The 791,305-nt window shown below is 56.6% G+C and carries 716 protein-coding genes, 2 tRNA genes, 6 pseudogenes and 4 riboswitches (1 of these 728 only partly in view); of the genes and pseudogenes, 359 read left to right on the top strand and 365 right to left on the bottom strand.

Features of this window, described 5'->3' with window-relative positions:
• Nucleotides 1–1,444 precede the first annotated feature (1,444 nt).
• The 6 genes from iolG to iolD are packed head-to-tail and all read right to left on the bottom strand — an operon-like array spanning nt 1,445 to nt 7,814.
• Nucleotides 1,445–2,434 (bottom strand): inositol 2-dehydrogenase, encoded by a 990-nt coding sequence (gene iolG, locus ACR0AU_RS09570; protein ID WP_480761032.1) that lies wholly within the window; start codon nt 2,432–2,434, stop codon nt 1,445–1,447.
• A 1-nt stretch (nt 2,435) separates the two neighbouring features.
• Complete coding sequence (locus tag ACR0AU_RS09565) at nt 2,436–3,266, bottom strand: class II fructose-bisphosphate aldolase (RefSeq protein WP_170733964.1); 831 nt, start codon at nt 3,264–3,266, stop codon at nt 2,436–2,438.
• Complete coding sequence (locus ACR0AU_RS09560; protein WP_170395026.1) at nt 3,263–4,120, bottom strand: 5-deoxy-glucuronate isomerase; 858 nt, start codon at nt 4,118–4,120, stop codon at nt 3,263–3,265. The genes ACR0AU_RS09565 and ACR0AU_RS09560 overlap by 4 nt, the downstream gene beginning before the upstream one ends.
• A gap of 12 nt (nt 4,121–4,132) precedes the next feature.
• Nucleotides 4,133–5,110: a 5-dehydro-2-deoxygluconokinase gene (gene iolC / locus ACR0AU_RS09555; protein WP_170395024.1), complete on the bottom strand. Its 978-nt coding sequence runs from the start codon at nt 5,108–5,110 to the stop codon at nt 4,133–4,135.
• On the bottom strand, nt 5,107–5,946 hold the full coding sequence (locus ACR0AU_RS09550) for a phytanoyl-CoA dioxygenase family protein (RefSeq protein ID WP_480795607.1): 840 nt from the start codon (nt 5,944–5,946) through the stop codon (nt 5,107–5,109). Before ACR0AU_RS09550 ends, iolC begins: the two co-directional genes overlap by 4 nt.
• Nucleotides 5,946–7,814, bottom strand: coding sequence for a 3D-(3,5/4)-trihydroxycyclohexane-1,2-dione acylhydrolase (decyclizing) (gene iolD / locus ACR0AU_RS09545; protein WP_480795606.1), 1,869 nt, complete (start codon nt 7,812–7,814; stop codon nt 5,946–5,948). The genes ACR0AU_RS09550 and iolD overlap by 1 nt, the downstream gene beginning before the upstream one ends.
• A 129-nt stretch (nt 7,815–7,943) precedes the next feature.
• Here iolD and ACR0AU_RS09540 point away from each other — a divergent pair, with 129 nt between their 5' ends.
• From ACR0AU_RS09540 to ACR0AU_RS09530, 3 genes are read left to right on the top strand one after another with little or no spacing between them, the layout of a single operon-like run.
• Nucleotides 7,944–9,047: a Gfo/Idh/MocA family protein gene (locus ACR0AU_RS09540; protein ID WP_170395018.1), complete on the top strand. Its 1,104-nt coding sequence runs from the start codon at nt 7,944–7,946 to the stop codon at nt 9,045–9,047.
• 19 nt (nt 9,048–9,066) lie between these two features.
• Nucleotides 9,067–9,960: a sugar phosphate isomerase/epimerase family protein gene (locus tag ACR0AU_RS09535; RefSeq protein ID WP_170515248.1), complete on the top strand. Its 894-nt coding sequence runs from the start codon at nt 9,067–9,069 to the stop codon at nt 9,958–9,960.
• A gap of 13 nt (nt 9,961–9,973) precedes the next feature.
• Complete coding sequence (locus ACR0AU_RS09530) at nt 9,974–11,107, top strand: Gfo/Idh/MocA family protein (protein WP_170408589.1); 1,134 nt, start codon at nt 9,974–9,976, stop codon at nt 11,105–11,107.
• On the opposite strand, the gene ACR0AU_RS09525 is transcribed toward ACR0AU_RS09530, so the two are convergent.
• On the bottom strand, nt 11,104–12,108 hold the full coding sequence (locus tag ACR0AU_RS09525) for a LacI family DNA-binding transcriptional regulator (protein WP_170395012.1): 1,005 nt from the start codon (nt 12,106–12,108) through the stop codon (nt 11,104–11,106). The genes ACR0AU_RS09530 and ACR0AU_RS09525 overlap by 4 nt on opposite strands.
• 187 nt (nt 12,109–12,295) lie before the next feature.
• Between ACR0AU_RS09525 and ACR0AU_RS09520 the strand changes: the two genes are divergently transcribed.
• The 3 genes from ACR0AU_RS09520 to ACR0AU_RS09510 all read left to right on the top strand — a co-directional run bounded on the left by ACR0AU_RS09520 (nt 12,296) and on the right by ACR0AU_RS09510 (nt 15,248).
• Nucleotides 12,296–13,246 (top strand): sugar ABC transporter substrate-binding protein, encoded by a 951-nt coding sequence (locus tag ACR0AU_RS09520; RefSeq protein WP_170395010.1) that lies wholly within the window; start codon nt 12,296–12,298, stop codon nt 13,244–13,246.
• An 87-nt stretch (nt 13,247–13,333) separates the two neighbouring features.
• The gene (locus tag ACR0AU_RS09515) at nt 13,334–14,458 is read left to right on the top strand and encodes an ABC transporter permease (RefSeq protein ID WP_170395008.1); all 1,125 of its coding nucleotides are present in this window, start codon (nt 13,334–13,336) and stop codon (nt 14,456–14,458) included.
• 1 nt (nt 14,459) lies between these two features.
• Nucleotides 14,460–15,248: an ATP-binding cassette domain-containing protein gene (locus ACR0AU_RS09510; RefSeq protein ID WP_170395006.1), complete on the top strand. Its 789-nt coding sequence runs from the start codon at nt 14,460–14,462 to the stop codon at nt 15,246–15,248.
• Between the two features lie 36 nt (nt 15,249–15,284).
• Here ACR0AU_RS09510 and ACR0AU_RS09505 read toward each other — a convergent pair whose 3' ends face one another.
• From ACR0AU_RS09505 to ACR0AU_RS09485, 5 genes are read right to left on the bottom strand one after another with little or no spacing between them, the layout of a single operon-like run.
• Nucleotides 15,285–15,827: a DUF3833 domain-containing protein gene (locus ACR0AU_RS09505; protein ID WP_480795605.1), complete on the bottom strand. Its 543-nt coding sequence runs from the start codon at nt 15,825–15,827 to the stop codon at nt 15,285–15,287.
• Nucleotides 15,824–16,441 (bottom strand): DUF3833 domain-containing protein, encoded by a 618-nt coding sequence (locus ACR0AU_RS09500; protein ID WP_170426000.1) that lies wholly within the window; start codon nt 16,439–16,441, stop codon nt 15,824–15,826. The genes ACR0AU_RS09505 and ACR0AU_RS09500 overlap by 4 nt, the downstream gene beginning before the upstream one ends.
• On the bottom strand, nt 16,438–17,661 hold the full coding sequence (locus ACR0AU_RS09495) for an MFS transporter (RefSeq protein ID WP_170733958.1): 1,224 nt from the start codon (nt 17,659–17,661) through the stop codon (nt 16,438–16,440). Before ACR0AU_RS09495 ends, ACR0AU_RS09500 begins: the two co-directional genes overlap by 4 nt.
• On the bottom strand, nt 17,661–18,200 hold the full coding sequence (locus ACR0AU_RS09490; RefSeq protein ID WP_170733957.1) for a hypothetical protein: 540 nt from the start codon (nt 18,198–18,200) through the stop codon (nt 17,661–17,663). Before ACR0AU_RS09490 ends, ACR0AU_RS09495 begins: the two co-directional genes overlap by 1 nt.
• Complete coding sequence (locus ACR0AU_RS09485) at nt 18,157–19,485, bottom strand: FAD-dependent oxidoreductase (protein WP_170733956.1); 1,329 nt, start codon at nt 19,483–19,485, stop codon at nt 18,157–18,159. The genes ACR0AU_RS09490 and ACR0AU_RS09485 overlap by 44 nt, the downstream gene beginning before the upstream one ends.
• Nucleotides 19,486–19,670: 185 nt before the next feature.
• Here ACR0AU_RS09485 and ACR0AU_RS09480 point away from each other — a divergent pair, with 185 nt between their 5' ends.
• Nucleotides 19,671–20,396 (top strand): SDR family NAD(P)-dependent oxidoreductase, encoded by a 726-nt coding sequence (locus tag ACR0AU_RS09480; RefSeq protein ID WP_170514197.1) that lies wholly within the window; start codon nt 19,671–19,673, stop codon nt 20,394–20,396.
• Between the two features lie 2 nt (nt 20,397–20,398).
• On the opposite strand, the gene ACR0AU_RS09475 is transcribed toward ACR0AU_RS09480, so the two are convergent.
• The gene (locus tag ACR0AU_RS09475) at nt 20,399–20,686 is read right to left on the bottom strand and encodes an I78 family peptidase inhibitor (RefSeq protein WP_170733955.1); all 288 of its coding nucleotides are present in this window, start codon (nt 20,684–20,686) and stop codon (nt 20,399–20,401) included.
• Between the two features lie 129 nt (nt 20,687–20,815).
• Here ACR0AU_RS09475 and ACR0AU_RS09470 point away from each other — a divergent pair, with 129 nt between their 5' ends.
• Nucleotides 20,816–21,928: an S-(hydroxymethyl)glutathione dehydrogenase/class III alcohol dehydrogenase gene (locus ACR0AU_RS09470; protein ID WP_170394983.1), complete on the top strand. Its 1,113-nt coding sequence runs from the start codon at nt 20,816–20,818 to the stop codon at nt 21,926–21,928.
• A gap of 54 nt (nt 21,929–21,982) precedes the next feature.
• On the opposite strand, the gene ACR0AU_RS09465 is transcribed toward ACR0AU_RS09470, so the two are convergent.
• Nucleotides 21,983–22,921 (bottom strand): DMT family transporter, encoded by a 939-nt coding sequence (locus ACR0AU_RS09465; RefSeq protein WP_480795604.1) that lies wholly within the window; start codon nt 22,919–22,921, stop codon nt 21,983–21,985.
• Between the two features lie 196 nt (nt 22,922–23,117).
• On the opposite strand from ACR0AU_RS09465, the gene ACR0AU_RS09460 reads away from it, so the two are divergent.
• On the top strand, nt 23,118–23,585 hold the full coding sequence (locus tag ACR0AU_RS09460; RefSeq protein WP_170566845.1) for a DUF1203 domain-containing protein: 468 nt from the start codon (nt 23,118–23,120) through the stop codon (nt 23,583–23,585).
• On the opposite strand, the gene ACR0AU_RS09455 is transcribed toward ACR0AU_RS09460, so the two are convergent.
• Nucleotides 23,582–24,574: an ABC transporter ATP-binding protein gene (locus tag ACR0AU_RS09455; RefSeq protein ID WP_480795612.1), complete on the bottom strand. Its 993-nt coding sequence runs from the start codon at nt 24,572–24,574 to the stop codon at nt 23,582–23,584. The genes ACR0AU_RS09460 and ACR0AU_RS09455 overlap by 4 nt on opposite strands.
• 87 nt (nt 24,575–24,661) lie before the next feature.
• Here ACR0AU_RS09455 and ACR0AU_RS09450 point away from each other — a divergent pair, with 87 nt between their 5' ends.
• The 3 genes from ACR0AU_RS09450 to polA all read left to right on the top strand — a co-directional run bounded on the left by ACR0AU_RS09450 (nt 24,662) and on the right by polA (nt 28,460).
• Entirely contained in the window at nt 24,662–24,847 is a 186-nt protein-coding gene (locus ACR0AU_RS09450; RefSeq protein ID WP_170426216.1) for a zinc-finger domain-containing protein, read from the top strand.
• Between the two features lie 44 nt (nt 24,848–24,891).
• Nucleotides 24,892–25,554 (top strand): YrbL family protein, encoded by a 663-nt coding sequence (locus ACR0AU_RS09445; RefSeq protein ID WP_170626723.1) that lies wholly within the window; start codon nt 24,892–24,894, stop codon nt 25,552–25,554.
• 104 nt (nt 25,555–25,658) lie between these two features.
• Entirely contained in the window at nt 25,659–28,460 is a 2,802-nt protein-coding gene (gene polA, locus ACR0AU_RS09440) for a DNA polymerase I (RefSeq protein WP_480795603.1), read from the top strand.
• Nucleotides 28,461–28,505: 45 nt separating this feature from the next.
• Here polA and ACR0AU_RS09435 read toward each other — a convergent pair whose 3' ends face one another.
• Both ACR0AU_RS09435 and ACR0AU_RS09430 read right to left on the bottom strand, forming a co-directional pair.
• Nucleotides 28,506–28,736 (bottom strand): DUF2798 domain-containing protein, encoded by a 231-nt coding sequence (locus ACR0AU_RS09435; RefSeq protein WP_170408576.1) that lies wholly within the window; start codon nt 28,734–28,736, stop codon nt 28,506–28,508.
• Nucleotides 28,737–28,809: 73 nt separating this feature from the next.
• Nucleotides 28,810–29,565, bottom strand: coding sequence for a TIM barrel protein (locus ACR0AU_RS09430; protein WP_170733954.1), 756 nt, complete (start codon nt 29,563–29,565; stop codon nt 28,810–28,812).
• A gap of 179 nt (nt 29,566–29,744) precedes the next feature.
• Here ACR0AU_RS09430 and ACR0AU_RS09425 point away from each other — a divergent pair, with 179 nt between their 5' ends.
• Nucleotides 29,745–30,752, top strand: coding sequence for a DMT family transporter (locus ACR0AU_RS09425; RefSeq protein WP_480439074.1), 1,008 nt, complete (start codon nt 29,745–29,747; stop codon nt 30,750–30,752).
• Here the strand turns inward: ACR0AU_RS09425 and ACR0AU_RS09420 are convergent.
• Complete coding sequence (locus tag ACR0AU_RS09420; RefSeq protein ID WP_480439072.1) at nt 30,677–31,255, bottom strand: DUF1285 domain-containing protein; 579 nt, start codon at nt 31,253–31,255, stop codon at nt 30,677–30,679. The genes ACR0AU_RS09425 and ACR0AU_RS09420 overlap by 76 nt on opposite strands.
• A 64-nt stretch (nt 31,256–31,319) precedes the next feature.
• On the opposite strand from ACR0AU_RS09420, the gene ACR0AU_RS09415 reads away from it, so the two are divergent.
• The 6 genes from ACR0AU_RS09415 (at nt 31,320) to ACR0AU_RS09390 (ending at nt 40,749) form a co-directional block, all read left to right on the top strand.
• Nucleotides 31,320–32,327 (top strand): AAA family ATPase, encoded by a 1,008-nt coding sequence (locus tag ACR0AU_RS09415; protein WP_170394959.1) that lies wholly within the window; start codon nt 31,320–31,322, stop codon nt 32,325–32,327.
• Nucleotides 32,324–33,199, top strand: a complete 876-nt coding sequence (locus tag ACR0AU_RS09410) for a DUF58 domain-containing protein (protein ID WP_170733952.1) — start codon at nt 32,324–32,326, stop codon at nt 33,197–33,199. Before ACR0AU_RS09415 ends, ACR0AU_RS09410 begins: the two co-directional genes overlap by 4 nt.
• A complete protein-coding gene (locus ACR0AU_RS09405; protein ID WP_480795602.1) occupies nt 33,196–35,958 on the top strand; it encodes a DUF4159 domain-containing protein in 2,763 nt (920 codons plus the stop codon). Before ACR0AU_RS09410 ends, ACR0AU_RS09405 begins: the two co-directional genes overlap by 4 nt.
• Nucleotides 35,955–37,997 carry a hypothetical protein gene (locus ACR0AU_RS09400; RefSeq protein WP_170613419.1) on the top strand — a complete coding sequence of 681 codons (2,043 nt, stop codon included), beginning with the start codon at nt 35,955–35,957 and terminating at the stop codon, nt 37,995–37,997. The genes ACR0AU_RS09405 and ACR0AU_RS09400 overlap by 4 nt, the downstream gene beginning before the upstream one ends.
• 67 nt (nt 37,998–38,064) lie before the next feature.
• Entirely contained in the window at nt 38,065–40,278 is a 2,214-nt protein-coding gene (locus tag ACR0AU_RS09395) for a response regulator (RefSeq protein WP_480795601.1), read from the top strand.
• 9 nt (nt 40,279–40,287) lie between these two features.
• A complete protein-coding gene (locus ACR0AU_RS09390; RefSeq protein ID WP_170733948.1) occupies nt 40,288–40,749 on the top strand; it encodes a VOC family protein in 462 nt (153 codons plus the stop codon).
• Here ACR0AU_RS09390 and yaaA read toward each other — a convergent pair.
• The 3 genes from yaaA to ACR0AU_RS09375 all read right to left on the bottom strand — a co-directional run bounded on the left by yaaA (nt 40,740) and on the right by ACR0AU_RS09375 (nt 43,949).
• On the bottom strand, nt 40,740–41,510 hold the full coding sequence (gene yaaA / locus ACR0AU_RS09385) for a peroxide stress protein YaaA (RefSeq protein ID WP_170426033.1): 771 nt from the start codon (nt 41,508–41,510) through the stop codon (nt 40,740–40,742). The two genes, ACR0AU_RS09390 and yaaA, sit on opposite strands and share 10 nt — an antisense overlap.
• A 33-nt stretch (nt 41,511–41,543) precedes the next feature.
• Complete coding sequence (recQ, locus tag ACR0AU_RS09380) at nt 41,544–43,583, bottom strand: DNA helicase RecQ (RefSeq protein WP_480561901.1); 2,040 nt, start codon at nt 43,581–43,583, stop codon at nt 41,544–41,546.
• A gap of 78 nt (nt 43,584–43,661) precedes the next feature.
• Nucleotides 43,662–43,949 carry a YggT family protein gene (locus tag ACR0AU_RS09375; protein WP_170394943.1) on the bottom strand — a complete coding sequence of 96 codons (288 nt, stop codon included), beginning with the start codon at nt 43,947–43,949 and terminating at the stop codon, nt 43,662–43,664.
• 133 nt (nt 43,950–44,082) lie between these two features.
• Between ACR0AU_RS09375 and ACR0AU_RS09370 the strand changes: the two genes are divergently transcribed.
• From ACR0AU_RS09370 to smpB, 10 genes are all read left to right on the top strand, one after another.
• The gene (locus ACR0AU_RS09370) at nt 44,083–45,450 is read left to right on the top strand and encodes an MFS transporter (RefSeq protein ID WP_170733946.1); all 1,368 of its coding nucleotides are present in this window, start codon (nt 44,083–44,085) and stop codon (nt 45,448–45,450) included.
• Nucleotides 45,447–46,310 carry a penicillin-insensitive murein endopeptidase gene (mepA, locus tag ACR0AU_RS09365; protein ID WP_480795600.1) on the top strand — a complete coding sequence of 288 codons (864 nt, stop codon included), beginning with the start codon at nt 45,447–45,449 and terminating at the stop codon, nt 46,308–46,310. Before ACR0AU_RS09370 ends, mepA begins: the two co-directional genes overlap by 4 nt.
• On the top strand, nt 46,283–47,167 hold the full coding sequence (locus ACR0AU_RS09360) for an esterase-like activity of phytase family protein (RefSeq protein ID WP_480795599.1): 885 nt from the start codon (nt 46,283–46,285) through the stop codon (nt 47,165–47,167). The genes mepA and ACR0AU_RS09360 overlap by 28 nt, the downstream gene beginning before the upstream one ends.
• 91 nt (nt 47,168–47,258) lie before the next feature.
• Nucleotides 47,259–47,906, top strand: a complete 648-nt coding sequence (locus ACR0AU_RS09355) for a queuosine precursor transporter (protein ID WP_480795598.1) — start codon at nt 47,259–47,261, stop codon at nt 47,904–47,906.
• A gap of 263 nt (nt 47,907–48,169) precedes the next feature.
• The gene (gene arfB, locus ACR0AU_RS09350; protein ID WP_170394928.1) at nt 48,170–48,589 is read left to right on the top strand and encodes an alternative ribosome rescue aminoacyl-tRNA hydrolase ArfB; all 420 of its coding nucleotides are present in this window, start codon (nt 48,170–48,172) and stop codon (nt 48,587–48,589) included.
• A gap of 60 nt (nt 48,590–48,649) precedes the next feature.
• The gene (locus ACR0AU_RS09345) at nt 48,650–49,396 is read left to right on the top strand and encodes an SDR family oxidoreductase (RefSeq protein ID WP_170733942.1); all 747 of its coding nucleotides are present in this window, start codon (nt 48,650–48,652) and stop codon (nt 49,394–49,396) included.
• 82 nt (nt 49,397–49,478) lie between these two features.
• Nucleotides 49,479–50,492, top strand: a complete 1,014-nt coding sequence (locus ACR0AU_RS09340; RefSeq protein WP_170733941.1) for a P1 family peptidase — start codon at nt 49,479–49,481, stop codon at nt 50,490–50,492.
• Between the two features lie 112 nt (nt 50,493–50,604).
• Nucleotides 50,605–51,018: a c-type cytochrome gene (locus tag ACR0AU_RS09335; RefSeq protein WP_170394920.1), complete on the top strand. Its 414-nt coding sequence runs from the start codon at nt 50,605–50,607 to the stop codon at nt 51,016–51,018.
• A gap of 144 nt (nt 51,019–51,162) precedes the next feature.
• Entirely contained in the window at nt 51,163–51,705 is a 543-nt protein-coding gene (gene idi / locus ACR0AU_RS09330) for an isopentenyl-diphosphate Delta-isomerase (RefSeq protein ID WP_170394917.1), read from the top strand.
• Nucleotides 51,706–51,749: 44 nt separating this feature from the next.
• Complete coding sequence (gene smpB, locus ACR0AU_RS09325) at nt 51,750–52,232, top strand: SsrA-binding protein SmpB (protein WP_170394914.1); 483 nt, start codon at nt 51,750–51,752, stop codon at nt 52,230–52,232.
• Here smpB and glpK read toward each other — a convergent pair.
• The 3 genes from glpK to panB form a co-directional block, all read right to left on the bottom strand.
• Entirely contained in the window at nt 52,229–53,707 is a 1,479-nt protein-coding gene (gene glpK, locus ACR0AU_RS09320; protein ID WP_170514141.1) for a glycerol kinase GlpK, read from the bottom strand. The two genes, smpB and glpK, sit on opposite strands and share 4 nt — an antisense overlap.
• A 70-nt stretch (nt 53,708–53,777) precedes the next feature.
• Entirely contained in the window at nt 53,778–54,629 is an 852-nt protein-coding gene (gene panC / locus ACR0AU_RS09315; RefSeq protein ID WP_170514138.1) for a pantoate--beta-alanine ligase, read from the bottom strand.
• A complete protein-coding gene (gene panB, locus ACR0AU_RS09310) occupies nt 54,626–55,465 on the bottom strand; it encodes a 3-methyl-2-oxobutanoate hydroxymethyltransferase (RefSeq protein WP_170733940.1) in 840 nt (279 codons plus the stop codon). Before panB ends, panC begins: the two co-directional genes overlap by 4 nt.
• Before the next feature lie 171 nt (nt 55,466–55,636).
• Here panB and ACR0AU_RS09305 point away from each other — a divergent pair, with 171 nt between their 5' ends.
• From ACR0AU_RS09305 to ACR0AU_RS09285, 5 genes are all read left to right on the top strand, one after another.
• Nucleotides 55,637–57,124, top strand: coding sequence for an ABC transporter substrate-binding protein (locus ACR0AU_RS09305; RefSeq protein WP_170408558.1), 1,488 nt, complete (start codon nt 55,637–55,639; stop codon nt 57,122–57,124).
• A gap of 155 nt (nt 57,125–57,279) precedes the next feature.
• Nucleotides 57,280–58,227: an ABC transporter permease gene (locus ACR0AU_RS09300; RefSeq protein ID WP_170426057.1), complete on the top strand. Its 948-nt coding sequence runs from the start codon at nt 57,280–57,282 to the stop codon at nt 58,225–58,227.
• The gene (locus ACR0AU_RS09295; RefSeq protein ID WP_480795597.1) at nt 58,224–59,039 is read left to right on the top strand and encodes an ABC transporter permease; all 816 of its coding nucleotides are present in this window, start codon (nt 58,224–58,226) and stop codon (nt 59,037–59,039) included. The genes ACR0AU_RS09300 and ACR0AU_RS09295 overlap by 4 nt, the downstream gene beginning before the upstream one ends.
• Nucleotides 59,036–60,634 (top strand): ABC transporter ATP-binding protein, encoded by a 1,599-nt coding sequence (locus ACR0AU_RS09290; protein WP_480795596.1) that lies wholly within the window; start codon nt 59,036–59,038, stop codon nt 60,632–60,634. The genes ACR0AU_RS09295 and ACR0AU_RS09290 overlap by 4 nt, the downstream gene beginning before the upstream one ends.
• Before the next feature lie 36 nt (nt 60,635–60,670).
• Nucleotides 60,671–62,122, top strand: a complete 1,452-nt coding sequence (locus ACR0AU_RS09285; RefSeq protein WP_480795595.1) for an aldehyde dehydrogenase family protein — start codon at nt 60,671–60,673, stop codon at nt 62,120–62,122.
• Here ACR0AU_RS09285 and pncB read toward each other — a convergent pair.
• Nucleotides 62,119–63,411 carry a nicotinate phosphoribosyltransferase gene (gene pncB, locus ACR0AU_RS09280; protein ID WP_170394888.1) on the bottom strand — a complete coding sequence of 431 codons (1,293 nt, stop codon included), beginning with the start codon at nt 63,409–63,411 and terminating at the stop codon, nt 62,119–62,121. The genes ACR0AU_RS09285 and pncB overlap by 4 nt on opposite strands.
• A 164-nt stretch (nt 63,412–63,575) precedes the next feature.
• Between pncB and ACR0AU_RS09275 the strand changes: the two genes are divergently transcribed.
• The gene (locus tag ACR0AU_RS09275) at nt 63,576–64,106 is read left to right on the top strand and encodes a hypothetical protein (protein ID WP_480795594.1); all 531 of its coding nucleotides are present in this window, start codon (nt 63,576–63,578) and stop codon (nt 64,104–64,106) included.
• Between the two features lie 3 nt (nt 64,107–64,109).
• Here ACR0AU_RS09275 and pncA read toward each other — a convergent pair whose 3' ends face one another.
• On the bottom strand, nt 64,110–64,703 hold the full coding sequence (pncA, locus tag ACR0AU_RS09270; protein WP_170408552.1) for a bifunctional nicotinamidase/pyrazinamidase: 594 nt from the start codon (nt 64,701–64,703) through the stop codon (nt 64,110–64,112).
• Nucleotides 64,704–64,799: 96 nt separating this feature from the next.
• On the opposite strand from pncA, the gene trhO reads away from it, so the two are divergent.
• Nucleotides 64,800–65,705 (top strand): oxygen-dependent tRNA uridine(34) hydroxylase TrhO, encoded by a 906-nt coding sequence (gene trhO, locus ACR0AU_RS09265; RefSeq protein WP_480795593.1) that lies wholly within the window; start codon nt 64,800–64,802, stop codon nt 65,703–65,705.
• A gap of 64 nt (nt 65,706–65,769) precedes the next feature.
• Nucleotides 65,770–66,270, top strand: a complete 501-nt coding sequence (locus ACR0AU_RS09260; protein WP_170394876.1) for a potassium channel family protein — start codon at nt 65,770–65,772, stop codon at nt 66,268–66,270.
• A 6-nt stretch (nt 66,271–66,276) separates the two neighbouring features.
• On the opposite strand, the gene ACR0AU_RS09255 is transcribed toward ACR0AU_RS09260, so the two are convergent.
• Complete coding sequence (locus tag ACR0AU_RS09255; protein ID WP_170394874.1) at nt 66,277–66,606, bottom strand: hypothetical protein; 330 nt, start codon at nt 66,604–66,606, stop codon at nt 66,277–66,279.
• Nucleotides 66,607–66,797: 191 nt separating this feature from the next.
• Here ACR0AU_RS09255 and betB point away from each other — a divergent pair, with 191 nt between their 5' ends.
• A complete protein-coding gene (gene betB / locus ACR0AU_RS09250; protein ID WP_480795592.1) occupies nt 66,798–68,252 on the top strand; it encodes a betaine-aldehyde dehydrogenase in 1,455 nt (484 codons plus the stop codon).
• Between the two features lie 680 nt (nt 68,253–68,932).
• Here betB and ACR0AU_RS09245 read toward each other — a convergent pair.
• The 5 genes from ACR0AU_RS09245 to ACR0AU_RS09225 are packed head-to-tail and all read right to left on the bottom strand — an operon-like array spanning nt 68,933 to nt 73,602.
• The gene (locus ACR0AU_RS09245; protein ID WP_480591578.1) at nt 68,933–71,080 is read right to left on the bottom strand and encodes a tetratricopeptide repeat protein; all 2,148 of its coding nucleotides are present in this window, start codon (nt 71,078–71,080) and stop codon (nt 68,933–68,935) included.
• Nucleotides 71,077–71,946 (bottom strand): flagellar motor stator protein MotA, encoded by an 870-nt coding sequence (motA, locus tag ACR0AU_RS09240; protein WP_480795591.1) that lies wholly within the window; start codon nt 71,944–71,946, stop codon nt 71,077–71,079. The genes ACR0AU_RS09245 and motA overlap by 4 nt, the downstream gene beginning before the upstream one ends.
• A gap of 46 nt (nt 71,947–71,992) precedes the next feature.
• On the bottom strand, nt 71,993–72,586 hold the full coding sequence (locus ACR0AU_RS09235; RefSeq protein WP_480795590.1) for a MotE family protein: 594 nt from the start codon (nt 72,584–72,586) through the stop codon (nt 71,993–71,995).
• Entirely contained in the window at nt 72,583–73,095 is a 513-nt protein-coding gene (locus ACR0AU_RS09230) for a hypothetical protein (protein WP_480591569.1), read from the bottom strand. The genes ACR0AU_RS09235 and ACR0AU_RS09230 overlap by 4 nt, the downstream gene beginning before the upstream one ends.
• Before the next feature lie 9 nt (nt 73,096–73,104).
• On the bottom strand, nt 73,105–73,602 hold the full coding sequence (locus ACR0AU_RS09225; protein ID WP_480591566.1) for a flagellar basal body-associated FliL family protein: 498 nt from the start codon (nt 73,600–73,602) through the stop codon (nt 73,105–73,107).
• Nucleotides 73,603–73,721: 119 nt separating this feature from the next.
• Here ACR0AU_RS09225 and fliF point away from each other — a divergent pair, with 119 nt between their 5' ends.
• Genes fliF through fliP form a run of 4 tightly spaced genes read left to right on the top strand, consistent with a single transcriptional unit; the run spans nt 73,722 to nt 76,912 of the window.
• Nucleotides 73,722–75,311: a flagellar basal-body MS-ring/collar protein FliF gene (gene fliF, locus ACR0AU_RS09220; protein ID WP_480591564.1), complete on the top strand. Its 1,590-nt coding sequence runs from the start codon at nt 73,722–73,724 to the stop codon at nt 75,309–75,311.
• Nucleotides 75,311–75,907, top strand: coding sequence for an ABC transporter ATP-binding protein (locus ACR0AU_RS09215; protein ID WP_170733928.1), 597 nt, complete (start codon nt 75,311–75,313; stop codon nt 75,905–75,907). Before fliF ends, ACR0AU_RS09215 begins: the two co-directional genes overlap by 1 nt.
• The gene (locus ACR0AU_RS09210; protein WP_170394848.1) at nt 75,900–76,187 is read left to right on the top strand and encodes a FliM/FliN family flagellar motor switch protein; all 288 of its coding nucleotides are present in this window, start codon (nt 75,900–75,902) and stop codon (nt 76,185–76,187) included. The genes ACR0AU_RS09215 and ACR0AU_RS09210 overlap by 8 nt, the downstream gene beginning before the upstream one ends.
• Nucleotides 76,184–76,912 carry a flagellar type III secretion system pore protein FliP gene (fliP, locus tag ACR0AU_RS09205; protein ID WP_170733927.1) on the top strand — a complete coding sequence of 243 codons (729 nt, stop codon included), beginning with the start codon at nt 76,184–76,186 and terminating at the stop codon, nt 76,910–76,912. Before ACR0AU_RS09210 ends, fliP begins: the two co-directional genes overlap by 4 nt.
• Here fliP and ACR0AU_RS09200 read toward each other — a convergent pair whose 3' ends face one another.
• Nucleotides 76,913–78,355: a sensor histidine kinase gene (locus tag ACR0AU_RS09200; RefSeq protein WP_480795589.1), complete on the bottom strand. Its 1,443-nt coding sequence runs from the start codon at nt 78,353–78,355 to the stop codon at nt 76,913–76,915.
• A complete protein-coding gene (locus tag ACR0AU_RS09195; RefSeq protein ID WP_170408540.1) occupies nt 78,352–79,089 on the bottom strand; it encodes a response regulator transcription factor in 738 nt (245 codons plus the stop codon). Before ACR0AU_RS09195 ends, ACR0AU_RS09200 begins: the two co-directional genes overlap by 4 nt.
• A gap of 217 nt (nt 79,090–79,306) precedes the next feature.
• Between ACR0AU_RS09195 and ACR0AU_RS09190 the strand changes: the two genes are divergently transcribed.
• From ACR0AU_RS09190 to ACR0AU_RS09170, 5 genes are all read left to right on the top strand, one after another.
• Nucleotides 79,307–80,551, top strand: coding sequence for an ABC transporter substrate-binding protein (locus tag ACR0AU_RS09190; protein ID WP_170514081.1), 1,245 nt, complete (start codon nt 79,307–79,309; stop codon nt 80,549–80,551).
• A 57-nt stretch (nt 80,552–80,608) separates the two neighbouring features.
• On the top strand, nt 80,609–81,481 hold the full coding sequence (locus ACR0AU_RS09185) for a carbohydrate ABC transporter permease (protein ID WP_039543053.1): 873 nt from the start codon (nt 80,609–80,611) through the stop codon (nt 81,479–81,481).
• Nucleotides 81,474–82,373: a carbohydrate ABC transporter permease gene (locus ACR0AU_RS09180; protein WP_480591558.1), complete on the top strand. Its 900-nt coding sequence runs from the start codon at nt 81,474–81,476 to the stop codon at nt 82,371–82,373. Before ACR0AU_RS09185 ends, ACR0AU_RS09180 begins: the two co-directional genes overlap by 8 nt.
• 5 nt (nt 82,374–82,378) lie before the next feature.
• On the top strand, nt 82,379–83,476 hold the full coding sequence (locus ACR0AU_RS09175; RefSeq protein ID WP_170408536.1) for an ABC transporter ATP-binding protein: 1,098 nt from the start codon (nt 82,379–82,381) through the stop codon (nt 83,474–83,476).
• 108 nt (nt 83,477–83,584) lie between these two features.
• Complete coding sequence (locus ACR0AU_RS09170) at nt 83,585–84,394, top strand: methyltransferase domain-containing protein (RefSeq protein WP_170733925.1); 810 nt, start codon at nt 83,585–83,587, stop codon at nt 84,392–84,394.
• Between the two features lie 59 nt (nt 84,395–84,453).
• Here the strand turns inward: ACR0AU_RS09170 and ACR0AU_RS09165 are convergent, their stop codons facing one another.
• Nucleotides 84,454–85,062, bottom strand: a complete 609-nt coding sequence (locus tag ACR0AU_RS09165) for an MlaC/ttg2D family ABC transporter substrate-binding protein (protein WP_480795588.1) — start codon at nt 85,060–85,062, stop codon at nt 84,454–84,456.
• Entirely contained in the window at nt 85,052–85,867 is an 816-nt protein-coding gene (locus tag ACR0AU_RS09160) for an MlaA family lipoprotein (protein ID WP_170394822.1), read from the bottom strand. The genes ACR0AU_RS09165 and ACR0AU_RS09160 overlap by 11 nt, the downstream gene beginning before the upstream one ends.
• Before the next feature lie 297 nt (nt 85,868–86,164).
• Here ACR0AU_RS09160 and ACR0AU_RS09155 point away from each other — a divergent pair, with 297 nt between their 5' ends.
• Genes ACR0AU_RS09155 through ACR0AU_RS09140 form a run of 4 tightly spaced genes read left to right on the top strand, consistent with a single transcriptional unit; the run spans nt 86,165 to nt 88,922 of the window.
• Nucleotides 86,165–86,620 (top strand): RidA family protein, encoded by a 456-nt coding sequence (locus ACR0AU_RS09155; RefSeq protein WP_170394820.1) that lies wholly within the window; start codon nt 86,165–86,167, stop codon nt 86,618–86,620.
• Nucleotides 86,617–87,387 carry a glycerophosphodiester phosphodiesterase family protein gene (locus tag ACR0AU_RS09150; protein WP_480795587.1) on the top strand — a complete coding sequence of 257 codons (771 nt, stop codon included), beginning with the start codon at nt 86,617–86,619 and terminating at the stop codon, nt 87,385–87,387. The genes ACR0AU_RS09155 and ACR0AU_RS09150 overlap by 4 nt, the downstream gene beginning before the upstream one ends.
• A gap of 45 nt (nt 87,388–87,432) precedes the next feature.
• Entirely contained in the window at nt 87,433–88,620 is a 1,188-nt protein-coding gene (locus ACR0AU_RS09145) for a GNAT family N-acetyltransferase (protein WP_480735577.1), read from the top strand.
• Nucleotides 88,617–88,922 (top strand): 4a-hydroxytetrahydrobiopterin dehydratase, encoded by a 306-nt coding sequence (locus ACR0AU_RS09140; protein WP_170394812.1) that lies wholly within the window; start codon nt 88,617–88,619, stop codon nt 88,920–88,922. The genes ACR0AU_RS09145 and ACR0AU_RS09140 overlap by 4 nt, the downstream gene beginning before the upstream one ends.
• Here ACR0AU_RS09140 and ACR0AU_RS09135 read toward each other — a convergent pair.
• The 4 genes from ACR0AU_RS09135 to ACR0AU_RS09120 form a co-directional block, all read right to left on the bottom strand.
• Nucleotides 88,905–89,213, bottom strand: coding sequence for a hypothetical protein (locus tag ACR0AU_RS09135; protein WP_170733924.1), 309 nt, complete (start codon nt 89,211–89,213; stop codon nt 88,905–88,907). The genes ACR0AU_RS09140 and ACR0AU_RS09135 overlap by 18 nt on opposite strands.
• A gap of 28 nt (nt 89,214–89,241) precedes the next feature.
• Nucleotides 89,242–89,589 (bottom strand): penta-EF hand family protein, encoded by a 348-nt coding sequence (locus ACR0AU_RS09130; protein WP_170626752.1) that lies wholly within the window; start codon nt 89,587–89,589, stop codon nt 89,242–89,244.
• Nucleotides 89,590–89,600: 11 nt separating this feature from the next.
• Nucleotides 89,601–89,846, bottom strand: a complete 246-nt coding sequence (locus tag ACR0AU_RS09125; RefSeq protein WP_170394802.1) for a glycine zipper 2TM domain-containing protein — start codon at nt 89,844–89,846, stop codon at nt 89,601–89,603.
• A 103-nt stretch (nt 89,847–89,949) separates the two neighbouring features.
• A complete protein-coding gene (locus tag ACR0AU_RS09120; RefSeq protein ID WP_170408529.1) occupies nt 89,950–90,435 on the bottom strand; it encodes a peroxiredoxin family protein in 486 nt (161 codons plus the stop codon).
• 99 nt (nt 90,436–90,534) lie between these two features.
• Between ACR0AU_RS09120 and ACR0AU_RS09115 the strand changes: the two genes are divergently transcribed.
• The 4 genes from ACR0AU_RS09115 to ACR0AU_RS09100 are packed head-to-tail and all read left to right on the top strand — an operon-like array spanning nt 90,535 to nt 93,142.
• A complete protein-coding gene (locus ACR0AU_RS09115) occupies nt 90,535–91,746 on the top strand; it encodes an FAD-dependent oxidoreductase (protein ID WP_170733922.1) in 1,212 nt (403 codons plus the stop codon).
• Nucleotides 91,743–92,300: a 16S rRNA (guanine(966)-N(2))-methyltransferase RsmD gene (gene rsmD / locus ACR0AU_RS09110; protein WP_170733921.1), complete on the top strand. Its 558-nt coding sequence runs from the start codon at nt 91,743–91,745 to the stop codon at nt 92,298–92,300. The genes ACR0AU_RS09115 and rsmD overlap by 4 nt, the downstream gene beginning before the upstream one ends.
• A 1-nt stretch (nt 92,301) precedes the next feature.
• Nucleotides 92,302–92,937, top strand: a complete 636-nt coding sequence (locus ACR0AU_RS09105; RefSeq protein ID WP_480795586.1) for an HAD family hydrolase — start codon at nt 92,302–92,304, stop codon at nt 92,935–92,937.
• Nucleotides 92,938–92,962: 25 nt separating this feature from the next.
• Complete coding sequence (locus ACR0AU_RS09100; RefSeq protein WP_480795585.1) at nt 92,963–93,142, top strand: hypothetical protein; 180 nt, start codon at nt 92,963–92,965, stop codon at nt 93,140–93,142.
• Here ACR0AU_RS09100 and map read toward each other — a convergent pair.
• From map to sfsA, 3 genes are all read right to left on the bottom strand, one after another.
• Entirely contained in the window at nt 93,130–93,942 is an 813-nt protein-coding gene (gene map, locus ACR0AU_RS09095; protein ID WP_170394785.1) for a type I methionyl aminopeptidase, read from the bottom strand. The two genes, ACR0AU_RS09100 and map, sit on opposite strands and share 13 nt — an antisense overlap.
• Nucleotides 93,943–94,076: 134 nt before the next feature.
• Nucleotides 94,077–94,646: a hypothetical protein gene (locus tag ACR0AU_RS09090; RefSeq protein WP_480795584.1), complete on the bottom strand. Its 570-nt coding sequence runs from the start codon at nt 94,644–94,646 to the stop codon at nt 94,077–94,079.
• Nucleotides 94,647–94,712: 66 nt separating this feature from the next.
• The gene (gene sfsA, locus ACR0AU_RS09085) at nt 94,713–95,411 is read right to left on the bottom strand and encodes a DNA/RNA nuclease SfsA (protein WP_170733918.1); all 699 of its coding nucleotides are present in this window, start codon (nt 95,409–95,411) and stop codon (nt 94,713–94,715) included.
• A gap of 51 nt (nt 95,412–95,462) precedes the next feature.
• Between sfsA and ACR0AU_RS09080 the strand changes: the two genes are divergently transcribed.
• The 5 genes from ACR0AU_RS09080 to ACR0AU_RS09060 all read left to right on the top strand — a co-directional run bounded on the left by ACR0AU_RS09080 (nt 95,463) and on the right by ACR0AU_RS09060 (nt 99,335).
• Nucleotides 95,463–96,185, top strand: a complete 723-nt coding sequence (locus ACR0AU_RS09080) for a molybdopterin-binding protein (RefSeq protein WP_170394779.1) — start codon at nt 95,463–95,465, stop codon at nt 96,183–96,185.
• Nucleotides 96,182–96,892, top strand: coding sequence for a GNAT family N-acetyltransferase (locus ACR0AU_RS09075; protein ID WP_480591537.1), 711 nt, complete (start codon nt 96,182–96,184; stop codon nt 96,890–96,892). The genes ACR0AU_RS09080 and ACR0AU_RS09075 overlap by 4 nt, the downstream gene beginning before the upstream one ends.
• Before the next feature lie 10 nt (nt 96,893–96,902).
• Nucleotides 96,903–97,475 carry a peroxidase-related enzyme gene (locus ACR0AU_RS09070; protein WP_170394773.1) on the top strand — a complete coding sequence of 191 codons (573 nt, stop codon included), beginning with the start codon at nt 96,903–96,905 and terminating at the stop codon, nt 97,473–97,475.
• Nucleotides 97,472–98,371, top strand: coding sequence for an OmpA family protein (locus ACR0AU_RS09065; RefSeq protein WP_480795583.1), 900 nt, complete (start codon nt 97,472–97,474; stop codon nt 98,369–98,371). The genes ACR0AU_RS09070 and ACR0AU_RS09065 overlap by 4 nt, the downstream gene beginning before the upstream one ends.
• Nucleotides 98,372–98,519: 148 nt before the next feature.
• On the top strand, nt 98,520–99,335 hold the full coding sequence (locus ACR0AU_RS09060) for a DUF2189 domain-containing protein (RefSeq protein ID WP_480762727.1): 816 nt from the start codon (nt 98,520–98,522) through the stop codon (nt 99,333–99,335).
• A gap of 67 nt (nt 99,336–99,402) precedes the next feature.
• Here ACR0AU_RS09060 and ACR0AU_RS09055 read toward each other — a convergent pair whose 3' ends face one another.
• A complete protein-coding gene (locus ACR0AU_RS09055; protein WP_480795582.1) occupies nt 99,403–100,308 on the bottom strand; it encodes a LysR family transcriptional regulator in 906 nt (301 codons plus the stop codon).
• A 228-nt stretch (nt 100,309–100,536) separates the two neighbouring features.
• Here ACR0AU_RS09055 and ACR0AU_RS09050 point away from each other — a divergent pair, with 228 nt between their 5' ends.
• Nucleotides 100,537–100,977: a DUF4399 domain-containing protein gene (locus ACR0AU_RS09050; RefSeq protein WP_170466618.1), complete on the top strand. Its 441-nt coding sequence runs from the start codon at nt 100,537–100,539 to the stop codon at nt 100,975–100,977.
• 26 nt (nt 100,978–101,003) lie between these two features.
• On the opposite strand, the gene ACR0AU_RS09045 is transcribed toward ACR0AU_RS09050, so the two are convergent.
• The 3 genes from ACR0AU_RS09045 to ACR0AU_RS09035 form a co-directional block, all read right to left on the bottom strand.
• On the bottom strand, nt 101,004–101,393 hold the full coding sequence (locus ACR0AU_RS09045) for a hypothetical protein (protein WP_170733915.1): 390 nt from the start codon (nt 101,391–101,393) through the stop codon (nt 101,004–101,006).
• Nucleotides 101,390–101,641 carry a hypothetical protein gene (locus ACR0AU_RS09040; protein ID WP_170394756.1) on the bottom strand — a complete coding sequence of 84 codons (252 nt, stop codon included), beginning with the start codon at nt 101,639–101,641 and terminating at the stop codon, nt 101,390–101,392. The genes ACR0AU_RS09045 and ACR0AU_RS09040 overlap by 4 nt, the downstream gene beginning before the upstream one ends.
• A gap of 96 nt (nt 101,642–101,737) precedes the next feature.
• On the bottom strand, nt 101,738–103,765 hold the full coding sequence (locus ACR0AU_RS09035) for an NADPH-dependent 2,4-dienoyl-CoA reductase (protein WP_170733914.1): 2,028 nt from the start codon (nt 103,763–103,765) through the stop codon (nt 101,738–101,740).
• A 137-nt stretch (nt 103,766–103,902) separates the two neighbouring features.
• Here ACR0AU_RS09035 and ACR0AU_RS09030 point away from each other — a divergent pair, with 137 nt between their 5' ends.
• Nucleotides 103,903–104,388, top strand: coding sequence for an RNA pyrophosphohydrolase (locus ACR0AU_RS09030; protein WP_170598361.1), 486 nt, complete (start codon nt 103,903–103,905; stop codon nt 104,386–104,388).
• 6 nt (nt 104,389–104,394) lie between these two features.
• On the opposite strand, the gene ACR0AU_RS09025 is transcribed toward ACR0AU_RS09030, so the two are convergent.
• The 5 genes from ACR0AU_RS09025 to ACR0AU_RS09005 form a co-directional block, all read right to left on the bottom strand.
• The gene (locus tag ACR0AU_RS09025; RefSeq protein WP_480795581.1) at nt 104,395–105,732 is read right to left on the bottom strand and encodes a serine hydrolase domain-containing protein; all 1,338 of its coding nucleotides are present in this window, start codon (nt 105,730–105,732) and stop codon (nt 104,395–104,397) included.
• 82 nt (nt 105,733–105,814) lie between these two features.
• Nucleotides 105,815–106,804 carry an adenosine kinase gene (locus ACR0AU_RS09020; RefSeq protein WP_170426125.1) on the bottom strand — a complete coding sequence of 330 codons (990 nt, stop codon included), beginning with the start codon at nt 106,802–106,804 and terminating at the stop codon, nt 105,815–105,817.
• Nucleotides 106,801–107,445, bottom strand: a complete 645-nt coding sequence (nth, locus tag ACR0AU_RS09015) for an endonuclease III (RefSeq protein ID WP_480795580.1) — start codon at nt 107,443–107,445, stop codon at nt 106,801–106,803. The genes ACR0AU_RS09020 and nth overlap by 4 nt, the downstream gene beginning before the upstream one ends.
• Nucleotides 107,446–107,541: 96 nt before the next feature.
• Complete coding sequence (locus ACR0AU_RS09010) at nt 107,542–108,183, bottom strand: cysteine hydrolase family protein (RefSeq protein WP_480795579.1); 642 nt, start codon at nt 108,181–108,183, stop codon at nt 107,542–107,544.
• A 1-nt stretch (nt 108,184) separates the two neighbouring features.
• Nucleotides 108,185–108,622, bottom strand: a complete 438-nt coding sequence (locus tag ACR0AU_RS09005) for a MarR family winged helix-turn-helix transcriptional regulator (protein WP_480795578.1) — start codon at nt 108,620–108,622, stop codon at nt 108,185–108,187.
• Nucleotides 108,623–108,754: 132 nt separating this feature from the next.
• On the opposite strand from ACR0AU_RS09005, the gene ACR0AU_RS09000 reads away from it, so the two are divergent.
• Nucleotides 108,755–109,606 (top strand): bifunctional helix-turn-helix domain-containing protein/methylated-DNA--[protein]-cysteine S-methyltransferase, encoded by an 852-nt coding sequence (locus tag ACR0AU_RS09000; protein WP_170394731.1) that lies wholly within the window; start codon nt 108,755–108,757, stop codon nt 109,604–109,606.
• Between the two features lie 175 nt (nt 109,607–109,781).
• Nucleotides 109,782–110,216 carry a glyoxalase superfamily protein gene (locus ACR0AU_RS08995; protein WP_170426134.1) on the top strand — a complete coding sequence of 145 codons (435 nt, stop codon included), beginning with the start codon at nt 109,782–109,784 and terminating at the stop codon, nt 110,214–110,216.
• A gap of 55 nt (nt 110,217–110,271) precedes the next feature.
• Here ACR0AU_RS08995 and ACR0AU_RS08990 read toward each other — a convergent pair whose 3' ends face one another.
• Nucleotides 110,272–111,711 (bottom strand): aldehyde dehydrogenase family protein, encoded by a 1,440-nt coding sequence (locus tag ACR0AU_RS08990; RefSeq protein ID WP_170394725.1) that lies wholly within the window; start codon nt 111,709–111,711, stop codon nt 110,272–110,274.
• Nucleotides 111,712–111,929: 218 nt separating this feature from the next.
• Between ACR0AU_RS08990 and ACR0AU_RS08985 the strand changes: the two genes are divergently transcribed.
• Nucleotides 111,930–112,580: a peroxiredoxin gene (locus tag ACR0AU_RS08985; RefSeq protein ID WP_170408508.1), complete on the top strand. Its 651-nt coding sequence runs from the start codon at nt 111,930–111,932 to the stop codon at nt 112,578–112,580.
• Nucleotides 112,581–112,619: 39 nt separating this feature from the next.
• Here the strand turns inward: ACR0AU_RS08985 and ACR0AU_RS08980 are convergent, their stop codons facing one another.
• Together ACR0AU_RS08980 and ACR0AU_RS08975 are read right to left on the bottom strand one after the other, a co-directional pair.
• A complete protein-coding gene (locus ACR0AU_RS08980) occupies nt 112,620–113,615 on the bottom strand; it encodes a Hint domain-containing protein (RefSeq protein ID WP_480795577.1) in 996 nt (331 codons plus the stop codon).
• Nucleotides 113,616–113,931: 316 nt separating this feature from the next.
• Nucleotides 113,932–114,561 carry a TIGR02466 family protein gene (locus ACR0AU_RS08975; RefSeq protein WP_170733908.1) on the bottom strand — a complete coding sequence of 210 codons (630 nt, stop codon included), beginning with the start codon at nt 114,559–114,561 and terminating at the stop codon, nt 113,932–113,934.
• Nucleotides 114,562–114,811: 250 nt separating this feature from the next.
• On the opposite strand from ACR0AU_RS08975, the gene ACR0AU_RS08970 reads away from it, so the two are divergent.
• Nucleotides 114,812–115,351 carry a hypothetical protein gene (locus ACR0AU_RS08970; RefSeq protein WP_480795576.1) on the top strand — a complete coding sequence of 180 codons (540 nt, stop codon included), beginning with the start codon at nt 114,812–114,814 and terminating at the stop codon, nt 115,349–115,351.
• 36 nt (nt 115,352–115,387) lie between these two features.
• Nucleotides 115,388–115,888 carry a helix-turn-helix transcriptional regulator gene (locus ACR0AU_RS08965; RefSeq protein WP_170394711.1) on the top strand — a complete coding sequence of 167 codons (501 nt, stop codon included), beginning with the start codon at nt 115,388–115,390 and terminating at the stop codon, nt 115,886–115,888.
• 294 nt (nt 115,889–116,182) lie between these two features.
• Here ACR0AU_RS08965 and pnp read toward each other — a convergent pair whose 3' ends face one another.
• The 4 genes from pnp to ACR0AU_RS08945 form a co-directional block, all read right to left on the bottom strand.
• Nucleotides 116,183–118,333 carry a polyribonucleotide nucleotidyltransferase gene (gene pnp / locus ACR0AU_RS08960; protein WP_170394709.1) on the bottom strand — a complete coding sequence of 717 codons (2,151 nt, stop codon included), beginning with the start codon at nt 118,331–118,333 and terminating at the stop codon, nt 116,183–116,185.
• Nucleotides 118,334–118,557: 224 nt separating this feature from the next.
• A complete protein-coding gene (locus tag ACR0AU_RS08955; RefSeq protein ID WP_170802591.1) occupies nt 118,558–118,926 on the bottom strand; it encodes a DUF1761 family protein in 369 nt (122 codons plus the stop codon).
• Nucleotides 118,923–119,345, bottom strand: a complete 423-nt coding sequence (locus ACR0AU_RS08950; protein WP_223117202.1) for an SRPBCC family protein — start codon at nt 119,343–119,345, stop codon at nt 118,923–118,925. Before ACR0AU_RS08950 ends, ACR0AU_RS08955 begins: the two co-directional genes overlap by 4 nt.
• Entirely contained in the window at nt 119,326–119,679 is a 354-nt protein-coding gene (locus ACR0AU_RS08945) for a metalloregulator ArsR/SmtB family transcription factor (protein ID WP_170394700.1), read from the bottom strand. The genes ACR0AU_RS08950 and ACR0AU_RS08945 overlap by 20 nt, the downstream gene beginning before the upstream one ends.
• A 268-nt stretch (nt 119,680–119,947) precedes the next feature.
• Here ACR0AU_RS08945 and ACR0AU_RS08940 point away from each other — a divergent pair, with 268 nt between their 5' ends.
• Complete coding sequence (locus ACR0AU_RS08940) at nt 119,948–121,549, top strand: BCCT family transporter (RefSeq protein ID WP_170394697.1); 1,602 nt, start codon at nt 119,948–119,950, stop codon at nt 121,547–121,549.
• Between the two features lie 116 nt (nt 121,550–121,665).
• Here the strand turns inward: ACR0AU_RS08940 and ACR0AU_RS08935 are convergent, their stop codons facing one another.
• The gene (locus ACR0AU_RS08935) at nt 121,666–121,875 is read right to left on the bottom strand and encodes a hypothetical protein (protein ID WP_170408501.1); all 210 of its coding nucleotides are present in this window, start codon (nt 121,873–121,875) and stop codon (nt 121,666–121,668) included.
• A 449-nt stretch (nt 121,876–122,324) separates the two neighbouring features.
• Between ACR0AU_RS08935 and ACR0AU_RS08930 the strand changes: the two genes are divergently transcribed.
• Nucleotides 122,325–123,572 (top strand): MFS transporter, encoded by a 1,248-nt coding sequence (locus ACR0AU_RS08930; RefSeq protein ID WP_480795575.1) that lies wholly within the window; start codon nt 122,325–122,327, stop codon nt 123,570–123,572.
• 386 nt (nt 123,573–123,958) lie between these two features.
• Here the strand turns inward: ACR0AU_RS08930 and rpsO are convergent, their stop codons facing one another.
• From rpsO to ACR0AU_RS08915, 3 genes are all read right to left on the bottom strand, one after another.
• Nucleotides 123,959–124,228 (bottom strand): 30S ribosomal protein S15, encoded by a 270-nt coding sequence (gene rpsO, locus ACR0AU_RS08925; RefSeq protein WP_050605082.1) that lies wholly within the window; start codon nt 124,226–124,228, stop codon nt 123,959–123,961.
• Nucleotides 124,229–124,371: 143 nt separating this feature from the next.
• Nucleotides 124,372–125,406 (bottom strand): calcium-binding protein, encoded by a 1,035-nt coding sequence (locus ACR0AU_RS08920; RefSeq protein WP_170637138.1) that lies wholly within the window; start codon nt 125,404–125,406, stop codon nt 124,372–124,374.
• 96 nt (nt 125,407–125,502) lie between these two features.
• Nucleotides 125,503–126,006, bottom strand: coding sequence for a DUF1643 domain-containing protein (locus tag ACR0AU_RS08915; RefSeq protein WP_170513974.1), 504 nt, complete (start codon nt 126,004–126,006; stop codon nt 125,503–125,505).
• Between the two features lie 107 nt (nt 126,007–126,113).
• Here ACR0AU_RS08915 and ACR0AU_RS08910 point away from each other — a divergent pair, with 107 nt between their 5' ends.
• Nucleotides 126,114–127,562 carry a pyridoxal-dependent decarboxylase gene (locus tag ACR0AU_RS08910; protein WP_170626774.1) on the top strand — a complete coding sequence of 483 codons (1,449 nt, stop codon included), beginning with the start codon at nt 126,114–126,116 and terminating at the stop codon, nt 127,560–127,562.
• Between the two features lie 7 nt (nt 127,563–127,569).
• On the opposite strand, the gene truB is transcribed toward ACR0AU_RS08910, so the two are convergent.
• Genes truB through rbfA form a run of 3 tightly spaced genes read right to left on the bottom strand, consistent with a single transcriptional unit; the run spans nt 127,570 to nt 129,665 of the window.
• The gene (gene truB / locus ACR0AU_RS08905) at nt 127,570–128,478 is read right to left on the bottom strand and encodes a tRNA pseudouridine(55) synthase TruB (protein ID WP_480795574.1); all 909 of its coding nucleotides are present in this window, start codon (nt 128,476–128,478) and stop codon (nt 127,570–127,572) included.
• Nucleotides 128,479–128,532: 54 nt separating this feature from the next.
• A complete protein-coding gene (locus ACR0AU_RS08900; protein ID WP_170664267.1) occupies nt 128,533–129,273 on the bottom strand; it encodes a phosphodiester glycosidase family protein in 741 nt (246 codons plus the stop codon).
• Nucleotides 129,270–129,665 (bottom strand): 30S ribosome-binding factor RbfA, encoded by a 396-nt coding sequence (gene rbfA / locus ACR0AU_RS08895; protein ID WP_170408494.1) that lies wholly within the window; start codon nt 129,663–129,665, stop codon nt 129,270–129,272. The genes ACR0AU_RS08900 and rbfA overlap by 4 nt, the downstream gene beginning before the upstream one ends.
• An 89-nt stretch (nt 129,666–129,754) precedes the next feature.
• Here rbfA and dapB point away from each other — a divergent pair, with 89 nt between their 5' ends.
• Entirely contained in the window at nt 129,755–130,564 is an 810-nt protein-coding gene (gene dapB, locus ACR0AU_RS08890) for a 4-hydroxy-tetrahydrodipicolinate reductase (protein ID WP_170733902.1), read from the top strand.
• Between the two features lie 72 nt (nt 130,565–130,636).
• Here the strand turns inward: dapB and tmpB are convergent, their stop codons facing one another.
• On the bottom strand, nt 130,637–131,227 hold the full coding sequence (gene tmpB / locus ACR0AU_RS08885; protein WP_170733901.1) for a (R)-1-hydroxy-2-trimethylaminoethylphosphonate oxygenase: 591 nt from the start codon (nt 131,225–131,227) through the stop codon (nt 130,637–130,639).
• Nucleotides 131,224–132,360 carry a 2-trimethylaminoethylphosphonate dioxygenase gene (gene tmpA, locus ACR0AU_RS08880; RefSeq protein ID WP_480795573.1) on the bottom strand — a complete coding sequence of 379 codons (1,137 nt, stop codon included), beginning with the start codon at nt 132,358–132,360 and terminating at the stop codon, nt 131,224–131,226. The genes tmpB and tmpA overlap by 4 nt, the downstream gene beginning before the upstream one ends.
• Before the next feature lie 99 nt (nt 132,361–132,459).
• Here tmpA and ACR0AU_RS08875 point away from each other — a divergent pair, with 99 nt between their 5' ends.
• Nucleotides 132,460–133,320 carry a LysR family transcriptional regulator gene (locus ACR0AU_RS08875; RefSeq protein WP_480795572.1) on the top strand — a complete coding sequence of 287 codons (861 nt, stop codon included), beginning with the start codon at nt 132,460–132,462 and terminating at the stop codon, nt 133,318–133,320.
• Here ACR0AU_RS08875 and ACR0AU_RS08870 read toward each other — a convergent pair whose 3' ends face one another.
• On the bottom strand, nt 133,321–133,503 hold the full coding sequence (locus ACR0AU_RS08870) for a DUF1674 domain-containing protein (protein WP_170515029.1): 183 nt from the start codon (nt 133,501–133,503) through the stop codon (nt 133,321–133,323).
• 91 nt (nt 133,504–133,594) lie between these two features.
• Here ACR0AU_RS08870 and ACR0AU_RS08865 point away from each other — a divergent pair, with 91 nt between their 5' ends.
• The 7 genes from ACR0AU_RS08865 (at nt 133,595) to ACR0AU_RS08835 (ending at nt 142,057) form a co-directional block, all read left to right on the top strand.
• Nucleotides 133,595–134,854 (top strand): RsmB/NOP family class I SAM-dependent RNA methyltransferase, encoded by a 1,260-nt coding sequence (locus tag ACR0AU_RS08865; protein ID WP_480591490.1) that lies wholly within the window; start codon nt 133,595–133,597, stop codon nt 134,852–134,854.
• Nucleotides 134,855–134,942: 88 nt separating this feature from the next.
• Nucleotides 134,943–136,682, top strand: a complete 1,740-nt coding sequence (locus ACR0AU_RS08860) for a heparinase II/III family protein (RefSeq protein ID WP_480795571.1) — start codon at nt 134,943–134,945, stop codon at nt 136,680–136,682.
• A 22-nt stretch (nt 136,683–136,704) separates the two neighbouring features.
• Entirely contained in the window at nt 136,705–138,294 is a 1,590-nt protein-coding gene (purH, locus tag ACR0AU_RS08855) for a bifunctional phosphoribosylaminoimidazolecarboxamide formyltransferase/IMP cyclohydrolase (protein ID WP_170733896.1), read from the top strand.
• Nucleotides 138,294–138,764, top strand: coding sequence for a signal peptidase II (gene lspA / locus ACR0AU_RS08850; protein ID WP_170566969.1), 471 nt, complete (start codon nt 138,294–138,296; stop codon nt 138,762–138,764). Before purH ends, lspA begins: the two co-directional genes overlap by 1 nt.
• Nucleotides 138,765–138,814: 50 nt before the next feature.
• On the top strand, nt 138,815–139,330 hold the full coding sequence (locus ACR0AU_RS08845) for a DUF3035 domain-containing protein (RefSeq protein WP_170466572.1): 516 nt from the start codon (nt 138,815–138,817) through the stop codon (nt 139,328–139,330).
• 85 nt (nt 139,331–139,415) lie between these two features.
• Nucleotides 139,416–140,756 (top strand): M16 family metallopeptidase, encoded by a 1,341-nt coding sequence (locus ACR0AU_RS08840; RefSeq protein ID WP_480795570.1) that lies wholly within the window; start codon nt 139,416–139,418, stop codon nt 140,754–140,756.
• Complete coding sequence (locus ACR0AU_RS08835) at nt 140,753–142,057, top strand: M16 family metallopeptidase (RefSeq protein WP_480795569.1); 1,305 nt, start codon at nt 140,753–140,755, stop codon at nt 142,055–142,057. The genes ACR0AU_RS08840 and ACR0AU_RS08835 overlap by 4 nt, the downstream gene beginning before the upstream one ends.
• A gap of 532 nt (nt 142,058–142,589) precedes the next feature.
• Here ACR0AU_RS08835 and ACR0AU_RS08830 read toward each other — a convergent pair.
• From ACR0AU_RS08830 to deoC, 3 genes are read right to left on the bottom strand one after another with little or no spacing between them, the layout of a single operon-like run.
• Entirely contained in the window at nt 142,590–143,399 is an 810-nt protein-coding gene (locus ACR0AU_RS08830) for an SDR family oxidoreductase (RefSeq protein WP_480795568.1), read from the bottom strand.
• Between the two features lie 25 nt (nt 143,400–143,424).
• Nucleotides 143,425–145,758 carry an aldehyde dehydrogenase family protein gene (locus ACR0AU_RS08825; protein WP_480795567.1) on the bottom strand — a complete coding sequence of 778 codons (2,334 nt, stop codon included), beginning with the start codon at nt 145,756–145,758 and terminating at the stop codon, nt 143,425–143,427.
• A 10-nt stretch (nt 145,759–145,768) separates the two neighbouring features.
• Nucleotides 145,769–146,767 carry a deoxyribose-phosphate aldolase gene (gene deoC, locus ACR0AU_RS08820; protein ID WP_480795566.1) on the bottom strand — a complete coding sequence of 333 codons (999 nt, stop codon included), beginning with the start codon at nt 146,765–146,767 and terminating at the stop codon, nt 145,769–145,771.
• A gap of 199 nt (nt 146,768–146,966) precedes the next feature.
• Here deoC and ACR0AU_RS08815 point away from each other — a divergent pair, with 199 nt between their 5' ends.
• From ACR0AU_RS08815 to ACR0AU_RS08790, 6 genes are all read left to right on the top strand, one after another.
• The gene (locus ACR0AU_RS08815; protein ID WP_170426190.1) at nt 146,967–147,920 is read left to right on the top strand and encodes a metal ABC transporter solute-binding protein, Zn/Mn family; all 954 of its coding nucleotides are present in this window, start codon (nt 146,967–146,969) and stop codon (nt 147,918–147,920) included.
• Nucleotides 147,921–147,923: 3 nt separating this feature from the next.
• A complete protein-coding gene (locus tag ACR0AU_RS08810; protein ID WP_480735514.1) occupies nt 147,924–148,727 on the top strand; it encodes a metal ABC transporter ATP-binding protein in 804 nt (267 codons plus the stop codon).
• A 2-nt stretch (nt 148,728–148,729) separates the two neighbouring features.
• The gene (locus ACR0AU_RS08805) at nt 148,730–149,935 is read left to right on the top strand and encodes a metal ABC transporter permease (protein WP_480591468.1); all 1,206 of its coding nucleotides are present in this window, start codon (nt 148,730–148,732) and stop codon (nt 149,933–149,935) included.
• Nucleotides 149,932–150,861 (top strand): metal ABC transporter permease, encoded by a 930-nt coding sequence (locus ACR0AU_RS08800; protein WP_170426196.1) that lies wholly within the window; start codon nt 149,932–149,934, stop codon nt 150,859–150,861. Before ACR0AU_RS08805 ends, ACR0AU_RS08800 begins: the two co-directional genes overlap by 4 nt.
• 283 nt (nt 150,862–151,144) lie before the next feature.
• Nucleotides 151,145–152,995, top strand: coding sequence for a DNA mismatch repair endonuclease MutL (gene mutL, locus ACR0AU_RS08795; protein WP_480795565.1), 1,851 nt, complete (start codon nt 151,145–151,147; stop codon nt 152,993–152,995).
• Between the two features lie 52 nt (nt 152,996–153,047).
• Nucleotides 153,048–154,277: a DNA recombination protein RmuC gene (locus tag ACR0AU_RS08790; protein ID WP_170426200.1), complete on the top strand. Its 1,230-nt coding sequence runs from the start codon at nt 153,048–153,050 to the stop codon at nt 154,275–154,277.
• A gap of 3 nt (nt 154,278–154,280) precedes the next feature.
• On the opposite strand, the gene ACR0AU_RS08785 is transcribed toward ACR0AU_RS08790, so the two are convergent.
• From ACR0AU_RS08785 to ACR0AU_RS08775, 3 genes are read right to left on the bottom strand one after another with little or no spacing between them, the layout of a single operon-like run.
• Nucleotides 154,281–154,685 carry a hypothetical protein gene (locus ACR0AU_RS08785; protein WP_480795564.1) on the bottom strand — a complete coding sequence of 135 codons (405 nt, stop codon included), beginning with the start codon at nt 154,683–154,685 and terminating at the stop codon, nt 154,281–154,283.
• 49 nt (nt 154,686–154,734) lie between these two features.
• Entirely contained in the window at nt 154,735–155,385 is a 651-nt protein-coding gene (locus tag ACR0AU_RS08780; RefSeq protein WP_170408477.1) for a ChrR family anti-sigma-E factor, read from the bottom strand.
• Between the two features lie 10 nt (nt 155,386–155,395).
• Nucleotides 155,396–156,052: a sigma-70 family RNA polymerase sigma factor gene (locus tag ACR0AU_RS08775; protein ID WP_480795611.1), complete on the bottom strand. Its 657-nt coding sequence runs from the start codon at nt 156,050–156,052 to the stop codon at nt 155,396–155,398.
• 147 nt (nt 156,053–156,199) lie between these two features.
• Between ACR0AU_RS08775 and ACR0AU_RS08770 the strand changes: the two genes are divergently transcribed.
• From ACR0AU_RS08770 to ACR0AU_RS08755, 4 genes are all read left to right on the top strand, one after another.
• Nucleotides 156,200–156,970 (top strand): DUF1365 domain-containing protein, encoded by a 771-nt coding sequence (locus tag ACR0AU_RS08770; protein WP_170408476.1) that lies wholly within the window; start codon nt 156,200–156,202, stop codon nt 156,968–156,970.
• Nucleotides 156,971–157,057: 87 nt separating this feature from the next.
• Nucleotides 157,058–157,375 carry a DUF3775 domain-containing protein gene (locus ACR0AU_RS08765; RefSeq protein WP_170408475.1) on the top strand — a complete coding sequence of 106 codons (318 nt, stop codon included), beginning with the start codon at nt 157,058–157,060 and terminating at the stop codon, nt 157,373–157,375.
• A gap of 129 nt (nt 157,376–157,504) precedes the next feature.
• The gene (locus tag ACR0AU_RS08760) at nt 157,505–157,741 is read left to right on the top strand and encodes a DUF1127 domain-containing protein (protein WP_170394595.1); all 237 of its coding nucleotides are present in this window, start codon (nt 157,505–157,507) and stop codon (nt 157,739–157,741) included.
• Nucleotides 157,742–157,798: 57 nt separating this feature from the next.
• Nucleotides 157,799–157,999 carry a DUF1127 domain-containing protein gene (locus ACR0AU_RS08755; RefSeq protein ID WP_480795563.1) on the top strand — a complete coding sequence of 67 codons (201 nt, stop codon included), beginning with the start codon at nt 157,799–157,801 and terminating at the stop codon, nt 157,997–157,999.
• A gap of 64 nt (nt 158,000–158,063) precedes the next feature.
• On the opposite strand, the gene ACR0AU_RS08750 is transcribed toward ACR0AU_RS08755, so the two are convergent.
• From ACR0AU_RS08750 to ACR0AU_RS08735, 4 genes are read right to left on the bottom strand one after another with little or no spacing between them, the layout of a single operon-like run.
• On the bottom strand, nt 158,064–159,206 hold the full coding sequence (locus tag ACR0AU_RS08750) for a saccharopine dehydrogenase C-terminal domain-containing protein (RefSeq protein WP_170733887.1): 1,143 nt from the start codon (nt 159,204–159,206) through the stop codon (nt 158,064–158,066).
• 3 nt (nt 159,207–159,209) lie between these two features.
• The gene (locus tag ACR0AU_RS08745; RefSeq protein WP_480795562.1) at nt 159,210–160,265 is read right to left on the bottom strand and encodes a saccharopine dehydrogenase; all 1,056 of its coding nucleotides are present in this window, start codon (nt 160,263–160,265) and stop codon (nt 159,210–159,212) included.
• Nucleotides 160,266–160,279: 14 nt separating this feature from the next.
• Entirely contained in the window at nt 160,280–160,894 is a 615-nt protein-coding gene (locus ACR0AU_RS08740; protein ID WP_170566999.1) for a glutathione S-transferase family protein, read from the bottom strand.
• 10 nt (nt 160,895–160,904) lie between these two features.
• Complete coding sequence (locus ACR0AU_RS08735; RefSeq protein ID WP_170514965.1) at nt 160,905–161,555, bottom strand: histidine phosphatase family protein; 651 nt, start codon at nt 161,553–161,555, stop codon at nt 160,905–160,907.
• Between the two features lie 129 nt (nt 161,556–161,684).
• Here ACR0AU_RS08735 and ACR0AU_RS08730 point away from each other — a divergent pair, with 129 nt between their 5' ends.
• The 7 genes from ACR0AU_RS08730 to ACR0AU_RS08700 all read left to right on the top strand — a co-directional run bounded on the left by ACR0AU_RS08730 (nt 161,685) and on the right by ACR0AU_RS08700 (nt 171,294).
• Nucleotides 161,685–162,872 (top strand): Zn-dependent hydrolase, encoded by a 1,188-nt coding sequence (locus tag ACR0AU_RS08730; RefSeq protein WP_170567001.1) that lies wholly within the window; start codon nt 161,685–161,687, stop codon nt 162,870–162,872.
• Nucleotides 162,873–163,163: 291 nt separating this feature from the next.
• The gene (gcvT, locus tag ACR0AU_RS08725; RefSeq protein ID WP_480439042.1) at nt 163,164–164,261 is read left to right on the top strand and encodes a glycine cleavage system aminomethyltransferase GcvT; all 1,098 of its coding nucleotides are present in this window, start codon (nt 163,164–163,166) and stop codon (nt 164,259–164,261) included.
• Nucleotides 164,262–164,278: 17 nt separating this feature from the next.
• The gene (gene gcvH / locus ACR0AU_RS08720; RefSeq protein WP_170393732.1) at nt 164,279–164,644 is read left to right on the top strand and encodes a glycine cleavage system protein GcvH; all 366 of its coding nucleotides are present in this window, start codon (nt 164,279–164,281) and stop codon (nt 164,642–164,644) included.
• 111 nt (nt 164,645–164,755) lie between these two features.
• A complete protein-coding gene (gene gcvP / locus ACR0AU_RS08715; RefSeq protein ID WP_480795445.1) occupies nt 164,756–167,611 on the top strand; it encodes an aminomethyl-transferring glycine dehydrogenase in 2,856 nt (951 codons plus the stop codon).
• Between the two features lie 96 nt (nt 167,612–167,707).
• Entirely contained in the window at nt 167,708–168,703 is a 996-nt protein-coding gene (locus ACR0AU_RS08710) for a helix-turn-helix domain-containing protein (protein ID WP_480795561.1), read from the top strand.
• Nucleotides 168,704–169,020: 317 nt separating this feature from the next.
• Nucleotides 169,021–170,037: a GlxA family transcriptional regulator gene (locus ACR0AU_RS08705; RefSeq protein ID WP_170394570.1), complete on the top strand. Its 1,017-nt coding sequence runs from the start codon at nt 169,021–169,023 to the stop codon at nt 170,035–170,037.
• A gap of 108 nt (nt 170,038–170,145) precedes the next feature.
• The gene (locus ACR0AU_RS08700) at nt 170,146–171,294 is read left to right on the top strand and encodes an amidohydrolase (protein WP_480561998.1); all 1,149 of its coding nucleotides are present in this window, start codon (nt 170,146–170,148) and stop codon (nt 171,292–171,294) included.
• Nucleotides 171,295–171,383: 89 nt separating this feature from the next.
• On the opposite strand, the gene ACR0AU_RS08695 is transcribed toward ACR0AU_RS08700, so the two are convergent.
• Nucleotides 171,384–173,363 carry a bifunctional 2',3'-cyclic-nucleotide 2'-phosphodiesterase/3'-nucleotidase gene (locus ACR0AU_RS08695; RefSeq protein ID WP_170637181.1) on the bottom strand — a complete coding sequence of 660 codons (1,980 nt, stop codon included), beginning with the start codon at nt 173,361–173,363 and terminating at the stop codon, nt 171,384–171,386.
• A 240-nt stretch (nt 173,364–173,603) separates the two neighbouring features.
• Nucleotides 173,604–173,996, bottom strand: a pseudogene (locus tag ACR0AU_RS08690) (IS5/IS1182 family transposase); the annotation flags it as partial.
• A gap of 508 nt (nt 173,997–174,504) precedes the next feature.
• On the opposite strand from ACR0AU_RS08690, the gene ACR0AU_RS08685 reads away from it, so the two are divergent.
• Entirely contained in the window at nt 174,505–174,669 is a 165-nt protein-coding gene (locus ACR0AU_RS08685) for a hypothetical protein (protein ID WP_170732836.1), read from the top strand.
• Nucleotides 174,670–174,773: 104 nt separating this feature from the next.
• On the opposite strand, the gene ACR0AU_RS08680 is transcribed toward ACR0AU_RS08685, so the two are convergent.
• Nucleotides 174,774–175,430 carry a GntR family transcriptional regulator gene (locus ACR0AU_RS08680; RefSeq protein WP_170423179.1) on the bottom strand — a complete coding sequence of 219 codons (657 nt, stop codon included), beginning with the start codon at nt 175,428–175,430 and terminating at the stop codon, nt 174,774–174,776.
• 138 nt (nt 175,431–175,568) lie between these two features.
• Here ACR0AU_RS08680 and dctP point away from each other — a divergent pair, with 138 nt between their 5' ends.
• From dctP to ACR0AU_RS08645, 7 genes are all read left to right on the top strand, one after another.
• A complete protein-coding gene (gene dctP, locus ACR0AU_RS08675) occupies nt 175,569–176,555 on the top strand; it encodes a TRAP transporter substrate-binding protein DctP (protein ID WP_480795560.1) in 987 nt (328 codons plus the stop codon).
• Between the two features lie 101 nt (nt 176,556–176,656).
• Complete coding sequence (locus tag ACR0AU_RS08670; RefSeq protein ID WP_480795559.1) at nt 176,657–177,199, top strand: TRAP transporter small permease; 543 nt, start codon at nt 176,657–176,659, stop codon at nt 177,197–177,199.
• Between the two features lie 5 nt (nt 177,200–177,204).
• Complete coding sequence (locus ACR0AU_RS08665; protein WP_170423173.1) at nt 177,205–178,521, top strand: TRAP transporter large permease; 1,317 nt, start codon at nt 177,205–177,207, stop codon at nt 178,519–178,521.
• Nucleotides 178,518–179,774, top strand: a complete 1,257-nt coding sequence (locus tag ACR0AU_RS08660) for a malonyl-CoA decarboxylase (RefSeq protein ID WP_170732834.1) — start codon at nt 178,518–178,520, stop codon at nt 179,772–179,774. The genes ACR0AU_RS08665 and ACR0AU_RS08660 overlap by 4 nt, the downstream gene beginning before the upstream one ends.
• A gap of 5 nt (nt 179,775–179,779) precedes the next feature.
• On the top strand, nt 179,780–181,294 hold the full coding sequence (locus tag ACR0AU_RS08655; RefSeq protein WP_170732833.1) for a malonate--CoA ligase: 1,515 nt from the start codon (nt 179,780–179,782) through the stop codon (nt 181,292–181,294).
• A gap of 127 nt (nt 181,295–181,421) precedes the next feature.
• The gene (locus ACR0AU_RS08650; RefSeq protein ID WP_170423167.1) at nt 181,422–181,829 is read left to right on the top strand and encodes a universal stress protein; all 408 of its coding nucleotides are present in this window, start codon (nt 181,422–181,424) and stop codon (nt 181,827–181,829) included.
• 121 nt (nt 181,830–181,950) lie between these two features.
• The gene (locus tag ACR0AU_RS08645; RefSeq protein ID WP_170732831.1) at nt 181,951–182,625 is read left to right on the top strand and encodes an adenylate kinase; all 675 of its coding nucleotides are present in this window, start codon (nt 181,951–181,953) and stop codon (nt 182,623–182,625) included.
• An 83-nt stretch (nt 182,626–182,708) separates the two neighbouring features.
• Here the strand turns inward: ACR0AU_RS08645 and ACR0AU_RS08640 are convergent, their stop codons facing one another.
• The 4 genes from ACR0AU_RS08640 to ACR0AU_RS08625 form a co-directional block, all read right to left on the bottom strand.
• Nucleotides 182,709–183,020: a helix-turn-helix domain-containing protein gene (locus tag ACR0AU_RS08640; protein ID WP_480795610.1), complete on the bottom strand. Its 312-nt coding sequence runs from the start codon at nt 183,018–183,020 to the stop codon at nt 182,709–182,711.
• 797 nt (nt 183,021–183,817) lie between these two features.
• Nucleotides 183,818–185,458, bottom strand: a complete 1,641-nt coding sequence (locus tag ACR0AU_RS08635) for an ABC transporter ATP-binding protein (protein ID WP_480795558.1) — start codon at nt 185,456–185,458, stop codon at nt 183,818–183,820.
• Entirely contained in the window at nt 185,448–186,368 is a 921-nt protein-coding gene (locus ACR0AU_RS08630; protein WP_170596389.1) for an ABC transporter permease, read from the bottom strand. The genes ACR0AU_RS08635 and ACR0AU_RS08630 overlap by 11 nt, the downstream gene beginning before the upstream one ends.
• Complete coding sequence (locus tag ACR0AU_RS08625; protein ID WP_480795557.1) at nt 186,365–187,189, bottom strand: ABC transporter permease; 825 nt, start codon at nt 187,187–187,189, stop codon at nt 186,365–186,367. Before ACR0AU_RS08625 ends, ACR0AU_RS08630 begins: the two co-directional genes overlap by 4 nt.
• Nucleotides 187,190–187,473: 284 nt before the next feature.
• Here ACR0AU_RS08625 and ACR0AU_RS08620 point away from each other — a divergent pair, with 284 nt between their 5' ends.
• The 6 genes from ACR0AU_RS08620 (at nt 187,474) to ACR0AU_RS08595 (ending at nt 193,884) form a co-directional block, all read left to right on the top strand.
• On the top strand, nt 187,474–187,773 hold the full coding sequence (locus ACR0AU_RS08620) for an ABC transporter substrate-binding protein (RefSeq protein WP_480439036.1): 300 nt from the start codon (nt 187,474–187,476) through the stop codon (nt 187,771–187,773).
• A 94-nt stretch (nt 187,774–187,867) separates the two neighbouring features.
• A complete protein-coding gene (locus ACR0AU_RS08615; protein ID WP_480795556.1) occupies nt 187,868–188,077 on the top strand; it encodes a hypothetical protein in 210 nt (69 codons plus the stop codon).
• 257 nt (nt 188,078–188,334) lie between these two features.
• Nucleotides 188,335–190,431: a hydantoinase/oxoprolinase family protein gene (locus ACR0AU_RS08610; RefSeq protein ID WP_480795555.1), complete on the top strand. Its 2,097-nt coding sequence runs from the start codon at nt 188,335–188,337 to the stop codon at nt 190,429–190,431.
• Nucleotides 190,431–192,083, top strand: coding sequence for a hydantoinase B/oxoprolinase family protein (locus tag ACR0AU_RS08605; protein ID WP_480795554.1), 1,653 nt, complete (start codon nt 190,431–190,433; stop codon nt 192,081–192,083). Before ACR0AU_RS08610 ends, ACR0AU_RS08605 begins: the two co-directional genes overlap by 1 nt.
• Nucleotides 192,080–193,147 (top strand): pyridoxal phosphate-dependent aminotransferase, encoded by a 1,068-nt coding sequence (locus ACR0AU_RS08600; RefSeq protein ID WP_480795553.1) that lies wholly within the window; start codon nt 192,080–192,082, stop codon nt 193,145–193,147. The genes ACR0AU_RS08605 and ACR0AU_RS08600 overlap by 4 nt, the downstream gene beginning before the upstream one ends.
• Nucleotides 193,144–193,884 carry a maleate cis-trans isomerase family protein gene (locus ACR0AU_RS08595; protein ID WP_480614182.1) on the top strand — a complete coding sequence of 247 codons (741 nt, stop codon included), beginning with the start codon at nt 193,144–193,146 and terminating at the stop codon, nt 193,882–193,884. Before ACR0AU_RS08600 ends, ACR0AU_RS08595 begins: the two co-directional genes overlap by 4 nt.
• A gap of 42 nt (nt 193,885–193,926) precedes the next feature.
• Here ACR0AU_RS08595 and ACR0AU_RS08590 read toward each other — a convergent pair whose 3' ends face one another.
• Genes ACR0AU_RS08590 through ACR0AU_RS08560 form a run of 7 tightly spaced genes read right to left on the bottom strand, consistent with a single transcriptional unit; the run spans nt 193,927 to nt 202,698 of the window.
• Nucleotides 193,927–195,465 (bottom strand): trimethylamine methyltransferase family protein, encoded by a 1,539-nt coding sequence (locus ACR0AU_RS08590; RefSeq protein ID WP_480735311.1) that lies wholly within the window; start codon nt 195,463–195,465, stop codon nt 193,927–193,929.
• 4 nt (nt 195,466–195,469) lie between these two features.
• On the bottom strand, nt 195,470–196,435 hold the full coding sequence (locus ACR0AU_RS08585) for a D-2-hydroxyacid dehydrogenase (RefSeq protein WP_480591410.1): 966 nt from the start codon (nt 196,433–196,435) through the stop codon (nt 195,470–195,472).
• The gene (locus ACR0AU_RS08580) at nt 196,432–196,983 is read right to left on the bottom strand and encodes a hypothetical protein (RefSeq protein ID WP_480795552.1); all 552 of its coding nucleotides are present in this window, start codon (nt 196,981–196,983) and stop codon (nt 196,432–196,434) included. The genes ACR0AU_RS08585 and ACR0AU_RS08580 overlap by 4 nt, the downstream gene beginning before the upstream one ends.
• On the bottom strand, nt 196,983–199,820 hold the full coding sequence (locus ACR0AU_RS08575; RefSeq protein WP_480795551.1) for a 2Fe-2S iron-sulfur cluster-binding protein: 2,838 nt from the start codon (nt 199,818–199,820) through the stop codon (nt 196,983–196,985). The genes ACR0AU_RS08580 and ACR0AU_RS08575 overlap by 1 nt, the downstream gene beginning before the upstream one ends.
• Complete coding sequence (locus tag ACR0AU_RS08570; protein WP_170423136.1) at nt 199,820–200,083, bottom strand: sarcosine oxidase subunit delta; 264 nt, start codon at nt 200,081–200,083, stop codon at nt 199,820–199,822. The genes ACR0AU_RS08575 and ACR0AU_RS08570 overlap by 1 nt, the downstream gene beginning before the upstream one ends.
• Nucleotide 200,084: 1 nt before the next feature.
• Complete coding sequence (locus tag ACR0AU_RS08565) at nt 200,085–201,326, bottom strand: FAD-dependent oxidoreductase (RefSeq protein ID WP_480795550.1); 1,242 nt, start codon at nt 201,324–201,326, stop codon at nt 200,085–200,087.
• 16 nt (nt 201,327–201,342) lie between these two features.
• Nucleotides 201,343–202,698: an MmgE/PrpD family protein gene (locus tag ACR0AU_RS08560; protein ID WP_480795549.1), complete on the bottom strand. Its 1,356-nt coding sequence runs from the start codon at nt 202,696–202,698 to the stop codon at nt 201,343–201,345.
• Between the two features lie 203 nt (nt 202,699–202,901).
• On the opposite strand from ACR0AU_RS08560, the gene ACR0AU_RS08555 reads away from it, so the two are divergent.
• Nucleotides 202,902–203,789: a LysR substrate-binding domain-containing protein gene (locus ACR0AU_RS08555; RefSeq protein ID WP_480795548.1), complete on the top strand. Its 888-nt coding sequence runs from the start codon at nt 202,902–202,904 to the stop codon at nt 203,787–203,789.
• 16 nt (nt 203,790–203,805) lie between these two features.
• On the opposite strand, the gene ACR0AU_RS08550 is transcribed toward ACR0AU_RS08555, so the two are convergent.
• On the bottom strand, nt 203,806–206,250 hold the full coding sequence (locus ACR0AU_RS08550) for an FAD-dependent oxidoreductase (protein WP_170732816.1): 2,445 nt from the start codon (nt 206,248–206,250) through the stop codon (nt 203,806–203,808).
• Between the two features lie 21 nt (nt 206,251–206,271).
• On the bottom strand, nt 206,272–207,522 hold the full coding sequence (locus ACR0AU_RS08545; protein ID WP_170407417.1) for an aminotransferase class V-fold PLP-dependent enzyme: 1,251 nt from the start codon (nt 207,520–207,522) through the stop codon (nt 206,272–206,274).
• Between the two features lie 257 nt (nt 207,523–207,779).
• Here ACR0AU_RS08545 and ACR0AU_RS08540 point away from each other — a divergent pair, with 257 nt between their 5' ends.
• Nucleotides 207,780–208,019, top strand: coding sequence for a transglutaminase-like cysteine peptidase (locus tag ACR0AU_RS08540; protein ID WP_480795547.1), 240 nt, complete (start codon nt 207,780–207,782; stop codon nt 208,017–208,019).
• A gap of 105 nt (nt 208,020–208,124) precedes the next feature.
• On the opposite strand, the gene ACR0AU_RS08535 is transcribed toward ACR0AU_RS08540, so the two are convergent.
• The gene (locus ACR0AU_RS08535) at nt 208,125–208,808 is read right to left on the bottom strand and encodes an energy-coupling factor ABC transporter permease (protein ID WP_170392744.1); all 684 of its coding nucleotides are present in this window, start codon (nt 208,806–208,808) and stop codon (nt 208,125–208,127) included.
• A gap of 76 nt (nt 208,809–208,884) precedes the next feature.
• A riboswitch (cobalamin riboswitch) is annotated at nt 208,885–209,097 on the bottom strand.
• Nucleotides 209,098–209,312: 215 nt separating this feature from the next.
• On the opposite strand from ACR0AU_RS08535, the gene ACR0AU_RS08530 reads away from it, so the two are divergent.
• Complete coding sequence (locus ACR0AU_RS08530) at nt 209,313–209,975, top strand: L,D-transpeptidase (protein ID WP_170402530.1); 663 nt, start codon at nt 209,313–209,315, stop codon at nt 209,973–209,975.
• A 41-nt stretch (nt 209,976–210,016) separates the two neighbouring features.
• Here ACR0AU_RS08530 and ACR0AU_RS08525 read toward each other — a convergent pair whose 3' ends face one another.
• Nucleotides 210,017–210,289 carry a hypothetical protein gene (locus ACR0AU_RS08525; protein ID WP_170392939.1) on the bottom strand — a complete coding sequence of 91 codons (273 nt, stop codon included), beginning with the start codon at nt 210,287–210,289 and terminating at the stop codon, nt 210,017–210,019.
• Between the two features lie 346 nt (nt 210,290–210,635).
• On the opposite strand from ACR0AU_RS08525, the gene ACR0AU_RS08520 reads away from it, so the two are divergent.
• The gene (locus ACR0AU_RS08520; RefSeq protein WP_480795546.1) at nt 210,636–211,064 is read left to right on the top strand and encodes a MerR family transcriptional regulator; all 429 of its coding nucleotides are present in this window, start codon (nt 210,636–210,638) and stop codon (nt 211,062–211,064) included.
• A gap of 188 nt (nt 211,065–211,252) precedes the next feature.
• Here ACR0AU_RS08520 and istA read toward each other — a convergent pair.
• The 3 genes and pseudogenes from istA to ACR0AU_RS08505 all read right to left on the bottom strand — a co-directional run.
• Nucleotides 211,253–211,884, bottom strand: a pseudogene (istA, locus tag ACR0AU_RS08515) (IS21 family transposase); the annotation flags it as partial.
• Nucleotides 211,885–212,645: 761 nt separating this feature from the next.
• The gene (locus ACR0AU_RS08510; RefSeq protein WP_170512126.1) at nt 212,646–213,752 is read right to left on the bottom strand and encodes a ParB N-terminal domain-containing protein; all 1,107 of its coding nucleotides are present in this window, start codon (nt 213,750–213,752) and stop codon (nt 212,646–212,648) included.
• Nucleotides 213,749–215,056 carry an AAA family ATPase gene (locus ACR0AU_RS08505; RefSeq protein ID WP_170423104.1) on the bottom strand — a complete coding sequence of 436 codons (1,308 nt, stop codon included), beginning with the start codon at nt 215,054–215,056 and terminating at the stop codon, nt 213,749–213,751. The genes ACR0AU_RS08510 and ACR0AU_RS08505 overlap by 4 nt, the downstream gene beginning before the upstream one ends.
• Before the next feature lie 440 nt (nt 215,057–215,496).
• Here ACR0AU_RS08505 and ACR0AU_RS08500 point away from each other — a divergent pair, with 440 nt between their 5' ends.
• The 3 genes from ACR0AU_RS08500 (at nt 215,497) to ACR0AU_RS08490 (ending at nt 219,015) form a co-directional block, all read left to right on the top strand.
• Nucleotides 215,497–216,210, top strand: a complete 714-nt coding sequence (locus tag ACR0AU_RS08500; RefSeq protein WP_480795545.1) for a DnaA N-terminal domain-containing protein — start codon at nt 215,497–215,499, stop codon at nt 216,208–216,210.
• Between the two features lie 137 nt (nt 216,211–216,347).
• Nucleotides 216,348–218,096, top strand: a complete 1,749-nt coding sequence (locus ACR0AU_RS08495; RefSeq protein ID WP_480439024.1) for an ABC transporter ATP-binding protein — start codon at nt 216,348–216,350, stop codon at nt 218,094–218,096.
• Complete coding sequence (locus ACR0AU_RS08490) at nt 218,086–219,015, top strand: glycosyltransferase (protein WP_170732851.1); 930 nt, start codon at nt 218,086–218,088, stop codon at nt 219,013–219,015. The genes ACR0AU_RS08495 and ACR0AU_RS08490 overlap by 11 nt, the downstream gene beginning before the upstream one ends.
• A gap of 258 nt (nt 219,016–219,273) precedes the next feature.
• On the opposite strand, the gene ACR0AU_RS08485 is transcribed toward ACR0AU_RS08490, so the two are convergent.
• From ACR0AU_RS08485 to ACR0AU_RS08425, 13 genes are all read right to left on the bottom strand, one after another.
• On the bottom strand, nt 219,274–220,017 hold the full coding sequence (locus tag ACR0AU_RS08485) for an ABC transporter permease (protein WP_223118548.1): 744 nt from the start codon (nt 220,015–220,017) through the stop codon (nt 219,274–219,276).
• Nucleotides 220,014–220,667, bottom strand: a complete 654-nt coding sequence (locus tag ACR0AU_RS08480; protein ID WP_480795544.1) for a TenA family protein — start codon at nt 220,665–220,667, stop codon at nt 220,014–220,016. The genes ACR0AU_RS08485 and ACR0AU_RS08480 overlap by 4 nt, the downstream gene beginning before the upstream one ends.
• On the bottom strand, nt 220,664–221,389 hold the full coding sequence (locus ACR0AU_RS08475) for an ABC transporter ATP-binding protein (protein WP_480762828.1): 726 nt from the start codon (nt 221,387–221,389) through the stop codon (nt 220,664–220,666). Before ACR0AU_RS08475 ends, ACR0AU_RS08480 begins: the two co-directional genes overlap by 4 nt.
• Nucleotides 221,386–222,057, bottom strand: a complete 672-nt coding sequence (tenA, locus tag ACR0AU_RS08470) for a thiaminase II (protein ID WP_170732810.1) — start codon at nt 222,055–222,057, stop codon at nt 221,386–221,388. Before tenA ends, ACR0AU_RS08475 begins: the two co-directional genes overlap by 4 nt.
• Nucleotides 222,054–222,962 carry an ABC transporter substrate-binding protein gene (locus ACR0AU_RS08465; RefSeq protein WP_480439085.1) on the bottom strand — a complete coding sequence of 303 codons (909 nt, stop codon included), beginning with the start codon at nt 222,960–222,962 and terminating at the stop codon, nt 222,054–222,056. Before ACR0AU_RS08465 ends, tenA begins: the two co-directional genes overlap by 4 nt.
• 42 nt (nt 222,963–223,004) lie before the next feature.
• Nucleotides 223,005–223,973, bottom strand: a complete 969-nt coding sequence (locus tag ACR0AU_RS08460) for a HesA/MoeB/ThiF family protein (protein ID WP_170395061.1) — start codon at nt 223,971–223,973, stop codon at nt 223,005–223,007.
• The gene (locus ACR0AU_RS08455; protein WP_170561737.1) at nt 223,970–224,566 is read right to left on the bottom strand and encodes a thiamine phosphate synthase; all 597 of its coding nucleotides are present in this window, start codon (nt 224,564–224,566) and stop codon (nt 223,970–223,972) included. Before ACR0AU_RS08455 ends, ACR0AU_RS08460 begins: the two co-directional genes overlap by 4 nt.
• A complete protein-coding gene (locus ACR0AU_RS08450; protein ID WP_170732808.1) occupies nt 224,563–225,333 on the bottom strand; it encodes a thiazole synthase in 771 nt (256 codons plus the stop codon). The genes ACR0AU_RS08455 and ACR0AU_RS08450 overlap by 4 nt, the downstream gene beginning before the upstream one ends.
• Nucleotide 225,334: 1 nt before the next feature.
• Nucleotides 225,335–225,532, bottom strand: coding sequence for a sulfur carrier protein ThiS (gene thiS / locus ACR0AU_RS08445; protein ID WP_170732807.1), 198 nt, complete (start codon nt 225,530–225,532; stop codon nt 225,335–225,337).
• Complete coding sequence (locus ACR0AU_RS08440; RefSeq protein WP_480591355.1) at nt 225,529–226,557, bottom strand: FAD-dependent oxidoreductase; 1,029 nt, start codon at nt 226,555–226,557, stop codon at nt 225,529–225,531. The genes thiS and ACR0AU_RS08440 overlap by 4 nt, the downstream gene beginning before the upstream one ends.
• Nucleotides 226,554–227,342: a bifunctional hydroxymethylpyrimidine kinase/phosphomethylpyrimidine kinase gene (thiD, locus tag ACR0AU_RS08435; RefSeq protein ID WP_170732805.1), complete on the bottom strand. Its 789-nt coding sequence runs from the start codon at nt 227,340–227,342 to the stop codon at nt 226,554–226,556. The genes ACR0AU_RS08440 and thiD overlap by 4 nt, the downstream gene beginning before the upstream one ends.
• Nucleotides 227,343–227,421: 79 nt before the next feature.
• Nucleotides 227,422–227,522, bottom strand: a riboswitch (TPP riboswitch).
• A 399-nt stretch (nt 227,523–227,921) separates the two neighbouring features.
• On the bottom strand, nt 227,922–228,617 hold the full coding sequence (locus tag ACR0AU_RS08430; protein ID WP_170732804.1) for an FkbM family methyltransferase: 696 nt from the start codon (nt 228,615–228,617) through the stop codon (nt 227,922–227,924).
• 72 nt (nt 228,618–228,689) lie between these two features.
• Entirely contained in the window at nt 228,690–229,685 is a 996-nt protein-coding gene (locus tag ACR0AU_RS08425; RefSeq protein ID WP_480591349.1) for a glycosyltransferase family 2 protein, read from the bottom strand.
• A gap of 474 nt (nt 229,686–230,159) precedes the next feature.
• Here ACR0AU_RS08425 and ACR0AU_RS08420 point away from each other — a divergent pair, with 474 nt between their 5' ends.
• The 4 genes and pseudogenes from ACR0AU_RS08420 to ACR0AU_RS08405 form a co-directional block, all read left to right on the top strand.
• Entirely contained in the window at nt 230,160–231,032 is an 873-nt protein-coding gene (locus tag ACR0AU_RS08420) for a hypothetical protein (RefSeq protein WP_170776321.1), read from the top strand.
• Between the two features lie 522 nt (nt 231,033–231,554).
• Complete coding sequence (locus ACR0AU_RS08415; RefSeq protein ID WP_170611817.1) at nt 231,555–232,685, top strand: glycosyltransferase family 61 protein; 1,131 nt, start codon at nt 231,555–231,557, stop codon at nt 232,683–232,685.
• Nucleotides 232,686–232,756: 71 nt separating this feature from the next.
• A complete protein-coding gene (locus ACR0AU_RS08410) occupies nt 232,757–234,295 on the top strand; it encodes a glycosyltransferase family 2 protein (RefSeq protein WP_480776500.1) in 1,539 nt (512 codons plus the stop codon).
• Nucleotides 234,296–234,354: 59 nt separating this feature from the next.
• A pseudogene (locus tag ACR0AU_RS08405) lies at nt 234,355–234,582 on the top strand (transposase); the annotation flags it as partial.
• A gap of 390 nt (nt 234,583–234,972) precedes the next feature.
• On the opposite strand, the gene ACR0AU_RS08400 reads toward ACR0AU_RS08405, so the two are convergent.
• Nucleotides 234,973–235,983, bottom strand: coding sequence for a LacI family DNA-binding transcriptional regulator (locus ACR0AU_RS08400; protein WP_170732801.1), 1,011 nt, complete (start codon nt 235,981–235,983; stop codon nt 234,973–234,975).
• Between the two features lie 248 nt (nt 235,984–236,231).
• On the opposite strand from ACR0AU_RS08400, the gene ACR0AU_RS08395 reads away from it, so the two are divergent.
• The 5 genes from ACR0AU_RS08395 (at nt 236,232) to ACR0AU_RS08375 (ending at nt 242,839) form a co-directional block, all read left to right on the top strand.
• On the top strand, nt 236,232–238,424 hold the full coding sequence (locus tag ACR0AU_RS08395) for a DUF1989 domain-containing protein (RefSeq protein WP_480439018.1): 2,193 nt from the start codon (nt 236,232–236,234) through the stop codon (nt 238,422–238,424).
• Nucleotides 238,425–238,465: 41 nt separating this feature from the next.
• Complete coding sequence (locus tag ACR0AU_RS08390) at nt 238,466–239,419, top strand: ABC transporter substrate-binding protein (protein ID WP_480444206.1); 954 nt, start codon at nt 238,466–238,468, stop codon at nt 239,417–239,419.
• Between the two features lie 89 nt (nt 239,420–239,508).
• On the top strand, nt 239,509–240,564 hold the full coding sequence (locus tag ACR0AU_RS08385; protein WP_170801754.1) for a quaternary amine ABC transporter ATP-binding protein: 1,056 nt from the start codon (nt 239,509–239,511) through the stop codon (nt 240,562–240,564).
• Nucleotides 240,561–242,117: an ABC transporter permease subunit gene (locus tag ACR0AU_RS08380; protein WP_170635906.1), complete on the top strand. Its 1,557-nt coding sequence runs from the start codon at nt 240,561–240,563 to the stop codon at nt 242,115–242,117. Before ACR0AU_RS08385 ends, ACR0AU_RS08380 begins: the two co-directional genes overlap by 4 nt.
• Nucleotides 242,114–242,839, top strand: a complete 726-nt coding sequence (locus tag ACR0AU_RS08375) for an alpha/beta fold hydrolase (RefSeq protein WP_480795543.1) — start codon at nt 242,114–242,116, stop codon at nt 242,837–242,839. The genes ACR0AU_RS08380 and ACR0AU_RS08375 overlap by 4 nt, the downstream gene beginning before the upstream one ends.
• A 338-nt stretch (nt 242,840–243,177) precedes the next feature.
• Here ACR0AU_RS08375 and ACR0AU_RS08370 read toward each other — a convergent pair whose 3' ends face one another.
• Complete coding sequence (locus ACR0AU_RS08370; protein WP_480795542.1) at nt 243,178–244,062, bottom strand: LysR family transcriptional regulator; 885 nt, start codon at nt 244,060–244,062, stop codon at nt 243,178–243,180.
• Nucleotides 244,063–244,156: 94 nt separating this feature from the next.
• Here ACR0AU_RS08370 and acdA point away from each other — a divergent pair, with 94 nt between their 5' ends.
• Nucleotides 244,157–245,374 carry a 3-sulfinopropanoyl-CoA desulfinase gene (acdA, locus tag ACR0AU_RS08365; RefSeq protein ID WP_170732797.1) on the top strand — a complete coding sequence of 406 codons (1,218 nt, stop codon included), beginning with the start codon at nt 244,157–244,159 and terminating at the stop codon, nt 245,372–245,374.
• A 340-nt stretch (nt 245,375–245,714) separates the two neighbouring features.
• The gene (locus ACR0AU_RS08360) at nt 245,715–246,068 is read left to right on the top strand and encodes a hypothetical protein (protein ID WP_170732796.1); all 354 of its coding nucleotides are present in this window, start codon (nt 245,715–245,717) and stop codon (nt 246,066–246,068) included.
• 564 nt (nt 246,069–246,632) lie between these two features.
• Here the strand turns inward: ACR0AU_RS08360 and ACR0AU_RS08355 are convergent.
• Nucleotides 246,633–248,330 carry a hypothetical protein gene (locus ACR0AU_RS08355; protein WP_480795541.1) on the bottom strand — a complete coding sequence of 566 codons (1,698 nt, stop codon included), beginning with the start codon at nt 248,328–248,330 and terminating at the stop codon, nt 246,633–246,635.
• 293 nt (nt 248,331–248,623) lie between these two features.
• On the opposite strand from ACR0AU_RS08355, the gene ACR0AU_RS08350 reads away from it, so the two are divergent.
• From ACR0AU_RS08350 to nadC, 5 genes are all read left to right on the top strand, one after another.
• Nucleotides 248,624–250,687, top strand: a complete 2,064-nt coding sequence (locus tag ACR0AU_RS08350) for an alkyl/aryl-sulfatase (RefSeq protein WP_480795540.1) — start codon at nt 248,624–248,626, stop codon at nt 250,685–250,687.
• Nucleotides 250,688–251,552: 865 nt separating this feature from the next.
• Nucleotides 251,553–252,434, top strand: coding sequence for an NUDIX hydrolase (locus ACR0AU_RS08345; protein ID WP_170561666.1), 882 nt, complete (start codon nt 251,553–251,555; stop codon nt 252,432–252,434).
• A gap of 77 nt (nt 252,435–252,511) precedes the next feature.
• Nucleotides 252,512–253,483 (top strand): quinolinate synthase NadA, encoded by a 972-nt coding sequence (nadA, locus tag ACR0AU_RS08340; RefSeq protein WP_170732793.1) that lies wholly within the window; start codon nt 252,512–252,514, stop codon nt 253,481–253,483.
• Nucleotides 253,480–255,018, top strand: coding sequence for an L-aspartate oxidase (locus tag ACR0AU_RS08335; protein WP_480795539.1), 1,539 nt, complete (start codon nt 253,480–253,482; stop codon nt 255,016–255,018). The genes nadA and ACR0AU_RS08335 overlap by 4 nt, the downstream gene beginning before the upstream one ends.
• Nucleotides 255,019–255,021: 3 nt before the next feature.
• Nucleotides 255,022–255,882 carry a carboxylating nicotinate-nucleotide diphosphorylase gene (gene nadC, locus ACR0AU_RS08330; protein ID WP_480795538.1) on the top strand — a complete coding sequence of 287 codons (861 nt, stop codon included), beginning with the start codon at nt 255,022–255,024 and terminating at the stop codon, nt 255,880–255,882.
• Between the two features lie 289 nt (nt 255,883–256,171).
• Here the strand turns inward: nadC and ACR0AU_RS08325 are convergent, their stop codons facing one another.
• The 11 genes from ACR0AU_RS08325 to ACR0AU_RS08275 form a co-directional block, all read right to left on the bottom strand.
• Entirely contained in the window at nt 256,172–256,831 is a 660-nt protein-coding gene (locus tag ACR0AU_RS08325) for a sulfotransferase (RefSeq protein WP_480795537.1), read from the bottom strand.
• Nucleotides 256,832–256,843: 12 nt separating this feature from the next.
• Nucleotides 256,844–258,127, bottom strand: a complete 1,284-nt coding sequence (locus tag ACR0AU_RS08320; RefSeq protein ID WP_480795536.1) for a glycosyltransferase family 2 protein — start codon at nt 258,125–258,127, stop codon at nt 256,844–256,846.
• Entirely contained in the window at nt 258,117–259,064 is a 948-nt protein-coding gene (locus ACR0AU_RS08315; protein ID WP_480795535.1) for a hypothetical protein, read from the bottom strand. Before ACR0AU_RS08315 ends, ACR0AU_RS08320 begins: the two co-directional genes overlap by 11 nt.
• 751 nt (nt 259,065–259,815) lie before the next feature.
• On the bottom strand, nt 259,816–261,321 hold the full coding sequence (locus ACR0AU_RS08310) for a M81 family metallopeptidase (protein WP_170732789.1): 1,506 nt from the start codon (nt 261,319–261,321) through the stop codon (nt 259,816–259,818).
• A gap of 1 nt (nt 261,322) precedes the next feature.
• The gene (locus tag ACR0AU_RS08305) at nt 261,323–262,966 is read right to left on the bottom strand and encodes an amidohydrolase (RefSeq protein WP_480591314.1); all 1,644 of its coding nucleotides are present in this window, start codon (nt 262,964–262,966) and stop codon (nt 261,323–261,325) included.
• A gap of 3 nt (nt 262,967–262,969) precedes the next feature.
• A complete protein-coding gene (locus ACR0AU_RS08300; RefSeq protein ID WP_170407608.1) occupies nt 262,970–263,914 on the bottom strand; it encodes an ABC transporter ATP-binding protein in 945 nt (314 codons plus the stop codon).
• Nucleotides 263,911–264,891, bottom strand: coding sequence for an ABC transporter ATP-binding protein (locus ACR0AU_RS08295; protein WP_170465722.1), 981 nt, complete (start codon nt 264,889–264,891; stop codon nt 263,911–263,913). Before ACR0AU_RS08295 ends, ACR0AU_RS08300 begins: the two co-directional genes overlap by 4 nt.
• Nucleotides 264,888–265,745, bottom strand: coding sequence for an ABC transporter permease (locus ACR0AU_RS08290; RefSeq protein ID WP_170732786.1), 858 nt, complete (start codon nt 265,743–265,745; stop codon nt 264,888–264,890). Before ACR0AU_RS08290 ends, ACR0AU_RS08295 begins: the two co-directional genes overlap by 4 nt.
• Before the next feature lie 11 nt (nt 265,746–265,756).
• Nucleotides 265,757–266,695, bottom strand: coding sequence for an ABC transporter permease (locus ACR0AU_RS08285; protein WP_170394255.1), 939 nt, complete (start codon nt 266,693–266,695; stop codon nt 265,757–265,759).
• A gap of 86 nt (nt 266,696–266,781) precedes the next feature.
• Nucleotides 266,782–268,347, bottom strand: a complete 1,566-nt coding sequence (locus ACR0AU_RS08280) for an ABC transporter substrate-binding protein (RefSeq protein WP_170509482.1) — start codon at nt 268,345–268,347, stop codon at nt 266,782–266,784.
• 25 nt (nt 268,348–268,372) lie between these two features.
• Nucleotides 268,373–270,349 (bottom strand): CocE/NonD family hydrolase, encoded by a 1,977-nt coding sequence (locus tag ACR0AU_RS08275; RefSeq protein ID WP_480795534.1) that lies wholly within the window; start codon nt 270,347–270,349, stop codon nt 268,373–268,375.
• 131 nt (nt 270,350–270,480) lie between these two features.
• On the opposite strand from ACR0AU_RS08275, the gene ACR0AU_RS08270 reads away from it, so the two are divergent.
• A complete protein-coding gene (locus tag ACR0AU_RS08270) occupies nt 270,481–271,284 on the top strand; it encodes a helix-turn-helix domain-containing protein (RefSeq protein WP_170635892.1) in 804 nt (267 codons plus the stop codon).
• A 65-nt stretch (nt 271,285–271,349) separates the two neighbouring features.
• Here ACR0AU_RS08270 and ACR0AU_RS08265 read toward each other — a convergent pair whose 3' ends face one another.
• Nucleotides 271,350–272,387 (bottom strand): zinc-dependent alcohol dehydrogenase family protein, encoded by a 1,038-nt coding sequence (locus tag ACR0AU_RS08265; RefSeq protein WP_480795533.1) that lies wholly within the window; start codon nt 272,385–272,387, stop codon nt 271,350–271,352.
• A gap of 270 nt (nt 272,388–272,657) precedes the next feature.
• On the opposite strand from ACR0AU_RS08265, the gene ACR0AU_RS08260 reads away from it, so the two are divergent.
• Both ACR0AU_RS08260 and ACR0AU_RS08255 read left to right on the top strand, forming a co-directional pair.
• A complete protein-coding gene (locus ACR0AU_RS08260) occupies nt 272,658–285,983 on the top strand; it encodes a hypothetical protein (protein WP_480795532.1) in 13,326 nt (4,441 codons plus the stop codon).
• A gap of 18 nt (nt 285,984–286,001) precedes the next feature.
• The gene (locus tag ACR0AU_RS08255) at nt 286,002–286,481 is read left to right on the top strand and encodes an invasion associated locus B family protein (RefSeq protein ID WP_170407630.1); all 480 of its coding nucleotides are present in this window, start codon (nt 286,002–286,004) and stop codon (nt 286,479–286,481) included.
• Between the two features lie 173 nt (nt 286,482–286,654).
• Here the strand turns inward: ACR0AU_RS08255 and ACR0AU_RS08250 are convergent, their stop codons facing one another.
• The 4 genes from ACR0AU_RS08250 to ACR0AU_RS08235 form a co-directional block, all read right to left on the bottom strand.
• A complete protein-coding gene (locus ACR0AU_RS08250; RefSeq protein ID WP_480439006.1) occupies nt 286,655–288,016 on the bottom strand; it encodes an aminotransferase class III-fold pyridoxal phosphate-dependent enzyme in 1,362 nt (453 codons plus the stop codon).
• Nucleotides 288,017–288,045: 29 nt separating this feature from the next.
• Nucleotides 288,046–289,149: a mandelate racemase/muconate lactonizing enzyme family protein gene (locus ACR0AU_RS08245; protein WP_170776311.1), complete on the bottom strand. Its 1,104-nt coding sequence runs from the start codon at nt 289,147–289,149 to the stop codon at nt 288,046–288,048.
• Between the two features lie 13 nt (nt 289,150–289,162).
• Nucleotides 289,163–290,278: a mandelate racemase/muconate lactonizing enzyme family protein gene (locus ACR0AU_RS08240; protein WP_480795531.1), complete on the bottom strand. Its 1,116-nt coding sequence runs from the start codon at nt 290,276–290,278 to the stop codon at nt 289,163–289,165.
• A gap of 71 nt (nt 290,279–290,349) precedes the next feature.
• The gene (locus tag ACR0AU_RS08235) at nt 290,350–292,824 is read right to left on the bottom strand and encodes an FAD-dependent oxidoreductase (RefSeq protein WP_480795530.1); all 2,475 of its coding nucleotides are present in this window, start codon (nt 292,822–292,824) and stop codon (nt 290,350–290,352) included.
• A 214-nt stretch (nt 292,825–293,038) separates the two neighbouring features.
• On the opposite strand from ACR0AU_RS08235, the gene ACR0AU_RS08230 reads away from it, so the two are divergent.
• Both ACR0AU_RS08230 and ACR0AU_RS08225 read left to right on the top strand, forming a co-directional pair.
• The gene (locus ACR0AU_RS08230) at nt 293,039–294,130 is read left to right on the top strand and encodes an aromatic ring-hydroxylating oxygenase subunit alpha (RefSeq protein ID WP_170732779.1); all 1,092 of its coding nucleotides are present in this window, start codon (nt 293,039–293,041) and stop codon (nt 294,128–294,130) included.
• A 198-nt stretch (nt 294,131–294,328) separates the two neighbouring features.
• Nucleotides 294,329–294,715, top strand: coding sequence for a carboxymuconolactone decarboxylase family protein (locus ACR0AU_RS08225; protein ID WP_480439003.1), 387 nt, complete (start codon nt 294,329–294,331; stop codon nt 294,713–294,715).
• An 86-nt stretch (nt 294,716–294,801) separates the two neighbouring features.
• Here the strand turns inward: ACR0AU_RS08225 and ACR0AU_RS08220 are convergent, their stop codons facing one another.
• Complete coding sequence (locus ACR0AU_RS08220; RefSeq protein WP_170509507.1) at nt 294,802–295,029, bottom strand: hypothetical protein; 228 nt, start codon at nt 295,027–295,029, stop codon at nt 294,802–294,804.
• A 284-nt stretch (nt 295,030–295,313) separates the two neighbouring features.
• Between ACR0AU_RS08220 and phnC the strand changes: the two genes are divergently transcribed.
• The 5 genes from phnC (at nt 295,314) to ACR0AU_RS08195 (ending at nt 299,979) form a co-directional block, all read left to right on the top strand.
• Nucleotides 295,314–296,129, top strand: a complete 816-nt coding sequence (gene phnC / locus ACR0AU_RS08215; RefSeq protein WP_170422930.1) for a phosphonate ABC transporter ATP-binding protein — start codon at nt 295,314–295,316, stop codon at nt 296,127–296,129.
• Nucleotides 296,130–296,187: 58 nt separating this feature from the next.
• Nucleotides 296,188–297,099, top strand: coding sequence for a phosphonate ABC transporter substrate-binding protein (phnD, locus tag ACR0AU_RS08210; RefSeq protein WP_170407648.1), 912 nt, complete (start codon nt 296,188–296,190; stop codon nt 297,097–297,099).
• A 65-nt stretch (nt 297,100–297,164) separates the two neighbouring features.
• A complete protein-coding gene (gene phnE / locus ACR0AU_RS08205) occupies nt 297,165–298,040 on the top strand; it encodes a phosphonate ABC transporter, permease protein PhnE (RefSeq protein WP_170732776.1) in 876 nt (291 codons plus the stop codon).
• Entirely contained in the window at nt 298,037–299,362 is a 1,326-nt protein-coding gene (gene phnE / locus ACR0AU_RS08200; protein ID WP_170732775.1) for a phosphonate ABC transporter, permease protein PhnE, read from the top strand. Before phnE (ACR0AU_RS08205) ends, phnE (ACR0AU_RS08200) begins: the two co-directional genes overlap by 4 nt.
• The gene (locus ACR0AU_RS08195) at nt 299,362–299,979 is read left to right on the top strand and encodes a DapH/DapD/GlmU-related protein (protein ID WP_480795529.1); all 618 of its coding nucleotides are present in this window, start codon (nt 299,362–299,364) and stop codon (nt 299,977–299,979) included. The genes phnE (ACR0AU_RS08200) and ACR0AU_RS08195 overlap by 1 nt, the downstream gene beginning before the upstream one ends.
• Here ACR0AU_RS08195 and phnF read toward each other — a convergent pair.
• The gene (gene phnF / locus ACR0AU_RS08190) at nt 299,976–300,695 is read right to left on the bottom strand and encodes a phosphonate metabolism transcriptional regulator PhnF (protein WP_170561621.1); all 720 of its coding nucleotides are present in this window, start codon (nt 300,693–300,695) and stop codon (nt 299,976–299,978) included. The two genes, ACR0AU_RS08195 and phnF, sit on opposite strands and share 4 nt — an antisense overlap.
• Before the next feature lie 81 nt (nt 300,696–300,776).
• Between phnF and phnG the strand changes: the two genes are divergently transcribed.
• From phnG to phnN, 7 genes are read left to right on the top strand one after another with little or no spacing between them, the layout of a single operon-like run.
• Nucleotides 300,777–301,232, top strand: coding sequence for a phosphonate C-P lyase system protein PhnG (gene phnG / locus ACR0AU_RS08185; protein WP_480795528.1), 456 nt, complete (start codon nt 300,777–300,779; stop codon nt 301,230–301,232).
• On the top strand, nt 301,232–301,795 hold the full coding sequence (gene phnH / locus ACR0AU_RS08180) for a phosphonate C-P lyase system protein PhnH (protein WP_170732772.1): 564 nt from the start codon (nt 301,232–301,234) through the stop codon (nt 301,793–301,795). Before phnG ends, phnH begins: the two co-directional genes overlap by 1 nt.
• Complete coding sequence (locus ACR0AU_RS08175; protein ID WP_480795527.1) at nt 301,795–302,883, top strand: carbon-phosphorus lyase complex subunit; 1,089 nt, start codon at nt 301,795–301,797, stop codon at nt 302,881–302,883. Before phnH ends, ACR0AU_RS08175 begins: the two co-directional genes overlap by 1 nt.
• Nucleotides 302,880–303,731, top strand: a complete 852-nt coding sequence (locus ACR0AU_RS08170; protein WP_170732770.1) for an alpha-D-ribose 1-methylphosphonate 5-phosphate C-P-lyase PhnJ — start codon at nt 302,880–302,882, stop codon at nt 303,729–303,731. The genes ACR0AU_RS08175 and ACR0AU_RS08170 overlap by 4 nt, the downstream gene beginning before the upstream one ends.
• Nucleotides 303,728–304,498, top strand: coding sequence for a phosphonate C-P lyase system protein PhnK (gene phnK / locus ACR0AU_RS08165; RefSeq protein WP_170394315.1), 771 nt, complete (start codon nt 303,728–303,730; stop codon nt 304,496–304,498). Before ACR0AU_RS08170 ends, phnK begins: the two co-directional genes overlap by 4 nt.
• A 3-nt stretch (nt 304,499–304,501) precedes the next feature.
• Nucleotides 304,502–305,185 carry a phosphonate C-P lyase system protein PhnL gene (gene phnL, locus ACR0AU_RS08160; protein WP_170394324.1) on the top strand — a complete coding sequence of 228 codons (684 nt, stop codon included), beginning with the start codon at nt 304,502–304,504 and terminating at the stop codon, nt 305,183–305,185.
• Nucleotides 305,182–305,733, top strand: a complete 552-nt coding sequence (gene phnN, locus ACR0AU_RS08155) for a phosphonate metabolism protein/1,5-bisphosphokinase (PRPP-forming) PhnN (protein ID WP_170596223.1) — start codon at nt 305,182–305,184, stop codon at nt 305,731–305,733. Before phnL ends, phnN begins: the two co-directional genes overlap by 4 nt.
• Here the strand turns inward: phnN and ACR0AU_RS08150 are convergent.
• Entirely contained in the window at nt 305,709–306,380 is a 672-nt protein-coding gene (locus tag ACR0AU_RS08150) for a DUF1045 domain-containing protein (protein ID WP_480795526.1), read from the bottom strand. The genes phnN and ACR0AU_RS08150 overlap by 25 nt on opposite strands.
• Between ACR0AU_RS08150 and ACR0AU_RS08145 the strand changes: the two genes are divergently transcribed.
• From ACR0AU_RS08145 to ACR0AU_RS08130, 4 genes are all read left to right on the top strand, one after another.
• On the top strand, nt 306,379–307,572 hold the full coding sequence (locus ACR0AU_RS08145; protein WP_480444198.1) for an alpha-D-ribose 1-methylphosphonate 5-triphosphate diphosphatase: 1,194 nt from the start codon (nt 306,379–306,381) through the stop codon (nt 307,570–307,572). The genes ACR0AU_RS08150 and ACR0AU_RS08145 overlap by 2 nt on opposite strands.
• Nucleotides 307,573–308,017: 445 nt before the next feature.
• Nucleotides 308,018–309,166, top strand: a complete 1,149-nt coding sequence (locus ACR0AU_RS08140; protein WP_170732767.1) for a TolC family protein — start codon at nt 308,018–308,020, stop codon at nt 309,164–309,166.
• Between the two features lie 371 nt (nt 309,167–309,537).
• Nucleotides 309,538–309,780, top strand: coding sequence for a 6TM ABC transporter family protein (locus ACR0AU_RS08135; protein WP_170732766.1), 243 nt, complete (start codon nt 309,538–309,540; stop codon nt 309,778–309,780).
• On the top strand, nt 309,765–310,010 hold the full coding sequence (locus ACR0AU_RS08130) for a 6TM ABC transporter family protein (protein WP_170732765.1): 246 nt from the start codon (nt 309,765–309,767) through the stop codon (nt 310,008–310,010). The genes ACR0AU_RS08135 and ACR0AU_RS08130 overlap by 16 nt, the downstream gene beginning before the upstream one ends.
• Nucleotides 310,011–310,345: 335 nt before the next feature.
• Here ACR0AU_RS08130 and ACR0AU_RS08125 read toward each other — a convergent pair whose 3' ends face one another.
• Nucleotides 310,346–311,470, bottom strand: a complete 1,125-nt coding sequence (locus ACR0AU_RS08125; RefSeq protein ID WP_170407690.1) for a metal ABC transporter solute-binding protein, Zn/Mn family — start codon at nt 311,468–311,470, stop codon at nt 310,346–310,348.
• Nucleotides 311,471–311,526: 56 nt separating this feature from the next.
• Between ACR0AU_RS08125 and ACR0AU_RS08120 the strand changes: the two genes are divergently transcribed.
• From ACR0AU_RS08120 to ACR0AU_RS08110, 3 genes are read left to right on the top strand one after another with little or no spacing between them, the layout of a single operon-like run.
• Nucleotides 311,527–312,039: a Fur family transcriptional regulator gene (locus tag ACR0AU_RS08120; RefSeq protein WP_170407694.1), complete on the top strand. Its 513-nt coding sequence runs from the start codon at nt 311,527–311,529 to the stop codon at nt 312,037–312,039.
• A gap of 2 nt (nt 312,040–312,041) precedes the next feature.
• The gene (locus ACR0AU_RS08115; RefSeq protein WP_170407697.1) at nt 312,042–312,788 is read left to right on the top strand and encodes a metal ABC transporter ATP-binding protein; all 747 of its coding nucleotides are present in this window, start codon (nt 312,042–312,044) and stop codon (nt 312,786–312,788) included.
• Nucleotides 312,788–313,585, top strand: coding sequence for a metal ABC transporter permease (locus ACR0AU_RS08110; protein WP_170407700.1), 798 nt, complete (start codon nt 312,788–312,790; stop codon nt 313,583–313,585). The genes ACR0AU_RS08115 and ACR0AU_RS08110 overlap by 1 nt, the downstream gene beginning before the upstream one ends.
• A 14-nt stretch (nt 313,586–313,599) precedes the next feature.
• Here ACR0AU_RS08110 and ACR0AU_RS08105 read toward each other — a convergent pair whose 3' ends face one another.
• The 4 genes from ACR0AU_RS08105 to ACR0AU_RS08090 form a co-directional block, all read right to left on the bottom strand.
• A complete protein-coding gene (locus tag ACR0AU_RS08105; protein ID WP_170407703.1) occupies nt 313,600–314,181 on the bottom strand; it encodes an XRE family transcriptional regulator in 582 nt (193 codons plus the stop codon).
• A gap of 147 nt (nt 314,182–314,328) precedes the next feature.
• Nucleotides 314,329–315,108, bottom strand: a complete 780-nt coding sequence (locus ACR0AU_RS08100; protein WP_170732763.1) for a carnitinyl-CoA dehydratase — start codon at nt 315,106–315,108, stop codon at nt 314,329–314,331.
• A 3-nt stretch (nt 315,109–315,111) separates the two neighbouring features.
• A complete protein-coding gene (locus tag ACR0AU_RS08095) occupies nt 315,112–317,127 on the bottom strand; it encodes an acetate--CoA ligase family protein (protein ID WP_170732762.1) in 2,016 nt (671 codons plus the stop codon).
• Nucleotides 317,128–317,134: 7 nt separating this feature from the next.
• Entirely contained in the window at nt 317,135–318,295 is a 1,161-nt protein-coding gene (locus tag ACR0AU_RS08090) for an acyl-CoA dehydrogenase family protein (protein ID WP_170732761.1), read from the bottom strand.
• 95 nt (nt 318,296–318,390) lie between these two features.
• On the opposite strand from ACR0AU_RS08090, the gene ACR0AU_RS08085 reads away from it, so the two are divergent.
• On the top strand, nt 318,391–319,308 hold the full coding sequence (locus ACR0AU_RS08085; RefSeq protein WP_480591255.1) for a GlxA family transcriptional regulator: 918 nt from the start codon (nt 318,391–318,393) through the stop codon (nt 319,306–319,308).
• Nucleotides 319,309–319,316: 8 nt separating this feature from the next.
• On the opposite strand, the gene ACR0AU_RS08080 is transcribed toward ACR0AU_RS08085, so the two are convergent.
• Nucleotides 319,317–321,752, bottom strand: a complete 2,436-nt coding sequence (locus ACR0AU_RS08080; RefSeq protein WP_480795525.1) for a GcvT family protein — start codon at nt 321,750–321,752, stop codon at nt 319,317–319,319.
• Between the two features lie 189 nt (nt 321,753–321,941).
• On the opposite strand from ACR0AU_RS08080, the gene ACR0AU_RS08075 reads away from it, so the two are divergent.
• Entirely contained in the window at nt 321,942–323,459 is a 1,518-nt protein-coding gene (locus ACR0AU_RS08075) for a trimethylamine methyltransferase family protein (RefSeq protein WP_480795524.1), read from the top strand.
• A gap of 14 nt (nt 323,460–323,473) precedes the next feature.
• Here ACR0AU_RS08075 and ACR0AU_RS08070 read toward each other — a convergent pair whose 3' ends face one another.
• Together ACR0AU_RS08070 and ACR0AU_RS08065 are read right to left on the bottom strand one after the other, a co-directional pair.
• Nucleotides 323,474–324,448: a LysR family transcriptional regulator gene (locus ACR0AU_RS08070; protein WP_480795523.1), complete on the bottom strand. Its 975-nt coding sequence runs from the start codon at nt 324,446–324,448 to the stop codon at nt 323,474–323,476.
• Between the two features lie 100 nt (nt 324,449–324,548).
• Nucleotides 324,549–325,235 (bottom strand): GntR family transcriptional regulator, encoded by a 687-nt coding sequence (locus tag ACR0AU_RS08065; protein ID WP_170732757.1) that lies wholly within the window; start codon nt 325,233–325,235, stop codon nt 324,549–324,551.
• A 102-nt stretch (nt 325,236–325,337) separates the two neighbouring features.
• Here ACR0AU_RS08065 and ACR0AU_RS08060 point away from each other — a divergent pair, with 102 nt between their 5' ends.
• The 5 genes from ACR0AU_RS08060 to ACR0AU_RS08040 are packed head-to-tail and all read left to right on the top strand — an operon-like array spanning nt 325,338 to nt 330,156.
• Nucleotides 325,338–325,940: an amino acid synthesis family protein gene (locus tag ACR0AU_RS08060; RefSeq protein ID WP_170422877.1), complete on the top strand. Its 603-nt coding sequence runs from the start codon at nt 325,338–325,340 to the stop codon at nt 325,938–325,940.
• Nucleotides 325,912–326,724 (top strand): alpha/beta fold hydrolase, encoded by an 813-nt coding sequence (locus ACR0AU_RS08055; protein ID WP_170732756.1) that lies wholly within the window; start codon nt 325,912–325,914, stop codon nt 326,722–326,724. The genes ACR0AU_RS08060 and ACR0AU_RS08055 overlap by 29 nt, the downstream gene beginning before the upstream one ends.
• Complete coding sequence (locus ACR0AU_RS08050; RefSeq protein WP_480795522.1) at nt 326,721–327,641, top strand: flavin reductase; 921 nt, start codon at nt 326,721–326,723, stop codon at nt 327,639–327,641. Before ACR0AU_RS08055 ends, ACR0AU_RS08050 begins: the two co-directional genes overlap by 4 nt.
• A 1-nt stretch (nt 327,642) precedes the next feature.
• Entirely contained in the window at nt 327,643–328,680 is a 1,038-nt protein-coding gene (locus ACR0AU_RS08045; RefSeq protein WP_170511987.1) for an LLM class flavin-dependent oxidoreductase, read from the top strand.
• Nucleotides 328,681–328,689: 9 nt separating this feature from the next.
• Nucleotides 328,690–330,156 (top strand): aldehyde dehydrogenase, encoded by a 1,467-nt coding sequence (locus ACR0AU_RS08040; RefSeq protein ID WP_480591244.1) that lies wholly within the window; start codon nt 328,690–328,692, stop codon nt 330,154–330,156.
• Between the two features lie 30 nt (nt 330,157–330,186).
• On the opposite strand, the gene hisD (ACR0AU_RS08035) is transcribed toward ACR0AU_RS08040, so the two are convergent.
• From hisD (ACR0AU_RS08035) to ACR0AU_RS08020, 4 genes are all read right to left on the bottom strand, one after another.
• Nucleotides 330,187–331,461, bottom strand: coding sequence for a histidinol dehydrogenase (hisD, locus tag ACR0AU_RS08035; protein ID WP_480795521.1), 1,275 nt, complete (start codon nt 331,459–331,461; stop codon nt 330,187–330,189).
• Between the two features lie 8 nt (nt 331,462–331,469).
• Nucleotides 331,470–332,165 (bottom strand): cysteate racemase, encoded by a 696-nt coding sequence (gene cuyB, locus ACR0AU_RS08030; protein ID WP_170394397.1) that lies wholly within the window; start codon nt 332,163–332,165, stop codon nt 331,470–331,472.
• A 35-nt stretch (nt 332,166–332,200) separates the two neighbouring features.
• Complete coding sequence (gene cuyA / locus ACR0AU_RS08025) at nt 332,201–333,214, bottom strand: D-cysteate sulfo-lyase (protein ID WP_480795520.1); 1,014 nt, start codon at nt 333,212–333,214, stop codon at nt 332,201–332,203.
• 218 nt (nt 333,215–333,432) lie between these two features.
• Nucleotides 333,433–334,407: a LysR family transcriptional regulator gene (locus tag ACR0AU_RS08020; protein ID WP_170732750.1), complete on the bottom strand. Its 975-nt coding sequence runs from the start codon at nt 334,405–334,407 to the stop codon at nt 333,433–333,435.
• 176 nt (nt 334,408–334,583) lie between these two features.
• On the opposite strand from ACR0AU_RS08020, the gene ACR0AU_RS08015 reads away from it, so the two are divergent.
• From ACR0AU_RS08015 to ACR0AU_RS08005, 3 genes are all read left to right on the top strand, one after another.
• Nucleotides 334,584–335,579 carry a taurine ABC transporter substrate-binding protein gene (locus ACR0AU_RS08015; protein ID WP_170394406.1) on the top strand — a complete coding sequence of 332 codons (996 nt, stop codon included), beginning with the start codon at nt 334,584–334,586 and terminating at the stop codon, nt 335,577–335,579.
• A 74-nt stretch (nt 335,580–335,653) separates the two neighbouring features.
• Nucleotides 335,654–336,460 (top strand): taurine ABC transporter ATP-binding protein, encoded by an 807-nt coding sequence (locus ACR0AU_RS08010; RefSeq protein ID WP_170394409.1) that lies wholly within the window; start codon nt 335,654–335,656, stop codon nt 336,458–336,460.
• Complete coding sequence (locus tag ACR0AU_RS08005) at nt 336,457–337,722, top strand: ABC transporter permease (protein WP_170394412.1); 1,266 nt, start codon at nt 336,457–336,459, stop codon at nt 337,720–337,722. The genes ACR0AU_RS08010 and ACR0AU_RS08005 overlap by 4 nt, the downstream gene beginning before the upstream one ends.
• Before the next feature lie 135 nt (nt 337,723–337,857).
• Here the strand turns inward: ACR0AU_RS08005 and ACR0AU_RS08000 are convergent, their stop codons facing one another.
• The 12 genes from ACR0AU_RS08000 to ACR0AU_RS07945 all read right to left on the bottom strand — a co-directional run bounded on the left by ACR0AU_RS08000 (nt 337,858) and on the right by ACR0AU_RS07945 (nt 352,027).
• On the bottom strand, nt 337,858–338,784 hold the full coding sequence (locus ACR0AU_RS08000; protein WP_170422864.1) for a carbohydrate kinase family protein: 927 nt from the start codon (nt 338,782–338,784) through the stop codon (nt 337,858–337,860).
• Between the two features lie 39 nt (nt 338,785–338,823).
• Nucleotides 338,824–340,668 carry a family 1 glycosylhydrolase gene (locus ACR0AU_RS07995; RefSeq protein ID WP_480795519.1) on the bottom strand — a complete coding sequence of 615 codons (1,845 nt, stop codon included), beginning with the start codon at nt 340,666–340,668 and terminating at the stop codon, nt 338,824–338,826.
• A 67-nt stretch (nt 340,669–340,735) separates the two neighbouring features.
• The gene (locus tag ACR0AU_RS07990; RefSeq protein WP_480795518.1) at nt 340,736–342,649 is read right to left on the bottom strand and encodes a beta-galactosidase; all 1,914 of its coding nucleotides are present in this window, start codon (nt 342,647–342,649) and stop codon (nt 340,736–340,738) included.
• The gene (locus ACR0AU_RS07985; RefSeq protein WP_170511969.1) at nt 342,646–343,506 is read right to left on the bottom strand and encodes an SMP-30/gluconolactonase/LRE family protein; all 861 of its coding nucleotides are present in this window, start codon (nt 343,504–343,506) and stop codon (nt 342,646–342,648) included. The genes ACR0AU_RS07990 and ACR0AU_RS07985 overlap by 4 nt, the downstream gene beginning before the upstream one ends.
• Nucleotides 343,503–344,108 carry a 2-dehydro-3-deoxy-6-phosphogalactonate aldolase gene (locus tag ACR0AU_RS07980; protein WP_480568625.1) on the bottom strand — a complete coding sequence of 202 codons (606 nt, stop codon included), beginning with the start codon at nt 344,106–344,108 and terminating at the stop codon, nt 343,503–343,505. The genes ACR0AU_RS07985 and ACR0AU_RS07980 overlap by 4 nt, the downstream gene beginning before the upstream one ends.
• Complete coding sequence (locus ACR0AU_RS07975) at nt 344,105–344,998, bottom strand: 2-dehydro-3-deoxygalactonokinase (RefSeq protein ID WP_480795517.1); 894 nt, start codon at nt 344,996–344,998, stop codon at nt 344,105–344,107. Before ACR0AU_RS07975 ends, ACR0AU_RS07980 begins: the two co-directional genes overlap by 4 nt.
• 4 nt (nt 344,999–345,002) lie before the next feature.
• A complete protein-coding gene (locus tag ACR0AU_RS07970; protein ID WP_480795516.1) occupies nt 345,003–345,770 on the bottom strand; it encodes an SDR family NAD(P)-dependent oxidoreductase in 768 nt (255 codons plus the stop codon).
• Entirely contained in the window at nt 345,770–347,479 is a 1,710-nt protein-coding gene (locus tag ACR0AU_RS07965) for an IlvD/Edd family dehydratase (protein ID WP_170776301.1), read from the bottom strand. Before ACR0AU_RS07965 ends, ACR0AU_RS07970 begins: the two co-directional genes overlap by 1 nt.
• A gap of 54 nt (nt 347,480–347,533) precedes the next feature.
• On the bottom strand, nt 347,534–348,874 hold the full coding sequence (gene melA, locus ACR0AU_RS07960) for an alpha-glucosidase/alpha-galactosidase (RefSeq protein WP_170732740.1): 1,341 nt from the start codon (nt 348,872–348,874) through the stop codon (nt 347,534–347,536).
• 22 nt (nt 348,875–348,896) lie between these two features.
• The gene (locus tag ACR0AU_RS07955) at nt 348,897–349,745 is read right to left on the bottom strand and encodes a carbohydrate ABC transporter permease (RefSeq protein ID WP_480795515.1); all 849 of its coding nucleotides are present in this window, start codon (nt 349,743–349,745) and stop codon (nt 348,897–348,899) included.
• A gap of 1 nt (nt 349,746) precedes the next feature.
• Nucleotides 349,747–350,673 (bottom strand): carbohydrate ABC transporter permease, encoded by a 927-nt coding sequence (locus ACR0AU_RS07950; RefSeq protein ID WP_170394445.1) that lies wholly within the window; start codon nt 350,671–350,673, stop codon nt 349,747–349,749.
• Between the two features lie 94 nt (nt 350,674–350,767).
• Nucleotides 350,768–352,027, bottom strand: a complete 1,260-nt coding sequence (locus ACR0AU_RS07945; protein ID WP_170394448.1) for an ABC transporter substrate-binding protein — start codon at nt 352,025–352,027, stop codon at nt 350,768–350,770.
• 140 nt (nt 352,028–352,167) lie between these two features.
• Here ACR0AU_RS07945 and ACR0AU_RS07940 point away from each other — a divergent pair, with 140 nt between their 5' ends.
• The 3 genes from ACR0AU_RS07940 (at nt 352,168) to ACR0AU_RS07930 (ending at nt 355,103) form a co-directional block, all read left to right on the top strand.
• The gene (locus ACR0AU_RS07940; protein ID WP_480795514.1) at nt 352,168–352,962 is read left to right on the top strand and encodes an IclR family transcriptional regulator; all 795 of its coding nucleotides are present in this window, start codon (nt 352,168–352,170) and stop codon (nt 352,960–352,962) included.
• Entirely contained in the window at nt 352,959–354,017 is a 1,059-nt protein-coding gene (locus ACR0AU_RS07935) for an ABC transporter ATP-binding protein (protein ID WP_480795513.1), read from the top strand. Before ACR0AU_RS07940 ends, ACR0AU_RS07935 begins: the two co-directional genes overlap by 4 nt.
• Nucleotides 354,018–354,080: 63 nt before the next feature.
• Nucleotides 354,081–355,103 (top strand): trans-3-hydroxy-L-proline dehydratase, encoded by a 1,023-nt coding sequence (locus ACR0AU_RS07930; RefSeq protein ID WP_480795512.1) that lies wholly within the window; start codon nt 354,081–354,083, stop codon nt 355,101–355,103.
• A gap of 37 nt (nt 355,104–355,140) precedes the next feature.
• On the opposite strand, the gene ACR0AU_RS07925 is transcribed toward ACR0AU_RS07930, so the two are convergent.
• Complete coding sequence (locus ACR0AU_RS07925; protein ID WP_170422841.1) at nt 355,141–355,722, bottom strand: YceI family protein; 582 nt, start codon at nt 355,720–355,722, stop codon at nt 355,141–355,143.
• An 86-nt stretch (nt 355,723–355,808) separates the two neighbouring features.
• Between ACR0AU_RS07925 and ACR0AU_RS07920 the strand changes: the two genes are divergently transcribed.
• Genes ACR0AU_RS07920 through ACR0AU_RS07910 form a run of 3 tightly spaced genes read left to right on the top strand, consistent with a single transcriptional unit; the run spans nt 355,809 to nt 358,218 of the window.
• A complete protein-coding gene (locus ACR0AU_RS07920; protein WP_170422839.1) occupies nt 355,809–356,345 on the top strand; it encodes a sigma-70 family RNA polymerase sigma factor in 537 nt (178 codons plus the stop codon).
• Nucleotides 356,342–357,079 (top strand): hypothetical protein, encoded by a 738-nt coding sequence (locus ACR0AU_RS07915; RefSeq protein ID WP_170596179.1) that lies wholly within the window; start codon nt 356,342–356,344, stop codon nt 357,077–357,079. Before ACR0AU_RS07920 ends, ACR0AU_RS07915 begins: the two co-directional genes overlap by 4 nt.
• A 59-nt stretch (nt 357,080–357,138) precedes the next feature.
• On the top strand, nt 357,139–358,218 hold the full coding sequence (locus tag ACR0AU_RS07910) for a helix-turn-helix domain-containing protein (RefSeq protein WP_170801691.1): 1,080 nt from the start codon (nt 357,139–357,141) through the stop codon (nt 358,216–358,218).
• Nucleotides 358,219–358,390: 172 nt separating this feature from the next.
• Here the strand turns inward: ACR0AU_RS07910 and ACR0AU_RS07905 are convergent, their stop codons facing one another.
• The 8 genes from ACR0AU_RS07905 to ACR0AU_RS07870 form a co-directional block, all read right to left on the bottom strand.
• The gene (locus tag ACR0AU_RS07905) at nt 358,391–359,467 is read right to left on the bottom strand and encodes a DUF2793 domain-containing protein (protein WP_480795511.1); all 1,077 of its coding nucleotides are present in this window, start codon (nt 359,465–359,467) and stop codon (nt 358,391–358,393) included.
• Between the two features lie 180 nt (nt 359,468–359,647).
• Entirely contained in the window at nt 359,648–361,084 is a 1,437-nt protein-coding gene (locus ACR0AU_RS07900; protein ID WP_480591205.1) for a mannose-1-phosphate guanylyltransferase/mannose-6-phosphate isomerase, read from the bottom strand.
• Between the two features lie 71 nt (nt 361,085–361,155).
• Complete coding sequence (gene galU / locus ACR0AU_RS07895; protein ID WP_170732732.1) at nt 361,156–362,049, bottom strand: UTP--glucose-1-phosphate uridylyltransferase GalU; 894 nt, start codon at nt 362,047–362,049, stop codon at nt 361,156–361,158.
• A 246-nt stretch (nt 362,050–362,295) separates the two neighbouring features.
• Nucleotides 362,296–364,101, bottom strand: coding sequence for an ABC transporter ATP-binding protein (locus ACR0AU_RS07890; protein WP_480591201.1), 1,806 nt, complete (start codon nt 364,099–364,101; stop codon nt 362,296–362,298).
• A gap of 1 nt (nt 364,102) precedes the next feature.
• Nucleotides 364,103–365,032, bottom strand: a complete 930-nt coding sequence (locus ACR0AU_RS07885) for an ABC transporter permease subunit (RefSeq protein WP_170732730.1) — start codon at nt 365,030–365,032, stop codon at nt 364,103–364,105.
• 10 nt (nt 365,033–365,042) lie between these two features.
• The gene (gene oppB, locus ACR0AU_RS07880; RefSeq protein WP_170422826.1) at nt 365,043–365,966 is read right to left on the bottom strand and encodes an oligopeptide ABC transporter permease OppB; all 924 of its coding nucleotides are present in this window, start codon (nt 365,964–365,966) and stop codon (nt 365,043–365,045) included.
• Between the two features lie 66 nt (nt 365,967–366,032).
• Nucleotides 366,033–367,661, bottom strand: a complete 1,629-nt coding sequence (locus ACR0AU_RS07875; RefSeq protein ID WP_170407804.1) for a peptide ABC transporter substrate-binding protein — start codon at nt 367,659–367,661, stop codon at nt 366,033–366,035.
• A 391-nt stretch (nt 367,662–368,052) separates the two neighbouring features.
• Nucleotides 368,053–369,288 (bottom strand): lytic murein transglycosylase, encoded by a 1,236-nt coding sequence (locus ACR0AU_RS07870; protein WP_480795510.1) that lies wholly within the window; start codon nt 369,286–369,288, stop codon nt 368,053–368,055.
• Nucleotides 369,289–369,420: 132 nt separating this feature from the next.
• On the opposite strand from ACR0AU_RS07870, the gene ACR0AU_RS07865 reads away from it, so the two are divergent.
• From ACR0AU_RS07865 to ACR0AU_RS07840, 6 genes are read left to right on the top strand one after another with little or no spacing between them, the layout of a single operon-like run.
• Complete coding sequence (locus tag ACR0AU_RS07865; protein WP_480795509.1) at nt 369,421–370,383, top strand: cytochrome ubiquinol oxidase subunit II; 963 nt, start codon at nt 369,421–369,423, stop codon at nt 370,381–370,383.
• Complete coding sequence (locus ACR0AU_RS07860) at nt 370,380–372,470, top strand: cbb3-type cytochrome c oxidase subunit I (RefSeq protein ID WP_170732727.1); 2,091 nt, start codon at nt 370,380–370,382, stop codon at nt 372,468–372,470. Before ACR0AU_RS07865 ends, ACR0AU_RS07860 begins: the two co-directional genes overlap by 4 nt.
• A complete protein-coding gene (locus ACR0AU_RS07855) occupies nt 372,467–373,099 on the top strand; it encodes a cytochrome c oxidase subunit 3 (protein ID WP_170394501.1) in 633 nt (210 codons plus the stop codon). The genes ACR0AU_RS07860 and ACR0AU_RS07855 overlap by 4 nt, the downstream gene beginning before the upstream one ends.
• Complete coding sequence (locus ACR0AU_RS07850; RefSeq protein WP_255612219.1) at nt 373,092–373,418, top strand: cytochrome o ubiquinol oxidase subunit IV; 327 nt, start codon at nt 373,092–373,094, stop codon at nt 373,416–373,418. Before ACR0AU_RS07855 ends, ACR0AU_RS07850 begins: the two co-directional genes overlap by 8 nt.
• Before the next feature lie 35 nt (nt 373,419–373,453).
• Nucleotides 373,454–374,431, top strand: a complete 978-nt coding sequence (locus ACR0AU_RS07845) for an HlyD family secretion protein (RefSeq protein WP_170625518.1) — start codon at nt 373,454–373,456, stop codon at nt 374,429–374,431.
• A complete protein-coding gene (locus ACR0AU_RS07840; RefSeq protein ID WP_170394506.1) occupies nt 374,428–375,945 on the top strand; it encodes a DHA2 family efflux MFS transporter permease subunit in 1,518 nt (505 codons plus the stop codon). The genes ACR0AU_RS07845 and ACR0AU_RS07840 overlap by 4 nt, the downstream gene beginning before the upstream one ends.
• On the opposite strand, the gene crcB is transcribed toward ACR0AU_RS07840, so the two are convergent.
• Both crcB and ACR0AU_RS07830 read right to left on the bottom strand, forming a co-directional pair.
• The gene (gene crcB, locus ACR0AU_RS07835) at nt 375,942–376,304 is read right to left on the bottom strand and encodes a fluoride efflux transporter CrcB (protein ID WP_170394509.1); all 363 of its coding nucleotides are present in this window, start codon (nt 376,302–376,304) and stop codon (nt 375,942–375,944) included. The two genes, ACR0AU_RS07840 and crcB, sit on opposite strands and share 4 nt — an antisense overlap.
• Nucleotides 376,301–376,708 carry a fluoride efflux transporter FluC gene (locus tag ACR0AU_RS07830; protein WP_480562020.1) on the bottom strand — a complete coding sequence of 136 codons (408 nt, stop codon included), beginning with the start codon at nt 376,706–376,708 and terminating at the stop codon, nt 376,301–376,303. The genes crcB and ACR0AU_RS07830 overlap by 4 nt, the downstream gene beginning before the upstream one ends.
• Nucleotides 376,709–376,924: 216 nt before the next feature.
• On the opposite strand from ACR0AU_RS07830, the gene ACR0AU_RS07825 reads away from it, so the two are divergent.
• Nucleotides 376,925–378,505 carry an FMN-binding glutamate synthase family protein gene (locus ACR0AU_RS07825; RefSeq protein ID WP_170394512.1) on the top strand — a complete coding sequence of 527 codons (1,581 nt, stop codon included), beginning with the start codon at nt 376,925–376,927 and terminating at the stop codon, nt 378,503–378,505.
• A 6-nt stretch (nt 378,506–378,511) separates the two neighbouring features.
• On the opposite strand, the gene ACR0AU_RS07820 is transcribed toward ACR0AU_RS07825, so the two are convergent.
• Genes ACR0AU_RS07820 through ACR0AU_RS07805 form a run of 4 tightly spaced genes read right to left on the bottom strand, consistent with a single transcriptional unit; the run spans nt 378,512 to nt 382,428 of the window.
• Nucleotides 378,512–379,168, bottom strand: a complete 657-nt coding sequence (locus ACR0AU_RS07820) for an ABC-type transport auxiliary lipoprotein family protein (RefSeq protein ID WP_170407827.1) — start codon at nt 379,166–379,168, stop codon at nt 378,512–378,514.
• Entirely contained in the window at nt 379,165–380,481 is a 1,317-nt protein-coding gene (locus ACR0AU_RS07815) for an MlaD family protein (RefSeq protein WP_170394518.1), read from the bottom strand. Before ACR0AU_RS07815 ends, ACR0AU_RS07820 begins: the two co-directional genes overlap by 4 nt.
• Nucleotides 380,482–380,486: 5 nt before the next feature.
• Nucleotides 380,487–381,302 (bottom strand): ABC transporter ATP-binding protein, encoded by an 816-nt coding sequence (locus tag ACR0AU_RS07810; RefSeq protein ID WP_170422811.1) that lies wholly within the window; start codon nt 381,300–381,302, stop codon nt 380,487–380,489.
• Nucleotide 381,303: 1 nt separating this feature from the next.
• On the bottom strand, nt 381,304–382,428 hold the full coding sequence (locus ACR0AU_RS07805) for an ABC transporter permease (protein ID WP_170394524.1): 1,125 nt from the start codon (nt 382,426–382,428) through the stop codon (nt 381,304–381,306).
• Nucleotides 382,429–382,824: 396 nt separating this feature from the next.
• On the opposite strand from ACR0AU_RS07805, the gene aspT reads away from it, so the two are divergent.
• Genes aspT through ACR0AU_RS07785 form a run of 4 tightly spaced genes read left to right on the top strand, consistent with a single transcriptional unit; the run spans nt 382,825 to nt 388,804 of the window.
• The gene (aspT, locus tag ACR0AU_RS07800) at nt 382,825–384,510 is read left to right on the top strand and encodes an aspartate-alanine antiporter (RefSeq protein ID WP_170394528.1); all 1,686 of its coding nucleotides are present in this window, start codon (nt 382,825–382,827) and stop codon (nt 384,508–384,510) included.
• An 18-nt stretch (nt 384,511–384,528) separates the two neighbouring features.
• Complete coding sequence (locus tag ACR0AU_RS07795) at nt 384,529–386,145, top strand: bifunctional aspartate transaminase/aspartate 4-decarboxylase (RefSeq protein WP_480795508.1); 1,617 nt, start codon at nt 384,529–384,531, stop codon at nt 386,143–386,145.
• A gap of 55 nt (nt 386,146–386,200) precedes the next feature.
• Entirely contained in the window at nt 386,201–388,102 is a 1,902-nt protein-coding gene (locus ACR0AU_RS07790) for a PAS-domain containing protein (protein ID WP_480438988.1), read from the top strand.
• On the top strand, nt 388,103–388,804 hold the full coding sequence (locus tag ACR0AU_RS07785; RefSeq protein ID WP_170394537.1) for a response regulator transcription factor: 702 nt from the start codon (nt 388,103–388,105) through the stop codon (nt 388,802–388,804). It begins immediately after the preceding gene.
• 74 nt (nt 388,805–388,878) lie between these two features.
• Here ACR0AU_RS07785 and ACR0AU_RS07780 read toward each other — a convergent pair whose 3' ends face one another.
• From ACR0AU_RS07780 to ACR0AU_RS07760, 5 genes are all read right to left on the bottom strand, one after another.
• The gene (locus tag ACR0AU_RS07780; RefSeq protein WP_480795507.1) at nt 388,879–390,189 is read right to left on the bottom strand and encodes an HlyD family type I secretion periplasmic adaptor subunit; all 1,311 of its coding nucleotides are present in this window, start codon (nt 390,187–390,189) and stop codon (nt 388,879–388,881) included.
• The gene (locus tag ACR0AU_RS07775) at nt 390,173–392,305 is read right to left on the bottom strand and encodes a type I secretion system permease/ATPase (RefSeq protein WP_480795506.1); all 2,133 of its coding nucleotides are present in this window, start codon (nt 392,303–392,305) and stop codon (nt 390,173–390,175) included. The genes ACR0AU_RS07780 and ACR0AU_RS07775 overlap by 17 nt, the downstream gene beginning before the upstream one ends.
• On the bottom strand, nt 392,302–392,457 hold the full coding sequence (locus tag ACR0AU_RS07770) for a hypothetical protein (RefSeq protein WP_170561501.1): 156 nt from the start codon (nt 392,455–392,457) through the stop codon (nt 392,302–392,304). Before ACR0AU_RS07770 ends, ACR0AU_RS07775 begins: the two co-directional genes overlap by 4 nt.
• Before the next feature lie 394 nt (nt 392,458–392,851).
• Entirely contained in the window at nt 392,852–393,658 is an 807-nt protein-coding gene (locus ACR0AU_RS07765) for a SapC family protein (protein WP_480795505.1), read from the bottom strand.
• 64 nt (nt 393,659–393,722) lie between these two features.
• The gene (locus tag ACR0AU_RS07760; RefSeq protein WP_480795504.1) at nt 393,723–397,583 is read right to left on the bottom strand and encodes an Ig-like domain-containing protein; all 3,861 of its coding nucleotides are present in this window, start codon (nt 397,581–397,583) and stop codon (nt 393,723–393,725) included.
• Between the two features lie 349 nt (nt 397,584–397,932).
• On the opposite strand from ACR0AU_RS07760, the gene ACR0AU_RS07755 reads away from it, so the two are divergent.
• Nucleotides 397,933–399,846, top strand: a complete 1,914-nt coding sequence (locus tag ACR0AU_RS07755) for a M10 family metallopeptidase C-terminal domain-containing protein (protein WP_480795503.1) — start codon at nt 397,933–397,935, stop codon at nt 399,844–399,846.
• Nucleotides 399,847–399,866: 20 nt separating this feature from the next.
• On the opposite strand, the gene ACR0AU_RS07750 is transcribed toward ACR0AU_RS07755, so the two are convergent.
• From ACR0AU_RS07750 to ACR0AU_RS07715, 8 genes and pseudogenes are all read right to left on the bottom strand, one after another.
• A complete protein-coding gene (locus ACR0AU_RS07750; protein ID WP_170394559.1) occupies nt 399,867–401,174 on the bottom strand; it encodes an HlyD family type I secretion periplasmic adaptor subunit in 1,308 nt (435 codons plus the stop codon).
• Complete coding sequence (locus tag ACR0AU_RS07745; RefSeq protein WP_170732718.1) at nt 401,174–402,913, bottom strand: type I secretion system permease/ATPase; 1,740 nt, start codon at nt 402,911–402,913, stop codon at nt 401,174–401,176. The genes ACR0AU_RS07750 and ACR0AU_RS07745 overlap by 1 nt, the downstream gene beginning before the upstream one ends.
• 360 nt (nt 402,914–403,273) lie before the next feature.
• Nucleotides 403,274–404,590 (bottom strand): nucleotide sugar dehydrogenase, encoded by a 1,317-nt coding sequence (locus tag ACR0AU_RS07740; RefSeq protein ID WP_480591171.1) that lies wholly within the window; start codon nt 404,588–404,590, stop codon nt 403,274–403,276.
• Between the two features lie 197 nt (nt 404,591–404,787).
• Nucleotides 404,788–405,550 (bottom strand): annotated as a pseudogene (locus tag ACR0AU_RS07735) (IS5 family transposase).
• Between the two features lie 261 nt (nt 405,551–405,811).
• Nucleotides 405,812–406,549: an SDR family oxidoreductase gene (locus tag ACR0AU_RS07730; RefSeq protein ID WP_170511918.1), complete on the bottom strand. Its 738-nt coding sequence runs from the start codon at nt 406,547–406,549 to the stop codon at nt 405,812–405,814.
• Nucleotides 406,546–407,868, bottom strand: a complete 1,323-nt coding sequence (locus ACR0AU_RS07725) for an FAD-binding oxidoreductase (protein WP_170732716.1) — start codon at nt 407,866–407,868, stop codon at nt 406,546–406,548. Before ACR0AU_RS07725 ends, ACR0AU_RS07730 begins: the two co-directional genes overlap by 4 nt.
• The gene (locus ACR0AU_RS07720) at nt 407,865–408,281 is read right to left on the bottom strand and encodes a GtrA family protein (RefSeq protein ID WP_480439083.1); all 417 of its coding nucleotides are present in this window, start codon (nt 408,279–408,281) and stop codon (nt 407,865–407,867) included. Before ACR0AU_RS07720 ends, ACR0AU_RS07725 begins: the two co-directional genes overlap by 4 nt.
• Nucleotides 408,282–408,283: 2 nt before the next feature.
• On the bottom strand, nt 408,284–409,723 hold the full coding sequence (locus ACR0AU_RS07715) for a UbiA family prenyltransferase (protein ID WP_480795502.1): 1,440 nt from the start codon (nt 409,721–409,723) through the stop codon (nt 408,284–408,286).
• Between the two features lie 672 nt (nt 409,724–410,395).
• Here ACR0AU_RS07715 and ACR0AU_RS07710 point away from each other — a divergent pair.
• A pseudogene (locus ACR0AU_RS07710) lies at nt 410,396–410,976 on the top strand (IS5 family transposase); the annotation flags it as partial.
• A gap of 123 nt (nt 410,977–411,099) precedes the next feature.
• Nucleotides 411,100–412,173 (top strand): non-hydrolyzing UDP-N-acetylglucosamine 2-epimerase, encoded by a 1,074-nt coding sequence (gene wecB / locus ACR0AU_RS07705; RefSeq protein WP_170732714.1) that lies wholly within the window; start codon nt 411,100–411,102, stop codon nt 412,171–412,173.
• On the opposite strand, the gene ACR0AU_RS07700 is transcribed toward wecB, so the two are convergent.
• Nucleotides 412,170–413,672, bottom strand: coding sequence for a glycosyltransferase (locus ACR0AU_RS07700; protein WP_170732713.1), 1,503 nt, complete (start codon nt 413,670–413,672; stop codon nt 412,170–412,172). The genes wecB and ACR0AU_RS07700 overlap by 4 nt on opposite strands.
• A 163-nt stretch (nt 413,673–413,835) precedes the next feature.
• On the opposite strand from ACR0AU_RS07700, the gene ACR0AU_RS07695 reads away from it, so the two are divergent.
• A complete protein-coding gene (locus ACR0AU_RS07695; RefSeq protein ID WP_170422763.1) occupies nt 413,836–414,789 on the top strand; it encodes a Gfo/Idh/MocA family protein in 954 nt (317 codons plus the stop codon).
• Between the two features lie 232 nt (nt 414,790–415,021).
• Nucleotides 415,022–416,104 carry a DegT/DnrJ/EryC1/StrS family aminotransferase gene (locus tag ACR0AU_RS07690; RefSeq protein ID WP_480795501.1) on the top strand — a complete coding sequence of 361 codons (1,083 nt, stop codon included), beginning with the start codon at nt 415,022–415,024 and terminating at the stop codon, nt 416,102–416,104.
• A gap of 63 nt (nt 416,105–416,167) precedes the next feature.
• Here the strand turns inward: ACR0AU_RS07690 and ACR0AU_RS07685 are convergent, their stop codons facing one another.
• The 5 genes from ACR0AU_RS07685 to ACR0AU_RS07665 form a co-directional block, all read right to left on the bottom strand.
• On the bottom strand, nt 416,168–417,181 hold the full coding sequence (locus tag ACR0AU_RS07685) for an NAD-dependent epimerase/dehydratase family protein (protein ID WP_170732711.1): 1,014 nt from the start codon (nt 417,179–417,181) through the stop codon (nt 416,168–416,170).
• Nucleotides 417,182–417,321: 140 nt separating this feature from the next.
• On the bottom strand, nt 417,322–418,770 hold the full coding sequence (phnY, locus tag ACR0AU_RS07680) for a phosphonoacetaldehyde dehydrogenase (RefSeq protein ID WP_170732710.1): 1,449 nt from the start codon (nt 418,768–418,770) through the stop codon (nt 417,322–417,324).
• A 41-nt stretch (nt 418,771–418,811) separates the two neighbouring features.
• Entirely contained in the window at nt 418,812–419,147 is a 336-nt protein-coding gene (locus tag ACR0AU_RS07675) for a carboxymuconolactone decarboxylase family protein (protein WP_170732709.1), read from the bottom strand.
• Nucleotides 419,148–419,158: 11 nt separating this feature from the next.
• A complete protein-coding gene (locus ACR0AU_RS07670; RefSeq protein ID WP_170422752.1) occupies nt 419,159–419,920 on the bottom strand; it encodes an amino acid ABC transporter permease in 762 nt (253 codons plus the stop codon).
• A gap of 10 nt (nt 419,921–419,930) precedes the next feature.
• On the bottom strand, nt 419,931–420,671 hold the full coding sequence (locus ACR0AU_RS07665) for an amino acid ABC transporter ATP-binding protein (RefSeq protein WP_170407352.1): 741 nt from the start codon (nt 420,669–420,671) through the stop codon (nt 419,931–419,933).
• Between the two features lie 120 nt (nt 420,672–420,791).
• On the opposite strand from ACR0AU_RS07665, the gene ACR0AU_RS07660 reads away from it, so the two are divergent.
• Complete coding sequence (locus tag ACR0AU_RS07660) at nt 420,792–421,562, top strand: transporter substrate-binding domain-containing protein (RefSeq protein ID WP_170393886.1); 771 nt, start codon at nt 420,792–420,794, stop codon at nt 421,560–421,562.
• A gap of 45 nt (nt 421,563–421,607) precedes the next feature.
• Nucleotides 421,608–422,345 (top strand): creatininase family protein, encoded by a 738-nt coding sequence (locus ACR0AU_RS07655; protein ID WP_480795500.1) that lies wholly within the window; start codon nt 421,608–421,610, stop codon nt 422,343–422,345.
• 31 nt (nt 422,346–422,376) lie between these two features.
• Here ACR0AU_RS07655 and ACR0AU_RS07650 read toward each other — a convergent pair whose 3' ends face one another.
• From ACR0AU_RS07650 to ACR0AU_RS07625, 6 genes are all read right to left on the bottom strand, one after another.
• Nucleotides 422,377–424,089 carry an ABC transporter ATP-binding protein gene (locus ACR0AU_RS07650; RefSeq protein ID WP_480795499.1) on the bottom strand — a complete coding sequence of 571 codons (1,713 nt, stop codon included), beginning with the start codon at nt 424,087–424,089 and terminating at the stop codon, nt 422,377–422,379.
• A 4-nt stretch (nt 424,090–424,093) separates the two neighbouring features.
• Nucleotides 424,094–425,044: an ABC transporter permease gene (locus ACR0AU_RS07645; protein ID WP_170407343.1), complete on the bottom strand. Its 951-nt coding sequence runs from the start codon at nt 425,042–425,044 to the stop codon at nt 424,094–424,096.
• The gene (locus ACR0AU_RS07640) at nt 425,041–426,018 is read right to left on the bottom strand and encodes an ABC transporter permease (RefSeq protein WP_170393893.1); all 978 of its coding nucleotides are present in this window, start codon (nt 426,016–426,018) and stop codon (nt 425,041–425,043) included. Before ACR0AU_RS07640 ends, ACR0AU_RS07645 begins: the two co-directional genes overlap by 4 nt.
• Before the next feature lie 88 nt (nt 426,019–426,106).
• The gene (locus ACR0AU_RS07635) at nt 426,107–427,672 is read right to left on the bottom strand and encodes an ABC transporter substrate-binding protein (protein ID WP_170393895.1); all 1,566 of its coding nucleotides are present in this window, start codon (nt 427,670–427,672) and stop codon (nt 426,107–426,109) included.
• Nucleotides 427,673–427,821: 149 nt separating this feature from the next.
• Nucleotides 427,822–429,402, bottom strand: coding sequence for an ABC transporter substrate-binding protein (locus tag ACR0AU_RS07630; RefSeq protein WP_170393897.1), 1,581 nt, complete (start codon nt 429,400–429,402; stop codon nt 427,822–427,824).
• Nucleotides 429,403–429,611: 209 nt separating this feature from the next.
• Nucleotides 429,612–431,918, bottom strand: coding sequence for a Tex family protein (locus ACR0AU_RS07625; protein ID WP_480795498.1), 2,307 nt, complete (start codon nt 431,916–431,918; stop codon nt 429,612–429,614).
• A 166-nt stretch (nt 431,919–432,084) separates the two neighbouring features.
• Between ACR0AU_RS07625 and ACR0AU_RS07620 the strand changes: the two genes are divergently transcribed.
• From ACR0AU_RS07620 to ACR0AU_RS07605, 4 genes are all read left to right on the top strand, one after another.
• Nucleotides 432,085–433,551 (top strand): DUF4153 domain-containing protein, encoded by a 1,467-nt coding sequence (locus ACR0AU_RS07620; protein ID WP_480795497.1) that lies wholly within the window; start codon nt 432,085–432,087, stop codon nt 433,549–433,551.
• Nucleotides 433,529–434,206: a response regulator transcription factor gene (locus ACR0AU_RS07615; protein WP_170393903.1), complete on the top strand. Its 678-nt coding sequence runs from the start codon at nt 433,529–433,531 to the stop codon at nt 434,204–434,206. Before ACR0AU_RS07620 ends, ACR0AU_RS07615 begins: the two co-directional genes overlap by 23 nt.
• Complete coding sequence (locus ACR0AU_RS07610; RefSeq protein ID WP_170596623.1) at nt 434,194–435,159, top strand: sensor histidine kinase; 966 nt, start codon at nt 434,194–434,196, stop codon at nt 435,157–435,159. The genes ACR0AU_RS07615 and ACR0AU_RS07610 overlap by 13 nt, the downstream gene beginning before the upstream one ends.
• Nucleotides 435,160–435,369: 210 nt before the next feature.
• Entirely contained in the window at nt 435,370–437,583 is a 2,214-nt protein-coding gene (locus ACR0AU_RS07605) for an NADP-dependent isocitrate dehydrogenase (protein ID WP_170625685.1), read from the top strand.
• A 385-nt stretch (nt 437,584–437,968) separates the two neighbouring features.
• On the opposite strand, the gene ACR0AU_RS07600 is transcribed toward ACR0AU_RS07605, so the two are convergent.
• The 12 genes from ACR0AU_RS07600 to ACR0AU_RS07545 all read right to left on the bottom strand — a co-directional run bounded on the left by ACR0AU_RS07600 (nt 437,969) and on the right by ACR0AU_RS07545 (nt 453,668).
• Nucleotides 437,969–439,075 (bottom strand): peptidoglycan-binding protein LysM, encoded by a 1,107-nt coding sequence (locus ACR0AU_RS07600; RefSeq protein WP_480795496.1) that lies wholly within the window; start codon nt 439,073–439,075, stop codon nt 437,969–437,971.
• 43 nt (nt 439,076–439,118) lie between these two features.
• Nucleotides 439,119–440,381 (bottom strand): transporter substrate-binding domain-containing protein, encoded by a 1,263-nt coding sequence (locus ACR0AU_RS07595; protein WP_170732702.1) that lies wholly within the window; start codon nt 440,379–440,381, stop codon nt 439,119–439,121.
• 22 nt (nt 440,382–440,403) lie between these two features.
• A complete protein-coding gene (locus ACR0AU_RS07590) occupies nt 440,404–441,183 on the bottom strand; it encodes a protein phosphatase 2C domain-containing protein (protein WP_170732701.1) in 780 nt (259 codons plus the stop codon).
• A complete protein-coding gene (locus ACR0AU_RS07585) occupies nt 441,183–442,160 on the bottom strand; it encodes an FHA domain-containing protein (protein ID WP_480795495.1) in 978 nt (325 codons plus the stop codon). Before ACR0AU_RS07585 ends, ACR0AU_RS07590 begins: the two co-directional genes overlap by 1 nt.
• Nucleotides 442,161–442,359: 199 nt before the next feature.
• Entirely contained in the window at nt 442,360–444,543 is a 2,184-nt protein-coding gene (locus tag ACR0AU_RS07580) for a serine/threonine protein kinase (RefSeq protein ID WP_170732699.1), read from the bottom strand.
• Between the two features lie 340 nt (nt 444,544–444,883).
• Nucleotides 444,884–446,173 (bottom strand): dynamin family protein, encoded by a 1,290-nt coding sequence (locus tag ACR0AU_RS07575; protein WP_170732698.1) that lies wholly within the window; start codon nt 446,171–446,173, stop codon nt 444,884–444,886.
• The gene (locus ACR0AU_RS07570; protein WP_480795494.1) at nt 446,170–448,212 is read right to left on the bottom strand and encodes a dynamin family protein; all 2,043 of its coding nucleotides are present in this window, start codon (nt 448,210–448,212) and stop codon (nt 446,170–446,172) included. The genes ACR0AU_RS07575 and ACR0AU_RS07570 overlap by 4 nt, the downstream gene beginning before the upstream one ends.
• Before the next feature lie 68 nt (nt 448,213–448,280).
• The gene (locus tag ACR0AU_RS07565) at nt 448,281–449,144 is read right to left on the bottom strand and encodes a hypothetical protein (RefSeq protein WP_170663465.1); all 864 of its coding nucleotides are present in this window, start codon (nt 449,142–449,144) and stop codon (nt 448,281–448,283) included.
• Nucleotides 449,145–449,166: 22 nt separating this feature from the next.
• Nucleotides 449,167–449,568 (bottom strand): hypothetical protein, encoded by a 402-nt coding sequence (locus ACR0AU_RS07560; RefSeq protein WP_170407295.1) that lies wholly within the window; start codon nt 449,566–449,568, stop codon nt 449,167–449,169.
• A 25-nt stretch (nt 449,569–449,593) separates the two neighbouring features.
• Complete coding sequence (locus ACR0AU_RS07555; protein WP_480795493.1) at nt 449,594–451,243, bottom strand: dynamin family protein; 1,650 nt, start codon at nt 451,241–451,243, stop codon at nt 449,594–449,596.
• A gap of 8 nt (nt 451,244–451,251) precedes the next feature.
• On the bottom strand, nt 451,252–453,252 hold the full coding sequence (locus ACR0AU_RS07550) for a dynamin family protein (protein ID WP_170393929.1): 2,001 nt from the start codon (nt 453,250–453,252) through the stop codon (nt 451,252–451,254).
• Between the two features lie 2 nt (nt 453,253–453,254).
• Nucleotides 453,255–453,668 carry a hypothetical protein gene (locus ACR0AU_RS07545; protein ID WP_170393931.1) on the bottom strand — a complete coding sequence of 138 codons (414 nt, stop codon included), beginning with the start codon at nt 453,666–453,668 and terminating at the stop codon, nt 453,255–453,257.
• A 768-nt stretch (nt 453,669–454,436) separates the two neighbouring features.
• On the opposite strand from ACR0AU_RS07545, the gene ACR0AU_RS07540 reads away from it, so the two are divergent.
• Nucleotides 454,437–454,521: transfer RNA gene (locus tag ACR0AU_RS07540), tRNA-Leu, on the top strand.
• Between the two features lie 50 nt (nt 454,522–454,571).
• Here ACR0AU_RS07540 and ACR0AU_RS07535 read toward each other — a convergent pair.
• On the bottom strand, nt 454,572–455,189 hold the full coding sequence (locus ACR0AU_RS07535; RefSeq protein ID WP_170732693.1) for a TetR/AcrR family transcriptional regulator: 618 nt from the start codon (nt 455,187–455,189) through the stop codon (nt 454,572–454,574).
• Between the two features lie 161 nt (nt 455,190–455,350).
• Between ACR0AU_RS07535 and ACR0AU_RS07530 the strand changes: the two genes are divergently transcribed.
• From ACR0AU_RS07530 to ACR0AU_RS07510, 5 genes are all read left to right on the top strand, one after another.
• Complete coding sequence (locus tag ACR0AU_RS07530) at nt 455,351–456,280, top strand: AEC family transporter (RefSeq protein ID WP_170732692.1); 930 nt, start codon at nt 455,351–455,353, stop codon at nt 456,278–456,280.
• Nucleotides 456,281–456,382: 102 nt separating this feature from the next.
• Complete coding sequence (fghA, locus tag ACR0AU_RS07525; RefSeq protein WP_170422726.1) at nt 456,383–457,216, top strand: S-formylglutathione hydrolase; 834 nt, start codon at nt 456,383–456,385, stop codon at nt 457,214–457,216.
• 3 nt (nt 457,217–457,219) lie between these two features.
• Nucleotides 457,220–458,680 (top strand): Si-specific NAD(P)(+) transhydrogenase, encoded by a 1,461-nt coding sequence (gene sthA / locus ACR0AU_RS07520; protein WP_170407278.1) that lies wholly within the window; start codon nt 457,220–457,222, stop codon nt 458,678–458,680.
• On the top strand, nt 458,677–459,132 hold the full coding sequence (locus tag ACR0AU_RS07515; RefSeq protein ID WP_170511868.1) for a YaiI/YqxD family protein: 456 nt from the start codon (nt 458,677–458,679) through the stop codon (nt 459,130–459,132). Before sthA ends, ACR0AU_RS07515 begins: the two co-directional genes overlap by 4 nt.
• Before the next feature lie 142 nt (nt 459,133–459,274).
• Entirely contained in the window at nt 459,275–459,895 is a 621-nt protein-coding gene (locus ACR0AU_RS07510; RefSeq protein WP_170596569.1) for an HAD family hydrolase, read from the top strand.
• Nucleotide 459,896: 1 nt separating this feature from the next.
• Here ACR0AU_RS07510 and ACR0AU_RS07505 read toward each other — a convergent pair whose 3' ends face one another.
• On the bottom strand, nt 459,897–461,138 hold the full coding sequence (locus ACR0AU_RS07505) for an MFS transporter (RefSeq protein WP_480795492.1): 1,242 nt from the start codon (nt 461,136–461,138) through the stop codon (nt 459,897–459,899).
• 148 nt (nt 461,139–461,286) lie between these two features.
• Between ACR0AU_RS07505 and zapE the strand changes: the two genes are divergently transcribed.
• The gene (gene zapE / locus ACR0AU_RS07500; RefSeq protein WP_480795491.1) at nt 461,287–462,345 is read left to right on the top strand and encodes a cell division protein ZapE; all 1,059 of its coding nucleotides are present in this window, start codon (nt 461,287–461,289) and stop codon (nt 462,343–462,345) included.
• A gap of 42 nt (nt 462,346–462,387) precedes the next feature.
• Here the strand turns inward: zapE and ACR0AU_RS07495 are convergent, their stop codons facing one another.
• Genes ACR0AU_RS07495 through ACR0AU_RS07480 form a run of 4 tightly spaced genes read right to left on the bottom strand, consistent with a single transcriptional unit; the run spans nt 462,388 to nt 468,635 of the window.
• Nucleotides 462,388–463,662: a bifunctional folylpolyglutamate synthase/dihydrofolate synthase gene (locus tag ACR0AU_RS07495; protein ID WP_480795490.1), complete on the bottom strand. Its 1,275-nt coding sequence runs from the start codon at nt 463,660–463,662 to the stop codon at nt 462,388–462,390.
• The gene (gene accD, locus ACR0AU_RS07490) at nt 463,659–464,591 is read right to left on the bottom strand and encodes an acetyl-CoA carboxylase, carboxyltransferase subunit beta (protein WP_170393952.1); all 933 of its coding nucleotides are present in this window, start codon (nt 464,589–464,591) and stop codon (nt 463,659–463,661) included. The genes ACR0AU_RS07495 and accD overlap by 4 nt, the downstream gene beginning before the upstream one ends.
• A gap of 59 nt (nt 464,592–464,650) precedes the next feature.
• Nucleotides 464,651–465,550 carry a type II CAAX endopeptidase family protein gene (locus ACR0AU_RS07485; RefSeq protein WP_170646892.1) on the bottom strand — a complete coding sequence of 300 codons (900 nt, stop codon included), beginning with the start codon at nt 465,548–465,550 and terminating at the stop codon, nt 464,651–464,653.
• Complete coding sequence (locus ACR0AU_RS07480) at nt 465,540–468,635, bottom strand: ABC transporter transmembrane domain-containing protein (protein ID WP_170732687.1); 3,096 nt, start codon at nt 468,633–468,635, stop codon at nt 465,540–465,542. Before ACR0AU_RS07480 ends, ACR0AU_RS07485 begins: the two co-directional genes overlap by 11 nt.
• 233 nt (nt 468,636–468,868) lie before the next feature.
• Here ACR0AU_RS07480 and ACR0AU_RS07475 point away from each other — a divergent pair, with 233 nt between their 5' ends.
• From ACR0AU_RS07475 to ACR0AU_RS07465, 3 genes are all read left to right on the top strand, one after another.
• Complete coding sequence (locus tag ACR0AU_RS07475) at nt 468,869–469,630, top strand: DUF6478 family protein (RefSeq protein WP_170511855.1); 762 nt, start codon at nt 468,869–468,871, stop codon at nt 469,628–469,630.
• Between the two features lie 10 nt (nt 469,631–469,640).
• Nucleotides 469,641–470,006, top strand: a complete 366-nt coding sequence (locus ACR0AU_RS07470) for a hypothetical protein (protein WP_170732686.1) — start codon at nt 469,641–469,643, stop codon at nt 470,004–470,006.
• 63 nt (nt 470,007–470,069) lie between these two features.
• Nucleotides 470,070–471,596 (top strand): MFS transporter, encoded by a 1,527-nt coding sequence (locus tag ACR0AU_RS07465; RefSeq protein WP_480795489.1) that lies wholly within the window; start codon nt 470,070–470,072, stop codon nt 471,594–471,596.
• Between the two features lie 48 nt (nt 471,597–471,644).
• Here ACR0AU_RS07465 and ACR0AU_RS07460 read toward each other — a convergent pair whose 3' ends face one another.
• The 7 genes from ACR0AU_RS07460 to ACR0AU_RS07430 form a co-directional block, all read right to left on the bottom strand.
• Complete coding sequence (locus ACR0AU_RS07460) at nt 471,645–472,988, bottom strand: S41 family peptidase (RefSeq protein ID WP_170393963.1); 1,344 nt, start codon at nt 472,986–472,988, stop codon at nt 471,645–471,647.
• A gap of 6 nt (nt 472,989–472,994) precedes the next feature.
• On the bottom strand, nt 472,995–474,128 hold the full coding sequence (locus ACR0AU_RS07455) for a peptidase M23 (protein WP_170732684.1): 1,134 nt from the start codon (nt 474,126–474,128) through the stop codon (nt 472,995–472,997).
• Nucleotides 474,125–475,642 (bottom strand): 2,3-bisphosphoglycerate-independent phosphoglycerate mutase, encoded by a 1,518-nt coding sequence (gpmI, locus tag ACR0AU_RS07450; RefSeq protein WP_480795488.1) that lies wholly within the window; start codon nt 475,640–475,642, stop codon nt 474,125–474,127. The genes ACR0AU_RS07455 and gpmI overlap by 4 nt, the downstream gene beginning before the upstream one ends.
• A gap of 86 nt (nt 475,643–475,728) precedes the next feature.
• On the bottom strand, nt 475,729–477,399 hold the full coding sequence (locus tag ACR0AU_RS07445; RefSeq protein WP_480795487.1) for a sulfatase-like hydrolase/transferase: 1,671 nt from the start codon (nt 477,397–477,399) through the stop codon (nt 475,729–475,731).
• Between the two features lie 15 nt (nt 477,400–477,414).
• Nucleotides 477,415–477,645 (bottom strand): (Na+)-NQR maturation NqrM, encoded by a 231-nt coding sequence (nqrM, locus tag ACR0AU_RS07440; RefSeq protein WP_170393970.1) that lies wholly within the window; start codon nt 477,643–477,645, stop codon nt 477,415–477,417.
• Nucleotides 477,646–477,660: 15 nt separating this feature from the next.
• Nucleotides 477,661–478,686 (bottom strand): FAD:protein FMN transferase, encoded by a 1,026-nt coding sequence (locus ACR0AU_RS07435; protein ID WP_170646885.1) that lies wholly within the window; start codon nt 478,684–478,686, stop codon nt 477,661–477,663.
• Nucleotides 478,687–478,753: 67 nt separating this feature from the next.
• Nucleotides 478,754–478,939: a hypothetical protein gene (locus ACR0AU_RS07430; RefSeq protein WP_170407230.1), complete on the bottom strand. Its 186-nt coding sequence runs from the start codon at nt 478,937–478,939 to the stop codon at nt 478,754–478,756.
• Between the two features lie 120 nt (nt 478,940–479,059).
• Here ACR0AU_RS07430 and ACR0AU_RS07425 point away from each other — a divergent pair, with 120 nt between their 5' ends.
• Entirely contained in the window at nt 479,060–479,584 is a 525-nt protein-coding gene (locus ACR0AU_RS07425; protein WP_480591117.1) for a CBS domain-containing protein, read from the top strand.
• Between the two features lie 4 nt (nt 479,585–479,588).
• On the opposite strand, the gene ACR0AU_RS07420 is transcribed toward ACR0AU_RS07425, so the two are convergent.
• From ACR0AU_RS07420 to ACR0AU_RS07390, 7 genes are all read right to left on the bottom strand, one after another.
• Nucleotides 479,589–480,368: a metallophosphoesterase gene (locus ACR0AU_RS07420; RefSeq protein WP_480795486.1), complete on the bottom strand. Its 780-nt coding sequence runs from the start codon at nt 480,366–480,368 to the stop codon at nt 479,589–479,591.
• A 134-nt stretch (nt 480,369–480,502) separates the two neighbouring features.
• Nucleotides 480,503–481,726, bottom strand: coding sequence for an NADH:ubiquinone reductase (Na(+)-transporting) subunit F (gene nqrF / locus ACR0AU_RS07415; RefSeq protein ID WP_170393981.1), 1,224 nt, complete (start codon nt 481,724–481,726; stop codon nt 480,503–480,505).
• 10 nt (nt 481,727–481,736) lie between these two features.
• The gene (gene nqrE / locus ACR0AU_RS07410) at nt 481,737–482,345 is read right to left on the bottom strand and encodes an NADH:ubiquinone reductase (Na(+)-transporting) subunit E (RefSeq protein ID WP_050603817.1); all 609 of its coding nucleotides are present in this window, start codon (nt 482,343–482,345) and stop codon (nt 481,737–481,739) included.
• A complete protein-coding gene (locus tag ACR0AU_RS07405; protein WP_152460184.1) occupies nt 482,345–482,998 on the bottom strand; it encodes an NADH:ubiquinone reductase (Na(+)-transporting) subunit D in 654 nt (217 codons plus the stop codon). Before ACR0AU_RS07405 ends, nqrE begins: the two co-directional genes overlap by 1 nt.
• Entirely contained in the window at nt 482,998–483,813 is an 816-nt protein-coding gene (locus ACR0AU_RS07400) for a Na(+)-translocating NADH-quinone reductase subunit C (RefSeq protein WP_480591113.1), read from the bottom strand. The genes ACR0AU_RS07405 and ACR0AU_RS07400 overlap by 1 nt, the downstream gene beginning before the upstream one ends.
• Complete coding sequence (locus ACR0AU_RS07395; RefSeq protein ID WP_170407221.1) at nt 483,806–485,014, bottom strand: NADH:ubiquinone reductase (Na(+)-transporting) subunit B; 1,209 nt, start codon at nt 485,012–485,014, stop codon at nt 483,806–483,808. The genes ACR0AU_RS07400 and ACR0AU_RS07395 overlap by 8 nt, the downstream gene beginning before the upstream one ends.
• 5 nt (nt 485,015–485,019) lie before the next feature.
• The gene (locus ACR0AU_RS07390) at nt 485,020–486,363 is read right to left on the bottom strand and encodes a Na(+)-translocating NADH-quinone reductase subunit A (RefSeq protein WP_170611555.1); all 1,344 of its coding nucleotides are present in this window, start codon (nt 486,361–486,363) and stop codon (nt 485,020–485,022) included.
• Nucleotides 486,364–486,662: 299 nt separating this feature from the next.
• On the opposite strand from ACR0AU_RS07390, the gene ACR0AU_RS07385 reads away from it, so the two are divergent.
• Both ACR0AU_RS07385 and ACR0AU_RS07380 read left to right on the top strand, forming a co-directional pair.
• On the top strand, nt 486,663–487,778 hold the full coding sequence (locus tag ACR0AU_RS07385; protein WP_480795485.1) for a THUMP domain-containing class I SAM-dependent RNA methyltransferase: 1,116 nt from the start codon (nt 486,663–486,665) through the stop codon (nt 487,776–487,778).
• 126 nt (nt 487,779–487,904) lie between these two features.
• A tRNA-Pro gene (locus tag ACR0AU_RS07380) sits at nt 487,905–487,981 on the top strand.
• Between the two features lie 328 nt (nt 487,982–488,309).
• On the opposite strand, the gene ACR0AU_RS07375 is transcribed toward ACR0AU_RS07380, so the two are convergent.
• The gene (locus ACR0AU_RS07375; protein ID WP_170509419.1) at nt 488,310–489,221 is read right to left on the bottom strand and encodes a LysR family transcriptional regulator; all 912 of its coding nucleotides are present in this window, start codon (nt 489,219–489,221) and stop codon (nt 488,310–488,312) included.
• Nucleotides 489,222–489,328: 107 nt separating this feature from the next.
• Between ACR0AU_RS07375 and ACR0AU_RS07370 the strand changes: the two genes are divergently transcribed.
• From ACR0AU_RS07370 to ACR0AU_RS07350, 5 genes are all read left to right on the top strand, one after another.
• Entirely contained in the window at nt 489,329–490,105 is a 777-nt protein-coding gene (locus tag ACR0AU_RS07370) for a CmcJ/NvfI family oxidoreductase (protein ID WP_480795484.1), read from the top strand.
• Nucleotides 490,106–490,118: 13 nt separating this feature from the next.
• Nucleotides 490,119–491,084, top strand: coding sequence for an LLM class oxidoreductase (locus tag ACR0AU_RS07365; RefSeq protein WP_170732675.1), 966 nt, complete (start codon nt 490,119–490,121; stop codon nt 491,082–491,084).
• 12 nt (nt 491,085–491,096) lie between these two features.
• Entirely contained in the window at nt 491,097–491,885 is a 789-nt protein-coding gene (locus ACR0AU_RS07360) for an SDR family NAD(P)-dependent oxidoreductase (protein ID WP_170509410.1), read from the top strand.
• Between the two features lie 91 nt (nt 491,886–491,976).
• On the top strand, nt 491,977–492,822 hold the full coding sequence (locus tag ACR0AU_RS07355; protein ID WP_170394211.1) for an enoyl-CoA hydratase/isomerase family protein: 846 nt from the start codon (nt 491,977–491,979) through the stop codon (nt 492,820–492,822).
• A gap of 82 nt (nt 492,823–492,904) precedes the next feature.
• The gene (locus ACR0AU_RS07350; protein WP_480795483.1) at nt 492,905–493,891 is read left to right on the top strand and encodes a zinc-dependent alcohol dehydrogenase family protein; all 987 of its coding nucleotides are present in this window, start codon (nt 492,905–492,907) and stop codon (nt 493,889–493,891) included.
• A gap of 185 nt (nt 493,892–494,076) precedes the next feature.
• Here the strand turns inward: ACR0AU_RS07350 and ACR0AU_RS07345 are convergent, their stop codons facing one another.
• The 4 genes from ACR0AU_RS07345 to ACR0AU_RS07330 are packed head-to-tail and all read right to left on the bottom strand — an operon-like array spanning nt 494,077 to nt 497,237.
• Nucleotides 494,077–494,874, bottom strand: coding sequence for an ABC transporter permease (locus tag ACR0AU_RS07345; protein WP_170625582.1), 798 nt, complete (start codon nt 494,872–494,874; stop codon nt 494,077–494,079).
• Complete coding sequence (locus tag ACR0AU_RS07340) at nt 494,871–495,623, bottom strand: ABC transporter permease (protein WP_170423024.1); 753 nt, start codon at nt 495,621–495,623, stop codon at nt 494,871–494,873. Before ACR0AU_RS07340 ends, ACR0AU_RS07345 begins: the two co-directional genes overlap by 4 nt.
• A 9-nt stretch (nt 495,624–495,632) precedes the next feature.
• Nucleotides 495,633–496,397: a transporter substrate-binding domain-containing protein gene (locus ACR0AU_RS07335; protein ID WP_170394204.1), complete on the bottom strand. Its 765-nt coding sequence runs from the start codon at nt 496,395–496,397 to the stop codon at nt 495,633–495,635.
• A 42-nt stretch (nt 496,398–496,439) separates the two neighbouring features.
• Complete coding sequence (locus tag ACR0AU_RS07330; RefSeq protein ID WP_480795482.1) at nt 496,440–497,237, bottom strand: ABC transporter ATP-binding protein; 798 nt, start codon at nt 497,235–497,237, stop codon at nt 496,440–496,442.
• A 77-nt stretch (nt 497,238–497,314) separates the two neighbouring features.
• On the opposite strand from ACR0AU_RS07330, the gene ACR0AU_RS07325 reads away from it, so the two are divergent.
• From ACR0AU_RS07325 to lhgO, 5 genes are all read left to right on the top strand, one after another.
• Entirely contained in the window at nt 497,315–497,971 is a 657-nt protein-coding gene (locus ACR0AU_RS07325; RefSeq protein WP_480438950.1) for a TetR/AcrR family transcriptional regulator, read from the top strand.
• The gene (locus tag ACR0AU_RS07320; protein ID WP_480795481.1) at nt 497,968–499,152 is read left to right on the top strand and encodes a pyridoxal phosphate-dependent aminotransferase; all 1,185 of its coding nucleotides are present in this window, start codon (nt 497,968–497,970) and stop codon (nt 499,150–499,152) included. Before ACR0AU_RS07325 ends, ACR0AU_RS07320 begins: the two co-directional genes overlap by 4 nt.
• On the top strand, nt 499,149–500,753 hold the full coding sequence (locus ACR0AU_RS07315; RefSeq protein WP_480795480.1) for a 5-guanidino-2-oxopentanoate decarboxylase: 1,605 nt from the start codon (nt 499,149–499,151) through the stop codon (nt 500,751–500,753). The genes ACR0AU_RS07320 and ACR0AU_RS07315 overlap by 4 nt, the downstream gene beginning before the upstream one ends.
• A gap of 3 nt (nt 500,754–500,756) precedes the next feature.
• Nucleotides 500,757–501,539, top strand: a complete 783-nt coding sequence (locus tag ACR0AU_RS07310; protein ID WP_170663437.1) for an arginine deiminase family protein — start codon at nt 500,757–500,759, stop codon at nt 501,537–501,539.
• A 2,200-nt stretch (nt 501,540–503,739) separates the two neighbouring features.
• Nucleotides 503,740–504,939, top strand: coding sequence for an L-2-hydroxyglutarate oxidase (gene lhgO / locus ACR0AU_RS07305; protein ID WP_170732670.1), 1,200 nt, complete (start codon nt 503,740–503,742; stop codon nt 504,937–504,939).
• A 249-nt stretch (nt 504,940–505,188) separates the two neighbouring features.
• On the opposite strand, the pseudogene ACR0AU_RS07300 reads toward lhgO, so the two are convergent.
• From ACR0AU_RS07300 to ACR0AU_RS07265, 8 genes and pseudogenes are all read right to left on the bottom strand, one after another.
• Nucleotides 505,189–505,359, bottom strand: a pseudogene (locus ACR0AU_RS07300) (IS5/IS1182 family transposase); the annotation flags it as partial.
• A 419-nt stretch (nt 505,360–505,778) separates the two neighbouring features.
• Nucleotides 505,779–506,837: an aldolase/citrate lyase family protein gene (locus tag ACR0AU_RS07295; protein ID WP_170732669.1), complete on the bottom strand. Its 1,059-nt coding sequence runs from the start codon at nt 506,835–506,837 to the stop codon at nt 505,779–505,781.
• Nucleotides 506,838–506,849: 12 nt separating this feature from the next.
• A complete protein-coding gene (hpaH, locus tag ACR0AU_RS07290; protein WP_170732668.1) occupies nt 506,850–507,650 on the bottom strand; it encodes a 2-oxo-hept-4-ene-1,7-dioate hydratase in 801 nt (266 codons plus the stop codon).
• Nucleotides 507,647–508,501 (bottom strand): fumarylacetoacetate hydrolase family protein, encoded by an 855-nt coding sequence (locus ACR0AU_RS07285; RefSeq protein WP_170393996.1) that lies wholly within the window; start codon nt 508,499–508,501, stop codon nt 507,647–507,649. Before ACR0AU_RS07285 ends, hpaH begins: the two co-directional genes overlap by 4 nt.
• A gap of 63 nt (nt 508,502–508,564) precedes the next feature.
• Complete coding sequence (gene hpaD, locus ACR0AU_RS07280; protein ID WP_480795479.1) at nt 508,565–509,548, bottom strand: 3,4-dihydroxyphenylacetate 2,3-dioxygenase; 984 nt, start codon at nt 509,546–509,548, stop codon at nt 508,565–508,567.
• A gap of 12 nt (nt 509,549–509,560) precedes the next feature.
• A complete protein-coding gene (gene hpaD, locus ACR0AU_RS07275; protein WP_170509180.1) occupies nt 509,561–510,412 on the bottom strand; it encodes a 3,4-dihydroxyphenylacetate 2,3-dioxygenase in 852 nt (283 codons plus the stop codon).
• Nucleotides 510,413–510,463: 51 nt separating this feature from the next.
• Nucleotides 510,464–511,975, bottom strand: a complete 1,512-nt coding sequence (gene hpaE, locus ACR0AU_RS07270; RefSeq protein WP_170422682.1) for a 5-carboxymethyl-2-hydroxymuconate semialdehyde dehydrogenase — start codon at nt 511,973–511,975, stop codon at nt 510,464–510,466.
• Nucleotides 511,976–511,977: 2 nt separating this feature from the next.
• Nucleotides 511,978–512,361 carry a 5-carboxymethyl-2-hydroxymuconate Delta-isomerase gene (locus ACR0AU_RS07265; protein ID WP_170422680.1) on the bottom strand — a complete coding sequence of 128 codons (384 nt, stop codon included), beginning with the start codon at nt 512,359–512,361 and terminating at the stop codon, nt 511,978–511,980.
• Nucleotides 512,362–512,466: 105 nt separating this feature from the next.
• On the opposite strand from ACR0AU_RS07265, the gene hpaR reads away from it, so the two are divergent.
• Nucleotides 512,467–512,907, top strand: coding sequence for a homoprotocatechuate degradation operon regulator HpaR (gene hpaR / locus ACR0AU_RS07260; RefSeq protein WP_170394006.1), 441 nt, complete (start codon nt 512,467–512,469; stop codon nt 512,905–512,907).
• 34 nt (nt 512,908–512,941) lie between these two features.
• Here the strand turns inward: hpaR and ACR0AU_RS07255 are convergent, their stop codons facing one another.
• Complete coding sequence (locus ACR0AU_RS07255; RefSeq protein ID WP_480795478.1) at nt 512,942–514,294, bottom strand: aminotransferase class III-fold pyridoxal phosphate-dependent enzyme; 1,353 nt, start codon at nt 514,292–514,294, stop codon at nt 512,942–512,944.
• Between the two features lie 31 nt (nt 514,295–514,325).
• The gene (locus tag ACR0AU_RS07250) at nt 514,326–515,105 is read right to left on the bottom strand and encodes an IclR family transcriptional regulator (protein ID WP_480795477.1); all 780 of its coding nucleotides are present in this window, start codon (nt 515,103–515,105) and stop codon (nt 514,326–514,328) included.
• Between the two features lie 109 nt (nt 515,106–515,214).
• Between ACR0AU_RS07250 and ACR0AU_RS07245 the strand changes: the two genes are divergently transcribed.
• The 11 genes from ACR0AU_RS07245 to ACR0AU_RS07195 all read left to right on the top strand — a co-directional run bounded on the left by ACR0AU_RS07245 (nt 515,215) and on the right by ACR0AU_RS07195 (nt 529,784).
• Complete coding sequence (locus ACR0AU_RS07245; protein WP_170732666.1) at nt 515,215–516,144, top strand: tripartite tricarboxylate transporter substrate binding protein; 930 nt, start codon at nt 515,215–515,217, stop codon at nt 516,142–516,144.
• Between the two features lie 62 nt (nt 516,145–516,206).
• Entirely contained in the window at nt 516,207–516,743 is a 537-nt protein-coding gene (locus ACR0AU_RS07240) for a tripartite tricarboxylate transporter TctB family protein (RefSeq protein ID WP_170732665.1), read from the top strand.
• Nucleotides 516,744–516,753: 10 nt separating this feature from the next.
• Nucleotides 516,754–518,286, top strand: coding sequence for a tripartite tricarboxylate transporter permease (locus ACR0AU_RS07235; RefSeq protein ID WP_170407148.1), 1,533 nt, complete (start codon nt 516,754–516,756; stop codon nt 518,284–518,286).
• A gap of 5 nt (nt 518,287–518,291) precedes the next feature.
• Complete coding sequence (locus ACR0AU_RS07230; protein WP_480795476.1) at nt 518,292–519,776, top strand: aldehyde dehydrogenase; 1,485 nt, start codon at nt 518,292–518,294, stop codon at nt 519,774–519,776.
• A 73-nt stretch (nt 519,777–519,849) separates the two neighbouring features.
• Nucleotides 519,850–521,082, top strand: a complete 1,233-nt coding sequence (locus ACR0AU_RS07225) for a Tm-1-like ATP-binding domain-containing protein (protein WP_170732663.1) — start codon at nt 519,850–519,852, stop codon at nt 521,080–521,082.
• Between the two features lie 331 nt (nt 521,083–521,413).
• Nucleotides 521,414–521,782: a putative quinol monooxygenase gene (locus ACR0AU_RS07220; protein WP_170561940.1), complete on the top strand. Its 369-nt coding sequence runs from the start codon at nt 521,414–521,416 to the stop codon at nt 521,780–521,782.
• A 208-nt stretch (nt 521,783–521,990) separates the two neighbouring features.
• On the top strand, nt 521,991–525,350 hold the full coding sequence (locus ACR0AU_RS07215) for an adenylate/guanylate cyclase domain-containing protein (protein ID WP_170776287.1): 3,360 nt from the start codon (nt 521,991–521,993) through the stop codon (nt 525,348–525,350).
• A gap of 43 nt (nt 525,351–525,393) precedes the next feature.
• Nucleotides 525,394–526,335, top strand: a complete 942-nt coding sequence (locus tag ACR0AU_RS07210; protein ID WP_170732661.1) for a hypothetical protein — start codon at nt 525,394–525,396, stop codon at nt 526,333–526,335.
• The gene (locus ACR0AU_RS07205) at nt 526,322–526,798 is read left to right on the top strand and encodes a hypothetical protein (protein WP_170732660.1); all 477 of its coding nucleotides are present in this window, start codon (nt 526,322–526,324) and stop codon (nt 526,796–526,798) included. The genes ACR0AU_RS07210 and ACR0AU_RS07205 overlap by 14 nt, the downstream gene beginning before the upstream one ends.
• A complete protein-coding gene (locus ACR0AU_RS07200) occupies nt 526,795–528,699 on the top strand; it encodes a GMC family oxidoreductase (RefSeq protein ID WP_170732659.1) in 1,905 nt (634 codons plus the stop codon). The genes ACR0AU_RS07205 and ACR0AU_RS07200 overlap by 4 nt, the downstream gene beginning before the upstream one ends.
• Nucleotides 528,696–529,784, top strand: coding sequence for a ferritin-like domain-containing protein (locus tag ACR0AU_RS07195; protein ID WP_170422666.1), 1,089 nt, complete (start codon nt 528,696–528,698; stop codon nt 529,782–529,784). The genes ACR0AU_RS07200 and ACR0AU_RS07195 overlap by 4 nt, the downstream gene beginning before the upstream one ends.
• Nucleotides 529,785–530,230: 446 nt before the next feature.
• Here ACR0AU_RS07195 and ACR0AU_RS07190 read toward each other — a convergent pair whose 3' ends face one another.
• From ACR0AU_RS07190 to ACR0AU_RS07160, 7 genes are all read right to left on the bottom strand, one after another.
• Nucleotides 530,231–530,575 (bottom strand): RidA family protein, encoded by a 345-nt coding sequence (locus ACR0AU_RS07190; RefSeq protein WP_170394035.1) that lies wholly within the window; start codon nt 530,573–530,575, stop codon nt 530,231–530,233.
• Between the two features lie 116 nt (nt 530,576–530,691).
• On the bottom strand, nt 530,692–531,708 hold the full coding sequence (locus ACR0AU_RS07185) for a D-cysteine desulfhydrase family protein (protein WP_170422665.1): 1,017 nt from the start codon (nt 531,706–531,708) through the stop codon (nt 530,692–530,694).
• 16 nt (nt 531,709–531,724) lie between these two features.
• Entirely contained in the window at nt 531,725–532,453 is a 729-nt protein-coding gene (locus ACR0AU_RS07180) for a TSUP family transporter (protein ID WP_170635777.1), read from the bottom strand.
• Nucleotides 532,454–532,553: 100 nt separating this feature from the next.
• Nucleotides 532,554–533,297 (bottom strand): aspartate/glutamate racemase family protein, encoded by a 744-nt coding sequence (locus ACR0AU_RS07175; protein ID WP_480795475.1) that lies wholly within the window; start codon nt 533,295–533,297, stop codon nt 532,554–532,556.
• Between the two features lie 28 nt (nt 533,298–533,325).
• Nucleotides 533,326–534,564, bottom strand: a complete 1,239-nt coding sequence (locus ACR0AU_RS07170; RefSeq protein ID WP_480795474.1) for an NAD(P)/FAD-dependent oxidoreductase — start codon at nt 534,562–534,564, stop codon at nt 533,326–533,328.
• 4 nt (nt 534,565–534,568) lie between these two features.
• On the bottom strand, nt 534,569–536,782 hold the full coding sequence (locus tag ACR0AU_RS07165; protein ID WP_480795473.1) for a TRAP transporter permease: 2,214 nt from the start codon (nt 536,780–536,782) through the stop codon (nt 534,569–534,571).
• An 80-nt stretch (nt 536,783–536,862) separates the two neighbouring features.
• Nucleotides 536,863–537,870, bottom strand: coding sequence for a TAXI family TRAP transporter solute-binding subunit (locus tag ACR0AU_RS07160; RefSeq protein WP_170394045.1), 1,008 nt, complete (start codon nt 537,868–537,870; stop codon nt 536,863–536,865).
• Between the two features lie 148 nt (nt 537,871–538,018).
• Between ACR0AU_RS07160 and ACR0AU_RS07155 the strand changes: the two genes are divergently transcribed.
• The 6 genes from ACR0AU_RS07155 (at nt 538,019) to ACR0AU_RS07130 (ending at nt 544,847) form a co-directional block, all read left to right on the top strand.
• A complete protein-coding gene (locus tag ACR0AU_RS07155) occupies nt 538,019–538,960 on the top strand; it encodes a LysR family transcriptional regulator (protein ID WP_480502950.1) in 942 nt (313 codons plus the stop codon).
• A 278-nt stretch (nt 538,961–539,238) separates the two neighbouring features.
• Nucleotides 539,239–540,228 carry a glycosyltransferase family 2 protein gene (locus ACR0AU_RS07150; RefSeq protein WP_170395047.1) on the top strand — a complete coding sequence of 330 codons (990 nt, stop codon included), beginning with the start codon at nt 539,239–539,241 and terminating at the stop codon, nt 540,226–540,228.
• Nucleotides 540,221–541,897 (top strand): hypothetical protein, encoded by a 1,677-nt coding sequence (locus ACR0AU_RS07145; RefSeq protein WP_480795472.1) that lies wholly within the window; start codon nt 540,221–540,223, stop codon nt 541,895–541,897. The genes ACR0AU_RS07150 and ACR0AU_RS07145 overlap by 8 nt, the downstream gene beginning before the upstream one ends.
• Nucleotides 541,894–543,078, top strand: coding sequence for a glycosyltransferase (locus ACR0AU_RS07140; protein WP_480795471.1), 1,185 nt, complete (start codon nt 541,894–541,896; stop codon nt 543,076–543,078). The genes ACR0AU_RS07145 and ACR0AU_RS07140 overlap by 4 nt, the downstream gene beginning before the upstream one ends.
• A 13-nt stretch (nt 543,079–543,091) precedes the next feature.
• The gene (locus ACR0AU_RS07135; RefSeq protein WP_170509141.1) at nt 543,092–543,925 is read left to right on the top strand and encodes a class I SAM-dependent methyltransferase; all 834 of its coding nucleotides are present in this window, start codon (nt 543,092–543,094) and stop codon (nt 543,923–543,925) included.
• A gap of 4 nt (nt 543,926–543,929) precedes the next feature.
• A complete protein-coding gene (locus tag ACR0AU_RS07130; RefSeq protein WP_170732651.1) occupies nt 543,930–544,847 on the top strand; it encodes a lysylphosphatidylglycerol synthase domain-containing protein in 918 nt (305 codons plus the stop codon).
• Nucleotides 544,848–545,050: 203 nt separating this feature from the next.
• On the opposite strand, the gene ACR0AU_RS07125 is transcribed toward ACR0AU_RS07130, so the two are convergent.
• The 6 genes from ACR0AU_RS07125 to ACR0AU_RS07100 all read right to left on the bottom strand — a co-directional run bounded on the left by ACR0AU_RS07125 (nt 545,051) and on the right by ACR0AU_RS07100 (nt 557,680).
• Nucleotides 545,051–547,066 carry a heparinase II/III domain-containing protein gene (locus tag ACR0AU_RS07125; RefSeq protein WP_480795470.1) on the bottom strand — a complete coding sequence of 672 codons (2,016 nt, stop codon included), beginning with the start codon at nt 547,064–547,066 and terminating at the stop codon, nt 545,051–545,053.
• A 330-nt stretch (nt 547,067–547,396) separates the two neighbouring features.
• Nucleotides 547,397–549,991 (bottom strand): hypothetical protein, encoded by a 2,595-nt coding sequence (locus tag ACR0AU_RS07120; RefSeq protein ID WP_480795469.1) that lies wholly within the window; start codon nt 549,989–549,991, stop codon nt 547,397–547,399.
• A 355-nt stretch (nt 549,992–550,346) separates the two neighbouring features.
• A complete protein-coding gene (locus tag ACR0AU_RS07115; RefSeq protein WP_480795468.1) occupies nt 550,347–553,241 on the bottom strand; it encodes a calcium-binding protein in 2,895 nt (964 codons plus the stop codon).
• A 308-nt stretch (nt 553,242–553,549) separates the two neighbouring features.
• Nucleotides 553,550–554,212, bottom strand: a complete 663-nt coding sequence (locus ACR0AU_RS07110) for a hypothetical protein (protein WP_170407091.1) — start codon at nt 554,210–554,212, stop codon at nt 553,550–553,552.
• A 321-nt stretch (nt 554,213–554,533) separates the two neighbouring features.
• Entirely contained in the window at nt 554,534–555,865 is a 1,332-nt protein-coding gene (locus ACR0AU_RS07105; protein ID WP_480795467.1) for an HlyD family type I secretion periplasmic adaptor subunit, read from the bottom strand.
• 39 nt (nt 555,866–555,904) lie between these two features.
• Nucleotides 555,905–557,680 carry a type I secretion system permease/ATPase gene (locus tag ACR0AU_RS07100; protein WP_480795466.1) on the bottom strand — a complete coding sequence of 592 codons (1,776 nt, stop codon included), beginning with the start codon at nt 557,678–557,680 and terminating at the stop codon, nt 555,905–555,907.
• Nucleotides 557,681–557,944: 264 nt separating this feature from the next.
• Between ACR0AU_RS07100 and ACR0AU_RS07095 the strand changes: the two genes are divergently transcribed.
• Nucleotides 557,945–559,357, top strand: a complete 1,413-nt coding sequence (locus ACR0AU_RS07095; RefSeq protein WP_170776282.1) for an ATP-binding protein — start codon at nt 557,945–557,947, stop codon at nt 559,355–559,357.
• Here the strand turns inward: ACR0AU_RS07095 and ACR0AU_RS07090 are convergent.
• From ACR0AU_RS07090 to ACR0AU_RS07020, 15 genes are all read right to left on the bottom strand, one after another.
• Complete coding sequence (locus tag ACR0AU_RS07090; RefSeq protein ID WP_170561885.1) at nt 559,336–560,058, bottom strand: response regulator; 723 nt, start codon at nt 560,056–560,058, stop codon at nt 559,336–559,338. The genes ACR0AU_RS07095 and ACR0AU_RS07090 overlap by 22 nt on opposite strands.
• Before the next feature lie 463 nt (nt 560,059–560,521).
• A complete protein-coding gene (locus ACR0AU_RS07085; protein ID WP_170732643.1) occupies nt 560,522–561,226 on the bottom strand; it encodes an alpha/beta fold hydrolase in 705 nt (234 codons plus the stop codon).
• On the bottom strand, nt 561,223–562,347 hold the full coding sequence (locus tag ACR0AU_RS07080) for a cobalamin-independent methionine synthase II family protein (protein ID WP_480795465.1): 1,125 nt from the start codon (nt 562,345–562,347) through the stop codon (nt 561,223–561,225). Before ACR0AU_RS07080 ends, ACR0AU_RS07085 begins: the two co-directional genes overlap by 4 nt.
• A gap of 102 nt (nt 562,348–562,449) precedes the next feature.
• Nucleotides 562,450–563,412: a cupin domain-containing protein gene (locus ACR0AU_RS07075; protein WP_170663400.1), complete on the bottom strand. Its 963-nt coding sequence runs from the start codon at nt 563,410–563,412 to the stop codon at nt 562,450–562,452.
• 152 nt (nt 563,413–563,564) lie between these two features.
• The gene (locus tag ACR0AU_RS07070; RefSeq protein WP_170611474.1) at nt 563,565–564,554 is read right to left on the bottom strand and encodes a nuclear transport factor 2 family protein; all 990 of its coding nucleotides are present in this window, start codon (nt 564,552–564,554) and stop codon (nt 563,565–563,567) included.
• Nucleotides 564,551–565,570 (bottom strand): LacI family DNA-binding transcriptional regulator, encoded by a 1,020-nt coding sequence (locus tag ACR0AU_RS07065; protein ID WP_170465610.1) that lies wholly within the window; start codon nt 565,568–565,570, stop codon nt 564,551–564,553. Before ACR0AU_RS07065 ends, ACR0AU_RS07070 begins: the two co-directional genes overlap by 4 nt.
• The gene (locus ACR0AU_RS07060) at nt 565,570–566,337 is read right to left on the bottom strand and encodes an SDR family NAD(P)-dependent oxidoreductase (protein WP_480795464.1); all 768 of its coding nucleotides are present in this window, start codon (nt 566,335–566,337) and stop codon (nt 565,570–565,572) included. Before ACR0AU_RS07060 ends, ACR0AU_RS07065 begins: the two co-directional genes overlap by 1 nt.
• 1 nt (nt 566,338) lies before the next feature.
• Complete coding sequence (locus tag ACR0AU_RS07055) at nt 566,339–567,391, bottom strand: ester cyclase (RefSeq protein WP_170509126.1); 1,053 nt, start codon at nt 567,389–567,391, stop codon at nt 566,339–566,341.
• The gene (gene hisD / locus ACR0AU_RS07050; RefSeq protein ID WP_480795463.1) at nt 567,388–568,719 is read right to left on the bottom strand and encodes a histidinol dehydrogenase; all 1,332 of its coding nucleotides are present in this window, start codon (nt 568,717–568,719) and stop codon (nt 567,388–567,390) included. Before hisD (ACR0AU_RS07050) ends, ACR0AU_RS07055 begins: the two co-directional genes overlap by 4 nt.
• A gap of 4 nt (nt 568,720–568,723) precedes the next feature.
• A complete protein-coding gene (locus ACR0AU_RS07045) occupies nt 568,724–569,260 on the bottom strand; it encodes an ester cyclase (RefSeq protein WP_170732639.1) in 537 nt (178 codons plus the stop codon).
• 132 nt (nt 569,261–569,392) lie between these two features.
• A complete protein-coding gene (locus tag ACR0AU_RS07040; protein WP_480795462.1) occupies nt 569,393–570,382 on the bottom strand; it encodes a nuclear transport factor 2 family protein in 990 nt (329 codons plus the stop codon).
• Nucleotides 570,383–570,560: 178 nt separating this feature from the next.
• Nucleotides 570,561–571,442, bottom strand: a complete 882-nt coding sequence (locus ACR0AU_RS07035) for a carbohydrate ABC transporter permease (RefSeq protein WP_170394093.1) — start codon at nt 571,440–571,442, stop codon at nt 570,561–570,563.
• Nucleotide 571,443: 1 nt separating this feature from the next.
• The gene (locus ACR0AU_RS07030; protein WP_170394095.1) at nt 571,444–572,472 is read right to left on the bottom strand and encodes a carbohydrate ABC transporter permease; all 1,029 of its coding nucleotides are present in this window, start codon (nt 572,470–572,472) and stop codon (nt 571,444–571,446) included.
• 62 nt (nt 572,473–572,534) lie between these two features.
• Nucleotides 572,535–573,761, bottom strand: a complete 1,227-nt coding sequence (locus ACR0AU_RS07025; RefSeq protein WP_170509123.1) for an extracellular solute-binding protein — start codon at nt 573,759–573,761, stop codon at nt 572,535–572,537.
• Between the two features lie 84 nt (nt 573,762–573,845).
• Nucleotides 573,846–574,895, bottom strand: a complete 1,050-nt coding sequence (locus ACR0AU_RS07020; protein WP_170394099.1) for an ABC transporter ATP-binding protein — start codon at nt 574,893–574,895, stop codon at nt 573,846–573,848.
• 157 nt (nt 574,896–575,052) lie between these two features.
• On the opposite strand from ACR0AU_RS07020, the gene ACR0AU_RS07015 reads away from it, so the two are divergent.
• Nucleotides 575,053–576,051, top strand: coding sequence for an ester cyclase (locus tag ACR0AU_RS07015; protein WP_480795609.1), 999 nt, complete (start codon nt 575,053–575,055; stop codon nt 576,049–576,051).
• On the opposite strand, the gene ACR0AU_RS07010 is transcribed toward ACR0AU_RS07015, so the two are convergent.
• Nucleotides 576,048–576,938 (bottom strand): SMP-30/gluconolactonase/LRE family protein, encoded by an 891-nt coding sequence (locus ACR0AU_RS07010; RefSeq protein ID WP_480795461.1) that lies wholly within the window; start codon nt 576,936–576,938, stop codon nt 576,048–576,050. The two genes, ACR0AU_RS07015 and ACR0AU_RS07010, sit on opposite strands and share 4 nt — an antisense overlap.
• A gap of 200 nt (nt 576,939–577,138) precedes the next feature.
• On the opposite strand from ACR0AU_RS07010, the gene ACR0AU_RS07005 reads away from it, so the two are divergent.
• Nucleotides 577,139–577,900: an aldolase/citrate lyase family protein gene (locus ACR0AU_RS07005; protein ID WP_170611464.1), complete on the top strand. Its 762-nt coding sequence runs from the start codon at nt 577,139–577,141 to the stop codon at nt 577,898–577,900.
• Between the two features lie 272 nt (nt 577,901–578,172).
• Here the strand turns inward: ACR0AU_RS07005 and ACR0AU_RS07000 are convergent, their stop codons facing one another.
• The 5 genes from ACR0AU_RS07000 to ACR0AU_RS06980 form a co-directional block, all read right to left on the bottom strand.
• Nucleotides 578,173–580,965: a bifunctional aconitate hydratase 2/2-methylisocitrate dehydratase gene (locus tag ACR0AU_RS07000; RefSeq protein WP_480795460.1), complete on the bottom strand. Its 2,793-nt coding sequence runs from the start codon at nt 580,963–580,965 to the stop codon at nt 578,173–578,175.
• A gap of 291 nt (nt 580,966–581,256) precedes the next feature.
• Nucleotides 581,257–581,745 carry a sarcosine oxidase subunit gamma gene (locus ACR0AU_RS06995; RefSeq protein ID WP_480771745.1) on the bottom strand — a complete coding sequence of 163 codons (489 nt, stop codon included), beginning with the start codon at nt 581,743–581,745 and terminating at the stop codon, nt 581,257–581,259.
• A 1-nt stretch (nt 581,746) separates the two neighbouring features.
• On the bottom strand, nt 581,747–584,617 hold the full coding sequence (locus ACR0AU_RS06990; protein WP_480795459.1) for a 2Fe-2S iron-sulfur cluster-binding protein: 2,871 nt from the start codon (nt 584,615–584,617) through the stop codon (nt 581,747–581,749).
• Nucleotides 584,604–584,861: a sarcosine oxidase subunit delta gene (locus ACR0AU_RS06985; RefSeq protein ID WP_170393857.1), complete on the bottom strand. Its 258-nt coding sequence runs from the start codon at nt 584,859–584,861 to the stop codon at nt 584,604–584,606. The genes ACR0AU_RS06990 and ACR0AU_RS06985 overlap by 14 nt, the downstream gene beginning before the upstream one ends.
• Nucleotides 584,862–584,875: 14 nt before the next feature.
• A complete protein-coding gene (locus tag ACR0AU_RS06980; RefSeq protein ID WP_480795458.1) occupies nt 584,876–586,126 on the bottom strand; it encodes an FAD-dependent oxidoreductase in 1,251 nt (416 codons plus the stop codon).
• A 273-nt stretch (nt 586,127–586,399) separates the two neighbouring features.
• Between ACR0AU_RS06980 and ACR0AU_RS06975 the strand changes: the two genes are divergently transcribed.
• Complete coding sequence (locus ACR0AU_RS06975; RefSeq protein WP_480795457.1) at nt 586,400–587,101, top strand: phytanoyl-CoA dioxygenase family protein; 702 nt, start codon at nt 586,400–586,402, stop codon at nt 587,099–587,101.
• Nucleotides 587,102–587,237: 136 nt separating this feature from the next.
• Here the strand turns inward: ACR0AU_RS06975 and ACR0AU_RS06970 are convergent, their stop codons facing one another.
• On the bottom strand, nt 587,238–588,287 hold the full coding sequence (locus tag ACR0AU_RS06970) for an aromatic ring-hydroxylating dioxygenase subunit alpha (protein WP_480795456.1): 1,050 nt from the start codon (nt 588,285–588,287) through the stop codon (nt 587,238–587,240).
• Nucleotides 588,288–588,383: 96 nt separating this feature from the next.
• Nucleotides 588,384–589,313: a LysR substrate-binding domain-containing protein gene (locus ACR0AU_RS06965; protein ID WP_170732632.1), complete on the bottom strand. Its 930-nt coding sequence runs from the start codon at nt 589,311–589,313 to the stop codon at nt 588,384–588,386.
• Nucleotides 589,314–589,408: 95 nt separating this feature from the next.
• On the opposite strand from ACR0AU_RS06965, the gene ACR0AU_RS06960 reads away from it, so the two are divergent.
• The 3 genes from ACR0AU_RS06960 (at nt 589,409) to ACR0AU_RS06950 (ending at nt 591,914) form a co-directional block, all read left to right on the top strand.
• A complete protein-coding gene (locus ACR0AU_RS06960) occupies nt 589,409–590,494 on the top strand; it encodes a hypothetical protein (protein WP_480591021.1) in 1,086 nt (361 codons plus the stop codon).
• 154 nt (nt 590,495–590,648) lie between these two features.
• Nucleotides 590,649–591,593 carry a fatty acid desaturase family protein gene (locus ACR0AU_RS06955; RefSeq protein WP_480795455.1) on the top strand — a complete coding sequence of 315 codons (945 nt, stop codon included), beginning with the start codon at nt 590,649–590,651 and terminating at the stop codon, nt 591,591–591,593.
• 3 nt (nt 591,594–591,596) lie between these two features.
• Entirely contained in the window at nt 591,597–591,914 is a 318-nt protein-coding gene (locus ACR0AU_RS06950; RefSeq protein ID WP_170646826.1) for a non-heme iron oxygenase ferredoxin subunit, read from the top strand.
• A 7-nt stretch (nt 591,915–591,921) separates the two neighbouring features.
• Here the strand turns inward: ACR0AU_RS06950 and ACR0AU_RS06945 are convergent, their stop codons facing one another.
• From ACR0AU_RS06945 to ACR0AU_RS06930, 4 genes are read right to left on the bottom strand one after another with little or no spacing between them, the layout of a single operon-like run.
• Complete coding sequence (locus tag ACR0AU_RS06945) at nt 591,922–592,803, bottom strand: amino acid ABC transporter permease (RefSeq protein ID WP_170732631.1); 882 nt, start codon at nt 592,801–592,803, stop codon at nt 591,922–591,924.
• Nucleotides 592,804–592,856: 53 nt separating this feature from the next.
• A complete protein-coding gene (locus tag ACR0AU_RS06940) occupies nt 592,857–593,690 on the bottom strand; it encodes a transporter substrate-binding domain-containing protein (protein ID WP_170393843.1) in 834 nt (277 codons plus the stop codon).
• Nucleotides 593,691–593,726: 36 nt separating this feature from the next.
• Complete coding sequence (locus ACR0AU_RS06935; protein ID WP_170393841.1) at nt 593,727–594,569, bottom strand: amino acid ABC transporter permease; 843 nt, start codon at nt 594,567–594,569, stop codon at nt 593,727–593,729.
• Nucleotide 594,570: 1 nt separating this feature from the next.
• Nucleotides 594,571–595,317, bottom strand: coding sequence for an amino acid ABC transporter ATP-binding protein (locus tag ACR0AU_RS06930; RefSeq protein ID WP_304621969.1), 747 nt, complete (start codon nt 595,315–595,317; stop codon nt 594,571–594,573).
• Nucleotides 595,318–595,586: 269 nt separating this feature from the next.
• Between ACR0AU_RS06930 and ACR0AU_RS06925 the strand changes: the two genes are divergently transcribed.
• Genes ACR0AU_RS06925 through ACR0AU_RS06915 form a run of 3 tightly spaced genes read left to right on the top strand, consistent with a single transcriptional unit; the run spans nt 595,587 to nt 598,165 of the window.
• Nucleotides 595,587–596,165, top strand: coding sequence for a carboxymuconolactone decarboxylase family protein (locus tag ACR0AU_RS06925; protein WP_170393839.1), 579 nt, complete (start codon nt 595,587–595,589; stop codon nt 596,163–596,165).
• 11 nt (nt 596,166–596,176) lie between these two features.
• The gene (locus ACR0AU_RS06920; protein WP_170393837.1) at nt 596,177–596,764 is read left to right on the top strand and encodes a helix-turn-helix transcriptional regulator; all 588 of its coding nucleotides are present in this window, start codon (nt 596,177–596,179) and stop codon (nt 596,762–596,764) included.
• 12 nt (nt 596,765–596,776) lie between these two features.
• The gene (locus tag ACR0AU_RS06915; protein ID WP_170732630.1) at nt 596,777–598,165 is read left to right on the top strand and encodes an MATE family efflux transporter; all 1,389 of its coding nucleotides are present in this window, start codon (nt 596,777–596,779) and stop codon (nt 598,163–598,165) included.
• On the opposite strand, the gene ACR0AU_RS06910 is transcribed toward ACR0AU_RS06915, so the two are convergent.
• The 4 genes from ACR0AU_RS06910 to ACR0AU_RS06895 are packed head-to-tail and all read right to left on the bottom strand — an operon-like array spanning nt 598,140 to nt 604,459.
• Nucleotides 598,140–599,384: an NAD(P)/FAD-dependent oxidoreductase gene (locus ACR0AU_RS06910; protein ID WP_170732629.1), complete on the bottom strand. Its 1,245-nt coding sequence runs from the start codon at nt 599,382–599,384 to the stop codon at nt 598,140–598,142. The two genes, ACR0AU_RS06915 and ACR0AU_RS06910, sit on opposite strands and share 26 nt — an antisense overlap.
• An 11-nt stretch (nt 599,385–599,395) precedes the next feature.
• On the bottom strand, nt 599,396–600,409 hold the full coding sequence (locus tag ACR0AU_RS06905; RefSeq protein WP_170732628.1) for an Ldh family oxidoreductase: 1,014 nt from the start codon (nt 600,407–600,409) through the stop codon (nt 599,396–599,398).
• A gap of 60 nt (nt 600,410–600,469) precedes the next feature.
• A complete protein-coding gene (locus tag ACR0AU_RS06900; RefSeq protein ID WP_480795454.1) occupies nt 600,470–601,990 on the bottom strand; it encodes a trimethylamine methyltransferase family protein in 1,521 nt (506 codons plus the stop codon).
• A gap of 15 nt (nt 601,991–602,005) precedes the next feature.
• Nucleotides 602,006–604,459 (bottom strand): GcvT family protein, encoded by a 2,454-nt coding sequence (locus tag ACR0AU_RS06895; RefSeq protein WP_170732626.1) that lies wholly within the window; start codon nt 604,457–604,459, stop codon nt 602,006–602,008.
• 255 nt (nt 604,460–604,714) lie between these two features.
• Between ACR0AU_RS06895 and ACR0AU_RS06890 the strand changes: the two genes are divergently transcribed.
• Nucleotides 604,715–605,608: a LysR substrate-binding domain-containing protein gene (locus ACR0AU_RS06890; protein WP_170732625.1), complete on the top strand. Its 894-nt coding sequence runs from the start codon at nt 604,715–604,717 to the stop codon at nt 605,606–605,608.
• A 54-nt stretch (nt 605,609–605,662) separates the two neighbouring features.
• Here ACR0AU_RS06890 and ACR0AU_RS06885 read toward each other — a convergent pair whose 3' ends face one another.
• From ACR0AU_RS06885 to ACR0AU_RS06870, 4 genes are read right to left on the bottom strand one after another with little or no spacing between them, the layout of a single operon-like run.
• Nucleotides 605,663–606,676 (bottom strand): iron ABC transporter permease, encoded by a 1,014-nt coding sequence (locus tag ACR0AU_RS06885; protein ID WP_170732624.1) that lies wholly within the window; start codon nt 606,674–606,676, stop codon nt 605,663–605,665.
• 1 nt (nt 606,677) lies between these two features.
• Nucleotides 606,678–607,625 carry an ABC transporter substrate-binding protein gene (locus tag ACR0AU_RS06880; protein ID WP_170732623.1) on the bottom strand — a complete coding sequence of 316 codons (948 nt, stop codon included), beginning with the start codon at nt 607,623–607,625 and terminating at the stop codon, nt 606,678–606,680.
• An 18-nt stretch (nt 607,626–607,643) separates the two neighbouring features.
• Complete coding sequence (locus ACR0AU_RS06875; RefSeq protein ID WP_480795453.1) at nt 607,644–608,429, bottom strand: ABC transporter ATP-binding protein; 786 nt, start codon at nt 608,427–608,429, stop codon at nt 607,644–607,646.
• Nucleotides 608,426–608,782 (bottom strand): DUF1636 family protein, encoded by a 357-nt coding sequence (locus ACR0AU_RS06870; protein ID WP_480795452.1) that lies wholly within the window; start codon nt 608,780–608,782, stop codon nt 608,426–608,428. Before ACR0AU_RS06870 ends, ACR0AU_RS06875 begins: the two co-directional genes overlap by 4 nt.
• 102 nt (nt 608,783–608,884) lie before the next feature.
• A riboswitch (cobalamin riboswitch) is annotated at nt 608,885–609,092 on the bottom strand.
• A gap of 258 nt (nt 609,093–609,350) precedes the next feature.
• On the opposite strand from ACR0AU_RS06870, the gene ACR0AU_RS06865 reads away from it, so the two are divergent.
• Complete coding sequence (locus tag ACR0AU_RS06865; protein WP_170776281.1) at nt 609,351–610,418, top strand: catalase family protein; 1,068 nt, start codon at nt 609,351–609,353, stop codon at nt 610,416–610,418.
• Nucleotides 610,419–610,436: 18 nt separating this feature from the next.
• Nucleotides 610,437–612,098 carry a peroxidase family protein gene (locus ACR0AU_RS06860; protein WP_170732620.1) on the top strand — a complete coding sequence of 554 codons (1,662 nt, stop codon included), beginning with the start codon at nt 610,437–610,439 and terminating at the stop codon, nt 612,096–612,098.
• Here the strand turns inward: ACR0AU_RS06860 and ACR0AU_RS06855 are convergent.
• The gene (locus tag ACR0AU_RS06855) at nt 612,095–615,097 is read right to left on the bottom strand and encodes an ATP-binding protein (protein ID WP_480795451.1); all 3,003 of its coding nucleotides are present in this window, start codon (nt 615,095–615,097) and stop codon (nt 612,095–612,097) included. The two genes, ACR0AU_RS06860 and ACR0AU_RS06855, sit on opposite strands and share 4 nt — an antisense overlap.
• A gap of 581 nt (nt 615,098–615,678) precedes the next feature.
• Between ACR0AU_RS06855 and ACR0AU_RS06850 the strand changes: the two genes are divergently transcribed.
• Nucleotides 615,679–616,995, top strand: coding sequence for a UDP-glucose dehydrogenase family protein (locus ACR0AU_RS06850; protein ID WP_170732618.1), 1,317 nt, complete (start codon nt 615,679–615,681; stop codon nt 616,993–616,995).
• 30 nt (nt 616,996–617,025) lie between these two features.
• On the opposite strand, the gene ACR0AU_RS06845 is transcribed toward ACR0AU_RS06850, so the two are convergent.
• The 6 genes from ACR0AU_RS06845 to ACR0AU_RS06820 all read right to left on the bottom strand — a co-directional run bounded on the left by ACR0AU_RS06845 (nt 617,026) and on the right by ACR0AU_RS06820 (nt 623,294).
• A complete protein-coding gene (locus ACR0AU_RS06845; RefSeq protein ID WP_170646813.1) occupies nt 617,026–617,958 on the bottom strand; it encodes a hypothetical protein in 933 nt (310 codons plus the stop codon).
• A 6-nt stretch (nt 617,959–617,964) separates the two neighbouring features.
• Complete coding sequence (locus ACR0AU_RS06840; RefSeq protein WP_170393803.1) at nt 617,965–619,278, bottom strand: TRAP transporter large permease subunit; 1,314 nt, start codon at nt 619,276–619,278, stop codon at nt 617,965–617,967.
• A gap of 4 nt (nt 619,279–619,282) precedes the next feature.
• On the bottom strand, nt 619,283–619,816 hold the full coding sequence (locus ACR0AU_RS06835) for a TRAP transporter small permease subunit (protein WP_170732617.1): 534 nt from the start codon (nt 619,814–619,816) through the stop codon (nt 619,283–619,285).
• Between the two features lie 70 nt (nt 619,817–619,886).
• Nucleotides 619,887–620,861: a TRAP transporter substrate-binding protein gene (locus ACR0AU_RS06830; RefSeq protein WP_480795450.1), complete on the bottom strand. Its 975-nt coding sequence runs from the start codon at nt 620,859–620,861 to the stop codon at nt 619,887–619,889.
• Nucleotides 620,862–620,913: 52 nt separating this feature from the next.
• Nucleotides 620,914–622,164 (bottom strand): NAD(P)/FAD-dependent oxidoreductase, encoded by a 1,251-nt coding sequence (locus tag ACR0AU_RS06825; protein WP_170732615.1) that lies wholly within the window; start codon nt 622,162–622,164, stop codon nt 620,914–620,916.
• Entirely contained in the window at nt 622,161–623,294 is a 1,134-nt protein-coding gene (locus ACR0AU_RS06820) for an enolase C-terminal domain-like protein (RefSeq protein ID WP_170732614.1), read from the bottom strand. The genes ACR0AU_RS06825 and ACR0AU_RS06820 overlap by 4 nt, the downstream gene beginning before the upstream one ends.
• Before the next feature lie 96 nt (nt 623,295–623,390).
• Here ACR0AU_RS06820 and ACR0AU_RS06815 point away from each other — a divergent pair, with 96 nt between their 5' ends.
• Nucleotides 623,391–624,311, top strand: coding sequence for a LysR family transcriptional regulator (locus tag ACR0AU_RS06815; RefSeq protein WP_170732613.1), 921 nt, complete (start codon nt 623,391–623,393; stop codon nt 624,309–624,311).
• Here the strand turns inward: ACR0AU_RS06815 and ACR0AU_RS06810 are convergent.
• Nucleotides 624,272–625,966 carry a thiamine pyrophosphate-binding protein gene (locus ACR0AU_RS06810; RefSeq protein WP_480795449.1) on the bottom strand — a complete coding sequence of 565 codons (1,695 nt, stop codon included), beginning with the start codon at nt 625,964–625,966 and terminating at the stop codon, nt 624,272–624,274. The genes ACR0AU_RS06815 and ACR0AU_RS06810 overlap by 40 nt on opposite strands.
• Nucleotides 625,967–626,077: 111 nt before the next feature.
• On the opposite strand from ACR0AU_RS06810, the gene ACR0AU_RS06805 reads away from it, so the two are divergent.
• From ACR0AU_RS06805 to ACR0AU_RS06770, 8 genes are all read left to right on the top strand, one after another.
• Complete coding sequence (locus tag ACR0AU_RS06805) at nt 626,078–626,782, top strand: GntR family transcriptional regulator (protein WP_170562158.1); 705 nt, start codon at nt 626,078–626,080, stop codon at nt 626,780–626,782.
• Nucleotides 626,779–627,489 carry an aspartate/glutamate racemase family protein gene (locus tag ACR0AU_RS06800; protein ID WP_170732611.1) on the top strand — a complete coding sequence of 237 codons (711 nt, stop codon included), beginning with the start codon at nt 626,779–626,781 and terminating at the stop codon, nt 627,487–627,489. The genes ACR0AU_RS06805 and ACR0AU_RS06800 overlap by 4 nt, the downstream gene beginning before the upstream one ends.
• Nucleotides 627,490–627,682: 193 nt before the next feature.
• A complete protein-coding gene (gene pta / locus ACR0AU_RS06795; RefSeq protein WP_170732610.1) occupies nt 627,683–628,690 on the top strand; it encodes a phosphate acetyltransferase in 1,008 nt (335 codons plus the stop codon).
• A gap of 69 nt (nt 628,691–628,759) precedes the next feature.
• On the top strand, nt 628,760–629,791 hold the full coding sequence (locus ACR0AU_RS06790; protein ID WP_170732609.1) for a putative sulfate exporter family transporter: 1,032 nt from the start codon (nt 628,760–628,762) through the stop codon (nt 629,789–629,791).
• 170 nt (nt 629,792–629,961) lie between these two features.
• Nucleotides 629,962–631,191 carry an AGE family epimerase/isomerase gene (locus tag ACR0AU_RS06785; RefSeq protein ID WP_170635733.1) on the top strand — a complete coding sequence of 410 codons (1,230 nt, stop codon included), beginning with the start codon at nt 629,962–629,964 and terminating at the stop codon, nt 631,189–631,191.
• A 146-nt stretch (nt 631,192–631,337) separates the two neighbouring features.
• A complete protein-coding gene (locus ACR0AU_RS06780) occupies nt 631,338–631,580 on the top strand; it encodes a hypothetical protein (RefSeq protein ID WP_170393778.1) in 243 nt (80 codons plus the stop codon).
• Between the two features lie 46 nt (nt 631,581–631,626).
• Nucleotides 631,627–632,901, top strand: a complete 1,275-nt coding sequence (locus tag ACR0AU_RS06775; protein ID WP_170406931.1) for a hypothetical protein — start codon at nt 631,627–631,629, stop codon at nt 632,899–632,901.
• A gap of 36 nt (nt 632,902–632,937) precedes the next feature.
• Entirely contained in the window at nt 632,938–633,153 is a 216-nt protein-coding gene (locus ACR0AU_RS06770) for a hypothetical protein (RefSeq protein WP_170732607.1), read from the top strand.
• 58 nt (nt 633,154–633,211) lie between these two features.
• Here the strand turns inward: ACR0AU_RS06770 and ACR0AU_RS06765 are convergent, their stop codons facing one another.
• A complete protein-coding gene (locus ACR0AU_RS06765; protein ID WP_480795448.1) occupies nt 633,212–634,693 on the bottom strand; it encodes an aminotransferase-like domain-containing protein in 1,482 nt (493 codons plus the stop codon).
• 616 nt (nt 634,694–635,309) lie between these two features.
• Here ACR0AU_RS06765 and ACR0AU_RS06760 point away from each other — a divergent pair.
• The 4 genes from ACR0AU_RS06760 to ACR0AU_RS06745 all read left to right on the top strand — a co-directional run bounded on the left by ACR0AU_RS06760 (nt 635,310) and on the right by ACR0AU_RS06745 (nt 638,820).
• Complete coding sequence (locus ACR0AU_RS06760) at nt 635,310–635,810, top strand: TRAP transporter small permease subunit (RefSeq protein WP_170393772.1); 501 nt, start codon at nt 635,310–635,312, stop codon at nt 635,808–635,810.
• 68 nt (nt 635,811–635,878) lie between these two features.
• Nucleotides 635,879–636,928 carry a TRAP transporter substrate-binding protein gene (locus ACR0AU_RS06755; protein WP_170393770.1) on the top strand — a complete coding sequence of 350 codons (1,050 nt, stop codon included), beginning with the start codon at nt 635,879–635,881 and terminating at the stop codon, nt 636,926–636,928.
• A 160-nt stretch (nt 636,929–637,088) separates the two neighbouring features.
• Complete coding sequence (locus ACR0AU_RS06750) at nt 637,089–638,396, top strand: TRAP transporter large permease (protein ID WP_170393768.1); 1,308 nt, start codon at nt 637,089–637,091, stop codon at nt 638,394–638,396.
• A 13-nt stretch (nt 638,397–638,409) separates the two neighbouring features.
• Nucleotides 638,410–638,820, top strand: coding sequence for a universal stress protein (locus tag ACR0AU_RS06745; RefSeq protein WP_170393765.1), 411 nt, complete (start codon nt 638,410–638,412; stop codon nt 638,818–638,820).
• 70 nt (nt 638,821–638,890) lie between these two features.
• Here the strand turns inward: ACR0AU_RS06745 and ACR0AU_RS06740 are convergent, their stop codons facing one another.
• Both ACR0AU_RS06740 and ACR0AU_RS06735 read right to left on the bottom strand, forming a co-directional pair.
• Nucleotides 638,891–639,190: a CcdB family protein gene (locus ACR0AU_RS06740; RefSeq protein ID WP_170509040.1), complete on the bottom strand. Its 300-nt coding sequence runs from the start codon at nt 639,188–639,190 to the stop codon at nt 638,891–638,893.
• Entirely contained in the window at nt 639,190–639,420 is a 231-nt protein-coding gene (locus ACR0AU_RS06735) for a type II toxin-antitoxin system CcdA family antitoxin (protein ID WP_170406922.1), read from the bottom strand. Before ACR0AU_RS06735 ends, ACR0AU_RS06740 begins: the two co-directional genes overlap by 1 nt.
• 179 nt (nt 639,421–639,599) lie before the next feature.
• Nucleotides 639,600–639,705, top strand: a riboswitch (TPP riboswitch).
• A gap of 32 nt (nt 639,706–639,737) precedes the next feature.
• Here ACR0AU_RS06735 and thiB point away from each other — a divergent pair.
• The 3 genes from thiB to ACR0AU_RS06720 are packed head-to-tail and all read left to right on the top strand — an operon-like array spanning nt 639,738 to nt 642,920.
• Nucleotides 639,738–640,718, top strand: a complete 981-nt coding sequence (thiB, locus tag ACR0AU_RS06730) for a thiamine ABC transporter substrate binding subunit (RefSeq protein ID WP_170732605.1) — start codon at nt 639,738–639,740, stop codon at nt 640,716–640,718.
• Nucleotides 640,694–642,241 (top strand): thiamine/thiamine pyrophosphate ABC transporter permease ThiP, encoded by a 1,548-nt coding sequence (locus tag ACR0AU_RS06725; protein ID WP_170732604.1) that lies wholly within the window; start codon nt 640,694–640,696, stop codon nt 642,239–642,241. Before thiB ends, ACR0AU_RS06725 begins: the two co-directional genes overlap by 25 nt.
• Nucleotides 642,228–642,920, top strand: a complete 693-nt coding sequence (locus ACR0AU_RS06720) for an ATP-binding cassette domain-containing protein (RefSeq protein WP_170732603.1) — start codon at nt 642,228–642,230, stop codon at nt 642,918–642,920. The genes ACR0AU_RS06725 and ACR0AU_RS06720 overlap by 14 nt, the downstream gene beginning before the upstream one ends.
• Here the strand turns inward: ACR0AU_RS06720 and ACR0AU_RS06715 are convergent.
• The 4 genes from ACR0AU_RS06715 to ACR0AU_RS06700 form a co-directional block, all read right to left on the bottom strand.
• Nucleotides 642,908–643,426 carry a putative molybdenum carrier protein gene (locus ACR0AU_RS06715; protein WP_170732602.1) on the bottom strand — a complete coding sequence of 173 codons (519 nt, stop codon included), beginning with the start codon at nt 643,424–643,426 and terminating at the stop codon, nt 642,908–642,910. The two genes, ACR0AU_RS06720 and ACR0AU_RS06715, sit on opposite strands and share 13 nt — an antisense overlap.
• On the bottom strand, nt 643,423–644,355 hold the full coding sequence (locus tag ACR0AU_RS06710; protein WP_170736199.1) for a 4-hydroxyproline epimerase: 933 nt from the start codon (nt 644,353–644,355) through the stop codon (nt 643,423–643,425). Before ACR0AU_RS06710 ends, ACR0AU_RS06715 begins: the two co-directional genes overlap by 4 nt.
• Nucleotides 644,346–645,305: a dihydrodipicolinate synthase family protein gene (locus ACR0AU_RS06705; protein WP_480438916.1), complete on the bottom strand. Its 960-nt coding sequence runs from the start codon at nt 645,303–645,305 to the stop codon at nt 644,346–644,348. Before ACR0AU_RS06705 ends, ACR0AU_RS06710 begins: the two co-directional genes overlap by 10 nt.
• Nucleotides 645,306–645,367: 62 nt before the next feature.
• Nucleotides 645,368–645,970 (bottom strand): helix-turn-helix domain-containing protein, encoded by a 603-nt coding sequence (locus tag ACR0AU_RS06700; RefSeq protein ID WP_170393747.1) that lies wholly within the window; start codon nt 645,968–645,970, stop codon nt 645,368–645,370.
• 147 nt (nt 645,971–646,117) lie between these two features.
• On the opposite strand from ACR0AU_RS06700, the gene glyA reads away from it, so the two are divergent.
• The 11 genes from glyA to ACR0AU_RS06645 all read left to right on the top strand — a co-directional run bounded on the left by glyA (nt 646,118) and on the right by ACR0AU_RS06645 (nt 659,939).
• Entirely contained in the window at nt 646,118–647,371 is a 1,254-nt protein-coding gene (gene glyA / locus ACR0AU_RS06695; RefSeq protein WP_480795447.1) for a serine hydroxymethyltransferase, read from the top strand.
• Nucleotides 647,372–647,382: 11 nt separating this feature from the next.
• The gene (lpdA, locus tag ACR0AU_RS06690) at nt 647,383–648,762 is read left to right on the top strand and encodes a dihydrolipoyl dehydrogenase (protein ID WP_480795446.1); all 1,380 of its coding nucleotides are present in this window, start codon (nt 647,383–647,385) and stop codon (nt 648,760–648,762) included.
• 14 nt (nt 648,763–648,776) lie between these two features.
• Nucleotides 648,777–649,721 carry a lipoyl synthase gene (gene lipA, locus ACR0AU_RS06685; RefSeq protein ID WP_170732596.1) on the top strand — a complete coding sequence of 315 codons (945 nt, stop codon included), beginning with the start codon at nt 648,777–648,779 and terminating at the stop codon, nt 649,719–649,721.
• Between the two features lie 25 nt (nt 649,722–649,746).
• Nucleotides 649,747–651,120, top strand: a complete 1,374-nt coding sequence (locus tag ACR0AU_RS06680; protein ID WP_170393738.1) for an alanine/glycine:cation symporter family protein — start codon at nt 649,747–649,749, stop codon at nt 651,118–651,120.
• Between the two features lie 75 nt (nt 651,121–651,195).
• Complete coding sequence (locus ACR0AU_RS06675; protein WP_170776276.1) at nt 651,196–651,618, top strand: universal stress protein; 423 nt, start codon at nt 651,196–651,198, stop codon at nt 651,616–651,618.
• 16 nt (nt 651,619–651,634) lie between these two features.
• The gene (gene gcvT, locus ACR0AU_RS06670; protein WP_170732594.1) at nt 651,635–652,729 is read left to right on the top strand and encodes a glycine cleavage system aminomethyltransferase GcvT; all 1,095 of its coding nucleotides are present in this window, start codon (nt 651,635–651,637) and stop codon (nt 652,727–652,729) included.
• Nucleotides 652,730–652,746: 17 nt separating this feature from the next.
• Nucleotides 652,747–653,112, top strand: coding sequence for a glycine cleavage system protein GcvH (gcvH, locus tag ACR0AU_RS06665; protein ID WP_170393732.1), 366 nt, complete (start codon nt 652,747–652,749; stop codon nt 653,110–653,112).
• Nucleotides 653,113–653,223: 111 nt separating this feature from the next.
• Nucleotides 653,224–656,079, top strand: a complete 2,856-nt coding sequence (gcvP, locus tag ACR0AU_RS06660; RefSeq protein ID WP_480795445.1) for an aminomethyl-transferring glycine dehydrogenase — start codon at nt 653,224–653,226, stop codon at nt 656,077–656,079.
• Between the two features lie 198 nt (nt 656,080–656,277).
• Entirely contained in the window at nt 656,278–657,432 is a 1,155-nt protein-coding gene (locus tag ACR0AU_RS06655; RefSeq protein WP_170732592.1) for a phosphoserine transaminase, read from the top strand.
• A 58-nt stretch (nt 657,433–657,490) separates the two neighbouring features.
• Nucleotides 657,491–659,086 (top strand): phosphoglycerate dehydrogenase, encoded by a 1,596-nt coding sequence (gene serA / locus ACR0AU_RS06650; protein ID WP_170399107.1) that lies wholly within the window; start codon nt 657,491–657,493, stop codon nt 659,084–659,086.
• 124 nt (nt 659,087–659,210) lie between these two features.
• Nucleotides 659,211–659,939, top strand: coding sequence for a metallophosphoesterase family protein (locus tag ACR0AU_RS06645; protein WP_170399105.1), 729 nt, complete (start codon nt 659,211–659,213; stop codon nt 659,937–659,939).
• 3 nt (nt 659,940–659,942) lie between these two features.
• On the opposite strand, the gene ACR0AU_RS06640 is transcribed toward ACR0AU_RS06645, so the two are convergent.
• The 3 genes from ACR0AU_RS06640 to ACR0AU_RS06630 form a co-directional block, all read right to left on the bottom strand.
• Nucleotides 659,943–661,460: a malonate--CoA ligase gene (locus ACR0AU_RS06640; RefSeq protein ID WP_170732590.1), complete on the bottom strand. Its 1,518-nt coding sequence runs from the start codon at nt 661,458–661,460 to the stop codon at nt 659,943–659,945.
• Between the two features lie 78 nt (nt 661,461–661,538).
• Nucleotides 661,539–662,243 carry a GntR family transcriptional regulator gene (locus ACR0AU_RS06635; protein ID WP_480795444.1) on the bottom strand — a complete coding sequence of 235 codons (705 nt, stop codon included), beginning with the start codon at nt 662,241–662,243 and terminating at the stop codon, nt 661,539–661,541.
• 6 nt (nt 662,244–662,249) lie between these two features.
• On the bottom strand, nt 662,250–663,605 hold the full coding sequence (locus ACR0AU_RS06630) for a formimidoylglutamate deiminase (RefSeq protein WP_480795443.1): 1,356 nt from the start codon (nt 663,603–663,605) through the stop codon (nt 662,250–662,252).
• Between the two features lie 81 nt (nt 663,606–663,686).
• Here ACR0AU_RS06630 and hutI point away from each other — a divergent pair, with 81 nt between their 5' ends.
• From hutI to ACR0AU_RS06590, 8 genes are all read left to right on the top strand, one after another.
• Nucleotides 663,687–664,892, top strand: coding sequence for an imidazolonepropionase (gene hutI / locus ACR0AU_RS06625; RefSeq protein WP_480795442.1), 1,206 nt, complete (start codon nt 663,687–663,689; stop codon nt 664,890–664,892).
• The gene (hutH, locus tag ACR0AU_RS06620; protein WP_170425955.1) at nt 664,889–666,424 is read left to right on the top strand and encodes a histidine ammonia-lyase; all 1,536 of its coding nucleotides are present in this window, start codon (nt 664,889–664,891) and stop codon (nt 666,422–666,424) included. The genes hutI and hutH overlap by 4 nt, the downstream gene beginning before the upstream one ends.
• Nucleotides 666,424–667,215, top strand: coding sequence for an N-formylglutamate deformylase (gene hutG / locus ACR0AU_RS06615; protein ID WP_480795441.1), 792 nt, complete (start codon nt 666,424–666,426; stop codon nt 667,213–667,215). Before hutH ends, hutG begins: the two co-directional genes overlap by 1 nt.
• A gap of 1 nt (nt 667,216) precedes the next feature.
• Nucleotides 667,217–668,899 carry a urocanate hydratase gene (gene hutU / locus ACR0AU_RS06610; protein ID WP_010440659.1) on the top strand — a complete coding sequence of 561 codons (1,683 nt, stop codon included), beginning with the start codon at nt 667,217–667,219 and terminating at the stop codon, nt 668,897–668,899.
• A gap of 68 nt (nt 668,900–668,967) precedes the next feature.
• The gene (gene serB / locus ACR0AU_RS06605; protein ID WP_170732584.1) at nt 668,968–669,846 is read left to right on the top strand and encodes a phosphoserine phosphatase SerB; all 879 of its coding nucleotides are present in this window, start codon (nt 668,968–668,970) and stop codon (nt 669,844–669,846) included.
• Nucleotides 669,847–669,885: 39 nt separating this feature from the next.
• Complete coding sequence (locus ACR0AU_RS06600; protein WP_170732583.1) at nt 669,886–670,215, top strand: metalloregulator ArsR/SmtB family transcription factor; 330 nt, start codon at nt 669,886–669,888, stop codon at nt 670,213–670,215.
• Nucleotides 670,203–670,631: an SRPBCC family protein gene (locus tag ACR0AU_RS06595; RefSeq protein WP_170399086.1), complete on the top strand. Its 429-nt coding sequence runs from the start codon at nt 670,203–670,205 to the stop codon at nt 670,629–670,631. Before ACR0AU_RS06600 ends, ACR0AU_RS06595 begins: the two co-directional genes overlap by 13 nt.
• Nucleotides 670,632–670,653: 22 nt before the next feature.
• Entirely contained in the window at nt 670,654–670,974 is a 321-nt protein-coding gene (locus ACR0AU_RS06590; RefSeq protein WP_170732582.1) for a YciI family protein, read from the top strand.
• Nucleotides 670,975–670,977: 3 nt separating this feature from the next.
• On the opposite strand, the gene ACR0AU_RS06585 is transcribed toward ACR0AU_RS06590, so the two are convergent.
• Nucleotides 670,978–671,976: an asparaginase gene (locus ACR0AU_RS06585; protein WP_480795440.1), complete on the bottom strand. Its 999-nt coding sequence runs from the start codon at nt 671,974–671,976 to the stop codon at nt 670,978–670,980.
• Nucleotides 671,977–672,155: 179 nt separating this feature from the next.
• Here ACR0AU_RS06585 and ACR0AU_RS06580 point away from each other — a divergent pair, with 179 nt between their 5' ends.
• The 5 genes from ACR0AU_RS06580 (at nt 672,156) to ACR0AU_RS06560 (ending at nt 675,628) form a co-directional block, all read left to right on the top strand.
• Nucleotides 672,156–672,689: an invasion associated locus B family protein gene (locus tag ACR0AU_RS06580; protein WP_170399079.1), complete on the top strand. Its 534-nt coding sequence runs from the start codon at nt 672,156–672,158 to the stop codon at nt 672,687–672,689.
• Nucleotides 672,690–672,865: 176 nt separating this feature from the next.
• Complete coding sequence (locus tag ACR0AU_RS06575) at nt 672,866–673,036, top strand: hypothetical protein (RefSeq protein WP_480795439.1); 171 nt, start codon at nt 672,866–672,868, stop codon at nt 673,034–673,036.
• A gap of 157 nt (nt 673,037–673,193) precedes the next feature.
• Nucleotides 673,194–673,514 (top strand): lysozyme inhibitor LprI family protein, encoded by a 321-nt coding sequence (locus ACR0AU_RS06570; protein WP_480438911.1) that lies wholly within the window; start codon nt 673,194–673,196, stop codon nt 673,512–673,514.
• Nucleotides 673,515–673,591: 77 nt separating this feature from the next.
• A complete protein-coding gene (gene rlmN / locus ACR0AU_RS06565) occupies nt 673,592–674,779 on the top strand; it encodes a dual-specificity RNA methyltransferase RlmN (RefSeq protein ID WP_170562225.1) in 1,188 nt (395 codons plus the stop codon).
• A gap of 225 nt (nt 674,780–675,004) precedes the next feature.
• On the top strand, nt 675,005–675,628 hold the full coding sequence (locus ACR0AU_RS06560; protein WP_170425939.1) for a cytochrome P460 family protein: 624 nt from the start codon (nt 675,005–675,007) through the stop codon (nt 675,626–675,628).
• A 3-nt stretch (nt 675,629–675,631) separates the two neighbouring features.
• Here ACR0AU_RS06560 and ACR0AU_RS06555 read toward each other — a convergent pair whose 3' ends face one another.
• The 3 genes from ACR0AU_RS06555 to ACR0AU_RS06545 form a co-directional block, all read right to left on the bottom strand.
• The gene (locus ACR0AU_RS06555) at nt 675,632–677,290 is read right to left on the bottom strand and encodes a U32 family peptidase (RefSeq protein WP_480795438.1); all 1,659 of its coding nucleotides are present in this window, start codon (nt 677,288–677,290) and stop codon (nt 675,632–675,634) included.
• 63 nt (nt 677,291–677,353) lie between these two features.
• A complete protein-coding gene (locus tag ACR0AU_RS06550; RefSeq protein WP_480795437.1) occupies nt 677,354–677,698 on the bottom strand; it encodes a hypothetical protein in 345 nt (114 codons plus the stop codon).
• Entirely contained in the window at nt 677,695–678,612 is a 918-nt protein-coding gene (locus tag ACR0AU_RS06545; RefSeq protein ID WP_480795436.1) for a DnaJ C-terminal domain-containing protein, read from the bottom strand. Before ACR0AU_RS06545 ends, ACR0AU_RS06550 begins: the two co-directional genes overlap by 4 nt.
• Before the next feature lie 159 nt (nt 678,613–678,771).
• Between ACR0AU_RS06545 and ACR0AU_RS06540 the strand changes: the two genes are divergently transcribed.
• Nucleotides 678,772–679,155 carry a hypothetical protein gene (locus ACR0AU_RS06540; protein ID WP_170399056.1) on the top strand — a complete coding sequence of 128 codons (384 nt, stop codon included), beginning with the start codon at nt 678,772–678,774 and terminating at the stop codon, nt 679,153–679,155.
• Here ACR0AU_RS06540 and ACR0AU_RS06535 read toward each other — a convergent pair whose 3' ends face one another.
• The gene (locus tag ACR0AU_RS06535) at nt 679,156–680,253 is read right to left on the bottom strand and encodes a cystathionine gamma-lyase (protein WP_480795435.1); all 1,098 of its coding nucleotides are present in this window, start codon (nt 680,251–680,253) and stop codon (nt 679,156–679,158) included.
• A gap of 3 nt (nt 680,254–680,256) precedes the next feature.
• On the bottom strand, nt 680,257–681,099 hold the full coding sequence (locus ACR0AU_RS06530) for an LOG family protein (protein ID WP_170399048.1): 843 nt from the start codon (nt 681,097–681,099) through the stop codon (nt 680,257–680,259).
• Nucleotides 681,100–681,177: 78 nt separating this feature from the next.
• On the opposite strand from ACR0AU_RS06530, the gene ACR0AU_RS06525 reads away from it, so the two are divergent.
• The 5 genes from ACR0AU_RS06525 to dapD all read left to right on the top strand — a co-directional run bounded on the left by ACR0AU_RS06525 (nt 681,178) and on the right by dapD (nt 685,321).
• On the top strand, nt 681,178–682,089 hold the full coding sequence (locus ACR0AU_RS06525) for a threonine/serine dehydratase (RefSeq protein ID WP_480795434.1): 912 nt from the start codon (nt 681,178–681,180) through the stop codon (nt 682,087–682,089).
• Between the two features lie 44 nt (nt 682,090–682,133).
• Complete coding sequence (locus tag ACR0AU_RS06520; protein WP_170508976.1) at nt 682,134–682,733, top strand: GntR family transcriptional regulator; 600 nt, start codon at nt 682,134–682,136, stop codon at nt 682,731–682,733.
• 122 nt (nt 682,734–682,855) lie between these two features.
• On the top strand, nt 682,856–683,443 hold the full coding sequence (locus tag ACR0AU_RS06515) for a biotin transporter BioY (RefSeq protein WP_170694021.1): 588 nt from the start codon (nt 682,856–682,858) through the stop codon (nt 683,441–683,443).
• The gene (gene bioB / locus ACR0AU_RS06510) at nt 683,436–684,401 is read left to right on the top strand and encodes a biotin synthase BioB (RefSeq protein ID WP_170694183.1); all 966 of its coding nucleotides are present in this window, start codon (nt 683,436–683,438) and stop codon (nt 684,399–684,401) included. Before ACR0AU_RS06515 ends, bioB begins: the two co-directional genes overlap by 8 nt.
• 92 nt (nt 684,402–684,493) lie before the next feature.
• The gene (gene dapD, locus ACR0AU_RS06505) at nt 684,494–685,321 is read left to right on the top strand and encodes a 2,3,4,5-tetrahydropyridine-2,6-dicarboxylate N-succinyltransferase (protein WP_170399035.1); all 828 of its coding nucleotides are present in this window, start codon (nt 684,494–684,496) and stop codon (nt 685,319–685,321) included.
• Nucleotides 685,322–685,373: 52 nt separating this feature from the next.
• Here the strand turns inward: dapD and ACR0AU_RS06500 are convergent, their stop codons facing one another.
• A complete protein-coding gene (locus tag ACR0AU_RS06500) occupies nt 685,374–686,555 on the bottom strand; it encodes an aromatic ring-hydroxylating oxygenase subunit alpha (RefSeq protein WP_480795433.1) in 1,182 nt (393 codons plus the stop codon).
• Between the two features lie 142 nt (nt 686,556–686,697).
• On the opposite strand from ACR0AU_RS06500, the gene ACR0AU_RS06495 reads away from it, so the two are divergent.
• Genes ACR0AU_RS06495 through ACR0AU_RS06485 form a run of 3 tightly spaced genes read left to right on the top strand, consistent with a single transcriptional unit; the run spans nt 686,698 to nt 687,915 of the window.
• Nucleotides 686,698–686,940, top strand: a complete 243-nt coding sequence (locus tag ACR0AU_RS06495; protein ID WP_480590948.1) for a hypothetical protein — start codon at nt 686,698–686,700, stop codon at nt 686,938–686,940.
• The gene (locus ACR0AU_RS06490) at nt 686,940–687,533 is read left to right on the top strand and encodes a TetR/AcrR family transcriptional regulator (protein ID WP_480795432.1); all 594 of its coding nucleotides are present in this window, start codon (nt 686,940–686,942) and stop codon (nt 687,531–687,533) included. Before ACR0AU_RS06495 ends, ACR0AU_RS06490 begins: the two co-directional genes overlap by 1 nt.
• Nucleotides 687,534–687,570: 37 nt before the next feature.
• Nucleotides 687,571–687,915 (top strand): hypothetical protein, encoded by a 345-nt coding sequence (locus ACR0AU_RS06485; RefSeq protein WP_170399025.1) that lies wholly within the window; start codon nt 687,571–687,573, stop codon nt 687,913–687,915.
• On the opposite strand, the gene ACR0AU_RS06480 is transcribed toward ACR0AU_RS06485, so the two are convergent.
• Nucleotides 687,912–688,970: a transporter substrate-binding domain-containing protein gene (locus tag ACR0AU_RS06480; protein ID WP_170732569.1), complete on the bottom strand. Its 1,059-nt coding sequence runs from the start codon at nt 688,968–688,970 to the stop codon at nt 687,912–687,914. The two genes, ACR0AU_RS06485 and ACR0AU_RS06480, sit on opposite strands and share 4 nt — an antisense overlap.
• Nucleotides 688,971–689,177: 207 nt before the next feature.
• On the opposite strand from ACR0AU_RS06480, the gene dapE reads away from it, so the two are divergent.
• Genes dapE through rnr form a run of 3 tightly spaced genes read left to right on the top strand, consistent with a single transcriptional unit; the run spans nt 689,178 to nt 693,212 of the window.
• Nucleotides 689,178–690,317: a succinyl-diaminopimelate desuccinylase gene (dapE, locus tag ACR0AU_RS06475; RefSeq protein ID WP_170732567.1), complete on the top strand. Its 1,140-nt coding sequence runs from the start codon at nt 689,178–689,180 to the stop codon at nt 690,315–690,317.
• 3 nt (nt 690,318–690,320) lie between these two features.
• Nucleotides 690,321–690,896: a TIGR04282 family arsenosugar biosynthesis glycosyltransferase gene (locus tag ACR0AU_RS06470; protein WP_480537090.1), complete on the top strand. Its 576-nt coding sequence runs from the start codon at nt 690,321–690,323 to the stop codon at nt 690,894–690,896.
• Between the two features lie 57 nt (nt 690,897–690,953).
• Nucleotides 690,954–693,212, top strand: coding sequence for a ribonuclease R (gene rnr, locus ACR0AU_RS06465; protein WP_480795431.1), 2,259 nt, complete (start codon nt 690,954–690,956; stop codon nt 693,210–693,212).
• On the opposite strand, the gene ACR0AU_RS06460 is transcribed toward rnr, so the two are convergent.
• The gene (locus ACR0AU_RS06460) at nt 693,203–693,589 is read right to left on the bottom strand and encodes a DUF1801 domain-containing protein (protein WP_170406797.1); all 387 of its coding nucleotides are present in this window, start codon (nt 693,587–693,589) and stop codon (nt 693,203–693,205) included. The two genes, rnr and ACR0AU_RS06460, sit on opposite strands and share 10 nt — an antisense overlap.
• Nucleotides 693,586–694,284 (bottom strand): glutathione S-transferase family protein, encoded by a 699-nt coding sequence (locus ACR0AU_RS06455; RefSeq protein ID WP_480790447.1) that lies wholly within the window; start codon nt 694,282–694,284, stop codon nt 693,586–693,588. Before ACR0AU_RS06455 ends, ACR0AU_RS06460 begins: the two co-directional genes overlap by 4 nt.
• A gap of 82 nt (nt 694,285–694,366) precedes the next feature.
• Between ACR0AU_RS06455 and ACR0AU_RS06450 the strand changes: the two genes are divergently transcribed.
• Both ACR0AU_RS06450 and ACR0AU_RS06445 read left to right on the top strand, forming a co-directional pair.
• The gene (locus ACR0AU_RS06450) at nt 694,367–695,074 is read left to right on the top strand and encodes a helix-turn-helix transcriptional regulator (RefSeq protein ID WP_170514888.1); all 708 of its coding nucleotides are present in this window, start codon (nt 694,367–694,369) and stop codon (nt 695,072–695,074) included.
• Nucleotides 695,075–695,144: 70 nt separating this feature from the next.
• Nucleotides 695,145–696,461, top strand: coding sequence for a lytic murein transglycosylase (locus ACR0AU_RS06445; protein WP_170514885.1), 1,317 nt, complete (start codon nt 695,145–695,147; stop codon nt 696,459–696,461).
• A 40-nt stretch (nt 696,462–696,501) separates the two neighbouring features.
• On the opposite strand, the gene ACR0AU_RS06440 is transcribed toward ACR0AU_RS06445, so the two are convergent.
• Both ACR0AU_RS06440 and ACR0AU_RS06435 read right to left on the bottom strand, forming a co-directional pair.
• Nucleotides 696,502–697,899, bottom strand: a complete 1,398-nt coding sequence (locus ACR0AU_RS06440) for an aspartate aminotransferase family protein (protein ID WP_170732556.1) — start codon at nt 697,897–697,899, stop codon at nt 696,502–696,504.
• A gap of 75 nt (nt 697,900–697,974) precedes the next feature.
• Nucleotides 697,975–698,658 carry a GntR family transcriptional regulator gene (locus ACR0AU_RS06435; protein WP_170625764.1) on the bottom strand — a complete coding sequence of 228 codons (684 nt, stop codon included), beginning with the start codon at nt 698,656–698,658 and terminating at the stop codon, nt 697,975–697,977.
• A 140-nt stretch (nt 698,659–698,798) separates the two neighbouring features.
• On the opposite strand from ACR0AU_RS06435, the gene ACR0AU_RS06430 reads away from it, so the two are divergent.
• The 5 genes from ACR0AU_RS06430 to ACR0AU_RS06410 all read left to right on the top strand — a co-directional run bounded on the left by ACR0AU_RS06430 (nt 698,799) and on the right by ACR0AU_RS06410 (nt 704,085).
• On the top strand, nt 698,799–699,884 hold the full coding sequence (locus ACR0AU_RS06430; RefSeq protein WP_170398992.1) for a polyamine ABC transporter substrate-binding protein: 1,086 nt from the start codon (nt 698,799–698,801) through the stop codon (nt 699,882–699,884).
• A 70-nt stretch (nt 699,885–699,954) separates the two neighbouring features.
• Nucleotides 699,955–701,082 (top strand): ABC transporter ATP-binding protein, encoded by a 1,128-nt coding sequence (locus tag ACR0AU_RS06425; RefSeq protein ID WP_170636399.1) that lies wholly within the window; start codon nt 699,955–699,957, stop codon nt 701,080–701,082.
• A complete protein-coding gene (locus tag ACR0AU_RS06420; protein WP_170406776.1) occupies nt 701,082–701,972 on the top strand; it encodes an ABC transporter permease subunit in 891 nt (296 codons plus the stop codon). The genes ACR0AU_RS06425 and ACR0AU_RS06420 overlap by 1 nt, the downstream gene beginning before the upstream one ends.
• Entirely contained in the window at nt 701,969–702,787 is an 819-nt protein-coding gene (locus ACR0AU_RS06415; RefSeq protein WP_170398984.1) for an ABC transporter permease, read from the top strand. Before ACR0AU_RS06420 ends, ACR0AU_RS06415 begins: the two co-directional genes overlap by 4 nt.
• Nucleotides 702,784–704,085, top strand: coding sequence for an NAD(P)/FAD-dependent oxidoreductase (locus ACR0AU_RS06410; RefSeq protein ID WP_170636398.1), 1,302 nt, complete (start codon nt 702,784–702,786; stop codon nt 704,083–704,085). Before ACR0AU_RS06415 ends, ACR0AU_RS06410 begins: the two co-directional genes overlap by 4 nt.
• On the opposite strand, the gene ACR0AU_RS06405 is transcribed toward ACR0AU_RS06410, so the two are convergent.
• The 3 genes from ACR0AU_RS06405 to ACR0AU_RS06395 all read right to left on the bottom strand — a co-directional run bounded on the left by ACR0AU_RS06405 (nt 704,080) and on the right by ACR0AU_RS06395 (nt 706,897).
• Nucleotides 704,080–704,880 (bottom strand): phosphotransferase family protein, encoded by an 801-nt coding sequence (locus tag ACR0AU_RS06405; protein WP_480567948.1) that lies wholly within the window; start codon nt 704,878–704,880, stop codon nt 704,080–704,082. The two genes, ACR0AU_RS06410 and ACR0AU_RS06405, sit on opposite strands and share 6 nt — an antisense overlap.
• A gap of 121 nt (nt 704,881–705,001) precedes the next feature.
• On the bottom strand, nt 705,002–705,667 hold the full coding sequence (locus ACR0AU_RS06400) for a flagellar hook capping FlgD N-terminal domain-containing protein (RefSeq protein ID WP_170732554.1): 666 nt from the start codon (nt 705,665–705,667) through the stop codon (nt 705,002–705,004).
• A 3-nt stretch (nt 705,668–705,670) separates the two neighbouring features.
• A complete protein-coding gene (locus tag ACR0AU_RS06395; protein WP_480795430.1) occupies nt 705,671–706,897 on the bottom strand; it encodes a flagellar hook-length control protein FliK in 1,227 nt (408 codons plus the stop codon).
• Between the two features lie 115 nt (nt 706,898–707,012).
• On the opposite strand from ACR0AU_RS06395, the gene ACR0AU_RS06390 reads away from it, so the two are divergent.
• The 6 genes from ACR0AU_RS06390 (at nt 707,013) to ACR0AU_RS06365 (ending at nt 710,700) form a co-directional block, all read left to right on the top strand.
• A complete protein-coding gene (locus ACR0AU_RS06390) occupies nt 707,013–707,285 on the top strand; it encodes a rod-binding protein (RefSeq protein WP_170732842.1) in 273 nt (90 codons plus the stop codon).
• Nucleotides 707,278–707,625, top strand: coding sequence for a flagellar export chaperone FlgN (locus ACR0AU_RS06385; protein WP_170732550.1), 348 nt, complete (start codon nt 707,278–707,280; stop codon nt 707,623–707,625). The genes ACR0AU_RS06390 and ACR0AU_RS06385 overlap by 8 nt, the downstream gene beginning before the upstream one ends.
• Before the next feature lie 210 nt (nt 707,626–707,835).
• Nucleotides 707,836–709,053, top strand: a complete 1,218-nt coding sequence (locus ACR0AU_RS06380; protein WP_170406757.1) for a flagellin N-terminal helical domain-containing protein — start codon at nt 707,836–707,838, stop codon at nt 709,051–709,053.
• Nucleotides 709,054–709,130: 77 nt separating this feature from the next.
• Nucleotides 709,131–709,505, top strand: a complete 375-nt coding sequence (gene flaF / locus ACR0AU_RS06375) for a flagellar biosynthesis regulator FlaF (RefSeq protein WP_170732548.1) — start codon at nt 709,131–709,133, stop codon at nt 709,503–709,505.
• The gene (flbT, locus tag ACR0AU_RS06370) at nt 709,505–709,906 is read left to right on the top strand and encodes a flagellar biosynthesis repressor FlbT (RefSeq protein ID WP_170398959.1); all 402 of its coding nucleotides are present in this window, start codon (nt 709,505–709,507) and stop codon (nt 709,904–709,906) included. Before flaF ends, flbT begins: the two co-directional genes overlap by 1 nt.
• Nucleotides 709,903–710,700 (top strand): DUF1217 domain-containing protein, encoded by a 798-nt coding sequence (locus ACR0AU_RS06365; protein ID WP_170732546.1) that lies wholly within the window; start codon nt 709,903–709,905, stop codon nt 710,698–710,700. The genes flbT and ACR0AU_RS06365 overlap by 4 nt, the downstream gene beginning before the upstream one ends.
• 119 nt (nt 710,701–710,819) lie before the next feature.
• On the opposite strand, the gene ACR0AU_RS06360 is transcribed toward ACR0AU_RS06365, so the two are convergent.
• From ACR0AU_RS06360 to ACR0AU_RS06350, 3 genes are all read right to left on the bottom strand, one after another.
• On the bottom strand, nt 710,820–712,379 hold the full coding sequence (locus ACR0AU_RS06360) for a DUF427 domain-containing protein (protein ID WP_170398954.1): 1,560 nt from the start codon (nt 712,377–712,379) through the stop codon (nt 710,820–710,822).
• A gap of 90 nt (nt 712,380–712,469) precedes the next feature.
• On the bottom strand, nt 712,470–713,171 hold the full coding sequence (locus ACR0AU_RS06355; RefSeq protein WP_170398951.1) for a winged helix-turn-helix domain-containing protein: 702 nt from the start codon (nt 713,169–713,171) through the stop codon (nt 712,470–712,472).
• Entirely contained in the window at nt 713,143–713,430 is a 288-nt protein-coding gene (locus tag ACR0AU_RS06350; RefSeq protein ID WP_170425885.1) for a hypothetical protein, read from the bottom strand. The genes ACR0AU_RS06355 and ACR0AU_RS06350 overlap by 29 nt, the downstream gene beginning before the upstream one ends.
• Nucleotides 713,431–713,605: 175 nt before the next feature.
• Here ACR0AU_RS06350 and ACR0AU_RS06345 point away from each other — a divergent pair, with 175 nt between their 5' ends.
• The 4 genes from ACR0AU_RS06345 to ACR0AU_RS06330 all read left to right on the top strand — a co-directional run bounded on the left by ACR0AU_RS06345 (nt 713,606) and on the right by ACR0AU_RS06330 (nt 717,536).
• Complete coding sequence (locus ACR0AU_RS06345; RefSeq protein ID WP_170425883.1) at nt 713,606–714,085, top strand: hypothetical protein; 480 nt, start codon at nt 713,606–713,608, stop codon at nt 714,083–714,085.
• Between the two features lie 109 nt (nt 714,086–714,194).
• Nucleotides 714,195–714,812, top strand: a complete 618-nt coding sequence (locus ACR0AU_RS06340; protein WP_170406743.1) for a ribonuclease HII — start codon at nt 714,195–714,197, stop codon at nt 714,810–714,812.
• Between the two features lie 105 nt (nt 714,813–714,917).
• Nucleotides 714,918–716,021 carry a site-specific DNA-methyltransferase gene (locus ACR0AU_RS06335; RefSeq protein ID WP_170406740.1) on the top strand — a complete coding sequence of 368 codons (1,104 nt, stop codon included), beginning with the start codon at nt 714,918–714,920 and terminating at the stop codon, nt 716,019–716,021.
• Between the two features lie 132 nt (nt 716,022–716,153).
• Nucleotides 716,154–717,536: an adenylate/guanylate cyclase domain-containing protein gene (locus ACR0AU_RS06330; RefSeq protein WP_170398937.1), complete on the top strand. Its 1,383-nt coding sequence runs from the start codon at nt 716,154–716,156 to the stop codon at nt 717,534–717,536.
• Between the two features lie 74 nt (nt 717,537–717,610).
• On the opposite strand, the gene ACR0AU_RS06325 is transcribed toward ACR0AU_RS06330, so the two are convergent.
• Both ACR0AU_RS06325 and mutY read right to left on the bottom strand, forming a co-directional pair.
• Nucleotides 717,611–718,747, bottom strand: a complete 1,137-nt coding sequence (locus ACR0AU_RS06325) for an alkane 1-monooxygenase (protein ID WP_170596781.1) — start codon at nt 718,745–718,747, stop codon at nt 717,611–717,613.
• Between the two features lie 59 nt (nt 718,748–718,806).
• Nucleotides 718,807–719,862: an A/G-specific adenine glycosylase gene (gene mutY / locus ACR0AU_RS06320; protein WP_480795429.1), complete on the bottom strand. Its 1,056-nt coding sequence runs from the start codon at nt 719,860–719,862 to the stop codon at nt 718,807–718,809.
• A gap of 81 nt (nt 719,863–719,943) precedes the next feature.
• Between mutY and ACR0AU_RS06315 the strand changes: the two genes are divergently transcribed.
• Together ACR0AU_RS06315 and ACR0AU_RS06310 are read left to right on the top strand one after the other, a co-directional pair.
• Nucleotides 719,944–720,450, top strand: coding sequence for a DciA family protein (locus ACR0AU_RS06315; protein ID WP_170611331.1), 507 nt, complete (start codon nt 719,944–719,946; stop codon nt 720,448–720,450).
• A 14-nt stretch (nt 720,451–720,464) separates the two neighbouring features.
• Nucleotides 720,465–721,130: a DsbA family protein gene (locus ACR0AU_RS06310; RefSeq protein ID WP_170406731.1), complete on the top strand. Its 666-nt coding sequence runs from the start codon at nt 720,465–720,467 to the stop codon at nt 721,128–721,130.
• Between the two features lie 38 nt (nt 721,131–721,168).
• Here ACR0AU_RS06310 and lpxK read toward each other — a convergent pair whose 3' ends face one another.
• The 5 genes from lpxK to ACR0AU_RS06285 form a co-directional block, all read right to left on the bottom strand.
• Nucleotides 721,169–722,167 carry a tetraacyldisaccharide 4'-kinase gene (gene lpxK, locus ACR0AU_RS06305; RefSeq protein WP_170732541.1) on the bottom strand — a complete coding sequence of 333 codons (999 nt, stop codon included), beginning with the start codon at nt 722,165–722,167 and terminating at the stop codon, nt 721,169–721,171.
• Nucleotides 722,154–723,389: a glycosyltransferase N-terminal domain-containing protein gene (locus ACR0AU_RS06300; RefSeq protein ID WP_170732539.1), complete on the bottom strand. Its 1,236-nt coding sequence runs from the start codon at nt 723,387–723,389 to the stop codon at nt 722,154–722,156. The genes lpxK and ACR0AU_RS06300 overlap by 14 nt, the downstream gene beginning before the upstream one ends.
• Nucleotides 723,386–724,186: a 3'(2'),5'-bisphosphate nucleotidase CysQ gene (locus ACR0AU_RS06295; RefSeq protein WP_170508917.1), complete on the bottom strand. Its 801-nt coding sequence runs from the start codon at nt 724,184–724,186 to the stop codon at nt 723,386–723,388. Before ACR0AU_RS06295 ends, ACR0AU_RS06300 begins: the two co-directional genes overlap by 4 nt.
• Nucleotides 724,173–725,519, bottom strand: coding sequence for a TldD/PmbA family protein (locus ACR0AU_RS06290; RefSeq protein WP_170508915.1), 1,347 nt, complete (start codon nt 725,517–725,519; stop codon nt 724,173–724,175). Before ACR0AU_RS06290 ends, ACR0AU_RS06295 begins: the two co-directional genes overlap by 14 nt.
• Before the next feature lie 125 nt (nt 725,520–725,644).
• On the bottom strand, nt 725,645–727,168 hold the full coding sequence (locus tag ACR0AU_RS06285) for a DUF2125 domain-containing protein (protein ID WP_170732538.1): 1,524 nt from the start codon (nt 727,166–727,168) through the stop codon (nt 725,645–725,647).
• A gap of 132 nt (nt 727,169–727,300) precedes the next feature.
• Between ACR0AU_RS06285 and ACR0AU_RS06280 the strand changes: the two genes are divergently transcribed.
• Genes ACR0AU_RS06280 through ACR0AU_RS06270 form a run of 3 tightly spaced genes read left to right on the top strand, consistent with a single transcriptional unit; the run spans nt 727,301 to nt 729,389 of the window.
• Nucleotides 727,301–728,050, top strand: a complete 750-nt coding sequence (locus ACR0AU_RS06280) for an SDR family oxidoreductase (protein WP_170398908.1) — start codon at nt 727,301–727,303, stop codon at nt 728,048–728,050.
• Entirely contained in the window at nt 728,047–728,655 is a 609-nt protein-coding gene (locus ACR0AU_RS06275) for an enoyl-CoA hydratase/isomerase family protein (protein ID WP_170425866.1), read from the top strand. Before ACR0AU_RS06280 ends, ACR0AU_RS06275 begins: the two co-directional genes overlap by 4 nt.
• Complete coding sequence (locus tag ACR0AU_RS06270) at nt 728,652–729,389, top strand: VOC family protein (RefSeq protein ID WP_480762981.1); 738 nt, start codon at nt 728,652–728,654, stop codon at nt 729,387–729,389. Before ACR0AU_RS06275 ends, ACR0AU_RS06270 begins: the two co-directional genes overlap by 4 nt.
• On the opposite strand, the gene ACR0AU_RS06265 is transcribed toward ACR0AU_RS06270, so the two are convergent.
• Entirely contained in the window at nt 729,390–729,686 is a 297-nt protein-coding gene (locus ACR0AU_RS06265) for an HNH endonuclease (protein WP_170406707.1), read from the bottom strand.
• Between the two features lie 44 nt (nt 729,687–729,730).
• Here ACR0AU_RS06265 and ACR0AU_RS06260 point away from each other — a divergent pair, with 44 nt between their 5' ends.
• A complete protein-coding gene (locus ACR0AU_RS06260; RefSeq protein WP_480795428.1) occupies nt 729,731–730,909 on the top strand; it encodes a TIGR03862 family flavoprotein in 1,179 nt (392 codons plus the stop codon).
• Nucleotides 730,910–730,912: 3 nt separating this feature from the next.
• On the opposite strand, the gene holA is transcribed toward ACR0AU_RS06260, so the two are convergent.
• The 4 genes from holA to ACR0AU_RS06240 all read right to left on the bottom strand — a co-directional run bounded on the left by holA (nt 730,913) and on the right by ACR0AU_RS06240 (nt 735,523).
• On the bottom strand, nt 730,913–731,941 hold the full coding sequence (gene holA, locus ACR0AU_RS06255; protein WP_170732534.1) for a DNA polymerase III subunit delta: 1,029 nt from the start codon (nt 731,939–731,941) through the stop codon (nt 730,913–730,915).
• Nucleotides 731,938–732,429 (bottom strand): LPS assembly lipoprotein LptE, encoded by a 492-nt coding sequence (lptE, locus tag ACR0AU_RS06250; protein ID WP_170732533.1) that lies wholly within the window; start codon nt 732,427–732,429, stop codon nt 731,938–731,940. Before lptE ends, holA begins: the two co-directional genes overlap by 4 nt.
• Nucleotides 732,416–734,968 (bottom strand): leucine--tRNA ligase, encoded by a 2,553-nt coding sequence (gene leuS / locus ACR0AU_RS06245; RefSeq protein ID WP_480795427.1) that lies wholly within the window; start codon nt 734,966–734,968, stop codon nt 732,416–732,418. Before leuS ends, lptE begins: the two co-directional genes overlap by 14 nt.
• A gap of 72 nt (nt 734,969–735,040) precedes the next feature.
• Complete coding sequence (locus ACR0AU_RS06240) at nt 735,041–735,523, bottom strand: DUF3576 domain-containing protein (RefSeq protein ID WP_170398884.1); 483 nt, start codon at nt 735,521–735,523, stop codon at nt 735,041–735,043.
• A gap of 278 nt (nt 735,524–735,801) precedes the next feature.
• Between ACR0AU_RS06240 and ACR0AU_RS06235 the strand changes: the two genes are divergently transcribed.
• Both ACR0AU_RS06235 and ACR0AU_RS06230 read left to right on the top strand, forming a co-directional pair.
• The gene (locus tag ACR0AU_RS06235) at nt 735,802–736,809 is read left to right on the top strand and encodes a porin (protein ID WP_170398881.1); all 1,008 of its coding nucleotides are present in this window, start codon (nt 735,802–735,804) and stop codon (nt 736,807–736,809) included.
• 101 nt (nt 736,810–736,910) lie between these two features.
• Nucleotides 736,911–737,570 carry a YggS family pyridoxal phosphate-dependent enzyme gene (locus ACR0AU_RS06230; RefSeq protein ID WP_480795426.1) on the top strand — a complete coding sequence of 220 codons (660 nt, stop codon included), beginning with the start codon at nt 736,911–736,913 and terminating at the stop codon, nt 737,568–737,570.
• Here the strand turns inward: ACR0AU_RS06230 and ACR0AU_RS06225 are convergent.
• Entirely contained in the window at nt 737,554–738,054 is a 501-nt protein-coding gene (locus tag ACR0AU_RS06225) for a L,D-transpeptidase family protein (protein WP_480795425.1), read from the bottom strand. The two genes, ACR0AU_RS06230 and ACR0AU_RS06225, sit on opposite strands and share 17 nt — an antisense overlap.
• Nucleotides 738,051–739,145, bottom strand: a complete 1,095-nt coding sequence (gene ribA, locus ACR0AU_RS06220) for a GTP cyclohydrolase II (protein WP_170425856.1) — start codon at nt 739,143–739,145, stop codon at nt 738,051–738,053. The genes ACR0AU_RS06225 and ribA overlap by 4 nt, the downstream gene beginning before the upstream one ends.
• Nucleotides 739,146–739,306: 161 nt before the next feature.
• Here ribA and ACR0AU_RS06215 point away from each other — a divergent pair, with 161 nt between their 5' ends.
• The 5 genes from ACR0AU_RS06215 to ACR0AU_RS06195 all read left to right on the top strand — a co-directional run bounded on the left by ACR0AU_RS06215 (nt 739,307) and on the right by ACR0AU_RS06195 (nt 742,956).
• Entirely contained in the window at nt 739,307–739,993 is a 687-nt protein-coding gene (locus ACR0AU_RS06215; RefSeq protein WP_170398869.1) for a response regulator transcription factor, read from the top strand.
• A gap of 318 nt (nt 739,994–740,311) precedes the next feature.
• A complete protein-coding gene (locus ACR0AU_RS06210) occupies nt 740,312–741,100 on the top strand; it encodes an exodeoxyribonuclease III (protein ID WP_170732529.1) in 789 nt (262 codons plus the stop codon).
• An 87-nt stretch (nt 741,101–741,187) separates the two neighbouring features.
• Nucleotides 741,188–742,105: a thioredoxin family protein gene (locus ACR0AU_RS06205; RefSeq protein WP_170732527.1), complete on the top strand. Its 918-nt coding sequence runs from the start codon at nt 741,188–741,190 to the stop codon at nt 742,103–742,105.
• Between the two features lie 27 nt (nt 742,106–742,132).
• Nucleotides 742,133–742,774 carry an LON peptidase substrate-binding domain-containing protein gene (locus ACR0AU_RS06200; RefSeq protein ID WP_170398861.1) on the top strand — a complete coding sequence of 214 codons (642 nt, stop codon included), beginning with the start codon at nt 742,133–742,135 and terminating at the stop codon, nt 742,772–742,774.
• Entirely contained in the window at nt 742,771–742,956 is a 186-nt protein-coding gene (locus ACR0AU_RS06195; protein ID WP_170398842.1) for a Trm112 family protein, read from the top strand. Before ACR0AU_RS06200 ends, ACR0AU_RS06195 begins: the two co-directional genes overlap by 4 nt.
• On the opposite strand, the gene ACR0AU_RS06190 is transcribed toward ACR0AU_RS06195, so the two are convergent.
• On the bottom strand, nt 742,953–744,215 hold the full coding sequence (locus ACR0AU_RS06190; RefSeq protein ID WP_480795424.1) for an FAD-dependent monooxygenase: 1,263 nt from the start codon (nt 744,213–744,215) through the stop codon (nt 742,953–742,955). The two genes, ACR0AU_RS06195 and ACR0AU_RS06190, sit on opposite strands and share 4 nt — an antisense overlap.
• Before the next feature lie 52 nt (nt 744,216–744,267).
• On the opposite strand from ACR0AU_RS06190, the gene ACR0AU_RS06185 reads away from it, so the two are divergent.
• From ACR0AU_RS06185 to ACR0AU_RS06170, 4 genes are all read left to right on the top strand, one after another.
• On the top strand, nt 744,268–745,596 hold the full coding sequence (locus ACR0AU_RS06185; RefSeq protein WP_170732523.1) for an amidase family protein: 1,329 nt from the start codon (nt 744,268–744,270) through the stop codon (nt 745,594–745,596).
• A gap of 108 nt (nt 745,597–745,704) precedes the next feature.
• On the top strand, nt 745,705–746,886 hold the full coding sequence (locus ACR0AU_RS06180; RefSeq protein WP_480795423.1) for an aminotransferase class I/II-fold pyridoxal phosphate-dependent enzyme: 1,182 nt from the start codon (nt 745,705–745,707) through the stop codon (nt 746,884–746,886).
• 14 nt (nt 746,887–746,900) lie between these two features.
• Entirely contained in the window at nt 746,901–749,819 is a 2,919-nt protein-coding gene (locus ACR0AU_RS06175) for a DNA translocase FtsK (protein WP_170508888.1), read from the top strand.
• A 39-nt stretch (nt 749,820–749,858) separates the two neighbouring features.
• The gene (locus ACR0AU_RS06170; RefSeq protein ID WP_170508886.1) at nt 749,859–750,455 is read left to right on the top strand and encodes an outer membrane lipoprotein carrier protein LolA; all 597 of its coding nucleotides are present in this window, start codon (nt 749,859–749,861) and stop codon (nt 750,453–750,455) included.
• A 16-nt stretch (nt 750,456–750,471) separates the two neighbouring features.
• Here ACR0AU_RS06170 and ACR0AU_RS06165 read toward each other — a convergent pair whose 3' ends face one another.
• A complete protein-coding gene (locus ACR0AU_RS06165; RefSeq protein WP_170425842.1) occupies nt 750,472–751,053 on the bottom strand; it encodes a transglycosylase SLT domain-containing protein in 582 nt (193 codons plus the stop codon).
• A 60-nt stretch (nt 751,054–751,113) separates the two neighbouring features.
• On the bottom strand, nt 751,114–751,995 hold the full coding sequence (locus ACR0AU_RS06160; RefSeq protein WP_170732519.1) for an AEC family transporter: 882 nt from the start codon (nt 751,993–751,995) through the stop codon (nt 751,114–751,116).
• A gap of 80 nt (nt 751,996–752,075) precedes the next feature.
• Here ACR0AU_RS06160 and hspQ point away from each other — a divergent pair, with 80 nt between their 5' ends.
• A complete protein-coding gene (hspQ, locus tag ACR0AU_RS06155) occupies nt 752,076–752,402 on the top strand; it encodes a heat shock protein HspQ (RefSeq protein WP_170398818.1) in 327 nt (108 codons plus the stop codon).
• Between the two features lie 24 nt (nt 752,403–752,426).
• On the opposite strand, the gene ggt is transcribed toward hspQ, so the two are convergent.
• The 3 genes from ggt to ACR0AU_RS06140 form a co-directional block, all read right to left on the bottom strand.
• A complete protein-coding gene (gene ggt, locus ACR0AU_RS06150; RefSeq protein ID WP_480795422.1) occupies nt 752,427–754,004 on the bottom strand; it encodes a gamma-glutamyltransferase in 1,578 nt (525 codons plus the stop codon).
• Between the two features lie 212 nt (nt 754,005–754,216).
• Nucleotides 754,217–754,633 carry an ATP-binding protein gene (locus ACR0AU_RS06145; protein WP_480438887.1) on the bottom strand — a complete coding sequence of 139 codons (417 nt, stop codon included), beginning with the start codon at nt 754,631–754,633 and terminating at the stop codon, nt 754,217–754,219.
• A 55-nt stretch (nt 754,634–754,688) separates the two neighbouring features.
• A complete protein-coding gene (locus ACR0AU_RS06140) occupies nt 754,689–755,027 on the bottom strand; it encodes an STAS domain-containing protein (RefSeq protein WP_170398809.1) in 339 nt (112 codons plus the stop codon).
• A 101-nt stretch (nt 755,028–755,128) separates the two neighbouring features.
• Between ACR0AU_RS06140 and ACR0AU_RS06135 the strand changes: the two genes are divergently transcribed.
• Complete coding sequence (locus ACR0AU_RS06135) at nt 755,129–756,301, top strand: thiolase family protein (RefSeq protein ID WP_480795421.1); 1,173 nt, start codon at nt 755,129–755,131, stop codon at nt 756,299–756,301.
• Between the two features lie 74 nt (nt 756,302–756,375).
• A complete protein-coding gene (locus ACR0AU_RS06130) occupies nt 756,376–756,828 on the top strand; it encodes a GAF domain-containing protein (RefSeq protein WP_170732515.1) in 453 nt (150 codons plus the stop codon).
• A gap of 11 nt (nt 756,829–756,839) precedes the next feature.
• Here ACR0AU_RS06130 and ACR0AU_RS06125 read toward each other — a convergent pair whose 3' ends face one another.
• Nucleotides 756,840–757,124: a DUF1294 domain-containing protein gene (locus ACR0AU_RS06125; RefSeq protein ID WP_170406651.1), complete on the bottom strand. Its 285-nt coding sequence runs from the start codon at nt 757,122–757,124 to the stop codon at nt 756,840–756,842.
• A 117-nt stretch (nt 757,125–757,241) separates the two neighbouring features.
• Between ACR0AU_RS06125 and ACR0AU_RS06120 the strand changes: the two genes are divergently transcribed.
• From ACR0AU_RS06120 to rarD, 9 genes are all read left to right on the top strand, one after another.
• Nucleotides 757,242–757,811 (top strand): helix-turn-helix domain-containing protein, encoded by a 570-nt coding sequence (locus tag ACR0AU_RS06120; protein ID WP_170732514.1) that lies wholly within the window; start codon nt 757,242–757,244, stop codon nt 757,809–757,811.
• On the top strand, nt 757,811–758,434 hold the full coding sequence (locus tag ACR0AU_RS06115) for a LysE family translocator (protein WP_170646731.1): 624 nt from the start codon (nt 757,811–757,813) through the stop codon (nt 758,432–758,434). Before ACR0AU_RS06120 ends, ACR0AU_RS06115 begins: the two co-directional genes overlap by 1 nt.
• 4 nt (nt 758,435–758,438) lie before the next feature.
• Nucleotides 758,439–758,819, top strand: a complete 381-nt coding sequence (locus ACR0AU_RS06110) for a GFA family protein (RefSeq protein WP_170596812.1) — start codon at nt 758,439–758,441, stop codon at nt 758,817–758,819.
• A gap of 15 nt (nt 758,820–758,834) precedes the next feature.
• On the top strand, nt 758,835–761,285 hold the full coding sequence (locus ACR0AU_RS06105) for a GcvT family protein (protein WP_480795420.1): 2,451 nt from the start codon (nt 758,835–758,837) through the stop codon (nt 761,283–761,285).
• A gap of 24 nt (nt 761,286–761,309) precedes the next feature.
• Entirely contained in the window at nt 761,310–762,356 is a 1,047-nt protein-coding gene (locus ACR0AU_RS06100; protein ID WP_170636373.1) for an alcohol dehydrogenase family protein, read from the top strand.
• 11 nt (nt 762,357–762,367) lie between these two features.
• Nucleotides 762,368–763,261, top strand: a complete 894-nt coding sequence (locus ACR0AU_RS06095; RefSeq protein WP_480795419.1) for a homocysteine S-methyltransferase family protein — start codon at nt 762,368–762,370, stop codon at nt 763,259–763,261.
• A 9-nt stretch (nt 763,262–763,270) separates the two neighbouring features.
• Nucleotides 763,271–764,251, top strand: a complete 981-nt coding sequence (locus ACR0AU_RS06090) for a GlxA family transcriptional regulator (RefSeq protein ID WP_170406633.1) — start codon at nt 763,271–763,273, stop codon at nt 764,249–764,251.
• 89 nt (nt 764,252–764,340) lie between these two features.
• Entirely contained in the window at nt 764,341–766,794 is a 2,454-nt protein-coding gene (locus ACR0AU_RS06085) for a GcvT family protein (protein ID WP_480795418.1), read from the top strand.
• A gap of 258 nt (nt 766,795–767,052) precedes the next feature.
• Nucleotides 767,053–767,958 (top strand): EamA family transporter RarD, encoded by a 906-nt coding sequence (gene rarD / locus ACR0AU_RS06080; RefSeq protein WP_480590884.1) that lies wholly within the window; start codon nt 767,053–767,055, stop codon nt 767,956–767,958.
• Here rarD and ACR0AU_RS06075 read toward each other — a convergent pair.
• A complete protein-coding gene (locus tag ACR0AU_RS06075) occupies nt 767,955–768,506 on the bottom strand; it encodes an SGNH/GDSL hydrolase family protein (RefSeq protein ID WP_480438883.1) in 552 nt (183 codons plus the stop codon). The genes rarD and ACR0AU_RS06075 overlap by 4 nt on opposite strands.
• A 155-nt stretch (nt 768,507–768,661) precedes the next feature.
• Nucleotides 768,662–769,072, bottom strand: a complete 411-nt coding sequence (locus tag ACR0AU_RS06070) for a nuclear transport factor 2 family protein (RefSeq protein WP_170398766.1) — start codon at nt 769,070–769,072, stop codon at nt 768,662–768,664.
• 97 nt (nt 769,073–769,169) lie between these two features.
• Between ACR0AU_RS06070 and ACR0AU_RS06065 the strand changes: the two genes are divergently transcribed.
• Complete coding sequence (locus tag ACR0AU_RS06065) at nt 769,170–769,817, top strand: RluA family pseudouridine synthase (RefSeq protein ID WP_170625796.1); 648 nt, start codon at nt 769,170–769,172, stop codon at nt 769,815–769,817.
• A 2-nt stretch (nt 769,818–769,819) separates the two neighbouring features.
• Here ACR0AU_RS06065 and ACR0AU_RS06060 read toward each other — a convergent pair whose 3' ends face one another.
• A complete protein-coding gene (locus ACR0AU_RS06060; RefSeq protein WP_480795417.1) occupies nt 769,820–770,011 on the bottom strand; it encodes a hypothetical protein in 192 nt (63 codons plus the stop codon).
• A gap of 104 nt (nt 770,012–770,115) precedes the next feature.
• On the opposite strand from ACR0AU_RS06060, the gene ACR0AU_RS06055 reads away from it, so the two are divergent.
• The 4 genes from ACR0AU_RS06055 to ACR0AU_RS06040 all read left to right on the top strand — a co-directional run bounded on the left by ACR0AU_RS06055 (nt 770,116) and on the right by ACR0AU_RS06040 (nt 773,095).
• Nucleotides 770,116–770,808 carry a helix-turn-helix transcriptional regulator gene (locus tag ACR0AU_RS06055; RefSeq protein WP_170732507.1) on the top strand — a complete coding sequence of 231 codons (693 nt, stop codon included), beginning with the start codon at nt 770,116–770,118 and terminating at the stop codon, nt 770,806–770,808.
• 118 nt (nt 770,809–770,926) lie between these two features.
• Nucleotides 770,927–771,598 carry a YiaD family glycine zipper/OmpA-like lipoprotein gene (locus ACR0AU_RS06050; RefSeq protein WP_170398755.1) on the top strand — a complete coding sequence of 224 codons (672 nt, stop codon included), beginning with the start codon at nt 770,927–770,929 and terminating at the stop codon, nt 771,596–771,598.
• 96 nt (nt 771,599–771,694) lie between these two features.
• Nucleotides 771,695–772,237, top strand: a complete 543-nt coding sequence (locus ACR0AU_RS06045) for an NAD(P)H-dependent oxidoreductase (RefSeq protein WP_170646722.1) — start codon at nt 771,695–771,697, stop codon at nt 772,235–772,237.
• Nucleotides 772,238–772,282: 45 nt separating this feature from the next.
• Nucleotides 772,283–773,095: an HTD2 family dehydratase gene (locus ACR0AU_RS06040; RefSeq protein WP_480795416.1), complete on the top strand. Its 813-nt coding sequence runs from the start codon at nt 772,283–772,285 to the stop codon at nt 773,093–773,095.
• Here ACR0AU_RS06040 and ACR0AU_RS06035 read toward each other — a convergent pair.
• The gene (locus ACR0AU_RS06035) at nt 773,087–774,121 is read right to left on the bottom strand and encodes an NAD(P)/FAD-dependent oxidoreductase (RefSeq protein ID WP_480795415.1); all 1,035 of its coding nucleotides are present in this window, start codon (nt 774,119–774,121) and stop codon (nt 773,087–773,089) included. The two genes, ACR0AU_RS06040 and ACR0AU_RS06035, sit on opposite strands and share 9 nt — an antisense overlap.
• A gap of 55 nt (nt 774,122–774,176) precedes the next feature.
• Between ACR0AU_RS06035 and mnmC2 the strand changes: the two genes are divergently transcribed.
• Together mnmC2 and ACR0AU_RS06025 are read left to right on the top strand one after the other, a co-directional pair.
• A complete protein-coding gene (gene mnmC2, locus ACR0AU_RS06030) occupies nt 774,177–774,842 on the top strand; it encodes a tRNA (5-methylaminomethyl-2-thiouridine)(34)-methyltransferase MnmC2 (RefSeq protein WP_480795414.1) in 666 nt (221 codons plus the stop codon).
• Nucleotides 774,839–775,717 carry a DMT family transporter gene (locus ACR0AU_RS06025; RefSeq protein WP_480795413.1) on the top strand — a complete coding sequence of 293 codons (879 nt, stop codon included), beginning with the start codon at nt 774,839–774,841 and terminating at the stop codon, nt 775,715–775,717. Before mnmC2 ends, ACR0AU_RS06025 begins: the two co-directional genes overlap by 4 nt.
• On the opposite strand, the gene ACR0AU_RS06020 is transcribed toward ACR0AU_RS06025, so the two are convergent.
• On the bottom strand, nt 775,682–777,655 hold the full coding sequence (locus tag ACR0AU_RS06020; protein WP_170508849.1) for a lytic transglycosylase domain-containing protein: 1,974 nt from the start codon (nt 777,653–777,655) through the stop codon (nt 775,682–775,684). The two genes, ACR0AU_RS06025 and ACR0AU_RS06020, sit on opposite strands and share 36 nt — an antisense overlap.
• A 123-nt stretch (nt 777,656–777,778) precedes the next feature.
• On the opposite strand from ACR0AU_RS06020, the gene dapA reads away from it, so the two are divergent.
• Nucleotides 777,779–778,651, top strand: coding sequence for a 4-hydroxy-tetrahydrodipicolinate synthase (gene dapA / locus ACR0AU_RS06015; protein ID WP_170732502.1), 873 nt, complete (start codon nt 777,779–777,781; stop codon nt 778,649–778,651).
• A 133-nt stretch (nt 778,652–778,784) separates the two neighbouring features.
• On the opposite strand, the gene ACR0AU_RS06010 is transcribed toward dapA, so the two are convergent.
• From ACR0AU_RS06010 to pdxR, 5 genes are all read right to left on the bottom strand, one after another.
• On the bottom strand, nt 778,785–779,672 hold the full coding sequence (locus tag ACR0AU_RS06010) for a dimethyl sulfoxide reductase anchor subunit family protein (RefSeq protein WP_480795412.1): 888 nt from the start codon (nt 779,670–779,672) through the stop codon (nt 778,785–778,787).
• The gene (locus tag ACR0AU_RS06005; protein WP_480795411.1) at nt 779,672–780,421 is read right to left on the bottom strand and encodes a 4Fe-4S dicluster domain-containing protein; all 750 of its coding nucleotides are present in this window, start codon (nt 780,419–780,421) and stop codon (nt 779,672–779,674) included. The genes ACR0AU_RS06010 and ACR0AU_RS06005 overlap by 1 nt, the downstream gene beginning before the upstream one ends.
• A 91-nt stretch (nt 780,422–780,512) precedes the next feature.
• Nucleotides 780,513–783,329: a molybdopterin oxidoreductase family protein gene (locus tag ACR0AU_RS06000; RefSeq protein WP_170732500.1), complete on the bottom strand. Its 2,817-nt coding sequence runs from the start codon at nt 783,327–783,329 to the stop codon at nt 780,513–780,515.
• Nucleotides 783,330–783,499: 170 nt separating this feature from the next.
• Entirely contained in the window at nt 783,500–785,275 is a 1,776-nt protein-coding gene (gene xsc / locus ACR0AU_RS05995; protein WP_170425785.1) for a sulfoacetaldehyde acetyltransferase, read from the bottom strand.
• A 124-nt stretch (nt 785,276–785,399) separates the two neighbouring features.
• Nucleotides 785,400–786,860, bottom strand: a complete 1,461-nt coding sequence (gene pdxR / locus ACR0AU_RS05990; protein ID WP_170398719.1) for a MocR-like pyridoxine biosynthesis transcription factor PdxR — start codon at nt 786,858–786,860, stop codon at nt 785,400–785,402.
• 146 nt (nt 786,861–787,006) lie between these two features.
• Between pdxR and ACR0AU_RS05985 the strand changes: the two genes are divergently transcribed.
• Nucleotides 787,007–787,315, top strand: coding sequence for an ArsR/SmtB family transcription factor (locus ACR0AU_RS05985; RefSeq protein ID WP_170398716.1), 309 nt, complete (start codon nt 787,007–787,009; stop codon nt 787,313–787,315).
• The gene (locus ACR0AU_RS05980) at nt 787,308–788,339 is read left to right on the top strand and encodes a permease (RefSeq protein WP_480795410.1); all 1,032 of its coding nucleotides are present in this window, start codon (nt 787,308–787,310) and stop codon (nt 788,337–788,339) included. The genes ACR0AU_RS05985 and ACR0AU_RS05980 overlap by 8 nt, the downstream gene beginning before the upstream one ends.
• Before the next feature lie 43 nt (nt 788,340–788,382).
• Here ACR0AU_RS05980 and ACR0AU_RS05975 read toward each other — a convergent pair whose 3' ends face one another.
• Together ACR0AU_RS05975 and ACR0AU_RS05970 are read right to left on the bottom strand one after the other, a co-directional pair.
• Complete coding sequence (locus tag ACR0AU_RS05975) at nt 788,383–788,772, bottom strand: hypothetical protein (RefSeq protein ID WP_170514749.1); 390 nt, start codon at nt 788,770–788,772, stop codon at nt 788,383–788,385.
• A 54-nt stretch (nt 788,773–788,826) separates the two neighbouring features.
• Nucleotides 788,827–789,588 (bottom strand): DUF1013 domain-containing protein, encoded by a 762-nt coding sequence (locus tag ACR0AU_RS05970; RefSeq protein ID WP_170398707.1) that lies wholly within the window; start codon nt 789,586–789,588, stop codon nt 788,827–788,829.
• A gap of 130 nt (nt 789,589–789,718) precedes the next feature.
• On the opposite strand from ACR0AU_RS05970, the gene ACR0AU_RS05965 reads away from it, so the two are divergent.
• The gene (locus ACR0AU_RS05965; protein WP_170732497.1) at nt 789,719–790,348 is read left to right on the top strand and encodes a ribonuclease T2; all 630 of its coding nucleotides are present in this window, start codon (nt 789,719–789,721) and stop codon (nt 790,346–790,348) included.
• On the opposite strand, the gene ACR0AU_RS05960 is transcribed toward ACR0AU_RS05965, so the two are convergent.
• Together ACR0AU_RS05960 and ACR0AU_RS05955 are read right to left on the bottom strand one after the other, a co-directional pair.
• On the bottom strand, nt 790,345–790,833 hold the full coding sequence (locus ACR0AU_RS05960; RefSeq protein WP_170732496.1) for a hypothetical protein: 489 nt from the start codon (nt 790,831–790,833) through the stop codon (nt 790,345–790,347). The genes ACR0AU_RS05965 and ACR0AU_RS05960 overlap by 4 nt on opposite strands.
• A gap of 114 nt (nt 790,834–790,947) precedes the next feature.
• Nucleotides 790,948–791,305: the 3' portion of a hypothetical protein gene (locus ACR0AU_RS05955; RefSeq protein ID WP_170732495.1), read on the bottom strand. The gene runs 11 nt beyond the window's last position; only the last 358 of its 369 coding nucleotides appear in the window; the start codon falls outside the window, past its right edge — the gene reads right to left on this strand; its stop codon occupies nt 790,948–790,950.

Raw genomic sequence — 791,305 nt, 5'->3', positions numbered from 1 at the left:
AAATCCTGCTCCCGCAACCAACTTTAGAAAATCCCAGAGCAGCCCGTGCAGACTAAAAACAGCCCACCGGACTGTTCGATTAACGATCAAAATTCGTCAGGCTCATAACCTAAAGATCGTAGTATCGTTGTTTCTGCTGAGAAGGACAAAAAGACAACGACGATCCGCTTGTCAGCATGCCTCTTAGAAGAGTGAGTGATGTAGTAGAGTTATCAGTTGAAATCAAACTTTCATCACTGACCGCCTTCGAAGTGCAGGGTTTTCAGTGGTCCCGAGAATCTTTCCGAAACATCTTGTTTCCAATTCGCGAACTAAGAGTTTCGAATTTAGCCGTGGACACATTTTTGCCATAATGCCATCTTGCCACTGTGGGCGGCATGTCTTTATTTTTAGCACTTTCTAGTTTTTCCAACTGGATTTGAGGGGGTTACTTGGTTCGATATGCCGCCCCACGAGCAGTCTTCTGATCGTCCAATGAATGAAACACACTGTTGATACAATGCGCGTTCAAACCCTTTGTATCGCGCATCTGGGTGTAGTTAGGGTGTACCTCGACAGCGCCATTAGATTCTATGTGCGCAGTTTCAGGTCTCTTTCCATTGATCGTTGCGCGCCGAATGATGTGCAATCGGCGATGCAGAGGTGCAACAGGTCAAGATAGAAATGCCATTAGAACGACCCCAACTAACGGCCTGAGAGCGGTATCTGAGCAAGTAAGCGCTGCCTGGATAGCAAGTTTCCGCAACGTAAACATAAGCTCACTTTTCGCCTTTCAAGACTTGCTCTATGCAGTGTGCAGCATTCCGGTGGGGGCCGATATGAAACTCAGTGCGTTGGAAATCCTTTGCGTCATTTTGGCGAGTATTGTGGCAGTGGCTGGTTTTGCCGGAGCCGTGAATGCGCTTGTTTCAGCGATCTAATATAGCACCGCAAAGTTGTGGAGCCTTTAGGCGCGCATTGTCGCGCTCGTGACAACTGTTCTCTCGGGGTGTCGAGGTTTGATTGTAAAGCATAGAAATTAAACAATAAAAAACCAGCAAGCACTTCTTTTTCGTTGATCGGTGACGCCGTCGACGCACAAAGTGAACAGGTCTAAAGCCCGAAAAAAGCCCGCCTCGTCCAAATCTCGCGGTAGCGGTATAAGACTGAAAGCGTCGCCTCACATTCCACCTAGCAGAGGGGTCGGCGAGGGGGTCGAGCCAACCCCTCTGAAGGGGATACACGGATCAGTGAAAGTGGTCCGTTGAGTTCAGGTTATGCGATGCGTGTAGGCCCGTATATTGGGGGTTCCCCGTAGTTGGGAAAATTAATCTTTCAGACACATTCCGGACATCTCGCCCAGATACCAAAACGATACGGCGCGCCTAGAAGATGTCTGATGATTTCTTGAGGGGGTACGAGTTTGGCGCGTCGTACCTTGAACCTCGATTATTTCCCAAAAACCTCAAGCGAGGCTGATAACGGTGCCCTGCTTCAAGGACGCATCCGCCGCATCGGCCAGCAACTGAGCCCGCAGCCCATCGATGATACTTGGTGCAAGTTGTCCTGATCCGGACACAGCGGCAGTGAAATGGGCCATCTCGGCTTGATAGGCGCCTTCGTAGCGTTCAAGAAAGAAATGCTGGGCGGGGGCTTTGCGGAAACCCGACGGAGTCGCGACCTCAACCGCATTCTCCAACATGTTTTCGGCCCGCAACATGCCCTTCTCGCCATGCACTTCGATGCGCTGATCATAGCCATAGCTGGCGCGGCGCGAGTTGGAGATCTGGCAAATCTTGCCACTGGCCGTCGTCAGGGTTACGGCTGCGGTGTCGACGTCTCCGGCTTTGCCGATCTCGGGATCGACGAGCGATGATCCAACAGCGTAAACGCTGATAGGTTCTTCGCCCAGCAAGAAACGTGCCATATCCAAGTCATGGATCATCATATCGCGGAACAACCCACCCGAGCTTTCGATATAGCTGATCGGTGGCGGCGAGGGGTCGCGGGACAGAATGGTGACAATTTCGACCGCGCCGATCTCACCTTCGGCGATGCGGGATTGAATATTGGCAAAGCTCGGATCAAAGCGGCGGTTGAAGGCCGTCATGAAGGGCACGCCGGTGGCTTCGACCACCTTGATGCAGTCGCGGATGCGGTCAGCGGACATGTCCACCGGCTTTTCGCAGAAGATCGCTTTGCCGGCATTCGCCGCTTTATGGATCAGATCGTAATGGGTGTCGGTCGGAGTACCGATGACGACAGCATCGACATCTTTGCTTTCGATCAGTTCGTCCGCCGACAGGATCTGTGCGCCAGTTTTGTCGGCCAGCATCTGAGCCGGTTCTGTGAATGCGTCCGCCACTGCGCTCACCCGTGCGCCATCAATCTGCCCGATCGAGCGCGCATGAACCTGACCGATCCGCCCGCACCCCAATAGCCCGATATTCAGCATGTCATGCCCCTTTGAACGCTTTCAGTACCCGGCGCGTCGCCTTGACCACCGGTTCATGTGTATCTTTCAGTATTTGAACGCGGTCGAACCTGTCCGGATCGGCATTCACGGCCGTTCGCAGGGCATTCCCAAAGACCATTCGCAGCTCGGTCCCGATGTTAAATTTGCAGATTTTCGATCCGCGCGCCAGCGCAGCACGTTGCGCAACCGGCACGCCCGAGCCGCCATGGATTACCAGAGGTATATCGGTCACGGCTTCAATGGCGCGGATACGGGCCTCGTCCAGACCGCCCTCTTTGTTCTGCTGCAAATGGACGTTGCCGACCGAGATCGCCATTGCATCCACGCCGGTCTCTCGGGCGAATTGCGCGGCTTCCTCCGGGTCGGTTCCGTCCGAACCTTCACCACCCGAATAGCCGACAAAACCGATTTCCCCCTCGCAGGAGACACCAGCGGCATGGGCCATCTCGGCAATTGCAGCGGTCTCGGCGATATTCTGTTCCAAAGGCTTGCGCGATCCGTCAAACATGACCGAGGTAAAGCCGCTGTCGATGGCGATGCGGCACTCGTCCCACGTATAGCCATGGTCCAGATGGGCCACGACAGGCACACTGGCCCCTTCGGCCAGATGGCGGAACATCTTGCCCAGAACCGGCAGCGGCGTGTGTTCGCGGCATGATGGGCCGGCTTGCAGGATGATCGGTACGCCTTCGGCTTCTGCAGCGGCCACGTAGGCACGCATATCCTCCCAGCCCAGCGTCACCAACCCGGCCACGGCATAGCCGTCACGCAGCGCGGGTCGCAGCACGTCCGATAATGTCACAAGGCTCATTTGAACTTGGCCACCATGTCCATAATGCCCGGGATCGTATGCAGCTGGGCTGCATGGGTCGGTTGGAAATACTGCTTCAGCGAGCGCTGACTGAGCCCGCCGAGGATGGTGAAATAGTACATTTCATACCCCGGCAAAACTGCGCAGGGGTGATAGCCCTTGTCCAGCAAGATCGTCGAGCCATCCATGATGTGATAGGCATCACCCGGCTTGTTGTCTTCGCGCTGCAGCATCTGGACGCCAGAACCATAGTTGGGCCGGAAGCGGAAATTATAGGTTTCGTCATGGCGGGTTTCGATCATTTCGCCATCGTCGCTTTTGCGGTCGGTGTCATGTTTGTGGCTGGGAAAGCCGGACCAGCCGCCCTGACCCACGGTATAAAGTTCAGACACCAGCAAGCGGCCGACCTTGTCGTGATGGTTCGCGCCCAGAATGTGTTTGATTTTTCGATGGGTTTTGGTGTCGTCCGATCCATACTGCACCAGATCCAGCTCGGGTACGCGGACATCAAAGGGTTCAAGCACACGGTCGAATTTTGCGCCCGCGATGAAGGTTTCGGTTTCATCCGTCATGCAGGTTATTCGAACCTTGGCGCCGACGGGAACGTATACGCCCTCGGGCTCGCCATCCCAGACGTCGATGGTGCGGTTGCCAAGGTTGGTATAGATCGCGCCGTCCACATCGACATCCACGGTACCGGTAGCGGGCACGATGCAGGTCTCATAGCCCGGTACGGCATATTCGAACACCTCGCCCTTTTTCAGTTTGACGATGTTGAAATAGTTTAGCGGCACCAGATCATGGTCGGCATCGACGATAGGTTTGTTCTGGTTGTCATGGGGCGCAATATGCATCTGCGTCTCCTTTCAGGTATCCGTGGAGCCCGGGTGTTGGGCCAGAAATTCGTCAAGTTCGGGCGTCGTCGGCATGGCCCCGGCGCAGCCGGGTTTCGACACGACGATCGACGCGCAGGCCGAACCGCGCAGCACCGCATCGCGCAGGTCATGCCCCGCAGCGATCGAGGCCAGCAGACCGGCCAGAAAACTGTCGCCTGCGCCGTTGGGCTTCACGGCGGTAACCGGGTAGATGCCGGTGCGGACCTCTTGCCCGTCTGCCAGCGTAATGGCCCCCTCATGGCCCATCTTGTAGATCACCATCTTGCCGTTGGCCGCCAATTCGCGGGCCTTGTCTAAACCTTTTTCGATGCCGCCCGCCATAAAGCCGAACTCTTCATCATTGCCTACGATAAGATCGCTTTCATTCCCTGCGCGGGTCAGAACCTCTGAGGCGACTTCGGGTGATGGCCAACTATAGGGGCGGTAATCGATGTCGAAGATCACCGGCAGGCCTGAGGCGCGCGCATTTTCAAACGCGCGGAAGGTGGCCGAGCGTGAGGGTTCCGCAGCAAACACCGTGCCCGCCGTGATCAGGGCTGAGAAGGCGCTGTAGTCGACCTCATCCATATCCGCCTCGGTTACCTGGAAATCAGCGGCGCCGTTGCGGTAGATGACATTCTGAAAGTCTTCGATGCAACTTTCGTAGACAGCCAAGGACGTACGCGCCTCGCCACCCACAGCTCGGACATATCTCGTTTCAACGCCATAGTCGCGCAGCCGGTTCACACAGAACCGCCCCACGGCATCATCCGAGACCGAGGTGACCAGCGCCGCTTGCGATCCCAGCTTCACCAGTCCGGCGCAGATATTGGCGCTTGATCCGCCCAGATCGGCGCGAAACACTTGTGCGTCTTCGCTTTTGGTTCCGACCGGATCCGCAAACATGTCCATTCCGGCCCTGCCGAACACGGCAAAGCGGTTACCTTTTATACCTTCGATCAGAGTCACGTGCGCCCCTCGGTATTGCCTGCCCGCGCGGCATCCAGCACCTCGGGGTAGGGATAGTTCAGGCCCAGCAACTGCCGCAGATCGGGACTTGCCTGATCAAGGAAATCCTGCGTCAGAGCAGCAGGCATATCTTCCATTGGTTTAACCCATTTGGGCAGGTACTGGATCAGGATCGCGCTGCGGTCGTGATCCGCTTTGTTCGGCATCGCGCAATGCCACGTCACGCCATAGAACAGAGCAACATCGCCAGGCTCACCGGTCATCTGCTCGCATTTGTCATAGAACTTGTCTTCGGGCGTGGGATAACGCAGCTCTTTCTGCGATCCGGGTACATAGCCGGTCGCGCCGCTTTCCTTGGTGAACGGGTCCAGCAAAACCGAGACCTGTGCATTCATCGGAAATGATCCATTCAGACCGACGGGATGCGTTTCGGGGCTGTGAAAGTCCCAATAGGGATAGTCGACATGCGGCTCCTGCCCCGGCCCGCCCGGCAGGATGCGATTGGCAGCGATCGAGCCCATGATGAACTCGGTCCCCAGAAACTTGCGGAGGATCTTCATCAGAACCGGATGCGCAGCCATGCGTGAAAACACGTCGCCCTTGGCCAACAGATTCCAGACCCGCCGCTGCAGGTTCAGTTTGCCATCCTCTTCCGCAGCGCCTTGGAAATGGGTCACTTTCTCGGCCGCTGTTTCGGATTCGGCCATGACGATGGCACGTGCCTCGGCGATCTCTTCAGGGGTGAAAAGGCCCGAGATTGCGACGACTCCATCACCGTTCAGCAATTCATCCACAATGAAGTCTGGGTCAGCCGTTTCTGCCTTGAACCGTTTCATCAGATGCCCTTGCGTTGTTTTTCGCGGGTCGATTCCCATTCGACATGAGCATCACGAACCCTCTCGTCAGCCGAAGTGTGGGGCGTTCCAACCTCCCACCATGCATGGCCTTCAGTGGTCCAGCCTTCATAGGCGTCCACGTCCATCACAATCACATAAGTCTTGTCGCTGGCCTTGGCGCGCTTGAACGCTTCGGCCAGTTCTGCCGGGTTCGCGACCTTTTCGCTGGTGGCCCCCATCGAGGCCGCGTGGGCCGCGAAATCAACGCCAAAGGCTTCGGGGATGGTGGGGCAGTCTTCCAGCAGGTTGTTGAAGCTTTCGTTGCCTGTGTTGTTCTGCAGCTTGTTGATGACTGCAAAACCGCCATTGTCCAGCACCAGAACAATCATCTTTTTGCGGCTCAGAACCGAGGAATAGATGTCCGAGTTCAGCATCAGATATGAGCCATCACCGCAAAACGTAATCGTGTCCTTATCCGGCTCACGCTCAGATTGGGCAATGCGCGCGCCCCAAGCGCCTGCGATCTCATAGCCCATGCAGGAGAATCCGAACTCAACATCAACGGTGCCAATATCCAGCGTGCGCCAGTTGGCGGTGACTTCAGCGGGCAGACCTCCGGCAGCGGCGACCACGCGGTCACGCGGGTCGCAAAGTTCGTTCACAACGCCGATGGCTTGAGCATAGGAATTTGGACGGTTCCCGTAAGACACATTTTCGGCCACGTAGGCATCCCACTTGCGCCGCTCGACTTGTGCCAGAGCCACCCAGTCGGGCGGGGCGGTATAGTCAACAGCCTGTGTTAGAGCCTGAATCGACAGCTTGGCATCCCCAACAACTGGCAAGGACATGTGCTTACCCGCATCATGCCGCGCAGCATTGATCGAGATGAACTGAGCGTCCTTGGCAAAGGCAGTCCACGAGCCGGTTGTGAAATCCTGCAAGCGCGTCCCGACGGCGACAATCACATCGGCTTGTTCCGCAATTGCGTTGGCACTGTCCGATCCAGTGACGCCGATCGGGCCAATGTTCAGCGGATGGGTCGCCAGCATATTGGCGCGGCCCGCGATGGTTTCGACGACCGGAATCTGAAACTTTTCGGCGAATTCGGTCAAATCGGTCACGGCTTTGGAATACTGCACGCCCCCACCCGCGATGATCATCGGGCGTTTCGCGCCGGCCAACGCGGTAGCGGCATCGGCGATTTCATGAGCATCGGGAGATTGGCGGCGAATGCGATGCACTTTTTTCTCAAAGAACTTCACCGGGTAATCATAGGTCCAACCCTGCACATCCTGTGGCAACCCGAGGAACGCCGGCCCGCAATCGCCCGGGTCCAGCATTGTCGCTATAGCGGCGGGCAGAGATTGAATGACCTGTGCCGGATGCGTGATGCGATCCCAATAGCGGCTGACCGGTTTGAAGGCGTCATTCACACCAAACGTCGGGTCATAGTAGTTCTCCATCTGCTGCAGAACCGGATCCGGTAAGCGGGTGATGAACGTGTCCCCGCACAACATCAGCATTGGCAGCCGGTTCGCATGGGCCAGTCCAGCAGCAGTCAACAGATTCGCAGTGCCGGGGCCTGCGCTAGCGGTGCAGAACATGAATCGCTGACGCAGCCACTGCTTGGCATAGCCTGCGGCGGCGAATCCCATGCTCTGTTCATTCTGTCCGCGATACAACGGCAGCTCATCCCGGACAGTATTCAGTGCCTCGCCCAGGCAGGTCACATTGCCATGACCAAAAATCCCGAAGCCCCCGCCACATAGGCGATATTCCTGACCATCGATCTCTATAAACTGGTTCGACAGCCAGCGAATGATCGCCTGCGCCGTTGTCAGGTAAACAGTTTCGTGTTGCGCGGACATGTCTGCGGGCTCCTTTAGGAAAATTATGATGCAGTGCCGAATGCAGCTTGCGAGAGTCCTATTCTCACGATACAAGTTTTGCAACCGGTTGCAAATGGTTTTCAAGAAAAAGCGAGGGAGGACGTCGGAATGGCAGAGATCGGCATTGGCATTCTAGGCGGCGGATATATGGGCAAGGCTCATGCGGTCGCCATGTCCTCGGTTGGGGCGGTGTTCAACACGGCCTTGCGACCACGGTTAGAGATGGTGTGCGCCTCGTCACCGGAAAGCGCTGAGCGGTATCGTCAGGCCTATGGATTCGCGCGCTCGACGGATGACTGGCGTGTGTTGGTGAACGACCCGAAGGTCGAGGCCGTTGTGATCGCCACGCCTCCGGAAACACATCGCGAGATCGCTCAGGCAGCGTTTGCGCTGGGCAAACCGGTGCTGTGTGAAAAGCCTTTGGGCGCGTCGCTGGAGGATGGTGCGGCGATGTCAGCAGCGGCCGAGGCCTCGGGCTTGGCCAACATGGTTGGTTTCAACTATATCCGCACCCCGGCCAGCCAATACGCTCGCGCTCTGATAGCCGAAGGAGAGATCGGCGACATCACATGGTTTCGGGGTGAGCATACCGAAGATTTCTACGCGCACCCTCAAGCCCCGGCAACCTGGCGTACAACAGGAATGTCGAACGGAACGATGGGTGATCTTGCGCCTCATATGATCAATGCCGCACTGGCTTTGATCGGCCCGATTTCACGCGTGATGGCCGAGGTCGAAACCGTGCACAATAGCCGCCCGGGTGGCGAAGTTGACAATGACGACCACGCTCAGATGATGGTGCGGTTCGCGAACGGAGCAATGGGATCGATCTATATCAGTCGAATCGCGACTGGGCGCAAGATGGGCTATGCCTATGAGATCAGTGGCACCAAGGGTGCGATCCGCTTTGATCAGGAAGACCAGAACGTTTTGTGGCTCTACCGTATGGAGGGTCCCGAAGCTGAGCGTGGCTTTCGTAAGATCCTGACCGGCCCTGCGCACCCGGACTATGAGCCGTTCTGTCAAGGGCCGGGCCATGGCACGGGCTATCAGGATCAGATCATCATCGAGGCGCGAGATTTCCTGCGCGCGATCGAGACAGGTAAACCGGTCTGGCCGACCTTCCACGACGGGCATGAGGTCAACCGGGTCGTCGCTGCGGCATTGGCATCGTCAGCGGATGAAAGCTGGAAAAATATCGAAGATTTCTGAGCATCGGAGACAAGACAAGATGAGCATCAGAATTGGCAATGCGCCCTGTTCCTGGGGCGTGGAATTTGCGCAGGACCCGCGCAATCCGCATTGGAAAACCGTTCTCAGCGAATGCGCTGCGGCCGGGTATAAGGGTATCGAACTCGGCCCGGTGGGTTTCATGCCCGAAGACCCTGCGGTGCTGGCCGATGCGCTGGCCGAGCATGATCTTGAACTGATCGGCGGCGTTGTGTTCCGCAACTATCACGACCCCGACGCGTGGGAAGACGTGCTGGACGCCACCCACCGCACCGCTCGCGCATTGAAAGCGCATGGGGCGCAGCACATGGTGCTGATCGATGCGATCTCACCCCGCCGCGCGCCAACCGCTGGTCGCGCCGATGAGGCTGAGCAGATGGACAAGGCCGAGTGGACGGCGTTCCGGGATCGGATTTCTGAAAGCGCGCGGATCGGGTCCGAGGAATACGGGCTGACCGTTGGGATGCACGCTCATGCTGCGGGCTTCATGGACTTTGAACCTGAACTTATCCGTTTGCTGGACGAGGTCGATGAAAGCCTTCTTAAAATTTGCTTCGATACGGGGCATCACTCTTATGCCGGGTTCGATCCGGTCGGCTTCATGAAGCGCTACGTTGATCGGATCTCGTACATGCACTTCAAGGATATCTCTCCGACAGTGAAAGCGGATGTAATTGCCAATCGGACGGGCTTCTATGATGCTTGCGGGCAGGGGATTTTCTGCAATCTGGGCGACGGCGACGTGGACTTTCCGACCGTTCGCCAGGTGCTGCTGGACGCTGGTTTCACAGGATGGTGCACGGTCGAGCAGGATTGCGACCCAACGCTCGACCCTGATCCTGTAGGGGACGCGCGGAAGAATCGTGAATACCTTGAATCAATTGGTTTCAGTTAAGGAGGTCCAGACCATGACCAAGCTGAAATGGGGCATGATCGGAGGCGGCGAAGGTAGCCAGATCGGACCGGCGCACCGGTTGGGGGCGCTGGCGGACGGGCATTTCCAATTCACCGCCGGAGCGCTGGATCACAGGCCTGACATTGGTCGCGAATACGCCCAACGATTGGGTATCGCGGCAGACCGAGCCTACGGCGACTGGACCGAGATGCTGGAAGGTGAGCGCGGGCGCGAGGATCGGATTGATCTGGTCACTGTAGCCACTCCAAATGCGACGCATTTCGAGATCACCAAAGCGTACCTTGAGGCCGGGTTCAACGTGCTGTGCGAAAAGCCCATGACCATGACGGTGGAAGAGGGCGAAGAGATTGTCAAAGTCGCCGAGAAATCAGGGAAGATTTGCGCGGTAAACTACTGTTACTCGGCTTATCCGATGGTGCGTCAGGCTCGCGCGATGGTGCGCGCAGGTGAGATCGGCAAAATCCGTCTGGTCGTTACCAATTTCAGTCACGGCCATCACGGAGACGCCACTGATGCTGACAATCCACGCGTGCGCTGGCGCTATGATCCTGCGATGGCGGGTGTTTCCGGGCAGTTCGCTGATTGCGGTATCCACGCGATGCACATGGCCGGATTCATTGCGGATGATGAGGTTGAGACCCTGTCTGCAGATTTTGCTTCAACCATTGGCAGCCGTGAACTTGAAGATGATGCCATGGTCAACTTCCGCACGACAAAAGGCGCTGTTGGCCGGTTGTGGACCTCTTCGGTCGCCATCGGTCGGCAGCACGGGTTCGACATTCAGGTGTTCGGAGAAACCGGCGGTCTTCGATGGGCGTCGGAGCAGCCGAACCAGCTTATCTACACGCCTGTTGGTGGTCGCCTGCAGATCATAGAAAAAGGCGAAGGCGGGCTGCATGAAGACGCGCAACGACTCAGCCGGGTGGCGATTGCGCATCCCGAAGGGTTCCCGTTGGCGGTTGCGAATATCTATTGCGATCTCGCAGATGCTATTGCCGGGGAAACCCGCGACGGCTTGCCCAATGCGGCAGACGGCGTGCGGTCGATGGCGGCTGTGCATACAGCGGTCGAGTCGGCGAAACAGGGCAGCGCGTGGATGGATGCCCGGCCACCGATGTTTCGTTAACTCTCAGATACGGGGCGCAATGTGCCCCGTTCCACCACCGAACATGGGAATATCCGCGCCTCCGGATATCGGTCGGGTTCGTTCAGGGTTGCCACCATCAGCTCGATCGAAGAACTCACGATTTGCCGGATCGGCTGATGGATGGTGGTGAGATCGATATTCTCCCACCGTGCCATTTCCATGTCGTTCAGGCCGATGATGCCGATGTCTTCGGGCACCTTTAGGCCACTATCCAGAATCGCGGACAACACCCCGATGGACAACACGTCATCGCCGCAGAAATATGCATCAGCCCGCTCAGATTGGAGCAAGCGTAGCATTTCCTGACGACCTGCATCGAATGAGTAAGCCTCAGCAAACGAGCAGGTCACGTCAATGCTAGGATGCCGGGCCATCTCTGACATGAAGCCCGCATGGCGATCCTGAGTCGAGGTCGCCGCCTCGGGCCCGCCTAGAAAGGCTACTTTCGTATAACCACGCGCGACCAGCTCGCGGGCCGCCATGCGTCCGCATTCCACATTGTCAATCCCGACCACATGAACCTGCGGTGAAGAGGATGACCGGCCAAAGCTGTGCACCACTGGTACGCCGGCATCCCGAAACGCTTTTGCGAAGCCGGGCGGCAAGGTCGACGACGCTACGACAACGCCATCGACCGAATACTGGCGCAGCATTCGTACCGAATTTTCGGGTTCAACCTCGTCGGTCAGATTCACCAGCAACGGGCGCAGGCCTCGGTCCTGCAGCCCCCTGGTAAAGAGGTCGAAAACTTCAAGAAATATCGGGTTGTGGAAGTTGTTCGAGACCAGCCCGATCAGCTTAGTTCGGCCTGTGGTCAGAGATGAAGCCAGTGCATTTGGGCTGTATCCCAGCTCACGCGCGGCCTTCTCGACTTTTCGGCGCATCTTGTCAGAAACCGAGGCCCCATCGGTGAAAGTGCGCGACACCGCCGAGCGTGAAACGCCGGCGCGTTCTGCAACCTCTTTCAATGTGACAGCCATGATCCGTCTGACCTTCCTGCGTTTAGTGGCAGTCCTTTTACCTGTATTCTTTGGCAGATACAGTATGAAACACATCTGACACCGTTTGCAACCGGTTGCAAAATTTTGACAGATATGCTCTAACTCGAGTCGGAGAGGTGCGAAGGACTGCCTCAATCCGCGATAACATGAGTTTTGGGAGGACATCATGACTTCACTGACGAAGAAGTTGGCGCTGGCGGCGGCGGTAGCTGCGACGCCTCTGATCGCAGCTACGGGCGCTGCGGCGGAAGGTGAGAAATACATTCTGGTCAGCCACGCGCCAGACAGCGATAGCTGGTGGAACACGATCAAGAACGGCATCGCGCTGGCAGGCGACCAGATGGGTGTCGAAGTCGAATACCGCAATCCGCCCACTGGCGACCTTGCCGATATGGCGCGGATTATCGATCAGGCGGCTGCTTCGGGTCCGAACGGGATCATTACCACGTTGGCGGATTATGATGTGCTGAGCGGACCGATCAAATCAGCGGTCGATGCGGGCGTTGATGTCATCATCATGAACACTGGTACGCCGGATCAGGCACGGGAAGTTGGTGCCCTGATGTATGTGGGTCAGCCCGAATATGATGCCGGATTTGCTGCAGGCCAGCGCGCCAAGGGTGACGGCATCGGCTCGTTCCTTTGTGTGAACCACTATATCGTTCAGCCCTCAAGCCAGGAACGTTGTCAGGGCTTTGCAGACGGCTTGGGCATTGAACTGGGGGATCAGATGATCGACGCCGGCCAGGACCCAGCCGAGATCAAGAACCGCGTGCTGGCCTATCTGTCGGCGAACCCGGATACTGATGCGGTTCTGACACTGGGTCCAACCTCGGCTGATCCGACAATTCTGGCGCTGGAAGAAAATGGTATGGCCGGTGACATCTATTTCGGCACCTTCGATCTGGGTGGTGAGATTGTCAAAGGCATCAAGTCTGGCGTGATCCAGTGGGGAATTGATCAGCAGCCCTTCCTGCAGGCTTACCTGCCGGTTGTTGTGATGACCAACTACCACCGCTATGGCGTTTTGCCGGGCAACAACATCAATTCGGGTCCCGGCTTCGTAACTGCTGATGGTCTGACCAAGATCGAAGAATTTGCTGGCGAGTACCGCTGATTCTTACAGCGCGGGCGCCCCGCCAAAGCGGCGCCCGCCAACAACTATCTGACGCAAAATCACTGCTTAACTCGGAGGGGCGTTCTAATGAGCGAGTCTGCTCAAAACACGGCTGTAACCGACGAACGGATTAAAGAAATATCGCCGCTGCGCAAGGCCTTGATCCGGCCTGAACTTGGCGGGATGGTCGGCACCGTTGCCGTCTTCACCTTCTTCCTTTTGTTCGCTTTTGACAGCGGCATGTTCAATGCACAGGGCATGATGAACTGGTCGGTTGTCTCGGCGCAGTTCATGATCATCGCCGTGGGTGCCTGCCTTCTGATGATCGCGGGTGAGTTTGACCTGTCAGTCGGATCGATGATCGGCTTTTCGGGCATGATGATCGCAATTTTTTCGGTCACGCTGGCGTGGCCGGTCTGGATGGCCATTATCGTCACGTTTGCGATGGCGGTGGCAATCGGCGCGCTGAACGGTTGGATCGTGATCCGGACTGGGCTGCCTAGCTTTATCGTAACGCTGGCCTTCCTGTTCATCTTGCGCGGCTTCACCATCTTCCTGCCGCAGGTGATCGAGCGTAAAACTATCATTGGCGGCGTAAAGGACGCGGCCGAAGGCGATTGGCTGGCGCCGATCTTTGGTGGTAAAATTTTGCAGGGATTGTTCCAATGGCTCGGGGATGCCGGGATCATCGCCGTATTCGAGCGTGGCACTCGCGCCGGTCAGCCAGTTGTGGATGGTATTCCAATGCTGATCGTTTGGGCGATCGCACTGATCATCTTTGGTCACGTGCTGCTCACCAAAACGCGGTTCGGCAACTGGATCTTCGCCTCGGGCGGGGATGCTGAGGCGGCGCGCAACTCGGGTGTGCCTGTGAACCGGGTCAAGATTCTGATGTTTATGTTCACGGCCTTCTGCGCCACTGTCTTCGCTGTCTGCCAGGTGATGGAGTTCGGATCGGCTGGTGCTGACCGGGGTCTGCTAAAAGAGTTCGAGGCGATCATCGCCGTGGTCATCGGCGGCGCGCTTCTGACCGGAGGATACGGCTCGGTACTGGGCGCGGCGCTGGGCGCGTTGATCTTTGGCGTGGTGCAACAGGGGTTGTTCTTTGCCGGTGTCGAAAGCTCGCTGTTCCGGGTCTTCCTTGGGGTGATCCTGCTGGGGGCTGTGATCCTCAACACCTATATTCGCCGCATCATCACGGGAGAGCGTTGATATGAATCCCGAACATGAACCCATCATCCAGATGAAAAACATCGAAAAGCACTTCGGCAGCGTGATCGCGCTGGCGGGTGTCTCGGTGGACGTGTTTCCCGGTGAATGTCACTGCCTTCTCGGCGACAACGGTGCGGGCAAGTCGACCTTCATCAAAACCATGTCGGGCGTGCACCAGCCCACCCACGGAGAAATCCTGTTCGAAGGCCACCCCATGCATTTCGCCGACCCGCGTGATGCCATCGAGGCCGGGATCGCAACCGTGCACCAGCATCTGGCCATGATCCCGTTGATGTCGGTCTCGCGCAACTTCTTCATGGGCAATGAGCCGGTAAAGAAGGTCGGACCTCTTCACTTTTTTGATCATGACTATGCCAACAAGGTCACGATGGAAGAGATGAAGAAAATGGGGATCAACTTGCGCGGCCCTGATCAGGCGGTGGGCACGCTGTCAGGTGGTGAACGCCAAACCGTCGCCATCGCGCGGGCGGTGCATTTCGGGGCGAAGGTTCTGATCTTGGATGAACCGACCTCGGCCCTTGGGGTGCGCCAAACAGCCAACGTTCTGGCGACCATCGACAAGGTGCGCAAGCAGGGGATCGCGGTGGTCTTCATTACTCACAACGTCCGCCATGCACTGGCGGTTGGTGACAGGTTCACGGTACTCAATCGCGGGCAGACGCTGGGTACGGCGCAGCGCGGTCAGATCACCCCGGAAGAGCTGCAGGACCTGATGGCCGGTGGTCAGGAGATGGTCGAGCTTGAAGGCAGTCTGGGCGGAACCGTCTGATACATTTTTGCCCCGCTGGCTGTGCTGGCGGGGTGGCTACTTCTTCTCGAAGTACAATATGACCTCACCCAGCCTTACGCCAAAACGCGAAACATAGGCTCGGTTCAATAACCGGTCATCCGACAACAACCACATCCAGTCATCGAAATTGACACGCATGGTGCCGTCTTTGACGGGCAGGTCGATTTTGTACTTCCAGTTAAACGTATCGCCCCTTTCGACCCCACTGGCTGTGCCCAGCACACCGGGAGCGGTGCCGGTCCAGGTGTCATCGCCGGTCTTGGTCAGGGTCCAGATCCGTTGTTCAGTCGCACCATCGTCATAGACGAAATCTTCAACTAGCGTCAGAGTCTCTCCGTCCCATGTGCCGTCAATATCGACCTGGAAGCGACGCGGGACATTACCTAGTACATCCTGAAACTGACCATAAGCGACAGTCTTACCTTCGAAGAACTCTTCAAGGTTCAGCTGACGATCTGACAGAAACGTTTTTGGTATACGCGGTTTGGCCGAGCATGCGGCGAGGATGGCCAACCCCGCGATCGCGACACCTGCAATAAGGGTACGGCGGGCGATCATTGCAAAACCCTCAGCTCAGAGTCTGCATCGTGGCCGTTTGCGCCATGCAGATGGGTGGATTTCACTTCAGGCGCAGGGCGCATCGTGGCGACCAGCTCGGCCACCTTGATCCCGAATTTTCGCATCTCGGACCGGTTCATGATTACACCGTTCTCCGTCAGATACATCCAGTCGGTCACATCCAGTGTATGCCCGCCCGCGTCCTCGGGCAGGATGATGCGATAGGTCAGCTTGACGGTTGAGCCCGAAATCACGCCTTTGCCCTCGCCGACTATATCGTCCGCTGTTGCGGTGAATGTGTTACCCGTGCCTAACGTCAGATGCCATTTGCGGGTCATCTGTTTGCCGTTGGAATAGGTGAAATACTCGGAAAGCGTACCGGTGTTGCCATCCCATTCGCCGACCATACGCGCGACAAAGCTGTTCGACATCTTGCCGTTGGGGCCATAGATCAGCCCTTCCGACAGGATCTCTCCATTCAGGTTCTTCTTCAGCGAAAACTCAGGCCCGGTTCCGCTGTAGTCGGAGGGTGATTGCGAGCGGAAACTGAGGAACCGGTTCTTCACAGCAAACAGCGCAAAAATCGCAAGCAGACAGATCAGGAGCGTTTTCATTTGGCAGAGACCTCTGTCGGGAGAGTCAGGACCATGCCAAACGCTCCGAGTTTCAAGATGCAGGGCAGCACCGCATAGGCGAGGGTGAGTGTATTCAAAGCCTCGGCAGAATTGGCCTGTCCAGGTGTAAAGCCGCTGCGTTCCAGTAGCGGCAGTGTGAAAAAGGCGGCCAGAGCTAGACCCAGCTTACCTGCGAAAGACCAGATGCCGAACGCAGCAGATGCGTTCAGCCCGGCCCGGGTCAGAACGACCGAGAACATAGCGGGCAGGACAACCATGTCCGCCCCAAGCGCCGCGCCGGATGCGAGGCATATGATGGCGAAACCGATGAGATTCCCAGGGGCTAGAAGAGCGGCCCCGACAAAGCCGAGAATGGCCAGCGGCATGGCGATCATCAGAGTCTGTTTCGGGCCAATTCGGTTGCTGAGCCTGGCCCAGAACGGAACGCTGAGCCCGGCGCTGAGGAAGAACAGGATCAGCAATGGCCCCGCTTTGCCTGGTAGTTGCAGCCGATCTTCAACAAAGAACAGAAACAGGGTCGAGGTGATGGCGACGGGCAGGCTGTTGACCAACGCAAGGGCAAGCAGACGTAAAGCCCCCGCCTGTCCTAAGCCTGCAAAGGACAGCCCTTGACCGGTGATCGGCGTGCGTCGCCAAATTGGCAGCGTAACAGCCAGAGTCACAACGCTCAGAAGCCCGAGAAACATTCCAAAGGCCGGATACCCTTGCGCGGCTGCGCCAAGCGCCACGAACACAGCGGGTGCTGCGGCTGCTATGATAACTCCGGTCAGTTGTCCGCCTTCGCGGAAGGCGGCCAGTGTCATCAGTTCCTTCGCGCTAGCCTGTTTCGCCAGCGTGGCGCTGCGGCCATAAAGCAAGATGGTCCCGAGGCTGTAGGCCGAGAATAACAGGATCAGAATAGACACTAATACAGCGATACTTGCCCCTTCTGGCAAACCAAACAGCAATGGAAATCCAATCGCCAGACCCAGCGCAGAGGCGGCGGCAAACAACATTTGCCCACCGGGCCAGCGATCAATGGCCCAGCCAATCAGTGGATCTTGGACCAGATCGACGAGCCGAATGACCAGCAGAATGGTGCCAATGACCCCCAGCCCGATACCGAGATTCACGGCGGCAAAGCGCGGCAGGTGGATGTAAAGCGGGATACCTGCTGCAGCAAGCATCAGCGCATAGAGGCTGACACGCGGGTACAGCATCACTGCCCCTTCAACTGCTGTGTGAACGAGGCGGATCGTGTATTGTTACCCAGAAAAATTGACATGAAGCTGCGTGTGATACCCGGATTTGTCAGGGTGCAGGTTTTGCTTCCGTTGCGCCAGAAGCTGACGCTGTTGGGGCCTTGTGCGATGGCCAGATAGCTATCGCCTTTGCTGACCGCCTGAAAACAGCCCTGCAATTGGGCTTCCGTCGGCGCAGAATTGCCTTGTCGGGCCATCTCTTCCAGGGTCGACTCGACCAGCGCTTTTTGTTTCAGGTTTTTTCGGTAGGTCAGTTGCAGTCCGAAATTCTGATTCCAGCTGAATGCGGCACCGCCGGGCGTGTAAAGCTTGGCGTCATAGAGCGGCAGCCCCAGAAAACGGAATGTCCCGGTGCCGCGCAGCTTAGGGTCTTTGATTGCATCCGACAAAGGCGAAGCCGCCAGTCCGCCGGGGACCATCAGCGCCAGTGACAGCAGCGCAGCGCAACAGGTTCTATACGCTGGCCGAAACAGCGAGGTCCGTTTCAGGGATACCATTGTCAGCTCCGATGCTCTGCGGGATGGCGGTGAGGCGCTCGACAACATGCATTGCGCTGGCAATCCCGTCTTCGTGGAAACCATGCCGATTATACGCCCCGGCAAACCAGGTTCGGTTCTGTCCCTGCATCTCGCGGATTTGCCCTTGCGCGCGCAGGGCGGCTTTGTCGAACACCGGATGGGCGAACTCGACCTCGTCATAGATTTTGCCCGCGGGAATGTCTGATGCGGCGTTCAGGGTCACAAACAGTGGGTCACTGTCGGGGATATTCTGAAGCCGATTCATCCAATATGTGACCCCAACATTGCCCTTTTGCGATCGATAGGTCCAACTGGACCAGCAAGCACGCCGCCTGGGCATTTGGCGGGGATCACAGTGCAGGATAGCTTTGTTCGGTTGATATCTAATCGCGCCGAGCGCCGCTTTTTCCGCTTCGGTCGCTGCATCACCCAAGATGGCGAGAGACTGATCGGAATGGGTTGCCAGTATGATTTCGTCAAACAGAGCGGCCTCACCTCCTGCATGGACGGTGACGCCCAGATCATGCCGCTCGATCCGCTGCACGGGTGCGGACAGTCTGATGTCAGCACCGCGCGCACGTAGCGCAGTTTCGATCCGGCGGACATACTCGATGCTGCCGCCTTTCACGGTGTACCACTGGTGCTGATTGGCACGGCCCGAGGCCAGCAGCGCGTGATTGCGGAAGAACTGCACCAGCGAGCGGGCTGGGAACTGATCGACGAACTCGACCGGAGTTGACCAGATCGCGCCGCACATCGGCATCAGATAATTGTGCCGGAACCAGTGGCCGAGACGCAGTTGATCCACAAGCTCACCGATCGTGGTGTCGTCGTCCTGCGCGGCTTCGGGGGCCTCTTTGCCAAACCGCAGGATATCGGCGATCATCTTGTAATAGGCTGGACGCGCGAGGTTGCGTTTCTGCGCGGTCAAAGTGCGCAGATTGTTCAACCCATATTCGATGCGGCCATTGTCGATAGTTGCGCCAAAGCTCATCTCACTTTTAGTAACTGGCACGTTCAGCTCATCAAACAGCCGGGTCAAATAGGGGTATGTGACATAGTTGAAGACGATGAAACCGGTATCTACCGGCTGATCTCCGTTCTTTCCGGCGATCACCGTGCGGGCGTGGCCGCCCAGTCGGGGCTCAGCCTCGAACACGGTTATATCGTTGTCTTCGGAAAGGTAATAAGCTGCGGAGAGACCTGAAATGCCTGCGCCTATGACTGCGATTTTCTTGCGTACGCCCCGGGTTTCGTCGAACATTCCATCCTCGTTATTCGGTATTTACAACAAGATACGCAGGGAATGAGGCTTTGGATCAACCGCGTTAGAAGTTTTTTTCCGACGCTCTATGTAGTGTTATCTGGCCGAATGCTACGAGCGCTGGGCGTGATCCATTGCTGCTGTCAGAACGTATTCGACCTAGTAGTACGAAAAAAGACTTACGCATGAGCAGTTTTGACGGAAAAACCTATTGGATCATTGGCGCCAGCGAAGGGCTGGGTCGTTGCTTGGCCGAAAAGCTGAGCCGCGAAGGCGCACATCTGATCCTTTCTGCTCGCAATGCCGAGCGATTGGATGAAATCTGTGGCACCTTGCCTAATGCACGTGCTGTACCGATGGATGTGACTGATCTCGACACTGTGCGCCGCGCTGTGGTGGAGGCTGGCTCAATTGACGCGCTTGTCTACAACGCAGGCGCCTATGAGCCGATCAGTACGTCAGATTGGGACACCGATGCTGCTTTGGCGATCAGCGATGTGAACTATTCCGGTGCGCTTCGGGTGTTGGGTGAAACCGTCCCAGGATTTGTGGGCTCAGGCAGTGGTGATATCACGCTGATCGGGTCGCTTGCCGGGTATCATGGGCTTCCCAATGCGATCTCGTACGGGGCCAGCAAGGCTGCGCTGATCTCGCTGGCCGAGACCATGCGGCACGATCTGGCAGGGTCAGGCGTGACGGTGCGCATTGTCAATCCGGGGTTCATCAAGACCCGTCTGACCGACAAGAACAGTTTCAAAATGCCGATGCTGATGACACCCGAAGATGCGGCCGATCGCGTAGTGCGCGCCATGTCCCGTCGCCGGTTTCGAACCGATTTCCCGGTACCGTTCTCATGGGTTGTGCGCCTGATCGATTATTTGCCCGATATTCTGGTGTACCGGGGAAAGTGACCCTATCCGCAGGTAAGCCTCTGAATTGTGCCTGCGCCGTTCACATAAACGTTCAGCCGGTCGATGCGATAATCCTGCGTGGCAATATCATCCGGGCCCAGAACGCGCGACCGTTCAGGCAGTTGGGCTTGTATGGTTGAAACCGGCTCACCAATGGTGTTCGCAAACGGTTCTCCCTTACAAAATGCAAGATCAACCGGTGCCTCCTCTAGTTCAAGCGCCGCGTCCTGCGGTTCAGAGGTCTCAGAACATGCGGTCAGAAGAATTAGGATCGGAAATAAACGGTACATTGGCGCAGGGCTTTCTGGTGATGTCGTTTCTGAAATATCAAAGATTTAGCCAACCTGTCATGAAAGCGCAGTTGAAAAAACCCTGTATTTGACGCAGGGTCGGGCAAAACAGACAGGGAGACAAGCACCATGCGTACCCGTGCCGCCGTCGCCGTTCAGGCAGGCAAACCTTTGGAAGTGATGGACGTAAACCTTGAAGGCCCCAAAGCGGGCGAGGTTCTGGTCGAGATCAAGGCGACAGGCATTTGCCATACCGATGAATTCACACTGTCGGGCGCCGACCCTGAAGGCTTGTTTCCCGCCATTCTGGGCCATGAAGGCGCAGGTGTCGTGCTTGAGGTCGGCCCGGGTGTAACCAGCCTGAAACCCGGCGATCACGTCATCCCGCTTTATACGCCCGAGTGCCGTGAGTGCGAATACTGCCTGCATCCCAAGACCAACCTGTGCCAGGCAATTCGCGAAACCCAAGGCCAGGGCCTCATGCCGGATGGCACCTCGCGTTTTTCTACGTTGGATGGCGATCCGATCCTGCACTACATGGGCTGCTCGACCTTCTCGAACCATACGGTTCTGCCTGAAATCGCGCTCGCCAAAGTGCGTGAGGACGCGCCCTTTGACAAGATCTGCTATATCGGCTGCGGCGTGACCACCGGAATTGGCGCGGTGATCAACACTGCCAAGGTAGAAATTGGCAGCCGTGCCATCGTGTTCGGCTTGGGCGGTATCGGCCTGAACGTGATTCAGGGCCTGCGTCTGGCTGGCGCGGATCAGATCGTGGGCGTTGATTTGAATCCAGCCAAGGTGGAAATGGCGACCAAGTTCGGCATGACCGACTTCGTCAACCCGTCCGAGGTTGAAGGTGATCTGGTGCCCTATTTGGTCAATCTGACCAAGGGCGGTGCCGACTATACCTTTGACGCCACAGGCAATGTTGGCGTGATGCGCGCAGCGCTGGAATCGGCTCACAAAGGCTGGGGTGAATCGATCATCATCGGTGTGGCACCTGCGGGCGCTGAAATCTCGACTCGACCGTTCCAACTGGTTACTGGCCGCTCATGGCGTGGCACCGCGTTTGGCGGAGCGCGTGGACGCACCGACGTCCCGAAAATCGTGGATTGGTACATGGACGGGAAGATTGAGATCGACCCCATGATTACCCACACCATGGGCCTGGATGACATCAACCACGGTTTCGACCTGATGCATAAGGGCGAGAGTATCCGATCAGTGGTCGTCTACTAAGGCTCTATAAGGGCTGAAATGGATTGCACGGCGCGCTGCAATGCGCGCCGTTTCTTATTCTCCGGGCCTCGTCGCTCCAGTATCTGACCGGGGCGACCTGACGCGCAGCACAGGCGTATTAGCAGAGGTAGTGTTTGATCGGCTCTCACGCCAGACCACAAAGACGCCGGATGCAATGATGACGCTCGCACCAACCGCGACCCAGATATCCGGATGCTCGCCAAAGAAAATCACGCCGAAGATCGTGGCCCAGATGATCTGGCTGTATTGACTGGGCGCAATGACGCCGGCGGGGGCGGCGCGATAAGCAAGGATGATCAGGTGCTGTGCGATTACCGAGAACACCCCGACAAACGCCATCATCGCCAGATGCAGCAATGATGGTGGTTGATAAACTGCCGGTTGGGCGACGCTCATGGCGGCGATGGCCAGCAGCATAGGATAAAGGATCAGGACGGCAGAGCGTTCTTCATTCCCGATTTTGCGGACAAGAACCGAAGCAAATGCGCTGCAGAAGGCTGCTGCCAGAGCCGCTAAATGGCCCAGGGTGATTTCGGTCGCGCCAGGGCGCAAGACGATCAGGACGCCGATCAGGCCGACGCCCACGGCCGCCCACCTTTGGGCTCGGACCACCTCACCCAGAATCGGAATCGACAGAACAGTTACGATCAGCGGGAAGGAAAATAGCAGGGAATAGACTTCGGCCAGCGGCAGCACCGAAAAAGCGTAGAAGGCACAAGACATGGCCATGATCATCGTCGCTGATCGCAACAGCACCAACCACGGATGCCGCGGCAGGAAATTCCCAGTGGTCCGATCGGCCAGAATTGTTACTGCCATGGGGACAAAGGAAAACAGCGTCGCAAAGAAGATGATCTGCAAAACCGAATAGGTGCCACCCAGCACCTTGATCAGCACGTCATGCGTCGCAAAGACGGCAAAGCCTAAGAACGCAAAGGCAAGCCCACGAAGGGTGGAGTTCTGAGCGCTCATGACAAAAGCCTCAATCATAGATGGATCGTTTGGGGTGTTTGATGTTTGCTTAGACCCAAATTGGTCTGACGGGTAGCCCTTATTTTATCGCTAACATTCTTTTGCAGGCAGGGTTGCAGATTTTGCAATACGCAGGAAACGGGTCGAGTACAAAACAAGCGATTGCCATGATCATCTCAAATCAAGGAGAAACATCATGCACGGAATTTCAGCCCTACCAACACAGCAGGTTCAGGCATATCGCGCCGGTGCGCCGGATGGATATGGAAACCCACCAGAGCGTGCGATTTCCAATGGGGCGGGCAACCCATGCCGTCATTGTTTGAAATACATACCGGAAGGCAAAGAGATGCTGGTGTTGGCGCACCGACCCTTCCCGGAAACGCAGCCTTATGCGGAGACTGGACCGATCTTCCTTTGTGCCGACCCCTGCGCACGCTATGAAAGTGAGGATGTGCTGCCCGAGGCGTTGACCGACTCGCCCAACTACCTGATCAAAGGGTATGGTCCGGACGACCGAATTGTCTATGGAACCGGGATCATCACCCCACAGGCGCAGTTGCATGAGGCGGCTAAAAAAATCTTCTCCCGCGCTGATGTCGCTTACATCCACATCCGATCTGCTCTGAACAACTGTTATCACGCACGGATCGATCGTGTCTAAAGCTTGACGCGGTGCATCCCCCGATGTGGTTGGTTCGGGTCGTTGACAGTTGCGTCGTCGACCCGACTGGAGGTCAACGCAAGGAACACATCCTCAAGATCAGCTTCTTCAGTGCGGACGTCCTGGATGCGAATATCGGCCTGACGTACAGATTCCAGCACCTGCTCGGCTGTAGTTAGGTTGCTGTGGTATTGTAGCACAAGGTCGCCGTTCTCACGTTGCGCTGCAATCACGTTATCCGCTACAGGCAGAGTCTGTATGGGGCTATCCGGCACGATCACCATGGTCCGGCTGTCCATGCGGCCCAGCAGATTGGCCGTGCTGTCTTGTGCGATCTTTTCGCCGTGGTTGATAATGGCGATCTCGTCACACATCTCTTGCGCTTCTTCCAGATAGTGCGTGGTCAGGATGATGGTCATGCCCTGTTCGTTCAGCTTACGCACATTGGCCCAAAGCATCTGTCGCAGTTCAATATCCACACCCGCCGTGGGTTCGTCGAGCACCAGAATCTTGGGATGGTGCACCAGCGCTTTGGCCAGCAGCAGACGCCGCCGCATTCCGCCCGAAAGCGTGCGCGCATAGGCCTCGGCCTTGTCGGCAAGGCCAACGAGGTCGAGGATCTCATCGCTTCGCCGATCAGACTTGGGAACACCGTACAGCCCGGCCTGAACTTCTAATGCGCCTCGAGGTGTAAAGAACGGATCAAGGTTCAATTCCTGAGGCATCACGCCGATGGCGGCGCGGGATTGGCGCGGGTTTTGATCCTGGTCGAAGCCCCAGATCGAGACTCTGCCAGACGTTTTGACCACCAGCCCCGCCAGAATGTTGATCAGGGTCGATTTGCCGGCTCCATTCGGGCCAAGCAGACCGAAAACGGACCCCTGCGGTACCGTCAGGTCGATCCCTTTCAAAGCCTGTTTCTCGGGCTGGCCCTTGCCGCCGCGATAGGTCTTGCGCAGTGATCTGATTGTGATTGCCGCATCGGACATGTGGCCCTTGCCCCCGGTTTGCTCATCGCCCATAAACGCACCTAATACATGCCCGCGAGGCCGACAACCAAAGAAGGATCGCCAGCCGTGACCATCGAAGCGCCGGAAACCAAGATTGTCGAAAATACCCGCGTCGCCTGCGATGGTGGCGAGGGTGCGCTGGGTCATCCGCGCGTCTGGCTGCAGATTCCCGAAGACACTGGTTGGGTCGAGTGCCCCTATTGCGATTGCAAATACGTGCTGCGTGGTGAGGACTCTGGTCAGGACGCGTAAGGGCGACCAGGACGGCAGGCGGTCGTAACTGGCGAGGATGGATAATGCTGTTCACAGCCAAAACGATTGACCTTTCCGACAGCCAGCCAATCGCGAACGGGACTGTGCGCAGTGTCTATGACTTTCCCGGTCATCCTGACCTTCTGATCAAAGTTTTTACCAGGTCCCAAGATCGTGTCTCGCACAGGCTTGGAAAGCGACTGGCATGGAAACTGTTCCCGGAGGCGCAGTATCGCAGCACATTGAAAGAGCTGGAATGCGAGCTGCGGGTATCGCTGAAACTCGGGACGGAAATTGAGCGTTCACCCCTGTCCAGGATGTTGGGCGTGGTTCAGACGACGCATGGGGCGGGGGTTGTGGTTGAGCGCATTTCTGGCCTTGATGGCGGGCTTGCACCAAAGCTGTATGAAGTTTGCCGTAGTGGATTGGACGCCCCGGTTTTGAATGCGCTGAATGCATTCGTCGGGCAGATGTTTGACCTTCACATCGTCGCACGCGACGTCAAAAGTTCGAATATTGTCTACGGGACAAGGGGCGCTGGTCCGGCCTGCTTCCTGATCGACGGATATGGAGAACGGAACCTCATCCCACTGCGCAGCCTGTCCCAACGTCTGAATGATCGCTCGCTGAACAAACAGTTCTCGTTGATCGCGCAAAAAGCAGGTTTGGCTTGGAATGCAGATAAGCGCACCTTTTCGAATAGCTAAGGCCAGACCACGGGCAAATTAGGTCGCAACGAATTGGCCAGGCGGCCTCGTCTTTCGTGCAGCCCTTCTGTACAACTTGGCGCAACCCAGCGCAGGAGTCTCATATGACCACCACCCAATTCGGAAAAGGCTGCCATCTGCATCTGATTGATGGATCAGCCTTTATCTTCCGCGCCTATCACGCTTTACCGCCGTTGACGCGGAAATCGGATGGGCTACCAATTGGGGCCGTGTCGGGCTTTTGCAACATGCTGCAGAAATATGTCGAAGGGAACGCCGGGCCGGATGCGCCGACCCATGTTGCGGTGATCTTCGACAAGGGCTCGCATACGTTCCGTAATGACCTGTATGATCTCTACAAGGCCAACCGTGAAGCGATGCCCGAGGATTTGCGCCCGCAAATGCCGCTGACTCGCGAAGCCACCAAGGCGTTCAACATCGCCTGCAAAGAACTTGAAGGCTATGAAGCCGACGACATTATCGCGACCCTCGCCGTTCAGGCGCGTGAGGCCGGTGGGCGGGTGACCATTGTCAGTTCTGACAAAGACCTGATGCAGCTTGTGGGTGGCGGTGTCGAGATGCTGGATGCGATGAAGAACAAGCGCATCAATCGCGACGGGGTAGTTGAGAAGTTCGGCGTCGGGCCCGAGCGGGTTGTCGATGTGCAGGCTTTGGCCGGGGATTCGGTGGATAACGTACCGGGCGCTCCGGGCATTGGTGTTAAGACGGCAGCGCTGTTGATCAATGAATATGGCGATCTGGAAACCCTACTGGATCGCGCTGAAGAGATCAAACAGCCCAAGCGCCGCCAGACTCTGATCGATAAGCGCGACCAGATCGAGCTTTCGAAGAAACTTGTGCAATTGGATGAAAACACACCGTTGGATTTCACTCTGGATGACCTTGAGGTGAAGGATCCCGATGCTGAGACTTTGATGAAGTTTCTGGCAGAGATGGAATTTCGGACGCTCACCAAACGCATTGCTGACAAGCTGGGCGTCGAGTCCCCCGTCATCCCCGAGATATCCACGCCTGAGGCGGAGTCACAGGCCGAAGACGTCCCATTTGATGCATCGAAATACGAATGCGTGCGCGATGCTGCGGCATTGCAGAAATGGATCGATCAGGCATACGAGCGCGGCTGGGTTGCGGTGGATACCGAGACCACCGGCTTGAATGAGATGATCGCCGATTTGGTCGGGATTTCGCTATGTGTCGAGGCGGGTGAGGCTTGTTACATCCCGTTGACTCACCGTGAAAGCGCGACCGATGATCTGTTCGGATCGGATGCGCTGGCCGATGGACAGATGCCGCTGGATGCGGCTCTAAACTTGCTGAAACCGATGTTTGAGGATCCGTCGATCCTGAAGATCGGACAGAACATGAAATACGATGCCAAAATCTTTAAGCGATATGGCGTCGACGTCGCCCCCATCGACGACACGATGCTGATGTCCTACGCCATGCACGGCGGTGAGCATGGGCATGGCATGGATACGCTATCTGAACGCTATCTGAGCCATACGCCGATTCCCATCAAACCTCTGCTTGGCTCGGGCAAGTCTGCAATCACTTTCGACAAGGTGCCGATTGACGAGGCCACGGCCTACGCTGCCGAGGATGCGGACATCACCCTTCGCCTGTGGAAATTGTTCAAGCCGCAGTTGCATCAGGTGCAGGTGACGACGGTGTATGAAACACTTGAACGTCCATTGGTGCCGGTTCTCAAAGAAATGGAGATGCATGGCATCAAGGTCGATCGCGATGTTCTCAGCCGAATGTCAAATGCATTTGCGCAGAAGATGGCCGGATTAGAGGCTGAAATCCACGAATTGGCGGGTGAGAACTTTAACGTCGGTTCGCCGGCGCAACTGGGTGAAATCCTGTTCGACAAAATGGGGCTTGAGGGCGGCAAGAAGGGCAAGACCGGTAAGTACTCGACCGGGGCGGACATTCTTGAGGACCTTGCGACCGAACATGAACTGCCGCGCCGGGTGCTGGACTGGCGGCAACTCTCCAAGCTGAAATCGACCTATACGGACGCGCTGCAGACCCATATCAATCCTGATACGGGCCGGGTGCATACGTCATATTCGATTACGGGGGCGAATACGGGCCGACTGGCCTCGACCGATCCGAACCTGCAAAACATTCCGGTGCGGACTGAGGAAGGTCGGCGCATACGTGAGGCGTTCATTGCCGAGCCGGGCAATGTGCTGGTCAGCCTTGATTACAGCCAGATTGAGCTTCGGATTTTGGCCCATATCGCCGATATTCCGACCCTGAAACAGGCGTTTGCGGATGGATTGGACATTCACGCAATGACGGCGTCCGAGATGTTTGATGTTCCGTTGGACGAGATGACGCCGGATATCCGTCGTCAGGCCAAGGCGATCAACTTTGGTGTGATCTACGGCATTTCGGGCTTTGGGCTGGCGCGCAATCTGCGCATTCCCCGGGCGGATGCGCAGGGTTTCATCGATCGCTATTTCGAACGTTTCCCCGGCATCCGGCGCTATATGGACGACACGATCGCGTTTGCCAAAGAGAATGGCTATGTCCAGACCCTGTTCGGCCGGAAAATCCATACACCCGAGATCAATGCCAAGGGGCCGCATGCGGGGTTCTCGCGTCGTGCTGCGATCAATGCTCCGATCCAAGGGACGGCAGCAGATGTGATCCGGCGCGCGATGGTGAGGATGCCGGATGCGATCAACGGCTTGCCCGCCAAGATGCTGTTGCAGGTGCATGACGAGCTGCTGTTCGAAGTGGCTGAAGAGGCTGTTGATCAAACCATTTCGGTCGCGCGCGCGGTGATGGAAGGGGCAGCAGATCCGGCAGTGAAGCTGGATATTAAGCTGGTCGCGGATGCCGGACAAGGCGCGAACTGGGCCGAGGCCCATTAGGGGCGGCGCTGCTCATCAAGCCCTGCGGGCCCTCTTTGCAGCGGGTCAGGCTTCTGGCCTGACCAGTCGGGCGATCAGGCGTTTTACGAAAGGGCCCAGCGTCAGGATGACGGTAAAGGCGATAGGCCAGCAAAAGGCCCAAGAGGCCATCCAGTCTCCGAGTGTTGAAGGGCTGAAGCCGATAGCTTTTAGCGTGGCTATGCCGGTGACGACGCAGGACATCAGGCCGGACATGATCAAGGCGAACAGGGCATTGGCATAGCGGGCAGATATCATGCGGGGCATCCTTGGCGTGTCGATGCCCTCAATTGCGCCATTTCAGTCTGAAAATCCAGCGTTCATATAGGGTTTAATACTGTATCCAAGCCAGTGAGTCCTCAGTCCGCCGAGTTGAGGGGTTGTATTCGGCGCTGACCCAGCCGCTGTAATCCGAGTGGTCCATCGCAGCAAACAACGCGGCAAAGTCCATTGTACCCAGCCCGGGTTCCGAGCGATCCGGCGCAGCCCCGATCTGTGCATGGACAATACGGGGCTGAAAACGGTGCCAAATCGCCAGCGCATCGCCGTGGATCATCTGTGCATGAAAACTGTCATATTGTAGGCCGACATTTGCGCGGTCGACGCGGTCCAGCACTTCGGCGGCCAGATCATAATTGTTCAAGAAGTAACCAGGTTGCGATACGGGGTTGAGCGGTTCGATTGTAAACCGCTGTGCCGGCGCAAGATCTGCCGCCCATTGCAGGTTCTCGACAAAACAACGCAGGGCCTCGGGACCAGAAGCAAATCCGGACATAACGTGAATCATCTCTGGCCGCAGCACATCCGCGTAGCGCAGAACGCGCCGGATATCGGACTTAAACCGGTCGGAGCTGCCGGGCATGGCGGCGTAACCCGGTTCACCGCCGGTATAATTCGGGGGCGGGGCGTTGATCAGCACCAGATCAAGCCCGCTGGACAGCAGCGCGCGGCGGGTCTCTTTGGCTGCGAGGTCGTAGGGGAAGAGAATTTCAACAGCCGTAAACCCGGCCTGCGCGGCGGCTTGAAACCGGTCGAGATAGGGCAGTTCTGCAAACAGCAGTGAAAGATTGGCGGCAAATCTGGGCATCGGGCATCCGGTGTCGAACTTTGCAGAGCCTAGCGATCACGACGGCCACGTGAAAGAGACTGAAAACGACAGATTGTCGAAAATCGGCCAGATAAAGGCTTTCGAATCAGGGACCATCAGGCTCAAGCGGTATCCCGTTGCGAGGGCCGCGCCAACAATAAGGTCTGATCACGATGGCCATGAGCCCTGAACCCGCGCGCGGGACCGCTATAGCTGTATCTGACGGTCGACAGACCGCGTTCACCGGAAATACGCTGGCGGTGGCTTCGATGCTGACGTGGGCGGCGGGGTTCCCGGCGGCTGAGATCCTATTGCAAAGCTGGCCACCTATCGCACTGTTCGCGGCACGGATGTCTCTTGCGGTGTTGGTCATGGTACCAATCTGGCTGATTCTGGACGGACCGGCTCAGGTATTGCGCGCCCGTTGGGGCCATGCCCTCCTGGTCGGCGGTTTGGGGCTAGGGTCGGGGATGTTCCTGATCCTTGTAGCGCAGAAGCTGACCGACCCAGTTACCGTTGCCATTATCGCCTCGTGTGCGCCTTTGATCGCTACGATCATGGAGCTTGTGGCGGGAACGCGGCGATTGCGCTGGAGTTTTGCGCTGGGATTGGTGATTTCAATCATTGGCGGCCTGATTGCCACCAGCGCGGTGGCACCGGCACAATTAGGACTGGGCGCGATGTGCGCAGTGGTGTCTACCGCGCTGTTCTGTTGGGCCAGCATGGCCACTGCGCGCGACTTCCCCGAGCTTAGCCAGTTGGGCCGTAGCACCATTACATTGGTCGGAGGATTGTCGACCGCAGCCATTCTGGTGCCGTTAGCCGGATTGCTGGGGCTAGAGGTCTTGCCTACACGCCCCGTAGATGTGGCGCAGATGGGTATGTTGGTGTTCTACGCACTGTTCTCACTGGGCCTGAGCCAATTTTTCTTCATAGCATCAGTGGGAAAACTAGGGGTCGCCCTGGCGTCATTCCACATCAATATCGCACCATTTTATGTGATGGTGATCATGATGGCGCTGGGCGAGGACTGGAACTGGACCCGCGCGCTGGGCGCGTCGCTGGTGGCGCTTGCAGTCGTGCTGGCGCAGGACCGCAAGCCGCGACCGGTTCAATCCTCTAGCACATCAGATGCGATCAGTGGGAAAAACTGGCCGTCCGACCAGACACCAAACCAACCGTCGTGATGTCTGGCGATCTCGACCAACCGGTAAAAGCTCTTGCGATCAATGCGCGCCTCAAGATTCGCGCGCATCAATATGTAGGGTGAGGGCTCATCAGTTTCCGTATTTAGGACAATGCGGATCGGGTGATCGGGCCCGGCGATGGCTGTATCGCCCACTTGCGTCGTAAAAGTCAGACGTTGGGCTTCGCCTTGTCCCTCATGCTCAAAATCAACGGCAACAAACGGCGCATCCTCGACGGTGATTCCCACCTTTTCAGCGGGAGTGACGAGAAAGTACCCACCCTCTTCTTTCTTAAGAATTGAGGAAAATAGCTTAACAAGCTCGACCCTGTTGATCGGTGACCCTAGATAACTCCAAGTGCCATCTTTGGCGATCCGAATGTCCAGATCGCCACAAAACGGAGGATTCCATAGGTGAACGGGCGGCAAACCCCGCGTTTTGGCCGCTTTGACCGAAGCCGCCAGACCGTCTGGTGAAGGGGTCACGGGTTTTTGTCCGCTCATTGCTTTTGCCATTTCCTCTCAGCGCGATACACTTCAATCATAACAGTCCACGGAAGGGAACCTCATGTCCGAACCTGCCGACCTCGTGTCCGAGATCGAAGCGCTGGAAAACAAGCTGCAAGAGGCCAAATCCTCGATCACCCGCCGCTTTATCGGGCAGGAGAAGGTCGTGGACCTGACCCTGACCGCGCTTTTGTGCGGCGGTCACGCGCTGCTGATCGGTCTGCCGGGGCTGGGCAAGACGCGGTTGGTCGAGACGCTTTCGACCGTGATGGGCCTGCATGGCAACCGCATCCAGTTCACGCCGGACCTGATGCCTGCTGATATTCTGGGCTCGGAAGTGCTGGATACTGCCGAAGATGGCAGCCGCCATTTCCGGTTCATCTCCGGCCCGATTTTCTGTGAGTTGCTGATGGCGGACGAGATCAACCGTGCCAGTCCCCGGACCCAATCGGCGCTGTTGCAGGCGATGCAAGAGCGTACGGTGACAGTCGCGGGCGAAGACCGCGAATTGGGCGTACCGTTCCATGTGCTGGCAACGCAGAACCCGATTGAGCAGGAAGGGACCTATCCATTGCCCGAAGCTCAACTGGACCGGTTTCTAGTGCAGGTCGACGTGGAATATCCGGATCGCCAGACCGAGCGTGATATTCTGCTGGCTACCACGGGTGTTGAGGAAGCCGAGGCGCATCAGATTTTCACCAAAGAAGAATTGCTGGCCGCACAGGTTCTGTTGCGCCGGATGCCTGTAGGAGAGTCGGTTGTCGAACTGATCCTCGATCTGGTCCGCGCCTTCCGCCCGGATGAGGCAGGTGTGTCAGAGCGGGTGAAGGAAACTGTTGCCTGGGGTCCCGGACCGCGCGCTGCGCAGGCTCTGATGATGACCGTGCGCGCAAATGCGATGCTGGAAGGCCGTTTGGCCCCCAATGCCGAGGATGTTCTGACCATGGCGCGTCCGGTTCTCAGCCACCGTATGGCGTTGAACTTCGCGGCGCGGGCACGTGGTGACAGCCTCTCTGACCTGATTGAGTCCACCGCTACTGGGCTGGTCCGAACTGAGGCCGCGGCGTGAGCGCCGCCCAGACCCTACGCGAACGCTCCGAGGCCGAAGCGTCCCGGTTGCCGCCGTTATTGGCGCGGGCCGAGCATCTGGCCGGAACCGTTTTATTGGGCGATCACGGGCGGAGACGCTCGGGTCTGGGGGATGATTTCTGGCAGTACCGCCCTGCGCAGATTGGCGACAGTCGCCGGTTGATCGACCATCGCCGTTCGGCCCGTGGTGATCAGCAGTTTGTACGTGAGCGCGAATGGCAGATTGCACAGTCGATCATGCTTTGGGTCGATCAGGGCGCGTCGATGCGGTTTGCTTCGGACAAGAACTTGCCGACCAAGGCCGATCGTGCGCGCCTGCTGGGGCTGTCGTCCGCTATCCTGCTTGTGCGTGGTGGCGAGCGCGTTGGTCTGACTGGCACGACGCTGCCCCCGCGCAGGGGGAATGCTCAGATCATTCGGCTGGCCCAAGCCTGGTCTGAAGATGCGCAAACCGATTACGCGCCACCCGAACACCGCGCCATGATCCCGCATGCGCGTGCGGTGTTTATCTCGGATTTTCTTGGGCCGCTGGACGAGGTCGAGCTGGCCCTTACCAAAGCCGCTGACCGGGGCGTGCGCGGCGTGTTGCTGCAGGTTCTGGACCCCAGCGAGGAGTCCTTTCCCTATTCGGGACGTACCATTTTTGAAAGTGTTGGTGGCACCGCTCGACATGAAACCTTGAAGGCCGCTGATTTGCGCGATCGTTATCTGGATCGCTTAGCGGCGCGCAAGGATGCGCTGACCCACCTGTGCCGCGCGACTGGCTGGCAGATGGGGCTCCATCACACCGATGACAGCGCTCAATCGGCTCTGTTGTGGCTTTATCGCGCCTTAGATGGGGGTGCGCAATGACGGTTCTTGCAGGAATCGGATTTACCGCGCCTTGGGTGCTGCTGGGTCTTCTGACCCTTCCGATTTTGTGGTTGATTCTGCGTGCCGTCCCACCTGCACCGATCCGACGTCTTTTCCCGGCGGTCACCTTGCTGCTGGGATTGAAGGATGATGAAAGCGTTTCGGACCGTACACCATGGTGGTTGCTGCTACTGCGGATGCTGGCAGCCGCAGCGATCATCATCGGGCTGGCAGGGCCGGTGCTGAACCCCTCACGCGATGAGACCGGATCCGGGCCGCTTCTGCTGGTGCTGGATGCAAGCTGGGGGGGCGCGACACGTTGGTCCTCGACACTTGATCAGATTGATGCGCAATTGACGGAAGCCGGGCGGGCGGGTCGTCCTGTGTCGATCTTGCGTCTGACTGAGCCTGAGGCACCTGTGTTTCAGGCCGCCGAGGCGTGGCGTGGTCGTCTGCCGGGCCTTACACCGATGCCGTGGCAGCCAACCGAAGCGCAGATTGACCAAACTCTGATCGCGTTGGGACAGGTCGAAGGTGGCTTCGACACCCATTGGTTCAGCGACCGTCTGTCCTATGTCGGCCATGATCGTTTGACTTCTGCCCTGCAGGCGCGTGGGGACGTGATTGTCTACCAATCCTCTGCACCCGTTACCGCGATCTTGCCCGCCACCTATCAGGACGGCGCAATCCGACTCAGCGTACAGCGCGCTAATCCAGGACCAGAGGAAAGAGTCACCGTTCTGGCGCAAGGGCGCGACCCGGCAGGAGCAATGCGGGTGCTGCAATCGACCAATCTTGAGTTCGAAAACGGCTCTACGCAGGCGGAAATTGATCTTGCGCTTCCATCGGAACTGCGCGCACGCATTACACGGTTCGAGATTCAAGGCCAGCGCTCTGCCGGTGCCATTACACTGACAGATGACAGCCTGCGTCGGCGCGAAGTGGCATTGATCGCAGGTACCCTGAACCGCGAAGGGTTAGAGTTACTGTCGCCGCTTCACTACCTGACACAGGTGCTGATTCCGACCGCTGATTTTGTCGAAGGCGGCCTGGCCGAGGTTCTCCCCGCGAACCCGGATGTGATCGTATTGGCGGATGTGGCCAAGCTGTCCGAGTCGGAACAGGCTGAAGTCGTCGAATGGGTTGAACAGGGCGGCCTACTGCTGCGCTTTGCCGGCCCACGCATGGCCGCCAGCGATCTGGGGCGCGATACTGAGGATGCACTGTTGCCGGTTCGACTTCGTAGCGGTGGCCGCTCGGTCGGCGGCGCCATGAGCTGGGGTGAAGCGAAGGGGCTTGCTCCGTTCACTGAAAACTCGCCGTTCTATGGGTTGAAGATTCCTGCGGACGTCTCTGTGAGCACTCAGGTCATGGCACAACCAGATCCTAATTTGGCGGATCGGGTCATTGCGTCACTGTCGGATGGCACACCATTGGTGACCCGAAAACCGCTGGGGCTGGGGCAGGTGGTTCTGTTCCATGTCACGGCTGATGCGGAATGGTCCAGCCTGCCGCTGTCCGGGCTGTTTGTCGAAATGCTCGACCGGCTTGCCGTTGCCTCTGCTGCCAAATCGCGTCAAGAGGCTCAGATGCAGGGTACCGTATGGGAGCCGATTCAAATAATGGATGGCTTCGGTGTTTTGACTGACGCAGGAACGCTGCCCGGTGTCGATGGAGTCGAACTGGTTTCTGGGCAAATCGGGCCGGACCTGCGCCCGGGGCTTTATGAAAACGGCAAGCAGAAACTGGCGCGGAATGTTCTTGCCGAGGATGCTGTACTATCCCCGGTGGTCTGGCCGTCTGACGTCCCAATCCGGGGTCAGGAGATCAGCAATGAGACTCCGTTGGAAGGGCTGTTGCTTGGCCTTGCACTGTTGTTGCTGACAATCGATGTGATTGCGTCTTTGGCGTTGTCGGGGCGCTTGGCCAAGGCAACCCCTGTTGCATTTGCGCTTACTGCCGTGTTCCTTGCCCCCGAGGCGCGGGCGCAGACCCCTGAAGACACCGATTTTGCATTGAACGCGACGCATGAGCTTGTGTTGGCCCATGTACTTACCGGGAATGCTCAGGTCGACGATATCGCGCTGGCCGGGCTGCGTGGGTTGGTGCAGACGCTGCATTTTCGCACTTCGGTCGAACCCGCCGACCCGATTGGCATCGACCTTGAACGTGATGAGCTTGCATTCTTTCCGCTGCTCTATTGGCCTGTCACTCCGGACCAGCCGCAGCCCTCGGTTGAAGCTTATGCAAAGCTGAACGCCTATCTGCGGTCGGGTGGGATGATCCTGTTTGACACGCGCGATGCCGATATCGCCGGTTTCGGGGCCTCCAGTCCCAATGGGCGCAAGCTACAACAGCTGGCGGCACCGCTGAATATCCCCTCGTTAGAGCCTGTTCCGCGTGACCACGTGCTGACTCGCGCCTTCTACCTGTTGCAGGATTTTCCCGGACGATATTCTGGCACCGAGGTCTGGGTCGAAGCCGCGCCACCCGATGCCGAGCAGATCGAAGGAATGCCCTTCCGAAACCTCAACGATAACGTGACCCCGGTGGTGATCGGCGGTAATGACTGGGCCGGGGCCTGGGCGGTGGATCGCAACGGTCAGTCCCTGTTGCCCGTGGGTCGCGGTTATGCCGGAGAACGACAGCGCGAGTTGGCCAATCGGTTTGGGGTTAATCTGGTAATGCATGTGCTGACCGGGAATTACAAATCCGATCAGGTTCACGTGCCCGCGCTTTTGGACAGGTTGGGACAATGACCGGAACCGTCATCTTTGACCCGCTAATCCCGTGGCCGTTTCTGGCAGCCGTGGCATTGATTGCCATGTCAGGTGTGGTTCTGGCGCTTTGGCGCGGTCTGTCGGGCTGGGCCCTGCGCGGCTTGGCGGCCTTGGTCATCCTCGGGGCGCTTAGCGGTCCTGTCTATCAGGTCGAAGATCGCGCGCCGCTTACCGACATCGTGTTGATGATCGAAGATGAAAGCGCCAGTCAAACCCTATCGGATCGTGCCGAACAGACTGCTCAGGCTGCCAACGACCTCGCGACCGAGATCGAAGCCCGAGACAATACCGAGCTGCGCCGCATCCAGGTTGGTGACGGCGATGGTGACGAGGGCACGCAGGTCATGGCTGCGCTGAACGCGGCACTGGCCGAAGAACCCCGTGCGCGGATTGCGGGCATTATCGTGGTGTCAGACGGCATCGTTCATGATGCAGACCTGGCACCCGACCTGCCTGCTCCAATGCATCTGTTGCAGACCGGGCGCGAAGGCGATTGGGATCGGCGCCTGATCGTGCGTAACGCCCCAGCCTTCGCCATTATCGGTGAGCCCGTGACCCTGACCCTGCGCGTCGAAGATACTGGCGCTGCGCCTGCTGGAGTTACTAACGCTCCGCTTGAGATTTCCGTCGACGGAGGTGAACCCGAGCAGTTCACCATTCCAATCGGTCTGGACGTCGAGCTCCCGATCACGCTGCCGCATGGTGGTCGGAACGTCATCCAGTTCACGGTCCCGCAGGCCGAGGGCGAACTGACCGACCGCAACAACACGGCTCTGATCCAGATGAACGGTGTGCGGGATCGCCTGCGTGTTCTGCTGGTATCGGGCGAGCCGCATCCGGGCGGGCGTACTTGGCGCAACCTGCTGAAATCTGACAGCTCGGTTGATTTGGTCCATTTCACCATCCTCCGGCCGCCGGAAAAACAGGATGGCGTACCGGTGGATGAGCTCTCACTGATTGCCTTCCCAACGCGAGAGTTGTTTCTAGAGAAGATCAATGATTTCGACCTGATCATCTTTGACCGCTACAAACGGCGCGGCATCCTTCCTGCGATCTATCTGGATAATGTTGGCGACTATATCGTCAATGGTGGCGCGGTGCTGGTCGCTGCTGGCCCTGATTTTGCCACGGCTGACAGCCTGTACCGATCCCCGCTTGGGCCGGTCCTGCCCGCAAAACCCAGTGCGCGGGTTTACGAGGAACGGTACGTGCCCATGGTCACCGATCTGGGCCAGCGTCATCCGGTTACCGCTGATCTGGGCGATGCTGAGACTTGGGGCGCTTGGCTGCGCCAGATCGATGTCAGCCAGCTGTCCGGCAATATGCTCATGACCGGCGTGGATGATCGTCCGTTGCTGCTGTTGGATCGCGTGGGTGAAGGCCGTGTGGCGCTGATGGCATCAGACCACGCCTGGCTATGGAGCCGCGGCTTTGAGGGCGGTGGCCCGCAGCTGGAACTACTCCGCAGGCTGGCGCATTGGATGATGAAAGAACCCGAGCTTGAGGAAGAGGCGCTGTGGGCCGAAGCGAACGGCCAGTCCATGCGCATTATCCGTCAAACGCTGGAGGATGAGGTTGGCCCAGTCACCGTCACCCCCCCCAATGGCGACACCTTGGAGATTACGCTAAACGAAGTCTCGCCCGGTCGGTTCGAGGCGCAGTACTTCGGCCCTGAAATTGGCCTGTACCGTCTGGAAGAGGGTGCGCATTCTGCCGTGATCGGTCTTGGTCCTGCTGCACCAAAGGAATTCGAGCGCACGATCGCGACCGATGAGATTCTAAGCCCCGTTCTGGCCAGCCTGCGCGGAGGAACGATCCGGTTGGAAGAGGGTCTGCCCTCAATACGGAATGTCCGTGCGGGCCGACCGGCAGCAGGTCGGGGCTGGATTGGTCTGACCCCGCGCGACGCCTATGAAACCCGCGATGTTACACAGGCCGGGTTGCTTCCACCCTGGCTGGTGCTGTTGCTGGCCGGCGGGTTCCTCTTGGCCGGTTGGTTGCGTGAGGGACGTCGCTAACGCTGCTTAAGCACTTTTTCATGCTCTACCGCGATGCTCTGAGCAGATTATCGCGGGAAAACTTTACATGAGTCTTGCTGAGAAACTGGCGCAGGAACGGCGCGCACGACTGGCGGCCGAGCGGTTGTTGCATCTGAAACAGGCCGAGTTGTCTGCTGCCAACCGCAAATTGGGACGTCATGCTATCGCATTGACACGTCAGATCGATGAGACTCAGGCCGAGGTTGCGACGGTTCGCGATGAAAACGAAAAGGTCAAATCCGATCTGACCGTAGCCAATGCCAAGATCGAAGTGGCTGAACGCCGCCTGTGGCATTCGATCCAGACCATCCCTGACGGGTTTGCTTTTTTCGACGGCAACAACACACTGATCGGTGCCAACGCCGCTTACCTAAGCGTTTTCGATGGGCTGGAAGAGGTCGCGCCGGGGATCAGCTACACGCGTATTCTCGAAATTCTGACCCATGAAGGTATCGTGGACATCGGCGCGGAGAATATCGCGGACTGGCAGGCGCGTATGCTTGCACGCTGGGCGCAACCGCACCCCGAACCCGAGGTGATCCAGTTGTGGAACGGCCAGTATATCCGGCTGATTGATCAGCGGGGCCACGGCGGTGACGTGCTGAGCCTGGCGTTGAACATCACAGCCTCGGTCCGGCATGAGGCCGAGCTAAACGCTGCACGTGAACGGGCCGAGGCCGCAAACCGCGCCAAATCCGCCTTTCTGGCCAATATGAGCCATGAGATTCGCACGCCGATGAACGGGATCGTCGGTATGACCGAACTGCTGACCGAAACCCCGATGAACGAAGAACAAAGGCTCTATGTAAGCACAATTCGCAATTCGGGCGAGGCTTTGCTGGTCATCATCAACGATGTTCTCGACTATTCCAAGATCGAGGCCGACAAGTTGACGCTGCACCCCGAACAGTTCGATTTGGAGCGCTGTATCCTTGAGGTTGCGATGCTGTTGCAACCCAGCGTACGCGACAAGGGCCTGACCTTGCTGGTGGACTATGACCTGTTCCTGCCGACGCTTTTTGTGGGTGATCCGGGGCGGATTCGGCAGATTCTGACCAACCTTGTCGGCAATGCAGTGAAGTTTACCGCGCAGGGCCATGTCCTTATCCGGGTGACCGGTGTTCCTGACGCGACAACTGAAACCTGCGACATCCACGTGGCCATCGAGGATACGGGTATCGGAATCAAAGCCGACAAGGTCCCGCACATCTTTGGTGAATTCAATCAGGTTGAGGATGCTCAGAACCGCCAATTCGAAGGCACGGGTTTGGGGCTGGCAATCACCAAGCGGCTGATCTCGATGATGGGCGGTGCCGTCTGGGTCGAAAGTGACGCGGGCAAAGGATCTTGCTTTGGTTTTCGTATCACGCTGCCCACGGCCGAAGGTCCGCAGCCCGTTCCGCCCGATCTGGCGGGGCAGTTGGGCCAGGTTCTGGTGGTCGAGGATATGGCCGTCAACCGCGCCATTTTGACCAAGCAACTGAGCCGCCTTGGGTCTCAGGCGCTCACCTGTTCAACAGGGGCTGAAGCGCTTTCTGCAATGGACAAAACTATTGATCTGGTGCTGTGCGATCACGATCTGCCGGACATGGACGGTCTGGAACTCGCCACAACACTGCGCGACAAAGGATGGGGTGATCTGCCAATTGTGGTGATGTCGGCCAATCCGGGTGTGATTCATGCCGACCCGGCCCATCGCATGATTGACGGCGTGTTGCAAAAGCCCATTCCTCGCGCCGAGCTGTATTCACGGCTGATGGCGCTGGGTGCTCCTGTATTCAAGTCGGATCGCAGTGACGACTGCGTCGCTGATCCCGAGACTCATGCGCAAGTTCCGCAGAATCAGAGGCTGATGCGGGTTCTGGCAGCCGAGGACAATCGAACCAATCAACTGATCCTTCAAAAGATGACCAAAGATCTGAATATCGATTTGAGATTCGTCTCCAATGGGTTGGAGGCGATCGAAACCTTCGCCAGTTTCGACCCGGACCTGATTTTCATGGATATCTCGATGCCCAAGATGGATGGGAAAGAGGCGACGGGTGAAATCCGGCGGCGCGAGATCGGAACGGATCGACATGTTCCCATAGTGGCCCTGACGGCCTATGCCATGACAGGGGATGATCAGGGCATACTGGCAGCCGGGCTTGATCATTACATGACCAAACCGTTGCACAAGAAACTGATCCACAAGATGATACTGGAACATCGTCCAGCCGATGCCCAATTGGTCGGTGCAGAAGGTGAAAGTACGGAATAGGATCGATTTATGTCAGATGAGCGCGGTTTTCGCCCCCGGGGATTGGGTGAGATTGCAATTCGCTGCGCCGATATGGCGGCAATGGTGTATTTCTATGAGAAGGTGATCGGGTTGCAGCGATTGCAAGGCGACCATAACAGCGCCATCACCTTTTTTCGGATTGCCGAAGGGTTTGGTGGACATACACAGGTGCTGGCCCTGTTTCACCAATCTGTTGGCTCTGAGCGTGGATCGGGCCAGACTGGCGCGGCAGTGCCAGTAACAGGGGGCGCCTCGGCCCTGCACCATATCGCGCTGTCGCTGCCCTTTGTCGAACAGGATGCTGTCATGCGCTGGTACGACCAGATCGACCAGCCTTATCGGGTCGAGCATTTCGGCTGGATCGGCTGGCGCGGTATCTTCACCCAAGACCCCGAAGGGAACACCGTTGAGCTTGTAGCCTACGACCCTTCACTGCTCGATCAGGCCTGATAGGGGCGAACAAACACAGGTTTGTAGTCGTCAGACAGATCTGCCCTGTATTCATAACCACCGCTGTCGAAATCCAACAGGCCAATGGGATCGGTCAGGCGGTGCTGGATGATGTAGCGTGCCATCGCACCGCGCGCTTTCTTGGCGAAGAAGCTGACGATCTTGGGGGTGCCGCCCTTGTCCTCCATGAAGACCGGGGTCACAACGGGCAGCTTCAGTGCCTTCAGGTCGACCGCGCCGAAGTATTCCTGACTGGCGCAGTTCACCAGAACCTTGCTGTCAGTTTCTGCGGCCTGCGCGTTCAGCACCTTGCTTAGCTGATCGCGCCAATATTCGTACAGGTTTTTCCCGCGTCTGGTTTTCAGTTTACTACCCATCTCAAGCCGGTAGGCCTGTATGGCATCCAGCGGGCGCAATACGCCATAAAGCCCGGACAGAATGCGCAGGTGATCCTGTGCCCAGGCCATTTCGTCGGCATCCAGCGATGCGGCTTCAAGCCCTTGATAGGTATCGCCCGCAAAAGCCAGTGCGGCAGGGCGCGTCGTCTCCGCATCGGGCGCGTCCGAGAACATACGATACCGGTCGCGGTTCAGGCGAGCCAGATCATCGCTCAGATCCATCAATTTTTTCAGATCGCCCAATGTCAGATTGCGTGCGGTCTTCGACAAGCGGATCGCGTCATCCTGAAAATCGGGTTGTGTCACTTCGACGTTTCGTTCAGCCCAATCCAGCCGCTTGGCCGGGGAAATCACTACCAGCATATCCGCCCTCGTTTCTCGCCTGCTCAGGCGTATCTAGCCCGCCTGTTGCAGCACGTCCAGAAACGCCGCGCCAAACCTTTCGTGACGACGGTCACCCAGAACCTGCTCCATCGCTCGTGGATCATCCGGGTGCAGTTGTGCCACTTTCGCCAATTGCGAGGCCGTGCAGCTTAGCGGTTTGTCGATCCCGTCGGGGCCACGCGACAATTGTGATTGAACCTCAAGCAACTGATCGTAAATGTCGCCCTGATTGCGGCCGGCAAGCTTGCGCCGCGCCGGGTGCAATTCTTCTACCGCGCCGGTCAGCACCTCAAGGAAAGTGGATCCATAGCGCTCCAGTTTCTTTGACCCGATACCGCTGATCCGCGCCATGTCATCCAGATTTGCAGGTCGGGTTTCTGCCATCTCGATTAGGGTGCGATCAGGAAAAATGACATAAGCCGGGACCCGAGCGGCCTCGGCCAGTGCGCGCCGCTTGGCCTTGAGCGCCGAGAGCAGCGGCGCGTCTTCCTCGGACACCATCGATTTGACAGCGGGTCGTCGGGTGGCTTTGCGGATGGTATCCTTGCGCAGATCGATCTGCGCCTCACCTTTCAGGATGGGTTTGGCGGTTTCTGTCATACGCAGCGCGCCGTGGCGTTCAGGGTCGGGGCGCACCAAATCATGGCCCATCATCTGCCGGAAGATCGCTTGCCATTGTGGGCGCGACCAGTCCTTGCCGATGCCGTAGGTGGACAGATTGTCGTGTCGCCGTGCGCGAATTTTATCGGTCTCGTTGGCAAGCAGAATGTCGATCAGATGACCTGCGCCGAACCATTCCTCGGTGCGTAGAATGGCGGACAGAGCCATGCGGACGGGCGTTGTGCCGTCGAAGACTTCAGGCGGGTTGTCGCAGAGATCGCACTTGCCGCAGGGTTCAGTCTGTTCCCCAAAATACCCCAGCAAGCTCTGGCGGCGGCATTTCAGTGCTTCGGCCAATCCCAGCAGCGCGTTAAGACGCGCATGATCCGCCATGCGCCGTTCAGGTGGGGCCAGCCCTTCGTCGATCTGTGAGCGTCGTAGTCGGATATCGTCAGGCCCGAACAAGGTCAGGGTCTCGGCTGGTCCACCATCGCGCCCGGCGCGACCGATTTCTTGATAATAGGCCTCGATCGATTTCGGCAAATCCGCATGGGCGACCCAGCGGATGTCCGGCTTGTCGATACCCATGCCAAAGGCGACCGTAGCGACGACAATCAGCCCGTCCTCGCGCGCAAACCGAGCTTCCACGATGCGGCGATCCTCGGCCTCCATCCCGCCGTGATAGTGGCAGGCCGTGTGACCTTCGGCGCGCAGGGCTTGCGCCAGCACCTCGGTCTTGTTGCGGGTCCCGCAATAGACGATGCCGGATTGGGTTTTGCGCGCGGCAGCGAAATCGAGGATCTGTTTGCGCGGTCCATCCTTGGCGGCAAAAGCCAGATGGATATTGGGCCTGTCGAACCCCCGCAGGAACTTGCGCGGCTCAACACCGTCGAACAGTTTTTCGACGATCTCGTCCTGCGTTTCCGCATCCGCTGTCGCGGTGAACGCGGCGAGGGGCACATTCAAAGCGCGCCGCAGCTCTCCGATCCGCAGATAATCAGGGCGGAAATCGTGGCCCCATTGGCTGACACAATGGGCCTCATCCACCGCGATCAGATTGACGTTAATCCTGCGCAGCATCCCCAGCGCCGACCCGGCGGCCAGACGCTCGGGCGCCATATACAGAAGCTTGAGCCGCCCAGCCTCTAATGCGTCCCATACCGCATCAGTTTCTTCGGGGGTGTTGCCCGAGGTGAGCGCGCCCGCCTCGACACCGGCTTCCTGCAGCCCACGCACCTGATCGCGCATCAAGGCGATCAGCGGAGAGATCACAACAGTCACGCCGTCTCGCAGCAACGCAGGTAACTGAAAACATAAGGACTTGCCCCCACCAGTGGGCATGATCGCCAGCACGTTTTCACCTGCGGTCACGGCGTCGACGATCTCTTCCTGACCGGGGCGGAAGTCGTCGAATCCGAAAACGTCTCGCAACAAGGGTGCGGAGTCGAACATGCGACGGAGGGTCCTGTTTTATGGTTTATCTGCTCTTAAGACAGGACCATCACATACTAAGATTCGGTGAACAAGAGGTCAGTAGAAATAGACCGCGTTGTTGATCAGAATGATCCGCAACGCATAGACCCCGATCAGCACCACCAGAGGGGTCAGATCCAGACCGCCCATGGCGGGTAGAATGCGGCGAATGGGGCCGTAGATCGGCTCTAACAAACGGTTCAGTCCGTACCAGATTTGCGCCACCAGTTGCTGGTGCAGGTTCAGCACCTGGAAGTTGATCAGCCAGCTCATGATCACATGGGCAAGGATGATGAACCAGACAATGTCCAGGATCAGCAGAAGGATTTGGATCAGCGACAGCATGGGCACTCCGTTCGTCAATTGTCCTGAGACCTAAGCGTCACAGCCGCAAAGAGCAAGTGCGCCCCAACAGAACGCTTGCGAATTGACCCAAAGCCCCGTCTTATGATCGCAACAATAATAATATGGGGCAGAGATGGCGGAGATTTCCAAGCGTAAGCGCATCTGGGGCTGGTGGTTTTTCGACTGGGCCAGCCAGCCGTTCCATACATTGCTGGTGACCTTTGTCTTTGGCCCCTATTTCGCCGGGGTGGCGGCTCAATACTATGCGAATACCGGATTAGACACCGATGCTGCGGCGGCGCAGGCGCAGACCGTCTGGGCGAATTGCCTGACCATAACTGGGCTGATCATCGCGTTCGGAGCGCCCCTGTTGGGCGCGATGGCGGATGTTTCGGGTCGGCGCATCCCGTGGATTCTCGGGTTTTCGGTGATGTACGCGGTGGGGTCTGCCGCGTTGTGGTATACGATGCCCGATGGCTCGAACATGTGGTTGATGCTATCGGCTTTTGGTCTGGGCTTTGTGGGCGCAGAATATGCACTGATCTTCATCAACTCTCAGCTGCCCGATCTGGGTGACGATAGAGAAGTGGGCGAGATTTCAGGTTCGGGCTTCGCCTTCGGCTATTTCGGAGGCCTGCTGTCGCTGGCCATCATGCTGGCGCTGTTTGTTGAACAGCCCAACGGCAAGACCTTGATTGGTGTGGATCCGTTGTTCGGGCTGGATGCGGCAACGCGTGAAGGGACGCGGTTTGTCGGCCCCTTCACCGCTGGATGGTTCGTGTTGTTCATGGTGCCGTATTTCCTGTGGGTTCGGGATGATCCTGAGACCAACAAACAGGGTAGCGTGGGTGAGGCGCTGCGCTTGCTGGGCAAGTCCGTGGCGGCTTTGCGTCACCGGGTCAGTCTGGCGACCTATCTGGGGTCGTCGATGTTCTATCGCGACGCGTTGAACGGGCTATACAGTTTCGGAGGCGTCTACGCGCGGTTGGTGCTTGAATGGGACCTGATAAAAATCGGCGTATTTGGAATCGTCAGCGTTCTGGCCTCGGCCATCTTTGCGTGGATCGGGGGCAAGATGGATCGCAAGTACGGCCCTAAACCGGTGATATTGGTTGCGATTTGGGTTCTGATCTTTGTCTGCGTAACGGTTGTGTCGATGGATCGAACACAGATCTACGGAATTTCATTACCCGTAGGCTCGGGCCTGCCGGACATGGCGTTCTTCGGGTGCGGAGTTCTGATCGGCGGCATGGGAGGTATTCTGCAATCCGCCAGCCGTTCAATGATGGTACGCCATACTGATCCCGCCACCCCGGTCGAGAGTTTTGGGCTGTACGGGCTTTCGGGTCGGGCGACCGCCTTTGCAGCGCCGCTATTGATCGGAATAGCAACAGCAGCAACCGGTAGTGCAAGACTGGGGGTGTCACCGATCATTCTGTTGTTTATTCTGGGCCTAGTCCTGATGCGCTGGGTGAAACCGGAAGGGGATCAGAGCAGATGATTTTACTACGTTTTTTGGCCGTTCTGGCCGCAATAGAACTGGCAGGCACGGCCACGGCACAGCCCTTGGCCAAACAGTTATTCGGAGCCCAGAAGGTTGGGTCGCAGCAAAAATCTGCCGCATTCGGCAGTTATTCGCGCGGGTGCGCCGCCGGGTCGGTGCAACTCCCTGAAACCGGGCCAACTTGGCAAGCCATGCGCCTGTCGCGCAATCGCAATTGGGGGCATCCTCAGGCGATCGACTATGTGCAGGATCTCAGCCGGTTTGCCGCGAAACAACCGGGGTGGAATGGTCTCTATATCGGGGATATCAGCCAACCGCGGGGGGGGCCGATGACCTCGGGCCATCGTTCGCATCAGTTGGGTTTGGATATCGATATCTGGATGCTGCCGGGCGATAACATGCGCCTAAGCCGCAAAGCACGCGAGAATATCTCGTCTATATCCTTGCGCCGCGCGAACGGCGCGTATGTAAACGGCAACTGGACCAAGCAGCACCATGCGGTATTGCGCGAAGCCGCTAAGGACAAGCGCGTTGCCCGGATCTTCGTATTCCCGGGTGCAAAGGTGCAGATGTGCAATAACGAGAAGGGCAACAAAGCATATCTGCGCAAGATCCGGCCATGGTGGGGACATCACTATCATTTCCACGTGCGGTTGAAATGCCCGAAAGGATCGAAAGGCTGTGTAAATCAGGACCCGCCACCCAAGGGTGATGGTTGCGCCGAGGCGCAGCAATGGGTGCGCAATATTCTGAACCCACCGCCACCTGATCCAAATGCGCCAGCACCGAAAAAGCGTCGTGAGTTTCGCCTGGCTGATCTACCCCAGCAATGTACCGCCGTTCTGCAATCCAACTGATCACGGCGCTTCTGCTGGCAGGGACTGTTCAGGCGATGGAGCTTAAGCAGGCTTCGCTGCTGGACAGCTATGTCTGGCGCGACAACGCCAACTGGTTCGGTGGATTTTCGGCGATTCATATCTCCGAAAACGGGCGGAACATGGTCGCTATCAGTGACCGGTCAACACTGATCACCGCGCGGATTGAACGAGATCAAGATACGATCAGAAACATCCAAATCCTTGACCAGTGGCCGATTCTGTCCAGCAAAGGCCGTATCTTGAAGGGGAGGGCAGGGGATTCCGAAGGGCTCGCCGTTGCTGCAGATGGCAGCGTTTACGTCTCGTTCGAAGGCGTTCACCGAGTCGTGCATTACACTGCCCCCGACGCCAATGGACGGGTTCTGCCGCGCCCGCGAGAGTTCCTGAATATGGACCTCAACGGCTCATTTGAAGCGCTGGCGATAGATGGTCGCGGGCGGTTGTATACGCTGACCGAAAAGACCCGCACTGTTCGAGGCGATATACCGGTCTATCGCTGGGATGGCGCACGCTGGTCAGCGCCTTTTGTGTTGCCGCCCCGTGGAAAGTTCCTACCGGTTGCAGCGGATTTCGGGCCCGACGGGAGGCTCTATGTGTTAGAGCGTGCGGTGGCTTTCATCGGCTTCCGCTCACGCCTGCGACGCTGGGTGATCTCTGGCGACGTGCCCAAGGCCGAAGAAACGCTGTTTGAAACCGCTACCGGGGCCCATGACAATCTGGAGGGTCTTTCGGTCTGGCGCGATCAGAACGGGCGGTTGCGCGCAACCATGGTTTCGGACGACAATTTTCGTTCCTTGCAACGTACCGAGTTGGTGGAATACTTGCTGCCTGATTGACAGGCCGCATACAAAGGTCTAAACGCACGGCCTGCCTCGGGATGAGCCTGGGGCCAAGTCGCCGCTACCTTGTCAAAACGGGCATCTGAAAATGCAACGCTCTTATATTCCCGGCATCCTTGCCATGGCCTCGATCGTCGTGGCCTCAAACATCCTGGTCCAGTTCCTGATCCTTGATGGCCTATTGACCTGGGGTGCCTTCACCTATCCGTTGGCCTTTCTGGTCACCGACATCATGAACCGCGTCTATGGCGTGGGTCCGGCCCGCAAGGTCGTATTCGCCGGTTTTGTCACCGGTATCATTTGCTCGCTGATCGGCAGCCAGATCATGCTGCAGGGTGACGGGTTTATCTATGCAGCCGTACCGCTGCGCATTGCTGTGGCTTCGGGCACCGCCTTCCTGATTGCGCAATTGACCGACGTCACTGTGTTCAACTCACTGCGTGGTGGCCGCTGGTGGCGCGCGCCGCTGGTGTCGACACTGGTTGGCTCGGCGCTGGACACCGCGATCTTCTTTACCCTGGCGTTCTCGGCCTCGGTTACCGTCTTTGGTGCCAATGCAGATGCAGCGATCAACTGGGCGTGGGAGCCTGTGCCCTTCATGCTGTCCGGCTCGATGGCCCCACTCTGGGTAACGCTGGCCTTCGCCGACTGGCTGGTGAAACTGTCGCTGGCGCTAATCGCCCTGATTCCGTTCAAGGTGATTGTTGCCCGTTTGACCGCCGCGCAGCCTGCATAAAAAAGTGCTTTGAGATTGGCGCATCTTGTGTCAGGCTCAAAGTTAACCGCAACAGATAGAAAAGGAGGTGATCCAGTGTCGAGAAAGAGATTGGAGAGAGGTGTTGGAACAACCGGGGGGATCGCCTGTTAAGGCAGCCCTTGGCGGAGCGCTCGCTCCGGCTGGTCGATTGATCTAACCGACCCAACCTCCTGAGCTTTCGAAGGGCCGTCCCGCCGGGGCGGCCCTTTTTGTTTTCAACTGCGCCCTGTAAGGTCCGATCCATGTTGCGCATCACCGACGATATCGCCCTGCAAGACTGGGAAATGACCGAAAGCTTCGTGCGGTCCTCTGGTCCGGGTGGGCAGAACGTCAACAAGGTCTCCACCGCCGTTGAGCTGCGGTTCGAGGCCGCGCGCTCACCTTCCTTGCCTGATCCGGTCAAGACACGTCTGAAACGGCTGGCCGGACGTCGCTGGACCAAGGACGGCGCCATCATCATTCAATGTGAAGAAACACGCTCTCAGGCCCGCAACCGCGACATCGCGCGCGCCCGGTTGGCTGAACTGATCACGCGGGCTTTGGTCAATCCCAAGCGCAGGATCGCGACCAAACCCACTTATGGTTCGGTCAAGCGAAGGCTTGCTGCTAAGAAAGCCCGCGCGGATGTCAAAGCCCTGCGAGGCAAAGTGTCCGAAGATTGATCTGGCAGTTTCGCTGCACGTTGCTACTCTGCCGGTGCAAGACGCAGGGGAGGTAAAGCCATGAGGCTTGAGGGAAAAACCGCCATCGTAACCGGCGGCGCATCCGGGTTCGGCGCTGGGATTGCGCAAAAATTCCTGACCGAAGGCGCCCGCGTGATGATCGCAGATATCAATGGCGAAGCGGCTTCCGACATGGCGTCTGCGGTCGGCACGAATGCCATCGCACAGCACGTTGACGTCTCGGATGCGGCATCGGTTCAGGCAATGGCAAATGCGGTGTCGGAAGAATTCGGAAAGCTTGATATTCTGGTGAATAATGCGGGCGTGACGCACCTGCCGGCCCCACTTGAGGACGTCGATGACGATGAATTCGACCGCGTCTTCGCCGTGAACATGAAATCCGTTTACCTGACCGCGCGCGCCTTTGTTCCGCAGATGAAGACACGTGGCGCGGGGGCGATCCTGAACGTGGCCTCAACAGCAGGCCTGTCGCCGCGGCCCAATCTGAACTGGTACAACGCCTCCAAAGGCTGGATGATCACCGCGACCAAGACGATGGCCGTCGAACTTGCCCCCTCGGGCCTGCGCGTCAACGCGATCTGCCCGGTGGCGGGTGAAACCCCGCTGCTGAAATCCTTCATGGGTGAAGACACCCCGGAAATCCGCGCCAAATTCCTGTCGACGATCCCGCTTGGTCGCTTCTCAACCCCCGAAGATATGGCAAACGCCGCCTGTTTCCTCTGCTCGGACGAGGCCAGCATGATCACCGGCACAGCCCTGGAAGTGGACGGAGGCCGATGCATCTGATCCGCCCTTCATCTGGCCATAAATATCTCCGCCGGAGGCAGCGCGCGCCAGCGCGATTTCCGGCCCAGTGTGCGAGACGAAAATGAACCCCGGACCCAGAAACCTGATCACTGATGTCGCTGGCCTCAAGGTTGGCAATGCGCACGATGATACGCTTAAATCAGGCACAACTGTCCTGACGGCGGACAACCCGTTCACAGCTTCGGTTCATGTGATGGGCGGCGCCCCCGGCACGCGTGAGACCGACCTTCTGGCGGTCGACAAAACTGTTGATCGGGTCGACGCGATTGCTTTGTCCGGCGGCTCGGCCTTTGGACTGGATGCGTGCTCGGGCGTTTCAGACGCATTGCGCGCTCAGGGGCGCGGATTTCAGGTCGGTTCGGCCGTCGTGCCCATCGTGCCGGGCGCGATTCTGTTCGATCTACTCAATGGTGGAGATAAGAACTGGACCGAAAATCCTTATCGCGATCTAGGGAAGTCTGCGTATCTGACCGCCTCACCAGAATTTGAACTGGGCTCGGTGGGGGCTGGTACCGGCGCATTGGCCGCGATGCACAAGGGTGGCTTAGGCTCGGCTTCGTTAAAGCTTGAGGGTGGCGTAACCGTCGGCGCGCTGGTTGCGGCCAATCCGCTTGGCAGCGTAACCACACCGGGTGATCGGCATTTTTGGGCTGCGCCGTTTGAGATCGATGACGAGTTCGGTGGATTGGGGCCAGATCCGACCTCGGGCCTCGGTTCTTCTCTTGTCAGCCGTAAGGCGCAGATGATGCATTCTGCTCCGCCAGATCGCGCAAACACCACGATTGCTATAGTTGCAACTGATGCAGCGCTGACCAAACCGCAATGCCAGCGTCTGGCGGTAGCAGCCCATGACGGCATCGCCCGCGCCATCGTGCCTGCGCACACGCCTGGCGATGGGGATCTGGTATTCGGTCTCAGCACCTGCGCGCGCACGGTTGGCCCCGAGGCGATGGCGATGATCGGCCATGCGGCCTCGATCTGTCTTGCGCGCGCGATTGCACGGGCTATCTATCTGGCTTCCCCCCGCGCTGGCGACCTGCTGCCCTGCTGGTCGCAGTTACATGACTTCGGTTAAGTACGACACCGATCGCCTGTGACACAGTGCCGTCGCGCGGCAATCTGCGCGTTGACTCTCTGCTGTGCCAGCGATCCATTCGGTGCAGCCAATTCATATCGGAGCAAAAGCTATGAATCGTATCCTTGCCACCGCAATTGCCGGTCTGCTGGCCCTTCCTGTCTATGCAGAAGGTGATGCCGAAGCGGGTAAGAAGACCTTCAATAAATGTAAATCCTGTCACATGATTGCTGACCCTGCGGGTGAAGTTATCGTTAAGGGCGGTAAGACGGGTCCGAACCTGTACGGAATCGCAGGCCGCACCGCCGGCACTGAAGAAGGCTTCAGATACGGCGATAGCATCGTGGCCGCGGGCGAAAATGGTCTGGTCTGGGATGAAGAGACTTTCGTGGCCTACGCCCAAGACCCCAAAGCATTCTTGAAAGACTATTTGGGGGAAACCTCGGCCAAGTCGAAAATGACCTTCAAGCTGAAGAAGGGCGCCGAAGACGTTTACGCCTATATCGTGAGCGTTTCGGGAGAGTAACTCCGCCAACAGGTTTACAGACGAACTTCGAAATGCCGCAGCCCCTGCGGCCTTTCGTGCGATTGATTGACATTGTAATCAGCGCCACTTTGGGGAAAACCGGTAAGGCCATGTGCACCGGAGATCGCCAACAGGAGACGACAGATGGGAATCTTGATCCCGGCTTGGGTTGAGGGCGAACTGACACCCGTCGACAAGCTGGAGGCGCATGAAAAGGGGCTGCGACACAAGGCTGTGTCCGTGTTTGCCGTGCGCGGGACCGAGATATTGCTGCAACGCCGGGCGATGGGCAAATACCACACGCCGGGTCTATGGGCGAATACCTGTTGTACGCATCCGGATTGGGACGAAAGCGCTTCGCATTGTGCCGTCCGGCGCCTGCGCGAAGAATTGGGCATCACCGGACTTTACCCCGAATACCGGCATCGATTGGAGTATCACGCCGATGTCGGCAACGGAATGGTCGAGAACGAGGTGGTCGATGTCTTTCTGGCCCATGTGCGTGGGGCCCTAAAAATCGAGCCTAACCCGGAAGAAGTGATGGATATCCGCTGGGTCGATTACCACGATCTGCTGGCCGAGGTGAAACGGCATCCCGACCGTTTTACCCCGTGGCTCAAGATTTATCTGCACAATCACGCTGACACGATATTTGGACCTGACCTGATAATCTCGGCCAATTCGTAACCCTGCCTTGCAAGGCGGACGCAAGCGGCCTAAATCAACGCGTCATGGCCAAGCAGAAGCAGAATACTGACCCGAATTACAAAGTGATCGCCGAAAACCGGCGTGCGCGCTTCGATTATGCGATCGAAGACGATCTCGAATGCGGTATTGTCCTGGAAGGGTCCGAGGTCAAATCCCTGCGTGCCGGTGGGTCGAACATTGCTGAAAGCTATGCGTCCGTCGATGATGGAGAGCTATGGCTGATCAACAGCTATATCGCGCCCTATGAGCAGGCCAAGGTCTTCAAACATGAAGAACGCCGCCGCCGTAAACTGCTGGTGTCACGCAAGGAACTGTCGAACCTGTGGAACGCGACCCAACGCAAAGGCATGACGCTGGTGCCGCTGGTACTTTACTTTAATCACAAGGGTCGGGCGAAGCTGAAGATCGGCATCGCCAAAGGTAAAAAGCTGCACGACAAGCGCGAAACGCAGGCCAAGCGCGACTGGTCACGGCAGAAACAGCGCTTGATGAAGGACCACAGTTAGAACGCCATGGCCGCCTGAACCGCGCGTTGCCAGCGTGCATAGGCCGCGTCTCGGTCAGCTACGGGTTTTGCAGGCTCAAACCGCCGATCCAGATCCCAGGTTTCGGCGAATCCGGCCTGATCCGGGTAGACACCCGCTTTCATGCCCGCCAGCCATGCGGCACCAAGCGCGGTGGTTTCCTGCATCACCGGGCGGTCGACCGGGGCGCCCAGAATGTCGGAAAGCCCCTGCATGGCCCAGTCCGAGGCGCTCATTCCGCCGTCGACGCGCAGGATCACGTCAGTCTCTGCGCCCCAATCGCCCTGCATGGCGTGCCACAGGTCGCGGGTCTGGAACGCGATGCTTTCCAGCGTGGCGCGCGTGATTTCGGCGCGGCCTGAATTGCGAGTCAGGCCAAAGATTGCGCCCCGGCAATCGGGTTTCCAATAAGGCGCGCCCAGCCCAGTAAAGGCAGGGACGAGAACAACGTGCTGGTTTGGATCAGCTTTGGCGGCCAGTTCACCGCTTTGCGGTGCGGTTTCGATGATTTGCAACGCATCGCGCAGCCATTGCACCGCCGCACCGGCAATGAAAATCGAGCCTTCAAGCGCATAGGTTTTCTGCCCGTCCAACTGATAGGCAATTGTCGTTAGCAGCCGGTTTTTCGATTCAACTGGCTGCGTACCGGTGTTGAGTAGTGCGAAACAGCCCGTGCCATAGGTGGATTTCATCATGCCCGGCTGGAAACAGGCCTGTCCGATGGTGGCAGCTTGCTGATCCCCCGCCACGCCGAGAATTGGAATATTACCGTTAAACAGGGAGGTCGATCCGAAGTCTGCGGCGCAATCGCGCACGTCGGGCAACAAAGCTTGGGGGATGTCCAGCAAGTCGCAGATCTCGGTACTCCATTCCCCTTTGTGAATATCGAATAGCAATGTGCGGGCCGCATTGGTGGCGTCGGTGGCGTGCACGCGCCCTTCTGTCAGTCGCCAGATCAGGAAGGTATCGATTGTGCCGAACAGCAGCTCTCCGGCGGCAGCACGGTCGCGTGCGCCGGGGACGGTATCAAGCAACCATTTGACCTTGGTGCCTGAAAAATAAGGATCTAGCAGCAGACCGGTCTGGGCAGTTACGTCATCCTCGCATCCCGCTTTGCGAAGACGCTCGCAAATCTCAGCGGTGCGACGGTCCTGCCAGACGATTGCGTTGTGAATGGGGGCCCCGGTGGCGCGATCCCAGATGACAGTGGTTTCGCGTTGGTTGGTAATCCCGATGCCAGCGATCTGTGCCGCGGATACACCTGTCCTTTGCATCACTTCACGGCAAACCGTCAGAACGCTGTCCCATATCTCCTCGGCATCATGCTCAACCCAGCCTTCCTGTGGGAAATGCTGTGTAAACTCGTGCTGCGCAGTGCCGACGCGCTGCATTTGCGCGTCGAACAGGATTGCACGAGACGATGTGGTGCCCTGATCGATTGCCAGTATATAGGTCATTCCTGCGCCCCTCCCGCTTTGGTTTTGCAGGACTTTAGCGCAAACACAACCAAACGTACCAGAGGGGAAATCAGACCGGAGACACCGGTAGATTGTCGATCAGCCGCACGCCGTCGACCAAGGCTGCCGCAAACAGTCGTGCGGGTCGTTTGGCATGGGTCATAGGCTCCAGCGTTTCAGCGCAGCGTAGTTGCAGATACTCCACTTCGTTGAAGCCGGCGGCCAAAAGATCGGCCTGTGCCTGAGAAGCCAAAGCTTCGAATTCTTCGCCGTTTTCCAGCGCCTGAACAACTGCACGCATGATACGATGTTTTTCGGCTGCGATGGCCAGACCATCCTCGGATAGCCTTTGATTGCGCGAAGACATTGCGAGGCCCGAAGGTTCACGCACCGTGGGGCAACCAATCACCTCGATAGGGATATCGAGGTCGCGGGCCATCCGGCGGACGATCATAAGCTGCTGATAGTCTTTTTCCCCGAAATAGGCTCGATCCGCTTGCGTTTGCAGGAACAGCTTGGCGACAACGGTTGCCACACCATCGAAATGACCCGGGCGGAATTCTCCCTCCATCGCGTCGGTCAGACCCGAGACCGAGACTGTGGTGGCGAAGCCATCTGGGTAAATCTCATCCGGGTCGGGCACGTATATCGCATCGACGTTGTAAGGCGCGAGCTTTTTCGCGTCTTCTTGTTCGGTGCGCGGATAGTTGGCGAGGTCTTCGGGGTTGTTGAACTGCTTGGGGTTTACAAAGATCGTCACGATAACCCGGTCGCAAGCCGTCTTCGCGGCTTCGGCCAGCGACAGATGCCCCTGGTGCAGCGCACCCATGGTGGGGACAACTCCGATCACCTCACCATTCAGATGCCAATCACGAGTCAGCGCACGCAAGTCTGCCAGTCGACGCAGAATAGGCGCGGTCATGACTTGGGTCCTTTGTCGGGTACGGCATCGGCAAAGACATGTTCGTCTGCCGGGAAGCTTCGCGCACGAACCTCGGCTGCGTATTCAGCAATGGCGGCTTCGGCCAGCGGGCCAAGATCAGCATAGCGTTTGACGAATTTCGGTTTGAAGGCGGTGAAAAAGCCAAGCATATCGTCCACCACCAGAATTTGCCCGTCGCACCCGGCCGAGGCACCAATGCCGATTGTGGGGATCGCAATCTCAGCGGTAATCCGGTTGGCCAAACCCTGCGGAACTTTCTCTAACACGACCGAAAACGCGCCTGCTTCGGCGACGGCCCGGGCGTCGGCCAATACGGCATCGGCCTGTTCGTCGCGCCCTTGTACCTTATAGCCACCCAAAGTGTTTATCGACTGCGGTGTCAGGCCAATGTGTGCCATCACCGGGATCCCGCGTTTGACCAGAAACCGGATGGTTTCAGCCATCTCGACGCCACCTTCCAGCTTAACCGCCCCAGCTCCTGTTTCCGACATCAGCCGGGCTGCGTTGCGGAATGCCTGAGCCGGGTCATGCTCGTAGCTGGCGAAAGGCATGTCGATCACCATCATTGCCTTGTCCAGACCACGGGCAACGGCCTGACCGTGCATGATCATCATCTCCATCGTCACACCAAGAGTCGACGTCAACCCGTGCAACACCATGCCGACGCTGTCACCGACCAGAACGAAGTCACAATGCGCATCCATCAACTGCGCCATCGGTGTTGTGTAGGCGGTCAACGAGACCAGAGGATCAGTACCTTTCCGGGCGCGGATATCCTCGGCGTTCGGGGCTTTCTTGCGGGCGGTGGCGCTCATGCTCGCTCCTCGCAGGGTTCATGTTGCAGCGCGGCATAGCAGATGCGGCAGGCGCAAAGAAACCCCGGTTGCGCCAACAATTCCTTGATTGACCTCGGGTTTGCGAGGACATTGGTCGCAGATCGGCCCGAAAAAAGCAGGGCTAGCCAATTTCAGTGGGGAGAGATTTTCATGACAAAGCAGCGCTTTCGCTCGTTCGCGTCGGCCCTGGTCCTTGGCGCGGGCCTGTTTGCCACGCAGGCCATGGCCAAATCTGACATCACCATCGCCATGCAGCTTGAGCCACCGCATCTGGACCCGACCAGCGCTGCGGCGCAGGCTATCGATTCGGTTGTCTACACCAATATCTTCGAAGGCCTGACCCGGTTCATGGGGGATGGCTCGGTGGTGCCGGGGCTGGCCGAAAGCTGGGAAATCTCGGATGACGGTACCGTTTACACATTCAAGCTGCGCGACGGTGTGACATTTCACGATGGCACAACGATGGATGCCGAGGACGTCAAGTTTACCCTTGATCGCGCCACGGCAGAAGACAGCGCCAATGCGCAGAAGGCTTTGTTTGCGGGCATTAAAAGTGTCGAGGTAGTGGACCCCCTGACCGTTCAGGTGACGTTGAATGAGCCGAACGGGAACTTCCTTTTCAATCTCGCCTGGGGTGACGCGGTGATCGTTGCGCCCGAAAGCATCGAGAATATCAAGACCAATCCGGTTGGCACGGGGGCCTTCACCTTCTCTGACTGGCTGCAGGGTGACAGCATCATCCTGAATCGCAACCCCGACTATTGGGGCGAACAGCCCGCGTTAGAGACCGCAACGTTTAAGTTTATCTCGGATCCGACCGCCGCCTTTGCCGCTATGATGGCCGAGGATGTAGACGTGTTCGACAACTTCCCCGCACCCGAGAATCTGCCGCAATTCGAGGCTGATCCGCGCTTTCAGGTTCTTGTCGGCTCGACCGAGGGGGAAACCATTCTGTCGACCAACAACAAACAAGCCCCGTTTGATGACATATTGGTCCGACAGGCATTGGCCCACGCGATTGACAGGCAGGCCATCATTGATGGGGCTATGTTCGGCTATGGCACACCCATCGGTACGCATTTTGCTCCGCATAACCCGGCTTACGTCGATCTGACCGGCAATTCGGCCTATGACCCGGAAAAAGCCAAGGCGCTGCTGGCCGAGGCCGGGTATCCCGATGGGTTCGAGACCACGCTGCACTTGCCGCCGCCTTCCTACGCCCGACGCGGGGGTGAAATCATCGCTGCGCAACTGGCCGATATTGGCATCACCGCCGAGATCATCAATGTGGAATGGGCGCAGTGGCTGGAAAGCGTGTTCAAGGGCAAGGAGTTTGGCCTGACCATCGTCAGCCATACCGAGCCGATGGATATCGGTATTTATGCACGGCCCGACTATTACTTCCAATATGACAGCACCGACTTTCAGGCATTGATGGACACGCTGAATTCGACCACGGACCCTGATGAGCGCACACGTTTGCTGGGTGAGGCACAGCGCTTGATTTCGACCGATTACGTCAACGGGTACCTGTTTCAACTTGCCAAACTTGGCGTGGCCAAGGCCGGTGTTGAGGGGCTATGGGAAAATGCACCCACGGCAGCGATCGATCTGACCGGGATCAGTTGGTCCGAATAGAAGAGCAGAGTTGGACCGGGGCGATGGCCAGCGCCCCGGCGCGAACTGTTGCACCATGAAACCCACAAGGATTCTGGTTTGGCGGGTTTCTTTTTGTCTATCTTCTCGTGCCTTAGGCGCTGGACCCACACGGGATGTGACCCTAACGTTTTCAAATGCTCCGCTACGCCCTCAAACGTCTGCTGTCGCTGATCCTGAGCCTGGCTGTCGCCTCGGTTGTCATCTTTGCAGTGATCGAGGTCGCGCCCGGTGATCCGGCGTCGTTCATGCTGGGCGTGAACGCGCAGGCCGATACATTGACTGCGCTGAGAGCTGAACTGGGCCTCGATGTCTCGAAGATCGAGCGGTACTTTAACTGGGTCGGCGGGATGCTGGTTGGGGATTTTGGTACGTCCTACACCTATCGCACACCCGTGTCGCAGATGATCGCAGATCGATTGTGGGTGTCATTGCCGCTGGCTTTATACGCGCTAACCCTGTCCACGCTGATTGCTTTCCCCGCCGGTATCTACGCAGCCTCACGGCGCGGCAAACCGGGTGATCTGACCGTGATGGGTGCGACTCAGCTTGGTATCGCGGTGCCGAATTTCTGGTTCGCGATGATGCTGGTGCTGGTCTTTGCCATCAATTTGCGCTGGTTCAATGCCGGCGGTTTCGCGGGTTGGGAGAACGGCATTTGGACCGGTCTACATTCGCTGACCCTTCCAGCCATTGCATTGGCCCTGCCGCAAGCGGCGATCCTTGCGCGGGTTATGCGCTCGGCTCTGTTGGATATTCTGGCCGAGGATTTTATGCGCACCGCACGCGCCAAGGGCCTTTCGCGTCGGCAGGCGCTTTGGCGACACGGAGTGCGGAATGCTCTGATCCCGGTACTGACGATCATTGGACTCCAATTTTCCTTCCTGCTGGCGGGTTCGATCATCATCGAACAGGTGTTTTATCTACCTGGCCTCGGGCGGCTGGTTTTTCAGGCCATATCGGCGCGCGATCTGATCGTCGTGGAATCGGTCGTTATGCTGCTGGTCTTTGCCGTCATCATGGTGAACTTTTTTGTCGATCTGGCCTATGCCGCAGTCGATCCAAGGCTGAGGAGCAGGACATGAGCCGCAACCTGATCCTTGGCGCAATGCTGTCCTCACTGGTGGTGCTGGCAGCGCTGGTGTCCTTTGTCTGGACCCCATACGACCACGCCGCGCTGAGCATTCCGGCCAAGCTGCAGCCACCCAGCGCACAGCACTGGTTCGGTACCGATCATTTCGGACGCGACATGTTCTCGATGATCATGGTTGGTGCGCGCACCTCGATAGCGGTGGCGCTGGTCGCGGTCGGGATTGGCATGGCGCTGGGAGTTCCCTTGGGTCTGGCTGCCGCTGCGCGCAGTGGATCGTGGCTAGATGAATTCATCATGCGCGGCAATGATCTGGTCTTTGCATTCCCCTCTCTCGTCATCGCCATTCTGATCACCGCCGTCTTTGGTGCCGGGGTCATAAACGCGATCATCGCCATCGGTATCTTCAACATCCCCGTTTTTGCCCGCATCACCCGAGGCGCAGCTTTGTCTCTTTGGGAGCGCGAGTTTATCCTTGCCGCCCGCGTGTCAGGTAAAGGCGCGGCACGGATATCGGCTGAACATATCCTGCCCAATGTCGCCAATCTGCTGATTGTTCAGGGAACAATCCAGTTCTCACTTGGCATTCTGGCCGAGGCTGGGCTGTCCTATGTCGGTCTTGGTGCGCAACCCCCTACGCCAAGCTGGGGCAGAATGCTGGCCGATGCGCAGACGATGGTTAGTTTTGCCCCGCATTTGGCTCTGATTCCGGGTCTTGCCATCATCGTGACGGTTCTTGGCCTGAACCTTCTGGGTGATGGCTTGCGCGATTGGTTGGACCCTCGGATACGGGTGGCCCGCGCATGAGTCTTTTGCAGATCAAGGACCTCTCGTTGGCTATCCACGGCACGCCGATTTTAAAGAAGATTAACCTGTCGATTGCCCCTGGGCAGATCGTGGCTGTGACCGGAGAAAGCGGTTCGGGCAAATCAATGACAGCCTTTGCCGTGATGCAGTTGCTGCCAAACGATGCCGAAGTAGATGGGGTGCTAGAGTTAGAGGGCCAGAACCTGCTGAACCGGTCTGAGGCCGAGATTTGTGCGCTGCGGGGCGCTGCGATCGGAATGGTTTTCCAAGAGCCGATGACTGCCCTGAACCCGGTGAAGACCATCGGCGATCAAGTTATGGAGACTATCCTGATCCACAAGGCCATGCCCCCGGCCAAAGCGCGCGCTCGGGCCGAAGAGGTTCTGGCTCGGGTTGGATTGCCAACCGACAGGTTTCCGTTGAAGCGTTATCCTCACGAACTGTCAGGCGGTCAGCGCCAGCGAGTGGTGATCGCCATGGCGATTGCACTGCGCCCCCGACTGTTGATCGCGGATGAGCCGACAACGGCGCTTGATGTGACCACGCAGGCGCAAATCCTTGATCTGCTAAAAGGGCTCGTGTCGGAGTATGGCATGGGTCTGCTGATGATCACGCATGATTTGGCGGTGGTTGCAGACATGGCGGATCAGATTGTGGTCATGCGGCATGGGGAGGTTGTTGAAACGGGCGCAACAGATCATCTCCTGCGCCATATGCAGCACCCTTACACCCGTATGCTGTTCGAAGCTTCGGGGCATCAAGTCAACCTGCCGACCTCTCCTGCACCGCGAGCGTTGCTTGAGGTTGAGAACGTGGTGCGGGACTACCGTCTGCCCCGAACCCGCCTGTTTGCCACGCCCGGTCATCATCGGGCCGTCGATCATGTCAGCTTTACCCTGAATCGGGGGGAGCGTTTAGGGCTGGTTGGAGAGTCCGGTTGTGGAAAATCGACCCTAACACGAGCTATTTTGGGCTTGGAGGAGGTGCAGCAAGGCCGCATTTCCCTTGATGGCCAGCCTGTTTTCACCGGCCACAAACCCAATCTGGCAGTGCGACGCAAGATGCAGGTGGTGTTTCAGGACCCTTATGGCAGCTTCAATCCTCGCCACCGGGTCGCGCGCCTGATCACCGAGCCATTTCATTTGCTGGACACCCCGCCAACCGGTTCTGAACGGCAGGATCGCGTCGCTGAGATGCTTACCGCCGTTGGCCTAAGCCCCGATGATGCGGGCCGCTACATTCACGAATTCTCGGGTGGGCAGCGGCAACGTATCGCTATAGCGCGCGCTCTGATTATTCGACCCGAGTTGATCCTGTTTGATGAGGCTGTCTCGGCGCTGGATGTCTCAGTCCGCGCCCAAGTTCTCGACCTGCTGGCCGAGCTTTGTGCGACTTACGATCTGACTTACCTGTTCATCAGCCATGACCTGAGCGTGGTTCGAACCATCACCGACCGTGTGTTGGTGATGCAGGCTGGCAAGATTGTGGAACAGGGTGAAACCGAGCAAGTCTTCACAGAGCCTCAGCATCCTTACACAAGAACTCTGATCAATGCGGCACCGAAATTGCCGGAGACAGGACGAGGCGCTGCATGAAAGACCTTTGTATAGAGCCTGATATTGGAGCTTCCGATGACTAACCCCCTCTGGTTCGATCCCAACCTTTGCCTGATCGGCGGAGAATGGAAAATGCCCGCGTCAGGTCAAACCTTGCCGCTGGTGAATCCCTCGGACGGTTCCGAAATTTGCCAGATCGCTCGAGGTGGCGAAACCGATATCGACGCTGCGGTGCAGGCCGCCCGATCCGCGTGTGATGGCGATTGGGGTCGCATGACGGCCCTGGAGCGAGGGCGTATTCTCACCCGACTGGGGCAACTGGTTCTGGACCGAGTGGATGAACTGGCACAGCAAGAGGCGATGGATGTCGGCAAACCGCTGACCCAAGCGCGGGCAGATGCGGTAGCATTGGCGCGGTATTGCGAATTTTATGGTGGCGCTGCGGATAAAGTGATGGGCGAGACCATTCCCTATCTGGATGGCTATACCGTCTACACGTTGCGCGAGCCGCACGGTGTGACCGGCCACATCGTGCCGTGGAATTATCCGATGCAGATCATTGGCCGTTCTGTCGGGGCGGCGCTGGCAATGGGTAACGCCTGTGTTCTGAAACCGGCGGAAGAGGCCTGCCTGACCGCACTGGCCTTCGCGCATCTGGCGATACAGGCGGGCCTTCCGCTTGGTGCCCTGAATGTGGTGCCCGGCCTGGGGGCTGAGGCGGGCGCGGCCCTGTCGGCACACCCGGGTGTGGATCACATTTCATTCACCGGTTCGGTCGCGACAGGCGCGTTGGTTCAGCAGGCGGCGGGACGAAACGTTGTTCCGGTGACACTGGAACTGGGCGGCAAGTCGCCGCAACTGGTTTTCGAAGACGCCGATCTGGATGCAGCGCTGCCGTATCTGGTGAATGCGGGTATACAGAATGCGGGCCAGACCTGCTCGGCCTCGTCGCGCATTCTGGTGCAGCGCGGTGTATATGATGCGGTGAAATCCCGTATGGCGACTGCCTATCAAGAACTCACCGTTGGACCGGCGGTCCAGGATTTGCGCGTCGGTCCGCTGATCTCAACACGGCAAAAAGAAATCGTGACCGGTTTCCTTCACCAAGGCTCGGACTTGGCGATTGCCGCCGAGGGCCAGATTGCGGCTGGCGCACCCGAATCCGGCGCATATGTCCGGCCCACATTGTTCTCGGATGTGCCGCCCGATCATGCCTTGGCGCGGGATGAGATCTTTGGCCCCGTACAGGTTCTGATCCCGTTTGACACCGAGGAACAGGCTCTAACCATAGCAAATAGCACCGAATATGGCCTTGTTGCCAGCGTCTGGACTCGAGATGGTGGGCGGCAGATGCGGCTGGCCAAGGGTTTGCGTTCGGGGCAGGTGTTCATTAACAACTACGGCGCGGGCGGAGGTGTCGAGCTGCCTTTTGGCGGCGTTGGAAAATCCGGCCATGGCCGCGAAAAAGGGTTCGAGGCGCTTTATGGGTTCTCGCAGCTCAAGACGGTTGCGGCCTACCACGGCTAAACGATCACTTCGATCGGCTCCTGCGCTCCAACGCCAAAGACGCGCTTGTACCGCTCAATCTGCTCGGCGGGTCCCATCGCCTTTTCCGGGTTGTCAGATAGTTTGACCGTCGGGTAGCCATTGGCCGAGACCGCCTTGCAGACTAGCGAAAAGGGAGCCAATGCGTCATTCGGTACAAGTTCGCGGAAGTCATTGGTCAGCAACGTACCCCAGCCGAACGAGACATTGGTTTGATCCGCGAACTGAGCGTGCAATTCGCGTATCTTGTCCACATCTAACCCGTCCGAGAAAATAACCCGCTTCTGCGTCGGGTCTTCGCCGCGTGATTTCCACCAGTCTATTGCGATTTTTGCGCCGGTTGCGGGGTCGCCGCTGTCAACGCGAATGCCGGTCCAGCCTGCCAGCCAGTCAGGCGCGCGGTCCAGAAACCCTTTGGTGCCATACGTGTCGGGCAGAATGATGCGCAGATTTCCATCATGTTCCTCGTGCCAGTCGCTAAGGACGTCATAGGGCGCCTGCGCAAGCGCGGCGTCGTCTTCGGCGAGCGCAGAATACACCATAGGTAGTTCATGTGCGTTGGTGCCAATAGCCTCAACTTCGCGTCGCATTGCGATCAGACAGTTGGACGTTCCGGTAAAGGACGAGCCCAAACCTTCAATCATGGCCTGCACACACCAGTCCTGCCAAAGGAAGGAATGCCGCCGCCGCGTGCCGAAATCCGCGATCCCAAGCCCCTCAATAGTGCGAAGCTGGGCTATCTTTTCCCATACGCGTGTCATTGCACGGGCATAGAGCACCTGTAGTTCGAACCGGCGCATATCGTTCAGAACCGCGCGTGAGCGTAATTCCATCAGTACGGCCAGCGCCGGGATCTCCCATAGCATGACCTCGTGCCACTTACCCTCAAAGGTCAGCTCATACTGATCACCCTTACGCTCCAGGTGGTAAGGGGGCAGGCGCAGGTTCTCGAACCATTCCATGAAATCCGGGCGGAACATCTGACGCTTGCCGTAGAATGTATTGCCCCGCAACCACGTGCTTTCCCCACGACTCAGACTTAGCGAGCGGATGTGATCCAACTGCTCGCGCAGCTCGCCTTCATCGATCAAACGGGCCAATGGCACGTGATTCGACCGGTTGATCAGCGAAAACACCACATCGGTTTGGGGCTTATTTCGAAACACTGACTGGCACATCAGCAGTTTGTAGAAATCTGTGTCGATCAATGACCGGATAATCGGGTCAATCTTCCATTTATGATTGTAGACCCGCGTCGCGATATCGACCATGGGGACCTCCTGCAATTTCCGTTGTTAGATCAATCGGAGCACGAAATGGCAAGAGTCGCGGAATTGGGAACAATGCCCACGACAGAACACATTACGGGCTTATTGTGGGTTTCCTTCACGCTTTAGTGAGGGGTGGGGATGGAACTGAAGGTTGAAGTTAGTGAATGAGTCTCGAGTACGATTTTGACATTGTTGCAATAGCTCCGGATGAGGTTGATCCTGAGCATGGGCAAACATCGATAACTGGGCGGCCCCCGGTGCGGGCGCGGTTCAGGGATATCAAGACGGCAGACGCTTTGCGCGCTGCATCGCCCAAGATTCGCAGAATATTTCTGGAATCAGGATTTAGCCTGGACGAGTCGGATGGGCATCTTGCCCGAGGTTATTTTCGGCCAGAAGAGGCTGAAGATCGCCTCCTGATCCTAAAGCGGCTTTTTGCGAATATCCGGAATATGGGTGTCCAGGGAGAGTATAGTGGTGAGTTCGATTTCCATCACTTCTTGGGTCATATCAGGACCGCAAAGCCCGGGACCGTGAACCGAAAAATGCCCGAGCGACCATTGCAAGCGCCACGCCCAAGACCAGCGCGCCCAAAGCGTCGCACGGTTTCTGGGCGTATCGGTTTCGCGTTAGGCCTTGCCGTGATCCTGTTTGTGTTTCTGAAACTGCTGGCCGAGCATGGTGCCGCGCTTTGATCCTCAGGCCAGTGTCACACCTGCTGCGCGCATTGCCTGCTCTGCGACAGCCAAAGATCCGTCCATATCAATGGCGCGGCACAAGTTGCTTAAGACAGTGACATCAAACCCCAGCTGTGCCGCATCTACCGCCGAATAATGCACGCAGAAATCTGTCGCCAAACCGACCATGGTCAGCTGCGTGATCCCGCGCGTCTCAAGATAGCCTTTTAGACCAGTGGGCGTGGAATGGTCGTTTTCGAAGAACGCGCTATAGCTATCGATAGCGCTGCGAAATCCCTTGCGGATGATCAGATCGCCATCTGTTCGCAAATCCGGATGGAAGTTCGCGCCTGCGCTGCTCTGAACACAGTGATCGGGCCACAAGACCTGAGGGCCATAAGGCATGTCGATCATCTCGAACGGCGCTTTGCCAGTATGAGAACTGGCGAATGAAGAATGCCCCGCCGGGTGCCAATCCTGTGTCAGGATCACCGTATCGAACGTATCCATGATCGCATTGATCGGTGCGACGATCTCGTCCCCTCCGGCAACGGCAAGCGCGCCGCCGGGGCAGAAGTCATTTTGAACATCGATAACGAGCAGTGCGTGGGACATGCTGGCCTCCTAAAGTCGCGTTATCGGTATGGTGCGCAGCGGGTATCGTCAATGCGGTCTCTTGTGTGTTTTTGCCAAGGGCATTAGATCGCCCACATGTACACAATCGCTGCCCTCTATCATTTCACGCGTTTTCCCGACCCCGATGCGCTGCGCCCGACTTTGCACGAGCTTTGCCGCGCGCAGTCGGTAAAAGGCACCCTGCTGTTGGCGCAAGAAGGGATCAATGGCACCATCGCCGGACCCCGCGCAGGTATCGATGCGGTTCTGGCGCATATCCGTGCGTTGCCAGGATGCAGTGATCTTGAGTGGAAAGAGGCGACCTCGGACCATCCGCCCTTCGGCAAGATGAAGGTGCGGTTGAAGAAAGAGATCGTGACTATGGGCCAGCCCGATGTCGATCCCCGCGCAAATGTCGGGAATTACGTCGAGCCAGAGGACTGGAACGCGCTGATCCGTTCGGATGATGTGGTGGTGATCGACACCCGCAACGATTACGAGGTGGCGATTGGCACGTTTGAGGGTGCAATAGACCCTAACACAGCCAGTTTCCGCGATTTCCCGGCGTGGTGGGAACATAACAAGGACCGCTTTCACAACAAACGCGTTGCGATGTTCTGCACCGGTGGCATCCGGTGCGAAAAATCCACCAACTACCTGCTGGGGCAAGGGGTCGAAGATGTCTATCACCTGAAAGGTGGCATCCTGCGGTATCTGGAAGAAACGCCACCCGAAGACAGCACTTGGCAGGGTGAGTGTTTTGTCTTCGACAACCGCGTCTCAGTTGGTCATGGTCTGGTCGAAGGCCCACACAAGCTGTGCCATGGTTGCCGTCGCCCGATCCTGCCCGAAGATGTGAAACGCCCTGAATACGAGCATGGCGTATCCTGCCATCGGTGTATCAATGAGACTTCAGAACAGGACAAGTCGCGGTTTCGCGAGCGGCAAAAGCAGATACAGCTGGCCCGCGCGCGGGGCGAGGAACATCTGGGTTCTGACTGAAATCAGCTTGCAGGCCGCGTTTGAAATCGGATGATTGTGCACAAGCCCAACCGACGGAGCGCTCATGACCCACGAACCCAGAACCCTGGAAGAATGGAAATCAACTTTGCTGGCGGCGCTTGGACTGGTCTTGGCAAGCTTTCTTGCGTGGTACGGTCTGTCGCGCCTGAACGAAGCCACTGCAGGCGACACCATTGGCACGCTTTCCTCGGTAGGCCTTCTGATCTGGATCGCCTCGCAGTCCTGGTACTACATGACCCAGGTAAAATCCCCCCGGAGGTTGTTGTTCCTGATGGGGGTGTCTTTCATCCAGGTCGTGCCATTCCTGTTCGCAGCCGTCTACGGCGCGTTTGGATATAACGACCATTGTGTGATCGGCGCTGAAGGGCCAGCCGATATTTTGTATTTCTCATACGTCACCTTCACAACGGTCGGATATGGGGACATGTCCCCAACCGGCTTTTGCCGTGGGCTGGCTGTGGCCGAGGCTGTGACGGGTTACATCCTGTTGGGCATGTTTGTGGCCGCCGCCGTCGCGCTATACGCGCGCAATCACGGCAAATAGAGCGATCTATTTATTATGATCGATCCAGCGCGACATCATTTGTTTGTCGCGGAAACACTCGGACGGGATCGGGCGGCGCTTGCTGCGCGAGATACGTTCGGCAAAAGCAACCTGCTTACCTGTTGGGTAGTTTGCAAAGGGCGACGGATCATGCGGCTTATGAGCTGAAATCCAGTCCGACAGGGATTTGCGGTCACGCTGCGCCTCGACCGGAATCTCAAGCGCTGATTGTTGCGCGATGGCGCGGGCAAAGCGCATCTGCCGATCTGTAACTGGCAGCAGGTGATAGTCGTTTGTCGGGCCGCTCAGGGCGGAATTTCGCATGTTCTGGGCCATCGGGTAATCCTCTGACTGTGTAGAACATAAATAGAACATTAACCTTTCGTTTCAAGGGAAGACCCTTTGTATTAGGCGAGATCCTGCCAATTTGCGACTTGATTGACTGATCAGTCAATAATCGATAGTTCGATCCTCAACGTACGCGATCTCTTTGCCTAAAGAGATTTCTGAACACAAAGGGAACCGGCATGAAGTTTCAACCCAAGGCCAGCCACTTCATCAATGGCGAGTATGTCGAGGACACCAATGGCGCGCCCATCGACGTTATCTTCCCCGCCACCGGAGAGGTCATCGCACGGCTACATTCCGCCACGCCTGAGATTGTTGAAAAGGCTCTAAACAGCGCAAAATCGGCCCAAGCGGCCTGGGCTGCCCTATCGGGCACCGAGCGAGGCCGTGTGCTGCGACGCGCGGCCGACATCATGCGGGATCGCAATCGTGACTTATCGATTATCGAAACCCATGATACCGGCAAACCTCTGCAGGAAACGCTAGTGGCCGACGCTACCAGCGGCGCGGATGCGCTGGAGTATTTTGGCGGTCTGGCGGCCTCGCTGACCGGCGAACATATCCCTCTGGCAGACGGGGATTTTGTCTATACCGTCCGCGAGGCGCTGGGCGTTTGTGTGGGCATTGGGGCATGGAACTACCCGACGCAGATCGCTTGCTGGAAGGGTGCCCCGGCGTTGGCGTGCGGAAACACAATGATCTTCAAGCCTTCCGAGACTACTCCGCTGTCGGCATTGCAAGTAGCCGAGATTTTGATCGAGGCAGGTGCACCCAAAGGCGTCTATAACGTTGTTCAGGGCTACGGTGATGTAGGCGCCAGCCTGGTGACCGACCCCCGAGTGGCCAAGGTCTCGCTAACAGGGTCGGTTCCAACGGGCCGCAAGGTGTACGCTGCTGCCGCCGATGGCATGAAACATGTCACCATGGAATTGGGTGGCAAGTCCCCGATGATCGTGTTCGACGATGCCGACATCGAAAATGCCGTGTCAGGCGCCATTCTGGGAAATTTCTATTCCTCGGGACAGGTCTGTTCCAACGGCACTCGAGTTTTTGTGCAAAAGGGAATCAAAGAAGCGTTCCTTAAGCTCCTGTCTGAACGCCTCGCTACGGCGAAAATCGGCGACCCGATGGATGAAGAGGTCAACTTTGGCCCGATGGTCAGCGAAAACCAGATGAATATCGCGCTTGGCTATGTCGAAAAGGGTAAGGCTGAAGGCGCGCGGCTGATCTATGGCGGCGAACGGGTCCAAGGCGATGGTTTCTACATGCAGCCCACGGTTTTTGCCGATGTTAAGGACGATATGACAATCGCGCGCGAAGAGATTTTCGGCCCGGTGATGTCGGTGCTGGACTTCGACACCGAAGAAGAGGTTTTGGCCCGTGCCAATGACACTGAATTCGGTCTGGCCGCCGGCGTCTTCACCAACGACCTAACCCGCGCCCACCGCATCGTGGCAGGTTTTGAGGCGGGGACTTGTTACATCAACACTTATAACCTGGCCCCGGTTGAGGCACCGTTCGGCGGATCTAAGATGTCGGGCGTCGGTCGCGAGAACTCGAAACTGGCAATCAACCACTTCAGCGAGATGAAGACAGTCTACGTCTCGATGAATGATGTGGAGGCCCCATACTGAATAAATCCGGTTGAATAGTCTCTGTTCTTGATGGTTCACGTCGGGGGCAGAGCACATGCCGGCTCGTACATATGATTAAATTCCTCAAGACGCCTCCTCCGCAAACCGGAGATCAGCCTGTGAAAACACACGCCCAAGCTTATGTGATCGGTGCAGTTTGATCCTTTATCAACTGGCCAAGTTTGGTTGGATTGACGTGGCGATGCTGGAAAGGGCGAGCTAACTTGGGGCCAACCCCAGACCATGTCCCCGGCACAATACGCAATGCCAATTGTAGCGGCTGTTTTGGCGGTGCATGTTCACATCTGGGCTGAACAAATCTCTGGGGCGGGTCTGCAGGATCCCGATGTGGCAACCGTAATGCCCTTGAATACGGTTTCAGAAAGTCTGAGTCACTCGGCCTGGATTACCAAGGGCAGATGTGGTGATCGTAATTTCAGATAGAGTTGTCCAAGAACCAGCACACTTGAACGCGTGCGGTGGTCCTGAATGATCATTGAGCCAGCTGTAGATCTTCGACACGTTCACTGAGTTTACCGCCACTGTCCCATGGGCATCATGGATTAACGCATAGGAAGTCCAAATGAATTCAATACCTTTGTTAGAGGCTGATTTTGGCGTCTATCAGCCTACAGGCCAAATCAGTTACACCTGTCCCTGCAAGAACAGACTTCCAAGGTTCAGTTCGGGTCAATTGCGCGCACTGTCTCAAGCATTTCAATGATCTGCGCGCGTGCGATGGTGCTGTCCTGTATTAGCATTGCGGCGTCCGACAACGGCTTGTCCGGCTGCCGCGCAACGGGCTTGATCAGGGACGTTCGGATGCGGGACAAATCGGTGAAGGTGTTTGACCTCTCTTCATCCGCACCGCCGGAGCCCGCCAACCAGTTGTATCGATCGGCCATCTCGTGCTTCCCGCCTGCCTGCAATGCGCGCGCGGCGGCATCGAAATCCTGTGTTTGCATCATGGCCTGGGCGCGCAACTCTTGCGCGGTGTCCGAGGAATCGTCCGCGATTTCCAGCAGCGCCTGACGGGGACGGTTGCCCAACAGAGCCGCCTTTGCCCGAAGCCGAGCACGATCACGGCTGCGTTCCCGATCTTGCGGTCGGTTTGCCAGCGCGTAAGCCTGCGCTGAAAACCCAAGGTCAGCCAATCGCTCTGCCATGGACACGGCAGTTTCGACCGCCAGCGCGTTGCGTCGCTTGTCCTTCAATTCCATCACATGGCGCAGGAAAGTAATGTCGTCCGCCCGCTCCGCCAGCAATTGGAATACCTGATCTCGTGTCCTCTGCCATTCGTCGGAATCCGAGACATCCTCAAAACTGGCAAGAGCTCCGGTAAAATCCTGCGACAAAGCCATCGCCAAAGCGTGTGCACGCGCCAACATCGGGCCAAGATCGGACTTCCGAAGCTCGCGCGCATAACTTGCAGCTAAATCGAGGTCGCGGGGCGAGACCGTACCCCGGTCCGACCACCGCTTTTCGATCAACCGCGCAAGTGCCAACGGCGCATCGGTCGCGGCATCGGGCGCCGATATGACCTCGGTCAACAGCGTTTCTGCGGTATCGGTATCCCCTGCAGCATCCGCGATTTTGGCTTGGGCAAAGGTTACATCAGCGGGTTCGTCCTCTAAGACCCGTTCGACCGCACGCAAGATCCGGCGCGATACTTCAAGTCGGCCTGCCGAGACAAACATCTCGGCGATATCCGGGCCGAGATGTTGCCTGAGATGCCACGGCAGCCGACCAAAACTGCGTTCGATCGCCTTCACATGCGCATCGGATTGAAGTTTACCCTTACTCAAAAGCGCCCAGAGTGCGGCGGCACCATCACATCTTTGCTGTCCTTCCAAAGGGTTCGGCGTCGGCGCAGGCAACCCGTCCATCACTGATGCGATGGCCGCTACTCTGCGCTGCTCAACCGAGGTCTCCGACAACAAAGACAGGGCTTGGTGCGCTTCTACACCGAACCCGAAATACGTATAGAGCTTCGCCAAATCCATTGCATGCGCCTGGTCGACACGATCGAATTCCTGAAATAGCCCGACCCGCAATTCGGCCACATCCTCGGAAAATGATCGAGCGCCCGACCATGTCCCAAAACCCAGTTCGCTGTCCGTGATACATTCCGGTTTGCTATCAATCTGAGGAACTGCCAGATTGCCTAGCCCCGAAACCTCATCGAGCACCGAAGACAGTCGCAGATTTGGTACCAGCTTTTCCGAAGATCGCAGCGACCCAAAACTGGACGATTCCCTGCTTCCGACACCTGCCAGTTCAAGATCAACAACCTCTCGATCAGCGCTTTGCAATATACGTGATGCCAACTGCTCCTCAAAATTTCGTTGATTTAATTGCAGCAAAGGCAAGGCCAGTTCGGTGGCTGGAATATCAGTAGGTAAGGGTTTTGGGGCCGGGATACTTGCAGTCCTGGGAAGCGCCTCTGGCTCTACCGGGTCATTTGCAGGTGTACCCTGGTCGGGTGCGATATCTATGACCACCATAGTTTGGCGATGCAGAAATGCCGTTGCCACGCAGTCGCACCCAAATGTCATCTCCAACGCTGCACCTGGCCCGGCCTGTTGAAGCGATTGCAGACGGTTCCCCGACAGGCGGTCGAAGACAGCTGCAGTGTTGAATGTCGCATTATCGATGCCAATGCTCAGCCGCGCGCCGTTCTCGACCGGATCCAACATCCAACCGGTGCCAGAGGGGACCTGTACCACCAGTCGCGTGTATCCCTCATGCTCGCCCGATCGCACGGTCAAAGCCTGTGCTGACGCGCTTGTGCCCCATGCGAGCAAGACCAAAGACAATGCGCGGATCATGCTGCAGCCTGCTTGAGTTCCTTAAGCGCGTCTTCAAGTTCCGAGAAACCGGGCCGGTTGTGGGTCGGTGTGTTCTGGCGGCCGACCTCTATACACATGGCCGCGTTGTGGTTGTGAAGATTAGCCACCAGAACCTCTTTGATGAGTTGGTAAAAGTGGTTGTCTTCTTCAACAACAGATTTCAGCTTGCCCGCGAAAGGACCCACCAATCCATAAGCCAGAAAAACCCCCAGAAACGTCCCAACCAACGCGCCGCCGATCAGCTTACCCAGAACTTCCGGTGGTTGGGCGATTGATCCCATCGTCTTGATCACACCCAGAACGGCGGCCACGATCCCCAAGGCGGGCAACCCGTCAGCAACGGTTTGCAGCGCGTGGCTTGAATGCATGGCATGGTGGAAGTTCGCCTCCATCCGCTTTTCCAGCACCTCCTCAACCTGGTGCGGGTCGTCATAGTTCATCGCCGCCGAGCGCATGGTGTCACAGATCAGGTCCACCGCTTCTTTGTCGGCTTGAATCTTGGGATATGCGGAAAATAGCGATGAGCTTCCTGGCTCTTCAATGTGCTGCTCTACCTCGACCGGGTTCGCGCGTGCGATCCGGATCAGAGAGAATAACAAGCACAACAGATCGCGATAATCCTCGGGCTTCCATTTGGGTCCTTTAAAAACTTTCGCGATATCCTTGGCAGTGTGTTTTACGCCGCCGATATCATTGCTGATCAGAAATGCGCCGACTGCGGCCCCTCCGATCATCATCATCTCGAAGGGCAGTGATTTCATAATGATGGCCATCTTGCCGCCTGCGGCAAGGTAGCCGCCGAATACCATGACAAAGATGACGGCAATTCCGATGAGCCCGATCATGAAAGGTCTCCAGCGTTGAGGGTGCAGATAGATATGGCCATGAGGGTCATTCCTGTGTGGCACGTGCATTGCGCCCGGCCATGATCACGCTGATGGTGTAAGCAGCCTCGGGGCTGAGACCGGCCATAACTTCAGCGGCAGCTTCAGGTGGCATTCGAGACAGGAAGCCAGCGGCGAATACCGCGTCCATCGTTTCGAACAACGCGGCGGCATCTTTGGGCTTCATGCTCTGATACACGTCAGTCAGTTGTGTCAGATCGTTTTCGGCGGCCTTTTCGGCAATCGCCACCGTTTCACGGAGAGCGTTCTCGGCGTCCTCCAGCATGGTGAGCCGGGTTTCGATGGCCTGATCGGCAATGTCGAGCGCCCGTTCCTGGTCCAAAATCGTGCTTTCACGCTGATTTAGAGTCTTTTCACGGCGCAATAGTTCCGTAAGCAGCAATTGTAGATCTGCCGCATTCGCCTCTTTGCGTTCACCACCGACCGGCGAGGCCATGTTTGGTTCTGCGCTGCGGGCAAGTGCAGGCCCGGCCTCAAGCCCGATGCGAATAATCGCAGAGCCGACCATCAGCAAGGAAATGAAGGTCAGAACACCGCCGCGCGCTCGGCGATCAGGCGCTTTTGCCCGGTTGCGACTCATTTCGCTGCTCCGCCAGATGGAGCAGCGTGCCGAAAAAACATCAGGCCTTCTGGTTTCTTTGCGGGCGGCTCTGGTGGCGTGTCCGATGGCTCAGTCGAGACCTCAGTTGGTTCACCAGACGGATCGGATGCAGTTTCTTGTGCTTCGCCGGGCTGCTCAGACCTGTCCTCAGCAGGTGCGTCATCTGGCTGATCCATGGGAACGTCCGGCTCAGAGGGCTCTTCCTGAACGACATCGTGCATCGAGGCCATCATAAGCTCCAACCGTTGTGCGACGGTTTCCGCCCGTTCGGTCAGAGTCTGCAACGCGGTGCCGGAATCATCAGAAGCCTGGCGCGCGCTATCCAGCGATTTTCGCAACTCTTCTGCTTGCGAGGACAGCACGGAAACGGCGCCACCCACACCCTTCTCAAGATCGGTAAACCGCTTCAGGCGTCGCGACAGAACGAAACAATACAGACCAGCCCCAAGAGCGCCCGCAACCAGCAGAATATCGGCAATCAACTCCACCATCGCCTCCTAATTCAGTACAAATTCCATGACCAGAACGTCACGCACGCGGCCTTCGCCCACGACGATCCCAATGCGTCGTAGCAGGTGTCCGCGGATCCTCATCAAAGCCAGAGAATCTTCCAGATCGGTTAACTCAAGGGCGCGCAAGTAGCTGTTCAGAACGTCCATGATTCGCGGCTGCATCTTTTCAACCTCGGCGGCGTAGCCCGCGTTCACTTCAAGCTGCGCGTGAAATTTCAAATGTCGCGAATCATCTGACTTGACCGAGATGATCACCGGCGGAAGATCGACAAATTTCACATCGGGAAGTGCCTTTACGGAAGCGTCTTCGCCTTTCTTTTTGGCCTCTTTCACCATCTCGGACCCACCTATGGGAAGCAGGCCGGATGCAGTTATGAAATAGCCACCAACACCGCCCGCGATAGCCAGAATCAGCCCAAGCAGAAAGCCTTTTTTCCCTGATTTTTTAGGGGCTTCCGCCTCATCTGCAGTTGCGTCGGTCATGCCGTCCTCATGAATCTGTTCGGCAACCGTCATAACCCCTCAGGGACTAACCGATTGTTAAGGGCAATCGTCCAAACAAGGGCAGAGCCGCACAGAATGTCGGTGAGTCGGAGGTAAGCGTGCAGCAGATCGGAACTGTCTGGGCAAGTTTGGACAGGCGCAAACAAATTATCGTGGCCGGTGCCGTGGCACTGGTGTTTCTGGGTGTGCTTGCGATGTCACGGATTGTGACAGCGCCGTCGATGACGCTGCTTTATGCGGGGCTCGAAAGCGGTGCGGCAGGGGAAATCGTGCGGGCGCTGGACCAGCGTGGTGTGACCTATGAAATAAGGGGTGGCTCGATCTACGTCCCCGGCGTTCAGCGGGATGAGTTGCGGATGACTTTGGCCAGCGAGGGCCTGCCTGCGAACGGCAATCGCGGTTACGAACTGCTGGATTCGCTCAGCGGCTTTGGCACTACGTCGCAGATGTTTGATGCCGCCTATTGGCGCGCAAAAGAAGGAGAGCTGGCGCGCACGATTGTGGGCGGCCCGCATGTCAGCAAGGCCCGGGTGCACATCGCCAACAGCTCCTCCAACCCGTTTCAGCGCAGCATAGCACCAACCGCTTCGGTTTATCTGGTCCCGTCGGGTGCACCGATTAACGGAGATCAGGCAAAGGCGATCCGGTTTTTAGTGGCGTCGGCGGTTAGCGGGCTGGCACCGGAAAACGTCACTGTGATTGATTCGAACGGGGCTGTGATTGGCGCGCAGGACACGGCGGTGGCAGCCGATACTGCAGATGATAAGGCGCGCCAATTGCGTGAGAAAGTTCTGCGCCTGGTCGAAGCCCGGGTCGGGGCCGGCAACGCGGTGGTTGAGGTCAGCGTAGATACGGTGACCGAAACCGAGTCTATCCGGGAACGTCGCTTTGACCCCAAAGGCCGTGTTGCGATCAGCACGGATGTTGAAGAACGGTCGGACAGTGCGCGTAATCAGTCGGCGGATGTGACAGTGGCGTCGAATCTGCCGGATGGCGACGGGGCAGGAGGCGATGAATCCAATTCGAATGCCACTCAGACCCGCGAACGGGTGAATTATGAGGTGTCAGAGACCGAGTTGGAAGTTCATCGCGCGCCAGGTGCGATCAAACGTCTGACTGTCGCGGTGCTGGTCAATGGTGTTCGAGCGGCAGGTACAGATGGCGTCGAGATTTTTGAACCCATGCCGCAGCCCGAGCTTGATGCACTGCAAGAGCTTGTGGCTTCTGCGGTCGGGTTTGATGCTGAACGCGGCGACGTCATCACACTGAAATCGCTCGACTTGCCCATGGTTGAACCCCAGGGCGAGTTGGTGTCCGGGTCGATCTGGCAGAACATGCACATCGACGCTATGTCGCTAATCCAGATGGTGGTTTTGGCGCTGGTTTCCCTTGTTTTGGGTCTGTTTGTCATACGGCCAATTCTGACGAAATCTGCGGCATCGGCGCTGCTGCCAGCAGGTGCACCGGTCGAGGTCGCCCCAGCGCCTTCCCTGACCGGGGAAATTGCGACCGCAGATGCGCCGGACTTTGCACCGCTCGCGGATGCGGCGCAGCCGAATGTTCCGGCGATTGCCGCTGCGCGAGGGGAAGATCCTGTCGACCGTTTGCGCGCCATGATCGGCGACAAGCAGGAAGAGACGGTAGAGATCCTGCGCAGCTGGCTTGAAGAAGGCGAGGAGAAGGTGTGATGTCGATCGCTCATCTTCTTGAAGACTTCACCGCCCCTGCGGCTGGGGTGGCCGTACATCTACTGGATGAAGACGCACTGGAAGAACAGCGGCTTGCTGCATTTGAACAAGGCTATGGGGCGGGCTGGGAAGATGCGGTTCAGGCGCAGGAACAGACTGGTACACAGCTAAGCTCCGATCTGTCGGCGACGTTATCCGACCTGTCCTTTACCTATCAAGAAGCATTGACCCGCATGACCCTGTCGCTGGAACCGATGTTCCACAGCCTGGTTCAGACTATTCTGCCTGAGACGATCGAGCATGGCTTTGCGAAGCGATTGACCGAGCAGCTTTGCGACATGGCGCGAGAGCAGGTTGACCAGCCACTGCAGCTGACTGTTCCGGCGGGCACTTCGGATCAGGTCGAGGCGATGCTGCCGCAGGATATCTCGCCGCGTCCCCAAGTCATCGAGGATGTCTCGCTCCAGCCGGGACAGGCGCGATTGCAGGTGGGGATCGCCCAACGCGAGGTGGACTGCGCTGCCTTGCTCTCATCCATTGCTGCAACGTTCGACGCATATCTGTTTGAAGCAAAAGAGGCTTTGTCAAATGAGTGATCCTCAACCACCGAAACCCGAAAAACCCAACCCGTTCGAGACTGTTCCGATCGAAGTCACCGTCTCGGTCGGGCGTGCGCGGCCTTTGATCCGTGACCTGTTGAGCATGGGCGAAAATGCCGTACTGACACTGGACAAGCGGATCGAGGATCCGGTTGACCTCTATGTTGGGGACCAATTGGTAGCGCGCGGTCTGTTGGAAGAGATGGAGGGCGACCAGTCCGGGCAACTGGCTGTACGGCTAACCGAAATCTCGGATCTGCAGAACGGGATCGGATGATGCGCCACCTGTTTTGGCTGGCGCTTTTGCTGGTCATACCCTCCGGTGGCGCGGCGCAAGAACTGTCGCTGTCCCTGGGCGAGGGTGGGTCGATCTCGGCCCGGACCATCCAGTTGATTTTGCTGATCACGGTGCTCAGCCTGGCACCGGGACTGGCGATCATGATCACCTGTTTCCCGTTTTTGATCACGGTTTTGGCGATCCTGCGGCAAGGAATCGGCTTGCAGCAGTCACCGCCAAATATGTTGATCGTCAGTCTGGCGCTGTTTCTGACCTATTTCGTCATGGAGCCGGTTTTTACCGAGGCGTGGGAGACCGGGATTCAGCCGATGGTCGAGGAAACGCTTGACGTAGAGCCTGCGCTGGAACGCGCGCTGGTGCCGTTTCGCAGTTTTATGGCAGCGCGCATTGATGTCGACACGTTTCAGGCCATGGCAGACCTGCGCCCGGATGATGCTGCGATCCAACTATCGCCCGAGGCCCCGTTATCCGTGCTGATGCCGTCCTTCATGTTGTCGGAAATCGCGCGGGCCTTTCAGATCGGGTTCCTCATTTTCCTACCTTTCCTGATAATCGATCTCGTTGTCGCAGCGGTTTTGATGTCGATGGGAATGATGATGGTGCCCCCGGCTACAGTCTCGCTGCCGTTCAAATTGGCGTTTTTCGTCATCGCTGATGGCTGGGCCTTGATCGCCAGCGCCTTGGTGCGCAGCTATGCGCCATGACTATTGCCGTGTGATCTGTAGTCGGGCGCGCAGACCCTGATCTCCGGCCTCGAAACTCAGCGTTCCGCCATGTTGTTCGGCAACGGTGCTGACAATTGTCAGGCCCAATCCGAACCCGTCCGAAGATCCGATGTTTGATCCGCGCTGGAACGGTGCCAGTAGCGCCTCGATATCCGCGACCGATAGGTCGGTGCCCTTGTCCTCGACGACGATCGTGGCGGTCTGAGCATCGGTTTCCAGTTCAACCTCGGCGTGACGACCGTATTTCAGGGCATTATCGATCAGATTGGACAAAGCTCGTTTCAATGCGATGGGCTGACCCGTCACCAGGATGCGCCGCGTTTCCGGCAGCGACGCATGCCCACGGCGTGACATGAAAACAGACGACGCGCTTTCGACGACAACGGGATCAACGGCTTTCAACGACACAGGCCGGTCCATATCCTGATAATCGGCCACAAGCGACTCAACCAGCGAGGTCAGCGATATCTGGCGCGGTTCCTCGACGCTGAGTTCCGATCGCGTGTAAGTAAGCACGCTTTCTATCATGCCGGTCATCTGGTCCACGTCGGCCTCGAGCTTTTCGCGCAACTCGCCATCGGGAATCAGCGCCGCACGCAGCCGGACGCGGGTTGCAGGTGTCCCCAGATCGTGGCTGACACCCGACAGTACAATGGCGCGTTTCTCAAGCTGCGCACGTTCGGCATCCAGGTGATCATTCACCGCAGTCACGATATCGCGCAGCTCTTCGGGCCCGTCCGCGTCATAGTTTTGCGGCCCGCCGCGACGTCGGCGGTCACCAAGTGCCTGAGCAAAGCGTGCGAAACTGTCAGAAACATTCCCGACCGAGGTGAGAAGCACCGCCAAGGACACAATGCCCAGCAATATTGCGGGCAAACGCAGATCAACCGGCGCAGCCTTACAGCCCCAGATTGCGGTGCCGTCGACTTGCTGCCAGACCCCGCGCCCGAATTGCGCGATCAGGATAGGTTCGCTGCAATATGTGGCTAACAGGCGGGTCAGGTTCCCCATCTTCTCGGGGCCGGTCTGATCGCTGCCAGATACGATGTCTGAAACCGGATAGACCAGTCGATCCGATAACACCGCAAGCGTCAATTCGCGGCCACTCAGGGGGGCTGAACTGTCGGTCAGGATCGACAGATTGGTGACAAAGCGGCGATCCGCAAAGCCGGGCATTTGCTGGAACGCTCCACTATCAGCAAGCGCGGCTGCCTCGGTTGGCAATGGGTTGATCAATAGGCCGGGTGGCGGCGCCATCCCCGTTCGCAAGTCTTCGTATATGGTGAAACCAGCAACAAATGCTGCGGTCTGGTACCGGTTCCACGCCTGTGCCGAGGTGAACCACATCCCGGCAGCGACCAGCCCCGCGACAAAGGCGGACAGGGTCCAGAGCCAGCCAAAACTGCGCAGGCGCAGGGTCATGCGTCCTCATCCACCATAACGTCAGCGGTAAACAGATAGCCAACACCGCGCTCGGTGCGCAGCATCTGGGGGTCTTTTGGATTGGCCTCGATTTTCGACCGCAACCGCCCCACCAGCATATCTATGGCACGGCCTTGCGCCTCAGGCTTGTCGGCCTCACCGGTTACATCCAGTGCGGCGGCGATCTCATCACGGGTCAGCGGAATATGCGGGTTCGCCAGCAAAACCTTCAGCAGGGCGGTCTCCCGTTGGGACAGGGAAACCAGATAGCCTTCGGGCGAATGCACCTCGTCCCGTTTGCCGTCAAAGACCCAGCCGTCAAAGTGAAAGGTGCGCGTGCGGCGGCGGTATGCCAGCGAAGGCGTGCGTCGGGCGCGTTGCATCACCGCACGGACGCGGGCCAGCAACAGTTGCGGGTTGAATGGTTTGGCGATGTAATCGTCTGCTCCAACCTCATATCCTGCCATGCGCTGATGATCCGCCGACAGGGCCGATACCAGAATGATCGGTACATCCTGTTCAGCCCGCAACCGGGCACAGATCTCGACGCCGTTTTCATCGCCCAGCATCACGTCCAACAGGATCAGGTCGATCCGCCCCGAGGTTAGATGCGTGCGTATTTCACTTTCGGAACTGGCAGGCAGAGCAATATACCCGTTCTGCTGAAAGAACTGGGTCATCATCGACCGCATCTCCGAATCGTCGTCCACCACCAGGAGCCGGGGAATGCCCACTCTGTTTCTCCTCCTCAGGGTTCTCCGTCGCCGCCAATTGTAACGAATGGAAACGGATTCAAGGCCAACGTAACACGGGGTAACAAAAGCGGTGAAAATTTCCACCTTGTCAGGATATTGCATCGCATTCTGCGTTGCCATGCGGCAATCCGTTAGCGCTATATCACCTATGGCCGCCCTTGGGGTGGCACCGAATTCTCAGGGAGGAGAACAAAAAATGAAGCGTTTTGCATTTGCCACCGTGTCGACCTTGGCCGTAGTGGCCGGGTCGGCTGTTGTGGCTGAACCAAAGGCCGAAGTTCTGCACTGGTGGACGTCCGGTGGTGAGGCGAAATCGGTCGCGGTTCTGCAGGAAGAGTTCGCCTCGAACGGCGGCACATGGACCGATATGCCGGTCGCAGGTGGCGGCGGCGATGCGGCCATGACTGCGCTGCGGGCCCGGGTTCTTGCCGGTAACGCGCCGACTGCTGTTCAGCTGAAAGGACCTGCCATTCAGGAATGGTATGAAGAAGGCGTTTTGGCTGACATTTCATCCGTGGCAGAAGCCGAAGGCTGGGCCGATGTCCTGCCAGCATCGATTGCAGGCCACATGATGTGCGAAGGTACGTGGTGCGCAGCACCTGTGAACGTGCACCGCATCGACTGGATTTGGGCCAATGCTGACGTTCTGGCCGCCAACGACATTGAAATGCCCACAACATGGGAAGAGTTCAACGCCGCTGCCGAAAAACTGCAGGCTGCCGGAGTGATCCCTTTGGCCCATGGTGGCCAGGCATGGCAAGACGCCACAGTGTTCGAAGCGGTTGCGCTGGGTCTGGGTGGCCCCGAGTTCTACCAGAAAGCCTTTGTCGATCTCGACCCCGAGGCGCTGACCTCGGACACCATGGTGCAGGTCTTTGACCAGATGCGCACCCTGCGCGGTTATGTGGACGAAAACTTCTCAGGCCGCGATTGGAACCTTGCCACCGCTATGGTTATGAATGGCGAAGCAGCCTTCCAAATCATGGGTGACTGGGCCAAGGGCGAATTCCTGGCGGCTGGCAAGAAGCCCGGCGAAGACTTCCTGTGTGCCTCGACCCCCGGCGACGGATATCTGTACAACGTCGACAGCTTTGCCATGTTCGAAGTGGAAGGTGATGACAACCGCGCTGGTCAGGAATTGCTGGCCAAGCTGATCGTCGCGCCGAAATTCCAGGAAGTGTTCAACCTGAACAAGGGCTCGATCCCTGCGCGGACTGATGTGGCGCTGGATGCGTTCGACATCTGCGCGCAAATCTCGGCCGAAGATATGGGTTCGACCTCGGCAGGCGGTTCGCTGCTGCCGTCTTATGCCCATGGCATGGCGCTGCGCGGGTCGCAGGCCGGTGCGATTACGGATGTTGTGACCGCACATTTCAACTCGGATATGTCCTCGGCTGACGCGGTTCAGCAACTGGCGGACGCGGTAGCAAACAGCTACTGATCCAATACGCTCTGCCCCCTATAGTGAGGGGCAGAGCATCTTTCCCCGGAGGCTAAAATGTCCGAATGGCTGGAAAACCACCTGCCCAAGGTGGTGCTGGCACCGTCGTTCATCGCCGTATTGATCTTTGTCTACGGATTTATCGGATGGACCGCATGGGTGTCGCTAACCCGATCGAAACTACTGCCGAAATACGAGATCAAAGGCTTCATTCAGTACGAACGCCTGTTCGACTCACCCCGCTGGGATACGGCGATCAACAACCTGTATATCTTTGGCGCGCTGTTCATCGTGATCGCGATGGTACTAGGCCTGTTGCTGGCCATCCTGCTGGATCAGAAGATCCGCGTCGAAGGCGCGATCCGGACGATCTACTTGTACCCGATGGCGTTGTCGATGATCGTGACCGGTACGGCGTGGAAGTGGATTTTGAACCCGGGCCTGGGCATCGAATCCATGGTGCAGGGCTGGGGCTTTCCGAATTTCGAATTCGACTGGCTGGTGAACCCTGACTATGCGATCTACACTATCGTGATCGCCGCGATCTGGCAGAGTTCCGGCTTCGTCATGGCGTTGTTTTTGGCCGGTTTGCGTTCGGTCGATGGCGAGATCATCAAGGCCGCACAGGTCGATGGTATCCCCACGTGGCGCATCTATACGGCGATCATCATCCCTTCGATGGCCCCGATTTTCCTGTCTGCTTTCATCGTGCTGGCGCACCTCGCAATCAAAAGCTTCGACCTTGTCATCGCCCTGACTGGTGGCGGTCCGGGCTACGCAACCGATCTGCCCGCTACTTACATGTACGCCATGGCCTTTTCGCGCGGCGATATTGGTCAAGCGGCCTCGTCCGCGATGATCATGATGCTGGTCGTCTTTGCCATCGTGGTTCCCTATCTTTACTCAGAGCTGAGGGCGAAAAATGACTGATCTGTCGATGCCCCAAACACAAACCCGCACCCAAAGCGCTACGGGCAAGATTGCCCTGCGTTGGTTGCTTTATATCCTGCTTGGCCTGTTTGCACTGTATTACCTGATGCCGCTCTTCGTGATGTTGACGACTTCATTGAAAAGCCTTGAGGAAATCCGCACCGGCAGCCTGATTTCGCTGCCGCGAGAGGTCAGCTTCGACGCCTGGAAAACCGCATGGTCCGGCGCTTGTACTGGTATCCAGTGTGAAGGTTTGCGGCCCTATTTCTGGAACTCGGTCCTGATCGCGGTGCCTGCGGTATTTTTGTCGACCCTGTTGGGTGCGCTGAACGGTTATGTCGTGGCGCAATGGCGGTTCAAAGGGGCCAATATCATCTTCTCGCTGATGCTATTCGGTTGCTTCATCCCGTTCCAAGTTGTTCTGCTGCCAATGGCACGTCTGCTGGGTATGATGGGGATTGCCGGAACCATTCCGGGCCTGATCTTTGTCCATGTGATCTACGGGCTGGGCTTCACCACGCTGTTCTTCCGCAACTACTATGTCACCATTCCGGCCGAGCTGACCAAGGCCGCTCGTGTCGACGGTGCAGGCTTCCTGCGAATTTTCTGGTCGATCTTCCTGCCGCTGTCGCTGCCGATCATCGTGGTGACCGTGATCTGGCAGTTCACGCAGATCTGGAACGACTTCCTGTTCGGCGTGTCGTTCAGCCAGGCGGGAACGCAGCCCGTGACCGTTGCGCTCAACAACATCGTAAACTCCACCACCGGCGTCAAAGAATACAACGTCGACATGGCCGCCGCGATCATCGCGGGGCTGCCGACGCTGCTCGTCTATGTCGTTGCCGGTAAGTATTTCATCCGCGGCCTGACCGCTGGCTCAGTGAAGGGATAAGACCCATGGCTCCCATCCTTGATATCAACAAACTCTACAAGAATTACGGCGCGACCGAGATTCTGAAAGACATCAACATCTCGATTGAACCGGGCGATTTCCTGGTGCTTGTCGGCCCCTCGGGCTGCGGTAAGTCTACGCTGCTGAACTGCATTGCGGGACTGGAAGAGATCACCGGTGGCACATTGTCCATCGGCGGCAACGATATGACCCATGTCAGCCCCAAGGATCGCGACATCGCGATGGTGTTCCAGTCTTACGCTTTGTACCCGACCATGTCGGTGGCCAAGAACATCACCTTCGGCATGAAAGTGCGCGGGGTCGATCAGGCCACGCAGGAAGCCAAGCTGAAAGACGTCGCCTCCTTGCTGCAGATCGAACCATTGCTGAACCGCCGCCCCAGCCAACTGTCGGGTGGTCAGCGTCAGCGGGTCGCGATGGGCCGGGCGTTGGTGCGCGACCCCAAGCTGTTCCTGTTCGATGAACCGCTGTCGAACCTTGACGCCAAGCTGCGGGTCGAGATGCGGACCGAGATCAAGAAGCTGCACCAGACACTGGACGCCTCAATTGTTTATGTTACCCACGACCAGATCGAAGCGATGACGCTGGCCACCAAGATCGTGGTCCTGAAAGGCGGGGTCGTGCAGCAGATCGGTACTCCGGCCGAGATCTACAACAACCCGGCCAATCTGTTTGTGGCGGATTTCATGGGCTCACCTGCGATGAACCTGATCCCGGCACAGGCATCGAACAATGGCTCGGGAACGCAAATCTCGATCGCGCGCGAATCCGGTGAAACGCTGGTTCTGAACGATGCACGTGACTTGTCTCTGCCGCAGGATGTCATCCTTGGTCTACGCCCTGAAGATATCGCCGAGGCGGGGTTCCGCGCTGGCGCAGGCGTGCAGGAAGCCGCCTGCATGGTCGATATGGTCGAACCCGCAGGGGCAGATACCTATGTGGTGTCGGAATTGGGTGGCAAGCAGGTCACGGCGCGGCTGCATGCTGAAACCAGCGCGCAGGCCGGTCAATTGCTGAACCTGGCGTTCGACATGAGCAAGGTGTCCTACTTTGCCAAGGAAACGGGTGAACGGCTGAACTAAGGGACCGTTGGCCCGCACCAACCCGGGGTGGGCCATACCAATCACAGTCGGTTTTGGCCGGTTAATTTGAAATATGCTATCTTGGGACGTAGCGAAGGGAGGCGCGCTATGTCCGATCCGTACTCCGATCTGGCCGGGCAGGATATCTCGGTCCAAGAGCGTATCGCCGAAGCTATGGAAGCGCGGTGTCTGGAGCCGGCGCAGAAAGAGATCAGGGATAGCTATCTAAGTGATCTGATTGTCCCTGAGGGCGGGTTCGCGGTTGAGCTGGGTTCAGGCACCGGGCACATCACGCAAGAGCTGCTGTCAGTTGGCGGGGTGGAGCGCGCGCTCGGCATTGAGCCCTCACCGGTTATGGTCGAACGTGCGAGAAACAGCTTCGCCAGCGAGAGCAATCTTGTTTTTGAAACCGGCGATGCAAAGGCAACCAGGCTTGAAGATAGCTCAGCAGACCTTGTTCTGGCGCATACACTGTTGTGCCATGTACCCGGCCCCGAGGATGTGGTTTCCGAGGCCTTTCGGATACTGAAACCGGGCGGGATATTCGCGATTTGCGATGGGGACTACGATACCGCCACAGCGCAGATTGCCGATTTTGATCCTCTGGATCAACTCATTCGGTTCATGATCAATCAGAACGTCACAAACCTCTGGATCATGCGCCAGATTGGCGGTGCACTCTCTCAAGCAGGTTTTGAGTTGGGCCGTCGCCGGGGACACGGTTATGTAGCCGAAGGAGAGGCGACTTACTTTCTGACCGTTATCGACCGTGGTGCGGATCGAATGGCCGAGACCGGGTTGTTGGCGCCTGAAACGGCACAGGCGCTGAAATCCGAGGCCCGGGCGCGTGTGTCTGCAAACACGTTTTTTGGCTACATGTCTTATGTCAGCCAGATCGCGCGCAAGCCTGCAACCTGAACAAAAAAGCCACCGCGCGAACGGGTCGAGCGGTGGCCGGCGTAGGATAATACCTCTGATCAGCCAGTCTTTTTCAGATCCTTGATCAGGCGATTCAGGTCGCCGCCGCGCGCATCCAGCATTGCGCCAATCTCTGTGCGCTCGGTCAGCAACAAATTCACACCTTCGATGAACATGTTGTAGAACTTTCCACGACCCGATTTGTCGGACACCAGGAATGTCACTTCGAACGGGGATGAGCCGCGCAATTTGACCGAGGTTCTGACCTCGTATCCGGTCTTGATCTTGCGCGCGTTACGCACGGTGACCTCACCGCCGATGAACTCGCGGAACCGGCGACCATATTTGCGCGAAATATAGCCTTCGAACGCTTTGGTGAACTGACGCAGCTGTGCGGATGAGGCTGTGCGTGCATCCGCCCCCAGCGCATAGCGGGCCATGATCGGCACATCACCGTATTGCACAAAAATCTTCTGAAAATCACGCAGCATGGCGTTTTCGGATTTACCCGAGTCAATGATACGCGTGATATCGGCCACAACGCTGTTGACCAGCTGTTTGGCCTGCGCTTCGGTCAGCGCGAACGCGGGCAGAGGCAATGCGGCAACTGTCATCCCGGTCAGGGCGGTGGCCACAAAACGGCGTCGGTTCAACAGGTTATTCAGCATAGGGGTCCTCATACGGGTCAAGATAGGGGTCTCTGACAGGGTCGGTCCCGGTGGTGGCGTAGGGATCGTCATACAGACCCAGATAGGCGTCTTCATCATCCCTTGCCAGTTCAAAGCGGCGATTTTGCAGGTAGATCGTGCGCGCTTGCGCGTAACTGTCTGCACTTTCGTACAGAATCGAATCAACTGTATCCGAGAACCGACCGCGATCTCCCATCCGCCGCACGACCTCGGCATAGACACCAATATTGTCGACCGGGCGGGTCGGGCTAAAGTTGATCGGATTCGAGAACAGGTTGACCACAACGCCGACCGCATCGCGCGCGGTGGACGGGCCGTAGAAGGGCAGTTCCACATAAGCACCTTCGCCCACGCCCCAGACATGCAGGGTTTCGCCGAAATCAGTATCAACAGGCGGCAGGTTCAGCTCATCCGCCGGGGCTGACAGGCCAAAGCCGCCCACGGTCGAGTTGATCAGAAAGCGCAGCAGCGCATTGCCGGACTGTTTCAGATTGCCTTGCAGCAGATAGTCCAGCGCCTGCCCGGGCATCGTCAGGTTTTCGGCAAAGTGATTGAAACTGGTAACCATCGGATCTGGTACGATCTTCACATAGCCTTTCGAGGCCGGTCGGAACAGGAATCGGTCCACACCCAGATTGAACTTGTGAATGCCCCGGTTGGTCCCTTCATAGGGGTCAAAAATCTCACCCCGCGCCGCTGCGTCCTGAGGCTGCGTCGCGCATGCCGATAGGACCGTCAGGATGGCGAATATGATCAGGTGCTTCAGACGAATGTAACTTGGCACTGTCTTCGTTACTCCGAAAATTGCCCAGCGGTATCCGGGCCTTCAATCAATACAGCCTTTGCACCCTTGGTGGCGCAATTGGTCTCACATAGAGGTTTCGCGCAGGATTTGAAACAACAACTCGCGTTTACCTCAGCCGATGGGGCGACGTAAAGTGACACGAATTCAACACTTCCTGAATAAGAGAAGACCTGCCCAGTTTGCAGGCAATGGGAAAAATCCCGCTTTCCCGCTTTCGGAAACAGGTTTTCCCGGGTAGCGTCCGCGCTGAATCACTACGAGATGAGGATCAATCATATGAGCATCGCAGCAAAACTGGACAGCCTGGGTGTCAGCCTGTCGGACGCACCTGCTCCGGCAGCAAACTACGTTCCTTTCGTGCGCATCGGCAACATTGTCTACGTGTCGGGCCAGATCTCCAAGGCGGATGATCTGATCACTGGTAAGCTCGGTGATGATATGGATGTTGAGGCAGGCGCCGCTGCAGCCAAAGTCTGCGCCATCAACCTGTTGGCTCAGGTCAAAGCGGCTTGTGGTGGCGATATCGACAAGCTGGTGCGCGTGATCAAGCTGACCGGTTTTGTAAACTCGACCGCTGATTTCACAGAACAGCCGAAGGTGATCAACGGGGCCTCCGACTTCCTGGTCGAAGCGCTGGGCGACGCCGGTCGTCATTCGCGCTCGGCCGTCAGCGCAGCCTCATTGCCTTTGGGTGTTGCCGTTGAAATCGAGGGTATTTTCGAGGTTCAATGAAACCGTCCCTTCCGTCTGAGTTCCTGCAGCGCCCGATAGCACATCGCGCGCTGCATGACATTTCTGATCAGCGGCCCGAGAATAGCCGGGCCGCCATTCGTGCCGCAATAGACGCCGGTTATGGGGTCGAGATTGATCTGCAACGCACCCGTGACAATCGGGCCATGGTGTTTCACGACTATGACATGACACGTCTGACCGGGCAGCCCGGACCGATCCAACAGATCACCGAGACACAAGCGCGGGCCCAGACGCTTCTGCATTCTGACGGTGAAGGTATCCCCTCGCTGGAAGAGGTGCTGGCCATTGTTGCAGGACGGGTGCCCTTGCTCATCGAGCTGAAGGATCAAGATGGTGCAATGGGCCCCGATATCGGCGCTTTGGAAGCAGATGTTGTAAGCGCACTGAAAGACTATGAAGGCCCGGTCGCGTTGATGTCGTTCAACCCGCATTCAGTCGCAGAGATTGCACGCCTTGCGCCACATTTGCCGCGCGGTCTCGTTACCAGCTCTTATGAGCCCAAGGTCGAGCCTCTGCCGCAAGCCGTCTGCGATCATCTGCGCAACATCCCGGATTTCGACCGCGTTGGAGCCAGCTTTATCAGCCATGAAGTCATCGATCTTGACCGCCCCCGGGTCGCTGAGTTGAAGGCACAGGGTGTGCCGATCCTGTGCTGGACCGTGCGTTCGCTTGAACAAGAAGCAGAGGCACGCAAGGTTGCCGATAATGTTACGTTCGAAGGCTATCTGGCCGAACATCCCGCTTGATCCCGGCGCGCGCGATCACAGATAAAGGTGCAGCGCGGAGGGGATATGGATCAGGCACAGATTGAGGTTCGGGTTCTGACATCGGTCTCGCAGATTTCCGCGAGCGACTGGGACAGTTGCGCCTGCCCTGAGGTTGCCGATGGCGGGCGACCGCTTGATCCGTTCACGACACATCGGTTTTTGCATGCCCTGGAAGAAAGCGGCTCGGTCGGGCGTGGTACTGGCTGGCAGCCGCAATACCTGACAGCCTATCTGGACGGGATGCTGATTGCGGCAGCCCCGATGTTTGCCAAGTCGCACTCCCAGGGTGAATACATCTTCGACCATAGCTGGGCTCATGCCTATGAAAGCGCGGGCGGGCGATATTATCCCAAGCTGCAGATCGCGGTGCCCTTCACACCCGCGACTGGCAGGCGTTTTTTGGTGCGACCCGGCTACGATGCTGTCGGGATCTCGGCGCTGGTGCAAGGAGCGGTGCAACTGGCCGCCGAGAATCGAATTTCTTCCCTGCACGCGACCTTCTGTACCGAGGCCGAGGCGCTGGCAGGGGAACAGATGGGCCTGATGGTGCGTCACTCGCAGCAGTTTCACTGGCTCAATGATGATTACGCCGATTTTGACGAGTTTCTGGCTGCGCTGTCCTCGCGCAAACGCAAGAATATCAAGAAGGAACGCAAGCAGGCCTGTGATTTCGGTGGGCAGATTCGAACAATCACCGGCGATGATCTGCGACCCGAGCATTGGGACGCGTTCTGGCGGTTCTATCAGGATACCGGCGCGCGAAAATGGGGCTCGCCCTACCTGACGCGACAATTCTTTGATATCGCTCAGGAAACCATGACGGATGACATCGCCTTGGTGTTGGCCGAACGTAATGGATACCCCGTCGCCGGTGCGTTAAATTTTGTCGGGCGGGAAACGCTGTATGGCCGGTATTGGGGCTGTGTCGAACATCACCCCTGCCTGCATTTCGAACTGTGCTATTATAGGGCGATCGACTTTGCCATTGCGGAAGGTCTGGCGCGGGTTGAGGCCGGTGCGCAGGGCGAGCACAAGCTGGCGCGCGGCTATCTGCCAACCCGCACGCATAGCTTGCATTGGGTTGGCGATCCGGGTTTTGCTGATGCGGTTCAGAAATATCTGGACGCCGAGTCCCACGCAGTGGGAGAAGAGATCGAGATTCTGACGGATTATGGCCCGTTCAGGAAATCGAACCCGGAGGAACAGCAATGACCGAACTTCTGTCAACCGAGACCCGCGGCCCGCTGCTGGACCCGCTGTTCAGAAATGGCTGGACCATGGTCGAAGACCGCGATGCGATCACCAAGACCTTCATCTTCGATAATTTTGTCGCCGCCTTTGGCTGGATGACGCAGGTGGCGATCTGGGCCGAGAAATGGAACCACCACCCCGAATGGTCGAATGTCTACCGCACGGTAGAGGTGGTCCTGTCGACCCATGATGTTGGCGGTCTGTCTGCACAAGACGCCAAGCTGGCGCGTAAGATGGACAGCCTGCTAACGGTCTCCGCGTGAACCCGTCCCACCGGCCAGCAATGTTGCCGTTCCCAGCTGCTTGAATTCTGCCGGAGTGATCGTGCCGTCGCTGACATTGATATTGCCCGGAATTCTGATCGTACGGGTGCCGACGGACCGCACGCTGCGGGCCGCCGGATTGATGTCGAGACACCGATTTTCATAACAGGTCAGACCGCTGGTATTGATCTGAATCTGCACCTGACCATCAGGGCCGCTGACCACCGGGGATTGCTGTACGTCACATGCGGCCAAAGCCACCAGGCTACCGAGGCAGATCCATTTATTCATGACACGCTCCTGCCAACCAAGTTGGCGTTTAATCTAAGAGACCGTTGCCATCCTTATCCGCAGCGTCAAAATCGTTCTGCATCTGGCTGACATACTCTGCCTTTGAGATAAGACTGTCGCCATCCCGGTCAACGGCTTCGAACTGTTTGATATCCAAGAACGGTTTTGCTTCGCTCAGGCCCAGAGTGCCGTTCTTGTCTTCGTCCATTGCCTGAAATGCATAGTCCGAGAAGGCGTTGAATTCGTCCTTGGACAGGAAGCCGTCATTGTTGGTGTCGATGTTATTCAACTCGGCCTCGTGCAGTTCTGCGACAGTCTCTGCGTTTGCAGCAGCAGCCATCACGAATACGGTGGTGATAATCAATACTCGTTTCATCTCAAATCTCCTCAGCACGCGTAACGTTCGCCAGACACGCCACCCGCAGCGGCGCCCGCCGCCGTCAGGATGGTCTTGCCTGAACCACCGCCAAATTGATTGCCGATCACTCCACCGATCAGGGCGCCGCCTATGGTACCACTCAGGCAGGCGATCTCGTGCTGTCGGGCAGCCTGTTGTTGGGGTGTGGGTGCAGGTCCGCACGCCGCCAGGGCCCCGGCGGTGCCAAGAAACAATGTAAGCAATTTCAGTCGCATCAATGAACTCCCGAGTTGTATGCGCCAAGTATTGGCGCATCGGGGCGTTGCATCAAGTTAAATGCGTTTCACGTGGCCCCGGTCAAACCGGGGCCGACAGGGATCAGATACTATCAAGCAGGCCTTCACCAGCCGAGACCTCACAGACACCGGGGTTTTCTTCCAGATTCATCGCCACAACCTTGCCGTCTTCAACCAGCATTGCATAGCGTTTGGAGCGTGCAATCAGGCCTACGGGCGGGGCGTCGAAATCCATGCCGATGGCCTTGGTAAACTCGGACGCTGCATCGGCCAGCATGGTCAGCCCGGCCGCTGTTGCACCGGTGCTTTCTCCCCAGGCGCCCATCACGAAAGGGTCGTTGACCGAGATACAGATGATTTCTTCTACACCCTTGGCATCGAACTGGTCCTTGGTCCGCATGAAGCTTGGTACATGAGCGGTTGTGCAGGTTCCGGTGAACGCACCGGGTACAGCGAAGATCACAACCTTGCGCCCTTTGGTCTTGTCTGAAATCCGAACCTCCTCGGGGCCTTCGGCACCCATCTGGATCAGCGTGGCCTCGGGCAGCATGTCACCTGTTGCAATCATTTTTACGCTCCTGTCATTTGGATTTGCAGAGTCGGGCTTTGCCGCAATATAGGTGGTCGAAACAAAGTAACCACGTGAATTCTGCAGGGTGAGCGAAACATGAGCCATATTGTCGTGATCGGGGCAGGGCAGGCCGGTGCTTCTTTGGTAGCACGGCTGCGCAAGGACGGGTTCGAAGGTGACATCACCCTGATCGGAGCCGAGCCGCATTTGCCCTACCAACGCCCGCCCTTGTCCAAGGCCTATCTGCTGGGCGAGATGGAGCTGGAGCGCCTGTTCCTGCGGCCCGAGAGCTTCTATGCCGAAAACAACATCACCCTACGGTTGGGTCAACGTGTGACGGCGATTGATCCAAAGGCCAAGACGGTGATCCTCGGCGATGAGGTGATCACCTATGATGAACTGGCGCTGACCACTGGGTCCGACCCACGCCGCCTGCCCGCAGCGATCGGGGGCGATCTTGAGGGTGTCCATGTGGTGCGAGATCTCGCCCATATCGACGAGATGGAACCTCGGGTATCGGATGGCGCCCGCGCGCTGATCGTTGGTGGCGGCTACATCGGGCTTGAAGCCGCCGCCGTTTGTGCCAAGCGCGGGGTCAGGGTGACCTTGGTCGAGATGGCCGACCGCATCCTTCAGCGTGTCGCGGCCAAAGAGACAAGCGACTACTTTCGCACGCTGCACACCGAATACGGGGCCGACATTCGTGAGGGCGTCGGGTTGGATCGTCTGGTTGGTGAAAGTGGCAAGGTGACGGGCGCCGTCCTGACCGATGGCACCCAACTTGAGTTGGATTTTGTTGTCGTCGGCGTCGGCATCGCGCCGTCGACTCAACTGGCTGAACTGGCCGGGTTAGAGCTGGATAACGGCATCAAGACCGACGCCCATGGCCGCACCTCAGATCCGTCGATCTGGGCGGCGGGCGATTGCGCGTCGTTCCCGCATGGCGAAGGCCGTATCCGCCTGGAAAGCGTGCCGAACGCCATTGATCAGGCCGAGATCGTGGCCCAGAACATGTTGGGCGCGGCTAAGGATTACACTGCAACGCCATGGTTCTGGTCCGATCAGTATGACGTCAAGCTGCAGATCGCCGGGCTGAATACCGGCTATGACCGTGTGGTGACTCGCAAGGGTGAGGGCGCGACGGTGTCCTTCTGGTACTACAAGGGCGATCAGCTGATCGCGGTCGACGCGATGAATGACCCGCGCGCCTATATGGTTGGCAAACGCCTGATTGATGCCGGCAAGACCGCTGATCCGGCTGTTGTTGCCGACCCAGAAGCGGACCTGAAACCGCTGCTCAAAGCGTGAGGATCATCGCCGGAGACTTCCGGGGCCGGGCTCTGACTTCGGTTGGCAAAGGCGATGCCGGTGCGCATCTTCGCCCAACCACTGACCGGGTAAGGGAAAGCCTGTTCAACGTTTTGAATCATCAGATCGACTTCAACGGCTTGCAGGTTCTCGACCTTTTTGCGGGCACCGGTGCATTGGGACTAGAAGCGCTGTCTCGCGGCGCGTCCCACGTCACGTTTGTCGATGATGGGAGGGTCGCGCAGGGTCTGATCCGCAAGAATATCGGCCTGACCGGAAGCGCTAGCCAGGCCACTTTGATCCGGCGGGACGCGACCCGTTTGGGCGAAAACCCGGGCACTGTTTGTGATCTGGTTTTTCTGGATCCGCCTTACGGAAAAGCTCTGGGTCAAAGGGCACTGGCCGCGGCTACCCAAGGTGGTTGGCTGTCTGATGACGCTCTGATCGTCTGGGAAGAAAGCACCCCCATGCTCGCGCCCGAGGGCTTTACGCTGCACGACACGCGGAAATATGGCGACACGCATATCTCGCTAATGTGGCGCACAGGGGGCTGAGATGCACGATCTGGTTATCTTTGATTGCGACGGCGTTCTGGTCGATAGCGAGGTTTTGTCCAATCAGGTCATGGTCGACAATCTCGCTGGCCATGGTCTGCACTTGTCCTTAGCCGAATGCATGTCCCTGTTTGTTGGCGGCACCATGACCGGTGTGCGCGACAAGGCGCGCGAGCTGGGGGCTGATCTGCCGGATGACTGGACTGATCAAATCTATGCGGAAATCTACGAGACGCTGAAAGCAGGCACGCCTCTGGTCGCGGGTATCCGTGAATTGCTGGCGCAACTGGATGCAAGCGTCATTCCCTACTGTGTCGCCTCAAATGGTCGGCCTGAGAAAATGAAGATTACTTTGGGCCAGAATGGTCTTTGGGAGCGTTTTCAAGATGTGATGTTTTCGGCGCAGGTGCTTGGAACGGGCAAGCCCGACCCGACCCTGTTCCTGACCGCTGCACAGCATTTCGGCGCAACGGTGCCGGTTGTGATCGAAGACAGCGAAAACGGTGTCACCGCAGCAATGCGCGCCAATATGCGCTGCCTGGGCTATGCGGCCCATGATGATGGTGCGCGATTGGAAGAACTAGGGGCCGAAGTGTTCTCCGACATGTTATATGCGCCCAAGCTTTTGGGACTTTGAGCCATAAACGTGTTATGCTTGGTCCATGGACCGCGCTATCACACCTCCGCTCTGGGCTTTTTCGAAAGACGCCGACACCAAAACTGGGCCTCCGCCCAAACCGATGCGCGCGCCGGTGTTCATTCACGACGCGGTCATCCCGTGGCGGGATGAAACCTTGCTGCTGAAGCTATTACGCGATCAGGCGACCGATCAGGACGAATAGGTCGGGTGATATTTGCCGCCCGGTGACAAGGTGAAAATCTCAACCCCATCTGCGGTTACACCGACCGAATGCTCGAACTGCGCCGACAGCGATTTGTCGCGGGTCACGGCAGTCCAGTCATCGGACAGTGTCTTGGTTTCAGGACGCCCCAGATTGACCATCGGCTCGATGGTAAAGAACATGCCCTCTTCCAACACAGCTCCGGTACCCGGACGACCATAGTGCAGGACGTTTGGTGGCGCGTGGAACACCCGGCCCAGACCGTGGCCGCAGAAATCGCGTACAACGCTCATCCGATGCGCCTCGACATAGGCCTGAATGGCGTGGCCGATATCGCCGAAAGTATTGCCCGGCTTGACCATCTCGATACCTTTGAACAGTGCGTCGTGGGTCACCTGAATCAGCCGTTCGGCCTTGCGCGGCAATTTACCCGCCACATACATGCGCGACGTATCACCGAACCAGCCATCAACGATGACGGTCACGTCGATATTCAGAATGTCGCCATCCTTCAGCTTTTTGTCACCCGGAATGCCGTGACACACCACGTGGTTCACGCTGATGCAGCTGGCGTGCTGATAACCCTTGTAGCCAATGGTTGCCGATTCCGCACCTGCATCCTCGACCATCTGAGTGATCAGCCCGTCAATCGCACCGGTGGTCTGGCCGACAAAAACATGTTCAGCAATGTCATCCAATATCCGCGCAGCCAGCGCCCCTGCCGCATGCATGCCGGCAAAGTCACTCTGTTCATAGATGCGGATACCGTCTTTGGTCAGACGGCCACGATGTTCTTTCATCGGTGCGGGACTCCAAATATTTCACGCAGCACTTCTTTTACGCTGCTTGTGCAGAAAGTACCAGAGGGTGCGCGGTGGTGAATGTTTTTCAGTTGATTTGGTTTAACACGTAGACTGATAAGGGCTCTTGGTGATCAAGGCAGACGAAAGTGAGTTGGGAATACGCCGACACCGCTTCCTAGGCCAACAAGAATAATCTGTCTTCCGGTTCGCAGACGTCTGCGAATACTGTTCGGGACATCACAAACGACGTTAACAGCGCGCGCCGTGTCTTTAAGAGCGATTGGCCTAGGGCACTTCCGATAATCTCCCATATTGGGATCACTAACAACAAATGTTATTTCTACCGTGCGAAAAGAGGGAAGAGAAACAACCATCGGGATCGTCGCCGCCACTATAAGAAAGCCCGCAAGCGCACTTACCAAAGGCATGAACAATATAGACAATGTTGTTTTTATTGGCTCTGAGAATTGGATGCCTTCGGATAAGCTAAGGTGAACCGCCCAAAGTGCTGTCGCTCCCGAAATTGCTCCCACTACGCATGCAGGCCAAAAAGCCCAGGAAACCCAAATCGGAGAGGGAACAAACGCTACGCCAAAAAATCTAGCCAATACAGGTATCCCTCCCAAAATCATTAGGGTCACTGAGATTGTTCGAATACGCTTTTCTAAACGGGTGTTCTCGGTCTTCGGTAGTGCCGTCATTAAGTTGTCCTTTGAGAATCTCTAAGCAAATTCGATAGAAATAGTCGGGTTCATCTGAATTTTTTCTCAACAATTGATTGACGAGTTGACCAAAACACCTATTGGCGAAATCTGCGTCCCGTAAACCAGCTTCTCCACCCCCTGCGCTTGCGCCACCTCAAACGCCGCCGCATAAGCCGGATCAATATTGGTAGCCAGCGCAAACCGGTCGCAATCGGTCCGTTGAACCAGATACAGCATCACCGCCCGATGCCCTTGTGCCGCCATAGCCGCCAGTTCGCCGAGATGTTTGTTACCGCGGGCGGTCACACTGTCGGGGAATTCAGCAAGGCCGGGTTGGCGTGAGAGGGTGACGCTTTTGACCTCGACATAAGCATCGGGTAGGCCCGGCCCGGTCAGCAGGAAATCGATACGGCTGTTTTCACCGTATTTGACCTCGGGGCGCACGGTTTCATAGGCGGCCAGCTCGGGGATTTCACGCGCCTCGAGCGCCAACCGAAGCGCCTTGTTGGGGACTGATGTGTCGACCCCTGTGAAATGCCCGTTCTCATGATCGACCAGCCGCCAGCCGTATTTCAGCTTTTTCTTCGGATCGTCGTTGGGCTCCAGCCAGATTTTCTCACCCGGTTCTGCGAGCCCCATCATTGAGCCCGGATTGGCGCAATGGGCTGTCACCTCGCGCCCGTCTTCCAGCCTGCAGTCTGCCAGAAAGCGTTTGTAGCGGCGGATCAGTCGAGCGGGGACAAGGGGGGTTTCAAATCGCATGGCCAAGGGCCTATACCTGCCCTAACGGTCGATCAAGAGGGAGGGCGCGTCATGGCCAATCCAACCGCTGCAATGTTGGTGATCGGGGATGAGATCCTCTCGGGCCGCACCCGCGATGCCAATATGCATTATCTGGCTGGAGAGCTGACCAAACACGGCATTGACCTGAAAGAGGTGCGCATTGTCAGCGATGATGCACCCGCGATTGAGGCAGCCGTAAGGGCGCTATCAGAGGCCCATGACCATGTGTTTACCAGTGGTGGTATTGGTCCGACCCATGACGACATCACCGCTGACTGCATCGCCCGTGCCTTTGGCGTGCATATCGATGTTCGCGACGACGCGCGTGCATTGCTTGAGGCGCATTACGAGAAATCCGGGCTGGAGCTGAACGACGCTCGCCTGCGCATGGCGCGTATTCCGGAAGGGGCCGAATTGATCGACAACCCGGTCTCGACCGCGCCCGGCTTTACCATCAACAACGTCCATGTCATGGCCGGGGTGCCTTTGGTTTTTCAGGCCATGGTTGCGAGTGTTCTGCCTTCGCTCATCGGAGGTAGCCCGCTTTTGTCGCAGACGCTGCGTGTGGATCGGGGTGAAGGCGATATTGCAGCAACTTTGGCCGCACTGGCCAAAGACTTCGGCGATCTTTCGATCGGCTGTTATCCGTTTCAGACGAATGGCGTCTTCGGAGCCAACGTCGTCGTGCGCGGCACCGAGGGTGGACGGATCGATGCCGCCATGACCCGCCTTGCGAAAGAGATCGAGCTTTGAATCCCGATTGGGCCGCTGTTGTCGATGGCACATGGCCTGCCGCCGGCTATCAAACGCAAGGCCCATTTCGACTGCGGCAAGGACAGGGCGGAGGTTCACGCGTCTCTGCCGCCAATCGCACCGGGGACGTCACCAGCGCCGATATCGATGCGGCCGAAAGCGCCATGCAGGCGATGGGTCAAAAACGCATCTTCTGCCTGCGGCCCGGAGATGAGGCGCTGGATGCAATGCTTGCGCAACGCGGCTACGACATCCTTGATCCGGTTAATATCTATTCCTGCCCGGCGCAGCAGTTGACCGATATCCCGATCCCGCGCGTGACTGTTTTCAACATCTGGGAACCGCTGGCCATCATGCGTGAGATCTGGGCGCAGGGCGGTATCGGCCCCGAACGGATTGCGATCATGTACCGGGCACCGTGCCCAAAGACCGGCCTTTTGTTGCGCCACAGCGACCAGCCCGCAGGAACCGGCTTCGTGGCGATCCATGAAGGTATCGCGATGGTTCACGCGCTGGAAATCCTACCGGATCACCGCCGCAAGGGGTTGGGCCAGTGGGCCATGCGCGCCGCGGCCTTTTGGGCGCTGGACAATGGCGCGCAGACGCTTAGCGTGATCTGTACCAAGGCGAACGCGGGGGCCAATGGCCTCTACCACTCGCTTGGGATGAAGATCGTCGGAGAATACCACTATCGCCAGCGCGTCTGAGGAGGACGAATTGACCAAACAGGACATGCCCACTGCCCTGGATCTGCCAATGGTGGACCCGCTACCGTCAGAGACGCAGAAATACTTTGATATCTGTGTCGAGAAACTGGGAATGGTGCCGAATGTCCTGCGCGCCTATGCCTTCGATATCGACAAGCTGAATGCCTTCACTTCGATGTATAATGATCTGATGCTGGCCGATAGCGGGCTGACCAAGCTGGAACGCGAGATGATTGCGGTCGTGGTGTCCTCGATCAACAAATGCTTCTACTGCCTCGTGGCTCATGGCGCAGCGGTGCGGCAGCTTTCGGGCGATCCGCAGCTGGGTGAGATGCTGGTCATGAACTACCGCGTCGCCAAATTGGACGCGCGCCAACGTGCAATGCTGGATTTCGCAGCCAAGATGACCACCGCCAGCACCACAATCGAAGAGCCCGATCGCCAGCTTTTACGTGATGTCGGGTTTTCGGATCGCGATATCTGGGACATTGCCAATGTCACCGGTTTCTTCAATATGACCAACCGCGTGGCCAGTGCCACTGCCATGGTCCCGAACCCAGAGTATCACGCGCAGTTCCGATGATCCGTTTCCTGTTTCTTAGCCTCCTTTTGGCCGTGCCTGTGCAGGCGCAGGAACTGACGTTGCCCGCCAGCGCCCGGCAGATTTCGGATCGCACCAGTGCATTGGACAGCTACGACCTGCCAACCGACGTGTTTGCCGACGGCGCAGTTCCATCCCGCACTGTCGAAGGGCGTGTCGAGCGGCTAACATGGCGTCTGCAGGCCGGGTCCAGCACGACGCTGCAAATTCTTGCACCGCTTCGGGAACAGCTTCAGGCGCAAGGTTTCGAGATCGCGTTTGAATGCGAGGCACGCAATTGTGGCGGATTCGATTTCCGCTTTGGCACCGAAGTGGTGCCGACGCCTGACATGTATGTGGCGATCCACGATTACCGTTTTCTATCCGCCTCCCGCGGTGACGAAGTGCTGAGCCTGCTGGTCAGCCGCAACCCGCCGGATGGCTATGTGCAGATGATCCGGGTGACCCCGCAAGGTACGCAGCCTGCGCAGCCACTTGTGATCGAGGAAACTGTTGAGGGCCCTGCCGGGTTGCTAAACGATCTCAGCAGTACCGGACATGTCATCCTTGATGACCTGCACTTTCGCACCGGCGAAGTCGCGCTGGGCGAAGGGCCGTTTGCCTCGCTTGCGCTGCTTGCGGGCTATCTGGCCGACAATCCTTCGACCCGTTTGGCGCTGGTAGGGCACACGGATGATACGGGCGCATTGCAGGCCAATATTGCGGTCAGCACCAAACGGGCGGAAGCCGTGCGTGCGCGCCTGATCGAAGCGCACGGTGTTGCCGCCGACCGGATCGAGGCGCAGGGCGTAGGCTATCTTGCGCCCATTACCTCTAACGCTACGCCCGAGGGCCGCGATCTCAATCGCCGGGTCGAGGCGGTGTTGCTGGTCAACTAGCAGGCGCGAGCACCGCGGACGCCCTGTGTCCCTCTTGCCCTGATGGCGCGGCCTGATGCACACTTGCAGCTAATCGGTGCGTCTGTCTTGCCATCAGGCCTGTTGGCAGGCAGTCCCACCAGTCACCATGCTTTGGGAGGAATGCGTCATGGCATCCAAAACCGAAGATACCACTCCGCCGGATAACACGGTCCCACAGCAATCCATACCCGAGGTTAACAGGCTGACGGCCGAGGATATTACCGCATCGCTGAAGGCCGGGTTTTCCGACTTCCTCGCACACCCGGTCATGAGCGGCTTTTTCGGCCTGTTCTACGCGGTTTTCGGCATCCTGTTCGTTTGGTGCCTGGTCGGGCTTGGCAAGATCTGGATGATCATTCCTGCCGCCGTAGGCTTTCCGCTGGTTGCCCCATTTGCGGCCGCCGGGCTTTATGAAATGTCCCGTAGGATGCAGAAAGGGGAAAGCTTCGGTTGGTCCGAAATCCTCAGCGTCATGGCCCATCAACGCAAGCGCGAGATGGGTTGGATGGCCTTTGTCACCCTGTTCATTTTCTGGGTATGGACCTACCAAATCCGCCTTTGGCTGGCGATCATCCTGCAAAAGGCGTCCTTCTCGGATTTCGAAGGGTTCATGAACACCATCTTCTTCACACCGCAAGGCTGGACCTTTCTGGCGGTCGGCACCTGTATCGGCGCTTTTTTGTCGGCGGTCCTGTTCTCGGTGACTGTGGTGGCCATGCCCATGCTTCTGGATCGGGAAACCAACTTTGTTTCCGCCATGCTCACTTCCATTCGCGTGGTCGCTGAAAGCCCGGTGGTAATGCTCAGTTGGGCGGCGATCATCTCGGTTACCATGCTGTTGTCGCTGGTTCCGGCGTTTCTGGGGCTGATTTTCACGCTGCCGATCCTGGGCCATACCACGTGGCACCTGTATCAGCGGGCCGTATCACCAGAGACTAACTGATGCATCGCTAGACAAAAAAAGACCCGTGCCATTCAGCACGGGCCGTTTAGGTGCCACAGGGAGAATTCTACCAATCCATCGGACCCTTTTCAGCAAAGGAATCGACAAGAAAATCAATGAAAGCCCGCACCTTGGGCTGGGTGAACCGGCCCGGCGGGTAGACTGCATAGACGCCCTGAACCTCATCCGGCAGCGATGGCATGGCGTCTACCACCTCGCCCGATTTCAGTGCTTCGGCATATAGATAGCTGGGCAGATGCGCGATCCCAAGCCCCGAGATCGCGGCGTTCAGTAGCGACTGCCCATCATTTACGCTTAGCCAGCCAGCAGTGCGGACCTGACGCTTCTCGCCCGAAGGCGCCGTCAGCTTCCACACGCTGCCCGAGGATTGGCTGGAGTAATGCAGCAGTTTGTGTTCGTTCAGATCGTCGATCTTCTGCGGGCGTCCGAACTGTTCGATATATCTCGGCGACGCGACCATGCGTTTCACTGTTTCGGTCAGCTTACGGGCGCGCAGCGTGCTGTCTTCCAGCTCGCCAATGCGCACGGCCACGTCAAAGCCTTCGGAAATCAGCTCAACATAGCGGTTGTTCAGAACCATATTCACGGTGATGTCCGGATAGGCCGACAGGAAGTCCGACAGGACCGGTGACAGGTGATTGACGCCAAAATCTGTTGCCACAGAGATCCGCAGCAGACCAGAAGGCGCAGATTGCATCGAAGTCACCAGCGCATCCGCTTCGCCTGCGTCGTTCAGCACGCGACGGGCGCGATCATAATAGGCCAACCCGATCTCGGTTGGCGAAACCCGGCGCGTTGTCCGGTTCAAAAGCCTTGCCCCCAACCGCGCCTCGAGGCTCGAGACGTGTTTAGACACGGCTGATTTGGAGATGCCCATTTTCTTGGCCGCGTCGGTGAAACCACCCTGGTCCACCACGTTGGAAAAGGCCTCCATTTCAGTTAGTCGATCCATTCTCGTTCCCCAGGTCTTCCGTTCGTTGTCTCTTTATCGCGATCAATCTGGGCAAGAACTGGGCAGACATGGGATAATATCAGGGTTTTGAATCGGATCGTTTGCAACTAGGAAACGCCCGGGCCTATATGCCGCGGACCATGCCTTTCGATACAAAACCCCGTTTTCTGGACTTTTTTCCAATCGTGCTATGATGAGAATGGCATTTTTGTGACCACGGAGGAGACTATGAAAGCCCTATTTGCTGTCATTACCCTGTGTCTGACCGCCAGCCTTGCGTGGGCCGGAGGGGAAACACCATCGAATCCAGATGCGAAGGTCTATTTCGTCAACCTGTCTGACGGTGACACCGTGCAATCACCTGTGACCGTAGTCTTTGGGCTCAGCGGCATGGGCGTTGCCCCCGCTGGAACCGAGAAGGAAAATACAGGGCACCATCACCTCCTGATTGATCGCCCACCACTTGGGCAGGGAGAAGACGGTGCGGACGAACTGTCATACGGTCTGCCCGCAGACGACAATCACATTCATTTCGGTGGCGGTCAGACCGAGGTGACTTTGGAATTTGCTCCGGGTGAGCATACTTTGCAGCTGGTGCTTGGGGATGCAGGCCACGTCCCTCATGCGACGCCCATTGTGTCCGAGGTGATTACGATCACTGTAGAGTAACAATTCACCTTCGCCGCAAAACACGATTATGCGTCGGCAGGCAGCAGGAATATATCGCGCGCAAGCTGCATGTTGAGACGTTCCGCAGAATACCATTGGTTGAGTACTGACTTGGCCATCAGGTCGGAATTTTCCTGTGCGAAACTCTTAAAGTCAGTAGCTTGCGTGTTGGCCAGCCGCTCTGCGATCAGGCTCATGAATGCGTAGGTGATTGTCAGATTGAACTTGTCCGGTGCGCCTGCGTTCGCTGCTAACGTGCGAATTCCCTTGGCGTAGATCGCTGCGGCATCGATGAAATCATACTTGCGTAGCAGGTCATAAGCGACTTGCACATGTTCGGCGTGTCCGAACCTTGCGTTGTCGATTGCGTGTGCTTCAAATGCGATGGTGACGTCGGCGTATCGCGATGCGCTCATTCTTCATCCTCCTTGAAACGGTGGCTGTCTTCAGCTGTCCAATCGAAGTCGTAGACACTTTTGAGTTGTTTGATCTTCTTCAGCGTCTCTTCAGAGAAGGCTGGCTTGTTCTCAAAGCTGTGCAGCGCGATGCCCTCAATCAGGTCGCCAAGGGTCATGTCCAGCGATTCTGCCAGCCCTTTGAGAACTTTCAGAAGCCGCTTCTCGATTCGAATTCCTGTTTGGGTGCGTTCTATTTTCTGACTCATTTGGTACATATGTATATTGATAACAACTGAGTCAAGGAAAACGAAAAAAGCCGCCTCTTCCGGGGCGGCTTTCTCCAGCGCACTGGCATTACAACGTCAGAACGCTGCCGCCAGACGTGTGCCCTGATTGATCGCACGTTTGGCGTCCAGCTCAGCTGCCACATCTGCGCCACCAATCACATGGCAGGCGATTCCACGTTCGATCAGCTCATCCGCCAGCGACCGGTCCGAGACCTGCCCGGCACATAGGACGATCGACTCGGCTGCGATCACGGTTGGATCATCGCGGGTTTCGCCAAAGCTGACATGCAGGCCGTCCTCGTCGATGCGCTCATAATTCACACCACCAACGAAACTGACGTCCTTCATCTTTAGCGTCGCGCGGTGGATCCAGCCCGTTGTCTTTCCTAGCCCCTTGCCGTGACGCTGCGCCTTGCGCTGCAGCAACGTGACCTGCCGTGCTGGTGCTTCGGGCTGCGGGCCCTCGGGGGCCAGGCCCGAGCGGTGTTCTGCGGGGTCGGTCACGCCCCATTCCTTCATCCACAATGGAAGGTCCGTGGTTGGGCTGTGACCGTCTTCCAGCAGGAATTCGGAGACATCGAACCCGATGCCTCCGGCCCCGATTACGGCGACGGTGCTGCCGACCTCGGCCTTGTCGCGCAGCACGTCGATGTAGCTGAGCACATTGTCCCGATCCTGGCCGGGAATCTGCGGATCACGAGGAGTGACACCGGTGGCGATGACCACCTCATCATAACCGGTCAGATCATCCGCGCTGACCTCGCGGTTCAGTTCGACCGTCACGCCAAGGTCGTTCATCATGGTGCGATACCAGTCGACCAGTCCCCAGAACTCTTCTTTCCCTGGCACCTGTTTGGCCATGTTCAACTGCCCGCCTATCTCGGCGGCGCGATCAAACAGGGTTACATCATGGCCGCGCTGGGCAGCTGTCATCGCAGTGGACAAACCTGCAGGGCCAGCGCCGACAACGGCCACTGTCTTGCGTGTCTCGGCCTTGCCGATCACCAATTCAGTCTCATGACAGGCGCGCGGATTGACCAGGCATGAGGTCAGCTTGCCGCTGAAAGTGTGGTCCAGACAGGCCTGATTGCATGCGATGCACGGGGCGATCTTCGCGGCCTCATCCGCAATCGCCTTGTTCACGAAATCCGCATCGGCCAGCATCGGCCGCGCCAGAGACACCATATCGGCGCAACCGGTCGATAGAACTTCTTCGGCAACCTCAGGCGTGTTGATCCGGTTCGAGGTGATCACCGGAATCCCGACTTTACCCATCAGCTTCTTGGTAACCCACGCAAATGCAGCACGGGGAACGCTGGTAGCAATCGTCGGAATCCGCGCCTCATGCCAACCGATACCGGTGTTGATGATCGTTGCCCCGGCCTGCTCAATCCGCTGCGCAAGTTCAACGACTTCGTCATGGGTCGACCCATTGGGCACAAGATCAATCATCGAAAGGCGATAGATGATGATGAAATCGCTCCCCACGGCTTCCCGCGTGCGGCGCACCACCTCAATGGGCAGACGCATCCTGTTCTCGTATGACCCACCCCAGCGATCCTCGCGCTTGTTGGTGTGGGTCACGAGGAACTGGTTCAGGAAATACCCCTCGGAGCCCATGATCTCGACCCCGTCATAGCCCGCCTTCTGGGCCAGAACAGCCGCGTTGACGATGTCGCTGATTTGCTTCTCGATACCCTCTTCGTCCAACTCATGCGGCGGAAACGGAGAAATTGGGGATTTCACCGGGCTGGGGGCCACGCATTTCGGACCATAGGCATAGCGCCCCGCATGCAGGATCTGCATCGCGATCTTGCCGCCTGCCTCATGCACACGTTTGGTCACAATGGAATGGTTCGCCACCTCTTCATCATTGGTCATCATCGAGGCCCCGGGCAGCACCGAGCCCTCAAGGTTCGGGCCAATCCCACCCGTCACCATCAAAGCAACACCACCGCGCGCGCGATCCGCGTAGAACTCGGCGACACGGATCCAGTCGCCGGTCTCTTCCAGACCGGTATGCATCGAGCCCATCAGCACGCGGTTCTTCAACGTGGTAAAACCCAGATCCAGCGGGGCCAACATGTTTGGGTACGCAGTCATGGCAAACTCTCCCTCCCGACTTTGACCGTCAGATTGACCTTCGCGTCACCTTTGTCACGCGAAACCTAACGTCATTCCCTTTGCCTTTACTGCGGCGCTTGCTAGAGACGCAGCAAAGCTTAATCACGAGGCCGCGCATGACCCCTGATGAAATCGCCAAACTGCCCTATCGCCCCTGCGTGGGACTGATGTTGATGAATGCCGAGGGGAAAATCTTTGTCGGTCAGCGCAATGATCGTCACAAGGACGCCTGGCAGATGCCGCAGGGCGGCGTGGACAAGGGCGAAGACCCGCGCGATGCGGCCCTGCGCGAGCTTTGGGAAGAAACTGGTGTAACCAGCGATCTGGTCGACATCATCGCCGAGACCGACGGCTGGCTGCCCTATGACCTACCGCATGACATTGTGCCGAAAATCTGGAAGGGCCGGTATCGCGGACAGGAGCAGAAGTGGTACCTGATGCGGTTCTTAGGCCGGGATGATCAGATCGATATCGCAACCGAGCACCCCGAGTTCACCCACTGGAAATGGCAGACCACGACGCGGCTGGTCGATGAGATCGTGCCGTTCAAAAAGGACGTCTACCAGCAGGTGCTTTCTGCGTTTCAGCCGCATCTCGGGTAGTTCGGGTTAGGAACCAAGCGCCGTAATCACCGCTTTGGCCAGCGGCAGCGGGGAATAACCGGTATCGGACGGTGTAAGCCCCAATCGCACGATCACCAAATCACGCGAAGGGAATATCCCGACCGATTGCCCATCATGTCCGGCCATCCAGACCGCATCTTCGAACGGGGGTTCTCCACCCGGCACGTCGCGCCACAAGTGACCTTTGGCATATGCCCCGCCCGAGACAGCAACCGGTTCGAACATCCAGTCAGTGAACCCTTCGGGCAGAATTTGCTGCCCGTCCCATGTGCCGCCCTGCAGCAGGAATTGCCCATATCGTGGCCAATCCCGCGCTGTGGCGTACATATAGCTTGAGCCGACAAAGGTGTCAGAAACATCAGTTTCAAGTATGGCCGAGGTCATGCCCAGTGGCAGCAGGAGTGCGCGCTGCGGATAGGACAAGCTGTCATCTTTGACCTGATCCTGCCAGACCCGCGCCAAGACGGTGGATGTGCCCGACGAATAGTTGAATTCAGTATTTGGCTCAGCCTCGGCCTCAAGCGAAGTGACAAACCCCGCCATGTCGTCGCTCAGATATAACATCCGAGTCACGTCCGAGACGTCACCATAGCCTTCGTTCCATCGCAGGCCGCTTGACATGGTCAACATATCCTCGACGGTAATGTGCTGCCGGTTGTCCTCTGCCCAATCGGGAAATGAATCGACCAGTGTATCCGTCAACTTCATCTGACCGGATTTTATCAGCGTTCCAATCAATCCAGAGGTTATGGTTTTGGTCATTGACCAGCCCAGAAGAGGGGTATTTTCGTCGAATCCATCCGCATAAGCCTCACCAATGATCCGGCCATCATGCACCACAACTACGGCGCGGAAGCCCTTTCCCAGAATGGTCGGGTCCGACAGAACCATTGCCAATTTGGAGTTCTGCGCTGGGGCCACGGTGGTGCCTTCCGGCCAAAGTGCATCAGACAGCGCGGGCAGAGTGTTTAGCTGGGCGTTGACCGGTTGGGCCTCATGCGTATTCGCACATCCAAGCCCCTCGCGATATTGGCTGGTCGCAGGGGCGAAGATCCCGAGTAGCTTTGCGGATACTGATTGCGCCTCGGGGTCTACCGAGACCGAGACGTGTTTCAGCAACGGATGCCCGGGCGCCTGCACATCAACCGCCAGTACCTCCTGCGCATCCCGCCTGGCGATGAACACGTTAGAACAGACGATCTTGGCAGAATAGTTGGTCCCGACTCGCAACAGGTCGGGCGGAGAGATCAGCAGGTACCCAACGCCGGCCACAAGCCCCAACGCCAATGTTCCTGCGGTGATCCTGAGTGCTCTGCCCAACATGAATTGGCTCCCCCCTTACATCCAAAAAAAGGGTAGCCATTCCGAAATGTGACGCACCAGCGTTACGTTGCGTTTCGCGGGATCAGAGCAATCCCTCAGCCTGCAGCAACTCCTGCATGTTCGCCTCGGGGCGCGGGCCGATATGGCTGATCACCTCGCGGGCACAGACATTGCCGATCCGCGCACAGGTCTCGTAATCGCGGCCTGTTGCCATGCCATAAAGGAACCCGGCGGCGAATTGATCGCCCGCGCCGGTCGCGTCCACGGGGACGATCTTTTCAACTGGTACGTCGATGCGCGCGTCGCCGTTCAGAACGGTCACCCCGTCGCCAGACCGGGTGCAGACGACCAGAGGGCAAATCTCGGCCGTTTTCGCCAGCGCCTCTTCAAGATCGTCGGTTTCGAACAGCGATTTGATTTCGGCCTCGTTGCCGATTACAAAATCCAGCTCATTCTCGATCAGCAGCAGGAAATCGACCCGGTGCCGTTCTACACAGAACGGGTCAGAAATGGCGATGCCCGCCTTGCCGCCACCCTTGTGGCAGTTGCGCGCGGCCTCCAGGAATGCCGCCTTGCCCTTTTCCTTGTCGAACAGATAGCCCTCGAGGAACATGATCTGGCTGTTGCCCGCGACGTCTTCCGAGACATCCCGAGAAGACAGCTCGGACGAAATACCCAGATAGGTGTTCATCGACCGCTCGCCATCCGGTGAGACAAAGATCATTGAACGCGAGGTTGGCAGCTCGCCCCCCGGCACCGGCGGGTTCACGAAATCCACCCCATCCTCGTTCATCGCATCCGCATAGAACCGCCCCAGCGCATCATCATGCACCCGCCCGATAAACGCCGAATCCAGACCCAGTGCACCCGCACCCGCAATGGTATTGGCAACCGAGCCGCCCGGCGTCTGCACCCGGCCTTCCATCGAGGCATACAGTACCTCGCCGCGCTCCTGTTCGATCAGCTGCATGATGCCCTTTTCGATGCCCATCAGCTCAAGGAAACTGTCATCGGCTTGGGAAATCACGTCCACAACGGCGTTTCCGATGCCGGTCAGTTGGTAGGTTTTCATTCGGTTTTGTCCTCAAATTCGCAGAGATCGCGGATGATACAGGTAGGGCACTGTGGTTTGCGTGCCTTGCAGTGATAGCGGCCATGCAGGATCAGCCAGTGATGCGCATGCAGCTGAAAGTCGGTCGGTATGTTGTCTTCGATGGCGCGTTCGACGGCGTCTACATTCTTGCCCGGACAAATGCCGGTGCGGTTACCGACGCGGAAGATATGCGTGTCCACCGCCTGCGCCGGATATCGCCACCACATGTTCAAGACAACATTGGCTGTCTTGCGCCCCACACCCGGTAGCGATTGAAGCGCCGCGCGGGAGTTGGGCACCTCACCGCCATAGTCTTCGACCAGAATGCGACTCAGCTTGATTACGTTCTTGGCCTTCTGGCGGAACAGGCCGATGGTCTTGATATGTTCGATCAGACCTTCTTCGCCCAGATCCAGCATCTTCTGCGGCGTGTCAGCGATCTTGAATAGCGCGCGCGTAGCCTTGTTGACGCCGGCATCGGTCGCCTGCGCTGACATTGCGACGGCAACGACCAGAGTATAGACGTTTACATGCTCCAACTCGCCCTTGGGTTCAGGGTCGGCGTCGTGAAAACGCGTAAAGATCTCGCGGATCTTGTGGTATCCGAGTTGATTGGCCATCCGAGCCTTAATGCCCTGCCAGACAAGCGGTCGCAATTGAAAAGGTGCGTTTTGGTTTTGCCTAGGCGCGGGTCTTGGTCGATTTATCCCTATGCCTCACTTTTGCAGTCGGAAATCCACCCCCGCCGTTGCAAGTTGATCCCTGATCCCCTGCCACCGGTTCGGATCAGCTGCCAGTACAGCCGCCGGATCGATCTGAACCCGATATCCTCGATTGAGCGCGCCCTGCGCGGTCTTATTCACGCAATGACACCCGTCCAACCCTGTCAGAACCAGCGTTCCGATCCGTTTGTCTTGCAGGAACCGTTCAAAGCCCGGCGAAGAAAAGGCGTCACCTACGGATTTTACAAACTCGGCATCGGGATTCAGCGCAAGACGCGGATCCAACCCAACTCCGTCGGAACCTGCGTTGCCGCGCCCCTGATTGAACCACCCGTTCAGCAAGTTCGCCAGCCGTCCCTTGAATTCATGACGGATGGCAATCACGGACCAGTCAGACTGGCGGGCGCTGTCCGTCGTTGACCGGATCGTCGACAAGGCACCCTCAATTTGCGCGTCATCCCAGGTGGGTATCGAGGTAAAATCTGTTTGCATATCGATCACCAGCAGCGCCGTTTCAGGCCGCGATGCCAGATCTATTTTGGCTCCGGTTGTCGGAGTGCCAATCTTTCGGATTTGCACGAGGATGTACAACACGGCGATCATGATGCTTGCGGCCATTATCCAAAGGACGGTCATGTCAGGCCTCCTTGGCGAGTTCTGCGAAATAGCGGGTCAGGGCCAGCTGAACCTTGTGGTAGGCGGCAAGCTCTGACGCAGAATAATCCTGTGCAAAGCTTGTCAGCTTGGCCATCTCATCCGCTCTGATTGCCGTGATCGTCTCTTCGCCCGCAGGGCTCAGCCGGTAGCAGTAGGTGCCTGCACGTTTGGGATTGGGCTGGCTTTCGATCAGCTGTGCACCCATCAACTCTTTTAAGATGCGCGAGACATATTGTCGTTTCAGCTGCAGCTCGGCGCATAGCACCGGGGCTGTCGCGCCGGGAGATAGCGACAGACCTTCCAAAAGGGCACGTTGCCCGACGGTCACGCCTTTGCGCTGGCTGCCCTGCTCAACTGCTGCCGTGATGTTCCGCAGCAAAGGCCGGGTGGCCTGAACTGCCTGATAAAGCTGATCCAACCTGTGTCCCATACCTGAATGGTAGGAGAAATCGATTTGATTCGTCAACTCAGTTGACAAGATAAAGCGCAGGTTCCGGGTCGCAAGATCGACAGGGGCAAGTTACTGTTCCTGTAACTGATGAGGTGACTGATGAACGTCCAGACAGCAGAAAGCGGATATCATTATAACGTCATGCGGCGCGCGATCGAATTGATCGATCAAGGCGGAGAGAGTCTCAGTCTTGATGAGTTGGCTCGCCAGATGGATATGAGCCCTGCCCACTTTCAGCGTCTGTTCTCACGCTGGACCGGGGTCTCGCCGAAGCGATACCAGCAATACCTGACTCTCGGCCATGCCAAAGCCCTGTTGCACGAGCGTTTCACCACGCTGGAAACCGCTCATAATGTGGGGCTGTCCGGCAGTGGGCGGCTTCATGACCTGTTCCTGAAATGGGAATCCATGAGCCCCGGTGAATATGCCCGCAAAGGCGCAGGTCTCACGATCTACTGGGGCTGGTTCGAATGCCCCTTTGGCCCTGCGCTGGTTATGGGAACTGACAAGGGAATCTGTGGAATCGCCTTTGGGGCCGAGACAGGCGAGGAGGCGGCGATGGAAGACATGATCTCTCGTTGGCCCAATGCTGATTTTGTCGAGGACCCGATGCGCCTGCGGCCTTGGGTGCTCAGCGCCTTCGGTGCGGCCAGCGACCGGTTGGAGCCGACCCCACTCTACCTGATCGGCTCACCACTGCAGATCAAGGTATGGGAAGCGCTGATGCACATCCCTTCGGGGCAGGTCACCACCTATTCCGAGATCGCGCAGCGGGTCGGCTCACCCCAAGCGGTGCGCGCCGTGGGCACCGCAGTTGGGCGCAACCCGGTCAGTTGGCTGATCCCCTGCCACCGTGCCTTACGCAAATCGGGCGGCCTGGGTGGCTACCACTGGGGACTGCCCGTCAAGCGCGCCATGCTGGCCTATGAGGCGGCGCAGGCCGACGCCTGATTGACATTCTGGCGCGTCGTTGCCATATGCACGGCAGGTTCGGGTCCCCTGCCGTTCGCGGCCTTAGGCTTTGGTGAAACCCGATTGAATCACATCTGTTGCCCTTTCCAGGCGCGCGGATGGCAATGCGAACCCCGTCCAGATTTCGCGCCCGTTTCAGGAAACGAGGCACACCATGACACATATTCAGAACATCGCTCCGGTTGCGGAGCTGAAAGAGCAGGCAAAACGCCTGCGCAAACGCCTGCAGGACGCCGGAGTGAAGCTATCACATAGCGAGGCGCTGGAACTGTTGGCGCATCAACTCGGTGCGCGGGATTGGAACACGTTGCACGCGATGGCAGGAAATCGAGTGCAGCTGCGCGTTGGTGACCGGGTTGAGGGCCGATATCTGGGTCAGCCCTTCACCGCCGAAATCCGCGGTCTGACCATGATTGGGGATGGCGGACATCGCCGGGTGACCCTTCAGTTCGACGTGCCCGTAGATGTGGTCCGGTTCGACAGTTTTTCGTCCCTTCGCCAGCGGGTGACAGGTGAGATTGGCTGGGATGGTCGATCCACCCGTCACACGTCGGACGGAGAGCCGCAGCTTATCGTCCGACCTGCGTAAGAAACAAAGCGAGGCACCCTTAGGGTGCCTCACATTTTGATAGCACCAAGATTGACTATTCGGCGGCCCAACCGCCAACGGCCTTGACCTCAAGGAAGTCCTCCAGTCCCCAAACCCCGCCTTCGCGGCCATTGCCGGACTGTTTCATCCCACCAAACGGGGACCCAGCGCTGCGCGACTGGCCGTTCATCTCAACCATGCCCGACCGCAAGACGCGAGCCATTCGGTTGGCGCGTGCACCGTCTTGGGTCTGAACATAATTGGTCAGCCCGTAAGGTGTGTCATTGGCAATCTCGATGGCTTCTTCTTCGGTATCGAAGGGGATCATGGTCAGAACCGGGCCAAAGATCTCCTCGCGCGCAATGGTCATCTGGTTGTTGGCATCTGCAAAGACCGTAGGACGCACATAGTAGCCCTTGTTCAGTCCTTCAGGGCGACCGGTACCGCCTGCCACCAGACGCGCGCCCTCATCAATTCCTTTCTGGATCAGGTCCTGAATTTTGGTCCACTGCACTTCGTTCACCACCGGTCCGATATGTCGGCCTTCTTCGGCGGCACTGCCGACGGTGACCTTGTTTGCCACTTCGGCGGCTGTCTCAACCGCCTGATCATAGATCGGACGCTGCACCAGCATCCGGCTGGGCGCGTTACAGCTTTGACCGGTGTTGTTCATCATGTGCAGGACGCCGCGTTTTACCGCCTTTTCGTCGGCATCGGCGAAGACCACATTGGCCCCTTTGCCGCCCAGTTCCAGATGCACTTTCTTCAGTGTATCCGCCGCATTCTTGGAAATCGCAGTGCCCGCGCGGGTCGAACCGGTGAAGCTGACCATATCAACATCTGCGTGCCCCGAGAGCTGAGAGCCCACGCCCACGCCATCGCCATTCACCAGGTTGAAAACACCAGCCGGGAAGCCAGCCTCATCCATCATCTCAGCAAAGATCATCGCGTTCAGCGGGCTTTGCTCGGACGGTTTCAGCACCATCGTGCAGCCCGCAATCGCCGCCGCGCCGACCTTGAGCGTGACCTGATTCATCGGCCAATTCCATGGGGTGATCAGGGCTGCCACACCCACCGCTTCATAGATGATCCGGTCATTCGGCGCATGATCGCCCAACGGACGTTCGAATTGGAACGCCTTGGCGGCACGGATGAAGTTTTTCAGGTGATAGATCCCCGCGCCCGATTGCTGGCTGCGCGCCATTTCGATCGGTGCACCCATCTCCATCGACATCGCCTGGGCCAGATCCTCTGAGCGGGTGGCGTAAATATCGACCAGTTTCTCTACCAAAGCGATGCGCTCGTCCACCGGGGTTGCCATCCAACCAGGAAGAGCAGCTTTGGCCGCGGCGACCGCTGCGTTAGTGTCAGCCTCTGACCCCAATGAGATCACCGCGCATGGTTCTTCGGTCGACGGGTCGATCACTTCGAAATCATTCGGCTCTGATGGGGCGACCCATTTGCCGTTGATATAGAAATCGCGTTTTTCGATCATGGCTCATCCTCCGGATCAGGAATCAATCGACCGAACGGTCGGTTTTCATTCGCACTCTGTCACCCACCCGGGTGTCGGGCAAGGGTAAAACATAATTTGATCAAATTATCTACCTACTGAATCTTCTGACAGCGCAACATGAATGGTTTAACCTCTGCGCAAAGTGATTAGGTTGGCAGCAATCGACTCGCGATTTTTCACAGGAAAGGAGTTTCCCAATGGGTTTGCGCATCAATGATACGGTCCCGAATTTCACCGCAGAGACAGATCAGGGCACCGTCCAGTTTCATGACTGGATTGGCGATAGCTGGGCCATCCTGTTCTCACACCCCAAGGACTTCACTCCTGTTTGCACGACCGAGTTTTCGGCAGTTGCGCAGCTGAACGATGAATGGGCGGCGCGGAACACCAAAGTGATCGGCGTGTCGGTCGATGGTGTCGAAGATCATAAGAAGTGGAAAAAAGATATCGAGGCCTATGGCAACGCCAACCCCGGCTTCCCGATCATCGCCGATGACGGTCTGGCTGTGTCCAAAGCCTTCGACATGCTGCCGGCCGAGGCCTATCTGCCCGACGGCCGCACGCCTGCCGACAGCGCAACTGTACGCTCTGTCTTTATCATCGGACCCGATAAGCAGTTGAAACTGTCCATGACCTACCCGATGACCGTGGGCCGCAACTTTGCCGAGATTCTGCGTGCGCTGGATGGCCTTCAGATGAGCGCCAAGGGCGTGGCAACCCCCGCAAATTGGGTGCCGGGTGAGGATGTGATCATTCCACCTGCGGTCTCCAACGATGAGGCAAAAGAGAAGTTCGGCGAGTTCGAGACGATCTTCCCCTATCTGCGCAAAACCAAAGCGCCGTCGTAATCGGATCAACGGGCAGGGGGCGAAAGCCCCCGCCTTCTTCTAATGCGCAAACGCCGAGGTTGCGCCGCAAGGGGCAGATAGCTCCGGGCGCAGCATCTGCACTTCGTACGGTTTCAGAACCGGCAGCACCGTATCACCATAGCCGCCTGTATCGGAATGAAGCTCAGGGAACAGCTCGAATAGTTCCTCCTTCACTGCACTGCTCATCGCGTCCAGCGTATATCCGCCGGGATAAAACGATTCCGACCACAATCCTTCGACATTCACCAGCTCATGCTGGTCGAATAGAATGTGAATGTACTCGACGCCCCCGCTTGGCGGAACTTGCGTGATAGACTTGCCGTTGAGCAGAGACTTGGCCGTCGCCAACATCATCGGGTGACTATGATGCAATTCCAATGCAGGTGAGGACACGACAACCCGATGCTGAGGTGACAGCAGCAGATCTCGCGATGGTGTCTGCGGCCCAAGACTGCCCGCACTGATCCGGATCGGGCAATGCTTAGGGGTCTGTCTCAGGTCCGCATCACTCAGCCGTCGCCGACCCACCCAGCGCACGGCCCGACCGGTGCCATCTGCGGTGATCACATGATCGCCTGCTTTGACTTCTTCGATCAGACGCTGGCCCGACGGTGTCAGAATATGTGACCCCGAAGTAAAGCAGACAAAGCTGGGAAGGTTATCATATTCGACCGCAGGTGCAGTACTCTGGGCCAGTGAGTTGCCTGTCAGTACATCGTTAACAGCAACGTTTCCCGAGGTCACAACGATGTATTGCGTACCCGAGAATTGCAGCAGTGTGTAGGTGACCGGTGCACCTCCGACCGTCGCGCTGTAGCCTTCAAATATTTGAAAGCTGCCGGAGTTGTTCAGCCCGGGGATTGGGAGGGTATCGAACTGTTGGCTGCCGTTGTTGTCCGGATTTTCGAGAAAATTATCATCATCAGTAATGGTGACCTGAAACCCCTGGGTCACCGTCACACTGGGGTTGCCAAACGGATCTCCGTCGATCTCAAAGATGGTGATAGAGGCCAAAGCGCGGCGACGTCCCAGATGATTTGGATTTCCTTAACTTTGAGCTAACTCAACTTAGAAGTGTTAACATATCGTTTACCGTGACGCGCAGGGCTCGAAAGCGGCACTGATCGAAAAAGGCAGATTGGCTATGGTTGGATCGACTGTGGGCACGCCTACCGAGGCGGTGGTAGGGATCGGATACGTCAGTTGAACGCGGTCTCGCTGCCAAAGGATTGTAGCTTCTGATGGAAACTGAAAGCCGCGCTGACTGCGTTGACCAGGCGAAACATTGCCATGATGTTCGATACCACAGAGGCTGCGTATCTCGAGGCGATTAACTGGGATCCGATTTTGGACGTCGAAAGGTTGCGTTGAAGGCAACCGTGACGCGGCTTTCTTTACTTTGGTTTGGGTGGACCCAATGGGTCAGATAGGATGGAAAAAGGATCATTTCGCCGGCTGCCGGGCGCAGCTTCTTTTTGTTCCGAAACGCACTCGCCTGAAGTATGCGCCAGTGAGGCAACTCGTTTCGGGGGTCGAGAAACTCAATCATTCCAGACGAACCTTCTTCGATCTCGGGTTGAGAAACATAGTACACTCCAGACCAATGCGCGCCGGGATGAGTATGCGGCGCATTGTACCCGCCGGAAGGATTGTCGTTTATCCACCCGAACAGTTTCAGGCGAAGTTTATCCAGTTCAACCTTGTCTGAGACCTTTCGCGTTATTTGAAACACCGCATCTTCGGCCGCGTCTCGCAAATTCTGAATAGCGGGCGTATCGCGATCAAAGAGGTTTCCGTTTGAGTGCCATCCGCCGCGATTGGATTTTGAGGCACCCTCGTCTTCCTCACGCATCTTTTCGGCCTCAAACAGAATCGCCGCATTAAGCGCTGCACTGTTAGGCACCACAAATCGCATCATTGGAGTAGAGAAGAGCTTTTCGAATTTCTTGGCTTCGGACATATCCTCGGTGTCACCTTCAAAAACTACATGGCTGTAAATTCAGATCGGTCCGAGATCAAATTCAGGAATTTGCTCCTGAAAAATTTTTCGGCGCTCTCCAAATCCACGTTCCCGCACATTGCGCGCATTACCCAGTACCGTTGAGGATATAGTTCTTTGGTTCAAGTCTGGCCTAACCAACCTAAGTTATATTCCCATCGCAAAGCGCCGATGTTTTAGTTCAATTGGCAATTCCTTTGAGGATGGGAACATGAACAAGAAAACTATCGGTCTGACATCAACTTTCGTTCTGATGGCCACCACGGCGCTTTCGCAAACCACCAAGCAAGACATCATCGACGAACTCACAGAACAAGGTTTCCAACGAATCGAAATAACCAACACGCTGTTTGGGAATCTTCGCTTTGAAGCAACTGGACCTGGAATCGAGAGAGAAGTGGTGCTGGGGAAAGACGGAACCATCGTTCGGGATCGTTCTGAGCGAGACGATGAGTTCGACGATGAGGAAGATGACGACGAAGATGACGACGAAGGATTTGATGACGAAGGTGACGATGACGAAGGCGATGGGGAAAACGATAGCGAAGGCGACGATGGTGAACGCGACAGCGAAGGCGACGATGGTGAACGCGACAGCGAAGGCGACGATGGTGAGCGCGACAGCGAAGGTGACGATGGCGAGCGCGATAGCGAAGGCGACGATGGCGAACGCGATAGCGAAGGCGATGACGGCGAACGCGATAGCGAAGGCGACGATGGCGAAGGGGATGACGAAGGCGACGATGATTAATTCAGCTTCCAACTTGAGCCCAAGCGAGATTGGGGTTTGAACAAATGGTTTAAAAAAGAAGCCATGTTCAAAGCGGGGATCGCTGTATATGCGATCTCTGCTTTGACGTTTGTGATCGAATTGATTGGCGAAATAACAGGGTACTACATTTTTTCCGCGAGTTGGGTGGTCCATGAAATCACGGCTCTCATCACCCTATTTGGGTTTATTCTTGGGGGGCTTTTGATTTGGCAAAGCCACAGGCTGTTTTTGCGACGTCACCAAGAAGTCAAACAGAACCTGCGAAAGGCTCAAGGCGAGTTTTTTCGGATGCTGGAACTACAGTTCGACCGTTGGGGCCTTAGTGCTGCGGAACGAGATGTTGCACTGCTCACCGTAAAGGGCCTGTCCCTCGCAGAAATAGCTAAACTGCGCGAGACCAGCGAGGGAACAATCAAGTCCCAGAACAATTCAATCTACAAAAAAGCTAAGGTCAAATCGAGGACGCAACTGTTAGGCGCGCTCATAGAAGAGCTTTTGATCGAAGAAAAGAAATAATCCAAGAAACGATCGGATATCGTCGTAAATTCATTCATTTATCGGCAATGAGTAGAAAAGAACGCCCAAGTAGATGCCTCGGGGCTGTAAAGCCAACGTTTTAAGTGGTTGCGAGGCTCTGTTTCAGGGCAATGCACTCAGCGATTAAAACTGTATCCTCATCTAAATTGAAGCCTACCCCAGCACCAGCTGATGATCGGCACATTCCACAGTATCGCTTCGGCACTCGACATTCGCCCAAAGAAAAAGGCCCCGGCAGATTACCGGGGCCTTCGTTCTTGCAAAAGAGGCAGATTACTCTGCGCTTTCCTCTTTCTTTTCTTTCTTCTCGGGAACGATCTCTTCGCCGGTTTCCTGATCGACAACTTTCATCGACAGGCGCACCTTGCCGCGATCGTCAAAGCCCAGCAGCTTGACCTTTACTTCCTGACCTTCTTTCAGAACATCCGACGGATGGTTCAGGCGTCGGTTTTCGATCTGGGACACGTGCACCAGACCGTCGCGCTTGCCAAAGAAGTTCACGAAGGCACCGAAGTCGACGATCTTGACCACTTTACCGGTGTAGATCTGGCCTTCTTCCGGCTCAGCAACGATCGAGTGGATCATCTCATAGGCCTTCTTGATCGATTCACCGTCGGGCGACGCGATCTTGATGACGCCGTCGTCATTGATGTCGACCTTGGCACCCGAAACCTCGACGATCTCGCGGATGACCTTACCGCCCGAACCGATCACTTCACGGATCTTGTCGGTGGGGATGTTCATGGTCTCGATGCGCGGGGCGTGGACCGAGAATTCGTTGGTCTCGGACAGGGCTTTGCCCATCTCACCCAGAATGTGCATCCGGCCGTCCTTGGCTTGCGCCAGGGCTTTCTCCATGATCTCAGGCGTGATGCCCGCAACCTTGATATCCATCTGCAGCGAGGTGATGCCGTTTTCGGTACCCGCAACCTTGAAGTCCATGTCGCCCAGGTGATCTTCGTCACCCAGAATGTCCGACAGGATGGCGTATTCGCCGTCATCTTCCAGGATCAGACCCATGGCCACACCGGCAACCGGTGCTTTGAGCGGAACGCCCGCATCCATCATCGACAGCGAACCGCCGCAGACCGACGCCATTGAGCTGGAGCCGTTGGATTCCGTGATCTCCGACACGATACGGATCGTGTAGGGGAAGTCGGTCGCAGCAGGCAGAACCGCCTGCAGGGCGCGCCATGCCAGCTTGCCGTGGCCGATCTCACGACGACCGGGGCCACCGACGCGACCAACTTCACCAACCGAATACGGAGGGAAGTTGTAGTGCAGCAGGAAGTTCGATTTGAAGTTGCCGTGCAGTGCGTCGATAAACTGCTCATCGTCGCCGGTGCCCAGCGTGGTCACGGCCAATGCCTGAGTCTCACCACGGGTGAACAGGGCAGAACCGTGGGTGCGTGGCAGCATCGAGGTTTCTGCGACGATCGAACGGATATCGGTGGTCGAACGACCGTCGATACGCTTGCCGCCTTTGACGACGTCACCGCGCAGAATGCCTGCTTCCAGCTTCTTCATTGCGGAACCGAGGTTGCCGTCTTCCAGCTGCTCTTCGGTCAGCGCTTCCTTGATCGCTTCACGGGCCGCGGCAACAGCGGCGGTGCGCTCTTGCTTGTCGGTGATCGCGAACGCGGCGCGCATCTTCTCTTCACCGGCAGCCGAAACAGCGGCGGACAGCTCCGAGTAATCGGGGGCGACGAATTCGAACGGCTCTTTCGCGGCTTCTTCGGCCAGCGAGATGATCAGGTCGATCACGGGCTGAATTTGCTCATGCGCGAAGTTTACCGCGCCCAGCATTTCCGCCTCAGAGAGTTCGTAAGCTTCCGATTCCACCATCATCACGGCGTCTTTGGTACCGGCAACAACCAGGTCCAGACGCTGTTCAGGGTTCAGGCGCAGGTCCTGCATGTCGTCGACGGTCGGGTTCAGAACGTATTCGCCATCCTCGAAACCAACGCGGGCACCGGCGATCGGACCCATGAACGGCGCGCCGGAAATGGTCAGAGCAGCGGATGCCGCGATCATCGCAACGATGTCGGGGTCGTTGACCAGATCGTGGGACAGCACGGTGCACATCACCAGAACTTCGTTTTTGAAGCCGTCAACAAACAGCGGGCGGATCGGACGGTCGATCAGACGCGCGGTCAGCGTCTCTTTCTCGGTCGGGCGTGCTTCGCGCTTGAAGAAGCCACCCGGAACCTTACCGGCGGCATAGTATTTTTCTTGATAGTGTACGGTCAGCGGGAAAAAATCCTGACCGGGCTTTTGAGCACGGGCAAAGGTCACGTTTGCCATGACGCTGGTTTCGCCCAGCGTGGCAATCACGCTGCCGTCGGCCTGACGGGCAACCTTGCCGGTTTCCAGTGTCAGCGTCTCTTCGCCCCACTGAATCGATTTCTTTGTTACATCAAACATATGCGTATCCTAGAACGGAGCACTCCCGCCCCTGCGGGTCTCCGGTTTGCATGGCGGCCCCATTGCCGCCGACCCCACTTTATCTTCCATTCGAGTGCCGGGGTCAGGGCACAACGTCTCAGATGACAGGCCCATACATCAGTTTGCAAGCTTTGGAAAGTCGGGAGTTTTTGGGGGGCAGGGGATTGCCTAACCCCCGCCCAAGCTGGGCAGGGGCCGATGTATCAAAGGATAGCGTGCGCCAATATCATCACCACGCCGCAGCCCAGCGCATATCCGGTGTCGACTGCGATGGCGAAGCCGCTTTTCTGCGCCCATGCCCCGACCGATGCGGCCTGAGCAGCCACTGCGAGGATGGCCAGAACTGCAACGCCAAGGCTATTGGTGGTCTCGGTCACGGCGATCACAGCAGCCAGCAGGATCAGAAATATGATCTGGGCTGCCAGTTGAGGCAGAGGTGGTGTGTCAGGCGGTGTCGGATCGATCCGAGTACCTTCGGCCCAGCGTTTCTGAAAGCCGACGGGTCCGTAGACCAGCCACCCTAGCAGAAAGGCGGCGGTGACTCCCGCGCCAAGGGCAAGCCAGTTGATCACAGCGCACCCTCCAGCGTCTCAAGGATTCGGGTCCAGCCGCCTTCATGATTGTCTCGGCTTTCTTCCGAAGGGAAGCGGATGTGGTGCAGGCGCAATTCCGTGCCCTTATCGGTTGGAGTGAAATCCAGCGTCACGGTGGAATCGTCCTGACTGTAAGGAGAATTCCAAGTGAATTGCAGCCGATTGGGCCGGTCGATCACCTTGTATTCGCCCTCATGCGGAAGGTCCCCGGCCTCGGGCGCGCGCATGATGATCTTGAACCGGCCCCCTACCTTGGCGTCAGAATAAGCTTCGGGCACTGACATGTTGGGACCGGGCAGCATGAACTTGGCCAACATTTCCGGGTCTAGCCAAGCATCAAACACCTTTTCCGGCGGGTGCGGAATGGCGCGGGTTATTTCAAGGGACAGTTCCGTCATCTTCTGGGTCCTCCAAAGCAGTTTCCAAGGCGTCCAGCCGAAGCGCCCAGATCGAACGCAGCCCGGCGAACCAGTCATCCACGGCTGACAAGGGGGCCATCTGCACCTCGATCAGATGCTCGCGCCATTCCGTCCGACGCCGCACCAGCCCGGCATTCTCCAGCACCTTGATGTGCTTGGACACCGAGTTGAGGCTCATATCGAATTGCCGCGCAATATCCGTCACCCGCAAGGGGCCTTGCTGCGCGAGCATCGTTAGGATCACGCGGCGGGTTGGGTCGGACGCGGCCTTCAATATAGCGCCTAGGTCATAGCGATTCTCTCGTTCAACCATTTGGATGAATTACATGCCTTTTCCGTTTCAGTCAACCATTTGGTTGAATAACAGGATATTTGCAGCTCTGAAAGCTAATTCGGTCGCTCCCACCGCCTAATTATTCGCGAAATCGAATATATTTGGTGAAAATTTAGTATCCGTATAGGCTGAAACCACCATACCTGCGGTCGAAACGACGGAAACGCGCCAAGGGAATACGAATATCACCTCCGTCCGCCGGTCGAATACCTTGGCGTTTGCACGTAGCGAACAGAAGGGCAGACGCATGGCACAAACCAAGAAAATGCTGGATCCGGATCCCCGGATTTATGACTTTGAGACCGAATATGAGCTGGGGCAGGACAATGTCCGGCCTTTCGGTCTGGACATCCATAACCCGGTCTTTTTGATCTCTAGTATCCTGATCTTTGCGTTCGTCCTGATCGCGCTGGCAAATCAGGAATCCGCAGCCACGTTCTTTGGCTGGCTCCGGCCATGGCTGACCAGCACGTTTGACTGGTTTCTGGTGCTGTCGGTTGACGCAATCACCCTGTTCTGTCTGGTGCTGATCATCTTGCCTGTGGGCAAGGTGCGGATCGGCGGCAAGGACGCCAAACCCGACTATTCCTACGCCGGATGGATCGCGATGATGTTCGCGGCCGGGATCGGCATCGGGCTGTTGTTCTTCGGCGTGATGGAGCCGGTCTATTACAACTTTGCAGAAGACGGCAACGCCCGCCCGCTGGGCATCGATATCGCTGTGCCGGGTAACGAATACATCGGCATTGTCGGCACGATCCATCATTGGGGTCTCGAAGGCTGGGCTGTATATGCGGCCGTTGGTCTGGCGCTTGCAATCTTCAGCTATAATCTCGGGCTACCATTGACCCTGCGTTCGGCTTTTTATCCGATCCTGGGCGAGCGCGTCTGGGGCTGGTGGGGCCACATCATCGATACTCTGGCAGTATTCGCGACCCTCTTCGGCCTGACCACATCATTGGGTTTGGGCGCACAACAGGTGGCCGCCGGGCTGTATGAGGTCTTTGGCATCGAACCCAGCCCCACCGTCACCGTCCTGCTGATCATAGGCATTACGATGATCGCACTGGGCTCGGTCCTGATGGGCATGGATGCAGGAGTCAAACGGTTGAGTGAGATCAACATGATCATGGCCGTAGGACTGTTCATCTTCGTCATCGTAGTTACCGGTGTCGGAACCGCCATTGCACGGTATTTCAACGTGATGGTGGATTACGTGACCCATCTACCGGCCCTGTCCAATCCGTTCGGTCGGGAAGACACCAGCTACTTCCACGGCTGGACAACCTTCTACTGGGCCTGGTGGATTGCGTGGTCACCTTTCGTGGGCATGTTCATCGCCCGCATTTCCAAAGGTCGTACGGTGCGTGAGTTCGTGATCTGCGCCTTGTTGGCACCCACTGCGGTTTGCGCCCTGTGGATGTCGACCTTTGGTGGCGCCGCAATTGACATGCTGAACGCAGGCGGAGCAGAGGGCGTCCGCGCCACAGTGATCGAAAGCTATGCCCCCGAGGGCGCGCTGTTCGGCTTCCTGAAAGAGCTGCCGCTTTACGGCATCATTGCCCCGATCGCTCTGATCCTGATCGTTGTGTTCTTTGTCACATCGTCGGACTCAGGCTCGCTGGTGATCGATACGATCACGGCAGGCGGCAAGATGGACGCACCGGTTGTGCAACGCGTGTTCTGGTGCACGCTTGAAGGCCTCGTCGCAATCGCACTGCTGCTGGGCGGAGGTCTCTCTGCCTTGCAAGGGGCAGCGGTGTCGACTGGAATTCCGTTTACCTTGGTGGTTCTGATCATGTGCTACTGCCTGTGGCTGGCGCTTAAATCAGAAAAGGCCAAGATGTAACTGGGATTATCCTGAGAAAACCGAAACGCCCGCCAATTCGGCGGGCGTTTTTGGTCCGGAGCGGCCCCTGTAGCGCGTGCCCATGCAGCAGTCGTCGGGAGCGTACCAAACGGCGGTCAGTGCAGCGAATCCTCGCGTTTGCCTTGGGTTGGATATTCCATCTTTTCATCTTCTAGGATCCCGCGAAGAACCGCCGCTGTCTCAACCTTCGAAATTGCCTTCTTATGGTCGTAGGGATTATTCAAAATCGACCGCGCATTTGTGGCGTTGGACGTCTCAGACATCTTGGTTGCAAACACCCGGCTCAGAATTGTCTTCAATGGCATCATTCAACTCCCGCAACATATGGTCATCAAATCCTTGCCGCTGCGGGTCAGGTCCAAGCCACTTGAGGGAAGGGCTCAAAGACCAACTTCCGTGAGTGTGAACCCGCAGCGACACCGTCCATGTAAGAAAAATGGGGTGCCGAGAAAGGGGGAAGAAATCTGCTGTTTGCATCATTTTTTTGACCGCTTGGAAAAAAATCACGGCACTTCTTACGCTTACGTCAACCTTCTAACCTAGGGCCCGACTTTCGCGACGCGGCGTCACAATTCGAAACCCAAGGTCAGCCCCCCGGATACCGCCCGTCGCCGCGCCAAATTGGACAGAAAACAAAAGAGCTCATACCCTGACTCCGGGCAAATCTTGGCGCAGCGCGTGTTTCTTGTGATGTGGCCGGCCCCCTCGACGTTTTGAAATTGGATTATTCCGGGACCGTAATGAGGAAGCTGTTATGAACCTTTCACGATTGTCTCTGTTGCTGGTCGTTTTCATTGACGTGATGGGTTTTGGATTGATCGTGCCGATTTTCAACACGATCCTGCTGGATCCACACCAGGCTTTCCTCGCACATGGAACAGCGACGAATATCCGCCAGCTCGACTATACGATACTGATTGTCGTCTTCTTTCTGTTCTACTTTTTCGGGGCGGCCTTCATCGCCAAGTTGTCGGACTATATCGGGCGTAAAACAGGCATCATGATCTGCCTTACCGGTGCCCTGATCGGCTATGTTCTGACTGTGGCCGCGATCATGACGTCCAGCTATTGGCTGTTGCTTTTGGGGCGCGCCATTTCCGGGTTTACGACGGCCAACCAACCCATTGCGCAGGCCGCATTGATCGACATCAGCCATGACGATCAGGAGAAATCAAAAAACCTCGGGATGATTGTTGCGGCATCCGCGCTGGGCCTGCTCGGGGGGCCACTGATTTCAGGATTGCTCAGCGACCAAAACCTGATGGGGTCATTTGCGTCACTGGAACTGCCTTTCTACGTCGCCATTGCCCTGATCCTGATCAACATGGCACTGATTCTGTTCTTCTTCTCCGAACCCGGTTTCAAAAGACAAAAAATTGACTTCGGGCTTTTAGATGTTGTTTTGAACCTGTGGAAAGTCTTCTCGCACCCGGTCGTTTTGCGGCTTTCGGTCGTCATGTTGTTCTCGCTGATGTGCCTGAATGCGTTTTTCTTCTTCATCGACACGTATCTGCTGACCCGGTTCAAGTTCAGTACGCTTCAAAACAGCATGGCCCTCGCCGTGTTCGGAGGCTCCATGGCCTTTGGCAGTGCCTACCTCACCGCGCCGCTGCACGAGCGGTACAAAAAGTTTCCGATTCTGTATGTCTCCATTGCAGCGATGGCACTTGGGATATTGGCCTTCATGCTGAACCCCATGGCCGATCTGACCTATGTCCTGATTGTTCCGATAACCATCGCGTTCGCGATCATGTACCCGACCATGCTTTCGTTGTTTTCCGCGAGCGTCGGCCCAACCGAGCAAGGTTGGGTCATGGGTGTGACAGTCGCCATCTACGCGTTGGGCTCCGGGACCATTACGGCCCTCAGCGGGTCCCTCATGGCTATCAATTTGCGGATGCCTTTCGTGCTCGCGGTCATCTGCGGTGTACTGGCATTGATTGCGATGGCGAAACTGTTTCACCATCCCGGCGTTCAGGCGCTTGATACCAAGGGCAAGTAGGTTTCATCAGTGTGTCCCGAACGAAAATGGGCGCGCCCGCTACAGGCACGCCCAGTAAAAAAGGGAGGACTATGAAAAACCTGACGCTCGAAACAAAAGAAGCGCCTACTCACTAACATCCTCAGAATGGCGCAATCTTTGACCGCGTTCAGTGAAGTGGTTCACAGGAAGTTAAAAAAGTTTGCGCTTCTTTGCATAGCGGTAAGGTTTGGGCCGCAGGTATGTGTGTGCCGTCTCTCATGAACATGGCGGGAAATTCGCGCGCCGCACAGTTCACTAGATTAGACAGTGACCAAAACAAATACGCCCACCAAATGGCGGGCGTACAAGATGTACAATTTGTACGAACAGGGCCTCAGCGCCTGTACAACATGAACAAAACGCGTTTAGCGGCGGATGCCCAGCTTTTTGATCAGGTCCTGATAGCGTGCTTCTTCTTTGCCCTTCAGATAGTCCAGCAGCTTACGGCGCTGAGCAACCATCTTCAGCAGACCACGACGCCCGTGGTTGTCTTTCTTGTGGGTTTTGAAGTGCTCGGTCAGGGTGTTGATGCGCGAGGTCAGGATAGCAACCTGGACTTCAGGCGAACCAGTGTCGCCGTCCTTGGTTGCGAATTCTTTCATGACGCGTGCTTTATCAGCGGCAGTAATCGACATCGGGGTCTCCTTTAAAGGTTAGAGTTGATGGCGCAGGCCGGGATGTCGTCCAGCACAGGCCCATGGAGAAAACCGCACCGATTCCGATGCGGATGGGCGCGTATAGGCGCATTCACCGCAAATGGCAAAGGGATTCTGCAGGCTCAACTAGTGAAGGCGTACTGCTCCAACTGGGCTTCGGTCACAAACTGAATATCTTCAACAGTCAGACCCTCTGCGCCAAAAAGCTGAGCGACGTCTTCGCCATTGACCCGAACATGGGTCAAGCTGTTGTTTTGACTGTCCTGTTCGATCGTCAATTCCGGTTCTTCCGGGTTGTCCCAGGTGATCAGAAGCTTGTCGTGACCGATCTGGAAATCCATGATTGTCGTGGCTTCCTGCTCGGGGTCGGACTGCACAACGATCTCGTCCTCACCCTCTCCACCTGTGACCACATCGCCGTCTTCGGCAAGAATGACGTCGTCCCCAGAGCCCCCGTTCAGGAAGTCGCGCGCAGGCTCGTCCAGGCCATCTTCTCCGGACAAGATGTCATCACCATCTCCGCCAAACAGGGCGTCTTCACCGGCACCCCCAACAAGGTAGTCGTCGCCATCTCCGCCTTGTAGCGCGTCGTCGCCGTCATCGCCGCTTAACGTGTCATCGCCCTGACCACCAAAAAGCCGGTCATTCCCATCACCGCCGCTCAGATCATCTGTTCCGAAATGACCATACAGGTCGTCATTTCCTGACATTCCGTCCAACGCGTCGTCACCATATTCACCATGGAGCACATCATTCCCGAGGTTGCCAAACAGGACGTCCCCGCCACCACCACCATACAACACGTCGTTGCCAGCGCCGCCGTCGATCCAGTCGTCCCCGCCATATCCGTTGATCTGATCGTTGCCTTCCTGCCCGGTCAGAACATCCGCATCCTCATCGCCCGCAATGACCAGATCGCCTTCATACTCGGACACAATCTCACCAGTGTCAGAGCGGGTTTCCTCGGCAGAGCTGGGCTCGTCGATATTCTCGTCCGCGTCAAGCAAATTGCCTTCCGACAGGTCGTCGTCGACCGTTTCCTCGATGCGATCGTCTTCATCCTCGTTGTCGCCTTTGTCTTCTGGCACAAGTACGTCGCTGATTGCGTAGGCCGCACCACCCATGGCGGCCATTCCGAATAATCCGATCAGAAACATATCTACCCTCCGCAAGCACAATGGCTCCGAGTGTAAAACATCTCATGCAAACAATGGCTTGGTCAAAGCGAAGCTGAGAGCGTGGTTAATCCTTTATCACCAGGGTTCGGGCTGCTGAGTGTACGCAATGTAGAGAGGATGCTTCGGATGCCCGTCCTTGGTCAGCCCAAGGTGGAACAAGGGCTGGCCCGTGCCGCGCAGCAAGTCCTCAACTGCGGGGCCGCGTTCCAGATGTGCGCCATGGGTGCCCCAGGCGGCGATGACCTGATCCGCCCATTCCACGCCGTCTAGGATGGCTGCGTCATTCTCAGGCCCCACCGGATCTGCAGATGCTCGCATCTTGCGCGGATCAGTGTCGCGCCAGGCAAAGATATTGGTGACCTGAAAAGCTCCGAAACCCAGTGTGCGTGCGCGACGCTCGCAACGTTCCACCGTGGGGTCGTTCTGCACCTCGGTCGCCGTCGACGGATTCAGCATCACAAACAACGCCTTGCGGCCCGCCGGGTTCCAGATACGGGTCAGGCTATAGCGGTATTTTTCGCAATCGGAGTAGATAGCAGTCGAGGGCGCGTCGCCCTTGGTGTGAGAACGGGTGATCATGCAGTCGGGTTTGGCTGGAATTAGGCCCGTTTACAAGGGGCGATGTCCTGATCCTTAACTTGTGCTATACCTGCCTTCATTTGAACGGCTTATTCTGGGGGGAAGACATGACATTCGAGACATTGGATCCGGCGGATTGGGAGCAGACCCGCAAATTAGCACATGAGATGTTGGATATGGCGTTGGATCATACGCGTGATGTGCGTGATAGGTCGATATGGAAAGATATGCCGACTGCGATACGCAACGGGTTCGAAACGCCTGCACCTCAGCAGGGTATGCCGTTGGGTGATTTGATGGATGATGTCCAGTCTCAGGTCATGCAGTATCCAATGGGCAATATTCATCCCCGGTTTTGGGGCTGGTATATGGGCGCGAGCAATTTCACTGGCGCGATGGCGGATTTTCTGGCTGCGGTTCAGGGATCGAACCTAGGGGGAGGGAATCATGCGGCAGCCCTGATCGACCGACAAGTCGTCGACTGGCTACGCGAGATGATCGGTCTGCCGGAAGGGGCCAGTGGGACATTGGTCAGCGGCGGCAGCGTGGCAAACTTGATCGGGCTGACGGTGGCCCGCAACGTCAAATCCGGGATCGACATGCGCGAAGAGGGCATCGCCGCCATGGATAAGCCGATGCGGTATTACGGATCGGATCAGATGCACAGTTGTCACCAAAAGTCGCTCGAAACACTGGGTCTGGGCAACAAGGCGCTGCGGCGTGTTCCTACGCAAGACGATTTGACGATGGATCTTGAAGCGCTTGCCGGCATGGTCGCGCAGGATCGCGCAGACGGCCTTAACCCCGCTTGTGTGATTGCCACCGCCGGAACCGTGAACACAGGCGCCATAGACGACTTGTCGGCGATTGCCGATTTCTGCCGCGAGGAAGGCCTGTGGTTTCATGTTGACGGCTGTATCGGTGCGTTAATTGCAATCGCCCATGATAACAGTTGGCGCGTGTCCGGCATCGAACGCGCGGATTCCGTCGCGCTCGACCCACACAAATGGTTACATGCGCCTTTCGAAGTGGGTTGCGCGTTGGTGCGAAGCCATGATGCCCACCACGCGACATTTACTCTGACCCCGGAATACCTGGAACCGCAATCCCGAGGCGTCGCCGGGGCGGCGTTTTTGCACGATTACGGCATTCAGACTTCGCGTGGGTTTCGAGCGCTCAAGGTCTGGATGTCCTTGAAGGAGCACGGCGTTCAGAAATTCGGCAGGCTCATTGATCAGGATATCGAAAAGGCGCGTTATCTGACTTCGCTGATCGAGGCAGAGGATGACCTCACCTTGATGTTCCCCACCAATATAAACATCGTTTGTTTCCGCTATGACCCGGGCGGTCTCAGCCCCGAAACTCTGCGTGCGATTAACAGCGAAATCATGTTGTGCCTGCAAGAGGAAGGCACTGCGGTTTTGTCGGATACAACGGTTCAGGGGGCGCATTGCCTACGGGTGGCGGTTAACAATCACCGCACGCAAAAGCAGGATCTGGATCTACTGGTGTCCGAGATACTTCGACTGGGTCACAAATTGCGTATCGCCGCCTGAACAGTCATCAGTTGGCGGCAAAGACGCGGCTTGGGTGCAATTCGCCCGACTTGTAAATTCCTACGGCCACGGCCTTGCCATCCAGCGAGGCCCAGGCCTCGTCGCCGTATTCCACGTCAGAGGCCAGCACCATGCCCGGATTGCCATTCCGCAGACGGTTGGCTCCTTCAGAGGTGCATTTCAGCTCGGGCAGGTCCGACAGGCCGGTTTCCAGCGGATGCAGATAATCATCCAATGCGGTGGTTTTGGCCATTTCGTCGATCTGTTCGATGGTCAGGCCATCCTCGGCCTCAAACGGGCCGGACCAGATGCGGCGCAGTTTTTTCACGTGGCCGTGGCAGCCGAGCGCCTCACCCAGATCACGCGCAATGGAACGGACATAGCCACCTTTGCCACAGGTCATCTCCAGCACGACGTGGTCTTCGTCGGGGCGGTCGATCAGCACCAGTTCCTCTACCCAAAGAGGGCGGGCGGTCAGTTCTACATCCTCGCCATCTCGGGCCAGCTTATAGGCGCGTTGACCGTCGATTTTCACGGCCGAGAACTTGGGCGGCACCTGTTTGATATCGCCCAGAAACGGGCCGAGCGCTTGTTTGATATCCTCATCCGAGGGGCGCGCAATGCTTTCAGCGATGACTTCGCCCTCGGCATCATCGGTGTTGGTGGCCTGCCCCAGCCGCACGGTGAAGGTGTAGGCCTTCAGCGCATCGGTGATGTAGGGGACGGTCTTGGTTGCCTCACCCAGCGCAACGGCCAGAACGCCGGTCGCCTCGGGGTCCAGCGTGCCCGCATGGCCGGCTTTCTTGGCGTCCATCGCCCAACGCACCTTGTTGACCACCGCGGTCGAAGTCATGCCAGCGGGCTTGTCCACCACCAGCCAACCGGAAATGTCGCGGCCCTTGCGTTTGCGTCCCATTCTACACCTTGAGTCTTGCTGAGGCGCGCGAGTTAGCGGATCGTTTCGATGCTGTCAATTTGCCGGAACGTCCTCGACGACACCCACGATGGGTCCCAGCGAAAACCCGATATCCGACCGGTTGCTGGCGCGATCATACATGCGGGAAATGTTGCCATCTAGAAACAGCGCATTCGGTGTTTTCAATACATCGCGGAATAGGCTGCCAAATTCAAAGAAAGTGACGTAATCGTCCGAGATCGCAAACACCACACGCGTGCCATCGGCGCTGGTGCCCACTCCGTTTCGGGTGTAGCGCGAGGTTGAATCCGGCAGAAAGCGAGGGTGTAACTCTCCGTTGATCACCAGCATGGGGCCCGATTGTGTCGCAAAGCGGCACTGCGGCGCCTGATCGACGAAATCCAAAGTCTCGAACACATCGGCACGGTTTTCACGGATGCAGAACACACCGTTGGGCAGCAGGCCGAAATTGCCGGGTCCGGCATTCGGTATCACGCGCATCTGCTCTTGCCCTTCTTCGACATAGTGGCCGACGGGCGAGCGGTCGTCATGGTACATGCCCGCATTCATCGCAAAGACGAGCCTTTTCCCTTGAGGCTCCAACGCCTCATTCACCGAAGAGAAATGACCCAGCAGATCGCCATTTTCATCGTTCAGAAACAGGCGCAAATCTTCCGAGGTATCCACCTCGCAAACCGTATATCGCTTGTCCTCATGAGTCAGCTTCTCGCAAGTGACTGCAGAGACTTGCGCGGCCCAAAGGACAGCACACAGCGTGACAAGGGTACGGATCACTCGTCCAGATCGCGGCGTACCGCGTCCTGATTAAACATACGGCGGGTGTCGTCCAGACGGTCGAACGTGTCATCCAGACGGAACCGCAGGTCGGGTGAGAATTTCAGGCCCACCTTCTTGCCCACTGCGCGCCGAAGCTCACCCTTGTTTCGAGCGAGCAGTTCGATCACGTCCTCCTGCCCCTTGCCGCCCAAGGGCAGCACATAGGCGGTGGCGATCTTTAGATCGGGCGAGGTGCGCACCTCACCCACGGTGATCGACATGCGGTTCAAGTCGGGGTCGTGGACATCTCCGCGCGCCAGAACCTCGGACAGGGTGCGGCGGATCAGTTCGCCGACGCGCAGCTGTCGTTGGGAAGGGCCGGGGCCATCGTGGAATTTGTTCTTTGCCATGCCCCCGATCTAAGCCCAAAGCGGGGCTTTGCCAAGCGGGCGCGAACGGGTTAGGAGGCTTTGAGCCGACTTTAGAAAGGACCAGCGCAATGACCCATATTCCGGGGATCGTCATCACAGGGGCTTCGGGCCGTATGGGGCAGATGCTGATCAAGACCGTGTCTGAGAGCGATCAGGCGCGTCTGGTTGGTGTGGTCGAGCGTAAGGGTCATGACTGGATCGGTCAGGATGTGGGTCAGGCAATGGGCGGGCAGGCGCTCGGTGTTACCGTCACTGACGATCCGCTGGAGGCATTTGCGCAGGCGCAGGCTGTTATCGACTTTACGGCGCCCGAGGCGACGCTCGAGTTTGCCGCGCTGGCAGCACAAGCGCGGTGCGTTCACGTGATTGGCACCACCGGAATGACGGATGAACAGATCGCAGCTTTGGAACCTGCCGCGCGCCATGCCGTGATTGTGCGGGCCGGGAATATGAGCCTCGGGGTAAATCTGTTGGTTCAGCTGACCAAGAAGGTCGCCGCCGCGCTGGATGAGGATTTCGATATCGAGGTCATCGAGGGGCATCACCATCACAAGGTCGATGCGCCTTCAGGCACGGCTTTGATGCTGGGCGAAGCTGCCGCAGAAGGGCGCGGTGTCAAGTTGGCGGATGTGGCCGATCGGGGCCGGGACGGTATTACCGGTGCGCGAAAACGCGGCAATATCGGCTTCCACGCGATTCGTGGCGGAGACATTGTCGGCGAACACGATGTCCTGTTCGCGGCACCCGGTGAGCGTATCGTGTTGCGCCATCTGGCTACTGACCGTGCGATCTTTGCCCGTGGGGCGCTCAAAGCCGCGTTGTGGGGTCAAGGCAAGGCGCCGGGCCAGTATGACATGGTGGATGTTCTGGGGCTGTAGGCTTTAGGATCAAGAGCCAAGAAAATTCGACGAATTTTCTTGGCTTTATCGATCGGGCAGATGAAAGCTGTCTCAGCTTGCCTGAATGTGCCGGTCGACCATCCGTTGTACCATCGGTGCGAAATGGGCGAAATCCGGGGTCTCCATATCAGCGCGTTTTCCCGCTTCGTCCAGATAACGGACCTGAATGATTTCTTTCAGGTTCGGATTTGCCTCGAACTCGGCTATCTCCTTGGCACTCATCGGACCACCCTGCAGTTCCAGCGTATGGACCGAGGCTGCGGACAGGCGATTGAAATACTCCGGCTTGGTGGCGCAGAGATACCGCTTGGCTGCCACGTGGTATCGGCAGCAATCGGTGATGACCGACGGAAAGAACTGCTCCAACACCTCTGCACCCGCATCTTCATGATGCCGGTCCTCGGTATCGTCCGGATGGTAAGTGCCGAATTCCGACGTAAAATGGCCAATGTCATGCAACAGCGCACCGACGATGATTTCTTCAGACTGTCCGCTCTGTTCCGCAATCGTGGCACCCTGCAGCATGTGCTGGGCCATGGTGACGGGTTCCCCCAGATATTCCTCACCCCCCCGACGATCGAAGATGTCACCGATAAAGGCCACGATATTGTCCCGGTTTAAGGTCGAGAAATCGGGTTTCATTCCGCCGCCTCCGGTTGTGTCATCTGCATGGCGGCCAGTGTCGAAAGCAGCCCATCCTTGTCAGCATAGCATCCCTGCAACCAGCGAGACCCGGCCCCGGAATAGCCCAGCCGTGCATGCATTACGCGTGTGTTGTCGACGATGAAACTTTCGCCCGGTTCCAGCTTGAAAGACACGCCCATAGCGGGATCGTCAATGATCTCACCCAGCTGGCGATAGGCTGCATAGTAGGCTTCCATCTTGTCAAAGGGTACATCCACGAACGGCGCAGACGAGCGGTTGTTGAAGCGAATGCCGATCAACTCGCCATCGGGGGAAAGCTCGATCATCGGGCGACGTGACCGCAAACAGACCCCGTCCGAACCTTTATACTCGAACCGTGCCGGATAGCCTGCAAGCAAGGCGAAGCCCTCGGGGTTCAGATCGCGCAGACGCTCAGCCGCGCGGAAACCATCGACAACGATGGAATCGCCGCCTTCAGCCGAATTCTCAAGGCAGTAGAGGATTTGCAGTGTCGGTACCGGGTCGCGATAAGGGTTGTCGGTATGGGCCTGCAACCCCAACCCAGTATAGGCGAGGTTGGTCGGGTTCACCTCGGTCCGAACCTCGAAATAAGGGCCATAATTTGTCTGGCGCACGTAGCCGAACAGATCGGCCACTTTCAGCAGCGATTCCGGCTCGGTCGGGCCACCTGTCAGCTTGGCAAAGCCGTACTCCGCGACGGCAGCCAGCCAGCTGCGCTTAGCCTCCGGGTCGGTGTGCACCCTTTCCCAGTCACCGCTGGGGGCGCTGATACCACGCTCCCATGTGGTGACGCCGGATGCGGTGCGGCCAACGTCTTGCGCCTGTTCGCGGTCATAAACGTGATCGGCCAGCCAATCGGCAGGGAACATCACGGATTTGTTTTCGGGCTGAAAGGTAACACTCAGATCGCCATTTTGGATCTCGGCGGTACTGACCGAGATATCGGTGGGGATATCGCCGATTGTAATCAGACGCTGCCCGTTTCCGGGTGCGCGGGTCCCGGGGTCCAGCGCATTGTCGCGCAGCCAAATGGCGTGGAAGCGGGCCTCGGTATCATCGGAAAACGCGATAGTGACCACAGATGGGTCGAAAGTGGCTGAGCGCAGCATGGGGTCTCTCCTGTTCGGCGCGGGCTTTGCTTGAGGAGATATGCGCTTCGTGACATTACTACAATTAAACCTTATTGCCTCTGAGACTTGGAAAATCTTATGGATAAGAAGAAGATTGGACTACCTCCATTGGACTGGCTGCGTGTGTTCGAAGCCGCCGGGCGGCTGGGTGGTTTTTCTGCTGCTGCGCGCGAATTTGGTTTGACGCAGGCGGCGGTCAGTCAACGGATAGGCAATCTTGAGGCTTGGCTGGGCCGGTCATTGTTTGTGCGCGAAGCCCGCGGTGTTTCGCTGACCATCGAAGGCGAAAGCTATCTGCCATTGGTGCAGGACAGCCTGCAAGCACTGGAACGCAATACTGAGGATCTTTTCGGCAAAACTCCGCGCGAGCTTCGGGTCGCGGGACTTTCGTCGCACATCCACGCGCTGGTTCTGCCAGCCTTGCCCGCATTTCTTGAAGCGCAGCCCAATGTGCGTGTGATGACAGATTCCATGGCGCGCCGGGCCTCATTGGAGGAAGAGCGTACCTGGCTGCAGATCCGCTATGGCAGAGGCGTTTGGCCTGGACGAAAGGCAAAGCTAATTGCGCCTGAAGTTCTGGCACCGATGGCCGCATCCGGCATCAACTGGGGTGCGCCGCTGATTGATTTGCGCGGAGAACGCCCCGGTTGGAAGGACTGGGCGCAGGTAGCGGGGGTTGATGAATTACCGGCTGGCCGGATCAGTTTTGACTCGGTAGGTCACGCGATCACGGCCGCGCGTCAGGGCATGGGGATCGCGTTGGGTTCACTACCGTTGGCTTCGGGCAGCTTAAAGACTGGTCAGTTACACAGATTGGATATGCCCGAGCTTCGGACAAAGGATGGCTATTGGCTGACCTGGCGCGAGGATCGGGCAAGGTCGAAACGGCAAAGAACGTTGATAGACGACTTTCTGCAGGCGCTTCGGGGCGCGGCCTGATCAAAAGTCGATGGCGATGCCCTTTTTTTCCCAATCACCATAGCGGGCCGGATCAGGACCGTCGCGCCCACCCAGTTCCTTGGGCTGCGCCTTGGCTTCCGCTTCGGCCTTTTTGCGACGTTCCTCAGCCTCGGCCAATGCGCGCTGCGCGGCGGGGGGCAAATCTTTGCACTCGTCACTCATGACATTGGGTTCCTTTCCGTTCAGCGCCTTGATATACGCCCTCGTCCGCATAAGGCAATGCGGGCAAAGGTCACGAGAGGCACTCAGCATCATGTCAAACTCTGCAACCGCCGCGCGGCGCAGTGCAATCTATCTGCTGGATCAGATATTGGGCGAGGGGCGGCTGTTACCTGAGTGTCTGGCGGCCGGCGCATTGGATCGTCTGGTACCCGAGGATCGTGCGCGCGCACAGCGGTTGACGATTGAAACCCTGCGAGGGCTTGAGCGTGCCGACCGGCTGTTGGCCGATCACCTGCGGCAGACACCAGCGCTAACGGTGCATAACGCACTGCGGCTTGGAACGGTCGAGCTGTGTCAGGGCGAGGCCGCGCATGGCGTGGTCAATTCGATGGTCGAGATCGTGGGACGTTCGCGCAAGCATGGGCGGCTCAAGGGGTTGGTGAATGCTGTCTTGCGCAAGATTGCCGCCGATGGGCCGGATGCTTGGCCCAAGATGCGCGTGCCCCGTCTGCCCGACTGGCTGCGCGATCCTCTGATCATGGCGTGGGGCGATGACGCGGTAAAGGGTATGGAACAGGCCCATTTCAATGGTGCACCGCTGGACGTGACGCTGAAACCGGGCGCCGAGGCGCCGGGCGGAGAAGCCCTGCCCACCGGCTCAGTCCGTTTGCAGGATGCGGGGCAGGTGTCGGCTTTGCCGGGCTACAAGCGTGGAAACTGGTGGGTTCAGGATGCGGCAGCGGCGCTGCCTGTGCGCGTGCTGGCCCCGAAAGCCGGGGAAAAGGTGTTGGACCTTTGCGCCGCGCCCGGTGGCAAGACGTTGCAATTGGCTGTGGTAGAGGCAGAGGTCACGGCGCTGGATATCTCTGAAACACGGTTGGAGCGGGTGCGCGAGAACCTGAAACGGACAGGTTTGAAGGCTAAGGTGATCGCTGGTGATGCGCTGGACCATCAGGGCCAGTATGATGCCATCCTGCTCGACGCGCCGTGTTCGGCCACGGGCACGATTCGCCGCCATCCTGATTTACCCTTCGCCAAGGATGGCTCGGAATTCGGGGGATTGATCGAACTACAGGCCCGGATGCTGGCCCATGCCTGGACCCTGCTCAAACCCGGAGGCCGATTGGTATATTGCACCTGTTCCTTGTTGCCGGACGAAGGAGAGGTGCAGATCGAAGAGGCGCTGGATCAATACCCGGATATGCAGATTGACCGTGCGGCGCTTGAGATTGCGGGCGTTGAACCGGACTGGATTACAGAAGAAGGTGGCTTGCGTCTGCGCCCGGATTTCTGGCCGGACAAGGGTAGCATGGACGGGTTCTATATCGCCTGTCTGAACAAATCCGCTTGAGGCGACGCTTTTCGATGACTTGACGCGCGGACCGGTCTATCGTGTGTTCAAGCGCCCGCAGAGCGCAAGGGGCAGAGTCGCAAGCGTCATGTCAGAATCGGACACAATGGCCAATCGCTGGATGCGGTTTCAGAACCGCCTTTACGCGCGCCTGAGCCAAAGGCGGAAGGCGGTTTCGGGATTCGTCAGCCAGCCTGAGCCGCGCACCGTCGGTTCGTATGCACGCGGGCGACAACTGGTGGCCGGGAATCTCCTTTTCGCTGGATATCTGGTCGAGGCGGATGACACCGATCTCTGGGATGTTGCTGCGCCCAGTCCGGATTTTGATGATGAACGCCACGGTTTCATCTGGCTGGATGATCTGGCAGCCGTCGGCGATATGCGCGCCCGTGAAAAGGCGCAGCGATGGGTCTGGGGCTGGGTCACCGCACATGGGCGCGGGAAGGGACCCGGCTGGGCGCCGGACCTGACCGGGCGTCGGGTGATGCGCTGGATCAACCACGCGCAATTTCTGCTACGCGGCGCTGACGAAGCGCAAAGCAGAGCTTTCTTCCGCTCCTTGGCACAACAAACATGGTTTCTTTCCAAACGCTGGACAGCAGCAACACCAGGATTGCCGAGATTCGAAGCGCTCGCAGGGCTGGTTCAGGCTGGTTTGGCCCTGGAGGGGTTGGAGCAACTGGCTGATCCCGCATTGCGCGCACTGGCCCGGGAATGCGACCGCCAGATCGATGCCGAGGGCGGCATTCTCACCCGCAACCCTGAGGAATTGCTGGAGGTCTTCACTCTGCTGGCCTGGACCTCTGCTGCACTTGGTGAAGTTGGCCGAGGCACGCCTGCCTCTCAGACCGGGGCGATCAAGCGCATTGCACCTACTCTGCGAAATCTGCGTCATGCAGATGGATCTCTGGCCAGATTTCACGGGGGCGGGCGTGGGCTTGAAGGGCGGCTGGATCAGGCACTGGCGCAAAGCGGTGTCAAGCCGCAGCAGCATTCGGACCTGTCAATGGGTTATGCACGATTGGCCGCCTCGAGAACCACGGTTCTGGTGGATGCCAGCGCGCCTCCCAAAGGTGCTGCGTCGTTCAACGCCCACGCATCCTCGCTTGCGTTTGAGCTGACCTCGGGGCGCCGTCCTCTGATCGTGAACTGTGGATCAGGCGGCAGTTTTGGGCAGGAATGGCGCAGGGCAGGGCGCGCGACCCCGTCGCATTCGACCCTATGCGTCGAAGGGTATTCCAGCGCCCGGCTTGCAGAAGGCGCAAATGGGTCGTCGCAGGAAGCATTGGTGGATGGCCCGCAGGATGTGCCCGTGGATTTCGAGGATGCATTCGAAGGCACCCGCTTTATGGTGGGTCATGACGGCTACGCCAAAGTGTTTGGCCTGACCCATGCCCGCACGCTTGAACTGCGCTTTGACGGGCGTGAGCTGGTGGGCGAGGATATTCTGCTGACCGCAACCGACAAAGCCAAACGGCAGTTCGATCGCGCGATGGACGGGGCAGGTCTGCAGGGGATAGCCTTTGACATCCGGTTTCACCTGCATCCTGACGTTGATGCGGCACTTGATCTGGGTGGCGCTGCGGTGTCGATGGCGCTCAAAAGCGGTGAGATATGGGTTTTCCGCCATGATGGCGTTGGAAAGTTGTCAGTTGAACCAAGCGTTTACCTTGAAAAAGGCCGTTTGAAGCCACGCGCGACAAAACAGATCGTTCTATCTGGGCGCGCAATGGAGTATGCGACGCGCATCCGGTGGACGCTCAGCAAGGCTCAGGATACAGCCTATGCCGTGCGGGATACGCACCGGGACGAGCCCGTTTTCGACTGACGCCAAAAGGACCTTTGGACCCATGACCGACCTTCACCCCGTGCGCCGCGCGTTGCTTTCCGTTTCCGACAAAACCGGGCTGATCGAGCTGGGAACGGCGTTGGCCGAACGCGGGGTTGAACTGCTTTCGACCGGCGGTACCGCAAAGGCGCTACGCGATGCGGGGTTGGAGGTGAAAGATGTCAGCGAGATCACCGGCTTCCCCGAGATGATGGATGGCCGGGTCAAAACGCTGCACCCGATGGTCCATGGCGGGCTGCTGGCTCTGCGCGATAATGACACCCATGTCGCCGCGATGAACGAACATGGTATAGGCGCAATTGATCTGCTTGTGGTAAATCTCTACCCATTTGAAGCGACCGTGGCCAAGGGCGCTGCCTATGATGAGTGTATCGAGAACATCGATATCGGCGGCCCAGCCATGATCCGTGCCGCATCGAAGAACCATGCTTTTGTAAACGTGGTTGTGGACGTCGAAGACTACTCGTCGCTGCTGGATCAGCTGGAAGAGAATTACGGTAAGACTTCTCTGGGCTTCCGTCAGTGGTTGGCGCAAAAGGCCTATGCCCGCACTGCCGCTTATGACACAGCCGTGTCCAACTGGATGGCCGATGCGCTGGAGCTTGAGGCGCCCAAACGCCGCGCCTTTGCCGGTGAGCTGAAACAGACCTTACGATATGGCGAGAATAGCCACCAGTCGGCAGCGTTCTATGTAGATGGCTCGGGTCGTCCGGGCGTGGCGACGGCCGTACAGCATCAGGGCAAGGAACTGAGCTATAACAACATCAACGATACCGATGCCGCCTTTGAGTTGGTCGCTGAGTTCGACCCGGCCGAAGGGGCAGCTTGTGCGATTATCAAGCATGCCAATCCGTGTGGTGTAGCGATAGGTGCGACGTTGCTTGAGGCCTATAAAGCCGCGTTCGACTGCGACAGGACGTCGGCATTCGGCGGTATCGTGGCGTTGAATCAACCGCTGGACGCGGAAACCGCGCAGGAGATCACGGGGATTTTCACCGAGGTTGTGATCGCTCCGGGGGCGTCAGACGAGGCCAAGGCGATCTTCGCCGCCAAGAAGAACCTGCGCCTGCTGACGTCCGAAGCTCTGCCGGATGTGACCGCCGGTGGTAAAACTGTGCGACAGGTGGCCGGTGGCCTGCTGGTGCAGGACAAGGATAACGGCTTTGTTGGTATGGATGATTTGAAGGTGGTCACCAAAAAAGCGCCATCTGAGGAGCAGATGCGCGACCTGCTGTTCGCGTGGAAAGTGGCGAAACATGTCAAATCCAACGCCATCGTCTATGTCAAAGACGGCGCGACCGTGGGTGTCGGCGCGGGGCAGATGAGCCGCGTTGACTCGGCACTGATCGCGGCAAAGAAAGCCGAGCGTATGGCTGATGCGCTGGGCTTGCCCCAGCCGCTGACCATCGGTTCGGCCGTAGCTTCTGATGCATTCTTCCCCTTCCCCGATGGGCTTATGGAGGCCGCCGAGGCAGGCGCAACATGCGTTATTCAGCCCGGCGGTTCGATGCGTGATGATGAAGTGATCGCGGCGGCGGATGAGGCCGGTCTGGCCATGGTCTTCACCGGCATGCGGCATTTCCGTCACTGATGCGCGGTTCGTTCATCCTTTGGGCCGGATTGGCGGCGTTTTTGATCGACCAGATCAGTAAGTATCTGGTCGTCCACGTAATGCGCGTGGCGCAGGGCGATATCGACGTGCTGCCACCGCTTCTGGTTTTCAGATACGGCGAGAATCGCGGCATCAATTTTGGCCTATTTCAGGGCGACGGTGAGGCCGCCCGCTGGGTGTTGATCGGGGTTTCCGTGGCGATCTGCCTGGGCGTCCTGATCTGGCTGGGCCGCATCGCTCCTACGAAGCTTCAACAATTCTGCGGGGGTCTCCTGATCGGCGGTGCGCTGGGAAATGTCGTGGACCGGGTGCTTTACGGCTATGTTCTCGACTTTTTGAACATGTCCTGCTGCGGGATCAGCAACCCTTTTGTGTTCAATCTGGCGGATGTGTTCATATTTGCGGGAGCTTTGGGATTGGTCCTGTTCGATGGCAAAAAGCCCTCGTGACCTGCCGGACGATATGCGATAAAAGCGCCTGAAACTGGCTGGAGACACTGATGCGTATGCCACGCGCCATTCTTGTTCTGACACTCGCCGTTGTCGTTGCGGGCTGTTCCGATATTGGTTTGCGCAATCTTGATCCGCCCGGAGCGGGGCCGGATGAATTTTCGGTATTGCCCGTCAAGCCGCTGACCCAGCCCAAGGACTACGCCTTTCTTCCAGCGCCGACTCCCGGCGGTGCAAACCTGACCGATCCTAACCCCAAAGCGGATGCCGTTGTGGCGCTGGGTGGTAGTGAGGCAGCGCTGAACCCGAATACCGCAATACCGGCCAGCGATGCGGCGCTTGTGACGGCCTCAAGCAGATATGGCGTTCCTGCCAATACGCGTCAGGTAACGGCCGAAGAGGATGCGGCTTTCCGCAAAAATCGCGGTCGCTGGACCCGCCTGCGCCTGTTCCCGGTTGATCGGTACTCGCAGGTCTATGAACGTCAGTCAATCGATGCGAACGCGACCAATGAAGCGGCGCGTCGTCGTGGGATCGAAACGCCGTCGGCCCCGCCGCTGGAATGAATTCTTCTTAACTTTCCGTCATTGGCCTTGAACCCCGGCGGCACCACCGTAGTTTGAATATCAGAAATGAAACGGAGGATGCCCCATGGTTCGGGCCCTGGCACTGTCGGCTGCCCTGATCGCCGCCACCCCCTTGTTCGCGAAAGAGGGGCAAGAGGCTGTCACCACATTTACGCTTGAAAACGGCATGGACGTCGTGGTGGTCGAGGATCATCGCGCGCCTGTTGTTCAGCATATGGTCTGGTACCGGGCCGGATCCGCCGATGAACCGATCGGATCCTCTGGCGTTGCACATTTCCTGGAACATCTGCTGTTCAAAGCCACCGACACAATGGAAGCGGGCGAGTTGTCAGCCACTGTCGCGGCCAATGGCGGCAATGACAACGCTTTCACTTCTTACGACTACACCGCCTATTTTCAGCGCGTCGCCGCTGACCGGCTGGAACTGATGATGCGGATGGAGGCAGATCGTATGCGCAACATCCGCCTGACCGAGAATGATATCATCACCGAACGCGACGTGGTTCTGGAAGAGCGTAATCAGCGGACCGAAAACAATCCACGCGCTCTGTTCGGAGAACAGATGAATGCAGCGCAATATTTGAACCACCGTTACGGAGCGCCGATTATCGGCTGGCGCCACGAGATGGAGGCGTTGGATATGGACGACGCCCTGTCCTTCTACCAGACCCATTATGCACCCAATAACGCCATATTGGTCGTCACCGGAGATGTTGACCCCGACGAAGTCAGGGCGTTGGCCGATCAGTACTACGGTGTTATCCCAGCCAACCCTGATTTGCCCGAGCGGGTGCGCTCACAAGAACCGCCCCAGACCGCGGAACGGCGTCTGACCTTCAAGGATGCGCGTGTCGCACAACCCTATGTCCAACGCACCTATCTGGCCCCCGAGCGGGACGCAGGTGAGCAGGAGAAGGCCGCCGCCCTGTTCCTTTTGGCTGAGCTGCTGGGGGGAAGCACGACCTCGTATCTGAATGAAAAGCTGCAGTTCGAGCAGCAGAAAGTGGTCTATACCGGTGCGTTCTACCGGGGGGTCTCACTGGATGACACGACCTTTGATCTGATCGTTGTTCCCGCTCAGGGCGTAACGTTGCAAGAGGCCGAGGATGCCATGGATCAGGCCGTCGCGGACTTCATCGCCGAAGGCGTGAATGATGAAGACCTGGAGCGTATCAAAATGCAGCTTCGCGCGTCTCAGACCTATGCGCGCGACAACGTGGACGGGATCGGCAACCGCTATGGTCGCGCGCTGACCAGCGGATTGACGGTTGAGGATGTGCAAGCATGGCCCGACATCCTGCAGGCGGTGACGGGGGAAGAGATCATCGCTGCTGCCCGTGAAGTGCTGCAACCTGAAACCTCGGTCACTGGTTGGCTGATGCGTGACGATGAGGTGACGCAATGAAACGGATTATCGCAACGCTGATCGCGCTTATCATTGCCCTTCCCGCCTGGGCCGAGATTGAGATCAAAGAGGTGACCTCGCCCGGTGGCATTACCGCCTGGCTGGTCGAAGATCATTCGATCCCCTTCACCGCTTTGGAACTGCGGTTTCGCGGAGGAACGTCGCTGGATGATCCGGAAAAACGCGGCGCGGTCTACCTAATGAGCGGGTTGATCGAGGAAGGCGCGGGCGACATGGATGCGCGCAACTACGCGCGCGAGCTAGAATCCCTAGCGGCGTCTTTCAAATATCGGGCGACGGATGACACGGTCTCAATTTCAGCGCGGTTTCTGACCGAGAACCGTGATGACGTGATTGACCTGCTGCAGACCACGATCCACCAGCCGCGCTTTGATCAGGATGCCATCGACCGGGTGCGGGGTCAGGTGATCTCGGGCCTGAAATCAGATCAAACTGATCCGAACGAAATCGCGGGTCGCAGCTTTGCTGAGATGGCTTATGGCGATCATCCCTATGGCACGGACGGCAAAGGAACGATCGAAAGCGTCTCGGGCCTGACCCGCGAAGATATCGTTGCCGCCTATGACAATGTCTTTGCCAAGGACCGGCTGTATGTCGGTGCTGTTGGAGATATCACAGCCGAAGAACTGGGCGTGCTGTTGGACAAGTTACTGACTGACCTGCCAGCAACGGGAAAGCCGATTCCCGACAAGGCCGAGGTCACTATCGACGGCGGCGTGAACGTGGTAGATTTCAACACCCCGCAATCGGTCGCCCTGTTTGGTCAGACGGGCATTGATCGCGATGATCCCGATTTCTTTGCGGCCTATATTCTGAACCACATTCTGGGCGGCGGTGGATTTGAAAGCCGCCTGATGCAGGAAGTGCGCGAAAAGCGTGGCCTGACTTATGGCGTTGCGACCTATCTGGTGCCTAAGGATCTGGCGTCGGTTTATCTGGGCTCGGTCTCATCCGCCAATGACCGCATCGCCGAAGCGGTCGAAGTGATCCGGCAGGAATGGGCGCGTGCGGCTGCGGAAGGCGTAACCCAAAAGGAACTGGATGACGCCAAAACCTATCTGACCGGGGCCTATCCATTGCGATTCGACGGCAATGGCCAGATTGCGGGAATCATGGTCGGAATGCAGATGGAAGATTTGCCCATCGACTACATTGCGACCCGCAATGACAGGGTGAATGCAGTGACGCTGGAGGATGTGAACCGGGTGGCGTCTGAACTTCTGGACCCTGAGGGGCTGCACTTCACCATCGTCGGAAAACCGGAAGGGGTGGACGGCTGACGTCGTCCATCTACACCTGCCGGACAGGTTTATTTGTTGTTATTGAGTGATATTTCTTGGTTTTGACATCAATAGGTGATGTGAATCGTTGGCGGAAGCAACAAGTATGCGACCCTTCGGAGGGCGCGGCGCTTGTTAGAGAATAGGCAATTCTCCGCCTTAATGGATCGTTAACTCGACTTGGCCATACTTTGGCCAGAAATGTCGAGAATTCTATGCTAGTCGGGAATAGAGGTGGGATTCACCAGATCAACACCTCCTGTGACAAAGCTAAGGACGGATAGTAGCGCGATGATAGTGGCGATAATGGGATTGGGAACGCTTGCAGGGTTGTTGACCTTTGCTGCTGCGTTGGTTCTCGGTCAATCCCTACTCAGCGCGTTTGCACTTTACGTGCTAGCCGGTGTACTGACATCGCTTTTGGTCGCGGCTGGAGTCTACTTCAGAAGTTCTTAAACTAGATGGGCTGGAAATAAAGCCCAGCGACTGAATATGTCAGTCGCCAGGCCGAACCCCGTGCCCTCGCCCAAGCTCAATCCTTTTTCGCAGCGCGCAGCATCTGACCCATCATCTGGCCAAATTTGCCCGAGCCGCGCTGATACAATGCCCCGTCAACCGCCATGACCGTGCCGCTGATATAGCTGGCCATATCAGAGCTGAGGAACACGCACGCATTGGCCACATCCTGCGGTTGACCCCAGCGGCCCAGCGGGACATCCCGGCGCAGCTCTTCATGGGCATTTTCAGTGGGGGCCAGCCGCTTTGCGCCTTCGGTTCCTTCAATAAAGCCCGGAACGACCGAATTCACGCGAATCCCCTCGACGCCCCATTCCATCGACAGGGTCCGGGTGATCTGATCGACGCCCGCTTTGGCGGCGCACACATGGGCCTGCCCTTCGTAAGGCAGATAGGATTGCGGAGCCGAGATGTTGATGATGCTGGCGCCTGGGCGTTTGAGATAGGGGTAGGCCCCTTTCATGACGTGGATCGTGCCCATCAGATCGATATCAATGACCGCCTTGAACGCGTTGACTGACATTTCCGATGCCAGCGCAGGGAAGTTGCCGGCTGCGCCCGATATCAGGACGTCGAAATCTCCAAAATCGTCGTGGAATTGCTTAAGGCCTTCGGCTACGGCCTCTGGATTGCGAACGTCGAACGCCGCGCCGGTCGCGTCGGATGCGCCTGCTGCTTTCAACGCAGCCACGGTATCATCGACCTTTTCCTGCGACCGACTGGCGACAGCCAGATTAGCACCCGAGGCCGCAAAGGCCTCGGCAATGCCGCGATTGATACCGCTGGTGCCACCAATGACGATGACGGTCTTACCTGAAAAATCCATTTAGGCCTCCGGTGGTACGGGGGCCTCACTCTCCGTAGGGCACCCAGATGTTTTTCACTTCGGTCGCAGCCTGCAGGAAGCGGCGCGAATGGTCCACGCTCCAGTCAAATGCCGTCGCGTTATTGACCCAAGTCCGCTTCAGATTTCCGGCCGAGACGATCTCGATCTCTTTAGACAGATCGGTGGACGAGAACGACCAGACCGCATCCACGTTCAGATGCGAGGCCAGCGGCTTTGCCAGCTCTGCGTGGCTGCCGGTCAGGATGTTGACCACACCGGCGGGCACGTCCGAGGTTTCTAGGATCTGGTAAAAATCCGTTGCTGCCAGCGGGTAGGGCTCACTTGCCGCCAGAACCACCCGGTTGCCCATCGCAATCGCTGGCGCCATGGCCGAAACTAGACCCAACAGGGGTGTTTCGTCCGCACACAGGGCGCCGATCACGCCAACCGGCTCTTTCATGGCAATGGCGACGCCCCGGATCGGAACACCATGTACTTGACCATCATACTTGTCCGCCCAGGCGGCGGCGGTGAACAGTCGCTGGATCGAGGCCTCAACCTCTTTCGCGCCGTCTTTCTTACCGGTCATCGCATCAATACGAGCAGCGAACTCGCCCGCACGTGCCGAGAGGTTTTCACCGATGTAATACAGGATTTGAGCCCGCAGATGGCCGGTGGTCTTGGACCAGCCTTTTGCACCCGCTGCAGCCTCAACCGCGTTGCGTACGTCCTTGCGGTTGGCCAGGCCCACATGGCCAAGTAGGCCGGATTTGCCCCAGACGGGTTTCGAATAGCCGCCATCGGGTCGCGCCTGCTTACCGCCGACATACATCTTGGCGGTGCGGTCAATAGGATCGACTGGAGCGCCTTCGCCCATTGCCGCCTCAATCTTCGCCAGCGGTTTGGCCTTGGCTTTGGGCTTGGTATAGGCCGTCAGCCCTTCCCAACCGCCTTCACGGCCAAAGCCGCTTTCGCGTACACCGCCGAACCCGGCAGCAGCGTCGAACAGGTTAGTTGCGTTCACCCAGACCACGCCCGCAACCAGCTTGGGCGCGATATCCAGCGCGAGGTTCACGTTCTCGGTCCACACAGTCGCGGCCAGCCCGTAGCGGGTGTTGTTGGCCAACTCGACCGCTTCTTCCGGGGTGCGGAAGGTCGAAGAAACCAGAACCGGGCCAAAGATTTCTTCCTGCATCAGCGGATCGGAGGTTTCGAGTCCTGAAATCAAAGTTGGTGGATAGTAGCAGCCATTCGAGGGCAGCTCACAGGCCGCCTGATGAACATGCCCAACCGTGTTGCTTTCGACCATGCCCTTGATGGTCTGTAACTGCACGGGGTCCACAACCGCACCCACGTCGATGCACTTGTCCAGCGGATCGCCGATGCGCAGCTTGTCCATACGGGCACGCAATTTGTCGTGGAAGCGATCAGCGATACCCTCCTGCACCAGAAGGCGCGAGCCCGCACAGCAGACCTGGCCCTGGTTGAACCAGATCGCGTCGACCAAGCCTTCGATCGCTGAATCAATATCGGCGTCGTCAAAGACGATGTAGGCGGACTTGCCGCCCAGTTCCAACGTCAGTTCCTTGCCAGAGCCAGCGGTCGCTTCACGGATGCGACGGCCCACGACGGTCGAGCCGGTAAAGGCGATTTTGTCGACGTCCGAAGACACGATCATCTCACCAACGGCACCATCACCTGTTACGATGTTGACCACACCTTTCGGCAGACCCGCCTGCGAGCAGATGTCGGCAAACAGCAGCGCGGTCAGCGAGGTGTACTCGGCGGGCTTCAGAACTACCGTGTTGCCCATTGCGATTGCAGGCGCGATCTTCCACGCCAGCATCAGCAGCGGGAAGTTCCACGGGATGATTTGGCCGCACACACCCAGTGCCTCGGCATCGGGCAATTCGCTTTCCATCAACTGCGCCATGCCCGCGTGATAGTAGAAATGCCGCTGTGCCAGAGGGATGTCGATGTCGCGGGATTCTCGGATCGGCTTACCGTTGTCGAGGCTTTCGAGCACAGCAAACAAACGCGAGTGCTTCTGCAGCAGGCGCGCAATCGCGTAGAGGTAGCGCGCACGACCGGCTCCGCCCAGCTTCTCCCATTTCGGCTGCGCCTTGCGCGCCGCAGAAACGGCGGCGTCCACGTCAGCCTGTTTGGCTTGTGTCAGCTTGGCCAGAACCTCTCCGGTTGCTGGGTTGCGGCTGTCGAATCCTTTGCCGGGTTTGGTAAACGCGCCATCGATGTAGTGGCCGAACTTGTCGCCCTGATCGACCAGCCAGGCCAGTGCCTCGGCTGCGCTTTCGGGGGCAGGGCCGTAGTCCATGGTCTCGAAAATCTCTTTGACTGTCATTGTACTTTCCTCAGCCCATGGAGTGACGGTAACCGGCGGAGTATGCGCCTGTCACATAGTGTTCCAACTGCCGCTCAATGTCGCCCAGCAATGATGAGGCACCAAAGCGAAACAAATCCGGCTCCAGCCAGCGGTCGCCCAGCTCGTCCTTGATCAGCGACAGATAGACCAGCGCATCCTTGGCTTTCGAAATCCCACCCGCAGGCTTGTAGCCTACGCGATAGCCGGTGCGGTCATAATAGTCGCGAATGGCTCGGATCATTACCAACGACACAGGCAAGGTGGCGTTGACGCTTTCTTTGCCGGTCGAGGTCTTGATGAAGTCTGCCCCTGCCATCATGCACACCAGCGAGGCACGGGCGACGTTGCGCAGGCTGCCCAGCTCTCCGGTCGCCAAAATGGCTTTGACATGTGCATCGCCGCAGGCGACGCGGAAGGCCTTCATCTCATCATACAGGGCCTGCCAGTCGCCAGACAGCACATGACGGCGCGAGATGACGATGTCGATCTCCTCGGCTCCGGCCTTCACGCTTTCTTCGATCTCTGCCACACGCAGATGAAACGGAGAGAGCCCGGCCGGGAAGCCAGTGGATACCGCCGCAACCGGAATACCAGTGCCTTCCAATGCGTCCACAGCCGTTTCGATCATGTCATGGTAGACACACACCGCTCCGGTTGTGATCGGCGGCATGTCCAGCGCCTGCAGAACTGAAGACGCGACAGGCTGACGAGCCTTTGCGCACAGGCGACGAACCCGCCCAACCGTGTCATCGCCCGATAGCGTGGTCAGGTCGATCATTGTGATTGCCTTGAGCAGCCATGCGGCCTGGTATTCTTTTTTCACTGACCGCCGACAGGGCAGCGTCGCTGCGCGGCGCTCGATGGCCGAAGTGTTGGCCTGCACGGCCCGCACCCAATCCAGATCCAGATCCATTCCTGGGTTCCGGGGCTCGGTCACTTGCGGCAGATGCGGGGTGCGCACGGTGCTTTCTGAGCTCTGCGTTTCCATTATTCCGTCCTTTTGGAGGTTCGCGTCAAAATCGCATGGGTCGCAGCGAAAGGGAAGGTGTGCCAGCGTCGTAAGGGGCAAATTTTTGACCAAATGGACAAATATAGTCGTTTTCTTGCGAGTAATTCGCATTTGCATTGACTTAGTTGCGAATGGTTCTCATATTTTGACTTAACAGGATAACCGTTCGGAGTCTGAAATGATTCGTCGATCGCTACTTACGGCATTGGCTCTCGTGTTTGTGTGGCCCGTCGCCGCAATCGCTCAAGCGCCGCTGAAAGTCGTCGCCACCACCGGCATGATTGCAGACGCTGCGCGCCAGGTCGGCGGTGAACAGGTCGACGTGAAGGGCTTGATGGGACCCGGTGTCGACCCGCACGCCTATCGCCAGACCCGCACCGATATTGTTGCGATGACCCGCGCTGATCTGGTGCTGTGGCACGGCCTCTATCTAGAGGCTCAGATGGAAGGTTTCTTTGACGATCTGGGCCGCAAGCGGACAGTGGTTGCCGTGGCGGATGGCATCGACACATCGAAACTGCGCGCCCATGACGATTACGCTGACAAATTTGACCCGCATGTCTGGATGAGCCCAGTTCTGTGGCGCGATGTCGTGATCGAAGTGCAGGAAGCTCTGACCGAAGCCCGGCCCGAAGCGGCAGATGAGTTCGCAGCCAACGCACAAGTTTTTCTGGCCGAGATCGATCTGCTGGCCGCCTATGGCAAGCAGGTTTTGGCGGCCGTTCCCGAAAACAACCGCGTGTTGGTGACTGCGCATGATGCATTTGGCTATTTCGGTGATGAATATGGCTATGAGGTGCTGGGTATTCAGGGCATCTCGACCCAATCCGAGGCAGGGTTGAACCGGATCGGTGAGTTGGTCGAAACTCTGGTAGAGCGTCAGCTGAACGCCGTGTTTGTGGAGAGTTCCGTTTCAGATCGATCCATGCGTGCCTTGATCGAGGGTGCTTCGGCCGAAGGTCACAAAGTGGGTGTCGGCGGAGAGCTGTATTCCGACGCGATGGGCGAGCCGGGCACATATGAGGGTACTTATATCGGCATGCTTGATCACAACATTACCGTTATCGCCGGCGCGCTGGGCGCGGATGTTCCCGAACGTGGCATGAACGGCAAACTGTCGGCGGGGTTTTAAACCATGATTGAACTCGCAACAGTTCAGGGCGTTTCTGTCGACGGGCAGGACATCGATCTTTGCCCTCTCGCCATTCGTGGTCTGACCGTCTCGTACGGTCAGAAGCCAGCGGTTTTCTCGGTCGATATGACGGTGCAGCCCGGCGCCATGACGGCGATTATCGGGCCAAATGGGGCTGGCAAATCAACTTTGCTAAAGGCTGCTTTGGGGATCGTGTCTCCACTGTCGGGTCAGGTGACCGTGTTTGGTCAGCCGCTCGAGGACCAGCGGGCACGCATCGCCTATGTACCACAGCGCGCCAGCGTGGACTGGGATTTCCCGACGCGCGTGATTGATGTGGTGCTGATGGGCTTGTCGCGTCAATTGGGCCTGCTGGGTCGTGTTCGTGCCCGCCATACCGCCCGTGCCATGGACTGCCTGCACCGTGTCGGGATGCGGGAATTTGCCAACCGTCAGATCGGGCAGCTTTCTGGTGGTCAGCAACAGAGGGTCTTTCTTGCGCGCGCTTTGGCACAGGATGCCGACATGTATTTGTTGGACGAACCTTTTGCAGGCGTGGACGCCGCGACTGAAAAGGCGATCATCGCCGTGCTGAAATCGTTGAAAGAGGCTGGCAAGACCGTTGTTGTAGTGCATCACGATCTGGCCACGGTCACCGACTATTTCGACCATGTGTTCCTGATAAACACCCGCAAAGTGGCCGAAGGTCCGGTTGCACAGGCCTTTACCGCTGAAACGCTGCAAGCCGCTTATGGCGGACGTCTTGCAACGGCCCAGATCGATCAGATTTCGCGCGCGCTGGGGTAATCATGCTTTGGGAGGCTTTGACCTTACAGCTTGGCTATAACGCCACGCTGGTTGCTATTGGTGCGACATTACTGGGCGTTTCGGCAGGTGTGACGGGCACGTTCTTATTCCTGCGTAAACGCGCGCTGGTTAGCGATGCCATCAGCCACGCGACCCTACCGGGCGTTTGCCTTGCCTTCATGGTGCTGGTGGCTTTCGGTGGTGATGGGCGTAATTTGATCGGACTGCTTGCAGGTTCGGCAATATCCGCATGGGTTGGTTTGCTCTGTATGAACTGGCTGACCAGTCGCACACGTTTGGCAGAAGATGCAGCGATCGGCGCAGTGTTGTCGGTGTTCTTCGGTTTTGGTGTCGTACTGCTGACCGTTATTCAAACCATGGGGGTTGGACGCCAGGCAGGATTGGAAGGATTCTTGCTGGGTTCTACTGCTGGGATGCTGTGGGCTGATGCTCTGGTCATTGCGATCGGTGGCGCGGCAACGTTGGTACTGGTGATGATCATCCGCCGCCCGATGACGATGGTCGCCTTCGATCCTGAATATGCCGCTGCGCGCGGGTTGCCCGTGCATCGGATTGATCTGGCGATGATGGGGCTCGTGATGGCGGTGACCGTGGTCGGGCTAAAGATCGTTGGTCTAATCCTGATTGTTGCTCTGCTGATCATCCCGCCTGTGACAGCGCGGTTCTGGACGGAGCGATCCGACCGCGTGGTCGTTCTGGCAGGTTTGGCCGGAGGTCTTGCAGGGTATCTGGGGGCAGGTATTTCGGCCTCGGCTCCGAACCTGCCGACCGGACCGATCATCGTTCTGGTCAGCTTTGGGTTCTTTGCCCTGTCGCTCCTGTTCGCGCCGGTTCGGGGTGTGTTGGCAGCTATTCTCAGCCACCTTCGGTTCCAGCGTCGAGTGCACATTCGGCAGGGACTGCTGGCACTGGCGCAGGGACAGCAGATCTATGAACCCCTAACCATTCGCCTGCTACGCCGCACCGGCCTTGTGCGCGCCGATGGAGTTGCAACGGAGCATGGGAAGGCGCGTGCGGCCAAAGCCCTACGAGACGAAAAGCGGTGGGAGATCGTCCGCGCGGATCAGGCGCATGAGGCCACTGCGGCGCTGTACGATGGGCTGCGCGATATCGAGACTGTGCTGACTCGCGATCAGATCGCCGAGATCGATCGTCGTATCGGCGGCCCGCAGGAGGTCACGCCATGAGCGGAGAAGAGTTCGTCCCCCTGTCGCTGACGCCTTTGTTGATTGGGACATTCGCGGCCATCGCATGCGCTCTGCCCGGCAACTTTCTGGTGCTGCGCAAGCAAGCACTGATTGGTGACGCGATCAGCCATGTGGTGTTGCCCGGTATTGTCGTCGCGTTTCTGCTGACAGGCGCAATTTCAACTTGGCCGATGATGCTTGGCGCAGCAGGGGCTGCTGTGGTCGCCGTGGTCATGATCGAAGCGATCCGGCGATTGGGTCAGATCGAGCCGGGGGCAGCGATGGGTGTCGTATTCACGACCATGTTCGCCGGTGGTGTCCTACTGCTTGAGCAGACTGACACGTCGACCGTCCATTTGGACGTTGAACATGCGCTTTACGGCAATCTGGAAAGCTTGATTTGGCTGGATGCAACGGACTGGTCGTCGCTGCTGGATCTACAGGCATTGGCAGGGTTGCCACCTGAATTGCCGCGCATTGCGCTGACATTGACGGGGGTCTTGCTGTTCACGTGGTTGTTCTGGCGACCGCTCAAGATATCGACCTTCGATGAAGGCTTTGCGCGCACAATTGGTATCCGCACTGGTGCGTTAGGGATGGCTCTGGTGATCATAGCTGCGATTGCTGCTGTCGCGGCATTTGATGCAGTGGGGTCGATCATCGTGATTGCAATGTTCATCTGCCCGCCAGCTGCGGCACGGATGATGACCAACCGGTTGGAAGTCCAGATCGTCTGGAGTGTCCTGTTCGCAACCCTTTCCGCCGTGTCCGGTTATGTTTTAGCGGGCTATGGCCCATTGTGGTTGGGGGCTGCGGATGCTGTCAGCGCCGCTGGAATGATCGCCACGATATCAGGCCTGATTCTGGCGCTGACCGCTGCTTTTGGCCCATGCCGAACCCGCAGCGGAGCGCCCAGTCAGGCTTGACTTGGCGTATTCACGCCAACGCCCATCACGCAGTTTCGGCTGAACTTCGCCAAGTGGAAACAATCACGAATTCTTAACAAGATTTATTCCATTTTCGGTGATACCAAACTTTCAATTGGAAACCACAAGACCACCACTCACTCTGGTATATCCGGCCAGTTTTGACCTTAGTCGCTACCCCCTTAACGGCGCGGTCAAACTGGCCGGATACCTCGTTTAAAGCCCGCTCTTCACGATTCAAACCGGTGGTCGAATCGCGTGCACATATGCTAGGTCTAGCGGTATGGTGTATGCAGACCCCAATATCAGCGACAATCGTCCGGTAATCCGCCAGCTGGATGACGCAGCGATCAACCGGATCGCGGCGGGTGAAGTCGTGGAACGGCCTGCTTCTGCCGTCAAGGAACTGGTCGAAAACGCCATCGATGCCGGGGCCACACGCATCGCCATTGAGGTCGCGGATGGAGGCAAGACCCTGATTCGTGTCACCGATGATGGGTGTGGGATCGCAGCGGGGGATTTGCCTCTGGCGCTGTCGCGCCATGCGACATCGAAGATCGACGGCTCCGACCTGTTGAATATCCACACCTTTGGATTTCGCGGTGAAGCACTGCCCTCGCTGGGGGCTGTCGGGCGTTTGACCATCACCAGCCGTGTCTCGGGTGCTGATGCGGCCTCGATCCAGGTGTCCGGTGGCAAAATGGATGCAGTGAAGCCAGCAGCCTTGCGCGCTGGGACTGTGGTTGAGTTGCGAGACCTGTTTTACGCCACCCCGGCACGGCTGAAGTTCATGCGCACGGACCGGGCCGAGGCGCAGGCGATTTCAGACATTGTGAAACGTTTGGCGATGGCCGAGCCTTCGGTCGCGTTCACCCTGCGCGATGTCTCGGGCGGGGGAGAGGGGCGCGTGACCTTCCGCGCCGACCGCGAGAATGGCGATCTGTTTGATGCGCTGCATGCCCGATTGGCGCGCGTTCTTGGCCGTGAGTTCGCTGAGAATGCTTTGCAGATCGATGCCACACGCGAAGGGCTCAGGCTTTATGGCTATGCCGCGCTGCCGACCTATTCGCGCGGGGCTGCAGTGGCGCAGTATCTGTTCGTCAATGGGCGACCCGTGCGGGACAAGATGCTGACCGGTGCGCTGCGCGCGGCCTATTTCGATTTCCTCAGCCGCGACCGGCATCCGGCGGCGGCGCTGTTCATAGACTGTGATCCGACGCTGGTGGATGTGAATGTACATCCGGCAAAATCCGAGGTTCGGTTCCGCGATCCCGGCCTCGCGCGTGGCTTGATCGTGTCCAGCCTGCGTCACGCGTTGGCCGAGGCCGGGCACCGGGCATCTTCGACCGTGGCCAACGCAACCTTGGGTGCGATGCGGCCCGAGCCCGCACCCGCAACCCCGGCGCGGGTGTATCAAATGGATCGCCCGTCACCCGCGGCGCGTCAGGCGGCCTATCGGGCGCAATCTCCGGGTTTTGCGGAACTGTCGCAGGACTATAGCGGACGCATCTTGGAACCGGTGCCCGAAACTGCACCGGTGGATGAGCCGCAAGACCTGCCCTTGGGGGCGGCGCGCGGGCAGGTGCACGAGAATTACATCATCGCCCAAACGGCAGACGGCATGGTGATCGTGGATCAACACGCCGCACATGAACGGCTGGTGTACGAAAAGCTCAAGGCTCAGATGGCCGAAAATGGCGTTGCCGCACAAGCGTTGTTGATCCCCGAAATCGTCGAACTGACAGACGGTGACTGCGCACGTCTGATGGCCGTTGCAGAGGACCTGTCGCGCTTTGGATTGACCATCGAATCCTTTGGTGGCGGAGCAATCGCCGTGCGCGAAACTCCGGCCATTCTTGGCGAGGTCGATGCCCGCGCGATGATCCTCGATATCCTTGATGAGCTCTCCGATCAGGGCGAAAGCCAGATGGTGCAAGCGCGGATCGAGGCGATCCTGAGCCGCGTGGCCTGCCATGGCTCGGTTCGGTCTGGCCGTCGGATGCGGGCCGAAGAGATGAATGCCCTGCTGCGTGAGATGGAGGCGACGCCCCATTCCGGGCAGTGCAACCACGGGCGGCCAACTTATGTGGAACTGAAGCTGAGCGATATCGAACGCCTGTTCGGCCGCAGTTGATCCGCTGGCCCGCTCGGGCTATGAAGAATAAAACAAGAACATCTGAGGCGATATGATCGAGATTGCTGGCACCCAATATGCATTGAATGACCCTATCATCCTGATTGCAGGCGGGGTGGTGGTGTTGATTCTGCTGCTTCTGTTTCTGTCACTTCGAGCGTCACAGCGTTCAGCTCGGATGGCGGAGCCGCTGGCCCGGCAGATGGCGCACCTTGGGCAGCATGTGCAGCAACTGGGCCAGGGGCAGGAACAACTGCGGGGTGGCCTACAGCATGTCTCGGACACGCAAGCCAACGCGCAGGTGCAGGTGATCCAGACCGTTGAATCCCGCCTGTCATCAGTGCAACAGCAGATGAATGACCGGCTGGCGGATAACGCGATGAAATCGGCACGCGCCCTGGCTGAGATGCAGGAGCGGATGAAGGAATCGCTGCATGGTTCGTCGAAACAGACGGCGACCTCGCTGACGCAATTGCAGGAACGTCTGGCGGCCATCGACAAGGCGCAGGACAATATCACCAAGCTTTCAGGCGACGTGCTGTCATTGCAGGATATTCTGTCGAACAAGCAGACGCGCGGGGCATTCGGGGAAATCCAGCTGAACGATATCGTTTCAAAGGCGCTGCCATCAGATAGTTTTCAGCTGCAGGCCACGTTATCGAACGGACGGCGCGCTGATTGCCTGATCAACCTGCCGAACCCTCCCGGACCAATCGTGATCGACAGTAAGTTCCCGCTGGAAGCCTATGAGGCGCTGATCGGATCGACCAATGATATGGAGCTGAAAGCAGCCGTGCAGATGTTCCGCAGTACAGTGCGCAAGCACATCAACGATATTGCTGAGAAGTACATTCTGGACGGTGAAACTGCCGACGGCGCTTTGATGTTCTTGCCCTCCGAGGCAGTCTATGCCGAGCTGCACGCCAAGTTCCCTGAATTGGTGCAAGAGAGTTTCTCGAAACGCGTTTGGATCGTTTCACCCACCACGTGCATGGCGACGCTGAACACCATGCGGGCGATCCTTAAAGATGCGCGTATGCGCGAACAGGCCGGTGCGATCCGCAAGGAATTGGGGCTGCTGCATAAGGATGTGGAACGTTTAGGCGACCGGGTGTCGAATCTCGACCGTCATTTCGGGCAGGCTGCAAAGGATATCTCGGAAATCAAGATCAGCGCGGAAAAGGCGGGTCGCCGGGCGCAACGGTTGGACAATTTCGATTTCGAAGAGCTTGCGCCGGATGACCAAACAAACGTCGTGCCGCTGGGCAAAACCGAAGGGTAAGCGTTATTGGATCGACAGGTCCAAATTGTAACCAACCGTCTTGCCTGTGTCGCGATCGTTACCCATCAGATAAACACGTATGGTGTAGTCGCCATCATCGGGAAGCTCGATCCGGGTGGTATTTCCATCGATTGAGCCGTTGTAAATTGCGACGCCGTCGCTATCCGGCGGCAAGATGTTAAAGTAGATCACGCCGTTGCCATTGGTGTCACTGACCTTAAGGTCGGCGAACATCTCCTGCCCAGCCTTGGCTCCGAGTTTATAGTCGAAATATTCGTCGCCGGTGACAGTACCGTTCACCATCGTGCCGAAATTGCCCGGTTGGAATTTAACGTCTGCGGACATCTGTGCGGAAACGCTGGCTCCAAAAGTCAGCAAAAGCGCTGTGACTGCCATCCTTAAGAACATTGAAAACCCCGATTTAGTTAGCGTCGATAAACAACCCTACCACGACGGGTCAGATTCGAAGGAATGGCTGGAACAGGCGTGGCATCAGCTTGCTGAACTTCAGTGGAGCATCAGTGACGGCCAGGCAAATGCAATCTTCAGAGATATCTGCCGTAGGGGTATGATGGATAGACTGGTCAGCGATTTCGACATCGCCGCGGTCGAAGCGGTCGATCTCGTCAGAGAATGCACCCTGCAGGACCATCGTCAGTTCGATGCCTTTATGGCTGTGATCCGGCACTGCTGCCCCGGCGGGGATAAACAACAACCGGGCGGTGGCTTCGCTGGTCGTGGGCAGGATTGCCTGTTTGACACCCATGCCGACGGGCTTCCATTTGATCGCGTTCACGTCGCCGCCGACATAGTCCTGCAGCGGTGTCGGAAGAACTGCACAAGACGGGTGCGCGGGTTTCACCTTTGGTGCGCCCTGAGCAATCAATGCCATTGTTGCCGCCAGTGAACCGTCACTCATGCTTGCTGACGCATCTTGTTCCTGCAAAACGCATCCGCCAACTGCGTCAAAGCTTTCAGCGCGGGCGCGGCAGTGGTCGCACAGAGACAGATGCGTTGCGACCATCAGGTCAAACGCTTCGGGCAGATTGCCTGCGGCATAGGCCATCAGCAGGTCGTCTGTCAGGTGATGTTTAATCTCGTTTTTCATGCTCGTCATCTCAGTTCATCGCGTGGCGCAAGCGGTCCAGCGCCAGCCGTATCCGTGATTTGATCGTTCCCAAGGGCAACCCGGTCTGAGATGCGATTTCTCGATGGCTCAGATCTCCGAAGTAGGCCTTCTCGATCAGCTGTCTTTGCGCCTCAGGTAATGCCGCCATGGCATCACGCAGCTGCGCGGTTTCCTGTTGCAGCGCTAGAACGTCTTCCTGTTCCGGCTCCGCCTCCGGCCCCCACCCGAGGTCTTCGGGTTCGGGGCGGCGTTGCTTGCGCAATACGTCAATGCGCTTGTTCCTTGCGATCGTGAACACCCAGGTCGCAACCGTTGCCCTTGTCGGGTCAAACAGATGCGCCTTGTGCCACAAGGTCGCCATGACCTCCTGCGCGCATTCTTCAGCCAGGGCGGCATCCGAACCGGACTTGATCAGGAACGCCTTGATACGAGGCGCGAAATGCTGAAACAGTTCGGCGAAGGCCGCCTGATCCTGAGCGTCTCGGATTCGACGGACGTGTTCCACCCAATACTTTCTGGCGCCACAAGTATTATTCTGTCCGTTCACCGAGTTGCCCTTAAAACGCTTAGGTCCGCGCCAAACAATTCTTCCAGCAGCTTCTGCCGCCGGTTCGTCCAATGTCGCGGTGTCAGTCTCGGTAAACATAACCACAATACGTGGGGACACCCAAGGTGGATCAGTCGGTTGGATAAATTTCATCCAAAACCGGCTGAATATCGTATTGTGAGATACCAGATATGCGGAAATGCATGTCAATTGAATGATTTGCGGGCAGGACGGAAAATCTGTTTCATGAACAGAATTGATTATATCGCGGGCCATACCTTTCACGGGCGCAAAGGTGCGGTCGAGAATGCGTTTCGCTATTCCGTCGATTACATCTTGCTAGACCCCGAGGCCCACCCCAAGACCCCATCCCTGTTTTCGATCAATGGCGCGAACGTGACAAGCTGGCGAGAATGCGATCATGGGGGTGAACCTGGTCAGGGTCGCGGGGCGATCTGGCTGCGTGAATGCTTTGAGGCGCAAGATATTCCACAACCGGACAGGATGACCTTGCTGACACAACCCCGTGTGTTAGGACATGTGTTCAATCCGGTCAGTTTCTGGTTCTGTTTTGATAAAGATAACCAGCTTTATGCTGTGGTGGCCGAGGTGACCAACACTTATGGCACACGCCATAGCTACTTGTGCCACAAACCCGATCTTTCACCGATTGCACCTACCGATCGGATACTTGCGGACAAGCTGATGCATGTCTCTCCGTTTCAGAAGATCGAGGGCACCTATACCTTCCGCTTTGACTATCAGGACGAACGTGTTGGTGTCTGGATCGATTATGGGCGTGCCCGAGGCGGTTTGATTGCCACGCTGACCGGTCCGCGCCAGCCGTACAGCAACCGGATCATTTTTCAGTCTCTCTGGCGGCGTCCGTTCGGCGCGCGTCGGGCGGTGTTTCTGATCCACTGGCAGGCGGTGAAGCTGTGGTTCAAACGGGCGCGGTTCAGCCCGTTTCGTACCGCGCCGGTTCCCGATCAGCCTGTATCCCGGTCGCGGCACTAAAGCCCTCCGCTTTGCGCAAGATCAAAGACGGTCACCTGTGGGATCGTGCAGAAATGCCTGGACCGCGAACACGAGGAGTTGAGACAGATGTTGGAAATCTCGGCAAGAAAGATCGCCCAGGTCGCCATGATGGGGCGTGAACTGGACCGGGCCGAGGGCGAATTGCGCGCATTCATCGACCGTATGGGTGAGGATGAGCAAGCAGAGCTGGTGGCCGTCATGTGGATCGGTCGAGAAAGCTTTTTTGCCGAGGATTTGGCCGAAGCGATTGCGACGGCTAAGTCCGAAGCCTCGACGCCTTGTGCGGATTATCTGATCGGTACACCGCATCTGTCGGACCATCTGGAAAACGGTTTGGATGCGCTGGGAATTTCAGCCGAGGATGTTGAAAACGATCTGATGTAGTTAATGATCCGGCGGGTCCGCCTTTTTTCTTGAGTATGAAGCAAAATTAATGCGGCCTTCCATCGGGGTTAATGTCGAGTTCTTTGATCAGGTTCATCAAACACAGCGATGAATCTAGGAGGAACCGTCATGGCACATGTCAATGCAACCGGAGCAGATCATCGGGATCTGCTTTTTGGCCAACTTGTGAACCAAACAGTGCCAAAGTCAGGATGGCAGCGCCGCAAGGTCTACAAGAACACGATCCGGGCGCTAGAAGAACTCAGCGATCGTCAGCTTTTTGATATTGGCATTCCGCGTGGTGAGATCAGGCGGCGCGTATATCGGAACGTCTATCAGAACATACCCTATCTGAACGGCGTTTAAGCCTTTCCGGCGCTGAACGGATATCGGTCCATTTTAAATTTTGCTGAGGTAACGAGTATGCTGGATGCCAACCCAATCCTGAAACAAACCCCTTCAAAAAGCGCATTGATGCTGTTTGACCGGGCGATGAGAATACACGCGATCAGGGCGGATATCGTTTGTGCCGCCCAGGAACTGAATCGGCTTTCTGATTCCGATCTGTCAGAACTGGGCATCAACCGCTGCGATGTGGAAGCGGTGATTGCGCAATACATTTGATGACGGCTACTTAAGTCGTATCTAAAACAGCCGCTCCGAAGATACCGGAGCGGCTGTTTGTGTTTCAGGCCGTGTGGTCCACGATCTGCAGGTGCTGCGCCAGCGTGTCGATCTCGCGCATCCAGTCCTGCGCCAGCTTCGGGTCGCTGGGTGCAGCGTGAACTCCTGCGGGAATAGCGCGGTTCAGCACGGCCTCGACGGCCAGTGAAACCGGGATCGAAACCAACCGCGCCATCGCCGTCCCGCGCGCGTCGCCCCAGGCATCCATGACATAGGTTTTGTGCCAAACTTCAACGCCGTCCTTTTCCGCCTTTAGGCCCACACATAAAACCACGCGGTCAGGCTCGCCCTCGTCATAGGCGTTCTCGGCCCAGAACTGATCCGACATCTCTTTCAAGCGCGCATCGCCTTCGGGGCCGGACAGCGTTTCGATTTCGGTGAACACATCCGACCAAGCCTCAGCCCAGCCGTTCAGGCGCAAGGTGCCACGGACAAATTCCTTGACCGGCCAGTGATCCTCGAACTGGTACTCGGCCTTGAAGGGGATCGAGTCGCGGTTCGGGTAGACTTCGAAGCTTTCCGGAGTGGGCAGCGGTGCGATGTAGCTGGTGATCGCGTCCCAAGGTCGGGCGACATCCAGCGGCGCGTAGTCCCGGATTGACTTGGAAGGAGAGCGCAGCGCTTTGAGCACACCCAGAGGTGACCAGCTGAATTTGTAGCGGAACGGGTTGGGATTCTTGGGAACGCCTCCGCAATAAGAGATAAAGCTCAGGTGGTTTTGCGGATCAAACGCGTCCGAGGCGCGGTAATCGGCAACCAGCGCATGCGCCATCAGATGGTCGATGCCCGGGTCCAACCCAACTTCGTTAACCAGCGCTACTCCGGCCTCGCGGGCCTTGCTGTCCAGCGCGCGCATCTCAGGTGCGATATATGAGGAAGAGACAAAGTTGGCTTCTTTCGTGATTGCCAACTCTGCCAAAGGTACATGCCAGTCACCAGGCAGCATCGATACGATGACGTCACCTTTTCCCAGCACCTCACCCAACGCATCGATGTCGAAGGCGCGGATGTCGTCGGTGAGGTCACCAACCTCTGTCTTGGCCTTCTCAATGGTCCGGTTCCAGACAGTGACTTTGTGCCCTCCTTCAATAAGACGGCGCAGGCCGGGGATGGCCGACAGGCCGGTGCCGCACCAGTGAATCGTCATCGCTCAGATCCCTTCAATATGAGTTTTGTAAGTTGCTTCTGCCCGGCCCCAGACGCCGCTATCCAGATCGGTGAGGGTCAACAACGACGGAAGTAGTTGCGCCGCGTAGTCCTCGGAACTTTCGACAGGCAGCATCGACGGCAGGTTGTCGATCGCCATAACATCCATCACCGGATCGGTGGCCACGCGCAAGGCGGGGGCATCCCATGTGGTCGCGCGGTCATAGACCGGCACCGGGTTGTAATCGCTATCCGGGTCGCAGGCCACATCGCCGATAGCTGTAAGGTTCCGCGAGGTGGTCAGCGCTGACCGTGGGACAAAGACCGGTGTGCCGGGACGAGCGAAGATACAGTTCAGGAACAGGTCGTGATCGAGGATTTCTGGGAATGGTCCGCCGCGGGCGGTTTCGGCCATGTCCCACTTGGTAACGCTGACGCCCATTGCCTCGCAGAGATCAGCCGCGCCTGTGCCAACACGGCCCAACGCACCGATGACGATGGCGCGGGGACGGTCGGCGCCGGTGGAGTCCAGCTCGGCCAGCAATTCGGCGTTCAACGTGTCTTTGTTCTTATAAACACCAACCGGCGGGCATTCTTCATTTCGTTGCTGGGCCGCCCATGTCATGAGCGTCACGGCAGCCCCCGCGTACCCAGCCCAATAGCCGAAAGCGGCAACCCGGCGGCCGTTTTCCTCGACCAGATACTCCAGATCATAAAGTGTGCCGCCGCCAGCCTTGAACCGCTGCAAAAGCGCGCGTCCTGAATGTTGCCCCTTATAGGCATGGCCGAACACGATATGGCGGTGGGGCAGGGGCGTGCCGTCCTCGGGCAGCTCCTTGAGGCCAAAGATGATCGCGTCCAGCGGGGCATTGGGCCAGGAATTCTCAGCCGCGATTTCACAGCCCGCGTCCTTGTAGCCATCAATTGCGATGGCGCGGACGGAACTTTCCTCGACCGTCACGCGGATGCCTGCCGCGATCAACGCGGCAGTGCCTTCGGGGGTCAGCCCGACCCGTTCCTCGTTCGGGCGCTGTTCTGCCCGGACCCAGAGATGTGTCATTCCAATTCCTTTTGTCAGAGCATACCGGCAGTGCGTACCGCCTGTACCGAGGGACGCGCCTCCATCGCTTCGCGGAAGGCGATGATCTTTGGAAAGGCCGAGACGTCAACACCGTCGCCCTCCAGCCAGCTGCAAACCACGTAAAGGTACGCGTCGGCCAGCGAGAACGCCTCGCCCAAAACAAACGGCCCACGCAACCCGTTCGACGAGATATATGCGCAGGACTCAGTCATGTTTTGCGCGACTTTGTCCTTCATGTCTTTCCAGCTGGATTTCTTGTCTGCCCAACGGGGCCCGCGCATCTTGTGGGCATGGTTCACATGCATGGTCGAGGCGAGATAAAACATCACCTCTCGCATCCGCGCCGCCATAACCGGATCTGATGGCACCAATCCCGCCTCGGGCGCTTTAGCGGCAATGTATTCCAACAACGCTCCGGTTTCGGTCAGAATGCCGCCATCCACAACCAGTGCCGGGACCCGACCTTTTGGATTGATCTGCTTATAGGCGGGTTTGGTTTGCTCACCTCCGGCAAAGTCCAGTTGGATGGCCTCATACTCAAGCCCGGCCTCTTCCAGCGCAATTGCCACGGCGACCGAGATTGTGCGGGGGGCATAATAAAGTTGCATTGTAGCCTCCTTACAGATGGGTCTGCGCGAACTGACGGTCTGGCGCTTCCAGATGGGGCACTGCGTTGAACAGAACCGGACTTAGCTGCGCGCCAATCGGGTGCAGACGATGCATCGACGTGTTCATGATGGCAAGCGCCACCCGCGCCATCGATGGGATATCCAAGCCCATCGCCTGCCGCACCACCATCGAGATCAGCCCGCCCGAGGTTACGACAATTGCCGGACCGCCTTCGGTACCTATCTCTCGCAGAGCGTCGCGAACGCGAGTCTCGAACTCTTCAAAGGTTTCCGGCGTATCTTCGATCTCGCCCCGGGACCAGGCGGCAAAGGTGCGGGGCAAGTGCTCGACAAAGCCTTCGCGGTCGGTTGGTATTTCAACCCCGTGCTGCTGTTGGAACAACTGGGCAAGGGTGAAATACTCTATCTCATTCAGCCGCGCATCCCGAGTTGGCTGCGGCAGCCCCATGCTGGCCGCAGTTTCCACGTGCCGGTTGAGTGTGCCGCAATAAACCCGAGGGTAATGCAGGCGGGTATCGCGCAGATGCGCGCCCAGCCAACGGGCCTGTTGGTGACCCAGTTCGCTCAGCCGGTCATAGCTCAGCTCATCCCGTGCGGTTGTGTTGGCCTGCCCGTGGCGCACTAATGTGATATGTGACATGATGATCCCTCTTGCGTTGACGTCTTAGGACAGGTTCGGGGCCGGGACCAGAGGGCTTTCACGCGGGCCCGAAAAAACTCCTATATCAGGCGAAGTTTACCGCTATGGTCACCCCGACAAGGAGGACCCATGGCTGTCGATCACACACGGTTTCTGACCGATCTACACACGCTGCGTTCATTCGGGGCTTCGGGCGTCGGCAAGGGCGTCGTCCGCCCCGCCTATTCCAAAGCTGATATCGCCGCGCGCCAGTGGCTCGCCGCGCGCATGACCGAGGCTGGCCTGACTCCGCATGTCGACCCGGTTGGAAACCTGTTCGGGTTGGCTGATGGACCCTCGCTGCTGATGGGCTCGCATTCCGACAGCCAGCCCGAGGGCGGTTGGCTGGACGGAGCCCTGGGCGTCATTGCGGCACTGGAAATCGCGCGTTCTAGTGATCGACCCATCTCGGTCGTCAGTTTTCAGGACGAAGAGGGGCGGTTCGGCGTCACCACCGGATCGGCGGTCTGGTCAGGTGGATTATCTTTGGAACAGGCGGACGTGCTGACTGATGGCTCAGGCGTCACCTTTGGCAGCGCGCGGGCTGAAATGGCAAAGAAGTCGCAAGGCTTTGTTGATCCTGTCCGGTTCAGCGGCTTCATCGAAATGCACATCGAACAGGGCCCGGCACTGGATGCAGCCGGTGAACAGATCGGCGTTGTCACCGATATCGTCGGCATCCGCGATATGGTCATCACCTTCCAAGGCCAGCAAAACCATGCTGGAACCACGCCAATGCATTTGCGACGTGACGCGTTTCAGGCCCTGTCGCTGTTCAACACGCGCCTCAATGACCGGTTCCGTAATGTGGTCACGCCGCAAACCGTCTGGACCATCGGGCGTGTTGATGTTCACCCCAATGCGTCCTCTATCGTGCCGGGACGGGTGCGGTTTTCGATGCAATGGCGCGACGGCGATCCTGAGCGTCTGGTGCGTATGGAAGACATCATTCGCGCGACCGCACAGCAGATTGCCGAAGAGCAGGGCGTAACACTAACCTACGGCCCGATGCTGGGGTTAGAGCCCGTCAGCATGGACCCGGTTTTGCGCGGTGCGCTGGAAAGCGGCGCGCAGGCCATTGCGCCGGGGCGTTGGCGCAACATGCCATCCGGAGCGCTCCACGATGCCACCAATGTCTCGCGCCTGATGCCGGTTGCGATGCTCTTTGTCCCGTCGATTGACGGAATCAGCCACGATTTTGCCGAAGACACAGCCGAAGAGGATTTGGTTGCGGGTCTCAGGGTGCTTGATCGCGCAGTTCATTCCCTTGAGGAATGAAGGTAAGTTGAAGACCATTTCATGATTTTCCACGCGAAACCAAGTTACTATCGGGGATGTCCACCAGCTATGGGCGGGTGCTCGGCACAGTTTTACTGACTCCGAACAAGGAGTGTTGCCTAACGGAAAAAAGTTTCCTATAGGAACATTATTGATGCATGCACCCGTATACTGTTCTGCCGTGATCGAGGCGATCCGCTGAAATCCTGGGCTGAATCGTTGCAATCTGTGCAGCTTGGGTCAGACTGACAGGAACGTTTCTTGGTAACTGATACAGAGCAGGTGGCCACCATGACTTCATCCTTAAAACGCACGCCTCTTCACGCTTTGCATGTTGAGTTGGGGGGTAAGTTGGTTGATTTTGCGGGATGGGAGATGCCTGTTCAATATCCTTTGGGGATTATGGGGGAGCATAAGCAGTGTCGTGAGAAGGCGGCGGTGTTTGATGTGTCTCATATGGGTCAGGTGATTTTGCGGGGCGAGAATGTGGGTGAGAAGCTGGAAGCGCTTTGCCCGCAGGCCTATGCGACGCTGAAGGAAGGCAAGGCGCGGTACGGGTTCTTTACGAACGCAGAAGGCGGGATCATGGATGACCTGATCGTGTCGAATGCGGGCGATCATTACTTTGTGGTGGTGAACGCGGCGCTGCGGCATCAGGACATTCCGCATATGCGTGAGCACCTTGAAGGCGTTGAAGTGATCGAGATTTTCGACCGCGCGCTGGTGGCGGTTCAGGGCCCTGCGGCGGAAAACGTTGTGGGCGAACTGTGCCCCGCCGCGCGTGATCTAAAGTTCATGGAAACCACGGTTGCCGATATCAACGGTGTTGAGTGCCGTATCTCGCGGCTGGGCTATACCGGCGAGGATGGCTACGAGATCTCGATCCCCGAGGACAAGGCGATCGAGATCACCAAAGCCTTTCTGGCGCATGAGGATTGCGAGCCGGCCGGTCTGGGCGCGCGCGACAGCCTGCGGCTTGAGGCAGGTCTGTGCCTTTATGGCAATGACATCGACCAGAGCACCTCGCCGGTCGAGGCCTCGCTGGGCTGGGCGATGCAAAAGCGCCGCAAGGAAGAGGGCGGTTTCCCGGGCGCGGCCCGCGTGCAAAAGGAACTGGCCGAAGGTCCCGCGCGCAAGCTGGTGGGCATCAAGCCCGAAGGCCGTGCGCCTGCGCGTCAGGGTGTGGAAGTGCGGTGCCTTGAGGGCAACAGCATCGGTCAGATCACCTCGGGCGTGTTTGGCCCCACGGTGGGTGGACCGGTGGCGATGGGCTATGTGAGCAAAGGCCATGGCGAGCCGGGCGAGAAGGTGAACCTGATCATCCGGGGCAAGCCGCAACCGGCTGAGATCGTGGCGCTGCCCTTCGTCAAACAGAATTACAAGCGTTGAAGTCAGGAGAGAGAGACATGGCAACCTATTATTCCGAAGAGCATGAATGGCTGAGCGTTGACGGCGACACCGCCACGCTGGGCATCACCAAACACGCCGCCGAGCAGTTGGGTGACGTGGTGTTCGTGGAACAGCAGGAAGCAGGCGACGAGTTCGAAAAAGGCGGCGAGATCGGCGTGATTGAATCCGTCAAGGCGGCGTCCGAGCTTTACGCACCGGTCGACGGCGAGATCACCGAGGTGAACGAGGCGCTGGCCGACAATCCCGGCGCGCTGAACGAAGACCCCGAAGGCGAGGCCTGGATCTACAAGATCAAGATCGCGGACGCCTCGCAGCTCGAAGACCTGATGGACGAGGCCGGCTACAAGGCCTTCATCGGTTAACTCAGGCGGCGGGTCCGTGCGCGGCCCCGCCCCTTCATCTGTTTCCAAATACTTCCGCCGGAGGCTCCTGCCGTCTCCGCCGGGCCTGACCTATCCTTGAGGAGCGCACACATGGCCTTCAAACTGACCGATTACGAAGCCTATGACTTCGCCAACCGCCGCCATATCGGGCCCAGCCCGACCGAGATGCGCGACATGCTCAAGGTGATCGGCTTCAAGACGCTAGACGAGCTGATCGACGCCACCGTCCCGCCCGCGATCCGGCAGAAAGAGCCGCTGGACTGGGGTCCGGCGATGACCGAGCGCGATGCGCTCTTTCACATGAAAGAAGTGGCGAGCAAGAACAAGGTTCTGACTTCGCTGATCGGTCAGGGCTATTATGGCACCACCACGCCGGCGCCGATCCTGCGCAACATTCTGGAGAACCCGGCCTGGTACACGGCCTACACGCCTTATCAGCCCGAGATCAGCCAGGGCCGACTTGAGGCACTGTTGAACTTCCAGACCATGGTCAGCGACCTGACCGGGCTGGACGTGGCCAACGCGTCCTTGCTGGACGAAGCCACAGCTGCCGCCGAAGCGATGGCCATGGCCAAGCGCGGCGGTCGGTCCAAGGCCAACAACGCGGCCTTCTTTGTCGACAAGAACTGCCACCCGCAGACCATCGCGGTGATTAAAACGCGCGCCGAGCCTCTGGGCATCGAGGTGCAGGTGGCTGATCCGGACACGCTGGATGCGGGCGCGGTCTTTGGCGCCATCTTCCAGTACCCCGGCACCCATGGCCATGTGCGCGACTTCACCGCCGAGATTGCGGCGCTGCATGAACACAAGGCGATTGCCATCGTCGCCGCCGATATCCTGTCGCTGGCGCTGCTGAAGTCGCCCGGTGAGATGGGCGCGGATATCGCCATCGGCTCGACCCAGCGCTTTGGTGTGCCGATGGGCTATGGTGGCCCGCACGCCGCGTATATGGCGACCACCGACAAGCTGAAGCGCTCGATGCCGGGCCGGATCATCGGTGTCAGCATCGACAGCCGGGGCAACAAGGCTTACCGCCTGGCGCTGCAGACCCGCGAACAGCACATCCGGCGTGAGAAAGCCAACTCGAACGTTTGCACCGCGCAGGCGCTGCTGGCGGTGATTGCCTCGATGTATGCCGTGTATCACGGCCCCGACGGCATCAAGGCCATCGCGCAATCGGTGCACCGCAAGACCTCGCGTATGGCTGCCGGTCTGGAAGAGGCAGGCTTTGCTGTGGAGCCGGAAGTGTTCTTCGACACGATCACGGTTGAGGTTGGCCATCTGCAGAAAACGGTCATGGAGGCCGCTGTGGCCCGGGGCGTCAACCTGCGTAAGGTCGGCGACACGAAAGTGGGCATCAGCTTGGACGAACAGACCCGCCCCGAGACCATCGAGGCGGTCTGGGGGGCCTTCGGCATCGACCGCAAGGATGACAGCTCGAACGTGGCCTATCGCCTGCCGGATTACGCGCTGCGCGAAAGCGAGTACCTGACCCACTCGATCTTCCACAAGAACCGGGCCGAGGCCGAGATCACGCGCTACATGCGCCGTCTGGCCGACCGCGACCTGGCGCTGGACCGGGCGATGATCCCGCTGGGCTCGTGCACCATGAAGCTGAACGCCACGATCGAGATGATCCCGGTCACCTGGCCCGAGTTCGGCAACCTGCACCCGTTCTGCCCCGAAGATCAGGCGCAGGGCTATCATGAGATGATCGATGATCTGAACGACAAGCTGTGCCAGATCACCGGCTATGACGCGATCAGCCAGCAGCCCAACTCGGGCGCGCAGGGTGAATACGCAGGCCTCTTGACCATCCGCAACTATCACTTCGCCCGGGGCGAAGGGCAGCGCAATGTCTGCCTGATCCCGACCTCGGCGCATGGGACCAACCCGGCCTCGGCCCAGATGGTGGGCTGGCAGGTTGTGCCTGTGCAGGCGGATGAGAATGGCAACATTGATCTGAATGACTTCCGCGCCAAGGCTGAAAAGCACTCCGATCATCTGGCCGCCTGCATGATCACCTACCCCTCGACCCATGGCGTGTTTGAGACCACCGTGCAGGAGGTCTGCCAGATCACTCATGATCACGGCGGTCAGGTCTATATCGACGGCGCCAACATGAACGCCATGGTCGGCCTGTCGCGTCCCGGAGACATCGGCGGTGACGTCAGCCACCTGAACCTGCACAAGACCTTCTGCATCCCCCATGGCGGCGGCGGCCCCGGCATGGGTCCGATCGGCGTCAAGGCGCATCTGGAGGAACATCTGCCCGGCCACCCGGAATACGGCACTGCCGTGGGTCCGGTCTCGGCGGCGCCCTTTGGGTCTCCGTCCATCCTGCCGGTTAGCTGGGCCTATGTGCTGCTGATGGGCGGCGCGGGTCTGACCCAGGCCACGAAAGTGGCGATCCTGAACGCTAACTACATCGCGGCGCGGCTCAAGGATGCCTACCCGATCCTCTACACCTCGGAAACGGGTCGCGTAGCGCATGAATGCATCCTCGACACCCGCCCGCTGGACGAGGCGGCCCATGTCAGCGTCGATGACATTGCCAAACGTCTGGTGGACAGCGGCTTCCACGCGCCCACCATGTCCTGGCCGGTGGCCGGCACCCTGATGGTCGAGCCCACGGAATCGGAACCCATGGACGAGCTGGACCGCTTCTGCGACGCCATGCTGTCCATCCGCTCCGAGGCACAGGACATCATCGACGGCAAGATCGACGCGGAAAACAACCCGCTGAAAAACGCCCCCCACACGGTGCGCGATCTGGTCGGCGACTGGGACCGCCCCTACACTCGTGAACAGGCCTGCTTCCCCCCAGGCTCCATGGGCGTCGACAAATACTGGTCCCCCGTCAACCGCGTCGACAACGCATACGGCGACAGAAACCTCATCTGCACATGCCCTCCAATGACCGAATACATGGACGCAGCTGAATAAACCTCAATCAATAAACCCCCGCCAACTGGCGGGGGTTTCAATCCGAATTCGGGAACGACTGCTCGCGGCCGAAGCGCTAAAGAAGGTGGAGGAGAAATGAAGCATTATGTCCCTGTAAATGACCATGCGCATTTGACCGAAACCACGTTGGCAAGACCCAAACGAGATCATCATATCGAGATCATTCTTTGCGAGGCCGAAGCGGAAGCATCGGCAGATATGCTGGTTGATTTCTATCGTGCCCTAAATGAACTGAACGAAGGCCATACATACATTACAAATATCCGCACCATTGCCGACGGCGCGGCGGGCGGACCCTTGCACTGGGCCGGGCGAACCGCGATTTTCTGGGGGGATATCTACAAAAGCTGGCCTCTGACACCGCCGGACAAAACCTGGATCGCCCAAGTATTGAACCTGTCCTCCCGATCAATTCTCGTTGGCGGTGCAGTGTTTCTTCTCGCCCAGACTAGTCGCGCAACCAAGCGGATTGCATCGGTTCACCCCAACTTTTCTGCCGCAGCGCAAGAGGTTGGACTGATCGACGTCGGTTCGGGTACATACTGGTCCTCAGATAGCCGCACCCATAGCGCATCAACCAGATTGGGCACGTTGCGTTTGTTGTCCGATTTTGTTGCCTTTGATCACGGCGAGCATCTTGCCGAGTCAGTACGCAGCTATATCGGGTTGGCCGACAGGCAAACTACATGCGCAAGCCAACTGGCAGCTCGATTGATCAGACGTTCAAAAGCCGACCCAATGGTGCGACAGGTTGTTGAAAAGATGCAGAACAATCTGGAGGATCCGGTTAGGATACCGGAACTTGCGATGGCGCTTGGTACATCAACGCGCCAGTTACAGCGGCGGTTTCTGGACAGAACGGGTGTAAAACTGCTGACAACGTATCGGGAACTTCGCCTAGAACGGGCCTATGGCCTGCTTCAATTTACCGAGATGACCTATCTTGAAGTGGCGACTGCTACGGGCTTTTCTTCCACAAGTGCATTGGTGCGTGCGTTCCGGGATCACTATGATGCATCGCCCGAAAGTGTACGAAATCGGCGATTTGCAGGCAAAACTCAGGCTGTTTAGCTTGATCGTGTGAATCGACAGCGCAGTCGAATGCGGTTGATACCACACTGGGCCTGACCTTTTGGCATTCACCATTCATGAGGTTGACGACAGATACGATTGTTAGTCCAGTTAACAATGCTTTGCCACCGGTTCAATTAATGACCCGGCCACATCCTCAATTGCCGTCTTACAGACAAGCTCGCAGCTACTCGCTGGCCAATTGTTGTCGTAGGACCACTCGCTTGTGATCTGCGAAGTTGATACGCTGGTGTTTCGATCGATACGATATTGTACGGGCCGGTTATCCATCCAGGTCCGCACTGGGAAAAGAGAGCATGAAACCTAGGAATTTCGTTCCGAAAGGGGCCGCGACGTTCGACATCGATTATGACGGATCATCCAACGAGATCTATTTTCTGTTGCTGCCGAAACTCACCATGCTTGCCTTTAGTGCAGCGGTTGAACCGCTGAGGATCGCCAATCAGGTCACCAACAAAGAGCTCTACAAGTGGTTTCTGATCTCTGAGGATGGGAACCCTGTTCGATGCTCCAATGGAGTCGAAATAGCAGCTGACTTGGCTCTGCATAATTTACCGCGATCATCCAGATTGTTTGTGTGTTCAGGGATCGAACCATCGGAAAGCATTAATTCAACGATCCTTTCGTGGATCAGCCGTCAGAAAGCGTTTGGCTGCAAGCTTGGTGGAATTTGTACCGGCGCATTTACGCTGGCCAAGGCAGGTATGCTGACCGGCAAGAGGTTCACACTGCATTGGGAAAACCAACCCGCCTTTGTTGAACACTTCGAACACCTGACACCATCGGCGAACCTGTATGAGATTGACAATGATCTGATGACCTGCGGTGGAGGTAACGCGGCAACCGATATGGTACTGGACATGATTGAAACCGACTTCGGAAAGGATCTGGCCATCATCGTCTCGGACATGTGCATCCACTCACGATCCAACAATCAAAAAACGCTCCAGAAATCCGCGTTTTCTGTCGCGTTGGGCAGTCGGAACCAATACCTGATCAACGCCATCCAGATCATGCATGAGAATCTGGAAGAGCCTCTGGATATCTCTGAGATCGCCAAGATCGTTCAGATTTCTCGCCGACAGTTGGAGCGGCTGTTTCAAAAGTATGTCGAGGTTTCCCCGGTACAATTCTACATCGAGTTGCGTGTGGCGCGCGCTTACGCGTTGCTAAGCGAAACAGAAATGACCGTTGCTGAAATTGCGGCCGCCACGGGTTTTGGCAGCGCGACCCAACTGACAGTTCGGTTCAAGAAACGATACGGCGCAGCGCCGACCTCATTCAGGCGAGGCTGGTCGGGACAGAACGATTGAGAGATGCCGGGCCGGTGGACCCGTCTGCCATCGTACTCTACCAATCAGGGCTAGAGTCTGAGTTCGCCCCGCTCGGATAGCACCTGTAATCTGGGAACATTAACCGCCATGGAATTGAACCAAACCGAACTTCGCCAACTTAGGCGGTCGTTCCACAGACACCCCGAATTGGGCTTCAATGAAACGAAAACCAAAGCCAAAGTTGCGGCGCTGCTGCGTCAATACGGGCTTGAAGTTCATGAAGGCGTGGGCGTAGTGGGTATCCTCAGGGCCGGTCAAGGCAACCGCGCGATCGGATTACGCGCAGATATGGACGCGCTACCCATTCAGGAAGCCAGCGATCATGATTACGTGTCGCAAAATCCCGGCATTATGCACGCCTGTGGCCATGATGGTCACATGACGATGCTGTTGGGCGCAGCAAAGACTTTGTCCTCGGATCCCGGTTTCAGCGGCACGGTGGTGTTCCTGTTTCAACCGAATGAAGAGCTTGGACTGGGGGCTAAAGCAATGCTGGACGAGAATGTCTTGACGCGATTTCCAATCGAAGAAGTCTACGCCATACATAACCTGCCTGGGGCACCCGTCGGGCAGATGTCGACCCGAACCGGTTTAATATGCACATCAGAAAGCCTTTTCGAAATTACGATCAATGGACAAGGCGGCCATGCATCCATGCCGCAGTCTGGACGTGATGCGCTAACCGTTGGGTCAGAAATCGTTCTGGCGCTTCAGACAATTGTCGCGCGCAAGCTGGCCCCGGGCGCCGGGGCGGTTGTGTCAGTGACCGAGTTTCTGACCGACGGGCAGCGCAACGTTCTACCTGGAACTGCAACGCTAAAGGGTGATGCGCGGGCTCGCAGCCCTGAAGATCGAAATATGATTGAAGAACACATGCGCAAGATTGCGCATGGCATCGCATCCGCGCATGGCGTCGAAGTCCAAGTGGATTTCAAAACTGAGTTCATCGAAACGATCAACGCACCGATCCCGACCGAAGCTGCCATCCGCGTCGCGCAGCAATCCGGGCTGGACACACTTCCCAATCGTCAACCGATGAGCTTTTCAGAGGATTTCGCGCATTTCTGCGAAGCCGTACCCGGCTGCTTTATTCTACTGGGCAACGGTGAAACTGGCCCGAATGGGCAACCGCTGCATTCGAATGACTACGACTTCAACGATGCGTTACTGCCGATCGGCGCGGAATTCTGGGCAAATCTCGTGCGCGATAGGCTTCCGCTTCAAGACGAAGACTGAACGGGGCCCAGCAACATAGCACCTTCGAACGGCCGTCAGATGAATGATCTAAGACGGCCGCTCACACTGTAATTTGGACCTTACCCTTGCTAGAGCCTGATGCGGAATGCCGCAAACCCATCAGCGCCTTCACCGGCATCCTCGATGGTGACGCCTTTGACTTCGCCCATGTAGTCGCGCGCCTTTGGACCAGTTTCAAACAACACGGTGGTGTCAGAAAGCGGCGCAAACGACCAGTTTGCATCGGCCTTGGGATCGATTGTTCCTTGCTCGACGATATACCGCACGATCACGTCGCGGTTGGTGTCAGGGGCTTCGAACACGACGGTATCACCCATTGCGCCCGGGAAAGAACCGCCGCCCGAAGCACGATAGTTGTTGGTGGCAATGATGAACTCCATGTCATCCGTGACCGCCTCACCGTTGAAGGCCAAATCTACGATACGGGCTGCATCCGGGTTGATCTCTTCCCCCTTGGGTCCAAAGCGCGACGGTTGCGATAAGTCGATCTGGTAGGTCACACCGTCCATCACGTCGAAATTGTAGGAAGGGAAGTCCGGGTTTAGCAAAATCGCATCCTCGGATCCCGCCTCGATCTGGTTGAACATACCCGCCGAGCGTTCCAACCAACCCCGAACCTGAGCACCGTTCACGCGTACCGCGCGCACGGTATTGGGATACAGGTAAAGATCAGCTACGTTTTTGATCGCAACATCGCCCACCGGAACATCTGTGTAATAGTCCGGGCCGCCGCGACCCCCGGCCTTGAACGGCGCTGCAGCCGATAGAATGGGCAGACCTTCATGTTCGGTGCCCTTCATCATCTCTTCGACGTACCATTTCTGCGCGATCGAGACGATTTGCACCGATGGGTCATCCGCAACTAACGCGAAGTAGCTGTGCAGCGGAGCCGAAGTCTTGCCGACCGCGCGGCGTACATAAGCCAGTGTTTCGTCGTGATCTTTCGCGACCGAGTCCAGCACCTTCTGATCGTCGCCAACAAGTGCTGTGATCGAACGATCTTCGTTGCGTTTTGAAATCGGGCGCGCTTCAGACGTGGTCGTCACCACGCGCCATTCGTTTCCGTCGCGCTCAAGCAGCAGGTCCAGCAGGCCAAGATGCGACCCCCAGAAGCCGCCCATGACCGCAGGTTTACCCATCAAGGTCCCCGTTTCGACATCAATTCCAGGGCGATCCGCAAAGGTAGCGGACGGGAACACCAGGTGATTATGCCCGGTCACCAGCGCATCGATGCCATCAACCCCCGCCAAAACGACCGAAGCATTTTCCATTCCATCAGCATGATCAGCATCCCCAATGCCTGAATGCGACAGGGCAATGATCAGGTCACACCCTTGTTCTTGCATCTCGGGTACGTAAGCCTGCGCCGTTTCGACTATGTCACGCGCCTGCACGTTGCCTTCCAGATGCTTGCGATCCCAGTTCATGATCTGAGGCGGAGTAAATCCGATGACACCAACCTTGATCGGATGCTTGCTGCCATCCCCCATTTCAATCTCACGCTCAAGGATGGCATAGGGCTTCACCAGAGTCATATCATCGCGGGGGGACGCCCCAGTCTCTTTTGCAACATTGGCCAGAACCACGGGGAATTCTGCACCAGCAAGCGCTTTTTCAAGGAAATCTAGGCCATAGTTGAACTCGTGATTGCCCAAAGTGGCAGCGTCATAACCAACAGTATTGAAGGCAGTGATGATCGGATGGCTGTCGCCTTCTTTCATGCCACGCTCATACGCGATGTAATCGCCCATCGGATTGCCTTGCAGAAAATCTCCATTATCGACGAGCAGCGAATTTGTCGCCTCGGAACGGATCTCATTAATGATCGAAGCGGTCCGCGACAGCCCGACAGTATCGCGCGGTTTGTCCGCATAGTAATCGTATGGGAACACGTGAACATGGATGTCAGTGGTTTCCATGATCCTCAGATGCGCCTGATTGTTGGCCGCCGCCGCCGAAAAGGGATGCAAGGTGATGGCAGCAGCGCTGGCGGTCGTAGTGGCAAGAAACTGACGGCGCGAAATCAAACTACGATTGGAATAGGACATAAGGCACCTCTCAGGTTTGTGGATCGACGCGTGTTCTGGATGCTTTTCACAACAAGGGTATGACAGTGAAGATCTTTGCAACAAACATGTCGAACTTGGGGGTAGGATCCTAAAAGCCTATTGTATTGAATTGCTCAGTCCAAGCCACTTTACGCACCAAAGGCGATTGCAGCGAACTGCCCCCATCGTCAGTCCATCCAACCAATGGATGGCGGTTTCCTCGAGAGCGCTAGCTGAGAGTCAGACCCCCGAACAGCGGTCAAAGAGCGCCGCAACGCGCACTAGACCCTTGAGCCTGCCGGACATGATCTCGACGCGGTTTTGCCGTCTGTACCGACGCTTGTCATATTTGACCGGGGTCTTGCTTTGCGTTCAGCCTGCATTGCAGGCACGTATCCCCTTGTCTTGCAATGCTTCCCGGAACCGGTCGGCATCGTGGCCGCGTTCCCTGGGCAATCATTCGACATTTAGAAGGTCGCCAAGCATCGCGCATGCGCCAATGCCGACGCTGACCTGTCCGGCGGTGACAATCAGGTTAAGCGAACGCCTCTGGCTATCGCAGATGGCGTGTGACTTGGTGTTCGTGCCGCGTTTGGTTCGACCAATCAGACGCCCCCCTGCGCCGTTTTTCGAAAATTAACAAATACTTGCAACTTGCTTACATCAATTTTCTTTCAGAACATTCCCGTGTCCGGCCCGCCCAAAGTAAACATATTCAGAGCTGTATTCATCGCCGTCAGTTTGATTCTGGTGCTCGTTATCGTTGCCTCGTCAGTAGTCATATGACCCTCATTGCTGGTCTGGCGGCTCATCATCTTCACCAATATTTGTTTGTTCCGCACGGGTGGTCAAAACCGAATTGGGCACCACTTATCCGGATGAAGGCGAGCTGATCGACTAGGTGCAGCGGGCATTCGGCGATGGGATAAGCGCGCGGTACTATTGGCTTTATCGAGCCACTCGCGCGCTTCAGGTTTCAGCGGTTTTCTATCTGTTTGGCCTCGTTATGGTGCGAATTCAGGGTTTCAAGCTCTGCCCTGGAGGCGTTACGATCATTGCCATCGTGTTGGGTTGGTTCATGATACTGATCACTATGCAGATTATCTAAAAGATACTTTGGATTCTAAATGTTGGCTGGGTGATGAAATCCGCCATAATGATCCTGCTGCTGGTCTGCGGTAACCTTGGGAGCCTTCAATGTGGCTTCGCCAATGAAATCATCCTACCGACCATCATTCCTTCGTTTGTAGCCGGGATGGTCTATCTTACGGTCATCATCTTCACCTACATGGGGTTCGAAATTTGACCCGATTATATTTGAGATCTGATTCAAAGGCGCACTGGCATCAACGCTAGCTGACCAACCCAGTCGCGCTCACAATGAAATTCCGCGTGTATTAATGGCAACTGCTACTCAGCGGCGCTCTTGAGTGAAGCCATAAGGTTGCGAAACTTCTCACCTTGTACGGCGACATGGTCACGCAGCGCATTCGCTGTTTCTTCCGGTACGCCTTTTTTCAGGGCTCTGACAATTTCTTCGTGTTCGGCCATGGACTGGGCCATACGACCACGGAACCGAAGCTGCTGTCGACGGAATGGTTTGAGCCTTCTGTGCAGCTTGGAAGTTTCTTGCTCTAAGAATGCATTGCCGGACTGTTGATAGATGATTCGATGGAACCGCTCGTTTTCCAGGTAGTACGCATCGGGATTGCCCGCATCCACGGCCAGTTGGCATTTGCTGTTAGCTTCGGTCAGTTCAAGCAAAGCTTCATCGGAAATGCGCAACGCCGCAAGTCGACCACAAACGGCTTCAAGCTCGGCCATGACCTCGAACATCTCCATCAGTTCCACCGGGCCGGGCTGTCGGACAAAAGCGCCCCGCCGCGCTATCAGATCGACCAACCCCGACAAGGCAAGTCTCTGGAATGCTTCCCTAAGTGGCGTTCGTGAGACCCCGAACTGCTCAGCCAGTTTGACCTCATCTAGACGGTCACCGTCCGAAAATGTCCCGTCAAAAATCAGCTCTTCCAAATCCTGAGCGATGGTATCTGCAAGTCGTTGGTCCATAGATTTCTGTTTTACTTGTGATTAGGCGAGAACTCAAGAAATCATATCTTGTATACAATAACCTTGAATAAAAAAACATTGCTGCCCTATGCTTCTATTCATCCCCGGCTCATCCGGGACTGAAAACGGGAGGAAAAAATGAAATCAGTGTTCAAAACGGCCGTCGCTGCGTTGGCGCTTGCATCCGCAGGTACATTGGGGTCAGCGGAGGAACTGCGCCTGTCACATCAGTGGTCGAACAAGGACATTCGCCATCAAGTAGCACAGATTGTTGTAGACGAAGTTGCGGCGGCGGACGTTGATCTGGAAATCAAGATTTTCGGCTCGAAATCGCTGTTCAAGCCGCGCGAGCAGTACAAGCCGCTCAGCCGCGGTCAATTGGATATGACCATACTGCCGCTGTCCTACGCCGGCGGTCAGCAGCCTGCCTATAATCTGACGCTGATGCCGGGATTGGTGAAAAACCACGATCACGCTGCCCGTCTGGCCGACTCGCCCTTCATGGAGGCGTTGGAAGAGAAAATGGCTCAGGACGACGTGATGGTGCTGGTGCATGGCTATCTGGCCGGTGGCTTCGCCGGTAAAGACAAGTGCATCACGAACCCTGAGGATGTCGCAGGCCTGCAGACTCGCGCGGCAGGTAAATCCTTTGAGCAGATGCTGGCCGGCGCTGATGCCTCGATCGCATCAATGGCGTCGTCAGAAATATATAACGCCATGCAAACCGGCGTTTTGCAGGCGGCCAACACGTCGTCCTCGTCCTTTGTCAGCTACCGCATCTACGAGCAGGTTGCCTGCTATACCCCTGCGGGCGATGTGGCGCTGTGGTTCATGTATCAGCCGCTGCTGATGAACAAATCCACCTTCGACGGACTGAACGAAGATCAGCAAGCCGCATTGCTGGCAGCATCGGAAAAGGCACAGGCCTTCTATTTAGAAGAGGCCAAGAAACAGGACGCCAACTCGGCCAAAGTTTTTGCCGACGCCGGTGTTGAGATTGCGGAGATGAGCGCCGAAGACTTCGAAGCATGGCGTACGCTGGCAATGGAAACATCTTACAAGGCCTTCGTAGAAGAGGTTCCTGATGGGCAGGACCTGCTGGACAAGGCTCTGGCAGTCGAATGACCCCATCTTGCCGGGCGGCCTGCCGCCGCTCGGCATCCGATCTTGGTTCTGATCTTCTCTGATCTTCAGACTTAATTGCATCTCAATCACAGGAGGCGCAAATGGCCGGTCATAGCTCTGCCGTTGCTTCCCACACAGGGAACAATCCCTTCCTTCGCTTTGTCGCTGCGCTTTCAACTCTGGCTGGATGGTGTTCCGCAGGCATGATCGTCGCTGCTGTCACCATCACCTGCCAGATGATCATCGTGCGCTTCGTGCTGAATCAATCGACCATTTGGCAAACCGAAGCGGTCATTTATCTGGTCATCGCCGCAACCCTGGTCGGTCTGCCTTATGTGCAGCGCCTGCGCGGTCACGTGAATGTTGACCTGATCCCGATTTCGCTCGCACCTCGAGCCCGCTTTTACATGGCGATCCTGACTTCGGTTCTGTCCATCGCCATCGTCTCAGTCATGCTGTTCTACGGCTACGAATATTGGCACTTCGCATGGGAGCGCGGCTGGAAATCCGACACGGTTTGGGGCGTTCGCCTGTTGATTCCCTACCTCGCCATCCCAGTTGGCTTTGGTCTGCTGCTGTTGCAACTGATCGCCGATCTCGTCGCCGTCCTGCTTGGCATCGATAAACCATTTGGTCTGGAGTAAAGCCGATGGATCCCCTTCTGCTCGGCGCTATTGTCGCCATCGCCACCATCCTTGTTCTTTTCTCGGGCGTGTCCGTGGCCATCGGCCTGCTGATCGTCTCGGCTGGGTTCCTGATCGTCTTCGACGGCCCGCGCTCGCTGGAACTGATGCCGGAAATCCTGTTCGGCAAACTCGATAACTTCGCCCTTCTGTCTATCCCGATGTTCATCATCATGGGGGCCTCAATCGCCTCTACCAGAGCCGGAGCGGATTTGTACGAAGCGCTGGAACGCTGGCTGACCCGTGTTCCCGGCGGTCTCGTCGTATCAAACCTCGGTGCCTGTGCCCTATTTGCGGCTATGTCCGGTTCGTCACCCGCGACCTGTGCCGCCATCGGCAAGATGGGTATCCCGGAGATGCGCAAACGTGGCTATCCTGACGGCGTCGCCGCCGGTTCGATCGCTGCGGGCGGTACACTGGGAATCCTGATCCCGCCATCGGTCACTATGATCGTTTACGGTATTGCCACCGAAACCTCGATTGGCCGTCTGTTTCTGGCCGGTGTGATCCCGGGCCTTATGCTGGTGGGTCTGTTCATGGCCTGGTCGCTGTATTCGACCTGGAAATCCGGTGACGCGACCCGTCTGGGTTCGGGCAGCTACACCTGGGCCGAACGGTTCGAGATTCTGCCGCGCGTGCTGCCCTTCCTCGGCATCATTCTGGGTGTGCTTTACGCCATGTATGGCGGTATCGCCACCCCGTCGGAAACGGCTGCTGTCGGTGCCCTGCTCTGCCTGCTGATCGCGATGATCATCTACAAGCTGTGGAACCCCAAGGACATCTGGGTCGTGCTGCGCGACAGCACCAAGGAAAGCGTGATGATCCTGTTCATCATCGCCGCTGCCGGTGTGTTCTCTTACATGCTCAGCTCGCTGTTCATCACACAGGCGATTGCCGAATGGATCGGTACGCTGGACGTGAACCGTTGGGTTCTGATGGGTGCGGTCAACGTGTTCCTGCTGATCGCCGGGTTCTTTCTGCCGCCCGTCGCTGTGATCCTGATGGCGGCACCGATCCTGCTGCCGATTATCACCACCGCTGGCTTCGATCCGATCTGGTTTGCGGTTGTACTGACCATTAACATGGAGATTGGCCTGATCTCGCCCCCTGTCGGCCTGAACCTCTATGTGATCAACGGCATTGCGCCCGACATCTCGCTCAAGACCATCCTGACAGGCTCTCTCCCCTTCGTGGCCTGCATGGTGATCGCGATTGTCCTGCTGTGCCTGTTCCCTGGTCTGGCCACATGGCTGCCTGACCTGGTGATGGGAGCAGCGGTATGACCCTGCTGGCGGATCTTCTATCCACCGTGTTCGAGCGGCGTTACCGCCGCGACGGCGCGGTGGCTCCGGATGGCCGACCGCTGACCGAACTGGCCGACCCGCTGGTTGGGTCAGCGGGAGAAACTTCGGGGCTGGCGCTGGCCGAGGAAATCCTGACCCGGTTCGATACGCTGAGTGATGACGACAAGCTGGAATTCTTCCGCTATCTCGCCACCGCCATGAATATCGATCCCAAGGCGGTACGTTCGTCACTGGACGAATACGAGCGCAACCCATCGAAAGCGACCTATCGCAGCTTTGCGGCTGCGGTGGAACCGGCCCGGCAGGAAATGATCCGCCGGTTGAACCGCGTGCCCGGTGCCACCGGCGCACTGGTACAGATGCGCGCTGATCTGCTGCGGCTGGGCGGCAAGGAGCCCGAATTGCAGGCGCTTGACCTGGACTTCCGGCACCTGTTTGCCAGCTGGTTCAACCGTGGCTTTCTGGTGCTGCGCCCGATCAACTGGGAAAGCCCGGCGCATATTCTGGAAAAGATCATTGCGTATGAGGCGGTCCACGCCATCGACAGCTGGGACGACCTGCGCCGCAGGCTGGAACCCACTGACCGGCGCTGCTTTGCCTTTTTTCATCCCTCAATGCCGGATGAGCCGCTGATCTTTGTCGAAGTGGCGCTGAACAGCGGTATTCCGGGTTCCGTACAGGCCTTGCTCGCCGAAGACCGCGATCCGTTGCCCGAAGATCAGGCCGATACGGCTGTGTTCTACTCGATCTCCAACTGTCAGGCCGGGTTGGCCAGCATCTCTTTCGGCAATTCGCTGATCAAACAGGTGGCCTCGGACCTGTCGGCTGAGTTGGCGGGCCTGAAAACCTTCGTCACGCTCTCGCCGATTCCGGGGCTGACCAAATGGTTGTCGCAGGAAGGCATCGATTGGAACATCGAAGAGCCCGATCAGATGAAAGCACTGGCCGCACATTACCTGTTGAACGCCAAAGGTCGGGGCGATCTGCCGTTCGATCCAGTGGCACGGTTCCATCTTGGCAACGGTGCGCTGGTCCATGCGGTTCATGCCGACGCAGATGTTTCGGACAAGGGCCGGGCACAGTCCGGTGGCACCATGGTCAACTATCTTTATGACCTTGGCCGCGTAGCGCAGAACCACGAACAGTTCGCCAACACCCGCGAGGTAATCGCCTCGTCCGAGGCCAAATCGCTTGCCGCGTCAGCCTCTCTCACCACGACACAGGAAAGGTAACCCTTATGGCCAATCCTCTCTATGACGGTTTGTTCGGCGCACATGCCGGTAAAGACACAGCCTTTTTGCAGTTGCTCGACGGAACGACCATCACCCATCAGGACTTCCTGAGCACCGCCGCACAAATCGCCCATGTGGCGACGCAGCTGGGCCTGAAACCCGGCGACCGGGTTGCGGCACAGATCGAGAAATCGCCCGAAGCGCTGGCGCTATATGCTGCCTGTGCGCAGGCAGGTCTTGTATTCCTGCCGCTCAATACCGCTTACACTGTGGATGAATTGACCTATTTCATCGAAAACAGTGGCGCCTCGCTGATCGTTTGTGACAGCCGGAGCGAAGAGAAACTCGCCCCGGTTGGTGCGCAGCTTGGCGCGAAGGTCGAAACCCTGAACGCCGATGGCAGCGGCAGCCTGATGGAGCAGGCTGCAGCAATGCCTGCCAGCTTTGAGACCGTTGACCGTGATGGCGACGATCTGGCCGCATTCCTCTATACATCGGGGACCACAGGCCGATCGAAGGGTGCGATGCTGACCCAGAACAACCTGTTGTCGAATGCACAGACGCTGGTCAAAGAATGGCGCTTCACATCCGACGACGTGCTGCTGCATGCACTGCCGATCTTTCACACTCACGGACTATTCGTGGCCACCAATGTCACGCTGGCTGCAGGCAGCAGCATCGTTTTTATGCCCAAGTTCGATCTGGATGAGATCATCGGGCGGATGCCCAATGCCACGACCATGATGGGTGTGCCAACCTTCTACACCCGCCTTCTGGACGATGACCGCTTCACCAAGAATCTGGCCGCACATATGCGCCTGTTTGTTTCAGGCTCGGCACCCTTGCTGGCCGAAACCCATGTACAGTTCGCAGAACGCACTGGCCATCGCATCCTTGAACGCTATGGCATGACCGAAACCAACATGAACACCTCGAACCCCTATGACGGTGACCGCCGCGCAGGCACGGTGGGCTTTCCATTGCCTGAGGTCGAGCTGCAGATCTGTGATTCAGACGGCAATGCGCTGGCTCAGGGCGAGATCGGCGAGATCGAGGTACGCGGGCCCAACGTGTTCAAAGGTTACTGGCAGATGCCGGAGAAGACTGCCGCCGAACTGCGCGAGAACGGGTTCTTCATCACTGGCGATTTGGGCCGGATCGACGAAGACGGCTATGTTCATATTGTTGGCCGCAACAAAGACCTTATTATTTCAGGCGGTTACAACATCTATCCCAAAGAAATCGAGCTGGTTCTGGATGACCAGTCCGGCGTGCTGGAAAGCGCCGTGGTGGGCGTTCCACATCCCGATTTCGGCGAAACTGTTCTGGGCGTGATCGTTGCAGAGCCGGGCCAAACCCCCGATCTGGACGCAATGATGGAGGCCGTGCGCGGTAGCTTGGCGCGGTTCAAGCATCCACGCAAACTGATCCTGCTGGACGAACTGCCCCGCAACACCATGGGCAAAGTTCAAAAGAACATCCTGCGCGACCAATACAAAGACATGTTCGTGGCAGCGTAAGATGACCCTCCCCGGCCCAGTAGCCCCTCTTCTCGATAATGCTACGGGCCTAACTTCAACAACCAGGGCAGGCGGACCTGTTCCCTGCTCTGGTTGTTGAATTTTTCTACCTGCTGGAGAATCAGAAATGTATGGAAATATTCTAGTCCCTGTTTCCTTTGATACCGACCGCGACGCGCAAAGAGCGCTGGATGTCGCACAAACTCTCCGCTCGGATGGTGGTCATATCACTCTATTGCATGTCATTGAGCACCTTCCGCAATACACAAGCGACCTGCTTCCTGAAAACCATCTGGATATCGCAAAGACCAGTGTTACTGACAAACTGGGCCCACTAGTCGACGGGGTAGCGGACTCCAAAATTGAAATTGTCGAAGGACAGTCGGGCCGTGGAATTCTCGATTATGCAACGAATAACAATGCAGACTGCATCGTTATCGCAAGCCACCAGCCTGGATTGCAGGATTATCTTCTGGGGTCCACAGCGGCACGCGTAGTCAGGCATGCAAACTGTTCTGTACATGTGGTGCGATAGTCTGGTCTACGGGCCAGACGCAACGCCCACACACGACAGTCATACACCGCTAATACATCTGAAATGGCACTGAGCGGTCTATTCCAAGTCGTGTTTACGATATTCTCTAAGAGGAAAAAGAGTGACCAGCCCGAATACGTCTAAAGTGTTAATCCTTCTGGGCCCTCCTGGTGCCGGTAAGGGAACGCAATCCCGACTGCTTGAGCAAAAATTTGACTTGGTTCAGTTGTCGACAGGCGATTTGCTCCGCAGATCGATTGAAAGCGGCAGCGAAACAGGCAAGGCGGTGGAATCTATCATGGCTGAAGGCAGGCTCGTCGGAGATGACATCGTCATTTCGATCTTGCGTGACCGTATGAGCGATTCGGACTGTGCCGGAGGGGTGATATTAGACGGATTTCCACGCACGCTTAGTCAGGCGCGCGCATTGGATCAACTATTGGCGGAAACGGGGCAGCAGATCAGTGCTGTCGTCAGTCTTGCGGTGGATGACAAAAAAATGGTCGACCGCATTTCCGGTCGCTGTACCTGTGCAGGATGTGGCGAAGGTTACCATGATACATTCAAACCGCTTGAGGCAGCGGAACGCTGCGACAATTGCGGAGGCTCTGAGTTTAAGCGCCGTGCTGACGACAAGGCCGAAACAGTCGCTGCACGTCTGATTGAATATCGTGAACAGACTTCACCCTTGATCGACCACTATAGCCATATGGGCGTTTTGGCGAGTGTTAACGCAATGGGACCGATCGAGGCAATCAATCGAAGCATCGAGGCCGCCATATCGTCAAGGTCGTGATTACAAAAGAAAGCAGAGGTATCAGACCTTCGCAATTACGCTTGGCCAAAGCAAAAACAGACCCAAGAAAGGCTGTTCAGACGTCATTTTCTTAAATGCGAAACGTCTTTAAGAAAAGAAAAGCGCTTGCGATAATCTCCCGGCGAGAGGTCGACTATTTCGTGAAACATTCGGCGGAATGCTGAAACATCCATATACCTCATATCCCGGGCGATGGTTTCGATACTGGACTGCGATAGTTCCAGCCTCTGACAGGCATTGGTGATGCGACGCTGTTGCAGGTATTCCGATGGCGTGAAACCCGTGGCCGTCAGGAATCGGAATCCAAAAGTGCGCAGCTCAAGTCGAGCGGTGCGGGCCAATTCGGAAACCGGGATCGGGCCCGCATAACGCATTTGCACCCAATGCTGCGTTCGAAGGATTGCGTTGTCCCCATGAGTCAGGTTGGGCGAAAAAGAGATGTAAAAGCTCTGCGCCCGCTCGCCAGGGCCGATCAGAAGAAAACCGGGCGACCTGCATCAGTGGTCGCGGTGCGAGCAGGTTGGTGGGCAAAGTGCTACTGCCACCTCCAACGAACAAGACAGGAGATGCCAGATTGAGATCGACGTTCACTCGGTCCCAGATCTATTGTTCATAAGGCATCACCAAATTGGACTATGTCGTTCTAGGAGGTTTAGTCGGTAAGATCTTTTTGCGACGCTTGTAAGGTGCGCTCTGCAGCATTCCAGCCACTACTCGAGCACCCATTACGGAGAGCAGTCCCATGACCGTCGGGGATGATGCCATTGGGACAGTCATCACGACAAGCGCCGCTCACACATTATTGATCGCAGCCTTGCACTCGTATTTTGCGACAAGGCTTCGCGCGCGCTGACTGAGGAAACCCGGCGAGGAAGGTTGCGATGACTGCAACCCATGTCACCAATGGGGTGTCGAAGAACGGGGCAATTACACGGCCTGCGGTGACCTCAAGTATTAACCCTATGGCAGCCCAAAAGAGGATCGAACTGATTGTTAACAAGAATATCAATGCGATCCAGTCAAAAGCCACCTTAATTCGCGAGTTGCTCCTGAGTTTCAGGTTCTCTGCGTATCGATCTATTGTGATGTCGGTAAAAACAGAGTTTCGGAATACAAGCAAAATGAGAAGTCCACTGCGACTGAGCTTCGCAAGTGTTGTTATTGCCCGCGCCTACGCAGTGTCATGTTTTGTATCTAAGTGATTTTCTTTTCGCTCTTTCAGCAGGTTCGTCAACCAATCCGGGTCCATCTCGGGAACCGAACTTAGCAGCAGCTTTGTATAGTCCGGGAAGGGTTCGGATAGAACGGTATTCTTCAATCCCTGCTCGACGACTTGACCATTCAGCATCACAACAATCTCGTCCGAAATAGCCTCGACCGTGGCAATGTCATGCGTGATGAACAGATAGGAAATTCCGCGCTCCTTTTGTAGGCGCATCAGCAATTGCAGGATGCCTTCCTGCACAATCTGGTCCAGCGCGGACGTCACTTCGTCACAAATAATCACCTCAGGGTCGGCGGCTAGAGCGCGCGCAATGCAAATTCTCTGTTTTTGTCCGCCGGACAATTCGCTGGGAAGACGATCATAGAAGTCTTCCGACAACTCGATGGCTTCGAGCAGTTCGATGACCCGGTTCTCCTGCGCCCGGCCCCGCAGAGCATGATAGAATTCCAGCGGACGTCCAATGATTTCACCTACGGTTTGACGCGGGTTCATCGCGATATCGGCCATCTGATAAATCATCTGAATTCTGCGCAGCTGATCACGGCTGCGATTTTTCAGTTCGTTTGGCAGGACCTCGCCATTGAACGTGACCTGCCCGCTTGTGGCTGGCAGCAAGCCGGTGATCACCCGTGCCGTGGTCGATTTACCAGATCCGGATTCGCCGACAATCGACGCCGTGCGCCCCCGCGGCAGGCTGATTGACACATTGTGCAACACCTTGGCGCTCTTGCCATAGGCCGCATCCACACCGTCAATTTTAAGGATGATATCATCCGAAGTCTCGGCCTGCTTTTGCAACAGCCGCACGGACCAGAGGGATTTGGTATACTCTTGCTCGGGCGCAGACAGCATTTTGCGCGTTTCCGCCTCTTCTACCTCTTCTCCATAGCGCAGCACCTTGATCCGGTCCGCCATCTGCGCGACCACCGCCAGGTCATGGGTTATGTAGATTGCGGCGGTATGAAATTCTTCGACGATCCGGCGCATAGCAGTCAGAACTTCGACCTGGGTCGTCACATCCAGCGCAGTTGTCGGTTCGTCGAAAATGATCAGATCGGGACGGGGTGACATCGCCATGGCTGTCATGATCCGCTGTAACTGGCCACCGGAGACCTGATGAGGATAGCGGTCACCAATCGTTTCGGGATGCGGTAACGACAACGAGGCATAAAGCGCGCGGGCATCCTCACGCGCGACATTCTCGGGTTGCAGTCCCTCGCGCACCGTTGCAGCAACGGTCTGATCCAACAACTTGTGCGCCGGGTTGAACGACGCAGCCGCCGATTGGGCCACATAGGCTATCCGCGATCCCCACAGATGCTGCAGCGCGTGGTCGTCCAGATCCCGCAACTCCTGCCCCTTGAACCGGATCGAACCGCCCGTGATACGACAGCCGGGTTGCGTGTATCCCATAGCCGCTTTGCCCAGCGTCGATTTGCCCGCGCCACTTTCGCCTATCAGGCCCAGCACCTCACCGCGCTTCAGGGTCAGGTTGACACCTCTGATGATCGGATTCCACTTTTCGTCCGAGAACCCCTCGATACGGATGTCGCGCATATCCAGCAGAAGATCAGACTCAGTGTTCATCGCGTAATCCGCTTGTTTTGTGCAAGAACCAGTCGACGACAAAGTTGACCGCCACAGTGATCAACGCGATCGAGGCAGCGGGCAGCAGTGGCGTGATCCCGGCCTTGAAATCATATTTGGCGAACTGGATCAGGTTGGCGGTCTCGCGCACCATGGTGCCCCAATCGGCGGTGGGGGGCTGAATACCGACGCCCAGAAAGCTGAGCGCAGCAATGGTTAGGAACACGAAACAGAATCGCAGCCCGAACTCGGCCACCAGCGGAGGCATGATGTTGGGCAAAATCTCGCGACGCATCACCCAAGGCAGTTTTTCGCCGCGCAGCCGGGCTGCCTCGACATAATCCATCACTGCCACGTTCACCGCCACAGCGCGAGTCAGGCGGAACACGCGGGTTGAATCCAGAATCGCAATAATCAAAATCAACGACAGCGCCGACGAGCCGAAAATCGACAGCAGCATCAGCGCGAAAATCAGGCTGGGAATGGCCATAAATACATCTACGCCCCGGCTGATCAATTGATCCAGCCAACTGCGGTTAATCGCAGCGATCAGCCCCAGACCACCTCCAATGAAGAACGCCAGCAGCGTAGTGACAAAAGCGATACCGATGGTGTTGCGCGCACCATAGATCAGCCGCGACAGAATATCACGCCCGATCTGGTCGGTACCCAGCCAATGCTCGGACGACCAGGGTGCGTAAGGCGTCGGGAATACCTCGGCCTCACCATAAGGCGCGATGACCGGCGCTCCGATTGCCATGACTAGATAGAACAGGATCACAAACATGCCGAAAATTGCTGTCGGCGGCGCTTTCTTCAGCTCGATCCAAATACGCTCGCGCTTGCTGCGACGGGTCCGCACGCGACCCACCTCGGCGGCGGCTGAATATGTCTTGCTTGTCTGGCTCATTTTGGGTGCAGAAGCCTCGGGTTGGTGACGATTCCAATGATGTCGGCAATCAGGTTCAGAAGGACATATGTGGCGGCGAATATCAGGGCGCACGCCTGAACCACCGGGATATCGCGCGAGCTGACCGCATCGACCATCAGTTGGCCGACGCCGGGATAGACGAACACCACCTCGACCACGACCACTCCAACTACCAGATAGGCCAGGTTGAACGCGACCACCGTTGAAATTGGCGCCCACGCATTGGGCAGCGCGTGATGCAGAACCACGCGGCGGGCGTTCTCTCCTTTCAACCGCGCCATCTCGACATAGGGTGAAGCTAGAAGACTGATCAGCGAAGCCCGCGTCATACGCATCATGTGCGCGACGATTACAAGTGTCAGTGTAAGCGCAGGTAATATGCATTTGACGATCCGCTCGACCAGCGGCATCCCTGGCTCCACATTGGCCAACGACGGCAACACCGGCCATAGCGTTCCGAACAGCAAAATCAGGATATAGGCCACGAAGAACTCGGGGAAAGAGATCGCCGTCAAGGTGCTGGCGCTGGCCAGCTTATCATAGCGCGAATTGCGCCACAGCGCGGTGGTGATGCCCAGAAACAGCGCTAGCGGAACCGAGATCAGCGCCGCCATACCCGCAAGAAACAATGTGTTCCATAAGCGCGGTGCGACCAGTTCCACTACCGGACGTGATCGATCCACACCCGAACTCGCCCGACCTGAGAACGACGTTCCCAGATCCCCGGTCGCCAACGCACCGATCCAATCGAAATATCGGATATAGGCAGATTTATCGAGGCCAAGCTCCGCCCGGATCACCTTTCCTGTCCTCTCAGATGCAGAAACTGCAGAGCGGCCGGATTTCGCGTCGTATCTTCATATCAAGCGCTCTGGCTGCGGGCCTTGCCATTCCGGCGGCACTGAGCCTATCCTGACAAGCACTTGCGCAGGTCCCTAAAAAAGGCGGAGCGATCAAATTTGGCTTTGGCAGCGGTTCGACTACCGACTTTTTAGACCCAGCAACCTATGAAGGCACGATCAAAACCGCTGTCGCCTATCTGTTCGGCAACAACTTGATCGAATTAGACGCAAACGGAAATTTGGTGCCCGAACTCGCGACCGAGTTTTCCTCGAACGACGCAATCACTTGGGTATTCACCCTGCGTGAAGGGGTCGAGTTCCACAACGACCAAACCCTTACCCCTGCCGTTGTCATCGCCACAATCGACCACCACTGTGGCGAAGGATCGAAATCTGCGGTGAACGGTTTGGTTGCCCAAATCAAATCGATGCGCGCCGATGGCAACAACTTGGTGTTCGAGCTGGATCCGGCAAATGCCGACTTCCCATCATCCTGTCTGGCTATCACTTGGTCATTATGCCTTCGACCGATGGCAAATTGACCGACCCACAATCCGGAATTGGCACCGGTGGCTAAATCATTGAGGTGTACGAGCCTGGCGCACAGGCGAAGCCGCCGATCGCTTCAACGCCATCGTGGTCGAGGCCCGTGCAGAGCTGGACGACGCCAAACGCCGCACTCTGTATGCCGAGGCGCAGACTTTGGTTCATGATGATGGCGGTGCAATCGTTCCGATGTTCGCCAATCATATCATGGGTGTTGCCAAAACCGTCGCCCAGGGCGAGATCGCCGCGAATTGGGAAATGGATGGTGCCAAAGCCCCTGAACGCTGGTGGCTTACCTGATCGAGCGCTCGCCGTCTGACGGCCCGTTTCGGCAGATCTCTGGCCTGCTACGACGATAGATGTCGCTTGCAGGCCTTTCTGTCGCAATCCAGCTTGCTGCGGCTATCTTGAAACTGCACATTTCGCCCATGACACAGACTGATATTCCGAAACCTACGGACCGCCGCGCAACCGGCTGTGATCTTGTGATCCTTGCATAAAGCAGGGCCTCGGGCCTTTTGCTTCACGCTGCGATTACAGAAATTTCGGAAGACCTCATGACAACTCAAACGCTGCGCCTGGCCATCGATATTGGCGGCACCTTCACCGATACGGTCCTTGTCTCCGGCGAAGAGGCAATCCTGGCCTCGACCAAGACCCTGACCACCCATCAGAACCCCGCCGACGGCGCGATGGAGGGCGCCGCGCGGGTGATGCAGCAATCGGGCCGGACGCTGGATCAGGTGACCGGCTTTATCCACGGCACCACCCTTGCGACCAATGCGCTGATCGAACGGCGCGGCGCGGTGGTGGCGACGGTGACCACCGAAGGTTTTCGCGACATCCTGGAAATCGCGTATGAGCGGCGCTATTCGCAATACGACATCAACCTCGAAAAGCCCGATCTACTGGTCCCGCGTGAACGCGCGCTGACCGTGCGCGAACGCGTCTTGGCGGATGGCGGCGTGCTGATCGCGCTGGAAGACGAAGCCATCGACGCGCTACTGGCCGATATCGACGCCAGCGGGGCCGATGCCATAGCGATCTGCCTGATGCACGCCTATGCCAACCCCGCCCACGAACGCCGCCTGCGCGATGTGCTGGCTGAGAAGCGGCCCGGTCTGACCGTCTCGATCTCGTCCGAGGTCAGCCCCGAGGCGCGCGAGTTCGACCGGCTGTGCACCACCGTCGCCAACGCATATATCCAGCCGCTGATGCAGACCTATCTGACCCGTTTCGTCGACCGGTTCGAGGCCGAGGGCGTCACCTGTCCGATCCTGATGATGACGGCGGGCGGCGGCATGTGCACCGTGCGCACCGCCGCGCGTTTTCCGATCCGACTGGTGGAATCCGGCCCCGCCGGAGGGGCCATTCTGGCCGCCCGCATCGCCGCCCGCACCGGGCTGGATCAGGTGCTGTCCTTTGACGTTGGCGGCACCACCGCTAAGCTGTGCCTGATCGACAAGGCCCGCCCGCAGACCTCGCGCCAGTTCGAGATCGCCCGCGCCGCGCGGTTCATAAAGGGCTCGGGCATGCCAGTGCGCATCCCGGTGATAGAGATGATCGAGATCGGCGCGGGCGGTGGCTCCATCGCCGGGGTGGATCGGTTGGGGCGGCTGACCGTGGGGCCGAAATCGGCGGGGTCTGAACCCGGACCCGTGGCCTTCATGCGCGGCGGCACCGAGCCCACGGTGACAGACAGTGACATTACGCTGGGCTACATCGTGCCCGACACATTTGCCGAGGGGCATATCAAGCTGGACCCCGAAGGCTCCAAACAGTCGCTGAGCCAGTTGATCGGGTCGAAACTAGATCTCGATGCCGTTGGCTCAGCCGACGGCGTCAGCCGCATCGTCGACGAAAGCATGGCCAGCGCGGGCCGGATGCACGCGGTGGAATCGGGCAAGGATCTTGGACCGCGCACGATGATTGCCTTTGGCGGCAACGGGCCGTTACATGCCAGCCGGGTGGCACGATCCGCCGGGGTCAGCCGCATTGTAATCCCGCCCAATCCGGGCGTGGGGTCTGCCGTGGGCTTCCTGTTCGCACCCGTGTCGTTCGAAATCGTCCGCTCGCTATATTCGCTGTTGGACAGCATGGACATGGATGAGATCAACGCTCTGTTCGACGCAATGATTTCCGAAGCCAAAGGCGTGGTTGCCCAGGGCGCGGGCGATGCCCCGACCGAAACCCACCGCACCGCCTTCATGCGCTACAACGGTCAGGGCCACGAGATCGAGATCACTCTGCCCGACCGGCATCTGACGGCAGACGATATTGCACCGCTGACCACCGCCTTTGAGGAAGAATATCGCAAGCAGTTCTCACGCCCGGTGCCGGGGATGCAGATTGAGATTCTCAACTGGGCGGTGCGCGTCGCGACCCTTGACAGCGCCGTGGCACCAGTGCCCGCTACACCTGCATTGACGACCTTCACCGCACCCGACACTCGCCCGATCACCTGCGATGTGGACGGCGCGCTGAAACAGGCCGCCTTCGTGGCGCGGGCCGATCTGAAGTCCGGCGACCATGTGCGCGGCCCGGCGCTGATCCACGAGCCGCAGACCACCACGCTGGTCTCGACTGATTTCTCGGCCCATGTGGATGCCATAGGAAACCTCGTCCTGGTTCAGGACCAGAAAGGAGGCGCATGATGACGACCGATCTTTCCCCCGCCCGCCTGCAAGTGATGTGGAACCGTCTGCTGGCGGTGGTCGAAGAACAAGGCCAGACCCTGATACGCGCCGCCTTCTCCCCCATCGTGCGTGAGTGCGGCGATATCTCAGCCGGGATTTTCGACGTCAATGGTCGGATGCTGGCACAGGCGGTAACCGGCACGCCGGGCCATATCAACACCATGGCCGAAGCGGTGCAGCACCTGCGCGCCGCCTTTCCGGTTCAGACCATGAAACCGGGCGATATCTACATGACCAACGACCCGTGGCTGGCCTCGGGGCATTTGAACGACTTCCTGCTGATGATGCCCGCGTTCAAGGATGGCAAGGTTGTGGGCTTCACCTCGTGCACCTCGCATCTGGTTGATCTGGGTGGTCTGGGCATGGGGCCGGAAGGCTCCGACATCTATGACGAGGGGCTGCTGATCCCGCCCTGCAAACTGGTCGAGGAAGGCATCCCCAACGCGCTGCTGCTGGACATCATCCGCGCCAACAGCCGCGAGCCCATCGCCAACGAGGGCGACATCTATGCCCTGATCGCCTGTTGCGAGGCCGGGGTGAACCGGCTGGTTTCGATGATGGAAGAGTTTGGCCTGACCGATCTGGATGCGCTGGGGTCCTACATCATCGACACTTCGCGCCGTGGCACGCTTGAGGCCATCGCCGAGGTGCCCGAAGGTATCTACAAAAACGTCCTAAAAATGGATGGCTATGAGAATGAGCTGGAGTTGCACGCAGCCCTGACCGTCAGTAAATCGAGGATGCATGTGGATTTCACCGGCACCTCGGGTTGTTCGCGCAAGGGCATCAACGTGCCGCTGAACTATGCCACCGCCTATACCGTGTTTGCGCTGCGCTGCATCGTCGGCTCGGACATCCCCAACAATGCCGGATCGCTGGAGCCGTTCACCGTGGACGGCCCCAAAGGTTGCATCCTGAACGCACAGCGCCCGGTGCCGGTGGCGATGCGGCACACGCTGGGTCAGGTGACACCCGATCTGGTGCTGGGCTGTCTGCATCAGGCACTACCTGATGAAGTGCCCGCCGAGGGCGCAAGCTGCATGTTCGACCTGCCCATGCGCCACGCCCCCGAGGTGGCCCGCGATGGTGGGCGCGAATTCGCAGTGGAACCGGTACATAATGGCGGCACCGGCGCGCGGCCTCATGCGGACGGGCTGTCAGCCACCGCCTACCCCTCGGGCGTGTTCGGTTCGCAGGTGGAGATCACCGAAAGCGTCGCGCCTGTCACCATCTGGCGGCGCGAACTGCGTGCGGATTCCGGCGGCGCGGGCAAGTATCGCGGCGGGCTGGGGCAGCGGATCGAGATGACCTCGTCCAACGGTGCGCCCTTCATCGTGTTCCTGTCGGTCGAGCGACTAAAGTTCCCCGCCCTTGGGCGCATGGGCGGCAAACCCGGCGCGCCCGGGCGCATCCGCTTTCGCGAAGGCGACAGCGACATTCCCGGCAAGGGAGAGCTGCGAGTTGAAGGCGGCGATTATCTGATCTTCGACACTCCCGGTGGTGGCGGTTTCGGCGATCCGGGCGACCGCAACTCGGATGCGCTGGAGCTGGACCTCAAACGCGGTTTGGTCAGTGCCGAGGGGGCCAAAGCTTACGGAGGTGACACATGATCCGCCCGGTTTCTCATGTCGGCGCCATGGGCGCCTATGCGCTGGCCGATCTGGGTGGAGAAGGCACCGTCTCGCTGGCGCAGAACGAAAGCGCCTTTCCGGCCAGTCCGTCCGCCGTGGCGGCCGGGCAGGCGGCGCTGGCTGATCTGACGCTCTACCCCGATCCCGAATGGCCCGACATGCGCGCGGCCATTGCCGGGGTACACGGGGTCGACCCGGCGCGGGTGCTGTGTGGCGCGGGCTCGATGGAGCTGATCGGCTGCCTGATCCGCGCCTTTGCCGGGCCCGGCGATCACGTGCTGGGCACGCAATATGGTTATGCCTTCGTCGCTTCGGCGACAGCACAGGCGCAGGCCGAATACGTGGCCGCGCCCGAGGTCGATCTGACCGTCTCGGTCGATGCGCTTCTGGCCGCCGTCACCCCGGCGACCCGTATCGTGTTTGTCTGTAACCCGGGCAATCCCACCGGCACCCTGATCCCGAACACCGAAATCACCTGCCTGCGCAACGCGCTACCCGGCGACGTGCTGCTGGTGGTCGATCAGGCCTATGCCGAGTTCGCCGATGCCGCCAACGATCCGACTGAGGTTTTCGGGCTGGCAGACCGGGGAGATACCGTTATCACGCGCACCTTCTCCAAGGCTTACGGGCTGGCCGGGGCACGCGCCGGGTGGGGCTATTTCCCCACCGACATCGCCAGAGAGCTGCGCAAGCTGTTGAACCCCAACAACATCTCGATTGCCTCGCAGGCTGCGGCAGCGGCAGCGATGCGCGATCAGGCGCATATGCGGGACGTGGTCGCGAAAACGGCAACCATTCGCGATCGGTTCGCGCAGGACTGCCGCGATCTGGGGCTGATCGTGCCGGACAGCCACACCAATTTCGTGCTGATCCACTTTGCCTCGACCGAGCAGGCGCAACAGGCCGACGCCGCGCTACGGGCCGAGAAACTGCTGATGCGCGGTATGGGCGGCTATGGTCTGTCCGACTGCCTGCGCGCCACGATCTGCGACACGCCGGTGATGGATCGCTGTCTGGCCGTTCTGAGAAAGGTAACGTCATGAGCCACGAAACGCGTACCCGGGCCAAGATCGGAGTGCTGGTGCCCTTCACCAACACCAACCTCGAGGCCGACATGGCCTTGATGCGCTGCCCGCACACCACCGTGCATTTCCAGCGCATGGGTGGTTATGACGTGGATGAAATCCCCGGCTCGGACCAGATGGCGGGGCTTGGGGCCTCGGACATCAGCCACGATCTGCGGATGATTTCGGGCGTGCGGCCAGATGTGGTGCTGTACGGCTGCACCTCGGCCACGCTGACCCATGGGCCGACTTTCGACGCCGATCTGGCGCAGCAGATCAAGGCCGGATCGGGAGCGCAATCGCTGACAGCCGCCGGATCGCTGATCGCTGCCATTCAGGCGCTTGGGGTGACGAAAGTGGGCTTTTCCTCGCCCTATCTGGGCGAGATCAACACGCAGGCGATGGATTTCATGGCCGCAAACGACATCGAAACCGTGCGTTGCGCCGATGTTGGCCGCGAGCTGGGCAATTACGGACAGGGAGAGCTGACCCCGGACGAGGTTTACGACCTCGCCTGTGAGGCAGACCACCCGAACGCGCAAGCCGTCGTGCTCAGCTGCACCGACATGCGCGCAGTCGAGGCCATCGAGCAGATCGAGGACACGCTGGACAAGCCGGTAGTGACCTCAAATCAGGCGATGATGTTCTGCATGATGCGGGCGCTGGGTCTGCCACGCCACGAGGCTCTGCCGGGCCGGTTGTTCGATCTTCTGTAAACGAACCGGGGCAGCGGTCGACCCCCCTGCCCCGATATTCCATCAGGGTTCGCCGCTGCCGATCTCTTCCTTGCGTTTGGCGATATAGGCATCCAGCTCCTCACGCACGGAGGGGTCCATCTCGGGCATCTGATACTCGCGTAGCGCCTGCTGCCAAACCTCGGTGGCGCGTTGCAGGGCGTCCTTGGCTCCGGCCGCCTCCCAGTTTTCATAGTTCTGCCAGTCGGACAGCATCGGTTTGTAGAACGCGGTCTCATAGCGTTCCATCGTGTGATCGACGCCAAAGAAATGGCCGCCAGTGGGCACCGATTTGATGGTGTCCAGGCCCAGTTCATCCGTGTCAAATTTCATCGGCTTGAGGAATTCCATCATGTTCTGGATGATCTCGATATCCATAACGAATTTCTCGTAAGATGCGGTCAGGCCGCCCTCAAGCCAGCCGGCGGCATGATAGACGATATTGGCCCCTCCCAGAACCGCGCCCCATGTGGCCATCATCGTTTCGTATGCCGCCTGCAAATCCACCACGTTGGATGCATTTGCGTTCGATGTCCGGTACGGAATGCCATAGCGCCGCGCCAGCTGCCCGCCGACAATATTCGCCTTGGCATTTTCCGGTGTGCCAAAAGCCGGGGCCCCGGATTTCATGTCCACATTCGAGGTGAACGAGCCATACATGACAGGCGCTCCCGGGCTGACCAACTGCGTCAGCACCACACCGAACAGCGCCTCGGCGTTCTGTTGCGCCAGCGCGGCAGGAAGCGTGACCGGTGTCATTGCCCCCATCAGAGTGAATGGCGTGACCGTCACAGGTTGACCATACTCGGCCATCGCGATCAGGCCGTCACCCATGGCATCGTCGAACAGGCGTGGAGAGTTCACCGAAATGATTGTGATCACCCCCGGATCGCCGCGCATGTCCTCAGGTTTCTGACCGCGCGAAATCGCCATCATGTTGATGCCATCCATCGCCCGCCCGCGCCCGATAGCGGTGCAGTGAAAGCTCAGGTCGCTATAGCTCAGGTTGGCGTTGTAGGTGTCCAGATGGCGGTTGTTGGCGGGCATTTCGATCGGGGCCATCACCTGATTGCCGATCAGATGGATAGCGTTGAAGTGATGCGCCAACCGGATGAAGTTGCAATAGTCATCGTAATTACCCTGACGGCGGCCATTTATACAGTCATGTACGTTCGGCGGCCCGGCAACCAAACCAAAATTCACATGATCGCCGCCCAGCGTAATCTGTTTCGCGCGGTTGCGAGAGGTCAGCGTGAATTCCGAGGGCACCGTTTTCAACGCTTCGGCGACAATGGTTTCGTCCATACGGATGGTCTTGGTGTCGCGGTCTACGATGGCCCCCGCGCATTCGAAAATGTCCATAACATTGTCGCCCATCACCCGGATACCGGCCTCGGACAGAATGCGCATTGAGGTTGTATGCAGCTGATCCATCTGTTCAGGGTTTAACAGCTCGAATGGCGGATAGCTGTTGCGCACCTGTTGCCAGGGCAGCTGTTCGATCCCCACCGCCGCGCGCCCGGATTTGCCGCGTCGCCCGCCGCTGCGTCTGTCTCGTGCCATTGACCTAGTATCCCCGTTGTGGATTTACGATGTTGTTCAGCACCTCGCCCTTGCGATAGCGCATCAGGTTCTCGGAAAACATGCGGACCGATTTCAGATCCCAGCCGTCATAGACCGAGCTGCAGTGCGGTGTGACGATCACGTTGTCCAGTTCCCAGAACCTGTGCCCCTGAGGCAGCGGTTCGGTAACGAACACGTCCAGCGCCGCGCCTCTGATCCGGTTCTGTTCCAGCGCGGCCAGTAGAGGTGCTTCGTCAATTACCCCACCTCGCGAGACGTCGATTATCACCGTCGTCGGTTTCATGGCGGCAAAAGCCTCCGCCCCGACCAGACCGCGCGTGCTGTCCAGCAGTGGTACGCAAACGACGATAAAGTCAGCGCGTGGCCAGAGATCAGGCAAAGCCTCCATCCCGTGTACCTCGTCCACGTTGGGGGTCGGTTTCGGGCGGGCCCGTACACCGATTGTGTTCAGCCCCATAGCTTTGGATCGTGCCGCAACAGCCTCTCCTGTTTTGCCAAGGCCGATGATCAGCACCGTCTTGCTGTCGATGGGCTCGACTTTGCCGCCGATCCAGTCCCGCCGCGCCTGCGCGGCACGAAAGCCCGGGAAATCCAGCGTGAAATGCAGCATCGCCCCCAGCGCATATTGTGCCATCATATCGGCGGCGACCCCGGCGGCGTTTGTCACCGTTACCTCATCAGGGTTCCAAGGGTTCAGGTGATCGGTGCCCGAGCCGCCGACCGAAGCCCATTTGATTTGCGGGTTCTCGACCAATGCTGCGCGTGGAAAGCCGAGGGTACCCGCAAAGCGAACGGAATAGACAACTTCGGCCCCTGTATCCTCGATCAAACCCGTGAGCGCCTCGTAGCTGTCGCAGGTGTGGATCGGCAGATCGGGATGACCTTCAGCAAGAACCGCACGGGCAGCGTCGGGGTTATCGGTGTGCAAGATCACGGTGGGGGATTTCATGCGGGTACCTCCGGTTGGAACTCAGCGCTGGCAGTGGCTACCGCGTTGGCGAAAAAAGCAGTGGCGGCGATGTCGAAAAGGACATCGAACCCCACACCTTTGCGGTCGTTGCGCCATGTGATTGCCTCGACATAGCCCACGCGGGTCTGGGCGATCTTTCCCACTGGAAAGGCACCGGGCGACTGGTCGACCGGGCAAATCTTGGCCAGCAGATCGAACAGGCGCGGGCCGGTCACGTGCATCATGGCCCAGGTTTCCTCGCGCCAGGAATAATAGCCCTTTGGCGTGGCGGCGACCTGCCACCGGGCATACAGGTCGGCAGGTGCATCCAGTACCACCACCTCTTCCTGACCCAGACGCAGAAGGCCATCGGCGGTTTCGTTGACGTCTGGCACCTTCAGGCCCCGCGATTGCAAAAACGCCATGGTGCCTCGGCCCTTGAGGCCAAAACGCGGCGTGTGGGTCAGGTCCTGCACGATAATCTGCCCGGAAACCAGCAGTGTGTTTTCAGCAGCGCCCTTTGGGTCAAGCGGATAGGTTCGCATCATCACACCTCCTGCCGTTTGTTCTCAGGATCAAAAAAGGTGTGGCCGCGCACAGTTGTAACGACGCGCTTGCCATTGCGGCACTTCACCGTGACCTGCGATACTTGCGTAGCGTCATCGCCATGCACATATGCCAGCGCGATATGGGTGTTCAGCGTCGGCGACCACAGGACCGAGGTCACATGCCCCACCGGTACATCATTCCTCAGTACCAGACAGCTTTCCCCCGGTACATCTGGCCCGTCGAATGTCAGCCCGACCAGCTTGCGCGGCAGGCCTTTGTTTCGGCGCATCTCGGTTGAGCGCTTGCCCACGAAAAACGGCTTGGTCTTCGAGATCGCCCATTCGAACCCCAGCTCATCCGGCGAGGTCAGCGCGTCGGTGTCCTGACCAATCAGGATATGGCCTTTCTCCAACCGCAGAATCCGGCTGGCTTCCAGCCCGTAAGGGCGCAACTCGTGCGCGTGACCCGCCGCCATCACCGCATCCCACAGGGTGTGGGCATAGCTGGTGGGGCAGTGCAGCTCGTAGCTCAACTCGCCCGTGAACCCAATCCGCATGGCGCGCACCGGCACCCCGGCCACCATGCCGCTACGCCCGTCGAGATAGGAAAATCCATCGCGCGAGAAATCGATGTCGCTGTCCAGCGCTTCGACCACGGAGCGCGCCTTGGGACCGGTAATGTTGAAGCCCGAGAAGGCCGAGGTGACGTTCAGCACATCCACATCCAACCGCCACTGCGCATTCCAGAACAACATATCCGAATAAACCCGCGCCACGGCCCCGGTGGTGGCGGTGACATAGAACAGATCCTCGGCCAGCCGATACGCCACGCCATCGTCGATCACCGTGCCCATTTCGTTTGTCATCAGGCAGTACCGGCAACGGCCCACAGGCTTCTTTTTATAGGCCATGGTGTAAATGCGGTTGAGGAATTCGCCCGCATCCGGGCCACGCACCTCGAGCCCGCCCAGAGTTGAAACATCCAGCACGCCGACCCCATTGCGCACCGCATGCACCTCTTCTTCGATAAGGCGCTTGGCGTCTTGTTTGGGGCCGTAGAAATAAGGCCGCCACCACGCTCCGACCGGGCGCATGTCCGCCCCCAACCGGATATGTTCGTGATGCAGCGCGGTGCGCCTGTCTGCCGGGTGATGATGACCAGACAGCACGCCCAGCGTTTCGGGGCCAAAGGGCGGACGGGCGGTAGTCACGCCGATCTGCCCGATTGTGCGGTCGGTCGCCTTGGCCACCACCCGGGCGGTGGCCAGCGCCGAGTGCCGCCCTTGTGACGGCCCCATACCAACTGTGGTAAAGCGCTTGATCAGCTCCAGCTCGCGATAGCCTTCCTTAACCGCGTTTTGCAGGTCCTTGATCTGAATATCCTCGTCCCGGTCGACAAAATCCTTGCCCTTGGGATGCCCGGCGATTGCCGGTTCGAAATTCGTCAACGAAGCCTCTACATCTTCGACCTGCGCGATGTCGCGGGTTGGCAGCCCCAGACGAGTCAACGCCGTCTGTGCCGCGCGTTGCGCATCGGCCACCACCGCATCAGGCGCAAAGACCCCGGCAACACCCCCGACAATGCCCAGCGGAGCATCTGGCAGAGACAGGGAAAACCGCGTCGCCGTTTCATTGTACCCAAGTTTCGCGCCAGCATGACAGGGCAGTTGCCACATTGGCGCATAGCCGACCGAAATCACCAACAGATCGCAATCCAGCCAGTCGCCTCCGACCTTTACGCCGGTAACATGGGTCTTGCCACGCGCCTCACCCACGGTGCCGTGAATGACACGCGTTCCCCTTGTTGCCAATTGCTGGCCAAGCTCACCGCCGCTGCCGCTGGGGCGCGGATCAACCACCGCCGCCAGTTCTACGCCTGCGTCCAACAGATCCTGCGCCACCCGATAACCGTCGAGATTGGCGGCCAGTACCACCGCGCGCTTGCCCGGTTTCACACCATAGTGCCGCATAAGCCGTTGCGCACCAGTGCCCAGCAAGATGCCCGGCAGGTCATTGTTTCGGAAGATCGCGGGCTGTTCGATGCAGCCGGTGGCCAGCAGAACCTCGCGCGCGCGCGTCTTGAACAGCTTGTTGCCCCGGATCAGCGGCAGCCAGTTGTCCTCGAACCAGCCGTTCACCACTGTACCGGTCATGATGCGGAGGTTCGGCAGGCTTTGCACTTTCGCCAGCAGGTCGGACAGCCTGTCGGCATCGCGGCCATAGGTCAGCGCACCGCCCAAGACCGGCTCCTGCTCGGCCAGGATGACGTCAGCCCCGGCTTTGGCGGCTTCGATGGCGGCGGTCAACCCGGCCAGCCCCGCGCCGACGACCAGCAGGTCACAAAACAGGTTGGCCTTTTCGTAGTCTTCATGCGGTGCGTTGATATCCAGAACGCCCAGCCCAGCCTTCTTGCGGATCAGCGGCTCCCACACTTTCAGCCAGCTATTGCGCGTCGGGCCCATGAAGGTGCGATAATAGAACCCCACCGGCATGAATCGCCCCAGCTTGTCCATGAATGCGTCGCGGTCTCGCGACAGTGATCCGTTGACGTTCTGCGCCGTAACTTGCAGCCCTGCCGAAATCGGATGCCGGTCGGCCTGCACGTTCGGGTCCGAGGGCAGTTGCACCAGCGTATCGGCCTCGGTGCCCGCCATCGACACCGCACCGCGCGGTCGGTGGTATTTGAACGAGCGCGACAGCATCCACTTCCCCTGACCGGCCAAAGCCGAGGCGATCACATCACCTTCGTATCCCTGAAACGCCTGCCCTTCAAAGCTGAACGATACCGGCGCATCTCGATTGATCCTGTTGCCCCAGGGTGCGGGAAGTCGGGCCATCACCTTTGCTCCAACCCTGAGGGGTCAAAAGTGCGGATCACCTCGTTCGTGGTGGCGTTGCGCTCGGCCAGAAAGAAATAGTTCGAGGGCACGTGCCGCCACCATTCCACCAGCGTTCCGCGTGAATTGTCGGCGCGGAACAGGTGACGTGCCCAGTCCTGATCGCTGGTTGCATCCGGGTCGGGGTTGGCGCGCAGAGGGCCGAAGCTCTGGAATTCATTAATATTGCGGGGCCCGTTCATCGGGCAGATCAGGATCTTCATGTCAGTGGCTCGCGGCAGTTGCGCCCATTTCATTGAGCAGATCAAAGGTGGCGAAACGCTCCATTGTGAAGGGTTCGAGTATCGGCGCGACCTTCTGGTTGGCGATGGACTGCGCCATGTACTTGCCCGCCACCGGAGTGGCTTTGAACCCCCAAGTGCCCCAACCGCAATCTAGCCATAGGTTGGACAATGGGCTGGCACCCATGATGGGTGAGTAATCGGGCGTCATGTCGGTAATCCCGGCCCATTGTCTCAGCAGACGCACCCCGTGCAGGAACGGGAACAAATGTACCGCGCCTTCGGCCAGATGTTCTTTCATGTCCAGTGTCGAGCGGGTGGAATACAGCTGATAAGGGTCCGAGCCACCGCCGATCACGATCTCGCCTCGCGAAGACTGCACCAGATAGGTGTGCAGGCTGACCGAGCTGACCAGCGTGTGCAGCCACGGTTTCAGCGGCTGCGTAACCATCGCCTGCAACGGATAGCAACGGATCGGCAATTCTACCCCGGCTTTCATCGCCATGTCGTAGTTCATACCCCCGACAGCAATCATCACCTGACCGGCACTGATATCACCGCGATTGGTGCGCACCTTTGTGATCTTGCCACCGGCAGTGTCGAACCCTTCAACCTCGGTACGTTGATGAATTTCCACCCCGCGCCTGCTGGCTTGCGCTGCATAGCCCCAGGCCACCGCATCATGCCGCGCAGTGCCTCCATCGGCGTGCCACAAACCGCCGATGATTTCCAGCGGCCCGCCCTCATCCATATTCAGATGCGGGGACAGGTCCTTGACCGTCTGCGCATCAACGACCTCGATCCGGGTGCCCGCGTGTTTACCCATCTCGGCCCGCAGATGGAACGAGCGTAGCGTCGCCTCGGTATGGGCCAGCGTCAGTTGACCGCGCTGGCTGAACATGACGTTGAAATCCAGCTCTTCGCTCATCTCCCCGTAAAGCTGCACACCTTTCTTGTAGAACGCGATGCCCTCTTTGGTGATGTAGTTCGAGCGGATGGTAGTGGTGTTCCGCGCGGTGTTGCCGCCCGCCAGATAACCCTTTTCCAGCACAGCCACATTGGTGATGCCGTGATACTTTGATAGGTAGTGGGCACAGGCCAGTCCGTGGCCGCCACCACCTACGATGACCACATCGTAACTGGATTTAAGCTCTGGCGTGGTCGGAATGTCTCCGGTGACAGGGTAATCGGCGGATAGCCCGTATTTCAGCAGCCTTAGCGGCATTTTTGTTGTCCTGATTTCAGCGGTTGTCAGCGGCGTCATAAATCAGCGCGCCGAGATCCGAGAATTTGGCGTCCGGCGACTGCAACCCCAAAACCGCGTCGCGTATGGCGGCGGCACGGCTGACCCCCAGCGGTGGACTGGCGAACTCCATGAACTTGGCGATCACTTCGTCACGGTCCATGGGTGCCTCGGGCCCGCCGCGCGCGTGGACGTCGCCCGACGCCAGTTCCCGCCCATCCGTCAGGGTCATGACGACATCAGCAACGCGGCTTTGAGGAAAGCGGTCGGAATGGCGTGCGGTCTCGGCCACCGAGATACGGTCGACAATCGCCGCGACCAGCGGATCGGAGAGGCCCGCGCCGGTGATATGCTCGACCCCGATACGGCCGTGCGCCACCATCGTCGCCACCGCGAAGGGCAGCGAATACTGCGCCTTCGAAGTGTCATCCGGCATACCCTGAAACAGGCAGGCACTTTCGTGGAAAGTGTTCACCTGAATCGCGGCAATGTCCTGATGAGACAGGCCATATTCAAGCATCAGCGCCCTGGTGGCGTCGATCGCTGCATGGGCCCAACGACAGATCGGATAGGGCTTCACATATTGATGTTCCATCTGCCAGAAGCTGCCCAGATCCCGCCAGTGATGCGCGACCTCATCCGCCTCTATTGTGATCGCCGGCGCGCCGGTAAATCCCTTCTCGGCCAGCACTGCCGAGGATACACCCACCAGCGCGCCCCAGCCCGAGCCGTCATGCAGCATCGTGGGGTTGGCAATCTCGCGCATCATTTGACTGCGTGGCCCGTGATATTCGGCGATGCCCATGGCCTGCCGCATCCGTTCTGCGCTCAGCCCGCGCAGACGGGCGGCAACGGCCACAACTCCCAACGCGTTCCATGCGCCGGAAGTGTGGTAGTCGCTGACTGTGTCATGCAACGAAATCCCCGCGCGCCCGGCGATTTCGTATCCAATAGTTACGGTCGCCAACGCCTCGGGGCCGGAAAAATCCGCGACCGTTTCCGCCAAAGCCGCCAGAGCCGGCACAACGGCAACACCGATATGGCCCTTGGTGGGGTTATAGCCGTCATGGCCATCCAGATTATCGGTCTGAGTCGCAGCGGCATAAGCCGCGCCGGCAACGCTAACCTTGCGGCCATCGAACAGCATCCGTGCGCTGAGGCCCGGATCGCCCGCACCGTAAAGCGCCACTGCGCTGTCACGCGCGATCTGACCGGCCTGCATCGGTCCGGACCCGATGGTGATCCCCATCGTGTCCAGCAGCATCAGTGCCGCCGCTTCGAGCGCGCTGTCGGGGAAATCCTGCACCCTTCGATTTAGCGCAAACTTTGCGATAGTTTGAAATGTGTTGGTCACGATGCCCTACAGATGAGGTTTCGGGTTCGGCCAAAACCTAAGTGTGTTTGCCCATCGCAGCACGAAAACAATACGAGGGCAATGGCCCCGGAAAATTTGTAGCTTTGGCTCCGCTCCATTGTAGCATATGAACCAGATCAATTCCCGCCGCGAAACAGAATTCCCGGCGCACCACCTACCCGCTCGCCCAGGAACCTATCGCCATGATGAACCTGCCCCACCTGATCTTCCTGCGCTCCTTCGAGGCCGCCGCCCGGTACCTCAGCTTTACCAGCGCGGCAGATGAGCTGAACTGCACCCAATCCGCCGTCAGCAACCATGTGCGTTCGCTCGAAGAGTTTTTGCAGCGGCCTCTGTTCGTGCGCCATGCCCGGTCATTGTCGCTGACCGACGTGGGCGAGGCGTATCTGCCTTCAGTGCGGCATGCTCTGCATGAGATTGACGTGGCCACACAATCGGTCATCCAGCGGTCACACACCCGCAAAGTCGTCGTGTCTTGCCCGGTCAGCCTGGCCGAGAATTGGCTACCGGACGTAATCCGGGGCTTTAGCGATCAGCACCCGGATATCGACCTGACGGTACACGGCACCGTCTGGATTGATGTCGAGCCGAACGTCTCGGACATTTCGATAACGGTCAATCATATTGACGATGTGACGGTGGGCGCGCGGCAGCTGTGGGCCGAAAAGCTTGCGGTCGTGTGTGCGCCCGATTTCACAGTCAAAGGCACGCCGCTGACCGATCCGGCGCAACTGCAAGAGGCGCCTCTGATCCATATTCTGGGTCGTCCAGCTTATTGGGAACGGGTCGCACGTCATTTTGATCTGGCAGACCTGAACCAGAAGGAAGGGCTGCGGACCAACGCTTCAAATCTGGCAATGGAGATGGCGGCGCAGTCGTTGGGCTGCGTCGCTCTGCCGCGCTCTTTGGCCGGGTCTTATGTGGACCGGGGGTTGCTGATCGAACCGTTCGAATTCGATTTGGACAGCCCCTGGGCCTATTTCGTGCGTCTCAAGGAAAAACCCGTTTCACCGTCGGTCAGGCTGTTTCAGGACTGGCTGCTAAACGCCGCCGCCAGCATGAACCGCTGACCTGCAACGGGGCTGCTCAGGCAGCCCCTTCCAGTGCCGGTTTAACATCACGCAGGCGGTTTCCATCCGGGTCAAAGGGAGGCTCGGACAGGATTTTCGCTTTATGGGGCTTGCCAAGGATGAACACTTCGACCGTATCACCAGATTGCGCGACCTCAGGACTTATATAGCCAAGCGCTAGCGATTTGCCGACCGAATAGCCGTATGCACCGGATGTCACGCGGCCAACCGGGGTACCATCCGGGGTAAAAATCGGCTCACCGCCGGTAGCGTCGGCACCCTCGGAGACTTCGACCTCGAAGATTGACAGCACTTCGCGCGCGGCGTTGTCCTTGACCGACAGATACGCATCCTTGTGCAGGAAATCCTTGTCCAGCTTGATCAGGCCCGCCAGCCCGACCTCTTGCGGCCAGTATTCCTGCGAATACTCACGGCCCCATGAGCCATAACCTTTTTCGATCCGCAACGACCCCAGCGCGCGGCCGCCAACGGGGCCGCCATCCAGCAGCTTGGCCGCATCCAGAAGCGCAGCGTACAGGCGGGTCTGATCTTCTTCGGCGCAGTGCAACTCCCACCCTAGATCGCCGGTAAAGCTGACGCGGATGGCCAGACAGGTGACACCTGCAACCTCGATTGTGGCCGAGCGCATAAAGCGGAACGCCTCGTTCGACAGGTCTGCATTGGTCAGCCGCTGCAGCAGGTCACGCGCTTTCGGACCGGCGACGTTGAACCCGGCTATGCGGTCGGTGGCGACTTCGAGGGTTGTGTCCTTTGGCAGGTCGATCATGTTGAAAAAGCGTTGATGATAGCGCTCGGCCATGCCCGATCCGATCATCATGTATTCGTCATCGGCCACCTTGGTTATGGTGAAATCGCCAGCCACGCCGCCACGCACAGAGATCAGCGGCGTCAGGCAAGACCGCCCGATCACGGTTGGTACGCGGTTGGCGACCAAGCGATCCAGCCAATCTTGCGCACCGGGTCCTTTGATGATGTAGTTCGCAAAATTCGATATGTCGATGACGCCCACATTCTCCCGCAGCATCTGTACCTCACGTCCCACCGGCTCCCACCAGTTCTGGCGTGTGAAGCCATTGGTTTCCTGTACACCGGGCTGATCGGCGAACCATAGGGGATGCTCCCAGCCGCAGTTCAGACCAAAGACACAGCCCATGTTTTTCTGCATTTTATAGGCAGGGCGGACTCGGGCGGGGCGACCTGCACTACGCTCCTCGTTCGGGAAGTGGATGGCAAAACGGTGGGTATACTGGTCCTCAACCCGTGCCTTGGTGAATTTTTTGTCGGCCCAGTCGCCGAAGCGGGCCAGATCCCATGCAAACATGTCGTATTGCGGCTCGCCCTCGATCATCCACTGCGCCGCCAGCAGGCCCAAACCACCCGATTGCGAGAAACCCGGGATCAGTCCGCCGCAGAGGAAATAGTTCTTCAGTTCGGGCACCGGACCCCACAAGGCGCTGGAGTCCGGAGACCAGATCATCGGCCCGTTGATCACCCGTTTGACCCCTGCGGTGGCGGCAACTGGCACACGTTCGGTAGCGCGGATCACGTTTTCCATGATCCGATCCAAATCGTCGGGGAACAGGTCATGGGCAAAGTCCAGCGGCGTACCGTCCTCGGCCCAGAACTTCATGTCCTTCTCATAGGCCCCGATGAGCAATCCGTTGCCTTCCTGACGGAAATAGTACTCGCCATCCCGGTCTGCAATTGACGGAAGGCGACGGCCCAGATTGGCAACTTCTTCGATGGATTCAGTCACGAAATACTGGTGCTCGGTCGGTTGCAACGGCAGAGTCAGCCCCGCCAGCGCCGCAACTTCGCGGCCCCAAAGACCAGCGGCATTCACCACCCATTGCGTGTGAATATCGCCCTTTGCGGTACGCACGATCCAAGACCCGTCGGGTTGCTGATCCGTACCTAGCACCGGACAGAACCGTTCTATGGTTGCTCCCATGGCGCGGGCACCGGCAGCATAGGCGTGGGGCACGCCCGAGGGATCCACATTGCCGCCATCGGGTTCATACATGATGCAGCGGATATCGTCGAACTGCGCCAGCGGGTGCAGTTCCTTGGCCTTCTCGCGACTGACCTCGTGGAAATTCAAACCATAGAATTTAGCCTTGGCTTCCTGCAGGCGCAGCTGATGTTCGCGTTCTTCGGTTTGCGCCAAATAGAGCGAGCCGGGCTGGAACACGCCGCAGCTTTGACCGGTTTCCTGTTCCAGCTCTTTATACAGATTCATCGTATAGTGCTGGATGCGGGTGATATTGTTGTTGTCGTGCAGCCCATGAATGTTGGCCGCCGCGTGCCAGGTCGAGCCGCTGGTCAGTTCGTCCCGCTCTAGCAGGACCACATCGGTCCAACCCAACTTGGCGAGATGATACAGAATTGAACAGCCGGCTAGGCCGCCGCCGATTACAACCGCTTGCGCATGCGTTTTCATGAGCTTCCCCTCTCAAATGCCTCAGGCGGCGATGGTTTTCATTGCACCCAGAAACTGGGCCACTTCGGCGACGCTGTTGTAGTGGCACATCGAAACACGCACGCAGCTGTCCATGCCAAGCGGTGTGAGGATGTTGCCCGAATAGTGATCGGCCTTGCGCAAATGCGTACGGATGCCTTGTTCGTTCAGTTGCTTGACCACATCGACCGACGGCACGCCCTCGACCTGCAGTGACACCAGTCCCTCGCGTGCTGGGTTATCGACACCGCCCAGAATGGTCACCTTCTCCATCTCGGCCAGCCCGGGCAGGTTGCCGGTTCCGCGGATCATCGCATCAGTCAACGCTTTTTCCTGCTCATGGATCGCCTCTCCGGCAGCGACGAATTTTGCGCGCCGGTCGGTGGCGTCGCTGACCTGTGCGCCCAGCCATTCGAAATAGCTGATTACGTCAGACATTGTAGCGTAAGAGCCGGTATCACGCGTCCCCATTTCCCAATTGTCGGCGGGGCCGTCGATCAAGCTGTTATGTGGCAGCTTGGTCAGCCGGTCAGAAATCCAGGCCACCCCGTAACCATGGCGCGAGAACACCTTGTAAGGCGAGATCACATAGCCATCGACATCATAGGCGGTCAGGTCGATCCGGCCATGCGCGGCGTGCTGGATACCGTCGATTATGATGAAGCAATTGGGCGCAACGGCGCGGATCTCGGCAGCCACAGCCGCTACATCCACGCCCATACCGGTCACCGGCGAGGTGTGCACGATAGTCGCAACCTTTGTGTCCGGCGTTACCTGCGCCGCATAAGCATCTGCGGTGACGGTGCCTGTGGCGTCGTCATGGACCACCAGAACATGATCTTGCCCGGCCACCCCGGCCCAACGCGCGCAAGCGCTTCGGGTCGCGGGATGTTCCAGCGTTGTGCCAAGCACCCGACCGGTGCCTGTGCCCAGACAGGCGTTCATTATCAAACGAAACAGCAGCTCGGTCCCGCTTTCGCCGACAAAGAACTGGCCACCGGGGGCGTTCATGAACACGGCCATATCTTCTTTGGCCTTGTTGATTACCCGCACCAGTTCGTGACTTCCCGGGTTGTCGCGGCCCTGATTGTCAGGGATCGCAGCATAAGCCTGCGAGGTGCCCACAACCGAATTCAGCGTCAGCGCCCCACCCGCGTTTTCAAAGAAAATACGCGGTCCCTGCTGCGGGCAGTGGTCAACCTGCGCAAATCGGGCACGGATTTGTTCAAGCAATTCTGGAGTGATCTTGGTCATCGGGAACCATTCCTGCGAAAATGTCATTCTGGCAAGATATATGCGCCCTTTTGCAAAACTACTCACAAAAAAACTTGGGGCATTGTGGGTGGAAATTGAGACCATCGAGCCAAGAGAACTCAGCCACAAGAGCAATATGGTTCGCGAATTTCAATTTCGTCGGCCCGATCACACCCTCACGCATGCCTTCGCTTGGTTGAGAAACCGCTGGTCAGGCCGACGGTTTGTAACCTGAGCGTTGTTCTAGAGACATCGCCTTGCAAAAGAAATTTGAGCTAATGCAGAACGGCTTGGACCCTGCGAAGCTACTGATTGCTACCGTCTTGGACACCAATCGCAGTGGCCATGCTGTTCTAGTTTGTCGCTCGAGTGATGGCGATTTGATTCTGGACAGTGTCACCAACAGGATCAAATCGTGGAAGGAAACGAGGTATCTTTTCCTACGAATACAGGACCCAAATCACCCTGATCGTTGGGTGCAGGTTTCTAGCTGCTAAAAACAATGTGGCGCGCCCTAGAGACGCGCCACAATAAAATTTTGGTCCTGCGACTACTGGTTGTTTCGCGGCAACCCAAGTTTAGGACACCGCTTCAAACTTTGGTCAAGCTTTCGCAGCGTTGTACAAACGCGGAGTCACCAGACCTGTACTGTTCAAACCGCGCATTGCCTTGGCTGCCGCAAGCACTGCCAGATCAGCAATCGGCTCAATGACAATTACCAGCATATAAGCGCCGCCAAAGGACAGAACCGACGCCATGGTTTCTGCGCCGAAACCCTGGCCGTAGAAGGCCCAGAACCCAACCCATGCGACTACTCCTCCCTGATACGTCGCACTTAGGGCAAGAGCTTGGCCATATTTGAGGTCAACATATGCTGTGCCGGGTGCGATGATGCGGCTGGCCAGTGCCTGTAGCGCAAATAGCGGCACCAGCAGAGTGGTCAGGTTGATGAAGTACTGCGGAAGATCGAACGGGGCAAAAAACACACCCTGAATCAGGAGACCAGCTGCCAATCCAAAAGCCGCGGGTGCAGCACCGAGAAGCAGAAACAGCGTCGACCCCAGGATGAAGTGGACTTCAGAGACACCAACCGGGAAATGCGGCAGGACTTCGAAGAAAAGGAAAACCCCAACGGTGGCGAGCACCGAGCGCATAACAAAAGATGCAGGTCCATTCGCACGCAATGTGGAAAACGTTTCTTTCGCTGCGTAAGTAGCCGCACCTGCGGCGGTAACATAGGAAAGCGCGATTTTGGCACCATTCACGATGCCCGGTTCGATATGCATGTTCTTTCTCCCTACCGCCTCACCCGGCGGCTTGTCAGGTTGAATCGACCGTAAGGCCGACAGGTTCAGTCTGGGCATAGCCCGGCGCTTTACGGCAGGTCTCCTGACTCGCGGGTGCTCGCTCCGCCAACCTTCCCGGTTCCATTACGAACCAGTGGTGTCTTGGCATCGCTCTCCGCTCACAGTTGCGGGGGCAGTTACGGAATTGGCGCCATTGAAAACACCGAACCGTATTCCCTTTTAATCCTTTTGGCTTCCGCCATCAGGAACCGAAAACAAATCACCGCTACAATGGCGGCTTCGCCTGTGTCAATTGTCTTTGCGACCTATTCCAATGTAAACTCGACCGAAGCAGGATTCACGCAACCGGTCACGTGATCAACTGGGTAAACCAAGCGTTACCTGAAACCTCTTGAAGCTCTAGCTGCTAGAGGCTTTAAGATTCGAATTAATTCGCGATAGTGCGATCCAAATACGTTAAACTTGTGAACCAGGACGAGACCTATGCTTACAAGGCGCCATTTCATTCAATCCACCACAGCGCTGTTCTCAGCGTCTGCGGCCAGTCCATTGATCGCCAAAACCTGGCCAACCGCATCGCAGAAGACCTATTGGGACAGTCAGGTCACGCCAATTGGTTACGATCCAATGACCTCAAATCCGTGGGGTGTTCACGACCGTTTTTTACCAAGACGCGTCGCGGCAAATGATGGTTTGGTTCCAGGTGACATCCATGTCGATGCCGTCGCACGATATCTTTATCATATCGAAGAAGGCGGGACCGCAATGCGCTATGGCGTAGCGATCGCGCGCGGGAACCTTTACGAGCCCGGCACCTATGTTATCCGCCGAAAGGTCGAATGGCCACACTGGACACCAACCGCTTCAATGATCGAGCGCAACCCCGAATACGCGGAATTCCGGAATGGCATGGAGCCCGGGCCGAATAATGCTCTCGGCTCTCGTGCCCTTTATCTATACGTTGGAGACCGAGACACATATCTCAGAATTCACGGCACGCCTGAGCCAAGAAGCATCGGCGGTCGCGCAAGTTCTGGATGTGTGCGAATGATCATGGCTCATATCAATGACCTCTACCCAAACGTGAAAACCGGCTCGACCGCTTTCCTATACTCTGCCGAAGATAGCGTCACAGCCCGCTCATGAATATTGGGCAGCGTACATGGACGTCGCTGCCCTCATTTCGATCAGGCGTCGCGCGCAATGCAGATCGGAGCGCCATTCGTCGCGCGCAATGGTACCAATGTCGTCTCGACGGGTCCGCTGTGCTCATACCAAAAGCAATTGTCTTCGGGCAGGAGGCGCGCTGTGGTCAAATCCTGCGCCGGCCCTGCCAGCGCTACGACCGAATCTGGCACGTTGCCTGGTTCAAGTGCTTTGCTTTTGGCCCCGGTGAACTGGGCTGAACAACCAGCCGTAATCGAGACTAACGTGATGGTAATTGCGATCCGTTTCTGCATTGATCTGTTCCAAATTTTTTGCGTCATCTGCAATTAGATTGCATCCACACGGCCGGCCCGCAAGACGAAATGAACTAACAATATCGCAGGCAAAGAACCCGGATGAAAAAAATATAAAAGGTATTGAAGCTCTAGTCACTGTAGGAACTATTTACAAAGGACCATAGAGATTCTTGAGGTCCAATCATGTCATCCGATACCCAAAGCCACGACCATGGCCACGAAAACAAACATGGTCACCACGCATGCGGTAGCGGCTGGGTGTCACAGGCCCACCGGCCGGAAGGTGCTATTGTGCGGTGCCAACTCGAACCTACATAAGCTGTAACTTTGTAAGGAGACCCAGATGCTGACGATCGGAACGCTTGGAAAAAAGACCGGAACCAAGGTTCAGACTATCCGCTACTACGAGCATATCGGACTTATGCCGGAACCGGGGCGCACCGAAGGTGGCCAGCGGCGTTATCGCCATACCGAACTGGATCGTCTGGCTTTTATCCGTCACGCCCGCCAACTGGGGTTTTCGCTTCAGGCAATACGCGAACTGCTTGATTTGTCCGACGATCCAGATCGCCCATGTCATGAAGCTGACAGTATTGCGCGCCGACAACTCAAACAGATTGAGCAAAGAATGGCACGGCTGGAAGCGTTACGGAACGAGCTGGAGCGCATGGTGCATGAAAGCTGTGTCGGCAACACCTCGGATTGTCGTGTTCTCGAAGTTCTACGCGATCATTCCGAATGTCTTACTGATCACGAAGAAATCGGCGCGTAACCCTGGGCAGCGTCGTTGCGAACTGGAATTAGCCCCTCGAAGCCATAGTCACTATAGCAATTACAAGTCTTTCAGAGTTGATTCGACGATAGACCAAATGCTGAACAGAGACCCGTTGCTAGCCGCCACACCTCTGCTTGATTTTGAAACACCCGCAATCTTGGGGCTTATAACGGAACGGCGCTGGTCCGATCTGCCTGTCGTTTTTGGCACTGCCTCTCAAGCCTGTCGTTGAAGGCATCCCTGGTTGGAAAGTTCGGGATCGGCACCATGAAATTGTGCCGGGAGTAACCACCAGCCCTTCAACGGATCCCTTGTTGTTGCCCGTACCAGGACGCCCGTTGCGGACCTGGATCACATAGTGGGACAGCATTTTGCTGAACAGCCGCGCACGCCTGCGAGTTCCGTCGGGCTCGATCTTTGCTACAAGGCACTGATCGTTATCGTACAGGATCGACCGCTGAACGGCCTCAAAGAACCTAAAGGCATGGACGTGCCCGTCCATCCAGGCCTCGGCAGCCGCCGCAGAATAGGCGCGGATGTAGCAGGCATCGCTATACGGTAGATCCAAGGCAAAGAAGTGAGCCTTTTGCTCAATGCCGCCGATCACCACCATTGCTTCGCCGAAATTGGCCTTAGCATAGCCGGATGCATGGTGAAGCGGTAAGAACATCTCGCGATGCTGTCGACCATGCTCCCGAACATAGTCCTTGATGATGGTGTAACCACCCTCGAAACCATGCTCATCGCGCTACTGCTCGAAGATCCGCTTGACCATATGCCGCTGTTTGCGCGGTCGCTGCCGATCCTCCGACAACCATTAATCTTGGAAAATGCGCGCCTTTCAAAGTGATCGTCACAGTTTGCTCCTGTCACGTCCCAGCCCGCGTTAACAGGACTGCGTTCGATCTGAAAAGTGGGGGCAGAGTTTACGACAGAACCACCGCCTGTTCAGCCCAGGAAACTTGCGAAGAAGTATGTCACCGAAATCACATTCTCTTACTGCATGAAACTGCAGACCGACAGAATTAGTAATAGTAGTTATTAGTACATTTTGCGCACTACTCACACACGATGCTCTCTATTGTCGATCATTCAACCGATCGCCGCGCTTTCTCTGGCAAGCCACGGCACGTTCATACCAATCGTTGATAGGTACTCACCGCCACACCGTTGTATGCTCAAGTGCTTTGAATATGTTACCGCACGCCAAGATAGTTCTCCTGATGAAAAGCAGCGGCGGTGCGCACGAAGATTGAGGCCGTGGCGTGGTCCCTGCCCTACCCCATAGACTGTGCATCAGTTCCGCCGTGACAAACTAAATAAATTGCAGATCACCTGCCCCAGTTTAACATCAATGCGGCGCGACGCCTTATATTGATTAACTGGACTTGATGTCATCGCCTCTGCTCGGAATGCAGCCGCCCGAAGCACAAAACAAGCGTTTGAATCCGGGTGGTACGATCAAATGGTTCAGATGACTTCCTGAGGTTCTGACTCAAACAGCTGTCCAGTTTGTGCAAAAAAACGGCGCTGAAATTAACCAGCGCCGCGCTTCGGATCTATCTCGCTAAGCCCGCCTTACCCGTGGGTAAGATCGTCTTCTTCTCGCAGATCCTCGATCAAGGTGGCCACAGCACGTTCTAATTTCGCCCTATCGACACGGGTAAAATCGAGATCATAGCGAAGTTCGATCCTTCCGCTGGATGCAGAACATTTTGCAATCCCTGCCCTGCCCCTTACCTGAAACGTTGTCTTCGCGCGGCGTGGTTTACCAACGGCTTCAGCCTTTGGCTTGGCGGCGGTCGCATTTTCGATTGTGAGAAAATCGCGAAGAATGGCCACTTCGCGCACGCTGTCGCGATTTGGTTCACTCACCAAAGCCGCACTGACTTGTCGGATCAATCCAGGATCAGAGTCGAGCTTTCGTTTGAGTTCAACCCCCACATTCCGTGGAATGTCGTTTGGGTGCATAAGAACCTTTTCCAACATGGCCAGCAAACTCGCAAACGCCCGAATATAGCTGCGCTTGGTATAGCTTGCAGATTTGAACAAGGTTGAAACCGCTTTGTCGACATCCGGACAATCATTGGCGGGGTCTTCCGCATAGGCACGCGCAAGCGCGCCCATTTCCGCAAACGAGATATCCTTTCGGATCAGGTTTTCATCGACCATGCGACGATAGCTATCATCCAGCTCTGCAACGTCAGAAACACCGGCCGGAATCGTCGCAAATCGCGCGTCGCCAGTTTCCTCAAGTAATGCGCGAAATGCCGATAATCTGCGCATTCCTTGAATTAACTCAAAGCGTCCATCGTTGCGACGCTCGACCCGGATCGGGTTCGAAAGACCCACATCCTGAATAGAAGCCTTCAACTCATCCAACTCAGGATCAGGGCCAGGCTTGCGGTCGCGCGTCAGGCGCTCGGTAACAACATCCGCCAATGCGATCTGTTCAGTAACATACCCTTCGGAACGTAGTCGCACAAGCTCGTGCGCTAACCTGTCATTTTCGACTCTGATTGCATCTTCGGTAGTTTGCTGGTCGCGTAGCGCATTAGCGTTCTCGGAGATTGCAGTGGCCATTGGTCCGCGCCTTTTCTCAAGCGCTTTATCCGGAACCTTGCCAACCGGGATTTCTTCCATCGCTGGCATATCGATATCGAACATTCTGCGTTTTCGGCTCATACGTCATCCTCCAGCTTGTCCCAGGCCGATAGCATGACGCCCCGGAATTCATCATAAACATTATCAAATGTCGAACGCGCGCGACGCCAGGTTTCCCTCGTCATCTCACGGTAATCCATCTCATAAACTGAACTCAGGAATCGACCCGATTGCTCGACCGCGCGCGTCATCTCGACCGGGTGCTCGGCGAGGTGCTCACCAAAGACTTTGCGGAATGCGTCATACATCGCTGTGTGCAGTGCGTTCCCCGGTTCGTAGCGCGTAAGCAAAAACCGAATTTCGCAGAATGTCTTGGGTAAACCAATCTTACCCGTGGGTAAGGTCTTGTCGAAACCATAGGCCAGATCTTCGAGGGCTTCAGCCAACTGTCCAATGAATGAGGTGGTTGAATCGTATTCCCAGTATCCGGGCCCCGACGGGATATACAACATGTCTGCTGCGAACACCGCATTCATGGATTGGTATCCTATCGCAGGCGGGCAATCGAACAGGATCAGGTCATAAGCATCATTCGGTATTTGATCCAGATAGCGAGACACAGCTGCAAAAAAAGACCACTCAGGATTCAGGTGCCGATATTGTGCCGATGCGAATTCGACGAAAGCAGCATTGGCGCAAGAAGGGATTGCATCAATCGTTGACCATGAGGTCTGCTTGATAAAATCAGAAATGCGCAGTTCGCCGAGGCCCATATCCGTTATAGAAGGTGGTAATTCTCGGCGGGGCAGGGCAGTTCCTGACTCCGCAGCCGCAGGGCGGTTATTCATGCGCTCGGTTTCACGGATTAGATCCCGCGCCATGATACCCCAGACGGTGAAATCTTCAGCGACATCGGTCAGACCCATCGAATGGCTGAGCGTCGCCTGAGGGTCAAAATCCACCACTAATACTCGGTAGCCGTCCAGAGCAGCGGCGTGCGCAAGATGCAACGCCACGGTCGACTTGCCGGCCCCCCCTTTGAAATTGGCAACAGCGGCCCGAACCGCCCGCTTGCCCGCAGGGCGTGGAGGAGTGAGCGCTTTGCGATTAACCTTAAGCCGCCGCCTGAGCTCATTTACCTCTTCCAGACTAAACCAACGCTGCCGCCCATCAGGCTCGACCTCGCCTCCCGGCAATGAAGGATCGGCGGCCAGCTTTCCTCGGAAAGTCGATTGGTTCACCTTAAAGATCAGTTCGGACACCTCCCAGCTTGAGAACCGCCTTAGCGTCTTCTCCATCTCAGGGCTGAAAGTCTGCTGGCGAATCCAGCCCTGCAATTTCAGGGACTGGGTGCGCAATGCATTCAGGTCTTCGTGCGTGTACATGCCTCAGTTCTCATTCTTCTGGACGTTATTTTTCTCTCTTTTGTTATTTACGCCCGATTTGCATATTTGGCAAAAGAAATTATTGTAAGGTTGTGATGTTACCCATGGGTAAGAAAATATGTCCGTATCTAGTGCTGACCGATTCGGAACACTGCTGCTCTCTGCAATCGTCCTGACTTCGGATATCCTACCAGATTTAGGGGGACGTAACTCAAGCTGATACGGCATATAGGGGGACATTATTGCTCCATAAGGGGACACCCAGCATGTCCCCCATCACCATAAATTCACCTATTTCTTCTATTTTTTGATAACGAATAGCACCTATCAAATAGCGTGATCTCAACGAACTCTTGACAGAATCGAAGTATTGGACGCTAATCAGTGAACAATCACGAAAAGCGTTGGGAAACGGCGCGATTACGGCGGGATCAACCCGCATGAGGCAAAAAAGAGCGGTGAGGAAACGGATGCAGGTTGCGAAACCGGTCGGGCGAAATGCGCCTGCACTGAAGTACGATATCTTGTCGGCTCTCGCCGTTCACGCCTTATCAGGTGACAAGCATCGTCATCGCAGTGTTCTTCGCATCATGACATTAATTACCACGCGCTATAACTGGCGCTCCAATGAACTGTCGATTGGCCGGGAAGAGATCGCTCGGTTGTGGTCCGTGAACGAACGCACAGTTAAACGTGAGATGGCTAAGCTGCGCAGCGCAGGCTGGATTGCGGTCAAACGACCCGCCGCTCGGGGTCGGGTTGCAGTTTATGAACTCGACCTCAAGCAGATCATGCTGGACACAATGGAAGCCTGGCCCGTGATCGGAACGGATTTCCAGGAACGAATGCAGCAGAAGCCAGAGCGCGATACTAATGTTGTGCCATTTCAGTCAAAGCCATCGATCCCGCCGCCGCAGGGTGAAGACGTTTGGACACAGGTTCAATCGATCCTACATGAGCGTGACCCAGAACTTTGGTCCAGTTGGTTCAAGCATCTGAACGAAGCCGAAAGGGCAGGGGGGGTGGCGATTCTGATTGCACCAACGCGTTTTATGGCGGATTACATTGCACAGAAATGGTCGGGGAGGGTTTTGGCCGCTTATTCGCGTGTAGACTCTTCGGTTCGAACAATTCGCATTGAAGCGGCAGAATAGGGCGCGGGCTTGCTCAACTGGCAACAGGCGACTATCTAGCGGAAACTGTTTATGAGCGCGTCAGATGTGACATAGCTCGATCCTGATCACAGTGGACATGTGCATTGCAAAAGATCAAATCAAAATTTGCGGCTGTATTGAGTGATTCCGTCCTGTGGCGACTGCTCTCCGAGAATATGCGCGAGCAAGCGGTACCTTATACGATCGCGATCATCGCGATGGTATTTGTTGCGGCAACCACCGCAGGTATCGCATTTATCATGCGTGATGTGGTGGATTCGCTGTTTGACAGTGAAAACTCAGCCAAGATTTTCGGCGTTTCGATGGCCGTATTCTCGATCTTCCTGGTCAAAGGGATTGCGACTTACGTTCAAATTGTGGCTCTGACCCGTGCCGGTAACCGGATCGTCTCGAAACAGCAGATCAAGCTTTACGACAAGCTTTTGCGGCAAGGGGTGTCATTCTTCAATTTGACCGAAAGCTCGGATCTGTTGTTGAAGGTGACACAAACCGCCCAGGCTGCGCGCACGGTGATCGAGATCATGGTGACCACTGCGGTGCGCGATATGCTTACATTGATTGGTCTTTTGGCCGTGATGTTCTACCAGCAACCGATCTTGTCTTTGTTTACGCTTATCGTCGGCCCCTTGGCGATCTTGGGTGTTCGCATGCTGCTTCGCAAAGTGCGAGAGATTGCGGATATGGAGCTGCAATCAATGGGCGCGATCATGAAGGTCATTCAAGAAACCTCGGCTGGTATACGTGTGGTCAAGTCCTTCGGATTGGAAGAGCGCATGGCCCTCGAGATGAATTCGGCGGTGAAAAGCGTTGAGAAGCGCCGCAACAAGCTTGCGCGTTTGCAAGCTGCAACGAGCCCGCTGACGGATATCCTGGCCGGGTTTGCAATTGCCTCGGTCATCGGGTTGAGCGCTGGTAAGCTGTTTGGCGCTGCAGCGTCCACTCCGGGTGAACTGATGTCGTTCGTGACCGCTGTGATGATGGCCTATGAGCCCGCGAAGCGCCTGACGAAGGTGCGGGTGAAGATGGAGTTGGGTCTGCGCCGGGTGCAGATGTTGTTCAATATGTTGGACGAGCCTGAAACTCTGCCGGAAGAGGCCAATCCCAAAAGCCTGCCTGATGGTCCGCGAGAGGTGGTGTTCGACGACGTCACTTTCGGCTACCGTCGTCGCGATCCGATCCTGAAAGGGCTTTCGTTGACGTTCGAAGCTGGCAAGACCACCGCTCTGGTTGGTCTGTCCGGCGGCGGCAAGTCGACCATTCTGAATTTGGCCCTGCGCCTCTATGACCCGACCAGTGGTTCGGTATCGATCGATGGTCAGGATATCAAGTACGCCTCGTTCAAATCACTGCGCCAGAACATGTCGTTCGTCGGGCAAGAGACGTTTCTGTTTTCGGCCTCAATCGCCGACAACATCCGTTTTGGCCGTGAGGGTGCCTCGCAAGACGACGTGATCGAGGCTGCCAAGGCCGCGAATGCCTATGACTTCATCATGTCGCTTGAGAAAGGCTTTGACACTCTGGTTGGTGAAAATGGTGCCTTCCTGTCCGGTGGTCAAAAACAGCGCCTTGCGATTGCGCGCGCGCTTCTGCGCGACAGCCCGATCCTGCTGCTGGACGAACCAACTAGTGCGCTGGACTCGCGGTCGGAACATCTGGTTCAGGAAGCCTTGGGCCGCCTGACCGAAGGGCGTACGACAATCATCGTGGCTCACAGGCTTTCAACCATCATGCATGCGGACAAGATCGTGGTGATTGAGGCTGGTGAAGTTCTTGAGCAGGGCAGCGCCCAACAGTTGCTGAAGAAACCGGGGCCATTCAAAACCCTGTATGACCATCAGTACTCGAACGCCGTCAATGCCGAATGATCCCGACGTGATCCAACGGCCTGACATTACACAGGCGCGTTCGTCCCTGAGCGCGTCAGTGATCATCCCGACCTATCAAAGCTGGGACCAATTGCAGCGTTGTCTGGATGGGCTCGCCTCTCAGACACTGAACACAAACCAGTTCGAGATACTTGCAGTCAACAATGATCCGACCGACCCCATGCCAGACGGGTTTCGCCTGCCCGCCAACGCCCGCATCCTAAGTGAGGCAAAACCCGGCTCATACGCAGCGCGCAACCGGGGAATCGAAGAAGCCACCTCGGAGCTACTGTTTTTCACCGACTCCGATTGTCAGCCTGACCCGCTCTATCTAGAGGCCGGGTTGAAAATAGCCGAAGACCACCCCGAGGTTAATCGCTTTGGTGGCAATGTTGTGCTGATCCCGAACGGGCAGGATTGGAAGACGACCGAACTCTATGATGTTCATTTGGGATTAGAGCAAAAAAAATGGGTGGAGCGTGGGCGCGCGGTTACGGCCAATCTGATCGTTCGGCGGGAGCTTATGGATCGCATCGGTCGGTTCAACGACACGGTGTTGTCCGGCGGGGACATGGAATGGAATGATCGTGCACAATCTGCGGGTGAAGCGATTGTGTTTGCCGAAGACGCCATCGTCCGTCACCCGGCGCGCGACAGTCTTGGGGATCACATCACCAAAGCCCGTCGTATTGAGGGTGCTAGGCTGCGCCGCAATGCCAAGCGCGGCATCGTAAATTACATCCCGCCTTTGCAGAAATTGATCCCTTCCTTCAAGACGTTGAAAAACCTTCTGAGGAATCAGGATCTGTCAACCAAACAGGCTTTTGGTGTGTGGGGCGTTCACTATGTGATCCGCGTTGCAAAAATTACGGAAACCATTCGGCTTCTCTGGCTGCGGAGGCCTGACCAGCGGAAGTAGTGGCCACTGGCAATGATAAACCACTTTCAGACCATGACGCTACGCGTTCTGGTTCGGCTTAATTCAAGTTGATCCTTACGGTAGGACTCTTGGACAAGTGACTGCGGCACACTCTGTGTTCGCCGCTCGACCAACTAGCTTTGTTTAACATGGCGCTCTGGAAATCAATGTACTCTAGCTTTGAGCTCATTCATCACAGCTGGTGGCACGATTAAAGTCGATCTCCGCGTTCGCGTATACTTACGGTCAGTACTTTGTTCATATCTGATCACGCTGATCCAGGTACCGATTGCACAGGGCGTTGACCGTTGCGTGCAGGATGATGGTGAGTACCGCCAACACGATCAGCGCGGCGAACATCAGATCGGTTTTGGCACGGCCATTGGCCAGCAACATCAGATATCCCAGACCACGCGACGCTCCGACCCATTCACCGATGACGGCACCGATCGGGGCATAGACGGCAGCCAGACGCAGGCCGCTGGCAAATCCGGGCAGAGCAGATGGAATACGGATGTGCAACATTACTCGGGCGGGTGACGCCCCCATGACCCGAGCCAGATCCAGCCAGTCGCGATTGCTGCGCATCAATGCATCAAAGAAAGACGAAGTAACCGGGAAATAAATGATCAGCAGCGCCATGGCGATTTTGGCCTCGAGCCCGAAGCCAAGCCACAGGGTCAGAATCGGTGCCAGAGCAAAGACGGGGATGGTCTGGGAAAACACCAAAATTGGTCGCACCAGCGCGCGTGCTAGCGGTGAGGCGGCAAGGCCGATGGCCGACAGCCCGCCCAGCACTGCACCAAGGGCCAGCCCGATCAGCACTTCGGTCGCGGTGACCAGCCCATGCTCCAGCAGAAGGTTGCGGCTGTTCCAAATGGTTTCGGAAACCAGCGCTGGCGGGGGCAAGATAAAACGCGGCAAGCCGGTGGCCCAAACCACCAGTTGCCAAAGCGCTACTGCCATTGCGGTGGCGGCGATACCCGCACGCCAACCTGTCATCGGGCTACCGGGAAGCCTGCCCATGCGGCATCGAAAAAGGCACGCTCAAGGGCGACGGCCTTGCCGAAGGTTGCAGCGACCTCGGCCTGTGCCTGGTCCGAAAGGGTCGACCAGATCGCGTCCAATTGCCCACGTAGGTAGGCGACCACACTTTCGAACCTGTCGCCTGAGTGCAGAGTGATCCATTCTCCCAGCCAGAACGGCAGATCTTCGGCGCGGGCTTCGACCGGGCTGGCCCAATCCAGATAGACCCATTCCGCGACCACCAACACCGCCAGCATCCGCTCGTAGCGCCCGGATGTGCGGGCTTCGTCCATCAGGGCCTGAAACGCCAGGGTTTCGGGTGCGGCTTCGCTTGCCTGGGGCACGTCCAGCGCGTCTAATGCACGCAGGAAGTACGTGTTCTCTGGCCCGCAGATCTGGCCCAGAAAGCGCGCGCCCGGCACAGCATCGGCGAGGTTGGGTGCATGCGCCACTGCTGAGGCCAGCAGACGCACGAAGCCTTCCACGAAAAGGTAATCCTGCTGTAAATAGCCAGCCATTTTGCCGTGATCGAGCGTTCCGGTAGCCAGCGCATTGGTAAAGTCATGTGTCGTGGCCGCTGTCCAGTTGTCCTGGTTCAGCGCCCTGAGAGTTTCGCTTGCGCTCATCTGTCCGTCCTGAGTTGTTGAAGCAGCGCGGCCTGGATGCCTAGCACGCCCGGATCATCAACAGGGCGCGGGATGCTGCCCATTGGAGTTTCGACCGGGTGCAGCCCGTCGCGCGTCATGATCATGATGTTCTGCCCCAGCCGCGCCACTTCGGCCGGGTCATGGGTGATAAGCAGCACCGTACGTCCCTTCAGCAGCTGTGCGGTGAGGTCCTGCATATGCACCCGAGTCAGGGCATCAAGGGCGGAAAAAGGTTCGTCCAGCAGCACAATGGGGCGGTCTTCCATCAGGGTTCGGGCCAAGGCCACGCGCTGTCTCTGCCCACCGGAGAGCTCTCCCGGTTTCTTGTCTAGATGCGCGCCTAGCCCAACTTGCTCCAGCACGTGCTCGGCTCGATCCCGGTCAAGCGTCTCGCCGCGCAATCGTGCCCCTATTGCCACATTGTCGAGCGCTGATAGCCAAGGCAGCAACAAATCACTCTGCGCCATTAGGGCCACCCGCCCGGCCAGCGCGCCACCGTCCGAGGCCCAGATTTCACCGTCCAAAGAAACATGGTCTCCCACTCCGGCCAGCAGCTTGAGCACTGTGGATTTGCCCACACCACTGGCCCCCAGAAGACAGGTCCACCGCCCTGCATCAAGTCGCAGATCAATGCCGCGCGCGATGGATGTGTCGCCAATCGACAGTGATCCGCGCAGATATAGGGCGGGGGCCGGGCTCATGGCTGCGATGCCATGCCCCAAAAGCCGACCTCAAGCTCGGTCGCCTTGTGGAAGCGGTCGCAAAGATTTGCCCAACGTGGGCAGTTTTGCGGGTCATCCCCGATGCGCCGCGCTACCACGCCATCGATCAGCGCGCCAACATCGCAGCAGACCTGTTGGTAATCTTCCCCGCCATAAGTGTTGATCCAATCGGCATAGGTTTCCGAGGTCTTTGTCGCCGAAAGCTCTGCCCCGATCTCACCATAGCCCATGACGCAGGGGGCCAGTGTGGCCAGAAGATCAAGCATATCCCCGGAATGCCCGGCATCCAGTACATAGCGTGTATAGGCAAGATTGGCCTGACGCTCTTGCGTTGCAAAAAGTTCTTCCTCGGAAATCCCAGCCTCGGCGCAGATGCCGATATGCAGGGCAAGCTCGTCATTGATCAGTGCATTCACTGTCCCCGCGGCGAGGCGCATATCCGCGACGGACTCGGCCTTGGTCACCACTAGCGCCCAAGCGCGGGCGAAATGGATCAAAAAAACGTAGTCCTGTTTGAGATAGTGCAAAAACGCCGCGCGCGGGAGGGTTCCATCACCCATGCCCCGCACGAATGCATGGCGGGTATAGGCAGCCCAGGTTTCCCCGGCCGCCGCTCGCCATGCCTCAAATGAGGTGCCGTAGTTCATTGTGCCCCCAGATCGACTGCGATTTTCGATACCGGGCGGGTGCCCTCGACTAGGCCGCTTTTGGCCAGAAATTCCTCGAAGCGGATATAGCGGCCTTCGTCCAGCGCCTCAGGACGCAAGGCAAAGCGGGGTAGGGTGTCGACCCAAGCCTTTGCATTCAGCTCGTCGTCCAGCTCTTCCGCGTAGCTTTTGAAAACCTCCCAGCTTTCATCCGGGTTGTTGACGATGTATTGCGTGGCCAGCTCGGTGGCGCGCAGGAAGCGGCGCACCTTGTCCTTGTCCATCAGCTCGGGGTTGGCGACATAGATCAGCTCGTCATATGTCGGCACGCCTTCTTCTTCGACATAGAAGCATCGGCCTTCGACGCCTTCGATTTCCATCTGATTCAGCTCAAAATTGCGATAGGCACCTATCACCGCATCGACCTGCCCCGACATGACCGAGGGGCTGAGCGAGAAGTTGACGTTGATCATCTCGATCTCGTTCAGCGCGACGCCGTGCTTGCCCAGCATGGCGCCCAGCACTGCCTCTTCCACGCCAGCGACCGAGAACCCGATCTTGCCGCCCTTTAGCTGGCTGATCTCTTGGATCGGGCCGTCCTTTAGTGTCAGAAGACAGCTGAGTGGCGTTGCCACAAGTGTACCTACGCGCATCAGCGGCAGACCTTCGGCTACCTGGAGGTGCTGGTTTGGTTGATAGCTCACGGCGATGTCACCCTGCCCGGCGGCTACCAGTTTCGGTGGGGCCGAGGGATCAGCAGGCGGCACAATCTCGACCTCAAGATTCTGGTCTGCGAAATAACCTTTTTGCTGCGCTACGATGATCGGACCGTGATCAGGGTTTACGAACCAATCCAGCAGCAGAGTCATCTTGTCTTGTGCCAGCGCCGGTGTAGCCATCAGCATCGCCGCTACGGTCAGAAAATGTTTCAATTCGGTTTCCTCGTTTCAGTTGTTGTCACCAAGGGCCAGAAGCTTGATTTCGGGCCCGTTTTTCGTGGAAATCCGCATCGCAGCCTGCCAGGCCCGAAGACCGGAACGGCAGGCAAGGATGAGGCGTCTGTTGTTTTGCAAAAGGGGGTCACGCGGATCGATTTCATCGACACTGAGGCGCTGAGCCCCGGCCAGCTCCGGGCCAGTTTCATCTGCGGCGCGTAGGTCGATTACCAGATCGTCGGCCCGAAGCATCTCTTGCGCTATGAAGTCCGGCTCTGGTGCGGGATCCGGCGCGCCGTCAAAGCGAAAACCGCCAAAGCGCATGCTGGTGGCCTCATAGGTCACCAGACGCCCCATTGGCGTAAGGTCCCCGCTCAGCACCGCAACCGCGATCTGCGCTTGCAGACTGCCGATCATACCCACCGTCGGGCCAAGCACGCCATCGGCGTCACAGGAACCCAGCCTTGCAGGCAGATCCGGGAACAGCGCGCGCAGACCCGGAGCCTTGTGGCAGAAGCCCCCGACATAGCCCTCCGAGCCCACCACGCTGGCGCTGATCAGCGGCAAATCGGCATCAAGGCAAACATCCGAGGCTACATAGCTGGCGGCAAAACTATCGGCACAATCCAGCACCAGATTGATGCCCTGACAAAGTTGCGAGGCATTGGCCGGATCAAAGCGGGTTTCGACCGGTTCGATCCGCACCTCATCATTCAGCGCCATCATTTCACGTGCTGCCACCTGCACTTTGGATTGCCCTATGTCGCGTTCACGGAACAGCGTTTGGCGGTGCAGGTTCGACAGGCTGATCTTGTCAGCATCAACCAAACGGATACGTCCCACACCGGCCCCGACCAGATATTGCAGCACTGGTGCGGCAAGCCCTCCTGCGCCAATCACCAGTACATGCGCGGTGCGCAGGTTTTCCTGCCCCGACGCGCCAAAGCCAAGTACAGCAATCTGGCGTGCATAGCGGCTCATAGGCAGATCCTTAGCCATTCGCGTACACGGGCTTCTGGGTCGTCCTTCAAGGTGATGTCGGTCACGGCGGACACGATGTCGGCCCCGGCGGCGAACGCACCCTGCGCGCGCTCGACCGACATGCCACCTATCGCCACAAGCGGAATAGGTCCGATCCGCGCCTTCCAGTCGGTCAGCTTTTCGACACCCTGCTGGTGCCATTTCATCTTTTTAAGAATGGTCGGATGAACGGGCCCGAGTGCCACATAGTCAGGCCGCAAAGCCAGCGCACGCTTAAGCTCTGCTTCGTCATGGGTTGAGACTCCAAGTTTCAATCCAGCAGCTCGGATCGCGTCAAGGTCAGCGGTATCCAGATCTTCCTGCCCTAGGTGCACCCAGTCGCAGTCAAGCTCAATCGCCAGTTCCCAATAGTCATTGACCACCAACAGCGCGCCGTGGTCGCGGCACAAATCCCGCGCCTCCGCCAACTGCGCGCGCACCGCATCCAGGGGATGTTCCTTGATGCGCAGCTGCACCAACCGCACTCCGAGCGGCAGCATTCGGCGCAGCCATGAGATGTCATCGAATATCGGGTAGAACGACGGCAGCGTCACAGCATGGCCTTTCCGAAAACAGGTGTTGAGGGCGAGGCCATGTCGCGCGGTTCCATAGCATCGGCACCGAAGGCCAAGGCACCGGCTTCAACCGCGCGGGCAAACGCTTGGGCCATCGCCGCCGGATCACCTGCCTTAGCGACCGCCGTGTTCAGCAGCACCGCATCATAGCCGATTTCGATGGCCTGTGCCGCCTGTGATGGCAGGCCCAGCCCTGCATCAACCACAAGAGGCACCTCGGGAAAATGAGCCCGTACCGAGCGAAGGCCGTAAAGGTTGTTCAGCCCCAGTCCGGTGCCGATCGGCGCCCCCCAAGGCATCAACACACGACAGCCTGCCTCGATCAGTTTCTCGCACAGCACCAGATCTTCGGTGCAATAGGGGAAGACGTCGAACCCATCGTCGGCAAGGATGCGCGCCGCCTCCACAAGGCCGAACGGGTCGGGCTGCAGAGTGTCGGCATGGCCGATCACCTCAAGCTTGATCCAGTTGGTCTCGAAAAGTTCGCGCGCCATCTGCGCCGTAGTGACCGCTTCGCGTACTGAGTAGCACCCGGCGGTATTGGGCAACACCTCGACACCCAAATCACGGATCAGAGACCAGAAATCCTGCCCGGCCCTTTCACCACCCGCCTCGCGACGCAGCGACACCGTGGCAATGCCTGCGCCCGAACGTCGAAACGCATCGGCGAGCACTGCGGGCGACGGATACTGCGCGGTGCCCAACATCAGGCGCGACGCTATTTCCTTGCCGTAGAATTCCGGCATGTCAGCCCCCCTGCCGCGGCGAAACCAGCTCGATCCGGTCCCCATCGGAAAGCATTTGCGCCGCACGTGTTGATGCCGGAACGAACACCTCGTTCACCGCCGTGGCCAGTTTGTCATTGCCTTTGCCTAGTTCGACCAGAAGATCGGCAAGGCTGGGGCCCTTGGCCTCGGTGACCTCACCATTCACCATCAGTTTCATGTGGTTCTCCCCAGCGTTTCATACGCGCTTTTCGTGCCTTCGCAGTTCTCGTACCAAAGCGCGGGCTGCGTGCCGCAGGTCACCAGATCTGCCACCATCCCCGCCAACGCCGGAGCAAGCAGATAGCCATGGCGGTACAGCCCGTTCACCATGATGCGATCTTCGAAATGGCGGATGCGCGGCTGATTGTCCGCAAAGGCCGGGCGGGCATCGACGCCAATTTCCAGCAGCTCGGCCTCACCAAATGCCGGGTGCAGCGCATAGGCCGCATTCATTAGTTCCATCACGGATCGCAGGCTTGCGCGGGTGCGCTGCCCACTTTCGATCTGGGTTGCGCCCAACATGAATACGCCATCGCCGCGCGGTACAATGTAGAGCGGGAAACGAGGATGCAGCAGCCGCACGGGACGCGACAGTGACACATCCGGGCAGCGCACGATGAGCATCTCACCCTTGACCCCGCGCAAATCGCTCAGCCGATCCTGCGCGGCGAGACCACGGCAGTCGATGACCTGACCCAGCGTTTCGCCTGCAGTCAGAAACTCAACGCCCGAAGCCACCAGGTGTGCATGCAACCCGGTCAACATCGGGCGGGGATTGAGATGCGCTTCACTTGCGATGAACAACGCCTTGCCGAATTGCTCGGCCAAATGCTGCTCGTGGAGCGCGATGCCCTCGCGGTCCAGCCATTCCACGCCTTCGGCGCGCCGTGCAAACATCGTCAGCTCGCTCTGATCCCGGCCCAGAGCGACAACCAAGGTACCGTTCCGGGTCACATCCAGACCGAACTGCGCCCCCTGCTTTTGCCACCAATCCGCTGCTTTACACCCGTGTTCCACCACGGGCTGTTCGGCGACTGCGCCCTCGCATTTCGGTGCCAACATGCCCCCGGCCCACCAGCTGCAGGAATGCGTATTCACGGGACCTGCCGGGTCGATCATCCGTACGGAAACACGGCGTGACACCAGCTCGGCTGCCACGCAAAGCCCGGCAACCCCTGCACCCAGTATGGTGACAGCGCTCATGCCCACATCTCGTGAAAATGATGCACCGGGCCGTGGCCTTGTCCAATCTCCAACCCGTCGGCACGTTTTATTGCAGCGTGCAGCCAGCCATGCGCCCGCCGCACCGCGGTCTCAGGATCCATGCCGCGCGCCAGGCAGCCCGCAATTGCTGCGGAATAACTGCAGCCAGTACCATGCGTGTTGCGGGTCGCGATCCGCGGTGCCCCCAGCGTGACAACGAACCCTGACTTTGCCAGCACATCAAGGCACTCAATGCCATCGGCATGGCCGCCCTTGATCAGAACCGCCTTAGGACCTAGCGCCAGCAACGGCGCAACCAGTCCGGCACTGTCGCCCTTATGGGTTTGTCCCAGCAGCTTGTCCGCCTCGGGCAGGTTTGGTGTCAGCAGGTCAGCGCGCGGCAGAAGATACTGCTTCAGCGCGGCAATCGCTTGATCTTCAAGCAGGGCGACCCCGGATTTCGCCACCATGACGGGGTCGAGGACGACAGGTCCGGAAAAACCTTCCAATGCACGGGCCACTGTTTCGACCAATGATGGCGTGCCCAGCATTCCGATCTTGATGGCGTCTATGCGGATGTCGTCCAGGACCGCCTTGATCTGAGCCGCGACAATATTGTCGGGTACCGGATGTACTGCGGTCACGTCACAGGTATTCTGCGCGGTTATCGCGGTGACCACGCTGCAACCGAACACGCCCATTGCGCCGAATGATTTAAGATCTGCCTGAATTCCCGCGCCGCCCCCGCTGTCGGAACCGGCAATCGTCAATGCTGTCGCAACCATGGCACATCCCTCATTGTCATGGTCAGGATGTGCGTGGAAAGACCCGTAGCCTGCATTGTGACACGAGTTGTGACACGGGGCGCCCGGTATGTCTGTTTCCTCCGCCGGTCCTAACCGGGTCAGGTTCAATGGGTTTGCAAGTCAGCATCTCAGCCCCGAGGGGCACCCCAACAGATGGTTACCGACTATTGATGAGATCAGGTCTCGTCAACAGTTTTGTTGCACACAGTTTGATGGGTGCGGCTTCGCTTTGAGCTTTGCAGTTAACTCGGGGTGTTGCCGGTGTCGCAAAATGGTGGTGTTTCCAGATGCTATGACCGGAAAACGGCACAATAAGACAGGGACACTCAGCGCCGACATCGTGGTCGTTGACCCAGCCCCGCGATCCGAAATTGAAGGCAGAAACAGTTTTTTTGAGATTCTGTCACAAGTTACTGCTCATAGATGCAGATAGTTGCAGCGCGTGAATTGCGATGGGCAAATTCAGGTCACAAGCCGGCCGATAGTCTCATTTCAGGGCGCTCAACTGGCTTGGCCAAATCACCTAACCCGAAAATTGCCCATCGCAATGAAGAGGGCTCAGCCAATATCTCGCGTGCAGGTCCAAACGACCCTCCAAGACAAATCGTCCAGCCGTAGAAAACCCGCGTTAGAAAGAATCCTTTTACAGGCCCGTACACCTTTGTGCCCATAAATGAGGCGATGGAATTCAATAACAATGGCTCGAATGCCCGACAGGTCCGCATTCCTCAAGAAATCCAGTTCCGCCCCCTCAATATCCATCACAAGAACCGTCGGAGCGAACTCTCGTTTCACCGCTTCGAAGTCCGCTTTAGCTACGCGCACTGATGTTATTGATTCACCTTCATTATCAAAAACTGAAGACCCTAGATATGAAGCGTCAATATGAAACGGAATAGAGTCGGGATCCTTTGGATTGGCGCTTAGTATCGCATTCCGGACTTCGATCCGGTCTGAAAGCCCATTTAGGGCATGTAAACGACGGATGTGTGGAATTAGATTTGGATTGGCTTCAAAACTGAGAATAGCCTCTGGTTTGTTCTCGAGCGCGACAACACCACTCACGATACCCAGCCCGGCGCCCATTTCCAGAATACGATCCTCAGGTTGAACGACGCTCAAAGCGCCATCCATTTCCCAGCTTTCATAATTGTCCTGCTCGATCAGATTTATAATCGTTTCGTCCAGAAATGGCGATGAAGGTATCTTCAATCCACGGTACTGGATCGCAACATCAGGGTTCGTTTCGGTCATTCTTGCTCCATTCCAAGGATGAGCGGTCGGTAGAGCATGTTTTGCATAAGGTCAGACTATTTGCATCAAACATCATGTCGGTAATCTCGCATAGAGGTCCGACATATTCATCTTCAGAACATCGTTGAACCACTCAACCGACAAATCAAACTCGTGGTCAGGATAATAGGTATCCAAACCCCGGAAAGGGCGGACCTGCACATCATCGAGAAGACCATGACCCCTTAGTCTTTCTTCGGTGTCCTTGTCGTATTTTCGGATAATGTCATGAAGCTCTTGAACAGCATTCAAAGAAGATGAATTTTTCAGGAATTGGACCTGTTCATAGCGGAAATCGTTGCTGCCCTTAGGTGATTCATATGTGCCCATATCATGATATCTCAGCAATTTGAGCATCCAGTGGATTTCGGTCAGTCCGTCAAAGTGACAAATGACCGATTGTTGAGAAACATGTCGCTTGATGTTGCCTCTCCACCGCTGTGGCGCATGAACACCTAACTTGATGTTTTTCCCCGTTCGGGTGGCGCTTTTTCCGAAACGATGCGCACAAAATCCTCTGTCGCTGTACTTGAGTCGTTCTTCTCCGAATAAGCTTCGGGCGACATAGCCGCGGGTGTGCTTAGGCTTCAGCATAAGACCACCAAAAAGTCCGGGTGTGGTGTCCTCGGTCGAAAACACGCGCTCGCCATTAGGAATTGAAATCGTATCAACATCCGAGGGCAGGTCAGCAAGCTCTTGCGCAAAATCATCGGCTTGCAGATACTCGTCCGCATCGAGGAAAAGCATCCAATCGACCGTTGCTTCTCGATAGGCTTTTGTCGCTATCAGTCTTTGGCGTCTGAAACTGTTTTCTGGATAAGCACAGTCCCAGTTTCTTCGAAAAAACGTGTCATCCATCACTTCAACGCGACAGTTCGGTATCTGAGCCAGAAGTTGCCGCGCTTTCGGATCATCACCATCCAGAAAGATAAAGATCTCTTGCGCGCTGAGTGACGCATAATAGGAAGCAAATATAGCCACCAGCTCTGGCGGCTCTTTGACCATGGTAACGACACCCCAGGTGGCCATCTTTAAAGGAGTCCTGTGTTTGGGAAGGGCCAAAATCCCTGATTGCACGTCTTTAGAGTCACCGGCTTCCTCTATTGCCCAATAAGTCTGGATTTGTGGCAACCTTGATCGGTGAATTTTCCGCCTTAAGCAAGAGCATCCTGAGGTCTTATTGGACGATCCGATTTAAGACAGTTTGGGTGATCTTGCGACCTTTGTCGGGGAGGACTGAGAAAATTGGACCAAAGTTGAGGTAACCAAACAATTACTGCTTATTGCGAGCCCCTAAAGTTTGATCGTTACCGCTCGTTCTTTTTCGCGAAACACAAAGGTGCGAGAATTCTGACTAACGGACCTGCGCTACAGACAGTTCATATTGGACGGTTGGGTCACCATCACAATTGCGCTTGTATCGGGATCATTAAACCAGTGGATCGAATACCGGAGCCATGCTAATGCGGAGCAAGCGAAAAATATAACGGGCATTGATCCAGCATGGAAATTTCTCCAGTAATTTCATCGTTTTGGCATGGATCCAGTCTGACTTTTTTCGAGCAACTCTGCCTCAAAAGCTTTGTGGATCACGGCCATAAGGTCAAGTTGTACTCTTTGAATGAAATCACGAATACGCCACCGGGCGTTGAAAATGCGGATGCACGTATTTTCTTACCTGACCACCTGAAAATATGGCGAAACGAAAAGCGAAACAGCGCTTATGCCCCGTTGTCGGATTTTTTCAGGATCAACATGCTTCGGGAATCCGACGAAATCTGGATGGATTGCGATATGCTGTGTATGCAGCCGATCCCCGACATTCCGTATGTTTTCGCAAAAGAGAAACGCTATTTTAACAATGCGGCTCTCCGGTTGCCGCACAGTTCTCCAACATTGCAAGGTATGTATGACTTTATGAACGGGTCTGAGATCGTGATCCCCAATGACTGGCCGTGGAAAAAAAATATTGATGTTTCCATCGGCAAGTCCAATGAAGATGGCTCTTTCTCGGTACCGTTGGAAAACCTGTCGCAGCTGCCATTTTATACGTTCGGGCCTCAGGCTATCTCTTATTTTCTGGGCAAAAACGGTGAAGTTAAACACGCCCTGCCACCCGAGTCATTCTATTCCCAAGAACCTACAGCCATGCGCTTGAATTATTTTCGGCCGCGGTTTTCCCGCATATCGCTCGATGAAAACGCGTTGGGGGTTCATCACATTGGCGGCTCAAGCATGCGCAAGAAATACAATATGGACGGTGGGTTTCCTTTGCCGCATCCCAACAGCCAGGTCGCCAAGCTATGCAAGAAACATGACATCGATCCCTCTAAGGCGATGCCACAGGATGTGCTGAAGTCTGTTGACCAAGATTAAAATGTCTGGGCAAGTCAGAAGCGCCAGTATGTGTCCAAGTTTCGGACGATCGGAATCAAAAACACTAGGCGTCATCTGCTAACACCGTAGTGCCAAGTTGTTCGGCAGACAGTTCCCCAACCGGCCACTGTATTGAGTACAACGTGCAACAACTTGGCAATCAAAGTAATGGCGATCGCTTCAGGCAAGGATGATAAACTGCGACACTGTCAACATATTCGATTGTCTTCCTACGGATAGAGCCTTTACTTTTTCTGGCGTAGAAATTTCACTACGATTACTTGCAGCGGCGCAGGTACGGCCATATCAGAATACTGGGGTGAATAGGGCCGAATGTTATGAAGCCCGAACACAGATCTTGGATTAATCTGGGGTCCAGTTTATGGGATAGGCGAATGTCAAAGAAGCTGGCTACAGATCACAAGGATATTCGCCGATCATCTATCCCGGCCTTTAACACCAGAAGACCGACTAAAAGCATGTCTTTGTCGACCCGGTCGCTCTGACCGGGTGTGAACAAAGATGTCTACGCTTAACGATAATGATCTGAACCAACCTCCTCAGCCTGATCAAGGATGGTCACGTGAACTTGTTGCACTTGAGCGGGCTATCGTGGTTCCGCCCGCAGTCTCCGATACGGTGCAGGAAGCCGGTGTTCTGACTGAAGACCGGGAATATTGCGCGCATGGGGCGCTTTGGCGGGGAAAGCGTGCCATGACCACCCAACCGGTATCGCCAACAGTCCCTTTGCCGCAATTGTCGGGTCGCTGGCTTTATGCCGGGCTGTTATGGGTACACTTTGGTCATTTCCTGGCTGAAAGCACCGCACGTCTTTGGCCGCTGCCGGCAATCGCGAAGGATATTGATGGGGTCCTCTTTACCCCCAAGCGACCCGCCAATGGGGATGAAACACGCCCTATGCAGCATAATTTTTTTACGCTTCTGGGTATTGATCTTCCAATCAAAGTGGTGACCGAGCCAACTCAGATAGAATATCTGCATGTGCCCGGTCAGGGGTTTGGGCTGGGCCCGATTGTGGCGGGAACGCCTGAATATCGTGCCTTGATCCATCAAAATTTTGGCGCCGACGTTCCCCCTGATGGGCCGGAGCGGCTTTATATCTCGCGCGCAGGTCTTGGAATACGGCGGGGTGGCGTTATCGGAGAAGAGTTTCTCGAAGAGAATTTGCGCCAGAACGGGTACGAGATTTTCTATCCGGAACAACACCCGATGGAAAAGCAGATCGCGCGTTACAAAGCCGCCCGTCAGATCGTTGCACTAGACGGGTCGGCACTGCATCTTTTTGCTCTGGTAGGCCGTCCAGATCAGCAGGTTGCAATGATCCCGCGCCGCACTTCTTCGGTGCATCACAATATCTCAGCTCAGCTAGCGGCCTTTTGCGGGCAAGAGCCTTTAGTCGCCAATGCCATTCGCACCGATTGGGTATTGGCTTCGCGCGGTCGTCCCAACCGCCATTCACTTGGAGAGCTTGACATGTCCAGATTGCATAAAATGCTTGCCGATGCAGGATTTGTCTCACCTGATCTGGCCTGGGAAGAAATGTTCTGGCGGCAGCGGCGGCGAACCATCCGAAAACTGGAAAAAGCCCTTGGCGACCAGCTGGTTCCCATCCATCAAGAGCCCGCTGACTAATGCAGCTAATCCTGGATATACGCGACACAGCTCGGGATCAGGCGCGCCAAGCCAATGGGGTTGCGTCTGTTTTGAGTATCGATAATGCGGATTTGCAGCAGCAACTGGTTACGTTTGCGCAGATTACACGGCGAAGACGTGCAAAGGCCGAGCCGCCCGAATTTTTGCCCGCACTCGCTAGTGCGATTGCTAATGAGCGACCGTGGTTCATGCTTTTGGCCATGCCAGGGCTAGCAGAAAACCTCACCACGGAAGTCTCTGTTAGTCGAGTCCACGAAGTTTTGGGGCAATTGGCGGCCGACATCCTGATTTTGACTGATCTTGATTCAGGATCTGATCGCGCCAGAATTTGGGCCACACAATTTGGGGCCGATGCGATAGTTAACCGGATTGACTGGCCAGATGATCTGACTGCGCAGCCTCCTGCATTCTCTACCCTGGCCTCCTCTGCAAAAGAAGAATCCACTCCAAAAGAAGTGCTGCCATTTGCCCGTCGCTTCTTGCCGCGCAATGACCTGACCAGTTTTGATGAAAGTCAACCCATGGGTGACACGGTGCCGGTGGACCTAAGGCCGCCAGAGGGTACCAGCGGCACGGTGCTGATCGGTTGCATGAAAAACGAAGGCCCTTTCCTATTGGAATGGATTGCATACCATCAATCGATCGGTGTGCATCACTTTGTTATCTATACCAATGGCTGCGAGGATGGCACGGATCTGATGCTAGATGCGCTGGCCAAAACCGGTCTGGTCACGCATGTCGACAACAACAAATGGAAGGGCAATTCCCCGCAACAGTGGGCTCTGAACCAGTCTGCAAAGCTCAAGGTGGTCAAACGTGCTGATTGGGTTATCCATATTGATGTGGATGAGTTTATCAACATCCGCTTTGGTAACGGGACACTGCCGGAACTTTATAAGCGCCTGCCCGACGGAGTCAGCAATATTGCCATGACCTGGCGGCAATTTGGGTCGGCCGGGATAAAGACCTACGAAGACAGGCCGGTCCTGGCGCAATTTGACCGATGCGCTCCGTCATATCTGCCCAAACCGCATACCGCTTGGGGCTTCAAGACCGCCACCAGGAATATTCGTGCCTATCGTAAACTAAGCTGTCACCGGCCAAATAAGCTGAAAGAAGCAAAAGCCGAACAGGTGCTATGGGTCAATGGATCGGGTCAGGATATCACGCACAAAGTGGCAAAGAATGGCTGGAGGTCCGATATCAAGACCATCGGTTATGAACTGGTCCAGCTAAACCACTACGCACTAAGATCTGCGCAGTCTTTCTTGGTCAAGCGTCAACGCGGACGAGCCCTGCATGTGGATCGCACTGTCGGGCGCAACTATTGGATACGGATGGATTGGAACCAGTATCAGGACGTTACTATCCAACGCAACCTGGCCAGATTGTCAGTGGCGATGGAAGCGTTGCTAGCCATTCCCCAGATTGCGCGGCTACACGAAAAAGCTGTTGCCTGGCACCAGGCTAAGATTGAGTTTTTGATGGATGAGCCCGAGTTTCGCAACCTTTATGACGAGATCACCAGCATCGAACTTGAGGATTCGGAACGGATCCGCGCCATCATAGATGCGGATATGCATAGCTGACAATGGAATACCCCATTTGATTTGAACCACCGTTATGATTGAAAAGCGGAGGATCGAGAATTTCGATCAAGAGACACGAGGCAGAGGAAATAGATCAGAAACTGCGACAAGTTGATGTGCTTGTTGGTTAGGGAATGATGCGTGCAGATGTGATCTGCGAGGTTCGCATAACGGAACAAACCTACTACCTGTGGCGTAAGCAATATGGTGGGATGGGAGCCGATTAACGAAAGGAACTCAAGCGTTTGCAGAAGGAGAATGAGCTTCTGCAAAAGGCCGTTTCTGACTGACGACAAGCCCTTTGTTCCAAACTGGCAAAGTGCGCGAATGGCAGGTAAGTGTAGCGTTTCTATGACTGACCATCCGATCCACCATGTCCGCCCACACCGTCAAGCCGGCGTTGACAAGGGACTATATCACGAGTTTCTGTGTCGCCTCTGAAGTCTGCTACGAACCCAAAGCAACCGTCGATCTGGCGTCTATTCTTTTCGAGTTCGGCCCGTCGCGAACCTAATAATCCAGGCGCTCAATGCCAGGTAACGAATGGCGGTTGATCGGACAAAGCCTCCTTTCACTGGAAGTAGCCCAATGGCAGTCATATGTTCATTGCGTCAGCTTTTAGATGAAAAACACACATTTTACACCGCTTCAGTCTATTTTCAGTACAAGAAGCCAATCTATGCCAATTTTCGTGTGGAGTTCCTCACAATCAGTTCAGCCTGAAGAAGTTTCGATTTAGGAACGGCTTGGTTTTCCAACCACTCAACTATCGCTGTGGCAGTGGCTTCACCCATCCGTGTGACGGGCAAATGCACGGTCGTGATTTCAGGAAAGGTGCAGGATGAAGAGGGCAGATCGTCGATGCCAACAATTGACATTTCATGAGGCACTTTTACCCGCTTTCTTTGCAATTCAAAAAGAGAGCCCATCGCCAAGACATCGGAAAAACAGAGAATAGCAGAAAAGGCCGTGTCCCCTGCAAGAAGATTCTGAGTTGCGACGCAGCCACCTTTTATTGAAATTTCCGTTTCGTACATTTGCAGGGTGTGGTTCACATCCGGATTCTTCAAACCATCAAGCCGTGCCAGCGTCCTATCGTTGTTTTTTGTTGGCCCGTGAATCACGGCAATATTTCTATGCCCAGCAGACAGAAGAAAATTGAGAGCGGTGCAAGAAGCGCCGGCGTTATCATAACCGATGGTCGGAAAATGGTGGTCCCTTTCATAGTAGGAGGTGGCGATCACAGGGAGGCGTGTCCGTTCGATGATCTTTTCGAAGTCTTGACTGTGTGTGATGCCGGAAACAATCAGTGCTTCTGCACCAATATCAACCAGACCTTGCGCTTTATTCGTTTCTACGTCCGGGTCGCCATTTGTAGTTGCGACTACGAGTGACAAACCATTTAGTGCCAAACCTTTTTCAAGAGCAGCTAGAAATTTTGAGAATATTGCATTGTCCAGAGTTGGAACCATGGCCCCAACGACTCGGGTTCTCCCGGAATTGATCGCACGGGCTGCAGCACTTGGTACAAAATGCAGCTTCGAAATAACATCAAGCACACGGTGGCGCGTGTCTTCAGACACGGTTTTCGGAGAATTCAGTACGCGCGACACCGTCGCAACGGAAACATCTGCTGCCTTGGCAACATCCCGAAGGTTCGCGCGCTTCTTATATTTCTGCTCGGTCAATTCCTTTGAATTCCTTGGATATCCTCGATCTCGCGACAGTTACCTTGACACATGTAACTAGTTTCATCAAGATTATGTAACTAGTTACAATAAGCGACTCACTTTGGAATACGATGCGCGATTATTCGATACTACATGAGTTCAGCAATAGCGGTTACATGACGCCTGGACGCTTTTACCCAGGGTTTCAGAAGCCGTCGCACGGAAAAACATATACGCTAGGTCCGCGCGAAATACTGAATGTTATCATGCGACCAGGTGATCTTCTGTCGGTGACAGGCAATTGGCCTAAAAACCAACTGCAAGTCATTGCTTTTGACGAAGTGGGCGGAGATGCGCTTGTGTCGCTAGCGCTTATTAAAGCAGGAGTTTTGGATTTCTCCAAAGTAGATGGCGAAAAACTGATCAATTGGATTGCAGCTCAGGGAGGTAAACCAGAATCCGAGATTGGTATCGCTTACCTTCCTGAAAATGATGATCTGATCGTTCTAAAAGCCAGTGCTACAATTTCAGCTTGGATCATGCGGGCTATGGATCGTGATCAACTGGCAACCGGGTCCAGAGGTGGATCAGTCAGTATCTCTCATCAAATGGCAAATGCCAGTAGTTCGATATTGCCCGAACCCCTGGGTGATGTGCGAAAGGAATTCACCGTAAAGCGCGGCACTGGATTGTCATATGAAGTTAAGCAAGGCGAAATAGTCCAAATCATTGATGTCGAGGGCCAACAATGCTCGGACTTTATCGCAATGCGAGCAGATAAACTCGAAAAAGGTGAAGAATGGCTGATCGACAGTACTGCAACTCGGTCTTTGGTCCGGCGCGCTTATCCTGGCCCTGGTATGCTCGACAAGTTTTTCGATAGTGACATGAACCCGCTTCTAAATGTCGTTCATGACACTTGCGGACGACACGATACTTACGGGTTGGCTTGCACCGCACGGGGATACGCTGAGCGAGGTTTTCCAGGCCATGTCAACTGTTCTGACAACATTTCTGAAACACTGGCGCAATATGGAGTTAGACGCCGCGCGGCCTGGCCTGCAGTTAATTTCTTCTGGAATACTTGGATTGATCATAATTCCCACGAACTGCTGGTAGATGAAAGCTATTCGCGCCCAGGCGATTACGTCGCAATGCGGGCAATGGAAGACTTGGTATGCGCTTCCACGGCGTGCCCAGACGACATTGACCCGATAAATGGCTGGAATCCCACAGATGTGCACGTGCGGATCTACCGTCCAGATACTCCAATCCGCCGTGCGGTCGCTTATCGCGAAAAGGAAGATGCCCCCATGTCCATAAGTCAGGAATCGGCCTTTCACGAGCGTCTGGAGCCGCTGACCCAACATTTTGCGCCTGCGCGGGACATGTGGGCACCTGTTAGCTTTCCGTCATATGGTACATTGGGCGAATATTGGGCCTGCAGAGAAGCAGTAACTTTGCAGGATATGAGTGGGTTGCGTAAATTCGACATCATTGGGCCAGACGCTGAGAAACTGTTGCAGCTGGCAACCACGCGCAATGTCGCCAAACTGCCGGAGTGGCGGGGTACTTACACGCTGATGTGTGACGATACCGGCGCGGTAATAGATGACGGTACGTTGTTCCGACTCGCAAATGACCTGTTCCGCTGGTGTTGTGGCGCCGAGGAGAGCGGTCGGGCATTGCAGTCATTGGCGGAGGAACGCGGGTTCCAAGTGCGTATCCATGATCTGCGGAATTCGCTACCAAACCTGGCTTTGCAAGGGCCGAAGTCCCGAGAGGTTTTGCGCAAAATCGTTTTCACACAACCACATGTGCCCTCCCTTGATCAGCTCAAATGGTTTGGCTGTACTGTTGCCCGATTAAATGGTCGCGAAGGGGCACCTTTTATGCTGTCCCGCTCTGGCTACACTGGGGAACTCGGGTACGAGATTTTCTGTTCAAAGGCCGATGCCGTAGCCATTTGGGACGCAATCATGGAAGCAGGTGAAGGTTTCGGGATCACCCCTATGGGATCAGCCGCGCTGGAGATCATCCGGATCGAAGCGGGCCTAGCAGCTGCAAATGCTGAATTTGCGCCAGGCGTCGACGCGTTCGAGGCCGGCCTGGGATTTGCTGTTGATCTGACCAAGGCCGAATTCACCGGCAAGGCAGCATTGGAGCGTAATCGGCAGAGTCCGCGGCAGGTTCTCAAGGGATTACTTTTGGAAACTGACGATATTCCCATGCATGGAGATGCGGTATTTGCAAAAGAAAGACAGGTCGGGGTGATTACCTCTGCAACCAAGTCTCCTTTGCTTGAGCACGGTATCGCGATCGCACGCCTTTCGGTGGAACACTCGAAAACTGAAAATAGGCTGGAAATCGGGCAGCTTGACGGGCGCATGAAACGCCTTGGTGCGAAAGTCACAGAAATTCCATTCATAGACCCGCAACGAAAGCGGGCGCGCGCATAAGAATTCAACTTACCAGCAGGAGAGTTACTATGAATATAAGCATGAAATCCCTGACAGTGTCAGTCTCGCTGGGCCTCTTGGCCCTGCCCGCCGCTGCGGCTGAAGAGGTAAAAATCGGAGTCCCATCCTGGACTGGTGCTCAGGCAATCGCACATCTTCTAGGCGCGGTTGTCGAGATGAGGATCGGAGGCACAGTCGAGTATGTACCCGGCAATAACGCTACGATTTTCCAGGCGATGGACCAAGGTAAGGGCGACATCGATGTTCACCCTGATGTTTGGCTACCTAATCAACAAAGTTTTACTCAAAAATACGTAGATGACGCGGGAACGGTCACCTTGTCGTCCAACCCTTACGAAGGTAATCAAGGTTTCTGTGTATCCAAGGACTTTGGTGAAGCGAACAACATCACCGATATTGCCGATCTGGGTCGTCCTGATGTTGCCGCACTGATGGATAGCGACGGCAATGGCCGTGGTGAAATGTGGATCGGTGCTCCAGGCTGGGCTTCAGCAAATGTAAACGAAGTCAAGGTGCGCGACTACGGCTTGTTGGACTTTATCGAACCGGTCCGTGCTGAAGAAAGCGTTAAAACAGCGCGTATCAAGGATAGCATCGCCAAGGGCGAGGGCTATGCATTCTATTGCTATAAACCTCATGCAGTTTGGTACATGTTTGACGTGGAAATGCTGTCGGAGCCCACATTTGACCCCGAAAAATATGTGATGGTGCAGCCGTCGGATGATCCCGATTGGTATGAAAAGTCGACAGTTGCCACCAAGGACGCGCTTAAGAACGTGCAGATCGCATGGTCCAACTCGCTGGTTGACCGTTCGCCGGCTATTGCTGAGTTTTTTGCCAACTTTAAGTTAACAGCTGATGATGTTTCAGCCTTTGCCTTCGAAATCAGCGCCAATGGCCGCGACCCGGCGGACGTAGCAAGAGAATGGGTCGAAGCGAACCCCGAGCGTGTGGATGGTTGGCTGGGTCTTTGAACCCAACCTGAAGAAATGACCATGGTGGCAGTTCCATTTCGCTGCCACCCTGAGCCAACTAGGCCCATTCCGAGGCCGCTGGGGGACGCATGGGTGACGATACAGTTATTAAAATATCGAATGTCTGGAAGATTTTTGGAGCGAAACCCGAAGTCGCATTGCAGGCAATCCGTGAGCGTGGGCTGAGCAAAGCTGAGGTACTAGCTGAATTCAACTGTGTTGTCGGCGTGGCTGATGTCAGCCTGTCTGTGAACCGCGGTGAGATATTCTGTATCATGGGCCTGTCTGGCAGCGGCAAGTCCACGTTGGTGCGCCACTTCAATCGGCTTCTGGAACCTACCGGTGGCAAGATAGAGATCGAAGGAACCGACGTTATGGCACTGGGGCCGCAAGAGCTTCAGCAGTTCCGTAACAACAAAATCGGTATGGTGTTTCAGAACTTCGCTCTAATGCCGCACCGTTCGGTTTTGGACAACGTCGCCTTACCGCTGGAAATCAGACAAGTTAGCAAAAATGAACGTATGCGGCAGGCCGCCGCGATTCTGGACATTGTCGAGTTGGGGGCCTGGGGGTCAAAATTCGCGCACGAGTTGTCCGGTGGAATGCAGCAGCGCGTGGGCTTGGCGCGCGCATTGGCTGCGAACCCGGATGTGCTGTTGATGGATGAGCCGTTCTCGGCGCTCGATCCGCTCATTCGACGACAATTGCAGGATGAATTTATTCGGCTCAGTAAGATTTTGAAGAAGACTACCATCTTCATTACGCACGATCTGGACGAAGCGGTGCGCATCGGTAATCGAATTGCAATCATGCGCGATGGCAAAGTGGTTCAGATCGGCACTGCCGAAGACATCGTTATGAACCCTGCCGACGATTACGTGGCAGACTTCGTAGCGGGTATCTCGCGCCTCAAAGTGGTGCGCGCGCACGCAGTGATGCAACCAATTTCAGACTATGTAGCCACCCATGGCCCGTTGGACGCAGATGCACCGCGCGTCAATGAGGCGGAAAATCTTAGCACTCTGATCAATTTGGCGATTGACCACAGCAGCGCCATCCTGGTGGAGGACGGCGGCAGGGATGTGGGTTTGATTACCCGCGCCGATTTGCTGCGCACAGTAATCGAGGGGACGGAAGTATCATGAGCACATCCGACGCGAACCCTGATGGCGTAAACCCGCTGGAAGATACCGAAAGCGAAGCTGCTCTGGCCTATGCTGAAGAACGGCGCGAGAACATTCGCACATTTGTACGTACTAACCCCGATTATTACATCAAAAACTTTGACAAGATCGGCGCGTCCGCTCGCTTTACGGCGACCTTCAATCTGATGGCCGGGATTTTCGGTCCAATCTGGTTCGGAGCGCGTGGCTTGTGGTCTTGGGCACTCCCATTCCTAATCATCGAAACACTCGCCTATGTGCAGATTGCCCGCGGTCTTTTTGGAGACCTCGCAGCCGACGCGATGGCTCGTATCGCTTCAATTGAAGGAACATTGGAGTTGCGTCGTCAGCAATTGGCTGCTGCGATCGAAGCAAATTCCGACAAGATTGATGTCTACCAGCGTACTGTCGAATCTCTTGAGGCCAATATCGGCGGTATACGAGCCGAAGCCGAAGCATTGGCCGCCCAAGGCCCCGCGATCATATTGTCAGGTCTTATTATTCTGTTGGTCATAAAAGCGGTGCAGTCGGTTGTGGCAAACTGGGCGCTTGAGGCACGGTTTTCAGAATGGATTTCGGATCGTTCGATCCGTTCAGCTATGCCTGTTTCTGAGATCGTGTTCAGCACAATTTTCATGGCGTTAATCGTAACAGCGGCAATGTTGCACTACAGCTTCCCCGGGCGTTTTTCATTGCTCAGTCACTTTCCAACAGATCCTGATATCCGTTTGACCGGCATCACTTGGGTGGAAGACTTCATCGCGTTTTGCGTCCGCAACAGTGAAGCTTTTTTTGATGGGCTGACGATCGGTATCCGTGCACTGCTCGATGCCTTAGAGGTCATCCTTGTCCAGACACCTTGGATCGTAATTGCATGTCTGATCATACTGCTAACTTGGCTAACTGCCGGTATCAGCACGGCTATCTACTCAGGGGCGTTCCTGGCCTATATGGGTCTTTTGGGCTTCTGGGAGGCGGCAATGACGACACTTGCTTTGCTAGGCACTGCTGCTTGTCTCTCAATCGTGATAGGCATTCCACTTGGAATGTTCGCCGCACGGCGCCCGCGTTTTTATGCTTTCATCCAACCAATTATGGATTTCATGCAAACCATGCCGGCGTTTGTCTTCATGGTGCCTGTGATCGCGTTTTTTGGCGTCGGCAAGCCCGCAGCCGTTATTGTCACGATGATTTTCGGCGGTACTCCTGTGGTACGCCTGACCGTACTGGGCCTGCGCGGCGTGCCTGAAAGCGTGCGCGAAGCGGCAATCAGTTTTGGCGCAAACAAATGGTACTTGCTCACAAAGGTCGATCTGCCCCTGGCTAGCCCCTCGATCCGGGCAGGAATCAACCAAACCATCATGCTGTCGCTCGCCATGGTCGTGGTAGCTTCGTTGATCGGCGCCAAGGGTCTGGGCGAAGACGTGCTTGAGGCGCTGCAATACGCCAATGTCGGGCAGGGAATCCTTGCAGGTTTTGCCATCCTATTTTGCGCCATGATACTTGACCGAATTGTGCAGGGACAGCGAAAGTGAGGCCGCTTGTCCTAGTCCATGGTTTCATGGGGGGAGGCGCGCAATGGGCACCGCAACAGCACCAATTTTCAGAAACCCAAAAGCTGATCACGATCGACTTGCCTGGGTTCGGACAGAATGCAGGCTTACCTAGCATCGACACGATCGGCGGATTTGCTGATTGGGTCCTGGAACATCTATTCCACCTTGGCGTCGAACAATTCAACCTCTTGGGACATTCGATGGGCGGAATGATCGCGCAGGAAATGATACATCGTGCCCCGCAACGGATAGGTGGGTTGATCCTTTACTCCACTGGCGCGGTTGGCATCCTGCCCGACCGTTTCGAGACAATCGAGGAAAGCAAACGGCGTGCCCAAACCGAGGGTTTCCAGGAAACAGCTCGCCGCATCGCTGCGACATGGTTCTTGGATGGCCGGTCTGCTGAAGCTTACTCAGACTGCGCTGAGATTGCAGCGCAATGTACACCGGATGCCATGCTCAAGGGGCTGGACGCAATGCGCGCTTGGCGCGCCGATGATTATCTCTCTGCCATAAAAGCTAACTCTCTGGTGATCTGGGGTGACATGGACCGCACGTATTCGTGGACACAGACCAAACAACTTTGGAAGTCGATCAATCAGGCTGAGCTTTCCGTCGTTCCCGGCTGCGCCCACGCGGTACATCTGGAAAAACCCGATATCTTCAATGTTGTGCTGTCGGATTTCTTACGCCGGACTTAAAAAGATGCTTGTGCTGATAGCGTTGCTGATTTTAGCGTCTCTGCGGCGTAGAAGATATTGCACACCCGATCTTAAATGGCCGCTATATCAAATTGGAGGAGTTGCCATCACAGATGCAGCGAATGACCGATACTAAGGGCCAAATCGCAGCAATGGCAACCATAGGTAAATGGTAATAACGGGCCGTTAATGTGTGAACCCAATTGAGGGCTTCAAGATCGGAAGCCGGTTCTATTTGGGCACTCGTCCAAACTGACTGGACACGCAACGGAGATCACGTGTGCGTTTCAAGATCATAGTCGATCTAGCCGAAGCCGCGAGTGCAGGAAAGGTGTTTCTTATTCGCTCGCAGCGACGGCCTCGCCTGTCGAAAATAGCGCGGCAAGCATCGCCTCACTTCCAGCCAGCGCGCCCTTGCCCACGGTCGCAAGAACAAGTTTCCGAGCCGACGATTGTGGGAGACAAATACTTTTGACGTAGTCAGACCGATACCGCAAAACATCGGGGACAGGCAGAAGCGTAAAACCCAACCCTGCCGAAACACACTCCATAATCGCTTCAAGGTTATCAAGGACAATGGTTTCGGAACCCTTTGGTCTTTTGTGCTTAAGCATCTCTCCAGCAATGAGTTTTCCGATCCCGGTGTCGGGCATAAAGTGAAAGAAGGGCTGCGCATTCAATAAACCCGCGAGGCCGTCTTTCAGCAATTTCTCATGGGCTGCAAAGGCAAAGGGTTCCTCTCGAAGCACCTTTTCCGCAAGCGTGTCGGGAACACCTTCTGCATCTGTAAGAAGGGCGGCATCAAGCTGACCGCTTACAACCTTTTCTTGTAGAACCTTGGACAGGCCGGTTTCGAATGAGAAGGTCGCTTGCGGTGCTTGACGTTTTGCGTTGTTCAGGAAGTTCGGCAGCAAGCGAACGGCAGCAGTTGTGACAAATCCTATTCGGAAATGCCCAACAAGCGTGTCCGTCGGGCGACAGATTTTGAGAAGGCTGTCTTCGTGCTGCAGGAGCGGGATCGATGCCTCGACGACGCTCCGGCCGATTGGCGTAAGTCGCGGTGGTCGTACGGTGCGGTCAAAGAGGTCGACGCCAAGCTCCACCTCAAGCGCCTTCATCTGCATTGAAAGTGCAGACAATGTCATGTTTTGCTGCTCGGCCGCTTTCGCAAAGGAGCCGACATTCGAGACCCGTATGAGGGTTCTGAGAGAACGTGTCTGCATAACTTAAGGTATATTGGATTAGATATCCAATTTTATTCGATTGTGTTGTATTACTGCAAGCGTATTCTGTTAAAAACAGAGACGAGGGACACGCATGCCGCATCCGCTTGTGAACGTTGCGAAAGAACTGGCCCCAGAATTTGAGAAACGTGCCGCAGATTGGGACAGATCGCGCAGGTATTGCTGGCTGAATGTTGGTGAATTGGCCGATGCTGGCATCATGGGTATGACCATTCCAAAGAAATATGGTGGGCAGGGCGCGAGTTTTCTGGATGTCACCATGGTGGTCGAAGAGATCGCGAAAGCCTGCACCCTGACCGCCCGCATCGTTGTCGAGAGCAACATGGGCGGCATCAGTGCGGTCATGGGGTACGGCAATGATGAGCAGAAGGCTTTTTGTGCTCAGCATGTCCTGGCAGGAGATAAGCCCGCGATCTGCATAACCGAACCAGACTCGGGAAGTGCCGCGACCGAATTGCAGACTACCGCGCGGAAACAGGGTCGCACATACATCCTCAACGGGTCCAAGCATTGGATCACTGGTGGAGGGGTCTCGAAGCTGCACCTGATCTTTGCCCGCGTGCTCGATGAGGCAGGCGTCGATCAGGGGATTGGCGGTTTCATTCTGTTTGCCGATCCGATGTCAGGTGATACGCCCAAGGGGTTCACCGTGGTGGGTCGCGAATACACGATGGGCCTTTGCGGTATGCCCGAAGCAGAATTGCGGTTCGAAAATATCGAGATCAACGAGAAATGGCTGGTCAAACCGCCTTCAGGATTGAAGCGTGGCTTTGCCGACCTGATGAACGCTTACAATTCGCAACGCGTCGGTGCGGGAGCAGTTGCTATGGGTGTTGCGGCAGGGGCACTTGAACATGCAAAACGCTACCTCGTTCAACGTGAACAATTCGGGCGCCCGCTTGCAGAATTCCAGGGGCTTCAATGGATGCTGGCCGATATGGACACGAAAGTTCATGCAGCTAGGCTGCTGCTCCATGAAGCGGCACGATCGCGTGGCCCAAACGGCAGTCAGTATCCCGATATGACCATGGCCGCCCGCGCCAAGCTTTTTGCGTCCGAGATGGCTATTAAGGTGGTCAGCGATGCGCTGCAGATGTTCGGCGCGCGCGGCTACAGCGATCGTGAACCTCTGGAGCGGATGTATCGCGATGTGCGCATGTTCACTATCGGCGGCGGGACCGCACAGATTCTCCGGACCCAAATCGCCGGAAATATTCTAGGCATTAAAACACCACAGACGCGGGACGGATATACGCGCCTTGCCGACATGGAGCGTTACGCGGCTGAATAGAAGACCCTGTAAAAATTGAAAAAGACTTTCGGGCCGCCGACTTTCTTGTGCCGCAGCCCTACGCGGCTGCGTGCCGTCACGCCTGCGGCATGCTCGGCCGACGGTTTTTTCGCGTTAAGCTAGTTGCCTAGTTAGCCAACTTAGCTGCGCAAGAAAGTCGCTGTATTCATGCGCCAGAGAAGTTTGCGACCGAGCCAGCGAAACAAATGCAATTTTACGCTGCTTAAAATGGCTGGGCTATTTTTCGACAATCGTAAACTTCCTAAATGAGATTTGCCTAGGCAGGCAAGTTTAGCGCGTACGCCAAGCAATTACTTCGATTCCCGAAAGGAAAGCTGCGATGAAAAAGTTCATTTTTGTTGCTCTCATCAGTCTTACCGCATGCACTCAGTACCCGATGCAGAAGCCACTGATGGTTGACGGAACCAGGAATGCGACCTTCTACACAGATGAGGCTGAATGCCGATTGATGGCCGCGAGTTTCAATCCTGGGCAGCGTAAAATAGATGCTACGTTCGGCGCTATTGATGGCGCGGTTACTGGTTGGGTTGTTGGCGAGAAGGAAGATGTCATCGGAGGTGCGATCGCAGGTGGCATAGTCGGATCTGTGCGCGGCCAGTACAATGACGAAATGGCGCGGCGTCATGTGCTTGTGAACTGCATGCAGGTGCGTGGTCACGGTGTGGTGGGCTAGTAATGGCTGCAGATTACTCAGTGGTTTATCGAACGGGGCCTTGGCCGTGACTCAGAAAAGGGTCCGAACAGAATTCGTAATTTGGGGTAAATTCTGACCAGAGAAGGAGTGCTCTAATGCCGAATAAACGTTTCAGTTGTAACAGTTAAAGAAACCGGCCTGATTGGGTGGGTGAACAGTGTCGCGCAGATCTTCCAAAGACGCGTTTCGATTGCCTTGCATGTTGGCGCATCGAATTGACATATCCCACCCAGAAGCGCGCTTCTTTCAGGCTACAGGTGATCAACTTCCGCATGTTTAGCACCGATGAGCAAAGTGTTTTGCAATGCCGAAACTACGTAAAAGGCCGTCCCCAAAATGTGCCAACTCTGACAAACCATTCCAGACATGGACCGGCAGCGACCGTTGGCCCGCTTGCGTGAAAGCTAGAAAATGAACGACGATCTGATGATATAAAGTCAGCCATCTGACGTGGTTTACTTATTGCTGCGTACAAGGGTGATGCGATTCCAGATAACTGTGAAACCCACCGATGAATAGGTGTGCGGAAACTGGATAAGCCGGTCAAGAATCTGACAAACCAGCCTTGTGAAGGCTGGCCAACAGGTTCTCCTTAAAAGTGGCGTCAAGTTGCCAAATGGCAAGTATATCCGATGCAACAGATGAAAAATCTGGGCGTAGAACCAACAAGCTGCGTAGGGCCGCCTGGGCCTGTTCCCCATTTCCCAGTTTGCTGTGTAGCGCGGCCTGCCATAGATGGGTCCAGAAGAAACCTGGCATATCGATTTGTTCCAATTGTGCCAGCGCCGCTGCATAGTCGCCCTGGTCGAACTCGTAAAAAACCCGCGGAAACAGATACCACTGAGGATGCACAGGGTTCAGAGCGATTGCCCGGTCTACAATAGCAAGTCCTTTGTCCCATTCGCCACTGAACGCCAGACGCATCCCGTAATGGGCCAGAATGTCGGTGTCATTCGGATTCAGGTCAATCGCCCGTTGCCCGGCCTCGCGGAACCCGGCAAAATCACCGAGCACGAACCGCATATTGGCCATCATCAGATGTCCCGCCGCCAGATTTGGGTCGATCTCGACCGCCCGGCGTGCTGCGGCATCGGCTGCGGCCAGAATCTGTTCGCGATTTCCGCCCAGCCCAAAACGTATCTGTTGCAGATACAGGTTCGACAGCACCGCCCAGGCCTCGGCATAATCCGGAGCCTTCTCAAGCGCGTTCAGGATGCAGGATTTGATTTCGGCATGGCGATCCAGATTGATGGTTACCTGATAGCTGTAATAACCAAGCACACAGTCATAAGCATCGCGATTGTTGGGTGGAATTCTATCGGCATCTCGCATCGCGCCAAGCGTCAGTAGCCCGTATTTCCCGGCCAGTTTACCCATTACATCTCGGATAATGCTGTCCTGTACCGCATAGATTTCCTCGGAGGTATTGCTGACTTCATAGCTTTGCGACCAGATATATCTTCGGTCTTTCAGATCAATGAGGCGTGCGGACAGGCGCAAGGTGTCGCCCCTGTCCATCACATTGCCTTCCAGCGCGAAATCGGCGTTGAATTCTGTACGCAAGCTCGTCGTATCAATCTCGGTTTCACCAGAATGCAGTGTGCTGCCAAGGGGCAAGACCCAGATGTCCCGGAACCGGATCAACTCGGTCGTCAACTGCCGGGTAAGACCATCGGCGAGGTACTCGGGGCCCTCTCCCAGAGTTTCAAAGGGCAGTACAGCCACGACGGGCCCTTTGGGCAAGCTGTGATTTGCCTGTTCCTCAGGCGTCCCTGAACGGGTCAATCCCCAGATCAGCCCAAACAATGCCAGGCCAAAGGCGACAGCCAGTCCAATCCCAGCGCGTCGTCGCCTCCTGAGCCCGGCATTGGGCCGGGCGTCAGCAGGTGCCGGAACAGGGCCGAGCAGTGAAGATTTTTCGAACCGCGGCGCGTATCCTCCTTTGGGTATGATGAGACGTATCGGATCGCCCCGGCCGGGCCCGGCATAGTAGGTGTCAATGTCCTGCCTTAGTCGCCGCGCCTCAAGTCGGACAATCGGATCGACCTGCTGGTCGAAGCTTTCGTCGCGGTCAAAGACGGACATGGCAATCGACACGCCTTTGATCTGATCTGAACGACCGGCCAGATATTCCTCGATGATATAGTTCAGAAATGCGCGGCGTTTGGGGCTAGCGGTGAAATCCGGATGATGCAGGATACGTTGCATCTGTACCCGAATTTCGCGCTCGGTAGTATCCACTTCAATATCCCTCTGCCTCGGGAAAACCAAGGAAAACCATTATGTTGGCCTCGTTGATACATGTGTTTTTCGACAGGTGGCAACATGTTTGCACTTCTCGGGAAAAATTCTGCGGATAAGAGGGCCGCACTGCTGGTCGTACAGGCAGGCACCCGGCTTCCAAAAGATCGCGCATCTCGGCACTTCTGGAGGTCAATGCACCGGCGGGACGAATTTCAACCTCGTGGTTCGTCCCGTCAGACCTCCTGCGCTGCGATCTCTTTTGAAGCGTTCATGATAGGAACCGATTATATATGCCACGCCGAACCACCTTACTCTTGACCGTCACCCTTTTGACGCTGACCTCAGGTCTTGCCGTCGCGCAGGATGGTAGTCCTCAGCACTTTGACCCGAAGGGCAAGCTGCCCTCGGATTACACGATCGAATTCCAGCAAACCCAACGCAATAACCTGCCGTTCGATGACGAGCGTGACTTTGAAGAAAGCCGCAAGGGGCTAATTGCGGTTCCAGAATACCGCCAGATCAAAACCGAGGATGGCACCGTCGCCTGGGACATCGGCAGCTATGACTATCTGCTCGAGGGCAAAGAGTTCGACTCGATCCACCCGTCGTTGCAGCGTCAGGCGATCCTGAACATGAATTTCGGCCTGTACGAGATTCTCGACGACAGCATCTATCAGGTGCGTGGCTTCGATCTGTCCAACATCACTTTTATTCGTGGCGATACCGGCTGGATCATCTTTGACCCGCTGGCCTCCAAGGAAACTGCCGCTGCAGCGCTGAAGCTGCTGAACGACACCGTGGGCGAACTTCCTGTCAAGGCGGTTGTCTATTCGCATTCCCACGCCGACCATTATGGCGGTGTGCGCGGGGTGATCACCGATGAGGACGTGGCAAACGGCGTGGAGGTGATCGCGCCCGAAGGTTTCATGGAACATGCGGTTTCCGAAAACGTCTATGCGGGCAACGTGATGAACCGCCGTCTGTTTTTCCAATACGGCGTATTGCTGCCACGCAGCCCGTTCGGTCATGTGGATCAGTCCATCGGCAAGAACATCTCGGCTGGCACCACGGGCCTGATCGAACCGACCCGCTATGTCTCGGACGCGTATGAAGAGATCATCGTAGACGGCGTGCGTATGATCTTCCAGAATACACCGGGTACTGAAGCACCTGCTGAGATGAATACCTATTTCCCCGACCTCAAGGCATTCTGGGCGGCGGAAAACATCACTGGCACAATTCACAACATCTATACCTTGCGTGGCGCACTGGTGCGCGATGCGCTGAGCTGGTCCAAGCATGTCAATGACGCGCTGTACAAGTTTGGGCAGGATGCCGAGTTGATGTTCGCCTCTCACTCTTGGCCCCGTTACGGAAATGAGCGCATTCAGGAAGTGATGCGTGCGCAGCGTGACACTTACGCCAATCTTAACAACGGGGTACTGAATCTGGCCAACAAAGGCGTGACCATTAATCAGATTCACAACGTCTATGACGTGCCGGAAAGCCTGCAGCAGCAATGGGCCGCGCGCAGCTATCATGGCTCGGTCGAGCATAACAGCCGGGCGGTGATAAACCGTTATCTGGGCTACTGGGATGCCAACCCCACCACGCTGACACCCCTGTCGCCAGAAGACAGCGCGCCGCTGTTTGTCGAGATGATGGGCGGTGCCGAACCGATCCTGACAAAAGGGCAGGAACTGGTGAACACCGGCAAATACCTTGAAGCGACCGAGATTCTGAACAAACTGGTCTACGCCGAGCCACAGAACCAGGCCGCCAAGGACCTGTTGGCCGACGCGTTCGAGCAGATCGGGTATCAGAAGGAAAGCCCTTCGGTCCGCAACTCGTTCCTTGGTGCGGCGTTCGAACTGCGCAACGGTATTCCGCAGGGCGCTACCATCGAGACCACCGGTCCCGATACGATCAAGGCGATGCAGACCACGATGTGGCTCGACTTTCTGGCCATTCGCGTCAATAGCGCCAAAGCCGCCGATATGGAGTTCACCATCAACCTGTCGATCCCCGACCGGGACGAGAACATCGTTGTCGAGATGAGCAATGCCACTCTGACTCATATCGTCGATCAGGTGGCGGAAGACGCCGATCTTTCGATCAGTCTGAGCCGCACGGACTTGGAAAAGGTCATGACCGGTGAGCGCAGATTGACCGAGATGCTCGCTGATGGCACCGCGCAGTCTGAGGGCAACGCCGAGATCGTAGCGCAACTGGCTTCGACCCTGGATCAATTCGATTTGGGTTTCGAGTTGATGCCCGGCACCGGTGCGCAGGATTTGACACCACCCGCCAATGATTTTGCCCAGCCCGGGTTAGCAAACTCGAGTGGCGGCTGAGGCGGGACCGTCCGATTGAAAGCTGGCTCAGGGTTTTGCTGCCCTGGGCCTCTCTCTTTCTGACTATTGGACCGGGAGAAGTTTTCGACCAGTAGTGCTGGTATCGGAGCAGCAGAATGCCCCGTCCGAACGACTGCTGGATTGTTACCGCCGTGCGCGGACTCTTTCATCCGTGGTGTCAATGCGGGATCAGAATCTTCAGCCTAAGAAAGTCAAAGCGCATGACGCAAAAATCAAACTGGGTTGTTCTGAAACTTGCAATTTGTGAACATCAGCCAAGATATCAAACTACCTAGAGGTCCCGATCCGTAGATTTCAATTCACTCCTGGACCCCGTCCCGTACAACGATTCAAAGAACTGGCTGCTTAGCGCCGCGGGTCGGATGGGTATCTTCGAACTGGAGGAAGCTTCACAACCCAACTGTCGAATGTGAAGTGGTCAGACCTTAGCTGCGAAATGCTATGATCGCTTCCAAATTTCGATAAGACACTGTGTGTCGCAAATCGAAGTATTTAGTGTAATCATTAATGTCTTTGCGGAAACGGCAGCCTTCAAAAAGATCATACGTAAGACCGTTCTGAGAACTACTTTAGCGAAACGAATACCTCAACGGGCTGTTTGGTCAGCCCGAACCCATATCTTGCGACACTTCTCAAGTCGTGAGACGAAACTGTATTTCAGGTTCATTGGACCGAAAGTAGTAACCTGATGTTAGAACAGTGGGACGATTAACTGGGCCAGAAATGCTTGTTCTCTGAAGAAGCACCCGTCACACTGTATTTTTCTTCAAGCCAAGGTACTAAATTTGGGTTAGAACGCACATTCTAACCAACGCTTCGCGACATTCTACAAACAGGAAATTCCTTGCCAAGTGGACTAGCCCCTGCCGAACTGATCGCAATCCTAATCGCCGTGACTGATGATCAGCCGCGTGTCATGACCTTGCGTGGCGGTAACGCGCTACCTTCGGGACCGTTCGAATCTTCACACCGCAGCTTGCAAAGCGGCTTGCGGGCCTGGATTGAGGCGCAGACCGGCCATCCGGTGGGATATCTTGAACAGCTTTACACCTTTGCAGACAAGGATCGCGATCCACGCTCGGGTTATGCCGACAACTCTCAGCGTATCTCGATCAGCTATCTCGGTCTGGTGCGGGAGCAGGATACTACTGGTGCTGGACGTCCGGCATGGCGTAGCTGGTATCAATACTTCCCATGGGAGGATCATCGCGATCGCAGCCCCGAAGAACTACCACAAATTATCAAACGTATCTCAGCTTGGGCAGGGAGTGATCCGCTAAAACTGCAGCGTGTGGACTATCTGTTTGGTCTGAATGGGAAGACCTGGAACGAAGAGCTGGTTTTGCAACGTTATGAGCTTATGTACGAAGCAGGGCTTGTTGACACTCCTGAATTCGGTCGTCACATGGAAGCGGACAACCGTCGCATTCTCGCCACCGGCATATCTCGCTTGCGGGCCAAGATAAAATACTCTCCGGTTGTGTTCGAGCTCATGCCCGAAAGCTTCACCTTGCTGCAGTTACAGCGCACAGTTGAAGCGCTGTCTGGTCTACACCTGCACAAACCCAATTTTCGCCGCCAGATTGATCAGCAGGAATTGATTGAAGATACCGGCGAAATGTCCAGCGGCACCGGTGGTCGTCCGGCACGCCTGTTCCGATATCGGCCGGCCATTCTAGAGGCTCGCATGCTGTCGGGCGTCAGATTACCTCTCTCCCGGTCCTGAACCTCGCTTGACATAATCTCGAATCGAGAATAAGCATGACCTCAATATACTCGATTCGAGTATAAATGGAGAAGCCAATGAAAGATTTTCGCCTTCCAGACCTCTACGACCGGGTAAAGCAGATCATCCCGCAACCCGAATGGATGCTGTTTGAAGATGATCTGGAAGCCATCCTTGATCTCAAGCGTGAGAGGAATGCGGTCATCCTCGCCCACAATTACCAAACGCCGGAGATCTTCCATGGAGTTGCCGATATCGTGGGCGACAGCCTTGCGCTTGCGCGAGAAGCTGTCGAGGTTAATGCCGATGTAATTGTGTTGGCTGGTGTGCATTTTATGGCGGAAACTGCCAAGCTGCTGAATCCGGATAAGACAGTGCTGATCCCAGATTTGGGGGCGGGGTGTTCACTGGCGGATTCCATCACACCCGAGGATATTGCGCTTTTGCGCGAAGCCCATCCCGACGTTCCGGTGATCACATATGTAAACACTTCGGCAGCGGTGAAGGCGGCATCGGATATCTGCTGCACGTCGGGCAACGCAGTAAAGGTGGTGGAATCCCTCGGGGTGTCGCGCGTGTTGATGATCCCGGACGAGTATCTCGCCAAGAACGTCGCCAAAGAGACCGATGTCGAATTGATCGCATGGCATGGACATTGCGAGGTGCACGAATTGTTTACTCCAGCCGATATACGTGAAATGCGCGAAGCGTGGCCGGGTGTTACGGTCCTGGCCCATCCTGAGTGCCCGCCCGAAGTGGTTGCCGAAGCAGATTTTTCTGGCTCTACCGCAGTCATGTCGGATTTCGTCAGCGACAAAAAACCGACGCGGGTTTGCCTGTTGACCGAATGCTCGATGAGCGACAACGTGGCGCTGAACCATCCTGAGGTGGAATTCGTGCGCCCCTGTAACCTGTGTCCACATATGAAGCGCATTAGTCTGCGCAACATTCGCAACGCATTGGAACTTGGCCATCACGAGGTCACCGTCGATCCGGCCATCGCAGAAGATGCGCGCCGCGCGGTGGAACGGATGCTGGCAGTGAAATGATCGGGCTCGAAGGGCTTCATGGTCGAACTGCCATCATCGGTGGCGGCATCGCCGGGCTGACGGCTGCGCTGGAACTGGCTCCACAACCCGTAGTACTAATCACCCGTGCAGGGCTGGGCCAGGAATGTTCCAGCGCTTGGGCTCAAGGAGGGATTGCCGCCGAACTAGGCGCGGATGGTGATCCTGCGCAACACTTGGCCGATACTTTGCGAGCGGGCGACGGGCTGTGCGACGAAACCCTGGCGTCGGCCATTCTCTGCGAAGCGCAAAAGGCGATCACTGGTTTAGAGAAACATGGCGTTCGTTTCGATAGAACCGCCGACGGCACATATGCCTTGGGGCGCGAGGCCGCGCATTCCCGCCGCCGCATACTGCATGCAGGCGGCGACCGCACCGGAGCCGAAATCACATCGGCCCTTGCGAGTGCCGTGTTGCAATGCCAGTCGATCACTTGCTTGACCGGAGTCGAAGCCCGACGGGTGTTGACGCTAGACGGACACGTCACAGGCGTTCATCTGCAAAAAGATGCCCAAGCAGAGGTATTGCGCACATCTCAGGTCGTTATGGCGACAGGCGGTTGCGGCGGTCTGTTTGGTGTCAGCACCAACCCTTCAGGTAATTTCGGCCAGGGTGTCATGATGGCCGCCCGCGCCGGGGCAGCGTTGCGCGATATGGAATTTGTCCAGTTTCATCCCACAGCGCTGGATGCCAAGCAGACACCACTGGCATTGGTCAGTGAAGCCGTCCGGGGCGAAGGCGCAATTCTGATTGACCAAACCGGCAAGCGCTTCATGTCGCATATTCCGGGGGCTGAACTGGCCCCGCGCGACGTGGTGGCTCGTGCCGTGCATCAGGTCATATTGGAAGGTGGGCGAGTGTTTCTTGATGCTCGTGCCGCGCTTGGTGCCGAATTTGTCCAGCGGTTCCCTGGCATCCATGCATTGTGCGCAGCAAGCGGAATTGATCCGGCGCGCGATCCCATACCGATACTTCCGGCTGCGCATTACCACATGGGCGGTATCGCCGTTGATGAGCATGGAAGAAGCACTCTGTCAGGCCTTTGGGCCATAGGTGAATGCGCGGCCACTGGCCTGCATGGTGCCAATCGCCTTGCTAGCAATTCACTGCTGGAGGCGGTGGTGATGGGATGCCGCGCCGCAAATGATGTTGCCAAGGCAGAAATGAGAAACCTGTCATTTGTTCCTACAGTTACCGCTCTGCCTCGTTCTGACCCTAGCTCTGTCCGGCCTTTGGCTACAAAATTTCTGGGTTTGATCCGCGACGAGGTGGGATTGCGTCAAGTCATTTCAAAGTTGTCTCCGTTGGTCGAAACCGCTGCCTGCGCTTCTGACCCGGCACTAGTCGCGCTTTCGATCGCGGTCTTTGCCGATCTGCGCCGTGAATCGCGGGGCGGACATTACCGAAGTGACTTCCCCAATCCTGAGGCGAACGCGCAATCTCTTTTGATGACTCTGACCGAAGTACTTGCTCATGCGAGTTTGACCAGTCAGGAACCCTTTTTGAGGACTGCTTGAGAAATGACTATCATGCCCCTAGCCCCGTTGCCCCGAACGATGCTGGAGCCGGTGATCCGCCGCGCACTTGATGAAGATTTGGGCCTCGCCGGAGATGTCACCTCTTCGGCTGTTATTCCTTCGGATCATGTTTCCGAAGTTGTGGCTTGCGCGCGTCAATCCGGATGTATTTCCGGTCTGGATTGTGCTGAATTGGCTTGTGAGCTGATAGATCCGGCGATCAAAGTAATCCGCCATGTCGAGGATGGTGGGACAGTTGCGCCCGGCGCAGTGATCGCCACTTTCAAAGGGCCGTCGCGCAGTCTGCTGATTGCCGAACGTACGGCGCTCAACTTCTTGGGTCATCTATCGGGTATTGCAAGTGTGACTGCCGATATGGTTCGCCGCGTCGAAGGCACGCGTGCTGCCATCGTCTGTACCCGAAAAACAACGCCCGGTTTGCGGGCGTTAGAGAAATACGCTGTGCGATCAGGCGGCGGCATGAACCATCGCTACTCCCTAAGTGACGCGGTGCTGATCAAGGACAACCACATCGCCATAGCCGGGGGTGTCCGCCCAGCCTTGACTCGGGCCAAAGAGACAGTCGGTCATATGGTCAAGATCGAGATCGAGGTCGACACGCTGGAGCAGTTGGCCGAAGCACTGAAAATCGGTGTTGATGCGGTGCTTCTAGATAACATGGATCCAAGAACCTTAAGCGAAGCTATAGGCATGATTGATGGTCAAGCCATTGCCGAAGCTTCAGGCGGGATAACCCCAGATAATGTGCGGGCTGTGGCGAACACCGGTGTTGATTTGATTTCTATGGGCTGGATCACCCACAGTGCACACTGCCTCGATATTGGTCTGGATTTTGTGCTCTAACAGCACCAAGAGTAAACCAACAGTTACGACGCTCATTGCCCAAATTGTCGAAATCAACGGCCTTTCCAAAAGATTGCCAACGGCAAGAGCATCGCGCGCACCTTAGGAATCAAGGCAATCAAAAGGTGCGCGGCGGCGCAGCCTGCCTGTTCAGTCTTGTCACTCCGTTAGCCAGCTAAGCTGGGCAAGTTTTAAGTCGCATTCATTCGTCAGAGAGTTGGCGACCGAACCTTTCGTTCTCGCCCACACTCGATTTCTTATGCTGCTTAAATAAGCAGGCCATGACATCTCAATTCGGAGAAACCGCATCGTCGGCGTCATTGCCTCCGGACGTTTTACCCTCATGGCCGAAGAAAGTCGGATCAGTCTCAAAATCAGGCGCAAGGAACTCGGACATCTGGTCAGGGCTGTCTGTTTCTATATTATATATCAATAATTTATCCGGTTGGTCCTTAAAAAAATCGGGCACCTCCTGATGATGCCGGTCCCATTCTTCTGACCAATGATCAATTACCTGATCAACCGACTCGAAATTCATACCCTTACGATAACGCTCGGCATAAAACCCATTGCCATGGTTTCGGCGACTTGCGATCCACCTGTCTTTGTCTCGAGTGTTCAATATGAAATAGGAATTGGGATAATATGCCGCGAGTTGACGAAAATAACGGCAACCTTCAATCACGCGTGAGCCGCTCACCATCTGCATGTCGGTGTAGCCGACCCAACGGTCAATGCCATTGAGCGGCGCATAGCCATACTTAAGATTGTTAGCGAGCGAGCGGGCCAGATTGCCACGCTTGAAGTGAACCGTCGGAATGCCGTTGTTATCTAGAAAGGCGGAAATCGACCTTGTGCCGCACTTGTTGAAACCGACCTGAAATATCCGCCGCGTACGGCCTGCACGAGTAGACAGATATTCAGGATGGGTTTTTGATGATTGCGGCACGAAGGAAGGCTCCTACTCGGACTCTGCGGCGGCTTTCTGGTTCGCGCGCATGGCAACTGAAATAAGCTGACGGGCCGTATGCTCCGTCAGAGGTGTGGTTTGGCCAGCCATCATCAGGCGAGCAAAAAACGCGCGTTCAGGTTCTGACTCCAAAAGTTCCTTAAATCGCTTGTGCCGCCATTCGCAGGCCTTGTCATGTAGCTTCTTCAGTGTGGCATCTGATTTTAGCTCGGTAACCCGAGCAGCCCGTGCCGATTGGTAGCGGGAAATAGAGACGTCCTGATCGCTGTTAAAGTTGTAATCGACCCAATAATCCATGCCGATTTTCTCTTTGAAATGCACCCCACGTCCACGCGCACGTTTGAGCAGAAAGGAGTCCATCGCGCCCAAAGCATAATGGTTAAGCTGAACCCTCATGGTCGTATCTTGCGTATAGTTGGAAAATACCCGCTGGCGGCGATGATCGCCACCAAGCAAACGGCCTGATCCATCATACCAGCGCGCCTCATCCACGCGGGTCTGATCAGGCGAAATTGGCCGATGAATGCCTGGTTTATGGTAAATCCCGTTGTTGCGATAAAGCGTTTTGAACATTGAGGCGCGCCAGGGCCAAAGGATGGGTTTGGGGGCGCAGGAAGTGAACTGTTCGGTCACCGGCGCATCTTCAAAATAAACGATCCCTGCATTTCCGAATAGCCGCCAGGTGAGCGTGATCGCATCCGCCTCGGGTAGGCTATGGATGAGCGCGTTTAATGAGCCGTCGCCAATATGGATATTTACAAACTCATCAATATCGAGCGCCAGTATCCAGTCTGCTTCTTTCAATAGAGGATGTTTGGCGGCTTGTTTCATAGCCTGCCACTGTACGCTCTTATCAGGCTTGGCTTCATGGCTGACATGAGTGATTTGCCCCATCTCTTCGAGTCGGTGCAACATCAGATCGGTGCCATCCGCGCAATCATTTGAGAAGATCAGAAAATCAGTGAAACCAACCATCTGATGATGGGCGAGCCATTCCAACAGGAACGCGCCTTCATCTTTGACCGTCAGGATCGCTAGCTTTCGTGTCATTCTATTCCTTTGATCCGACGCTTCAGTCTGGTGATCCGCCAGACCGCATGTCATGTGGTGCTCATTGAGAATAACGGTTTTGCAGATGTTCTGAACTGCGAATTTCGCGTAGGAACGAAAAAAGTACAGCGCGGCATCATGTTGCCAACTTGGGTGATTTCCAACTCGGTGGTAGGTGGATCTAAAAGGCTGAGAGTGAACCGGATAGAGGCACTTATTGTTCAATTAGCCGTCGTAGCCCGACGGCTCCGTTTTCAAGTGCAGATCGGCGGTAAGACTTCAGAGCTACCTGCAGATCGCTGAGTTCTGCATCACTCGCCTCTGAAATGCGGGTCAGGCTTGCCTCTAACCCATTGTCAGCAATCAGCATTGGTGGTCGGTAACAGGCCTCTGACCAGCGGTCCATGACGATCGGCACACAGAATCCACCCGAAGAGGACAGGGCAGATGTGATCTTGATCCGTTGATATTGTTCATAGTCAAATGGCATGAGCGGATGTATCACCTGAGCGCCCGCCAGTGCGTTAAAATACGCGGCATGCCCCACCTGCCCGCTGTCGTCCAAAGGCACGCACGTAAAACGCGCGTCAAGCTTTCGGTCCTGGATCTCACTTTCAACCTTGGCGCGATCTCCGCCTCCTGACGGCAGAATGAACTGCAGATTCTGAAAGGCGTCCGGTCGATTGCCAAGAAGATCCAGCAGGCCAGGGTAATCACGTGTCCGCATGTTAACGTTGCCGGGGATCACGACCTGACGCGGCTGGCCCAACTTTGGTTCCGGATCATCGATCCAATAAAACGGCTCCAACGTCGCGATCCTGTCCATATGGGCTTTGCCCACCCGGCTGATCCATTCAGCCGTGACATGTGCACTCAGGCTGATGTAGCGCGCATTTGGCATCTGAAGCGTCTCGCGCAGGGGTGCCATCTGGCTGAACTGATCCAGATTATGCAGGACCATGATCAATGGCTTTTTCACTCCATGCGCCCAGCTTGCCGCTTTTGGACGACTCAAAGAGGCCATGAGGACGAAGTCATGTTCGGCCGCTTCAATTGCAGCCATAGTAGACTTGATATGTTTTGGTGCATCCGCAGCCCGGTAATCCGGCGTGCTTATAGGCACATACTCAACATCAAATTCCAATCCCGGGACCAAGGCCATGATATCTCCGCGCAGCTTTAAGATCCGGCGATGCAGAAAGATTCGTGGTCGGTACCCGTTGGCATTACAGGCGGCCACCAAGCTGGGGATGACTTCTTCATGGCGCGGTTCAAATTGTACAATTGCACAGCGCTTCATAGTTTCTTCCTGTTGCCTGGGTTGCCTCGGGCACTCGTTTTCGGTTTGACCCTGTGGAAGTTGTCTATCGATAGCTACACTTGCCGTCTACATCCAACGCCGAACAGGCCGGATCTCAGACCAGATTGTTTGAGCGGAGGTATCCGGTGTGATGGTATTTCCCAGCGTTGCGGTTTCGTTCACTATTCCGATAAAAAGCGGGTTTTAGCAGATCATCACAATCTGGGTCTGTAACTCCGCGGGTCTCGCGTAGATGACTGGCGTGTGATTTGGGGAATAAGGGCTCAAGACGCGCTATATGTGCGCCAGCCAACCAATATAAGTCAGACATATTCACCGCTCGATTTCGAACCGTGAATCGCGCTAGCAAGCTCCGTTCGCTGGGTCGGGATTTGCCGCAGGGTTACTCTATCAAAGCTTGGTCGTAACAGGCTTGGGTTTCTGCCGAACAGAAGCGGTGTAAGCCCTATATTCTGTAGGCTTGAAGCGAAAGATGACGCGGCAATGTCAAAACGGGAAGCGAGAAGTTTCCAATCTCTTAGTTCACGAGCCGGGTCTCAATGCAGTTTCTGCGCCTGCTATGTCGATTGCGAGCTGCGATGCGGGTGGGAAATCAATGGTTTCTGGTTTTGGGTCCACTTGTTTCGATGCGGCGTTTGCCTGCGATGTTGTAGTAGGGGATCTGGTCCAGATCGCAGAGAAAGGTGCCTGGAGCGGCAACGGCTTTCACGTCGCTTGCGATGGGTTGGAAATCCGCCCGGAAATGTGTGGTGCTTTTGACACAGATCACTGAATAGGATGTGGGATTCAGGCCGATATGGGTGAAATGAGCGCGGTCTAGGCATTGGTTGCGCACACTGGTGACGACCAAGTCTATCTTCGCGCCAGACTCTATCATCCTCAGAGCGGCCGTTTTGCCAAGCGTCGCGATGCCGCCTCCGTACATCTCACCTGAGTATCGGCAGATGCCATCTCCGATGGCCAGAACTTCGAACTTTGCCTCAACGGGGTGGTGTCCGGGCAGACCTGATTTTCCGCCGATGGCCAGGTTCAGTTTTGCGCCTTGGCCTGCACGATGCGCTTTCTCTGCGCTTTCGGCGTCGTGGAAGAGACCCATCAACACCTTCTGCGCGTCCCCCTCTATCAAAGCGGCCAGAAGTCCGGTGGTATCGGATGTGCCGCCTGCGCCTGCGTTGTCCTGTACATCCGCTAACACGAGCGGTTTGTCGCGATGCGAACGACAGGCCAGAACGGCTTCGTCCAACGACAACATAGAGCAGTCCACATCAGGTTCTCGGGCCAGAAAAAGGTCGACAATTTGATCTACTGCGGCGGTCGCTTGCGCGGCACTGGTCGCGTAGGCAACGCAGGACGGACCAGTATCGGGATAATCCGCCGCAGTAAAACCCAGCGCGATTTCTGCAAAGACATGGGTATGTTCGAACTGGGTGGGCATCTGATAAATCTCATCAAACGGTGCGGCCCAGGTGTATTGCGCGTGCAATGGGATCAAATAGGGCACCTGCCGGAAGGCTTTGTGCAGTTTCTCTCCGGCCAGTAGCCTTTGCAGAACCGGCACACATCGCGCGCCGGTTTCGCCCATATCGAGGTGCGGGTACGTGCGGAAAATTGCCAGATAGTCCGCCTGCGAGATCATCTGGTCAGAGATATTGGCATGCAGGTCCAGGCTCGCCACGACCGGAACGTCCTGCCCTACCAGATCACGTACTCGGCGCAACAGTTCTCCCTCACCATCGGCAAGGCTTTCAGTCACCATGGCACCGTGCAGGTCGAGATACACTCCGTCCAGCGGTCCCGCGCCGCGAAGGCCATCCAAGATCATAGTACATATCTTCTCGAACGCGTGATCCGTGACATGAGCGCTAGGTTCTGCCGCACACCACAGGATTGGGAAAAGCTCGAAACCTGCCTGGTTCGCGGCGGAAGAAAACCCGGCGATGGGTAGGTTCATGCCTTTGGTGTCTGCGATGACACGCGCGCCATGCAACATTTCGGGCCAGGAATCTGCCATCTCGAACTCGGGCAGACCCGCTTTGGTCGCTCCGAAGCAGTTGGTTTCGTGTTGAAATCCGGCAATGGCAATGCGTTTGGCTGTCATTCTAAAATTCCAGTTCTTTTCTGGATTTGGTGGCGCCAAACACAATCTGTCCTCGCCGGATGGTTGCAACAATCGATGTGTCGAGCAGCCGTTCAGGATCATCTAGGGGATTGCGAGAAAGGATGGCGAAATCTGCCAGTTTTCCGGGCTCAATCGAACCGCGCTGATCTTCTTTAAACACTTGCCACGCCGCATCGATAGTTTGTGCCCGAAGCGCAGACAGTACGCTGATCTTTTCCTTTTCACCCAGTTGCCGGCCGGACGCAGTCAGTCGATTCACCGCGCAATGCGCCAGATGGATTGGCCGCGTTGGCGTAACCGACGCGTCATTGTGGATCGTATAGCGTACACCGTATCGTTCCGCAGTTGCGGCTGGCGAAATCCGTTCAGAGCGTTCCGGGCCGAGGAAGGTATCGTAATGTCGGTCCCCCCAGAAATGCACATGTGCTGAAAAGAAGCTGACAGTTATTCCAAGCCGCGCCATGCGGTCCAGTTGATCGTCGCGCAGAACCTGGCCGTGGATGATTGTATGGCGGTGATCGTCTCGCGGATGCGCTAACAAGGCCTTGTCCACCGCATCGATGAACATCTCGGCCCCGGCATCCCCGTTGCAATGGCAGTGGATCTGAAACCCCATAGCGTGTAGGCGGAGAACCTCGAAATCCATGTCGACCTGCGTGGCATAGATCATGCCACAGGGGTGATCGGGGTCCAGCGACTTGTGGTAGGGCGCAGACAGATAGGCAGTCTGTAACTGGAATGCGCCATCGGTAAACAGCTTGCGCGCACCCAGCGTAAAATGTGGGTTGCCGGGCCAGTTATCGTCGATCCAGCCCTGGCTCAGAGCCGGTTCCAGATCGGCAATTGGCAATAATTCCAAATCAATGCCGGGATCCTGATCGGCACGAAGGCTGGCAAAGTGGTCGAGCATAACCTGCGATGCCCAAGCGTTCTGTGCATAAGTTACTCCGTGGGACAAATACTCATCACGGCAGGCGTTGAACCCTTGCCAGAACCTGTCCCGGCCGATCAGAAAATCAGTATCGCCCATTTCGCCCATGGCCAACAGCCCTTCGACCAGCCCCGTCAGGGCGCCGGTATCGGGGTCGCGGCCATAACGCCCTCCGGCCGGGTCCGGGGTGTCGCGATTGACGCCATGCAGCTTCAGCGCCATCGAATTGGCCGCGCCGTTGTGACCCGAAGCATGCAGAACCCAGATTGGATGCGCCGTTGAGACATCATCCAGTTCGGCCCGGGAGGGCATGCGGCCTTCTGAAATGGCGGTGTTGTCGAACAAAACGCCCATCACCCAATCGCCCTCAGGCGTCTCTTCGGCCCGGCAGCGCAGCTTTTCCAAAGCTTGCGCCATATCCATACACGCGCCGCGCGGAGGTGATGCAAGATCAACCCGAAACAGCTGGATGAAGCCGGGATCTGGGAAGTGGCCGTGCGAGTCGATGAAGGCTGGGATCAGGGTCTGGCCAGCTAGGTCATATACACCCGCATCGGATGACATCTGCCGCCGCAGCGTTGCTTCGTCCCCCACCGCAATGATGACATCGTCCCGCACCAACACCGCCTCGGGTCGGGAATTGTCGGCGTCCATCGTCAGGATGGGACCGCCAAAATAGAGTGTTTCCCTCATCCTTTAGTGACCCGGAGCAGGCGCACCCGACAAGGGTGCGAGACAGCGCAGCCCGTGGCCCGCCGCAACCTCCCATTGCGGTGTCTGTGTGCAGATGTCTTTGGCAAACGGGCATCTTTCGCGGAACTCACAGCCCGACGGGCGTTGCAAGAGGCTGGGCGGCTCACCTTTGAGCGCGATCCGTTCAAGGCGCGCATCGGGGTCCGGCTCGGGGTTGGCGCTGAGCAGGCAGCGGGTATAGGGGTGGCGCGGATCGTCGAAGATCGCCTCGGTCGTGCCTTCCTCGACCAGTCGACCCAGATACATAATGCCCATGCGGTCTGCCACGTGGCGCACCACGTTCAGGTTGTGGGTGATGATCACCATCGCAAGGCCCAGGCGTTCCCGCAGGTCATTGAGCAGGTTCAGCAGCTCACCCTGTACCGAGACATCCAGCCCTGCCGTTGGTTCATCCGCCAGGATCAGTTTCGGCTCCAGCGCCAAAGCGCGGGCGACACCAACCCGTCGTGCCTGGCCACCGGACAATTGATAGGGATAGCGGTCCGCGAAATGCACCGGCAGGTTCACCATTTCCAGCAGACGCTTGGCTTCGGCATCCAGATCGCGATCTTTCATGCCCTGAATGCGATAGGGTTCCGTGATCAAGCTTCGGATTGTCAGGCGTGGTGACAAGCTGCCCACAGGGTCCTGAAACATCATCGCCATGTCCTTGCGCAGTGGGCGCATGACCCGTTCCGGCGCACCCCGTATCTCCTGCGTGTCAAACACGACCGAGCCGGCTTGCGCCGGGGCCAGACCAGCAATCGCACGGATGACAGTTGTCTTGCCCGAGCCGCTCTCGCCGACAAGAGCATAGGTTTCGCCAGCTTCGACCTCAAAACTGACGCCAGCCAGCACGTTGACAGGGCCATAGCTGGTTTGCAGGTCGTGGACGTTCAGCAGGCTCATGTCGCGGCCTCCTCATGGTTCAGCCAGCAGGCGGCGTGATGCCCTTCTTTCAGAAGATCCAAGGGGGGAACGTCCATTGCACAGCGCGGCATCGCCTGGTCGCAGCGGTCGCGGAAGATACATCCACCGGGCAGGTTGGCCAGATCGGGTACTTCGCCCGGAATGGTTGGCAGGACCCGTGCGCGTTCCTTGATATGGCCCGGGTCACAGTCGATTAGACGGCGCGTGTAAGGGTGCTTGGGATTGTGAAAAATCTCGCGCACTTCACCGCTTTCGACAACGGCGCCTGCGTACATCACAACCACTCGGTCGCACAGTTCCGCGATCACACCCAGATGGTGCGAGATAAATAGGATGGCGCAATGGAATTCGCGCTGCAGCTCTTGCAGGCGTTCGATGATCTGCACCTCAAGCGTGGCGTCCAGCGCGGTGGTCGGCTCATCCGCGATCAGCAGGTCGGGTTTCGACATCAACGCCATGGCAATCGCGATCCGCTGCCGCATCCCGCCCGAGAACTCATGCGGGAACTGCTTTAACCGAGCCTCTGGGTCCGGGATACCGACAGCCCCCAGCATCTTTGCCGCATTGGCCAGTTTTTCCTGCTTACTAGCCTTGGACCGGTGCTGAATATCGACCATCTGCTGGCCAATGGTCAGAACCGGATTGTGGGTCTGCATCGGGTCCTGAAAGATGATCGAGATATCGGCCCCGCGCAAATCCCGCATCCTGCGTTCAGGCACTTGCAACAGATCCTGCCCCTTAAAGCGTATTTCGCCTTGCCGGAACCGCGTGTTCGGTGCGGTCAGCCGCAGGATCGACGAGATCAAGGTTGATTTTCCGCAACCAGACTCACCGACAATACCCACGATCTCTCCTTTGCGGATGTCAAAGGTGATATCCCGCAATGCTTTGAGATCTCCGCGTGCCGTTTCATAATCGACGCTGAGGTTCTCGATTTCCAGAAGAGTTTCGGTCATCGCTGTTTCCTCAGTTTGGGATCAACCACGTCGCGCAGGGATTCCCCTAAAAACGTAAAGCCCAGGGTTGCCAGAATGATCGGCAGACCGCCGCCCACCACCAGCCAAGGTGTCTGTCGGATCAGGGAATACCCGTCCTTCAGAAGTGCGCCCCAACTGGGGGTTGGGGGCTTCACGCCAAGCCCGAGAAAGGACAGCCCCGCCTCAAGCGCGATTACCGTCGGGATGTCCATAGCAGCCAGGACGGCCAGAACCCCCACGATATTTGGTAGCATGTGCACACCCAAGATGCGGGCCATGCTGGTCCCCATCGACCGCTCGGCCAGAATGTACTCGGAATTGCGCAACGTCAGGGTCTGCGTTCGCGCCACACGGCCATAGGTTGGGATCGAAGTCGCCATCACCACGAACACAACCGTTTGCAAACTGGGACCGACCAGGGCCACAACGGCCAGCGCGAACATCACGGTTGGGAAGGATCGGATGGTGTCAAAGAACAACATCAACAGGTTGTCGAGCCATTTTGGCCCATACCCCGCAATCATTCCCAAGGTTAGGCCAATTACCATCGCACCAAAGACCGCAGGCAAGGCGACTTTCAACGCAACCTGACCGCCGGCAATCACGCGGGAAAACGTATCGCGGCCAAGTTGGTCCGTACCCAGAAGGTGCTCGGCAGACGGGCCTTGCAACCGGGCTTTGATATCCATGGCCACAGGATCATAGGGCACAATCCAATAGGCGAAAATCGCACAGAAGACGATGGTGCCGACAATGACCAAACCAATCAGACCCAGAGGGTCGCGGGCGACGCCGACAATGATCTGACCAAGTTCAGAACGAGATTTTTCCATTTCGGCTTTCCTCAATGCGCTTGTCTAGCGCGTGGGTCGAGCCACGCATTGATCAGATCCGCCAGTGCGGTCGACACGACGAACAAACCGGTTGAGATCAGAACCGAGCCCATGACAATCGGGTAATTGCGGGTGGTTATGCTGTCGATCACCAGCTTGCCCAGACCCGGGCGCGCGAACACTATTTCGGCGAATACGGCCGAACTCAGCAGGAAACCCATGCCGACGCCGATCACCGTGACAACCGGAAGAATGGCGATACGCAAGGCATAAACCATCACCACGCGGCGCTCTGCGATACCGAAGGCACGTGCGGTCCGAACGTGGTTTTCGCCTAAGACTTCCAACATCGAGGCGCGCACCAACCGCGCGATGTAGCCCACCCAGCTTAGCCCGATGGCAAAGGCGGGCAAAACGAGGTGATCAATGCGACCCCAGAAGCCTTCGCCCGCGCCGATGGCTGGAAACCACTGAAGATGCACGGCAAAGACCAATAGCGACAGAAGTGCTACGACAAAGGCGGGTGCTGCAACAAAACTGACCGAAATCGCCGCCGCAATGCGATCGATCAGAGTGTTTGGATGGGCAGCGGCATATGCCCCAAGTGCAATTCCCAAAGTGGCGGACCACAGGATCGACGCAAAGATCAGTTCCAGAGTGTAGGGTAGCTGCTGGAACACGATATCTGTCACTGACCGGCCCGAGAATACGTCGATTCCCAGATCGCCACGGGCCAGGTTTCCATAGAATATGACCAGCTGTTTCCAGATTGGTTGATCCAGCGCCAACGCAGCGGTGAGCTGGGCCTGAAGCTCAGGTGTTGCGCGTGGCCCCAACATGATCTGGACCGGGTCCCCGGGGACGGCGCGGATCATCAGGAACATGACGGTAACCGCCACGAACAGGATAAGCAGCGCTAGCCCGAAGCGGCGGGTTGCAAACTTCAACATGAAAAGCTGGCTCCTTTTGGATGGGTGGCGAGCTGTTTTGTCCGGCGGGCGTCAAACCCCGCCGGACATAACCGACCTTGGGGAGGTCAGGTCGCCTTGCCGAAGTACCGCAGCAGTGCCAGACCGTCGGGTCTTAGCGCGGGGGTGACACGCGCCGAATGAATCACCGGTGTCGCCTCGTGGGTGATAAAGCGGTATGCACCACTTTCTTCCATCAGATCCTGCGCCCGCTGATACATCTCAGCGCGTTTGGCCACATCCGCTTCCTTGAATGCCGAGTTGTGAATTTCGTCAAATTCAGCGTTGCTGAACCGCTCCCAGTTCCAGATGCCGACCTGTTCGGTGGTGAACCAGGCCGTCGCATAATATGGATCGGGGGTCATCGAGAAGCGGTTCAGAACCAGTTGCAGGTTCTCGTTGTCTCCGCTTGCCCAGAATGCACCGGATTCCAGTACGTTGACTTCGACCGTGATCCCGATCTGCGCCAGAGTTGCCTGAATGATCTGAGCCGTCGTTGTGAAAGTGGTCTTGTTCAGCGTGTCCAGCGTAAGCGTCACATTGGTCTCGCCAGATTCCGCCAGCAATTGCGCCGCTTTCTCGAAGTTTGCCGCCGGAGGGACCAGAGATTGCGGGCGGTGGCCCGCAAGGCCAGGTGCGATGATGCCTGTCGAGGGTTCAGCGGCTCCAAAATAGGCCGCCTCTAGGATGCTTGGTACGTCGACTGCATGTTGAATCGCCTGACGCAGTTTTGGGTTCTGAAGCTTGGGGTGATCCAGATTCATGCCCAACCAGACATAGAACAGTGAGGGTTTTTCGACCAAAGATCCGCCGTTCGGAACACCGGCCCGATAGCGTTCGACCGATCCCAGCGAAACTCGAGTCATGTCCAGTTCGCCCGCCTCAAAGGCGATCTCGGCGGTGTTTTCGTCGTCGATCGGCAGGATTTCGATTGTGTCCCATGTTGGTGCGTCACCCTTCCAATCCGGGTTGCGCTTAAGCACGGTTTTTTCTTTGGGTGACCAGCTGTCCCGCAGATAAGGGCCGGATTCAGCGACCGGATCAGCCCCGATGCGGCCCCCTGCGGCCTCGACCGCAGCTTTCGAGACGATGTTGCCGGTTATGTAGGGCAGGGCGATCGACCAAATCGGAGCAAACGGCTCGTTCAGAACGATGGTACCTTCGCGTTCGCTGCTCACTTCGACATGGCTGAACGGACCCAAATCGGGCTTGTTCGGGCTTTCGGTCGCATCGTCCACGATGCGCTCCATGCTGAATTTCACGTCTTCAGCGGTCATCGCACCGAAGCCATTGGTGAAACCGATATCATCGCGTAGGGCGAACTTGATATGGGTCGGGTCAACCTGCTCGATCATCGCCGCCGCATCCAGCTGCCAACCCCATTCCTCGCCGGGCTTGTATTGGATCAGCTTGTTGTAAATCGAGGCATGCACTTCTTCTTCGACAACACCGACGGAATGTGCGGGGTCCATGTTCTGGGCATCACCGTAGGCGCGCACCCGCAACACCCCGTCATCAGCGGCGAAGGCGCGATTGGCCCAGCTTGCAGGCAGCGCGGATGCCGCCCCAAGCGCAGTTGCCCCTTTCAAGAAGCCTCTGCGCCCGACATTTGCTTTTGTCCATTCGATTTTCATGATGTTCTCCCTTGGGTCAGATCGTTTACAGAAGCCTGCGCGGGATGGTTTCGTTCCATTCCTTTGTCAGAACTTCTGTTTTGTCCGCGCCTTCGGTGGCGCGCAGTTTTCGATGCAGATAGAAATTCTCGACGTCACAGGTCATCGCGTTTTCGGTGCTGATCTCGACCTGCCATTCGTCCCTCTCGAACGTGAAACGCCAGCCCGCCGTGAATTGCGCGGTCGCTGGGTCATCGGGATGGATCGCATAGCGCATGGCGACGTGGCTTCCGACGATGAGGCCGTGGCCGGGGTCCTGTGCTTTGCCGTAGTCGTCGAATGTCTCAAGTACGACGGTTCCATCCGCTTCTATGCGCCGTTCGGATCGGCCCGACGGCGCGCGCAGCTCGGTGCTTTGCAACGTCGGATAATCCTGCGCTGGTCCGGGATGTGCAGGATCAGCTTCCTCAGACATCGTCCGAACCGGCAAATACAGCGCCGAACCTTGCAGTTGTAACGTCACCTCTGCCGCTTCTGGCGCGGGCCAAACGATAGGCCAGTAAGCGGTAGACAGCGCAAGACGCAGGATATGACCGGGTTTCACGCGATGCGCGCACTCATTTAGTGCGATTTCCGCACTGTAGACCTGACCGGGAACCAACGCTTCAGGGGTCTCGTGGCTCTTGTAGTGCGTCAGGTTCAGCGCCCGATAGGTGATCCGCTGAGAAACCCCATCCGGGGCGACATCACACAACCGCGCTATCAGATGGGCTACCGGTCTGTCCACGGTGAAGGACAGTTTCAGTCGCGCCCGTCCAAGCAGTTCAAGCGGCTTGTCCAGCGGTGCCGTATCGAAACAAAGCGACAGTGCGTCATCGGCTGCTTGATCTTCGGCCAACTCATTGTCGATCCGCATGCCCGGGCAGAAATACCCGCCAGCCTGTCCGATATGGGCCGGATTCGATACGGTTGTCTCGGCCGTAATGGCGACGTCGGAAAACCCACCCAATCCCAAATGCCAGACTTCATCGCTGACATTGGGCGACGGCCATTCTGTCTCGGCGATCCAGCGGCCCTGCCTGGGTTTGTTCTTTTTGCTCGGGCCAAAATGATCCTGCATATAGGTTCGGTAGGCGGGCAGGTCTTCGGCGCCATTCTGCTGCCCCTTCAGCCAGCGATCAAACCAGCCGATCACCTCGGAATGGAAATCTCCTGCCTCCAGTTTCGAGATATGCGGATAGCGGTGCTCCCACGGTCCGATCAGTGCCTTTGACGGCACGGCCAGATTTGCTGCCAGCGCTGGCGGAGCGTTGACATATGCATCCGACCAACCCGTTATCGCAAGAACCGGAGCTTGAATCGCCGACCAATCCTCGCAGACCGAGCCATGTTTCCAGAACGCGCTGCGCGTTGGATGACGCAGCCAATCGGCTGCTGAGAATGGTACATTCTCAAGTCGGGCAAGCCAGTCTTCTCGCCAATCAGATCGCAGCTCGGGGTCTGCGGGCCGTGTCAAATAGGCGAACATTTGACTGCCCCAGTTGATATTGTCGCTTAACAGGCAGCCGCCCATGAAGTGTATGTCATCGGCGTACCGATCCACGGTCGAGGCGACACTGACCACCGCCTTGAGCTCGGGCGGATGGCGAAAGGCCAGCTGCAGCCCATTGAACCCTCCCCAGGAGATACCGATCATCCCAATGTTTCCGTCGCACCAGTTTTGTGCGGCGATCCAACTCAGGACGGCTTCACCATCGCGGAGTTCTTGTTCCGAATACTCGTCGTCGAACTGCCCCTCGCTATCACCGGTTCCGGCAATGTCGACGCGGATGCAGGCGTATCCTGCCTCGGCAAATACTGGATGAGTGGTTGCATCTCGCGGCGCAGTTCCATCCCGTTTGCGATAGGGGAGGTATTCCAGAATGGCGGGTGACGGCCCGGTTTCGGGCAACCAAATTCGTGCAGCCAGTTTCCGACCATCCGGCAGGGGGATCCAGGAGTTTTCGATGATTTTTGTGGACATTCGGAGCGAGGTCCCGTTGTTGCGTTTGGTACAGCCAACCCGCATTCCGAAAATTATTGAACTGAGCTACTTTACGCGCTTTTATTCAATCTTTAGCATTATAGCGTCAAAACGCGAAAGAAATGACGCTTATGTCCGAAAGTTTTTCCGCAAATTTACGGTCTTTGTGCGCCGAGCGAGGCAATATCTCGCAAGTCTGTCGAGAAATCGGCCTGAACAGGCAGCAGTTTAATCGCTACCTCAACGGCGAAAGCTTGCCATCAGCCCACAACCTGCGCCGTATCGCTCGGTATTTCGATCTGCCTGAGGCGCAGCTTTTTGCACCTCGGGCGGATTTTGAAGAAACATTGAAAGACTCGATCGTCCGTCGGAAAGAAACTCCTGCCAGCTTGTTTGTTAAGCCGTACAGTGATCAGGTGAAGAATCTCAGACGCTATGTGGGCTTCTATCATTCTTTCTTTTGCACCCCGTCTTGGCAGGGGCGCATTTTTTGTTCTCTGATCCGACTTAAGGAGGTGGATGGCGTCGTGACGATCCGCTCGCACGAAAACGCCACGTCCCCGGACAAAAGCGTTCGGCAGATTTCGCGCTACGAAGGGCTGGTTGCCCTGCGCGGTAACAGGATCTTCGCCACCGAACATGAAAGCGGCAAGGAAGGAAGCATAGCGCAGACCATCCTTTATTCCGCGCATCGCCAACAGCTAAAATACTTGCGTGGCATGACAATGGGTGTGGCTTGGCGGCCGTTTCCACACCCTTATGCGGCGAAAACAATCTGGAAACGGCTTGATGAGCGCATTACCGCCCGTGAAGCGCTCACTGCCTGCGGTGTCTATTCAGAACAGAGTAAATCAATCGACCTGGCGGTCCGAAAGTACCTTTTGGGATCAGGCGATGCCCATTTTTCAGCGATACCAACAGAACTTGCCAATTGAGTGATGCATTTTGAAATCGCCGTTTAGTGGCGCCATTTTCACACGGGGCGGATCCTGTTTGTGACTCAGAACCTTGTGATGACCGTCGCACCGATTGAGGTAAACTTATCCATCCCTATCAAGGCCTTGGGCGCGTCTTCCAGGCTGATTTTTTCCCCCACCAACCGGGCCGGATCCAACTTGCCATTTTTAATCATGTCGAGCATCGCGCCATAGCGATGCGCCTGCATCCCGTGCGAACCAAGCAGTTCGATCTCTTGTCCTACGATCTTTGGCATGGGTACTGCTGGCGAAGCGTGATCACCCAGCATCAGACCGACCTGAATGTGCTTGCCGCGCGGACGCAGGCAGAGGATTGAGTTGGTCATAGTGACGGGATGACCCAATGCGTCGATTGACACATGGGAGCCGCCTTTGGTGATTTCGCGGATCGCTTCGGGAACATCAGCATCTGTACCGTTAATGGTCGCAACTGCACCCAGTTCTTGCGCAAGTTCGAGTCTGGCTTCGTCTAGATCAACCCCGATGACATTGGCCCCGACGGCGGCAGCAATCATAACGGCTGACAGACCGACCCCACCGCAGCCATGCACGGCAACCCATTGACCGGCCGAGACCCTTCCCTGATCGACGACCGCGCGGAATGAAGTGGCAAACCTGCAGCCAAGGCTGGCGGCGGTTGCAAATTCCATGGTTTCAGGCAGCGCGACCAAATTAAGGTCAGCCTGATGAATTGGCACATATTCCGCGAAACTGCCCCAATGGGTAAAGCCGGGTTGCTCTTGAAACAGACAGACTTGCTGATGCCCTGCGTGACATTCGCTGCACGTTCCGCAGCCGCAGACGAAAGGCACGGTTACTTTGTCGCCAACTTTCCAGTTCTTTACATCCCGTCCGACGGCTTCGACCACGCCAGCCAACTCATGACCGGGTATGTGAGGCAGCTCGATATCACTGTCATGCCCCATCCACCCGTGCCAATCGCTGCGACAAACGCCGGTGGCTTCGACCTTCAGAACAACGCCATGAATATCGGGTGCAGGGTCGTCGACAGTGACAACCTTGGGGGTTTGTTGGAACTTCTCGAACAGGACAGCCTTCATAGTGTGCTCTTTCATTTTTTCGAAAAGTTGTGTGAACCTAAACCAACTCAGCCGAACTGATCCAGCCATAGGGATGAACCCAGGTTGTGGCATTTTAGCACTATTTTAACCAAATCCAGTTTTAGACAAATTTAAGAAATCCACTCTCCTTAAACTTGCGCATATCTTTCTTTAGGTGGTGATGGGGAAATTCCCAAAAGCAATGTGTTGCTTTTGGGTGCAGCTCTTCTTTGCCTTCTGTGCTGGTGAATTGGGTTGTAGGGTCTCAAGGTGTCAAAGTTTTCAAACCTGCTGTTTGCGCTTTCTATTTTTCTATTTAATTCAACACCTTTGCTTGCCGCGCCGACTGCAGATTCAATTGTTGGAGACACTGTTAACAACCCTGTGACTGGTCTGGATACGACAGTCACTGCACTGATCGTGGATCCCGCTTCAACACCTACAGCCGGGACGACGGCTTTTGTTGAGACGGCGGATGGCTATGTGTTTCTCGTCAAAGATGCCGGCGATACAATTTACAACTCCGACAATCCCCCACTGGCATTTGAGATTGTATCCATAACGGGAACAGCGGCTCAGATCAGTAATTCTGGTGCGACCGGAACGGCCAGCTTGTCCACTCAGCTGACCCTGTCTCAGTACAACAGCAACTTCAACAGTTCGGGTACTCCTGGCTCTGTCACCCCGCCGGTGAACGTCTCCGGACCTAACGGTGTGAGCCAGGTCGTTTACGGGCGAGATGGCAGCAATGGGCGCGATGGTGCGCTTGTTGTGCCACCAAGTTCAGGTGGAAACGGTGCCGATGGCCCAACCCAGACTCAAACCCTGAACGGGAATGTCAACGCAACCAGCAATGTCGGTTGGCAAGTGGGTAGCGTTGGCGGTGACGGTGGTCAGGGCGGCGACTCGTATCTGAGCTTTTGGGACGGGCGCGATGGCGGCGACGGCGGGGAAGGCGGCACGGTAAACGCAACACAATCCTCCAGCAGCACGATCCAGACATCGGGCGACGGCTATGACGGTATATTTGCGTTCAGCCGCAGCGGCGAGGCTGGTGATGGTGGCAGCGGCTTCGCGGCTCCGGGTGGGGGCACCGGTGGCCACTCGGCAGATGGTGGCGATGTAACCGTTACGCAGCGGGGTGACATTTCTACGTCCGGCGACTCGGCTGATGGCATCTATGCGCTGAGCGTTTCGAACAACGGCGGTAATGGTGGGTCACAATGGGGGCTGGTTGGCTCGTCCGGTAACGGAGGCTATGGCGGTAGCGGTGGCACCGTAACGGTAAACACGACCTCAAGCGGTAGCATCTTGACGACCGGCGACTATGCGAACGGTATTTACGCACAATCCATCGGCGGTTCGGGGGGGTCAGCGGGGACAAGTGGCAACTTGTTGGTTTCGCTCATTGGCGGGGCCGATAATGGCGGAAATGGAGGCAGGGTTAACGTCTCGCATGGTGGCGCGATTGAAACACAAGGTGATTTCGCGCGCGGTATTGTTGCCCAGTCCATCGGCGGCGGCGGTGGTTCGGGCGGAACTGCAGGCGGCCTGGTATCACTTTCTCTTGGTGGTGTGGGCTCGAACGGCGGTAGCGGGGACGCGGTGAATGTCACTGTGCAAGGTTCGGGAAGCATCCTGACTTCGGGCATTGGGGCTGACGGTGTCATGGCGCAATCCATCGGCGGCAGCGGCGGAACCGGTGCAAATTCATATGGGCTTGTTGCGATTGGTGGCACAGGATCTCGGGGCGGAACGGGCGCTGCGGTAAGCGTCAGCAACTACGGGCGTATTGTAACCGAAGACGACAACGCCCGCGGGATTATCGCGCAATCCATCGGCGGCGGTGGCGGTGATGGTGGCTCGTCCGGTGGAATGGTCTCGGTCGGTGGCAATGGCAGCGGCGGTGGCAGCGGGTCCACTGTGACGATCGTGAATGACGGGATCATCACCACTTCGGGTGATGATGCGATGGGTATTCTGGCCCAGTCGATTGGTGGCGGTGGCGGCAATGGTGGTTCGTCCGGTTCGGTAGGTGCGTTTGTCGGGGTAGCCATCGGTGGTGATGGCGGGGCCGGAGGGACCGGTGGCAATGTCAACGTAACCTTATCCAACACCGATGGCAGCCAGCCGTCGGCTATCCGGACTTCGGGCGCGCGCTCGGCAGGTGTATTTGCACAATCCGTCGGCGGCGGTGGCGGCAACGGTGGCGGAGCGGTCTCGGTTGCGGTTGGCGCATTTGGCGCGGCATCGGTCTCGGTTGGTGGGTCCGCTGGCAATGGTGGCAACGGTGGGACGGTCACGCTTAGCGGCAGCGGTTCAGCTTCTGTACAAACCGGTGGCGACGACTCGGTTGGGGTGATGCTGCAATCTGTTGGCGGTGGCGGGGGCAATGGTGGCTATGCCGTATCTGTCGCAGCCTCTGGAGGTCCGGTATCGGGTTCGCTGGCTGTTGGGGTTGGCGGTGACGGTGGTACGGGCGGCACGGGTGGTCCGGTCACGGTTGGCCAGTTCGATGGTAGTGGCGTCGCAACAGCAGCTGGGTTAGAAGGCACTGTCGTCACGACCGGAAACCGGTCGACAGGTATGCTGTTTCAGTCCGTCGGCGGTGGTGGTGGCAATGGTGGATTGGCGGTCGCCGCGACCGGTGGCGCCTCGGCACTATTTTCGGGCAACGTATCAGTTGGAATTGGCGGCAAGGCCGGCAGTGCGGGCAATGGTGGACTTGTTCAGGTCTATACCAATGCTGACGTGACCACGACTGGCACAAGCTCCAGCGCGATCATCGCGCAATCCGTGGGTGGCGGTGGCGGTAATGGTGGTGGAAGCATCGCGGCCGGTATCAGCGCAAGCGGAGGCGCTGCGGTCGGGATCAACGTCGGTGTCGGCGGAGATGGTGGTGGTGCCGGTATCGGTGGCAACGTCATTTTGCGTGCCGGTGGGACCTCAATCGAAACCAGTGGCGCATTCTCCAGCGGTGTCGTTGCGCAATCCGTTGGCGGCGGCGGTGGTAATGGTGGTTATGCCATCGGTGCCAGTGCCGATATTGCGGGCGGCGCTGCCGGGTCCATCAGTGTAGGCCTCGGCGGTAAAGCTGGCGGTGGAGGTGCGGGCGGTACAGTGACGGCCCAAGTTGATGCGGATGTCATCACCCGTGGGGATGATGCCGGTGCGGTCGTGGTGCAATCCATCGGCGGTGGCGGTGGCAATGGCGGCTTCAGCGTCGCTGCTGGCTTGGCGGCCGGCGGTGGCGGTGCCGGAACGATTGGAGTCGGACTTGGCGGCGACGGAGGCAGCGGCGGCATAGGCGGTACGGTAACCGGCGTGCGCGTCAACGGCGACGTTCGGACCGAAGGTGCACGCTCGACGGCTGTCGTTATTCAATCCATCGGCGGTGGCGGTGGTAATGGTGGTTTCAATGTCACCGCCGGAGTGGCAGCGGCAGGAGCCGGTGCTGGGTCAATTGGCGTCGGGCTCGGCGGCAACGGCGATACAGGCGGCAATGGCGGCGTGGTTGAAGGCCAGGTTGCAGGAAACGTCACAACAGTGTCCGAAGGTTCAGGCGGCGCAGTTTTCCAATCCATCGGCGGCGGTGGTGGCAATGGCGGCTTCAACGTGACGGCCGGTGTTGCTGGTGCGGGGGCAGGTGGCGGTGCCGTCACCGTAGGCCTTGGTGGCGACGGCTCAGGAGGTGGAATCGGTCAATCGGTGACCGGTCGAGTCACAGGCACCGTAAGCACCGGTGGCGCGGACTCAACTGCCGTTCTGGCACAGTCCGTTGGCGGCGGCGGTGGCAATGGCGCTTTTAATGTTAGCGCGTCACTTGCAGGGGCTGGGGTTGCGAGCGGTGCAGTTTCAGTTGGCCTTGGCGGCGACGCAGGTACGGGTTCGACGGGTGGCACTGTCAATCTGACGAATACAAATACGATTGTAACTGTCGGGGACCGTTCTTCAGGCGTCGTCGCCCAATCCATCGGCGGTGGTGGCGGCAATGGTGGGTTTAATATCTCGGGGACCGGGGCCGGTGCAGGTACTGCAAGCGGTGCGGTCAGCGTCGGGCTTGGTGGAACGGGCGCAGGTGGCGGTAATGGCGGGTCGGTTACGCTAAGATCCAGTGGGACAATTCTGACGCAAGGCGACTCGGCGACAGCATTCCTCGCGCAGTCCATCGGCGGTGGCGGAGGTAACGGCGGGTTTAACGTCAGCGCATCGGTTCAGGGATCGGGCACTGCAGGGGCTGGCGTCTCGGTCGGATTGGGTGGCAACGGCGGCGGTGGAGGCGATGGCAGCACGGTCGATGCCACATCGAACAATGCGGTTGAAACGCAGGGGGATCAGTCCTCGGGCGTCGTAGCGCAATCCATCGGTGGCGGAGGCGGCAACGGTGGGTTCAACGTAGCCCCGGTTCTGTCGGGCGCAGGTACAGCCAGTGGTGCGGTGAGTGTAGGACTGGGTGGTTCAGGTGATACCGGCGGCAATGGCGGCATTGTCACGCTGACCTCGAATGGCACCATCCTGACGGATGGCTTCGCCTCTAGCGGGTTTGTTGCGCAGTCGCTTGGCGGTGGCGGTGGTAACGGCGGGTTCAATGTCTCGCCCACCGTGTCCGGGGCTGGAACGGGTGCGGGATCAGTTTCGGTTGGTCTGGGCGGCTCAGGGTCCGCCGGGGGTGACGGCAGTTTGGTGACGGCCAGCACAACAGCTAACGTGGTAACCCGAGGGGATGCTTCGGTGGGTATCCTCGCGCAGTCCGTTGGTGGCGGTGGTGGTAATGGTGGCTTCAATGTCTCACCGGCTTTGGCTGGGGCCGGCACCGGATCGGGCGCGATCAGCGTTGGCCTGGGTGGGTCCGGTGGCAGCGGCGGCACGGGGGGTGTTGTTGGCCTGACGGTTGCCAATAGTGTTCAAACCGAAGGTGCGCAGTCCAGCGCAGTTGTGGCGCAATCAATCGGCGGCGGCGGCGGCAATGGCGGGTTCAACGTTTCTGCTTCCGTCGGTGGCGCAGGTACGGGTTCTGGCGCTGCGGCAGTTGGCTTGGGCGGTCGTGGAACTGGCGGCGGTGACGCCTCGGCGGTCACGGCGAATGTAACCGGGAATCTGATCACGCAAGGTGAAACCTCCAGCGGTCTCTTGGCACAATCTGTCGGCGGTGGCGGCGGTAATGGTGGCATGAACGTCTCGGTTGCAGTGGCCGCGGCGGGCACCGGCTCGGGTGGGGCATCCGTGGGTCTTGGTGGGGCGTCCGGTACCGGCGGCAACGGAGGCACAGTTGAAGCCACATTGAACGGAAACGTCTCGACACATGGCGATGAATCCGGCGGGGTGATCGTGCAAAGCCTTGGCGGCGGTGGGGGCAATGGAGGCATGAATGTTTCCGCCACAGTCACTGTCGCAGGAACCGGCAGCGGTGGTGCGTCTGTTGGTCTTGGTGGCAGCGGTGGTGACGGGGGCGACGCGGATACGGCCGAAGGCACGGTCGTTGGCAATGTTACCACTACCGGTGACAATTCTGGCGGCGTCTTGGTGCAATCTGCTGCGGGTGGCGGCGGCAATGGCGGGCTGAACGTATCAGCAGCCGTGAACATCTCGGGGACCGGGGGCGGCGCCGTCGGGGTTGGCATCGGTGGCTCGGGTGGCGATGGCGGTGCTGCGAGCGCGGCGACGGGGTCGGTCACCGGCGATGTCACTACAAGTGGTGAGAACGCGACGGGCGTTCTGGTCCAATCCGTTGGCGGCGGCGGCGGTAATGGCGGCGTCAACATCTCGGGCGCTCTGAGCATCGCACGCACTGGATCGGGTGCGGCAGGTATCGGCGTGGGCGGCTTCGGCGGCAGTGGCGGGACCAGCGGGGTAGTCGACAACACGTTCTCGGGCAATGTGAGCACCTCGGGTCCGCGGTCGGCAGGTATTATCGCACAAAGCCTTGGCGGAGGTGGCGGCAATGGCGCCACAAACATTTCCGGGGCCATTTCTGTAGCCAGCAACTATTCCGGCGGTTTGGGGATCGGCGTCGGCGGCTTTGGCGGGGACGGTGGTGCGGCAGATAACGTCACGCAGCGGGTCACCGGAGATGTCATGACAACCGGTGATGACTCGGTCGGCATTCTGACGCAAAGCCTCGGCGGCGGTGGTGGCAACGGCGGCACCAACATCTCGGCAGCGTTGTCTCTGTCCCGATCAGCCAATGCGGCGGTCGGCATCGGTGTGGGCGGCTTTGGCGGCGGCGGCGCTGATGCCGGAGCGTTGGTGCAATCGACAATCACCGGCGGAGTGACCACGACCGGCGATCGCAGCACCGGGATCCTGACACAGAGCCTTGGCGGCGGTGGTGGCAACGGCGGCACTAATATCTCGGCCTCGTTGGGTATCAGCCAGGAAAATGGCGGCTCGGTCAGTCTGGGCGTTGGCGGCTTCGGTGGCGGGGCGGGTAACGCTGGTGAAGTGAACAGCACATTGCGCTCAAGAACGGACAGCAGTGGCACAACTTCGGTGGTAACCACTGGCGTAGACAGTATTGGTGTCATGGCCCAATCGGTCGGCGGCGGGGGCGGTAACGGCGGTCTGAACGTTTCTGGCGCTGTCAATCTCACCGGCAAATCCGGTGCAGCGGTTGCCCTGGGACTTGGTGGCTTTGGTGGCGGTGGTGGCAATGCCGATGCGGTCACGTTGGATGTTCAAAGCGATGTAGTGACGGCGGGTGACGGGTCGCATGGTCTGTTTGCGCAAAGCCTTGGTGGCGGTGGCGGTACCGGGGGCGTGAATATTTCGGGCACTCTGGCGCTGACTAAACCATCGGGGTCGGACACGATCTTTTCGGTTTCAGCGGGTGTTGGCGGCTTTGGCGGGGCTGGCGGTGACGCAAGTGACGTCGATCTGGACTATACCGGCAATGTGCAGGCCATTCCGATGGTCGAGCAACCGGATGGAACATTCGCTGTTGATGAAAGCAAAGGAGCCAGTGGCATCATTGCTCAGTCGCTTGGCGGCGGCGGCGGTGACGGTGGTACGAACGTCTCAGGCGGCCTCGCGATCAGCGGCAAACCCGGCGCAGGCCAGACAGATAGCAGCAAATCCTACGCGGTTGTCGTGGGCGTCGGGGGCTTTGGTGGCGGCGGTGGAGACGCCGGAAATGTCGATGTGAACATTGGCGCAGGCAGTACGATCACAGCTCACGGCACTGGCCAATCCGGCCTGCTGGCCCAATCCGTTGGCGGCGGCGGTGGCAACGGTGGTCTGAACGTGTCAGGCGGGATCGTATCCGACAGCTCTCTGATCGTGGGCGTCGGTGGTTTCGCAGGCGATGGCGGTCAGGCCGGAGGCGTCACGGTCACCTCGCAAGCGGATATTACGGTTACAACGAACCCGGACGATATATCGATCCCCAATACAACGACGTTCGAAGACAAACTGCGTGATTTCCTGGGCGACTCGATCGTAGATGAGACCGAGGAATTGGCGTCGAACTTCGGGTTGGAACGCCTGTTCATCGACATGGGTGTCTTCAACGAAGAAAAGCCGGATACTGACGGTTCGGCGGGTCTACTGGCGCAGTCCATCGGCGGCGGCGGCGGCAATGGCGGTCTGAATGTCTCGGGTGGAATCGCGCTCAGCAAAGATGGCAAGATCCCTTCGGTTACGTTTGGCGTCGGAGGCTTTGGCGGTGACGGCAATGTCTCGGGCAATGTGGGCGTCAATCACGCGGGAACTGTGTCAGTCGCCGGCAACTGGAAACATGGAGTTTTGGCCCAGTCGATCGCAGGCGGCGGTGGCAACGGTGCATTGAATGTGACCGGGCAGCTGAACTATGGCGACTCCAACAACTCGGACGGCAAAACGGATCTGAGCATTGTGGGCGGCCTTGGCGGCCACGGAGGTACTGGTGCGGATGCGGGTGACGTGTCGGTCACTCAGACCGGCAACATCGCAACAAATGGCTATCACGCGCGTGGAATCTTTGCCCAGAGCATCGGCGGCGGCGGTGGCACTGGCGGCATCAATGCAACCTTTGTTGGTACTAAGGACAGCTCACCGATCGCGATGGGGATCGGCGGCTTTGGCGGCGGTGGCGGCGATGCGGGTGACGTGACCATCGCGCGTGGCACAGCGGCCCTTGCTGCGGGGACAATCACGACCGATGGCGTTGGATCGCACGGTATCGAGGCGTCGAGCATTGGCGGCGGCGGCGGCGATGCCGGGATCAACGCAGTTGTGGGTATCAGCAAGACCACCGGCAATCAAAGTAACGGCGGCACCGGCGATTCCACGGATCGCAAGACACCGACCAATACCGGCGTCGATGACTCGGTCATCGCCAACTACAACGCGGTTTTGGATGAGCTTGAAGGCAAGGTGAACCCTGCAGATTCCTCGGGCAACAAAACCGGAGTGTCGGCGGTGGTTGCCATCGGTGGCGATGCAGGTACGGCAGGGGACGGTGGCGAGGTCGATGTTGACCACTATGGTGATATCGTCACCTTGCAAGATGGCAGCCACGGTGTGTTTGGGCAATCCATCGGCGGTGGCGGCGGCAACGCCGCCTTGAACCTCGGCATGACCTATGAGCTTGCCTCCGACGCGACCAACAAAGGCTTTGGCTTGGCTATTGGCGGCGGCACGGGTGAGGGCGGCATCGGTGGTTCGGTGGATGTGCGCAATACAGGCGACCTCGCGACCTCGGGCGCAGATTCCCATGGTCTGTTTGCGCAGTCAGTTGGCGGCGGCGGCGGCAATGCTGGCTACAATTCGGCATCGACGTCGGTTGATGGCGGCAATGTAAACATCCAGATCGGCCGCACGGGTGGAACCGGGGGCAGCGGTGGGGACGTCTATGCCAGCTCGAACGGCGCGATCAGCACGACGGGCAACCGGTCTTATGGCTTCTTTGCACAGTCCATCGGCAATGGCGGGGGTAACTCGTCATCAACTTCGGTCAGCATCGGCACCCCGAAATCCGGCGACAGCAAAGGCAACAAAGCCAGCCTGTCAGTCGGGCTTGAAGGCGGTACGGGTGGCGCAGCAGGCGATGTGACTTCTGTGGTGGCGGGCACTGTTGTCACACAGGGCGATGACGCACATGGCGTATTTGCCCAGTCCGTTGGCGGCGGCGGCGGCAATGGTGGCAAGGCCAGCAACTCGGCTGGCAAGGGTACTTCAATTGCCTTGTCCATCGGTGGTACCGGCGGCACCGGAGGCGTTGGTGGCACGGTGGACGTCACCAACACTGCCCAGATCGCAACGTTAGGAGATCGCTCGATTGGGCTGATGGCGCAATCCATCGGTGGCGCAGGCGGAACTGGCGGCATGGTACAGGCCGGACAATCGAACCTCGATACCATCAAAGCTGTGGTCAACCCGTCCACAGTCGGCACCACAGCATCGATCAACATAGGCGGTACCGGTGGGGACGGTATGACCTCGGACATCGTTACCGTAGTGAGTGACGGAATAATCAGCACTGCAGGCACCATGGCCCATGGTATCTTTGCGCAGTCCGTCGGAGGCGGCGGCGGCATGGGTGGTGTCGTGGAAAACCGCATCATCAGCCTGCGTAAGGAGATTGGAAACACCGCGACATTGTCCATCGGCGGCAACGGCGGCTCGGGTGCGATGTCGGCGGCGGTATCTGTGACCAACCGGGACGTGATCCTGACCACGGGCGACAAGTCGGTGGGTATCTACGCGCAATCGGTCGGCGGTGGCGGTGGTGATGCACAGCAGGTTCGAAACATTATTCTGGGCCGGTCCTCGGAGGGGTCTACGACAAACGCGATCCTTATTGGTGGCACCGGCGGCACCGGTGGTTCTGGCAGTACAACCACTGTTGTGAACGAAGCCGATGGTACCATCGTGACCAGCGGAGCCGAAAGCCACGGTATCTTCGCACAGTCTGTCGGCGGTGGCGGCGGCAATGGCGGATCGACAATCTCGGTTGATGGTCGCTATGGCGGGGCCGAGGCGAGCACTCGGCGGGCGTTGCAGTTTGGCCTGGGTGGCTCGGGTGGTTCCGGTGGAACCGGAGGCAACGTGGCCGTCACAAATGCAGGTACGATCCTCACCATTGGTGCAGGTGCGCATGGCATCTTTGCTCAATCCGTTGGTGGTGGCGGCGGCAACGGTGGGAGTTCGATCACAGGGACTTTGCGGCTGAAGACGGGGGACAGCAGCTCTCCGACCGCGCAGTTGAACATCGGTGGTTCGGGTGGCAGTGGCAATGCTGCCGGAAACGCGGTTGTCACCAATACCGGCGACATCCGCGTTGATGGCGAAGGGGCCTACGGTATCTTCGCGCAATCCGTTGGTGGCGGCGGCGGTAACGGTGGTTTGGCCGTCGCGATGGATGTGAACGACCTCAAAAACACCATGACCGGCCAGTCATACTCGAAGATCGCCATTGGCGGTTCTGGTGGTGACGGGGCGGATGGTGGAGATGTCACGGTCAACCATACCGGTACGATTGTCGTGAACGCTGAAAACGGGTTCGGTATCTATGCCCAATCCGTAGGTGGCGGCGGCGGCAATGCGGGATATTCGGTATCGTCGCCCTTAGTCTCGGCGCTGGATTACACGATCTCTCATGTGTTGGGCGCGCGAGAAGGGACCACCGGATCGGTGGGAACCGCGAATGTCAATTCAACTGGTGACATTCTGGTGAATGGTGCAGGCAGCGAGGCCATCTTCGCACAATCCGTTAACGGCGGCGGCGGCAACTCTGAAACATCGGTCGACTTTACGACTGCGACGGCAAGCGCGGGTGGAACCGGCACGGTTTATATCAGTGACATCTCGCTGGGCGGTGATGATGTTTCGGGCACAGCGGGCAGCCAGGTTGCCCAGTCGCACGTCGGTAACATAGCGACCACCAGCGACCGCTCGACAGGTCTGATGCTGCAGAGTGTTGGCGGCGGTGGTGGCACATCGGCCAACAACATCAGCCTTCAGGATGGCGACGGTATCGAGATTGATGCGCGCCTGGGCGCGATTGATACGAATGATGCAGCAGGTGGCGATGTGTTCGGCAGCCGGACGGGCGATGTCGGCACTGATGGTGCGTTTTCCTCGGCAGGTACGGCGCAATCTATTGGCGGCGGCGGCGGTAAGCTGGTGCTCAACAGCACGGGCACGGCTGATACCAACAGGTTTGCTTCGGTAATCCTGGGGTCCGATCCAAGCTTCCGCAACAACGGCGGTGATATCGATCTTGATCTGAATGGAGATGTCTTCACCAGCGGTGACCGGTCCTTTGGCCAAAGCGTTCAAAGCATCGGCGCGGGCGGTGGTGAAGCTGTCGTTGCTGGTCTTGGAGGCGTCGATGTGACCCTCGGGGCGCAGGACGATTCAACTGGAGATGGCGGCAACGTCGATTTCACCAATACCGGTGACGTAAACACAAGTGGTACCGGATCGCATGCGTTCGTGATCCAGAGCATCGGTGGTGGCGGTGGTCTTGTCACGACAGACCTGGACCCCAGCCAGGTGACCGTAAATCTGTCAGCTGCAAATGGCGGGGACGGCGGGGACATTCTATTCTCGCAAACTGGTAACACGATCACCAGCGGAGAGAACGCGATCGGTGTTGCAGTGCAATCGCTGGGTGGCGGTGGCGGCATCGTCGACTCCATATTCCGGGGTGCCGCAGGTGGCGCCGGGTCGGGCGGTGCTATCGACATGACCCTGACCGGCAATGTGTTGTCGGTCGGCGACGGGGGCATTGGTGTCTTTGCTCAATCCGAAGGCCGTGACGGGGCAGACGCCATCATGCTTGGTTTCGATGGTGTTGTCATGGGCGGCACCGGGCAAGCGAATTCGGTTGCCTCGATCATTGTCGACGGAGGTACCGACAACACGCTGACCCTATCAGAAGACACGGTGCTGATCGCGGGCAATAACCAACTGGTGAACGCCGGCGATGGCAATGAACAAATTACGCTGTCCGGACGCGCGCTTGGGAACCTGAACCTTGGTGACGGGACGAATGGCCTGACCGTGGAAGATGGTGCAACCTTCTATGCATTGGATACCGTGAATCTGGGCGACGCCGGGCTCATGCAGGTGGATGGCAACTTGGTTCTGGGCGCAAATTGGGGCGTCGACGGAGGCCTGACGGCTGCTGTTCAAGCGGATGATTTTTCCTTCACCGAAAATGTCAGCCAGACCACGAACGTGACCGGAAGTCTGGCCTTTGGCGGCACTGCGACTTCAACGTTCGACGTGTATTTCCGAACCACTGGCATATCGGGTGGAGACAGCGATCTGATCAATGTCACCGGGGATGCCACCATTGGTGGTACATTGGTGCCGCGGTTGAACACGCTCGAACGCGCGTTGCCGCTTGTCATCATCAATCCCGATGGAACGGCCGCAGATGCTGGCACGACCATCCAGGACACTGTGGTTCTTGATTACTCCATTGGTTTGAACGGGGCGACGTCGGACGGCAGTTCGATCGATCTGGTGATCACACCAGACTATTCGACGCCTAGGATGAACTCCAACCAGACCGCGATCGGTGACTATATCAATGATGTCCTGAACGGGCGGGGAACGTCCGAACAGGGCGAGCTTTTGGCGCTGATCGGGAACATGCAATCCGAGGCCGATGTGATCGCGGCCATTGAGAGCTTGTCGACAGCGGACTACGCCGCAGATGCGGTGGATGCGTATTTTGGCACGCGGGTATTCGCGGATACGCTGCAAAACTGTGAACGCTACACCAATTATCAAGCCGGGGATGATCCGCGTAACTGTATCTGGTTTACCGGCGGCCGCTATTTCTTCGACCGCGAGCAGACCGGGATTTACAACGATCTGAACGTCAATAACACCAATTGGTCGGCGGGTGTCCGTCTACCGGTGGGGGATGAGTTGTATGCAGGGTTTGCCCTGGGCTACGACCAGATCAGCCTGCAGAACGGATCGCAATACAATGCATCCGGCGATCGGTTCAATCTGGGTGCATCGCTGACCAAATACACAGGCGCGTGGGAGTTTGCGGCCATGCTGTCGGCAGGTTGGTCAAACTACGATACAAGCCGTGCAGGTGGGATCCGGGGCGTTTTGCCCAATGGCACAATTGTGGACACCGTTGGTGTCAGCGAGATCAAGCACAAGATGAACAACCAGAACCTGCGGCTCAGCCTGGCGTATGATCAAAGACTTGGCGCTGGTGGAGCGTATCTGCGCCCCGAACTGGCCGTCGATGCGACGCGGTTGGCGACGGAAAGCAATGGCGATGCCACTTTGTCAGGTATCGTCTTGCAGGACGACAACGAGATGATCTATTCGCTGACGCCGTCGATTGAGATCGGGGCCGAGCAGATCCTGAGCGCCTCGCAGAAACTGCGTGCGAGCCTGCGCGCCGGTGCCATCCTCTCGTCTGACGACACGGTGTCGGTAACCGCTGGCTTCAGTGGGGCCAGCGCCGCCGACGGAGGGTTCGTGAATACCAGCTATATCGGTGACGCCCACGGCGTCGTGTCCGCGCGGTTGGGATTGTTTGCTTTGGATGAAAGCAGCTTTATCAACCTGAGCCTGGACCATATGTTTGGGGACTCAACCGAAGCCCTGCAGGTTGGCATTGGCCTTGGGATACAATTCTAGTTTATGAGGAACAGCAGTATGAAAACTTGGATCTACGCTTTGGTGGCGTCGTTCGGTTTGACAACTCAACTTGGCGCACAGGAAAACGAAGCGCCATTGTGGTCGGTCAACTGCAGCAATCAGGTCAACGGAACTGAACTGATTTGTGAAATGACCCAGACCATTATCTTAACCGAGAATAATCAAAGGCTTGCTTCGATTGCGTTCGTCAAACCTGCCGGCAGAGACGAGATCGAAGCGGTGCTGACACTGCCATTTGGCCTGCTGTTCTCTGAAGGGCTGATTGCTAAAGTGGATGATGCCGAGATCGCGCGGCTGGATTTTCTAACCTGCGAAGCACAGGGTTGTTTTGCCCGTTCTCCTGTCTCTCAGGACTGGATGTCAAAGATGCGCGCTGGCAATCTGTTGAGTATTGAAAGCGTAAACCGGGTCGGCGATCCAATTTCCTTTGGTTTCGATCTGGCGGGATTTAGCAGAATATCCGATATGCTGCCGTGATTGCCTGGCCTTCCTTCCAGAAGGCCGCGCAGGCCTTCTTGGTCAGCAACGCGTAGAAGGGTCTGACCAGAGCGTTCATTTTGTGATTGCGCTCGCAACGAGCGGAGGCTGCGGCGTAGGGCTATGTGATGGCTTTGGATTTCCGAAATGCGATCGTTCGCGCCGACTAGTTCTCAGAGACACTCCCGGTCGGCGATGTCGAGGGTGCGGTCCAGAATCGCCAGCCCTGTCATCAGGTCGTCTTCACTGATGTTGAGCGGTGGGGTCAGGCGGATCACGTTCGAGAAGAAGGACAGGTAGAGGCCTTCGTTCATCGCAAAGCTCATCATCTCGCTCATGGGTCTGGCGTCTTCGCCTTTGGCGGCAAACGGCACCAGCGGTTCGCGGGTGTCGCGGTTCTTGACCAGTTCGATCCCGTTGAACATGCCCTTGCCGCGAATATCCCCGATCGAGGGGTGTTTCTTTGCCAGCTTGCGCAGTTCGGCGCGCATCTTCTCACCCATCGCGGTGGCGTGGGCCAGCGTGCCTTCTTCCTGCATGGCTCGGATCGCGGCAACGCCAGATGCGCAGGCCAGCGGATGGCCGGCATAAGTCAGGCCTCCGGGCAATGGGTAATCGCGCAGCCAGTCATGCAGCTCGGTACTGACGGACATGGTGCCAAGCGGCACGTAACCCGAGTTGATGCCCTTGGCCGAACAAATGATGTCCGGCTGAACACCCCAGTGATCGACGGCGAACCATTTTCCGGTCCGGCCAAACCCGGCCATGACTTCATCCGCGATCAGTAGGATGCCGTATTTTTCGCAGGTTGCCTTGATCGACTGCAGATATCCGTCGGGTGGCACGATGATCCCGTTTGTGCCGACAATAGGTTCCAGAATGACAGCGGCCACGGTGTTGGGGTTTTCATACATCAGGATTTCTTCCAGATGCGGCCCGCCTTGGGCGACCGGGCACTGGGCCGGGTCTTTGTGGCCAGTTGGTAACCGATAGACGTAAGGATCAAGCATCCGCACGATGCCCGGCATATCGGCGCGGGTCAGATGGTGGCGCGGGTCGCCGGTCAGCGATAGCGTGCCACCGGTTGCCCCGTGGTAGGAACGGTAGCGGGCAATGATCTTTGTCCGACCGGTGTAATGCCGCGCCAAACGGATCGCGGTTTCATTGGCGGCGGACCCTCCTGTTGTAAAAAAGGTTGATGAGATGTTGGCAGGCGTGATCTCGGTCATGATTGCCGCGAGTTCTGATCGAACATCCGAGCCCATGGCCGGGCCGATATAACAAAGCTTGTCCGCCTGATCCTTAATTGCTTGTACGATCTTGGGGTGCTGATGACCCATATTGGCGTTCACAAGTTGGCTTTGGAAATCGAGGTAGCGTTTACCTTCGCTGTCCCAGAACCAGCTGCCCTGCGCGCCGGTGATGACACGCGGGCGGCTGCCCTGTTTAGACCAGCTTTGCAGATAATGATCCGCGTGCATGTCTTTGACCCATTCGGGATCATGGGAGGGGTAGGCGTTGCTGAAGTCTTCCATAACAGGCCTCTTGGCGTGCGGGGTTGGGATCAATCGATGATGGTTACTGGCTGGCCCAAAGCGTCTGCATCAGGCGTGACGCCAAGGCCGGGGCCTTCGGGTGGGGCGATGCGGCCGTTCCGGCGGCTAGGTGCATTCGGATCGAGACGCGGTTTGACATAGTGGGACAGATCGCATGTATTCATGATGCCGTGCGCTGGGGTTGAGGCCGCAAGATGCAGCGAGGCGGCCGTCGTAACATCGCTGCCCCAGGTATCCTCGATGCACATCTGCGTGCCAAGCGACAGGCAGAGATCGCGGATTTGACGCATCGTCGAAAGGCCGCCCATCTTCGACAGTTTCAGCGCAGCAGCATCCATGCAGCCAGCGCGGTGTCCTGCCAGAACCGAATGAATGTCACAGGCGCTTTCGTCCAGCTTCATCGGCAGACCAGTCGCGGCGCGGACATGGGCGCATTCCTCGATCGTGGCGCAAGGTTGTTCCAGCATTATGTCCAGATGCGAGACAGCGCGGCCAACTCGTGTGGCGGTCAGCGTATCTGACCCGCAATTCCAGTCTCCATAAACCAACGGGCCATCACCAACAGCCTCGCGCACTTGAATCAAACGAGCAACGTCGGCTTCCCAGTTGTTATCTGCACCCAGCTTCACCTGAAACTGTCGCATGCCCTGATCAAAGGCATTGCGCGCCATGCGCGCCATTTCTTCCGGTGCGATACAGGTGATTGAATGATACAGCGGCATATCGGCAACGGCGCGCCCACCGAGCAAAGCATATAGCGGTAGTCCCGCTGCCTGTGCGGTCAGATCCCAAAGCGCTGTATCAATGGCTGACTTGGCGTAGCCATGCCCGATCAGATGCTTATTAAGGCGCTCCATCAGCGCTTCGGGACCAACCGGGTTAGCGCCGATGAGAACGGGTGCCATCTCTTCAAGCGCTGGAACCACGCCCTTGGCATAGGCGGGTAAATAATGCGGGATCGGACAAACCTCTCCCCAGCCCGATGCGCCGGTGCCGGTATCCAGGCGGACGACCACTGAAACCGTCGTATCGCAGGTCTTGCCCTCGGCCATGTAATAGGTGTCATGCGAGGTCAGCGGGACTTCCCAGGCGGTGATGCGGGTTATCTTCATCAGGCGGTTTCCATCAGGCGCAGGATTCGTAGGTTGCGACAGGTGGGCCAAGGCTGTCAAAGTCCGGCGTCACCCCAAGCCCCGGAGTATCTGTGGCATAGAGTTTACCGTCCCTTACTGTGGGGCCGCCAATCCCGGTGTTACGGGTGTTGTAGTTCATCAGATCGGTTGAATTGATCAGCATCTCTTGGGGTGTTGAGGCCGCAAAATGGCCGACCGCAGCGGTGGTGATCTGCCCGCCCCATGTGTCCTCGGAGACAACCGGAATACCGTGATCAATCAGGAAATCACGCACCCGGCGGGCTTTGGACAGCCCACCAAGGTTTGAAATCTTCAGACAGCAAATTTCGGCACCCCGATCGTTTACAATACGCCGGGCCATGTCGATCCCGGTCACACATTCATCCAGCTTCATCGGTTGCTCGGCTACGCGGCGCACCTGCTGGCATTCGTCATAGCTGTGGCAGGGTTGTTCAAGGATAAAGTCCAGATCTCGGGTTGCCCGGGCCACACGGATGGCGTTGTCAACGCGCCAACCCTGATTGGCGTCTGCCATCGCCTTTTCACCGGGTTTCAGCAGGGGCACGCCTTCGCGGATACGGTCGATATCGGTCACCCAGTCGCCACCTACCTTGATCTGGAACTGCCGGTATCCCGCTGCGCGGTGCTGCTCCATCTCGGCGATGGTTTCTTCCAAGACAGGCCTTTGCGGCACAACCCGGTACATCGGCGCACCATCGGTGAGTTTGCCGCCCATCAGCATCCAAACAGGTTGTCCGGTGGACCGTCCCAGAATATCCCAACACGCTGCATCAAAGGGCGCTTTGGCGTAGCCGTGACCTTGGACCGTGCCATCCATCAACCGTTCGATCTTGGACAGCTGGCGGGGGTCCTCACCCAGCAAATGCGGGGCGGCAAGGCGGGCAAAGGCCTCGACCCCTTCGGAATGGGCGATCATGTAGTTCTCGCCGCAAGGGGCAAACTCGCCGCAGCCCTGCAGCCCTCCATCCGTGTCGATCACCACTACCGAAGACATCGACGTTGTGATCGCGTTGCCCGCCCCCCAGCCGTATGAGCCGCCGATATATGGCAGGGGGGTCTTGAAAACTCGGATGCGCGTAATCTTCATGGTTTCACCACAGGGCTCCTGCGATGGCCGCCATGCGCTGAGGAGCAATCCCCGGCGCACTGACATTCAGATCACGCCAATTCACGAACCGCATCCGTACGTGGGCGCTCAGATTTCGGATCATAGGCTGCTTCGCCGAGGACACGCCCTTTGCGGGGTACACCAGCGATAACTACTTCGATCTCTGTGCCCGGAACATTCACGTGTGGCTTGACGTAAGCAAAGGCGAGGATTTTGCCGACGCTGTGGCCATAGGCGACCGAGGCTGTTGCACCGACAACCTCGCCGTTGATCCGAATAGCCTCGCCCCCATGACCATCTTCGACCCCATCCGGTTCGATCTCCAAATAGGCGCAAATCCATGGCATCTCGCCCGCCTCAGACTGAGCGGCACTGGCGCGCGTTGCTTCGACACCCAGATACTCTTTGTCCAGCTTGAAGAACCGGCTGACATTGGCCTCTGGCAGCGTGACCTCGTTGGTCAGTTCTCCAGCACCGGGGAATGCTTTTTCCATGCGCAGGCTGTTCATCGCAAACGAGCCGTAGTTTTCGATGCCAAATTCCTCGCCGGCAGCCCACAGTGCGTTGTAGACGTCAACGCAGGCTTCATCCGGCATGTGGAATTCCCAACCCAACTCGCCCGCATAGGACATGCGAAAGGCCCAGACCTTGTGCCCCGCGATGGTGATTTCCTGAGCCGACAGCCAGCGGAACCCGGCGTTGGACAGGTCCGCGTCGGTGCATCTGGCCAGCACCTCGCGGGAATTTGGCCCGTTCAGGGACAAAGCCGACCAATCTTCGGAGAGCGTTTTGACAAAGACTGTCTCTCCCGTGAGGTTCTGGTTCAGGTGATCGACAAGGCGTTGTTCGAAGAAGGCGGCACATACAAGGTAGAACCGATCTTCAGCCATGCGAACGATGGTCGTCTCAAGCTCGATCCGGCCTCGGCGATTCAAAAAGTGGGTCAGCGTGATCGAGCCGTCTTTCTGCGGCATCTTGTTGGCCGTCAGACGGTCAAGATAGGCATAGGCATCGGGGCCTGAAACTTCGACTTTGGTGAACGCGGTCACGTCCATGATGCCGACGCGTTCACGTACGGCCTGGCATTCCAGCGCCACCATGTCAAAAACCTCGTTACGGCGGAACGAATAGTGATCACGCTGTTCAACACCATTGCGCGCGAACCAGCGGGGGCGTTCGTGGCCGAAAACCTCTTCATGGACCGCGCCCTTTTCCTTGAGGATTTCATAAAGCGGCGAGGGTTTGATCGGACGCCCTGCAAGGCGGTTGAAATGCGGAAAGGGGATCTCGTGCCGCAGCTTGTAATCCTCATGCGCCTTGATGACCTGCCAGTCTTTCTTGGCATAGCTGCCAAAGCGGCGCGGATCATAGTCACGCATGTTGATATCGGCAGCACCGTGTACCATCCATTTGGCCAGTTCACGGGTCAGACCAGGCCCCCAACCGATGCCGATCTGCGTGCCACAGCAGCACCAGTAATTCTTGACGCCGGGTGCGGGGCCGACCATCGGGTTGCCATCTGGCGGGTGGCTGATTGCACCATGGACTTCGCGGGTGATGCCCAGTTCAGAAAAGATCGGCATCCGTTCCAATGAGTTTTCCAGCCAAGGCATGACACGGTCATAATCCGCCTCGAACAGCCAGTTTTCGTACTCCCATGGGCATTCATCATGCCAGACAGAGTTCGAGTTCTCCTTTTCATATATCCCGATCAGGCCCTTTTTCTGTTCCATGCGGATATAGCCCGAAACCATCTTGTCATCGCGGATCACCGGCAGCTCAGTTATCAGGTCTTTGAATTCAGGCACATCTTCAGTGACAAAATAATGATGGGTCATCGAGGTCATGGGTAATTGCAGGTTCGACCATTCGCCCATCTGACGGGCATAGGTGCCGCCTGCATTAACGACGTGTTCGCAGGTGATGGTGCCTTGTTCGGTTTCCACCACCCATTCACCTGCATCGTTCTGGGTAATGTTGGTCGCGCGACAGTGGCGGAAAATCTTCACACCTTTCTGACGGGCGCCAGCGGCCATGGCCATAGTCACGTTCGAAGGATCAACGTGACCGTCATCTGGCGTGTAAAGCGCGCCAATGACACCGTCGAGGTTATAGTAGGGGTGCATTTCAGCTATGAAGTCAGGCCCTACCAACTCGATGTTGAACCCCAGCGCTCGGCCAACTGATAATGTGTGGCGCAGCCAGTCCATCTCATCCTCGGTATAGGCCAGACGGAATGAACCGCAGCCGTGCCACGTGACCGCTTGACCGGTTTCTTCCTCAAGTGTCTTGGAATAGAGGCCAATGTTATAGTCGACCATCTTGCCCAGCCCGTAGGAACTGGTGGAGTGAGTAATCTGACCAGCGGCATGCCAGGTGGAGCCCGAAGTTAACTCGTCCTTTTCCAACAGCACCGTGTCTTCGCCCCAACCTTCATGGCCCAGGTGATAGGCCAGTCCGCAACCCATGACGCCACCGCCGACAATGACGACCTTTGCGCGTGCAGGCAGTTCCTTTTTAGACATCGCAACTTCCTGTTTCCGAGACATGGAATTCTGTGGACTTCCTATTGCTACATATGTACCACTGTCAATTAAAAATGGCACAAATGTACATACCGAGGTAAGCAATGTGCGGTACAGATGTTTCAAGTGGTATTCTGACGCGTACGGATGTTACGAATCCTGACGCGATCTTTTTGACTGAAACACCAGCTCGGCTTGTATCAGGAGAAAAAATATGACTGTCCTGCCAACCCACTCGCTCGAGGCCCGGTACTATACGGATCCTGACATATTCGACAAAGAGATGAACGGCCTGTTGTGCAGAACTTGGCAATACGCAGGTCATGCGGCAGATATCCCAAATGTAGGCGATTACTTTGCGTTCGAAATCGCTGGTCAGAACCTTTTTGCCATTCGCGGACGCGACAATCTTGTCAGGACTTTCTACAACGTATGCCAGCATCGTGCGCATGAAATGGTGACCGGAACTGGGAATACCCGTGTAGTGGTTTGTCCCTATCATCAGTGGACCTATGAGCTTACCGGCGGCCTGCGGTCTGGGCCGAACATCAAGAAAGTTCCCGGTTTTGATCGCGCGAAAATCTGTCTGACCGAAGTACGGACCGAAGACTTCCTCGGGTTCATCTTTGTCAATTTGGACGATAACGCGGCAACGATGGACGAATGGTATCCCGGTGTCCGGGACGAGTTGTCTGAGTTCGTGCCGAACACTAACGCTCTGGCCCCCTTAGAGTGGGTCGAAATTCCTGAGAACTGCAATTGGAAGGTTTCGATCGAGAATTACTCGGAATGCTATCACTGCCCAACTAATCACCCGACCTTTGCCGAAGGCGTGATCAAACCGGAAACCTATGACATTCAGCCCGATGTGTCGGGAGGTTACGTGCTGCGTCACACGACCGAGTGCCAAAGCCTCGAAAAGATGACCTATCCGATTGATCTGGAAAGCAACAAGTACGCGGGCGACTATCAAAGCTGGTTCCTGTGGCCGATGTTCTCGTTCCAATGCTATCCGGGAAATGTTCTGAACACCTATCATTGGCGGGCAAATACAGTGGACAGCTGTACCGTCTGGCGCGGGTGGTACACAGAAGGCGGTCATGAAAGCGACGTGATCCGTGGCCTTGCCACTCAGGATCGCGAAACGACTGTGGCCGAGGATATTCGGTTAGTGGAATCCGTTCACCGCGGCCTGAAATCCAAAGGGTACAAACCGGGACCGCTGGTGCTTGATCCGGCCTGTGGCGTCATGAGCGAGCATTCCGTTGCGAAGCTTCAACAATGGATGCGCGAGGCGATTGAATAACGTTACGTGCTGTGGATGGGCCAGATAAGACATCACCGAAGCCAACGCTGTGCCAAAGGGCACACCCGACCAGAACGACGCGATCGAGCCCCTTGCCTTCGGTGGTGGGGTTGGTTGTAAGACAGGGGCGGCGGCTTTAGCGGAATATCGAGCCAGGACCGACTAAGTTGCAGATCGGTCGTTTCACCTGAGGAGAGAATGATGGACGACAACCTGTTTGAACATGGCCTGAAGCAGCGCAAGTCGACGCTGGGCGACGAGTATGTTGAGAAGAACCTGGCAGCGGCGGATGATTTTACCCGCTCATTCCAAGAGAACATGACTGCTTGGTGCTGGGGCTTCGGCTGGGGGGATGACACGATCGATCACAAGACCCGTTCGATGATGAACCTCGCTATGATTGGGGCACTCGGCAAGATGCATGAATGGGAAATCCACTGTAACGGCGCGTTGAACAATGGTGTCACCAAAGAGGAAATCCGATCAATCATTCATGTGATCGGCATTTATTGTGGCGTCCCGCAATCTCTTGAATGCTTCCGTGTCGCTCGCAAAGTCCTGACCGAACGTGGGCTGCTGGACTGACCTGATCCCTTCGCGAGATCTTCAGAAGGAACGACACAATCAGCGAGATTGCGCGTCTGCAGTTCGCGCGGTCTGCTGACACCTGCCTAAGCCGGGTCTGGTACCTCACCTTGCCAATGGTCCCCCATCGCGACGATGCATGAAGTACCGTTGGCGTAGTTCTGAACGATCATCCAGTCTCCGCTTGTGCGTTTGACCCAAACCTCCAGCATTGTTTCGGGATCGCGCAAACCCATGCCCTGACGTTCGGCTCCCAGAACCTGTTTCAGTGTCTGTGCCATCCGCGCGCTGTCATCACAGCTGACATCCGCCATTTTAGACTGCGCAGTAGAAGGCACCGCAAGGCATAGAAGAAGAAGGCTGGCATGAAGACGGGTCATAGGTGAAGGTTAGTTCTTTCTGCGCTCAAGCGTAACAGTTTTATGACGCCCTGTAGATAAAACTCGCGCAGAGTCCTGCGAGAAACGCCACACACTGCAGAACCAGGCAATCATCGCGCCTGTCACAAATCTTTCGCGTAGATGTAAACGAAACGATTCAAAAGCGTCACGAAGCTTTTGTTTTGACGTTCTATCCGCCTCGCAACGATGGGGGCGATATGCTGAGAATTGAAAAGCTGACCAAAAAGTTTGGTGACAAACGGGCCGTGGATTCGGCGAATATCGTCGTCAACAAGCCAACCATGATCGGGATTATAGGCAGCTCCGGGGCTGGAAAATCCACGCTTTTGCGCATGGTCAACCGTCTGAGCGATGCAACGACCGGCACAATTACTTTTGAAGGCGAAGAGATTTCTGCGCTTCGCGGTGCTGCCAAACGCGAATGGCAATCGCGCTGTGCGATGATCTTTCAGCAGTTCAATCTTGTACCGCGCATGGATGTCGTCTCGAACGTTTTGCATGGCACGCTGAACAGGCAATCGACCTTTTCGACGATGTTCAACCTGTACCCGCGGTCGGATATTCATAAGGCGATTGAAATTCTGGATCGGCTAGGCATTGCCGAGCAAGCACCCAAGCGAGCCGAAGCCTTATCAGGCGGCCAGCAGCAACGCGTCGCCATCGCCCGCGCATTGATGCAGGACCCGAAGATCATTCTGGCGGATGAGCCGATCGCTTCGCTGGACCCAATGAATGCACAGGTTGTGATGCAGTCGCTGCGGGCCATTCACGAAGAAGACGGCCGTATGGTCATTGCTAATCTGCACACATTGGATACCGCGCGTCGCTACTGCGACCGGGTCATCGGAATGCGTGATGGTCGGATTGTGTTCGACGGCACCCCTGCGCAGCTGACCACGGGCGTAGCGCGCGACATCTACGGTGCAGGTGCAGACTTTTCCGAGGCCGCAACCTCGACCGAGATCGAAACACTGGACAGGCCAGAGGTCCGCGAAGCGGAAGCCTACGTCTGAGCCAGTTTCCCCCCGCGTCCGTCGCGGGCCACCTTCATCTAACCGAACGGAGAAAATGATGAAAAAGACCCTCGCACTGGCGTTTGCCGCCACGACCGTTTTGAGCACTGCTGCTCTTGCCGAAGAAATCACCGAGTTTCGCATTGGCATCCTCGGTGGTGAAAATGCCCAGGACCGCATGAACTCGTACCAATGTCTTGCAGACTATACCTCTGAGGCGTTAGGCGTTGAGACCAAGCTATTCGCCCCGGCGGACTACAACGGTGTGATACAGGGCCTGTTGGGCGGTACACTCGACATGGCATGGCTGGGTGCCTCTTCTTACGCGGCCACCTATCTGCAAGACCCCGAAGCAGTTGAGCCCGTTCTGATCAAGGTCAATGTGGATGGTTCAATCGGGTATCACTCGATCGGGTTCGCCCGTAAGGATAGTGGCGTCACCTCACTGGACGACATGAAAGGCAAAGTGTTTGGGTTTGGTGATCCGAACTCGACCTCAGGTTATCTGATCCCGTCGATCGAAATCCCGCAATACAAAGAAGGTATCACCATGGAGTCGGGTGAGTATTTCGGTGAGGTCAAATTCACTGGTGGCCACGAGCAGACGATCGTCGCTGTGAATAATGGCGACATTGATGGTGGTGTGACCTGGGCCGATGGTCAGGGCAACTGGGAAGATGGATACAATTCTGGTGCCCTGCGCAAAGCGGTTGACGCAGGTCTTGTCGACATGAACGACATGGTCCAGATCTGGAAATCGAACGTTATCCCCGAAGGCCCTGTGGTTCTGCGCAAGGCGTTGCCTGCCGATGTCCGCGCGACCATGACAGATCTTGTCGATGGCCTGCACGAGCGTGACCCCGATTGCGCATATGGTGTGGCGGCAGGCGAAACGCTGGGTTTCCAGCCGGTATCGCATGACACCTACATCTCGATTGTTGAGGCCCGCAAAGCCAAAATCGGTGGCTAACGCGCGCACATGACGTTTCCGGCAACCCATTGGGGTTGCCGGTCTTTATTCATTCGGGGCTCGGGATGGCAGATTTATCAATCGGTGCGGCGCCAGGCGGCGTTGAGACCATTCAATCCAGCTATATGGCACAAGTTCACAAGCGCAGGCTTTATGGCGGGCTGACGCTGCTGATCTTTGTGGTCCTGATGGTATCAGGTTTCAACATTGCGGATTCCCGAAACGCGGGTGGGTTCTGGGACGGATTGTATCAGATCGGTGATTACCCGGCGGATGTGCTGTCTGAAGCTTGGGAAAAGCGGGCCGATCTGCCTGGCCTGATCGTGAAGTACTTCCCTGCACTGGTTGAGACGGTGAACATTGCCGCAGTTTCCACGTTGATCGGGGCCATCGGTGGTCTGATCCTGTCGCTTCTTGGCACACGCGGGCTGGCGAAATGGCCGGGTTTAATCCCGGTCTTCCGGCGTATCTCGGATGTTATGCGCGCAGTGCCGGAAATCGTTATCGCGCTTGTGCTGATCTTCGTCCTTGGGGGCGGTCCGGTGCCGGCGATGATCGCTATCTCAATCCACACCGCAGGGGCGCTTGGTAAAATGTTCTCGGAAGTATCCGAAAACGCTGACCTGAAACCGGTTGAGGGGTTGGCTTCGACCGGGGCGACTTGGTCGAAACAGATGATGCTGGGTATCCTGCCACAGGTCGCGCCAAACTATATCAGCTACACGTTGCTGCGATTTGAGATCAATATTCGCGCTTCTGCCATCCTGGGCTTCGTCGGCGCGGGAGGGTTGGGTTACGAACTGCGCAATGCCATGGCTTGGGGTCCGGGTCGTTTTGACGAGGCCGGCGCGATTTTCATCCTGCTATTCGGCACCATCGTATTCTTCGATCAGGTGTCCAGCCGCTACCGCAACCGTCTGACCGAAGGGCAGGGCCAATGACCACAATTGATTGGAACTTCGGACTGGACGGGGCCAAGCTTGACGCCGAAAAGCTTTTTAAGCGTAAACGATTGATCGGCTTTAGCATTCCTGTCGTGATCCTCGTTTATCTCACCTACATCTTCTTTACCTTCGACCTGCCGGGCCTTGCGCAACGTGCCAATCTGGACAACGCCGTTACACTGGCTTCTGATAGCTGGTCACACAAAGTGCATGTCACACGCAATAATCGGAGCGGTGAGGTGACCTATGCTGTTGAGGGCGAGCGCAAGGGCACTTATCCCGAGGGTCAACGCCCCGACTGGGTATCGGGTGAAGAGGTGACGACGATCGATCTGGGCCGCAATCATATCGTGCGGTTCCTGCCTGACAACCGGACCGAGATTGAAATACCTGACTTCCAGCTGATCGAAGTGCAGGCCAAGGGACGTCGCCTGACGACAAATCTGCCCTCTGAACTGCCCGACTGGATTTCCGCATCTGAACGGCGTGTTGGTGTCACAACGCATGAGGGCCGGATCACCATGACGGGCGCTCGGACTGAAGTGTTCAACTATTTCCCGGGTTGGGAGCTGTTCTGGTTCACGCTTGACAGTCCCTACCACGGCCATGGGCTTGGAGAGATCCTGTTTGGCGCGCAGATCGATCCAAGCCGTTCGAATATCGCAGGCGCAATCTCTGACTGGTGGAACAACGCGATGTGGCGGCATAAGGATGTGGCCTGGGCCATCGGAGAAACGATCCTGATGGCATTTCTGGGTACGATGGGTGCCGCGATGATCGCGCTGCCATTGGCCTTTCTCGCCGCCAAACGGTTTTCGCCGATCATGTTGCTTCGCGCCGCAACGCGCCGTCTTTTCGACTTTGTGCGCGGTGTGGACGCATTGATCTGGACTGTGGTTCTGTCTCGGGCCTTTGGCCCAGGACCATTGACCGGCGCGTTGGCGATTCTGATTACCGACACGGGCACCTTCGGCAAGATCTTCTCGGAGGCGTTGGAAAACGTTGATCAGAAACAGATCGAGGGGGTGTCCTCGACCGGGGCCAAACCGCTACAGCGATACCGGTTCGGGGTGATCCCGCAGGTTGTTCCCGTGCTGCTGGCCCAGATTCTATATTTCCTCGAATCCAATACACGTTCAGCGACGATCATCGGTGCGATCACCGGTGGCGGCATCGGACTGATGCTGACGCAAGCCATCCAGACGCAGAAAGATTGGGAAGAGGTCGCCTATTACATTGTCCTGATCATCATCATGGTAATGTTCATGGATTGGGCCTCGGGCTGGTTGCGCGGTAAGCTGATCGGGCGGAAAGACTGATGGCGCGGCTTTCAGCGGAACAGACCTTCATTCACCCCGAATGTGAGATTACCGAAAGTACGTTCGGGGCCTATGTTGAAATCGGCAAGGGCAGCCGCGTCGTACATACAAAAATGGGCGACTACAGCTATTGCGATCGTTATGCCGACATCGCCAACGCGAAGGTCGGTAAGTTCGCCAACATCGCCGCGTTTTCGCGGATCGGCGCGACTGATCACCCGCTGCACACGGCGTCCTGTCACCATTTCCTGTATCGCTCGAACGATTATTGGGACGATGCGGATCGGGACGAGGTGTTTTTCAGTCACCGCAAATCCCGAATTGTCCATATCGGGAACGATACATGGATTGGCGCAGGCGCGATGATAAAGCCCGAGGTCACACTGGGTGACGGGGCCGTTGTGGCTGCGGGTGCCTTGGTGACGAAGGATGTAGACCCCTACACAATTGTTGCCGGTACACCTGCAAGACCCTTGCGACTGCGTCAGCCACGACACATCGCCGATCGGTTGATCGCATTGGCCTGGTGGAATTGGTCTCATGACAAGTTGCGGTTGGCGCTCGACGATTTCCGTGCTCTGACGGCGGAAGCGTTTCTGGAGAAATACGAGCCTTAACTCTCAAGGGTCAGTGTCACCCGATCTCCAACAAACCAGGTTCGGCCAAATTCAACCGGTTGTCCCTGTTCGTCAACATTCACTCCGGATGATCTAAGCAGCGGATCACCTTCCGAAACCTGCAGATGCAGAGCTTGAGTGGCCGTGGCGCGCGTGGCCGTCAGACGGGTTGAGGCCCGAGTATAGTCAGTGACACCCGACCTGTTTAACGCCTCGGTAACGCTGCTGGTGTCTTGTAGCGCTGCGCAGATGCCTGGCAGTCGATCAAGAGAAAACATGCTTTCGAATACGGCAATCGGGTGCCCGTCCGCCAATGAGAGGCCGTGATACGCACAGATCTGATCACCGGGTGAAACAGTCAGCGCGGTGGCCTCGCCCTCGGTCGCTGCCCGTTCTTCAACATGAAGCACCCTCTTTTCTGGTCTGCGACCAGCAGCGATGAGGTTTTCATGGAATCGCACCCGCGAGCCGATGGGGTAATCGGTGGGCGTGGCTGCCACAAAAGCGCCCGCGCCCCGGCGCGTTCGGATTAGGCCCTCATCCACAAGGGCCGAGATGCCGTGACGCACTGTATGGCGGTTCACACCGAACCGCTCTGCCAGTGCCGCTTCGGTTGGCAGCTTATCACCCGGGCCATAGCGCCCTTCGGCCATATCGCTGCGAAGTGCGTCGGCAATGGCCTTCCAGATCGGGGTTTTGGTGGGAGTGTCACGCAAGTTTCACAAAATTCCTCTGTCTGACGGCGGCAAATATGATAAGATGTGTATAGTTGTATAGTATATGGAAAAGTTGTCGAGATGAAAGACACTTTTGATGAAAACGCGGACCGGAAGGCTTGGATGAGCCTGCTGGCCAAAGCGCCGGAGGGACGCGTGGCCGCCCTGTTGGATGCAGCGATGCCTCGCCCCGGCTTCACATGGCTGCGTGCTCCTGAGATTGGCAGCACCATGGTTCGGGCTCGCGCAGGTGGGACTGGTGCGCCGTTCAATCTGGGCGAAATGACGGTAACACGCTGTGCGCTGACTCTGGGAGCGGGCGAAGTCGGACATGCCTATATACAAGGCCGTCGGAAAGAAGATGCCGAAATCGCCGCGCTGGTTGATGCACTGATGCAGACAGATGTGTCTGATCTGTTGCGCACAAAAGTGCTGACCCCTTTGCGAGATGAGCTGACCAATGCAAAGGCCGCGCGTGCCGCCAAAGCCGCAGCCACTAAGGTTGATTTCTTCACCATGGTACGAGGAGAGGATTGATGCAGTCAGAAGCCCTGATCGGCGGTTTCAAGGACCCCGCGATCCAATCTGCCCACGCCTTTCGCAGCGTGATGGAAGCAATGGCGCGTCCCGGTACCGTGCAAGAGATTTCTGGCGCAGTTCCTCCGGCCCCAATGTCACCAGCAGCAGGTGCGGTGTTGTTGACGCTTTGCGACACTGAGACGCCCGTTTATCTGGCAGGTGCGCTAGATTGCGACGCCGTACGCCGCTGGCTTGCATTCCACACCGGCGCACCGCTGACCGGCCCGTCGCATTGTATGTTTGCCATTGGTGCGTGGTCGGATCTGGAACCATTGAACGCATACCCGATCGGGACGTCTGAATATCCGGATCGTTCTGCCACGTTGATCGTGGAATGCCCCGAACTCATCGCTTCAGGGGCGACACTGACAGGTCCGGGAATCAAGGATAAAGCCGCGCTTTCATTGCCCGAGCTTGAGGCGTTTCAGCATAATCAGACGCTATTTCCACTGGGGCTCGACTTCATCTTCACGAATGGCAGCCGCCTAGCGGCTTTGCCAAGAACGACCGAGGTGTCTTGATGTATGTCGCAGTAAGAGGTGGCGAGCGTGCGATTGAAAATGCCCACGCCTGGCTTGCCGAAGAACGCCGTGGTGATACCGATGTGGCGGAACTGAGCATCGCGCAAATCCGCGAACAGCTTAGCCTGGCGGTCAATCGTGTCATGGGCGAAGGCTCGTTGTTCGATCCTGATCTGGCCGCACTTTCGATCAAGCAAGCACGAGGCGATCTGATTGAGGCCATCTTCTTAATCCGCGCCTATCGAACCACGTTGCCACGCTTTGGCGCATCCGAGCCTGTTGATACCGGGGCAATGGCTTGCGACCGGCGCATTTCGGCAACCTTCAAGGATTTGCCGGGCGGGCAGGTGCTTGGGCCGACCTTTGACTACACTCATCGCTTACTGGATTTCAAACTGGCTGCTGATGGTGAGGTGCCCAAAGCCCCAGCGCGCGAAGCTGAACTGGGTGAAGTGCCGCATGTCACGGATTTCCTCAATCGCGAAGGCCTGATCGAAGAAGCGCCGCATGACGATACGCCGCCACCTGATCTGACCCGCGAGCCGCTTGAAATGCCCGCCGATCGCGCCCTGCGCCTTCAGGCGCTGACCCGCGCGGATGAGGGTTTCACCCTCGGTCTGGCGTATTCCACACAGCGCGGATACGCGCGCAATCACGCCTTTGTAGGAGAGCTTCGGATCGGGTCCGTTCCGGTGGAAATGGAGATCCCTGAGCTCGGCTTTGCCATCGAAATCGGTGAAGTCGTTCTGACCGAATGTGAAACAGTTAACCAGTTCAAGGGCTCCAAAACCGAGCCGCCGCAATTCACCCGAGGTTATGGGCTTGTGTTTGGTCAGACGGAACGCAAGGCGATCTCGATGGCTTTGGTCGACCGTGCGCTGCGGTGGGAAGAACTGGGTGAGGATAATGTTGGCGCACCTGCTCAGGATGCCGAGTTTGTCCTCTATCACGCGGACAACATACAGGCGACGGGGTTTCTAGAGCATATCAAGCTGCCGCATTACGTCGACTTCCAGTCTGAACTGGAACTGGTGCGCAAACTACGCCGCGAGGCCGGCGCGGATCAGGTGCAGGAGGCTGCGGAATGAACGCCTATAACTTTGCTTATCTGGACGAGCAGACCAAGCGGATGATCCGCCGTGCAATTCTGAAAAGTCTGGCGATCCCGGGCTATCAGGTGCCGTTTGCCTCGCGCGAAATGCCTATGCCGTATGGCTGGGGTACGGGCGGTGTGCAGGTCTCGGCCGCGGTGTTGACCCCGGATGACACGTTCAAGGTGATCGATCAGGGCTCGGACGATACCACAAACGCGGTCTCGATCCGCACCTTCTTTGAACGCACTGCGGGGGTTGAAACAACCACAACGACAAGCGACGCCTCCGTGGTTCAGACTCGCCACCGGATTCCCGAGGAGCCGCTGCAAGAAGGTCAGATCCTTGTCTATCAGGTGCCTATCCCTGAGCCGTTGCGCTTTCTGGAACCGCGAGAGAGCGAAACCCGCAAGATGCACAGCCTTGAGGAATACGGGCTGATGCATGTGAAGCTGTACGAAGATATCAGTCGTCACGGGCATATCGCGACGTCGTATGCTTACCCGGTGAAGGTCGAAGGCCGCTATGTAATGGACCCGTCGCCAATCCCGAAATTCGATAACCCAAAGCTTGGTGATATGGCTGCGATCCAGCTGTTCGGAGCTGGGCGTGAACAACGGATCTACGCGCTGCCACCCTACACGCAGGTTGTCTCACTGGATTTTGAGGATCATCCGTTTGAGGCGTCCAAGGCCGACCAAGCCTGCGGCTTGTGCGGTGCCGAGGACAGCTATCTGGACGAGGTAATCATCGATGACGCGGGTGGGCGGATGTTCGTCTGCTCGGATACCGATTATTGCGAGGCGCGCCAGGCGGCGGGTCACAAAGGAAAGGACGCTGCATGACACCTTTGCTGTCTGTTCGGGACATCACAAAGCGCTATGGCCCAAATATTGGCTGTGCCGATGTGTCATTCGACCTCTATCCCGGTGAGGTCATGGGGATCGTTGGCGAAAGCGGGTCAGGTAAGTCGACACTGCTGAATTGCATGGCCGGGCATCTGACCCCGGATGCCGGAGAGGTTGTGTTCGACACCCGCGCAAAAGGTCCGCAGGACACGGTAACGATGTCCGAGCCCGAGCGCCGGATGCTGAGCCGTACCGATTGGGCCTTTGTCCACCAACATGCACGCGACGGGTTGCGCATGGGCGTCAGTGCCGGTGGGAATGTAGGTGAACGGCTGATGGCCGTTGGAGAGCGTCACTATGGCGACATACGTGACAAGGCTACGGATTGGCTGCAACGAGTGGAGATCGATGCCTCCCGTGTGGATGATCGCCCGACGACCTTTTCGGGTGGGATGCAGCAGCGCCTGCAGATTGCACGAAACCTCGTGACCGGTCCTCGGCTGGTGTTCATGGATGAGCCAACGGGCGGTCTGGACGTGTCCGTTCAGGCGCGGTTGCTCGACTTGTTGCGTGGGTTAGTTCGCGACATGGGCTTGTCGGCGATCATCGTCACGCATGATCTGGCCGTGGTGCGCCTGCTGGCAGATCGGTTGATGGTGATGAAATCGGGCCGCGTGGTCGAGGCAGGCCTGACCGATCAAGTGCTTGATGACCCGCAACACGCCTATAGCCAACTTCTTGTCAGTTCCGTTTTGCAGGTGTGAGCAATGATTGAGCTTAACAACGTCTCAAAGACTTTCACTCTCCATAATCAAGGTGCGGCCGTGATCGAGGTGCTGAGCGATGTATCCTTCTCGGTCTCTCCGGGCGAATGCGTGGCGCTGACGGGCGCGTCGGGGGCGGGCAAGTCCACCCTCATGCGTATGATCTATGGCAACTATCTGGCCCGAAGCGGAGAAATTCGCATCGGTGATGTGGATATCGTGCAGGCAGAGCCTCGGACAGTTATCGCCCTGCGCCGCGAGGTTCTGGGCTATGTCAGCCAGTTCCTGCGTGTGGTGCCGCGCGTGCCCACCGTCGATGTCGTGGCCGAGCCCTTGCGGGCTGTGGGCATTTCCGCTGCCGACGCGAAGGCGCGGGCTGAAGCTCTGTTGCGGCAACTGAACATTCCCGAGCGGCTCTGGACCCTTTCACCGACTACCTTCTCGGGTGGTGAACAGCAGCGTGTCAACATCGCACGCGGGTTCGCCCATTCTTATCCCGCGATGCTGTTGGATGAGCCGACTGCCAGTCTGGATGCGGCCAATCGCGAGGTTGTTCTAAGGCTCATCGAAGAGGCAAAGGCGCGTGGTACTGCAATCATCGGCATTTTCCATGACGAAGCGGCTAGGGCGCGCGTTTGTGATCGCGAAATCGACGCCAGTCAGTTTTCGCCCGAGGTCGCGGCATGACCCGGGGTCGCCTCATCGCTGTGGTTGGCCCGTCGGGGGCTGGCAAAGACAGTGTGATGCTAGGGCTTTGTGACTTGTTGCCCGATTTGCATTTGGTGCGCCGCGTCATCACCCGGGCACCAGAGTTGGGCGGGGAAGACTATGACGCCGTCGAACTCGCCGAATTTGAAGAAATGGCGGCGAATGGCGCCTTTGCGATGCATTGGGTTGCTCATGGGCTTTGCTACGGGATACCGGTTGCCGTCAAAGATCGGCTGAGTGATGGCGCAGACTGTCTGGCAAATTTCTCGCGTAAAGCTCTGCTCGAGGCCGCAGAAAATTTCCCGCGCTTCATTGTCCTGAATATCACCGCGAAGCCGGAAACTCTTGCCCGGCGTTTGGCGGCTCGCGGCCGAGAAAGCGATAGCGAGATTGCAAATCGGCTTGCTCAGGCAGAAAAACCCTTGCCCGATGGGTTGGGCGTTATCACCATTTCCAACGATGGCCCACTGGCCGAGACGGTTGCGCGCGCCGCGGAGGTCCTTCAACCAGCGAGCGCGTACCGATGAATAAGCTCGAAACGCCCATCAATGCGCTCGCCGCACAAGGCAATTTGGTCGATGACGAAGGGCTCGGGCAAGGCTGGCAAATGGCGGTGCAGCGCCTCGGTCCACACAGGAATATCGCCATTCGGCAGCCGACCCGTCAGCGTCATGTGAAACCGAAACTCGTCCATCACATAGGGATAACCCCACTCGATCAACAGTGCGTCTTGACGTGGGCTCAGCCTTGCACCGCGCCGCCGCTCAAGTTCAGCCTCATTGGTTGGGGCGCGAAACGGGTCAAGCTCACGTACACAGACCGCAGCAATTCTTTGCAAGCCGCTAACATCGCCCTGTGGGGTCAAAGCGAGAAACCGGCCCAGCCTCGTCAGACTCAGCCCTTCACAGCTCGAAGGCGCCAGGCCAGCGGCCATCTCAGACGCCGCCGCTTTCAGGGCTTCAAGCGAATAACCTCCGGCAAGTTGAAAGGGTGGTTTCAGCGTTCCGTGAAAGCCGTATTTGCGCGGTGTCATCGTAACGTCATGCAAATCGGGCAGATCGGGCTGAGGCACCTCGCAGCCCTGCACGACATCCCATCCCAGCCAGCGCGCGCCGAACTGTTCCAATGGTCCTTCGGGCGGCACGTAGTAGATTGCAAATCGAGAGTATGACATGAATTCCCCTTTTCCCGCGCCCTCTTTGGCAAAGGCTTGTGACAGCGATATGTCAGATAATCTGTGCCTTGCGAATGCCCAGCTTGTGATGCCCGATCGGGTAGTAACCGGTTCGGTGACAATCGAACAGGGCATCATTTCCGAGATCACCGAAGGGGATCATGTTCCGACCGGCGCGGTCGATTGTGCAGGTGATTACATCCTTCCGGGACTGGTCGAGCTGCACACCGACAATATCGAACGTCATATCGAGCCTCGCCCGGAAGTGGACTGGCCTCATCTTCCGGCCCTGATCGCGCATGATAGCGAGCTGGCTTCGACCGGAATCACAACCGTGTTCGACGCCATGCGAGTAGGTTCCATTCACAGCGGCAAGGGCCGTTACATCGATTATGCCCGCAAACTGGCGGACGAACTGTTGTCGGCGCGCGCCGCAGGCTATTTCAAGATCAGCCATTTCCTTCACCTGCGAGCCGAGATCTGCTCGGAGACACTGCTTGAGGAATTGGCGACCTTCGGGCCGGAAGACAGGGTTGGCATTGTCAGTCTGATGGACCACACGCCGGGTCAACGTCAATTCAGCGATCTGAGTGCATTGAAGACCTATGTCGCCAAAAAGCGCGGTATGACCGACGCCGATTTCGTTGCACATGTCGAGAACCTGCGTGGTCTACAGCAGCGTTTCGGAGAAAAGCACGAAGCCGGTGCAGTGATCGAAGCCGCCCGTCTTGGCGCCGCGCTGGCCAGCCATGACGATACCACGGCGCGGCATGTCAAAAAATCGTCCGAAAATGGTGTGGCATTCGCCGAATTCCCAACCACGTTCGAGGCGGCCGAGGCCTGCCGTACCCGCAACATCGCCGTCATGATGGGTGCCCCGAATCTGATCCGTGGCGGCTCGCATTCCGGCAATGTCGCGGCTGAAGATCTTGCAAAGGCCGATCTTCTGGAAATTGTGTCTTCCGACTATGTGCCTTCTGCGCTACTGCTGTCGGCTTTTCATCTTGCCAGTGTTTGGGACGACCTGCCACGTGCTGTGGCCACGGTTACACGTAATCCTGCAATGGCTGTCGGTCTTGATGACCGTGGCATCCTGAAAGTAGGTCTACGCGGTGACGTTCTGCGTGTGCGTCGCATGGGTCAAACACCAGTTTTGCGCGGTGTCTGGAGCCAAGGCAACAAGGTTGGATGAGTTGTGATTGGTTGAATCAAACTTGCTAAACAGAACATTGCTGGCGGCCGAAAGCTCGCGGATTATCAGATGGGATTTGCGCCCTTGCTCCGCTTGATTTTTCTGGACCCGCATCTTGATAAACTGATGTCGTGCCAGAACATTAAACTCGTAAAGAATATGGTTACTTTTTTACCGCACTTTCTCCTGTAACGCAAAATGCGGGCAGCAAGTTCCACGATTAACTGACTGGAAATTTGTTGCTTATCTCAGAGTTGAAATCAGGAGCTTTGGCGGGATGAGGGCATGGTTGTCGGTTGTGATAGCCACTATTATTTTGGCGGGCTGCAGTCAGGATTTACAGGGAACCAAGTCCTTTGATCCCGGGGCGACACCAGCCCCCGCTCCCTTATCGGGGGGGAATAATCTGAAGGGAAATGTCGCACGCACTGAATTCGCTGAGTTGGTGCGAAGGTCTGTCGCGACATCGCCCACCACCGCAGCCGGAGCCGCCAGCGTTCTGGCTTCGAAATCCCGCATTGATGCCGAGCAAGGCGCGTTCCTGCCGCAGATCGAGGCCGAGACATCCCTGACGTCCGATGGGGATACCGTACCGATCCTGCGGCTTAGCCAGATCATCTATGATGGTGGCAAAGTCTCGGGTCGTGTGGGTTTGCGTCAGATTGAAGCCCGGCAGACCTGGTTAAACGAATTGTCAGAGCTGAGCGCGCTGAGCTTCGAGGCCATCGAAACCATAATTGATCTGGATCGAAATCGCCGCCTCGAAGAACAAGCCCAGCAGAATCTGGATCGTACGGACGTTTTGGTCAGCGACCTCCAGTCCCGTTTTGATGCCGGGGCGGGGTCGGTGGCGGATTTGCTGGCGGGGCAGGGGCGGAAGTCTAATGCCGAGACAGAATTAGCGCAGGCTCAGACGGATGTGGAACTGGCGACGGCAACATGGGTCGAAGTCTTCGGAACGCGACCCGGTGCTATTCCGACCATCCCCCCCGCACCCATTCTGGCAGCGGCCACCTCGCAGCAAATGGTTGCACGCAGCCCGCGTCTGCGTACTCAGGTCGCCTTCAGTCAAGTGCGTGCGCAAGAGGTTGTGGTTGCTGAACGAGCGACCCGCCCAACACTCTCTGCGATTCTTGAGACAGATTTCGACCAGGGCAGTATCGACGACGGTGTGCAGGCCCGATTGGGTGTAACGGTCCCGATTTACCAAGGGGGATCCGCGCGCGCCAATGTCGAAACCGCAAGGGCGAATCTTCAACAAAGCCGGGCTGATGAAGAAGAATTGCGGCGCGAGTTGCAACGTAATCTCTCCCAGGCCTTGGAAGAGACCAATTCAATTCAGCGACGGCTCGCCACAGCCCGGCGCGCTGTCGAGATCAATGAGCAAGCGCTGGATGCAGCTCGTGGACAGTTTGATATCGGGCGCAGCACGCTGGTACAGATATTGGATGCGTTGCGCGAGTTGAATCTTGCGCAGGTTCGGGTGATCCAGCTTGAGGCTCAGGCACGTCGTGCAGAATATGCCGTGCTGGCGGTCACGGGCGATATCCTGGACGCGTTGGGTGTTGCACAGCCGACCGATCCAACCTTGTGATATCCGTCGTGAACCCGACTGCGACTAACCCGCTGAATACGCACCTCCGACTACTGACAGAGCATTTGGGTCTTGGGTTGTCCGAGGTGGATATCTTTCGGGTGTTCTAGGGCAATGAAGTCGCCTAGGCGGTCAGCGCAGTGGAAGCGGTGGGCTACAGTCAGGTTTTGGGAAAGCGCGGTTACTGAAACTGGACCTGAACTTGTTTCTGGTCCTGGCGTTTGCCCCAGATGTTCAACCTTTAGTGGTTCTGGATCGAGAAGACACCGACGCTTTCTTGTGATCGATGCCAGCAGCGGATTCAGCGAACCTCAGATCTGGCGGCGACAGGAAACACGACTGCGCAAGACGCGCAGGATATTGCGAGCATAATGCTCGCGCCGCTGGAACGAGAATCGTTTACGCCACAAGGTCATCGGTTTTGGTCCGCGTTCAGCGATCTGCGCGGGGTCTACATTCAGATCCTATTGGCCGCGATGGTGACAAGCGTGCTTGGGCTGGTGACGTCGCGGTTCACCATGGTCGTTCATGACCCCATTCTGCCAAACGAAGTGGTTGATAGCTTGCTGGCTCTAGTCGTCGGGGTGGCCTTGCACTGTTGTTCGATTTCCTGATCAAGAAATTGCGGACACGGTTCATCGATGCAGCGGGAAAACGGGCGGACCTGAAGATCACCGAGCGGCTGTTCAATCAGTTGATGGCGCTTATAATGAAAGCCCGGGGCGGGCAGAATGGACGCATGGCCTCGATCCTTCAGGACTTTGAAGTCGTGAGGGATTTCTTTACGTCTGCCTCGCTGGTTGCTTTGGTCGATCTGCCCTTCCCTTTCGTATTCGTGGCGTGATCTAGGCGATTGGCAGGCCGCGACAGGGGATTGCGATCGCGTCGCGCGCAAGACTTGAGGCTCAGATATCCGGACAAGAATTTGATCTCCCCGACCGTACAAGTGTGGAGGCGGCGTTGCTGAAGGAAGAGATTGGCGTGATCCAACCTCTGGTCGAGCACGGCATCGAAAGTCCGCTGGCGATGATTGACTTGCGCCGGCAGCTTAACCGCCAAATTGGGCAGCTTAGAGAGGCCGGTAGCCGAATACTGATGACTTTGTCGGAGCGAAGAGCGGAAAACTCTGTCAGATTTCAGCCTGGCCGGAACCAACTCCCAACCAGGCTGTTGATTGAGTCAAAGGCACTCAGACAGTGTTTTGGCCAGATTGCGGATGAGTTGCGGGTACAGATTTACTCCGGGTTCCAGATCAGATCCCAGCGGGTCCATGATGCCGGTTTTGGCTTCGGTGCCGTCGAGAACGGTTGCGACAATTCCGGGGTTGAACTGGGGTTCAGCCATGACACAATCCACACCTTCGTCGCGGATACGCCCCTGAATTTCGGCGATCCTTGCCGGGCTTGGATCGGTCGCATCGCTGAGGGAAATTGCACCCGAGGCCGGGAAGCCAAAGGCATCTTCGAAATATTGATAGGCATCGTGGAACACGATGAAGCTGCCACCTTTGACCGGCGCCAGCGTTTCGGCCACTTCCGCTGACAAAGCAGCCATTTCTTCACGCGCAGCTGCCGCATTTGCAAAATAAGCACCTGCGTTGTCTGGGTCAGCCGAAGAAAGCTGCGCCGCGATCGTTTTCAGCCAGATTTCTGCGTTGACCGGAGAGAGCCAGGCGTGCGGATCATGTTCGCCATGCGCGTGGCCCTCATGGTCGTCATGTCCGGCGTGGTCCTCATGATCATCGTGGTCATGCTCATCCGCATGCTCTTCGTCATGATTATGATCATCATGCTCTTTGTCCTCGGCATGATCCTCGTGATCGTTGTCATCGTCTTTTGCATGATCGTCGTGGTCGTCGTGATCATGACCATCATCCTCAGCATGGTCGTGATCGTCATGATCGTCATCCCCATGATCTTCGTCGTCGCCATGGTCATGCGCTTCGAACAAAGCACTTTCACGGAAATCGAGCAGAACCGTTCCGTCCGACTCAAGCAACGCCGTAACAGTCGCCCCGTCGCTGAGCGTCTCGACTGCGCCTTCCATCCACGGGGTCAGGTCCTCGCCAATCCAGAATACCAGATCTGCCTCTTGCAGTGCGGCTGCTTCTGACGGACGAAGGTTGTATTCGTGTGGCGAGGCACCGGGCTGCACTATCAATTCAGGCGTTCCTACCCCCTCCATCACCCGGGCCACGAGTGAGTGAACGGGTGCGATGTCAACCGCAACCTTGGGTGCATCCGCCATGGCGGTTCCGCCCATCAATGCAGCGGTAATCGATAGTGGGAGCAGCTTTCTGGACATCAGACCCTCTGTGTGATTTTATAACGTTACGAGCGGCATATATGATATGGTATAACATGACAAGTGAGATGCACCCCATTTCGGTTGGTGAAGATGCGCCGGTAGGATTTCAGGAGCATGATCACAAGAATTGCGTCGAAACGGCGTTGGCCACAGCGGATGCTCGGTGCAGGGAAGAAGGGTTGCGGCTAACCCCTGTGCGGCGAAAAGTTCTTGAAATGCTGTTGCAAGACCACAAGTCGCTCGGGGCATACGCTATTCTGGACCGTTTGCGCGAAGCCGGTTTTGGCTCTCAGCCGCCGGTGGCTTATCGCGCGCTTGATTTTCTTGTCCAGAACGGGTTCGTCCACAAGATCGAACGTTTGAACGCCTTTGTGGCCTGTTCTCATCCAGGAGCGTCGCATTCCCCGGCTTTCATGATCTGTAGAAAGTGCGATGCTGTTGCCGAGGCCCAGTCGGCGCCATCCAAAGGCGTCCTCGGCGCAGCTGCGCGCGCGGCGGGTTTCGAAATCGAGCGAACCGTTGTAGAAGCCGAGGGACTCTGCCCAGACTGCACCGAAAAGGCGTAGACATGACCCTGATCACCGTTGAGAACCTCAGCGTGCGTTATGGCGCGAATACCGTTCTGCGCCATGTCGGCATGACGATCGAGGCTGGTGAAATCGTGACGATCGTTGGTCCAAACGGATCGGGAAAGACCAGCCTGTTGCGTGCCGTCATTGGCGCGACCAAGCCTGCAGAAGGTAAGGTTACGCTGAAGCCTGGGCTAAAAATCGGGTATGTCCCCCAAAAACTGCACATTGATCCGACCCTGCCGATATCAGTCGAAAGATTCATGCGTCTGACGGATCGTGTCTCTAGGCTTCAATGTACAGAAGCGCTTGAAACTGCTGGGGTGCCGGATCTGCTAAAGCGCCAAATGTCGCAATTGTCAGGCGGACAGTTTCAGCGCGTCTTGCTGGCGCGGGCGTTGATCAATCGGCCCGACGTTCTGCTTTTGGACGAAGCCACTCAGGGTCTCGACCAACCGGGGTCTGCGGCGTTTTATCGTCAGATCGAGGAGGTCCGGCGTGAAACCGGATGCGCCATACTGATGATCAGCCATGAATTGCACGTGGTCATGAGCGCGTCGGACAGGGTGATCTGCCTCAATGGTCATGTGTGCTGCCAAGGGTCCCCCGCAGTCGTAGCTTCGGCCCCGGAATATCGGGCCCTGTTCGGAACGGGTACCGGAGGCGCACTGGCCCTCTATCGCCATGATCACGACCATGATCACGATCACGGTCACTGTGAAACCTCTCAGGAAGCCGCAGAATAATGCTGGATGATTTCATGACGCGCGCGACGCTTGCAGGTGTTGGCGTTGCTTTTGCTGCGGCACCACTGGGGTGTTTTGTTGTCTGGCGTCGAATGGCCTATTTCGGGGATGCCACCGCCCATGCGGCAATCCTGGGTGTCGCTTTGTCGCTGACGTTTCAGCTGTCCATCTTTACTGGGGCGCTAGCTGTTGCGCTTGCAATGGCACTTACCGTGACACTGTTGTCCGGACGTGGCTACGCGATGGATACACTGCTGGGTGTTCTAGCACATTCTGCACTTGCCTTCGGTCTAGTCGCCGTATCGTTCCTGTCCGGTGTTCGCATCGACCTGATGGCCTATCTCTTCGGTGATATTCTGGCCGTGTCACGCACCGATCTGGTTGTGATCTGGGGGGGCGCAGCGCTTGTCGTGGCCCTGATCGTATGGCGCTGGTCGCAGCTTTTGACGGCGACCATGAATGAAGAGTTGGCCTATGCCAGCGGCTTTGACCCCAAGCGAGAGCAGTTGATCCTGACGCTGTCTCTGGCAGTTACAGTGGCCGTGGCGATAAAGGTCGTAGGTGTTCTTTTGATTGCTGCAATGCTGATCATCCCGGCGGCGGCTGCGCGCAGTCTGGCCAGATCACCGGAAGCGATGGCTTTGATTGCGGCGGCGATTGGTGCATTTTCCGCAATCGCCGGGCTACGGGCTGCTTACATATTTGATACGCCTGCAGGGCCATCCATTGTTTGTGTTGCCGCAGTAGTGTTTGCGTGTTTCAGCCTGATCGGATGGCAAACGCGGCGTGGAACCTAGGGCATCTGCAAAGATCAATGCGGTCGCGTCGACACGGTCACGAATTCAATTTCGTCTGACAGGATGTCCCGCACCCCATGTGGGAGCTTGGCGTCGAAGCTGAGCGTGTCACCTTCTGAAATCTCGAACTCTTCGGTCCCACAGCCATAGATGGCGCTGCCTTCAATCATGTAGATGAAGACGTAGCCTTCGTGCTGATAGTTAGGCAACTTGCGTTGGTCTTGTTTTGAGATGCGGATGCGTGCGGATTGGAATGACCCGCTAGGCCCGCTGTGTTTGCCGAGCAGTAGATAGTCATGGGCATGGTCTGGTGTGATACGCCGCGACGGCAATCCGGTTCCCGCCTGAACGTGATGCACATCCGAGGTCGTGTCGGTATGGCTGAACATCGCCATCAGAGAGACAGATAGTGCATCTGCCAACGCGTGTAAGGTACTAAGGGACGGCGACACATGACCATTTTCGATTCGGCTGATCATGGGCGCGGAAACCTTTGACTGCGCAGCAAGTTCGGTCACCGTGAGCTGACGTTCCTGTCGCAAACGCTGCAGGGTTCGCCCGATCTCAAGTTCTGGTTCTGTTTTCTTGTCCTGCATCGGGCCGCTTTGACATTCCTTCTTCCAGTTAAAGTAGCTGTGGCCTGAATTGCAGGATAGTAAAAGTGTGTTCTAACAAAAAACAAGCTTAGCTGAGCGATTGGCGCAAAACTGCGCCAATGCGATGAAGGCAGCGGTGTTTTGAACTTATTTTCCTTTCCAGACCGGATCACGCTTTTCAGCGAAGGCTTTTGCGCCTTCAAGCTGATCCTCGCTGGAATAGAGGATATCGACGGTGCGCAGCTGGCGCTTGGTGATGCGGTTCATGGCGTCCTGAAATTTGCTGTCTTCAGCTTCGCGCACGACCTCTTTGATCGCAGCATAAACCAGCGGAGGACCCGAGGCGAGCAGACGCGCCAATTCCCAGGCACGATCCATCAGTTGATCGGCAGGCAGGACTTCATTGACCAAGCCCCAACGCTGACCTTCTTCGGCATCGAACCAGCGTCCAGTCAGCAATAGCTCCATCGCGATGTGGTAGGGAATGCGTTTGGGTAGCTTGACGCTCGCCGCATCTGCAACGGTTCCGGATCGAATCTCAGGCAGGGCAAAAGTTGCGTGTTCAGCGGCCAGGATCATATCGGCTGAAATCGCAAGCTCGAGCCCGCCACCACAGGCAATACCATTGATGGCCGCGATGACCGGTTTGTTCAGATCGCGTAACTCCTGCAAACCGCCAAAGCCACCGACACCATAATCTCCATCTACGGCATCGCCTTCGGCGGCTGCCTTCAGGTCCCAGCCGGGGCAAAAGAATTTGTCACCTGCTCCGGTCAAGATCGCGACGCGCAGTTCGGGATCATCGCGAAACTTGGCAAATACCTGCCCCATGATGCGGCTGGTAACTAGATCGATTGCATTGGCTTTTGGCCGATCCAGCGTCACTTCGAGAATTGCGCCGTCACGGCGGGTCTTGATCGGGTCCATTTCTCAGGCCTTTCTGATAAGCGCATCCACCGCCACCGCCCGGGTGGGCGTGCAGAGAAGCGGGTTGATTTCGACCTCGCCGAGCGTTTCGGCATTTTGCATTACATAGTCTTGAACGGCCTGAATGGCGGCAACGATTTCATCCATATCAGCCGCTGGTTGGCCTCGATAGCCTGCCAGCAATGACGCGATCTTTAGTTCGCCGAGAGCAGCGCGAATACTGTCGGATGTTGCCGGGACCAGAAGAGAGGTGGTATCGCGCAATATTTCGGTCAAGACACCACCGGCCCCTATTGTCAGCACAAAGCCATGGGCAGGGTCCCGCACCACACCGACTAGGATTTCAGCCACCGCACCCGTGATCATCTCTTCGATCAGAATCTCATCGGTTCCAATATCCGCTGCCACACCTGTCACATCGGCAGCCTGAACCCTCAATCGTACAGCGGAATGTTCGGACTTGTGGGCAAGGCCGACGCCTTTGACAGCAAATGGCGCTTCCATTTCTTGCGCCGCGCTGAGGGCTTCCTTTGCGCCACGAACGGACCTGTTTCGAGGGATGCGCAAACCATGGGCAGCCAGAGCTTGCTTGGCCTCGGCTTCGGACAGCGTATGCTTGACATCAGACGTACCCGGCAAGCAGATTGGCGCGCTTGCAGGTACGGCGACCTGACCCGCCGCGCGCGTTGCAGAAAGGGCTTCGCGGAGACCCATGAGGGGTACCACACCGGCTTCCATTAGGGTTTGTGCTACATCCTCAGGTAGCAATTCGGGCAGGGTAGAAACCACAGCAAAACGCGCACCCGTATCTGCCCGCACTTTTTGTGCTGTACGCGTGGCAGCGGCCCAATCTGTGGGATCGGTGGTCGGGTAATCAACGATCGTGAATGTCAGATCTATGTCGTCGCCAGTCATTCCCGCCCAGGCGTTCGCCATCGCCTCTTCATCGCGCCAGATATAGGTGTGGTAATCGAGTGGATTGCTTAGTGCGACCATCGGACCAAGCGCATCGCGTAATCGGGTTTGCTTATCTCTGGACAGTTCTGGAAATCTGAGGCCGGTGCCGATCGCCATATCGGCGATCAGGCTGGCCTCGCCGCCCGAGCAGCTGATCGAAGCAATGTTGTCCCCCGGTAAAGGCCCATAACAATGCAACAATTTCAGGGTTTCCAGAAACTCGGGCAGCGAGGACAGGCGCGGGATGCCCAGCCGGTTTAGCAAAGCCTGCGCACCCGCATCGCTCCCAGCCAGTGAGGCGGTATGAGAAACTGTTGCTGCCTGCGCCTGTTCGGATGCACCCACCTTAAGTGCGATCAGAGGCACGCCTTTCCGATGTGCTTTGGCAGCAAGGGCCTCCCATTCGCGGATATCCTTGAAGCCCTCGATATGTAAACCGACCGCAGTGACCCGTGGATCATCGATCAGCGACATGGCAATCTCAGCCTGACTGGTCTGCGCCATGTTTCCGCAAGTCACCATATAGGCAATCGGCAGGACTCGTTTCTGCATAGTCAGGTTGATCGAGATGTTGGAGCTCTGGGTCAGAATGGCAACGCCTCGATCTACCCGAGCGGCTCCATGCTGATCGGGCCACAATAGCGCACCATCAAGCGCATTGATAAAGCCATAGCAGTTCGGCCCAAGAATGGGCATGCTGCCTGCTGCATTGATCAACTCTGATTGCAAATCTCCTCCTGCCTGATCCTCGGCTGCAGCTTCCGAGAAGCCAGAGGCAAAGCAAACTGCGCCGCCGCTGCCCATGTCTGACAGAACCTGAACGGCCTCAACGGTGGCGTGACGGTTGATGCCAACAAAGGCCGCGTCCGGGGACGATGGCAGGTCTTCAATCCGTGCGTAGGCCTTGTGCCCGGCAATTTCATCCGCCTTGGGATGGACAGGCCAGGTTTTCCCTGCGTAGCCCATGCGTTCCGACTGCAGGATAACCTGCTGGCACCACGCGCCGCCGCCGATCACCGCGATGGATTCTGGGCGTAGAAGACGGGAGATATCTTTGCTCATTCGGTCCTCAGGCACCCAGGGGCCGCAGCAGATCACGACTGATGATATGCCGCTGGATTTCACTCGTACCATCCCAGATACGTTCTACACGCGCATCCCGCCAGAACCGTTCGATCGGGAAGTCGTCCATCAGACCCATGCCACCATAGATTTGCAGCGTCGTATCCGTGACCTTAGCCAGCATTTCCGAAGCATAAAGCTTGGCCGAGGCGATCTCGCGATTTGAGGGCAAGTCCTGATCCAGACGCCATGCGGCCGCGAGCGTCAGCCAGTCAGCAGCGTCGATCTCGGTGATCATGTCGGCGATCTGAAAGCCGACACCCTGAAACTTACCGATCGGCTGGCCGAATTGCTTGCGTTCAGCCGCGTAGTTCAGCGCATAATCAAAACAGCGCCGCGCGCGCCCGACCGAAAAAGCAGCAACCGTCAGGCGCGTTGCATAGAGCCACTCGTTCATCACGGCGAAACCGCCATCGACCTCGCCCAGAACCTGTGCGTCGGGCAGGCGGCAATTGTCAAAATACAGGATATAGTTCTTGTAGCCTTTATGGCTGACTGAGTTGTACCCCTCGCGCACTTCAAAACCCGGCGTACCACGATCTACGAGGAAGGTAGTGATCCGTTTTTTGGGGCCTTTGGGAGTTTCATCCACACCTGTTGCGATGAACACGATGAAGAAATCCGCGTGCTCCGCGCCCGAGATGAAGTGTTTCGAACCGTTGACGACCCAGTCACCGCCATCGCGTACGGCCTGACATTTCATGCCCCGAACATCTGAACCCGCGTCAGGTTCGGTCATAGCCAGAGCATCCATCTTTTCGCCACGCACGGCAGGCAAAAGATAGCGTTCACTCTGGTCGGCGTTGCAGGCCATCAGGATATTCTGCGGGCGACCGAAGAAATGGGTCAATGCCATCGAACCTCGGCCGAGCTCGCGTTCGACAAGAGTGAAATCAAGATGCGAGAGACCTGCGCCACCAACTTCTTCGGGGAAGTTACAGGCATAAAACCCCAGTTCGATGCATTTCCGCTTGATTTCGTCGCCCAGCTCCTGCGGCACCTGTCCGGTGCGTTCGACCTCAGCTTCGTGGGGGTAAATCTCGTTCTCAACAAAGCTCCGCACTGTTGAGACGATCATTTCCTGTTCTTCGGTTAAGCCAAATTGCATGACGCGTTCCCTTGATGTCTGATTGGCAATGAAACGTAATTGCCTGACACGATGACATGCAGTAATCGTACGATATCATGCCGAGTTAGAAAAATTTGACCCAGATATATAACTTTTTGTTGTTCAACGGGTTCTCGAACCTTTGCCTCGCCAACATGGTCGAGCCTCTGCGCGCGGCGAATACACTGGCGGGGCAGGATCTCTATGCCTGGCAGTTTTATTCACCCCATGGTGCGCCAGTCCAAAGCTCCAGCGGGTTGCAGGTCGCGCCGCATGGAGCGATGGGCATTGAGGCGGGTGATGCTTTGGTTGTCATGCCGTCTTATGGGTATCTGGAACACTCGGTTCCCGATACCCATCGCGCTTTGCGCAGGGCCGCAACCCGTCATCGCAAACTGGCTGGTCTGGACACAGGGAGTTGGTTGCTCGCGCGTGCGGGACTGTTGGAAGGGCATCGCGCGACCATTCACTGGGATGAACTTTCCCGGTTCGAAGAAACTTTTACCGATGTCGAGGTCGTGCAGGAACGTTTTGTGATCGACCGGGACCGGATCACCTGTTCAGGCGCGATGGCTGCTTATGATCTGACGACTGCTCTGATTCTTGCGGATCACGGGCCGCTGTTGTCGATGGAGGTGGCGCATCTTCTGATGAACCGTGGTGAACCAAGTGCTGCTTCATCACAGATGAAATCCGAAGACAGGCTGGTGAATCGGGTGCTGGGCGTCATGCAGGGCACGTTGGATGCGCCAGTAATGATAAAGGATATCGCTCGTCAGCTCGGGTGCTCTCAAAAGAAGATTGAGACCCGGGTTTTGTCCGAGCTGGGTGTAACACCGCAGGCGCTCTATCGTCGCCTGCGTCTGAATTTGGCGCGTAAACTTGCGGTCGAGACCCAGCAGTCCGTGGCCGAGATCGCCAGCCGCTGCGGGTATGAGAACCCAAGCGCAATGACGCGGGCGTTCCGGATGCAATTCGGGCAGACACCAACAGCCTATCGAAACGGGGAGTAACTTTGGGATTAGCCTCGCACGCGTGAGAGGTCCGGGTCATACGGGGACGGCGCAATCACCTCGGCCGCGATCATTTCTCCGCACAGGTCAAGTTGCATTCGGCTGCCGGGTTCGGAAAACTCCGGATTCACAAAGCCGTAAGCAAGGTTTAGCCCTGTTCTGTGGCCCCAGTCACCTGACGTGATCGTACCAACAACCATGTCGTCCAACATCAGGGAGGCTCCACCATGCGCCGGTGCTTTGGTTGCATCGATTTTCAGGCTTACCAGTTTCTTTTGAGGCCCATTCTCAAGGCGTCTCTGCAACGCGTTTCGGCCAATGAAATCGCCTTTGGTCAGTTTCACGAACCGATCCAAACCGGTCTCAAACGGGTCGAACTCTGTGAGCAGATCGGCTTTCCAGTGCAAGAACCCTTTCTCCATCCGCATGGACTCGACGGCGCGAGCACCAAATAATTTCAAGTCGTGCGTCTCGCCAGCTTTTCTGAGCGCCAGATAGGCCGCGTATAGTGAGGCGTTCGGGACATGTATCTCGTAGGCCAGTTCCCCTGAGAAGCTGATATTCAATACAGTTGCTGGCGCGAACCCGACAAAGCACTCGCGAACTGACAGCCAGGGAAAAGCTTCTCGCGACCAGTCTCCTCGAGCACAAGCGGACAGCACGTCGCGCGATTTGGGTCCGGCCAGCACTAATATTGTCTGATCATTGGTGAGTGAGCGGATTTGCACATCTTCGCCATCATGCAGATGCGCCTTTAGCCAGTCCATATCATGGTATTCGCTGGCGGCGGCGGACCCGTACCAGACCCGTGCCGGGCCGCGATCACTCGCGGGAAGGTTGGCGATGGTGGCCTCGGCTTTGACCATCCCGTGGTGGTTCAGCTGATAACCAAGGCCGACCCGCCCGTCGCGTTTTGTCACCGCGCCGCACATCATCCGATCCAGAAACCGATGCCGATCGGTTCCGGTGATTTCCAGCCGGTTGAAGCCGTTCACTTCGGCCAGTCCGACATTTTCTTGAAGGTTTCTGATTTCCGCTGCCACGACGTCAAAGGTCTCATCAAAACTGAAACTCAGCGTTGGGTGAAAATCTGGTGCAGGCTTGATGTAGTCGACCCGCTCCCAACCGTTGACCACTGTAAATTCAGCCCCTTCTGCTGCGAGGATCGGGGTCAGCGGTGTGGTTTTGGCGGGGCGACCGGCAGGCCGGTGTTCATGCGGGAAATGAAAGCGGAATTCATTCTGGTAATCTTCGATGGCTTTCAGCGCGGTCAGCTCCACATTTGTGTGGCCGGTAAACCGACGCGGATCAAGGCACCAGGTGTCATAGCAGGCTTCGCCATGAACGATCTGTTGGGCCAGCAGCCAGCCATGGCCACCCCCTTCGCCCAAACCCGCGCGCAGACCGATGATGCAGAAAGCATTGCGCTTTCCGGGGATTGGCCCGACCAAAGGTGCGCCGTCAATTGTGTAGGTGATCGGACCATTCACCACTGTATGAATGCCGACATCCATCAGTGCAGGCATGCGTGCGAAGGCACCTTCCAGCACATCCGTCACGCGGTCCAGATCGTCAGGGCACAGCGCGTTCACAAAATTCGGATCGATCCCGTCCATGCCCCAGGTTTTGCAATCCTGCTCGTAGAAGCCAACCAGCAAGCCGTTCTTCTCCTGCCGACAATAATAGTCGCTGATCGGACAGCGCAGCAGAGGCATCCGATGGCCTGCGTCGCGGATTGATGCGATTTCTTCTGTCAGAAAATACTGATGCTCCATCGAAGCGACAGGGTGGTGCACGCCCATCATAGCGCCCACTTCGTTGACCCGATAACCACAAGCGTTAACTACGATATCGCAGTCAATATTGCCATGTTCCGTGTGAACCGTCCAGGTATCGTCCTTGTGCTGTGTCAGTCCTGTGACCGGAGTATTGCGATATACCTCGGCCCCGGCTTTGCGCGCACGGCGTGCCAGAGCTTGGCACAGTTGAGCCGGATCGATGTCGCCATCTAGCGGATCCCATAGCCCTCCTAAAAGGTTGTCGGTGGAAATCAACGGGTGCCGGCGGGCGCATTCCTCTGCATCTATGACCTCGAAATGCACATCCATTCCGCGCGCCATAGACGCAAAATGGTGGTACCCCTGCATCTGCTCAGGCGTATTTGCAAGCCGGATGCCGCCGTCACCGTGGTGGTAGTTGATAGGATAGTCCGGATCCTCGGCCAGTTCCTTGTACAGGTTGATCGAGTGGGTCTTCAGACCAACCATGGTCTGGTTCATGCCAAAATTGGTCACCTGCGCGGCCGAATGCCAAGTTGTGCCGCTGGTCAACTCATCGCGCTCGACCAGCACCACATCGGTCCAACCTTCACGGGTCAAGTGATACAGAGTCGAGCAGCCGGCGATACCGCCGCCAATAACGACCACTTTAGTGCGCGATTTCATCAAGGACCCTCCGGTAGGTAGTCTTTTGGGGATTAGCCTGTTCTGTCAGTTGGTTCACAAGCGGTTGGATATTGTTACGTAAAAAATCGAAAAAAAAACCTCATTAACTCGTAGTAATTCGAATGCGGTTGAAATTGGCTTTAGGCGTTTAGTTGAATTGATCAACCTGATGCGGTTGGAGGATCACAAATGGCTGCGCAGCAGGCGAAAAGGTCCGGTCGAAAAGGACGTATCGCACAGCGGGCTGAAAAGCCTGCGCTCGACCCCTGTCCGCCAGGTCAACCGGGAGGCGCTTACAAACCCTTGACTGGGTTTGAGCTTGAGCGGATTTACAACACGGCTCTGGATCTTCTTGAGAAGCTGGGGATCGGCGAGGTGCCGGATCGCTTGCGTTCTGATTTGTTGGCGGTTGGGGCGCAAGATAGCGGGGAGGGGAGGATACTTTTTTCGCCTCAACTTGTGGAACAGGCGATTGATCAGGCCGCCAAGACCTTCGTTCTGCACGGGCGTGATCCAGCCCGATCCATCGAAGTTGGCGGTAATCGCGTCTATTTCGGAACCGGAGGGGCGGCGGTTCAGACGCTTGATCTGCGCAGTGGTCACTATCGGCCTTCGACCTTGCAGGACTTGCATGATTTCACGCGTCTTCAGGATGTCTTGCCAAATGTCAGCTGGTTCACCCGCTGTTGCGTTGCAACCGATCTGGAGGAAACCTTCGATCTGGATGTGAACACCGTCTACGCGCTGTTGAAGAATACCTCCAAGCCCACCGCGACGTCTTTTACATTGGCGCAGCACGTTGCGCCAATTGTTGAGATATTGGATATCGCAGCCGGGGGACCCGGTGAATTCGCAAAACGCCCGTTCATGAAAGCACATATAAGCCCGGTGATCTCGCCGATGCGCTACGGTGAAGACGCGGTGGATGTGGTCTACGCCTGCATCGAACACAATATTCCGATTTCTTGCATCACCGCTGCTCAGGCCGGCGCGACTGCACCGGCGACCTTGGCTGGTTTTCTGGCGCAGTCATTGGCAGAAACCCTTGCGAGTCTGGTAATGGTCCACGCGATCCAGCCCGGGTTTCCTATGGTCTTTTCGAATTGGCCACTGGTGATTGACCTTCGGACCGGCGCGTTCTCAGGTGGCAGCGGAGAGACGGCTGTCCTGAATGCAGCATCAGCACAATTATCAAATTGGCTTGGGCTGCCTTCAGGCGTGGCCTGTTCGATGACTGATGCCAAGGCGATCGACGCTCAATACGGGATGGAAAAGGGACTGACCTCAATGGCGGCGGCGCTGGCAGGTGGTAATCTGATCTATGAAAGCTCAGGCATGACGGCCTCGTTGCTGGGTGCAAGTTTTGAGGCGTTCGTGTTGGATGATGAGATGCACTCGTACACCTACCGCGCTTTGAGGGGGATAGAGGTGACACACGAGAATCTGGGCTTTGACGCAATCTGCGAAGCAGTTCTGGGCGAGGGCCATTTTCTGGGTGGTCAGCATACTTTTGCGGCCATGGAACGGGATTACTTTTATCCCTCACTCGCAGACAGGGATGAGCCCCGGACTTGGGCAGAAAACGGAGCGCAAGATGCCTGGAGCCGCGCGCGACATCGGGCTCAAGAAATTTTGCAGACCCATACGCCAAGATTCCTGTCAGACGAACAGGATCGGCAAATCCGAGATCGCTTCAACATTCTTTGAAAGCTGATCCAGTGCTATTCGATAAGTTTGAAACTATCCGTCAGCCACGGGATATCATCGCGCAGTGGGGAAATGATGCGGTCATTGATCAATGATCGGGTTTTGGCATCCACAAGCTCAATCACTGATCTTGAACAATCCGGCGTCGCGACCAGCGCCAGTTTGCGTGCAAAGCTCTTGCCCGGAAATGGGTGCATGCACAGCTTTGATTGGAACCGCTTTGCCCGAGAATACAGCAGCGGCGTCGTGATGGTCCAACCCGCACCGGAGGACACCATCGACATCAGCGTCTGATTGTTGCTGCATTCAAACCTGTGAGAGGACGAAATCCCCATCCGGCGTAATTGGGACTCGATCTGGCGCGCGATGATCAGATTGCTGGAATATCGTAGAAACGGCAATTTGGTTCTACCCTCAACAATGTCTTGCAAAGACTTGTCATTCACCGCAGGCAAAACGATCACAAATGGATCGCGCAGAAGGGGGCGATCCTGCAGATCGCGCATTCGTTCGCTAGGAGTAGTGGAAATCCCCAGATCCAACTGCCTGTCGCGCAGCATGTCGATAATCGCGTGGCTGGAATCCGTGTGGTACATGAAATCACAGGCGGGCATGTTCGCGTAAAGATAGACCGCCAGCTCTGGAATGATGTCGCTGTCGAAGTCTTCGATCGTGCCGAAACGCAGATAGCTGGCCTCGGTGATGCTTCCTGCAGACGCTTCGGCCTTGGCCTTTCGGATCAGGTGCAGCGCATCGTCGATATTGCGCAGGAAGACCCGGCCCTTTGGGGTCAGAACCATGGGTCTACGGGTGTGGTTGAACAGCTCAACGCCCAGATGGTCTTCGAGATTGCGCAGGTGATGGGAAACGGTGCTTATCGTCAGCCCTGTTTCCTTTGAGGCCGCCTGTAGCGAGCCCTTTTGCGCGCATATCTGAAACAGTTCCAGCCATTTGAGGCTGAGGTTTTTCGGAGTAGACTGACGCGGCATTCCGGTGCTTTCGTGAGATCAGGGCATTCCCGGCAAATCTACGCAGATAATGAGAGCTTTGATATCAGAATCTTGGAATTCTGGCTCAATTGCCGAGCACTCAGGTTTCAGAGCTTTCCAAAAAGCCGCGCGCGGTCTGTGCAGCATCCGCGATATGGCTTTCGACTGCTTTTCGGGCTTTGGCAGGATCACCACTGAGGATGGCATCATGGATGGCAGTCATGTGGCTCATCCCAGAACGCTCTCGATTCCGCGCTGCGAGGGTCAAGGCCCGCAGGCGGCTGATCCGGCCGTTCAGACGTTGCACGACATCCCAGGCGATGCTGTGCCCAGCCTGTAAAAAAATCATTTCATAGAAGCGAGTTGTGGCCTGTAGCAGATTTGACCATTCGGTGTCATTCTGCGCCGCGCCCACTGCTTTCAATGCCTTGCCCAGATCGTTTGCGAAACCTGTCTCATGCGCTTGTGCACAGGCGGCGGCGGCTGAGCCTTCTAGCTGTAAGCGGATGTCATAGATTTGCCGCGCTTGGTCCCAGCTGAGGGTCGAGACGATTGGCCCGCGGTTGGGGATAATCTCAACCAAACCTTCGGCTTCCAGAAACCGGATCGTCTCGCGGATGACGGTGCGGCTGACACCAAGCTGATCGCAAAGCGGGCGTTCAACAAGCCGCTCACCGGGGGCAAAATGCCCGGCGATGATCGCTTCGCGCAGGCGCGCTTGCACGATATCCCGCAAGGTTTGCGGTGCTTTTTCGATCTTTTGCAGGGTGGAGTCGGTGTTCATCATCGACGCTTTCATATCTGTGGTACGGATCCGGAACAAGTATGATTGACATATCGTATTATGGTATACCATATTCTCGACCAAAGGCTTGCCAAAGGAATCACCATGTCCGCCGAAATTCGAAAAACGCTTCTGCATGTCGAAGACACTCTGATCGAGGGTGGTAAGTTGGCGGACACTCCGCTGAAGCTAATTGCCGCAATGGCTGTCATTCGGAACCCTTGGGCTGGTCAGGGTTTTGTCGAAGATCTTGGCCCCGCGATCCGCGATTGCGCCCCCGGATTGGGGGAGTTGCTGACCAAAATGATTTTGGATGCTTCAGGTGGCGGCGATCGGGTCGAAGCCTATGGAAAATCCGCGATTGTGGGCTTGAACGGAGAGGTCGAGCATGCGTCGGCCCTGATCCACACGCTGCATTTTGGCAATCATTATCGCAAAGCAGTCGGCGCGAAATCCTACCTTTCCTTCTGCAATACGCGCGGCCCAGCCAATGCGCCGCTGCTGATCCCCTTGATGGACAAACATGATGGCGGTCGTCGCTCTCACTACCTTACGATCCAGACTTCGGTTGCAGATGCACCTGCGGCAGATGAGATTCTGATTGCACTGGGTGCATCGATTGGAGGGCGGCCGCACCACCGGATCGGGGATCGCTATCAGGACATCGAGGAACTTGGTCATGACGTTGACAACCCTGCAGCTGTCTAACTCGGGCCGATCAGTCGCGTTCAGAGAGGCGGGCGAAGGGCAACCGGTCTTTATGATTCATGGCGTTGGCATGCAATCTGCGGCCTGGGGCCCTCAGTTTGACACGCTGAGCCAGCATTGCCGTATAATTGCGGTTGATCTGCCGGGGCATGGAGGCAGTGACCGTCTGCCATCTGGAAGCCAATTGCCGGATTTTGTTGGCTGGATGCATGATGTTGTCGACGCATTGAATCTGGCTCCGGTCGCAATCATCGGGCATTCAATGGGGGCACTGATTGCCGCCGGCTTTGCGGCAGAGCACCCCGATATCACTAGCCGTGTTGCTATGTTGAACGGCGTCTTCTGTCGCGAAGCCTCAGCCCGCGCCGCAGTCATCCAACGGGCCGCTGAAATCAGCGCGGGTCGAGTTGATCTGGAAACGCCGTTGTCGCGCTGGTTTGGTGACAGTCCGGGTGATTTGGCTGCCCGTGCGCAGGTGGCGTCGTGGCTTGGGTCTGTGGACCAAAGAGGCTACGCCACCGCCTATTCCGCTTTTGCGCGGGGCGATGCCACTTACGCCAGCAAGATGAATCTGATTTCGTGCCCGTTTCTGGCGCTCACCGGCGACGGAGACTCGAACTCAACCCCGGCTATGTCACAAGCTATGGCCGCAGCAGTTCAAAACGGTCGGGCCGTTGTGATCCAAGGCCACCGACATATGGTGAACTTGACAGCACCCGATGAAGTAACAGCGCATCTGGTTGAATGGCTCGGCCAGCCCGCCGAAGAAAGGATTGCGCAATGACCTCGATCGATCTCCGCACGCTGCGAAATGCATTTGGAGCGTACATGACGGGCGTCACCGTGGTTACGTCGCATGATACCCAAGGTAACCCGATCGGGTTTACTGCGAACTCGTTCACATCCGTCTCACTAGACCCGCCGCTTGTGCTGGTATGTCTCGCCAACAGTTCAAAGAACTATGACGCATTGATTGCCGCCGACGGGTTTGCCGTCAATATCCTGTCAGAGACACAGATCGAGGTATCCAATACCTTTGCCCGGCCCGTCGAAGACCGGTTTGCCAGCGTCGAGTGGCGGCGTGGACCTGCGGGATCGCCGTTGATCGATGGGTCGTCGGCCTGGTTTGACTGCGCTATGCACAAAACCATCGAAGCGGGGGATCATGTGATCCTGATCGGCGAGGTCAAAGCCTTCGACAATACTCCGGCACCCGGTCTCGGATATGTCAGGGGGGCCTATGTAACGCCATCAACAGCGGCTGGCGCCTTGATGCAGGACACCGGCCTGATCGTCTCAGCCTTGATCGAACGCGCAGGTGAGGTTCTGTTGATCGATGCCGGTGACGGCGCGCTTGCACCGCCTGAGGTGGCGGTTGGATCAGAGGGCGTTTCGGCTGCATTGGACAAGCTAATCGATGCCACCGGGCTGACCGCAGAGCCGGGCTTTGTTTATTCGGTTTACGAAGATGCAGAGAAAAAGCGTCAACACATCGCGTTTCTGTGTCAGGCCGCAGATGGCGAGCCGAAGAAAGGTAATTTCGTCCCGCTGGATATCGTATCCTTTGGCACTGTAACCGACACGGCGACCCGAACCATGCTGGAACGATTGTCCGAGGAATCCCGTCTGGGAGATTTTGGCATTTACTACGGAAACAAGAACAGCGGCGAGGTTCGCCCGATTACACGAGGAGGTCACTGACATGCGGTTTTCGCTTTTCGTTCATATGGAACGCACCTCTCCCGATCAGGACCAGCAGGAGCTGTATGAAAACTTCATAGAACTGGCCAAGATCGCTGATGCGGGCGGCATGCATGCGGTCTGGACCGGCGAACATCACGGGATGGATTTCACCATCTCGCCGAACCCGTTCCTGAATATCGTCGATCTGGCACGCCAGACCAACAATGTGCGTCTGGGAACTGGAACCGTTATCGCTCCGTTCTGGCATCCGATCCGGCTGGCCGGAGAGGCCGCAATGACGGACATGATCACGAATGGCCGTTTGGATCTTGGCATCGCGCGTGGCGCCTACAGCTATGAATACGAGCGGATGGTGCCGGGGCTGGACGCCTGGGAGGCAGGCCAGCGTATGCGCGAGCTTGTCCCGGCATTGCGGGGTCTTTGGGAGGGCGATCATGCGCTGGACGGAGAGTTTCATTCTTTCCCGGCAACCACATCTTCACCCAAGCCTCTGCAACAAAACGGTCCACCGATCTGGGTTGCCGCGCGCGATCCCAACAGTCATGAGTTTGCGGTATCGAACGGTTGTCACGTGCAGGTCACCCCTTTGTGGCAGGGCGACGAAGAGATCACCCGGCTGATGGATACGTTCAATGCCGCTTGTGCCAAATTCCATGACGTCCCGCGCCCCGAAATCATGCTGTTGAACCACACCTACATTGCCTCGGACGAGGCGGATGCCCGTCGCGCGGCGGAAGAGATCAATCGCTTTTATTGCTATTTCGGCGCGTGGTTCAAAAACGAACGCCCTGTGTCGCAGGGTCTGATCCAGACGCTGAGCGATGACGACATCGCTAACCATCCCTTCTATTCGCCCGAGGCGATGATCCGGGACAATGTGATCGCCACGCCCGACAAAGCAATCGAACGTATCAAGGGCTATAGCGATCTTGGATATGATGAGTATTCTTTCTGGATCGACAGTGGGATGAGCTTTGAGCGCAAGAAAGCGTCGCTTGAGCGGTTCATCGCGGACGTCATGCCCGCCTTCGCCTAAGGAGAGAAAATGCGGCAGTTTCAGCACTATATCGGCGGCACGTTTTCGGATGGGACCGCGCAGTTTGACAGCCTTGATCCCGCGACGGGCACCGTTTGGGCGAAAATGCCTGAGGCCAGAACACATGATGTGAACGCCGCGGTTGAGGCTGCGTGTTCAGCGCTGAATGCCCCCGAATGGGCGACCATGACAGCAACGGCGCGTGGTAAACTGTTGTACCGGCTGGCCGATCTGGTCGCCGAAAATGCTCAGACCTTAGCCGAGCTTGAAACGCGCGATACCGGCAAGATCATTCGCGAAACCTCTGCTCAGATCGCCTATGTCGCGGACTACTACCGTTACTATGCCGGATTGGCGGACAAAATCGAAGGGGCGCACCTGCCGATCGACAAGCCCGACATGGAGGTTTGGCTGCGCCGCGAACCAGTTGGTGTGGTGGCCGCCATAGTGCCGTGGAATTCGCAACTGTTCCTGTCTGCGGTCAAGATTGGCCCGGCGCTTGCCGCCGGTTGCACAGTCGTTCTGAAAGCATCCGAAGATGGTCCGGCCCCGATGCTGGAATTCGCGCGTATTTTCGATCAGGCAGGCTTCCCGCCCGGAGTTCTGAACGTCATCACCGGCTTCGGGCCGGAATGCGGCGCCGTTCTGACCAGTCACCCGGATGTCGATCATGTTGCCTTTACAGGCGGCCCGGAAACCGCGCGCCATATCGTGCGCAACTCGGCTGAAAACCTCGCTTCGACTTCGTTGGAACTGGGCGGAAAATCCCCGTTCATCGTGTTCGAAGATGCCGATATCGAAAGTGCTGTGAACGCGCAGGTCTCGGGGATCTTTGCTGCGACCGGGCAAAGCTGCGTGGCGGGATCGCGATTGGTAATCTCTGACAAGATCAAAGATGAGTTTCTGGCCCGGCTCACCGAAAAAGCGGGTGAGATCGTGATCGGGGCGCCCGATGACCTAAAGACCGAGGTTGGCCCGCTGTGCACTCAGGCTCAGCTTGTGACTGCTGCAGATCTGGTTGCTGAATCCGTCTCGGCAGGGGCTACCGTGATAACGGGTGGGCAACCTTTGGACCGAGAGGGGCATTATTTCCCGCCGACGATCATCGATTGTTCGGACGCTCCAGATGCGCCTTGTCTGACGCGCGAAGCCTTTGGCCCGATCCTCTCGGTCGTCAGTTTCGAGACCGAAGCAGACGCAGTGCAAATCGCCAACAATACGGCGTTTGGGCTGGCGTCCGGTGTCTTTACCAAAGACCTAACCCGCGCACATCGAATGATCCGCAATATTCGGGCTGGCATCGTCTGGGTTAACACTTATCGCGCGGTCAGTCCGATTGCGCCGTTCGGGGGCCACGGACTATCGGGCCATGGGCGCGAAGGGGGGCTGCAGGCGGCGCTTGATTACACGCGGGTCAAGTCTGTTTGGCTGCGCACAAGCGACGATACGATCCCTGATCCGTTCGTGATGCGGTGAAGCCGGCCAATCAGCAAGATTCGGCCCGAACTAGCCCGCCTTGGATAGCCGCATCTCTGCTGCGCGAGCATGGCCTTCCATGCCTTCCATGCGGCTGATCCTTGCTGTGCGTTCAGCAAGTTCGTGCGAGGCTTGCGCCGTGCAACGCTGCCATGTCACCGTTTTGGTGAATTTATGCACTGACAGACCGCCGGTATATCGGGCCGCTCCGCTTGTGGGCAAAACATGATTTGGCCCGGACGTCTTGTCGCCGAACGGCACTGTTGTTTCGGCACCCAGAAACAGTGACCCGTAGGCTGACAGCCGGTTTAGCCACCAATCCAAGTCTTCAGCGATCACCTGCAGATGTTCGGGCGCGTAGTTATTGGCGACTCTGGCAGCCTCGTCGCGGCTGTCGCAAAGAATGATCTCGGCCCGGTCGCGCCATGCCGTGCGCGCTGCACTTGCGTTCGGCTCGGGAAGACTTTCGATCAGGGCATCGGCGCGTGCGATAACGCCCTGGGCCAGAGCTTTATCGGTGCTGACCAGCCAGACAGGGCTATCGACGCCGTGCTCGGCTTGGCTCACCAGATCCCAAGCTACTGTCTCGATCGACGCTGTGTGATCGGCAATGACCAAGGTATCGGTTGGACCCGCAAACATATCGATGCCAACCTTGCCAAACAGCATCCGTTTCGCCTCAGCGACATAGGAGTTTCCCGGACCGACAAGAATGTCGGCAGGACGCGCACCAAAAAAGCCATGGGCCATCGCAGCAATCCCCTGAACTCCGCCCAAATTCAGGATCAGATCTGCACCGCTAAGGTCCATCGCATAAACTATTGCATCGGGGATGCCCGCGCCGGGACGCGGTGGCGAGACCGCCGTGATGTGGGACACCCCTGCCACTTTTGCCGTGGTAATCGTCATCAATGCACTTGCGATATGGCTGTACCGCCCACCGGGCACATAGCACCCCGCACTAGCGATCGGGATCTGCTTTTGACCTGCGATCAGCCCGGGCATCACCTCGATCTCGCATTCGCTCACCGTGGTCATCTGCGCTTCGGCAAATCGACGGATATTGGCATGGGCAAAGCGGATGTCGTCTTTGACCTGTTCAGGCACGCGGTCACATGCGGCTTTGCGCGCTTCATCAGTCAACACGAACTCTCCCGTCCAGCCATCGAGCGTTCCGGCATAGCGCCGAACGGCCTCTTCGCCCTCGCGCTCGATATTGGAGAGCATGATTGCGACGATATCGCGGATATCCGAATTTTCTGCATCGGGGCGGGGCAGGGCGGTTTTCAGATAAGAGACGGCCATGGGAAACCTCAACGCGTCAGAGAGTGGGAGTGGATAGCGCCCGCCAGAATATCGACGGTGTCGATGATCGGAACGCTTTTGGGCAAGTCGCGGGTGAGCAGAGAGAATTCGGAGCAGGCCACAAACAAAAGCGCGGCACCCCGGCCCGAAAGGGCGTTAGCAGCGTCGGAAAGTGTGCTGAGTGCAGCGCCGGTTGGCCCTTCAGATTTGATGTGGCGGATCGTGCCGAGCATCCTATCTTCATCCTCGGGCCAGATTGCGGTAAATCCGGCGCGGTTCAGGGGGGCGTCAAAAATTCCGACCTTTCGCAGCGCTGGGGAGGCAAGAATTCCGACCTGGCTGCCAGAAGGCAGGAGCTGCGCCGCTTGATCCACGGACAGGTCTACCATGTTCAGAAAGGGGATCGAGACGGCGTCCTCTATCTGCGCCGCATAGTGGTGTGCGGTGTTACACGGCATCGCAAGCGCGGTTGCCCCTGATTGCTCCAATCCTCTCGCCATATCGGCCAGAACCGGCCCGGGATCAGACCCGTTGCCCTCGATCAGGTGCGCGATGCGGGAAGGCACCTGTGGGTTCATGTCAATCAGTAGTGGCAGGTGATCGGCATCATCCGCCGCCTGTACCGTGGATAACACGCGCTGCTGCAACAGAATTGTCGCCTCGGGGCCCATTCCGCCCAATATGCCGGTGACGCGGGGTTTCATGCAAAGACCTGCTTGCTGGAACTTATCACCGTGATTTACAGATTGACCCAGCGGTCGGTGTGATCGAAAGCGAAATCATAACCGAACAGGCCAACCGAGCCTCCGGTATGCAAGAACACCACGCGCTCATCCTTGAACCAGCCCTTGCGCGCCAGATCGATCAGACCGGCGGCCCCTTTGGCGGAATAGACCGGGTCGAGCAGAATGCCTTCCAGTTCGGCAAACATGCGGATCGCCTCAATGCCGCTTTCGGTCGGCAAGCCGTAGCCGTCGCCTACATAGTCGGTATTGGCCATCACATCCTCGCGCCGCACCACGTCTGGGCAACCCAATTTCTCAGCCGTGTTGCAGGCTAGATCATAGACCATCTGCTCTTGTTTGGGCTGCGGCGCGCGGGTGCCAATGCCAAGAACCGGAATGCCCGTATTCATGGCGCAAAGCCCGGTGACCAGCCCGGCTTGCGTGCCCGAGGAGCCCGTCGCATGCACCACGCGATCGATTTTGAGACCGGCGTTATTGGCTTGGCTCACAAGCTCTAGCGCGCAGTTCACATAGCCAAGCGCTCCGGTCGGGTTCGAGCCTCCGCCCGGAATGACATAAACGTTGTGACCTTCTTCACGCTTCTTCGCGGCCGAACGCTCCATCTCGGCGGGCATGTCGTGGCCGCCGGGAAACTTCTCAGTGGTTGCGCCATGCAAATGATCCAGCAGAACGTTGCCGTTGTTGTTGTAGTTGGCGTTGTTATAGCTGGTGCGGTCTTCCAGCAGGATATGACATTTCAAACCCAACCGGGCAGCGAAAGCAGCCGTCTGGCGCGCATGGTTCGATTGCGTCGCACCTTGGGTCATCACCATGTCTGCACCTTGTTCGAGCGCTTCGCCGAACAGAAACTCTAGTTTGCGGGTCTTGTTGCCACCCGTCGACATGCCGGTGCAGTCGTCTCGCTTGATCCAAAGATCGATTCCCAGAGCCTCGGACATACGATCCATCCGTTCAAGCGGAGTTGGCAGATGGGCAAGAAAAGCACGGGGAAAACGGGAAAGATGCATCAAGCTGTCCTGATCTGGACCCGGCACATGGTTCAAGACCGGTAGGTCTTGCCAACACGGGCCGCTGGGTAGGTTTCTGGGTTTAGAATGCCGCCTGTAGTCAAGCCGCAAGGTCAGGCCTAATCACAGCGGATGGGGCGCGTCGGTCAAGCGCACTGTACCCGGTTTCGAAAAAGCCGGAGAATAACTTCGATATTGCACGCAGGTCACCTGGCTGCTCACTCGGGGGGGGCGGGAATGGTTCGAAAGTCGTCATTCAACCACGGAAACCGCGAATTCATAGGCTCGGTCACATGACGACGGATCAGGTTTTGCAGTGTGTTGTGGATCAGTCGGGTGGTTGTCGACGGATAGATATTGGTCGTGAACAACGACACGGTGCGCGCAAAGCTTTTGCCCGGGAAAGGTAATGCGCGTGTATCTTTGTGGAATCGCCGTGCGCGATAGTAGCTGGCAGCAGTCGTGATCGTCCAACCACTGCCCCCGGCGACAAGTCCGATAATTGACTGATTACATTCAAGTTCGAACCGGTTGGGCAGGTTGATCTTGCTGCGGGTTAGCTGAATTTCGATGAGTCTGCCGATGGTGTGATCACGCGAATATCGTAGAAGCGGAAGCGGACTGTCTGATTTGGTCAGTTCGTCGACCGGTCCGTCATATGCGGGCGGTAGAATGACGATAAACGGATCTCGAAGTAGTGGGAATTCGATTAACCCCTCAAAGTGCTCAGGAGGTCGGGTCGCAACGCCTGCATCCAGCTTTTGAGACTGCAGTTTGTCAAGAATCTCATGGCTGGGACGGGTAAAGTGGCGAAAATTGCACCGCGGCAGGCTTGCAGAGAGATGACGGAACAGTTCTGGCGCGACCCGGCTGTCAAAATCGTCAATCAGGCCCAGGCGTAAATCTGTTGCATGTTGCCAACTGCCCGAGCGAAGCTCGGCCTCGCCCCGTTTCAAGGCGATCAGGCCGTCATGCACATGTCGTGAGAACACCGTGCCTGCGGGTGTCAGACCCATGGGTCTGCGGCTGTGGTCCACCAAATCCACATCCAGCGCCTTTTCAAGACTGCGCAAGTGATTGGAGACCGTACTGATTGACAAACCGGTTTCAGCTGACACCTTTTGGATTGAACCCAACTTGGAAATAAGTTGGAAGACCTCCAGCCACCTGAGACTGAGTGCTTTCTTTGTCATCGGGGGCTCCCAAACCAGCGAACTATCAGTCAAAAGCGAAACAAAGTTTCGCTTTTTACGCAACCAGTATTTTGATTTACTAATTCAACGCGTAAGGACTATGGTTTTTCTACTGTTCCAGAGTTCGGACGTTTCAAGAGCCGACAAGTGGAACCAGCAGGGAGAAAATAGTCAAAATGATCAAGAAATATCTGCTCACAACAGCATATGCCGGGATTGCGGCCGTCACCGCTTCACAAGCTGCCGCGCTTGATGAACTGACGGTTGCTTATTTCCTCGAATGGCCGATGCCGTTCCAGTATGCGAAAGCAAACGGAACCTACGAAGAAGAACTGGGCGTCAAGATCAACTGGGTGTCTTTCGACACCGGTACCGCCATGTCAGCTGCGATGGCCTCGGGTGATGTACAGATCGCGGTCAGCCAAGGGGTGCCACCGTTTGTGGTAACCACTTCGGCCGGTCAGGACATCCAGATCGTCGATGTGGCGGTCAGCTATTCAGACAACGACAACTGCGTTGTTGCCGAAGCGCTTGAAATCGACAAGGGCAATGCGGGTGAACTGAACGGCAAGAAGGTCGGTGTTCCGATCGGTACAGCTGCGCACTACGGTTTCCTGTCGCAAATGTCTCACTTTGGTGTCGACATCGGTTCAATGGAAATTGTTGACATGGCTCCGGCCGATGGCGCCGCGGCGTTTGCCCAGGGCAACCTCGACATGGTTTGCGGCTGGGGTGGCGCGCTTCGTCGTATGACCGAGCATGGCAACATTCTGCTGACCGGTGCTGAAAAAGAAGAGATCGGTATCCTGGTGTTCGACGTCACTAGCGCTCCGGCAAGCTTCATCGAAGAAGAGCCCGAGCTTCTGTCGAAGTTCCTTAAGGTTACCGCAGATGCCAACGCCAAGTGGAACGCAGGCGACAGCAAAGATGAAATGCTGCCGGTGATTGCCAAGGATGCTGGTATGGATCCTGCAGACGCTGAAGCCACAATCGCGACTTTCACCTTCCCGTCAGTTGAAGACCAGCTGTCCGAGAAGTGGCTGGGCGGTGGAGCGCAAGACTTCATGCAGGGTGTTGCAAACGTGTTCGTGTCGGCAGGCAGCATCGAATCCGCTCTGGATTCGTATGATGGTGCCGTTAATGCAGGCCCGCTGACAGCTGCGAATAACTAATCACGCAGGACATTTCATGCGACCGGCCCCGGTTTCGGGCCGGTCGACAGCTATGAAAGCAGGAAGGAGGCAGGATGCCTGAACTGGACATCGTAGAATTGTCCATGCGCTTTGACTTACCCAACGGCTCCTCAGTACAGGCCCTACAAGATGTTTCACTCAGCCTTAAAGAGGGTGAGCTGATGTCTGTCCTTGGCCCGTCGGGCTGTGGTAAAACGACGTTGCTGAACATCGTTGCAGGATTTCTGGCGCCGACATCTGGCAAGATTGAACTGAACGGCCATCTGGTCAAAGGCCCTGATGCTGAACGCGGGATGGTGTTTCAGAAGGGCGCGTTGTTCGAATGGATGAATGTGCGGGAAAATGTCGAGTTTGGTCCGCGCATGAAAGGCATGCCCAAAGCCGAGCGTGACCAGATTTCCGACCATCTGCTTGAGGTCGTCGGGCTTCAGGATTTCAAGGACAAGGCGGTTTATGAACTATCGGGCGGGATGCAGCAGCGTGTTGCGTTGGCGCGGTGCCTGGCAAACGAGCCGGACGTCATCCTGATGGACGAACCGCTGGGTGCTTTGGATGCGCTGACCCGTGAGAAAATGCAGGGCCTTGTCCTGAAGCTTTGGAAAGAAACGGGCAAGACGATCATCCTGATCACCCACTCGGTCGAAGAGGCCTTGTTGCTGGGTGAGCGTCTGATTGTCATGGCCCCCAGACCGGGGCGCATTCACCGCGAATACAATCTGCCTTTTGCTGAACGCGGTGTGAATGCCGATCTGCGTGATGTGAAGAAATCCGAAGGTTTTGCGGAAAAGCGCGATGAGATCCTCTCGATGATCTGGGAGATGGAAGAAGAAATTATGGGTCGGACGGAGCAGGCATCATGATTGTACTTCTCTTCTATATCGGCCTGTTCGGTGGCGCGTTTTTTATCGTCTACGCGTTACGCCGCGGTTTGCAATCGCGTCAGGATTTCACAAGCTTGAAAACTGTGACTTTCGGCGACGAAAGTGCCGTACGAGCGGATAGGGCTGCGTCGATAATCTCGGTTCTCGTGATCTTTGTGATCTGGGCGGCTTTCACCGGCTCGAAGTTGTTTCCGATCCATGTGCCGGGCCCATTTGTGGGTGATACGCAATTCACCTATACGCTCGAAAACGCGGATGGCAGCACGGATGAAGCCACGATTTTTGTTCGCGTTCCAGCCTTCGGTGAGGAAGCAGAGAAATTCGAGGTTGAGCCCGGCAGCGGATTTGCCAAAGACGATGCGGTTGCCGCTGCTGCGGGCCGCTCATCGACGATCCTGTTCGACAAGAACGATGATGCCAAACGTAATGAGGGTGCAAAGATCGTCGCGATCAACGGCACACCTATAGGTGAAGGCCAAAAGGTTGATACAGGCGATGGTACTGTAACGCTGACCGGGAAAGGGGCGATCAGTTTCACCCCCAAACAGGGCTTGCAGATGAACCCCATCTGGCTTCCAGCCCCTGAAACCGTTGTGGCCCGGTTCTTTGAGATTGCGAATGAAGGCTACCAGAACTTCTCGCTTTGGGAGCACCTGGGCTGGTCGCTGTTGCGCGTGATTGCTGGGTTTATCGCAGGTGCGCTTGTGGGGATTCCGCTGGGTTATGCAATGGGCCTATCCGGTTGGTTCCGCGGCTGGTTCGATCCGATTGTCGAGTTCATGCGACCGGTGCCGCCACTTGCGCTGATCCCACTGGTGATCATCTGGTTCGGCATCTGGGAGACCGGCAAGATCGTTCTGCTGTTCCTTGCGGCCCTTTGGATCATGACCATCGCCGCGCGGGCTGGTGTGTCCGGTGTGAACATCTCGAAAATCCACGCAGCGTATTCTCTGGGGGCGTCGAAATGGCAGATCATGCGCCATGTGATCGTGCCCAACTCGCTGCCCGAGATTTTCACCGGTGCACGTGTGGCCATGGGTGTCTGTTGGGGAACTGTTGTTGCGGCTGAACTGGTTGCCGCACAAAAGGGTGCCGGCATGATGATCATCGCCGCATCCAAATTCCAGCTGACCGACATTGTCATTATGGGGATCGTCCTGATCGGGGTGATCGGATATGGAATCGATATCCTGATGCGCAAGGCCGAGAACTGGCTGGTGCCATGGAAAGGCCGCAGCTGATCGGTCTTTCCGATACTGTGGTAACAAAGCGGCCCCCGAGCAATCTCGGGGGCCTTTTGTTTCAGCTGCGATTAAGAACGCGGCGTTGGACCTTGCTGCTGTCTTAGCTTGAACACGGCATCGGTCTGTATACCTTCAGAGCTCCTGTGCCCAAGGCGGGTTTGCCCCCGCTCGGGATACGGTGACGGCAGCGACCTTTGCACCGTATTCAAGCGCGTCGCGAAGACTGCTTGTGGGCAAAGTGCGCAAGGCGGGTTTGTTGAGATGACCGGTTTGGCTTAGCGCGGCCAGCACACCTGCGTTGAACGTATCGCCAGCACCAACAGTATCCACGACCTTAACCTTCTGGACGGGCACGGAAACGTCCGTTCCATCAGAAAGATAGCCTGTCGCGCCATCCCCCCCTTTGGTCACGATTGCAATCGCTGGTCCTGCACGAAGCAGCAGGGGAATTTTCTCGGCATGGCTTTCGGGGCCCGGTATAATCCAATCAAGGTCTTCATCGGAAACTTTGATGATGTCGGTCTTTGCGATCATACGGTTCAAGCGGGTCCGGTATCGGGTCTGATCCTTGATAAAGCTGGGTCGAATATTGGGATCCAACATCACTGCATGATCCGCGCCATGACGATCAAGTGCGGCCGCGTACGCATCAGCGCATGGTTCGCAAGCCAGGCTGATCCCTCCGAAATACAGTGCGGAAACGCCCGGCAGTTGATCCGGCATGTCTTCGGGCCGCAGCATCCGGCCCGCCGTATTCTCATCGACAAAACTGTATGTGGCGTGCCCATCCCGCAACTGCACGAATGCAAGTGTCGTAGGACGGTCCGAGCGGATAACGTGCGAGGTCGCGACATGGCTGATCTGCAAGGCGGCGATCAACTGTTCTCCGAACATGTCCGTAGATAGCCCTGACAGAAGCCCCGTTTGAATGCCCAAACGACCCAATGCAATTGCTGTATTGAAGATCGCGCCGCCGGAATGTGGCACAAACCCTTTGCTGCCAGAAACCGTTGGTTCGGCAATCATATCGATCAGAGCTTCTCCACAGCACAGGATCATTCTGCTATCCCTCAGCCTGCTTGAAAATGCGCGGCCAAATTACCGTGCCAAGGCATTCTTACAGAAATTGTTAGCGCCAACAATGCCAAACTCATCCTGTTCTGACACATACAGGTTCATCGATTGCCGCAATTCATCGAACCGCCCACCCGCGTTGAAGGCACGCAGAAAATCCTGACCAAACAGCCAGCGGTTCTTTTCGGCCACCCCGCCAACCAGAAACACACCTCCGGATGGGATAAGAGCAACAGCAAGATCGCCCATTATGGCGCCCAGATGCTCGGTAAACATTCGCGCCGCTTTGACAGCGCAGGTATCCGAGCCGTCCTGCGCATCCTGCAGAATGTCTTTTGCCGAACGTACCACACCCTCGGGCCGACCCTCGGCCACCCCGATCGCCTGATAGAGGACCGGCAGCCCGGTTCCGCTCAGGAACATCTCGGCCTCGATGGTGAGCGTATCGTCAAAAAAGCACTCGGGTATGATCTGGCGCGCTGCGCGGAAAACCTCGACCTCGTCAAGATGGCGCGGGGACAATCCAACATGGCCGCCTTCGCCGGAAACGGTGTGAAAATGTCCTTCAGAGTAGAGCAGGGTGCCCACACCCAGCCCGGTTCCCGGCCCGACAACTAGCCGTGTCCCCAGTGGTGGAGCGGGTGAGCCCTGCAATACCTCAACATCATTCTCGGTAATCTCGGCGACTGACCATGCGGCAGCCGTGAAATCATTGATGACATAGGTATGGTGCGCGCCGGTTGCTCGGGCCAGAGCGTCTTCGGAAAGATCAAGATTGGCATTGGTCAGGCGAATGGTGCCGTCCTGAACCGGCCCCGCCCCGGCGGCGACCACAGCGCGCGGCTGTGTCCCGACCTCGTCGCACAAGCTGTGTAATGCGTCTTGCAGGTCGCTTACAGTGCCCGTGGGGTGTTTGCGAAGATCGGTCAGCGCCCCCTCGGTTACGACGCCCAATCTTGTATTGGTGCCGCCGATATCGGCCACCAGATTCCAATGTGCGTGTAACCCTCCCTTGGGTCTAACCCATGGGGCCGGCTGGGCGTCACTTGTTTGGATTGTCTGCAACGCCTCGACGTCGGTCCCGGACTGAACGAAAATGCCGTGTACCAAGGTGTCGGATTCAAGCGCGTCATGCACGCGCGCCAGCGAATGCACCAAGTCATGACCCGCATCGGCGGCTACGGTCACGAATGAAGGCAGCGATTGCTCATGTGTTGTGCGCATGAGTATGTCTATGTCAGCGCCCTCTTTCACGACTACGCTGCACCAATCAATCGGCTCGGCGATGATGGAAAAATCATCCCGCCAATTTTCGGGAAAGTGGCGGGCCAATCGATCCAGCAAAGTCTGCGGGTATTGCCCGTTGGTTATCGTATCAAGGATGAGCGGATCGACCTCTACACCCAGATTGGCCATCCCATAGCTCCGCATTTCCTGACGCGCCGCGCCCTGTGCAAGCAATTGATGGTGCAGGCTGCGGGCATTAGTGCGAGGGTCGCGTTCGATTCCGACGGACGGGTTCAAGGTAGAGATGTTGAATATCCGATCACCCATCCGAGCGACGACTGCCTCAGAAAACGCTGCAAAATAGTCGGCCATTACTCGATTGCGCCACCCGCCGATATCCTCCAGCGCTGGGGGGATATCGTTGTGATCCAGCACAATGCATGGCCGAATGCTGTGTGCCAAAAGCTGATCAATCCGCTGCTCGCACTGATCCAATGCGCGTGCATCAGGAATGCGACCGTCTGGCATGATTTGCTGCCAACGGACTGTAAAGCGGTGCATGTCTAGCCCAGTTGCCGGTTCTGCAGGGGCAGCCGCACCAAACAGAAAGCCATTGGGAAAGTCAGAACGGGTATATTTCATTGTCGCAACCTGTTGGAGCCATGACCAGCGTCACGCCATCTAACAGGTTATGTTAGCGGTATCTAGATTAACGTTTATATGAACCGCGCGTCCTGAACAGGACATCACATCCCTCGATCTGCTGGCCGTCCCATGTCACTGAATGCGCATTATAGTTGATCAGCACTTCGTGCGACTGCGTCTCGCGCCGCCGCAGCCCTTTGGGCATCGGATGGAGCGCCAGATCCGTTTTCTGGGCCGCCATGGCTATGACGCGATCCCAAAGGGCCTCATCGGGGAACCCCGCCAAATACCAAAGACCGGCACCGCCATGCAACGCCGCAGTGCCATCTGCGAAAGAAAGCAATTTTTGGGCGGAGCCTGACAAGCGCTCAACCCAATGTTCCGCAGCACCACCCCCTTCGACAATACGGGTTACGCAGGGTGGCAAAGTTTCGATCAGATCGACATGGCTGCTGAGGCCATCAAGACCTGGGCGCCCCGAATCAGGGATCTGAAAATCTGCGGTGATTGCCCCGCTGCGCGGTCCCAGAACAGCAAGATCACACCCTTGTATTAGCCTTTGTTCAAGATCGCCTAGGGCAGCCAGGCCCGGTGCTAGGATCAGATTATAGTGCTCCTTGCCGACCTCGTCCTGAGGCACGAAATCCACCGACAACCCAGCGCGCCGCAGCGCGCGGTAGGCAGAGAATACGAGCCGGAAATAGTCGAACCCCGCGCCCTGAGGCTGCGTTGTCCAGGCCCAGTCAGATGCATAATCGAAGACGATAGCAACCTGCGCATGGATAGGCTGAACCGTGCCTATCGCGGCCAGATCATCGGCGGTCTGACGCGCCTCGGCCAAACCGGGTGCTTCGTCGCCATGCGGGGTAAGTAGACCGGCATGCATCTGTTCCTGCCCGAACGGTGCTTGCCGCCAGCGGAAATAGCTGACCACTTCGGCCCCATGGGCCACCGCCTCAAGCGACCAGAGACGCACCATGCCGGGCAGGGGTGCCGGGTTGTAGGGGGCCCAGTTCACTGGACCGGGTTGCTGTTCCATGACCCACCAACGGCCTCGACCGACGGCGCGGTATAGGTCGTGGTGAAAGGCCTGCATGTCCGGATCACCCTGCTGCAGAAATGCAGTCTTGTGCGGCTCGTCCACTTCCAACCGATCCGACAGGAAGCCAATCGGATAGCTGTCCCACGTCGCGATGTCCAAATCCCTGCCTACATCGAAATGATCGAATTCCAGCACACGCCCCATGTAATTGTGCAGCAATGGTTGATCCGTTAGCGGCCGCAGCGCATCGACCTGGGCCTTGTTGAACGCCACCACTTGATCCGAACTGAACCTGCGAAACGCCAAAACGTGTGCCGGGTTGGGCTCGGTCACGGTCTGGTTCGGCAGCTCGATCTGATCGAAGCTGTTATATTCCATCGACCAGAACACATTCCCCCAGGCATCGTTCAACGCGTCGATCGAGTTGTATCGGTTCGACAGCCAGCGGTGAAAAGCATACAGCGCCGCAGCACTATAGCTGAGCGTCGTATCGTGACAGCCATATTCGTTATCGATTTGCCAAGCAGCGATATACGGGTTGCGGCCATAGCGCCGACCCATGATCTTCGTGATCCGCTTGCATTCGTCGATATAGCCGGTGTGACTAAAGCAATAATGTCTGCGTGAGCCGAACTTGCGTAGATTGCCATCAGCATCCACAGCCAGCATATCGGGATGCTTGTCCAGCATCCATCGCGGAGGTGTTGCCGTCGGGGTGCCCAGCACAATCTTCAGCCCTGCCGCACCCAAGGTTTCAATCGCGCGATCCAACCAGTCGAATTGCAGGTCTCCAGCAGTGGGTTCCATTCGGCTCCAGGCGAATTCGCCGATCCTGACCCATTTCAAGCCAGTCTCGACCATGCGCGCGGCGTCCTGAGCCCAGTTTTCTTCGGGCCAGTGTTCAGGGTAATAGCAAACGCCAAGTTCCGGCTTCATAGTATAACTCTGTGTTCAGCTTGACCTTGCGCCACATTTGGCGCGGTGAGTGTCATGCCATTCGTCGGCGTTCTTACAAGAGTGTCCGCGTCCAGCCCTTGGCGGGCGGTGGTGCAGAACAGTGTAGTCAGGTCATCACCACCAAAACTCGGGCACGAAGTGTGTTTGGCATCGAAACCAACCGCTCTCAGGAATTGACCGCCGGGCGTATAGGCTGCAACCCGGCTGGCACCCCATTGGGCGATCCAGATGTTTCCGTCGTGATCAACCACGGCACCGTCCGGGTTCAGATCTTCGCTTTGCAGGTCAAGGAAGACCGCCGCTTTTCCTATGGGCCAGCCTGTCTGCGCGTCCAGTTCCCAACGCATGACCAGCTTGGTGGCGGTATCGCTGTAATAGGCGCAGGATCGGTCCGGCGCAAAGCAAATTGCATTTGAGATGGTGATATCTCGGACCAATGGCCGTAGCTCGCCATTCCAATAGCGATAGATCGAACCTGCGCCTACTTCTGCCTGTTTGCCCATGGTGCCAATCCAGAACCCGCCCCAAGGATCGGCGCGCCCATCATTGGATCGAGTCACCGGATTGTCGACCTCAAGCGGGGCGATCAAATCTTTGGCTCGACTCTCAAGCCCAAATCGCCACAGGCCGGTTTCCGACGCGATCAGCAAAGTGTCACGGTCTACCCATCCTGCGGCTGAGACATGTTCATCGAACGCCCAGCTATGCGCTTGTTCATTTTCTCGCGTCATCAATCGCTTGCCGATGATATCGAACCAGAAAAGCTGTTGCCGTTTAGGGTGCCACAATGGCCCCTCGCCCAATTCGCAGGGGCGGTCGTCATAGACCTGACTCATCCAACGGCCTCATCATAGGCAGCAACGATTTGCCGGGCACGGTTTGCTATATCTCCAACTGACATTCCGGGCTTATAGAGCGCAGATCCAATTCCGAAGCCGTCGGCGCTGGCCTCGATCCAGGCTCCAAAGTTCTCGGGGCCTGCACCGCCCACGGCAAAGACCTGAGCACCCGGCGGCAAAACAGGGCGCAGCGCAGCCAACCCTGCAAGACCGGCAAGCGAACCGGGGAAAAGTTTTAACCCTGTAGCCCCGGCCTGGAGCGCTGCGAAGGCTTCGGTCGGGGTGAACACACCCGGCCAGCTTTGCAGCCCAAGTGCGACAGAGCGTTGGATCACGGACACATCGCAATTTGGCGAAACGATCAGTTTGCCCCCGACATCGGCAACCGCGTCAACCTGATCGGGGGTTAATACAGTGCCCGCTCCGATAAGCGCGCGGTCCCCAATCTCCGAGGCGAGAACTCGGATACTTTCCAGCGGATCGGGAGAGTTCAGCGGAACCTCAATCCGGTCAATTCCCGCTTCCAGCAGGGCGTGACCGACGGGTATTGCCTCGTCAGGGGTCAGCCCACGTAGGATGGCGATGATGGGGCGGCTCATGCGGTTTGCCTCGTTAATGTTCGGGCCTGCGACAGGCCCGCAAGTGTTGCGATTGTGGCGTCTGCGGTTTCGACCATGGCACCTTGTTGCTGCAGGGCGGTCGCGTAGGCCTTGGTCAGACTTTCCGAGCCGATGATCGCCAATTGTTGGCCCAGCCAATAGGGCCGCGATGCGGCAAGCTCGGCGCCAATCAGGAACCCTGAAAGACGGGCGCGTGCAACGCTCTTGCTTTGACCGTGCAGCAAATCAGCGGCCCGTAGCCCGAATAGGCGCGCTGCCAGCTGCTCGGGTTTCGACAGCATGTCGGCAACCGCTTCGGTAAAACTCGCGTCGTCCCAGCCCTCGTCAATTGAATGCTGCAGAACGGATTGCCCGCGCAGCAGATCAAACAACTCGCCGGTCATGAAGGTTCGGAAACTGACCACCTCTCCGGCACTGATCTGGGCCCATTTTGTATGCGTGCCGGGTAGGCAAATCACACCGTCCCAATTCTGATGCGTGCAGAGGAACCCCGCGATCTGCGTCTCTTCCCCGCGCATCACATCGGGGGGGCTGTTCTGTCTCAGCCCAGGAACGACGAAGGCCCGAATACGCGGATCGGTGTTTGGAACGCGGAAGGGTACGACCGGAATAGGCTCGGATGGAACCGCAGAATACGGGGCCTCTACCCAACCCTGTCGTGCCCCAACCATTCCGCAGGCGATCACATCTACCGGTAGCCCGGGCAGCCAATCTTCGATCAAAGCCAGCAGGGCTGCCTGAAATCCTCCGACGGCTGTGCGGGACATACCATCTGACGACGCGGCCTGTGCCAAAACGCTATCACCTTGCATGGCCCATGCCCGCAGATGAGATGTTCCCCAGTCAACAGCGATCCACTCGATATTCATAGCGTCACCCCGTTCCTACCACGCCGCCGTCAACCACCATGCACTGCCCGGTCATTGCACGGCTTGCGCTTGAAGCCAGAAACAGGGTTGGTGCGATCATGTCTTCGGGCGTCAGATGCTCTTTCAGGCTCTGGCGATCCATATGCGCAGCCAGATCTTCGGGTGTGGCCCACATGTCCAGCTGTTTCTGTGTCAGAACCCATCCCGGTGCCAGCGCGTTGACGCGAATTTTATTTGGCCCAAGTTCACGCGCCAACGAGCGTGTCATGCCGGTGATTGCCGCATTTGAACTTGTATAGATTGGATAACCTGCGTTCCCCATCAGGTAACTGATCGAACTGAAATTGATGATCGAACCGCCTTTGTCCTTCATCTGTCGCGCGGCTTCCTGACAGGCAAAATAGTAGGCCTTTAGGTTGACTTCGATCATCCAGTCCCAGAACTCGGTTGTAGTTTCTTCAAGTGAGTGCCGCTTGTCATTCGCGGCGTTGTTGACCAGCACTTTGATCGGGCCATGGGCTTCAGCTGCTTTGGCCATGGTGGCGTGCAACAGCTCGGTATCAGTCATGTCACCCTGCAGGAACAAGGGGGCGCGGCCGTGCTTTTCACGCATCTGTTCGACAAATTCACCGGCATCTGACCGACCGATAAAGGCAACTTTAGCCCCTTGGGCCATGAACCCGTCAGTCAACGCTGCACCAACGCCCGAACCGCCGCCGGTGATATAAACAGAGGCTCCGTTGAGGTCTTGAAATGTAGCAGGTTGATCCATCAGTGGCTCTCTCTCGTCACTAAGCGCGTGTCTTTGCCCACAAGGAAATCAAGGTCCGCGCCGCGATCAGCCTGCAACACGTGGTCGATATAAAGCTTCGCATACCCGCGCGAGTAATGCGGATCGTCCGGTTGCCACAGGGCGCGGCGGGCGTCCAGTTCCTTTTCGTCGACCAGCAGCTGCAGCTCGCCCTTGCTCGCGGACACGCGAATACGGTCACCGGTTTTGACCAACGCCAACGTACCACCGGCCTGAGCCTCAGGGCTGACATGCAGGATAACTGTCCCGAATGCAGTACCAGACATACGCGCGTCCGAGATCCGGATCATGTCGCGTACGCCGTCTTTGACCAGCTTGGCCGGGATCGGCATGTTCCCAACCTCGGGCATCCCTGGATAGCCCTTGGGCCCACAACCTTTGAGGACCAGAATGGTCTCAGGTGTAACTGGTAGGTCGTCGCGGTCGATATTGGCTTTCAGATCTTCGATGCTTTCAAAAACGTATGCTTCGGCCTCGGTTTCCAGCAGTGCATCTGTGGCCGCCGAAGGCTTCACGATTGCCCCGTTGGGCGCAAGATTGCCGCGCAGAACCCGCAGGCCTGCGGCGGGTTTTACCGGATCGTCAAATGGGCGGATGACGTCTGTGTTGAAACACTCAGCCCCTTCATAGTGGGCCGAGATGTCCTTGTTCAGAACTGTTCTTGCCGGGCGCAGGAAAGGTTTGAGTTCGCTCAGAACCACTGGCACGCCGCCTGCATAACAGAAGTCTTCCATCAGGTATTTGCCGGAAGGCATGCAATTGACCAGCAGGGGGATTTCTGATCCGATTTCAAAGTCTTTCAACGTCAAGTCGACACCCACGCGACCTGCAAGTGCCAACAGGTGGACCACTGCGTTTGTCGATCCTCCGACGGCCGCATTGGCGAGGATGGCATTCTCAAACGCCTCCCTGGTCAGGATATCTGATGGCTTGAGGTCCTCGTCCACCATCTCGACAATGCGCTTGCCGGTCAGATGCGCCAGCGCCATGCGGCGGGCATCAACGGCGGGCAGGGCGGCGTTGGTGGGCAGCGACATGCCCATCGCCTCAACCAATGAGGCCATAGTACTAGCGGTGCCCATAGTCATGCACACACCCGCGCTACGCGACATGCCTGATTCAGCGTTCATGAAATCCTGAAGTGTCATTTCTCCGGCACGAACAGCCTCGGAAAACTTCCAGACATCTGTGCCCGAGCCGATATCCTGACCCCGGTATTTGCCGTTCAGCATCGGGCCAGAGCTAACCACGATGGACGGTAAATCGACCGAGGCTGCACCCATCAGCTGCCCCGGGGTGGTCTTGTCGCATCCACCCAGCAGGACAACGCCGTCGATACCATAGGCGCGGATCGATTCCTCCACATCCATCGCCAGCAGGTTGCGAAACAGCATGGCGGTGGGTTTCATCTGGGTCTCGCCCAGCGACATAACGGGGAATTCCACTGGAAAGCCGCCGGCCTCCCACACGCCCCGTTTCACGACTTCGGCCAGATCACGAAGGCCCGAATTGCAGGGCGTCAGTTCCGACCATGTGTTGCAGATGCCGATGATGGGGCGCCCGTCAAAAGCGTGATCCGGAAAGCCCTGGTTTTTCATCCAGGACCGGTGAATGAACCCGTCCTTATCGAGTTTTCCGTACCAATGCTGTGAACGGCGTTTCTTGGTCATTATTGGTTCTGTCTGTCTGGCGTTGGAATTGAAAGCTTTTTTAGAAGACGAAGATCAAGCTGCGCGGGCTGGACGGCACCAATCTGGCAGCCAATCGCCATGGGCAGAAAGCAGATCGGTGACGAGGTTGCGAATTTGGCGCAGATCCAGCTCGGCCGCAGTATGGGGATCCATCATTGCGGCGTGATAGATGTATTCGGGGTTTTCTTCGGTCAGCGCGCGAACCGTTAGCTCTTGTACGTTGATCTGGGTCCGCATCAACGCGATCAGTTGTGGCGGGATATCCGTGACCACGGAAGGTTGGACGCCATTCGAGTCAACCAGACACGGCGTTTCAACCGCTGCACCTAGGGGTAGTTGCGGAATCTGACCCGTATTTGGCAGGTTGCCGTAAGCTGTGTACGGCGTGTCTGTCACGATTGCGTTCATAAGGTCGGCGGCGAATTCATGGCTTCGGGTTACTTCGATGTTCCGACCATCTGTCAGGGTCTTGGCCTGTTCCTTCCAATTGGCCACCTGCTCGACACAGCGGGTCGGGTATTCGTCCAGCGGTATGCTGAACTGTTCGATCAGGTCATTGCGACCGTCTTTGATGAACCAAGGAACGTATTCTGCAAAATGCTCGGAACTTTCGGTGCAGAAGTATCCAAGATGGTCCATCACTTCGTACCGGACTTTGTTTGGACAGCGCGGCATTAGCAGCGGAGGCTTGGGTAAATGCCCGGCGCGATAGCCCTGACGCAAAGCCGGATACAGATCGCGGCCTTGATGCTCGAGCTTGAGGAAGAACGCGACGTGATTGATACCGGCAACTTTGTAGCGAAAGTCCGCCTTGGGCAGGTCTAGATCATGCGCCAGTTCTTCGACCGTGTTCTGGACAGAATGGCACAGGCCGACATGTTTCAGATTAGGGAAGCGCTCAGCCAGAGACCAGGTGTTGATGGCCATCGGATTCACGTATTGCAGCAGCGTTGCATTGGGGCACAACTGCATCATGTCCTGCGCGACGCCCCACAGAACGGGTACAGTGCGCAGGCCGCGCATAATGCCACCAACACCCAGCGTATCGGCGATAGTCTGACGCAGGCCATATTGTTTTGGGATTTCAAAATCTGTCACCGTGCAAGGCTCATACCCGCCAACCTGAAAGGCAGTGATCACGAAATCTGCGCCGTCCAGCGCCGCGCGACGATCCGTGTGGGTTGAGACGGTTGCACCCGTGCCGACTGAGCGGATCATGGCCTTGGCCACAGCTTCGCTTTCGGCCAAGCGCACCGGATCGATATCCATCAGCGCAAAGTGGCTGTCTGCAAGGGCAGGGGTGAGCAGGGCGTCGCCCACGATGTTCTGCATGAAGATCGTGGAACCTGCACCTACAAAGGTGATCTTGGTCATGAGGTAAACCTCTGGTTTGACGTTATTTTACGGCACCGAGGGTCAGGCCCGCGATGAAGTGTTTCTGCATCAGGAAGAACATGGTAACCGGCGGCAGGGCTGCCACTATAGAACCGGCACTCATCAACTGATAAGCAGCGCGAAATTGCGCGTTGAAGCTGGTGATCCCGGCTGTCACGGGCTGGCTTTCGGCCCCTTGGGTCAGGACAACAGCCCAGAAATAGTCGTTCCAGATGAAGGTGAAAATCAGGACACTGAGTGCGGCGATGGCCGGTTTCATCAGTGGTAGAACGACGTACCAGAAGATTCGCCATTCGCTTATGCCCTCGACCCGTGCGGCCTCGATCAGTTCGAATGGCAGGGCGCGGATGAAGTTGCGCATGAAGAGCGTGCAGAACCCGGTCTGGAAGGCGATGTGGAATAGCACAAGCCCTGTTTTGGTGTTGTAAAGGCCCAACTCCAGCGTGAGATCGCGCACAGGGACCATCAGGATCTGGAAGGGTACGAAATTGCCCGCCACAAACATGAAGAAGATCCAGAGGTTCGATTTGAATTTGTAGATCCCCAGCGCGAAGCCTGTCATGCAACTGAGTGCAACGGCCCCGATTACCGTTGGTACGGTGATCAGGAACGAGTTCATCAAGTAACGTGGCATATCCGAATTGAAAAAGACCTGACCATAGTTGAACGCGCCCTCAAAACTTGACGGCATCCCCCAGTAATTCGCATTGGTGAAGTCTGCGGCAGGTTTGACCGAGAAAAGCGCGACCGCCAAAAGGGGCCCCAGCCATAGTAGCAGTGCCAGAGGCAACATCGCCTGATAGGTGATCTGCGCTGCGCGGGGTTGTTTTTCGATCGGTTTGGGAAACATCTCAGTGCCCCCTTTCTTCGCGGTACATCGACCACAGGAAGTAGGCGATGAAGCAGAGCATAATCAGGAACAAGATCACAGCGATAGCTGCGCCATATCCCATGCGGAAGCCGTATTCGGACAGCGCGACCTCGAACATGTAGTAGGCCAGCACGCGGGACGAACCAAAAGGACCGCCCTGTGTCATGATCGAGATCAGGTCAAAGCTGCGCAGCGCGCCGATGATTGTCACAACGAATGCGATGAAGGTTGCCGGGCGCAGCTGCGGCAGAATAATGTGCCACAGCATTCGCCCACCTTTTGCGCCGTCCAGACGCCCGGCTTCGATCTGTTCGGGGTCGACGGCGTTCAGGCCGGTGAGGTAGAGGATCATGCAATAGGCCGTTTGTGGCCATAGACCTGCGAAGATGATGCCGTAGGTTACGAAGCGCTCATCCCCCAGCACGTTCAGTGGACCGAGGCCAAAGAGGCTTAGGAATTCATTTAGAAGGCCGAAGGTTGGGTCGTAGAACCATGTGAATACTAGCCCAACGACGACCTGAGAGATGACGAAGGGAAAGAAGAACAAAGACTTGTAGAGGCGGATGCCCCAGACCGTCTGGTTCAGGAACAGTGCGATAAACAAGCCTGCAGGGATTGCGGCCAGATACAGGATCAGCCAGATCAGGTTGTTCTTGAGCGAGATGTAGAAAGCGTCGCGGTCCACCCATTCCCAATACAGATCTTCATAGTTGCGAAAGCCGACATATTCAGCTGCACCTAAACCGTCCCATTCATAAAGAGACAGATTGAAAGACTGAAAGACCGGGATGATCACATAGACCATGAAGAACAACAGACCCGGAGCCAAAAACAGCCAGGGCGCGATGCGCTGTTGGTTTCTGTGGAACCAGCTTTCTTGCTCGGGGGCGTCAACGGCAGCGGTCATGGGCATCTCGGATCTGGTGGGTGAAGGCGGGCTGAAGCCCGCCCTACTATTGTGCAAGGTGTAGGCCGGGCTTCAGCCCGACCCTGGACAAGATTTAGTTGTCGTAGATGCGCTCGCGCGCACGTTCCAGCTTGGCCAGAATCTTGTCAGCGTTGTCCGGCTTGACCATGAATTCCTGGAAGCCTTCCATCGACACTTTTGCCATTTCCGCTGGTGCGTCGCGGTCCCAGAACTGTGCAACACCGCCGGGGCTGTTAGACGATAGCATGACAAAGCCCTGCTGCAGGAACTTGTCGTCGTCCACTGCAGATTGCGCGTTCACAGGCAACTGGCCGAGGTTTGCACCGTTGTTGATTTCGGTCTGTTCGTCCGCAGAGACTGCGAAACGCAGGAACTCACGCGCGGCTTCCTTGTTCGAGGCATTGGCCGGGATATGGAACGTATCGGTCGGCGCGTCTTCGGCCAGTTCAACATCGGGGTTGATGGCGACAAACTGATAGAAGTCCAACTGATCGTCGGTCAGGCCTGCTTCACGCAGCGGAGCCACAGCGAAGTTACCCATCAGATAGGCGGCGGCCTCACCGTTGACCATAAAGGGCAGGGCTTCTTGCCAGCTATATGTCTGGTGGTTGTCAATGAATGCGCCCATGTCGATCAGCTGTTTCCAGTTGGCGAAGGTCTGCTTAACCCGGTCGTCTTCCCAGCTGATCTCGCCATTTGCGAGTTGATTGTGAAAGTCGAACCCGTTGGTGCGCATGTTCAGGTAGTCAAACCAGCCACCTGCTGTCCACAGGAACTTGGTGCCGATGGTATAACAGGCGCGGCCGGAATCGACGATCTTCTGGCAATTGGCCAGTTCTTCTTCCCAAGTGGTCGGCTCGGTCAGACCCAGCTCATCAAAGATGTCTTTGCGGTAATAAACGCCCCATTGATAGTAGGTGTACGGAACACCCCACTGTTTGCCATCTATGGTCATCGCACCTTTGGTCGAGGCCAGATTGTCGGCGATTTCAGGTTCAGCCCACAGGTCCGAGACGTCTTCGAAAAGACCCGCTTCAACATAAGGCTTCATCCGGTTGGCTGCATACCAGGTGGCAACGTCTGGCGTGTCAGCCGTCAGGAAGTTGCGAATCTGGGTCTTGTAGGCCTCACGGTCGATCACGGTGGTTTCGATTTCCAGACCGGGATGTTCGGCCGCGAATCGCTCGATCATCGCTTCCATCGTCGCGCGCGGCGCCGGGTTGGACGTATCGAGGAAGATTCGCAGCTCGCCGGTCAGCTCTGCCGCGACGGGCGCAGCAAGTGCCACACTGGCAGCCAAAGCAGCCGCTGTGCGCTTGAACATGGAATGCATAGTTTCCTCCCTTAAGCTTCCATATTGGTCTCAAATATTGAAACCTTGTTTTATATATTGAAAACTACACATCGACTCGGCTACTCTTGTCAAGACCCTCGTGCCCAAAGCCGAGGGAAAGTGGAGGAGAACAGGCACCCGTGGCAGGTGACGGAACAATAGGAAAAGCATGTGACGTGCTGGAACAGGTCGCGGCCTTCGAACGCCCGGTGCGGTTCGGGGAATTGCTGGAACGCAGTGAATTTCCCAAGGCGACGCTATACCGTTTTCTGCAGTCGCTAACCAATCAGGGCATGCTGCACTACGAACCGGAACGGCAGACCTATTCGCCAGGTATGCGATTGGTGCGACTGGCGCATTCGGCATGGACGCATAGCTCATTAGCTCCAATTGCGCGGCCTTTCCTGGACGCTCTCAGCGCCGAGACAGGGGAGACCGTGCACTTGGCGCAACTTGATTCCGGGCAGGTGCTTTATGTGGATAAGCGCAACGCGCAACGACCAATTGAGATGTATTCTGAGGCCGGCAAGGTCGGCCCGGCCTATTGCACAGGCGTTGGCAAAGCGATGATGGCCTATTTGGACGAGGCACAGTTGGAAAAGACGATCTCGCAACAAAGCTTTCATCGGTTCACTGACAAGACCTTGGCCTCGGAAAAGGCATTGCGGGCTGATCTCGTTAAGATCCGCAGCCGTGGTTACGCAGTTGATGATGAAGAGCATGAGCCCGGCATCATCTGCATTGCCTGCCCGATTCTGACTAACGGGGGCCGCATGTTGGGGGGCCTTTCGGTGACAGGATCGACTGGGCGAATGGATTTCGAGCAATTGCAATCTTGGGTGCCGCGCGTCCGGCGCGTCGCTGAACAGATCGGCACAGAAGCACAGGCGTGGCGGTTCCCCGAGGGCCAACAGAATAGGATGCAAGCAACATGACAGGTGTAACCCTGAAAGGCGCGATCAAACGGTATGGCCAGACACAGGTCATTCACGGGATTGATCTGCAGATTGAAGATGGTGAGTTTTGCGTATTCGTGGGCCCCTCGGGCTGCGGTAAGTCCACGCTTTTGAGGATGATCGCGGGTTTGGAAGAAACCTCGGACGGGGAAATCCATATCGGCGCACGTGAAGTCACGCATGTGGATCCTGCCAAACGCGGAGTGGCGATGGTTTTTCAAACCTATGCGCTCTATCCCCATATGACCGTGGCCGAGAACATGGGATTTGGTCTGCGGATGAACGGTGTTGCCAAGGCCGAGATCGATCAGAAGGTTCAGGAAGCGTCAAATATTCTGAAGCTCGACCAATATCTGAAACGCAAACCCAAAGCGTTGTCCGGCGGTCAGCGTCAGCGGGTCGCGATCGGGCGTGCCATTGTGCGCGGCCCCGAGGTGTTCCTGTTCGACGAACCGCTCTCGAATCTGGATGCAGAACTTCGCGTGGAAATGCGGGTTGAAATTGCGCGGCTTCATCAGGAAATTGGCGCGACGATGATCTATGTTACGCACGATCAGGTTGAGGCGATGACCATGGCCGACAAGATTGTGGTATTGCGCGACGGTCGGATTGAGCAAGTGGGAGCCCCTATGGACCTGTATCGCGACCCCGACAATAAGTTCGTGGCGGGTTTCATCGGGTCTCCTGCAATGAACTTCCTTGAGTGCGATGTCGTGGACGGCATAGTGCGGCACCCTGCACTTACTGATGATGTCCCGGTCACCGAGAGCGTTCCCAAAGGAGCGACGAAAGTAACATTGGGTATTCGCCCCGAGCATATTCAGGTGGATCGAAACGGTGACACCTGCACAGTTGATCTGACCGAAGCGCTCGGTGGTGTTTCATATTCTTATCTGCTGACGCCAAATGGCGATAAGCTGATTGTGGAAGAACGGGAAGACCAACGCAGTACGACCGGTGACCGCATCGGGCTTTCGGTTCGTCCTGAGCGTGCGATGCTGTTCGATCCCGAGACGGGTCAGCGGCTGCGATAGGGCTTGCCAGACCGGATCTGTTTTGCATGACTGCGCATTATCCATCGGCTTTTCGGAGGCTTTATGCGCAGTTCCAAAACCATCCATGTAATCTCGGCCCATGCTGAAGGCGAAGTGGGCGACGTTATCGTCGGTGGTGTCGCTCCGCCTCCGGGAGAGACGATATGGGACCAAAGGACCTTTATCGCTGAAGACCAGACATTGCGGGATTTCGTGCTGAATGAACCTCGCGGCGGTGTCTTTCGCCATGTGAATCTTCTGGTTCCACCAAAAAAACCCGAGGCGGATGCAGCGTTCATCATCATGGAACCAGAAGACACGCCACCGATGTCAGGCTCCAACTCGATTTGTGTCTCAACGGTTCTGTTGGACAGTGGCATTCTTCCGATGCACGAGCCTGAAACCCATCTGACATTGGAAGCCCCAGGAGGGTTGATCCGCGTCCGCGCCGAATGCCGCAATGGCAAGGCCGAACGTATCTTTGTGCATAATGTACCAAGTTTCGTCGACAAGCTGGATGCCCGGATCGAGGTTGAGGGCATCGGGACGTTGCGCGTGGATACCGCGTTTGGTGGCGACAGTTTTGCAATTGTCGATGCCGCCGATCTGGGTTTCGAGCTTACCCCTGATGAAGGGGCTGATCTTGCAAGGACTGGCGCGCGTATCACCGATGCCGCCAATGAGCAGCTTGGCTTCGATCACCCTTCTAAAGACTGGAGCCACATTTCGTTCTGCCAGATTGCAGGCCCGCTCGATCGTCAGGGCGATATTCTCATCGGACGTAATACTGTCGCCATCAAACCGGGTAAGCTGGATCGTTCACCTTGTGGCACCGGTGCTTCAGCCCGGATGGCGGTTTTGCTGGCCAAGGGAGAAATGACGATGACCGATCGCTACCACGCGCGTTCAGTCATCAACAGTGAATTTCGCTGCCGTATCGTAGAGCGGCATGATCTGAACGGCCGCGTGGCGATCACCCCGGAAATCTCGGGGCGAGGCTGGATTACGGGTACGCACCAGCACATGCTGGACCCCGATGACCCATGGCCTGGCGGCTATCGCCTAAGCGACACTTGGGGGGCATAAGCCGGGGCCAAATTCGACCCCGCACTTTTCTTAGGTTTCAGCCTTCGAGACTGAACATCAATCGTGCGGTCACCGGTACGGTGCGGGTGATGCTGGGTAGTTGTGCCAACTCCATCAGCTTGTCTACGCCTGCCGAAACGCCCGCATCCTCGGTGCTGATGAACACCATGTCGTTGGTTGAAACCATGACGGTATCTTCGGCCACACGCAGGACAAACATATCGGTGTAGAATTCCACCTCGGTCCCCGCCAGAGCCAGCTTCGCATCCACCTCAATCGTGTTACTGGCTCCCACATCCAGTTTCGACACTTGGTCCATATCAATATTCGCGCTCAATGTCGCGGTCGCGGCCTTGCGAAACACATACTCGATCATCCGTTCGTTACGGATGTCGATATTCGTTTCGACCGACGACAGATCGATATCGATATTAACCTTGCCATCTTCGCTGACATGACCCGAAAGGTTGGTGAAAGAATTGACCTCTCCAACATCATCGATCTTGACCGTTCCATAAGCCAGATGAGACGCATCCGGGTTTAGTGTCCAATCAGCGGCCAGACCCGGGCCTGCAATAATAGCCGACGCAATCGTGATTGTTTTGAACAGAAGTTTCATTTCTTTCCTCCAGGATCTATGACAGTTCTGACCAAGCGGGCCCAGTCCCATGTCAAAGCAAACACACACAGGTCGCGTTTTATTCGATGAGTGTTGAGATAAGCACCGAACAAGCCGTGCGCGGCGCGATCCAGACCCACTCGAAACGGGTCTGGCGGTTTGGGCTGGCTTTGTCGGGGGCGTCGGATGTTGCAGATGATCTGTTGCAGGCGACGGCGTTGAGGGCGTTGGAGAAGCACCACCAGGTCACCTCGTATGAACGGCTGGACAGTTGGCTGATGACGATCTGCCGTTCAATATGGCTAAACGAGATACGGGCGCGATCCGTAAGAAAGGCACAGGCGCTTTCAGTCACGCCCGAGGCGGAATTAGTCGCGACAGGGCCTGATTCAGAAACGAATATTTTCGCCGCTCAGGTGTTTACTCAAGTGATGCAGCTGCCAGAGGCGCAACGTGAAACGGTGATGCTTGTGTTTGTCGAAGGCTACAGCTACCGCGAAGCTGCGGATATGCTGGACGTACCCATCGGCACAATCATGAGCCGGCTTTCCAATGCCCGGCAGAAACTGAAAACCGTTATGCAGCACGATGCGGCTGACACCGTGCAACGGAGTGGCAAATGAAGTTTTCCGACGAAACACTTCTGGCCTATCTGGAAGGCAGCCTCGATGAGGCCGAAGCCCGCGCCATCGAAGACGCGGTGGCCGAGGATTCTGCACTCGAACACCGACTCATGGCGCTCGACCCATTTGCCCAGGTTGTGCAGCAGGCTTTTGAAGGCATTCCAACTGAGGCGCCTTCGATCGATCTGCCCATTCCGAGCGCTCAACAATCCAATGCCGGACCGCTCCGTTTGCTGGCGGTCGCAGCCTCAGTTGCTGTTATTGCTGCGTCTGCAACATTCTGGGCCACGCGACCACAGGCATTGGGCTGGGCGGAGCAGGCTGCGATCTATCAATCGCTTTATTCACCGGACACGATTGCCGATCTGGACAATTCTCAGCAAACGCTGGACGCGCAGTTTGTTCAGGCCGAGGCTCAGTTGGGTCGTTCACTGAACCGGGACGTGTTGGAAACTCTGCCGGGCCTTGATCTGAAACGTGCTCAGGTACTGTCGTTCAAAGGTAAACCTTTGGTGCAGGTGGTCTTTGCTGACGCTCAGGGCAATCCGGTGGCGTTTTGTGTGATCCGGCAAGGCGCGGGAGCACCGGTCAAGGATGTGAACCTTGCGGTGCTCAGTGGTCTTGCGACAGCGACATGGGCGAATGATGGCTACGGCTATATGCTGTTGGGTGGAGATGCGCAAACAGACCTGAGTGGAGAACTAAGTGTTTTGACCGAGGCGTTCTCAGGCTGAGCGACAAGAATCCGCAAAACCACTTGTGAACCGCGGTAAATGCCCGAAGAATACCCGACATGAAGCCGAACCCTCAGATACCGGACCCGGATGATGAGGCCTTGGAAGAAGGGCCGCGCAGCATCTATGACGCCGATCCGCCGGAAGACGACGATTTGTGGTTCCTTCCGCCCGACGGCGAGGAAGACCCGGGAGAATTTCTACCCTCTGTACCGAGACCGGACCAGCGTTTGCTGTTTGACCCAAGGGACTGGCGTGCGGCCCAATCCGAGTTATCAGCTGAACTTGCCGATCTGGCCGTGACATTTGGAGCTCTGGATGAACGTTTGCGCGCGGGTCCCAAGGGGTGGGGTCACCGTCTGGCCCTGATGGAGGTCTCGGATCTGGGCTGGTGGACGGGCGATCGGATCAGCGTCGACCGCCTTGCGCTTTGGACCGGTTTGCGGATCGGAGCAACCGGTGATGATGTGCAGGCTTTGTATCGGGCGGGATGGGCAGTGAGGCGGCTGTCGTCGGGTGCTGCGCCATCAGAGGGCGGCTGGGATGCGGGGCTGACCGCTTTTCTAGACCGTCAGGCCCAAGGTTTCGAAGATACACCCGAAGCAGTGATTGATCTGGCGGAAACCATGCGAAATGTCGCCGGTTTGCACCCGGTTACCCAGGCCGCCATCGGATTTCACGCGTGGCGCGCGTTGTCTTCTGGCATTGGACAAGATACCGAGGCCGCTGTCATCGCGGCCCGTCATGCCTCCGCGATGGGTCGAGGTGGCGCATTGTTCATGCCGCTTTCTCTGTCGGGCCCAGGTGCATTGCGGGGGGCAGGATCGTTGGACGAGAAACTTTCGGCTTGGATTCAGGGGGCAGGCCAGGCCTCACTTGCGGCTTTGCTGCATTTGGACCGGATCAGCGCTTGGGAAGGGCGCGCCCGCGACGCCATTTCGGACCTAAGCGGTCGTACCCCACCCGTGCTGATTGATGCATTGACGGCTTGGCCGATGGTTTCCGCCCCGCTGGCCGAAGAACTGACCCATGCCTCGCGTGCAGCGGCACAGCGAAATCTGGACAAATTCAGCGATAGGGGGCTAATCCGCGAAGTAACCGGGCAGGGTCGATATCGCGTATGGACGGCGGCCTTGTAACTGGCCTTGATCTGCCGCTTTCACAAAGAGTGAAATGATAGGGTTGTTAGCTGGGTTCCTGGTATCGATCTTGGGTACAGGATAAGACAGATCTTTGCGTGTTGTCTGGATCGGTCAGAAACCAATTTGCAAGAACGATAACCGTCCGGGCGATGGCCCGAACGGTCTTTATTCAGTACCAACGTCCGACTGCGATCACTGTTGGCGCTATACTGGTAGCGTCCAAGGATGGAGCCATCACCTGATACGTCGCTTGAGTTTCTGAAGGTGCGTCAAACCCCATAAATCGGCCAATACCGCCGCCGTTCCCGCTGAGAGCGGGAGAACTGCTGTCAGCAAAGGCAATAGGGAAATCCCAATTGGCGGTACCGCTGGCGAACATACTACCAGTTGCGGTCGTGCAGGCCACCGCACCTAGAACGGCGGTGCAAATCTGGGTTCCGTCAGCAAAGCGCGTGTAGTCACCATTTGCCTTGCTGCCCCTCTCGATCACCGCTCCGCTGGGTACACCGCTGCTTTCGGATACGGTGCCCAGCACATTGCCCGGTCCGTACCCGTAATCTGCCCGCATCAGGCGACCCGAGGTGGTGTCATCGGCGCTGCTTTGCACAGCCGCTCCGCTGGCTGTTCCGGTTGTGGCGTCAAACCGCAAAGCATCGACCCAGCTTCCGCCATCCTGCGAGACCTTGATTGAAAAATTTGTATCGCCGGATAGGCCCATTTCGGCATGGCCGGTCCAGTTCGATTGAAACAGCAGCGAGGCAGTATCACCGGCACCAGCCTTGTTGATCTTGAGTTGGTGGCCAGCGCCCTCATGCGTCAACAAGGTGGCAGGGCTACGTACGGCCAGACGGTTTGTGCTGTCTGATCCGGTTGCGATGCCGATCCCGGAAAGGTTCTGTGTATTGACCGGCGGGTCGATCCACGCCGACCCGTCCCAGACTTTCAACAGCCCTGCATTTTGATCCCAAGCCCGCCAGCCCATGTCGGGCGTCAAGAAATGCCACCCGTTGTCCAACCAAGCCGCCAGTTTTCCATCCTGTCCGGACCATGCCGCGGTCGGAGACGTGCCCAATGCATAGGTTTCACCCTGATCAGGAGCAGCTGGTGGGATAGTCGCGTTAACGGACGCAACGCTTAGCTGCACCACCAGATCTAGCGCACGCAGCGCTTCGTTATGGGTCACATGTTTTTGGGCCTGCGCGGGTTGCAGATAGGGCAGATTTAGACGGGGAGAGTTCTGTGGCATGGGCATCCTCCTGTGGTGTCGGTCCGATGATGATTGCGCGCCACACTGCCGTGATGTGCGTAAATCCCGCCTGACCCAGCCGAACGCCCAGGTTTCGAATTTTTAAGATTTGGTCTCAGAAATATGGAGACATCTGCCTTGCAGATGCCCCAAACTTGGATCAGTTCTTGAAATCAGATCTCAGTCACGAGCGTAGACATCTTCGTAGCGAATAATGTCATCTTCACCCAAATAGGTCCCGGTCTGCACCTCGATAAGAACCATTGGCACTTTGCCTGGGTTTACCATCCGGTGCACGGCCCCGAGCGGCACATAGACGGATTCATTCTCAGACACGAGCTGTACCTTGTCGTCAATAGTCACCTCGGCGGTGCCTTCCACGACAATCCAATGCTCGGACCGATGGTGATGCGATTGCAAGCTCAGCGAAGCGCCGGGATGGACGTGAATGCGTTTGACCTGAAACCGATCGCCAATGACGAGGCTTTCGAACCATCCCCAAGGGCGATGATCAACGGGCAATGCTACCGCCTGCTTGGCGCCTTTTGCCTTCAATGCTGCGACGGCCTGCTTGACGTCTTGCGTCCGGTCCATGCTGGCGACTAAAACCGCGTCAGGCATAGCCACGGTGATTACGTTCTCTAACCCCATTGCAACAACTTCTAGCGCGGGCGATTCAGAACGCACAAGCACGTTGCGACAATCTATGGCGGTCACTTCGCCGGCAGTTGCAACACCGTCTGGATCGGGGTTGCTCAGCTCTTGTACGGCAGACCAGCTGCCCACGTCTGACCACCCGGCGGCATAAGGGACAACGCTGAGATTGTCGGCCTTCTCCATAACCGCATAGTCGATAGAGATGTCTTGAACCGTCGCCCAGGCCTCGGGATCTAACCGCAGGAAGCCCAGATCACACTGCGCATGCTCAACCGCCTTCTGAACGGGCGCAATTAGATCATGTGCATGCTGGTCGAACGCCTCAAGGATATCTCTGACCGCGAATAAAAAGATGCCCGAGTTCCAAAGATAACTCCCTTCAGCCACCATTGCCCTGGCGTTTTCAAGATCGGGTTTTTCAACGAACCGGTCAAGTTGCACAGAAGCGCCCGACGAGTCCGGTGCTTGGGCGAGCTTAAGGTAGCCATACCCGGTTTCGGGTCGGTCGGGTGTGATCCCAAACGTCACCAGATCTCCACGCTCGACTATTGTTCGGACACCTTCGGTGACGGCCTCGTGAAAGGCCGCACTGTCTGGAATGACGTGATCCGACGCGGCTACCAGCATCATCCCGTCGGGATCAATGGATGAAAGGTGCAGGGCAGCGACCAGCACCGCAGGTGCTGTATTGTGTCCTTCGGGTTCGATCAAGATCGGCCCCGGATCGATTCCTATGGCCATCAACTGTTCAGGGACAACAAAGCGGAAAGCCTCGTTGGTTAGGATCAGAGGTTTGGCGTAAGGCGTATCGGTCGGGCCTTTCAACCGCTCGGCACATTGCTGCAGCAGGCTGGTTTCACCGATCAGCGGAACAAATTGTTTAGGGTAGCTTTTACGCGACAACGGCCAAAGCCGAGCACCTGACCCGCCACATAGAATTACAGGATAGACTGTGCTCATAATGTCTGCCCCTTCTGAACTATAAAGCTAAAATTACTGAATTGAATACAGAATGGCTGACACGGCTAGGCCTATTGTGCGGCCCGTTCAGAGGCCACGACTTCATGCAGATATAGGTTTAAGTCGTCGCGCAGATCATCGCGGGCCAACGCGAACGAGACCGTTGCCTGTAGAAAGCCAGCCTTTGAACCACAATCGAACCGCTGTCCGTCAAACTTGTAGCCAAAGACAGGGACACCATTGCCAATATCCTCAGCAATTGCGTCGGTCAGTTGGATTTCGCCACCACTTCCCTTCTTTTTCTGGTTCAGATTGTACAGAACCGAAGGACCCAAGATGTAACGACCGATCACCGCAAGATTGGATGGCGCGTTCTCTGGTCTCGGTTTTTCCACCATTCCTTTGGCACGGACAACCGTTCCAACAATCTGGCCGGTATCCAGAATACCGTAGGAGCTGGTTTTTTCGTTGGGAACTTCCATCGCGGCGACCATGTTGCCGCCGGTTTCCTCATAGGCTTCGACCATCTGCTGTAGGCAGGGTTTGTCGGCGGCAATCACATCGTCGGGCAGCATCACGGCAAAGGGTTCATCCCCGATCAGTCGACGGGCGCACCAGACCGCATGCCCCAATCCCAAAGCCTTGTGTTGACGGATATAGGCAATCGCTCCGCTTTCCATATTGGTTGCGTTCAATACTTCAAGCAGTTCGTCTTTGCCCTTGGATTTGAGGTCTTGTTCCAGCACCAGATTGTGATCGAAATAATCCTCAAGCGCTGATTTTCCGCGCGATGTCACGAAGATGAATTCAGTGATCCCGGCCGCACGCGCTTCGTCGATGGCATATTGGACCAGCGGACGATCAACCAATGTCATGATTTCCTTTGGCACCGACTTTGTCGCCGGAAGAAACCGAGTGCCCATTCCCGCTACGGGAAATATCGCCTTGGTGACTTTGCGTACCATATTACCTCACTAATTCTATATATTGCCGACGACTCTCGGTGATGCCGGAGCCCCCACATATAATCTAAAATCCTACCAATCAATCACACCCGGCTGGTCTGGTACGGGTTTGCTGGAATCTGCCATTAACTTAAGGGCAGAGTCAAAACGAAACACGACCGAATGCGGGATCAAGGAACTAATCCACTAATCACTTGTTCTATGAAGTTTAAGACGCGCCCGATAGATCGGATCGGGCGCGTAAGCTTATGCATTGGCCATAATCGCCTCAAGCGGATCGTGTTCGGCGACGAAGTGATCCGGGGCAATCTCACTGAGTTGAGGTACATAGTCGGTCTCACCCATAGACAATCTGCTGGGCAAAAAGCGCAAAGCTGCTTTCGGATCCATGGGAGAAGGCAATTCTCCCGGTAGTTTAAGCCTTTGGCGGCTGCGCTCGACATCCGGATCAGGGATCGGAACCGCCGAGATCAGGGACTGAGTGTAAGGATGTTTCGGTTCGGAGCAGATCACTTCACCATCGCCCAATTCAACGATGCGGCCCAGATATAGAACCATGATCCGGTTCGAAACCGCACGTACCACAGACAAATCGTGGCTGATGAAGATCATCGATAGGCCAAACTCTTGTTGCAGTTCACGCAACAATCCTACGATCTGGGCTTGAATGGACACATCCAGCGCAGAGACTGCCTCGTCACAGATAATCAGTTTTGGTTTGTTGATCATGGCACGCGCGATTCCAACACGCTGGTTTTGCCCCCCGGATAGTTCGTGCGGATATCGGTTGATCATGTTGGCCTTCAAGCCAACACGCTCCATCATCTCGGCGACCAACTCTTTGCGTTCCCGCTCGGTCAGATCCGGGCGATAGGTTTTCAGCGGTTCCGCGATCGAGGCCGAGATCGTCATCCGTGGATCAAGGCTCGCCAGCGGGTCCTGAAACACGATCTGCAGGTCCTTGCGGTACTTGTTCAACTCGGCCCGTTTCAGCCCGACGATCGGATGCCCCAGCCAGCTGACATTACCCGCGCTAGGTTCGATCAATTGCAGCACAGCCCGGGCCAGCGTGGATTTGCCACAGCCGGATTCTCCAACAACACCCAGGGTCTCGCCCTTTCGAATGTCGAAACTCACGCCATCTACGGCTTTCAGCGGCACCTTATGTCCAAAAAGGCCGCCCGAGACATGGATCGGGAAATGCACCTTGACGTCATCCACTTTCAGTAACGGTTCTTCCGTCTGCGAAAGAGCTTTCGGAGCATCGCCCGCATCAATTCGCGGCATCGCCTCAAGTAGCGTGCGGGTATAATCATGCTGAGGAGAACGAAAGACTTCGCGCGTGTCACCGGCCTCCACAAACTCACCCATACGCATGACTTGAATATTGTCGCACATGCGCGCGACAACACCCATGTCATGGGTGATCAGAGCTATGGCCGTACCTTCATCCTTTTGCAACCGTACCATCAGGTCCAAAATGTCGGCCTGAACGGTCACATCCAACGCAGTAGTCGGCTCATCCGCGATCAACAGTTTGGGATTACACAGCATCGACATGGCAATCATCACGCGCTGGCGCATGCCGCCAGACAACTCGTGCGGATACTGATCCAGACGTCGTGCCGCTTCGGGAATGCGCACGCGGTTGAGCCAGTCAAGGCAACGTTGGCGGGCAGCCGAGCCTTGCAAGCCCTCGTGAACTTGCAGCACCTCGCGCATTTGCTGGCCAACTCGCAGATGAGGGGTCAGCGCGGTCAGCGGATCCTGAAAGATCATGCCGACGTCAGAGCCTCGGATTTTGTTGATTTTGTTCACGGGCAGATTCAGGATTTCCTGACCATTCAGCATTGCGGAACCGGTCGCGTGGCCAGCGGTGGGCAATAGCCCCATCGCTGCCATGAACGTCTGGCTTTTGCCCGAGCCACTTTCGCCGACGATGCCCAGACATTCGCCGGGATCAATGTCGAAACTGATGCCTTTTACAGCCTCAACCACGCCATCGGGCGTATCAAATCGGACGCTCAGGTCCTTGACGGAAAACAGACTCATATCAGCGATCCTTCGGGTCCAAAGCGTCGCGTAGCCCGTCACCGATGAAGAACATGGTGATGATGATGGCGACATAAAAAGTAAGAGGGAACATCAGCTGCCATAGCGTACCATACGCCATGGTGCCAGCCCCTTCAGCGATCAGGCGGCCTAACGATGTGTAGGGTTCTGAGATCCCGAGGCCCAGGAACGAGATGAAACTTTCCGTCAGGATCATCTCGGGCACCAGCAGCGAAGCGTACACGATCACAACGCCCAACAGGTTGGGCAGAATGTGTCGGTACATGATGGTGAACTCACTGACACCGGCGGCGCGCGCGGCTTCGATAAACTCGCGGTTCTTGAGGGTCAGGGTTTGCCCCCGAACAATCCGTGCCATCGTCAGCCAACCAACAGCGCCCAAGGCGATGAACAGCATGAAAAAGGATCTTCCCGCCACGACAAGCAGCAAAATGATGATCAGTGTTGCCGGAATTGCAAGCAGGATGTCCACGAACCGCATCATGGCACTGTCGGTGCGCCCGCCAATATATCCAGCGGTGATGCCATAGCAGGTGCCGACGATCAGAGCGGTCGCGGCCCCGATCAAACCGACCAGCAGCGATGTGGTGGTGGCCTGAATGACACGGCTGTATAGGTCGCGCCCCAGATCATCGACGCCGAAAAAGTGTCCGGTTTCCATGGACGGCATACCCATGCCGCGCACGTCCCCCATGACGTTCCAGTCGATCTCTTCATTGTTCCAGACTGCGAAGTAAGGGCCAACAATCGTGAACAACACGATCAGACCCAGAATGAAAACGCTGGCCATAGCGGCCTTGTTGCGGACAAAACGTATCCGTGCGTCCTGCCAAAGCGAGCGCCCCTGAATGACCGTGTAATCAGTGATTTCCTCGGCCAGATGGGCGGCTTTTTGTGATTTTCCAAGCATTGCCTGCCCCTCAGTAACGGATTTTCGGATCGAACCAGGCATAAGCCAGGTCGGTCAGAAGATTCACAACCACGGTCAACGCGCCGTAAAGGATGGTGACCCCCAGCAGCACAGCATAGTCGCGAGACAAAGCCGAGCCGACATAGGCCTGCCCCAGACCGCCGGTTGAGAAATAGATGTCGACAAAAACCGAACCGGTCAGAACGTAGACAAAAACCGGCCCGAGGTACGAGACCACGGGAAGCAATGTCGGCTTAAGCGCATGGCGCCAGATCACGGTTCTTGTCGGCAATCCCTTGGCCCGTGCAGTTCGAATGAAGTTCGAGTTCAGAACCTCCAGCATCGATGACCGCGTAATCCTTGCGATCGATCCCATGTAGGAGGTCGCCAACGCAATCACCGGCATCACCAGATACTGCCATTGACCGCCATGCCAGCCGCCACCCGGCAGCCACCCCAGCCACAGGGTAAAGGTCAGGATCAGGATCGGCCCCATGATGAAGTTAGGAAGCGCCTGAGCGGCAATACCCAGACCCACCGCAAAGTAATCAATCCAGCTATTGTGTTTGATTGCAGCGGCAATTCCCAGCGCGACGCCAACGGAAGTTGCCACCAGGAAAGACAACGAACCATAGGTCAGCGAAATCGGGAAACCCTGTGCGATGATGTCGTTCACATCCCGATCCTTGAATTTGAAGGACGGTCCGAAATCGAAATGCACCACGATGTTATACAGATAGTCCCAAAGCTGTTTCCACAACGGTTGGTCCAATCCATAGCGCGCCTCGATATTGGCCAGAACCTGCGGCGGCAATGGCCGTTCCGAGGTGAATGGCCCGCCAGGCGCGATGTGCATGAGGAAAAAGCAGGCGACGATCAATAACAGGATCGTCGGAATAGCGACCAGCAGCCGCTTTAAACTGTAGGCAAGCATTTCATGCCCCCGTGTTTATTGGCCCTGCCCCGGATGTTTCCGGGGCAGGGCGTGGTTCAAAGACGATTATTCAGCGAGCTTGTAGAGGTTCTTCGAGTACCAGTTCTGCTCGACGTTGTTCACCGGCCAGTTGCCTACATCGCTGTCCATCATATAGACGCCTGCGTAGTGATAGATCGGGATCACAGGCGTTTCTTGGGCGATGATGCGTTCAACTTCGGTGTAAAGCGGAGCCGGATCGTCCGAGGTTTTGGCCTCGGCCAGCAGCTCATCAACGCGCGCGTTGGCATATTTGCCGTCATTATAGCCCGAGTCCGACTGCAGCAGGTCCAGGAAGGTCGACGCTTCGTTGTAGTCTCCGCACCAAGCACCACGTGCCAGCTCAAAGTTTTGGTTGCCGCGCTCCTCGAGGAAGACTTTCCACTCCATATTTGCCAGTTCGGCGTTCACGCCAAGCTTCTGCTTCCACATCTGGCTCAGCGCAACGGCGACCTTCTTGTGGTTTTCCGCGGTGTTATAAACCATCTGGAAGCTCAGAGGGTTGTCAGGCCCATAACCTGCTTCTGCTAGAAGCTCCTTCGCCAACTCGTCGCGTTCGGCTTGGGACATGGATGCCATTTCAACGGCCGGTACGGTGAAGCCTGCGGTTGCTTCGGGGGCGAAGGTGTAGGCTTCGGGCTGACCGCCTGCCATCACTTTTTCGGTGATAATCGCACGATCAACGGCCAGTGACAGGGCTTGGCGGACGTTCGGGTCCTTGAAAGCCTCGGGGCCACCATCAGACAGATTGAAGGTGTAATAATAGTTGCACAGGCGTGGGAAGCTGATGGCTTCTACGGGGTGCTCTTCCTTCAGACGTGGGTACTGGCCGGCTGGAATTTCGGTGCGGTCCAGTTCGCCAGCCAAATAGCGGGTCAGGGCGACGTTTTCATCATTGATGACCAGCGCCACGACCTTGTCGATGATGGTGTTATCGTTGTCCCAATAGGCGGTGTTGCGTTCACGTACCGAGCGTTCCTGCGGCAGGTGCTCGGTCAGAACATATGCGCCGTTCGAGACGATGTTTTCCGGTTTGGTCCAGGCGTCACCAAATTCTTCGATCACTTTCTGCGGTGCCGGGAAGGTTGTCGAATGTGTGGTCATCTGCGGGAAATAGGGCAGGGGGGCGCTCAGGCGGACTTCCAGCGTTTTGTCGTCGATGGCTTTGACACCCAACTCATCTACCGGTTTTTCGCCCGCGATGATCTCGGCAGCGTTTTCGATCGACATCAGTTCCATGAACCACGCATAGGGCGAAGACAGTTCGGGATCGACGGCGCGCTTCCAGGCATACACAAAGTCACCTGCGGTCACCGGATCACCATTCGACCACTTCGCTTCATCGCGCAGGGTAAAGGTGTAAACGTCCTTGGTATCGTTGACCGAGAATTCGGTGGCGACACCAGGAACCAGGTTACCGTCCTCATCCTGATTCATCAGGCCTTCAAACAGATCGCGAACAATTTCTGCACCCGACACATCTTCTACGACTTGCGGGTCGACCGAGCTGTGTTCATCGAGAATCCGATAGGTGAAGGTCTGATCGTCGGCCAGGGCTTCTCCGGTTTCGGGATGTGTACCGGCAGCAATTGCAGCACCAGTAATGATGGTCGAGGACAACAGTCCTGCCAAAGAGGTTCTGATTATTTTGTTCATGTGTTTACTCCCATTTTGTATGGTTTCGAACGTCCAAACCGCATTCGCGGTGGGCGCTTGTCTGCCATTTTGTCTCCGGCAATTGTCTGGACTTTACCTTGATCTAGATCGTGCCAAGATCGATAATTTCGGCATTCATGCATCAGGCAATGTCAGAGATCCGAATGCGAAAGCTATCTTTCACTGCCCATGAACCTGTCAGTTTTGAAGCAAAGGTAAAGGGTTTTGCGGTGGGTGAAGACCACAAAGGCTGATTAGAACCGCAGCCGGCGGAGGTGTTAAAATTTTATTTTGAAACGCTTCGTGGCAGTGACATTTTCGTGAAGCTCAACATATCACCGTGGGTGAATGTGTTCGCATTGATGCTCGTAAATGGCGAATCAGTACGCTGCTACGGCTTCAGAACGGCCTTCAATGAGGCATCGGGGAAGCAGGTTGGTGTGCTTCCAGAAGCCTCTTGCCAGCGCCCGATCGAGCGTCGGGTTTTGTATCCGGGCAGGCCATCGACGCCACCGACGTCATGACCCTGTTGAACAAGCACCTGCTGCATGCTGGCGACATCTGAACGATAGAGATTGCCGACATCGCCCCAACGACCCCGAAAATCGCCAACTCCGTATTGGATGCGATCACCGACATGTCCCACAAACAGCGCATAAAGGTCGCTGGTGTTATAGTCTTTGAGGACATAGAAATTGGGCGTTACGATAAAGGCCGGACCGCTACGACCGGCAGGCATCATAAGATAGCCCTCGGCATCAAGTTCATGTGCCGGAAAAGGTTTGCCGGAAACGCGATTTACGCCCATGGCGACCCAATCGCGGATCAACCGCCCCTGATCAGGGCCCTCCAACGCGCAAGAAACGGTCGTGGGTAGGATAACTTCGAACCCCCAGTCGCGGCCTGTCACCCATCCGTGCTCGTCAAGATACGCGCCGATCGATGCAATCGTGTCCGAGGCTGAGCCCCAGATATCAGTTCGGCCATCCCCATCGCCATCGCGCGCGTAAGTCAGAAAATTTGTGGGCATAAACTGAGGCTGCCCCAAGGCACCCGCCCAACTGCTTTTCAGTGCGTGGCCTTGGCCGTGACCGGATTCAGCGATCTGTAGCGCAGCAATCAGTTCAGCCGTGAAATACTCTGCCCGTGTGCTCATGAACCCTTTGGTGCCCAGCACCTGAAACGCATTATGGCGGATCGGGACTTGTCCGTATCCGCTTTCGCGGCCCCAGATGGCCAGTATGATACGGGCGGGTACACCGGTTTCTGCCTCGACACGCGCCAGTGTACCCGCATGGCGCCTAGCCATCTTGCGACCGACGGAGGTGGCACCCTGGACTGATCCGGCATTAAAATAACGACCAGGTGAGCCGAACTCGGCCTGCCGTTGTTGCTTGGGTGTCTTTTTGGGGCTTCCCGGCGGAACCAGGTCAGGAAGGTCCCAGTTCAGCGTCACCCCGTCAAAGGCACTTTGGAATGTGCGTTTCGAAACGCCCTTTGCTTTTGCCTGAGGCCATATGGCTTGTTGCAGCCAGTTCTGGAACTGACGTTCAACCTCAGCGCGATCTTGCGCTACCGAGGGGGCGGCAAGACAAACCAGGGAGACTATAGCAAGAACCAAACGCATATGATTGGTCTCGCGCGCGCTTGACCTCATGTCAACAGCGGCGCCGCAGGGTGATTTTGGAAAAGTTCTTGAGAAAATCCGTGACTCTGCCGATAGTTGCCGGGAAACCCCGCCGCAAGAGGATCATCAGGTGTGACCTTGTCTCGGATACATTCAGTCGCTGTGCCAGCCTTGGTGATCTTTGTTGCTCTGTTGTTGACGGCTGAGGCTGCCGGGGCGAGTGATAGCTTCATGGACCCCCAAGGCCCGATTGCAGCGGTGCAAAAGACACACCTTTTGCGCGCGACGGCTCTTATCCTGATCGCCGTGATACCGGTTCTGGCTCTGGTGCCGCTGATTGCCCTGCGTTATCGCCGACGTAAGGGTGGAAATGCTGCATACACGCCGCATTGGGATTTTTCGGCGAAGCTTGAATTTGTGATGTGGGGCGTCCCGGTCGTGATCGTGATGATCCTGTCTTTCTATCTCTGGAAAGCGACACATCGTCTTGACCCTTATTCGGCCCCTTTTGGAGAAGAGCCTGCCCTAAATGTGCAGGTGGTTGGCCTCGATTGGAAATGGCTGTTCATCTATCCAGATCATGGCATCGCAACGGTGGGAGAACTGGGCATACCGATCAAACAGCAAGTTGCGATGACGCTGACCACAGACACGGTGATGCAGTCGTTCATGATCCCGGCGCTGGCGGGGCAAATCTATGCCATGCCGGGGATGACGACTCGGCTACACCTGGTGGCAGACTCGCCTGAAACGATGCAAGGCGAGAACACACAGTATAATGGCCGAGGATTCACAAAGCAGAAATTCCTGGCGCAAGCCATGCAGCCCGAGGATTTTCAGGCATGGGTCGCCAGCGTAAAAGCGCATGGCATACCGTTGACCGAAAGCACTTATCGGACGTTGGCGATGCGTACGGATCGGGATGAGGTGCAGGCGGCATTGGGCACCGAACTCATGCCGCTGAATGCGCTTTATTTCACGCTGGAAGAGGGCGACCTATTCCATTCGATCCTGCGTCGTTATCACAGCGGCGAGCCTCTGCAGTTGGATCAGCAACCCGGAACGGCTGAATACGGGCAGGAGGCAAGCCAATGACAAATGCCGAGACCGGTTTCTTCGGTCGCCTGAGCTGGGATGCCTTTCCCATCGCTGGACTGATCCAGAACCCTGGCGCAAATGAGATCATTGCAAACGCTGCTGCTGCTATTGTGATCGTGGGCGTAGTGGTAGTGATTGGCATCCTGACGTGGTTCCGGTTGTGGGGTCCGCTCTGGCGCGATTGGCTGACCAGCGCTGATCACAAGAAGATCGGCATCATGTACATTGTCTTCGCCATCGTCATGCTGGCGCGGGGCGTCTTGGAAGGCGTGGTGATGCGGGCCCAACAGGCGGCGGGACCGGGGGACGGATTCCTGGAACCCGAGCATTTCGCGGAACTGTTTAGCACTCATGGCACCATAATGGTGTTCTTCGTCGCGGTACCTTTTGTCTTTGGCGTCGCTAATTACATAATTCCGCTCATGATAGGCGCGCGCGACGTGGCCTTTCCGGTGATGAACCAGATCGGGCTTGGTCTGACCGTCTCGGCCGGGCTGATGCTGATGGTCTCGCTGGTGGTGGGCGAATTCTCAACAGGTGGTTGGACCGCCTATCCGCCCTATACCGGGGCCGCGTTCAATCCCGGCGTTGGGCCGGATTACTGGATCTGGGCCATCGTGGTCTCGGGCGTGGGCACAACACTGACTGGCATCAACTTTGCCGTCACGATCTACAAGCTGCGTGCGCCGGGGATGAAGTTCATGCGGTTGCCCATGTATTGCTGGACGATCATTTGCAGCTCGATCCTGATCATCTTTGCTATGCCGCCCCTAGGCGTTGCCGCGCTGCTGCTGGCCGCGGATCGCTATCTGGATTTTCACTTCTTCACCAATGACCTTGGCGGCAACATGATGAACTATGCCAACCTGTTCTGGCTGTTTGGCCACCCCGAGGTCTACCTGTTGGTCCTGCCTGCATATGGAATCTATTCTGAGGTCTTTGCCACCTTTTCGGCCAAGCGTCTCTATGGTTACAACTCACTGGTCATCGCAACAATGTCGATTGCGGTCATGTCCTTCACGGTTTGGTTGCATCATTTCTTCACCATGGGGCAAAGCGCTCTGATCAACGCGGTGTTCGGGATTGCCACGATGCTGATCGCCATTCCGACCGGGGTTAAGGTCTATGACTGGATGGCGACTCTGTACCGTGGGCGCATTCGATTCTCGGTCCCGATGCTTTATGGCCTTGCGTTCTTGATGTTGTTCGTCATCGGCGGCCTCAGCGGAGTGGTTCTTGCCAATCCAACCGTCGACTATCAGGTCCATAATACGCTGTTTCTGGTTGCGCATTTCCACAACGCGTTGCTACCCGGTGTGCTGTTCGGGTTGCTAGCCGGCTATAACTACTGGTTTCCCAAGGCCTTTGGGTTCCGTCTAAACGAGTTCTGGGGCCGCGTTTCGGTTTTCTGCTGGACGGTTGGGTTTCTGCTGACCTTCATGCCGCTCTACTTCGTTGGTCTGATGGGCATGCCCCGCCGGTCGTTCAGTTGGGAGGATCCCAGCTTTCACCCCTACATGATCACCGCCGCCATAGGATCGCTGGTGATTACTTGCGGGTTGCTTTCGATCCTGGTCCAATTGTGGGTCAGTATACGCGACCGAGAACAGACCCGCGCACCGGTCGGTGATCCTTGGGACGGGCGCACGCTGGAATGGTCGATCCCGTCTCCGCCGCCGCCCTACAACTTCGCTATTATTCCGCAGGTTAGTGACCGCGATGACTTTGCTGCAGCTAAGGAGCGCGGACAAGCCTATCCTGCACCCGCGGCCTACGAAGATATCGAGATGCCGCGCAACACCGGCATCGGGTTTATCCTCTGCGTGCTCAGTGGCATCTGGATGTTCTCTCTGGTCTGGTGGATCTGGTGGCTGGCAGCACTGATGACCATCGCGATGATCCTCGCCATTATCATCTGGAGTTTCGACACCAGCACCGAGGTCATCATCCCCGCCGAAGAGGTCCGCAAAGAACACGAGGCGTGGTTGGCGCTGGTCCACAGCACCGCCGCTGTGGATCGCGATCATGAAAGTACACCGGAAAATCGCGGCCTCGCCCGCCCGGATATGGAGGCCGTGACATGAGGCGCGCACCCAAGCACAGCTATCCGGGGATAAACCTCGGCGAGGACCACGCCAGCGCCCACAAGGCGACCGAGGTCGTCACTTTCGGCTTCTGGGTCTTCCTGATGAGCGATCTGGTCTATTTCGGCCTGATGTTCGCGATCTATATCACCATGATAGACGCGCAGGCCGGCGGTCCAGGCCCGCATGAGCTGTTCGACCTTAAAAGCATCTTTGCCCAGACTCTCATTCTGCTGACCAGCAGTTTGACCGTCGGGCTGGCGATGTTGGCGCTGAAATACAACCTGCCTCGGGCACGGATCGTGCTGTGGTTCGGAGTGACTCTGTTGCTGGGGCTCAGTTTTCTGGTTTTGGAAATCCGTGATTTCATGAACATGGCAGCCCAAGGCGGTATCCCACAGCGTAGCGGGTTTTTGTCGGCCTTCTATGGTCTCGTACCGCTCCACGGCTTGCATGTTGCAGCCGGGTGTCTGTGGCTAATCGTGCTGGGTATTCAGCTGCGTATGTTCGGGCTGACCGATCTGCTGATGTCGCGTATGGTGCGGTTGGCGCTATTCTGGCATTTCCTCGATCTTATCTGGATCGGCATAATAACCATCGTGTATTTCGGAGGGCTGGCCTATGGATAAACGATCCGAGATGCATCACCGCGAACGGCGGCGTTACGTGATTGGCTATGGTGGGTCACTGCTGCTCACGCTGGTGGTATTTGTGATCGCCTATCATTTCGGTATTGAAACACCAGGCGTCTATATGACCATAGGCCTTCTGGGGTTGGCACAACTGGTTGTTCAACTGATCTATTTTCTACACATCGACCGCCGCCGCAGCAGCCGAGAGGATCTGGACCTGGTTCTGTTCTCGACACTTGTTCTGCTGATTATCATCGGCGGGACAGTTTGGATTCTGGGCAATCTGGCCATGCGCATGCATATGCAGGTGATGTGAGGTCGCTCGCTTAGGCACCAAAAAGGAAGCTGCTTATGAAGTCATTCAAGGCAATTGCCGCCGCAGGGATCCTGGTCACGATTGCTGTTGGATTGTTCCTTTTCTGGCGGCATGAAGAGCGGTATCCGTCAACAAAAGACGCCTATATCGGCGCGAATATCATCTATGTGGCCGCACAGGTGACCGGGCAGGTTTCAGACGTTGCGGTGGTCGAAAACCAGCCGGTCAATGCAGGCGATTTGCTGTTCTCGATTGATCCGACACAGTTCCAAGCCTCGGTCGATCAGGCCAAAGCTAATCTGGACAGTGCCATTCAGCAGGCTGACTCCTTCTCGAACCAGATCACCGCTGCACAGGCCGCTGTCGAAAGCGCCAACTCGTTCTACGAAACGGCTCAGAGCAATCTTGAACGCGCCCGAGCTTTGTTTTCGGACGGGGACCTCGCGCAGGCCTCGCTGGACCAAACTACATCCGAATTCGCACAGGCTTCGGCCCGGTTGACCACCAGCCGGTCCGAGCTTTCCGCATTGCAAAGTGGTCTCGCGGCCCGGCAGGACAATGTGTTGTCCTCACAGGCTGCGTTGGAAATCGCGCAGGCCGATCTTGTCTGGACCAAGGTCTATGCCGCGGCCGATGGCTGGATCGCAAATCTGACACTGCGGCCAGGGTCGTCTGTCTCGGCCAATGCGCCGCAATTTTCCATTGTCGAGTCGTCTGACTGGTGGGTCGATGCAAATTTCAAGGAAACATCACTGCCACGCATCCGACCCGGTCAGCCGGTCACAGTGCAGGTGGATATGCTTCCAGACACGACCCTGACCGGCAAGGTTGCGTCGATCGGTCGAGGCTCGGGCGATACGTTTTCGTTGTTGCCGTCCGAAAACTCCAGCGGCAACTGGGTCAAGGTCACTCGACGTTTCCCGGTGCGGATTGAGCTTGATCCAACTGATGCTCCGCTGCGTGTAGGAGGCAGCAGCAAAGTTACGGTGGATACAACCGGACCCAGCCAATGACTGATGCCGGCCATATCAATCGCGTGATTGTCGTGGCCGTCGTGCTCAGTGCAATTCTCGAAGTTCTGGACAGTACCATCGTCAATGTTGCGTTGCCGCATATTCAGGCGGCTTTTGGGGCCACAACCGATCAGGCGACATGGATTTTAACCAGCTATATCGTCTCAGCCGTTGTGGTCATGCCGCTGACCGGGTTTGTCGCGCGTCGGGTCGGGCGGCGCAGGCTGATCCTGACTGCGGTCACGGGTTTTGCCACAATGTCTGTCATGTGCGGCCTGTCATGGAGTCTTCAGACTATCGTCGCGTTCCGCCTGGCGCAGGGCATGTTCGGCGCGTTCCTGATCCCGTTGTCGCAGTCCATCCTGTTTGACGCCTTTCCACGTGAAAAACGGGGGCAGGCCATGGCGGTCTTTGGCTTGGGCGTGGTGGTCGCACCGGTGTTGGGCCCAACTGTAGGCGCAGTCCTGACGGAGTATTTTTCGTGGCGAATGGTGTTTTTCGTCAATCTTCCGGTCGCTGCCATGGCCCTGCTGCTTTTGGCGGGCGAGTTGCCGGACGACAAAACCGAAGAGGTGCGCATCGACTGGAAAGGCCTGGCGCTGCTGGCAGTTGGCATTGGATGCCTTCAATTCATTCTTGACCAAGGTGAGACCAAGGACTGGCTGTCATCGAGGATGATACAGCTGGCGCTGATCGCTTCGGTTCTTGGGGCGCTGGGGTTCATCGTCCATTCTCTGACATCCCGGCATTCTGTCGTTGATTTGCGCCTTTTTGCGGATCGCAACTTTGCCCTGTGCAACCTAGTGATAGCGGGGTTCGCGATCTCATTGTTTGGCGGGATCGCCATACTGCCAACCTTTGTGCAAAGCCTGCTCGATTACCCCGTGATCGAATCCGGTCATTTGTTCATTCCGCGCGGAATCGCCGCAGGTGCATCGATGGTGCTGACCGGGGCCGTACTGGTCACCCGGTTTGATCCACGAGTTTTAGCCGGGTTGGGGATGCTGTTGACAGCAGTGGGGAATTTCATGTTGGGCACGCTCAACCTCGACGCCGGTTTCTGGCAACTGGCTTGGCCGGGCTTTGTCAGTGGTCTGGGGATGGGGCTGGTGTTTGTGCCGATGTCTATTCTGGCATTCGAGAGCATCAGTAAATCAAGGCAGGATGAGGCCTCGGGCTTATTCAACGTCACCAGGCAGCTTGGCTCTTCGGTAGGTATTTCATTGGTGGGGACTTGGGTCGTGCGTGGCCTGCAAACCAATACGGCAGTGCTCAGCCAGAATGTGACACCCTACAATCCTGCTGCACAGGCTTATCTTGCGCCGCTGGGGCTGACACCCGATAGCGCCCAGGGCGCCGCCATTCTGGGGCAAGAGATCGCACGGCAGGCCGAGATGATCTCGTACCTTACAGTATTCAACAATCTTGGACTGCTGGCGTTGGCCACGATCCCACTGTTGTTCTTCTGCCGCGCGCCCAGGCCCGACCAAAGGGCTGCAGCACCCGTTCACTAGCGCGTCAGAACAAGGCCCAGCCATAGCGCGAACCAGCACAAGACGAGGCTGAGAACGATGTTACCGGCGGCAAATACGATCGTCCGTTCACGGTGCAATTGCAGCGATTGATAGGCGAAGCTTGAGAATGTGGTGAAGCCGCCGCAAAACCCGAATACAAGGCGTTTTTCCTCTTCGCCCATTTCTGCAGAGCCACCCAGATAACCAATCCATAGACCCAGCAGAAGGCTGCCCAGAACATTCACGATCAGGGTCGAGTACGGCAGATCATGCGTCACCCGAAGCGCCAGCCAATGCCGCAGTACAGCCCCCAATCCTCCGCCCAATGCGAACATGGCATGCAGATACAAGGTCGTCATTCCGATGTTTCCCGGGAATGATGCCGCCGACCCAGCGCTTCCCCAAGAACCGCCGCCGTAAGACCAAATGCGATCTCCGCGCTTACGGCGATAATCACAAACCAATTCCCGGTTTCTGCCAGTCTTTCCAGCTCGGCGACGAATGAGGAAAACGTCGATAGCCCACCGCAAAATCCGACGACCCCTAGATGCAGGACGTGGGCGTGGACAAGATTTCGAATGGCATAGAGCCAACCTAGAACGAAACAGGCCGCAACATTGATGCCGAAAGTCGCGGTTAGGAACGGAGCGCCGGGGATCTCCAGCGAAAATAGCTCGCGCAGCAACGACCCTGCAGCACCCCCCACAAAGACGGCTGTATACATCAGGGCGCGATGCCCGAATACAGGCGCTGTTTTCGACACTGCGGTTGATCCTGCTCTGACCAGCGTTTCATTTTGCATACAGACTGCTTTTGCTTGGTTCAACCGGCCTCGCTAACCCAACCGTTATCTTTGTTTGATTAGCAAGGGCTTGCGCAAACAGGTCAATTTGTTCCACGTTCTGGATGAAGAGCAGGGTCATGGACCCAATGTCCATTCAAAGTCACGCTGTCACAGCGCTACTCAGGGAGATAGGAAATGATTGTTCGCAGGCTTTACTATTTCCTCAGCTATGTCTGCTTGCCTTTGACTTTGCTTTGGGGTTTTTTCTGGCCACCCGCCCACTGGTTGCTGATCATACTGATCCCCTATGCGGTTGTCGGTCTCTACGATATGCTGACAACCAAGCATAATGTGCTGAACAACTACCCGGTACTGGGTCACTTCCGATATATGTTGGAGTTTGTCAGCCCTGAAATCCGGCAGTATTTCGTTGAAACCAATGAAAGCGGGCGGCCCTATAATCGGATCATCCGCAGTCTGGTCTATTCCCGCGCCAAGGGGCAGGTGGATACTCAGGCGTTTGGCACTCAGTACGATATCATGACGGTAGGTTATCACCGCGCTGATCACTCGCTATCCCCCAAGCACGTCGAAGAGAGCGAAGAACGGGTGATACTGGGCGGCCCTCAGTGCGACAAACCCTACAATGCGTCGCGTCTGAACGTATCAGCAATGAGTTTCGGTGCACTCAGCGCCAACGCAATCCGTGCTTTGAATGGCGGTGCAAAAGATGGGGGTTTTGCGCATAACACGGGCGAAGGCGGACTGTCCCCCCACCATCTGGCAGAAGGTGGAGACATCATCTGGCAAATCGGAACAGGATATTTTGGATGCCGCACGCCTGAAGGTGGGTTCGATAAGGACCTGTTTGCCGAAAAGGCCAAGAAAGATGTCGTCAAGGCGATCGAGATCAAACTATCGCAAGGGGCGAAGCCGTCTCATGGCGGGGTCCTACCGGCAGCAAAGGTGGATGAAGAAATCGCCGAGATTCGTGGGGTTCCAGTACATCAGGATGTGATTTCCCCACCTATTCATTCGGCCTTTGATGGACCGACTGGATTGATGCATTTCGTTCAGCATCTGCGAGAGATGTCAGGTGGCAAGCCCGTGGGCTTCAAACTGTGCATCGGTCGTCGATCCGAGTTTATGGCGATTTGCAAAGCGATGTTGGAAACTGAGATTCTGCCTGACTTCATCACGGTGGACGGCGCGGAAGGGGGCACTGGCGCTGCCCCGGTCGAGTTCACCAACCGATTGGGGATGCCGCTTAACGAGGCACTGATATTTGTAAACAACTGTCTGCGCGGTATCGGGGTCCGCGACAAGGTGCGGGTGATCTGTTCGGGCAAAGTGGCCACTGGGTTCGATATGGTCGAGAAATTCGCTTTGGGTGCGGATATGTGTAATGCGGCGCGGGCGATGATGTTTGCGGTGGGGTGCATTCAGGCGCTGCATTGCAACACCAACAGGTGCCCATCGGGGGTGGCAACGCAAGATCCGATCCGTGGGCGGGCGGTGAATGTGCCACAGAAACGACAGCGCGTGCATCGGTTTCATGACGCGACGCTTGAAAGTTTCCGCGAGATATTAGGGGCTATGGGCAAAGCAAAAGTTTCCGACCTGCGCCCTGCTGACATCCGGCGCCGAAATGCGGATGAACGAGAGCGGTCTTATGCCGAGCTATATAGCTTTCTGGATGACGGCTCTCTGTTGGGCAAGACCATCCCCGAAGAGTTCGCCGCTGACTGGCAAGTCGCCTCAGCGAGCCAGTTCTAGCGACCACTAGCTAGGTCTTGATCGCGGGTTATTGAGCGTATGCGTATGGATTTTGCGGATACTCCATTCCACGGCATCCCGCATTGTCTTGCCCAAGGCGATATCAAAGGCCTCAACCAGTTCGGGTGTTTTATCGCTGGTCGCCAGCACTGCTTCCTGGAATGAGCTTGAAGCGATGATCTTGTCCTCGTACTCATCGATAATCTTGATATTGATGCGCACTTCTACGCGGACCGTCTTCGTGTCTTCGGTTTCGCTGATGACGATGCCCTGAAATTCGCGCAGATCAGGCGCGATCACATAGTCCGCTCTCAGGCCTACGGTCGAACGTCCTACGGCCGCGACCTTGCCGGAATTTTCATAGCTTTCGACCATCAGCGCCTGCACAATTAACGGCGCGCGATCCACCCATCGAGCCCGCGGCAGATACTGAACCTGAAGCAAGGTGGGCTGCACGGCGATCTGATCGGTGTTCACGGCCGCCGTCGCTGTGGGCTCTTCGACAACGATCTGTTTTTGGATACGCGGCAGCGATGACGAGAACGTGCTTTTGGGTGTCAGCAAATACAAATCATTGGGCTTAGAAGCCTGCCGCAGCGTGCCCAAGCCCGTGCAGCCTGTTAATGCGGCCAAAACCAGAGTCAATATTAAGGGCCGTATCATTGACGAAACTCCGATGCTTGGGTGCCTAACAAAAAGCGGGCCGGGTCGCGTTCGACCTTGTCGACCAATCTATCCAGACTGATGACCAGACGTTGTGATTCCTCGATGAACCGGATGAACTGAGGCAACCCAACGCGCAAGAAGTCCGAAACCTGACGGCGGTTGTCCTGAACGATCCCGTCGATGGTTCCCAGCAGATCCGACGCCGATTGGGAGGCGCTGAGAACATCGTCGGAAATCTTGTCAATCTTTTCGGTGATATTCGAGACGGTTTCCGCAACCTGATTAGCCGCCTTACTCACATCTTCAGCGACAGGTGAAATATCCTCGTCCATCACGCGGTTTGCCGAGTCAAACGCCCTCTCTGCTGAATCGAGCGCCCCTTTGGCTGAATCCATAGTCGATGTAACCGATTCAAGGGTGGTGTTTGCATTCAGAACAGTCTCGCTGATTACCTCAAGCGTAACGCTGCCTTCATCTGACAGCCGAGTCAGCCTTTCGGCCAGGATTGACCCGCGTTCGATAAAGGGCCGGATATCTTCCTGAATCACGCTTTCAGCACTGGCAATGGCGTTATTTGCAGTCTCTAGCGTTGTTTTGGCGGATTCTGAGGTCTCTTTGATGCTCTTCAGCGTGTCCGTTCCTGTGCTCAACGTCGTCTCGGCCGTGTTCGCCAACGTATCCAGTCTCTTGGTAAATTCTCCAACGTCTTTGGCCGCACCGCCCAAATCGGACGAGAGCGACTGGAAATCCGTCAGAGTTTTATCCAGCTTGCCCGACGCTTCTGCCAGATTGTTCAGGATATCCGACACCGCCTTTCGGTTTTTGTCATCAACAACCGAATTGAGGTTCTCCAACAGGGTGACCGCCTTTTCCAGAACCTCTGGCGCACCCTCAAGCAAGGATTGAATCGAACTGCGCTTGCTTGGGATGACACTGTTCTGGGCCAGCCTTTCTGCGGTTGGGGACCCGCCGGAAAGCTCAACATAAGCAACCCCTGTCACACCCAGAGATTGCAACTGTGCGATGGTTTCTTTGGTAACAGGGATGTCGGCATCAACCTCAAGCCGCACTCGCACCTTTGACGGGTCATCTTTGTCCAAGTCCAGGGAAACCACCTGACCCACGGGCAAGCCGTTGTAATTTACGCCACCTGCAGCCGACAGGCCCGAGACATTGTCGAACAACACATCATAATAGGCGTATTGCCGAGTCACTTCGAATTTGGCGAGCCACAGAAAGAACCCGAAGGCACCAAGGATGCCCGCCAGGGTGAACGCACCGATCAGGATGTAATTCGCTCGGGTCTCCATCGCCTCTACCTGTCCTGCCCCTTCTGTTGTGCCGCACGGGCGCGGGGGCCTGTGAAATATTCCTGAACCCAAGGATGGTCGACCTTGGTCATCTCTTCTATCGGACCTTCAACCAGCACGCGTTTTTCCGCAAGTACCGCGACGCGATCACATATGGCATAAAGGCTGTCCAGATCATGCGTTACCATGAACACGGTCAGCCCCAACGTGTGCTGAAGTTCCCCGATCAGGTCATCATATGCGGCGGCCCCGATCGGGTCCAACCCGGCAGTTGGTTCGTCCAGAAAAACGATTTCCGGGTCCAGCGACAGGGCGCGGGCCAACGCAGCGCGTTTGCGCATTCCACCGGACAGTTCCGAGGGGAACTTGCTGCAACTTAGTTGAGGCAAGCCAACGAGACTGATCTTCAGCCCACCTAGTGCGGCCATCAATTTTTCACTGATACCCGTGTGCTCGCGCAGAGGCGCCATCACGTTCTGCAATACAGTCAGTGAGGAAAACAGCGCACCGTCCTGAAATGCCACGCCCCAGCTTCTTTCGATCCGCTGACGTTCTTCTTCGGGGCCATTAAGAACATCGACGCCAAGAACCTCAATACTTCCCGACTTGGGCTTGTTCAGCCCGACGATCGTACGCAAAAGCACGGACTTCCCAGTGCCCGATCCACCGACAACACCCAGCACTTCACCGCGCCAGACATCGAGGTTGAGGTTGTCGTGGACCACTTGCTCGCCGAACTGGTTGGTTAAATTGCGCACACGAATAACGGCCTCGCGTTTCGCGTCGGATTGGGGCTTGTCCTGAAGCGCGGCTCCATCCATGTCAGATCCCCAACTCTGAGAAGAAGATCGAAAACAGGGCGTCGATGGCGATGACCATAAAGATCGATTGCACGACCGAGGCTGTCGTCCGCTGACCAACGCTTTCGGATGAACCTTTGACCTGCATAGCCTGCCAGCAGGCAATGACACCGATCACCAGTGCAAAGAACGGTGCCTTGATCATCCCGACGGCAAGCTGTGCGACGCCGGTATTTTCCTTCAACCGGGTCAGGAACATGCCGGGGCTGACACCGAGGTCAATCCAACTCATCAACGCTCCGCCGATCAGGCCAGCCATATCAGCAACAAAGCCAAGAATGGGCAACATGATCAACAGCGCCAGAACACGGGGAATGACCAGAACTTCAATCGGATCCAACCCCAGGGTGCGCATCGCATCAATCTCTTCCTGCACCTTCATCGAGCCAATCGAAGCCGTAAAAGCCGAACCGGAGCGACCAGCGACGATGATCGCTGTCAGCAGGATACCAAGCTCACGCAGGATCGAGATGGAGATCAATTCGACAACAAAGATCTCAGCCCCGAACTGTTTCAACTGCGTCGCGCCCTGAAAGGCCAGAACGACGCCGATCAGGAAACCCATCAAGGACACAATCGGCAGCGCCTTGAAGCCGACTTGCTCCATCTGTGACACCAACGCAGCACGACGCAGTCGCCATGGCATGATCAGAGTCCGGACCAATCGATGCAGAGTAAGGCCAAGAAAGCCGATGATTGATAATGTGTCCTGCCAGGCGCCAAAAGTTTTTTGCCCAATCCGGGCAACCCAATTCACAAAGCCATGCGGCGGCAGTTCTTCTCCTGTAACCTCGGGTATGTTGTGCGATACTGTTTCGATCAATGACGAATGCGCAGGGGCCAACCCTTCGAGCTGGACCTGAGCGCCTTCGCTTCCCATCCGCTGCACCAAATTGGCGACTAGCCAGGCCCCTCCGGTATCCAGTGATTCAACTTGCGACATGTCCACAATGACATCTTGGCCGTTGGGCTTTTGGGCAGCAAAACCCGCTTCGACACGATCCAACGATTGAGTGCGCAGATCTCCGGCAAGGCGGATACAAACGCCGGTTGCGCTGGTCTCGGAAATAATCGTCGGCCGTGTCATAGCGGTATGTGATGGCAAACACCGGGTCGCTGCAATGGATTTGTTCGAACCCCTCAGGATTTTGCGCCCGCGCATTGCGGTAGAGCGACAGTGAAGCCCATGGTTCCGGTTCTGGAGCAAGCAGAGCGAGTGAGCCATGCGTTTCGCGTGTTTGCATTGTGGGGCAGGCTCAGTCGGGGTGTTCTGAATGAGGGCGGACAAGCAGAACGATTAATATTCAGATAATTATAGACAAATGTCCTTTGTAAGGTATCGTGAGGCCGAAGTTTTCCTGTTGCGGTTGTGTATTCGAACAGGCGGCTTGGTCGGGCAGCAAGTGGGCCAATTGGGCGCTTCTTCACCTTGTCTCCGGCTTTTGCCTCAAATGCCTGTCAGGCGCGGATTGAGAGGTGATTGATGGTCGATTGGCTGGTGCATATTCTTCAAAACTACCCTGAATTGGCGGTGTTCCTGTCCATCGGTATCGGCTTTCTCGTTGGTCCCTGGAAACTGATGGGGTTCAGTCTGGGCACGGTCACGGCAACGTTGTTGGCGGCGGTGGTGATCGGACAGGCCCAGATTGAAATCGACTCGGCGGTCAAATCGACTTTCTTCATCTTGTTCATCTTTGCTGTGGGCTACGGTGTCGGACCTCAGTTCATCCGCGGCCTGAAAGCAGACGGCGCGCGCGAGGTGTTCTTTGCGCTCAGCGTGCTCGCACTTTGCCTTGTAATCCCGATCATCGCAGCCAAGGTCGCGGGTCTGGAACTTGGCTATGCCGCGGGGCTTTATGCCGGATCACAGACGATTTCAGCGGCGATCGGTGTTGCCACCGACCAAATCGGCCAGCTGGGCCTGTCGGCGGAACAGGCCAAAACCTATGCGAACCAGATTCCGATTGCCTATGCGGTGACCTATATTTACGGCACAATCGGGTCGGCGATCATTCTGGCCAAGATCGGCCCGCGCCTGATTGGCGTCGATCTGGTCGCGGCCTGCAAGGAATATGAGGCTAAGCTGGGAGGCACGACGTCGGTCGAAACCGGTGATGGCATCGTCTCGGCATATCGCGCGATCGAGGCGCGGGCCTTTGAGATCCCAGAAGGTAGCGATCTGCTGGGGCAACCGGTCAAAGATCTGATGCCGGGTATCCGCATCTATGCCGAACGCCTGAGACGTGACGGGAAGATCATAGAGGTAGATGATAACACCGTATTGCAGGCCGGAGATGTTGTGATGTTCTCAGGCCGCCGCGCTGATCTGGTGGGTTTGCTTGAGACCAATCTTACAGAAGCTGACGCGCCTGATCTGCTGAGCATACCGTCGGAAAAACTGGATGTGCTGATCACCAGCAAAGAGGTTCATAACAAGACGCTTGAAGAGCTAAGCAAACTGTCGATCGCGCGGGGCATTTATGTCTCGAAACTGATGCGAAACATGCAGGATTTGCCGCTGCTACCCGGGACAGTCGTGCATCGTGGTGACATCGTCACAATTCAGGGCAGCAAGCGTCATGTCGAGGCCGCAGTTGCCCAGATTGGCTATGCCGACCGCCCGGTAGACACCACAGATCTGGCCTTTGTAGGCTGGGGGATTTTCATCGGTGGCATCATTGGAACACTGTCAGTCATGATGGGTGGTTTCCCGATCAGCCTTTCCACCACCGGAGGCGCGCTGCTGGCTGGGCTGGTGCTGGGTTGGCTGCGTACGGTGCACCCGACCTTTGGGCGCATCCCGGGTCCGGCACTGTGGTTGATGAACACGCTGGGCCTGAACGTCTTTATCGCGGTAATCGGGATCACCGCAGGGCCGGGATTTGTCGCGGGACTGCAACAGGCCGGTATTGCGCTGCTGCTATGGGGAATCGTCGCGACTTCGCTACCAATGATCTTTGCAGTTTACGTCGGGCATTACGTGTTCAAATTCCACCCGGCCATTCTGTTTGGTGCCTGCGCAGGTGCGCGCACCACGACAGCGGCGTTGGGAATGATCCAGGAAGCCGCGCAAAGTCGCATCCCGGCGCTTGGCTACGGAATGCCGTATGCGATTGGAAATACATTATTGACCATCTTTGGGATGGTCGTTGTTTTGATCCTAAGCTGATTTGGAGAGGTTCACGTTATGGATAGAGTAACGCTGCACGATTACGAAGCACTCAGCCCGTTTCAGATCAAGGATGAGCTGATCAAACTGGCCTCGGCCGAGGCGCGTAAGGCCAATAGTGCTTTCCTGAACGCGGGGCGCGGCAATCCTAACTGGGTTGCCACCCGTCCGCGTGAGGCGTTCTTTGCCCTTGGTCAATTTGCCATAACTGAATCCAAACGTGTGATGGATCACCCCGCTGGTTTAGGCGGAATGCCGGCGCAAAAAGGTTGCCATGGACGGCTGCAAAGCTGGGCGTCTGATAATTCCAAAACGCCGGGCGTCGATACGCTGCTTGAGCTCGTGGCGCATGCCATATCCGCATTTGATTTCGATGCGGACGAGTTTGTGCATGAACTGACGGATTCGATCATCGGTGATAACTATCCAGTGCCTGACCGCATCCTGAAACACAATGCCACCATTGCCCATGAATACCTGTTGTGGTCCATGTGTCGAGGCCACCGGCCTGACGCTCAGTTCGATCTGTTCGCAGTCGAAGGCGGCACGGCGGCGATGTGCTACATCTTCAAGACGCTCAAAGCCAACCGATTGCTGAACCCGGGTGACACGATAGCTCTGTGCACTCCGATCTTCACGCCTTACTTGGAAATGCCTGAGTTGGAGGATTACAGCCTTGAATCCGTGCATGTGGAAACCGATGAAGAGGATGGTTTTCAACTGACCGACCAAGCAGTGGAAAAGTTGAAAGATCCCAAGGTAAAGGCGTTCTTCCTAGTCAATCCCGGCAATCCGTCTTCGGTCGCGCTCAGTACCGCGTCACTTCGCAAACTAGCGGATCTGGTTGAAAATCACCGGCCTGATCTGATCGTGCTAACGGATGATGTCTACGGCACCTTTGTGCACGATTTTACCTCGGTCATGGGCCATCTGCCGCGCAACACAATCGGTGTGTATTCCTACTCGAAGTATTTTGGCTGCACCGGCTGGCGTCTCGGCGTGATTGCCGTGGCGCAAGATAACATCTTCGATCTCAAGCTGGCGGATCATCCGGATGAGATCAAACAGTCCCTGGACAAGCGCTACGGCACGCTCAGCCTGACACCGCGTGACATTCGCTTTATCGACCGGCTTGTGGCCGATAGCCGCGATGTGGCCCTGAACCACACGGCAGGCCTGTCGCTGCCGCAGCAGGTGATGATGACGCTCTTTTCACTCAGTGAATTGGTCGACAGCAAGAAAATCTATCAGACCGCTTGCATGGAGCTGGTTCATCGCCGTTTCAAACTGCTGACCGAAGCGATGGGCGTCGAGGTGCAGGCAGGTGAGCAATACGACGCCTATTACGGCATCATCGATTTCGAATACTGGTTGCGAAAATATGTCGGTGAAGATGTCGTGGCGTGGATCAAGCAGAATGTTCACCCATTGGATATTGCGTTCAAATTGGCCGAAGACTATGGGATCGTTCTACTGAACGGCAGCGGATTTGATGCTCCGGGCTGGTCGGCTCGCGTGTCCTTTGCGAACCTGCCGGACGAGGCGTATTCGCAGATCGGAACAGCCGTTCGATCAGTGGCACGCGGCTATGTTCAAGCCTACCGTGCCGCGAACAATTTGCCGCTGCACGGATAGGTAAATCTCCCTACACCTGCGCCTGATCTGGTGATACCCATGGGCGCAGGGGAGGATGAATTTGGACATTTCCGAACAGCGCATCAAGGCGATGACCACGGCTGGCCTGAACCTGATCGGTCAGGCGCTGTCAATTTATGACAGCCAATTGCGTCTCGTTGTCAGCAACCTGCGGTTTCAGGAAATGTTCGACCTGCCAAACGAACTTGTCGAGCCGGGGGCTCTGTTTCGCGACACAATTTATTTTCTCGCTAGCCGCGGGGAATACGGTTCGGTCGGCGATGTTGACGAGATGGTCGAGCTACGCGTTTCACAGGCCCTCGCGTTCGAGCCGCATTATATGGAGCGCACACGGCCCAATGGTCAGGTGATCTCGGTTGAAGGTGCACCTTTGCCCAATGGGGGTTGGGTGGCCGTCTATACCGACATAACTCGCACGAAGCGGGTAGAAGATTTGCTGCGTGCCCGTTCAGAAGAACTGTCTGACCAACTTCTGAGCCATGCCGAAGAGCTTTCTGCAACCAACCGCAAACTGGCCGCAACCATCACCGCGCTGGAAGAAGCCAAGCGTCAACTGACCGAGATCGAGGCCCGCACGCGGATGACGACCGAGATGATGCCGGCTCATATCGCGCATCTGGATGCCGATGGACGATACGATTACTCAAACCGCCGCCTCAGTTCGGTCATGCCCGGCCGTCCGTCTGACATTCTGGGCCTTCATATTTCAAAGGCTTTGGGGTCATCTGCCTATGACCGGGTAAAGCCACATCTGGAACAGGCCTATGGAGGCCAACCTTCGGTTTTCGAGTTTACCGAAGATCAGGATTCACGCCGCATTCGGGTATCATTCACCCCGGATAAAGCGGGTGGTGTTTATGTCATGTCGGTGGATATCACCGAAGAAACTCAAGCCCGTGTCGCCCTTCAGCAAACGCGGCGCAGAGCCATGGCGGCGCAGATGACAAGCGGGCTTGCCCATGACTTTTCTAATTTGCTGACCATCATTCTGGGCATGCAGGCGCGATTAGAGAGGATGAATCTGCCCGAGGAAGCCGATCAGCTAGTCACGGCTACGCAACAAACTGCCCGACGCGGGGGGCAATTGCTGAATCGCATCGCAGACATGACCGGCAATCGCACGCCTCAACCTCAGGCGACGGATATGCGCGGTTTACTTGAGGATTTGCGAATCCTTGCCACCCCGTCCTTGCCGCGGGGCATGGGGTTGTCGGTGGTCAATACTCTACCCGACAAGGCGCTGATGCTAGATCCCGGCATGGTTCAGGATGCACTGCTGAACCTGGTTCTGAATGCGCGGGATGCTTGCGGCACATCGGGCCAGATCACGATCACTGCGCATGCAATCGGGACAATATGGGTTGAGATCACGGTGTCGGACACTGGCCCGGGGTTTACCGGGGAAGCATTAAAGAAGGCGTTAAACCCATTCTTTTCCACCAAAGGCAGCGATGGCTCGGGGTTGGGACTTCCAATGGTCTACGACACGGTAAAGCTGGCGGGCGGTGACCTTAATTTGCGCAACACGCCTTCTGGTGCTTCGGTCGTGATACGTTTGCCCTACCGTCCTGCCCCGTCCGCGCAAGCGGGTCTCGTATTGTTGGTTGAAGACAGCGATGACCTGCGCAGTCAGTTCCGGGATATGCTGGTCGATTTGGGGTGTTCGGTGATCGAGGCAAGCTCGGTCGATGAAGCTTTGACCTTGACGTCGGAAATCGGTGATATCGCGCTGGTTCTATCAGATATTAAGCTGGAGGGCGAAGGCACTGGGATCGACATTGTCGACCGCCTGAATGGTGCGTTGCCCTGTATACTGATGACGTCGCTGCCGCTAAATGACCCGCTACATCATAAGGCATTGACCCGTGCACCTGTCCTAAGCAAACCATTCACATCGTCGCAATTGTCGGCGTTGATCCGAACCGAGGCCGCCTGAATGACACAACCTTTGGTGACCATTCTCGATGACGAACCTGAAATCCGCCGTATCCTAACGGAAGCGCTGGAAGATGCCGGGTTTCAAACTCAAAGCTTTTCACGTGCCCGTGAATTTGAAGCTTCGCTGAAAAGGGTCACTCCAGATCTGTGTTTGGTGGATTTATCATTGCCGGATACTGATGGACTTGCACTTGTGCACAAACTTGCGCTTGAGCAAGGTGCTGCCGTCATCATCATATCAGGCCGCGCTCAGGTGCAGGACCGGGTAACGGGATTGGAGCTTGGCGCAGATGATTACATCACCAAACCATTTGATCCAGCCGAAGTAATTGCTCGGGTCCGCGCTCGGCTACGCTCTACTGGACCAGCAACGCCGAATTCAGACATAGCCGAATTCAATGGTTGGACCGCACAGTTTGATCGATATGTCTTGATCAATGCCGATGGCGTCGAGACACCTTTCAGTCATGCCGAAGGTGAGGTTCTGCGATTGTTTCTTGAAAGTCCCAAACGCCTGATCAGTCGCGCGCGCATGCAGGACATGTTGGGTGGCGGGGCAGGTGACAGCTTTGACCGCGCTATGGATGTTCGGATTTCCCGCTTGCGAACGAAGCTGGGCGAAGATCCCAAAAACCCGCGCCTTATTAAAACGATATATGGTGCGGGATATATCTTTCTTGGTGACGTGACCTGGTCTTAGTCGTCGGTCCCCCCCGACGCCTAAGATGTCTATCGGCTGGCGCTTTGCTATCTGCTGCCCATCTGTCGTTCTCTTCAATCGCGCAGCGCCTCGTCTTTTATCTTCAGAGCAGGTTGGATCAGATAATCCAGAACTGACTTTCGCCCCGACAGAATATCGACCTGAGCGATCATTCCTGGGATGATTTCAACCGCTGTACCACCCGCATCCAACATCGTGTCTGAAGTCTGAATTTCGACGACGAAAACCTCTTCCTCACTTCGTTCCGAGCGAGTGATGGTGTCGGCACCGATGCGAACGATCACGCCATCCAGACTGCCGTACCGCGAAAAATCGTAGGCCGTGATCTTGATTTTGACCTTTTGCTCTGGGTGCAGGAAGGCGATGTCCTTGGGCCGGACATAGGCTTCCACCAACAATCTGTCGTTCAACGGAACAATCTCAATCAGTTCCTCACCGCTTTGGGCCATCCCGCCGATCGTCGTCCGGTGAATCCGGTTTACGACACCCCGTACGGGGGCTCGGATCAGCGCGCGAGACGCACGGTCACGCAAAGAGGGTAGGGCAGGTTGCAAGGCGGCAAGCTCTGCCGAAACCAAAGCCAGATCAGTTAGTGCGGCACTACGAAACCGACTGCGCGTCGCGCGGACCTTGTCATCCACTTCATCCAGCCCGGCCTTCAACCGGTTGATAATCGCCTCTGCTCTGACCTTGCGGCCTTTCCATTCCGCCTCGCTACGGCGCAGGGCCAAAAGGGTTGTTGCCGGTTCCATCTTCTGTTCGACCAATGGCACCATCATAGCGCGCTCATCGGCCAACACATTCAGGGTCTCGGTTGACGTGACCTGGTCAACCAATCCCTCTTCGTACTCGCGTTGCCGCTGTTCGCGCTGTCGAGAGAGAATTGCAATCTCAGCTTCAAGTTCTGCTTGCCGACCGTGGTACAGCGCAGTCTCCGACCGCACGACATCTGGCGCGCCAGTCAGAAGATCGTCGTCAAACTCAAGCTCAGCCCCATCGATTTCGGCACGTAGTCGTTGTGCGCGGGCCATCAAACCAAAGGCACGCTGTTGCTCTTGGCTCAACTCTCGTTCGATCTGAGTAGTATTCAGCTCCATCAGCAATGTACCAGCCTCAACCACCAGACCCTCGCGCACGTGAACGGACCGCAAAACTCCGGGTTCGGTCGCTTCGATCACCTGAATATCGCCGGATGGCACGATACGCCCATCTGCCCTCACGACATCGTCGAGTTCAGTTAAATGAGCCCAGGCGACGGCGCTTATCAAACAACTGAGTATCAGGAGCAGCAGCAATGATCCCCGCAGCGGTGACCCTCCACGCATTTCACGGGCGAGGCTTTCCAGATCAGGATGCCGCGACATTCAGATGCCTCCCGTGTTTGCGAACTGTCTGCGTCAGTATGTTTTTGGGTCCGTCCATCGCAATTTTGCCATCCTCAATCACTATGACCCGATCAACCAGTTCCAGCAGGCTGGTTCGGTGCGTCACGATGATCATCGTGGTATCTGGCGTGGTCTTTTTAAGGCGGCGTATAATTTCGGATTCGGATTTGACGTCCATCGCGCTCGTAGGCTCATCCAGCAGCAGAACAGGAGGATGCCCGATAAGCGCCCGGGCCAATGCAATCGCCTGCCTTTGACCACCTGACAATCCTTCTCCTCGTTCGGCTACAGGCTGATCATAACCCCGTGGGTGCCGCGCGATAAAATCTTCGACACCTGCAATGCGCCCTGCACGGATCAGTTCATGATCACGCGGGCGCACCGACCCGCTGGCAATGTTTTCCCGGATGGTGCCGGAAAACAGCCAGATGTCTTGCAAGACTGAACCAATGTTTCGTCGCAAGTCGCCGGGATCAATCTGGCGAATGTCCAGCCCGTCCAACATCACCGAGCCCACACGCGGTTGGTAGAGGCCCAACAAAAGTCGCGCAATCGTACTCTTGCCCGATCCGATCTGGCCCAGGACAGCGACTTTTTCACCGGGTTCGATTGTAAATGAGACACCTTTCATCGCATCTTCCGTTTGATCAGGATATGCGAAATGAACATTGTTAAACGTTATCCGCCCGGAAAACTCGGATCTGCTGATCCAAGATTTGCCTTCAGGCCGCTCATTGCTCGCCTGCATTAACGTGTCCAGATTGCGGTAGGCACTGCGTGCCTGATTGACACGTGTCAGGGTTTGCGCCAATTGTCCCAGCGGTGCCAGGGCACGGCCGGTCAGCATCACCGACGCAACAAGTGCCCCCATGCTCGTCTGGCCATCCGTGATCAGAAATACACCATAAAAGACGATAAGAACTTGCGCGGCCTGCTGAGTAAATCCAGTTAGGTTCAGGGCAAATTGAGTAACGGCCCTGCTGCGTGATCCGTAGTTTGACTGGCGTGCAATTGCACCTTCCCACCGCATTCGCATCTGCCGACTGGCGGCGGTTGTCTTGATGGTTTCCAAGCCTGATACAGCCTCAACCAGAACAGATTGCTTGGATTGTCCGTCTGCAAAACTTTGTTCAGCAAGACGCGACAGGATCGGTTGAACAGCCAGTCCGCTGAGAAGAACGACTGGTACAGCGAGTGCCGGAACAAGCGCCAGCGGGCCGCCCACCATATAGATCGCGAATATGAATACCGCGATGAATGGCAAGTCTACGACAGCGACGAGTGTGGCAGAAGTGAAGAATTCACGCAAAGTTTCGAATTCGCGGATTGTACTGGCCATTGCACCCGTTGAGCCCGTTCGAGACGACATGCGAATATTCAGCACCTGGTCAAATACTCGCCGTCCCATGGACATGTCAGCATTCTGGCCGGCGCGATCTATGAACCCCGCGCGAAGTAGCTTCAGCGCGAAGTCAAAAAGAAGCGCCAACCCCACGCCAAGCGTCAAAGCTATCAGCGACTCGGTCGCCTCGTTGGGCAAAACCCGGTCGTAGACGATCATGATAAAGACTGAGGTCGTAAGCCCCAGAACGTTTGCCATTGCCGCAGCCAGCGCCACCTGAACGTAAGACCAGCGGTTTGCGGAAAGTGCCGACCAGAACCAATGACCCCGCTGATCCGCTTGATCTGTGTTATCTTCGTCGCGGTGCAAGGGTCGAAACAACAATGCATAGCCCGTGTAGACTTCGCCCACGCCGCTTTCGGGAACCTCTCCGATACCGTCATCCAAAGCGGGGTCGTAAAGCAATAGATCGCCATTGCGCGTGCGCCCGTGGTACACAACGGCGCGATCGCCTTCCAACAACAAGATCGCAGGTGCCAGCGATGCATCAAATGCCGACAGCTTTCGCGCACCAAACCCGACCTGCAGGCCTGCTCGTTGTGCCGCGTGCATCGCATCGCGCACGGTCAACTCACCTGTATCGCCAGATTGGCAGGCGTTCAGTGCTGCAACTGTCAATGGCCGCTCAAGTGTCGCCGCGACATTCAACAAGCAAGCTTCCAATTCGGTCAGAGTTGCACGATCAACATTCATAGCGACTTATCCAGCGTGTCCATCGTGAACCCCGGAAAACCCAGAATGGTCTCGGTTCGGATCGATGAGGTGTAATTGGCCAAAGCGAAGTTCTGTTCTGCCAGAATCAGCCGTTCCTGTAGCTGCATGTCGTTGCGTTTCGTACCCGACACTCGGGATCTCGCAGTCAATACATCCATTCTAGGTTCATGACCTTCCGATACCCGCCAGTAAGGGGGCGCTTCACTACTATTGGAGTTCGTCTGAACGGGCCGCGCTATCAACCCCAATAAGGCCTGAGCCAAGAATGCACCGCCAGCGGCATTCTGGTAAGCTTGGATTGTCCTTGTTTTGGACCCACTTCGTGCCACAATCGAACTGCTCTGAACAGCCTGTCGCACTTGTTGGTCAAAAGCGTTCTTTGAAAGCTGTTTTGATCGTGCTGTTGCGCTTGCTCCGGTCGTTCCTCGCGTTAAAGATGTCTCGACATCGGCTAAGTTGGGCGTTGAGGTGCAGGCTGAAACTGACAGTAACCCCGCTGTTATGCCAAGGATTCCAAGCCCGAACTTAACCCATTGCATGGATCGCGCCCTCCTTGCATTGTCCGTGCCGAACCTCTTCAGCAAGTGCAGTCATGAATCCGCCAAAGGTGTCGTTTTGTTCTGAACTCGTCGTGCCTGATTGGCTCTGCGCACTGGACAGCCACACGCAATGCGACAGGGATACTTGATGAGCGTGAATCAACTGTAGCGCGTCGCTAGAAAGTAGGGCCAATTTATTAGACTCGGGCAATTGTTCCAGCAGAATTGGATCAACGCCCCAGTAACCCTCGGTCAAAGTGATGCCATTCTGTTCGCCCAGTGGTACAAGCAGACCCATTTCAGCGATCAAAGAGCAGACTTGGTCCGTTTTGTTTGCCGAGGCCAGGCGATTTTGCAGAAAGCGGCGCACACGGCAGAGATCCTGCGTCAAAAGTCCGTCCACTGTAAAAAATGGTTGGTCTTTAGGGTCATGTGTAACCAACCCTGAATCCTCGTCGACAAACAGACGTGACCGAGAGTCGCCCTTTTTCATAGCTTCTGCCTGGAATGGAAAGCAACGCAACGCTGAGGGCACATAAGGCGCAAGCCAGCGACCGTTTTGGTCGACGAAGGGCGGTGCCATTTCCGGGATGACTGAGAATAGTGCGACGGGAGAAAAACCTGTTTGGTTTGACAGGAACACAATCGGAAAAGATGCGGCAATTTGCGGAACTTCTGAGATGACGATGGGACAGGCGTCCATCTCTGCAACAAATTGGTATGATGTGAACCGGCGCCAGAATCGATTCCTGTGCCGTACAAGGCTAACTGGGAAAAAGCCGTTCTCTGCCATGTGATCCTCTTGTTTTGAAGAGGCGAGGCTACATTTGTGCATCGCCCCAAGCTACGAGCGCCGTTTAGGCTGAAGCGCCAGTTGGGTCAGTGATCAGGATGTTGTCGTCGGACAAACTGCTCAGATCGGAAAGGCCATCGAACTGTGCAAGCGCTTCGACCGACGCCGAATCTGGGCCAGAGTAGTCAACCTTCACCAGAATGCTGTCAGTGCCGTCCGTTGCCAGCAGATACATCTCATCACCTGATTGAGCACCATTCAGGTTTTCAGCTGCGCTAGTGATTGTATCCAGATCAAGGTCCGAAAACGTGGTCTCCAGCCCGACGAACCCGGTGTTGGCACCAATTGTGCCGCCGGCCACCAAGGTCTCCACACCGGTCCCGTCGCCGCGAAGCGATGTGGTATTCAACCCCTGGAACATCAAGGCGTCAGAAACGCTGGCTGCTGGGCCCAGTGTGAACCCATTGATCGTATCAATGCCATTTAAAGATGGGTCAGCTTCGAAAACGATGACGTCTCGACCCGCCCCGGACACATCTATGGTGTCGTCGCCCTGGTTGCCGCGGATGACATCATCAACATCCGAGCCCGTAATGGTATCATTCCCACTGGTGCCGAGATGGAGCTGTGATGGCCCTCCGTCTGGAGTGGTCAACGTCAAGACGATGGGTTGGTTCGCGTCCTGAACTGTCATAGTAAATGTCACCACAGGCTGCGATAAATCCCCATAGCTCGTGGCCGCGCCCGCGAAACTGATTGCGGAACCTCCATTCGGGTTAGCCAGAAAGAGATTGAAGTCAGGGTTTTCTGTCTCGGAGCCGCTATCGTAGGTCGCCGCCGTAGGATCGAACCCCAGCTCGGCGGTAAAGGCCAGACCGCTTGAGATATCGCGATCGGAATCTGCGTAGACCTCGAACGTCACTGTCGTTCCGCTGCGACCGGCTTCAACGATGGTGTAGGCCGCCGGAACATGAGCAATTGCCTGTTCGGACACCGGATCAGGATCGGGGCCGCCTGCGACTGTCGCCTGTGCCGCGAAATCGAGGGCGTCTCCCGCTTCAATCGAGGCAAAGCTTGCAGCAGGCGCGGACAGGGTCCAGCTCCCATCGGCTGCAACTGTGGCCGAACCAAGCGAGACCGAGTTAAGCGTGACATCGACCGCTTGTCCGGCAGACAGGCCTGCGGAACTGCCTGATACGGTCATTCCAGTGTTTTGTGCATCGATCAGCGACACGGCACTATTGGCACCCACATCATTGATGTAGAGGATAGGTTTGAAATCCGTGGCCAACATGGTTGTCGCATCGGTTGCCGGGTTTCCTGCGGCGTCTTGAACCGATGCCGTGACCGCAAAATTGCCTCCATCGGCCAAACTGGCCAAATCCGCCGAAGGAATGCTTGTGCTCCACAAGCCACCAGAAACCACCGCACTGTAGGTCTGACTATTAAGGCTAATCGTTACAATCTGCCCGTCCTCGGCATTTGTTGTCCCCGACACATTGAGGTCTGTTACCTGTTCAACGATATCCAGAACCGATCCAACCGAAAGCGGGTTCAATGCAATTGTTGGTGCGCTGAGGTCGGTGCTGAAACTGGTCGTCGCAGCATTCGTGTTGCCAGCCGCATCCGTGATTGAGGCGTTCACGTCATACGTTTGCCCGTCCTGCAGGCTGCTCAAATCGGCAGCAGCCGCTGTGAATGTCCAGATGCCACCATTTACAGTGGCGGTTCCGCCGGTCAGAACCGCACCTCCGGATTGGATGATCTGTACCGAAACTTGCGTACCATTGGCCGCATCAGAAGTTCCCGAGACCACCAGATCCGTTGCTTGTTCGGTCAGGTTGACTACTGCTCCATCTGACAGTGATGATATGGCGAGCGACGGGGCGGAGAAGTCCGTGTCGAAGCTGTTGGTCGCCTGTATCGCCGGATTGCCGGCGGCATCCGATACATCCGCTATCACGCTGATCGTAGCTCCATCGGGTAGCGCCGCCAAATCCGCCGAGGGGACACTCACCGACCACCCCCCGGTTGAGGCCTGTCCAGTGTAGGATTGGCCGTTCAGATTTACGGTGATTGTCTGACCATCTTCGGCGGATGTAGTGCCCGTAATGGTCAAGTCCGTACCACGTTCCGCAGCATTCAAAACCGCTCCGCCCGAAAAACTGTCGATACTCAGAGTTGGGGCGGTGACATCTTTGGATAAGTTGACGCTGACTTGCGGGGCGACAAGGCCGTCGGCGTCCGTCACGTCGCCCGTGATATTGAAGTCTCCACCATCGGCAAGCGCTATGAGATCGGCGCTGGGGATTGTCACACTCCAACTGCCGCCCGAGACCGAGTCGGTATAAGTCTGCCCATCAAGGGTTACTGTTACCTGCTGCCCGTCGGTTACGTTCCCTGTTGTCCCGCTTACGACCAGGTCAGATCCGGTTTCGACCGCATTCAGGATAGCCCCGACCGACAAGGGAGTGATTGCAATTGATGGGCCCGTGAGATCGACCGGAACGGATACCGATATCGGTGTTGCCGAATTGCCTGCTGTGTCGCTGACGGCAACTGAAACGGATGCGGGCACACCGGTTGCCAAACCAGACAAATCGGCATTCGGGATCGTCACTGACCAACTGCCGCCCGATACAGAACCCGTGTAATCCTGACCGTCGAAAGATACATTGACCACCTGGCCGTTTTCAGCTGTGGTCGTGCCCGACAAGACAAGATCCCCAACGACATCGGCCAGATCTATTGAACCGCCACCCACTGGGTTTAGTGTCAGATCAGGCGCGGTCAGATCAGTGTCAAAACTTCCATTGGCCTGAGCTGCTGGGTTCCCAGCGCGATCCGATACATCAGCCGTCACCGTGACGCTTGACCCGTCTGGCAGCGTGGTAAGATCTGAAGCGGGCACCGAAACGCTCCAGCCGCCGCCCGAAACGGTGCCACTATAGGATTGCCCACCAATCGCTACCATTACGGTCTGCCCATTCTCGGCATCCGTTGTGCCAGAGATTTCGAGATTTGTACCTTGTTCTGCAGCATTCATTACCGCACCCGCCGAGAATGTATCGATGGTCAGGACCGGCGGAATGGTATCAACGTCGAACCTTGCGGTTTCAGCCGATAGCTCCATCCCGCTACCATCCAGATGGCGCACGGAAACATCCGAGATCCCCTGAGGCAGGGCCGCTGCCTCGGCCTGCGTCAGTGAAACGCTCCAGCTTCCGTCGCCTGCAGGAGTGACTGATTTTGTCACCGATCCGATGGTAACTTCGACAGTCGTTGTTCCATCCGGCGCTGTTGTTTGGCTGCTGAGATTGCTCAATACGTTTGATTGCAGCTCAGCCAGGTTCAGGCTGGGCGGTCGAGGAGGTGAGGGGGTAACGGTGGGTTCGGCATCAGTTTCATCGTCGCTGTCTCCACCGCCGCCGCCTCCGCCTCCGCCACCGGCAGCTGCAGCACCGGCTATTCCCAGCCCGCCCAAGGCCAGCCCGGCACCGCTTACGCCACCTGCGGTCGCTGCGGTCGCACCTGCGGCCTCTGCGGCTAGACCTAATTGTGCAATTTCGCCGACGACTTCATCTGCAACCATTATGGTGCCGTTTTCCAGAATCTGTACGTTCTCGGCAGAGACAACAATCGTCCGCCCATCTGTCAGTTTCAGCTGCACGTCGCCATTCGAAAGCAGCTTTGCCACCCGAACGCCCGGAATTGACTCAGCAAACTGATGAGACGCAAGCTGTTCATCGGTGGCCTGCGCAAGAGCTGGTAATGCTAATAGTGTCGAGCCAAGGCCGCCAGCAACCCCGCGTCCTACCCATCGCTGAAGTTTTTTGTCGAACCATTTGCGGATATGGCGCGTACGTTGCGCATCGGGCCCGGCGTCCGTGGTCGATTTATTGGTCGAAACGGTATCTTTGGTCATTTTGCCCTCTCATTAGATGGACGCTGGTCGTTGCGTGATATGCTGTTTTCGGCCGATCTGGTCTGTGGTTTGATCTTCTGAGCCATTCGACCGCTGCGAAAAATTTGAGTTAATCTGGAACTGAAGTCCTTGTTTTCACCACATTTCTGTTCTGGTTCAGAACCGAACATCGTTTCATCCTGTATGTGTTGCCAGGGGTGGCAGGGGGTAACGGGCGATGATGCTTCAGTTCGAAAGAGTGGTGGCAACGGGGACCGCAGCGCTCGATTCAGGTATCGGCGATACGGCTTTAAAAACGTTTAACGGGGAAACGTATCTTTACAGCACGAGCGGACCCGGGGGAGGGCTCGTGTCTTGGCACCTTGTGGAGGGGGCTGGCCCACAAGAACAGGACCAACAATATTTCGATGCCTCGATTGCCCATCAGGTCGGGCGCAGCGGAACCCCGATTCATCTGGCGGGCAATAATCAACTGGTCCTCGATGTCGATACCGCCACAGGACTTGTGGGTTATGAACTAAACACGGATGGCACTATCGGTGCCTTGCAAGAAACCGATGCCTTGACGGGCGGCGGAGATATCGCTGCAGCGGTTCAGGTGACGATTGGGGCTGGCGACTTGCTTGCGCTTGCGCATGAGGACACAGGCCAGATCGGCACCTATAGTATCAATGGTGATGGATCGCTGAGCCCGGCGCATAGCATTAACGCGTCTGCCAGTACGCTTCAGACCCTGCAATCGGGGTCGAATCATTTCATTGTCGGCGCAGATGCAACCAGTGGAACAATCTCGTCATATTCGATCGATCAAGGCAGTGGCGTGCTCTCTGAGGTTGCCGGTAATGACGATATCCAAACGCTGGGCATCAGTTCTCCTACGGCGGTTGAGACAATTCAAGCCTATGGAAAGTCATGGATTGTTGTGGCCGGATCGCAGAGCAATTCGCTAAGCGTTATGGAATTGGACGCCAGCGGGCAGTTAAAGCCGACGGATCATATTCTGGATACCCTGCATACCCGGTTTGGGGCCGTACAGGATCTTTCAATTCTTGAAGTTAATGGTCGGGTTTTCGTGGTGGCTGGGGGCGGGGATGATGGGATCACGCTGTTTACAATGACGCCGGACGGGCAGCTCATCCATATGGATAGTTTTGCTGATACCCTGGACAGTGGATTGCAAAATGTCCAAACGATCAGCGTTGCGCATATGGGGGATGAGCTGCAGATATTTGTATCATCTCAACAGGATGCAGGGCTCACTCAGCTGAGCGTATCGATTGCCGACCTTGGAATTGTTGCCGAAGGGTTCGGAACAGTAACCGGAACCGCGCAGGACGACATGCTAAAAGGCGGTGTACTGGACACTATTCTGGACGGCGGAGCAGGGGACGATATGCTGATTACGGGCACCAGTTCCACGACCATGACGGGTGGTGCTGGCGCGGACATCTTTGTGATCCGTCAAACAAGTGGCCCGACTGTGATCACGGACTTTCAGGCCGGCACCGACCGTTTGGATCTGACTGATTATCCTTTTCTGCGCACCCCAGCGCAGTTGGATTTCACTTCCACCGCTCGAGGCGCCCAAATCGCTTATCGCGACGAAACGATAGAACTTGTTTCAGCTAATGGCACGTCCCTGACAAATGAGCAGGTATTCGGCGCAGGGTTTGGTGGTCCCGATCATATTCCTGTCAATCTGGGTAGCGGGCCGGATAACAACTCATCAGACGGGGTAGCTGGTGGGTTCACGCTGAATTCGACGACTCCAAACGCAGCGTTGGGAAATGCTGAAATCCGGTTCACCCCAGACGGAGGGTCTGCAGTTGTTGCGCAGGCAAATGCACAAGGTGAATTTGATCTGGATCTACCAGACGGCGCGTTTTCCGGCCAATTGGACATCATCAAATCGTATTCAATGGCAAGCAGCGAGATAACAGCGCTGGATGCATTGCAGGTTTTGCGCATGTCGGTTGGACTTGATCCGACATGGGGTCCGGCAACGGCCGAAAATTACATTGCGGCCGATATCACCCGGGACGGATCGGTAAACGCGTTGGATGCACTGGCAATTCTTCAGGTTGCGGTCGGCCAGCCTTCTGCGCACAACGCTGAGTGGGTTTTTCTGGATGCAAATGCGGATCTATCCGGAGTTTCACGCAGCAACGTCATCTACGAAACCGGAGCAGAGGTCACAATTGTTGATAGTGATCTGTCGGTCGACATGACCTCAATACTGCTTGGCAATATCGAGGCAGTTTGAATGCGATTGCGTGATCGGTGCTATTCTCGAAACGCGCGGTAGAAGTAATCTGCCAATGGTTTGACCAGGTAAGAAAGCGGAGTGCGTTCATCAGTTTTGATCATGGCTTCGACAGGCATACCCGGCAACAGTTCCTGGCCATTCAAACGGTCCAGTTGTCCTTCGTCAGGCACAACTTCAGCACGGTAGAAGGTAAAGCCGCTCGTCTCATCTGTGAATGAATCTGCTGAGACATTGATCACACGGCCATTCAGCTCAGGCGTGTCGCGTTGATTGAATGCGGGAAAGCGCAAGGCGACTTCCTGTCCGCGATGTAACTGATCCACATGCAACGCATCCACCCGTGCTGCGACCAACAAGGGCGTATCCTGCGGCACTACATACATCATCGGCTCACCCGGCTGGATCACAGACTGGATGGCAAAAACCTGACTGTCGTAAACTGTGCCAGCGACGGGTGCACGGATGTCTAGACGCGACAAACGCTCGGAAAGGGAAAGACGACGTTCCGCCAGTTCTACAACGCGAGACTGCACATCCCGAAGCTCGGTGATGGCTTCTTCGCGCCGCGTGGCCTGCAATTCAACAATTTGAATTTCGGTCGTGGCTATCTGGCCTGTCAGTCGCGCAACTGTGGATTCGAGGCTGCCGATTTGCCCTGTTAGATTTGCCTCTTCCCGCTGCAATGCAGAAACGCGGCTGGCCTGTGTCAGGCCGCGATCAAGCAAACCTTGCTGATCTTCGAGCTCCGTTCTGATCAATTCGACCTGAGTATTCAGTGACGCCAATTGCGCCTGCGTCCCCTCAATCTCGTTCTGGATCTGTATCTTCTGTTTCCCAAGCTGGTCGATCTGCTGGGTCAGCGTTTCCAACCTGGCGTTGAACAGACGTTGTTGGCCTTCCAACAGATCGTCGTCGATCGATTCGCGGGCTTTGAGCTCTTGCAGATTTTGCTTTAACGTATCTGCGTTCGCACCATCCCGTTCAGCCTCTAGCCGGGTCTTTCGGGCAAGTAACTCAAATAGCTGAGATTCCACGATCGTTTGCTCCGAGGCCAAAAACGTGTCGTCAAGCCGCAGCATCATGTCCCCACGCGCCACTGCGTCACCGTCACGTACGAATATCTCGCCTACAACGCCACCATCGGGGTGTTCGATGACCTGACGATTGCTCTGAACTTCGATCACACCTTGCGAGATAATAGCACCGGCCAGCTCAGTGCGGACGCTCCATAATCCCAGTCCCAGGATCAAAACTGCCAGAGCCAAAAGGCCGACAAAAGCGGGCGCTTTAATACTCCAAACGGGACGTGAACTCTTGTCTGCCATTATTCACCCACCTTGTTCAGGTGCCTTTTGATAACGTTGGCGTTTTGGACCATCGTGTTCAAAACTTCATCGCGCCCACCGGATTTGACGATCTGGCCTTTCTCGACAACGACAAGATCGTCGCATTCCGAGATCGCCTGAGGCCGGTGCGTCATGATAATCGTGGATTTGCCCGCGCTCTTGAGCTCGCGGACCGCGTTGTTCAGGGCGAGGGTTCCGTCTGCATCCAGGGCCGAGTTTGGCTCATCCAGAATCAACAATACCGGATTACCATAGAGAGCGCGCGCCAATGCAATCCGCTGTTTCTGCCCACCGGAAAGCTGGCTGTCATTGCCCTCAAGGAAGGTATCGTATCCTTTCTCAAGCCCCAGAATCAGCTCATGCGCATTGGCTGTTTTCGCCGCTGCAACAACCGCTTCGGGATCAGGGGTTTGTGACATCCGGGCGATGTTTTCAGCAACCGTTCCGTTGAACAGCGTCACTTGCTGCGGTAGATATCCAATATGCCGCCCCAGATCGTCGGGTTCGTACTGATCGAGTGTAGCACCGGCCAAACGAATTTCCCCAGCGGCCGGTGGCCAAAGGCCCAACAACGCTTTGGCAAGCGTTGTTTTGCCTGACCCGCTTTTCCCGATCACACCCAGGGCCGTGCCAGGGCGCAACTCAAGAGATGCATTCCGCACTGTCGGGATCTTCGCGCCCGGAGGGATCACCGTCAGTCCTTTTGCGACAAGATGCGCCTTGGGATCGGGCAGTTTGGTACGAGACGATTCAGGAGGCGTTGAATCAAGAAATGAGTTCAGGTTAATCCATGCCGTGCGCGCGCGTTCGATCATCGACCATTGACCCACCGCCATTTCGACCGGAGCCAAGGCGCGACCCAGAAGGATCGTACCCGCGATCATAGCACCGGGCGTCATCTCGTTGCGCAAAACCAGCAACGCGCCGAGCGCCAGCATAGCGGATTGCAGAAACAGTCGCAGAGACTTCGTCAGCGAGGTAAAACTGCCGGTCCAGTCGCTTGCAGATATGGATTGAGACAGCGCTTCGGTGCGCTGGTTCAACCAGCGTTTTGAGACATCTTCCTGCATGCCCTGAGATCTGACGACCTCGGCAGCTTGTCTGGCGTGTTCAGAGAAAGAATTTGCTTTGGCAGAGGCGATTTGAGCATCTGACACTTTGCGATGGGTCAACGCTTGGTTCAGCAGCGCGATAACAATCAGAAGCGTTCCACCTGCGACGGCCAACCAGCCAAGCAACGGATGGAACAGGAAGATTGCGGCCACAAAAATCGGCGTCCAAGGGATGTCCATAACCGCCAACAAAACGGGCGAGGCGCATAACGCGCGGATCGATTCCAGATCTCGCAATGCAGTCGCAGGTGCTGATCGAACCTGTGGGAACAATGCGCGTCGCATGGTCCCTTCAAACACGCGTTCATCGAGTGCTGATTGAAATCGCGCTCCGAACCGAGCCACGATTCGGCCGCGCGCATAGTCCAACATCGCCATCAGCGCATAAAGCAGCGCGACAAGCAAAAAAAGCGCTGATAAAGTCTCGACCGAGCGCGACCCAAGGACCCGATCATACACTTGCAGCATGAACAGCGGTCCGGTCAGCATAAGCAGATTGACAAAAACGCTGAAAATGAAGGCAAGCGCCAGGAAACTGTTCCCTTGGTTGCGCACCTTTCGCAGCTCATGACGCTGAGGCGGGGTGTTGCGGTTTTTCAAGCTCACGCGTTTTGGCCCTTGATTGCTCACACTTGGAACTCGTCAACAGCCAATCTTCCTGTACCCGAAGGCGGCCTGACAATTGCCGCAACTATATCTGCGTACCTGCACAGGAACAACGCGCGTTTCATGCGCCGCCAATTGTTTAGGCGGTGTTCGTACCGATGAATTGATTGGAATGGCAGGAAAGTGCCGACATTTTTGCCTTGCGGGTCCAATTCTCAGCGCATTCATCCAGCGCTTAGGACACCGTCAAACCATTCAGAGTTTTGGTCCCGCGTAAGCGGTCATACGAGCGACAGCCGTTCCTAAGTACCATCCGCCAGGTGTTCCGGCCCTGCTCGGCAAAGCCGGTCGCAGTTTCATTTAAGCACGAACAATATTTTGCTCAGAGGTACGGTATTTACCGCGGGTGTCGATGAGGAGCTTCGCGTGATTTTTGATCAACTCATAATCAAAGGCATCGTGATTGGTCGCCAGAATAACTGCATCCTGCTCCGACAGAACCTCAGGGGTAAGGGTTTCAGATGACAATTCAAAGAAGTGTTCCCGCATCGTGGGAAATTCGGGCACATGGGGGTCCGAGTAGCTGAGGTCTCCTCCATTGTCTCGGATCAGCTCCATCAAGGTGACAGAAGGGCTCTCTCGCATGTCGTCGACATTTTTTTTGTACGCGATGCCCAAAACCATGATTTTACTGCCACGAATCGCTTTGCTGCGATCATTCAGCGCATTGGCGAGTTTGCCAAACACATATTCCGGCATCGCCGTGTTCACTTCACCGGCCAATTCGATGAAGCGTGTGTTGATGCCGTATTCACGTGCTTTCCAGGTCAGGTAAAATGGATCGATAGGGATGCAGTGCCCTCCAAGTCCCGGACCCGGATAGTAAGGCGTAAACCCGAAGGGTTTGGTCGCGGCCGCGTCGATAACCTCAAAAATATCGATCCCCATGCGGTCAGCAACGATTTTCATCTCGTTCACGAGGCCAATGTTTACCGCCCGGTGGATATTTTCCAGAAGCTTTGTCATCTCGGCAGTCTCGGTCGAGCTTACCGGTACGAGCTTATCAATCGCGTGCTCATAAAGCGCGATACCCGCCTTCAGGCATGCCGCTGTATGTCCGCCGACCACTTTTGGTATTGTATTGGTCGTAAAATCCGGGTTGGCGGGGTCTTCGCGTTCGGGTGAGTAGACAGCAAAAAGATCCTCACCAACCTCAAGTCCATTTTTCTCAAGCCGAGGCAAAACTTCTTCTTTGGTTGTGCCTGGATAAGTCGTGCTTTCCAGCGCAATAACCTGACCCGGACGCAAATGATCTGATATTTGGTCACACGTATCGGTGACAAAGCTCAAATCTGGCTCGCGATATTTGTTGAGTGGAGTTGGTACACACAACATAATGCCATCCGCCTCAGCGATGCGCGAGAAATCTGTAGTGGCCTCGAATCCACTTTTTCGCGCCTCTGCAATGCGGTCATCGTCGATATGCTCAATTGAGCTGTGACCGGAGTTTAAATTCTGCACCTTTGTGGTATCCAGGTCGAAGCCAATCACCCGGTATCCAATTTCGGTATATCTGAGGGCCAGGGGTTGTCCGACATATCCCAGTCCAACAATCCCGATCACAGCCTGCTTCGCAGTAAGCTTTTGTAGCAGGTTGTTTAGTGATGTCTGTGTCATGATAAAATCGCTCTTTATCTAAGTCTGCGCAGGATAGTCAGAGGGGCCCCAAATACGAAGTCGCGTCTCTACTAGTTGCTTTGTTGAAAAAGGCAATGGGTATTTGGGTCGCAAACAGATTTGGCGATTGTAATCTCGCTAGGCACAGAAGCGTTTGATACGCCTATTGGGAAATGAACGGCAGTTGGGCTCAGTACTCATAGCCAATAGATGACGGTTGCGGCGAGCGCGATTGCCGATAGGAAGACTTTGGGGCAGCGATCGTATCGGGTTGCGACATGCCTCCAATTCTTGAGCCTGCCGAACATGATCTCGATCCGGGTGCGCCGCTATTATCTTCGCATGTCGTAATTGTCCGCAGTTATTCACTGGTTTCAACCGGGGGTACAGGCCCGTATCCCTTTGTCTTTCAACGCTTCTCGAAACCAATCAGCGTCACAACCTCGGCCCCCGAGCGGTAGTCGACATCTGGCAGGCTGCTCAGCAAAGCCCGCGCACCATCATGGTCGCTGACTTGACCGGCAGCAACAGAGAGGTTTAGCGGACGCATCTGGCTGTCGCAGATGGCGTGCAGCTTAGTATTCAAGCCGCGCTTCGTGCGATCGATCAGATCACCACACCCCCTTTTTGACGCCCAAACTGTACGCCGTTCGGTGGGTTTCAAGTAGGTCGCGTCGATCATAACAATCTTCTCCTCGCCGCGCTCAGCGGCCAAATCGTTCATCATCTGTGAAAAGATACCCTTACCGCTCCACCGTTACCAACGGTTGTACAGGGTCTTGTGTGGCCGTATTCCGAAGGCGCGCACCGCCAGCGTAACTCATTGCGGTTGATGAAAATAATTCCAGTTAGGACGCGCTAATCATCAACGCAGGGTTTGCCATGGAGCTTTGGGAGATAGGGCTCGAGACGTGCCATCCGCGCGTCGTTCAACCAGAAGAGATCAGACCTATTCACCATTCGTTTTGTGAACAGTGAATCAGGCAGCAAGGCGGAAATCAATGGGTCCTGAGCCTAGGCATTAGCAGAAGTACTAAACGAGTAGATTTCCCATCCACAGTCTTTCAGAAATGTTCCGTCGAAACTCGCGCAGTCGCCTGATATTGAATTTTGCCTTAGAGTTTTCTTGCGATGTAAAAATATGCAAAATACCTTTTTCGGATAAAATGGAGCTGCGCGATAGATTGAGGGATCTCAACATTTTTTTTGCATATTTACTCTTCAGATTTTCATTTTTTTGAAGATTGTTTCCGGAATAAGGGTGATGATCATCATGATCAGCCTCCAAATCGAACGAACATAAATCACATTGCGTCCTTTGATCAGTGCGCGAGAAATGGCTTCTGCTACTTCTTCTGGCGCCGCAGTAAGACGTGCAGGCAGGTCCATGCCCTCTGTCATTCGCGTGGCCACAAAGCCTGGCAGAACCGTAAGAACATGGATATTCCGACGAGCCATGCGGTTACGCAGACCGGAAAGGAAGGCCGTGAATCCGGCTTTGGCCGAGCCGTAGACATAGTTGGTGGCACGACCGCGCAAACCTGCAACAGAGCTGATACCAACGATTTTGCCCGAACCGCGTTGATCGAAGCGATTTGCCAAGACAGCCAGAATGCTGGCGGGCCCTTCATAGTTGGATCGCATGACTGTCACTGCAGCATCCACATCTTGTTCATTCTCTACTTGGTCACCCATTAGTCCAACCGCACAAACGGCGATCTGGGGGAGCTCGGGTAGATCGTCGACAAAACTTGCGTGAGTTTCTAATGCAAGAGCGTCAAAGGCGTGAAGAGTGACCTGTACATTATAACGCAAAAGCAAATCCTTCTGTGCCGCTTCAAATTGTGCGGGATCTCGCAGTGCGAGCTGTATTGGATGACCGCTTTTTGCGAATTCGTGGGCTATCGCAAGACCAATGTCGGATCGTGCCCCCAAGATCAGCACTGCACCTTTGCTCATAGTTTGAGCCTTTCTGATTGTTTTGAACGAAAACTGCTGCTTAGCCCGGCTTCATCGCGGTGGGCGGCGAAAGCAGCGGCGCGTGGATCAGAACGGTGCAAAGTATCGGCGGGCATTCGGCTGTCTTTAGCCAGATAGAACCGGCCGCCATGGTCCATCGTGATTTGGTCGAGCCGCAACATCAGCGAAAGCGTTCGCTGGTTTACCGGGAAATCGAGAGCCAATGTGTAGCCTAGCATTGGGAAAGAAAATGCGCTGTCTTGCTGGCCGAACCGCTTTAGCACCGCCAAGAAAGAGCCGGCCCCGGCGGCGGATGTGGCTTGAAGTAGCGCAGTTAGGCCGCGTTTGGAGTGCTCCAGAGGTAGCGCACATTGAAATTGCATTAGTCCTTTGCGCCCATAGATCTTGTTCCAGCCGAGGATAGCATCGAGTGGGTAGAAATAACTGTCCCAATCCACCAGTGTTTCGCCGCTTTCGCGAGAGCCATTCCAATAATAGAGCCCATTGAACCCTCGCACAGACAGTCTGTTTAACAGTCCTTGCGGAAAGTCGAACGGAATAGACAATTTCCTTTTCGTTGGAGTTTCGAAAGGATACCTCAACTTGTCCCCTGATAAATCGGCGCGCGTGGCGTGCTCCCCCAGCATCAAAAGAGAACGACCGAGTTTGTCATCCCGGCTTAGGCAGTCGATCCACGCTACCGAATAAGTTGCGTCCTGAGTTGCTTCAAATGCCTCAAGCGCTGCATCTAGATTTGGCAACGGTCGCAAGGTTTGACGTATCCAGGCGCTTTCGACTGGGCGTAGACGAAGAGCTGCGCGCAAGATGATACCCGTAAGCCCCATTCCACCGGTGGTCCAGTTGAACAAATCTGCATTTTCCTGCGGCGAACAGCGCTCTATCCTACCTGCTGGTGTGACGACATCAAGCCAGTCCACAAAAGCGCCAATACTGCCCTCTTTGTGGTGGTTCTTTCCATGCACGTCTGCAGCGATCATGCCTCCGAGCGTGACAAATTTCGTCCCCGGTGTCACAGAAGGAAACCAACCTCGTGGGAGGAATGTTGATATCACATCAGCCAGCAATACACCCGCCTCGGCGACTAGAATGCCAGCCGACGCATCAAATGAGAGCATCCGATTGAAATGACGCATCGAAACGGTCTTATTCGATCCTATGGCGCTGTCCCCATAGGCACGGCCATTTCCACGGGCAATGACGGCATGCTCAGATACCAATGCAGACAATGCCGCCTCGTTCCGCGGAGCCTCGGAAGTGCCCTGATAGACGGGAAATCTGCCCCATCCTTCAAGCGTCATGCTGGTTTCGCTCTCTGCGAGTCTGTGAAGACAAATCGGCGATCTAAATGGTATTTAACCACATAACCAATTGTCAGGCCGATGATCGCTCCGATTTCTCTCATCAAGTTGGATTTCCAGATCACCCAGAACGTGGTTTCTGTTGCCCAGAAAATCAATGTCGTGACAATTCCCATGGTGGTATAGAGAGTAAATTTCCGACTGTGTGCGCGGATGCTGCGTGATGTATCGGCGAAGATCCAGCGCTTGTCTAGGAAGTACTTAATTAGAAGCCCCACAAGCGTGCCGCAAAAGACAGCAGATGCAAATCCCCAGGTTGACGAATTGATCGACAGTACCAAGCGTTGCATCCCCAAATTGGCTATGGTCGCCAAGACTGCGAAGACCGTATACCGAAATACTAGGACCTCCACACTCACAATACTGCACCTCCGATAACAAAGCTAACCATCAGGATAACGCAAATCTGGCTTGTGCGGTCACGTGCTGCAAACACAACTGGATCATCGTGCATTTGTCCTCGATGCGTTAGCATCGCTATCCGTGATATCCAATAAAACAAGATGCCGCAAATCGCTCCCAAAACTAGGGGTTTGGAGTAGAGAACCATCACGGAAGGAGAATTGATATAGAGCGCCATCACCAATATCGAAACGTAGCCGGAGGCAACTGACATCATTGAGACTACAGGCAAATCTTCGACCTGGTACCCCCTGCCTTCAGCCTTCAACTTGCCACGTGCTGCATTGTCGATTAGTTCGGCCTGCCGCTTGACGGCAGCCAATGAAAAAAAGAAGAATGAAGAAAATACTAGGAGCCATACCGATAGCGGAATGCCTGTGGCCACAGCCCCTGCGGTGATCCTCATCGTATACAGGGCGGCCAGCGTACAAATATCGATGATCATACGGCGCTTCAGCGATAGCGAATATGCCGTTGTAATGATGAAGTACACTGCCATAACAAATACAAAGGGCCAACCCAGGAGCGTGGCTATTCCCGTTCCCGCCCCCGTAAGCACCACGAGCATCAGCGCGCCATGCGAAATGGGTAACGCACCTGATGCAAACGGTCTTTCTCGTTTACGCGGATGGGCTCGATCTGCGCGTAGATCCAGAAGGTCGTTCGTCACATACACGCTTGATGCGATTAGTGAAAACGCAACGAAAGCCCCGAGGCTATGTAATATCGCAGAAGCCGAAAAATCATGTGCCGCAAAGGCTGGTAAGAAAACGAGAATATTCTTCAGCCATTGATGTGGCCGGATCGCCCGTAGGTAAGAGCTAAAGCTAGTTTGACTAGTTTGGAGGTGTTCAACACGCGTATCAATCGAGTCGACGACTTTGCGCAGAGACGGTGAGACATTCACCGTAACTGCTTGGCTGGAATGTTCCCAGATGGGCAAATCCGCTGTCGCATCACCCATATAGGCATAACGCCCCGAACCGAAATGCTCCTCCAAGAAAGTGGCCTTGTTAGCCCCTTTGAGGTTCTGCTTTCCATTTGAGCCATGTACTTCGTCGAAGATATTAAGATACTTCGCGATGCAATCGGCAATTTTTTGATCGCTAGCAGTAACCAGGGCGGTTCGCCCTCCCGCTCTACGCCAACTCTCGATATATTCAATGACCTTCAAATCATAGGGGAGGGTTGACGAGTCGATATCTGCGTGCGCGGCCAGTTCGCGTTTTAGAGCTGATCTGCCCGCGCCCAACGCCTTTATTGCGCGAAACGGTGTGCGCCAGTTTGACGAGAAAGCTGCCCAGAAACTTTCGTGCAGCATATCTGATCTGAGCAGGGTGCCGTCGAGATCAACCACCAAGGTGTCTGGAGATGTGGTTTGCCGGTTTAACATAATACAGTCTTGCTCCAGACAGCATGAGGTTTCACGTTTGAAATCAACTCCTTGAAATCGGCAAAATATATTTGATTCAAGCCCGTGCAGCTATTTGCGATAATGAGGTGGGGGTGATTTAGATGCATTGCTAATCTCTGGCCAATTTGACGCTACAATGCGTAGGTGCCACTCGGGTTGCTTCTTCTGGCACCGGTTTATTGCAAAGCATCCGGTAGCTTCTTCTAGCTGGCAAAGTTACAAGCGCGTAGGCTCAGGTGTACTAATTTAACAAGTATCTTAGGCAATAATAAAATACTAGCAAGATAACTCCTCAAAGCTGTCTAAGTATCATTTGTGCGTCTAAGCTAAGCTCCCGCGGTGTCGCGAGAAACGTCGCATTTGACGCATGTATCAGCCAATAAAATTGGATCCGAAATCGGGCCCGAGTGAAGAATATGGCATATGGAAGCGCTACACCGACACAGAGTACCAGAAACAAGTACTCTATGCGTGGAAACGGGATTCGTCGTCGCATGGCCAAAAGGGCTGTTAGTGGTAGTATCAGGTTTATATAGCTGACAGCAGGATCGCCTCACGCGTATCAATTCTAGTGTCACGATGCATCGATTTTGTTAGCACTGTATATTTAGCAGCTCGGATAGCTGAGCTTTGATATGAGCGGTCCTTTCGACGCTCTGTAGCCGATGGAAACTTAGGAACGAGAAAGGCATCTTCGCGCGGATGATGGCTGGGCTCGCTGCCGAACACTGCAAGCAAAAGACTGTTATGATCGTGCAATCCATCCGAAATTGCACCATACCGCGACGAGTATGGCTGCCAAAATGGGATGTGGTCGTCTGATTGGTCAAACCAAGGGCGGTATGAACACCAAGCTGCGTGCGATCTGCGATAGCTAGTGGCTACCGGTCAATCTGCTTGTCACCGCCGGACAATTCAGCGACGACGTTGGTGCACACTCGCTGCTTGGCAGCTTTCCTAATTCGAATGGCAGTTCGGGGATCGCGGCTACGATGCTGACTGGACCCGAGAAGCGTTGTGAGACGAGGGGGCACGTGCCTGCATTTCGGGTCGAAAGCAACGCAAGACCCCAGTCAAATATGCCAAAACGCAGATACGAGCGGTGAAACCGCATCGAGATCGTGTTCGGCGGGCTAAAGGGCTGCAGGCGCTTGGCGACGCGCTTCAAGTGCTGTCCAGAGGTCTGTCCCTTTACCATTGCTCTCGTGGCGGCCGTCATCTGTTGGTTATGAAGGTTGATCCTACTGTTAAGTTAATCTGAACCCGCGTCAGTAAATCAGTCACGAGATATCACGTGGAATTTATACTGGCCGTGTGTTAGCGCGGTTTTAGGCAATTATTTATTTGGAGCTACCGTGAAAATCGCAGTTGTAGTTGGCGCGCGCCCTCAGTTTATTAAATTGGCTCCGGTGAGCAGAGCACTTCGTTCCATGCCGGGAGTAACAGAGGTGCTGATTCACACAGGACAGCACTATGACGATTCGATGTCTAAGATTTTTTTCGACGAACTAGAAATTGCAAAACCCGACATCAACCTATCGGTGAACTCAGGCAGTCATGGTGCCATGACAGGACTGATGATGCAGAAACTTGAACCCGTCATTCAAGAACATGAACCAGATGCGCTCCTTGTTTTTGGAGATACGAATTCAACATTGGCTGGTGCATTGGTCGCCTCAAAACTTCATATCCCGGTGGCGCACGTAGAGGCCGGGCTGCGCTCATTTAATCGAAAGATGCCCGAAGAAACGAACCGAGTTCTAACGGATCACGTTTCCGACCTTCTGTTCACGACTTCCAGCGACGCTGTGGAAAATCTGCGAAGAGAAAGCATTTCGGAGAGCAAAATTTTTGAAGTCGGTGACGTGATGTTCGACGCAGCACTACACTTCGGTGAAAAGGCCAAGCAGAAATCAACAATTTTGGCTGACATTGGGTTAGACGCAAACGGATTCATACTTGCGACGATCCATAGAGCTGAAAATACGGATTCGCCAGAAACGTTAACAAACATTGTTGATGGTCTGGAGGCGGTTGCAAAACAACATCCGGTTGTCTTGCCATTGCATCCACGTACTGCCGCAAGGATAAAAGGAATCGGTCGTAAATTCGAACATGTCCAAACGATAGACCCAGTCGGTTACTTGGATATGGTCGCTCTAGAAAGCAATGCGGTGCTGGTTGCTACGGACTCTGGCGGAGTGCAGAAAGAAGCGTATTTCTACGGCGTCCCTTGCGTAACTCTTAGAACGGAAACAGAATGGGTTGAGCTTGTTGAAAGCGGCTGGAATCGTATCGTTTCGCCCATAGAAGGGGATATCGAGGATGGTATCCTAAGTGCGATAGGGACTAGCGGAAATCAGATAGAAATCTATGGTGATGGAACCGCTTCGCAACAAATCGCACAGATACTTGCCGCGCGAGTTTAAATACCTTCATAGAGCGCCGCCAACTTCTTGGCTTGCGCAGGCCAGCTGTAGGTCTCCCAAAGCTTCCTTCTGTTGTCGACGCTTAACGTAAAGCGTTCGGGATGGTCCAAGACATCCCGAATAGCTTCAGCAATGCTCTGAGGATCTGTTTCGTCCATTGCTCGTCCGAAACCGAGAGACTCCGCAAACCGACGCATCTCTGGAAGATCTGAAACACATATTGGTACGCCAGCAAATGCGGCTTCAAAAAGCTTGTTAGGCATTGCGTAGCGGTGATTGAGCGATACGTTCTGAAACGGGCATATAGCGAGGTCTGCTGTACTAATTGCGACTGGTACATCTGGAGCTGCCACAGGTGGAAGCAAGGTAACGCGATCATCCACACCTAGGTCATGAGCGACACTCATGAACCACTTGTCGTTTCGGAGGTGCCGTGGGCCCATCGAAGCTAACTTGACTTCGGGAAGATGAACCAAAGCCTCAAGAACTTTATCTAACCCACGATGTGACATTTGAATGCCACCAGTAAAAATAATCAAGGGCGCCCCGTCAGCAACGTTTGCCTGAGCACGGATAGAAAGCTGATCCAACGCCTTTTCTTTACGACTATCCATGTAGTCGACATCTATCTCTGGAGCATTGAGGATAAGTGTCGGACTATCTTTGAAGCGTTTGGCATACAAATCTGCGATGGACGAAGATACGGTGATCATATAATCGACGAAGGGGAGGCAATCGTCTTCTAGGTTTTCTGCAAAGTTCGATCCATTCGACGGATTCTTTGTAGCGCGCGCGGGCTCATACTCATGGGCGTCATAAACAAGTTTTGCGTTGAACTGCTTGGCAATTACGACGCCTGCAGGGAGACAATAAATATCATGAGCGTGGATGACATCAGGGACCTCATCAAATTTAAGGTGGCAAAGGTTTTCTGCGTAAATCAATGATTCCAACTGATAGAGTTTAAAGAAATTTTCTCTGACTTTTCGGGCCATCAACATAAATGACTTGAGGTTTTTCGGGCCTTTTCCGAATCCAAGTCCAAGCCGTGTTTTCCAAAGCAGTCGCTTGTGTACGAGTTTTCTAGCCCGCCTTTCATCACCGCCGAAGTTTTTATAGTACATCGGGTCAAGCTTTTGGACGTCTTCGTCCGTGAGGAAAGTCTTCAACCAGGTTTTCAAAGAATTCAGCTGAATAGCGGATTCGACATACGGTACGACACGTTGCTCGACTTGAGCGGACGTGCGCTCCATAAACGAGAAACGTTTAAGCAATTTTTCAGTGATGTTGTCACAAGACTGCCAGTTGAATCGAGTGATCCGAATGCCATCGATGCTGTCTTCTTGCGGCAAGCCCCCTGGCCAGTCGCAGAAGATATGTACGTTATGGCCCGCTGCATGAAGTGCGCGCGCTTCTTTAAGAACGCGCGCATCCGCCGTTATCTCGTGGTAGGTAAGACAGAATACGGTTTTTTGAGATTTGGGGCGGGTGTCTGACATCGGTCGAAGATCAATCTAGCTCTGACAATTCCGAACCGCTCTAACAGAGGTTGATCGGGGTTTCCAGCTTGATTGGTGATGCTTGAAATGCCTTCCACTATTGACTTCCCAAAGAATTTCTTGGAAGCGCTGTAGCACAATTTGAGCACTTGGGACGCACCGAATGAGCAACTTTGCATTAATAGGAACCGCAGGATACATCGCGCCGCGCCACATGAAGGCGATAACGGATACCGGAAACACGTTGTTGGCTGCTCTGGACACAAGCGACTCCGTTGGAATTATCGATAGCCACTTCCCCGATGCACATTTTTTCACAGAGTTTGAGCGTTTTGATCGCTATGTTGACATGTTACGTCGCAGCGAAGCGGGCAAAATTGATTATGTCTCGATCTGCTCGCCGAATTACCTCCATGACAGCCACATGCGGTTTGCATTGCGTTCTGGCGCCGATGCGATCTGTGAGAAGCCGCTGGTGTTGAACCCAGAGGATATTGATGGCCTGGAAGCGATTGAGCAAGCGACTGGACAGACCGTAAACACGATCCTGCAGTTGCGCGTACATCCCTCGATCATTGCTCTTAGGGACAAGATTCGAAACAGCCCCAAGGATACCAAGTACGAGGTCGATCTGACTTACATCACGTCCCGTGGACGTTGGTATCTGGAGAGCTGGAAAGGGGATGTCCGCAAATCTGGCGGTATTGCCACCAACATCGGCGTGCATTTCTTTGACATGCTGCACTTCCTCTTCGGAGATCTTCAGGCGAACCATGTGCATCTCAATGCCCCGACCAAGGCAGCGGGCTATCTTGAGTTTGAACACGCCCGGTGCCGTTGGTTCTTGTCGCTGGACGTAAATGACGTTCCGGCAGAGGCGCGAGAAACCGGAGCCAGAACCTATCGCTCCATCACTATTGATGGGGAAGAGATCGAATTCTCGGGCGGATTTGCCGACTTGCACACGCGAAGCTACGAAGAGATTCTGAACGGGAACGGGTTTGGATTGAATGAAAACCGGCCTGCAATTGCGATGGTCAGCCATATCCGCAACGCCTCGATCGAAGCAAGCAAAGGTGAGCAGCATCCGAAGCTGATGAGCAGCACGGTACTCTGATCAAACGGATCGTCTGCATGTTGTCCCACCACCCATGACGTTTTTGGCACTGGGCAATACAGGGAAACGGTCCGCCCAGTTATTAGTACTGCGGTAATCCGTGCCAAACAGACCCGGTGTATTAAGTCTTTGCCGACGAATAGACATGGTCGAGCGGTGCCGGATTATGTATGGGAAACTGCAGAGGTACAGCTTGCAGAAATTCCTCAAGAACCAATAGGGCGTTTTAGCGATGCAATTTATTGACCTGGCGGAACAACAGAAACGTATCAAGGATCAGCTTGATGCTGGCATTGCCAATGTGTTGGCGCATGGAAAGTACATTCTTGGCCCAGAAGTGGCTGAACTAGAGGCACGGCTGACTGCCTTCACGGGAGCTAAACATTGCATCACCTGCGCCAATGGAACGGATGCATTGCAAATTGCCTTGATGGCGTTTGAGGTCGGGCCGGGGGATGAGGTCATCACGCCCGGATTTTCATATATCGCCACGGCTGAAGCCGTCAGATTGCTGGGCGCAAAGCCGGTTTATGTCGATATTGACCAGACTAGTTATAACCTTGATCCCAACAAGCTTGACGCTGCGATCACACCCCGGACAAAGGCAATTATACCGGTGTCGCTGTATGGCCAACCTGCTGATTTCGAACGAATTAACGAGGTAGCTGTGGCAAACGGCTTACCTGTCATCGAGGATGCTGCTCAGAGCTTTGGCGGATCGTTGCGTGGCAAACGGTCAGGAAACCTATCAACGATTTCCTGCACCAGCTTTTTCCCATCGAAACCCCTTGGCTGCTACGGCGATGGTGGTGCTATCTTCACCTCGGACGATGAACTGAGCATCATTCTTCGCCAGATAGCCCGGCACGGGCAGGACCGGCGTTATCACCATATCAGGGTTGGCGTTAACAGCCGTCTGGACACATTGCAGGCTGCGATCCTGCTGTGCAAGCTGGATATTTTCGAGGATGAACTTGTCCTGCGAGACTCCGTCGCGGACCGTTACAAAGTGCTACTGAAGGAAACCAATATCGCCGCTCCGACGCTGATGGAGGGCGCGACCAGCGCCTGGGCGCAGTACACGATACGCGTGGACAATCGTGAGGATGTGCAAGCTAAGCTCAAAGACGCCGGGGTTCCGACCGCCGTGCATTATCCACTGCCGTTGAACAAGCAACCAGCTGTTTCTGACCCAAATGCCGACTTGCCTGTTGGCGATCAGGCCGCCGCAACAGTGATTAGCCTGCCGATGCACCCGTATCTGCAGGAGAATTCGCAAGAGCAGATAATCGAGGCACTGAAAAAAGCGATCTGAACGCGCTGACGGTTTAATCGGTGCTGGGGCCGGCGAATTCAGGTTTAGGCAGGTTCGCAGGTTCTATTTACCGTAATATGCGCGATACCAGTCCACGAAGGCCTGTATGCCGTCCCTGATTTCGGTTTTTGGGCGATAACCGGTCAGGCGGTGCAGCAGTGCGGCATTGGCCCAAGTTGCAGGCACATCGCCCAACTGCATCTCCATATAGTTTCGGATCGCGGGTTTGCCGAGGCTTTCTTCGATGGCGTCGATGAAATCCAACAAACGCACTTTGTCTGAATTTCCAATGTTCACTATGCGATAGGGAGCGACCGGGCTCAGGCTGTCACCTTCGGCGATGTCTTCGGGGGCTTTGGGGCGAACAGGCACAACGTCGATCAGCAGAGAGATTGCGCGCACCAGGTCATCCACATAGGTGAAATCACGATACATGTCGCCGTGGTTGTAGATGTCTATCGGGCGGTCGTTGAGGATAGCGTCCGTGAATTTGAAGAACGCAAGGTCCGGGCGCCCCCAAGGACCGTAGACTGTGAAGAAGCGGAACATTGTCGTCGGAATATCCCAAAGATGGGCATAGGAATGCCCCATCGCTTCATTTGCCTTTTTGGTGGCTGCGTACATAGTGAGTTGATGATCTGCTTTTTCGCACTCGTCGAACGGCATGTCAGGATTTGCCCCGTAGATCGATGAAGTCGAAGCCATCAGCAGATGCCGCACTTTGTGCCGCCGCGCAGCTTCCATCACGTTGAACGTCCCGACAACATTGCTTTCGACATAGGCGCGCGGGTTTTCCAGGCTATATCGGACGCCAGCTTGCGCCGCGAGGTGGATGATCACGTCCGGTTCAAAAGCATCAGCGATCTGGTCGAACTTGGCGGTATCTTCCAGCATCCCTTCATCGCACGAAAAATTTGGGTTCTCCTGCAACAGCGCATGTCGACTCTGTTTGAGGCGGACATCGTAATAATCAGTCATCCCGTCAAAGCCATGAACCCGGCAACCGTTCTCAAGCAAAAGTTTGGCAAGATGGAACCCGATAAATCCGGCAGTACCTGTGATCAGAACCTTTTGCATGAGGTATTTCCTTGTTTCGGGGCATCGCGCGTGCGTTCGAAGGCACATATGACGCCAAGAGCCGAAGGGCTCAAGCGGTCATTTCATGGCTGAGTGAGCATGAATCTCTCGTGGTGTGCATTGCAATCTTCAACAAGTCTTCAACCGGGCCAAGGAAGCGAGTAGGTTTTGACATTCGTAAAGAACCTCATGGCCTCGATGACCCCTTCTTTGACACCATTGCCCGAATCCTTGATGCCGCCAAAGGGGGACATTTCGATACGGTATCCGGGTTGTTCCCAGATATTGCAGGTGCCCACGCTCAGCCCATTGATATAGGCAATTGCGCGGTTCAGGTCATTGGTACATACCCCCGACGACAGGCCGTACACAGTAGAGTTCGAGATGCGCATGACCTCGTCATCGTCGTCGGGCACGCGAATGATGGGAATAATGGGACCGAAAGTTTCCTCCATCACTAACGCAGAGTCGTGGGGAACGTCGTCGACCACGATCGGCGGCAGCAGCGCGCCCTGACGTCCGGGGTGGTAAAGGACTTCTGCTCCCTCTTTCTGGGCCAAGTGAACACGATCTTCGAAAAGCTTGGCCGCATCCTCGTGGATCACACAACCCAGCTCGGTCTCAGGATCCTGCGGATCTCCGAATCTGATCTTTTTGGCCTTCTCCAGCACCAAAGGCACAAAGGTGTCCGCGACACTCTCTTGCACCAGTATTCGCTTGATCGCAGTGCAGCGTTGTCCCGAATTGCCGGTGGCCCCGGCTACGGCGATCGTTGCTGCCCTGTTTAGATCGGCATCGTTGAGGTCATTCAGAACAATCAGTGGATCATTACCTCCCAACTCCAGCGCCTGACGTTTGTAAACCGCCTTCTCTGCGATCATCTTGCCCACGCGAACACTACCGGTGAAGGTTATCATGTCGATGTTTTCATTGGCGATCATCTCATTCCCAATGTCCTGTGGCCAGCCAGTGACCACCTGAAACATCTCAGGCGGCAGGCCTGCCTCATAAAGGATATCGGCCAGCGTCAGGCAGGTCAGAGGCGTCAACTCGGTCGGTTTGCAGACCATGCAGTTATTGGTGGCGATCGACGGAGCAACCTTGTGGCTGACCATGTTGAGTGGATGGTTGAATGGAGTGATCGCGCTGATTGCGGTCACAGGCTCGCGCATCGTGAAAATCTTGCGGGCTTTACCGTTTTGGGTCAGATCGCACGCAAAGATTTCGCCATCATCCTTCAGTGCCTCGGCCGCTGCAAATTGAAAGACATCCTGCGCGCGCTTGGTCTCGTAGATCGCGTGTTGATGGCAGATGCCAAGCTCAAGCACCAGCCATTTGGTGAGGTAATCGCGACGTTCACCAATCAGCTCTCCAGCCCGTTGCAGGATTTGGCTGCGTTCATAGCGGGTCAGTTCGGGCTTGTAGTGGGCCGCAATTTCGAGGGCGCGGCGCGCGTGTTCAGCCTGCCCTGCGGGCACATGGCCCACGACCTCATTGGTATAGGGGTAGTGAACCGGGATGGTCTCAGCGGTAATGATGATCTTGCCACCAATTCGCATCCCTTCATTACGGATTTCGGTGACTGCCATGGCAAGAACCATCCAATGAAATCGGACCGCGTACCGGTCTATTACTCTGAAAACACATCAAACGCCTTCAACGCCTTGGCGCTGTAGGCGTAAGACGGGCCGCCGCCCATATAGGTGGCCATAGCCAGCGCTTCGCACAGCTCTTCGCGGGTAGCACCCAGCCGCACCAATGAGCGGATATGGAAGCCGATGCAGCTGTCGCAGCGCGTCGCGATGGCAATCCCCAACGCCATGAATTCCTTTGTCTTTTCACTCAGCGCACCATCTGTTTTGGCGGCCTTACCCATGATGCCAAAACCACGGACGGTTTCGGGCACTTCTTTCGAGAATGCACCAATATTGGCCTCGGTCTCGGCCATGAAGTCTTTCCAGTCCATTTCTCTGCTCCTTATCCGCGCTCATCTGCACCCATCCGGCGCTCGAGCCAACGCACACCGGCGCTGATGATCAGTACCAGCACCAGATACTCGAAGATCAACAAGGTATAGATCTCAAGCGGGCGGTATTCCGTCACTACCAGCTCATTCGCACGGCGTGTCAGTTCTTGCATGCCGATGACGCTGGCGAAAGCGCTCATCTTCACAATGTAGATAAATTGGTTGGCCAGCGGCGGCAGAATGCGCCGGATCGCTTGCGGCAGGATCACATAGCGCATGGTCTGAAAATAGTTCAGGCCAATCGTTTGCGCCGCCTCGCTTTGCCCTTTTGCGATAGATTGTATACCGGCACGGTAGATCTCGGCGGTAAAGGCGCTGTCCGATATCGCAAGGGTGATAATTGCGCCCCAGAAGGGATCGATTGGGATGTTCATACCCATCGACTGAAAGACAATCGGCAACCCGTAGAACACCCAAAACAGCATAGGCAACAGAGGGATCGAGCGAACGAACTCGACATATACCCGGTTTACCAGCCGCCAGCCGCGCTTTTCCGATAAACCGGGCAGGGCAACCAGCAGCCCGATGACAATCGATAAGATCGCCGCAATCAGCGAAATCTGAATGGTCGCACCCATGCCCGAAATCAGGAATTTTACATTGGTCCAGCCTGAAGCCGTGGTTGGGTCAATGACGTACCAACCCCAGGTCTGTGAGGACGAACAGCCCGTGATCAGCATGAAAAGGGGAAGGAAGAGAAGTGTTTTTTTCATCGGACCCAACTCAATGCTGCAGAATTTGGCTCAGGAATTTCTGACACCGCTCAGACTTTGGATTGGTGAAGAAATGCTCGGGCTTACCTTGTTCGACAATCTCGCCTGCATCCATGAACACCATGTTGTCGGCCACTTTTCGGGCAAATCCCATCTCATGGGTCACCACAACCATGGTCATGCCTTCCTCGGCAAGTTCGACCATCACGTCGAGCACCTCGGAGATCATCTCAGGGTCGAGCGCCGAGGTGGGTTCGTCGAACAAAAGGACCCTGGGCTCCATGCAAAGCGAACGGGCAATTGCCACTCGCTGCTGCTGTCCACCCGAAAGCTGTATCGGGCGCTTGTCGGCCTGATCGGGTATATGAACACGCTCAAGGTAGTGGCGCGCTTTGTCTTCGGCTTCTTTTCGGCTCAACCCGCGGGCCTTGATGGGGCCAAGGGTCAGGTTTTCCAGCACTGTTAGATGCGGGAACAGATTGAATTGCTGGAACACCATGCCAACTTCTGACCGGATGGTGGCTGCAGATTTGGCATCATCGTTCAGTTCGACCCCATCGATGCGGATGGTGCCCTTTTGATGTTTCTCAAGCTGATTGATGCATCTTACGACCGTTGATTTACCCGATCCGGATGGGCCGCAGATCACAACCTTTTCACCACTGTTGACTGTCAGGTTGATGTTCTTGAGCACGTGAAATGTGCCAAACCACTTGTCTACGTCGACAAGCTCGATCGCTGCGTTTGGCATCTGCTGGCCCACTTGTGATTACTATGAGTTAATTAGTTGCTTGAGATTATCTTTTTCTTTACGCTTAAATCAAGAAGCAATGTCGTGATAAAAGACTAACGCCACCAACGGGAGAACCACATGAAACGTTTTGTTAAAGTCGCGGCTGCGGCTGCGCTCGGTCTTGTGATCAGCGGCGCTGCGCAAGCACAGTCGGCTCTGAATGAAATTTTGGATGACGGCGTGCTGAAAGTGGGGACAACCGGTGACTGGAATCCGATGTCACTGCGCGACCCGGCGACTAACAGCTATAAAGGCTATGATATCGACATCATGAACGCGCTGGCCGCTGATCTGGGTGTTGAGGTCGAATATGTGCCCACCGACTGGAAAACATTGGTCAATGGTGTGGTAGCGGGGAAGTACCACATCACCGGTTCGGCTTCTATCTCACCTCCGCGCATGAAAGTTGCAGGGTTTTCCGACAGTTACATCGCGGTTGAGTTGTTTCCCTACACAACCAAGGAAAAGGCCGACAAATTTGATGGCTACGACTCGATCAACAAGCCGGACGTGAAGGTTGCTACTACCCTGGGCACCACCTTTGAAAAGCGCGTGCGCGAATGGTTCCCCGATGCGGATATCAAAGTGGTCGAAGCTCCTGCACGTGGTTTTCAGGAGGTCCTGGCCGGTCGTGCAGATGTGTTCATAACCTCGAATATCGAGGGATCGACCCTTGAAGCAAAGTTCCCGGTCGTCCGCGTCAAGAATGCCGGTCCACGTTCTCCTTCTCCCATCGCGATGCTGTTGCCGCAAAGTGATCAGGTCTGGATCAACTATGTGAACAACTGGATTGAAGTGAAAAAAGCCCAAGGCTTCTTTGACGAAAACCGGGAGCGCTGGGGCCTCTGATCAGAGGCCCTAGTAACTGGAGCGCCTGCGAGAGTTTTCAAAGTCATGAAACTTGAGCACATGACATGGTACGAGGTTGACACTCGTATCAATGCCGGTGCGGCCGTGTTGCTGCCGGTTGGATCGACCGAGCAGCACGGCCCGATGGGTCGCATTGGCACCGACACGATTTGCGCCGAGGCTGTCGCACTCGCTGCCGCCAGGCAATGCGAGGGTATCGTCGCTCCGGCGCTGGCCTACACGCCAGCGCCTTTCAACGCGGGATTTCCCGGAACGGTGTCTATTTCAGCCGAAACCTTTCGCACCATCGCAGATGAGGTGATCCGGGGGCTCTTGGAGCAAGGTTTCGTTGGAGTGTTCATAGTGAATGGGCACGGGGCCAATCTGGCGCCTCTTCGGCAGATCGAAAGCGAAATTGCCGGTGGTCAATTGCTGATACGTAGCTGGTGGGAGCCGAACGCAGTGAATGTTCTGCGACAGCAGCTCTATGGAGATTGGGAAGGGATGCACGCCACCCCCTCGGAGATTGCCATAACCCAGTCTTTGCTTGGATCATTGCCTGCCAATCGGGCCGCTGAGCCGCCCCAGAAACTCAGCGCCGAATACATCCGGGATCACGCAGGGGATCGCCATGGTCCACCTGACGAGCATCGCGCGGACTTCCCGGATGGCCGCGTTGGATCGCATTCAGCTTTGGCCAATCCTCAGGATGGCGAGCGTCTGCTGGCGATAGCAGCTGCGGCTATCGCTGCCGAGTTCCGGGCATTCGAACAAGGCCTCTAGTCACGGAGCGCCTGCGACGGGTGTCGCAGCCCTATTCTGCTTCGACCCCAAGCCCGTCAGTCGACAGGTCATCGAGTTTCGGCATCAACCGCAACAGTTCTTGCGCGTATTCGGTTTTCGGACGGGCAAACAGATCGCTGGTGTCCTGAACCTCGACGATTTGTCCCTGTTTCATGACCGCAACTCGGTCACACATCTGGCGCACCACTGGCAGGTCGTGGCTGATGAACAGCATGGTCAGGCCCAGATGCTCTTGCAGGTCTTTAAGAATGTTCAAAATCTGCGCCTGGATCGAAACGTCGAGCGCGCTTGTGGGCTCATCGCAGATCAGGAACCGGGGTTGTGTCGCCAATGCGCGGGCAATCGAAATACGCTGGCGCTGACCGCCCGAGAACTCATGTGGATATTTCAGCCCGGCCTCTGACCCCAACCCCACTTGATCCAGCAATTCGTCCACGCGGCGCTTGACGTCGGCACCTTCCATCAGGCGGTGATGGCGGATCGGCTCCGCCACTATTTCATCCACCCGCATACGCGGATTGAGAGACGAGTAGGGGTCCTGAAAGATCATTTGGATGTTCTTGCGGTATTCGTCTTGCACCGCACGATTGCTTAGATCGCTAACCAGTTGCCCGTCAAAGGTGATGGTGCCACCGTCCACGGGATAAAGCCCTGCGATCATACGCGCGACGGTGGACTTGCCCGATCCGGACTCACCGACAACCCCAAAGACTTCGCCCGCGCGAATGTCAAAGCTGACGTTGTCGACAGCGGTGAAGTAGGTACGATCCCAAGGCAGTAATCCACGCTTTTGCAGGAATTTCTTGGTCAGGCCGCGGATTTCAAAGATCGGTTTGCTGGCGTCGTTATTCACCTTGGGCCAGTGGCGCGCCATATCCTCGATCGCGAAACGCGTGTCACGCCCGCCATAGCTGATCTGAGGGAAGCGATGCAGTTTCAGCGTCGGGCGTGGTACGGCGGCGATCAAGGACTTGGTGTATTCGTGTTGCGGCTGGCCCATCACCTGTGCCGTGGTGCCGCTTTCAACCACCTTGCCCGCATACATCACGGTCACGCGGTCAGTTGTATCGGCGATCACGCCCATATCATGGGTGATCAGGATGACACCCACCTGACGCTCTTGTGCCAGTTCCTTGATCAGGTCCAGAATCTGGGCCTGAACCGAAACATCCAAAGCCGTCGTGGGTTCATCGGCGATGATCACATCCGGTTCGGTGCAAAGTGCCAGAGCAATCACCACGCGTTGCCGCATGCCGCCCGAGAACTGGTGCGGGTACTGATCCAGCCGAGTATCCGGGTCTGGGATGCCAACGCGGTCGATCAAATCACGGGCGCGCTTGCTTGCCTCGGCCTCGGATCCACCCAGATGGGTCTGGATCGTCTCGACCAGTTGCTCGCGCACTGTAAATAGCGGGTTCAGCGACGTAAGCGGGTCTTGAAAGATCATCGAGATCTTCTTGCCGCGCAGCCCGCGCATCGCATCGGCATCGATGCCGCTGATCTTATCGCCGCCCAGCTTAATCTGACCGCTGGCAATGCGACCTGGGCGTTCCAGAAGGCCCATCACGGCAGCGCCGATGGTAGATTTACCTGCCCCGGATTCGCCCACAAGCCCGTGGATTTCGCCGGGTTCTACAGAAAGGCTGGCGTGGTCCACTGCGGTAAATAGCTGGCGGCGGGTCGGGAATTCGACGGTGAGGTTTTGGATGGTCAGAAGGCTCATGAAATCACCGCAGTTTTGGGTTCAGCGCGTCGCGCAACCAGTCGCCCAACAGGTTGACCGACAGGGCAAGGGCCAGAAGCGTGCAGGCCGGGAAGAATAAAATCCACCATTCGCCCGAGAACAGGAAACCTTGCCCGATCCGGATTAGTGTTCCCAGCGACGGCTGGGTCGGAGGGGCGCCCACACCCAGAAAACTCAATGTGGCCTCAGCAATGATCGCCAGCGCCAGCGAGATGGTGGCGATGACCAGAACCGGGCTAAGGACATTGGGTAGGATGTGACGGAACATGATCGGGAACGATCCACGCCCGATCAGGCGCGCGGCTTGTACATATTCTTTGTTTTTCTCGACCAGAGCAGCACCACGGACGACGCGTGCGAACTGCACCCAGTCCGACAACGCAATCGCGATGATCAGAACATAGATTGCCATCTCATCGCGGTATTCCGGCGGAGTGATTCCTTTGGCAATCCCAAAGATCAGCATTGCGACCAGAATGGCCGGGAACGTCAGTTGCACGTCTGCGATACGCATGATCAGCGTCTCGATCCAACCTCCGAAATACGCAGCGATCAGACCGAGGATCACGCCGATGATCAAGGCAAGAAGCACAGCAGAGGCACCTACGAACAATGAAATGCGCAACCCGTAGAGGATGGTCGAGAACACATCGCGCCCTTGGTCATCCGTGCCTAGTAAAAAGGTCTCTTGCGTGAACGCATTGGGCGTACCTGGCGGTGTGAACCCGTTCATCAGGTTCAGTGTTGCTGGATCGAACGGGTTATATGGCGCGATCAGCGGGGCAAAGATCGCCGCCAGCACCAGAATGACCACGACCAAAGATGCGATCATGGCTACCGGAGAGTGCCGGAAAGACCAGGCGAAATCGCTGTCCCAGAATTTAGCCATACGCGATTTAGGCGCGACTTTCGGGGTTTCCATCGTTTCGGTCATGTGGCCCTCGCGTCGACACGCAGGCGCGGGTCAATGGCATAGTACAGAAGGTCGACAATCAGGTTGATTGTCACGAACATCACTGAGATCAGCATCAGATAGGCAGCCATAACGGGGATATCCACGAACTGGATCGCGTTGATGAACAGCAAGCCGACGCCCGGCCATTGGAACACCGTTTCGGTGATGATGGCAAAAGCGATGATCGACCCCAGCTGAAGGCCCGTGATGGTGATCACCGGCACAAGAGTGTTCTTCAGCGCGTGGCGGAAATTGATCACCCGGTCCGACAGCCCTCGGGCGCGGGCAAAGCGGACATAGTCAGCGCGCAGAACCTCCAGCATCTCGGACCGGACAAGCCGCATGATCAGCGTCATTTGATAGAGGCCCAGCGTGATTGCAGGCAATATCAACGCCTTGAGCCCCGAGGTCGTCAGAAACCCGGTGGACCAACTGCCAATCATAACGGTCTCGCCCCTCCCGAAACTGGGCAGTAGGTCAAGTTCAACCGAGAAAACATAGATCAGCAGGATACCTATGAGGAACGTCGGCAGCGAAACCCCGATCAAGGAAACGGTCATGATCACATTGGCAGCGATCCCTTGTCGTCGGATTGCAGTAAAGACACCGAGGGCAATGCCCATCGTGATCGCAAGAAAGCCGGACACAAAGGCCAATTCCAACGTCGCCGGAGCGCGTTCCACCAGGATGGTCGAGACCGGTCGCCCCTGGCGATAAGACACACCGAAATTGCCCTGAACGGCGCCTTGCAGGAACTTGGCGTATTGCACCACAAAAGGTTGGTCCAACCCAAGCTCGGTCCGTAGGCGGTCAATGTCGGCCTGCGTGCGCTCTTGACCCAGCATGTTGTCGATCGGGTCGCCAACAAATCGGAACATCGAAAAGGCGACCAACCCCACGACCAACAGCACTATGACGGACTGGAACATCCGTCTGACGATATATGCGAACATATGTTTCCCTCGTAGATCGGTCTCTCTAGGCCGACCTTGACCAGATGGTCAAGAGAGTGCTGTCAACTCAACGCGACGTTGCCGCCGATCAATTCACATTCACCCAACGCAGCAGGAAGAAGTTGTCCGGACGCTGCGTGACCTCTACATTGCTGCGCGTGCCCCAAACCAGCGGCTGGACATACATCGGCACATAAACGTGTTCGTCCTGATAGATTTGAGTAACCTCGTCCAGCATCGCCTGACGCTTGGCCTCATCCAGTTCTGACTGGATCATCGGCAACAGCTCATCGACACGTGCATTCGAGAAGCCGCCGAAGTTCCAGCTACCCAGCTTTTTCTCTTCGTTCGGGGTTGCGACAAGGAACCGGACCGGATGCTCGGCGTCGAACGTACCGGGGCTCCAGCCCAGCAGGTACATGTCGTAATTATCTTCGCGCAGTTCCGGCCAATAGTTCCGCACTGGCATCGCGTCCAGCTCGGCGGTGATCCCGATCTGAGCCAGCATACCAACGACGGCCTGACAGACGGCCTCGTCATTAAGGTAGCGGTCATTGGGGCATTTCAGGCCAAATGAGAAACCATCTGCATATCCGGCCTCGGCCAGCAGCGCCTTTGCCGATTCCACATCAAACGCGGGGCGTCCGGCGTTGGCTTCGGAGAACCCGCTCATGGCTGGGCTGACGAGCTGCGATGCGGGCTCGGCATTTCCGCGCATGATCGTGGCCAGAATGGCGTCGACATTCACCGCTTGCGCAACTGCCTGCCGCACGCGCGCGTCACGGAACGGGTTGGGTTTGCCCGCATCGTCTGTGTATTTCAGCGTGTCAGCCTCGTGGTCGAAGCCCAGCATGATCACACGCGCTTCAATGCCCTGGATGACATCGACTTCTGCGTTCTGCTGCAGCCGTGCGACGTCCTGAATGGGGACCGGGTTGATCATGTCCACATCGCCCGATAGAAGCGCCGCTACGGCCGTGGCAGGATTTTGGATCGGATTAAATTCTGCACGGGTGATGTTGTGTTCAACATCCCCCCACCAGCCTTCATAAGGTTCCAACACGGTCTTAAGACCCGGCTCGCGCTCGGTCACCTTGAACGCGCCGGTGCCGTTGGCGTTGATGGTGGCGTAGTTTCCGGTTTCTTTGTCGGGGACCACGGCGTCGTTGGCCTCAGTCCAGTCTTGATCCATGATCATCCAGTTGGCAATCGATGACGGAAACAGCGGGTTAGGTGCTGTGGTCATGATATCAACGGTGTAGTCATCAACTACAATGACGTCACTGACAGGAGCGAACCAACTGCGCGTGTCCGCCGCCTCACCCGAGGCGCGTTGGTAGCTGAACAGCACATCTTGCGCGTCAAAGCTGCTTCCGTCGTGAAAGGTCACGCCCTGACGCAGATTGAACCGCCATCCTTCGCCGTCGCCGATCGGCTCCCAACTGACAGCCAACGCGGGCTCAACGCTCATATCCTTTCCGCGGCGGACCAGCCCTTCGTAGACGTTGTTCAGGAACCCGAGAACTGGGGCCGAGTTGACCGCGTGAGGGTCCATCGTCTGCGGATCGGTGGTCGAGGCCCACTTAAATTCGGCCGCCTGTGCGGCGCTTGCAAGCAACATGGTCAGGCCGATTGCACTGTTTCTGAGGATCATGGCGAAATCTCCCTGTTAGCGCTGAAACAATCCAGCTTTTTCGCTGCCACGTAAAGCCGTTCCTGCGCCGAGATCACATGTCCGTTACCGACGGCGCAAACAAGAACAGGGCGCGTTTCCGCGCCCTGCATACCATCACAAAGGATAGTTTAGTTCATCTCAAAGTACTTGATCTTCGGTGAATCTTCCGGCTCGACGATGGTGCCCACGCCCGATTTCATGCCCCAGTTCAGCACCTGATGGTGGATCGGGATATAAAGCTGTTCGTCCTGAACAACCTGCCAGATATCACCGATCTGCTGATCACGTGCGGGCAGATCAGTTTCAGAGGCAAGGGCCACGATTTTGGCATCCAGATCCGGGTTGGAATAGCGTGTGCCATTCCACGAGCCGTACTTTTCGCCCTTCGAATGGACGAGGAAGTTGAAGATGTACTCCGAGTCATAAGTCGGAACACCCCAGCCCAGCATGTAGAAATCTGTTTCTAGGTTGTTGATCAACGGGAAGTGCTGGGCTTTCGGTTTGGCGTCCAGGTTAACTGTGACGCCGATCTGGGCCAGCATTCCAACCGCTGCCTGACAGATCGCCTCATCATTGATGTAGCGGTCATTCGGGCAGTTCAGGGTCAGCGAGAATCCATCAGGATAGCCTGCTTCTGCCATCAACGCCTTGGCCCCTTCGATATCGGTTGACGAGGACGCATCCATATCTGCATCCCAACCATTCACAAACGGAGGTGAGATCATGCCAGCAGGAGCAGACTGACCACGCATCACGACCTGTTTGATCGCATCACGATTGATCGCTTTTGACATCGCCTGTCGAACGCGGACATCAGCCAGCGGGTTCTTACCATCCACATTGTCCGAGGTCAGATCAGCATCGCCCATGTTCATGCCAAAGAAAATTACCCGGTTCTGCGGCGCGGTGCGTACGTCCAGACCATCGGTTCCGGCTACACGCTCGAGGTCCTGTACGGGCACGTCCTGAATGAAATCAACCTCACCCGAAAGCAGCGCGGCAACACGGGTCGCGGCGTTCTGGATCGGGGTATAGATGATCTCGGTTACCTGCAGCGGGAACTCATCCTTGCCCCAATAGCCGTCATAGGCGGCCAGGACGGTTTTCACGTCGGGCTCGCGGCTGACCAGCTTGTAGGGACCTGTGCCATTGGCGTTCTTGGCCGCAAACGTGTCTTCGCCGCCCTCATAGTCCTGAACCTTGACGGCGTTGTTTGCCTCGGCCCAACCTTTGTCCATCATGAACATGTTGGTCAGGTTGTTGGGCATGATCGGGTTCGGGCCGTCAGTTTCGATCTCGATCGTGAACTTGTCGGGTGCACGCACCTCTTTCACAGAGGCCAACAGTTCCTTGTAATCCGAATCCGGCGTCATCGCGCGGTTCAGCGAAAACACGACATCCTCGCTGTCGAACTCGGCACCGTCGTGGAAGGTAACGCCCTCGCGCAGTTTGAACACCCAGACATTCGGATTTTCTTCCGATGGTGCCCATTCGGTCGCCAGAGATGGAACCAGTGCACCTGAGTGATCACGCATCACCAGCGTTTCCATGATCTGGTGCGCCATGGCCGAGGTCGGGCCTTCGTTTTGCGCATGCGGGTCCAGCGTAAGCGCGTCACCTGCACGGGCCCATCGCAGCGTCTCCGCCGAAGCGCCCGCCGCGATCATCGCCGTTGCACTGGCGGCAAGCATCAGAGTTTTGAATGACATAAGTCGTCTCCCCATTTTTTGTTGTGGCCGCATTTTCATACGGTTGGCCGAATTTTTCGGCCATCATGGGCCAGCATCATCCAGATCATGGTCCGAGTTGCAACACCCGAATGTTAGCGCCCTGCTTTTCTTTCTGTCTGCCGGGGCTTAGGTGAATGTAGGTCATGCAGAAACACGCCTCGTATTTAGCCCTATGACAGGGTTGCTGCCTAACGTTTATTGAAGGCGTCTCTAAGAGCGTCACCAAATGCCCCGTTCTGGGTGCTCTGACCCCCATGGCTGCGCCGCTGTTCCCCTGGCTTGGGTGTTCGTGCCGGTTTGCCCTTGCCACGAAGTGCATTGCCCTCGCTTGCCGAAGCACCACCGTCCTTGCGCATGGACAGCCCAATGCGCTTACGTGGAACGTCGACTTCGACCACCGTCACTTTGACAACTTGCCCGGTTTTGACCACCTCATGCGGGTCCTTCACGAACCGATCGGCCAGTTGGCTGACATGAACCAACCCGTCCTGATGCACGCCAATGTCGACAAACGCGCCGAAGGCGGCGACATTGGTGACGGTACCCTCCAGCACCATGCCGGGCTTCAGGTCCGTGATTTCCTCAACCCCGTCCGTAAACGACGCCGTTTTGAAACTGGGTCGCGGGTCTCGGCCGGGCTTCTCCAATTCGGTGAAAATGTCGCGAACCGTAGGCAAGCCGAAGGTGTCACTCACAAACTGCTCGGCGCGCAGGTCTTTCAGCGCGCCTTCATGCCCCATGATTTGGCGAATGTCGCGCCCACATGCTGCCACGACCCGACGGGCGACATCGTAAGCCTCGGGGTGAACCGAGGAGGCGTCCAGAGGCTCTGAACCGTCGCGAATTCGCAGGAAACCTGCACACTGCTCGAAGGCGCGTGGACCAAGACGGGCCACCTTCAGCAAATCCTTGCGAGACGCAAAGGCACCATGAATATCTCGGTGCGTGACAATCGCCTCAGCCAATTCCGGTCCCAGACCCGAGACGTGCGAAAGCAAGGGGGCTGAAGCTGTATTCAGATCCACGCCCACAGCGTTCACTACATCTTCGATCACCGACTCCAGTGACTGTGACAAGCGGTGCTGATCCACATCGTGCTGATACTGACCGACGCCGATGCTTTTGGGTTCGATCTTGACCAGTTCAGCCAAGGGATCTTGTAGCCGGCGGGCAATCGAGACCGCTCCACGTAGCGAGACGTCGAGGTCGGGAAATTCGCGCGCGGCAAGCTCGGATGCCGAGTAGACCGAGGCTCCAGCCTCGGAAACGACGACCTTGGTCGGTGCTTTGACGGTCTTGGGCAGAAGCGACAGCGTATCGGCCACCAAACGCTCAGTCTCGCGGCTGGCTGTGCCGTTGCCGATGGCAATAAGCTCGATTTTATGTGTAGCGATAAGGTTCAGGATTGCCGCTTGTGCACCACGCAGATCATTCTTGGGCTGAAACGGATATAGCGTATCCGTTGCAACCACCTTACCGGTTGCATCCACCACGGCGGCTTTGACCCCGGTGCGAATGCCGGGATCCAACCCAAGAGTCGGACGTGCCCCCGCCGGAGCAGCGAATAGCAGATCCTTTAGGTTGCGCGAAAACACTTGAATTGCCTCGTCTTGTGCGCGGCTGCGCAGGTCGGCCATCAGTTCGACCATCATCGACAGCGACAGCTTGACCCGCCATGTCCAGCCCGCAACCTTGCGCAGCCATTTGTCACCCGGCGCATCGCCCCGCGTGTTAAGATGAGCCGCAACCATGGCCTCGGCCCGCGCGGCGCCCGCTTCGGGTTCGGGAGCAATTTCGAGCGTTACGATCCCTTCCTTTGAGGCGCGCAGCATTGCCAGCGCTCGATGCGATGGGGTTTTCGACCAAAGCTCGAAATGATCAAAGTAATCGCTGAACTTGGCCCCTGCTTGTTCTTTGCCCTCGACAACATTCGCGCTCAGCAACGCCTCACGCTGCATGAAGTTACGTAGCTCTCCCAACAAAGCAGCGTTTTCGGTAAGCCGCTCTGTGATGATGTCCCGTGCACCATTCAGCGCGTCTTTGGTCGTGGGGACAGCCTCAATCAGATATCCCTCAGCCAGCCCTTCTGGTTCGGCCAACCGGTCCGACAGAATCGCATCGGCCAGCGGCTCCAGACCATTCTCGCGGGCAATCATCGCCTTGGTCCGGCGTTTGGGCTTGTACGGCAGATAAATGTCTTCCAACTGCGCCTTGGTTTCGGCTTGGGCGATCGATTTCACCAGATCGTCCGTCAGTTTCCCCTGATCCTTGATCGAGGACAGAATCGCCTCGCGCCGGGCCTCAAGCTCACGCAGATAATTCAGTCGGTCGGAAAGGGTGCGCAATTGGGTATCATCCAGCCCGCCGGTCACTTCCTTCCGATAACGGGCGACAAAGGGCACGGTCGCACCTTCATCCAACAACCTGACCGCGGCCCCAACCTGTTCCGCGCGGGCGTTAATCTCGGTGGCGATGGTGCGGGTGATACGGTCCAAAGGGGCCTCCTGACTTGCGGTTGGAAGATCGTCTTAGCCACCGGCACGCGCAAGGGGAAGAGGCTGCACCGCTAAAAGCACCTCTGCACAAAAAATGCACGACCCTTACGCGGTGATCTGCACCTGCCTAGGCCAGACAGAACCAACACAAACAAGGAGCAGTTAAATGGGACAGTTCATCGTGCGCGGCGTACCGGCATCAGTTTTACAAGATAGTTGGTGGCTGGACACCCCTGATCGAGGCACAAACCGAGCCGATGGCTTAGCGGAACCCGGCAATCGCCATGCTTTCTTGGGTTTGGTGTTTCTGGTTGCGCTCGCCGATTTTCTGTTTTTCGACCATTCTCCTGGCCTTTCAATCGCGCTCTTTATGTTGGCGTTTTCCGCTGTCGTGTTTGCCTTACTGCGCCGCCGTGGTGGACTTGTCGGGCCAGCCCTTCTTTTGCTGCTTAGCATTCTTCCGGTGGTGGAATATGTTCAAGCCCTGTCCGTAGCTTTCTTGCTGGGTGGATCGACCATTGCGCTGTGTTGGGCCGTGCTGGGCAATCATGAGGTCGCTTCGGTTCGCCGGTTTCTGTCTCTGTTTCCAATATTGGCGCTCAGACACGGGATAGTGGCGGTTCAGAAAGGTCATTCGGTTTCCCGCGTTGACGGGGTTGCCCTTCGTACACTGCGCAACTGGAGTTTCCCGATCGGAGGCGCACTGATCTTTGCTTCGCTGATGGTTGCGGCCAATCCGGTCTTGTCTGATTGGATCGATCGGATTTGGCGATTTGATCTGCGGTTCGACCGACTGCTATTCTGGATCGGGGCGGCAATCACGATCTGGCCCTTTCTTGCGGTCACCTTACAGCCTGACTTGCTTGCCCCCCGATTTGGCCCCGGACGCAAGCGCCCATTGCCTGCCTTTGGCCTGAATGCCCAATCCGTTGCCAATGCGCTAGTGGTGTTCAACTTGCTGCTGGCGGTGCAAACTGGGATGGACATGGTCTTTCTCTGGGGCAATGCCAAGTTGCCCGAGGGGATGACCTATGCTGAATATGCTCATCGCGGGGCATACCCACTCTTGGTCACAGCTTTGCTGGCGGGCGCATTTGCCTTGGCCGCGCGACCCTATCTGAACGAGCGGCAGGGGCTGACAAGATGGATGATGCTGTGGCTGGCGCAGAATGTACTGCTGGTGATCTCATCGCTGATGCGCCTGTCGCTTTACGTTGATTTCTACGGGCTGACCTATTTGCGTGTTCATGCGGCAATATGGATGGCGCTGGTTGCTGTGGGTTTGTGTCTGACCGGTTGGCAAATTTTGCAGGGTAAATCGAACCGCTGGTTATTGCTGCGATCTGCGATCCTGGGGATTGGCGTGCTCTATGCATGCTGCTTCGTGAATTTTTCAGCCTTAATCGCCCGTTGGAATCTGGAAAATCCGATACGGTTTGATGCCTACTACGCATGTCAGCTCAATGAGATGGCGGCGGCAGAGTTGCTGAAGGACAAACGGGTACGCAATTGCGTAACCCCTCCGGTCGTCGACAATTGGAGGAATTGGGGCTTTCGCGCAGATCGGGTGATCCGTAATCTGGCCGTCGAACCCATGCCGGAGAAGGTAGATGAAAATCCTCGTCGTGGATGATGATCCACGCCTGCGAGAGCTGGTCTCGATCACGCTTGAGCGCGCGGGCTACCAAACGGTTACCGCCCGCGATGGCCAAATGGCTCTAACCCACGCGATGCGGGAAGCGCCTGATCTTGTCGTGCTGGATGTCGGCCTGCCTGAGATCGATGGGCTTGAGGTTTGTCGCCGCTTGCGGGCACGCTCGGACGTACCAATCTTGTTCCTGACCGCGCGTGATGACGAGATTGATCGCATTTTGGGCCTCGAGTTGGGAGCGGATGATTACGTGACCAAACCTTTCAGCCCCCGTGAGTTGGTTGCACGGATCAAAGCCATCCTGAAACGCAGCAAACCGGGTGCTGCAGAGCTTCTCCTGCGGCATGGCCCGGTTGAAATGGATGTGTCGGCGCATTTGGTTCGGGTCGACGGCAATGCGCTTGCCTTAACCGCAACCGAGCTGTCGATTTTGCGTCGCCTGATGCAAACGCCCGCCGCCATCGTCTCGCGACCACAATTGGTTGATGCGATTTATGGCGCAGGCAGTCCGGTCTCGGATAGGACACTGGATAGTCATTTGCGGAACTTACGACGCAAGTTGGGGGATCAGGGCTGGGCCGGTGCCATCGAAACCGTGCATGGGATCGGATTGCGGATGGGTGCATGGCCGGGCTGAGACGCAAATGGCGCCCTTCGCTGGGTTTTGTTCTTGGCGGAGGTCTCGCGGGTACGCTCGCCCTGTCTCTGCTGGGTCTGATCGCGCTGCGGTATCTTGGACCTGAGATCGGGTTTCGAAACGCTGCGGGCTTGCTGGCGATCGTGATCGGATGTGCGACCGGAGTGGTCGGATACCTTATGGTTCGGCTTCTGCTCCGCCCCATAACGTCGCTGGCGACCTATTCAGGGGCCATTGAACAAGGGCAACGCGCCGAGCCGCCCGATCACTACGGCACACAAGAACTGTCGCGCCTCGCCGGTTCGGTTCTGAGCATGGCGGATACGCTGCAACGGCGCGAAGCTTCGATCCGCGTCTTTGCAGATCATGTCACGCATGAGTTGAAAACCCCTGTCACCGCGATCCGTGCGGCAGGAGAGTTGTTGGCCGAGGCCGAAACGCTCTCGGACCAGGATCACGCATTGCTGCAACAGATATTGGGCGCAAGCGATCAGATGCAAACGCAGCTCAGCGCTCTTAACACGGTTGCACAGGCACGAGTGCCGGAACATCATGGGGAGGCAAGCCTGAACGATCTTGCCGATCAGTTGCGCGCTTCGTTTCCCGAACTGGACATCAGCATAGAAGGCGGCGATCAGGCATTGAACCTTGCAGCCTCTGGCCTGAAAATTGCCCTGCAACATCTTCTGGACAATGCATGCCGTCACGGGGCAAGGCAGGTGGTCCTGCACGCAGAACTCGGTCGATTGGTTGTCCAAGACGATGGTTCCGGCATATCCGACGGTAATCGGGTCCGCATCTTCAACCCATTCTTCACAACCGCGCGCGAGAAGGGAGGGACCGGGATGGGCCTGACCATCGTTACAAACCTGTTGGGGGCACATGGCGGGCGGATTTTGCTGGTGCCTTCCAAGACCGGTGCGCGATTTGAGTTGGTGTTTCCGGGTGCGTGATATCACTCAACAGCCCAAACTAATTCGACCCGTGTCAATTTGCGCCGCTCAATACGATTGATCCCAAGCCAATCCTCATTTAAGGGAGGCCCTGTCAAATCAGAGTCACCCGTGGGGCCGTCATGTCCCCTTTGGGATTGGTGCCTATGTCACGGCGGCACATGCTCTTGGATCGCACGCCCCTGAAAGGCTTAAAAAAGGTAAGGGAATATGGCAGAAAAATCGAACTTCGACGTATTGTATACCATTGTAGACGAAGCGCCCGAGCTGGCGAGCGCCTCGTTCCTGCCCATTATCCGCAAGTTTGCGTCAGCAGCCGGTGTCAGCGTCGGAACCAAAGACATTTCGCTGGCCGGGCGTATTATCGCGACCTTCCCCGAAAAGCTGACAGACGAACAGCGTATTACTGATGATCTGGCTGCTTTAGGTGAGCTGGTGAAAACACCGGACGCAAATGTCATTAAACTGCCCAACATCTCGGCGTCGGTGCCCCAGCTGGTGGCAGCCATCGAAGAGCTGCAATCACAGGGTTATGACATTCCGAACTACCCCGAAGAGCCTTCGACGGACGACGAAAAGGCGATCCGTGCGCGTTATGACGCCATCAAGGGTTCGGCCGTGAACCCGGTCCTCCGCGAAGGCAACAGCGATCGCCGCGCAGCGCGCGCTGTGAAGAATTATGCCCAGAAGAACCCTCATTCGATGGGAGAGTGGAGCGCGGACAGCAAGACCAAAGTGTCTTCGATGCCGGGCAATGATTTTTACGCCAATGAGAAATCGGCAACGATCACTGCGGCGCAAGCCGGCGATGCCAAAATTGAGTTTGTGGGCAAAGATGGCAGCGTTACGGTTCTGAAAGACGCTTGGCCACTGGCCGAAGGAACTGTGGCCGACGCAACATTCATGTCGGTCAAGGCGCTGTCGTCGTTCCTGACCGAAGCCATTGAGGACACCAAGAAAGACGGCACCATGTTCTCGTTGCACATGAAGGCGACGATGATGAAGGTCAGTGACCCGATTATCTTCGGCTATGCAGTCAAGGCCTGGCTTGCCCCCGTGTTCGAAAAATTCGGTGCAGAGCTGGACGCACTGGGTGTAAACCCGAACTCGGGTCTGGGGGACCTGCTTGAGCGGGTTCAGGGCAACGCAGACATCGTCGCCGCAATCAATGCGATCAAAGGGGATCGTCCGTCGATGTATATGGTGGATTCGGACCGTGGCATCACCAACCTGCATGTCCCGTCTGATGTTATCATCGACGCCTCGATGCCCGCAGTGATCCGTGCTGGCGGCAAGGGTTGGGACGAAACCGGCGCCAAGGGCGATACCAACTGTGTGATCCCTGACCGTTGCTATGCACCGGTGTATGATGAGGCCATCAAATTCTTCAAAGCCAATGGTGCACTGAACCCAGCCACCGCAGGAGCCGTCGCCAACGTTGGATTGATGGCGCAGAAGGCCGAGGAGTACGGCTCGCACCCGACGACGTTTGAAGCGCCCGCAGATGGTACAATCCGTATCGTTCTGGCCAATGGCGAAACGCTGCATTCCCATGACGTCGAAAAGGGCGACATCTGGCGCGCCTGCACCGTCAAGAAGGCCCCGATCGAGAACTGGATCCAGCTGGCGATGGACCGTCAGCGCCTGACCGGGTCCGAGGCGATCTTTTGGCTGGATGCCAACCGCGCACATGACGCCGAGCTGATCAAGTATGTCAAACCAGCGCTTGAAGCTGCAGGCGTGGCCGACAAGTTCTTGACTATGGCCCCGCGTGAAGCAACCCGCCAGTCGCTGGAAACTATCACGGCGGGCAAGGACAGCATCGCCATCACCGGTAACGTATTGCGGGATTATCTGACCGACTTGTTCCCGATCCTCGAACTGGGGACGTCGGCCAAGATGCTATCAATCGTTAAACTGATGAATGGCGGCGGTCTGTTCGAAACCGGTGCAGGCGGTTCGGCGCCGAAACATGTTCAGCAACTGGTTGAAGAAAACCACTTGCGCTGGGACTCCATGGGTGAATTCTGTGCGCTCGGAGAATCCCTGAACTTCCTCGCTGACAGCAAGGGCAACGCCAAAGCGGGCGTCCTGGGCGCCGCTGCCGAGGCTGCCACGCAGGGAATTTTGGATAACAACAAGTCACCCAGCCGCAAAGTCGGCCAGCCGGATAACCGCGATAGCCACTACTGGTTCGCTCGTTACTGGGCCGAAGCTTTGGCGGGGCAATCCGATGATGCTGGGCTTGCCGCCGAGTTTGCACCGCTCGCGAAAGAGTTGGCGGACAAAGAAGAACAGATTTTGTCCGAGTTGGCGGCAGCGCAGGGCGCACCCGCCGATCTGGGTGGATACTACCACACTGATCCGGCCAAAGCGGCTGCGGTGATGCGTCCAAGTGCGACCCTGAATGCGATCATCGGATAAGCCAAGGGTTGCATAAATGCCTAAAAAGAAACCGGTCCGAAGAGGGCCGGTTTTTTCATGCCCTGAAAAAGAAAAAGGCCAGCCCCCATAGCCAGCCTCTTTCTGAGTGAGTGGCGGGGCTTACGCCTCACCGGTGCAGTTGAGTTCATCCTACGCTTATCGTTCACGCTGAATATTCGGGGATTCCCGTAGACGGCCGCCTTTTATGAGCGATTAAGGATAAAAATAATCATTATGTATGTGCAAATAAGACCAAATGCTGACTGCGCCACGTCTGAGGCCTAGTCAGTTGGCTTTGCCGTTATCATTGAAGATTCTGACCCACCGACAAAAAAAGGGCCAGTCCGAAGACCGGCCCCTAAGAAAGGTCATAACGACCGAGGGATTAGTTTGATACTGCGTTCAGCTTTTCATTTTGTTCGCGCAGCGTGTCGGAAATAATCGCGTACCATTCGCCGGATTCGCGCATCTCGATCAAACCCTTGTTCATCATCGCGATGTACTCGCGCGCGAATGGATTGGTGCGGTGTGCAAGGAAGCTCATCGAAGACAGTGTCGAGACATACGGGTTCTCAACAATATCCGCCGAGGTCAAACCCATGTCTTTCATTGTCGAGGCAAACAGATCGACTTCGAATGCAGCCACATCTGCCGTACCGGTCAATACGGCATCGAGACATTCGCGGGCCGAATTGGGTTGGACCACAGTTGTGTTCTCGCGGTTGAGCCCTTGTTCTTCCAGCACCACCATGCTCCAGCCTGCCATGCGGCAAACGGTCGAGCCCTCAAGGTCGGAGAAATCTGTCGCCTTTGCGTATTCGCTTTCAGGCAAAGTGAAGAATCCACCGACAATGTCATATACCGGAACCGAAGCGACAAATTGGGTACACCGGGCTTCGGTCTCTGCAGACCACTCATAGGAGCGGTTGGTACAATCCGGTACAGTCCACGCGATCGAAATATCAAACGCACCCAGTGGCAACAGTGTGTCCAGATGCGAACTCCAGTCATCTACAAAGCTGACCGAGAAATCGCGGCTGTTACCAGCACGCTGAAGGCTTGTCGTCGCCAGACGGGTCATGATGCCACCGCCGCTCAGATCTTCAGTAGTGAACGGTTCCCAACCGTTGCCAGCGACCATCTTGATCGGAGGCGCGTAGACATTCGAGCGCTTGACGCTTGCAGCACGTTGTTCTTCTGCCGCGATCAGTTCTTGCGCGCTCTGACCGTTGGGCAGGCTGCCATCCTCACAGGGCAGCGCCAGTACCAGACCGGGGGTTAGCGAACCGGGATTGGTGATTGCATTGCGGTTAGCGTTAAAGATCGGCTGATAGTTTGAGGTGCCGTAGGCGGCAATGGCGATGGTCGCCAATGTGTCACCATCCTGAACCGTATAGTTGGAGCAGGCCTCTTGAGCGGCGGCTGCACCTGCGCTCAGGGCGGTGAAGGCTGATGCCGACAGTACTGCTTTCTTCAATTTCTTGTTAAACATGTCCACTTCCTCCAGACTTTGTTTCGTTGGGCCAATCAAGGCCTTAGCCATTTTCCATTTGATAGCGCAGTGCGGTAGATACGATGTCGCGCCACTCGCCTGATTGCTGCATGATCGCCAGACCCTGGTTGAGCGTCTCAAGGATCGCTTCCCCATCCGGATTATCTTTGTGGGTCATGACGTTAAGCGACTTGATTGCCGCTAGGTTGGGGTTTTCGATGATCTGATGTTCGTAGCCCAGACGCCCGATTGCTTCGACCGCCAGATGCGCTTCGATCGCGACGATATCGGCTGTGCCATCCATAACTGCGCGAAAACAATCATCGGGTGAAACGGGGCGCATCAAAGTGATTGCAGGCTCGTAAAGACCAACTGCATCCATATGCGACAATGACCAACCTTCCGGCCTACAAATCGTTGTGCCCGCGAAATCTGCATAAGTCAGAGTCTCTTCGTAACCCGAACCGCTTTTTGCGAAGAACGTATCAACGACCTCGTAGAATGGGTTTGAGAAATTATAGGTTTCGCACCGTGAACGATCATTTTCCGACAACGTAGCGGCTTGTTCACAGTTCGGCCGCGACCAAGGGAATGTGGCGTCAAAGGCGAGAGTCGGCATCAATAGGTCCAGATGCGACGACCAGTCATTAACGAACTGAATCTTGTAGGACTGCTCGGGCGCGGCCCTCAGCATCGCGGTTTCAACCAGGTTGGTATAAAGCCCACGATTTGGCAGCGCTTCATCCGTAAACGGGGCGTAGTTACCACCCGTGATCAACAAAATCTGACGGTCACGAATTTCAGGGCTTTCGCCACCATCCGCGTTGCGGATCAACGCGGCACCTTCCGCACGGGCTGCTTCGATCTCTTTCTTGGCCGCAGCCTTGGCCGCGATTACGGCTTCTTCGCTGGTCTTTTTAGCTTCGGCCTCTGCAGCGGCCACACGGGCTTCGGCCTCGGCAATGGCTTTTTCAGCCCGTTCCTCGGCAGCTTTGACCAGTTCCGAGGCCATTTCGGCAGCCATGCGGCCAGCTTCGGTATGCGGCAGTTGCGCCGCGCGCCCGATATCTTCAAGACAAGGGAAAGTCAGGACATCACCGACGCGAATGATATTGGGGTTCGACCCGATCGTATCCCGGTTCGCATCATAGATGATCCGGTAATCTTCCGTCGCGTAGACGGCAATTGCCAGTTCCCGCAAGCTATCACCGGGCTGGATTTCATAAGTCGAACACGCCTCTTGCGCCGATGCTGCACCTGTTGCAGCAGCAAGAGCGAGGGTGGATATGATAAGATGGTTTCGCATTTTGTCCTGTTTCACTGCCTGTCTAAGTCTGTGCCGGTTTGACCACGGCGATTGAAATGTTGTCCTGATCCGGGTCTGCCTTTGCATGCAGTGCTTGAAGCAGCGCATCAGCAATATCGCGAGCCGGGGAATGAATATGCGTGCGCACCAGCGTTTCGATCTCGGAATTGCCGAGATATTGCAGGCCATCACTGCCAAGGATCAGTACATCTGCCGCAATCAGCGCCAATGGTTGTTCCGGACAATCCACTTCTGGAATCGCAGCCCCCATGATCACCGAAGTCAGTTGGTTACGATCCGGATGGCCCTGAGCCTCTTCCGCGCTCAGTAATCCTTGTGCGAGCTGTTCGTCGATCACCGGGGCCATCGAGTGATCTTCGTTGACCTGTGACAGGGCATCATCGCGGAACAGGTAAAGTGGACTGTCACCGATCGAGATCCAGAATACGCGTTGATCCAGCATCAACATGCCCAGAAGGGTGGAGCCCAGATTGACCTCGTTTTCCTCACTATGGCTCGCCATAGCGGCGTTGGCCTGCATTGCGGCCAACGGCAGAGCGTCGAGCAGTGCGCTCTCAGCAAGGTCGGGCCCATCCAACTGGGCATCCATCGCATCGCGCCAGGCTGAAATGACCAACTGCGAAGCGACTTCACCCGCTTCATGACCACCCATACCGTCGGCAATCACAACATAACCCGCGTCTGCCGCGTCAGAGACCCGCGCAGCAATCGCGTCTTCCTGCGAGTCGCGCTGACCCTGGTCCAGGATCAGGGCAATATCATATGCAGGGGTCGCCAGCATTAATCGGCATCCCGCCAGTCAAAGCCGTCATCACAGAAAGCGGTGAAGCGGATCGAGGTTTCGCTGATCCGGATCAGATCGCCGCTGGACAAGGCTATGGTGCTGAGCACAGGCTTGCCATTCAGGCGCACCAAGTTGGCCTTGCCGCCATGGCCCAGATAGCATTTCCGGTCCTCTGGGTCATATGCGATGACGGCGTGATTGCTGCGAGAGATCCCGGTGTCGCCGAAATCCAGCTGAATAGCCTGATCGTCATTCCGACCGATCTGCATCAATCCCTCGGTCAAGGTAATCGCGGCACCCCGACCCGGTCCGGCGGTCACGACCAGCCAGCCAACCGGGAATGTCTGTTCGGCCGCTTCTGTCTTTTCAACGGGCTCAGCTGTTTCCATCAGCTCCTGAACATGCGTGTCTGCACGCTCGAAACCCAAAAACGTCGTCTTCACACGAGAACGCCGATCTTCAGCCGGTGCAGGTGCAGGTGCGACCATGGCGGGTTCCGGGGTTACATCAACAGGCTCCGGTTCCGGTGCGGGTTCTCCGACGATTTCCACCTCGCCCGCAACTTCAGATACGACTTCAGGTTCGATGGCCTCTGGTTCTTCTACGGTGACTTCGGGTTCATCGTCCTGAACCTCGTCTTCCGCAGTCAGATGAAGCGTGACAATCTGTTCATCTTCTTCGACCTCTTGAATCTCGGCCACTTCTTCTTCGGTCGCCTGATCTTCGATCTGGTCTTCCGAAAACTCGGGCATCGGTTCTTCGGGGATCAGTTCGTCTGCTTCCTCGTAGCTGTCCGAGCTAACGTTTCCACCCGCAAGGGCCGCGCGCAGGGCGTTGAAATCCGCAATCGGAGCAGCGCTTTCTGTTTCGACCGCTTCCGCAACGGTTTCGGTTTCGGTTTCCACCGCATCTTCTTCTTTCGGTTTTCCGGCACCTTCTAGAAGCCGGCTCAGAGGGCTTTTGTATTTGAACATGGTGTCGTCACCTTCTTTGATTTCTGATGCGGGGTTTTACCCGCGGGACTGCTACAAACCGCTTCGCCGTAGGCGCAGGGCACTGATGAAGAGGAAACAGAGAAACATTTACGTCGCGACGGGTTGGTCCCCGACGGGGTGACGCGATGGGCGGCACCCCCAGCACACTGACCTGGCGATAGTCACATCAACTGGGCGATCACTCCTGCGTTAGTTGCATGACCGCAGTACTTTCAGCTCCGTTGCGCAGAATGCTTAGGCGCGCCTCGGGTTGGTTGTCGGAAACAAGTTGAGCAAGGATGCCGTCCAGACTCTCGGGCTCATTGATCGAGACTCCAGTCTGTGTTTCGCGCAGCAGCACATCCCCCCGCTGCAAACTGCCAGCAACTTCTTCCGGAACAGATGCGACGACGGTTTGCCAACCTGCCTCGCCCGCATGAGCCACATCAAACGAATAACCGTTCAGAAGGCCAAAACTGCGGAAGGCGGGCAGGGCCAGCAATCCATTCTGCGCGCGCGTTTCGCCCAGACTGCGATAGCGCGCTGCTACACGGATATACCCGTCTGGGTCGACCGAGAAACTATCTAGAACATACGATGCAAGCGTTGTGTCCGGACGAATAGGTTCACCATTCAGAGTAAAAATCGTAGCGCCCCGTTCGACCCAATCCCCGATCACCGACCTATCTTGACCGGCGTTCAATCCATTGATGGCAATGACACTCCCGGTCGAGCTGCGACGCTTGGACATCGTGAATGGAATCTCAATATCCCAGTGCCCAAATGCGACCTGGTTTTCGGCTAGATTTACCGGCGTCGCAGGTGCGATGGGTGTGATGTCTTCAACCGTAGGTTCCGTCACTTCAGGTTCCACTTCTTCAGGTTCCACCAAAGCGATTTCTTCGGGTTGCTGCTCTGACACAATGGCGGCTTCCGGCACCTCATTAGCCTGCTCGACAGGTTGTTCCTGCGCCGCTTCTGGTTCTGATGCCAAAGCGACTTCGGCCTGTTGCGGCTCTGTTGTGGCTTCGGCGGTCTGCTCGACGGGTTCCGGAGCTGCTTCTGCGGGCACCGGAGTAGTCGGAACCTCTGCAGTCACCGGAGTTGCCTCGGGCGATTGCTGATCGCCCGTCATTACGAAGTATCCACCTCCGGCCAGAGCCGCCAATACAATCGCGATACCCGCGATCATCTTGCCACTGCCGCCCGAGCCGCTTTTTACAACGGTGTCGACTGCAGCAACGGCCTCGTCCTGAGGTGCAAATTTAGCAAGAGTGTCTTCCGTTTTTTCCTCGTTCCCGAGGGCCAGATCAGAGTTCCCGGCCAGCAGCGCGGTCACGACGGCCTCCGCATTCTCGCTTTCGGCTTTGATCCGTTCTTTTTCGGCTTCTTCGTCTTTGCGATCCATGCCAACAATGACCGAAACCGGGCGATACGCGAAACTGTCGAACATCACACCGGGACCACGGAACATACGCAGCCAGTCCAATGCGGTTTGCACACGGTCAGTGGCGTGCACTTCCATTGCTTTGTCGATCGCCTCAAGGAACCCGTCTGGATACCCTTTGAATCGCCCTGTCAGCGGTTCATAAGGATCGTCTTGGCCGTTGTTGAACGCATTCAAACGTGTCTGGCCATCAATCGGTCGCTCGCCGCTGATCGCATGATACAGCGTTGCAGCCAGTACATAGAGGTCACTGCTGGGGCCCTGATCCGCGCCACGCACATAAAATTCGTGTGGCGAATACCCGTCCTTAATCACGCGCAGCGTCAATAGCGCCGCTGACTTGTGTGCCGCCTGCTCGCGTGCTGCGCCAAAATCGATCAGGATGGGTTCGCCATTCTCATCGATCAGGATATTGTCGGGTGAAATATCGCGATGTAGCATGCCACTTTGGTGAATGAACGACACCGCAGACAGCATTTTTTCGGTGACCTGAACGATAAAGTCCGGTCCGCTCTTGTTTTCGGGTTTTTCGACATAATCCAGAAGATCGCATCCGCGGATCAGGTCCATCGCGATATAAGCGGTGTCGTTGTCCTCAAACACCTGATGCACGTCGACGATGTTGGGATGAACCAGCCGCGCATGGTTGCGTGCTTCCTGAATGAACAGGTCGATAATGGCGCGCAGGTCTTCTTTGTGGTCGGGGTTGGCAGGTTCGACCAGATCACCATTCCGCTGGCAGAGCGCCCCCGGATAGCATTCTTTGATGACCACATCGCGATCCAGACTATCGCGCGCGAGATAGGTGATCCCAAACCCGCCGTTGCTTAGGAACCGGAGGATTTCATACTGTCCGCGCAGCAGCTTTGCGCCTGGCTGCAATCCTTCGATCTGAGGTTCGTCGTGCGTTGCGCCGACCGCCTGGTTGTGGCTCATTTCTTCCCGCCCATTCTACTCGTTTATTGCGGCATAGATAACCAGGGCTTCAGCCCGCGAACTCACAACCAAACACAACCGCAGGACACTTAAGACGGTTAGACGTTTCAAATTTGACTTTATTGGGGCCGCCTGATGGCTTCACTATGGATCACAAAAATCGAAATCGCCTATATAGTGAGTCCAGACCCTCATACCACAATATGCTGTGTTTGCCTGATGGAAGAAATGGATTCTATACCGCCGAAATAGACGCTTGGTCCACGAATTCGAAACAATATCGCGCTGATTCCGAACGCTTCGAATCGCTGCGATGCGGCTCAATTCAAGCGGGAAAAACTTATGTGCCGGTTTTTGGGGGCGCCGACGCAACAGAGCTGCCTGCCCAAGCCAGATTGTCGCTGAGTTGTGCGAGAATGCTTATTGCATCCTTCAGCGGTGCGTCCCCGGTTTCAAACTGCAGCAACAGCAACAGGTCAGTGGCCTTTTCAAACTCGGCCGGAATCCAGTCTGCTTTGGGATCGATTTCGGTACCAGATTCTAACCTTTCGGCAAAATCCTCGACGATTTCCTGACAGCTTCGCAGGAAGGCCGCCGGTTCAATATCTGAGCTTTCGCGCAGATCGTTGTAAATGCTGGCGATGGCCGCAAGCCAGTCTTCAAGGATTGGATTGTCCAGGGGGGGCAGGGCGGCCTCTAGGCTTGCCTGCACAGTATTGCCGTCGGCCTCAGCGCCATCTGTCGAAGCCGCACCAGTAAGGTTCTCCAGATAAGGCATAAAATCTTCAGCCAGATCTTTTTGGGCGGCCTCAAGATCATGGCGACGGTGATCAGAGGCTATGTGCAAAACCTGTTCTGCCAAGTTCTGCCCGCCACAGGTTTCCCACAAAGCAAAGTCGGGTTCAGGCTCTTGTTCCATGGCCCGTACCGCTACCGGGGTGCCGATGGTCACAACCGCGCGAAACAAATCGCCCTTCTCCTTGTTCAGGCGTGCGACTACCCGATCCAGAGCATCCCGCACCGGAGGCAAATCGGCATGTGTTACAGCCAACAAGCTGTTATCGCGCAGCTTTTGAGGGACCTGCGACCACAAATGGCGTTCGGTTTCACGCCAGGCGTTGGTGCCATTGGTGCACCAGATCGCACAATCCACATAGTCGAGCAAATTTAGAGTCTGTTTGTAGGTATCATCCAGTGCACCGGCACCGGGCAGATCAAACAGCGAAATCTCCTGCAGGGCAGGGGTGTTCAACCCGACCGAGATGAAATCGGGTTCGTCCGCCGCTGCCTTTTCCAGCGCTATACCCGAATAGACTTTGGGTTCCTTGTCCCACCAACCAACGGTTGTCTCAGGCGTATCAGCATAGGCCACGATCACCAGGGGCAATTTCAGATGCTGCGGCCCGGTGGGCAGAATGTCTGCCCCCGCCAGCATGTTGGCAAGGCTGGACTTTCCGGCTCCAAACTCCCCGGCAAAACCAATGGAAACCGCGTTCGAAAGCCGCTCGGCATGGGCCAGCGCGCGGGCGCGCATATCATCCAGCTCTGCCGATGAGTGCGCATTTTCGGTGGCGGTCAGGAAACGCTCTAGCTGGCGCACTTCCTTTTCGGTTCCGGGGAATTCAATCATTCTGCGGCCTCTGCCTGTCGAGTGTCCACGGGTGCAGTTCCGTGCACCGCCCCTAGTTCATCGCTGATGCGCCGCGCTTGGTCAACCGCACGTTGCGCTTCGGCGCGCGCGTTCGACCCATCGGGGCCTGCGCGATGTTCCAGATGCCCGGCCAGCAGCGCCATATAATGGTCAAGAACGGTTTTCATCCGTTCGATCAGGTCGCTTCTGGCGGTATCTACAAGATCGTCTCCGATCATCTCAAACTCTTGAACGATCATCCGTTCGGCGCGGTTCAACACACTGCGACGCGATATCAGTCGCGACAGCCATGTCACACGCAACTCAACCGTAATGCCACGCGTCAGCGCGCTTGTATTCGGACGGAACCAACGCACCGCGCTGGTATTCATGCGATTGTCCACGGGCTCCTGCCATCCGGGCAGGGCGCGCAAAGCAGCATTGGTCTGCATATCGATTGCGTAAAGCTCACTAAGCATACGCTGCCGCACCACCTGGGTCGCGCCCTGGACAAGCTCGCGCATCCGCTCACGCAGAGGCGTAAAGTTCAGCTCGGTATCTCCATCTTTGGCCAGCAAAGGCGATTGCCCATCAGGGCCGCGCACAACGATCGAGACAGCCTCGGCGACGGTGTCATCCATAACGCCCCGCAAATTGGCCAATACATCGTCCATATCATTGGTGATGGCCTTGGATTTATCTTCAACTAGCGCGCGCAACTCAGAAAGCGTTTTGTTGTTTTCTTCGACATCCGCTGTGTCGGGACCATCCTTTTCTTCAATCGCACGAAGCCGCGCAGTGCTGCGCTCAAGCTCACCTTGGGCAAAACTGTTGAGGTGCTGCCACGCAATATTAAGCTGTTCTTGGCGCGGTCCTTCGGTCAGGGCTTTGGTCACATGACGGCGCAGATCGGGCAAGCCCGACGCGATCATCGCGGCAAATCGCAATACACCTTCGCGGCTGATGGGGCCGGGACCTTGTTTGATCTCTTCGACGCCGTCAAGATATTGCTTCATCTGTTCGGGATGCGCCCTCAGCCACGCCAATATTTGATCATGGTCGATTCCGGTTTCATCCCCGGTCAGCGCATAATGGGCCCATTGGGCGCTGCCCATCAGAACGTCAATCTCCGAGTTGCCAAGCGCCTGTTCGAGCCCGTCCAATACGTCAGTGCGCACCTTGCCGGCATCTTCGGCGCCACCGCCCAACTCGTCCACGCGGTTGATGAAGACCACGATCTGACCAAGCTCTAGCGCTTGCATCAGGCGGAATAGCTTCAGATCAGCCCGCGACAACGCCTGATGCGCAGACAGCACGACGACGAAAAAGTCGGATTCCTTGAGATACTGGCGCGAAATCTCTTCACGGATCAGCAGCGGGTCATTGACACCGGGTGTGTCTGTGACTGTCACCGGATACGGAAAATGGCCAATGTCAAAATAGACCTCGGCCTTACGGGTGATGTCGCTGTAAAGGCCCCGATCTGAACCGGGGTCATACTGGTCTTCATCTGTCGGGTCATCCCCGGCACAGACATAGCGCGCCAGGTCATCCGAGGTCAGTTCATCCAGATCGTGATGCTCGCCAAGCAGGTGCTTATAGCTTTCGCCCAAGCGTAGCTTGGCGCGGGTTTTCATTGCCTCGACCTGCTCTTCGATCATCTCGCGCTTGTAGCTGTCCTCTTCATCAGGGAACATGTTGCGCAACTCTTCACCTTCGGCGATCAGGGCCTGCCATTGGCGATTGTCGAAGAAATGAAACTCGGCGCCCGACGTCCGACCGGACGGATGACCGAAATGCATGTCGGTGATCACTGTCGTCCATGGGTTCACGTCCGAGGGCAGATATTCTGCGTGCCCGGTGAAACCGTTGATCAAGCGCGATTTTCCGGCCTTGATTTGACCTACGAATGCTATCGAAGGCTTGAAGTTCGACAAGTCGTCAACGATGCGCGAGATGAAGTGACGCGTTTCGTCATTGCTCGTCCCGTTCATGTCTTCTGCGATGCGAATAAGCTCGCGGCGGTTTAACTCACTCATAAGATTTACCCTGGTAACTCGTATTTTGTTTAACTTTGCAAAGTGGACACTATTTGGCAGGAACGCGGTTATTCAACGGCGCTATTCAATGTTTTCCATAGGTTGACGACAGCGCCCAGCTTGCGGGCGTCATGAACGGCGGCGGCGGTTTCCTGACCGTCGCGCAAGATGGCGAGACCCGCGCCTTGTCCACCTGTCGGGCGAATGACGATCAGCTGCGGATCAGTTAAAGCATCGGAACCATCGGCCTGCCATCCCGCCAGATCCCGGGTGAATCGGGTCAATATATCCGTCTCCGGATGTGCGTCTTGGCCCTGCGCGCACAAACCGTCAAATTGCATCTCGTCTTCAGTCGACCCAATCAGTATTCGACCTAATGCGAACCGATCCGCGCCCTCAAAGAATTTTCCGGCAATACTGGTGGCGCCTTGTGACGCAGTTTCTGGCTGGGCTTCTGGTTCTAAGGTCTGGTCGGAAACGATGGCCATGCGCGGCTCTTCGATTAGTTCAATCCGCGCGCAGGCCGCTTCGACCTCCGAAAAGGTAACCCCTACGTCATCAGCCTCAAGCGCCGTATCCGGGCGCAGAGAAACCAACTCAAGCGGGCCGGGTGCCGTTGCAATTTCCGACACCACTTGCGCCAGTCGTTCGATCAGTTTTTCGCGTGCTTCGGTTTCAAAATCCGGGACAGGTCCCGAAGCACAGCGGAATACGTCGGTGACCCGAGAGCTGTTGACTTCGATTGCCAAAGTTGCCCCGTCAGCCGCCGTAAATTCCAAACGCCGAGGCAAGATCGTGCCCCGGATGGCCCCCAGCACCTCATTCCGGCGTAACAGTGCGCTGCTACCCGATAGGTAGATTGCAGGCGATAAGCGCGCGATCGAAGTCCGCCCGATCCCTTCGAGCATATCCAGTATTTCACTATCCATCATGCGTGACCCCCTCTGGTCCCGTCTACACCGCGGCCGCCACCGGCCCGAGGCTGAGATGTGATTTCGTAAGCGCCAGCCCGACATTCGCGCTGTCGCGGCAGATATAGCATACCACGTGATCAGGATATTCTGTTGTCCTGAGAAAGATGTGCAGCCGGTCGTTTGAGAACACCGCGATTTCCCCAAATCCGGGGTGTTCAGTATCGTCGATTTTTGCCGCACGCAGGAGTTCTTCGAATCCCTTCATACCGCGTCCCTGAAACAGATTAGCTACTGCAAGTGCGAGATTTTCGAGCGCATCAGCGCTGTCTTGGTCCGACGCGTCGACGCCCAATAACATGCCGGTCTCCATGTCGACATACCCGGCTGCGATGCAGTCGGGTATGGTTTCGATGGCCGAAGCCAGAGCAGAGTCAATCGACATTCAGATGCCCACCTTCGGGTTTAATCTAAATCGCATGCCACTCCGCTCCGCCGTTCTTGCGAGCCTCAGAAACGGCGCGCGGTATGTCTTGATTCCGCTTAGCGTCATGTTCCAACGCAATCTGGTCAAACTCGGACAAGAATGCTGCAAAGGCGCTTTTCAGGCCATTTGCATCGTCAGGCAGGTTCTCACGCGCCACGATTTCACCCCACATTGCTGCAGCACTGAGTGGCGTTTCTATGAGGCGATCGCCCAAATCATCTGCCTTGTCATCGGCTGCATCTTCAATCTCTTCGGCAGCAGCCTCACCCACCATTGATACGACGCGGTTTGGAGCCAGCGCATTCGATTCGGGCTCCGGTTCATATTCGTCTGCCGAGTTTTCCGACTGTTCCGCCAACAGGGCCGTAATCGACGAAACCGATACTTCGATATCTGATGATTCTTTGGCGTCTTCCGACGGCTCTTGTTCGGTGTCCGCAGCTTCGACTGCTTCCGCTTCGTCCTCTTCTTCACCCAAGACGATCAGTTCGGCATCTTCCTGCTCTTCCTCATCATCGTCATCCATGAAATCAAACTCATCCACGTCGGTGATGGGGTTTGCCAAGAGGTTCAGATCCAGCGGATCTTCCGTCTTGTCAGAGAACAAGGCACGTAAGTCTTCATCAGCAGGCTCCGCTTCGGTAGCCATTTCCGCGCGCATCCGCTCGGCTTCTTCTGCATCAATCCGCGCCTGTCCGGACTCCTCGGTGCGGCGTTCCACGCGGGCAGGGCGTACCGGGAAACTTGTAACCACATCACTATCGGCAGTGTCATCCTCCATCGGCGTGACAAGTTTCAGCGGCGCATCGCCAGAGGTTTTCTCGGGCCGCGATGGCTGAACTTTGGGCGCGTCTGACAGGGATTTGTCAATTTGATAGCGCGACAGCATATCCGCACGGCTGTCCATGATCTGCTCAGTGATCTCAAGGAAACTGTCGACCATCTTGCCGCCGCCGCTGCGTGACCACAGCTCGGCGTCGCCGGTTTTGTCACGGGCCATGATGGCATCACGGGCCGAGAACAGGATCGTGCGATTGAACAAATGACCCGCTTCCCGATTTACACGGCGTAAGACCTTTTGACGGTCTTTCTGATTCAAAGCATCTGCGCGCGTCACCAACAACAGCGACTTGTGCTGCAGACGTTCTGGCAGCGAAACCCAAGTGGCACGTTCAGTCTCCCGCCAAGCTTGGGTCGAGTGCGTGCACCACAACACACCATTGGCCTGGCCAACTGCGCGTTGCCAGACATCCGTCGAAATCTTCGGGTCCGAAATGCCGGGTGTGTCGATCAGGTCGACCGCCTCAAGAATATCGGCTTCAAGGAAGATGCGAATGAACTGGGCGTCGTTGACACCAACCTGTTCAAGCTGATCCAATTCGATATTCTGCGTACTACCATCATGGCGTTTGATATAGGCGGGTCGATTGCCCCAGCTGAACCAGATCGGCGGCAGTTGCGTCGCTGTGACCTGCGTCGGCAGTGCCTGTTTGCGCAGCAGGAAATTCATCAACGTCGATTTGCCTGCACTGAATTCCCCCATGAGCGCAAACACAGGTTTGCGGCGGGACCACTGCTCGATGCGGTTCCAAGCCTTGGGAGAGACGAAGCGGGTTTGTGATTCTTTTACCATAACTCTTCTTATGCTGCTTCGTTACTAAGGTCTTTCAGGATATCGCCCAGAATATCGTCACGTGATTTCTGCGGCTTCTGCTCGGCCATCTGGGCCGCAGCCCTTTCAGGCGATTGCGAGATACTGAGCAGCGTGTCCTTCTGTTCGGCAATAAAGTCGGTCAACGTGGCCCGCACGTTCTCTAGTACGGCGGCGATCTGGTTTTCCTCGATGTCTTTGGTGATCGAGTTCGCCTCGGACGCGATCAGTCGCGTATAATCTGCGGCATAGGCTTCGAACCCTTTGCGGCGTTGCCACCAACGTCGCCACCATGTGCTCTGCAGGTCCAGTGCGATTGTGCGGCCAATCCCTAATGGCGGGGGTACACGAGGCACGATCGGAGCTTCAATGTTGAATTCACCCAAGTGGTTGCCCAGCAGCTTTTGATACAGAGCCTCCACGTCCGCCGCAGCAGCCGAATACAGAGCACCGGCATCCTTACGCATGGATCGGGCAAAGCTGAAATATGCCGCCTTCTGCAAGGTGCGCAGACCTGCCGGATCATATTGCCATGTACCCTGCTCACCATTCTGTTCCAGATGTGAGATCAGAGAATCCGTCGCACGTTTGACAAAATTTGCTTCTGCAGACGCAAGTCGCTCTAATACCTTGTCGCGCAGCTTGGTTGTCAGTTCCGAGGCTTTCTTTTCGTACTCAGCCGAAACCTTTGCGATCGCTTCTTCGGGCGACGCACCGTCCAGATCCCGAACGATACCGTCAGAGTTAGACAGCGTCTTGGCCACTGCAGTAGCCCGGATCTGGCTGGCGATGTTGCGCGCCCGATGGCGAACGCGATCCAAAAGACGCGTTCCTGCACCCTCAGCGATACGCTCATTCATGGCGAGCAGCAGATCAGGCAATCCTGATAGCGCCCAGATCTTATCCAGCGATGCAGCCTGATCGCCAAATCCAGCCGCCAGGTAAAAGGTGTTCAACGCCTCGCGCGATTCCTCAGTTAGAATGTCCGGGTTTCCGGTCAGCGCAGCCTCGGCCCACAGAGCGCTGCCAAAAACAACGCTGGTGTTGGCGTCTATGTTGTTCTGTTTCAGTGTGTCTTGAATACGATCACGTATCTCAGGCACTTGATTGACCGGGTCTGACAATTCATCGATGCGGTTCACGAACAGGATGATCTGGCGGTTCTCGAACTGTGCGATGATCCGCATTAGCGCCATGTCCATCGTGGTCAGCGCCTGGCTGGCAGCCAAAACAACAACACACACCTCTGATCCACGCAGGCTGCGTAGGGTGATTTGTTCGCGTACCATAAAGGTATCGTTCACACCTGGGGTATCGCAGAGCTTGAGCGAGATCGGATATTGCGGGATATCCATGAACAACTCGGCCGATTTAGTCACATCGGCGAAACGGCCCGTCTTGGGGTCGATATCCGGGTCATCCTCATCCCCGAGGCAGACATATCGCTGAATCAGTTCATCGTCGAAATAATCATACTGGTGGCTCTGACCGAGAATCAGGTCAAAGTGCTTCCCAAGCCGCTCTTCTGATTTGGCCTTCATCTCGCCGATTTGACGGCGAATATCGTCCATCTCATCATCGGCACCGGCTCGATTGGCCAACTCGCCCAGACGACCGCCGCCAACCATCAGATTGTCCCATTCTTCCTGCTCGAAGAATGTGAATTTGGAACGGGTGTCGCCTTCTGTGCGGGTGTTGATGTTCAGCGTTGTAACCACCGAGGTCCACGGGTTCACATCCGAAGGCAAAAGATTTGGCCGCCCGGCCAATATGTTCACGATCGAGGATTTGCCGGCCTTCACCTGCCCCACCATCGTGACACTGGCGGTAAAATTCTCCATTTTGGTCTTGAGCGCAGCCAGCCGTGCGGAAGACCGTGCATCCGCCACCTCTGTCAGTTGGTCGATCTGTGTCGTCAACGAGGTCATTGCCTCTGTCATCTCAGACAGGGACTCGTTTCCGACAGACAGAAGGTGGTCGTTACGCGCCATGGTCAGCCTCCGGTACCAGTTGCAGCGATGTGGTTCCCTGCCCCGTCAGGCAGGCTTGCAAGCGTGTCGATTCGTGCGATCAGATCCAGCGCGTTGCCGAGGATTGCGGCCTCGGTTCGCGGTGAAATCGATTCATATGCGAAAGAATCAGCCAGAACTTCGATTGAACTGAAGCCTTCACCATTTTCCAAACAAGCCACACGGCGTCCGGTCGGAAAATCATCTGTTTTGTTGGCAGGCAGCGGCATGCGGGCATTAGCCAGCAAGTAGCGATTGCCCGAATGCGTACGGAGAGCGACGCCGAATCCTGTGCCAGGGTGCTGACGGTTCAGGGTTTTCAGTTCGCCAATAAAGCTTTCACGCGCAAGGCTGACAGCGTCTTGCTCGGAAGCAACGGATTTGATCTGGTTGGTCACGACAGAGACCCTTGTTCTGGAGTTGAGCAGAAACTCGCACGGTGCCAGAAGGCAAAAAGACTCATTAACTCCTGCGCCCAATCAATTACGATTACCGCGGTGTTATTTTGACGCGAATAGGATATTTTGGCGTTTGAAATGTGGCACAATTATGATGGCGTCTCATAGAAATACCTCAACCTATGAGAGAGTAAGCCACGACGTTGACGAGTTGCCCAAGTTTTTATGGCTTTGATTGCTTGTTAAAAAGTCCGAGATTCCGTGGCGTCAAGGATTTACACGCTGCTTCTTACGTTTTTGAAATATATAAAAATAATTTCTATTTCTGTGATCGAAGGAACCTCTGATTGAAATTCGATACGAAACCACTCACCTCAAGTTACACTTTTTTGAAATGTGCCCCACACAAAGTAATCTTTCAGCGACTCAACGTATGCGAGTTTAAGATAAAGAGAAAAATTGCGATAAATGTTCGCTAAATGGAAACAAAAAGAAGGACCAGAGAACGGGCCTTCACACAGGTGAAATTACGACCAAAACCAGCACCTGAGCACTGTTCGTGCTGGAAAGACTGGCCAAACCGCATTCTCACTGTCCAAGGCACGTTCTTTAACATTTGGCACATGCGAGTTCTGGTTAAACTTACTTGGGCAAAAGATTGTTTCCAGCGAGACGATAATAAACTGCCCTCTCGCTTGATTTTACCTCTCGCACTCATTCAAAAGCTTTGCTATTCAGCGCGTCGTCGCGGTGCTTCGGCATCGGGTTGCGGGTGTGGCGAAATTGGTAGACGCACCAGATTTAGGTTCTGGCGCCGCAAGGCGTGGGGGTTCAAGTCCCTCCACCCGCACCAATACGACTTCTTACCATCAATGTGATTGATCGCTGGCGAACTTACGCAGTTCAAACGCCGTAGCGCGCCATAAACATGTCGACGGCCTGTAATGCAATCTCGTCTATCTCGTTCTGGTCAAATCGATTTTGGATACCGAACGCCGCGCGGCCCCATAGTCGGACTTTGCACAGTTCAGAAAACTGCTCGGCCGCGATGTTGACGTCTTCAACCGCCAACTCACCTTTACCAACCGCCTTGGTCAGATATTCGGCCATCTGGCGTTGGCCGTTCTTCGGCCCTGCTTCATAAAACGCTTTACCAAGCTCGGGGAATCGGTCGCGCTCGGCCACACATATGCGAAAGACTTGCTGCGCGAAGTCCGAGACGAGAAAAGCCGTAAGCTGAGTGGCTGCTATCGTCAGCACCTCGCGGGCTGGCTTGGTCTCATCGATCATCGAAAGGATGCGTTCAGACATCAGGCGACATTCGGTCTGGGCAACCTCGGTGAACAACAGTCGCTTGTCGGGGAAATAGCTGTATAGCGTTGCCTTCGAAACACCCGCCGCACGCGCGATGTCATCGACGCTTGCGCCTTCAAACCCATCCGCCATGAAAACCTCTCGGGCCCCACGTAACACCTGGTCGAATTTACGGCCTGTACGCAGGATGGTGGCGGCTTGGGTCATGATGTCTCCGAATTGCGATATCCTGCAACACTATAAACCGTTCGGTTCAGTTTCAACGCTTTTCACTCCGATAGCGGTTTTGGCACAACGTTACGGCTTCAATCGTACCGCCGACCGTGCGTCAACCTTGCGAGCCTGACCAGCCATGTTAACACGTTGCCATGGTCGAGATATTTCTGCGCACTCTCCCCTTTTTCGCAATCATCGGCCTGGGGTTCTGGGCCGGACGCAGCCGGTTTTTCCCTCCCGAGGCGACAGCATATCTAACCAAGTTCGTGTTTTTCTTTGCTTTGTCGGCTATGCTATTCCGGTTTGCCGCCACCCTGCCCTTTGCCGAAATTTTCAACGGTCGGCTGGTTCTCGGGTATCTGATCGGCACTGCTGGCGTCTATGCGCTGGCGACGGCTATCGCTTATCTCCGAGGGCTGGACATCCCCACCGCCGCGGTCGAGGCGCAATGTGCTGCTATTGGCAATGTTGGGTTTCTGGGCCTGCCCATGCTTGCGCTTTTATTCTCCGAAGCTGCCATAGGTCCAGTGATGTTGGTGCTGACAGTTGATCTGGTTGTGTTTTCCTCATTGATCGTGATTCTGATCAACGGTGGCCGCGATGGTCGGCTCAGCCTGGGGACGATGCGCCTGATCGGGATTGGCCTGCTGAGAAACCCCATGATCTTGTCAATCTCCGCCGGATTGCTCTGGTCTGCGTTAGAGGTGCCTGTACCAGCCCCGCTTAATGATTTTCTGACAATTCTGGGCGGTGCGGCTACGCCGGGGGCGCTGTTTGCCATCGGGGCGTCGCTGGCAGACAAATCGGCCGAGCGCATCCAGATCGCGGGCTGGTTGAGTTTTTGCAAACTGGTGCTGCATCCGTTTTTCGTGGCACTTATGGTGATTTGGCTGATCCCGGTTGCCTCATTCCCTGCGATGGTCGCAATCGCGGCGGCGTCTTTACCAGTTGCAGGCAATGTTTACATGCTGGCCGCGCACTACGGTGTGGCCCCGCAACGGGCATCTGCTGCCATCCTGTTATCTACCATCGCCAGCATTCTGACCGTCCCGCTGGCGATAGGATGGGTCAGCGGATTCTGATCTTCACCTTTTCGAAAAATGAGCTTTCCAGAGGTGGCTGCACTTTACGCCGACGCTGCAGACCGGTAGCCATGGCCCGGAAACAACGTAAGGATCAGCTTGATGGAAACCCTTTCGGAAAATGCCTGTTTTGGTGGTGTGCAGGGCGTTTATCGCCATGCTTCCTCGGCCTGCAAATGTGATATGACATTTGGCCTGTTTCTTCCAGCCGAAGCCAAGGACGGCCCCGTTCCTGTTCTGTGGTACCTGTCGGGCCTGACCTGCACCCATGAAAATGCCATGACGAAGGCGGGTGCCCAGGGCTGGGCGGCCGAACAAGGCATTGCTCTGGTATTCCCCGATACCTCGCCACGCGGCGAAGGTGTGGCGGATCACGAGGACTATGACCTTGGCCAAGGTGCAGGGTTCTATGTCAATGCCACGCAAGGCCCTTGGACGCCTCACTTCAACATGTGGGATTATGTTGCCGAAGAGTTGCCGGCCCTTCTGGCCAAGAACTTTGCGATTGATCCTGATCGTCAGGCCATCACAGGACATTCGATGGGTGGGCATGGCGCATTGACGCTGGCGATGAACCTGCCCGGGCGTTACCGCTCTGTTTCGGCCTTCTCGCCGATCTCGAACCCCATGGGGGCGGATTGGGGCCGCAAGCAACTCAGCGCGTATCTGGGCGATGATGAGACCGCATGGGCCAAGCATGACGCGTCGGCGATGATGAAAAGCACAGGCTTTGACGGACCGATCCTGATCGACACCGGTGCAAACGATCAGTTTATGGATCTGTTGCGCCCGGAGGCACTGGCGCAGGCAATTGCCGAGCGTCGCCAGCAGGCCACTTACCGACTGCAGCCCGGCTATGACCATTCCTACTATTTCGTGTCCACCTTTATGGAGGATCACATCACCTTCCACGCCGAAGCGCTGTATGGGGACTGAGGCATGAGCAAATATGACTATGACCTGATCATCATCGGCTCGGGCCCTTCAGGCCGGGCAGCGGCGATTCAGGCAGGCAAATTGCAACGCCGGGTGCTGGTGATTGACCGCAAAGACCGTTTTGGTGGCGTTTCGGTACATACCGGCACGATCCCATCGAAAACCTTGCGAGAGACGGTGCTGAACCTGTCAGGCTGGCGCGAGCGCAGTTTTTACGGGCGTTCTTACCGGGTCAAGGATCAGATCAGCGCAGAGGATCTGAAAGCACGGCTGCACATGACACTCGATCACGAGGTCGATGTGCTGGAGCATCAGTTCAACCGCAACCATGTTGAAACGCTGAACGGGTTGGCGACGTTCACGGGGCCACACGAGATCGAGGTGGCTACGGATGCAGGCGAATCCACGCGTCTGACAGCAGCTAAATTCCTGATCGCCACCGGCACCAAGACCTACCGGCCAGATTACGTGCCTTTCAATGGCAAAACTGTCGTCGATGGGGATGATTTCCTTGAGATGGAGGAAATCCCGCGTTCGCTCTGCGTGATCGGTGCGGGCGTGATCGGCGTTGAATATGCAACCATGTTCTCGGCGCTTGATGTCCGGGTGACGTTGATCGAACCGCGCGAGACGTTTCTGGATTTCATCGACAAGACACTGATCCACGATTTCACACATCAGATCCGTGAAAATGGCGTCGATCTGCGGTTGGGTGCAGCCGTCGAGAAAATAGAAGACGCCAGTAGCCATGTTGAGATCACGCTGGACAATGGGCGGCACGTCCGGGCCGAGATGCTGCTGTTTGCAGCCGGGCGGATGGGGGCAACCTCGGCGCTGAACCTGGATACGGTTGGCATTGAAACGGATCATCGCGATCGTATCAGTGTGGACCGCAAGACCTATCAGACCTCGGCGCCGCATATCTATGCCACCGGAGACGTCATCGGGCATCCGTCGTTGGCCTCAACTTCGTTGCAACAAGGGCGGGTCGCGGCCTGTCATGCGCTGGAGACTCCAACCCTGCCGGAAAGCCCCTGGTATCCGTATGGGATCTACTCGGTCCCCGAAATCTCAACCTGCGGGATGTCCGAGGAAGAACTGCAGGAGCGTGGTATTCCCTACGAAGTGGGCGTGGCCCGTTTCCGCGAAACCTCACGCGGGCACATCATGGGGTTGGAGCATGGCATGCTGAAAATGCTATTTTCGCTCAAGACCCGGCGGGTTCTAGGTGTGCAAATCGTTGGCGAAGGGGCAACCGAGCTGATCCATATTGCGCAGGCGGTGCTGAACCTGAAAGGCACGGTGGACTACTTCGTGCAGAACACGTTCAACTATCCGACCCTTGCCGAAGCTTACAAAATCGCGGGGCTGGATGCCTTTAACCGGATGCCCATTCCGGACGAATTCAAGGTGCGCAAATCGACGCCAAAGGCGAAGTCAGCCCCAAAGGTCAAAGAGGCGTGACGACGCTTTACATCGACGGGGATGCCTGCCCGGTCAAGGCCGAGGCTGAACGGGTGGCAACCCGGCACAAGGTGCCGATGGTTCTGGTCTCAAACGGAGGGCTACGCCCCTCCGCCAACCCGTTGGTGCAGGTAGTGATCGTCGCCTCGGGAGCAGATGAGGCGGATAAGTGGATTGCCGAACGCTGCGGCACCGGCGATATTGTCGTTACCTCTGATATACCGCTGGCCGCCAAGTGTATTGAAGCCGAAGCACGCGTGCTTCGGCCCAGTGGTGAGGCTTTCACCGCGGCCAATATCGGCCAGCAATTGGCAATGCGCGATCTGATGGCGGACCTTCGCGCGGCGAACCCGCTGGGGACAGGTGGCGGGGGAAAACCATTTAGCAAAGCCGACCGGTCGCGTTTTCTAGATGCGCTTGAGCGCGAGATACGCGCTGCCCTTCGCAGGTAGTGCTCCCGCCGGTCAGAGACGCATCAAAGATGCGTATCCTCCCGTTGGGCTGGGCAGCGCGTGCCGCGCGGCGGTTGGCGCTTGCATCTCTGACTTGCGCTTGGTTCAGTCGGTGGTGATTGAACTGGTATGGGATTAAGTCATGGCCGTTGAAGCCGTCATATTTGACATCGGAAATGTGCTGATCGAGTGGCAGCCCGAGCGCTATTATGATCGAATAATCGGCGAGGATCGTCGTCGCGCCATGTTTGACGAGGTCGATCTGCATGGGATGAATGATCTGGTAGATCAGGGCCATCATTTCACGGATACGATTTACAATTGGGCGGACAAGTACCCGGAATGGCGCGATGAAATCCGAATGTGGCATGACAACTGGATCGAACTGGCCGCGCCCGAGATCCCACATTCAGCGCGACTGCTGCGCGCGTTGCGGACCAAGAAGATCCCGGTCTTTGCCCTGACGAATTTTGGGGTTCAGAATTTTGACTATGCCACTACCGTTTATCCGTTTCTGAATGAGTTTGATCGTCAATACGTCTCGGGTCGGATGAAGACGGTCAAACCTCATATGCCAATTTACGAAATGGTTGAGGCCGATTGCGGCATCCCTCCCTCGGCGCTTTTGTTTGCAGATGACAGGATCGAGAATATCGAAACAGCAAGGGCGCGCGGATGGCAAACGCATCACTTCATCGATCCGCAGGGTTGGGCGGATCGATTGGTTTCTGAGGGGCTGCTGACCGCTGAAGAGGCCGCATAGCTCAGGCTGTCACGCCGGTTGGTGAGCGATTTTCGCGGATGGGCAGGTGAATGATGGCGCTGAACGCTCCGATAGCGACGCCGATCCACCAAACCATGGTGTAATCACCGAATTGGTCGTACATGCGCCCGCCTAACCAGATGCCCAGAAAACTGCCGATCTGATGGCTCAGGAATACGATCCCGTAGAGCGTGCCCATGTACCGCAGGCCGTAGAGATGTGCGACAAGGCCAGATGTTAGCGGTACGGTCGCCAACCAGAGCGACCCCATCACAAGCGAGAATGCGATCACGGACAAGGGCGTGATTGGGAACACGATGAAGGCACCTGCGGCAAGCGTTCGGCCGGTGTAAACCGCCGCGAGCAGGTACTTCTTCGGCAAGTGATTTCCAGCCCATCCGGCCAAAAGGGTTCCGCCGATATTGGCCAACCCAATCAACGAAATCGCAATCGCCCCCAAGGCTGAAGTTGTGGTGATCCCCATCGAATGTAAGAGGCCTCCAGGTTGGATCGGGCCGCACATCTCGGTGACGAAGGCGGGGAAATGGGCTGTGACAAAGCCCAGTTGATAGCCACAACTGAAAAAGCCGATCGCAATCAGCGAATAAGACGGGTCGCGGAATGCCTTGGACAGGATCTGCCCCATACTCTCCTCTAACTCCGTCCTGCTGATGGGCTGAGGCGCGCGCATGAATGGCAATGTCAGGATCAATGCAAGGATAGCCACCGCAAAGATCAGAAACACTTGCTGCCAGGGTAAGAAAGTCAGCAACCACTCTGCTGTGGGTGCGCCAATGACTTGCCCGAAACTGCCCGCTGCGGTGACAATCGCCAATGACATCGAGCGGTTCGCATCCGATGAGGCACGACCTACGACCGCAAGGACCACGCCAAACCCCGTCCCAGCGATCCCGAAACCCACGAGCCAGGCATACATCTGATGTTCAAACGGGGTAACGGACCATGCCGTCAGGACCATTCCCGCCGTATAGGTCAGAGCGCCCAGAACGATGGCGCGCCGATCACCTATCTTTTCCGCTATGGCACCAAAGATCGGCTGGCCGATCCCCCAAGCCAGGTTTTGTATGGCGATCGCCATCGAAAAATCGCTGCGTAGCCAGCCGAACTCATCCGCAATCGGTATCTGGAACACACCAAAAGAGGCGCGTACAGCAAAACTGACTGTAATTACGATGCAGCCGACGATCAGGATCGGGTTCAGCAAACGGGTGGATTGCGACATTAAGGCTCCGAAGATTGGTTCCAGCAGACGTTAGCGGTACAACTCGGCGCGTCAATTCAGGAGTTTTGTGACGCCAGTTCAGCAAAATTGATGTGTCTGGAAAAAAGGTTTCTTTTCAACCCACGAAGCGATCGGTATGGCTCAACTCATGACGGATCTAATTTCACACTATGAAGATCTTATTGCTGATAGGACACTGACCCGGGACGACGCGCAAGAGGCTGTGCTGCCCCGGTTTGAGCGCATTCGAGCAGCCTTGGCCGAACCGGTTAAGCGTGGATTTTTCCGCAAAGCGCCGCCGCCACCCAAGGGTTTGTATCTTTGGGGAGGTGTTGGGCGCGGCAAGTCGATGTTGATGGACATGTTTGTCGAGACATTGGGTGAAATCCCAGTTCGACGGGTGCATTTTCATGCGTTCATGCAGGAAATCCATTCCGGTCTGCACAAGGCGCGTGAAGACGGCGTTGAGGACGCTCTGGTCCCTGTGGCCGATGCAGTCATCAAATCGGCGCGGGTGCTGGCCTTTGATGAGATGCAGATCGTCGATATCACCGACGCGATGATCGTGGGGCGGTTGTTTGATCTGCTCTACAAGGGTGGTGTCGTTATCGTTACGACTTCGAACAGACATCCGGATGATCTATATAAGGATGGGTTGAACCGGCAGCTTTTTCTGCCTTTCATTCAGCATATCAAAGAGCAACTGGAAGTGTGGGAGTTGGTTTCACCCACGGATTACCGGCAGAACCGACTTGAAGGCTCGCCGGTTTACTTCACCCCCATCGGGCCCGAAGCGCGGGAAAAGATTCGTGAGGTGTGGAATGATCTGTCGGGTGGACCGGCAGAAGAGCTGGCCCTTCAGGTGAAGGGTCGCGAAGTTGTCCTGCCCGCCTTTCGCAACGGCGTTGCACGGGCCTCGTTTTATGACCTCTGCGGACGAATGTTGGGTCCGGGAGACTACCTGGCCATCGCAGAAGCGCTGAAGGTACTGGTTCTTGAAGACATCCCGCGTTTGTCACGCAATAATTTCAATGAGGCCAAGCGCTTCGTCACCCTGATCGATGCGCTTTATGAGGCGAAAGTTCGGCTGATTTGTTCCGCCGCCGCAGAGCCTGAGATGCTCTATGTCGAAGGGGAAGGAACTTTTGAGTTTGAGCGTACGGCCTCGCGCCTGCGGGAGATGCAAGACAAGAATTGGGGCAGATAGGGGGCGCTGCGCTGGCGCAGGATCTTTTCATCTGGCGGAGGATCAGGCGTTTTCTCTAAGGATGTTTCCCGCAAGATAAAGCGACCCGCAGATCAGAATGCGTGCATCAGGGGTTTGAGCGGTGATTGCGGCGAGCGCGTCTGTGACGCTGTCTGCTGTTGTGGCGGCCAGATTCACCTTAGCAGCAGCGGCGGCGGTTTCGGCCGCGCTCAGTGTATTCTGCTCACCCGGGATCGATACGGCCGTCAGGCTGTCTGCCCTTTGGGCCAATGGCGCGAGATAACCGGTGACATCTTTGGTATTCAGCATACCACAAATCAAATGCGTGGGACGTTCTGGTAGTGACGCTAAAACCTCGGCCAAAGCAGTGCCTGCAGCCGCGTTGTGACCGCCATCCAACCACAACTCAGCTTGAGGGGCCTGCTCGACCAGAGGACCGGTTTTTAGCCGCTGCATGCGCGCGGGCCATTCGGCCTTGGCGACAGCGGCCTCATAGGCATCATCGCCCATTTGCAGGTGGCGCAACGCAGCCAAAGCCGCGCCTGCATTTTTGATCTGATGAGCACCCAGTAGGTTTGGCATAGGCAGATCGCGCAAACCGGTTTCGTCCTGATAAATAAGGCGACCGTTCTCAGTATGAACATGCCAGTGCTGCCCGTGGACCATTAGCGGAGCGCCCAGACGGGCTGCGGTATATTCGATGACTTCCAGCGCCTCATCCTGCTGCGGGCCGACGATGCAGGGAACGCCCGGCTTGATGATTCCGGCTTTTTCAGCGGCGATCTTGCCCAAAGTGTCGCCCAGGAACTGCTCATGGTCGATCGAAACGGGGGTGATGACCGTCAACTCGGGCCGTTCGATCACGTTGGTGGCGTCCAGCCGCCCGCCCAGCCCGACTTCGAGCAGCGTATAGTCAGCTTTGGTGCGGGAAAATGCCAGCAGCGCGGCGCAGGTGGTGATTTCAAAATAGGTGATGTTCTCACCGCCATTGGCGGCGTAACACTCATCCAGCACGGCGGTAAGGTCGGGTTCGGAAATCAGCTCACCTGCCAGTCGGATTCGCTCGTGAAACCGGGCCAGATGAGGTGAGGTATAGGCATGGACCGCATGCCCTGCCCCTTCAAGCCCCGCCCGGATCATGGCCTGGGTCGAGCCCTTGCCATTGGTTCCAGCGATATGAATGACCGGAGGCAGCTTAACCTGAGGATTGTCTAGTGCCGCCAGCAAACGCCATACCCTGTCCAAGGTCAGGTCGATGATCTTGGGGTGCAGCGCCATCATCCGGTCTAGGATGGCATCCGAAGATGGGGAGGTCATTTTTCGACCGCGTCCTCGGTGGGTGCCTCGGTTGGGGCTTCTTCCGGCTCGGGCGCAGGAAGGTCGCCTTTGACCGCAGGGGGCTGCTTCATCAGCATTCGGGTGATGGTGATCAGCTCATCCCGCATCTCGGTGCGTTTGGTCACTCGGTCGAGCATCCCGTGATCCAGCAGATATTCAGCGCGCTGGAATCCTTCGGGCAGTTTCTCACGAATGGTCTGTTCGATCACACGGGGTCCGGCGAAACAGATCAGGGCATTGGGTTCCGAAATATGAACGTCACCCAGCATCGCGTACGAGGCTGTAACGCCGCCTGTAGTCGGGTGGGTCAGGACAACAATATAGGGCAGGTTTGCTTCTTTGAGCATCTCCACTGCGACCGTCGTACGCGGCATTTGCATCAGGCTCAGAATGCCTTCCTGCATCCGTGCGCCGCCGGCTGCCGAAAACAGGATCAGGGGCCGCTGTAGCCTAACAGCCTCCTGTGCTGCAGCAATGATGGCATTGCCTACATACATGCCCATCGATCCGCCCATGAACGAAAAATCCTGCGCGGCAGCCACGATCGGGGTACGGCCGATTTCGCCAACGGCGACCAGCATCGCTTCTTTCTCGCCGGTCTTTTTCTGGGCCGCCTTCATACGGTCAGGGTATTTTTTCTGATCCCGAAACTGCAGGGGATCGTCTTTCGGTGCCGGGACATCAACCTCGGAAAAAATACCGCCATCAAACAGATGTTGGAACCGATCGCGCGGCGTGATTGCCATGTGATGGTCGCACTGGGTACAGACATTCTGGTTTTCCGCCAATTCGCGGTGGAACAGCATGGTTCCACACTCATCACACTTGTGCCAAAGGTTTTCGGGCACTTCGCGGCGCGAGAAGATCGAATTGATCCGGGGGCGGACGTAGTTTGTGATCCAGTTCATGTCGGAACCTTGATAATTCGGCGTTGAAGTCAAATAAGACGCAATGCCGGGAAATGCAATCAGCGCCTAAGGACCAATCTTGCGGTGAGCCACCCCACGATCATCAGCGCAAAGTCGACTAGCAACCAAGGTCGCAACGCTTCGGCGTCCGATGCCTCATAAGGAAGATGGAACAAGGCCAGGCCACCAAGGTTGTCGGGAAGCGAAATGACAAGCAGAGCCGCGATGTTATTGAAAAAATGCAGCGCAATGGCGGGGCCCAGCGTGCCCGCTCGCGCGGTCAGATCGGCGGTCAAAAGCCCAAATGTCAGCGCCCAGATGGCAATCAAGACCGCATTGTCTCCGACCGTCGCGGGGCTGTAGTGGCCAGCTGCGAACAAGATTGATGGCAGACCCATCCAGATCAGCGGAGACCGAAACCGCGCGGCCAGGCCCTGTTGCATATAGCCTCGGAACAGGATTTCCTCGGCGCTGGTCTGAATCAGCACCGCAACAGCGGATAAGGGAAGCAGCATAAGCCATTTGGTTAACGCGAGATTCGCCACCAATGGTGCACCAAGGTCATAGGGGGGGAGTATGAATATGACTGCACCCAGCAGAAGCAATGCGCGAACAACGCGCCAAAACTGCCAGATTGCGATGGATTGTTCGCCCAGGACCGAGGCAAGTGACCGGTGCTGAAATAATCGTGCCCCCAACGCCACGCCAATAGTGACAAAAATAAAGCTGGAGAGCACAATAAGGAGCGCTGTTGGCGACGATCCATTCAAGAATGTGACCGCCGACCCTGATGAGCCAAGACTGGCAACGATTGCGAACAAGATTGCATTGAGCGTGACCACAACCACTGAGACTAGCGCAAGACCAGCCAACAAGCGCCATATCTCGGGATATCTGCGGGCGGCACCTAGCAACTGCTGATGACTTGAATAGGCACCCTGCCTTTCGTTAGTGCTCATCGGATTGCTCAGCATTTACAGAAGGCAGGTCATCCCCAATTGGAGTGTTGGGGTCACGCAACCGCTCGGACACCGTGGACAAATATCCGGCCACGGTTTCAAGCAACCTCATCGCAACGCCCGCGTCACTTTCAATCACAGCACGCAATTCCTCCGCGCCGATCCGCAGGAACGAGCAATCCGTGAGGGCCACCAAATCCAATTGTCGCGGCTCATTGGTGATAATCGCAAGATCGCCGATAAGGCGCCCGGGTTCTACTATCGAGAGCGAACGCATTTCACCGTGTTCATTCAGCCAATTCAGGCTCGCCGAACCTGAAATACACAAATATGCCGCGTCGGGAGCCTGGCCGCGTGCGAAAATGGTTTGACCTGCCGCGACCTCGTACCATTGGGCCGAAAACGCCAGAAGACGCTGGTTGCGCCCATCGACTCGTGAAAACAACTCGGTAGAAGAAATGATCTTGAGTTTCCGGCTCAGGTCGTCCGTCCCGGTGTCTTCGGCATCGGTGGACACGCGTGAGACACCATCGATCCGACCGTCCTTTATTTCAACAAACAAATCATAGGCTTCCGGATGGGCAAAATGATCCTCCATAAAAATCATGATCGAGTCGGGTAATAACTCGCGCAGCTTCAGACGGGTCCGCAGGCGGCTTTCAGAGTCGTGGCTGGCCAGTGCCTTGTCGAGTATCAGGATATCGGGGCGTTTGATCCCAGCACGAGAAAAGGCAGCACGCTCCTGAAACACTGTCGGAAGGTTATTCCCACCTAACCCGGACGGCAGGTCGTAGATGATCGCGGCGGCCCTTCGGCGCAGCCCGGCCTCGTTCAGAACCTCCGCGACCAGATCTTCGATCTCTTCTGCATGGGCACCAGCCATGATGGATACCCGACCATACAGAGCGTTTTCCATTGCTGTCAGGCGGGGAACGTAGACGTCCGGTGACACCGGCACGAACATCGCACCCATAGCGCCCCGCAGCCGTTCGGCCTGACTGTGACGAATGGAAAGGATTTTGTCCTTGTACTCCTCAGGGAAACTCGGGCCGATTTGTTCAGCGGTCAGCATGAATGGGACGGTCAACAGCAGCGCACGTTCCTGATCGCCGATGGCTTCTTCGCCCTTGGTTTTGCGGCGCTCTTCGATATCGAGCAGACGGTGGTACATGTCTTTTGACATGCCAAGCCGCAAGAACAACGGGTGATCGGCCCCATCTCGCCCGAAAGTCTGGTTTAGGGTTTCCAGAACGGCCTGAGCGATGCTGAGCGCGTCATCATCAAGGCCATTGCCCGTAAGCAACGACAGAAACCGGTGGTCCCCCGCCAGAATGTCCGGTGCGATATCATGCGTCGGTGAAGCGAACAGCAGGTTCCCGCCCAAGGGCACGGCGGGATTGAACTGGTCCGGATCGAACCGATAGACATACTTGTCCAAACCGCGCTCTTGCAGGCGTGTAGCAACGGTATCTCGCAGATCGACTATTTCTTTCGCCAGCACCGGGTGTACTTCCGGGTCGAACTGAGAGCGCAAAGTGCGCCGGAACATAAATTCATCAATGCCCATCGCTTCGACAAGCTGGAACCACCAATCACGAATATCCTCGATGTCATCAAGACCCGCGAGGCTTGGATCGATCCATTCATCGGACAATGAATCGGGTGGGTTCCCGGCGCGCACGGCTTCGATCTGGCGGCGTGAGGGGGCCTGCAATGCACCACTTTCGTGTTGAGGATGCGTGCGCAGCGGCATTAGCAGGTTATCACCCAATGTTCCGTCGAACAGGTAAGGGCGTGAATAGGCATAGCCGATCCGCGCCGCAATCACCGCCTGATGCAGGCTGTTGAGGTTGTGGCCAGCCATCAGAACCTCGCCTTGAACCGGCAGCACTTCGCGCGTCAGCAACTGCGCAAGCGCACTGCGTTCCGAAGCGTGTTTCGACTGAATCGCAACCCGAGCGCCTTGGGGAATGGTAAGATCAATATCCTCAAGGATGGTCTTGCCGTCATCATCACGAACGGTCACGTTGCGCAGCTCGATATCGCCGGTCAGGTGCGGGATTGCCTCGGGGACGCCCTCAAACAACTGTTCGGGTATCATATTCGATGGGGCAAACCGTTCGGTCACAATTTCCCAGCGCAGTGACATGTCCTGTACCTGGTTGTAGTAGGTCAGAAGATCCTTCCAAGGGCCGCTGAGGTCTTTATATGCACCCAACGCGGCGACTAATGCGCCCACTGTCACCTCGCCCGTGATCGCCAGATAGCCGCCTACTGAATAGAATAGGAAGGGTGTCATCTGAGTGATCAGATTGTTGAGGAACTTCATGAAGAACTTCTTGTTGTAGATCTTAAAGCGGATCTCGAACAAGGTTCCTAGCCGATGGCTGAATTGCGCCAGACGATAGCGCCAGCCGCCATTGGTGCGCAGATCGCTGATACCAGCAGCGCTTTCGCCAATCTCAGAGCTCAGCCGCCGGACCTCCTGAATGCGATCCTTGTTCAGAAGGTTGATCTGACGCTGCAACTTGGGAATCAGCCAAGCCTGCAAAGGGATCAATGCAATACTGGCCAGACCAAACCACACGCTTTGCATGAAAAGAAACGTGACGATCGTCATCATCTGGCCGAACTGAAAAACGGGCTGCGCGATGGCATCTCCCATCAACCCGCCCATGGGTTCGGCCTCGGACGTGATCATCGATACCAGTTCACCCTGGCTGGTGGTGGCGAAATAGGATTTGGGAAAGCGCATCGAGCGGCTGATCAAGGTAAAGCGAAGGCGACGCAACATCCGTTCAGAGAGAATGCCTTTCATGGTATTGATGCGCATTTTCATCACGCCACTGGCGATGACAGTTGCCAAAAAGGCAAAGCACAGAATCAGCAGGTACTGCACCTGTGTCACGGTGATACCGAGTACTGTCACGGTGTCTGCGGGCGCACCAATCGCGTCGTTGATGATCTGCTTAGGAAGCTCCAACGAAGCGTAAAGGAACGGAAATGACAGAACGGTCAGCAATAGTAGGACCAATTGCTGTTTTTTCGAATGCTTCCATATGAATGAAAATAGGGTGGGTTCCATTCCCCTGCCTCATGATGAGCCTGTATGATCCGGGACAAATGCCGATTGCCCGAGCGCCGACGGTAAGCCTCGGCCCGAGCTATTGCAAGAATGGCGGCTCTTTGCGACGCAGAAACCAGCTGGATAGGAGATCACATTTAGGATTCGGGAAGATTTATCCGCTAATCAAGTAAGACTGGTTTGTCCCCTGCCCCGACTTTGACTAAAGAGGGGCTGTCTTGAAAGATGGGGCGATGGGCAGATTACTGGATCGATATGTTCAACTAAAGGCTCTCGGGCGCTGGCAGCGTGCCGCGCAGCAGTCTGACCACCTCGCACTGCCTGAGCTTCGCCGCCAACGTGATGACGCCCGGCGGTTGCGCGGCAAACTTGAACAAGCAATTCAAAAAGCTGATGCTCGCCTGATCCAACCCTTGATTGGGGCGACGCAGTTTCCAAAACCCCTGGGAACGGATTGGTCGTGGCGACCGGACCTGTGGCGGACGCCACTGATCCGCAAAGGTATAGCCTCGGCCCCGCGCAAGGCGCGGATGGATGGGCAGGTCATCCTGTTTCACGATTGCAGCCAGGTCGAGATCGGGCTGCAGCAAATCCGAAATCGGCGAGACAAGGATTTGGCGCCTTTCAGTCTGGCCGTTGAGGTATTTGATTTTCAGGGATCTTTCCTGTCGCTTTCCATTGATCTGCCCACGGATGCCGCCATAAATCTGTCCCGCCAGCATCTGATGCGGGTCGACACTCTGGTTGAGTGCGAGCGTTCTACTGTTGTCTTCGCCCGCCTGAACATTCAGCATGGCCCTAATACCGAGCAGGTTCTGCGCGAACTTGATCTTTCAACACCTGCGGCGACTGTAGATTTTGATCTGGCCCATCTGAACGTGAATGAGCGTCGAATTGAAAAACTCTGGCTGGATCTGATCATTGATCAACCCGCGATGAACCGTGTGGTGTTTCGTGACCTGACATTCTGCCGTTACCACCGGGCCGATCTGTAAAGGGTACTCAATGTCTCATACCACCCTGACACCAATCCGCTTCGAAAACGGCCTGTGGGAAGGCCATTTGACCAGCGAAAGCCCCCCTCAGATCAAGGTGCTGTTTCTTGGTGAGACTTTGACTGATGTGGAGTTGGAACCAGCAAAAGATGGCTGGGCCTTGCGCATCCCAGTGCCGCCCGCCGCCCTGTCGGAAGGTGTCCATACTGTCGTGATTCACGATGGAACAACAGGCCATAAGCTGGGGGATTTCACCATCATCGCCGGTTCACCCGCCGCAGATGATCTGAGGGCCGAAGTCGCTTTGTTGCGCGCCGAGTTGGACATGTTAAAGCGCGCGTTCCGCCGCTCTCAGGCATCTCAAAGCGAAACCTGACCACAGTACCGATAGGATTGTCCCTATCTTTTCAGGTCCATACGTGCATCATTGGATTGGCCTATGGATCGCAACAGCATCATAAAGGTCATCGCGCTGATGGTGACGGGTTTCGGGATCGGGATCGATTTTACCGGTGCCCTGATGCTGGTCCCGGCAATCGAAAACAGCTTTGACGCCGACATCACCAGCACCCAGTGGGTTCTGAATATTTACGCTCTGTTCTTTGCAATGACGATGGTGGCCGGAGGTCGCCTGGGTGACATGTATGGTCATCGCAAGATGATGATCATCGGTCTTTCGATCTTTCTGTTTGCGTCGGCTTTATGCTTTGTCTCACCCGGTTTGGACTACCTGATCGGCGCACGCGCCTTGCAGGGGATCGGGGCGGGATGCGTGTGGCCCTGCACATTGGCATTTGGAGCCACCAAAGTGTCGAAAGAAGAACACCGCGCATTGGTGATGGGGCTGATACTGGCGGGTGTCACCACGGGTAATGTCTTTGGACCGATGATTAGCGGCGCGGTGGTCAATCTGGGTGATTGGCGGTTGTTTTTCCTCGCCAATGTGGTGTTTTCCAGCATTTCGATGACGACTGCGATCCTGCTGATGGAGCGTGAGACCGAGCATAAGAAAGGTGAACACATCGACTTTGCCGGGATGGGTATCCTGTCTTTTGCAGTTTTGCTCTTGCTTTACGGTTTGGATGTTGGTGCCGATTGGGGCTGGACTTCGCTGCCGCTTTTGCTGCTGTTTTTAGTCAGCGCCGTTTTGTTCTTCCTGTTTCCGAAAGTCGAAAAGAGGGTCAAGGAACCCTTGCTAATGCCTCAGTTGATGCAGAACCGAGAGTTTCTGATTACCTTGGGTCTGAATATGTTCAACGTCTCGGCAGCTTTTGTTGGGCTGCTTTATTTTCCGCAGTATATGCAAAAAGTCTTGGGATGGTCTGTGTTCCAATCGGCGCTGGGTTTGGCACCGCTGACGGTGTTGCTAGCGGTCGGATCGATCGTCTCGGGTACGCTGTATAACGATTTTGGGCCCAAGCGACTGCTGTTTTGGGGATATATTTGCGCCACAGTCGGGGCGGCAAGCGTTGTCATCATGCCTTCCGGGACCGGATATTTTCAGATTCTGCCCGGAATGGCGCTGATTGGTTTGGGCGCAACGCTGACGGTCGGGCCTTCGGGGACAGCCGCCGTATGCGCGGTCAAACCGGAGCGCGCCGGACTGGTGGGTGGCCTGAGTTTCATGACCCATCTGGTCTATGGGGCAATCGCGGTCGCCTGTGCGACGGCGGTCATGTATGTGACAAGCCTGTCCAGCCTGAAAACCCGATTGACCGCGTCAGGCATCAACATGTCCGAGGCTGATCAGAAAGCGATCAATGGTGGAACGCTGAACACAGACTCGGCAAAAGCAGTGCTTGAAAAGTTGAATTCAGGTGAAACTGAAAAGGTTCAGGCCGCCATTGCGGCGGCCTTTGATACCGGAATGAATATGGCTTTTGTATTCGCCACGATCTCAGTCGCTGCTGGAATCGTCCTAGCGCTGATGCTGGATGAGAAAAAGCTGCACAAGGTCGAAGGGTAACACTTCAGGGTGCGAGAATAGGGCCGCTGATGGCGGCCCCCCTCCCCTTTATTGTGACGGCCCGGTCGGATTGAACGCGGACAGGCCTTTGAGGATATCGATGGCATATGCCAGTTGATAATCCTCTTCGCGCAGCTCTGCGGTGGCTTCGGCTTTGGCGCGATCCTCTTCAATCTGGCGAATCTCGTCCTCGCTGAGGCTGTCATTATTCAGGCTGCCGCGCAGATCGGCCTCGGACCGGGTGCGGGTGTTTGTATCTTCCTCTTCCTCGTCAACCGGGTTGTTGCGTGGTTGTTCGACGATGATGTCCGGGCTGACGCCAAGCGCCTGAATCGAACGACCCGAGGGCGTGTAGTAGCGAGAGGTTGTCAGACGCATAGCCCCGTCACCCCGAAGCGGCATGACCGTCTGCACCGATCCCTTGCCGAAGCTCTTAGTGCCAACCACGATGGCGCGATTGTGATCCTGCAAGGCGCCCGCGACAATTTCCGACGCCGAGGCCGAACCACCGTTGATCAGCACAACGATGGGCTTGCCTCCGGTCAGATCACCGGGTGTTGCGTTGAATCGCTCACCATCTTCGAGATTGCGACCCCGGGTCGAGACGATTTCGCCCTCATCCAGGAACGCGTCAGAGACCTTGATGGCCTGAGTCAACAACCCGCCGGGATTGTTACGCAGATCCAGAACGATCCCATTGACGTTTTCGATGCCCCCGGCCTCTTCAATCTGTTCTTCCAGTCCTTCCTTAAGGTTCGGATAGGTTTGGTCATTGAAGGTCGTGACACGCAACACGACACTTGTACCTTCGGTACGTGCACGAACTGCGGTCAGCTTGATCGTGTCGCGAACGATCGTTACGTCGAATGGCTCCTGCTCGCCTTCACGCACGACTGTGATCACGATTTCCGATCCCACCGGGCCGCGCATCAGGTCCACGGCTTTATCCAGCGTCAGCCCCAAAATGCTCTCGCCATCCACATGAGTGATGAAATCGCCCGCTTCGATACCAGCAGCATCCGCTGGGGTGTCATCGATGGGCGATACAACTTTGACAAAGCCTTCTTCCTGCGTGACTTCGATACCGAGCCCGCCAAACTCGCCACGTGTCTGCACGCGCATCTGCTCGGCATCATCAGGCGACAGGTAGCTGGAATGTGGGTCTAGCGAGGTCAGCATCCCATCAATCGCAGCCTCGATCAGCTCGTCGGTTTCTACCTCTTCGACATACTGGGCGCGAATACGTTCGAAAATGTCACCGAACAGATCAAGTTGTTCGTAAACACTTGCCTTGTTCTCGGCCTCTTGCGCAAGCAGAGGGCCTGCGATCTGTGTTGTTGCGACTATCCCTGCCACGGTGCCGGCCAGTCCGGCCATCACAAATTTCTTCATACTCGTTTATCCATCCTTGTCCGTCCGGAACCATGATTCCGGGTCCACTGGGCTGTTATCCTGTCTTACTTCTATATAGAGCGTTTCTGACCAGTCAGTTCCAGTGCCATCACCGCTTGTTGACATAATAGCGCCGATTTCCGGAGTTTCACCCGGCATCAAACCTACCGGAGTACCCTCGGGTATCACTTCCCCGGTCAGACCATATACCTCTTGCAGACCTGAGAACACGAATAGCAATCCGGGCTGGGGTTCAAGGATCACAAGATTCCCGAGATCCAGCAAGGGCCCGCGGTAACGGATCGTGGCAGCCGTTGGCGCGGTGACCAATGCGCGGGGTCGCGTGCCCAGCACCAGCCCGGGGCGCGTTACCCCCGCCGCGTCCGTTTCGCCCGCCCAGTGCAGCATGACCCCTTGTGCGGGCAAGGCGATTTGACCTTTCCGGCCCGAGACATCTGCATTTGTATCTTCAATCTCACCATCGGTGATCTCGGATAACCCACTGGCAAACCCATCCAGCGTTTCGGTCGAGGATATCAGGATCGCTGTACGCACAGGATCTTCTACGAAACGGCGAGGCAGATCGGTCCGGTCCGCTATCGCCTCACTAAGCTGCGTGCGGGCATCCTGAACACCCTCCAACCCTTCGGTCAGCGTATTGGCAGCGTTTTGTTGAAGCTGTCGCAGTGTCTGTACCTCTTGCAATTCGTTTGCTAGCGCCTGAGCCTGCGCGTTCAACCCAGGCGTAACTTCGGACAACATCATACCAGTGCGCGCGGCCCCAAGTGGGCCGGACGGGTGCAGCATAAGTACCGGAGGCGCGGTGGTTTCGATCGTCTGCAGAACACCTAAAAGCTGCGCCACCTCCTGCTCTTGTACCTGCAATTCTGCAGTCAATTGCGCCTCGCGCAAGGCCGCGCGGCGCAGGCCGTCGCGCATGGCGCTCAGACCGGCCTCATAGGCTTTTATGGTTTCGGTCAGAGCTTTGACCCGGTCGCGGGCAGATTCGGCCTCAGTCAACGCGATCGAGGCTTGCTCCAGCATCTCGGCCGCTTCTAGTGCCGCCTTTGACGGGCTGGTTTGGGCGACGACAGGGGTGGCCCAAATCAGCGCTGCAGCAACGATCGGGCGCAATCTCATGTCAGCAAGCTTTCCCCTGTCATTTCAACGGGTTTCGGCAATTCCATAAGCTGCAACAAAGTTGGAGCAAGATCGGCCAAGCGCCCATCGCGCAGGCTTGAACCTTCGGGGCCGCCGGCCAGAACGACAGGCACGGGGTTCAGCGTATGGGCCGTATGTGGACCGCCCGTCTCCGGATCGACCATCATTTCGCAGTTACCATGATCTGCGGTCACGATCATCGCACCCCCGACCTGCTTCAGCGCTGCAACCACCTGCCCCAGACCTTGATCAACAGCCTCACAGGCCTTGATCGCAGCTTTCAGATCACCGGTATGGCCAACCATATCGGGATTGGCGTAGTTGGTGACGATCAGATCATATCCGCCGTGGATCGCCTCGACGAACTTTTCTGTCACTTCGGCCGAGGACATCTCGGGCTGCAAATCATATGTCGCCACTTTGGGCGATTTGGGCATGAAGCGATCCTCGCCACCCTCAGGCTGCTCTTTGCCACCGTTCAGGAAGAAAGTGACATGAGGGTACTTCTCGGTCTCGGCCAGCCGGAACTGGCGCAGGCCTTGCTTAGCAACCCATTCGCCCAGCGTGTTCACGATATCCCGCTTGGGAAATACGGTCGTCATATAATCGTTGTGGCCATCGGAATACTCAACCATGCCAAGTAACGCCGACAACTGCGGACGCGGACCGGTGTCGAACTCAGCAAAACCGGGCTCCCCAATTGCCCGCAGGATTTCTCGGGCACGGTCGGCGCGGAAGTTCAGGCAAAAGAACCCGTCACCGTCCTTGATACCGGAATAACCAGCAAGAACCGTGGGCGCGATAAACTCGTCGGTTTCGGATTGGGCGTAGGCATGGTCGACGGCCTCATGGGCCGAGGCCACGGTGCGCCCCTGACCTTTGACTATTGCGTCATAAGCCTCGGAAACGCGTTCCCAGCGATTATCGCGGTCCATGGCAAAGTAGCGCCCACAGACGGTGACGACCTTCGCGCCATCGGGCAACCGGTCTTCGAGTTCGGCGATATAGGTAAAGGCCGATTTCGGGGCCACATCGCGCCCGTCGGTGATCGCATGTAGCGCCACAGGCACACCCGCATCGGTAACCGCTTTGGCGGCAGCCACGATGTGATCCAGGTGCCCGTGCACGCCCCCATCCGATACCAGCCCCATCAGATGTGCTGTCCCGCCTGCAGCTTTCACCTTAGCGATGAAGCTCTGCAGCGCCTCATTGTGAAAGAAAGAACCGTCTTCTATGGCTAGGTCAATCTGCCCCAGATCCATCGCAACCACGCGCCCAGCCCCGATATTGGTGTGACCAACCTCGGAATTACCCATCTGACCACTAGGTAGACCCACATCCGGCCCGTGCGTTATCAGTTGCGCATGAGGACCTTCAGCCATGAGAGCATCAAAGGTTGGCGTATTTGCCAGATAAACCGCATTGGCCTTGGTGTCGTCGGATAGGCCCCAACCATCAAGGATACAAAGGACAACGGGCTTTGGGGCGGTCATGAAAGCTCTCCGATTGAGGCGGCGTTGCTGTCTTCTACCCCCTGCCCGCTCAAGGTTGAACCGTCATTAGGGCCGCGAATGAAGAATTAATCTGTCTTGTAGTCCCCAAAGGGTCGCGCTTTGCGGTTGCGGTATTTAACGGTCAGCTCAAGCGGCATCTCGTTTTCGTCGTAAATACCGATCACCACGCCTGTTCCTCGGCTTGATCCACGCATGTTTAGCAGTTGTTCTTCCGACCGGGTCGTGCGCTGCGACTGGCGCCGCGTCCAGGTGAACAGGTGATCATACATCTCGGCGATGATGTCTGCATGTTCATCGCTTTCGCCCAGGTCCGTCAGCTCGCTCGGATCATTCTCTAGATCAAACAAAAGCGGGCGATAGCCCCCTTCACAATGGATCAGCTTCCATTTCTCGTTTGCGACCATGAACATGACCGCATCCCGAACCGAGGCGTTCAGTGTCTGCGCAATGGGGGATGCGGAGTAGTCGTACTCACAAATCACCACATCGCGCGGAGTGCTTTCGGCCTGACCGTGCAGGATGGGCAGCAATGAATGCCCTTCCAGAAGGTGCCCTGCGGGTTCACCGCCTGCAACCTCCAGAAACGTGGGCGCTAGATCGATGGATTCGACCAATGCATCGCATGTGGTGCCGCGTGTGGCATCAGCCTCGGGCGATGGATCAAAGATGATCAGCGGCATTTTGGTCGAGGCGTCATGGAAGAAGGTCTTCTCTCCCATCCAGTGATCGCCCAGAAAATCCCCGTGATCCGAGGTCAGCACGATCATCGTGTCCTGCATTCGTCCGGTTTGATCCATCCAGTCAAACAGCCGCCCCATTTGGTCGTCAGCCTGCTTGATCAGGCCCATATAGGCTGGGATCACGGCCTCGCGTACATCCTGACGCGAGAAGGTCTGGCCGATTTTCGTATCCATGAACGCTTTCAGCACCGGATGAGCGTTCTGCCGTTCAGCTTCGGACCGAATGACAGGCAGGATGTGTTCGGGACCATACATCGAGGCGTAGGGTTCTGGCACAATATAGGGCCAATGCGGTTTGATATAGCTGAGGTGGCAGCACCACGGCCCCTCATGGTTTTCCATGAACTCCATGCCGCGAGAGGTAAGATAAGGCGTTTCGCTGTCTTCCTCGGCGATATTCGCGGCCTCTGACGAATTTTTCAGGAACCAACCTGAAAGTACATTGCCCTCTTCATCCAGCCCCGAATTGGCGAAGTCGTGCCAGGGGTTGTCACTCTCATAGCCTTTGTCTTTCAGATACTCGTTGTACCTTTTGGCGCCATCCGGGTCATAAAACCCATCCGGCCCTTCGGGGCGCATCCCGTCATCGCGTTCAAAAACATCAAACCCGCATTCAGCGACGCGCGCGCCGATCAGGCTGTCGGGCTCAAGCCCCAAACGGGCCATGCCCTCGGCGTCTGCGCGCATATGAGTCTTGCCAACCAACCAGCAATCCATCCCTGCCTTGCGCAAGTGATCGGCCATGGTGATCTCACCAACTTTCAGCGGGATTCCATTCCATGACGCGCCGTGCGAATGCACGTAGCGGCCGGTATAGGTCGACATACGGGAACTGCCGCAGATCGGTGACTGGATGTAGGCCCGTGTGAACCGCATACCCATCGAGGCGAGACGGTCAATATTTGGCGTATGCAGATGTGGATGTCCGTAGCAGCTGAGGTAATCCCAGCGCAATTGGTCGAACATGATGAAGAGGACGTTCTTGGCTTTGTTCATGCCAAGAGGGTTATCCTAGCCTTCCATCTGTTGCAGCATCTTTTTCGCACGCTTGCACTGCAACTGGTCGCGCAGAGGGCTGTCGGGATCGATATCCTTTTGACAGACCACACATTTATCGGCACCCGAGATCGCGTTCAGGCCACCGCAGCTGCCTTTGATGGTTTTGCCCATCAACATCACACCCAGCGCCATGCCAACCATGACGATCAGCAACAGGAAAAAGGCTAGAATAAAGGTGCTCATAGCGGTTCCTACCGGTCAGTTGGTCCCCAGCGCAGCCTTGAAGGCGCTGCTTTGTACGGTGATATAGGCTTCTTCTCCGCTTGTCACATCCCGAGAGATGAAGAACACGGCAAGTTTATGCTCTTCGGCCAGTTCCAGACCCTTTTCCAGACCCAATGCTAGCATCGCCGTTGCCCACGCATCCGCCATCATGGCGTTGTCTGCTAAAACAGTAACCGAAGTGGTGCGATGAGTAATCGGGCGGCCCGTCGTCGGGTCAATGATATGCGAATAGCGCACCCCGTCCTGTTCGAAGAAGTTCTTGTAATCACCCGAGGTCGCCATTCCCAGATTGTCGAGCGGCACGATCAACTGGATTGATTGCGCGCCAGTCTCGGGTTGTTCGATCCCGATGCGCCAGCTTTCGCCTTTGTCATTCTCGCCCATGGTCACCAGATCACCACCGATCTCGACCATATAGTTCTCGATCCCGGCCTCGCGCAGCTGTGCGGCAACCGCATCGATGCCATAGCCTTTGGCGATCGCAGAAAGGTTGATCCCGACTCCGGCCTCTGATTTGGCCAAAGTGCCCGCTCCGCGATCCAAGTCTAACAGCCGCGCTTGCCCCACTTGCCCAAGCGCTGTCGCGATCTCGTCATCTGCCGGAATTGGGTCTTCAGGTTTTCGCGGTCCAAACCCCCACAATTCGATCAGCGGACCAAGGGTAACATCAAACGTACCACCGGATTTTTCGTGAACCTCATTTGCGGCCTCGATGACGAAGGCAAATTCGTCTGACACTTGCATGGGGTCCGTGCTGCCTGAGGCCGAGAAGGTCGAGACCTCGGAATTCGGGTCCCAGTTGGACATCTTGGCATTGACCTGCGCCAGGGTCTCCTGAACCGCTTGCCCCAGCGCTGCTTCGTCCAAATCATCGCCGATTGCGGTGATGTTGAACGTGGTGCCCATCGTCTCGCCGGACAGGCGTACCACGTCAGGCTCTTTGCCAAACAAGCAGGCCGAAACAGTCAAAAGTAAGGCCAGTGCGATCAGTGGGCGCATGGTGCAATCTCCCGGGAGTGTTCTTGCCCGGCATATGCCAGTGAGCCTGTTCAGAGTCAAACCGACATCAAATCTTGAGCGGCAAAAACGCCAATGCAAAAAGCCCGATTGCTGCCGGGACGCCAAACAGCCAAGCGCGCTTTTGCCAACCTTCCGGTTGCTGTTTCCAAGCCATGCGAAAATTATGGCCGCAGACCACCACGATAAAGAATATCAGCGCGGCAACTGGTGGGGTCAGATACAGGTTGCTCACAAGCAATTTCCTTTTGAAGTGGCCAAGTTACGCCGGTTTTCGAAATTGCACCCTATACAGGGCCGGTCCCTGCGGTAAGGTAGGTTGTAAGGACAATACCGGTGAAAGAGGAGACCGCCCATGGCCCCAAGCTCTTACCAGCCTCCGACACGCGGCGACAAGGCCGCGGCGACAACCCGCAGTCAATCAGTTGAGACCAATCTGTCGCATACCCAGACAACGGTTGCGAAACTGATGGAAGGCAAAGGGGATGCTGTTTTTTCGGTGCGGCCCAACGACACGATTCACTCGGTCGTGGATATCTTGCGCGAAAAACGCATCGGGGCCGTTGTTGTGACGGATCAGAATGGTGCCCTGCAGGGTATCCTGTCCGAACGTGACATCGTGCGCCGTATGGCGGAAACGCCCGGCCAAACCCTACCCCAATCCGTGGCTGATCTTATGACGACCGAGGTTAAAACCTGCAGCCCCGAAGATTATCTGAACGACGTGCTGAAAACCATGACCGAAGGCCGGTTCCGGCATATGCCCGTACTGAGTGATGAAAATCTGCGCGGGGTGATCACCATTGGCGATGTGGTTCATTTCCGCTTGAAAGAACTGGAATACGAAGCACTTAGAATGAAGCAAATGATCGTCGGCTAGCGACTTACGCTAATACGCGCGCGATTCCGGTGTGCGCGGTCGAGATAAATCGGACAGAACCAGGCGAGATTTCCGCAGCCGTCAACTGATCGGTGATGAACGCACCTGTATCAATCGATATGACATCATGCTCGACCCGAGCTTCGTCGACGATGGTATGGCCATGCACCACCCATTGCTCGTCTTTCCGGCGTTTCTTGCGGAACTGAGGATGCCCCCAAAGGCAAGTTCTGTCCTGTTGCCGATCGACCGGCTGCGATGGATCAAGCGCGGCATGAACAACCGTTACATTCCCGCTCGTCCAGGTCAGCGGCCGATCATGCAGCCAGTCCAAAAGCGGTTGTCCCATCGCTTGCTGCAGTTGTTCGGCAACGGCTTGCGGGTTGGACTGGTCAATATCAGCAAGCCCAAACGAAGCCAAAGTCTGAGCACCGCCATTATACAGCCAGACACGCTCCATCCGTGTTGGATCAGACAAAAACCCAAGCAGCATATCTTCGTGATTGCCTTTCAGGCAGATCGCCCGGGTTTCAGGGTTCGTGTCGAGGTGGTGTAGCTGACGCAACACCTGCGCGCTGTATCCGCCCCGGTCAACATAGTCGCCTACAAACACCACCGGACATTCGTTATCCAGCGCAGGTAGCAGCCGTTGTAAAAGATCCAACCTCCCATGAATGTCTCCGATTGCGTAGAATTTTTCTGTAGGCGCCAATGAATACAGATTCACCGGCTGATCAGACGGTGTTTGAAATGCGATAAGCCTTTTGATCCATCCGGTTAACATAAGACCTGCTGCCTAATGCGGAAAAATATGGAGCAGCATTCGCCAAATGCAGACGTTGATATTGGCAGCCTGCCCAACATCAGACCCAAAAATGAAAATGGTCGGTCCCAAGGGTTGGAACCGACCGATGCTGTTTATCCGCCGAAATCATCGAGCATGATGTCTTCGCGATCCACGCCCAGATCCAGCAGCATGTTGATGACCGACTGGTTCATGATTGGCGGACCACACATGTAGTATTCGCAATCCTCGGGTGCGGGGTGGTTCTTCAGATATTCCTCGAACAGAACGTTGTGGATAAAGCCAGTGTAGCCTTTCCAGTCATCCTCGGGCTGGGCGTCCGACAACGCAACGTGCCATTCGAAATTGTCGAATTCCTTGGCCAGCGTGTCGAAGTCTTCGACAAAAAACATCTCTTTCTTCGACCGCGCGCCGTACCAGAAGCTGATCTTGCGGTTGCGGTTTTCAAGGCGTTTGAGCTGGTCAAAGATATGGCTGCGCATTGGGGCCATACCAGCACCACCACCGATGAAGACCATCTCTTTTTCTGTCTCGCGAGCAAAGAACTCGCCAAAGGGACCTGAGATTGTGACCTTGTCGCCCGGTTTCAGGTTGAAAATATACGACGACATCTGACCCGGAGGGATACCTTCGGACCCAGGAGGGGGCGAAGCCACGCGGACGTTCAGCATGATCATGCCTTTTTCATCCGGATAGTTTGCCATGGAATAGGCGCGTTCGATCGGTTCGGCGACGACGGATTTGTACTGCCATAGATTGAAGCGATCCCAATCCTCGCGGTATTCTTCTTCTACGTCGAAATCCGTATAGGCGAGCTGGTGTGCAGGCGCTTCGATTTGGATGTAACCACCAGCGCGGAAGTTCACGTCCTCACCTTCCGGGAGGTCCAATGTCAGAGCCTTGATGAAGGTCGCTACGTTCTCGTTCGAGCGAACTGTGCATTCCCATTTCTTGACGCCGAAGACCTCTTCGGGAACTTCGATGTCCATATCCTGCTTGACTGCAACTTGACAGGATAGCCGGTCACCACAAGACGCCTCTCGCTTGGTGATATGGCTTTCCTCGGTCGGCAGGATCGAGCCACCGCCGGAATGCACGCGCACGCGACATTGCGCGCAGGTGCCACCGCCACCACAAGCGGAGGGCACGAATAGCTTCTCTGCGGCAAGCGTCTGCAGCAGCTTGCCACCCGCCGGGACCGAGATTGTTTTCTCACCATTGATGGTGATGTTCACGTTACCGGTTGAAACCAGCTTGGACCGCGCCGCCATGATGATGGCAACCAGACCAAGAACGATAACGGTGAAAAGGGCTACACCTAAGCCAAAGGTTTCCATTCCGCCCTCCTTACAGTTTCACGCCCGAGAAGGACATGAAGGCCATCGCCATCAGTCCAGCGGTGATGAAAGTGATGCCCAGGCCTTGCAGACCATCGGGAATGTCCGAATACTTCAGCTTTTCCCGAACACCCGCCATCGCGGTAATCGCCAGAGCCCAGCCAAAGCCAGAGGACAGACCGTAAGTCGCCGCTTCGGCAAAATTGTAGTCGCGTTCCACCATGAACAGTGAACCACCCAAAATGGCGCAGTTTACAGTGATCAGCGGCAGGAAAATCCCCAGCGCGTTGTAGAGCGGGGGGAAGTACTTATCCAGCACCATCTCTAGGATCTGAACCATCGCCGCGATCACGCCGATATACGAAATCAGACCAAGGAAGGTCAGGTCCACATCCGGGAACCCAGCCCAGGCCAGAGCACCTGGTTTCAGCAGATAGTTCAGCAGCAGATTATTCGCCGGCACGGTGATGGCTTGCACCACCATGACCGAGATGCCCAGACCCAGCGCAGTTGAAATCTTCTTCGAAACAGCGATGAAGGTACACATCCCCAGAAAGAAGCTGAGCGCAAGGTTTTCGACAAAGATGGCCTTTACGGCCAGTGAAATCAGACCTTCCATCAGTGGGCCTCTACCTGCTGGATTTTGTATTCACGCTCTTCCACCTGGTTCGGCTTCCATGTGCGGAAGGCCCAGATGATCAGACCGATGATGAAGAAAGCCGACGGCGGCAGTAGCAGCATGCCGTTGGGCACATACCAGCCGCCATTGTTGACGGTCTCCAGAATGGTGACACCGAACAGTGACCCGGCGCCAAACAGCTCACGAATGAAACCTACCAGCAGCAGGATCAGACCATAGCCCATGCCGTTGCCCATACCGTCGATAAAGGACGCGACCGGGGGGTTCTTCATGGCAAACGCTTCGGCCCGGCCCATCACGATACAGTTGGTGATGATCAAGCCGACAAAGACCGACAGTGTTTTTGAAATCTCAAACGCATAAGCCTTGAGAATCTGGTCCACCAGGATCACCAGTGAGGCAATGATAACCATCTGTACGATGATCCGGATCGAACCCGGGATCTGGTTGCGCAGGCACGAGATGAAGAAAGACGAGAACGAGGTCACGAAGATCACCGCCAGCGCCATCACCATAGACACCTGCAGTGACGAGGTCACCGCCAGCGCCGAACAGATGCCCAGCACCTGCAGCGTGATCGGGTTGTTGTCGACAAGCGGGTCGACCAGCATCTCTTTCTTGGTCTGAGACATCAAAGCTCTCCTGCTTGCAGTTTGGCCAGGAACGGAGCGTAGCCCGCGTCGCCCATCCAGAATTTCACCAGGTTGTCGACACCAACCGAAGTCAGCGTGGCGCCTGCCAGCGCATCGACATAGAAATCAGGACCTGCTGCGGGTTGCGACTTGGCGACGGTGATTTGCAGATCGCCTGCATCATCGCGCAGCTTTTTGCCATTCCACAGCGCCTTCCAGCGAGGATTGTCCACTTCGGCGCCAAGGCCCGGTGTCTCACCGTGCTGATAGAACTGCAGGCCGTAGATATCGTTGCCGTTGTTTTCCAGCGCGATGAAACCATAAAGCGTAGACCACAGGCCATAACCGTGAAGCGGCAGGATTACCTTGTCGAGCGCCCCGGCATCATCACGCAGCAGATAGATCACGCGGTACTTGGACTTGCGCCCGATCCCAGCCGGGTCATCGTCCAAAGCGACGCTCAGATCTGGATCGCTGGCAGCAGCGATATCATCGAAGGTGGTCGCGTCGAACTGATCGTCAACGAATTCACCTGTAGACAATTCCAGTACATGCGGCTCAAACGCAGCGAATGCCTCGGTCACATCAATGCCCGGTTCGTAGATGCCGGCAACCTGCAGAACGTTGACTTGCTTATCCTTCAAACGGTTGATTTCCTGCACCGGGCGCAGGCTGACCGCAGCAGCAGACACGACCATCGAGGCTACAAGGCAGACGGCAACGGCAACAAAGATAGTCTTGCCAACCGAATCTGGCGAAGCAGCCAGAAACTTGGCAATCGCTCCCTTGGGTTCATTGGATTGCGTATCAGACATGGCGACGCGCCCTCCGTTTGATGTTTGCCTGGACGACGAAATAGTCGATCAGCGGCGCAAAAACGTTTCCGAACAAGATTGCCAGCATCATACCTTCGGGGAAAGCGGGGTTAATGACGCGGATCATCACAACCATGATACCAATCAGCGCGCCATAGATGTAACGGCCCATATTGGTGTGGCTGGCCGAAACGGGCTCGGTTACCATGAACGCCAGACCAAAGGCGTAGCCCCCAAGAACGATATGCCAGTACCAAGGCATCGCGAACATCGGATTTGTGTCCGATCCGATCAGATTCAGCAGAAGCGTGAAGCCTATCGTGCCCGCAAGACAGCCCACAATCAGGCGATAATTGGCAATCTTGGTCGTCAGCAGGAAGGCCAGGCCGATCATGCAAGCCAGCGTCGATGTCTCTCCAAAGCTACCCTGAATTTGCCCGAAGAACGCATTGGCCCAGGTGATCCCGTCGGCCGCCAGTGCCTGAACGCCTTCAGCAGCGGAGATGCCCAATGCAGTCGCACCGGAAAATCCATCCACCGGGGTCCAGACTGAATCCCCCGACATTTGCGCGGGATAGGCGAAATATAGGAAAGCGCGTCCGACCAGCGCTGGGTTGAGGAAGTTCTTGCCCGTGCCGCCAAATACTTCCTTACCGATCACGACACCGAAAATGATGCCTAACGCGACCTGCCACAATGGCGCAGTCGCAGGCATTATCAGGGTGTAAAGCATAGAGGTAACTAGAAAACCCTCATTGACCTCATGGCCGCGCACAGTGGCGAAGATGACCTCAAAAATACCGCCCGCAACCAGTGTGGTGATGTAGATCGGAAGGAAATACATCAATCCATGCATCACATTGGCGAAAATGCTGTCAGGGTTCAGCGAGATACCGAACATCTGCAGGATCGCAATCCGCCATCCTGTTGCCGAATCCGGTCCTAGCGTGGCGATGGCCGAGTTTGCCTGATAGCCGGTGTTATACATCCCCCAGAGGATTGCGGGGATCGTAGCAATCACGACGTAGGTCATGATCCGCTTCATATCCACGTAAGAGCGCGCATGCGGCGCGACGGTCGTGACGGTTTTCGGAGTGTAGATAAAACTTTCCACCATCTCGTAGATGGGGAAATATTTTTCGTACTTGCCGCCCTTGGTAAAGTTCGGCTCGATCCGATCGAAGAAGCTGCGCAAACCCATGTGGATCAGCCCTCCTTTTCAATCTTGGTGAGGCAGTCGCGCAGCGCCAGCCCATATTCATATTTCGCAGGGCAGGCAAAGCCCACAAGGCCCAGATCTTCTTCGTCCAGTTCCAGTGCACCCAGCGCCTGCGCGGTGTCGGTGTCCATCACCAGTAGCGCCCGCAGCAATTGCGTCGGCAGATAATCCTGGGGCATAAGCTCTTCGAATACACCCGTCGGCACCATCGCGCGGCGACCACCATTCAGGTTAGACGTGAATGAATAGAGCTTCTTGGCAAAAGCCGATCCCAAAACAGGCTGTACCGCATATTTCGAAGGCATAGGAAGAATCCAGCCCAGTGTGTGCTGATCATGATCTTCGCGAATAATGCTGATCTGGCGAGCAAAACGGCCCAGATAGGCGGTCGGACCATCGGCATGCTGCCCCGACAAGATCGACCCCGAGATGATCCGTGCGATCCCGTCGACGTTCACTTCGTCCCTGGTCAGGTCATCCGTCGACGCGCCCATCACGGTGCGGATCAGGCGCGGCTGGCGCGCGCCCGGTCCAGACAAAGCAATCACGATGTTTGAATCCAGATGACCGGTCTGCATCAGACGACCGATCGCGATCACGTCCTGGTAGCCAATGGTCCAAACCTGTTTGTCCCCTGTCAGCGGCTCAAGGAAGTGAATATGAGTTCCAGCAAGGCCCGAGGGGTGTGGGCCGGAAAACGCAGCCGCTTCTATACCTGGCAGATCGGAACCGGGGATGGATGCCCCCTCTTGCTGGCACAGATAAGTCTTGCCGTCGGTCAGGTTTGAGACAGCTGCGAGACCAGCCGCAAATGCCTCGCCCGCATCCGCAATAACCAATGCCGCATCACCTGCCAGTGGATCGCTGTCCATGGCTGTCACGAAGATTGCTGTAGGCTTGGAGCCTGGTTCGGGCATCTTTGAATAAGGACGTGTCCGGAAAGAAGTCCACAGCCCGGCCGCGCAGAGCTTAGCCGTAACACCTTCGGCAGTCTCGGCATCGCCGGTGCCCGAGAAATCTATGCCGGCGTCATTGGCATCCGAAACCTCGATCACCACGCTCTGCAATACACGTCGCGCCCCGCGATTAATTGCCACGACCTTGCCAGTCAGCGGCGCGACCATCATCGCGTCGGGCGCATCCTTGTGGCAGAACAACGGCGTTCCTCGCTGGACCGCGTCGCCCTCTTGCACCAGCATCTTGGGCTTTAATCCGATATAATCACTGCCCAGAACGGCAACCGACGAGAATTCAGGCCCCGGCTGGATTTTCTGTTCGGGCGCGCCTTCAACCGGCAAATCCAACCCTTTTTTTAGTTTGAAAGTTTGCATGTTGCTACGTTCTTCCAAGCCTTTGTCCTGCGCCTGCTGCGCGCCATCTTACAATGATGCCAGGAAATAACACGAAATTTCCCGTCTGTCCGGTCGCGAAAGCGCCATTATCCGACCAGAATCCGCAGGCGTATTTCCGATCACGGCTCCTTTACGCGGGGATGAGTGCAAACGCAAACCTGTTACCGCCCAAAATCGAAAAGGAATGTCACATTCTTTTGAGCTTACGGTCGTTCAGAACAATTTGCCCATTTAATTTGCGTGTCGCACAGGCTGATCAACCGGTATAAGCAACCACAATGGACAACAATGATAAATTCGAGATTTTTCTGATTGCCACTCCAGGGCTCGAAACGCCTTTGTGTGCCGAGGCCATCGAGCGCGGATTCTCGGGCGCCAGGATCGTTCCAGGTGGTGTCGTGTGCCGTGGCGATTGGCCGGAAGTCTGGCGCGCCAATCTGGAATTGCGCGGTGCCAACAAGGTTCTGGTGCGACTGGGCAGTTTCCCCGCCGTGCATTTGGCGCAATTGGACAAGCGCGCCCGAAAATTCCCGTGGGCGAGTTATCTCAGGCCAGACATTCCCGTGAAGGTCGAAGCAACCTGCCGTAAATCTCGTATCTATCATGCAGGAGCGGCGCGACAGCGCATCGAACAAGCCATATCCGAGGGGCTCGGCACCTCAGTCTCACCCGATGGCAAAGTCCGCGTGCTGCTAAGAATCGAAAAAGACATATGCACGATCTCCGTCGACACATCCGGCGAGCCCTTGCACAAGCGCGGTCATAAGCCTGCAGTCGCCAAGGCCCCGATGCGGGAAACAATGGCTTCGATGTTCCTGCGTGAGTGTGGGTTTGACGGGTCTGAACCGGTTCTGGACCCGATGTGTGGCTCTGGAACATTCGTTATCGAAGCGGCTGAAATTGCACTTGGTCTGCCCCCAGGCCGCTCACGTCAGTTCGCATTCGAAGATTTGGCAAGCTTCGATCCAGATGTTTGGCAAAAAATGCGCACTCGTACCGGTCAACCCGAAACAGAGCTGAGATTCTTTGGCTCAGATCGCAATACAGGCGCGATTGAGGCTTCACGCTCTAACGCCCGACAGGCACAAGTGGATCATGCCACCCGATTTCAGCACTGTTCGGTCAGTGATATCAAGCCGCCAGAAGGCCCAGCTGGGCTGGTCATTGTCAATCCGCCCTACGGGGCACGCATCGGTGATGAAAAGCGCCTGGGGTCGCTCTATGGCAGTTTAGGCAAGGTATTATCCAGTCGTTTCCAGCGATGGCGTGTGGGCATCATCACCACCACACCCGGACTTGCCCGCGCAACGCGATTGCCAATGCTTCCCCCCGGCCCAATCGTTGATCACGGGGGAACAAAAATCCGACTGTATCGAACAAATCCGTTGCAGTAACTCAGCGAAATCGCAGATCAGGCGAAGGGTTAAAACCACCCCTCGAATCCAGCGACGACATATGTGTGTACGCCCAAAATCCCTCTTGCACATCGATATGACGAGGTATAGATCACGCGCCACGGTCGGAGTGTAGCTCAGCCTGGTAGAGCACTGTCTTCGGGAGGCAGGGGTCGGAGGTTCGAATCCTCTCACTCCGACCAATAAAATCAAGTGTCAAATGCAACGGTGTATTGCGTTTTGACCGTGGATATTACCTTTCTACTAACTAATGTTGCCTGCGGCGGTTTGAATTTCTGCTATTTCGAATTTTCAATAAAATGACCTGAACCAGTCTTGGGCAAACCGTCAAGATGCTCCGATGCAGCTCGTCGTACATGTCACTCGCTACAAGCGCGTTGGCCGCGTTCACGCGAACTCATTAACCGCTGGGCAAACCTTGCTATTGCTATTGTACAAGGCATGTCCTGCCCGTGCATTTCTCGAAACTAGTGCCGTGATGTCTTAAGGCGCGCTTGACCAATATTGGGATCATGTTTCCCAAGGTGGATTTGAGCCAATCTCTGCGATCAGAAAATCCATGAATACCCGAACTTTGGGGGATAATACGTTGGACTTGGGATAGATAAGCCATAAAACATTGTCTTCCGTAGCCTCAAAGTCTGGCAGAATTTGCAACAACCGGCCCGATTTCAGGTGATCATACACGCTCCATAGTGCGTTTAGGGATATTCCGGCGCCGGCCAGAGTGGCGCAGACCTGGCTTTGGCCGTCGTCTATGATCAATTGACCCTTAGCCATCGCTGGGTCAAATCCGGCTTTCTCACCTGCCTTTCCCGTTAGCGTGCGCAATTGGCGATTTTGGAAAGCGATCAGGTGGTGGCTTTTCAGATCGGCAGGTGTTTTGGGTGTGCCGTATGTGTCAAGATAGTGCGGCGCAGCGCACAGTATGCGTCGGTCATCAGCCAATTTTCGGCCTTTCAGGCTGGTGTCGACAAGCGGCGCATTTCTTAGTGCAAGGTCGTAACTCCCCTCGATAAGATCGAACTGCACATCCGACAGGCGCAAATCGAGCGTCAGATCGGGGTGCTGTTGAAGAAATTTCGGCAGGATTGGAGCAATGTAGAGCTGAGCAAAGGTGCTGGGCGCAGCGAAGCGCAATGTACCGCGGATGGTCGCTGTTTGTTTGCCCAACGCCGTAAGTGCTGCCTCTTCCTGCGCAATAATCTCTCGGGCGAAGGGCAGGAAATCGGCACCTTCAACAGACAGCGACACCTTGCGCGTTGTGCGATGTAACAGTTCGGAACCCAGGCTTTGCTCCAACTTGGCAAGCTTTGCGCTCGAGACAGCTGGAGCCATGCCCAAAGCGCGCCCCGCCGCACTGATGTTCAGCCTTTCTGCCGCCGCTACAAACAATCTCAGCGCGTCTGTATCAAGCCCCATTATATCGCAAACCCGAATTTTCAATCCATGAATGGGCAGTTTATACGCAAATAGATTAGCGTTAAATCCCCTTCATGGATGCAACTCGGCATGGGAAGGAGACGCAGATGACGCGGACAGCCACTGTCAACTACCACGTTCACAAGCCCTGGCGGCAAGCCTTTGAACTAGATGCAGGCGGGATTGCTGGTAATTTGATTTCGCCCGAACTGGCCAGCACGGCTGTTGCATTGACAGATGCCCGCACCACGAGCAACACAGTTACATTCGAGTCTGATGCTGTTGAGTTCGCGCTGCTGGAAACGCAGATACAAGATTTTACCGGCGAGGTCTGGAAACCGACATACGATGCGGAGCTAACGGCAATGCTCTCGAACAAGTTAGGTGCGCGCGAGGTTGTGGTTTTTGATCACACGGTTCGGATAGATGACCCAGGAGCGACGCGCAAACCCGCGCGCAACGTCCACAGTGACTATAGCAAGGACGGAGCCGAACAGCGGCTTGTCGATCTTTTGGGTGCCGAGGCCGCAGCGGAGTGGGCGCGCGGTCACTATGCTTTTGTTAATGTGTGGCGCCCTGTGAATCATCCTATCAACTCAGCACCCCTGGGCTTTGTTCGCCCGTCATCAGTTGAACCGTCTGACTGGATCTTACTGGACCTGATCTATCCCGACCGCAATGGGCAAATAATGGGGCTGGTAGGAAACCCCAGGCATGAGTGGATTTATCAATCGAAGATGACGCCGGATGAGGTCGCGATCTTCAACATCTATGACAATCGAGGTGCTCCGTCGATCGCGCATAGTGCGCTGGATATGGTCGAAGATTCAAACGTCAACACCATTCGCAAAAGCATCGAGAGCCGCACATTGGTGCGCTTTTAAAGGAGAGCCGGACATGTTGGATAAAATGCAGCCTGCTGATTTTGCCCAAATCAACGTGGCCTATAATCGGGTATTTCGACCGGGACGGCTGAGCGTTGGCCTAGTGTTGCCGCTCGAAGCATATGCAGTCGGTGCAGAGCCGACGCTTCGGGATCATCTGGAAGCGGCTCGGAAAGCGGAGAACCTCGGGTTTGCATCACTTTGGCTGCGCGACGTGCCATTCAACGTTCCAAGCTTTGGTGATGCAGGACAGATTTTCGATCCATTTGTCTATCTGGGTGCGCTTGCTGCGGTAACGGACCGAATTGCCCTTGGAACGGCGAGCGTGATCCTGCCATTGCGTCACCCCGCTCATGTAGCCAAGGCGGCGGCGAGCGCGGATGTGCTCTCGGGCGGACGGTTGCTCTTGGGTGTAGCCTCCGGGGACCGGCCTGAGGAGTATCCGGCTATGAACCAGAGCTATGATGACCGCGGGGCACGTTTCCGCGACAGCTTTGACTACATCCGCGCCGTTGGATCGGATTATCCCGAGCGTGAAAGTGCTCAGGGTACGCTGTCTGGCGGGATTGACCTGCTGCCAAAGCCGCATGGGACCCGCCTGCCGATGATCATTACGGGTGGTAGCCAGCAATCCCCCGATTGGGTGGCGCAGAACGGCGATGGTTGGATGACCTATCCGCGCAATGCGACTGCCCAGAGGCAGGTTATTGCGGACTATCGGAGGCGCGGGAAGGAAGCGGGCCAGCCAGACAAGCCAGTCATGCAATCCCTGTATATCGATGTCGTTGCCAATCACGCCGCACCACCGCGCCCGATCCATCTTGGGTTTCAGTCTGGCACCGATTTCCTGCGTAGCTATCTACGTGAAATAGAAACGCTTGGGGTCAATCACGTTGCACTGAACCTACGGTTCAATCAAGCGCCCATCGATACGACCCTCGAACACTTGGCAGATACCGTACTGCCCGACTTTTCCTAAAGGATCAGATCAATGACCAAGACTATACTCATTACAGGTTCAACCGACGGCATTGGTTTGCTCACGGCAAAGAAGCTGGCCGCCGATGGACACAAAGTACTTCTGCATGGACGCAGTACCTCCAAATTGGACAGCGCGGCCTCCGAAGTCGGCGGCGATGTCGAAACTTATAGCGCTGATCTGAGCGATCTGTCCGCAGTGCGAGAACTGGCTGAGAGCGTAAAGGCCAAACATGACAAACTGGACGTGTTGATCAACAATGCAGGTGTGCTGAAAGCTCCGCAAACCGTGCTTGCGAATGGGCAGGACATCCGCTTTGTCGTCAACACACTCGCACCCTATCTGCTCACAGAATTGCTGATGCCGATCATTCCCGCCGCCGGGCGCGTCGTGAACCTGTCATCGGCAGCGCAGGCCCCGGTGAATATTAATGCACTGGAGGGTAGTGTCCCGCTGGCTGATATGGAGGCTTATGCGCAAAGCAAGCTGGCGATCACCATCTGGACCCGGGAATGGGCCAAATCTCTGTCCGATGCACCCGTCATGGTCGCGGTAAATCCGGGATCGCTGTTGGCCTCAAAGATGGTGAAAGAAGGATTCGGCCTAGCCGGGAACGATATGAACATCGGCGCTGATATCCTGATTGACGCAGCATTGGGTGATCGGTTCGCTGATGCGTCAGGTGCCTATTTTGACAATGACAGCGGTGCCTTCGCGAATCCACATGCCGCAGCACTGGACAAAGCACATGTTGCCGACGTCATGAACTCGATCAGAGGTTTGATTAACCAGACCAACTGACCCGCGCTGCACTAAATCCAGACGCGCTTCCAACTTTAACCTCCCTTACCCCTCGCGTGTGCCGCGTCGAGGCCCAAGAAAGGACTGTCTGATGAAATATGAGAACTTTCAAACCTTTGACGTTGCTGTTGAAAACGGCATCGCAACAGTCACATTCAACTTTGGCACCGTAAACGTGCAAGGCCAGGAAATGCTGGCCGACCTCAACAGTCTGGCCATGCGGCTAGAGCGAGACCGCGAAACCAAGGTCGTGATCTTTCAGTCCGCCAACCCGGAAATCTGGGTCTGCCACTACGATACCGAGCTGCTCAAGGATATGTCGACTGAGGCCGTATCCCGGGAGGACGCACAGCTTTTGGACCTTCAATCGGTCTGCGAGCGGATCAGCAAGGTGCCACAAGCCACCATCGCAAAGCTGGAAGGGTTCGCACGTGGTGGCGGACACGAGTTGGCGTTGGCGCTCGACATGCGATTTGCGGCGCGGGGTAAGTACAAGTTCATGCAGATGGAAGTTGGAATGGGCATCCTGCCTTGCGGCGGCGGTGCTTCGCGCATGGCACGTCAAACCGGCCTTGGAAAAGCGCTTGAGATCATCCTGAGCGCACAAGACTACGATGCGGATGATGCAGAACGTCTGGGCACCATAAACAAGGCTTTGGAGCCAGATGAGATTGGCCCGTATGTGACAGCGCTCGCCGAGCGGATCGCAAAATTCCCGGCAGAGTCGATCAATGCCTGCAAGCAGATGGTCTATGAATCCATCGACAAACCCATTGATGAAGCGCTGAAGGCCGAAGCCTATTGGCTGTATCAGGCCACAAGCAAAACCCCGGCGGTCAAACGGTTCACCATCGCGGATGAACAGGGTCTGGAACACGACATCGAAAACCAGCGCAAGTGGGGCGATCTGGTTATGCAGGTTCAGGATATCAACTGATCCGTCCTCCAACACAATGATCACGTCAGGCGTGCGCTGTTCAAAGCCGCGCCTGACACTTCGCTAAAAAAGGAATATCCCAATGAAAGCTATGGTTCTGAACGCCTACGGACCCGATGCACCGTTCGAGCTTGTGGAAATGCCCGACCCGGTCGCAACGTCTGGGCATGTAGTCGTCAAAGTGGCCGCGGCCAGCGTCAATACCGTCGATACAATGATCCGAAGCATGGGCGCGGATCTACCTCTGTCCCCCAATTTGCCCGCGGTCCTTGGCATGGATTTTGCTGGCACAATCACCGCCGTTGGCGAAGGTGTTAGAGGTTTTTCCATAGGTGATGAAGTGTATGGCTGCGCTGGTGGTTTGATGGACCTCCATGGTTCGCTAGCCGAGTACATCAAGGCGGATGCCCGCCTGATTGCACACAAACCCAAGACGCTGAGCATGCGAGAGGCCGCGGCGCTGCCTCTCGTAGGCATCACCGCCTACGAAGGATTGACCCGCGCCGGTGTCGGCGAAGGGCAGACCGTTCTGGTTCAAGGCGGTGCCGGTGGCGTTGGTCATGTTGCCGTTCAAGTTGCGCGCCACCTTGGCGCAACCGTGTCGGCAACAGGTCGTGGAGCGGATCAGTTAGCCCTCATCGAGGGTCTCGGTGCGCGCCCGTTGGATTTCACAACCCAAAAGGTCGAGGACTACGTGGCCGAACACACTGATGGCGTGGGCTTCGATGTGGTGTTTGATAGCGTGGGTGGGCCTAACATGACGAACTCGTTCGAAGCGGCCAAGCTCAATGGCCATGTCGCCTCAACCGTCGCGATGGTCGAGATTGATCTGACACCTGTGCATTTCAAAGGTCTGTCTCTGCACGTCGTCTTCATGCTGATCCCGATGATGCATGATGTCGGGCGTCAATCCCATGGTGACATCCTGAAAACTCTGGCGGAAATGGCGGATGCGTGCCAACTCAAACCAATTGTTGACGAACAGAGGCTTGGGTGGACCAATGTCGATGCAGCCTATGAGCACCTGACAAACGGAGCGGCGGTCGGAAAAGTTGTTGTAGAGCTGTGAACGGAACCGGCCGGGATTGGTGCGCAGAGATATAATTGCGCACCATTCCAGTATGGCCTGATATTGATGTCAGCCATCAGAACTCAGCTAACCTGAACGCAAGTTGCAGCACAGAGTGCTTTGAGCTCGAAGCATTTGTCGGAGCCGACTTTCAGCACATGGATCCCCATCCGCTGCTGGCAATACTAACTGATACCGCCATTGCGGTTTCCAGTACCAAGAACCTTTACTTCCAGCCAGTGGAAACCAAATGCGATCACGCCCGCGACGAGAATATAGAATACGGCCAACAGGATGAGCGGCTCGTAAATAATGAAAGTGTCGGAGCGCACACGTGAAGACACGGCGTAAATGTCGACGACAGTGATCGTCGCAACCAAAGGAGTTGCTTTGAGTTGTAATATGGTTTCACCGCCCAATGTCGGCAGGACGTTGCGGATAGCCTGCGGCAACCAGATACGGCGAAACATGGTGAAACGTGGCATGCCAAATGCCTTGGCTGCCTCAAGCTGACCCTTGGCGACCCCTTTGAAGGCACCGCGCATCACCTCTCCTTCGTAGCCGGCATAGGACAACGTCAGCGCCAGTACTGCATATGGCCAGGCCTGTCGCAAATAGGGCCACAACTCGGAAGAGCGTATCCAGGGGAACTGCGGAAACAAAGACCCAAGCCCATAATACAATAACCAGAGTTGCAGCAGCAGCGGTGTGCCGCGGATGATAGTGCAAAATGCCTTGGCCGGGGCGGCAAGATACCAAGGCCCAACCGCCTGTGCCAATCCAAGAGGAACGGCGAGTAGGAAACCCAAAACTACGGTGACCACCAACAGCCAGATTGTCGTCCAAATGCCCTGAAGGGCGAGCGGCGCATATTTCGGGATCCAGTCCCACTGAAGAGAGACGGCGCACCAGACAACGATTCCAGCGAATATCAGCATCATCACAATGCGATGTGGTTGCATCAAAGATCTGAAATCAATCATCTGCCCCCTCCCTTCAGAGAGGGTTGGCCGCGACGCGCCCATTTCTCAATCCGAGCGAAGATGCCGCCCGAACACAGCGTAACCATGAGATAAAGAAATCCCGCTGCCAGAAAGAAAGTAAAATAGGCGCGTGTACTGCTTGCAGCCTGGCGGGTTTCCAGTGTCAGCTCGTTGAAACCCACAACAGCGAGCAACGCGGTATCTTTGGTTGCAATCAGCCACAGGTTGGCAAGACCTGGCACGGCGAAGCTCATCATGGCCGGGATTGTCACGCGGCGCATGGTCATGAAGGCGGGCATCCCGTAGGATTTGGCGGCTTCGATCTGACCGGGCGGAACCGCCTGAATTGCGCCGCGCAAAATCTCGGTCGCGTAAGCGCCCTGGACAACACCCAGCACCCATATGCCTGCGCCAACACCACTGACCTCAACCCGACCCCCGCCCATTGCGGCGGAGATTTTGTTTATGATGTCAGATCCCACGTAATACAGGATCAGGATCAGGACCAGCTCGGGCACGGCCCGGATCACCGTCGTGTAGATGGCGAGAAGATCGCGCGTGACCTTCCCGCCATAGAGTTTGCCGTAAGCTCCGAACAATCCGATCACGAGACCGAGGGCGTAAGCGCCGAAAGCAATCTGCAATGAGTGGGACAATCCGCGCAGCAGATTGGCCCCCCATCCCGGCGGCGAGAGCGACAAAAGCTCTGCGCTCTGCGCCAATCCAAGTGAATCCAACAGTCCGTTCACAGTAGCGGCTTAGTAAATGCTGGCCGAGAAATAGTTCGATGTGATCTTCTCGTGCGTGCCATCGGCAAGAATTGCGGCGATGCCTTTGTTCAGCGCCTCACGCAGGTCATCTTGCCCTTTGCGCACGCCAGCCCCAACGCCGCGTCCCAGAATAGCGGGATCATCTGCAACGGCGCCTTTAATTTCACAGCAAGCGCCCGCATCCGAGTTTACAAAGTCGGCCATGGCGATGCTGTCTGCTTGAGTTGCATCAATACGGCCTGCGAACAGGTCCTGATTGGCCTCATCCTGTGTCTGATAAACCCGCAGTTCAGCATCCTTGAAATATTCCTGCGCATAGGCCTGGTGGATGGTCGAAGCCTGTATGCCGACAACTTTACCCGCCAGCGACTCTGGTGTCGCTTCGATATCCATCGATTTGTCCGCAACGATCACAGCGGGTGTGTTGTAGTAAGGATCGCTGAAATCAATGGTTTTCAGCCGCTCCTCGGTGATCGACATAGAGGCCATGATGGCGTCGATTTGCTGCCCGGTCAGCGATGGGATGATACCATCCCAGGCTACAGGCGTTATAACACAGTCCAGTTCGGCAGCGGCACAGACAGCATTGATAACATCGATCTCCCATCCAACCCAGTTGCCTGAGCTGTCAAGCGAAGCGAATGGTGGATAAGGTTCAGCCGCGATACCGATCTTGACCTCTTCGGCACTGGCGACACCAACTGAAAGGATGGCGGCGGCAACTCCGGACGCAAGCAGTTTCTTAAGGTTCATTTTGTTACTCCCTTTTTGGTTCATTAGTTTGTTTTGACTGAATCAGGCGACCGAGCTGAGGAACTGCCTCAACCGCTCTGATTTTGGATTACCGAAGACCTCGGCAGGTGGACCCTGCTCTTCAATGCGGCCTTCGAAAAGATAGACAACGTGGCTGGCAACTTCGCGCGCAAATTTCATTTCATGGGTGACGAGCAGCATGGTGCGTCCTTCACCAGCGAGATCACGGATCACGTTCAAAACTTCGCCGACCAACTCGGGGTCCAGCGCCGATGTGGGCTCATCGAAAAGCATCACCGAAGGATCTACGGCAAGCGCACGGGCAATGGCGGCGCGCTGTTGCTGACCGCCAGATAGATAGGCCGGAAAGGTGTCGGCCTTGTCACCAAGCCCTACCCTTTTCAACAGGTCGTGCGCCCGCGAGATAGCCTCTGCCTTTGGCACCTTTAGGACATGTATCGGCACTTCGATCACGTTCTCCAGAAGCGTGCGATGCGTCCACAGATTGAACTGCTGAAAAACCATTGCCAGCCGCGTTCGGATACGCTCGATCTGGCGGCGGTTCGCGGGGCTACCATCGGCGTGCATTTCAACCAATTCACCGCCTATGGTGATTTTTCCCGAGCTCGGCGTTTCCAAGAAGTTGATACAGCGCAGCATGGTGGATTTGCCCGAGCCTGACCCCCCGATGATTGCGACAACGTCCCCCTTGTTGGCAGTCAGGGAGACACCCTTCAGGACCTCTAGCGCACCAAAGGATTTGTGCAGGTCCTCAATCTTTATCGCCTCAATGGACGCAGTGGCTTCGGGTGTGGTTGATGCTGCTTCGGCTGTGTCCATATCTAACAATCTTCTGATTTCAGCTTGCAGTAAGCCTCGAATCTCGCAATTATGCAAGTGTATAATAACTCCATGCCATGGATGACACTGACGTGCAGGACGACAGCCGCAAATTTAAACGTGAGTCTGCTGAGTTTCGGCGCGAGGCGCTAATATTGGCGACTTTGGACCTGATCGCCGAGATGGGCGTCCGCGGTGCCACGGTGCGTGAGATTGCAGCCCGCGCGAACGTGACCCAAGGGTTGATCCGTCATTATTTCTCTTCAAAGGAAGAGTTGGTCCAGGCGGCGTATGAGCACCACATGAATACGCTAACCGATCAGACAGCAGCTTCGTCAGGAACGGGCAGCGCAGTATCTCAGTTGACCAACTTCGTTGACGCGTCGCTACGACCACCAATCGTTGATCCAAGCGCCGTGGCGTTGTGGGCCAGCTTTCTGAACAAGGTGCAACATGATTCAAAAATGCAGCGCATTCACCAGCAGACCTATAACTATTTCCGGGGTCACCTCGAGGAGCTGATCGTCGCCGCATTGCTGGAAACCGGACGTTCAGTTGCTGCAACGGAGGCAACGCAACTGGCCATTGCTTGCAACGCGGTAATCGACGGCCTTTGGCTGGAAGGCGGTGCGCTTCCGGACGCGTTTTCCGAAGGGCAACTGGCGCGGATCGGCTTGGACTCCGTGAGCGCCATCCTGGGGATACCATTAAACAAAGAGGCGGAGCAGCCATGAAGACAACATCTGTGACTGTGCGTTTAGAGGGGTTGGGTGGTGCCAAATGGGGTGTACACCTGAAAGCACGTGACCTTATCAAAGCCGGAGCGGATATCGTCGAAATGACGATTGGAGAACCGGATGTGCCCGTGCCAGCCGCATTGGTAGAAGCCACCGTAACCTCCTTGCGGGCACAACGGACAGGGTATTCCAACGGGCGCGGTGAAGCCGGACTGCTTGACGCGCTTGCTTCTCGCTATTCAGCCTCTCGTGGGCGGCCCTTCGGACCCGAGAACTTTTTGTGCTTTCCCGGGACGCAAACCGCCCTTTTCGCAGTGATGTCCGGGATTGCAGAGGCCGGAGACGAGGTTTTGGTTGGTGATCCGATGTACGCGACATACGAAGGAGTCGTGCGTGCATCCGGGGCGGATATGGTGCCTGTGCCGCTTCGGCCAGAGCACGGGTTTCGCATGCAAGCCGAAGATATTGCTGCACGCATCACTCCACGCAGCCGCGCCATTCTTCTGACAACGCCACACAACCCGACAGGTGCAATTCTGACTACCGCGGAAATTGCCGAAATCGGGCAGCTCGCCATGGCGCACGATTTATGGATCATCTCGGACGAGGTCTATGAAGAACTGATCTTTGACGAGGCCGAATTTGCTTCACCATTGGCAGACCCGAAACTGGCGGATCGTGTCATAGGTGTATCATCCATCTCGAAATCACATGCTGCCCCAGGGTTTCGTAGCGGTTGGTGTGTCGGACCAGCAGCGTTTTGTGAAGCGCTGCTGCCGTATTCCGAAACAATGCTCTTTGGCAATCAGCCCTTCATCGCGGACATGACCGAAAAGGCAATCCGCGACGGGTCCGAGGTTGCCCCCGGCATGGCCGCTCGCTTCTCTGGCCGCGCCACCCTGCTGGCCGATCGTCTTGAAGCAGAAACGGATATGACGGTTCATCGCCCAGAGGCGGGAATGTTCGCCCTCATCAACGTTTCTGCCACCGGGTTTGATGGCGAAGATTATGCGTGGGATCTGTTGCAGGCCGGGGTGGCTGTCATGCCAGGGTCCGCCTTTGGCAACGGTCTGAAAGACTGGGTCCGGGTCGCGCTGACGATTAGTGACGCCGATTTTGCCAAAGCGGTTTCTCGCATCATTGATCACGCCAACAGCAAATCACGCGAGGTTGCATGAGCGGAATGACAATCGGTGAAGCTTTGGTTGCCAAGCTTCGCCAAAGAGATGTGACCTGCGTCTTCGGAATTCCGGGCGTTCACACGGTCGAACTTTACCGCGGTCTTGCGGCTTCGGGCATTCGTCATATCACGCCCAGGCATGAACAGGGTGCTGGTTTCATGGCTGATGGCTACGCGCGTGTTTCGGGGAAACCGGGTGTGACCTTTGTGATCACCGGCCCCGGATTGACCAACACCTTGACACCGATGGCGCAGGCGCGCGCTGATTCAATTCCGATGTTGGTGGTCTCTGGTGTCAATAAAACCGCTTCACTTGGCAAGGGCTTGGGACATCTGCATGAATTGCCAGACCAACTGGGGCTGGCCAGAACAGTTGCGTTGGTGTCAGAACAAGTTCCCGACTCCAACGCTCTGGACCCGGTCTTGGACCGTGTTTTTCACGACCTTACCAACGGTCGCCCAGGGCCGGTGCATATAGAGGTCCCGTTGGATGTAGCAGCAGAAAAATATCAAAAAACACCAGTCGAGACGCTCGATCCAGCACCCCCGGTCAATCCAGACTTAATCTCACAAGCGTCAAGGCAACTGGCTGAAGCAAATAGAGTTGTCATTCTGGCGGGTGGTGGCGCGAAAAAAGCGGAAACCGATTTACAGACATTGGCTGAAACTCTCGATGCCCCCGTCGTGCAAACCGTCAACGCACGGGGCCTGATGCACGGACATCCACTGACCGTTCCGGCCAGCCCCAGCCTCAAAGCAGTACGCGAGCTGATAGAAAGCGCTGATTGCGTTTTGGCTTTGGGAACCGAATTGGGGCCAACCGACTATGACATGTACGCCACCGAACAATTTGCAGGAAGGTCAGGCCTGATCCGGGTGGATCGCTGCAGCGATCAACTGGCGCGACATGAGGCAGCGCTTACCATTCAAGGTGACGTCAATTTGGTTGTACCGGCGCTGTTTGGGGCATTGTCCAATGAGGCAAAGCAAGACGACGGTGCCGAACGCGCCAGCAAAACACGCCGCGCCGCCTGGGAGGAAATTGGTCCGGACTATCGCCATCAGGTCGAAATCCTGAACGCCATTCGCTCGGCAGTTCCGAATGCATTGATGGTCGGAGACTCAACCCAACCAATTTATGCCGGCAATCTTTTCTACGACCACGACCGGGCCGGAGGTTGGTTCAACGCAGCAACGGGATATGGCGCGCTCGGCTACGGGATACCCGCTGCCATCGGCGCGTCGATCGCCGATCCGACAGCAAGGGCGATCTGCATTGTCGGCGATGGAGGTGCACAGTTTTCATTGCCTGAAATCATGGCCGCAGCAGATGAAAACCTGCCGGTCACCTTCGTGATCTGGAACAATCATGGATATCAGGAAATTGCCGCGTCGATGCGGGATGTGGGTGTGACCGTCATAGGTTGTGATCCTTCGCCCCCGAATTTTTCTGCATCAGCCAAGTCTTTTGGCATTCCATTCACCAAGGTTCCGGCCGAACCACAGGCTGTCGCGCAGGCGTTGCGCGAAACTGTCGCTTTAGATGGGCCTGCAATGATCGAAGTCATCGCTCCGAAATGTGAACCTCAGAAAGATTGAAACATGTCAGACCCGACCTTTGAGTTCTCCCGCGCAATCACCCGCCGCCCGGCTGCGACCATTGCCGGCGGTTTGCGTGCAAAGGATATTGGAAACCCCGATTTCGAAGGGATGATGGCGGCACATAAGGCTTACGTGGCTGCACTGAAAAGCACCGGGGCTGAAGTAATCGAACTTGATCCCCTCGACGCGTTCCCCGACGCGCAGTTTGTCGAGGATACGGCCCTTTGCCTGCCGCAAGGCGCTGTGCTGATGCGGCCAGGCGCACCATCGCGGATGGGTGAGGTGGCAGAAATGGCGCCAAATCTTCGCGCTTGCTACGAGACGGTTCTGGAAATCAACGGCCCCGGCCATATCGAGGGCGGAGATATTCTTGTAACCGGTCGCGAAATTTTGGTGGGCAGATCAGACCGCACGGACGCTGAAGGTGTCGCCGAGCTGTCTAAAATCACCTCCGCGTGGGGCCACAAACTGCGCGAAGTGTTTACACCGGAAGGCGTTTTGCACTTCAAGACAGATTGTTCACTGATGGATGCCGAAACAATCCTGTCTACCCGAAGACTTGATGCATCAGGCTGCTTTGAGGGCTACCGAGTGCTTCATGTTGCTGATGGGGAAGAAGCTGCTGCCAACGCGATCCGCTTCAACAATCTGGTGCTGATGGCCGCAGGCTTCTCGCGCACAGCAGACATGTTGGATCGTGAAGGGTATGAGATCGTAGAAATTGACAACACCGATTGCGCCAAGCTGGATGGCGGCATGTCATGTCTCTCGCTAAGACTTTGAAGGGTTATTCGCCAACTTTTGGTCATCGGCGGTCTCTTAGTTGGAGAATGAATATCAAGCTTTTTAACCGACAGCTAATTTGTGATTGCCCTCCAAGGTACTAAAAATAGTAAGGATTATGCGGCGAAGCTTGTATAAACTGCATTCTGAGCAAGATTGGCAGTACTCCATTGACGCTCCTTCCTTGTTCAATGAACGAGATACAAAAAAACGGGTGAACCTTGCATATCCTTTAGTGGGCCCAGCGAATGAAAAATCTCATCCAAAAGACAATCCTCAGCTAGCTCGAACGCTGGTTAGGTAAAACCGATATCGATGCGCCATACTTGACGCCATTTATGGATCTGATTGAATGGGAACACTAACTACCGCCTTCCTTCAGCATGGCCTGGTTGTCACTGGATGACATACCCCAAAGCCCGTTAATCATTGCAACCGTCAACCTGCTGGCCACGACCGAAACGATGTTAGTTTGGAGAACGAACGCATCAACAAGGTTCAGATGGATATTGCGTCCTGAAAGTCCACCCTTTCTATCAGCACTGACATTGGCTGCTATCCCGCGCCAAGCCCTTTTGGAAGTTTTTGAAACATAACCTCGCTAAGAAACTCCGCTCCAGATGGCGAACTAACCGCGGTTTCAATTGTTTCAACAATATCTCGGATCACTTGATTGACACGTTCATCGTCAATTATCACCAGACGGTTCGGACGCTCCTAAAGGCGAAGATCGTTCTTTTCGGGCGTAATTATGATACCAGCATCAACAAGGAAGCTACCGCTCGTTTCGAGGTTTGCCTTTATAGATTGGACCGAGAATATGACTGCCATCAACCATACTTAGAAAACTGAGCCGAACTGCATGTGATATCCATATGCCCGACAACAAACTCGCCTCAACCAATTGTAATCGCGTAACGACCTAAAGCTTCTGCTCCAACGGCGGTTAAGATAATAGAAAAGCGCATTTCCGACATTGGCGCAATTTGCCTTGTCAGTCACTTTTGGCTCCACAGCGGCCATCGGAGCAAATGCTGCATCCTGTGATTTTGTATTGCATCAACGCCGAGCTGTCGTTGTTGGCGGGCATGGCGGATCGGAACATCAGCCATGGAAACGCCAAACTTAACTGCTATACGCTCACTTCGTCCAGTCTGGAACGAAAGGCGTATTGCAGGTTAACAGCGCCCGCTTAAACCAAAACACGTTTGGGCGATCCAAATGCTCCACGAGCTCGCCGAAAATCATCGAGATCTAGCGCTCTTCAACATGGTAATCGATAGCAAGTTGCGCGGCTGCGATCTGATGAGGCTGAAGGTGGTCAGTGTTAGATCATCGAGTCAGATCGATCGGCCGCAAAGCCAGCGCCTAAGGAACCCGTTCAATGAGAGAACCAAGGTCACTCAGATCTACAAGATGCGCCCAGCGTACGCGGTCTTCGCAATTCGTTACATAACCGTTGGCAGCACCGGAGCGATAAAGGCATCTTTGCGCCGAGTTTGATAGAGTTGGCCGCTGATTAACGGTGAGGAAATGAGCATGATGGTTGACGCAACATATCTCGGAGTCAGTCGCACGGCGTTCAGTCTTTCGATGATAAAGGGAGCGCGGGCGCCTGATTGGCAGAACCAAGGTCGAAATGAACACAAATCTGTACGCGATCTGCAACAGCCTCGAGAGCCAAATAAACCTGTTTGAGACCGCCGGGCAGGTCAGCGATCACTTCCGTGCGCTGGCATTGATGAGCAGCCTGCCGTTAGGCGATGCGGCAGGATCATATAGCAGAAATCTGAGGCGAGTTTTCTGCGAGTTCGGTGGGGTCATAAACTGTTTCAGATCGACCTTGTCGATCTCAGACCGTCTGTATAAAACTGAGGCTTTAGATAAGATTATCTCTGCCACATAATCTCGCTTGTTTTGGCGTTTTTCATTGCCCCAGCTATACTTTCGAATACCACGAACGGTACAACATCATGGGTAGCGGACATCCGGTCGATTGCCTTGCAGTTCAGACATGTTGTTGCCTTTGAAGTCTAGTCCCGTTTGAGCCTTCCTAAGGCTCTCTGGCGCATAAAAACTTGTAATAACTTAACCAACATCAGAAAAAGCGAAGCTGACCGGCGGGTATTGCCACTTCATAAACCGCCTCGTAATTTGATCTATGCCCAGCACATCAAGGGCTCAAAATACAGGAGAGTTTATGGATCTCGGAACTTACGATTATGCAGTAGTAGGCGCCGGGATTGTCGGAGTAGCTACCGCGCTGGAGCTTTCCAGACGAGCGCCCAAAGCGCGGATATTGCTAATCGAAAAAGAAGATGCTCCAGCACGTCACCAAACCGGCCGTAACAGCGGTGTGGTCCATACTGGTGCCTACTACAAGCCGGGCAGTAAAAAGGCGCGATTTTGTCGTGAAGGACTGCTTAGAACGAAGCACTATTGCGAGACAAAGGGCTTGAAGTACGAGACACGCGGGAAGCTCTTAGTCGCCACGAACGATCAAGAGAAAGCTCGACTTGGCGACCTGGCGGATCGCGCGCGTCAGAACGGCGTAACAGTTCAAGACCTGTCTTTGGCCGACCTAACTTCCTTGGAACCCAACGTAGCGGGGTGCGCCGCTGTTCGGCTACCAGACACCGCGATTGTAGACTACTCCCAAATAGCTCGGTCACTCCTTGAGGACTTCGTGGCTAATGGAGGGACATTTCTATATTCCACCCCTTTGGTAGGCATCGATAACAGTTATGGAAAAACCGCGCTCATCACACTTAAGGGTATGATCGGGTGTGAGCATCTTGTTGTTTGTGGAGGTTTGCAATCCGACCGTATAATTCGCATGGCGGGACTTGCGTGCGATGCCAAAGTCGTACCGTTTCGGGGGGAATATTATCGTCTTCCAAAACGAAAATCCAAACTGGTCAAGCATCTGATTTATCCTGTGCCTGACCCCAACCTACCGTTTCTAGGTATCCATTTGACGCCTATGATTGATGGATCGATCAATGTCGGTCCGAATGCCATCATATCATTGGCACGCGAAAGATACTCCAAGGTGTCATTCAGCTCAGCAGACTTTCGTGAAATGGCCTTGTTCGCAGGCTTTTGGCGATCTCTTGCCAAGCATCCTTGCGCCATAGCCAATGAAATTCGAAGCGCGGTGTCAAAGCGTTACTATCTCAAACAAGTTCAGAAATACTGTCCAAAAGTTGAATTGCCGGATTTGTGTCACTACGTGGCAGGCCATCGTGCCCAGATCGTTCATCCTGACGGGCGACTTGAAGACGATTTTCTGTTCAGATCTCAGGATCGTATGACGTTCGTATTAAATGCGCCTTCGCCGGCAGCAACAAGCGCTATGCCAATCGCTCAGGAAATATGCGATCGAGTACTGAGCCAATAGCTAGTTGCAGATAAATCGATGGTCACCGCGCCAACAGAGGTTCCCGCTGTTGGCGTTGTAGTTGGTGCAAGTTTTTGATCGTAGAAATTGGTCGGGCGCGACAGCGTGCTTGAAAGGCCGGTTTGGGATGCTTCCAGAGTAATGGGCAGAAAGCGACTGGTTTTATTCAAAAACAAAGTGTTACGCGCGCAGAATGCAATGATCTGAACACGGCAAAAAACGCCTTCCCGATTAGGCTTTGCGTGTTTGTTACGGTGCGGTAAAGATATTGACCCATTTGTGTATGTTCTGGGCGGTGGCAGTGAGGGTTAATTTTTAATTTGCGCCATACGGGCCACAAAATCGGAGCCGTCCTAACCCAAGTACGCGTTTGAAGTGAGCGAAGAGCGTTTCGTTCTTCTTCCGCAGCTTCATCGAGATATCCTACCGGCGGGTCTTTCAATTAGATGACCCTGCTGCACCACGTAACAGCCGGTTCTTTTTCTTATACGGCTGAACAATGAGAACAAAAAGAAGGAGACTTTTATTTGTTCTTGAGAATTTACAGATAAAACTCAATTGCTTATAAGATGATCTTGGACAAGTTGACCGCATCAATTCACCCCGACGGGTCTGTTGGTTTCTTGCAAACTCGCCGCAGTGCCGTCCACAACATTCTAGGGAGTAATCCATGAGCAAGTGTTCAGATAACCTTAGAAATAGATGCTTGCCTAAGTGATCTTGGCGCATACTCTGACATCGCAACGGCGCCCTGTTACTGACAACAAACGAGTTGTAAACACGCGAGCAGGCAGGAACGCTTAGAAAAACCCATACTATTTCCAGCAAAACAAAAGTCGCTAGTCATCCCAGTTCAGTTCAAGCTCTTCGCGAAAGGCAAACCGTTTTAGGTGATCGGAAATCACCGTCTTCCAACTGTCTAGGTCACCGCGTTGTTGCGCCGAGGCGCAAACTTCCAGTGCTACTGGCGTAGCCTTTAGTTCAACGGCATTGCCACTGCCAAAAGAAACGGTTCCAGTATCTGCATCGAACTCGACCTGTCCCTTATGTGACCAATGTTTGCATAATTGCTGTAAGTACTTGCTGGCATTTTCTGTTGTCGCCGATCCGATTGCGTTCTGCCGCGGCAAAAGCGCGAGGCCGTTTTGCGCTTTGGCGCGCATGCTTTTTGCGAAAAGGGTGACGTCAATTTCAGTGGCCAGAAAGGTCACGCCGATCTCAAGGCACCTACGCTGCATTGCTGGGTCCAGTGTTAGGATACCCGCGGCTTTACCTGCCGCGACGATGCGGGTCAGCGCGTCTTCAATGGCCTCCACAACATCTGGATGCCCGGCGTTGCCGATATGACCCATGTCGGCGGCCAGATCTGCAGGTCCGATAAAAACTCCGTCTACTCCATCAATCGTCAGAATGTCGTCCAGAGCGGCCATGCCCGCGTTGTTCTCAACCTGCAGCAGCAGACAAATCTGCTCATCCGCCGTATCGAGGTAGTCCGGGATTTTGGCAAATTGCGAAGCCCGCGCAAGGGATGATCCCACACCTCGGACGCCGCGTGGGGGGTATTGCACCGCGCGCACCAGTTCGCGCGCCTGATCAGCGCTTTCGACCATCGGCACCAGAATACTCTGAACACCCGCATCGAGATATTGCTTGATCATCCATGTCTCACCAATCGGTAGACGTGCAACTGGCGCGCTGCCCGAACTTTCGATCACTCGCACCTGTTCAAGGGTCGAGCGCAGGTCGTTTGGTGCGTGTTCGCCATCGACCAACAACCAATCGAACCCTGCGGTCGCGGAAATTTCTGCTGCATATGCGTCGGCCATTCCGATCCAGCACCCGACCTGAGGCTTTCCAGCCTTCAATGCAGCCTTAAAGGTGTTCTTTGGTGCGGGCATGTCGCTGCTCCTTTAGGCAAAACTGATGTCGACGGATCCGAACGATCCGAAATCGGCGTGGATTTCCGCACCCGATGGGCATTCGATCGGGCGAATGAAGCTGCCGGACAGAATCACGTGGCCGGGTTCAATCCTCTGGCCGTATTGCGCCATGCGACGGGCAAGCCAGACCACACTTTCGACCGGATCATTCAATACGCCCGCACCCAGGCCGGTTTCCTCGATTTCGCCGTTGCGGAAGGTTAGGGCCCCTACCCATCGCAGGTCAAATGCATCCGCTGGGCGGCGTTCCGCCCCTAGTACAATGCCGGCATTTGCGGCGTTGTCGCTGATCGTGTCGAATACAGTGCGTGACTTTCCAGTCTCAGGGTCTGCCCGCTTTATACGAGTGTCGAGGATTTCAATGGACGGAGTAACATAGTCGGTCGCCTGCAAAACCTGATCGCGGCTCACATCGGCGCCGCCAATGGCTTCCTTCATGACAAAGGCGATCTCGGCTTCGATCCGGGGTTGGATGAAACGACCTGCGGGAACGGTCCCGCCATTTTCAAAGGCCATGTTGTCAAACAGGATACCACTGTCAGGAATGTCGATATTCAACGCATATTGCATCGCTTTCGAGGTCAGCCCGATCTTCCAGCCGATGACCTTGCGCCCTTCCGCCAATTTGGCACGATAGATGGCATTCTGCACCTCATAAGCGTCATCCATCGCCATTTCGGGATACCGCAATGTCAGTAGACCGATCTGCTGTCGCGTCCTTTCCGCGTTCAGCAGATCGGCGGCAGCGCGCGCGTGGTCTTCCGGGGTCATATCTGCTCGTCCTCGATGGTGTTGCACAGGGTGCCTATCCCATCGACGGATACCTCAACCACATCGCCGGGAGCCAGGTATTTTGGCGGATCAAATCGTGCACCTGCACCAGTTGGGGTGCCGGTGACGATGATATCGCCCGGATGAAGGGTCATAAAGGTCGAGATGTATTCGATCTCGCGCCGGATCGGGAACATCATTCGGTTCAACGTATCGTCCTGACGCAATTCACCATTCACATGAGTCTGAATGCGGGCGTCATCCAACTGGGCAGCGCCAGTGAAAGGGACCAGCCAAGGGCCGATGGCACCCGAATTGTCCCAGTTCTTGCCTTGCGTGACGTTGAACTTGGCGTGCCGAACCCAATCGCGGATTGTCCCTTCGTTGCACAGGGTCAAGGCTGCGATATGGCCATAAGCATCGTCCTGCGAAATCCGGCGGCCTGCTTTGCCGATCACGATGGCCACTTCACCCTCGTAATCCAGCGTGTGATTTTCGGGCGGGCGGATCAGAGGGCGATTATGGCCGGTAAATCCACTGGCGAAGCGCGGAAACAGCGACATGTATTTCGGCTGGGCACTGCCATCTTTGTATTCCGCGTTGCGATCTGGAAAGTTCACACCAACGCACAGAATGCGACGGACATCCGGCATCACCATCTCAAAGGTGAAATCCGTATGGGTTACCGGCTTTCCTTCGGCAGCCTCGGCCAATTGGCCAAACGCACCAGCGGCGACAACCTCGTAGAGGCTTTTGAACTCGGCAAATTCGCTGTTTAGTGCGACCGCGCCTTCATCAGTGATCGCACCAAAAAATGTTTCACCGTTGGCAGTGTAGGTTGCAATGCGCATCAGGCCTCCTCGGCGTTATGGAACCCGCCCATACTAAGATGTTTTAGATCAAGCATACTTTGCTTACGGTGCGATGATGGGAGACGCAGACAGGTCTGGCTCGTTTACATCCACACCGACAAAGGATGTGCCGTGTTCAAACCAACTGCGCGGTGCCGGAGCGCCCCAGAGCGTCTGACGCTGCGGGTCCTTCAGGTCCCATTTGATCGGCTCCAGATCGGGGTCAACGGTCTGATAATCCGAGCAATAAATCTCAATCCGGTGTCCGTCGGGATCGAGAATATACAGGAAGAAAGCATTCGAAATACCATGTCGCCCCGGGCCGCGTTCGATGTTGTCCACATAGCCGGTGGTGGCCATTAGATCGAGCAAATCGATGATGTTCAGCGGTGTTGGCACCCAGAAGGCCACGTGGTGCATCCGTGGGCCTTTGCCATTGGTGAAGGCCATATCATGCACCCCACCCTTGCGGTGCATCCACGCGGCCCACAGTTTCTTGCTGTCTTCGTCTTCCGTATACTCGGTCACGCGGAACCCGAAATCACTGTAGAATGCGACACTGTCATCGACATTGGTTGAGAAGCAGTTGAAGTGATCGATCCGCAGCGGTTTCACACCACGATAGAGCGCGTATTTCTGATGGATCGGCTCCAGGCGATCCATCTTGTGATAGAACTCCAGCGGTATGCCCAAATTGTCCGAGGTTAACAGAGTCCGGCCCTGATAGGGGCGATCAACCCATGAGGTCGGTCGGCCTTTGGATTGAAAATACGCCTCGGCCCGATCCAGATCCTCTTCGTCGAAGGTTTTGAAACCCATGACCTCGACAGTCGCCGGCTGATCGGAATTCTGCAGGATCACACAATGATGTCCACGTTCCTCCATAGCGCGCAGGTAGACATGTGTGTCGCTTTCGTCCGTGACCTGCAAACCCAGAACCTCCGAGTAGAATTTACACGAAGCTGACAAATCGCTGACGTTCAGGCAAACATGGCTCAGCCGGATTGTGTTGAAGTCGGGATACAGGTTGGGGGCTGGAACGGGCATTTTAACCTCCTGTTATACGGGGAAGATGACGTTTGTCTGGCCGGTGCCGGAGCTTGGGAAATACTCAGTCACAACCTCGCATTTCTTGTCATAGGTATCCCACCCCAGCGCGCCGTAAAGCATCGACGTGTCGTGCATCGAGCCTTCGCCGCAGCAGAAATTGGCATAATCGCCCAGCATCTTCAGGAACGTGGCATGATCGCCGTTCTTCCACATCTCAAGCACATGCAGGTCCATCTGACGGTTGAATTCCGAACTGATGGTGAAAGTGCCGTTGTTGGCGGCATAGTCCTTGTTGGCCCAGATTTTGTGCGACAGCGAGCCTGACGCGACCAGCAGCACCTTTTCGTCACTGGCCTCAACCGCTTCACGGATGGCCTCGCCGACAATTCGGCTTTCTTCATGGCTATGCACCGTGGCCCAGGCCGCGACCGAGACAACCTTCATATCATGCTCGCGGCTCATGAACCGCAGCGGCACCAGTGTGCCGTATTCCAGTTCGAGGCTGTCCAGGTGATGCGCCAAAGTATAGGCGCCCTTTTCTGAAGCTATCTTAGCAATGGCGTCGCCCATTTCAGGATTGCCCGTATAGGAATACGGCAGGTCCTGAATGAATTGCGGGAACTCGTTCGACGTGAACAGGCCTTCGAACTTCTCATTGGCGTTGATGTGGAACCCGGCATTGATCACCCAATGGGTGTCACAGATGATCACCGTGGTCGCCCCCAATGCTCTGGCGCGGCGCGCGATCTCGCGGTGGCCATCAATGGCAGGCTGGCGTTTACCTTTCACCGGGCCTTCCTGCTCAGACATGAGCAGCGTCGGCACATGGGTCATTTTGGCGGCAAGAACGATTTCTCCCATGGTCTGCTCCTGGAGTTAAGGTTTTTCGCGCGATTGTCGTCTGAGGGGCCGCTAGAGCTTGCCCAGTTGCATGATCTTGTGCTGGCCTGTGGCAAAGCCGACATGCTTTTGTTCCATATAGAACTCAAAGCTCCAGTCGCCGCCATCGCGACCGATGCCGGACGCTTTGACCCCGCCAAACGGTGTGGGCAGATGGCGCACGTTTTCCGAGTTCACCCAGATCATTCCGGCCTCAAGCTTGTCCGTGAAACGTAACGCGCGGGTCAGATCGTTGGTCCAGACATAGCCGGTCAGACCATATTGCGTGTCATTTGCGATCTGCAGCGCCTCCTCCTCAGTCGAGAACGGGATCACGGTCAGGACAGGGCCAAAGATTTCCTCGCGTGCGATGCGCATTTGATTGTTAGCGTTAGTAAACAGGGTGGGCCGTACGAAGTACCCCTCTTCGCCCACCTTGACGCCACCGGCCGCGACAGTCGCGCCGTCTTCCTTGGCGATGTCGAAGTATGAAGTGACCTTGTTGTAATGCTCTTCCGTTACAAGAGGGCCAATCTCGGTTGCAGGGTCCAACGGGTGGCCGACCTTGATATTGTTCACGCGCTCGATCAGCTTGGCTTCGAACTCTTCCTTGATCGTATCCTGTACCAGCAGCCGCGAAGAAGACGTGCAGCGTTCGCCGTTGATCGAATAGATCATGAAGATCACCGCATCCAGCGCGCGATCCAAGTCGGCGTCGTCAAAGACGATGACCGGGTTCTTACCGCCCAACTCCAGATGCATCCGTTTAAGCGTATCTGCGCCTTGCTTGGTAATGATGCTGCCCGTACGGCTTTCACCGACAAAGGCAATGGCTTTGATCAATGGATGTTCGGTCAGCCGCTTACCTGCGTCTGGACCAAAACCGTTGACAGTGTTCAGCACACCCTTGGGCAGACCGGCTTCTTCCGCGATTTCGACCAATAGCCGCGCAGACAGCGGTGAATCTTCAGCTGGTTTGTGGACGACCGTACAGCCAGCGGCCAGTGCCGGAGCGATCTTCCATGTCGAAAGCATGAACGGGGTGTTCCACGGCGTGATGACACCAACGGGCCCGATTGGGACGCGGGTGGTTATGTTCATCAGTGTCGGTGATTTCAGGTGTTGACCATCCCGCGCCTGAACCACCTGATCGGCAAAATAGCGAAAATTCTCAGCCCCTCGCAGGGCGGCTTTGGACATAAAGCGCAGGGTCTGGCCGGTATCCCAGCATTCGCACAGCGCGATCTCTTCGGCTCTTGCCTCAATCGCATCTGCAACATTCAGCAATATCCGGCGGCGCTCCGGGGCGGGCATGTCGCGCCAATCTGCAAAGGCCTCATGCGCGGCCTGTGCTGCTGTATCGACATCTTCCGTAGTGCCATGGGCGACGTCGCAGATCACCGATTTATCCACCGGAGAGATCGTCTGAAACACCCCTGCTGACCCATCTTGATCTTCTCCTGCGATCCGGTTCTTGATCCCGGTCTTCTTGAAACGGGCAAGGAAACCATCAAGCCGTTCAATATTCTTGTGCAGGTCACTCATGGTCAGGCCTCCAGATGGTCGCGGATCGTGCCGGTTTTGGGGGAGAGGTCGGGATCGATGTCGCGCATCTCAAGCGACAGCGCGATGGAATGCTGGCTCATGGCGGGCTCCAGATAGGTTCGGGCCGCCTCGAAGATGCGCTGCGTTGCGTCCTTCTTGTCGGCCTGCGAACGACCGGCCCGCAGCCGGATCGAAATATCGATGAACCCATGCTTTGGATTTCCGTCTGCGATGGCATAGTGATCAACACGGATCGCTCGGACGCGAATGCCTGCTAGCGGAAAGGTGTCAACCTCAGCGGCCGTTGCACGGATGCAATCGCACAGACCGCCCATGTCGATCCTGTCTTCCAGATTCCCGGAATATTCGACGTGAAAATGCGGCATGATTCCTCCGTTATTAATTAACATGTTTATCATTATGAGCTTATGTCGTCAAGAAGTTGCGTTGTTAATCTTTGCATTTCCTGGGGCAGCACTCTAGAAGGCGGCATGAACACTCAAAGCCATACCAAGAGCACCTCAAGGTCGCTTCCCATTGCATTATTGCGCGCCCGCGAAACGATCATGGCCCCCATCAGGGACATGCTGCAGGATATACAGATATCCGAGCAAAAATGGCGCGTCCTGCGCGTACTGGATGAGCTTGGCGAGGTCGAGCAAAGCGCTATCGCCAAAGAAGCTTGTCTGTTGCTGCCCAGCCTGACGCGAATATTGCGCAGCATGGAAGCCGATGGACAGGTCACGCGCCGTCAGGACAGCCAGGATAAAAGGCGGACGATGGTGATGATTACTGATGCGGGTCGGCAGATTTTGAAAGACAACCTGCAAGCGTCATTGGCCATTTCAAATAGTATTGAGGCGCAGATGGGGCGAGAGAAGCTTGATGAGCTACTGGACCTGCTTGAAGAGCTGCAAGCTGTTAAGGTTTGACCCCGCCAGTTGGCAAGCGGGGTCTGCGCGACGACTACAAACTCGACAATCCTGTATCCAGCGCTGACAGGATCTTCGCAACATCGTCGGATGTGACAATCAGAGGTGGCGAAATGATGATGTTGTTGCCAGATACGCGCACCATCACACCATCCTCATAAGCTGCCTTTTGCACCTGTATTGGCAGTTGTTTGGCAATCGGCGCCTTGCTTGCGCGGTCCGAGACCAGCTCCAGCGCGCACATAAGGCCCTCGCCCCCTCGTACGTCACCGATCACCTCGTGCTTTTCAGCCAGTTTCTTCAAGCCCTCGAACAGCTCATCCCCGCGTGCTGCAGCGTTTTCCCAAATCCGCAGACGATTGATTTCTGAAAGAGCCGCCAGTGCCGCCGCCGCGCCGACGGGGTGACCGGAATAGGTGTATCCCTGATCAACGGATGCCAACCCGGTTGTGTCATTTTCAAATACCTCGGCAACTGCCCCCGAGATCATCGCGGCGCCAAACGGGAAATAGCCATTGGTGATCGCCTTGGCCGTCGTCATGATGTCAGGCTGGACGCCCCAATGTCTCGCTCCGCTTTCACTACCGGTTCGACCAAACGCCGTGATGATTTCGTCTGAAATCAGCAGAATACCGTTCTTCGAACAAACCTCACGCACCATGGGCATAAAGCTTTTGTGCGGCGGAATTACACCGCCAGCGCCCAAAATCGGCTCCATGATGAAGGCGGCAACCGTGTCGGCCCCCTGGAACGCAATCTCGGCTTCAAGCGCTTTGACGCAAAGCTGAGCCAGGCGTTCAGGGTCGGTTTCGTCAAACGGGTTGCGATAGGTCCAAGGCGCAGGTACATGAAAACAGCCTGGCATCATGGGTTCATACACGGCGCGGAACTTCTGATTGCCGTTAACCGAAGCGGCAGCGAAATGGGTGCCGTGGTATCCCTGCTTGAGACTAATGAACTTGGTGCGACCGGCCTCACCCCGAACTTTGTGGAACTGACGCGCAAGCTTTAGTGCGATTTCCACAGAATCCGATCCGCCCGAGGTGAAAAAGGCGCGTGTCAGCCCATCAGGAGCAAAGAACTGTGCCAACTCGTAAGACAGCTCGATCGCCTTGTCGTTGCTCGTACCCCGGAAGGTCGAATAATAAGGCAGGGCGTATAGCTGGTCGGCGATCGCCTGTTTCACCGGATCGCAAGAATAGCCCAGGTTGACGTTCCAAAGGCCACCTACGGCGTCGATGGCCTTGTGCCCGTCCACATCGATGATGCTAACTCCTTCCCCGCCGGTCAGAATGGTCGGAGGGTTGTTCCGGCTGTCGGCCGGGTGCGCCATCGGATGCCAGAAATGGCGGGCGTTGTTCTCCTTAAGAAAGTTGGAGTCTTTCATGTTGCGGTTCTCCGGGGTTGTCCACTTTCGCTCATGGGTGGAACTCGGTTGGAAAGGCCTCGGGCATTTGGCCGCCGAAATTTGCGGTCAGATCGCGCGAGAGGGATTGAAGGGATTTCAGGATCAAGGGCAGGCGCTCATAAGTGGCTCTAATCTCGGGCACGGCGATCGAAATGGTTCCAAGGGCGATTTGATCGATGCCAAAGATTGGCGTTGCAAAACCAAAAACACCTTCTTCGTAGCTGCCGTTGCTGTTGGCCCAGCCAGCCCGCTGGATCAGAGCAACTTTTTCCTTGATCAGATCCGGGTCTGTCAGGGTGGATTCGGTGAAACGTACCTGCGCTTCCTGATCCAGACGATCCAGCAGGAAAGGTGGGCCAAAGCTGAGCATACATAGACCCGCCGCAGTCGCGTTGACCGGGATTATCTCGCTTGGATCAAGGCTGACGCGAACGCTGTGCTTGGTTGTCTCAACCACGATGGCGGTTTGCAGGCTGCCCTGTTCCAGCAGCGTTAGGTGCAGGCTTTCGCCAATCTCCTGCATGGCCAAGTGCATTTTTTGGCGCGCGCCTTCAAGGCCGGGTTTGGCAATCTCGCGCAGTGCCGCAAGCCGCAGCGCAGCTGGTCCGATGGTATATGTCTTTGACTGCGGGTTTTGTTCGATCAACCCGAATTCTTCAAGCGCTCGTAGGTGACGCAGGGCTGTAGCCTTGTTCAATCCTGACAGGCGCGCGGCCTGACTCAGGCCGATTTCGGCCATCGTGTTTGAGAATAAGTCCAGCATTTTTAGCGCATTAAGTGCGGCACCCATGTGTTTTGCCTCCTTCCGTTGATGTTATCCTTGACAGAATGAACTTAACAAAGCAAGATTATTATTGTTAACACGGTTCAAATAATGAACCATACACTGGGAGGTGTAAATGAAAAAGTTTATTGCGGCAGCCGTGATGGCCGCCTCTGCAACGGCCGCTTTGGCAGAATACCCCGAAAAGCCCGTATCCTTTGTGGTTCCTTGGCCTCCGGGTGATCTTGAAGACGTCCTGACCAGAATGATCGCAGATGAATTTCAGGCGATGTACGGGGTACCGGCAGCTGTTGTGAACAAGCCCGGCGGCGGTGGTGGTCCTTTCCCCGGCGCAGTCGAAGTCGCCACAGCACCGGCGGATGGCTATACGATCGGGTCGTTTGTGATTGGTGTTCCGGTCATCGGGCCCGAGATTGGTATTCCTGAATTGAACCCGAACCCGTTTGAACCGATCGGCATCTTCCTGACCTACCCGTTCGTAATCGCGTCGAGCAAAGACGCCCCGTTCCAAAGCTGGGATGAGTTGGTGGAACACGGCAAGTCAAACGACGTGGCACTCGGCCACTTTGGCTCGGTTCTGCCACCCACGCAGGTTACTTTTGCCGCCGCTGTCAGCAGCGGTTTCGACTTTGCCAGCGAAGCCGCGTTCGATGCGCTGGACTGCAACACCTTGGCGTCCGGTGACGTTGATGTCATCAACACCACGCTCCAGCTTATTCTGCCCTGTCTGGATGAAGTGAACGTGCTGGCCAGCATCGGCGGCGACCGGATCGCTCTGGTACCGGATACGCCGACAGTGGTTGAGCTTAACCCAGACCTGCCATTGGCGCTGTGGAACGGATTGTTTGTTCACAAAGACACGCCGCCCGAGGTTCGCGAAAAAATCACCGCCGCAGCCCAAAAAGCACTGCAATCGGACAAGGCTAAAAAGCTTGCCGAAGAAACCGGTGCGCTGATCTATTGGCAGGATCCCGATGCTTCGAATGCCCAGATCGAGCAAGATAAAGCGTCATTCGCCAAAATAGAAGAGATTCTAGGCGAGTAACACCCCGGATCGAGGCGCGGGCAGTGATTTCCGCGCCTTCTTCATAGGGCTGGGAGGATGAAATGATCGCAAGAACGCTTCAGGACATGTTCAAACGGTATCGCCGTCCGGGTGATATTGTCTTTGCCGCATTGTTCCTGGCTTTCTCGGTGTTTCTGCTGTCTCAGCTTGGGGAGCAGACGCAGGTCGTCAAGCGGACCAAATGGTTTGCTCAACCCGGTCTGTGGCCCACCGTTGCCGTGTGGTGCATGGTCTTGTTCAGCTTTTTACATTGGCTCAGCTCTGCCTTATCCGATCGGATCGATGGTCGTTGGGCCGAGGTCGGGTTTTGGGTCCGGTCTCTGGAATATGTGGCTTATTTCCTGATTTATGTCCTACTGGTGCCACAGCTTGGCTATCTGCCGTCCACCATGTTGTTCGCGGTGTTTCTGACGCTGCGCTCAGGGTTTCGAGGCTCGGGCGCGATCGGCATCGCAGCCCTGTTCGGCTTCGTCGTCACCATCGTGTTCCGAGCGTTTCTGCAAGTCAAAATCCCGGCAGGGGCTGTCTATGAATACCTTCCCGACTCGATCCGCGCCTTTGCGCTGACATATTTGTAGGGAGGCACGTATGGATACCCTTCTGTCCGGTGTTTCAATCCTGCTGCAATGGCAGGTCATCGTGGCCTTGTTCATCGGCTCGATCGGTGGTGTCATCATCGGCGCGCTGCCCGGTGTGGGCGCTGCCGTTGCCATCGCCATCCTGTTGCCCGCAACCTTTGCCTTTGAGCCCATCGTCGGTCTGACCTTGTTGTTGGGGATTTACGGATCATCCATGTATGGCGGCGCGATCCCGGCCATCCTGATCAACACGCCCGGCACGGCGGTCAATGCGCTGACGACCTATGATGGCTATCCAATGACCAAGCGCGGCCAAGGCCACAGGGCGTTATCGCTGGCTTATTCAGCTTCATTCTTCGGGGGAGTCTTTGCCATCATCTGCCTGATGGTCCTCTCGCCCGTGTTGGCCATGATCGCCCCGCATTTTGGCAGCCGCGAGATTTTTTTGGCCGCGTTGCTAGGTATTGTTCTGGTCGTTTTAGCCCATCGAGGACAGATCTTTGCAGCAGGTATGCTTGCTGCATTTGGCGTCTTTTTGAACACGGTCGGACTGGAGCCCGTCAAATATACGCGCCGCTATACATTCGATCAAAGTTGGCTGGCGTCAGGCGTTGACCTGATCGTGGTTGTGCTGGGCCTGTTTGCGCTCAGCCAGGCTTTTCTTTTGCTGTTGGAAAAGAACCACGCTCCAGAGGACACCCATGTCAGCGGGAATATCTTTGCAGGTTTGAAGGAACTGTTGGGCCTGAAACGGATCGCTACCGTTTCTTCAAGCATCGGGGTATTCATGGGCATGGTGCCGGGAACGGGTGAGTTCACTTCGCAGTTTCTGTCCTACACCTATGCTCAGAAAAGCTCGAAAAATCCCGACAAATTCGGCGATGGCTCGCCCGAAGGGTTGGTGGCATCCGAAGCCGCGAACAACGCCGTGCCGGGGGCAGCGATGATCCCCCTACTCGCCCTCGGTATACCCGGCGAAGCGCTTACGGCGATGATGCTGTCGGTCTTCTATGTTCACAACGTGATCCCCGGCCCGCAACTGTTTGAGAACCAGATGGATTTCGTCATGGCCCTATATATGGCGCTGATCCTGCTGAATGTGATCGTTCTGGTCTTTCTGCTGTTTTCGACAAACCTGCTGTTAAAGATCATTCAAATCCCCACACGCTTCCTCGGCGTGATGATCCTGATCCTTGCTTTTGTCGGAGTATACAGCCTGCGCAATTCGATCACCGATTGCGCGATCGCTGCGGGGTTTGGCGTCTTTGGTCTGATCCTCAAACGGCTTGATCTGCCGATCGTCCCGATCATCCTGGGCATGGTATTGGGTGGAATCATGGAAACCAAGCTTCGTAGCGCAATGGCTCGGGTCAAGACGCCGCTGGACTTCATCGACCGGCCCATCGCAGCCATTCTGTTCGGCCTGATTGTGCTGATCCTGATCCTGCATTTCCGCACGCTGTACTACGAGTTCAAAAACAAGCTGCGCCCCGAACCCCATGTCCCAGCCGTGGATTCCGACCACCCGAACCAACAAGGATAGCTTTCATGGATCAGTCTTCCATCGATGCCTTGCGCGTGCAGGAGATTGCCACACGCGGACACTTTATCAATGGCGATTTCCGTGCCGGTGAAACTGGCGCCCTGCATGAGGTGCTGTCGCCCATCGACGGCCAGCCTCTCGCTCAAATCGCCGAGGGCAGCCCGGCGGATGTGAATGCAGCGGTGCGCGCCGCGCGGACCGCGTTTGAGGATGGCCGGTGGTCGCGCATGGCCCCTGCAGGACGCAAGAAGGTTCTGCTGAAACTGGCGGATCTGATCGAATCCCGCGCGCTCGAGATCGCGGTGCTGGGCGTACGTGACAACGGAACCGAGATCAATATGGCCTATAAGGCCGAGGCGCTCTCGGCTGCGGCCACTTTCCGCTACTATGCCGAAGCCATCGACAAGATTTACGGGCAGATTGCCCCGACCAGCCATGACGTTCTGGGCCTCGTGCATCATGCGCCTGTCGGTGTTGTCGGGGCGATTGTGCCCTGGAACTTCCCGCTGATGATCGGCAGCTGGAAAATCGCCCCTGCCCTTGCAGCGGGCAACTCCATCGTCTTGAAACCGGCAGAAAGCGCATCGCTCAGCCTGTTGAAAATCGCTGAACTGGCTGCCGAAGCCGGAGTTCCGGATGGCGTCTTCAATGTGGTGACCGGGCGTGGTTCGGTCGCGGGCGAAGCTTTGGCCTTGTCGATGGATGTGGACATCATGGTCTTCACGGGATCCGGCGCGACAGGTCGGCGACTGCTGGAATACTCGGCGCGGTCCAATCTGAAACGCTGCTATCTGGAATTGGGTGGCAAGTCTCCAAATATTGTTTTCGCTGACGCGCCCGATTTGGCGGAAGCTGCAAAGGTCTCGGCCGCCGGGATTTTCCGCAACTCCGGACAGGTCTGTATCGCGGGCTCGCGCCTGCTGGTGCAGCAGGACATCTACGAGGATTTTGTCGCCGAGATCACGCGCTACGCCGCAGCCTTTCGCGTTGGTGATCCGTTGAACCTGAACAGCCAGATTGGTGCCGTGCATAGCCTGCCCGAGTTAGAGGCCAATTTGGAGTTCGTTACCAAGGCCGAAGCTGAAGGTGCCGAACGTCGTACGGGCGGAAACCGCATTCTGCCCGAAACCGGGGGCTACTATATGTCCCCTACAGTAATGGCAGGTGTCAAAGAAACGGATCATCTGTTTCAGAACGAAGTCTTCGGCCCAGTCTTGGCCGTGACCCCGTTCAATGACGAAGCCGAGGCGATCCGGCTTGCCAATGCCACAGTCTATGGGCTCGCAGGCGCAGTCTGGACTTCGAACCTCAGTCGCGCGCATCGCATGGTGGCCGAAGTGCGGACCGGGGTCATGCATGTGAACACCTATGGCGGCTCGGACCTGACCGTTCCGCTTGGGGGCGTGGGTCAATCCGGGAACGGGCATGACAAATCTTTGCACGCGCTTGAGAAGTACTTTGAATTGAAAACCGCCTGGATAAAGCTCTGACTGCGGGGTGTCTGTACGACATGTTTTCACCGCTTTGTCTGGGGCCCATAGGTCGCATGAATAGGAGGAACCAATGACCACAAAGACAATCCTGCTGATTGGGACCTACGACACGAAAGAACCCGAGATGCGGTTCATCGAACAGGCGATCAAGGCGCAGGGCGCGGATGTGTTGACGATGGATGTCTCGGTATTGGGCGACCCTTTGGAGCCAACCGACATCTCCAAGCACGACGTCGCCCAAGCGGCTGGAATGACCATCGAAGATGTCATCGCACAAGGGGACGAGAACAAAGCCTTTCGCGTGATGTCAGATGGTGCCTCGAAGACCGTGGCCCAAGCCTATGCGGATGGCCGATTTGATGGGATGCTGGCTACTGGAGGGACCATGGGTACCGATCTGGCCCTGGATTGTGCGCAGGCCTTGCCAATGGGGGTGCCGAAATACATCGTGTCTACCGTCAGTTTTTCTCCGTTGATCCCGCCGCACCGACTGGCTCCGGACATTCAGATGATCCTGTGGGCCGGGGGGCTCTACGGTATGAATTCGATCTGCCAATCTTCGCTTGCGCAAGCGGCCGGCGCTGTTGTTGGTGCCACAAAAGCTGCCACAATACCGGATCGCAGCAAACCGCTGATCGGGATGACCAGCCTTGGGTCCTCGTGTCTGCGCTATATGAAAACGCTCAAACCAGCGCTGGAAGAGCGCGGGTTCGAGGTTGCCGTTTTTCATTCCACCGGAATGGGCGGCATGGCATTCGAAAAACTGGCGGGTGAAGGGGCGTTTGCCTGCGTCATGGACTTCTGCATGCAGGAATTCGGGAACCTGATGGCGGGTTCCGTGGTCTCCAGCGGTGAGGATCGCGTGACAAATGCCGGGCGTGTGGGCACACCACAGCTGGTTGCGCCAGGCGCGCTGGACCTTTTGGACTTTGCCGGATGGCAGGACATCCCTGACCAGTATGCCGACCGTCCATTTCATGAACACAACCGCCTGATAAAAAGCTCGGTCTTCAATGGCGATGAACGCCGTGCCTGGGTGCGGGAGCTTGCCAACCGATTGGAGGCCGCAACTGGCCCGGTTCACTTTTTTCTGCCCGTTCACGGGGTCGAAGCCTGGGACAAGGAGGGTGAAGAGGCGTATGATCCCGAAGCCCTGGCCGAGATGATGGATGAGGCCCGTAAAGTCATGCCCGGGCGCGTTCCTATGACCGAAATAGACGCACATATCAACGATGCCGCGTTTTGCGATCATGTATTGGCCCAGTTCGACGAATGGGTCGCAGAAGGCGTGGTCGCAACATAAATTCGGGATTTACGCCCGTCTTTATGATATACACGCAGGTCAAACACAGCCTCGGTGGGCGTGAGTTCGGGCGCATTCTTCTACGTGCGGCCGACTTGCAGTTGGATGCATAACCATCACCGCTTGGATACTTGTTAAAGACTATTTTTCGGCGGAACCGTGTCACCGGTTCAAGGTGGCCAAAGACCTGCGCAGTAAGTGAAGAATTGAACTCAACAAATGCCCAGGATTAGCGACCCGTTCCGCCGGTGACGTTGCCAATATTGAGCGGCAACCAAACCGTTGGACCCGCATTTAGACGATCGGTCCAACCCATGAAAGGAGCGAGGAAATGCTAACCACGATTGCGATTTGGTATCTGAACCCAGAAACCCGGTCCGAAGGTATTGCTGCACTCCGGCGGCTTGCTAGGGACGTCAAGAAAAACGAACCTGATACCTGGGGTTACCTTGTGCACTCAGGTGGCGCGGACTCGGTCCCGCCATGCGATGACGATAAGATTGTGTTCGTGGAAATCTACAAAAACGAAAAGGCATTCAAAAAACACCTGAGCAAAGGATCGGATTTTTCGAAGTTCCTGAAAAAAAGTGGTCACCTTTTTCTTTCTGCCCCAGGGAGCAAGAGCCCATTCTTTCAGGTCATGAACGTGGATCGCATTCAGGGATTCGTGCGCCCCGAAGCTGGGTCGAGCAACGGCTAAAGGTAGGTCGGGCGATCCCGGCCGCCCCAAGGAAACCCTGTAATTTTGTTGATCCACGGGGCTTTGCGCCGGGTAAAGTTGCAGCCTGGTTCATCCATCAGGAATTGTTGGGCGACGCATTGTTGATATTATGTTATAAGAAGCCGTGATTTCGTTCTATCGTTTCTAATTTTGACCTGATCTATCTAAACTTACGAAGGCGACCATTTTGGTAAGTCCTGACGTTAATTGCCCAAATTGTGGTTCGGCCAATCCTGCCGGATCGAAGTATTGCCAAAGCTGTGGAAACGCCCTGTCCCTTACGTGTACAGCGTGCGGAGCCCCAGCTTTGCAAAAGGCAAAGTTCTGCACGGCCTGCGGCGCGTCTTTGGTCGGATCAGCGTCGGTCAAAAACTCAGAGCCAGACAATTCACCGCCACTAACGCCTGCATCCGAAAATGTTGCGGAACGGCGGCAACTGACCGTCATGTTCTGCGATCTGGTTGGTTCTACCGCGTTGTCCGAAAAATTTGATCCCGAAGACTATCGTGAGCTTATCACCCAATATCGCGATCTGGTCGGTAGCACGGTTGCGAATTTTGGCGGTGAGATCGCAAACTATGCGGGTGATGGTGTTGTGGCTGTGTTTGGTTACCCCGTCGCGCAAGAGGCGAGTCACTATTCGGCCGCGCTGTGCGCGCTTGAAATTACTCAGATGGCAGAGGGTATTGAAGTCGGATTTTCCAGCCAGCCGGTTGCGACCAACGTTCGCATCGGAATGCATACCGGACCCGTTGTTGTTGGCACCGCCAACAGCTCGTCATTGGACGAAAAGATGTGGTTGTTCGGAGATACACCAAACGTGGCCGCGCGCATTCAGTCAGTTGCCGAAGTTGGGCAAGTCGTGATTTCCGAAGTAACACGACGCTTGATTGGTGAACGGCTCGACTTTGTGTCTTTGGGCGCGCCGCAATTGGCAGGGATTAGCGCTCCGCTAGAGCTGTTTGAGGCCCGGCAGAAGGTTTTGGGGTTCGAAACGGGGCGCAAAGACTTTTCACACGACAAAACACCAACCATCGGTCGAACGGCGGAAATTGCCTTGGTCCGATCTCGGTGGGAGGGTGCGCTGGAAGGTGAAGGGCAAGTGCTGTTGCTGACCGGTGACGCCGGTGTCGGAAAATCCAAGATCGCCTTTGGGCTAAGCGATGACCTGGCCGACGAAGATGCATCCCGATTCATTCTGTTCGGCTCACCACTTCATCAAAGCAGCGCATTTTATCCGATAAAAAATGCGCTTACGGCGTTGACCGGAATGACACCTGATGAGTCATCGGAACAGAGCCGGGCAAAAGTCATCGGGTTTTTGTCTGAACTCGGTCTTGATGATCCAGACTGCGCGACGCCCATTCTGCGCCTGGTGGCGCTGGAAGACACTTCGATTCCAGCTGAACCAATGGCACCTGAACGGGAAAAAGGTGCTCTGATCGAAGCATTGCTGCGGCTTTGTGCAAGCTTAGAGCAATCTTCACCGCTGATGTTGCTGCTGGATGATGTGCACTGGTTCGATGCTTCCACGCTTGAGTTTGTCGACGGATGGGTTGAGCAACTGTCAAGTAGACGCTGCCTGGTCTTGATGACCGCCCGCAGTGAATTCCAGTCACCCTGGCGAAACCAGTCACATGTCACCACCTTGGAGCTGAACCGTCTGGTCCGGCGCGATATCTTCAAACTGGTTGAAAGCATTTCGGGGATCCGGCCTTCGGATGAGGTTCTGACCCAGTTGGCAGACCGAACCGATGGCGTGCCGCTGTTTGTCGAAGAACTGACCAAAATGGCAATGGAATCCGGTCTGCTGGCAAGCCGGGGGCAAAGTAAGGCCGAGTTGTCCATGGCGATTCCGGAGTCTCTGCAGGATTCCTTGATGGCCAGGCTGGACCGATTATCCGCCAGCCGCGAAATCGTGCAGGTCGCTGCTGCAATCGGGCGCAACTTTGAAAGAAACCTGCTTAGCCACGTTTTGAAATGGAGCGACCAGGAAATCACCAGAGCGCTGGAGCAGCTACTTGAAACAGAGTTGATTGTTCCCGCCGGGCTGAGAGGCGTGGAAGACACATATCGGTTCCGTCACGCCTTGGTACAGGATGCGGCGTATCAATCCATGCTGCGTTCGACAGCGTCCAGATGGCACGGTCAAATCGCGGCGGTTCTTGAAGAGAACTACAAGGAAATTGTTAAACACGAGCCAGAGATTCTGGGCCATCACTATTGGCGGGCCGGTGATTATTTGGCGGCCGAGCTCAACCTTATGCGGGCCGCGCGCCAGGCATTGGATCATTCTGCAAATGTTGAGGCCATCACCCATCTGCAGCACGCCCTGGAATGTCTGCAGGAACTGCCTGCGTCGCAAGACCGCGACCGGCGCGAGATTGATCTGCAAATCACCATCGCGGTTCCTTTGGCGTTTGTACGAGGATACGCACACAATTCGGTCCTTTCCGCATATGCCCGGGCACAAACCTTGTGTCGTGAATACGGCGAAACAGAGCGGTTGTTCAAAGTCGTCTATGGCCAGTTCCGATCGACAATGCTGGGGGGCGAATATGCTGTATCGAAACAGAATGCGGATCGCCTGGTGTCGCTTTGTCAGGATCTGAAAAGCCCTCTTGCTATTGTATCCGCCGAGAGATCACTTGGCTCGCTGCAGACATATCTTGGCCAGCCGCAGGACGCCCTAACGCATTTGCAGGCAGGGATTGATGTCAATCTGTCGCTTGAGCACCGGTTCATGGGGCTGGATTTTGACGTCGTTGATCTATCCGTCGCGCTTCAGGGATATCGTGCGCTGTCTTGCTGGTTGTCAGGCGACACGAAAAGCGCTTTGGAAGCGATCGAAAAGGCCGTGCTTCACGCGGAAGAAACAGCGCATCCCTTCAGTCAATCCTTTGCAAATGCATTTCTGGGTTGGATCTCGCAGTTCCGCGGTGATGAAGACCTTGTACTGGAAAGCTCGGCCAATCTGATTGCGCTTTCAGAGGAGTACTCGTTTCAGTTCTGGCGTGGATGGGCGCGGATCATGAACGGATGGGCACGCCGGAACGAGTTGGGCGACGGCGCGCTGAAGGAAATCGAACTTGGTCTTCAGGAATGGCGGGATACCGGCTGCCGGCTGGGGTTGAGTTTCTTTCTGTATCTTTATGCAGACGCGGCCATCCTGCACGGACATCTCGAACTCGCAGAAGAGCTTTTGGACGAAGCCGAGCAGATCACGTTGGGTGGGGGGGAACAATTCTGGATTGTCGGTTTGACCCGGCTAAGAGGACGTCTGGCGCTTGCCCAAGGTCATGAAGAAGCGTGTATCGATCATTTCGAGCAGGCTGTCAGTTTGGCGCTGGACCGCGGGCATTTTGGTCCGCTGCTGCGTACGATCAAAGAGCTTGCAAAGCTTGATCCAACCCCCGATTGCCTGAACCGGATCAAAAAAGCGGTTGAAGAAGTCGCCGGGTTCGATGGTCCGGATTTGGCCGAGACACGCGCTATTCTGAGTAAACTTGGAACTGCAAAAACGGAGAGCTCATCACAGGACATTTAAAAAATACGAGATAGTCAAAGCCAGTCGGGAGGACATAGCCATTATGACTAAGAAGAAATCAAAAGGTGACCGCTGCTATCAGACGAATGTCACCGGTGTCATGCCAAAACTGCCCAAGCAGTTTGATACGTTTCCCTTCTATTATGCCTCTCTGCAATGCCAATGGATGTATTGGTATACCTCGGTCGAAGCCGCCAAACCCTTCGTCAAGGGTACAGGATTGTGCGTGGCGGAGTTCCCCGATGAAAATGGAAAGAACAAAGCTGTCATTCTATTGAATTTTCAACGCTACACCGCCCACTATGACAATTCCTTGGGCTTTGTGAACGAGGTTGAATTTAACCTTCTGGCTTACCCTTCGAACCGGGTGCCCGGCGTTCCGAAGATGTCCCTGACCGAGTATCTGCACGGCCGCGATCAGACCAAGACCATCGGGCATCTGCGAATACACGTAGCCGCAGACAATGCGGTTGCTGTCAAAGCTGGGCGTCAGGCCTTTGGTGAGCCCAAGTTTCTGGGGCAGTTCAATTACAAGGTGCCGTCGCTGAACGCCAAGATGAAAGGCCATCCGCCAATCTCTCCGAAATCCTGGTGGATTCAATTGGTCAACCCCGACGACCCGCAAACCATCGTCTACGATTTGACCGCCGATTTGGGAAAGCTCAGCGGCAATCAGTGGACGACAACAAATTGCACTCCGATCCCAGAATTCGCGACCGGTCTTGGCCGCACTGTTTGGACCCGCTGGACAATCTCGGGCCTCTTCGAAACTGCAATGCTGGACAACAAGGACGGCAAGCGCATCGCCAAGACATTCAAACTGAAACTCGGCAACAACGATTTCCCGATGACACGGGACATGCATCGGTTGTTCACCGACTTCACCCCTGTCGCCGTACAGGTTTTTGAAAGCCCCCCCGCCTGCTTCGAGCCGCGCGGGTTCTACGTGGATGCCATTGATGGAGACCGCCATGTCACAGCATGACAACAGTCCCGCCCATCAGGCCTTCCTGACGGTCAGCGCGGCATTGACGGGTTACAATAGTGCCGAGTTGCAAGGGACCGGGTGCACCGGGGAATACTGGCATCAATTCCGACAGGTTCTACCAGAAGAGATTTTGAACCGGTTTCTGTCTCACGCTCAATCCCTCGGGCAAGGGGACGATGATCAGATTATCCGCCAAACTTATCTGTCGGACAGGTGCCTTGGCCCGATTGCGCGTTCGCTGATTCAGCTTTGGTACACGGGTCAGTGGGTTCCGCTTTCGCAAGAATGGCGCGAAAGCTACGGCGCTTCTCGCTTTGATGTGGTCAAGATCATCTCGACACGCTCGTACAAGGAGGGATTGGTCTGGGACGCCATCGGTGCCCATCCCATGGGGGCAAAGCAGCAGGGTTTTGGTGCTTGGGCGCTTGAACCTCCCCGGAAACGGGAGGCGGGCCAATGAACGCGATTACAGACGACGACAGAACCTATGATGTGGTCATTGTAGGGGCAGGATTTTCTGGTGCCATTCTGGCGAAAGAGCTTGTGTCAGCAGGGCATACAGTTCTGATCCTCGAGGCCGGTGCAGATCACGGTAAAACGTGGGAGACCTACCGATCCTATCTGGATCAGTACTACCTCTCGTTGGCGAAAACACCGAACTCACCCTATCCGGATCTGCCGACTTTGCCGTCACCTTCGGTGCTGGACATTACGGCGGTTCGCGGCACCGAACCGGACACGAACGGGTACTTTGTTCAACGTGGCCCGTTGCCCTTCGGCAGCAACTATCTGCGTGCCTATGGCGGAACCTCCTTGCATTGGCTGGGCACCAGCCTTCGGATGATGCCCGCAGATTTCGAAATGCAGAGCAGGTTCGGCCAAGGGGTCGATTGGCCATTTGGCTACAAGGATATTCGATCCGACTATGAAAGAGCCGAGTGGGAAATCGGCGTCTCTGCGGACGCCGAGGAACAGACACCCAGAGCATTGGGAATAAAGACCTCGGGCAAGCATGATAACCGGGGGTACTTTGCTAAAGGATATGACTTCCCCATGCACTCGATACCCTCGTCTTATATCGACGGGTTCTTTGCCCGGGCAGACGGCATGCCCATTGAAATTGGCGAAGACCCTAAAGACATGGTCAAACTGAAAGTCTCACGCACGCCGCAAGGCCGCAACTCAACCCCGCGTAAGCCAAAGAATGCCAATGGCATACCCGTGGGCCGCAAGATGCGGCATCAGTTTCGCCCGCGAGGATCGACCGGTCCATTTGCTTATATGGGCCAACGATGCGAGGGCAACTCAAGCTGCATCCCGATCTGCCCAATCCAGGCAAAATACAATGCGATGAAGACGCTGGAAGATGCCAAGCACATTCGCAAACATCACATGAAGACCATCACGCAAGCCGTGGCGTCCAAGGTCGAGCTTGCCGAAAGCGGTCGGGTTTCGGGTATCGTCTACAAGAAATACCCGTTCCCCGGTGTCGCGCAATACGAATTGCGCCGGGCCAAAGGCAAACAATACGTCCTTGCCGGTGGTGCGGTGGAAAACGTGACACTCGCGCTGGCTTCCGAGATTTGTCGGACCAGCGGCGAATTGGGCCGCAACCTGATGGATCATCCCTACATGATGACTTGGGGTTCCGCGCCCGAGCCGGTTGGTCCGTTTCGTGGGCCGGGATCGACGTCAAGCTACGCCAATTTCCGGGACGGGACCTTTCGTGACAGAACTGCCGCGCATAGGCTCGAGATCGGAAACTGGGGCTGGAACTTTGCCACCGGGGCCCCAAACACGGATGTGGCGCGCTTTGTTGAACAGGAGAACCTCTTTGGCAAAGCGCTTCGTGACAAATTATATCACGATGTTCAAAGACAGGTTCGCATCGGCACGATGGTCGAACAACTGCCCCGCGCGACCAACCGAGTCACGATTGATCCCGCCTATCGCACACCGATGGGTGAATATCGCCCTGTGATCAGCTATGATCTGGATGACTATTCGCGGGCCGGTTTGGCAACTGCCTATGACACTTGCACCCAGATTTTTCAGCGCCTGGGTATTCGAAACCACACGGCCTACAACCCATCTGACGCCGGATATTTCACCTATGACGGCCGGGGATACACGTTCTTTGGCGCAGGTCATCTTGTCGGAACCCATCGGATCGGAACGCACCCGCGCAATTCGGTGACTAATGACGTAATGCGAACCTGGGATCACGACAATTTGTGGATGGTAGGCGCCGGATCGATGCCAACAATCGCAACATCGAACCCGACACTCACGATGTCGGCAATGGCTTACCGAGCCTCCAGAGCAATATCGGATGCTGTTCGGAAAGGGGGTGCAAAATGACCTCGAAAGACAAACTGGAGAAAGAGCGCGCGACACTGTGTAAACTGTTTCAGGACGCGCTTATTCTTGAACTCACTACCATTCCTCCCTATGCGACCGCGTGTTATTCGATCCTCGAACAAGGCCAGTATGACCGGTCTGAGCCAACAATCGTAAACGCCGAACCCATCGAAGTGATCCGGCAGGTTATGGTCGAAGAAATGCTCCACATGGTTCTTGCGGCGAATGTCATGAATTCGATAGGCGGAACTCCGGAGCTGAACAATCCTAAGCTGCTGCCCAAATACCCCCAGCCACTGCTAAACGGCCGCGGTCCAACTGTTTATCTGCGCAGGTTTACGCCAGACCAAATCAAGAGCTTTCGTGCGGTTGAAACGGCACCAAAAGATGAAAGAGCTGCGAAGAGCGGTGATTATCATACGATCGGAGGTTTTTACATCTACATCCGGGAAAGGTTGCGCAAAGCCTGTGATACTTATGGGGATGCCGCGATTTTTACCGGTAATGAGGTACGACAAATCACCAACGCCGACTATTTCGGAGCTGGAGGTGAGGTGATCGAGGTGATTGGTACCCCGTCGCAGCGCCGTAAGGCCGCGCTGAAGGCGATAAAGAAAATCATGGATGAAGGGGAAGGCGCAGACCTTGGTCACAGAGCTGGCGACAAAGACATCATCCCTGGCCCTGACCACCGCGAGGATGTTGCGCACTATTTCAAGTTCAACGAAATCCTGCACAGCCGGTATTATAAGCCAGATGATAGCATAGACGGCCCGCCCACCGGTGGCGACCTCATCGTCGATTGGAGCGCGGTATCCCCGATGCGGGATGATCCGTCCGAAAAGGACTTCAAGAACGCGCCAGAGATCGCAGAAATATCTGCCGAATTTAACGCGGCCTGGTCCGGCCTGCTTGATGGTCTGCACATTGCGTTCAACACGGACAAGACTGCGCTAAGGTCATTGGTCCCAGCAATGTATGACATCAAGTCTCTGGCGCAGAAATTGATGCGTATTCCTTTGCCGGATGGATCAGGGGAAACTGCCGGGCCAACCTGGACGTATCTTGCAAAGACAAAGAGTTGATCGCTCGTTTCGTTGCAAGTCGATGAATACGCGCCGCAGCTATTTGGTCAAATTCGGAAAGCAATAATTTGCTGTATTAACAGCAGCATAGCGCAGTCCTGAATCGGCCAAAATGATCTGAGATAGCACTCGAATAGCGCTATTTATCGTGCGTTGTTTCTAGACTCACCCAGGATGCGTGAGGATTTGATTCCACGACGATGACTTCGGTCAATCGATATGAACCCACCGGGCGCGCATCACATGCCAGTTGGTGGTGAAACTGCGAAACTAACGCATCGCCGTCATCTCCCGTCAGCAATCGCTTTCAGAGACGCAAATGTGGGCACGCGAACGCAGAAGCGAAGACCTAGGGTGTTTTCTGGACCGTGAATAGCTCAATCTCCGAGGGACTGGACTTGCAAAGGTCCAGAAAACCTACCCTATTAACCGCAATCAGCCGCCGCTCAGTCGTAAGCTGCCGTCACGATCATTTCGACCTTCAATACATCACGGGCGAGCTTGGATTCTCCGCAGGCGCGGGCGGGCGCGTGGCCTTCGGGCACCCAAGCGTCCCAAACGGCATTCATCTCGGCAAAGTCTGCCATATCCGCCAACCAGATTTCGCATTTTAGGATGCGGGTCTTGTCGCTGCCCGCCTTTTGCAAAAGATCCTCAACCTTGGCCAGAATGTCCTGCGTCTGATCTGCCACGGTCGGCGCGTCCGAAGTCTGACCGCACAGGTAGGCAACGCCGTTGTGTTTGACGATCCGGCTCATGCGCTGACCGGTTTCGATGCGGGTGATTGTCATAACTTGTACTTTCTCATTGTTGAATTTAGCAGTGATTTGAGCTGCCCACGGCACAAGCGTTGAAATGCCAATGGGAGCCATAGATCAGAAGCCGGCATTACGAGGCCGAGGTTCATTCAAGTCAGATTGTCCGCCAGTTCATTTTGATATCCAAAAAGGGCCGGCAGCCCGCCGGTGTGCAGCAGAATGACCTTCTGACCCGGTTTAATCTTCTGGCTTTCAACCAGATGCATCAAACCGGCGAATGTCTTGGCGGAATAAACCGGGTCGAGGAAAACCCCTTCGGTCCGTGCCATTTTTTCCAGTGCGGCACGCGTTCTCGCGTTCACTTTGCCGTAACCTGGCGGCAATGCATCGTCATAGACATCGATCCGCGCCTGCAATTGAGCGGCATCAACATCCAGCAAGTTTGCAAGTTTCTGTAGAACGATCATCATGCGGGCGTGTTGCTTCTCGCGATCTCTGCGCACGCATATTCCAAATACCGGGGCCGTGCTGCCTTCCAGTGCTAGACCGGTTAGCAAACCGCCATGCGTAGCACCACTGCCTGACGGCACAACCACCGCATCGAAATTGGGCATCTGGGCGCACAATTCCTGTCCGCCAACGACATAGCCCAACGCCCCCAGAGGTGGATGATTCAAGCCCAGATGAATGACGTATGGCGTGCGGCCTTGGGCCTTCAATTCGTCAGCACGCGCGTGCAATGCCGCGTCGGCCCCAGCTTCGTCTTCGCCCTCGGGATAGCTCATATGCTCGGCACCCAGAATCTGTGCCAAAAATACGTTCCCGGACCTGTAATACTCTTCGTCCATATCTGGGACACGCTCTTCTAATTGAAGCACGGATTGCATCCCCAGCTTAGCGGCCGCCGCAGCTGCAGATCGGACAAAATTGGACTGAACAGCACCGGTGATTAGAATGGTATCGGCACCTTGTTGCTGAGCATCGCCGAGGTAGAATTCGAGCTGCCGTGTTTTATTGCCGCCAAACACAAGCTCCGTCAGATCATCGCGCTTGAGCCAGAGATCGATCCCCAATTCCGCCGACAACCTGTCCAAACGTTCCAGAGGTGTCGGGCCCGACATAAGCCGGGCGCGAGGAAATCTCTCCAGATTGTCGTTTCGTTGCATCGTGTACCTCCCGGGATTATGCAATCATATAGGCGCGCTGGAACAGGACACAGCAAGCGATGAAAGAAACCACGCGGATCGCGGCTATGACGACCGATTGCGGCAAGTAAGGGCCCCCTGCCCGTCCAAGCAGGCTGCCTACCAGCGTGATTATGACAAAGCCGAGCAGTTGCGGCCCGTATGTGATGGCCTGCGTTTCGGACAGGCTGTGCAACAGGAATGCAATGCCATAAGCCACCAGCGCGATGGGTTGCACCAGCTTGGCCACCTCTTTTGCTGAACGGCCCTTTGCGATCAAACCAAACACCATAAGTGGGCCCGGTGTTGCTGCCCAGACGGTCGCAAGCCCGGACAGTCCTGTAATGGCTGAAAACCCAAAACGCCCGATTGTGCCGCGCAAGGGAAGCAGGGTGGTGATTAAACCGATCAACAACAAGCAGGCCGTCAAGGCCAGAACAAACGCCTCGTTCAACAACGGATAAACAGTAAGACCGGCAGCTACACCGACACAACATGCGATGATCGCATTAAGAATGAGTGGCTTGTTGTTCTTTAGTACATGACGGTCCGTCGCGACTATCGACACAAGGGTATTCAGCAACAGCAATATGGGAACTGCCGTCGAGGTGCCGAGCAGGATCATCATCGGGGGACCCGCGATGATACTGAAACCGATGCCCACGCCAACCTGCAGCATTGCCCCGAGGCAAATGGCGGCCATCAAAATGGACAGATCAATGGTCACATAGCACTCCTGCAGCTTTGGCATTTTTGCGAGACCTCAGATATCCTGAGGTTACGGCCATGGTCCATGTCATTCCTTCATTCGAATTGATTGGCACGCACTAACGCTGCCAGGGCATCAATCCAGAGTATAGCTCGCGGGCCGCTACGGAATGTGCCATTTGCGCAAGTGTCGTCAGATCATACACGGGAAGGCGCAGTTCTTCCTGAAGGCGCGATGCGTAGGGCGGCAGGTCTGTACACTCCAAAACCAGTGAGCGGATATCAGGGGCCTCAAGCATCAGGCTACGGGCTGCGTTCAGGACCTCAGCCTCGATCAGGTCTGTGTCCATACGGGTGCGGGTATTTCGCAGGATCACTTCGGCGAATTCGCTTGTGTCCTCCAGCCCCTTCACCGCCACTGGAATTCCGGCGGCCCCGACGCCTTCAAAATGCCGCGTAGTCAATGCAGAGGCATCTGCGGTCAAAACCCCTACCGGAGCATTGGCCCCGGTCATCTGATAAGCCAGCGGCACTTGGATCAGGCTGGAGGCAAAGACTGGAACAGAAACCGCTGCCGCGAGTTCCTTTTGAAACAGCGCCAGAAAGCCGCAGCTGCCGGTGATGGCGCGCACGCCTTCGGCCTCAAGCCGTTTGGCACCTTCGATGAAAGGGGCCAGCAATTCAGGCGTCGGGTTGTTCAGCAGAGTCGGAACGGTTACCCCGTCAATCATCTCATACAGAGCTGGAAAAGGCAGGCTGGAAGGGTTCTTGATATGGCCCGGCGGCTTTGGGAAATAGCTTTCCAGGCACAGCACACCGATTGACGCTCCGCAGATATTCTGGCCGCCTTGATAAATTGGCATTGTTAACAGGTCCTTTTGATTTGAAGGTTCAAAACCGGGTCGGTGAATACGGTGCCAAATCAATGTTCGGGATGCGATCCGAGACAAGATCCGCCACGAGCTCGCCTGTTTTTGGGGCCATCATCAGCCCGTAATGAGAATGCCCAAACGCTGCATATAGTCCGCCTTTGTCGTTCACCTGCCCAATCGCAGGCAAGCTGTCCGGGAACGATGGGCGCCGGCCCATCCAAAACCGCGCCTCAACCGTATCAAGGTCGGGCAGCATGGCCTTGGCCTGTTCGAACAGGATTTTCTTCTTCCGTGGGTCAGCGGGCGCGTCGGCGCTGCCAAATTCGGCCGTACCAGCAACCCTCAGACCCCCCAGCATCGAACTCGCGACCACCTTTGCATCCACATCCATGACCGAGTTGTTCAATTGGACCGAAGGGGTTGGGAATTCGACATGATAGCCCCGCTCGGCAACAAGCGGAACAGGCAGTCCCAAAGGCTTTAACAATTCTGCAGACCATACACCGGCCGCAAGGACGACATGGTGGGCGGTCAGCGTCTCCTGCGTGGTTGCAATCTGCCAACCACCCTTTACCTCCGAAGTTAGCTTGGTGACTTCGGCTTGCACGATCTCGGCACCTTGCGCGCGCGCCTTGTCGGCCAAAACCGCCCCCACACGTCCCGGAGAAGTTACACGCGCCTGCCCTTTGATCACGATCGCGCCCTTGAAGGCCTCGGACAGAGCGGGTTCCAGACGGCGCAGCTCGGCGCTGTCGACGCGTTCCAGATCGCCCCCTTTTTCGCGGCGGATCAGATATCCAAGATCATCCAGATCGGCCTGTTCCGGGTGGCGGAATGCATGGATGTAATAGCTGTCGGTGATCAGGTCTTCGTGCCCCGTGCCGTGCAGGTGACGCCGGTACAGATCTATGGAGGGACGACATAGAACCTCCATCGCATCCGAAATGTTGCGAACGGTCTTTTCGCCGGAATTTCCCAGAAACCGCAGCCCCCAGGGGATCATTTTGGGCCAGAAGCTGGGCCTGACTGACAGCGCACTTTTGGGGTCCAGCAGCATTTTGGGCAGCATTTTCCAGATGCCCGGCATTGCTTGCGGAACAATCGACCACGGCGAAACCACGCCCGCATTCCCGAACGAGGTTTCCTGACCGGGTTCACCTCGATCAATCAGCCGAACCTGAATGCCGCGATCCTGCAGCGACAGGGCGCAACAAATGCCGACGATCCCCGCGCCGATGATGGTCACTTGTTCTGGCATCACTTCAGGCCGGAGATTGGCTGCGGCTGCGCGCGATCAACTGAGTGACGATGACGGGCGAGGCCACGGCCAGCGCGATCAAATCTGCCGTCAGGCTGGGTGCGACAAAGATGATCCCGGCAAGGGCCATCAGAATCCGCGCCGCAATATTCATCGGTTTTAGCCAATAGCCCACGACCGCCGCCGACAGGGCGATGACCCCGGCGATACAACTGGATGCGGTGTATGTGAACTCCCAGAAATCGAAGCCGGTTGAGGATACGAACAGCAGCACCGGCGCGTAGACAAAGGCCATCGGCGCGATCACCTTGCCCAATCCAAGCGTGAACGCCGACAGACCAGTGCGGAACGGGTTCGAGTTGGCAATGGCCGCAGCCGCATAGGCGGATGTACAGACCGGCGGTGTGATCTCGGACACCACGCCGTAATAGAGCACGAACAGGTGGCTGGCGATCGGAGGAACGCCCAACTGCGCCAGCGCGGGCTGTGCGACCGATACCAGCATGATGTACAGCGCTGTGGTCGGGATGCCCGCACCCATCAGGATGCAGACGATGGCGATAAAGACCAGCGAGATGAACAGCTGCAGGTCTTCCATGGCAAACAGCTGGAAACTGCCGAACGAGATCATGTTGTACAGGTCAGACGCTAGATTGCCAGCGCCCTGTGTCACCATGAAGCCAATGCGAAAGCCGATGCCCGTGGTGTTGATCACACCGACCACGATACCGACCGCAGCCGCAGCCGCTCCAACAGCCAGCGAGTATTTCACGCCCAGTTCGACCGCCTGCAGCATCTCGGGCACTTCAATCCGTTTCTGTGGATTGAGCGTGGCGATAACAGACAGACCACATAGGATTGCGGTCATGGTCAGGTCGAACCCGCCATCCGAGAACTTCCAAAGCACAAAGGCCAGAAAAGCGGCGGCATAGATCAGCGTTGGCGGTTGCTTGATCCGCGACATGCCCGCGATGACCGCCAGAGAAATACCGCAGAAAGCGGACATGAACGGCGTGTAGCCCGTGAAAAGCACCACCAGCAAACCGATCAGCGGCACGATATTGGCCCAACCTTCCGCCCAGACGGCTTTGAGTTGCGGCAGTTGCTCTTTCGCCAAGCCTTTCAGGTTCAGCTTGCGCGCCATCAGGTGCACAACGGCGAAGACGCCGACATAGTGCAGGATCGCCGGGAAAATGGCCGCGATCACAATGGTGGTGTATGGGACCTCTAGAAACTCGGCCATGATGAAGGCCGCAGCGCCCATGATCGGCGGGGTGATCTGGCCGCCAGCCGAGGACGCAGCCTCAACCCCGCCCGCAAAATGGCCCGGGTATCCGAGGCGTTTCATATTGGGGATGGTCAGCGCACCAGTCGAAACGGTGTTGGCCACCGATGAGCCCGAGATCGTGCCAAAGAAGGCCGATGAGACCACCGATACCTTTGCAGGACCACCTGTATAACGGCCCGCAAGTATAGTCGCGTTGTCGATGAACAGCTGCCCCAGACCGGTGCGTTGCGCGATGACGCCGAACAAAACAAAGTGAAAGACGATAGTCGAAACCACCCAGAGCGTGACGCCGTAGATACCTTCCTGCGGAAAATACATCGACGATACGAAGGTTTTGAAATTCACGCCGGGATGCTGCAGCAGTCCGGGGAAGTATGGCCCCAGCAGGGCGTATGAGATGAAAACACAGATGATAAGGGGCAGCACCCAGCCCAGCGTGCGCCGAGCAATGTCCAGCACCAAAAGGATAATGACGACGCCCAGAAATACATCATAGTTGTTGGGGTTGCCCATCCGGAACGTCTGTTCCTCGATCCCAAGGAACGGAATGCCGCGCCAGGCTACGCCAACATAGAGCGCGGCAATGATGCCAAGCGCCATGAAAACCAGGTCATATAATGGGATGTTACCGATGCGGAACCGGCTGACCTTAAGGGCATAAAGGCTCTTTGCCCCAACAATCGGGATTGTGGCATAGACCAGAATGAACAGCAGGGCGAGGTAGATGCCCATGTGCCAGTGGTCTGCGGGCAGGCCGAATCCGGCGGTGAAGAACTCGTAGAACGCTAAAATCAGGGCCACAACACGGAGAACTTTTCCTGTGGTGGGCGTCACCTGCCGGACCGCGGCCCCTTCATCGAACTGTTCTTCGATGGCCGCTAGTTCCTCGGCTGTCAATTCGTGGTCATCAAGTTTCTGGGTCTCGGACATGATGGCCTCCCGATTTCGCATAGTTCAAGTGTGCGGTGCCCCACATAGGGGCACCGACGATACGGTTCAGTTTGTTGCGTTTACTGAAGAAGTCCGGCTTCTTTGTAGAACTTCTCGGCACCCGGATGCAGTGGAACACCCAGCGCCTCTACACCATCCAGCGCGGTATCGGGCGTGATCTGCTTACCCTTGGCATGGCCGTTGTCCAGTAGCTTGCGGGTGTTGTCGTTCCACAGGGCTTTGGTCAGCTGATAGACCAGATCTTCAGACAGATCCGAGGACACGACCAACATAGCACTGACCGCAGGGGTCTTGGTTTCCGCGTCTATGCCTTCATAGACACCACCCGGAATGGCCGAAGGGATATAGGCCGGAATGATCTCGTTGATCTTGGCCAGATCTTCATCGCTGAACGAATGCAGGTTCATGCCTTTGGTCGAGGACAGTTGTACCATCGCAGCAACTGGCCAGCCCGCAGCGTAGAAATAGGCGTCTAACTGACCGTCAGCCAAACGCTCGGCGCTTTGACTGTTGTTCAGTTCGGCTTCATCCATATTGTCGCGATTCACGCCCCAGGCGTCGAGCATCTGCAAAACTGCAACCTGCGTACCCGATCCGGCCTGTGCGATACCGACGCGTTTGCCTTCCAGATCGCCCAGGTCGTTGATCGTCTGACCAGCGGGCAGTACGAGATGCAGATCCTCGGGGAACAGATTTGCAACGATGCGGAGGTTGGGATGAGGTTTACCCTCGAACTTGCCTTCACCCAGATACATCGATCGGGTCACATCAGCCGCGGCCAGACCGGCCTCAAGCTCACCATTCTGCACGGCGGCGTTGTTGAATACAGACGCTGTTGTGGATTGCGCAATCGCGATCAGCCCCGGAACGCCACATTGGCCGCCTTCTTCACATGGACGCGATCCCGGAGGGGCGGAAATTCCGTTGGCGATGGTGCCGCCGATGGGGAAGTAGGTTCCGCCTGCGCCACCGGTCCCGATGCGGAAGAATGTTGGATCCTGCGCCAGCGCAGGGGCGGCAAGCGCGCCTGCCAAGGCCAGTCCAGTCAAACATTTCACGAATTTCATAATCATCTCCGTTGTTGGATCGCTGGATTCGGTTTTCCCGAATTCGATCTCCTCAGCGTAGAGACGATTCGCATAAATGCAAATTTTTTATACTTCACAAAACTAAGGTTTTATTTATACATTAACCATGAACCTTATGCAGCTCACAGTGTTTCGCGAAGTGATGGAGACCGGCTCTATCTCGCAAACTGCCAAGAAACTGAATCGCACTCAGCCGGCGATTAGCCTTGCGTTGAAAAACTTGGAAAAAACGCTGGGACTGACCCTGTTTGAACGCAAGGGAAGACGCCTGGTTCCGGTTCCTGAAGCGCACTACCTTCTGGCCGAAACCACAGGCATTCTGGACCGTCTCGCCACCATCTCCAGCACAATGGAAGGGTTGATCAAAGGGCATGCAGGCAGCCTGAACATCGCAACGATGCCTGGCCCGTCCGCCTTTTTGTTCCCGCGTTTCATCAGCCAGTCGGTCGGAGAAAACCCCGATATTCGCATCACTCTTTCCACCCGCAGTTCACCTCAGATTATGGAGCTTGCAGGGACCCAGAACATCGACTTCGGATTTGCTGATTTCGAACATTCAGCGGGCAAAGAACCGCAGTACTCTGCCGAACTAATCAAAGCAGATTGCTTCTGTGCCATTGACCGCACCCACCCACTTGCTTCGCGTAAGAGCCTGACACTGTCTGATCTGAACGATACGCCCATGGGCGGCTTGCATGCGTCACACCCATTCCAGCGCAAAATCCGGCAGGAATTCGAGGAGGTCGGTGCTGAGTACAATCCGACAGTGACCTGCCAGTATTTTCAGCCGCTCATCCCCTTCGTCAGCTCCGGGCAATGTTGCAGCATCGTTGATCCGCTGACCGTCGTGACCGAGCAAGAATTGAACCTGTCCGACGGAAAGGTCGCTTTTTTGCCATTCAAGAAACCGCTCAGATATGAATACGCGATCCTTGAACCCAACCACCGGCCGCCGTCTCAACTGGCTTTAAAGATCAAAGCTGGATGGAAAGCCGAGGTCTTAAAAATGTTGGAAGACGTGAAGGCGAATCCTCACACAGAATGGATATTCCAGGCCGGGCGTGAGTAAAACTGATCGGCACCAATGAGTTGATCTCTTGATCGCTCGAAGCGATTTACAGCGTCAAGTTGATTTGAGAAGAAAGACGGCTGGTCGCAATTCACGGATTTAGAGTAACGCAGTTTTCGGTCGACACCGATAACGCACCAACCATCGAGTATTCATACGAATTGTTTCAAAGGAGCGTTTCAACCGTTTCAGATGGCTCAACAATTACCCCTTTTGGACACAATTTTGTCCCAAAATAAAATGTAATTGCACTCAATAGTTATCAATGTGGCATGATCATGATGCTTGTCGTCCAAATACCGGCGCTTAACGAGGAGGAAACCCTTGCCGAAGCGATCGCGGCAATTCCCCGATCGATTCCTGGCGTCAGTAAAGTTGAAGTACTGGTCATCGACGACGGCTCCACCGATCGGACCGTTGAAGTCGCCTGGAACGCCAAAGCTGATCACGTTCTGGAAATGAGCAGCCATGTCGGCCTCGCCCGTGCGTTCAGTGCCGGCATCGAGTATGCACTTTCATTGGGCGCGGATGTGATCGTCAACACCGATGCAGACAATCAGTATTGCGCTGACGACATTCCGGCCCTGATTGATCCGATACTGAAGCGTAAGGCACAAATCGTGGTCGGCGCTCGCCCGATCAGAGAGATCGAGGGCTTCTCGCCGTTGAAGAAAACCCTTCAACGGCTGGGCAGTTGGGTCGTGCGACTGGCTAGCAAGTCAGAAATCCCTGATGCGCCCAGCGGATTTCGCGCCTATTCCCGAGATGCCGCTGCCCGACTCTGTGTTGTCAACACTTATACCTACACTCTGGAAACCATCATTCAGGCCGGACGCAAACATATCCCGATGACCTCGGTGCCTGTTCGGGTCAACAAGGTAACACGCCCGTCTCGTCTGTTCAGAGGTATCGGAGAGTATGTCACCCGCTCAGCAAGAACTATTCTGCGCGTTTTTGTGATCTACGCGCCATTGAAGTTCTTCCTGACGCTTTCGGCAGTATTCGCCTTGCCTGGCTTAATCGGGGTTGGGCGATTTCTCTATTATTACGCGACAGACGGGGGGGCCGGGCATGTTCAGTCGCTGGTTCTGTCCGGTGTGCTGCTGGCAATGGCCACGATACTGTTCGCCGTTGGTATCCTGGCCGATCTTATCGCCACCAACCGTAGTCTGCTGGAAGACATCCGGGCCCGAGAGTTGCTGCGCGCGCCGATTAGACCTACTGAAGTAATTTCCCTCGACCCGGTCAGGGCGGTAGAGAATGGATAATCCGGCGCTAGGCGATCAGCGAAACGCCGGATTGGTAGGGGCTATCACTCTTGATCGAGTGGTACGAGCGAGCATTGTCGTTGTCTTCGTGTTTATGCTGGTGCTGGCGTATACTCACAATGTGAATTGGGACGAATTCTATTTCCTGTCACATGTCCATGCCTTCCTCGACGGTCGATTGGACCGTCCAATGCAGACCTTCTTCGTGCATGGTTTCACATGGCTCGATGCGCTGCCGGGTCATGAGATGGAACAGATATTTGCAGCCCGGCTTGTGATGGTTGCATGCGTCGGGCTGACCACAATTTCTGTGCACCGTATCGCCCTGTATTTTACCGAACAGCGATTTGCCGATATCGCTGCTCTGGGTTTCCTGACTTCGGGCTACGTTTTGGCCTATGGCGCCAGTTTCCGTGCCGATCCCATTGCTGCGGCGTTACTGACTTCTTCGATTGCAATCTTGCTGACCACGCGCCTGTCTGTCTGGCAAACACTGGCGGCAGCGCTTCTGAGCGCTCTGGCCGTACTGGTTACGATCAAATCGGCACTCTATCTGCCCGCATTTCTGGCCGTGCTGATATGGAGGATCGAAGATCGAATAGCGGTACGGCGCATCATTATCGCGGGTATCTTGGCGGCTGGCATTTGCGTGTCATTCTACCTCTGGCATGCGTCTGGCCTCCGCGTCGCCGAAGGCAACCAGACGGCAAACAATGCAAAGGACGCGCTGAATACGACGCTTTTAAGAAGCGGCATATTCCCACGATCAACTGAATTCATGAGTTGGGCTATGCTCAGTCTCCCACAGATCATTCTTGTGGGGATCGGACTGTGTGCCGGTCGGAATGCTCGGCGGGTTCTGTTGATTGCGCTCTTTGCTGCACCGCTCCTCTCGGTGGTGATCTATCGCAATGCCTTTGTCTATTTTTACCCCTTCGCTACCCCACTCCTGATGGTAGCCGTCGCGATCGGAGCACAGAGGCTTGGATCATCACGACGCTCGGCACAACTGGTGATGGTGATGCTTGCGGGGCTTTTTGTCCAGGCAGCCCTAGCACTGCAAGATCGTGCAGGAAACCAACGCGCCACTATTGCGGAAATTCATCGCCTGTTCCCAGATCAGGTCGCCTATATTGATGACAGCCACATGATCGCAAGTTTCCCGAATCCTGGTTTCTTCATGTCAGGCTGGGGCGTTGCACGCTATCAGGCGGCGGGCCAGCCCGTATTTGCCAGAATCATCGCAGAACAGCAGCCACCTCTACTTATCGCCAACAAAACTGCTCTGACGCTGACGATGGACCCAAGTTCGGCCAATGGAGCCGAGCCTGTGCTGCTGCCTGAGGACCACAAGATATTACGCGAGTCATATGTGCACTATTCGGGATCGATTTGGCTTGCCGGAGGATCAATGACGCTGACCGGCGAACCGGTTGAATTGGCACTTCCGTTCCCCGGGAGGTATCGGGTCGAAACCAGCCAGCCAGTACAGATTGATACAAGTGCCGCCGCATCTGGAGACATTCTTAGCATTGGGGCCAAGGCAGTAACAATCAACGGACCGAAACGTGTTGCTGTCAGGCTGATCTGGGATACTGGTGTGGCTCCGGTTGCGCCAGAAAGCTTGGATCGAGAGGTTTATACCGGCTTCCGGATGCTTTCGCCATGAATGCCGATATGCCTCTTTCCCCTCCGGTGGTCAGCACCACTCCGATACCATCTGAGCCCGGCAACAAGCGGGTGATTTTTTGGGGAACATATGATCTCAGCAAACCGCGTACTCGAATTCTCCGAACTGGATTGCAAGAGCTCGGCGTAGAAGTAATTGAAATCCACGCAGAGATTTGGCCCAAACACGCGGATAAAAGCCAGTTGAACATGGCTGTAATGATCCGAGTGTTGTTCAGCGCGCTCTTGGCCTATCCGCTTCTGATCCTGCATTATTTGCGTGCGCCTCGTCATGATGCAGTGATGGTTCCCTATCTTGGCGCGCTCGATACATTGGTGTTGTGGCCCTTTGCCCTGCTACGTCGGCGGCAGATCACCTGGGACATGTTCCTTTCGCTTTACGACACTGTCGTTAACGATCGAAGTATGGTTGGGGCCAAGTCACTGCCGGGCCGGATGCTTTGGGTCACTGAATGGCTGGCCTGCCGGGCAGCGCATCATGTCTTGCTCGATACTAAGGCGCATGCCGAGCATATTGCACGGATCTTCAATTTGCCTGAATCCAGGATTGGAGCAGTGCCGGTGGGAGCTGAGCCGGGATCCTTCCAGCGTCTGCCTCCTCCTGCGCGCCACGACGGTCCCACTAGAGTGTTGTTTTATGGACAGCTCATCCCGCTGCATGGGCTTAAAACGATATTGACGGCAGCTACCTCGGGTCGAGGTCGCGATATCAATTGGCACCTGATTGGCACCGGGCAAGAGCGCCTATTGCTCGAGACAGCTCTGGTGGATGCGGAGCATAAGCATATCTCCTGGCAGAAGTGGGTTCCCTATGAGGAACTGACCGAGGCAATTTCAAATGCCGACATTTGCCTCGGCATTTTTGGCGCCTCTGGCAAGGCTGCGTCAGTGGTGCCGAACAAGGTTTATCAGGCGCTGTTGTCAGGGCGTTCAGTGATCACCCGGAGCTCGCCTGCCATGATCGAAACTTTCGGCACCGAAGCTCTCGGGGTGAAGCTTATCCCTCATTCAAATCCCGAAGCGCTGCTGGATGCCATCGCTGAATTGAGGCACGAGGGCTATCCGGTAATGCCTGAAGACAAACTGAAAATGGCCCAGCCGCATGAGATCGCGCGGACTCTTTGCGGATACTTGTTTCATTGTGCACCTCAAGCCGGATAAAACTGTGGTCGACATGACTGATACCGCCATTAATTCCGCAGAGCATAGTGCTTCTGCCATCTATCACAGGCACTTTGGCCCGGCACTGCCGCAATCCAATTGGGTGCCCGCGCCGCGGTATCTTCTAAGGCGTGATCGGGTTATGCGGCATCTCAAAAATCTGATGCCTTGCAGAGTGCTTGACATCGGGTGCGGACCGGCTGCGCTATTGTCAGAACTGGCAGAACAGGGTTTTGAAGCTTATGGCGTAGATCGTTCGCAGCAGGCCCTTGAACTGGCAGATAAACTCAACACTCAAGCCAGCCCTATGACACTCTTTGCCGAGCTTGACCCGGACTGGAAAAACTCCTTCGACCTGATCATGTCATTTGAAGTGATTGAGCACTTGGAGCAAGATATTGAGGCCATGAGAGAATGGCAAACTTATCTGAAACCCGGTGGAACAATGATCTTGTCGACGCCTGCGCACCCATCCCGCTGGAATGCGGCCGACGTTTGGGCAGGGCATGTTCGACGCTACAGTAAAGAACTTTTAGTACATTCGGTTCAGGACGCCGGCTTCACCGTCGAAACTGTTGAGTGCTACGGTTTTCCTTTGGCCAATATTATGGAGTATTGGCGTGCTCGGGCCTATGGACAGATATTAGAAACCAACGCCAAATCTGGTAAAACAGCGAACGACCTTACCAACGAGAGCGGTAGCGATCGTTCCATTGAGCGGCGCTTCTGGCCTGTGTTTTCTTCCATACCCGCAGTCACGGTCATGCGGCTTTTTTTCCAGCTACAACGCCCGTTCCTTAACACCGAATTTGGAAATGGTTTTCTTGTAGTGGCGCGCAAAACGTAAACACATGGCTACCGCCCTGCGCTATATCGGCACCGCTGCTGCCCTGATCTTCATCGGAATCATTCTGGTTCGACACGCAGGAGACATTGCAGTGCTCGACCTCGGGTCAGGCCGCGCCCGTTATGCACTGCTAGGTGGGTTTACCCTTTATGTGCTGTCGCAGCTCGTAGGTGCTGTGGCTTGGGGGGTGACGCTAAACATCTATGACGTTGCCCTAACGCGCACACGCGCTGAAAGTCAGTTAATGGTATCGCAGATCGGGAAATACATCCCCGGCAATGTTGCCCACCTTTTGGGACGTTTCGCCCTCGCACGGAGTGATGGAGTGCCATCCGCAATTATTGCGTCATCTCTGTTGCTCGAGATCGGTTTTCTGCTCGCCAGCGGTGCTCTGGTCGTCGGAATTGTGCTCCTGACCATGCCCGATCTTGTCGCCGCAGTAATTGCAGACCTTCCAGGATCCTGGCTCGATGGACAGATGACAATCATCTTCTTCGGAATTCTGGCCTGCATAATGATTGGCCAGATTGTGATTTGGCGCAAAGCGGGAAAACCGAAACTTACATTTTCAAAATGCCTGATCCTGTTGTTTCTGCATAGCTTCAACTTTTTGATGCTGGGTTTGTCACTTTGGTGTGTCGCACGGGCGATCTACCCTCAGGGTGGTGCCGGTATATTGCAATGCATCGCAATCTTTTCAACAGCCTGGGTCATCGGTTTCCTGATGCCAGGCGCACCCGGTGGTATCGGTATTCGAGATGGAATTATTGCTCTCGGACTTGGCCTTTTCACTGATCAAGGAGCCGGTCTAAGCGCTGCGATCGCGCATCGCGCGATCTCGGTTCTGGGGGATGTAGCTGTGTTTGGGCTTGGCGTAACCCTGCGCCGATATCTAAGCAGTGGTGAGCACGAAGCTGTATAGTTTAAAAATTTGGATCGGGTCAGCCAGACAATTTGCAGCGGAGTCTATCGTATCTGAAGGTCGCCATGCGCTGTCTCAGGCGCTAGGGTGCCGTCTTCAATTCGTTTCCAAACATAGTGCGACTTCTGGTGCGTACTACATTCCTTGAGCGCACCCAGCATCGCCTAAAGCCAGGGTTGAGGTCGTTCAAGTTTGACCCAAACCTATCGTGAGTTTTCAGCAGGCAACCGATCAATGTGCTTTTTTTCAACATCGTTCGAGAGGGTCGCGTTCAGTCGCCACTCACCTAACGGGATGACCGGCTTGTTTGCGGCCTGTGCGTCAGGTTCAAAAGTAACGACAATGGTTTCACGCTTGTCGCTTTCATCAAGATCAAGTTGGATCATGAGCCGTGTAACGCTTGAATTCGGATTCTGCATCGCACATTCAGAATTGAATGCCGTTTCGCAAGGATTGGCTGAAAGTTGAGAGAAGGTGGCGTTTGGCGGCGACAGTATGCGCGCGGTTAGTTCTTTCCCATCCTGACGCAACGTGGCCTTGGAGCCATCAACTGTTACCTGCGCTTCGGTATGCATTGCCCACGCCGCCCGCCCCCGTTGATCAGGGCTAATTTCGTCCTGAACCAACACTGTCGTTCCATCGACAAGAGCTATGCCTCGTCTGACCGTTCCCTTGGGCTTTCCATAGGCGTCTGAAAGATCGGCGATTGCAAAATCGAAACCTGGAAACTGCGCCAACTCCTCAACATAGGCCCGCCCCGTTTCGATTTGATTTGCCATGTCAAAGGTCAGTGTATTCTGCCCGATCGTGGCCGTTCGATAATAGTCAAAACGTTTGTCAGTAAAGTAGCCGGGCAATTGGTAATTTCCGAGCCCAAGATCCACCCCCCAACGTACACCGTCGGCTTCAAGCACAAAGGTGCCCGCATCAAGGTCATTGTGATGGCTGCTAAGCGGCCCAGCCTTGAGGCCGATATAGCTGGCCGTAGGGTCATTCCAACCAGACCGCATGGTTACGATCCCAAGCCCTCCAGACCAATAGGATGTTGATCGGGCAGTGATTGGTTCACTATTGCGTCGCTGCTGCCAGATCAGCTCGAATGCTGGATGGGAAGACCGCATTTTGCTATTCATTTTAATGTCGTAGCCCGGGCGATTGAACCGCGACGCCAACCAGGTCAACACAACAAGGTCAGTGCTTGTATCGCTGTCTCCAAAGTTAAACAGCATGCCAGTTGGTCCAGACGCATGGATCAGAAACTCCCCGAATTCCTCCAAACCTACCATTCGCGAAAGATCAAAATCGTGCCCGAGGACGGAAACAAGCGCATCAAACGATACTGCCGCGTCCCGGGCGGACAAAGCCCCGTACATCGGTCCTTCTGGCCATGCACCATCCGGAGCAAACATTGCCAACCCATTTCTAAGTGAAACCTGAGCCTGCTCAATAATATGATCAGCCAGTTCCGGTTCTGTTTCTGACACAACCAGAGCAGCGACGATCATTCCTGCATTGCAAACGATGTTCCAGTTGAAGGAAGCAACGGGCCAGGCGATATCTGCGGTAGCCGTCCCATCAGGAAGCGACGCGGGAACAGACACTGGGTTCACCCAGCGTTGGGGGGCGATCCAACCCTTATCATAATAGAGCGTATCCAGATCGTAGATTTTTGCGGCTTCTTTCAGCCCCTTCTCAACAAGTGCCGATCGAATAGTCTGATGATCCTCTTCGTCCAGATTGTCACTAATCCAACTGTATCCGAGCGACACCGCCAATGTGACACGGCTTAATCCCAGAAAGTGTGCGGGCTGCCATGTTTCCAGTTCCGAAAACTGCAAGAGCTCGGTTCTGGCGCGATCGGCATAGCGACTGTCACCGGTCAATCGCCAAGCCAAAGCCAGTGTGGTGAGGCGTTCGACCGGACGTTGTCCAAATCCACGAAAAGCTTCGTGAAGCTGACCATCTCCATTCCGAACTGCCTCAACAATAGTAGGCGACTGCAAATGCGCTTCTGCACTGTCAATCATTGCCTGATAGTCAGCCGCGAACACCTGATCGGCTGCGCGCTGTGTTTCTATGCGCTGGACGATCTCATCCGTTAGAACGACTTGCGGCACTGAGTTTTGGGACAAAGCGCTTGTAGCGCAAAAACAAGCGAAGGACAAAACGAACAAAAAGAAGGCTTTAATCGGATTCACACTTCTAACGGTTGCGATCATGGGTTTCTTCCGCACTGGAAACGCCTGCAACCCGACTCTGCAGCGGTGGCCAATTTCTGTCAAAGACATCCGATTAGTTTGGCTTAGCAAATTGATATGCTAAACGCTCCGCCCGGCAGCCTATTGGAGTACTGTTTAAGTAGAGCCGGAAGGAAAAACGATAAAAAAGCCAGCCACGAGAACCTAGCGCAAGCGATCCGAGCATTAATATTATGGTCGCATGGCTTGATCACGGAACCGAACCGGAAACGAGGCCAGTGCCCATCGATTTTCATGTGTTTGTTTTCGTTCCCGGCCTAGCGCAGACCGGGAACCACTTATTGGAGTGCCTCAGGCGATGGACATGCCGAGCGCTTCAAGTTGGTCTGTCAGGGCGCTTTCTGCTTCGGCAACACTGTTCCAGTCATCAGCCGTCAGGTTGCCAAGATCCAGATCCTCGGCCTGAACATCCTGAAGTGTAACGGTATGGCCGCCATTTCCGATAACTTCAAAGATAAGATCGCCATCAATTTCGGTGACCGACACATCGCTTTCGCTCAAAGCGTTGAAATCGATGATATCTTTATCGGCATTAAAACCGATAATCTGGGTCTTTACCCCCCAGTTCCAGGTAAGCTCTGCCACATCCGCTTCAGCGCCGAAGGTCACAACTCCTGGGGTTTGGCTGTTTCCGGGTTCGTTGGTTCCACTACCGATATCTGGTTGGGTCGATCCCCCTGTCAGATCTCCGACCCGTGTCTGATAACCGTCTGTCGTCGCCCCGACAGGAGCCTGTGGGGTCAGCAGTATGGTGCGATCAACCAACGTCACATCGTTCTGGTCAAAGCCAAATGGTACCTCGAGATTGTCTTCCATCACCTGATCAAAATGGAATTCGACCAGACCCGGGATCAGGTCAGCCTTGGTCACGCCGGTCAGCGTGATGCTTTGTCCGGTCGGCAAGGATGAGATCACCAGACCATCGCCACTGTCCTCGACGCTAAGCCGCTCGCGGGTTCCGAAATACAGAAAGCTGATCTTCATCGTTGAAGGATCAAAACCGTCAATAACTTCGTGCACGCCATATTCGTGGCTGCGAACATAGACTGTGTCAGCATCGCGAGGTCCTACGCCCTGCTCCCAACTAAGAACGCCGCCCATATCCTGACGGAGGTGTTCGTTGCCGACCACACCAAAGCTGTCGATGGTCACGTCCTGGAAGGTGACACCTTGCACGATTTGCGCCGCGTCCGACCATGGGCTGTCGATAACAATCTCGCCGGCCTTGGATTTGGTGACGATCATGCCGTGAACCGACGTACCGCCAAAGTCCAACTCGTCCACACCGGGGCGGAATCCGGTTATGTCGTCAGCGTTGCTATCGGCCCGGTATTTCACCCCGCCCGTGTCTGTATTGCCGGTGATCGCGGGCGGGTTTGACCCGTCTGCATCATAACTGACATCATAGCCCTCTCCGTCTCTCGGCGAGACGATAACTTGCCCCAAAGCTGTGGACACTTCGTTCAACACCGTCTGATCCGTGATAGAGAAATTGCTGAGCGAAAGATCGGACAGGCCAAAGCCAGTGAATACGATCTGCTTGGTTACATTGCCCGAGGTCAGCTCAATTCTAACGGTCTGCCCCAGAGCGTCCCCACTCTCTTCGAAAATCGAGAAGTTATCAGCCCCAATGTCCGGTCCGATTTCAATGACATCTCCCATCGCGGGCAGGAAGCCTTCGACCGTCTGTGCATCGCTGGCAAGGCCCAGCATGATGTGCATATGTTGGTGGCTATGGCCACCGCCACCACCATCTCCGCCACCATCGCCACCGCTGGTCGGCATTGAACCATCAGTGCCTATCAGCCCAAGCACTTCAGCTGCGGCGGTATTGTCCAGAATAGTGAAGTTTGCCGGGCTCAGCTCAGCAAGTGTCACACCGCTGAGGGTCGTGGCCTGGTTATTGGACGGGATCGAGAACACAACCGCGCCATCAACCTCGGCAACCTCCAACGCGTCTGCACCGACCCATGCGATGAAGATCGTATCGGTCGTAGGGTCGAAATCCGGGATCGTTGCATTCGTGCCCCAAGCCCAGTTAATCACCACATCCGCAGTATCTTCTGTGGTGTCAGCAGGCCCGTTGCCGGTCGGTTCCGTGGGTTCCGGATGTATAACCGGTGGGACAACGGGCGGCGACGTATTCCCGTTATCGGTGCCGCCATTTGTATCCGTGGGCAAGACACCGTCGGTGTATACCTTGATAGCGTCTTCGATACTCGGCGCGTCATAACCGCCGAATTGCGAGACATACCGCAGGATCGAAGTACCGTATTCATCGGTGGATACACTTCCAACCTGAAGCAGAGCCAACGTACCCCATGCCCCCCGCAGGTGCGCGGCGGCCATTATGCCAGTGAGACTGAGCGTGACAGAGACGGCCTGGCCATTTTCCAGATAAGTGCGTGTCGTGCCGAGATAGTCCGACAGGCTCTCTCCCTGATAGCCCAGCCCGGTTTCGATGACTTGAAGATTGTAGCCAAACGCTTCTTGAATCGCGCGCTCCTGCGCTTCGGCGGTTGTGAACTCTGCCAGCGAATTCACCCCGTTCTTACCGGTCCATGTGCCATCCCAGGTGTTCGAAGCCGCGCCATTCCCATAATAGACATCATCGGTGTAATACCCGAGGTCAATTAACAGCGCCTCGCCGAACTGATATCCAACAAAACCAAGCGAGTTCATCGAGCGATAGGACATCGCGTCCCATTCATCACTGCTTAGATCAGACCAGCTGGAATAGCTTGGATAGAAGTCAGCAACGGCCCCTCCGGCCCATTGGTTCAGCTGCCAATCCTGAATGATTCCTGCGTCGTATCGATCTCGATCCCAACCAGATTCAAATGCGCGCAAAGCGTCGCGAAATTCTTCATATGTTCCATTACTCATCTTGAAACAGACTCCCATCTTGTCGTTGTTTCAGCCCAAGTATTTCGGCTTTATTAGCCCGATGAATTCAGGCCCAACTTGCGTAACAAGTCAGAAGTTCAGGATACGTTAAGAGTTCATTAACGAATTAATCTGAGCGGATGCGGGCCTAGGCCAACCCTTTGATGCGCTAAAAAACGCTGTACGTCAGTAGGTTATAGCGGGGTTTGAGCAAAAGATCGGTGCAGTTGCGCGTGTCTTCGCCAAATTTGGAATGTCGCAATAATTAACTTTGCATCATTGCCAGATCGAAATGTTAAGAAAGCCTCAGCCGATCCAGACCGGCTGAGGCGTTTTTTTGGTAATCAGGCGATGATCAGAGACCCCAATCCTGTGATTGCTGAGCCGTCAGCTCGCTGATGTGCTGCATGACATCGAAATGCTCATCAACACCCTGTACGCTGATCACCTTTTGGCCATTTGCCGTGACCCAGTGAGTGCTGGAACGCCATTCGATCTGAAGTTGATCCAGAGACGAGATCCCGAACCCTTCCAGATCGATAACAATCGAGTCGTCAGCCTCAAAATCCCGGATCACCTGACCACCATACTGGCTGCCCGGGCCGGTGATGACAAAAGTATCGCTGCCTTCGCCACCGAACATATTGGCAAACCCGGCTTCTGAAGACTGGTCTGCATCAAGGATGATGACGTCGTCGCCGTCTCCACCATTTGCATTGGTGATCATCGCGCCTTTGCGGATCACGATGGTGTCATTGCCGTCGCCGCCGTTCAGAGTAGCGAACTGATTGAGCGCACCGCCAACAATGTAGTCATCACCAGCACCACCATTCAGGGTCAATCCACCACTGCCGGTGTCGCCGATCATGTAGTCCCAACTATCGGTGCCATCTACGGTAACGAGCTCTTCGCCGACCTCGGCATCAATCCGGTTGCCATACTTCTCGAACCACTCCAGCGTGTTTGCACCAAAGGGCGGTTCGTAGACAACCTGATAGCCTTCTTCATCGTTGCCAACCAAGCTGCGCAGGTCGATGTATGACGGGTCAAATCCGTTCCCGTCATCGTCATAGCGCACGATGATCTCGTCTGTCAGCTTGTTGAACAGCACGATCTGGCCGTTTTCAATGCGGTGATCCAGATCGAACCAGCCGGTCATACCGTAGGCGTCGAGGTCAATCTCGATACGGTCGCCTTCATTGGCATCGAAATCGGTGATCGTGTTCTCGCCGCCGTTCAGAATGAAGGTGTCAGCTCCTCCGTTGCCGGTCAGCACGTCTTTACCATCACCCGAGGTGAAGACGTTATCGCCGTCGTCGCCGATGATCACATCATCATGGTCGCTGCCATAGATGTTCTCGACGCTCCAGAGCAGATCATAGCCTTCCTTGTCGCGAATCTCGTCATTGAGATCGAACGGATTGGCGCTGTTGCCATGCCAGGCCCAGTAATACTCACCGCTGGCATCTTCCGCCTTGTTGTTCATGTCGACATAGATGCCGCTCAGACTGTCACCATACCAGGCCGTGTCATTGCCTTCTCCACCATACAGCTTATTAAAGCCGCCACCGCCAGCCATGATATCGTCACCGCCAAAGCCGTAGAGAACATCATTGCCGTCATTGCGGATTTCGGCCTCGTTTCCGCCGTGGGTATCGCGCTCGGACGTATAGGCTTGCAGAACGTCGTTGTGGTTTGTTCCCAACTGACGATCCTCGTCATGAAAGCCGACCATCGAAACACCGCCGAACGCCCCGAATGTGACGAACTTGCTGGTTCCAAGACCTGCAAGGTCTTCACTGCTCAGGCCAAGGTCGATCTTTTGGCCCAAGCCATAATGCGCACCATCCGGCCCCGTGATCAGAGCAGTTTCTTTCAACCGTTGAATGAAGGCATCTGTGTTCTGCTGCGAGATACTTGTTGCGCCCGGAAAGATGTTCGACGCCTCATCCCAATAGAAGGTTGTAATCACCTTGAACTTGTTGTCGGCCGGATCAAGCGCGACCAGATCGAATGCCGCGCCATCAACGATCGATGCCTGCAGGTCCAGCGTTACTGGCCCCTCCACGTTGACTGGTACAATGATCTTGTCTTCAAGCGGGTTGAAGTCGAGGATCTCGACCAGAGACACCTTCGGCGGGTTGACGGTTTCGACAACCTGCTCCTCGGTCTTGAACATGTTCTTGATCCCGTCGATCAGGCCTCTGGCAAGGTTGATGAACAGCTTCGCGCCCGGCAGCATCTTGGCGAGTGCCAGATTACCTGCCTCTTCCAGCCACTCTTCGCCCAGACCATTCGATTGGTTATGGTTGGGATCATGAGTTGTTGGTTCAGGCACAGAGCCAATAACGAACGTGTCGGCCCCTTTTCCACCGTATAGCGTGTCGGCAGAGGTTTCGTCGATATGCCCGGTAAACAGGACATCATCACCGTCACCGCCGACAAGAAGGTCGTTACCCGTACCACCGTACAGTTTGTCGCCTTCATTCCCGGCAATCAGGATGTCATCGCCTTCGCCGCCAACAAGGATGTTCTTGCCTCCGCCGCCAATGATCTTGTCGTTGCCGGATTCGCCGAACAGCTGATCATCACCTTCACCTCCATCGATGTAGTCGTGGCCACCGCCACCATAGATGACATCATTACCGCCATCACCGAACAACTGGTCGTTCCCACGGTAGGCGATGATGATGTCATCTCCGTCACCGCCCGAGATATTGTCCCGATGATGATAGTTGGAATAGTAATTCTTGATCGAGGTGCCGCCATCATAGTTATCCCAGTTTTCGGGGTTCCAACCGTGGATGACGTTATCTCCATCATTCCCCTCGATACGGGTGTAGATATATGTGCCCTTGCTTGGCCCGCTTGAGATGCGGCTCATCAGGTTTTCAAAACTCACTTCACCATCGGCCATATTGTATTCACCACGGGCTTTGACATCGCGGCCGACATAGGTGCCGCTGGTGTCATGCAGATGGGTCCCATATTTATCCCACCAACCGCTGTGGCCATCGCCAGGTGATTTACCACCGGTCCAGACGGGAATATCAGGTTTGTTGCTGGCCACAGTCTCGTCGTCCGAGGCTGAATCTTCCCAGACGTAGTCCTGCAATTCGCTGCTTTCTTCCGACAGCAGACTAACCGGCGGGATCACGATAGGATCGTCATCCGTTTCACCAAGACCAACCGATATTTTGAGCGTGCTCGCCGAGTTGGGCTGGAATTTTGATTTGCTAACATGTTTCATGTCTTTCCTCCTGTTTCCTGGATGGTCGACACCCGAGGTTCGGGCCCATACGCATCACAGATCATAGGAAAGATGTGGTTTTTCAGGCTGTTGATCTCAACAGGTGAAAGCCAGTTAAGTTGTTACAAAGTATGACAAAAATGGAATCCACGGCCTGAGAAAACCAGCAATCCGGCTAGCGCCTGTTTCAGGCCCCAGCCGGTGAGTTTGGTTTTCCATTTGTTTGCCCGGGCGTCCGTTTCAACAGGAACTAAGACGCCCGGATTTTGGTTGTGCAGCGATAGATGATCGCTGAGTTTTCGCCCCACTTAGGCAACCATATCGACAAAGAAGCTGTCGGTCGGAACGGGGGTTCCGCAGATGTCTTCACCGCCTGCAGTCGGTACGATTTCGCACAGCGGCGGAGGCGCCATTTCCGTCAGGTCATACTCATCCTCCGGTACTTCGGTGCCGCATTTGGGCAGCGGCAGGATCGGGGGTACAGCGATGACGTCATCACCCTGATCCAGAACGATCGGATCAAAGGGCAGCGGGTTCACTGCAACCAGATCTTCACCGTCCTGAGGCACTTCGGTGCCGCAACGGGGATCAGGCATGATCGGGGAAACTGCGGTCACATCGTCACCTTCACCAGCAGGAACCGCACCATAAGGCAGCGGGGCTACTGCGATCAGGTCTTCACCATCCTGCGGAACCTCGGTACCACACCGGGGGTCAGGCATGATCGGGGAAACTGCGGTGACGTCGTCACCTTCACCGGCAGGAACCGCACCAAAAGGCAGCGGGTTCACGGCAACCAGATCTTCGATGGGATCGGCAACCAGCGGATCAATCGGCAACGGATTTACAGCCACCAGGTCTTCACCATCGTTTGGCACCTCGGTTCCGCACTTTGGAAAAGGCTGAATCGGGGGCACGGCGATGACATCGTCGTTGGCTTTCTCGAAGCTCGTAGCGGTTACATGTTTCATTGTATTTCTCCTTGTTACACACTTTGTTTAGCACCCAAAAAATCTTAGAAACTTCCTCCTCGGGTATAACAAAAAGGTGGTTATCCGGCCCCTTCATTACAACGCGAAAAAGGGGCTAAATTGTTACAAAGTATGACAAAAATAGGCTCTTAAGCCGGGCATCATCTCTTTTCACACAGGAGCGCCTCCAAGATGTTAACCAGCACCCGCTCAGGTACCACCAACGCCCCTCCTCGCCTTCAGGATCGAAAAAACCAGCGCCATTTCTGGCGCTGGTTTTAGCTGTTTCTTCCTATTGGGCAGCTCACATCATGGGATCGATCAGACCTCCCGGAACGTGGTCCGGATTTGCTTACTGAGAGGATCAAGAAGGTACTGTAACAGTGTCCGTTCGCCGGTTTCGATGAAGACGTCAGCCGGCATACCCGGCAGCAGGCTCAACTGGCGGTCAGACAAAAGTCCGACAGCCTCCTCGCTTAGAGCAACCCGCGCCTCGTAGTAGGGTAAGCCAGTCATCTGATCTGTTTTCAAATCAGCCGAGACAAACTCAACGTGCCCATCCAACCGAGGGGCAACATGTTGATCGAACGCCCCGATCATCACGCTCGCAGCCTGGCCCAAGGCGACATTGTTGATGTCCTGTGGCATGACACTAGCGGTCACCACCAACCCGTCATCCTCGGGCACGATCTGCATCAGCGTTTCGCCCGGAGACACTACGCCGCCGACTGTATGCACCCCCAATTCATGCACGATGCCATCCGCCGGAGCCCGAAGGTCAACCCGCGCCAACTGCAACGCGGCCGCGCTCCGACGTTCTTTCAAGCCATCCAGTTCGACCTCCAGCGAGGAGATCTCGTTCATCACCTGCTCGCGGAAGGTCTTTTCCAGTTGCAGGATATGGATACGCGTCTCGCTGATACGACCACGGGCGACTGCGATCCGAGAGGTCAGGCCGCCACTATTACCGACAAGACTGCTTCTTTGACGCTGCAAAGTCGTCACCCGGGCACCAGGTACTAAACCCTTTTCAAAGAGCTGCGTCAGACCCTCCAATTCGCTGTCGATCAGTTTGATCTCTTCTTCGGAAGCTTCGCGCTGCGCCTCCAGGCCCACAATTTCCTGCTCTGCCTGTTCAATTTTCTCTTCCAAGGCCGCGACTTCACCATCCTGCGACAGACGACGTGCTTCCATCACCGCGCGCTGCGTTGCGAGTGCGCGGTCAACTTTGTCTTCGTCTTTTCGGGCCGCAAGCTCCTCGGACAGTACGAGATCGTCCAGACCATCGCGCTCGGCCGTCAGACGAACTAACTGCGCTTCAAGCGCCACGAGCCTGTCATCGACCAAGGCTTGGCTGACTGACAACAGCTGATCATCAAGTGTCAGAACAACATCGCCAGCCTCAACCCTATCTCCGTTTTTGACGTGAATGGCGCCGACAATACCTCCGTCGGGATGTTGCACAGCTCTGAGGTCGGACGAGACCACCACACTACCAGCCGTCACGACCGCCCCGGACATCGGGGCTTTCATCGCCCAACCACCGAATCCTATGGCGAGCACTGCAATTGCGACCAGACCAAAGCCGATGGATCGGGCAGAACGATCCCTAAACCCTTCGGTCTTCGTGTTGGAATTCTTGTTGGTATTCATGACTTCCTCCATTCATTCTGTTTACAGCGCCGGCCTGGGTCAGCCCGTGGCGGCAACGATTTCTGTTTGTTGGGGTTGTTCGACGGTCTTCTGTTCAGCGGCAGGCTGTGCAGCTCCGGCGGCGGCCTGATTGCGTTGACGCAACCGCTCCATCACTTCTGTACGAGGACCAAAATCTCCGGCGCGACCGTCTTCCATAATCAGAATCTTGTCGACTGAACCCAGCACGCTCGCCCGGTGCGCAATGACGATCACAATTGCCCCGCGTGCCTTGGCGGCGAGAATGGCATGGTTCAGTGCAGCCTCGCCCACGGCATCCAGATTCGAGTTGGGCTCATCCAGAACCACCAGAAATGGATCACCATAAAGCGCGCGTGCAAGGGCAACACGCTGTCGCTGACCACCGGACAAGGCCGCGCCACGCTCGCCAACCGAGGTGGCATAGCCGTCTTTGAAGCTAGCGATCAGTTCGTGAACACCCGCTGCCTTGGCGGCGGCAATCACCAACTCGTCCGTCGCCTCGGGATCAAAACGCGCGATATTCTGGGCGATCGTTCCGTCAAAGAGCTCAACATCCTGCGGCAGAAAGCCGATCTGGGGGCCAAGCTCCTCAGGTAGGTACTGGTCGATCGGCACACCGTCGAGACTGATGCTGCCTTTGGCCGCCGACCATGCACCAACAAGTGTGCGCGCCAAGGTTGATTTTCCGCTGCCGGTCGTCCCAATCACAGCCAGTGCCTCGCCTGCTTTCATATCGAAACCAACACCTTTGAGAACAGCGGCAGTGGCCATCGGAGGGACAGCGATCAGACCGTCAACGGTCAGCGACTTCTGTGCCTTGGGCATGGAAATACGACGGTCAGCTTCGTCACCAGAAAGAGTTTGCTTCAGCTGAGCCCATGCTTGCCGGGCAGCAACCAGATTGCGCCAACTACCGACCAGAGTCTCGATAGGCTGCAAGCCACGGGACATGATGACCGATGCCGCAACGATTGAGCCAGCCGATATATGTCCATGGATGGCAAGATAAGCGGCGACCGCTAGAACGGCGGACTGAAGTGCCAGGCGGAACACCTTGGTAAAGCTACCAGACACTCCGACAGTAGTGGCCGCCTTAGCACTCGCACCAAGGTGGAGATCATTCACATCTTGCCAGGTCTTGCCAAGATTGGACTGCATCCCCATCGCGCGAACCATTTCGGCATTCCGGCGGCCGGCTTCTGCCAGACGATTGCGCTTGGCTGAATGCTCAGACTGAACGCACGCGGCAGCGCGGACCTTGATATCCGTAACGATGGCAATGGCAACCAATGCCAGCGCGCCAATTACACCGACCATACCCAGCCACATGTGCATGGCAAAAACCAATCCCAGATAGACCGGGATCCACGGCAGATCGAACAAAGCTCCGGCACCCTGACCCGACAGGAAACCGCGAATTTTTTCGACATCTTGAATTGCCGCCGCAGGGTTGCCACCCGGACGGTTGCGCGACGGCTCGGACAAAGTGCAATCAAACGCTGTGCGGGCGAGCCTTTGTTCAAAGCGATGCCCCATGGCAACCAGCACACGGGTCCGCGCGCCGTCAATCAAGGCCATGAACAAGTACAGACCGGCGACAAGTGTGCTGAGCGCGACAAGCGTATTCACGCTTTGGCTAGACATCACGCGATCATAGATCTGAAGCATGAAAATCGGCCCTGTCAGCATCAATAGGTTCACAACACCGCTGAAAACGCCGGTGGCAATCAGATTGCCCCTCAGCGCGCGCCGGGCGCTGGCAAGTTGTGGATGAACGGATGAATGCTTTGACATAGCTGGCTCCCAATAAAAACTCTGTGGGTGATACTTGGAGACCAGCCGCCGATGCCCCAAGGGCTTGTCACACTTTGATTCAATTGACGAATTTGGCCGGTTGTTTACCGAGCTGACGAAGCCGGGTGCCCCGTAATGCGGTACCGGTGGGTGAAACCCCTTTGCATCATCAGCGGCATGGCGGTTGCAATTTCCGCTTGGGAATGCGGCGGTATTTGAATTAGCGTCCCAAGTCAGGGGGATGGGACAGGGAGCCTACGCGCAATGCGCTGGAATGATCTGACACTTCGAACACAAGTTATGAGCATCGTGCTTATCAGCTGGACGATTGTCGGCGTGTTCTCGGTAGTCACCGACGTGGTCCAGATCCGAAACTCTCGCGCTGAAGAGATCCGAAACAGGGGCGATGCCTTTCTTGCGCAGGTGGTTTCAACCCTGGCCCGCGTGCCTCCTGACAGCCGCTCCGAAGCAGCGCTTGGTTTCTTTCCTGCAGAATGGAGTGTCAGGGTCGGCACGCAGGATGCAGCAACCACTTTGGCCAATGGCCGCGACCGCCCGAATCTGGCTAACTGGCTGACGGCGCGGCTGGAACACCGCGGGATCGCCGTCGCGGAACTGTCCGTGGCAGACACGGTCGTTGACGCCAAACACGACCAAAGCGCGCTGTTGCAACTGTTCAAGAGCCACTCGGGCGAACCTATCGATGCAGAAAGCGTTGACGCGTTTCTGGTGAGCGTTTTTTCGGTCCGGCTCAAGGATGATGACGAATGGCTGAACTGCTATTTGCTCATGAAAAACAAGAACATCGTACCTTTGGTCATCGTTGGCTCAATCGACAGTCTGGTCGCGCTTACCCTGCTTTGCGCACTTGCGTTTCTTATTCAGAAAGTGATGCGACCGCTGAGCGCGATGGCCGTCAATGCCGAGTTGATCGGCCGGGGCGAAGAGGTCGGCCCACTCGTCGAGGCGGGTGCCATTGATATCCGCCACACAATTATTGCGTTCAATCGCATGGAAGCCCGGATTGTTCTGGCGCTTGAGTACAAGACAACCTTGCTTCGTAGCCTCGGGCATGACCTGAAGGGACCGATTGCACGGATGCACGATGCGATCCAGAAATTGGAACCAACAGCACCCAAAGAGCAACTGCTCAAGCGGTTGGAAACCATCAGCGATATTGTAAACTCCGTCACCAACCTCAACCGCGAAACGCATCACGATGGAGAGCTTGCACGCCTGGATTTGCGCTCACTGGTTGAGGCGCTTGTAGATGAACAGGTTGAGGCGGGTCGCGATGTGACCTGCACAATCGAACAATCTGCGGTGGTCAAAGGAAGACATAACGCGCTTACCCGGGTTCTTAGAAACTTGTTGGAGAATGCGGTCAAATACGGGGGTCGAACAAATGTCTCTTTGACCGCGTCGAACGATTTGGCCGCAATTCACATAGACGATGAAGGACCAGGTATCCCAGCCGAACAACTTGAAACAGCGTTTGAGCCTTTCCAGAGACTTGGAGCCACCGAACCCGGCACAGGCCTCGGCCTTGCTATTGTCCGGGCGATTGTTGTCGATCAGGGGGGCACTGTTACGCTTGAAAACCGCCCTAGCGGGGGCCTTAGGGCTAATGTGCTTTTGCCGCTTGATTCCGGAGTTCAGCCTGGACGAAAGATGTAACCCTGCCCCCAGACCGTTCGAATATATTCCGGATTTGATGGATCGTTCTCGATCTTCGACCGCAACCGTTTGATCAGAGCATCAACGCTCCTGTCCCCTGCTCCGCCATGCTGCCGCGTTCGAGCGACGGCAAGTAGGTCTTCCCGGGTGCACAACACGTCCGGATTTTCAGCAAAAAACCGCATGACGCGCACTTCACTTGAGGTGAGGGTGATGAGCCGACCATCCTCGCTTTTGAGATGCCGCTCGTTTTCAACAAGCTCCCATTCTCCGAACCGGGTAACCCGGGATTTTCCCTGCGTTCCACCAGCACGCCTGCGCAGCACAGCACGCACGCGCGCGAGGAGTTCCAACTCGTTGAATGGTTTAATGATGTAATCATCCGCGCCCAGTTCCAGCAGGGAAATCCGCTCGGCGTCGTCATCAATCGAACTGATCATGATGATCCCGGCATCTATGCGCGAAGCGATCTCGTGACATAACACCTTACCACTAGTTCCTGGCATCACGAGGTCCAGCAGAAACAAGCTGTAGGTTTCATCAGCCATCATCAACCGCGCAGCGGGTACATCTTGCGCGTGTTCGATTTTGTACCCTTTATCAGTCAGAAATGCACAAACACCCTGAGCAAACTCGATGTCATCGTCACAAATCAGAATGTGCTCATCATAGCCAGCGGATTGATCCGCGACGTCTTGCATAGCTCTTCTCCTCGGGACGATGCCTGTCATTACGATAACAACATTTGCTATTCGAAACTGTCAATGTTGCAGAGGACGATCAAACTGTCCGGTCCGCAGCGACCGCAATCGCCACTCATGGCTAAACCAGACAATCATCCACCGAGGCATTCCGGGCGATTGAAAAGTTTATCACGCCAAACAGCAAATTCCTCCCCCTTCCACCACTTTCCGCAGGTGGCTGAGTGCAACGAAGCAATCTTCGTCAGAGACTTGGTAGCAGGCCTTGAATTTAGTGTATCGCGTGTGCCCCGACTTAAGTGCAGTTTTGATCGCGACAGCAGGCTCTGAACCAGATTTGGGTGCTTCAGAAACTCTAAATCGTTACTGCTGCGTCCATGCTACGATAGGGGCTCCAAGTCCGACAGAGTAATATCGTAGTCAGTTTCCACCAGGGCTATCTACGGCCTTGCGGAAATCCGGCTTAGATTGTTTCGATTGTCTCCAGCCAGCGCTGCAGCGCCGCCGTGGTTTGCCGCGGTTGTTCCAGAGTTGGCAAATGCCCCGCGTGTTCGATGACTTCCAACCGGCTTTGCGGCAACAGGTCATGCATCAATTCGTGGCGTTCGACTGGGCATAACGCGTCATGACGACCGCAAAGGACCAGCGCAGATCCCTTGAAAGCGCGCAATGTGTGACTTTGATCCGGGCGATCTCGTAGGGCCTTGGATTGGTTAACAAAAATCTCCGGCCCCAAGGCCATAGCCATATCCATGCATAGGTCCAGAATTGCCTGTCGATCAGGGCCATCGGTCAGATAGTTGGGCTTCATTTCCTCGGCCATCACATCGCGTAGCCGACCGTTTTTAACCGCCTCAATCTGGGGCTCACGCCTCGCCTTGACCTGATCCACCTCTGCCAGCGGGTTGGTGTCCATCAACGCCATCCCCGCTACACGCCCCGGTGCTTGCCGCAGTATTTCCATCGCAACAATGCCTCCCATGGAAAGACCGGCCAAGGCGAACCGGTCGGGCGCATGACTTAAAACCTCGGCGGCCAGAGCCTGCATCGTATCATGTGCACCAATGGGGGCGACAAATATCGGATATCTGCCAGACAATGCACCAATTTGCGGCGAGAATAGCCGAGCATCGCACATCATGCCCGGCAAAAGGACAAGTGGTGTCATTTGACCAGAGCAGCCCCTTCGGCCAGCGCACCCAGTTTGGCATAGGCGATATCAGGATCGACAGCGCCAAACCCCGCAAAGGTGCCGAAACCGCAATCCGATCCGCCGATCACCCGCTCCGCTCCCACGATGTTCACGAACCGCTCAAGACGTTGCACGACCAGTTCGGGGTGTTCCACAAAGTTTGTGGTGGTATCGACCACACCCGGCACAAGTACCTTGTCATCCGGTATCTCGGACTTGCGGTCGCGGAACACCGTCCATTCATGTGCATGGCGCGGGTTCGAGGTTTCAAACAGCACATAGCGCGACTTGGTTGACATCAAAGTCGAGAACACCTTGTCCATTCCGATATCGCAGCAATGCGGACCTTCGTAATTGCCCCAGCAGATGTGAACCCGAACCTTGTCGGCGGGCACATCCTGCAATGCATGGTTCAGCGCTTCGACATGCATTTCGGCAATACTGACAAATTCCTCGTCAGAAAGATCGGTGAACAGCATATGGCGCGACAGGGCAAGATCGGGACAATCCAATTGAATATCCAGGCCCGCCGCGACGATGGTTTCATATTCGGATTTCATCGCATCGGCCAGCGCGGCCAGATACGCCTCGCGCGTCGGGTAATAGTCGTTCTGCAGAAAAAGAGAGATCACACCCGGGCTGGCAGCATTCATAAATCCGCGCTCAATCCCGTGCTCAACCATGGCTCTTTTGAGGTTGTCGATATCCTTCTGCAACTCGCCCTGCCCTTTCGAGCGCACATCGCCTACGCACATGGGCCGCGCGTATTGCGGAGTTCCGCCATCATTCGCCAAACGTTGAAGAAAGCCCGGAAACATCTTCAGATCAGCCGGAGCGTTGCGCGGGCTGTCGCCTGCAAACCCGGTGTAGCGGTCCTTGACGTAGGTCGCGTAAGAGATTTTCGAAGTCTCGCCATCCGATACAATATCGATCCCCGCTGCAGCCTGTTTGCCTACGGTCTCGGACACCGCGTTCGTCATGCAGGCATCAAAATCTGTCTGATCGAACGGTTCCTCCTGCTCACGCGCGAAGATGAAATCGACGACTTCCTGACTGCGCGGCAGACTTCCCACATGGGTGGTTGAAATTCGGGTCATCTTGTCATCTCCAATTCAATTACTTCCCTGTGCCGAGTCCAAAGTGAAGCACGGGTCACATACTGCGCGCCCCGAAAAAGATCGGAGCGCGCAACTTTGCCTTTATGCACCGGTCCAGGTAGCACCGGCGGGATCGTCCGTTGCCGTGATACGATACAGACCGGCCTCTCCGGTCATTGAGGGCACGATACTGTAGCTTTCACCTGACAGAACCAGCGCTGTATCGCCTGCGGACAAAGTTGTTTCATAGCCATCGACTGTAATCCGCCAATGACCACTCGCAGGCATGAGGACGACGGGCATATGCGCCGCGACGGGTTCGTTCAAACAAGAGCCGCGTCCGAGGAAATCGACCTCAAACCCCGGCTTATCCGTGATCAGGGCATCTTCGCCAATCACTTTGGCTGGCTTGTTAGCGGAAAGCGCCATCAGATCCCAATAGCGTGCCACATATTTGCCGATAACATTTTCGACCGGAACTTCCGGATAGCTCTTAAGCTCTTCTTCGGTCAGCAGCGGCATGGGGCGCACGTTGTGGGGCAGTTCCTGACCCTTCTTGCTGTCATACAGCACGCCATTGTCGCCCAGCATCAGCCCATGCGCCTGCGCGTCTTCGATCACCTGTGGTGCCCAGGTGACACCGCCACCCGCATCATCGCCGCCCAGGATCGACATGATCATCCCATAATCCTGCCCGACATTTTCGAAACCGCGAAAGATGCCAGTTGGAATGTTAAATATGTCACCTTCCTCGGCAATAAACTCGCCCGCAGTGCCATAGCGACCCCAGAAGAACCGCCAACGTCCTTTGGCGACAAAGAACACCTCGGCCGTGGTGTGGCTGTGCAGCGAATTCCGGCATTTCGGAGGTTGCCCCGCCGCGCCAATATTGAAACCGATTTTGTCGGTGATGTGGACATGCTGATCGGGGCTTTCGGATACGCCACCGCCTACGATGGTAAAGTTTTCCTTCTGGTCCGAACCGGGCGTGTGCGCGTCAATAAATGCGGTTTTACAAGGCTGCAGTTCGCCGTAGCGGACAATGCGTTGTTGGATCGTGCTCATAATAGTCTCCGTTCATTGAATTGGTACAAGAGGTCTCGATCCTCATGCACCCGGAGGGCGATTATTCAGCCGCCGCGCCCGCAAGGACGCCCGGTGGCCGTGGTACCGCCGGGTTCCTTCACTGGCATCCAATGCGACGCGCGTTTGAGGCATCAGAGATCCCCGGTTTCCAACAGAAGCTGTTTCCAGACCGCGGTTTCATCGAACAAGGTCCATTCGCGTCGCAGCCTGATGTCGCCTCCAACCAACTCGCCCCATTCGGCATGGCTGATCCCCAACACATACAACTCAGCGCCTGTGGGTTTGCCGAACACGCCCCAACCGTCATGCTTGCCATGCAAGCTCCAGCGCAGGGCCGAGCGGGGTGGCATATTCGGATCATCGCGCCCGATCTGATGATGGATGGTGAAGGTTGCGCTTGGCATGGCGGCACGCAAAGACATCCAGAACCGATCAGCCGAATCCCAGCCATGGCCCGTGACACCGCCGGGATATTCGGTCTGCACGCCTCGGTCATACTCTCGTTCAATCGCGCCCATATCTGCATTCATTATCCGTGTCAGCAGATCCGCGTGGCGGTGTCCCCATTCATTGTCATTGCCGTACCCCTTGTAGGGGCCTTCGATGTCAATCTTGGGTGACAGAGGCTTCACACTGGCCTCGGCCCCACCTTCACGCGCTATCAGATCGGCGGCATATTCCTTGGGATCCCAGCCCATTTGCCGGACAATCGCACCCTGATCTCGGATCAGCCATTCGTCATCGATCATGTTGTCGATGGCGTGGCAGTCGGCCAGAATTCGGTATCGCAAGCGTGTTCCGGTGGCTTTGCCATAGACACCATTGCCCCGATGCGTGGCGGTCGACAGGATACGATGCGAGCTCAGCATGCCTTCTTCCGGGGTGCCCGACCAGATCACATCCTCGCCCAGCAGCTGACGGTCGGGGAACTCGGCCAACGTGGCCATTGTTGCACCAATGACATTCTGGTTACCCAACACAACCGAACCGGGCGAGCGGACGACGATGTCTGGGCTGTAATATTGATGCAGAGTCGCAATGCCACGGTCTTCCCAAATCTCTTTGGTGATGCCGATGATATAATCCGGGAAATCTTTGAATTTGGGATCAAATCCCTTCATGTCTTCCATCCTTCAGGTATGCGGGCGGAGCCGCGAACGATCAAAGGTCCGTCAATCTCGGTGCGGCGCGGCGCAGCAGCGGGATTTTCGATCTTGCTAAGTAGAATATCGACGGTTTCGGCAACCATCCGATTGGCAGGCTGACGAATAGTTGTCAGATTGTAGGCTGGCCAAGAGGCAACGGCGACATCGTCATATCCCAGAACCGAGACGTCGGCCGGAATTTGCAGGCCCAACTCGAACCGCAGCGTGTCCATCACAGAGATCGCCATATGATCATTGGCCACGAACACAGCGTCCGGTGGATCGGACGCGAACATGCGTAGCGTTGCCTCACGCGCCTGTTCTGCGATGAAGTTTCCGGCTCCACGGGCGTGCAGTTTGACACCCGCCTCTTGCAGGGCCGCTACGAATCCCGCTTCGCGATCGCGTTGGGTCGAAGCGCCCTCCCATCCGGCGATATATCCGATCTTCTCATGACCGCCAGCCAGCAAAAACTCGGCTGCCTTTCGGCCACCGGCGACATTGTCGGATGTAACCGATGACATAGTGAGGTCATCCTGTGCCCGATTGAACAACACCATCGGTACGCCAACGGTCCGACAACGCTCATACAAGGTCGACGACAGGGCCACCGATGCCGCGATTATGCCGTCGACTTGAAAGTCGAGCAATTCCTCGACCACGCTATCGACGTTTTCGGCCTGGTTCGACGCCATGAATATCATCACATGGTAGCCGCGCTCCTGCAGCGTATTCGTCAACCTTTCCAGTGCTTCAGGATAAAACTGATTATTCAGATACGCCACAACAAGCCCAATGATCCGGCTTTTGCCGGACACTACGGCACGCGCAAGGACGTTCGGCCGATACCCCAGTTGCTTGGCGGCCTGACGAACCTTTTCAATCGTCTTTTTCGATGCCGACGCCCCCGGGGTAAACACACGGCTTACGGCAGACTGGCTGACCCCGGCAAGGCGGGCGACCTCCATGGATGTAACTTTCTGCGCCGCCATCAGTCTGCTGTCCAACCTCCGTCTATCATCAACGCGGTGCCCGTCACCAAAGCCGATGCATCCGAGGCAAGATAAACCACTGCCCCCATGATGTCTTCGATCTCGCCCGGGCGGCCCAACTTGATCTTGTCCAATATCCATGCGCGCTTGTCCGGGTCATCAAAGGTCGGCTTGGTCAAATCGGTCAGAATAAAGGTTGGGCAGATCGTGTTGACCCGAATTTTTGCAGGACCGAACTCCAGCGCCATCGCCTTGGAAAAGCCTTCGACCGCGAATTTTGACGCGCAATAGACCGCCCTTTCCCGCCCGCCTACATGGCCCATCTGGCTGGAGATGTTCATCAGCGATCCGGGGCGCCCAGCTTCTAACAATCCTTTTGCCACCGCTTGGGTCAGAAAATAGGCCCCCCGGACATTGACATCCATTACCGCATCAAAATCCTCGGGCCGTGTGTCCACGGCCCTGCTGTGTCGGGCCAGACCGGCTGAGTTCAGCAGGATATCAAACGGCCCGTTTTGCGCCACAGCATCAGCAGTGCCTGCAACGTCAGAAACATCCAGTTCAAGTATATTCGCCAACCCTCCCCGAGCGGTCATCTCTGTTGCCAGATTCTGCAACGCATCCTTGCGCCGCGCCGCCAGTGTCACTTCGGCACCATGCTCTGCCAGTGCTACGGCACAGGCCATGCCGATACCGGACGACGCGCCCGCGACCAATGCGCGTTTGCCGTTAAGATTGAAACTTGGGGTGCTGGGAAATTGGGACATATCAGACCTCGCCAACCGGAAATGGAATGCGGCCCGGAACGCGCGCCTTGTTGAACTCTCGCAAACGGGCAAAGACGTCAACACCCAGCTGGCGATAGGTATCCAGCAGATCAACCAGAACCCAGTTCTCGCGAATCTTGCCATTTTCAAGCCGCCAGAAATCGAGGCTGCGCAGCGTGATCTTCTTGCCCGACGGTGCGATCCCCATCCAGCCATCATTGGTGACAGTCTGGATCATGTTGGGCCAACCCGTAACAGCCGCATAGTCACCGTCGCCAAAGAAATGACAGGTGATGTCATCTACATCCTGCCCGCGATCCGGCATTGCGTTGAGGAATGGAATCTGATGCCAATTACGGAACCCCGCAATACCCCGCCCTGTGCCGATCCCCGAGGGGCCGTACCAGTTCATCCGAGGATGCCAGAACCGCTCCAACTCCATCACCTCCGGACCACCTTCTGCGGGATGTTTGGTCAGATGATCCAGCATGTCGACAATGTGCTGGCAGGTCTCTTTGCCCTTGGCCTTGTCATACGGGCCGGGCACCAGCCCGTCCTGCGTCGCTGGTCCCGGAACATGCCATTCCCGCCCCAAACCGGGTGCCATGGGCCAAGCCTGCGCTTGCATCATCACTTCGGGGATATCCCAAAGCGCCTGCACCTCGGCGACTTTGCCATTTTCGATCCGGTAAAACTCGTGAAACCGCATGGTGACCTGATGGCCTGTCGGCGGAATCTCCAGCCATGGCCCCGCGAAAGTGCCGGTATAGTAACCGCCGCATCCAACCCAATCAGCCCCGAATTCATCAGGTCCAGCCATGACGATATAATCGCGGCGCTCAAGATCGGGCCATGCGGTCAGAAGATCGCGATAGCAACAATCGTAATAAGCATTAATCCCTTTGGTGTCGCCAAACGGATAGCTCAGATGGAACACAGCGTCGGGAGAACAAATCTTATCCAACGCCTGCCGGACACCGGCTTCGGTAAAGTCATACATCGCAGCCCTGACCTGTGCGATCAGGGTCTTGTGCTCAGTATGCCTGTCACTCATTCTGCGGCGTCCCTGTAAGGTGCAGGCGCGCCGTAGGGGACATTGATGCCGCCGTAACGCCGTACGCGGACGTTACATTGCTCGGCGTGCCCCACAAAACCTTCGAGCATACATAGGCGCGAGCCATATTCGCCGATCAAGGTTGCTGCCTCATCAGTCAGAACCTTTTGATAGCTATGTGTTTTCAGATATTTACCCACCCATAGACCACCAGTATAGCGGCCAGCTTTTTTGGTAGGTAGCGTGTGATTGGTGCCAATTACCTTATCACCGTTCGAGACATTGGTACGCGGGCCAAGGAACAGTGCGCCATAACAAGTCATGTTCTCAAGGAACCAGTCGTCGCGATCGGTCATGACCTGCACATGTTCAGATGCAATGTCATCAGCAACCTGCAGCATCTCATCATACGTGTCGCAGACGATCACTTCGCCATATTCCTCCCACGATACTTTTGCGGTGCCCGCTGTCGGTAGAATGCCCAGCAGCCGGTCCACTTCGGCCATCGTGTCCTCGGCCAGTTTGCGAGAATTGGTCAGCAATACGCAGGGGCTGTTATACCCATGTTCGGCCTGACCCAGAAGATCGGTCGCGCAAAGCTCTGCGTCTGCGGCGGTCTCATCAGCAATCACCATGGTCTCGGTCGGGCCGGCGAATAGGTCGATACCGACGCGGCCAAATAGCTGACGTTTAGCTTCTGCGACAAAGGCGTTACCCGGACCGACAAGCATGTGGACTGGATCAATCGTCTCGGTTCCCAACGCCATGGCGCCGATAGCCTGAATGCCGCCCATCACGTAAATCTCATGCGCCCCACCCAAATACATGGCGGCGATCACCGCTGCATTGGGTTTGCCCTGAAACGGAGGGGTGCAGGCGATGATGCGCGGCACGCCCGCCACCGAGGCCGTCGCCACCGACATATGCGCCGAGGCCACCATCGGGAATTTGCCGCCGGGCACATAACAGCCCACCGATTGTACGGGGATGTTCTTGTGGCCCAAAATGACGCCCGGCAGAGTCTCAACTTCGATATCCAGCATCGAATCGCGCTGAGCTTGTGCAAAGTTGCGCACTTGCTCCTGCGCGAATTTGATGTCCGCCAGCTCTCGATCTGTTAGCTGATTGATCAGGTCGTCGATCTGGTCTTGAGACAACCGAAACGATGCTGGCGAATAGTTATCGAACTTCTCGCTTAGCTCGCGTACCGCAGCATCGCCACGTGTTTCGATGTTTTTCAGTGTCGCTTCGACGACAGCGCGTGTTTTGGCGTCATCCTCGGCTCGGTCAGCATCGGACTTCCCACGTTTCAGATACTCGATTGTCATTGTCCTAATCCTTAGTTTCAGGCCGGGGCGGAGACTTCTCACCCCGGTCAAATGCTTCCCAGCCTTCGCCGTTAAACAGATCGACACCCAGCTGTGCCGCTACATGGGCGAAATCCACATTCACCCAATTGTCGACGATCTTGCCGTCGACCACTTTCCAGAAATCCATATATCGGATCTCGACCCGCTTTCCGGTGGGGGCGATCCCCAGGAACTCACCCGAATGGGTTGCTTCCTGTCGGCCAAACGCAGCCGCCCACTCGCCCATGTAAAGGCGCGCTTCGTCGATGCATGTCTTGTCCGAAAAAGCCGCCTGAAACGGGCGTTGCCAATTGTCCTGAAACTGTTTCAGGCCAGTTTTTGTGCCACAGCCCTGATTGCCCATCCAGCGGAAGCCTTCCGAGAAGAATTCGCCGATGTCATCGATACGGTGATCGTTCAGACCATCCACCATGTTTTCAATCACACGGCGGGTGTCTTCTGTTTTGTCGAGGTCCGTATCACGTGTCAGCACGGCCTGTTCCGGGCGGGAACCCTTCATCTTTCTCATCCTTGTATTGGTGCCAATAGAAATTCTGTCTTCATCGGGTAGCTCAATCAGCTGACAGAAAATCCCTCGGCATCCGGTTGAGCGCCGGGTGGCGGCCAACGGCGTTATGTCTTGCAGAGCTGCTCATGCGGCTTGCTCGGCGATGTCGGCAAAAAGGTCATATCCCAGCTGCAACAACACATGCGGGATGTCGACGAAAACCCAGTTTTCGACCAACAGATCGTCCTCTCGACGCCACCAGTCGCAGACCCGCATGAAGACGCGTTTTCCGCCTGCGGGCTGGTCGAGGAAGGGTTTCACCTGGACACCAGTCAAGGAAGGCCAGCCGCCCGAGCATACGTAATTGCCTTCGCCGAAGCGGGTGAAATGCGCAGTCATGCCATTTCCCGCACTGCCGCCGGACCAACCTTCGAAGGTGGCCTCGAAAGGCACCTGGAAGCTTGCAAAACTCTCGAGCCCGACGAAAGAACCGAAGGCGCCGGGGCCGTACCAGACCATGTTGTCATGCCAAAACGGGCGCCAGGCCTCGTTCTTGGTGGCAAGCTTGGCCAGCATTTCTGTGACCATACGATAGCTCTTGGCCCCCTCGACTGGGTCTTGCGGCGTGGTCAAGATGCCATCATGGCTTGCTGGACCCTGAATCATCCCGGTGAAGCCACGGGTCTTGCCCGGGCTATCGGTGATCGGCCATTGCCCTGCAGCCAGCATCAGTTCTGGGATATCGAAGAAGACATAGCTCTCCACCGCCTTGCCATCCTGCATGCGGTGGAACTCGCCGAAGCGCAGATAGGCAAGCTCACCTGTGGCGCGGATACCAAGCCAGTCGCGCGAGAACCGACCGACGAAATAGCCGGTGGCGCTGATCCAGCCCTGTCCATCAAATATACCGGCCATGACGATATCATCGCGCCGAAAAAGTCCGTCAAAGGAGGCTGCAAGCGATGCGATGACGTGATCGTGCAGCCCGAGGCCGCCCACGACCTCGTTGAAAGGATGCACCACGTTGACATGTGCGCTGGGGGCGAAGAACCCCTCATAGGCTGGCCGGAAATTGCCTGGATGGCGTTGCGCGGCGGTGAATTTCAGAAAGGGTTTACGGTCGGGGCGTTCCATTAACTTTGTCTCTATAGGATCTGTTCAAGGCGTCTGCGGAGAAACGTCCCGCAAGGCCCTGCGCGCATCAAAGCAAAGGGAATTCGCCCTGGTCGCCTTGCCCGGCACGCAGCCATGTTCAGGCTGGCTGCGTGCGCATGGGCAAATACGGACTGAGGATGCGTGCGTCCCATCAGCGTCAGCCTTTCACAGCCCCGGCGGTCAAACCGCCCACAATCTGACGCTGGAAGAACATCACCAAGATGAACAGCGGAACCGTCGCAGAAACCACGGCCGCAACAGCGAACATTACGTTGCCCTCGGTTTGCGTTGTACCAAGGAACGCGGCGATGGCTGGAACCATTGTGCGGTTGCTTTCTGACAACAGCATCGCCCCAACGGCAAAGTCGTTATAGGCCAGAAGAAACGAGAACAGCCCCGTGGTGATCACACCCGGCCACATCACCGGAATGATCACACGGCGGAAGGCCTGAAACTGGTTGCAGCCGTCGACCTTTGCGCTTTCGTCAAGCTCGCTGGGGATGTTCTTGAAGAAGGCGTGTAGCATCCACAGGGTGAACGGCTGGTTGATCGCGACAAGTACGATAATTGTCGTCGGCAGTATCCCCCAGATATTCCATTCAAAGAAGGGCAACAGATAACCCGAAACCAACGTGATCGGCGGCATTGCGCGGAAGATCAGCGCCGTGATCAAAAGCCAGAATGTGTAGTTATAGCTCGACCGCGAAAGCGCGTAGCCCCCCAGCGTTCCGATGGTCAGCGAGATGGCGACCACAAAGACGCAAACGATCCCCGTATTCAGAACATTCCGCCAAAATTCTTCCTGAATCCAAGCCCCTTCGTAACCGGTGGTGGTAAAGGGTGAGCCATAAACTGCCTCGGTCCGCGCGCCGGTTAGAGCGTTGGTCCAATCGGCGATCGAGAAGAAATCCAGCTCTACCTTGAACGACCCCCAAACCGTCCAGAGGAACGGGAAAGCGGCCAGGATGAACCAAAGGATCACAAAAAGCGACGAAGCAATCCGAAGGCTTTTGGGCATTCTTTGCGCACGGCTGGCCATGTTATCTAGCTCCTTTGAAGTCACGCCAGGTGCGGACAAGCACGGGCGACAACAGAATGGCGACCCCGATAATCGTGATCACAGACGTAGCGGCTGCAGAGGACAGTTGTCGCGTTTCACCGCCGAGGTCGTTGAAGATGAAAGTACTGAGCGATTGCGCATGGGCACCGGCGCTGAAGCCAATAATCGGTTCAAACACCTTGAAATTATCCATCAACTGGATCAGCGCAACAAACGTAACCAGTGGCATGAGATGGGGAACAACCACGAATTTGACCTGTTGCCAGCGGGTTGCCCCATCGATCTGGGCCGCCTCGATCTGATCTTTGGGCAAAGTTTGCAAACCGGCATAGAACACCACGAAGGCAAAGGGGGCCGAGCTCCAGACGCCATAAACCATCAGCGCCACCCACATCAGCCCGGTCGAAGCCTTTAGACTGAAATCCGGATCTCCGGCCAAGTTTACAAGGGCATTGCCGATGACGCCACGACTGTCAATCATCCAAAACAGAATGAGCGAGCCGATCAGCGGTGTCACAATCATGGGCAAGAGCGAGAAGAAGATCATCAAACCCTTGAGGTGCCGGTGCAGTGAGTTGACCGCCAGCGCAATCACCAGCCCCAGAATGATCGTGAGGGGTGTCACAATGAATGTGAAGGTCAGCGTAAAGGCCATGGCCCGATAGAAGGGCAAGTTTCCGACCTCTGAGAAAAGGTCACCCCACGTGTCACTCGCCGCCCAGATTTCGCCAACCTCCTGTATCGCCAAGTGGCCGCGATCAAAGTAGATATCCAGCCCGACAAATCTGCCCAATGGTTGTTCGGCACGAAGCGCTGCGGTGGCTTCCTGATCGATGGTGGTCTCGGTTGTGCACCCGACAAGCGGAGTACAATTTTCGACTTCCACGAGAACCGCCGGGTGTGGGGCATAAATGGATTGGATCACCACCGAGACGATGGGCATTGCAATGAATAGCAGCATTGCAAGTCCTGTGGGCAGGAAAAACCAAAGGAATGTCTTATGGCGCATGTCGCAATTCCCGTGTCGGCTTGGTTGGGCAGGTGCCCGATTTGGGCACCCGCAAGGGGCGTTTACTGTAGGAAGCCCTGTTCGATTGCTGCGGCGCGATAGGCGGCCTCGACATCGGCCAGCGCCTGTTCAGCGCTTTCCTTGCCTTGCATGAAATCGGCAAGTTCATTGCCGAGTGCACTGTGCATCAAACCCATGTAGGGCAGCATCGGATAAGGCGTCGTGCCCATTTTGGCAGCGTCAAATACACCCTGCGCGTCGTCCGCAGGTTCGTACCCTTCGATCAACCAGACTGCCAGCGGCGTGGTTTCATCGTTCAACATTTCGGGGCGGACGCCATGCGTCATCGCGACAAAAGTCGCCTCAGCCTCTTCATCCGAGATGTTCTTGCCGACGGTCCATCCGTCCCACCAAAGGGTCGAGGCCGGAGTCGTGCCGCCACCCACGGTCAGCGGCGCTGCAATGGCATGGCCATCGATTACTTCCTGCAAGACACCTTCGGTTGTGGTCTGCTGTGACGCCCGTGACCCCCACATATTCATGATCGCCACATTGCCCGCGCGGTATTCCGCGTTGGTGGCATTGGAATCATGGGTCAGAAAGTCGGGGTTCATATACTCGGACAAAGCCTTCATCATGTTCAGCGCTTTGACACCGGCCTCGGTATTGATGTTGGGCTCTGCGCTGCCGGGCTTGAAATGAGTACCTCCATAGCCAAGGAACATGTTGTTGAATTCCTGCGCCAGATTCCATCCCGCAGCATAAGCACCGCCAACCGGGTTTTGCATTATGCCCTGCGCGCGAATGGCTTCGGCCGCTTCGAGCAGTTCTTCATACGTGGTCGGCACTTCGACGCCTGCCTGTTCCAGAACGTCCTTGCGGTACATCAGGTGCTGAGCGTTGGCCATGAAGGCGATGGCCATGATGTCATCGCCGATCTTGATTAACTGTCCCGGCTGCAGGTTCTGACCATGTTTTTCGACCAGGTCATTGAGCGGTCGGATAACGTCTTCATTCATCAACGCCACAATCGAGCTGTTGGCGATGATGGCTGAGGTGTATTCCGACGGATTGCCCGACAGACCGGCCACGTTGATGGTTTGGTGTTCGGATGTCAGGTTGGATTCAACAGATGCGCCCGTGCATTCCTTTGCGGCGGCGGCCACAGCCTGAATGGCGGCAAACTCGTTGCCGACGATGTTGACCCGATCCGTGATCTCGCAGGCATAACCCGCGCTCGCAGCAAAGGCGGTCAGTGACCCGGCCAATGCGATTTTCTTTAGAAACATTTTGATTCCTCCCTAGGTGATTGGGTGCATCTTCGAAGCCTGCACCCGAGATTGTCCCGTCATTGCGGGATTGGTTTTCGTCTCTCAGATCTCAAGGCGCGCGCCGGTTTGCGCATCGAATAGGTGGCAGTGATCGGTATGGATATGAATCGACACCTGATCGTCGATTTCTGCACGATAGGTTTTGTCGGCCTTGACCGAGACCAGCGCTCCGCCGATCCGAACCGAGACCATGGTGCTGTCGCCCAGCAATTCCTGCGTATAGATGGGCGCGTTAATCTCGCCCCCGCTTTCTACGACATTGGCGTCCTCGGCGCGGAAACCCAAAGTTATTGGGCCATCCGGAGCATTCAGACCATGCACTTCGGTATTCTGCGCGCGGAACACACCGCCCTGAACATCGCCATCAACCAGGTTCATCGCCGGGTTGCCGATAAAGCTGGCGACAAACGTGTTCGCAGGCTCGTCGTAGATCGCCGTCGGAGAGCCAACCTGCTGGACAACACCCTGCTTCATGATCACCACGCGATCGGCCAGTGTCATCGCCTCGATCTGGTCATGTGTCACATAAATCGTAGTCACCGCCAGTTCATGGCTAAGGTTCTTGATCTGCGCGCGAGTCGAAACGCGCAGTTTTGCGTCAAGGTTGGACAACGGCTCATCCATCAGGAACACGTTGGGCTCGCGTACAATCGCACGCGCCAGAGCCACCCGTTGACGTTGCCCACCTGACAGCTCTGCCGGCTTACGATGCAGAAAGTCGTCCAACTCTACCATCGCCGACGCACGGCGCACTTTTTCGTCATGGGTGGAAGCGTCGATGCCACGTACCCTCAGCGGGAAACGAATGTTCTCGTAGACATTCATGTTCGGATACAAAGCGTAAGACTGGAACACCATCGCGACGTCGCGGTCTTTTGGCTCCATATCGTTGACGCGGGTACCGTCGATCAGAATATCACCCTCGCTTGCGTCTTCCAAACCTGCGATCATGCGCATCGTCGTGGTCTTGCCACAACCCGACGGGCCGAGAAGCACCAGAAATTCCTTGTCGGATATTGTCAGGTCGAAATTGTCCACTCCAACAAACGAACCCCAACGTTTTCCAACATTGCGCAGTTGAATCTCGGCCATACTGTCCTCCCAGTTGCACCTGAGTGCATACGTTTGCAAAAGCATAGACATCCAAAGGAACATCTGGCAAGTATTTTTTGCAAGCGAATGCAAAAGCGCCCGCAATCTTGCTAAAGACTGACGCTTCCCTCCGGGCAAAGCATTGAAAGTAAAAGATATGTCTTACGAAGCCGAGAAAGAAATTGTCCTGAACTTCTACAAAGCTCTGAGCGATGCAGAGGAATCAGCCCACTCTGATGTGATCGCTGAGTACTGCGCCGAGGACCTCCTGTGGCGCGGCTTTCACCCGTTCAACGAACTGCGTGGCGCTAGCAACGTGGCGCAAAAATTCTGGCAGCCGCTGAATCACAGCCTAACTAACTTGCAGCGTCGGATGGACGTGTTCATGGCTGGTCAAAATGAAATCGACGGGTACAATTCAGTCTGGGTTGTTTCGATGGGCCATCTCATGGGGCTGTTCGACAAGGACTGGCTGGGCATTGCGCCAACCGGAAAAATGGCCTTGCTGCGCTATTGCGAGTTCAACAGGATTGAGCACGGTAAGATTGTCGAAACCGCGATGTATTTCGACATCCCGCATTTCATGATTCAGGCCGGGTTGCAGCCCTTCCCGCCGCAGACCGCCGCACAACTTGTCCAGCCCGGGCCCATGACCCATGACGGCCTGATGTTCACGCCTCAACCCGCCGAAGACGGCCAAAAGACATTGGCCGCTATCAACGCGATGATCTCCGATCTTGGGCGGTGGGACAGCGGGCTCAGCCTTGAAGATGAGTTGCGCCGCACATGGTGCGAAGACATGATCTGGTGGGGGCCATCCGGTATCGGTGCGACCTACACAATCGAACGTTACGCCAATCAACACGCTGGCCCGTTCCGTGCTGGGTTTGCCGACCGGTCAAATACCAACCATATCTGCCGCATGGCCGAGGGCCACTATGGCGGCTTTTTTGGCTGGCCGAACTTTACCGCCCGACCAACCGGCGGATTCATGGGGATGCCTGCCACTGACAAAGCCGGTGAGTTCCGGGTGATAGACATTTATCGTCGCAAAGGTGATAAACTGGCCGAGAATTGGATTTTCATCGATCTGCTTCATTTCTGGAAGCAACAGGGTGTCGATATTCTGGACCGCATGACCCACGGTGGTTCTTAGATCATAGGCAGGCCGATCATTTTGGTCGGAATACGGTAAACGGACGTGCTGGCAGTGATGTACAGCATGCTGAACTCGGCTCCACCAAAGCAGAAGTTGGTAGATTTCTGCGGCGTCAGAATGACACCAAGGCAGTGCGCTTGGGCATCAAACAGATGTACACCGCCGGGACCATTGCACAAAATCTGGCCGTCGCGGGTGCACTTCATACCGTCCGGTACCCCTGCCCCATCGCCAACAACATAGGCCCAGATTACCCCACCGGTCAGTGAGCCATCAGCGGCGACATCAAAGACGCGGATATGGCCACCCCAACTGTCATTGACAAACAGCCTTGTTTCGTCAGCTGACAAACACAACCCGTTGGGTTGCTGAAAATCATCCGCGACAAGGTGTAACGTGCCGTCGGGATCCAGCCGGAACACGCCTTGCACCGGCAGTTCCTGCTCTCTCAGAATGCCAAGATCCTCTCGGATACGACCAAAACTGGGATCAGTGAACCAAATCCGACCGTGCGAGTCGCAGATAACATCGTTGGGGCTGTTGAGTTCTTTGCCATCAAAATGCGTGGCGATCGAAGTAACCCGCTTGCCGCCGTGATCATGGCGTACCAAATGCGAACTGGCGTGCTCGCAAGAGATCACTTCCCCGCTTTTGTCGAAGCAATTTCCGTTTGCTTGGTTGGATGGGGTGCGAAAAACGCGAACTCCCTCACCCTCGCTCCACTTGTATTGATGGCTCTCCTGAATGTCCGAAAATACCAGCCAATGCTCTTCGGGGTGCCATATTGGCCCTTCGGTAAACCCCAGACCGCTAGCGATTTCTTCCAGTTGAGCGTCAGGGTGCACCAGATCTGTGAAGCATTTGGAACGGATATCGAATACCATGTGAACACCTTTTCAGAGTTGCGCCTGCCAACACTACCGGCAAGCCTCGACAAGAACAGCGTTTCGGGTGAAAACGCAATAACGACTGTTCGATAGTCTGGCCCTGCCAACTTCAATGCTCTACGCTATGGCCGATGTTTCCAAACCGCTTGGCTGCCAATTGCCATGTGCCGCCCAAACAAAACCGTCAGGACTTTCCCATGAATTTCAAACAACGCATGCTTTCTGGCGAGCCTCTCGTCGGAACGTTTCTCAAGACACCAGCCCATGAACTGGTCGAGATAATTGCCAAGTCAAAACTGGACTTCTTGTGCCTGGATGCGGAACACGCACCCTTTGACCGGGGTCGGTTGGATGTTTGCCTCGCCGTCGCCCGGGCTCTGGGGTTGCCGACGTTGGTGCGGGTGCCGACTGGGTCGGCGGACGAGATTCTCAAGGCGCTCGACAGTGGCGCGACAGGTATTGTTGTGCCGCATGTTGACAGCGCCGAAAAGGCCCGTCGCATTGCGCGCGAGGGTCGTTTTGGCCATGGTGGTCGCGGCTATGCCGGATCAACCCGGTGGGCAGGGTTTGCGACTCGGTCCATGGCTGATGTCCTCAAGCAAAGCGAAGAAGAGACAATTATCATTGCCCAAATCGAAGAACCAGAAGGCGTCGCAGAAGTCGATGATATCGCCGCGACCGAGGGCATCGACGGGATTTTTGTAGGGCCTGCGGATCTTGCGGTGTGCTACGGCGTGACTGATCAGTCCGACCCACAGGTTCTTGATGCAATGCGACGCTCGGGCGATGCAGCCAAAGCACATGGAAAGACGCTGATGACCTTTGCAGCAAGCGCAGAAGCCGGACTCAAGCTACGCGACTATGGGGTGACCATGATCTTCGTCGCTTCGGAACACGCCTTCATGCTTCGCGCTGCAAACGCGGAAGCGGAGAACTTCCATGGCACCGCGAGGACGTGAAACGCACAGGGCTTTTTAGTGGAAAGGGCCTTGGGGTCGAAATATCCGCGGGCTGGTAAATGCTGCGACGACAGTACTTTCTTTGCTAGAAATGCGATGCGCGATCGCGGGTTTTTCGCATTGTTTAGTCTTAGATTTCCAGCGTGGCACTCTACCTAAGGGGGCCAAAATCTCATACCGCAAAACCAGTATTGCTAGGCTTATTGATTCAGAGTGGATCCTGTTAAACAGCATAAGGCCGGTGCGCCTTAGCGGCGACCGGCTTTCTCCAATCAGAAATGTGCCGAATTGGAATTTGCGGGCTTGGCGACCGGAGGTGCAAAGCGGGTCAGGTCGATCCCTTCGACAGCGGCCTTGTATTCCTCGATTTTCGGAGTTCGCCCGAGGATGGCAGACAGTACAACTACCGGTGTGGAAGCCAGAAGGGATTCACCTTTCTTATCTTCCGAGTCCTCGACAACACGCCCTTGGAACAAGCGGGTAGATGTCGCCAGAACAGTATCACCTTTCTCAGCCTTTTCCTGATTGCCCATGCAAAGGTTGCAGCCCGGACGCTCAAGATACAGCGTGTTTTCGTATTCGGTTCGCGCTGATGTCTTGGGGAAAAGATCGTCGAATTCGAAACCGGAATATTCCTGAAGAATGCTCCACTCACCTTCTTCCTTTAACTCATCAACGATGTTGTAGGTTGGCGCCGCGACGACCAGAGGGGCCTTGAATTCAATCTTGCCCTCCTTCTTCTCAAGGTTCTTAAGCATCTGCGATACGATGATCAGATCACCCTTGTGGACCATGCAAGACCCGACAAATCCCAGATCCACTTTCTTTTCCCCTTTGTAGTAGGAAACAGGCCGGATCGTATCGTGCGTATAACGCTTGGAGACATCCGCGTTGTTCACATCAGGGTCGGCGATCATGGGCTCGTTGATCTCGTCCAGATCAACGACCAGCTCGGCAAAATACTCGGCATTTTCATCCGGCCTCAGTGCTGGAACTGCGCCGGATCTGATCTCGGCTATACGTGAGTCGGCTTTGTCGATCAGGCCTTTCAGGGTCCGTGCCTCATTCTCCATTCCCTTGTCGATCATGATCTGAATCCGACCTTTGGCGATTTCCAGTGACTCGATCAGGGTCTCGTCTTCGGAAATACAGATCGAAGCCTTCGCCTTCATCTCGGCCGTCCAGTCGGTGAAGGTGAAAGCCTGATCCGCCAGAAGGGTACCGATATGAACTTCGATAATACGCCCCTGGAACACGTTATCGCCGAACGCCTTCAGCATCTGCGCCTGTGTCGCGTGGACCACGTCGCGGAAATCCATGTGGTCGGCCATTTTGCCTTTGAACGTCACCTTCACGGATTCCGGAATGGGCATGGTTGCTTCGCCCGTGGCCAGTGCCAAGGCAACGGTGCCCGAATCCGCCCCGAAAGCTACACCTTTGGACATGCGTGTATGCGAGTCGCCCCCAATGATGATGGCGCGATCATCCACGGTGATATCGTTCAGAACCTTGTGGATCACGTCGGTCATCGAGTGATATTCACCCTTGGGATCGCGCCCTGTGATCAGGCCGAAATTGTTCATAAACGCCATCAGTTTTGGGATGTTGGCTTGCGCCTTCTTGTCCCAGACCGAGGCGGTGTGGCAACCGGACTGATACGCCCCATCGACGGTTGGAGAAATCACGGTCGCCGCCATCGCCTCAAGCTCTTGCGAGGTCATCAGGCCAGTGGTGTCCTGCGATCCTACGATGTTGACCTTGACCCGTACGTCCGACCCGGCGTGCAAGACCGTGCCTTCCGCTACTCCCAAAGCGTTGCGGTTAAAGATCCTTTCAACCGCGGTCAGGCCCTGCCCATCTCGGCTGATCTCTTTCGACGGCGCAAATGCAGACTTCAGCTCGACTCCCAGTGTCTGTGCTGCAAATGTTTGCAACTTCTTGCCGAACACTATGGCGTAGGATCCGCCGGCCTTCATGAACTCCTGCTTTTGCGGAGTGAAGGACGAGGCAATATCAACAAGCTCATTGGCGCCATCGGCGTCATAAAGCTTTTTGTCTTTCGTATTGATCGTGAGCACTGTCCCGGTTTCGACCGAGTACTTTTGCTCCAGGATAGGGCTGTCGTCATTGTTGAGGATCGGATTCCCCTCGGAATCGACTTTTTTGACCCAGTTTTTCAGATCGATACCAATCCCGCCCGTCACACCAACGGTGGTCAGAAAGATCGGAGAGATACCGTTCGTGCCGGCCACGATCGGGGCAATGTTTACGAATGGCACATATGGGCTGGCCTGCTTGCCTGTCCAAAGCGCAACGTTGTTGACACCCGACATCCGGGACGAGCCAACGCCCATTGTCCCTTTCTCAGCAATCAGCATCACGCGTTTATCTGGGTGCTGGCGCTGTAATTCTTGAATCTCATCTTGCGCTTGCTGCGAGATTAAGCACTTGCCATGCAGCTCCCGATCCGAGCGCGAGTGTGCCTGGTTGCCCGGCGAAAGCAAGTCAGTCGAAATATCGCCCTCGGCAGCGATATATGTGACAACTTTGATCTCTTCCTCGATATCGGGCAGCTTGGTAAAGAACTCGGCCCGCGCATAGCTTTCAAGAATGTCGCGTGCGACCGGATTTCCGGCAGAAAACGCCTCCTTCAAACGATCCGTATCAGCCTCATACAGGAAGACCTGTGTTTTCAGCACTTCGGCAGCCTGCCTTGCGATCTCGGGATCACCACCCAATGCCAGATCAAGAAGAACCTCAACCGAAGGACCGCCTTTCATGTGCGACAGCAGTTCAAAGGCAAAGGGTACTGAAATTTCGTCAACCAGCGCTTCGCCCTGAATGATCTCTTTCAAAAAACGTGCCTTCTCGCCAGCGGCGCTGGTCGTGCCGGGCAGCGTATTATAGATGAAATAGTTTAGAGAATCCGCACGATGCGCATGATCGACGTCCTTGATCTGCCTAACAAGCTCTTTGACAAGCGCGCCGTCATCAATCGGTTTCGGATGCAGACCCTGCGCTTTGCGGGCTTCAATTTCGTCGAGGTAGTTGGTGTAAAGGCTCATGGCTCTTTCCGGTATATGTGGCGCGATTAGCAGGGGCTCAAAGACGTTATGAACGCCCGAGGATCCTAATTGTATGCGGCGGTATACTAAATGATCGGAACTTGCAAGCCTTGCACCTGTGGCGCGATGTCCCGTCTAAAAGCAACACTTCACAAAGGATTTTGTGCCAGCCAATGATTTTCGATAAGTCCGCTATGTCCTTATCTGAACCCTGTTCCCGGACGATATGCATATAGACCGCCGAGATAATGAATTGCCATAAGGCGTAAACCGCCCCTGCTTCGAATTGCGTCAGGCAGTTGCTCGGGTCAGATAATCCTGAACCATGTCGCCAAAACTCTGTTCTACCGCAAACTCAAAACCAGCCTCGCAGCGCATCACAAGTGCTTTTAGGCCAAACAACTCGGAATAGGTTACTGCGTCTTCATCAAAAGCAGTGACATGCAGATCAAGCGGGCAGGCAATAGCCATCACTTCAGCGGCTTGGGGTCCGGCGACACTAAAGAAGGTAAGGGTGTCCGATATCCGCACTATACTGATGTCCGCAGGGCAATCCGTTGGTTTGAGCTGTGCTTCCAGTGCCTCTTCCAGTTCCAGCGAAGCACGTACAATCCAGTGATTGCGTCCAATGTGATATACCTCAAACGCTTCCTGCATCGCCCTCGTGTTGGGGCGGCTTGGCAGAGAAAATTCGGCCCAATTTTGAACGACCTCGGGATCCCCTTTGAGGTCAAACAGCGCATTCAGGGTTTGGCGTTCGATCTTGACGTCGTAGCTCATCTCAGGACCTCAGGCGCTGACCCTCGGGGTCATGGAATACAGGCTTTGTGATGGTCACCGGGATCACCTCGTCTTTCAGCCGAACATGCGCGGTTTGCCCGTGTCGCTCCTGCCCGTTCTTCAGCAACGCCAGGCCAACCCAGCGATTGTTGACGACGCTCCAGACGCAGGCGGTAACCAATCCTTCGGTCGCTTCTTTGCGACCTTCGGGGGTCAGTGGCGCGCCTTCGGGCACTTGCTTGTCAGGGTCTTCGGGCAAGATGCCGACCAATTCCCGGCGTTCCCCTACCGCTTCACGGCGCAAGTGGACCGAGCGCTTGCCTAGGTAGTCGGGCTTTTTCTTCGACATTGCCCAGCCCATGCCCAAGTCATAGGCGTCCACGGTACCGTCGACCTCGTGCCCCAGCGAAAGAAAGCCTTTTTCCACACGCAAGACATGGCTGGATTCCGATCCTACAGGCAGGATACCAAAGGGTGCACCAGCCTCCATCACCTTGTCCCACAAGGCGGCCATGTGGCGTGGGGCAACATTGACCTCATAGGATAGCTCACCGGTGAAACTGACGCGCACAACCCGCGCAGGGAACCCCGCAACCGTACCGTCCCGGAACGACATGAAGGGGAATGCCTCGGGCGACAGATCGATATCCGTACACAGCGCGTGCATGACATCGCGCGCGCGGGGACCACAAATGGTGGCGTTGTTCCACTGGCTTGTCACAGTTGTGATCATGACTTGCCAGTCAGGAAACTCGGTCTGAAGCAGCTTTTCCATGTGCTGGTTGATGGCGTCCGCGTGACCTGTTGAGGTCGAGACCATCCAGCGGTGCTGATCCAGCCGAAAGGCCACCCCGTCATCTATGATCAGACCGTCATCCGACAACATAAGACCATAGCGACCATCGCCGGGCTTCAGGCTGGACATGATGTTCGAATACAGAAAATCCAGAAAGCGCGGAACATCGCGCCCTTTAAGCTCGAACGTGCCGAGCGGCGAACCGTCGTATACGCCAACGCCTTCACGCACCGCGCGGCATTCCCGGTTCACCGCCTCTTGCAGGCCCTCACCGGGTTTGGGAAAAAACCCCGGACGGCGCCATCGGGCACCAGCCTCATACATCACTGCGCCATAATCCTTGTTCCATTGGGTCACCGGCGTGTGCCGGTAGGGGAACAACACCGAGTCCTCACGCAGCCCCCCAATCGCACCGATTGAGACCGGCGTGTAGGGAGAGCGGAATGTCGTCGTGCCAACATCTTGCAATGGAACGCCCTTTTGCAAAGCAACGGTGCCAATAATGTTGATATTGCCCGTCTTGCCCTGATCTACGCCCATCCCGCCAGTGGTGTAGCGTTTGACATGTTCCACGTTGTCATATCCTTCACGCAGCGCCAGATGCACATCGCTGACCGCAACATCGTTCTGAATATCCAGGAATGCCTTTCCGCGTTGCCCTGGCACATCTACGCGCCATAGCGGTTCAATCGAATAAGGCAGCTCTGAACCGTCATCGATGATCCGATCCAGTGTGAGATCCCCCGCCGCCGCGCCGACGGCCCGACAGGATTGAATCGGTTGATCGGGCAAAAACGCAGCGAGTTCTTCATCAAACCGAAGTGTGCTGCGGGACTGAGACCACAGGTGCACCGTCGGATTCCAACCGCCGGAATGAGCCAGCAAGTCGCAGTCGATCCAGGTGCCTGCGCCCCCGGACTTGGGAACGGCCTTGACAGCACGGATGCTTTTGTACCCTCGGATATCGGCGGCTACTGTTCCGGCATGGACGGTTATCCCCGACACCAGATCAAGAGATTCCCTTGGAACCGTGTCGCGGCTATCGAGGATCGCGTTAACCGTTACCTCAGCTGCGACCAGATCGGCGGCCACTGCGTAAGCGCTGTTGTTGTTGGTGAACAGAACCACACTCTGACCGGGTGTCACGCCCCAACGATTAACATAGGCCTGCACGGATGAGGCCAACATGACGCCCGGCCTGTCATTATTGGCAAACACCATCGACCGTTCCGTGGCCCCGGTGGCAATCACCACCTCAGCAACACGGACCCGCCAGTTGCGTTCTAGAATGCTGGCCTGTTCCGGCTCGCGTTCATTGACGATCACTAGGTTGTGTTCGCGATAGGCCCATACGGTCGCGTTCTGAAGATGGGTGACGTTTGCCATTTGGCTTAGTTCTTGAACCGCTTCGCCCACCCAATCCATCGCCGGACGCCCGCCAATGGTCAGGGTGCGGTTCACGAGGCTGCCGCCCGCTTCGGTTCCCTCGTCTGCGAGGAAGACACGCTTGCCCGCCCGACCAGCCTCAAGTGCAGCTTGCAGGCCAGCGGGACCTGCACCTGCAATCAAGACATCTGCATGCGCGTAGCGCGCTTCGAAATGCCCCGATGACGGCGGGTGCGCAGGCGCTGCGGCCAGCCCCGCTGCCTTGCGAATAGACGGTTCAAACAGATGCCAGTTAGGCCATTTGAAAGTTTTGTAGTAGAAGCCCGCAGGAATGAAACGGCTCAGCAGTTGATTGATCCCACCCAGATCAAACTCGGGTGAAGGCCAACAATTGACCGAGCGTGCGTTCAGCCCTTCGCGCAATGGAACCGTGGTCGCTGGACGGTTGCCCGAGGCGTCCTCGCCTTCCAGCTCCACAAGGGTTCCCGGCTCTTCAGGCCCGTGTCCGACAATGCCGCGTGGGCGGTGGTACTTGAAACTACGGGCTGTTACTCGCACCCCGTTTGCCAGCAAGGCCGAGGCCAGAGTGTCCCCTTCGAACCCTTCGTAAGTTTTCCCATTGAACTGGAACGTCAGAGGGCGGCTTCGATCAACACGACCACCCACCGCGCGGCGATTAATCTGAGCCATCGGGCACCTCCACAATGTCATGTGTCACGGTATCCCGCCAGATTGTCAGCCACTCGCCGCAGCCCCGTGCGTGCCACCACCGCTCTTGCACAGGCCCCATCGGGTTGGGCGTTATGGTCAGGTATTCGACCCAATCAGCATCGCTGACGGCGTTGGTATCGGGTCGAGCAGCTCCGACCGGGCCGCCATAGACGAACTCGCTTTCATTGCGCTTGCCACAGAATGGGCAGGGGATGAGCATCATGATCCTGTCCCTTCCTATCTCGCCGTTGTGGTGCCGGCTTCCATCACAAACTCTAGATGGCGGAAGCGGTCCAAAGTGAACGAGGCCATCAGCGGATGCGGCTCGCCTTTGGCGACCAGATGCGCAAGCGTCAGTCCGCCCGCAGGAATGGCTTTGTATCCGCCCCACCAGCCAGCGGTCACGAACAGCCCCGGTACCTCAGTCTGATCCATGATGGGCGAGGCATCATGGGCAATATCAAGATGCCCACCCCATTGGCGCATTAGTTTGAGTTTCTTGAAGCTCGGGAAAAGCGACAGCATCGCGGTCACAGTGTCTTCGAACACATGTTGCTTGATGTCGCGACGAAAGCTTTGCCCCATATCAGGAGCGCCGCCGATCACCATCTCGCCCTTGTTAGACTGGCTGAAATAGAACCCACTGTCCGGGCAATTTACGATGACATCCACCAAGGGCTTCACAGGCTCGGACACAAAGGCCGTCAGGTTCATCGTGCGCAATGGCAGCTTGAGCCCCGCTGTCTCGGTCAATGTCGTGGTATGGCCCGACACCGCCACCACAACCTTTTTCGCCCGCACGGTGCCGCGATTGGTCTCGACACCTTCGATGCGCCCATCAGCGCCACGGATCAATGCTTGCACGGCGGTCTGTTGGTGCATCTCCACCCCTATTGCATCCGCCGCGCGGGCATAGCCCCAGGCCACCGCATCATGACGGTTTACACCCGCATCTGTGTGGACCATTCCGCAGATGATCGGCAGGCGCGCATCTGGCCCACCGCCTGTCAGAGCAGGTATGCGTTTGCGCAATTCGTCTGTCGTGATCTGTTCATATGTCGAGCCATGAATGTCCATGACCAATTGCCGACGCCGCAACTCTCGCAGTTTGGGCCAGGTCTGCACCACATCCACCATGGTGCGCTTGGAATGCATCATGTTGAAGTTCAGCTCATGCGTGAGCCCTTCGTACATTTCAACAGATTTGACGTAGAACGGGATCGACTCGTCCCGCATATAGTTGGATCGGATCGTCACCGTATTGCGCGCGATGTTGCCCCCGCCCAACCAGCCGCGCTCCAACACAGCCACGTCGGTTATGCCAAACTCTTTGGCCAGATAATAAGCGGTGGCCAGCCCGTGACCCCCTGCCCCGATCACCACCACCTCGTACCGGTCTTTGAGCGGCGGGCTCCGCCAGGCTCGGGACCAGTTCTTATGACCAGAAATCGCGTTACGGGCGAGTGAAAATGCCGAATATTTTTGCATAACAAGCACAATATTTATCAGAAAAAATATATCTTCAATAAATATATTTACCATTACGCAAAAGCTGCTTGGGCAATCAAAGGTCGGGGGCTACCATGGCGCATGACCTTCAAAATTGAACAGTTTCATCGGAATCTTGCTGGCAAATGGTCGGCCCGATCCCGCTGGCCCTGCTTCATCATAAACTGCCGCAGTTCACCCTCTCTCTGACTCCATGCAGACCGTGGCGCTTTGCGCCTGAATTCAAACCCGCCGGGAAATGAGGCGGAAGCTATGGATGGAAGAACTATGATTAACACAGCGGATACAGATACTGTTCAGCAAGCGTATGCGCGCGACGGCGTCGTTTTATTGAGAAACCTCCTCAGGGACGATTGGTTAAACAAGTTGCGTGATGCCGTGGACGAAGAGGTTAAAAAGGGTGACCGGTATTTTGCCTATAAAAATATGCGTGAAAAACCGAGTGTCTTTCAGGACTATTGTCTGAACTCAGATATTGGAAAGCGAGTGGCCGAGGTGGCGGGCAGCCCCTGGACATCGTTGATCTATGACCAAATTTTCGTGAAAGAACCTGGCACACGCACCCAGACCGGCTGGCATACAGATCAGCCCTATTGGCCTGTGGCCGGTCCCATCATGACAATGTGGATCGCACTTGATCCTGTCGACCCAGACAATGGAGCGCTGGAATTTGTCCGTGGCTCGCACGCTTGGGGCGCAAAATACCGGCCTTTCAAAACTGACCAGCTTGGCAAGTTTCTTCACTATCTGGAAGAGGATAACCCGGACTATATCGACATGCCCGATTTCGAGGCGGATCGCACTAAATATGACATATTCCACCATGAACAGATGGAACCTGGCGATGCACTGGCCTTCGATGGAATGACTGTGCATTCGGCGATGGGCAACCGAACCTCGACCCGTCGCAGGCGTGGATATGCGGTACGTTTTGCCGTTGAAGGTGCCACCTAGGAACCGCGCGATAGCGTCACTGAATGGCTGCATGATGACGACCTGAAACCGGGTGCTCCCTTTGCCGGTGGGCGCTTCCCTGTCATCTATAGCAATACCTAAGATAAGGGGCCGGGAACTGGCCTCTGTTCAGGTTTCAGGCTTGCCGAATTGCACCCTCTGGCACAGCGGCCTCGGCCTCGATCGCTCGGTCGAGCACGCGTCGGTATGTTTTTGCCCCGGCATCCAAACCCAGATCAATATGCGGTGTCTGAGCATTTTTCATGCCCTTGTGCACTTTTTCCAGCACATCTTTGTCTTCAAGAAACGCCATCCGGGCACCGTCATTCATGAACTTTGAAACCTCGGCATTGTCCGGATCAGAGTTGCGATGCTGGAACCAGAAATACCTGGTCTGATCCTCGTTGATTGGCGTCATGAAGTTGTAAGAGATGTTGATGAATGTCTCATCGACAGGATCTTTGTCATATCCACCCGTGCCAACCGGAGTATAGATGGACTTATTCAGCCCGATTGCGGGCATGCACATTTCGTAATGCTGCAAGCGGTCGCAATCGCCGTCGAACGAGACCAGTTTGGCATAGTAAGGCGATGGTGGTTTGTTTTCGATCCAGCGCGAGACAATCACGCCGCGATCTGTCTTTTTGACGTCCAGAGGCTCTTCATCCGTTCCCGCGCCGGCGAATGACGAGACATGTACCCAGGCCACGTGGCTGGGATCAAGCAGGTTGTCGCAAACCCAAAGATAATGGCAATCGATATCCATCACCCCGCCATCGGTTAGGCCCCAGCTCGTGTCTTCAAAGTTTTCGATTGGGAAAATCAGGCCCGGATCAGCCAGTTCAGGATCGCCCATCCAGATCCAGAGCAGGCGATAGCGGTCGACAACTGGATAAGACTTCACCACCGCGCGCCGAGGCGTCATCCCCCGCTGCGTTGGGCTGTCCGTACATTTGCCCGAACAATCGAATGTCAGCCCGTGGTAGCCGCATTCGACCAGATCCCCTTTCAGATTGCCATCGGATAGCGGGAGCTTGCGATGCGGGCAGGCATTCTCAAGCGCAACGGGCGTCCCATCCTGCTGACGATAGAGCACAATGTTCTCACCCAGATATGTCTCAGCTTTCAGTTCGCGCCCGATATCCTTGCTCCAGGCGGCAACATACCAGCAATTTCTGAGGTACATGGTTTGCTCTCCAATTTGATCAGTTGGCTTAGCGCCATTATGGCAGCGTCAGTGCAATACACCATTCTGGAATTGTAATGATACATATAAGGCAAGCTAATTCGGCAGCATAACCGACGGGGGCAGATCGGGCTGCGAAGCAACTTCGGCCTTGATCCAGTTCAGGAACTCGCTGACTTTTTGGCTGTCTTTGCTATCAGGGCGCCGGACGAGCCAATAGGAAAGTGGCGATTGAGTCAGTTGCTGAAACGGTCGCACCAGACGGCCATCGCACAAGGCATCAATCACCAGCGGTTCGCGCCCAAGCGCCACCCCCAGCCCCTCAATCGCTGCCTGTATGACCATGTTTGATTGGCCCAATCGGCGCGTGCGCACTCCAGACGGCAATGTCAGATTGGATTGCCGCGCCCAGAACTCCCATGTTGGGCTGGACGTACCATGGTGCAGATTTTCATCTACGAGCAGTGTGTGCTGTGACAAATCTTCAATGCGCTTCAGTTCTGGCAACAGCGCGGGCGCGCAGACGGGAAACAGCCTTTCCGGCATAAGCAAATCCACTTCAAACCCGGGATATTCACCAAGACCATATCGAATGCCGATATCGGAATCTGCGCCGGAAAACGGATAGTATCCCGTATCAGTCGCGATCGAAATAGACAGGTCCGGGTGGGCCAAATCAAAGTGCAGAAGCCTTGGAAACAGCCAGTTGAATGCAAACCCCGGCAAGCATGAAATCACGATGGTCCGGTCCGCACGCGTTCGATCGCGAAGTTGCGCACACACATCTGAAATGCGGCCCAGCCCATCCGAGATTGCCTGCGCCAATTGCTCACCTTCGCGGGTAGGTCGCGATTGCCGCGCACCGCGCACCAGCAAATCCCGCCCAAGCCATTCCTCGAGCGATCTGACGTGCTGGCTGACGGCACTTTGGCTGACCCCCAGTTCCTCGGCGGCGGGTGAAAAGCCGGAATGGCGTACAACTGCCTCAAAGGCTCGCAGCGCGGAGTATGGCAGATTCAAGATCATATTAGTCATCCTAATGTCAGCCATTATCACTTTCAAATGGATTGCCGGCGGCCTTAGGCCGTAAGTTGATAATGTCAAGTAATCAGGAGATGTCGATGTCCGACATGACGCCAGAGCGGGGCGCTTACAATCTGCTGGTCAATTGCGCCCGCGCGGCGGCGGGTGAAAGGCTGCTGATTGCCTATGAACCTGCAGAGTTTGGATATTTCGACGCCGACAGCGTGAATGTTGTCAGTCAGGCGGCCCGTCAACTTGGGCTGGGGGTCGACACGATTGATGTGGGCTTCAATCCGGACAATCCGCAATTATCGCCCGATCTGCTTGCCCGGTTCGAAGCGGCAGACATCATTCTATTTCTGGCCCGTCTTGGGGATCAGTTGCGGTTCTCGGACATGCCGCAGGGTAAGAAAGTCATCGTTAGCTTCGCTTTAACCAAAGAAATGCTGGGATCTGGTTTCTCCAACGGCCACCACGATGCGTTCATGGAGCTTAAGGCCGATATCAACGCGGTCTTGGACGCGGCCAGCGAGGTGCGGATCACTTGCCCGTTGGGCACTGATGTAAGCGGTCGGCCGGTGATGAACCTGCAACCCTCGGGCGACACCTCGATCCTGCGCTTTCCGATGTCAGTCTTTACCCCGGTTCCTGCCCACAGTTTCTCGGGCCGTGTGGCGATCAGTTTTCTGACGGGAACGGGGTCGAAGTATTACGATGACTACACCATCGAATTCGACCGCCCCGTCTTTGCGATGATGGAGAATGGGCGGCTGCAGCGTTTTGACGGCGATCCCGCCAATGCCGCACGGGCCGAGGCGCATTATGATCGGGTAGCCAATCAGTTGGGAATTGATCGCAATTTCGTGCACTCTTGGCACGCAGGTATCCATCCGGGCTGCGGCTACCCCTGGGATATGCGCGAAAACTATGAACGCTGGGGCGGCTCCGCTTTCGGAAATCCACGCATCCTGCATTTCCACACCTGCGGGGCGTACGCCCCCGGTGAAATCAGCTGGAACATTATTGATCCTTCCATCGAAATCGATGGCGTAACTTATTGGGACCGAGGTACATTCCATGCCGAACGGTTGCCTTGCGGTCAATCAATCCTGGATCGGCACCCCTGCGCGGCCGCCCTGTTCGCCCATCCCGATCCGGATATCGGTCTGCGTGCAGTTGGCTGATCAATAGCGGCTTGATCGAATCACAAGCTGTGGAAATACTCTTTGATAATAGGGTCTGTTCGAGTTGGCCCTATGGTGCGGAGCACTCCCGTCTCCGGTGCCGGAATATGCGCAGAGGGCAAGACCCCCGCTCCGGCAAAATCATGGAAATCACATGTCAAAAGCTATCGTCACGCCGCTGACTCAGGCTCTGGCCGAAGGAAAACTGACACGCGAAGAGCTTAAAGGATTCATGCAACGCTCGAACGGGCCCGGATTGCGCCATTTGGCGCTTTGGTTTCTGGTTCTGGCCTGCACGACAACGCTGATCACTCTAGCCTGGAACAGCTGGCTGATCTGGCCCGCGATGTTCCTGCAAGGCACCGTTCTGGTGCACCATTTCTCACTGCAACATGAATGTGTGCACTATACTGTGTTTCGCACCCGTTGGCTGAATGATCTGGTTGGCCAGATTTGCGGGCTGATCATTATCTTGCCGCATCGGTTCTTTCGGTATGAGCATTGCGATCACCATACCTATACCCAACTGACTGGCGAAGACCCCGAACTGATCCCGCTACCCAAAACGCTTGGCGAGTATCTTCTGTATCTGTCCGCCTGGCCCTACTGGCGCGCCAAGTTTACCGAGCTGTTTCGCCATGCATTTGGCAAACTCAGTGCGGCAGAACTGCGCTTTATTCCCAAGGAAGAACACCAATCGGTCTATTGGGACGCGCGTCGTATGCTTGCCATCTACGCGGTTGTCTTTGTTGCTATGGCGATCACCGGGTGGTGGGGCCTGATCTGGTACTGGATCATACCATTGTTTCTGGGCGAGCCCGTGATGCGATTTGTGCGCATGACCGAACATGTTGGGCGGCCAACCGTGGCTCAGATGTCAGAGAATACACGCACCAATCTGGTGTCAAAACCGATGTCCTTTCTGTGCTGGAATATGAACTATCATGCTGAACATCATTATGTCGCCTCGGTCCCATTCCACGCCCTGCCCCGGCTGCATGAGAAGCTGAAGGATCATATCTTTGTCGAAAAGGGCGGATATCTTGCCGCGCATCGCGACATTCTGCGCCAGATCATGCAGCGCAAAGCGAGGACCTGAGCGATGCAGGCAGACAAACCATGGCGCGATCTGATCGAGGCATCTAAACTGGAAAAAAACTGGGTCACGCGGGTCGCAGTCGGGCGACGATTGATTGCGGTATATGACACACCCAGCGGTGTCTACGCCTCACTGGCATTGTGCAATCACGGTGGCGCAGATCTCTGCGATGGTTATTTTGACGGCCATGTCATCGAATGCCCCTTGCATCAGGGCGCGTTCGACGTTCGGGAAGGCAAGCCTGTTTCTGCACCTGCGACCCGAGCCATGCGCGTATTCGAAACGCGCATAATAGACGGGATGGTTCAGGTCCGTATGTGACCAGAACCTAGCGCTTATCTGATCGTTTTTCGAGCCGCGCGAAAATACGGCTAAGACCGAAACAAACAACGAAGTAGAATGCCGCCGTTGTGATCCATGCCTCGAAGATCATTCGAGACGAGGCGACTAGTTCGACGGTCTTGTAGGTCAGTTCCTGAACCGAGATCAGCGACAGGATTGAGCTGTCCTTGATCAATGAGATGAACTGGTTCGCTAACGGTGGCACAACCTTTTTCATCGCCTGCGGGAGAACGACATAGCGCAATTCCTGTATGCGGCTCATACCGATCGAGCGTGCAGCTTCGCGCTGACCTTTCGGGATCGACTGGATACCTGCTCGGACAATTTCGCCGACAAATGCGCTTTCAAACAGCGCCAGAACGATGACACCTGAGACAAGCGACGGAAAGCGCCGCATCTCACCAAAGAAAAATGTCCAGATCTGGTTGTCTTCCTGCCGCGCAATTCCACGCGCCCAGCGTTCAAGGTTTAGTGCGTCGATCAGTTGCTGCGAAAGGAAGAAAAAGAAAATAAAGACAACAACAACCGGTGGCACATTACGCAGAAATTCAAGATAAGTGCGTGCCAGCATGCGTATGGTCAGGTTGGCAGAACAGCGCGCGATCCCCAGAATTGTACCCAGAATGAGCGCCAAAATGCCGGAATAGATGCTGATACGAACCGTCGCCACCAAGCCTTGCAGCAATAGATTGGCAAAATACTCTTCTCGCCCAGTATGCCAGCCGACGATGTAGCTGGGGATCAATTCCCACCGCCACTTATAGTTCAGCGTACCTTCGATCGACAGCCAGATATATCCGAAGAAGGTGATCAATACCGCTACGATCAGATAATCTGGCCATCTGAGTTTTCTAAGAAATTCAGGCACCTGGGCGCTCCGCTTCAGGCCCGAGGGCGGCTGATCCGCCCCCGGCTAATTGGTTACTGGGCAACCTGGTCTGCCCACTCTTCAGTTGCGAACCAATAGTTGTGACGCTCTTCCAACCAACCCGACCGCCAGTTCTGAGCGATCCAATTGTTGAAAAAATTCATGGCGTCCGGATCGCCCTTGCGTACTCCGAACGCTTCGCCACGCGGATCATAGAGGTTATCGAACGGAACGGTCAGAGTTTCCGGATGACGACCGGCCTCGCGGTTCGGTGTGGGTTGGGCCGCCATTGAGGCATGCGCGTTTCCGTTCAGCACTTCTTGCGTTGATGCACCGTCTTCATCAAACAACAGCAGCGTCGCGTTGGGGAAGTTTTCCGCGATCACCGTAGCTGGTGTCGCACCGCGACGAGCGGCAAAGGTGACCTCAGGTTTATTGAAATCTTCCAAAGACATACCATCGGTCAACTGTTTGTTAGCCATAATAGCCAGGCCCGAATACGCGTAAGGATCGGTGAAGTTGATCGTCAAGTTTCGCTGCGCAGTCACCGACATGCCCGAGATGATCACGTCGAAATTGCCGGATACGAGCGCCGGGATGATGCCATCCCAGGCGGTCGGTACAAACTCGACCTCTACACCCATGTCCTCGGCCAGCTTGCGACCGACATCCAGTTCGAACCCGATCAGATCACCATTCTTGTCGCGCATCGACCACGGCACGAACAGCGACAGACCAATCCGGATCACTCCATCCTGTTTGATCGTTTCAATCACACTTTCGCGGGACAGTTCCTGAGTCGCGCTTTGCGCCCAGCCTGAGGTCGCCATGCCTGTTGCCACGACCGCGCCCAGGGCCGCCCCGAGCATTCTGCGAGATAGCTTCATCTTGGTTCTCCTTGTTGTCCGGTTAAGTTCTTGTGGTTATTGGTCGACGGCATATTTCTTCTCCAGATAGCTAACGCCAATCGACAGGATCAGGGTCACCACCAGATAGACCAGCGCGATAGTGAACCAGATTTCAAAACTCATATACGTGTCGGATATAATGTTGCGCCCGAAGGTGGTGAGTTCGGCCACGGCAATGACGCTGACAATAGCCGAGGATTTGATCAAGTGGACGACCTCGCCCGTCATGGGCGGTAGCATAAAGCGAACAGATTGCGGCAGAATGATATATCTGTAGGTCTGATAGGGGGTCATACCGATAGACTTGGCCGCCTCCCACTGACCAGATGGGATGGCGTTGATCCCCGCCCGTAGGATTTCTGAAATCAAGGCTGAATGAAACACCGCCAAAGTCAGGATGCTGGCGGTATATCGATCAAATCCAAAGATAGGACCCAGGACATAATAGAACAGGTAAAGCAGAACCAGCAGAGGGATATTGCGGATCAGTTCAAGGTAGGCAACCGCGACAGCAGTGCCAACTACCAAGCCGGACAAGCGCAGTAACGCCACTAGCAACCCGATAGCTGTGGCCAGCAGAAACGAGGTAACTGACAGCTTGATCGTGGCAACCAGTCCGATGGGGATTTCGCCCCACTCGAACCCAATCTCGGTGTTGCGGTACAGGAATTGGGGCACGCGATACCACTGCCAATTATAGCCCATACCCTGCGCGCCAACATATGACCCGTAGGCGATCAAACCGACAATAACCGCATAGATCACGACGGACACCAACACCGAGCCAAAGAACCGCTTGTATAGTGGCGGCTTCGGCAGCGCTTGCCCGCGTCCCTGTGATATGCCCAGATCGGTCACGTTAGTGTTCCAATATCTGGTTCAGGAATAGACGGCAGCGCTCGCTTGACGGGTTGGTGAAGAACTGATCGGGCGGCGAGATTTCAACGATCTGCCCCGCCTCCATAAAGACCATCGTGTCGGCGACCTTGCGCGCAAACCCCATCTCATGCGTGACAACCACCATGGTCATGCCCGTATCGGCCAGTTCAACCATCACATCCAGCACCTCGTTGATCATTTCGGGATCAAGCGCGGATGTTGGTTCATCAAATAGCATGATCCGTGTTTCCATGCACAAGGACCGCGCGATAGCGACGCGCTGTTGCTGCCCCCCCGACAATTGCGCCGGGTACTTATCGGCCTGCTCAGGAATATGAACGCGGTCGAGATAATTGCGCGCGGTTTCCTCGGCCTGCGCCTTGGATAGCTTGCGCACCTTCATCGGTCCGATCATCAGGTTTTCAAGCACAGTCAGGTGCGGAAACAAGTTGAACTGCTGGAAGACCATGCCGACTTCCTGTCGCAGTTCACGGATTTCCTTGGCACCTTCATAGACTTCGATCCCATCGATCACGAGACGCCCGGAATTATGCCACTCTAACCCGTTGAAACAGCGGATCAGGGTGGACTTTCCCGATCCGGACGGGCCGCAGATTACCACCTTCTCACCTTGATGAACGGTCAGATCGATGTTCTTGAGCGCATGGAAAGTCCCATAGAACTTATCCAGATTGGTCACTTCGATCATGGGGGAGAGCTGTGTCATGCCGAACCTGTCAAGATGCGGATCAGTTGGCGTCGCTGATCTATGACGCTGTGGTAGTGCGATCGCAACATGAGGTCATGCACGCATGCGCACGAAGTCATTCGCGGCGATTCAGGCAGAGTGGAGAGATCTGGCAAAGCCTCAGAATCCTCAAATTCGTTGCGCGCTGTTCAATATGGTTGCTTAATGTGCAATATTCGTCAATAAAAAACTCAGCCGAACGGCACACGCCGCGAAAATAGAAACAGAAAACACGAGAGGAAACGTGAATGTCCGCCTGGATTCGGATGATATCTGACGAAGATGCCGACGAGCACCTGAGAGCGACTCTGGATCTGGCGCGCACACCACACGGGACCGTGGACAACGTGATGCGCGTGCATTCACTGCGTCCCAACACCATGAAAGGTCACGTCATTCTGTATCGCGCGTGCCTGCATGATGAAGCCAATTCCATACCCATGTGGTTTCAGGAAGTCATCAGCTCTTACGTATCGACGTTGAACACCTGCCCCTATTCTTATGCCAACCATTGGGCAAACGCCCGACATCTGATCGGTGACGACGCACGCGCCGACGCAATCGAGGCCGCGTTAAAGGCCCATCGTCCGCAGGACGCATTTGAAGGTGCGCAGTTGGCCGCGCTGATCTATGCGCAAAAGCTGACCCTGTCGCCGGGTGCAATGGAGGAATCCGAAGTTCGCGCATTGAAAGATGCCGGCTGGGAAGACGGAGAGATTCTCGAGATCAACCAGATCGTCGGATATTTCAATTATGCCAACCGATTGCTGAATGGTCTGGGTGTCACAACGGAAGGGGACGTGGTGGGCTACTACGCCGAGGATTGACGGATTGAATCATGCACGATGACACGCCGGGAAGACAGATTGATCGCGCTATTGGTGCCTCGCTCAGGGAGCTGCGCCAAAGCCGCAAGCAATCCGCCCGTCGGTTGGCAGAACAGTCTGGTATCTCGGCTGCAATGGTCAGCCGTATCGAAAACGGGTTGGTCTCTCCGTCAATCGATACGCTGGCTGCACTTGCCGAGGCGTTGGAAGTACCAATCGTATCGCTGTTTCGCGAAGCGCGGACAGATCACACCGACTATACGCTGGTTCGCCATGGCGAAGGGCTAAAGTCTACGCGACTGGCGGGCGGCCATTCGCACGAATACGTCAACCTTGCGCTGCATTCCCGGAAGGACCTGCGCTTTCAGGCCCGTCGTGTCACGTTGTTGCGCGACGAGGGGCAGCCGCCCACTTATGTCGGCCATGGCGTCGTGTTTGTGCAGGTTCTCGAAGGGCAGGCCATCTATCGCTACGGCGAGGCCCGATTTACTCTTTCAGCAGGAGACAGCATCAGCGTCGATGCAGAGCTGAATCACGGCTTCGAAGAGGTACTGACCCCCGAGTTCGTCTTCCTGACCGTTCAGGCCGAACGTCCGTAGTGGCCAGTTGATATGGCCATCCCAACTGAAATTGATCTGACGCGCGGGCCAATCTCGACCCATTTCCGAACCCTGGCGATCCCGGGCGCAATCGGGATGTTGTTCAACACTCTCTACAACGTTGTCGACATGTTCTTCGCCGGCCTTCTCTCGACCAGCGCGCAGGCAGGATTGGCACTAGGTTTTCAGGCCTTTTTCATTGCCATTTCGGTCGGGGTCGGGTTGGGTGCCGCGATGAGCGCGCTGGTCGGCAACGCATTAGGCGCTGGAGACACTCGAGCAGCGCGGCGGTTTGCGGCACAGGGAATGATCTATGGCTTCATTGCAGCCTGTGTTCTGGCGGCGGCTGGTCTCTGGTACGGCCCTGCGCTGATAACTCTGGTTTCGGAACCGGGACCTTATCGCGATGCAGGTTTACGTTATTTCCACTGGCTCCTATTGGCCTTGCCCGGATTTCTACTGGCCTTCGGTTGCAATGGCATTCTCCAGGCACATGGTGACGCGGTATCGATGCAACGCGCCCTAATGGTGGCGTTTTTTGCCAATATCGGTCTGAACCCCCTCTTGATCTACGGCATTCCGGGCATGATCCCGGGCATCGGATTTGATGGCCTCGCTGTATCGACGGTGATCAGCCAGACCGGTGTGATGGTGTTTCTGATCCGTCAGGTCCTCAGACGCCGCAGGATGAGGCGCATGCGCCCCCGAAACTTCATTCCGCGCCTACAGAAGTTCAAGGAGATCTCGGTTCAGGTACTTCCCACAGCGACATCTTTCTTCGTGATGCTGCTGTCAGGTTTCGTCATGCAGTTCGCCCTGAAAATCTTTGGAGAGCACGCAATCGCTGGCTTTGGCATTGCCATTCGGCTTGAGCAGATTTTGCTTTTGCCGGTGCTGGGGGTCACGGGGGCACTGCTGCCCATCGCGTCCCAGAATTTCGGTGCCCGCGACTATGAAAGGGTACGCGAGGCACTGTTTTATTGCTGGAAAGTCGGGTTCATCATGACCGCCATCGCAGCCCCCATATTGTGGATATTTGGCCGCCTTATGATGGGCTTTTTCACCGACGATCCCGAAGTGATCCGCGTCGGACTTAGCTATCTACGTGTCGATAGTCTGATCCTCCCGATCTACATGATGCTGTTTTCCATCAACTCGCTATTGCAAGCCTTGAAGCGACCGATCTGGACCGTGTGGATCAGCCTATATCGTCAGGGATTTGGCGTCGCCTTTTTTGTCTGGATTTTCGTCGGCCTGCTCGGCTTTAACGAAATTGGTGTCTGGTTCGGCACCGCAGGTGCCGTGGTGACTGGCTGGATGATCGCGTTGCTGATGACGTCCCATGTGGCTCAAAAAGAGCTGGGCGGGCTTTGGCTCAGGACGAGAACCGATCTGGACTGAAGGCTTCTATATCGATGTCCGGTGATCTGCCAGCAATTACATCTGCGATTATACGCGCCGTCGTCGCGCCTAGTGTCAGGCCAAGCTGTCCGTGACCCGTCGCAAAGGCGACGTTAGCCAGTCGCCTGCTGCGGCCAATGATCGGACGTGTGTCCGGTGTAAACGGGCGGCGACCCATCCGGCGTTCCGCATTATCGGTCTTCAAACCCGGTAATACGCGGAATGCACGCCTGACCAGCACATCGGCTCGGTTCCAATTCGGCTGCGCGTTCAGGTCGGCAAATTCTGCGGTACCGGCCACTGCCAGCGCCTGCTGATACGGTGTAATGCCAAACCCGCCTTTGGCATAAAACACCGTATGGCGGAGCTCGACCCCGCTATCTTTCAACGCAGTCGAATATCCGATCACCCCTTCCATCCTCAGTTGAACGCCCAGCGTCTTGGCCAAGATTCTAGACGGCGTTCCCGCAGCGATGACGAAATCATCTGCGCTGATCGATCGCCCATCGCTCAGCTTCACGCTTTTCACATGTTGTCCGTCCTGCGTAAAACCGATTGCTCTTCCTGCGACGACTGCCCCGCCGCGGCTGCTAAAACTCTGCGTCAGCGTTTCAACCAATACCTTAGGGTCCGTCACAAAACTCCAGTCTCTAAGCAAAGCTGCATGTTTGAAATCAGATGCTATTGCAGGATCGATTTCATGCGCTTCCTGACCTGTAACTTGATCAATCGTGCAGCCCAACTCACGCGCCAACTCAAAAGCTGGGCGCATGGTCGCAAGGTCATTGTCGTCGTCAAACAACTTGATTACCGGCCGTTCGACCAAAAGCTCAGGATGGCCTACATCTAAAAGCTGAGCCTTGAAATCCGCTGTTGCAGCAAACGTAAGTCTTGCCAGATCGGAGGCGATTGTGCGCATTTTCGAGCGTCGCGCATTGGCGGTAAACCGTGCAAACCACGGCAGCAGCTTCACTGCTGAAGCCGGGCGCAGTGTCAACGGGGCCTCGGCATCCAGCAACCAGCCCGGCACTTTCATCAGCATCCCCGGCTGCGACAACGGCACGATCTCACCCACTGCGATACACCCGCAGGAAGCCCAACTCGCGCCCTCACCAACCGGACCCGGTTCTACGATGGTGACCTCGTGGCCCTGCGACTGCAATTTCAGCGCACAGGATATTCCGACGATGCCGCCGCCAATTACAACCACCCGTGCCATTACTGGGACCCCTACAGAAGTTCGCGAAGTTGCTTCATCAAGTCCGCCGTGACGCGAACACCATCCGCTTCGGCCGCAGCACGGTTCTTCAAGCGGCCATCTCCGGGAACGCGGGCATCCCCGTTGCCTTCAATCTCAGCGCAGATGCGTTGGACATAGTCTTCAAATGCGGCATTCCCGAAACGCGCCGGATCAATCGCGATCAACGTTGAACCGCCCTTGATATTCAAGGCACCGTGAGCTTCGCGGTTGGCATTGTCCACGGACAATGTTCCACCGGCCAGTGCCGCGCCGAGAACTTCGATCAAGAAGGCAATCGCAGCGCCTTTGTGCTCGCCAAACGGCAACAGACTGCGGGTCTCCAAAATCGCGTTGGGATCGCTGGTTGGCTGACCGTTCGGGTCAAGCCCCGCAGGGCGCGGCAATTCGTGCCCTTCGGCCGCGGCCATCCGGATGTCCATCAGCGCAACCATTGACGAGGCCTGATCCCAAACAACCGGCGCACGACCCGGTCGCGGGCAAGCAAAGGACATCGGATTGGTGCCAAAAACAGGGCGGGTGCCGCCTTGCGGCACCACCATCGAGAGCGAGTTCACAACACCTAGCGCTACCAGCCCAGCGTCCGCCAGCGGACCTGTATCGAAACGTAGTGCCCCCAGATGGTGGCAATTGGCACAAGTAAACGCGGCAATACCATTCGCGCGCGCCATTTCAATAAGCTCGTCTCGCGCTTTGGCGGCCACGATCTGGTAATAGCCATTGTCACCATCTCCGCGCAGAACCCCCGGTGCGATCCGTTCGACACTCGGGTCGGCCTCGGGGTTGGCATATCCCGAAGAAAAGCTCTGCGCATAAACAGGCAACATCCTTAACCCATGGCTACGCGGGCCGTCGCGCTCGCTCATCCGCACAAGCCCGGCCAGAACCGTGCTGCCATGTTCATCCATGCCTGCAGCCACAAGGACAGATTTTGCCAATTCCTCTACTTCGTCGAGTGAGAGAGCGATCGTCGAGTTATCGGCCATGTGCCTAATCCTGTCGTTGGTTGAGGAAACGGGCACATAAGTGCCCGCTTGCAGATCTGTTTAGGCGCTGTATTCCACCCGCTTCTTAGCGACGAATTCATCCAACGCCCCGCGCTGATCGTCCGGCATTGGTGGCTGGACGTAGGTGTTCAGCATACGCTGCGCCTCTTCCGTGCCAACGGTTTCTGCGGTTTTAGCACCTTCTGCTTCCCACTGTTCAAAACTGTCATTGTTTTGCAAGTGGTTCATATGCATTGGGTTTTCGCGCGTATGGTCAGTACCAAGGAAGTGCCCACCCGGTCCGATTTTGTCAATGTCGCCCAGCAACGTGTCCAGATTTTCCTCTTGCAGGCCGCTGAAGAAACGGTGGAAGTTTTCCAACTGCAACGCGTCCTGCACCCATTTAGAGTAGCTGACCCCAAGCGCGCCTTCAAGGAAGCCTGCTGAGTGTACGATGTAGTTTGCACCGCCCAGCAGTACCGGCCACATGGTGTTTGCGGTGTCGAACGCAGCCTGCATATCCGGGGATTTCGATCCGGTCCACATGGTACAGGTCCGCCATGGCACACCATAAAACCGAGCCATCTGACCCACCAGAAGGTTCATCAACCCTGGTTCGGGCGAACCCATCATCGGTGCACCTGTCTTCATCGAAACGCCCATGATTGCTACCCCCAGCACCATCGGGGCTCCGCGCCGGATGATCTGGCTGTAGGCCATACCGGCCAGAGATTCTGCAATCAGCAGCGCGACACCGCCCTGCGGGCTTGCAGGTGTGCTCGCCCCTGCAAGAACAAAGGGCGACAGCAGGCAGGGCTGGTTGGCGGCGGCATAGACGCGCAGGCTCTGCAACATGGTCTCATCCCAGACCAACGGTGTGTTGCAGTTCAGCAGGGCTCCCATCACCACATTGTTGTCAACAAATTCCTCACCAAACACGATGCGAGTCATCTCTACCGAATCCAACGCTGCCTGTTCGGATAGAACTGAACCCTTGATCGGTTTGTCGGTCAGCGTCAGTGCGGCATGAACCAGCTCCAGGTGGCGTTGCGGGACGGGTACGTCCTGCGGCTCGACCGGCAAAATACCCGGTACCATCATCGACTGACTCATCTGACTGAGTTTGAAGAAGTTATGCGCATCCTCCAGCATCGAAGGGCGGCGCACACCATCCAGACCATAGACAAATGGCGCGCCATACGCATTGGCAAAGACCGAATGCCGATTGCCCACCCGCAGCGAGCGTTCCGGGTTGCGCGCGGCATAGCCCCATTCCGAGGGAACGGCCGAGATCAGGTCCATCAGCATCTCGCGTCCGATGCGCACCCGCTCACCCTGCGCATCCGCACCGTACTTCTTCCAATCCGCTAATGCCACCGGATCGCGGAACTCAATCCCTGTGGTTTCAAGTATAGTCATGGCCGCATTGTGGATTTTCTCAACGCCTTCGGGACCAAGCAGATCAATCGGGCCAACTTTGCGGTTCAGCGTCGACAAGTAGACAGGGGGCGGGTTGGTACGAGCCTTGACCCGCGCGGCACGTCCACCGCCACGGCCCGAGCGTGCTTTGACTTCTGCCATCTCAAATCCTCCGGATCAGGCGCGCGCGCGGGCGCTGGTGGGATCAACGGCGCAGGTATCGATCACTTCGGCCTCGCGCATTTCATTGTGGATGAGCACCTGCATTTTGGTGCCGGGTGCCGTCATCTCGTATGGAACCAGCGCCATCGCAATGTCGTGGTTGCAGTAATACGAGAATCCGCCCGAAGTGACGCGTCCGATCAGCTTGCCATCGGCATAGACGCCTTCGTCAAACATCACCGAGGTGTCGCAGAACGGCAGCTTCAGTGTGACCAGTGTGTTGTATCCACCCTGCTCCTGCTGCTGTTGCAACGCGGCTTTGCCGATGAAATCACGTTCGGCCACCTGCCCGCCGATCTTCTCGGTCATTGCAACGAAACGGCCCAAATCGGCCTCATATGGGGTCAGGTCCTTGCAGATTTCGCGGTTGATCGCGCGATAGGATTTCTCAAGCCGCATCGACTCCAACGCTTCAAGCCCGAAGGGTTTCACACCCGATTTCAGCAGCAGATCAACGAGGTGGCGATTGTATCCGACCGGGTGGTGCAGTTCCCATCCCAACTCACCGGTGTAGGAGACGCGCAACAAGTGCACACCTTTGGCATAGCCCACCTCGCCCATCTGTGCCGACAGCCATGGGAATGCTTCGTTCGACAAATCATTATCGGTCAATGGTTGCAGGATGTCCCGTGCCTTGGGCCCGGCCAGTGCGATCACGCCCAGCTGTTCTGAGATATCCTCGATCACCACCGAGCCATCACCTGGCAGCACGCGCTGTAATTGATCCCAATTGTAGGCTCGCCAGTTCGGCGTCGATATCAGGTAGAAATCGTCGTCGGCATAGCGCACGATTGTGTACTCCGCATCCATGCCGCCCTTGTCGTTCAACATCAGCGACAAGGTCATGCGGCCCACCTTGGGCAGCTTGTTGGCCATCAGGCTATCCAGCCATTTGGCTGCACCCGGTCCACGCACTGTGAACTTGGTCATCGGCGACATTTCGATGAAGCCAGCCTCTTCACGGGTGGTGCGCACCTCTTCCTGAACACGCTCCATATGGTTGGTGCGGCGGAAACTGTGTTCGGGGATCGCCTCTTCGGGCGATTTGGCAAACCAGCGAGGAAATTCGTAGCCGTTAAAGCTGGTCCAAACCGCACCTTGAGCCGTCAACAGATCATAGCTGCCCACGGTCTTCATCGGGCGCGCATCCGGGAAGTCCTCACCCGGAACATGCGCATCCATATGGGTGCCCCATGTCTCGCGCACCTTATCCATGGTCCAACGTTTTGAGGCGTAGTCCGAGAATCGACGCGGGTCGAGCTCCGACATATCCATGCCCGGATCGCCATCGACGATCCATTTGGCCAAACGGTTACCAACGGTGCCGCCCCAGAGGATGCCACCTGGCATGCCTTCGGCCAGCCAAAGGTTCTCATGCCCCGGCGCGGGTCCGGCCAGAGGCAGCTCGTCCGGGGTCATCTGGAACGGGCCACGGGTGTTGGCCTTGATCCCAACCTCACCCAAGGTTGGCACCCGTTCGATGGCGCGTTCCCATTGGGTTTCCACGGCATCAAAATCCTCGGGCAACAGATCGGCTCCGAACTCGGGCGGGACACGATCCTCGGCAAACAGTTTGAGGTCTTTGGTGAATTCATACGGCCCGAACTGGATCCCGCCCACATCTTCGCGCAGATAAGCGCCGTAGTCCTCATCCCGCAGGATTGGGAATTCGGGCAAGCCTTGCGTTCGGCGCTCTTTCAACAGCGGCACCGTCTCGGTCGTCCAATACTGGTGAACGATCGGGATACATGGCAGGTCCAGCCCCACGCGGCGCGCATTTTCGCGGGCGTAGTTGCCGGTGGCAAAGATCAGATGCTCGCAGGTGATCTCACCCTGATTGGTGGTCACTTTCCAGTGGCCATTGTCCAGCTTCTCATAAGCCTGCGCTTCGGTGTTCTGGTATACCTTGGCGCCGGCATCCCGCGCGAGCTTGGCCAATGCCATGGTAATGTCCGCGGGATTCACATAGCCGTCTTCCGTGTGCAGAATACCACCCCGAATATCTGAACTTTGATTCAGCAAGGGATGAATCTCGGCAATCTCCTCTGGCGTCAGCAGTTGGCAGGGCACGCCTGCAGCTTCGGCAATCGAGATATAGGACTGGAACTCATCCCAGCGCTTTTCGGTATTGGCGACCCGCAGCTGTCCTACCTTACGCAGTCCGACCGAACTGCCCATCTTCTCTTCCACCTCGGTGTAGATGCGGATGGTTTCCATCGTCATCTTCGACACGTTGTGCGACCGCACAAAGGTTACTAGCAAACCAGCCGCATGCCACGTTGAACCCGAGGTCAGTGTGGTGCGTTCCAGCATAACGGCATCAGAGCATCCATGTTCGGTCAGCCCATATAGAATTGACGCCCCGACGCATCCGCCACCGACAACCACGACTTTTGCATGTGACTGCATACTGCAACTCCTTCAACTTGTGCACGACCAACCGGGGGTCGCATTGCATGAGGAAAGATCGATATGAACGTCAAGAGTTTTGAGGACCTTTGATACATCCATTGATCATGTCTCAAACGGTTGTGGCGAATTTTCACCGTGAACCGCTGGCGGGCAATTGCAAAAAGATTCACTTTGAATAAGATCAGCTAAGCCTGATCTTCGGATAGTGCTTATATAATATTGGATGTACAAACCATCACAGGTCAAATCACCTTGCTCAACAGGCCCTACGATCTTCCACCTGTAAGTTCGCTTATCAGCTTTGAGGCTGCTGCGCGGCATGTAAGCTTCAAGACCGCCGCAGAAGAGCTGAACGTCACGCCGGCCGCAATCAGCCATCAGGTCAAAGCGCTGGAGAACGAGCTGCAATGCGCGCTGTTTCTGCGCCATCATCGCGGCGTGGAACTTACTGAAAGCGGTGCTTATCTTCTTGTTGCCCTTCAACGTGGTCTGGAAGGCATCAGCGAAGCACTTGGGCAGTTGCGGCGTCAATATGACAGAAAAGGTGTGACGATCCGCTCAACCACGGCTGTCAGTTCACTTTGGCTCACCCCGCGCCTTGCGCAGTTCTGGAAGCAATACGGGCACGTTTCCGTGACGCAGGTCGTGACTGACCTCGGCATCGACACGTCAAAATGCGACCTAAGTATCCATTACGGCGATTCCAGTCGCGAAACGGGCATCTTCAAGACACTATTTCACGACAAGATTATGGCGCTTTGCAGCCCAAGGTTTGCGCAACAAAATCCCATCGAACGCGTTGAAGATATTGCCAGGGTCCCCCTCATTCATCTCGACGCTCCGGATACCGGCTGGACCGACTGGCGTGCCTGGACCCAGAAACTCGGCTATGAAGGCCCGCTGAATTCCGCGCATCGGGTCAACAATTACACGATCGCGCTTCAGGCCGCTCAGGACGATATGGGCGCAGTGCTGGGATGGGAGGGACTGACCTCGGAGCTGACCGCATCCGGAAAACTGGTCAGACTGTTGCCGCAAACCATCTCATCGCAACTGGATTTCTACGTGAAACTACACAACACCTCATCCGACCGCGCCAAGCTTGTGTTCAAGTGGCTCGGCCAAGCGGCTGACGGAAAGGTTTAAACTCGGCTCAGACCTGATCAGGACGAAATATCTTGTGAGCGAAGATCGAGGGCCTTACCGTTGATTTCTCGCAGTCCTGAATAAAAGCAAGAATACAAACACCGATCCGATTGAAGTTGTGACGATCCCCACCGGCAATTCCTGCGGAGCCAGCATAAGCCTGCTGAGAATGTCAGAGCCGGTCAACAAGGCAGCACCAACCATAGCGGCGGTAGGTAGAAGGTTTTTGTGCAGGGGACCTGCGATCCCGCGTGCAATATGCGGCACCATCAGACCGACAAAACCAATCACCCCGGCTACGGAAACAAACACGGCCGTTGCCAACGCTGCGGTGAAAAACATGCTGAACCGCAGACCCCGAACCGGCACACCCAGAGTAGCGGCAGTCAAATCCCCGGTCAGCAGCGCATCCAACCAGCGGCTGCGATAAAGCGAATAGCTCAGGATCAGCAGCAGACCGATGCACACCAGCGGGAACGTCTCCCAACGGGCCAGGCCCAGCCCCCCCAGCATCCAGAAGATGACAGAATGGGCGGCGCGGCTATCGCCGGCGAAAATCAGATAGTTGGTTATGGCCGAAAACAAAAACGACACAGCCAGACCCGCAAGGATCAGCTTTTCCGGTGCGCTGGTGCGAAGCCCATGAACCAGCGCCAGCACGATGCCCGACGCCACAAGACCGCCGCAAAAGGCAGCCAGAGGCAGAGTCCAGAAACCCAGAATATCTCCGGTCACGGTAATTACAAACACCGCCCCCGCTGCCGCACCCGAGGACAGGCCGAACAGAAATGGATCGGCAAGGTCATTACGTGTGGTCGTTTGCAGCACCACGCCAACGATGCCCAGCCCAGCACCGATCACGGCTGCAAACAACGCGCGGGGCAATCGCAGGTCGAATACGATCCTATGCAGCGGCGACATCTCTCCGTCCTGCAACCCGGTACCGCGCAATATCGCGGTGAAGGTGTCGGACAAAGGAATCGAGGTTGTGCCGTAGATCGTGGAAATCAGCAAAAGGGCGGTCAGAACGACCGCCCCCAGCAACAACGTCAGGCCCAGTCGGCCCATATTAGCTCTGACCCGAATGCATCGCGCGCGCCATCTTCGAGATCGCTTCGATATTTGCCGGTCCCGGCGTTAGCTCTTCGTAGCGCAATCCGATCCAGCGTTCGTTCTTGACGGCATCAGTCTGCGACATGACGGGATGTTCCTGCAGGAACTTGAAGGTGTCCTCGGCACCATTGCCGGTCTGATAATCCAACAAAACCAGGAATTCCGGGTTCGATGCGGCAACGGCCTCCCACGAAGTGCGGCCCCAGCTCGTGTCCATGTCATGAGTGACGTTTTCACCACCGGCGGCTGTGATCATCGCGTCGGGAATCGCGAATTTACCGGCGGTAAACGGAGCATCTGCAGGACCATCCAGAAGAAAGACGCGGGGCTTGGGCAGTTCAGCAGTCTTGGCTTCGATCGCTGCCAGCTGCTCTTTCCAGCCCGAGACCAGAGCCTCGGCCTTGTCTTCGACTTGCATCACCTTGCCCAAGCGCAACACATCGCCAAACAGAAGATCCATGCTGGCTTCGGGGCGATCCTTGTCCAGATGGACACAGCTTTCCGTTAGAACCAAGGTCTTGATTCCGAACGGTTCCAATGTATCTGGGGTCACATCACCACCCGGCTTCATGCCATAGTACCAACCGGCAAAGAACAGGTCGGGTTCAACCGCCACCAAGTTTTCGACGGTCGGATATTTCGGCGCAAGCTCGGGGATGTCGCCGCGCAGGGCATCAAAATCAGGGCTGGTCTTGTACCAGCCGGTGATGCCGGTCAGGCCGACGATCTTGTCCTGCAGACCCAATGCAAAAGCCATATCGGTCATGTTCATGTCATGCACAACCAGGCGCTCGGGCGCGGTATCAAAAACCAGCGGTTCGCCGCAGTTGTCTACGGTGACTTCTTGCGCAGCAGCACCGCTTGCCATGGCGGTGGCCAACGCCACGGGCCAGATGTATTTCATCTCAGTGTGTTCCTTCGACTAAGTTGAGATTGTGGTTCTTCGAATATCAAGCGCCGGGATCACGCGGCCTTCGTGGAGAAAGCAGAGGAAATCAACGCCGAAAGTTTCGCGGACTCTTTCGGGTGTCAGCACCTTGTCCACCGATCCAAACTCGATCATGCGGGTCGATTTCATCAGCGCCACGTGTGTGGCGAATTCGGGGATCATGACCAGATCGTGTACGATCATGACCACGGTGATCCCAAGCTCGGCGACCAAAGACAGCATCCGCCCTTTTGCATCAGGATCCAGATGGTTGGTCGGTTCGTCCAGAAACAGCAACGAAGGGTTCTGCGCCAAAGCACGTGCGATATGGGCACGCTGACGTTCGCCTCCGGACAGTTGGGCCATGCGCTTGTCCGCGAGATTGGCGAGACCGGTCAGGTCTAAAATCCGGTCCAGCTCTTGCGCTTGGCCTTCGGCAGAGCGGTCCGCACGGATGGGTATTTGCCCCAGCGCAACATAATCGCGTAACGCCAAGCGTCCATCGGGCAGTTCCTGCTGACCTACCACTGCAATCATGCGCGCACGCTCTTTGGCCGTGAGCTTTTTCAGACTGCGTCCTTTGATCCGAACATCACCAAGTGCCAGCGGCTCAGCGCCGCACAACAGATTGAGAAGCGTCGTTTTCCCCGCCCCGTTCGGGCCGGCGATGGCTAGAATGGAACCCTCGTACAACTCGAACGAGACGCCCTGCAACAGGACATCTCCGGTAAGGGCATAATACTCAAGGTTTTCGGCAATCAGAAAGGGTGGCAACGTCATTGCGATGCCCCCTGTTCGATCCGCGGCATGCGCGAGAGGGTTTTATTGAACAACGCCTGCGGGCGATCAGTGGCATTTGTCCAGCCATCCGGGCTTTCACGATACTGCGCTGCAAACTCAGCCAGCGCCTGCACCTCATCCGCGGTCTGAATGCCACCAAAAAGGTATTGCGCCTTTCCTACGGCCTGGAACCCAACCGTTCTGGGACTATCGCAGCCTGCCATGCAAGACGACGCGCGGATCGCAAAACTGCGATGTAATTTCCCAGTCAACGCATTGCAAATTTCATCAAGGGGCAGCCCTTCAGTGCAGCTTTCGCAGACTAGAATGAAATGATCAGGCGTATCTGGCATGGTCCACTCCACTTGTTTCCAAGCGCATGCGGAAGCTGCCGACAATGTAAACACGCGATTGACGCGCCATCAAAGCCTCCTTCCAGGACGCCCCGCCCCGAGTTGGTTAAACATCTGATGGCAGGTCTCCTGACTTGCGGGTCCGCGCTCGGCCAACCTTCCCGACCCTGTGGACCAGTGGCTGTTTGGCCTTGCTCACCGCTTACAGTTGCGGGGGCAGTTACGGAATTGGCACCTTTTGGCAAACCTCACCGTATTCCCTTTTCATCCCGCGGCAACACCACCGGGAACCATCAATCGATTGAGTGCCCGAGAACACCGGACACGTCAATGATAAAGTCGAAGGCGCCCAACTCTGGTCGAGGATCGAGCGCGGGCAACCACGTGTCCGTAGCACCAACCGAATGGGTTGGGCTGCGCGCCGAATTTGTCTGGCCACGGCTGTCCATAGTTGGTGTGTTTGGAAATTAGACAATCTGAGGTAAGCTGAACAAATTTAGAGGTTTAGCTTTGTCAGCGCCTTACCCCTGTTTGATCATTGCCTGGGTTTATCCAAGGAGACGGTTCTTTGACGCATGTTTCGCAAAACGCATTGCCGCCGGATATTGTTGATGATGTCATTGACCACAATCTCGAGGCCGTTGCACGGTGGAAAGGCCATCGCTTAAGGGCTCAGCATGGGCGCAGTCACGGGTGCGTGGCTGCAACATTCACCGTCAGAAACGATCTACCAGAACAGTTCCGTCACGGCCTGTTTGAACAGCCCGCAGACTATACAGCCGCACTTCGCTTTTCCAACGGCGCGCATCTGGATGACCGGAAATCGGATGCCCACGGGATGGCGATCAAGCTTTTTGACGTGCCAGGCCCCAAGCTGATCGACGCCGAAGCACTTGCACATCTGGGGACCACACAACTCAGCGACGAGTTCGATTTTGTATTGGTCGATCAGGATGTGTTTCCCAGCTATGTCCCCGATGAATATGAGCGATTGGGCAGGCTTGTCGCCACATTACAAGCGGTCCAGCACGCGATCAAAGGGCGACGAAAATGGAGCCTTAGGTTGATCATCAAAGGGCTGCGCGCAGGATTTCGAGCCTTCCTCACTCGTGAAGGCAAGCGTCAGTTTCGCGTCGCGAGTGATTTTGCCTCGAACTATATGCACTCGCCTTTTGAGGTCCATTTCTGGTCGACAACACCGTATCGGCTGGGCCCCGATCTAACAGTCCGATACCTAGCCCGCAGCGCTAAACCAAAAATTCCGGCACATCCGGTAGACGACCCAGATGGGATCGGGCAGTGTTTGCGGCAAGACGTGGCCGATGGAGATAATCACTTCGAGCTGTGTGTGATTGAGCCCCCGCGCCCGGCCGACGAATTCGATGTGCTAGACAATCGCATCCGGTGGGCATGCGATCCGCAACCAGATGCACCTCTTGATCCGTACCATCATACCGTCACGCCCGTGGCGGATATCACGATTCCCAAAGGTGCAGAATTTGATCCGCAGAATGGCGACGCGATGAGCTTCTCGCCCTGGCGTGTCACGGCAGATCACGAACCTTTAGGACCGATTAATGCGATCCGGCTCAGAACCTATCTGAGCCTGGCCCGCGCCCGGTTCCCGAATCGATGACCAAACGGAGATGTATTGATGCTGGACGTTGATGATCTGATCAAACTCGGATTCAAGATCTCCCCACCCGTTACGAGCTATTTAGCCGCGATCAGGCTTGCAAACGCCGCGAAGATCCACCGACCGCGGCCCTATACGATGGGCGCAGACTACACGACATGGCCCGGCGTGTTTTCCCATCGCTGGATCGGTCGGCATACAACGCCAGAAGACCTCTCACCCGTCCTGCCGTCGGAAAGCGAAGTTGCTGATCTCTTTCGCCGACGGACACAAATGGATGGCAGCCCGCTTACCTTGATGTGCCCGCAAGGATCGACACTTTTGTTTATCTCGGCCGCACAATGGTTTACCGACAGTTTCCTGCGCACCTTTGGGGCGAAAGGACCGGTTGATCAGACGGATTCGAACCACGAGGTCGATCTATGCCAAATCTACGGGCTGAACGATTTTCAGACCGACATGCTGCGCGAACGCGATCCCGAAACCAATGAATTAACCCACCGGTTGGCCTTTCGTCTGGATACACAAGGAGAGATGTGGGCCCCGAAGCTGTTTCAAAAGAACCAAAGCGGTGGTGTTAAGCTTGCGCCCCCCTTTGATGGCAGTCTTGCCACTGGCGAGAATTGCGGAAAGCCCCTGCACGATCCATGCAAGTTGTGGAATGCGGTGAAACGGGCACATCCGGGTCTCAGCGATCACGCGATTGACCAGCTACTGCTCGATTTTCATGCAACCGGGCTCGATAATGGCAATGGTACCATAGGCTATATCGCGATCAATACACTGATGTTGCGCGCCCATAACACCTTTGCCGATCTGTTGTGGCGCGAAAAGCGCGGCATATCAGGCTGGGACAAAGAGCGTGTGTTCCAGACCACACGCTGCACCTTAATCGCATTGCTGATCAAGCTTGTGCTTGAGGACTACATCGCCCACATCGCCAATATGCCATTCAAACTGCCTGTTGGCGTCAATCGCTGGCAACCGTGGCATCATTCCAACCAGATCGCGATTGAGTTCAATTTGCTCTACCGCTGGCATTCGATGATCCCCGAGCGATTCATAATCGACGGCGCACAGGTTGGCCCGGAGGGGTTCAGATTCAATCCACGACTGGTCGAACAAACGGGATTGGCGGAAATGATCCGATCATTGTCGCGCCAACCTGCGGCCCGCATGTCGCTGCGCAACACGCCCGATTTCCTGTTCCAAAGGCCTGCGCCCGGTGCTCCTGCCCCTGTCGAAGCTACAATTGCCCTGACGCGTAAGGCGCGTCTTCCGTCGCTGAACACTTATCGTCATCATTTCTGCCGCAAACCGCATTCAAGCTTTACTGAGATGGTTGGTGATCAGCCGTTTGCGGACGAATTGATTGCCGACCTGAGCCGGCTTTATTGCGACGTCAATAGGGTCGAGTTGTTCCCTGGTCTCTTTGCGGAACAGCACAAGGGCGATGTGATCATGGGCGATCTGATGACATCGATGGTGGCGTATGACGCAATCACGCAGCTTATGAACAACCCGATGGTGTCCAAAAACTTGTACTCGGCTGAGACTTTTTCAGAGAAAGGTTTTCAGTTGTTGAAGAAAACTTCGTCATTCTCGCAGGTGGCGCGTTTTGTTGGCTTGGACCTGCAACCCGAAGACTGCACTTTAGGTCGACGTCCCGGCGGGACCTAAGACGCGACCGCGCGCTCTTCCAGCTCAGCAATCCGCGCGGCAACTTCCGTATCGGCTGGCCGGATGCAGGCAAGATCACTCAGCGCGCGCAATTCATACAGCGCCGCGCCCTGATCATTTGCCACGGCTATAGCTTCACGCAAAGCCGCCTCAGCCGCATCGAACGGACTACCTTGTTCCAGTAGAAGAGCCGCCTTTATCCGGTGGATTTCAGCCTCATAGTTCCGCTCGTCAGTGTTTTCTGCACATGTCAGACCAGCCTCCACCGCATCCAACCCTTTCTGAATCTCACCCAGAGCAAGATAGCCCCGTGCGAGCTCGGCGTTGACGAGCACGCCAGCCGCCTCGGCACCCGTTGCGTGCATCCTTCCCCAAGCGGCCTGCAGCATGGCCACGCCCTCTGTGGCCTCGCCGGTTCTGATGGCAGCCCCGGCAAGATGGGCCGTCGCAACAGCTTGGTAATAAGGGCCGCCCTTGTCCTGAACAGCCGCGCTCAGCGCCTTGGCCATACGCGCATAATCCGGGTGGTCCATCTGCATGTGGATTTCGGTCAACCAATGCATTGCATTTGCGATGATCAAGGGCTGGCCCGACGCCATCGCGGCGTCAACTGCCCGCTTGGCTTTGGCGAGTGCCGCCTCAGTTTTGCCCTGAAAGCTGTCAACCAGCGCGCTCATACTCTCGATTTGTATCACGGCTGCAATATCGGGGCTGTTTCCAGCTTCGGCGCGATGCGCATCCGCATGAGACGCCGCTTGTTCCAGAGCTGCTGCCGCATCCTGAAACCGACCGCGCGGGGATAGCGCGGCCCCACAGATGTAGTTTCCGACCATTCGGGTGTGGTGATCGTCATACGCATCGATGATCGCTTGCCCCCATTGCTCGGCGTTCTGGTAATCACCTTTGACCATTGCAGCGGTAAACAGACCCCTGCCCGCGCGAACAAGAGTACGTCTGTCGCCCAGCTTTTCAGCCAGTTCAAAACTGCGCCCAAAGGCATCGATTGCGGGCTCGGCACCATAACCGACATGCACGCGTTCGGCAGCGGCCAGAAGGAATTGCAAGTTCAATTCAGCTTTATCGCGTTGGTCTGCGGGCAACTCGTCCAACAGCCGCAATCCGTTTCGGGCATGCTGAGCCCCTTCGCGATTTGCGTGGCGCCTCAGGTTCAGCCGCGCGGCCTCCGACCAGGCGGCCACCGCCTTCGTTGTTTCACCGGCCAGTTCCCAGTGCCGCGCTATTTGTTCAGGCTGTCGGGCGGCTTCCGGTTGGGCGGCAAGGGCTTCTGCCGTGCGTCGGTGCAAATGAATGCGACGGTCCCGCACAAGGCTTTGATATGCCGCCTCACGCACCAATTCATGGCGGAACCGCCAGATCATTTCTGCGTCGTCATTCGCGCCGGGCAGATGTTGCAATATACCCGTGGCGACGAGCCCAAAGATCGCGTCTTCGGACTCGTCTTCAGTCAGTTCACTGATCTGAGCCAGCAAAGGTGCCCCAAAGGCACCACCTATAACAGCGGCCTCGATCGCGGCACGTCGGAGTTCTCCGACCTCGTCCACCTGTTGCGCCAGGAGGTCATGCAACGTGGCGGGAATGTTGTCCACGATACGTTCAGGCGACGCAGCGATGGCGGCAGAGCACTCCTTGATGAAAAGGGGCACTCCATTGCCCCGCGCCAAAATCTGCGCCGTAGTGCGGTCGTCAAGGCGCTCACCCGAGGCCGCCTTGGCCAGTTCTGACGATGTCGCATCATCGAGCGGTGGAAGCGACAATTGCTCAAGAGACGGTATGCTCTCTTTGATCGCTGATGGCGCCGGCATCCGCGAAACCATCAACATCAGGACGGGAAGTGATGTCAGATGCTCGGCCACGTCGCGCAGCACCGAAAGGGTCGATGGGTCGACCCATTGCATATCCTCAACCACGACAAGCACCGGCCCCTCTCGGCTGAGTTTTTGGTAGACGCGGATGAATATGTCACTCAGTTGCGCGCGCAGTTCGTCCTCACTGGTCGTCCCGCTGTCGCCAGGGCCCGGGGCAAGAATGAAATACAGCGTGCGAAGTTGCGCGTCGTCCAGAATATCGCTCAGATGTTCTGACAACCGGTTGCGACGCGCGGCAATATCGTCCTGATTGTGGATGCCGCACCACCGTTCGACCTGTGATATGAAGGGAAAGAACGGTGTGCTGACATGGAACGGACTGCAGTGATAGGTCACCCATGCCTGCGGCCCGACCGACGAACGCAGATCACGGATCAGGTGCGATTTGCCAATCCCTGCCTCACCCAAAATGTGAATCACCCGCCCTCTTCCGGCTTCCACATCTTTCCACGCGCGGCGGAGTTGTCCGCGTTCGGCTTTGCGGCCAAGCAACGGGGTGCGGTTATGGCGGCGTGCCTGATCCTTGCCTTCACCGGTCAATCGATAAACTGGAACAGGCCGGTCGAACCCCGCGAGGTTCTGAACGCCTTGCGGCTCGAACTCCATTTGTTCGGCCCCAAGCGCTCGTGTTGCCGCAGAAACCATTGTTCCACCGGGGGTCGCCAACGACTGAAGACGTGCCGCAAGATTTAGCGTCGATCCAAAAATCGCGTCCGGCTGAATATTGGTCCCAAGCGCGATGTCCCCGACAAGAACTACGCCGGATGCGATCCCAATCCGGCACCTGAGATCGAGCGGACCCGCCATTGCGGGCAGATCAGTATGGATGCGCAGCGCAGCGCGTAGAGCGCGCTCGGCATTATTTTCAGACGCAGCAGGCCAACCAAAGGCGACGAGGATACCGTCGCCCACGATCTGCAGCACCCTGCCCCCGAACTCAACGGCAATTTGTTCGACCAGTTTATGATAACGTAATGTCGTAGACAGCAAATCTTCGGGCTCAAGCATTTGAGCCAATACCGTGGACTCGACAAGATCCACCATCATGACAGTCAGATGGCGGTGCTCCATCGCGCCAAGATCAGTTTCCGGGCCGGTGGGGTGCAGCACCATCAGCGCGCTCCGCGACCGGCGCTCATGCGGCGTGGAGATTTAAGGCCAACGCCTTCCCCGGAACCCAATAACGAGAACATGCCCCCCATCGCGAAGCCTTAAAATAATTAACAGATTGCTCGCACCGCCGCTCGACACCACGAAAACTGATTGTGAGACTATATGAAGCTTCGCATTCTGGCTATGCCCAACGCCTGCTGAAGCGAAGAAGTGCCTGATATTACATGTAGGATTGAGAATGCGCGCCAGCGGTCGAACGAATGCCATCGTCGAAAATCCGATCTGGCAACGAATCTTGATCGCAACACGCCGTTCTTCGCCGAGACCAGATAGCCAGTTCAACGCAAGCCACGAACAGCACTTGAACAATTCACCACAACAAGCATATTCGGTCGCCAAGAGACAGTCTGATGATTTTGCCCTATCGCCCGCAACACCTCAGAAGTGCCGAGCTGTTGTCGAAAGCAAGCCGGCAATGCCTAGGCGGTTGTAATTATCGAGCCCCAAAAGCTCTTAGTTCAGCGGTTGAAAGAGACCAGGAAATGCGCCATTGGCGAAACCCAAAAGAAGGAATTCGATAAATGCGCATTGCGATGATTGGCACCGGATATGTCGGTTTGGTGTCCGGGGTTTGCTTTTCGGACTTTGGCCATGATGTGATTTGCGTCGATAAATCCGATCGCAAGATCAAGATGCTTCAGAATGGAGAGGTGCCGATTTACGAGCCGGGCCTTGATGTGCTCATGGCCAAGAACGTGGCTGCTGGCCGCCTGACCTTTACCACCGACCTGGCCGCTGCGGTCGACGGCGCGGACGCGGTGTTCATCGCGGTGGGCACACCTACGAGACGCGGGGACGGGCACGCTGATCTGACTTATGTGATGGCCGCCGCCGAGGAAATCGCTCATGCCATCACCGGCTATACGGTTGTCGTAACCAAATCGACTGTCCCGGTCGGCACCAACCGCAAGGTTCATGAAGTTGTCTCGGGTGCAAATCCGAAGGCGGAATTCGACGTCGCATCGAACCCCGAATTCCTGCGCGAGGGCGCAGCAATAGATGATTTTATGCGCCCGGACCGTGTTGTCGTAGGGGTCGAAAGCGAACGAGCGGCGGATGTCATGGCCGAGATTTACCGCCCGCTTTATCTGCGTGACTTTCCAATCCTGACCACTGATCTAGAAAGCGCCGAGATGATCAAATACGCGGCGAACGCATTCCTGGCGACCAAAATCACGTTCATCAATGAAATCGCCGGTCTTTGCGAGCGGGCAGGCGGCGATGTCAAAGAGGTGGCGCGCGGTATTGGTCTGGATGGGCGGATCGGCAACAAGTTTCTGCACGCAGGCCCTGGCTATGGCGGCTCGTGTTTTCCGAAAGACACCGCTGCACTTGCCCGGATCGGACAGGATTTTGCCCACCCGATGCAGATCACCGAAACCGTCATTCGTGTAAACGATGAGGTCAAGAAGCGGATGATCGAGAAGATCCGGGATGCCTGCGATGACAGCTTCAATGGCAAGACCGTGGCGGTTCTGGGTGTGACTTTCAAGCCCAACACCGATGACATGCGCGACGCACCTTCCCTGACCATCGTTCCCGCCCTGATCGGCGGCGGTGCCCAGGTCCGCGTTGTCGATCCGCAAGGCCGTGCCGAGGGGGAAGCGCTGCTTCCTGGCGTCGAGTGGATGGATGATCCCTACGCCGCGACCAAAGATGCGGACGTTGTTGTCTTGCTGACAGAATGGAACGAGTTCCGCGCCCTGAACCTGAGCGAGCTGGCAGAGACTATGAGATCCCCCCGAATGGTCGACTTGCGTAATATCTACTCGTCCACGATGGTTCTGGGATCGGGATTTGAAACCTATGTCGGCGTCGGGGTTGGGGATCAGCGTTAGGGCTGGCACCGCCAATGCCTCTGGCCCAAATCAACTGGTTGTGGCAGCCGTCTGATACAGTCGGCGCATGATCAGCGGCGTCAGATACATCGGTATCTGATAGGCCCCGATGAACACCATGATCGGCGCGGTCACTTCAGGTGGCAGTGCCACGAAGAATATCGCGATGTTCCGGTTTCCGGCGATCAGAGACACCGCCGTAGCCTCGGCACCGGGCATTCGAGTTCGTGTGAATTGGAATGAGACAACCTGAGCCCCAAAGTTGATCAGACAGGCAAACGCGATCCAGAACAGCGCGACACGCGGGTCCACAAGTGCGGTTGCGCTCAATGATGGCATCAGGCCAACAACGAAAACGGACAGAGTAATCGTTGCCGCACCTTCCACGTTCAAAAGCGTAGACTTTGAAGGTTGGCGCAGCACCGTGCGGCGCAATATGACAGCCGCGAGAATTGCTATTGTGATGGTAAGAAAAAGCCGAAGCGCGGTCATCAGGACCGCCCTGAGATCACCCAATTCCGGCATCAGCCAAAAGATCGGTAACGCGGTCAGTGGCAAAACAGCCGTTCCAACCACGACCAGTCGCATCGCCGGTTCCGCAGAATAGCCCATCATCAGGCACATATTGGGGCTGCCGGATATTGATGGGGCTGCAGCCATGACAAGCAATGCCAAAAAAACTGGCGAACCGGTCCATCCGCAGGCAATTCCAATCCCAACGACAGACAACGGCAAAACCAATTGAAAGGCGGCAATCGTTCCCGCAACTTTTCGCAGGTCAACCAGCGAACCCACAATGGCCCCCGGCTGCATTCGCAGCAGCGTCAAAAACAGCAGGAGCATGACCAAGGGCGGTAAGAGAGGCCGCATCGGTGCGGCCAGCCCCGGCAGCAGAAGGCCTGCGGCAAGGCCCGATACTAACACATATGGGCCGTGACGCGCCGCGAGGTGAAGCGGGTTCAACGGTGTCTACCCACCGGGGCTTTGACGCAGGTTTTCGGGCAGCCACGTCGCCAACTCGGGGAACCAGATCAGAACGAACACCATCAGCACCATGATCAGGAACATCGGGATCGCAGCGCGGGCGATATAGCTCATTTCATGGTTAGTCATGCCCTGCATCACGAACAGGTTGAAACCAATAGGAGGTGTGATCTGCGCCATCTCGACAACGACCACGATGAAGATCCCGAACCAGATCAGATCGATCCCGGCGTCCCGGATCATAGGCTCGACAACAGCCATAGTCAGCACAACCGAAGAAATCCCATCAAGGAAGCAGCCCAGAATGACGTAGAAAACCAGCAGAACCATGAGCAGTTCGAACCGGGTCAGTTCCCAGCCCGCGATCAAATCCGCAAGCCCGCGCGGCAGGCCGGTAAAGCCCATCGACAATGACAGGAACGCAGCACCCGCTAGGATCAGCGCAATCATCGCACTGGTGCGGGTTGCGCCCATCAAACTTTCAGTGAAGGTCTTCCAGTTCAACGATCCCTGCCCTGCTGCCAGTAGCAGTCCGCCAATCACACCGAAAGCCGCCGCCTCGGTCGCTGTAGCATAACCCAGATACATCGATCCGATTACCACCATGATCAGCAGGATCACTGGCAACAGAAAGCGAGAGTTCTTAACCTTTTCGGAAAAGGTCAACTTGCTCTCATCGTTGGGGTTCCAGTCTTTGCCAACTTTGGAATAGATGGCGACATAGCCCATGAACATGGCAGCCAGCACAAGACCGGGTAGGATGCCTGCAAAGAACAGCTTGGTGATGGACTCGTTGATCGTAACGCCGTACACGATCAACGTTAGCGACGGTGGGATCATTAGTCCAAGTGTTGCCGCGCCGGTCAGCGTGCCGATGACCATGCGTTCGGGATAGTTGCGCTTTCGCAGTTCCGGGATCGACATCTTGCCAACCGTAGTCAGCGTCGCCGCCGAAGAACCCGATACCGCGGCAAACACCGTACAGCCTACGATATTCGTGTGAACCAGCCCTCCGGGCAAAGGTGCCATCCACGGCGACAGGCCTTTGAACATGTCTTCGGACAATCGGGTTCGGTAGAGGATCTCGCCCATCCAAATGAACATAGGCAAGGCAGTCAGGGTCCAGGAAGAGGACGCCGACCAGATCGTGGTGATCATGACATCGCCTACGGGGCGCGTCGTGAACAGCTCCATCCCGACCCAGGCGACGCCCATCAGGGCCAGCCCGACCCAGACACCGGTGCCCAGCAAGGTGAAAAGGACAAAGAGGAAGAGGATAATAACGGATATATTTTCCATGCTCTTACTCTCCGTGGCTCTGATCGGCCAGATCACGGGTGATGCGGTGATCACCCTTGAACAGGACATGGAACAGGTGATCGGTCAGCGCGACGGCCAGAATGACCGCTCCGATCAGCATGGTAGATTGCGGTATCCAAAGGGCGGTTTTATCTTGCCCCTGGCTGATATCGTTGAACTTCCAGCTCCAGTACACAAAGCGATAGGCATACCAGCAGAAATACCACATGACCGCCGAACCAATCGCAAAGCACCAGATTTCCAGAATTCTGCGAAAGCCATCGGGAACCGCATTCAGGAGAATGGAGACTCTAATATGGCTGCCTCGGTTCAGGGCGTTGGCGAAGGCCAGAAAAGACGCAGCGGCCATCGCGTATCCAGCATAATCCGGCGCGCCGGGAAAAACTTCGCCGGTCCAACGGGCCAGCATTTGCACCACAATGAGCACCAGAATGGCAATCAGGCTGAGCGCCGCCAGAACCCCTGCTGCCAGATAAATGAAATCCAGTACGGACCTGAGCCCTCGCATCGCCGCCATGCTGTCCCCGCTGTGCTTTTTGTGGATTGGGAGCAGGAGGCAGGATGAACTGCCGCCCGCATTCGAATGATTATTGAGAGTTAAACGCGTCGACGATGGCTTTGCCTTCGTCACCGGCGGCCTCAAGCCATTCGTTGGTCATGGTGACGCCGATTTCTTTCAGCTCATTCGTCATCTGTTCGGACGCAGGACCAACGGTCATGCCGCCATCGCGCAGACCCTGAAGCGTAAAGCCGGTATATTCCTTTGCGCGCCAGTTACCGGCATACTCGGCCAGTTCCGCACAGCCTTTGATGACGTTCTTGTTCGCATCCGAGACACCGGCCCAAACATCCGAGTTCACCATCACGTAGTTGCGCGGCAACCAGGCATCCACTTCATAGAAGTAGTTCAGGCTTTCCCAGACCTTGCGGTCATAGCCAGTCGACCCAGACGACACCATGGAATCCGCCACACCGGTGGCAAAGGCCTGGCTGATCTCAGCCGCCTCGATGGTAACCGGCAGCATACCCGTCAGTTCGGCCAGGCGTGAGGTGGCGTTGTTATAGGAGCGGAACTTGATCCCCGCCATATCCGCGACCGAGTTCACCTCGTCCTTGAAGTACAACCCTTGAGGCGGCCAAGGCACGGCGTAAAGCAGCGTCAGGTTCTGTTCAGCCAGCAGCTTTTCGATGGACGGCTTTGCCGCATCCCACAGCTTGGCGCTATCATCGAATGACGTGGCCAGGAACGGGATGGAATCAAAGCCGAACAGCGCGTTTTCGTTCTGGTGCCCAGACAGCAGACGCTCACCAATCGGGGCTTGCCCGGTCTGGATCGCACGCTTGATGTCGGCACCTTTGAACAGCGAGCCGGAAGGGTGCGTGACAATCTCAATCTCACCACCTGTGCCGGTGGTCACACATTTGGCGAACTCCGCGCCCGTGGCCGAGTGGAAGTTTGAGGCCGAATAGGCCATCGGCATATCCCATTTCTCTGCCATTACTGGCGCTGTTGCGGCAGCCGTCAGAGCGGTTGCTGCCAGAAGGCTTGTCAGTTTTTTCATCATGTTTCTCCCTGTTGAGTTTTGAGACGCCGGCGTTCTTCGCCAGTCATTTCTATGTTGCGAAACGCGAGGGCGCGTAGACGCTCATGTCAGTGTTCGGTGTTCTGCCCGCAATTATTTGGGCCAGAAGTCGCCCCGTTTTCGGCCCGCCTGTCAGGCCAATGTGATGGTGCCCAAAGCCCATATACGCACCGCTAATCCCTGGAGCCTCACCGATAATCGGGATCGAGTCGGTTGGTGCTGGGCGGTGCCCCATCCATTCCACTTCCTCCTTCCATGTCAAACCCGGGAAGGCCATCCGGGCATTCTTGCGCATCAATTCAAACGGCGCGCGTGAGGGTGGCGCATCAAGACCGCCAAATTCCACGATGCCAGCCAAACGAATGCGGCCATCCATCGGTGTGGCGACAAATTTGCCGGAAACCACCATGACCGGACTGCGCGGCATGGCAGAAGGCTCCACCAATTCAAGATGATAGCCGCGTTCGGTTTCAAGGGGAACAGAAATGCCCAAAAGCTTAGCCAAAGGTCCCGACCAAACGCCCGCAGTTACAATTGCCGTATCACACGCGATGGTTTCGCCTGCCGCCCGTATACCGGTTACGCGACCATTTTCCTGAACCACGTCATCGACCGCTGCACGTAGGATTGTGCCCCCATGTGCCTCGACATACGCCGCCAGATCTTTGACGTACCGACCAGGATCCGTGATATGGCCATGATCCGAAAGTTTCGCCGCAAAACCGATATCTTCACTATAGACCGGGTCGTAGGCGTGAAAGCCCGGGCCTTCCAATTCTTCCCATGTGAATCCGTTCCTGCGCCGAATGTCCCAGCCAAACGCATCATCATTGAAATGCGCGCGGTCCTTGTACAGGAACAGATAGTCAGACGGCACGATCCACTTTTCAGCGCCTGTGCCCTCGGCCAGCGCTTTGTGGTCGTTCAGGCTATCGCCAACAATTGGCGTCAAAGCTGACGCTATGCGTTCCACATCTGATGCATTCGCATGACTCAGATAGCGGGTTAGCCAAGGAATCAGCTTTGGAAGATACCCCCATCTCAGAAACAACGGTTGTGACGGGCTGAGCAGCATTTTGGGCGCCTTCCGGAGCAGCCCTGGAACAGTCACCGGAACAATCGAGCATGACGCCAAAACGCCCCCATTGCCGTGCGAGGTGCCCTCTCCCGGTCCGGCCTTGTCGATCAGGATTACCTCGTGACCATCCCGCTGCAGCCAGATTGCGGCTGAAACGCCAACAATCCCAGCGCCGATGATCGCTATTGTCTTCTTCTCGCTCATGCCCCCACCGCCTTGGCCACTGCATAATGCTCAAGCTTGGTTACATCAGGCCTGTTGCCGAGGCCGGGTGCGTCAGGGACTACAACTTCGCCGCTGCTTACTTGGAAGGGGCTTTCAAGAATGTCCTCTTTCAGGAAGTAGGAGGCTTGATAGAATTCGCAGCCCAACGTTATCTCAGGTGTTGCAGCAATCATATGTGTGCCCGCCAGATGCGCCAATCCGGCCTCGAACATATCACCGCCATAGGCTGTCAGACCATGTGCTGCAGCGATACGGGCCACAGTCTGGCCTCGTGTCGGGCCACCGGATTTCATGATTTTCACTGAAACCCCGTCACAGATACCGTCACGCGCTGCCCGCTCCATGTCTTCGGGGCCAAAGACGCTCTCATCAGCCAGAAGTGGGACGTCAATCATCTGTCGCAACTTGCCCATCATGCTGAATTGATGAGCGCGGACAGGTTGCTCAATGAAATCCGGAGCGAATTGCGCAACATCGCGAACCTGAGCCGGTGCGTCCTCGATACTGAGCCCCTGATTGTAATCAACACGAACCCTGAAATCCGGATGGTTCTGCGCGAGATATTCCAACCGCATGATATCGAAGGCGTGATCCTTGAACCCGGTCTTGAGCTTTACAATCCGAACGCCATCGGCCTGCAATTGTGCCAGCAGCTCAACATCCTGAGCAAAATCCGGGTTCGCAATTGAGCAACTGAGTGGAATGGTTCCTCGGCACTTCCCGCCCAGCAGAGACCAAACAGGAACCTCGCTGATTCTGCCCGCAAGATCCAGCAAAGCGGTTTCCAATGCAGCTTTCGCCTCGGTGCAATGAGCCACGGCATAAGCTGCCTGCGCCATGATCGCTGAACGATCGCCCACTCTGGCCCCAACCACAAGAGCGCGCAAATAGCGATCAAGGGCTGCATAAGTGGCCTCTGGGGTGCCCGTGAAGACAGACCAGGGAGAGGCCTCTCCAAATCCTTCATTGCCGTCTTCGGATCTCAGCCGCAGGACGACGACTTCGCATGTTCCTTCGACGGACCCGATGCCATGATCACGGCGAGACGTCACGGGCAACTCAAGATGCCAGAGATCATAGCCGATGATTTTCTGTGTCAGATCGCCCATTGCACCCCCTGCCAATGGCCGAAGCCTGCCTTGACGGGGATATCATTTCAAATACTATATTATCTAGAGGTCATCAGGAAAAATGATACTATAGCGATGTCCCTGCGATTTCGTCAGCTACAGGCTTTTCACGCCATCATGGAAACCGGCACTGTCACGGGTGCTGCCTCGGTGCTTGGGATTTCACAGCCCGGGATCAGCAATCTGTTGGCACAGCTGGAGCGCGAAGCTCGTTTGCCGCTGTTTGAACGCAACAAAGGCCGGTTGCTGCCCACGCCAGAAGCTGAACTTCTATACCGCGAGGTTGATACGGTTGTTCGGGGGCTGGATCACGTGGCGCAGGCGGTCACGGATCTGCAGAACAAGCATCCGGGTCAATTGCAGATCGCCGCACCACATCTGCTATCCTTCGGCTTCATGCCGCGTGAGATCGCTCGCTTCGCAGAAAGCCGCCCGAACCTGTCGGTGAGTTTTCAGTCGCAGTATTCCTCGAAGATTCAAGAATGGGTAATCTCTGGCCTGTTTGAGATCGGCATTGTCGAGATGCCCATTCTGCATGACACACTGAACTATCAGGTCTTTGAGTTCGAAACGCTGGCGACCTTTCCGGAAACCAGCCCTTTGGCAGATTATGATGTGCTCACACCTGAAATTCTTGAAAACGAACCATTCATCGTGATGGGGCCAGAGCATCAAACCCACCGACGAACTCGGGACATCTTCCAATCAGCGGAGCGCAACTGGCGGACCCAGATTCACACCCATCTGTCAGAAAACCTGCTAAGTTTCGTCAAGCAGGGCATGGGGGTCGCGATGATCGATCCCTTCACTGTCACCTTTGACGACGAGAGCGGGTACCAAACCCGCCCCTTCCGACCGGCTGTGATGCTTGATCTGGCCATTATCACCGCCAAAGGGCGACCCCTATCAACGATTGCACAGGATTTTCTGGCTCAGCTAACCCCTTCGATCGCCTCTTATGCCACCCATTCCGAAACCGGTGCAGCGGCATCGTGAAGCGGTTGTGAGTGAATGTCGACCAATGTCGGGCCATCATGCTCGATAGCCTGTTTCAGAACTTTGGACAGGTCTTCGGGATCTTTGACAGTCCATGATTTAACACCAAAGGCGCTTGCAACAGCGGCGTGGTCGGTGCGGTTGAAATCAACATTGTAGTATCTCTGCCCAAACCCTGCGTCCTGTCCGGCCTTGATCCAGCCAAAGACCGAGTTCGAGAATACTATCGAGGTGATCGGCATGTTGTGCCGCACCATGGTTTCGAACTCACCACAGGTAAAGCCGAATGAGCCGTCACCCATCACCGACAAGGTCTTGACCGAAGGCCGTCCAATATGCGCACCCATTGCAGCACCCAAGGAATATCCCAGCGCCCCATGCGCCCGGTTGGTGATGAAATGCCGCCCAGGTGTCCGCCAACGGTAGTGCGCGCTGAAATAGGGGCACGGCGTGCCGGGATCAGCGACAACAATTGCATCGTCATCCAGGATGTCCATTAGCGAAGCCATGACAGCCTCGGGCCGGATCGGCGTTTCTCGGCTGGCTGCATGCGGGGCAAACGTAGCCAATTTGGCCGCCCATGCCGCGTTTGATTTGGCCGCACCGCCCAGCCTGGGCAGGTCTTGGCGTGCCGCCAGTGCGTCCGCCAATGCTTCCAGCGCGAGACGCGCGTCGGCACAAATAGCGACTTCGGTCGGATAGTTGGCTCCGATCACCATCGGGTCACTGTCGATATGAATGATGGTGGCATCGCGCGCAGGGCTTCTCCAGCGCTCGGTCGTGACGGATCCTGCGCGACATCCGATGAACAGAACGACATCCGCCGCATCTACCACAGCGCGGGTGGCAGGCACCCCGCCATTCGACCCGACAACACCAAGCGCGAGTGGGTCTGTCTCGGCAATCGAGCCCTGCCCCGACACGGTCGTGGCGACAGGCATATCCAACAGTCCCGCAACTCGGCGCAGTGCGTAGCTTGCCCCTGATAGAACGGGTCCACCGCCACAAACGGCTACGGTGGATTTAGACTTTGAAAGTATCTCTGCTGCCGCCTCGACCGCATCCATGTCGGGGCCTGCACGTTCCGCCGGATAGCTGCGATGTCTTGCATCCGCCCAGATCTCTGCCTCGTCCACCGGCGCTTTCTGAGTATCGAAGGGCAAGGCAAGATGTGTGGCCCCAGGTGTACCGGTGGTCATTGCACGGAATGCCGCACGAACCATGGCCGGCAATCGCGTGGCATCATCCAGCGACGCATTCCACTTGGCCAGCGGCTTGAACAGCGCGGGTTGGTCCAATTCGGTCAGCGGGTACTTTCCCCGGCTGGTTGTCGCCACATCCGAGGTGATCGCAAGAATAGGAACCGAGCTTTCGTTGGCTTCGACCACGCCAGGTAGAATATAGGTCGCCCCGCCTCCAGACGGGCCTTCGCAGACACCCGGCTTACCTGTCACCCTTGCATAACCATCCGCCATGTAGGCCGCATGACGTTCATCCCGCGTCAGAATGTGCTGAATACCGTGATCCATCCGAGATAGCGCATCATAGAATGGCAGGGTTGTATCACCACATAGGCCGAACATGTGCTTCACGCCATGCGCCTCAAGCATACGGACCATTGCCTCGGCTCCGGTCAGGTAATTCGTTCCTGTCATGGTCGGCGACTCCCTTAATCTAATCTGCACACAGACCTGTATACAGTTTTGTATATTGATTTCAAGACTGGCCTGTGGCACCTGTGGGGCAACGACCAAAAGGCAGTACCAATGGCAGGTCCACGCGTTGATGATATCTACGATCAGGTGAAGGCCATGGCGGTTTCATTCCGCCTGCGTCCCGGCGATCGTTTGAACGAGGTCGCCCTGTCGAAGGAGCTGGGCGTCAGCCGCACCCCTTTGCGCGAAGCACTGAACCGGCTGGTCGCCGAACGTTTGTTCGACTTCCGCCCGGGACAGGGTTTCTTTTGCCGCCCATTGGATGCCCAAAGCATTTTTGACCTGTTCGAGCTGCGCCAAATCATCGAAACCGCCGCCGTCCGCGCAGCGTGCACCAAGGCCACCACAGAACAACTGCAGGCGCTTCACGACGAACTTTATGCGACGGGTATCGATATCACCGGGCTTACCGTTGAAGAGGCCGTCACGCGAGATGAAGCGTTTCATCTGGGCATCGCCCGGCTGTCTGGCAACATGGAATTGCTGCAAACCCTGATGCGGATTAATGAGCGCATTCGCTATATCCGATGGATTTCCATGAGTCTGGACCGGGTCCAACGCTCAAAAGACGAACATAAGCGCGTCATGCAGGCCTTGATGAACCGCGACGCTGATGAGGCCGCGCAGGCTTTGGGCACCCATATCAACAAGCGGATGGATCAGGTGCAGGACGCGGTGCGCCATGGGATATCAAGCATCTATATGGAAGGGTCCGACGATATCTCGACCCGCATCATTCAGGAGGCGCAGTCATGATCGCGCAGGGCGGAAAATCCATATACGGCGCATCTGTCGGCATCCTGATGTTGGACGCACAGTTTCCACGTATTCCCGGTGATATGGGCAACGCTCGGACATGGCCGTTTCCCGTGCTCTACCGCATCGTGCGCAACGCCTCGCCTGATCTTGTGGTCCGACAAGGTGCTGAAGGAATGCTTGGAGCGTTCATCGATGCCGCACGGGAACTTGTCAAAGACGGGGTAGACGGGATCACCACCAATTGCGGCTTTCTTTCGCTGTTTCAGGATGAACTGGCCGAGGCGGTTCCTGTTCCGGTCGCGACGTCCTCGATGATGCAGGTCGATATGGTGAACCGTATCCTTCCTGCAGGAATGCGCGCCGGCATTCTAACCATCTCCGCCTCAACACTTACGAATGAGCACCTGCGAAAGGCACAGGTCCCCGACGGAACTCCAATTGGCACCACCGAAGGCGGCAACGAATTCACAACCGCTATTCTCGAAAACGCATTGACGCTGGATGTGGACAAAGCCCGCGACGACAATGTCGAAGCAGCGCTTGCGCTGCAAGCGGGCAATCCCGACCTTGGTGCAATTGTACTGGAATGTACAAACATGTGCCCTTACGCGGCGGACATACAGCAGGCGACTGGTTTGCCAGTGTTTTCTATTGTTACTTTCATCAACTGGTTTCAGGCCGGACTAAACCCGCCAAGGTTCTGATCAAGTGAACAGTAAGTCCAGAGTAGCCGCCGCCTATAGCCAGATGGCGATTCTGGACCTATCGGCAACAACTTGACGGTGAACCAGAACCAAGCAATCAAGAAACGAAATCGGAACAGCGCCGAAACGATCATCGTTGACCTCAAGGCACCTGTTCCGACACCGATTAACAACAGTTCAGGAACCGAGACGCATGACGAAAACACCGATCGAGCTGTTGGCGGCCAGTGCCTCGGAAACCCGCCCAGTTGTAGCGCTGAGCGAAGGCACCGATCCCCGCATTGTTGCCGGAGGATTAGCCGCCCATAAGGCTGGTCTGGCAGATATTATTCTCGTCGGACCTGAGGCCGACGTTAAAGCGGCGCTCGTGGCAGAGGGTGGCTCAACCGGGGACGGTATCGCCATCCATGATCCTGCGCATTCGGAACTGACTGACGCTTTTGCGGCCGAGTATCATTCTCTGCGCAAACACAAAGGTGTCGATGAAGCCAAGGCACGCAAAGCCGCAGAATCGCCGCTGGTCTATGCCGCGATGCTGGTGCGAATGGGGCACGCAACAGGAACCGTGGGCGGGGCGGTCCATACCACAGGCGATGTGGTCAGAACTGCCATCCAGGTTATTGGAATGAAGCCTGATGCTGGTATGGTATCCTCGTTCTTTCTGATGTACCCACCCGAGGCCGCCGCTGAGGGCGCGCGCGCCATGCTCTATTCTGACTGCGGCTTGGTGATCGATCCGACCTCCGAAGAACTGGCAAACATTGCAGCTGCTTCAGCGGTTTCCGCGCGGGCATTGCTGCAGGAAGAGCCAAAGATCGCGATGTTGAGTTTCTCAACAAAAGGCAGCGCCCAACACCCAGCGGTGGACAAAGTCGTCAACGCGACAGAAATTCTGCGGGCGAAACACCCAGAGTTGAATGTGGATGGAGAGCTGCAATTTGATGCCGCCTTCGTGCCGTCGATTGGTGAGCGAAAATCCCCCGGGTCCTCGGTCGCGGGTCAGTCGAACGTCAAGATTTTCCCAAATCTGGATGCCGGAAATATCGGGTACAAGATGACTCAACGGCTGGGCGGTTATCTGGCGATCGGTCCGGTTTTGCAGGGGCTCGCCAAACCGGCCAATGATCTATCGCGCGGATGCAGCGCAGAAGATGTGACGCAGATAATCGCGGTGACCATCCTGCAGGCGCGCGAACCCTAAACTCGGCAGCTCGCCTGCCCCTTCGTGCGGGCTCGCGACCCATTCCTTACAAACGAAAGACTATCCGTTATGGCGTCCGCCGATCCCTCAGACCTATCCCTCACCGAGCGGAGCAAGGAGCGTGTTCGCACGCTCTTTCCCGGCGTCATGATTGCCGTAACCGTTGCCGTCGCCGCCAAGTTCCTGTCCGAGCATTATGCTACCCCGGCCATGCTGCTTGCCCTTCTATTGGGGATTGCGGTCAGCTTTCTCGGCGAAGAAGGAAAAACCGTTGAGGGGATCGGATTCGCCGCACGCACACTTCTGCGCCTTGGCGTGGCCTTGCTGGGTGTGCGCGTGTCGATGACCCTGATGCTGGGTCTGGGCTGGGACCTGATTGCCCTTGTGATCGTCGGAGTGCTGTTGACCATAGGTTTTGGCCTGTCCGTAGCTCGTTTTTTTGGCCACAAATGGCGCTTTGCCTTTCTGACCGCCGGTTCGGTCGCAATTTGCGGTGCATCGGCGGCAATGGCGATCAGTGCAATCCTGCCCAAGGACGAACGCTCGGAAGAGCGTCTGATTTTTACTGTCATGGGCGTGACCGTTTTGTCCACCATCGCCATGATCGCCTATCCGATCCTCGTACGCTCATTAGGGATGAACGATGTTGCGGGCGGTGTGTTTCTGGGTGGCACCATCCATGATGTGGCTCAGGTTGTCGGCGCGGGATTTTCGATCTCGGAACAAACCGGAGATACAGCGACGCTGGTCAAATTGTTCCGCGTGGCGATGCTGGCACCAGTGGTTTTGGTCGCTTCACTGATTATTCGTGGCTTTGCTGAAATGGACGCAGATGGGAAACGCCCACCGCTGTTGCCGGGATTCGTGTTAGGATTTCTGGTTCTCGCTGCGGCATCCTCATTCGGATTGATCCCGCCAGCGATTTCAGAATTTCTAAGCCAATGCTCTCGATGGTTGTTGCTTGTTGCGATCGCAGCTGTTGGGATGAAGACAAACCTTAAACAAATCCTGTCGGTCGGTGCAGCCGCAATCGCCCTCATCATAGTGGAGACGTTGTTCATCGCCGTGGTAATTCTGGCCGGGATTAACCTATTAACCTGAAGCAGTTACCAAGAGTTTTCCGCCGACTGCGACGGCTGAACGGCAACCCCTGACAGTCCGGTGCGGGTTTGCCGATTGCCTTCGTGCGCGGTGTTTGGTTCATTGGCGACTCGCGCTTTGCAGCGCTTTTTCGTTCGATTCCGAATGGTCCCTCAAGCGAGATGAAGAATATGGACAACACCTTGCCTCTGCCACCCGGCCCGCATTCCGAACCGGGCTTTTGGCTTGATACATCTGAACACCGCACGTGGTTGAAAGATCAGGCTATGCGACAGTTGGCGTTTTTCAGCGCAAGTTGTCGGACCGAGCCAGGATTTTTCATCCTCGACCATGATGGCAGCCCGCTGCCAAACACATTGCAGGAACTGCACACGACTACACGCCTAGTGCATTCTTACGCTCTGGGGCATCTGATTGAATTTCAAGGCGCAGAGCGGATCATCGATCACGGTATGGCCTACCTCAACAGCCACCACAAAGACCGGGATCACGCCGGTTACCTTTGGGCTTTGGATGGCGACAACATCAAGGATGATCGCAAACTTGCCTACGGGCATGTCTTTGTTCTGCTCGCTGCCTCAAGCGCAAAACAGATAGGGCACCCGGAAGCTGACAAACTGCTGACCGAAGTCCGGGATATCCTTGATACACATTTCTGGGATGATGAGACCGGGTTGTTCCGCGACGAATGGAACCGCGATTGGACGCCGTTTTCCACATATCGCGGAATGAACGCGAATATGCACGGAGTTGAGGCACTGCTTGCAGCTTTTGAGGCGACAGGCGACGAAATCTATCTTACCCGCGCCGGTCGTATTCTGGATTTCTTTATCGGCCGGATCGCACCTGCTGAAAACTGGCGCTTGCCCGAGCATTTCACCTCAGATTGGCAGATTGACCGGGGCTATGCCGGTGACCCGATGTTCCGTCCCGCAGGCACGACCCCGGGCCATTCGTTCGAGCTTGGGCGACTTCAGCTGCAGCATTGGGATTTATCAGGCCGACCAAACTCGGGCGCGCCCGAGTCATCGCGACGATTGATTGAGCAGGCCCTCAAGGATGCGTGGCTGCCCGGCGGCGGCATGGCATATACGCTGGATTTTGGGGGTCGGGTCGCAAATGCGTCGCGGTTCTGGTGGCCAGTAGCTGAAGCCATTGGTGCGGTTGGAGCCCTGATCGCACTGGATAAAAGGCAAGAGGATGAAATTTGGTACAGAAAACTCTGGACCTTTGCGAATGAAACGTTCGTGGATCACCAACATGGCGGCTGGTTCCCGGCGGTGGATGAATCCGGTGACATCGTGACATCCATCTTTGACGGCAAACCGGATATCTATCATTCATTGCAGGCTTGCCTGTTCCCGCTATCGGGGCGCTTATCTCGGATGGTGCCGCTTTAGCGCGCGCGAATTCAAGCAGAGCGAGACCCGCATCGAGCCGGCTCAATTGAAGAGTCGGGGCAAATCTGCTATGTTAAATACATTCAACACCATCCGACGACCTGCGAATTCGGATGCGTTTCTTGACGAACGGATAGGAGAGTTGAATGGCAAATCAAGCACGTGGAAAGCGAACGACCCGAAAGGGCACACTTGAGGTGAGACCACAACCATCGGCCCATTCCGCCCTGAGCGAACGGGCCGGGGCGTCAGGCCTCATGACCCCGCAAATGCTGAGCGAACGCGATGAGCGCGTCTCAAAAACTCGCAAAAAGGGCGGGCCTGCTTTGGAAGAAGATAATTCGGATCAATCCGGCAATGACGCTGATCCGACGGAACTGGATTACTAATCAATTACGCACATTTTTTTGACATGAGTAGATTACGGAGGCTGCTATGCCCTCGACCCATCAGCCAAGGATTTTCAACACAATAAACCTTACGGATTTCGATACTAACGGCCAAACCTCTACTGTGGGCGAGCCGACAGTTTCCAGCAACGGAGGTCAGATTCTGGCCACTGGCAACTGGTATGCAAGTCGGTCACTGGACGGCGGCCAAAGCTGGTCTCACATGAGCCCTTTCACGTTGTTCCCACCTGTTGACGGGGGGTTTTGCTGCGACCAGACCACGATTTACGACCCAAGCCGGGATCTGCTTATCTGGCTGCTTCAATATATCGAACAGGGGGGCACCAACACACTGCGGGTTGCGGTCAAACAAGGGCGCACCTTGGGGAACGACACATGGAACATTTGGGATTTCACCCCCGCCGGGCTTGATCCCGCGTGGAACAATGAGTGGTTCGACTATAATCACGTTTCGTTGTCCGAAAACTATATGTATGCGGGCACCAATGTGTTCTCGGCCGGGGCTAACCAGTTTACCCGCTCGGTCATTCTACGGATTTCACTGGACGAACTGGCGACCGCGGCAACGCTATCATTCGACATATTCGAAACAGAAGACAACTTCTCTCTGCGCTGCGTACAAGGCGCACGCGGCGCGATGTACTTTGCCAGCCACAACACGAACTCGCAGATCCGCGTATTCAGATGGGCCGAGAACGCCTCGGACGTAGATGAATTCGACATCGATGTCACGCCTTGGTCCGCAGGCAATTATTCCGCGCAGACCACCGGTGGCGACTGGATGTCGCGCACTGATCCACGCATTATGGCTGGTTGGCTGGGACGCGGCGTTCTGGGCTTTATGTGGACAGCTAATCGTCAGACCAACAGGCCACTCCCTTTCGTCAGGACCGTCCGCATTGACGAAGCAACCATGTCATTGATTGACGAACCGGATATCTGGAACAGTCAGATCGCGTTCGCCTACCCCTCAACAGCTGTAAACCGGGTTGGTGATGTAGGGCTTTCGGTCTTTGCGGGTGGTGGGAATTTGCATCCGAGCCATGTTGTTGGCTCATACGACGATATCGATCTGACTTGGCGGCTGGCCCTCGCTCGACGGGGCACAGACACTCCGGGTCTGGGAAAATGGGGCGACTACACCAACTGTGCCGAGGTTGCCGATGATGGCTTCACCTGGCTGGCAGCCGGGTACACGCTGCAGGGCGGGAACACCCAAACTGACATCGAACCAACCATGACCTGGTTCGCACAGCAGCGCTATGACGCACCACGTCGCCATCCGCCCGTTATCGTCTAAAACATTATAACCATTTATAATTCAGGGATATACATCATGCACAGAGCGATTAAATCACAAGGCGTAAAGTCATTCTTGCGGCAGGAAGCCCCCTGGCTACTTATCGCCTTTGTTATTGCTGACCTATTCTACAAATGGGGGTCATTCGCCCTGGAATGCGTCGGCTTTCTGCTGACTTGGTACGTCCTGAGCCTTCTAGCCAGCCTGGTGTCACATATGCTGTGGGGGGAAAACTCAGCTGTCGGAGATTGAACCATCGATCAATCTTTTTAAGCTTGCGGACTATTGGTTTGCCTCCCGCCCTGGTACATTACGAGTTTGTTGCGCGTAGGTCTGAAATCACTTCGGACAACAGCTCAATCCCTTTTCGGATAGAACCGGGTTGGATTGACGAGACGCCAAGACGAAAGTGGTATCTCCCTGCGGTTTTATTTGAAAAACAGGGCCCGATCGGCTCCACAATAACACCGCGTTTTAGGGCGGCTTGACATATCGTCATGGCATCCAACCGGGCCTCGGGATCAGAAAGCACAAAAACCGTTCCGCCAAATTCGCCCGTTTTCAGGAAATGGGGTAGCTTTTCACGGATCGTCGTATCAGCCAGATGCCAGCGCAGCTCATAATTCTGGCGAACCCTGCGCAACAAGCCATCATAGTACCCCAAGTTAATAAACGCGGCAGCAGTGTGCTGAAGAATCATCGGCGGATGGCGCATCATCATTCCCCGGCAATCGCGCGCGGCGTCAATAAATTCTGGCGCAGCCGCCAGATACCCCAGGCGCAAACCTGGTGAAAGACCTTTGGAAAGGCTGCCCAAATAGATCAATCGATCCGTGTCATCCAGACTGCGCAGCGGCAGCAAAGTAGAATGCCGGTAATCCACATCGCATTCGTAATCGTCTTCGACGATGTAAAAATCATGCTCTTCAGCGGCCTGCAGCAAGGCCTTGCGGCGACGCTCGGACATCGTGACGGTGGTTGGGTGCTGGCGATTGGGGGTTACGAAAACCAGGTCAGCCTCGCGCAGACGTTCATCGACGATCAGACCCTCGCTATCAATGGGTTGAAACCTTACATTCCCAAAATTTGCCTGAAGGATCTTGCGTGCATCCGGATATCCCGGATCCTCCATAACCGCAGTTTTATCGCGCCCGCCGAACAACAGGCTGGTGATAAACAACCCGTTTTGCGAACCCAATGTGATCAGGATTGAATCGCTGGGTTCAAAAATACCGCGACGGGGCAGGATGCGCTGCCGGACCTGCTCGATAAGTTCAAAGCAATCCTCGTACAGCCCGTCCGCAGACCAGATTTTCAGGTGCTTTCGATTCATGGCCAACCGAGTGCATTCGCGCCAATCCGCAACTGGGAATGCGCCATCATCGATTTGGTTGCACACAAACGGATAGTCGTACTTGTACCAGTCATTCGGGCGCTGGATGGTTTCGATCTCTTCGGTGCGGCGCAGTTTGTTCAGTTTCTGGCCAATCGATGTGCGCTGTCTGGTGCTGGTTCGCCCAATCGCATCACCGTCCGTGCGAATCCCCACGTCAGAGCAGACATAATAACCCGAGCGGGGCCGGGCCTCGATCAGTTGCTCTTCTTCAAGCTTTCGATAAGCCGCGACGACCGTATTGATCGAAACATCGAGATCCCGCGCCAACCCCCGACATGAGGCAAGCTTTAGTCCAGACGGCATCAAACCTTCAAAAATGAGTCGTGAAATCTGCGAGACGATCTGATCTCGCAAACCGCTGGACTGAGTTTTGTCGATGCTCAACCGTTGTGTCATGTCCTGTCGGGCTCTAGTCGCAAATTCTGCGACGCGATTTGCAAACTGTATCCATGTTTTCAAGTGCTCCATGCAAAGTGGAAACGACGCTAAATTCCCCAATTCTGTACTGGCAATGCTGAAAGCAATAGCGCTCTTACTAAAAGCGGGTTGATGATAACTCAAAAAAGAGACTTCAGCCAACGCTATGTTTTTAAAGTACTTATACAGACCAGAGATGTGCTTAAGCAACCTGCGCTGCCATTGTTGAACTTGAAACATCTTAACGCGCGGGACTGAATCGCAGCATCGAACAGTCACTTGGCGCGATGAAATCTGTACCCATTATTACAAACAACTGTATCTTTCTCAGTCGAACTCCTTCGCGTTTGCTGTAGCGATCCGGGAAGTTCCATGTCGAAATTAGGGATCACCCGGGCCGTTCGATGCGACTAGGGAGGGAGACCGTTCGCATGGTTTTGCAGGAGTGGGATATGCGTCGACTCTGTGAACAGCGATTCAGCAGACGTTTCTCTGATGTCCTTCCGAACCCCGACGCGAAGGGTCCGGTACATCAATTCAGCGCACAGATTTTTTGAGGGAGAACCAGATCCATGAAAAACACAACGAGGTTGGCATGCTGATGCGCGGTCTGGAAAAGCTGACAAGCGCAATCTCAGAAGTCATGGGCCGCATAGGCTGGTTTCTCATCTTGTATTGCATGGCGTTTGGCGTGTCGGACGTATTCATGCGCTATGTACTGAACGCGCCCTCCCAGTGGATCGGCACCACATTGCAAGCTGCGATGGTGTTGTTGGCCTGCACCGGCGGCGTCTATGCGTTGCAGCATGACAGTTTCGTCAAACTCGACCTGTTTTATGCAAACGCCAGCAAGCGGTCAAAAGCGATTTTGGATGTCCTGACGGCACCGATTGCAATCCTGTTTCTGGTCGCATTGATCTGGAAGGGTTACGAAGCCGCATCGCTGTCTCTGATGCTTAATCAGAAGACCCCGACATCCATTCCGATCCCGATTTATCCGATCAAATTTGCGATCCCACTCAGCGGTGCAATGGTTCTCTTGGTGGTCCTGAAACACTTGCTCCGCGATCTGCAAACGATCTTCGGGCGCAGTTAGGCACGCTGGCTTGGGCGCCTGCAAATACAAACGAAAATAGACTGATCCACTAACGAGGAGGAATAAACATGAAACCAAACAGGTTTGTGCACACAACCATGTGGGCAGGCGCCATAGCCGTGACCGCAAGCATAGCCGTCGCACAAGATGGGCCGCCGGATGAAGTAACCGAGTGGACCTTCCAGCCCGCATTTGACCAGACCGATGCCGGCTGGGACAATGGCCTGATCCCTTGGGTTGAAGCAGTTGAAAAAGCGACTGAAGGCACGGTCAAAATCCGTGTTGAGCCCGCAGGGGCGCTGGTCAGTGGTGCAGAGGCCTTTGGCGCAGCGGCTGCTGGTCTGACCGATGGCTACGCGGGCTGGGGTTCAGTCTATGGTGGCGACATGCCCGAAGGCATGCTGGCGTTTGGCATGGCCATGGGCGCCGACAACACCGAAGAAGCGTGGGAAGTGATGTGGGGCAACCCCGACTACCGCGTTGGTGACATCGTGCAAGAGGCCGCCAACGCGCGGAACCTGCAGTGGGCAGGCTGGACCAACCAGGGACCGAACGCAATGTTCACCAAGTTCCGTGTCGAAAAACTGGAAGATCTGGAAGGCCGCAAGATGCGCGCCGGTGGACCCCAGGCCATCTTCCACTCGACCATGGGCGGCGCGCCGGTCTCGATGAACGGTGGTGAGATTTACACCGCAATCAAACTGGGCACCATCGAAGGCACCTACTGGGATACAGGCGGCATCGATGACATGTCGTTCCAGGAAGTTATCGACTATGCGATCATGCCCGGCTGGAACCCTGCTCAGCACCAGGAGATCTTCATCAACCTGCAGAGCTGGAACGCCCTGACCGACTGGCAGCGCGAAAAGATCAACGGTGTTTTCGAAGAAACCTATTTCGAAACCAGCCGCATGCATGCGGAAGGTGTCGAAGAAGCGCTTCAAATCCTGCGCGATGCCGGTGGTGAAGTAATCGAGCTGAGCGATGAAGAAGTTGCTCGTATGCGCGAGAAATCCATTGCCGAAGTGTGGCCGCAGGTTGCAGCCGCATCCGAGGGCAACGCCAAAGGCGTGGAAATCTTCAAGAGGTTCCTGGAAGACAAGGCGAACGCGCAATAATCCCGCGCAATGTCATCTTTCCAATATAGCTAAAACTCTTTCGCTGGCCCGATCGTCGGGCCAGCGGACCAGACGGGCGCATGTCAGTGTTAAAAGCACTGCTGACACACAACCCGGCAAAGACCGCGCGAACGGCCACTAGGTAGGGAAACTAAAGATCATGAGCCTCGAACTAATTACAGCGCTGTATTTCTTAATACTGTTTGGGATCCTTTTCATGGGGCTGCCGGTTGCGTTCGGCTTGGGTGGAACAGCGGTTCTATTTGCCCTGGTTTTCGAACCTCGCGCGCTGTTGTCCGTGCCCAGTGCATTCTATTCAACGCCTTGGAATTCGGTACTGGTCACAGTGCCATTGTTCTTGTTCATGGGCTCACTCATAAGATTTTCGGGGATAGCCGAAACGGCCTATGACGCCGTTTACAAGCTGATCGGCCACATTCATGGTGGTCTCGCGATGGGTACAGTTCAGGTCTGTACTGTTTTTGCTGCAATCACCGGCATCACACCACCGGCGACCACCACAATGGGTCAGATCGCCTATCCTTCGATGATGCGCTACAAATATGATCGCCGTATCGCGATCGGTTGTATCGCGGCAGGCGGTGCATTGGGTGCGCTGATCCCACCAAGCGTTCCGTTCATCTTCTATGGATTGCTGGCCAAGGTTTCGATCGGTGACCTGTTCATGGCGGGGTTGCTGCCCGGCCTGATGCTGGCAACTTTCTACACGATCTATATCGGCGTACGTTGTAAAATCCAGCCCGAGCTAGGCCCCGCCCTGCCCGCCGATCAGAAATTCACCCGCACCGAAAAACTGACCGCCGTTCTCAGCATCTGGCCGTTTGCCTTACTCATCATCATCGTTCTGGGCGTCATCTGGGGCGGTATCGCGACGCCGGCGGAAGCTGCCGCATTTGGTGCCGCAGGCGCCTTTGTCATCAACCTGATCTACGGCAAACTGACCTGGGAGGTGCTGAGGGAATCGTTGGTGTCCACCTTGAAGCTCAGCGGTATGGGGCTTTGGATTCTGATTGGTGCCACCGTCTATCTTAATGTGTTCAACACGCTTGGCAGCCAGGACCTGCTGACCAATCTGGTTCTTTCCATGCCCGGCGGTGCAACCGGCATCCTGCTGATGATGATGCTGATCATCCTCGTCCTGGGTATGGTGATGGATGATTGGGCCATCATCATGCTGTGCACACCACTGTTCATCCCGATTATCGACGAATTGGGGATCGACAAGCTGTGGTTTGGCGCGCTGTTCATCGTGAACATCCAAATCGCTTACCTGACACCTCCGTTCGGTTTTGTGCTGTTCTGGATCAAAGGGGTTCTGCCCAAAGATGTCAGCATGGGGGATGTCTACAATTCGGTTGGCCCGTTTGTGGCACTCCAGTTCGTTGGCCTGACCCTGATCTTCATCTTCCCGCAGATCGCCACCTGGTTGCCCAACATCCTGAAATAATCCGGAGGTACAGATGTATAACCATATCCTCGTTCCAGTCGCCCCAGATCACATCAACGACTGTGCCAAATCTCTGGATGCAGCAAGCCGCTTGCTATCGGATGGCGGGACAGTATCGGTGCTGTCCGTTCTCGAAGAACTACCTTCGTATATTGGGTCATACTTTCCACCCGAGCAGGTTCAGAAAAGCGTTTCTGATTTTGAGGACAAACTGAACGCATCGATGGAGTCTCCGAAGATCGGCACTCATGTTGTTACAGGTCATCCAACAAATTCCATTCTGGATTGGGCCGAGGAACACAAAGTGGACTGCATAGTGGTTGCGTCACACCAACCAGGCCTTTCGGACTATCTGATCGGTTCAACGGCTGCACGTGTTGTCCGCCATGCACATTGCAGTGTCGTGGTACTGCGCGACAAGTAGAGCAGAAGCATAACACCTGACAGGTGTTATGCGTGCAAGATGGCTGGCCAATGAGGCCAGCCATTGTCGTTCAGAACCCTTGCATCAGCATGTCTACGGCCACGGTGATCTGCTCGAAATCATCTTTCAGATGACCCACGGGTGATTTGAGGAGTCCCACAGGAACAGCAGCCATGAACTGGGTCACCATTACAACCTGCTCACCATCTATCAGGAACTCAGGGTTGAGGCGGGTCGCTGGTTTCGGCGCACGTGCTTTTGACAAAAGCGGCACCACTATGCGGGTATTCAGATCGCTCAGAAGATCGGTTTGCACATCCAGAAGATAGCCATCGCCGGATGGGTTGGGGAACACATCGTATTTTGGCATCAGAACTGACGAAAGCGGTCCAAGGGCAACCCGTGCCGTTCAACATACGAGTTTGAGCTTTGCAGTGCCTCCGCGTTTTCGGCCCTCCACTGTGCGGCCTTCGCAGCGGCAACGGCGGCACGCACTCCTTCTTCGGCGGCACGCGACAGGTTCACGTTCAGCGCTCTGGCCTCGGTGAGTAAAGCGCTATCAAGTGATAGATTGGTCGGTTTGCGTGGTTGAGCGTTCATTCTGTCTTAGCCTCCATGTGCCCGAGAATATCAATATACTATATGCGCGTCAAATATGCGCATATCTCCTAAAGGACTTCTCTGGCTTCGTGGCTCGTTCTTATGGTATTTCATTCAATGCTTATTGAACGAGAACCTAACGATTTCGGTTGAAATCGTCCTCTCATCCCCCTAATCACGACCCTACCTCGGGGTGCGCTAAAGACCGCGCTGAGATGCCAATTGGCAAACCCGTTGAACCTGAACCGGCTAGAACCGGCGGAGGGAAAGGTACAGGTTTCATCCATCCTTGCCCTCTCGCCGCATTGGAGGATGATATGAAACATCTGGCAATTGCTGCGGGAATACTGACTGCGACTTCGGCTGTGGCAGCCGATAAGCCCACGTTGACCGTATATACTTACGACAGCTTCGTTTCGGACTGGGGCCCCGGCCCGAAGGTCGAAGAGGCGTTTGAAGCGCAATGCGAATGCGACCTGAACCTTGTCGGCGTCGAAGATGGCGCGGCACTGCTGTCACGCATCCGGCTGGAAGGCGAAAACAGCGACGCCGATATTGTATTGGGTTTGGATACCAACTTGATATCGGCAGCTAAAGAAACCGGCCTGTTTGCACCTCATTCAGTCACTGCCGAGTATGCACTGCCCATCGAGTGGACCGACACAGTTTTTGCCCCCTACGACTGGGGTTACTTTGCATTTGTTCACAATGCAGATTTTGCCGCTCCTACCAGCTTCCGAGAGTTGGCAGATAGTGACATCAAGATCATCATTCAGGATCCGCGTTCATCGACACCGGGGCTGGGTCTTCTGCTGTGGGTCAAGGCCGCGTATCGCGATGAAGCCCAAGAAATCTGGGCTGACCTTGCTGACAATATCGTGACGGTGACCAAGGGCTGGTCCGAGTCATATGGCTTGTTCCTTGAAGGTGAGGCCGACATGGTTCTAAGCTATACGACCTCGCCAGCCTATCACCTGATTGCCGAGGAAGATGCCAACAAAGCAGCGGCAGCCTTTGACGAAGGCCATTATATGCAGGTCGAGGTTGCGGCCAAGCTAGCCAATTCCGATCAGCCCGAGCTGGCAGATCAGTTTCTGAAATTCATGGTGTCTGACGCGTTTCAGACGATCATTCCAACGACCAACTGGATGTACCCTGCCGTAACTCCATCTTCCGGTCTGCCCGAAGGTTTTGAAACTCTAACGATCCCTCAGAAGTCTCTGCTGTTTGATCAGGACCAAGCCGCCATTGCGCGGGAACAGGCGCTTTCGGAATGGTTGGGCGCACTCAGCCAGTAAACCCACTTCCCGGTGTCAGTGCGGCGGCCATCGTTGCCGCACTGATATTGGGCACGTTGTTCATGGTGGCGGTGCGGGCAGATGCAGGCGGCGGGTTTGGTCCAGCCGACTGGGCAGCCTTACGCTTCACCCTGTTGCAAGCAACACTCTCTGCAGTGTTCAGCGCTGGTCTGGCTATTCCGGTCGCCCGCGCGCTGGCCCGCCGCCGGTTCACCGGTAGGCGCGTCCTTATCACGCTGTTGGGCGCACCTTTCATCCTGCCGGTCATCGTCGCCATTCTGGGATTGCTTCAGGTCTTTGGCCGGGCAGGATGGATCTCGGACGCGTTGGGCTATTTCGGTCTGCCGCCCATTCGAATCTATGGGCTGCACGGTGTCGTTCTGGCCCACGTATTTTTCAATCTACCTCTGGCAACACGCCTGATCTTGCAGGGTTGGCAGGAGATCCCTGCCGAGCGTTTCCGGCTAACGGCCCAACTTGGGTGCGAAGGAATGGCAATGTTCCGTTTGATCGAACTGCCAATGCTACGCCGCATTCTGCCCGGAGTGTTGGCCGTGATCTTCGCCATTTGCCTGACCAGTTTTGCGGTCGCCCTGACGCTGGGTGGAGGGCCGCGCGCCACCACGATTGAACTCGCGATCTATCAGGCCTTTACATATGATTTTGACTTAGGGCGCGCCGCCTTATTATCCGCTTTGCAACTTGTCCTGACTGCAGCGGCTGCGTTGGCAGCCTTAAAGTTCTCGCGCGGCGACGGGTTCGGTACCGGCCTGAATCGTGAGATCCGGCGCTGGGATGGCCGAGGACCACTGCTGGATGCGTTTTGGATTATCACCGCCGCCGCGTTCCTGCTGCTACCTCTGGCATCCGTCACGATTTCGGGTATCGCTGGACTGTTTGAGATGCCGGTTTTGGTGTTCCGTGCCGCTATAATTTCAATCTGTGTTGCCGCCGCCAGTACCATGCTCCTATTACTGCTGGCACTGCCCATGGCGACAGCCGTCGCGACAGGCCGGTTCGGCATCGTCGAACTTGGCGGACTTCTTGGCCTCGCCGCCTCGCCCTTGGTCATTGGTACGGGTCTCTTTATTCTGATCCGCCCGCTGGCCAATCCTACAACTCTTGCGTTGCCGGTAACCGCGCTTGTGAATGCGGTCATGGCCTTGCCCTTCGCCCTTCGAATTTTGGTTCCCGCAGCGCGCGATGTGTTGGAACGGCACGGGCGGTTGGCGTTGGCCCTGAACATGAACAACTGGTCCTTCTTCCTGCGTGTCATGCTTCCGCGCCTGCGGCCCCAGATCGGTTTTGCCGCGGGCCTGACGGCGGCACTGTCCATGGGTGATCTGGGTGTGATCGCCCTGTTTGCAGATGCGCAGATCGCAACGCTGCCCCTGCAAATCTACCGCCTGATGGGCGCCTACCAGATGCAGGCCGCAGCAGGAGGCGCGCTGCTGCTGCTTATACTATCGATGAGTGTTTTCTGGGTTCTGGATCGAGGGGGTCGCTGGCATGCTGAAGCTTGACAATTGCATCATTGCAAATGGCGACTTCCAATTAAGCGCTGACTTTGAAGTCAAGGCCGGATCCAGCGTTGCGATCATCGGTCCGTCGGGGGCAGGAAAATCAACACTTCTTGAAACTATCGCGGGTTTTCGAGACCTGAGAAGTGGGCACATCCACTGGAAGGATCATGACCTATCGACATTACCACCAGGCAGTCGACCGATGGCAATGCTGTTTCAGGACGGAAACCTGTTTCCTCACCTGAGCGCCAAACAGAATGTCGCCCTGGGCCTAAGGCCCAATGGAGGTTTGACCGCAGACGACCAACACCACATTCAATCGGCCCTCGGCCGAGTTGGCCTGCAGGGAATGGCGGCCAGAAAGCCCGCCGAATTGTCAGGTGGTCAGCAAAGCCGCGTGGCGCTGGCGAGGATCCTTGTGCAAAAGCGTCAGGTGTTATTGCTCGACGAACCTTTCGCCGCCCTTGGCCCTGCCCTGAAAACAGAGATGCTCGATCTGGTCGCTGAATTAGTCGCCGAGACCAAAACCACCCTGCTTATGGTCAGCCACGACCCACGGGATGCGCTTCGGATAACCGACCAAACCGTATTGGTTGCGGATCAAATCGCACATCCACCTGCTGAGACCGAGACACTCTTCAACAATCCTCCGCCAGCGCTGCGCGATTATTTGGGCTGAATGAACTGATCCAGACAAGCGTCCAGCACCTCGTGCACACGCGGACCAATCTCGGGGGCCTCCGAAGCGCGCGGGCCTGCAATGTTCAGAACAGTAACAGGGTTGGCGCTCAGCCAATCCCGCACCTGTAGCGCGCAATTGGCCTCTCCTTTTCTGATGTCCACCACCAGATGCGGTTTTTCAGCATCAACCGCAAACTCAACCGTTTTCAGTGTGCCGGGACTGTCTGATCCGTCGATAAAAACAAGCGTGGCGTCACTCGCAAAGACGTTGAGCCTTGTCCGTTCAGCGACATCTTCAGACTTCGTTTCAACAAGCCCGCTGAGATGCGCCGGAATCAGCCCATCCTCATTGGTTCGGCCCTTCGGCACCCAGCCGCCGTAAGGGATGCCGTTTGCGCGGGCAAACTCCAATGCGGCAGTGTCTACGCCGGTTTGTCCACCTGATACGATTTTCTGAACACAACGCCCGAATGGGATTCCGTCTTGCTCGTCTCCCTGCGTCAACGCGCAATACCAAATTGAAACGGATCATTCTGCGCAAAGAAGAGCTTACCCTCTGCCATCACATGCGCCTGGCCAGTTAGCTTGGGGACAATGCCTCCGCCCTGCCCCGGCTGATAGGACAGCCTGTACGAACTTCCGATGATGCTTTCCTGAACGATTTCTTCTCCAGCGGACAAGCGCCGACTGGCCGCGAGGCAGGCCAGCCGGGCCGAGCTGCCGGTGCCGCATGGCGAACGGTCATAGTCATCGTCGGGGCACAGAACAAAGTTTCTGCTATGGATACATGCATTCGGTGAGGTGCCCTGAAAGATCACATGATCAACCGGCTCGCCATTTTCCCCGCCAACTTCTTGCGCAATGCAGGCTTCGCGAATTGCGATAGCCATGTCGGTCAGCGGGCGAATGTTCTCAGGCGCAATCGGGATCGGGCTTGGTTCAACAATGAAGAACCAATTGCCGCCATAAGCAACATCGCCGGTGACGGGGCCATACCCTGCAGTCTCGACCGTCACGGAATGAAGAACGCGGCGGCTTTCAATGTTGGTGACCTGCACGGTGTTGGCGTCCAGCAGATCAATCTTAACCTCACCTACCGGAGTTTCGATTCGGTGCGCGCCAACCTCGATCTGTCCAAGATGCGCCAATGTTACGCCCAACCCGATCGTCCCATGGCCGCACATGCCCAGTACCGCATCCGCGTCAAAGTAGATCACGCCCGCTTTGCATTCAGCACTGACCGGTTCGACAAGGAGCGCCCCGACCATGCCGGGCTGGCCGCGCGGCTCCAGTAGAACAGACTTGTAGAACCGCTCATGTTCCGTTGCCAGTCGCTTGGCGCGTTCAGCCAGTGATCCTGAACCCAGATCAGGCCCCCCTTCCAGAATGACCCGTGTGGGCATTCCACCGGTATGGCTGTCAATCACATGCATTCCGCAATGACCCCACCCTGACGAACCCAATCGGTAAACCACGACTTAAACAAATTGTACTGTTGCTCGCAGTAATTTCTTTGGGCGTCGGATAACACGTCGGTTTCATTGAAATGCAGGCGGTATTCCTCTTCGCCGTTCAGCACCAGCAAATGCTTGTAATAAAGAACAAGGTCTGTGCCCTCGTCAAAACTTGCCAGAACGCCAAATGCCTCGTCCAGTTCGCGCGCACGCAACCGTGCTTCTGCATGTCCCTCTGCTGCCTTTTTCGAAAGCGCCGCAAGCAACAATGCCTCTTTGGGCAGTGCCGTTCCTATCCCGGTGATCGATCCGGTGGCGCCGCAATTCACAAACCCATGGTAGACTTCAGTATCGACGCCTACCATCAAAGTGACCTGATCGTCCTGCGATGTAATATGTTCGGCGGCATAGCGCAGGTCGCTCTTGCCCCCGAACTCCTTAAAGCCAACCAAATTCGGATGCTCGGCCCGCAGTGCAAAAAACAAATCCGCACGGGTGGCAAACCCATAGACAGGGCTGTTGTAGATGATCGCAGGCACGTCCGGTGCCGCAGAAAGAATAGCCTTGAAGTGGTTCTTTTGCGCGGCAACCGATGAGCCTCGTGACAGAACCCGAGGGATAACCATCAACCCTGCCGCGCCGACCTTCTGTGCATGTGCTGCGTGCGCCACAGCGGAATTCGAGTTGATGGCACCCGTCCCCACGACAACCGGCAAGCCAGCGTCGACCAGTCGTTCCACGCCCTCCATCCGTTGGGCATCCGTCAGAAGCGGCCAATCCCCCATCGAGCCACAATAGACGACAGCGGACATGCCGGCCGCGATCATCTCTTTGCCCTTTTCGACCAGCGCGTCAAAGTCAGGTGTCCTGTCGGCCTTACACGGCGTCATAAGGGCAGGCATAGTTCCAGTGAAAATAGTCCGGTCCATGAGATATCCGTTTGCTCAGGTTGGTATTGGTATTCTGCGCGAAAGCGCCGTGGCCTGACGTGTCATTCCAGCGAAACCCACAGGACCCTGGCGTCTTCCTTACTCGTAGAAATACAGCCATGCCCCATACCGCTATCGTAGTACAGAGAATCTCCGGGTTTCATCGGTAAGGGGCGGTAATGCTCGGATACGAATATCAACTCGCCACTGATAACGTACATGAATTCTTCGCCTGTGTGCCTGATCCAGTTCTCATATTCTGATATGTCACGCGCTTTTATCGTCGCGATATAAGGAAGCATTCGCTTACTGGTCAGGTCCGAGCACAGCAATTCGTGCATGTAGGTCGGCGTATTTCTTATCTCGCCTTGCCCTTTCGGCGTAAAATCACGTCGCCCCGAAATTCCCGATTGGGCGGACTGCAAGAACAGCTGTGGCGTATTCATGTCCAAGGCCTGTGTCAGCCGCCGCACGATCTCGAAACTTGGACGTGTCTGGTTGTTTTCGATCTTTGAAAGTGTTGATCGACCGATTCCCGCTTCGCGCCCGGCCTCCTCCAATGTCCAGCCTTTTGCACGGCGTGCATCCCGGATCGACCGACCCAAAGCCGCCCCCTCGTCCTGTTCTTCCGGTCCGGCACCATCTTTCAGGTTGTCCTCAGACATGGGAATCTCCTTGTTTTATCAAAGCTTACTCATTTCCCCCGAGCCAAACAACTTTACTGTGATGAAATTTTTGTTGCCTTGCGTACACTAATTCCACTATAGGAAACAAAATTTCGTACACTGGAAACGAGATTACAGGAGGAGATCATGTTCACAAAACCGCTCACCGAGGCTGATCCCATCATCGCTGCATCGATCGCACGCGAGGGCAAACGCCAGGCTGAACAGATCGAACTGATCGCTTCCGAGAACATCGTCTCTCAGGCAGTGATCGATGCGCAGGGTTCTGTACTTACCAACAAATACGCCGAGGGCTATCCAGGTCGCCGCTATTATGGTGGGTGTGAATATGTGGATGAGGTTGAGGCCGAAGCCATTGATCGATTGAAGAAGCTGTTTGGCTGTGAATATGCAAACGTTCAGCCGCACTCGGGCGCGCAAGCCAACGGGGCGGTTAAGCTGGCACTACTCAGCCCAGGTGACACGATTCTTGGTATGTCGCTGGATGCTGGGGGTCACCTGACCCATGGCGCAAAACCTGCCCAGTCCGGCAAGTGGTTCCGTCCGGTTCAATATGGCCTGACCCAGGCCGGGCTGATTGACTATGATCAGGTTGAAGAATTGGCGAAAGCCGAAAAGCCCAAACTGATCATTGCAGGCGCATCGGCCTATTCGCAAAAGATCGATTTCGCACGCTTCCGCGCCATTGCCGACGAAGTTGGCGCATGGCTTCTGGCAGACATGGCCCACATCGCCGGCTTGGTTGCGACTGACCTGCATCCCTCGCCCATCGGGCACGCACACATTGTTACGTCGACTACGCACAAGACGCTACGCGGTCCGCGCGGTGGGATTATTCTTACAAACGATGAAGCGCTGGCAAAAAAGATCAACTCGGCTGTTTTCCCCGGTCTGCAGGGCGGCCCTCTGATGCATGTGATCGCAGGCAAGGCGGTCGCCTTTGGTGAAGCGCTGCAGCCTGAATTCAAAGAATATATGCAGCGCGTTGTCGACAGTGCCTCGGCACTGGCCAACGTGATGATGGCGCGCGGGTGCGACATCGTTTCGGGCGGCACTGAAAACCACCTTATGCTGGTTGATCTGCGCCCAGTCGGCGTAACCGGCAAAGACGCCGAAGCGGCGCTAGAGCGTGCAGGATTCACCTGCAACAAAAACAGCGTTCCGGGTGATCCCGAAAAGCCCACTGTCACCAGCGGCATCCGTCTTGGTACGGCCGCAGGCTGCAGCCGTGGGTTTGGACCAGAAGAGTTCAAACAGATTGGCCACATGATCGGTGATGTGTTGGACGCGCTGGCACAATCGTCTGACGGTGACGAGACCGTCGAAAAGGAAACCCGTGAAAAGGTCCGCGCGCTCTGCGCAAGCCACCCGATCTACTGAAAGAAGACCAAATGACTTACGATCTTATTGTCATCGGGGGCGGTCCGGGCGGCTATGTCGCCGCGATCCGCGCGGCACAGCTGGGCCTGAAAGTCGCTTGCGTTGAAGGCCGCAGTGCGCTTGGTGGGACCTGTTTGAATGTGGGGTGCATACCCTCCAAAGCGTTGCTGACCTCCTCGGCCAAATATGCCGAACTTGCACATCTCTCCTCCCACGGTATTGCGGTCGAGGGGGCCAGCATCGATGTGCCCGCAATGATGGGACGCAAGGACAAGATCGTAGGCGACCTGACCAAGGGCATTGCGTTTTTGTTCAAAAAAAACGGCGTAGATCTGATCGCAGGGTGGGCCAGAATTCCGGCCGCTGGTCAGGTCAAGGTGGGTGACGAAGTCCATGAGGCCAAGAACATCCTCATTGCCACTGGTTCCGAACCTACCCCGTTGCCAGGAATTGAGATTGACGAGCAAGATATCCTCAGTTCGACGGGCGCGATTGCGCTAGAGAGTGTGCCCGAGCATCTGGTGGTGATCGGTGCCGGTGTCATCGGACTGGAACTTGGGCAAGTTTGGGCGCGTCTCGGAGCTAAAGTTACGGTCGTCGAATATCTGGACCGCGTGCTGCCCGGCATGGATGGTGAAATTGCCAAACTGGCGCAACGCGCGCTGTCAAAACGTGGCCTGATATTCCAGCTGGGCCGGGCACTGAAATCCGTCGACAAAACGGATACTGGTCTGACACTAACTGTGGACCGCGTCGGCAAGGACAAAGAAGAAGTGATCGAGGCCGACAAGGTGTTGATCGCCGTGGGTCGCCGCCCAGTCACACGTGGCCTTGGCTTGGAAGAGCTGGGCGTGGCCGTGAACCAACGCGGTTTCATTGAAGTTGATGGCGCATTTCAGACATCTGTCCCGGGCATATACGCCATCGGTGATTGCGTTCCCGGACCTATGCTGGCGCACAAGGCCGAAGAAGATGGTGTCGCCTGTGTAGAAATGCTGGCAGGCGAAGCTGGCCACGTCGATTACAACACCGTTCCCGGCGTGGTGTACACCGACCCCGAGGTCGCCTCGGTTGGTTTGACCGAAGAAGCACTGAAAGAATCCGGTGCCGAGTATTCGGTCGGCAAATTCGCCTTCATGGCGAACTCACGCGCGCGTTCGACCGGTGAAACAGACGGTGCAGTGAAGGTTCTGGCAGACCCGAACGGCCAGATCCTGGGTGCGCATATTTGCGGAGCCCATGGCGGCGATCTGATCGCTGAACTGGTTCTGGCGATGACAAAGGGCGCAACGGTGTCCGAAGTCGCTGCAGCCTGCCATGCGCACCCGGCCATGGGCGAGGCCGTCAAAGAAGCCTGCCTCGACGCCCTGGGCCGCGCGATCCACGCATAAGGGAGACCAGCCAGATGACCATCCAGCTTCGTCCTCGCCACCCGGAAAAAGCCAAAAAGGCCGACAGTGTCATCCCGCGCAAGCCCAAGTGGATTCGCAAGAAAAAGGGCGACAGCGCTGAATACTATGAAACTCGACGCCTCATGCGCGAGCATGATCTGGCGACGGTCTGCGAAGAAGCCGCCTGCCCCAATATCGGCGAATGCTGGTCCAAGCGCCACGCCACCATGATGATCATGGGTGAGGTTTGCACGCGGGGTTGTTCGTTCTGCAATGTCTCAACGGGTCGCCCGGATGCTCTGGATGTGTATGAACCTGGCCGTGTTGCGGCAGCGGTCAAGAAGCTAGGCCTGCGCCATGTGGTTGTCACATCGGTCGACCGTGATGATCTGGCAGATGGCGGGGCCGAGCATATCGCTCAGACCATCCGTGCCGTGCGCCATCAGAACCCCGGTACGACTGTCGAGGTTCTGACACCCGATTTTCTTGGAAAAGGCACTGCCTCAGAGGTCGTATTTGAAGCGGCGCCGGACGTTTTTAACCACAATCTGGAAACTGTGCCGCACCTTTATCCAACTGTGCGACCTGGTGCACGCTATTACACCTCGCTGCGTCTGCTGGATGATGCCAAACGCGCGAACCCGGAGCTTTTTACCAAATCTGGCCTGATGGTCGGGCTTGGCGAAAGTCTGGACGATGTCCGTCAGGTCATGGACGACCTGCGCGCGGCCAATGTCGATTTCCTAACCGTCGGCCAATATCTGCAACCGACCCCTAAACACCATCCGATTGACCGGTTTTGGACACCGGAAGATTTTGCCCAACTGGAACAGATCGCGCGTTCTAAGGGCTTTTTGCACGTGTCGGCAACACCGCTGACCCGATCATCGTTCCACGCGGACGAAGACTTTGCCGCCCTCAAGCAGGCCCGCCAGCGGGCTTTGGCGAACAGGGCATAAACCTAACGCAAATGGGAGGGAAACCATGGAAGCGTTAAATTCAATCGTAGGGGCCATCAATGGCGTCGTGTGGGGGCCGCTGATGCTGGTTCTCATTCTCGGCGTTGGCTTCTTCCTGCAGGTCGGCCTGAAGTTCATGCCGATCCTGCGCATTGGCACAGGCTTCAGCCTGCTGTTCAAAGGCCGCGAAGGTCAGGGCGAGGGCCAGATCAGCCCGTTCAACGCGCTGATGACCTCGCTATCTGCGACTATCGGTACGGGCAACATCGCTGGTGTGGCCACTGCTGTCTTCCTGGGCGGTCCGGGCGCCTTGTTCTGGATGTGGATGACCGCCCTGGTGGGCATGGCCACCAAATATGCCGAAGCTGTCTGCGCGGTGAAATACCGCGAAAAAGACGAGCTTGGTAACTATGTCGGCGGCCCGATGTACTACATCAAAAACGGCCTCGGCGCGAAATGGGCCTGGCTGGGTGTTGCATTTGCCCTGTTCGGCGCAATCGCGGCGTTCGGCATCGGCAACGGTGTACAGGCCAATGGTGTTGCACAGGTTCTGGAGTCGAACTTCGGCCTGAACACTTCGGTTACCGGCGTTGTCCTGATGGTTCTGACCGCGGCCGTGATCCTGGGCGGCATCACCCGCATCGGTGCGGTTGCAGGTAAACTGGTTCCGTTCATGGCGATTGCCTACATCGTCGCAGGCCTGCTGGTTCTACTGATCAACATCGGTAACATCGGCTCCGCTCTGTCGCTTGTTTTCACCTACGCCTTCACCCCGTCGGCCGCCGAAGGTGGTTTCGCGGGTGCTGCCGTTTGGGCCGCGATCCGCTTTGGTGTGGCACGTGGTGTCTTCTCGAACGAAGCCGGTCTGGGTTCCGCTCCGATCGCACACGCCGCAGCCGAGACCAAAGGTCCGGTCAACCAGGGCCTGATCGCGATGTTGGGTACGTTCATCGACACGATCATCGTCTGCACCATCACCGGTCTTGCTATCATCTCGTCGGGTGCCTGGACATCGGGTGAATCCGGTGCAGCATTAACCAGTCACGCGTTCGAACTGTCGCTGCCGGGTATCGGTGGGTATCTGATCGCCATCGCTCTGTCGATCTTTGCCTTTACCACCATTCTGGGCTGGTCCTTCTATGGCGAGAAATGTGTTGAGTTCCTGCTGGGCGTGAAATCCCTGATGCCCTACCGCGTCCTGTGGATCGTCATGATCTATTTTGGCGCAACAGCGGATCTGGGCTTCATCTGGCTGCTGGCCGATACGCTGAACGCGATGATGGCCATTCCGAACCTGATCGCCCTGGCGCTGCTGAGCCCGATCGTCTTCAAACTGACGAAAGAGTTCTTTGCCTCAGGTGGCAAGTCCGAAGAGCCAGGCGGCACACCCGCCGAATAATCTCGGATGAAAATACGGGGGGCCATCCCGGCCCCCCGGCTTCAAACAGAATTCCATTTCTCGAGGAGAGACGTGATGGCCACGAAAATCCTGCTGCCGATTGATCACACCGACGACCGTTCGTGGAAGAACGCCCTGCCGCTCGCACAAGAACAAGCAAAGTTCTACAGTGCCGAATTGCACGCGATTGCCGTCATTCCTGAGATCATCCAGTTGCCGAACCTGCCCGCCAACTATGGCGCAGGCGCAAAAGACCACGTGCGCAATGCGGTGCAGGCCATACTGGATCACAACGGTGCATCTGATGTGGCGATCCATATCGAAGAAGGCAGCGTCTATCGTGAGATACTGAAGCTCGCCTACAAAGAGGGTTTTGATCTGATCGTCATGGCTTCGACCAAAGGCGATTTTCCGAACTATGAGATTGGCCCGAACCTGGCCCGTGTCGTACGCAACGCGCATTGCACCGTCACGGTTGTTCGCGACCAGTCCCGCTGATTGAAAGGTTAAGTTGATGACCGAATTAAAACGCACGCCTCTTCACGCTTTGCATGTTGAGTTGGGGGGTAAGTTGGTTGATTTTGCGGGATGGGAGATGCCTGTTCAATATCCTTTGGGGATTATGGGGGAGCATAAGCAGTGTCGTGAGAAGGCGGCGGTGTTTGATGTGTCTCATATGGGTCAGGTGATTTTGCGGGGCGAGAATGTGGGTGAGAAGCTGGAAGCGCTTTGCCCGCAGGCCTATGCGACGCTGAAGGAAGGCAAGGCGCGGTACGGGTTCTTTACGAACGCAGAAGGCGGGATCATGGATGACCTGATCGTGTCGAATGCGGGCGATCATTACTTTGTGGTGGTGAACGCGGCGCTGCGGCATCAGGACATTCCGCATATGCGTGAGCACCTTGAAGGCGTTGAAGTGATCGAGATTTTCGACCGCGCGCTGGTGGCGGTTCAGGGCCCTGCGGCGGAAAACGTTGTGGGCGAACTGTGCCCCGCCGCGCGTGATCTAAAGTTCATGGAAACCACGGTTGCCGATATCAACGGTGTTGAGTGCCGTATCTCGCGGCTGGGCTATACCGGCGAGGATGGCTACGAGATCTCGATCCCCGAGGACAAGGCGATCGAGATCACCAAAGCCTTTCTGGCGCATGAGGATTGCGAGCCGGCCGGTCTGGGCGCGCGCGACAGCCTGCGGCTTGAGGCAGGTCTGTGCCTTTATGGCAATGACATCGACCAGAGCACCTCGCCGGTCGAGGCCTCGCTGGGCTGGGCGATGCAAAAGCGCCGCAAGGAAGAGGGCGGTTTCCCGGGCGCGGCCCGCGTGCAAAAGGAACTGGCCGAAGGTCCCGCGCGCAAGCTGGTGGGCATCAAGCCCGAAGGCCGTGCGCCTGCGCGTCAGGGTGTGGAAGTGCGGTGCCTTGAGGGCAACAGCATCGGTCAGATCACCTCGGGCGTGTTTGGCCCCACGGTGGGTGGACCGGTGGCGATGGGCTATGTGAGCAAAGGCCATGGCGAGCCGGGCGAGAAGGTGAACCTGATCATCCGGGGCAAGCCGCAACCGGCTGAGATCGTGGCGCTGCCCTTCGTCAAACAGAATTACAAGCGTTGAAGTCAGGAGAGAGAGACATGGCAACCTATTATTCCGAAGAGCATGAATGGCTGAGCGTTGACGGCGACACCGCCACGCTGGGCATCACCAAACACGCCGCCGAGCAGTTGGGTGACGTGGTGTTCGTGGAACAGCAGGAAGCAGGCGACGAGTTCGAAAAAGGCGGCGAGATCGGCGTGATTGAATCCGTCAAGGCGGCGTCCGAGCTTTACGCACCGGTCGACGGCGAGATCACCGAGGTGAACGAGGCGCTGGCCGACAATCCCGGCGCGCTGAACGAAGACCCCGAAGGCGAGGCCTGGATCTACAAGATCAAGATCGCGGACGCCTCGCAGCTCGAAGACCTGATGGACGAGGCCGGCTACAAGGCCTTCATCGGTTAACTCAGGCGGCGGGTCCGTGCGCGGCCCCGCCCCTTCATCTGTTTCCAAATACTTCCGCCGGAGGCTCCTGCCGTCTCCGCCGGGCCTGACCTATCCTTGAGGAGCGCACACATGGCCTTCAAACTGACCGATTACGAAGCCTATGACTTCGCCAACCGCCGCCATATCGGGCCCAGCCCGACCGAGATGCGCGACATGCTCAAGGTGATCGGCTTCAAGACGCTAGACGAGCTGATCGACGCCACCGTCCCGCCCGCGATCCGGCAGAAAGAGCCGCTGGACTGGGGTCCGGCGATGACCGAGCGCGATGCGCTCTTTCACATGAAAGAAGTGGCGAGCAAGAACAAGGTTCTGACTTCGCTGATCGGTCAGGGCTATTATGGCACCACCACGCCGGCGCCGATCCTGCGCAACATTCTGGAGAACCCGGCCTGGTACACGGCCTACACGCCTTATCAGCCCGAGATCAGCCAGGGCCGACTTGAGGCACTGTTGAACTTCCAGACCATGGTCAGCGACCTGACCGGGCTGGACGTGGCCAACGCGTCCTTGCTGGACGAAGCCACAGCTGCCGCCGAAGCGATGGCCATGGCCAAGCGCGGCGGTCGGTCCAAGGCCAACAACGCGGCCTTCTTTGTCGACAAGAACTGCCACCCGCAGACCATCGCGGTGATTAAAACGCGCGCCGAGCCTCTGGGCATCGAGGTGCAGGTGGCTGATCCGGACACGCTGGATGCGGGCGCGGTCTTTGGCGCCATCTTCCAGTACCCCGGCACCCATGGCCATGTGCGCGACTTCACCGCCGAGATTGCGGCGCTGCATGAACACAAGGCGATTGCCATCGTCGCCGCCGATATCCTGTCGCTGGCGCTGCTGAAGTCGCCCGGTGAGATGGGCGCGGATATCGCCATCGGCTCGACCCAGCGCTTTGGTGTGCCGATGGGCTATGGTGGCCCGCACGCCGCGTATATGGCGACCACCGACAAGCTGAAGCGCTCGATGCCGGGCCGGATCATCGGTGTCAGCATCGACAGCCGGGGCAACAAGGCTTACCGCCTGGCGCTGCAGACCCGCGAACAGCACATCCGGCGTGAGAAAGCCAACTCGAACGTTTGCACCGCGCAGGCGCTGCTGGCGGTGATTGCCTCGATGTATGCCGTGTATCACGGCCCCGACGGCATCAAGGCCATCGCGCAATCGGTGCACCGCAAGACCTCGCGTATGGCTGCCGGTCTGGAAGAGGCAGGCTTTGCTGTGGAGCCGGAAGTGTTCTTCGACACGATCACGGTTGAGGTTGGCCATCTGCAGAAAACGGTCATGGAGGCCGCTGTGGCCCGGGGCGTCAACCTGCGTAAGGTCGGCGACACGAAAGTGGGCATCAGCTTGGACGAACAGACCCGCCCCGAGACCATCGAGGCGGTCTGGGGGGCCTTCGGCATCGACCGCAAGGATGACAGCTCGAACGTGGCCTATCGCCTGCCGGATTACGCGCTGCGCGAAAGCGAGTACCTGACCCACTCGATCTTCCACAAGAACCGGGCCGAGGCCGAGATCACGCGCTACATGCGCCGTCTGGCCGACCGCGACCTGGCGCTGGACCGGGCGATGATCCCGCTGGGCTCGTGCACCATGAAGCTGAACGCCACGATCGAGATGATCCCGGTCACCTGGCCCGAGTTCGGCAACCTGCACCCGTTCTGCCCCGAAGATCAGGCGCAGGGCTATCATGAGATGATCGATGATCTGAACGACAAGCTGTGCCAGATCACCGGCTATGACGCGATCAGCCAGCAGCCCAACTCGGGCGCGCAGGGTGAATACGCAGGCCTCTTGACCATCCGCAACTATCACTTCGCCCGGGGCGAAGGGCAGCGCAATGTCTGCCTGATCCCGACCTCGGCGCATGGGACCAACCCGGCCTCGGCCCAGATGGTGGGCTGGCAGGTTGTGCCTGTGCAGGCGGATGAGAATGGCAACATTGATCTGAATGACTTCCGCGCCAAGGCTGAAAAGCACTCCGATCATCTGGCCGCCTGCATGATCACCTACCCCTCGACCCATGGCGTGTTTGAGACCACCGTGCAGGAGGTCTGCCAGATCACTCATGATCACGGCGGTCAGGTCTATATCGACGGCGCCAACATGAACGCCATGGTCGGCCTGTCGCGTCCCGGAGACATCGGCGGTGACGTCAGCCACCTGAACCTGCACAAGACCTTCTGCATCCCCCATGGCGGCGGCGGCCCCGGCATGGGTCCGATCGGCGTCAAGGCGCATCTGGAGGAACATCTGCCCGGCCACCCGGAATACGGCACTGCCGTGGGTCCGGTCTCGGCGGCGCCCTTTGGGTCTCCGTCCATCCTGCCGGTTAGCTGGGCCTATGTGCTGCTGATGGGCGGCGCGGGTCTGACCCAGGCCACGAAAGTGGCGATCCTGAACGCTAACTACATCGCGGCGCGGCTCAAGGATGCCTACCCGATCCTCTACACCTCGGAAACGGGTCGCGTAGCGCATGAATGCATCCTCGACACCCGCCCGCTGGACGAGGCGGCCCATGTCAGCGTCGATGACATTGCCAAACGTCTGGTGGACAGCGGCTTCCACGCGCCCACCATGTCCTGGCCGGTGGCCGGCACCCTGATGGTCGAGCCCACGGAATCGGAACCCATGGACGAGCTGGACCGCTTCTGCGACGCCATGCTGTCCATCCGCTCCGAGGCACAGGACATCATCGACGGCAAGATCGACGCGGAAAACAACCCGCTGAAAAACGCCCCCCACACGGTGCGCGATCTGGTCGGCGACTGGGACCGCCCCTACACTCGTGAACAGGCCTGCTTCCCCCCAGGCTCCATGGGCGTCGACAAATACTGGTCCCCCGTCAACCGCGTCGACAACGCATACGGCGACAGAAACCTCATCTGCACATGCCCTCCAATGACCGAATACATGGACGCAGCTGAATAAACCTCAATCAATAAACCCCCGCCAACTGGCGGGGGTTTTCGCCCATCGGAAACCTGTGTTCCGATCTGAGCCCATTTCCAGTGTCGTTTTCCGCTGATGAAGCGTCTTTTACGCTTGCTGCAGGTGCAAACGACCCATACCTCTGTGCGTGGGACACCCCTCCCCAACGAGGGGCGTGTATCTGGAAGGGTAATACACATGACTATCGAACAACCGGCGACGCGGCCGGCCAACCCGCGTTTTTCCTCGGGGCCCTGTGCCAAACCCCCCACATTTGATCTGACCAAACTGGCGGATGCCGCCTTGGGCCGCTCGCATCGGGCTGCTGTCGGCAAGGACAAGCTGAAGGCGGCCATTGAAGGCACGCGAGAGATTCTAAGCATACCGGCGGATTATCGCATCGGCATTGTACCAGCCTCGGACACCGGTGCGGTTGAGATGGCGCTTTGGTCTTTGCTAGGTGAGCGCAAAGTTGAAATGCTGGCCTGGGAAAGCTTTGGCGCGGGTTGGGTGACTGATGTGGTCAAGCAACTGAAAATCGACGCTGAAGTGAAAACCGCCGAGTACGGGCAGATCGTTGATCTCGCGTCCGTCGATTTCGCCAACGATGTGGTGTTCACATGGAACGGAACGACTTCGGGTGTGCGGGTCCCAGATGGCGACTGGATTGCTGATGATCGTCAGGGTCTGACGATCTGTGACGCGACATCCGCTGCGTTCGCGATGGACTTGCCATGGGACAAGTTGGATGTGACAACGTTCAGCTGGCAGAAGGTTCTAGGCGGAGAGGCGGCTCATGGGATGCTGATCCTGTCTCCGCGCGCGGTCGAGCGCTTGGAGAGTTACACCCCGTCATGGCCTTTGCCGAAGATCTTCCGCCTGACCAAAGGTGGCAAGCTGATTGATGGGGTATTCACCGGCGCGACGATCAATACACCCTCAATGCTTGCGGTTGAGGATTACCTTTTCGCGTTGGATTGGGCGCGTTCAGTCGGAGGCTTGCAGGGGCTGATTGCTCGTGCGAATGCCAATGCTGGCGCGGTTCATGCGTTCTGCCACCAAAATGACTGGATCGCCAATCTGGCCGAAGACTCGACGACTCAATCAAATACGTCGGTCTGTCTGAAGTTCACCGATACGCGCATTCAAGATGGTGCCGTTTTTGCCAAAGCCGTCGCCAAACGGCTTGAGGCCGAAAACATTGCGCTTGATATCGGTGCCTATCGCGACGCCCCTGCGGGTCTGCGCATCTGGTGCGGCGGCACGGTTGAGACATCAGATATCGAGGCGATGCTGCCCTGGCTTGCATGGGCTTTTGAAGCCGAGATTGCAGCGCAAACCGAAGCTGCCTGACCTTTTCTACCGGGCCGCATCCGGCCCGGACCTTCCACAATGTTCAAGGACCAAAAATATGGCTCCCAAAGTACTCGTCTCTGACAAGCTGAGCGAAACCGCCGTACAAATCTTCCGCGACCGTGGCATCGACGTGGATTTCATGCCCGATCTGGGAAAGGACAAAGACAAGCTGGCCGAGGTGATCGGTCAGTATGACGGCCTCGCCATCCGTTCTGCCACCAAAGTCACGCCAACCATTCTGGAGAAGGCAGACAAGTTAAAAGTCATTGGTCGTGCCGGGATCGGCACCGACAATATCGACAAGGATGCGGCCTCGAAAAAAGGCGTGATCGTGATGAACACACCGTTCGGCAATATGATCACCACCGCCGAGCATGCCATCGCGATGATGTTTGCCGTGGCGCGGCAGATCCCCGAAGCCAGCACCTCGACCCATGCGGGTAAGTGGGAAAAGTCCAAGTTCATGGGGATTGAGCTGACCAACAAGACCCTGGGCGTGATCGGCGCGGGCAACATTGGTGGCATCGTATGCGAGCGTGCTTTGGGTCTGAAGATGAAGGTCGTCGCCTATGATCCCTACCTTGGCGAAGAGAAAGCCGCGCAGATGGGTGTGGAAAAGGTCGAACTGGACGAGCTTCTGGCCCGCGCTGACTTTATCACTCTGCACGTGCCGCTGACCGATCAGACGCGCAATATCCTCAGCCGTGAGAATCTGGCCAAGACCAAGAAAGGCGTGCGCATTGTCAACTGCGCCCGTGGCGGTCTGGTCGACGAGGACGCGCTGGCCGAGGCGTTGCAATCGGGTCATGTCGCCGGTGCGGCCTTTGACGTGTTCAGTGAGGAACCGGCCAAGGAGAACGCCCTGTTCAACCTACCCAATGTGGTTTGCACACCGCACTTGGGTGCGGCCACGACTGAGGCGCAGGAGAACGTGGCGCTGCAAGTGGCCGAGCAGATCTCGAATTACCTGCTGACCGGAGCGGTCGAGAACGCACTGAACATGCCCAGTGTGACGGCAGAGGAGGCCAAGGTCATGGGGCCGTGGATCAAGCTGGCCGGGCATCTGGGCAGCTTCATTGGTCAGATGACGGATGAGCCGATCAAGGCAATTAACATCCTCTATGACGGTGTCGCTGCGAACATGAACCTGGCTGCGTTGAATTGTTCGGTCGTTGCCGGAATCATGAAGAAATTCAATCCCGAGGTGAACATGGTCTCGGCCCCGGTTGTCGCGCGAGAGCGTGGTATACAGATCTCGACCACCAATCAGGACAAATCGGGTGCATTCGAAGGCTATATCAAGGTCACTGTGGTGACTGAAAAGCGTGAACGCTCAATCGGTGGCACGGTGTTCAGCGACGGCAAGCCGCGGTTTATTCAGATCAAGGGCATCAATATCGATGCCGAGATCGGGGCGCATATGCTCTATACGACTAACGAAGACGTGCCGGGCATCATTGGTGCTTTGGGACAGACCATGGGCGAGAACGATGTGAACATCGCGAACTTTACTCTTGGACGATCCGAAGCCGGCGGTGAGGCGATTGCGTTGCTTTATGTTGATGAACCGGTACCAGCTGAGGCGCGCGCCAAACTCGCCGAGACAGGTCTGTTTACTCAGATCAAACCGTTGGAGTTCGACGTGGCCTAACGGTCGCTGTTGAACTTCTGTGACAGATTGATGCCCGCGCTTGTCCAAAGCGTGGGCATCGCCTTTTCAAAGTGCTGATTTTGCGCCAGAAGTGCGGCAATCACCATTGCCCGAGGGGAAGCTGATGACCAATCCGATCTACGCAATTGGAGATTTGCACGGCCGCGTGGATGAGTTCGAGCGCTCCTTGGCGCTGATCGAACGCGATGGCGGCGCCGATGCCGAGATCGTGTATCTGGGCGATTACGTTGATCGGGGCCCCGACAGCCGGGGCGTTCTGGATAGGCTGATCGCTGGTCGCGATGCGGGCAAGCGGTGGATCACTCTGCTGGGCAACCATGACCGGATGTTTTCATGGTTCCTCGAAGATGTCCCACGTCACGACCCGCATATGTTGGTCGGGTATCATTGGCTGCACGAGCGGTTGGGTGGTGTCGAAACACTACAAAGCTATGGCGTGTTCTTCGATCAGCAGACACGGCTCGAGGATCTGCATGCAACAGCGCGGGGTGCGGTTCCCGATGCGCATCGGATATTTCTGCAAGGGCTCATCGCCATGCATCAAACGCGCGAGATTGCTTTTGTCCATGCGGGCATTCGGCCCGGTATTCCGCTGAGCGAACAACGGGAAAATGATCTGGTCTGGATCAGGCAAACCTTTCACAACCACCGAGGTCCGCATCCGAAACTGATCGTCCATGGGCATACGCCGGTGGATCAATCAACGCATTACGGCAATCGCATCAACCTGGATAGCGGCGCAGGGTATGGCCGTCCGGTTGGCGTTGCGGTGCTCGAAGGACAGGATTGCTGGTTGTTGACGGACAAGGGTCGCGTTGCGCTTTTGCCTTGAAGATCAGGTCTTGGTGAAAAGGTCTTTGCAGCGGTCACGTAGGATGTTCTTTTGCACCTTGCCCATTGTGTTGCGGGGGAGCTCGTCCAGCAGGATCAACTGGCGGGGATGTTTGAACCGGGCGAGCGCGTCCCGAACCGCACCCATGATGGCCTCGATATCTGGCGTATGACCGGGGGTAGGGACCAGAATGCCAACCGGGGTTTCTCCGAAATCCGGATGCGGGACGCCAATTACCGCGCTTTCCAGCACGCCGGGTTGTTCGTCTAGCAGCAGCTCGATCTCTTTGGGGTAGATATTATACCCGCCCGAGATGATCAGGTCTTTGCCACGCCCGACGATATGGACATAGCCATCTTCATCGATCCGCCCCAGATCACCGGTGATGAAGAACCCGTCTTCGCGCAGTTCTGCGGCGGTTTTGTCGGGCATTTGCCAGTAGCCCTGAAACACATTGGGACCGCGCACCTCGATGATGCCGATCTCACCATCTGCTAGGGTTTGACCTGTTTTGGGGTCTGTGACCTTCAGTTCAACATCCGGCAGGGGAAATCCGACCGTTCCCGCCCGGCGTTCGCCGTCATAGGGGTTAGAAGTGTTCATGTTCGTCTCGGTCATGCCATAGCGTTCCAGAATGCGATGACCTGTGCGGTCTTCAAATTGAACGTGGGTATCTGCCAGCAAAGGCGCTGAACCTGAGATGAACAGCCGCATATCCTGAGTCAGATCTTGGGCGAAGCGGTCGTCGCTTAGCAGGCGGGTGTAAAACGTCGGCACCCCCATCATCGCCGTTGCCTGTGGCATCAGGCGTAACATATCTTCCAGGTCGAACTTCGGCAGAAATATCATCGACCCGCCCGATGCGAGGACGACATTTGTCGCAACAAACAGTCCATGCGTGTGAAAGATCGGCAGCGCGTGCAACAGCACGTCATCATCTGTGAATCGCCATTCCTGCACAAGGGTCTCTGCGTTCGACAGCAGATTCGCCTGCGTCAGCATTGCCCCTTTCGAACGCCCCGTCGTGCCTGAAGTATATAGAAACGCAGCCAGATCATCTTCGGATCGGTGGGCCGGCTGAAAGGCCGGAAGCATGCCTAGGGCGCGTCGCATCAGGCTGCCTGAACCGTCGGCGTTCAGCGTTTCAAGCCGGGCATTGTTCTTTTGCACGATCTCGGCAAGCCCTGCCTCGTTTGCCTCATCGCACACCACTAGTGAAGCGCCGCTGTTTTCTATGAAATAGCTCAGCTCTAGCGTCGTATAGCCAGTGTTCAGCGGAAGAAAGATCAGCCCGGCTTGCGCGCAGGCAGCATAAAGCGCCAGTGCTTCGGCGGACTTCTCTACCTGCACAGCCACGCGATCACCCGGTTCCAGCTCAAGACCAGTCAGGGCGTTCGCCAGACGGGCCGCCGTGTCCAGAAACGCGGCATGGGTCAGAGTCTGACCATCCGGAAGGCGCAAAAATGGCGTATCCTTGCCTGCATGGATGCCCAGCAAACGATCATAAAGCGGGTTGCCCATCCCGATATCCTTTCCAGCAGACGCGCACATTCTGCGGCAAATCTGTCGTGGAATTGGGGAAGCGTAAAGCCCGGACAATCAGAACTCGGTCGTCATCCGATATCCGGCCGCAAAATACATCTTGGCAAACGTTACCGGCTGACCCTGCAGCCATGTGATACGCTCGGCAGTAAAAACGGGTTCACCCTCGGGAACGTCCAGAAAACCGGCCAAAGTGGTATCGGCGCGGCTGGCCAGAAAGGTCAACTCGACATTGGTGAACGGGACAGTTTGCACCAGCCAGTCATTGGGTCCGCCGCTAGAGAAATCTGCCTGCGTGACCTGAGGTACGCTGTCTATCACGATCCAGCGGTCTTCGAACTGAAAAGGTGAATTGCCGGAGAAATGCATGCATCGCACGTGCATCACACTTTGATCAGCACGTAGGGCCAACCGGGCCGCCAGCCAGTCTGGGGCGATCTGCGTTTCACATGACACAAGAGCGTAGCGATAGGTTCCGCCCGCCGCTTCGATTTCATCTCGGACCAGAGGAATTGTGAAGCGCGCCTGTCGCTGCGGTGCGCTAAGGACCCGGGTGCCTGCCTTTCGGCGCCGTTCAAGAAACCCTTCATCCGCCAGTTCCCGCAGTGCTCTGTTGACTGTGGTGCGGGTGCACGAAAACTCGACCGCTAATTCTTGCTCATTGGGAAGCAGAGCGTCGGGCTGCAATTCGCCCGAGCGGATTCGGCGCAGGACGGTTTGCTTAATGTCTTTGTAGCTGGTTGTGTCGCTGGTTTGGGTCATATCAGTTCAGATGTCTTCCAAAAGGTCATTCATCGCGGCACGATAATTGTTCAGGATCGCATCGCGGGCGATATGCCGCCCGCCGCGCACCTGATGTCGCCCGGCAGACCAAAGGTCGGTCACTGTTCCGTCAGGCGCGGCAAAGCTCAGGCCGTCAATCAATTGATCGTCGCGCAAAGTACACAAGGTGGCGTGACTTCGATCGATCGCAACCAGATCGGCCAGATGACCTATTGCGATCTCTCCGGCGTCGCGCCCCAGCGCCTGTGCGCCACCGCGGGCGGCTCCGGTATACAGCGTTTGACCGACCGAGCCTTCGCCACGTACCAGCACAGTGCGGGCCTTGTCGCGCAGACGTTGAGAATACTCCAGCGTACGCAATTCCTCGGGCAGTGAAATGCGCACATTCGAGTCTGAACCGACACCAAAGGCACCGCCCTGCTCGATGTAGACGGCACCATTGAAAATACCATCCCCCAGATTGGCCTCTGTGATCGGGCACAGACCGGCCACAGCCCCGGATCGGGCAAGAGCGCGGGTTTCATCGTCTGTCATATGAGTGGCATGGATCAGGCACCATCGTTCGTTCACATCCACGTTGCTCAGCAGCCAATCTACCGGTCGCTGACCCAGAGCGGCTTCTACATCCGTGACCTCCTTCTCTTGTTCAGAGATGTGGATGTGCACCGGGCCTCGTGGGGTAGCGTTCAGCACTTGCCGTAGATCATCAGGCGAGGTCGCACGCAGAGAGTGCGGCGCGATGCCAATCTGGCTGTCTGCATAAGGCATCAGCGGCTTACAGTCCTCGACAAGCTGCAGGAACCTTTCCACATCATTGCCGAACCGCAATTGACCACCGGTCAGAGGCTCTTGCGCGACGCCGCCATAGGTGTAGAGCACCGGTAGATGTGTCAATCCAATCCCGGTTTGGCTGACTGCCAAGAAGATGCGCTGACTCAGCTCAGACAACTGCGCATAAGGCGTGCCGCCGGGTTGGTGGTGGACGTAGTGGAATTCCCCGACCGCAGCATACCCGGCTTCCTGCATCTCCATATAGACCAATGCAGCAATGGACTCGATCTGTGCAGGAGTGAGGCGGTCCAGAAATCGGTACATCAAGGTACGCCAGGTCCAGAAGCTTTCGCGCCCTGCTACGCGCGTTTCGGTCATGCCCGCCATGGCGCGTTGAAAGGCATGGCTGTGCAGGTTCGCCAAAGCGGGCAGCAACACGTCGACCCGAGTGTCTTCGGGTTTTGGCTCGGTCCCTGATTTCAGCGCAGCGATCCGACCGTCCTCGATTTCGACTCGTAGGTTGTGCACCCACTCAGAGCCTAACAGGGCCGTTTTGGCATGAACCGTCATCGTAATTCCATTTTGTGTAGACTTTATATTTTTAGCCGTATACGAAAAAATCAAGCGCAGGGGGAGCCCAAAAGAATCGCCATGACGAAAAAAACTGTTCTTCGTAGCAAACATGTAGCCACCATGGGGGGCGACCAACCTTATGGGATGATCGAGGATGGTGCGATTGCCATCGATGGGTCGGAAATAGTTTGGGTTGGCGCTCGGTCGGCAATGCCGCCGTCATATGCCGAGTGGCCGCAGAACGACTATGGTGACCGCTTGATCACGCCCGCTCTGATTGATGCTCATACTCATGTTGTGTTTGGCGGCAACCGTGCGGTTGAGTTCGAAATGCGCCTGAAGGGCGCGACCTACGAAGAAATTGCTCGCGCGGGTGGAGGCATCCTGTCGACCGTAAACGGCACGCGGGCAGCAACAGAAGAAGAGCTGCTTGCAGGCGCGCTTTCGCGCGTGGACGCATTGCTGGCCGAAGGTGTGTCCTGCATCGAGGTGAAGTCGGGTTATGGGCTCGATGCCGAAACCGAACTGCGTATGTTGCGCGCGGCGCGCCGTATTGCGCGGGAGCGCCCTATTCGGGTCAATACCAGTTTTCTTGGCGCACATGCCGTTCCGCCAGAATATGCGGGTCGGGATGACGCCTATATTGACGAGGTCTGCATTCCGACACTGCGCGCGGCCCATGCCGAAGGGCTGGTGGACGCGGTGGATGGGTTCTGCGAAGGCATTGCATTTGATCCCACACAGATCGAACGGGTTTTTGTTGTCGCGCAAGAGCTTGGCCTACCGGTGAAGCTGCATGCTGAGCAACTTTCGAATCTAGGTGGGGCTAAGCTGGCGGCAGCTTACGGAGCGCTATCCGCTGATCATATCGAATATTTGGACGCCGACGGCGTTACCGCCATGGCTGGGGCCGGAACGGTCGCGGTCCTGCTGCCCGGCGCGTTTTATACGCTGCATGAAACGCAAGCTCCGCCGATTGAATTGTTGCGCCAGAAGAATGTTCCCATGGCACTGGCGACCGATTGCAATCCGGGGTCCTCACCCCTGACTTCTCTGCTGCTAACGATGAACATGGGGTGCACTTTGTTTCGCATGACGCCTGAAGAAGCATTGGCAGGTGTTACCCACGTCGCGGCCCGCGCTTTGGGTCTGGATGATACCGGCGTGATCGCGCCCGGATTGCGCGCTGATCTGGCCGTCTGGGATGCTACTCATCCTGCAGAACTGTCCTATCGCATCGGTTTCAACCCTCTGCATAAACGTATTTTTGGAGGTCAGGAATGACACCTCTGTTGCTTGTCCCCGGTCAGGTTTCGCTGGATCAGCTTGGTCAGATCTACTGGACCGAAGCCGCCATTTCGCTGGACGCCGCCTGCCGATCCAAGGTTGAGGTCGCTGCTGCACGCATTGCGCAGGCTGCCGAAGGAAGCGAGCCCGTCTATGGCGTCAACACCGGCTTTGGCAAACTGGCGAGTCACAAGATCGCGGCCAAAGATACCTCAACCCTGCAGCGCAACCTGATCCTCAGCCATTGTTGCGGGGTGGGGCCGGCTGTGCCGCGTCGTCTGGCGCGGCTGATGATGTCGCTCAAGCTGCTGTCCTTCGGGCGCGGCGCGTCAGGTGTCCGTTGGGAGCTTGTCGAATTGCTGCAGCAGATGCTGGCGCGCGGTGTGACACCGGTGATCCCGGCGCAGGGTTCGGTTGGTGCATCTGGTGATCTGGCGCCCTTGGCCCATATGACCGCGGTTGTGATCGGTGAAGGCGAGGCCGAAGTAAACGGCACCGTCATGCCGGGTGCTGATGCTTTGAGGACAGCCGGGTTAGAGCCGATACAGCTCGGACCCAAGGAAGGTCTGGCGTTCATCAACGGCACACAGTTTTCAACCGCGTATGCGCTGGCCGGTCTGTTCGAAGGATGGCGTTCGGCGCAAAACGCGTTGGTAATTTCGGCGGCATCGACGGATGCGATCATGGGTTCTACCGCCCCCTTGCAGCCCGAAATTCACGCGCTGCGTGGCCATCGCGGCCAGATCGAGGCAGCGGCGGCAATGCGGGCCACGCTGGATGGCTCGGAAATCCGCGAAAGCCATCGCGATGAGGATACGCGGGTGCAGGACCCATACTGCATCCGATGCCAGCCGCAGGTCACGGGTGCTGCGATGGATGTGATCCGGCAGGCCGCCGCAACGCTTGTGGTTGAGGCCAACGCCGCCACCGACAATCCGCTGGTTCTGACCGATCCGGATGCCATTGTCTCGGGCGGGAACTTCCACGCCGAACCGGTAGGCTTTGCCGCCGATATGATTGCTTTGGCCCTGTCAGAGATCGGGGCGATCGCACAGCGTCGGATCGCATTAATGGTCGACCCGGCGCTTAGCTTTGATCTGCCGCCCTTCCTGACGCCCGAGCCGGGGCTGAACTCGGGTCTGATGATCGCCGAGGTCACAACGGCTGCGTTGATGAGCGAGAACAAACATCTGGCCAACCCATGTGTGACCGACAGCACACCTACATCGGCCAATCAGGAAGACCACGTCTCGATGGCGGCGCACGGGGCGCGGCGTTTAGGCCGGATGGTTGATAATTTGAACTATATTCTGGGGATCGAACTGCTCTGCGCCGCGCAAGGCATCGAGTTCCGCGCACCTCTTGCGACCAGCAAAGCGCTGACCAGCGTGGTTGGGCGTTTGCGCGACGATATCCCGTCGCTTGGCGATGATCGCTATCTGGCGCCTGAATTGGAAACCGCGAAGTCCCTAGTCGAAAGCGGAACTATTTTGCAGGCAGCTGCAATGCCCATGCCGGAGCTGTCGTGATGCAGGTTTTCAGTGTTCAGCGTGGCGATGGGCCCATCGTGCTGGGACAGCCGCATGGCGGCACGTATGTGCCCGACGACATTGCTGCGCGACTGAATGCGAATGGGCAGGCGCTGGCGGATACGGATTGGCATATCAATCAGCTCTACGATGGGCTCTTGGCCAATGCGACGGTCGTGCAATCCCAAATCCACCGCTATGTCATTGACGCCAACCGAGACCCTGCGGGCGCATCATTGTATCCGGGGCAGAACACTACAACTCTGGTGCCGTTGACCGATTTTGACGGTCAGCCGATCTGGGCCGAGGGGCAGGAGCCCTCAACCGATGAGATTGAAGCGCGACGCATCGCCTACCACGCGCCCTACCACAACGCGCTTGAGCAAGAGCTTGAAAGGGTGCGGGCAATACACGGCGTTGCGATCTTGTTTGACTGCCACTCGATCCGCAGCAAGATTCCGTTCCTCTTTGAAGGCACCCTGCCGGATATGAACATCGGCACCGATGGTGGCGCGACCTGTGCCCACGGCATTGAGGCCGCGGCCTATGAATTTTCGCATTCCTCCCCTTACAGCACCGTCCTGAACGGGCGATTCCGAGGGGGTTGGACGACCCGATACTATGGCCGTCCTGATGAAGGCCAACACGCGATCCAGATGGAACTGGCGCAATCTACCTATCTGTCCACCGAAACCCCTCCGTGGGCGTTTGACCAGGCAAAAGCCAAGCGCCTGCGTCGCTGGTTGGTGGATATTCTCGACGCCATCCAAGACACTGCATTGGAGCTTTGACATGACCGATCCTCGCAAGAATACCCGCGATATCTATCCGCCCACCGGCCCCGAACTGAACGCAAAAAGCTGGGTGACCGAAGCGCCGTTGCGGATGATGATGAATAACCTGCATCCGGATGTGGCCGAAAACCCGCACGAGCTGGTGGTTTATGGCGGCATCGGTCGCGCGGCGCGGACATGGAACGATTTCGACCGGATCGTCGCAGGGCTGAAAGATCTGGAAGAGGATGAAACCCTGATCGTCCAGTCGGGCAAACCGGTGGCGATCATCCGCACCCATAAGGATGCGCCTCGGGTTCTGATCGCCAACTCAAACATCGTGCCTCATTGGGCCAATTGGGATCACTTCAACGAGCTCGATAAGAAGGGGCTGATGATGTACGGCCAGATGACGGCCGGTTCGTGGATCTATATCGGTACGCAGGGCATCGTACAGGGCACCTACGAAACCTTTGCCGAGGCTGGCCGTCAGCACTATGGCGGCGACTTGACTGGCAAGTGGATTCTGACCGGCGGTCTGGGCGGCATGGGTGGCGCACAGCCTCTGGCGGCAGTGTTCGCCGGGGCCAGTTGTTTGGCGGTCGAGTGCAATCCGGATTCTATCGATTTCCGCCTGCGCACCAAGTATCTGGACGAAAAAGCCGAGACTCTCGACGAAGCGCTTGAGATGATCGACCGCTGGACCAAGGCGGGCGAGGCGAAATCTGTGGGTCTGCTAGGCAATGCGGCTGAGGTGTTCCCCGAAATTTATGCGCGGATGCAGGCCGGTGGCATGCGCCCCGATATCGTCACTGACCAAACCAGCGCCCATGACCCGATCAATGGGTATCTGCCGATTGGCTGGAGCATGGCGCAGTGGAAGGACAAGCGCGAAACTGATCCTAAAGCGGTTGAAAAGGCCGCCCGTGCCTCGATGAAACAGCATGTCGCTGCAATGGTCGATTTCTGGAACGCGGGCGTTCCGACGCTGGATTACGGCAACAACATCCGTCAGGTGGCGCAGGATGAAGGCTTGGAGAATGCCTTTGCCTTCCCCGGCTTTGTGCCCGCCTATATCCGGCCGCTGTTCTGCAAGGGCATCGGCCCGTTCCGCTGGTGTGCATTGTCGGGTGACCCCGAGGATATCTACAAGACCGACGCCAAGATGAAGGAGCTGTTCCCCGAGAACGAGCATCTGCATCGTTGGCTGGATATGGCACAGGAACGCATTGCGTTTCAGGGTCTGCCCGCACGTATATGCTGGATCGGCCTTGGAGATCGCCACCGCGCGGGGTTGGCCTTCAACGAAATGGTTGCCAATGGCGAGTTGAAAGCGCCTGTTGTCATTGGGCGTGATCACTTGGACTCGGGCTCGGTCGCCAGCCCGAACCGCGAGACCGAGGCGATGCTGGACGGCTCGGATGCAGTGTCGGATTGGCCGCTGTTGAACGCTCTGATCAATACGGCCAGCGGTGCGACCTGGGTCTCGCTGCATCACGGCGGCGGCGTTGGTATGGGCTTCAGCCAGCACGCGGGTGTGGTGATCTGTGCAGATGGTACCGAAGATGCCGCACGGCGATTGGAGCGTGTTCTGTGGAACGACCCTGCCTCAGGCGTCTGGCGTCACGCAGATGCGGGGTATGAGATCGCGAAAGACTGCGCTCGCGAACATGGGCTGCGCCTGCCTGGTATTCTCGGTTAGATCAATCTGCCTCTGGTGAAAATGCTGCACCTGCGATATCCCGCAGGTGCGCTAATCGGAGGCCTGACATGTATGTAGCTACTCTGCTGACCAACCCTGCGGCCCCTTCTTTAGAGGCGACGCTGGTTGAGTCGTTGCGGAATGCATGGGGCGGGGGTGATGCGAACTGGCTGAGCCTCGATGAGGCGGCCGAGTTTTCCCTGCCAGAAACTCCCGACAATCGCTGGGACGTCTGGGACGAGTTGCAACAGATGGGCGTGGACCTGGTCGTGCAAAAAGCCGACGGTCGCCGGAAAAAGATGCTGCTGGCCGATATGGACAGCACCATGATCCAACAGGAATGCATCGATGAACTGGCGGATGAGGCTGGTGTCGGTGATCGGGTCAAGGACATCACCGCGCGCGCAATGAACGGCGAGCTGGATTTCGAAGGTGCGCTGGCTGAGCGTGTGGGCTTATTGAAAGGGCTGGATGAAAGCGTGATCGGCAAGGTTCTGGATGAACGGATCACATTGATGCCCGGTGGTAAGGTGCTACTTGCCACGATGCGCGCGAATGGGGCCTATGCAGCGCTGGTGTCGGGTGGGTTCACGGCTTTTACGGCTAAGGTCGCCGAAGCGCTTGGGTTTGATGAGAACCGGGCGAATACATTGCTAGCTGAGGATGGCAAGCTTACCGGCGACGTGAAGCGGCCCATTCTTGGGCGACAGGCCAAAATAGAGGCATTGGAGCAGATCACAACAGGCCTAGGTATCTCCGAGGTTGACGTGATTGCCGTCGGCGATGGAGCGAATGATCTGGGAATGTTGGGTCGGGCGGGGACGGGTGTCGCGTTGCACGCTAAGCCTTCGGTCGCTGCCGAATGTGATGTCCGCATAAATCACGGCGATCTGACAGCGTTGTTGTATCTGCAGGGCTATGGCAGGTCAGAATTTCAAGGCCTCTAAGGGGCTTCCTTTAATTTAACTATTGTGTTAAATAAAGCCATGAATACGCTTCTGGTAACATTCTCCGCTTTGTCTGATGCCACTCGGTTCTCGATTGTCGAGCAACTGATGGACGAAGGCGAACTGCCCGTCGGTAATTTGATAGAAGGCAAGGGCATGTCAGGGGCCGCGATCTCGCGCCATTTGAAGGTTTTGCGCGAGGCCGGGTTGGTGCAACAGCGGGTACACGGCACGCAACGGATGTATTCGGTGCAGCCCGAGGGGCTGCGCGCGATAGCCGAATGGACGATTTCCAAACGGCAGTTCTGGGAAAGCAGCCTCGACCGTTTGGAAGAGCTTATTGAAAGGGAAAATTCATGGCCGACCTGAAACTGGAACGAGATTTTCCCGTTAGTCCCGAGGTCCTGTTCGCATGGGTCAGCGATGGTGCGAAGCTTCTGCAGTGGTGGGGGCCCGAAGGGTTGCATGTACCGGAACATGATCTCGACTTTTCGCGCATTGGTCCCTGGTATTCGGTTATGCAGAATGGCGAGGGTCAGCAGTTCAAAGTCTCGGGTCACGTTACCCATATCGATCGACCAAAATCTGTTGGATTTACGTGGGCTTGGCATGACGATCAGGACCAGCGCGGTGCGGAAAGCCATGTGACCTTTTCGGTTACCGCGACCAACAGCGGATCACGGCTGGTGGTTGATCACCGTGAACTTGTCGATGCCGAATCGGCCACGAACCACAACGAAGGCTGGACATCGTCGCTGCGCAAACTCGAAGCACTTTGCAAATAGGTTTTCATCAGGGAGGAGCGATATGCCCCAATATTTGTTTGTTTATCACGGGGGTCACACCCCAACCGATCCCGCCGAGATCGAGGCGACCATGGCCGCTTGGGGCGCTTGGTTTCAGGAAATCGGCGGCTCATTAGAGATTCCGGGAAATCCTGTAGGCCAGTCCTACACGGTCAGCAGCGGAGGGGTTGAAGACAATGGCGGATCAAATCCGGCCTCAGGTTTCACGGTGGTGAAGGCCGACAGCATTGAGACTGCAACCGAATTGGCCAAAGGCTGCCCGATGGTCGTGAATGGCTCGGGCTCGGTCGAAGTGGCCGAGGTGCACGAGATCGAGATGTAAGCCTCAGCCGGGGAATCCCGGTGAGGGTTTGATTACACCACATTCCAGCCCGCGGCGGCTGTATTGCGTGGCGTTCATGAATTTGCGGGTGGCCGGGTGATCGGCCTCTAGCACACCTAAATGCACTAGAATCGCGGCGATGGCGCATTCGCTGGCGCGGGTAGTGCCGTCAGTGATTTTTAGCGCAACGCCCATGCGCTTTTCAGGGATGATGGCAACAAAGACGGCCTCGGCCCCTGTCTTGATTGCAACGCGCCCGTTCATCGCTCGCATCAACTCGGTACAAGCGCGAGTTTCACCTGCGACAAGTTCGGGATGTTTCACCATCGCTTCTGTGAGCTGCACCGCTGCTTCGCTGGAGCGGTCCGAACGGTCTGCGGCAGAGGCAAACCAAGCCATTGATCGCGCAAGCCCTACCAGTGATGTCGCAAAATTTGGGGCGGAGCACCCGTCGATTCCGTAGGTGGGACTGGTTTCGCTTGTGGTTTCTTCGATGGCAGACAGGCAGGCCTGCTGAACAGGATGATCTATTTCCAGGTATTCCGGCCCGGCCCCCATATGCTGCGCCAAAGTCAGGAAGCCGCAATGCTTGCCTGAGCAGTTGTTGTGAATCTGGCAAGGCGTGTCATCTGCCAGTATCAGCCCGTCACGGGCCGCCATGTCGGCAGGTTCCTGCGGGCCGCAGCGCAGATCGGGCTCGGACAGGCCGAGGTGATCGAGCCAGGCGGACACGCGGTCAGTATGGATATGCGCCCCGTTATGTGAAGCGCAGGCCAAGGCCAGATGTTCGCTGTTCAAACCGTATTTTGCAGCTGCTCCCGAGGTGATCAGCGGTAGGGCCTGGATCATTTTGGCCGAGGAGCGGGGATAGATCACCGCGTTTGGATCACCCCAGCTGCGCACGATCTGACCACTATCGTCACAGACCACTGCATGGCCCATATGCAGGCTTTCCAACAGTGACCCGCGCCAGAGTTCTGTCATTGGTACGGCTTGTGTCATGTCCACCCCATCAATCATGCGCAAAAATCTGCCAATCGCCCTTTCGCCTGTGGCGAAACCTGCGTTAGTGTGTGTATGTCGACAATCATCGGAATACGCAACTGAACAGACGAACCGGCAGAGTTCGCACGTATTTCCGATGGGTATGAGGTAATAGGTCGGGCTAGGAGGCTGAACCGATGGGATTAAAGCTCGTCCGCGTGATCGCGGGCCTGTGCATGGCAGGAATGGCGACAACGGCAATTGCGCAGCAGGCGACCAGTACCAATCGCGTCGCTGCAAAAACGGACTGGAGCGTGTTTGTCGAGGACGACCCAACCGAATGCTGGAGCGTATCTGCCCCGAAAGAGACCGTGAACACACGCGGTGGCCGGGTCGTTTCCGTTCGGCGCAGCGATATCCTGCTGTTTGTGTTCTATCGCCCGAATGCCGAGGTTAAAGGGCAGGTGACCTTTACCGGCGGCTATCCGTTTGCGTCTGGTTCTACTGTCAATTTGGTTGTCGATGGCAGCGAGTTCGAGCTGTTCACCGATGGTGAGTGGGCATGGCCTGCGACCGCCTCGGATGATGCCAAGATCGTCACAGCGATGAAGCGCGGAAGTGAGGCGGTGCTGACCGCCCGTTCGGAACGTGGTACGCAGACCAAGGACACTTTCTCGTTGCTGGGCTTTACGGCCGCGATTGAAGACGCGGAAACGCGCTGCACGAACTAAGCCACAAGCAGATCAAATTCCGAAACCCCGCTTTCCGGCGGGGTTTTATTTGTTTGGTCCGATCCTGTGTGTTTTCAGAAATTTACGCTACGTAGAGCGGTGTTTCTTGATCCGTGTCAAAGCCTGCGTCCCCGTTTTCTGAACTAATTAGTTCAGAATTTGTTGAGGAGTCGGCAATGAACTTAAGCAAAAACCTGGCAGTGCTCTTGATGGCGTCTGCGGTGATCCTTGCAGGTTGTGAGAAAGGATCGGAAACCTATCCGATAACGGGTGAGCAATGTGGTCCGGAAGATCCCGTAAAGACCCTGGATGCAGAAGATTGCAACATCCCGCCCGCAGTAAACTAACAACAGTGGGCCGCTTAAGTTTCTGCTTTAGTGGCCCATCTTGATTGGGCGCGCATCTTGATCCGTGATAGACAGATATCTCTGTCTGGAGGATTGATGGATGCGATGGGCATTTGTTTTTTTGATGTTTCCGATATCCGCAATTGCGGATCCAACTATGGAGTGTATTGACGCCGGTTCGCAGGTGGAAATTGGATCTTGTGTTTCGGATATGGAATTGCGGGTAAACGCTGCGATAGACTCCAGCTATTCGCTGGCGCTTGGCTCCGCACAAGAACTGGACGAGGTCACTGGACGGGTCGTTGCTGTGCCTGCGCTGGAGGCCTCGCAAAACGCGTGGGTGGCCTATCGCGATGCGCAGTGCGAAGCGGTAGGTGCTTCGTTCGGCGGAGGATCGGGTACGGGGATCGCCATCACAGCCTGTCGGGTTGACCTTGGCCGGGCGCGGGTTGACGAATTGTTGCGTTACGCAAATTGAAGCACGAATTCTTTTGATCTTTACGTGTGTTCCTATATAGAGGCGCATCCCAAGCCAGAATCCACCGAGATACGCCAATGTCGCCCAAAGCGCCGATCACTCAAGACGTCATGACCATCCCCCGCAAACTGCCCGAGGGGAAGATGAACCTTGTCGGTTTGACCCGCGATCAATTGCGTGAGGCGCTAATTGAACACGGCACGCCCGAAAAGCAGGCGAAGATGCGCACGGGGCAGATTTGGCAATGGATCTACCAATGGGGTGTGCGTGATTTTGGTGAGATGACCAATCTGGCCAAGGCCTATCGCACGCAACTGGCCGAGCAGTTCGTAATCGAAATCCCCGAAGTCGTGACCCGCCAGGTTTCAGAGGACGGCACCCGCAAGTATCTGTGCCGCATCGCGGGCGGGCATGAGGTTGAGGTTGTCTATATCCCTGAAGATGATCGCGGAACTCTATGCATTTCATCTCAGGTGGGCTGTACTCTGACCTGCTCCTTCTGCCACACGGGCACGCAGAAATTGGTGCGCAACCTGACAGCGGCCGAAATTGTCGGGCAGGTCATGATGGCGCGTGACGATCTTGAGGAATGGCCAACACCGGGTGCGCCCAAAGATGAAACACGCCTGCTGTCAAATATCGTGCTGATGGGTATGGGCGAGCCGCTTTACAACTTTGAAAACGTCCGTGACGCAATGAAGATCGCGATGGACCCCGAGGGGATTTCTCTGTCCCGTCGCCGCATCACGCTGTCGACCTCGGGTGTGGTACCCGAGATCGCGCGCACGGCTGAAGAAATTGGATGCCTGTTGGCGATCTCGTTCCACGCCACCACTGATGAAACTCGCGACGTACTTGTTCCGATCAACAAGCGCTGGAATATCGAGGAACTGCTGCAGGCGTTGGCCAGCTATCCCAACGCGTCGAATTCTGAACGGATCACGTTCGAATACGTGATGCTGGATGGCGTGAACGACAGCGACGAAGACGCTCATCGTCTGATCGCTCATATCAAGCGCCATAACATCCCGGCCAAGATCAACCTGATCCCGTTCAACGAATGGCCGGGCGCGCCCTACAAGCGCAGCTCGAACAATCGCATCCGGGCCTTTGCCAACATCATCTATCAGGCGGGCTATGCCTCACCCATCCGCAAAACGCGGGGTGAGGATATCATGGCGGCCTGCGGCCAGTTAAAATCGGCCACCGAACGGGCCCGGAAATCGCGAAAGCAGATCGAGGCTGAAGCCGGGCTAAACCGCTAAGGGCATGCGCCGTGGCTTCACGCGAAAAACTTAATGAATTGAGTGCTGTTTCCTTGTTCAAAATTTGGTATCTTCGGCGCAGACCCGCTCTGGATGGGGAACTCACCGACAGACACAAGGTGGTGAGATTGCCGGGGCGGTGCTGGTAACACCAATTAAGGCCGCTACCATTTTTCTGAAGCAAAGCGGCATTTAGGCGAACTGATCAGTCAGGGAGGCCACAATATGATTGTAAGTCACCGGCAAGTCTTGGGTATCGCGGCTGTTCTGGCGATCTCGGGATTTGTTCTCCACGCGGCATCTGCTCAGACCAAAGATCAGGATGCGCATTTGGCGATTGAAAACCCAGCCGATCTGACCAAGGAGCAAGCGCAGAAACACTATCAGTCATTGATACGACGCATGTCGCGGGGTTATGCGGCGGCACAGATGGACTTGATCCGAAACTATCAGAACTGGCCGTTGTTCAACGATGCGCCCTACATCTCGGCCACGCATGGGCAGCGCTATGTCAACAGCTATGCGAACCGCATGGCCCACAATTACGGCACATTGCAAGAAGGCGAAGAGCTGCCTGCGGGCTCGGTCCTGGCCAAAGACAGTATGACTGTCACAGATGAGGGCAATATCCATCCCGGTGCCTTGTTCGTGATGGAGAAACTGCCAGAAGGCACCAACCCGGAAACAGCCGACTGGCGTTATATCATGGTGATGCCGGACGGTTCGCTGTTCGGTGATACGATGGGCTTTCGCGCGTCAGAGGTCGATTATTGCCATGTCTGCCACGAGGCCGTCGCGGACCGGGACTATACGTTTTACGTACCCGAAGAGTATCGTGTCGCAGAGTGATCTTCAGGCCGCAGGATCAGGCAGCTTCAGCTCAGTCGCTTCCTGACGGCTCAGCTGCTCACCCTGTCTGCGTTTGGATAGGACCTCGCGGGCGAGCGCGTATTTCTCATCCTGCCAGAAGATCAAACAGCCGTTGCAGCCTTTGCCGCAACATCCCTCGGTTCCGATACGATTGGTTTTGAAGCGGCGCTCATTGCCGTCTTCGCCGATTTTCTCGACCAGCTCGTCACGACGGCGGGTATAGGCCTTAGGGTTGTCGCGACCTGAGGTTTCCAGCCCCTGCACCAGCTTGTCAAACCGAATGCGACTCCAGTGTTCGTCGGTCAGGGCACGTTCTTTGCGCAGGACGGAGTAGACCGGGAAACGGGTGCGCAGATCGTCGATATCCTCGTGATCGAACAGGGTGAAGGGAAGGCGGATGATGGTTTTGGTACTGCCATGCACAACGTCCAGCCGCGCCCCATCATGAGCGCGTTCAAAGTCATAGACCCGCAGCAGAACCGTCTCGCGCGAAATCGGAGAGACGAAATCCAATACATCCCCCGGTTCCAGCTTGTTTTTTACCTCGACCAGAAAGGCATCCTCGGTCACCTCGGTGACGATCCCGGCATATTCCCACTGCGCGATCGAGGCTGTGTGTTCGTAGTCATGTGCATAATTGGTCAGGCGGCCTTCGTGGAAAGCCAGCGTGTAGCCGCGGTTCCCGACTGTTTCGAGTTCACGCATATAGGGCTTCGGGTCCCAGTTCTCGGGGTCGGCGTGATAGTCGTCGATGGCCATACGATAGGCGCGCGCGACGATGGCGGCATAATACTCCGATTTGCCGCGCCCTTCGACTTTCAGACTGTCGACACCGATCTTCAAGTATTCATCCAGCTTGGGCATGATGCACAGGTCGCGGGAATTGAGGATGTAGGATCCCCGATCATCCTCTTCGATGGGCATCAAATCACCGGGGCGACAGCCTTCTTCCAGCAGGAATTCGAATAGGTCGGCGTTTTCATCGGTAATGCGCAGCTCCTGATGCGTGCCATCTTTGAGGCGCAGTTTCAGACCATAGTTCCAGCGGCAGGAATTGGCGCAGTTGCCCTGATTGGCCCCGCGTTCGGCCATGAAGTTCGACAGTAGGCAGCGGCCCGAATAGGTCATGCACATGGCCCCGTGCACAAACGCCTCAAGCTTGATATCGGGGCATTTCTCGCGAACCTCGACTAGTTCGGGGTATGAGACTTCGCGGGCCAGAACCACAAGCTCGGCCCCCTGATCCTGCCAGAACTTCACCGACAACCACGAACAGATATTGGCCTGGGTCGAGATATGCAGCGGCAGTTCCGGCGCGCGTTCGCGGACGTATTGGAACACTCCGGGGTCGGCGATGATCAGCCCGTCAGGTTTCACCTTGCGGACAGTGTCGATGTATTCGTCCAGCTTCGGAATGTCCTTATTGTGCGAGAACAGGTTCAGCGTCAGGTACGCGCGCCGGCCATGGTTGTGGCAAAACTCGACTCCCTCTATCACCTCTTGCAGCGAGAACTCGGACTTTGTCCGCAGCGACATATCCGGTGTGCCCAAATAGACCGCATCCGCGCCATAGAGGATGGCGAGTTTCAACTTACGCAGATTGCCCGCAGGCATCAGCAATTCGGATCTGGACTGGGTCATGGGGATACCGGGCTAAGGATCAAGGGCGCCTTCTACGCTAAAATCCCGGCTCCCAAAACCCCGTTAACTGCGACGGAATCGCGCTGTTCCGATCACTTCGATCAGTTTTTGGCGAACCGGTTCCGGTTGCGCCTCGACCGCGTTCAAAACCTCGCGCAGTTCGGCGCGCAGCCCATGCATCTGGTCGATCAGAGAGATCATCATCGACAGTGCATCGGCCTCCATGTCGTACTGGTCATGCAGTTCGCATGCCAGTTCCAGACGAGCAACGTCGATACGCTGATATCGCAGCCCTTGCTCCGATTGCTCGGGGATCACGATCTCAGCGGCCAGATATTCGGTCAGGCGATCCGAAGTCAGGCGGGCGATGGCGTCGATCAGTTCGGCTTCGGTCAATGTGCGGCTCATGACGGCATTCCTTTGCGCGGATCATAGCCGTGGGTTTCGCGCCATGTCTCCATGAAGTGCTTCAATTCATCGTCTACCTTGTCTGGCATTGTGACGGTCAGTTCAATGAACTGATCGCCCCGCTCGGACGAGCCGCGTTTCTTGACCCCTTTGCCACGCAGGCGCAGGGTTTTGCCGCTGCTGGTCCCCGCTGGGACACTGACATTGACGCCACCGTCGATGGTGGGGGCGGGAACCTTGCCACCCAGAACGGCCTCATCAATGGTGATGGGCAGCGTGATGTGAATGTCATCGCCCTGACGGTCGAACACCGGGTGATCCGCAACCGAGATCGTCACAAGCGCATCGCCGGGAGGCCCATCGCCGTACCCCGGGGCCCCTTTGCCACGCAGGCGGATGGTTTGCCCGGTCGTGATACCCGCAGGTATCTTCACTTCAATCCGGTTCCCATCTGGCAGGGTCAATTTCTGGCTGGCTCCGAAAACGGCGTCCAGAAAACTGATCTGCAGCGAGTAGTTCAAGTTGTGGCCCGGTGCATGGAACTCCTGCGTGCGCTGTCCATATCCACCCCGCCCGCGCATGAATTCGGCAAAGATGTCGGACATATCGTCCTGTTCAGCCGCGTGACCGCGATAAGGGTTGCCTGCAGCCTCGGCATATTCGCGATAATACTGCTGCTGCGGACGTTCCTGACCCGACGCATCAATTTCGCCATTGTCGTAGCGTTGGCGCGTCTCGGGGTCTTTCAGCAGGTCATAAGCAGCAGCAGCGGCTTTGAACTTGGCCTCTGCCTCGGCATCGCCCGGCTTGAGGTCCGGGTGGCATTCTTTGGCGATCTTCCGGTAGGCTTTCTTGATCTCGGCATCGCTGGCGTCTTTGGCGACGCCAAGTACGGAATAGGGGTCGTCGCTCATCTTGCCTCTCGTCGATGTGGGGTTTGGCCTTGATGAAGGTATTTTATCAATTGATTTCAACAGGTCAAAAAAAGAAGAGGCGGCTAAATTGTCTCGTAAATCTGTCAAGCTCTGCTAATATTAAGATGTTTCAGATTGATCATTGACGGAGATCACCCCATGACGCGCAGGCTCAAATCGGTGCTGGCATTGCTGGCTGGGAACGCCATCGGGCTGTTGTTGGCCAGTTTGCTGCTGTCAGAGTTTGCGATCCGACCGATTTCCTTCATCGTGGTGGTAGTCGTGTTCACCCTGGTCCAGGTGATAGCCGAACCGCTGATCCTGAAGCTGGGGGAAAAGAAGGCACCGGCGCTGAAGGGCGGAATTGCCTTGATCGTGACCTTTGTTGGCCTTCTGGTCACCGATCTGATCACATCCGGTCTGACCATTGGCGGTATCTCAAATCTGTTGGCCGCAACCTTGCTGGTATGGTTGGGCGCTCTGATCGGCAGTATTGTGCTGCCGATCTACGTGTTTCCCGAACTGCGCGACCCTAAGAAATAGTCATATCGCGTCTAAACTGGCCTCGATGGCCTGCCACAACTCGTCCACCGGTTCGCACCCCACGGACAGGCGGATGAAAGCAGGATCGACAGCATCCCCCCAACGGGCGCGCCGCTCGGCCGAACTGTGGACGCCGCCGAAGGATGTAGCCGGACGCAGCAGTGGGCAGCTGTTGATGAACTGTTCGGCTTTGGTCTCGGTCTCAAGCGTGATGCTTAGCAGAAACCCGAAGCGCGTGGTTTGAGCCGTCGCCAATGTGTGCGCCGGATCATCGGTCAGTCCGGGATAGCGGATCTGTTTCACGGACGGGTGCGCCGCCAGCCGTTCAGCCAGTATTTGTGCTGAGCTACACATCCGATCAAACCGCACATCCAGAGTCTCCAAACCCCGATGTAGCAACCACGCTTCATGTGGCCCCGGGATCGCACCGGAGACGCGGCGCCATTCCTCAACTCGCTCCATGATTTGCGGATCGCGGCTGGCTAAATGACCCATCAACAGGTCCGAATGCCCACCCATCGCTTTGGTATCTGAACTCACAACCACATCGACGCCAAGGTCCAGTGGGCGCTGGCCCAATGGGGTCATCGTTGTGTTGTCGGCGATGGTGATGCCGCCGGCCTCGCGCACGGCCTCGGCGATTACTGGCAGATCAAGCATGTCCAAACCGGGGTTCGAGGGGCTTTCCAGAAACACCACATCGAATTCATCAAAGCCACCTTCGGCAAAGTCGGTGGTTGGGCGTTCGATAACCGAGACGCCCAGATTTGACAGGAACCGATCAGCCAAAAGGCGCGTCACATAATACCCGTCGGACGGGATCAGCAGCCGTGACCCGGCTTGGACCGTCGCAAACAAGGCCGCCGAAATCGCACCCATACCCGAAGGAAAGCTGAGGCAGGGTGCATCTTCGAGATGCGACAGAACGTGTTCCAGATGCACCCAGGTCGGGTTGTCGACCCGGCCATAGCTGGCATGCCCATCCGGCGCGCCGGGCAGATGGTACATGCTGCTTTGGGTCAACGGCAGGGCCACAGGCTCGCCCTTGTTCAGAGCATTCCCGCGCAAGTGCAACATTTCTCCGGTCTTCGGGCTCATGGCTCAGCGCCCCGGTATTTCATCGCGTGGGGGCGCGGGTTCCCAGTTCTCGATGATCTCGACTGCCTCTTGCGCAGTGTCGACAAAGCGGAACAGGTCAAGATCCTCGTCCGAGATCGTGCCCGCATCGGCCAGCGCTTCCCAGTTGATGACCTTTTCCCAGAACTCACGCCCGAACAGCAGGAAAGGGACGCGATCCATGCGGCCGGTCTGGATCAAGGTCAGGGATTCGAACAGCTCATCCATGGTGCCGAAGCCACCGGGGAAGATGGTGATGGCGCGAGCGCGCATAAGGAAGTGCATCTTGCGGATGGCGAAGTAGTGGAAATTGAAGCTGAGATCGGGCGTTACATACAGGTTCGGAGCCTGTTCGTGCGGAAGCACGATGTTCAGGCCGATCGAACACCCGCCTGCATCCTGTGCACCACGGTTACCCGCCTCCATCACGCCGGGGCCGCCACCGGTGACGATCACATTTTCGCGGCAGCCTGTCTGATTTGACTTCTCGGTCATCAGCCGTGCAAACTCACGCGCTTCATCGTAGTATTTTGACAGCCCGGCCAAGGTCTCGGTCCGCGCCGTGTGTTTCTGAGCGGGTTCCGGAATGCGCGCGCCACCGAACATGACGATGGTCGAGGTGATCTCACGCTCGGTCATGATCATTTCGGGCTTTAGCAGTTCGAGTTGCAGGCGAACGGGGCGCAGCTCATCCCGACACAGGAAGTCATCATCAGCGAAAGCAAGTCGGTAGGCCGAAGACCGCGTCTGCGGCGTATCCGGCACTTCGCTCGCGGTGGAGCGGTCGGTCTGTGCGTCGCGAAAGGGGCTGAGGCGATCTTCTCTCATAAACGGGGTTCCCTGCTTGCGTGTTTCCAAAACAGCTATAGGGTTCGCGGGCAGAGTGCCAGTCACGGAAAGACAAGAATGGATTGGAAAAGTGAAATATTGGCAGCGCGGGACCGCATTGCCGGACACGCACAGGTCACGCCAGTGATGGAAAGCCACATTCCGGGCTATCCGATTGAAATAAAGCTTGAACATATGCAGCACACCGGCAGCTTCAAAGCGCGCGGGGCGTTCAATACCCTGCTCAGCATGGATGTGCCCGCGGCAGGCGTCGTGGCGGCTTCCGGTGGCAACCACGGTGCTGCAGCGGCTTATGCCGCGCAATCACTGGGCTACCCAGCGAAGATTTTTGTGCCCGAACTTGCAGGTCCCTCCAAGATTGCGCTGATCAAGCGGATCGGGGCTGATCTGAGTGTTGTTTCGGGTGAATACGCCAATGCACTGACCATGGCGCAGGCGCATGAGGAAAGCACCGGCGCCATGCAAATCCACGCCTATGATGCGCCAGCGACGGTGGCAGGGCAGGGGACATGTTTTGCTGAATGGGACGCGCAGGGCTTGCAGGCGGACACAGTATTGGTGGCCGTGGGCGGCGGTGGGCTGATTGCCGGAGCTTTGGCATGGTTTCAGGGTGCGCGCAAAGTCGTGGCGGTCGAACCGGAAACCTCTTGCGCGCTGAATGCGGCGTTGGCTGCGGGCGAACCGGTTGATGTTTCCGTTTCGGGCATCGCAGCGAACGCACTGGGCGCACGGAGAATTGGTGAGATTTGCTTTGGGCTGGCCCAAGGTATGAGTTCGGTTCTGGTTTCTGATGATGCGATAGCGCAAGCCCAGAATACTCTGTGGCAGACGCATCGAATACTGGTTGAACCAGCAGGGGCTGCTGCGCTTGCCGCACTGATTTCGGGCGCTTACCAGCCGGAGCCGGGTGAGCGTGTCGCAGTGCTGATTTGCGGCGGGAACATCGCGCCAGATCCGCTAACGGGTTGAGAATACGGCTTGTAGATGTTGTTCATGGATTTTATCTATAATTCATGACCGCAACCATTGCCGACACAATCTATAATGCCCTGAGCCAGAAAATCATCACCGGCGATCTTCCTGCCGGTGAAAAGCTGCGTCAGGACCATATCGCGCGCGACTTTGAGACCAGCCATGTGCCGGTGCGCGAAGCACTGCTGCGGCTTGAGGCGCATGGATTGGCCAAAAGCGAGCCGCGAAAGGGCATGCGCGTCACCGCGTTGGACCCTGCCGAAGTGCGTGAGGTGATCGAAATGCGTGTCGCGCTGGAAACGCTGGCAATGCAGCATTCCGTGCAAAACATGACTCCATCTGCTCTGAAGGCCGCTGATGATGCACGAAAGGCGTGTGATGAGGCAGAGAGCATGCCTCAGTGGGAGGCCCGGAACAGGGTGTTTCATCGTGCCATCCTGACACCATGCGGGTTGCCCCGCCTTTTGCATTCTGTCGATGACCTGCACATCGCCAGTGCCAGGCACCTGTTTGCACATTGGCGGCCCAAATGGGTGCAGCGCGTCGATACGGATCACGCTGCGATCATTCAGGCGCTGAAGAGTAAAGACGTTTCCGCCGCAACCTCGATACTTGTGCGCCATATCCGTCGTGCAAGCTGATACTTTCTGCCTTTGAAACTACAATCTGTGCATCCCGTACAGATTTGACTTGATTTTTAATAGATAAAAATGATGATCATCTTCTAATCGATGAAATATTATCTATAAAAAAGAGAAAGACAATGAAAGCCACTCTGCAATCCACCCTTCCGGCCGCCGGAGCAATAACCCCTGCGGGTCAGATCCTTCGTGTCGCGATGGGTATTCTTCTTTTGACCGCCAGCGCCAAGGTCCAGGTGCCATTTTGGCCTGTGCCCATGACCCTTCAAGTCGCCGCTGTCATGGCTATCGCCGCGGCATTTGGGTTGCGTCTCGGTTCTGCAACCGTGATCGGCTACATGGTCGCCGGGGCAGTGGGTTTGCCCGTGTTTGCCGGAACGCCCGAAAAAGGCATCGGGCTGGCCTATATGATGGGCGGAACCGGAGGTTATTTGCTGGGTTTCGTGGTCGCCTCGGTCATGGTTGGATGGGCCGCGGACAATCTGCGCAAACTGTTTCTGGTTCCGGCGATGCTGGCTGGACTTGCGGTGATCTATGCGCTGGGTCTGGGTTGGTTGGCTCAGTTCGTGCCTGCAGACAAGGTTCTGGTTTACGGTTTCAGCCCTTTCATTCTGGGTGATCTCGTGAAGATTGCATTGGCATCCGTTCTCGTGATTGGCCTGCCGACGGGTCTGATGCAGAAAATCCGTGGGCCGCAGCCTGATGCTTGATACCGGGCAAGATATCCGCAGCGATTGGACCGTGGATGAAGTGGAGGCGCTGATGCGCCTCCCACTGTTGGATCTGGTAGGTCGCGCAAATGTAGTTCACCGGACGTATCACGATCCAAACGACATCCAAAAAGCCAGCCTGCTGTCGATAAAAACCGGAAGTTGTCCCGAGGATTGCGCCTATTGCCCGCAATCCGCTCATCATCGCGAGGTCGAGCTGACCAAGGAAAAGCTCATGAACCCTGCGCATGTCATCTCGCTTGCCAAACGGGCGCGCGATGCGGGGGCTGAACGGTTTTGCATGGGTGCTGCATGGCGTCAGGTGCGCGACGGCGAAGAATTCGACAATGTGCTGGACATGGTGCGGGGCGTGCGTGATCTGGGCATGGAGGCTTGCGTCACACTGGGCATGCTCAAGCCACATCAGGCCAAACGATTGGCCGAGGCGGGACTTACGGCGTACAATCATAACCTGGATACTTCGCCGGAATTCTATGGCGAGATTATTGGAACTCGTACCTATCAGGATCGTCTTGAGACCCTCAGCTATTGCCGGGACGAAGGTATTGATCTGTGTTGCGGCGGCATTATCGGTATGGGTGAAAGCCTGTGGGATCGTGCCTCGCTGTTGCAGGTCCTTGCGAATTTTGACCCGCATCCCGAAAGCGTACCGATAAACGCGCTGATCCCGATCAAAGGCACGCCACTGGCGCATCTAGAAAAAGTAGGCATTTTTGATCTGGTGCGCATGGTTGCGACCGCGCGGATCACCATGCCGCAAACACGGGTGCGCCTGTCGGCAGGACGGTCGGACTTTTCAACTGCCGAGCAGGCATTGTGCTTTCTGGCTGGTGCAAATTCGGTTTTCTACGGCGATGTGTTGCTGACTGCACCCAATGCCGGAACCCAAAATGACCGGGATATGTTTGCCGCACTCAGCGCACTTACCGATGATTGACGCAAACCGAGGTATCCGCGTCGCATTGCGCCATGGGTCTCGCTTGCGTATAGGCCACATCAACGTGAACAGATTCTCTAGGGAGACGCCCCATGTCCAATGCGCAACTGGAAGCCGCCATCGAAGCCGCCTGGGAAGTACGTGACACAATCACCCCTGCGACCACCGGCGAGCAACGAGAAGCAATCGAAGACACGCTGAGCGCGCTGGACAGCGGTTCGCTGCGGGTGGCTGAAAAGCTCGACAGTGGTGATTGGCACGTGAACCAGTGGGCGAAAAAAGCAGTTCTGCTGGGGTTCCGCATCAAGGACATGGAAATCCAGACCGGAGGCCCGCAAGACGGCGGCTGGTGGGATAAGGTCGACAGCAAGTTCGCCGGCTGGGGAGAGAACCAGTGGCGCGCGGCAGGGTTCCGCGCCGTGCCAAACTGTGTGGTCCGCAAGTCGGCCTATGTCGCACCTGGTGTGGTGCTGATGCCCTCGTTCGTGAACCTTGGCGCTTATGTCGATGAAGGCACGATGGTTGATACCTGGGCCACCGTTGGTTCCTGCGCGCAGATCGGCAAGAACGTGCACTTGTCGGGCGGCGTCGGCATTGGAGGCGTACTGGAGCCGATGCAGGCCGGTCCGACCATTATCGAGGACAACTGCTTTATCGGTGCGCGTTCGGAAGTGGTCGAAGGCTGCATCGTCCGCGAGGGTTCGGTTCTGGGCATGGGCGTATTCATCGGTAAATCCACCAAGATCGTGGACCGCGAAACCGGTGAAGTCATGTATGGCGAGGTTCCGCCCTATTCGGTGGTTGTTGCGGGCTCGATGCCGTCCAAGAACAATGTAAGCCTGTATTGCGCGGTCATCGTGAAACGCGTCGATGAAAAGACCCGTTCGAAAACTGGGATCAATGAGCTACTGCGCGACTGATCCCCTCGTTTCAGTTTGAATAGGCCGCAGAGTGCATGCTCTGCGGCCTTTCTTATTTTGGCATGAACTCCAGCACTGTTTGCTGAAAGAAATCAATCGCCGCCTCACCTCCGGCCCCTTTGGCCAGAGGGCCGACTTGATATCGGGGCGATTGAAGGGCGCGCTGCATCTTTTCGCACACCCAGACATCCTCGGTCTGAAAATCCCCCGTCTCCAGTGGGTGCTGGGTCCAGTGAGAGGATTTGATCCGACCGGATTCCGGGTCGTATCCGGGTATGTCCGCCGCGCGATGCGTATAGGTGAACCAGCCTTTAGGCGACCAGTTTCTGACCCGCAGCAGAGTTGTGTTGGCGTCGACCGGTTCCATGGTCGATATCGAAAACCCCCAGGGGTTTGGCGTCAGGATCGTGGTCGGAAACAGCATGTAGACCCCGCCATAGCCCGGCGTTTCGGCATTCCGTACCGTTTTCAGGCCGGACCCTTTGGCCGAGTTTTCAACAAACTGAGGGATACGATGTTTGACGCCTTCGCGCTCGGTCGACCACCAGACCATGTTGTGGCCAGAAACCTCCCAAAGATTCTTGTCATGGGTTGGCCCGCCCAACGTGTCTTTGTGCAGATAGGCCAGATGATAGCCATCGATTGCATTTTCAAAGAAGACCTTCCAATTGCAGTTGATCTCATAGACCACGTCGTCGGGGTTCTCTTGTAGCTCGCTTGATGCCAGATCATGAGGCCAAGGTATTTGAGCCAGATCGCCAAGCCACGCGTCAAAGCTCTGATCCGGTTCTGGGTGAACAAAAACAAGGTTGCGGAAGACACCGACTGAGGCACCGAACAACGCGGTTGCCTTCTTGTCCAGATCCGGAAAGCACTCGCGCTGGGCTGGTACTCCGCGCAATGCGCCATCCAGATTGTAGACCCAGTTGTGATAAGGGCAGACAATGGTCTTGCCTGCGTTGCCGCAACCTTCCAACAACTCGGTTCCGCGATGGCGGCATTGGTTGTGGAAGGCGCGCAAGTCGCCATTTGCGTCCCTTATGACAATCAGAGCGTAGGCCCCGGCCTGAATCGTCCTGAAATCGCCAGGCTCGGTGAAATCCATAGTCACGCCGGCAAAACTCCAGCACTTGCTGAACAGGGTTTTCTGTTCGGCCTCATACCAACTGTCAGAGACATATGCCTCACGCGGCAGTTGTTGCTTGGGTTGATCCGGAAGTGCGTCAGGCGGCATTGTCGAGTCCGTTTATTGTCAAAAATGATAATCATCAATATTGACAATAAACCTTCGAATGTCCAGATTTCACCTTAAGATTTTTCTGAACCCGCTTGGAGGCAGGATGACTTTTATTCAAACCCTGAGGAATCAAAGGTGGATGACACTGCTAATTCTGGCGGCGCTTCTTGTCTCGACCTTCGCCGGGTATTACGGCCTTTGGGGTCTGTTGTTCATATTTTGGGGGCTCTTGGCGGTGCGCTCGGGGCAGGCCTTCTTGATCGAACCGATAAACCGCGCGACAGATCCGGCACTGTTCTGGTCGCTGACGGGTTTGTGGATCGGTTTGGGCGTTCTCTACGTTCTGGCGGATGTTTTTCCACCAGTTTCGAACGGATTCTGATGCCCCGTCCCAGTATGAAAGACGCCAGATCCGAGCAAATCCTGAACGCATTTATGCGTTGTGTCGCGCGGTACGGGCTGGATGGCTCGACCCTGGCGCGCATATCAGAAGAGGCGGGCGTCGGGCGGCCATTGCTGCGCCACTATCTGGGCAACCGGGATGAGATGGTTCGCAAGCTGCTAGATCACGTCCTGAAAGTCTTCGCGGATCAGGTTGAGGCGCTCTTCGACACTCTGCCGTGCACTAATCGGGTTGCAGCGATGCTGGACGCTTTGTTCGGACGCGGCACCTATTCTTCGGAAAGTGCTGCGGTTTTTGCCGCTTTGGTCGCAGCCTCAGAAAGACACGCGGATTTGCGAGAACCCTTGCTTGGGTTTGTCTATGACTTCGAGGCAAGGATCGCTGCTGAAATCATGAACGAACTGCCTGCTGCCAATGTGCAAGGGGTCCAAGCCGTGGCAGCGGGTATGTCCGCAATTTATTTCAATACGGATGCTGTGATGCCATTGCGACCCCGGGCGGAATGGCGCGACACGCAGCGCGTGGCAGCGCAGATGCTGTTGGACCACCTATACGCCAGCACCTGCGACTGAGTTGACCGTGCCATCGGGCCAGCGTATTGCGGGCACTATGGAAAAGCAGAAAAAACCTTCGCGCCAGCAAGTCTATACGTTGTTGGTTCAGATCGGTCGCAAAGATGGCGACGGCCTGCCCGAAGGCGCGACCGGGGCGGCGTTGATGTGTTTTGCCAGCGGCGTGGACGAGGCCGAAGCCGTGCGCGAGACAGTAGCGATCCTGAAGCAGGCCGATACTGCACCTCTGGATGTCACCGGCTATGGCACCCTGGCCGAGCGTGAGGCGCAAGGGCATGATATCGATCCGGATGAGCGGGCATTGATGCAACGGGCGCTGGATGAAAACGCGGTTATCGTGGCACAGATGACACCATTCTTCGGCGACGAGGAAACTGCTTAGTTTCTCACCCCGAACCACTTGCGATAGATTTCGTCATAGGTGCCGTCTTCGCGCAGGGACAGCAGCGCCTGATTGACGTCTTCGACCAATGGCGATCCGGTTGGAAATGCGATCCCATAGTTTTCACGCAGGAAGATGCCCCCGGTCATTGTCGCCATTCTGCGCCCTTCGTGGCTGGCATAATAGGACAGTATCGGAGCGTCGAAAACGACCGCATCCAAATCCTTATTCTCAAACGCGTTCAGCATGTCCTGCAGATCGCCATAGCCGGTATAGTCGATCTCGCGCCGGTTCAGGAAACTGGCGGCGGTTGAATCGGAAATCGTCCCGACCTGTTTGCCGTAAAGGTCGTTGACCGAATTGACGCTGCCGGTGATTGCGTCCACCGTCATCACCGAGGTGATCCGGGCCGTGAAAACGGAGACGATGAATAGGGATGACACCACCAGTACTACACCCAACAGGCGGCCAAACGGGGTGCGCGGCATCCGCTCTTCAAAGCCACCGTTCACCACTAGGTTGAGGGCCCACCAGAACGAGGGGAACCACGCCTCATTCAATTTGCGATCAAAGTAGGGCTGCGCGCGTTTCTCAAAACTCCACATCAGCATGCCGCCACCAAGCAGGATCGCAAAGGCCAGCCCGATGGCGATGAACAATTCCCGAGACAGCAAAGCGTGCAACAGCGATGGCTGGCGAGCGGCGTCTGACGGGACCATGATCTGTAATCCGGCCTCAAATATCGGTTGTGTGAAATCCATTCGGGTTTCGCGCAAGGCGGTGATCGATATATTAGCGATCGCCAGATCGGCAGAGCCATCCTGAACCGCGCCCAACATTTCTCCAAATGTCTCGACGCGGTTGATCGAGTATTCCCAGCCGAGCGATTCAGACAGTGCCGCCAGAAGATCCATCGAGAAACCGGTCTGGGCACCGTCCTCGACAAATGAGAACGGAGGACGGGTTACCGTCGTAACCGTAAGAGACTGGGCCTGGCTTTGCTGCGCAAGAGTCGCGAAAGTCAGGCAGATCAATGCGAAGAAGACACGCTTCATGTGGAATCACCTGTTTCGCGGCCCTCTAACTCACTTAAGGGCAGCGCGGCAAGGCAGCCGCTGGGTCAACGCTCATGTTTTGTTGGGGTGCAAAATCAAGCCGCTTGGGCATTCGGTCTCGGAATTCGACTATTCGGGGTTGGCAATCCGGGCAATTCGTTGAATCTGTGCAGGAACACAGGCACCCCTAAGGACAAGAGGCCCAATATGACCGATCCAGTTGAGCTGACAGCAAATCTGATCCGTTGCCCATCAGTCACACCTGATGAAGGCGGGGCATTGGTCTTGCTGCAGCAGGTGCTGGAGGAGGCCGGATTCTATTGCACTCGCGTAGATCAAGGTGGAACCTGCAACCTCTTCGCCCGGTGGGGGCAGAAGGGTCACGCGCGCAGCTTTGGCTTTAATGGTCATACGGATGTGGTTCCGGTAGGGGATGAAGCAGCCTGGACCATGCCCCCCTTTGGCGCCGAGGTCCGGGACGGGGTGATGTACGGCCGGGGCGCAACGGATATGAAATCGGGCGTGGCAGCATTTGCGGCAGCGGCTATCGATTTTGTGCGTGACACGCCCCCGGATGGGGCGGTGATCCTGACGATCACAGGTGATGAAGAAGGCGACGCACTGGATGGCACTGTTGCTTTACTGGATCACATGGCCGCAACGGATGAGCGGATGTCGGTTTGTCTGGTGGGCGAACCCACCTGTCCGAACACGATGGGCGAAATGATGAAGATCGGTCGGCGCGGTTCGATGACTGCGTGGTTCACTGTGACCGGAGTGCAGGGGCATTCGGCCTATCCGCATCGGGCGAAGAACCCGGTGCCAGCGATGGCACGGCTGATGGATCGGCTGGCCAGCCACGAACTGGATCAGGGTACCGACCACTTTGACGCCTCGACCTTGGCGGTTGTCACGATCGACACCGGTAATCCGGCGACAAATGTGATCCCGGCGCAATGTTCTGGGACAGTGAACATCCGGTTCAATGACCTGCATTCCGGGGCCAGTTTGAGCGATTGGTTGCAATCCGAGGCAGCCGCCGTTGCCGAGGCGTTCGGCGTCGATGTCGAGACCCGGATCAAGATTTCGGGTGAAAGCTTTCTGACCCCTCCGGGGGCATTGTCTGATCTGGTAGCTCATGCTGTTAAGGCAGAAACCAATATCCGCCCCGCGCTTTCGACCACCGGCGGGACCTCGGATGCCCGCTTCATCAAAGATCATTGCCCGGTGGTCGAGTTTGGTCTGGTCGGGCGCACCATGCATCAGGTTGATGAATGTGTCGAAGTGGCGCAAATTCATCAACTCAAGGCGATCTACACCCGTATTCTGACGGATTACTTCGCCTGATCCATGCAGAAAACGCTGGTCATAATGGTGAAAGAGCCACGTCCAGGGCGGGTCAAGACCCGTTTGGGGCGCGATATCGGCATGGTTGGGGCTGCTTGGTGGTTTCGGCATCAAACGCGATCTCTGATCCGGCGTCTGCGTGATCCGCGCTGGCAGATTGTACTGGCGGTCTCTCCAAATAGGGAGGGAATGGACAGTCGGGTCTGGCCTGTTGATTTACCCCGGAAGCCTCAGGGGCGCGGAGATCTGGGCGACCGCATGGGGCGGATGTTGCGCGGTGCTCCCGATGGTCCGGTGTGCCTGATCGGTGCGGATATTCCGGGCATTACACGGGGTCACATTGCGCGGGCTTTTCGCGCGTTGGGCCGGGCTGAGATGGTGTTCGGGCCCGCCCCGGATGGTGGCTATTGGCTGGTCGGTGCGCAGCGCTATGGGGCGCTGCCTTCGGGGCTGTTCCAAGACGTGCGTTGGTCGACGAGACATGCGTTGGCCGACACGTTGGCTTCGATTCCCGGGCGTCGGGTGGCGTTGCTGGATCATCTGCGCGATGTGGATACCGTGGCCGATCTGCACGGCTGACATGAGGCACCGCTTTTTGACCATGACGCGGTTGCATGCTCGTGCTAGGCCAAACTCATGACACGCATTCCGACCAAGCAAGAGGTCCTCGACTGGATCTCGGCGAACCCTACCCTGACCTCGAAACGTGATATTGCCAAGGCTTTTGGCATCAAGGGCGCGGATCGGATCGATCTGAAGCGTATCCTGAAAGAACTTGAGGCCGACGGCCATCTGGAAAAACGCAACCGCAGCTATCGCGATCCGGATCGTCTGCCGCCGGTCAGCGTGTTGCAGGTGAAGGCCCCGAACGTAGATGGCGACCTGTTTGCGCGCCCGTTGGAATGGCACGGAGAGGGGGTCGAGCCCATCGTTCTGCTCGTAACGCGTGCCAGCGATCCGGCGCTGGGTGAGGGTGACCGCATTCTGGCACGCCTGACCGTGGTGCATGAGGAAGATCACAATTACGAAGCCCGCTTGATCCGCCGCATCGGCACCAACCCGCGCAAGATCGTCGGCATTTTCCGCAAAGGGGCCGAAGGCGGGCAGATCGTACCTATCGACAAGGCTGGTCAGACAGAATGGCTGGTCGCGGACGGGGCCGTTCTGGGGGCCAAGGATGGTGAGTTGGTTGAGGCCGAACAGGCCGGACCCAAGAACCGCATGGGTCTGCCGCGTGCGCGCATTGTTGAACGGCTCGGCGATCCGACCGCGCCCAAGGCTGTCTCATTGATCGCCATCCACCAACACGGTATTCCCGACGACTTCCCGGACAAGGTAATCGAAGAAGCCGACAAGGCCAAACCCGTTGGACTGAAAGGGCGTGAAGACCTGCGGGATATGCCGTTGCTGACCATCGATCCTGCGGATGCACGGGACCACGACGACGCCTGCTATGCCCATGCCGATGACGATCCCAAGAACCCGGGTGGCCATGTGATCTGGGTCGCCATCGCTGACGTCGCCGCCTATGTGAAACCCGGTACGGCTCTGGATCGCGAGGCACGCAAGCGGGGCAACTCCAGTTACTTCCCGGACCGCGTAGTGCCGATGCTGCCGGATCGCCTGTCCGGCGATCTATGCTCCCTGCACGAAGGCGTCCCGCGCGCTTGTATCGCGGTTCGGATGCAGATTGATGCCGAAGGCAACAAGATCGGCCACCGGTTCGTGCGCGGCCTGATGCGCTCTGCCGCCTCGCTGAATTATACCGAGGTGCAGGAGGCCATCGACGGCAACCCGAACGACCGCACCGGGCCGCTGTTGGATACGGTGCTGAATCCGCTTTACGCCGCCTATGCTGCGCTGAAAAAGGCACGTTCCGTGCGGCAGCCGCTGGAACTGGACCTGCCTGAACGCAAAATCGTACTCAGCGATACGGGTGAGGTGACCAGTGTCGCGTTCCGTGACCGGCTGGATGCGCATAAGCTGATCGAGGAATTCATGATCCTCGCCAATGTCGCCGCTGCCGAGACCCTGGTCACCAAACGCCGCCCGCTACTGTTCCGCGTCCACGAAGAGCCCGCGCCCGAAAAGCTGGAAAGCCTGAGAGAGACGGCGCAGGCGGCGGGATTAAATCTCGCCAAAGGGCAGGTATTGCAGACCCGACATCTGAACGCGCTGCTAAACGCCGCCGCTGGTACCGAGGATGCGGAACTGATCAATCTGACGACCCTGCGGTCGATGGCGCAGGCCTATTACAACCCCGAAAATTTCGGCCATTTTGGGCTGGCTCTGCGGAACTATGCGCATTTCACTTCTCCCATCCGGCGCTATGCTGATCTGATCGTGCATCGCGCGCTGATCTCAGCCCATGGCTGGGGCAAGGACGGATTGACCGAGGATGAGATTGCACGGTTGGAAGAAACGGCGACCCATATTTCGGATACCGAGCGCCGCTCGATGATGGCCGAGCGCGATACGACTGATCGCTATCTGGCGGCCTATCTCAGCGAGCGGGTCGGCAATGAGTTTTCTGGCCGGATCAGCGGTATTGCCCGGTTCGGTGCCTTCGTGAAGATGGACGAGACCGGAGCGGACGGTCTGGTTCCAGTGCGTTCGCTGGGGCGAGAGTTTTTCCATTTCGACCGAGAGGCCGGGACGCTGATGGGCTCGGACACCGGGCTGATCATCGCCATTGGCCAGCGTGTCACGGTGCGGTTGACCGAGGCGACGCCGGTGACGGGCGGATTGGAATTGGAGTTGTTGTCCATCGATGATCAGGCGCTGCCGCGCGGCCGTGGCCCCGCCAAGCGCGGAACGCGGCGCAAGGCCGCCAGCACCAAACGCAAGAAGGACAAGATCAAGCGCAAGGTCGAACGCAAACGCCGTCAGAGGTGATAAGTAAGCGCGCGCGCAATCAGCCAGCCATGGCGCGTAGGATCAATCTGATCGGGCCGGTCGAACAGAATCGCGCGATTGCCGTCGATCCGATCCTCTCCAGGAAAGGCGGAAGTAAAATCCCCCATCAGTCGGCTTTGGCAGTGTACGAACAACGCAAAGCAAGCCGCCTTGTGTCCGCCCAAACGAATCGTCGAGCCTTTGGGCGCCAGATAGGCGGGCTGGCCCCACCGCAACGCTTCTTCCAGAGGCTGAGCGCGTGGCAGCGAGGCCGCAGTTTCGAAGATCAACTCGCGCAGCGCTAGTGCCCCATTGCGCGTCTCTTCTGGTAGCGCCTCATAGGCTGCAGCGACTTTTTTGTCCTCAAAGGCTGTCATGATAGCGGGATCGCCTGCTCCATTCGGTCGATATAGCTGTTGAGCAGCTTATCTTGTTTAATCCGACGGGTCAGGGGGGTGTCTGATGGTGTCGCGCGCATCGCCGCCAGCATTGGACCGACGCTCATGTCCGCCGACGTAGGTTTCTCTCCCATCAGGTAGGGCGATTGCCAAAGATAGGCCGAGATCGCCTCAAAGTCGCGCTCCAGCCGGTCTTGTCGTTCGACGGGCGAAAAGCGGGATACACCTTGAAACGCGAGCCCCTTGAGAACGGATTTCCGGATCGAATTCGAAACCGGCTTGCGGATCAGTGCGGGAATGACGGTAAAGAATGTATCGCGCAGGATTGGCCAAACCTCATCATTGGCCCAACGGTCCTGCACGACATGAAAGTAAAGGTGTTCCTCGGCCATGCGGACCAGTGCGCGGGACTGGGCTTTTTGCAGGTCGGTCAGGCCAGCATCGAAATCGGCCCCCTGAGCCTCAAGCCAGTCGCGGATCAGGTCGCTGTCCGGAATCAGACGTTCAGGCGTACGCAGAACCGGCAGCTTCTGGTGTGGCATATTGCGCGGGTCCAGCAGATCGGACCGTTGCCAGCGCAGGCCCGCGTTTTGAAGCATCAGGGCCGTTTTCACGCAGAATGGGCTGGCGCTGAACAGGCCAAAGGCAGAGGGGAAGGTGAGAAGGGTCAGCATCATCAGCTCCATAGTTGGGACGCCTGATGGATACGCCGGACTGATGACAGATTCTGACATTAGATTTAGAGTAGAATATACTATGTCCCGCACCGCTCGTCTTTTTCAGTTGATGCAGGCCCTACGATCTGGCCCCTCGCCCAGAACGTCGGTTCAATTGGCGCAGGATTTAGGCGTTTCGCCGCGCACAGTGCACCGGGATATCGATGCATTGCGTGGCCTCGGGGCGATAATCGACGGAGAGGCCGGTTTCGGGTTCACCCTAATCGAGGATGCCACCCTACCGCCGTTGGGTTTCACCAATGACGAGCTCGAAGCGCTGGTGTTGGGCTTGCGCGAGGTGCAATTGATCGGAGACCCGGCGCTGTCGGATGCTGCAAGCGCAGCCTTACGCAAGCTGCAGGGCCGATTGCCGCAGCGCCAGTCGCACCGATTGAGCCACGCCGTTTTGACCGCCACGCGATTTGACAGACCAGCGGTGCCAACAATTGACGTCGCCATTCTACGCCAAGCCGCATGGGATGAACGCGTGATCGAGTTCGCCTATACCGATGCCAAAGGCGCGGATACCCGGCGTCGGGTCAATCCGCTGAGCATCGTCTATATGGATCGCGCCAGCGTACTGCTCAGCTGGTGTCACTTGCGCCAGGATTTCCGAGTGTTTCGGCTGGATCGTATGCAGGGCATGGATGTGACCGAGGATAGCTTTCGACCCAATCGCGTATCGCTTTTGCGTGATGCCATTGCCCGTATTCGCGCGGAACGTGAGGAACAGGATCACGAAACCTGACGTTCTGCGTTTTGAGAAATCCCGATTGTGCGCTATCATCGGCTCTGAGCAGTAATCAGGATAAAACGGAATGCGTAAGTGTGTAGGTGGCGTTATGACCGCCGCATTATGGGCATCCATCGTGCAGGCGGATACAACAGACAATTCGATACGGCCTCTGGCCCGACCTTTGGTCGACAATGTGCAACTGGCCTCGGCGGACGTGACGGTCTCGGTACGGCCCGTGCTGCGGCCAAAGGTCGAGGTGCAACGTGTATCGGCAGACGGGAATGCCCGATTTCAGGCTTGGCTGGGGGCATTTCGCAAGCGGGCGCAAGAGCAGGGCATCTCGGTCAATACGCTGGATCGGGCGTTGGCTGGGGTGACCTATGACAGTGACATCATCAAACGCGATCGCAATCAGGCGGAGTTTTCCAAACCGATCTGGGAATATCTGGACGGAGCGGTTTCAAAAACGCGGATTTCCAACGGTCGCGTTGGACTAGACAAGCACCGAGAGATTTTGACCCGGATCGAAGCCCGGTACGGCGTCGAAAAAGAGGTCGTGACCGCGATCTGGGGTCTTGAGACTTCGTTCGGCACCTACCGAGGAAGCAAGCAAACCATTCGGTCGCTGGCGACTTTGGCCTTTGATGCTCGACGAGCAAGCTTTTTTGAGGGACAGCTGATCGCCGCGTTGCAGATACTGCAAGCAGGGGATGTCGACCCTGAGAATATGGTAGGCAGTTGGGCTGGGGCGATGGGGCATACACAGTTCATGCCGACCTCGTTTCTTGATTACGCGGTTGATTTCGATGGAGATGGGCGTCGCGAGATCTGGTCGGATAATCCAACTGATGCCTTAGCATCAGCCGCTTCTTATTTGGCAAAACATGGATGGACCAAAGGCCAACCTTGGGGGGTCGAAGTGCAACTACCATCCGACTTTGACTACGCCAATGCGCGGCGAGATTTCACTCTGATGCCGTCGGAATGGGCGGCCCGTGGGGTTCTTGCTTACTCGGGCAAGGCAGTGCCCGATCACGGGCAAGCAGCAATCTTGTTACCGGCGGGTGGTCGGGGTGTCGCCCTGATGATCTTCAATAATTTCAAAGTGATCGAGGCCTACAACGGCGCCGATGCCTATGTGATCGGCATCGGGCATCTGTCCGACCGGCTTGCAGGAGGCTCTCCGTTTGAGGCCGATTGGCCGCGTGGCGATCGCGTATTGAGCTTTACTGAAAAGAAAGAACTACAGCGTCGGCTGACTCAGGCGGGCTTCGATACACAAGGGATCGATGGGCGCACCGGGCCAAATACGATTAACGCGGTGCGCGCGTTTCAGGTTGCTCAGGGGTTGATCCCGGATGGATACCCGTCGCTCGGCCTGCTGGAAAGGATGCGCTGATAATCAGGGCGACCCAATTGGGTCGCCCATGATCTAATGATCAGGACGCAGGCTTCATCAGACCTTTTTCGTTGATTTCAACCAACGCATCATCCAACGATTTTTGAATGCGCACGAACATCTCGTCGACTTCGGCCGGGGTAATGACCAACGGCGGAGAGATGACCAGGCGGTCGTCCACATGACGCATGATCAAATTGTTTTTGAAGCAATGTTCGCGGCAGATATATCCGATCGTGCCGGGATCTGATGCGAACTTGGCTCGGCTTGCCTTTTCAGGCGTCAATGCGATGGACCCCATCAAGCCTGCGATCTTTGCCTCTCCGACCAGCGGATGCTCGACCAATGCGTCCCATTTCTTTTTCATATAGGGCGCGGCCACGTTGCGCACGTGATCGACGACGTTTTCTTCTTCGAGGATGCGCAGATTTTCGAGCGCAACTGCTGCGGCAACCGGGTGGCCGGAATAGGTGTAGCCATGGTTGAACTCGGTGGCGCTGATGACACGTGCGACTTCGTCGCAGACGATCGATCCGCCAATAGGTGCATAGCCTGAGCTAAGGCCCTTGGCGATTGTCATGATATGCGGTTTGATCCCGACGGTTTGCGAGCCGAACCAGTTGCCGGTTCGGCCAAACCCGCAGATCACCTCATCCGCGATCAGCAGTATATCGTACTTGTCGCAGATGCGCTGAATTTCAGGCCAATATGTGTCGGGTGCGATTATCACGCCGCCTGCGCCCTGCACAGGTTCGGCGATGAAGGCAGCGACGCGATCTTCGCCCAGTTCCTGAATGGCTTCTTCCAGCTCGCGCGCGCGGGCAAGGCCGAATTCCTCGGGGCTCATATCGCCGCCTTCCGCCCACCAGTTCGGCTGGTTGATATGGTGGACATTCGGGATTGGAATGCCGCCCTGCGCATGCATTCCTGCCATGCCACCCAACGACGCCGATCCAACAGAAGAACCGTGATAGGCATTCTTGCGGCTGATGATGATGTTCTTGTCCGGCTGACCTTTTTCGGCCCAATAGGTGCGCACTAGACGGATGTTGGTGTCGTTGGCCTCGGACCCGCTTCCGGCAAAGAAGACATGGTTCAGATCACCTGGCGCAAGCTCAGCCAGTTTTGCAGCCAGCGCAATGGCGGGCGTATGGGTCGTCTTGAAGAAAGTATTATAGTACGGCAGCTCGCGCATTTGACGTGCGGCTGCATCGGCCAGCTCGTCGCGGCCATATCCGATATTCACGCACCACAATCCGGCCATACCATCCAGAATTTCATGACCTTCGCTATCGGTCAGATAGACGCCCTTGGCACGGGTGATGACCCTGACACCTTCGTCTGCCAGCGACTCATTGGTTGAAAAAGGATGCAGATGGTGTGCTGCGTCCAGCGCCTGCAATTCGGCAGTGGGCATGTGATTGGTGATGGTGGACATCTCGGATTCTCCAGCAAGCGTCGTTGCCAGACAGAATATGATCAAATTTTATGCTGTCAATCGAATCGCTGGTTTCTAGGTGCTTGGCAAAGCATCGCCCATCATTCCCATACCCTGCTCAATGTCCTGCGCTGTTGCTAACGCGGCCTTTTCCGCATCTCGCTCACGTAGCGCGGCAATAATGTCTTTGTGTCTGTCGGGCAGGCTTTGAGTGCCGAAGCGACCGCAAACGATGCGCAACGAAGGGCCGAATCGCAGCCATAGCCGTTCGGCTAGATCAACAAGTATCGGAGCGTCCGCATGGGAATACAGAGATTGGTGAAAGGCGTGGTTCAAACGCAGGTAACCCCCTACATCTCCATCCGCGATCATATTGTCCAATCGTTGATCCAGCTGCTCAAGATAGTCGATCTCGGTTATAGATATGTTCTTTGTGGATCGCCTGGAAAGCTCTGTTTCTATTGAAATTCTTGCGAAAATCATCTGCTCGATGTCGTTGGCTGAAAGCAGCGGGACGCTCACGCGACGATTGCCCTGAAAAATGAGCGCGCCGTCGGAAATCAGACGGCGTATCGCCTCGCGCACCGGAGTCATGCCGACACCAAGCGAATCAGTCAGACCCTGGATCGTAACCGGCTGCCCGGGCACGAGATCGCCAAACAGAATCTGGGATTTCAGTGTCCGATAGACCTGTTCGTGCGCTGGGCGTTTTTCTTCATCTACCGGAGGTATATCTGCTTTATTTTTGATCAAATCCAAAAGGTTTGCCCCAATCCAAGTGTTTCTGTCTTGCCAGAATCTTCACCTATTCCGACCATAGGTGAAACCGTCGTGAAACGCAAAACTTGATCAAATCCAAAAAAAGGTCAAAATGGCCGCACAGTTGCAGGGAGAAAAATATGAAACTGAAAACGCTGGGGATGACAGCGATCGTCGCATTGGGGACTTCGGCCGCGTTTGCTGAAGAAGTGCGCGTCTATAACTGGTCCGACTACATCGACGAAGATCTGCTGAGCAAATTCGAAGAAGAAACAGGGCTGACCCTGATCTACGATGTGTTCGACAGCAACGAGGTTCTGGAAACAAAAATGCTGGCCGGTGGGTCAGGCTATGATGTGGTTGTGCCTTCAGGCACGTTCCTACAACGCCAGATCCAGGCCGGCGCATTCCAGGAACTGGATGCCGCCAAGCTGTCGAATGCAGGCAACCTATGGGATGTGATCCAGGAACGAACCGCAGGGTATGACCCCAACAACGCCTACTCGATCAACTATATGTGGGGCACGACAGGTATCGGGTTGAATGTCGGCAAGGTCAAAGAAGTGCTGGGCGACGATGTTGCGCTTAACAGCATGGATCTGGTGCTCAAGCCCGAAAACATGGAAAAGCTGGCCTCGTGTGGGGTGCATTTCCTCGACGCACCGTCTGAGATCATTCCGATGGTGCTGCAGTATATCGGCGAAGACCCTGACAGCCACGACACGGATGTAATTGGGAAAACCGAAGAAATTCTGACCAGTGTGCGCCCGTATGTTCAGAAATTCCATAGTTCGGAATACATCAATGCGCTCGCCAATGGTGATATCTGCGTTGCTGTCGGCTGGTCGGGCGACATCTTGCAGGCACGCGACCGTGCGGCGGAAGCGGATAACGGCGTGGAAATTGAATACCATCCCTTTGCGGAAGGCTCGCTGATGTGGTTTGACCAGATGGCTATTCCGGTCGACGCACCAAACCCCGAAGGCGCGCACCAGTTCCTGAACTTTATCTTGGATGCCAACAACATGGCTGCGGCGTCGAACTATGTGTACTACGCCAACGGCAACAAGGCCTCGCAGGAGTTTCTTGAAGAGGACGTGATCGGTGATCCGGCGATCTATCCGGATGATGCGACCATGCAGAACCTCTACATCACCACACCTTATCCGGCAAAGACCCAGCGGGTGGTGACACGTCTCTGGACCAAAGTGAAATCAGGCACCTGATCTGATCATAGCGCAAGGCGGGCCCACTGCCTTGCGCCATTTTTATCCTGACCGATAAACGGGGGCCGCCTTGAATTCTGAAGTCTTTGCGCCGTGGGATGACCCGCAGGCGAAACCCTTGATCCAGTTCCAGAACGTCACCAAGCGTTTTGGCGCATTCACCGCAATCGACAATCTTTCACTGGATATCTACGAGCGTGAGTTCTTTGCGCTGCTCGGCCCGTCGGGCTGCGGCAAGACCACGATGATGCGGATGCTGGCCGGATTCGAAACCCCCTCCGATGGTCATATCCTTCTGGGTGGACAGGATATCGACCCGATCCCGCCCAACAAACGGGCGGTAAACATGATGTTTCAGTCGTATGCGCTGTTTCCTCATCTCAGCATCTGGGACAACATCGCCTTTGGCCTGCGCCGGGACAACATGCCCAAGCGCGATCTGGAAGAGCGGGTCGATGAGATGCTGCGCCTAACCCGGCTGGAACAGTTCGCACGCCGCAAGCCGCACCAGATCTCGGGTGGTCAACGCCAACGCGTTGCGCTGGCCCGGTCATTGGCCAAAGCACCAAAACTGCTATTGCTCGACGAACCTTTGGGTGCTTTGGATAAGAAACTCCGTCAGGATACTCAGTTCGAGTTGATGGACATTCAGGAAAAAACCGGCACGACCTTTGTCATCGTGACGCACGATCAGGAAGAGGCGATGACCGTTGCCAGCCGAGTGGCCGTGATGGATCAGGGCAAACTGATGCAAGTGGCAACTCCAGATCGCATCTATGAGACACCAAACTCGGTTTATGTTGCTGATTTCATTGGGGATGTAAATATCATTGAGGGACGAGCTACTGCAGCAGGCGACGAAAGTTATCAGATCGAGTGGGCAGAAGGGCAGCCCCCGTTAGCGGCGTCTTCTGCGACCCAACTGTCCAATGGTCAGAGCTGTCATCTGGCGATCCGGCCTGAAAAGGTCGCGATCTCTGCCGAGCGCCCGGTCGATGCAATCAACGCCATTCAGGGCAAGGTGCATGACATCGCCTATCTGGGCAACTTGTCGACCTATCATGTCGAACTGCCAAACGGCACGATCATCAAGGCGCAAACAGCGAATACCCGCCGCATCTCGCGCCGCTCGTTCACCTGGGAAGACCCGGTTTGGCTGTCCTGGACAGCGACTGCCGCAGTTCTGCTGGAAAACTGATGCGCCGCGCTGTTCTTATCGCTGTCCCGTATGTCTGGTTGCTGGCACTGTTCTTGGTGCCATTCTTTATCGTCCTAAAGATATCGCTTTCAGACACCGCACTTGCCATTCCGCCCTACACTCCGACGCTGGACCTGTCCGCAGGTTGGGCGGGTATCAGGGATTTCTTCAGCCAGCTTGATCTGGAAAACTTTGTCTGGCTGACTGAAGATGATCTTTATTGGAAGGCCTATCTGTCCAGCGTAAAGATCGCGCTGATCTCAACGGTGTTGACGCTGATTGTCGGGTATCCGATCGCATATGCGATGGCGCGCGCACCTGAAGAGTGGCGACCTACATTCATGATGCTGGTCATCCTGCCGTTCTGGACTTCGTTCCTGATCCGGGTTTACGCATGGATGGGTATCCTCAGCAACGAAGGCTATCTGAACCAGCTCTTGCTTTGGACAGGCATCATCTCAGCGCCGCTGACCATTCTGAACACGAATACCGCAGTTTATATCGGTATCGTTTATACCTACCTACCTTTTATGATCCTGCCGATTTATTCGTCGCTTGAACGGATGGACGGGTCGCTGATCGAAGCCGCTGAAGACCTTGGGTGTTCGCGTCTGCAGGCATTCTGGTTGATCACAATCCCCTTGTCGCGCCCCGGTATTATCGCGGGCTGCTTCCTCGTGATGATTCCGGTGATTGGGGAATTCGTAATCCCCTCGCTACTGGGCGGATCGGGGACCTTGATGATCGGTAAGGTGCTGTGGGAAGAGTTCTTCTCGAACCGCGATTGGCCCGTCGCCAGCGCGGTGGCCGTGGTTCTGTTGCTCATCCTCGTGATCCCGATTGTGCTGTTCCAGCGCAACCAGCAAAAGCAGACGGAGGCAGAACAATGAACAGGCTGAGCTGGTTCAACACTGTCTCACTGACGCTGGGATTTGCCTTTCTGTATATCCCGATGATCATCCTGATCATCTTCAGCTTCAACGAAAGCAAGCTTGTCACCGTTTGGGCCGGGTTCTCGACCAAATGGTACGGCGAGTTGATGCAGAACGAAGCCTTTCTTGATGCAGCCTGGGTCACGCTGCGCGTTGCCGTATTCTCATCAACGCTGGCCACGATTCTGGGCACCGCAGCGGCCTATGTTCTGGTACGCGGTGGGCGGTTCTTTGGGCGAACACTGTTTTCCGGGATGATCTATGCCCCGCTCGTGATGCCCGAAGTGATCACGGGTCTGTCGCTGCTGTTATTGTTCATTGGCATCGGATTGGACCGGGGGATCTTGACCATCGTTCTGGCGCACACGACGTTTTCGATGTGTTTTGTCTCGGTCGTCGTGTCCTCGCGCCTTGTGACCTTTGATCGATCGCTGGAAGAGGCCGCACTGGATCTGGGCTGTTCTCCTGCGCAGGCGTTTCGCTTGGTGACCTTGCCAATCATTGCTCCGGCAGTGATTTCGGGATGGCTGCTGGCTTTCACCCTGTCGCTGGATGACCTAGTGATTGCTTCGTTTACATCTGGGCCTTCTGCCACCACCTTGCCGATCAAGATTTTCTCGGCTGTGCGTTTGGGCGTCAGTCCCGAGATCAATGCGCTGTCAACATTAATGATCGCGGTTGTCACGGTGGGCGTTATTACCGCGTCCCTGGTGACCAAGCGGGCGATGGTTAGGCAGAAACAGGATGAGTTGGCCGCGGCAAGCGCTGAATGAGGCGTATATTTCCTGATTATGCCTACGGCCCCGCGCCACGCGCGGGGTGTTGGTGGGATGAGACGATCGCGACCCCTGCTTGGCCAAAGCTCGAAGACGATATCAGCGTTGATGTCGCCGTCATCGGGGGCGGGTTTACCGGCTTGTCCGCCGCATTGCATCTGTCCGAGGCAGGGGTTTCGGTCGCTGTGTTCGAGGCGGAAACACCGGGCTGGGGGGCGTCCGGTCGAAACGGGGGCTTTTGTTGTCTAGGCGGGTCAAAGCTCAGCAAGGCTGGCCTGACCCGTCGCTATGGTCAGGTGGCAACGCAGACCTATTACCAAGCGGAAGAAGACGCCGTTTCACTGGTTGCTGACCTTCTGCGTGATAACCAAATCGACGCCGAAACGCATTCCAAGGGTGAAACTCAACTGGCCCATTCACGGCGCGCGATGGAACGATTGCGCCGGTCGGCCGATCCGGCCGGACAATTACATGAGATTGACGATCTGCAGGGCCTCGGGCTGGGTGGGGCGTTTTTCGGCGGCTATACAACGCCAATTGGCTTTGCCCTGAACCCCCGAAAGTATCTGTTCGGTTTGGCTGGCGCCGCCCAGGCAAAGGGCGCAACTCTTTTCCAGAACAGCCCGATCACGCAGATCAAACAGGCCGCCTCGGGATTCGTGCTGACCTCGCCTGCGGGTCACGTTCGTGCTTCGAACGTTCTGGTGTGCACAAATGGCTACTCAAGCGAGGATCTGCCGCCCTGGTTGGCCGCGCGTTATATGCCTGCACAGTCAACGGTTCTTGTGACGCGGCCTCTGACTGATGTCGAGCTGCAGGCGCAAGGCTGGACGTCGGATCAGATGGCCTATGACACGCGTAATTTGCTGCACTATTTCCGATTGATGCCCAATCGACGATTTCTGTTTGGGACACGAGGGGGGCTGCTTTCATCCCCTGGGGCTGAGGCGCGCATTCGGCAAAAGGCCTTCGGGGATTTCAGGCGGATGTTCCCCGCCTGGGACACGGTCGATGTCACACATAAGTGGTCCGGCATGGTTTGCCTTGCCCGGAACCTTGTGCCCTTTGTGGGCCCGGTTCCTGAGCATCCGGGGATGTATGCAGGGTTTGCTTACCACGGCAATGGTGTGGCGATGGGAACCTATTGCGGACGTGCTTTGGCGCGACTGGTGCTGGGGCAATCCGCAGACATTCCGTCCCCTATTGCGGGTGCGCCGGGGCGGTTTCCCTTTGGCCGTTGGCGTCGCGCTGTCATGCCGCCAGCCTATGCGTATCTGGGTCTGGCGGACCTATAAGGCCTCAACTTCCAACTCATACCCAATGGCATAATCAGCCGCACCGTTTTCGGCCCGCCAAAGACAATAAGCGGCCATGCGCCACGCAAACCAAGGCCTCAATGACAGATAGCGTTCGGTGATATCGGGTTGGTCGTAGGCCTTAAGAAACAGCGTCTCTTCGGCCTCGGACAAGGGCGCGCCTCGATAGAGTTGCTGCATCGCAGGTGAAAGGAATATCGCCAAGTCTTCACATGGGTCACCGAAGGCCGGGCATTGCCAATCGATCAGCGTCAGCCCATTTTTCGATTGCAGGATGTTTCCCGCGACCGGATCGCCATGGATCAAGCACCGCGCGGATAATGGCGGTACTTGGGCCTGAGGTTTTTTTGCAAGCAACGATCGCCGCTCTTCCGCGTGGCAATCAGCCAGAATTTGACATGCGTGCTGTTCCAGATCTTCGCTGCCATTGCAGCCGTTAGGGAGGTCCAGATTGACCGGAATTTGGTGCAACCTTCCAAGCAGATGGGCCACGCCCGAAACATCGTCCTGCCAAGGGACGCCCGGAGCGTGGTCATAGTAGACCCAGCTGTCGTCTCCAAAGGAACCCGTGGCACGTAAATTGGGCACGAAGCCAAAGCTGTTGAGCGTGCGCAGACATTCTGACTCAAGCCGGGCATCGTTGCGAAACAAGGGGTTCTGAAACCGCGCACTGTATAGCTTAAGCACGGCATCACTATTGCCGGACAAAACCTTCCAGACATGATTGGTCCGCCCACCGTACAACACCTCGAAGGTCACGTCGTGGCGGATCAAACCTTGGGTGCTGAGCTGGGCAACAAGACCCGGGGGAGGTTGGTGATGTTCAGACAGGAGAGATACCGGGTTAGGGAGCGAGTCGCGATGCGCCAAGCTTTGGCCCGCCTTGCCTTCCAGATCAAGCGCCCGTGCGGATTTGCGTGACCATTTCGGCAGACACCTCTGCACCGCTCTCCAGTTTCAGGATGATGCCACCTTCGCTGACCTGTGCCTCTACCACCCGACCGAAGGCAGATGCGGGCGTGCTGGTTAGTAACTCACCTCTTTTGAAGCTCTCCAATGTGGCTGAGTAACTGCCAGCGGGAAAGGGATCACCGGCACTGCTGACCCCGGCCCACTCGAATTCGGCCTTATCGAGAGGCACAGGGACGCGGTCGACAACGGTGCCTTGGTCGTTGCGAATGACCAATTCGGCCCGATCTGCGGTTGCTTCGGCCTGCGCAAAGATCGGAACAGGCTGATCTTCAAAGCGAAACGGTGCGTCGGTTTTGACATTCATCCCAACCCAGCCGGTAAGCTGGTTCAGATTGACAGCACCTAGTGTCAGCGCCAGATCAGACAGAAGCTCATTGGCTTTGACCTGTTGTTCAACCATCGAAAACTGCGCCAGCTGAGAGGCGTATTCGGAGGAATCCAGTGGCTCAAGCGGATCCTGATTGCGCGCCTGCACGGTCAGCATGCGCAGAAAGGTCTCGAAATCCGAAGTCAGTGCCGAACGTTCCGAATTGTTGTTTGCGCCGGGATTTGCACCCGTTACGGTCACTGAATTGGTCGCTGAAATCATCGGTTAAAGCCTCATATCAAGGCCCCTGTCAGGGCCGGTCGGGAGAGTAGGTGCCTCATGGTCAGAGTCGCGAGTCATTTCGTCGGTTTCTGAGGAGGGATCAGACTCTGACGGGTCGCCATGCTGGGCCGAGCCCCCGGACATGTTCAGATCAAGCGACAGATCCCCATATCCCAGCTTTTCGAACTCGGCAGACAGGATCGCAATGTGGCGGCGCATCAGGTCCAGTGTTTCGGGCCGTTCAGCCGCGATCGTAAGATGAAACCCGTCCTCTCGACCGTTGAGCGTGATTGAGACGCGGCCAAGCTCTTCGGGGTTCAGGGCAATTTCAACGCCGCCGGTGCTTGGGCGGGCCGAAATCGAAGCGGCCAGTTGCCCCGCAATCGCGCGCGCGGTTTCCGCGCGGGCCATGGCGACGGGCATCGTTTGCGTCGTGTCGCGCATCGTGTGGCTTGCCGCTATATCTTTGACCACGGACGGGTCATCAAATTCCGCGCTGATCGCGGTATCAGCGATAGCATCGCCCGGTGCCCACCCGAGGCCCTGGGCCGCTATCTGCGGTTTCAAGGCGGCGGACATAACCGTTTGCCGCGCCATTTGCTCGGCTGCAGGCTCGACTGCTCGGGCAACGAGACGCGTCTCTGGTTCGGAGCTTGGCTGTTCAAGTTTCGAAACCGTATCCCCCACAAGGGATACATCTAGCGCGCGTGGGGCGGGCATTTGGTGCACACTTCGTTGTTCCCCACCACCTGAGATTGGAGCTTGGGTTGGCACCCGAAGCACGTTTTCATCGGACCTTGGGGTGGCCGCTTCGGTCGAGCCTGCCTTTTGTCTCAGGGCCGAATTGCCAGCGACCAACTGCGAAATTTGCTGTATCGGGCTGGGCGGAGTGACAAGGTCTGTATCACCGACCGTGAAATCCGCTTGGCGGTTGGGCGCAATGGCAACCTCCTGCGCTACCATCTGTGGCTCGGCGGGCTCTGATTCCTTGGCTTTGATCGCCTCAGCTGATTCTGACACGGCAACAGATGCGATATCTGATTGCTCAGCTGGCAGGCTGGATTCAGCCGTCACCAGATCAACATCCTTCAACTCGATCTGATCGGCATCCTCATTCAGCACATCCTCAAAGGCAAACCCGCCATTGACATCCCGCTCCTTACCCTGAGATGCCCCGGGTTTGTCGCCCGTGGCAGGTGCAGCCGTCATGATCGTCAGCGGGTTGGGCATTTTTTGCTCCGGGCTTTCGTTGGTCTGGCCCGCACTGTGCCCAAAGGAAGTTACGTTTATTTTAACCGCTTTCCTCTTTGATCGAGAAAGTTCGAAGCAATTTTTGGAGAATCCGATGACGATTACAGCGACCGGTACGACGGCGTATTCCGCCCAGATTCCACAGAAGCTGAAAGCCGCCTCGGTTGAGCTGGAGGCCGCATTTCTGGCTGAAATGCTCAAGTCTGCAGGCCTCGGCCAAGCGCGAAGTTCCTTTGGCGGTGGCGCGGGCGAAGATCAGTTTTCCTCATTTCTGGTGCAACAGCAGGCGCAGCAAATGGCCAAGGCGGGAGGAATCGGCCTTTCTGAAGTTTTGTTCAATGCAATGATGGAGAAGTCGGATGGATAAAGACCCGATTCAGGCACTGGAAGACCTTTTGGATCTGGAGCGCACAGCCCTGGTCCAGGGGGATTTGACCGATCTGGATCGATTGGTGCCTAAAAAAGAGAATCTGATCGATGCAATAAATGATCTGCAGGTGTTGGAAAGCGATGATCTGATCCGGATCCAGAAGAAGGTCGTGCGCAATCAAGCCCTTTTGAACAGTGCGGCCGAGGGTATTCGGGCTGTGGCGGACCGAATGGCGGAACTGAAACAGGTCCGGCAGGAGTTCAGTACTTATGACGCCTCGGGGCAGCGTAGTGGGTTTGTTTTGCGATCGCAGGCAAAGCTGGAAAAACGGGCATAGCATAAGGTTTGATTCAAATCCGAAATTTCGGATTTGCTCGTCTTAGCACTCCGTTAGGAGATCAGGGTCAAATGTGGCGATGCACCTGAAACAACGGGTGGCGCGAAGGCCACAAGGCACGACGCACAGGTCAGAACGACAGAATGCCTGCCGGTTTGGTGGGTCCAACATGGGCGTCAAACGCGCCCGAACGCTAAGAGGATGACAAATATGTCCAGCATTCTGACGAACAATGGCGCAATGGTTGCGCTGCAAACTCTCAAATCGGTCAACAAGAACCTCGCACAGACGCAAAACGCGATCTCGACTGGCAAGGATGTGGCTACAGCCAAGGATAACTCGGCTGTCTGGGCCATCTCAAAGGTGATGGAATCAGACGTCAACGGCTTCAATGCGATCAAGGACAGCCTAGCCTTGGGTGAATCCACTGTCGCAGTTGCACGAAACGCCTCAGAAACTGTGACGGATCTGCTGAACCAGATGAAAGGCAAGATCGTTGCGGCGCAGGAAGACAACGTTGATCGTGCTAAGATCAACACCGATGTGGCCGCGCTTAGGGATCAGATCGAATCGGTTGTCGGCGCTGCCCAGTTCAATGGCCTCAATCTGGTGAACGGTGGGGCTGGCGCAAGCATTCTGTCCTCTTTGGATCGAGACAATGCAGGCAACGTGACAGCGTCTTCCATTAGTGTATCGGCGCAAAACCTGTCGACAGGTGGTTACACTGCTGCCGACGTGTTCACTGGAACTGACGGGGTCACTGCGGATACGGCCGACGCATTCGGATTTTCGTTGGATGGAAACGGCGGAAGCGATGATGATGGAAGCATCGTGATCGCTGATCCGGGCACATTGTCCGCTGGTGATACTTTCACGGTCCGACTGGGCGACGATGTCGCGTCTTATACAGTCCGGGCTGAGGATATCGCCGCAGGCAACGCGCCCGAAGAGATCATCGCTGCGGGGCTAAAAGCTGCCATCGAAGCTTCGGATGCCAATGTTTCGGTCGTCTATGATCCGGGTACGAATGCTGCGCAACTCGATATCACCAACGAAGGGTCGGATTCGCTGCAGATCAGCGGTCAATATGCCAATGCGAACTCTGGCGGTCTAGGCGCTCTGGCCTCGATTGATGTGTCGACTTCTGCCGGCGCATCCGCAGCGCTTGGCGCGATCGAAGGCCTCATCGATACTGCGATTGATGCCTCGGCGGCTTTTGGTTCGGCGCAGGGTCGGATCGAGACCCAGAAAGAGTTCATCTCGAACCTGTCTGACTCGTTTAAATCCGGTATCGGCTCGTTGGTTGACGCTGACATGGAAGAAACCTCGGCGCGACTGCAAGCGTTGCAGGTCCAGCAACAGCTGGCAACCCAATCGCTATCGATCGCGAACCAGGCGCCACAGTCCATCCTGTCGCTGTTCCGCTAACTTTGGAACTGATCCGGGGCACGCACGCTGTGCCCCGGACTTAATCGCCCGCTGAAGGACAATTGGAAGGATTTCAAGTGACACCGCAAACGCTTGCTCACCGCGCTTATGCGCAATCTGCTGCACCGACGCGAACACCTCGGGATACAGAGTATGAGGCGATTTCCAGGATTACACATCGGTTGAAGGCTGCTTCCACACGGAAAGCGGCTGATTTCGGAGGGTTCGTTCAAGCCTTGCACGAAAATCGCCGCCTGTGGGCTGTGCTGGCAACCGATGTGGCGGATGCGGATAACGGGCTGCCGAGCAATCTGCGGGCGCGGATTTTCTATTTGGCTGAGTTTACCGAACAACACAGCAGCCAGGTGCTGGCGAACAAGGCGACCGTTGAGCCGCTGCTTGAGATCAACATGGCCGTGTTGCGCGGGCTACGTCAAATGAGGGGCAACTGATGGGGGGTCTGGTCCTGAAACTTGCGCCAAAGGAACGGGTTCTGATCAATGGTGTTGTAATCGAAAACGGGGATCGACGCAGTCGGTTTTCGATCATGACACCTCAGGCAAATGTCCTGCGCCTGCGCGATGCCATTCACCCGGAAGAGGTCAACACGCCGGTACGCCGTGTCTGCTATGCCGCGCAGTTGGTTCTGTCAGGCGATACCGAACCTGAGCAGGCGCGCCAGCAACTTCTGCGGCGCGTGGAAGAGCTGAGCCAGGTATTCACGGATGCCGACAGTCGCCGGGTCCTTGCCAACGCAACTGAAGCATTGGTGGCAGAGCAATACTATAAGTGTTTAAAGGCCTTGCGTTCACTGTTGCCACGCGAAGAACGTCTGATGGCGTATCAGCAGTGACCTTCCAGCCGGTCATACCTTCAGGTGGTCTGGTTGGCTGGCGCTTTTTGCAGCGAACCTATGATGCGCAGCTCCAAAGCTATTCTGCCTCGGGGATCAATGAACGGGACGCAAGGTATTTTCTGGACAATATTGGCAAGGTCAAGACGGCCGAGGATCTGGTTTCGGACCGACGGTTGTTGCAGGTGGCATTGGGTGCGTTTGGCTTGGAAGGTGATCTCGACAATCGGTATTTTGTCCAAAAAATCTTGTCCGATGGAACGCAGGCTGACGATGCGCTTGCGAACAGGCTGGCCGACGGTAGGTACCGTGATTTTGCAAATGCCTTTGGACTTGGTCCCGGCGATGTGCGCAAGACCGGATTGGTGGACGCCATGGAAAAGATCGCTGACGACAACTTGATTGCGCGATTTGAAATCTCGGTTGGTGAAGCAGATGAATCGATGCGTATCGCGTTGTACACCCAGCATGCATTGCGCGACCTGGCTGGCCAGGGTGGCAGTGAGGACAGAAGGTGGTTTGATCTGATGGGGCTGCCTCCCTTGCGCCGCATGATGGAAACGGCATTGGGGCTGCCTTCAGCATTTGCGCAACTGGATATCGACAAGCAGCTTGAGGTGTTCAAAGATCGATTGCAGCGCGTTACAGGGTCATCCGATTTGGCGCAGTTCACTGAAAGTGAGGCAATCGAAAAGCTGACCGACACGTATCTGGCCCGCAATCAGATCAATCAAATCCAACAGACGATCTCACCTGCGCAGACGGCTCTGATCCTGCTGGGCGGTGGTTTTTGAACCATTGATGTCAACCAGACACGGTGTGTACGGTATCTCGCGCAAGGCCATAGGTTGACTGATCCGAGATAGTGGGTGGCACAATTTGAGGTTCAACTCTTGCGAAGTAAACTGTCAAATCAGGCATCGGCTGAGGTTTGCAGGGCAAATGATTTGATCGGTTGCGAGACGTTGTGCAGCTTGATCGCCCCTAAAGGGATCGCCTGTTTGCAAACAGGTTCGATATCTTGCGAGACAACAATTCTATGTCCGACGGTTTTGCCATATTCGCCCAATCTGGCAGCGACATTGGCGGCCTGACCAATCACGGTAAAGTCCAACCGTTCGCGTGAGCCCACATTGCCATAGGTGACGCGGCCATAGGCGACACCAATCGAGCAGTCGAAATCATGATCACTTCCGTCACTGCGCAATTCACCCAGTTTTTCGACGATCTCAGTTGCCGAAAGCTGCGCGCTGGATCGGGCTTTGGCGGCATCGTCACCCGCCGGGAAGACGGCAAGAACAGCGTCGCCGATGAATTTCAGAACTTCTCCGTCATGGTCGTGCACGATCCCTGAAACTGTCTCAAAAAACGCATTCAGTAGCTCGATATAGTCATCACGCCCCAGTTTTTCTTCCAATGCGGTTGAATTTCGAAGATCGCAAAACATGATCGCCGCATCTATGTCATCGCCATCACCGCGGCGAATCTCGCCCCCCAGGACGCGCGCACCGCTGCGCTTGCCTACGTAGGTTTCCAGCAGAACCTGCGCGTTTTCGCGCTGCATGAAGACCTCGTAGAACCGCGCGATGACAGTAGAGCATTCAAAAACCAGACCCAGGTTCTCGGTCGTGAACCCATCGGGATGATCGCAAGTCAGGGTCAGGACATTCGTCCGCCCATCCGAGAAAGGCAGTGGCATGGCAACGTAATCGGTGGCCCCTTTTGCGCGCAGGTCTTCGATGATCGGAAAGCTGTTATGCGGATTGTCGTTGTTCAGGCGCTGCCGGACACCACCCAACCCGTTTGAAACGTGACGCAGGGGGCTGTTGGTAAAGGCAGGGTGATCATGAATTTCATAGGTCGGAGTGTGGGTCGAAATCTCAGCCGAGTCTTTCTCCCAGATATAGTGTTTGCCTGCGATCAGCGGATGCAGCGACCAGACCAGAATGCTTAGGCGTTGAATAGCGATGCCATGTTCCAGCATTTTCTCGGCCAGCGTTTTTGTAAAGGCATCAGGAGTGTTAATTTCGGACGCACCGCGCATCAGCCAATCGATCAGGGGGCCGCTGATATTGCCATCGTCGGGTTGACGCAGTTGGTTGTCGCCGAGGTCGATCCGCGTCGCGGTATCCGGCATGAATCCAATATGGCCCTGAATGGCCGCGCTTTCAGGGAAGGCGTCTTCATAAGCCCAAATCGAGTTCGTAAGGCGCTCTTCCGGTAGGCTAATGTCGTGATAGGTTGCGGTACCCTTGAAGGGGCAGAACGTCTGCAATTCGGTCTCAGGGCTGAGTTCGACACACAGGTCTTCGCGCGGAACATAGATCGCGGGAGGTAGCCGCGTTTCGTACATGACTTTGGCGTTGTGGCTTTCGGCCAGCAGTATATCACCACGGTAGATCGCGATCCGTCCCTGCAGCGGCTCAACTGATATCCCATAGCCTTTGACATTCGGTGTGGCATGGACGTTCATCTGCAACCTCCCTTGGCCAAGCCCTTATATCATGGGTCTTGAGGGCGAGAATTCCAAGATGCGCACGTAGATTTTACCGCAATGGCATCCTCAGACCATTTGAATAACGTCTTTCTCAATCGACAGCATATAGCCCTTCTTTGCGATGTTCTTCACCAGCAGCTCACTGACCATCTGATTTCCCAAGGCGTCGCGCAGGCGTTTGATCCGGGTTGCCCCGGCGGCCTCATCGCAATCTGCAGCGTTTCTGCCCGAGATCATCGCTTCGATCTGGGCACCCGACAGGACCTCGTCATCCAGCCGGGATTCAGCCAGAACCGAAAGCGTTTCCATCGCGGCGGGGGTCAACTTAAAATCCATGTTGTTGAGATAAACGGTATTCTCTTCACGGCTGATCAGCAGGGATGTTACCTGGATCCCCGTCCGTTCAATCTGGGCCATGCGGCGGTTCAGCAGAACCAGCATGACCAGAAAAACAAGCGCGGTGATCAGCATGGCGCTGGCAAAGACCAACAGCACGAAGATGACCATTCGATAGCTGGATAGCGTATCGGCAAAGGCGGTGCCCGATTGCGCCAGAATCTCGAGCAGACGGATTTCCGATTGCGAGGTCAGGTCAGCCTCGACAAACAGCCGTTCAACCCGCGCGTTGAAGGCATTTGCGTCCGGTAGCGTCCAGAACAGGAAAACCGCTGCAGTCACCAGGATCGCGACGATTGCCGCAATCCCCAGACCAACCAGCCGAACCCCCGAACGACGCGCCTCAGTAACGGAGATAGTATTTTCCGGCATTGGCCTTCCTTTGATCCAATCCACCCGCCTCGAAAACGGTCATCACGTTCAGCAGGGTCCAGCCGTTTGATTTCAGCCGCTTGGCGACTTCTTTCCGGGCCGAGCCTTTATCGCAGTTTGAGACCTGCATGACGCCATAGTGCAGGCGTAAGGGATTGTCCTGCTTGGCCTTGTAGTCGGCATAGCAATCTGCCGCGATGGCTTGCGACCCAACCGATATCAGGGCCGTCAGAGCCAGAGAAGAGAGGATCTGTTTCATGGGCTGCATCCTGCGCATGGGTTGGGTGGATATTCAATAACCTCAGGGGGTTTGTGGTGCTGATATTGAATAACAGTATGCCGTTATTGCTTGTCTGAACGGGGTGGTCGCAGTGTCAGGTTATCAAATTCGCGGTCGGTAACCGGCCTGCCCATTATCCGAAAGGACACGCATCATGCACCGGAAATTTATCGCTCTGATCATAGCAACCGCCGTCGCCATTACGGGGATCTCAGCGTCGCAGGCACGGGCGGCAGATACCCGAGATATTCTCGGCGGATTGGCTGCGATCGCGCTCATAGGTGCTGCGGTCAACCACTATCATCAGGAGAAAAAGCGCGACGAAGAGGCAGAGCGCCGCAAGCGTCACAAGCAGGCTGAAGCCAAGGCGAAGAAGGCCAAGAAAAAACATGCTGTACGCCCGTTGCCAAAGCGGGTGGCGCGGTATGACCTACCGCAGCGTTGCCTGCGCACGTTCAATGCCTATTCGAACAAGCGTCCGCTGCTTGGGCCAAATTGCCTGAAGAAGTACTATAAACATGCCGATAGCCTGCCACACCAATGCAAGGTTGGTTTCTGGAATGGTAAAAAGGTAAAACGGGCATACGAACCCGCCTGCCTGCGCCAGAAAGGATACCGCGTCGTTTACCAGTAACAGGTTTCGAGCAGGAGTGGCGCCATAGAAGCGCCGCGCGGGAGAGGGTGGCGCAAGCTGCCCTCTCTTTTTTCTTGCGAAGCGCTACGAAACGCGATTTGCCGAGGGTATGACGACACCTGATTATGAACTCGAACGGGCTTTGCTAGCACGCGGATATACCCGAATTGCCGGGGTGGATGAGGTTGGGCGCGGTCCGCTGGCCGGCCCGGTTGTGGCCGCAGCGGTTATTTTGAACCCGGATGACATTCCTGCTGGGTTGAACGATTCAAAAAAACTGACGGCCAAGCGTCGCGGCGGTTTGGATGAGATATTGCGCGACCGGGCAGAGGTCGCGGTGGCCGAAGCCACGGTTGCAGAGATCGATGAGCATAACATCCTGCGCGCCTCGCATCTGGCGATGGTACGCGCGGTAGCTGCGCTGGACCCGGCTCCGGATTTCTTGCTGATTGATGGCAACATGATCCCGCGCGGTATGAAATTGCCCTCGCAGGCGGTGGTGAAGGGCGACGCACGGTCGGTGTCGATTTCGGCAGCATCGATCATTGCAAAAATCTGGCGTGATCAGCTGATGGTGGATTTGGCGCAACAGCATCCCGGCTATGGGTGGGAGGCGAATGCCGGATATCCGACAAAACAGCACCGCGAGGCGTTGCAAAATCTTGGCGTGACCCCACACCATAGACGTTCGTTCAAACCGGTCCACAATATCTTGTATCAAGAGTAAATCGTAAGTCGCTGATTCAAAAAAGAAATTGACGGCGAATCATCTTTGACTCATCCTTGTCTCAACCAAATGAGCGCAAAAGCGCCGTGGAACTGAGGCAGTGATATGACCACAATCAAGACAAAGGGCGCAGCCGCGCTCCCTTTAAACACGATTCTATCCGGTGACTGCATCGAGGCGATGAACAGTCTGCCCGAGGCGTCGATTGACCTGATTTTTGCGGACCCCCCGTATAATTTACAGTTGAAAGGTCAATTGCACCGGCCCGATAATTCTCAGGTCGATGCGGTCGATGATCACTGGGATCAGTTCAGCAGCTTTGGGGCTTATGACCAGTTCACGCGGGAATGGTTGAAGGCTGCGCATCGTCTGCTGAAGCCCAATGGTGCGATCTGGGTGATTGGGTCTTATCACAACATTTTCCGCGTGGGTTCCGCCCTGCAGGATGCGGGCTATTGGATTTTAAACGACGTTGTGTGGCGCAAGTCGAACCCGATGCCGAACTTCCGTGGCAAGCGGTTTACCAATGCGCATGAAACAATGATCTGGGCGTCCAAGCGCGAAGGGGCCAAATACACGTTTAACTACGAAGCACTGAAAGCGCTGAACGAAGGCGTGCAGATGCGCAGCGATTGGGTACTGCCGATCTGCACCGGGCATGAACGGCTCAAGGACGAAAACGGCGACAAGGCGCATCCGACACAGAAACCGGAATCACTGCTGCATCGTGTCCTGATTGGCTCGACCAATCCCGGTGACGTGGTGCTGGATCCGTTCTTTGGCACGGGCACCACAGGTGCTGTAGCGAAAATGCTGGGGCGTGAGTTCATTGGGATCGAGCGCGAAGAAAGTTATCGCAAGGTGGCTGAAAAGCGTATCTCAAAGGTCCGTAAGTTTGACCGCGAAGCGTTGGAAGTCAGCGCTAGCAAGCGCGCTGAGCCGCGCGTGCCCTTCGGCCAATTGGTCGAACGCGGCATGCTGCGCCCGGGTGAGGAACTGTATTCGATGAACCAACGCCACAAGGCCAAGGTCCGCGCCGACGGGACTCTGGTAGGGCAGAACGTCAAAGGTTCGATCCATCAGGTTGGCGCGCATCTGGAAAATGCTCCGTCTTGTAATGGCTGGACCTATTGGTGCTTCAAACGCGATGGCAAAACCGTGCCCATCGACGTGTTGCGTCAGCAGATCAGGGCCGAATTGCATAACTGAATACCGCCGGTGCCTGTGGCCTGACACAAGGCACTACGCCTTGCCCCGCCGTTACCGGCGGGGTCTTTTGTTTTTGCCTGTGAGATGATTGCATAGGGCAGCCCCTGACAGCCCTTTTGGGAGATAAAGGCAATGACCGAGACCACCGCCAGTCAATCCCGCCTTAGCCGGTTCTTTGTTACGCAACCCGACAACTTCGATCTGGACAACAAATATACCGAGGCAGCACTGGAACGACACAAGCGAGAGGGGCTTGAACTGGCCGTTCGTGCACGTTGGATCGCGATGGCGTTGACCGGGCTTTTGCTGATCTATCTGAATCCCCAGTGGGAGGTCCTATGGTACCATTTCATCCTACTTCTGATCTGCGCCAATGGTTGGCTGATCCAACGCGCGGGTCGTGTGGGGCAATCCCGGACCGAGTTGCTTTTGATCTTCGTCGATCTGCTGATCATGACGCTGGGGATGATTGTGCCCAACCCGTTCAGCGACGATGTGCGACCACTGGCGATGCAGTATCGGTTCGACAATTTTCAGTATTTCTTCATTATCCTGGCAGCAGGGACGCTTGCCTATTCCTGGCGCACTGTCATTGCGATCGGTTCGTGGACGGCGATGATGTGGACGGCTGGATGGGTGATCGCTTGGTGGGTCGCCACCCCGATCCCCGGGATTAGCGAGCGTGTGGCCGAGGCTTTGTCAGGCTACCCGGATGTGGCCGAGTTCATGGATCCCAACAGTTTCATGCCAACCCTACGCATCCAGCAGGTGATCGTTTTTGTCATGGTCGCAGTGACGCTTGGGGTGTCGATGCGCCGCCTCAATCGCTTGCTGATGTCCAATGCTGGGCTTGAACGTGAACGTGCTAATCTGTCTCGATACTTTTCGCCGAATGTGGTGGATGAGCTGAGCCAGAACGACGAACCTCTGAAGCAGGTCCGCAAAGAGGATATCGCGGTTCTATTTATCGACATCGTTGGCTTTACCAAGTTTTCGGCTGGCCGTGATCCATATGAGGTTATTGAAGTTTTGCGTGGTTTCCACGCCCGAATGGAGACCGAGGTGTTTCGCCATCACGGAACACTCGACAAATACTTGGGCGATGGGCTGATGGCCACGTTTGGAACCCCCGTACCCGGAGAGCTGGATGCAAGCAATGCACTGGCGTGCGCGCGGTCCATGGTCGAGATGATCGACCGTTGGAATTTGGAGCGCAAGCGCGCGGGTGAGCCAGAGATTCGGATCGGGGTCGGGGTTCATTATGGCTCGGTCGTACTGGGGGATATCGGTGCAAACCGGCTGGAATTTGCAGTGATCGGCGATGCGGTGAATGTTGCCGCGAAGCTAGAGGCTCTGACGCGCGATTTTCAAGCGCGCATCATTGTCAGTGATGCATTGCGGTCTCAGGCTCTAAGCGAGACGCCAAATGCGCAAGACATGATGACCGGGTTTGCACAGCACTCGGACCAGCCTGTTCGCGGTGTTACAGCCCCGATGGATGTCTGGGTGCTGTAGCAACCAGGGCTCCCGCCTGTCTGCAGCGCATCAAAGATGCGATCCTTCCCGTTGGGCCGGGCAGCGCGCTGCAGTCAGGTGCGAGGGGCAGGGTTGTGCGCTTTGTTGTAAGGCTTCCAGTTGGTGATTTCGGGATAGTATTGACGCCGCCAAGCGCGGACCCTCGGATTCATGATACGCCGCCACAAGGGCGGGATCATCGCGGCAAGGGTCATGACCGGATATCCATGAGGCAGTTGCGGCGCTGCGTCCTGCGTATGGTGTTGCAGCAATGGAAAGCGCCGGTTTGGCTTGTAGTGGTGGTCCGAGTGGCGTTGCAAGTTTATCAACAACCAATTCGAGGCCTTTTGTGACGCGTTCCAGGAATGGCGCGGGTGCACATGCTCATATTTGCCATCGCCCAGATATTTGCGCGTCAGCCCGTAGTGCTCGACATAGTTAACAAGTTCAAGCTGCCAGATGGCGGTGCCGGCCTGTACCAAAAACAGGCCTAGCCCTGCCCATCCGCCGATCAGAAATGCTAGCAGCAGCATGGCTCCTTGAAGGCTCCAATAGCGCCAGAACGGGTTTGCCGGGTCGGTCCAAGGGCGGTCTTTGCGGGCCAGTTTTTCCCGCTCGGCGCGAAAGGCTGAGATGAGGCTTTGGCGCAGAACGCGCGGATAGAACCGGTGGAAACCTTCGTTGTAGCGAGCGGTTACCGGATCACGCGGAGTTCCGACGTAGCGGTGGTGAACCAGCAGGTGCTCGGACCGGAAATGGGAATAAAGGACCATCGACAACAGTAAATCGCCCAGCCAGCGTTCCAGTTTGCCTTTCTGATGCATCAGCTCGTGGCTGTAGTTGATCCCGATCGTTCCGGAAAGGACGCCCATGCCGAAGAACACGCCGATTTTTTCGACCGAGCTCATATCTACGGCTCGGGTAGTGTACCAGATCAGCCCATAGAGCGTAAGGAATTGCACAGGTGCCCAGGCTTTGGTCAGCCAGATATACCATTGCAGCCCCGCATCTGGCGTGTCCGGGTCGGCGTTTTCAAGGTTTAGGCCGGTCAGCCGGTCAAGCACCGCAAAGACCCACCATGTCGAAAGCGGTACAAGCAGGACCCACCATCCGCCTGCCGTAGTGGTCATCCAGATCAGTGGGATCAGGAGATATGAGACCCAAAAGGGAAGGGCGGATTGCCAGCGAGACAGGGTGTCAGATGCGATCATGTTGAGGCTCCGAAACGTTGGCGGCACCGTAGACCGCGCACTGGGCTTTGCCCAGCAGTCTATTGGCCGCGCCAGAGGTCAAAAGCCTTGCGCATAACCGTGGGCAGGTCGCTGGGCCTGAAATGGTGTTTGTCCATGACTGTCAGACCGTTCGGATCGCAACCGTCTGGCAATTCGGTTGTCCAAATACGCAGGATCAGGTGAAAGTGGGTGAAGGTGTGTCTCACTTCACCGGGGATTTCGTGCCATCGCGCCGGGAACGGAGGGCTTTCCAGCGGTGTTTCGGACCAGTCCGAGCCAGGCCAGCCCAACATTCCGCCCAGCAGACCCTTGTCGGGGCGGCGTTCCAACAGCAGGGCACCATCTCCGCGTTGGGCGATGTAGATGTGGCCCAGCCGGGTGGGTTTGGGCTTCTTGGGCGTTTTTTGCGGCAGTTCCACCTGCGTCCCCGCCTTCCGCGCCAGACAGGCCGCATGTAGGGGGCAAATGCCGCAGGTCGGAGATTTTGGAGTACAGATCGTTGCACCCAAATCCATGACAGCCTGCGCGTAGTCTCCCGGTCGGTGCTGCGGGGTCAATGCCGCGGCTTTTTTCTTTAACAGGGGTTTTGAGGCGGGCAGGGGTTCGTGAATATCATAGAGCCTTGCTATGACCCGTTCGACATTGCCGTCCAGGACAGTTTCGGGCCGATCAAATGCGATGGCTGCGATGGCCGCCGCCGTGTAGGGGCCAACGCCCGGCAGTTTCAGTAACGCGTCGTAGCTGTCCGGGAATTGCCCGTCATGCGCGGACGCAACCACCCGCGCGCATTTCAGAAGATTGCGGGCGCGGGCGTAGTAGCCCAGGCCAGCCCATTCCCCCATGACTTGATCATCTTGCGCATTGGCAAGGGCCTCGACGGTTGGCCAGCGCGTGGTGAAACGAACAAAATAGTCGCGAACGGCGGCAACGGTCGTTTGTTGCAGCATCACTTCGGATAGCCAGACGCGGTAGGGGTCTGGTGCTACGCCTGCGGCACGCGCTGCCGGGCCGATACGCCAAGGCATTTCACGTGCGTGGCGGTCGTACCAATCCAGCAGCGTATTGCTCAGGTCAGATTCGGTGCAGTCACGCAAGTTTTATGTAACTCTCTGTCGGGTTTCGCTGGCGTCCGGGTATCAGCCTATTACAATAGCGTCGCAGGAGTTGGAAACCAGATGCAACGCAGACGTTCCTCGACCCGCGGGTTCAAGCGCACCGCCACTTTGCTGAACGACCGGATCAGGCAGGCCGGGGAAAGCCGGGGATTTGCCGTCTCGCGCCTTTTGACCCATTGGGCCGAGATTGTGGGCCAGGACATCGCGTCGATCGCCCAGCCGGTGAATGTGGGATACGCCAAGGGTGGCTTTGGCGCGACGCTGACGGTGCTGACCACCGGGCCGCAGGCGCCAATGCTGGAGATGCAGAAAGAACAGCTGCGCGACAAAGTGAATGCGGTCTATGGTTACAACGCGATCAATCGGGTGCGTATCACCCAGACCGCGCCTACCGGATTTGCTGAGGGGCAGGCGAGTTTCGATCACAAACCGAAACAGACGAAACCGGTTGTTTCACCAGAAATCGCAGCTGAGGCCGACAATGTGTCGCGCGCGGTTGATGATGAAGATTTGCGCGCGGCCCTTGAACGTTTGGGCCGCAACGTTTTATCCAGACAGAAACGCTAAGAAAGGGCTGATGAATGAGCCGGATTGCAACCGTAATATGTGCGGCTGTCGCCGTGGCCGCTGGCGGCTATTGGCTGACAACGTCGAGTAACACGATCCCTTCGAACCCGCTTGTTGGTGCTGCTGAGGCGCAAGAGGCGGATTTGGACACCTCGACCATCGTCGAGATGGTGCAGGGGGCCGAAGACGCGCCAGTCGAGATCATCGAATATGCATCGTACACCTGCCCGCACTGCGCGAATTTCCATCAGGGCGCGTACAAGCAGCTCAAAAAGGACTTCATCGATACCGGCAAGGTAAAGTTCACTTACCGCGAGGTGTATTTCGACCGCTATGGCCTGTGGGCCTCGATGGTCGCGCGCTGTGCAGGACCTGACAAGTTCTTTGGCATCACCGACCTGCTGTATGAAGGCCAGTCGGAATGGACCCGTGCCGGAGGTCCTGCCGAAATCGTTGATGAACTGCGCAAGATCGGGCGTCTCGCTGGCATAGACAATGATCAGCTTGAGGCTTGCCTGCAGGACGGTACCCGCGCGCAGACACTGGTGGCCTGGTATCAGGAAAATGCCGAACGCGATGGAATTCAGGCGACGCCTACTTTCGTCGTGAATGGGAAGAAGGTTGAAAATCAGCCTTATGACGACTTCAAGACGCTGATCGAAGCCGAGCTTGGCAGCTAAATCCTGAATGGTCAGCCTGTTTTGGGCTGGCCATCTGCCTAAGGTGAAGGCGCGGCCTTCGCCAACAACTCTTTGACTTTGTCATCCTGATTGATTTGCAACCGAACCGGTAGGGTCAGAACTTTGCTGCGGAAAGTGGCGGGCAGGCGCACGGCGTCTTTCTCGGTTGTCACCAGTTGCGCGCCCAGTGCTTTGGCCTCGTTCTCAAGCCGCGTCATCAGCGCTGAAGTCAGTGGTTGGTGATCATCCAGTGCCTCGGCCCGCAGCAGTTTCGCGCCTTGCTGTCGCAGAGTTCCAAAGAACTTATCCGGATAGCCTATGCCCGCAAAGGCCAGAACCGGTGTATTGTTCCAGTCCATTCCGGTTTGGAGCGGACACACCTCGCCGGTGGCGTGTGGGACCGTCAGGGCAGGTTCCCATCTTTCTGAAAATGTTGACTGCGCTGCGGCGTCCCCAAGCGACAACACGAGAGCAGCACGTTTCAATCCAACGGCCACAGGCTCTCGCAGTGGACCAGCAGGAAGGCAAAGGCCATTGCCAAATCCGAGCCGCGCATCCACCACGATGATGGAAAAATCCTTGGCAACTGCGGGGTTCTGAAAGCCGTCGTCCAGCACGATCGCGGTCGCCCCTGCCGCTGCGGCTGCCTGCGCGCCCGCTGCACGATCTTTGGCGACCCAGACCTCGGCAAACGCGGCGAGTAACAGGGGTTCATCCCCGACCTGAGCCGCTGTGTGTTTGCGCGGGTCGACCTGCACCGGGCCTTCCAGCGAGCCACCATGGCCTTTGGTCACGACATGAGGTTGATGCCAGGTATCCCTCAAATATTCCAAAACCCAGATCACCGTCGGTGTCTTCCCTGTGCCACCGGCATTCAGGTTGCCAACGCAGATAACCGGTACGCCCGGCGAGATGCCTTGCCCGCTCGCCACGCGACGGGCGGTTGCAGCGGCATAGAGGCGACCAAGTGGCGCCAACAGCCTGGCGCGCAGATCCAACCGATCAGGGGCTGAGTTCCAGAAGTCAGGTGCCCGCATCGTCACGCCCTCGCCGGTCCATTGTATCCTGTACCATATCGATCAGTTGGTCCGCCTGTGGAGCCCCTTCGGTGACAATCCGCCATCCGGCCAATGCCATGTCTGCTGTGCGGTCAGGTGCCAACAATTCGACAACGCCATCGCCCAACTCTGTTGCGGTTCGTATCTTCAACGCGGCTTTTGCCTGCCCCAATCTGTCATAGAGACTGCGATGCTTGCTGACATGAGGCCCATGGATTACCGCAGATCCCAAGGCGACTGCGGTCAGAGGGTCGTGCCCCCGCGCCCCGCGTTCCAGTGAACTTCCCATGAAGGTAACTGCGGATACACGATGCCAAAGGCCCAGATCCTCGGGCTCGGCTGTTAGAATCACTTGTGTGGTGTCTTCGATTGGATGGCCTTCATCCCAGTTGGCGCATCGAAGGTCCATCGCTTCGAGGCGTTTAAACAAGGGCGCTGACTCGGACATATCCGCCACATGCAGGACCAAAGCCAGACGTGGCAGCATCCGCAAGGCCTGACGATGGGCCGTCAGAACCGAGATGAATTCCTTGTCCTGAACCCATGCGGCCAGCCAAACCGGGCGTCCGGCCATTGTGTGAGTGGTCTCGATCAATTCATCTTCGGGCCAGGGCTCTGGGTTGGGGCTGATATGAAGTGGTGGCGCGACCGAGATTTTTGCCGAGTTCACTCCCAGGCGTCGGATTTGGCGTGCGCTGTCATCATTGGGCGCAAGTATCGCTGTAAAGCAATCCAGCGTGTATCGCGTGATATCAGGTAGCCAACGTCCACCCCTTGCGGTTTTCACGTCGACCACAGCCTCAAGCAAAATTAGCGGAATGCCCCGCTCCTGTGCGCGTGTTATCACATTGGGCATCAGCCCACCGCCAAACCACAGCCCCATATCAGGGCGCCAGTGATCCAAGAACGTGCGCGCCGCGCCGGTATGTTCGGCGGGCAACATTGTGATCGGGGTATCGCAATCTTCCCAGTCCTTCAGATCAACATCGGGTGGGGCGGTCAGCAACAGCGAAAGTCCCGGTCGCACAGACAGCAGCCGACGGCAAATATTGTCGACGGCCCGCAACCGATCGGGTGTACTGACATGGACCCACAGAAGTTCACCTTCCGGGCGCGCAATCTCGGGGTGGCCCGTGCTTTGCGGGACGCCCCAGGACAGGACCCGATAGGCCGCAAGGCTCAGAGATCGCGGCTTGCTCATGCCGGAATTCCGGCCCCATTCGGGTCAAGCCGGGCCTGAAGGTCCGAATGCACCGCTGAACCTGCCGCCACCACGCCGTTCAGGCGCGGGTGGGTATTGTTGAAGCGCAGAGGTTGCCCCAAACGATCGGTACAGAGCCCGCCTGCCTCGCGCAGGATCAGATCTCCGGCGGCGATATCCCATTCCCAACTGGGTCGCAGCGTCAGCATCCCGTCGAACCGTCCCTGCGCAACCAGCGCCATCCGATAGGCCAGAGACGGGCGGTATACACGGCGAAAGTCAGGTGCAGCACCGGATTGCCAGTGGCGCGGATCTAGATTGGGTTTTGCCGCCAAAATCTCGGCTTCGGGCAGGTGCGCTTGCCCCGACACTTGGATTGCAGTGCCATTCAACGTTGCACCTTGCCCTTTTGCAGCCGCATACAGCAGATCACGTAAGGGCAGGTAGATGACGGCTGCCGTGACCTCACCGTTCTCGGTTACGGCCAGCGAATGGGCCCATGTGCGCGACCCCTCGGCAAAACTGCGGGTGCCGTCGATGGGATCGATGACGAAGACCCGATCACACGTCAGACGGTCGGGGGAATCCTCGGTCTCTTCACTCAGCCAGCCATAATCCGGTCGGGCCGCCTGCAGATCACGTTCGAGCATCGCGTTGACGGCCAGATCGGCCTCGGTCACCGGGCCTGCGCCTTCGGGTTTATCCCAGCGCTGGGCATCAGGACCCGAATAGCGCGTGGCGATCTTTCCGGCCTCAAGCGCAGCGTCGATCAGCAGGGGCAGGTCAGTTGCCGGCAAGTGTCATCCCTTCGATCAACAGCGAGGGTACAACGCGCGATAGGTAAGGCCGCGCATCGTTTGCCGGAATGATTCGCATCAGCATGTCGCGAAGATTGCCAGCGATGGTACACTCGTTGACGGGATGGGTGATCTCGCCGTTCTCAACCCAAAATCCCGAAGCGCCGCGTGAATAGTCGCCGGTATTCGGATTGATGGTCGATCCGATCATCGAAGTGACCAAAAGCCCGGTACCCATGTCGCGCAACAACTCGGCGCGGGTCTTCTCGCCTTGCGTCAGGCTCAGGTTCCAGTTGCTAGGCGACGGCGGCCCGGATACGCCGCGCGCTGCGTTGCCGGTCGAGGTCATTCCCAATTTGCGGGCGCTGGACAGGTCTAACGTCCAACCGGTCAGAACGCCATCTTCAACGATCGCCCTGCGCCGTGTTGCCAGCCCTTCGGCATCGAACGGGCGCGAGCCCGAAATGCGCGGGCGATACGGGTCTTCAATCAAAGACAAATGTGCCGGTAGAACCTGTTGCCCAAGGCTTTCCTTCAGCCATGAGGCCCCGCGGGCTATCGCCGCGCCATTGCTGGCGGCCAGCAGATGGCCGATCAGGGATGATGAAATCCGTTCGTCGAACACCACCGGAAAACTGCCGGTCTGGGGCTTGCGTGCTCCCACGATCTGAACCGCACGTTCACCAGCCGTGCGACCAATCTCGGCGGGGCTGCGCAGGTCAGACTGAAAAGTCCGGCTGTCACCGTCATAGTCACGCTCCATTCCCGTCCCTTCGCCGGAAATGGCGACGCATGAGGTTGAACGGCTGCTGCGCATGTAGCCACCCGAAAAGCCGTTTGTCGCGGCAAGATGGACCCGGTGGGTACCATAGGCGGCCGCAGCGTCTGACACCTGTGAGACTCCCGTAACGTCCAGCGCTGCTGCCTCTGCCGCCAGCGCATCCTGCATCAGAGCTTCAGCGCTGGGTTCAGGGGCTGGGTCAAACAGCTCCAGCGCGTCGATATTACAGTTGGCGACCAATTGGTCAGGCGCGGCCAAGCCGGTGAACGGATCTTCCGGCGCTTCCCGTGCCATTGCCACGGCGCGCTCGGCCATCGCGGTAAGCGTATCGGGGCGACTATCCGAACTGGATACGATTGCCTGCTGTTTGCCAAGGAAGACCCGCAGCCCTAGATCGGTCGCTTCCGAGCGTTCGGCATGTTCCAATGCACCACTACGTACTTCCACAGAAACGGATGAGCCATCAATTACTATGGCATCCGCTGCCTCGGCACCTGCCTTGCGGGCTGCATTCAGCAGCTCTTCACTGATTGTTTGAGGTGTTCGCGTCATGAGGCCTCCGGTCTTGTTGTTCTGGACCTAGCCTCGGATAGTCTGTCCCGCAAGGCCTGCAGCCCACTGGCTTTATGTGCCTCGGGCGGGAAAGGCCAGCGCAGCGGCCTTTCCCAATTTGTTTGTCACTTGATACGCTGACCGTTGGCCAGGATCTGTCCATCCTCGGTAAACTCGATTTTCGAGTTCAACGTGTCCGGTTCTTCACCCGGAACAGCCATCAGACCCATCATCATACGCGCGCCCAGCGCGTCGTTTTCCGACACAAAGCCCATGCCGATCAGCTTGTCCAGCAGAGCGTTGGCCCCAACAAGTTTCAAGTTGGCAACACCTGACGGGGCAGGCAGGCCATCAAACTCTTCCGTGTTGGAGTTGTCGAACGCAAAGTCGCCATCACCGCTCAATTGGGCTCCGACCAATGATACGAGAAGCTTGTTGATCTTCAGCGAATGCAGTTCGCCCGGAACGATATCAGATGTCTCAAGCTCTTCGACGGCTTCAGGGTCCATGAAATCGACCAGAACTTTGGCGGTGCCGGTTGCATCCAACGCGATGGTCGCCGGATCGCGCGGCAGCGCACTAGCAGGGTCGAACATGCTCCACAATACGTCGGACATGGTGAAATCCGTCAGGTTCATGCCAAACCCAAATGGCTGGATTTCTTCCGAGGCCTGCACCGGAAGCTCGAATTTCAGTCCTGCATTTGCCATCGCGATTTCGATTGGAAAAGGCAGATCCGACGTGGTGACGGCTAGTTTGGTGCTGTTCTGCGCAAGATCGTAGACAAGGCGCTGTGCATCGATGCTGCCGGTAAAGCTGCCTCCTTCGGAACTGCTGCTGAGCGAGAATGGCTCACCCTCGGCAGTGCCTGCCATTTCGGTGCTGCCCGAGGCGTATGTGAATGTACCTGAAGCGGCGAACCCGGCCTTGTAGATGTCTTCAATGTTGGCGACATCCATACCGGGTGGAATGATTGTATCGCCATCAAATTTCAAACCATCTAATTTACCGCTGATCCGGCCCGTGTCTTCACTTTCGGGCTCGTTGAAGGCCACATCATAGGACAGGCTGCTGGCCGTGAACTGCTGCGCGATATCGCGCATCTCGCCGATCTGCATCTGCGATGTGCCTGCGATTTCGTTCATCTGAACGTTCAAGGCAAACACGTCGCTGGATACGGTTTCGCCATCAAACTCCATCGAGTCCATCGACAGAGTCAGGCTGTTCGCCGTATAGTCATATGTCATGTTTTCGGGGGTACCCGAAACGACCATTTCCAAGGCGTCGTGAGCGTACATCAGATCAGCCGAAAATGTCTCGCCCTCGGCTTCACCCGAAATTGTCATCGGGAAGCTGGCAGGAAAGCCGATATTGACTGTACCGTCGCCATTTTCGGTCAACGTCATCTCGGGGATGACCATGTCGAAGGTGCCTTCGGTGTCCGGAATGGCCATGGCCATCGTCATGTTCGCGATGGTGGTGACGTTGCCGGAAACGCTCTGATCGCCAGTGACGTCATAGCCCATGCCGCCCAGATAAGCCTGCCAATCGGCCCAGACATCATTGGCGGTAACATCTGCAAAGGCGCCGTTGGTTGCAACAGCATAGGCCAAAGCTGCACCGCAGCTACGGCGAAGGAAAACAGTCATAAGAGAACCCTTCTTGATCAATTTGCCGGCATGGTCGTGCCTGTAGCGGCCAGCGTCAAGGGGGAAGGGGTGGACCAATTCCCCATTTGCAGGGTACGAGTTAAGACAATTTCAAATGCAGGGATTTAAACGATGCATATGCAAGGGAAAACGGTACTGATCACAGGGGCAAGCCGAGGCATTGGAGCGGAAGCCGGGCGCGTTTTTGCCGCAGCTGGGGCCAATGTGGCCTTGGTCGCACGCAGCCGCGATCAGATTGACGCTCTGGCTGCGGCATTGGGTGAAAATGCCATGGCGCTGGCCTGCGATGTCAGCGATTTTTCCCAGGTCGAACAGACAGTTGCCGATTGCATCGACCGGTTCGGCAAGCTGGATGTGCTAATCGGGAACGCGGGCGTCATTGATCCGATCTTTCATCTTTCGAATGCCGACACCCGGGCCTGGAGCCAAGCAATCGACATCAACTTGAAGGGTGTCTTTTATGGAATGCGTGCCGTCCTGCCCATCATGCGGGCAGCAGGCGGCGGGACCGTTCTGACAGTCTCGTCCGGTGCCGCGTCGAACCCGGTCGAAGCCTGGAGCCACTATTGCGCATCAAAAGCCGGGGCCAAGATGCTGACCGAATGCCTGCATCTGGAAGAGGCGCATCACGGTATTCGCGCAATGGGCCTGTCCCCGGGAACTGTGGCCACAGATATGCAGCGGGTGATCAAGGCCAGCGGAATCAATCCAGTAAGTCAGCTGGATTGGGACGATCACATCCCCGCAGACTGGCCCGCGCGGGCGTTGATGTGGATGTGCTCGGCAGATGCGGATGAGTTCTTGGGGACCGAGATATCGCTGCGCAACGAAGACATCCGAAAAAGGGTTGGGCTGACGTGATCGAACTGACACAGGATAATGGGCTGTGGACCGTCACGTTGAACAATCCGGATAAGGCCAATGCGCTGACCTCAGCGATGCTTAGCGAATTGGTACGCATCGCAGAGGCGGCAACCGAGGCACGTGCATTGATCCTGACGGGGGCGGGCCGGGTCTTCAGTGCGGGCGCCGATCTTGAAGAAGCGCGGGCGGGCCTTGCGACATCCGATCTTTGGGAGAGGTTGTCGGGTGCCATTGCCGCCTTGCCCTGCCTGACGGTGGCCGCGCTCAACGGCACTTTGGCCGGTGGAGCCAACGGTATGGTGCTGGCCTGTGACCTGCGTATCGCAGTGCCCTCGGCCAAGTTCTTTTACCCGGTCATGAAGCTGGGATTCTTGCCGCAGCCCTCGGATCCCAAGCGGATGGCAGAGTTGATCGGTCCGGCCAGAACCCGACTCATACTGATGGCGGGACAGAAGATTTCTGCAGAAGAAGCTTATAGCTTTGGGCTGGTTGATCGGGTGGTTGAGCCCGAACATTTGATACCAACTGCACAAGAACTTGTAGCCGACAGCCTGTCCGCAGATCCGTCGGTTGCTGCGGGCATAGCCGGATTGTGCCCATGAGGTTGGCCGCGCTCCGATTGCGGGTGGCGGACCCGGATGCGTTGGCGGCGTTTTATCGTGATGCGCTTGGCATGTCTGTCAGGGTTGAAGGCGCCAATCGTCGTCTTGGATATTCCGGTCAGGATGCCGATCTGTTGCTGATGCCGGGCGGCGGGGGTTACCGCCATGATCCGGGGCAGCGGTATTGGAAGATCGGGATCACGTTGCCGGATGTTGATCTTGCCGCAGAACACCTGCGCCAGAAGGGTATCCCGGTCAGCGCGCCGCGGCAGTTTCTGGATATCGGCTATATGTGCCATCTGAATGACCCCGAAGGGTTTGCCATTGAACTGCTGCAGCAGGATTTCGAGGGCAACCGGCCCGAAAATGCCGCCAGCGCGGACGCCCCATTTGCCAAGGCCTGTATTGGTCAGATCACTTTGCGAACCGGTGATATCGCTGCCGAAGATGCGTTCTGCCGATCCATGGGAATGTCATTGCTGTCTTTGCAGGATGTCGAACCTCACGGGTTCGATCTGCATTTCTACGCGTTCACTGCTGACAAACCGCTCAATCCCGACCTCTGGGCGGTTGAGAACCGCGAATGGCTGTGGAAGCGCCCATATACCACGTTGGAATACCAACACATCCCAAATGCCCGGTTTGCACCGGTGCCGGACTATCTCGGGATCGAAATTGAAGGGCTGGCTGACCCGCAAAAGGATGCATTCGGCGATCCCTGGCTTCCTGCCTGATCATCGCCCGCGTCGTTTGCCCGGCACTTTTGAGCGAAACCCCGGCGGGCGTTTGCGCACCCAATTCAGGAACTTCTCAAGCCTCGGATGTTTGCGCAGTGCATCGACGGTGTGAAAGTCACGCGCCAGTTCGGCCTCGGTCAGTGTCGCGTGGATCTCTTTGTGGCATATCTGATGCAACAAAACGGTGGGCCCGCCCTTGCCTCCCTTAAGCTTTGGGATCAGATGGTGCAGGCTTCCACCACCTTCGGGGATCGGACGGTTGCAGAGCGGGCAGATCGGATCGGAATTTGCCATGACCTAACTTCGCGCTGATGCGTGTACAGGGCAAGAGGGACACAATGGCGCAAACCATGGTCATCGGGGCAGGGCCAGCGGGGCTAATGGCCGCCGAACAGCTTGCCGCCGCCGGGCACGAGGTTGTAGTGGCCGAAGCCAAGCCGTCTGTCGCGCGTAAATTCCTGATGGCGGGGAAGTCCGGCCTGAACCTGACCAAGGATGAGCCTTTTGACATGCTTATGGGCGCATACGGGGATGCGAAGGATTGGTTGCATCCGATGATACAATCGTTTGACGCACAGGCGGTGAAGGCTTGGGCCGGTGATCTTGGGCAAGAGATGTTCACGGGCTCCACCGGGCGGGTGTTTCCGAAAGCCATGAAGGCCTCACCATTGCTGCGGGCCTGGCTGGCCAGATTGGATCAGACCGGTGTTCAGATCAGGACACGCTGGTGCTGGCAGGGATGGCAAGGTGGCGCGTTGGCTTTTGAGACGCCAGATGGCATGCAGTTTTGCTCGCCCGACGCGACGGTTTTGGCATTGGGGGGTGCCAGCTGGGCGCGGTTGGGTTCGGATGGGGCTTGGGCCCAGTGGCTTGCGGACAGCGGAGTTGATCTAACACCGTTTGCACCGGCTAACGCCGCTCTGTCAGTCGATTGGAGCCCCTATATGCAGCCACATTTTGGCGCGGCGCTCAAGTCGGTGCGGTGGATGGCGGGCGATCTGGATAGCCGTGGTGAGGCCACTATTTCCGCAAAAGGCCTGGAAGGTGGCGGTATGTATGCCCTGACCCCTGCGCTGCGGATGGGGGCGCCGCTGTTTGTTGATCTGGTCCCGGATGTGACGGCTGAAGGGATGCAGGCGCGATTGGGCGCGAAGAAATCAAAGGCAACGCTTTCGCATTGGTTGAAGAATGGTCTGCGTCTGTCTCCGCAAAAGGTCGCTTTGTTCCACGAAATGACTAAGGGCCGCGCATTGAAGCAAACGCAACGGATCGGTGCGCTGAAAAACCTGCCCATCAGGTATGCTGGGTTACGCCCGATGGATGAGGCGATCTCAACCGCTGGCGGGGTAGCATCGGGTGCCGTGGACAGCGGTTTGATGCTGATTGCATGTCCGGGCGTTTTTTGCGCAGGCGAGATGCTGGATTGGGAAGCCCCGACCGGTGGTTATCTTCTGACCGCCTGTCTGGCGACGGGACGTTGGGCCGGTCAGTCGGCGGCAACGTGGTTGGCGCGCTAGGCCTTAACCCGATCGGGCCAGCATCGCCAGACGGATCATGGCACGCTCTACCAGTGCCATCGCAGGTGCGGTTTGACCTGCCGAGCGCAAGGATAGGTCCGTATCTGTAAGGACGGTTAAAGCGGTCTGCAGCTTGGGCGCCCCCCATCCCTGAGCTTGCCTCAGGATCCGGTCACGTCGTTTGCCATAGACCGGAGGGCGCAGCTTGCCGATACCCTGCGCCGCGCCTCCAGGGTCGGATGCGCAGGCATAGAGCGTTCGGAAATGCCGCGTCGCCCCAATACACAAGGTGACCCCGTTGGTGCCCTGCGCCTGCAGGCGTCGGATAAGGGGGCCGATTTCCTGTGCTCGGCCCTCGGCAACGACGTTCAATACATCATCCAGCGCCGCCTCGGTCGACCGCGGCGCACAGGCTTCAATGTCTTCAATCGTCAGTTCACCGGCGTCACCGCGTTTGTAAAGCGACAGTTTGTCAACTGATTGAGTGAAATCACCAGGGCTGAGCGCCATTGCAAGTTCGCTTAGCGTCGACATCGAATCGCGCGGAATATTCTTCAATCCGGCTTGCGCCAGAATGCGCTCCACCTCGGCGCGCGAGGGCGGGTCATCGTAGATGCCAACAGCGTATGCGGCAGGGTTCGCTTCGAATGCTTTGCGGATTTTCGAGCTGGGTTTGAGCTGCCCGGCCGTCACGATGATCTGTGCATCGCCATGATCCCAGTCTTCAAGGGCTGTGAGAATCGCAGGCGCTGCGACATCGGTGGCGTCTTCAACAAACACCGCGCGGGGACCGGGGAAAAATCCGACAGCCTTGACCGCGTCCAGCAACAGGGCCGGATCGCTGCGTAGATCGCTTCCGGGAATGCGGGTCAGGCGCATTTCCTCTTCGGCGCCAGGTCCCAGCAAAGCCGCCAGCACCTGTTGGCGCTTCAACGCAACGCGCATCGCGTCCGCCCCGTAGATCAGCAATCCGGCTTTGTCCGCGTCCGGCTTGGAAAAATACCCTTCAGCCTCACGCGGGCTCAACTTCATGTGGACAGGCCCGGCGTGGCGTAAAGGCGGTTCACGATCTGATCGGCTAGAATCACCATCAGCCGCTCGGTCGCATCACGCTCATCTGCCAGTGTAGACACGGTCGAGCCTGCAGCAGAATAACCGACAAACTCGGTAACGTTGCCCGAGGCAATGACTTGCCCGGTTGCGTTGGATTTCAGCGCGTAAGTCGCATTCCCGTCGATCGTATAGCGATTGGTTTCATTCGCTGTGGTGATCGAGGCCCTGCGGGTGACCGTCGAAACCCCCACATCCAGCTTGTATTCGTTGCCCGAGGTCGCGCTTCGACCTAATTTGCGTTCCAGATTCTGGACAAGCAGAAAGCTTTCGACGGTATTCGGCGCTGACACCTCGACCTTGCCATCCAAGGCCGAGCCTGATCCTCCGGGCGCATAAACCGGCTCGAACCCGCAAGCGGCGAGCGCCAGCGGCATCAACAACAGGGTTCTACGATCAAACGACGACATTAACGATCCGGCCCGGAACAACGATCACTTTCTTCGGTGCAGCGCCATCCAGCGCCTTTTGCACAGCTTCGGTGCTGAGGGCGATTTTTTCAACCTCTGCTTTATCCAGATCTTTGGCTACGCTGATCTCGGCCCGACGCTTGCCGTTGATCTGAATCGGTAGGGTTATGGTGTCATCGATCAGCATCGTCTCATCCGCGATGGGCCAGGGCGCGGTTGCAACCAGGCCTTCGCCGCCCAGCATCTGCCAAAGTTCTTCGGACAAGTGTGGCGTCATCGGCGACATCAGCTGCGCTATTGTCTTGGCTGCCTCGCGCTTGACTGCAGAGCCCGCTTTGGATTTGGCAAGCGTGTTGGTGAATGCATAAAGCTTTGCGATAGATGCGTTAAAGCCAAAGGATTCGACCCCGCCCGATACGTCATGAATGGCTTTGTGCATCTCACGTAGCAGCGTTTCGTCATCTGCTGTGGCCGGCAAGTCCGATTCTGCGATTTCTGCGGCGATGCGGTGCACGCGGCTGAGATGTTTGAACGCGGCTTCGGCGCCCGACGCGGTCCATTCCACGTCGCGCTCAGGTGGGGAGTCGGACAGAACAAACCAGCGCGCAGTATCCGCACCAAAGGCCGAGATGATGCTGACCGGATCGACGACGTTCTTTTTCGACTTGGACATTTTGGCTGAGGGGATGATTTCAACCTCGGTGCCGTCGGTCAGCTTGCCGTCGGTCACGTCTTCGGGCAGGTGATAGACCGGGCGACCGTTGGCGTCGCGTGTTTGATAAATTTCATGAGTCACCATGCCTTGAGTGAACAGCGCGTTGAACGGCTCAATCGCTTTCTTCGGCAAATGACCAGTGATGTTCATCGCCCGCGCGAAGAAGCGCGAATAGAGCAGGTGCAGAATCGCATGCTCAATACCACCGATATATTGGTCGACATTCATCCAATACTCGGCTTCGGCAAGATCGGTGGGCGTTTCCGCGCGTGGAGCGGTGAAACGGGCGAAGTACCACGACGAATCGACAAATGTGTCCATCGTGTCAGTTTCCCGCTTGGCTGGAGCGCCGCAGGAAGGGCAAGGGGTGTCGCGCCAGCTGGGGTGGCGGTCCAGCGGGTTGCCGGGGATCGAAAAATCTATGGGTTTGCTGTTGCCGTCATCATAAGGCAGCTCGATCGGCAGATTATCTTTCTTCTCGGGGACCGTGCCGCATTGATCACAATGCACAACAGGAATCGGGCAGCCCCAATAGCGCTGGCGGCTGAGCCCCCAATCGCGCAGGCGGTATTTGGTAACACCTTCACCCCAACCGGCCTTTTCGGCGAAATCAACGGTGGCATTGATGGCCTCGTCACCCGTTGCCTCGGTGTGACCCGCAAAATGATTCACCCAGCGGACTTTCTCGGTTTTCGGCGGAACAAACGCGATCTTGTCGACCGGAGTGTCATCATCCAGTGCAAAGAATGTGTCGACCACAGGCAGGCCGTATTTGCGACAGAAATCGAGGTCACGTTGATCATGAGCTGGGCAGGCAAAAATGGCGCCGGTGCCATAGTCCATCAGGATAAAGTTGGCGATCCAGACCGGCAGCTCCCAGCTGGGGTCGAGTGGATGTTTTACACGTATGCCGGTGTCATAACCCAGCTTTTCGGCGGTTTCGATCGCCTCTTCAGTGGTGCCGCCCTTGCGGCATTCGGCAACGAATTCAGCGACTTTCGGGTTTTCTGCCTCAAGCTGCTTGGCAATCGGATGATCGGGCGAGATGCCAACAAACGACGCGCCCATCAGCGTATCGGGCCGTGTCGTGTAGACGGTGATCGGCTCACCTCCATCGGTGCGTTCGAACCCGAATTGCAGGCCACGGGACTTGCCGATCCAGTTCTCTTGCATCAGGCGTACCTTGGCGGGCCAGTTATCCAGCGTATCCAGCGCGTCGAGCAGTTCCTCGGAATAATCGGAAATCTTGAAAAACCACTGAGTCAACTCGCGACGCTCAACCAAGGCGCCTGAACGCCAGCCACGGCCGTTTTCTACCTGTTCATTGGCCAAAACGGTCATATCGACCGGGTCCCAGTTAACCACGGCGTTCTTGCGATAAACCAGACCGGCCTCGAGCATATCCAGGAACAAAGCCTGCTGCTGGCCGTAGTATTCCGGATCACAGGTGGCGAATTCACGAGACCAGTCGATCGACAGGCCCAGCGGCTTCATCTGTCCGCGCATGTCGGCGATATTGCCGTAGGTCCAATCTTTGGGGTGGCCACCACTGGCCATTGCGGCGTTTTCCGCAGGCATCCCGAACGCGTCCCAGCCCATCGGGTGCAGCACGTTATGACCGGTTGCGAGCTTGTGGCGGGCGATCACGTCACCCATCGTGTAGTTGCGTACATGCCCCATGTGGATACGGCCAGACGGGTAGGGGAACATCTCAAGCACATAGTATTTCGGCTTGTCCGCCTTGTGATTGGCGGTGAAGATTCCGGCCTTGTCCCAGGCCTCCTGCCATTTTGCTTCGATTTCGTTGGCCGAGTAGCGCGACATCATGCGGTCCTTCGTGAATGAAAACGCCGGGTAGGAACCCGGCGTGGTAATAGTGTGATTTTTGTCGGGTTTCTAGAACTTGTTGTCCGCAATGCGTAGCTGACGCGCGCGAGACAGGATCGCATCTTCGACGGCGCGCGACGTTGCAGCGCTGACCGGAGAACCGCCACTGGTCTGAAGAGCTACGGACAAGGAACGCGCTTCCAGGGCAGGATCACTGATGTGAACTGTCGCGCGATAGGAACGCCCGCCGCCGGGCGGTGTGCCATAACCCGTTACGATCACTCCGGTAAACGGATCGACCTCTTGGATCGGCAAGAAATTCAGTACATCCAGCGATGCGGCCCACAGATAGCGATTTACCTGAGTGACCTGCTCTGAGGTGTTCGGGCCGAATACGTCCCAGATCGTCGAACGATTCGGGTCATTCAGTTCGCGTTCCTCTGTCGAGCTGCCATCAGCGGTCAACACACTTGCATCGCCAGGCGGTGGCCCTCCGCAGGCTGATAAGGCAGCCGTTACCATGATCAAACCTGGAATCGTAATACGGCGCATCGTTGGAAGGTCCCGTGTCACTTGTTTTGCTCTGTCGAGTGATACTCCTAGACAAGGACCCGTACAGCAACAACCCTATTCTTTTATGATCGACTCGCGCGAACCGCACGATCCGTTGAATTCGACTGTGGCATCCTTGCACCAATTTGGGCCGAATGACGTCTTTGCGTTTATGCCAAGCTTGCGCAACGGGGGCAAAAAAAGCGAAACGGTGTCCGTGCTGAGACGCGTGCTTTGCATGTGTCGAGTAGAAAATCTTTGAAACCGAGGGAAACAAGATGAAAAAAGTTCTCTTCGCAACGACCGCACTGATTGCAACCGCAAGTGTTGCAGCGGCCGAAGTAAAGTTCAGCGGTTACGGCCGCTTTGGTCTGGGATACCTGGAAGACCGTACAGGTACCGTTGACGCAATTGGTGGTGGTGAAGCGACCGGCGTAGAAACCGACGAAACCATCCTGGTCTCGCGCTTCCGTCTGAACATCGACGGAATCGTTGAAACTGACGGTGGCGTTCGCTTTGAAGGCCGTGTTCGTCTGCAGGCAGACGAAGATGCCGGCAACGGCGAAGCAAACTCCGCTGGCCTGAACGGCGCACGCTTCTCGGTCATCTTCGGTGGTCTGCGTGTTGACGCCGGTAACGTAGCCGGTTCGTTCGACAACTTGGCAAACTACTACGGTAACGAGCCTGGCCTGGAAAGCTTCATTGGTCAGTACTCGGGCGTCGACTATGACTTCCTGGCGTATTCGTCGACCGGTTCGGGCGCAAACGCTGTGTTCTTCCAGTACGCAGTTGGCGACTTCGCCTTCGGCGCGTCGTATGACCAGCGCACATTTGCTGACGAAGCTGTTGCGGGTGCGGACACTGATGATGCAGACCGCTGGGACATCAGCGCGACCTACACCTTCGGTAACGTAACTGCCGCTCTGGCCTACGGTCAGACCAGCGGTCTGGGCGACGCCGACAAGCAGAGCCTGACCGTTCTGACCCTGGGTGCAGAATTCGGTGACTTCTCCGGTACTCTGTTCGTCGCAGACGATGACGTTGCAAACGATGACCGCAACGGCACCGCATACGGTCTGTCGGCAGCCTACAACCTGGGCGCGGCAACCACTCTGACCTTCGCTTACGGTGACGGTTCGGCAGACGACGATCTGCAGCAGTACGGCATCGGTGCCATCTACGACCTAGGTGGCGGTGCATCGCTGCGCGGTGGTATCGGCAACCAGAAGCGTGGCGACGGCGACAGCCAGCTGCGTGCCGACTTTGGTGCTCAGTTCAACTTCTAAGTTGATCTGAACCACAAGGTTCAAGGGCAGGTCTTCGGACCTGCCCTTTTCTTTTGCCGCCACATGGTGTTTTGCTGCTGCAAACGCAGAATGAGGGACCCATGTCGCTGCAAGAAATCACCGATCGAATAGCCAAAGCTGAATCTGCGGCAGGACGCGCCGAAGGCTCGGTGCAATTAATCGCGGTTTCCAAGGTGCAACCTAACGACCGGGTCGAAGCCGTATTGAAGCAGGGCCACCGGTGTTTCGGAGAAAACCGTGTGCAGGAAGCCGCTGGCAAATGGCCTGCATTTCGCGAGAGTTTTCCGGACATCGATCTGCATCTGATCGGTCCATTGCAAACAAACAAGGCACGGCAGGCGATTGATCTTTGCAATGCCATCCATTCAGTTGATCGACCAAAGCTCGCCAAAACATTGGCGCGATTGGCACAAGAAATGGGTAAGTGCTCCGATCTTTTTATACAGATCAACACAGGCGAAGAGGATCAGAAGGCCGGTACTCTTCCACAAGATGCTGATGCGTTCATTGCAGAATGCCGCGGCATGGACCTGCCCGTCCGAGGTTTGATGTGCATTCCACCGGTTGAAGAGGAGCCCGCGCTGCACTTCGCGCTATTAGCAAAAATCGCAGAGCGGAATGGGCTGGAGGGTTTGTCGATGGGAATGAGCAGTGATTTTGAATCGGCAATCGCCTTGGGTGCCACACACGTCCGTATTGGGTCTGCCATATTCGGGGCGCGGGTTAAGCCTCAGGGATGATCAGCCGTGTGCCCGGCGTGATTTTTTGGGCAATCCAACGTAGGTGGTCGCGCCTGAATGCGATGCAGCCTTCGGTCGGAAACCGTGGGCGTCGCCATTGATGCAGGAAGATGGCCGATCCCCGGCTGGGTTCTGAATTGGGATAGTTCCAATCGGTTATCAAGATCAGGTCATAAAGCGGATCTGGGCGACGCAGTTTTTCGTGACTGAAATCATGAGGCGCCCGCACCAAATGGTTATACGCATCGTCCTCTACGTCGTCTGACCATAAATCGCGCGGTCCGATCGGTCGTGCCCAATGCGCCGGCCTTGGCATTCGGTCTGCGCGATAGAGCATACCCACAATGTGATGCACACCTGTTGGTGTTGTTCCGTCACCTTCCTGCTTGGTTGGGCTCAAGCCCCCTTTGCCTATAGCGCAGGGGAACAGCTGCCCGAGAAACCGAATGCCACGTGGTGTAAGAACCAGATTGCTTGGTGTCACAGCAGGTGGCCTGACTTTGCCGCTTTGGTCGCCAGATACGCGCGGTTGAAATCTGTTTCACCTACTTTCAACGGAACACGTTCGGTGACGGCGATACCTGTGCGTTCCATCATCGCGATTTTTGCAGGGTTGTTGGTCAGTAGACGGACCGAATTGAAGCCCAGCGATTTCAGGATATCCGAGCCGAGCCTGAAATCCCGTTCATCGTCTTCGAATCCAAGCCGGTGATTGGCCTCGACTGTGTCAAATCCCTGATCCTGAAGAAAATAGGCGCGCATTTTGTTGGCGAGCCCGATCCCACGTCCTTCCTGATTCAGATAGAGCAGGACACCCGCACCCTCGTCCCCCATCTGGGCCAAGGCCCCGCGCAGTTGCGGGCCACAGTCACATTTCAGGCTGCCCATGAGATCGCCAGTGAAACAGGCCGAATGCAGCCGCGCGAGGACGGGCTTGTCGCGGTCGGGGCGACCGATTTCAACCGCATAGTGTTCCTCTCCACCATCTTCGGGGCGGAATACATGCAGGCGCCCGGCCTCCGACACTTCCATCGGCAGGCGTGCGGCGACGACAGGGTGCAGAGCACTGCGATCTGTCAGATGTGGCGCGGCCCGGGCATGGTCAATGCAGGTCAGACCATGATCTGCCGCAAATTCGCGCCCGTCTTGAATAGGGGCGACGACGGCGGCCGGAAGCAAGTGCGCCGACTTGGCCAACGCAATAGCGATCCGGTGCAGATTTGCGCTGCCTTGCCGTTCGGTCATCAGCGGGCCCTTCATCGGGGCGTTCAGATCATCGGACGGGTCGGCCACCGCCTGCACCCAGCTCAGCCCAGCATCCGCCGGGATCATGACGCGAGCAAGATCGCCGTCATATGCACGCGCTTTAAGTGTTTCAGCGCGCCGAACCGTTATGGCGACAACGGGATCCCCGCCCAAGCCGCGCAAATCGGCCAACCTTTGCGGGCTCAGGGTCTCGGTGGCGAATGCGAGTACTCCAAATCCCAGTTCGTCGGTCAGAACAACGGGAACACCCATACGCAGGTCAGCCCGCGCCCGTGCCAGCAATTCGGTGATGTCGGGAGTGAGACTCATGCAGTTTACCTTGAAACGATCAGACCCTGTCCTACCCCGATCACTGGAAAATGTGAAACATTTCCTCGGCGTCAGACACGAGGGCGTGAGACGACTGCAGTAAATCTTGCTGATTGCATTCTTCATACGCAAGTGATGGAAAAGGCTTAGGAGGACCGTACATGGCTCAGCTCAAGAAAATCCTGCTGGTGGATGACGACGAAGACCTGCGCGAAGCGCTCAGCGAGCAACTTGTCATGACCGAAGACTTTGACGTGTTCGAGGCGTCCGATGGCGCGTCGGCAATGGAACGCGCGCGCGAAGCAATATACGATCTGGTGATTCTGGATGTCGGCCTGCCGGATACCGATGGCCGTGAGCTGTGTCGCCTGATGCGCAAGCAGGGCGTCAAAAGCCCGGTGCTGATGCTGACCGGGCACGACAGCGACGCTGACACGATCCTGGGTCTTGATGCTGGCGCAAACGATTATGTCAGCAAGCCTTTCAAATTTCCGGTTCTTCTGGCCCGGATTCGGGCCCAACTGCGCCAGCATGAACAATCCGAGGATGCGGTCTTTGTTCTGGGGCCCTACACCTTCAAACCGGCCATGAAGATGCTGATGACTGAAGATGATCGCAAGATCCGTCTGACCGAGAAAGAGACCAACATTCTCAAGTTCCTCTATCGATCAACTGACGGCGTCGTTGCACGTGATGTTCTTTTGCATGAGGTCTGGGGTTACAACGCAGGCGTTACAACGCACACGCTTGAAACCCATATCTATCGTCTGCGTCAGAAGATTGAACCCGACCCGTCGAATGCGCGCCTTTTGGTCACAGAATCGGGCGGATATCGCCTTGTTGCTTGACTAATGGTGGATTGACTTGGATCAAAGTGATACTCTTTAGGTATCTTTAGATTACTCCCAACCCGCGCATGTCCGGGTTATGACATGCACCTCCCTGTTGGACTGCCGGGCCTGATGGCCCGGCTTTTTTTGTAGGGTGCAACTGTATCGTGCAGGGCGATATCGGCACCGGGCATCCGATTTCATTCAATGAAATCGGACCGGAAACTTTGCAAGTTTCCGTCACCGCCGGGTCAGGCAACATTGCTTTGTTTTTCGATGGCACCTCGCTTGGCGCCGCGCTAACCTGCGGCAACTTCGACAAAGGAACCCCCGGATATGCCCTTCACCCTTGCCACATGGAACATCAATTCGGTCCGCCTGCGCGAGCCTATCGTTCTGAAATTGCTGCAGGAAGAGGCACCGGATGTGCTGTGTCTACAGGAATGCAAATCGCCGGTCGACAAAATCCCGACCGAAGGGTTCGCCGAGCTGGGCTATACGCATATGATTGCGCGGGGCCAGAAGGGGTATAACGGCGTCGCCATACTGTCGCGCCTTCCGCTTGAGGAAGTAGGGGATAAGGATTTCGCGGGTCTGGGTCATGCGCGACACATTGCGGGGCGGTTGGAGAATGGCGTGACCATTCATAATTTCTATGTCCCCGCTGGGGGCGACGTGCCGGATCGCGAAGTGAACGAGAAGTTTGGCCAAAAGCTGGATTACCTCGCTGACATGCGCGATTGGTTCCATGCGGAAAAGCCGAAAAAGTCCATTCTGGTGGGCGATCTGAATATTGCGCCCCGCGAAGATGATGTCTGGTCGCACAAGCAGTTGCTGAAGGTGGTTTCACATACGCCGATCGAAGTTGAAACGCTGGCCGAAACGCAGGATGCGGGTGGCTGGGTTGATATAACCCGGCAGGATATCCCGGGTGGTCAACTTTATAGCTGGTGGTCTTATCGGGCACGAGATTGGGATGCCGCCGACAAGGGACGCAGGCTGGATCATGTCTGGGCTACGCCCGATATCTCGAACGCGGGTCATTCCAGCCGCATTCTGCGCGACGCGCGCGGATGGGATAAACCCAGTGATCACGCCCCGGTATTTGCCACGTTTGACGTCTGACCGAAGCAAATTCGCCGAACTCTCCCCTTGGTTTCTGCCGCATTGGACTGCATATAGGGCGCAAGTTCGAACCAGAGAGTATAAGCCATGGACCTTCTGAACGGCGCAGGCAGCCCCCAAGCCACTGATCTGATTAAAGACGGGACCGAGGCCACCTTCATGGCCGATGTGGTCGAAGCCTCACAAGAGACGCCGATCATCGTTGACTTCTGGGCGCCTTGGTGCGGCCCCTGCAAAACGCTGGGCCCGGCGTTGGAAGAGGCCGTGACCGCTGCCAAGGGTGCGGTCAAGATGGTCAAGATCAACGTGGACGAAGCGCAGATGATTGCAGGACAACTGCGCATCCAGTCGATTCCGATGGTCTATGCATTTCACAAAGGCCAACCGATCGACGGGTTTCAGGGCGCTTTGCCAGGGTCCGAGATCAAGGCCTTCATAGATCGTGTGATCGAAGCCGCAGGCGGTGAAAGCCCGGGTGGTCAACTAGATGATGCTGTGCAAGCTGCCGAAGAAATGTTGACCGAGGGGGCCGCTGTAGACGCGGCACAGACTTTTGCCGCCATACTGGGTGAAGACCCCAATCACGCTGCCGCTTATGGCGGGTTGGTGCGCGCGCATATTGCATCGGGGGATCTGGATCAGGCTGAGGCGATCCTCAATGGTGCGCCTGCCGAGATTTCCACCTCGCCCGAGGTCGAAGCTGCGCATGCGCAGCTGGAATTGGCCAAACAGGCTGCAGATGCGGGTCCGGTGGGTGAGTTGACCGCAGCGGTTGAAGCCGAGCCTGATAACCATCAGGCGCGGTTTGATCTGGCGCAGGCTCTACATGCCAATGGCGATGTGGAAGAGGCAGTGGCTCAACTGTTGGAATTGTTCCGCCGCGATCGCGAGTGGAATGATGGGGCAGCAAAGGCGCAGCTCTTCACAATTTTCGATGCGCTCAAGCCCAATGACCCGATTGTTCTGAACGGGCGGCGCAAGCTCAGCTCGATGATATTTGCCTAATCCCCGATCAGAACTAAACTCGGGTACATGATGCATCCTGCCGATTTGCCGGAAACGGTATCCGTTTTCCCTTTGCCCGGAGCGCTGCTGCTGCCACGGTCTCGCCTGCCGCTGCATATTTTTGAGCCGCGCTACCTGCAGATGCTGGACGACGCGCTGAAAACGCAAGAACGCCTGATCGGGATGGTGCAACCGAATACCTGTCAGGGCGACGAAACCAAGCTGCACCAGATCGGCTGCGCTGGACGGGTCACCCAGTTTTCCGAGACCGAAGATGGCAGGTATCTGATTACGCTGACGGGAATCTCGCGGTTCAGGGTCAAATCAGAGTTGGACAGTTTCACCCCGTATCGCCGGGTTTCGGTGTCTTGGGACGGGTTTGACCGTGATCTGGGCAAGGCCGAGGTAGATGACGGTTTTGATCGGAACAGGTTCCTGCGGCTGTTGGAACGATTTTTTTCGTCCCGTCAGTTGTCCACCGATTGGGACACAATGAAAGATGCCGATGATGAGCTTTTGGTCAATTCCTTGTCCATGATGCTGGAATTTGACCCCGAGGAAAAGCAGGCTTTGCTTGAGGCCCCTTGCTTACGCACCCGGCGCGAGACCTTGGTGACATTGATTGAATTCGCCATGCGCGGCGGATCGAATGAGGAAAAACTGCAATGAGCGATACCGAACACGCCTTTGACCGCCATATGCTTGAGGCGTTGATTTGTCCGCAGACCCACACGACGCTGCACTATGATGCCGAACGGCAAGAGCTGGTGTCAAAAGCCGCCGCTCTGGCCTTTCCAATCCGCAACGGTATTCCAGTGATGCTAGTGGATGAGGCCCGAGAGCTGGACTAGATCGGGTGTCCCTGCAGCAGTTTCGGCAGATCTCCGGTCAGACCTGCAGCCTCGCGCACGAAACCTCGGCGCAGCCCGGGCAGCGATCCGACGATACCCATTCCAATATCCCGACCTATGCGGAGCAGGGGATTATCGTTCGAAAACAGCTTGTTGAACACATCAGTCGCCATCGCAAGCGAGGCTGTGTCGAACCGGCGCCACTCTTGATAGCGCTCCAGCACAAGCGTTGATCCGATATCCTCGCCACGTCGTCCCGCAAGGGTCAGAACCTCGGCCAATGCACCGACATCACGCAGACCCGCGTTCAGGCCTTGCCCGGCGATGGGGTGCATGCCATGGGCGGCGTCTCCGACCAAAGCCAACCGGTCCGAGATGAAGGAATTGGCGATGGTCAGGTTCAACGGGTATGTGAACCGGTCACCCTGCAGGCGGATATCCCCCAGGAAATCGCCAAAGCGCGGGCGCAGAACTTGTAGGTAAACTGCCTCGGGCAGCGCATTGATCTGCGCGGACGTCTCAGTGCGTTCGCTCCAGACGATGGAACTGCGGTTCCCGGTCAGCGGCAGAATCGCCAACGGGCCGGGGGGCATGAAGAACTGATGGGCGATACCGTGATGCGGTAGCTCGTGTTCAATGGCGCAGACCAGAGCGGTCTGGCCATAGTCCCAGCCGGTTCGCTTGATTCCGGCGCGCATAGCGGTCCCGCTGCGGCGGCCATCGCAACCCACCAGAAGGCTGCCGGACAAGGTGGACCCGTCATCCAGCGTCAGCGTTGCCCCGTTTGCCGAGATGTCCTGAGACACGACCGTTTTTCCGCTGATTTCGGTAACCCCGTCTTGTTCGGTCATGGCCTCCAGAAAAGCCCGCCGCAGGTGGCGATCTTCAACCATATAGCCCATCGGGCCTTCTTCGATCTCGGCATGATCAAAATGCACGAAGAATGGGGAAGGTCCGGCACCGGCATGGCCATCCGTTACCTTGATCTCCAGCATCGGCTGGGCGTGCTCTTCCACCTTTTCCCAAACGCCTATCGCGTCGAGCAGACGTTGCGACGCCAATGCAAGCGCATAGGCGCGCCCGTCGAAGGCCGCATTCTTGCGCACTTTCTCTGCCAGAGCGTCAACAACCGTGACTGAATGCCCGGTCTGCGCCAGCGCCAGCGCAAGGGCAGGGCCGTTCAGGCCACCACCAACGATCAGGATATCGGATCTGTGTTCCATGTGCTGCAATATGCGCGCCCTTTCGGGATTGTCCATGTGCGGTCCTGTCGCTACCGTCCGATCACGGAATTACTCGGGAGGGGACCGGATGCAAGACTGGCTGACCATGACGGCATGTGATTTGGGCCGTGGTATCGGAATGGGGCAGATCGATCCGGTTGAACTGACAGAAACTTATCTGAGCGCGATTGACGCCCATCCACATCGCGATCGGATCTATGCCCGGGTGACCCACGATCGCGCCCGCGCCGAGGCCCTTGCGGCGCAAGAGCGGGCAAAGCTTGGCCTGCGTCGGTCTTTGTTGGATGGCGTCCCGATCAGCTGGAAAGACCTGTTTGACACGGCAGGCGTAGGGACCGAGGCCGGTTCGGCCCTGTTGGAAGGCCGCGTGCCCGAATCCGATGCGCAGGTGGTGCGGAACGCGACCGCGATGGGTACGGTCTGTCTGGGTAAAACGCATATGAGCGAATTGGCGTTCTCGGGTTTGGGTCTAAACCCTGTGACGGCTACGCCTCCATGCGTGAATGACGAAGACGCAGTGCCGGGCGGCTCATCTTCAGGTGCAGGAGCTTCGGTGGCTTGGGGGCTTGCTGCAGGCGGCGTTGGCTCGGACACGGGTGGATCGGTGCGGATTCCCTCGGCCTGGAACGATCTGGTGGGGCTGAAAACCACGGCGGGGCGCGTTAGCCTTGAGGGCGTCGTGCCGCTGTGTCTGAAATTCGATACCGTTGGGCCGCTGGCGCGATCAGTTGAGGACGCCGCACATATGCTTGCCGCGCTTGAGGGCACCGCCCCGGCTGATCTGCGCGGGGCGTCATTGATCGGTCGCCGCTTTGCTGATTTACAGAACGTCGCCAAGGACGATCTGCGCGAAGCTCCAGCCAACGCCTATGATGATGCGCTGGCGCGCCTGAAAGAGGCCGGGGCCGAGATCGTTCCGCTTGACGTGCCTGAGCTGAACGAAGCGATGAGCCTGTCGGGCGTGCTTTATACAACCGAAGCCTACGGCTTGTGGCGTGATGTGATCGAAGCGAACCCCGAGGCGATGTATCCCGAAATCCTTGAACGGTTCCGAATGGGCAAGGCCTATTCCGGCCCCGATTACGTGGCTGCTTGGTCGAAACTAACCGCTTGTCGACAGGCTTGGGATGCGGCCACTGCGGGCTTTGACGCCGTGCTTGCGCCGACGGCCCCGATCCTACCGCCCAATCTCGACCGGTTGATGAATGATCATGACTACTATGTTACCGAAAATCTCTTGGCTCTCCGCAACACCCGGATCGGCAATCTGATGGGGCTTGCGGCACTGACTTTGCCCACGGGAACACCCGGTTGCGGGCTGATGATGTTGGGCTATCCGGGGTCGGAAGAGGCCTTGTTACGGCTCGGCTCAGCAGCCGAAAGCGCTTTGACCTGAATGCCACAATCCCCTGATTCGGCACCTCTTTGTCTGGACGAAGCCCGGATCGATCTGTAATCTGCCATAAAACGGGGCGCAAAATGACCCCGAAATTGAGGCAGTATCATGAATTTCCCCGAGCGGTTTTCGAACCTACCGGAATACGCGTTTCCGCGTCTACGCGCCCTGTTGGATCATCATCAGCCGGGTGGTGAAGTCGTTCACATGACCATTGGCGAGCCCAAGCATGATTTCCCATCTTGGGTGACCGACGTGATCATGGAAAACGCCGCCGGGTTTCAGGGCTATCCCCCGAACGAAGGCTCACCTGAATTGCGCGCAGCGATCACGGGTTGGATCAACCGCCGCTATGGTGTGTCGGTGGATGCAGATGCCAATGTGATGGCACTGAACGGTACGCGCGAGGGTCTTTATAACGCTGCAATGGCGCTCTGCCCTGAGCAGAAAAATGGGCAGCAACCGATCATTCTGTGCCCGAACCCCTTCTATCAGGTCTACATGGTTGCCTCGATTTCGGTCGGTGCGCAGCCATATTTCGTGCCGGCAACCGCTGCCACTGGCCATTTGCCAGACTATGCAGGCCTGCCCGAAGAGGTTCTGAACCGTACTTCTGTAGCCTATATCTGCTCGCCCGCGAACCCTCAGGGGGCGGTCGCCTCGCGCGATTACTGGGTTGAGCTGATTCAATTGGCTGAAAAGTACGATTTCCGCATCTTTGCCGATGAATGCTATTCCGAAATCTACCGCGACGCCGCGCCGGTTGGCGCGCTGACCGTTGCGCAGGAACTGGGTGCTGACCCCGAACGTGTCACGCTGTTCAACTCTCTGTCCAAGCGGTCGAACTTGGCCGGGCTGCGGTCGGGGCTGATCGCAGGTGGACCTGAAACAATCAGCCGTGTCAAACTGTTGCGCAGCTATGCGGGTGCCCCTTTGCCCGCCCCGCTGCAGGCCGCCGCCGCCAAGGTTTGGGCGGATGAAGCGCATGTGCAGGAAAACCGCGCGCTGTATCAGGAGAAATACGCCGTCGCGGATGAGGTTTTCGCAGGCGTACAGGGCTACATGCCGCCCCAGGCCGGGTTCTTCCTGTGGCTACCCGTCGAAAACGGCGAAGAAACCGCATTGAAGCTTTGGCAGGAAACCGGCGTACGGGTTCTGCCGGGTGCATATCTTTCTCAAGGTGATCCGGGGCAAAACCCGGGCGAGCAATTTATCCGGGTCGCGATGGTGGCCCCAAAAACAGAGATGAAGCGCGGGCTGATTACACTCCGCGACTGCATCTATTCGTGAGGTACGAGGGCAAAATGGCATCATATAACGCGCGAAACCGTGACCCGCTGCTGGACAGCAACACGCAAGCCGCCATTGAACGGCGTAGCAAAGAACTGATCGGGATCGCTTTGATCCTGTTGGGGTTGGCCGCTGCAGCGATGATCTGGTCCTATACGCCCGATGATCCAAACTGGATGGTTTCGACCGATGCGCCCGTGCAAAACTGGATGGGGCGCATTGGGGCCTCGATTGCCGCGCCGTTATTTATGATCGTGGGTTGGGGCAGCTTGGGTGTCGCCTTGGTGCTGATCACTTGGGGCGTTCGATTTGCAGGTCATTTAGGTGAAGACCGTGCCATTGCCCGCCTGATTTTTGCGCCGATCTGGATCGCCGTTCTGGCTGTCTATGCAGCGACTCTGGTACCGGGTGCCGAATGGCGGGCGACGCACAGCTATGGCTTGGGCGGTCTATTCGGCGATACAGTGATGGGCGCGATTTTGACGTTGTTGCCGATCTCATCGCATTTCCTGGTCAAGCTGATGTCGCTGGCGATGGCGGTCGGTATGCTGGCTCTGGGTGTATTTGTGTTGGGTTTCGGCAAAGCGGACGTTCGCAATGGCTTCCGGGCGTTTCTGTTGGGACTGGTCATGGCCTATGATCTGTTGATGAACGCGCTGGGACGCGGGGCATCGGCGACAGCGCGGGCAGCACGGGACCGGAAGGCCCAATGGGCCGAGCGCAAGGCCGAACGTGCAGTTCCGGTTCAGGCGGATTTTGACGACGACCTGGCCTACGCTGATCCGGTCTTTGAAGACCCTGAGATTGAAGCGCAGGAACCTGTCGCCAAGACAGGCCTTCTGGCTCGGATGCCTTCCCTGATCCGTCGTCCTGACCCAATGCCCGAGCCTGAGTTGGTCGAAAACGTTGCGGTCGAAGGGTATTACGACATGCCGGGTGAGGATCGCATCCGGTCCAAGATTTCCGCCGCTGTGCGCAATCGTAAAGTGGCCGCTGGTGTGCTAACGCCCGAACCCGATCCCAACTTGCCATTGACCAAAGGGCGGGGCAGGGGACCGGACCCGTTGATTTTGAACTCTGGCGCGGCAGACGAGTTGCCGCCCGAACCCCCGATGACCTCTGCAGGTTTGCCACCCGAACCACCGCTGACAGCAGGATCTGATGTTGAGACGCTGGCGGCTGACTCCGAGGCTGATAATTGGATGCAGCAGGACTATGTTTCCGAACCGGACTATGATGATGAGGCCGTGTTTGATGATGCCTCCGAACCCGCGCTCCAACCGCGACAAGCTGTCAAGATTCCCGTTGCTGAGCCGCGTAAACCTGTAGTAGCTCAACCGGTCCGACGCACTCCTCCGCCTTCGCGCAGGGCGCAAGCCGAAGCACAGCCGACACTTTCTTTCGAGGAACGGCATTCCGATTTCGAACTGCCACCGCTGGGCCTTCTGTCCAACCCTGCAAGCATCCAACGCCATCACCTAAGCGATGAGGCGCTCGAGGAAAATGCGCGGATGCTGGAAAACGTGCTGGATGACTACGGCGTCAAGGGTGAGATCGTCAGCGTCCGCCCCGGTCCGGTTGTGACCATGTACGAACTGGAGCCTGCACCGGGTTTAAAAGCCAGCCGTGTGATCGGTTTGGCCGACGATATCGCGCGCTCAATGTCGGCTTTGTCCGCGCGGGTTTCAACTCTACCGGGGCGCTCGGTTATTGGCATTGAACTGCCCAATGAAAACCGTGAGATGGTGGTGCTGCGCGAAATCCTCGCCAGTCGCGATTTCGGCGATGGTAACCATGCGCTGCCCTTGGCGTTGGGCAAGGATATCGGCGGTGAGTCCGTGGTGGCGAACTTGGCAAAAATGCCTCACCTATTGATCGCAGGTACGACCGGTTCCGGTAAGTCGGTGGCAATCAATACGATGATCCTGTCGCTGCTTTATAAGCTAACGCCGGATGAGTGCCGCCTGATCATGATCGACCCCAAGATGCTGGAACTGTCGGTCTATGACGGTATCCCGCACCTGCTCTCGCCCGTTGTGACCGACCCGAAAAAGGCGGTTGTGGCCCTGAAATGGGTCGTGGGCGAGATGGAGGATCGCTATCGCAAAATGTCCAAAATGGGCGTGCGCAATATCGCGGGCTACAATGGCCGCGTGAAGGATGCGCTGTCCAAGGGCGAGATGTTCAGCCGCACGGTCCAGACCGGCTTTGACGATGAAACCGGCGAGCCAATGTTCGAGACCGAAGAATTCGCGCCCGAAGCAATGCCTTATATCGTTGTGATCGTCGACGAGATGGCCGACCTGATGATGGTCGCGGGCAAGGAGATCGAGGCCTGCATTCAACGTCTGGCGCAGATGGCGCGGGCTTCGGGCATTCACCTGATCATGGCCACTCAGCGCCCTTCTGTTGACGTGATCACCGGGACGATCAAGGCGAACTTCCCAACGCGGATTTCGTTCCAAGTGACCTCGAAAGTCGACAGCCGCACGATCCTGGGCGAGATGGGTGCCGAGCAACTGCTTGGGCAGGGCGACATGCTGTATATGGCGGGCGGGGCGAAGATCACCCGCTGTCACGGTCCGTTTGTCTCGGATGAAGAGGTTGAAGAAATCGTCAACCACCTGAAACAGTTCGGTCCGCCGGCCTACATGAGCGGCGTGGTCGATGGCCCGGCTGAGGAAAAGGCTGACAATATCGACGCTGTTCTGGGCCTGAACACGGGTGGCAACACGAACGGAGAAGACGCCCTTTACGACCAGGCAGTGGCGATTGTGATCAAAGATCGCAAATGCTCGACGTCCTACATTCAGCGAAAACTTGCCATTGGCTACAACAAAGCTGCGCGGCTTGTTGAGCAGATGGAGGACGAAGGCGTTGTTTCCGGGGCAAATCACGTTGGAAAACGCGAAATCCTCGTCCCCGAGCAGTAAGATATTTAATAACAAGGGCAGAACGCCTATCTGGGTCCTATGAAACAGATTGCTTTTGCCCTTGCTATGACACTGGCTGCGCCCGCCGCGTGGGCGGCTGAAAAGCTGCCACTGTCGCAAATCTCTAACTACCTGAACCAGATGAAGACGGTTCAGACCACATTCACGCAGGTGAATGATGACGGATCGCTTAGCACCGGTAAGCTGTGGCTCGAGCGGCCCGGAAAAATGCGGTTCGAATATGATCCGCCCAACAGTGCGGTAGTTTTGGCGCGGTCGGGGACGGTGCAGATCTTTGACCCGAAATCCAATCAGCCGCCCGAACAGTACCCGCTGAAACGCACACCGCTGTCACTGGTGTTGGCGCGGAATGTCAATCTGGGGCAAGCCAATATGGTTGTTGGGCACGATTTTGACGGTACCGCTACGGTTGTGACGGCTCAGGACCCCAAGAATCCGGAAAGCGGGCGGATCGAGTTAATGTTCACATCCAATCCGGTCGAGCTGCGCAAATGGGTGATCCACGATAACGCTGGAAGTCAAACGACCGTACTGCTGGGGCCGTTGACTGAAGGCGGAAATCTCGATTCCAGCGTGTTTTCAAGCAAAACCCGTATCAGGTCAGACGATCGCTGACCTGATACGGGTTTGTTTAGTAACGGCAGTTCGCCAGCTGCGCCTGATACAGTTGCGCTCGGGCGTCTACATCATTCGCAACGTTCAACAGCCAAGATTTGCTGTTGTAGCTGCCGCGCGCGTAGCCGGTTTGCCCTTCGTGATAGGCCAGGTATTGGTTACGCGCGTCGGTGGGATGAATCCCGTTCCGCTCATAGCTTTTGTTCATGTACCAGCCAATGAAATCCGACGCATCACGGATGCGATCCCGCTTGGCGCGGCGTTTGCCGGTTTCGCGTTGATACTGCTCCCACGTGCCATCAAGTGCCTGACCATAGCCGTAAGCACTGCTTTGGCGACCCATCGGGATGACGCCCAGCACGTATTTGTGCGGTGTGCGCGCATCTGCGCGATAACGGCTTTCTTGGTAAATCGTGGCCATCTGAACGTGAACCGGGACACCCCATTTGCGCTCGGTGCTTTTGAAAGCCTTGATATAATCGGGTTTTTCGCGCGCAATGCTGCACGCGTCATTCAGTCTGCTCGGTGGCTGTTTGGACCCGCCACCACAGGATGCCAAAAGCAGCACCCCGAAGAGTACGAAAAGAATTCTGCTCATGTGCCTCGTGCCTTTTTTCTTTATTCTAGCGCAGATTGAGCTCTGAGGAAATCACAATCGTTACAGAATAATAGCGAGAATTATAGGCAGTGCGGGAACCGATAGCACGGTCGAGACCATGACCATGCCCGCAACCGCATCTGAATCCGCCTCAAACCGCTCTGCCAGCAGGTATGAGGTGACAGCGACTGGGGTACACATCTGCAAAACTAAAACTCCGAAAGCCACAGGGCCCAGTTCAAAACTGATGGCAAGAACCCAGCCCAACCCGAAGCACACCGCGAGTTTCAGCAAGGACAACCATATAGCCTGTTGCAGCTTCTGTGTTGTCAGGCGTGCAATCGCGACCCCAAGGGTGATCAGCATCATAGGCACCGCCATCTGGCCCAACAGTTCCAGCGTGTTGGTTAGAAACAGTGGCGTCTGCCATCCACGCCACAGAAACAATGCCCCCAGCAGCGTGGCCCAGACCATCGGCTCGCGCAGAACCTTGCCAAAGGCGCCGCGCCCCGCGACCAGATAGATACCGTAGGTAAAAGAAAACAGAGCGGTTACGGCCAAAAAGATCACCGCGAAACCCAATCCAGCCTGCCCAAAGGCAAAGATGCACAAAGGCAGGCCCAGATTCCCAGTGTTACCGAAGATAAGAGGTGACAGATAGGTCCGCTGCTCAAGCCCTGAGGCACGTACAAAGACCCAGAAAACCACCGCCAAAGCAACATGTGATGCAATCGCAGCGAGCGTGAAAACGGTCAATTCACCGCCAGGAATGTCGGTTTGCATCAAAGCTACGAAGATCAGGCTGGGCACCGCAAGCGTCACCGCAAACCGCGTGACAAATTGCAGCCGATACTCGAACCCGAGCTTGACCCACGCAAACCCGATCCCGGCCAGAAGGAACACCGGGGCAACGATTTCGAACACTGTTAGGAGTAGGTTCACAGACTGTTTCCCCGAATTTCAGCTCATTGGTTGGCTTTTCTGCCCGAAAAGATGTACTAAATGCTTTGGGGGCCGAAACAATGCTAAAGACACAAGCCAAGTACCGCCTGGGACAGGTGGTTCGACACCGTAGACACCCTTTTCGAGGGGTTATTTTTGATGTCGATCCGGAATTCTCGAACTCGGAGGAATGGTATCAGGCCATTCCTGAAGACAGTCGCCCGCTGAAGGATCAGCCGTTCTATCATTTGCTGGCTGAGAATGATCAATCCTTCTATGTCGCTTATGTTTCAGAACAAAATCTGGTTGAGGACCAATCGGGTGAGCCGGTAGACCATCCCGATATCCCCAACATGTTCGGCCCGTTTCAGGATGGATCTTATCCGCTGCACTTTCAGTTGAACTGAATATGTCCGTCATAATGGCGTGTGTCAGTAGCCTAATGCGCAACCGTCTTTACGGGGATCGCTAGCACCTTCCAGAACTCCGTTTGAACAGATTCGAATGGCTTGCGCACCACCCAGAGATGTTTCCGGTATTTGGACAGTGTGCCCCATATCGGATAATTGTTGCAGAACGGCATCGGAATAGCCTCGCTCGATTTTCAGAACACCCCCATCTGCAAATGCCCGAGGCGCATCGATGGCTTCCTGCAGCTCTATGTCGAAATCCGTGAGATTTGACACTAGCCGAGCGTGTCCGGTTGGTTGATAGGCACCTCCCATGACACCAAAGGGCATCGCGATGCGGCCTTGGGCGCGCAACATTCCCGGTATGATTGTGTGCATTGGTCGCTTTCCACCGGCAAGCTCATTTGGATGACCGGGTTCGAGGTTGAAACCAGCACCCCGATTCTGCAGCAAAATGCCGAACTTTTCCGAAGCGATGCCCGACCCGAACCCGTGGTAGATCGAATAAATAAGTGAAACGGCCATGCGATCCCGGTCAACCACGGTGATATAGACGGTGTCTTTGTGAACAGACTCGGTCAAGGGAGCGGCGGCAGCCATGGCGCGTTTCGGATTGATCAGCGCGGCAAGTTGGGCGGCTGTCTCAGGTGCAAGAAAATGAGCCATACGCGTGCTGTGGTCGGGATCGGCGATGAAACGATTGCGTGCGTCGTAGGCCAGTTTGCTGGCCTCGGCTTCGATATGTACGCGTTCAGCCCCCCAAGGGTCCATTGCGGCCAGATCGAAGTGCTTCAAGATATTCAGCAACAGGATTGCCGTCGCGCCCTGACCATTCGGTGGGTGCTCGACCAGTTCGACACCGCCATAATCTCCGCTGACGGGCACAGTTTCATCGCTTTGCACGGCCGCGAAATCCTGCGCAGTCTGTACTCCACCCAGATCGGACAGGGCCGCAAGCATGTCATCGGCAATCTCACCAGAGTAAAATGCCTTTTGACCGTGTTGTGCCACGCGCCGAAGAACTTCTGCCTGACCGGGTGCGCGAAAAACCTGCCCGGTTTGCAGGGGTTTGCCGTCAATCAGATAATGATCACGGGCCGCGCCTTGCAGGGTGGATGCGCTGTTCTTCCAATCAAAGGCAACGCGTGGAGCCACCGGAACACCTGACTCGGCATAATGGATTGCGGGTTGCAGGATTGCTTCCAGGCCCAGCCGACCTTCGGTTTTTGCTAGACGGCAGAATGCCTCAACCGCTCCGGGAATTGTCACGGCATCCGGGCTGGTCTCGGTAACCGAATTTGAACCGCGATCCCGCAATGCCTGTGCATCCGCTGCTGCCGCGGCTCGACCCGAACCGTTTAGCGCGCGAACAGTCTGCTCGCCTGCGCGATTGTACAGAACAAAGCAATCTCCACCCAAGCCGGTCATTTGCGGCTCGCAAATTCCCAGAAGCACTGCGCCTGCAATGGCTGCGTCCATGGCATTGCCGCCCTGCTGCAGAATATCCAGCGCGATTTTGGCGGCCAACGGATGGGACGTTGCGCACATCCCTTCGGTTGCCAAAACTTCAGAACGGCCTGTCTTGTGAAAATCGCGCATGGGTCTTTCCTTCTGCAAACACGCAGACACTAAGCCGCAGCTGGGAATTGTCCAATGCTATCAGAGGAAGGAGGTCCTCGGCGCCGCTCACTGGGTGGGGGCTGTGACGCTAGGCGCCGAGGGAAGCTATCTGAGCTACCCCTTACTTATGACCTTTGTTTGCGGCGCGACAATGGTTCGATCTAGGCCTTATTGTGGCCATTTGATGCCTGCTAGGACATCTCGTCAAAGTCGAACCGCAAGCAGAGCAGGTTCCCGCCGCTTTTGCGTTCATATTGTATGTCGCTGGCAAGTTGATGAATCAGGTGCCAGCCAAAGCCGCCCTCGGGCAGGTCCTGCAAAGCAGTGTCGACAGATGGTGGAGTGCCGCTCGGTATCCGCAATTTAGGCATCGGGTCGCCGGTATCGGTGATCTGAATCACCAGCTTCTTTGCACATAATGAGCAATCGATTTGAACGTCAGCGGCGGCCACCCCGGCATAGGCATGTTCGACCACGTTGTTGATCGCTTCCGTCAGCGCGATTCTTACGTCATCTGCTTTGCTTTCCGGCAATCCCTGCGCCGCAAGCCGTGCGCTTAACGCCGCGATCCCTGCGCTGGCCTGCACTTGTGTCGCGGGAAAGCTCACCTCCAGGCAGTTTTGTTTGCAATTCGAGCACACGCTGTTCCACCTCTGCCGATCGTCAGTCTGCACCAGCGCCGATCGCCTCATCCAGCGATTTGAACAGTCTGAACACGGTGTCCATGCGGGTCAGGCGGAACACTTTTTCAACGATCGGGCGCAAGCCGGCCAGATCCAATCTGCGCCCTTTTTCCAATTGTTTCATCGAGGCGACAATGGCGCCCAGACCGCTGGAGTCGATGAATTCGACAGAAGACAAATCCAACACCACCCGTTTGGCATGGGTTTGGGTTTCCGCGCGCATATCTTCCTTGAATTGAATTGCCATCGCGGCATCAATTCGATCACAATGAACGGATATTATCTGTGTCTCGCCGGTGATCTCGCTGCTGAGCCCCATGTTCGTCCGCCTTTGGCAATGCAAAATGATGGTAGAAATACGCTAGACGGTAATTCTTACCATTCGGTATCCATAGGATGGAAAGTTCAAGGAGATTTCGGATGAACGAGGTTGTGATAGCAGGTGCCGCGCGTACACCAATGGGCGGCTTTCAGGGCATGTTTGACGGCGTCGCCGCTGCTGATCTGGGCGGTGCTGCTATCCGCGCAGCGTTGGAGGGTGCTGGTGCTCGGACCGTGGATGAGGTGCTGATGGGCTGCGTCCTGCCTGCCGGCCAGGGACAGGCCCCGGCGCGTCAGGCTGGGTTTGCCGCCGGTCTGGGAGAAGATGTACCTGCCACAACGCTCAACAAAATGTGTGGTTCAGGCATGAAGGCAGCAATGATTGCGTTTGATCAGATCGCTTTGGGCCATACTCAGACCATGATCGCTGGCGGGATGGAGAGCATGACCAACGCGCCCTATCTGTTGCCCAAGATGCGCGGTGGCGCCCGGATCGGACATGGGCAAGTGGTTGATCACATGTTTCTTGACGGGCTCGAAGACGCCTATGACAAAGGTCGGCTTATGGGCACGTTTGCCGAGGACTGTGCCGAATCCTATCAGTTCACGCGCGAGGCGCAGGACGAATACGCCCTGCGATCGCTTTCGAACGCGCTGTCCGCGCAGGAAAATAATGCGTTCGACCAGGAAATTACACAGGTCAAGATTCAGACTCGTAAAGGCGAGGTTGTGCTGGACGCGGATGAGCAACCCAAATCGGCGCGGCCCGAGAAGATACCCACACTGAAACCAGCCTTTCGCAAGGATGGAACGGTTACGGCAGCCAATTCTTCTTCGATCTCGGATGGCGCAGCCGCCCTTGTGCTTGCCTCGGCAAAGGCAGCAGAACAGCAGGGCCTGACCGTGCGCGCACGAATTCTTGGCCACGCCAGTCACGCGCAGGCACCGGGGCTGTTCACAACTGCTCCGGTTCCGGCAGCGCAGAAATTGTTGGATCGTATCGGTTGGAAAAAAGAGGATGTCGATTTGTGGGAGGTTAACGAAGCCTTCGCCGTGGTACCGATGGCCTTCATGCACGAAATGGGCTTGTCCCGTGAGATCGTGAATGTGAATGGCGGCGCATGTGCGCTTGGCCACCCGATAGGTGCCTCGGGGGCTCGGATTATGGTCACGTTGCTCAATGCGCTGGAAAAGCGAAATCTCAAGCGCGGTGTCGCTGCAATCTGCATTGGCGGCGGAGAAGGGACGGCCATCGCAATAGAACGCGTTTGACGCTTTGTCTTTTTGCAAATACTCGGGGAATTGGCGGCAGCGCCCGCAGTTCCCCGGATGCAAGGTCTACCAACATGAAAGCCGACTACGACACACTCTCCAAAACCATAGCCGCCTTGACCGACAGTGAAACCGACGAGGTTGCACTGATGGCTACGGTGGCATGCGAAGTGCATCACTCGGACGACCGATTCGACTGGACGGGATTTTACCGCGTAACTGAGCCCGAAGTGCTAAAGATCGGGCCTTATCAGGGGGGGCATGGCTGCCTAGTAATCCCTTTTGAACGCGGTGTGTGTGGTGCGGCTGCCCGTTCAGGGCAAGTGCAATTGGTTTCGGATGTAGATGCTTTCCCCGGCCATATCGCTTGTGCGTCATCCACTCGGTCCGAGTTGGTTCTACCGGTGCGGGATGCGAATGGTAACGTGATCGCTGTCTTTGATATCGACAGCGACCAGCCCGACGCGTTTACCAAAGATGATGCGACCGCACTTGGTGCTATTCTAACGGATGTATTTGCGCGTTAGAGGGTTCCGACCTATCGCAAAAATGCGCCAAGATCTCGGGACATAATCAGATAGCAAAGCCCGGCCTGAAACGCTGTGATCGTGTATAGCCAAGCCGAGAAACCGCGCTTGCGGGTCTTGTGCCCGAAGATCCAGCGACCCAGTAGCGCGGCCAAGCTGCCACCTAGTGCCGCCAACCATAACAAGCGCCGCTCGGGGATGCGTCGCCTTCTACGGCGCGCGCGCAGCTTATCCCAGCCAAACGCCATCAAAGTCAGGGCATTAATGGCCCAAAGATAGATTACGGCAATCCACATGGACCGTGCATAGCCAACTAAATTTGCAGACCCAAGTGAAAAAATGCTTGGAAATTTCACCGATTCGAGGCACCGTGAAAAAGTAACAGAAAATTTCACGCAGACTCGGAGCGCAACTTGAATTCGCAAGCCCCTCATAGCGCATCCCTCGGTGCCGATCTGCGCGCACTGCGCAAGGCGCGCGGGCTGACTCTGACTGAGATCGCCAACCGATTGGATCGGTCCGTTGGCTGGCTCAGCCAGGTCGAGCGTGACATGTCCGAGCCGTCGATTTCGGATCTACGCCAGATTGCCGAATGTCTGGGTGTGCCGATGTCGATGCTGTTTGCCCATTCCGCTGCGCCGGTGGATGAGCAAGGGTATATTGTGCGGGCAGGGTCCCGTCGCCCGATGGGCTCTGGCGAAGAAGGGTTGATCGAAGAACTGCTTTCGCCTGACCTGACCGACGATTTCGAGATGGTGCATTCGACCTTTGAGCCGCATTCGCAGATGCAGACCCCGGCAAACCGGCCGACGCAGGAAGTCGGCTATATGGTTTCAGGCCGTCTGGAACTGACGATCGGCTCGCGCCGCTTTCAGGTCGGCCCCGGCGATAGCTTCCGGATCAAGCACGAGCCCTACACTTGGTCCAACCCCTTTGATGAGCCCGCTGTGGCCATCTGGGTTATCGCCCCGCCGGTGTACTGATGAGTTTCGAGGCCTGGACCATATTCGCTTTGTTCTGGGTGGTGTTCGTGACCACCCCGGGGCCGAATGCGGTTAATTGCATCTCAAATGGGATGAGCCTGCCATTCCCAAAAGCTATGCTGGGTGTACTGGCTATTCTAACGCAGGCAAGTGCGTTCCTGATCCTCTCGGCAGTGGGGATCACTGCGTTGATTGCCGCGTCGCCAACAGGTTTCTTTGTCGCCAAGCTGATCGGGGCCGGGTTTCTGATCTGGATGGGCATTCGCGGTTGGATGAACGCAGCGAAACCCGCTCCGGCGTCAGAGCGTCCGGCGCGGCATGTTTACTTTCACGCGTTGGCTGTTGCCACGATCAACCCCAAAAGCGTCGCCGGATACCTTGCGGCGTTTTCGCAATTTGTGCAGCCGAATGTACCCATCTGGCAGCAGATGGCGGTGATCATGCCGACGGCACTGGTCATCACGACGCTCAGCTATACCGGGTTCACCTCGCTGGGGGCGCTGATGGGCAAGGCTGCGTTGGGGGCGGTGTTCAATATCTGGGTACGCCGCGTGATGGCGACCTGTTTCATCATTTATGGCGTTTTGCTGGGTGCCAGTTCGACGCCGACAGCGAGGGGATAAAGACATGCATACCGGTTCCTGCCTGTGCGGCGCGGTCGCTTTTATTGTTGACGGAGACCTCACGCCACCAAATGCCTGCCATTGCGGGCAGTGTCGCAAACAGTCGGGTCACCTGTGGGCCTCGACCGTTACGCAACAGGACAATCTCAGCTTTACCACCAGCGAAACGCTGGGCTGGTATCGCGCCTCTGACATTGCCAAGCGCGGATTTTGCCGCGCTTGTGGCTCGTTCCTCTTCTGGCAGCACAATGACGAGGACACGATCGCAATTTCCGTGGGCTCATTGGATGAGCCGACCGGGTTGAAACTCGCCCAGCACATCTTCGTTGCGGACAAGGGCGATTACTATGACATCAAAGACGACCTGCCCCAGCGGGCACACTAATAGGGAACCAAACACATGAGTGATTTTCCAACCAAGGCCCGTGTGGTCATCATCGGCGGCGGCGTTGTGGGCTGTTCATCGCTGTATCATCTGGCCAAGAAGGGCTGGACGGATTGTGTTCTGCTGGAAAAGAACGAACTGACCGCAGGCTCGACATGGCACGCGGCGGGTAACGTTCCGACGTTTTCGACTTCGTGGGCGATCATGAACATGCAGCGCTATTCGACCGAACTGTATTCGCGCCTCGCGGACGAGGTCGACTATCCGATGAACTACCACGTTTCCGGGTCAATTCGTCTGGCGCACAGCAAGGAGCGGATGCAGGAATTCGAACGGGCCATGTCCATGGGCCGATATCAAGGCATCCCGATGGAGATGTGGTCTCCGGAAGAGGCCAAGGAACGCTATCCTTTCCTGGAGACCCATGATCTTGAAGGCGTTCTGTATGACCCGACCGATGGTGACATTGACCCGGCGCAGCTGACTCAGGCTCTGGCCAAGGGAGCGCGGGATATGGGGCAAAAGATTATCCGGTTCTGCCCGGCAACCGGTGTGACACAGCAGGACGACGGCACATGGACCGTGCATACCGAAAAGGGTGATATTGCCTGCGATTATGTGGTGAACGCCGCCGGTTACTATGCGCAGCGCGTAGGGGAATGGTTCAAACCCTTTGGCGGCCGAACCGTCCCGGCCATGGTCATGAGCCATCAGTATCTGCTGACTGACGAAGTTCCCGAAATCGAAGCGTGGTCGAAAGAAAATGGTGGCAAGAAGCTGCCGCTGCTGCGCGATGTCGATATCTCGTACTACCTGCGGCAGGAGAAGAACGGCTTCAACCTCGGCCCTTATGAGCCCAATTGCAAGGGCCACTGGATGACCGAGGATGACCCGATGCCCGAGGATTTCAGCTTCCAACTGTGGAACGATGATCTGGACCGGATCGAGGATATCGTCACCGATGCGATGGAACGGGTTCCGCTGATGGCAACCTCGGGCGTTGGTCGCGTCATCAATGGCCCGATCCCCTATGCGCCAGATGGTCTGCCGTTGATTGGCCCGATGCCGGGTGTGACAAACGCGTTCGAGGCTCATACCTTTACTTTCGGTATCGCCCAAGGTGGTGGTGCAGGCAAAGTTCTGGCCGAATGGATCGTCGATGGTCACACCGAATGGGATATGTGGGCCGTCGATCCGCGTCGTTACACCGACTACACCGATCAGGACTACTGCAATCAGAAAGGGATGGAAGTCTACGGCAACGAATACGCCATGCATTTCCCACATCACGAATGGCCTGCCGCACGCGACAAGAAGGTCTCGCCTGTGCACGCCAAGGTCAAGGAATTGGGCGGTGTCATGGGCGCGTACAACGGCTGGGAACGCGCAAACTGGTTTGCGCAAACCGGCGATGACACGTCACTGGAAGCCACCCATACCTGGGGACGTTCGGGCCCTTGGGAGCAACGGGTCAAAGAAGAATGCGAAGCCGTGCGCGATCACTGCGGGGTGCTGGATCTGCCGGGCTTCTCGCGGTTCTGGATACAAGGCGAGGGGGCGGATGACTGGCTGCGTGGCTTCTGTACCGGAGGTATCCCTAAAGCAGGGCGCATGAATCTGATCTATGTCTCGGATGAAAGAGGGCGCATTCTGACCGAGCTGTCCTGTATCCGTCTGGCTGAGAACAATTTCGTCCTAATCACTGCTGCCACGGCACAGTGGCACGATGGTGATTTGATCCGCAATTCGGTGCCCGAAGGTGTGACCGTTCGGGAAACCACAACCGAGCGCGACACACTGATCGTGACCGGACCCATGACGCGGAATGTATTGTCTGGCATCACCGATGCAGATTTGCAGCAAGGGTGGCTGACCCACCAATTCGCCAAAGTGGCCGGGCAGGATGCCTTCCTGATCCGTGTATCTTTCGCGGGTGAGTTGGGTTGGGAAATCCATGCTGAAAATGATGCGATGCCCGCCATCTACGAAGCTGTGCTGGCCGCTGGAGCGAAACCCTTTGGCATGTATGCATTGAATTCGCTGCGGATCGAGAAAGGCTATCGCGCGTGGAAAGGCGACCTAAGCACGGATTACTCTCTGCTGGAAGGTGGTTTGGGGCGCTTTGTCAAGCTCGATAAACCGCAGGATTTTGTTGGCAAAGCAGCCATTCAGAACGAAAAACAGCAAGGCGTTAAAAAGTCCTTTGTCACTCTGATCGTGGACGCAGGTGAGGTCGATGCGCCTTACATGTCCTGCATCTGGAGCGGTGATGAGATCGTGGGTGAAACCACATCGGGTGCGTGGGGGTATCGCATTGGTGCCTCGGTCGCGCTGGGCATGGTGCGCGCAGACCAGGCTGTCCCGGGAACTGAGCTAGAGGTTGAAATCTACGGTCAGAAATGTCGTGCTGTTGTTCAGGAGGATCAGCCGCTCTGGGATCCTGCAAATGAACGGTTGAGGGCCTGACCCCTACGACAGAAAGGCGCTGATATGACCCGGCAGATGGAAGGCGTATATCTGACTGGCCATGGAGGTCCTGAGGTGTTGGAATGGCGGGAAAGCGTCCCCGTTCCGACCCCCGGTCCAGGGCAGGTTCTGGTGCGCGTCGCCGCTGCCGGGGTGAACAACACCGACATCAACACGCGGATCGGCTGGTACTCGCCGGATGTTACAGAAGCGACGGATGCGGTAGATCAGCAGGTTGAGGCCGGCGGGTGGGGAGGTGCGCTGCACTTTCCCCGCATCCAAGGCGGTGATCTGTGTGGGATTGTTGAAGAGGCTGGACCGGGGGCAGCGTTCAAGCCCGGCCAACGCGTGACCTGTCCTATCAACTTGCCACGCCCGGGGCCGGGTAGACCGCATGGTTTTATCGCGCTTGGTTCAGAAATCGACGGAGCGTTTGCCCAATACTGTCTGGTCGATAGCAATGATCTCTATGATGTGACCGCCTCGCCCCTATCAGACGTGGAAATCGCCGCTATTCCCTGCGCGTTTGGGACCGCAGAAAACCTGCTGACTCGCGCTGGTGTGTCGGCAGGCCACACAGTGCTGATCACAGGGGCTTCAGGCGGTGTGGGCCTCGCCGCGGTCCAGCTCGCGGCGCTACGAGGAGCGACGGTCTGGGGGGTGACAAGTGCTGCCAAGGCGGATGTGGTCAAAGCGCAGGGGGCGTCGGCAACCTTTGACCGGGATGCGCAACTGCCGAAGGATTTGTTCGATGTCGTCATCGATGTGGTGGGCGGCTCGGCTTGGCCCGATCTCATACTGGCGCTGAAACCCGGCGGGCACTATGCGGTGTCAGGTGCAATCGCTGGCCCCATCGTCAGCGCCGATTTGCGAGACATCTATCTGCGCGACATCACAATCCATGGCTGCACCCATCAGCCTCCCGAAGTCTTTGGCCGACTTGTTGTGCTGATGAATGCAGGTCGGATCAGGCCTTTGGTCTCAAAAACCTACCCGTTGCGTGACATTGTTCAGGCGCAAGAGGATTTTATGTCCAAGACCTTGCCCGGGAAACTGGTATTAATACCGTGAAAGGGGGGTAGATGGCTGACATTACGCTTTTAGATGGTTCGATCGGGCAGGAACTGGTGAAACGCAGCGGTGACCCGCCCACGCCTTTGTGGTCAACGCGGGTGATGATCGACAAACCTGACTTGCTGACCGAAGTTCACGCGGCCTATTTCCGCAGTGGCGCGACGATTGCCACCACGAATACCTATGCCATTCACCGCTCGCGGCTGGTGCGTGAGGGGATCGAAGACCAGATGCCACGTCTGATCGAGGCTGCTCTTTCGCGGGCCGAGCAGGCTTGCGCGGGAACTGACGGTCGTATCGCTGGTGCGCTTGGTCCGCTTTTGGCCAGCTACCGGCCCGATCTGAACCCCGACCCAGACGATGCGGCTGAAAAATTTGCCGAGCTGGCTCAACTGATGGCAGACCGGGTTGATCTGTTCCTGATCGAAACCGTGTCCTCGGTTCTGGAAGCCGAAGGTGCGCTTCGCGGTACCGAGAATTGCGGCAAACCCGTCTGGCTGGCATTGTCGGTTATGGATGATGACGGCACGCGATTGCGGTCAGGCGAAGCGCTGGAGGACATAGCCCCGCTTGTTGCGCGTTACGCCCCCGAGGCCGTTTTGATCAACTGCGCGCGCCCGGAAGTGATTCCGGCTGCACTGGAGATCATCGCAAAGCTGGGTCGCCCATTCGGCGCTTATGCCAATGGCTTTACTGGTATCAAAGACGGTTTTTTGAAGGATGCCCCGACGGTTGACTCTCTGGAAGGCCGTCATGACCTAGACCCTGACGCCTATGCGCAGCATGCCATGGGCTGGGTGGCGCAGGGCGCGACGATTGTTGGCGGTTGCTGCGAAGTTGGGCCAGATCACATCGAAACCCTTGCCGACAGTTTACGCGCGGCCGGGCACACAATTGTTTGAGTGTGCCTCATGTCGATCCGCAACAAACCTGAACGGCGAAAAGATCGGGATCAGCAGCATTTCGATATTCTGGTTGCACCCGGTTTCGTGTTGCTTGAATTGGCCTCGTTGGTCGATGTGTTGCGCCTGGCCAACCGGGTATGCGCGCATCCTCCGTTCACATTCACATACCGGTCCCGAAAGGGGGGACCTGTTGAAAGCAGCAGTTGCGCGACGGTGTCGACCGAAACCATACCTGCGCAGCCCGATGCGGATTATCTGTTTGTGATCGGAAACTCGGATCCGGATCAGCCAGAGCTTTCTTTAGGTCGCGTCGTGCCCGACTATACGTACCGGGGAGCCCAGGTCTTTTTGCTGGCCGAAGCAGCAAGCAGGTACATCGACGAAAACGGCGCTGATCATATGGCAACCCATTGGGAAAACGCCTCTTTCTTACGCGAACGTGGCGCGCGTTTTGAGGCCAAGCTTTCAATTGCGACCGAACAGGGTTCGGTGGTCACCTGCGCTGGAATGGAGGCAACGACGGATGTGGCACTGGCGGTTATTGGGCGGCACATTTCGGGTGCCGCCAAGATGACAGTTGCGGACATCATGCTGCACGAGAACATCCGCGATTTCTCATCTATGCAGCCGTTCTCAGGCGCTCGGAATACAGCCACAGGTGACGCAAAGCTGGATCAATGTATCAAGCTGATGCAGGCGAATATCGAAGAACCGTTACCGATCAATCAGATCGTTGACATGTTACACGTGTCGAACAGATCGCTTGAGCGCAAGTTCAAGGCAACTTTCGCAACCACTCCAAACGGATTCTACCGAGAAATGCGCTTGGCCAAAGCCAACAACCTGCTTTTGAACACAACGATGAGCGTGCGGGAAATCGGCTTGGTGTGCGGCTTTCCAAACGGATTCTCATCCGTTTACAAAAGCGTCTTTGGCGTCACTCCGTTTGTTCTGAGACGTCAAAAAAGACGTGCAGAATATAGGTGATTTTCGCGATTGAGATGACGTTTTTGACGCTTTTTTTGTCGATCCTTCATGGCATTTTGCAAAAAACCTGAGACAGCGGAGACATCAGGATGGTTGATCTTCCCACCAAGGCCCGTGTGGTCATCATCGGCGGCGGCGTCATCGGATGCTCGGTCGCGTATCACCTTACCAAGAAAGGGTGGACCGATGTTGTGTTGCTTGAGCGCAAGCAACTGACCAGCGGCACCACATGGCATGCTGCAGGTCTGATTGCGCAGCTGCGCGCGACCGCAAACATGACCAAGCTGGCCAAGTACAGTCAGGAACTCTATGGCGCACTTGAGGAAGAAACTGGCGTTGCCACAGGGTTCAAGCGTTGCGGATCGATCACGGTGGCCCTGACTGAAGAGCGCAAGGAAGAGATCTATCGTCAGGCCGCCATGGCCCGCGCCTTCGGGGTTGAGGTCGAAGAGATCGACAATGATCGTGTGCAGGAGCTGTATCCCCATCTGAACCTGGAAGGGGTCAAGGGGGCGGTTTATTTGCCTTTGGACGGGCAGGGTGATCCAGCGAATATCGCTCTGGCTTTGGCTAAAGGTGCGCGTCAGCGCGGTGGCGTCGTCAAAGAACGTGTGAAAGTCACCGACATCGTCAAGCAGGGTCGTAAAGTCACCGGCGTGGACTGGATTGCGGACGATGGCAGTTCCTCGGGCCATATCGAATGCGACATGGTGGTGAACTGTGCGGGCATGTGGGGCCACGAGGTTGGTAAGATGGCAGGTGTGAACGTGCCGCTTCACGCCTGCGAACATTTCTATATCGTGACCGAAGGGATCGACGGGCTGACCCAACTGCCGGTGCTGCGCGTACCGGATGAATGTGCCTACTACAAAGAGGATGCCGGAAAAATCCTGCTGGGCGCGTTTGAGCCAAATGCAAAACCCTGGGCGATGAACGGCATCCCCGACAGTTTCGAATTCGACCAGTTGCCAGAGGATTTCGATCACTTTGAACCAATACTCGAAGCGGCCTGCAATCGGATGCCGATGTTGGCCGAGGCGGGGATTCACACCTTCTTTAACGGCCCCGAGTCCTTTACGCCGGATGATGCATATCACTTGGGACTCGCCCCCGAGATGGATAACGTTTGGGTCGCTGCAGGGTTCAATTCGATTGGTATTCAGTCGGCGGGTGGTGCTGGTATGGCACTGGCCGAGTGGATGGACTCGGGCGAGAAACCGTTCGATCTGGGCGATGTTGACATCAGTCGCATGCAGCCGTTTCAGGGCAACAAGCAGTACCTCTTTGAGCGTTCGAAAGAGACGCTCGGCCTGCTTTATGCCGACCACTATCCCTATCGCCAAAAGACCACCGCGCGCGGTGTGCGCCGGACACCGTTTCACCATCACCTGATCGAACAGGGTGCCGTGATGGGCGAATTGGCTGGGTGGGAGCGCGCCAATTGGTTTGCCAACGAAGGGCAGGAACGAGAATATCAATACAGCTGGAAACGGCAGAACTGGTTCGAGAATTCGGCTGCCGAACACCGTGCCGTGCGCGAAAATGTAGGCATGTATGACATGTCGTCCTTCGGCAAAATCCGCGTCGAAGGGCCGGATGCCGAGAAATTCATGAACTATATCGGCGGCGGCGATTATTCAGTGCCCAATGGCAAGATCGTCTACACCCAATTCCTAAACCGTAGCGGTGGGATCGAAGCAGATGTCACGGTCACACGGTTGACTGAGACCGCCTACCTGGTCGTCACCCCCGCGGCGACCCGAATGGCGGATCAGACCTGGATGATGCGTCATGCAGGCGGCTTCAATGTGGTTATAACCGATGTCACCGCTGGCGAGGGCGTTTTGGCCGTCATGGGGCCGAATGCGCGTGCATTGCTTGAAAGGGTTTCGCCCGCTGATTTCTCGAACAGGACTAACCCCTTTGGCACGGCACAACAGATTGAGATCGGTATGGGTCTCGCTCGCGCCCACAGGGTGACCTATGTGGGTGAGCTTGGGTGGGAGATCTATGTGTCGTCCGACATGGCAGGTCATGTTTTTGAGGCGCTGCACGAAGCCGGACAAGATATGGGCCTGAAACTCTGCGGCATGCACATGATGGACAGTTGCCGGATCGAGAAGGGTTTTCGCCATTTCGGTCATGACATCACCTGCGAGGATCACGTGGTCGACGCGGGATTGGGATTTGCCGTCAAAGTGGACAAAGGCAGCGATTTCATCGGTCGCGAGGCGGTGATGGCCCGAAAGGAAAGCGGGCCCAAGAACCGGCTTGTCCAGTTTAGACTGACTGATCCCGAACCACTGTTGTTCCACAACGAACCAATCGTGCGCGATGGTGAATATGTAGGTTACCTTAGCTCGGGCAATTATGGTCACACGCTGGGTGGTGCCATTGGTCTGGGCTATGTGCCCTGCGAGGGCGAAAAGCCTGCAGACGTGCTGGCCTCGACCTATGAGATCGATGTCTGTGGTGTGAAAGTCCAGGCAGAGGCGTCGTTGAAACCGATGTATGATGCGAAATCCGAGCGGGCCAAAGTCTAGAAAACATCGACAGTGGTAGGCTCTGCCCCACCGTCCGTACCGGGCGACGCTCGCGAGAGTATTTGTGGCCAGATGAACAAGGGATCACCTGCTCATCTGGCGAACAATATCCATGAGCGTGAGACAGCGCTTCGCATATAGATTGGCTGCAGAACGCGCGACCTATCAGAAACTTTGATGCCCTGCTTCACAGTTTTGATAGTTCCCAAGCCCATCTGATTTGCCGTAGAGAAACACGGTATCAGTCGGAGACTCGCTGTGGCAGACACCCGCGTACCACCAAACAATACCGATACGCCCAAAGGGCTGGCGTTGGCTGTGATGGCCTATGTGCTTTGGGGCTTCCTGCCACTTTACATGAAAGCAATGGAGCATATCGGCCCGATCGAGGTAGTTGCGCATCGGGTGATCTGGTCGGTGCCGGTGGCCGGGCTGCTGCTGATAGCGCTCGGGCGGACCGGCGATCTGAAAACTGCACTTCGCAATCCCAAAATGTTGGGTATGGCGGCAATTACAGCGGCGCTGATCTCGGTGAACTGGGCGATTTATGTCTGGGCGATTTCATCGGGGCATGCGCTGGACGCGGCTTTGGGCTATTACATCAACCCTTTGTTCAGCATTGCGTTGGGTGCGATATTGCTGCGCGAACCTCTGAACCGAACACAGTTGGTTGCGGTCGGGTTGGCCGCTTTGGGGGTGTTGGTGCTGGTGTTTCAGGCGGGAAGCTTACCCTGGGCGGCTTTGGGCCTGATGTTCAGTTGGGGGTTTTATGCGTTCTTCAAGCGCTCACTCCCAATTGGGCCCAACCAAGGGTTTTTGTTGGAAGTCCTGATTCTACTGATACCCGCCGTGGCCTACGTCACCTGGCTTGGAACAAGTGGTGCCGGGCATTTTGGAGCAGCCGTGTCAGACACTGCGCTGCTTGCGGGCGCGGGGCTGGTGACTGCAATTCCGTTGCTGCTTTATGCCAATGGGGCCAAACTGGTGCGTCTGTCGACGATGGGTATCCTGCAGTACATCGCGCCCACGATGATTTTTATCACCGCGATCACGTTGTTCGGAGAGCGTATTGATCAGGCAAGATTGATCGCGTTCCCCCTGATCTGGGCCGGGTTGATTGTGTATTCGATCCCGATGATCCGGCAAATACGGTCTCAGGCCTAGCGAATGAGCTGGGCAAGCTGTTCCGCCCAGATTGCATAGGCCTTGGGGCTTGGATGATATCCGTCCGGCGCGGCGAGCGCCGGGTCATCGGGCAGGTTCAGCGCCAGATGTGAAACTTGCGGATATGCTGCAGCCACCTTCTGCAAGCCGTGATCCAGCCTTGCAGCCTGCTGCCCCAAAAACCAGGCGAGCGGCTGAGGCAGAGCGGGAAAACGCGCCATCTGAGGAACCGCAGACACGATCACCCGCCTGGCCTTCATCGGCCCGGTCAGAAGATCCAATAGCCGGGTTTGTCGGTCCTCAAAGCTTTGTCTGCTTACCGCTCGGGTCACGTCGTTCACACCCAGCGCCGTTATGGCCACATCAAACTGTTCGAAAAGCCCTTGCAGCTGCTCAATTGTGTTTTGAGTGGTATGCCCGGTGGCCGCCTCAAGCCGCCATTCCACGGTATAACGCTTTGCCAATTGGCCGACCAGTTGCCCGGATAGCGCCTGGCCTTGTGTGCCCGCCCCAACGCCAGCGGCCGAGCTGTCCCCGGTGATCAACAAGCGCAGTCTGGGCCCGCGCCCTGCACACCCTTGGCGGGGACCAGTCGGTTCTGGCAGAAATTGCGCATTGCGTCTTACCGCGAACCCCTGAATGGCCAGAATAGGCAAAAGCGGAATTCTGAGAATCTGATCGGCGGCAACAGGCAAAGGAACCGTTAGCTCAGCGCATCTTTGAACTTTAGAAAGCGCGCATCTTTCATGACTCGTGCCATCATGGCTTCGCGCAAGGCTCCGACGGTCTTGTAAGGACGCATGACGACCTCAAATTCCTGAATAAGCCCGTCTGCGTTCAGCGTGATCAAGTCTACACCCACGGCGTCCAAGGCACCGACTTTGCATTGAAACTCCAATGCCCAATCGTCGCCGTCGCCCATGATCCGACGATACTGAAATTCGGAAAACACCTGACCCACATGACCCAGAACCGCTGCAACAGGTTCACGCCCGGTCCAGGTGCTGTAGTAAGTGGGTGGTGAAAACCGAACATCTTCGGCCAGCAACTCTTGGATCAGGCCTTCATCGCCCTTGGCCACTACTTCTTGCATTCGTTTGATCGTCGGGTGCATACCGTCTTCCCTCTTGTTGACCAAAGAGTTGCTGAACCTTTTCACTCACGCAAGGACGACGTTGCGGGAGGGGGCCGCCTGAGATAGGCAAGCGCGCATGAGCGAAACCTATGATCCCCCAAACTCTCCTCTGGATGTGCTGTTTGAAGACACGCAATTGATCGTGGTGAACAAGCCGGCGGGTTTGTTATCGGTGCCGGGGCGGGGAGCGCATCTTGCTGATTGTCTGCTAACTCGCGTGCAAGTTGCGTTTCCACAAGCGTTGCTGGTGCATCGGTTGGATCGGGATACATCCGGTGTAATGGTGTTTGCACAGACGCCGCATGCCCAGCGGCATCTGGGGCTACAGTTCGAAAATCGCCAGACCCGCAAAACTTATGTCGCGCGCGTATGGGGGCGGGTAGAACCAAAAACGGGAACGGTTGATCTGCCGCTGATCGTCGATTGGCCCAATCGCCCCCGTCAGATGGTCTGTCACGACACCGGCAAGCCTGCTGTTACGGATTGGCGCGTGGTTAAATACGAGGGCGAGACAACGCGTGTTCGCCTGTCTCCCAAGACCGGACGATCGCACCAGTTGCGGGTTCATATGCAGGCGCTGGGGCATCCTATCTTGGGTGATCCGTTTTATGCCGATGGCGCGGCGCGCGACTTCCCGCGGTTGATGCTTCATTCGGAAGAACTGCGCCTCAAAAATCCCGAAGGCGGGGTGTCGATGAAATTTCGCGCGCCAGCCGAATTCTGATTCTAGGCGTTACTGGTCCAAAGCATCTTCAGGTTTCCCAGCGAAAACCGCCGGGTGCGTTTGACCGGGCGTATAACTTGGCGTTCCCGTGCGGCAGCAATTTCACGTTCGATTTCGAATCCGCGCAAAACGTGACCTTGGGACCAGCGATCCAGTTCCAAGGTCATCATGACGTGATTGTCGAGGTAGGGCATAGTCACTCTCCTGAATTGCAATTGCCCAATCTTCGCCCAACACTCCTGACACCACCTTGTCAGGGGGGTGTGCTAAGTTGTCAGCAGATCTTTAGGAGACCCGGATGCGCCGATCGACACGTCTGTTCGAAATCATTCAGATCTTGCGTGCTGCTGAAGCGCCCGTGACGGCCGATGCGTTGGCCGCCAAGCTCGAGGTTTCGGTGCGCACCGTCTACCGCGATATTGCCGCGTTGCAGGCCCAGCGTACGCCAATCGAAGGCGAAGCGGGTGTTGGCTATCTGATGAGGCGCGGCTATGACCTGCCGCCATTGAATTTCGATGCGGAAGAGGTTGAGGCCCTGTGGGTGGGCCTGTCGATGCTGGCCCGCACTGGTGACAGTACCCTGCAACAGGCCGCTGACCGGGTGTGTCGTAAGATCGAAGCCCTGCGCGCGCCAGCTAACTGGCTTCAGGTTGCGCCTTGGGGCGCGCCGATGGATGATCCGGAAAAGGGCTGTGTGCCGGTCGTAAACTACCGCGAAGCGATCCGGGCTGAACGCAAAATACGCATCACCTACGTGAATTCAGAAGGCGAACGTACCGAACGCACGGTGCGGCCCGTCGCCCTGATCTACCACATAGAATGCACTATGCTGGCCGCGTGGTGTGAGCTGCGAAACGGGTTTCGCCATTTCCGCACAGATCGGATCTGGGCATGCGAACTGACCGAGGATCATTTCTGCGGGCAAGGGGAACTACTGCGTGCAATCTGGCAAGAGCAGAACACCTGGGATAACTCCGCAGGGGTGGCCTGAATGGCGGGTATTCGCCTATTTCACTCAATTGTTGCTTGAGGCCCATTGTTCTCACTGTGTTATACTAAGCGTAACGAAACAAACCCGGTGAACGGGTACGTGAGCAGAAGGTGATGCAATGACGATTTCCAAATGTGTACTGACGGTTGGACTGTGTTCAGCCCTGTTTTTGGGGGCGTGTACCGACCCGGGCACTCTCAGCGTGCAAAACGATCCCAATCAGAATGCCAAACAAGGCGCGTTGCTGGGTGGTCTGATTGGCGCGGGCGTGGGTGCGATTGCCAATGATTCCGACCCGCTGCTGGGTGCATTGGCCGGTGGGGCCATCGGTGCCGCAGGTGGTGGCGTGATCGGCAATCAGCTTGATCGGCAGGCGGCTGAGTTGCGGCAACAGCTGGCGAATGACGGCATAACGATCGTCAACGCGGGGGATCGCTTAATCGTCACGGTTCCGAATGACATCACCTTCGACACCGACAGTTCCACCGTGCGCCCGGCCTTGCGTGCCGATTTGGTGAAGGTGGGGCAGAATTTGGTTAACTACCCGAATTCGAATGTCCAGATTATCGGTCATACTGACAGTGACGGAGAGGCGTCCTACAACCTCGGACTGTCTGAACGCCGCGCCAATGCGGTGGCTGATATTCTGCAGGCCAATGGTGTCAGCTACGCCCGTATCACTACTGTCGGGCAAGGTGAAAACAACCCGATCGCATCGAACCTGACACCCGAGGGGAAAGCCCAGAACCGGCGGGTCGAGATTGTGGTAGTTCCCAGCGACAACACCTGATCACGCGTCTCGCGCACAATGACTGCGCGTCATCGGGCCTTTGGTTCGATGGTGTCTCGGGATAACTAAGGGGAAACACCAAAGCGGAGTTTCCCCATGTCCCAACCGATCCTTCTTGGCCTTTCCGGCTCGCTACGGCAGGATGCGACCAACCGTAAATTGCTGCGCGAAGCTGCACGCCTGTTCGAACCCGGCACGTTCATTGAGGCTGATCTCAATCTGCCGCTTTATGACGGCGATCTCGAAGTTGGCGAAGGCATACCTGAAGCCGTGCAGGTTTTGGCCGATCAGATTGCCCAGGCCCACGCGGTGATCATATCAACCCCGGAATACAACAAAGGGCCTTCGGGTGTTCTAAAAAACGCGCTGGACTGGGTCAGCCGGACGAAGGGCAAGCCTTGGATGGATAAACCGCTCGCCGTCATGTCCGCCGCTGCGGGCCGGGCCGGGGGGGAACGGGCGCAAATGATCTTGCGGTCCTTCATGGTTCCCTTTCAGCCACGCATTCTGCAAGGTCCCGAGCTTCACTTGGCGGACAGCTCGAATGAATTTGATGCAGACGGGCGGCTGTCTAACGACCGCTACGAGCATACGCTGCATAACCTGATGCAGAAGCTGCGGGCAGAGGCCGGGTTTTAATCCCCTTTGCTTGCCGGTCTGTACCGCAACTTCTAGGTTATGCGGATGAAGGATCAAGACCAGATAGAGACTCAGGCCGATGTCGTAGATCCTGCCCGAGCGGCTGCACTGCAGGTAGCATTGGGGCGGGAACCGACGATTGAGGCAGGCTCAGTACTACCTCCCTTCTTTCATCAGCTCTATTTCTGGTCGCCGCATGTGCCGAGCGATCTTGGGCGTGATGGACATCCGCGGGTAGGCCAAGGTCTGATCCCCGATATGGGACTACCAAGGCGCATGTGGGCAGGTGGGCGACTGCAGTTTCATCAGCCCTTTGTGGCAGGGGTCGCAGCCGAGCGTCAGACGGTCAGAGAAAGCGCCGTGGCAAAGACAGGACGTAGCGGACCGTTGGCATTTGTCACACTGCGTCACGAGATTTGGCAAAAGGGCGCGCTGAGCGTGACCGAATGGCAGGATCTGGTTTATCGTGAAGATCCCTCATCAGACGCACCGGCTCCAAAAGTTCCGATGGCTCGAACGGATGAGTTGGATCACCGCATTGTTGAATTTGATACAACCCTGTTGTTCCGCTATTCGGCGCTGACGTTTAACGGACACCGGATCCACTACGATCTTGACTATGCGCGCGACGTGGAAGGCTATGCCGGGCTGGTTGTCCATGGACCACTGCTGGCACAATTCCTCATGTTGTTCGCAACCGATCTGATGGGGCCTCTGGCGGAGTTTACGTTTCGCGCTTCGTCGCCGCTGATGAATTTCGAAACGGCGACCCTGTGTCGGGACGGTCAGGAGTTTTGGGTGCGTGGACCCGGAGGCCGGCAATGCATGTCAGCCAAGGCAATTCCGCAATCAGAGTGAAGCTTCGGGCAGAAAATCCTGCGGGATTCTATCGCGCCCTTCCAGCATCAAGTCGGCCATTACCTCGGCCACCTTCGGTGCCATACCAAAACCGATCTTGAATCCCCCATTAGCGATAAACTGCCCTTTGTGCAGGGGATGCGCGCCCAGCATCGGCGCGCGGCTTTTGCTGCGGGGGCGGACACCGGCCCAGCGTTCGATTACTTCCGCCCCGTGCAGAACCGGCACGGCACGCATGGCGCGGTCCAGTACATCGTCTAGAGCGGCATCTGTGCTGGTCGGATCGTTGTATTCGCGTTCTGATGTCGAGCCAATGGCCAACGTACCATCGGCATGAGGCACGATGTGAACGGCATCGGCAAACAACTGTGGTACGTCGCCCGCATCAAATCGCAGCAACGCTGCCTGTCCTTTCACGCCGTTACCGATTGTCTTGCCAAACGCCTTGCTGAGCTCTTGCAGACCCGCAAGTCCAGTGGCGTGTACGACTTGTCCCTTGTCGGGCGCTTCGGCGGTAACTTCTACTCCCATTACGGCAAGCGCGGCCACCAGCGCCACGCAGGCACGCCTTGGGTGCATGCGCGCGCTTAGTGTATCGTGGACGACATATCCCGTCGGGCTGGGTGGGCACCAGGCACCAATCTGATCTACCAACCGGACGCGCCAATCAGCCTGACCCTGCCAGAGTGTTGCAGCAGTTTGTTCACGCGCTTGGGCCAGCTCCAAACCGCGTGCGTCTGGTATGGGTTGCAGACGCCCAAGACGTGCGTAGCCGGGCGACACACCACCGGTGGCCTCGACCTGTTTCCAGAACGGTTCAGCCATGATTAAACTTTCAAACTGGAACGCCTTTTTGGTGTTCCAGTTTTCGGGCACATGTGGGGCCAGCGCGCCAACAAGCCCTCCACTGGACCCCGCGCCCGGACCAAATGGATCGACGATCTGAACCTTCGCGCCGCGCCGTGCGCAGGTCCAGGCGATGGAGAGGCCAAATATTCCTGCGCCCCGCACCGTCACATCGACCATTGCCAATCCCCTTTTCGTTGTTCAGTGTCGCGCCGCTTAGCTACAGGATTCCCCGATGGCAGACCAGCGTGCCGAACTTACTTGGACGGAAGACCAGATCCCGGTCTCGAATCGGTTCGATGACCCCTATTACTCGTTGCAGAACGGGTTAGAGGAAACGCGTCATGTGTTTCTGGCAGGCAACGATCTGCCAACGCGCTTTGTACCGGGGTTTCACATCGCTGAACTAGGCTTTGGCACCGGCCTGAATCTGTTGACCGCGTGGTCGGCGTGGGAAGCAGCAGGGCAGACTACACCTTTACGGTTCACCAGCTTCGAGGCCTTTCCGATGGCGCCTGACGATATGGCGCGTGCTTTAGCCGCCTTCCCCGAGATGACACCGTGGGCCGATCGCTTTCTGAAAACATGGAATGGGCAGAAATGCGTGCTGGACACGTTGCATCTTGAGGTCATGGTCGGAGACGCGCGCCAGACCTTGCCCACATGGGCAGGTGAGGCAGATGCGTGGTTTCTGGATGGCTTCTCACCCGCAAAAAACCCCGAGCTGTGGGAGGCTGACCTGATGCAGCAGGTGGCGGAGCACACGATTCAAGGCGGTACAGCGGCAACCTATACTGCCGCGGGTTTCGTGCGTCGGGGCCTATCCGACGCAGGTTTTGATGTTACCCGCAGCCCCGGCTTTGGCCGTAAACGGCACATGACCCGGGCGGTGAAGCAATGAGCCAGAAGAACAACGTCAACGCCGGTATAGCGCTTATGGTCAGCGCGACGATCGTGTTTGCTTTGCAGGATGGGATTTCGCGCCATCTGGCCGGTACCTACAATACGTATATGGTGGTGATGATCCGGTACTGGTTCTTTGCCGCATTCGTGATTGCTCTGGCTGCGAGATCTAGCGGAGGTTTGCGGGCGGCGGCGCAAACCAGCCAGTTGGGACTCCAGATATTCCGGGGTGTGTTACTGGCCGCAGAAATTTGTGTCGCCGTTTTCAGCTTTACCATTCTGGGCTTGATTGAAAGCCAGGCCGTTTTCATCAGCTATCCGCTGCTGATCGCTGCCCTCAGCGGCCCGGTTCTGGGTGAGAAAGTCGGCTGGCGTCGCTGGGCCGCCATCGGGGTCGGCTGCATCGGGGTGTTGATCATCCTGCAGCCCGGTGCCGGTGTGTTCAACCCTTGGGCTGTAATCCCGCTGATCTCGGCGTTTATGTTCGCGATTTATGGCCTGCTGACACGTTATGCGGCTCGGCGTGACAGTACTGCGACCAGTTTTTTCTGGACTGGGGTGGCTGGTGCAGTCGCAATGACTGCTGTTGGTGTCTGGTCTTGGGAACCCATGGCCAGCAGCGATTGGTTTTGGATGGGGTTGCTTTGCATCGCGGGCGCTCTGGGACACTGGCTATTGATTAAGTGCTACGAAATGGCCGAGGCCAGCGCCGTGCAACCCTTTGCCTATTTCCATCTGATGTGGAGCGCAATTCTGGGCATCACGATCTTCCACGAGACCCTGCGCCCCGAGGTTGTTCTGGGCGCAGCTTTGGTGATCGCGGCGGGCCTGTTCACCTTATGGCGCGAACGACGAAAGGGTCGAACCAGTTAGTTCCTTTGAGAATGGCACTGGTAAAGCCGGCTGCCCAAGCCGAGCGCGATAGACCGGCAGGCTTTCGGCGACACGCATGACATAGTTGCGCGTCTCCTTGAAAGGAATGGTCTCAATCCAGTCGATCACGTCCACCTGGCCCCGGCGCGGGTCGCCATAGCGTTCCATCCACGAAATCGGCCGTCTTGGCCCCGCGTTATATCCAGCGGCCATCATCACGACATTGCCGTTGAAGTCCTCTGCAAGCGTTGCAAGATAATTCGCCCCCAGCTTTGCGTTATATTGCCAGTCCGAGGTTAGGCGCGCGGTTTTATGGCCACCCAGAATACCCAAATCCTGAGCCACAAGTTTGGCGGTAGCGGGCATGACCTGCATCAAACCGCGCGCGCCTGCGCCACTGATGACTACCGGATCGAACTCACTTTCGCGTCGGGCAATTGCCAGCGTCATTTCCTTCGCCATGGGAAGTCCCATATCTGCGACCGGATGCACTGGGTAATAAGCGGCAGGCAAAACAACACCGGTTGTTGCCGCGCGCTTGGCGATCATGACGGCCAGATGCGGTTCGTTCAGTTCGATCACCAGGTCACCCAGCTGAGCGGCCTGGGTTTGATCGAGACCTTCCACCAAATGGGTCAGAAACCGTTCTGAAAGGTTTCCCTCTCCTGCGCGCTGCAACAGCAATCCAGCCTCCAACACGCTTGAGTCAGCGAATGCGGCTTGTTTCCAATGCGGCGCGCGGCGTGGGTTGGCCAATTCGCTGTCAAACGGACGGCCGATTTGTTCCGCCGCCAGCAACCCGTAGAACGAGGTCTGATAGTTCGCGCCTTCGGCATAAGCCTCGTGCGCCTTGTCAGCATCCCCCTGCGCCGCATAGGCGCGGCCCAGCCAATATCCACCGCGACCCTTCGAAATCGGCGATTGCACCGCCTCCGAGAAATTCTGGAAATGCCGCACCGCCGTGGCCGGATCATTCAGCTTGCGCAGCGCCAGAAATCCCGAGAGCCACTCCAAATCAGCATAGCCATAGCCCATTTCGGGGGTCATGTGGTGATTGGCGGCAATCGCATAGGCGCGTTCGGCATCTCCCGTGCGCATCTCAAGACGTGCCAGTCTGCGTCGCCCTTCCGCCCATTTGTCGGGTTCACCCAGCGATTTTGGTCCGGTCGAGCGTGCCAACATCAGATCAATGGCGCTGTCGTCCAGTTCTTTGCGATCCCGCCACACGAAACGATCAAATGCCAGGCCAGGGTCTTTGGCCAGTGATTCCGGCACTGCGGCGACTTTGCCGTCCACTCCGTTTTCGCGCTTTTGCAGGGCAATGCGCGCCTCGGCCAGTTTGCGCTGATCAGAGTTGACCAGGGGCAGCATCCGCCCGGCGCTGACAAGATGCCCATCCCACAACATCCGATCCAACCTGGCCTCGTGATGTGGTCTCAGAAGCTTCCCGAAGTTCTCAAGATAATCCTTTTGTAGGCCCGACCCCATCGGCATAGTTCGCCACGCGGTTACGACGTCGGCTTCTGCTTCACCATTGCGGCCTTGGCTTTTCAAGGCCACGGCATAATTCAAAGCACCTTCTGCTGTTTGCGGAGGCAACCCTTCGTAGAATTTCAGAACTCGATTCGGATCGGCCCCGGTGAATGATGGCTCGCTTTTACGGCGCAGCCAGGCCAAACCGGGCCAATCCGGGCGCCGCTCAAGAAACACCAGTACATCGCCCGAGCTGCCAAAACCTTCGCGTAGCCAATGCCAGACAATAATGTCCCGCGCCACCGATCCACGCTGGCCTGCCACGCGCAGCGCGGCATTCCAATCGCCCTTGCGCATCTCATAGAGCCCCGCGCGCAAATCCTGCGTCGCATCCGCACGAGTGGCATGCGGCTGTAGCATCAGCGCCAGAATCATCGCTATTCCAAGCGACAGAATACGTCTCATCCCTTGCATTCCCCAACAAACCAAGGATACAGCCATGCAGGATAAACCTTGCACCGCCGGGATCAACTCACAAACCCTTAATCGTGACAGACCGGTGCGCAAAAAACACCTAAGGAGCGTTCCATGTTTAAAGGCTCAATGCCAGCCCTGGTCACCCCGTTCAGCAACGGCGCGTTGGACCTGGAAACGCTCAAACACTTGGTGGAATGGCAATTACAGCAAGGTTCGACCGGTCTGGTTCCGGTTGGTACGACCGGCGAAAGCCCGACTCTCAGCCATGAAGAACATGAAACGGTTATCGCCGAAGTGGTGAAGGCTGCAGCAGGTCGCGTGCCTGTAATCGCAGGCGCGGGCTCCAACAATACTGTCGAGGCCATTCGGTTTGTTCAGTTTGCGCAAAAAATCGGTGCGGATGCGGCGCTGGTCGTAACCCCCTATTACAACAAGCCGACCCAGAAAGGGCTGCTGGCGCATTTCCAAACTCTGCATGACAGTGCCGATATCCCGATCATCATCTACAACATCCCGGGTCGTTCGGTCATCGACATGACTCCTGCAACGATGGGTGAGTTGGCGAAACTGCCGCGCATCATCGGGGTCAAGGACGCGACCGGAGATCTGGCGCGCGTCAGCCAGCAGCGTGCAAGCTGTGGTGCGGATTTCTGCCAGCTATCCGGGGAAGACGCGACTGCACTGGGCTTCAACGCTCATGGCGGAGTGGGCTGCATCTCGGTCACCGCAAACGTGGCTCCGAAGCTCTGTGCTGAATTCCAGCAGGCAACGCTGAATGGCGACTACGAAATGGCGCTGGAGTATCAGGACCGCCTGATGCCCCTGCACGAAGCGATCTTCATCGAGCCCGGTCTGGTCGGCGCAAAATACGCGCTCAGCAAACTTGGCCTGTGTAGCACCGAAGTGCGCTCGCCTCTGACCGAGCTGGAAGACAGCACCAAAGCCGCTATCGAAGCAGCAATGGCGCATGCTGGATTAATCTGAAATCAATATACGGACTCGTAAGGGCGGCCTCGAAGATCGAGCGCCGCCCTTTTTTAATTCGGGATCCAAATTTCATCTGGCTAGAAATACCTCGGGGGAGGCGCGGCTTACCGCGACGGGGGCAGAGCCCCCATCAACGCTTGCCGTAGTACAACCCAACCACATGCTCTGCTTGCGCGAAGAACAACCAGCGTGAAACAGCAACGCCGGTGACATGCGACAACACCGCCACAAGCGCAAAGACATGCTTGATCAGAACGCCGCCAAAGGGGATCAGAAGCAGCAGTAAAGGCAGCACAAAAGCCAGACCAAAAGATATCATCCGTAGTTTCTGCGCATGCTTCCGACCGACCACATGCACAAACTCACGCAGCAGATAGTTTGTACCTGTATGAGGTGGTTCGAATGCGCGGACAGCGCCTCGCTCACCAAGCCCTGTCGCGGTTGCCAGCGTGGTTCCCGATCGGGACAACGCACCGTCGCCCTTGGCCCAATAGGCAAGCTGTACAGCGCCGGCAATGGCCAGCAACCAAGGGGCAAGCGCTTCTGCTCCGGCCAACAACGCCCCGCCTGCAAGGCTGAACGACAAGAACATGGCTGGTGTCAGGTTCATGTTCCAGCGTGGGATGGTCTTAAGCTGCGTGTAGATCATCGATGTGGTGAAGACCGTGGCCAGTGAGAACGCCGCGCCAATCCAGCCCAGCACACCCCAGCGTTGGCCCAGAAAGACTGCGCCGATGGCATAAAGCCCCATGACGAGCAGCGCGATGACCGCGCACCAACCCTCGCGGCTGAGCCAGCTAGAGCGCCACTGGGTAAAGGCTTTCCACGCACGTTCCGGGTGGCCGAGGTGGAAGGTCGACGCGAGCAAACCGCCGACGGACAAGCCATAGGCAATTGCGAAGAACACAAACGCGACCCAGCCCGAGATGTCGGGTATGCCGAGCCCCAGGAAAAACAGCAATCCAAATCCGAGACCGGACAGAGTGGTAAAGATGATAACGGAAGGTGCCGGGTGCATCAGAGCTTCTCCAGGGTCTTGTCGAGCCAGCCAAGGAAGCCCTTGGGCTCTTCGGCGACCGGGGCCAGTAGAGGGGCCAGAATGTCAATCTGCTCCTCAATTTTGTCCTTGGGTCGGGGCGGCAGGTATTTGTTGACGGGTTTGGTGCCCATTTCAGGCATCAGGTCCATGCCCCCACGTTCGGCGACCAGCTTACTGACATCGCTGTCGGGGTCTCCGAGATCGCCAAAGTGCCGGGCACCTGCCGGGCAGGTGCGCACACAAGAGGGCACACGATCCACCTCGGGTAGGTTCTCGTTGTAAATCCGATCGACGCAAAGCGTGCATTTCTTCATAACGCCTTCGGCCTGATCCAGTTCGCGTGCGCCATAGGGGCAGGACCACGCGCACAGGCCGCAGCCGATGCAGTCATTTTCGTTGACCAGAACGATTCCGTCCTCAACCCGCTTGTAGCTGGCACCGGTGGGGCAGACGGTCACGCAGGGTGCGTCTTCACAATGCAGGCAGGATTTTGGGAAGTGGATCAATTGGGCATGCCCTTCGGCGGGTTGCACCTCGTAAGAGTGCACCCGGTTCAAGAAGGTGCCTGAAGGGTCAGCACCATAAGCATCCTGATCCGACAGTGGCGCGCCGTAGTTTTCGGTGTTCCAGCCTTTGCATGAAATGACGCAGGCATGGCAGCCAACGCAGGTGTCCAGATCAATGACCAGACCCATCTTGCGTTCGGTTGATTGGGGGAGCTGGGTCATGACTGCCTTGCCTCTGCGATTGTGGTCAGGGCGGGCTGGGGCTCTGCCCCAGACCCCGAGATATTTATAGCCAGATGAAGAACGGATCGGGTCATTTGCCCACCTTCCAGGCCAAATCCTTTGGCCCTTGCCCGACCGGCGATTTGATTGGAGCGAATTCTGGCTGGCTTTCAGCATCGCTTGGAGCGGCGGCCTTTTCGATTTTTACCTTCAGATCGAACCAGGCGGCCTGACCGGTGATCGGATCAGAGTTTGCCCAGCGCAGGCCGTCACCTTTGGGGGGCAGCAGCTCGTGGATCAGGTGGTTGAGCAGGAAACCCTTGGTGGCCTCGGGGGCGTCTTTCTGCAAGGCCCAGGCCCCTTTGCGCTTTCCGATGGCATTCCAAGTCCACACGGTATTGTTGTTCAGCGCAGCCATCTCCATGACGGGTACCGTGATCTCGCCATGTGGAGAGCTGACTTTGGCCCAATCGCCGTCTTGCAGCCCGTGTTCACGCATCAGCTTGGTCGGGACGTATAGCGGGTTGCGCCCATGCAGCTGACGCAACCAGGCGTTTTGTGTGCCCCAACTATGATACATCGCCATTGGCCGCTGGGTCAGAGCGTTGACGGTGAAGCCTTCATTGCCGGTCTGATCGGTTTCGTACCAAATGGGCAGGGGGTCCATTGTATCTTGGATCTGCGCGCGCAGGTGATCTGGGGGCTGGCGTTCCCCGTAGCCTTCGGCGGCCAGTTGGAATTTACGCATCGGTTCGGAATAGAGCTGGAATAGATAGGGCTGTGGGCTGTCATAGATACCCATGCCCACAGCCCAGTCTTGATAGGCAGTGTTCCAAGGTTTGTAGTAATCCGCACCTTCGGGAATATGCGCGACATAGAAGCCACCATTCTCGATGTATTGGTTCAATTGGTCGGGGTTAACCTCGCCACGACCTTCCTTGTCGCCGTTTTCGCCCCGGAAACCGGCAAGCGGTCCAATGCCCGGCTTGCGTTCGTGGTTGACGATATAGTCGGCGTAATCCGTCCACTTGGCGCTGCCATCATCGTTGGTAAAGCCGGGCAGGCCCATGCGGTTGGCCAGATCGATCAGAACCGACTGGAAGCCGCGTACGTCGCGGTCGGGTTCAATCACCGGCCAGCGGATCGCGTCTGCCGCTGCCTCGGCCTCGCAGATCGGGCGGTCCAGTAGCGAGATACAGTCGTGTCGTTCCAGATAGGTTGTATCGGGCAGGATAAGGTCGGCATAGGCCACCATTTCCGAGGAATAAGCATCGGAATAGATGATATGCGGGATCACGTAGTCGCCGTTCTCATCCTTGTCCGTCAGCATGTCCATGACACCCTTGGTGTTCATGGTCGAATTCCAGGACATGTTTGCCATGTACATGAACAACGTATCGATCTTGTAGGGATCGCCTGCATGGGCATTCGAGATCACCATGTGCATCAGCCCGTGGCTGGACATCGGGTTTTCCCATGTAAACGCTTTGTCGATCCGCGCCGGGCTGCCGTCTTCTTTCAGCGCCAGATGCTCGGGGCCGCGAACAAACCCCAGATGCGGCCCGTCCAGCGGCGTATTCGGCGTCACCTTACAATGCGGAGTCGGATGCGCCTCAACTGGCTTGGGGTAGGGCGGCTTGAAGCGGAAGCCGCCGGGGACTTCGACCGTTCCAAGCAGGATCTGTAATACATGTAGGGCGCGGCAGGTCTGGAAACCATTGGCATGGGCTGAGACACCACGCATCGAGTGCATCGCGACGGGGCGACCAATCATCTTCGAGTGTTTCTCGCCCCGGAAATCGGTCCATTCATGGTCCAGTTCGAACGCTTCATCAAAGGCCACACGGGCCAGCTCGCCAGCAATCGCGCGAATGCGGGTCGCCGGTACGCCGCATTTATCTGCGATTGCCTCGGGGGCGTATTCATCCGCCAGATACCGTTCTGCCATGTGGTGGAAGACGGGGCGGTGAGTGACACCGTCCTTTTCGTAGGTCGCTGATAGGTCAGGGCGGACGCCGGGGGTGTCGAAAGCAGTCAGCTTGCCGGTATTGCGGTCGATGACCAATGGCTTGCCGTCATCGTCTTTCAGGAACAGACCCTTTTCCGGACCGTCGGATGCGTTGATCAGGACCGGCGCGTTGGTGTAGCGACTTAGGTAATCCAGATCGATTTTGCCTGCCTTCATCAGCACATGGATCATCGACAAGATGAACAGGCCATCGGTACCGGGGGTGATGCCGACCCAATCATCTGCCACGGCGTTATAGCCCGAGCGGATCGGATTTACCCCAATCACCCGGGCACCGCGCGCCTTGATCTTGCCGATGCCCATTTTAATCGGGTTGCTGTCGTGGTCTTCTGCAACGCCGAACAGCATGAACAGCTTGGTGTGATCCCAGTCGGGCTGACCGAATTCCCAGAATGCACCGCCCATCGTGTAGATGCCACCGGCTGCCATGTTGACCGAACAGAACCCGCCATGGGCTGCATAGTTACAGGTGCCGAAATTCTGTGCCCAGAAACTGGTGAAGCTCTGGCTCTGATCACGGCCGGTGAAAAAGGCCAGTTTCTCGGGGTTGTCTTCGCGGATCGGTTTTAGCCAACCGACAGCGATCTCGAGCGCCTCGTCCCAACTGATCTCTTCGAACTCGCCAGACCCACGCGGGCCGACGCGTTTGAGCGGTGCGCGTAGGCGCGACGGGGCGTTCACCTGCATAATCCCCGCGCTGCCTTTGGCGCAGAGAACGCCCTTGTTTACCGGATGATCCCGATTGCCTTCGATATAGGCGACCTTCCCATCCTTCATGTGCACGTTGATACCGCAGCGGCAGGCACACATGTAGCATGTAGTCCGGCGGATCTCGTCTGACACGGGTGGGGATAGGTTGAGGTTCGGTTGTTGATTCACGCTGTCTCTCCCTGTGGCGGATCGCCTTGGTACCTGTACGTGTTGAACACACTGGAGCGTAAGCACACCGGGCTCAACCATATAGAGGAAGAGAGTGCAGGCACCCCCTTCCTCTGCTTTTCTTTAAGCGGACCGGTTGAACACGGTCCGACTTATGTTTTTGACAGCAATCAAACCTGCTGCAGACGCATGTCGCTTGCGTCGATACCTGCAACCTCAACCGGCTTCTTCATCGCGTCGCGACGGAAGGGTTCACCCAGTTCCTGGTTGATCATTGCTTCGATCAGGGTGGTGATGCCGTTCTTCTGGTCCTCGATCGCCTGGCTCAACGCCGCTGTCAGTTCATCCTGAGTGCGCGCGATGACGCCTTTCAGGCCACAGGCGTTGGCGATGCCGGCATAGGACACTTTGGTGTCCAACTCGGTGCCGACGAAGTTATCATCGAACCACAGGGTCGAGTTGCGCTTTTCCGCACCCCACTGGTAGTTGCGGAACACAACCTGAGTGATGGCGGGCCATTCTTCGCGGCCGATGGCGGTCAGTTCAGTGACTGCAATGCCAAAGGCACCGTCGCCAGAGAAGCCGACAACTGGTACATCCGGGCAGCCGATCTTCGCGCCAATGACCGAAGGCAGACCATAGCCACAGGGGCCGAACAGGCCGGGGGCCAGATACTTGCGGCCTTCTTCAAACGAAGGATAGGCGTTGCCGATGGCGCAGTTGTTGCCGATGTCGGACGAGATGATCGCCTCTTTCGGCAGCGCGGACTGGATCGCGCGCCATGCTTTGCGCGGGCTCAGCCAGTCCGGCTTGGCCGCGCGCGCGCGTTCGTTCCACGTGGTGCCCGGATCGTCCTGCTCGTGGTCCATCGAGGTCAACTCTTGCGCCCAACGCGATTTGGTTTCGGCGATCTTAGCCTTGCGCGCGTCGCGGCCTTCGTCACCGGCTGTGTCGGACAGTTGGTTCAGGATGCTGGTGGCAACGCTCGCCGCATCGCCCACGATACCAACCGAAACCTTCTTGGTCAGGCCGATGCGGTCGGGGTTGATGTCGACCTGAATGATCTTTGCATCTGCAGGCCAGTACTCCATGCCGTAGCCTGGAAGGGTCGAGAACGGGTTCAGGCGTGTACCGAGGCACAGAACAACGTCTGCTTCCTTGATCAGCTGCATACCGGCTTTTGAGCCGTTATAGCCCAGCGGGCCAGCGAACAGTGGGTGCGAGCCGGGGAAAGCGTCATTGTGCTGGTAGCCAACGCAAACCGGAGCGTCCAGACGCTCGGCCAGTGCTTTCGACGCTTCGATGCCGCCTTTCGACAGAACGGTGCCTGCACCGTTCAGGATAACGGGGTTCTTTGCGTTCGACAGCAGAGCGGCAGCTTCGGATACGGCCGATGCACCACCCGAAGGCAGTTCAAACTCAACAACAGCAGGCAGCTCGATGTCGATCACCTGAGTGAAGAAGTCGCGCGGAACGTTGATCTGCGCAGGTGCCGAAGCGCGCTTGGCGTTCATGATTACGCGGCTCAGAACCTCGGCCATACGGCTGGGGTCACGCACCTCTTCCTGGTAGCAAACGCAGTCTGCGAACATGCGCATCTGCTCCATTTCCTGGAATCCACCTTGACCCATGGTCTTGTTTGCGGCCTGCGGAGTGACCAGCAGCAGCGGAGTGTGGTTCCAATAGGCAGTTTTGACGGCGGTCACAAAATTGGTGATGCCGGGGCCGTTCTGGGCGATCATCATCGACATCTTGCCGGTTGCGCGGGTGTAGCCGTCAGCCATCATGCCGCCGGACCCTTCGTGGGCACAATCCCAGAAAGTGATGCCTGCTTTGCCAAAGATGTCGGAGATCGGCATCATGGCCGAGCCGATGATACCGAACGCATGTTCGATGCCATGCATCTGCAGGGTTTTTACAAAGGCTTCTTCAGTGGTCATCTTCATCTGCGTAATCTCCGATCATAGAAGGATGGAACGGGGGTTTTGCACCCAGTTTTCTGATCGGTTTTGGCGTACGGGTGTCTGTGGCGTTAGGGCCAGAACCGTTAGCGGTTTAAGTCCAGAGTGCTTAAGAACGCCGGATCGCTTCAGCAATCTGTTGGATTCCCGGTTCGATACGATCCGACGAGATTGAAGAGTAGCCCAGCCGATAAAAGTTCTTTGGCCTGTTCTGGCTTGAAAAAAATGCCTCACCCGGTTCGATATGGACGCTTTGGCGCTGCAGGTCTCGGGCCAGTTTGCTGGTGTCTACATGCAGCGGCGCTTGCATCCAGATCGATGATCCGCCCAGCATCCCGCGCCCAGCAACAGTCAGACCATATTGTCCAATCGCCTCCTCAATCGCTTCGCGACGGCGTTGCAGCGTTTTAGACATGCGCCGGATCTGAGCATCATAGTGGCCGAGCGATAGGAAGTAGGCTGCGGTTCGCTGCATGTGGCCAGGAGGGTGACGCAAGACCAGAGATCGCAGGGCGCGCGCTTCACGGATAAAGGGTTCGGACCCGACCATGTAGCCCAATCGAAGCCCCGGAAACAGCGACTTGGAAAAGCTGCCCACGTAGATCACCCGCCCATCGCGATCCATTGACCTGAGCGCCGGTGACGGGGCTCCGAGAAATGACATTTCAAATTCATAGTCATCCTCGACGATCATGGCATCCAATTCGCGGGCACGACGCAGCAGTGCATGTCGGCGGTCCACCGGCATGGTCGCGGTTGTCGGGCTCTGGTGGCTGGGGGTGGTGAATATGACGTCGGTATCGTCAGGGATTGTTTCCGGGGGCAACCCGTCCCGGTCGACCTTCAGATAAGACAGCTTGCATTCCGAGTGAATCAGAAGATCGCGCAGGGCGTAATAGCAGGGGTCCTCGATCGCTGCCCTACGGTTCCGGTTCAGCAATATGCGAGACGCCAGCCAAAGGGCGTTCTGAGCGCCCAGGGTGATCAAGATTTCTTCGGGCCGGGCTACAATTCCACGGCGGGGAAGAGTATGCCGGGCGATGAATTCAAGCAGCAGCGGGTCATCTTGATCGACATAGTCCCCGGTCAGAGAATCAAAGTCCTTATGTCCCAACGCCCGAACTGCGCAGAGACGCCAGTTTGCATGATCGAACAGCTTTCTGTCGACTTGGCCATAAATGAAGGGATAGCGGTAGTCACGCCAGTTGCTGGGTTTTGTCAGCACATCACCGCCCGAGAAACGGCGGGCAAACGCCTGATCCCAGTCAACCACTTCGGTGTCGCGCCGCACTGGCGTGTAGGTCGGCGGCACTGGCGCATTTTCTGAAACATAGTATCCCGACCGGCCTTTGGCGGTCAGGTAATCATTGGCCAGCAGTTCAGTATAGGCAAGCGTGACCGTAATCCGGCTGACACCCAAATGGGCAGCAAGTTTACGGGACGAGGGCAGCTTTTCCCCGACGTGGAAGCGTCCTGACAGAATGCCTTCGGCAATCAGCTGTTGCAGCTGCGCCTGTAAGGTGCCTTGCCCATTGCGTTCCAAAAAGAATGTGTCGACCGAAATACCCATTGCATCGTTATAGGTTGGACCTAAGGCGGTGGCAATCTGGACTTATGGCCCTGCGAACCATGTTGGGAGTTTTACGCACACGTGTGGTTGACGCAGGATACGAATTAAACTAAATAACCAGAAATCTAGTTTAATGGAGATAAAGGATGTGGGAAGAAGCTGCCGCAGGTTTCTCTGCCATGGGCTCGGAAGCCCGATTGAAGGTTCTTAAGACCTTGGTTCGTGCTGGGGAAGCAGGCCTGACCGTTGGAGAAATTCAAACGAGGACAGGAATCGCGCCCTCGACTCTGGCGCATCATCTGCGGTTTCTGGCTGCTGGCGGAGTAGTTGAGCAAGAGAAGATCGGGCGTAGCACGATCAACCGCGCGTGCTTTGACGAATTGAGAAACCTGGCGCAGTTCATCCTAAGTGAATGCTGCGCAGACGAAATCGGAAAGGCCGCAAACGATGGCTGAACTGACCCAAAACCCCAAGCCACTTGCCAGAAACCTGATCGACCTGATCAAAACGCCCTGGGCTCTGATCATGGTCATACTGGCGCTGGTGGCCGTTCTTGATCCGGGCAACTGGACCGAGGTTGTGAGTTTTGCAGCCAAAGCGCTTGCGCATACGGGCCAGTACATCCTGTTTGCTGTTCTGCTGCTATCATACCTGAAGGCAACCGGGGCCGAAGTGATGGTCGCCCGTGCATTTGAGGGTCGCGAGACACGGATGATCTTTCTGGCTGCGTTGTTTGGCGGGCTGGCCCCATTTTGTTCCTGCGAAGTGATCCCGTTCATCGCGGGATTGCTGGCTCTGGGTGCGCCATTGTCGGCCGTGATGGCATTCTGGCTCAGTTCACCGTTGATCGACCCCCCGACGTTGCTGATTACTGCGGGTGCGCTGGGTTGGCCGTTTGCAATTGGTAAAGCGGTTGCCGCTGTCGCGTTGGGTTTGTTCGGCGGGTTTGCGGTGCGCACCCTGATGCGGGGAGGTGCTTTTGCGCAGCCGTTGCGTGAATACAAACCCGCTGGTTGCTGCGGTTGCGGACCAAAGCAAGATGACAAACCCGTCTGGAAGTTCTGGCAAGACCCTGACCGTCGGACGCGCTTTCGGGCCGAATTCGTTCATAACGGTCTGTTCTTGCTCAAATGGCTAGCGTTCGCCTACGTGCTCGAGGCGCTGCTGGTCAGCTATGTTCCGGCAGACCTGATCGCCCGGGTTGTTGGTGGTGAGGGTGTTGTACCAATCGTCATCGCAGCCTTGGTCGGAATGCCTGCCTATCTGAACTCTTACGTCGCACCACCGCTTCTTGCGGGTCTGATGGAACAGGGTATGAGTGCGGGTGCTGCGATGTCGTTCATGGTGGCCGGCGCCGTCAGTTCGATACCTGCGATGGCGGCCGTGTGGTCACTGGTGAAACCGCGCGTCTTTGCCACCTATCTGGGGTTGGGCATCAGCGGTGCCATCGTAGCAGGCATCCTGTTTCAGTTGATCTGAACAAAAAAACCGCCCGGTTGAGCCATCGGGCGGTTTTGCTTTTCTAGCTCGCTTCGCAATATCGTGGCAGTTTGAACCGATACCTTGGCTCTCCACTTTCAATGAAAACCCGTTTCTCGATACAGGCTTGGTTTCCAACTGTCTGAGCAATCGGCCCTTCGGTCGACGTGATTGATGCTGCTGAGCCATCCGGCAAGCGCACCGAAGCAATGACCCCGTTCTTGAGATCGCCATTGATCGGTGTCGCCGACAAAACCGCGACGGTGAGAAACGCCTCGTGCTCGTGCTTGCCGTCGTCATTCAGCAACAGCAAGCCAGCGACTATCGCGATCATCACTACGGCACCTGTAATGGCCAACCACCAGGATTTCAGGAACACATAGATTGAAACGGCACGATGCGCGTCGAAGAATAAGGATAGAACCTTTAGCATCAAATCACCCAAAAAATCGGGTCCCGGCTATTCGAGGCCGGGACCATGCGCATCTCAGGGGCGCAGATCGTCTTCGTCTTCTTCATCACCACCACCCTTGGGCAGGTTGAAGAAGCTATCCGCATCGACGATGGGCTCTTCGTCTTCCTTCTCGTTGGTGTCCTCGGACAACGAGAATGTCTCGAGACCTTCGATCGCGGTCGGGATCTTGGGCGCTGAATCCATCTCGAGCGACTGTTCGGTCGAGACCAGTTTGCGACGCTCATCATCGCTCATCACGCCACCTTCGGCTGCTTTCTTGGCCGCGGCCTTTTGCACGATGGCATCCAGTTCGGATTGTTTGCACAGACCCAGGGCAACCGGATCGATCGGCTGCATGTTCGAGATGTTCCAGTGCGTCCGCTCGCGGATCGACTGGATGGTCGGCTTGGTGGTGCCGACCAGCTTGGCAATCTGGCCGTCGCTGAGTTCCGGGTGGAACTTGACCAGCCACAGGATCGAGTTCGGACGGTCCTGACGCTTGGACAGCGGGGTGTAGCGCGGACCACGGCGTTTCTCTTCGCCTGATGCCGCCGGATTGAATTTCAGCTTCAGCTTGTGCAGCGGGTTGTTTTGCGCGGTGTCAATTTCTTCCTGAGTCAGCTGGTTGTTGGCAATCGGGTCAAACCCTTTGACACCTGCAGCCACATCACCATCCGCAATACCCTGCACTTCCAGCTCGTGCATGCCTACGAAATCCGCGATCTGCTTGAAGCTGATCGTGGTGTTGTCCACCAGCCATACGGCGGTTGCCTTGGCCATAAGCGGTTTTGCCATCAGCCCGTCTCCTATAAATACATCTGTCCCGTCGCCGGAATTCGGCGGCCCCGAAGCTATGGGGCAGGTTTCCGTTGTCGGGGAACTTGGGGCCTATATAGTCGCGACAGCTAAAGAAGGGAAGAGGCGAATGCGCTGGGCGATTTTGTGGGTGCTGAGTGCCATGGCTGCGATGGCCGAGGGCGAAAAGGCGGGCGATTTTGACTACTACGTCCTGTCGCTCAGCTGGTCGCCCAATTGGTGCGCCCGCGAAGGCGATGCGCGCGGCTCGGATCAGTGCGACACGCGACACGATCATGGGTGGATATTGCATGGGCTCTGGCCGCAATTCCATCAGGGCTGGCCTTCGTATTGTCGCACGTCCGAAGCGCCACCCACACGCCGCATGACGCGGGAAATGGAGGATATTCAGGGCTCATCCGGGTTGGCCTGGCATCAATGGAAAAAGCACGGCACCTGTTCGGGCCTCAGTGCACCCGACTATTTCGCCCTGTCGCGGCAGGCTTATGCAGGAGTTGCGCGCCCCGAGGTGTTCCGCAAGCTGGACGCGACGGTCAAACTGCCCGCTTCGGTGGTGGAAGAGGCCTTTCTCAAAGCCAATCCCACGCTCGAGCCTGACATGATCACCATCACCTGTAAGCAAGGCTATATCGAAGAAGTCCGCCTGTGCTTGTCCCGCGATCTTGACCCGGTGCCCTGTGGCCGCGACGTGATCCGTGATTGCACCGCTAAAGACGCGGTGTTTGATCCGATTCGTTAGAGCTTTTTGTTCTGGCAGTCGCGCGCATAATCCAGCGCTTTGGCGGTGCCTTTCAGATCAATCGCCATGACGGTCTGGCCTTCCGGATTATAGACGGTCATGGTCTTGTTCTGCGCAATCGAGGTGACGAAACTCCGGTCCGTAAAGAACACCGTCGCGCCGGGCACGCGATCCTGCTTGAACCCGATGGCGGTGGCATCAAAGCTCTTGCCGTCCAGCTCAAACCGGATTGGATATTGTTCCCCCGGTTTAATGTCGCCCCAAGCCTTGTTGTAAACGGTGAAATACCCGCGATTATCCAACGCGTCATAGCCTAGCCGCACCACCGAGAGGTCCTGATACACGGTTTGTATCAGGCACCCATTGCCAAGATTGGGGTCCATCATGATGTTCCAGCCTTCGACAAAACCTTTGTCGATGAGTTCTTGGGACAGTGCGGCGGTGGCAGTGAAGGTGGCTAGGGTGAGGGCGAGAAGGCGGCTCATAGTATGGTTTCCCAACATCATGTGGCGATTTTGATGCCTACTAACGTAGTAGGGTCAATCAATATGATAAACGTGTAATGACGCCCCATCGTTGAAAACAAAGTAGCTTTCAAACTACTGGCAGTCGTCTGAGTTTAAAACGTCGAAGTTGTTGCGAAGTACTGCAGCAATATCTTCAGCGTAACACGCCAACGATTTGTAGTTTGTGCTCGCAAGAGCGTACGCAACAATCCTCAATTCGGTGCCACTAGACCTCTTGGCCGATGCTTCGAATCTTACAGTATCTGGACGGTTCTTTCCGATATTCGCAAATAATGGGTCCAGGGGACCACAATTTGGAAGAATTTCAACGTCCGCCCAGTTTTCTAACAGAATGACAAGTATGTCTGTATCATCGATTCCACTTGGACGAGCAAAGGGGTCAACGACCGGGTTTTCTGCGGCAATTCTATTGTAAAACGCATCAAGTGTC

It is taken from the genome of Ruegeria sp. CG1, from assembly GCF_056537265.1.
The sequence above is the reverse complement of the archived record's forward strand: the minus strand, read 5'-3'. Positions and strand labels throughout refer to the sequence as shown.

Excerpts from the sequence above, each read along its gene's own strand:
- ACR0AU_RS09395 (WP_480795601.1), top strand. The coding sequence starts at position 38,065 with ATGAGTCTTGCTGAGAAACTGGCGCAGGAACGGCGCGCACGACTGGCG.
- ACR0AU_RS06070 (WP_170398766.1), bottom strand. The coding sequence starts at position 769,072 with ATGCACCCGACGATCAAACGAATGCAAGAAGTAGTGGCCAAGGGCGAT.
- ACR0AU_RS07855 (WP_170394501.1), top strand. The coding sequence starts at position 372,467 with ATGAGGCGCGCACCCAAGCACAGCTATCCGGGGATAAACCTCGGCGAG.
- ACR0AU_RS06875 (WP_480795453.1), bottom strand. The coding sequence starts at position 608,429 with ATGACGTTGCCACCCTTTCTGATTGCCGAAAACCTTGAGTATTATGCC.
- ACR0AU_RS07225 (WP_170732663.1), top strand. The coding sequence starts at position 519,850 with ATGACCACAAAGACAATCCTGCTGATTGGGACCTACGACACGAAAGAA.
- ACR0AU_RS08750 (WP_170733887.1), bottom strand. The coding sequence starts at position 159,206 with ATGACGATTCACTGGTGCGGCACCGGCCTGTCGGCCATCCCCGGCCTG.
- ACR0AU_RS09135 (WP_170733924.1), bottom strand. The coding sequence starts at position 89,213 with ATGAATAAATGGATCTGCCTCGGTAGCCTGGTGGCTTTGGCCGCATGT.
- ACR0AU_RS06330 (WP_170398937.1), top strand. The coding sequence starts at position 716,154 with ATGACCGAGACCACCGCCAGTCAATCCCGCCTTAGCCGGTTCTTTGTT.
- ACR0AU_RS09200 (WP_480795589.1), bottom strand. The coding sequence starts at position 78,355 with ATGACCCTGCGCCTGCGCAGTTTTGGCTGGCTCTGGACCCTGTCCGCC.
- ACR0AU_RS06870 (WP_480795452.1), bottom strand. The coding sequence starts at position 608,782 with ATGCCAGATACGCCTGATCATTTCATTCTAGTCTGCGAAAGCTGCACT.
- arfB (WP_170394928.1), top strand. The coding sequence starts at position 48,170 with ATGTTGCGCATCACCGACGATATCGCCCTGCAAGACTGGGAAATGACC.
- ACR0AU_RS08875 (WP_480795572.1), top strand. The coding sequence starts at position 132,460 with ATGGATAAGAAGAAGATTGGACTACCTCCATTGGACTGGCTGCGTGTG.
- ACR0AU_RS09125 (WP_170394802.1), bottom strand. The coding sequence starts at position 89,846 with ATGCGACTGAAATTGCTTACATTGTTTCTTGGCACCGCCGGGGCCCTG.
- ACR0AU_RS09120 (WP_170408529.1), bottom strand. The coding sequence starts at position 90,435 with ATGATTGCAACAGGTGACATGCTGCCCGAGGCCACGCTGATCCAGATG.
- ACR0AU_RS05980 (WP_480795410.1), top strand. The coding sequence starts at position 787,308 with ATGGCTGAACTGACCCAAAACCCCAAGCCACTTGCCAGAAACCTGATC.
- ACR0AU_RS07920 (WP_170422839.1), top strand. The coding sequence starts at position 355,809 with ATGAGTGTTGAGATAAGCACCGAACAAGCCGTGCGCGGCGCGATCCAG.
- ACR0AU_RS07660 (WP_170393886.1), top strand. The coding sequence starts at position 420,792 with ATGAAACGTTTTGTTAAAGTCGCGGCTGCGGCTGCGCTCGGTCTTGTG.
- ACR0AU_RS07135 (WP_170509141.1), top strand. The coding sequence starts at position 543,092 with ATGACTGATACCGCCATTAATTCCGCAGAGCATAGTGCTTCTGCCATC.
- ACR0AU_RS09055 (WP_480795582.1), bottom strand. The coding sequence starts at position 100,308 with ATGGATCGACTAACTGAAATGGAGGCCTTTTCCAACGTGGTGGACCAG.
- ACR0AU_RS06940 (WP_170393843.1), bottom strand. The coding sequence starts at position 593,690 with ATGAAGCTATCTCGCAGAATGCTCGGGGCGGCCCTGGGCGCGGTCGTG.
- ACR0AU_RS09210 (WP_170394848.1), top strand. The coding sequence starts at position 75,900 with ATGAGTGATCCTCAACCACCGAAACCCGAAAAACCCAACCCGTTCGAG.
- acdA (WP_170732797.1), top strand. The coding sequence starts at position 244,157 with ATGCCGCATCCGCTTGTGAACGTTGCGAAAGAACTGGCCCCAGAATTT.
- ACR0AU_RS08735 (WP_170514965.1), bottom strand. The coding sequence starts at position 161,555 with ATGTCACATATCACATTAGTGCGCCACGGGCAGGCCAACACAACCGCA.
- hutU (WP_010440659.1), top strand. The coding sequence starts at position 667,217 with ATGACCGATCCTCGCAAGAATACCCGCGATATCTATCCGCCCACCGGC.
- hisD (WP_480795521.1), bottom strand. The coding sequence starts at position 331,461 with ATGGCCGTCTCTTATCTGAAAACCGCCCTGCCCCGCCCCGATGCAGAA.
- ACR0AU_RS07140 (WP_480795471.1), top strand. The coding sequence starts at position 541,894 with ATGAATGCCGATATGCCTCTTTCCCCTCCGGTGGTCAGCACCACTCCG.
- gcvT (WP_170732594.1), top strand. The coding sequence starts at position 651,635 with ATGACCGAATTAAAACGCACGCCTCTTCACGCTTTGCATGTTGAGTTG.
- ACR0AU_RS06215 (WP_170398869.1), top strand. The coding sequence starts at position 739,307 with ATGGCTCAGCTCAAGAAAATCCTGCTGGTGGATGACGACGAAGACCTG.
- panB (WP_170733940.1), bottom strand. The coding sequence starts at position 55,465 with ATGAGCGCCACCGCCCGCAAGAAAGCCCCGAACGCCGAGGATATCCGC.
- ACR0AU_RS07390 (WP_170611555.1), bottom strand. The coding sequence starts at position 486,363 with ATGCAAACTTTCAAACTAAAAAAAGGGTTGGATTTGCCGGTTGAAGGC.
- recQ (WP_480561901.1), bottom strand. The coding sequence starts at position 43,583 with ATGTTCGACTCCGCACCCTTGTTGCGAGACGTTTTCGGATTCGACGAC.
- ACR0AU_RS06205 (WP_170732527.1), top strand. The coding sequence starts at position 741,188 with ATGGACCTTCTGAACGGCGCAGGCAGCCCCCAAGCCACTGATCTGATT.
- sthA (WP_170407278.1), top strand. The coding sequence starts at position 457,220 with ATGAGCAAATATGACTATGACCTGATCATCATCGGCTCGGGCCCTTCA.
- map (WP_170394785.1), bottom strand. The coding sequence starts at position 93,942 with ATGAAAGAACATCGTGGCCGTCTGACCAAAGACGGTATCCGCATCTAT.
- rnr (WP_480795431.1), top strand. The coding sequence starts at position 690,954 with ATGACACGCATTCCGACCAAGCAAGAGGTCCTCGACTGGATCTCGGCG.
- ACR0AU_RS06485 (WP_170399025.1), top strand. The coding sequence starts at position 687,571 with ATGGAAAAGCAGAAAAAACCTTCGCGCCAGCAAGTCTATACGTTGTTG.
- ACR0AU_RS08565 (WP_480795550.1), bottom strand. The coding sequence starts at position 201,326 with ATGCCGCTAAGGCTGCTGAAATACGGGCTATCCGCCGATTACCCTGTC.
- ACR0AU_RS08250 (WP_480439006.1), bottom strand. The coding sequence starts at position 288,016 with ATGGAAGACTTCAGCAACGCCTACCCCTCCCATGATCCCGAATGGGTC.
- smpB (WP_170394914.1), top strand. The coding sequence starts at position 51,750 with ATGGCCAAGCAGAAGCAGAATACTGACCCGAATTACAAAGTGATCGCC.
- ACR0AU_RS09415 (WP_170394959.1), top strand. The coding sequence starts at position 31,320 with ATGTCCGAACCTGCCGACCTCGTGTCCGAGATCGAAGCGCTGGAAAAC.
- ACR0AU_RS08830 (WP_480795568.1), bottom strand. The coding sequence starts at position 143,399 with ATGGATTTTTCAGGTAAGACCGTCATCGTCATTGGTGGCACCAGCGGT.
- lpdA (WP_480795446.1), top strand. The coding sequence starts at position 647,383 with ATGACTTACGATCTTATTGTCATCGGGGGCGGTCCGGGCGGCTATGTC.
- ACR0AU_RS08110 (WP_170407700.1), top strand. The coding sequence starts at position 312,788 with ATGCTGGATGATTTCATGACGCGCGCGACGCTTGCAGGTGTTGGCGTT.
- ACR0AU_RS08060 (WP_170422877.1), top strand. The coding sequence starts at position 325,338 with ATGTCCGCCGAAATTCGAAAAACGCTTCTGCATGTCGAAGACACTCTG.
- nadC (WP_480795538.1), top strand. The coding sequence starts at position 255,022 with ATGACTATCATGCCCCTAGCCCCGTTGCCCCGAACGATGCTGGAGCCG.
- ACR0AU_RS06975 (WP_480795457.1), top strand. The coding sequence starts at position 586,400 with ATGGATGGAAGAACTATGATTAACACAGCGGATACAGATACTGTTCAG.
- ACR0AU_RS08505 (WP_170423104.1), bottom strand. The coding sequence starts at position 215,056 with ATGTACACGCACGAAGACCTGAATGCATTGCGCACCCAGTCCCTGAAA.
- ACR0AU_RS09510 (WP_170395006.1), top strand. The coding sequence starts at position 14,460 with ATGAATCCCGAACATGAACCCATCATCCAGATGAAAAACATCGAAAAG.
- ACR0AU_RS07610 (WP_170596623.1), top strand. The coding sequence starts at position 434,194 with ATGGCCGGGCTGAGACGCAAATGGCGCCCTTCGCTGGGTTTTGTTCTT.
- ACR0AU_RS07890 (WP_480591201.1), bottom strand. The coding sequence starts at position 364,101 with ATGAGTCTGTTTTCCGTCAAGGACCTGAGCGTCCGATTTGATACGCCC.
- ACR0AU_RS08580 (WP_480795552.1), bottom strand. The coding sequence starts at position 196,983 with ATGATGCGAACCTATCCGCTTGACCCAAAGGGCGCTGCTGAAAACACA.
- ACR0AU_RS08335 (WP_480795539.1), top strand. The coding sequence starts at position 253,480 with ATGATCGGGCTCGAAGGGCTTCATGGTCGAACTGCCATCATCGGTGGC.
- leuS (WP_480795427.1), bottom strand. The coding sequence starts at position 734,968 with ATGTCGCGCTACTCGGCCAACGAAATCGAAGCAAAATGGCAGGAGGCC.
- ACR0AU_RS07265 (WP_170422680.1), bottom strand. The coding sequence starts at position 512,361 with ATGCCGCATTTTCACGTCGAATATTCCGGGAATCTGGAAGACAGGATC.
- pnp (WP_170394709.1), bottom strand. The coding sequence starts at position 118,333 with ATGTTTGATGTAACAAAGAAATCGATTCAGTGGGGCGAAGAGACGCTG.
- ACR0AU_RS06745 (WP_170393765.1), top strand. The coding sequence starts at position 638,410 with ATGTATAACCATATCCTCGTTCCAGTCGCCCCAGATCACATCAACGAC.
- ACR0AU_RS06790 (WP_170732609.1), top strand. The coding sequence starts at position 628,760 with ATGGCGTCCGCCGATCCCTCAGACCTATCCCTCACCGAGCGGAGCAAG.
- accD (WP_170393952.1), bottom strand. The coding sequence starts at position 464,591 with ATGAACTGGATCACAAACTACGTCCGCCCCCGGATCAATTCGATCTTC.
- ACR0AU_RS06005 (WP_480795411.1), bottom strand. The coding sequence starts at position 780,421 with ATGACCCAGCTCCCCCAATCAACCGAACGCAAGATGGGTCTGGTCATT.
- ACR0AU_RS05970 (WP_170398707.1), bottom strand. The coding sequence starts at position 789,588 with ATGGCAAAACCGCTTATGGCCAAGGCAACCGCCGTATGGCTGGTGGAC.
- ACR0AU_RS06290 (WP_170508915.1), bottom strand. The coding sequence starts at position 725,519 with ATGACGCGAACACCTCAAACAATCAGTGAAGAGCTGCTGAATGCAGCC.
- ACR0AU_RS07130 (WP_170732651.1), top strand. The coding sequence starts at position 543,930 with ATGGCTACCGCCCTGCGCTATATCGGCACCGCTGCTGCCCTGATCTTC.
- ACR0AU_RS07245 (WP_170732666.1), top strand. The coding sequence starts at position 515,215 with ATGAAAAAGTTTATTGCGGCAGCCGTGATGGCCGCCTCTGCAACGGCC.
- ACR0AU_RS05985 (WP_170398716.1), top strand. The coding sequence starts at position 787,007 with ATGTGGGAAGAAGCTGCCGCAGGTTTCTCTGCCATGGGCTCGGAAGCC.
- ACR0AU_RS07970 (WP_480795516.1), bottom strand. The coding sequence starts at position 345,770 with ATGGATCAACCTGCTACATTTCAAGACCTCAACGGAGCCTCTGTTTAT.
- ACR0AU_RS06540 (WP_170399056.1), top strand. The coding sequence starts at position 678,772 with ATGACGCGCAGGCTCAAATCGGTGCTGGCATTGCTGGCTGGGAACGCC.
- ACR0AU_RS08485 (WP_223118548.1), bottom strand. The coding sequence starts at position 220,017 with ATGACAGGTTGGCGTGCGGGTATCGCCGCCACCGCAATGGCAGTAGCG.
- ACR0AU_RS08935 (WP_170408501.1), bottom strand. The coding sequence starts at position 121,875 with ATGCCATTGAAGACAATTCTGAGCCGGGTGTTTGCAACCAAGATGTCT.
- ACR0AU_RS09050 (WP_170466618.1), top strand. The coding sequence starts at position 100,537 with ATGAAAGCCCTATTTGCTGTCATTACCCTGTGTCTGACCGCCAGCCTT.
- ACR0AU_RS06920 (WP_170393837.1), top strand. The coding sequence starts at position 596,177 with ATGCACGATGACACGCCGGGAAGACAGATTGATCGCGCTATTGGTGCC.
- ACR0AU_RS07085 (WP_170732643.1), bottom strand. The coding sequence starts at position 561,226 with ATGACACCACTTGTCCTTTTGCCGGGCATGATGTGCGATGCTCGGCTA.
- ACR0AU_RS06025 (WP_480795413.1), top strand. The coding sequence starts at position 774,839 with ATGAGCCAGAAGAACAACGTCAACGCCGGTATAGCGCTTATGGTCAGC.
- ACR0AU_RS06905 (WP_170732628.1), bottom strand. The coding sequence starts at position 600,409 with ATGGCCGATAACTCGACGATCGCTCTCTCACTCGACGAAGTAGAGGAA.
- ACR0AU_RS07230 (WP_480795476.1), top strand. The coding sequence starts at position 518,292 with ATGGATCAGTCTTCCATCGATGCCTTGCGCGTGCAGGAGATTGCCACA.
- ACR0AU_RS08255 (WP_170407630.1), top strand. The coding sequence starts at position 286,002 with ATGAAAACTTGGATCTACGCTTTGGTGGCGTCGTTCGGTTTGACAACT.
- ACR0AU_RS07160 (WP_170394045.1), bottom strand. The coding sequence starts at position 537,870 with ATGAAATTCGTGAAATGTTTGACTGGACTGGCCTTGGCAGGCGCGCTT.
- ACR0AU_RS08145 (WP_480444198.1), top strand. The coding sequence starts at position 306,379 with ATGAATTCCCCTTTTCCCGCGCCCTCTTTGGCAAAGGCTTGTGACAGC.
- ACR0AU_RS06740 (WP_170509040.1), bottom strand. The coding sequence starts at position 639,190 with ATGCCAAAATACGATGTGTTCCCCAACCCATCCGGCGATGGCTATCTT.
- phnD (WP_170407648.1), top strand. The coding sequence starts at position 296,188 with ATGAAAAAGACCCTCGCACTGGCGTTTGCCGCCACGACCGTTTTGAGC.
- ACR0AU_RS08040 (WP_480591244.1), top strand. The coding sequence starts at position 328,690 with ATGCGGCAGTTTCAGCACTATATCGGCGGCACGTTTTCGGATGGGACC.
- iolG (WP_480761032.1), bottom strand. The coding sequence starts at position 2,434 with ATGCTGAATATCGGGCTATTGGGGTGCGGGCGGATCGGTCAGGTTCAT.
- ACR0AU_RS08585 (WP_480591410.1), bottom strand. The coding sequence starts at position 196,435 with ATGAAATCCCCCACCGTGATCTTGCACACCGATAACCCCGACGCTGCC.
- ACR0AU_RS06645 (WP_170399105.1), top strand. The coding sequence starts at position 659,211 with ATGACCAATCCGATCTACGCAATTGGAGATTTGCACGGCCGCGTGGAT.
- gcvP (WP_480795445.1), top strand. The coding sequence starts at position 653,224 with ATGGCCTTCAAACTGACCGATTACGAAGCCTATGACTTCGCCAACCGC.
- ACR0AU_RS07315 (WP_480795480.1), top strand. The coding sequence starts at position 499,149 with ATGAGCGGAATGACAATCGGTGAAGCTTTGGTTGCCAAGCTTCGCCAA.
- ACR0AU_RS09285 (WP_480795595.1), top strand. The coding sequence starts at position 60,671 with ATGACTAACCCCCTCTGGTTCGATCCCAACCTTTGCCTGATCGGCGGA.
- ACR0AU_RS07345 (WP_170625582.1), bottom strand. The coding sequence starts at position 494,874 with ATGATTGATTTCAGATCTTTGATGCAACCACATCGCATTGTGATGATG.
- ACR0AU_RS07445 (WP_480795487.1), bottom strand. The coding sequence starts at position 477,399 with ATGAACAAAGCCAAGAACGTCCTCTTCATCATGTTCGACCAATTGCGC.
- ACR0AU_RS07455 (WP_170732684.1), bottom strand. The coding sequence starts at position 474,128 with ATGAGATTGCGCCCGATCGTTGCTGCAGCGCTGATTTGGGCCACCCCT.
- ACR0AU_RS09445 (WP_170626723.1), top strand. The coding sequence starts at position 24,892 with ATGCTGTTCACAGCCAAAACGATTGACCTTTCCGACAGCCAGCCAATC.
- ACR0AU_RS07595 (WP_170732702.1), bottom strand. The coding sequence starts at position 440,381 with ATGCGAAACCATCTTATCATATCCACCCTCGCTCTTGCTGCTGCAACA.
- ACR0AU_RS07395 (WP_170407221.1), bottom strand. The coding sequence starts at position 485,014 with ATGGGTTTGCGCAGCTTCTTCGATCGGATCGAGCCGAACTTTACCAAG.
- ACR0AU_RS07110 (WP_170407091.1), bottom strand. The coding sequence starts at position 554,212 with ATGAAACATGTAACCGCTACGAGCTTCGAGAAAGCCAACGACGATGTC.
- ACR0AU_RS08315 (WP_480795535.1), bottom strand. The coding sequence starts at position 259,064 with ATGGCCTTGGTCCCGGGATTGGAATTTGATGTTGAGTATGTGCCTATA.
- ACR0AU_RS07985 (WP_170511969.1), bottom strand. The coding sequence starts at position 343,506 with ATGAGTCAGGTCTATGACGACCGCCCCTGCGAATTGGGCGAGGGGCCA.
- ACR0AU_RS06830 (WP_480795450.1), bottom strand. The coding sequence starts at position 620,861 with ATGAAAAAACTGACAAGCCTTCTGGCAGCAACCGCTCTGACGGCTGCC.
- ACR0AU_RS09170 (WP_170733925.1), top strand. The coding sequence starts at position 83,585 with ATGTCCGATCCGTACTCCGATCTGGCCGGGCAGGATATCTCGGTCCAA.
- ACR0AU_RS09100 (WP_480795585.1), top strand. The coding sequence starts at position 92,963 with ATGGACCGCGCTATCACACCTCCGCTCTGGGCTTTTTCGAAAGACGCC.
- ggt (WP_480795422.1), bottom strand. The coding sequence starts at position 754,004 with ATGCGCGATTTTCACAAGACAGGCCGTTCTGAAGTTTTGGCAACCGAA.
- ACR0AU_RS07105 (WP_480795467.1), bottom strand. The coding sequence starts at position 555,865 with ATGAATACCAACAAGAATTCCAACACGAAGACCGAAGGGTTTAGGGAT.
- ACR0AU_RS08175 (WP_480795527.1), top strand. The coding sequence starts at position 301,795 with ATGTATGTCGCAGTAAGAGGTGGCGAGCGTGCGATTGAAAATGCCCAC.
- ACR0AU_RS07010 (WP_480795461.1), bottom strand. The coding sequence starts at position 576,938 with ATGGTATTCGATATCCGTTCCAAATGCTTCACAGATCTGGTGCACCCT.
- ACR0AU_RS06140 (WP_170398809.1), bottom strand. The coding sequence starts at position 755,027 with ATGGGGCTCAGCAGCGAGATCACCGGCGAGACACAGATAATATCCGTT.
- ACR0AU_RS07635 (WP_170393895.1), bottom strand. The coding sequence starts at position 427,672 with ATGATCCTCAGAAACAGTGCAATCGGCCTGACCATGTTGCTTGCAAGC.
- ACR0AU_RS06855 (WP_480795451.1), bottom strand. The coding sequence starts at position 615,097 with ATGGTGCTGCACCCCACCGGCCCGGAAACTGATCTTGGCGCGATGGAG.
- ACR0AU_RS06380 (WP_170406757.1), top strand. The coding sequence starts at position 707,836 with ATGTCCAGCATTCTGACGAACAATGGCGCAATGGTTGCGCTGCAAACT.
- ACR0AU_RS07360 (WP_170509410.1), top strand. The coding sequence starts at position 491,097 with ATGACCAAGACTATACTCATTACAGGTTCAACCGACGGCATTGGTTTG.
- ACR0AU_RS08780 (WP_170408477.1), bottom strand. The coding sequence starts at position 155,385 with ATGAAAAACGAGATTAAACATCACCTGACAGACGACCTGCTGATGGCC.
- ACR0AU_RS08070 (WP_480795523.1), bottom strand. The coding sequence starts at position 324,448 with ATGCCGCGTCAGTCTACTCCGAAAAACCTCAGCCTCAAATGGCTGGAA.
- hpaR (WP_170394006.1), top strand. The coding sequence starts at position 512,467 with ATGAACACTCAAAGCCATACCAAGAGCACCTCAAGGTCGCTTCCCATT.
- polA (WP_480795603.1), top strand. The coding sequence starts at position 25,659 with ATGACCACCACCCAATTCGGAAAAGGCTGCCATCTGCATCTGATTGAT.
- ACR0AU_RS08670 (WP_480795559.1), top strand. The coding sequence starts at position 176,657 with ATGGCCGGTCATAGCTCTGCCGTTGCTTCCCACACAGGGAACAATCCC.
- ACR0AU_RS06590 (WP_170732582.1), top strand. The coding sequence starts at position 670,654 with ATGCCCCAATATTTGTTTGTTTATCACGGGGGTCACACCCCAACCGAT.
- ACR0AU_RS07530 (WP_170732692.1), top strand. The coding sequence starts at position 455,351 with ATGGTCGAGATATTTCTGCGCACTCTCCCCTTTTTCGCAATCATCGGC.
- ACR0AU_RS06915 (WP_170732630.1), top strand. The coding sequence starts at position 596,777 with ATGGCCATCCCAACTGAAATTGATCTGACGCGCGGGCCAATCTCGACC.
- ACR0AU_RS09370 (WP_170733946.1), top strand. The coding sequence starts at position 44,083 with ATGGCGGAGATTTCCAAGCGTAAGCGCATCTGGGGCTGGTGGTTTTTC.
- ACR0AU_RS06270 (WP_480762981.1), top strand. The coding sequence starts at position 728,652 with ATGAGGTTGGCCGCGCTCCGATTGCGGGTGGCGGACCCGGATGCGTTG.
- ACR0AU_RS09425 (WP_480439074.1), top strand. The coding sequence starts at position 29,745 with ATGAGCCCTGAACCCGCGCGCGGGACCGCTATAGCTGTATCTGACGGT.
- ACR0AU_RS06955 (WP_480795455.1), top strand. The coding sequence starts at position 590,649 with ATGTCAAAAGCTATCGTCACGCCGCTGACTCAGGCTCTGGCCGAAGGA.
- nqrF (WP_170393981.1), bottom strand. The coding sequence starts at position 481,726 with ATGGAAACCTTTGGCTTAGGTGTAGCCCTTTTCACCGTTATCGTTCTT.
- ACR0AU_RS08460 (WP_170395061.1), bottom strand. The coding sequence starts at position 223,973 with ATGAGCCGCTATGCACGCCAGATTGCTGTACTTGGCTTTGGCGCGTCG.
- ACR0AU_RS08860 (WP_480795571.1), top strand. The coding sequence starts at position 134,943 with ATGTCAGAATCGGACACAATGGCCAATCGCTGGATGCGGTTTCAGAAC.
- nadA (WP_170732793.1), top strand. The coding sequence starts at position 252,512 with ATGAAAGATTTTCGCCTTCCAGACCTCTACGACCGGGTAAAGCAGATC.
- ACR0AU_RS06755 (WP_170393770.1), top strand. The coding sequence starts at position 635,879 with ATGAAACCAAACAGGTTTGTGCACACAACCATGTGGGCAGGCGCCATA.
- yaaA (WP_170426033.1), bottom strand. The coding sequence starts at position 41,510 with ATGCTGGTAGTGATTTCCCCGGCCAAGCGGCTGGATTGGGCTGAACGA.
- ACR0AU_RS08995 (WP_170426134.1), top strand. The coding sequence starts at position 109,782 with ATGACACATATTCAGAACATCGCTCCGGTTGCGGAGCTGAAAGAGCAG.
- ACR0AU_RS07145 (WP_480795472.1), top strand. The coding sequence starts at position 540,221 with ATGGATAATCCGGCGCTAGGCGATCAGCGAAACGCCGGATTGGTAGGG.
- ACR0AU_RS09525 (WP_170395012.1), bottom strand. The coding sequence starts at position 12,108 with ATGGCTGTCACATTGAAAGAGGTTGCAGAACGCGCCGGCGTTTCACGC.
- ACR0AU_RS08415 (WP_170611817.1), top strand. The coding sequence starts at position 231,555 with ATGTCTACGCTTAACGATAATGATCTGAACCAACCTCCTCAGCCTGAT.
- ACR0AU_RS07630 (WP_170393897.1), bottom strand. The coding sequence starts at position 429,402 with ATGTCATTCAAAACTCTGATGCTTGCCGCCAGTGCAACGGCGATGATC.
- nqrM (WP_170393970.1), bottom strand. The coding sequence starts at position 477,645 with ATGAGCACCTTTATTCTAGCCTTTTTCCTGTTGCTGATCGTCATGGTT.
- ACR0AU_RS06525 (WP_480795434.1), top strand. The coding sequence starts at position 681,178 with ATGGATTGGAAAAGTGAAATATTGGCAGCGCGGGACCGCATTGCCGGA.
- ACR0AU_RS06040 (WP_480795416.1), top strand. The coding sequence starts at position 772,283 with ATGAAGGATCAAGACCAGATAGAGACTCAGGCCGATGTCGTAGATCCT.
- ACR0AU_RS06785 (WP_170635733.1), top strand. The coding sequence starts at position 629,962 with ATGGACAACACCTTGCCTCTGCCACCCGGCCCGCATTCCGAACCGGGC.
- ACR0AU_RS07790 (WP_480438988.1), top strand. The coding sequence starts at position 386,201 with ATGAATTTGGACATTTCCGAACAGCGCATCAAGGCGATGACCACGGCT.
- ACR0AU_RS07060 (WP_480795464.1), bottom strand. The coding sequence starts at position 566,337 with ATGTCCCAATTTCCCAGCACCCCAAGTTTCAATCTTAACGGCAAACGC.
- ACR0AU_RS08865 (WP_480591490.1), top strand. The coding sequence starts at position 133,595 with ATGTCAAACTCTGCAACCGCCGCGCGGCGCAGTGCAATCTATCTGCTG.
- ACR0AU_RS06230 (WP_480795426.1), top strand. The coding sequence starts at position 736,911 with ATGTCGCTGCAAGAAATCACCGATCGAATAGCCAAAGCTGAATCTGCG.
- ACR0AU_RS08950 (WP_223117202.1), bottom strand. The coding sequence starts at position 119,345 with ATGACGGAACTGTCCCTTGAAATAACCCGCGCCATTCCGCACCCGCCG.
- ACR0AU_RS06675 (WP_170776276.1), top strand. The coding sequence starts at position 651,196 with ATGGCCACGAAAATCCTGCTGCCGATTGATCACACCGACGACCGTTCG.
- ACR0AU_RS06355 (WP_170398951.1), bottom strand. The coding sequence starts at position 713,171 with ATGCCGGAAAATACTATCTCCGTTACTGAGGCGCGTCGTTCGGGGGTT.
- ACR0AU_RS07740 (WP_480591171.1), bottom strand. The coding sequence starts at position 404,590 with ATGACACAGACATCACTAAACAACCTGCTACAAAAGCTTACTGCGAAG.
- ACR0AU_RS06335 (WP_170406740.1), top strand. The coding sequence starts at position 714,918 with ATGACCACAATCAAGACAAAGGGCGCAGCCGCGCTCCCTTTAAACACG.
- ACR0AU_RS07670 (WP_170422752.1), bottom strand. The coding sequence starts at position 419,920 with ATGAAAAAAACACTTCTCTTCCTTCCCCTTTTCATGCTGATCACGGGC.
- ACR0AU_RS06300 (WP_170732539.1), bottom strand. The coding sequence starts at position 723,389 with ATGAGCAAGCCGCGATCTCTGAGCCTTGCGGCCTATCGGGTCCTGTCC.
- glyA (WP_480795447.1), top strand. The coding sequence starts at position 646,118 with ATGTTCACAAAACCGCTCACCGAGGCTGATCCCATCATCGCTGCATCG.
- ACR0AU_RS09505 (WP_480795605.1), bottom strand. The coding sequence starts at position 15,827 with ATGATCGCCCGCCGTACCCTTATTGCAGGTGTCGCGATCGCGGGGTTG.
- ACR0AU_RS07620 (WP_480795497.1), top strand. The coding sequence starts at position 432,085 with ATGGGACAGTTCATCGTGCGCGGCGTACCGGCATCAGTTTTACAAGAT.
- ACR0AU_RS07190 (WP_170394035.1), bottom strand. The coding sequence starts at position 530,575 with ATGACAATCACCCGCATCGAAACCGGTCAGCGCATGAGCCGGATCGTC.
- ACR0AU_RS07355 (WP_170394211.1), top strand. The coding sequence starts at position 491,977 with ATGAAATATGAGAACTTTCAAACCTTTGACGTTGCTGTTGAAAACGGC.
- ACR0AU_RS07845 (WP_170625518.1), top strand. The coding sequence starts at position 373,454 with ATGAAGTCATTCAAGGCAATTGCCGCCGCAGGGATCCTGGTCACGATT.
- ACR0AU_RS08970 (WP_480795576.1), top strand. The coding sequence starts at position 114,812 with ATGAACAAGAAAACTATCGGTCTGACATCAACTTTCGTTCTGATGGCC.
- ACR0AU_RS06045 (WP_170646722.1), top strand. The coding sequence starts at position 771,695 with ATGTCCCAACCGATCCTTCTTGGCCTTTCCGGCTCGCTACGGCAGGAT.
- ACR0AU_RS08090 (WP_170732761.1), bottom strand. The coding sequence starts at position 318,295 with ATGCAATTTGGCTTAACCGAAGAACAGGAAATGATCGTCTCAACAGTG.
- ACR0AU_RS06410 (WP_170636398.1), top strand. The coding sequence starts at position 702,784 with ATGAGGCGTATATTTCCTGATTATGCCTACGGCCCCGCGCCACGCGCG.
- ACR0AU_RS06240 (WP_170398884.1), bottom strand. The coding sequence starts at position 735,523 with ATGCGCCGTATTACGATTCCAGGTTTGATCATGGTAACGGCTGCCTTA.
- ACR0AU_RS06530 (WP_170399048.1), bottom strand. The coding sequence starts at position 681,099 with ATGAGAGAAGATCGCCTCAGCCCCTTTCGCGACGCACAGACCGACCGC.
- fliP (WP_170733927.1), top strand. The coding sequence starts at position 76,184 with ATGATGCGCCACCTGTTTTGGCTGGCGCTTTTGCTGGTCATACCCTCC.
- ACR0AU_RS07945 (WP_170394448.1), bottom strand. The coding sequence starts at position 352,027 with ATGCATTCCATGTTCAAGCGCACAGCGGCTGCTTTGGCTGCCAGTGTG.
- hpaD (WP_480795479.1), bottom strand. The coding sequence starts at position 509,548 with ATGCCCGTTCCAGCCCCCAACCTGTATCCCGACTTCAACACAATCCGG.
- ACR0AU_RS09460 (WP_170566845.1), top strand. The coding sequence starts at position 23,118 with ATGCACGGAATTTCAGCCCTACCAACACAGCAGGTTCAGGCATATCGC.
- rpsO (WP_050605082.1), bottom strand. The coding sequence starts at position 124,228 with ATGTCGATTACTGCCGCTGATAAAGCACGCGTCATGAAAGAATTCGCA.
- ACR0AU_RS06885 (WP_170732624.1), bottom strand. The coding sequence starts at position 606,676 with ATGGGCCGACTGGGCCTGACGTTGTTGCTGGGGGCGGTCGTTCTGACC.
- ACR0AU_RS07485 (WP_170646892.1), bottom strand. The coding sequence starts at position 465,550 with ATGAGCACTAACGAAAGGCAGGGTGCCTATTCAAGTCATCAGCAGTTG.
- ACR0AU_RS07250 (WP_480795477.1), bottom strand. The coding sequence starts at position 515,105 with ATGGGTGCCGCACTTAATGCGCTAAAAATGCTGGACTTATTCTCAAAC.
- ACR0AU_RS08065 (WP_170732757.1), bottom strand. The coding sequence starts at position 325,235 with ATGATGAACACCGACTCCACCCTGCAAAAGATCGAAAAAGCACCGCAA.
- truB (WP_480795574.1), bottom strand. The coding sequence starts at position 128,478 with ATGGGACGCAAACGCAAGGGCCGCGACATTTCCGGTTGGCTGGTGGTG.
- ACR0AU_RS06680 (WP_170393738.1), top strand. The coding sequence starts at position 649,747 with ATGGAAGCGTTAAATTCAATCGTAGGGGCCATCAATGGCGTCGTGTGG.
- ACR0AU_RS09465 (WP_480795604.1), bottom strand. The coding sequence starts at position 22,921 with ATGAGCGCTCAGAACTCCACCCTTCGTGGGCTTGCCTTTGCGTTCTTA.
- tenA (WP_170732810.1), bottom strand. The coding sequence starts at position 222,057 with ATGAACTACGGCACCTCATTTGAGGCATGGCGAGCGGCGGCCGGGGAA.
- ACR0AU_RS06900 (WP_480795454.1), bottom strand. The coding sequence starts at position 601,990 with ATGGCAGAAGTCAAAGCACGCTCGGGCCGTGGCGGTGGACGTGCCGCG.
- ACR0AU_RS09470 (WP_170394983.1), top strand. The coding sequence starts at position 20,816 with ATGCGTACCCGTGCCGCCGTCGCCGTTCAGGCAGGCAAACCTTTGGAA.
- phnH (WP_170732772.1), top strand. The coding sequence starts at position 301,232 with ATGCAGTCAGAAGCCCTGATCGGCGGTTTCAAGGACCCCGCGATCCAA.
- ACR0AU_RS09540 (WP_170395018.1), top strand. The coding sequence starts at position 7,944 with ATGGCAGAGATCGGCATTGGCATTCTAGGCGGCGGATATATGGGCAAG.
- ACR0AU_RS06880 (WP_170732623.1), bottom strand. The coding sequence starts at position 607,625 with ATGAAATACATCTGGCCCGTGGCGTTGGCCACCGCCATGGCAAGCGGT.
- ACR0AU_RS08235 (WP_480795530.1), bottom strand. The coding sequence starts at position 292,824 with ATGTCTAAAAAGGAACTGCCTGCACGCGCAAAGGTCGTCATTGTCGGC.
- ACR0AU_RS08910 (WP_170626774.1), top strand. The coding sequence starts at position 126,114 with ATGACATTCGAGACATTGGATCCGGCGGATTGGGAGCAGACCCGCAAA.
- phnK (WP_170394315.1), top strand. The coding sequence starts at position 303,728 with ATGACACCTTTGCTGTCTGTTCGGGACATCACAAAGCGCTATGGCCCA.
- ACR0AU_RS08440 (WP_480591355.1), bottom strand. The coding sequence starts at position 226,557 with ATGAGCGCTGTCACCATACTGGGTGCAGGGGTTGCCGGGCTTTGCGTG.
- ACR0AU_RS07090 (WP_170561885.1), bottom strand. The coding sequence starts at position 560,058 with ATGCAAGACGTCGCGGATCAATCCGCTGGCTATGATGAGCACATTCTG.
- ACR0AU_RS06910 (WP_170732629.1), bottom strand. The coding sequence starts at position 599,384 with ATGGCACGGGTGGTTGTAATTGGCGGCGGCATCGTCGGAATATCCTGT.
- ACR0AU_RS08550 (WP_170732816.1), bottom strand. The coding sequence starts at position 206,250 with ATGAAAACGCATGCGCAAGCGGTTGTAATCGGCGGCGGCCTAGCCGGC.
- melA (WP_170732740.1), bottom strand. The coding sequence starts at position 348,874 with ATGACCAAGATCACCTTTGTAGGTGCAGGTTCCACGATCTTCATGCAG.
- ACR0AU_RS07165 (WP_480795473.1), bottom strand. The coding sequence starts at position 536,782 with ATGTCCGAGACCCAGAAACTTGATGACCACGAATTGACAGCCGAGGAA.
- ACR0AU_RS09045 (WP_170733915.1), bottom strand. The coding sequence starts at position 101,393 with ATGAGCGCATCGCGATACGCCGACGTCACCATCGCATTTGAAGCACAC.
- ACR0AU_RS08105 (WP_170407703.1), bottom strand. The coding sequence starts at position 314,181 with ATGCAGGACAAGAAAACAGAACCAGAACTTGAGATCGGGCGAACCCTG.
- mepA (WP_480795600.1), top strand. The coding sequence starts at position 45,447 with ATGATTTTACTACGTTTTTTGGCCGTTCTGGCCGCAATAGAACTGGCA.
- ACR0AU_RS07040 (WP_480795462.1), bottom strand. The coding sequence starts at position 570,382 with ATGGAACGCCCCGACCGTAAACCCTTTCTGAAATTCACCGCCGCGCAA.
- ACR0AU_RS07805 (WP_170394524.1), bottom strand. The coding sequence starts at position 382,428 with ATGACACGGCCGACGATTATTTCCGAGACCAGCGCAACCGGCGTTTGT.
- ACR0AU_RS08005 (WP_170394412.1), top strand. The coding sequence starts at position 336,457 with ATGATTGTACTTCTCTTCTATATCGGCCTGTTCGGTGGCGCGTTTTTT.
- ACR0AU_RS06930 (WP_304621969.1), bottom strand. The coding sequence starts at position 595,317 with ATGACACAGCTCTCCCCCATGATCGAAGTGACCAATCTGGATAAGTTC.
- ACR0AU_RS06515 (WP_170694021.1), top strand. The coding sequence starts at position 682,856 with ATGAAAGCCACTCTGCAATCCACCCTTCCGGCCGCCGGAGCAATAACC.
- ACR0AU_RS06460 (WP_170406797.1), bottom strand. The coding sequence starts at position 693,589 with ATGACAGCCTTTGAGGACAAAAAAGTCGCTGCAGCCTATGAGGCGCTA.
- purH (WP_170733896.1), top strand. The coding sequence starts at position 136,705 with ATGACCGACCTTCACCCCGTGCGCCGCGCGTTGCTTTCCGTTTCCGAC.
- dctP (WP_480795560.1), top strand. The coding sequence starts at position 175,569 with ATGAAATCAGTGTTCAAAACGGCCGTCGCTGCGTTGGCGCTTGCATCC.
- mnmC2 (WP_480795414.1), top strand. The coding sequence starts at position 774,177 with ATGGCAGACCAGCGTGCCGAACTTACTTGGACGGAAGACCAGATCCCG.
- tmpA (WP_480795573.1), bottom strand. The coding sequence starts at position 132,360 with ATGCTGCGCTCAGCCACTTTCGACCCATCTGTGGTCACTATCGCGTTT.
- ACR0AU_RS08080 (WP_480795525.1), bottom strand. The coding sequence starts at position 321,752 with ATGAAATCGCGCACTAAAGTGGTCGTTATTGGCGGCGGTATCGCCGGC.
- ACR0AU_RS06840 (WP_170393803.1), bottom strand. The coding sequence starts at position 619,278 with ATGGAAAATATATCCGTTATTATCCTCTTCCTCTTTGTCCTTTTCACC.
- ACR0AU_RS06180 (WP_480795423.1), top strand. The coding sequence starts at position 745,705 with ATGAATTTCCCCGAGCGGTTTTCGAACCTACCGGAATACGCGTTTCCG.
- ACR0AU_RS07570 (WP_480795494.1), bottom strand. The coding sequence starts at position 448,212 with ATGAGTGAGTTAAACCGCCGCGAGCTTATTCGCATCGCAGAAGACATG.
- oppB (WP_170422826.1), bottom strand. The coding sequence starts at position 365,966 with ATGCTTGCCTACAGTTTAAAGCGGCTGCTGGTCGCTATTCCGACGATC.
- mutL (WP_480795565.1), top strand. The coding sequence starts at position 151,145 with ATGGTGTATGCAGACCCCAATATCAGCGACAATCGTCCGGTAATCCGC.
- ACR0AU_RS06130 (WP_170732515.1), top strand. The coding sequence starts at position 756,376 with ATGAAAGCCGACTACGACACACTCTCCAAAACCATAGCCGCCTTGACC.
- ACR0AU_RS06925 (WP_170393839.1), top strand. The coding sequence starts at position 595,587 with ATGTCCGCCTGGATTCGGATGATATCTGACGAAGATGCCGACGAGCAC.
- ACR0AU_RS06995 (WP_480771745.1), bottom strand. The coding sequence starts at position 581,745 with ATGAGCTACGACGTCAAGATCGAACGCCAAACCCTGAATGCGCTGTTT.
- ACR0AU_RS07330 (WP_480795482.1), bottom strand. The coding sequence starts at position 497,237 with ATGGACACAGCCGAAGCAGCATCAACCACACCCGAAGCCACTGCGTCC.
- ACR0AU_RS05960 (WP_170732496.1), bottom strand. The coding sequence starts at position 790,833 with ATGAGCCGCCTTCTCGCCCTCACCCTAGCCACCTTCACTGCCACCGCC.
- holA (WP_170732534.1), bottom strand. The coding sequence starts at position 731,941 with ATGAAGTTGAGCCCGCGTGAGGCTGAAGGGTATTTTTCCAAGCCGGAC.
- ACR0AU_RS09065 (WP_480795583.1), top strand. The coding sequence starts at position 97,472 with ATGATCCGTTTCCTGTTTCTTAGCCTCCTTTTGGCCGTGCCTGTGCAG.
- ACR0AU_RS08575 (WP_480795551.1), bottom strand. The coding sequence starts at position 199,820 with ATGGCCCGACTTCCCGCACCCTGGGGCAACAGGATCAATCGAGATGCG.
- ACR0AU_RS07990 (WP_480795518.1), bottom strand. The coding sequence starts at position 342,649 with ATGAAGCCGGAACTTGGCGTTTGCTATTACCCTGAACACTGGCCCGAA.
- ACR0AU_RS06170 (WP_170508886.1), top strand. The coding sequence starts at position 749,859 with ATGAAACAGATTGCTTTTGCCCTTGCTATGACACTGGCTGCGCCCGCC.
- ACR0AU_RS06430 (WP_170398992.1), top strand. The coding sequence starts at position 698,799 with ATGAAACTGAAAACGCTGGGGATGACAGCGATCGTCGCATTGGGGACT.
- ACR0AU_RS06445 (WP_170514885.1), top strand. The coding sequence starts at position 695,145 with ATGCGTAAGTGTGTAGGTGGCGTTATGACCGCCGCATTATGGGCATCC.
- ACR0AU_RS08760 (WP_170394595.1), top strand. The coding sequence starts at position 157,505 with ATGGCACATGTCAATGCAACCGGAGCAGATCATCGGGATCTGCTTTTT.
- ACR0AU_RS06385 (WP_170732550.1), top strand. The coding sequence starts at position 707,278 with ATGGATAAAGACCCGATTCAGGCACTGGAAGACCTTTTGGATCTGGAG.
- ACR0AU_RS09430 (WP_170733954.1), bottom strand. The coding sequence starts at position 29,565 with ATGCCCAGATTTGCCGCCAATCTTTCACTGCTGTTTGCAGAACTGCCC.
- ACR0AU_RS07045 (WP_170732639.1), bottom strand. The coding sequence starts at position 569,260 with ATGAAGGGTTCCCGCCCGGAACAGGCCGTGCTGACACGTGATACGGAC.
- ACR0AU_RS08385 (WP_170801754.1), top strand. The coding sequence starts at position 239,509 with ATGGGTGACGATACAGTTATTAAAATATCGAATGTCTGGAAGATTTTT.
- ACR0AU_RS06190 (WP_480795424.1), bottom strand. The coding sequence starts at position 744,215 with ATGGACAATCCCGAAAGGGCGCGCATATTGCAGCACATGGAACACAGA.
- ACR0AU_RS08610 (WP_480795555.1), top strand. The coding sequence starts at position 188,335 with ATGACAACTCAAACGCTGCGCCTGGCCATCGATATTGGCGGCACCTTC.
- rlmN (WP_170562225.1), top strand. The coding sequence starts at position 673,592 with ATGTCGCCCAAAGCGCCGATCACTCAAGACGTCATGACCATCCCCCGC.
- flbT (WP_170398959.1), top strand. The coding sequence starts at position 709,505 with ATGGGGGGTCTGGTCCTGAAACTTGCGCCAAAGGAACGGGTTCTGATC.
- ACR0AU_RS09495 (WP_170733958.1), bottom strand. The coding sequence starts at position 17,661 with ATGCTGTACCCGCGTGTCAGCCTCTATGCGCTGATGCTTGCTGCAGCA.
- idi (WP_170394917.1), top strand. The coding sequence starts at position 51,163 with ATGGGAATCTTGATCCCGGCTTGGGTTGAGGGCGAACTGACACCCGTC.
- ACR0AU_RS07930 (WP_480795512.1), top strand. The coding sequence starts at position 354,081 with ATGCGCAGTTCCAAAACCATCCATGTAATCTCGGCCCATGCTGAAGGC.
- ACR0AU_RS08600 (WP_480795553.1), top strand. The coding sequence starts at position 192,080 with ATGATCCGCCCGGTTTCTCATGTCGGCGCCATGGGCGCCTATGCGCTG.
- ACR0AU_RS08425 (WP_480591349.1), bottom strand. The coding sequence starts at position 229,685 with ATGGCCACCTGGGGTGTCGTTACCATGGTCAAAGAGCCGCCAGAGCTG.
- ACR0AU_RS06860 (WP_170732620.1), top strand. The coding sequence starts at position 610,437 with ATGCTGGACGTTGATGATCTGATCAAACTCGGATTCAAGATCTCCCCA.
- ACR0AU_RS08015 (WP_170394406.1), top strand. The coding sequence starts at position 334,584 with ATGATCAAGAAATATCTGCTCACAACAGCATATGCCGGGATTGCGGCC.
- ACR0AU_RS08510 (WP_170512126.1), bottom strand. The coding sequence starts at position 213,752 with ATGAGCCGAAAACGCAGAATGTTCGATATCGATATGCCAGCGATGGAA.
- ACR0AU_RS08990 (WP_170394725.1), bottom strand. The coding sequence starts at position 111,711 with ATGATCGAAAAACGCGATTTCTATATCAACGGCAAATGGGTCGCCCCA.
- ACR0AU_RS07055 (WP_170509126.1), bottom strand. The coding sequence starts at position 567,391 with ATGAGTGACAGGCATACTGAGCACAAGACCCTGATCGCACAGGTCAGG.
- ACR0AU_RS09150 (WP_480795587.1), top strand. The coding sequence starts at position 86,617 with ATGAAACCGTCCCTTCCGTCTGAGTTCCTGCAGCGCCCGATAGCACAT.
- ACR0AU_RS06175 (WP_170508888.1), top strand. The coding sequence starts at position 746,901 with ATGGCATCATATAACGCGCGAAACCGTGACCCGCTGCTGGACAGCAAC.
- ACR0AU_RS09140 (WP_170394812.1), top strand. The coding sequence starts at position 88,617 with ATGACCGAACTTCTGTCAACCGAGACCCGCGGCCCGCTGCTGGACCCG.
- ACR0AU_RS08705 (WP_170394570.1), top strand. The coding sequence starts at position 169,021 with ATGAAACCTAGGAATTTCGTTCCGAAAGGGGCCGCGACGTTCGACATC.
- phnG (WP_480795528.1), top strand. The coding sequence starts at position 300,777 with ATGAAAGACACTTTTGATGAAAACGCGGACCGGAAGGCTTGGATGAGC.
- ACR0AU_RS09500 (WP_170426000.1), bottom strand. The coding sequence starts at position 16,441 with ATGAAAACGCTCCTGATCTGTCTGCTTGCGATTTTTGCGCTGTTTGCT.
- ACR0AU_RS06500 (WP_480795433.1), bottom strand. The coding sequence starts at position 686,555 with ATGCCGCCTGACGCACTTCCGGATCAACCCAAGCAACAACTGCCGCGT.
- dapB (WP_170733902.1), top strand. The coding sequence starts at position 129,755 with ATGACCCATATTCCGGGGATCGTCATCACAGGGGCTTCGGGCCGTATG.
- ACR0AU_RS06800 (WP_170732611.1), top strand. The coding sequence starts at position 626,779 with ATGATCGCGCAGGGCGGAAAATCCATATACGGCGCATCTGTCGGCATC.
- ACR0AU_RS06280 (WP_170398908.1), top strand. The coding sequence starts at position 727,301 with ATGCATATGCAAGGGAAAACGGTACTGATCACAGGGGCAAGCCGAGGC.
- tmpB (WP_170733901.1), bottom strand. The coding sequence starts at position 131,227 with ATGAAACCCGATTTCTCGACCTTAAACCGGGACAATATCGTGGCCTTT.
- ACR0AU_RS08840 (WP_480795570.1), top strand. The coding sequence starts at position 139,416 with ATGGTTCGGGCCCTGGCACTGTCGGCTGCCCTGATCGCCGCCACCCCC.
- ACR0AU_RS06090 (WP_170406633.1), top strand. The coding sequence starts at position 763,271 with ATGTCGATCCGCAACAAACCTGAACGGCGAAAAGATCGGGATCAGCAG.
- ACR0AU_RS07175 (WP_480795475.1), bottom strand. The coding sequence starts at position 533,297 with ATGCCAATTTATCAAGGCGGCCAGAATATCTGCGGAGCGTCAATCGGT.
- ACR0AU_RS06400 (WP_170732554.1), bottom strand. The coding sequence starts at position 705,667 with ATGATTTCAGCGACCAATTCAGTGACCGTAACGGGTGCAAATCCCGGC.
- ACR0AU_RS07095 (WP_170776282.1), top strand. The coding sequence starts at position 557,945 with ATGCGCTGGAATGATCTGACACTTCGAACACAAGTTATGAGCATCGTG.
- ACR0AU_RS08125 (WP_170407690.1), bottom strand. The coding sequence starts at position 311,470 with ATGTCCAGAAAGCTGCTCCCACTATCGATTACCGCTGCATTGATGGGC.
- ACR0AU_RS09060 (WP_480762727.1), top strand. The coding sequence starts at position 98,520 with ATGGCATCCAAAACCGAAGATACCACTCCGCCGGATAACACGGTCCCA.
- ACR0AU_RS06195 (WP_170398842.1), top strand. The coding sequence starts at position 742,771 with ATGAGCGATACCGAACACGCCTTTGACCGCCATATGCTTGAGGCGTTG.
- ACR0AU_RS07120 (WP_480795469.1), bottom strand. The coding sequence starts at position 549,991 with ATGAGTAATGGAACATATGAAGAATTTCGCGACGCTTTGCGCGCATTT.
- ACR0AU_RS09335 (WP_170394920.1), top strand. The coding sequence starts at position 50,605 with ATGAATCGTATCCTTGCCACCGCAATTGCCGGTCTGCTGGCCCTTCCT.
- ACR0AU_RS07860 (WP_170732727.1), top strand. The coding sequence starts at position 370,380 with ATGACAAATGCCGAGACCGGTTTCTTCGGTCGCCTGAGCTGGGATGCC.
- motA (WP_480795591.1), bottom strand. The coding sequence starts at position 71,946 with ATGATCGGGCTCATCGGAATTGCCGTCATCTTTGTCATGGTATTCGGC.
- ACR0AU_RS06580 (WP_170399079.1), top strand. The coding sequence starts at position 672,156 with ATGGGATTAAAGCTCGTCCGCGTGATCGCGGGCCTGTGCATGGCAGGA.
- ACR0AU_RS08390 (WP_480444206.1), top strand. The coding sequence starts at position 238,466 with ATGAAATCCCTGACAGTGTCAGTCTCGCTGGGCCTCTTGGCCCTGCCC.
- ACR0AU_RS06720 (WP_170732603.1), top strand. The coding sequence starts at position 642,228 with ATGCTGAAGCTTGACAATTGCATCATTGCAAATGGCGACTTCCAATTA.
- ACR0AU_RS08765 (WP_170408475.1), top strand. The coding sequence starts at position 157,058 with ATGTTGGAAATCTCGGCAAGAAAGATCGCCCAGGTCGCCATGATGGGG.
- ACR0AU_RS06535 (WP_480795435.1), bottom strand. The coding sequence starts at position 680,253 with ATGAGCCCGAAGACCGGAGAAATGTTGCACTTGCGCGGGAATGCTCTG.
- ACR0AU_RS06490 (WP_480795432.1), top strand. The coding sequence starts at position 686,940 with ATGCCCCGTCCCAGTATGAAAGACGCCAGATCCGAGCAAATCCTGAAC.
- ACR0AU_RS08655 (WP_170732833.1), top strand. The coding sequence starts at position 179,780 with ATGGCCAATCCTCTCTATGACGGTTTGTTCGGCGCACATGCCGGTAAA.
- ACR0AU_RS09255 (WP_170394874.1), bottom strand. The coding sequence starts at position 66,606 with ATGGCCCAGAACATGCGAAATTCCGCCCTGAGCGGCCCGACAAACGAC.
- ACR0AU_RS09485 (WP_170733956.1), bottom strand. The coding sequence starts at position 19,485 with ATGTTCGACGAAACCCGGGGCGTACGCAAGAAAATCGCAGTCATAGGC.
- ACR0AU_RS07295 (WP_170732669.1), bottom strand. The coding sequence starts at position 506,837 with ATGCCCGCACCAAAGAACACCTTTAAGGCTGCATTGAAGGCTGGAAAG.
- ACR0AU_RS08265 (WP_480795533.1), bottom strand. The coding sequence starts at position 272,387 with ATGAAGGCTGTCCTGTTCGAGAAGTTCCAACAAACCCCCAAGGTTGTC.
- ACR0AU_RS06055 (WP_170732507.1), top strand. The coding sequence starts at position 770,116 with ATGCGCCGATCGACACGTCTGTTCGAAATCATTCAGATCTTGCGTGCT.
- ACR0AU_RS08685 (WP_170732836.1), top strand. The coding sequence starts at position 174,505 with ATGAAATCCGCCATAATGATCCTGCTGCTGGTCTGCGGTAACCTTGGG.
- ACR0AU_RS09090 (WP_480795584.1), bottom strand. The coding sequence starts at position 94,646 with ATGACGGCACTACCGAAGACCGAGAACACCCGTTTAGAAAAGCGTATT.
- ACR0AU_RS06415 (WP_170398984.1), top strand. The coding sequence starts at position 701,969 with ATGAACAGGCTGAGCTGGTTCAACACTGTCTCACTGACGCTGGGATTT.
- ACR0AU_RS09535 (WP_170515248.1), top strand. The coding sequence starts at position 9,067 with ATGAGCATCAGAATTGGCAATGCGCCCTGTTCCTGGGGCGTGGAATTT.
- ACR0AU_RS07965 (WP_170776301.1), bottom strand. The coding sequence starts at position 347,479 with ATGACCAAGAAACGCCGTTCACAGCATTGGTACGGAAAACTCGATAAG.
- ACR0AU_RS08300 (WP_170407608.1), bottom strand. The coding sequence starts at position 263,914 with ATGAGCCTGCTGAACGTCCACGACCTGCAAACCAGCTATGGCCCTGTC.
- phnE (WP_170732775.1), top strand. The coding sequence starts at position 298,037 with ATGACCACAATTGATTGGAACTTCGGACTGGACGGGGCCAAGCTTGAC.
- cuyB (WP_170394397.1), bottom strand. The coding sequence starts at position 332,165 with ATGAAACCCCGCGTCACCGGCATATTGGGCGGAATGGGCCCCGAGGCG.
- ACR0AU_RS08665 (WP_170423173.1), top strand. The coding sequence starts at position 177,205 with ATGGATCCCCTTCTGCTCGGCGCTATTGTCGCCATCGCCACCATCCTT.
- fghA (WP_170422726.1), top strand. The coding sequence starts at position 456,383 with ATGGAAACCCTTTCGGAAAATGCCTGTTTTGGTGGTGTGCAGGGCGTT.
- ACR0AU_RS09025 (WP_480795581.1), bottom strand. The coding sequence starts at position 105,732 with ATGTTGGGCAGAGCACTCAGGATCACCGCAGGAACATTGGCGTTGGGG.
- ACR0AU_RS07510 (WP_170596569.1), top strand. The coding sequence starts at position 459,275 with ATGGCCGTTGAAGCCGTCATATTTGACATCGGAAATGTGCTGATCGAG.
- ACR0AU_RS07030 (WP_170394095.1), bottom strand. The coding sequence starts at position 572,472 with ATGCGCCATAAGACATTCCTTTGGTTTTTCCTGCCCACAGGACTTGCA.
- ACR0AU_RS08660 (WP_170732834.1), top strand. The coding sequence starts at position 178,518 with ATGACCCTGCTGGCGGATCTTCTATCCACCGTGTTCGAGCGGCGTTAC.
- ACR0AU_RS06810 (WP_480795449.1), bottom strand. The coding sequence starts at position 625,966 with ATGACAGGAACGAATTACCTGACCGGAGCCGAGGCAATGGTCCGTATG.
- ACR0AU_RS07385 (WP_480795485.1), top strand. The coding sequence starts at position 486,663 with ATGGACAACAATGATAAATTCGAGATTTTTCTGATTGCCACTCCAGGG.
- ACR0AU_RS06700 (WP_170393747.1), bottom strand. The coding sequence starts at position 645,970 with ATGTCTGAGGACAACCTGAAAGATGGTGCCGGACCGGAAGAACAGGAC.
- ACR0AU_RS06020 (WP_170508849.1), bottom strand. The coding sequence starts at position 777,655 with ATGAGACGTATTCTGTCGCTTGGAATAGCGATGATTCTGGCGCTGATG.
- ACR0AU_RS07015 (WP_480795609.1), top strand. The coding sequence starts at position 575,053 with ATGTCTTACGAAGCCGAGAAAGAAATTGTCCTGAACTTCTACAAAGCT.
- ACR0AU_RS07785 (WP_170394537.1), top strand. The coding sequence starts at position 388,103 with ATGACACAACCTTTGGTGACCATTCTCGATGACGAACCTGAAATCCGC.
- ACR0AU_RS07375 (WP_170509419.1), bottom strand. The coding sequence starts at position 489,221 with ATGGGGCTTGATACAGACGCGCTGAGATTGTTTGTAGCGGCGGCAGAA.
- ACR0AU_RS09520 (WP_170395010.1), top strand. The coding sequence starts at position 12,296 with ATGACTTCACTGACGAAGAAGTTGGCGCTGGCGGCGGCGGTAGCTGCG.
- ACR0AU_RS06585 (WP_480795440.1), bottom strand. The coding sequence starts at position 671,976 with ATGACACAAGCCGTACCAATGACAGAACTCTGGCGCGGGTCACTGTTG.
- ACR0AU_RS06980 (WP_480795458.1), bottom strand. The coding sequence starts at position 586,126 with ATGCAAAAATATTCGGCATTTTCACTCGCCCGTAACGCGATTTCTGGT.
- ACR0AU_RS07420 (WP_480795486.1), bottom strand. The coding sequence starts at position 480,368 with ATGTTAACCGGATGGATCAAAAGGCTTATCGCATTTCAAACACCGTCT.
- ACR0AU_RS07195 (WP_170422666.1), top strand. The coding sequence starts at position 528,696 with ATGACCTCGAAAGACAAACTGGAGAAAGAGCGCGCGACACTGTGTAAA.
- ACR0AU_RS08000 (WP_170422864.1), bottom strand. The coding sequence starts at position 338,784 with ATGATCCTGTGCTGTGGAGAAGCTCTGATCGATATGATTGCCGAACCA.
- ACR0AU_RS09215 (WP_170733928.1), top strand. The coding sequence starts at position 75,311 with ATGTCGATCGCTCATCTTCTTGAAGACTTCACCGCCCCTGCGGCTGGG.
- ACR0AU_RS06655 (WP_170732592.1), top strand. The coding sequence starts at position 656,278 with ATGACTATCGAACAACCGGCGACGCGGCCGGCCAACCCGCGTTTTTCC.
- deoC (WP_480795566.1), bottom strand. The coding sequence starts at position 146,767 with ATGGAAACGCAGAGCTCAGAAAGCACCGTGCGCACCCCGCATCTGCCG.
- glpK (WP_170514141.1), bottom strand. The coding sequence starts at position 53,707 with ATGACCTATATACTGGCAATCGATCAGGGCACCACATCGTCTCGTGCA.
- ACR0AU_RS09000 (WP_170394731.1), top strand. The coding sequence starts at position 108,755 with ATGAACGTCCAGACAGCAGAAAGCGGATATCATTATAACGTCATGCGG.
- ACR0AU_RS06065 (WP_170625796.1), top strand. The coding sequence starts at position 769,170 with ATGAGCGAAACCTATGATCCCCCAAACTCTCCTCTGGATGTGCTGTTT.
- ACR0AU_RS06495 (WP_480590948.1), top strand. The coding sequence starts at position 686,698 with ATGACACTGCTAATTCTGGCGGCGCTTCTTGTCTCGACCTTCGCCGGG.
- ACR0AU_RS07885 (WP_170732730.1), bottom strand. The coding sequence starts at position 365,032 with ATGCTTGGAAAATCACAAAAAGCCGCCCATCTGGCCGAGGAAATCACT.
- ACR0AU_RS08630 (WP_170596389.1), bottom strand. The coding sequence starts at position 186,368 with ATGAGCCAGACAAGCAAGACATATTCAGCCGCCGCCGAGGTGGGTCGC.
- ACR0AU_RS09355 (WP_480795598.1), top strand. The coding sequence starts at position 47,259 with ATGCAACGCTCTTATATTCCCGGCATCCTTGCCATGGCCTCGATCGTC.
- ACR0AU_RS08230 (WP_170732779.1), top strand. The coding sequence starts at position 293,039 with ATGACTGTCCTGCCAACCCACTCGCTCGAGGCCCGGTACTATACGGAT.
- ACR0AU_RS06360 (WP_170398954.1), bottom strand. The coding sequence starts at position 712,379 with ATGAACGTCCATGCCACACCGAATGTCAAAGGCTATGGGATATCAGTT.
- ACR0AU_RS06595 (WP_170399086.1), top strand. The coding sequence starts at position 670,203 with ATGGCCGACCTGAAACTGGAACGAGATTTTCCCGTTAGTCCCGAGGTC.
- ACR0AU_RS06520 (WP_170508976.1), top strand. The coding sequence starts at position 682,134 with ATGACCGCAACCATTGCCGACACAATCTATAATGCCCTGAGCCAGAAA.
- dapD (WP_170399035.1), top strand. The coding sequence starts at position 684,494 with ATGTCCAATGCGCAACTGGAAGCCGCCATCGAAGCCGCCTGGGAAGTA.
- panC (WP_170514138.1), bottom strand. The coding sequence starts at position 54,629 with ATGACCGCGCCTATTCTGCGTCGACTGGCAGACTTGCGTGCGCTGACT.
- ACR0AU_RS06780 (WP_170393778.1), top strand. The coding sequence starts at position 631,338 with ATGGCAAATCAAGCACGTGGAAAGCGAACGACCCGAAAGGGCACACTT.
- ACR0AU_RS08745 (WP_480795562.1), bottom strand. The coding sequence starts at position 160,265 with ATGACACATCTCTGGGTCCGGGCAGAACAGCGCCCGAACGAGGAACGG.
- ACR0AU_RS07575 (WP_170732698.1), bottom strand. The coding sequence starts at position 446,173 with ATGATTGAATTCCCCGGAACCGAAAAGGAAGTGCGCCAGCTAGAGCGT.
- ACR0AU_RS07560 (WP_170407295.1), bottom strand. The coding sequence starts at position 449,568 with ATGTCGATTGACTCTGCTCTGGCTTCGGCCATCGAAACCATACCCGAC.
- ACR0AU_RS06835 (WP_170732617.1), bottom strand. The coding sequence starts at position 619,816 with ATGGCGGCGATGCGAGGGCTCAGGTCCGTACTGGATTTCATTTATCTG.
- pta (WP_170732610.1), top strand. The coding sequence starts at position 627,683 with ATGACGAAAACACCGATCGAGCTGTTGGCGGCCAGTGCCTCGGAAACC.
- ACR0AU_RS07995 (WP_480795519.1), bottom strand. The coding sequence starts at position 340,668 with ATGAAATATACCCGTTCTGACTTTCCCAATGGCTTTCTGTTTGGTGCG.
- ACR0AU_RS07795 (WP_480795508.1), top strand. The coding sequence starts at position 384,529 with ATGGATAGAGTAACGCTGCACGATTACGAAGCACTCAGCCCGTTTCAG.
- ACR0AU_RS07475 (WP_170511855.1), top strand. The coding sequence starts at position 468,869 with ATGGGCAGATTACTGGATCGATATGTTCAACTAAAGGCTCTCGGGCGC.
- ACR0AU_RS09035 (WP_170733914.1), bottom strand. The coding sequence starts at position 103,765 with ATGACTGCGTACCCAAACATGTTGGCCCCGCTGGATCTGGGTTTTACC.
- ACR0AU_RS08805 (WP_480591468.1), top strand. The coding sequence starts at position 148,730 with ATGCTTTGGGAGGCTTTGACCTTACAGCTTGGCTATAACGCCACGCTG.
- ACR0AU_RS08975 (WP_170733908.1), bottom strand. The coding sequence starts at position 114,561 with ATGTCCGAAGCCAAGAAATTCGAAAAGCTCTTCTCTACTCCAATGATG.
- lhgO (WP_170732670.1), top strand. The coding sequence starts at position 503,740 with ATGGATCTCGGAACTTACGATTATGCAGTAGTAGGCGCCGGGATTGTC.
- ACR0AU_RS07590 (WP_170732701.1), bottom strand. The coding sequence starts at position 441,183 with ATGCTGGCGACCCCTGCATATGATATTGCCCTGATCCTGGACCAGGGT.
- dapA (WP_170732502.1), top strand. The coding sequence starts at position 777,779 with ATGTTTAAAGGCTCAATGCCAGCCCTGGTCACCCCGTTCAGCAACGGC.
- ACR0AU_RS06950 (WP_170646826.1), top strand. The coding sequence starts at position 591,597 with ATGCAGGCAGACAAACCATGGCGCGATCTGATCGAGGCATCTAAACTG.
- ACR0AU_RS07435 (WP_170646885.1), bottom strand. The coding sequence starts at position 478,686 with ATGCGCCCACTGATCGCACTGGCCTTACTTTTGACTGTTTCGGCCTGC.
- ACR0AU_RS08380 (WP_170635906.1), top strand. The coding sequence starts at position 240,561 with ATGAGCACATCCGACGCGAACCCTGATGGCGTAAACCCGCTGGAAGAT.
- ACR0AU_RS06725 (WP_170732604.1), top strand. The coding sequence starts at position 640,694 with ATGGTTGGGCGCACTCAGCCAGTAAACCCACTTCCCGGTGTCAGTGCG.
- ACR0AU_RS07820 (WP_170407827.1), bottom strand. The coding sequence starts at position 379,168 with ATGATACGGCCCTTAATATTGACTCTGGTTTTGGCCGCATTAACAGGC.
- ACR0AU_RS08490 (WP_170732851.1), top strand. The coding sequence starts at position 218,086 with ATGCCGAATGATCCCGACGTGATCCAACGGCCTGACATTACACAGGCG.
- ACR0AU_RS09040 (WP_170394756.1), bottom strand. The coding sequence starts at position 101,641 with ATGAGTCAGAAAATAGAACGCACCCAAACAGGAATTCGAATCGAGAAG.
- ACR0AU_RS06260 (WP_480795428.1), top strand. The coding sequence starts at position 729,731 with ATGGCGCAAACCATGGTCATCGGGGCAGGGCCAGCGGGGCTAATGGCC.
- ACR0AU_RS07350 (WP_480795483.1), top strand. The coding sequence starts at position 492,905 with ATGAAAGCTATGGTTCTGAACGCCTACGGACCCGATGCACCGTTCGAG.
- serA (WP_170399107.1), top strand. The coding sequence starts at position 657,491 with ATGGCTCCCAAAGTACTCGTCTCTGACAAGCTGAGCGAAACCGCCGTA.
- ACR0AU_RS09400 (WP_170613419.1), top strand. The coding sequence starts at position 35,955 with ATGACCGGAACCGTCATCTTTGACCCGCTAATCCCGTGGCCGTTTCTG.
- ACR0AU_RS07310 (WP_170663437.1), top strand. The coding sequence starts at position 500,757 with ATGTCAGACCCGACCTTTGAGTTCTCCCGCGCAATCACCCGCCGCCCG.
- galU (WP_170732732.1), bottom strand. The coding sequence starts at position 362,049 with ATGGTACGCAAAGTCACCAAGGCGATATTTCCCGTAGCGGGAATGGGC.
- ACR0AU_RS06105 (WP_480795420.1), top strand. The coding sequence starts at position 758,835 with ATGAGTGATTTTCCAACCAAGGCCCGTGTGGTCATCATCGGCGGCGGC.
- ACR0AU_RS07765 (WP_480795505.1), bottom strand. The coding sequence starts at position 393,658 with ATGGCAGAGAACGGCTTTTTCCCAGTTAGCCTTGTACGGCACAGGAAT.
- rbfA (WP_170408494.1), bottom strand. The coding sequence starts at position 129,665 with ATGGCAAAGAACAAATTCCACGATGGCCCCGGCCCTTCCCAACGACAG.
- ACR0AU_RS08520 (WP_480795546.1), top strand. The coding sequence starts at position 210,636 with ATGCTGACGATCGGAACGCTTGGAAAAAAGACCGGAACCAAGGTTCAG.
- ACR0AU_RS07700 (WP_170732713.1), bottom strand. The coding sequence starts at position 413,672 with ATGTCAGACACCCGCCCCAAATCTCAAAAAACCGTATTCTGTCTTACC.
- ACR0AU_RS06455 (WP_480790447.1), bottom strand. The coding sequence starts at position 694,284 with ATGCTGACCCTTCTCACCTTCCCCTCTGCCTTTGGCCTGTTCAGCGCC.
- ACR0AU_RS09390 (WP_170733948.1), top strand. The coding sequence starts at position 40,288 with ATGTCAGATGAGCGCGGTTTTCGCCCCCGGGGATTGGGTGAGATTGCA.
- ACR0AU_RS08220 (WP_170509507.1), bottom strand. The coding sequence starts at position 295,029 with ATGGCGGATGTCAGCTGTGATGACAGCGCGCGGATGGCACAGACACTG.
- nth (WP_480795580.1), bottom strand. The coding sequence starts at position 107,445 with ATGGCCAATCAACTCGGATACCACAAGATCCGCGAGATCTTTACGCGT.
- ACR0AU_RS08800 (WP_170426196.1), top strand. The coding sequence starts at position 149,932 with ATGAGCGGAGAAGAGTTCGTCCCCCTGTCGCTGACGCCTTTGTTGATT.
- ACR0AU_RS07205 (WP_170732660.1), top strand. The coding sequence starts at position 526,322 with ATGTCACAGCATGACAACAGTCCCGCCCATCAGGCCTTCCTGACGGTC.
- ACR0AU_RS06110 (WP_170596812.1), top strand. The coding sequence starts at position 758,439 with ATGCATACCGGTTCCTGCCTGTGCGGCGCGGTCGCTTTTATTGTTGAC.
- ACR0AU_RS08835 (WP_480795569.1), top strand. The coding sequence starts at position 140,753 with ATGAAACGGATTATCGCAACGCTGATCGCGCTTATCATTGCCCTTCCC.
- hpaD (WP_170509180.1), bottom strand. The coding sequence starts at position 510,412 with ATGGGAGAAATCGTTCTTGCCGCCAAAATGACCCATGTGCCGACGCTG.
- ACR0AU_RS09010 (WP_480795579.1), bottom strand. The coding sequence starts at position 108,183 with ATGACCGTCCTTTGGATAATGGCCGCAAGCATCATGATCGCCGTGTTG.
- ACR0AU_RS08285 (WP_170394255.1), bottom strand. The coding sequence starts at position 266,695 with ATGTTGAAGTTTGCAACCCGCCGCTTCGGGCTAGCGCTGCTTATCCTG.
- ACR0AU_RS09480 (WP_170514197.1), top strand. The coding sequence starts at position 19,671 with ATGAGCAGTTTTGACGGAAAAACCTATTGGATCATTGGCGCCAGCGAA.
- ACR0AU_RS08270 (WP_170635892.1), top strand. The coding sequence starts at position 270,481 with ATGTCCGAAAGTTTTTCCGCAAATTTACGGTCTTTGTGCGCCGAGCGA.
- ACR0AU_RS09145 (WP_480735577.1), top strand. The coding sequence starts at position 87,433 with ATGGATCAGGCACAGATTGAGGTTCGGGTTCTGACATCGGTCTCGCAG.
- ACR0AU_RS08755 (WP_480795563.1), top strand. The coding sequence starts at position 157,799 with ATGCTGGATGCCAACCCAATCCTGAAACAAACCCCTTCAAAAAGCGCA.
- crcB (WP_170394509.1), bottom strand. The coding sequence starts at position 376,304 with ATGACGACCTTGTATCTGCATGCCATGTTCGCATTGGGCGGAGGATTG.
- ACR0AU_RS07035 (WP_170394093.1), bottom strand. The coding sequence starts at position 571,442 with ATGGCCAGCCGTGCGCAAAGAATGCCCAAAAGCCTTCGGATTGCTTCG.
- ACR0AU_RS07075 (WP_170663400.1), bottom strand. The coding sequence starts at position 563,412 with ATGAGCACGATCCAACAACGCATTGTCCGCTACGGCGAACTGCAGCCT.
- ACR0AU_RS06750 (WP_170393768.1), top strand. The coding sequence starts at position 637,089 with ATGAGCCTCGAACTAATTACAGCGCTGTATTTCTTAATACTGTTTGGG.
- ACR0AU_RS06325 (WP_170596781.1), bottom strand. The coding sequence starts at position 718,747 with ATGATCGCATCTGACACCCTGTCTCGCTGGCAATCCGCCCTTCCCTTT.
- ACR0AU_RS06640 (WP_170732590.1), bottom strand. The coding sequence starts at position 661,460 with ATGGGCAACCCGCTTTATGATCGTTTGCTGGGCATCCATGCAGGCAAG.
- ACR0AU_RS07325 (WP_480438950.1), top strand. The coding sequence starts at position 497,315 with ATGGATGACACTGACGTGCAGGACGACAGCCGCAAATTTAAACGTGAG.
- ACR0AU_RS07115 (WP_480795468.1), bottom strand. The coding sequence starts at position 553,241 with ATGAAACATGTTAGCAAATCAAAATTCCAGCCCAACTCGGCGAGCACG.
- ACR0AU_RS08195 (WP_480795529.1), top strand. The coding sequence starts at position 299,362 with ATGGCGCGGCTTTCAGCGGAACAGACCTTCATTCACCCCGAATGTGAG.
- ACR0AU_RS07335 (WP_170394204.1), bottom strand. The coding sequence starts at position 496,397 with ATGAACCTTAAGAAACTGCTTGCGTCCGGAGTTGCCGCCGCCATCCTT.
- ACR0AU_RS06850 (WP_170732618.1), top strand. The coding sequence starts at position 615,679 with ATGCGCATTGCGATGATTGGCACCGGATATGTCGGTTTGGTGTCCGGG.
- ACR0AU_RS09080 (WP_170394779.1), top strand. The coding sequence starts at position 95,463 with ATGGCCAATCCAACCGCTGCAATGTTGGTGATCGGGGATGAGATCCTC.
- ACR0AU_RS06450 (WP_170514888.1), top strand. The coding sequence starts at position 694,367 with ATGTCCCGCACCGCTCGTCTTTTTCAGTTGATGCAGGCCCTACGATCT.
- ACR0AU_RS05965 (WP_170732497.1), top strand. The coding sequence starts at position 789,719 with ATGCGCTGGGCGATTTTGTGGGTGCTGAGTGCCATGGCTGCGATGGCC.
- phnC (WP_170422930.1), top strand. The coding sequence starts at position 295,314 with ATGCTGAGAATTGAAAAGCTGACCAAAAAGTTTGGTGACAAACGGGCC.
- iolD (WP_480795606.1), bottom strand. The coding sequence starts at position 7,814 with ATGTCCGCGCAACACGAAACTGTTTACCTGACAACGGCGCAGGCGATC.
- ACR0AU_RS06775 (WP_170406931.1), top strand. The coding sequence starts at position 631,627 with ATGCCCTCGACCCATCAGCCAAGGATTTTCAACACAATAAACCTTACG.
- ACR0AU_RS07100 (WP_480795466.1), bottom strand. The coding sequence starts at position 557,680 with ATGTCAAAGCATTCATCCGTTCATCCACAACTTGCCAGCGCCCGGCGC.
- ACR0AU_RS07900 (WP_480591205.1), bottom strand. The coding sequence starts at position 361,084 with ATGAGCACAGTCTATCCTGTAATTCTATGTGGCGGGTCAGGTGCTCGG.
- ACR0AU_RS06770 (WP_170732607.1), top strand. The coding sequence starts at position 632,938 with ATGCACAGAGCGATTAAATCACAAGGCGTAAAGTCATTCTTGCGGCAG.
- xsc (WP_170425785.1), bottom strand. The coding sequence starts at position 785,275 with ATGAAGATGACCACTGAAGAAGCCTTTGTAAAAACCCTGCAGATGCAT.
- ACR0AU_RS07585 (WP_480795495.1), bottom strand. The coding sequence starts at position 442,160 with ATGTTCAAATACAAAAGCCCTCTGAGCCGGCTTCTAGAAGGTGCCGGA.
- ACR0AU_RS08150 (WP_480795526.1), bottom strand. The coding sequence starts at position 306,380 with ATGTCATACTCTCGATTTGCAATCTACTACGTGCCGCCCGAAGGACCA.
- ACR0AU_RS08095 (WP_170732762.1), bottom strand. The coding sequence starts at position 317,127 with ATGAGCAAAGATATCTCCCGTCTTCTACGCCCAGAATCCATCGCGGTG.
- ACR0AU_RS07815 (WP_170394518.1), bottom strand. The coding sequence starts at position 380,481 with ATGGAGACCCGAGCGAATTACATCCTGATCGGTGCGTTCACCCTGGCG.
- gcvH (WP_170393732.1), top strand. The coding sequence starts at position 652,747 with ATGGCAACCTATTATTCCGAAGAGCATGAATGGCTGAGCGTTGACGGC.
- hisD (WP_480795463.1), bottom strand. The coding sequence starts at position 568,719 with ATGACAATCGAGTATCTGAAACGTGGGAAGTCCGATGCTGACCGAGCC.
- ACR0AU_RS07775 (WP_480795506.1), bottom strand. The coding sequence starts at position 392,305 with ATGAATGTTGATCGTGCAACTCTGACCGAATTGGAAGCTTGCTTGTTG.
- ACR0AU_RS09105 (WP_480795586.1), top strand. The coding sequence starts at position 92,302 with ATGCACGATCTGGTTATCTTTGATTGCGACGGCGTTCTGGTCGATAGC.
- ACR0AU_RS06035 (WP_480795415.1), bottom strand. The coding sequence starts at position 774,121 with ATGGTCGATGTGACGGTGCGGGGCGCAGGAATATTTGGCCTCTCCATC.
- ACR0AU_RS05975 (WP_170514749.1), bottom strand. The coding sequence starts at position 788,772 with ATGCTAAAGGTTCTATCCTTATTCTTCGACGCGCATCGTGCCGTTTCA.
- bioB (WP_170694183.1), top strand. The coding sequence starts at position 683,436 with ATGCTTGATACCGGGCAAGATATCCGCAGCGATTGGACCGTGGATGAA.
- ACR0AU_RS07645 (WP_170407343.1), bottom strand. The coding sequence starts at position 425,044 with ATGACCGAAACGATGGAAACCCCGAAAGTCGCGCCTAAATCGCGTATG.
- ACR0AU_RS09375 (WP_170394943.1), bottom strand. The coding sequence starts at position 43,949 with ATGCTGTCGCTGATCCAAATCCTTCTGCTGATCCTGGACATTGTCTGG.
- ACR0AU_RS08810 (WP_480735514.1), top strand. The coding sequence starts at position 147,924 with ATGATTGAACTCGCAACAGTTCAGGGCGTTTCTGTCGACGGGCAGGAC.
- ACR0AU_RS08055 (WP_170732756.1), top strand. The coding sequence starts at position 325,912 with ATGACGTTGACAACCCTGCAGCTGTCTAACTCGGGCCGATCAGTCGCG.
- ACR0AU_RS08295 (WP_170465722.1), bottom strand. The coding sequence starts at position 264,891 with ATGACCGAAACTCTTCTGGAAATCGAGAACCTCAGCGTCGATTATGAA.
- ACR0AU_RS08305 (WP_480591314.1), bottom strand. The coding sequence starts at position 262,966 with ATGAGGGAAACACTCTATTTTGGCGGTCCCATCCTGACGATGGACGCC.
- ACR0AU_RS07020 (WP_170394099.1), bottom strand. The coding sequence starts at position 574,895 with ATGGCCGAGATTCAACTGCGCAATGTTGGAAAACGTTGGGGTTCGTTT.
- phnL (WP_170394324.1), top strand. The coding sequence starts at position 304,502 with ATGATTGAGCTTAACAACGTCTCAAAGACTTTCACTCTCCATAATCAA.
- ACR0AU_RS07460 (WP_170393963.1), bottom strand. The coding sequence starts at position 472,988 with ATGAAGAAATTTGTGATGGCCGGACTGGCCGGCACCGTGGCAGGGATA.
- ACR0AU_RS07665 (WP_170407352.1), bottom strand. The coding sequence starts at position 420,671 with ATGCCAAACGCAGCGATCGAGCTTGTCGACGTAGACAAGTGGTTTGGC.
- pncA (WP_170408552.1), bottom strand. The coding sequence starts at position 64,703 with ATGTCCCACGCACTGCTCGTTATCGATGTTCAAAATGACTTCTGCCCC.
- ACR0AU_RS07320 (WP_480795481.1), top strand. The coding sequence starts at position 497,968 with ATGAAGACAACATCTGTGACTGTGCGTTTAGAGGGGTTGGGTGGTGCC.
- ACR0AU_RS07465 (WP_480795489.1), top strand. The coding sequence starts at position 470,070 with ATGGATCGCAACAGCATCATAAAGGTCATCGCGCTGATGGTGACGGGT.
- ACR0AU_RS09550 (WP_480795607.1), bottom strand. The coding sequence starts at position 5,946 with ATGAAACGGTTCAAGGCAGAAACGGCTGACCCAGACTTCATTGTGGAT.
- ACR0AU_RS07925 (WP_170422841.1), bottom strand. The coding sequence starts at position 355,722 with ATGAAACTTCTGTTCAAAACAATCACGATTGCGTCGGCTATTATTGCA.
- ACR0AU_RS08275 (WP_480795534.1), bottom strand. The coding sequence starts at position 270,349 with ATGTCCACAAAAATCATCGAAAACTCCTGGATCCCCCTGCCGGATGGT.
- ACR0AU_RS08360 (WP_170732796.1), top strand. The coding sequence starts at position 245,715 with ATGAAAAAGTTCATTTTTGTTGCTCTCATCAGTCTTACCGCATGCACT.
- ACR0AU_RS08225 (WP_480439003.1), top strand. The coding sequence starts at position 294,329 with ATGATGGACGACAACCTGTTTGAACATGGCCTGAAGCAGCGCAAGTCG.
- ACR0AU_RS07725 (WP_170732716.1), bottom strand. The coding sequence starts at position 407,868 with ATGACGCTTGAAGGATGGGGCAGATTTCCCGTCTATCAGGGCACTTCC.
- ACR0AU_RS08985 (WP_170408508.1), top strand. The coding sequence starts at position 111,930 with ATGGGTTTGCGCATCAATGATACGGTCCCGAATTTCACCGCAGAGACA.
- ACR0AU_RS08310 (WP_170732789.1), bottom strand. The coding sequence starts at position 261,321 with ATGACAGCCAAACGCATTGCCATTGCCGGATTTCAACACGAAACCAAC.
- ACR0AU_RS08650 (WP_170423167.1), top strand. The coding sequence starts at position 181,422 with ATGTATGGAAATATTCTAGTCCCTGTTTCCTTTGATACCGACCGCGAC.
- ACR0AU_RS09175 (WP_170408536.1), top strand. The coding sequence starts at position 82,379 with ATGGCTCCCATCCTTGATATCAACAAACTCTACAAGAATTACGGCGCG.
- ACR0AU_RS07555 (WP_480795493.1), bottom strand. The coding sequence starts at position 451,243 with ATGGTAAAAGAATCACAAACCCGCTTCGTCTCTCCCAAGGCTTGGAAC.
- ACR0AU_RS08050 (WP_480795522.1), top strand. The coding sequence starts at position 326,721 with ATGACCTCGATCGATCTCCGCACGCTGCGAAATGCATTTGGAGCGTAC.
- ACR0AU_RS07065 (WP_170465610.1), bottom strand. The coding sequence starts at position 565,570 with ATGGCGGCGCAGAAAGTTACATCCATGGAGGTCGCCCGCCTTGCCGGG.
- ACR0AU_RS08420 (WP_170776321.1), top strand. The coding sequence starts at position 230,160 with ATGGAAATTTCTCCAGTAATTTCATCGTTTTGGCATGGATCCAGTCTG.
- ACR0AU_RS08135 (WP_170732766.1), top strand. The coding sequence starts at position 309,538 with ATGCTCGCGCCGCTGGAACGAGAATCGTTTACGCCACAAGGTCATCGG.
- ACR0AU_RS06895 (WP_170732626.1), bottom strand. The coding sequence starts at position 604,459 with ATGCAGTCACATGCAAAAGTCGTGGTTGTCGGTGGCGGATGCGTCGGG.
- ACR0AU_RS07550 (WP_170393929.1), bottom strand. The coding sequence starts at position 453,252 with ATGGCGCGTAACGACCACCTTCTGTCTGTCGGAAACGAGTCCCTGTCT.
- ACR0AU_RS06960 (WP_480591021.1), top strand. The coding sequence starts at position 589,409 with ATGTCCGACATGACGCCAGAGCGGGGCGCTTACAATCTGCTGGTCAAT.
- ACR0AU_RS09420 (WP_480439072.1), bottom strand. The coding sequence starts at position 31,255 with ATGAGCGGACAAAAACCCGTGACCCCTTCACCAGACGGTCTGGCGGCT.
- ACR0AU_RS07980 (WP_480568625.1), bottom strand. The coding sequence starts at position 344,108 with ATGAGCCGCCCCATCATCGCCATCCTACGTGGGCTGACCCCTGACGAG.
- ACR0AU_RS07950 (WP_170394445.1), bottom strand. The coding sequence starts at position 350,673 with ATGACCGCTGCCGTTGACGCCCCCGAGCAAGAAAGCTGGTTCCACAGA.
- ACR0AU_RS06735 (WP_170406922.1), bottom strand. The coding sequence starts at position 639,420 with ATGAACGCTCAACCACGCAAACCGACCAATCTATCACTTGATAGCGCT.
- ACR0AU_RS07600 (WP_480795496.1), bottom strand. The coding sequence starts at position 439,075 with ATGTTTAACAAGAAATTGAAGAAAGCAGTACTGTCGGCATCAGCCTTC.
- ACR0AU_RS06965 (WP_170732632.1), bottom strand. The coding sequence starts at position 589,313 with ATGATCTTGAATCTGCCATACTCCGCGCTGCGAGCCTTTGAGGCAGTT.
- cuyA (WP_480795520.1), bottom strand. The coding sequence starts at position 333,214 with ATGCATCTTTCCCGTTTTCCCCGTGCTTTTCTTGCCCATCTGCCAACT.
- phnE (WP_170732776.1), top strand. The coding sequence starts at position 297,165 with ATGGCAGATTTATCAATCGGTGCGGCGCCAGGCGGCGTTGAGACCATT.
- ACR0AU_RS07690 (WP_480795501.1), top strand. The coding sequence starts at position 415,022 with ATGCAATTTATTGACCTGGCGGAACAACAGAAACGTATCAAGGATCAG.
- ACR0AU_RS06825 (WP_170732615.1), bottom strand. The coding sequence starts at position 622,164 with ATGAGCGAGAAGAAGACAATAGCGATCATCGGCGCTGGGATTGTTGGC.
- ACR0AU_RS08395 (WP_480439018.1), top strand. The coding sequence starts at position 236,232 with ATGCGACCAGGTGATCTTCTGTCGGTGACAGGCAATTGGCCTAAAAAC.
- ACR0AU_RS08845 (WP_170466572.1), top strand. The coding sequence starts at position 138,815 with ATGCGTATGCCACGCGCCATTCTTGTTCTGACACTCGCCGTTGTCGTT.
- ACR0AU_RS07905 (WP_480795511.1), bottom strand. The coding sequence starts at position 359,467 with ATGCCACAGAACTCTCCCCGTCTAAATCTGCCCTATCTGCAACCCGCG.
- ACR0AU_RS06705 (WP_480438916.1), bottom strand. The coding sequence starts at position 645,305 with ATGGACCGGACTATTTTCACTGGAACTATGCCTGCCCTTATGACGCCG.
- ACR0AU_RS08940 (WP_170394697.1), top strand. The coding sequence starts at position 119,948 with ATGGCACAAACCAAGAAAATGCTGGATCCGGATCCCCGGATTTATGAC.
- ACR0AU_RS09115 (WP_170733922.1), top strand. The coding sequence starts at position 90,535 with ATGAGCCATATTGTCGTGATCGGGGCAGGGCAGGCCGGTGCTTCTTTG.
- ACR0AU_RS06395 (WP_480795430.1), bottom strand. The coding sequence starts at position 706,897 with ATGCCCAACCCGCTGACGATCATGACGGCTGCACCTGCCACGGGCGAC.
- ACR0AU_RS07125 (WP_480795470.1), bottom strand. The coding sequence starts at position 547,066 with ATGATCGCAACCGTTAGAAGTGTGAATCCGATTAAAGCCTTCTTTTTG.
- gcvT (WP_480439042.1), top strand. The coding sequence starts at position 163,164 with ATGACTTCATCCTTAAAACGCACGCCTCTTCACGCTTTGCATGTTGAG.
- ACR0AU_RS08075 (WP_480795524.1), top strand. The coding sequence starts at position 321,942 with ATGGCTGCGCAGCAGGCGAAAAGGTCCGGTCGAAAAGGACGTATCGCA.
- ACR0AU_RS08790 (WP_170426200.1), top strand. The coding sequence starts at position 153,048 with ATGATCGAGATTGCTGGCACCCAATATGCATTGAATGACCCTATCATC.
- hspQ (WP_170398818.1), top strand. The coding sequence starts at position 752,076 with ATGCTAAAGACACAAGCCAAGTACCGCCTGGGACAGGTGGTTCGACAC.
- ACR0AU_RS09290 (WP_480795596.1), top strand. The coding sequence starts at position 59,036 with ATGAGTCTTTTGCAGATCAAGGACCTCTCGTTGGCTATCCACGGCACG.
- ACR0AU_RS09260 (WP_170394876.1), top strand. The coding sequence starts at position 65,770 with ATGACCCACGAACCCAGAACCCTGGAAGAATGGAAATCAACTTTGCTG.
- ACR0AU_RS07405 (WP_152460184.1), bottom strand. The coding sequence starts at position 482,998 with ATGTCTCAGACCAAGAAAGAGATGCTGGTCGACCCGCTTGTCGACAAC.
- ACR0AU_RS08020 (WP_170732750.1), bottom strand. The coding sequence starts at position 334,407 with ATGACAAAGAAAGCACTCAGTCTCAGGTGGCTGGAGGTCTTCCAACTT.
- ACR0AU_RS07910 (WP_170801691.1), top strand. The coding sequence starts at position 357,139 with ATGAAGCCGAACCCTCAGATACCGGACCCGGATGATGAGGCCTTGGAA.
- ACR0AU_RS08370 (WP_480795542.1), bottom strand. The coding sequence starts at position 244,062 with ATGCAGACACGTTCTCTCAGAACCCTCATACGGGTCTCGAATGTCGGC.
- ACR0AU_RS07825 (WP_170394512.1), top strand. The coding sequence starts at position 376,925 with ATGATTGTTCGCAGGCTTTACTATTTCCTCAGCTATGTCTGCTTGCCT.
- lpxK (WP_170732541.1), bottom strand. The coding sequence starts at position 722,167 with ATGCGGGCACCTGACTTCTGGAACTCAGCCCCTGATCGGTTGGATCTG.
- ACR0AU_RS08245 (WP_170776311.1), bottom strand. The coding sequence starts at position 289,149 with ATGAAGATAACCCGCATCACCGCCTGGGAAGTCCCGCTGACCTCGCAT.
- ACR0AU_RS07170 (WP_480795474.1), bottom strand. The coding sequence starts at position 534,564 with ATGCCAGAACAAGTGACCATCATCGGCGCGGGGATCGTCGGCATTTGT.
- ACR0AU_RS07685 (WP_170732711.1), bottom strand. The coding sequence starts at position 417,181 with ATGCAAAAGGTTCTGATCACAGGTACTGCCGGATTTATCGGGTTCCAT.
- ACR0AU_RS06470 (WP_480537090.1), top strand. The coding sequence starts at position 690,321 with ATGCAGAAAACGCTGGTCATAATGGTGAAAGAGCCACGTCCAGGGCGG.
- ACR0AU_RS06095 (WP_480795419.1), top strand. The coding sequence starts at position 762,368 with ATGGCTGACATTACGCTTTTAGATGGTTCGATCGGGCAGGAACTGGTG.
- ACR0AU_RS08170 (WP_170732770.1), top strand. The coding sequence starts at position 302,880 with ATGAACGCCTATAACTTTGCTTATCTGGACGAGCAGACCAAGCGGATG.
- ACR0AU_RS07150 (WP_170395047.1), top strand. The coding sequence starts at position 539,239 with ATGATGCTTGTCGTCCAAATACCGGCGCTTAACGAGGAGGAAACCCTT.
- ACR0AU_RS06210 (WP_170732529.1), top strand. The coding sequence starts at position 740,312 with ATGCCCTTCACCCTTGCCACATGGAACATCAATTCGGTCCGCCTGCGC.
- ACR0AU_RS06710 (WP_170736199.1), bottom strand. The coding sequence starts at position 644,355 with ATGCATGTGATTGACAGCCATACCGGTGGAATGCCCACACGGGTCATT.
- ACR0AU_RS08915 (WP_170513974.1), bottom strand. The coding sequence starts at position 126,006 with ATGATCACCCGTTCTCACACCAAGGGCGACGCGCCCTCGACTGCTATC.
- ACR0AU_RS07370 (WP_480795484.1), top strand. The coding sequence starts at position 489,329 with ATGACGCGGACAGCCACTGTCAACTACCACGTTCACAAGCCCTGGCGG.
- ACR0AU_RS09180 (WP_480591558.1), top strand. The coding sequence starts at position 81,474 with ATGACTGATCTGTCGATGCCCCAAACACAAACCCGCACCCAAAGCGCT.
- ACR0AU_RS07875 (WP_170407804.1), bottom strand. The coding sequence starts at position 367,661 with ATGAACAAAATAATCAGAACCTCTTTGGCAGGACTGTTGTCCTCGACC.
- ACR0AU_RS07870 (WP_480795510.1), bottom strand. The coding sequence starts at position 369,288 with ATGCGTTTGGTTCTTGCTATAGTCTCCCTGGTTTGTCTTGCCGCCCCC.
- ACR0AU_RS07840 (WP_170394506.1), top strand. The coding sequence starts at position 374,428 with ATGACTGATGCCGGCCATATCAATCGCGTGATTGTCGTGGCCGTCGTG.
- ACR0AU_RS07240 (WP_170732665.1), top strand. The coding sequence starts at position 516,207 with ATGATCGCAAGAACGCTTCAGGACATGTTCAAACGGTATCGCCGTCCG.
- ACR0AU_RS09345 (WP_170733942.1), top strand. The coding sequence starts at position 48,650 with ATGAGGCTTGAGGGAAAAACCGCCATCGTAACCGGCGGCGCATCCGGG.
- ACR0AU_RS09030 (WP_170598361.1), top strand. The coding sequence starts at position 103,903 with ATGACCCCTGATGAAATCGCCAAACTGCCCTATCGCCCCTGCGTGGGA.
- hutG (WP_480795441.1), top strand. The coding sequence starts at position 666,424 with ATGCAGGTTTTCAGTGTTCAGCGTGGCGATGGGCCCATCGTGCTGGGA.
- lipA (WP_170732596.1), top strand. The coding sequence starts at position 648,777 with ATGACCATCCAGCTTCGTCCTCGCCACCCGGAAAAAGCCAAAAAGGCC.
- ACR0AU_RS08500 (WP_480795545.1), top strand. The coding sequence starts at position 215,497 with ATGAGGCAAAAAAGAGCGGTGAGGAAACGGATGCAGGTTGCGAAACCG.
- ACR0AU_RS08555 (WP_480795548.1), top strand. The coding sequence starts at position 202,902 with ATGATGAACCTGCCCCACCTGATCTTCCTGCGCTCCTTCGAGGCCGCC.
- ACR0AU_RS06115 (WP_170646731.1), top strand. The coding sequence starts at position 757,811 with ATGAGTTTCGAGGCCTGGACCATATTCGCTTTGTTCTGGGTGGTGTTC.
- ACR0AU_RS06340 (WP_170406743.1), top strand. The coding sequence starts at position 714,195 with ATGACGACACCTGATTATGAACTCGAACGGGCTTTGCTAGCACGCGGA.
- ACR0AU_RS09295 (WP_480795597.1), top strand. The coding sequence starts at position 58,224 with ATGAGCCGCAACCTGATCCTTGGCGCAATGCTGTCCTCACTGGTGGTG.
- ACR0AU_RS08045 (WP_170511987.1), top strand. The coding sequence starts at position 327,643 with ATGCGGTTTTCGCTTTTCGTTCATATGGAACGCACCTCTCCCGATCAG.
- ACR0AU_RS06390 (WP_170732842.1), top strand. The coding sequence starts at position 707,013 with ATGACGATTACAGCGACCGGTACGACGGCGTATTCCGCCCAGATTCCA.
- trhO (WP_480795593.1), top strand. The coding sequence starts at position 64,800 with ATGTACACAATCGCTGCCCTCTATCATTTCACGCGTTTTCCCGACCCC.
- ACR0AU_RS06570 (WP_480438911.1), top strand. The coding sequence starts at position 673,194 with ATGGAGTGTATTGACGCCGGTTCGCAGGTGGAAATTGGATCTTGTGTT.
- phnY (WP_170732710.1), bottom strand. The coding sequence starts at position 418,770 with ATGGCAGTCACCGAAATCCGTAATGAAGGGATGCGAATTGGTGGCAAG.
- sfsA (WP_170733918.1), bottom strand. The coding sequence starts at position 95,411 with ATGCGATTTGAAACCCCCCTTGTCCCCGCTCGACTGATCCGCCGCTAC.
- ACR0AU_RS06805 (WP_170562158.1), top strand. The coding sequence starts at position 626,078 with ATGGCAGGTCCACGCGTTGATGATATCTACGATCAGGTGAAGGCCATG.
- ACR0AU_RS07535 (WP_170732693.1), bottom strand. The coding sequence starts at position 455,189 with ATGACCCAAGCCGCCACCATCCTGCGTACAGGCCGTAAATTCGACCAG.
- ACR0AU_RS07750 (WP_170394559.1), bottom strand. The coding sequence starts at position 401,174 with ATGGCAGACAAGAGTTCACGTCCCGTTTGGAGTATTAAAGCGCCCGCT.
- ACR0AU_RS09560 (WP_170395026.1), bottom strand. The coding sequence starts at position 4,120 with ATGCATATTGCGCCCCATGACAACCAGAACAAACCTATCGTCGATGCC.
- ACR0AU_RS09155 (WP_170394820.1), top strand. The coding sequence starts at position 86,165 with ATGAGCATCGCAGCAAAACTGGACAGCCTGGGTGTCAGCCTGTCGGAC.
- ACR0AU_RS08770 (WP_170408476.1), top strand. The coding sequence starts at position 156,200 with ATGAACAGAATTGATTATATCGCGGGCCATACCTTTCACGGGCGCAAA.
- ACR0AU_RS08530 (WP_170402530.1), top strand. The coding sequence starts at position 209,313 with ATGCTTACAAGGCGCCATTTCATTCAATCCACCACAGCGCTGTTCTCA.
- betB (WP_480795592.1), top strand. The coding sequence starts at position 66,798 with ATGAAGTTTCAACCCAAGGCCAGCCACTTCATCAATGGCGAGTATGTC.
- ACR0AU_RS06200 (WP_170398861.1), top strand. The coding sequence starts at position 742,133 with ATGATGCATCCTGCCGATTTGCCGGAAACGGTATCCGTTTTCCCTTTG.
- ACR0AU_RS06235 (WP_170398881.1), top strand. The coding sequence starts at position 735,802 with ATGAAAAAAGTTCTCTTCGCAACGACCGCACTGATTGCAACCGCAAGT.
- ACR0AU_RS08815 (WP_170426190.1), top strand. The coding sequence starts at position 146,967 with ATGATTCGTCGATCGCTACTTACGGCATTGGCTCTCGTGTTTGTGTGG.
- ACR0AU_RS06350 (WP_170425885.1), bottom strand. The coding sequence starts at position 713,430 with ATGAAACAGATCCTCTCTTCTCTGGCTCTGACGGCCCTGATATCGGTT.
- hutH (WP_170425955.1), top strand. The coding sequence starts at position 664,889 with ATGACACCTCTGTTGCTTGTCCCCGGTCAGGTTTCGCTGGATCAGCTT.
- ACR0AU_RS07220 (WP_170561940.1), top strand. The coding sequence starts at position 521,414 with ATGCTAACCACGATTGCGATTTGGTATCTGAACCCAGAAACCCGGTCC.
- hpaH (WP_170732668.1), bottom strand. The coding sequence starts at position 507,650 with ATGACCCCGGAAGACCACGCGCGCGCTGCCGCCGATCTGCTGAACGCG.
- ACR0AU_RS07915 (WP_170596179.1), top strand. The coding sequence starts at position 356,342 with ATGAAGTTTTCCGACGAAACACTTCTGGCCTATCTGGAAGGCAGCCTC.
- ACR0AU_RS06345 (WP_170425883.1), top strand. The coding sequence starts at position 713,606 with ATGCACCGGAAATTTATCGCTCTGATCATAGCAACCGCCGTCGCCATT.
- ACR0AU_RS07850 (WP_255612219.1), top strand. The coding sequence starts at position 373,092 with ATGGATAAACGATCCGAGATGCATCACCGCGAACGGCGGCGTTACGTG.
- ACR0AU_RS07650 (WP_480795499.1), bottom strand. The coding sequence starts at position 424,089 with ATGAGCCTTCTGACCATCCAAAACCTCACCGTCGAATTCCCGACCCGC.
- ACR0AU_RS07365 (WP_170732675.1), top strand. The coding sequence starts at position 490,119 with ATGTTGGATAAAATGCAGCCTGCTGATTTTGCCCAAATCAACGTGGCC.
- thiB (WP_170732605.1), top strand. The coding sequence starts at position 639,738 with ATGAAACATCTGGCAATTGCTGCGGGAATACTGACTGCGACTTCGGCT.
- ACR0AU_RS06315 (WP_170611331.1), top strand. The coding sequence starts at position 719,944 with ATGCAACGCAGACGTTCCTCGACCCGCGGGTTCAAGCGCACCGCCACT.
- ACR0AU_RS07955 (WP_480795515.1), bottom strand. The coding sequence starts at position 349,745 with ATGTTTCCCAAACCGATCGAAAAACAACCCCGCGCAGCGCAGATCACC.
- ACR0AU_RS06760 (WP_170393772.1), top strand. The coding sequence starts at position 635,310 with ATGCTGATGCGCGGTCTGGAAAAGCTGACAAGCGCAATCTCAGAAGTC.
- ACR0AU_RS06600 (WP_170732583.1), top strand. The coding sequence starts at position 669,886 with ATGAATACGCTTCTGGTAACATTCTCCGCTTTGTCTGATGCCACTCGG.
- hpaE (WP_170422682.1), bottom strand. The coding sequence starts at position 511,975 with ATGAGTGACCTGCACAAGAATATTGAACGGCTTGATGGTTTCCTTGCC.
- ACR0AU_RS08475 (WP_480762828.1), bottom strand. The coding sequence starts at position 221,389 with ATGAGCCCGGCCCCCGCCCTATATCTGCGCGGATCACTGTCGATTGGC.
- gpmI (WP_480795488.1), bottom strand. The coding sequence starts at position 475,642 with ATGACCGCCCCAAAGCCCGTTGTCCTTTGTATCCTTGATGGTTGGGGC.
- ACR0AU_RS07675 (WP_170732709.1), bottom strand. The coding sequence starts at position 419,147 with ATGGACTGGAAAGACTTCATGGCCGAGACCGAGGCCAATATTGGTGCA.
- ACR0AU_RS07210 (WP_170732661.1), top strand. The coding sequence starts at position 525,394 with ATGACTAAGAAGAAATCAAAAGGTGACCGCTGCTATCAGACGAATGTC.
- ACR0AU_RS07580 (WP_170732699.1), bottom strand. The coding sequence starts at position 444,543 with ATGAGCCACAACCAGGCGGTCGGCGCAACGCACGACGAACCTCAGATC.
- ACR0AU_RS06970 (WP_480795456.1), bottom strand. The coding sequence starts at position 588,287 with ATGTACCTCAGAAATTGCTGGTATGTTGCCGCCTGGAGCAAGGATATC.
- ACR0AU_RS07730 (WP_170511918.1), bottom strand. The coding sequence starts at position 406,549 with ATGAGCAAAGGTGCAGTGCTGATCTTGGGGGCACGATCCGACATTGGT.
- ACR0AU_RS09225 (WP_480591566.1), bottom strand. The coding sequence starts at position 73,602 with ATGACCGACGCAACTGCAGATGAGGCGGAAGCCCCTAAAAAATCAGGG.
- gcvH (WP_170393732.1), top strand. The coding sequence starts at position 164,279 with ATGGCAACCTATTATTCCGAAGAGCATGAATGGCTGAGCGTTGACGGC.
- ACR0AU_RS06545 (WP_480795436.1), bottom strand. The coding sequence starts at position 678,612 with ATGAGCGACGACCCCTATTCCGTACTTGGCGTCGCCAAAGACGCCAGC.
- ACR0AU_RS06085 (WP_480795418.1), top strand. The coding sequence starts at position 764,341 with ATGGTTGATCTTCCCACCAAGGCCCGTGTGGTCATCATCGGCGGCGGC.
- thiS (WP_170732807.1), bottom strand. The coding sequence starts at position 225,532 with ATGAAACTGATGGTGAATGGTGAGGTCACCGAGGCCAAGGGCCCCAGC.
- serB (WP_170732584.1), top strand. The coding sequence starts at position 668,968 with ATGTATGTAGCTACTCTGCTGACCAACCCTGCGGCCCCTTCTTTAGAG.
- ACR0AU_RS09185 (WP_039543053.1), top strand. The coding sequence starts at position 80,609 with ATGTCCGAATGGCTGGAAAACCACCTGCCCAAGGTGGTGCTGGCACCG.
- ACR0AU_RS08010 (WP_170394409.1), top strand. The coding sequence starts at position 335,654 with ATGCCTGAACTGGACATCGTAGAATTGTCCATGCGCTTTGACTTACCC.
- ACR0AU_RS07780 (WP_480795507.1), bottom strand. The coding sequence starts at position 390,189 with ATGTCGCGGCATCCTGATCTGGAAAGCCTCGCCCGTGAAATGCGTGGA.
- ACR0AU_RS08870 (WP_170515029.1), bottom strand. The coding sequence starts at position 133,503 with ATGAGTGACGAGTGCAAAGATTTGCCCCCCGCCGCGCAGCGCGCATTG.
- ACR0AU_RS06050 (WP_170398755.1), top strand. The coding sequence starts at position 770,927 with ATGACGATTTCCAAATGTGTACTGACGGTTGGACTGTGTTCAGCCCTG.
- ACR0AU_RS08290 (WP_170732786.1), bottom strand. The coding sequence starts at position 265,745 with ATGGAAAAATCTCGTTCTGAACTTGGTCAGATCATTGTCGGCGTCGCC.
- ACR0AU_RS07285 (WP_170393996.1), bottom strand. The coding sequence starts at position 508,501 with ATGCGCATTGCAACCTACACTGCCAACGGTGAAACATTTTTTGGTGCG.
- ACR0AU_RS06820 (WP_170732614.1), bottom strand. The coding sequence starts at position 623,294 with ATGGGCGATCTGACACAGAAAATCATCGGCTATGATCTCTGGCATCTT.
- ACR0AU_RS08695 (WP_170637181.1), bottom strand. The coding sequence starts at position 173,363 with ATGTCCTATTCCAATCGTAGTTTGATTTCGCGCCGTCAGTTTCTTGCC.
- ACR0AU_RS07070 (WP_170611474.1), bottom strand. The coding sequence starts at position 564,554 with ATGAAGGGATTTGATCCCAAATTCAAAGATTTCCCGGATTATATCATC.
- ACR0AU_RS06765 (WP_480795448.1), bottom strand. The coding sequence starts at position 634,693 with ATGACACAACGGTTGAGCATCGACAAAACTCAGTCCAGCGGTTTGCGA.
- ACR0AU_RS08740 (WP_170566999.1), bottom strand. The coding sequence starts at position 160,894 with ATGCAACTTTATTATGCCCCCCGCACAATCTCGGTCGCCGTGGCAATT.
- ACR0AU_RS08450 (WP_170732808.1), bottom strand. The coding sequence starts at position 225,333 with ATGCCGGAATTCTACGGCAAGGAAATAGCGTCGCGCCTGATGTTGGGC.
- ACR0AU_RS08595 (WP_480614182.1), top strand. The coding sequence starts at position 193,144 with ATGAGCCACGAAACGCGTACCCGGGCCAAGATCGGAGTGCTGGTGCCC.
- ACR0AU_RS07715 (WP_480795502.1), bottom strand. The coding sequence starts at position 409,723 with ATGTTAAACCGGCAAACCACATCTCCAGACACCTTGGTGGTTGATCTC.
- pdxR (WP_170398719.1), bottom strand. The coding sequence starts at position 786,860 with ATGGGTATTTCGGTCGACACATTCTTTTTGGAACGCAATGGGCAAGGC.
- ACR0AU_RS09530 (WP_170408589.1), top strand. The coding sequence starts at position 9,974 with ATGACCAAGCTGAAATGGGGCATGATCGGAGGCGGCGAAGGTAGCCAG.
- ACR0AU_RS09405 (WP_480795602.1), top strand. The coding sequence starts at position 33,196 with ATGACGGTTCTTGCAGGAATCGGATTTACCGCGCCTTGGGTGCTGCTG.
- ACR0AU_RS07400 (WP_480591113.1), bottom strand. The coding sequence starts at position 483,813 with ATGTCTGATACGCAATCCAATGAACCCAAGGGAGCGATTGCCAAGTTT.
- ACR0AU_RS07975 (WP_480795517.1), bottom strand. The coding sequence starts at position 344,998 with ATGAATATCGAGTGGATCGCTGTTGACTGGGGAACATCTCATCTGCGG.
- gcvP (WP_480795445.1), top strand. The coding sequence starts at position 164,756 with ATGGCCTTCAAACTGACCGATTACGAAGCCTATGACTTCGCCAACCGC.
- ACR0AU_RS06100 (WP_170636373.1), top strand. The coding sequence starts at position 761,310 with ATGACCCGGCAGATGGAAGGCGTATATCTGACTGGCCATGGAGGTCCT.
- ACR0AU_RS09130 (WP_170626752.1), bottom strand. The coding sequence starts at position 89,589 with ATGAAACGAGTATTGATTATCACCACCGTATTCGTGATGGCTGCTGCT.
- ACR0AU_RS07615 (WP_170393903.1), top strand. The coding sequence starts at position 433,529 with ATGAAAATCCTCGTCGTGGATGATGATCCACGCCTGCGAGAGCTGGTC.
- hutI (WP_480795442.1), top strand. The coding sequence starts at position 663,687 with ATGACGAAAAAAACTGTTCTTCGTAGCAAACATGTAGCCACCATGGGG.
- ACR0AU_RS07695 (WP_170422763.1), top strand. The coding sequence starts at position 413,836 with ATGAGCAACTTTGCATTAATAGGAACCGCAGGATACATCGCGCCGCGC.
- ACR0AU_RS09165 (WP_480795588.1), bottom strand. The coding sequence starts at position 85,062 with ATGCTGAATAACCTGTTGAACCGACGCCGTTTTGTGGCCACCGCCCTG.
- ACR0AU_RS08115 (WP_170407697.1), top strand. The coding sequence starts at position 312,042 with ATGACCCTGATCACCGTTGAGAACCTCAGCGTGCGTTATGGCGCGAAT.
- ACR0AU_RS08640 (WP_480795610.1), bottom strand. The coding sequence starts at position 183,020 with ATGCGTTATGCGGGCCCGATCCCGGTTTCCGAATTGGCCCGCACCGCT.
- ACR0AU_RS08100 (WP_170732763.1), bottom strand. The coding sequence starts at position 315,108 with ATGGACCCGATCAAGACCCGCCGTGACGGCGCAATTCTCGAAGTGACG.
- ACR0AU_RS09360 (WP_480795599.1), top strand. The coding sequence starts at position 46,283 with ATGTACCGCCGTTCTGCAATCCAACTGATCACGGCGCTTCTGCTGGCA.
- ACR0AU_RS08635 (WP_480795558.1), bottom strand. The coding sequence starts at position 185,458 with ATGAACACTGAGTCTGATCTTCTGCTGGATATGCGCGACATCCGTATC.
- ACR0AU_RS08525 (WP_170392939.1), bottom strand. The coding sequence starts at position 210,289 with ATGCAGAAACGGATCGCAATTACCATCACGTTAGTCTCGATTACGGCT.
- ACR0AU_RS07470 (WP_170732686.1), top strand. The coding sequence starts at position 469,641 with ATGTCTCATACCACCCTGACACCAATCCGCTTCGAAAACGGCCTGTGG.
- ACR0AU_RS09305 (WP_170408558.1), top strand. The coding sequence starts at position 55,637 with ATGACAAAGCAGCGCTTTCGCTCGTTCGCGTCGGCCCTGGTCCTTGGC.
- ACR0AU_RS06550 (WP_480795437.1), bottom strand. The coding sequence starts at position 677,698 with ATGAGCCGCACATTGACCGAAGCCGAACTGATCGACGCCATCGCCCGC.
- ACR0AU_RS09340 (WP_170733941.1), top strand. The coding sequence starts at position 49,479 with ATGAACCCCGGACCCAGAAACCTGATCACTGATGTCGCTGGCCTCAAG.
- lptE (WP_170732533.1), bottom strand. The coding sequence starts at position 732,429 with ATGTCGTCGTTTGATCGTAGAACCCTGTTGTTGATGCCGCTGGCGCTC.
- ribA (WP_170425856.1), bottom strand. The coding sequence starts at position 739,145 with ATGAGTCTCACTCCCGACATCACCGAATTGCTGGCACGGGCGCGGGCT.
- ACR0AU_RS08240 (WP_480795531.1), bottom strand. The coding sequence starts at position 290,278 with ATGAAGATTACGCGCATCCGAGTTTTCAAGACCCCCCTGCCATATATC.
- ACR0AU_RS06555 (WP_480795438.1), bottom strand. The coding sequence starts at position 677,290 with ATGACCCAGTCCAGATCCGAATTGCTGATGCCTGCGGGCAATCTGCGT.
- ACR0AU_RS07005 (WP_170611464.1), top strand. The coding sequence starts at position 577,139 with ATGAATTTCAAACAACGCATGCTTTCTGGCGAGCCTCTCGTCGGAACG.
- ACR0AU_RS08730 (WP_170567001.1), top strand. The coding sequence starts at position 161,685 with ATGGCTGTCGATCACACACGGTTTCTGACCGATCTACACACGCTGCGT.
- ACR0AU_RS07505 (WP_480795492.1), bottom strand. The coding sequence starts at position 461,138 with ATGTCGCAATCCACCCGTTTGCTGAACCCGATCCTGATCGTCGGCTGC.
- ACR0AU_RS07425 (WP_480591117.1), top strand. The coding sequence starts at position 479,060 with ATGGCCCCAAGCTCTTACCAGCCTCCGACACGCGGCGACAAGGCCGCG.
- ACR0AU_RS08825 (WP_480795567.1), bottom strand. The coding sequence starts at position 145,758 with ATGACAGTCAAAGAGATTTTCGAGACCATGGACTACGGCCCTGCCCCC.
- ACR0AU_RS09190 (WP_170514081.1), top strand. The coding sequence starts at position 79,307 with ATGAAGCGTTTTGCATTTGCCACCGTGTCGACCTTGGCCGTAGTGGCC.
- ACR0AU_RS06285 (WP_170732538.1), bottom strand. The coding sequence starts at position 727,168 with ATGACTGTTTTCCTTCGCCGTAGCTGCGGTGCAGCTTTGGCCTATGCT.
- ACR0AU_RS09475 (WP_170733955.1), bottom strand. The coding sequence starts at position 20,686 with ATGTACCGTTTATTTCCGATCCTAATTCTTCTGACCGCATGTTCTGAG.
- ACR0AU_RS06310 (WP_170406731.1), top strand. The coding sequence starts at position 720,465 with ATGAGCCGGATTGCAACCGTAATATGTGCGGCTGTCGCCGTGGCCGCT.
- ACR0AU_RS07235 (WP_170407148.1), top strand. The coding sequence starts at position 516,754 with ATGGATACCCTTCTGTCCGGTGTTTCAATCCTGCTGCAATGGCAGGTC.
- pncB (WP_170394888.1), bottom strand. The coding sequence starts at position 63,411 with ATGGTCGATATCGCGACGCGGGTCTACAATCATAAATGGAAGATTGAC.
- ACR0AU_RS07810 (WP_170422811.1), bottom strand. The coding sequence starts at position 381,302 with ATGGATGGAGCCGCGCTTCAGGACAAGCCCCAATCCGACGCGAAACGC.
- zapE (WP_480795491.1), top strand. The coding sequence starts at position 461,287 with ATGACGGATCTAATTTCACACTATGAAGATCTTATTGCTGATAGGACA.
- ACR0AU_RS09455 (WP_480795612.1), bottom strand. The coding sequence starts at position 24,574 with ATGTCCGATGCGGCAATCACAATCAGATCACTGCGCAAGACCTATCGC.
- ACR0AU_RS07565 (WP_170663465.1), bottom strand. The coding sequence starts at position 449,144 with ATGATGGATAGTGAAATACTGGATATGCTCGAAGGGATCGGGCGGACT.
- ACR0AU_RS09275 (WP_480795594.1), top strand. The coding sequence starts at position 63,576 with ATGAGTCTCGAGTACGATTTTGACATTGTTGCAATAGCTCCGGATGAG.
- ACR0AU_RS06440 (WP_170732556.1), bottom strand. The coding sequence starts at position 697,899 with ATGTCCACCATCACCAATCACATGCCCACTGCCGAATTGCAGGCGCTG.
- ACR0AU_RS08605 (WP_480795554.1), top strand. The coding sequence starts at position 190,431 with ATGACGACCGATCTTTCCCCCGCCCGCCTGCAAGTGATGTGGAACCGT.
- ACR0AU_RS08535 (WP_170392744.1), bottom strand. The coding sequence starts at position 208,808 with ATGCATATCGAACCGGGCATCGTGAATGGTGCCAAAATCGCGCTTTCC.
- ACR0AU_RS06165 (WP_170425842.1), bottom strand. The coding sequence starts at position 751,053 with ATGAGCAGAATTCTTTTCGTACTCTTCGGGGTGCTGCTTTTGGCATCC.
- ACR0AU_RS07760 (WP_480795504.1), bottom strand. The coding sequence starts at position 397,583 with ATGACCAAAGATACCGTTTCGACCAATAAATCGACCACGGACGCCGGG.
- ACR0AU_RS09490 (WP_170733957.1), bottom strand. The coding sequence starts at position 18,200 with ATGGTATCCCTGAAACGGACCTCGCTGTTTCGGCCAGCGTATAGAACC.
- ACR0AU_RS06635 (WP_480795444.1), bottom strand. The coding sequence starts at position 662,243 with ATGACCCAAACCAGCGACACAACCAGCTACAAAGACATTAAGCAAACC.
- ACR0AU_RS08785 (WP_480795564.1), bottom strand. The coding sequence starts at position 154,685 with ATGTTCTTAAGGATGGCAGTCACAGCGCTTTTGCTGACTTTTGGAGCC.
- ACR0AU_RS08680 (WP_170423179.1), bottom strand. The coding sequence starts at position 175,430 with ATGGACCAACGACTTGCAGATACCATCGCTCAGGATTTGGAAGAGCTG.
- nqrE (WP_050603817.1), bottom strand. The coding sequence starts at position 482,345 with ATGGAAGGTCTGATTTCACTGGCCGTAAAGGCCATCTTTGTCGAAAAC.
- ACR0AU_RS09020 (WP_170426125.1), bottom strand. The coding sequence starts at position 106,804 with ATGAAAACCTACCAACTGACCGGCATCGGAAACGCCGTTGTGGACGTG.
- ACR0AU_RS06480 (WP_170732569.1), bottom strand. The coding sequence starts at position 688,970 with ATGAAGCGTGTCTTCTTCGCATTGATCTGCCTGACTTTCGCGACTCTT.
- ACR0AU_RS09300 (WP_170426057.1), top strand. The coding sequence starts at position 57,280 with ATGCTCCGCTACGCCCTCAAACGTCTGCTGTCGCTGATCCTGAGCCTG.
- ACR0AU_RS07495 (WP_480795490.1), bottom strand. The coding sequence starts at position 463,662 with ATGACCTCCCCATCTTCGGATGCCATCCTAGACCGGATGATGGCGCTG.
- ACR0AU_RS08945 (WP_170394700.1), bottom strand. The coding sequence starts at position 119,679 with ATGGTTGAACGAGAGAATCGCTATGACCTAGGCGCTATATTGAAGGCC.
- ACR0AU_RS06630 (WP_480795443.1), bottom strand. The coding sequence starts at position 663,605 with ATGACGGTTCATGCCAAAACGGCCCTGTTAGGCTCTGAGTGGGTGCAC.
- ACR0AU_RS08775 (WP_480795611.1), bottom strand. The coding sequence starts at position 156,052 with ATGTTTACCGAGACTGACACCGCGACATTGGACGAACCGGCGGCAGAA.
- ACR0AU_RS08710 (WP_480795561.1), top strand. The coding sequence starts at position 167,708 with ATGAAGCATTATGTCCCTGTAAATGACCATGCGCATTTGACCGAAACC.
- phnN (WP_170596223.1), top strand. The coding sequence starts at position 305,182 with ATGACCCGGGGTCGCCTCATCGCTGTGGTTGGCCCGTCGGGGGCTGGC.
- lspA (WP_170566969.1), top strand. The coding sequence starts at position 138,294 with ATGCGCGGTTCGTTCATCCTTTGGGCCGGATTGGCGGCGTTTTTGATC.
- ACR0AU_RS06010 (WP_480795412.1), bottom strand. The coding sequence starts at position 779,672 with ATGCACCCGGCACCTTCCGTTATCATCTTTACCACTCTGTCCGGTCTC.
- ACR0AU_RS06420 (WP_170406776.1), top strand. The coding sequence starts at position 701,082 with ATGCGCCGCGCTGTTCTTATCGCTGTCCCGTATGTCTGGTTGCTGGCA.
- ACR0AU_RS06135 (WP_480795421.1), top strand. The coding sequence starts at position 755,129 with ATGAACGAGGTTGTGATAGCAGGTGCCGCGCGTACACCAATGGGCGGC.
- ACR0AU_RS06125 (WP_170406651.1), bottom strand. The coding sequence starts at position 757,124 with ATGTGGATTGCCGTAATCTATCTTTGGGCCATTAATGCCCTGACTTTG.
- ACR0AU_RS06575 (WP_480795439.1), top strand. The coding sequence starts at position 672,866 with ATGAACTTAAGCAAAAACCTGGCAGTGCTCTTGATGGCGTCTGCGGTG.
- ACR0AU_RS07185 (WP_170422665.1), bottom strand. The coding sequence starts at position 531,708 with ATGCAACGAAACGACAATCTGGAGAGATTTCCTCGCGCCCGGCTTATG.
- ACR0AU_RS09235 (WP_480795590.1), bottom strand. The coding sequence starts at position 72,586 with ATGAGTCGCAACCGGGCAAAAGCGCCTGATCGCCGAGCGCGCGGCGGT.
- ACR0AU_RS06060 (WP_480795417.1), bottom strand. The coding sequence starts at position 770,011 with ATGCCCTACCTCGACAATCACGTCATGATGACCTTGGAACTGGATCGC.
- ACR0AU_RS06265 (WP_170406707.1), bottom strand. The coding sequence starts at position 729,686 with ATGGCAAATTCCGATCCGATCTGCCCGCTCTGCAACCGTCCGATCCCC.
- ACR0AU_RS09435 (WP_170408576.1), bottom strand. The coding sequence starts at position 28,736 with ATGATATCTGCCCGCTATGCCAATGCCCTGTTCGCCTTGATCATGTCC.
- ACR0AU_RS07935 (WP_480795513.1), top strand. The coding sequence starts at position 352,959 with ATGACAGGTGTAACCCTGAAAGGCGCGATCAAACGGTATGGCCAGACA.
- ACR0AU_RS07200 (WP_170732659.1), top strand. The coding sequence starts at position 526,795 with ATGAACGCGATTACAGACGACGACAGAACCTATGATGTGGTCATTGTA.
- ACR0AU_RS07605 (WP_170625685.1), top strand. The coding sequence starts at position 435,370 with ATGGCAGAAAAATCGAACTTCGACGTATTGTATACCATTGTAGACGAA.
- ACR0AU_RS06560 (WP_170425939.1), top strand. The coding sequence starts at position 675,005 with ATGATTGTAAGTCACCGGCAAGTCTTGGGTATCGCGGCTGTTCTGGCG.
- ACR0AU_RS07655 (WP_480795500.1), top strand. The coding sequence starts at position 421,608 with ATGAAACTTGAGCACATGACATGGTACGAGGTTGACACTCGTATCAAT.
- ACR0AU_RS08570 (WP_170423136.1), bottom strand. The coding sequence starts at position 200,083 with ATGAAGATCCTGATCTGCCCGATGAACGGGCCCCGCAATATTAATGAA.
- ACR0AU_RS07640 (WP_170393893.1), bottom strand. The coding sequence starts at position 426,018 with ATGTTCGCATATATCGTCAGACGGATGTTCCAGTCCGTCATAGTGCTG.
- ACR0AU_RS07480 (WP_170732687.1), bottom strand. The coding sequence starts at position 468,635 with ATGGAACCCACCCTATTTTCATTCATATGGAAGCATTCGAAAAAACAG.
- ACR0AU_RS08930 (WP_480795575.1), top strand. The coding sequence starts at position 122,325 with ATGAACCTTTCACGATTGTCTCTGTTGCTGGTCGTTTTCATTGACGTG.
- ACR0AU_RS09245 (WP_480591578.1), bottom strand. The coding sequence starts at position 71,080 with ATGATCCGCGCATTGTCTTTGGTCTTGCTCGCATGGGGCACAAGCGCG.
- ACR0AU_RS07255 (WP_480795478.1), bottom strand. The coding sequence starts at position 514,294 with ATGAAAGACTCCAACTTTCTTAAGGAGAACAACGCCCGCCATTTCTGG.
- ACR0AU_RS08480 (WP_480795544.1), bottom strand. The coding sequence starts at position 220,667 with ATGAGCGCAAGCGAAACTCTCAGGGCGCTGAACCAGGACAACTGGACA.
- ACR0AU_RS08430 (WP_170732804.1), bottom strand. The coding sequence starts at position 228,617 with ATGACCGAAACGAACCCTGATGTTGCGATCCAGTACCGTGGATTGAAG.
- ACR0AU_RS08280 (WP_170509482.1), bottom strand. The coding sequence starts at position 268,347 with ATGAAAATCGAATGGACAAAAGCAAATGTCGGGCGCAGAGGCTTCTTG.
- ACR0AU_RS06985 (WP_170393857.1), bottom strand. The coding sequence starts at position 584,861 with ATGATGCTCATCCCCTGCCCATTCTGTGGCAAGCGCAATGAAAGCGAG.
- ACR0AU_RS07080 (WP_480795465.1), bottom strand. The coding sequence starts at position 562,347 with ATGACCCGAATTTCAACCACCCATGTGGGAAGTCTGCCGCGCAGTCAG.
- ACR0AU_RS08120 (WP_170407694.1), top strand. The coding sequence starts at position 311,527 with ATGACAAGTGAGATGCACCCCATTTCGGTTGGTGAAGATGCGCCGGTA.
- dapE (WP_170732567.1), top strand. The coding sequence starts at position 689,178 with ATGACCGATCCAGTTGAGCTGACAGCAAATCTGATCCGTTGCCCATCA.
- ACR0AU_RS06990 (WP_480795459.1), bottom strand. The coding sequence starts at position 584,617 with ATGGCTCAGATTAATCGCCGCGCGGTGGGTGGTCGTGTTGATCGAAGC.
- ACR0AU_RS08350 (WP_480795540.1), top strand. The coding sequence starts at position 248,624 with ATGCCACGCCGAACCACCTTACTCTTGACCGTCACCCTTTTGACGCTG.
- thiD (WP_170732805.1), bottom strand. The coding sequence starts at position 227,342 with ATGGTTGCGACAGCATTGACGATTGCCGGTTCCGACAGCGGGGGCGGC.
- ACR0AU_RS07025 (WP_170509123.1), bottom strand. The coding sequence starts at position 573,761 with ATGTTTCTAAAGAAAATCGCATTGGCCGGGTCACTGACCGCCTTTGCT.
- ACR0AU_RS06185 (WP_170732523.1), top strand. The coding sequence starts at position 744,268 with ATGCAAGACTGGCTGACCATGACGGCATGTGATTTGGGCCGTGGTATC.
- aspT (WP_170394528.1), top strand. The coding sequence starts at position 382,825 with ATGGTCGATTGGCTGGTGCATATTCTTCAAAACTACCCTGAATTGGCG.
- ACR0AU_RS08465 (WP_480439085.1), bottom strand. The coding sequence starts at position 222,962 with ATGCTGATGGCTACACCGGCGCTGGCACAAGACAAGATGACTCTGCTG.
- ACR0AU_RS09565 (WP_170733964.1), bottom strand. The coding sequence starts at position 3,266 with ATGAGCCTTGTGACATTATCGGACGTGCTGCGACCCGCGCTGCGTGAC.
- ACR0AU_RS08545 (WP_170407417.1), bottom strand. The coding sequence starts at position 207,522 with ATGACCAAGATCACTCCAGAATTGCTTGAACAAATCCGTGCCCGATTT.
- ACR0AU_RS08920 (WP_170637138.1), bottom strand. The coding sequence starts at position 125,406 with ATGTTTCTGATCGGATTATTCGGAATGGCCGCCATGGGTGGTGCGGCC.
- ACR0AU_RS06815 (WP_170732613.1), top strand. The coding sequence starts at position 623,391 with ATGTCCCTGCGATTTCGTCAGCTACAGGCTTTTCACGCCATCATGGAA.
- ACR0AU_RS08700 (WP_480561998.1), top strand. The coding sequence starts at position 170,146 with ATGGAATTGAACCAAACCGAACTTCGCCAACTTAGGCGGTCGTTCCAC.
- ACR0AU_RS07000 (WP_480795460.1), bottom strand. The coding sequence starts at position 580,965 with ATGAGCCTTTACACCAACTACCTCGACGAAATTGAAGCCCGCAAAGCG.
- ACR0AU_RS08590 (WP_480735311.1), bottom strand. The coding sequence starts at position 195,465 with ATGGCACGAGACAGACGCAGCGGCGGGCGACGCGGCAAATCCGGGCGC.
- ACR0AU_RS09515 (WP_170395008.1), top strand. The coding sequence starts at position 13,334 with ATGAGCGAGTCTGCTCAAAACACGGCTGTAACCGACGAACGGATTAAA.